The following is a 922,746-nucleotide window of genomic DNA, read 5'->3' as shown; positions in this document are numbered from 1 at the left end:
CTTGCATTGAACAACGGCAGCAGTCTTACGGGCGATATCATCACGGCTGCCAGCGGCAGTGTGCTGCTTGATAATGCCTCTGTGCTGACCGGGCAGATCAACAATTCGGCCAGCCTGACGATCAACAATTCAGCGCAGTGGGTGATGACCGGCGACAACACTGTGCAACGTCTTGCCCTCGATAGCGGCGTTGTTCGCATGGGCACGGCCGAGCAGTTCCAGCAACTGAATGTGGGCGACCTCTCCGGTCGCGGTACGTTTTTGATGGGCACGGATTTGGGCGATGGAAATACCGATTTCCTCAATGTCACCGGCAACGCGAGCGGGCAACATCAACTGCAAATCGCCGCGACCGGCACGACGCCCGTCACTGCCGAAGCCGTGAAGGTCGGCAATATCGCAGCTGGCGATGCGAGTTTTTCGCTGGGAGGACGTGAAACCGTGGATGCCGGCGCGTTCGTCTATCGATTGACCAGGGAAGGTCAGGGTTTGTATCTGAACCCGGACAAGGAAACCGTCAGTACTTCCAGCAATACCGCACTGGCGTTGGCCGGCAGCGCCCGCAGCGTACTCAACGCCGAGGCTGCGATGCTCACTGACCAGATCGGCGATCGCAGTATGAGCGTTCGCCCTGAAGCTTCGCTGCGGGCGATGGATGACAGTTCGGTCAAGTTGAGTCACAGCGTCTGGGTGCGCAGTTATGGTAACCAGTACAACGTCGCCAATGCTTTTGGCGATGGTTACACACAGAACCAGACGGGCATCACAGGCGGGGCCGACACACTCGTCGAGCTTGGCGGGCGACCTTGGGTCGTGGGTGGGTTCCTCGGGATGAGTCGTACCAACATTGATCTGAAGTATGGTTCCGAGGCCACTGTCGATAGTCTGAATGCGGGTGTCTACGGCAGCACTTTTGATGTTGCCAGCGGTGTATTCGTCAATGTCATGGCCAAGGTCAACCAGTTCGATAACAAAGCCAAGGTGACCATGAGCGATGGCTCTCGCGCCAAGGGCGATTACAAGGCGCTGGGCGCAAGCGGTTCGATGGCGGTCGGCAAGCATATTGAGCTTGGCAATGCCTATTTCGTCGAGCCGCAGGTTCAGCTATCGACCGGCGTTGTCCAAAGCGATGAGTACCGTCTTGATAATGGCTTGCAGGTCAAAGCCGATACCCTGCGCTCGTTCCAGGGCAAAGTGGGGGTTCGTGGTGGCCGGGTGATCACGCTTGATAACGGCAGCCTGCTTGAGCCCAGTGTGTCGACGGCTTTCAATCATGAATTCGTCAAGACCAACGAAGTCAAAATCAACGACAACAGCTTCGATGATGACCGTGCGAGCAGCTCCCTGGAGTATGGCGCTGGTCTGAAGTGGATGCCGGCGCAACGCAATTGGCAGGTTTCCGGTCAGGTTGGCGGCAGCAAGGGCAACACCGTCAGCCAGGACTGGAGCGGCAGCTTGAGAGTCAGTTACTTCTTCTGATGCGCTGAAACAACAAACGCCCCGTGCAAAGCTGCCGGGGCGTTTTTTCGTGCGCTCACCCGAACAGTCCCGCCGCGATGTTGATCGAAAACCCGAGAATCGCCGTGTTGAACACAAAACCGATCAGCGATTGCGCCAACACAATCTTGCGCATGGTTCGGGTGGCCACGCCCACATCCGCCGTCTGCACCGCGACGCCGATGGTGAACGAGAAGTACAGAAAGTCCCAGTAGTTGGGAGTGGTCAGGCCCTCGGCAAAACGCAGTGCCGGCTCCTTGCCGTCCCAGGTGTAGAACAGGCGGGCGTAGTGCACGCTGAAAATCACCCCGATCAGCAACCATGAACCAATGACCGTCGCCGCGGTAAAGGCGTAATGCAGCAGCTTGCGCGATGTTTCCAGGTCTTTGCTGCCGGCCAGTTCGAAGGTGATGGTCGCCAGGCTGGCAATCGCCGCAATGCTCACCATGAACAGCACCAGCCCGGCGTTTTCGTCTTCGATCTCCGCAAGGCGTTTGACGTCCGGTGCCTTGGCACGCGTGGCGAGCCAGACCATCAATACGAGGTAAGTCCAGACCCCGGCGTTCCAGCCGATGAGGATTTTGCTGATGATCGAATCGGCCGGGACAAGCAGGCCGGTGGCGAGTCCGAACAGCGCGGCGGCGGACAGGCGAGGGTGGGTACGGGCGAGAAAGCGCATGGGGACTCGATGGGCGAAGGTGGTTCAGACACCTTAGCTTAGCGATGGCGGATATGACCACAACGCTGGGTGATTGCAATAAACCTGTGGGAGCGAGCCTGCTCGCGAATGCGTCGGATCAGCCAACATTGATGTCGAATCTGAAGACGTCCTCGCGAGCAGGCTCGCTCCCGCATTGGGGCTAGTGGCGTTTAGTCAATCGTTGTACGAGCTTCATGACGACGACGAAGAAGACCGGCACGAAGATCACCGCCAATGTAGCGGTAATCATCCCGCCGATCACTCCGGTGCCAATCGCTTGCTGGCTCGCGGAACTGGCCCCGGTGGCAATTGCCAGCGGCACCACGCCGAGGATGAACGCCAGTGAGGTCATCACAATCGGCCGCAACCGCAACCGCGCGGCTTGCAGCGTGGCGTCGATCAGGTCGTGGCCTTCGTCGTACAGGCTCTTGGCGAATTCGATGATCAGGATCGCGTTCTTCGCCGACAGGCCGATGATGGTAATCAGCCCGACCTTGAAGAACACATCGTTCGGCATCCCGCGCAACGTCACCGCCAGTACCGCACCGAGCACGCCGAGCGGCACCACCAGCAACACCGACGTCGGAATCGACCAGCTCTCATACAGCGCCGCCAGGCACAGGAACACGATCAGCAGCGACAAACCGAGCAGAATCGGCGCCTGACTGCCGGACAGACGTTCCTGCAACGACAGGCCGGTCCATTCCTGGCCCAACCCCGCCGGGCCTTGCGCCACCAGCCGTTCGATTTCCGCCATGGCTTCACCGGTGCTGTGGCCGGGTGCCGGCTCACCGGAAATACTGATGGCCGGGTAACCGTTGTAACGGGTCAGTTGCGCCGGGCCCTGTGTCCATTTGGCCTGGACGAAAGCCGACAGCGGCACCATTTTGCCGTCGTTGTTGCGCACGTGAATCTTCAGCAGGTCCGCGACCTGGCTGCGCTGATCACCTTCGGCCTGAACCACAACGCGCTGCATCCGTCCCTGATTGGGGAAGTCATTGATGTAGGCCGAACCGACCGCCGTGGACAGCACGCTGCCAATATCCGCAAAGGAAACCCCAAGCGCGTTCGCCTGCTTGCGGTCGACTTCCAGTTGCACCTGCGGCGCTTCGGCCAGGGCGCTTTCGCGCACGTTGGCCAGGATCGGACTTTTTTCGGCCGCTGCCAGTAACTGACTGCGAGCCTGCATCAACGTGGCATGGCCGAGGCCGCCGCGATCCTGCAGGCGGAACTCGAAACCACTGGAGGTGCCGAGGCCGTTCACGGGTGGCGGCAGCACGGCAAAGGCCACGGCGTCCTTGATCTGGCTCAGGGCGATGTTGGCCCGGTCGGCAATCGAACTGGCCGAATCATTGCTGCTGCGCTGCGACCAGTCCTTCAACGTGGTAAACGCCAACGCCGCGTTCTGGCCGCTGCCGGAGAAGCTGAAACCGAGAATCACCGTGCTGTCGCCCACACCGGGTTCCGTGGCGTTATGCGCTTCGATCTGCTCCACCACCTTAACCGTACGATTCTTGCTGGCGCCTGGCGGCAGTTGAATATCGGTGATGGTGTAACCCTGGTCTTCCACCGGCAGGAACGAGGAGGGCAGGCGACTGAAGCAAACGCCCAGACCAATCAGCAGCACGCCGTAGATCAACAGATAACGACCCGTGCGCTTCAACGCATAGGCGACCCAACCTTGATAACGCTCGGTCAGTTGTTCGAAGCGGCGGTTGAACCAGCCGAAGAAACCGCCCTTGGCATGGTGTTCACCCTTGGCAATCGGTTTGAGTAGCGTGGCACAGAGTGCCGGGGTCAAAGTCAGGGCGAGGAACGCCGAGAACAGGATCGAGGTGGCCATCGACAGTGAGAACTGCTGGTAGATCACACCCACCGAACCCGGCATGAACGCCATCGGGATGAATACCGCCACCAGCACCAGGGTGATGCCGACGATGGCGCCGGTGATCTGCTTCATGGCCTTGCGCGTCGCCTCCTTGGGCGACAGGCCCTCGGTGACCATGATCCGCTCGACGTTCTCCACCACCACAATGGCGTCGTCCACCAGAATGCCGATGGCCAGTACCATGCCAAACATGGTCAGCACGTTGATCGAAAAACCCAGCGCGAGCATGGTCGCAAAGGTGCCCATCAACGCCACCGGCACCACCAGGGTCGGGATCAGCGTGTAACGGATGTTTTGTAAGAACAGGAACATCACCGCAAACACCAGCAACATTGCTTCGCCAAGGGTGTAGACCACTTTGGTGATCGAGACCTTGACGAATGGCGAGGTGTCGTACGGGATCTTGTATTCCACGCCTGCCGGGAAGTAGCGCGACAGTTCGTCCATTTTCGCCCGCACCAGCGTCGCGGTGCTCAGGGCGTTGGCGCCCGGTGCCAGCTGCACGCTGACGGCGGTCGACGGTTTGCCATTCAGGCGAGTGGAGAACTGATATTCCTGACTGCCGATTTCGACCCGTGCCACGTCACCGATGCGCACAGTCGAACCATCGGGGTTGGCCTTGAGCACGATGTCGGCGAACTCTTCAGGCGTCGACAACTGGCCTTTGACCAGGATGGTCGCGGTGATTTCCTGAGTGGTGCGGGTCGGTAGGTCGCCGATGCTGCCGGCCGACACCTGGGCGTTTTGCGCAACGACAGCGGCATTCACATCGGCGGGCGTGAGGTTGAAACCGATCAGCTTTTGCGGGTCGATCCAGATCCGCATGGCACGCTCGGCACCATACAATTGCGCCTTGCCGACGCCGTCCAGACGCTTGATCTCGTTCATCACGTTGCGCGCCAGATAATCGCTGAGCGCCACGTCGTTGAGCTTGCCGTCATTGGAGGTCAGGGTGATCAGCAGCAGGAAACCGGCGGAGACTTTCTCCACTTGCAGCCCTTGTTGCGTGACCGCTTGCGGCAGGCGCGATTCGACGATTTTCAGACGGTTTTGCACATCCACCTGAGCCATTTCCGGATCGGTGCCCGGTTGGAACGTTGCGGTGATGGTGGCGCTGCCAAGGCTGCTCTGGGACTCGAAATACAGCAGGTGATCAGCGCCGTTGAGTTCTTCTTCGATCAGGCTGACCACGCTCTCGTCCACGGTTTGCGCCGAAGCGCCCGGGTACACGGCGTAGATTTCAATTTGCGGCGGCGCGACCACCGGGTACTGCGCCACCGGCAACTGCGGAATGGCCAGGGCACCGGCCAGCAGGATGAACAACGCGAGCACCCAGGCAAACACCGGGCGGTCGATAAAGAACTGCGGCATAAAAAAGCGTCCTGCTTACTGACCAGTCACCTGGGCAAGTGGAAGAGGGGTGTCGTCGATCTGGACTTTGTCACCGGGCTTGGCGTGTTGCAGGCCTTCGGTAACGATGCGGTCGCCCGGCTTGAGGCCACCGGTGACGATCCAGCGATCGTTCTGCACCGCGCCCAGTTGCACCGGTTGCTGGCCGACACGCTGATTGGCGTCGAGCAGCAGCACCTGGGCAATCCCGGCGCTGTCACGCTGGATGGCCCGTTGCGGCACGCTGATGCCTTGCTGGTTCACGGCTTGTTCCAGTCGCACGCGAACAAAGCTGCCAGGCAGCAGGTCGAGGTCCGGGTTAGGGAACTCGCTGCGCAGGATGATCTGCCCGGTACCCGGATCGACGGTGATGTCAGCAAACAGCAGTTTGCCCGGTAGCGGGTAGAGGCTGCCGTCATCCTGAATCAGCGTGGCCTTGACCTGGTCCTGGCCGACCTGCTGCAACTGACCGGAACGGAAGGCCCGACGCAGGTCGTTGAGTTCCCGGGTCGATTGGGTCAGGTCGGCGTGAATCGGGTTCAGTTGCTGGATCAACGCCAGCGGGGTGGTTTCGTTCTGTCCGACCAGCGCGCCTTCGGTGACCAGTGCCCGCCCGACGCGCCCGGAAATCGGCGCAGTTACGGTGGCATAACCGAGGTTCAGTTTGGCTCGCGCCACGGCTGCCTTGTTGGCGGCCACGTCAGCGGCGGTTTGCCGGGCATTGGCCCGGGCGTTGTCATAGTCCTGGCCACTGATGGCATTGCCTTCGATCAACTGTGAATAGCGCTGCTCTTGCAGTTTGGCCTGGAACGCATTGGCTTCGGCCTTGCGCAAAGAGGCTTCGGCGCTGTCGAGGTCAGCCTTGAAGGGTGCAGGGTCGATGCGGAACAGTACGTCGCCCTGTTTCACATCGCTGCCTTCACGGAAGGTGCGCTGCAACACAACGCCGGCCACCCGGGCGCGGACTTCGGCGATACGCGGCGCAGCAATCCGCCCGCTCAGTTCGCTGGTGATCGCCAGTGGCCGTGCTTCGATGGTTTCGATGCGCACGGTGGCCAGTGGTGCCGCTTCTTCAGCGGTCGAGGACTTGTCACAAGCGCTCAGTGTCAACGCCAGTGCAATCAGGCTGAGCGTGGCAAGCAGATTCTTTGACATGTGAATACCCCAATAATGACCCCCAGCATCCTACGGGGAGGCGACGAGAGTAGCGGTGAAGCTTTGTAGGCGCTGTGTGAAATTGTGTAAGGGTTTTACTCGCGGGTGCGTGAGGGCGTATATCCTTGGCGCCTTGATTTTTTTCAGCGACTGGCAGGCCGCCTTCGCGGGCAAGCCTCGCTCCTACAGGAGAATGTGATACCTCTGTAGGAGCGAGGCTTGCCCGCGAAGAGGCCCGAACAGTCGCCACCGCACTTTCTGGAAACACCCCATGCCCAACATCCTCCTGGTCGAAGACGACACCGCGCTCTCCGAATTGATCGCCAGCTACCTGGAACGCAACGGTTACTCCGTGAGCGTGATCAGTCGCGGTGACCATGTGCGCGAACGTGCCCGGGTCAATCCGCCGGACCTGGTGATCCTCGACTTGATGCTGCCCGGGCTTGATGGCCTGCAAGTCTGCCGGTTGCTGAGAGCCGACTCGGCGACCTTGCCGATCCTGATGCTCACCGCCCGGGACGACAGCCACGATCAAGTGCTGGGCCTGGAAATGGGCGCCGACGATTACGTCACCAAACCCTGCGAGCCGCGGGTGTTGCTGGCACGGGTGCGCACCTTGCTGCGGCGCAGCAGCCTCGGCGAACCGCAGACCGCCAACGATCGCATCCTGATGGGCAACCTGTGCATCGACCTGTCCGAGCGCACCGTGACCTGGCGTGAACAACTGGTGGAGCTGTCCAGCGGTGAATACAACCTGTTGGTGGTGCTGGCCCGGCATGCCGGTGAAGTGCTGAGCCGCGACCAGATCCTGCAACGCCTGCGCGGTATCGAATTCAACGGTACGGATCGCTCGGTGGACGTGGCGATTTCCAAGCTGCGGCGCAAGTTCGATGATCACGCCGGCGAGGCCCGCAAGATCAAGACTGTGTGGGGCAAGGGTTACCTGTTCAGTCGCTCCGAGTGGGAATGCTGAATCGATGTTCAGAATCCTGTTTCGCCTGTATCTGGTAACGATCGTCTCGTACAGCGCGGCGATTTATCTGGTGCCGGATGTGGTGATCAAGCTGTTCCATGAGCGCTTTGTCTCCTACAACCTCGACTATTCCCGTGGCTTGCAGACGTTGATCGTCAAGCAGTTCCACGCCGTGCCAGTTGAACAGTGGCCAGCCTTGGCCGCCGAAATGGACAAGGAATTCCAGCCGCTGCAAATCGTGCTGGCCCGCAATGACGATGCGGATTTCACCCTTGATGAGCAGGAGCGTTTGCAGCGCGGCGAGAACATCGTGCGTATTGGCGATTGGGGTTGGCGGACCTTGGCGGTCGCACCGCTGAACGAGCAGGCGGTGGTGCAAATGGTGGTGCCGCCGGATCCGATGGACGTCAATTTGTTGTACTGGAGCATCAACGTGCTGATCGGCGCGACGATGCTCGCGTGCCTGCTGCTGTGGCTGCGCCCGCACTGGCGCGACCTCGAACGTCTGAAAGGCACCGCCGAACGCTTTGGTAAAGGCCACTTGAGCGAGCGCACCCAGATATCCAAAAACTCAAACATCGGCAGCCTGGCCAACGTATTCGACACCATGGCCGGTGACATTGAAAACCTGCTCAACCAGCAGCGGGACTTGCTCAACGCAGTGTCCCACGAACTGCGCACGCCGCTGACACGGCTGGACTTCGGCCTGGCCCTGGCGTTGTCCGATGACATGCCGGCGCCAAGCCGCGAACGCCTGCAAGGGTTGGTCGCGCACATTCGTGAACTGGATGAATTGGTGCTGGAGCTGCTGTCCTATAGCCGCTTGCAGAATCCGGCGCGCTTGCCGGAGCAGGTTGAAGTGTCGCTGGATGAGTTTATCGACAGCATTTTGGGCAGTGTCGATGAAGAGTTGGAATCACCGGACATCGTCATCGACGTGCTGCTGCATGGTCAGCTCGAGCGCTTCACCCTCGACCCACGCCTGACCGCGCGCGCCCTGCAAAACCTGCTGCGCAATGCGATGCGCTACTGCGAAAAGCGCATTCAGATTGGCGTGCAAGTGTGCCCCAAAGGCTGCGAGATCTGGGTCGATGATGACGGGATCGGCATTCCGGAAGATGAGCGGGAGCGGATTTTCGAACCGTTTTATCGGTTGGATCGCAGCCGGGATCGCGCCACTGGAGGCTTCGGTCTCGGGCTGGCGATCAGTCGCCGGGCGCTGGAAGCGCAGGGCGGGACGCTCACCGTGGAGTCCTCTCCATTGGGCGGCGCCCGCTTCCGGCTATGGCTACCCACCGCCACCTGATATTAATGTAGGAGATGCCGAAGGCTGCGATCTGTTGATCTTGATGTTAAAAAAGCAACATCAAAAAATCGCAGCCTGCGGCAGCTCCTACAGGGGTTAGACGAGGTCGTTTGACTGGATCAGGCCGACCCCGGCCACCTGCATCCGCTCAATCGCCGCAGCCAGCGACCCATCGAGATCAATCGCCCGGCATGCATCCAGCACTACAAACGCATTGAACCCGGCCGCTCGTGCATCGAGCGCCGAAAACATCACGCAGAAATCCAGCGCCAGCCCAACCAGATAAACCGTATCGATCCCACGTTCCTTCAAGTAGCCGGCCAGCCCGGTGGTGGTCGTGCGATCGGCTTCGAGGAACGCGGAGTAACTGTCGATATCCGGATTGCAGCCTTTGCGAATGATCAGTTGCGCATGTGGCAAATCCAGATCGGCGTGCAAATCGGCACCGGGTGTACCCCGAACGCAATGAACCGGCCACAGCGTCTGCTCACCGTAGGGCAACTGAATGGCGTCGTAGGGCTTGCGACCCGGATGGCTGGGGGCAAACGAGGCATGCCCCGCCGGGTGCCAGTCCTGAGCAATGATCACCTGACTGAACTGCCCACCGAGGCGATTGATCAATGGCACGATCAAGTCGCCTTCGGGCACCGCCAGTTGGCCGCCGGGGATGAAGTCGTTCTGTACGTCGATCACCAGCAGAGCGCTGCGTGGTGAAATCTGCATCGGTGTTCCTCCTTGGATAATCACCCGCACAGGATAGTGGCAGCGGCCGTCATGCGCTAAATCGTTCGATCAAATGCCTGGCCAGGCCCTCAAGCTCCGACGCCGGGTTGTGCCCTATCAGCATCCACGCGTGCTCGCGCTCGGTCCAATACACCACATTCATGGCATGCCGCCGTTCGTGAGCCAACGGCTGACTGCCGCTGTTGGAACGGGTGACGCACAGGGCCATGGGGCCATGTTTGGCATCGAGATAGGTTATTTGCGCGATCGGCACGCCGTCGTATTCGAGCATTTGCGCGCGCTTGAGCTCGGCGCCGGGCAGTTTCAGCGTTGCCGGCGACAAACTCAGGCCCAGCCGCGCGTCCACCGTACGCAGCTGCGCGCGCTGGTTCGCCTCGTCAGCCGGCAGATGATCAAGCGTCTGCGGGACGTAAAGTGCCATGTAATCGCTAACCAGCTCGCGCCAGCTGTGGTCTTGCTGCGCTTGCCAGCCGAGGAACAACCGATCAGCCAAGACGCCGCCAGCCACCAGAGTCGCGGCCGCCGCGCCGATAAACCAGCGCCGGCTCAGCCCCGGAATCTCCGGCGCCGGAATACCGTCGAGGCGAGCCTGCAAGCGTTCCAGCGGCGCCTGCTGCGCCAATTCATCGTAGGCGGCTTTGTACGGCAGATTGCTGCGGCTCAACCACTGCACGCGCAGGCTGAGCAGCGGATCGTCGGCGATGTCGCTGTCCAGTTGGCTACGCTGTTCGCGGTCGAGTTCATCGTCCAGGTAGGCGACCAGTTGTTCATCCGAAGGTGTGTTCATGACCGGTCTCCTTCGGTGGTTTTCGGTACAGCGTGCAGGGGTGGGTACTCCGCAAGTTTCAGGCGGGCGGTAGCCAGTCGGCTCATGACGGTGCCGATCGGCACTTGCAGCACCTCGGCCACTTCGCGGTAGGACAGGCCTTCGACGTAGGCCAGGTACACCGTTTCGCGTTGGGTTTCGGGCAAGGCATCGACGCGCCGGATGACCTGCGCGGCCAGCACATGGGTTTGCGCCGCGTGCTCGCCGTCGAACGACAGCGCCTCGTCGGCATTCACCAAGCCCTGGCCCAGGCGCACACGGCGGGCGCGCACTTCATTGAGCCAGATCGAGTGCAAGATACTCAGCAGCCAGCGGTCCATGCGCGTACCGGGCACAAACTGCCCGGCCCGTTCGAGCGCCCGTACGCAGGTGGCTTGCACCAGGTCTTCGGCCACATGCCGTTGTCGGGACAGCAGCAAGCCGTAACGCCATAAACGCGCCAGATGCTGGCCCAACTCTGCTCTAAATGCCTGATCGCTGGCGATGGCGACCTCCGTCCGTTCGGTGTCAGGTTTTCGATGAATCGTTGATGGCTTCGGCCAGGTCCTGGTATTCCTCGCAGGTGCTGCCGCAGATCGACTTGATGTGCTGCAACTGCTCCTGGGCCAGGTCGATACGACCTTTGATCACATAAGCCTCGCCGAGGTATTCGCGTACTTGCGCATACTGCGGGTCGAGTTTGACCGATTGCAGGTAATAGCCGATGCCTTCGTCGGTGCGGCCTAGTTTACGCGTGGCGTAGCCGCGATAGTTCAGTGCCTTGGCGGTGTTGGGATTTTTAAGCGTATCGAGCAGGGCCAGGGCTTCTTCGTAGCGACCGTCCTTGGCCAGGCGATAGGCGTAGTCCACCCGGTCGTTATCCGGCACCAGGCTGCTGGTTTGCAGCACACACTTGTTCGATTTGCTGTCGAACACCTGGCCTTTGGGGCATTCAGGCTTCTGCACCGGCTCGTCTTCGTCACCATTGGCGAAGGCCAGATGACTGGACATGGCAGCCGCCAGCAGCAACGGGGCGGCGAACATAACGGAACGGATAGTCATGGGCAAGGCTCCAGTGAGAAAGTGTCGCGTCAGTTGGAAACACGTCCCGGCAACATGCGGCGCAAGGTGTTGTCGCGCAGGCCGTAGTGATGCACCAGCGCCACGATGGCGTGCAAAGACGCAAGGATGATGATGGCCCACGCCACTTGTTCATGCAGGCCGCCAAATACCGACTTCATGCTTTTATCGAAGGCAATCAACGTGGGGACCTCAAACAGCCCGAAGAAGTTGAAAGGTTCGGCCTGGGCCCAGCGCAGGAAAAAACCCAGCACGATCTGGCTCAACAGCAGCGCGTACAGCGCCAGGTGTGCGGTTTTCGCCAGAATGTTCAATGCGCCCTGATTGGCCGGCGGTAACCGCCGCCCCTTTAACAAACGCCAGAGCACCCGGGTGACAACAATGACGGCCAACAGGATGCCGCAGGAGATGTGCAATGCCTGCAGCTCCTTGCGCAGTGGCGTGCCCTTGGGCAATTGCTCCCAGATCTGGGCACATGCGAACAGGCCGATGACCAGCGCGGCAGTCAGCCAGTGCAGGGCCATGGTCAGTCGGTCGTAACGGACGGGCAAATCAGTGGTCGTAACGCTCATGGGTCATCCTCTTGGGCAATGTACGGTTAACACCCGAGGGTGAAATTTTATTCATTGCATTGTCAGTGACTGTTCAACGTCTCGGTAAATTCAAGCGCTATGCTCGTGAGCGTCCGCCGTCGATCCGATGCTTTGCCATAAGGGGAAACTGCCATGAACGAACAGCTTCACCATTCAGCTGCCGGCTACAAGACCGCCGCCGACACCTATGTCAAAGGACGACCGGACTATCCGCCGCAAGTCAGTGACTGGCTGACCGCTACGTTGGGGCTGGACAGTCACAAAACCGTGATTGACCTCGGCGCCGGCACCGGCAAGTTCACCGGGCGGCTGGTGGCCACAGGCGCACAGGTAATTGCCGTGGAACCGGTGCCGCAGATGCTGGAGAAGTTGTCCGCCGCTTATCCGCAAGTGCTGGCCGTCAGTGGCACGGCCACCGATTTGCCGCTGCCGGACGCCTCGGTGGATGTGGTGGTTTGCGCCCAGGCGTTTCACTGGTTTGCGAGCCCGGCAGCGCTGACCGAAATTGCCCGGGTGCTCAAGCCGGGCGGCAGGTTGGGCCTGGTGTGGAACCTGCGCGATACCCGGGTGAGTTGGGTGCCAAAACTGGATTCGATCGTCAATGCGCTGGAAGGTGATACCCCGCGCTATTACACCGGTGCGTGGCGGTTGGCGTTTCCGCACAAGGCGTTTGGGCCGTTGCAGGCTCAGCATTTCGCTCATGGGCACACGGGCTCGCCCGAGGATGTGATTTTCAATCGGGTGAGATCGACCAGTTTTATTGCTGCGTTGCCGCAAGCGCAGCGGGACAGGGTGGATGCGCAGATTAGGGCGTTGATTGACGGCGAGCCGGAGTTGCGCGGCAAGGACGTCATCACCGTGCCGTATGTGACAGCAGCATTTGTGACGGTGAAGGGCAGTTAGATCAGCGTTGCGGCCAATCGCGAGCAAGCTCGCTCCCATAGGAGATCAATGGCGTTCATAAATCCCCTGTGGGAGCGAGCTTGCTCGCGATGAGGCCCGACCGGCCACCACACATCCCAGGTCAGTCCCGCATTTGGCCGAACCACTGCCTTACTCCCCCCCGTGATGCCTTGTTATAGTTCGGGCTTCATTTCTGCCCGGTAAAGGATCACTGCCATGTCTCAGTACACCGCGTTCACCGTCGAACTCGCTGACAAAATCGCCCATGTGCAGATCAACCGCCCGGACAAGATCAACGCGATGAACGCGGCGTTCTGGAGCGAGATCATCGAGATCTTCCAGTGGATCGACGACACCGACGAAGTGCGGGTCGTTGTGCTCAGCGGCGCCGGCAAACACTTTTCCTCAGGCATCGACCTGATGATGCTGGCCGGCGTAGCCAACGAGCTGGGCAAGGACGTCGGCCGCAACGCGCGCCTGCTGCGCCGCAAGATCCTCGCCCTGCAAGCCTCCTTCAACGCCGTCGACAATTGCCGCAAACCAGTGCTCGCGGCGATCCAGGGTTACTGCCTGGGCGGCGCCATCGACCTGATCGCCGCTTGCGACATGCGTTACGCCGCTGAAGACGCGCAATTCTCGATCAAGGAAATCGACATCGGCATGGCCGCCGACGTTGGCACCTTGCAACGCTTGCCGCGGATCATCGGTGACGGCATGCTGCGTGAACTGGCTTACACTGGTCGCCAGTTTGGTGCCGAGGAAGCGCACGGCATGGGCCTGGTCAATCGCGTCTACAGCGATGCTTCCAGCCTGCTCGACGGCGTGATGGGCATTGCCCGCGAGATCGCCAGCAAGTCGCCGATTGCGATTACCGGCACCAAAGAGATGATCAGCTACATGCGCGACCATCGTATCGACGACGGCCTCGAATACGTCGCCACCTGGAACGCCGCCATGCTGCAATCCACCGATTTGCGCGTGGCCATGGCCGCCCATATGAGCAAACAGAAACCCGAATTTCTGGACTGATGAAAAATGACTTCACGCTGGACCACCGCAGTACTGGACACCGATCAACCCGGCGGCTGGGCCGTGGCACGCAGCCCCGAAGGCTTTCTGTTCGATGACAATGGCGCGCTGTTCCCACGGGAATGGCTCAAGCGCCAGGACTTGTCGATCCTGGCGGAACACGGTATCGGTCACCTTGATGGCGAACCGGTCTATCTGATCGAGTTGAGTAGCCACAGCGAAGTGCCGGGCTGCAACTGGAAAGGCCTGCGGGCGTTCATGCTGGAAGGCGATCACACGGTGTACCGGATTCTCGGTTATGCCGCGCAGATCGGCACCTGGTACCGCGAACACCGTTTTTGCGGTAACTGCGGGCAGGCGACCCAACAGGTTCCCCGTGAGCGGGCGATGTACTGCGAGCCTTGCGATATCCGCTATTACCCGCGGATTTCACCGAGCATGATCGTGCTGGTCACCCGTGGCGATGAAGTGTTGCTGGCCCGTTCGCCACGCTTTGTCACCGGGGTCTATAGCACGCTGGCCGGGTTTGCCGAACCGGGGGAGTCGGCCGAGGAATGCCTGATTCGCGAGGTTCGCGAAGAAGTGCAGATCGAGGTCAAGAATATCCAGTACATGGGCAGCCAGTGCTGGCCGTTCCCGCACTCGATGATGCTGGGCTTCCACGCCGAATACGCCGGTGGCGAGATCGTCTGTCAGGAGGACGAGATCGAAGACGCCCAGTGGTTCAACATTCACGCGATGCCGCCATTGCCGGCATCACGCTCGATTGCCCGTTATCTGATCGATGTCTACCTGGCGCGGCGCTTAGGCCACGCTGAACCAGTGCTGCCAGGCTAGGCGCACGGTCAGGCCCAGCACCACGGTGATGAACACCGGGCGAATGAACTTGGCTCCGCCGCTGATGGCGGAGCGTGCGCCGAAGAATGCACCGACCATCACCGAAAGGCCCATGCTCAGGCCGATGATCCAGTCCACTTGACCCGAAAATACGAACACCGACAGCGCCGCAATGTTGCTGACGAAGTTCATGCTGCGGGCTACGCCGCTGGCTTTCACCAGGTCAATGGGGTACATCAGCATGCTGCTGACGGTCCAGAACGCACCCGTGCCGGGGCCGGCCACACCGTCATAGAAACCGAGGCTGAAGCCTTGGGTCGATTGCCACTTTTTCTTGATCGGAGCGTCGCTGTCCAGCGGCGCTTTTGGCGTGCCACCAAACAACAGGTAGATGCCACAGGCGAAGACAATCACCGGCAGCATCTTGTTCAGCCATTCCGCCGGCAGATAGTGGGCGACCACCGCACCGGTCAGCGCGCCGACCAGGGTGCCAATAATGGCGTGCACCCACTGTTTGGGGTGAAACAGCTTGCGGCGGTAGAAGGTGAAACTGGCGGTGGCCGAGCCGAAGGTCGAACTCAGTTTGTTGGTGCCCAGCACCAGGTGCGGCGGCAGGCCGGCGGTCAGCAAGGCAGGTGTGGTCAACAGACCGCCGCCGCCGGCAATGGCGTCGATGAAACCGGCAATGAAAGCGACGAAGGCCAGAATGGCCAGAGTGGTGAGGTCAACGCTAAGTTCGAAAGGCATGGAATCGGCTTATTCGGCGGGGCGCAGGTGATCGCTGCGGGGAGGGCGGTCATGTTACTCATTTCCTGCTGTTGCGGCGACCCATCGGACGCCATCGCCTGTAGGCGCAAGGCTTGCACGCGAAGAAGCCCTCCCGGTTACCTGACATCCAGCGGTTGCAGCGAGTCGGGTGACGCCTTCGCGAGCAAGCTTTGCTCCTACAGGAGCATTCACTGTTGCCTACCCGACACCCAGCCAACAAATCTCTTTCTGCAAAACATCTGCACAACCGAAAAACCCAACAAAACCGGGCATTTCAAGGCTGGCACGCTTGCTGCTCTACCACTCCCATCTCCCAAAAGTCCCGAGGACAAGCCTATGAGTCAGCAAGCCGTCAAATTTGCCTATTGGGTGCCGAACGTCAGCGGCGGGCTGGTAGTCAGCAAGATCGAGCAACGCACCCACTGGGGCATTGATTACAACCGCAAACTGGCGCAACTGGCCGAAGAGGCCGGGTTTGAATACGCCTTGACCCAGATTCGTTTCACCGCCGGTTACGGCGCCGAGTTCCAGCATGAATCGGTTGCCTTCAGCCACGCGCTGCTGGCGGCCACGACCAAACTCAAGGTGATCGCCGCGATCCTGCCCGGCCCGTGGCAACCAGCGCTGGCGGCCAAGCAACTGGCGACCATCGATCAACTGACTAACGGCCGGGTGGCGGTGAACATTGTCAGCGGCTGGTTCAAGGGTGAATTCCAGGCAATCGGCGAGCATTGGCTGGAGCACGACGAGCGTTATCGCCGTTCGGAAGAATTCATCCGCTCGCTCAAGGGCATCTGGAGCCAGGACAACTTCACCTTTCGCGGCGACTTCTACCGCTTCGACAATTACAGCCTCAAGCCCAAGCCACTGGGTCAACCGGAAATCTTCCAGGGCGGCAGTTCACGCGCCGCACGGGACATGGCGGCGCGGGTGTCGGACTGGTATTTCACCAACGGCAACACCCCCGAAGGAATCAAGGCTCAGGTCGACGACATTCGAACCAAGGCTGCGGTGAACAATCATTCGGTGAAGGTCGGGGTGAACGCTTTTGTCATTGCCCGTGACACCGAAGAGGAAGCGCGTGCGGTGTTGGCGCAGATCATCGACCAGGCCGATCCGGAAGCGGTGAATGCCTTTGGCGACGCAGCGAAACAGGCGGGCAGGGCGTCACCGGAAGGCGAGGGCAATTGGGCCAAGTCGACGTTCGAGGATCTGGTGCAGTACAACGACGGGTTCAAGACCAACCTGATCGGCACGCCGCAACAGATTGCCGAGCGCATTGTGGCGTTGAAAGCGGTGGGCGTGGATTTGGTGTTGGCGGGGTTCCTGCACTTCCAGGAAGAAGTGGAGTACTTCGGCAAACGCGTGTTGCCGTTGGTGCGTGAGCTAGAGGCCAAGGCCGGCGTGAAGCAGCAAGCTGCGATCGCCTAAACACCACAAAACCCCTGCGGGAGCGGGCTTGCTCGCGAAAGCAGTGTGTCAGTCGACATTAATGTCTACTGACACGGCCTCTTCGCGAGCAAGCCCGCTCCCACATTGGAGCTGTGTGGAATTACAGACCGAGGTCCGACAGGCCCGGGTGATCGTCCGGACGACGCCCCAACGGCCAATGGAATTTACGGTCGCTTTCCTTGATCGGCAGGTCGTTGATGCAGGCGTAACGGTTGAACATCAGGCCTTGCTCATCGAACTCCCAGTTTTCGTTGCCGTAGGAGCGGAACCAGTTGCCCGAGTCGTCGTGCCATTCATAGGCGTAGCGCACGGCGATGCGGTTGCCGGTAAAGGCCCAGAGTTCCTTGATCAGTCGGTAATCCAGCTCCTTGGCCCATTTACGGGTCAGGAACCCCTTGGCTTCTTCGCGGTTGTTGGCGAACTCGGCGCGGTTCCGCCATTTAGTGTCCAGGGTGTATGCCAGGGACACGCGCTGCGGGTCGCGGGAATTCCAGCCGTCTTCAGCCAGTCGAACTTTTTCGATGGCCGATTCACGGGTGAATGGCGGTAATGGCGGACGAACTTCGGCATTAGATGACATTTAAATGTCTCCTTCTCAAAGTAAAGTTCAAGCAAGTTGTCGGGCTTGATTAAGCGGTTACAGGTCCAATAACTTTCGCGCCATGCATTGCGCATTATCGGCGGCACTGTGATCACCCATCACAAGCGCAACGGTAATGGCACCATCGATCAGGATCAGCAGCTGTTGGGCCAGTGCCTGCGGGTCGGTAGCGCCATGTTCGGTGCAGAGCTCGCGCACGTAGTCGAGCAGCTTTTGTTTATGCTCTTTGGCGACCAGCCGAACCGGGTCTTGCGGGTCGCCGGTTTCGCCGCTGGTGTTAATGAAGGCGCAGCCGCGAAAGCCTTCCGAGTCGAACCAGGCCTTGAGCACGGTAAACAGGTTAAGGAGCCGGTCGGCCGGGGTCGCGGCTTTATCGACTTCAGTCCTGAACCAGAGCATCCAGCGCACATCGCGGCGTTGCAGGGCCGCGACGGTGAGCTCCTCCTTGTTGGCGAAGTAGCGGTAGATACTCTTTCTGGAGACGCCGGCAGTTTTCACCAGGAGATCCATGCCGGTGGCTGCGATGCCACTTTTGTAGATCAGCTTTTCGGTGACGTCCAGAATGATGTCGCGTGTGTCGTTGCTGGTTATTTCGTTCATGCGACAAACAGTAGAACGATCGTTCTCCTTGGTCAAGCAGGTATTTGCATCGCACATGAAATCGCCATCGCGAGCAAGCTCGCTCCCACATTTAAAATGCATTCCCCCTGTGGGAGCGAGCTTGCTCGCGATGGCGGTATTACTGACACCGAGAAGACCCAAACCCACACATGGTGTAAGCTCTCGGGTTCTTCGGATTCGACCTTTTTGCGAGCCTTATGCCGTCGCTTTTCAAACGCTCTTTGCTGCCCAAACTGCGCAGTTTTCCGCTGACCGCCGATGCCGTGACCATTCTGTCCGGCGCCGCCGAGTACCGTCGTTGCCTGCTTGAGAAAATCGCCCAGGCGACCCAGCGCATTTATATCGTCGCGCTGTACTTGCAGCAGGACGAAGCCGGCCAGGAAATCCTCGATGCCTTGCACGCCGCCAAACTGGCGCGTCCGGAACTGGACGTGGTGGTGGTCGTCGACTGGCTGCGCGCCCAGCGTGGCTTGATCGGCGCCGGCAAGCAGCCGGGTAACTCGGCCTGGTATCAGGAAATGACCCGCACTCACGCAAGCGAAGTCCCGGTGTACGGCGTGCCGGTGCAAACCCGCGAGCTGTTCGGTGTGCTGCACTTGAAGGGGTTCGTGATCGACGATTGCGTGATCTACAGCGGCGCGAGCCTGAACAACGTTTACCTGCACAAATTCGACAAGTACCGCTACGACCGTTATCACCTGCTGCAGAACAGCGCGCTGGCCGATTCCATGCAGCACCTGATCCAGCACGGCCTGATCGCCTCCAAAGCGGTGCATCGCCTCGACCTGCCGAACCTGCCGACCACCCGCAGCCTGCGCAACGACATCGGCGACCTGCGCAGCCGTCTCAAACACGCGACCTACGACACCACCCAAGGCAGCACCGCCAAAGGTGAACTGTCGGTCAGCCCGTTGCTCGGCGTCGGCAAGAACAATCCGCTGAGCCGGGTGATTTGCGAGTTGATCGCCAGCGCCCAGCATCAGCTGACCATCTGCACGCCGTACTTCAACCTGCCGTTGGCGGTGACCCGGGAAGTCAACCGGGCCCTGGCACGTGGGGTGAAGATCGACATCATCGTCGGCGACAAGACCGCCAACGACTTCTACATCCCGCCGAGTGAGCCGTTCAAGGTGATCGCCGCGCTGCCGTACCTCTACGAGATCAGCTTGCGCCGCTTTGCCAAGCGTCATCAGCACAACATCGACAGCGGCCAGTTGAACCTGCATTTGTGGCGTGATGGCGACAACACCTATCACCTCAAGGGCATGTGGGTCGATCAGCGCTACACCTTGCTGACCGGCAACAACCTCAACCCGCGGGCGTTCCGTCTCGATCTGGAAAACGCCTTGCTGATTGATGACCCGAAAAGCGAGCTGATGGAGCCGCGCCGCAAAGAGCTGGCGGAGATCTTCGAGAACACCCGGCGTATCGAGCGTTACCTGGACCTGGAAACCCTGCCGGAATACCCGGGGGCGGTGGCCAAGTTTCTCAAGCGGGTGAGCCGAGTGCGGATCGAGCGATTGCTCTACCGGATGTTGTAAGCCCAAAAAGCAAAAGATCGCAGCCTCCGGCAGCTCCTACATTAGAGGGTGTACACCCTGTAGGAGCTGCCGGAGGCTGCGATCTTTTCGCAAACAACACCGATATTTAGTTCAGACCCAGCTTGCCACGCAGCGTCGACAAGTCTTCAGCCAAGGTGTTAACCGGGCCAACCAGCGCCTTACGGTCAGCCTCTTTCACTTTGTCATACGTTTCGAAACCGCCATCCTTGGTTTTGTACTTGGCCAGGATCTTGTTCACAGCAGCGAAGTTCTTGTCGACTTTGGCGACGAAGGCTTTGTCTTGCTGCTCGATCTGCGGACGGAACAGGTCGACGATTTTCTTCGCGCCGTCGATGTTGCCCTGGAAGTCATACAGGTCGGTGTGGCTGTAACGGTCTTCTTCACCGGAGATCTTGGTGGCAGCGACTTCTTCCAGCAGTGCAGCAGCACCGCCAACGACTTTTTCAGGCGGGAAGGTCAGGCCGGCAACGCGGGTTTGCAGGTCTTTGACGTCATTGTTCAGCTTGTCCGCCAGCGCGCCCAGGTCCTTGGTGCTCTTTTCCGAGAACAGGGTGTATTCGATGCGGTGGAAACCGGTGAAGTCATCGGCTTTCACGCCTTTTTCGTGGTCGTCGACACGGGAGTCGATGGACGCATCCAGGTCACTGAACAGCTCGGCAATCGGCTCGATCGACTCGTAGTAAACGCGGGTCGGTGCGTAGAGCTTTTGCGCGGTGGCCAGGTCGCCTTTTTTCACTGCATCAGTGAACTGTTGGGTGTGGCTGCCCAGTTGGTCCAGTTGTTCGGTGACGTAGATCTTGTAGTCCGAGACTGGCCCCACCAGATCCAGCGGCGCCGTCGCCGCGAAAGCCGAAAACGGGGTGTTGAGCAAGCCAAGGGTCAGCAGTAAAGCGAGTGGCGACTTTTTCATGGGACGGTACCGTGTTGGGGGTTGTTATGCGTTTGTTGTTGGTTGTGTAGCGTTCAGCAGCGAGCGACCGATAAAGTCCTTGTCGCCCGTCACACCCGGCAACGTGAAGAAGTACCCGCCGCCCACTGGCTTGAGGTATTCCTCCAACGGCTCGCCGTTGAGTCGGGTTTGTACGGTGATGAAGCCTTTTTGCAGGTCAGCCTGGTAGCAGATGAACAGCAGGCCCATTTCGAGCTGGCCGTTCTTGTTCACGCCGTTGGAGTAGTTGAACGGCCGGCGCAGGATCAGGTTGGCCTGGGTTTCGGCGGTGCGCGGGTTGGCCAGGCGAATGTGCGCGTCGAGCTTGGTTAGCTTGCCTTCAGGGTCCTTGGCGTAGTCCGGGACTTCGGTTTCGTGCTGGCAGCCCATGGGCGCGCCGGTGCTCTTGACCCGACCGAGGATGCTTTGCTGTTCCTGCAATGGCGTGCGGTCCCAGCGTTCGACGAAGTTGCGGATGATCCGCACGGCTTGGTAGCTGCCATTCGCGGCCCAGGCCGGTTCATCGCTGTCAGGCTGGACCCAGACGATCGCGTCCATGGCTTTGCCATCGTTGGAATCGGGGTTGGCCGAGCCATCGCGAAAACCAAGGAAGTTGCGCGCGCTCTGCGCCGGCACACCGGGTTTTGCCGGGGCTTGCGGCGGTACGCTGCCTTCCTGCTTCCAACGCACCAGCAGCAGGTCCGGCAGGTTTTTCACGATGTCACGCAGGGCGTGGATGTTGGTGTCGGTGGTGTTAGAGCAGAACTGCAAACTCAAGTCACCGTGGCAGCAATCGGCTTCCAGGGCATCGTTGGGGAAACCGACCATGCGGATCAGTCGCTTGGGTTTTGCACTGGCCAGGCCGAAGCGCTCGTCGAACAACGACTCGCCGACCGACACCGTAATAGTCAGGTTGTCCGGGGTGACCACCGGGCCGAGAATCCCCGAATCCACCGGCGGCAGTTTCGGATCAACCTGCGTGACTTCGCCGCCCTTCATCAGGAACGCGATGCGCTCGTTGAGGGTGCGGAACAGTCGCTCCAGGTCTTCACGATCGCTGGCCAACACATCGAACGACACCAACATGCCCGACGCCGGGCGCGGGGTGGTGATACCGGTCTGGTGCTTGCCATGGAAATCGTGGCGGTCTTCGGTCTTGTCGCTGCTCGGTGCTTCGGTAACCTGTGCAGGGCTGGCGGCGGCCATCGCCGGGCAGCTCAATGCAGTGCCGGCCAATGCGACACCGGCGGCGCCCATGCCCATTAATACGCGGCGACGCTGGGCTGAAAACTGTTCTAAATCTTTCATGTAAAAGGCGTCTTCTGCTTAAAGGCCGGAAAGGCCGAGGGCTGGATCGATTCCATCGAGTACGTCGGCCAAAGCCTTGGCCTTGTCAGCAATTTGCTTGCGCTGCTCGGCACTGACCGTGTCGTAGCTGGCGTAGCCATCCTTGACCTTGAGTCCGTTGAGTTCGGCGTCGAAAGCAGTGAGGGCCGCGTCGATTTTCGGCAACAGGTCGGCGGCGGACTTGGTCAGCAATGGCCGCAGCAGGTCGACGACTTTGCGCGCGGCATCGAGGTTGGCGGCGAAACCGTTCAGGTCGGTGTGGCTGTAGCGTTCTTCTTCGCCGCTGCTGGCGCGCACTTCGGCGATGCTCTTGAGATTGCGCACCACAATGCTCACCAGTTGCTCCGGCGGCAGCGACTGCGCGAGCAGTTGCTGTTTCAACGTGGTGATGTCGATGATCAATTGCATAGCCACCGGCGCCAGGGCGTCGAGTTTGCGTTGCTGAAACAGTGCGTATTCGAGGCGGTGGAAACCGACGAAGGCCGGGTCCTGTTCGCGTTTCTCGAAGTAATCGGCGCGGGCGTTGATTGCATTGTCCAGCTCGGCCAGACGCTGGGCGGCCGGGGCGATCCGTTGATAAGCGGCGCGGGCCGGCACGTAAAGGGCCTGGGCCTGGCTCAGATCGCCGGCTTCGATGGCTTGTTCAAGGGCGGTCACGGCTTTGATCAGCGCGCTGCTCTGGCTGCTCAGGTACACACGGAATTCCGACAGCGGACCGATAAACGCGACCATCGATGGACGCGCCTTGGCGGCGGCATCTGAGGCGGCGGTCGGGGTCACGTGCAAGGTGCCGCGCGGGTTGCTCAGCAAACCGCAGGTGATCGCGTAGTCGCCGGGCGCCAGGTTGGCGTTGATCACCTGGCTCAGGCCGGGCGCAATGTTTTCCCGTTCTTCGAGCACCAGCACGCCGTCGAGGATTTCCCATTCCACGGCACGGTCGGAGCGGTTGACGATGCGGAAACTGCTGCGCCCGGCCGGGACCGTCAGCGCATTCGGTTCGCAACTTTTAGGGTGAATGTTCACCACCACTTCGTCGTGGTTGGTCTGGCGCTTGGCAGCGGCCATTTTCGAGGCGTAGTAGAACAGGCCACCGGCGGCAATCATCACGATCACCGAACCGGCCACCGCCCAGCGCAACGCGCGGGGAGGGAAAGCCACGGGAGGAGTAGGCGTTGACATGAAAGCCCTTACTGGCTGGAAACGGAAGTTGCTTGCTTGGTGGGCTCGGCAGCCGGGAGGAAGAACATCACCAGCGCCACCACCAGATAAATCAGATACGCCCCGAGGGTGCTGACGGTCGGCGCGTCCTGGTAACCGAACATGCCGGCCAGCACCGAGCCCAGCGGGCCGTCCATCGGCAGCGTGGCGCTGAAGTCGAAGAGCACGGTTTGCAGGTGATTCCAGACGCCCGCTTCATGCAGCGCTTGCACCGAGTTGGAGAGGATGCCGGCGGCGACGACCAGGATGAACAAACCGGTCCAGCGGAAGAACGCGCCGAGGTTGAGGCGCATGCTACCGGTGTAGATCAGGAACCCAACGATGATCGCCAGAATCAGGCCGAGCAGGGCGCCGATCGGTGCGGCGGGGCCTTCACTCTGCTGAAACACCGCGAGCAGGAAGAACACCGTTTCCAGACCTTCCCGGGCCACGGCGAAAAACACCATAGCGATCAGCGCGGTGACCTGATGCTTGGAGCCGGCCAAGGCGTGATCGAGGGAGACATGCAGGGAATGCTTGATCGAACGCGCAACTTTGCGCATCCAGAACACCATGGAACTGAGGATGCCGACAGCCACCAAACCGACGATGCCTTCGAACAGTTCCTGTTGTTTCTGCGGGAATTCGGCGCTCATGAGTTCCAGGCCACCACCGACCAGCAAGGCCAGTGCAGCGGCGAGGAACACGCCGATCCACACGGCAGGCATCCACTGGCCGCGGCCGGTTTGCTTGAGGTAGCTGGCGATGATGCCAACGATCAGCGCGGCTTCAATGCCTTCGCGCAGCATGATCAGAAAGGGAACAAGCATTCAGCACCGTGGTGTCGTTAGAGAGGATGCTAATTTGTAACATAATGACACTCATTCTCACATGACATTCATTGACATGAAGCTGAACGGTAGCTGAACAACTTGAAGAACAATGATTCTCATCCCCGCGTTGCTCAAAACCATGTAGGCGCTGTCGAGTGCAACGAGGCTGCGATCTTTTGATCTGGTTTTTTTAAAATCAACATCAAAAGATCGCGGCTTGCGGCAGCGCCTACATGGGGATTTGTGTGGGTTGGGGTAAGATGCGGGTCATTCGAAAAACAACAGGATTTGCTGGGTTCCATGTCGGAAAAAGACACCATCGCCGTTCAACTGGTGCGTGAAGCACTGTTGCAAAGTTGTGCCCCGGGCGTGGCCACGGAAGAAGTCTTGAGCAAGGTCGGCATCGATCCGGCGCTGTTGCAAACCGAAAACGGTCGTGTACCGGCCTCGCAGTACGCCAGACTCTGGCGCTTGCTGGCCCGGCGCGGCGATGACGAGTTTTTCGGCATGGACTTGCGCAAGCTCAAGTCCGGCAGTCTGGAGTTCCTCTGCCGCAGCGCGATGGCGCAACCGACGCTCGCGGCCGGCTTGGGCAGTGGCTTGAGTTTTCTGTCACTGATGCTCGAGCGCCTGCCCGCGCAACTGGTGCACCAGCAAAGCCTGGCCGAAATCGTCTTGCTGGAGGACGACCCCGAGCCACGTCGCGCTTTCACCTACTTCACCTATTGGATGATCGTCCACGGCGTCGCCTGCTGGCTGGCGGGGCGGCGGATTCCGATTCTGGCCATCGAACTGCGCTGCCCGGCGCCGGATTTCTGCGATGACTATCAGGTGATGTTTTCCGAGAACCTGCGCTTCGACCGTCCCCGCACGCGGATGATTTTCGCCGCCGATTGCCTGGACCTGCCGATCAAGCGCAGCCCGGAAGAACTCAAACGGTTCCTGGCCCACGCACCGGCCAATATCCTGGTCAAATACCGCGACCCGGAAAGCCTGGCCAGCCGGATCAAACACGATCTTCGACAACTGCCCGCCGAGCAATGGCCGGAAACCGAGGCTTTGGCCCAGCAACTGTGTATGTCGGCCTCGACCCTGAGGCGGCGTCTGGCTGAAGAAGGGCAGACTTGGCAGGGCCTGAAGGACAGCGTGCGCAAGGAATTGGCCATCGTCTGGCTGGCAGAACCTTCGATCAGCTTTGCCGAGATTGCGGCGCGGTTAGGGTTTGCCGATACGAGTTCGTTTTATAAGGCGTTTCGCAAGTGGTCAGGGTCGAATCCGGGGCATTACCGGAGTTTGATTCTTAACGAAGCGAGCTGAGCCAGCACTTGCGTTGATGGGGCCGGCCTCTTCGCGGGCAAGCCTCGCTCCTACAGGGATCGCGTAAACCCTGTAGGAGCGAGGCTTGCCCGCGAAGACGCCTGACCAGACAACACACCTCTCAAATTTTGGCCAAACCAGTCACGCAACTTGATAGCTTTGACCATTGCCCCACACCCCGCGCAGCGCGAGTATTCCTGTGTTAATTACGGTTCCCCCAACCTAATAAAAATGCAGAGGGATTCTGGCAATGCGCGATTACTTGTCTGCTACATCACCGTTCGATTACCAGCACACTGTGGAGGCCGCACTTGCCGGCGATTTGACTGCGCTTAACGCCTGCGTCGAGTGTTGCGACCGTCACGCGTTGCCAGGTCGCATCGCGCTGTTCTGGGAGGGTCGTGACGGCGCAAGCGCGACGTACACCTTCAGCGATTTGCAGGACAAGGCTGCGCGTTTCGCCAATTTCCTTCTCACACAGGGCGTGCAGAAGGGTGACAAGGTCGCCGGCCTGCTGCCACGCAACATTGAATTGCTGATCACTGTATTCGCCACCTGGCGCATCGGCGCGGTCTATCAGCCGCTGTTTACCGCGTTCGGCCCGAAAGCCATCGAACATCGCTTGAACAGCTCCGGTGCCAAAGTGGTCGTGACTGACGCGGTCAATCGGCCGAAACTCGCTGAAGTCGCCGATTGCCCAACCATCGTTACCGTTGGCGGCGCTAAAGGGCAGGGGATTGTCCGTGGCGATTACAGTTTCTGGGCCGAACAAGCCAATTATTCCCCCGAGTGCGAACCGGTACTGATGACCGGCGAAGACCCGTTCCTGCTGATGTTCACCTCGGGCACCACCGGCCCGTCGAAAGCGCTGTCGGTACCGCTTAAAGCCATCGTCGCTTTCCAGAGTTACACCCGCGACGCCGTGGACTTGCGCCCGGAAGACGCGTTCTGGAACGTTGCCGATCCGGGCTGGGCTTATGGCATTTACTTCGGCGTGACCGGGCCGATGTCGATGGGGCACCCGATCACCTTCTACGATGGCCCGTTCACCCTCGAAAGCACCTGCCGGGTGATCAACAAATACAACATCACCAACCTGACCGGCTCGCCGACCGCTTACCGTCTGCTGATTGCCGGTGGCAACGAATTCGCTCGTTCGATCAAAGGCAAGTTGCGCATCGTCAGCAGCGCCGGCGAGCCGCTGAACCCGGAAGTGATCCGCTGGTTCGCCGACAACCTCGACGTGGTTATCCACGACCACTACGGCCAGACCGAGCTCGGCATGGTCCTGTGCAACCACCACGGCCTGAAGCACCCGATCCACATGGGCGCCGCCGGTTTTGCTTCGCCTGGCCATCGGATTGTGGTGCTTGATGACGACTACAACGAACTGAGCGTCGGCCAGCCGGGCATTCTGGCCATCGACCGTACCCAGTCGCCGATGTGCTGGTTCAACGGCTACGAAGGCGCCCCGACCAAGGCCTTCGTCGGCAACTATTACCTGAGCGGCGACACCGTCGAGTGGAACCCGGACGGCAGCATCAGCTTCGTCGGCCGTAGCGACGACGTGATCACCACCTCCGGCTACCGCGTCGGCCCGTTCGACGTCGAAAGCGCGTTGATCGAACACCCGGCCGTGATCGAAGCCGCAGTGGTCGGCAAACCCGATCCGGAACGCACCGAACTGGTCAAAGCCTTCGTGGTGATTGGCGAGCAATACCGCGCCACGCCGGAACTGGCCGAAGAACTGCGCCAACACGTGCGCAAGCGCCTGGCCGCGCACTCGTACCCCCGTGAAATTGAATTTGTCAGCGAGTTGCCGAAAACCCCAAGCGGAAAATTGCAGCGCTTTATCTTGCGCAACCAGGAAATCGCCAAGGCTCAAGAGGCCGCGGCTCACAAAGCTTCTGCTTGAATCGAAGGAAACAATGATGCAGATCGAAAACAAGGTTTTTCTCGTCACCGGCGGCGCATCTGGCCTCGGTGCCGCCACCGCTGAAATGCTGGTGGCTGCCGGCGCTAAGGTGATGCTGGTGGACATGAACGCCGAAGCCGTTGCGGCCCAGGCTGAGCGTCTCGGCGCACACAGCGTCGTGGCCGACATCAGCAACGAAGCCGCTGCCGAAGCCGCCGTGCAAGCGACGGTCGCCGCGTTTGGCAGCCTCAACGGCCTGATCAATTGCGCCGGTATCGTGCGTGGCGAGAAGATTCTCGGCAAAACCGGCCCGCATGCGCTGAGCAGCTTCGCCCAGGTGATCAACGTCAATTTGATCGGCAGCTTCAACATGCTGCGCCTGGCCGCAGCAGCCATCGCCGAAACCGAAGCGGACGCTGATGGCGAACGCGGCGTGATCATCAACACTGCTTCGGCAGCAGCTTACGACGGCCAGATCGGCCAGGCGGCGTATGCCGCGTCCAAAGGCGCGATTGTCAGCCTGACCTTGCCCGCCGCCCGTGAACTGGCGCGCTTCGGCATCCGTGTGATGACCATCGCGCCGGGCATCTTCGAAACCCCGATGATGGCCGGCATGACCCCGGAAGTCCGCGCGTCCCTGGCCGCTGGGGTACCGTTCCCGCCGCGTCTGGGCAAGCCGGGCGAGTATGCCGCGCTGGTCAGGCATATCATTGAAAACAGCATGCTCAACGGCGAGGTGATCCGTCTCGACGGTGCCTTGCGTATGGCCGCCAAGTAAGGAGGATTTTTCATGAGCCTTTCCAACGATCCGATTGTTATTGTCAGCGCCGTCCGCACCCCGATGGGCGGCTTTCAGGGCGAACTGAAAAGCCTGACCGCGCCGCAGCTCGGCGCCGCCGCGATCAAGGCTGCGGTTGAACGCGCCGGTGTCGCCTCAGATGCCGTCGACGAAGTCCTGTTCGGTTGCGTGTTGCCCGCCGGCCTCGGCCAGGCGCCTGCGCGCCAGGCAGCACTGGGCGCCGGGCTGGGTAAATCGACCCGTTGCACCACCGTAAACAAAATGTGCGGTTCCGGCATGGAAACCACCATCCTCGCCCATGACATGCTCGTCGCCGGCAGTGCCGACGTGGTGATCTCCGGCGGCATGGAAAGTATGTCCAACGCGCCATACCTGCTGGACCGCGCCCGTAGCGGTTACCGCATGGGCCACGGCCGCGTGCTCGATTCGATGTTCCTTGATGGCCTGGAGGATGCCTACGACAAGGGCCGCCTGATGGGGACCTTCGCCGAAGATTGCGCCGAGGCCAACGGTTTCACCCGTGAAGCCCAGGATGCGTTTGCCATCGCTTCGACGACTCGCGCCCAACAAGCGATCAAGGACGGCAGCTTCAAGGCTGAAATCGTGCCGCTGACCGTCACCGTCGGCAAAGAACAAGTGCTGATCAGCCACGACGAACAGCCACCGAAAGCCAAACTCGACAAGATCGCCTCGCTGAAACCGGCGTTCCGCGAGGGCGGCACGGTGACGGCGGCCAACTCCAGTTCGATCTCCGACGGTGCGGCAGCATTGGTGCTGATGCGTCAGTCGCAGGCGCAGAAACTTGGTTTGAAAGCGCTGGCGGTGATTCACGGCCACGCGGCGTTTGCCGATACACCGGGCCTGTTCCCGGTGGCTCCGGTGGGGGCGATCAAGAAGCTGATGAAAAAAACCGGCTGGTCCCTGGACGAAGTCGAGTTGTTTGAGGTGAACGAAGCGTTCGCCGTGGTCAGCCTAGTGACCATGAGCAAACTGGAAATTCCCCACGAGAAGGTCAACGTCCACGGCGGCGCTTGCGCCTTGGGCCACCCGATTGGTGCGTCCGGCGCGCGAATTCTCGTGACCTTGCTCTCGGCCCTGCGCCAGAAAGGCCTGAAGCGCGGCGTTGCAGCGATCTGCATTGGCGGCGGTGAAGCGACGGCCATGGCCGTGGAATGCCTGTATTGAGACTGACGCTATCCCCAGGTGGGAGCGGGCTTGCTCGCGAAGAGGCCGTGTCAGTCGACTTAAATACTGAATGGCACACCGCATTCGCGAGCAAGCCCGCTCCCACAGGTCCGGCGTTTCAACCAGGCATTTTGTGCGAAAGGCTCATATTTAAGGATTTGCCATGATTCCCAATGACGAACAACTGCAGATCAGCGAAGCGGCCCGGCAATTCGCCCAGGAACGGCTGAAACCGTTCGCCGCCGAATGGGACCGCGAGCATCGCTTCCCGAAAGAAGCCATCGGCGAAATGGCCGAGCTGGGCTTCTTCGGCATGTTGGTGCCGGAAGACTGGGGCGGTTGCGACACCGGTTACCTGGCCTACGCCATGGCCCTGGAAGAAATCGCCGCGGGCGACGGCGCGTGCTCGACGATCATGAGCGTGCACAACTCGGTGGGTTGCGTGCCGATCCTCAAGTACGGCACCGACGATCAGAAAGAACGCTTCCTCAAACCACTGGCCAGCGGTTCGATGCTCGGCGCCTTTGCCTTGACCGAACCGCAAGCAGGTTCCGACGCCAGCGGCCTGAAAACCCGCGCCCGGCTGGAAGGCGATCACTACGTACTCAACGGCTGCAAACAGTTCATCACCTCCGGGCAGAACGCCGGGGTGGTGATTGTCTTCGCCGTAACTGACCCCAGCGCCGGAAAACGCGGGATCACCGCGCTGATCGTGCCCACTGATTCGCCGGGCTACAAAGTCGCGCGGGTCGAGGACAAACTCGGGCAGCACGCCTCCGACACTTGCCAGATCCTCTTTGAAGACGTGAAGGTCCCAGTGGCCAACCGCTTGGGCGAGGAGGGCGAAGGTTACCGAATCGCCCTGGCCAACCTCGAAGGCGGACGCGTAGGCATCGCTTCGCAATCGGTGGGCATGGCACGCGCCGCGTTTGAAGCGGCCCGTGACTACGCCCGCGAGCGCGAGAGTTTCGGCAAGCCGATCATCGAACACCAAGCTGTCGCGTTCCGTCTGGCGGACATGGCGACCCAAATCGCCGTCGCCCGGCAGATGGTGCATTACGCTGCCGCGCTGCGTGACAGCGGCAAACCGGCCTTGGTCGAAGCTTCGATGGCCAAGCTGTTTGCCTCGGAAATGGCCGAGAAGGTTTGCTCCGCCGCGTTGCAAACCCTCGGCGGTTACGGTTACCTGAACGACTTCCCGCTGGAGCGGATCTACCGCGACGTACGGGTGTGCCAGATCTACGAAGGCACCAGCGATATTCAGCGCATGGTTATTTCGCGCAATCTTTGAGAAGACCCCCCGTAGGAGCTGCCGCAGGCTGCGATCTTTTGACGTTGATTTTAAAAAGCGAGATCAAAAGATCGCAGCCTCGTTTCACTCGGCAGCTCCTACAGGGGATCGAGCCTTATGCAAAACAGGAGTTATTTATGAGTTACGAAACGATTTTGCTGGAAACCCACGGTCGTGTAGGCCTGATTACCCTCAACCGTCCGCAAGCCTTGAACGCGTTGAACGCGCAGATTGTCAGCGAGCTGAACCACGCCCTCGATGGCCTGGAAGCTGATTCGAACATCGGCTGCATCGTGCTGACCGGCTCGAAAAAAGCCTTCGCCGCCGGTGCCGACATCAAGGAAATGGCCGAGCTGACCTACCCGCAAATCTACCTCGACGACCTGTTCAGCGACAGCGATCGCGTGGCCAACCGCCGCAAGCCGATCATCGCCGCCGTCAACGGCTTCGCCCTCGGTGGTGGCTGTGAACTGGCGCTGATGTGCGACTTCATCCTGGCCGGCGATAACGCCAGATTTGGCCAACCGGAAATCAACCTCGGCGTGCTGCCGGGCATGGGCGGCACCCAGCGCCTGACCCGCGCCGTGGGCAAGGCCAAGGCCATGGAAATGTGCCTTAGCGGCCGCTTGATCGATGCGGTGGAAGCGGAGCGTTGCGGGATTGTCGCGCGGATCGTGCCGGCGGATGAGTTGCTGGAAGAAGCGCTGAAAGTCGCGACGCTGATTGCCAAGAAGTCGCTGCCGATTGCGATGATGGTCAAGGAAAGCGTGAACCGGGCGTTTGAAGTCAGCCTGTCAGAAGGTGTGCGCTTTGAGCGTCGGGTGTTCCATGCGGCATTTGCGACGCAGGATCAGAAGGAAGGGATGGCGGCGTTTATTGCCAAGCGTGAGGCGGAGTTCGTCGGAAAGTAGTTCGGCGTATCCAATGACGCCATCGCGAGCAAGCTCGCTCCCACATTGGTTCTGCGTTGTACGCAAATCCCCTGTGGGAGCGAGCCTGCTCGCGAAGCTTTGAGGCCAGATCAAAAGATCGCAGCCTGCGGCAGCTCCTACAGAGACTCTGGTGTAGGAGCTGCCGCAGGCTGCGATCTTTTGCTTTTAGAGCTGATAGTTTTTCAACTCCCGGGCAATCACCATCCGCTGTATCTCGCTCGACCCTTCATAAATCTGCGTAATCCGCGCATCCCGGTAGTAACGCTCCACCGGGTAATCCTCCAAATATCCATATCCGCCATGAATCTGCATCGCCGAAGAACAGACTTTCTCGGCCATTTCCGATGCAAACAATTTGGCCTGTGAGGCCTCCGACAGACACGGTTTGCCGGCACTGCGCAACCGCGCAGCGTGCAGGATCAGCAAGCGTGCGGCGTTCAACCGCGTGTGCATGTCCGCCAGCATATTGGCGATGCTCTGGTGCTCGTTGATCGGTTTGCCGAACTGCACCCGATCCCGGGAGTAGGCCAGCGCCGCTTCAAATGCTGCACGGGCGATGCCCAACGCTTGCGCGGCGATGCCGATGCGGCCGCCTTCGAGGTTGGAGAGGGCGATGGCCAGGCCTTTGCCGCGATCACCCAGCAGGTTGGCTTCTGGGATGGTGCAGTTGCTCAGGGTTACTGCGCAGGTATCGGAAGCGCGAATGCCCATTTTGTGTTCGGTGCGATCAACGATAAAACCAGCGGTGTCGGTCGGCACGAGGAATGCCGAGATGCCTTTCTTGCCCAGGTCCGGATCAGTCACCGCAAACACAATCGCCAGTTTCGCCCGCTTGCCGTTGCTGACGAACTGCTTGGCGCCATTGATCACCCACTGGCCATCCCGCAGTTCGGCGCGGGTGCGCAGGTTGTGGGCTTCGGAACCGGCTTGCGGTTCGGTCAGGCAGAAGCAGCCGATGGCTTGACCGCTGGCCAGGTCCGGCAGCCAGGTTTTTTTCTGTGCTTCAGTGCCGTAATTCAGCACCGGCCCGCAACCCACCGAGTTGTGGATGCTCATCAACGCGCCAGTAGCGCCGTCGCCAGCCGAAATCTCTTCCACGGCCAAGGCGTAGGCGACGTAATCGACATAGGTGCCGCCCCATTCCTCGGGCACGACCATGCCCAGTAGACCCAGCTCCCCCATCTTCGCCACCAGACCGTCATCGATCCAGCCAGCCTTTTCCCAGGCTTGTGCGTGGGGCGCGATTTCGCCACGGGCGAAGTCCCGGGCCATATCGCGGATCATCACTTGCTCTTCGCTCAATTCAATATCGTGCATGGCTCAGCTCCCGCTCTGCTCAAAACCTGTGAAGAAACTCTCGACGTGCTCGGCGTGCAGCGCCTGTAGGGTCGGCGGGTTCCAGCGCGGGTTCTTGTCTTTGTCGATCAACAAGGCGCGCACGCCTTCGATCAGGTCGCCGCGCTCGAACCACTGGCGGTCCAGGTGCAGTTCAAGGGCGAAGCATTGTTCAAGGCTCAAGTGGCGGCCGCGACGGAGCATTTCCAGGGTCACGCCCATGGCCAGCGGCGAACGGCTTTCCAGCAGATCGGCGGTGGTTTTCGCCCATTCGTGACTGTCGGCGACGGTCACTTCGCGTAGTTGTTCCACAATACTCGCCACGTCCGGCAGGGCGAAGAAGTGGTCGATGGCCGGGCGCAGCGCAATCAATGGCGCGTCAGGCAGTTGCTGCGTGGCGAGCTTGGCCAGCACACCTTGCAGGTCCTTGAGCGGTGTTTCGTGCCATTGGAGGTGATCGAGTTGTTCGTCCAGGGTGCCGAGTTTATCGCTTTCCAGGTACCAGTCGGCCAAGCCGCAATACAGCGCATCGGCGGCGCGGATCTGCACGCCGCTGACACCGAGGTATATCCCCAGCTCACCAGGAATCCGCGGCAGGAAGTAGCTGCCGCCCACGTCCGGGAAGTAACCGATGGCCACTTCCGGCATCGCCAGGCGACTGCGCTCGGTCACCACCCGCATATCCGCGCCTTGCACCAGGCCCATGCCGCCGCCCAGTACAAAGCCGTCCATCAAGGCCAGGACCGGTTTGCAGTAATTGTGGATAGCGAGGTCGAGGGCGTATTCCTCGACGAAGAAGTCTTCGTGCAGGCTGTCGCCGTTTTTGAAGCTGTCGTACAGCGAGCGGATGTCGCCACCGGCACAGAACGCTTTCTCACCAGCGCCGCGCAGCACCACTGCGTTGACCTGTGAATCCTCGGCCCAGGCGTCGAGCTGGTTCTGCAGGCGGCGGACCATGTCCAGGGTGAGGGCGTTGAGGCCGGCGGGGCGATTGAGGGTCAGGTGGCCGATGTGGTTGCGAACCTCGGCCAGCACTTCGTTTGTCGTGGCATCCCTGGCTTGAGCCTGCGGAGATGGAACCTGAGCAGTCATCGATAACTCCCTGCTTTTATTGTTCTTTATAGAGAAGCTCGCGCGCGAGCGATGCTGGATCGTATCAGTGCAAATTTGTGATGTACAACCGGCATACGTGCAGGTCCCGTCTGCATTTTTACCTTGGTCGAACATGTAGGCGGGCTCATGTAGGCGCTGTCGCAGGCTGCGCTCTTTTGATCTTTAAAAATCAAAGTCAAAAGATCGCAGCCTGCGGCAGCTCCTACATAAGGGGTTAGGTGAAGGCTGTGGTAATGCTGCGCCGCTTGGCATGCAGCTCACTGGCATGGATCAGCTGTTCAAGGTCTTGCGGCGTGACGTCGATGAAGGCCGCCATCTCCGCCAACGCCCGTTGTAAATCCTCGGCGGTGATGGCCTGGCTGTCGGCCGACGGCATGACCGGTACCGGCTCGGCGGGTCGTTTGGGATAGCGAATGAGCGTCAAGTTGTTGTACGCCAGCGCGCTGAGCAGCATCGCCGAGGCGCCGAGCATCACAGGGCCGAGGGCTTTCCAGTCCAGGGCGATGGTTGCCGGGTCGGCCAACACCAACAGCAGCGCCAACGCTCCGGCCGGGGGATGCAGGCAACGCAGCCAACACATCAACATCAACGCCATGCCCGCTGCCAGGCACGCGCTGCCCAAAGTTCGCCCGAGCACATGAGCGACCAGCAGTGAAATCACCCCGGCGCTCAAGTAACCACCCAAAATCGACCAGGGCTGGGCGAGGGCGCCGGAAGATACGGCGAACAACAACACCGCCGACGCACCCAACGGACCGACCAAGTGCTGCGCCACTTCAATGCCGAATACCTGGCTGCACAGCCAGACGCTGAACAGCGTGCCCAGGGACATGCCGATGGCTGCGCGGCTCCATTCCGAGGGGCGGGTGTTGATGGCGGCGGGTAACCAGCGAGCAAGCATGATGACAATCGATCCGTTGACAGAACCCTTGGCCCAAAAACATGAGCCAAAAAAAAGGCTTAGCTGGGAAACCCAGAAAGCCCTTGAAGTTGTTCCAACTATTGGGGGAGGAACGGGCACAGTGTGCCGTTCATTCCTGATGCTGACAAATTCATATTAATGCAGCTTCAGTGCATTATTTTTGCAGTATTGCCACCCGCCGGCCCGCCATGAAGCACAGGGTTCCGCCCATCGCGGTCAATGCGCAGAGGGCGTAGAACATTGTCGGCGCCGGGGTGTGCATTAACAGGTAGCCACAAATCACCGGGCTCAAGGCACCGCCCAACGCCGCGAGGTTTTGCGCGCCGTAGTAACTGCCGCGCAGTTCTTCCGGGGCCAGGGTGTCGACGAAGAGGAATTCCGCCGGGTAAATGATCATTTCACCGAGGGTGAAAATGAACATCGCCACACACCAGCTCACCAGACCGTCGGCCAGGCTGAAACCGATCAAACCCAAAATGAACAAGCCGGTGCCGCCAGCAATCCAGTAGCGCAGTTGCTCACGTTTGAGGAAGCGGCCGATCTGGTATTGCAGCAGGATCACGCTGATAGCGTTGCAGGCGAGCAGGGCGGCCATGGTTTCCAGGGCGCGCTTGGAGTCATGGGTCACCAGCAGGTATTGCGACAGGTACAAGGTGAAACGGCCATGGACCACGGTGCTGAACAGGCAGCCGCAGGTGAACATGATCAAGGTGCGGTCGTTTTTGAGGGTGGTCAGGGTCTTGAGAAAGCTCTGGGGCTGGCCGAGGGTGGTTGTCTGCGCCGGGTCTTTCGGAATCCCGCTCATCAAGAAGATACTGAAGAAGGCGATGCCGCCAGCAATCAGGAACGGTGCAATCGGATACACCCCGGCGATCACCACACCGAGCATCGGCCCGGTGGCGTAGCCGATATTGGTCAAGGTGTAGCGCAGGGAAAACGCCTTGGCCCGTTGGCCCATGGGCAGGTTTTCGCTGAGGATCGCTTTTGAGCCGATCAGAAATAATGCGGAGGCGGTTTCGGTGATCACCAGGGTCGCGGTGGTCAGGTACAGGTTCTGGGCGAAGGTCAGCAGCACGAAGCCGATGGCGCTGGAGAGCATGGCCAGGATCAACAGCCGACGCTTTTCCAGACGGTCGATAATGTAACCGCCGTAAAGGGCGAGCAGGGTGGCGATGAACACCGCGATGCCCAGCAGCAGACCAACGTCCTGTTGGTTGAGACCGAGTTTGTTGCTCAGAAATAGTGTGAGCAACGGGCTGGTGATGGCGCGGCTGACGACGATGGTCAGCGAGCAAATCATCAACCGGCGGATAACGAGCGAGTAAGTGGCCACGGTGGTGCAAATGTCCTTATTTCAAATGCTGTGCGGGCGTACGCCATCCTCGCCGCGCACACGCCGCCGGTCAAACTCAATAACTCCCCCTATCCTGTAGGAGCTGCCGCAGGCTGCGATCTTTTGATCTTGTCTTTAAAAGCAAAATCAAAAGATCGCAGCCTTCGGCAGCTCCTACAGGGGATGGCTCAGGGGCAGGCGCATTGCGCAGCGGCGTTCGGCGGGAAAGCCGTGCTCGACTTCCTTTTGCAAGGCATCGATCAAATACGCTTCGCTGGCATCCGGCTCGACCACCACGAAGCCCATCCGCTCATAGAAAGGTGCATTCCACGGCACATCGCGAAACGTGGTCAGCGTCACTCCTTGCAAGCGTTGCCGGCGTGCATAGGCAATCGTTGCCGAGATCAATTGACGGCCCGCCCCCTGGCCCTGAAACGAACGGCTGACGGAGAGTTCTTCAATGTGCAATTGCTTGCCGATGGTCAGCGCGCGAACAAACCCGGCGAGTTGCACGGTGGCGCTTTCGGCAACCCATACGTGAGCATGCTCGATGGCGTGTCGATGTTGCGCGGCGTCCGCCACCTCGGTATCGGCAAGCCAGGCAAGGGTGGGATCGATACGAAACAACTCGGCGGCCGAGCGCTCGATAGCGGGAAGGGCGGCCGCGTCAGCGGAACGAGCAAGACGAATGAGCATTTTCATTTAGGAGTGCCGCAGGCTGCGATCTCTTGATTTCGGGACGTAGAGCGTCCCCGGCTGCATTCCCATGCAGAGCGTGGGAACGATCAAAAGCCAAAGGATCGCAGCCTGCGACAGCTGCTACAAGGGTTTCACGTACAGCAATACGTAGTCGTTTTTATCGAAACGGCCGCTCACCAGCGGTTGCAGGGTTTCCAGTGGCGTACCTTTCAAGGCCTGGAAGTCGTTACGATCCATCATCAGCCACGTCGGGCCCTTGAGGGCTTCCAGTTGCTGCACCGAGTCGGTGAACTGCGGTTGCAGATCCTGCTCGATGTTGACCATGAATTTGATCGCTTTCGCGTCCTTGCCCATACCGTGCAGCACCAACGGCGCAGGGTTTTGGATAACCTGCGCGAAGGCGGCGCGGCTGAAAGTCTGCGTGTTATAGAGGCGCTGTTCCACAGGTTCGAACACCGCCGCATACACCGTCCATAACGCCAGCACCGAACACAGCGCCAGCACTTCGGCACGCCAACGCGGGATCAACAACCGCGAGAGCGCCGCCAGTTGCAGCACGCCGAGCACCAGCAAAATCAGCGTGATGTCGGTCAATTGCTCGGGGAACCGACGCCGCGCGACCAGCAGAGCCACCAGCAGTAACCCCGGTGTCAGCAGCCACACCGCCAACATCAAACCGCGCAGCCAACGGAACACCCAACCGTGGAGAACCTGAAACGGATACGCCGCGATGATCGCTGCCATTGGCAGCATCGGCAGCACGTAACGGGCTTTTTTCGCCAGGGGAATCGACAGGCCGACCATCACGATCAACCCGGCGGCCGCGCAGTACAGCACCAGGCGCAGTTGCGGCCCGGCTTCGCGTGGTGTGGTCAGGCAAATGGCGGCCAGCGCCAACAAGCCCAATGGATAGGCCAGCGCATAGTTGCCCATTGAACTGGTGAAGTAATACAGCGAATCGCTGGCGCCCTCACTGCCATCCATGCGCCCCATGAACTGCATGCGAATGACATCCTGCATGAAGGCTGGACCACCGCTCAGTTGCGCCAGCCACAACAACAGCCCGACGCATGCCGCGAGTAACACCGACGCCAGCACGCCAAACACCAGCAATCGCGGCCACTGTCGATTGAGCAAGTAATAACTGCACAGCATGCCGGTCGGCACCACCAGACCAATGGGTCCGCGAATGCCGAAACCGAGCAACAGCAACACGAAGATCAACCACCCACGGCGTCCGCCCGCAAAGTGATCGTGGGCATAGCCCAGATAGAACACCGCGAATGCGACCGCTGCGAGCATCAAGTCCTGCGACACCGCGCGGACTTCGGTGAGGAACGTGCTGGTGAGCAGCAACAGCGCGATGCTGATCAGCGCCCAGCGCCGCGAATACGGTGCCAACAGCCGATACATCAACGTCACGATCAGCGCGCCGGCGATGGCGCTCGGTGCCCATGCGGTGAACGCATTGACGGCCCCGAACGGCAATGACAGCAGCCAGATAAACAACGTCGACAACGCCGAGTAATCGGCATACGGCTGTCCATAAGTGCTCGGAAACACCGTTGGCCCGTGGCGCAGCATTTCCTGCGCGAACAGCACAAAGCGTGAATCGAAACCGATAGGGGCCTGCCCGTAGACCCCGGCCATGAACAATAAAAACGCCAGCAGCCCTGCGATCAGGGACTGCCGGCGAATGTCAGGCGATAACGTGATCAAGCGACGTCGGACGCGTGCGGCCATTGTTGCAGCGTAATCGGCAGTTTGCGAGATTCACCGCGACCCATCGGGAAGTACAGGAAGCCGCTGCGCGCCAGGCGCTCTGCGTCATACAGGTTGCGGCCATCGAAAATCACTGGTGCTGCGAGGCGCTCACGGATCAGGTCGAAATCCGGCGCCTTGAATTGTTGCCACTCGGTGCAGATGATCAGCGCATCGGCGCCGGTCAGTACCGATTCCGGTGTGCCCATGAGCGCCAGCTTCGATTCGTGCGGATACAAATGCTGGGTTTCCTGCATCGCTTCCGGGTCGAACGCGCGTACATTGGCGCCCGCCGCCCACAGCGACTCCATCAGTACGCGGCTAGGTGCGTCGCGCATGTCATCGGTGTTCGGCTTGAACGCCAGGCCCCACAAGGCGAAGGTCTTGCCAGCCAGATCACCCTTGTAGAACGCATTGACGCGCTCGAACAGCTTGTGTTTCTGGCGCTCGTTGATTGCTTCCACCGCTTGCAGCAGGTCGCTGGAGCAGTTCGCTTCCTCGGCGCTGTGAATCAGTGCGCGCATGTCTTTCGGGAAGCACGAACCGCCGTAACCGCAGCCCGGATAGATGAAGTGATAGCCGATGCGCTGATCGGCACCGATGCCCAGACGCACGGATTCGATGTCGCAACCCAGGTGCTCGGCCAGCTCGGCGATCTGGTTGATGAAGCTGATTTTCGTCGCCAGCATGCAGTTGGCGGCGTACTTGGTCAGCTCGGCGCTGCGCAGGTCCATGAACATGATGCGGTCATGGTTGCGGTTGAACGGCGCGTAGAGCTCGCGCATCACTTCACGTACTTCGTCACGCTCGCAGCCGACGATGATGCGGTCCGGACGGCGGCAGTCGGCAACGGCGGTGCCTTCCTTGAGGAATTCCGGGTTGGAGACGATATCGAACTCCAGTTCGCGGCCGTCCAGTTTGCCCAGGATATGTGCGCGCAGGGTGTCGCCGGTGCCAACCGGAACGGTGGATTTTTCCACCAGGATCACTGGCTGCACGCGGTGGCGGGCTACCGCATCACCGACCGACAACACGTAGCTCAGGTCTGCCGAACCGTCTTCACTGGACGGTGTACCAACGGCGATGAACAACACTTCGCCATGTTGCACGGCAAGTTTTTCATCGGTGGTGAACTGCAGGCGCTTGGCCTCCAGGCTTTCCTTGACCAGACTGGCCAGCCCCGGTTCAAAAATGCTGACATGGCCTTGCTTGAGCAATTCCACCTTTTTGGCATCGATGTCCATGCAGATCACATCGTGGCCGACTTCGGCCAGAACGGCAGCCTGAACGAGGCCAACGTAACCACTACCAAATACACTGATTTTCATGGGGCATTCCTAAGAACAGGTGCGCGAGCAGGTCGAGAGTTGATGGTGATGACCCCGAGGATGACAAGGGCCACCCCGAGGCTTTTTGCAAGACTGAAATGTTCGTTAAATGCCGGCAGACTAGCGGCCAGCAGGTACACCAGCGCATAGCTGATGCTGAGCAGTGAATAGGCCCGTCCCAGTGGCACGTCCCGCAGGGCGAGCAGCCAACTGAGCATCGACAGCGCGTAGGCAAGGATCGCCGCCAGCACCACGCCGATGGCGGTCAGGTCGACGCTGCCATTGCTCAGAGCTGTCAGCCATTGATCGGGGTGCGGCAGGCGGCTCATGCTCCAGCGCATGCCAAGCTGGGCGGCGCTGGCCAACATGACGCTGCCCAGGGCAAAGGTAATTCCACGGCGCAGGTTCATGTTTGTTGCCCCAGCAAAACCACGCCACCGATTACCAGTACGACGCCCAGCCAATGGCGACGGTCGACGGTTTCGTGAAAGACGAAGCGGGCGACCAGGGTAATGAGTACGAAATTGAGGCTGAGCATCGGATAGGCGACACCGACTTCCAGGCGCTGCAACACCAGCAGCCAGACCAGAAGGCCAAAACCGAGCGAGAACAACGCCAGCCACAGCCACGGCGAGCGAAGTTTCTCGCCCAAGCCGGTCGTTTTACCGCGCCAGCTTTCCACTGCGTACTTCTGGGCCACCTGGCCCAGGCAGGTCAGCAGGCACGCGGTCAGCAACAGAATCAGGCTCATGACGCATCCTGAGGGATGATCAGAATCACCAGATTGCCTTGCTCATAGCGCTTGCCATCTTTAGGCAGCAATTCGAGTTCTTGCAGTTCGTCGTCACCCTTGACCCGCATGACCACGCCGACCGAACCGGTCTTGCGAGCTTCTTGCATCCACTGTTGCACCTGATCCGTGGTGATCCGTCGATTGCCGGTGTCAGGAAAGTCCAGGCCGTATTTAAGCTCGCCGACCGTGTTGTACAGCGCCACTTGTGGACGTCCCAGGCGCCAGGACAGTGCTGCCGCTGCGCCCAGATCATTGCTCAGCAGTTGGCCGGTCTGACCCAGTTCCTGAACGTGTTCGAGGATGAACTGGTCAGGCATCTTGTTGGAGACCACCGAGTTGGGCAGTCCTGCGGGTATCAGTCCGATCAGGATGAGACTGCCAAACGCCGGTGCTGCCCAGCATTGCAGGGGCCGGAAGGCTTGCAGCAAATTGGCCATGATCCAGCCGATCAGCGCGATAAACACCAGAATCAGATGATGCAGCTCAAGTTCGTACACCGGCTTCTTCAGTTGCACGTAGACCAGCGCGAGCAATACGACGACGCCCATCACCAGGTTCAGCAAACCGTTGATTCCCAGCGCCCGACCTTGTTCAAGCTTCAAACGGTCCGCCAGCGCGTTGCCGAGCAACAGCGCCAAGGGCAACAGGCAGGGCAGGATGTAGGCCGGCAATTTGCCCTTGCTCAGGCTGAAGAAAATCAGCGGCATAACCATCCACAACAATAGAAAGCCGATGCTCGCCTGGCGACGGCTCTGCCAGGCTTGTTTCAACGCCGTTGGCAGCAACACCGCCCAAGGCAGGCTGAACGCGACCAGCAGCGGCAGGTAATACCACCAAGGCGCGTCATGCTGGGCGTCTTCGCCAGCGAAGCGCTGAATGTGTTCGTGCCAGAAGAAGAACCGCCAGAAGTCGGGCTCCTGAGAGTGCACGGCCAAGACCCACGGCAGGCTGATTACGATGGCCACGACCACAGCAACCGGGCCGTAGACCAGCAGTTCACGCCAGCGTTTTTGCCAGATCATCCACGGCAAGGCGATCAGCACCGGCAGCAGCCAGGCCAAAAAACCCTTGGTCATGAACCCCATGCCGCAGGCCAGCCCCAACGCGGCCCAGCCCAACAGGCGCTGACCACGGCTCTTGCTGTCCAGTGCAAACCACAGGGCAACCAGGCTTGCGTTGACCCAGAAGGTGAATTGCGGATCGAGGTTGGCATAACCGGCCTGGCCGGCGATGACGGTGAAACTCATGTACAGCAAAGCGCAGGCAAAACTTTTGCGCGGGTCGTTCCACAGGCGTCGGGCGATCAAATAGCACAGCAACACGCTCAGCCCGGTGGTCAGGGCTGAGGCGAAACGTACGCCGAACAGATTGTGGCCAAACAACGACTGGCCGATGGCAATCATCCAGTAGCCAGCCACCGGTTTTTCAAAGTAGCGCAAGCCCATGAAATGCGGCGACACCCAGTTGCCGCTCAGGAGCATGTCCTGGCTGATCTGGGCGTAGCGGGTTTCGTCGGGAATCCACAAACCGTGGGTACCCAACGGCAACAGATAGGCAAGCAGCATAACGACCAGCAACACCGGTAATGCCCAGCGTTTACTCATGCGCCTTGCACTCCCAGCCAGCCTTCACGGCCTTCAAGGGCGCCGCGAACTACGCGGCCGGCCGGCAGGGTAGCGAGTGACTCGGGCAACAAGTCGCCCAAGGGTTGGAAATGAATGTCGCGCTGGCGTGCATCGGCCAGCAGCTGACGAAAATCGTTGGCCATCAGAATCCCTTCTACCTCGGCATGGATCGTGTAGACGTTCAGTTTTTCGGGGGTAAAGCGGTCCAGGATGAAAGCGTTGAAATCTTTGGCAACCACGGTCGGACCGACCACCTCGTCAAAGGTAGGCAGGTCCACCGGGATTTGTGGCGCACCGAGGCGGCCATCGGCCAATGTCGGCTGGAACAGGCTCTGGCCCCGGCAATCGCTGTTATAGCGAAAGCCGAAACCTTGCTTGGCTTCGATCACACGCTCGTCAGCCCGCCAACCGGCAGAAGCCGAGCAGTCGACTTTTTGCCCGAGGATATCGCTGAGGCAATCAACGCCCCGGCGAATCTGCTCGATCAATTGCGCATCGCTCCAGCGCCCGGCGTTGGCTTGCCAGCCATGGTGATCCCAGGCGTGCAGGCCGACTTCATGACCGGCGTCCCGGGCCTGACGCATCAGGTGCCCGAGGTCGCGACCAATGGGTTTGCCTGGCCAGGCAGTGCCGGCCAGCAAAATATCCCAGCCATACAGGCCGGCGGCGTTGGAACGCAGCATCTTCCAGAGGAATTGTGGGCGGATGAGGCGCCACAAGTGGCGCCCCATGTTGTCCGGCCCGACGCTGAAGAAAAACGTCGCCTTGACCTGAGCCTCATCGAGCATTTCCAGCAACCGGGGCACCCCTTCACGGGTGCCTCGGTAGGTGTCGACATCGATACGAAGGCCTGCCTGCATTAGCGCTTGTCCGCGATTTCGAGCATGGCTTCGCGCAGGAAGAAGTCCAGCGTGTTGCCGATGGTTTCGCTCATTTCAACGGTAGGCTCCCAGTCCAGCAGGCGCTTGGCGTTGGCAATGCTTGGCTTGCGGTGTTCCACGTCCTGGTAACCGGCACCGTAGAACGCCTTGCTTTCCACGTCGCGGAAACCGGCGAACGGAGGGAAGTTGGCACGCAGTGGGTGCGCTTCGAACTGACGCAGCAGCTCTTCGCCCAACTGACGGATGCTGGCTTCGTTTTCCGGGTTGCCGATGTTGATGATCTGACCGTTGCACGCGTCGTTTTCGTTGTCGACGATGCGTGCCAGGGCTTCGATGCCGTCAGCGATGTCAGTGAAGCAGCGCTTCTGCTCGCCACCGTCGAACAGACGGATCGGAGTACCTTCCACCAGGTTCAGGATCAACTGGGTGATGGCACGGGAGCTGCCGATACGGGCCGAATCCAGACGGTCCAGACGCGGGCCCATCCAGTTGAATGGACGGAACAGGGTGAAGTTCAGGCCCTTGGCGCCGTAAGCCCAGATCACGCGGTCCAGCAGTTGCTTGGAGACCGAGTAGATCCAGCGCTGCTTGTTGATCGGACCAACGATCAGGTTCGAGGTGTCTTCGTCGAAGTTCTTGTCCTGGCACATGCCATAGACTTCGGAGGTCGACGGGAAAATCACGCGCTTGTTGTACTTGACGCAGTAGCGAACCAGTTTCAGGTTCTCTTCGAAGTCCAGTTCGAATACGCGCAGCGGGTTGCGGGTGTATTCGATTGGCGTTGCGATGGCTACCAGCGGCAGGACCACGTCGCACTTCTTGATGTGATATTCGATCCACTCGGAGTGAATGCTGATATCGCCTTCCACGAAGTGGAAGTTCGGGTGGCTGCGCAGGCGCTCGATGGCGTCGGAACCGATGTCCAGGCCGTAGACGTCGTACTTGTCGTCACGCAGCAGGCGCTCGGACAAGTGGTTACCGATGAAGCCGTTGACGCCCAGGATCAGTACGCGAGTACGACGTGGAGCACGGCCGGATTCGGCACCGCGCAATACTGAACCGTCTACCAGGCCCAGTTCAGCAGCCAGTTGCGGGCCGCTGAGGTACAGGCCGTTATCGTTACGCTGACCGGAAGTGATGACCAGCGAGTCTTCGCCGCAAGCGATGCGCAGCGGATCAACACTGATTACACGGCCAGGTGCTTGACCTTCGTTGCCCTTGGCGACTTCAGCGCTCCAGACAATCAGTTTGTGCTCGCCCACTGCGCAGAACGCGCCCGGGTATGGCTGAGTAACAGCGCGAACCAGGTTGAACAGCTCTTCAGCCGGTTTCTTCCAGACCAGTTTGCCGTCGGCCGGAGTGCGGCGACCAAACACGGTAGCTTTGGATTCGTCCTGGGCGGTCTCGGTGACTTTGCCTTGCAGCAGGGCTGGCAGGGTGTCACGCAGCAGGGAAGCGGCGGCTTCGCGCAGTTTGCCATGCAGGCTCAGGGCGGTATCGGCACGGTCGATGGCGACCTTGTGCTGAGCGATGATTGCGCCAGCATCGGCACGTTTGACCATGCGGTGCAGGGTCACGCCGGTTTCGGTTTCGCCGTTGACCAGCACCCAGTTGGCCGGTGCGCGACCACGGTAGGTTGGCAGCAGCGAGCCGTGCAGGTTGAACGCGCCTTTGCTGGCGGTGGCCAGCAGTGGCTCGCTCAGCAGATTGCGGTAGTAGAAAGAGAAAATGTACTCAGGGTTGAGCTTGGCGATGCGCTCGATCCACAGCGGGTGGTTGACATCTTCCGGCGCATGAACCGGGATGCCTTTGCGAGCGCACAGTTGCGCAACGGAGCCGTAGAAGGCGTTTTCCTTCGGATCATCGGCGTGGGTGAATACCGCGCCGATTTCAAAACCTGCGTTTAACAGGGCTTCAATGCCGGCACAGCCGATATCGTGGTAGGCGAAGACAACAGCTTTTGCGCTCATGAGTGAACCTGATCTGAAGAAGTGGAAGTGAGACCGTCAACGGTAACAACGGGAGCAGGGGAAGCGGGTTCGTTACGCAGGACCTTCTCGATGAAGAACCGTGGACGCGCCCGAACATCGCTGTACATGCGGCCCAGGTATTCACCCAGAAGGCCCATGCCGATGAATTGGCCGCCGGTGAAGACGAACAGCACGGCGAACAGCACGAAGGTACCGCCGCCAGCCCAACCAGAGCCGAAGGCCAGGCGCAAGACGATCAGCGCAATGGCAAACAGTACGCCAAGGCCCGCCATGCAGAAGCCGACGATGCTGAGCAGACGTAGAGGGGTGGTGGTCATGCAGGTGATCAGGTCGAACATCAAGTTGACCAGACGCATCGGGCTGTACTTGGATTCGCCGTGTTCACGTTCGGCGTGGGTCACCAGGATTTCCGTGGTGTGCCGGGCGAAACTGTTGGCAAGGATTGGAATGAAGGTGCTGCGTTCGCGGCAGGCGAGCATTGCGTCGACGATGGTGCGGCGGTAAGCACGCAGCATGCAGCCGTAGTCGCTCATGGCCACGCCGGTGGAACGTTGCACGGCCAGGTTGATCAACTTCGATGGCCAGCGGCGCAAGGCCGAGTCCTGACGGTTGTTGCGCACGGTGGCGACCACGTCATAACCGAGTTCGGCCTGGGCCACCAGTCGCGGGATTTCTTCGGGCGGGTTCTGCAGGTCAGCGTCGAGGGTGATGACCACATCGCCCTTGCACTGTTCGAAACCGGCCATGATCGCCGCGTGCTGACCGTAGTTGCGGTTGAGAATGACCGCCACGACGTGGCTGCCTTGACGATTGGCAGCATCTTCGAGCAGTTGCGCCGAATTGTCGCGACTGCCGTCGTCCACCAGCACGATTTCGTACTCGTGGGTCAGTTGCGCGCAGGCTGCTTCGGTGCGACGCAACAATTCGGGCAGGCTTTCTTCTTCGTTGTAGACCGGAATAACGATCGACACGCAGTTGATTGGATAAGGTCTCAAAGGCTTCTGTCCATAATGTTTTCGATGGCACCAACAACGCGATCAACGTCGTCGGTGGTCATGTCGGGGAACAAGGGAATCGAACACAGCCGCGCCGAGTTCCATTCGGTATTGGGCAGATAGATGTCCGGGAAACGTTGACGATAATAGGTGTGCAGGTGCGTGGCAATAAAGTGAATGCCTGTTCCGATATTTTGTTCCTGCAAAGCCTTCATGAACGCTTCACGATCCAGCCCGCAACGTTCGGCGTCGATACGCAGAATGAACAGGTGCCAGGCGTGTTGTTGCGGATACGTCGGAATGGTCAACGGCTGCACGGGCAGGCCTTCCAGGCGCTGCAAGTAGGTCTGGGCCAGTTGCGTGCGTTTGGCGTTGATTTCGTCCAGTCGCTCCAGTTGCACCAGGGCGATGGCGGCATTGATGTCGGCCAGGTTGTACTTGAAGCCTGGCTCGATAACCTGGGCCTGCGGCTTGCGCCCGCCGGTCAGTCGATCGTAGGCGTCAACGCCCAGACCGTGGAACTTGAGCATACGCACACGAGTGGCGAGGGCTTCATCGTCGGTGACGAACATCGCGCCTTCGGCGCAGGTCATGTTCTTGATCGCGTGGAACGAGAAGATCGCCGTGCCTTGGGAACCGACGTGACGACCTTTGTAGAAAGTGCCGGCCGCGTGGGCCGCGTCTTCGATGACGGCGATCCCGTGCTTGTCAGCCAGGGCATAGAGCGGATCGAGGTCGAACGCCGCGCCGGCGTAATGCACCGGAATGATCGCCTTGGTACGGGGCGTGATCGCCGCTTCAATGCTTTGCAGGTCGGTCATCAGGGTGTCGCGATCGACATCGACAAAAACCGGTGTTGCCCCCAACAGGCAGATCATGTTGGCGGTGGACACCCACGTCTGGGACGGGGTAATGACTTCATCCCCGGGACCGATGCCCAGGGCCAGCAAGGTGATGTGCATGCCACCGGTAGCGGACGACAATGCCACGGCATGCTTGCAACCGACGTAGTTGGCGAAGTGTTCTTCCAGTGCCTGGTTTTTTGGCCCGGTTGTGATCCAGCCGGAGCGTAATACTTGCTCGACGGCCGCAATTTCTTCATCGCCGATACTGGGGCGAGAGAAGGGGAGAAAAGCCTGACTCATGGGGACCTCGGGTCTGAAGCGTCAACGGAATTTCAGCTGTGAAAGTTTGGATCCACTCAAAGCGTAGACGCTAAAACGAAAGCTGCATCAATTAGTTACCGCGGAAATGTGACAAATTACGTGGTTGACTTTCGGCTCCTTGCTCGTCAGGTTGGAATTGAGAATCGATGGCTATCCGATCCGTTCAGATTAAGCGCGAAAATGTGAAAGGGACATGAAAAACCGGTCGGTGAATCGTTTTTCTGAAGTTCAGACAGCCAAAGTTCAGACTTCTACCGTTTATCGCGCCTTATCAGTGGCTTGCGTTCGGAGCGCAACCCCTTACAGCAAGTAGTAAAACTCATTAGTTGTTGTGTTGAACCGTTTTCATTCAAGGTTTTTTCGTTTGATTGACTTATCTGCTACCGACTCCATAGCTACCAAAGCCAACCCGCTGGCCCTATATCTGACCCGCCTTGCGCAGTCCAGTCAACTAACCATGCGGTATGTTTTGCAAGACGCGGCGGATCGACTGGGTTTTGAAGACATGAACATAGAGGAAATTCCCTGGCACGAACTCCAGCCTGAGGACGTCGTGGCGTTAGTGGCTGCTTTGCGCACTGATGGTTACGCGCCTAATACGTCTTCGCTGTATGTGAACGCGGTGCGCGGGGTCATGAACGAAGCCTGGCGCATGAGCCTGATCAGCCAGGAGCACTTACTGAAAATGCGCTCAGTCAAAGGCATTGCCGGCACGCGGCTCGCCCAAGGGCGCAACCTCAAGCGCTCGCTGATCAAAGAACTAATGGAGGTCTGTGCCGCCGATCCGCGGCCACAAGGGCTGCGGGACGCGGCGATCATTGCGGTGCTGTATGGTTCGGGGATGCGCAAATCGGAGTCGGTGAACCTGGACCTGAACCAAGTGGATTTCACCGAGCGCAGCTTGCGGGTCACCGCCAAGGGCAACAAACAGTTGATCAAGTACGCGCCGGCCTGGGCGTTCGCCAAACTGGAGGCGTGGCTGGAGTTACGCCGTTCGCAATTAGGGGAAGGCCAGGAGGACGATCCATTCCTGTTCAACCGCATCCGCCGCGGCAGCCACATTACCCGCGAGCGCATCACCAAACATGCGATCTATTACATCGCCAGGCAGCGCGGCGCCCAGGTCGGGGTGAAGATCATGCCCCACGACTTCCGGCGCTCATTCATCACCCGAGTGATCGAAGAGCACGATCTGTCGATAGCCCAGAAACTGGCCCACCACAGCAATATCCAGACCACCGCCAACTATGACGTGCGCGATGACAATGAGCGCCGCCGGGCGGTGGACCGCTTTGACCTGTGAGCGATGTCAGCCAGTCAGCACATGGGCATTACCGAGCGTTGTGACATGAACGGCACTGCCAGCCGGCGGGGCGTGCATGCCGGAGCTGCGAACCAGTAATGATCGGCCCGGCTCGGATTTACCAGGCAGCAACTCCACCGTCAAAGTGCAGGTGTTGCCACCGAAGTCGCGATCGGTGACCACGCCAGGACAGCCAAGGGAATCTGTTGGCGAGCTGTTGATCTGTAATTGCTCGGGTCGAAGCATGATCTGCGCCGAGCCGTTGCGGTCCGGGCTATTGACCGGAATACGGCCAAGGTCGCAATGGGCCCAGCCGGCCTCGATCCGCGCAGGCATGACCACCGCATCGCCGAGAAACAGCGCGGTTTGCTCGTCGTCCGGGTAGCGGTACAAATCCATCGGATGGCCTGATTGCACCAGCCGGCCCTGACGCATCACCGCCAACTGATCAGCAAACGACAACGCTTCGCTTTGATCGTGGGTCACCAGAATGGTGGTCACGCCGGCATCTGCGAGTAGGCGGGCGACCATTTTGCGCATGGCTGCGCGCAACCCGGTGTCGAGCGCCGAGAATGGTTCATCCAGCAGCATCAGTCGTGGCTGCTGGGCCAATGCCCTGGCCAGGGCAACCCGTTGTTGCTGACCGCCAGACAGTTCATGGGGCCAACGCTTGGCCATGTTCGAATCCAGGGCGACGCTGTCCATCAGTTCGGCGATACGATCCTGCCGGGTCGGGCCCTTGTCCGCCAGGCCGAAACCGATGTTGGCGGCGACGGTCATGTGCGGGAACAAGGCGCCGTCCTGGGGAACATAACCGATCAAACGCTGGTGCGCCGGTACCGAATGCGTGCCGTCGACCAGTATCTGGCCGTTGAGCGAGAGGCTGCCCGAGTCCGGAAATTCGAAGCCGGCAATCATCCGCAGCAAGGTGGTTTTGCCTGAACCGGACGGCCCGACGATCACCGTTCGACTACCAGTTGGCACCGACAGGTTGATGTTTTCCAGGGCGCGCTGAGTGCCAAAGGATTTGTGGATCGAGTTCAGTTCGAGGGCGTTCATCGGCCAGCCGTGCGTTTGGATTGGTGATAAAGAAGGCCGGTCAGTGGCAACGACAGCAAGATCATGATCAACGCGTAGGGCGCTGCCGCCGCGTAGTCGATTTCACTGGTCATGGCCCAGAATCCGGTGGCCAGGGTGCGTGTGCCGTTCGGTGCCAACAGCAGGGTGGCGGTCAACTCGTTGGTGATCGCCAGGAACACCAGCGCGGCGCCGGCAGCAGCACCCGGAGCCGCGAGGCGCAAGGTGATCAGCCAAAGAGCCCGGCCGGGGGATCGACCGAGGCTGCGGGCCATGTTCTCCAGTTCCACCGGTGCCTGAGCGATGCCGGCACGCAAACTCACCAGTGCCCGGGGCAGAAACATCAGCAGATAAGCCAGCAGCACGGTGATGGTGGTCTGGTAGATCGGCCGGGCAAAGTGAATCGTCACCGTCACCAAGGCCAGGGCAACCACAATGCCGGGCAACGAACTGGTGATGTAGTTGCAGCTTTCCAATACTCGTTGCAGACGGCCCGGCGAGCGGATCGACAACCAGGCAATCGGGATCGCCGCCAGGCTGGTCAACAACGCGCCAGCCACGCCGAACGACAGGGTTTGCAGCAACGCAGGCAAGAGCTCGCCACCTTCCCAGACGTCGAGGCCACCAGCGATCAGCCAGCGGCCGAGCGTCAGCAACGGCACGCCGAGGGCCAGTAGACAGGTCAGGGTTTGCAGGCTCAGGCCGAGGGCGACGGTGCCTTTGCCTAACAGCACGGTGCGTTGTTCGCGAGCGCTGCCAGAGCCGACGCGGGCATACCGTGCCTTGCCACGGGCGGCGGACTCGACGGTGAGCATCGCCAGACAACACAACGCTAATACACCGGCGAGCATGTTCGCGGCCGGGCCGTTGAAGGTCGATTTGAACTGATCGAAAATCGCCGTGGTGAAGGTGTCGAAGCGAATCATCGCGTAGAGGCCGTATTCGGCCAGCAGATGTAACCCCACCAGCAGCGCACCGCCACAGATGGCCAGGCGCAACTGTGGCAACACCACCCGGAAAAACACCGCCCAGGGCTTCAGGCCAAGGGATTCGGCGACATCCTCGATGGCCGGATCGAGACGCCGCAAGGTCGCCGCAATCGGCAGATAGAGAAACGGAAAATAGGCGATCACCGACACCAGCACACCGGCCGGCAAACCGTGAATCGAGGGAATCAGACTGACCCATGCATAACTGTGGACGAACGCCGGCACCGCCAGCGGCGCCACGGCCAGTAATGACCACCAGCGCCGGCCGGGCAGGTTGGTGCGTTCGGTTAACCAGGCCAGTGTAGTGCCGAGCACGATGCACAGGGGCAGGGTGAACAGCACCAACAGCACGGTGTTGATCAGCAACTCTGCGACCCGCGGGCGAAATACCAAGGCTTCGATGGTCGGCCAGCCGGTGGCCCACGACACACCGATCACAAATGCGATCGGCAGCAGCGACAACAGTGAAACGCTGATCGCCAACGCCACCACCCACGAGCGCCCGCGCCCTGTGAGGGAGCGGGCGCTGCGGGGCAGGTGGGCGGATGAGGCCGCAGCAACTTGCGCCGGCAAGTTTTCCGGGAGCACTTACAGGATTCCGGCCTGGGTCATCAGCTCGACGGCTTTTTTGCTGTCGAGTTTTGACGCATCGACTTTCGGCGCATCGAGGTCTTTGAGGGGCACCAGTTGCGGATTGGACTGCGCGTCCTTGCCAACGGCGTACTCAAAGGATGTGCCGCTGTGGAGTATTTCCTGGCCTTCTTTACCGGTGATGTATTTGACGAATGCCTGCGCTTCCTGCAGGTGTTTGCTGGAGGCCAGCACGCCGGCGCCCGAGGTGCTGACAAACGCGCCCGGGTCCTGATGCTTGAAGTAGTGCAGTTTGGTGTTGTTGCTGTTTTCGCCGGTCTTGGACTGATCGACGAAGCTGTAATAGTGGTAGATCACGCCGCTGTCGATCTGCCCGGCGTTCACCGCTTTGAGCACCGCGCTGTTGCCGCGATACACGGTGGCGTTGGTCTTCATTGCTTTGAGCCAGTCGAGGGTGGCGGCTTCGCCTTTCTGCTCCAGCACGGCAGCGACGATGGCCTGAAAATCAGCACCTGCCGGGGAGGCGGCCCAGCGACCTTTCCATTCGGGTCTGGCAAGGTCGAGCAAGGATTTTGGCAGGTCTTTTTCAGCCAGTTTGGCCGGGTTGTAGACGAACACGGTGGAGCGGGCGGCGATGCCGACCCATTGGCCGTGGGCCGGGCGGTAGGCCGAATCGACTTGTTCCAGAGTCGCCGGGGCGATCGGGGCAAACAGCTTGGCGTTGTCGACCAAGACCATGGCCGGTGAGTTTTCGGTGAGAAACACGTCCGCCGGTGATGCCGCGCCTTCCTGCACCAGTTGGTTGCCCATCTCGGTGTCATCGCCATTGCGGATCGTCACCGGGATGCCGGTTTCTTCGGTAAACCCGGCCACCCAGGCCTTGGTCAGGCTTTCGTGCTGGGCGTTGTAGACCACCAGGCCAACGCTGTCGGCCGCAAAGGCCTGACCGGCAGCGAGCAGGGCAGTGGCCAGCAACGCGCGCTTCAGAAAGGACGGAAACAGTGGATTCATGTCGAGAACGCTCCTGATTTTTCAGACGTTATGTGCAGGCATTCGCGCGCGGACCTCAATGCGAATGATTTGCATATGTTGGGCCGCCGGCAATGTAGAGAAGCAAATGAGAAAAAAACGTCAAACAAACCGTTAATACATGTCATTGCCATTCAGATTAGCAGCGACTCGGCGACGCACGATTGCCGTGCGTCATCCAGCGTCATGCTTTCAGGAGGGATTGGGGAGGTAGGCGACGCTCTGGTCTTCACGACCATGGAACATTCGCTCACCGTTGGTGGGCGTGGTGGTGATGACCTGATGGTCGGCACTCAGGTAGTTCAGGGGTAGGTCACCGCCATTGCGGTATTGCGCCACAATGATGGTGCGCTGAGGATCCCAATGCTGGCCGCTGGTGGTCTCAAGCCAAGCCATTAACGCAGCGCTGTCGCCGGTGCGGGGGAAGTCCTGGTTTTCCTGCACGTAATAGAACGGCGCGCCCCCGGTTTGCAGGTACATCGGCACTTTGTTATCGACTTCGATCATAACCATGCGCCACTGATCCAGCGGTGCCTGTCTGCTGGCTTGTTCGCGCACGGTTTCGCCAAAGCGGATCACGCCGCCACCGCTGTTCGTCCAGGGATACAGCACGCCGAGTACGCCAACCAATACAGCGGTGGCGATAGCGAAGCCGATTGTCAGTCCGCGCCCTTCGACGTTGCGCAGGGCCATGCGTCGCGTGATCCACCAGGCGCCAAGCAATTGGGCAAATGGCACCAGTGGCAACACGTAATAACTGCGGCGACTACCGCTGGCGGTGAAAAACAGCATCAACAGGCCCAGGCCCCAGATCAGCCAGCGGGTATTGGGTTCGACATTGCGCCAGTGACGTATGGCGACCCACAATCCGATGATCCAGCACGGCGCCCAGGGCAGGGTGTAGACCGGCAGGTAAATCAGATAAGTGTAAATCGGGCCAATGTTGTCGAACGGCTGGAAAAACCGCACGACGTTTTCCCGCAGTACCAGGCCCAGGCCACTTTCGCCGTAGGTCGGCGCGCCGTAGAAGTGGGACAGGATGAATGGCGTCATGTAGAACACGCCGGCAATCACCAGGGCCAGACAGAGCCGCAGGTTGAGGTGGCGCTTCCAGCGACCTTCCTGCAACAGATGAGGCAACAGCACCAGGCCCGGCAAGATGAAGCCGATCAAACCCTTGAACAGCGAGGTCAGCGACAACAGCAGGAAAAACACCAGGTAGCGACCCAGGCGCGTGTCGTCCGGTCCGCGCCAGTACCACCAGACCGCCGCGAGTACGCCGCACACGGTCAAGATGTCGGCCGTGGCAACCCGCGCCCAGAATATGAAGTAGAAAGTCGTCGCCAGCATCCAGCCAGCGATCAGGCCGGTGCCTTTGCGAAACAATTGTTCGCCGATCAGGTACACCAGCCAGACGCTCAGCCACGCCGATATCACCGACGACAGACGCAGCGACCAGTGACCCAGGCCGCCGGTCAGCCACGCCGTGGCGGTGATCAGCCAATAGGACGGCAGCGGTTTATCGTAATACGGCCCGCCCTTGAGATAAGGGTCGAAGTAGTCACCACTCTGGAGCATCTGCAGGGCGATGTTGGCCCAGCGGGTTTCCGCGCCCCACAACTCCCGAGTGCCCAAACCCAACAACAACATCAGCGCAGTCGCGCCCAGCAGGAGCCACAGCGCGCCCCTGTCACTTGCCCAAAACTTCATTGAGGGTTTCCCTGTAGAACTTTAAGTAGTTGCATACATTGGTAGAGGTGGCGAACACCGCATTTGTGGCGAGCGAGCTTGCTCGCGCCGGGCTGCGAAGCGGCCCCAAAATCCTGCGAGCGCTGCGCACTCGAGCGGGAGCAAGCTCCCTCGCCACAGGCAGCCGCTCCCACAGGTTTAATTTTTGTTGTTACAACTCAGGGCTGGGTTTGCGGGAAGATCAGAATTTCCAGGTTGCCGCGCTGGTAGCGTTTGCCGTCCACGGGCAACAAGGCGACTTCCTGAACTTCCTGAACACTGTTGACCCGCATCACCACCCCGACCGAGCCTTTCTTGCGCGCTTCGGTCATCCATTGGCCGACGTTATCCATGGTGACTTTGCGCGAAGCCATGGCTGGGTCGTCGAGACCATATTTCAGCTCACCGATAGTGTTGAACAGATCGACTTGCGGACGCTTCAACCGCCAGGACAACGCCGACGCCGCGCCCAGGTCGTTACTGAGTAATGAGCTCGTCTGACCCAAGGCATCCAGGTGTTCGGCGATAAACTGGTCAGGCATCTTGCTGTTGACGATCTTGCCGGGCATCGCGGCCGGCAGCAGCGCCACCAGCAGAAAGATCCCCAGCGCCGGCGCCGCCCAGAGCGTCAATGGCCGCGAGACTTGCACTGCGTTGGCGATGATCCAGCCGGCCAGCACGATGTAGCCAAGGGACAGGCTGAACATCTCCGTGTTTTCGAAAATTTCCCGGGTCGCTTGTACGTAAACCAAGCCGATCAGCGCAGCGCTGGCCAGCACCACATTGAGTACACCGTTAATACGCAGGGCCCGGCCTTTCGCCTGTTCAATCAGACCCACCACGGTATGCCCCATCAGCAACGCCAGCGGCAGCAGGCACGGCATGATGTAGGTCGGCAACTTGCCCTTGCTCAGGCTGAAAAACGCCAGCGGCAACAGCATCCACAGCAGCAGAAAGCCAATCGCCGGTTGGCGCTTGTTCTTCCAGGCCTGGATAAAGGTCGATGGCAGCAACGCGGCCCACGGCAGGCTCGATACCACCAGCATTGGCAGATAGAACCACCACGGACGGGTGTGTTGTGCATCTTCGGCGGCGAACCGGCGAATGTGTTCGTGCCAGAAGAAAAACCGCCAGAAGTCCGGTTCCCGATAGTGAATGGCAAGCACCCACGGCAAGCAGACCACGGCCGCCACGACGACCGCTATCGGCCCGTAGCGCAACAATTCGCCCAAGCGTCGCTGCCACAGCATGTAGGGCAGGGCGATCAACACCGGCAACAGCCAGGCGAGGAATCCCTTGGTCATGAAGCCCATGCCACACGCGGCGCCCAATACGGCCCACGCACCAATTCGTTCTTTGGACGATGAGCTATCGATGGCAAACCACAACGCAACCAGGCTCAGATTGACCCAGAGCGTGAACTGCGGATCGAGATTCGCATAACCGGCTTGCCCGGCGATCAACCCAAAACTCATGTAGAGCAACGCACAGGCGCCACTTTTACGCGGGTCGTTCCACAGGCGACGGGCAATCAGGTAAGTCAGCCAGACGCTCAGCCCGGTGCTCAACGCCGAGGCGATTCGTACACCAAACAGGTTATCGCCGAACACGGCCTGGCCGATGGCGATCATCCAGTAGCCGGCGATGGGTTTTTCGAAATAGCGGATGCCCATGAAGTGCGGCGCAACCCAGTTGCCGCTCAGAAGCATTTCCTGGCTGATCTGGCCATAGCGGGTTTCATCGGGGATCCACAAACCGTGGCTCATCAGTGGCAACAGATAAAACAGCACGAAGGCGAAAATCAGCCCCGGGATGGCCCAGCGCTCGATTATCGACGGGGCTGGCGATAAATGCCGGGCAGCGTGGCGCAGCGGTTTGTTATCAGACGTCATGACTGGACCTTGGCGCGAAAGAAATGTCTGGTGCGAACTTCGGGTTTGTTTAGCGTTATTTATTCAGTGTAGTTTGCCAAAACGCGGGGTTGATGATTCCCAGGACTGTAAGTTGCTGCTGACTGTTAATACGCACCAGCAATACGCTGCCGTATTGGGCGGCAATTGCATGGGGAAAACCGCTCTGTTTTTCCAGGTCGCTGATACAACCACTGTGAGTGACCAGCACGAGATTCTGCTGCGCTGTTTTGTGCGCGATGATTTCGTCGCGCAGGGTCGGGCCACAGGTGGCGAGCCAGTCTTGAGTGCTGGCCTCAAAGTCGAACATGTAATGCGCGGTTTGCGCCGTACGCGTCATTGGGCTGCTGACGATTTGCGCCTGTTGCATGCCGAGCCGAACAAAACCCTGACCGACGTCGGCGGCAGCCTGGCTGCCGGCCCGAGTGATGCCGTCAGCCGGCCCCAGGCACGTGTTGCTTGAGCGATCACAACGTTCGGTATGACGTACCAGCGCGACCACTTCGCCTGCCTGCCAAGCGCCCATCCACTCGGCAGTGATGCGCCGGTCAGCGTGATCAAGGTCCGTCGGCGAGCGTGGCCACCAGACAAAACCACTGACCAGTATGGCCACCAGGGCGACGCAAGCCAGCGCAATGAGCAGGCGCAAACGAGGCGATCGTTGTGACTTGGATAAACTTTTTAATTGAAATAATTGCGCCACAAATGTTGCCCCTTTCAACTTTCGACTTGTCATTCAAAGCAACGTAACGCTCAGGCAGCGAGCAACTTTACGACGGTCTACTTGAATGCAGCCTGAACACTACGTGTCGCTTCGTCGGGGCGCAGTGAAGAACATGTGAAAAAAATGCGAGCGTTTGAATGCTCGAACTAAAACGGCTATTTGATAATTAAACGCAAATGGCGTTTATGTTTGCCAGCGGGACTTAACATCGCGCAGTGGTCGAGGTGAAGCTGCAGCCTTTGCGCCAGCGTCGCGCTGGTCTATGGTTGCCTGTGTGCCTGACAACAGCAGTGGAGTCGCCCAGCCGGATGGATCTCAAACACAGCCTGACAAAACGGATTGTGATCGTATTCGCCTTGATGAGCGCTTTTGTCGCCGGTGTGTTTGCACTGGGCATTGTCGCCACCGTGCACCTTGTGGAACGCAAGTTGACCACCACCACGCTCAGTGGCGGCCTGCATCGATTGCTGGCGATGGACGATGTCAGCCAATGGAGCCACAAGCCGGAAAAAAGCGAGCTGTTCTTTGTTGAGGGCGGTCAGGGGCCGTTGGCAATGACCACGCAACTGGCTGCGCTGCCCACAGGGTTTCAGGAGATCAAATTTCACGGCGATGATTTCTACGCGATGGTCGAATCAATCGCTGGGCGCAAGTATGTGCTGTTGCGTGACCAGGAAAGTCTTGAGCAGCGTGAACGCCTGCTGTTCATTGTGGTGATCATCGGTTTCATCCTGAGCATCATGCTCGCCCTGGTGCTGGGCCGACTGCTGGCGCGGCGGGTGATGGCGCCAGTGATTCGCCTGGCACAACAGGTTCGTCATCGCGACCAGCTCATCGACCTGGCGCCACCCTTGCACCCGGACTACGCCGCCGATGAAGTGGGCGAACTGGCGTTGTCGTTCGATCAGACACTTGGACGCCTGCGACAAACCCTGAGCCGCGAAAAACTCTTCACCAGCGACGTCAGCCACGAACTGCGCACACCGCTGATGGTGCTGGCCAGTTCCTGCGAGTTGCTCCTGGCCAATCCCTCGCTGGAGGCTCGTTCGACCGCGCAGGTCAACCGCATCGCCCGTGCCAGCGATGAAATGCGCCAATTGGTGGAAACCTTTCTGATGCTGGCGCGCAAGCCTGAAGAGATGGGCATTGAGTCAGCGTGCACACTCAAGGAAGTCGCCGATGCCCAGGTTGAAGTCTGGGGGAAGCTGATCCGCGAGAAAGGTCTGACGTTTGTCTATGACGCGCAACACGCCGCTGCGGCGCCGTACAACCTGACGTTATTGCAATCGGTGATGGGCAACCTGTTGCGCAACGCCTGGCATTACACCGACCACGGCTACGTACGCCTGACGCTGGGCGACAACAGTTTTGTGGTCGAAGACAGCGGCATCGGCATCCCGGAGGAGCAACGTCATGCGATGTTCCAGCCCTTCGTGCGCGGCGATCAACAGCGCGGCGAGGGGCTTGGGCTGGGGCTGTCGCTGGTGCAGCGGATCTGCAGCCAGCAACACTGGCAGGTGCAACTCACCACCCGCGAGCCCAATGGCTGTCGTTTTACCGTGATGCTGGCTCAGGAGGAGGGTGGGCAAACCCGCGGGTTTCCTGCGCCCTGACTGATCACCGCGGCCAGGCGTTTGACGTTGTTCTGCTGGGCGGTCACCAGATCGTCGATGGACGGCCCTGACGGCGTCTGCAACGTGCTGCGGCAGGTGACCAGCGTGTTATCGCCGGCGCCGAGTGGCCGCAGGCGCCATTTGACGTCGATCAAGCCGTACTGGCCTGGAATCGAGTCGAAGCGCTGCACATCCACCCGCAGCGACACTTTGTGCTGCGGGTTGGCGTTCGACAGTTGGTCCACCAGAGCGCTGCGCAATTCATCCGCAAGGCTTGCACCCCACCAGTCGGTTTCGAGGATCGCCAAGCCAGTGTTTCCTTGGCGAATGACGATCTGCGGACGATCCACCTGAGGCGGCACGCTGATGCCTTCGATCTTGATCTCGTCGCCGCTGCCGCGTGCAGGTTGTGCCGGGGTCAGGGTGTGAAAGTGAATCGGATCGCTGCGGCACGCCGTGAGGAGTAACAACGCAGCAACCAACGTAAACTTTGGCGAAAAAGCCATGGGTGTTGCTCCTGTGGTCAGTTACGCGGTGGCCCTTGCAGGTCCGACGGCGCCGCGTTATCGGGGCGGCCGCGAATCAGCGATTCCGGGTGCCGTCCCAGGTAGTCCGAGAGTTCACGCAGGGAACGCGACATGCGTTTGAGTTCGTCCAGGGTCTGGGTCAGCTGTTCGCGTTGCGGCGAGTCTTCGGCGAGGGTCGAGCTGGCCGAGTTCAGGGTCTTGCTGACGTCCGCCAGAGTGGTCTGCACGCCGGGCAGAGTCTTGGTATTGAATTGCGCCAGGCTTTTGCGCAGCTCGACGAGGTTGCTGTCGAGGTTGCTGGCAATCCGTTCCACCGGCAGTTGGTTGATCTTGTTGACCATAGCCTCCAGTTTTTCCTGCAATTGCTCGAGGCTGCCAGGGATGGTCGGGATGCTGACCGGCCGGGCATTTGGATCGAACGTGACTTTTTCCGCTTTCGGGTAGAAATCCAGCGCGATGTACAGTTGACCGGTCAACAGGTTGCCGTTGCGGGCCTGGGCGCGCAGGCCGTTTTCAATAAAGGTGCCCATCAGGCGTATGCCTGCGGCCTCGTCATTGGGGTCATGCATCAAGGCCTTGATCATTTTGGTATGCGCCTGGCCGAGGCGTTGCGGGTAGATCACGATGCCGACGTTGACCGGAAAGCTGCGTTTCTTCTCGTCAAAATCCAGATTGATCGCCACCACCTTGCCGATTTCCATGCCGAGGAATTCAACCGGCGCATCGACCTTGAGCCCGCGCAGGGCCTGGTCGAAACGCAGGCTCAGGTATTGCGGTTTGCCGTTGGGCGGGGCGAGGGCAGTTATCTGGTCGTCGAACAGCTCGAAGGTTTTCTCCTCTGCGGCTGGCTGATCGTTGGGGCTGTAGTCCGGAGCACGAAAGGCGATGCCACCCACCAGCAATGAAGACAACGATTCGGTCTTCACCGCGAAACCGTTGGCGCCGATGTTCAGGTCGATGCCGCTGGCGTTCCAGAACCGGGTGTTCTCGGTGACATAGGCGTCATTGGGCGCGTGGATAAAGAGTTCGAGATTGACGCCTTTGCCGTCGGCATCCAGCGCATAAGCCACCACTTGGCCGACCGGGATCTTGCGGTAATAAATCGGCGAACCAATATCCAGCGAACCGAGGTCCTGGGAATGCAGGCTGAAGCGCTTGCCAGGCTCGCCATAGGTGATGGGCGGCGGGTTTTCCAGGCCTTTGAAGTTCTTCGCGCGACCATCGGCGTGCCCGATATCGGCGCCGATGTAGTCGCCGGACAGCAGAGTATCGATGCCCGAGACGCCGCCAGCCCCGATACGCGGGCGCACGACCCAGAATTGCGAGTCTTCGCGGGTGAAGGTTTCGGCCTGTTTGGACAGCTTGATCGTGGCATCGACACTCTTTTGGTCGTTGCTCAATTCGACATCCGAGACCTGGCCGATAACCACATTGCGGTATTTGACTTCGGTCTTGTTGGCGGTCAGGCCGCTGCCGGTCTTGAAGGTCACGATGATGGTCGGGCCTTCCTGCATCAGGCTGTGCACCACCAGGGAGATCCCCACCAGTACGGCCACAATCGGCACGATCCATACCAGCGATACGCTGAAACGACGGGTCTTGATACTGGCCTGACCTGGGGCTTGCGGCCCGTCAGTGGCTTGCGACTTCATCCATGACCTCCTCGATTGATGGGGCACTGAGCGTCAGGAACGCAAAAGCACTTCATCAATATAGAAGTGCTTGGCGATAGAGCAAATGTGTATCAGCGATAAGCGAAACCCTGTTGATCGTTCCCACGCAGAGCGTGGGAACGATCAGATCGCGGCAGCGCGGTTTGTTCTGCTAGCCGAGCATTTCGCGCAGCCGATACCAGAACATACCCAGCGCCAGCAGCGGTGAACGCAGGGCGCGGCCACCGGGGAAGGTCATGTGCGGCACCGCGCTGAACACATCGAAACCTTGGCTGTGCCCGGCATGGATTGCCTCTCCGAGCAATTTTGCACACCAGTGAGTCACGTTCAGGCCATGGCCCGAGTAACCCTGGGCGTAGTAGACGTTCGGGTGCTGGCTCAAGCGCCCAACCTGAGGAAAGCGATTGGCCGAGATGCCGATCTTGCCGCCCCATTGGTAGTCGATGCGTACGTTCGCCAGTTGCGGGAACACCTTGAGCATCTGCGGGCGCATATACGCCGCGATGTCCGCCGGATCGCGCCCGGAGTAGTGGCAGGCACCGCCGAACAGCAAGCGTCGGTCCGCCGAGAGCCGGTAGTAATCCAGGCCGACTTTCTGGTCACACAGCGCCAGGTTCTGCGGGATCAATTGCGCGGCGACCTCGGCTGACAGCGGTTCGGTGGCGATGATGTAACTGCCCGCCGGAAGGACCTTGCCGCTGAGCTTCGGCTCGAGCTCTTCCAGATGCGCGTTGCACCCGAGCACCACGCTGCCGGCGCGGATCGTGCCGCCGGCACAGCGAACTTGCACGGTACTGCCGTGGATGATCTCCAGCACATCGCTTTGCTCGAAGATCCGCACGCCGAGGGATTCGGCCAGCCGCGCTTCGCCGAGGACCAGATTGAGCGGGTGCAGGTGACCGGAGCCCATGTCGATCAAGCCGCCGGCATACACCCCGGAATTCACCACTTGCTGGCGGATCTGCTCTGGGCCGACGATTCGGGTTTCATGGGCGTATCCGGATTGAACCAGCTCCTCTTGCTCAGCCTTGAGCACAGCGAACTGCGCCGGCGTATTGGCCAATTCACAGAAGCCCCAGCGCAGGTCGCAGTCGATCCCGTGTTCGCGGATTCGATTGCCCACCAGCGCCACGGATTCGACCCCGGCGCGTTCCATGTAATCCACGCCTTCAGCGCCGACATAACGAGCGAACCCGCTAACGTCATGGCCAATACCGCGAATCAACTGCCCGCCATTACGCCCGCTAGCCCCCCAACCAATGCGCCGGGCTTCCAGCAGGATCACCGAGAGTCCGCGCTGCGCAAGCTCGATGGCGGTGTTCACTCCGGTAAACCCGCCGCCGATCACGCAGACATCGGCGCTGAGGTCACCGTCCAGCACTGGATAGGGAGTGGTCGCCCGCGCCGAAGCAGCGTAGTAGGAGCGGGCGTGTTCTTGGGTGTGCTGATTCATTTGTTCGACTTCACTTTGCTCCAGGAACGGGTCATCAGTCGCATGATCGCCTGGGGCGGGGTGGTGGAAATGTAGAGTTTGTCGAGCACTGCTTGAGGTGGATAAACCTCTGGGTTGTTCACCAACGCCACGTCCATGTACTGCTTGGCGGCCGGGTTCGGGTTGGCGTAGCCCACCGAGGCGCTGACCTTGGCGATGACTTGCGGGTCCAGCAGGTAATTGATGAAGGCGTGGGCTTCTTTGGGGTTGGCGGCGTCGGCAGGAACGGCCAACAGGTCAAACCACAAGTTACTGCCTTCCTTCGGAATGGCGTAAGCGATGTTCACGCCGTTCTTCGCTTCTTTGGCGCGGTTGGCGGCCTGGAACACGTCGCCGGAGTAACCGAACGCCACGCAGATGTCGCCGTTGGCCAGGTCCGACACGTACTTGGAGGAGTGGAAATAGGTGATGTAAGGCCGGATGCTCAAGAGCTTGGCTTCGGCTTTTTTGAAGTCTTCAGGGTTTTCGCTGCGTGGGTCCATGCCCATGTAGTTGAGGATTGCCGGGAATACTTCATCCGCCGAGTCCATCATCGACACGCCGCACTGGCTGAGTTTCTTGATGTTCTCCGGTTCGAACAGCACGGCCCAGGAATCGATGTGATCGATGCCCAACACTTGCTTGACCTTGTCGACGTTGTAGCCGATGCCGTTGGTGCCCCACAGGTACGGCACCGAGTGGGCGTTTTCCGGATCGTTTTTCTCCAGCAACGCGAGCAGTTTCGGGTCGAGGTTTTTGAAGTTAGGCAATTGCGAGCGATCCAGTTTGAGGAACGCGCCGGCCTTCACCTGGCGAGCGAGGAAGTGGTTGGACGGCACCACCACGTCATACCCGGTGCGGCCGGCGAGCAGTTTGCCCTCCAGGGTCTCGTTGGAGTCGAATACGTCGTAAATTACCTTGATCCCGGTTTTGCCCTGGAAATCGGCGAGGGTGGTCTCGCCGATGTAATCGGTCCAGTTGTAGACGCTGACGGTGGGTTGGGCTTGCGCGACGGCGCTGAACAACAATGCCAGCGTGACCGGAACCACGGATTTCAATAGACGCATATCGACACCTCTTCGGGTTGTTGGATTTTAGGCGTTGGCATTCTCCCTGTGGGAGGGGGCTTGCTCGCGAAAGCGGTGTGTCAGGCGACATCAATGTTGACTGTGCCGCCGTCTTCGCGAGCAAGCCCCCTCCCACAGGGAGAATGCAATTTCATGCGGGAGATTGCTTAGACGCTAAGCAACAGGAACTCACGCTCCCAGGAACTGATCACGCGCTTGAAGTTTTCGTGTTCGGCGCGCTTCACCGCGACATAACCGCGAACGAATTTGCTGCCCAGGTAACGCCCGACGGTTTCGCACTCTTCCATCTGGGTCAGGGCGTCTTCGATGGTGATCGGCAGGCGCAAGTTGCGACGTTCATAGGCGCGGCCCTGCACTGCAGCGCTCGGCTCGATCTTTTCGACCATGCCGAGGTAACCGCACAACAGGCTGGCAGCAATCGCCAGATACGGGTTGGCATCAGCGCCCGGCAAACGGTTTTCCACGCGCATCGCGTCCGGGGTTGAGGTCGGAACGCGCAGGCCGACGGTGCGGTTTTCTTCGCCCCATTCGACGTTCACCGGTGCCGAAGTGTCCGGCAGGAAGCGGCGGAACGAATTGACGTTAGGCGCGAACATCGGCAGCACTTTAGGGATGTACTTTTGCAGGCCGCCGATGTGGTGCAGGAACAACTCGCTCATCTTGCCGTCGGCATCGGCGAAGATCGGTTGGCCGGTGACAATATCGACCACGCTCTGGTGCAGGTGCATGGCACTACCCGGCTCGTCGCCAATCGGCTTGGCCATGAACGTCGCGGTAACGTTGTGCTTGAGGGCCGCTTCGCGCAGGGTGCGTTTGAATACGGTGATCTGGTCCGCGAGGTCGAGGGCATCGCCGTGACGGAAGTTGATTTCCATCTGCGCCGGGCCGTCTTCGTGGATCAGCGTGTCGAGGTCCAGACCCTGGAGCTCACACCAATCGTAGACATCTTCGAACAGTGGGTCGAACTCGTTGGCGGCGTCGATGGAAAACGACTGACGACCACTTTCCGCACGACCGGAACGGCCCAGCGGCGCCTTGAGCGGCAAGTCCGGGTCTTCGCAGCGCTGGGTCAAGTAGAACTCCATTTCCGGCGCAACAATCGGCTTCCAGCCTTTGTCGGTGTAGAGCTGCAGAACTTTCTTCAGCACGTTGCGTGGCGACAGTTCGATCGGGTTGCCGAACTTGTCGAAGGTGTCGTGGATCACGATAGCGGTCGGTTCGATTGCCCACGGAATCACGTAGACCGCATCAGCAACAGGCCGGCAGATCATGTCGATATCGGCCGGGTCGAGCAGGTCGTAGTAGATGTCGTCGTCGACAAAGTCCCCGGTTACTGTTTGCAAAAGCACACTTTCCGGCAGGCGCATGCCTCGCTCATGCAGGAACTTGTTGGTGGGTGCAATCTTGCCGCGAGCGATGCCGGTCAAGTCGCTGACCACACACTCGACCTCAGTAATCTTGTGATCTTTCAGCCACGTGAACAGCTGATCGAAAGGGACATTCATAAAGACCTCGTTATTGGTTTTAGTAACGCCGGGGAGGGTGGTTTCATCCGACGGACACTTCCCCTGAGACGCGTTGACGACTATCTTGGGCGAGCCTTGCGGTTCCATCTATCCACTTTAAGCAGCACCAAAACGCACCAAACGAGTGCGTAAGGTCACCCATGACAGCGTGCAATCCGTTACAAGTCCAAGCGTTCAACACCGCCGATGTGGCCGAGCAAATCCGCGCCACCCCGGGTTGGGTACAGCATTACCAGCAGATGTCGCCGGGGCATTTCGCCGGGCTGGTGCGCTATCTGGATTTGCAAGGCGTGGAGATTTACGAAGAGCACATGAACACTCGGGTCGAGCAGAATTTCAGCGCGCCGCAAGGTTCGTTGGCGTTCTGTTTTGATCGCAGCGACAACTCGCTGTACGTGTTGAATGGTGAAAGTCGCAACATCTGGATCACCCCCGAGAACTACCAGGAGATCGCCGTGGTGTTCGGTCCGGAGTTCGTTCAGCGTCATGGTTTGAATGTGGCACGGCTGGAAGGGCTGTTCATGTCGGCGCTCAATTGCCAGCAGAACGCGCTGTTCAGCCGCTGGTTAAGCGCCACGTTGACGCAACTGGCGCAGACACTCGATCCGCCGAGTCGTGAGGCGTTGACCCTGCAACTGTTGGAAGACTGTCTGTACATCCTCGACAACGCTTGTGTGCGTCTGGACCGCGGCGGTTTGCAGCGCCGTTCCGAAGAGCGAACGATTATGAAACGCGTCGGAGAATGGGCCGCCGATGCGCCGGAAGAAACCCTCAACCTGCTGGAGCTTTCTCAGGTCGCAGGGGTGTCGCTGCGCCAGTTGCAGCATGCATTCAAGGCCTTTACCGGGATGACACCGACTCATTGGTTGCGCTTGCGCCGGCTCAACAGCGCGCACCGCGAACTGCTCAGCCGCACAGCGATGGAAACGACGGTCGCCGAAGTTGCGATGCATTGGTCGTTCTGGCATTTGGGGCGGTTTTCCAGCAGTTATCACGCCTTATTCAAAGAACTGCCGAGTGAAACTCTGAAGCGCCCGCGAGCGAGTTGAACTGGCAGCGCCCGGCTCTGCGGGCGCGCAGCTTCTCTGTCAGGCGTTTGCCGAAGTCCGGCGCATCGTCAGCAGGCTGTGTTTGAGCAACATCATGGACCCCACCAGCAAAACGGCATCCTTGAGCAGAAAACTGGTGGCGCCACCCATTGCCGGGAAGCCGCCCGCAGACGCTTCCCATGCATCCGGCGTGGTGAAAATCAGGGTAAGGGTGGTCAGGTAGGTGATCACTGATGCGGCTGAGGCCCACAGCGAAATCCGTGGAAACCACGCCCCCACCATCAAACCGAGCGCAATCGTCCATTCCGCTACACCCAAGGCATAGCTGGCGCCCTGAGTGCCAAACGCGCTGTGCATCCAGCTCAGCAGCGGGCTATTGGCGAGCAGCGGAATCAGGCCTTCGGCTTCGTACGCAAACCATTTGCTGTAGCCAAAAATCGCGAAAATCAGGACCAGCGTCCAGCGCATCAATCTGATCTCGAGATCATTCGAAAGCCAGCGGGACAGCGTGCAAGTGTTCATGGTTTTACCTTTTCTTTGAGGTGATGAAACCCGCTAGAGAAGGAAGCGCTGCGGAAATTACAGCCAGGCCAAGGTTAAAACGTGACAGAAAAAGTCTGCTGCAGACGGGCATTTTTCACCGGGCAGGGTCCGACGAGTAAAAAGACCTTTGTGTCGAGGTTTAAGTTAATTAGAATCAGTCTCATTTGAAACCGACTTCGCCCAGGGCCTCTTTAGATGACTGACGCAGCGACGCCATCGCCGCAGCACCTGCACGAACTGTATCGCGATCATCGTGGCTGGCTGGAAACCTGGCTGCGGCGGCGCATGGGCAATGCGTGGGATGCAGCTGATCTCAGTCAGGACACCTTTCTACGCGTATTGTGCAGTGCCCAACCGATCGCCGACATGCGCGAGCCGCGCGCGTATTTGCTCACCGTCGGCAAACGTCTGCTGAGCAATTTCTATACCCGCCGCAGCCTGGAAAAAGCCTATCTCGAAGCCCTCGCGCAATTGCCCGAAGAATGCGTGCCTTCGCCCGAGCAACGTTGGGTGCTGCTGGAAACCCTGCAAGCGCTGGACGAATTGCTCGACGGTTTGCCGCGAGCGGTGCGTCGCGCCTTTCTCTGGAGTCAGCTCGAAGGCCTCGGTTACCGTGAAATCGCCGAGCGTCTACAGGTCTCGGAGCGCACCGTAAAACGTTATATGGCAATGGCTTACGAGCATTGCTTGATGTTGGATCTATGATGCGCGTGGCGCCCGGCACCGAGGCGCGGGAAGTGGCGCGTGCCGCCGCGCAGTGGTTAGCGTTGCTCGAATCCGGCGAGGCCAGTGAAGCCGATCACGTGCAGCTGAAGAATTGGCGAGACAGCGATAGCCGCCATGAAAACGCTTGGCAGAAGATCCAATCGCTGCGCCAGCGCTTTTCCAGCCTGTCGGCAGAATTGGCCATGGCCACGCTGGATCGCCCTGATCTGGCGCGGCGTGCGGCACTGAAGCGAGCACTGGGTCTGGCGGCGCTGGTGCCGACGGCGTGGTTGATCAGTCGCCAGTTGCCGCTCGACGTGTGGCGCGCCGATTTGCAGACCGACACCGGCGAACACAAACAGACACTGTTGGCAGACGGCAGCATCCTGCAACTCAATACCGCGAGCGCGGTGAACGTCGATCTGGCCAGCCGCCAATTGACGCTGGTGCGCGGTGAAATGGCGCTCAATGTGCTCGGCGGCGCAGCATTGACGATCAATGCGCCTTACGGCCGGATCATGCTCAGTCGCAGCGAAGTCTGTGTGCGCCTCAATGAGCGTGAGTGCAATGTTGCGGTGGTCAGTGGTTCGGTGCAGTTGCAACCGTTGCACGGGCCGGCGTTGCTGTTGCAGGCCGGGCAGCAGATCAATCTGCAAGCGTCCGGTGCCGGCCCGGTCTCGGCGTTCGACGCAAAAATGCCCGGCTGGCGCGAAGGCGTATTGATGGCGCAAAACCAGCCACTGGGCGACTTCTTGCGCGAGTTGAGCCGTTATCGCTCAGGGCTTTTGCGTTGGGAGCCGGCCCTGGAAAGTCTGCGTATCACCGGCAGTTTCCGTCTCGACAACACCGATAAAGTGCTGGCGCTGCTCGCCGCGAGCCTGCCGCTGGAGGTGCATTCGCGCACGCGTTTCTGGGTCACGCTGACGCCGCGAAAAAATATCGTCTGAAGCCTGTCCCTTTTTTCGCCTCGCTGGTCATTCCAGGCAAGTGAACAAAATCGAGAGCTTCTTCCAATGCCCGCAGTATTTCCAGGTCGTTTGCGTCCGTTGTTGCAGTTGAGCTTCGTGCTGAGCCTGAGTGCCAGCCCTGTGTTGATTCAATCCAGTTGGGCCGATGACGCCGCCCGGCGCAGTTATCAGGTGCCCGCCGGCAGTTTGAGTGCCGCGCTGACGCGTTTTGCCGGGTTGGCCGGGGTCAATCTGTCGGTGGATCCGGCGCTGGTGAGTGGCCGCAACAGCAACGGATTGTCCGGTGAGTTCGCCGTGGAGGAGGGGTTCAGCCGCTTGTTGCTGGGCTCCGGTCTACAACTGCAAGCGCTGGGCGATCATGCTTACACGCTGATTCCTGCCGCCAGAGGGCGGCAGCCTGCAACTGGCCCCTACCTCGATTCTCGGTGCCACCGGTTCGGCAGACGGCGAAGCGTTTGCCGGTGGCCAGGTCGCACGCAAGGGCTCGCAGGGCTTGCTGGGTTCGAAAGACTTCATGGAAACGCCGTTCAGCATGACCACCTACACCAGCGAGGCGGTCAAAAACCTGCAAGCCCGCACCTTGGGTGACCTGGTCGCCAGTGATCCGTCGGTTCGCGCGACCAACCCGGCGGGTGGCCGCTATGAGCAGTTCACCATTCGCGGGCTCAGCCTGTTCAACAGCGATGTTTCCTACAACGGCCTCTATGGCGTCTTGCCGACGTATACGATCGACATGGAGATGGCCGACCGCGTCGACATCCTCAAAGGCCCGAGCCAGCTGATCAACGGCATCTCGCCGCGTGGCAGCGTCGGGGGAGGGATCAACGTGGTGCCCAAGCACGCCACCGACAAGCCCATCACTTCGTTCACCACCAGCTACGCCTCCAACAACCAGGTCGGTGGTGCCGTGGATGTCGGCCGTCGTTTTGGTGAAGATGACAAGTTCGGTATTCGGTTCAATGGCGTGAAGCAGTCCGGTGACACCGAATGGGATCACCAGAGTGTCGATCGAGAGATGGCCGTGCTGGGTCTGGATTTTCGTGGTGACCGCCTGCGGCTCTCGACGGACATCGGGCACACCGAGCGCGATACCGATGCCCCGCAGGAACGTGTGATAGTCGGCGCCAACGCGCAGGTTCCCCATGCCAGCGAAGTGCGCAGCAACTATGCGCAACCCTGGAGCAAGGCGCGGACCAAAGACACCTTCGGCACGGTGAACGGCGAGTTCGATGTCAGCGATTCGGTCATGCTTTATGGCGGTGTGGGCGCGCGCAAGAGTAATCATGACTTCCTCCGTCATGCCGTTACGGTTACCAACGATGCGGGCGATTTCAGCGTTCAACCCCGTGACTTCACCCGTGACGAAAATGTCCGGACGGCCAACGCGGGCGTGCGCAACTGGTTCCATACCGGCTCGGTGAGCCATGAAGTCAACCTGGCGGCCAGCTACTTCTACATGGACTTCGAAAACGGCGGCGCCCGTTATGCCTCGGCTCCCAGCAACCTCTACGATCCGGTGGAAACCCCAACGCCTAATATCGCCACCCGACAGGACTCGAAGGTCTACACCGAAAACCGCTTCAGCGGCGTGGCGTTGTCCGACACCTTGGGCTTCTTCGATGACCGCGTGCTGCTGACCCTCGGTGCCCGCTGGCAGCGGGTGAAGGTGGACGACTGGACCGATAACGTCAAAGGCGACACCGCCTACGACGAGGAAAAGGTTTCTCCATCGGGTGGCATCCTGTTCAAGGCTACCGACAAGCTGTCGCTGTACGCCAACTACATGGAAGGCCTGAGCCAGGGCAAGATCGCGCCGTCGACCTCGGTGAACGAAGACGAGATCTTCCCGCCGTTCATCAGCCGGCAGGTCGAGGTCGGTGCCAAATATGACGCGGGTCCGTTCGCGGTCACGGCGGCGGTGTTCCGGATCAAGCAGCCGGCCTACGAGACCAACGCCACGACGCGGGTCTTCGGTCCGAACGGCAAGCGCGAAAACACCGGTGTGGAAGTGAGCGTGTTCGGCGAACCGCTTGACGGTTTCCGCCTGCTCGGCGGGGTCATGTACATCGACAGTGAGTTGAAAAACACCACCAACGGCACCTTCGACGGTAACCGCGCACCGGCCACGCCGAAATACAACGTCAACCTGGGCGCCGAGTATGACGTGCCGACTGTGCAGGGACTGACGCTGACCGGGCGCGGGATTTATTCCAGCTCGCAGTATCTGGATCAGTCCAACGAGAAGGAGATCGACTCGTGGGAGCGCTTCGATGTGGGCACGCGTTACGCGTTCAAAGTCGATCAGAAAACCGTCACCTTGCGCGCCAATATCGAGAACATACTGGATAAACGTTATTGGAGTTCGGCGGGGGCCTCGGATGACAGTGAACCGGGGTTGACCCTGTCGACACCGAGAACTTATCTGTTGTCGGCGACTGTGGATTTCTGAGTGGCTGTAATTGAGCGAAAGCCCAGGGACGGGCTTTCAAACAGGAAATCGTTATTGTCCTTTTATATTCTTGGAAAACAACGAGTAAACATGGGTGATTCAAGTATCGAATCCGAACTTTGCTGAATGTCTGCAGATCGTTGGATCACGACTTTATTCCAGGTTATTGCTCCCTTGATTGGCCAGCAATTCAAGCCATTGTTGTGCCGCCACCGACAGTTGCGAGTTCTTGCGCCAGATGGCGACCAGTTGCCACTGAAGTTCGGCGCATTCAAGCGGGACAATTTCCACTCCGGGCGGTATATGGTGTTGCGCCAATAGTCTGGGCAGTACCATCAGGCCCGCATTCGCAGCCACCAATGACAGGCAAAAAGCCAGGTTGTCACTCTTGGCTACCTGCAGACGGCTGACGTCCAGGTCAGGGCAACAGAGTTTGATGCGGTGATTGAGGATGGACGCGCCTTGTAACTGGACCCATGGGTGATGCGCCAGATCGGGCAGACTCAGCCGATGGCGGCTGGCAAGTGGGTGGCGCGGCGGCAGGACGACAACCAGCGGCTCCTCGCAAATCGGCAGCCACGCGAGCTCCTCGTCATCCGGGCGCAGGCTGATTGCCAGTTCTATTTCGCCCTTGCGCACAGCGTCTTCCAGCGCTTGCCCACCTTGTTCGCGCAACTGCAGTTCCACTTGCGGGAAGCGCTGCCGGAACTCGGTCAACACCAAAGCAATGTGATCGGTACTGCCTAACGGCGGCAGGCCCAGCTTGAGCACGCCGGTGACGAGACTATTGAGCAGGTTGACGTCGGTGAGCATTTGCTTGCTGCGACTGAGTATGCGTTTGGCGTGGTGGAAAACCACTTCACCCGATGGCGTCAAACGGGATGGCACGCCTGGACGGCTGCGCACCAGCAGCGTCGAGCCCAGTTCTTCTTCAAGCTGTTGCACCGCTTTGCTCAGCGCCGGTTGCGTGACATGAATATTGTGGGAGGCCTTCGAGAAGCTTCCATGCTCCGTCACTTCGACGAAGTAGCGTAAGTTTTTCAGATCCATCTTGTATGCCATTTCCGCATAGTGTTTATAAAAATTGTTCATTCACTCTGGTTGGAAGAATCCTTCTACTATCGCCACCCCAATTGCCCTGGTGCCACGACAGGACATATCAATTTGGAAGTAGAGGCCAACCGTGTTCAATGATTGTATTCGGCTTGATCAGGCACTGGTTGCGGCTGCACAGCGTTATCCGCAGAGCTCGGCACTGGAAGCGCAAGATGGCACATTCAGCTACGAACAACTTAACGAAACAGTTAATAAGTTATGTGAGTTGCTGCGGGCGCAAGGCGTTCAGCCGGGCGATCGAATAGGCATTTATATCGCCAAAAGTGCAAGCGCTGTTGTGGCCATTTATGCCGCATTGAGGCTGGGCGCATTAGTTGCTCCGATGGATATCAAGGACCCCGCGGAACGGGGCGCACGCATGTTGGCCAACGCCGACCTGGATTTTTTGCTGGCAACGGCGGCAAGCCAGGCCGCAGCGGCCAGGGTGGTTGCCATGCATGGTCAGGCTGGCGATGTTCGCACAGTGGACGGGCTATTGCTGTTTCCCTTGCCAGGGCAACCGCAACGACATGCCGGGGACGAGGGCGGTTATGTCTTGTTTACCTCGGGCAGTACGGGTTGGCCCAAGGGCGTGTGCCTGACCCACGCCAACGTCTTGCATTTTTCTGCCTGGGCAGCCCGTACGGTGGTTCTGAGTTGCGAGGATCGGGTGGGCTCACAAGCGGCACTCACCTTCGATCTGACGACCTTCGACCTGTTCTCGACCGCACTGGCGGGAGCCTGTCTTTGCCTGATGCCAGACTTCTTGAAGATGTTTCCTCGCGATGTGACGCGTTGGCTGGATGAACAGCGTATCTCGGTGTTCTACGCCGTCCCCACCTTGTATCAGATGCTGTTGCAGCAGGGCGCAATCGAGCAGGCGCGGCCCTCGGCTCTGCGCGCTGCGTTGTACGCCGGTGAACCGTTCCCGCCACAGCTGCTGGCACGCTATCTGACGGCATTCCCCGACTTGCCGTTTTACAACCTGTATGGCCCCACCGAGACCAATGTGTGTACCGCAGAACAGGTGAGCCTGGCGGGGGTCGACACGCTTTTACCGTCAATCGGCTGGGCAATCGAGGGTGTGGACGTCGAGATTATCGGCGAGGACGGTCGCGCGGCTGCGCAGGGTGAGATTTTCGTCGCCGGCCCAACGGTGTTCGCCGGTTATCTGGTCGACGGCATCTGCCGCGATGCCCGCAGGAGTGTGTATTTCCGCGATGGCGTGCAAAGGCTGGCCTACGGCACGGGCGACATCGGCTATCAGGCGGCCGATGGTCGTTTTCATTTGCAGGGCCGCCGTGATCATCAGGTCAAGCGCCGCGGTCACCGTATCGATCTGCTCGACATCGAAAGTGCGGTACTGGCGTTGCCCGGCATTGAAACGGCGGCGGTCGTGGTTCGCCAAGGCACAACGCCGGAGGCCGAAATCTGGGTACATGCGGTGAGTGCCGGTGCCAGTCGCGCAGACATTCTTCGCGGCTTGAACAGTGCATTACCCAAAAGGATGCAACCGGATGGCATTCGTATGGCGCGAAAGCTGCCCGCGACGGCCAACGGCAAAATAGATCGACGTGCTTTGGGCATGTTGAGCGTAAACATGGAAGAGATAGGCAATGAATAACATTGAAGCGCTGTGCTTGCTGATCCAGGCAAATCTGCTGACCCAATACCAAGGTGAAAACCTTACCGTGTTGCCCGACACGGCTCTGTTGGAGGAGGGCTGGCTGGACTCTCTGACAATCATCTCCATCGTCACCGACGTCGAGAGAAAGTTCGGCATCGCGTTTCCGGAAGAAAAAGTCATCGCCGCTTCGTTTCGCACGCCGGCCACGTTGTGGGCCGTGATTGAAGCCAACCGGGTCGAACTCGCTTGAGTCTGTGCAGATAACAGAGAGGGCGAGTCATGCTGTTCGTAAACGAAGACAAAACAGTTGAGCAAACCGTGCAGGAGAGTTGCCTGCAAGGGCAGGCGTTGCTGCCTGAACTGGCAGGCAAAACCTTCCGCGAGCAATGGTTGCTGGCCGCCAGGACCGGGTTGCTACGCGCCTCGGTTGGCACGGTGACCAACAAGCTGGCGATGGTGGAAGGATTGGGCTTGAGCGGCATCAGTCCAGCCCTTTGCTATGCGCTGGCGTCACAGTTGTTCGGTATGCAATTGCCGATGCAGGCCTGGCTGAACGCCGAGCAGCGCAGGCAACTGGCAGGCCTGGAAGACGGCGAGACCGTGTTGTGTCACGCGCTGACCGAGGCACATGGCGGCAGTGATCCGATGTCGATGGAAACCGTGGCGCAACGTCAGGCGGATGGTAGCTATCGATTGACGGGCGAGAAGCGCTTCATCACCGCCGCCCCGGTGGCGGATCACGCGTTGGTGTTCGTCCGTACCGGCAAGGGCCGATCTCCCTTCGACTTGTCGGTTGCACTGGTTGACCTCTCGGCGCCAGGCGTGGTGCGCAGTGCTCCGCTGGACAAGACCGCGTTGCCCGGCGTGCCCATGGGTGTGTTGACCTTTGACGGCGTGCGGCTGGAGGAGCACAGCCTGCTGGGCGGCGAGGGCGCGGGTTTCTCTGTGATGACCGCGACCACCACGTGGGAACGCGCGTTGTTGATGGGGTATGCGCTGGGGCCGATGCGCCGGATGCTCGATCAGACAGTCGCCTGGAGCCGGGAGCGCACGCACTTCGGTCGATCGATGAGCGCCAGTCACCTGGTGGCGGGGCACGTGGCCGACATGAGCCTGTACCTCTATCGCTCGCGAAAACTGCTCTACGGCATTGCGCGACGCCTCGACGCCGGGGTGACGGTGCGCCAACTGAGCGGTGAGGCGGCGATGGTCAAGATATCGGTTTCCGAAGACTTTACGCGGCTGTCGCAGTTGGCTGCTCAGTTGGGTGGCGTGCGCTCTTACATTGGCGATTCCGGTCGCGCGATCGATCTCATCAGCCCACTGGCTTCAATGACCTATGCGGGGGTTAACGATCTGCTCCGAATCAGCGTTGCGCGCCAGGCTGGTTTGCCCGTCGAAAACTGAGCGCTTTGCGCTTCTGAAAAAATAGAAGGTCAACGTCTATGGCTTTGCCAGATCAAATCGATGAAATTTTCGCGTTGGTAGATTGCATCGGTATGCAGTTGGTCGACTTGGCGCCGTTGGTGGATAACCAGCAATCGGACAGTCGCGAAAGCTATCAACTGATCAAGGACTCGGGTCTTTTAGGCTTGCTGATCCCTCGCGAGGCTGGGGGCGCAGGTCTGAATTATCTGCAATACAGCCAGGTTCTGGCGCGACTTGCCCAGTATGACGCGGCGACGGCGCTGGGCTTCAACATGCACAACGTGGCGCTTGGCTCGTTGTGCGAGTCGGCGGGGAAAACGCTGTCAGTGGCAGCGGATGCCTTCCGCGCCTGGGTGTTCGACGAGGTGATCGCGCACAACAAGATGTTCGCCTCGGCGACGTCGGAGCTGGGCAGTGGCGCGCGCTTGCGAGGTATCCAGACCCATTATCGGGCGCATGCCGGCGGCTTTCTGCTCAACGGCAGCAAGTCGTTCGTGTCGTTGGCGGGCGCTGCGGACTACATCGTCGTCACGGCAAAACCTGAAGGCAACGACAGCGACAGCGAGATCAGCCACTTCGTGGTCGGACGCCACGACGAAGGTGTGCAGTGCGGTCAGGTGTGGGACGGGTTTGCCATGAACGGCACCCAGACCGCCAGCATGACGTTCGAGAATGTGCTGCTCAGCCGCCAGCGTTTGTTTCTGGCCGTCGAAGGGATGTCTTTATTCAAACTGGTACGTGAGCCCCACTGGATGATTGCCGGCTATACCGGCGTCTATCTTGGGATCGCCACTGCGTTGCTGCAACACATCACCGAAGGCGTGCGCGCCACGCCTTCCCAGCGCGAATCCAGCGCAATCCATCAGGAGGTCGGCAGGCTGTCAGCTGAGCTGCTCGCCGGACGCGCGCTGCTCAATCATGCAGGCACACTGATTGTGGAACGGCGTGGAACGATCGAGGCGAATGCCGCTGTGCATGCGGCCAAATACTTCATTGGTGAACTGGCGCCGAAGATGGCCATGGCGGCGGTGAAGATCTGTGGTGCGAGCACCTTGAATCGCAGTCGGCCACTGGAACGATTGCTGCGCGAATCGTTTTTTGCAGCGTCATGCCAGCCAAACCGATGGATTGTCTGGAGTACTTGGGCAAAGCCCAGTTGGGGGTCAATCTGTTCGATACACGACAGATTGACTGGTAACGGTTCATGGGGATTTCGCACCGATTCAACCGCGCCGTCTGGCTCAGCACTTATCTGTTGTTAGTGGTGATGATGGTGGGCACGTTGCCGACGCCTCTGTATCCGCTCTACGCCAGGCAATTGGACTTGTCGCCGTTCTGGGTGACGTTGGTCTTTGCGTCCTACGCACTGGCGATACTGTTCAAGCTGCTGATATTTGGCCGACTGTCCGATCTGCTTGGCCGACGCGTGGTGCTCGGGATCGGGATCGGATTGACGCTGGCGAGCCTGCTGAGCTTTTTGCTCTGGCCCACGTTAGTCGGCTTGTTCGTTGGTCGCCTGTTATCGGGGATGGCCGTCGGGTTGATGGTGGGCGCCACCACTGCCTATCTGGCCGAATTGCTGGGGAATCGGTCACTCGCGGCGCTGATCGCCAGCTTGAGCAACATGGGCGGGCTCGGCTTGGGCGCATTATTGTCTGGCTGGGTGGCAGAGCAGGCGGCGCAACCGCTCCACGCCAGTTATGCCGTATTGCTGTTGATGCTGTTGCCCGCGGTGCTGTTGCCTTGGATGCCGGAAACGGTGATCCATGGCGGTACGCGTCCGCCGCTGCGGTGGCAGCGCCTGCGGATACCGAGCGAGATGCGGCAGGCCTTTATGGCCGTGGCGATGTCGGTGCTGTGCGGCTTCAGCTTTCTCGGTCTGTTCGCCGCGCTGGCTGGTCGTTTCCTGGCGGTCGGGTTGCATCAGAGCGGCATTCTGTTGAGCGGCAGCATTGTATTCCTGGCGTTTTGCAGTGCTGCCATCGGCCAGTTGTTGGTGTTGCGCATGGCGCCCCGGCGGGTTGTCCCAGTGGGTGTATTGTTGCTGCCCGTGGCGTTGGCCAGTGTCTGGCTGGCCTTTGAATTTACCTCCCTGACGTTATTTCTCGGTGGCGCGGTACTGGGCGGGATGGGCGCGGGCATGGTGCTGCGTGGCGGGTTGGGCCTGGTGACGATGTTGTCGCCTGCCGATCGCATGGCGGAAGTCAGTTCGGCGTTTTTCGTCGCGGCCTATCTGGGGTTGATTGTGCCTGTGGTCGGGGTGGGCCTGCTGTTGTCCGTATGGGAGATGTCTTCAACCATCGGCTTGTTCGGCGGGTTAGTGACGCTGATGGCCATTTTCAGTAGCCGTGCGGTGCTGGCACTGGGTTCAGCGCCGGAGCCGGATTTGGCAATTGCAGTAGAGCGTGAATGATGGCGACGATCTCGCTAAGTGGTGGTGACATTGATTATTTGCTGATCGGCGGTGATGCCGATCGTCCTCCGCTAGTGCTGCTGCATGAGGGCCTCGGATGCATTGCGATGTGGCGACGTGTGCCGTATCGACTGGCAGCCATGACCGGGCGTCGAGTGCTCGCTTACAGCCGTTTCGGCTATGGCCATTCGTCTCGCGCAGCGTTGCCACGCCGATCAGACTATATGCATGTGGAGGCACAGCAGGTATTGCCGGAACTGTTGGCGAAACTGCAGTTACGCAACCCACTGCTGGTGGGGCACAGCGATGGCGCCTCCATCGCGTTACTCCACGCGAGCAGATTTCCTGTTGCCGGGCTGGTGCTGTTTGCGCCGCATGTGTTCGTCGAGTCGATCACATTGAGCGGCATTGCCGCCGCACGAAATTCGTTCCTGGAAGGGAGCCTGGAGCGACAACTGGCGCTGTTTCATCCCGACCCCAAAGCCGTATTCGAGGGATGGAGCAGTGTCTGGGCTTCCGATGATTTTCTTGAGTGGAATATTGAGCATTGCCTGGCCGATATCGATTGCCCTGTCTTGGTGTTGCAGGGCGATCGGGACGAATACGGAACGCTGGCACAACTCGATTCCATTGAGCAAAAGATACCCGCAGTGGTCACCCGGCATTGCCTGATGGATTGCGGACACTCTCCGCATCTCGATCAGACGGAGCACACACTTGACCTGATCGTCGAATTCGTTGGCCAGATGACGGGCACCTCGCCCAGGGCCGAACTCGCGTCAGCGTCGCTTTAAAAGGTATTTCCTTCATCGCCATTGGCAAGGAGCTCACGCCATGAGTACTGCAGCAAGTGAAACCCGTCGGCTATCAGTGCCGGACATCAGAGCGTGCAAGGGCAAACGCAAGATCGTTTCGTTGACCGCGCACAATCGCTCGCTCGCTGAGATCGTTGACGAATTCGTCGACGTTATCCTGATGGGGGATTCGACTGCGATGGTTGCCTACGGGCAGCCCAACACACTGCACTTCAGCCTGGATCAGACGATTCAACACAGTCGTGCTGTCGTTCAGGCGACACGCCGAGCCTGCGTCGTGGCCGATCTGCCGTTCGCCTCCTACCAGGAATCACCGGTCCAAGCCTTCCGCAGTGCCGCACGGTTGATGCAGGAAGCCAATGTCGCCGCCGTCAAACTGGAAGGTAGCGCAGCCATGGCTCCCACTGTGCAGTTTCTGGTGGAGCGCGGTATTCCGGTGATGGCGCATATCGGCTTGATGCCTCAATTCGTCAACACCATGGGCGGATTCCGCGCTCAGGGCATGGACGAGTCATCGGCGAACGCTATCCGAGAAGCCGCCACGGCGATGGAGCAAGCCGGGGCCTTTTGCTTTGTGCTGGAAGGGCTGGCAGAGCCGCTCGCTCGCGAACTGACCGAAACGCTGAGTGTGCCGACGATTGGCATCGGCGCGTCGCCGGCGTGCGATGGCCAGGTTCTGGTGATCGAGGACATTCTGGGGCTTGGCGGTGATTTTGTGCCGCGCTTCGCTAAACGTTATGCCGACGTCCATGCGGTCATCCGCGATGCGGTTGGCCAGTTTTCAGCGGAGGTTCGCGATGGCAGCTTCCCTGAACTCTCGCACTGTTTTGGCGTTAAACGCTGAGATCGATAACGTTGGCAGCTCGCTGCATCAATAGCTGATGGCGGGCCACCGCGTTAACACGTTGCCAGTGGGGTGTGACAAGCGCCGCACTGGCTTTTTTACTTGTTCACGGCGCGCCTTTTGCCCTGCCGGCCAAAGGACACGCAGCGCTCAGCGCGTTTCACAGTGCGGCGCAGACTCGCCGCTCAACGCATCAACCATGGGCGGGTGATCCTGCACCGCCTGACGCAAGTCTTCGGTCACCCGCAGCTCCGCGCCGGTCGGCGAGAAGGTTGCCGCCGCTGCAAAAGGTGCGGGGTTGGCCGGGACAGGGCGCTTGCCGCGTCGCCACAGAAAGAACGTGACCATGCACAGATTGACCAGCGCAAATACCCAGAACAGACCGTTGGCGCCGAACGAATTCATGACCGGCGAGATCATCATCGGGCTGATCGCCGAGCCCAGCGAGTTGATCAGCAGCAAGCCCTGAATCATCGGCACCAACGCTTCCGCCGGGGCGCGGTCGGCAGCATGGCTGACGGCAACCGGGTACAGCGCGAAGACGCCGCCACCGAGCAGAAACAACATCGCGGCGAGCATTGTAGACGTCAACGGCAGCAGGACGATCACCAGCGATAAAACAGTGCACGCCACCGTCAGAAGGGTCAGCACCTGCAAGCGATCCTTGCGGTCGGACCAGCGCCCGACCGGATATTGCAGGAGCATCGCGCCGAGGATCGTCCAGGCCATCATGCTGCCGACTTCACCGACATTCAGACCGCTGCGCTGCAGGTACAGCGGCAGCAAAGTGTAAATCGCCGCGATGGTGACACCCGAGCCGAAACAGCCAACCAGCCCGGTCGGCGTGACGCCCAACAGTTGCCGTGGCTTGAGCGGCTCAACCTGATCAAGCAGTGGCGACACGCGCGGCAGGATCACAATCGGCAGCACCGACAACGAAGCGAGCATGCCGGCAACCATGAACGGCGCGCTGTCGCTCAACCCGGTGATTTTCCCCAGCGTGGCCTGACCCAATACACCGGCGCCGTACAGGACGATCATGTACAGCGCGAGCAAGCGCCCGCGAATCTTCGCGTCGCCTGCCAGCAGCAACCAGCTTTCGATCACCAGAAAGACCCCCACCGTGGCCCAGCCGTTGATCAGGCGCAGGGCAAACCAGCCCCAGGTGTCATAGAACAATCCCTGCAACAGGATGGTCACCGCGATCAGCGAGGCAAAGCTGCCGTAGGCGCGGATATGCCCGATGCGCAGAATCAAACGGTCGTTGAACACCGCACCCAGCGTCAGACCAATGAAATAGGCCGATGACACGATGCCGATCATCGTGGTTGATGCACCGGCGGCGTCGAGGCGAAGGGTGGTCAGCGAAGAAAGAAAACCGTTGCCCAGCGCAACAATGAACAGCCCGAGCAGGGGCGCCAGCGCCATGGCCAGCAAACGCGGAGACATAAAAACCTCTAGAGATCGAACAGCGGAACGTGCGCCTCTGCGCATGCGATTGCCAGGCCGAATTGTTTGTATTGTGCAAGTGCCTGCCGATCGGGCAGGGCGGCTGTGTCGGACACACGTGGGGAGGCGTGGCCAGCCATTCAAGTACGCGCTTTTGTGTCAGTGGTGCCTTCAGCCTCAGGCTTCTACCGCTGCAAGAGCGGGCGGAATTCTAAGGCTTGTGGGGGATTTGCCAATAGCTGTCTGCTGCGACGTCGGGACGCAGGCAGGCCAGAGTTCAGGATAAGACAGCAACTCATCGTTGGCGCTGCAAAAGACAAGGCGTCGGATTACCCGTCCCACTGAATGCGAGCTGCCAATGACTGGTCATTCTTGCGATTCCCTACGGCCTCGATATGCCCGGCACATCCATATTGATCTTGCGCCAGAACGCTTCAGAGAAACTGTAAACCGAGAAGGCAATCAGCCCCGCAGCCATCACCATCAACATCAGCCATCCCGCTGGCAGGTTCTGCAGGGCGTCGAGGGCTTCCTTCATGCCCGGCGGATCCATGGCTTTATACGCGGAGCCGCTAACGGCCAGCAGCAAGGCAATTTCGATAAACACCACGCCACGGGCGATCAGACCGAACCGAGACACTGGGCGGACGTACTGCATGACGTCTTCGTCGGCCTCGAAATATTGCTCGAATGACGCTTTCCAGCCTTTGATGATGTGCGCAATTCCCACGCCCAGCGGAATCAGCGCGATCAGGTACACCAGTAAATTCGAGTATTCCCAGGATAAAAGATGCGCCAGCCAGTCCTTGGTTTGGCCACCGGAATTCCCCGAGCTTTTAATGCCGCTGATCAGCAGGCCCAATGCAAAGAATGCCAGAGCACCGTTGACCAAACCGCCTGCGAACAGGCCTGCGCGAATCACCAAGCCTTTGAGATTTTTGCCGTGATGGTCGACATCGTGGGTCGCTTGCAGGAAACGCCACGCGGCAAAAGCCAGCAGACCTGCCACCACAAGCCCCACCAGAAAATAACCGAATGGCTGCGCCAGCAACGCTTCGAGGCTCCTGTGGCTGTCCTTGGGTTTTGTCGAGTCATGCGCTGCCAGCAGTGCGAAGATACCGATGATCAGATAAAGCATCCCTCGAGCGGCATAGCCTCCCCGAGCGAGTATGACAAGGCTGCGTTGCGCGGACATTGGATCGATTCCCGAGAGTGATTCAAGAGCAGACCCCTCTCACTGGGAGGGGTTCTACTGCCAAAGGGGAAAACTGTCGGGGCACATCCCTTTGAACTAATCATCCGACGCGCGCCCCTAATGTCGTGCTGCCAGCCACGCGGTTAGGGCTGTCGGATTTCCCCACTCACACACGCAGGTTTGATGAATCATGAAGAGCGAACAAGTAGAAGGTGTAGCAGAGAAGCTGGCCGGCAAGGCGCAGAGCGCAGTCGGTAGACTGATCGGTGATTCGACACTGGAAGCAGAGGGCGCTGGACGCCAGGCTGCTGGCCAACTGACCAAAACCTACGGCGATACACTCGACAGCGTCTCGACATTCGTTAAAGAGAAACCCGTCGCCGCACTCGCGATTGGCGCGGGTTTGCTGCTGTTGGTCAATCGTCTGCTGCGTCGCTGAGCCAGGAAGTAGGGCGTACCCAACCAGGCCCACGGTATCGTTATCGTCCCTCACACTCCCCGGAGTCTAATACCGGGAAGTCGTGAGGGAAGCTGACCGCTTTAGGCGCAACGGCTTACAGGGTCCGGCCAATGGCTTGCTCATAGGCAGCAAGGAAATGCTGCCACTGCGATTGATCCCAGTAAGAATGCCGTCTGAGTTGAGGGATGTCGTGACGCGCCGCCCCTATTGCAGTAACGCGACCGCGAGACTTCTCCAGGTCTAGCAGCGCCAGTTCGAAATCGAACTGCTCGCCAGTCATCGACGCCTTGATAAATATGTGTTTGGAACGCATGCAACCGTGCTGCCATTTGCCCGAGTGCATCCGCGCCAGCATTTGCGCCAGACGCTCTAAAAGTTGCTGGTGCTGCTCTGTCGTCAACAGGCTCGCGGCACCCTGGCCATACCAGGTATCCAGATCAATAAAGCCGCCGAGATCTTCGGTCACCAGGACACCTTGCCAAACGCCTTGGACTTTTCTCGCGCCATAAAACACAGGCTTTGGAGCCTTCACCCCCAGCTTCTCGAGCCTGGACAGTGCGATGCCTTCACGCAGAGCGGTGGGGCGGCCAGTGGGGTAACGGAGACTGCGAAACAGATGGCCGGTTTGACGCTTCACGAAGAACGTCCTGTCATCTTTCACAATCAGCTGGACACCACTGGTGCCGCTGCGGCGCACATTCGGCGGTTCGACCCACTCCCCGGACGTATCCCACCAGAATTCAAACTCACTGCGTGCACGGCCCATTATCCGCTCCATTTATTGTAGAAATTTTTAGTTGCGACTTTTGCATTATCGTCGCGATCGCAGCTCTGTCCATGGGCGGAAGTTATTAGTTCCCTGAATTTCGCGAACTTTGGCGCCAAGTCGCAACTTTTACGCTTCGTTTGTTTAGACAGTTGCGCCGCTAAAAATCAGTGGGAGTGGCAGGTATCGCTCCCGTCACAAAAAGGGCCGTACGCGCAAGATCATCCTTAACGGGGTTGCGGCCGCCGGAACGCTGGTGTTATCGGGCACCATTCATTGCTCTGACTGGCAACGATTACATCCGGTGATGTTCCAGCAAAAAGTCCACGAACAGGCGCACCCGCGCCGGCATTGCCGCGCCGCCAACGAACACCGCATGAATCGGTTCCTGATCCCCGGGATTCCAGGCCTCCAGCAGCGCAATCAACTCGCCGCGCTGCAGATCCTCGCGCACGCTGAATTCACCGATACGGGCAATGCCCGCGCCTACTCGAGCGAGCTGTGCCAGCGCCTCGCCACTGCTGCATTCGATGTTGCCGCTGACCTTCAGGGAAAACTCTTTTCCATCGCCGATAAACGGCCAGTTGGACTCGGCACGCCGAAAGTTGAAGCGCAGGCAGTTGTGCTGTAGCAGGTCTTGCGGCTCCTGAGGGATGCCGTGGCGCTGGAGATACTCGGGCGACGCCACCACGACCTGGCCGGTGTAGCCGATCCGGCGCGCGGTCAGCGGGCTGTCGGGCAGATGGCCAAAACGCACCGCGACGTCGGCCTGCCCGCCGAGAATGTCGACCACTTCGTCGCCGAGGGTGAGGTCGACGACGATGTTCGGGTAACGGGCGCTGAACGCTGCGACTAGGGGCACGATGGCGAGCCGCCCATGACCGAGGGCGGCACTGATCCGTAATCGCCCCTTGGGTACGCCTTGGTCGGCGATGGCTTCTTCGACTTCATCCATGTCGGCGAGGATACGTCGGGCGCCGCGCAGGAACGCTTCGCCCTCGGCCGTGAAGGTGATCGCACGGGTGGTGCGCAACAGCAGGCGGGTGCCAAGACGTTGTTCGGTACGCGCGATGATCCGACTGACTGCCGAGGGAGTCAAGCTCAATGCCCGCGCGGCGGCCGACAGGCTGCCTTCCTGCGCCACGGTGATGAACACGCTCATTTCACCTGACCTGCCGTTGAAATCCACTTGTGCCTCCCAAGCAAAGGTGATTGCCAAAAATGCTGTCTACCGCCCTGAAGGATTGGATCGTAGCATCAGCGGCATAGATGAGGAGCCTTCCATGCGTATCAATCCACCACTTGTCGCACTCGCCATCGGTGCTTTTGGCATCGGCGTAACAGAATTTGCCCCCATGGGCATGTTGCCGAATATCGCCGCCGATCTGGGCGTTTCAATTCCCGCCGCCGGTTTGCTGGTCAGTGCTTATGCGCTGGGCGTATTGCTTGGCGCGCCGCTGATGACCTTGACCACCGGGAGAATTCCCCGGCGCTATCTGCTGATCGGGCTTATGGCGATTTTCACCCTGGGTAATCTGATGTCAGCCTTGGCCACTGATTACTACAGCCTCATGGTCGCCAGGGTGGTGACCTCACTGAACCATGGCGCATTTTTTGGCGTTGGCTCGATTGTCGCCGCCAGCGTGGTCGCCCCGCAGAAACGTGCCGGGGCGGTTGCTGCAATGTTCATGGGCCTGACGTTGGCGACCATCGGCGGTGTGCCGTTGGCCGCCTGGTTTGGCGAATTGTACGGCTGGCGCACCGCTTTCTGGGGCATTACCGGCCTGGGCGTGATGACCATGGCCGCGCTGTGGTTCGCCCTGCCCAATGTGCGAGCGCCGCAAAGCGTCGGGGTGATGGCGGAGATTCGGGTATTGGCGCGCGGCCCGGTGCTGGGCGCGTTGGCGCTCACCGTCGTCGGTTCGAGTGCGATGTTTACCGTCTTCACTTACATCGCGCCGATTCTCAGCAACGAGACCCATGCGTCAACCGCCTACATCACCGCGATGCTGGTGCTCTACGGTGTCGGGTTGACGCTGGGCAACATGTGGGGCGGCAAAGCCGCAGACCACTCGATAGATCGCACCCTGATCATCTCGCTGAGCGTGCTGATTCTCGTCTTGCTGGCGTTCACCCTACTGATGCGTTGGCCGCTGCCGGCTGCCGTCGCCATCCTGATCTGGGGTATTGCCAGCTTTGCCCTGGTGCCACCGCTACAAATGCGCGTCATGGAAGCGGCCAAGGACGCGCCCAATCTAGCCTCGGCAGTGAACATCGGCGCCTTCAATTTCGGCAATGCGATTGGTGCGGCGCTGGGCGGTGCGGTGATCAATAGCGGGCTGGGTTATCCGGCAATTTCCCTGGCCGGTGCGGCAATGGCGGGCCTGGGATTGCTGATGGTGCTGGTGTTTGCCTGGCGCTCCAGAACCAGAACGATTGAAGCGGCAGTGGTGTAACAAACTCCCGGTGTACAGTTTCAAGCTATCAATTCCGTTGTCCTCCCTGACAACAGGACTCAGGCTGAAACAGCCAGGCTGGCGTAGCTGCAAGAGCCTCTGATCAAGGCCCGCGCAGCCAAGGCCATTGCTGATCAACACATGCTTGAATGCCGCGCATCCTCGGATGCGCGGCAGGCTACTGTTCCGATTCTCACGAATCCATCGCCAGACGAACCTCGCTTTTACAACGCAAATGTAGTCCCACGAGTATTCACAAACAGCGAATAGATCGAGTGACTGCTGGCCATGAACAGCCGATTCCCTTCGCGTCCCCCAAAGCACAGGTTCGGGCAACGCTCTGGCAGCGAAATGTGCCCGATGGCCTTGCCCTGAAGATTGAAAACGCGCACGCCGTCGAGTTTTTCCAGGTCGGCCTTGGGATCACCGTTGCCGCCCCAGCCGCACCACAGGTTGCCCGCTTCGTCGCATTTGATGCCGTCGATCGCGGCATACTCCAGCCCTTCGATGTGCTTGCGGCGTTCACCCAACGTGCCGTCGTCCTTCACTGCAATCGCCCAGATCAGGCGATTGGGTTTGGCGCGACCTTCAACCACGTACAGGGTTTTTTCATCGGGAGAAAAGCACAGGCCATTGGGGCCGTTGAGGTCGTCGATGACCCGGGTGACTTTTTGCTCTCGCCGTCGATGCGGTACACGGCGTGGGGTTGGGTCGGGGTGATTTTGTGGCCTTCATAATTGTTGCCGGTCTGGAAGGGCGGGTCGGTGAACCAGATCGATCCGTCACTTTTGCAGACGATGTCATTGGGCGAGTTGAAGGGTTTGCCGTCATAGCTGTCGGCCAGCACGGTGATCGTGCCATTGGCTTCGGTGCGCGTGATGCGCCGGCCTTCGCTGGTGGTGGTCGAGCCTTCGCAGACGATCAGGCGACCTTGGCGATCCCGGCACATGCCGTTGGAAAAGTTGGAGTGTTCGCGGTACACGCTGAAGGTGTCGGTGATTTCGTCCCAGCGCATGATGCGATTATTGGGGATGTCGCTGACCAACAAATAGCGGCCATCGCCGACCCAAACCGGTCCTTCGGCCCAGCGCATGCCGGTGGCAAGTTTTTCAACACTGGCGTTGAAAATACGCAGTTCGAGGAAGCTGTCGTCGAGGATCTGAATCAGTGGATCAGGGTAGCGCTGACTCAAGGGTTCGGCGGCCTCGGAGATGCGGCTCAGTGCGGCGCTGCCGACGGTGGCGAGCGTGGCAGAAACAGCGAGGGACTTTTTCAGGAAGCTGCGGCGGGTATTGCCTTGCGCTCGGTCAAGGCTTTCAGGCTTGGCGGACAGGGATGAGTCCATGTAGCGATCTCCGTGGTTTTATTATTTTTTGGAGACGTAGTAATACCTCGTGGTAGGACATCGTACAAGTCATTCGTTGCGCACGAGTCTTGGTTCGCCCATAGAAGTGAAGGCCGCTGAACATCTCCTGGTTGATCTGATATGTGAGGCGAGGTCAGGGACTCTTTCGCGCTGCATAATCTGTTGCTGCAGCGATCCACCACTGCTTGTATCCTTGTTCAAGACGAGGACAAACGGCTGCAGCTATTGCCTTGGCTTAATAGTCGCTGTAACGGAAAACCGGACTTTCTATAAGGTAGTAACGTGAAGCGTGATACCCACCTGGTGGTGCTTTTGCTGTTGGTTATCGGTTGTTCCCTGGCGTCACTGACTGTCTGGAAAGTGTTGAGCTCTCGAGATCGAGCACTGGAGGAAGTGAATGTCCATGGCTTGAACCTTACCCAGGCGCTTGCTACTTACTCTGAAGGTATTGTCCGCCAAAGCTCGCTGCTTCTGCTCGGACTCGTCGAACGCTTGGAAGCCGAAGGTATTGGCCCTGCGCAGATCCAGCGCCTGAGTATGCTGGTCAACCGACAGGAGCCGCTGATGCCACAGCTCAGTGGCATCACCATCTACGATAATCAGGGCCGCTGGTTGATGTCTTCCAATCGGCCGATTCCCGCCGGGGCGAACAGCATTGATCGTGCCTATTTCATTCATCATCGCGACGATCCATCCCGTGAGACCTTTATCGGTCCACCAATCCAAAGCCGCTCTAATCAGGAGTGGGTGATCACCGTCAGCCGGCGCTTCAATGATCCTCACGGCGAGTTTGCCGGGGTGGTGGCGGTCACCTTGGGGATCGAAAACTTCCTACGGCTGTTTGGAAAGATCGACGTAGGACAGGAAGGAGCCATCGGATTGTCCTATACCGATGGTACTTTGCTGGTTCGCTATCCCTTCCGCGAGCAGGACATGGGGCGCAACTTTTTGAAGTCGCCGATCTATGCAAAGTATCTTGTAGATCGATCAGTCGGCACTGCGTCGTTTACCTCCAGCCTGGACGGTGTGGAGCGCCTCTACGCCTTCCGAAAGAGTGACCGACTGCCGCTGATTACGACCGTTGCACTTGGCAAGCGCGAGGCCCTCGCTGCGTGGCGAATGGAGGCACTGCTGTCGGCGGTGGTGGTGACGGGGCTGCTGGGGCTTACCGGTCTCATCGGTTGGTTTTTGATCCTGGATATTCGCCGGCGAACCGAGGTAGAGGGCCAGTTACGAGGGACTCAGCAGCAATTGCTCTCATCGAATCGGCAGCTTGAGTTGCTCGCGATGAAGGATGCCCTGACCGGTTTGGCAAATCGGCGCTGCTTCGATGAGAGCCTCGCCATGGAAGCACGGCGCGCACAACGTGACGGCACGTCGTTGGCATTGCTGATGATTGATATCGACTACTTCAAGCTGTTTAACGACTCACTCGGGCATGTGGCTGGAGACGCATGCCTACAGACGGTTGGCAGAATATTCGAGGAGTGTGTACGGCGACCGTCGGATCTGGTGGCACGTTATGGCGGAGAAGAGATGGGCGTGATCATGCCTGACACCGACAGTGACGGTGCAACGGTAGTGGCGCAACTTATCCTCGACCGCTTGGAACAAGAGAACATTACGCACAAATCCAGCCCGTTCGGACGTGTCAGTGTAAGCATCGGGTGTGCTACAGCCACGGGGTCGGAACTGGATCATTTGCAGGGATTGATCGAGGCGGCAGATCAGGCGCTGTATCGCGCCAAGGCGTTGGGACGTAACCAGTTTGCGCGTGACGGCCAATCGACGACGTTGACGGTATGACGACCAATCCTGCAATTGTCGGGGGTGCGGTAAAGGGCTGAAACAGGGCCGAGCGGGTCGACCCTGTCCCGAACGGTCAGATCACGAAAAACCCGTGCGTTCCGTCACGGCCCAACTGTGCCACCAGCCCATATTCCCAATCCAGATAGCCCTGCATGGCTTCGCGCGGATTGTCGGTGCCTTCATACGGTCGGCGATAGCGGTCGATACGCGGTGACGCCAAATGCTGCGGGCTTGCTTGCACCGGGAGTCCAGCTTCGATCCAGGCGCTCGTACCGCCGCGCAACACCACCACCGGGCGCTGGGTCAGTGCCTGCAACTGCGGCACAACCCAACGGGCGAGCAGGCTGCTGCCACAGGTCAAGACATAACGCTGGGCCGGCGGAATGTTCGCCAGCGCTGCCTGCAACTGACTGCGCAACACCCACCACGCGCCGGGGATGTGCCGTTGTACGTAAAGGGCACTGGCGGTGAAATCCAGCACCTCCGTGCCCGGCTCTTTCAGCCAGTCCGCCAGCGTCTGCGGGCTGATTTCTTCGGCTGCGGGGGCGGTCGGCAGGGGGCTGCCATGGGCCTTGTTCACTGAAGTCGCTCGGGTTCAAGTCATCCAGTACGGACACTTGCCAACCCATCTGTGCCAGCCAGGACGCACTCATGTTCGCCCGCACATTATCGTCATCCACCAGCACCAGGCGCGCACCACGAACGCTGGCGAAATGATCGGTTTCCTGGACCAGTTGTCCGCCGGGTGTGGAGCGCGAGCCCGGCAAGTGGCCGGCAGCAAATTCTTCCGGCGTGCGCACATCGAACAAATACGTAGTGCGGGCCGGGTCGGCTTGCCAGCGTCGCCACTCGGCCAGGCCGATGCGGCTCACGTTGGCGCGTTTGGCGACCGCGCGGGCGGCTTCGATGGCGAGGTTTTTGTTGTGAGCGCTGACGGGTTTGAAGCGCCGGTCCTGGCCATGCTCCAGGGTCTGGCCGGCGAGGGTCCAGCCGATGGTGCCATTGCGCAGGGCGGACACGGGGTTGGGAATCCCGGCGTTGACCAGTGACTGGGCGCCGATGATGCTGCGGGTGCGTCCGGCGCAATTGACGATGACCTGCGTTTGCGGGTCCGGAGCCAACTCGCGCACCCGTAACACCAGTTCGGCGCCAGGTACGCTGATGCCACCGGGGATACTCATGGTCTGGTATTCGTCAAAACGTCGGGCATCCAGCACCACCACGTCAGCCTTGGCATCGAGCAGCGCCTGCACTTCTTCCGCTGCCAGGGACGGGGTGTGGCGTTCGGCATCCACCAGTTCACCGAAGGATTTACTGGGCACATTGACGTCCTTGAACAGCTCGCCACCGGCATCGCGCCAGCCTTGCAGGCCGCCCTCAAGCAGCGCCACATCGGTGTAGCCCAGCGTTTGCAAGCGTTCAACGGCGATGGCGGCCAAGCCTTCGCCATCGTCATACACGGTTACCCGGGTGTCTTTGCGCGGCACCCGTGCCAGCACTTCCAGTTCGAGTTTGGACAGCGAGATGTTGGCCGCAAACAGCGGATGAGCTTCGGCAAACGGCGCCTCTTCACGCACGTCCAGCAATGCAAGTTCCTCGCGTGCCAGCAGAGCTTTACGGATATCGACGTAACGGCGGATAGCGAAATCGGTCATTGCGGGAGCTCCTTCGACAAATCCCAGAGGTTTGGTAACAGGCTGTTGGAATAGCCGGAGATGAAAGGTTTTTCAGTGCCGTCCAGGCCATACACTGCGCGCCTCACCGCGCCGATGTTGGCGCCATACACGTGCACACTGATCGACACCTGATCGATGTAGGCATTGGCCACCTGGTGAATGTCACCCACTGTTGGCGACACCGCTTCGAACTGGCCCGGATCCAAGCGCAGCGCTGCTCCGGCCGCTGCCAATGCGCCATCGGGTTGCCGGGCGAAACCCTGGGAATATTCCGCGCCACGCAACATGCCGATCAGGCCCCAGACCCGATGATCATGGATCGGCGTGCGTTGCCCCGGCCCCCAGACAAAACTGACGACGCTGAAACGCTGCCGTGAATCAGCATGCAACAGGTATTGCTGATAGCGCTCCGGGTCGGGGCGGGCGAAGTCTTCCGGCAGCCAGTCATCGACGCTGACCAGTTGCTGCAGCAAACGGCCGCCCTGTTCAAGGATCGCTGCTTCACCGGGCTGTTCGTCGAGCAGCGTGGCCAGTTGTTCGATGAACTGTCGCAAGCGCGTCAGGTTCGGTGGCGCAGATGGTTTGGACACAAGGTTCTGGGGCATGAGCTCCCTCCGTGGAAACTGAAATAAACGCGAACTACACGGGCGAGCTAAAAGGTATTATTCTTTATGCACATTTTTCCAGTCATTTATTATGCGAAAAAAGAATGAAGATAGATGATCTGAACGCGTTCGTGGCAGTGATCCGCTGCCAAACCATCAGCCAGGCTGCTGATTCCTTGCAGTTGACCCAGCCGGCGATCACCCGGCGGGTGCAGAACTTCGAGGAAGCCTTGGGCGTCGAGTTGCTCGACCGCAACACCAAACCGCTGAAACCGACCAGCATGGGCCTTCGGGTTTACGGGCAGTGCCTGGAAGTGCTGCGCACCATTGATGCCCTCAGCGAATTGGTGGCCAGCGACGGCCCGCCCAGTGGTGCGTTACGCATCGGCGTCCCGCAGACCATCGGCGATGTGGTGTTGCTGGATGCCCTGAGCCAATTGAAAGCCCTCTACCCGCAATTACAGACGTCGGTGGCCACAGGCTGGGGAAGCCATTTGCTGGGCAAGGTCGAGAACGGCGAACTGGACGTGGTCGCGGCGCTGTTTCCCGCCGGTAAGGTGTTTCCGGAGGGGGTGGTCGGGCGTTCGCTGGCCAGCATGAGCCTGGTGGTGGTCGCCGCCAAAGGCGAGGTACGCAAACGCAACTGCAAACTCGCCGATTGCTACCAGCGCGGCTGGGTGCTCAACCCTGACGGCTGTGGTTTCCGCGCCGGCCTGCAAAGGGCCTTGAGCGCGCAGGGGTTGTCGTTGCAAATCAACCTGGAAACGTTCGGCACCGAATTGCAGTTGGGGTTGATCGCCAATGGCCTGGGCTATGGTCTGGTGCCGTTGCCGTTGCTGGAAAACAGCAGCCATCGCGACAAACTTGAAATTGTCCCGGTCTCGGACTTCAAACCGGTGATTGATTTGTGGCTGATCCATCCGCGTTTCCTCGGCAACCTGCAAGAACCGGTCAGCGTATTTGGCGAAATGGTCGCGGCTCGGGTGGGCAAGCACTGATCGGGCTGGTTGTTCCTTGCATATCGTTGATTTGAATAAATGCATTATTTGTATATTAGGTTAGAACTAAAACGAATTTCACGGGCAGTTTTTATGTAGTTAGCATGGGGTTCGACGCGCTTAATCAGGGAAGTTGAAATGTCTGCGCCCCCCTCGTTACACCGCTGGATCGCCTCAAGTCCATCGCCCAATGGCCCGCCGGGCGCGATCTGCTCGCGCGTTTGCTCAGCCCGTTGTTGCTGTTGCTGCTGTGGGAGCTGGCCTCGCGCACGGGACTGTTGCCACCGCGCATCATCGCTGCGCCCAGTGCGATTGGCGCCACGCTGTGGCAGATGCTCGGCAGCGGCGAGTTGGCCGGCCACTTGTGGATTTCCCTGCAACGCGCCCTCAGCGGCCTGGCGATCGGGGTTAGCGTCGGCACCGTCCTGGCGTTGGTGGCGGGGTTGTCGCGACGCGGCGAGATCGCCATCGACTCGCCGATGCAAATGCTCCGAACCTTGCCGTTCCTGGCCATCGTGCCGCTGTTCATTCTGTGGTTTGGCGTAGGCGAAACGCCGAAGATCGCCTTGATCGCCCTCGGCACTACCTTCCCGATTTACCTCACGCTGTTTTCCGGTATCCGCGGCCTCGATCCCAAGCTTGTCGAAGCCGCAACGATGCTCGGGCTCAAACGCTGGGAGCTGATCGTCCACGTGATCTTGCCCGGTGCCTTGCCGGCATTCTTTGTCGGTTTGCGCTACGCCTTCGGCATCAGTTGGCTGGGGCTGGTGGTGGTTGAGCAAATCAACGCCAGCGCTGGCATTGGTTACCTGGTCAACGATGCGCGGGACTTCATGCGTACAGACGTCATCGTCATCTGCCTGATCATTTACAGCGTACTGGGGCTGGGTATCGACGGCCTGGTGCGTTTGCTTGAACGGTTTGCGCTGGCCTGGCGCCCGACCTTTATCAGGAGCTGACCATGACTGTGCTGTTTGCCAAACCCTCATTGCCAGCCGTCGAGTGCCGACAGGTCACGCGCCGGTTTGCCAGCCAGGCGGTGCTCGATCACTTGGACCTGGAGATTGCGCCTGGCGAATTTGTTGCCCTGCTGGGCAGTAGCGGTTCGGGTAAAACCACTTTGTTGCGAGCGCTGGCCGGGCTCGACCGGATCGACGAAGGCCGGTTGCAGGTGCCCGAAGCCTTGGCGGCGGTGTTTCAGGAGCCGCGCTTGATGCCGTGGAAACGCGCTTGGCGCAACGTCTCTCTCGGGGTGCGTGGCGAAGGGGCGAAAGAGCGCGCATTGGCGGCGATGACTGAGGTCGGCCTGGAACATCGGCTCAATGCCTGGCCCGGCACTTTGTCCGGAGGCGAAGCGCAGCGCGTCGCGCTGGCCAGGGCACTGGTCCGTGAGCCGAAACTGTTGCTGCTGGACGAACCGTTCGCCGCCCTCGATGCCTTGACGCGCATCCGCATGCATCAACTGATTATTGCGTTGTGGCGAGTGCACACCCCGGCGGTGTTGCTGGTCACGCACGACGTTGACGAAGCGGTGCTGCTGGCAGATCGGGTGGTGGTGTTGGCCCACGGGCGCATCGCCGAACAGATCCAGATTCGCTTGCCGCGCCCGCGTCAGATCGCGACGCCGGCGTTCCATGATTTGCGTGCGCGCCTGCTGGAATTGCTCGGGGTCGACAGCGATCCCGACGTTGCCAGTGCCGCTGACGATTCCCAACCCTTGAGCAGGACCGGCAACCGATGAGCTTATCCACCGCGCAACCACGCGCCGAGCGTCAGGCTCGGCAACCTGATCTCGACGCCCCGGCATTCGCCGAACGGCTGGAAGCGCTCAGCGACGAATTCGCCGCGACGGCGGCTTATTACGACAAGCACAGCGAGTTCCCCCACGCCAATCTGCGGCGTTTGCATGAGCACGGTTTGCTGGCGTTGACGGTGCCGCGCCGGCTGGGTGGCAGCGAGGCGACCCTGGCCCAGGCGCGCCGGGTCGTCAGCGCAGTGGCTCGCGGCGAACCGTCCACCGCGTTGGTGCTGGTGATGCAATACCTGCAGCACACGCGCTTGCAAGGCAATCAGGCCTGGCCGCTGCACTTGCGCGAACGACTGGCACGCGAAGCAGTGGAAGAGGGCGCATTGATCAACGCGTTGCGGGTCGAGCCGGATCTCGGCACACCGGCCCGTGGCGGCCTGCCCAACACCATTGCGCGACGCGTGGACGGTGGCTGGTTGCTTAGCGGCCGGAAGATTTATTCCACCGGCATTCCCGGCCTGACCTGGCTGGCAGTCTGGGCGCGCAGTGACGACAGCGAGCCGCACGTGGGCACCTGGCTGGTGCATCGGGATACGCCGGGGATTCGCATCGAGGAAACCTGGGATCACTTGGGCATGCGCGCTACCGGCAGCCACGATGTGATTTTCGAAGACGTGTTCGTCGCCAGCGAATACGCCGTGGACATTCTGCCGGCCAACGTCCCGCGTCCCTCGGAACTGGACAGTACCGGCGTGTTGTGGCTGGCAGTGCTGCTTTCGTCGATCTACGACGGCGTAGCCCGCGCCGCCCGCGACTGGTTAGTGGGCTGGCTTGCCGAGCGCACGCCGGCCAATCTGGGGGCGCCGCTGTCGAGCCTGCCGCGGTTTCATGAACTGATCGGGCGCATCGACGCGCTACTGTTTGCCAACCGCGTGCTGCTGGATGCCGCGGCGCAAGGACGGGTCGATCCGAGCGAAGCCACACAGGTCAAATACCTGGTCACCAGCAACGCCATCAGCGCCGTCGAATTGGGGATCGAAGCCATCGGCAACCCGGGCCTGGCCCGTGGCAATCCGATCGAGCGGCATTACCGCGACGTGTTGTGCAGCCGGATTCACACGCCGCAGAACGACGCGATCCTCGCTGCCGTCGGCCGCGCCGCATTCGCTTTGCCCAGCCGGGGCGCCCAGGCATGACGCGCATCGCCAGTCAGTTGGACGCGGCGTTCAATCAACACCTGCGAGCGCAATTGCCCGATGTTGAAGTGCTTGAGTTAGCGCGGGGTTTGCCAGCGAATCTGCCGGCGGATGTTCAGGTATTGCTCGCCGCCCCACATGCCGACTTTCGGGATGCGTCGGCGCCGCCGCCCGGTTGGCCGTTTGGTTTGCGGCTGGTTCAACTGGTGACCAGCGGCCTCGATTATTTCCCTCGCTGGCTGTTCGACAGTTTGCCGGTGGCGAGTGCGCGGGGCACTACTGCAGAGACGATGGCCGAGTTTGCCCTGGCCGCGATTTTCACCGCCGCCAAGCAACTGCCGGACGTCTGGATCAACGACGCGGCGCACTGGCAGCAGCGGCCACTGGCTTCAGTGTCCGGCAGCACGCTGGGGCTGTTCGGTTTCGGCAGTATTGCCCAGGCCTTGGCGCCGAAAGCGCAGGCACTGGGGATGCACGTGCTCGCGCTGCGTCACTCCGCGCAACCCTTTGAAGTGCCCGGCGTGCGCGCAGTGGCGGACATTCATGAGTTGTTTGGCCGTGCCGATCATGTGCTGCTGGCGGCACCGGTCACGCCCGCGACACAGCACATCGTCAGCGAAGCGGTGCTGGCGTCAGCCCGGCCGGGGCTGCATCTGATCAACCTTGCGCGCGGGGCGCTGATCGATCAGCAGGCGTTGTTGCGCGCCCTCGATGCCGGGCAAGTTGGCCTGGCGAGTCTGGATGTCAGCGACCCGGAACCGCTGCCGGCGGGGCACCCGTTTTACCGTCATCGACGCATCCATTTATCACCGCACACCTCGGCCAATTCGCCGCAGGTGTACCTCAACATTGCCCGCTTGCTGGCGCGCAACATTGAACGCCAGCGCAAAGGGCTGCCATTGGAAAACCCGGTGGAGATCAGCCGTGGATATTGAAAGGAGTCAGCCATGAGCACAGCCAACGCAATTCATCGGCCGGGGGTGTACGACTTGCCGCGCGACGGCCACACCGTGTTTCGCTGGGAGCACCCGCCGCAGCGAGAGAGCGTTGAGCAGGAAAGGTTGCAGCGCAAACAGAGCCTCGCAATCGCGTTCCGGGTGTTTGCCCTGCAAGGGTTTGATATGGGCGGCGCCGGGCACATCACGGTGCGCGACCCTGGGCGACCGGATCACTTTTGGGTCAACCCGGTGGGCGTGTATTTCGGTCATTTGCGGGTGTCGGATTTGTTGCTGGTCAACCCTAACGGTGAAATCCTCGAAGGCGAGGGCGCGTTGAACCTGGCCGCGTTCGCCATCCATGCCGCGCTGCATGAAGCCCGCCCGCAGGTGATCGCCGCGGCGCATGCACATTCGTTGTACGGCAAGGCCTGGTCGAGTCTGGGACGCTTGCTGGACCCGCTGACCCAGGACGCCTGTGCCTTTTATGAAAAGCACGCACTGTTCGACAATTTTTCCGGGGTGGTGCTGGACACCAGCGAGGGCGCGCGCATTGCCCAGACCCTTGGCGAACACAACGCGTTGATCCTGCAAAATCATGGCCTGCTAACCGTTGGCCAAACCGTCGAAGCGGCCGTCTGGCGTTTTATCGCGATGGACAACGCCGCACGCACGCAACTGCTCGCCGAAGCGGCGGGTTCACCACGGCTTATCCCGCATGACGTTGCACGACACACGGCCAGGCAGGTCGGTACTGAATTTGGCGGCTGGTTCAGCTTCCAGCCGTTTCGCGAACGGATTTTGCGCGCAGAACCGGATGTTCTGACTTAAGGAGTTGCACCATGCACCGTCGACGTTTTCTCGAACTTTCGGCGCTGGCCGGCCTCGGCGCATTCAGCGTCGGCCTGCCACGCTTCGGCCTGGCCGCCAACGACTTGCGTGGGGTCACGCTGAACGTGGCGACCTACAAAGGCGCGGCTCCGACATTCTTCGCCGAAGCGGGAATCGAGCCTGCGCCTTACACCGTCAAATACGCCGAGTTCACGGGCGGCAACCTGAGTTTCGAGGCCTTGGTCAGCGGCACTCTGGACATCTCGCCAATGAGTGAGATACCGCCGATATTCGGGATCAAGAATCACGCGCCGGTGAAGCTCATTGCGGTGTTGACCGGTGACGTCAACAACCAGGCGTTCATCGTGCCCAAAGGCTCTGACGTGCAGTCGATCGCGCAACTCAAGGGCAAGCGAATCGGCTACATCCGCTCGACCAGTTCACACTATTTTTTGCTTAAAGCGCTGAAGGAGCAGGGCCTGACGTTCAATGACATCGTGCCCATGGCGCTGACACCGCAAGACGGTTTTGCCGCGTTTCAGAACGGCGCGCTGGATGCCTGGGTCAGTTTTGGCTACTTCATTCAGCTCGCCGAGCAACGCACCGGCGCCCGTGTCTTGAAAACCGGTCAGGGCTATCTGTCCGGCAATTACGTGATCGCCGCCAATCAGAACAGCATTGCCGACCCGCTCAAACATCAGGCGATTACCGATTACATCCTGCGCGAGTACCGTGCCTGGCAATGGATTGCGGCGCATCCCGAAGAGTGGGCAACCAAGAGTGCGAAGATCCTTGGCATGCCACGGGAAGTGTTCCTGGCCCAGTACCGTGCCCAGAGTGGCCCGCGTCTGCTGCAACCGGTGGATGATGCGGCGGTGAAATCCCAGCAGGATGTCGCCGATCTGTTTTTCGAGGCCGGGGTGTTGCCGCAGCAGCTCGACGTATCCGGTTTGTGGGACCGCAGTTTTCACTGGAGCTGACCCCGCATTTCCATATCCGACACTTGCCAGGGAGGGCATGCATGCTCACTTCTTTTGCGCGCTGCTGTGCAGTGCTGTTGTGCCTGATCAGCGCTTTCACCGACGCCGGGGAAACCGTCACGCAACTTCACCAGCGCCTCACCGTCCTCGACAGCCACCTCGACACTCCGATGCAACTGGCGCGTCCGGATTGGGACATCACCCAGCGGCACAGCTTCGACACCGACCTGTCCCAAGTGGACTTGCCGCGCATGAAGGAGGGCGGGCTGGACGGTGGCTTCTGGGCGATATTCACCCCGCAGGGCCCGCTTACCGCCGAAGGCCGGACACTGGCCAGCGAACATGGCCTGGCGGTGATCACGCGCATTCGCGACATGGTTGCGGCGCATCCCAAGGATTTTGCCTTGGCGTTGCGCGCCGAAGACGTACCGGCCATCGTCGCGCGCCAGCAGCGGGTGGTGTTTATCAGCATGGAAAACGCCGAGCCGCTGGCGGCTGATCCGCAACGATTGCAGACTTATTACCGACTGGGGTTGCGCATGCTCGGACTGGTGCATGCGGCCAACAACGATTTCGCCGATTCAGCCACCGCGTTGCCGCAATGGCACGGCTTGAGCCCGGCCGGTCGAGCGCTGGTGGCGGAGGCCAACCGGCGGGGGATTTTGCTCGACGTCTCGCACGCCTCGGATCAGGTGTTCGATCAAGTGCTGGAGCTGTCCAGTGCCCCGATCATTGCTTCGCACAGCAGCAGTCGGGCGATCACGGCGCACCCACGCAACCTCGACGACCAGCGCTTGCGCCGGTTGGCGGCGAAGGGCGGCGTGGTGCAGGTCAACAGCTTTCCCAGTGATTTGATCAACCGCGAGCCCAACCCCGAGCGCGACAAGGCGCTGGGCCCGCTGTACCGCGAGTTTCGCCTGGCGGCGAGTCTCAGCCCGGCCGAGGTGGCGGACCTGGCAGCGCGTATCCACGAGGTCGAAAACCGCTACCCGCAGCCGCAAGCGAACCTGGATGATTTCATCAGGCACCTGCTGCATATCCTGCAAGTCGTCGGCGCGGATCACGTCGGGATCGGTGCCGACTGGGACGGTGGCGGCGGGGTGCAAGGCTTGAGTGATGTGTCGCAGTTGCCACGGATTACCGAGCGCTTGCTGGCGGCGGGTTACACCGAAAGTGATGTGGCGAAGATCTGGGGCGGAAATTTGCTGCGGGTGCTGAGCGAGGCGCAGCGCGCACATTGATCGGCTTGGATCGACTGACGATGTGACTATGCAATCGCCGCAGAATCACCTCTGGTGAATATGATACAAATTAATATTTGCATATGCTTAAAATGTATTTCTCTTATTAAAGAGCGCCCCCTAGGATGGCTTCGCATAGACCCAAGTGACTGAACAAGTCTCTGGGCTATAACCGAATGCACTATCTATCCGCCAGGCAGGGAGCGCTTGAATGCCGTTGACCAGAAGACAATTGATCGCCCGCGTGGCTGCCGTCGGCGGCCTTCAGGCGGCCTCTGCGGTGATGGGCATGCTCGGTGTGACCGACACGGCGCAGGCCGCTGCGGAGAACTATGCCGCGTTGCCCACCGCCCGTGTGGGGCACGGTGTCAGCGTGGTGGTGATCGGTGCCGGCATCGGTGGTCTGGTCAGCGCCTATGAACTGCAAAAGGCCGGTTTCAACGTCACGCTGCTGGAGGCCCGAGATCGGGTCGGCGGGCGCAACTGGACGGTACGCGGGGGTGATCGTGTCGAGTACACCGACGGCAGCGTGCAGGTCGCGGACTTCGACAACGGCTTCTACCTCAACGCCGGCCCCGGCCGTCTGCCTAGCCATCATCAGTTGATGCTCGGCTATTGCCGCGAGCTTGGGGTGGAGCTGGAAGTGTTGGTCAACACCAGCCGCAACGCACTGGTGCGGCCCGACCTGAATCAACCGGCGATCCAGATTCGCCAGGCCGTGAACGACAGCCGTGGGCACTTCTCCGAGCTGCTGGCAAAAGCGGTCAATCGCCACGCGCTGGATCAGGAACTCAGCCTCGAAGACCGCAGCAACCTGCTGAGTTTCCTCAAGACCTGGGGCGACCTCTCGGACAAACTCGAGTACGTCGGTTCTGCTCGCTCCGGGTACAAGGTATGGCCGGGCGCCGGAGACCAACTCGCACAGAAAAAAGACCCGCTGCCATTGCAGACGTTGCTCAACCCGGCGTTGACCACCGCGTTGATGATTGATGAGTACCCGGAATTTTCGCCGACCATGTTTCAGCCGGTGGGTGGTATGGACCGCATTCCCAAGGCATTCGCGCGGCACCTGAAAGCAGCGCTGCGCCTGAACGCCGAAGTGCGCTCGATCACTAATCACGCGGATTTCGTCGAGGTCGCTTATCTGGACCGACGCAGTGGCCACGAACAGAAAATCCGCGCTGATTACCTGATCAGCGCATTGCCGCTGCCACTGCTGGCGAAGATCGACAGCAACCTCGCTGCACCGGTCCGCCAAGCCATCGCCACCGTGCAATTCGGCTACGCCAACAAAGTCGCCTGGCAGTCGCGGCGCTTCTGGGAAAGCGACTATCAGATTTACGGCGGTCTATCGTTTATCAATCAGGAAGCGTCGGGCCTGTGGTACCCCAGCGGGGGTTTCAACCAAGCGCAAGGGGTGTTGGTGGCGGCTTACAACAATGGCGAAACGGCACGAAAGTTCGGCGAAAAAAGCCTTGATCAGCAGATCGCGATTTCCCGTCAGGCCGTTGAATTGCTGCACCCCGGCCACGGCCATGAACTGCGCAAACCCCTGGCCATTGCCTGGGCGAAAATTCCGTACAACCTCGGTCCGTGGATCAATCACGAGGTGGCCGAACCCGATTACAGCTTGCTCAACCAGCCACAGGGTCGGGTGTACCTGACCAGTGACGGCCTGGCGCACAGCGGCGTGGGGATCTGGCAGGAAGCGGCGGCCGGCGCGGCGCGGCGTGTGGTGCGCAATCTTTTCGAGCGGGCGCAAAGCTCGCCTATCAAGCAAACGGCCTGAAAAAGCCGCGCTTTCATTCAAACAGCCACACACGATTTGCCAGGTAGCGGACCTCCGAGGCTGGCATTAAATAACCTTGGAGTGTCTTTGCATGTCTTTGAAAAAAACCTTGTTGGGGATGGGGATCCTCTTTGCGGCCAGCAACACCTTGGCCGCTTCGATTTCGCGGGTGCCGTCGACGTACCCTAACTCGCCGATTCTGCAATCGGTGACTCTCGCTGCGAATACCGAAGTCACGTATCTCTCGGGCCTGCTGCCCGATCCGGTCGATCCCAAAGCCCCGAAAGATCAGGTGCGTGCCGTCGGCAATACCGAAGCGCAGACCCGCGTGGTGCTGCGCAAGGTCGAGAGCATTCTGGCGAGCCAGGGTTTGAAACTGGCCGACGTGGTGCAACTGCGGATCTATCTGGTGGGCGACCCGGCGTTGGGCGGCAAGCTGGATTTCGACGGGCTGCAAGTGGCCTTCCGCGAGTTTTTCGGTACCGAACAACAACCTTTGAAACCCGCGCGAACCACCGTGCAAGTGGCCGGGCTGGTATTGCCAGGTGCCCTGATCGAAGTCGAAACCGTTGCCGCCAGGTCGCACTGAGCGCCGTCAGAAAAGGATCTTTGTCATGCGTTCAATTTTGCATAAAACCCTGTTCGGTGCGGCGCCTTTGAGCTTCGGCCTGTTCGGCATGGTGGTGCCCCCGAACTGTTCGCCGCCGATGAAACCCTGGGCACCGTGGTGGTTACCGGGGTTCGCGGCAGTCAGCCGCGCACTGTCACCAACAGCCCGGCGCCGATCGATGTGATCGACAGTGAGCAACTGCGCACTATCGGCCAGAACGGCCTGAAAGAAATGCTCGGGCGCCTGCTGCCCTCGTTCAACGTCCCGACCATCAACGGCGGCGGTACTGCGTTCCTGGTGCGCGGGGTGAGCATGCGTGGCCTCAGCGGTGATCAGGTGCTGGTCCTGATCAACGGCAAGCGTCGCCACAACTCGGCACTGATCAACAACGGCGCCCGCGTCGGCAACGCCTCGGTGCCGGTGGACCTGGATTTGATCCCGGTGGCGTCCATCGACCATATCGAGGTGCTGCGCGACGGTGCGGCGGCGCAATACGGTTCGGATGCGATCGCCGGGGTGATCAACATCATCCTCAAGCGCAATGCCGAAGGCCTGACGTCCGACACCAGCGTCGGCCAGTACTACGACGGCGATGGCACCACCGGCCATGAAGCGTTCAACTGGGGTTCTGCACTGGGCGAAAACGGCGGCTTTTTCAACCTGTCGTGGGACGGCAAACTGCAAGAGCCTTACGAGCGCTCCAGCGCTGCCACCGGCCAGTTGTATTTCAATCAGCCGAACGGCACGCCCGACCCGCGTGAAAGCAATCGCCAAGGCTGGGGTACCGAGTACGGGCTTGGCCGCGATCGCACCACCAGCGTCGCCTATAACGCCGAGTTGCCGTTGCAGGATGATCTGAAGCTGTATTCGTTTTCGACCCTGAGCTACCGCAACAGCAACAAGGACCTGGGCCACCGCAAACCCACCGACATCACCAGCCTCAACGGCGTGCCGGATGCGCCGTACCCCAATGGCGGGCAGGCGCGACGGGAGATCCACGAGGTGGACTTTCAGGTGGCCGGTGGCGCCAAGGGCGCGCTGGGCAACTGGGATTGGGATCTGTCGAGTACCTACGGCAAGGATCGCGCGGTGCTCGACACCGACAACAACCTGAACATTTCCAACGGCCCTTACGGCCAGCACGACTTTCACCTGGGCAATCTGATTTTCGATCAGTGGACCAACAACCTCGATTTCACCCAAGCGCTGGATATCGGCTGGAGCAGCCCGCTAGAGACCTCGTTCGGCGTCGAATATCGATGGGAGAAGTACGCGCTGGAGGAGGGCGAGCCGAACTCCTACAACTACGGCAGTTATGTGCCGGCAGTCGGGCGATTCGCCGGCGTGCGTCCAGACCCGGGCCTGTTTTCGGTAAACGGCACAACACCGGATGACGCCTATGACTTGCAGCGTCACAGCGAAGCGGCCTATCTGGACTTCGGTCTGAACATCACGCCCAACTGGTACGTGGGTGCGGCCGGGCGCTATGAAAAGTACAACTTGGGCGTGGGCGACACCACCAGCGGCAAGCTGACCACGCGTTACGAGTTCCTGCCGGGTTACGCAGTGCGGGCCGCGGTCAGCAATGGCTTCCGCGCACCGTCGCTGGCGCAAAGTGTGTTCTCCACCACCAGCACCGTGACCCAGTTCGGCGCCAACGGCACCACCAGTTCAGTGCGCACCAAGCAAATGCGTCCGGATTCGGCCGAAGCGATTGCCCTGGGCGCCAAAGACCTGGAACCGGAAACCTCGCGTAACTACAGCCTGGGCTTTACGGCGGAGCCTGCCGAACGCCTGCGTTTTACCGCTGACTTTTACCTGATCGATATCGACAAACGCATTCTGCAGACCGGTTTGCTGCAAGGAACCGCCGTCTCGCAGATCCTCGTCGAAAACGGACTGGCACCGAACCTCGCCGGGCAGTATTACACCAACGCCGCCGACACCCGCACCAAAGGCGTGGACCTGGTGGCCGATTACAGCCAGTCGTTTGGTGAGTACGGCACGGCGAAATGGAGCATCGCCTACAACCACAACAAAACCACGATCCGTGACCTGGCCGACACCCCGGCAGCCCTGTCGCGGCTGGGTTCCAGCTACCTGTTGTTCGACCGCCAGCAACAGATCGACCTGACCAAGTCGACGCCCAAAGACAAGTGGATTCTGTCGACCAACTACAAGGTTGGCGACTGGACCACCAACCTGCAACTGACGCGGTTCGGCGAGTACACCGAAGGCTCGAACATCCCGGCCAACGATCGCACTTACAGCGCCAAGTGGATCACCGATATCGACGTGGCCTACGACGTCACCAAGAACCTCACCGTGGCGTTGGGCGCCAACAACCTGTTCGATGAATACCCGGACAAGATCGGCCTCAAGGCCTGGGCCGGCACCTACGAATACGGGATGTTCTCGCCGTACGGTCTAGGCGGCGGGTATTACTACAGCCGCGTCAGCCTGGCGTTCTGACCGATGAGCCAACGCACATCTGCTGGCAACGAACGTTTCACCGACGATGTTGGCGGCGCCAGCCCAATCCGTGGGCGCCGGCTTGCAGGAGATAAGGCCCGTAACGCGGTTGCAAAATTCGGCGGGCTGTTGACGCTGCTGCTCATTATTTCGGGCTTGAGCACTCCGGTCGTGGCCGACGACACCTTGCGTGTGTCCAGCCAAAAGCAGTCGCTGAAAATCTTGCTGCAAGCGGCCGGTGAGCTGGAGAATCTGCCTTACCCGATCGAGTTCGCCTCGTTCGCCGCCGCCGCGCCTACCGCCGAAGCATTGGCGGCCGGCGCGGTGGACTTCGGTAGCCTCGGGGACGCGCCGTTCGTGTTTGCGGCGGCCGCCGGAGCGCCGATCAAAACCGTCGGAGTGATCAAGGTCAACGTGACGCAAACCGCGGTGGCGATTGTGGTCAATCAGAACTCGCCGCTGACGGACGCCGCGAGCCTGAAGGGCCAGCGCATTACCACCACCCGTGGCTCCATCGGGCATTTCATGGCGTTGGCGGCGCTGCGTTCGGCGGGGCTGCACGGCCGTGATGCGCAGTTCATTTTTTGCAACCCGGCGAGTCCCGCAGCTTGCTGGCCAACGGTCAGGCAGACGCCTGGTCGACCTGGGATCCTTACACCAGCATGGTGCAAATGGAAGGAGGCACGCGGGTGCTGGTCAGTGGCGAAGGGCTGTTTGCCGGGCATATGTTGTTGGTCGCCAATGACAACGCCATCCGTGACAAATCCCTGCAAATTCGTGACCTGCTCAAACGGCTTGATCGCGCCTATGCCTGGGCTAATCAGCATCAGGAGGCGTTCTCGAAAATCCAGGCGGGCTACAGCGGTTTGCCGGTGGAAATCCACGAACGCTCCAATCGCTTCGCCGTACCGCACCGTATTCCGGTTGCGCCAGCGGTCGTAGAAGACGTGCAACACACCGCCGATCTTTATCGAGAGGAGGGCATTATCCAGAACTCATTTAATGCGCCGGCTTACTTTGATGAGCAATTTAACGACGTGACAAATTGATGACTGCTTGAAGGTTGGTGATCAATTAGAGCATTCGAATAATGTGCGTTACTTAGTTTAATTATCAGTATTTTTAATAATCTTAAACACTATCCGTCAATGGTCTGTGTCGGGCGCTATTTGCCTGATTTTTGATACATTTTTTAGTTGGGTGGTTAGAGATAAACGATATTTCACAAGCCTCAGGCAATTACCTAAGGTTGCCTTGAAATAATTTGAAAGATTTGCCCGGTCTGTCCCGTCGTTACTTCCAGGGAATGAGGAAGCTTGAATGTTTACAGTGATTACTGCCGACCAACTTGAAGCACGGCATATTCTTGATGTCGTGGAAAAACGCTCTTACGGCGTGCAACTAAAAGGCTTTTGTCCACCGGACACCTTGCAGGTCGCACGCGATCATTTATTCCGCCCAGAATTGCGCAGCGCTTTTACCGAGCAGCAGGAATTTGTCCGGATCGGCAAGGCCTACATCGAAATCCAGGATGAGCAGAGCCGTGCCGACTATCACGCTCAGGCCCACGCCAACATCCGCCGGATTCGCAACTTGTTCCGGCCACTGGCTTCACCGATCGACGAACTGCGTTTGCTGCTCGATGAAGTCTGGCCCCACGGAGCGCACCTGCTGCAAGTGGATGGGCAAAAATGCTTCGTCGGCATCGCGCGCTTCCAGGGCAGCGGCGTCGACCTGACGCCACACACTGACAACCTGGAACGCAATGCCCCTCAAGGGCACCACCCGAAATTGCTCACGCAGTTATCGACCAACATCTATCTGGAAATCCCCGAGGACGGTGGCGAACTCGAGATCTGGGGCATCGAGCCGGACGAGGAGGAATACCAGCGCCTGCGTGGCGACCGCGCCTACGGCATCGAGCGGCATTTGCTACCGCCACCGGACTTTGTGATCAAGCCCGAGCCTGGCGACCTGATCCTGCTCAACCCGCGGCTGATCCATGCGGTGCGCCCTTCAGCGAGCAGCACTCGCGTGACACTCGGCGTCTTTATCGGTTTTTACGGCGAACACCAGCCTTTGGCCTACTGGAGCTAACTCATGAGCAACGCACAGGAAATCAACCTCAAGGCCTATTTCAACAAGGGTGGCGAAGAGCACGAATTTGAAGGTAAGCGGGTGGTGTTGGCGGTCAGCGTTGGCCAGGAGTATCACGAGGACCAAAAGCTGCGTTCGACCATCCACCTGATCAATCAGTCGGGCTTCAGCCACGTCAAAGTCGTGGTCGCCGACACCTTGCAGCGCCATAACAAGCACGGCAAATCCCCCGGCGAAGCGTTGTCGGCATCCATCCGCGACGGCGACGCCTGGCTGGCACGCAATCAGCAGATTCTCGACGGTTTGCGCGTGCCCTATCACATCACCCGCTGGAACCAGGAACTGGCAAGCGACCAATACGCCGAACTGCGCCAGCAACTCAATGTGATCTACCACGAGCGTCATGAGTTGCGCGACGCGATCGAAAGCACCATCGCGGTGTTTACCGACCGTTTGCGATTGCGTGACGAACACGCCGACATCACGCGTGCCGCCAACCAGTGCCGCGAATACATCCTCGAAGAAATCCCGATCATTTTGCCGCTATGGGCCGCCGAGGGTTACGACTACGTGCTGTATCCGCAGCAGATGACCGCCGCGATGGCCACCAGCCGTGATCTGCTGATCGAGCCTCACAGCCCGGACCGTGTGCGCTGGTTGCCGTTGAAATTCAAGAAACGCGGGATCCCGATTCCCTTCACGCTGCCTGGGGTAATTCACCCGAACTGGTCGAGTGGCGCGATCGCGATTTGAAGACAACGGCGGAGCGAGTGCGCTCCTGCCGCATTGCATCACCGTACCGCTGTTTTTATTCAATTGAACAAGGAGTTTCCATGAGCGTTTTTGCGCAACAGCAACGCAAATGGTGGGCATTGCTCGGAGTGAGCATTGCCAGTTTTCTGGGCTGCGTCGATTTCACCATCGTCAACACCGCACTGCCGGCGTTGCAGCAGGATCTGGGGGCGGACGTCGACAGTTTGCAGTGGGTTATCAACGGTTTCATTCTGGCGCTGTCGAGTTTTATGGTGCTGGTCGGGCGGCTGGCGGATGTGCATGGGCGCAAACGCGTGCTGTTCATCGGCCTGAGCGTGTTTGGCCTGGCTTCGTTGGCGGCCGGCCTGGTCGGCAACATCGACCAGTTGATCGCCGCGCGCATCGTGCAAGGCCTGGCGTGCGCGGTGCTCTATACCGCGTCCGGCGCCATTGTTTCCAGCACGTTCGACAGCGCCGAGCAAGGCAAGGCATTTGGTGTGCTGTTCGGCGTCAATGGCGTCGGGCTGGCCATCGGGCCGGTGTTGGGCGGAGTGATTACCAGTGTGTTCGGCTGGCAATGGATCTTCCTGATCAACGTGCCGTTGGTGCTGCTCAGCCTGGCGATTTGCAGCGTCAGCGTCGATGAGTCCCGGGCTGAACAGACAGGCGCCCGGCTTGATTGGCTGGGAGCGATTTTGCTGCTGGTCGGGCTGCCAAGCCTGGTGCTGGTGATCGTGCAAGGCGCAGCGTGGGGTTGGCGTTCGCCGTTTACGCTGGGCTTGATCAGTCTGGCGGTGCTGGCGCTCTGGGCGTTCATCGAGGTGGAAAAACGTGTCGCGGCGCCGATCATCGACTTGCGGTTATTCGCCAACCGGCGCTTCGTGGCCGCGGTGACCGCCAGTTTCGGTTTGGCGCTGTTTTACTGCGTGGCGTTTTTTGTCATGCCGCTTTACCTGGCGTTGATTCGCGGCGAAAACGTTCAGGCCAGCGGTCTGTTGCTGTTGCCGACCACACTTGGGGTCGCGGTATTGTCACCGCTTGTGGGGCGGTTGGTGGATCGCAAGGGGCCGGCGTTGCTGATCAAGACCGGGTTACTGCTGTTTGTGGTGTCGGCGTTGTTGCAGGCTGGCTTTGATCGCCAGACGTCTCTGGCCTATGTCCTGGCCGCGTTCGTGGTCATGGGCCTGGGCTGGGCGAGCATTCTCGGGCCGTCGACGGTGTTGGGAATTTCTTCGGTGCCGCAACAGGTTGGCTCGGTAGCCATGGGGTCGCTGATGACGCTGCACAACGTGGGTGGCGGTCTCGGGTTGGCGCTCGGCGTGGGGATCTATCATCACTTTTCCGCACTGCCGCTGGATGATGTGCAGGGCGCATTCCTCAATGGCTATCGTGCGGTGATGGTGTTTCTAGCGGTGGCCAGTCTCAGTGTCTGGGCCTCGGTGGCGTGGTTGCTGCGCAGCGCAAAAACGGCGCAGGCAATCGCCGAAGAAGGGCCGGGGCATGGCTGAACGTCCGGGGCAAATACGCCTTGGGGCTTTTCTGTCCGGCTCCGGCGCGCACGGTGGCAGTTGGCGTCACCCACAGGCGGATGCCGATGCTTCGCTGAATTTTCAGCGCTATCGGCACTACGCGCAAACGCTGGAACGAGGCTGCTTCGATGCGTTGTTTCTCAATGACAATGTTGCGGTGGGCAACCTCGATCCGCGGGTGCTCAGCCGCACGTCTTACAGCCTGCGCTGGGACCCGTTGACGCTACTGCCGGCGCTAGCGGTGTTGACCGAACACATCGGTTTGATCGCCACGGTCAATACGTCGTACAACGAGCCTTACAACGTCGCGCGCAAGTTCGCTTCACTCGATCACCTGAGCGGTGGTCGAGCGGGGTGGAACCTGGTAACCGGTTTGATTGGCAGCGAAAATTTCAATCATGCCCAGCCCTTGGCGCACGCTGATCGTTATGCCCGGGCCGAAGAGTTTTTCGACGTGGTAACCGGGCTCTGGGACAGCTGGGCCGATGATGCGTTTGTGCGTGACAAGGTCACAGGCACCTGGCTCGATACCGAGAAGATGCACGTGCTTGAACATCACGGCCGACACTTCCAGGTTCGCGGTCCGTTGAACGCGCCGCGCCCCCTGCAAGGTTGGCCGCTGATCGCTCAGGCCGGTTCATCTGGCCCGGGTCGAGAGCTGGCGGCGCGCAGCGCTGAACTGGTGTTCACCGCCCAGCAAACCCTGGAGGAGGGCAAAGCATTTTACGCCGGCCTCAAGGAGCGTTTGCCGCGCTACGGGCGAGGCATCGAGCAACTGAAGATCTTTCCGGGCATTGCGCCGACCGTCGGCCGAACCCTCAACGAGGCCGAAGAAAAGTACCAACAGTTGCAAGAACTACTCGACCCCGAAGTGATGCTCAAGGGCTTGTCCTGGCTGCTAGACCTTGGCATTGATCTGTCGGCATTGCCAATGCACGCCGTAGTGCCGTTGCCGGAACATCTCGCACCGACGCAACGGCACCAGAGCCGGCAGCAACTGGTGGTCGAACTGATCCGTCGCGAGCGTCCGACAGTCGCGCAACTGCTGCGCAGCCTGTCGGCCAGTGGACATAAGGTTCAGGTCGGCACGCCGGCGCAGATCGTCGACGAACTGGCCACCTGGTATGAAGAATATGCAGCGGATGGCTTCAATGTGCTGTTCACTCATCTGCCGGGCGCCATCGATGATTTTGTTGATCTGGTGGTGCCTGAATTGCAACGGCGCGGGCTATTTCGCACGCAGTACGAAGGCCGCAGCCTGCGAGAAAATCTCGGGCTGCAACGGGTGGAAAATCGCTTCTTCGGGAGCGGGAAAAATGGCTAAACCGGTAATGCCACTGAGCGATGGTCTGCCGCGCGACCTCGGTCAGTTATTCGTAGAGGGGCAGGGGGCAGGGGGCTTCATCCCCTCAACCAACGTGCCGATTTTCAGCTGGGGGACGTAGTCAGGCCAATCTCGATGTCGCCAAGAGTCAACACTTCCCTTGAAGTCGCCACTACCAGAAGGCTATTCAGGGCTCGCTCAGTGTTGAAGGCCGAATTGGCGGAAAAGCGTTGATAATGTGGCCAGAACGCTTTAATCCATGGTCGAGTAACAGCTTTCAATATTGCTGTTTACTCTGGCGATCAGCGATTATCGAATATGCACCGGAAACATCAGAAAAGGCCGGCACAGACGTGCTTTTCTATAACTCTACTAAATAGATGTTTAGTTGAGTTGGCTACTGATTCCACCTAAAGCTTGTTACCTTGCCATGACGGTAGACCATCTTCAAGAGTACATATCTCTCGTCAAAAACGCCGCGTCAGGGCGCTTTGATGTGCTTTAACCTAATCCAGCAGGATGCCAAAAATTGTTAGCTACGGCTGACTGAGCAGTCGAGTGATAGTAAGGAAAAGGGTAACCATTCCAAACGTATGCTTTGAAATCCCAGGCATGCTAGGCAAATCGAGGCTAAAACGCAGGTTCAGTATTACGCTGTAAACCTGGTTTTTGACCTGTTAACTACAGTGGTTAACAAGTCAAATTTGTGGTTAACAACGGTACCGGATGAGCTTTTCACTGAGCTTTTCATCCAGCCAGATCTCGGCGAGCTTCCGGAGGTATTGGGTGGCCGGAAAACTCCATCTCCTTAAAATGGAACGCGTGCATCGCCAAACCGTCAGCGCCTTCAAGCAAATCAATGGGCGGTTGTGTTTTCCACTCGTCGCAACCTTGAAATCTGCGCACCAACTTCACGCTGAACGCTGCAGATTTCACACAGCGATGGGTTTGCGGGCTGGGGCGCATAGTAAGACTGTAAACGGAAAAGCGTTCCACACAAAACGCCAAAGCCTAGGCTGCGGACTTGTCCATATGACTGCTGCGGATCAGCATCGTCCAGGCTCACGTATGGCAGAAATTGGACGCAGCGAAGACAAGAAGTGATTTGTGAATTCGGAGCGAAATCGGTTCTGTCTATGAGTTAGTTCCGCAAACGTCCCAAAAATCACTTCCGAGGACTGCAAGCGATCGGGTGACCATACCGGCCGTAAACTCATCAGATAGAATGTGAGATATGCAGGTAGAGGTAAATTCTTTTCCAGGCTGCTATACGGCTACGAACGGGATTTAGTTCACGAAATGAAAAGAGATTACTTCCGAGAGCTGAAATCCACTAGGCAAACGGGCTAATCCAGAAACATATAGTTACGTGTAATGTATATTATGTTAAATCATGTGCTATGTCAGAAGCCATCCTGGAATGGCAACCTCACACTTGCCCTTTGATATCTGCGAACGTTAGCGTTGAAATTTGACCGGAACCCTCTTCTCAGCAACCTTTTGATTTCAATTGAGATAGGTTTATTTTTGCTGCCAAGTTCGAAGCTGGACCAGCGGCTGATTCATCACCTTTAGCGCTTGGCCGAACCAGGCAATATCTGGCCCCTTCCAGCTGTTATCTCCTTGCGTGCGTGTTGCTTGAACGTGCTCAGCATCGAAACGCCTTCACGGCGCTTCGTGACTATAGCCCCGTATGCTGCTTCCAGGCTCGACCGGTACCGCCGCTCCGGCACGGTCTATTTCCCAAGCATCACGCGGTTCATCCAGGTCGCGATTAAGTGTTTCTGGAGTCTTGAATGTGCTGTAAAGCGTGATCAGTGTGAGTAGCGTCAAGTAGCAGGCAATCGGCAGCCAGGCGCCGATACCGGCGTTGGTGTCGCCGTCATGGCTCGCCACCACCAAAGCAATGATTCCGGCCCCGATCATTGGCGCAATGCCACCGGCGATCACTGCCGATGCTTCCCGAGCGATGGATACACCCATGTAACGATGGCGTGAGCCGAACAACTCAGGCAACAACACCGCCTGGGTACCGAACATCCCCCAGGTGCCGATGCCCAATGCAATCGAGATGGCAATAATGCTCGCCACGACATTGCCAAGGCTGAGTATCCACCACACCGGGAACGCCAACGCCAATTGCACCAGCGCGAACGCCCGATACACCACGACTCGACCAAAACGATCGCTGAGCTTGCCCGCAATCGGTACGGTCAGTGCGCCGAGGCTGGCCGCGCAGATCAGGGTCAGCACACCCACCGGTCCTTGCAGACCGACCACGCCAACGATGTAGCTCACCGCCAGTGCCTGGTAAATTGATGAACCGCCGTTTTCTCCCAGGCGCAGCCCGATGCCGATCAGCAAGGTGGGTTTGGAGTGTTTCATTGCGCTTTTCAGCGGATTTTCGCAGACGCGCTTGAGCGCCTTGAGGCGGATGAAGGTCGGTGATTCCTTGAGCGACAGGCGCATGTACAAGCCCAATGCAACGATCACCACGCTGCTGAAAAACGGCACACGCCACAGCCCGCTTTCGATCACGTTGTCATTGCCGCTGACCACCAGGAAATACACCAGCGCTGCGAGGATGGTGCCCAATTGGATGCCGAGAAATGGCAGCGCCGCATAGAAACCACGCCGGCCCTCGGGGGCATATTCGGTCATCATCACGGCGGCACCGGCCTGTTCGGCACCCGCGCCCAAACCTTGGAGCAGACGCAGGATCACCAGCAGCACCGGTGCCAGGTAGCCGACTTGATGAAAGGTTGGCAACGCACCAATCAGCGTGCTGGAAATACCCATCAGCAGCACCGTCGACGCCAACACGAACTTGCGCCCGACGCGATCACCGATCATGCCGAACAGTACCCCGCCCAGCGGCCGTATCGCGAATCCCAAAAAGTAGGTACCGAAACTGGCAATCAGGCTCATGGCGCGGGTCTGCTCAGGAAAGAACAGTGGCCCGAAAATCAGCGCCGACGCCAGGGTGTAAAGCGCAAAGTCGTAGTATTCAAGTGCGCTGCCCAGAGAGCAGGCCCATGCCGCGCGGTGAAGATCTTTCTTGTGCACTTGTACTGCTTCGGGCGAGGCAATGTTGGCTACTGAATGATCGTCAGTCATGGAGTCTCTCCAGGTGCCTTTACGGCATCTTGTTATTGAAAGGTCGTTGGATTGCTTACAGTTTCAACCGCTGTATTTCCTTGAGCATGGCCTGCTCCATGATGTCGATGGGCGCTTCTTTGCCGGTGTACAACTCGATTTGCCGACAGGCCTGGTGCACCAACATGCGGGTGCCGGGCACGGTGCGGCACCCCAGCGTTTTGGCCTGCAACAGCAACGCGGTCTGCACCGGCATGAACGCCACATCCATGACGATCAGGTGACGGGCCAGTCGGCCGTCCAGCGGGTTGCTGTTTGGTTGTTTGAAGCCAACGGAGGTGGCATTGATGACGATATCGAAAGCCTCGGCCGTGAACGCCTCGACGCTGCCGCCCCAGCGGGCACCCAGATCCTCGGCCAGGATGGCCCCACTTTCGGCACTGCGGTTGAATACCGTGACCTCGGCCGCCGCCTGTAGACAACCGTAAACCACCGCACGAGCAGCGCCGCCGGCACCGATCACAGCAATGCGTTTGCCTTGTAGTTCGGTGACCTCCTCCAAGGCCCGTATCGCGCCCAGGTAGTCGGTGTTATAGCCGGTCAATACGCCGTCAATATTGTTGATGGTGTTGACCGCACCAATCACTTGGGCCGAGTCGTCGATCTTGTCCAGGCAAGGCATTACTGCAGTTTTGTAGGGCATGGAAACGTTCATGCCGCGCACGCCCAAAGCGCGGATGGCCGCCACAGCGGCAACCGGATCTTCGACGCCAAAACAGACAAAGGTGTAGTCAAGGCCCAAGGCTGCGTAAGCGGCATTGTGGATCTTTGCCGAGAGTGAAAACGGCGAGCCCATGATTGAGCCACAGAGGGTTGGCAGGGATTGAGGCATCGTGGAGTCCTTTGCGAAAGTTAGACGACGCTGGTCAAGCCACCATCGACGAAAAGGGTCTGACCGTTAACGAAGTCGGACGCTGATGAGGCGAGGAAAACGGCCGCGCCGCACAGTTCCTCTACCCTGCCCCAGCGCCCTGCGGGGTGCGCTGTACCAGCCATTCGGAGAACGCCGGATCGTCGACCAGTGCCTGGTTCAGTTCGGTTTGGAAATAGCCGGGGGCCAGGGCGTTGATCTGAAGACCATGGCCTGCCCAATCAGCACACATGCCACGCGTGAGCATGCGCACGGCGCCCTTGCTGGCGGCGTAAGGTGCGATGGAGCGTCGGGCCAATTCGCTTTGCACCGAGCCGATGTTGATAATCTTGCCGCGCCGGCGCGCGATCATGTGACGGGCCACAGCCCTGGACACATTGAATACACCGTCAAGGTTGGTGCCCATCAGCCTGTGCCAATCTTCGGCACTTACATCTTCGAGTGGCTGACGATGCTGCAACCCGGCGTTGTTGATCAGAATGTCTATGGGGCCCAAGTGGTTTTCCAGTGCATCAACCGCCGATGCGACGGCTTGATGGTCGGTCACGTCGAACACCGAGTATTCCGCCTCCAGGCCTTCATCGCGCAAGAGCGCGCAGGCGCCTTGAGCGCGTTTGTCATCGCGGCCATTAATCACCACTTGAGCACCCGCTTGTGCCAACCCTCGAGCCAGGGCCAGGCCAATACCGCGCACCGAGCCGGTGATCAGCGCCCTGCGCCCGTTCAGACGAAAACTGTCGATCATGCGCATCTCCCTACCCTTCACAAGCTGGCAATGGCCCCACTTTCGACCGCTATCGCGCTGACGTGCCAATCGTTTATGGTGATGTCGTGATCACTGATCGTGATCACCAAACCTGCGTCTTATCGGGAGTAAAGAGTGGAACTCAAGCATCTGCGGGCTTTTGCGACCTTGGCTGAAGAGCTGCACTTTGGCCGTGCGGCGGCGCGCCTGCACATTGTCCAGCCGGCCTTGAGTGCGCAGATACGTGCTCTGGAAGAAGATGTCGGCGCGCAGTTATTCGAGCGTGATCGGCACCGAGTCGAGTTGACCGAGGAGGGAATGCTGTTTCTGCCCGAGGCCCTGGCGACCCTGCGTCAGGCCGGGCGCGCCCGGGAGGTGTTGCAGCAAGCGGCGGCCGGAGAGGTAGGGATATTGCGCTTGGCATTTGTGTCGTCAACGTTGTCGCACTTGTTGCCATTGCTCGTGCGTACGCTGGAAGAGCGCTACCCGCGTATCGAACTGGAGCTCAAGGACATGCCCTCGTTACCGCAGGCGCGGGCCTTGATGGACAATGCCCTGGATTTTGGCCTGGTACGTCTTCCACTGAATGTGCCTGGCGTACACACGCGCATGCTGTTCGAAGAATCACTGGTGGTTGCGCTGCCGCAAGACCATCCGCTGTGCATCTTGCGTCGTATAAAGCCTCAGGATTTGGTCGGGTGTCCGGTACTGGTGCTGGCGCGCAAGTTCGCTCCCGGCTTGTATGACCAGATGCTGGCAGGTTTTCACCGACGCAAAGTGACCCTGACAATCGCCCGGGAAATGGGCGAATTCACGACCCAACTGGCGCTGGTGGCCGCGGGCTTAGGCATCGGCATCTTGCCCAGCGGCGCTGCGTCGGCACTGCCCGTCGGTGTCGTGACTCGACCACTCACGTTGCCCATGAGCGGCGCTGGCATCGGCGTGGCCTGGCTCGGCCTGGAAACCCCGCGCAAACGTGCGCTAATGATGGTGCTGGACGAACTTTATCCAGCGTCGAATCCTGAGGCCAACTCGACAGCAAAAAGCGATCCCGAATAACTCTGGCGTCGCTAATGCAGATTCAGCCATCACGCCGAAGTTGATTGCTCAGCCGACCTCTTGTTCCAGTTTCAGCGCGCGCTTCCAGCTGTCCAGCGCGGTGAGGCGCTGCAGGTAGGCCGCCAGATGCGGATACTGCGCCCCTGCCCCCAACTGCTCGACAACGGTGATAGCGACGAAAGCCAGCATGAAATCTGCCCCGGACAATTTCTCACCGACGATAAAGGACTTGTCCGCGAGTACGTTGTCGAGAAAGCCCAAGACCTTGTCAAACTCGGTCTGGGTGTAACCGTTGAGAAATTTCAGCTCAGTCCCGGCACTCGCCTCGATCTGGGTGAATATCTTCAGCAGTACCGGCACCATGGCCGAGCTCTCCGCAAAGTGAATCCATTGCAGGTATTGAAGGTAATCCGGCGAAGTGAACGCCGGCTCCAGCTGCGGTGCGAACCGGCGGATCAGGTACTCGACGATAGCGCCCGATTCAACCAGCACATGCCCCTCGAACTCAATCACTGGCGACTTCCCGAGTGGATGGATGTCTTTGAGCGAGGGTGGCGCAAGATGCGTGGCAGCGTCGCGCTGATAACGAATCAGTGTGTAGGGCTGACCGATCTCTTCCAGCATCCAGAGTATGCGCAGGGAGCGAGAAGCGTTGAGGTGATGAAGTGTGATCATTTCGGGTCTCTGTAGTCAGTGGATGTTTCGGCCAAGTCGACCTGCGCAGGACAAAGGCAGGTTCAACGGCAACTTGAGTTGAGCAACGAGGCCTTATAGCGCCCTCGCCCCTGATGTCGATAATCACCGAAGTACTTTATAGATCTCTGAAACCACCTGCATCGTCGCCTCTTCGATGGTTCCTTCATTACGGCACAACACCCAGCCGTGATCCGCAACCGCCTGTTCGAACATCTCGGTACACGCGACATGCTCGGCGTGCTTCTGGATCACGGTGCCGCCCAGTCCTCGCGATCGTGCCGTCGCCCTCGCCCATGAAATATCCGGTGCAGTGATGACCCCGACATGCAGATCCGGTACTCGCACGTCGCGCTCCATGTTCAATTGCAGAATCTCTGCAAACGGCACGGTGTGGCGAAATGCGGCATCCGACGGATACCATCGATCAATCAGAATAATGCTGTTCGGCGGTTGTTTAGGCAGCACGTGTTGGGAGATCCAGCTTCGGCTATCGGCAAAACGCTGACACACAGCCCATTCGAGTTCCGGGGAAGGATTTCTGGCGAGCTGGTTAACGAGGGCCATGGTTTCAGCCCTGAAGGGATCGCTTTTTCTCTCGCAGAGCCGGATGACTTTCTGGTTGTCAGCTCTCAGGGCTGCCGTCACGGCTTCCAACAGTGTGGTTTTGCCGGTGCCTTTGGGCCCATCCAGAGAAATAAACAGCGAGGGATTCATTCTTCACACAACGATCAGGACTTTGGCGAGCACTCTAACCGCATTTGCGCAATTGCATCAGCACCTCCCTGCCCTTTGCCTACACTTGCGTCCTAACGATATTCACCCGATCTTTTGAATGCCGCTGGACCGAAGTCGCCATTCAATCCGGCCAACTTGTCATTTGCCATGGCTTGAGGCAGGGTCGAACCCACTGACATCTCTGCCAAAGGAATTACGCCATGTCGAAGCTCTATCCCAGTATCGATCCCGAGGGGTTGGTCGAGTACTCCGTGGTCTACACCGATCGCTCTCTGAACCACATGTCGCAGTCCTTTCAAGCGGTGATGAAGAATATCTCCAAGACCCTGAAGCAGGTCTACAACGCCGAGGCGGTTGCGGTGGTTCCGGGCAGCGGCACATTTGGCATGGAAGCGGTGGCGCGACAGTTTGCCGGCGGTCAGCAATGCCTGGTGATACGCAACGGCTGGTTCAGTTATCGCTGGAGCCAGATCCTGGAGATGGGCAACATCCCGGCGGCCACCACGGTGTTGAAAGCCCGGCCGGTGGAAAGCGGTCATCAGGCCGCGTACGCCCCGCCGCCGCTGGACGAAGTGCTGGCAGCAATCTCTGCGCAAAAGCCAAAGATTGTCTTCGCGCCCCACGTTGAAACTTCATCCGGGATCATCCTGCCCGACGACTATCTGCGGGCCGTCGGCGACGCCGTGCATGCGGTGGGCGGTCTGTTCGTGCTGGACTGCATCGCCTCGGGCACGCTTTGGGTTGATATGCACAAATGCGCCGTCGACCTGCTGATCAGCGCGCCACAGAAAGGCTGGAGCGCCTCCCCTTGCTGCGCATTGGTGATGTTCAGTGATTTGGCCCTCGAACGTATCGAGCAAACGCAAAGCAGCAGCTTCGCCTGTGACCTGAAAAAGTGGCTGCAGATCATGCAAGCCTACGAACAGGGCGGACACGCCTACCATGCGACCATGCCCAGCGATTCCCTCGCTCGATTCAACGAGGTGATGAAAGAGACGCAAGCCTACGGTTTCGACAAAGTTCGCGATGAACAACAGGCTCTCGGCGATCGGGTGCGCGCCCTGTTGACTGGCAAAGGTATTAAAAGCGTGGCCGCTGCCGGCTTTCAGGCCCCGGGCGTCGTGGTCAGCTACACCGACGATGCCGATATCAAAAACGGCAAGAAATTTGCCAATCACGGTCTGCAGATCGCCGCCGGCGTGCCGTTGCAATGCGACGAGCCGGCCGACTTCCAGACCTTCCGTATCGGGCTGTTCGGGCTGGAAAAACTGCACAATATCGAACGCACGGTCAGTACGCTTGAGAAGGCGCTGGATGAGGTGATGGTTGACTGATTTCACGCAGATCGCTCAGCGTCCCGGACACATTGTGTAAAGCGTTCAGCGAACCTTTACCCGGCAACCACCGTCCGAGTTAGTGCATTAATGCCCACCGCTCGCCGCGAGGTCCGCGCTTGAAAGCCGCCATCATCAAAAAATACCGTCTGGTCATCAAGACCATGGGCTATGTGGGCTGGGCCCTGTTCTGGTTGCTGCTCTGGGATATAGCCGTCACCGTGGACTTCATGCTGTTTCTCAACAGCAAAATCAACCTGCCGCTGATGCCTTTGACGTTGCTGGGCTCGGCGTTGGTGGTGCTGATCAGTTTTCGCAACAGCAGTGCCTACAATCGCTGGTGGGAAGCGCGCACGTTGTGGGGGGCGATGGTCAATAACTCCCGTAGCTTTGCGCGGCAGGTCCTGACGTTGCTGGATGACCCGGACAATGAAGTCAACCCGATGAAATCAACCCTGCTGCGCCGCCACGTGGCATATGTGAACTGCGTGGCCGCGCACCTGCGGGGGCAGCCTTGTCCGGACGAGATACGTGCGTTTATTCCCGCCGAGGAGTTCGCCCGCAGCGGCACCACCAATAACTTTGCCAACGATATCCTCAACGGTTCCGCGGCGCTGCTGGCCCAGGAATACAAGGCCGGGCGCCTGGATAGTATTCGCCTGGCACGGCTGGAGTCGACCCTGGTTGATCTGTCCAACAGCCAGGGCGGAATGGAGCGGATTGCCAATACGCCGCTGCCCTACCCTTACGTCTATTTTCCACGGCTGTTTATTTCGCTGTTCTGCCTGATTGTGCCGGTGGGGCTAGTCGAGTCGCTGGGCTGGTTTACCCCGCTGGCCTCGACCGTGGTCGGTTTCATGCTGCTGGCCATCGAACGCATCGGCACCGATCTGCAAAGCCCGTTCCGCGACAGCGAACACCAGATCCAGATGGAAACCCTCTGCGAAACCATCGAGAAAAACCTGCAGTCGATGCAGCGTGATTCATTGGGGGACGTGCGCAGGATTGAAGATATTGCCTAAGCAGCCGTCAGGGTTTCTGCCGGCTCCCGAGTGCATCAGAACGCGGGCACCACATCACCGTGATAACGCTCAAGAATGAACTGCTTCACTTGTGGTGAGTTAAGCAATGCGCCAAGTTTCTGCACCGCCGGCGCGTTGGCTTTGTCGCGGCGCACGTAGAGGTAATTGGCGTAAGGCGACTCGGAGCTTTCGATGAACAGAGCATCCTTGTGCGGTTCAAGCTTCGCTTCCAGCGCGTAGTTGGCGTTGATCAACGCCATGTCGACCTGATTCAACACACGCGGCAGCATGGCCGCTTCAAGTTCCTGAAACTTCAGATGCTTGGGGTTGCTGACGATGTCGAGGCGCGTGGCCATGATGTTGTCGGGATCCTTGAGGGTGATCAGACCTTGCCTGGCGATCAACAACAGCGCACGACCGGAGTTGGTCTGGTCGTTGGGAATGGCGATGGTGGCGCCGTCCTTCAGTTCGCTGATCGATTTGATTTTCTTCGAATAGGCACCGAAAGGTTCGATGTGCACGGCAACAATCGGCACTTGATCGCTGCTTGGGCGATCCTTTTTGTAGGCCTCGTAGTAGGGTTTGCTCTGGAAATAGTTGGCGTCGAGCAAGCCTTCATCGGTCTGTCGGTCCGGCTGTATGTAGTCAGAGAAGACTTTGACATCCAGCGTCACTCCTTCCTTGGCCAGCTCGGGTTTCAAGAATTCGAGGATCTCGGCGTGGGGCACCGGCACCACGGCGATTTTCAGGGTTTCGGCAGAGGCATTACCCATGGCGGCCACCAGCAGTGCTACGGAGAGCGCAACGCGTTTCACGATAGTTTTCCTTCAAAGCGTTTCAGGGAGAAAGACGAGAGATCCAGGTCGGTCGAGCCGCGCGTGCACCATTGCGCCAGCGCTTCGCCCAACGCGGCTGAATGCTTGAAGCCATGACCGGAACAAGCGGACACCACCAGCGTGTTTTTCAGATGTGGATGCTCGTCGATGATGAAGTCGCCGTCCGGCGTGACGGTGTAGGTGCATACCGAAGACGTGGCTACGCGCGAGGTCACGCCGGCAATCTTGCCGCGCACCTGATGTTCATACATGTCCTGCGCTTCGGCGGCCGAAACCGTTCGCTCGATTGTTTGCGGCGACGATGAGGTGTGGTACTGCGCGGTGGCAATTTTCAGGCTGCCTTCGCCGGGTAACGCGGGAAAGCCGTAATTGACTTTATCGTCGCCCCGGCCATGGGTGAGGATGAATGTCGGGGAGTGGCCGACCAGCCCGGCACCCTCCTCCAGTTCGAACCAGAATAGCTTCTGCCGGTAGACACTGAGCAGATTTTCATAGGGCTCACCGAGCAATTCACCACTCCAGTTGCCCGCGCTGATCACCAGTTTGTTGGCAAACAGCGTGCGGCGGTCGGTGGTGACCGTGACACCCTCCTCGCTCGAGGTGATCGCGGTGACGGTCTCGCCTTTATAAAGCGTCGCGCCGTGTTGCTCGGCCAGTTTGAGTTGCACGTCGATGCAGCGTTCGGGACGTACAAAGCCTCCGCCGGGCTCGAAGTAACCGATTGCGCTGTCGTGCACGTTGGCAAATTGCGGGAAGCGTTGGCGAATCTGTTCGGCGGACAAGATTTCGTGCTCGATGCCGTAGGTCTGCGCCAGATTGATGGTGCGCAAGGTGAAGTCGGTCTGGTCTTGAGGATCGAAATCGGCGCTCGATGTCAGCACCAGCAGCCCCGACTGCTCGAACAGCGATTCTCCACTCAACGCCTCAAGTTCACGCCAGATGCGATGAGAATTGCGCACGATGGGCACATATTGCGCGCCCTCGCCGACTGAAAGCCGAGTGATGCGCGTGTCGCCGTGGCTTGAGCCAAGGTTATGCGGCGGGTGATGCCGATCAATACCGACAACCTTCACACCTGCTTTCGCCAACTGATAAACCGTGGCAGCGCCCATCGCGCCCAAGCCCAGAACCACCACTTCGTATCGCTCGGACATGAATAGCCACCTATCAAAAAAGCGCCAGTTGAGCGGTAAACCAAGGCGAATTCAAAGATTAAATAAGCATATCCATATAGCTCGATGCGTCCGCTGACCGCTCTGGATCGGCATGCCGGGCGGTTATTCGTCGCATTTACAACCTGGCGCAAATGATTTACGCCTGAGAGCGCGGCATCCTAAATCTGTCAAAAATCATAATAAATCCTACAGAACAGCCATTTTTGAACCCATTTCGACAGACTTTTCACCATCTGAGCCCTCTCAGGCACGAGTCAAAAGCGCGAACTACGCTTCACGTTGAAATTTGTGATTTAACTAGGTAGTTACCTAACTATATAATGCGCGCCTCATTTCAACGGGACACTCAACGTGAAGCAGAGTCAACGCCTCTCGGGCATATCAAAATTCATTCTGGTCGGGCTGGGCGTCGTCATCGCCCTGCTCGGCCTTGCGCTGGCCGCTGGCGGCGTGAAATTGGTCAGCCTGGGAGGTTCCTGGTACTTCCTGGTCGGTGGTCTGGTGATGGCCGCTTCCGGTCTGCTGATCGCGCGCTTCAAACTGGCCGGTGCCTGGTTGTTCGCGGCTTTCCTGGTAGGCACGGCGATCTGGGCGGTGAGCGATGCCGGGCTGGTGTTCTGGCCGGTGTTCTCGCGTCTGTTCATGTTCAGTGTCATTGGCCTGGTCGTGGCGCTGGTCTATCCGCTGCTCAAGCGTGCCAACGGTAGCGTTGCCGGTCGCGGCGCCTACGCCGTGGCTGCGGTGCTGGCGGTCGGCGTGGTTGTGGCGGCGGGCAATATGTTCGTCGCCCACCCTACCGTGGCGGCGACCGGCACAGGCCCGGGCTTGACCCCGGTTGAGCCGGCTACGGCGCAAAAAGACTGGGCACACTACGGTAATACCGAAGGTGGCAGCCGCTTCGCCGCGCTGGACCAGATCAATCGCAGCAACGTCGACAAGCTGAAAGTCGCGTGGACATATCACACCGGTGACGTCGCAGAAAGCGATGGCAACGGCGCCGAAGACCAGCTCACCCCGCTGCAGGTCGGCAACAAAGTGTTCATCTGCACCCCGCACAACAACCTGATCGCCCTCGATGCCGACAGCGGTAAAGAGCTGTGGAAGAACCCGATCAACGCGCAGTCGAAAGTCTGGCAGCGTTGCCGTGGCATGGCCTATTTCGACGCCACGAAAGAGATCGCTCAGCCGTCCAACTCGACCATCATCGAAGCCAAACCAGCGCCGGCCGCCAATTGCCAGCGTCGTTTGCTGACCAACACCATCGACGCTCGCCTGATCGCGGTCGATGCCGATACCGGCGAGTTCTGCCAGGGTTTCGGCAACAACGGCCAGGTTGATCTGAAGGCCGGTCTGGGTGATGTCCCGGACAGCTACTATCAATTGTCTTCCGCGCCGCTGATGGCCGGCACCACCGTGGTGGTTGGCGGTCGCGTGGCCGACAACGTGCAGACCGACATGCCAGGTGGTGTGATCCGTGGTTTCGACGTGATGACTGGCGCCATGCGCTGGGCGTTCGACCCGGGCAATCCGCAGGATAAAAGGCACCGGCCGACGGCAGTACCTATGTGCGCAGCACGCCGAACAGCTGGGCACCGATGTCTTATGACCCGGCGACCAACACGGTCTTCCTGCCGATGGGCAGTTCGTCCACCGACATCTATGGTGTCGAACGCAGCAAGCTCGATCACACCTACGGCGCCTCGATCCTCGCGCTCGACGCTACCAGCGGTGAAGAGCGCTGGGTGTTCCAGACCGTGCACAACGACCTCTGGGACTTCGACCTGCCGATGCAGCCGAGCCTGATCGACTTCACCAAGGACGGCAAAAGCATCCCTGCGCTGGTCATCGGCACCAAGGCCGGGCAGATCTACGTGCTTGACCGGGCCACCGGCAAACCGCTGACCGACGTTAAAGAAGTCCCGGTCAAAGCGGCGAACATCCCGAACGAACCGTACTCCCCTACTCAGCCGAAATCGGTGGGCATGCCCGAAATCGGTGCTCAGCACCTGACCGAATCCGACATGTGGGGCGCAACCCCTTACGATCAATTGCTCTGCCGCATCGACTTCAAGGGCATGCGCTACGACGGCTTGTACACCGCGCCGGGCACCGACAAATCCCTGAGTTTCCCGGGTTCGTTGGGTGGCATGAACTGGGGCAGTATCTCGACTGATCCGGTGCACGGTTTCATCTTCGTCAACGACATGCGCCTGGGTCTGTGGATTCAGATGATCCCGTCGCAGAACAAAGCTCAAGCCTCTTCTGGTGGCGAAGCGCTGAATACCGGCATGGGCGCTGTACCGCTCAAAGGCACGCCTTATGCGGTCAACAAAAACCGCTTCCTGTCGGTTGCCGGCATTCCTTGCCAGGCACCACCGTTCGGCACGCTGACCGCCATCGACATGAAGACTCAGAAAGTCGCTTGGCAGGTTCCGGTGGGGACTGTTGAGGACACCGGCCCGCTGGGCATTCGTATGCACTTGCCGATCAAAATCGGCCTGCCAACCCTCGGCGGCACCCTGTCGACCCAGGGCGGCTTGATCTTCATCGCTGGCACCCAGGACTTCTACCTGCGCGCGTTCAACAGCGGCAACGGTGAAGAAATCTGGAAGGCGCGTCTGCCAGTCGGCAGCCAGGGCGGCCCGATGACCTACGTTTCGCCGAAGACCGGCAAACAGTACATCGTCATCACCGCCGGCGGCGCTCGCCAGTCGACGGATCGCGGCGATTACGTGATGGCGTATGCCCTGCCGTAAGCCACTGCGTCCACGTTAAGCGCGGACGCTTGCTTTGAGCGCGGCACCTTCGGGTGCCGCGCTGCTTTTCCCCTATTGCTCAAGTTTTCTGCAGGAAGATTTACATGCTATCGGCTGTTCGTTTTTCGCGTTCTGACCTGTTCAAAGGCCTGTTGATGGGCTTCGCTTGCACCACCACCCTCCCCGCGCTGGCCGACAACGATACTGATCTGTTGACCCGCAGCACCCTCACCGGTGACTGGGGTGGCTTGCGTCACCAGATGGACGAAGAAGGCGTCAAGTTCACTGGCGACTACAGCGGCGAAACCGCCTACAACGCTGACGGTGGCCTGCATCGCTCGGCGCGTTATTCGCAGAACATCAAGCTCGGGGTGCAGTTCGATCTGAGCAAATTGTACGGCTTCGACAATGCCGGCAAGGTCCAGTTGACTATCAATGACCGACGCGGCAACAGTGCCTCGGAAGACCTCGTCGGCAACCGTCTGCCGATCCAGGAAAACTACGGCGGGCTGTACACGCGCCTGACCGAACTGAGTTACGAGCGCAGCCTGTTTACCCCGTCGCTGAATGTAAAGCTCGGTTACATGGCCATGGGCAACGACCTCGGCGGCCTCGACAGCGGCATCCTCTGCAACTTCATGAACGCCGGTTTCTGCGGCCACCCGCTGAACATGTCCGGTGGCAGCGGCTGGACCAACTACCCCAACGCTCATTTGGGCGTGCGGGTGAAATACGACCTGTCGCCGTCCTGGCAACTGCGCGTGGCGGCGTTCAACGTCGACCCGGAAAGCAACGGCAACTCCAGCCGCGCCTGGCACCTGGGGCCGAAACACACGACAGGCACCGTGGTGCCGATCGAGCTGGTGTACAAGCACGCGGGTGACCTGCCTGGCGAATACAAGGTCGGCTACTACTACGACAGCTCCGACGTGAAACGCATCGGCAGCGATAAGCAAGTGTCCGGTCGCGGCGGTCATTACCTGTTGATTGATCAGGCTGTGTGGAGTTCGCCTACTTCCGAGGGCCGCAGTCTGCACGCCTTCGGCCAATACTCGGCGGCCAGCGAAGCGGCCTCGCCGTTCAGCAAGTGGTATGGCACTGGCGTGGTTCTGTACAAACCGTTCGAAGGACGCCCGCGTGACACCGTTGCGTTGGGCTACGGTCGTGCAGTACCGAACCCGCGCAGTCGCGATGTTCAGCAGGACGCCGCCATGGCCAATGACGCCGCGTTCCCGAACCTGGACAGCGCTGAGCAATTGATTGAACTGGGCTACGGTTATCAAGCCACGCCTTGGCTGACGTTGCGCCCGAATGTGCAATACATCATCGAGCCGGGCGCGTTCTCCGGGCAAGACATCGACAATGCGCTGGTGTTTGGTTTGCAGGTGAAAGCGGCACTCTGATCTTGGGCCGTTGAGCCAGGAACAGTGAAAACCAAAAGTCATTTGTGGCGAGCGAGCGCGCTCCCTCGCCACAGTGACAGAGTCATCCTGGATAAGCGCCAGGCCTGGTTTTCAATCACGCGATTTTCTCGACTACGGATGCTCGCTTGATACCGAGTTGTTGGCATCGACATCGCTCATGTCTTCTTCAACTGACGCTTCGTCATCCACCGGCAGTGTGCCTTCAGGCTCGTCGCGGCGTGGGTCGTGACCGGTTTCATTGTCCGTTGTGCGAGTGACTTCCTGCTGAGAGATGTTGCCTGGCGCTTTTTCATCAATTTGCATGCTGGCTCTCCTGCTGAAGCACGGAAATTCCGCGCTTCATCGTGAGAGGACGATCCGTCACCGTAAGTGCCTGCCAATGGACGAATGGCAACTGTCCGTTTACACCTGATCCATCGCCTCGACCACGCCCTTGTCCTCACCCAGAAACCCACCGCTCTGATGCTGCCAAAGCCGCGCATAGATGCCGTTTTTCTCCAGCAATTCGGTGTGAGTGCCCTGCTCGACGATGCGTCCGTCGTCCATGACAATCAGCCGATCCATGGCCGCAATGGTCGACAACCGATGGGCGATCGCGATCACGGTCTTGCCCTGCATCATTTCGTCGAGGCTTTCCTGAATCGCCACTTCGACTTCCGAGTCGAGCGCGCTGGTGGCTTCGTCAAGCAGCAGGATCGGCGCGTTCTTGAGCATCACCCGGGCGATCGCGACGCGTTGACGCTGGCCGCCCGACAGTTTGATGCCGCGCTCGCCCACTAGCGTGTCATAGCCGCTATGGCCTTGGCGGTCGCTGAGTTGGCTGATGAACTCATCGGCCTGGGCACTGGCCGCCGCGCTGCGGATCTGTGCATCGGTCGCGTCGGGACGGCCGTAGGCGATGTTGTCGCGAATGGAACGGTGCAACAGAGAAGTGTCCTGCGTGACCATGCCGATAGCACTGCGCAGACTGTCTTGCGTCACGTGCGCGATATTCTGGCCGTCAATGCAAATCTCCCCGCTGTCGATGTCATAGAAGCGCAGCAGCAAGTTGATCAGCGTGGATTTGCCGGCGCCAGAGCGGCCGACCAGACCGATTTTTTCGCCCGGGCGAATGTTCAGGCTGAGGCCATCGAGTACCTGACGCTCGCCGTTGTAGTTGAAACGCACCTTGTCGAACGTCACCGCGCCGCCGGAAGTCACCAGCACGCCGGCATCCGGTGCGTCTTGCACCTTGGCGCCCTGAGTCAGCGTCGCCATGCCGTCCTGCACGGTGCCGATGCTTTCGAACAGCGAAGTCATCTGCCACATGATCCAGTTCGACATGCCATTGATGCGCAACGCCATGGCAGTGATCGCCGCCACGGCACCGGCGCCAACGTCGCCCTGATGCCACAGCCACAGGGCATAGCCACCCGCCGACATGATCAAGCCCACCACCAATGCCTGATTGACGATTTCGAACAGGCTGACCAGACGCATCTGGCGAAAACCGGTGAGTTTGAAATCTTCCATCGCCGCACGCGCGAAGTGCGCCTCACGGTTGGAATGGGAGAACAGCTTCACCGTCGTAATGTTGGTGTAAGCGTCGGAGATACGCCCGGTCATCATCGACCGCGCATTCGCCTGCTCCTGCCCGACTTTGCCCAAACGCGGCACGAAGTACCACATGGCCAGCGCAAACAACACCGCCCAGCCAATGAACGGCAGCATCAGTTTCAAGGCGAAGCCGCCGGCCAACGCGATGATCGCTATGAAATACACGCCAATCCCGGGGAGGATCTCGATAAGGGTGAAGAGCACGTCGCGCACCGCGAGCGCCGTCTGCATCACCTTGGTCGTGACTCGACCGGAAAACTCATCGGAAAAAACGAAAGGCTTTGCCGCAACATCAGCCGGTGGAAGTCCCAACGCAGACGCAGCGGCAAATTGATCGCCAATATCTGGTGCTGCACCATCGTGCGCAACGCCACCAGCCCGACACTGGTCACCATGACAATGCCCATGCCCCACAACACCCGGCTCTCCTGCGCCGAGGCTTCACCGCCGGCCTGCCAGGTCGAGAGCAGATCCACGACCTGCCCGAGGAAGGAAAACAGCCAGGCCTCATAGATCGACACAGCGGCACTCAACAGCGCAAGCACGAGGATGTAACCGCGAGCGCCCCGCGTACAGGCCCAAAGAAAACGCGCCAGACCATTGGGCGGTGGCGGTACCTCGTCAGGGGGAAAAGGGTCGAGTCTTCGTTCGAACGCACGAAGCATGGTGATCTCCAAAACTTTCAAGTTGCGGGGATTCTGCCATTGAATGGTGGCTGGGAGGGCTTTGTGAAAAAGTGTGTTTTTATCCGGGCGGCTATCGGCCGATAGCCCCACTCGTCGCGTTTGATGATCACGCTTTATCGGCAGGCACGAAGTCGACCTCATAAATACCGCGTGCGGCGCGGACGTTCACAGGGTGAATGATCGGCCTGACGTGACTCAACTCCCAAGCGAGCCAACCCTCTTCAAAGTAATTCGCACAGGCCGCTTGCATGTCAGCGAGGACAAACGGGCGAACAGCGTTTACCCGCACGATGGCGACAGCCACGCCGTCGGCGTCTTCGTCACCCTCAGTGTGCAGAAAGCGCCCGTTTTCAACGATCAAAAGGTCTTCGCCAGGATCCAGGTCAGGATGCCAACGGCGAATTTCGAGGGTCTTCTCCCCCGAAGCGATTCGCCCTCCACTGGGCCGCACAATCGATAAGGTCTTGATGGTTCGCTCCTGAAGTCATCCGCGCTATTGCGTTGTTTCCGATAAAACATGAACGACATTCGCCGCCATTTGTTCAGCGCTGCAACCGACGGGTATGTTGAATCAATAGGTCAGCACGGGACAACCACGTTTCTGCACGCTCATGACAGGTCGTCAGTTTCCAGGTGCCGATCTATGCAGCGATCATTGCCTTCAGCGGTGCGTCGGAATCGGGCTGGTGCGTGGCACGCTGAGCGCGGCTTTGATGATGTTGTTTTTGGGGTGACCTTATCGGGCGTCTCTTAATGGGATACGGAGGGTGTTTGGCTTGCCTCCTGGGGGCGACAAGCCGATGTCGTGGGATAGTTGACTGGCGGCTATCGGCCATTAGCTGACATTCACCTCGGGACCATTTACGGCCAAAAGCTACTAATACAGAATCAAGTTATGCCGCTTCAATCAAATACGTCCGCAGACACTTCAGATAAACATAGCAATATTCTGAGCCAGGTATTCCGCCAGCGTCGTCTGACGTACTCCCAAAATCTTCAACTTCGCATCGCTGGCCGGTACCGACAGATAATCACGCGACTCGTGGGTGTAGTAAGTCATCAATGCGTCGAAATAGTCACCCATCGAAGTCTTTAACATTGAATCATCGTCGACATAAGTGATTGTCTTGCCGGTCACATCGCTGAGTAGTTGCGCAACATCCTTGTAATCGAATTGCTCCGCACCGGTCATCAGGTAGTCTTGCCCAATATGGTCCTCCGGTGTGTCCGTGAGTATTCTGGCGATAACATCAGCGATATCTTCCTCGGACACCCAACGGCGGCGTGCGTCGGTCACAGCCGGCATAAGAAGCTGCTGTTGGGTCTTGACCGGTTCCGCCAGGTACCAGGACAAGTTGAACATGATCCAGCAAGCGACATTAAGATAGGTGATCGGCAATCCGCTTGCGTCCAGGAGCGGCTTGGCAACCATATGCTGGGCTGCACCGCAGCGGGTTGCCAGCACTTCCCTGGAAATATCCGTCGCCTTCAAACCGGGTGGTATCGCGGTCAGGCGCACGATCTGCGAAACGCTGCCCGCCTCCCGGACAGCATCAATGATGTTAGGTGTCACCACCGTTTCGTCCGTCACGAAGTCTGGCGTGACGATGAACAGCCGATCCACGCCTCGCATCGCCGCTTTCAGGCTCGCGGGGTCATACCAATCCGCCTGCAGAACCTCAGCACTGGGAAAACGTTCACGGAGCGACTTGACGCCGCTTTCGCGGCTGGACACGAGGCGCAGACTTACGTTTTCACGAACGAGCCGGTCTGCTGCAAGGGCGCCGATATTGCCGGTCGCGCCCAGGATCAATACTTTTTCCATGCTATCTCCTTTACGATGAGCCGATGCCTTGTGACGGTTTTGACCGTCACACCGTGGACAGAAGCTGCGCTTTTTCCAACTGCGGGGTTGCGGCTTCAACGAACTGTTCAATCCGCTCGTTCGTGGCGTTGTCCGCGTCATAGAAATAGGCGACCTGCGTATTTTTCATGCCGACATATCCGAAGATACCGTCCACGATCTGATTCTGAATCGCCTGTGCATAGCCATGGCGTTCATAGCCACTTTCATTGCCGGCTGCCGTTGCGACAAGCAGCACGGGAATGTCGCGCATGGTGCCAACAACCCGCCCCTTCTCATCGACGCTATAAGCCCATCCTCCGTTAAATACGCGCTCGAACCATCCCTTGAGCATCGAGGGGACAGACCACCAATAAACAGGAAAAACGAACACGAGCATGTCAGCCTGATCTACCCTCGCCTGTTCACGTGCGATCTCAGAGGCAACTTCACCGACCCCGCGGTAGAGCATTACATCCCCTGCAGTCATTGCCGGCGAAAAGCCTTCCGCATGAAGGTCCGCGATCTCTACTTCGATGTCCCGCCCGACAAGGTCTTCGCTGATACGATCGGCAATAACATGACTGAGGGAACCTGGAACGGGGTGAGTGACAACGATAAGTGCTTTTCGAACCTGATTACTCATAAGTGTCCTATGTACTAATACATTCAATTCAATATTGGTAATTTCGCCAGAAGTTGCCGACTAACCAAGCCGATATCAGCCTGCCTCTTTAGCCGCGCGTGCATTAGCTTCTTCCACCTCGCCTGAAGATTTATTCTCCTCCTGAGAAACAACAGGTTTATCTGTTTCAATAGCTTTTTTACTCTGTACCCGCATTTCAATCTCATTAAACCGTTGTTTGTTACGCTCATGATGCCGTTGAAGCGCCTCCGCACCATCAGCAGCAAAACTCGCGACAGGGACCACGATCAAAGACGCAATAGCAAACACTTTCAAAACACTGTTCATAAACTTTTTCCAGACAACATTGAACATAGCTAGTTGATGTATAGGCCTGCCATGTAAGGACCACCTATCAAGGCTGCGCAGTTTACGTGAACGGAAATGCGAGATAATCTAGCCAAAATCGGTTTTATATTACGAGAACTCGGACAATGGCACTGGATCGACTGGAAGCAATGCGGGCCTTTTGCAGGATCGTCGAGATAGGAAGCTTCGGCGGTGCCGCCGAGTCATTGGGGCTTGCGAAAACGACCGTTTCGGGACAAATCCAGGCCTTGGAGTTACTACTGGGGATCAAGCTGTTGCACCGCACCACCCGAAAGGTTTCCCCCACTACTGAAGGGGCCGCGTACTACCTGCGTGCCAGAGCCGTTCTAGAAGATGTCGACGATCTGGAAGCCTCCGTTTCTTTGAGCCGCAGCGCTGCGCGTGGCCGGGTACACATTGAAATGCCAGCGGGGGTTGGCTTGCTGTTAGTCGTCCCGGCACTGCGCGAATTTACCGTGCAGTACCCCAATATCCATCTGGATATAGGCTGTAGCGATCGAGTCGTGGACCTGGTACAAGAAGGCATTGATTGCGCGATCAGGGGCGGCGTCGTAACGGACCCAAACCTGGTCTGCAAGATCATTGGGCAAGTTCAACTGGCACTCTGTGCCTCTCCTGACTATTTGCGAGAAGCCCCGAGCCTTTCGGCGCCGGAAGATTTATTCCAACATCGTAATTTGGGCTACAGATTTTCGGCTAACAACCGACGGTACCTGCCCACTATGTTTCGTGGTGACAAATCATTCAGCCTGGATGTGCCGGTATCGATGTACTTCAACAACGGTAGCGCCCATACCGCCGCTACGGTTGCCGGACTGGGAATCGCTTTTGTACCGAGGGCGGAAGCGCAGCCACTTATTGAGCAGGGGTTATTGACCGAGGTTCTCCCGGATTGGAGGCTAGAGTCGATTACCCTTTCACTGGTCTATCCATATACCCGGCACTTGTCCGCTCGCGTCAGGGCAGTCACTGACTGGGTGAGTGATTTGATGCAAAGGAATGAATTGTGGAAGCCTGAATGAGTGCTCACGGAGAACGGTGACCGCCTCCCGAAACGCATCGATGATTCGACCGATCGGTTTGCTTACGCACGCAACATTTCTTCATTGAGTTGACTCAAACGCTCAAGCCCCTTGGCGATCAGGCGTCTTTGGCGGTCATGTACTGGCTGAAATTGTTGATATGGTCGTCAAGGTTGTCCTCGAGCATCATCCGGTACTGTTCACAAAAGTATTTCAACATCGCTTCGCGCGCCTGCGCCATTTCTTCGCCCGACTTGAAGCTGCGCGCGCTTACCCAGGCGTTGAATCGAGTGGTACCAAACATCATCGATGCGCTGACCTTGCCGAGGTTTTCGAACGCTTTGAGCTGCTCGTTCGACAGGCTTATATGCGCGTCTGCACGATCGTAGAAAGCGTCATCGGTTGTATCGTTCATTGCGGATTACCTTCAATCAATGTCGGGGAATGGCGTCATTGGAACACTTCCCGCATTGGCTCGCTACGCAACGAAAGGAAAAAGGCTGTTGGTTGAAAACAGCCTTCCAAGGCTCCCCGCGCATCGACGCCTGCATCATAAATACCAGCGATACTCCCGCGCACTGATCTCCTGCATGAACGCCAGATGATCCTGGCGTTTGTTCTCGCAATACACATCGACAAACTCGGCGCCCAACCCCTCACGCAACTGCGGTTGATGCTGCATCGCACGCACGGCCTCGAACATCTCCCTGGGAAATTCAATACCGCTGCTGCGATCTTCATTGAGCGGCGCAATCGGTTCTTTGCCCGATGCCAGCCCATGCTCAAGGCCCACCAGAATCGCCGCCAGCACCAGATACGGATTGGCATCCGCGCCCGCCAGGCGATATTCCACGCGCAGGTTTTTCGCGTCCGATTCCGGAATGCGCAGGCACGCATCACGGTCCTCAAAGCCCCAGCTGGCTTTAGTCGCGGTGTTCACCGTGCCGCCCAAACGTCGCATCGCATTCTGGTTCGGTGCAAAGATCGGCATGCTGTGCGGCAGCAATTCCAGGCACCCGGCGACGGCGTGGCGCAGCGGTTGCTGGGCGTTCGCGGCCAACAGATTGTTGCCCGCCGAATCGTAAAGACTGACGTGCACATGCATGCCGCTCCCCGGATGCTGCAAGTACGGTTTGGCCATGAAACTGGCGCGATAACCATGCTTGAGCGCAACGCCTCGGGTGCTGCGGCAGAACAGCGCCGCCCAGTCTGCGGCGCGCAACCCGTCGTCGAGGTGGCCGAAGTTGATTTCGAACTGGCCCGGCCCCAGCTCGGCGGTGATCACCGTGGTATCGATGCCCTGAATCCGCGCGGCTTCGACCATTTCATCGAGTACGGGCGCAAAGCGCGACAGGCGTTCGATGTGCATATTCGGCTGGTCATCGGCATCGTCGCTCAGCTGATCGCGAGCGAACTGAGGCACGCCGTCGCGCAGCTTTTTATCGAACAGATAGAACTCCAGTTCGAACGCCACCACCGGATGAATGCCTTTACCCGCCAGCCGATCAAGGACTTGTGCGAGCACTTCGCGTGGCTCGAAAACAATCGGCTTCTGGGTGCCATCCGAGGTGATCAGCATCTGGCCCAGTGGCTGCGCCTCCCAGGTCACCGGTTTGAGCGTGCCCGGCACCAGCCGACGCAACGCGTCCGGGTCGCCGTCGTTGAAGCAGTAGTCACCAATCTTGAACAGCCCTCCCTGCGTACCCAGCAGCACGCAGTTTTGCGGCAGCTTGAGCGCGCTGCCGGCGGCGACCTTTTCCAGCATTTCCACGGGGTAGCGCTTGCCATAAAAATGCCCTGGAATGTCCAGGGAAATGAGGTCGACGTAACGCACCTCGGGGAAGCGTTGGCGAAAGGCACGCACTTCGGCCAGCAGATCAGAGCAGGCAGCATCCATCGTTGTTGTTCCTTTTATTGTTATCAGGTGTAGACCCAAAGCACTCGCGTGAGATGCTCGGTGAGATTGCCGTAGCGGCAACGGGTGTGACTGTCGAATTGAAAGCTGTCCCCAGCCTGCAAAGTGGCTGGCTCGTCATCATCGCCAAGCCACAGCGTCAGTTCGCCTTCGAGCACGTAGCCGCCCTGTTCCGAGCTGTCACTCAAGTGCCGCTCACCGCTGCTGGCACCCGCTTCGAGATGACTTTCAAGCATGGAAAACGAGGCTCTCATCTTCGGTGAAACCAGAATGTCGGTAATGCCGTTGGCGTAGTACAGCGTGCGGCGTTCGTCTGGCCGGGTCACCCATGGCAATTCCTTGGGTTTGGGCAAGCTGTAGAAATAGGTCGTTGGCACGCCCAGGGTTTCGCTGATCGCCGTCAAGTCGGCGACCGTGGGCCGTGACAAGCCACGCTCGACCTGCGACACAAAACCCACCGAACGGCCAATTTTGTCGGCCAGGTCCTTCAAGGTGTATTTCTTGTGTTTGCGCAGGTCGTGAATAAGGATCGCGAGTGCGGCAATTTCTTCTTGCTTGTTCATGCCAGGGATTCCCGAAAATGGTCCATCAGATGCTGTCGCGCAGCCGATACCAGGCCTTGCCGATAGCTTCCAGCGGCGCTGCCAGGTATTTACCGCCGGGAAAACTGCCATTACTCAGGCCCTGATACAACGTCAATTCATCCGGCTGGCCGAGAATGGCATCGGCCACGGCACGGGCCGCCGCCAGCGTTGGAAGGACGCCATGCCCGGAATAGCCCTGCAGCCAGTAGCGGTCGCCCTGTCGGCCAATGTCAGGGGTGCGGTTGAGGGTCAGGTCGATATGCCCGCCCCAGGCAAACTCCAACTCGACACCTTTTAGCTGCGGGAACACCCGTTCCAGAAAAGGTCGCGTCGCCCCGGCGATGTCCTTGGGCATGCCGCCCAGATAGGTGCAGCCACCACCGAACAGCAGGCGGTTATCTGGCGTGCGCCGGAAATAATCGAGGACGAACTGGTTGTCGGTGACGCAGACATTGCTCGGCAGCAGCGCCGTGGCCTGCTCTGGCGTCAGCGGCGCCGTGGCGACCTGATAAGTCCCCACCGGCAATACACAACTGGCCAATTTCGGGTCGAGTCGATCCAGATACGCATTACAGGCAAGCACCAGCACATCCGCCCGAATTGACCCACGCTCGGTGTTCACCAGAAATCGCCCGCCCTCCTCTCGGTAGCTCAACGCTTTGCTTTGTTCATGAATACAGCCGCCAGCACGCTCGACAGCAGCCGCCAGGCCCAGTGCGAGTTTTAGCGGATTGAGGTGCGCACCCTCAGGGTCGTAGAGACCGGCCTGATAACGCTCGCTGGCCACCCATTCAGGCAATTGCTCACGAGGGATGAACTGCAATCCATCGTGGCCCCATTTGTGGCTGGCCTCGTGTTGCCATTCGGTCAACAGACTGACCCGACGGGGCATGACCGAGGTCCAGAGATGGCCGGCGCGATAATCGCAATCGAAACCATGGCGCCCAGACAATTCGCGCAACTCCTGTGCGGCCCAGCGCATACCGTCCCACAGTCGCCTTGCCCGTTCATACCCTAGCGCAGCTTCCAGTGGTGGCATGTCACACGACCAGCCAAGAATGGCCTGTCCGCCGTTACGTCCGGAGGCAGCCCACGCCACGCGACTGGCGTCCAGCAGCGTTACGCGCTTGCCGGCCAAAGCCAGACGCAACGCGGTATGCAGACCACTGAAACCCGCACCGATGATCACAACTTCGGTGTCTTGCTCCCCCACCAGCGCAGGCCGAGAGCTCAGGAGATTGGCGCAACTGTGGGCGTAATAGCTGGCGACATGTCGCTTGGATTGCTGAAACACAGGATGCTCCATGAAATTATGTTTTTATAATTTCATGAAAAACTACAGCAATAATTTCACGCCGGCAACCCGAAACATTCAAATCGCCCCAGCACTCGGCTGCGTCGGCAACCTGCAGGTCGCCGCGCGCCAGGCGATCAAAAATCATATCGCGCCGTCATGCCCAACGTTCGCGGCGTGCCCAACACCCCTGTATAGGCGCCGTTCGGCGAATTCCACAGCGTGGTGTAGTAGGTTTTGTCGAAGGCGTTTTTCAACCACAGCGACACATCCCACTGTCCCTTGCCCCAGTCGCCGCGCACACCGGTGGAAAGATTGACCAAGCCATAACCCGGCAACTGCGCGTCCCGTGAATCATCGACGGTGCCGACCGCGTGGGAGCGCCACGAGTAGTTGCCATTGACGTACGGTTGCAGGCCATCGTCCAGATTCCACTGATAACTGGCGCTGCTGTTGAAGATCCATTTCGACGCACCCACCACCGCATGCCCACTGAGGTCGCAGGCTGCCGGCGCGCCCGCACGCAACGCCACCTCGGCAGGACAAGGTGCATCCTCGTAAGACAGGTAACGCACGTCATTCCACGAACCGTTGAGGTTGAGGGTCAACCCTCGCAGCGGACGCCAACTGCTATCAACTTCGAGCCCACGACTGCGTACCGAACCGGCGTTGGTCAAATAGCTGGAGAGGTTGACGTCATCGTAGGCGTTGGTCTGGTAGCCATGCACTTCGGTCCAGAACAGGTTGGCATTGAGCAACAGGCGCTGGTCTAGCAGCGTGGTCTTGATCCCCAGTTCCGCATCGTTGGCCCGTTCACTGCCAATCAACAAGGAATCGGCACCCGCGACCGGCGCACTGGCCACGCTGAGGTTGACCCCGCCCGACTTTTCGCCGTGGGACAGCGAGGCATACGCCAGCACCTGATCGTTCACATGCCAGGCCAGGCTGGCCAGCGCCGAAGGGCTGAAACTGTAGAGGCTCAAGTCACCGGAGTCGTAAGCACCAACCCTCCCCGCCCTTGCTGCGGCGGCTGCACCGCTGACGCCGACACCTCCCACGGGTGCGTTGCGCGTAACCTGGGCCAGTTTTCGCTCATAAGTGCCACGCACGCCGAGGCTGAAATCCAGCTGCGGGGTCAGGTGCCAGGTGCCCTGGGCAAACGTGGCAAAGCTGTCGGTGTCGACATCGCCCTGGCCAACACTGGTGACGTTGTTCAGCGCGCCCTGCGGGGTGCCATTCCAGGTGTCGGCCAAGGGTCCGTAATCGGTGAAGACCTTGTTGCTCATTTCCTGGCGAAAGTAATACGCACCCAGCACGTAGTCGAAGTGTTCCCCGACCGGCGAAGCCAGACGCAGCTCTTGCGAGTACTGTTTGTCGCGCGCCGATTGGCCGACGTTGTGCATTACGTCGACGTTCAGTTCATCGTCGTTACGCGGGGTGAAATCCCACCAACGGTAGGCGCTGATCGACGTCAGCGTGTAGTCGCCGGCCAGATTCCAGTTGGCCTCAAGCGACGTGCCGCCCTGGAACACCTTTACGCTTTGATCGGCGTCCAGATTGACGTGGCGCCCGTTGACCAAGGTCGCGCCCACCGCCGCTGCGCGTTGTTCATATCGGTTGACGCCATTGATGGTCGGCCCGGTACTGAACAATGAGCGGGTACCGGCGCTGGAGTCTTCTTCGTGATAATCGGCCAGCCAGCGCAGATTGAAATCCTCGTTGGGCTGGAATAACAGTTGCCCGCGCGCGCCTTGACGCACACCACCGCCCAGCGTGTGGCCGTCGTAGTCGTTTTTCACGTAGCCATTTTCATGGGTTCGATAAACCGCGATGCGCCCCGCCAGCGTGTCGTTGAGCGGGCCGGAAAAACTCGCCTGATTTTGCGTGTAGCCATCTTCGCCGACCGAAGTCGAAAAACTGCCCTGCGGCGTAAACGAAGGTCGCCGCGTGGTGATGTTCAACACGCCTGCCGTGGTGTTCTTGCCGAACAAGGTGCCCTGCGGGCCGCGTAACAGCTCGATCTGCTCAACGTCGAGCAAGTCGAACACGGCCATGCCGGGGCGCCCGAGGTAGACATTGTCCAGATAGATCCCGGCGCTGCCCTCCAGACCGTCACTGGCCGGGTTGTTGCCCAAACCGCGAATCGACAGGCTCGATTGCCTCGCGTGCATGAACGCGACGTTCACACTGGGCATCGCCTGTTGCAAATCCTGCAGGCGATACAAACGCTGTTCCTCAAGGGTTTGCGCGCCCAGCACGCTCATCGCAGTGGGTACTTGTTGGGCATCTTCGCTGCGACGGCGAGCCTCGACAGTCACTGTTTGCAGAACATCCGTAGCGGCGGGCAGATCATTGGCCGTTGCCGGCAGCAACGGCATGAGTGAACAAAAACCCAGTGCGCCCGCGGAAAAGTTGCGCGAATAAAGAAGATTCATCGGTGGTTCCTGGAGCGGCTTCACGCCGCTCTTCGAGAGGAGTCGATACTTCGCTGCGCGTGGCTTGCGTGAGCGCGATCGTTGCGGTTGGAGGTCGGAGCGTGATCAGTCACGCAGCCATGGCAGGTCTTCGCGCTGGTAGCGATGCGCGCGGAAGATCGCGTTGTTGTCGCCCGGCAAATAGCGTCGCGACGGCGCATCGGGATAGCTGGCGAAGTGTGGATTGACGTACTCCCAGACCACCTCGCCTTCCTGTGTCACTTCAAACAAACGGCCGAAGTTGGCCTCGGTGACCAGTGTGTTGCCGTTGTGCAACCGCTGCGCGCCGCCCATGAACGGGGTGAAAAAGGCATAGCCCGGCGTGTCGGCGTATTGCCATTCGATGCGTTGCGTTGCCGGGTTGATTTCGATGATGCGCGAGTGCGGCATGCTGATGTGTGGGCGGAAGATGCCGTTGTCGAACACCAGCACGTTGCCGTTATCCAGTTCACTCGGGCAGTGCTGTTGGGCAACCAGATCGTGGCCCAGACGCCACAACACTTCGCCGCTGCCGCGTTGCACGGCGATCACCGACGAAACGCTGCGCAGGCTGAGGATCACCTTGCCGTCACGGCCCGGCGTTACCGCATTGGTCATCGGCCAGTGATGGCGTTCGAAGCACTCGTGCAACGGATACTCTTCAGGACGCAGATGCTCCCAACTGCGCCATTCCCAGACCACGTTGCCTTCACGATCGACTTCCTTGACCACGTCGGCATAGATCACACCGCCCGGCGCCTCGCTGCCGGGAATGCCGCCGACCACACGACGAGCCAAGTCTGGGCTCAGAGGCTCGGCGGTGGTGTACAACAGATTGCCGTTGTCCAGCCATTGCGCGTCGTGGTGATGGAGCAGATCGGTGTGTTCCCAGACCACCTCGCCTTCCGGGGTGACTTCGCTGAACGCCCCGCCATGCCATACCGACCAGCCCGGAAACAGGTCCGGCGAATCAGGATGGTTGCCGTTGTAGCCGAGGTTGCCGTTGCGCAGGATCACCGCGTCGCGGCCGGGGCGTTGTGGCAGCTTCCAGCGATGGACGATCTCGCCGTCAAGGTCGATCAAGAACACGTTGCCGTCGGCCGTTTGCGGGGCGAACAGCGTATAGCCGCCGGCACTGCGGGCATGATCGACAGCGATCAGTCCGGTTTTCTGGCGTTTGAGGGTGGTGCGTTCGAGGTTGGGCATGGCTTTTCTCCAGGCGTGTGGAACCCGGCCGACAGTCAAGCGGCAAGGTGAAGTCGTGGGGTTATTGGGGTGTTGGCAGCAAGGCGTTGAAGCGATCGTCGAAGATCTGCTCGACTTGCAGGGGTTTGGGAATCAGTCGCTCGGCAGCAAACATATCTGCCAGTCGTTGTTGCGAGGTGATCACTGGCGGCTGGATCGGCACATAGCGAAGGTCTTGATGCGCGAGCATTTCCTGCACCAGTTCGACAGGCAGTCGGGTGGTCTGGGCGAACACTTCGGCCCAGTTCTGGGGATGCGCGGTGGCCCAGGCTTGGGCGCGGGCTAGTCTGGCCAACAGATCACCGACCTGCCCTGCTCGCTCGGCATCTGCCAGTGCGCGCTTGCTGGCGACGGTGAAGTTCAGACCGGTTTCCGGCCAGCCACTGCCATCGAGCAGAATCCGCGCGCCACGGGAAGTGGCCTGGCCGACGAAGGGATACCACACCGCCCAGGCGTCGAGTTTGCCGCTGGCAAAAGCATTCTGTGCATCCACCGGGCTGACGTAGGCGATCTTCACATCACGCGGTGTCAGGCCTGCCTGTTGCAGCGCCGCCAGCAATAAATAATGACCGCTGCTGCCTTTGGCCACGGCGATGCGCTGGCCTTTGAGATCCGCCACGTTATGGACTTGAGAATCCTCGGGAACCAGCAGCGCATTGTTATTTTGCGCGCCGCTGGCCACGCCGATAATGCGCACATCGAAACCGCCCGCCTGAGCGAACACCGGCGGCGCATTGCCGACCACACCGGCGTCGATCGCTCCGGCACTCAGCGCCTCAAGCATCGTCGTTCCGGCCAGAAAGGGATGCCACGACAGCGCATACGGCAGATCCTTGTCTTCTCCCGCCGCGTGTAGCAGCGCCTGAATCAGACCGCTTTGGTCGCCCATCTTCAAAGGCTCGCTGGCAGCAGACACCGGATGCGCCAGCACCAACGCGGCGCAGCACAGCAGCGCTTTGAACCGCGTCAGCAGCGGGTGCTTGGCAGCAGGAAGTTTTAGCGGCATTGTCATGCCCTCATTTATGCATTGATTTCAGTATGTCGAGGCCCGCCGTGCCGCTCCATGCCAAACACCCCTCCTTTGCTGCCATGCCTGACATCCCGCCGCCGCCTGCGCGCACGGTGGTGGTGTTGGCGTTCGATGATCTGTTGCTGCTGAATGCGGCCGGGCCGCTAGAGGTGTTCGCCGCGATACCGCGCGTGTTGACCGGTGACTTTGCAACGAACCCGCCGTATCGGTTACTCGTGGCCTCGCCGCAGGGTGGTCAGGTAATGTCGGTCTCCGGCATTACCGTCAGCACCTGCTCGCTGGAGCAGATCGATCAAATGGCGCCCGTGATCGATACGCTGATCGTCGCCGGTGGACCGGGAATGGCCGCCCTCGAAGCCGACGAAAGCGCCTGCGATTGGCTGCGCAGCCGCGCCCCACAAATCCGCCGCCTCTGCTCGATTGGCACCGGCACTTTCGCCCTCGCCGCAGCGGGCCTGCTCGATGGCCGCAACGTGGTGACGCACTGGAAGTTCGCCGATGAATTACAGGCGCGCTACCCGGCGCTGCACTGTCAGACCGAAGCGCTGTACCTGCATGACGGCAATCTCTGGACGTGTGGCGGTGCCACGGCGGGTATTGATCTGGCGCTCGGGCTGGTCGAACAGGATCTCGGCGCCCACGCCGCATTGGCGCTGGCGCGCTATTTCACCGTGTTCCTGTGGCGCAGTGCCGAGCAACCGCAGCTCAGCGCCTCGCTCAATGCGCAATCGAAGGCCTTGCGCACCGATCAGGACGTGCGTCTGGCCCGGCTGCACGGCTGGATTGCCGGGAATTTGAACGGTGATCTGCGGGTCGAGCGGCTTGCCGAGCAATTTGGCATGAGCCCACGCCACTTTGCTCGCGCTTATGTCGCCGCCACCGGGGAAACACCTGCGCAAGCGGTAGAGAACTTGCGCATGGAAACGGCCTGTCGGCTGCTGAAAACCACCGATGAACCGATCAAAAGGATTGCCGAAACCGTAGGCTTTGGTCGCGAAGAACGCATGCGCCGCGCCTTTCAAAAGCATTTCGGCATCAGTGCGCAGAGTTACCGCAATCAGGTCAAATCCACCGCTGCGTCTGCCCCAGGTATCACCTTAGAGAGGCTGGCCCAGTAATCAGTGCTGCAGCGCGTACCGACGACAATGTTCCAGATACCCGCGCTCATGATTACCGACCAGTTGCACCACACTCGTCCACAGCCACGACGGCGCATCGAGGGTTTTCGAACGGCAGGCTTGCAGCTCGCCTATCCATGAGGCTCTCGTCGACAGATCCATCTGACGCGCATGGGCCAGCCCCACGACCCGCGCCAGATAACCGGCCGCGAGCATCGCATCGCGTTGGCTCAACTGATCCAGTTCAAGTTTCATGTCCTGCGGCAGCAACTCGCGGATGAAGAATCCGTGATCAAGCATACGTGTCGCAATCATCCGATTGCCCAGCCCCGGTGACAGGAAACGCGCCCCTTCGACCACACGTTTGCCGTTGTCGCGAGGCATCGAGGCGCGTGCTGCACGTGGTGCGGCGGCGCCAACGGCCTCTTTGACATCCAGCAGGCAATATTCCTGATCGTCCTCCTCACCCACGCCCAGCAACACCGCATAGCGCTGCAACCCCAGCGAACTGCAGCCTTTGACCCAATACGCCGAGTCGAGCATTTTTACCCTGTCGTCCTTTGACCGGCCCTTTAGCGAAGTCACCAGTGTGTGGATTTCTGGTGTGGCACACAGCGCTTTCAGCGCCGCCCGTTCAGGCCGGGACAGCGTCCAGAATTGCTTGCCTAGCGGAATCGTCGGCTTGGTGTTCTCGATGCGTTCTTGAGCCAGATGCTTCCAGGTGCGCTGCACCGCGCTGCGCATCCCGGCTTTGACCTGAGCCGGGCGCGGCGGCTCTTCATCCAGATCACCTTCAAAGGCTTGCTCGTAGCCGCGCATCATTTCTTCGAGCATGCGTGCGGTGGCCACACCGGGTAAATCCGAGCCTCGGGCGGCAGTGGCCAGCGACAGCGCCAAACGCACCAGATCATGCGCCGGGTTGCCGATGACGGTCTGATCGAGGTCGCGGATATGAATGTCGATTTTGCCTTTCAAATCGCCGGTCGGCCCCAGATTGCCGGCATGGCAGTCGCCACAGATCCACACCGCCGGGCCTTTGGGCAGGCTGCGCCCAGGTTGACTGTGCAGCCATTCGTAAAACTGCACGGTGCTGCCCCTTACATAAGCGTGCGCCGAGCGGGCCATTTTCAGATTGCGCAGTTGCGACAGCGGTTCAAGGCGTGCGGATGGCCGTGGGATTTTCATGGGCGCTTCTTATCGTGAATGTGACCTGTTGACCGCCCGCGCCCCATGAATGTTTCAAAGTGTTACAGAGTTATCCGCATAATCGTCGCCCACCCTTTACTGCGGCAACTCGACCCGCGCCAACAGCCCGCCACCGCTGCGATTACTCAAAGTCAGCTCTCCGCCCTGTTCGCGCACGATGGCCCGCGCCGCCGAGAGCCCGAGGCCGACGCCACCGGTATGACGGTTGCGTGAGGCTTCGAGGCGAAAGAACGGATCAAATACGCGCTGCAACGACTCTTCGGGAATGCCCGGGCCCTCGTCGCTGACATCGATGCGAATCAAGCGCTCATCAGCGCTTAACTCGATACGTGGGTGCTGGGCGTATTTCTCGGCGTTTTCCAATAAGTTGACGATCACCCGTTTGATGCCGAGTGGCCGGCCTTCGTACACCAGGCGCGCCGGGCCGTCGTAGTCGATGGCGATGTGCTGATCGCGATAGTCATCGACGATGGTGTGCAGCAACTCCGACAGGTCGAACGCAGTGCGTTGCTCTGGCCGGGTGTCTTCGCGGAAGAACGCCAGCGCGGCGTTGATCATCGATTGCATCTCTTCGATGTCGCGAATCAGTTTGCCCTGGTGATCGAGGTCTTCCATGAATTCGCTGCGCAGGCGCATGCGGGTCAGCGGCGCGCGCAAGTCGTGGGAAATCGACGCGAGCATGTGCGTGCGTTCGCCAATGAAATGCTGAATCTGTGCCTGCATGGTGTTGAAGGCAACGATGACCTGACGGATCTCGTCCGGGCCCTCAATCTTGATGGGCGGCGCGCGCAGATCGCCGCCAAAGCGTCTGGCGGCGTTGGCGAAACGTTGCAGGGGCTTGGCCAGTTGGCGGGTGGCAATCCAGGCAACCAGCAAGGTGGCGATCAAACCCAGGGCGATGATGACCGCGATCCGTGTACCGATGTCCACTCCCCAGGAACGCTCCGGCGGCGAAAACGACAACCAGCTGCCGTCCTTCAACTGCACCAGCGCGGCATAGCGTGCGCGCGGGTTGTCACTGGGCCAGTCGGCCGGATTGAATACCTGAATGTTTCGATCATCACCCAGCAATTGATGCAGCACCGGCACCCTGCCCGCTTTGACCGGCTCGCCGCCGATGGGCAACCCCACCCCGGCGCGTTGCTCATTCCATGTGACCTCCAGCATGGGACTGGTCGCAGCTGCGGCGAGTTGTGGGCGCAAACCGGCGGGTGCCGCTTCGATTACTTTGGTGGTCGCGGCTATCTGCTCGAGCAAGCCAGTGCGTTCAATTGGCGGTTTGGCCCAAATGCCAGCGACCTGCACAAACAGTGCATTGAGCGCGAGCGAAGTGAGCATCGCCGCCACGATCGTCAGGGCAATCCGTCGGCTCAGGGTGTCGCGACGCAGGATGGAGCGGATCATGAGCGGCTGACCTTGGCGGTGAACAGGTAACCGCCATTGCGCACGGTGCGGATCATTGCCGGCCGCTTGGTATCGGATTCGAGCTTGCGCCGCAGGCGGCTGACCTGAACGTCGATGCTGCGATCAAACGCCTCGTGACTGTGCCCACGCGCCAGGTCCAGCAACTGCTCGCGGGTGAGGATGCGTTGCGGGTGTTCGACAAACACCAGCAGCAAGTCGAACTCGCCGGCCGACAGCGGGATCATCACGTTGTCCGGCGAGCGCAACTCGCGGCAGGTGATATCCAGATGCCAACCGGCAAAGCCGATCACCGGCCGCGACGGTTCAACCGGGCTCCGCTGTTCGCCGGCGCGGCGTTGCAGGGGGCGCACGCGGGCCAGTAATTCCTGCGGCGCGAACGGCTTGGTCAGGTAGTCGTCCGCGCCCAGTTCCAGGCCGACAATGCGGTCACTCAGCTCGGCCATGGCGGTGAGCATGATGATCGGAATCGCCATCTGCGCCCGCACCTTCTGGCACAGGCTCAGGCCGCCTTCGCCGGGCATCATCAGGTCAAGAATGATCGTGTCCGGGCGCTGCTGCGCAATCGCCGCCCACATGGCTTCGCCGTGTGGCGCCACGTCGACTTCATAGGCGTGCTGGATGAAAAACTTCTTCAGCAGCGAGAGGATTTCCACGTCGTCGTCGACGATCAGCAGTCTGCTCACGGTTACAGGATCCATGGACCAAAAAGAGCTTATCTAAAGCCATTTCGCCGCCCGGGTCATTTATTTCAATCGAGCAACATTCCTGCATGACAGACATCAAGCGGACATCGTCCGGCAAAACCCCTCGGGCACTCTGCAGCCATTCCAATCCAGGGGGTTCGCATGAAGGTATTGAACAACAGCCATAGCACCGGGGGACATCACAGCAGTCGTCCCTTGATCCTCAGCCAGCGTACCGCCGCGCTCGGCCCCGACACGCCGATTGTGTTTCAGGAATCATGCCTGGGCGTGTCCAGCGATCAGAGCCGGATCGTCCTGCGTCGCTACTTCGAGCAATTCAGCCCGACCAGTGCGCACTGGGTCGAGTACGTCCACAGTATCGCCGCCGCCGACCTTATCGACTGGATCATGCGCCACGGCCAGTTGCACATCGAGTGCTCGGACCACTCCACGCCCAAGCAACAGGAAGTGCGTTGATGAGAGGCCATTGCCTGATGTCGTTGCTGTGCACCGCGTCCCTGAGCCTGTCCGGGTGCAGCAGCAATAACGCTGAACAGACGGGGTTTCTGCATGATTACAGCGTTCTGAAAGAGCACCAATCACCGTCGGGGCACAACGTCCTGAGTTGGGTCAGCCCGGCCTTGGCCAGGGGCCGCTACACCAAAGTTTATCTGGCGCCGAGCCAGTTTTACCCCGGTGTTGAACCGACCGGGCGTATTCCGTTGAGCACGCTGTCTGGCGTCACCGAGTATTACGACGCGGCCCTGAGAAACGAACTGGGCAAAGTCCTGCAACTGGTGTCCATGCCCGGCCCGGATACGCTGATCGTCAGGCCCGCGATTACCCGGGTTGCCGCGAGCACTCAGGGGTTGCGCTTTTATGAATGGTTGCCGGTCACTTTGGTGGCTGCCGGGGTCAGCACCGCTGCCGGCATTCGCGATCAGGACAGTGAAATAGCCACCGAAGTCTCGTTCGAGGATGGCTCGACCGGCGAAGTGGTTGCCGAAGTCGTGCGCAAGGGCACCGGTGTGGCGCTGGAAAACGACAAACAGGTGCTGACGGCGGATGACGTCAAAGGGGTGCTGGATGGCTGGGCCAGTGATCTGGGGCAATCATATGGAGCGATTCGTCGGTAGTGCGGCCGTTTTCTCGTCTAACGTGAAATGCAGGTATTGGCAGCACACGGGACACGGCCAGTGATGAGCAATTTCCCCATCGTAGCGACAATTCTCTCGATGATTCTGGGGCTGTCGGTCACTCGGCTGCTGCTCGGTGCGTTGACGGTGTTCCGCATCCGCCGGGTGGCGGCGCCGGATTGGGTGGCGTTGGTCTGGGCCGTTACGCTGTTCGCCACGCAGCTGGATTTTTGGTGGGCGGTCAATTCGCTGCCGCAGATCAAGTCGACCTTTTCCTTCGCGGAGTTTTTGTTGCTGGTGCTGTTGGCGCTGTCGCTGTTCGTCTCTTCGGCGCTGTTGCTGCCGAGTCGAAGCGAAGATGAACAGAACGGCTTGCGGGTCTATTTCGAACAGGACGGCCGCTACGCCCTGCTCTCGTTGTCGACGTATCTGTTTCTCGGGCTGATCGTTAACGTGTTCCTGTTTCAAGCCTCGCCGATTGCGCTGTGGGGTGTGCTGGATGTGTTGATGATCATTCTTCCGCTGTGTGCTTTCGCGGCGAAATCACGCAAGGCCTACACGACTGTCACCCTGATATACCTGCCGATCAATGCGCTGGATATCGTTGTTTCGCTGACGAATTAGGCGTTGCGTTAGAAAACACAGCCTTCGGCAGCGCCTACACCGGCCTATGTAGGAGCTGCCGAAGGCTGCGATCTTTTGATCTACACGGACACGTTTAAAAGACACTTCCAGACACGCGCCGAAGGCTACAGGTTCTTGCTCCATTGCCTACAACTACGCCAGAATCCGCCGGCTTGTGTGCCTGGCATCCGGACACTATCGTTCCCGTGTCGCTGCAATTCAGCGATCGGGTCTAGCAGCCTGGGTACTTTAGACGCATAGCGTTCACCGTTCGTGATCCGTTCACGTTATGGCGGCTGTGCGTGGGAAGACCTTCGGGTCTACCGGTCTCTAGAGTCCCGGTCTGCTAGCCCGCGCACAGCTGTCACCTTATTTTCGTCTAGCAGCGAATCGTGGCAGCTCCATGACTCTAGAGGCTTTTGCCATGATAAAACCAACGCCGAATCCGCCCGAAACAGACCTCACCTCCCCTTACGAATCCATCGAGTCGAAAATGCTCAACGACGCTGCCGACCGCGCCCTCGATCACTACCTCTGCCCGCCCGGGTCTGTGCCGGCGCCCCGTAAAATCCGCAGGATGTATGCCGTAACAGCAGACTTCAAAAACGAAGAGCTGCTGGTCGATGCCTGCGAAACACTGGCTTCAGCCAGAACCATCGTCAATGATTTCGCCAATCTCATCCCCGCTTCACAACGCCGGACGCTGCTGGGGATTGCGCAACTGATTATGCTCGGAGAACTGGCGGTGAATCGGGTGTTGGATAATCTGCAGGTGCCGGGTTGAGGCCGCGACTGTGAGCACTTGCTGAGTTACTCAGTAACCCTCTTGCCCCTTCGCGAGCAGGCTCGCTCCCACATTGGAACGCGATCAACTGTGGGAGCGAGCCTGCTCGCGAAGACTGCCGAGTAAGCAACGCAATTTCATCAGGCAGAAAAACCCCGCAATCCTGCTCAATCGGGATGGCGGGGTTTGCCGTTTTCGCGAGGTAAGATCAAAAGATCGCAGCCCTCGGCAGCTCCTACACCGGGCTATGTAGGAGCTGCCGAAGGCTGCGATCTTTTGATCTAAACAGCGATGTTTAAAAGACATCTCCAGACATTCTCCGCGGCTACACATCCTTGCGCCGCTGCCTACGGCTACGTCAGAATCCGCCGGCTTGTGCGTCTATAGCCCGAGTCTTATCGTTTGCCTGCCACTGCTAATCAGTGGTCGGGTTTCGCAGCCCGGGTTAATCAAGGCGCATAGCGCCACTGTATCCTTTCAGTCGACGCTTTTTTGTCTACTGCATTGCGTTATGGCGGCTGTGTGCGGGAGATCTTCGGGTCTGCCGGGTTCCTTGATTCCCGGTCTGCGAACCCGCGCATAGCTGCCACCTCTCTTCGTTTCGCAGCGAAACGTGGTAGCTCCATTAATCAAGGAGCTCCAAATGTTCAAGATCACCCCCCAATCCGCCAGAAACCGATGACGTTTCCCCGTACGAAACCGCCGATTCCAAAAAACTCAACGACGCCGCCGATCGCGCTCTCGATTACTACCTCTGCCCGCCCGGGTCTGTGCCAGCGCCCCGTAAAACCCGCAGGATGTATGCCGTAACAGCAGACTTCAAAAACGAAGAGCTGCTGGTCGATGCCTGCGAAACCCTCGCTTCTGCCAGAACCATCGTCAATGATTTCGCTCATCTCATACCCGCCTCACAACGCCGGACGCTGCTGGGGATTGCGCAACTGATCATGCTGGGGGAACTGGCGGTGAATCGGGTGCTGGATAATCTGCAGGTGCCGGGTTGAGGCCGCGACTGTGAACGCTTGCTGAGTTATTCAGTAATCCTCTGGCCCCTTCGCGAGCAAGCCTGCCCCCACATTGGAACGCGATCAACTGTGGGAGCGGGCTTGCCCGCGAAGACTGCCGAGTAAGCAACGCAATTCCATCAGGCAGAAGAACCCCGCCATCCTGTTCGATCGGGATGGCGGGGTTTGCCGTTTTCGCGAGGCAAGATCAAAAGATCGCAGCCTTCGGCAGCGCCTACAGGGAAAAAAGCAGTTAGCGGTGAATTATTTCGTGTCCTCATGTATCTGACCCAAAGAGCACGCGCCATCAATTAGATGGCATCAACGCGGCAAGATGGATCAGTAAAGAGAAAACCCGGATGAAATCACGTAAAAACAGCGTCAAACCGATCGGCCTGAAAGACATCACCATTGTCGACGACGCCAAGATGCGCAAGGCGATCACTGCCGCCGCACTGGGCAATGCCATGGAATGGTTCGACTTCGGCGTCTATGGCTTTGTCGCCTACGTGCTCGGCAAGGTGTTCTTTCCCGACGCGTCTCCCAGCGTGCAGATGATTGCCGCGCTGGGCACCTTCTCGGTGCCGTTCCTGATCCGTCCTTTGGGCGGTCTGTTCTTCGGTTCATTAGGCGACAAATATGGTCGGCAGAAAGTCCTGGCGGCCACCATCGTGATCATGTCCCTCAGCACCTTCGCCATCGGGCTGATTCCGTCCTATGCCTCGATCGGCATCTGGGCGCCTATCCTGCTGTTGCTGGCCAAGATGGCCCAAGGCTTCTCGGTGGGCGGCGAATACACCGGCGCCTCGATCTTCGTCGCCGAGTATGCCCCGGACCGCAAGCGCGGCTTTCTCGGGAGCTGGCTGGACTTCGGCTCTATCGCCGGTTTTGTACTCGGTGCAGGCCTGGTGGTGCTGATTTCCGCGGTGATAGGCGAAGAGCAATTCCAGGCGTGGGGCTGGCGCCTGCCCTTCTTCCTCGCCTTGCCCCTGGGCATGATCGGTCTCTACTTGCGTAACGCACTCGAAGAGACCCCGGCCTTTCAGCAGCATGTAGAAAAGCTCGAGCAAGGTGATCGTGAAGGTTTGGCGCGCGGACCGAAAGTGTCCTTCAAGGAAGTCGCCACCAAGCACTGGCGCAGCCTGATGACCTGCATCGGCGTGGTGGCCGTCACCAACGTCACCTACTACATGCTGCTCACCTACATGCCGAGCTACCTCTCGCACAACCTGCACTACAGCGAAAACCATGGGGTGTTGATCATCATCGCGATCATGGTCGGCATGTTGTTCGTACAGCCCATGATCGGCTTTATCAGCGACAAAATTGGCCGCCGGCCGTTCATCCTCTTCGGCAGCATCGCGCTGTTCTGCCTCGCCATTCCGGCCTTTATGCTGATCAACAGCGGCAAGCTCGGGCTGATTTTTTCGGGGCTGCTGATCATTGCCGTCGTGCTCAACTTCTTCATCGGCGTAATGGCGTCGACCCTTCCGGCAATGTTCCCCACTCACATCCGCTACAGCGCTCTGGCCAGTGCCTTCAACGTCTCAGTGCTGATTGCAGGCCTGACCCCGACCGCAGTGGCCTGGCTGGTGGAAAGCACCAATGACCTGTACATGCCGGCGTACTACCTGATGGTGATCGCCGTGGTGGGCCTGGTGACCGGCATAACCATGAAAGAAACCGCCAACCAGCCCCTGCGTGGTGCCGCTCCGGCAGCTTCTGATATTGAGGAAGCGAAAGAGCTGCTGCAGGAGCATGAAGACAATATTGAACAGAAGATCGAAGACATCGACGCTGAAATCGCCGCGCTGGAAGCCAAGCGCAAGAACCTGGTGCAGCAGCACCCGCGCATCAACGAGTAATCAATCCACCACCTTGTGGCGAGGGAGCTTGCTCCCTCGCCACACAGTCATTCGGTTTCTTCAAGCCTGCGCGTCCATTCAGGGGCCGGGGACAGTAGAAACAGGCGTCAAGCCAGCCATTGTCGGTCTTCGCATACATCCGGCCGCCGTGGTCCCACGCAAGTTCAATATCACCCCTGCTCCGGGATTTTTATCAGCTAGCCTTGATTGCTGATCGTCATCAAGGAGCTGTCATGTTCAAGTTCATCAAAACCACCGTGATCGGCGGACTGCTGTTTATTCTGCCGTTGGTGCTGATCTTCGTCCTGATCGAGAAAGCCATTCACCTGCTGCGCGGGCCGGTGCAAAAGTTGCTGCCGATGTTCGAAGGTCATGATGTGGCGGGCGTGACAGTGGTGACGCTAGCCACGCTGGTGGGCCTGATCGTCCTGTGTTTTCTTGCCGGCCTTCTGGCCAAGACCTCGGCGGCGGCCCGGGCGATTGAAGCCACCGAAGACAAAGTGCTGAGCAATTTGCCGGGTTATCAGTTGCTCAAGGACACCACGGCGCGGTTTGCCGGCATGGAGCACGCCGAGGGGACGAAGGTCGGCATGATCGCCGAAGAGCAAGGCTGGCGCCTGTGTCTGGTGGTGGAGAGCGTCGGCGACTGGATGACGGTGTACATGCCTGATGGCGGGACTGCCGGCGGCACGGCCGGGGAAGTTCGCTTGCTGCGCGCCTGCGAGGTGATCATGACCGACCTGTCATGGCTGAGCCTGGCGGCAGGATTGCGCCGGGGCGGACGGGGTTTGCTGGAGCAGATGCAACCGTGGTTGCCGAAAGCCTGACCTCTCGATGTTGAAGACCCCCGTGGCGAGGGAGCAAGCGCCCTCGCCACGGTTGATCACCTGTCCTTCGGCTCCGGCGCCAGGCTCAGAATGCCGTGACAGATCAGCCCCAGCACACTGCGCATATGCCCGGCATGCGCTTCTCGATCCGGCGCCGCTTCGGTCGCCAGTCGAATAAAGGCCATGTTCGCGTACTGGTTGAACAAGGTCGCAGCCACATCGATATCGACGGACTCGCGGACTTTGCCCAGTGCCTGAAAATGCACCAGCAACGCTTTGGTTTCTTCGATCACCGCCGCATTCCACGGGCTCAACGCCTGGGCCAGCTCACCGGTAAGCAGAAACGGCGCCAATTCGCGCCACAGTGACGCCGGCATGGCTTGCAGTTGGTAATCGGTCATCAGGCCTTCGAACTCGCACAACGCCTCAAGTGGATCGCTGTCGTCATCGAGATTGGCCCGCGCCTCGCGCATGGCCTGCTCGTCCGGTTGCTTGAGCAGTGCCAGCAGAATCTCCTGCTTGCCGCCGAAGTAGTTGGTCACCGTCGGCGCGGAAACCGCCGCTGCATTGGCAATTTGTTCAAGCGTGGTCGCGCCGAACCCGTTGCTGATAAACAGCTCCAGGGCTGCCTGCGCGATCACTTCCCTGCGCTGTTCCTTCTGCCGTTCTCTGAGTCCGCTCATGCCTTGCCTGCCGTGCCTTGCCAATGCGCCTTAGCCTACGGATTTGTTTTTCCATCGACAAATATTTTCTTTACAAAAATATTTTATAGTGAAAAATATTAGCCGTGCACCGCTGCAACGAACGCACTCACTCGTCCTGTTTATCTGGAGATCAGCATGTCCGCCGAATTCGATCAGACCCGCAGCACCCGCGACTACCAGGCCGCCGACGCTGCGCACCACATCCACGCATTCGTCGATCAGAAGGCACTCAATGACGAAGGCCCCCGGGTGATGGTCCGTGGCGAGCGCCTGCACCTGTGGGACAACGACGGTCGACGTTACCTCGACGGCATGTCCGGGCTGTGGTGCACCAACCTCGGTTACGGCCGCAAGGACCTGGCCGCTGCCGCGACTCGGCAGCTGGAGCAGTTGCCGTACTACAACATGTTTTTCCACACCACCCACCCGCAGGTGATCGAGCTGTCGGAGCTGCTGTTCAGCCTGCTGCCGGGGCACTACAGCCACGCGATCTACACCAACTCCGGCTCCGAAGCCAACGAGGTGCTGATCCGTACCGTGCGCCGCTACTGGCAGGTGCTCGGCAAGCCCGAAAAGAAAATCATGATTGGTCGCTGGAACGGTTACCACGGCTCGACCCTGGCCGCGACGGCGCTGGGCGGAATGAAATTCATGCACGAAATGGGTGGCATGATTCCGGACATTGAACACATCGATGAGCCGTACTATTTCGCCCACGAGGGCAACCTGACCCCGAGCGAATTTGGCCTGCGGGCGGCGCAGCAGCTGGAAACGAAGATTCTCGAACTGGGCGCGGACAAGGTCGCAGGGTTCATTGCTGAACCGTTCCAGGGCGCCGGCGGCATGATCTTTCCGCCAGAAAGCTACTGGCCGGAGATCCAGCGCATTTGTCGCAAGTACGATGTGCTGTTGTGTGCCGACGAAGTGATCGGAGGCTTTGGCCGCACCGGAGAATGGTTCGCTCATGAGCACTTTGGTTTTGAGCCGGACACCTTGTCTATTGCCAAGGGGCTGACCTCTGGCTATATCCCGATGGGCGGGTTGATCCTGTCGAAGAAAATAGCCTCGGTACTGGTGGAGCAGGGCGGGGTGTTTGCCCACGGCCTGACCTATTCCGGGCACCCGGTGGCGGCGGCGGTGGCGATTGCCAACCTCAAGGCGCTGCGCGATGAAGGCGTGGTCGCGAGGGTCAAGGATGACATCGGACCTTATCTGCAACAGTGCTTGCGCGAGGTGTTCGGCAACCATCCGCTGGTGGGCGATATCCAGGGCGTGGGCATGGTCGCGGCGCTGCAATTGGCCGAGGACAAGGCCAGCCGCAAGCGTTTCGCCAATGAAAACGACATGGCCTGGCGCTGCCGCACGATCGGCTTCGAAGAGGGCGTGATTATTCGCTCGACACTGGGGCGGATGATCATGGCGCCGGCATTGATTGCCAGCCGTGAAGAGGTTGATGAGCTGATCGACAAGACGCGCATTGCGGTGGATCGCACGGCCCGTGAGTACGGCGTTCTCTAGCTGGAGTGATGGTTTGTCCGATCGGACGCCTTCGCGAGCAGGCTCGCTCCCACAATTGAAATGCGTTCCTCTGTGGGAGCGAGCCTGCTCGCGAAAGGGCTGCACGCGGTGTCAGGGCGGACAAAGATCAATCCCGTCGATTACTCCGCGCCCGGCTTGGTGTTAAATAGGCGCCAGTCTTAACCTTGTCGCTTGAAGCCGTGCAACGAGAACCGCTATGAACTCCCATTCCAGGAAAAACACCGTACGTCCAACGGCGGTAACAGCATGATCGAGGTCACCGAAGTTTCCATTGCGCAATTGCGTGCCTCGCTCGAATCCGGCCAGACCACGGCGGTTGAACTGGTGCAGGCCTATCTTGCCCGGATCGATGCCTACGACGGCCCCGACACACCCACCGCCCTCAACGCGCTGGTGGTGCGTAATCCCGAGGCGCTGAACGAAGCGCAGGCGTCCGATGCTCGTCGGGCCAAAGGCGAAACGCTCGGTCCGCTCGATGGCATTCCCTACACGGCCAAGGACAGTTATCTGGTGAAGGGGCTCACCGCCGCTTCCGGCAGCCCCGCCTTCGCCAACCTGATTGCGTATCGCGATGCGTTTACCATCGAACGCCTGCGCGCGGCCGGGGCGATTTGCCTGGGCAAGACCAACATGCCGCCGATGGCGAATGGCGGGATGCAACGCGGTGTCTACGGTCGTGCCGAGAGCCCGTACAACGCGCACTACCTGACCGCGCCTTTCGCTTCCGGCTCATCGAACGGCGCCGGTACCGCTACCGCGGCGAGTTTCGCGGCATTCGGTTTGGCGGAAGAGACTTGGTCGAGCGGACGCGGCCCGGCCTCGAACAATGGCTTGTGTGCCTACACGCCTTCGCGCGGCGTGATCTCGGTGCGCGGCAACTGGCCGTTGACGCCAACCATGGACGTTGTCGTACCGTTTGCCAGAACCATGGCTGACCTGCTCGAAGTGCTCGACGTAGTGGTCGCGGAGGATCCCGACACACGGGGCGATTTGTGGCGGATGCAACCGTGGGTGCCGATTCCGAGCGTCGCCTCGGTGCGCCCGGCCTCCTACGCTGAGCTTGCCGTAACGTCCGATGCGCTCGCTGGAAAACGCCTCGGCGTTCCCCGCATGTACATCAACGCGGACCCCGAAGCGGGCACGTCTGAAGCGCCGGGCATCGGTGGCCCGACGGGACAACGGATCAACACCCGCGCTTCGGTGATCGAGCTCTGGAAGCAGGCTCGCCAGGCTCTCGAAGCTGCGGGCGCCGAAGTAATTGAAGTCGACTTCCCGCTGGTCTCCAATTGCGAAGGCGATCGTCCTGGCGCGCCGACAGTGTTCAATCGCGGCATCGTTTCCAAGGAATTCCTGCACCATGAACTGTGGGACCTGACGGCCTGGGCGTTTGATGATTTCCTGCAGGCCAACGGCGATCCGAAACTCAATCGTCTGGTCGACGTGGACGGACCGCTGATCTTCCCGCACGACCCAGGCACCCTCCCCAACCGTGAAGGCGACCTCGCCGCCGGCATGGACGAATACGTGCGGATGGCCGAGCGCGGCATCACCCCGTGGAACCAGATCAGCAGCGTGCCGGACGGACTCCGCGGGCTTGAACAGACCCGTCGACTCGACCTTGAACACTGGATGGATAGGCTCGGCCTCGACGCGGTGCTCTTTCCGACCGTCGCCGACGTCGGCCCGGCGGATTGCGATGTCAATCCGACGTCTGCGGACATCGCCTGGAGCAACGGCATCTGGGTCGCCAACGGCAACCTCGCAATCCGCCACCTCGGTGTGCCTACGGTGACTGTGCCGATGGGTGTCATGGCGGACATCGGCATGCCGGTCGGGCTGACCTTTGCGGGTCGTGCGTATGACGATTCGAGCCTGCTGCGTCTGGCCGCGGCGTTCGAGTCAACCGGCAACAAACGCCAAATCCCGCCCCGCACCCCACCACTGTCGTAACGCGGTCGAAAGGTGTGTCAGCCAACAAAAATGTTGCCTGACACACCGCCAAGGCCAGCTCCCGCAAATTCCGGCTCCGCCTCAACATCTGCAAAAACCCAGAACCCTGTGGGAGCGAGCCTGCTCGCGAAAGCGGTAGGTCAGCCACCAACAATACTGACTGACCGCGTGAAGCCTTCCGGGTAGTGCTTTTCAAGCGAATCTCCGTCAGTCCGTTCCCAGGATTGGCGGATGTTACCCCCATGTAGGAGCTGCCGAAGGCTGCGATCTTTTGATTTTGCGCAAGACAGCCGAGCCAGCCTGTCAGCCTGAAATTGCAGCCTGTTGCAGAAATGTGGCGGAAGGCAGCCGGAGTCGAACCTGCCCGGGAACGGATGCCGTCCCCAACCGGGTTTGAAGCCCGGCCGCGCCACCGGGCGCGATTGCCTTCCATTAACTCAGTGCGCGTCGGCGCTGGCCAACGCATTGTCGTAGCGGATTTGCCGTGACTCGCCCATGCGCCGGGTGAGGCCCAGGCGATCAAAGTATTCGAGGAACTGAATACAGCGTTTGCGTCCCAAGCCTAGCGCATCGCGGAAGGTTGTCACCTCGATCTGCGGATTTTCCCTGGCGAGTTTCAGCAGCACCTCGGCCATTCGGCGCAACTGCACGTCGCTCAAAAACAGGTCGCGCACCACTTGGTGCAGCAGCCCCAGTCGCGCCATTTTGCGCAGCAGCAGGCGCACCGCGACTTCGTCATGTTCAAGGTCACGCACCCACGGTGGATTGAAACCGGCCGCTTCGAACGTTGGCTGCAATTGTTGCCACAAGGCTTCGTCGTCTTCACTCAGGCGCACTTGATGATCGGGCAGATGCAGCCACGGCCCGCTGGTGACGATAGCGCCACTGGCAAGCAATTCGTCGAGCAGGCTGATGAACGTCGGCCGGTCCAGCGCAGTGCCGGTGAACCGGCGCAGGCGATCACGGTCCGGGCCCATTTGATCCGGTTCCAGTTGATGGAAGCGTGCGAGGTGTTCCAGCAGTGTGAATTTCAACTGCCCCCAACGCTGCACGTTGAACAGCACAGGACCTTGGCGGGTGTCGATCAGGCGCACGTTTTCCGGCAGCGACCACGTTGAGCGCAGGCGATTGAATTGCCGTTCCAGCCGTTGCGGATCAAGACCGCCCGCGCTGTGATAAAGCATTGCCGGCAAGACCTGCTCGAAGCTTTCGCTGCGGGCCAAAGCCTTGAGTTGTGCCAGCCGTTCGGGGCTGCGGCGCTGTCGGGCCGGGGCAAACGGGTCGAGCACACGGCCGCCTCCGAGGGTGCGTTGAGCGCTGGAGTCGCGCAGGATCAGCCGATCGCCCTTCACCGCGTGAACCGGCGCGTTGATCAGTAGTTGCGCGAACATGCGCTCGCCGGGACTCAGGCGCGATCCTTCAAGCAATGCAACTCGAGCGATGACGTCTTGCGTGCCGAGGTGCAGGTGTACTGGGTGAAAGTGCTCGAAAGTGCGTTCACCCGGCAGCATCTGAAACTCGATGTCGATTCGCTGGGTGGGTGCCAGCAGCCACTCCGCCAGCAGCCATTGGCCGCGATGGATTTGCGTCAGCTCAAGGCGTTCGCCGCTCAGGTTCAGGGCAACCCTCTGTCCGGCGAAGGCCTGTTCGGCAGGTTGGTTCTGCGCATGCAAGCCGCGCACCCTGACCGATTTGCCGAAAGGCCCAAGCGCCAGTTTGTCACCCAGCGACACCGTGCCCGACAACGCGGTGCCCGTGACCACGATCCCGGCGCCGGCAACGCTGAACGCGCGGTCGATGGCCAGCCGAAAACCGCCTTCGCGGCTGCGCGCCTGCACGTTGCTTTGCGCGTGCAACAACGCCTTGCGCAGCTCATCGATGCCCTGCGCCGTGACGCTCGACACGGTTAGAATCGGCGCTTCGGCAAACGGCCCGCTCGCCAGCAAATCCAGGGTCTGGCGCTGAACTTCCGCCACCCTGCCCGCCTCGACCCGGTCGCACTTGGTGATCGCCACCAGCGCCCGAGGGATGCCCAGCAACTCGACAATCGCCAGATGCTCGCGGGTCTGGGGCATCACGCCGTCGTCTGCCGCGACCACCAACAGCACCAGGTCAATGCCCTGTGCGCCAGCGAGCATGTTGTGGGTGAATCGCTCATGACCGGGCACGTCGATAAACCCCGTCAGTTCGGCGCCGGGTTCCAGCGCCGCGTAGAGGTAGCCGAGGTCGATGGTCATGCCGCGCTCGCGTTCCTCACGGCGACGGTCCCCGGCCTGGCCGGTCAGGGCCTGAAGCAACGACGTCTTGCCGTGGTCGATGTGCCCTGCGGTGCCGACGATCACCCTTCCCCTCCCGGTAACTGATCGAGTTGCGCCAGCCACGCCGCTTCGTCGTCCAGTTGCCGCAGGTCCAGCCACAAGGCATCGTCATCAAGACGGCCGAGCACGGGAATCGGCAAGGTGCGAAACGCCGCTTCCAGATTCAATAATTGCCGACCGCGAAGACGCTTCGACACCAGCGGCCGCAGGCACAACGCAGCACTTGGCAAGCGCGCCACCGGTTGGCTGCCACTGCCGATCATGCCCAGCGCAGGCACCGCGCTTACGTTCCAGCCATTACCCAAACGCTGGGCCAATGCCGGTTGCAGGCGTTCGGCTTGCGCGAGGATGTCAGCCTGCGGCCGGGTCAAAAGGCGCAGACTCGGCAAACGTTCGGCCAAACGATCAGGATCGCGGTACAACCCCAACACTGCTTCAAGCGCCGCCAAGGTCAGCTTGTCGACCCGCAACGCACGCTTGAGCGGGTTCTTCTTGATCTTCGCAATCAGCTCCTTGCGCCCGACAATCAGCCCGGCCTGCGGACCGCCGAGCAACTTGTCGCCGCTGAAAGTGACGATGTCCGCACCATCGAGCAGCGCCTGACGCACCGTCGGTTCGGCAGGTAACCCCCAGCGAGTCAGGTCCAGCAGACTGCCGCTGCCCAGATCTTCCAGCAACGGCAAACCGTGCTTGTGCGCCAACGCTGCCAGCTCAGCGGTCGGCACACTCGTGGTGAACCCGGAAATAGCGTAGTTGCTCGCATGCACGCGCATCACCAAACCGCTGCGCGGGCCGATGGCGGCTTCATAGTCTTTGGCGTGGGTGCGATTGGTTGTGCCGACCTCGTGAAGCTTCACGCCGGCACGGGCCATGATGTCGGGGATGCGAAACGCGCCGCCGATTTCGATCAGCTCGCCTCGGGAAATGATGCCTTCCTTACGCGCGCCCAGGCTGTTGAGGGTCAGCAGCACGGCAGCGGCGTTGTTGTTGACCACGGTGACGGCCTCGGCGCCGGTCAACTCGCGGATCAGGCCTTCGATCAGGTCGTCGCGGTCGCCACGCTTGCCGCTGTGCAGATCGAATTCAAGATTGATCGGATAACGCGCCGCCATCTGCACCGCTTCGATGGCTTCTTCGGGCAGCAAGGCCCGACCAAGGTTGGTGTGCAGCACCGTGCCCGTCAGGTTGAACACCCGCCGCACATGGCTGCGCTGTTGCTGGGCAAGGCGCTCACCGACGCGGCCGGCGAGCACTTCGGCGCTGACTTCGACTGCGCACAACTGCCCGCTCAACACTCCGGGGCGCAGTTCATCAAGCAGTTGCCGCAGGCACGCCAACAACGCCTCACGTCCGTAACGCTCGGCCAACGGCAAACAGGCGGGATGACGCAATAAACCATCAATGGAAGGTAAACGCAGGGCACCGCTCGCAGACATCAGCCACTCCCAAAAACAAAAGACTGTCCGGCGAGTGTAGACGCTGCGGTCATTCGTCTCCCGGTGCGAGCAACAGATTCGGTGCCAGACGCTGGTAGCCGTCCTGGGCCAGACGCATGTCCAGCAGCAAACTGCCGAGATCCGCCGACAACGCCTCGGCTTCGGCATCGTTCTCCAGGTAAAGCAATTTCAGATAACTGTTGCAACTCGGACAGACTTCCGCGCGCAACGGTGCCTGATTGGCGGCGTGGCGGTCGTCCTCAAGGCTGAAATAATCGAGGCCTTTGCTCGACTCGCAGTACACGCACTTGACCCTCACCACGTGCCATTCGCAGGCGCACAGCGAGCACACCAGATACCGCAAACCGTTGTGTTTGCCGCGATGGCGAATGACCCCGGCCATGGCCGGTGAACCACAGGCCGGGCATTGGCTGAGGCTGTTGCCGGGTGTCAGTTGCAGGTTGGCCACGCTGAGCAGCCAATGGCTCCATGCCGCTTGCAAAGCCGCGCCGAGGAACGGCACCAATGCCGCCGGCACCATTGAATATTGGCCGCTGACCAGCGCCACAGCCCAAGCGCGCAGTTGCCCGTGACTGGCGCTGCGCAGAGTGGTGAGCGCATCCATCACGGCGGGTTGCGCGGGCGGCGTGTAGCGTTGCAGCAAGGCGTCCAGCCAGACTTGCCAATCATCTTCGCGGACCAGGGTATCGGCAGCGAACGGCGGCATGCCGTGCTGCTGGCACAGCTCAAGCCGTTGCTGATCGACGGTTTCTGTCGAGGGCGGATCGTCCAGCACTTGTTGTTGCGCTTGGCATAAACCGGCGATCAAGCGCAAATAGTCGGCCATCGGATGCCCTTCAGCCAAACGCTCAAGCCCCAACGCTCGCAAGGTGAACAGATTACGCGGTGGCAAGTACAGAAACGGTGGTGAACTCGCCGCTGCTTCGATCTCGCCAGGCTCAAGAATCGTTGCCAAGTGCTTATCCTTTTTTGCTGATCGGCTGCTCGGGGTTTTCGTCGCGGGTCACTTCGCGGTACCAGAGTTCATGGTGTTTCCGGGCCCACGCGCGGCTGACCCAGCCGTGCAACATGGCGCTGATCGAGCCCTTGATCCAGATGCCGGCGTAGATGTGAATGATGATGCTCAACACCAGCACAAACCCCGCCAGCGCATGCAGCAGCATGGCCCAACGAATGAGGGTGATGCCGAAATACACACTGAAATACGCGCGCCAGATCACCAACCCCGTGAACAGCAACCCTAACATGCACAACAACAACGTCCAGAACAGCAGCTTCTGCCCAGGGTTGTATTTGCCAATCGGCGGCACGCCCTCTTCCTCGTTTTTGATCACCCGCCCTATCCGCTTGAGCCACAGCCCATCGTTGCGAATAAAGAAGTTGGCCCGCCAGAAACGGATCACCAACCCGAGGAACAGCACAAACATCAGCACGCCCATGAACGGATGCAAAATCCGCGTCCACGGTCCGCCGCCGAACAGGTTGCTGAGCCAGAACAGCGCCGGGTGAAACAGTGCCATCCCCGACAGCGCGGCCATGAAAAACAGGATCACCACCAGCCAGTGATTGGTCCGCTGGTTGGCGGTATAGCGCAGGATCTGCTTGCGGATCATGGTCTGTTCTCCCCGCGCGGATCAAAGGTGTGCACCGACGGATCGACTTCGTGCACTGCCGGATCGTTAACCGGTGGCAATTCGTCCTCTTCCACCACTTGCGGGCCGATACGCACGTAGTGGAAGAACCCGGCCAGCACCGCCAGGCCCATGGCCAACAAGCCCAAGGGTTTGCTCACGCCTTTCCACAAACCCACCAGCGGACTGATCGCCGGATCCTTCGCCAGCCCGGCGTATATCTGTGGCGTGTCGGCATGGTGCAGCACGTACATCACGTGGGTGCCGCCGACCCCGGCCGGGTCGTACAGACCGGCGTTTTCAAAGCCGCGACTCTTGAGATCGACGATCCGTTCGGCGGCGTGTTCCTTCATGTCTTCCTTGGTACCGAAGACGATGGCGCCGGTCGGGCAGGTTTTCACACAGGCCGGTTCCAGGCCCACCGCGACCCGGTCCGAGCACAGCGTGCACTTGTAGGCCTTGTGATCTTTTTGCGAGATCCGCGGGATGTTGAACGGGCAACCGGTGATGCAATAACCGCAACCGATGCAATGATCCTGATCGAAATCGACGATGCCATTCGCATGCTTGATGATTGCGCCAGGACTTGGGCACGCCGCCAGGCAACCGGGTTCGGCGCAGTGCATGCAGCCGTCCTTGCGGATCAGCCATTCCAGATTACCGGCGTCGGTTTCATGCTCGGTGAAGCGCATCAACGTCCAGGTTTCGGCACTCAGGTCTTGCGGGTTGTCGTAGGTGCCGAGGTTGTGGCCGACGTCGTCGCGCAGCTCGTTCCATTCCGAGCAGGCGACCTGGCAAGCCTTGCAACCGATGCATTTGGTGGTGTCGATCAGCTTGGCCACTTCCTCCTGATTGCGCACCGACGGCGGGACGGTGGTGGTGGCCGAGCGGGCGATGATGTCTTGGCTGGCCATTTAGACTTTCTCCACGTTGACCAGGAATGACTTGGATTCCGGGGTCTGGGAATTACCATCGCCGAGGAACGGCACGAGGGTGTTGGTGAGATAGCCGTGACGCGTCAGCCCGGTAAAGCCCCAGTGCAGCGGGATACCGATGTGGTGCACAACCTGGCCGTTGACCTGCAACGGACGAATCCGCTTGGTCACCACCGCCACCGCTTCGATAAAGCCGCGCTTGCTGCTGACCCGGACCTTGTCGCCGGCAACGATGCCTTTCTCCTTGGCCAGCACCTCGCCAATCTCGACAAATTGCTCCGGCTGGGCAATCGCGTTGAGCTTGCAGTGCTTGCTCCAGAAGTGGAAATGCTCGGTCAGCCGATAACTCGTCGCGGCGTACGGATAATCCTTGGCCACGCCGAGGGTTTCCCACACCGAATCGAAGATCCGCGCCGCCGGGTTGCTGGTGGCGTTCTTATTGTTCGGGTGCAACGGGTTGATGCCGATCGGGGTTTCGAACGGTTCGTAGTGCTCGGGGAATGGGCCTTCGTTCATCTTGTCGACGGCGAAGAACCGCGCCACGCCTTCGGGGTTCATGATGAACGGGTTCATCCCGGCTTCCGGTGGCGAATCGACCTTGAAGTCCGGCACATCGGTGCCACCCCAGGCCTTGCCGTTCCACCACACCAGGCGTTTTTTCTCGTCCCACGGCTTGCCTTGCGGGTCAGCCGAAGCGCGGTTGTAGAGAATCCGCCGGTTCATCGGCCAGGCCCAGGCCCATCCCAAATGTTGCTTCATGCCGTACGGATCGCTGTTGTCGCGCCGGGCCATCTGGTTGCCCATTTCGGTCCAGCTACCGCAGAAGATCCAGCAGCCGGACGCGGTGCTGCCATCGTCCTTGAGCTGGGCGAAACCGGTCAGTTGCGCGTTGCCCTTGATCGCCACCCCCGTGGCATCGGTGAAGTCCGTGGTGGCGGCGCCGTTGATTTCCTTGGCCAGTTCTTCCGGCGACGGTTCGTCGGTGATTTTGTAAGGCCACGACAGTTTAAGGATCGGGTCGGGGAACGCGCCGCCATTCGCCTGATAACGCTTGCGCAGGCGCAGGAACAACTCGCTCATGATCTTCACGTCGGTCTGCGCTTCGCCCGGCCCGTCGGCGCCTTTCCAGTGCCATTGCAGCCAGCGGCTGCTGTTGACCAGCGAGCCGTCCTCTTCGGCAAAACAGGTCGTCGGCAGGCGAATGACTTCAGTGTGAATGTCAGCGCTGGTCACGTCGTTGTACGGCCCGACGTTTTTCCAGAACTCCGAGGTCTCGGTGGACAGCGGGTCCATCACCACCAGCCATTTGAGCTTGGCCAGCGCCGCCATTACGCGGTTTTTGTCCGGCAACGCGGCGATCGGATTGAAGCCTTGGCACATGTAACCGTTGACCTTGCCCTGCCCCATCAGGTCGAACATTTTCAGGATGTCGTAGTTGGGGATGTCGAGTTTCGGCAGGTAATCGTAGGCCCAATGGTTCTCGGCGGTGGCGTTGTTGCCGTACCAGGATTTCATCAGGCTGACGTGGAACTTGCTGTAGTTCTGCCAATACGACAGTTGTCCCGGGCGCAACGGTTTTTGCGTCCGTTTGGTGATGTAGCCGTCGTAATCCTGCTCGCCGTCGCTGGCCAGGGTCAGGTAACCCGGCAGCGAGTTGGAGAGCAAGCCAAGGTCGGTCAGGCCCTGAATATTCGAGTGCCCGCGCAGGGCATTGACGCCGCCGCCCGGCATGCCGACGTTGCCCAGCAGCAGTTGGACCATCGCCGCGCTGCGGATGATTTGCGAACCAATCGAGTGTTGCGTCCAGCCCAGGGCGTAGAGAATCGTCATGGTCTTGCCCGGTGTCGAGCAGGTGGCGATTTCTTCCCAGATTTTCTTGATGGCGTCCACCGGCATGCCGCAGATCTGGCTGGCCAGGTCGATGTTGTAGCGGCTGTAATGGACTTTCATCAGTTGATAGACGCAGCGTGGGTGTTGCAACGTCGGGTCGACTTTGGCGAAACCGTCCTCGCCGATTTCATAGCCCCAGCCGGACTTGTCGGTGTAGCTGCGCTTGGCGGCGTCGTAGCCGCTGAAGATCCCGTCTTCGAAGCTGAATCCGGCTTTGACGATAAACGACACGTCCGTATAGGCGTTGACGTACTCGTGCTGGATCTTGTCTTCGGTCAGCAGGTAATTGATCAACCCGCCCATAAAGGCGATGTCGGTCCCCGTGCGGATTGGCGCGTAATAGTCGGCCACGGAGGCGGTCCGGGTGAATCGCGGATCGACCACGATCAACCGTGCCTTGTTGTGCGCCTTGGCTTCGGTCACCCATTTAAAGCCGCAAGGGTGCGCTTCTGCTGCGTTGCCGCCCATCACCAGGATCAGGTTCGCGTTGGCGATATCGGTCCAGGTATTGGTCATGGCACCACGGCCATACGTCGGGGCAAGACTTGCCACCGTCGGACCGTGTCAGACACGCGCCTGGTTATCGAACCCCAGCATGCCGAGACTGCGAATGACCTTCTGAGTCAGGTAGCCCGCTTCATTGGACGCCGCTGACGCTGCGAGAAATCCGGTGGTCAGCCAGCGGTTCACCGTTTGGCCCTGGGCGTTCTTCTCGATGAAGTTGGCGTCGCGGTCGGCCTTCATCAGGTCGGCCACGCGGTCCAGCGCTTCATCCCAGGAGATGCGCGTCCACTCGGTGCTGCCGGGCTTGCGCACCTGTGGGTACAGCAAGCGGCTGGGGCTGTGAATGAAGTCCAGCAGGCCCGCGCCTTTGGGGCACAAGGTGCCGCGGTTGACCGGGTGGTCGGCGTCGCCTTCGATGTGGATGATGCTTTGGGCGACGTTCTTGGCCTGGTCGCCCTGGCTGTACATGATCAAGCCGCAACCCACCGAGCAGTACGGGCAGGTGTTGCGGGTTTCATGGGTGTGGGCGAGTTTGAAATGACGCACTTGCTCGGCAAAGGCAGTCGCGGGGAGCATACCCAGCGCGCCGAGACTTGAGCCCGCAAGGCCGATACCGGCGACCTTGAAGAACTGACGACGGTTGAGGTCCATCGTGCACTCCTGATCAGATGAAGACCCGGTGCTTTGCCGGGTTTTTCTGGACAAACACAGTCGCGGCAAACCTCTGCCGACCTTTTCACTGTAGACAAAGACCATACGATCTGTGTGAAAACCGACCGTCGGCCGTTTGTCGATCCGATCTCATGGCTTGATACAAAACCCTGTGGGAGCTGGCTTGCCAGCGATGGCGTCGGCACATCCAACAATTATGGTGATTGATCTACTGCTATCGCTGGCAAGCCAGCTCCCACAGGTTTTGTGTGCTCCCACAGGGTCATGGGCTTAGAATGCCCGGCAGGACCAATCCCGCCTTCTATGAGACTGAGCATGACCTTCGACTTTGACCAGGTGTTCGACCGCCACGCGACCGGCAGTACCAAATGGAGCCGTTACCCGGCCGACGTGTTGCCAATGTGGGTGGCCGACATGGATTTTGCGGCGCCGCCGGTGATCATCCAGGCCCTGCAAAAACGCCTGGAACACCCGTTGCTTGGCTACAGCGTGCCTCAGGACAACCTGCGTGACGCCATCGTCGCCGACCTCTGGAACAAACTCGCCTGGCGGGTAAAGCCTTCAGAACTGGTGTTTCTGCCGGGTGTGGAGTCGGGCTTCAACATGGCGCTGAAAGCGCTGGTCCAGCCGCAACAGAACGTTGTAGTACAAACGCCGAACTACCCGCCGCTGCGTCATGCGCCGGGCAATTGGGGGCTGAACAAGGTTGAACTTGAGTTCGTCGCCCAGGCGGATGGTTCCTACGCCACACCGCTCGATGCGTTGCGCGAATCCCTGAACGGCGGCGGCGCGCTGCTGCTGAGCAACCCGCACAACCCGCTGGGCAAGGTCTTCCCTCGGGAAGAACTGCAAGCGGTGGCCGACATCTGCCTGGCGCAGGACGCCTGGATCATCTCCGACGAGATTCACGCCGAGTTGTGCTTTGACGGGCGTGTACATATTCCGACCGCATCGCTGAGCCCGGAGATCGCCAAGCGCACCATCACCCTGATGTCGGCGAGCAAGGCGTACAACATCGCCGGTCTGAAGACCTCGTTCATGATCATCCAGGATCCGGCGCTGCTGGCTCGGGTCAACCACGCGCGTTGCGGCATGGTCGACAGCGTCAACCCGCTGGGCCTGGAAGCCACCCGCGTGGCCTACAGCGAAGCCGGCCCGTGGCTGACCGAGATGCTGGCTTATGTGCAAGGCAACCGTGATTATCTGGTGGATGCCGTTCGCACGCGATTGCCAGGCGTGAGCATCAACGTGCCACAAGGCACTTACCTGGCATGGCTCGATTGCTCGGCGTTGGGGCTGGCCGATCCGCAGCAGTTCTTCCTTGAACAAGCCAAGGTCGGCTTGAGTGCTGGTCTGGATTTTGGTGATCAGAGCAAACAGTTCGTGCGCCTGAACTTCGGCTGCCCGCGGGCGTTACTCGAGGAAGGCATCACCCGCATGGAGCGCGCCCTGACCAACCGCATTAGCTGATATCAGCACTGAATCCCTGTGGGAGCTGGCAGGCTGGCTCCCCAGGTTTCTATTTAGTCTGAAAGACCATCGCAAATCCGATCGAACTCACGGCAAACGCACCGGGTCAACCACCCATACCAGCCATGAGACTCGGAGACCCGCGATGACCGATTACCCTAAACCGCCCTTCGCCAAACAGGCGCAATCCGTTCCCGGCTCGCAGAGCAAAATGCAGCCTTACCCCGATTGCGGCGAGCAAAGCTACGTCGGTTCCGGGCGCCTTGCCGGCAAAATCGCCATGATCACCGGCGCCGACAGCGGCATCGGTCGCGCTGTGGCGATTGCCTTCGCCCGTGAAGGCGCAGACGTCGCCGTGGCCTATCTCAATGAGCATGACGACGCCAAAGAGACCGCGCGCTGGGTCGAACAGGCGGGCCGCCAGTGCCTTCTGCTACCGGGCGATATTGCGCAAAAGGACCACTGCCAGGCGCTGGTGGACAAGACCGTGGAACGCTTCGGCCGGATCGACGTGCTGGTGAATAACGCGGCGTTCCAGATGACTCACGAAACGTTTGAAGAGATCCCCGATGACGAATGGCTGATGACCTTCGACGTCAACATCACCGCGATCTTCCGGTTGAGCCAGGCGGCGATCAAACACATGCGCGCGGGCTCGTCGATCATCAATACCAGTTCGATCAACTCGGACATGCCCAAACCCACACTGCTCGCCTATGCCACCACCAAAGGCGCGATTGCCAACTTCACCGGCGGCCTGGCGCAAATGCTCGGGCCCAGGGAGATTCGTGTGAACTGCGTGGCTCCGGGGCCCATCTGGACGCCGCTGATCGTCTCGACCATGCCCGACGAAGAAGTGCAGAACTTTGGTGGCAGCACGCCGTTGGGCCGCCCCGGTCAGCCTGTCGAAGTGGCGCCGATCTACGTCCTCCTCGCTTCCGACGAAGCGAGCTACATCACCGGTCAGCGCTACGGCGTCACCGGCGGCAAACCGATGCTCTAACGCACGCGTTTATACAGTCATGCAGGAGCTGACGCAGGCTGCGATCTTTTGATCTGTTTTTAAAAGATCTAAATCAAAAGATCGCAGCCTGCAGCGCCTGCACAGGTATCAGGGACAGGGCGATTGCCGTCAGTTGTCATACCAGGAGGCGGCAAATCATGAGTTTCATTGTGTGGTTGGCAGTGTTGGGCGCGGTGCTGCTGACGCTGGCGCTGACCTCGTCGTACCTGCGCTGGATGCCGGTGACCACCTCGGCAGTGTGCCTGGTGCTGGGGATCGCCATCGGCCCGGCGGGCCTGGATTTGCTCAAGCTCGACATCAAGGACGCCGCAAACTGGATGGAGCACCTGACGGAAGTCGCGGTGCTCTTTTCGCTGTTTGTCTGCGGACTCAAGTTGCGTCTGCCGCTCAGGGATCGCAAATGGCGCGTCGCATTCGGGCTGGCGGGGCCGGTGATGGTGCTGACCATCGCCGGTGTTTGCCTGTTGCTGCATTACGGCTTGGGCCTGGCGTGGGGCCCGTCGATGCTGATCGGCGCGATTCTGGCACCGACCGACCCGGTATTGGCGTCGCTGGTGCAGGTTAACGATGCCAAGGATTACGACTCGGTGCGTTTCGGGCTTTCGGGTGAGGCCGGCCTGAACGACGGCGTCGCGTTTCCTTTCGTCATCCTCGGCTTGTTAGTGTTGCAACAGTCCGGTGACTCCAACACCTGGCTCACTGACTGGGCCCTGAAAAGCCTGTTGTGGGCGGTGCCTGCCGGGTTGCTGATCGGTTACTGGATGGGCCACGGCATCGGTCGGGCGACCTTGTCGATGCGCATCCGCAATGCCGACAGCACCTTTTCCCCCAATGATTACTTGACCCTGGCGCTGATCGCGCTGGCCTATGTGGCGGCCGAGTCGATTCACGGCTACGGTTTTCTATCCGTGTTCGCCGCAGGTTTGGGATTGCGCCAGGCCGAGGTCAAGTCTACCGGCGACACCCAGACCCCGGCCGAGCAACTGGTGCAACCGGTGGTCGGTCATCAGAACGTCGAGCCCGAGGCCGCCGTGCATGGCGATCTAGAAAACCTGGAAGACTCTCAGGTCGCCGCCGGCATCATGATGGGCGACATGCTGGCCTTTGGCAGTCTGGTGGAACGGGCCATGGAGGTGTTTCTGGTGACCTTGCTCGGGGTGGTACTGGTGCCGCACTGGGACTGGCGAGCGCTATGGGTGGGCGGCGTGTTGTTCTGCCTGATACGCCCGGCCTGCGTTGCCCTTATGCCGTGGGGTGGATTGCTGGAGGGTCGCCAACGCCTGTTGATTGGCTGGTTCGGCATTCGAGGGATCGGCAGCCTGTTCTATTTGTTCTACGCCCTGAACCAGGGCCTGTCCGGGTCGTTGGCCGCGGTCTGCACCAACCTGACGTTGTCTGTTGTGGCGCTGAGCATTTTGCTGCATGGCATCAGCACTCAACCCATCCTGGCCCGCTACGAACAACGGCAAAACCAAAAAAACTGATCCGTATTGATGTCTTCGCGGCAGAAATCATCGAATTATTTTCTGTAAAAAAATGGATCCTCGCTTGATCACTGCCGGTCACAAGCATAACCCCTCGCCGAACATGTCAGGCGGGGCCCGGCAGGTTCGGTTCCCCTGCGGCGCGAAGCTTATGAAATGGAACCCTGAAAATTAAGGTTACAGTCATGAAAGAATGCTCGACTCCTGCGCAAATCAAGGCTTGCAGAGCGTTGGCTCTGGAGCGCAATCGCCAATTGTTTGATAACGCCCATACCCTGAATCGAGCGGCCAACGAGTTGCTGGACGCGCAGAATCTGGATATCGAACAGTTCGAGCGTTATCGAGCGCTGCGCAAGAAAGCCGACTCGATGTTTGAGGACGCCATCGACCATCTGTACGTGCTCAACGAAGATTTTCCGCCGATCCCGATGTCTTCGCACAATTCGCAGGCGTTACGCCGAGAATTCGAAACCGTTGCATGAGTGGTCTGAGCAACAACCCTTGCTGTCCGGTCAGGATGGCACTGTAAATGTGGCGAAGGAGCCTGCTCCTTCGCCACATTTATTTGCGGATCAGGCCCCGGGATTGGTGACCTGAATGTAAAACGCATAGCTGCCCAACAAAACCCAGAACGTCGCAAAAATCCACGGCGTGCGCACCGAAAACAATAGCGACTTGCGATAGCCCTTGTGACTGGATTCCGTTTCACAGAACAGCGGCGATTCATCGTAGGCCAAGCCAATCAGCGGTTCGCTGCGCAGCAATTGGCTTTGCTTGAAGTGCCAGTGATCGATGATGTCGTACGCCGCACGAATGCCCGGCCAGGCATTGAGTGAGCTGAGCAACCCCAACAGCGCCAGAAACGGCGGCACCACCAGGGTGAACAGCTTGCCCCACTCGGGGTTGAGATTGGACATGCTCGATGCGAAGGCAATCACCAGGAACGATTGCGCGGCCAGATACGCATCGGTGCGGTTGGCCACGATGCTGGTTTCGTACTGGATTTCCCGGCGATAGAAATCCAGGCGTTCCTTGGGCGAACCGAACATCTTGGCGTTGTGTTCGGTCAGGGTTTCTTCAGCGTTCGGCTGGGTCAGTATGCGAGACAAGAGGCGCACGCTCCGGAGTGGGAAAACCTTTAGAAGTCGTCCCTTCCAGACAAGTTCAGCCTGATTCACTGAGTGTCATTTCATCGATTGGGCAATGATTTCCACCAGATTGAGTTGGGTAAACGGCTTGGAAAGACGCGGAAGTTCCAGCAAAAAGCCTTCCAGGCGCTCGGCATAACCGGTGGCGAGGATGATCGGCAAGTCTGGCTTGAGCAGACGAATTGCGTGCGCCAGTTGCGCACCGTTCATTCGCGGCATGGCCATGTCGGTGATGACCAGATCAATCGCTTGACCGCTGTCGAATGCTTCCAGCGCCTGAGCGCCGGATGCCGCGCTGATCACCCGGTGGCCCAGGTCTTCAAGCAGCAGGCTGGTGCTGGTCAGCACCAGGCTATCGTCATCCACCACTAGCACGCTCAGTCCGGGCACCGGAAGCATGGCTTGCACTACAGGCGTCAACCTGGGCACCGCGCCGGCCGTGGCGACAGGTAACCAGAGTTCAGCGCAGGTGCCCTGGTCCTTCTGGCTCTTGAGGATGAATCGCCCACCCAATTGCTCGATAAAGCCGTGAACCATCGACAACCCCAGGCCTGTGCCCTTGCCGACACCTTTTGTGGTGAAAAACGGATCTTTGGCCGACGACAGCGTAGCGGCATCCATGCCTTCGCCGGTATCGATCACACTCAGGCAAATGTAACGACCTGCCGCCAGTACCGAGTGGGCCTGTTCGAACACGACTTGCGGCTCCGCGCTGATGACCACACGGCCGCCATTGGGCATGGCGTCACGGGCATTGGTCGCCAGGTTCAACACTGCCAACTCAAGTTGATTCACGTCGGCCTCGGCGGGTTCGAGGTCTGGCGCAAAGTTGGTTTCGATTTTCACCGAGGGCCCCAGGGAGCTGCGCAACAGCCCGGTGATCCCTTGCACCAGGGCCGGGATCTCGACGGATTCGGTCTTGAGTTCCTGACGCCGGGCAAAGGCCAGCATGCGCTGGGTCAGGGAAACGCCGCGCATGGCGCCTTGGGTGGCGTTGTCCAGCAAACGAACGATTTTCGGATCGTCCCCCATACGTTTACGGACGATTTCCAGGTTTCCGAGAATCACCGTCAACAGGTTATTGAAGTCGTGGGCAATCCCGCCGCTGAGTTGGCCGATGGCCTGCATCTTCTGCGCCTGGAACAACGCTTCGCGGGTTTGCTCAAGGGCCTGTTGGGCCTTTGTCACTTCGGTGATATCACGAGTGATCTTGGCGAAACCGAGCAATATCCCGGTTTCCCCACGAATGGCATCCACCACCACATGGGCGAGAAAACGTGTGCCGTCCTTGCGCATGCGCCAGCTCTTGTTTTCGAACCGGCCCTCGCGAGTGGCAGTCTCCAATGCTCGCTGAGGTTCGCCGAGCTCACGGTCCTCAGGGGTGTAGAACATCGAAAAATGCTGGCCGATGACTTCTTCGGGCCGGTAACCCTTGATGCGCTGGGCACCGAGGTTCCAGTTGGTCAAGCGCCCGTGCGGGTCGAGCATATAGATGGCGTAGTCGGTGACGCTTTGGACCAGCAAGCGAAATTGCTGCTCGCTTTGCTTGAGGGTTTCTTCGGCCATTTTGCGGTCGGTCAGGTCCCGGGTGATCTTGGCAAAACCCAGCAACGTGCCTGACGGGTCGAGAATCGGGTCAATCACCACGTGGGACCAGAAGCGCGTGCCATCCTTGCGAACCCGCCAGCCTTCACCCTCGAAACGACCTTCGGCAATGGCCGTATCCAGCGCTCGCTGGGGCTTGCCGGCAAGGCGATCCTCTTCGGTATAGAAACGCGAGAAATGCTGGCCGAGTATTTCTGCTTCTTCATACCCTTTGAAGCGTCGGGCGCCGGAATTCCAACTGGTGATAATGCCATCGGGGTCGATCATGTAGATCGCATAGTCCACCACCGCATCGATCAACAGCCTGAAGCGCATCTCTTCTATGGCGGCGCTCTTGTTGTTTTTGCTCATCGGGTACGACTCACGGCACATTGGGTATTAATGGAAGTATGCGGCAAACCAATGAATTGGAAAGCTCAACGTTGCGCGTATCTGAAGATACGCGAATAGAGCGCGTCGTAGACGTAGTCCGGGAGCTGCTCGGCATACTGACTGCATTGCAGCAGCATCAAATGGCATTCCTTGATGAGCTCGTGGTGCTCGCTCGGCCCTGTGATCGAGCGGCCGCTGATGAGTTCGTACGCGGCGTAGTTATAAGCGGGCAGCCCTGCAGTGGACGTGATGGTCAGTTTCCCCGTTTCATCCTTGGCATAAAGGCTGTGCGCCCGCTGCGCTCGCTCCTTCAGTGCCCCCATGCCGCGCTCGTACAAAAAGATCTGTGAGCCGTCAGATTGGCGGGCAGCTGCCTCAAGGGCAAAAACCACCGCGTGAGCGGTTGCCAGGCTTGATTTGATGACGGACGGCCGGACAAAACGCTCAGGCTCTTGTTTTTCCAGACTCTTGAAGGCGCGCTTGAACCCGGACATGAATGCAAACGGCTGACTGCACGCAACGATGTGTACTTCGAACTGGTACCCAGCGTTGACTGCCGTTGCCGCCAGCGTCGCAAAATCGATGGAGTCGAAAGCGCACTCCATGATGATGTTGAGCTTCTGCATGAAAGCCTTTTCGAAGATTTTGCCGCCTAGCTCGCGAATAAACGTTTCGGTGTGCTCATAAGCGTGAAGTACCCCTAGCTTGAGCATGTCTTGATACTGCGGGTGCTTTTTGCGGTACTCCGGCAGGTAGAGACGTACGTAGTTGCTGTATTTGCCGGTGGGTAACAAGGTCTTTTCGAGCAGCCAGGTCTTGCCCGAACTCTGCACGCCGGCGGTGATCAGCAATTTTGGACGGGCCTCGGCGGTCGCCGCTGCAAATAGCGTGGCGCTGATTTCAGTAAATGCAGCGGTGAGTTGCTCTGGGGTATGGCTGTAGGTGGCAGGGATAGTCATGCGGTCGATGTCCTTATCGATAATGAGGTCCGCGTGGTGCGGTCTTATCAATAAAGTCGGCTTTGGCCGATCTCGCAAACGGCCTATCGATACGAGATATGTCACTGCTTTTAAAGGAAATATTTCCTACAAGACTCTCGGAAACGCCCTCTTCAAAGAGTCCTCAAAGACCTACGCCTGAATGCTCCAAGGTCCACCACTTGGGCAATAGCTGCCTGATCCGGCTTTCGGCAAACCGGTCATCGATGAGCATCACCATGCCGCGATCTTCGCGGGTACGGATCACCCGCCCCGCCGCCTGCACGACTTTCTGTATGCCTGGATAAAGGTAGGTGTAGTCGTAACCCGCGCCGAAAATCGCCGCCATGCGCCGCTTCAACTGCTCGTTGACCGGGTTGAGCTGCGCCAGGCCAAGGGTGGCGATGAACGCGCCGATCAACCGTGCACCCGGCAGGTCGATGCCTTCACCGAATGCGCCACCGAGTACGGCGAAACCGACGCCTTGACTGTCAGCGGTGAACTGGTCAAGAAACGCCTGTCGCTGCTGTTCGGCCATGCCCCGCGATTGCTGCCACAGGGTGATGTGCGGATGTTGCTCGGCAAGCAATTGCGCGACTTGTTGCAGGTAATCGAAGCTGCTGAAGAACGCCAGATAGTTGCCCGGGCGCTCGCTGAACTGTTTGGCGATCAGCTCGACGATGGGCAGCAGCGACGCCTGACGATGGTTGAAGCGCGTCGAGATGCGGCTGACGATGTGCACCTGCAACTGCGCGGCGCTGAACGGCGATTCGACGTCGACCCAGACTGTGTCGGCCGGCGTGCCGAGCAGATCGGCGTAGTAGTTGCGCGGGCTCAACGTCGCGGAAAACAGCACGCTGCTGCGCGCCGCTTTCAGGCGTGGCCCGATGAACGCTGCCGGCACCACGTTGCGCAGGCACAACTGCGACAGTGGACGTTTGCGGTCGAGGTCACGCTTGCTGATGTCGAACAGGTAATGCTCGTCGAACAACTCGGCGACTCGGCCAAACTGCAACAAGTCGAAATAGAAGTTCTGCAACCCGCTATCAAGGCCCTGCGGGTGGTCGTTGAGGTAATCGCCGATGGCGGCACAACACAGGGATATCGCTTGCAGCAGTTTTTCCGGGGCCTTGTCGTATGCCTGATACGCCGCCAGTTGTGGCGCATGCAGCGCGTTCCACTCCCGATTAAGCCGTTGCAGAGACTTTTTCAGTGCTTCGGGCGCGGTTTTACGCACATTGCCGAGCGTGAATTGATCGAGGCTGGCGCTGTACATCTGCCGGCCACGCTCCACCAGGTTGTGGGCCTCGTCCACCAGCACCGCGACCCGCCAGTTGTTGGCCTGGGACAAGCCAAACAACAAGGCGCTGAAGTCGAAGTAGTAGTTGTAGTCGGCGACCACCACGTCCGCCCAGCGGGCCATTTCCTGACTGAGGTAATAGGGACAAACGTTGTGTTCCAGTGCGACTTCACGCAAGGCGCTCTGGTTCAACAGGCTCAACTGACTGGCGGCCTGACGCGCGGCGGGCAATCGGTCGTAGAAGCCCTGGGCCAACGGACAGGATTCGCCGTGGCAGGCCTTGTCCGGGTGTTCGCAAGCCTTGTCCCGGGCGATCATCTCCAGAATGCGCAATGGTGGCGCGTCGGCGCTGTCGAGGATCACCTGTGCCGCGTCCAGCGCCAGTTTGCGCCCCGGGGTTTTCGCCGTGAGGAAGAACACCTTGTCCAGTTGCTGCGGCGCCAGAGCCTTGAGCATCGGGAACAATGTGCCGACGGTCTTGCCGATTCCGGTAGGTGCCTGTGCCATCAGGCAACGGCCGGTGCTGACGGCTTTGAACACCGACTCGGCCAGATGCCGTTGCCCCGGACGAAACCCGGCATGGGGAAAAGCCAAACCCTGCGCCGCTAGATTACGGGCTTCGCGATGGGCCATTTCCTGCTCGGCCCAGTACAGGAACAACCGACAATGATGCTCAAAGAACGCCTCCAGTTCGGCAGCACTGAAGGCCTCGACCAGGCAGATTTCCTTTTCGCTGACGATGTCAAAGTACACCAGCGCCAGGTTGACCTGCGCCAGTTGCAGCTTCTGGCACATCAGCCAGCCGTAGATCTTGGCCTGAGCCCAATGCAACTGCCGATGATTGGCCGGTTGTTTGCTCAGATCGCCGCGATAGGTTTTGACTTCTTCCAGGCAGTTTTTCCCCGGATCGTAGCCGTCCGCCCTGCCCTTTACCTTCAACGTTTGATACGAACCTTCCAGCGCCACTTCGCTCTGGTAAGCGTCGTTGCGCCGGGACGCGACCGTGCGATGGCCGACGATGCCTTCCAGCGCGGTCGGTGATGGCGTGAAGCGCAAGTCGAGATCACCGACCTTGGCGGTGAACTCACACAGCGCCCGCACCGCAATGCTGTAGCTCAAGCGCTCTGCTCCGTCCATTGCACGTAGCAGACGGCAATCGGCATCTGGTGTTCGTGGCAGAACTCGATCCAGCGCAGTTGATTGTCTTGCAGGCGATCGCCGGGGCCTTTGACTTCGATCATGCGGTAGGTCTTGTCCTGCGGCCAGAACTGGATCAGGTCCGGCATGCCGGCGCGGTTGGCCTTGATGTCCAGTAGCAAGCGGTCGAACCAGAGCTTGAGGTGTTCGGCCGGCAGGCAGTCCAGCGCCTGATCGAGTAACTCCTCGGTCAGCGCGCCCCAGAACACGAACGGCGACTGCACGCCCCACTTGGCCACGTAACGCTCGCGAATCGTCTGACGGTAACGCCCGTCGTCCAGTTCGGCGAGGCAGGCCTGGAACAGTTCGGCCCGGCGACCGTGAAAGTCTTCATTGAGCAAATCCACCGGCCCGCGCTGGAACGGGTGGAAAAACGCCCCCGGCAACGGCGCGAAAATCGCCGGCCAGCACAGCAAGCCGAACAACGAATTGATCAGGCTGTTCTCGACGTAATGCACCGGCGCTGATTCTTCGGCCAAGTGCGCCTGCACGTAGTACTCCACCGACAACGCCAGATCAGTTCGCAGCAGTTGCAGATCCAGGCGCTGCATGGCCCGAGGGGCTGCGCGTTTCATCGGCGGCCCGCCCAGTTTGCGCCGCAGCCTTGGCAACACCCGCAGCAATTGCTGCTGTTCGGCGGCGCTTTCCGGTGCTTGCTCTGCTAAGGCTGCCAGGTCCAGGGCCAACGAATACTCACCGCAACGCTCCAGCACCCGAATCAGCCGAAGGCGCGAGCCGGGATAAGCGCATTCACGGTAGATGGTCAGGGCATTGGCGAAATCGGCCACGCGTTCGCAATGCTGGCCAATCTGGAACAACAACTTGCCCCGGCGACGTTGCAACCAGGGATTACTCAGTGCCAAGGCGTTGATCTGCTCGACGACGACGGCGACGTCTTCACCGACCTCGAACCGAAGCTGACAGTCGTGCAGGAACACGCAGGCGTCCACGTCTTCCCGGCAACGCAAGCCGCGGGATTCGGCGCAAAACTCGACTTTTTCATAGGTAAAGATACCGAGGTCCGCCAACACGAACTCCGACCAATCCTGGTAAAGATTGCCGAAGAACATCAAACGCAACCGATCACACAGCCCCATGATGGTCAGGCTGAACAGACGCTCGGCAAGCAACGGCGCCCAGTCACGCAGGCTGCGCGGTTCGTTGAACTGCTCGGCCAACAGCGGCAACCAGCCATCCTTGCGGCCCTTGGGCTGTTCGATGAAAGCACCGAAAGCCTGGAGGATTTCGCCCTTGAGCAGCACATCGAACACTTCTGCCATGCTCAGCGCCGCGTGCTCATCGAGCCAGGTGTGTTGCAACAACGGTTGCGCGGCTTGGGCGATGTCACCGATCTCGACGTAATGCAGCTTACCGGCCCGGAAATGCAGGCCCTTGCGCATTACCATCCGCACCAGCAATGCCCGAGACTCACGGGGCAAGCGGTTAAATTCACGAATGAAGCGTTGTTCCTCGACACTCAATACATCGGCATAGCGATGTTCAAGCCAATCAAGCACTTGCATGAAGTTATTCAAGTAATAGAACGGATCGTCGAGCGGGTTTGCAATCACAGGAAATAAGGGCCATGGCAAGCGAATACTGGTTATGCGTACAGATACCAGCTACGCCCTGTCCGGGCAAACGGAAAAGGATCAATGGCATTTTTTAACCGGCACATCGAACTTTTTCCGGCGCAATGGCACCAACCGCGTTAGAACACCGACATTGTGCGGTATCAAATCATGAGGAGTCAGAGGTATGTATGAACATCAAGACCCTGGGCCTGCCCCTGGCAGTCGCTGCTTTCCTGGCCCTGGCCGGTTGCGCGACGCCAACAGTGGTGACCCTGCAGAACGGCACCCAGTATTTGACCAAGGACATGCCGAAAACCAAGACCAAGGACGGCTTCTATGAATTCGAAGATATTTCCGGGGCGAAAGTGAAGGTCCGCGCCGACGAAGTCGCCACCGTACGCAAAGAAGACTGACAAGCCCCCTGTAGGAGCTGCCGCAGGCTGCGATCTTTATATTTTGATCTGTAAAAACCAGATCAAAAGATCGCAGCCTGCGGCAGCTCCTACATTGGCATCATTACTCGAAGTTCGGCATGCCGGGCAGGCTGTTGTCGCACGGCATGTAGGTTCCGCCGCGCCGGGCCACTTCCCCCTGCAAACGCTGGCAACGCTCCAGATCCTGCTGGGCCATGCGGTCGATGCTCAGATTGCCGGTGGTTTGTGGCTGCTTGCCGTCACCCAGGCGCAGGGTCACGAACGGCTGTTCGGGCTGGATCTGAAAGCGGCTTTTCTCTTCGGCAGGTTCGCTCACGTCGGTTTTTGCCGGCGCCGGCAACTGATCGGTGCTAATACCGTAACGGCTCAGAATCGAGCTTTGAGGCAGGTCGGCCCAGGCATTGGCCGAACACAGCACCAAACCCATAAACCCGACATACCCCTTGAAACCTTTCACGTTTGAATCTCCTGTAATCAATGGTGGCTAGCGGTAGAACGTGTGGGCACGTGCTCGCTTTAGGCCGCATTTCCTGTTTTTGCAGGGCTTTGAGTCAGGGAGTGGCTGTTAAGTCACTTTTGACACTGATTGTGGCGAGGGAGCAAGCGCCCTCGCCACAAGGTTGTGTGTAACGACCTTGTTATCAGGCGATGACGATGCCGTCGGCGTTCAGGCTACCGAGCGAAACCCCCACCAACGTCACCGAATCACCACCAAACGTCAGCACCGTGTCATGCCCGACCGCCGTGGCATGCGCCCGGAAGTCATCGTTCGGCGCCACTCCCGCAACACCCATAAACACCAGTTTGTCGCTGGCCTGATAACCAACCACCTTGTCCTGGCCAAACGCACCACTGAACAGGAAGGTATTGATCCCGCCGCCCGACTCCATCAGGTCATTGCCCGCGCCGCCGACAAACACGTCGTTGCCCTTGCCACCGATCAAATGGTCGTTGCCGTCCAGGCCAAACAGCCAATCACCGCCGGCGTGTGCGGTCAGCGTATCGGCACCCGCCCCACCCTTCACGCTCGAGGCGTACTGAGTGAAGTTGTTGCCGACCTTCAGGCCATCTGCCGTGACGCTGTGGGTCACGTCATCTTTGAACACGCCCCACAGGAATCCCGGTTCCTTGGTGATGATGCTGCCGATGTCGCGGGTGATGCTGATGCCGCCATTGGCATCACGCACGTAGAGGTTGCCGGCGCCATCGTTGGCGAAATCGAAGCTCTTCACCGACTGCTGCAAGTCCAGCACGTTATTGCCCTTGCCGCCGAGCAGGATGTTGTAGCCGCCACCATCGCGGAAGGTGTCGTTGCCATCCCGGCCTTCAAGGTAGTCGTTACCCTTGCCACCCTGGATCAGGTCGTCGCCGTCGCTGCCGATGATGAAGGTGCTGCCCTTGTGGGTTTCAGCGTTGCGGTTCAGATCCTGGACCCAAGTGTTAGCCCGCGCCGGGTCCGACAGGTTGGCGACGATGATGGTCGAGTCTTTGCTGGTCAGGTCGTAGAACTTCGACTCGATCACCCGGTTCATGCCATCGCCATAAGCGGTCGGCAAGTGCGAAATCCAGGTCGGGACGTTGAGGATGGAAAACGGCAGCACGTTCCACGCCGTCGAGGCGTAGTGATCGTTGAAGCTGACGATGTTGTCCGTCGCCGAATCCTTGGGAGCATCGTGCACGCCGACAGACGCCAGGTTGAACGTCGAGCCGTCGAGCGCGCGGAACACCGGGTCGTTTTCGTAGCCAACGTTAAGCACTTTATCGGTGCTGCTTTGGGTCGGCGACGCGTAGGCGATGTAGTTCGAGTCCTTGAAGAAACCGCCCCACTTGTCAGTGCTCAGGTCCGCCGCGCTGTTGACCGCCAACCCGCCCAGGCTGTGGCCGCTGAACAGCACGTCCTTGCCCGACAGCCCATTGGCACTGGCAAACGCGGCGACGTTGCCGAGCAGTTTGCCAAAGGCTTCACCGACGTAATTCTTCGCGTAATCCTTGGGACCCAGCGCGGCCAGCAGGTCGTTGATGATGTCGCCAATGGAGTCGCTGATCTGGATTTCCCGCGGGCCGCTGGTGCCGCGAAAGGCAATGCCCATTTCGGTGAGATGACCCTGGGCGTCGTACTTGCCGAGGATCTCGACCTGAGCGCTGGTGAACCCGGCCTTCTCGCCATAGAAGGTTCCCAGTGCATCGGTCTTGCCGTCATAGCCCAATTGCGAGGCGGTGATCGGCGTCCAACCGGCCTTTTGCACGGCAGCCAGAGCGAGTTTTTCCGAATCGGGGTTCCATGGAACGCCCGGGATGACGCCCTGGGAGTCAGTGCCACCGATCAGCGCGGTGACCAGCGTCGCCGGCAAACCGAGGCCGAAGCCGTTGTGCTGATAACCGGCGGCAAAGCCGTTATCGAGGTTGTGATAGGAATACAGCGTGATGGCCATGGCGTCGCTGAACAACACCTTGGAATCGGCTGTGCCGAAGTTCTTGTAGTCATACACACCCATAGATATTGCCTCTCTCTTTGCTGGAATCGTCAGAGATAGCTCACAACCAGGACGCCTCACTGACGAGGCGCCCCGGAGCATTTAGTGCATGCAGCTTTTCTTACGCGAAGGTGATGCCTGAAGCCGACAGGTTATCCAGCCCGACCCCGACAAGGGTCACGGCAAAATCGCCAACCTTGAGCACCGTGTCATGGCCGGACTGGGTTGCATGTTGCTTGTAGTCGTAGCCCTGCCCTGCGCCCTGGACGCCCATGAACACCAGTTTGTCGCTGCCCTGGTAGCCATTGATCGCGTCAAAACCGAAGGCTCCGCTGAACAGGAACGTGTTGTTGCCGCCCGCGGCATGCATCACGTCATTGCCCGTGCCACCGACGAAGGTGACGTGACTCTTGTCGCTGCGCAGCAGGTCGTCGCCGGCGTTGCCGAACAACCAGTCGCCGTCGACAGTGGCGGCCAGCGTATTGCCGTAGGCATCGCCATTGAGCGAGTGGTTGTAGTGGGTCAGTTCGCTGCCGTTGAGCAAGCCGTTGGCGCTGACGGTGTAGGTGATCTCCTTGCTGGTCATGCCCCACCAGCCACTCGACTCCTTGCTCACCAGCGCCCCGATGTCGCGGGTCAGGCTGATGCCGCCGTAGGCATCGCGCACGTACAACGTGCCGTCACCATCGTTGGCAAAGCTGAAGTTCTGCAGCGGCTTTTGCAGCTCGAAGGTGTTGCTGCCCTTGCCGCCCAGCAGGATGTTGTAGCCACCGTCATCGCGGAATCGGTCGTTACCGTCCCGGCCCTCGATGAAGTCATTGCCGGCGCCGCCCTTGAGCAAGTCATTGCTGTCGGTGCCGATGATGAACGTGCTACCGGTGTGTGGCTCGCCGCTGCGGCCCAGGTCCTCGACCCAGGTGCTGCTGCGGGACGACTCCGTCAGGTTGGACACGATCAGCGTCGAATCCTTGGTCGTGAGGTCGTAGAAGCGCGAGTCGATCACCCGGTTCAAGCCGTCGGCATACCCCAACGAGCCATGGGCCGACCAGTTCAGCGGATTGATGATGCTGAACGGCACCAGGTTCTGTGAGGTCGACGCGTAGTTATCGTTGAAGTTGACGATGTTGTTGGTCGCTGACTCCTGATGGCCGTCGTGCTTGCCCATTGAGCCGCTGCTGAACGTGGTGCCGTCCAGCGCGCGAAACACCGGATCATTCTCGTAGCCGATGTTCAGCACGTTGTTGCCGGTGGCGCTTTGGGTCGGCGAGGCGAAGGCCACGTAGTTGGCGTCCTTGAAGAAACCACCCCAATTGCTGCCACTCAGTTCCGCGACGCTGTTGACGCCCAGACCGCCGAGGCTGTGGCCGCTGAACAGCACGTCCTTGGCGCTCAGGCCGTGGGCAATGGCGAACGCGGCGACGTCCTTGAGCAAGGTATCGAAGGCGCTTTTGGCGTAGTTCTTCGCGTAATCCACCGGTCCGACAGCCGCCAGCAGATTGTTTTTCATGTCGCCAAAGGTGTCGCTGTAGCCCAGGCCACCGGTGCCGCGAAAGGCCACACCGAGGCCGATCAGCTTGCCGGCGGCGTCGTACTTGCCGAGCACTTCAGATTCGGCGCTGGTGAAACCCTCTTTCTCGCCATAGAAGGTGCCTTGAGCACTGGCCTTGCCTTTGTATCCCAGTGCCGTCGCGCCAATCGGCGCCCAACCGGTGGCCGGCAACGGCTGGCCGGTTGGCGTGTAGGCATACAGCGTCAATGCGATGGCATCGCTGTACAACTCTTTGCCGGCCGCACTGCCGGCATTTTTGTAATCAAACAGTCCCATTCTTTTGCTTCCTTAGCGTCAAATCAGAACTGCCAGTCCAGGGTCAGGCCCACGCCGTGGTCCTTCTCGTTGGAACCGATCAGTCCGTTGTAATCCAGGTTCACGCGGGTTGCCTGGTTCAAGGCCAACCCGGCGCGCAGCCCGACGACCGCGGCGTCGCGGTCCAGGGATACGCTCTGCACGCTGAATGCGGTGTTGCCGTTGGCGAAGGCCAAGTGGTCTTCGGAACGGGTGCTGCTCAGGTTGTGCTGCCAGCCGAGGCTGCCAGACAGTTCCAGTTTTTTCTGGTCAGACAGCGCAATCGATTTGCCGGCCCGCAGACCGAGGGTCGACAGCACCGCGTCGCGGTTGTCTTCACCGCCCTTGAGCGCCGCGGCATCACCGTTCTCGGTGAAGCCGTCGCTGTTCAAGTGCACGTAGGCCAGGTTGGCGAACGGTTCCAGTGCCAGCGGTTGCAGGTCCAGTTTGTAAGCAGCCTCGGCGAACAGTTGAGCCGTGGTCGCATCGCGTTTGGTTTTCTGCTTGCCGCTGACGTCGCCCAATTGCAGTTCACGTTTCACATCAATCCGATGCCAGCTGTAAGCACCACCGACGCTCAAGCGCAGGGCATCGATTTCATGCCCCAGGTACGCACCCAAGTGGTAGCTGTCGACCGATGCCGACGAATGCGTGCCATCGCCCATGCTCAACGAGCTGTCGCTATAACCAGTAACGAAACCGAGGCGGGTTTCTTCAGCAATCAAACCATCACCACCGACCAGCAAGCCGCCGATGGAGCTGTTGGAGCTGGCGTTGTCATTGCCGCCATCGCTCTTGCCCCAGGCGCCAAGGGCCTTGACCCAGAGGTTGCTTTTGTCATCGGTCGGCGCGCCGGCGTTGAACAGATCCCGTTCACGCAGACGCTCGCTGACGGCATCACGCAGGTAGCGGCTGTCGTTGATCAGCATCGTGCCGATGGCCGGATGAATCTCGCCGGACAGTTGCTGGAACGCTTGCTGGGCCACCGCTGCAGTCGGCGACAACAGCAGGGTTTCGTACAGCGCATTGCCCGCGCCCAGACGCTCTGCGGCTGCACCGACGGCACGCTGATTCGGCGTCAGGCCAACGCTGGCAAACGAGGCGCCATTACGCCCGACGTCCAGTTGCACACCACTCGCTGAATACGCCAGGGTGCCGCCGAGGAACGCATAGTCGGGCAATACCGCACCGAATTGCCCTTGTATGCCGCCGGCCGCTTGCAGGATGTTGTACTGATGGCCGAGCAAGCTTTGGGTCTGGGCGGTGGTCAGTAATGTCGGACTGTTTTCCAGGGACAGGCTGACCGTAGCGCCATCGATCACTGCTTTGCCGCTTGCGACGATCTGGTCGCTGCTGGTCGGTGACAGTTCCACGGCGTAGGTCGAGCCTGGTTCGAAGACGACGTCGCCCGTCACGTGCAAGGTGCCGATGGAGTTGCCCGGCGCCACGGTGCCGCCGCTTTTCGCGGTCAATGCACCGATGCTGCCGTTGCCGCCGAGGATGCCGCTGTCATTGACGGTGACCGCGGACATCAGTGAACCATTGATCGCCAAGCGGCCCTGGTTGACCAGCGTCGGACCGGCGTAGGTGTTGGCGCCGGTCATCACCAGGGTGCCGATGCCCTGTTTGGTCAGGCCGCCATGGCCGGAAATGTCGTTGCTCCAGGTGTCGAGCCCGCAGTGCACGTCGTTACAGACACGCTCGGTGGGTTTGCCGGCGTCGACGATCGCGCCGATGCCTGGCAGGTCCGCGACAAACTGGCTGGAGCCGTAGGCACCTGCGATGCGGAACTCTTCGGGAATGTCCTTCTCGGTGACGAACATCGCCGGGCCATTGACGCCCTTGCTCAGGTTGATCATGCCCCAGCCGTACAACGCGTCGATGCCTGGGGCGCCGAGGTCGGTGGCGGTGGTGCGCAACACGCTGGCGACCTGCGCGCCGGTCATGTAGGGGAAGCGTTCCATCAACACCGCCATGGAACCGGCCACGTGCGGCGCGGCCATCGAGGTGCCGTTGTAGTTGGCGTAGCCGGTGGTCAGGTTCTCGGCGTTGGTGCCGCTGATGATCGAGCTGTAGATCTTGGTGCCCGGTGCCGATACGCAAAAACTGGCGGTGTAGCCGCAGCGCGACGAGAACGTGCTGATGTTATAGGGGTTGGCGCTGGTCAGGTCCGGGTTCTGTTGCAGCGCGGCGACGGTGACCCAGTTCGGCGCGATGTCCGGCACAAAGTAACCCAGGCCGGCAATGGCATCGGGGTTGTTGAGGTTGTGGTCGTTGCCAGCGGCGAAGATCGTCACGATGCCGCTGCGGGCTGCGGCAATCGCGCCGTCATAGGCACCACCCGGTTTGGTCCCGAGCAACGGCCGGATCTCGTTGAACTGCAACTGGGCGTCTTGCACGGTGAAGTGCGGATGCGCCGGGTCGCTCCCGCCGAGGTCGAAGCGATCGGTGATGCCGATGCCCCAGCTATTGTTGATGACGCGTGCGCCACTGGCGATCAGGGCATCCCAACCGGCCTTGTAAACCGCGCCGTCGTTGCCGCGAATGATCCCGTCCTCCGGGCCTGGGTCACCGTTGTCGGCGCTGATGATTTGCGCACCGAAAGCCACGCCATGCATCGGCCCGCCGTCGCGGCTGCCGGCTGCGATACCGCCAACGTGGGTGCCGTGAGCGCCGAGCTTGCCGTTGGAACCAACCGAAGGCGTGCCGTCATAACGGAACGCATCCCCGGCTTTGACCGGAATGTACGGGTCGGTGTATTCGCGAATGCCGCTGGTGACCAGGTTGATTACTTTGTTGGCCCCGGAAAACTCCGGGTGCGCGGCGTAGACCGGCTGGTCGAAGATCCCCAGTTTCACGCCTTTGCCGGTGTAGCCGGCGGCGTAGGCGTCCTGGGCGTTGATCGCGCCCACGCCCCAATCGGCCTTGAACTCGGCGCTGCGCCAACTGTTCGGGTCACCGAGTTTGCCGTTTTCCACGTAAGGCGCGGCATGGACTGTGCCGATGGCACAGAGCACGGCGAGCGTGAGGGTTTTCAGGGCAAAACGGCCACCCGTTTGCGCGGGGGTTTTATTGTTATTCATCCAGCGACCTTCCTTAGTGATGTTGCGAAAAAATCCGTCTCTCTCAAACCGTTACGCTTACCTGTGGCGAGGGGGCTTGCCCCCGTTGGGTCGCGAAGCGGCCCCAGTAATCTTCAGACAAATCGAGTCGCCTGGTTTTACGACTGCTGCGCAGCCGAACGGGGGCAAGCCCCCTCGCCACAGGTATGTGAGCAGCCGTGAATCCGTGGTTCAGAACTGCCAGTTCAGGCTCAGCCCGACGCCATGGCTTTTCTCGCGATTGGCCAGTTGTCCGTTGTAATCGAGGTTCACCCGTACATCCTTGCTCAGCGCCAGGCTCGCCTGCACACCGAGCAACGCGGCATCGCGCACCAGTGGCGAACTCTCAACGCTGTATGGCGTACCGCCGCTGGCAAAACGCAGGTGCTGTTCGGAGTCAATGTCGCTCAGGTTGTGCTGCCAGCCGAGGCTGCCGCTCAGTTCCAGTTGTTGCTGGCCGGACAGGTTCACGGTTTTCAGCGCCCGCAGGCCCAGGGTGCTGAGCACTGCATCGCGGGTGTCGCCGTGGCTTTTCAGCGCGGCGGCATCGCCTTTTTCGGTGAAACCATCGGTGTCGAGGTGCACGTAGGCCAGGTTGGCGAACGGCTCCAGCGCCACGGGTTGCAGGTTCAGGCGATACGCCGCTTCACCAAAGACCTGAGTGGTGGCCGCATCGACTTTGGCTTTCTGCTTGGCACTGACATCGCCGTATTGCAGATCACGTTTAACGTCAGCCCGATGCCAGCTGTAGGCACCGCCCGCGCTCAGGCGCCAGGCGCCCAGTTCGTGGCCGGCATAAGCGCCCAGGTGATAGCTGTCGACTTGCGCCGAGGAATGCGTGCCGGCCCCCATGTTCACCGAACTGTCGCTGTAACCGGTGACCAGGCCGATTCGGGTCTGCTCATCCAGCGCACCATCAACACCAGCCAACAGACCGCCAATCGAAGTGGTGTAGCCGGCCGTGTCGTTTCGGTCATCGGTCTTGCCCCAGGCGCCAAGGGCCTTGATCCAGCCGTTGCTTTGGGTGCCTTTCGCGTCGTTGAGGCGCTCACCGATTGCATCGCGCAGATAACGGCTGTCGTTGATCAGCACAGAGCCCAGCGCCGGGTAGATTTCCCCCGACAGTTGCTGGAACGCCTGTTGCGCGGAACTTGCAGTCGGCGACAGCAGCAGGCTTTCGTAGACTGGATGACTCGCCCCCAGCCCTTCCACTGCACTGGCCACGGCACGCTGGTTCGGGGTTTGCCCGACACTGGCGAAACTCGTGGCGTTGCGCTCAACGCTCAGGACAACCCCGGTGGCGGAGTAATCAAGGCTGCCGCCGATGAACAGGTAGTTGGGCAACACGGCGCCGAACTGACCCTGAATGCCGCCGGCTGCTTGCAGAATGTCGTACTGATGACCGAGCAGGCTTTGCACTTGCCGGGCGCTGAGCAAGGTCGGGCTGTTTTCCAGCGACAGACTCACCGTGGCACCGCTGACGGTGGCCATGCCACCGGCGACAATCCGGTCGCTGCTGGTCGGCGACAGTTCCACGGCGTAGGTCGAGCCCGGCGCGAAGGTCACGTTGCCACTGACCTGCAAAGTCCCGATGGAATTGCCCGGGGCGACCGTGCCGCCGGCATTCGCCGTCAGTGCGCCGATGCGTCCGGAGCCGCCCAGGGTGCCGCTGTCATTCACGGTCACTGTTGAGGCAAGTGAACCGTTCACCGCCAGCAAACCGCCGTTGACCGTGGTCGGGCCGCGATAGGTGCTGTCGCCGGTCAGCATCAACCGCCCGACGCCGGACTTGATCAGGCTGCCTTCATAGACCCGACTGGCCGCCGCGGCATCCCGCGCCATGCCCACTGCATAGTCAGTTTGATCCTGTTGACTGGCGCCGGCCGCCACACCGTTTTGCCAGCCTCTGTTCTTCAGGGTTTGTTGCCAGGCGCTGTGCTCGGCGGCATCTTCAGCCTGACGCTGGATCAACGCCTTATCGCTGATACCGTTGCTCCAGACATCGCTCTGCCCTGCCCCCAAATTAGCGTCAAAAGAACTGAGCAATTGCCCCGGACCGCGCATCGCCCGATCAAGGTTCGCCACGCCCCAGCCGACTGTCGTGTTCGGCGCATTGGTGATTGAACCGTCGAGTTGGGTCGCGGTGGTCAGCAGCACTTGCAGCGCTTGCTGGTTGTTCATGTACGGATAGCGCTCCATCACCAGCGCCAGGGCGCCCGTGGCGTGAGGCGCGGACATGGACGTGCCGGACTTGATCGCGTAGCCGCCACCGGGAATGGTGCTGTCGATCTTCGCGCCGGGGGTGGTGATGCACCAGTACTTGGCGATCCCGCACTGGTTGTACTTTTGCTGATTGCCTTGATCCAGCCCCGAGACGGCAAGCCAGTGGCCTTCCAGATCCGGCAGGAAGTACGGCAGCGCCGAACGCACGCTGGCGTTGGGATAACCGCTGTTGCCGGCGCTGAACACATTGATCACACCGCGACGAAGGGACACGTCGGCGGCGGCATCGAGCCAGGTGCCTTTGTTGAAGTGTTGGGCGTAGGCCGCGTGCAGATCGTCGAGGGTTCGATAGCTGACATCCGGCGGCTGACTGCCCCAACTGTTGTTGATCGCCCGAACGCCGGCATCTACCAGGGCGTTGTAAGCCGCTTTGAAATACTGCGGATCGGGGGTGGGGCCGAACAGGAAGCTGTCGTTCTTGTTGGTATTGGCCACGTAGATTTGTGCGTTGTACGCCACGCCGTGCATGCCGCTACCATCGCGGGAAGCGCCCATGATGCCGGTGACGTGGGTGCCGTGGGAGTCGTTGTTGGAGTTGAGCGTGCCGACGACATTGAACGGTGAGCCGTCGACGTAGCTGCCGCTGGTCATGACCGCGTGGTAACGGTCGGTGGCGAATTCGGGATGAGTGGAATCGAAGCCGGAATCCAGTTCACCGATTTTCACGCCTTTGCCGGTGATGCCGGCGGCATAGGCTTGATCGGCTTGCATGCGCGCAAGCCCCCAATCGCGCTGGAACTCGGCCGAGCGCCAACTGGCGGCGTCACCGGGTTTGCCGGTTTCAAGGTATTGGGCCTGGGCCTGGGTTGTTGAAATCACAAGCAGCAGGGTACCGACCGAAATCGGCTTGATGCGTACGTCCATGTTCACCACTCACTTTTCTTATGTTTTTAGAGTTGCTTTACCAGAGGAACACTGCCCCCTGTGGCGAGGGGATTCATCCCCGTTCGGCTGCGAAGCAGTCGCAAATCCATGCGACGCGTTTTTCCTGGACGACCGCTAGGGGGCGCTTCGCGTCCCAACGGGGATGAATCCCCTCGCCACAGGTCTGCGTCAAACCATCAATTGGCGCGGTGGCCAAACGCCTCGTCAACCCTGGCCAAATCCTGCTCGTTCAAGGTCCCGGCGTAGTAATGCAACTTGGTCCACGCCATCAGGTAGTCGTAACGCGTCTGGGCCAGGTCGCGGCGGGTGGTGTAGAGCTGTTGTTCAGCGTTCAACGCATCGAGGTTGGTTCGTTCACCGCCGAGAATGCTTTGCTTGGTCGAGACCACCAACGCTTCCGCAGAGGTCAGGGCTTTTTGATAGGCCCGCAGTTTGTTCACCCCGGACAGGCAGGCACTGAACTGGCGACGCAATTCGATCAAGGTTTCCCGGGTCTTGCCATCCAGCTCGTACTCGGCCTGTTCCATGTTACTGCTGGCCTGGCGGGTCATCGCCGAGACCCCGCCGCCGGCATACAGCGGCACGTTGACTTCGAAGCCAATGGTGTTGGTGTCGTAGCGCTGGTTATAGGTATTGCCGCTTTCCGACTCGTTCTGGCGCACCGTGGCATAGGCGCTAAGTTTCGGCATGTGCCCGGCACGATTGCGCTCAACCTCGTAGCGCGCCACTTCCACGGCCTGGCGTTGGGAAGCCAGGTTCGGGTTGTTGGCCACGGCCATCTCGTGCCAGGTGTCGTAATTGGCCGGTTGCAAGGTGAACGTCTGGAAGTTCTGGTCCAGCGGCGCCAGGTCGCCGATATTGATCGTCGGCACGCCAATCAGCGCCCCGAGTTCACGCAACGACGCGTCCTGCTCATCGCGGGCCTCGATTTCCTCGGCCGTGGCCAGTTCATAACGGGACTCGGCTTCCAGAATATCGGTACGCGTGCCCTCGCCCTGGCGGAACATCTGCTCGTTTTGCTGGAACTGCTGTTCGAAGGCTTTCTTCTTCGCTTGCGCGATGTCGATCTGATCCTGCGCGAACAATGCCTTGGTGTAGTTCTCCAGCACCCGCACCAGCAATTCCTGACTCTTGCCTCGAAAGGCTTCGTCGGCGAACAACGCTTGCGCCACGCCTTTGCGATACGAGGCGTATGCCTCGTAGTCGAGCAATGGTTGTTGCAGGGTCAGGGTCGAGCCGTAACTGCTGTAGTTACGGTCATCGGTCCGGTTCTGCCCGTGCTCATCCAGCGCGGTGGCCTTGGAGGAGTTACGTCCCTTGTTGTAGTTGTAACCGATCTTGGGCAACAGCCCGGCGCGGCCGATGATGCGGTTTTCAAGGCCGGCATCCCGCTCCTTGATCGCACCAAGGAACACCGGGTCATTGCGCAACGCTTGTTCGTAGATCTCAAACGGCCCCAGGGCCATCGCACTGTTGCAAGTCAGCAACGCCAGGGCCGCCCCGAGCATGGAAAGCTTATTCATACAACCGAACATCCTTATTCCTCGGTCAACGCGGAGCCTGCCCGGTCGAGCAGCGGTTTGAACAGATAGTTGAGGAGTGAACGTTCACCCGTACGCACGAACATTTCGGCGGGCATGCCAGGCTTGATCACCAGACCGTGGAGCTTTTCCATCGCCTGGTCACTGACGCTGCTGCGCAGCACGTAATACGGTGCACCGGTTTTTTCGTCGAGCATCTGGTCGGCGGAAATCAGGCTGACTTCGCCTGGCACTCGCGGCGTGCGGCTCTGGTTGAACGCGGTGAACAGAATGTCCACCGGCAGGTGCGTACCGACCTTGTCGATCAGGTTGACCGGCAAGTGCCCTTCCACTTCCAGCCGAGTGCCTTGGGGCACGATTTCCAGCAGGGTTTCGCCCTGGCGCACCACCGCACCTTCGGTGTGAACCCCTAGGTTGACCGCGATGCCGTCAGCGGTGGCGATGATCTCGCGGTGTTGCAAGTCAAACCCGGCGGACGTCAGTTGCTCCTTGAGCGTTACGCTTTTGAGCTGCGCGTCGGCCAGTTGGGTGCGGACTTCTTTCTGGTACTCCTCGATGTGCTGCTGCAGCTTGAGTTTCGCTTCGAGGATGCCCTGCTCCACTCGCCCGCTTTCACCGGTGTTCTCGGCCAGTTGTTGCTGTACTTGCGACAGCTGACGCTGATATTCCATCAACCGGTTGCGCGGAATGTAGCCGTTGTCCGCCAAGGGCTGAAGGTTGCTCAGTTGCTGTTGCAAGGAGTTGGCCTGAGCTGTCAGGTCGGTGCGCGCACGGCGCATGCCGGCCAGTTGCGCACTGGCGCCTTCGATGTTGGCGCGCAGTCCGCCCTGCTCCCGGAAATAGGCTTCGCGGCGGCTGCTGAACAATTGGCGCTGGCCTTCCAGTACCAGCATCAATCGTGGGTCAGCATCCTTGCTCAGCTCGGCAGGGAAATTCACCTGTTTGAGATTGTCCCGCTCGCTCTCCCAACGCGCCACGCTGGCCCAGGCCATGCGGTATTGCGCCTGAAGCGAATCGACGTCGGCAGCGACTTGCGTCTGGTCGAGCTGGAACAGCGGCTGACCGAGTTTCACCACCTGGCCTTCGCGCACCAGAATCCGGCTGACGACGCCGGGACTCATCGATTGCACGGCCTTGCGCTTGCCGGACACCACCACGGTGCCTTGCACCGGAATGCCCTGATCGAGCGGTGCCAATGCCGCCCAGGTGAAGAAACTGCCAGCACCGACGATCGCCAGCACCCAGCCCATACGGGCGAAGAATTTGGCGTCACGCTCAGGGCGTTCAGCGATGTAATCGTGTTCCATCGTTGCTTCGTTTTCAGTGTTCATGCGTGCGCTGCTCATACACCCGAATTCCTTGTCGTGGGCTGATACTGCCGGCTCATGCTGAGCCCGCCGGGTGCCTGCACTGGTTTGTCTCTTTGCTGCTCCTGGTTGGCAGACGCGTTCCCGGACAGTGCCTTGAGCACGTCGTGACTTGGGCCGAACGCCTGCAAGCGACCTTCGTTGAGCACCAGCAACTTGTCGGCCTGGGCCAGCGCCGAGGAACGGTGGGTCACCAGAATCACGCTGGTACCCTGGGCCTTCATGTGCGCGATGGCGCCGGCCAGTGCCGCTTCGCCGACGGTGTCGAGGTTGGAGTTGGGTTCATCCAGCACCACCAGGCTCGGTTCACCGTACAGAGCACGGGCCAGGGCCACACGCTGCTTCTGGCCGCCGGACAAACCGCCGCCGTCTTCACCGAGCACGGTGTCGTAGCCTTGAGGCATGCGCAGGATCATTTCGTGGACACCGGCGTGTTGCGCGGCCTCCACAACTTTTTGCGGGTCCGCTTCACGGAACCGTGCGATGTTTTCCGCAATGCTGCCGCTGAACAGTTCGATGTCCTGAGGCAGATAGCCGATGTACGGCCCGAGGTCATCGCGGTTCCAGCGATGGATGTCCGCACCGTCGAGCCGCACCGTACCGCCGAGGGTCGGCCAAACACCGACCAGTACGCGGGCCAAAGTCGACTTACCGGAACCGGAGGCGCCAAGCACACCCAATACTTCCCCTGCACCCAGACTGAAATTGACCATATGCAACGTGGCAGCACGCTTGCCCGGAGGGCCGGCGCTGACTTGTTCAAAGCTGATCTGACCTTTGGGGGCTGGCAGCTCCATGGCTTCGTCACTGGGTGGATAGGCTTGCAGCAACGCATCGAGGCGGCGGTAAGCGAGTTTGGCGCCGCTCCATTGTTTCCACACGGCGATCAGTTGATCGATGGGGCTCAAGACCCGGCCCATGAGGATGGAGCCGGCAATCATCATCCCGGCAGTCATTTCGCCCTTGATCACCAGCAAGGCACCCAGGCCCAGCACCAGCGATTGCAGGCACAGACGCAAGGTCTTGCTCGCGGAGCTGATGACCGCGCCGGTGTCACTGGCCTGATTTTGCAAACCCAGGAAGCGTGAATGCACCTGGAACCAGCGCTTGCGCAAGGCACCGAGCATGCCCATGGCCTGAATGGTTTCGGCGTTATGCAAGTGGCTGGTGGCTAGTTGGCTGGACCGCTGGGAAAAACCCGCGGCTTCTCCCAACGGCTTTTTGGTCATGGCTTCGTTAAGGAATGCCAGGCCGATCAGCAGCACCGCGCCGGCAGTAGCCAGCACGCCCAGCCAGACGTTAAACAGGAAAATCACAAACAGGTACACCGGGAACCATGGCGCATCAAAGAAGGCGAACAACGCCGGGCCGGTGACGAACTGGCGAATGTGGGTCAGATCCCCGAGCGACTGCCCGGCGTTGCCCTCGCCTTTAAACAGGTTGCGCTCGAACGCCGCCTGATAGACCCGCAGGTTGAAGCGGCGCTCCAGTTGGCTGCCGATGCGGATAACGATGAAACTGCGCACGATCTCCAGCACGCCGATGAAGGCAAAAAAACCCACCACCATCAATGACAACATGGCCAGGGTTGTTTCGTTTTGCGAAGACAGCACGCGGTCATAGACCTGAAGCATATAAATAGACGGAACCAGCATCAGCACGTTAATCAACGCGGTAAAACAACCGACGCTGATCAGGATGCTTTTATAGTCGCCCAGTGCCTTGAATAACGGTGCGGTGCCTGGGGCGTTCGCCATCTTCATTGAGTTTTCCTGAAAGTTATCCCGCCGACTGTTGGCGAGGCTTCAATTAATGATCGGCTTAACGCCGGAACTTGCTGTGTGGTTGATCGCTTACACTTTCATAACAACTTTCGCTATTCACTACGGTGCAGTGGCCACCAACAGTCTTCTTATAACCAGGCGATACCGCTTTATATCAAAAGCTTGTCGCGTACTTGATCATTGCGATGATGTCGCCGCGCGCTCAAGCGTAATCTCCAGGCCCGACTTCAAAGTTGTCAGGTAAAGCCCGTCACGTTGTCGGCTGAAGAACTGGATTCTTGAGCCTTCCTTGCCAGTGATGGAAATTCCGTCGGGGTCGGGAAACCAACCGACCGGCGTCTCTTCCAGCCAGGCGCCCAAGCAGTCGGCGCCCTCGCCCAGGGTCTTGTTCACTTGCAGATCGATGATGCAGATGTTGGACGGTTTGTCCTGGTGCGCCTGAGCGTCCGCCACTTCGTTGCGAGCATTCAGTGTCGCCTGCCAGTGGCCGGCAAATACCGAGGGTTCTTCGAGTCTAAGGCTGCTTGCCATGGTTGCTTCTCCAAAAATCATTACCAGTGCGGGCATCAGCCACGCGACAGTCTTGCGGGCAAAAGCGCTGTACGTCATAGGATTATTCGCTCCGGCGCGTAGCCTTGCTTACAGGGTAACGCGATGCAAGGGAAGAAAGCGGCGCTCGCACGCCGCTTTCTTTTTACATCAGGCCACGATGTCTGTGGTAACTGCCTGACCAACGGTGCTGACCAGGAAGTCAGCCACGCCGTGCCCGGAGAAGTCCACCGACAACAGGCTGTTGCCACCGGAAGAGGTCAGCACCGCATCGCCTGCCGCACCTGTGAACGAATTCACGAAGTGCAGACCTGCGCCTTTGGTGATACCGGTCAGGTCGATCTTGTCCAGGCCACTGACAAAATCCATGATCTGATCGGCCGCACCTGGCTTGGAGTCAGTGCTGGCGGCAAACACGAAGGTGTCCGAACCCGAACCACCCCACAGTTTGTCCGCACCGCCCGCGCCGTAGAGGATGTCGTTGCCGGCACCGCCCTTCAGCTCGTTGGCCACGCTGTTACCGATCAGCAAGTCATTGCCCGAACCACCAATGGCGTTCTCGATGATCGCACCCTTGGCGATGGACACGTTGCCCACCAGGCCGCCAACGTCGGAGAACGAGGCGTCATTGAGGTTGATCTTCTGGTTTTGGGTAAAACCGGAGAAGTCCAGGGTGTCCTTGCCGCCCGCATCCCAAACCGAGAACACCAGTTTGTCGGACGACGAGGTTGCGCTCAGGAAGTCACGACCAGCGTTGGAGTTGAAGCCGTAGGTGGTGTCACCGGTACGGGTCTCCATGTTGGCGCCGTAGAGCTTCTGGATGGCCGCGATATCGTCCATCAGCGGGCCGGACGAATACGCTTCGACACCGCCCTTGCTGAAGTTTTGGTTGGTATTGCTTTCACTCCAGTAGCTCATGAGGCTGTAGCCACGGGTGTCCTGGCCGTAGGACGCGTCGTTGTAGGTCGGGTTGCCTTCGCCGGCGTTGTAGTCGCCAGGGTGAGCCAAGCCCAGGGTGTGGCCAATTTCGTGCGTCAGGGTTTGACGCCCGTAGTTGCTCAAGCCCGGGGTTTTGTTGACGTTGTAGCCACTGCCAGTCAGGTACCAGGACTGACCGTCATAACCCGGCTCGGTGCCCGGCAGGAACGCAAATGCCGCTGCACCTTCCTGGCCGCCGCTGTAGTTACCGAAAGTCATGTGGCCGTCGCCACCCTTGGACGCTTCGGCAAAAGTAACGTTGGCCACATCGCCCCAGGATTGCATGGCGAGCACGGCCTGGGATTTTTGCAGGGCGCTGAACTGACTGAAACCGGTGACGCCCAGACCGCTGAAGTTCGAGGTCTGGGACGTCAGAAAGGTGTAAGTCAGTTCGATCTTGCCGCTGCCGTTGAGATCGTGCCAGGAAGCACCATCGCGCAGCAGTTGAGTCGCGGCTTGATCCACCGAGAAGGAGGGTTTGCCATTGACCGTGAGGTTGCCGCCACGATCGTACTGATGGCTGAAGCTATCGATCTGGTTGTACGCCGAGCTGGCTGCGGCCAGAGGTTGCGGCGCCGCGGACAGCTGGAAGGCCAGTTCGGCGGTATCAATAGCTTTGGCTTTTACTTTCGACATAAACACACTTCCTTGTTAATCAATGGAACAGTTTTTGTCCGACGGGACAATCTCTGGCGAGATCGTCCAATCACTCGCCCAATGAAGGCGTAAGAAACCTGACACAATTTGAAATCAGACGTCTAGCGTTTTTTTGAGATCAAATTGAACTGTTTGGTAAAACTGCCGTAAACAAAGCGTGCGGCCCCTGAATATTGTTTGAAGTTGCTGGTTTGCGTCTAACTGTCCGACGATTTTCTATTTAATTATTAAATATCGGTAAGTTGTTTTTTGCAGGTTACGTCTCATTTTCCTGCACTTTATCGGTGCAGTGCCAGTGTATTGATATCAACGCTTACAGCCTTCAAAAACACTATCAAACTGTAGGAGTTGATGAGTAAAACGAGGCTGCGATCTTTTGATCTTGAAATTTAAAAATCAAAGGATCGCAGCCTCGTTTTACTCGTCAGTTCCTACAGGATCTCTACAGGAACTACAGGGTTTACCGGGAATGCTCAACTCCCCGTCCGAATCTTGTTCCACACCCGCGTCCGAATCCGGTCGATATTCAGTGGCATCGCCTCCAGCGCGAACAATTTCCCCATCATCTCCGGGCTCGGATAGACCTTGGTGTCGTTCTTGATCGCCGGGTCGATCAGGCTGTCGGCCTGTTGATTGCCATTGGCGTAGTGCACGTAGTTGCTGATATCGGCCATCACGTCCGGGCGCAGCAGGTAGTTCATGAAGGCGTAGCCGGCCTTGTCGTCCGGGGCGTCGGCGGGCATGGCGACCATGTCGAACCAGATGGCGGCGCCTTCCTTGGGAATGGAGTAACCGATGTCGACGCCGTTCTTGGCTTCTTTTGCGCGGTTTTCCGCTTGCAGGATGTCGCCGGAGAAACCGACCGCCACGCAGATGTCGCCGTTGGCCAGGTCGCTGGTGTATTTGGAGGAGTGGAAATAGCTGACATATGGCCGGACTTTCATTAGCAGCGCTTCGGCCTTTTTATAGTCTTCGGGGTTTTTACTGTGGTGCGGCAGACCCAGGTAGTTCAGGGCGGCGGGCAGCAATTCCGGGCCATTGTCGAGAATGGCCACGCCGCACTTTTGCAGCTTTTTCATGTTTTCGGGTTTGAAGATCAGGTCCCAGGAATCCACGGGCGCGTTGTCGCCCAACACCGCTTTGACCTTGGCGATGTTGTAGCCGATGCCGGTGCTGCCCCATAGGTACGGGAAGCCATGTTCGTTGCCCGGATCGTTGGTTTGCAGCGCAGTGAGTAGCACCGGGTTGAGGTTTTTCCAGTTCGGCAATTGGCTCTTGTCGAGTTTCTTCAACGCCCCGCCCTGAATCTGCCGGGCCATGAAGTGATTGGACGGGAACACCACGTCATAGCCGGATTTGCCGGTCATCAGCTTGCCGTCGAGGGTTTCATTGCTGTCGTAGACGTCGTAGCTGAAGCCGATGCCGGTTTCTTTCTGGAAGTTCTTGGTGGTGTCTGGGGCGATGTAGTCCGACCAATTGTAGATCTTGACCGTTTCCGCCGCGTGGCTGAGGGTCGCGACCAGTGCGAGGGGTGCCAGGGTCAGTGTCTTTCGGATCATGAGTCGATTCCTGTATGGGTTGTTGTTATTGGCAGGCAATCAAAAGATCAAAATCAAAAAATCAAAACGTAGGTCTTGCGCACGGTTTCCTGGATATCCCAGATACCGAGACTATTGGCCGGCAACATCAGTGCATCGCCAGCTTCTATGTGCAGGGTTTCCCCGCCGTCGGGGGTGAAGGTGCAGCGGCCCTGGATGAAGTGGCAGAACTCCTGGGCGACGATCTGCCGCCGCCAGCGGCCGGGGGTGCATTCCCAAACGCCGGTTTCAACGCCGTCGTCCCGCTCGACGCTGGTGGTCGAGGCCACCGCCGCCGGGATTCCCAGCGGTACGGCGACGGGGTTGGACTCGTCCAGTTTCAAGGTGGCGGTGTTTTTGAATTGCGTGATGCTCATGGGAGTACCTGTCGATATAGAGAACGCTTTTTTAGTGCATGAAACCTTCCATGAACCCCGCCACACCGCTGGCGAGCTTGCGCCGCCAGGGGGCAGTGGCCGGGTTGGCGAGGGTCTGGTCTTCGTGGACGAAGCTGCGGATGATCGCGTTGTAGCCGAGCCAACGGCAGGGTTCCGGCTCCCAGGCTCTTAACGCATTGAGGCCGCCTTGGGGGATGACCCAAGGCTGGCGCACCAGATCGGTATCGCGCTCCAGAATCAGATCGGCCAGGGTTCGTCCGCCCAGATTGCTGGCACCGACACCCTCCCCGCCATAACCGCCGGACAAGGCAATGCCATTGGCCCGATCGCAGAGCATGTGCGGTTTGAAGTGACGGGACATGCCCAGGTTGCCGCCCCAGGCGTGGGTGATGCGCACGTTCTTCAACTGCGGGAACAGTTCGCCGAACAGATAACGCCGCAGCTCCACTTCGCTGGTGGTCAGGTCGAAGTCATGGCGCAATTTGCCGGCAAATTGGTAGCCACCCCGCGCACCGAACACCAGACGATTGTCGACAGTGCGCTGACCATAGGTGACCTGACGGCTGGCTTCGCTAAAGGCCTGGCCCTGGCTAAGACCGATTTCATCCCAGGTGGCGGCGGACAGCGGTTCGGTGGCTACCAGCAGGCTCTGTACGGGCAACTGATAGCGGCCCAAGGGCGGCAGCGTCACCGAATAGCCTTCAACTGCCGGCACGATCCAACGACTGCGAACCTGGGCTTTCGCCGTACGCAGGCTGCCGTACTGCCAGTGGGTGACCGGGCTGCTCTCGTAAATCTTGACGCCCATGCGCTCCACTGTCCGCGCCAGGCCTCGGACCAACTTTGCCGGATTGATGGTCGCTACGTGCGGTGCATAGATACCGCCATAAGGCTTGGCAACCCTGATCTGTTGCGCCAATTGCTCAGGGTTGAGCCAGCGGTAATCGTTTTCGGTCAGACCCTGGCGGTAGAGTTTGTCCAGATAACTGCGCAAGCTGGCTTCCTGCTCGGGGTAGCGGGCCGCGCAATACAGCACGCCGCCCTTGCGGTAATCGCAGTCGATGCCTTCACGCTCGAGGACGATCTCTACTTCATCGGGAATGCCGTGCAACAGATCAAACGAGGCACGACGCTGTTCGGCCGGCAGATCGGCGAGCAAACGGTCCTCGCCCAGCAGGTTGCCCATCAGCCAGCCGCCATTGCGGCCCGACGCACCAAACCCGGCGGTTTGCGCTTCGACGATGGCGATCTCAAGTCCTGGGGCCAGGCGCTTGAGGTAATAAGCGGTCCAGAGCCCGGTGTAGCCAGCGCCAATGATGGCCACGTCGACGTCCAGGTCCCGTTCCAGGGCCGGACGTGCCAGCAACGGCTCGTCGAGTTGATCCATCCATAAACTGATCGTGCGCCACGCCGGCATAACAAGACTCCACCACTCAAACTTCGATGGCGTCGATCCTAGAGCGTGACCTCAGCGACTGTCTTGCGCGCGTGCACGCAAAGAAATTTGTTTGACGTAGGCCTTGGGCGACTGGCCGGTGTGCTGGCGAAAACAACTGTAAAACGCCGACAGTGAGTTGAAACCGGCGGCGAATGCCAGTTCATCGACTCGCAACGGTGGTGTGGCCTTATCCAATGCAGCCAAAAGATGCTGCAAACGCGCCTGATTGACGTAGCGATAGAAGCTTTGCCCGAGCACCTGGTTCAGCAGGTAGGAAATCTGATTGCGGCTGTAACCGCACTCCTTTGCCACCCGCTGCAAATCGAGCTCGGGGTCCAGATAAGGTTGCTGGCGCTCGAAGTACTGCTGCAGGTCTTCGGCCATGAAACTCAGCTGTCGCGGCGACAAGCCGAGCCGACTGGCCGCCGGGCGTAGGTTGCTGCTGGTTTTACTGGAAGGTTGTTCGCGCACCAGAGAGGCGTACTCGTTGACGCGCCAGATCAGCCCGTCGCGCACGGTGATGGCTTCGCTGGAACGAAACGACACCAGCCCGTCGCTGCCGCGCAGGGTCATCTGGTACTGAATGAACGCCGTATTCCCGTCCAGCCGAATGCGATCCGAGTGCTCGAGCGCTTCATCGGGATTGCGCGGCATGCTGTCGCGCACGTACTCGCGCAGCTCGTCCAGCCTCATCACGCGGTTCTGGAAAAAGTCGCTGTACTGAATATCCGGGTGATACAGGGCCATGACGCCATTCAGGTCCCGGTATTTCCAGCACAGGTGGTAGCGCATGACCGTTTCGCCCGTGGCCTGGGTTTGCAGCGGACCATCATCATCGGCGTGCATAAAGCGCTCGGCGAAAAAAATCGAGCTTGCCGAACTTCGGCCTCGGCTTCAATGGCCAATCAATGATGGCCTTTTGTCGATGAATGACCGGCGCGTGACCCATATCAAAAAAACGGTACCAATCGCCAAACAGACTGAAAAAATCCACATGGTTTTCACATCTGGATGCTACTTTTAAATGCATTCACTGGTTGAGCCATTGACGGCTCTTCCCCCCCTAACATGAGCTAAAGGAAGCGCTCGATGACTAAGGCGGGCAACACATGAACAAAGGGTCATTCAGCAAAGTCACCTTTCCCAACGCCTGCCAACTGATGCGCTGGCATTTTCATCCCATGGGTTTCGAGGCGAGCATGGACGCACCGGGCAGCATGATTGCCCGTCTTTTTGACCGTGCCAGTGGCGAGACCATGATCGCCATTGCCGGCATTCCTTGCGCGACTGTGATGAATGCTGCGGATGTAGAACGAATAATCGAAGCGGTGGAGGATGAGCTTGAGGCTTTTATTCCGCCGATGGCGCTCAGAAGTTATGCCTGAGCATTTAACAGCCGACAAAAAGCCCACATGATGTGGGCTTTTTTGTGGGTGCGTACATTATCCCGACACACTGAAATCCAATGTGGGTTCGGGGTTTAGGCGGACTTGGTGGTTTGTCGGTGATCCGCGAAGAACGCCTTGCCCTTGCCGATCTTGTCCGACGCCCTGGGCATATTGACTGCCTGGCCTTCCTGGCCATCGACATACCAGTAGCAATGACTCACCGCCCGGGTAATGCCGACATAGGCCAGTCGCAGGATTTCGTCTTTCTGGGCACTGTCATACGGTTCGCTGTCCCCAACCTTGCCAAGCCCGGCCATGCGATAAACCTGGTTCTTGTAAGGTGAACTGGTTAGATGCTGGCAGTCACCCAGCAAAAACACCGCGTCTGCCTGTAGCCCTTTGGCGCTGTGATAGGTCAGTTGCTTAAGGCGGCGGGATTCGTACGGCAAGCTAGAATCTACATTAACTACAGACTGAATATGTTCTTCTATCAATGACTTATCGCTGCTTTTTCGATAAAGCATCAAGATTGAATCGCCGCGTTTGTAGTGCTCCATCAACCGCTGCGCCATGCCCTGATCGTCGCGATCCAGCACGTTGACCGGCTGCAAGGCCTTGGGCTCGCCACTGGCCTTGGCCTTCTTGCCAGGGATGGCCGGTGCGGCGCGCACGATGTGTTCGGCGGCATCAATGATGTGCTGATGGCTGCGGTAGTTGTCGCTGAGCATCACCCGAGTCGTGCTCGGCGATGGGAATTCCTTGTTGAACTCCATGAAATACGTCGGCGAACTGCCGCGCCAGCCATAGATGGACTGCCAATCGTCACCCACACAAAGTAGCGACGAGCGCTGCGCGCCGCGCCCCACGTGCATGGCTGGGCCGCGGCTGCGGATCTCGGCCAGGCTCGCACGAATCCACGAAACAATCTGCGGCGATACGTCTTGAAATTCGTCGATCATCAAATGCGAGAGCGGCCTGAGCAGCTCATCGCTCAACAACTTGAGGTTTTCCGGTGAGTGCTCGCTGAACAAGGCAAACATCCGGTTGTAGGTCATCACTGGCGGCTTTTGATCAAGCAAATGGTCTTCCAGTGCCCGCCAGAACAGACTCAGGGCCTCGAAGAAAAACCGGTCGGGGTCGTCCTTGCCGAAACTCATCCGGCCCACGGCGTCCGGAACGTCCAGGCCCAGGTTCTCGATAAACCCGGCGGCGGCAACAAAACAGTCCAGTAGCGGCCCGGAAGCCAGTTCACCCTTAACTTTGTAGTCGAAGCCCGGCCCGGCGCTCGCGTCACCGGCAATCGAAGCCAAAACACGTTTTGAAGAGTCATAGCTATCTAGCCATATCAATGGCTTACGACAGAAAGCTTGAAACAGGGTGCGCTTGACTGCCCACTCGGCGCGGACCGTCAGCTTGGCATTCGGGCGGCTGACCTGAGGGTTTTCCCGAGGATCAAAACCGAGCACCACCCAGGCGTCCAATGTCGGAATATAGCCATGACAATGGAACGTCGAGCCGTTGATATCGAAGGCCTGACGATTGGGCTCAATGCCCTTGATCGGCCAGGCACCGGAGCGAAACCACAGGTCTTCAATCGCATCACAGAGTTCTTCATCGCGCCTGGACGCCAGTTCGGTCACCGCCATGCGCTTCTGCACATCCGGGTGATCGCGCTCCAGCTCCTTAAGTTGCAAGGCGTGGCGGGACAATGGCTGGATCAGTTCACGGAAACGCTCATTAGAAGTAAACAGGCCGTGATAGCAGGCATTGAGCTGCTGGCGTTGAGCATCGTTGATTCGCAGGTCGAACGGATTGCTGTCGACCTCCTCATCGCCATTTTGCGGGCGATTACTGAGGTTTTCGAAGGCTTGCAGGCGTTCGAACCCCGGCAAACTGCGGACCATCGGCAGAATCCGCGAGTGGAAGGTGCGCACCAGGTCTCGAGCTTCTTTAAGGCTGAGCGCCCGACCCCATAGCGCAAACAGTTCAATCAGCTTATTAATGAAGTCTTTGCGCGATTCACGGGTGAAGGTCACCACGGTCATCGAGCCGAGCTCAAACCCAAGATAGTGAGTCAGCAACAAAATGCGCAATACCAGCGTCGTCGACTTGCCCGCGCCCGCCCCGGCAATCACCGAGGTCGAGGGTGTATCGCTGAAGATCATTTTCCACTGCGCCGCGCTGGGCTGGGCATGCGCCGGCAGCAGTCGCGCGACGTCGGCCTTCATGCGCTTCTTGATCTCGGCGCTCAATGGCAGGCGCCAGTCATCGAACAAGTTGTCATCGACATTCGGCGGCCGGTGTTCGGTGGAGCGCGAATCGCGGATCAGCAACACCTGCCGGCCTTGTTCCAGCCCTTCGAGCTTGCCTTCGTTGAACCCGTAATCGACCCCGGCGCTGTGACCGCTGCGAAAACCATCAGCTTGCCCGTGCAGCCAGGACGCGCGGTGTTGCGCGCGCAATCGAGTCAAGCCATGACCGAAAAACCGGGCAGCCAGGCGCTTGAGCAAGGGCATCTCGGCCAAGGGACGAAGTTCGGGGGGAAGATCAGGGGTGTGTTGCGGCACGCGGACGGACTCCAGGGTGTGAGGCTGTTGAGGGCTATGGTGTCTGCATTTGCCGTTGAGTTCTAGTGAAATGCTTACAGCTCATTGGCTTAGGCGATGAACTGAAGGTGAGATGAGAGCGTTTCGAGTTGATTCTCATCGATAAATTCGATCCTGATGCCGCACTTTTTACGCTTTTTATCGATGTTTTACTGATAGATGATCGCTGCCATAAACCACAGGTTTCAGGAGACGATCATGCTTGAACTCAGACCTTTCAACACCTTGGGCGGCGCCCACCATGGCTGGCTGGATGCCCATCACCACTTTTCGTTCGCCGAGTACCACGACCCGAAACGCATGAACTGGGGCAACCTGCGGGTCTGGAACGATGACGTGATCGCCGCGGGCACAGGCTTTCCACAGCACCCGCACCGCGACATGGAAATCATCACCTATGTGCGTGAAGGTGCGATTACCCACCAGGACAACCTGGGCAACAAGGGCCGTACCGAAGCGGGTGACGTTCAAGTCATGAGCGCCGGTACCGGGATCGCCCATAGCGAGTACAACCTGGAATCCACCGAAACCCGGATCTTCCAGATCTGGATCATCCCCAACGAGGCCGGTTCAGCGCCGTCGTGGGGCGCCAAGCCGTTCCCGAAAGGTCAACGTGAAGGTTTCGTGACCTTGGCCAGCGGCAAGGCTGGCGACGATCAAAGCCTGCGGATTCGTGCCGATGCACGGCTGGTGGCAGCGAATCTGAAGGCCGGGGAATCGGCGGAATATCGCCTGGATAGCGGACGTCGTGCTTATCTGGTTCCAGCGACAGGCGTGATTGAAGTCAATGGCTTGCGTGCACAAGCTCGAGACGGTGTAGCGGTTGCCGATGAGCAGGTATTGCGGGTGACGGCGATTGAGGACAGTGAAATCGTGTTGGTGGATCTGGCTTGATTGGCTAAATACCGGGCAAAAAAAATGGGCGACCTGATGGTCGCCCTTTTTCTATGTGTGTGTCCAATTGTGGCAAGGGGGCTTGCCCCCGTTCGGCTGCGCACCAGTCGCAAAAATGCTAAATGCGGTCAGCCTGAAACACCGCAACCACCTGATAGGGGTCGCTTCGCAACCCAACGGGGGCAAGCCCCCTCGCCACAGGGCCCTCAATCACTTCGCAGCAATAGCGCCATCCACCAAGGTCTGAGCCTCAGCCACCAACTGCTTGAGGTGTTCGTCGCTGACAAAGCTTTCCGCGTAGATCTTGTAGATGTCTTCGGTGCCCGACGGACGCGCTGCAAACCAGCCGTTCTCGGTCATGACTTTCAAGCCACCAATGGCCTGATCGTTACCCGGCGCATGGCTGAGGATGCTCTGGATCGCTTCGCCGGCCAGTTGGGTCGAGGTAACTTGATCCGGCGAGAGCTTGCTCAGCAGCGCTTTCTGCTCAGGGTTGGCCTTGGCATCGACCCGTACCGAGAACGGTTCGCCCAGTTCATCGGTCAGGGCGCGATAAGCCTGGCTTGGGTCGCGGCCGGTGCGAGCGGTCATTTCTGCCGCCAACAGGGCCGGGATCAGGCCGTCCTTGTCGGTGCTCCAGACACCGCCATCCTTGCGCAGGAACGAAGCACCGGCGCTTTCTTCGCCGCCGAAGCCCAGGGAGCCGTCAAACAGACCATCAGCAAACCATTTGAAACCAACTGGCACTTCGTACAGGCGACGACCCAGACGCTTGGCCACGCGATCAATCAGACCGCTGCTGACCACGGTTTTACCCACGGCAGCATCGGCACGCCATTGCGGACGGTTCTGGAACAGGTAGTCGATGGACACGGCCAAATAGTTATTCGGCGCGAGCAGTCCACCGGACGGGGTCACGATGCCGTGGCGGTCGTGATCCGGGTCGCAGCCAAATGCCACGTCGAAGCGATCTTTCAGACCGATCAGGCCTTGCATGGCGTGAGTAGACGATGGGTCCATGCGGATCTGCCCGTCCCAATCGACGGTCATGAAGCGGAACGTCGGATCGACCTGAGTGTTGACCACTTCCAGGTCCAGACGGTAATGCTCGGCAATCGCCGACCAGTAGCGCACCCCTGCTCCGCCCAATGGATCGACACCCAGATGCAGCTTGGCGTCACGAATGGCGTCGAAATCGATCACGTTGATCAGGTCGGCGACATAGGTGTTGAGGTAGTCATGACGATGGGTGGTGCTGGCCTTCAGCGCTTGCTCGTAGCTGATGCGCTTGACGCCGGCCAGTTTGTTGCCGAGCAGCTCGTTGGCCTTGGCTTCGATCCACTTGGTGATGTGGGTGTCGGCCGGGCCACCGTTGGTAGGGTTGTATTTGTAGCCGCCGCTTTGTGGCGGGTTGTGGGACGGCGTAATGACGACGCCGTCTGCCAGGCCCGAGGTACGGCCGCGGTTGTAGCAAAGAATCGCATGGGAAATGGCCGGGGTCGGTGTGTACTCGTCACCTTCGGCGATCATCACGGTGACGCCATTGGCCGCCAGCACTTCAAGCGCGCTGGCACCCGCTGGGGTCGACAGCGCATGGGTGTCGATGCCGACGAACAGCGGACCATCAATACCCTGGGCCTCACGGTACAGGCAGATGGCCTGGCTAATAGCCAGAACGTGCCATTCGTTGAAACTCAAGTCGAACGAGCTGCCTCGGTGGCCGGACGTGCCGAAAGCGACGCGCTGGGTAGAGATGGCGGCATCAGGCTGACCGGTGTAATAGGCCGTAACCAGTCGCGGGATGTCGACCAACAATTCTGCCGGTGCCGGTTTGCCCGCAAAAGGACTGAGTGTCATGCAAAACCTCTGGAATAGAGTGGTTCAGGAATAGGGACGCAGTTTACTGGCAGTTTGACCGCAACGCGATGGTAACTATCCGAGACATCCCGGAAGTTTTTTAACATCAGCCGTCGGGCGCAAGGCGCAACGCATCGCCCACCTGACCGACCACCCCGGCGAGGTCGTGTTCGCTGTGACAGATCGGGCTCAACCGCAAATGGTGTGCGTAGTCACCATTGAGGCTGAACAGCTCGCCGGGAGCAATCACCACCTGTTGCCTGAGCAGGCAGTAGAACACTTCATTCATGTCCACAGGTCTGACCGAATTCAACCAGACCGTTGCACCGCCCTGCGGCTCGACAATCTGCACGGTATCCCCCAAACGCTCGCGCAGCAGTTGGATCAACTGTGTCCGGCGCTCTTTGAGCAGGCGTCGCAATATCTGCAAGTGCTGATCGACGCGCCCGTTTGCGATTAATCGGGCTATGGCTTTCTGACGAGCACAAGACAATCGAAACGATCGCAACAGAAAGTGGCGCTGCAGCTCGCTGCGCCATTGCCGGGACAAGACAAAACCGTAAGGGGCTTCAGCGCCGATGATTTTGTCGAAGGCAGAAAAGATCAGCAGCCGATCGGGATCAAGCCATTCGCGAAAGCGTTGCGCATCCGGGGCGTCCGCCAACTCGCTGCAACTGTCATTCTCCAGCACCCAAGTGCCATACCTGAGGAGCAATTGCGCAATGACTTGTCGATTGGCGTGTGGGACGAAGCTGCCACGGGGCATGTTCAGCACCGACGACAACATGATCAACCCGACACGCTCGGTCGCCAGCAAGGACGCCAGACGCTGCGGGTCCAGCCCGCCATCGGCTTGCAACGGCAATTCGATCACCTGAACCTCTGCCGCCTGAAACAGACGCAGAATCATCCAGTCACAGGGCGATTCGATCAGCACCGTTGCACCTCGTAACTGAAGAGCGAAGATCAGTATCTCCAGCACGCCGCGCAGATCCGCCCCGATGTACACGTCCTCTGCCTGCCAGCTATTCAATGCCGAGGTGGTGTAGCGCGCCGCAAGGGCGGTACGCAGCTCAAGTTCACCACTGGGTTGTACCTGAAGCGGCGGTTGGCGCGGATATTGGCGCAATAGCTCGCGCTCGAGCATCAGCAATGGACTGTCCAGCGGTTGCAGCGAAGTCGGGTCGTCGGCGCTCAGTACACACATGCCGATGCGTCTGGCGTTGACATAAACGGCTTCAAGCAGATCACTGGCGCTGCCAGGCGACATCAGGGTTGGCGCTGATTGCGCGTAATATCCAGATTTGGCCACCGAGTAGACACGCCCCTCCTTTTCCAGCAACGAGTACGCATACTGGATGGTCGAGATCGATACATTCAAGCGATCCGCCAGTTGCCGTAAAGAAGGTAAGCGCACGCTGCCATTAGTGGCGGACTCATTGATCAGCAAATTCAAATAACGATAAACCGACTGATAAGCGAAACCTTTCTCCCTTGAGGGCCTCATGGCCCCAGATCCTTGGGCCGTGATGTTCCTGATCTACCCGTCACGCTTAACCTTCCGCAGTCCGATCCACTGCCGTCAAACCGGTGCAGTCGTCCAGCTGTGCATTTGGCGCCGAGGCTTCAGACGACTCGGCCATGCTGACTGGCCCCATGGCGTATAGACGACCGATCAGATTGATCGGCAGTCCGCTGACATCGACCATCCACTTCATCACCTGCTCGGACGCGTGCAAGCCTTGCATCGCTCGGTGCAGATCAGGCAATGCCACCAGCATGCCGGGATGGCAATGACGCAGAAACCGCTCGAGCCCTGCGCCGTTGTCTATAAAGGGCGCAAACATCAGGCATGCCACCTGGATGTCACTCAGGCCAAAAGCGTCTTGAAGTTGCTTTGCCGCCTGCTGACGCAGTTGCTCAAGATCGGACAAATCGCCGAACGCTGCGATCAATTGTTCACACGCGGGCTCGGGCACTTGCTTGTGACGCATGTCCAGCAGCGTGTCCTGAAGGAATTCGCACACGCCCTCCTCGTACGTTCGACCCTCCGCAATGCTCGCCTGTAACCCCAGCAAGTGCGCGGCCAGCAACGGGTCGGCGTACTCGTTATCGCCCTGAAACATCGACAGATCGTCAACCTGAACGCCGAGAAACTCGCTGAGCAAAGGCCAGCGTTCCTCCAGCTTGCCGACAATCATGTCGTTGATTTTGATGAAACTGGTGCGACGACAGGCCTCGAATTGTCCCTCTGGACGCCATGGCATCCTTTCATCATCGGGATAGAAACACCGGTAATAGTCGCCACCCAGATGGTCAAGCAGCGGGAATAGCGCTTCAAAACCGCCGTGATTCTCCGGCAAGCTGCCTATTCCGGCTTTTTGTGCGGCCCGATTGAGACCGTCAAGGAACAATGTTTGCCGGCGCGGTGTTTCACTGCCAATCAGCGCGTCCACGCCGTTATTCCAGCGGGCGACCTGCCCGTAGAACTCGGCAGTCGCCAGGTAGGCGTCGTCCCACAGATCGAGAGATTGATTCCAGGTGCGGCGATGGCCGATCATCAGCAAATTGATGCGGTGAGCGTCGCGGCCCTCCTCGCTAATAAGCGCTTGGTGATCGAAAGGCAGCACCTCTCGATGATCCACCATCAGCAGTTCCACCCTTGGATCATCGTAGAGAAACAGCGCACTGAAGCTGCGATGCATGTTTTGCAGGGCCGTTTGCCCCGTGCCGTTCCAGCGTAACGTGGCGACACGCAACTGAAAGGTGCCCGGCGTTCGCCCGGCGATAGTGAGTTGTGCCGCGCGCAATAACGCCAGCGTGTAACAGCTGTCGCGTGAGCCGGACTGAACCACCATCACCTTGAAATTACCGATGTTATCCATGCCGCCCGCCGCGACTGCCAATCGCTGGATCAGCAATTGCAGGGCTGTGCGCTCTGCACGCGAAAAGAAGCTCAGCAAACGTTGCAAGACTTGCTGATAGACGTAGTTCATTGCCTGATCATGGATCGTGCTCATCGGTATTTACCCGGTATCAATAGTTTCATGCCACGCAGACCGAAAACGCGGCCGCATGACAATTCATCAATAAGTAATAGACGCTCGAATGCTAACACTTACGCAATCGTAGTTATTTGCAACACTTGAGTCGTTAAAGGTCTGCGATTCTTTGCGTTGGCCTGCCAACACCTTGTTATTGCAGGTTTTTTATTTCCTGAAAAATAGCCTAGGAAACTTCCGACAAGGTCCCACGACAATTGAGTACAAGAAAAAAAGACGCGATTTCGGAAACGCCCTACAACAATTAAACAGAAATTGACATAACGGGCAGAAGTAGCCGTTTGATATCGCACAGGACGAATTGAATGCACAGACATGACTCTTTCCTTGAGATGAAAGCAATCATTCAATTATCAGGGCTTATATGATGATTAGAAGATACAGATCGCAAGCAAAAACCGGTTCAGTTGCTGAACGGCCCTGCGCGCTTGTCGCGCTGGGTGTCTCGTTGGGGGAGTGAAAAACAAAGAGTCCGTGGGGCCACGGACTCTGATCTGAGCTATTAAGCCGACTCGACCTGAAGGGCGACCCGTTCGCGACATGGGCATTCGTCCATGTAGCGGTGCGCTTCGACAAACTCGGCAAACGGGAAGACCCGAGTCTTGAGTGGCAGCAGCACGCGGTCGGCGGTCAACTGGTTGATGTCGCGCAACGCTCGTTGCAACGCCACCTGATCCTGAATGATGCCCAGCTCCGGCTTGCCGGTGAAGTTACCGATACAGTGCACAAAGAACTGAATGTTTTTCTGGAACGCTGCACAGGCCGGGAATGGCGTTTGATTGCCACCTTGCAGACCATAGAGCACCAGGCTACCGCGAGGCGCCAGCACATCACCGAGCAACGACATCTGCGGCCCGCCGAGACCATCGAACACAACGTCGACGCCACGGTTATCGGTGATTTTGTTGATCTGCATCAGCAGATCCTGCTCTTCGGTGACGATGACTTTCTCGGCGCCGAGGGACAGCAGGTATTCGCGTTCTTCTGCAGTTTTGGTCGCCGCGATCACTCGCACACCCAGGGCTTTGCCCAGCTGTACAAAGGACGGTCCTGCGCAGTGGCTGGCGTCGGTCACCAAGGCGAACTGCCCCGGTTTGACCCGCGCCAGATCGACATAGGCAAAATAGGCAATCAGCAGCGGCGTGTAATGCACGCTGGCTTCGATCGGGCTGAGCACGTCCGGGTAACGGGTCAGTGCCGAGCGCGGCAGAACGATCTGTTCGCCGTAGACTGGATAATCGTTAGGGCTCTCGGCCGGGAAGCTGGCGACCTTGTCACCCACAGCCAAATCATCGACACCGTCGCCAACCGCCGTCACTACGCCGGACATTTCATGGCCAAGGCCTGAAGGCAGACGAGCGTGGGATGAGGCCAGGTTCTGGCGCCAGAGAATGTCGTACCAGCTGATGCCGATTGCTTCGACGCGCACCTGCACTTCACCTGGTGCAGGGAGAGCGGCCGCATGCTCTTCGCATTTGAGCACCTCGGCTGGACCAAACTTGTGAAAACGGATCGTGCGGGACATCGCAAACCTCGTCAAAGTAACCTCTAATGCCATGAACTCTATCTGGGCTTTCTACCCAAGACCATCAGTGGCTATTAATAGTCGACATGCCTGTCATTGATTCCGCAGCGACGGCGACATCACCAAATGCCGTAAAAAACCGAAGCAGCCATTTAAGTAAAAAGTGAATTACACGGTGCAGAGTAGCAGCCTTTGCCCGTAAGATTCATGCCGGCCATTGTTCTCATATGGCCGCTCACGTCAAGCTTGCTGACTCTGCCAGGACTCCAGATGAATCGTAATGACCTGCGTCGTGTCGACCTGAACCTGTTGATCGTATTCGAAACATTGATGCATGAACGCAGCGTGACCCGCGCGGCGGAAAAGCTGTTCCTCGGCCAGCCCGCCATCAGTGCGGCGCTCTCGCGCCTGCGCGGGCTGTTCGATGATCCTCTGTTCGTGCGCACCGGCCGCAGCATGGAACCTTCTGCCCGAGCGGTGGAAATCTTCGCCCTGCTCTCCCCGGCGCTGGATTCGATTTCCACAGCGGTCAGTCGTGCGGCGGAATTCGATCCAGCCACCAGCACTGCGGTGTTTCGTATTGGCCTATCGGACGATGTCGAATTCGCTTTGCTGCCCATGTTGCTCAAACGCCTGCGCGCCGAATCACCGGGCATCGTGCTGGTGGTGCGTCGGGCCAACTACATCCTGATGCCGGCCCTGCTGGCCTCAGGCGAAATCTCAATCGGCGTCAGCTACACCGCCGATCTGCCGGCCAACGCCAAGCGCAAAGTACTGCGTCGCAGTATGCCGAAGTTGTTGCGCGCCGATACCGTGCCCGGGCCGCTGAGCCTGGACGACTTCTGCGCGCGACCTCATGCGCTGGTGTCATTCGCCGGTGACCTGAGCGGCTTTATAGATGAAGAACTCGAAAAGCTCGGGCGCAAACGCCATGTGGTACTCGCCGTGCCGCAGTTCAACGGGCTGAGTACACTCATCAGCGGCACTGATATTATCGCCACCGTGCCTGACTACACCGCAGAAGCATTGACCGCAGCCGGCGGTGTGCGGGCTGAAGATCCACCGTTGCCAGTGCGCACGTTTGAACTGCACATGGCGTGGCGCGGGTCGCAGGATAATGATCCGGGCGAGCGCTGGTTGCGGTCGCGGATTCAGATGTTCTTTGGCGACCCGGATAGTCTTTGAAGAAGCCCTCAGCAGGCCTTTCAAAAACACATGTAAAAAAGGCGCCTTCTCAGGCGCCAAAGGCCTACCGCTCAATTTCATGACGTACCAAGCACCTTCATGCTTTCGTGCTCGCGCGCAAAACCTACGTGTACGCCGGCCCAACTGTTTTTTGGAAGCGCGCAGGTTTGCGAAACAGTCGAAAATCGTCGAATTTCTGCCCGTAGATAAACGGCAGGTAAGCCTCCGCGTCCGGGAGTACATCAAGCCGTGGCACCGTCCAGCTCGACTCACCTTCGGTGTAATAGGCTGTGCCCACGGAAATCACTGGAATAGTGTGAAGCGGGTCCAGCGCCGTACCGCTGAGTTTGAGGGCCCCTGCCCCGATACGTTTTACTCGCAGGTTTTCCTGGTTCTTCATGCAATTCAAAATCGGGTCGTGCTGCAGGCCGTAGCCCGAGGAGTGAGGTACCGCCTTGATTTCAAAGTCGTAGCCTTCACTGCTTGAAGGTCCGATGTTTTCGCCAAATTCGGCCTCGATTTCGATCAACCGTGCACCATTACGCTCACAGAAGCCATAGGCTTCGTGACCATCGAGATAAACCTGGGCAGTCCCGGTTTTCTTCGCCTCGCCCCACATCTCCCGGCCGATCGTGACGGGCATGTCGCCACTCACGATAAGCACCAGCATGGTCGTGCCTTCAAGCTCCTTGTATCGGCATTTGAGAGAAATGATGCCGCAGTCAAACTCGCCACACAGCTCGCTCTGCCAACGGGAAACACTGGCAATCGCGGTGGGTGTTTCCGGCAGTTCGAAACAGGGTGGCAACACCGAGCGCAAGAACTCGAATGTGGTTTCGAACTCAATCGACAGCGCCTCAATCGTGCAGCGCCCGTCGGAGAGAATGCGTTGGATCTCTTGAAGTTCTTCTTTGGTTTTGACAAAGCTCATGGCAATCAATCTCCATCGATTGAGGCTTTCAATTGTTGGATAACCGCTTCGGCCACTCCTTGCGAAGAAGCCGGGTTCTGGCCGGTGATCAACGCACCGCTGACCACCACGTGGCGCTCCCAATCAAGGGTTTTGGAATACACTGCGCCAAGCGCTTTCAAGTCGGTTTCGACAAGGTACGGAACGACTTTTTCCAAACCTACTGCGGCCTCCTCACTGTCACTGAATGCCGTGACCTGCACGCCTTCGACCAAGGGGCGGCCGTCACGCTTGCGTGCTTCCAGCAACGCGCAACCTGCGTGGCAGATGGTTGCAACAGGCTTACCCTGGGTAAGTAGCGACTCGATAAGTGTGATGGAGTCGGCTTGGTTTCGCAGATCCCAGAGCGGGCCGTGCCCGCCGGGATACACCACAGCGCTGACCTGCGAATCGACAATCGCCGACAATTTGATGGTCGAACCCAGGTGCTCCTTGAGCACGCCATCCGCCCGATAGCGTTTGTACAGAGGGTGATCCTTGAAGGCATCAATCGACAGCGGATCCACTGGCGCACGCCCTCCCTTGGGTGACGCCAGCCGGACCGAGTACCCCGCATCGACAAAGGTGTAGTAAGGCACAACAAACTCCTCGAGCCACAACCCGGTGTCGCGGCCGGTGTCGCCAAAGGAATCATGCGAAGTCAAAACAAACAAAATACTCATCAAGCGCACTCCACAACGTATGCATTGAAGACAGGACATCAGGCAGCGGTTTGCTGTTCCCAGAGGGCCTGAGCGCTTGACCAGGTTTGATTCACGTCCTGCCCCTCGGCGGTTCTCCAGGTGATGGGGCCGACCATTTGCAAAATGAATGTGGTGTCGGCGAGCATTTTGGTTTCTTCGTGTTCAGCGCCGGTCGCCTCATACAAGAAGCCATGCTGGACACACAGCGCACCACCCTTTTCCGGGCCGCCCCGCAGCTCGAGAATGCCCTCAAACACATAGCCTTCCGCGGGCCCATGGTGAATGTGCGGCAACAGAATCGAGCCGTTGGGGCAGTAAAACATGACAGTCCAAATACCGAACTCAGGCGACACGTGTAGCAGTTTCCATTTCACACCACCGGTATGAAATTGCTCGGGAAACGCCTGCCATTCGACTTGGTCGACCTGTACATAAGCGTCCTGTGGTTTCTGGATAAGGTTCATTTCAGGCCTCACGGTTTGTGGCTATCGGTGGGCACACGCTACAGGCAGGGCTCGATTGCCCCTATCCAGAATCGGCAATACACACGCAGGGCGATGGCCTGAAACCGACAACAATGGAGTTGCCGAAAATGGCTATCGACTTAGGGTTTCAGCCCTTAGCTTTCAGGGTGTAGATAACCCGGCGAGTGCGCCTCGCCACTTCGAGGAACAAGAAGATGACTAAAACAATATCGGTTATAGGCACCGGCCTTATGGGCTCTGGATTGGCCAGTACACTGCTTGCGGCAGGCCGCAAGGTCACCGTGTGGGACGGTCGTGCGCAAGCTGCCCAACCGCTGGTGGCAAAGGGTGCCACCCTGGTGCCCTCTTTCGTCGACGCCGTGCATGCCAGTGAGCTGATCATCATGATTATCAGCAGTGCAGCGGGTGGGGCGTCATTGATTGAAAGCCACAGCGAGGCGCTGGACTTGAAGGGTCGCTTTGTGGCCAACCTCAGCACTTCGATGCCAGAAGATGGCCCGCGCTATCGCGCCGCGGTTGAACGTCGCGGGGGTACATTTATCAATGCCGCCATTTCTTCCTACCCTGACTTGATTGGCGGGCCTTACACGGCGATCCAATACGCCTGTGCGCCGTCAGTTTGGGATGAGATTGCACAAACGGTCACTCCGATGGCGCCTCAGGGCACTATTTACACGGGTGAAGACCTCTCGGTCCCGCCGATTGTCGATGCAGCCATGACCGGCAGCTTCTACGCGGTCGGCCTTGCGGGCTTCCTGGAGGCTGCGGCTTACGCCAAAACCCAGGGCGTGAGTGCCGGCCAACTGGCTGAGTTTGCGGACAAGATGCTCGACCTGCTGCGCTATAAAGTGCAAAAAGCATCAAGGAAATCGAGGCCGACGATTTCAGTACCATTCAGGCAACTGTCGACGTTTACCTTGATGCAGTTCTGCAATGGCGCGATGCTCTCAAGGCCAGCGGCCTGCGCGCCAGCCATATTTCGGCGCTCGCCGACGACCTGAAAATTGCCCAGGACGCTGGCCATGGCGCCTTGGGCTTCAACTCGCAATACCTGGTCGCCGGCGCTTAGATCTCGGCGAAGACAAAGAAAAGCCGGCTTAACAGAGCCGGCTTTTTCATGGGTGCGGGTTCAATGATGACGCCGATGCGCCCCTAGGCGGCTGAGCGTCTCGGAAGGCAACTCGCCGTAAAAATCCTGATAGTACTTTGAAAAACGCCCCAGATGGCTGAAGCCGGAATCCAAAGCAGCCCCTTGGATCGTGTCTCGGGGTGAGGACATCAGCAGCTTGCGGGCCATATTCAGGCGCACCGACCTCAAGTAGTTCAGGGGAGTCATGCCCAAGACGTCCTCGAAACTGTATTGCAGCGTCCGCCGGCTGATCCGTAGATGATTACACAAGTCCAGCACGCCAATGCCCTCGTCCTGGACATGCTGGACGAAGAACTCACAGCTCTTTTCCACGATGTACGACCGGGTTGAGGGTGGAATCACCAGACAGCTGGACCGCTCGAAATCCAGGATTTCCTGTACACAGTCAAACACCTTTTCCAGGCTGACGCTAAGTGGGTTTTGCTCGATTCCAGCCTGGACATCACTCAGGTGAGACTTGAGATTCAATTCGAAATCGACTTGGGTGCCCCTTGCGGGTTGAACAAATCTTTCGAAAGGCTTGGAGTCGCTATTCAAGAACGCTTCAGTGTTGAAGCGCTCAAAAAAGGCCGCCTTGCTGACGGTCAACATCAACGCTTCGATAGGTGCTTTGGCGACTGCATGGAAAGAGCGTCCCGACGAGACATGAAACGTGTTCGCGTTGACATATCTACCGTTAAGCAAAACATCTTCTTCTGAGCGTACGTTGACGATGACGATCGAATCCAACGGGACATGGCAGATCTGCTCCACACATGGGCTATTCATGGTCTCACGAGTGATTAGCATCTTCCCGGCGATGGAGTGGCTGGCGATGGCTCCGTGAAAAGGCGCCTTTTTCTCCAACTGATGGTAACGGTTGTCTTCCCATTCACTCAGGCACCCGGCGTGCGCGAATGCATCATGGCTTTCCATAAAGCGAAACTGGGTAGTGTTTTGAGGATTAAGAGGGACCATCATGCGATCTCGCCGTTTCTCGGGTGGTGCGGAACCGTTCGCAAGCTTCGTGCCGGTCTTCGATGACCTGCTGTCCAATAGCTGCGAATGAAACACGCAAGCGTCTGGAGCGCACCTTTCGAGCCGAAAAAGAAAACCGTTTGGCGTCCCGGGAATGGAGCCGTCTTACCCATCAAACGGTGTAATCGCCACAAACTGGGTCGGACGACCCACATTGGTGCAAATCTACTCAACCTGCTGCGGATTAACCGGGAAGAAACTACTCACGTCGAGGCTTTCAAAGGATCAACCAAAGTGACCGGAAGTGGCACCGCCGTCTAACGAGTAGGCAATCCCGTTGGTATAGCTCGCCTCGTCCGAAGCTAAGTGAAAGATTACCTTAGCGACTTCATCAGGCCGGGCAAATCGCCCCAGTGGTACCTCCTTGGTATAGGCCTGCATTTCGGCCTCAGGGTCATCGGCTTCGGCAAACAGGCTGTCCATCATCCGCGTCTGCACAAAGCCTGGGCATACGATATTGCTACGGATACCCCAAGGCCCGTAGTCCAGGGCCAGGCACCGCACCAGCCCCAATACTCCGTGCTTGGACGCGCAGTAAGCGGCGTAACCCGATGCGCCACGTACCGATGCGTCGGACCCGACAGCTACAAACGCCCCACGCCGCTGCGCCATGAAAATCGGCATCGAATGCTTTGCCATCAACCAGGTCCCGGTGAGGTTCACTCCTAGCATGAACGCCCAGTCCTGGCCCGACAGCGCGTGAACCAGCCCCGTACGTGCGACGCCTGCGCAGGGCACTACGGCATGCAGCGCAAGGTTGAAGGATTTCACCCGTTCGAACAGTGCGTGTACTTCGTGTTCTTGAGAAACATCCACCACCCGTGAAAGGAACCTTCCCATCTCTACTTTTTTGGCAGTCTCCTGCAGCCCGCTCTCCGACAGGTCACAACCGATGACGCTGTAGCCCTGCTGTGCAAAATGGATCGCCGTTGCCTGGCCGATACCGGAGCCCGCTCCGGAAATAACTACTAGATGCTCTTCATTGTTCATGGGCACGCTCCACATTTTCTTGAGGCTGAGCGCCTAACGTAGCGTCGAGCAGGTCACTGACTGTAGCCAATATCGGCAAGCGGACGGATTGCCAAAAACGGATACGAGGTCGCACTCGCCCGGCGTAGGCTGAATCCAGGTCGCACTCACCCCGCGGCCGGCAACACTGAGTACCGCTGCCATAATAATTCTCTAAAACAGCCAAAGCGGACGGCCTCGCAAGCACACGTCCAGAGAGCAACGACATGAGCAAAGCTGACGTTGGACACGGCACAGGAATGATGACTACAAGCGAAAGCTTGAACACGGATCTGTTGAAACAACTGGAGGCCATGAATCAGCCTGAACACACGCAATCCGAATGCTGGAGCAGTGCCGCCCCACTCGTTCGAGAGGCTTCCTTCTGGATCCTTTTGGGGGCCGTTCTGTGGATCGGCACCTTGCTGGCTGTAGGAGCAACGGCATGAGCACGTCAAATAGCGTCGAACAAGAAGCCCTCGCGGGCCGGTTGCCGGTTCTGTCGGGCAACCGCGTGTACAAATCCTATGGTTCGTTCCTGTGGACCTGCTGCGCATTCAGTGCAGCCACCTGGGCATTCCTGATTGGCAGCTACCTGCCCTATGTCGGGGATTGGCGGCTTGGTGTCATGGGCTACGTGATTGGCCTGATTATCGGCATGGCGCTGGTGTCGCTCGCGTCTGGAGTACCCAGCTACAAATACGGCACCGACCCGATTGATACCGCCAAGGCATCTTTTGGCTATCGCGGCATTGTGGTGCCGCTGTTTGGTCTTATGGCCACCTTGATCGGCTGGTCTTATGTGGTCGAGGCGCTGACTGCCAGGGGTGCAGCAAACGTTGCAGCGACAGTCACAGGCACCCAGGTCACCGGCGACTCACATGAGCATCTGGTCATCGGCGTGGCGTTGCTGGCGCTCTTCGTTGTCTGGTTTATCGCCTGCAAGGGACCGAAATTCTTCGAGCGCCTCAATGGCTATATCGGCCCGTTGCACATGCTGATCACCTTGGTGATGTTCGGCATCCTGGTGCACAAGTTCGGCCTCGACAGCCTGTGGCACAACCAGGTGCCGCAGGACCAAATGCTCTCCCATGATCCCGTACAGGGCTTGGCACTTGCGGTCGAATTTGGCGTCTCCAACTCCATGACCTGGTGGCCGATCATGGGTGGCCTGACGCGACTGGTCAAAAGCAAACACCATGTCATGGGCCCCTCGATCATTGGCGTGGGCATCCTCGGTGCAGCCGTTGTCTCAACGGTCGCGGCCCTTGCGGCGATCAGCGCAGGCACCTATGACCCGACGATCTGGATGATTGCCGTTGGCGGGCCGGTGTTCGGATCCATTGTGATGAGCGTGGTTCTCACGGCCAACATTGCGACCATGGTGGTGATGATGTACCTGGCCGGGGTTTCCATTCAGCAGGTGAAGTTTTTCGCGCGATTGAAATGGGAACTGCTGCTCGCGCTGCTCCTGCTGCCCGGCGTGTATTTTGCCTTCGAGACCGAATGGCTACTGTCCAAGGTAATGAGCTGGCTGTCGTACAACGGCGTGATGTTCGTCGGCATCTCAGGCATCACATTGGTGGACTACTTCATTCTGCGACGCGAACAACTGGACGCGCCCAGCCTGTTTGCCACGCGTAACAGTCACTACGCCTATTGGGGCGGGGTCAACTGGATCGCCGTCGGCATCAGCATCGTGGCCGTGGTGGGCTACCTGGCGATGTACGATCCGGTGACGGTGGCTATGAACGGGTGGTTCCGCTACCTCGGCGCGTCCATTCCAGTCATCGCCCTCTCGGGCGCCGCGTATTACCTGGCGGTAAGGCTCATCGTGGCGCCATTGGGCAAAGGTCACTACACAAAAGGAACGGCGCTCAGTAGCCGCCCCACACTTGACCCTATTCCAGGGCCCGGCGCCATGAAGGTCAGCCTCTAACGCCCTGCTGCAACCCAGCCGATGCCCAGCTTCCGCTGACCCGGCATATGGTTCCCTTTTGGGGCGTCTTATTGGCGCCCTTTTTTTGCGGTGCACATAGTTACCTATAGCCAAAAAGGCGCTGCGCATGCCATCGATTTATTCAATAAAATTCAGGATGCTCACCCTGACGGGCCTTTGCCTGCTAACCATGATGGCAAGTGTCATAGCCATAAACCTCTATCAAGGCAAAATCTCCTCCAAAGAGATCAGAAAGCAAAGCGCCGAACTTTTGGAAATCGCCGCGCGCGACCAATTGATCGGTACCGGCAAAGCCCAGCAATTACGTATCGAAAACAAGTTCCGTAATGCCAACCAGTTGGCGCAGCTTGTGGCGCTGCAAATGAGCACGCTGCGGGACCAGTATGCCGAGGGCAGGATCAATGCTGAAAACCTGCGCCGCGACATGGTTAAAAGTATCCATCAAACGATCGTCTCCAACCCCGCCTTCCTGGGGTTGTACGTCGCGTTCGAACCCGGCCAGGCGGGCGGAGAGGATCTGGACTTCAAGGGCAAGGCTGAGTTCGGTTCAAACGAAACCGGACGCTTTTCAACCTACTATTCGCGTTACGGCAGTATTGACTTCGAGCTGACTGCCCTGGACGAAAAAGCCATTAATGGCGACCAGATCAACGCCAGCGGCCAACCGATGAACTATTGGTACAGTTGTTCGAAAAGCACACTCAAGCCTTGCATCACCGCGCCTTACTTCGACACGTTGAATGGGCACACCGAAGGGCTGGTTTCGCTGGCTTTGCCTTATGTGGAAAAGGGTAAATACGTTGGGGTGCTGGTGGTGGACTTGAGCCTGAACGACCTTCAGGAACAAAGTGTGGCGCTGGCTCGGGGCATCTACAACGGACACTCGACGGTGAGTATCGTCAGCGATACCGGGATCATCGCCGCCAACAGCGCTTCAGCGAAAACAACGGGCAAGCCCGCTTCAGAAATCTGGCCTGATTATGGTGCCCGATTTCAGCGTGGAACTTTCGAATCGGGTGTGGTGCTGGCGCGTGAACAAGGCAACTTCCAACTGTCACTGCCCTTCTCGCCCATTGAAAATTCCGCCCCCTGGGCCGTAAAGATCGATGTGCCTTGGGATACGCTGATGGCCCCCTCCGAGAAACTGGCAGACCAACTCGATACCAGACAGCATCTGAGTACGTGGCACATGCTGGTTTCGGCCTCCGTGCTGGGGGCCTTAGGCCTGGCACTGTGCGCACTGGTCATTCATAAATCGCTGCGGCCGCTTCAGCTGATCACGCAAATGATCAAGGACATCGCCAGCGGCGACGGCGACCTGACTCGGCGGATCAACTATTACCAGCCCAACGAACTGGGTGAGCTTTCAAACGGCTTCAACCGTTTTCTGGACCAGTTGCATCATTTGATCAAAGAGATCCATGCCGCTGCGGGGCAAACGCGTGAGGCCACTCAGCATGCGGCAACGATTGCGCACGCCACCCGCAGCCAGTTGCGAGCACAGGCCAACGAGGTTGACCAGGTCGCTACAGCGTCGAATGAAATGGCCGCAACGGCCCAGGAAATGGCACGAAACACAGGCTACGCCGCCGATTCTGCACAAGACAGCCACCGAGCTGGATCACACGCAGACCAAATCATTGTCAGCGCTAGCCAAACCATCCAGAAGCTGTCCCTTGGCATGGCGCAAAACATGTCGGAGGTCAGAACGCTCGCTGACAGCAGCACCGAAATCAGTTCGGTGCTGGAAGTCATACGGGGAATCGCCGAGCAAACTAACCTCCTCGCCTTGAATGCCGCCATCGAGGCTGCGCGAGCAGGTCAGGCAGGCCGTGGTTTCGCGGTCGTTGCAGACGAGGTTCGCACGCTGGCACGACGCACACAAGAATCTGTCACCCGGAGCCAACTCGTCATCGAAACGCTCCAGCACAATACCGACAATGTCGTTGCGGCGATGAGTGTGAGCCATGCACTGACCAGCACCACGGTCGAAGAGTTTGCCAAGGTAGGCCACGCACTGGGGCAAATGAGCGTCGGGGTAGAGAAAATCAGCGATTTGACGCTGCAGATTGCCACGGCTACTGAAGAGCAGAGCAATGTGGCGGATGAAGTCAGCACCAACGTCAGCAACATCAGGGACTTTGCTCGGACACTGGCAGAGAATGCAGAAATACTGGAAACCGTCAGCGTCCACTTGGACCAACTGGCCAAAACCCTTGAACAGAAAGTCGGCCACTTCAAAATCTGAGTCGCCGGGTGGTTAAAGGGGCTCGGCCTTCGCGGGCATTAGAATGGTCGTCCATAAAGCGATTGCCGTTTCGACCATTTGCTCGCGAACGCCGGATGTCGGGTTTAGCTGGTCCTGATAAAAGAAGATCCCATCGATTTGCGTCGCGATCAGTGCGGCGTAAGTACGCACCTGATCGTTTGGCAATTGGGGGCTGATCTCAGTGATCAACCGGCAAAAGCCCATAAGAAACTGATCGTACTGTTCAATCATCAATGCCTTGATAGACGCGTCGTGACTGGCCAGGGCACCCATCTGGAAAAAGAATTTGCCGGTGACGGAGTCCAGCGTGGCTGCGGAGTTTTCGCGGATAGCCACCGCCAACTTTTCGATTGGCGTCTCGGCGCGGGCTTGTTCGACCAACTGGTTCACCGACGCGACATAGTGGCCCAGCTTTGCCGCAATCATCTGGCGACAAAGATTCTCGGTATTGCCACAGTAGTGCTGAAGGTTGTTCAGGCTGATCCCTAACTCCTTGGCGACCTTGCGGGCGGAGAACTGGGCATAGCCGTCGCGGACGAAGACCATCGCGGCGGCATCGTTGATGTCTTCAATCTTCTTGAGCCGCTTGCCGGCACGACTGTAGGGGCTGGCGTCCCCATCTTTGATTCCACCGCGTTCTGATAGCACGCCCTGGCTGCTCCTTTATCGCGTTACCGCATCTTACGCCCATCCGAATTGCTCACTACAGGTGCGCGTAAGCCGCACCCGTCGAGTTGCCAATTTCGGATAAGCCGTATTAGCGCTGAAGCGTACATTTCGGTGCAGGCGACATCAATGCGATTACCTCAGGGGAATATCATGGCTCAACAACTCACGCTGCTCGGTACAGGCCTGATGGGTTCTGCTTTAGCGAGTTGCTATCTGAATCGCGGCGTGGCGGTGACGGTATGGAACCGCTCCCCTGAGAGGTGCGCTGCCTTAGTCAAAAACGGAGCACAAGCAGCGCCCAGCCTGGTGTCGGCGCTGGAGACCAACTCTCTGGTGCTGGTCGTATTGCTGGATTACAGCGTTTTCAGAAGCGTCATGGAGGGACATGAACATTTGATCGCAGGCCGCGACTTTATCAATTTCATGACCGGTTCGGCGAAAGACGCCAACGAGCTACAGGCCTACATCAATTCTCAGGGAGGGCATTATCTTGAGGCGGCGATAGAGGCCTACCCTGACGATATTGGCCGGGATAGCACGTTGATCCACTATTCGGGACCCAAGGATATCTGGTCGCGGCATAAACCTCTGTTGCAATTGCCCGGCGCTGCTTCGCGCTGGATAGGCGAGTTAGCCTGCGCGGCCAATGTGTTGGACGCTGCCATGGCCGGTGCATTTTACAACACCGGTATCGGCGCTTTTCTGGAGGCCTTGGACTTCGCCGGGAAGGCTGGCGTCGGTATCGAACCACTCGAAGACTGCCTGGATTACTTTCTTGAACTGCTCAAGACTGAACTGACCGCGGTCATTAAACACCACAAGTCTAATGACTATCGAACAGACCAGGCGACCCTTTCAATCTATGTGGCGGCAGTGAAGTCCTGGCGCCAGACCATGCTCGATTGCGGGCAGCGCGCCAGCCTCTTCACCGCCAACCTTCACTGTATGGAAATGGCCGTGGCTGAGGGCCGCGGCCATCTCGGGATAGCCGCCACCTACGCCAGCCACCTTCTAGCCGCAGGTCAAACACGATGAACAGGCTTCAGGGCAAAGTCGCGCTGATTTCCGGCGCAGCATCGGGTATAGGCGCCGCGAGCGCTATCCGTTTTGCAGAAGAAGGCGCCAGGATTGCCTTGTGCGATATCGATGGTGCGAGGGCTGGCGGCGTACTTGAGGCCATACAAGAAATGGGTGGCGAAGCGCTGTTCATTCCACTGGATGTACGCGTTGAAGACAATTGGGTCAGCGCGTTCGAAGCGACCGTGGCGCGTTTCGGATTCGTCGATGTTGTGATGAACAGTGCCGGCATAGCATTGCCGGGTAGCGTCGAAACCATGAGCTTTGAAGACTGGAACAAAGAACTTTCGGTAAACCTGCACGGCACTTTCTTCGGCATAAAGCACGGGTTCAAGTACCTGAGAAACAGTGGAGGCTCGATCATCAATCTGTCTTCGATAGAAGGCATCGTCGGCCATCCGGAATATGCCGCTTACTGCGCCGGCAAGGGAGCCATCCGCAACCTCACCAAATCAGCGGCTCTGCATGCGGGCCGAAGTGGCTACAGGATTCGGGTCAACAGTATTCATCCTGGATACATCGTGACGCCGATGGTCGGGAATGACACGGCCGAACTGGAACGGCTTGCGAAGTTGCACCCCATCGGCTTTTTGGGCGAAGCGATCGACATCGCTAATATGGCGCTGTTTCTCGCTTCAGAAGAGTCGCGGTTTGCGACAGGGGCTGAATTTGTAGTCGACGGAGGGTTTATCGCACAGTAAAAAGCCCTGGCGAGCGTGTCCCCTTTACCTAGAGCGCTCACCTGGAGATTACAGATTGGAAACTACTCAATCAGGGGCCTGGTTCAGAGGCTTTTTGGGGAAGGCTCGTAACGGGGTTCACGTAGACCGGTAACATCATCACCAAAAACCCACTGTTTGCTTCCTGTCGACTATCGACAGGCCCGGCGCATCGGGCTTGCATTGAACTACTTGGGTTTCAATTGCTGCTGCGAATGTGTCATTCGAAAGATCAGGACTCAGGATGCATCTGAGCGATTCTTTCCCTTTGTACATGGATTAAAAATCTGGTGAATACTCTCGCTGGTTCCTACATAGGTTTTAGTACCCGGTACCGCCACAGCCGAGTAATTCTTACGATCGGTGACCTTAATAAAATTTCCTTGCGCAGCCGTGAAGCTCTCAGTGTTTGGCGGCACTAGCACGTTCAGGAACTGGGCTTTCTTGTCGAGGGCCAAAGCACCTCCCACAGTAATTGGCGCCAGCATGGCGGCCCAGTGTTCACTGAATAGGTAGAAGGTATCGGCTGCGGCTCTGCCACTTTGCAGATGGGCACACTGCACATCGCTGGCGTTGATGACTTCAGCCTGCTGGTAGATGCCGCCCTTATAGAGGGCCAGCACTAGCTTGCTCTTCGTCAGCACACCCAGGCCTTGTTTGGGTCTGCATACTTGCAAATCACCGTAGGGAAACAAGCACCAGTTGGTTTCGGTGATAGTGACGATTTCGTCTGGGCTGAGTTTCAGATCGCGTTCAATATTGGCGCGGGCTTGCGGGGTTTCGTAAGGGATGGCGCATGCGCTCAATAGAGCTGCGAGGGTAAGGGCAAGTAGCGGGGTTCTCATCAAGCGTCCTTTGCTGCTGGAAGTCATATATAAGTGACGAGTATTTTTTACAGATCTCTTCCTTCAACACTCCACGATTCAAGCAATCGCGAGAGCAGGAGAAAATAGCCGTCGTTGAGATTGGTTCTGAGACAAGAACATCAAAGCGGTCGATGTGATCGACAAACTCTGGCCGCTGATGACGGCTGAGCAGATCCTCCACCGGTCTACGCACCGCGAAAATTATACAGATCGCGCTGCGTTTAAGGAGCTGCTGGAGAATTTGCCAAACAAAACTGACGGTAGTGTAAAACCGAAATCAGGCAAAAGCAGTCACTCATCCTGCGACAACGAAGCTCGCTGAAACGAGTTTTTCAGCGATCGAAGCTGGAGAGCTCCGTATGCTCGGTGGCCACCCTGCACAAACAACAAAGCCCGCACTCCTGGATGCGGGCTTTGTTGTTTCAGCTCAAGTCATATCGCGGTACAGATTTACCACATGTACCGGTAACCCACGTTGACCGCATAAGGCTGTTCGATACTTGCGCCTTTGCTATATTCAGCGTCGATGTAGAACTTGTGCTTCTCAGCATTCGGCAAGATGACCCCACCGCCCAGGGTCGCAGCACTACCAAACAGCAATATGCGAGTCCGTTCGCGGCTCAGTCCCGCCACATAACACGCCGGTTTCAGGATCGCGCAGGATGATCTGGCCACGCCCGTAACTGGTCAGGTCGCACACTACTTGCACCTGATGCCCGCGCCGCGCCAATGCTGCTGCCATATCCCGTGAAGCGCCCTGCTCGATGCCGACCTCCAGCCCTCCCAGCCACTGCCAGCGCGGTGCATCCAGCGCCGCTTGTGGGTTGAGGCCGAAGTCCACCAGGTTCATGACCATTTGCACATGCCCCTGGGGCTGCATGTAGCCCCCCATCACGCCGAATGGCCCCATCGCCACACCATCCTTGCTGAGAAAGCCCGGGATGATGGTGTGGAACGTCTTCTTGCCAGGGGCCAGGCAGTTGGCATGCGCAGGGTCGAGACTGAACTCTTCACCACGGTTTTGCAGGGCGATGCCGCTGTCGGGCAGCACCACGCCGGAGCCGAAACCGTGATAGTTGCTCTGGATAAATGAAACCATGTTGCCATCGGCATCGGCAGTGGCCAGGTAGACGGTACCGCTGGCGTGAGGCTCGCCCGGCAGCGGCGCCACGGCCCGCTCGCCAATCTGCTCCCGACGGCGAGCGGCGTAGGACTCACTCAACAAGTCCGCCACCGCGACCCGCATTTGCTCCGGGTCGGTGATGTAATGCAGGCCATCACTATAGGCCAACTTCATGGCTTCGAGTTGAAGGTGCCAGGTCTGCTGACTGTCGCGGTGATCGAACGTGAAGCCTTCGAGAATCTTCAACGCCATCAACGCGACCAGACCTTGGCCGCTGGGCGGAATCTCCCAGACATCGACGCCACGATAATTGACCGTGATCGGGTCGACCCATTGTGCACGGTAATCCTGCAAATCACTGGCACGCAGGTAGCCGCCCGTGGCCCGGGAATGGGCATCCAGCCGCTGCGCCAATGCACCGCGATAAAAGCTTTCACACTCGGTGGCGGCCAATTCCGTCAAGGTCCGGGCTTGCGCCGGGTTGCGGAACACTTCACCGGCGCGCGGCGCCCGCCCCTCAATCAGGAACGTGTTGAACCAGGCATCAAGCACTTCGTTGCGGTTTGGGGTGAAGCCCTCCAGCGCGGTTTGCCATTGCAGGGCAACCACGGGCGATACCGGGAAGCCGTCCTGGGCCAGGCTGATGGCCGGTTTCAACAAATCGGCAAAGGGCAGCCGCCCAAACCGCCGGGACAGTTCAGCCCACGCCGAAGGGCAACCCGGCACCGTAACCGGCGTCCAGCCATGCAACGGCATCTGTTCATGACCAGCGGCTTTCACCGCCTCGACGCTCAAGCTTGCCGGCGCATGGCCGTTTGCGTTGAGGCCGTGCAACTGGCCCTTGCACCACACCAAGGCAAACGCATCGCCGCCCAGACCGCAGCCTGTGGGCTCGACCACGGTCAGTGCCGCCGCCGTGGCGATCGCGGCGTCAATGGCATTGCCGCCCTTTTGCATGATTTCGATGCCGGCCTGAGCCGCCAAGGGCTGTGACGCGGCGACCATGCCGCGCCGGGCGAACACGCTTTGACGCTGTGACGGATACGGGTACTCATGAGCAGAAAATTTCAGCATGGCAAAGGCTCTTCAAAACAAGGATTCATTGGCCGGACTTGACCCGGTTCCACTCTCGGGTCATCAGGCGCTGGATGTTTTCCGGCAGATCGGCGGAGACGAAGGCGTGGCTGATCACCTCGTCGCTCGGGTAAATTCCGGGATTGCTGCTGACCTTGGGGTCCATCAACGCGGTCGCGTCTTTGTTGGGATTGGCGTAGCCGACATAGTCGCTGATCGGCGCTATCACTTCAGGGCGCAGCAAATAGTTGATCAGCGCGTGGGCGTTGCCAACGTTGCTGGCGTCCTTGGGGATCGCCAGCATGTCGAACCAGAGGTTCACGCCTTCTTTGGGAATCAGGTAGCGGATGTCGATGTTTTTCCCCGCTTCCCGCGCGCGGCTCTGGGCCTGCATGACATCGCCGGAATAACCGATGGCCACGCAGATGTCGCCGTTGGCGAGGTCGGAGGTGTATTTCGATGAGTTGAAGTAGGTCACCGAAGGCCGCAAGGTCATCAGCAGTTTCGAGGCTTGCTTGTAGTCATCGGGCTTGACGCTGTTCGGGTCCAGGCCGAGATAAAGCATGGCCTGCGGAATGATCTTCACCGGCGCATCGAGAAAAGCCACGCCACAGCTTTTCAGTTTGGCCAGGTTTTGCGGGTCGAAGACCATCGCCCAGGAATCCAGCGCCACGTCTTTGCCCAACACGGCGCGGACTTTCTCCTCGTTGTAACCGATGCCCACGGTGCCCCACATGTAAGGCACGGCGTAACGATTGCCGGGGTCGGCGGCTACCAGGCGCTGCATCAGGCGTGGGTCGAGATGTTTCCAGTTACCCAGCAACTCACGCTGCAAAGGCTGGTAGGCGCCCGCGCGAATCTGCTTGGACAGAAACTGGCTCGACGGCACCACCACGTCATAGCCCGAGTGCCCGGAAAGCAACTTGGCTTCGAGCATTTCATTGGTGTCGAAGATGTCGTACTGAACCTTGATGGCACTGTCTTTTTCAAAGTTCTTCAGCGTGTCGGGGCCGATGTAGTCGGACCAGTTGTATACCTTCACCACCGCATCGGCAGCCTGGGTCATGGGCACAATGGCGGCGCAGCACAACGCCGCGAACAAACTCGATAAACGCATCGTCGATATCCTTGTGAATGTCACAGAACCCGACTGAGAAAGGCACGGGTGCGGGCATGGCTGGGCTGGCTGAAGATCTGTTCGGGTGGTCCCTGTTCGATCAATTCCCCTTGATCAAGCACCACCACCCGGTCGGCCACTTCGCGGGCAAACCCCATCTCATGGGTGACCACCACCATGGTCATACCCTCCTCGGCCAACTCCTTCATCACCTGCAGCACTTCGCCCACGGTTTCCGGGTCCAGGGCACTGGTGGGTTCGTCGAACAACATGGCCTGGGGCTTCATCGCCAGCGCCCGGGCGATCGCCACCCGCTGCTGCTGGCCGCCGGACAACATCGACGGGTAGTGATCGGCCTTTTCGGCCAGCCCCACTCGCTTGAGCAGCGCCTGCGCCTGTGCCACTGCAGCCTTGCGCGTCACGCCCAAGACATGAACCGGCGCTTCAATGATGTTCTCCAGCGCGGTCATGTGCGGGAACAGATTGAAACGCTGGAACACCATGCCGATGTCCCGGCGCTGACGCGCGATGTTGCGCTCCGAATCCTTCACCAGACTGCCGTCGGCCAGGGTGCGATACCCCATGGGCTGGCCGCTGACGCGGATCTGCCCCGACTGAATGTCTTCGAGCAAGTTGATGCAGCGGATAAAGGTGGTCTTGCCGGAACCGGACGCGCCGATCAGCACCACCACTTCACCGCGGCGAACCTGCAGGGAGATCCCCTTGAGAATCTCCAGGTCGCCAAAGGACTTGTGAATATCCAGCGCTTCGATGACCAGTTCTTCACTCATGTGCGCCATGTTCAACGCCCTCTTAGCAGTTTCAGGGTGCGGCGACCGAACATTCGACCAACCGCCGGTGCCGGCCGGTCAGACTGCCCGAACCGCGTCTCGAGCCAGCGCTGGAAAAACCCCCACAGCGTGGTCAGGAACAGGAAATAAATGGCGACCACCAGGTACAGCTCGAACACCCGGAAGGTCGACGAGGTGACCATTTGGGTGCTGAGCAGCAGTTCCTGCACGCCGATGACACTGACCAACGTGGTGTTTTTCAGCATCACGTTGAACTCGTTGCCCAGCGGCGGCACGATCACGCGGAAAGCCTGGGGCAGGACGATGCGCCGCATGAGTTTGCCAAAGGTCATCCCCAGGGAGCGCCCGGCTTCGTACTGACCTTTGTCCACGGCACCGATACCGGCGCGAATGATCTCGGCCATGTACGCGCCTTCGTTGAGGCCCAGGGCAAGGATCGCCGCCTGGATGTTACCCGGCACGATGAACCAGCCGAGGTCCAGGTCTTCAAAACGGAAAATCCCCCCGGCTGCCAGCGCCGTGTAGAGAAAAACGATCTGCACCAACAACGGCGTTCCGCGCATCAGCCACACATAAAACCGCACCGGGTACTGCAACAGCGGGTTGCGTGACAGCTTCATCAGCGCTGCCACCAGTCCCAGCGCACACCCCAGCAACATCGCCGAGACGCTGATCAGGCACGTCAGGCCGAGCCCCGTCAGGTAGACATCACTAGGCTGCAGCAGGTACTGCCAAAACACATTCCAATTGAAGTTCATCAGGGGCGCCCTCAGTCCAGTTTGTCACCGTCGACATGCCATTTACTGAGCAACGCGGCATAGCTGCCGTCGGCGCGCATGTCTTGCAAGACCTCGGCCAGGGCGGCGCTCAACTGCGGGTCGTTTTTACGTACACCAAAACCGGTGAGAATCCGGCTGAACGCGGGTACGGCGGACTGGAACAGGTCCGGAGCGAGTTGCTGGTAGTGCCCGGCGGATTCGACAGTGGTACCAAAAGCGTCCACCTGATTGATGCGCAACGCCTGAAAGGCATCGGCATCGACGTTGTAGACCACCAGCTTCATCGGTGCCTTGCCGGCAGCCACCAACTTGTCGTTCTCAGCCCCGAGCAGGACGCGGATCGTCGAACCGTTGCTGACCGCAACCTTGAGCCCGGACAAGTCCTCCAGGGTCTGCACCGATTTCGGGTTGCCCTTGGGCACCACGATCGATTGGCTGGAATACATGAAGTTGACGATGTCGATCACCTCACGGCGCTCGGGCTTGTCGAACAGCTGATCCACGATCATGTCGCACTGCTGCGCCAGCAACGCCGGGATCAGGCCGGCAAACGGGGAAATCCGCCATTCGACTTTCTTGTCGCCCAGGCGCTGGGCGATTTCCAGGCCGAGGTCGACCGTCAGGCCCTTGGGTTTCTGCGCTTCATCGAAAGACACCAGCGGCGGTGAATCCATGCCCGAGCAGTACGTGAGTTTGTCGACCTTGAGCAGGCGCTCCGGCACGGTCGGCGCGGCGACCGCCCACTGCGTGCAGAGCCCGAGAGAGATTGCCGCCATTAACAGGCGAGACTTATGCATGACCAGACACTCCAGTTCGGTTAGTAACGGGGCAGTACTCAAAGTCAAAACACCGGCAGGCTCATGGCCCGCTCTACAATTATTTTTCTGTTTGCAGAAACTTGATCAACTCGGGAACCGTGCCTTCGATGTGCTCACGCACCACCACTTCTGCTTTGGCTGCATCGCCCGCGCGAATGGCGTCGAGGATCACCGCGTGTTCCTGACGCGCACTCAGCGGTTTTTCCACGTGTTGCAACCAAAGGCGCATCGGCGCCTCGATCAGCGAATAAAGCGCACTGATCTGCTTGAGTAATCGAGGGCGCTCACTCAGGCTGCACAGGTACTCATGGAAGGCGCGATGGCGACTGACCCACTCGGCGCCGTCTTCACGGTAGTCGTCCATTTCATCCAGCAGGCGCTCCAGATGGCTGAACTGACGCTCAGTGATTTTGGGTACGGCCACCCGGATCGCCAGGCCTTCGAGGGCGCTGCGCATTTCGAAGACCTCACGCATTTCCTCGATATTCAAACCTCGGACTATGGCGCCACGATTGGGCCGCAGAATCACCAAACCCTCGGCATCCAGGCGCCGAAAAGCTTCGCGCACCGGCATTCGGCTCATGCCGATTTCACCCGCAATGTCCTCGGCGATCAGTCTTTCGCCGGTTCGGTAACGGCCCTTGCAAATGGCTTCCAGGAGAAAGTTGTAAGCCTCCTCCTCCGCGGTGATGGGTTGACGCTCGGTATAGACAGGGACAAACGTCATTGACATCGCCTTTTGAATTTTTGTATCCAATTATCCACGGATACGAAAAAGCAGAATGCGTGCCAGATTGCGTCGGAATAGCTCAAGCGACTGATTTGAAATGAGATCGGGGAAATATTGCTGGGGATGATGCATCGGATGCTCTGGCAGCCAACGCGACAATTGCTACTTGATTGCTCATTGCGAGCGCCAGAAAGGTGCAGAACGGTAGCGCGTAACAATACCCATCGCTGCTTGAACAAATGGCAGCGTCAGGAGATATGGCGCAGAACATGGCTGTTCCGCGCCATAACCCCAAGCAACTTTACAGGGTGTAGGAAATACCGACCTGCACCGTACGCGGCGCCCCCGGATAGGCGTAGACGTTGCCGAAAGCGCCCTCCTCATAGTCCGCGTTGCCAACGTTTTTCACATCAAGGTTGAGCCTGACCTTGTCGTTGACCTTGTAGTAGCTGAGCAGGTCGACAACGGTGTAGCTGCCCATCGAGAACGCAGTGTTCGCCGTTTGCCCGGCACGCTCATCGACGTATTTCAGCCCCGTGCCAAGCCCCAATCCTCTGAGTGCGCCATCCTGAAACTCGTAAACGTTGAGCAGGCTGAAGCTGTTTTGCGGAATGTTCATCAGACGAGTGCCGGACTTGATGACATTGTCCTTGGTCACTTCGGCATCGACGTAGGCGTAGCCGCCGATCACGCGCCATTGCGGCGTCAGGTTGCCAGCAACGTTGAGGTCGAAACCACGGCTGCGCACTTCACCGGCAGCGACACTGAAGGTCGAATCGACAGGATCGGTGGTGAGCACATTGCGCTTTTCAATCTGATAGATCGCGGCATCGACGCTCAGTTGGTTGTCCAGCGCTTGCCACTTGACGCCCAGTTCATAGGATTTGCCCTTTTCCGGCTCAAACCCACCGCCCTCGCGGCTGGCACCGGTATTGGGCTTGAACGAGCGTGCGGTGTCGGCGTAAATCGCTACGGTGTCTGTCAGGTCGTAGGTCAGCCCGATGCGTGGCGTCACCGCATTGTCGCTGGCCTGCCAGTTTTTGCTGCCTGGCACATACGTTTCGTAGTCATGCTCAAAGCGCTCGAAACGTGCGCCCGCCAGGACTTTCAAACGCTCGGTCAGGGCCACTTGATCCTGGACGAACGCAGCGTAGGTCTTGAGGTTTTCTTTGTCGTGGGTCGGGGTTCGGGTCAAGGCTGGACGCGGCTGACCATACACCGGGTTGAAGATATCGATCGGATACGCACTGACCGCACCGCTGGAGCGCTGGATGATCGACTTGTAGTCGTAATCCTCGTATTCGACGCCAGTGAGCAGCGTGTGATCGAAACCGCCGAGGGTGAAGTGCCCAGTGAGGTTGAGCTGGGTATCCTTGTCGGTCCACTCCAGCTTGCGATAGTTGAAGTTGCGGCCCAGGGTGCGTCCGTCGGCGGCGATACCATTGGCTTCGATGGCATTGCCTTGCAACGACCCGTCCAGCCATTGGAATCCGCCACCCAACGTCCAGTTGTCATTGAGCAGGTGCTCAAAACGCAACTGCGCCATGTTGTTGTCGTTGTGCAACTTGCCGACGTCTTTTTCACCGAAGAAGGTGTCACGGGACGCCGTGCCGTTTTGTTTGGCATAGCGCGTCACACCGCGGTCCAGCGGGTGATTGTTGCGCATGAAATCACCTTCGAACGTTATCCTGGTGTCGTCGGTGGCCTGCCAGCTCAGCACCGGCGTCACGCCGTAGCGCTCGGTTTCGACGTGATCACGGAAGGTGTCGCCACCCTCTCCCACTACATTCAGGCGATAGGCCAGACGCCCTTCTTCATCCAGCGGGCCGGAGGCGTCCAGCGTTGCGCGCTGCATCCCCTGATCATCGAGTTGGCTACCCAGTGTCACAGTCGGTACGGCCAGAGGCTGTTTGGAAACCACGTTGAACGTGCCGCCCGGATCGCCGCGGCCATAGAGCATGGTCGCCGGCCCGCGCAGCACTTCCAGGCGTTCGATGGTGTTGGCGTCAGGCATGTTCGGGTAACCGCGATTGATCGGGAAACCGTTGCGATAAAACTCGCCGGTGGTGAAGCCGCGCACCGTGAAGGTGGTCAGGCCCTGCCCCCGAAATTGTTGGCACGCCCGACCCCGCCGGCGTAATCGAGGGCGTCCTGCAAACGGGTGGCGCTGATGTCCTCAACGGCGTCTTTGGTCACTACGCTGATGGACTGAGGGGTTTCGTGAATGGAGGTGTCGGTGCGTGTTGCGCTGGCCGAACGGGTCGCTCGATACCCGGTCACCGGCCCTAGCGCGGTCTCATAGTCTGCAATGCCGACAATGTCGGTTGCCTGCAATTCCAGGCTGGCTTGGTCAGGGCTGGCTTGTTCAGCCCAAGAGGAAGCGGAAAACGCCTGAAGCACACACATAGAGACCAGAGTACGACGCATCTAGGAAACCTTGTGAAAAGAGCCAAAAGGGATGGCATACGAGCCAACAAATCGCGGCGCATGGTATAGCAACTCGCTAGCATTTGATATGTATTCGCATTCGTATTTTTGAGCGCGGTGCCCTGAATTTCGAGCTCTGCGCCCTGCTCACCTGCTCAGTGCATTTAATTGTTCACGATACGTGCGCAACGCCTTCGCTTTACTGCTCTTGATGAAGCATTCGAGATGAATATGCTGTTCATAAGTGACCCCTGATCTCGCACAAGACATCTTGCACAAGACCCTGAAAGAGCCCACTTCATGAACAGTCCCAGAACGCTCTACCAGAAGCACATCGATAGCCACACTGTCTGCCCGCTCGATGATCAGGGCCATGTCCTGTTGTATATCGATCGCCAGGTCATCAACGAATACACCAGCCCTCAAGCCTTCAGCGGTCTGCGCGAGGCCAAACGCAATGTCTGGCGCCCGGAAACCGCACTGGCGGTGGTCGATCACGTCAACCCGACGGCGCCGGTGCGTATCGCCGCGATGCCGGATGCCGGCGGTGCGCGGCAGGTGTCGTACCTGGCGGAAAACTGCCGGGACTTCGGCATCGAACTGCTCGACATCCTCGACAAGCGCCAGGGCATCGAACACGTAATCGCCCCGGAGCAGGGTTTTATCCTGCCGGGCATGGTGATCGCCGCGGGCGACAGTCACACCACCACTTACGGCGCCCTCGGGGCCTTCGGTTTCGGCATCGGTACCTCGGAGATCGAACACCTGCTGGCGTCCCAGACCTTGGTCTACAAACGCCTGAAAAGCATGCGCGTGACCGTGAACGGCGAACTGGCCACCGGGCTGACTTCCAAGGACGTGATCATGGCGCTGATCGGCCAGATCGGCGCATCCGGCGCCACTGGGTATGCCATAGAATTTCGCGGCTCGACCATCGATGCCTTAAGCGTCGAAGCGCGCATGACCATCTGCAACATGGCGGTCGAGGCCGGTGCCCGCGGCGCCTTCATGGCGCCGGACGAGAAAGTCTTCGCCTACCTCAAGGACAAACCCCGGGCACCCAAAGGTAAGGTGTGGGATCGCGCGGTGGAGAAGTGGCGCACCCTGCACACGGATGCGGGCGCGCAGTTTGACTGCGAAGTTGAACTGGATGCCAGCACTCTGGAACCGATGGTCACCTGGGGCACCAGCCCGGACCAGGCCTCGCCCATCGGCGCGCGGGTCCCGGACCCGCAAGCCGTCAGCGACCTGATCCTGCGCCAGGACATGCGCCGCGCCCTGAACTACATGGGCCTGGAGGCCGGCATGCCGCTGAGCGAGATCGTCATCAGCCATGCCTTTATCGGCTCCTGCACCAACGCCCGCATCGAAGATCTGCGCGATGCCGCCAGCGTGGTGCGCGGCAAACACGTCGCCAGCCATGTGCGGGCGATGATTGTGCCGGGCTCAACGGAGGTGCGCGATCAGGCCGAAGCCGAAGGCCTGGCGGCGATCTTTATCGATGCCGGGTTCGAATGGCGCCAGTCCGGCTGCTCGATGTGCCTGGCAATGAATGACGATGTGCTGGCCCCAGGCGACCGCTGCGCTTCCAGCACCAACCGCAATTTCGAAGGCCGGCAGGGCGCCGGCGCCCGCACCCATCTGATGAGCCCGGCGATGGTCGCTGCGGCCGCCATCACCGGGCGCCTGACCGACATTCGTCACTTTGGAGACCGCGCATGAGCCTGCAACCCTTCACTCAAGTCAGCGGTAAAGCTGCGCCGATGCTGGCGGCCAACATCGACACCGACGTGATCATGCCCAAGCAATTCCTCAAGGGCATTGATCGCCAGGGATTGGACAAAGGCCTGTTTTTTGATTTGAGGTTCCTCGAATCAGGGGCGCCGAATCCGGCCTTCATCCTCAACCAATCGGCCTGGAGCGACGCGGCGTTCTTGGTGGTCGGGCCTAATTTTGGTTGCGGTTCGAGTCGCGAGCACGCCGTTTGGGGTTTGAAGCAGGTGGGTATCCGGGCGCTGATCGGCACCCGTTTCGCCGGCATTTTTTACGACAACTGCCAGCGCAATGGCGTACTGGCCATTCAACTGTCTGAGGCGCAGTTCAGCCAGATTGCCCGGCTTGTCAGCGTCGCCGCAACGGCAACGATCAGCGTCAACTTGCCCGAGCAGACCATCCACCTGGCCAACGGCTCAGTGATTGCGTTCGAAATCGAGCAGTTGCGCAAACAGTCGCTGCTGCTCGGCCTCGATGCCATCGGCACCACGCTGCAACGTGCAGAACAAATTCGCCATTTTGAAGCTCGACACCTGGCGGAAAATCCCTGGCTGTAACTGCACGCAGGGTATTGGCGGTGGATCAGTTGTTCGATCTGCCGCCCCCGCCTCAGTCCACAGAAAGATCGCGAAAATACTCTTCGAGAAACTCGACGCAGACCCGCAGTTTTGCCGACTGGCTGAGCCGCGTCGGGTAGACCGCCCACACGTTGGCACTCTGCGAATATTCGTGAAGCACCTGCACCAGCCGGCCTTGTTCCAGCATCGGTTTGACGTCCCACATCGACCTCAACAGGATCCCGCCGCCGGTCAATGCCCATTCGAGGACGATCTCGCCATTGTTAGAGGACAAAGGGCCGCTGACACGCACCGATTCTTCCTGATCATCCTTTGCCAGAGTCCACACGCCGAAAGCGTTATCGCGCTCTTTCAGTACCAGGCAATCATGCTCTTTCAGGTCATCGAGTGAGCGCGGCATGCCCCTGCGCTTCAGATAATCCGGCGTCGCACACAACACCCGCCGATTGCTCACCAGTTTGCGCCCCAGGTGCTGACCCGGCAGGTCATCGCCCACGCGTATCTCCAGATCAAAGCCCTCACCGACGATATCGACGACCCGGTCGAACACGTCCAGACGAATGTCGAGTCTGGGGTAGGTCTGCGACAGTTTGCACAGCGCCGGGGCAACGTGATTGCGGCCAAAACCGAAGCTGCTGCAAATATGCAGGGCGCCCGTGGGCTGATGCCGCGCCTGGGATATTTCGCCAAGAAAGTCGTCGAGGTCCCCGAGCAACTTCTCTGCCCAGCGCCGCACCCGCTCGCCGTCATCGGTCAGTGCGATACGGCGTGTTGTGCGGTGCAGCAACTTGGTAGACAGCGTCGACTCAAGGATGGAAATACGCTTGCTGATGTAGGCAGGGGAAAATCCCAACGCTTGGGCCGCACTCGCAAAGCCATTTTTTTGTATGACGGTCAGAAAGACCTTGAGGTCTTCGGGCAAGGGAAATTGATCACGATTTGTGTTCATGCGACTCATGATTCCGCTATTCATCTCATTATTGACGAACGATAGCATCGATCTCCCGAGCGGTAATCAGCCTCGGGTTCACGTTGAGGCCTTCAATCCTCGATAAAAACAACATGCGCAATAACGCGATGAGCAGGTCTATGAGCCGTCTCTGAAAATCGATTTGCCGTCGAGCAACGGCGGCTTAAACCGCAGCCCCGCCGCTCTTCAATCGATAGATCGACAGGCAGTAGAACGACAGCGCCAATGCCGCCAGCATGCCGCCAACGATCCCGATGTATGCGAAACCGAACTGGCCGCCGACCCAACTGCCAAGCAATGCGCCGCCGCCAATGCCGATGTTGTAGATCCCGGAAAACATCGCCATCGCCACATCGGTAGCGTCCGGAGCCAGCACCAGGACCTTCGACTGCAACGCCAGTCCAAAACCCATGATCGCCATTCCCCAGAACAGACTCAGCGTCCCCAGATACGAGACCTTGCCGCTCAATGGCAACAGCAACGTCAGGCACAATGTGAGCAACACCACGCTCACGATCAGAAAGCGCTGCGGGCTATAGCGGTGCAGCCAACTGAAGAGCAGCGACCCGAAAATACCGGCGCCACCGAACAATAAAAGAATGAAGGTCACCACATCGCCACTCAAGCCGGCCACCACCTGAACGAAGGGCTCGATGTAGCTGTAGGCCGTGAACTGTGCGGTCACCACCAACGCCGTCAGCGCATAGATTGCCACCAGTGCCGGTCGCTTGAACAACAGGGGCAGGCTTCTGAGAGAGCCCGAGTTCTGACTGGGTAACAACGGCAGGACCCTGGCCAGCCAGAACACCAGCGTTGCCGCCAACACAGCGATCACGATAAAGGTGGTGCGCCAGCCCATGGCCTCGCCCAACAACCGGCCGAGGGGAATCCCCAGCACCATCGCCAGGGAAGTACCGGTTGCCAGCAAGCCCAACGCCTGGACCTGCTTACCCGGTGGCGCAAGGCGCACGGCCAAAGACGCGGTGATGGACCAGAACAGTGCATGCGACAGCGCCACGCCGATCCGGCTCAGCAACAGGACACCGAAGCTTGTAGCCAGACTCGACAGAACGTGACTGGCAATGAACATCCCAAACAGAACGATCAACAGCTTGCGCCGCTCGATGTTACGCGTTAGCAACATGACGGGAAGCGACGTCAGGGACACCACCCACGCATAGATGGTCAACATCAGGCCGACCTGAGCCGTCGACATGTCGAAGCTGCTGCCGATCGAACTCAACAGACCGACCGGCACAAACTCGGTGGTATTGAACACAAACGCAGCCAGCGCCAGCGCAATGACCGGGTGCCAGTTGTCGTTAGTTGTAGCCGTAGAATTGCTCATTTAAAGTTCGTATTACTCTATCGATGATCGTCTGCGTTTATGCACTGACGATCGGTGCCCAACTGTCGGTTTAAGATTCACCCATTGCCGAAAAGCATCACACGACAGGTGGTTCGAGGTCGACTGTACCGTAAAAAATCCTCACTTGTCCCGCAGCAACGACACTCTGGATGAGCGCATGGGAGTACTCATCCAGCCCAGAGTCGTGCGCTGCTTACTGGCCGTCGTAGCCTTTGAGGCGCATGCAATCGTTGGTCAGGTCGACCTGTTTTTCCGCAATGACGATGCCATCACCGACGGCACTGCCCATGCCGTGGGTTTTATCGTTGGCCGCCGGTGTCGAGTGGTAACTCGCGGTCGCCGCTTTTGCCTGGTACTGGCACTGCGCTTGATCGTGCTGGAGCTCAGCAGCCGTTGCGCCTGGCCGGGACCAGTCACGAACAGACGTTACACAGGCACTCAAGAGTGCCGCGAATAAAACAACAATCAGGATCTTCATGGTTTCACCGCCGATTAATCAAAGGTAGCAATAGGTTTGGACTGACTCGGATGGCATTGAGGGCGATCACTTGCAAACGAACGTCACGCTGGCCGTTTCACTCGCCGGATCGCCCGGCTGGCGCGATTGCACATCAAACTCACCGATTTGCTTGCCGAACGATGCACACTTCTTGTTGGCGCCATTCAAGGCCAACTGCCGAGCCCCTGAGTGTGCGTGGTTCGACAATGGTGCAGGCGTCGACGCTTGATATTCATAAGGCCCAAGCCTCAAGTCGTGGGATTGCCAAAGATAGTTGCCGACCAATGCGACAGCGCTCACGGCAATAATCATATTGAGTTTCATGGCAAGTATCGGACGCTGGACATTTGATTCCTCATAACGCTCACCCTTGGGGTTCAGTAACGCATCAATGCTGTCATCCGCCGTTTCGATGACACTGGGCGGCGTGTTGCGCTGTCGCCGTGACGGAATGATTGAGGAGTTCAGTGTCAAGGTGAAGAAAAACGAAGTATCTTTCAGTCTCGATTAGAAAAACTTAACGAGAGCCACGGCCATGCAACTCGATGCGAAACAGATGCAGGCATTCCTCGCCGTGGTCGACAGCGGCAGTTTCGAACAGGCAGCGGAACGCCTTAACGTCACGCCATCAGCGGTGTCGCAACGGATCCACGCCCTTGAAGTTCGTCTGGGCAGCTCAGTGGTTGTACGCGGACGACCGTGCGAACCGACTCAGACGGGAAGAAAACTGCTGCTCTATCTGCGCCGCGCGACGGTGCTCGAAGAAGAACTGCTCAACGATCTGACCGATGAAAAAGATCACCTGCGTGTGGTCATCGCGGTCAATGGCGATACCTTGGCGACATGGTTCTTTCCTGCACTGGCCGACATATTCGTCAACGAGAGTATTTTGCTCGACGTTGTGGTCGACGATCAGGATCACACCTACGCGTTGCTCGAAAGTGGTCAGGTCATCGGCTGCATCGGTACGCGCTCAGAGCCGATGCGCGGCTGTTTCGCCGAACTGTTGGGGTCGATGCGCTACCAATTGGTCGCCTCGCCTGCTTTTGAGCAGCGCTGGTTTGCCAAGGGTCTGAACCGAACGGCAGCGCGCAAGGCACCGGTATTTGCCTATTCACGCAAGGACACCCTGCAATCCGATTTCATGCAGTCGCGCTTCGGCCTGCACGCGGACGCCTACCCTACTCACTACCTGTCCCTTCCAGAGGCGCGACTGAAAGCCATACGCCGTGGTCTCGGTTATGGAATGGTGCCGCACATGCAAGTCAGCGATTTGTTGAAAAGCCGCGAACTGGTCGATCTGGCACCGGAGCATTTCACCGATGTGGAGCTTTATTGGCATGCCTGGGCTTTGCAGTCACCGCGCATGGAGGCACTTTCCGAGCGCGCGGTGCACGCGGCACGACGCATGTTGAGCAGCAAGGGACCGGTCAAGCGTTCCACAGTCCCGAAGAAGTGAATTCAGCAGTCGCCCAATCCGGTCTGTACGGCGTTTATGGCGCACCGCGTAATGTCATGAACCGTTTCAAGTACAACTTCCGACGCCGTGCAAACAGGCGCATCCAATAAGGAATGCGACATGTTTTCCGGCTATTTGTACATCCGTTTAAATCTAAAACACGATAATGGCGAAGTGCCGGATGACAAATCTGGTAATAAAGTTTAATTTAGCGCCGCTTCGGCCGATGGATGGTCGAGGATTTCGCACTCAGTTAAGGAAAACGATGACAATGGTATTTTGTCGCGCATGCGCCAAGGAACTTCACGAGACAGCCCCGACTTGCCCCCAGTGCGGAGCGAGCCAACACGTTGCACTTGCTGCAACGAATGGCGTCAGTGCGCCGTGGCTGGCCATCACCTCGTTGATATTGGGCATCATCTGCATACTTTCTCTGTTTGATGACTCCGAATGGGACAGAGATACCCTCTTCGGCCTGGGCCTCTTTTCTGTCGCCGGTCTCATTTGCGGCATCATCAGCATCAATCAAAAAAAACCAGGAAATAGCCTAGCGATCGCTGGAGTTGTTATGTCAGCTATTGCGACGCTTGTTTTCGTTGGACTGTCGTTAGACTAATTTTAGGGAAAAAATATGAGCATGGTTTTTTGTCGTGGTTGTGCCAAGGAAATCAGCAGCCTGGCTGTCGCCTGTCCGCAATGCGGCGCGCCTCAAGCAACCCAACAGTCCAATGTACAGGGCCCCGCTATTTCGACGGGTAACCCTTACGTGGAAGCGTTGAAGAACTATGTCGTGTTTCAGGGCCGTGCCACTCGCCGTGAATACTGGATGTTCTTTCTGATCAACCTGGGCATCTCCATTGTTATCGGTGTTCTCGATGCACTGCTGAAAACCGGCGGCATCCTGTACAACGTGTACAGCCTGGCGCTGTTCCTGCCGAGCCTGGCCGTTGGCGTACGCCGTATGCACGACACTGATCGCAGCGGCTGGTGGTTGTTGCTGCCAATCGTCAACCTGGTGTTCCTGGCGCAAGACAGCCAGCCGGGCCCGAACCGCTTCGGTCCGAACCGCAAAGGCATCAACTGATAGACATCGGCATCTAGCTGATCGAGACGGCCTTCATGGCCGTCTCTTTGTTTCTGGGATCCGGATTTGCCCCGTTACTTGCCACGCAACACATCATGAAACTTTCATCACGGATATTGATAGCGCCCTAACGAAAGGTGCATGCTAGAGGGCTTGCCTCGGTCTTATATCATTCCGAATGATAGTTACCTTTGCCTCATTCGATTCGTGCGATACAGCCCCTCCGAGCATCATCCGTCCATTCTCAATACATTGGCGGATGCATCCATGGAACAGTCATTCAAACATTTGCGCTTCCCGTTGGCCTTATTGGCCGTGGTGGTGATGAGCGCTTGCGGCAAGGCTCCTCAGACTGCCGCCAGCATGCCAGCGGCGAAAGTCAGCGTGGCCAAAGTGCTGGAGCAACCCGTCAACGAGTGGGACGAATTCACCGGGCGCCTCGAAGCGCCAGAAACTGTAGAAATTCGTCCACGGGTCTCCGGTCAGATCGATGAAGTAACCTTCACTGAAGGCGCATTGGTCAAGAAAGGCGACTTGCTGTTCCAGATTGACCCGCGTCCGTTCCAGGCAGAGGTCCGCCGCCTAGAAGCACTGGTCGCCCAGTCCCGTGCCAACGCCACCCGTAGCGAAAACGAAGCCCAACGCGGTGAACGCCTGCGGACCAGCAACGCGATCTCCGCCGAACTGGCCGACTCGCGCACCAGCGCTTCCCAGGAAGCCCGCGCGGCCGTCGGTGCCCTCCAGGCACAACTGGATCTGGCCAAACTCAACCTGAGCTTCACCCGCGTGACGTCGCCGATCAGCGGTCGCGTCAGCCGTGCGGAAATCACTGCCGGCAACCTGGTGACCGCCGATACCACAGCGCTCACCAGCGTAGTGTCCACCGACAAGGTTTACGCCTACTTCGACGCCGACGAGCGTGTGTTCTTGAAATACACCCAGCTCGCTCGCCAGGGTAAACGCGGCGCAACGACCCCGGTTTATCTCGGCCTGTCCAACGAAGACGGCAACCCGCACCAGGGCGTGATGAACTTCGTCGACAACCAGGTCAACCCGAAGACCGGCACCATTCGCGGTCGCGCTGTGTTCGACAACACCGATGGCACTTACACCCCAGGCCTTTATGCACGTCTGAAACTGGTCGGCAGCGGCACCTACTCTGCCGTGCTGATCAATGACGAAGCAGTCGGTACCGACTTGGGTAAAAAGTTCGTGCTGGTAATGGATGCCGACAACAAAACGGCGTACCGCGCGGTCGAGCTGGGTCCGAAAATCGAAGGCTTGCGCATCGTGCGCAGCGGCCTGAACAAAGATGACACCGTCATCGTCAAGGGCCTGCAACGGGTTCGCCCTGGTTCGCCAGTCACCCCTGAAGTGATCCCGATGGCCACCAAGGAAACCCTCGCCGCTCTGGCTCAACAACGACAAGCGCTGGAAGCCAGCAACCTGCCCCAAGTAGCACCTGCCAAGGTCGCGCCGGGTACGGTTGTGAAACTGGCTGCTGCGACTCCACGCGGTTAAGGGACGACAACTCCGATGAATTTTTCCCAATTCTTCATTTCACGGCCGATCTTTGCAGCGGTGCTTTCGCTGCTGATCCTGATCGCCGGTGCTATTTCGCTGTTCCAGTTGCCGATCAGCGAATACCCGGAAGTGGTTCCGCCGACCGTTGTGGTCCGCGCCAACTTCCCGGGTGCCAACCCTAAAGTCATCGGCGAAACCGTGGCCGCTCCTCTGGAGCAAGCCATCACGGGCGTCGAGAACATGCTGTACATGTCCTCGCAGTCCACCGCTGACGGCAAGATCACCCTGACTATCACCTTCGCGCTGGGCACTGACCTGGACAACGCGCAGGTACAGGTGCAGAACCGCGTAACCCGGACCGAGCCGAAGCTTCCCGAAGAAGTGACGCGCATTGGTATCACCGTGGACAAGGCCTCCCCGGACCTGACCATGGTGGTCCACTTGACCTCGCCGGACAAACGCTACGACATGCTCTACCTGTCCAACTACGCCTTGCTCAACATCAAGGATGAGCTGGCGCGTCTGGGTGGTGTTGGTGATGTGCAGCTGTTCGGCATGGGCGATTACTCCCTGCGGGTATGGCTCGATCCAAACAAAACCGCTTCGCGTAACCTGACCGCCACCGATGTGGTCAATGCGATTCGTGAGCAGAACCGTCAGGTCGCTGCCGGTGCTCTGGGCGCACCTCCTGCGCCAAATGCCACCAGCTTCCAGTTGTCGGTTAACACTCAGGGGCGTCTGGTCTCCGAGGAAGAGTTCGAGAACATCATCATTCGCGCAGGCGATAACGGTGAAATCACTCGCCTCAAAGACATCGCCCGCGTTGAACTCGGTTCCAGCCAATACGCCCTGCGCTCCCTGCTGAACAATCAGCCGGCAGTGGCGATCCCGATCTTCCAGCGTCCAGGCTCCAACGCAATCCAGATCTCCAACGAAGTTCGCGACAAGATGGCCGAACTGAAGAAGAGCTTCCCGGAAGGCATGGACTTCAGCATCGTCTATGACCCGACGATCTTCGTGCGCGGTTCCATCGAGGCGGTGGTTCACACCCTCTTCGAAGCACTGATCCTCGTTGTGTTGGTAGTGATCCTGTTCCTGCAAACCTGGCGCGCCTCGATCATTCCGTTGGTGGCGGTGCCGGTTTCGCTGATCGGTACGTTTGCGGTGATGCACTTGTTCGGCTTCTCGCTGAACGCCCTGTCATTGTTCGGATTGGTGTTGGCCATCGGTATCGTGGTGGACGACGCCATCGTGGTGGTGGAGAACGTCGAGCGAAACATAGAACTGGGACTGACCCCGGTCGAAGCCACAAAGCGCGCCATGCGTGAAGTGACCGGCCCGATCATCGCGACAGCGCTGGTGCTGTGTGCGGTGTTTATCCCGGCGGCATTTATCTCCGGGTTGACTGGGCAGTTCTATAAACAGTTCGCCCTGACCATCGCGATTTCGACCGTGATCTCGGCCTTCAACTCGCTGACCCTGTCGCCAGCACTGGCTGCGGTATTGCTCAAGGGCCACGACGCACCGAAAGACCGCTTCTCCAAGGTGCTCGACAAGATCTTCGGTGGCTGGTTGTTCCGCCCGTTCAACCGCTTCTTTGTGAAGGCTAGCCATGGTTACGTCGGCACTGTAGGTCGGGTTATCCGCAGCAGCGGGATCGCCCTGCTCTTGTACGCTGGCTTGATGGTGCTGACGTTCTTTGGTTTCGCCAACACCCCGACCGGTTTCGTACCTGGTCAGGACAAGCAGTACCTGGTGGCCTTCGCGCAGCTGCCGGATGCCTCGAGCCTGGACCGTACCGAAGACGTAATCAAACGCATGTCCGACCTGGCACTGAAACAGCCTGGCGTGGAAAGTGCGGTGGCCTTCCCGGGCCTGTCGATCAACGGCTTCACCAACAGCCCGAACGCCGGCATCGTGTTCGTGACCCTCAAACCGTTCGACGAGCGTAAAGACCCGAGCATGTCCGCCGGTGCGATTGCCGGTGCATTGAACGGCAAGTTCGCCGGGATCGAAGAAGCCTACATGGCGATCTTCCCGCCCCCGCCGGTACAAGGCCTGGGCACCATCGGTGGTTTCCGTCTGCAGATCGAAGACCGGGGCAACCTGGGCTACGACGAGCTGTACAAAGAAACCATGAACATCATTACCAAAAGCCACAACGTGCCGGAACTGGCCGCCCTGTTCACCAGCTACACCGTGAACGTGCCGCAGGTCGATGCCGCTATCGACCGTGAAAAAGCCAAGACCCACGGTGTGGCCGTCAGCGACATCTTCGACACCCTGCAGATCTACCTGGGTTCGCTGTATGCCAACGACTTCAACCGCTTCGGTCGTACCTACCAGGTCAACGTTCAGGCTGAGCAACAGTTCCGCCTCGAGCCAGACCAGATCGGTCAGCTGAAAGTACGCAACAACAAAGGCGAAATGATCCCGCTGGCGACTTTCATCAAGGTCAGCGACACCTCGGGCCCGGACCGCGTGATGCACTACAACGGCTTCATCACCGCTGAAATCAACGGTGCGGCAGCCCCAGGCTACAGCTCCGGCCAGGCTCAAGCGGCCATCGAGAAACTGCTCAAGGATGAACTTCCGAACGGCATGACCTACGAATGGACCGACCTGACCTACCAGCAGATTCTGTCCGGCAACACCGCGCTGTTCGTGTTCCCGCTCTGCGTACTGCTGGCGTTCCTGGTGCTCGCGGCTCAATACGAAAGCTGGAGCTTGCCACTGGCGGTGATCCTGATCGTACCGATGACCCTGCTGTCTGCCATCACGGGTGTCATTGCTTCGGGCGGCGACAACAACATCTTCACCCAGATCGGCTTGATCGTACTGGTGGGGCTTGCCTGTAAGAACGCGATTCTGATCGTCGAGTTTGCCAAGGATAAACAACAGGAAGGCCTCGGCCCTCTGGCGGCGGTGCTCGAAGCTTGCCGTCTGCGTCTGCGGCCGATCCTGATGACCTCCTTCGCGTTCATCATGGGTGTTGTGCCACTGGTTTTCTCCAGCGGTGCCGGTGCCGAGATGCGTCATGCCATGGGTGTGGCGGTGTTCTCCGGGATGCTTGGGGTGACCTTCTTCGGTCTGTTGCTGACGCCAGTGTTCTACGTGTTGATTCGTAACTTTGTGGAGCGCGGTGAAGCGCGCAAAGCGGCCAAGGCCCTGAAACTGGAGTCGCAACAATGAGCCTGAAAGCCTTCCTGCCGAGCTTGCTGGTACTGGCCCTGAGCGCCTGTGCCGTCGGCCCGGACTATAAAACCCCTGCCACGGAGGCGGCCAACATCACGACCGCCACCGATGGCGCCAGCGGTCAGAAGAACTTCGACCGCTCGCGTTTCGAAGGCATCTGGTGGCAACAGTTTGAAGACCCGACCCTCAACCAGTTGGTGACGCAATCGCTGGACGGCAACCGTGATTTGCGGGTCGCTTTCGCTCGCTGGAAAGCCGCCCGGGCGATTCGAGATGACGTCAGCAATGACGCCATGCCAACCGTCACCAGCCGCGCCAGCAGTGACTTGGCAAAGGGACAAATCCCTGGCCAGACCAACCAGCGGGTCAATAGCGAACGCTATGACCTGGGCCTGGACATGGCGTGGGAGATCGACCTGTTCGGCCGTATCCAGCGCAACCTGGAATCGGCCAACGCCGAGCAGCAAGCGGCGGAAGCCGATCTGTACCAACTGCAAGTCACCATGATTGCCGAACTGGTGGACGCCTACGGTCAACTGCGCGGTGCGCAATTGCGCGAAAAGATCGCCCTGGCCAACCTGAAGAACCAGCAGGAATCGAGCAAGATCACCGTCAGCCTGCGTGATGCCGGCGTTGGCGATCAGCTCGATGTGGTCCGCGCCGATGCGCGCCTGGCTTCCGTCGAAGCCAGCGTACCGCAACTGCAGGCCGAACAGGTTCGGCAGAAAAACCGCATCGCCACCCTGTTGGGTGAACGTCCGGACAAGCTGACCGTCGACCTGAGCCCCAAGGATTTGCCTGCCATCGCCAAGGCCCTGCCGATTGGTGATCCGGGTGAACTGCTGCAACGTCGCCCGGACATCCTCAGTGCCGAACGCAAACTGGCTTCCGCCACCGCCCGTATCGGCGTGGCCAAGGCCGATTTGTTTCCACGGGTCAGCCTCAGCGGCTTCCTCGGCTTTACCGCCGGGCGTGGTTCACAGATCGGTTCCTCGGCGGCCAACGCCTGGGCATTGGGCCCAAGCATCACCTGGGCGGCGTTTGACCTGGGCAGCGTTCGGGCCCGTTTGCGCGGTGCCAACGCCGATGCTGAAGGCGCTTTGGCGACCTACGAGCAACAAGTGCTGCTGGCCCTGGAAGAGTCGGAAAACGCATTCAGTGATTACGGTAAACGTCAGCAACGCCTGATTTCGCTGATTCGTCAGAGCGAATCCAGCCGCGCCGCTGCTGACCTGGCAGAGATTCGCTACCGCGAAGGCACCGTGGACTTCCTCGTCCTGCTCGATGCTCAGCGTGAGCGTCTGGCGGCCGAAGATACCCAGGCCCAGGCCGAAGTAGATCTGTATCGCGGCATCGTCGCGATCTACAAAGCCCTTGGCGGTGGCTGGGCACCGGAGACGGTCGCCAGCAAGTAAGTTTTTAAAGAGCTCCTTTGGTTGGCAGTAACCAACCAATTTCTTCGCCCCGCGTCTCATTCGGTCGCGGGGCTTTTTTATGGGCGCGAGACTGAGTTTTTTTCGCTGTGCTGCGCGACTACCGCACCTTGCGCAGGAGAAAGTGCGACAACGCCGGAACGCCGTGGCTGCGGTCATTACCAGGTTCGGTGCGGTTTTTTCTTCCGCCCATCGCCCCGACGATCCAGCGGCGTTGCGCCGTTTGTCCTCAGTTGGTAGAGCCACTCCGGGCTTAGTGGCAAGGGTCTTCCCGACAAATCAGTTGAAGGCCTTACCGAGCCTGACTAAGGCGTCTGACGCTTAAGGCAGGCTTCGATGAAGTCTGTGCGTTTCTGGTTGTCCGGCAACTTAAGAAAGTTATCTGGCGCACAGTTTTCCGCATTGACTTCGTAGGGATTACCACAACCGCAAAGAATCAATAGCGATAAGGCCAATAAGGAAAAAGTTCTGATAACCATACTAAGCCTCGTTCTTGATTTATCAGCGTCGTTTGAGACTACTTCAACTTGACAATTAGTCCAGCCCGCCAGTGCGTGGCGTGTCAGTTGGCATCTGAAGCGTCAGAACGTGTTGTAGCGCCAGTAATACAACCGCTCTCGACTGAAAATTTATTACTGGTCATTTCAAAATTAATGCCTACGCTCATCGCGGGGGATCCAAATAAGAGGTGATCGGGGAGATCATCATCGGGTGTTAACGCAAGTTCACTGGATCTCGACATGAACCGGACACGACTATTTCCTCTATTTGCAGCTTCAATGCTGTTGTCTGCAATGGTATCTCCCGGCATGGCGCAAGCCGCCGACAAGCCGCCTCCCAACATCGTGGTGATCATGGGCGATGATATCGGCTGGTCCAATATCGGCGTCTACAACCAGGGCATGATGGCAGGTCGGACACCGAACCTCGATCAACTCGCCAATGAAGGCATGCGCTTTACCGATTACTACGCCGAGGCCAGTTGCACGGCCGGGCGCGCCAATTTCATTACCGGTGAATTACCGATTCGTACCGGCATGACCACGGTCGGCCAGGCCGGCTCCCCTATTGGTATTCCCGCCGAAGCAGTGACCATTGCCACTGCACTTAAATCCATGGGTTACGCCACTGGCCAGTTCGGCAAGAACCACTTGGGCGACTTGAATCAGTTCCTGCCGACCGTGCACGGTTTCGATGAATTTTTCGGCTATCTCTATCACCTCGACGCCATGGAAGACCCCGCTCACCCTAATTATCCGAAGGAGCTTCTGGATTCCGTCGGCCCGCGCAACATGGTGCACAGTTGGGCGACAGCCACGGATGACCCGACTGTCATGCCGCGTTGGGGCAAGGTCGGCAAACAGAAAATCGAAGACGCCGGGACGCTTTATCCAGACCGGATGAAAACCGTCGATGACGAGATTCAAGCCAAAGCCTTCGCCTTCATCGACAAGGCCAAACAGGACAACAAACCGTTCTTCCTGTGGCTCAACCCGACGCGCATGCACATCGTCACGCACCTGTCTGACAAATACGAAGCGATGCGTAATTCGCAAAATGGCTGGTCGGAGCAGGAAGCGGGGATGGCGCAGCTTGACGATATCGTCGGCGACGTCATGGCCAAGCTGAAAAAAGACGGCATGGATGACAACACCATCGTGATGTTCACCACCGACAATGGCGCGGAAAACTTCACCTGGCCGGACGGCGGTACCACCCCGTTTGCCATGGGCAAAGGCACGGTGATGGAAGGTGGCTTCCGCGTACCGGCGATCATTCGCTGGCCGGGCCAAGTGCCGCCAAACACCATCTCCAACGGCATCATGTCCGGCATGGACTGGTTCCCGACCTTCATCACGGCGGCCGGTAACCCGAACATTTCGGCTGAACTGCTCAAAGGCAAACAACTGGGCGACACCACCTACAAGGTTCACCTCGACGGCTATGACCAGACGCCGATGATCACCGGCAAAGGTCCATCAAATCGCCATGAAATCTTCTACTTCGGCGAAAGCACCCTGGGCGCGATTCGTATCGATGACTTCAAGTATCGCTTTATCGATCAGCCCGGTGGCTGGCTGGGCGCCAAGGTCGCGCTGGACATGCCGATCCTGACCAACCTGCGCCTCGACCCGTTCGAGCGCATGGGCTGGCCGGAAGACCAGGCGGCCAGCGGCTCGCTGGAATACTTCCAGTGGTTCAAGTTCCAGTTCTGGCGCTTCGTGTTTGTGCAGGATCAGGTGATCAAACTGGCGCAGACGGCGATCGAGTATCCGCCGATGCAGAAAGGCGCGAGCTTCAACCTCGATGCCGTCAAGGCCAAGATCGAGGCGGCCCGAGCCGCCATGGCCAAGTAACCGCAGCATGGGCGGGGGTGGTTGAAGTCAGCCGACCCGCCCTTTGCCTGCAGGTTCTTTGAGGTAAAGGGGAATTCATATGCCTGTCAACATGCGCACCCTGCCCGCTTTTACCCTGGCCACCCTTTGCTGCCAGCCCGTTTGGGCGGGCGGCATCATTCTCTATGAAGTCGGCAGCGACAATGCCGGGCTGGCCAACGCCGGCGCTGCCGCCCGCGCCCAAGGGCCGTCGACAATAGCGAGCAACCCGGCCGGCCTCAGTTATCTGCCGGGCACGCAGATCACCGGCGGTTTGCAGGTGCTTTACGGCAACCTGACGTTTGACCGCGACGCCAATACCAACGGTACAGGCCGCGGCAGTGGCAATGCTCTGGACCCCATCCCCGGCGGTAGCTTCTTCATCAGTCATCAACTGGATGACAACTGGAGCGTTGGTTTTGGCTCTTACGGTGACTTCGGGCTGGCGGCGAACTACAACAATGACTGGTCCGGACGCTATTTTGCGCAGAACGTCAGCCTTGCCGGGCTGTCCCTGGTGCCCAGCGTGGCATACCGCTTCAACGATCAGTGGTCGGTGGGCGTTGGAGTAAAAGCCATGTATGGCATGTTGCAGGACCAGACAGCAATCGACCGCTCGCCATTTGGCCTGACCAACCGCAGCGACGGCTATTTTAAATACGAAGACAGCACTTGGGGCTATGGCGCCAACCTGGGTGTGATCTACGCCCCACAACCCGGCACGCGGATCGGACTGGCCTACACCAGCAAAGTCGATCTGAATTTCGAAGACAAGCTCAATATCCACGGCACCGGTCCCGGACTTGATCGTCTGAACGGGCTGAACACCAAACTCGACATGCAAGTACCACAAACCGCAACCCTGAGCCTTTTCCAGCAACTCGATCCGCAATGGGCCTTGCTGGCCACGGTGAACTGGCAAGACTGGTCGCAGTTCGGCGATGTCGCGGTGCAGGTCGATACCACGGCGGCCGGTTCGCAATCGACCACGGTCAACGCTCATTTCAAGGACACCTGGCAATTGGCGCTCGGCGCGCAATATCAAGCCACCCGTCAACTGTTGTGGAACGTCGGCGTGGCGTATGACAGCAGTGCCGTGTCGGACGCCAACCGCACGCTGAACGCACCCATGGGCGAATCCTGGCGCCTGGGCACTGGAGCCACCTATGCGCTGAACAAGGATACCGACGTCAACGTCAGCTGGGCCTTGGTCTGGCTCGGCGACATGCCGGTGGATCAAACCAAAACCGTATCAGGCGTGCGAACGTCAGGTCAGTTCGACAATGCCTGGATTCAAGCCGTGACCGGGAACATGACCTGGCGTTTTTGAACTACCGTTATCGAAAAATAACGACATCACCCCACGGAGCACACAGCACTATGAACTTGTCCCGAAAAATATTCGTCGGCGCCGCACTAGCCAGTCTGTTGCTGGGCGGTTGCACCTCCAAAGTCACCGAGCAGGACCAGTACTCGGGCTTCCTGCCCAACTACAACAACCTTCAGGAAGTGACCACCACCAGCGGCGAGAAAGCCATGCGCTGGGTCAGCCCGTCGTGGAACCCCAACGCCTATGACACCGTGGTGTTCGACAAACTGCAGTTGTACCCGGCGCCGCAGCCCAACGAACGGGTCAACCGCCAGACACTCAGCGAACTTCAGGTCTACATGACCCAACAAGCCGTGGGCGTCCTCAACCAGAAATATCGGGTGGTGACGAATACGCAGTTCGTCCCGAAAGGCTCAAGAACCCTGATCCTGCGGGCAGCGATCACCGGGGTGAATGCCGAAAACGAGGGCATGAAGTGGTATGAAGTGATCCCGGTCGCGGCGGTGGTTGGCGGCGTTTCCGCTGCAACCGGACATCGCGATCAAAACACAACGCTGTTCATCGAGGCTGAGTTGATCGACACCCAATACAACCAGACCGTGGCCAAAGTGGTGCGCAAAGTCTTCGGCGGGACTCTGGAGAATGCCAGCCAGAAAATTACCGCCAATGACTTCAAGGCTGCGATCGGCAAGCTGACCAGCGACCTGCAGGCCTTTATCCGGTAATCGCAAAGGTTGAGCGCAGGATGGCCAAGCACCTTGGTTTGGCGAAATTGAATGCGACCCTATGTGGGCGCGAGCTGGCTCGCGCCCACATAGGATCAGTGTTGATCCCCGGATTTCTTGTCTTCCAACACGGTAACGGTCGCTGTCGTCCCGGCGCGCAAGCGGTTTTTGCCAGCATAGTCAGTATCGATATCAATGCGCACCGGCACCCGCTGCGCCAGTTTTACCCAGGTGTAACTCGGGTTGATATTGGCCAGTAGCCGACTGCCCGGCGCGTTTTCGCGGTCGGCGATGGCGAAAGCAATGCTCTGCACCGTCCCGCCGAAGGTTTCTCCGCTCATCAATTGAATCCGCACCCGATCCCCCTCCTCGATGCGCGGCAATTTGGTTTCTTCAAAATAGCCGCTGATGTAGAACGAATCGCTGTCGACCAGCGCCAACAAGGCTCCGCCGCTCACGGCGTAATCGCCCTCGCGTGTCAGCAGGTTGGTCACGTAGCCGCTGACCGGTGATTCGACTCGGGTACGCTGCAAATCCAGCTCGGCCTGGGTCTGCGCGGCAATCGCCAATTGCACGTTGGCTTCGGCCAGCCCGAGGTTAGCCTGATTGCGCAACAGATCGGCCTGTGCCACCGCCACATCGGTGCTGGATTTCTCCCATTCTTCGCCTGAAATCGCGAAGCCCTGTTTGAGCGTACGGCGACGACGCTCTTCGCTCTGGCGTTGTTTGAGCAACGCTTCGCTCGCCACGATCGCAGCTTGCGACTGACCCAGGGTTGCCTTGGCCACTTCAACCGAACGCCGCGCATGCTCGACGGCCAACGTGTAGCGCGCCGGGTCGATCTCCATCAACAATTGGCCTTTGTCGACATGCTGGTTGTCTTGCACCGCGAGGCTGATGATGCGTCCAGACACATCGGCCGACAGCGTCACCACATCCGCCCTCACCCGGGCATCGCGGGTCCACGGTGCGCGGGTGTAGTGCTCCCAGGCAAACCAGCCGAGCACAATGGCGAGAATCACCACCGCCAGCGTCATCAATCGAGCGAATAACACTTTCAAGGCTTCAGGCTCCCATCAGCAAAATCAGTGCGGCACAGACGCAGGCATACAAGGCACCTTCGAACAGGGCTTCATGCCAGACCAGCCGCAGCACACCCAGCCGCCGCAACAACCAGTCGAGCACAAGAAATATCGGTATCGCCAGCAACAAGGCCTGGGCAATCGGCGGCAGATAAACGCCACCCACCTCGAAATCAATGGGCAAGGGCTGGATCTCCCTGTGGTGCTGCGCGTTGTAGATCGTCGCCGTGGCGTTCCAGGAATGACACGACAATCAGCAAGGCTACGCGCATACGAAACACCGACCATAAATGCTCGTGAGTGGCGACATGCAGCGTGTCCAGTTCATCGCCCAATGCATGCAAGGCGTCCAGCAACGGCGCCAGTTGCACCTCCGGGCGCCCCGCAACAAAGCGTCCGGTCTTGCGCAGTGCCTTGGACAACCGTTGACTGAATGCATCCGTGAGCAACTGATTGTTGTGTGCCTGCTGTCGCAATTGATGCATCGCCACACCCAGCGCGACACAGGCGAGACTGATTTCATACAGTTGCTGCATCGCCCGATCGTTCACTGCGGGCAGCAGGCCCAGCATGCTGGTCAGGCGATCCACCATGCGGCTTTCAAAGGCAAACTGTTGCTCATCGGTAGCAGGCGTTTTGGTCAGCTCATACACCTGTTCGCGAGCCTCTTTATATAAACGCCGAATTCGCCACGCCGGACGAAACGGAAAGATCCACGCATAAACGATCAGGGCAAGCATCGCTGCGCTGACATAGGCACCGGCGAACTCGAACCATTGAATCGCAGTGTTCTGCCCGGTGCCGATATTCTGCGGGCCGAGCATCAGAAAACTCGACAAACCAAGGCCCATGCCGATCCCTGCCGTCGCCGGGCTCGCCAGACCGACTGCAATCACATAAAGCAAGGGGGCGAGCAGCAAGGCCAGCCATTCGAAATCATTGACGGCCGGGACCAGCATAAATAGATAGAGCGCCGAAGCCAGCAGCGCCAGGCCCAGGCCCCGCGCATAACTCTGGGCCGCCAGCAGTGGTCGTGGAAACGTCGCCATCAGCGAACAGAGAATGCCCACCAGCACCATCCCGCCGCGTGCGCCGTCCCACCCGGTTTCGATCCAGATCAGGCCGGCCACCAATAAGGCAGTAAATGCGCGAATGGCGTTCATTGCCGCCAATGTGAAGTCCAGATGCAACGGGTTTTCCTGCCCGCGAAAGACGCAGCTCGCTTCGCGCCCGTCCTGTATCGCATCGCTCAGCTCCAGAATCTGCTCCAGTTGTTGCAGCAGCCGCGCTTGCTCCCAACGCAACGCCCAGGCCAGCGAGCGCAAGGTGGCAGTCATGGTCTCGGTCATTTGTTCGGCCTTGTAGGCCAGCGCCTCGAACTCATGCTGCAGAGTGACAAAGCCGTGGCGGGTGTCGGCAGACAAAGAACGGCCCTGCTCTGCCAATTGGTCGAGAAATGCCAGCTCTTCAGCGCGCAGTTGCTGGACCTCCAGTGGCAAGTCGCCCTCCCAACGCTCGGTGAGCAGCTGCCGCTGGTGACGCAATGCGGTCAACCTCGAGGTCAGTAACATCAACTGATTGCCCAGCAACTGCACCAGGCCATTGGCACTGCGCAGCCGCGGCGCGTCGAAGTACAAATGTCGGCGCAGCCCTTCCAGCGCACTGATCTCGCCTAGTAGCTGCATCTGCCGACGATGGAAGTCGGCCTCGCTTTCTTCGGTACGAATGACGGCGGCGGCGTGAGTTGCGAGCAGCTTGATCACCTGATCGACCTTGGCGAAATAATTGCGAGCCACTGTCTCCGGTCGCGCAGTCAGCAGGCTGACCACGCACACGCAGGCGACCGCCAGCAGCGTCTCGGTCACCCGCGTGACGGCCAGCAGGAACGTGCCGTCCTGATCCGGCACCGCCAACAACGCGACGACCACCGCCGTGTAACCGCTGAGCACAAAAGCCTGGGAACTGGTGTAACGCAGCAGAGTGCCGCCAGCGGTACACAGCGCCAGCCACAACGCCAGGGTGATGATGAAGGCCAGCGGCGCCTGGGGGAAAATCGCCATGATCAGCACCGCGACCACGGCCCCTGCGGTAGTGCCGATGACCTGGCCAAAACTGCGGGCCAGGGCCATGCCGCCCAGTGGCTGGCTGACGATGACCACCGCCATGATCGACCACTTGGGCTGATCGAGGTCAAACAGGAACGCCAGATACAAGGTCAACAATCCGGCAACGATGGTTCTCAGGGCAAACAGCAACACCGCCTGACCGGGATGGATCACCGCTTTGAAATAAATGAACAGGGCTTGCATGGGCATACTCGTCAAAGCAACTCCTGCAAGCGTAGACACTGCATCGCAAGCCTGACGGGTTACGAAGTCGACGCGACTTGTAGGGCGATTCGCAGGCAATGGGTTTGACTCAAGGCGCGAGCTGACCGAAGCTTGCCGTTCTGCTCAAGTACGCCTGCTTTCGGAACCCTGCATGCATCAGTCCCGCCGCTACTTGCTTATCAGCCTTGGCCTGATACTCGTCATCCTCGTCGCCTGGCTGTCGCTGCGTACCAGCGCTCCTGTGGTGCCCGAAGCGATCAAGCATGGTTACAGCGAGGCGTTGGCTGCCGCTCGTGCCGGCCAGCCTGGCGCGGCGCGTCAGTTGTATCAACAATTGGGGCGTCCGGATCTGTCGGTCAAGCGCCGCGTCTGGCTGCATGCCGAGTTGCCCAACTACCCGAGCCCGCAGGCACTGAAGCTGGCTGACGCCGACCTGCAGAACGAGGCCCCGGAAGTGCGTCTGGCGGCGATCAAGAGTGTGGTTGGCCTCGTGCCCGGCGGCCAACGCAGTCTGTTGCTCGGGCCGTTGCTCGATGATGAGGATCAAGCCGTACGTTTCGCCGCCATTAACGCCCTGCTTGGCCTGACGCCGGATGAGTTAGGGTTGTATTTCGGCCCATTGCAGCAAGGCATCGATGCCTGGGAACAGGTGCTCAAAGGCCAGCCACCAAGCGCTGAAACCTACGCGCAACTGGCACGCCTGCACCTGCACAACGCCGAATTGAAAGAGGCGCAACAGGCGCTGGAGCGCACCTTGCAACTTGAGCCCGGAAACCTGCCGGCACTGGTCATGCAAATCGAAGTGCTGGACAAACAAGGCCAGAGCGATGGCGCCCGGCAGTTGTTGGCCAAACAACTGCAGACCCAGCCGGATTCCGCTTACCTGCAACATGCCCTCGGGCTCTGGTTGCTGCACCACGGGCAAAGTGAATTCGCCCTGCTCGGCCTTTCCAAAGCGGTTGAACTGGAGCCGGACAACAAGGATTACCGCTACGACCTGGCCACCACACTGCACGGTGAGGAAGAACAGGAAGCGGCGCAGAAACAGTTACAGGAAATCGTCCAGCGCCATCCTGCGGACCGCAAGGCCCGGGTGTTGTTGATCAATTACTGGAAGGAAAGCGGGCAGTTGCAGAACGTGCAGATCCTTCTTGCTCAGCTTGAGCAAATGAATCCGGATGACCCAGTATTGCAACAGGGCCTTTGATTTTACGAAGCCTCGATAAAGTCAAAAGATCGCAGGCTCCTACATCCATCGCGTCTTATCAGGTATAGCGGTCGAATCCTGCCTCCGTAGGAGCTGCCGAAGGCTGCGATCTTTTGATTTTTTACGCAAAAACAACAGTCGAATACAAAAGGTTGAACCGTCGTCTCGGCCAAGGGTCAAGAGAATCAGGCAGTCAATTCAGGCACTTCAGGCCTGCTGCCTCGCTTCCCCTGGTCATGAGAGGGCATTTTTTGTCTACATCTAACGAGTTGTTCAGTGCAAAAGCCGCCACCGGTATAGAAGGCCTGGATGACATCCTCGCCGGTGGATTGTCCCGCGGCCACGTGTTTTTGCTTGAGGGTGAACCCGGAACGGGCAAAACCACCGTCGCGCTGCATTTTCTCCTTGCCGGTGCCCGTGCCGGCGAGCGCTCGTTGTACATCACCCTGTCAGAAACCGAACGTGAACTGCGCCAAGGCGCGCGATCCCATGCCTGGGAACTGGATGAGAACATCCATATCTTTGAGCTGACACCACCGGAAAGCCTGCTCAATGCCGAGCACCAGCAGAGCTTGCTGTATTCCTCAGACCTGGAGTTGGGCGAAGCCACCAAACAAATTTTCGAAGTGGTTGAGCGGATCAAGCCGACCCGTGTGGTCCTCGACAGCCTCTCCGAAATTCGCCTACTGGCCCAGAGCTCACTGCGCTATCGCCGGCAGATCCTGGCCATCAAGCACTACTTCGTGCGCTATGACGCCACCGTGTTGCTGCTCGATGACCTGACCACCGAGTCTCTCGATAAAACCGTGCACAGCGTGGCGCACGGGGTGATTCGCCTGGAAGAACTGACGCCCAACTACGGCGCCGAACGCCGTCGTATTCGCGTGGTGAAATACCGTGGTCAGAAGTACCGTGGCGGTTTTCACGACTTCACCATCATGGGCGACGGCGTCCATGTGTTTCCACGCCTTGTGGCAGCCGAACACCGTGGTGGCTATATTCGCCAGCAATTGACCAGCGGCATCAAGGAGATGGACACACTGCTTGGCGGCGGCATCGAAACAGGCTCCAGCACGCTGATCCTCGGCCCTGCCGGCACCGGCAAATCGCTGATCTCGATGATCTTCGCCGCAGCGGCTGTCGCCCGCGGCGAAAAAGCCGCGCTGTTTATCTTCGACGAAGAGCTGGGTCTGCTGTTGGAGCGCATGAAAAACATGGGCATCGACCTCAAGGCCTTGCAAGCCACTGGCAATCTGCTGATCGAGCAAGTGGACGCCGCCGAATTGTCTCCCGGAGAGTTTTCCTATCGGGTGCGTCGTTGCGTCGATGAGCGCGAGATCAAAACCGTGGTGATCGACAGCATTAACGGCTATCAAGCCGCGATGCCAGAAGAAAACGCCCTGGTGCTGCACATGCACGAATTGCTGCTGTACCTCAATCGCCGAGGCGCCGCGACGTTCATGACTGTCGCCCAACACGGCTTGGTTGGAGACATGCAGGCGCCGGTCGATATCACCTATTTGGCCGACACGGTCATTCTGTTGCGCTACTTCGAAGCCCTGGGCAAGGTGCGCCGGGCGATCTCGATCATCAAGAAGCGTACCGGCAGCCACGAATCGACCATTCGCGAGTACCGCATCAGCGGCAACGGCATGACCATCGGCGAACCGTTGGACGCGTTCCAAGGTGTGTTGCGTGGTGTACCGACCTATTTGGGCGCAAGCAAGCCACTGCTTGAGGAAGATAACCAGTGACGGCCCTGGCGGCGACATCCGAGCGCGCGATCATTCTCGCGCCGCTGGGTCGCGACAGCCAGATTGCGCTGATGATGCTCAATGAAGCCGGCTATGCCGGTGTCATCAGCCGTGACCTGGCGCAGTTGTGCAGCGAGCTGGAATACGGCGCTGGCCTGCTGCTGATCTCTTGCGAAGCGTTACTGGGCGCTGATCTGGCCCCCCTGCTGCGGTTGATCGAGCAACAACCGGCATGGTCGGATTTGCCGATCGTGTTGTTAACCCACCACGGCGGGCCCAAGCAGAACCCCGCTTCGCGACTTGGACCGCAGTTGGGTAACGTGACCTTTCTCGAACGCCCTTTCCACCCAGTGACCCTGATCAGCCTGGTCACCACTGCGCTGCGCGGGCGACGACGACAGTACGAAGCCAGGGACCGGCTGATCGATTTGAGCCAAAGCGAACTGCGGCTGCAAACCACCCTTGAAACCCTCGAGCAACAAGTCGAGGAACGCACCGCACAGTTACGGCACAACGAAGAAGCCCTGCGTCAGTCGCAGAAAATGGAAGCCGTCGGCCAGTTGACCGGCGGCATTGCCCACGACTTCAACAATATGCTGACCGGCATCATCGGCAGCCTGGAGTTGCTGCGCCGACGCTTGGCCCGTGGACGTACCGAAGACCTGGACAGCCTGATCGATCTGGGTGTGACCTCAGCCAATCGCGCGGCCGGCCTGACTCACCGTTTGCTGGCGTTTTCCAGGCGCCAATCCCTGGATTCAAAACCGGTGGTGATGAACACCCTGGTGACGTCAATGGGCGAGCTGCTGCAACGCAGCATCAATGAAAGCATTCACCTGGACATGCAGCTGAACGAACAGCTGTGGGTGGCCGAAGCCGACCCCAACCAACTGGAAAGCGCCCTGCTCAACCTGGTACTCAATGCCCGCGATGCGATGCCCGGCGGCGGCCAATTGGTGGTGAAGACCTTCAATCAACATCTGGATACGGGCTTCACTGAATCCCACGGCAACCTTCAGCCCGGGGATTACGTGGTGCTGAGCGTTACCGACACAGGCTGTGGCATGCCGCAAAGTACCATCAATCGCGCGTTTGATCCGTTTTTCACGACCAAACCCATCGGCCAGGGCACCGGCCTCGGATTGTCGATGATTTATGGCTTCAGCAAACAGTCCCGTGGCCACGTCACTATCCAGAGCGAAGTCGACAACGGCACCACCGTTAACCTTTACCTGCCCCGCTACCTAGGCAACCTGGCGCAGGATCCCCTCGTCGACATCGAGCAAGCGCCTTTCGCTCAGGACGGTGAGACCGTGCTGATTGTCGAAGACGATCCGGCGGTTCGGGTATTGGTCAGCGCGGTGCTGAGCGAGTTGGGTTATGCGTTTGTCGAGGCCGGGGATGCCAACAGTGCGGTGCCGATTCTGGACTCCGCCCAGCGAATCGATCTATTGATCAGCGACGTCGGCCTGCCGGGAATGAACGGCCGACAATTGGCAGAAATCGGCCGTCAGTACCGGCCGGGTCTCAAGGTGCTGTTCATTACCGGGTACGCCGAGCATGCCGCCGTGCGCAGTGGCTTCCTCGACCCGGGCATGCAGATGATTACCAAGCCGTTCACCTTCGATTTATTAACGGCGAAGGTACGGGAAATGATCCGGATCTAAAGCACAACATTCGCGTAGGAGCTGTCGAAGGCTGCGATCTTTTGATCTTGTTTTTGAACAGCAAGATCAAAAGATCGCAGCCTTCGGCAGCTCCTACGAAGATCAAAAGCGCTTAAGAGAGCATTTCCTGCATGAGTTCCTGCAGCACATCCAGATCGAAAGGCTTGCCCAGAATTGGCGCCTTGCGGGTGATCGGGCTGTCGGTCTCACGGATTTCCTGCGGATAACCGCTGATAAAAATCACTTTGAGCTCCGGACGCAACTTCACCGCTGGCTCGGCGATCTGCACGCCGGAAATCCCGCCAGGCAGTCGGAAATCGGTAATCATCATGTCCAGGTGCGGTTTGCTCGAGAGGATTTCGAACGCTTGCTCGCCGTTTTCAGCCTGCAGTACGCGGTAACCCTCACCCGACAGGTAGGCAGACAACACCATCAAAATCGAGGGGTCATCCTCGACAATGAGTACTACATCTTGCGCATCTTCACTCATGGGAAGCCTTTGTTCGGTCAATAGCTGCTGATACGACCGTGGGGTCGTTCAGAGGTTGCGTCTATCTGGCTGTTTTCCTACAGCGGCAGACAAACGCGAAATAAGGCGCCTTCGTTGATTTTGCTCTCGACGACGATGGATCCGCCATGGGCGGCAACGATTTGCTCGGAAATAAATAGCCCAAGCCCAAGCCCTGCTACAACGGTCTTGGCTGAAACCCGTTCGAACTGTTGAAAAATACGCTTCTGGTTCTCTTCACTGATGCCGATACCTCGATCCTGGACCTCGACCCGGGCCTGACCTTCGTGACTGTACACCCGCACGCCAATCGGGCCTTTGCCACCATAACGCAAGGCGTTGGTCAGCAAGTTGGAGATCACCTGCTCGATACGGAACTCATCCCACCGACCTTCCACCGACTCATCAGCTGTAAACGTCACCGCTGACTCGGCGGCATCGAATTGCGGCGCAAAGTTTTGCAGCAGATCGCCCACCAGCTTCTTCAGGTCGAAGCGACTCGGTCGGATCGACAGCTTGCCGGTGCGAATACGTGACACGTCCAGCATGTCTTCAATCAGCCGGATCAGACTTTTGATCTGCCGCTCATCGCGATCAACCATGGCGTGCATCTTGTCCAAGGTAAACGCTGCGGCGTTGTCCCGGGCCAGGTGCATCTTGCGCAACTGGGTTTCGAGGATCAGGCCATTGAGCGGTGTGCGCACTTCGTGGGCGACGATCGACATGAAGTCATCGCGCATGCGCACCGCTTGTTCCAGTTCGTTTTGGGTGTTCTGCAATTTCTTGAGCAGCGCTTCCTGTTCGCGGCGGCTCTGCTCCAGGGCTTCGACCTGTTGCTTCATCGCTTTGCTCTGGCGATACAAGTCGACGAAGACATTGACCTTGCTCTTGACCGCGTGGATATCCAGCGGCTTGTGCAGGAAGTCCACGGCGCCGCTTTCATAGCCTTTGAACGCGTAGTTCAGCTCACGACCGGCGGCACTGACGAACACGATTGGAATGTTTTTGGTCTTTTCCGTGCCGCGCATCAGCTCAGCCAGTTCAAAGCCGTTCATACCCGGCATCTGCACGTCGAGAATGGCCATGGCGAATTCGTGCTGCAGCAACAGCGACAACGCTTCGTCCGCCGACTGCGCCTTGTAGACCGTGCGATCTTCGCGCCTGATCAACGCTTCGAGGGCCAACAGGTTCTCCGGCAGATCATCGACGATCAGCAGTTTGGCTTGAATATTACTCAGCATGCTATTCGTTCCAGCTCGACAAGCAGACGGCCGATGCCGCGGACAGTAAGAATGTGGTCGGGTTGATGCAAATCCAGCGCAGCCTTGGGCATGGTTGCAACTTGGGCTTCGTGCGGATCTTGCACCACCGTCAGGCCACCGCGGTGTTTGACCTGAGCCAGGCCGCTGGCGCCATCGCGGTTGGCACCGGTCAACAACACGGCGGCCAGCGCGGGCCCGTAGGCGTCGGCGGCAGATTCGAACAAGTAATCGATGGCCGGCCGCGAATAGTGCACGCGGTCCTCCAGGCTCAACGAGAAACTGCGGTCCTGCTCCACCGAGAGGTGATAGCCGGGCGCTGCAAAATAGAGCGTTCCGGGGTCGACCAAGGTCTTGTCACCGGCCTCCACCACTGGCATCGAAACTCGCCGGGCAAATACTTCGACCAGCTGACTGCGGCGTCCGTCAGGCAAATGCAGCACCACGACGATCGGCAGCGCAAAACCTTCGCGCAGAGGGCTGAGGATATTCAGCAACGCCTCTACTCCGCCGGCTGAGGCGCCGATCACGATAGCCTCTACGGTAGGCAAACCGGCTGCACTGTTCATGATTTACGGTAAATCCGTTCGTGTTTGACCAATGGCTCGAACTGCTTGCCGAATGCCGAAAAATCCGGAGTTTCCTTGCTGCCCAACACCAGAAAACCACGATGACACAGCGACTCGTGGAACAATCCAAAGGCACGATCCTGAAGCTTTTTATTGAAATAAATCAATACATTGCGACATGAAACTAATTGAGTTTCTGAAAAGACACTGTCCGTCGCCAGGCTGTGATCGGCAAAGGTCACGTTCTCACACAGGCTCTTGTCGAAAATCGCATAGCCGTAAGCAGCCGTGTAGTAATCGGCGAATGAGCGCTGGCCACCGGCCTGCTGGTAATTAGCAGTGTAGGCGCGGACGTTCTCCATGGAGAAAATTCCCTGTTTGGCTTTGTCCAGGGAGCGAGGGTTGATGTCGGTGGCATAGATGATCGTGCGGTCGAGCAAACCTTCTTCGCGCAGCAGGATCGCCATCGAATAAACCTCTTCACCGGTGCTGCACCCGGCAATCCAGATCTTGATCGAGGGATAGGTCTTGAGCAGCGGCACCACTTCCTTGCGGATTGCCAGAAAGTGCGAAGGATCACGGAACATCTCACTGACCGGGATCGTCAGCAATTGCAGCAACTGCATGAACGCGGTCGGATCGTGCAGGACTTTTTCCTGCAGCGCCGAGATGGTGGTGCACTCGAACTGACTCAGCGCATGTGCAACCCGGCGTTTGATCGACGCGCCGGAATAGTCGCGAAAGTCATAGCTGTACTTGAGGTAGATCGCCTCGATCAGCAGCCGCAATTCGATTTCGGTATTCTTTTCCACTAAAAGCTTTCCACTAGAGGCGTTCCTAAATGCGTTCCATCTTCGGTAACCACACGCGAATCAACGAGAACAGGCGATCCAGGTCGATAGGCTTGGCCAGGTAATCGTTGGAACCTGCCGCCAGGCAGCGCTCCTGATCGTCCTTCATGGCCTTGGCCGTCACCGCGATGATCGGCAGCTTGCGCCAGCGCGGGTCCTGGCGGATCAAGGTCGTGGCCTCGAAACCGTCCATTTCCGGCATCATCACATCCATCAGCACCAGGTCGATGTCCTCGACTTCATTCAATCTTTCAATCGCCTCACGACCATTTCGACCGATCACTACGACTGCACCCTTTTGCTCCAGCGCACTGGTCAGGGCGAAGATGTTGCGCACATCGTCGTCCACCAGCAGCACCTTGCGCCCCTCGAAGACCTTGTCGCGACTGCGGGCGGTCTTGAGCATCTTCTGCCGCTCGTGGGACAACCGGGATTCGACTTTGTGCAAAAAGAGCGTCACTTCATCCAGCAGACGCTCTGGCGATCGGGCCCCCTTAATGATGATCGAACGCGAATACTTGCGCAGGTCGGCCTCTTCGTCCCGGGTCAGGTTGCGCCCGGTATAGACGATTACCGGCGGGAACGAGCAGATGTCTTCGGTAGACATACGCTTGAGCAGATCGTTGCCGAGCATGTCCGGCAGTTTCAGGTCGATGATCATGCAATCGAAAATCGTCGTGCGCAGCAGGTCCAGCGCTTCCTGGGCGAAGCCGACGGCGGTGATCTCGATGTCTTCGTCGCCGATCAGACGGGCAATGCTGTCACGCTGCAAATCATCATCTTCCACCAACAGCACCCGTTTGACCTTCTGGGTCAGCTTGGCTTCCAGGCGGGCAAACACGTCCTTGAGCTCTTCGCGAGTGGTCGGTTTGACGGCATAACCGATGGCGCCCATGTGCATCGCAGCTTCGACCCGGTCTTCGACCGAGATCACATGAACCGGAATGTGCCGGGTTTCGGCGTGCTCCTTCAGGCGCTGCAACACGGTCAGCCCGGAATGATCCGGCAGACGCATGTCCAGCAGAATGGCGTCGGGGATGAACGCTTTGGCCAGGTCATAGCCTTCGTCAGCGCCATGGGCAACCAAGCACTGATAGCCCAGTTCGTGGGCCAGGTCATAGAGGATGTGTGCAAAATTCTCCTCATCTTCCACCACCAGAATGCAGCGCGTAGCAAACGGCGCGTTGGCGCGGTCATCATCGAAACGCGGGATGTCAACGTCGGCAATCAGCGGCACCAGCGCGGCAACCGGGGCGCTCGACGAATAAGCAACCGGAGTGACCCGCATCGGTTCGACCGGCTCATCACCCGGCTCGACGTATTGCAGCGGCAACACCAGGGTGAACGCACTGCCCTGCCCCGGCTCACTGCTGACGCTGATCGAGCCGCCCAGCAAATTCGCCAGGTCCCGGGAAATCGACAGGCCCAACCCCGTGCCGCCATAACGGCGATTGGTGGTGCCGTCAGCCTGGCGGAAGGCTTCGAAAATGCTTTCCTGCTGCTCCGCCGCAATACCGATCCCGGAATCGCGAACGATGAAGGCGATACCTTCGCCAGCCTGACTGGAAACAGTCAGGCTGACGTTGCCTTTTTCGGTGAACTTTACCGCGTTGGACAGCAGGTTCTTGATCACTTGTTCCAGACGCTGACGGTCGGTGAACAGCGTGGCCGGCGTACCCGGCTGCAAGTCGACGTTGAAGGTCAGCTTTTTATCAGCCGCCAGTGGCTCGAACATTGCGCGCAAGCCATCCACCAGACGCGTGACGCTGGTGTTTTCCGGGCGTATTTCCAGCTTGCCGGCTTCAACTTTGGAAATATCGAGAATGTCGTTGATCAGGTTGAGCAAATCATTGCCGGCCGAATAGATCGACTCGGCGAACTTGACCTGTTCGGCACTGAGGTTTTCCTGAGGGTTTTCCGCCAGCAACTTGGCCAGGATCAACGAACTGTTCAACGGCGTGCGCAGTTCGTGGGACATGTTGGCGAGAAATTCGGACTTGTACTTGCTGGAGCGCTGCAATTCTTCGGCGCGATCTTCCAGTTGAGTCTGGGCTTGATTGAGCTCGGTGTTCTTCTCATCCATGGCGTCGCGTTGATCGGCCAGGATCTGCGCCTGCTCGGCGAGCTGTTCGTTGGTCTGCTCCAGTTCCACCTGCTGGGTTTCCAGGTGCGCTTGGGATTCCTTGAGAATCCTCGACTGCTCTTCCAGCTCCTCGTTGGCGGACTTGAGTTCTTCCTGCTGAACCTGGAGCTCTTCGTTGAGCTGCTGGGTTTCGGCGAGTACTTCCTGCAAACGCTGGCGATAGCGCGCGGCTTCGATCGAGGTGCCGATGTTGCCGGCAATCAGCTCGAGCAGTTCGATGTCACGGTCGTTCAACGGGCGCAGGAAGCCGAGTTCGATCGCACCATTGATCTGGTCATCGTCGCTGGTCGGCACCACCAGCACACTGTGCGGCAAACCTTGGCCCAAGCCAGAGCTGATTTTGAAGTAATCGTCAGGCACGCCATCCAGGCGAATCATACGTGCCTGTTGCACCACTTGACCGACAATGCCTTCGCCGTCGTAGATCGACTGACCCTGCTCTTCCTGCTCGCGGGACAAGCCGTAAGACGCCACGCGTTTAAGGCCGCCATGGTCTTCACGCACGTAAATGGCCGCCACGGCGGTGCCCAGGTACTGCGCGCAGAACTTCAGGATATTGCGACCCAACAGGTTGAGGCTCAGTTGTCCCAGCACCTGCTCGGCCAGTTCGGTCTGGCCATTGCGCAGCCAGGCTTGCTGCTCCAGACGCCCGGCACTGGCTTGTTGCGCTGCGAGGTTGGCACCGTAGCTCTCGGAAAGATTGAGCAAGTCACGCCGGCCGACATACGCCAGCAACCCACTGATACCGGCCACGAACAGCAGGTACAGGGTGATGCTCCAGATCGTGGTGCGGCGCACGTCTTCGTTGCGCGTGGTGCGCAACTGCTGCTCCATGTCGATCACGTCTTCAAACTGTTTGCGGATTTCATCGGTCAGGCGCTTGCCGCGCCCGGCCTTCACCGCACCGCGGTAATCGCCACTGGCTCGCTGCAGATCGATCATCGATTGCGCGTAGGTGGCCCAATCGGTTTGCAAGGCCTGGAGCCTGTGCAAACGATCGGTCTGGACCGGGTTATCGGCCGTCAGTTCGAGCAAGGTATTGAGGGCCACCGCGATTCTCGGCTTGGCCGTTTCGTAGGGGTCCAGGAAGTGCTCGTCGCCGCTGAGCAGGAAGCCGCGCATCCCGGTTTCCAGATCAACGGTCAGCTTCACCGCTTCATTGGCGTTATTGATCACCCGGTCAGTGTGCTCGACCCACTGAATGACGGATAACAGATAAGTGATCAACGCCACAAAGAAAACTGCACTGATCACGCCCACACCCAGCGGCAAGCTGACGTTGCGACTGAGAATTTTGCGAAACCGTTGCTCATCAACCGAAGACGGAGAGGACATGAGGTAGCCTTGTCGAACTGTTGAAAACCCGAGAGTTTGCCCCAAAACAGTGACGCGGATCCATTTTTCTCACACATTTGGCCGCAAATTCCTACGCTCACCGGCGTGTTCGCGGCCACGAACAGTTATCCTTGCCGCCCCGGCTGCAGCTATGCTTTTTTTGTTGCAAGCGGGGAACTTGTGGCACTGCGCCACTTACTGATGAAAGAGCCCGGCATTTTTGATCGACCGGCGACCCTGAACTGACTTTTGAGAGCCTGAATATGTCCGCCAACCAATCCACCATCCTGGTCGTAGAAGACGACGGCATCGTGCGCATGCTGATTGTCGATGTGCTGGAGGAGTTGGAGTTCAAGGTGCTTGAAGCTGACGGCAGCGAACAGGCATTGGAAAAGCTTGAAGATCCGGATCAGCAAATCGATCTGATGATGACCGATGTAGGCCTGCCGGGCATGGACGGTCGTGAACTGGCGAATGAAGCACGAAAACTGCGCCCCACCCTGCCAATTCTATTTGCCAGTGGTTATGCCGAAAACATCGACGTCCCTGCTGACATGCACGTCATTGGCAAGCCGTTTTCGATTGATCAGTTACGCGACAAAGTAAAAAGCCTTATCAAGTAATACAACCTGTTATTGCGCCCCTTCAAACAATAAAGAAGGGGCAGCACTGCACGCCCCTTTATGCACGATGCCGGGCGGCGGTATTGAGGGATATTTCTGACAATCGGGCGCATACCCTACCCCTGTGGTTTAATTGCGCCCTTTTTTCCCCTCGTCGCCGTCAAGGAATGTTGTCCATGATTCAACCCGCTGCTACCAAAGTCCTGGTCATCGGATACGTCTGGCCAGAGCCGCGCTCCTCAGCGGCGAGCGGGCACGTCATGCAAATCCTCGAAACATTCCTGCAACAAGGCTGGGACATTACCTTCAGCAGCCCGGCCGGCCCAGGCGAACACAAGGCGGATCTGGCGGAACTGGGCATCCGCGAAATGCCGATCGAACTCAACAGCAGCAGTTTCGACACATTCATTCGCGAGCTGGCGCCGGACATTGTCTTGTTCGACCAGTTCATGATGGAAGAACAGTTCGGCTGGCGCGTCGAAGAACAATGTCCAACCGCGCTGCGCGTGTTGGAAACTTCAGACCTGCAAAGCCTGCGACATGCGCGTCATCAACGCCTCAAGGACCGCTTGAAGGCCGACGCCAATGAGGACGACTTCAGCGAATTGTTTACCCGTGCGTTGCGCGAAGAGTTCGAGTTGATGGCGGATACCGATCTGGCCAAACGGGAAATTGCTGCGCTTTATCGGTGTGATCTGAACCTTATGATCTCCGAGGTAGAGATCGAACTGCTGCGTGAGCAGTTCGGCTTGCCGGCAGACTTGCTGCACTGGTGCCCGCTAATGATCGACCCGCCGACCGCGGCCCCGCGCGCATTCGATGATCGTGAACATTTTCTGAGTATTGGCAACTTCCGCCACGCGCCTAACTGGGATGCAGTGCTCTGGATGAAGTCGACAGTCTGGCCGCTGATCCGCCAACAACTGCCAAAGGCACAGCTTCACCTTTATGGCGCTTACACCCCACCGAAAGCCACGGCACTGCACAATCCCGCGCAAGGTTTTCATGTCATGAACTGGGCTGAAGATGCTTTGCAAGTGATGTCTGCTGCCAAAGTGTGTCTGGCGCCGTTGCGTTTCGGCGCCGGGATCAAAGGCAAATTGATCGATGCCATGTTATGCGGTACGCCAAGCGTTACTACGCCGATTGGCGCAGAGGCGATGCAGGGTGACCATCCATGGCCTGGCGCAGTCTGCGTTTCGGCGCAGGCACTGGCCGACGAAGCCGTTCGGCTGTACTGCGACAAACTGCATTGGCAACAGGCGCAGTCGAAGGGACAAACATTGTTGATGGATCGATATAAACAATCCGAACATGGCTTTACATTGATTGCCAAACTGCAGCACTGCCGGAAGAACCTGACAACACTGCGAAGAAACAACTTCACTGGCAGCATGTTGCGGCACCACCAGCACAAAAGCACTAAGTATATGTCGCAATGGATTGAAGCGAAGAACCTGAAACAGCAATAACCTACACAACTTGCATTAAGCCCTCGCTTGGCGTGCAACGCGCCAAGCGTTATAAGCCAGTTATTACGCAACACCCCTCAACCACACCACTCTATATAACTGCAAAGCTGATGCAAGGACGCTTCAATGAGCAACAACAACCTGGATAATATAAACAGCAACTGGATGGCCAAAACCATGGGCATAGGCCGTCTGACCCTGAATGAACTAACGTTACCAGGCACACACAATTCAGGCTGTGACTGGCAGGCTTCCTATGCACTTGTTCCGGGAAAGCACTGGCTTGCCTGTCAGCATCAATCATTCTATAGCCAGCTGAATAATGGCTCGCGGGCGCTGGACGTACGCTTGTTATACGATGCCAGTATTAAAGAGGAGCATGACCGGTTTCGCTTTCACCATAACGAATTTCTCTCTTCGCGCACGCTGGGAAATCTACTCACCGACCTCAATCGATTTCTTTATGAAAACCCTGATGAGTTCATCATTCTCGATTTCAAAAACCTGAAGAGCAACCAGGGCCCGTTTGACTTCAAACTATTCCAGGAATTGATGCTGCGTTCTCTGCGCCACCGCATTATTCCCTCTCATAAAAAATACTTCACACTGAATGAAATCAAACAGTCGAGCCCACTACAAAGAGTGCTCGTTTGCGCCCCTGGGCACCGCGACCTGGACGCTGATCTGTTCAATGAAGAAGTACAGAGTAAATGGTCCGGCATCTCAACCACCAACATCGACGAACTGAAAGCGTTTATCACCACCGTATTGAAAACCCCGCCCAGCAAATGGAACACTTGGACATTATCCGCAACGTGTTATAGCAGTGTGGGTGGCCCCACTGACATACACGACGAACTCGACGTCATGTTCGATCCACAGAAAAGCGATTGGGCGCGCAAATGTAACATCATCAATGTCGACTTTATCGAAGAGTCAAGGCTTGTTGACTTTTGTCGAGTCATCAACCTGTTAAAAGCACGCTGATCAAACCGCAAACAACCATGCTATTAAATCGCTATATTTGTGCGGATGTGTCAAACGCTTGCGAACCTGCAATTGAGTTCTACGCTATTACATGAAAGCCGATGATCAACGGCGAACAACGGGTGTTGCGTCTTGCGATATCCGTTTCGATGAAATCACTTTGCACCACGGATGGGCGCGAAGATTACCAAAGGACTGGTCATGAATAGCATCGTTACAGGCGAACTGGATAAACGGACCTGGATGAGTAACGTATTGGACATCAGTCGGCTGAAACTGACCGATGTCATCTGGCCCGGCACGCATAACTGTGGCATGGACAAAAAAGCCCCCGACTACGATACCTTGCGCGGCAACTGGACAACCTGTCAGAACGACTCGTTTGCCTGGCAACTCGCCAATGGCGCCAGAGCCTTCGATATACGCCTGGGCTACACAGCTTCAACGCAAAATCCGTCTTTCTATTTTCACCACAATGGCTATCAGTCCGGGCGCACGCTTGATGAACTGATAACGGCGGTCATTGCCTTCCTCGGACAGAACCGGGACGAATTCATCGTGCTCGACTTCCATGAGTTGGGCGATGCCGCGAAGCCGTTTGATTATCAACACTTCAACGACTTGCTGATCGAACGTTTGGGCCCGTATCTCATACCCTCAGCGGAGGCGCACCTGACCGTAGGGGAACTTAAGCGTGCGAGCGCCCAGCGTCGGGTGGTGGCGACCGCTGCTGCCAAACGCGAACTGGACGAGGATTACTTCTGGCCTTTCATTTGGCACAAGTGGAGCGGCAAACGGCTAAACGATACCAGCGGCGTGTACTCGTACATCAAGACAATCCTCGAAAGAGCCCCCTATCCACGGGCTCTGTGGTCACTTTCGGCCACCAGCTACTCGCTCGTGGGAGGCCCGCAACATATCAAAAACCAAATCAATGACTGGTTTCATACCACGCGCGATTGGGTGACCCGCTGCAGCATCATCAATATCGACTTTTTCGAGGAATCGGACATCGTCCGCTTGTGCTGGAGCGCTACGAGCATGAAGGCCGTTTACGGTGATGCGCTGCTGACAAGGGGCTGAGTCGCAAGATGCGGGTGGTAGAAGCCAGCAAGAAAGAGGCATGATCACGGCGCGATAACAATAAAAGCGCGCTGCCATGACCCGGACTGCCAGAGTTACCGATCCTTCCTACGAGTTGATGGACGACCACAACGGGTTGTCCATCATTTATCGCCAGCATGGTTTTCCGTGCCCGTTGGTGCGCTGGCACTTCCATAAGGAATACGAACTGCACCTGATCGTCGCCAGTTCCGGCAAGGTGTTCATCGGCGACTACATCGGTAACTTCTACCCGGAAACGCTGTTCCTGACCGGCCCCAACCTGCCGCACAACTGGATCAGCCAAGTGGCCGAAGATGAAGTGGTGCCCAAGCGCGACATGCTGGTCAACTTCACCGACGAGTTGTTCGACAGCGGCCACTTGGTGTTTGCCGAGCTCAAGACCCTGGTGCCGCTGCTGGAGCGCGCGCAGTACGGCATCGAGTTTCGCTGCAAGCGCACCATCCGCCAGGCCATGACGCTGATGCAGCGCATTGCCGACACCAAAGGCGTAACCCGGCTCGGGCATTTCTTGATTCTGCTGGAATTGCTGGCGGCCTCCGACGATTACCAATTGCTATCGGGGGCCACGACGCCGCAACTGGCGGATGAACACAACGTTGATCGCACGAACCGGGCGGTGGATTACATCTTTGCCCACTACGGCCGGGAACTGCCGCTGGAAGAAGTCGCCGAGCACCTGGGCATGAAGCCGACATATTTCAGTCGGGTGTTCAAGCAGGCCACCGGGCGTTGTTTTATCGAATTCGTTAATCGGCTGCGGATCAGCAAGTCCTGCGAGCTGCTGGCAGATGGCGACAAACCGGTGACCGACGTGTGTTTCGAGTCGGGCTTCAACAATATTTCCAACTTCAACCGGCGCTTTCAGCAACTCAAGGGCATGACGCCTTCCCATTACCGGCGGTTGGCGGTGCAGCGTTTGACCGAACAAAACCTCGGTTAAAGATCAAAAGATCGCAGCCTTCGTCAGCTCCTACATGGATCGCATTTCCCTGTAGGAGCTGCCGCAGGCTGCGATCTTTTGCATTTGGCGATCGAAACCTATACGCATTTCATCGTCGACAAACACCAAAAAGCCCTACCCCGTACTTTCCGCTAAAAACCCCAGTGCAAAAAAGTATCGATTTAAGTGCTACGGATGATTTGTCACATACTCAATTGAAGGCTGTAATCAGTGCAGATTCTTCCCTCCGCAGGAAGACACAAAAACAATAACTGTCCTTCTGCCCTCATTGGGTGCAGAAAAGGAGTGCACGATGCAACCTTCTGTAAAAGCTCTGCTTGCCCTCACCTGCATGACCCTCAGTAGCGTCAGCCTCGGCGCTCAGACCCTGACCATCGCCACCGTCAACAACAGCGACATGATCCGCATGCAAAAGCTCTCGAAAACCTTCGAGGCCGAGCACCCGGACATCAAGCTCAATTGGGTGGTGCTCGAAGAAAACGTCCTGCGCCAACGCCTGACCACCGACATTGCGACCCAGGGCGGGCAGTTCGATGTGCTGACCATCGGCATGTACGAAGCTGCACTCTGGGGCGCCAAGGGTTGGCTGGAACCGATGAAAGACTTGCCAGCCAGCTACGCCCTCGACGACGTGTTCCCGTCGGTGCGCGAAGGCCTGTCGGTCAAGGGTTCGCTGTACGCCCTGCCGTTCTACGCTGAAAGCTCGATCACTTATTACCGTACTGACCTGTTCAAGGACGCCGGGCTGACCATGCCCGAGCACCCGACCTGGACCCAGATCGGCGAATTCGCCAGCAAACTCACCAACAAGATAAAGAACAGTACGGCATCTGCCTGCGCGGCAAGGCTGGCTGGGGCGAGAACATGGCGCTGATCACCACCCTGGCCAATGCCTATGGCGCGCGCTGGTTCGATGAGAAGTGGCAACCGGAATTCACCACGGGTCCCGAGTGGAAAAACGCACTGAATTTCTACGTCAAGACCATGACCGATTCGGGCCCGCCCGGTGCTTCAAGCAACGGTTTCAACGAAAACCTGGCGCTGTTCAACAGTGGCAAGTGTGCGATCTGGGTCGATGCCAGCGTCGCCGGCTCGTTCGTCACCGACAAGACTCAAAGCAAGGTCAGCGACCACGTTGGCTTCACCTATGCACCGCACGAGACCACCGACAAGGGTTCGGCCTGGTTGTATTCCTGGGCGCTGGCGATTCCGACCAGTTCCAAGGCCAAGGACGCAGCGAAAACCTTCAGCGCCTGGGCCACTTCCAAGGAATACGGTGCGCTGGTTGCGGAGAAGGACGGCATTGCCAACGTGCCGCCAGGTACACGGGTTTCGACCTATAGCGATGCTTATATGAAAGCCGCGCCGTTCGCCAAAGTGACCCTCGAGTCGCTAAAAGCCGCCGACCCGAGCAAACCGACCCTCAAGCCTGTGCCGTATATCGGCATTCAGTTGGTGACCATTCCTGAGTTCCAGGGCATCGGCACCCAGGTCGGCAAATCGTTCTCGGCAGCACTGATCGGCCAGACCACGGTCGACCAGGCCCTGGCCGCCGCCCAGCAAACCACCGAACGTGAGATGAAGCGCGCCGGTTATCCCAAGTAACCGCTGAACGACTTGCTCCTGCCTCCTGTGGGAGCGAGTCTGCTCGCGAAGCATCGTGCCAGCCAATACACATGGCACTGATCCAGCGCTTTCGCGAGCAGGCTCGCTCCCACAAGGGATCTTCATAGGTCTGTATGACTCGGTTGTGATCGCCATGAATACTTCAACTGCCAAAGCCCACCTCAACCTGTCGCAACCCCAGCGCAAGGTCCGCGTACGCAACCCCGGCTGGTTTCTCGTCACGCCTTCAGTGGCCATGTTGCTGCTGTGGATGATCGTGCCGCTGGGCATGACCCTCTACTTCTCGGTGATCCGCTACAACCTGCTCAACCCCGGCGAGAACGAGTTTGTCGGGCTGGACAACTTCACCTACTTCCTGACCGATTCGGGCTTCCTGCCCGGCGCCACCAACACGTTGCTGCTGGTGGGCAGTGTGCTGCTGATCAGCGTGGTGTTCGGCGTGTTGATCAGTGCGTTGCTGGAGGCCAGTGAGTTTCTCGGTCGCGGCATCGTGCGGGTCATGTTGATCTCGCCGTTCTTCATCATGCCCACCGTCGGTGCGCTGATCTGGAAAAACCTGATTTTCCACCCGGTGTCGGGGATTCTCGCCTACGTCTGGAAGCTGTTCGGCGCGCAACCAGTGGACTGGCTGGCCCACTACCCGCTGCTGTCGATCATCATCATTGTCTCGTGGCAATGGCTGCCCTTCGCGATCCTGATCCTGATGACGGCCATGCAGTCCCTCGACCAGGAACAGAAAGAAGCCGCACGCCTGGACGGTGCCGGTCCGATCGCGATCTTCTGGCACCTGACCTTGCCGCACCTGGCGCGGCCGATTGCGGTGGTGGTGATGATCGAAACCATCTTCCTGCTCTCGGTGTTCGCCGAAATCTTCACCACTACCAACGGTGGCCCCGGCTATGCCTCGACCAACCTCGCCTACCTGATCTACAACCAGGCGTTGGTGCAGTTTGACGTCGGCATGGCGTCCGCCGGTGGATTGATCGCGGTGGTGATTGCCAACGTCGCGGCCATCGTGCTGGTGCGCATGATCGGCAAAAACCTGACAGACAAAGCCTGAGGCCTGCGCCATGACTCTTCAACAATCCCGCCGTCTGCAAAGCCTGCTGCTCGGCACCCTGGCCTGGGCCATCGCGATCCTGATCTTCTTCCCGATCTTCTGGATGGTGCTGACCAGTTTCAAAACCGAAATCGATGCCTTCGCCACGCCGCCGCAGTTCATCTTCACGCCGACGCTGGAGAACTACCTGCACATCAATGAGCGCAGCGATTACTTCAGCTTCGCCTGGAACTCGGTGGTGATTTCGTTCAGCGCCACGGCTCTGTGCCTGCTGATCGCGGTGCCGGCGGCCTACTCCATGGCGTTCTACGAAACCAAGCGCACCAAAGGCACGTTGCTGTGGATGCTCTCCACCAAAATGTTGCCACCGGTGGGCGTGTTGATGCCGATCTACCTGCTGGCCAAGAGTTTCGGCCTGCTCGATACACGCATTGCCTTGATCGTCATTTACACGCTGATCAACCTGCCGATTGTGGTCTGGATGATTTACACCTACTTCAAGGACATCCCGAAAGACATCCTCGAAGCCGCACGCCTCGACGGTGCAACGCTGTGGCAGGAAATGGTCCGGGTGCTACTGCCAATCGCCAAGGGCGGCCTGGCCTCCACCGTATTGCTGTCACTGATCCTGTGCTGGAACGAAGCGTTCTGGTCCTTGAACCTGACCTCATCGAAAGCCGCGCCACTGACCGCGTTGATCGCCTCGTACTCAAGCCCCGAAGGTCTGTTCTGGGCCAAGTTGTCGGCCGTGTCGACGCTGGCCTGCGCGCCGATTCTGATCTTCGGCTGGATCAGCCAGAAACAGCTGGTTCGCGGCCTGTCGTTTGGGGCCGTGAAATGAATCAAAAGCAAAAGATCGCAGCCTTCGGCAGCTCCTACAAAGAGCTCAGGGTTCACGCGATCTCCGTGTAGGAGCTGGCGCAGCCTGCGATCTTTTGATCTTAAAGGCGCGCCCAACTGAATAACTAAAAGCGGAGGCCCATCATCATGGCCAACCTGAAAATCAAGAATCTGCAAAAAGGCTTCGAAGGCTTCTCCATCATCAAAGGCATCGACCTTGAAGTGAATGACAAAGAATTCGTAGTGTTCGTCGGCCCGTCGGGCTGCGGTAAATCAACGCTGCTGCGGCTGATCGCCGGCCTTGAAGAAGTCAGCGGCGGCACCATCGAACTCGATGGCCGCGACATCACCGAAGTCAGTCCGGCCAAGCGTGACCTGGCAATGGTGTTCCAGACCTACGCCCTGTACCCACACATGACCGTGAAAAAGAACATGTCGTTTGCCCTCGACCTGGCCGGTGTTCCGAAGGCCGAAGTCGAGAAGAAAGTCGGCGAAGCAGCACGCATCCTCGAACTCGGGCCGATGCTTGAGCGCAAGCCGAAACAGCTGTCCGGCGGCCAGCGTCAGCGCGTGGCGATCGGCCGGGCGATTGTACGCAACCCGAAAATCTTCCTGTTCGACGAACCGCTGTCCAACCTCGACGCCGCCCTGCGTGTGCAGATGCGCCTGGAACTGTTGCGCCTGCACAAAGAACTGAAAGCCACCATGATCTACGTGACCCACGACCAGGTCGAAGCGATGACCATGGCCGACAAAGTCGTGGTACTCAATGGCGGCAAAATCGAGCAGGTCGGCTCGCCGCTGGACTTGTATCACCAGCCAGCCAATCTGTTTGTCGCCGGGTTCCTTGGCACGCCGAAAATGGGCTTCCTCAAGGGCAAAGTCACCCGCGTCGAAAGCCAGAACGTTGAAGTGCTCCTGGACGCCGGCACCCGCATCACGCTGCCGCTAAGCGGTGCCAACCTGAGTGTCGGCGGAGCGGTGACCCTGGGAATTCGCCCGGAACACCTGAACCTGGCGCAAACCGGCGACTGCACCTTGCAAGTTACCGCCGACGTCAGTGAACGACTGGGCAGCGACACCTTCTGCCACGTTGTGACCTCGTCCGGCGAAGCCCTGACCATGCGCGTTCGCGGTGACCTGGCCAGCCGTTATGGCGAGGCGCTAAGCCTGCACCTGGACGCTGAACACTGCCATTTATTCGATGCCGACGGCGTGGCGCTGACCCGCCCGTTGCGCGCTGCAGCCTGACGAGACTATGCGATGAAACTGAATAAACAGAACCTCAATCGCCTCGCCCCCGAGGTGGCCCTGCCCGCCTACGCCCTGAGCGACACGCGCCAAGGCATTGCCCACATCGGCGTCGGCGGTTTCCATCGGGCGCATCAGGCGTATTACACCGATGCGTTGATGAATACCGGCGAAGGCCTGGACTGGGCGATCTGCGGGGTCGGCCTGCGCGCCGAAGACCGCCGCGCCCGGGACGATTTGAAGGAACAGGATTACCTGTTCACCTTGTTTGAACTGGGCGACAACGACGACGCCGAAGTCCGGGTGATCGGCTCGATACGCGACATGTTGCTGGCTGAAGACGGCGCCGAAGCGTTGATCGACAAACTCGCCAACCCCGAGATCCGCATCGTCTCGCTGACCATCACCGAGGGTGGCTACTGCATCGACGACAGCAACGGCGAGTTCATGGCCCACCTGCCGCTGATCCAGCACGACCTGGCGAACCCGAATGCACCGAAAACCGTGTTCGGTTTTCTCTGTGCGGCGCTGGCCAAACGGCGCGCTGCCGGTACGCCAGCGTTCACGCTGATGTCCTGCGATAACCTGCCGCACAACGGCGCGGTCACCCGCAAGGCATTGCTGGCCTTCGCCGCCCTGCGCGATGCCGACTTGCGGGAATGGATCGACCAGAACGTGAGTTTCCCCAATGCCATGGTCGATCGCATCACGCCGATGACCAGCACTGAACACAAACTGCAATTGCACGACAAACATGCGGTCGACGATGCCTGGCCGGTGGTTTGCGAACCGTTTGTGCAGTGGGTGCTGGAAGACAAGTTCGTCAACGGTCGCCCTGCCTGGGAAAAGGTTGGCGTGCAGTTCACCAACGACGTCACGCCTTACGAAGAGATGAAGATCAAACTGCTGAACGGCAGCCACCTGGCCCTGACGTATCTGGGGTTTTTCAAGGGTTACCGCTTCGTTCACGAGACCATGAATGACCCGCTGTTCGTGCGCTACATGCGGGCTTATATGGACCTGGACGTCACGCCGCAACTGGCGCCGGTGCCGGGGATTGATCTGACCGACTACAAGAACACTCTGGTGGCGCGTTTCTCCAATCAGGCGATTGCCGATCAACTGGAGCGCGTGTGCTCGGACGGCTCGTCGAAGTTTCCGAAATTCACCGTGCCGACGCTTAACCGCTTGATTGCCGACGGTCAGGAGACCAAGCGTGCAGCGTTGGTGGTGGCGGCTTGGGCGTTGTACTTGAAGGGTGTGGATGAGAATGGCGATACCTATTCGATTCCGGATCCACGGGCGGCGTTCTGTCAGGCGCTGGTGACCGATGACGCGTTGATCACTCAGCGGTTGCTGGAGGTTGAGGAGATCTTTGGCACCGCGATCCCGCGTTCGCCAGAGTTTGTGACAGCGTTTGAGTGGTGCTGCAACAGCTTGCGAGAGGTTGGGGTAACGCGGACCCTGGAACGGATTCTTGGCTGAGTGATGCGGTGCAACTGACGCCTTCGCGAGCAGGCTCGCTCCCACATTTTGAAATGCGTTCCTTGTGGGAGCGAGCCTGCTCGCGAATAGGCGCCATACCCAGTAACACCTGACACCCTGAGGATTCACTGTGACAAACCAACAATTATTCCTGGGCATCGACTGCGGCACCCAAGGCACCAAAGCCATCATCCTCGACGCCGTCAGCGGTCAGGTGCTGGGCCAGGGCGCCGCGGCCCACACGCTCATCAGCGGTGCCAATGGTCGCCGCGAGCAAGACACCAATCAATGGCTGGAAGCCTTCACCCTAGCGACCCGCCGTGCCCTGCTCGCCGCCAACGTCGACGGCCAGGACATCCTCGGCATTGGCGTCTCGGGCCAGCAACACGGGCTGGTGCTGCTCGACGACCAAGGCCAGGTCCTGCGCCCGGCCAAGCTCTGGTGCGACACCGAATCCACCGCGGAAAACGATCGTCTACTCGCCCATCTCGGCGGCGAAAAAGGCTCGTTGGAACGCCTCGGCATTGTCATCGCGCCCGGCTACACCGTGTCAAAACTGCTGTGGACCAAAGAACAACACCCACAGATCTTTGCCCGGATCGCCCGAATCCTGCTGCCCCACGATTTCCTCAATTATTGGCTGACCGGCCGCAGTTGCAGTGAATACGGTGACGCCTCGGGCACCGGTTATTTCAACGTGCGCACCCGCCAATGGGACTTGCAGATACTGCGGGACATCGACCCGACCGGCCGGCTGCAAGCGGCACTGCCGGAGCTAATCGACGCCCATCAAGCCGTCGGCACAATCCTGCCCAGCATCGTTGAGCACTTGGGCATCAACCCGCAAGCACTGGTCTCCAGTGGCGGCGGCGACAACATGATGGGCGCCATCGGCACCGGCAACATCCAGCCCGGCGCGATCACCATGAGCCTCGGCTCCTCCGGCACGGTTTACGCCTATGCCGAACAGCCCAAGGTCAGCCCGGACGCGTCGGTCGCGACATTCTGCTCCTCCAGTGGCGGCTGGTTGCCGTTGATCTGCACCATGAACCTGACCAATGCCTCCGGGGTTATCCGCGACCTGTTCGCGCTGGACATCGAACAGTTCAACGATCTGGTTGCCCAGGCGCCCATCGGTGCGGAAGGCGTCAGCATGCTGCCGTTCCTCAACGGCGAACGCGTCCCCGCCCTGCCCCACGCCACCGGCAGCCTGCTGGGCCTGACGATGACCAACCTGACCCAGGCCAACTTGTGCCGGGCCGTGGTCGAAGGCACGACCTTCGGTTTGCGTTATGGGCTGGACCTATTGCGTCAGAATGGCTTACAAAGCCGCAGCATTTGTTTGATCGGCGGCGGCTCGAAAAGTCCGGTGTGGCGGCAGATCGTCGCCGATATCATGAACACCCCGGTCATCTGCACCGAACAAAGCGAAGCCGCCGCCCTCGGCGCGGCGATTCAAGCGGCGTGGTGCAAGTCCTGGTCTAACGGCCACGAAAGCACGCTGGCAGATTTGTGCGAGCGCTGCGTGAAACTCGACATGGCCAGCGAAACCCTGCCGATCGCCGAGAATGTGGCGGCCGCTCAGCAGGCCTACGAACGCTATCAACAGCATGTCGCAACCCTTTAAAGAGCGAACAATTATGTATCTGGTGTGTGGTGAAGCGCTGTTCGATTTCTTCAGCGAAGACGATGCCAGTGGTCTGGCTTCAAAAGTGAATTTCAAGGCGATTGCCGGCGGCTCGCCGTTCAACGTGGCGGTGGGTTTGCGCCGATTGGGCGTGGACGCGGCGCTGTTTGCCGGGCTGTCCACCGACTACCTCGGCCGTCGCTTGCAGCAAGTATTGCAGGATGAAGGCGTACGCCCGGACTACCTGGTGGATTTCGCCGCACCGACGACGCTGGCGATGGTCGCGGTCGGCGCCAATGGCTCGCCGCATTACAGCTTCCGCGGTGAAGGCTGCGCGGATCGGCAGTTGCGCCTGGAGCATCTGCCGGAACTGGGACCTGAAGTGCGCGGTTTGCACATCGGCTCTTACTCGCTCGTGGTGCAGCCGATTGCCGAGACGCTGCTGACGTTGGTCCAGCGCGAAAGTGGTAAACGCCTGATCAGTCTTGATCCCAACGTACGCCTGAATCCCGAACCGAACATCCTCCTGTGGCGGGAACGGATCGCGGAACTGGTGGAGTTGGCCGACCTGATCAAAGTCAGCGATGAAGACTTGAGCCTGTTGTACCCCGAGCAAGATCCACAACGGGTGATCGAAGGCTGGCTCCAGCATCGTTGCCAACTGGTGTTCCTGACCCGTGGCGGCGAAGGCGCGACTGTCTTCAGCCGTGCCCATGGTTCGTGGTCGGTGCCGGCGTGTTCGGTGAAGATTGCCGACACCGTGGGCGCCGGCGATACTTTTCAGGCAGCGCTGATTACCTGGTTGACCGAGCAGCAACTGGATTCGGTGGACGGTGTGCAACGGCTGAGCCGTGAGCAGATTGATGCGATGCTCAAGTTTGCAGTGCAAGCGGCGGCGTTGACGTGCAGCAAGACCGGGCCGGATTTGCCGTATCGGCAGCAGTTGGATTTGCGCTGATCCTGAGGGCCCCATCGCGAGCAAGCTCGCTCCCACATTGGATCGTTGCCGAACACCAAACCGGTGTTCGCATAAGATCTACTGTGGGAGCGAGCTTGCTCGCGATAGCGGTCGACCCCACACCGCCAATCTCACATTCCCTCCCCGTCCGCGCATCGAGTGCGTAAACTATCGCCCTTTTTATGCGCATGACAGGAAGATGGGCTTTTGAACTCAAGGCAGACGGCTGGACTTTTGTTACTCACGACATTGCTGGCCGGTTGCAGCACCTCACCACCTCGCTCCCCCAATGATATCTGCGATATCTTCCGGGAAAAGAGCGACTGGTACGACGCCGCCCAAGTCACGCAAAAACGCTGGGGCGTGCCGATCCAGGTGCCCTTCGCGATCATGTATCAAGAGTCCGGCTATCGTCACGACGCCAAGACGCCGCGCAAATACCTGCTTTGGATAATCCCGTGGGGCCGAGTGTCGACGGCATCGGGCTACGCCCAGGCCAAGGATGAGGTCTGGTCCGACTATCAAAAAAGTACCGGCCGAGGCGGCGCCAACCGCGAGAAATTCGATGACGCCATCGACTTCGTCGGCTGGTACATGGACAAAACCACGTCAATCAACGGCGTATACAAATACGACGCCTTCGGGCAATACCTCAACTACCACGAAGGATGGGGCGGGTATCGTCAGAAAACCTTCGCCAGCAAAGCCTGGTTGGTGGCCACGGCCGGCAAGGTTCAGGGCCGATCCGATATGTATGCGCAGCAGTACGCCGGGTGCAAGAACGATCTGAATCGGGGATTCTGGAGTCGGTTTTGGCATTGGTTATAAACGCCCCCATGCAGGAGCTGCCGCAGGCTGCGATCTTTTGATCTTGAAAACAAAGTCAAAAGATCGCAGCCTTCGGCAGCTCCTACAGGGGATTGGTTTTTAGTGAAGATCCCCTGTGGGAGCGAGCCTGCTCGCGAAAGCAATCGATCAGGCGCTACAACTCGATGCCTTACAACACAGAAAAGTTATAACTGACGATCAACCGCGTCTCATCGACATCTCGAGCAAACTTCTCGTAGTTGGTCCGATACGTCGAATTGCGCAAACGCAAACTCACATCCTTGAACGTGCCGGTCTGAATCACGTACTTCAACTCGCTGTCACGCTCCCACTCTTTGCCCTCTTGATTGCTGCCCAACACCTTGATGTGATCACCGTTGACATAACGGGTCAGGAAACTCAGACCATTGATGCCGATCGCCTTGAAGTCATAGTCATACCGCAACTGCCACGAGCGCTCTTGCGCGGCGGCGAAGTCGTTGACCTGCACGTAGTTGACCAGATAAGGATTGCTGCCATCGAGGTACGGCATCGAGTTATCGCCGTTCATGCGCTGCCAACCGGCACTGAACGTGTGGCCGCTGATGGCATAGGACAGCATGCCGCTCAACGCACGGTTATCGATGGAACCTGCCTTGGCATCACCGCTGTCGGCACTTTTCAGCACGCGCAGATCAGCCTTCAACAGACCGCCAGCCAACGGCTGATTGGCCAGCAAACCCACGAAATGCTGACGATAGATGTCTTCCAGCTCGGCGTAGTGATACTGAGCAGTCAGGCGCTCATTGATCTTGTAGTCGAAGCCATACATGTCGAAATGATCGGCGGTGGTGTTGCACGCATAGCGCTTGTTCTTGCAGTGCACGCGGATGTCTTGCGAATCCGTGGAATCGCGAGCGGTGTACTTGTCCAGGCGCGCCGCCGTGAAGGTCAGGTCATTGACTTCTTTCGATGTCAGCATCGCGCCGTTGAACATCGTCGGCAGCAGACGACCGTCGTTGTATTTCAGCAGTGGCAGATCCGGCAGCAGCGCGCCGTACTTCAATACTGTGTCCGAAATACGCACCTTGGCGGTCAGGCCCATTTTCGCGTACTGACCCTTTGAGCCGCGCGGATCCTGCCCGCTGGACGGCAGCAAGCCGCTGTTGCTGCGGTCGGGACTGGAATCCAGTTGCAAGCCGAGCATGCCCAGTGCATCGATACCGAAACCGACCGTGCCCTCGGTGTAACCCGATTGCAGGTTGAGAATAAAGCCCTGAGCCGACTCTTCACGCTTGGAGGCGCCCTGATCGTTCGAGGTGTGCCCATCACGGAAATCGCGGTTGAAATACACCGTGCGCGATTCGATTTTCGCCGTGGTGTCTTCCAGCAAACCGCTGGCCTGCGCCTGCGCAGTAAAACCGGCGCACAACACTAAGGCTCCGCAGCCAAACGACTGGCGCGGGGTGATGAGGGGGAATGGGGAACGCATGAAAAACTCCAACAATACAGCGTTTGCGCGAGGCGCAATAAGCCAGAAAAATAGCTCCCGTCCCGGGTCAGTGTTGAGCCGGGAAGAAGTGGACACGCAGGGGTGAGCGGCAATGATGGCAGATGGCTTTGACGTGCTACAGGCGACTTTAGTCTGAAACTGACTGACGATTCTTCGACCCCAGCTCGAACGTTATCGCGTCATCAGCACCGACCCTGACCATGGATCTTCCCGGTTTCATTAGGCGAAAACCTCCGCCTAAGGGTTTTCCCTATACCGTCGACGGGCGGCGTCTACGGCATTTGCGCCTTGAACGAGCCCGCTTAATCCTGCACCATCCGCCCCAGCTTATTCAAAGGACGGAATTCAAGGCATGCTGGACGCGAACGCAACCCATATCACCCTCACGCTGGAAGGTGTTTCCGCCGACCTTCAAGTGCTCAGTTTCGTCGGTCGCGAAGCCCTCAACCAACCGTTCTGTTTCGACATCGAACTGGTCAGCGCCCGCCCCGACCTGAAACTCGAAGAGCTGCTGCACAAGCCTGGCTGCCTGACCTTCGGCGCCACCGGCAAAGGCATCATCCACGGCCTGGTCTATCGCATCGAGCAAGGCGACTCCGGCAAGAAGCTGACCCGCTACAGCGTCAGCCTGGTGCCGCAACTCGCCTACCTGCGACACAACCATGACCAGCAAATCTTCCAGCACCTGACCGTGCCGAAGATCATCGGCCAGGTCCTCGAAGCACGCGGCATTCTGGCCGACGCCTACAGCTTCCAGCTCGGCGCGATCTACCCCGAACGCGATTACTGCGTGCAGTACGACGAATCCGACCTGCATTTTATCCAGCGCCTGTGCGAAGAAGAAGGCATTCACTTCCACTTCCAGCACTCGTCCAGCGGCCACAAACTGGTGTTCGGCGACGACCAGACGGTGTTCCGCAAACTCGCGCCCGTGAGCTACCAGCAAGACTCCGGGATGGCCGCCGAAAAAACAGTGATCAAGCGCTTCAACCTGCGCCTGGAAACCCGCACCACCCGCGTCAGCCGCCGGGACTACGACTTCGAGAAACCACGCATCCTCCCTGAAGGCGCGTCCAAAACCGAATTCGCCCCCGACCTCGAAGACTACGACTACCCCGGCCGCTTCACCGACCGCGAACGCGGCAAGCAACTGGCGACCCGCGCGCTGGAACGCCATCGCAGCGACTACAAACTCGCCGAAGGCAAAAGCGACGAACCGACTCTGGTTAGCGGCCACTTCCTGGCCCTGAGCGAACACCCGCGCGCCGAATGGAACGACCTCTGGTTGCTGCTGGAAGTCGTCCACGAAGGCAAACAACCGCAAGTGCTCGGCGAAAACACCACCAGCGACGTCACCGACAACAAAGACGATTTCCACCAGGGCTACCGCAACCGCTTCCTCGCGACCCCGTGGGACGCGCACTTCCGCCCTGCTCTCGAACACCCGAAACCCAAAGTCCTCGGCAGCCAGACCGCCATCGTCACCGGCCCCAAAGGCGAAGAAATCCACACCGACAAATATGGCCGCGTCAAAGTCCAGTTTTTCTGGGACCGCGACGGCCAAGGCGACGACAACACCACCTGCTGGCTACGCGTCGCCACCGGCTGGGCCGGCAACGCCTACGGCGGCATCGCCATCCCACGCATCGGCATGGAAGTGCTGGTGTCGTTCATGGAAGGCGACCCGGATCAACCGTTAGTCACCGGCTGCCTGTACCACAAGGAAAACGTCGTCCCCTACGACCTGCCGACGAACAAAACCCGCAGCACGTTCAAGACGCTCAGTTCACCGGGCGGCAAGGGCTACAACGAGTTTCGGATTGAAGACAAGAAAGGTGCGGAACAGATCTATCTGCACGCCCAGCGCGACTGGGATGAAAACATTGAGCATGACCAGAAGATTCGGGTCGGCAATGAACGGCATGACACCGTTGAGGCGAATACTTACAGCGAGTTCAAGGTTGAAGAACATCGCATTACGCATCTGGATCGCAAGACAGAAGCGCGGGCGGATGATCATTTGACGGTTGCTGTTACCCAGAATGTGAAAGTGGGGACGGCGCAGTTTGTGGAGGCTGGGCAGGAGATTCACTACAACGCTGGGGAAAAGGTTGTGGTTGAGGGTGGCATGGAGCTTACGGCGAAGGCTGGTGGGAGCTTTGTGAAGGTGGATGCTGGCGGTGTCACCATCAGTGGTGCGCAGGTCAAGGCGAATACCGGTGGTGCGCCTGGGGTGGGAACCGGCATCGGGATTCTTGCGCCGTTGGTTCCGAAGCTGGCCGCAACTGACAAGGCGGGCAAGGTGCCGCAAAACGCGCCGGTCAATCCCAAAGTGAGCTGACAGATCCTCGATGAAAGAACTGCATAGCCGGCGTCTGACAGTGCCGGCTTGCAGGGAGACTCCAAACTCACACAGATAAACCTCTCACAAAACCAACAACCGGGCCCGCAGTTGATCATTCTTGAGCATTTCTTGCTCTAGCAGTGCGCCAATTCTGAGCTGTGTGTGCTCGGCGGTGATGGAGAACTGCAATTCCATGGTATCGAGCCCGCGGCGTACATGCTCTGTTGATTTCCGGTGAATTCACATCGAACTACATTCAAGGTGTGCTGTTTTATTTTGATGCCATCGATCACAACATCGCTTGAATCGAATTCGCCCCCACGCTCCCTCGGTAAATTGCCCACTCCCTGACAGCCGGCGTTCAGCTTGGTTAACCATCGCTTAACGCCGCGGTCAAAGACTCTACTGAACCGCACGCCTTCAGCGCTTTGCTGACGCCCAGTGCGGCAGGTTCGGGCGAAATCGCGCCGAACTTTCTTCACGTCGTACGGGAGTCCCACCATGAACATTCGTCCGTTCCTGCTTACAACCGCCCTCGCCTGCACTGTATTCGCCGGTCTGGCCCAGGCCAATGACACCTCCGCCAACGCCAAAGCCGTGCCTTATGAGTACGGCATGCCACTGAATGTGGCGAAGGTGGTTTCAATGACCGAGCCGCCCACTCAACAGTGCAAGGTTATTACCGCCGATATGAAGTACATCGACAACGCCGGTAAACCAGAGGAAATCAGCTATCGGAAATTGTCTGACGCGTGCAACTTCCAGAACTGACAGAAAGCTCTGATTTGCCGGTTTGCGGTAGGCGTGGGGATGCTTCGGCAGGTATGCTCGGGGCCTTCCTCACTGCAGCAAGGATTAGCCATGCAGTTGTCGTTTCGCTCGTTGTCGAGCATCACCTCGTCTTTGTGTTTTTTCCTGGCGCTGGTCTGGGGCTTCGTACCAGACATGTTGTTGGCCATCTGGAGTATCGAGTATTCAGAAGGTACCGGGGTTGTCGCGCGGCGCAGCGCAGTACTGTTTGCAGCCTTGGGCTGCATGTTTTATTGGGTGCGCAAAGCACCGGTATCGGTCGCGCGTAACGCGCTGAGCAATGGTTTTATCGTCGGCTGTTTTGGTTTGGCGGTGCTGGGATTCGGCGAGTGGCTCAACGGCAATGCCGGCCCCGGGATTTTGCTCGCGGTGCTGGTCGAGTTCGCGCTGGGCCTTGGTTTTGTGCAGGCCCGGCGCGTGACGGTCGAACTGGGTGAAACGATTGGTTAAACGGCTCTGGATCGTGGACTGTAGTGATGCGGTGTCGCTTGCTGCGCCAGATCCGAACGCAAGCCGGCGATCAGCTCGTTGATCTCGCGACAGCCATTGAGGTGGCTGGCATCGATGCCGCTGACGTGCAGATCGACCTGGTCGGTCCGGTGATCGCCGAATACCTTTACGGTCATCGACAGGTCAGGCGACAGCGTGCATTGACAGCGCTTCGGCAGGAAGCTGCTTTCAATGATATTGCGTAGTTCCAGGGCAGAAAGAAACATGGCGACCCTCTCCTTAATGTGAGACTGCCAATCAACTCTTCACGTTGACCGCTTTTGTCGCCCCTGCACAGGTGTGTCCCCGCTGATTCCCTGGGTGCGTCAAACGGTTGTACGGCGAAATGCCTCTTGGAGTGTAGGCGCCCGAACCCGGTGCGCCGCACCAAATAGACGCATAAAGCATGCCTTTCATCGGGTCATTTCGACCCTCTGATAAATCAAGGGCTTAGCGAGAAAGCCAGCATAAGGCCAGTTGCAAAATGCCGGAACCGCCCCTCGGCGCGTTGCATTTTGCAATCTGTTGCGGGTTTGCATTCAGCGCCCATGACAGTAAGAATACCTGCCAACCACCCTACACCTGCAAGGAGGCTTCCATGGGTTCTTTACGCATTTGTGCGACCACCGGGCTGATCATCGCCAGCCTGTCCACCCTCGCCCACGCGGCCAAGCTCGAGGATGTCGCGCCGTACCCGAAAGCTGAAACCGGCTTCAGCCGCCAAGTCATTCATTTGCCCAAGCAGGCTCAGGAAGAAAACTTCCAGGTTGAAATCCTCGCAGGTAAAACCCTTGAAGTGGACTGCAACCGCCAGCGGCTGGGTGGTGTGCTGGACGAGAAAAACCTTGAGGGCTGGGGCTACCCGTTCTATCGACTGGAAAAAGTCATCGGCCCGATGAGCACACTGATGGCCTGTCCACCTGGTACTCAGAAGAAGCGCGCCTTCGTACCGGTTGTCGGTGATGGCTTCATGTTGCGTTACAACAGCAAGCTGCCGTTGGTGATTTATGCGCCCAAGGACGTCGAAGTCCGCTACCGCATCTGGTCGGCCTCGGACAAAGTCGGAACCGCCCTTCAGGAATAACCTGAACAAGGAAAGCCCTACGTGATTACCTGCCACGTCAAATATGTAATCGATCCCTACCAATTGAGCGACTTCGAAGCCTACGCCAAGGCCTGGCTCGCTATCGTCGAGCGCTTGGGCGGTACTCATCACGGCTACTTCCTGCCGTCCGAAGGCGCGAGCAATATCGCTTACTGCCTGTTCAGTTTTCCTTCGCTGGCGGATTACGAAAGCTACCGCCACATCGCGATGACCGATCCGGAAAGTACGGCGTTGGTAGCCTCGCTGCTCGATAAAAAGTTTATCGTCAGCTACGAGCGCACGTTCCTGCGCCCGATGTTGGCCTGACATCCGCTCACGCCGGGGTGCCGCAGACAGCGGCGCGCTCGGCGACGTGACGCAAGCTGTCGAAGTTGATGTTGGCGCCCGAGTCGATGGCCACAAAGGTCTGCCCTCGTACGCCGGTCTGGGCCACGTACTTCTTGATCCCGGCCACGGCCAATGCGCCGGAGGGTTCGGTGATCGAGCGCGTGTCGTCGTAGATGTTCTTGATTGCCGCGCAAAGTTCGTCGTTGCTGACGGTGATGACTTCGTCGACACAAAACCGGCAAACCTCGTAACCATAAGCGCCAATCTGCGCCACCGCCACGCCGTCGGCGAAGGTGCCGACGTTGGGCAGGACCACCCGTTCACCGGCCTGCAACGCAGCCTGCAAGCACGCGGAATGTTCCGACTCTACGCCGATGATCCGCACTTCTGGCCGCAGGTATTTCACGTACGCGGCGATGCCGGCGATCAACCCACCGCCGCCCACCGGGACGAAGATCGCGTCCAGCGGACCTTGATGCTGGCGCAGGATCTCCATGGCGACGGTGCCCTGCCCGGCAATCACATCTGGATCGTCGAACGGCGAGACAAAGGTGCGACCGGTTTGCTGCGCCAGGTTCAGGGCGTATTCCAACGCGAACGGAAAGCTCTCGCCATGCAGCACCCCGTCGGCACCTCGGCTGCGCACCCCGAGCACCTTTAGCTCCGGCGTCGTGCACGGCATGACAATGGTCGCGGCAATCCCCAACTGACGGGCCGCGTGCGCCACGCCTTGGGCATGGTTGCCGGCTGAAGCGGTGATTACGCCACGAGCCTTTTGCTTATCGCTGAGCTGCACCAGTTTGTTGTAGGCGCCGCGGATCTTGAAGGAAAAGGTCGGTTGCAGGTCTTCACGCTTGAGCAGGATCTGGTTGCCCAACGCCTCGGACAGCGCTGGCGCCGGTTGCAATGGCGTGCGCACCGCCAGCTCATACACCGGCGCGGCGAGGATCTTTTTCACGTAGTGCTCAAGCAAGCTCTGCTGGGCGGTGGTGCTGCTGTTCATGCTCATCTCCTGTTGTACCCGCCCGGCGCAGGAGCTGCCGAAGGCTGCGATCTTTTGATCTTCAAAAGCAAAAGATCGCAGCCTTCGGCAGCTCCTACGCCGGACGTGTTCCGGTTCAAGACCCAGGAGACAGAAAGTAAAAACCCGCCTCTAGGGCGGGTTGGGTGCTGCAGTCGTGAGCTAGCCCGCCAAATAAGGAATGGCGGTAATAATGCTTGGCTGGCAGCGCAATACGGTGGAAGTCATGGGTTGAAATTAGCCGGGCGCTGATGGCAAGTCAATGGCCAATTTTGTTGAGCCTCTGTAGGCTGGCCATTCTGCTCATCGTCCCCAAGGAAGGAAACCATGAAGTCTGTCGCCCTGCCCCTGATCGCCCTGATTGCGTTTGCTGGCTACACCGTTTCGGTGATGCTGTCGGCGGAACAGTCGTTGATTGATTTTGGCATCAGCCTGATGTCGCGGCCGGATACGGCGCAGGTGGTGATTGATTTGTATTTGCTGGCGACGCTGGCGGGGGTTTGGATGTACCGGGATGCTCGCAAACGCGGGCAGTCGGCGTTGTCCGTGATTCCGTATCTTTTGCTCACGGCCATTTTTGTGTCGATTGGGCCGTTGTTGTATTTGGTGGTGTGTGGGATTCAACAGCATCGGAAAATGGCGGCGTCGACCTCAACGGGCTGATCCGAAATGCCCGATGCCTTGAGCCTGCTCGCGACGGCGCCAGATCAGGCAACACCCATCACCTGGCCAACCGCCGGAGCCCAAGCACCATCACCCCCGCCCCCAACATCATCGCCGTCAGAAACAGTGGATACGAAACCCACCACGGCGTCCCGGACGTCATCATGCTGAACTCGGACATGCCGCCAATGCTCGCAATCAGGTTCAACGGCAAAAACACCACGTTGATCAACGTCAGTTTGCGCAGCAGGTTGTTCATGCTGTTGTTCATCAGGTTGCCCCGGGCGTCGATCAGCCCGGAGAACACCGTGGAATAGATTTCCGCCTGTTTGTAGCACTGGTTGTTTTCGATGATCAGGTCGTCGATCAGGCTGATGGACTCGGCGCTGAAGTGCTCCTTTTCCGCATGGTTGCGCAGCCGGGTCAGCACCGCGCCGTTGCTGTGGATGGCGTTGATGTAATAGATCAGGCTTTCGCTGAGATTGAACATCTGGATCAGGTGCTGGTTTTCCATCGATGCATTGAATTTCTGCTGCAACTCCCGGGCAACCAGCTTGATCACCTTGAGGTGGCCCAGGTAGTGATGGATGTTGTTGAACAGTAAATCCAGCAACACATCCAGCGGCGTATTCAGCCGTTGGCGGGTGCCGAGCCCGTGCAGCGGCGAGTCATCGGTGGCGATCACCAGCAGGCTGCGCGGCGAAAACAGCAAGCCGCAGGACGACACTTCAAAGGCCAGGCTGCCTGCACCGGAGTAGTTTTCCGGGCGCTTCCAGATCAGGAACAGGTTGTCGGGGTGAAACTCGATGCGCGACACCTCGTCGGGGTCCAGGGCCGAGGCCAGGGCGTGTTCATCGAGCTTGAAATGGCTGTGCAGCAGATCCCGCTCGGCGGCATCGGGGTTGCTGAACAACATCACTTCGGCGTCCAGCCGTTCGACTGCATGCAGGGCGCCGTGGGTCAGTTGAAAGCTTTTGATCATCGGTCATCACCAGGCCTGGCCGCGGCGCTTGAGCTCCAGGCGACGGACGAACTCTTCCAGCACCAGCGAGTACAAATCGTCCTGCAAGTAAGCGTCTTCGATGCCGGCGTCCATGTTCGGGTTGTCGTTGACCTCGATCACCACTACTTTGTCGCCGGACTGCTTGAGGTCGACGCCGTAGAGGCCGTCGCCGATCAGGTTGGCGGTCTTCACTGCCAGTTCCACCACCGCGCGCGGCGCTTCGTGGACCGCCAGGGTGCGGCATTCGCCGTTGATGTCCGAGCCCTTGGCCTTGTGGTTGTAGATCTGCCAATGGCCCTTGGACATGAAGTACTGGCAGGCAAAGATCGGTTTGCGATTGAGCACGCCGATGCGCCAGTCGTACTCGGTGTAGAAAAATTCCTGGGCCAGCAACAGTACCGAGTGTTCGAACAGTTCGGCGGTGGCTTCGAGCAAGGCTTGCTGGCTCTCGACCTTGATCACGCCCCGGGAGAAGCAGCCGTCAGGAATCTTCAACACCAGTGGAAAGCCCAAGCGCTCGCCGACTCGCTCGAAGTCTTCCGGTCGTTCCTTGTAGAGGATTTCGGTGGCGGGCATGCCCAATTGATGGCTTTTGAGAAGATCGGTCAAGTAGACCTTGTTGGTGCAGCGCAGGATCGATGCGGGGTCGTCCATCACCACCAGCCCTTCGCTCTCGGCTTTCTTGGCGAAGCGGTAGGTATGGTTGTCGACGCTTGTAGTCTCGCGGATCAGCAACCCGTCGTATTCAGCGATACGGGCGTAGTCCTTGCGCTCGATCAACTCGACGTCGATACCCAGGGTTTTGCCGACCCGGACGAAATTATCCAGGGCTTTGGCGTTGGACGGCGGCAATGCTTCTTGCGGATCATGCAGGATCGCCAGGTCATAACGGGCCAAGCGCCGGGAGCGCGGCACGCGCCAGATCTTGCGACTGAAACTGTCCAGAGAGTTGGCGAACTGATCTTCCTGATCTTCGCGCAACTTGTGCAAGGCACCGGACTTTATACCTTCGATGTGCCAACCGTTAGTTCTTCTAAACTCAACTAGCAATATCGGACACGGAAAGACTTCAAATAACTGCCGCGCCAGATCCTGCAATGGCTCGATATTAGTCTTGCCAAAATAAAGGGTTAGCGTAAAGCCTTCGGTGTCGCTGTAAAGATGATTGCTGAGGGCTTTTTCCAGCGGTTTATCCAGATCATCGAGAGCCAGACCGTAAAGCGATTTACGGGTCAGTTCGCTGATGGTCCGCACCGACGGAATAACCTTGTGCCCCCGGGCCTCGGCCAGCAGCGAGCAGTAATAACCGTGCCCCAGGTACTTGTAGCTGCGGCACAGGTTGATCACCTGGACCCGTTTGCCCTGCTCGTTGTCACGGGTTTGTTCCAGGTATTCCTGGGCCGTGACGATGTCTTCGCTGGGAAAGTAGGACGCCCAGTCTTCCTTGCGTTCGACGATGATAATCAACTGACTTGAAGTTCTGATCGCGTCATTTAAATAAGTTGCCGCCGGCAAAGTTTGCTCGGATACTTCGCGCCAATGACCTTGTACCGCTGACATAGTGATTGATCCGTTGGAGAACAAGACCTTTCCTATTAAGCACGAACTTTTTTGAAAGTCCCGTTTCGTTACGCAACTTTTACGGTGGTCATATGAATCCTGTCTTTCGCTTGGCGGTAGTTGAAGACTTACCGGCGTTGCTGAAACTCGAAGAGCAATGCTTCACCACGGATCGGCTCACCAGTCGCAGCTTTCAGTGGATGATCACTCGCGCTCATGGACGGCTGCTGGTCGCCCAACACGGGGAACAACTGGTCGGCTACGCGGTGGTGCTGTTCCACCGAGGCACGTCTCTGGCGCGACTCTATTCGATTGCCATTGCCTCAGATGCCCGCGGCAATGGCTTGGGTAAACAGTTGCTGGAGCGGATCGAGGCCTGTGCCCTTGAACACGATTGCGCCTACCTACGGCTTGAAGTGCGCACCGACAACCCGGCGGCGATTGCCTTGTATGAGCGCAACGGTTACAGGCGTTTTGCGCTGATTCATGACTACTACGAGGACCACGCCGACGCATTGCGCCTGGAGAAACGCATCCTCCAGCACCGCGACTCGCGCAGCGTCAAGGTGCCTTATTACGCGCAAACCACCGACTTCACATGCGGCCCGGCCTGTTTGCTGATGGCGATGGGCGCGTTGCAACAGGGTCGGTTGCTAGAGCGCCGCGAAGAACTGCAAATCTGGCGCGAGGCGACCACGGTGTTCATGACCTCGGGCCACGGCGGTTGCAGCCCGCAGGGGCTGGCGTTGGCGGCATGGCGACGCGGGTTTCGTGTGCGGCTGCAACTGAGCATGGCCGGGCCGTTGTTTCTCGACGGGGTGCGCGATGAGCATAAAAAGGACGTAATGCGGTTAGTGCATGAAGAGTTCACTGCGCAGTTGCAGGATACCGATGTGGAACGGGAGGTTGGCGGGCCGCTGGATCTGCCGCAGTTGTTGGACGCTGGCGGGCAGCCGCTGGTGTTGATCAGTAGCTATCGGCTGACGCGCTCCAAGGCGCCGCATTGGGTGATGGTCACCGATTGCGACGAGGAGTTTGTGTACCTGCATGATCCGGATGTGGACCACAGCCAGCATCGCCAGCCGATGGATTGCCAGCATTTGCCGGTGAGTCATGGGGAGTTTGAGAAGATGTGCCGATTCGGCCGAGGAAAACTACGCGCCGCAGTGGTGCTATTCCCCCAAATTCTTTAGCCACCACAACCCCTGTGGCGAGGGGATTTATCCCCGATGGGCAGCGAAGCAGCCCCGCTCTTCCTAGAGAAGCTGCACAATCCATCGGGGATAAATCCCCTCACCACAGGTATAGAGCGCTCTCAGCGCCTTACTTCAGTCCGACCTTGTACAACGCTCCATCCGCTTCATCCGTCAGCACATACAAATACCCATCCGGCCCCTGCCTCACGTCGCGGATCCGCGCCTTGAGCTCTCCCATCAAACGCTCTTCATGCACCACTTTGTCCCCATCGAACTGCAATCGGATGAGTTCCTGGCTCGCCAGCGCGCCGATAAACACGTTGTGCTGCCAAGGCTTGAAGCGATCACCATCGTAAAAGGCCATGCCTGTAACACCCGGTGATTTTTCCCAAACGTGGTGCGGCGGCACGGTGCCTTCGACCGTCTTGCCCTTGGACTCCGGAATCGGCTCACCTGAATAGTTGACGCCGTTGGTTGCCAACGGCCAGCCGTAGTTCTTGCCACGCTCGATCACGTTGATTTCGTCGCCACCTTTGGGACCGTGCTCGTTTTCCCACAGCGTGCCGTTCCAGGGGTTGATCGCCGCGCCCTGCGGATTGCGATGGCCGTAGGACCAGATCTCCGGACGCACGCCGTCCTGACCGACAAAAGGATTGTCATCCGGCACCTTGCCGTCCGGGTAGATCCGCACGACTTTGCCCTGCAGCTTGTCGAGGTCCTGGGCGGTCATGCGGTCGTTGTTTTCGCCCAGGGTGATGAACAGATACCCGTCACGGTCGAACACCAGCCGCGAACCGAAGTGGTTGCCGACTGAGAGTTTCGGCTCCTGGCGGAAGATTACCTTGAAGTCCTTGAGGGTCGTCAGGTCGTCGGACAAACGTCCGCGGCCGACCGCGGTCCCGGCCTTGTCGCCCTCACCGCCACCCTCGGCGTAGGACAGATAAACCAGGCGATCCTGCTTGAAGTCCGGTGACAGCACCACATCGAGCAAACCGCCCTGCCCCTTGGCCCACACTTTCGGTACCCCGCCGATCGGCGTCGACAGCTTGCCATCACTGGTAACCACCCGCAGATTGCCTGGCCGCTCGGTCACCAGCATGCCTTGGCGATCGGGCAGAAAAGCCAGCGCCCATGGATGTTCAAGCCCCTGGGTTATCGTCGTGACTTCGAGGGTGCCCTGCTCGCTTTGCAGCTCCTGGGGCGCTGCGGCGAACGCCGGTGCGCTGATCAGAGCGCCGGCACACAGGCTGGCTAGAAGGGTTTTACGCAACATGTACGATTCCTTTTGTTCACTTGAAAGGCTGGCAGAACTTCAGTCCTGCCGTTCAACGGTCGCTGTCGGTACCCCGTGAGGGCGGATTGGGAATGAAGGTCGGTGGCTTGCTGGGCACGCTGCGAATTGGCTGGCCATTACCGATACCACGGTTCTCCACGGTAGGCTGGCGCGGCGTTGGCACGGTATTGGGCCCACGTACCGGCGGTGTGCTGGGCTGAGTGCCTTGCATGCTGTTGGGATTGGCCCGACGAATCGGGCTGTTGTAGGGATTGTTGCTGTTGCCAGTCGGACTTTGCGCGAGGAGTAACGTAGACGCTGGCGGCACAACGTCCGCGTGAACCAGACCGCCACTCACGGCGAGGACAGCAATGCCAAGCAAGATTCGGTTCATGGAGCGGCCTCTCGATGCGCAGGGGATAGAGCCTTCGAGTCCACGCTACGCGCTGGGTTCGGATTTGTTAACCCATGGGCGTTAAACAACATGTAACACGAGTTGACCAAGCGCCCGCAAACCAGCTCAATCGCAGGAAACTTTCGTCCGCCGCTACAGGTCACCTGATCATCACTTGCGAGTAGACGACGATGGCCCGGGCAATCTGGAAAGGCGCAATCAGTTTCGGCTTGGTACACATCCCCGTGGCCCTGATGTCGGCCACCTCGTCCCAAGGCGTGGATTTCGACTGGCTCGACAGCCGCAGCATGGACCCGGTGGGCTACAAACGCGTCAACAAGGTCACCGGCAAGGAAGTCTCCAAGGAACACATTGTCAAAGGCGTCGCCTACGAAAAGGGCCGTTACGTGGTGCTCAGCGAAGAGGAAATCCGCTCGGCGCACCCGCTGTCGACCCAGACCATCGACATCTTTGCCTTCGTCGACAGCGAACAAATCCCACTGCAAAACATCGACACGCCCTACTACCTGGCCCCGGACAAACGCGGCGGCAAGGTCTATGCGCTGTTGCGCGAAACCCTGAGCAAAACCAACAAAGTCGCCCTCGCCCACGTCGTGCTGCACACCCGCCAGCACCTGGCAGCGCTAATGCCGCTGGAGTCGGCCATGGTGCTGGTGATGCTGCGCTGGCCGGCGCAAGTGCGCAGCCTGGATGAGTTGGCGTTGGGCAGTGAAGTGACCAAACCCGAACTGGCCAAGGGCGAACTGGAGATGGCCAAGCGTCTGGTCGAGGACATGAGCGCCGACTGGAAACCCGAGGATTACCACGACAGTTTCGAAGACAAGATCATGGCACTGGTGGAGAAGAAGGCCCATGAAGGCAAGATCGAAGATGTCGAGACGGTGGGTGGCGAGGAAGAGCGCAAAACCGCTGATGTGATTGATTTGACCGAGCTGTTGAAACGCAGCCTTGGCGGCAAAGCCGCGGCCAAGCCGAAGGCCAAGGCCGCGCCAGCGAAGAAGACCAAAAAAGCGTCGGGGGAATGACAACTGAAGAATCGTCAGGCAACTGACAGGTAGCTTTTGAGAGAGTCTCTAAAAGCAAGCGTCACTGACACTCCATGCAGGAGCTGCGGCACGCTGCGATCTGTTGATCTTGATCTTGATCTTGGAAGCAGAATCAAAAGATCGCAGCCTCGTTTTACTCGACAGCTCCTACATAGCTCCCACAGGGTTGCTCCAGGTAGGTGCTGCGGCGGGCAGATATGAATCAGATCAGAACGAAAACCGCCAATAACCCACCAAAAATCGCCCACTTCTCCAGGTAGTAACGCGTGCGGTTTTGCTTTTTCAGCTCCTTGCCCCGCAAACGAACCTTGTAGATTTTGGTGAACAAGCGGTTGATTGCCCCCGTTTTGTCGCCCGCATCGTTCGGCGCGCCCGCCGCGGCCATGACATTACGACTGAACCAACCGTTGAGCACCGCCGCCCAGCGGTACTTCATCGGCCGCTCGACGTCGCAGAACAGGATGATGCGGTTCTGGTCGGTGGTGTTTTCGGCGTAGTGAATGAACGTTTCGTCGAACATCACCGCCTCCCCATCACGCCAGTGGTAGTTCTGGCCGTCAACGTTGATGTAGCAACCGGCATCGTTCGGAGTTTCCAGGCCCAGGTGATAGCGATAGGAGCCGGCATACGGGTCGCGGTGACGCACCAGTTTGGAACCCGGCGGCAGTTCGGCGAACATCGCCGCTTTGATCGAACCGATGCTTTGCACCAGCTCGGTGGTGCGCGGGCAGAGCTTTTGCGCCGAAGGATGGCTGTCGCCGTACCACTTCAAGTAGAAACGCTTCCAGCCGCTCTTGAAGAATGAGTTGAAACCGACGTCGTCATATTGGTTCGAGCGCTTGATCTCCCCGGCCTTGAGCAGGTTTTGGCCTTCGGCGCGGATGACTTCCCAGTTCGCCTGCAATGGGCTCAGGTCCGGAAAGTCCGCCGGGTTGAGGTATGGCTTGCTCGGGGTTTTGGAGAACATATAAAGGAAGCAATTGATCGGCGCCAGAAACGTCGAGTGGTCGCTTAATTGGCGGCCCAGTTTGTGGCGCACGCGACCGCGCAGGTGAACATACGCGATGGAGACAACATAAATGGCGGCAATGATGAGTTTCACGGCATTCGTCACACGTCAGAATTGAACAATCTGCGCGCCTGGCGGCTCGTGGCCTAGCGTCTTATGCAGTGGTCTGAATACCAATGGCACATCCTTGAGCCCGCGCGGTTGAAGGCGCTGGGTGATATGCATGGCATTTTAGCCACACTTTGTAACCGATAGTGAACACTCATCTGTGAAAAACTGTCCCGCGATTGCGCCAATCGGCGCCCGCGGCGTCTTCGCCCTATCGTTTAAAGAGCCAGACCAGTACAATCGCCGCCAAACTTTACGCGCCCCCCTTGGTTGATGACGGGAACCCCCGCCTCAGCGCACTTTGACTCGGGCCAAGCGCTCCAGCCGCACCCTCGCTACTCAGAATGCTTCGCAGGAATAACTCTTGATCTCCACAGCTAACATCACGATGCAGTTCGGCGCCAAGCCGTTATTCGAGAACGTTTCGGTTAAATTCGCAGCGGGTAACCGCTACGGCCTGATCGGCGCCAACGGTTGCGGCAAGTCGACCTTCATGAAAATCCTCGGTAACGATCTCGAGCCGTCCGGCGGCCAGGTCATGCTCGAGCCGAACGTGCGTCTGGGTAAATTGCGCCAGGACCAGTTCGCCTACGAAGAATTCACCGTTATCGACACCGTGATCATGGGTCACGAAGAGTTGTGGAAGGTCAAGGCCGAGCGCGATCGCATCTACTCGCTGCCGGAAATGACCGAAGCAGACGGCATGGCTGTAGCCGAGCTGGAAACCGAGTTCGCCGAAATGGACGGCTACACCGCCGAATCCCGTGCCGGTGAACTGTTGCTGGGCCTGGGTATCGGCATCGAGCAGCACTTCGGCCCGATGAGCGAGGTTTCCCCAGGCTGGAAACTGCGCGTATTGCTGGCTCAGGCGCTGTTCTCCGATCCTGAAGTGCTGTTGCTCGACGAACCGACCAACCACTTGGACATCAACACCATCCGTTGGCTGGAAAACATTCTGACCCAGCGCTCCAGCCTGATGATCATCATCTCTCACGACCGTCACTTCCTGAACAGCGTGTGCACCCACATGGCTGACCTGGATTACGGCGAGCTGCGCCTGTTCCCGGGCAACTACGACGAGTACATGACCGTGGCGACCCAGTCCCGCGAGCAACTGCTGTCGGACAACGCCAAGAAGAAAGCGCAGATTTCCGAGCTGCAATCGTTCGTCAGCCGCTTCTCGGCCAACGCCTCGAAAGCCAAGCAAGCGACCTCCCGCGCCAAGGCGATCGACAAGATCCAACTGGCCGAGGTCAAGCCTTCGAGCCGTGTGAGCCCGTTCATCCGTTTCGAACAAACCAAGAAGCTGCACCGTCAAGCGGTCATCGTCGAGCGCATGGCCAAAGGCTTCGACGGCAAGCCGCTGTTCAAGGACTTCAGCTTCGTTGTTGAAGCCGGCGAGCGCGTGGCGATCATCGGCCCGAACGGTATCGGCAAAACCACCCTGCTGCGCACCCTGGTCAATGAACTGACCCCGGATGCCGGTACTGTGAAGTGGACCGACGCCGCCGAACTGGGCTACTACGCCCAGGACCACGCGCACGACTTCGAAGACGACTGCAACCTGTTCGACTGGATGGGCCAATGGACCCAGGGCGGCGAGCAAATCGTTCGCGGCACCCTCGGCCGCATGCTGTTCTCCAACGACGAGATTCTGAAGTCGGTCAAGGTTATTTCCGGTGGTGAGCAAGGTCGCATGCTGTTCGGCAAGCTGATCCTGCAGAAGCCGAACGTGCTGATCATGGACGAACCGACCAACCACTTGGACATGGAATCCATCGAGGCGCTGAACCTGGCGCTGGAGAACTACCCGGGCACGCTGATCTTCGTCAGCCACGACCGTGAGTTCGTATCGTCCCTGGCCACCCGCATTATCGAGTTGAGCCCTAGTGGCGTGATCGACTTTAGCGGCACGTACGATGACTACCTGCGTAGTCAGGGCGTCGTGTTCTAAAAGCAGCTATTAGTTTCAAGCTGCAAGTAAAAGCCCTGTCCTGGTGACGGGGCTTTTTGCATTTCAATGTTGGGTACATTGTGGTGCAGAAACCTTCGCGGGCAAGCCTCGCATCCTACGGGTATACACGTCCCCTGTAGGAGCGAGGCTTGCCCGCGAAGAGGCCCTCAAACCCAACGAACATAGTTAGCCTGCTTCCTTTTATTTCCCGCCCAAGCCATCATGCAGTTCTCCTACCGCCGCCCGCGAACGAGCCCTCATGTCTGCGCAGCAACTACCCCTGCAAAGCTCCATGGCGATCACCCTGCAGATCGTCTCCATCGTCTTCTATACCTTTATTGCCTTCCTCTGCATCGGCCTGCCGATTGCGGTGTTGCCGGGGTATGTCCATGAACAGCTGGGTTTCAGCGCGATCATCGCGGGGCTGACCATCGGCTGCCAATACCTGGCCACCTTGCTCAGCCGCCCGATGGCCGGGCGCATGTCGGACAACATTGGCACCAAGCGGGCAATTGTTTACGGCTTGTCGGGGATTGTGTTGAGTGGCGTGCTGACATTGATTTCAACGTTGCTGCAAAGCGTCCCGCTATTGAGTCTGATGATCCTGATCACCGGCCGGCTACTGTTGGGGATTGCCCAAGGTTTGATCGGCGTCGGCACCATCAGTTGGTGCATGGGCCAGGTCGGCGCCGAGCACACGGCGCGCTCGATTTCCTGGAACGGTATCGCGTCCTACGGTGCCATCGCCATTGGTGCGCCGCTGGGGGTGGTGATGGTTGCCGAGTATGGGTTCGCCAGCCTCGGGATTGTCCTGTCGACGCTGGCCCTCGGGGCGCTGTTGCTGATTCGCAACAAGCCGTCAGTGCCGGTGATTCGCGGCGAGCGGCTGCCATTCTGGGCGGTGTTCGGGCGCATTGCTCCATTCGGTGCGAGCCTGAGCCTGGCGTCCATCGGCTACGGCACCCTGACCACCTTCATCACTTTGTACTACCTGAATCGAGGCTGGAGCGGCGCGGCGTATTGCCTGACGGTGTTCGGCGTGTGTTTCATACTGTCGCGGCTGTTGTTCATTTCGGCGATCAGCCGATTTGGCGGGTTCAACTCGGCCATCGCCTGTATGACCATCGAGACCATCGGCCTGACGCTATTGTGGCTGGCGCCCTCAACCGCGTTTGCGCTGATCGGCGCCGGATTGGCGGGCTTCGGGTTGTCGTTGGTGTACCCGGCGCTCGGGGTCGAGGCGATCAAACAGGTGCCGAGTTCCAGTCGCGGCTCAGGCCTGGGCGCTTATGCGGTGTTCTTTGATCTGGCGCTGGCGATTGCCGGGCCATTGATGGGCGCAGTGGCGTTGAATCTGGGCTATTCGTGGATTTTCTTCTGTGCGGCGCTGTTGTCAGTGATCGGCTTGGGGCTGACCCTGCTGCTCAGACGCCGCGCCACACAGCCCTTGTAGGAGCAAAGCTTGCTCGTGAAGGCGGCATTTTATTCAACAACGATGTTGAATGTTAATTCGTCTTCGCGAGCAAGCTTTGCTCCTACGGCGCTCGGGTTATTGATCAGCCGTCTGCATCCCCGCCCGCGTCGGTTTGGCCAAGGCATGTGAAAAGAAACGTCCGGCTTCAGAGACCAGGTTGCGGTGAATGTCTTCGCGATCAACGCCGTCGGCATCGGTGCACAGCGCCGGCATGGCGATGATCTGTTCCTCGTTGCAAGGCGCCATGAACACGAAGTGCCCAGCGCCTGCCAGCAACTTGAAGTCCGGCGCGATCGGCAGTTTGCGCGCCAACGCGGCGGCGTTCTTGTCGAAAGCCACCAGTTTGTCGCCATCACCGCTATAAAGCAGCACCGGCACATGCACGTCGGCCAGGGTATGCCGGCCGAATTTGAGACTCAGGGGCGCCATCAGCAGTAAGGCATGCACGCGCGGGTCGGCCACTGGCACCAAATCATCACGATCCACAATCAGCTCGCCCTTGGTGTTGCAGGCATCGCGGTCATCCGGGCGTTGCTGGCAATAGCGCCGCAGCCGATCCAGGTCAGGTGTGGCGCCGGACAGAATCAACGCGGTTTCACCGCCCGCCGAGTAGCCGATAACACCCACCTGATCGGCGTCGACAAAAGGCGCCAGCATCGGGTCACCCAACGTGGCAGTAATCGCTTCGGAAATTTGCAGCGGCCGCCCATAAAGGTTGCTCAGCGTGCCGAGACGGCTGTGATCCTTGGAGTTGTCGCCAGGATGGATCACCGCCACCACTACGAAACCCTTGCGGGCCAGCGAAGTGGCGAGGTCGTGCAAGGCCAGCGGGGTGCCGACGTTGCCATGGGACAGCATCAGCATCGGGAAGCGCCCGATGGCGACTTTGGTGTCTGCACCGGCCTCGACGGTATAGCCCTCGAGTTTGCTGGTGTGCGCCTGTTCGCTGGACGGGTAAAAAGCGATGGCGCGCATCGGTTGCAGATCCAGCGGATCGAGGAACGTCATCTCGTGATAGCCGACGCTCGAATATAGATTCGGCGCAGGCCTGGCTTGCACCGTATTCAGGCTGCTGAGTACGCAAATCAGTAACGTTGCACAGAGACGCACCATGGGATGCCCCACCTTTGTTACTTGACTGAAAAGCCCGAAGTGCTCCGAGTGGCGGAGTACGCGGCCTTGTGCCAGTGTTTGCGGCCACTAAGGTCGTTGCAGAACGGGGACGTTAACCCTCGACTGCATAACCTGGGCCAGAACATGAAAAATCGTTAAAAACAAAAAACTCTGTAACTGATCTTTACCATGATCAGAATACAGAGTTTTTCAGATGATGCCCGAGCTGTTTAGTATTCTTTACGCAATGCTTACGAAAGAACCTTAAGAAAGAATCTTAGGCCGCGGCAAACAGTTGCTCGCTGATTTGCGCGTGCGCGTCGCTCATGGCTTTGGTTCTCACTTCATCACCGTAGGCCAGGCCGTGGGCGCGGACGAATTCGATGTCGGTGATGCCCAGGAAACCGAACAGCACTTTCAAGTAGTCTTCGTGAGCGACGCCAGTCGCTTGACCAACGTGCATGCCGCCGGAGGTCGAAACGATTACGACTTTCTTGCCACCGCACAGGCCTTCAGGGCCGGCTTCGGTGTAGCGGAATGTCTGGCCGGCAACGGCGATGCGGTCGATCCAGGCCTTGAGTTGGGTCGGGATGGTGAAGTTGTACATCGGGGCGGCGATAACCACAGCATCCGCGGCAAGGAACTCGGCCAGGGTCGAAGCGCTCAGTTCTGCTTCGTGCTGTTGCGCGGCGTTGCGCAGTTCTGCGGTAGTGCCAGCAGCGACCAAAGTAGTCGAAGAGAAATGGCTGATGGCATCGGCAGCCAGGTCACGGTAAGTCACGACGGCCGAAGTATCAGCGGCTTGCCAGGCTTTAACCACTTCGCCACTCAGCTGACGGGAAGCCGAGTTGTCACCCAAAATGCTCGAATCGATATGCAACAGTTTCATAAGTGATCTCCAGGTGAGGATCGCCACCGGGCGATCTGATGGAGAGGATGCTACAGATGAATCTAATAGCTGATTAGCCCGCAACAATGCGATAGTTCGTCCCACTGATAGAACAGTCGAGTCTCAAACCCATGCAAGACCTTAATGACCTCTACTATTTTGCCAAGGTGGTCGAAGCGGGTGGCTTCGCGGCGGCCGGGCGGTTGCTGGGGATTCCCAAGTCGCGACTGTCGCGGCGCATCGCCGAACTGGAAGAACGCCTGGGCGCGCGCCTGCTACAGCGCACCACCCGGCAACTGAAGTTGACCGCCGTGGGCGAGCGTTACCTGCGTCACTGTCAGGCGATGTTGTTGGAGGCCGAGATGGCCGACGAAGCGGTGGCCAGCATGTCCAGCGAACCCCGGGGGCGACTGCGGGTGTCCTGCCCGGTGGGTTTGGCCAATCAAATGTTGCCGACGGTCATCAGCGACTTCCTGGAGAAGTACCCGCAGGTCCAGCTGGAGGTCATGCTGGTCAACCGTCGGGTGGATCTGGTCACTGAAGGTGTCGATGTCGCCCTGCGCGTCCGCGAGCTGGGGGATGAAGATCCGTTGCTGGTCACCCGGCGTCTGCGTCAGGCGCAGACGCTCATGGTCGCCAGCCCTGCCTTCCTGCACGGCCGCGAGATCAATCACCCGGAAGACCTCAAGGGCTTGCCGGTGCTCGGCGCCCTTGAACCCGACCGCATGGTGCATATCCGCATGCTCGATCAACAGGGCAAAAGCTGCGACCTGGCACTGGAAGCACGGCTGGGCATTGACGACTTTATCGTGCGCAGGGCCTGCGCCCTCGCCGGCCAGGGTTTTACGATTCTGCCAATGATGTATTGCGAGTCAGAGCTGGCGGACGGCTCACTGATCCAGTTGCTGCCCGACTGGTCAATGCCTGGCGGCTGGCTGCAAGCGGTCTACCCTCATCGGCGCGGGGTGATGCCGGCTGTACGTGCCTGGCTCGACCATTTGATCGAATCATTCAATGCCTGTGGGGACCGTTTGATATGAAGGCTGGACGCATGAGCGAAGCGGATGTCGCACAGTTTTGCCTGACGCTGCCCGGTGCGCGGGAGGATTACAAATGGGGCGGTGTGCGGGTGTTTTCGATTGCCGGCAACAAGATGTTCGCGTTGCAGAACCTGCGGGGCGATTCCCTGGCGTTCAAGGTCGACAAGGATTTGTTTCTCGGTCATTGCGACCGACCGGGCATTCACCCGGCGCCGTACCTGGCCCGGGCGCAATGGATCATCATGCAGACGCCCTACCCGCTGGGCGTCGAAGAACTGCAAGGCTTGTTGCAACGATCCCACCAATTAGTGGTGAGCAAGTTGCCCAAGAAAACCCAGCCGGGATTACTGCTTTAACCCGAACACCCTGTGGGAGCGAGTCTGCTCGCGAAAGCGGACTTTCATTCAACGATGATGTTGTCTGACAGGGCCTATTCGCGAGCAGGCTCGCTCCCACATTGTTTTTTTGCAGTTCTTCAGAACAGGTTCAGCAGGTTCAACCGGAGGAACAACTGGTCGATCCAGAACACCTGATGCAGCAGCACGATCAGCCAGAACACCAGTTGAAACGAGACCTTGCGGGTCTTGTGCCTGAACACCTGCTGAGCCAACAAAGCGCCGGGCCAGCCACCTGCCAGTTCCACTGCGTGCAAGATGTTTTCCGGCGTGCGCCAGGTATCGGCACGAGCCTTGCGCTTGTCGCCCCAGTACAGGAAAAACGCCAGCACGCTGACCACGCCGTAACCCGCCAAGGGAATCACCGAAACGCCGCGCAGCCATAACGACAACGCGCCATACAGCGGCAGCGCACAAAGAGCGGCGAACACCAGCAATTTCAAGCCTAGATGCTGGACCCCGCCCCCGGACTTGCGGCCGGGGTTGTTCCGCGCGCCGGAGTCGTTCATGGCTTGGCGGCAGCCCAATCGATCCAGCCAAACTGCCAGGTCGCCAGGATCACCAGGCCAAACGCAATCCGATACCAGGCAAACGCCGCATAGCTATGAGTGGCAATGAACTTGAGCAGCGCCTTGACCGCGATCATCGCGAAGATAAACGCGGTGATGAAGCCGACGGCGAATACCGGAAAGTCTGCCGGCACGAACAAATGGCGATACTTGAAGCCCGAATAAACCGCCGCGGCGACCATGGTTGGCATGGCCAGGAAGAATGAGAACTCGGTCGCGGTTTTACGCGACAGCCCGAACAACAGGCCGCCAATGATTGTCGAGCCGGAGCGGGATGTCCCCGGGATCATCGCCAGGCACTGGGCGAAACCGACTTTCAGCGCGTCCTGCCAGGTGATGTCGTCGACCGTTTCGGCATGCACTTCGTGCTGACGCTTCTCGGCCCACAACATGATGATCCCGCCGACGACCAACGCCGCCGCCACCGTGATCGGGTTGAACAGGTATTCGTGAATCAAATCGGAAAAAATCACCCCCAGCACCACCGCCGGCATGAAGGCGATCAACAGGTTGGCGGTAAAGCGACGCGCACTCGGCTGGGTCGGGAGGCCAGTGACCACGTCGAGGATTTTGCGGCGAAACTCCCAGACCACGGCCAGAATCGCGCCTAACTGGATAATGATGTTGAATGCAATGGCGCGCTCACCACCGAAGTTGAGCAAGTCCGCAACAATGATCTGGTGTCCGGTACTCGAAATGGGCAAAAACTCCGTCAGCCCTTCTACAACTCCAAGAATCAGCGCCTGAAAGGCGGTCCAAAGGTCCATCAATCCCCCAAAGGCGTTGCATCTAGGCACGCCCCGTTAATATTTTTAATACGTCACTGCGCTCAGCGTAGCTGAAGTTTCGTGCACACAGGATCCCTACGAAACGGTAAAAATTCCGTGAAAAATCAACTTGGATTCAGGTTTTTCCGTGCGAGGCCGAAATCCTATCAGAGATGCCTGATTAACGCCGTCGCGTAATTGGACTTGCGTCGCATAGCCCCAACCGGCAAAGCGTGGTTGGATGCTGGCGACCGTTTATTACAAGAAAAAGAATCCGGAGTGACAGCGTTATGAACAGCTTGCGCAGTGTGTCGATCAGCCGACGCTTGTGGCTCATCTTGATCGTGGCCATCGTGATGTTACTGACGCTGGGCGTGTTGATGCTCAAACAGATCCACGATGACCTGTACGACGGCAAAGCGCAGAAAACCCAGCATGTGGTGCAGACCGCCAGTGGCATTCTGAACTATTACCACGACCTGGAAACCGCCGGCACCCTCACCCGCGAAGCTGCGCAAAAACAGGCGCTGACCGTGGTTCGCGGACTGCGCTACGACCAGAACGACTACTTCTGGATCAACGACCTGACGCCGGTGATGATCATGCACCCGGCCAACCCGAAACTTGAAGGCCAGAACCTTTCGACGATCCGCGACCCGGATGGTTTTGCGCTGTTCAACGAAATGGTCGCCATCGCCAAGGCCAAGGGTGCCGGCATGGTCGATTACCGTTGGCCGAAACCGGGCGCCAGTGCGCCGGTAGAAAAAACCTCCTACGTCAAACTGTTCGAGCCTTGGGGCTGGGTGATCGGCTCGGGCGTGTACATCGATGACATGCAAGCCGAGTTCTACGGCCAGGTGATCAATGCTTCGGTCATCGGTTTGGTGATCGCGGTGATCATGGCGCTGCTGGTAATCTTGATTGCCCGCAGCATCGTGCGTCCGCTGCAAGAAACGGTGAACGCCATGGCCAACATTGCCAGCGGCGAAAGCGACCTGACCCGCAGCCTCGACACTCACGGCCAGGACGAAGTCACGCAACTGGCGCGGCACTTCAACGCCTTCACCGCCAAGCTGCGCCAGGTGATCAGCCAGTTGCAGGTCTCTGCCAGCGCCTTGGGCCAGTCTTCCAGCGATATGGGTAACGACGCCGCGCAAGCTCAGCAACGCAGTCAGCAGCAGTCCCAGCAAATGGAACTGGTGGCAACCGCGATCAATGAAGTGACCTACGGCGTGCAGGATGTGGCCAAGAACGCTGAACATGCAGCCAGCGAAATGCGCGACGCCGAGTCTCAGGCGCAGCAAGGCCAGGTCAACATCGATGGCAGCTTGCAGCAGATTGATAAACTCTCCAGCACCATTGATCAGGCGGTCGAAGTGATTCGCACCCTCGCCGCCGAAAGCACGCAGATTGGCAGCGTGCTGGAAGTGATCCGCTCGATTGCCGAACAAACCAACCTGCTGGCACTCAACGCCGCCATCGAAGCCGCCCGGGCCGGCGAGCAAGGTCGTGGGTTTGCGGTGGTGGCCGATGAGGTGCGTCTGCTGGCTCAGCGCACCCAGAAGTCCACGGCGGAGATCCAGTCGATGATCGAACGCCTGCAAAATCACTCCGAAGCAGCGGTCAAGGTGATCGGCGACAGCAGCCGGGCGTCGCAACTGACCATCGAACAGGCGGGGCTGGCCGGTGCGAGCCTGAGCGCTATCGGCCAGGCTCTGCGCAACCTCAACGGGCTGAACGCGTCGATTGCCAGCGCCACCCTGCAACAGGCCCATGTGGTGGAAGACATCAACCAGAACGTCACCCAGGCGGCCGGGCTGTCCCACAGCACGGCACTGGCGGCGGAGCAGTCGAGTGCCGCTAGCGTGCGACTCGGCCAGTTGAGTGAACAACTCAACGGCCTCCTGCGCCAGTTCCGCGTCTAGCACCGCCCTACCATAGGAGTGAGCCTGCTGGAGATGGCGTCGTGTCAGCCAATATCTACCGTGCTGACATACCGCCATCGCTGGCAAGCCAGCTCCCACAAGGATTTGTGCTATGCCCACCCATCTTGGGCATTACACAAATCTCTGTGGGAGCTGGCCTGCCAGCGATGAGGGCGGAACATTCAACATCATTGCTGACTATGCCGAAGCTATCGCGAGCAGGCTCACTCCTGCAGGTTTTCTGGGTACAATCCGCCCCCTCTTCGATTTCCCCCAAGGAACCTCCATGTCCGGGCTTGAACTGTTTGCGGCCGCCCTCGGCGTGATTGCCGTCTGGCTGACGGTCAAACAGAACCCCTGGTGCTGGCCGATCGGGCTGGTGATGGTGCTGCTTTACACCTGGATTTTCTTCGACGTGAAGCTGTATTCGGACATGCTGCTGCAAGTGATTTACGCCGCGTTGCAACTCTATGGCTGGTGGCAGTGGACCCGCGCAGGCGACGCCCATGACGGTCGGCAAGTCAGTGAACTCGGTGCCCGCTCGATCATGCTCGGGCTGGCGGCGGGCGCCATTGGCAGCCTGTTGCTGGGCGCGGCAATGGCTCACTGGACCGATGCCGCCCAACCCTGGCTCGATGCCGCGCTAACTGGTTTCAGCCTGGTGGCGCAGTTATGGATGGCACAAAAGCGTGTGCAATGCTGGCCGTTGTGGATTGTCCTCGATGTGATTTTTGTCGGGCTGTTCATTTACAAAGGCCTGTACCTGACCGCGACCCTCTACGGTTTGTTCACAGTAATTGCGGTACAGGGCTGGCGTGAATGGCGCACCGATCCGGCGTTGCACGCATGAAAGTGCTGGTACTCACCGGCCCCGAATCCAGCGGCAAGAGCTGGTTGGCGGCCGGGCTCAAAACACAGTTCGGCGGTGTGCTGGTCGATGAATACGTGCGCTGGTTCATCGACCAGAACCCCCGGGACACCTGCCTCGCCGACATCCCCGAAATCTCCCGCGGCCAACTGCAATGGGAAGATCAGGCCCGGGCCGGGCAGCCGCACCTGTTGATTCTGGATACGCATTTATTGAGCAACATTCTCTGGAGCCAGACCCTGTTCGGCGACTGCCCGGCCTGGATCGAGCAGGCGCTGCTGGCTCGACACTACGACTTGCACTTGCTGCTGTCGCCTGAGCAGGTCAACTGGACGGACGATGGTCAGCGGTGTCAGCCCTCGCTTGATGAGCGTCGAGCATTTTTCAATGCCACCCACGCTTGGCTGGAGGATCACCAGCAACCGCTGCAAATCATTCAGGGCAATTGGGCCGAGCGCCATGCACAGGCGTTCGCAGCGGTGGAGCACCTGCTCAGCAAGTGACCCGGTTCGAGCAGATCCCGACCCACTCTTGCCCCTGTTGCGGGGCAAAGTGTCCACTCCTGAAACACTCGCCTTATCGCAAAGTGCCCGTTTCAGCAGCCTTCATCAGTTTGTCACCCGACTTGTTACACCGCTGAAACACACCCCCGCAAACCCTCGTTCCAGAGCATTGTTCAGCCGATAGACAGGATGGGGACACCCGGCGTGTTTCAATCTTGAAACAGCTTGTGTATCAGTCACGCGTTCCATTCGTATAACTCATTGAAACTTAAACCATTTTAAAAAGCGGCACAGCTTTCGCTCTCTCCTTCATAACGCTGACAGAAGCCAGCCCACAACGAAGAAGGAATTGCTGCCGTGGGAACTTTCAATAAAGGTTTGACCTGCCTTCTGCTGATCGGATCAGCAGCCAGCACATTGCTCAGTTTCAATGTTCAGGCTGAAGGCAATGGCGTGATTGTTCTCAACCGCGACGTTCAGCCTATTCCTATCGGTCGCAGTGGTGGCAAAGACCCCTACCCGACCACCGTCAACGCAAACCCGTCCGGGCGCATCGATCAAGCGATGACCAGCACCGAACTCAATGACGGCGACTTTGCCAGCGTAGCCAGCGGCTCGTCCATCCGTGGCGGCATGTCGACAGCAACCGGCGCCCTCCCAGGCACCAGTGTCCTGACCAATCCCAACGGCCTGCCCGGCATGAGTGCCGGTCATGGCGGCGGCGGTGGCGGCGCGATCTCCAACACCATCAATCGCTCGCTCAGCACTGGCCTCGCCCCGCTGACCCGCATGGCTGGAGGCCAATAAGATGAAGCGCACGCTGCTCCTGCTCGCCCTGCTCGGCTGCACCAGCGCCATGGCCGACCCCAGCTCAGTGGACAACGCCAACATTCAGAACACCGGCATCCAGTACCGCGGCAACTACAACATCAACCAGGCCGCCGGTGACCAGATGCAACAGACCAACACCAAGGCGGTCGCCATCGGCACCTCGGCCAGCGCGACCACTGTCGTGCGGCAGCACATCGACACGCCCGGCAATCCGGCAACGAACGCAACCGCCAGCATCGGTGGCAACTCTTTCAGCAATGGCAGCGGTGTACTGGGCGTTAACCAGTCGGCCGGCGCCAACAACCAGATGGCCAACGCAATGCGGATAAGCATCAGCACGGGCCCGCAAAGTATCGACGACAGCGTCCTTTCCCAGCAGAACGTGACGCCGTCAACCAGCTCAGGAGCAACTGACGCTTCAAAAGGCAGCCGCCAGGTCGTTACCAGCGACCAGGCCTTCACCGGCAGCCGCGGAGTGATTCAGGTGAACCAGAGTGCCGGGGTGGGAAACCAGATAGCTAACACCCTGAGCATCCGGGTCTCGAACTGACCCAATTGCACTGCAGTAGACGTACCAACACTTAACCAACTAATGAGCAAGGAGAAACACCATGAAACCTACAATGGCTCTTAAACCACTGGTTTTCGCTCTGGCAGCAGTGATGGCAATGGCAGCACAAGCAGGCGGCAACGATCATGGTAACAATGGCGGCCACGGCGGCCATAATCCTCCTCAACCTCAAGGCCCAACCCTTGAAGAGCTGCTGCAAATCGGCGCAGGCGCCGGTGCCGCAGTACTCGACGTGCAAAGCAGCGGCGGCAACGCCGTGCTCAACCAGGGCACCCAAAACAACGCCAACATCAACGGTTCGGCCAACGGCACCAACGGCAATGTCGGCATGAACAACACCGCAGGCGACGGCAACCAACAAGACAACGCTGCGGCATTGGCCACTGCTGACGAAAGCTTCATCTTCGGCTCTGCGGTGTCTGCTTCCAGCGCTACTCAGGTCAACGCCAACAACGCTGTGGGCAACTACTCCAGCACTGCCAACGCCAGCCTCAACAACGTCGGCAACGGCGGTTCCGGCAACATCGGCGTGAACAACAGTGCCGGCAACTTCAACCAACAGAAAAACAACCTGGCAATCGCTGTTTCGGGTGGCCGTGTAGCTCAGGCTGCCGCAGCTGCCAACCAAAGCTCCAGTGGTCTGTCGGTGTCTAACAACGGCACTCAAACCTACAAAAAAGACACCCTCACTGGCACCGTTGCCGCCGTCGGCGTGTTCGGCGCTGCTGGTACTGCAACCACCAAAGATGACGATCATGGTCACAGCGGTGGCGGTTATGGCAGCAACGACAAAGGCCATGGCCCAAGTGGCGGCGGTAAAGACACCAAGTCTGACTTCGTTGCCGTGGGTGTATTCGGCCTGGCTGGCGTGACCACTCAACAAGTGATGACTCCAGACGGCTGGAAAAACCCTGTCACCAACAACGCCAACATCTCCAATGTCGGCAACAACTTCTCCGGCAACGCTGGCTACAACAACGCCGCCGGTGTAGGCAACCAACAAAGCAACTCGCTGTCCATCGCTGCAGGTTGCAAAGCCTGCATGTAATCGCGATCGAAACGAAAGCCCCGGCAACGGGGCTTTTCCACACTCCGGAAATAGGCGTATCGATCATGCGTATGACCGCCCTCACCTTCCTGCTGTGCCTGTGCGGTGTCAGCCAAGCCGCTCAAATGCCTGTAGCCGCCCTTCCTGGCGGCATGTTGGTCTATAAGCATGTGCAAAGTATTCGTGAGCGCAAGTTCAGCGACATTGTCGAGCAAAAAACCGATTTCAGTTGCGGCGCCGCCGCACTGGCAACCGTGTTGCGCCAAGCCTATTGGCTCGACGTCGATGAGGACCACATCATCAAAGGCATGCTGGTCAACGCTGACCAGAACCTGGTTCGTACCCAGGGTTTCTCCATGCTGGACATGAAGCACTACGTGGAAAGCATCGGCATGCGCGCCAGGGGTTACAAGATCCCGCCTGAAAAGCTGGATGCAGTCTCGATTCCGGTCGTGGTTCTGATGGACATTCGCGGCTACAAGCACTTCGTTGTGTTGCAGCGGGCAGACAAGGAGTGGGTCTACATCGGCGACCCGGTTCTTGGCCATAAACGCTACAACCATGATGATTTTGTCAAAGGCTGGAACGGCATCGTTTTCGCCATCGTCGGCCCTGGCTACGACAAAGCCAATGTTTTGCTCGACCCTCCGGCCCCCTTGACCGCCAAGAACAAACTCGATGAGTTCAGACCGGTCAGAGACGCGGAACTGATGGAATTCGGTTTCATTCAGAGCGACTTCTTTTAGCGCCTAATAATGATAAAAGGAGCAGGACGCTCCGGGAGCAGCAGATGAAAACCTCATACTGGCTGGCCGCCGCCTGCCTGGCAGCAAGTGCGTCAAGCTTTGCCAATGAAGGATTCAAACCCATCCCCGTCAGCGACCAAGAGCTCGGTGAGCTACGCGGTCGTTTTGTCATGCCGGGGCGCATCATCAGCTTCGGCATCGTCATGAGCAGCACCTGGCGCAACGCCAGCGGCGATCTGATCGGGGCTGCCACCTCGATGCAACTTCAGGCTGCCACGGTAAAACCGGAATTCTACGTTCAGACGATCAAGGAACACGGTAACGGCAACGCCCTCGCGACCGGTACCGGCACAGTCACCGGGGGCGCCGGGCTCAATAGCAGCCAGGGCGTAACCCAAAGCGTGCGCGCCGCTGGCGACAACAACAGCGCCTACAACAACGTCGCGATCAATGTCTCGGAGGCCAATCAGGCCCCGGCGCTGGTGCCCGCCCAAGGGCAGGCGTTGGTCGCCGGACAAACCATCGGTGGCAGTAACGCCGCTGGCAGCGTGGCGGTTTCGGCCACTGGCGGTGGCGTGCAAATGGCCATTCAGGCCTCGGGGAATCAGGGCACAGCCCTGCAACAAGTCGCCCAGGGTGGCTTGCTGCAGAACACCCGTTTGCTCGGCAGTGCCAACGTGGTCAATAACATGACTCAACTCAACGTGGTACTCAACAATAACGGCATGAGCGCCGGCGCACTGGACTGCAACCTGACTCAACTCAGGGCACTACGCAATATCGGATATTGAACTACGCTGACTCCGACTATTGGGCTTAAAGGGACGGCTTATTTCATGTATCGATCGGCATCGCTGCGCGCAGTCGTATGTTTGAGCACACTTTTTCCGGCAGCCATGTTGCAGGCCGCGCCGGATGCGGATGTTCAGGCGTTGAAGCAGGAGCTTCTCGACCTTAAACAACGCTACGAAACACAACAAAAGGCCCTGGCCGTACTCGAGCAACGGGTACGCCAAGTCGAGGAACAACCCGCAACGCCACAGCCCAAGCGCCTGGCCAAATCGCCAGCAGACCTAAAAGGCAATACACAAGTTGCCAACCGCGGCACCGGCGCAGCGGCTGCATCAGGGGGCGCAGCCGGAGGCAGCGGCGCCTCCTACGGTCAATCGCTGGCTGACGATTCACAACCGGCGCAGAGCGTGACCAACCTGTATGACGAGGCCAGTGGCTTCTTTGGGGGCGGCAAGTTCAGTTTTGAAACCGGCGTGACTTATTCTCACTACGATACCCGGCAACTGACCCTCAACGGCTTCCTCGCGCTGGATTCGATTTTCCTCGGCAACATCAACCTGGACCGGATCAAGGCTGACACCTATACCTTGGATCTCACCGGCCGTTACAACTACAACAACCGCTGGCAGTTCGACCTGAACGTGCCCGTGGTCTATCGCGAATCGACCTACCAGTCCGGCGGCGGCAACAACGGGGCGGCGAACGTAACCAGTGAGGGTGACGTCAGCCGTGACCCGACCATCGGCGATATCAACGCCGGGGTGGCTTACAAATTCCTCGACGAATCGGCCAATTTGCCGGATGCCGTATTCACCTTCCGCATCAAGGCACCGACCGGCAAAGACCCGTTCGGGATCAAACTGGTCCAGTCGCCGACCAACACCAACTTGTTTGTGCCTGAAAGCCTGCCCACCGGTAACGGTGTCTGGTCGATTACCCCTGGCATCTCGCTGGTGAAAACCTTCGACCCGGCAGTGCTGTTCGGCACCCTGTCGTATACCCACAACCTGGAGGAGTCTTTCAGCGATATCAGCTCCACGGTCAATCAGACCACTCCGGGCAAGGTCAGGATCGGCGACAGTTTCCAAGTGGGCATGGGCGTCGCGTTCGCCTTGAACGAGAAGATGAGTATGTCGTTCTCGATGTCTGACCTGGTTCAGCGCAGGAGTTCGCTCAAACCAGACGGCGGGGATTGGCAGTCGGTTGTGTCCAGTGACGCCAACGCCGGTTATTTCAATATCGGCATGACCATCGCCGCCACGCCTAACCTGACCATCGTACCCAACCTGTCCCTGGGCATGACACCTGATGCTCCGGACTTCACTTTCAGCCTGAAATTCCCGTACTACTTCTGATCCATCCCAGCAAAAAGCCCCGCCGCGAGATTTATCGCAGCGGGGCTTTTTGTTGGGTGAAAACCGTGAAGATCAAAAGATCGCAGCCTTCAGCGACGCCCACAGGTGCGTAGGAGCTGCCGAAGGCTGCGATCTTTTGATTCTGCGTTGCTTTTATCGAATCTGATGTTTGTGCAACAACCGATAAAACGTCGGCCGCGAAACGCCGAGCACTCTCGCCGCCACACTCAAATTATCGCTATGGCGATTCAACACATCGCACAACGCCTGGCGTTCGGCGCGGGTCTTGTAGTCTTCAAGCGTGCCCATCGGTGCCGCAATCGTCTGCTGGCTGATCAGCCCCAAATCCCGCGCCTCGATCTGCCGTCCTTCCGCCAGCACCAACCCGCGGCGCACCCGGTTGGCCAACTCGCGAACGTTGCCCGGCCAGTCATGCTTGCCCATCGCAATCAACGCGTCTTCGCTGAAACTGCGAGGGCGCCGGCCGGTTTCATGGCTGTAGAAATGCGAAAAGTGGTTGGCCAGCATCGACAGATCGCCATGACGTTCACGTAACGGCGCGGTGACCACTTGCAGTACGTTGAGGCGGTAGTACAAATCTTCGCGAAAGCGTTTCTTCTCGATAGCTGCCTCAAGATCAACGTGGGTCGCCGCCAGCACCCGCACATCCACCGGAATCGGCTGACTGCCACCGACCCGCTCAATGTGCTTTTCCTGCAGGAAGCGCAGCAAATTGGCTTGCAACTCCAGGGGCAGGTCACCGATTTCATCGAGAAACAACGTGCCGCCATGCGCCGCTTCGATTCGCCCGACCTTGCGTTGATGCGCACCGGTGAAGGCGCCTTTCTCGTGGCCAAACAGTTCGGACTGGATCAAGTGTTCAGGAATCGCGCCGCAGTTGATCGCCACAAAGGGTTTGCTGTGGCGCTGAGATTGTCGATGCAAGGTGCGGGCGACCAACTCTTTGCCGGTCCCGCTCTCGCCACGGATCAACACCGGCGACTCGGTGGGCGCCAGTTTGCTCAGCAGCTTGCGTAGTTCACGAATCGGCTTGCTGTCACCGAGCAACTCGTGCTCCGGCTGATCAATGTGAATCGTGCCCTGCCCGCGCAGCCGCGCCATACCGAACGCCCGGCCCAGGGTTACCTGAACCCGGGAGACATCGAACGGCAAGGTATGGAAGTCGAAAAACCATTCGCACACAAAGTCCCCGACATTCTGCAGTCGCAGGACTTCCTGGTTGAGCACGGCGATCCATTCGGTGCCGCTACGGCTGATCAGCTCCTTGACAGCTTCCGGTCGCTCCAGGTGAAAAGGCTGCAATCGCAAGAGGCCGACATCGCAGGTTCGATCGGCGGCGTTTTCCAGCGTACAGCTGTCAACATCCCAACCCACAGAACGCAAACCCGGCAAAAGACGATGGCAATCGTCGCAAGGATCAACCACTAACAGACGTCGTAAGGCAGGCGCTTCGATCATGACTGTTCCTTGGCGCCAAATTTAAGGAAATATTATTAAAAACAGTCATTTGGCAGACCTGGCTGTAACATTAGCAAGAATTTGACGGGGCCTTGTATCGTTTGACTATAGGCGTACAAGCAAACACGTTATAAGAAACCAGGTTGTTAGTGTCCTATCGACTTGTTTTGCTTTCAAAGCTTTCACTAGGCTTTCGAAAGCCGTCTAAAAACCAGCCAGATGAAAGAAAGTTGAAATTTTCTTTGTGTCAGGTGTGACCCGCTAGCGGGTTGCGTGCATCAGTACAAGTAACCAGCCGAACGGTAAGCCCAACCGACGGCACATCACTTGATTGGGCATACAGAGAGAAGACCCCATGACCGCCCCGCTCCGTATCAACGAAGCTCTTTTGATTGCCGACCGCGCGTTCAAGCCATTTCAATGCGTGGCCTGGGCCCCACAGGACGGTAACGGCGAGCTCAGCCTGAGCGTCATCGACCGCACCAATAACCGCATCGGCCAAAAGCAGATCCCGAGCAGCGCTTATTCCGATCCGGCACAACTTGAATATTTGCTGCAGCAGGCTCGTAAAGAGCTGAGCGAAGATGGCTACACGCTGCAGTCGTGGTCCATGCCGCACTGATTTACACAGTACTGCGGATGACACTCAGGTCATCCGCAGCGTCCCTGTTAGTTGCACTTTCTTTTCCACGGCGCGTGCGCCTGTACAACATTAAGCGACGGCGTCAGGCATAACTGCTTGGCAGGCTTGCAATTGGTTCAAAAAGACACTGTTGTGGCACAGTGCGACCCTCCACCTGTTAGTTCTTACAGTTGAACTCCTTCGTTATCAGGGATTGAATATCCGGCTCATGCAGTTACCCACTCGGTTCCCGGGTGATGGTTAACTTGCAAGGAGATGCGTGCATGTTCAGTTCGAACGCTTTCGCGCTCGCGCCACCGTTAAACAGTGACGCACAGCTCGACAAAACCTTTGCCGCCCACGGCGTCGCGCAAGTGTATTTTGCCGGCAGCGAGTCAAGCATGACTCAAGGCGTCGCTGTCGATCAGCAAGGTCGCGTGCTGGTAGCGGCGAAAATCGGCACGGCCGCCGGCAGTCGTTTTGGCTTGGCACGCCTGCTTGCCGACGGTTCCGCGGATCTTGGCTTTGCTCATCAGGGCAGTGTAATTGCCGAATTCGCCCCTGGCTTTGAGGCTGCCGGCAGCAAAGTGCAAGTGTTGGCTGACGGCCGAATCCTGCTGGCCGGCTTTCATTATGAAAATGCCCGCCGCGCACTCCCCGCCCTCGCCCGCTTCGATGCTCAGGGCAATCGCGACTTGACGTTCGGCGATAACGGCGTGCAGATCGTCCGCCTGCCGGGGGACCTATCCATGGGCACGCGCGACGTCTGGTTGCCACCGGGCGTGCCGGGAGCCGAGGCCTGTGATTTCGCCGTGCAGCCTGACGGGCACGTCCTGTTGATCGCCAATCATCAATTCGAACTGGCTGACCATGTCGGCATGCTGATCCGCCTCAACCCTGACGGCACGCTCGACAAGACGTTCAACGGGCGCGGCTTCGTGATGGTCCGCCATCTGTTACTCAATACCTGGTTGAGCAGCCTGCTGTTGCAGGACGACGGCAGGATTGTAGTGGGCGGCTCGATCGATTTCCCGCAAGAAGGCCTGCTCGCCCGCTACCTGCCCGACGGCAGTCTCGACGAGCGTTTTGCCGTCGACGGTTTTATGGCATTCACCGCTGGCGGACGCAGTGCGCAAGTCAGTCAGGTCATCGAGTCGGCGCACCACCTGCACTGTTTTGGCAGCAGCCGCGACCCCATTCGCTGCCTGGCGCTCAGCCTTCATCGCAATGGTCGCCCCGACCTTCACCAACATGACGGATTGCCACAACTGCTGGAAATCGGCCCCAGTGGCTGCCAATGGAGCGCCGCGCAACGCATGAGCGACGGGCGCATTATTGCCGTCGGGGCAACCATTGGCGGGATCGAGGCGGACTTCATCGTTGCCCGCTATCTGAGCGATGGCGGCCTTGACTCGAGTTTTGGCCATGGCAAAGGCTGGTTACGCACGCGATTGGGGCGAAGTCTGGACACAGCCAATTCACTGGCCATGCAAAAGGATGGCGCGATCCTCGTTGGTGGTTATTCCCTCGATGGCAATTATCGGGCGATGGTCGCGCGCTACCTCAATCACTAGATCTTTGTCAGTTGCAGGCAAAAACCTGTAAGAACTGATGGGTGAAACGAGGCTGCGATTTTTGACTTTGTTTTTAAAACCAAGATCAACATCAAAAGATCGCAGCCTGCGGCAGCTCCTACAGGGCGCCAGGCTATTGAGTTGAGCCATTAAGCACTTGAACTTGCGTGACACATCCGGCAACTTGCGCGCTTCTCAAGACAAGGAGTAGCCGATGTCCGGTTCAATGGCCCAGGCGTTCGCGCATAACTTTCTCGGGCACTCCCCCCGCTGGTACAAGGCGAGCATTGTCGGGTTCCTGATCCTCAACGCCCTGGTGCTGTGGACGGTGGGGCCGGTAGCCGCCGGCTGGTTGCTGGTCCTGGAGTTCATTTTCACCCTGGCCATGGCGCTCAAGTGTTACCCGCTGATGCCTGGCGGCCTGCTGCTGATTGAAGCGTTGCTGTTGAAGATGACCACGCCCCAGGCGCTTTATGACGAACTGGTGCACAACTTTCCGGTGATCCTGCTGCTGATGTTCATGGTGGCCGGCATCTACTTCATGAAAGACCTGCTGCTGTTTCTGTTCTCGCGCCTGTTGCTCGGGGTTCGCTCCAAGGCGTTGCTGGCGCTGATGTTCTGTTTCCTGTCTGCGTTTCTGTCGGCGTTTCTCGATGCATTGACCGTGACAGCGGTGATCATCAGTGCGGCGGTGGGGTTTTACTCGGTGTATCACCGCGTCGCCTCGGGCAACGATCCGCGTCAGGACAGTGAGTTCAGCGACGATCAGCATCTGCCGACACTCCATCACGAAGACCTCAATCAGTTCCGCGCCTTCCTGCGCAGCCTGCTGATGCACGGCGCCGTGGGTACTGCGCTGGGCGGTGTTTGCACCCTGGTTGGCGAGCCGCAGAACCTGTTGATCGGCCACGAGATGGGTTGGCATTTCGCCGAGTTCTTCCTGAAAGTCGCCCCGGTGTCACTGCCGGTGCTGGCGGCGGGACTTGTGACCTGCGTCTTGCTGGAGAAACTGCGTTGGTTCGGCTACGGCACGCTGCTGCCGGACAATGTGCGCGCAGTACTGGCCAACTATGCAGCCGAAGATAATGCCGAACGCACTTCGCGCCAGCGCGCAGCGTTGCTGGTTCAGGGCGCGGCAGCGTTGATCCTGATTGCCGGGCTGGCGTTTCATATCGCGGAAGTCGGGCTGATCGGTTTGATGGTGATCGTGTTGATCACTGCGTTTACCGGCATCACCGAGGAGCATCGCATCGGCAACGCGTTTAAAGACGCTATGCCGTTCACGGCGTTACTGGTGGTGTTTTTCGCGGTAGTGGCGGTGATACATGACCAGCAACTGTTCACGCCGTTGATTCAGTGGGTGCTGACCCTGCCGGCGGATCAGCAGCCGGGCATGCTGTTTATTGCCAATGGTGTGTTGTCGGCGATCAGCGACAACGTGTTCGTGGCGACGATTTACATCACTGAAGTGAAACAGGCGTTCATCTCCGGCCACATGAGCCGCGAGCATTTCGAGACGCTGGCGATTGCCATCAATACCGGGACCAACCTTCCGAGCGTGGCAACACCCAATGGTCAGGCGGCATTTCTGTTTCTGTTGACCTCGGCGATTGCACCGCTGATTCGCCTGTCTTACGGGCGGATGGTGTGGATGGCGTTGCCATACACCGTGGTGATGGGCTCGCTGGGCTGGTACGCAGTGAGTTTTTGGCTGTAACCCAAAACAATGTGGGAGCGGGCTTGCTCAAGATGGCGGACTGACAGACAACAATGATGTTGAATGTACTGACCTCATCGCGAGCAAGCTCGCTCCCACAGGGTAGTGCGTTGGTTATCGGGCCAGGATGTATTGCTCGATCGCCTGCGCTGCGCCGTCTTCGGTGTTGGTGCCCGTGACCACATCGGCCTGACGCTTCACCGCTTCCTCCGCCTGCCCCATGGCAATCGACAACCCGGCGCGATGAAACATCGCCGGGTCATTGCCGCCATCGCCCAGCGCGGCAGTATGCTCCAGTGGCACACCGAGGTACTCGGCCAGTGTCGCCAGCGCCGCGCCTTTGTTGGCTTGCATCGCGGTCACGTCCAGATAAACCGGTTGTGAACGGGACACCTGAGCCTGACCTTCGACCTTGGGCAACAACAGCGCTTCCAGCTCAATCAACAAATCGGTGTTGTTGCTGGTGGCGACGATCTTGTCGATGCGCTCCAGGTACGGTTCAAAACTCTCGACCACCACCGGCGGATAGCCCAAACCGTGCTGCTCACGTGGGACCATAGGGCCATGCGGGTCCTTGAGCAGCCAGTCACCGCCGCTGAATACCCAGATTTCGATGTCCGGCCGGTCGGCAAACAGCGCCAGTGCCGTCAGCGCAGCAGTGGCCGGCAAGTAATGCGCGACCAGCAAGCTGCCGTCCGGTTTGACGATGGTGCCGCCATTGAAGGCGGCGGTCGGCACGTCGACGCCCAGGGTTTCGATCTGCTGCAACATGGCTTTCGGCGGGCGGCCGGTGGCCAGGCTGAACAAAACGCCGGCCTCACGCAATGAACGAACCGCGTCGATGGTGCGCTGGCTCAGGCTGTGATCGGGCAGCAACAAGGTGCCGTCCATGTCGCTGAGCAGAAACCGGATGGAATGTTGCGCGGACTCACTCATCCGAGGCCATGCCAGACGCGACCATCGCGGGTCAGCAGGTCCTCGGCAGCCTGTGGGCCGTCTTCACCGGCCGGATAGCTCTGCACGCTCGCGTCCTGCTGCCAGGCGTCGAGGAACGGCTGTACGGCGCGCCAGCCATTCTCAATGTTGTCGGCACGCTGGAATAGCGTCTGGTCGCCGGTCAGGCAATCGTAGATCAAGGTTTCGTAGCCGGTGGACGGCTGCATTTCAAAGAAATCCTTGTAGGCGAACCCCAGTTCGATGTTGGCCATGTTCAACGCCGGCCCGGGCCGCTTGGCCAACAGGTCGAACCACATGCCTTCGTTGGGCTGGATCTGAATCCGCAGGTAGGTCGGCTGCAACTCATCGACCTCGGTGTCGCGGAACTGCGCGTACGGCGCAGGCTTGAAGCAAATGACGATCTCGGTGTCGCGCACGCTCATGCGCTTGCCGGTGCGCAGGTAGAACGGCACGCCGACCCAGCGCCAGTTGTCGATCATCACCTTGAGCGCGACATAGGTTTCAGTGTTGCTGTCAGGCGCCACGTTGCCTTCCTGGCGATACCCGGTCAACGGCTTGCCGTCGACTTCGCCAGCCGCATATTGACCGCGCACCGAGTTGGCGCGTGCATCCTCGACGGACCAAGGCCGGATCGCCCCGACCACTTTGGCCTTCTCGCCACGGACCGCATCGGCGCCAAACGCGGCCGGCGGCTCCATGGCCACCATCGCCAGCAACTGGAACAGGTGATTGGGCACCATGTCCCGCAAGGCGCCGGTGTGTTCATAAAAACTGCCACGGGTTTCCACGCCAACGGTTTCGGCGGCGGTGATTTGCACGTGGTCGATGTAGTGATTATTCCAGAACGCTTCGAACAGGCTGTTGGAGAACCGGCTGACCAGAATGTTCTGCACCGTCTCCTTGCCCAGATAGTGATCGATCCGGTAGATCTGCTTCTCCGACATCACCTTGAGCAAACAGGCGTTCAAGGCTTCGGCGGTGTGCAGGTCGTTGCCGAAAGGTTTTTCGATCACCACCCTTCTGAAGGCTTCCGGTGTTTCTTCAAGCAAACCGGCAGAGCCGAGACGGCGCACCACTTCGCTGAAAAAACGTGGCGCGGTGGCCAGGTAGAACACCGCATTGCCAGTGCCGCTGTCGGCGATTTTCGCCGCCAGCGCTTGATAAGTGCTGTCGTCCAGGAAGTCGCCCTGGACGTAGCTGATGCCTTTGGCGAGCTTGGCCCACAAGGCCGGGTCAAGGGCTTCATCGCCCTTGCCGACCTTGGTGGCCGCTTCGGTGCGAATGAAGTCTTCGAGCTTCTGCGCGAAGGCTTCATCGCTGATGGCGTTGTGGTCAACGCCGATGATCCGCAGTCCATCATCGAGCAGGCCGTCACGGCTGAGGTTGTACAGCGCCGGCATCAGCAGACGCTTGACCAGATCACCGTGAGCACCGAACAGGAACAGCGTGGTCGGTGGCGCGGGTTCTGCCTTGGATTTCTTGCGGATCGTATTGGTCATTTTTTCGGTGTCTCCACGTGGCCGCCGAAGCCGAAGCGTTGGGCTGAGAGAATCTTGTCGCCAAAGGTGCCTTGCCCGCGCGAACGGTAGCGAGAGAACAGCGAGTTCGACAGCACCGGTACGGGCACCGATTGCTCCATGGCGGCTTCGATGGTCCAGCGACCTTCACCGCTGTCAGCCACCGAGCCGGAGTAACCGTCGAGTTTCGGGTCGCTGGCCAAGGCGTCGGCGGTCAGGTCCAGCAACCACGAGGACACCACGCTGCCACGACGCCAGACTTCGGCGATGTCACCGACGTTCAGGTCGAAGCGCTGATCTTCCGGCAGGTTTTCGCTGGATTTGGTCTTGAGGATGTCGAAGCCTTCGGCGAAGGCCTGCATCATTCCGTACTCGATGCCGTTGTGAATCATCTTCACGAAGTGGCCGGCACCGGCAGGGCCGGCGTGGATGTAGCCGTGTTCGGCACGGTGGTCGTCGGACTTGCGGTCCTTGGTACGAGGGATGTCGCCCAGGCCAGGGGCCAGGCTTTCGAACAGCGGGTCGAGACGCTTAACGGTCTCGGCGTCGCCGCCGATCATCATGCAGTAGCCGCGTTCCAGGCCCCAGACGCCACCGGAGGTGCCGACGTCGATGTAGTGCAGGCCTTTTTCCGACAGGGTTTTCGCCCGGCGGATGTCGTCCTTATAGAAGGTGTTGCCGCCGTCGATGATGGTGTCGCCGGCTTCGAGCAAATTGCTCAGGGTGTCGATGGTCTCTTCGGTCGGCGCGCCGGCCGGCAGCATGACCCAGATCGCACGCGGCTTGGCCAGGCCAGCCACCAGGGCCGGCAAGTCAGTGACGCCGGTGGAGCCTTCTGCGGCCAGGGTTTCAACGAAGGCGGTATTGCGGTCGTAAACAACGGTGGTATGCCCGTTGAGCATCAGGCGCCGCGCAATATTACCGCCCATGCGGCCCAGTCCAATAATCCCGAGTTGCATGTGCTGATGCTCCTTACTGCAAATAATGTGTGTCAAAGGTTATAGCCCAACGCGACCAATGTGAGTTAGTCCAGAGCGTTGGGATGAAGTTTCCGGGCATTGTGCCCGATCCAGACTGATAACGTCGGGAATCGTGCCGAAGACACACCGACCATGAAAAATAAAAAAGTTCCAATTGAGGGCAAAAGAAACCAAAATCGGCGCCGATAGTGAGGGTGTCGTCCAGATGAACGACGCAATCACAGTTGATGCAGGCCATTTGCGAGGTGAGCAATGGACACAATCGTTACCGCACGTCCCCCACAAACTCTCTACGTGACTATTCGTCGTGATGAACTACGCCAATTGAAAGATGAGCGTGACCAACTCAAGCAGGAGCTGGCGCAGTTGCGCGCGTTGACTCAGGGCGCTCAGCCCAAACCTCTGCCGGTGGTCATGCGCAACCCGCACGCCTGACCCCGCCTGATCGGGAACGGCGCCCGTCGTTCCCTACATGATTCACCTCTGACGGTCATCTGCAACTAACAAAGTTTTCACATCCCCTTGGTGATACTCCGGCGCATTCTGGCCGGACGTTCGCGTGCGGCCTCCGTTCGTCGGTTCCATGGAAGCTTTCCGGCGGTGGTTGCAACGACTGAGCTGGAGTGCTGAATGGCATTGCTCAAACGCAGCAAAACGTCTGCGAAAGGTTTCGATTGGGCCGGGTTTATCTGGCTATTTGTATTCTTCTGGTATTTCTCCGGCATCACCCAGCTGCTGATTCAGTTGACTGGCACTTCCGGTTTCAGCGGATTTCGCCAGGCATTCGTAATGAGTGCCGTGTGGCTGGCGCCGATGCTGTTGTTCCCCAATCGCACCCGCCTTCTGGCAGCGCTGATCGGCGTCGTGCTGTGGGCTTGTTCGATGGCCAGCCTGGGCTACTTCTTCATCTATCAGCAGGAATTCTCCCAGAGCGTCATCTTCATCATGTTCGAGTCGAACATCTCTGAAGCTGGCGAATACATGACCCAGTACTTTGCCTGGTGGATGGTGCTGGCCTTCCTGGCGCACACCGCGTTCGCCTACTTCCTGTGGACCCGCTTGCGTCCGGTGTACATGCCACGCTGGCAGGCATTTGTCGCCGCGACCGCGATTCTGGTGGCCGTGGTCGGTTATCCGCTTGTCAAACAGACCGCCCGCACTGGCAGCTTTGCCGGCGGCTTCGAGAAATTCGAAACCCGGATCGAGCCAGCCGTGCCTTGGCAGATGGCCGTGGCTTATCACCGCTACCTCGACACTCTGGCCGGCATGCAAGACATGCTCGACAGTGCGAGCAAGATCGCGCCGCTGAAAAACCTCAAGAACACCATGTCCGATCAGCCGTCGACCCTGGTTTTGGTCATCGGCGAGTCCACCAACCGTCAGCGCATGAGCCTGTACGGCTACAACCGGGACACCACCCCGGAACTGGACAAGCTCAAGGATCAACTGGCGATCTTCAATAACGTCATCACTCCACGCCCGTACACCATCGAGGCGCTGCAGCAGGTGTTGACCTTCGCCGACGAAGAGAACCCGGACCTGTACCTGACGACGCCGTCGCTGGTCAGCATGATGAAACAGGCGGGTTACAAAACCTTCTGGATCACCAACCAGCAGACCATGACCAAGCGCAACACCATGCTCACGACGTTCTCCGAACAGGCCGACGAGCAGGTATACCTGAACAACAACCGTAACCAGAACGCCGCCCAGTACGATGGCGACGTGATCGAGCCGTTCAACAAGGCGCTGGGCGATCCGGCGGCACACAAGTTGATCGTCGTGCACCTGCTCGGTACGCACATGAGCTACCAGTACCGTTACCCGCCGACCTTCGACAAGTTCAAGGACCGCACCGGTGTTCCGGCTGGCGTAACCGACGACGAAGTACCGACCTACAACAGCTATGACAACGCGGTGCTGTACAACGACTTCGTGGTGTCGAGCCTGATCAAGGACTATTCCAAGAAAGATCCGAACGGCTTCCTGTTGTACCTCTCCGACCACGGCGAAGACGTCTTCGACTCGGCGGGCCACAACACGCTTGGCCGTAACGAAAACAAGCCGACAGCGCCGATGTACACGATTCCGTTCATGGCCTATGCCTCGCCGAAATGGCGTGAAACCCACGACTGGAGCTTTGCCGCTGACTTGAGCCGCCCTTACAGCAGCTCGCAGTTGATACACACCTGGGCCGATCTGGCGGGCCTGAGCTTCGATGAACTGGACCGCAGCAAAAGCCTGGTCAGCGACAGCTTCAAGCCGCGACCGTTGTTGATCGGCAACCCTTACGAGCGTGAACAGCGAGCGTTGATCGACTTCAGCCTGATGAAGCCGAAGAAGCCCGACGCTCCCCCAGCGGATGTCGCACAAAAGTAACAACAGAAAGGGGCCGAAACGGCCCCTTTTTCTGGCCTTGGAAATATCCTTAAATAATAATATTTCTCGTTTGATACTAAATCGCGACTCCCCTCTTCGTCTTTGAACCAAAGGATATTTCCCTCGAAGACAAGGAGTCGGCTGCGATGTTCGCGCCTATCACCCGTTCCATTTCCCTCACCCTCGGCCTGTGCGGTGCCGCATTCAGCGCCGATCTGTTGGCAGAAAACGACGTTGACACTCAGTCCGAGCCTGCCGCGCCGGCGCTGGAACTGGCTTCCACCAGCGTCACCGCCGAAGGCTTGGGCACCACCACTGAAAACACTGATTCTTATACGACCGGCGCGATGAGCACGGCGACGCGGTTGAACCTGTCGATCAAGGAAACCCCGCAATCGGTGTCCGTGGTCACTCGTCAGCAAATGGATGATTTCAAACTCGGTACATTGTCCGAGGCCATGCGTCAGACCACCGGGGTCGTTGTGCAGCACCTCGATTCGGACCGCGTGAACTATTCGTCACGCGGTTATTCGATCAACAACTTCCAGATCGACGGGATGCTCAACACCTTCGACCGGATGAAGACCGACGCCGACACCATCATCTATGACCGCATTGAAGTGGTGCGCGGCGCCACGGGCCTGACCACCGGCGCGGGCGATCCTTCTGCAACCATCAACATGGTGCGCAAGCGGCCGACTGCACAATTGCAGGCGCTGGCCGGGGTCAGCGGCGGCAGCTATGACGATTACTACAGCTACGTCGATGTCGGCGGCCCGCTGGCGTTCGATGGCCGTCTGCGCGGGCGTACGGTATTGGCGTATCGCGACAGCCAATCGATACGCGACAAATACGCCCTGCAACGCGAGGTCGGCTACGGCATTCTCGAAGCTGACCTGACCGAGTCCACCGTACTTGCCGTCGGTTATGACTATCAGGATAAACAGGTCCAAGGCAGTTCCTGGGGCACCGTGCCTTACTGGAATGCCGATGGCAGCAAGGCCGGTCTCGGGCGCTCGACCAACATGGCGACCTCGTGGAGTTCCTGGCCGCTGCGCGACAAAACCGCCTTCGCCACCCTCGACCAACAACTGGCGGGAGGCTGGAAACTCCGGGCGGCATACACCCATCGCAAAAGTGACTCCGACGGCAAAACCTATTACGGCGGTGGAGGCTTTCCCGAGGCCGACCGCAGCGGCATGACCGCCTACATGGGCCACATGATCGGCGACCAGAGCATGAACGCCTATGACTTCAATGTCTCCGGGCCCTATTCGCTGCTCGGTCGTGAACACGAATTGATGTTCGGTTATGGCGAAGCCGAGCGTCGGGCCGACTCTCCCTACACCATAGACGGCCCGCGAGCGGCGGATTACGAGAGTATTCGTGACTGGAAATACATGGGGGACATTGCCAGGTTTTCCGACACCGTCACCGGCCTGAGCGGCTCCAAAAGCAAGACGCGGCAGAAGGCCGGGTATCTGGCGACCCGCCTGAGTTTCACGGACGAATTGCATGCCGTCCTCGGCAGCCGTTACGGCAGTTGGGAAGATTCCAGCCGCGACAGCTATTACGACGATCAGTTGAAATTGAGCAGCGTCGACGCCACCAGCCAGCGCCATAACGACATCTGGACACCTTACGCTGGCCTGCTCTATGACCTGACGCCGGAATACACCGCCTACGTCAGCTACACCGACATTTTCAAACCGCAAAGCAATCGCGACAGCAGCCGCAATTACCTCGATCCGGTGGTTGGCAGCAATTACGAACTGGGACTCAAGGGCAGCCTGCTGGAAGAACGCCTGAATCTGTCGACGGCAGTGTTCTGGAGCAAACAGGACAACGTTGCCGAAGTCGACGATTCGGTCGCGCCGGATCCGGTCACCGGCGAGGAGTTCTACAAAAGCGGCGGCAAGGGCAACAAGGTCAATGGCTTTGAAGCCGAAGTCTCCGGCGAGATCCTCCATGGCTGGAACATGACCGCCGGTTACACCTACACCCATTCAGTGAATGGCGACAAGGAGCGCACCAACACCAACCAACCGCTGAACATGCTGCGTTTGTCCACGGCGTATCGCTTGCCAGGCAACTGGAATGCCTTGACGGTTGGCGGCGCAGTAAATTGGCAGAGCGACGTTTATGGCAATTCCAACCGCCCGGTCGGGCGTGGTGCCAATGGCCGGATCATCACCGAGCGTACGCGAATCAACCAGGACGCTTACACCGTGGTCAATCTGATGTCGCGTTATGAATTCGACAAGCACCTGTCAGCATCGCTGAACGTCAATAACCTGTTCGACAAGAAGTATTACGACAACGTCGGTTTCTACAACGGCGTGTACTGGGGTGACCCGCGCACGGTGACCTTGAGCCTGGACTGGAAGATCTGATCTCTGCCCTGCCACCACGATCAATTGTGGTGAGGGGCATTACCCCCTCACCACAGGTGTGTCCGCGACGCATTTTGTTGCGTTAACCCCGAGTTAATTCACGTCCTACAGACTTTGTTTCGAGTTCAGCTTCATGGATGAACGGCTCCGACGTTTTTCAGTAGGAGGCACCATGAAAATCACTACCGCAATCCTTGCCGGTCTATTCACCCTTGGCTCTGCCAGCGTTTTTGCCGAAGGCGGCGCTGAGCGCATGCATTATTACTACGACAACTTCCCGGTCCACCATGCGCAAAGCGCACAGACCGACGAGGCCAAAGCAAAGGAAATTCGCGTCCCCGCCGACCAGACGGCGCAAGTGACGGAGTCCTATCGAAACTGAGTTTTCTTGAGCAACCGATGAACCTCCCATGGCTCAGCTCTGGCCTGGGAGCTGACACTTGGGCGTCCTGATGGACGCCCTTTTTTTGCCTGGGATTTACAGCGCCTTGATCCAGAACAACATGCGGCCATGGGCCGGGTCGAACATGCCGGCGGCAAAACCAAACTTGGCATAGGACGCCTGGGCCACGTCATTGCCTTCCAGGACTTCGAGGGTGATCTTGCAGCAACCGCGCTGACGGGCGATCTCTTCGACCTTTTGCAGCATCTTCTGGCTCAGGCCCAAGCCGCGAAACTTCGACACCACCGCCACATCATGGACGTTGACCAATGGCCGGCAGGCAAAGGTCGAAAAGCCTTCAAAGCAATTCACCAGCCCCGCCGGTTCGCCGCCGACGAATGCCAACACACTGAACGCATAAGGCCGTCGGGCCAGTTCTTCCGGCAAGCGCTGCAGCAGCTCGGGAGCGATCGGATGGCCGCCGCCCATGGGGTCTTCGGCATAGTGATTGAGCACGACACCGATGGCCTCGGCGTGCAGCGGATTGGTGTAACTGGCTTGAAGCACAAGAATTTCTGCGGAATCCATTTCCATCCCCGAACACACTAGCGCCCCGGCGCGCAAAGTGCGTGCTGAAAGGCGCTTCGACCTTAGCGCGAGGCGCTACGCCAGACAACCCGGTTCCAGCAAAAGATCCAAATCCCCCTGTAGACGCTGCCGCAGGCTGCGATCTGTTGATCCTCAACCTCAGCGCCCCCAGATCAACTCTTCAGTCCAGCCAAGTTCAGCGAAATCCTGCGCACGCAATCCGGCCTCGCCCGCACAGAAAAACTCATCCAGTTGCGGTGGTTTGACGGCAGTCCCGCTGAGCATCGCGTGAACCTGTCCGCGATGATGGATCTGGTGTTCGAACAAATGCGACAGCATGCGCAAACGGCTGTCGTTTTGCGGCGTTTCACGAGCGATGGTCACCAGCCGCCCGAGGTCGGCGTCACGCAATTGCTCGCAATAAGCGATCAGCCGATTGTCGACGTGGGCTTGCTCACGCTTGAGGTCGGCAGCCGCCGTGAACGGCTGATCGTCTTTGAAAAACACGTAGCAGTCGTGATGCGGATCATCTGCGCGTCGTTCGCGCTCAAGGGCATCCACATAGAACCAGTCGCAGGTCAGGATGTGATTGAGGGTCGCGACGATACTCGGGAAAAAACTGACGCGTGGCGCCGCCAGTTCCACCGCGCTCAACTGCCCCCAGGCCTTGGCCAGTCGATGGTTGGCCCAGGCGTTTTGGTAGGCCATGGTCAGCAAATGGTGAGACAAAGGCTGATTCATCGTCGCTCCTCCTAGATCTCAAGCGTCGGCAAAGCGTTGCAGCTGCATTTCCTGTAGTCGGCTGAGGGTGCGGCGGAACGGGAATTCCAGATAACCCTCGGTGTACAACGCATCCATCGGCACTTGGGCTTCAAGGTACAGCGGCACCTTGCGGTCATAGCATTCGTCGACCAGCGCGATGAAACGCCGCACACCGTCGTCGTGCACCGATAACTGCGGCAAATCGCGATCACCGGCCACCACCCGTTCCACGCCATCCTCAGTGCCCCGGGCGATGCGCCCTTCGCGCTTCTGCGCGCTGAGGTTGGGCACCTCACTCAACAGAATAGCGCGATAGCGGTCGCATAAAGCGATGAAGTCCATGGCGGCAAACGGTTGCTCGCAAAGATCGGCATAGCGGCACCACAACACTGATTCGCTCGCTTGCACCACGTTCAACACACGATGTCCGACCGACACCGGCTGATCACTGGCGGATTGCCCCGCAGCGAGCGTTTTGAATACTTCGTCCAGCGCGCTGTTTGAACCCGGCACAGCGACAAAATAGCGCTGCAGCCCTGCGCCCGGATGCAGGCGATGATCTTCGGTACCGTTCACCGGCACCACCTGCATGTGCGCCTTGATCGCGGCGATCGCCGGCACAAACCGATCACGGTTGAAGCCATCGGCATACAAATCGTCCGGCGGCAGGTTTGAGGTGCAGACCACCACCACGCCTTCGTCGAACATCACTTGAAACAACCGCCCCAGAATGATCGCGTCGCCAATGTCATTGACGAACAGTTCGTCGAAGCACAACACCCGCACTTCAGCGGCAAGCTCTTTGGCCAGCGCGCGTAGCGGATCGGCAATGCCGCTCAACTGGAACGAGCGCTGATGGACCCAGCCCATGAAGTGATGAAAATGCTGACGCCGGGCTGGCACGCGCAGGCTCTGATAGAACTGGTCCATCAACCAGGTCTTGCCGCGCCCGACCGGGCCCCACAAGTAAACGCCGGTAACGGCACGGGCCCCGGCGTGCAGGGCTTCGTGGCATTTTTGCAGCGCCCAGACGGCGTGCTCCTGAGCTTCATCCTGGATGAAGCCCTTGTGTTCGATGGCGTGCTGCCAAGCGCTGAGGGGGAGTCGAAAGTCATGCGCGGCAGTATGCCACGGCAATCTTGCGGATAAACATACACCCCCTGTACCTGATCGCTTCGACGCTCTGCGTGGGAACGATCAGATGGCAGCCTGCGACAACGCCTGCAGGGGTTTGGGTGTTTCAGCGGTCGACTTTGTGTTTAGCCGCATACAGGCACAGCATTTCCATCGCCAAGGTCGCTGCCGCCAGTGAGGTAATGTCCGCGCTGTCGTAGGCCGGGGCCACTTCCACCACGTCCATGCCCACCAGATTGATCCCGCGCAAACCGCCGAGAATCTCCAGCGCCTGCACCGTGCTTAAGCCGCCGCACACCGGAGTTCCGGTGCCCGGAGCGAACGCCGGATCGAGGCAGTCGATATCGAACGTCAGGTACACCGGGTTATCACCGACCCGTGCCCGAATCGCCTCGACAATCGCCTCGCAACCCTGGCGATGCACTTGCCTTGCGTCCAGCACTTGAAAGCCCATGTGATCGTCGTTGGTGGTGCGTAAACCGATCTGCACCGAGCGCGACGGATCCACCAGTCCCTCTTTGGCCGCGTGCCAGAACATCGTGCCGTGATCGACACGTTTGCCCTCCTCGTCCGGCCAGGTGTCGCTGTGGGCGTCGAAGTGGATCAGCGACAACGCTCCATGTTTGCGGGCATGGGCCTTGAGCAGCGGATAGGTGATGAAGTGGTCACCACCAAACGTGAGCATCGCGCTGCCAGCGTTCAAAATGTGTTCGGCGTGGGCTTCGATGCTTTCCGGCACCGATTGCGGCGTGCCGTAGTCGAAGTCGCAGTCGCCGTAATCAACCACCGCCAAGTGATCAAACGGGTCGAACGTCCACGGCCAGTGGCGCTCCCAGGCAATCCCGGTGGACGCGGCACGAATGCCGCGCGGTCCGAAACGTGCGCCGGGGCGGTTGCTGGTGGCGGTGTCGAACGGCACACCGCTGACCGCGACGTCGACCCCGCGCAAGTCGCGACTGTAGCGACGGCGCATGAAACTGGTGATACCGGCGTAGGTGCTTTCGGCGGCAGTCCCGTAAAGACTGTCGCGGGTCATGGCCTGGTCGTTTTGCACAGGGACATCCATGGTGAGTTCCTTATTATTGGCGGCTACGGAAAGTGGTCCACATGCGGGTACGCTGGCGCATGTCTTTGAGGTTCATGCTTTGGTCTGCGTACAAGCGGTCGCGCACATCGGCGGGAGGATAAATGTCCGGGTTGGTGCGCACCGCCTCATCCACAAGCGGTGTTGCGGCCTGGTTGGCGTTGGCAAAAAACAGGGTGTTGGTGACCCCGGCAACGGATTCGGGACGCAACATAAACTCGACAAACGCCTGCGCCGCTTCAGGGTGTGGCGCGTCCTTGGGAATCGCCAGATTGTCCTGCCAGACCAGCGTGCCGTCCTTGGGAATGCGGTAAGTCACCTCGTATGGCTTGTTGGCCTTTTGCGCCTGGTCAGCGGCGATGCTGGCGTCACCGTTGTAGGCCAACGCCAGGCAAATGCTGCCGTTGGCCAAATCGCTGATCTGCCGGCCGGTGGCGACGTACAGCACATTGGGCTGAAGCTGATGCAATAACGCCTCGGCGGCGGTCAGGTCGGCCTTGTCGCTGCTGTAGGGGTTTTTACCAAGATAGTGCAGCGCCAAGCCGATCACTTCCTGAGGCGAGTCGATAATCGCGATGCCGCAATCTTTCAGCTTGCTGGCATATTCAGGTTTGAACAGCAGGTCCAGGCTGTTGAGCGGCACATCCGGCAGACGCTTCTTTACCGCCTCGACATTCAGCCCCAACCCCAAAGTGCCCCAGGTATACGGCACGCCAAAGCGGTTGCCAGGGTCGGTGCCGGCAGCTTTTTTCAGCAAATCCGGGTCGAGGTTGGCGTGGCCCTTCAAACTGTCGAGAGGAATCGGCTTCAACGCATTGGCGGCAATCCCGCGCGCCATCAAGCTGGAAGATGGCACCACCACGTCATAGCCGCTGCCACCGGTCAGCAGCTTGGTTTCCAGGACTTCGGAGCTGTCGAAGGTGTCGTAACGCACCTGGATGCCGGTTTCCTTCTCGAACTGCTTGATGGCCTCGGGGGCAAAGTAATCCTGCCAACTGTAGAGGTTGAGAATCTTTTCCTCGGCCTGGGCCGACACAGCGACAGCGAGTAACAACGCGGGGCAACACAGCTTGAAGAGAGGAGCCATGACAAACACCTGACCTGTTGGAGTGGTTGCAGCGTGCGCCGTCGGATACATTGGTGAAATATCAAGTTTATTAACCTGACATTATCCCGGAGTAATGTGTGATGCTCGGTCAACTGCACGATCTGGACCTGCAACTGCTGCGCCTTTTTGTCAGCGTGGTCGAATGCGGCGGTTTCAGTGCGGCCCAGGGTGAACTGGGCTTGAGCCAGTCGAGCATCAGCCAGCAAATGGCCAAACTCGAAACCCGGCTCGGCTATCGGCTGTGCAGTCGCGGCAAGGGCGGCTTCAAAATCACGCCCAAAGGTGAGCAACTGCTGATTGCGACCCGTGGATTGTTTGAGTCCATCGAAGCCTTCCGTCATCAATCCAACGGCGTCGCCGGGCGCTTGATCGGCGAGGTGCGACTGGGGCTGTCCGAAGCCCTCGATCAATCGGTGCTGCAACGAGTAGCGGACGCGATCCGGCGGTTTCGCGAGCGGGATGAGTCGGTTCGGATCGAGCTGATCAGCGCCATGCCCGGCGAAATGGAGCGTTTAATGCTGCAACAGCGGTTGGACCTGGCGATCGGCTATTTCTCACAGGTGCAAAGCGCTTTTGACTACCGTGAGTTGTTCAGCGAGACACAGCATTTGTATTGCGCGCCCGGCCATCCGTTGTTCAGCAATGAGACGCCGGATGATGAAGCACTTCAGTCCAGCGACCGGGTGGATCATCCTTATCGGTTTCTACGCAGTGATGAGCCGTTTCAAGGCAAGTTGTGTTCGGCGCGCTCGGAACAGGTTGAAGGCACCCTTGCCTTTATTCTTTCTGGCAAACACGTTGGTTACTTGCCCAGCCACTTTGCCCGGAGCTGGGAAGACAAGGGACTGCTGCGGGCCGTGAGGGTTGGGGAAATGAGTTTCGATGTCGGGTTTCATCTGGCTCGGCATCGGGCGCAGGTCGCGGGGGATGCGCAAAAAGCCTTTGAAGAAGACTTATTGGCCGCATTCACCCCTCTGTAGGAGCTGCCGCAGGCTGCGATCTTTTGATTGTGCTTTTCAAGGTCAAAAGATCGCAGCCTCGTTTCACTCGACAGCTCCTACGCGGGCGTTTGCCGATGGCGCCCAATAAAACCTGACCTTTCAGGCAATTTTATTGCGTTGCCCTCGCCGCACTCTTCCGGCATCCTGCGCCTCCATTTTCTGACCCGGCCCCGCCTCACGGCGCGCAAAACACCATGACCGCCTCTGAAAAAGTCCCGCGCAACAACGACCTCATCTACGGCCTCAACGACCGCCCGCACCTGACCGCCACGGTCTTCGCCGCCCTGCAACACGTACTCGCGAGTTTCGTCGGGATCATCACCCCGACCCTGATCATGGGCGGCGCGCTAGGTCTGCAAAGCGAGATCCCGTACCTGATCAGCATGGCGCTGTTCGTCTCCGGGCTGGGCACCTTCGTTCAGGCGCGGCGGTTCGGCCCGGTGGGTTCCGGTTTGCTGTGCCTGCAAGGCACCAGTTTTTCGTTTATCAGCGTGATCCTCAGCGCCGGTTTCATGGTCAAGGCCCGGGGTGGCGGCACCGATGAGATCCTTTCGACGATCTTCGGCGTGTGCTTTTTCGCGGCATTCATCGAAGTGGTGTTGAGCCAGTTCATCGGCAAACTGCGGATGCTGATCACCCCGGTGGTCACCGGCACCATCATCACGCTCATGGGCCTGTCGCTGATCAAGGTCGCCATGACCGACATCGCCGGCGGCTTCGGCGTGGCGGACCTCGGTGCCAGTCACCATTTGGCCCTGGCGGCGCTGGTGCTCGGGACCATCGTGGTGTTGAACCGGGTCGATGTGCCGTTCCTGCGCCTCGGCGCCATCGTCATCGGCCTGACTCTCGGCTACGTCGTCGCGTGGCTGATGGGCGATGTCGATTTCGCCAGCCTGCCCGCCGTGCCGCTGGTGAGCGTACCGGTGCCGTTCAAGTACGGTTTCAACTTCGATTGGGTCGCGTTTGTGCCGGTGGCGGTGATTTTCCTGGTGTCACCGCTGGAAGCCGCCGGTGACCTGACGGCCAACTCGATGATTTCCCGGGAACCGGTCAAAGGCCCGATCTACATTCGCCGGATCAAGTCCGGCCTGCTCGCCGACGGTCTCAACTCGGCCATGGCCGCAGTGTTCAACAGCATGCCGATGGTGACCTTCGCCCAGAACAACGGCGTGATCCAGCTCACCGGCGTGGCCAGCCGTTATGTCGCCTTCTTCATCGCTGGGCTGCTGGTGCTGTTGGGGTTGTTCCCGATGATCGGCGCGGTGCTGCAACTGATGCCCAAACCGGTGCTCGGTGGTGCGGAATTGGTGATGTTCGGGACCGTGGCGGTGGCCGGGATCAAGATCCTCGCCGAAGCCGGCCTGCATCGCCGCAACATGCTGATCGTCTCGATTTCCCTCGGCATGGGCCTGGGCATCGCCGCCGTGCCGCAAGTGTTGCGCGAATTGCCGCAGGCCCTGCACAACATCTTCGAATCGCCGATTACCGTCGGTGCACTGTGCGCGATCATCCTCAACGTGTTCTTGCCCGAGGAATTCATGGAGCTTGAGGAAGACGATTTCGACCCGGAAGCGTCGATCCTGCAAGTCATGGAAAACCCGGACATGCCGGCCAAAGGTGAACCTGCCTCGGCGGCAGCTGTCGCACAGTTGAACCGCTAACGTCTGGCCTTGGCAAAAAGGGCTGAGCCGGCAACGGTTCAGCCCTTTTTCGTTGAGAGACCGTTTATGCGCCGTGTCCATGCCGTCATCCTGTCGCTGCTTCTGCTGTCCCTCAGCGCCTGCGCGCTGTTCCCCAACCGTGATCCGGTGAACATCAATGTGGTCGGCCTCGAACCGTTGCCGAGCCAGGACCTGGAAGTGCGCTTCGCCATCAAGTTGCGCGTGCAAAACCCCAATGAAACCGCGATCGACTACAACGGCATTGCTTTGGATCTGGAGGTCAACGGCCATTCGCTGGCGTCGGGCGTGAGCGACCAGAGCGGTTCGATTCCTCGCTTTTCCGAAACCATCGTCAGCGTACCCGTCAGCATTTCCGCGTTCTCGGTACTGCGCCAGACCCTTGGCCTCAGCCAGACACAAACCCTCGACAACCTGCCTTACGTGTTGCGCGGCAAACTCGCGGGCGGTGTGTTCGGCACCATGCGTTTTGTCGACAGTGGCAAGCTCAGTTTGCCCAAGGCCAGTGCCGCGACCTGGTAAAAATGCGTTAGCCTCCCACGTCTATCAAAGACACTCAGGGAGGCTGCAGGTTTATGGAAGACACACCGACGTTGTACACCGAACGGCTGATCCTGCGCCCGCTGGAACTGGCCGATGCTGACGCCGTGCAGCAACAGTTTGCCCATTGGGAAGTGGTGCGTTATCTCAATGCCGCCGTGCCTTGGCCGTACCCTGATGACGGCGCCCTCAGCTACCTGCGTGACGTTGCGTTGCCGGCGATATCGGCTGGCAAAGAGTGGCATTGGTCGATTCGCTTGAAGTCGGCGCCCGAGCAGTTGATCGGCAACATCAGCCTGATGGATCAGCCTGACAACAACCGTGGTTTCTGGCTGGCGCCCGCATGGCAGAGTCAAGGATTGATGACCGAAGCGTGTGCCGCGGTGACCGATTACTGGTTCAAGAGCCTTGATCGCCCGCTGATGCGCGTCCCGAAAGCCGCGCCGAACATCGGCTCACGCAAACTCTCCCCCGCGACCTCTGGGAAATCACCCGCGAAGAATGGCTGCAAAACCACTAATCCTCAGGTAGGAGCTGCCGAAGGCTGCGATCTTTTGATCTTGTTTATAAAAGACAGATCAAAGGATCGCAGCCTTTGGCAGCTCCTACAGGGGATTTTCGGGGTCACGTTGTGAAGCGCACGCCCGGTTTGGCGCGTTCGTCCACGCTCAACTCGAAGACGTCCGGCCGCGCGTAGTGGCCGACCACGTCATAGTCATACCGCGCACGAATCAGTTCATCGGTGTCGATCTCGGCGGTGAGCAATCCGGCCTCACCGCGCAGCGGCCCGGCCAACACGTCACCCATCGGCCCGATTATCACGCTGCCTCCGGCAATCAACGGGCGCTCCGCCGGCCAGTTGGCAATCTCTACGCCGAGCTCGTTCGGCGATGCCTGCACCTGACAGGCACTGACCACAAAGCAGCGGCCTTCATGGGCAATGTGACGCATGCTGACCTGCCACATCTCCCGCTCATCCACCGTCGGCGCGCACCAGACCTCCACGCCTTTGGCGTACATCGCAGTACGCAGCAACGGCATCATGTTTTCCCAGCACACCACCGCCGCAAGCGTCCCGACCTGACTGTCGATCACCGGCAGCGTCGAACCATCGCCCTTGCCCCAGATCAGCCGTTCGGTGCCGGTCGGCATCAGTTTGCGGTGCTTGGCTACCAGCCCGGCCTGCGGATCGAAGTACAGCGCGGCGCAATGCAAGGTGCTGCCCGCGCGTTCGATCACGCCAATCACCAGATTGGCCCCGGTTCGCGCCGACAATCCAGCCAGAGCTTCGGTCTCGACGCCGGGCACATCGATGGCGTTGGCGAAATAGCGTGCGAACGCCTCACGCCCCTCGGGCAGGCGATAACCGAGTTGCGTGCCGAAGGACTCGCCTTTGGGATAGCCGCCCAGCAGCGCTTCCGGCATCACCACCAGCGCGGCGCCGGACTCCATGATTTGGGTTTCCCAGGAAAGGATCTGCTCCAGTGTTTCACCCTTGCCGCCGGGCAAAGCGCCGATTTGCAGGGCCGCAACAATTGACTTGGGCATCGTGATAACTCCGTGGGCAATGAGGTGTTGCTCATTCTCGGCCGTCGCCGGATCATGAATAAAGCCCCGTTCGCTGCTAAATGATATGAACCTTATGAATATCGCCACCGTCGACCTCAACCTGCTCAAAGTCTTCGAAGCCCTGCACGAGGAGTCCAGCGCCAGCCGTGCCGCCCTGCGCCTGGGCGTCACGCAATCGGCGGTCAGCGCCGCGTTGCGGCGTCTGCGGGCGTTGTATGGCGATCAGTTGTTCGTCCGCACCGGCCGGGGGTTGTCACCGACCCTGCGGGCCAATCAATTAAAACCGGTGGTCAGCGATGCGTTGAACAAATGCCGGCAGAGCCTCGCGATGGTCGATCCGGCGGCCAATCATTACGAGGGACGCTCGGTCACCGTGGGCCTGTCGGACGATTTCGAGATGGCCTACGGGCGGCGATTGATTGAAGAAATCGCCCAGCGTGCGCCAAAACTGCGGCTGATTTTCCGCCAGACCCACAGCCAGATCGTCGCCCATGCCTTGCTCGACCGCAGTATCGATCTGGCGATCACCGCCGGCGGCTTTGCCGAGCGCTTGCTCAGTCGCCAGGTGCTGGGCGAAGGGGGTTATCTATGCCTGGTGGACCCGCTCAGCCTGGCCGAAGGACAGCAAACCATCAGCCTGGAAGAATTCGTCGCGCGGGAACACATTCTGGTGTCATCGGGTGGATTTATCGGGATTACCGATGAAGGGCTGGCGGCGTTGGGACTGAGTCGCCGGGTGTGCGCCTCGACCACGCACTTTGCGGCGTTGCCGTATTTGCTCAAGGGCAGCCAAGCGGTGGCGACCATTCCGGCCCATGCCGCGCAAAGCATCGCGGCACTCAGTGGTCTGGCACTGCTGCCCTGCCCGCTGGCGCTGCCGCGTTACCCGATCGAACTGGGCTGGCGCACCAGCACGCTGCTTGATCCGGTGGTATTGAAGGTGCGCGAGGCGATTGTCGCGAGCTTTACCCACGATGGCGACCCTGTAAACGACATGCCGTTGTAGGAGCGAGGCTTGCCCGCGAAGGCGTCCTTGAGATCGCCTTCGCGGGCAAGCCTCGCGCCTACAGGAATCTGTGTTCCATTACAGGGATCGGTGTCGGGCGGGAATTATTTAGCGGCCATCAGACGATTGACTTCGCTGCGCACCATGTTGGCGAACTCGGGCGGCGACATCAGATCAAGCTCGGCGCGAACCCATTCGGCCCATTTGCCTTTGCGCTTGGCCCGCTCACCGAACAACCGCGCGGCTTCGCCCTTGGACTTGCCCAGGTTGCTTTGCCAGAGGTCGAACAGACGGGATTTTTCGTCTTCCAGCGCAGCGCGCTCGGCAAGGGGTTTGTCGGCCAGATTGAAGCTCATGGAAAATTCCTGCTGCGTAAATAGGCGACATCTTACACTGTAGGACGAAATTTCCGGCCCTGGATTTTTCTTCAGGTTGGTGTCGGGATGCAAATTTACTGCAACTTTTCCAACCCCGGCAGACTCCATTGTTCACTGCCCACTTACCCGCAAGGAGTTACTCAATGGCCCGCAAAACCAACGCACAAGCCGCCGCAGACCAAATCAAGGATCAGGCATTCAGTGAACTTCAGGCACTGATCGAAGAATCCGACAAACTGCTCAAAAGCAGCTCCTCACTGGTCGGAGAGGAAGCAGAAACACTTCGTGGGCAAATCGCCCTGAAACTGCAGCAGGCGCTGGATTCAGTCTCCAGCGTCCGTGAGCGGACCAAACCGGCGGTCGATGCCACTGAAACCTACATTGGTGGCCATCCATGGCAGACCGTAGCGATTTCCGCCGGTTTCGGCCTGGTGGTCGGGTTGCTGCTGGGTCGTCGTTAATTTTTACGCGATTGAAGCCGATGCCAGTCAGTTCGCGCTGACTGGCATTTTTGTACGCGGGTTTTGAAACCGAGGTGATGCATGCGCGGGCAAGCCTTGCTCCTGCAAAAACCGCAATGCCCCAATGCCGCGATGCCGCAACGCCGCAATGCCACAACGCCGCAACGCCGCAAACTCTGTAGGAGCCGAGCTTGCTCGCGAAGAGGCCCGATCAGACACCGCCCATGTCAGACCGAAAGCAGCTCATCTATATGCCGATATTCGGCCTCCAGCCCCACCGCCAACTCCCTCGCCCGCCCCAACCGAATCGGCCCACGCTCGATATCGATCAACAGCCCCGGGCACTCCAGCACCGGCAGCCCCGACCAGGCTTTCAAGCGCCCGTCCGTCACCACCAGCAAACGTTGCTGCTCGGCGGGCAAGCGTTTGCGCCGCGCCGTCAGCCATTGCTGTGCCTGCGCCAGCGCCGCCACTAACGGCGTGCCACCGCCCGCGCCCAAGGCATCGAGCCATGCGCGTAAGCCACTGGAAGCCTTCAGGCCCTGCACCTGCCACTTCGGCGCGGTACCGCTGGCCGTCAACAGCGCCAACCGCGCGCGCTGGCGGTAAGCGTCATCGAACAATTGCGCGAGCAGGCCTTTGGCATCACTCAACGCCTGATGGCGACGCGTGGAGGCCGAGGCATCGACGACCACCAGCCACAGTTCATGCGGGCTGCGCGTACGCCATTGCAACAGCAGGTCCGCGCGGGTTTGCGGGCGGCCATTGAGCAGCGTTCCCGGCCAGTTCACGGTGCCGCTGCGAGCGGCATGGCGTTTGCCTTGGCGGCCGTTATCCAGACGTCCGGCGCGGGGTCTGGCATTCGCCCCCGCAGCGGATCGGGGGCGAATGCCTAAGGCTTTTTGCTGGCCAGCTCGGCACTTCACGCCGCGCGCCCGTGGCGATTGACGGTGCCGGCAGGTCGCCCCACTGGCCCTGCCCTTCGCTTGGCGTGGTTTGCGTAGTACTCGGTGATTGCGCCGGTTGTTGCGGGCTGGACGAAGGCTGTTCGCGGCGGCGATGGCGCAAGGCAAACTCGGCGACCGCGTCGATATCTTCCTCGGCAATCGCTTTTGCCCCGCGCCAAGCCGCATGGGCCCGTGCGGCGCGCAGCCAGACCAGATCGGCGCGCAGGCCATCGACACCCGCAGCAAAACAGCGCTCGGTTATCTGCGCGAGCGCTGCGTCATCCAGAGGGATGCTCGCCAATGCGCTGCGCGCCTGCTGGCAGCGTTCGCGCAGGGATTGCTGCTGGTTTTCCCACTCAGCGCAGAAGCTTTGAGGATCGCTGTCGAAATCCAGTCGCCGACGGATGATCTGACCGCGCTCGGCCGGTGCGGTGTGGCCGCTAAGCGCGACGTTCAGGCCGAAGCGGTCAAGCAGTTGCGGACGCAGTTCACCCTCTTCGGGATTCATGGTGCCGATCAGCACGAACTTCGCCGAATGCCGATGGGAAATGCCGTCACGCTCGACCAGGTTGGTGCCGCTGGCGGCCACATCGAGCAGCAGGTCGACGAGGTGATCGGGCAGCAAATTGACCTCATCGACGTAAAGCACGCCGCCGTCAGCCTTGGCCAGCACGCCGGGGGAAAACTGTGCACGACCCTCGCTCAGGGCGGCGTCGAGGTCAAGGGTGCCGACCAGTCGCTCTTCGGTGGCCCCCAAAGGCAAGGTGACGAATTGACCGCTGGCGAGCAGGTCGGCGAGACCCCGAGCGAGCGTCGACTTGGCCATACCGCGCGGGCCTTCGATCAGTACGCCACCGATTTTCGGGTCGATAGCGGTCAGGTACAGCGCGAGCTTCAAATCGTCGGCGCCGACCACGGCGGAGAGCGGGAAATGGGGGGTGTCGGTCATTATTAAATCTCGGTCATGGTCGGTAGGTGCATCAGGCAAACCTCCCTCAGGGGGTAAGCGTGCTAGCTGTCTTCTTCTATATCGAGCAACAAATTCTCCAGCGCCTCGCGGTACTCACCTGGCTCTTTCCACATCCCCCGCTGCTGCGCCTCGAGCATCCGCTCAGTCATATCACGCAAGGCATGCGGGTTGTGCTCGCGGACAAAATCCCGGGTCGCCGGGTCCAGCAGGTAGGCATCCGCCAGCAACGCGTACTGGTGATCGTCGATCAACTGCGTAGTCGCATCAAAAGCAAACAGGTTATCAACCGTCGCAGCCAGTTCAAAAGCGCCCTTGTAGCCATGCCGTTTGACCCCGTCGATCCACTTCGGATTCGCCGCCCGGGAACGTATCACCCGGTTCAACTCTTCCTTTAACGTGCGGATCTTCGGCAAATCCGGCTGGCTGTGATCGCCGTGATAACTGGCCACCGCTTCGCCGCTGAGGCTTTCCACGGCGGCGAGCATACCGCCCTGGAACTGGTAATAGTCATTGGAATCGAGCAAGTCATGCTCGCGGTTATCCTGATTCTGCAGCACCGCTTGCACCTGGCTCAGGCGCTGGGCGAACTGTTCACGGGCGGCGGTGCCTTCGTCAGAACCGCCATAGGCGTAACCGCCCCAGTTCAGGTACACCTCGGCCAAGTCCTCGCGGCTTTGCCACAGGCGCCCGTCGATGGCGCCCTGCACTCCCGCGCCATAGGCACCGGGTTTCGCCCCAAAAATCCGCCAACCGGCCTGACGCTGGGCCGCGTCTTCATCCAGACCCGAGGCCAGCAACGCTTCACGCTCGGCGCGAACCTTGGCAGCCAACGGATTGAGATCGTCCGGCTCGTCCAGCGCGGCGACTGCTTGTACGGCAGCATCGAACAGCCGGATCAGGTTGGCGAAGGCATCACGAAAGAACCCCGACACCCGCAAGGTCACGTCCACCCGCGGGCGGTCCAGCAAACTCAGCGGCAGGATTTCAAAGTCGTCGACCCGCTGACTGCCCGTCGCCCAGACCGGTCGCACGCCCATCAGCGCCATAGCCTGGGCGATGTCGTCGCCGCCGGTGCGCATGGTCGCCGTGCCCCAGACCGACAGGCCGAGCTGACGCAGGTGATCGCCGTGGTCCTGCAAGTGCCGTTCGAGAATCAGGTTGGCCGACTGGAAGCCGATGCGCCACGCCGTGGTGGTCGGCAGGTTGCGCACGTCCACCGAATAGAAATTGCGCCCGGTGGGCAGTACATCGAGGCGACCGCGACTCGGTGCACCGCTTGGCCCGGCGGGGACGAAACGACCGCTGAGGGCGTCGAGCAAGCCGCGCATTTCCGCGGGGCCGCAAGCGTCCAGTCTTGGAGCGACGACTTCGCGGAGGCCGTCGATGATCGCATTCACGTCAGCCCAACCCGCCTCCTGTGGGAGCGAGCCTGCTCGCGAAAGCGGTGGGTCAGGTAAATGGGTAGCGGCTGACAGGACGCCTTCGCGAGCAGGCTCGCTCCCACTCGGGGTTTGTAGTGTTTGGGAAATCAGGGTCGTGGCAAACAGTTCGAGGCGTTCGCGGGTGTCGCCGGCGGTGCGCCAAGACTCGTTGCTTTGTGATTGCAGCGCTTCGGGGCGTGGGCCTGTCCATGGATCAGCCAGCGCACAGTCGAGTGGATCGAAGCCGAGCGCGAAGGCTTTGGCGAGGGCTCGCAATAGACTCGATTGCGCGCCTTTGCCATCGCCCCGTGGAATCCGCAGCAAGGCCAGCAACGTATCAATGCGTAAACGCCCGGTCGGCGATTCGCCGAAAATGTGCAAGCCATCGCGGATCTGCGACTCCTTCAAATCACACAGATACGTATCCAGACGCGGCAACCAGATCGCCGCGTCGGCATCGCTATTCAGTTTTTCGTCGAGTTGCAGTTCGCGGTCGATGTGGGTGTCGCGCACCAGTTGCAGGATGTCGCGCTGCAACTCCCGGGCGCGGCGCGGATCGAGCAACTGCGCCTCGTAATACTCGTCCGCCAACAGTTCAAGGTTACGTAGTGGACCGTAGGTTTCGGCCCGGGTCAGCGGCGGCATCAGGTGATCGATGATCACCGCTTGCGTACGCCGCTTGGCCTGCGCGCCCTCGCCCGGGTCGTTGACGATAAACGGATAGATGTTCGGTAGCGGCCCAAGCAACGCGTCCGGCCAGCAGTTTTCCGAGAGCCCGACCCCCTTGCCCGGCAGCCATTCGAGGTTGCCGTGCTTGCCGACGTGGATCACGCCGTGGGCGCCGTAGGTGTTGCGCAACCAGAAATAGAACGCCAGATACCCGTGGGGCGGCACCAGGTCTGGATCGTGATAGACCGCGCTCGGATCGACCTGATAACCCCGGGCTGGCTGGATGCCGACGAAGGTCAGGCCGAAGCGCAAACCCGCAATCATCATCCGTCCGCCACGGAACATCGGATCGTTTTCCGGCGGGCCCCAACGTTCCAGCACCGCTTGGCGATTGGCTTCAGGCAGTGCGTCGAACATCAAAAAGTAGTCGTCCAGCGCCAGACTTTGCATGCATGGGCGCTGGTCGAGGGTGTCGAGGTCATTGCTGACACCACCGAGCAATTGCTGGATCAACGCGGTGCCGCTGTCCGGTAGTTCGGCCGGCAGCGGGTAGCCTTCTTTATACAGCGCACGCAGGATGTTCAGCGCCGCCGCCGGCGTATCGAGACCGACGCCGTTGCCGATGCGACCATCGCGCGTCGGGTAGTTGGCGAGGATCAGCGCGATGCGTTTTTCGCCGTTGGGCACCCGCGCCAGATCGATCCAGCGCCGCGCCAGTTCGGCGACAAAGTCCATGCGCTCAGGTTGCGGCCGGTAGCAGACCACGTCGGACTGACTGCGCTCGCTGCGCCAGGCCAGATCCTTGAAGCTGATCGGCCGGCTGATGATGCGCCCGTCGAGTTCCGGCAGCGCGATGTGCATCGCCAGATCGCGTGGGCCGAGGCCTTGTTCGCTGGCGCGCCAGCCGGGTTCGTTGTCCTGGGCGCAGATCGCCTGGATCACTGGAATGTTGCGGCGAAACGGCCGCAAGTGCGGCGCTTCGGGGCTGGATTGGGCGAAACCGGTGGTGTTGAGAATGACCGCCGCTTCGACTTCGTCCAGCAAGTCCTCGACCACTGTCAGGCAGCCGGGCTCTTTCAAACTGGCCAGCGCTATTGGCAACGGGTTCAACCCCGCCGCCTGCAAACGCTGGCAGAAAATATCGATGAAACCGGTATTCGCCGCCTGCAAATGCGAGCGATAGAACAGCACCGCCGCCACCGGTTGATCAGCCTGCCAGTCGGCTTGCCAATCGCTCAGTTCAGCGGGGCTTTTATTCGGGTGGTAGATCGCGGTGCGCGGCAGGGTTTGCGGCTCGGCCCAGGCGTAATCGCGATCCAGCCAGCGATTGGCCAAACAGCGGAAAAAATCCAGGGCGTTGGCCATGCCGCCCTGACGCAGAAACTGCCACAGACGATCGCGGTCTTGCGCGAAGACGGTGCTCAAGTCGCTGAGCTCGGGGTCCGGGCGGTCATCGCCGGGCACCAGAATCAGTTGCACACCCCGCTCGGACAGCTCGACGAGCCGCTCGACGCCGTAACGCCAATAGGCGATGCCGCCGTGCAGCGAGATCAAAATCACCTTGGCGTGACGCAGCACTTCGTCGACGTACAAGTCGACCGAAGCGTGATTCTGCACCTGCATCGGGTTAGCGAGGCGCACGCTCGGGTAGTCATCGGGCAACTGCTGCGCCGCTTCGGCGAGCAGCGCCAGGCTGGAATCGCCGCTGCACAGGATCACCAGTTCGGCGGGGGTTTGTCCGAGGTCGGCAATGTTGTCATCCGACACGAAACCGCCGGGCTGGGTCCTAAGCAAATGCATGGCTTAAACGCTGAGCGCGGCGCGCAATTGCGCTTCGAGTTGAGCGGCATCCAGTTCCTGGCCGATCAACACCAAACGGGTGGTGCGCGCTTCTTCGGCGCCCCACTGACGGTCGAAATGCCTGTCGAAACGCGTGCCCACGCCCTGGATCAGCAAGCGCATCGGCTTGTTCGGGATCGCGGCGAAGCCTTTTACGCGCAGGATGCCGTGCTTGACCACCAGTTGGGTCAACGCATCCATCAGCAGGCTTTCGTCGGCTTGCGGCAGCTCGATGGAGATCGAGTCGAAGGCGTCGTGGTCATGATCATCATGGTCGTCATCACCTTCACCGTGGTGATGGTCGTGATGGCTGTGACGGCTGTCGATGTGTTCTTCGGAACCGGCGCCGAGGCCGATCAGCACGTCCAACGGCACGCGGCCGCTGCTGGCTTCGATGATTTTTACTGCGGGCGGCAGTTCTTCGGCGACTTCAAGGCGCACGCGGGCCAGGTCTTCAGGGCTGATCAGGTCAGCCTTGTTGAGGATGACCAGGTCGGCGCTGGCCAGTTGGTCGGCGAACAGTTCGTGCAGCGGCGATTCGTGGTCCAGGTTCGGGTCGAGTTTGCGCTGGGCGTCGACTTGGTCCGGGAACGCGGCAAAGGTGCCGGCGGCCACGGCCGGGCTGTCGACCACGGTGATAACAGCGTCAACGGTGCAGGCGCTGCGGATTTCCGGCCACTGGAAGGCTTGCACCAGTGGTTTTGGCAGGGCCAGGCCCGAGGTTTCGATCAGGATGTGGTCGAGGTCGCCGCGACGGGCCACCAATTCGCGCATCACCGGGAAGAATTCTTCCTGGACGGTGCAGCACAGGCAGCCGTTGGCCAGTTCGTAGACGCGGCCGTTGGCTTCTTCTTCGGTGCAGCCGATGGAGCACTGCTTGAGGATTTCGCCGTCGATGCCCAGCTCGCCAAACTCGTTGACGATTACCGCGATGCGGCGACCTTGCGCGTTGTCGAGCATATGGCGCAGCAAGGTGGTTTTGCCCGAGCCGAGGAAGCCGGTAACGATGGTGACGGGGAGTTTGGCCAGTGTTTTCATCGGATGCCCTTTGGCAAGGTGGCGGGCAAACGGGACGACGACCGCGGCGAAGGATGCGCGGAAGATTTCGCCACCGGATCACCCCGCCCGGTTGTAGTGAGAATTCGTTTCGAGGCAGGTCTCCTGGCTGACGGTGTGCCTGTCGTTAGACTGGCGTTTGCTGCGCCTTCCCGCGGGCTCCATGGCTGGAGCGTGCAGTGGCGTGGCAGCGAACATCACCGTTCACAGTTGCGGGGGCAGCCGCGGCATCGACCGCGTTCCCTTCTTAGCTTCGGCAAACGCCGAAGAACCTCGAAAGCGCAAGGCTACGCATGGTGTGGGGGCGGGTCAATGTTCATGAGACGCTAGCGATCCCCTGTGGCGAGGGAGCTTGCTCCCGCTCGGCGGCGAAGCCGTCGCAAGACCTGCTTGCAACATTTGTCTGAAGGAATGAAGGGGGTCGCTTCGCAACCCACCGGGAGCAAGCTCCCTCGCCACAAAAGCTAACTGAGAACCCTTGCCAATTGACTCCCCCGCCCCGCCCATGGTCTCCTGTGCGCCTTGTTACGGGTGCCCTTCACAGGGTGAAACGGGAAACCGGTGAATCATGTGCTTTACTCTAAAGCCATGTCAGTCCGGTGCTGCCCCCGCAACGGTAAGCGAGTGAAGAATCAGATCCACTGTGCCAGCAGTTCGGCATGGGAAGGCGATTCTTGCAGGTTCCGGCGTAAGCCTTGACCCCTCGCGAGCCCGGAGACCGGCCCGCAACACAAAGTGACCAGTACGATCACTGAATAACAAACCCGCGGTGGGCGGGCGCTGTTTAAGTCTCTGCGCGCACGCTCGCAGGGGTTTGCATGCGCTCTATTCACCCGCTGACAGACCAGAGGGAAGCGCCATGTCGATCATCAGCAGCACCGACCACAGCACTGCAAGTACCACCACAACCTTGAGCCAACGCCTGACCGCCGCCGTTTGCGCGTCGATCCTCGGCGCGTGCCTGGTGTATTTCGCCGGTTTCTCGCACATCGAAGCGGTGCACAACGCTGCGCACGATACCCGTCACAGCTCCGCGTTCCCGTGCCATTGAGACCTGCTGACATGATCAAGCGTATCGCTCAAACCGCAGGTTTCACCGGGCTCCTCGCCGCCCTGCTGCTGACCCTGCTGCAAAGCTTCTGGGTCGCCCCGCTGATTCTTCAGGCGGAAACCTACGAAAAATCCGAACCTGCCGCCGCTGTAGCTCACGAGCACACCGAAGGCGCCATGGCTGCTCACACCCACGACGCCGAAGCCTGGGAGCCGGAAGACGGCTGGCAGCGCGTGCTGTCGACCACCGGCGGTAACCTGGTAGTCGCGGTTGGCTTTGCGCTGATGCTCGCCGGCCTGTACACCTTGCGTGCACCGACCAAAACCGCTCAAGGCCTGCTCTGGGGCCTGGCCGGTTACGCGACGTTTGTGCTGGCGCCGACCCTCGGTCTGCCGCCGGAACTGCCGGGCACTGCCGCCGCCGATCTGGCGCAACGGCAGATCTGGTGGGTCGGCACTGCGGCTTCTACCGCTGTCGGCATCGCGCTGATCGTGTTCAGCCGTCACTGGCTGATGAAAATCTTCGGGGTGGCGATTCTGGCGGTACCGCATGTAATCGGCGCGCCACAACCGGAAGTCCACTCGATGCTGGCCCCGCAAGCCCTGGAGTCTCAGTTCAAAATCGCTTCGCAGTTGACCAACGTGGCGTTCTGGCTGGCCCTGGGCCTGATCAGCGCCTGGTTGTTCCGCCGCAAAAGCGATGGCCAATACCACGCATGACGGATAACAGCGCAGCGCCGACCTTAGTGGTCGGCCTGGGCTGCCAGCGCGGCTGCCCCGCCAGCACGTTGCGGGCGCTGTTGGATCAGGCATTACAGGCGCATCAAATCGAACTTCGTGCGATCAAGGCCCTGGCCAGCATCGACCTGAAACGTGATGAGCCTGGCCTGATCGAATTGGCCGCGCAGCTTGGGCTAGAAGTGATGTACTTCAGCAGCGAACAATTGGCCGGTTATCAGCCACAGCTCAGCCACCATTCGCAGATCGCCTTCGAACGCACCGGCTGCTACGGCGTAGCGGAAAGTGCCGCCCTGGCACTCGCCGAACACTTGGCCCAGGCACCGGCGAAGCTGCTGATTCCCAGGCAAAAATACGCTCAGGCCACCCTCGCATTGGCCAGTGCCGCGTAAAAACCCGATAATCCCCACCTTCGATCATGAGCAATCTTCATCTGAAGCCTTGCACAGCCCTTTTTCTCACAGACTCTTTTTTCAAAGGAACGGACGATGACCGTCTACTTCATTGGCGCAGGTCCCGGCGACCCGGAACTGATCACCGTCAAAGGCCAGCGGCTGATTCGCAGCTGCCCGGTGATCATCTATGCCGGCTCCCTGGTGCCGGCTGCCGTGCTGGACGGCCACCAGGCTGAAACGGTGGTCAACAGCGCCGAACTGCACCTGGAACAGATCATCGAACTGATCAAAACCGCCCACGCCAAGGGGCAGGATGTGGCCCGTGTTCATTCGGGCGATCCGAGCCTGTATGGCGCGATTGGCGAGCAGATTCGTTACCTTCGTGAACTCGATATACCGTTCGAAATCATCCCGGGCGTCACGGCTACCGCCGCCTGCGCTGCGCTACTGGGCGCCGAACTGACCTTACCGGACATCTCGCAAAGCGTGATCCTGACCCGTTACGCCGACAAAACCGCGATGCCGGCCGGCGAAGAGCTAGGCAGCCTGGCGCAACACGGGGCGACCATGGCGATTCATTTAGGGGTCAATCATCTGGAGAAGATCCTCGCCGAATTGCTGCCGCATTACGGCGCCGACTGCCCGATTGCGGTGATTCACCGCGCGACCTGGCCGGATCAGGATTGGGTGGTGGGGACGCTGGCGGACATTGCCGCAAAGGTCGAGGCCAAAGGGTTTCGGCGTACGGCGTTGATACTGGTGGGTCGGGTGTTGGGCAGCGATCAATTTAGTGAATCGTCGCTGTATCGCGCGGGGCATGCGCATCTCTACAGGCCCTGAGTTCACACACAACCCTGTGGCGAGGGGGCTTGCCCCCGTTGGGCTGCGAAGCGGCCCCAGCATTTTAGGTCTTGCGACGGCTTCGCCGCCGAACGGGGGCAAGCCCCCTCGCCACAGGTCATGGCAGCCATAGGAAAATCGACCACCCATAAAAAAACGGCGCTCACGGGGCGCCGTTTTTTATGTCGCAGCGAACACCTTACTCAGTAGTAGGCGTTTTCTTTCTGCGTGTGGTCAGTCACGTCGCGTACACCCTTGAGCTCGGGAATGCGCTCGAGCAAGGTGCGCTCGATGCCTTCGCGCAAGGTGACGTCCGCCTGGCCGCAGCCCTGGCAACCGCCGCCGAACTTAAGAACGGCGATGCCGTCCTCGACCACATCAATCAGACTAACCTGACCGCCGTGGCTCGCGAGCCCCGGGTTGATTTCGGTTTGCAGGTAGTAGTTGATGCGCTCGTTGACCGGGCTGTCAGCGTTGACCATCGGAACTTTGGCGTTTGGCGCCTTGATGGTCAGTTGGCCGCCCATGCGGTCGGTGGCGTAGTCGACAACCGCATCGTCCAGGAAGGCTTCGCTGAACGAGTCGATGTAAGCGGTGAAGCTTTTGAGCCCCAACGCAGTGTCTTCAGGTTTTTCTTCGCCCGGCTTGCAGTAGGCAATGCAGGTTTCGGCGTACTGGGTGCCAGGCTGGGTGATAAAGACGCGGATGCCGATGCCCGGGGTGTTCTGCTTGGAGAGCAGATCAGCCAGATAATCGTGGGCGGCGTCAGTGATGGTAATAGCGGTCATGGAAACTCCTCGCAGGCTTGGGCGCAGTTTACGCCAATCATCGCGCCGCACAAAGTCCTAGTATTTTTGTCGGGAAAGAGCTTGCACGGGCTGAGCAACTGTTTCGCCGTCGATCCAGGCTTTAAGCCACCGATAGCTGCGTTTTTCCACCCATTCGTAACTTGCCCAGGAAGCCACGCCAATGGTGGCCGCGCAAACGGCAAACATGACGTAAGGATTCACATCGTACTGTTGTGCGATAAATCCGCCGGCCGACAGCACCAGCACATGCATCAAGTAGACCGAGTAGGAACAATTACCGAGCAGTTCGAACACCCGATTGTTCTTGAAATAACGTTCCAGCGCGATGCACGCCATCACCAACACGGCACTCGGCAAACCCCAGGCCAGCAGTCGCGGTGCCGGCGGCAGATGATAAATCGTCAGTAAGGCACCAGCGATCCCCAGCAGCGGCAGCCATAAACCGGGCTTGATCCAACCCTTGCGGTAGACCATGCCAATGGCAATCCCCAGCAGAAACTCATAAACGATGTCGGATCGGTAGAACTGGCTGATCCAGCCATAACCGGTCCAGGCCTGGCACACCGCGAACAGCAGCGCCGCGACGATCAGCAACCTGACCTGCAAGCGAAACAGCAGTGCCCAGGCGAACAGCAGGTAAAACAGCATTTCGTAATTCAGCGTCCAACCGACATTGAGCGTCGGATAAATCCCGTAGCCGCCGGGGTTTTGCGTAGGAATGAACAACAGCGACAGCAGGAAATGCGACCAGTCGACCGTCTGATCCGGCAACACCGGTTGAGCGAACACCACCACCAGCGCCATCAGCACCGTGTACAGCCAGTACGCCGGGACGATGCGGCACATTCGATACAGCAGAAACCGCGCCGGCGGCAGCGACTTGGCCTCGGTGGACAGGAAGATCACCAGACCGCTGATGACGAAGAAGATGTCGACGCCCACGGCGCCCTTGTCGATAAACGCCTGCCCCACCGGCCCGCGAGCCTTGAAGTCGAAGAAAATCTGCATGAAATGGTGGCAGACCACCGCCCAGGCTGCGATGGCGCGCAGCGCTTGTACAGAAATCAACATCGACGGCCCTCCAATCGAAATTCACAAACCACCGCAAGCCCCCTGTAGGAGCAAAGCTTGCTCGCGAAAGCGGCGCGTCAGTCAACATCATTGTTGAATGGGCCGCCCTCATCGCTGGCAAGCCAGCTCCCACAGGGAATGTGGGTCTAGTCGGAATTGGGACAGCAGAACACTCTCAAATGATCAAAGATTCTCGTAGCGGTTCATGTCCAGCACGCCCTCTTCCACCGGGTCAGTTTCGTGGATGTACGTGCTCAGGTCGTGGAAGTAGAACCAGAACTGCGGATGACTGCGCCGAACACCCCAGCGTTCAACGATCCTCTCGAAGCTGTCAGCGTCCTTCGACCTTTCCATCGCATCGACAAACTCAGGCACCTGCTCGGCCGGAATGTTGAACATGAAGTTCGGATAACTGCTGAGCACACCTGGGTAAATGGTCAACGTGTCGAGCCCCGGCTGATAACGCAGGGATTCACCGAGTATGAATGCCACGTTGCTGTGGGCACGGTTGCGCAGCAGGCTGTAGATCTCGCGTTTGCCGCTTGCGGTTTCGATACGCAACATCGTCGCTTCCGGCAACTGATCAATGACCTTCAAACCCGCTGCAGGACGCGAAGTCAGGCGACTCAAGGCTTGTTCGGCGTTCTGCAACGCCGGGTCGATGTTCGGCCGCGAGCAATACGCACCATCGCAACGGTTAATCGGATCCGGCGTGGCGTTGAGGTCGCCGTAACGGGCCAGCAATTGCATGGCGAAATCCCGTTTCGGGTCTTTTTCGTCGAGTGTCAGCGCGCTGGGCTTGTCGTTGTCGATGGACTCGTAATCCAGCCACATCTTGAACTTGCCGCCGCTCTGATACCAATCGTCGAGGTAGTCGTTGCGCGAATCGGCCGGCATCAAACGCAGGAAGTTCTGCTCGGCGCCGTTACGGATCAGGTCGAAATACAGCCGCGTCTGGGCCTGATGGGAGACGTTGCCAAACACGTCGAAATTCACCGCCAACTGGTAATAGGTGCGTTCAAGCAAGGGATAGTCGAACAACCACATCGTCTGCGGCACTTCGCCGATCAGGCCCTTGGTCACCGAAGCACTGTCGAAGTGGCGGAAGATGCTCAGTAGCGCGTTGTCGTTACCGGCCCACAGCGTCGACCAGCTCGGCGCCGGCGCCTCGGCGTAGCTGTCCCGGCGCAGGGCTTCGTATTCGTTGCGTTTGTTGCGGTAGTCATGCCACAGGCTCAACACGCTGCCGACGTCGTCGTTCTGCCCCGGCATTGCCAGCAGCGGCGTGGCCTTGCCGCGATAGTTCGGATCGGTGATGTAGAGGTCGTGTTCCGGGGCCTGGAACAGTGCCCAGAAGTTGTCGCGAATCACATCTGTAGCGATCTGCCCACGGCATACCGGACCGCGAATAAAGGTGCGCACGAAGTACTCGGCGTTATCGAGCATGAACTGATAACGCGCCTGGGCCGGGATAGCCTCAAACGTGGTGAACGGATTGGCCCGGCGCTCCGGGCCGTAACCCGGTAAGGCGTTGACCTGCCAATTGCCGCTGAAAAACAGGCTTTTGGCCCGGGACAGCTTCGCCGCGCTCAACGGATAAGTGATGTGGGTCTTCTGCACGATCACGCCTTGCACCGGCCACAACCGGTAATAAATCTGCGTGCCCGGATCGTCGTTCGGCCGGCGGGTATTGATCAGGTCGATCGGCTGGCCGGTCGGCGTGCGCGAACGCACCCACTGGAAAAAATGCCCCGGCTCGCCATCCTTGAAGTAGATATGCGCCAGGAACAAGTGTTCAAACAACCAGCGCCCGACCAGGCTGCCACGAGCGCCCGGTGCGTTGAGCAGATTTTCCCACTGCACCACTTGCAGCGCTTCCCTGGCGCTGGGCACCAGGCCTTGTTCATCAATCGGCGCACCGGCGGCGAGCCAGCGTTGCAGGGTCTGGTACTGCTGATTTGTCAGGCCGGTCACCGCCAGCGGCATGCCTTCTTTCGGGTGCGCGCCGGCATAACCATCGAACTCCGCCGGCATGGCGCACATGTTTTCCCGATTCAGGCCCAGCACGATGTCTTCCGGCAACTTGGCGTTAGGCGTTAGCGGGGTTTTGTGGCCCAGCTCAAGCATCCGTGCCATCAGCGCTGCCTGGCTGCCTTGGGCGTCGAGGACCGAATAGAAGTCCTTGTGCTGCCAGGCCAGTTTACCGAAGGCGTCATAGAAGAGTCGGGTTGGCGAGGATGCGACGCTGCGCTCGCCGTCGTAGACCGCAATCTTGGTCGCGCCGCGGGCCGCCCCTTCACCGCTGCCCAGATTGAGCTGACAGGCGGCGTCGTAGCACGCGTGGCAGGCCACGCACTTTTCGGTGAAGATCGGTTGAATATCTCGGGTATAGGAAATGGCGGGACTTTGCGCATCGGCGCCCCAGCTTGAAAGCAGCAATAGAATGCTGACAACGACGCGATACGACATATCCCTGGTCCCAATCCTGTAAAAACGCCGCGATTCTACCGGTCCAGACCTGCCACCAACATGAACGATATTCATGCAAAACCTTGGCATGCTCTAAAAGCGCACAGGTTTGCTATTATCCCGGCCCTTCGTCATGGCCTTACCGAGTAGTCCAAATGTCCGATCGCAGCGTTCGCCTTCAAGCTCTCAAGCACGCCCTTAAAGAGCGCATCCTGATTCTCGATGGCGGCATGGGCACGATGATCCAGAGCTACAAGCTCGAAGAGCAAGATTACCGTGGCAAGCGCTTTGCCGATTGGCCGAGCGATGTGAAAGGCAACAACGACCTGTTGGTGTTGACCCGCCCGGACGTGATTGGTGCCATCGAAAAGGCGTACCTGGATGCCGGCGCCGACATTCTGGAAACCAACACCTTCAACGCCACCCAGGTTTCCCTGGCCGACTACGGCATGCAGGGCCTGGCGTATGAGTTAAACGTAGAAGGCGCACGCCTGGCGCGCAAGATTGCCGACGCCAAGACCCTCGAAACCCCGGAAAAACCGCGCTTCGTCGCCGGCGTGATCGGGCCGACCAGTCGCACCTGCTCGCTGTCCCCGGACGTGAACAACCCCGGCTACCGCAACGTGACCTTCGACGAACTGGTGGAAAACTACACCGAGGCCACCAAAGGCCTGATCGAAGGTGGCGCCGACCTGATCCTGATCGAAACCATCTTCGACACCTTGAATGCCAAAGCCGCGATCTTCGCCGTGCAAGGGGTTTTCGAAGAGCTGGGCATCGAGTTGCCGATCATGATCTCCGGCACTATCACCGACGCCTCCGGCCGCACCCTCTCCGGCCAGACCACTGAAGCGTTCTGGAACTCAGTGGCCCACGCCAAGCCGATCTCGGTCGGCCTGAACTGCGCCCTCGGCGCCAGCGAATTGCGTCCGTACCTGGAAGAGCTGTCGAACAAGGCGGGTACCCACGTTTCCGCGCACCCGAACGCCGGCCTGCCGAACGAATTCGGCGAGTACGACGAATTGCCGTCGGAAACCGCCAAGGTCATCGAAGAATTCGCCCAAAGCGGCTTCCTGAATATCGTCGGCGGTTGCTGCGGCACCACGCCGGGCCACATCGAAGCCATCGCCAAAGCCGTGGCCGGTTATGCACCGCGTGAAATTCCGGAGATCCCGAAAGCTTGCCGCTTGTCGGGCCTGGAACCGTTCACCATTGATCGCAGCTCGTTGTTCGTCAACGTCGGCGAGCGGACCAACATCACCGGTTCCGCCAAGTTCGCCCGTCTGATCCGTGAAGACAACTACACCGAAGCCCTGGAAGTCGCCTTGCAACAGGTCGAAGCCGGCGCCCAGGTGATCGACATCAACATGGACGAAGGGATGCTCGATTCGAAGAAGGCCATGGTGACCTTCCTCAATTTGATTGCCGGTGAACCGGACATCTCCCGCGTACCGATCATGATCGACTCCTCCAAGTGGGAAGTGATCGAAGCCGGCCTGAAATGCATCCAGGGCAAGGGCATCGTCAACTCGATCAGCATGAAGGAAGGCGTCGAGCAGTTCATTCATCACGCCAAACTGTGCAAGCGCTACGGCGCCGCAGTTGTCGTGATGGCGTTCGACGAAGCCGGCCAGGCCGACACCGAAGCGCGCAAGAAAGAAATCTGCAAACGCTCCTACGACATTCTGGTCAACGAAGTCGGCTTCCCGCCGGAAGACATCATCTTCGACCCGAACATCTTCGCCGTGGCCACCGGCATCGAAGAACACAACAACTACGCTGTGGACTTCATCAATGCCTGCGCCTACATCCGCGACGAACTGCCGTACGCGCTGACCTCTGGCGGCGTGTCCAACGTGTCGTTCTCGTTCCGCGGCAACAACCCGGTGCGTGAGGCGATCCACTCGGTGTTCCTGCTGTATGCGATCCGCAACGGCCTGACCATGGGGATCGTCAACGCCGGCCAACTGGAGATCTACGACCAGATCCCGGCCGAACTGCGTGACGCCGTGGAAGACGTAGTGCTCAACCGCACCCCGGAAGGCACCGACGCCCTCCTCGCCATCGCCGACAAGTACAAGGGCGACGGCAGTGTCAAGGAGGCCGAGACCGAAGAGTGGCGCGGCTGGCCCGTGAACAAGCGTCTGGAGCATGCGCTGGTCAAAGGCATTACCACGCACATTGTTGAAGACACCGAAGAATCCCGTCAGTCGTTCGCCCGTCCGATCGAAGTGATCGAAGGCCCGCTGATGTCTGGCATGAACATCGTCGGCGACCTGTTCGGCGCCGGCAAAATGTTCCTGCCGCAAGTGGTGAAATCTGCCCGCGTGATGAAGCAGGCTGTCGCGCACTTGATCCCGTTCATTGAACTGGAGAAAGGCGACAAGCCGCAAGCCAAGGGCAAGATCCTCATGGCCACGGTCAAGGGCGACGTGCACGACATCGGCAAGAACATCGTTGGCGTGGTGCTGGGTTGCAACGGCTACGACATCGTCGACCTCGGCGTGATGGTGCCAGCGGAGAAGATCCTGCAGGTGGCCAAGGAGCAGAAGTGCGACATCATTGGTTTGTCCGGTCTGATCACGCCTTCGCTGGATGAAATGGTCCACGTGGCCCGCGAGATGCAGCGTCAGGACTTCCACCTGCCGTTGATGATCGGTGGCGCGACCACTTCGAAAGCGCACACCGCGGTGAAGATCGAGCCGAAGTACAGCAACGACGCGGTGATCTATGTTACCGACGCCTCCCGAGCCGTGGGCGTGGCGACGCAATTGCTGTCCAAGGAATTGAAGCCGGCGTTTGTCGAGAAGACGCGCCTGGAATACATCGAAGTCCGCGAGCGCACCGCCAACCGCAGCGCCCGCACCGAACGCTTGAGCTACCCGGCGGCCATCGCCAAGAAGCCGCAGTTCGACTGGAGCACTTACGCGCCGGTCAAGCCGACCTTCACCGGTTCTCGTGTGTTGGACAATATTGACCTGAAGGTGCTGGCCGAATACATCGACTGGACGCCGTTCTTTATCTCCTGGGACCTGGCCGGCAAGTTCCCGCGCATCCTCGAAGACGAAGTGGTCGGTGAAGCCGCCACCGCGCTGTACGCCGATGCCAAGGAAATGCTCGCCAAGCTGATCGACGAGAAACTGATCAGCGCCCGCGCGGTGTTCGGCTTCTGGCCGGCCAACCAGGTCCGCGACGATGACATCGAAGTCTACGGCGATGACGGCAAGCCGCTGGCGAAGCTGCATCACCTGCGTCAACAGATCATCAAGACTGACGGCAAGCCGAACTTTTCCCTGGCCGACTTTGTGGCGCCTAAAGACAGCGAAGTGACCGACTACGTGGGTGGTTTCATTACTACCGCCGGGATCGGCGCCGAAGAAGTGGCCAAGGCTTATCAGGACGCAGGCGACGATTACAACTCGATCATGGTCAAGGCCCTGGCCGACCGTTTGGCCGAGGCCTGCGCCGAGTGGCTGCACCAACAGGTGCGCAAAGAACACTGGGGTTATGCCAAGGACGAGACGCTGGACAACGAGGCGTTGATCAAAGAGCAATACACCGGCATCCGCCCTGCTCCCGGCTACCCGGCCTGCCCGGATCACACCGAGAAAGGCACGCTGTTCGCCCTGCTCGACCCCGAGGCCAGCGAAATGCACGCCGGTCGCAGCGGCGTGTTCCTCACCGAACACTACGCGATGTTCCCGGCGGCAGCAGTCAGCGGCTGGTACTTCGCCCACCCGCAGGCGCAGTACTTTGCCGTGGGCAAGATCGACAAGGACCAGGTGCAGAGCTATACGTCGCGCAAGGGGCAGGAATTGAGCGTGACTGAACGCTGGTTGGCGCCTAACTTGGGTTACGACAACTGATCCTTTGACCCTACCTCGGTAGACCGTTTGGCTACCGAGGTAGGCGTCAGCCAGTTATTGGCTGAACTGCTGTCGCTCAACCTCCGTCAATTCGAGCAATAACGCGGTTTCCTGCGTTTTGAACGTCACCTCCAGCGCCACGACTTCTGCCAGATATGCCTCGGTTATCGCTGTATGGCGGTCTTCCAGCTCGCTTTGTATCTGCGCCTGTTTGTCCTTGAGTGCCGCCAATCGCGCTGCATATTTACGCTTCAGCTGATCGGTCCAGTACTTGCGCGTGACCAGATCTTCCTTGAACTCGGCCGACTGCTCGGCGCCAATCACTTCGGCATAGGCCGCGTCCAGGCTGGCGGCGCTGACGTTGCCGCTGTACAGCATGTCTTTCGGCTGCCCCGGCAGTTCCAGCCTGTCGCCAAGACCAATCCGATAAGCCAGTCGCACTTCCGCCGGATCCGGCCGACCGCCCTGCGCCTGACGTTGCTGCACATCGCGGTTGGCGATTTTCTCGATCCGCCCCAGACGAAACAGCTTCCTGCCCAGTTTGAACAACACGCTGTCTTGTTGGTTGGCTGGCGTCGATTTGACCGTATCGAACTCGAAGACCTTCACTTCAATGTCGCTGAACAACAGAATGCGGCCGTCGCCACACGTCTGCGCCGATTGCGCCATGACAAATACCGTGTCGCGCAATTCGGCATCACTGGCAGCCGCTGTCAGTACCCGATGCACGCGTCGCGTCAGATCGGCTCGTCCCAATTTGAAGTCTTTCGTGCCCTCCATTCGGTCGAGCAAGTTGAAAAAAGCCGCGTTGTTCGGCGCCTGTTCAAGATCGCTCCAGATCCGTGTCATCTCGTCAGCGTCGCTGGCCGCCTCATCAATCCAGCGTTGCCGTGCTTCTGGACCGGTTACGTGCTCAATATCCACATCCTCGTCGCTGATATCCGAAGTGTCGCCGTCGAAAGCACTATCGGTGTCAAAACCATCCAACACTTCATCAAGTTCCTCTGTCGACCAACCCATGATCGACTCGCCCTCAGTCACTTCATTGCGCAACATCAGCAGGGCCGCACCGTCCAGGTTGTCGTTGCTAGTCACATTGGTACCCAAACGCAACTCGCGGTAGGGTTCTGTCAGCAACGCCTGGGGAATCGACTCAAGCATGTTGTCGCGCAGATTCAGCGAGGTCAGCGCCGGCAGGCGCAAAACCCCGGCCGGCCAGTCGACCAGACGATTGCTGCGCACGTCGAGCGTGTGTAGCTGTGTGAGTGAACTGACATCCAGCACCTCCAGCCAGTTGTGCGACAAATCGAGGGACTGCAACTGACCCAATGCAGCGATCTGGCGCTGAAGTTGCGGCGTCGAGCTCAGCTGATTAGAGGATGCCGACAGTCGCGTAAGATGCGTCAGCGTGGTAACGGGCTCGGGCAAGGCTGTCAGGAAATTGCCATCGAGCTCCAGGGTGTGAATGCCTTCGAACGAACGCATGAAACCATCAGCCCCGGTTTCGTAGATAAACACCTTGTTCAGCTTTAACGTGCCGACATGGGAGAAGTCACCGGTCAACGTTGGCAAGCTGCCTAAAGGATTTTCGGACATATCGAGGGTATGACTGGCAGAGCCATCGGCCACCGCCGCACCGCGCAAATTATGCCGCCAACAGCTGAGAATCTGGTCAGCCGCTTTGCGACGTTCCATGACGCTGACCCAGAGCGGCACACTCAGCTCCCGTAACTGGAAGGGTGGCTGGGTGATCCATTCATTGAGGGTTTCAGTCAGTGCCTGAAACTGCTTGTCCCATTCATCGATCTGCGCGAACAGCGCTCCCGCCCCGCCCGTACTCAACGTCAGATCATCGACGGCCCGCAATGCCTCGACGTCGAGCAGATCAGGATCAAGCCTCTGCAAACGTGCTTTTGGCGTGAAGCGTGCCAGTTGCTCCGCCGTCTCCGTACGCAACGGCAACAACAGCTCGGGGTGCAGGCTGGCCAGCGGCGGAAAATAGGCCGGGCCGCCAATGTTGATGCCGTCTCTGAGATCGGCTCGGGAAATGCCCATGGGCGCGACGGAGGGACTGTTCGCCAGCAGGTCGTAACGGGCCTCGGCGGTCAGCAGACAGCCGCTCATATCAACCCAAAGATGCCCGTGGCCATTGAATATGGCTTGGGGAATCGTGGCGACGGCACTGTTGTTCAATTCCAATTGAACCAGCGCCGGCACGTCCAGCGCGCCTCGAGGCCAGCTGGAAATGGCCGTGTAGCCCAAACGAAGGCGCTTCAAGGCACGCAACGAGCTGATATCCAGCGTTTCGATGCGGTTGTAACGCAAGTCGAGGAACTCCAGGGCCGTCAACCTGTTCAGGCGCTCCTGAGCACCTACAGTTATCGTCAGGTAATTGCGCGGCAGGCTCAGTTCTTTCAGTTTCGTCAGCCCGCCCAGAGTAGACGGCAAGTCGAACAGCTGATTGGAGCGAAGGTCGAGCGAACGCAACTCGCTGAAGTGCTGCAGGAATTGCCCGAGGTTGTCCACCGGGGCCATGACGTCGGCCATTTTCAGCGTTTGAACGTGAGCGAAACCGCTGGATTGCAGCACCGACAAATCCGGCAGATTACCCAGGGCCGTCCCGGATAAATCAAGCGTCGCTGCGCTGTCGAGCTCAATCACGGGCAACGGCTGTGAGATCGATGAGCCGGGGGCAAGATCTGCACTGATCGGCAGCTCCCCGGTTTTGCCGTAACGGCGGAGCAACCCGCTCCTCCAGCATTCACGAATAAGCCTGGCAGCAGTTTCCCGCCCTCGCGCATCGACTGGGCGGCCATTGACCGTCGCCGAATGTTCCTGCCATACCATCATCTGCCGGGACAAAGCCTGTTGGTCATGACGCACGCCATTGACGTGATCGAGTAACGCCCGCCCGGACAGCCCTTCGGCCTTCAGTTGCCGCAGCGCTGTAACGGCCAGTTCGCTGTCGCAATTGATTGCGACTTGCAGCGCACCCTGACTGTAGCGATCAAGCATTGTGTCGACATCCAGCAGATGGGCAGGGTTGTCGCGCACATATTCATACGCTTTGACAAACTGTTCAGGCTCCAGGCGTGCCCAGTTCAGGTCCAGACCGCGCCACAGGTTCTCGTGTCCCGAGAACAGCTCGGCCGGTAGCGTCGCAAGTTCGGTGCTGCTGAAATTGATCTTCTCAAGATTGGGTAGCTGCAACGCGCCTTCAGGCCAGGCCTGAAGATTACCGGCCAGATTCAACGTGCGCAGATTGGGCAACCGACTGACATCCAGTTGCGTACTGATCCCGCGCAGCGTCATGGTCTCGAGTTGCGGCATGACATTGACCAGCATCTGGGCGGTCGCACTGAACTCCTGACCGAGATTGCCGCCCAGTAACAAGCCACGCACACCAGTCAACTCACTGAGTTTTTCGACCAATTGGTTGCGTTCCAAGGTGTCCCACACGTAAAGCTCAAGCGTATGGACGTTGGGGAACTGCCGCACAAACGCTTCGCTGGACTGACTGAGCAAACTCTGAACACTCAAGCGCAGGCTGCTGACGTTACGAAAGCGTGCGGTTAATTCGGGTAGAACTCCGGCGTTGCCCAAGTCCAGGTGAACGCCTTCCGAGACATCGACCAGCCCGCCTGAGCGCCAGGCCTCATTGATCGTTTGCACCGCTTGTCGTCGGGCCGCAGGCTCGCCACCGCTGCGGCTCCATTGCTCCAGTTGCGTGGCAAGGGTTTCGTATTCCAGGGCGCGCAGGCTCAGTAAATGCGCGATTTGCGTTTCAGTGCTGCCATCAAGCAGCAGGTTGCTGACCATCCTTTCGGCCATCTCATCGGAAAATTCGGGATAGAGGTCTTGCACTCGGCAGATCAGTGAAGGATTGACCATCGCGCCAGTGCCACGGCCGCTCAACGGATAACCCACGCGACCGTCGGCCAAACGCTGAGGTGCCTTGAACCGCCGGCCGGCAGCGGTTGGCAGCAGCGTTTCGAACATTGACTCTCGATGGGTTCGGGCGTAGGTGCAAAGGGCTTCTTGTAACGCCGGGCTTTGCCCTACATTCGGCACACCCAGCTGCACGCGCGTGTCATCCGGCAGGGCATGCATGATCGACGCGTAAAAATTGTCACCCTCGCGGGGCACACTGTTCAACGGGTTGCCGTGTTGGTCAAAGGCCTGGAACTGATGGGTTTGATGATGTTGATGGCCGTCGGTGACCAGGTATTTGATCTCCTCGGCCGACTCGCTGCCGACGCTCGCCAGAACTTTGCCGGTGTAATGGTGCTGACGCAGTTCCAGGCGCAACCGTTGCGGCCAGCCAGGCAGTTTTTCCAACGCCCGTAGCGCCAGGCGCTGGCTGTCGAGGGACGCCAGACTTTGCAGGTGCATACCGGCCAGCGCTGTGTTCAGACGCGCCAATCGGGCGCGGGTGCGGGCCTTGAGCAACAGGCTGGCTGGCAGCTTGGCCGTTTGCTGGATAGACAGGCGCTCGCGAACCGTGGCGCTGCTCAATACTTCATTTAGCGCGTCAGTCGACAGACTGGGGAACGTCTTGTGCAGTGGCTCGAAGCCGGCGGCTTGCGGCCCTGAGACGTGAGTGCCGCCAATAGCATCCAGAAAATCCGATGCCGCAACAGGCTCACCGCGACCGGCTCGCGCATTCACTTCGTTGAGCCAACGGTCGTACCGGAACTGACGCAAGGTGTCCGACAGAACCGAAGGCACAGGCTGCTGATCGACATGGATTTTGCGCAGCGCGTTGTCATCGACGCCGCTGATCCGCGCAATGTGCTCCAGCGTCGCGCTGTCCAGCTCATCAGTGACGTGCCCCAGACGACGAAGCAGTGTCTGGCGATCCCACGCCAAGGGGCGTTCGAAGGTGTGACGCCAGGCGCCCTGCTCATTCGATTGCAGGACGGGCTGATAAGCCTGCGGATCGTTCGGGTGTTTCAGGCGCCACTTGCCGAGGGCCTGATCGAAGGTTTTTTCGTAGACATTGTCTTCGAGGCGAATGTAAGTGCTGCCCGCCACTTCATATTGGCCCAAGCTGTTGGGCTTGAGTCCCGCGGGCAAAACCACATTACTCTTATAGGGCGCCAGGCTTGGTCGCCACAATTGCTCGTCACCAAACGGCAGCTTGATCCTGACCATGCCGTCGACAATCGGCGCGGAGAGTATTTTCGGCGCTTTGCCGGCCGCAGCGCCGAGAACCGCCACGAAGGCCAGGTTAGCCGCTACCGAGCCGAGATAACCCCAGGCTTGATCCGTGTCGCCGACACTCCAGGCCTCGGCACCGTGGTAGACATCCAGGGTCAGTTGAACGGCCATCACCGCCATCATCACCTCCCCCAGCCCTGGAATGAAGAATGCTGCCATGTTGAGTATGTTCAGTCCCCACTCGGCGTAGTGCTCAAGTCGCGCCTTCCAGGCGTCGTGGTCAACCGTGGCCGTTGGCACCGCCAATTGCGCGGCCGACTCCTTCAGGCGCGTTTCATGCCGGGTGTACAACTCATTGAACAGGTCGCCATCGAAAAAGCCTTCGGCGAGATTCAGCGTCGGCTCTTCGCGATAAACCCGACGGTAAATTCCGTCAATGTGCCCGGTGAGGGTCTGTTCACGATGCGCTGCGTGGGAATCCCATTCGCGCGTCTCCAAGGCATTCTGCAGCGTGCTGAGGAACCTGCCGGCATCGCCATGAGGGAGGAGTCGCAGAAATGAACGCTGATAGGCGACATCACGCAGGCGCAACGCAAGATCTTGTTCAAACGCCGCCAGCGAGGCGTACTCCTTGATCGCCGCTACCGGGTCACCCGGCATGCACACGATGATCCGTGAGTCTGTGTAAGTCGCCACGTCCAGCAGGTTGGTGCCCGGGTTGGACCAACTCAGGTCGACTTTTTCCGCTTGCGCCGGCTTCCACCAATGACAAACATCTCGCTGACAGGCACACCGAGCACATGCAACTGGCTGAACGTCACCGCCTCGCCGTCCAGTTTTGGCGACTGCTCGCCATTCAGCACGCCGAGCACCGCCAGATAACCGGTTGGCGTGAGCAGCGACGTGAGCCGCGCAACGTGTGCGTGTGTGCGCAGGCTGTCCTTCGACGCCTCGATCGTCTGCGACTTTACGTCCGAGGCGCTCTCGCCATCATCGAAGATCGTCGCTAAATGCTCCTGATATTGTTTGCCGATATCCAGTTCGCGACACAACCGCGCAAAGTCAGCCGGCTGGATCGCCAGTTTTTTGATCCCGTAGCACTTCGATGGACCGAATGAGGGGTAATACCAACCGTAAAGCCCCTCACTCCCTCCCCTTGAGGCGCCGCTTCACCCTGCTCGGCGATCAGTTGCGTTGGCGCGAACACTTGATCGTCTTCAAAGTTGCGCAGTGCCAGTTGCAGCAGGTTCTGATCGGTGAGCAGCACGTCACTGAAAGGCACGTGGTACAGCCAGGTGTTTAGCGTATCGACTTTGATGCCGAACCTTTTGTGCAAAGCCTCCTCAAGCAAAGGTTGCGCGAACTCGGCGACACTTTTGAGCCCTTTGAGGGTTTTCGCCAGCGTCCGGCTGGACGTGCGACTGCGTTGCTGGCTGTCGCGGACTATCTGTCGTTGCACGGCGGTCAGCGCCGCGAACCAGTCAGGCATCGCGTCCTCAGCCAAACCTCCGGGTATTCTGGCCCTGCCCAGTTGCTTGATATTCGCGGCGGTGAAATGCCTTAGACGGTGTTGCAGCTTTTGTTTGACGAAAGGCTGGTGCAGGCCGCCCTCCCTTGACGATGTGGTTTCACTCATGTGGCGTTACCTGACGACTTTGTATGAAGCGTCAGTCAAACATCGCGAGCACGATCAATGGCGGTACATATATATACCTGCCCGGAAAAACGCCCCAGCCAGTCGAATTGGCTATGCTTGGTTTTTACACCGTGATGACGAGGGATTTATGGACGATCCAGTCGACAACAAGCCACCGACGTTCCTACAGATGCTGCACAGCGTGATAGCCGCGGCGTTCGGAGTGCAAAGCGGGAAGAATCGCGCCCGGGACTTTACCCATGGCAAGCCGAGTCATTTCGTGATTATGGGGATTGTGTTCACAGCGATATTCGCGCTGACGCTGTTTGGCATCGTGAAACTGGTGCTGCACCTGGCCGGGGTGTGACGCGGTTTCAGTGCATCAACGTTAGCAGGCTGAACGGGTAGCGATAGGACGTCGGTCGCCCCTTGGCCGACAGCTTGCGAAAGCTCACGCCATAATTCGGCGACTTGCCCAAGGCAAGCATTTGCTGTGCATGGGGTTTGTCGACCAATTGCAGCAACGGCAGCATGCGATCGCGCCCGCCGTAGTGCTTCAAGTCGACGCCTTGCTGATCGTCATGCAACTCGACCAAAGCCCAGCCCCCAGCGTAAAGTGCCCGCCAACCAGCGCGCTGAGACGTCCGTCAAGCAAAGCCTGCAATGCCGCCGGGGATGTGTTTACCGCACTGAACAACGCATCTTTACCCGGGACCTTGCCCGTCTCGGCGTATGCGCGGATTGCGCCAAACGCCATCTCGTCATTGGCGGACCACACCAGCGATACCTTGGGGTAGCGCCGCAACAGCAATTTCGCCTGTTCATAGGCGCGCTCACGGGTCCAGCCGCTGTAGACCAGTTGGCGCAAACGCACTTCAGGGTGTTCGGCCAAGGCGCGCAGCATGCCTTTTTCGCGCAGTTGCGCCGAAGGGGTGATCTTCAGGCCGGAAAACGCCAGTAACTCGATGGATTGTCCGGGCGCCGCCGGTGGATGCTGGCGGATCAATTCCTTGAGCATCAGGTAGCCGCCCTCCTCGTCGTTGGGCACCAGGCTACCCAATCGATCCGGGCGCTCACCCAGCAGGCTCAGTTGATTGTCGGTCAGGGACGCGTTGACTATAAACAGCTTCACCCCACTGCCTTGGGCCAGACGAAAGATTTGCGGCGCGACGTACTGCTCGTTGGCAAACACCAGATAATCCGGACGATCAGGCCCCTGCAATGCCTCTCGGGCCTGGGCAATCGTGACCTCAGGCATGCGCTCGGCATAAAGAATCTTCAAGTCCATTCCAAGATCCTTGGCCGCCGCCTGCATGAATTGCGAGTAGCTGACCCAGAATCTTTCATGGGTAGAGCCCGGGTTCAGGAACAACACCGATTCCGCGTGCACGCCGGGTCCGTAGACCGCGCCGAATATCAGCAGGAAGGTGTAGAAAAACTTGAACATTGGATCATCCGAGCCCCGGAAAAATGGCCGCGCATTATAGCCCCCGAACTGCCGGCAAACTGCGCTAATTCCCGTTTTTGTCCGACAATCGTCGGAACCAGGCCCGGACGGGGTCGTTTATTGATGCGCGACCCAAAATACTGCCGTGCCCACGACCAGGATGATCAGGAACAAAATCGCCCAGGCATCGACCGTGCTATCGCTTTTCCTTGCTTTGGTTGGGTTGCTCATTGCATCGCCTCTTGTCGGTTTTATCGGTGATTGCAGAAAGACTCGAGCAGAGTAAAGACGACGATTGCCCGCACCACAAATAAGGGTTTAGCGATAACGGTTCTCGTTAGTCGTTTTGGTTCTTTACATATACTCAAACATCACTTTTGCGCATAACTGCAAACTGGTATCTTGCCCCGGCTCCGTAGGGAGTGCGCGGCCGTGCGCGCAGAATTGCCGAGGCAGCATCGGAAACTTCAGCAAGCGAAAAACGCAACTGGAACCGACCGGCCCAAGCCTGAGAACAGGACTTATATGTACGTATACGACGAGTACGATCAGCGGATCATCGAGGACCGCGTCAAGCAGTTCCGTGATCAGACCCGACGCTATCTGGCAGGCGAGCTGAGCGAAGAAGAATTCCGCCCCCTGCGCCTGCAAAATGGCCTTTACATCCAGCGTTTCGCGCCGATGTTGCGGGTCGCGGTGCCTTACGGCCAACTGACTTCGCGCCAGACGCGAATGATGGCCAAGATTGCCCGTGACTATGACAAGGGCTATGCCCACATCAGCACCCGGCAGAACGTGCAGTTCAACTGGCCGGCGCTGGAAGACATTCCGGACATCCTGGCTGAGCTGGCTACCGTGCAGATGCACGCGATCCAGACCAGCGGCAACTGCCTGCGCAACGTCACCACCGACCAGTTCGCCGGTGTCGCTGCCGACGAGTTGATCGACCCGCGCCCGTGGTGCGAAATCGTCCGTCAGTGGACCACGTTCCACCCGGAATTCGCTTACCTGCCGCGCAAGTTCAAGATTGCCATCAACGGTTCGACGTCCGACCGTGCGGCCATCGAAGTCCATGACATCGGCCTTGAGCCGGTGCACAACGCTGCGGGCGAACTGGGTTTCCGTGTGTTGGTCGGTGGCGGCCTGGGCCGTACACCGGTGGTGGGCGCGTTCATCAATGAGTTCCTGCCGTGGCAGGACCTGTTGAGCTACCTCGACGCCATCCTGCGGGTTTATAACCGCTACGGCCGCCGCGACAACAAGTACAAGGCGCGGATCAAGATCCTCGTTAAAGCCTTGACCCCTGAAGTCTTCGCGCAAAAAGTCGACGCGGAAATGGAACACCTTCGCGGTGGCCAGACCACGCTGACCGACGCCGAAGTGCATCGCGTCGCCAAACACTTCGTCGACCCGGACTACAAGGCCCTGGACAACCAGTCCCAGGCACTGGCCGACCTCGATAAAGAACACGCAGGCTTCGCTCGCTGGCGCACCCGCAACACCCTGGCGCACAAGAAGCCGGGCTATGTGGCCGTCACCCTGTCCCTGAAGCCGACCGGTGTTGCACCGGGCGACATCACCGACAAGCAGCTCGACGCGGTGGCCGACCTGGCCGAGCGTTACAGCTTCGGTCAACTGCGCACTTCCCACGAGCAGAACATCATCCTGGCCGACGTCGAGCAGGCTCAGTTGTTCACCCTGTGGGGCGAGTTGCGCGAGCAAGGTTTTGCTACGCCGAACATCGGCTTGCTGACCGACATCATCTGCTGCCCTGGCGGTGATTTCTGCTCGCTGGCCAACGCCAAGTCGATCCCGATTGCCGAATCAATCCAGCGTCGTTTCGACAACCTGGACTACCTGTTCGACATCGGCGAACTGGACCTGAACATCTCCGGTTGCATGAACGCCTGTGGTCACCACCACGTCGGCCACATCGGCATCCTCGGGGTGGACAAGAAAGGCGAAGAGTTCTACCAGGTGTCCCTCGGCGGCAGCGCCAGCCGTGACGCCAGCCTGGGCAAGATCCTCGGCCCGTCCTTCGCCCAGGAAGCCATGCCTGATGTGATCGAAAAGCTGATCAACGTGTACATCGAACAACGTACCGAAGACGAGCGCTTCATCGACACCTATCAGCGTATCGGCATCGACCTCTTCAAGGAGCGCGTCTATGCAGCGAATAATTAAGAACAACGAAGTCGTCGACGAAACCTGGCACTTGCTGCCCAAGGACTTCAACATCGACGAGATCAGCAACTGCGACGACCTGATCGTGCCGCTGGCGCTGTGGCGCGAACACAGCCGTATGCTCAAGGCCCGCGATGGCGGCCTGGGTGTGTGGCTGGACGCCGATGAAGAAGCCGAGGAAATCGGTGACGACGTGGATCAGTTCAAGGTGATTGCCCTGAATTTCCCGGCCTTCACCGATGGCCGTAACTACTCCAACGCCCGCCTGCTGCGTGACCGTTATGGTTTCAAAGGCGAACTGCGGGCGATTGGCGATATTCTGCGCGACCAGTTGTTCTACCTGCGCCGCTGCGGTTTCGACGCCTTTGCGTTGCGCGCCGATAAAGACCCGTACGAAGCCCTTGAAGGTCTCAAGGATTTCTCGGTGACCTATCAGGCCGCCACTGACGAGCCGCTGCCGCTGTTCCGTCGGCGCTGACCACACGGTTTTATCGCGGACAAAAAAACGCCGGTCATTGACCGGCGTTTTTTATGGCTGACTGATTTACCAGAAGCGTTGTTGGGTCAGTCGGCTCCACCAGGTCAACAGCACCCGATCAATCGAACCGCTGGCAGCCAGGCCGACACGCTCCTGCAAGCTCTTGCGTTCGGCGTAGTGCAAGTGAAACAGCTCGGCGCCCTTGGCGCGCTCGGCGAGGTATTCGTCACTGGTCTTGAGTTCGTCCACCAGTTGCTTGTCCAGCGCCGCGACACCGAGCCAGACTTCGCCGGTGGCCACTTCATTGATGTCCAATTGCGGACGGTAGCGAGAGACGAAGTTCTTGAATAATTGGTGGGTGATGTCCAGGTCTTCCTGGAACTTTTCCCGGCCCTTCTCGGTGTTTTCGCCAAACACCGTCAGCGTGCGCTTGTACTCGCCGGCAGTCAGGACTTCAAAGTCGATGTCGTGCTTTTTCAGCAAGCGGTTGATGTTGGGCAACTGCGCCACCACGCCGATGGAGCCGAGGATGGCGAACGGCGCGCTGATAATTTTCTCGCCGATGCACGCCATCATGTAGCCGCCACTGGCCGCGACCTTGTCGATGCACACGGTCAGCGGCACGCCCGCCTCACGGATGCGCGCCAGTTGCGACGACGCCAGGCCATAGCTGTGGACCATGCCGCCGCCGCTTTCAAGACGCAGAACCACTTCGTCCTTTGGGGTCGCGAGGGTCAGTAGCGCGGTGATTTCGTGGCGCAGGCTTTCGGTGGCGGAAGCCTTGATGTCGCCGTCGAAATCCAGCACAAACACCCGGCCCTTGGCTTCGGGTTTTTTCTTCTGTTTTTTCTCGGTTTTAGCCTGGGACTTGCGCAGGGCCTTGAGCTGGTCCTTGTCGAGCAAGGTTTGCTCCAGGCGTTCGCGCAGCCCTTTGTAGAAATCATTGAGTTTGCTGACCTGCAACTGACCGGCCGACTTGCGCCGACCTTTGCTGCGCAATGCCGCGAAACTGGCCAGCACCACCAGAATGGCGACCACCAGTGTCACGGTCTTGGCCAGAAAACTGGCGTACTCGGCAAAAAACTCCACACAGGACTCCTTTAATGCAATGCGCCGCATATACGCGCGCGGGATAACGTCAGCATACCCATGCCCCGCCTTTGGGGCCAGCCGTGAAACCTCTGGCAACAGGCCTGTAACGGGCATTTCAAACAAGCGTATGTTTTTTCATTGACAGCTCACTGCCATCCTCATAACCTCGCCAAACCTTCAACGTACCGGGATGACGCGGACGTGGGCAGCATCTATTTGATTCGACATGGCCAGGCCTCCTTTGGTGCAGACGACTACGACGTCCTGTCGCCGACCGGTATTCGCCAGGCAGAAATCATCGGCCAGCACCTCGCTGAGCTGGGTCTCAGCTTCGATCGCTGTCTGTCGGGGGACTTGCGCCGTCAGCAACATACCGCCAACAGCGCGCTGGAACAGTACGCCGCCGTGGGCCTGCCGGTGCCGACGCTGGAAATCGATTCCGCTTTCAACGAATTCGACGCCGACGCGGTGATCCGCGCCCTTTTGCCGGCCATGTTGGCGGATGAGCCCGAAGCGCTGAACTTCCTGCGCAACGCGGCGCAAAACCGTGCTGAGTTCCAGCGCATCTTTTCCCTGATCATCGAGCGCTGGCTGGCTGGCACTTACGACACACCGGGCCTGGAAAGCTGGCTGGGGTTTGTCGAGCGCGTGCAAGGCGGACTGAACCGCATCCTTGAACAAGCCGACAACACCCAGAAAATCGCCGTATTCACCTCCGGCGGCACCATCACTGCCCTGCTCCACCTCATTACACAAATGCCTGCCCGGCAGGCCTTTGAGCTCAACTGGCAAATCGTCAACACCTCGCTCCACCAACTGAAGTTTCGTGGTCGCGAGGTGGCCCTGGCTTCCTTCAACAGTCATGTACACCTGCAACTGCTGAAGGCCCCGGAACTCATCACGTTTCGCTGAGTCCGGACTATTGTGACCCTGGCTGTAATCACCCAGCTCTAATTACCCAAGAAAGGATCGAACCATGACCTCCGTAGCTGATGCCGTACAAGCAATGAAAGCCAAGTTCAACCCAGCCGCCGCTGCCGGTCTGGACCTGGTATTCGGTTTCCGCATCGACGACACCAAGAACTTCTCGCTGATCGTCAAAGACAGCACCTGCGAGCTCAAAGAAGGCGAAAACCCGGATGCCCAGGTCACTCTGGTGATGGACGGTGAAACCCTGGAAGGCATCGTCGACGGTTCGACCGACGGCATGCAAGCGTTCATGGGCGGCAAACTGCGCGCTGAAGGCGACATGATGCTGGCGATGAAACTGTCCGAGCTGTTCCCGTCGTAAGACTGCCGTTCGCTTACAAACAAATCCCGCCATTGGCGGGATTTGTCGTTTCAGGGTCACTGGATGCCGTCAGCGTCCAGCTCCTTGAAGACCTGCCGATCGGCGATCTGGGTCTGACTGTCGGGGTACATTAACTGGACGCTGCCACCGGGGATGATTTCACCGGTTTGCGCATCACGGGCGAAGGTGATGACATACCGCTCACCCTGGTACTTCAGGTAAATGTTGTAATAATCCTGCGGCTGGTCCGGCGCTGCAAAAGCGCTGTAGCGATAGCGGGTGCGTGGCACCAGCATTGGCCACTCCTTTTGCAGCAACTCGCCACTCACTTCGGGGTCCGCTGACTCCAGGGCAACAATCGCCGTCGCGACCAGTTCATCGTTTTTTGCCGATGTCAGAAGAAGTGGTCGATCGCGTTGCAGGGTGACGAGACTGGCTTCGCCATTCACAACATCACGGCGGTACATTCCGTTACGAAACCACTTGGAGGCATCAAAGCGGTTTTCTTCCGGACTCCAGTCGCCGTAATACATATCAACTCTTGAAGAGCAGAAATAAAAACTCAAGGGAAGAATGACAGCAAGCAACATGAGCGCTTGAACGCCCCTGATCCTGAAAAAATGACTTTTCAATCGATGACCCGCGAACATCTGCGTCGACGACTTTCGTTCGATATTTGAATTTCGACTGCGGAGTTTTTCAAACCCTGCAAATCAACGCTTTGCGGCAGCCGCTTTTGCAAGATCGTTTTGTACTTGCAGGTACGCGACCTCTTCATCACTCCCTTTCACCAGGTGCGAGGCCATGGCTCCGGTCAGCAACTGCTTGGCGGTGACGTCCCAATCCAGTGTGACGACGTAAGTATCGTTCTGGAGGGTTACAAACAGCCAATAGGAATCCACGGGGTTGTCCGGCTCAGAGAATGCGCTGTAGGCATAGCGGATTTGACGACGCAAATCCGGGGTATTCAGGACGAGATCTTCCGTATCGACCTTCGGATATTTTTGTTCGATCGCGACCAGAACCTTGGTCAAAAGAACGTCGTTTGCAATGGCCTGCAAGCTTTCCGGCTTATCACGCAGCATGGTCAACGGACTCGCCTGCGCCGGCGTCCCCTCCAAGCGAGGGCGGTACATTCCGGAACTGAACCACCGAGTGGCGTCAAAGCGCACTTCTTCGGTACTCCAGGCGCCGTAATACATCATCACTTTGGCGGACATGTGTTCTTCCTTGGCGTAAATAAAGAGTGTTGCAACACTGACGACGGCCAGCAGCACGCACGACAGGAGCTGCTTAGCCGTTAACGCCCTTATTTTCATAGGGGTTTATAGGCACAGAGTTGTTTAGGAACACCATCAGGCGTTTCACCTGAACGAACATCACGATGTGCGCCTAAAGCATCCAGAGGGAACCCGACCTTCTTTTCATACAACGCTCGACTGTCGTCGTGCGCCATCAAGTTACGCTGTTCTTCGGTGAGCGTGGGTTTGGGTGCCTGCGGCGCCTGTTCTCCAGGAATTTGAGCAGCGGGGTCATTCGCCTGCTTGCGATGCGCTGCCAATTTTCGCTGATAGGCAATCTTCTGACCTGTGTATGCCTCCATTGCCTGGGCATCACTACTCGCCTGCTTACGGATCCCCGGCACGGACTCGCGCTCGGCCGAGGTGCCGTAGGTGGTGTCGTAGTTGCTGCGTCGTGGAAACGCCCAAACGGTGGTCTTAGTCGAGTTGGCCAGAATCTGCGCCAGACTGCGTTCGAAATGGGGGTCTTCGCCTTCATTCACTTTGAAATCGGCGTTGATACCCAAACCGGTACGGCAGGCATACGAGTAAATTTTCGCACCGTAGGCGAATGCCTCGGGCTTGAACATCTGAGCCTGTGCATCACGCAGCCGATAACTGTCGTTTTTATCCAGTTCATAGCCCAGTTCGATACTGCCCACTACGCCGTGGGAGAAAAAATCCAGTTGTTTGATTTCCCGGCCCCGACGTTGCCGGGTGGCAATGAAGTCGACAACACCGGAAATGGAATCCATCTCTCGATACTGCGCACCGTGTTGGTTCTCCACGACGTCTTTCAAAGCCGCCAGCAAGTTGTCCGGGTAATCATTCTTGAACACCAGAAACACTCGCTGGACAGAAAAGGTCGGAGTGCCTGCCGGGTACTTGGTGAGTTGACGGATGCCCTGATTGATAAAGCGCATCTTGTTGCCTTTCTGGCCGCGAACCTTCTCGTACAGCGACATGTAGGATGCCCCCACGACAGTCACATAGTCCTGCGCCAGCGAGCCCTTCACCTGCGTCGTCGCGTGTTGATCGCTCGTCTCGCCCTGTTTCTTGTCCGGTGTCGCCACGTTGAACCTTCCTTAGTAAGCGATGCCCAGTGCATCCAGGTGAGCGGCGGCTTCCTTGCCCCATTGCACGACAATGGACGTCGGGTCGGCGGTGAACACCCGTGCAGCGTTGCCGTGGTTGTCGGTATGGCCGACAAGGCGTTGGCCGTCACCGGTTTCGATGCAAAAGAGCATGTCGGGAATGGCTTCGCCGGTGGTTTCGTCCACCAGTTGGAAACGTTCGCTGTGTTTGGGTACCGTCACGATCGGAATGAACGGTGCGGCGCCGGCCTGAGTGCCGACGAAGACGTCGCCAGAGCCGGTGATGATCATGCCGCCGTGGGCGGTGGCACTGCCGAGAAAGGCAATGGGTTGGCCATTGATCAGGATATTGCCGATGCCTTCGCTGACCGCATCGCCGCAAGCCGTGGCGTCGCCGACGCGCAGCACCGGCATGCCGTTGATGTTCACGTTGGGTGAACCGGCGGTGCTGGCATTGGTGCCGTGGCCGGTTACCGGGCAGGCGTTGAGATCACTGAGTCGGGCGGCAGGTTTTGCCATCATCTACATCCTTGTGAGAGCCAAGCCGCGAAATGTACCGGATCTAGACCAGGGATAAAAGTCTGTCCTTGGCTGTCAGGGGCAAATCCGGCGCAGCGAACGAGGCTGCCAACAACTCCCGCGTATACGGATGCCTCGCCGAGTCGAACAGCTCGGCCGTGGCGCCGCGCTCCAGCACTTCACCCTCCTTCATCACGATCAAGTCATGGGCCAGCGCCCGTACTACCGCCAGATCGTGGCTGATGAACAGATAGGTCAAACCATGCTCCTCCTGAAGCCTGCGCAACAACGCGACGATTTGCTTCTGCACCGTGCGATCCAGCGCTGAAGTCGGTTCATCCAGCAAGATCAGATCAGGCTTGAGCACCAGTGCGCGGGCGATGGCGATGCGTTGTCGCTGACCACCGGAAAACTCATGGGGATAGCGGTGTCGGGTCGCCGGATCGAGGCCGACTTCCCTCAACACATCAATCACCGCTTGCTCGCGCTGCCCGGCGTTCAGGTCGCTGTGAACCTGCAAGCCTTCAGCAATGATCTGCTCCACGCTCAGGCGCGGGCTCAGGCTGCCGAACGGGTCCTGAAACACCACCTGCAGGCGCTTGCGCAAGGGGCGCAGCGCTTTGCCGTTCAACGACTCCAGCGCCTGACCCTGAAAGCGAATGCTGCCCTGGGCATCGATCAACCGCAGAATCGCCTGGCCCAACGTCGACTTGCCGGAACCCGACTCACCGACAATGCCCAAGGTCTTGCCCCGTTGCAGGTTCAAATCGATACCGTTCACAGCCTTGAGATACGCCTTGGGCCGCAACCAGCCGCCACTCAGCGGGAACCAGACTTTCAGGTCACTGACCGCAAGCAACGTTTCAGCATCGTCGCGACACAACGCTGTGCCGCCGGGTTCGGCATTCAGCAATTCGACGCTGTATGGATGCTGAGGTGCGCTGAACAATTGCTCGCAAGACGCCTGCTCGACAATCTCCCCGCCACGCATCACCGCCACCCGTTGCGCAATGCTGCGCACCAGATTCAAGTCGTGGCTGATGATCAGTAGCGCCATGCCCAAACGCTGTTGCAGGTCTTTGAGCAGCAGCAAAATCTTGCGCTGCACCGTGACATCCAGCGCGGTGGTCGGCTCGTCGGCGATCAGCAGCTCGGGTTCGCAGGCCAGCGCCATGGCAATCATCACCCGTTGCCGCTGACCACCAGAGAGTTGGTGAGGATAAGCCTTCAGACGATTCGAAGCCTGCTGAATGCCCACCAGTTCCAGCAATTCCAGAATGCGCTTGCGCGCTACAGCACCGGCCAAACCTTTGTGCAACGCCAAGGTTTCACCCAATTGCCGTTCGATGGTGTGCAGCGGATTCAGCGAACTCATCGGCTCCTGAAAAATCATCGCGATACGGTTACCGCGCAGTTGCCGCAGACGCTTGGAAGAAGCGCCCAGCAATTCTTCGCCGCCGTAGCGAATGCTGCCTTCGATGCGGGTCGTCGAAGGCTCAAGCAATTGCAGAATGCTGTGAGCGGTCACCGATTTGCCGGAACCCGACTCGCCCACCAACGCCAGGCATTCACCGGGTCGAATATCCAGATCAATCCCGTGCACAACTTCACAGCCGTTAAACGCCACCCGCAGGTTGCGCAACTCCATCAGGTTATCGTTCATCTCAAGTCCTAGGATCAAACGCATCACGGCAGGCCTCGCCGATAAACACCAGCAACGACAGAATCAGTGCCAAGGCGAAAAACGCCGTCAAACCCAGCCACGGCGCTTGCAGATTGTTTTTGCCCTGGCCGATCAATTCACCGAGCGATGCACTGCCGGCCGGCATACCGAAACCGAGAAAATCCAGCGCTGACAAAGTCGCAATGGCGCCGGTCAGAATGAACGGCAGGTACGTCAGGGTCGCGCTCATGGCATTGGGTAAAATGTGCCGCCACATCACTTGAGCATCGCCGACGCCCAACGCCCGCGCGGCTTTCACATACTCCAGCCCGCGACTGCGCAGGAATTCGGCGCGCACCACGTCCACCAGGCTCAGCCAGGAAAACAGCGCCATGATCCCCAGCAGCCACCAGAAATTCGGCTCGACGAAACCCGACAAAATAATCAGCAGATACAACACCGGCAGCCCCGACCAAACCTCCAACAACCGCTGACCGAGCAAATCGATCCAGCCACCGTAATAGCCTTGCAATGCCCCGGCGGCGATACCGATCAGCGCACTGGCGGCGGTCAATGCAAGGGCGAACAACAGTGAGATCCGCGTGCCGAAAATCACCCGCGCCAATACGTCCCGAGCCTGATCGTCGGTGCCCAGCCAGTTCTCAAACGACGGCGGGCTCGGCGCCGGTTCGGTCAAGTCGTAATTGACCGTATCGAACCCGAACGGAATCGGCGCAAACAACAACCAGCCGCCCTGCCCCTCGATCAACTCCTTTGTTTGCAGGCTGCGATAGTCCGGCTGAAATGGCAGCTCGCCGCCAAAATCCTGCTCGGTGTAGCGCTTGAACGCCGGGAAGTAACACTCGCCCTGATACGAGACTAGCAGCGGCTTGTCATTGGCCACCAATTCACCGCCCAGGCTCAGACCGAACAGCGCCAGAAACAGCCACAACGACCACCAACCGCGCCGATGCGCCTTGAACCGTGCCCAGCGCCGCTGGCCTATGGGAGACAACGTCAGCATCAGGCAGCCCTCGCGGTGAAATCGATGCGCGGGTCGACCAGCGTGTAGCAGAGGTCGCCCAACAGTTTTATCAGCAGCCCAAACAGGGTGAAGATGAACAGCGAGCCGAACACCACCGGGTAGTCCCGGGCGACGGCGGCTTCGTAGCTCATGCGGCCAAGACCATCGAGGGAGAAGATCACTTCGATCAGCAACGAGCCGCCGAAGAACACTGTCACCAGTGCCTGGGGCAAACCGGCGACCACCAACAGCATCGCGTTACGAAACACATGACCGTACAGCACCTGGTTTTCGCTCAAGCCTTTGGCCCGCGCCGTCACCACGTACAGCCGGGAGATCTCGTTGAGAAAGCTGTTTTTGGTCAGGATCGTCAACGTCGCAAACCCGCCGATCACCAATGCGCTGACTGGCAGCACCAGGTGCCAGAAGTAGTCCGCGACCTTGCCCCAGGCCGAGAGCTCGGCGAAGTTTTCCGAGACCAAACCGCGCACCGGAAACCAGTCCAGCACCGTGCCGCCGCCGAACACCACGATCAGCAACAACGCGAACAGAAACCCCGGCATCGCGTAACCGATGATGATCGCTGCGCTGCTCCAGACATCGAACGCCGAGCCGTGGTGCACCGCTTTGCGAATCCCCAGCGGGATCGACACCAGATAGGTGATCAGCGTCGCCCACAAGCCGAGCGACAGGGTCACCGGGAGCTTTTGCAGGATCAGATCAATCACTGATGCGCCACGGAAAAAACTCGAGCCGAAATCCAACCGCGCGTAGCTTTTGAGCATCAGCCACAGGCGTTCACCGGCGGGTTTATCGAAGCCGTACTGACGCTCGATATCCGCCACCAGTTTCGGGTCCAGGCCTCGGGTGGCGCGGGATTCACCGCCGATGGACTCGACATGGCTGGCGCCCACGCCGCCAACCCCGATGCCCTGCAAGCGCGCAATGGCTTGCTCCACCGGCCCACCCGGCGCGGCCTGCACGATGACGAAGTTGACCAGCAGAATGCACAACAAGGTCGGCACGATCAGCAGCAAACGCCGCAGGCTATAACCCCACATGGGAATACTCCCGGGTGCGTTGTTGCATCTGGGTTTGGGTCAACGCCGAAGGGCTGATTTCCCACCAGGTTTCCAGGCCGGCGTCGTACAACGGCGCAATCGCCGGACGGCCGAAACGGTTCCACCACACCGTGGAAATCCCCGGCGGGTAATAGTTGGGAATCCAGTAGTAACCCCACTGCAACACTCGATCCAGCGCTCGGGCGTGGCGCAACATACTGGCGCGGCTATCGGCCTGGACCAGTCCGGTGAGCAAGCCGTCCACCGCCGGATCGCGCAGGACCATATAGTTATTCGAGCCGGGATCGTCAGCACCCTCGGCGCCGAAGTAGTTGAACAACTCCCGCCCCGGCGCCTGGCTCACCGGGTAGCCGGCGACGATCATGTCGTAGTCGCGGCTGCGCACCCGGTTGGTGTATTGCGCGGTGTCGACCTGGCGGATATCGAAGCCAATGCCGATCTGCGCCAGGTTGCGTTTGAACGGCAGCAACAGCCGTTCGAAGCCTTTCTGACCGTTGAGAAAGGTGAAGTGCAGCGGCTCGCCGTTGGCGTTGACCAGTTGATCGCCCTCAGGCTTCCATCCCGCCTCTTCCAGCAGCTTCAGCGCCTGCAACTGCTGGCCGCGAATGATGCCGCTGCCGTCGGTGTGCGGCGCCTGGAACACCTCGCTGAAGACTTGATCGGGGATCTTGCCGCGCCACGGTTCGAGGATTTTCAGTTCTTCGGCATCCGGCAATGCGCTGGCTGCCAGCGCGCTGTGGGAGAAGTAGCTACGCTGACGCAAATACAGGCTGCGCATCATCTGGCGGTTGCTCCATTCGAAGTCCCACAGCATGGCGATGGCCTGACGCACACGGCGATCCTGAAACACTGGTTTTTGCAGGTTGAACACAAACCCTTGGGCGCCCTGAGCCGCGCCGGGGGCCAGGTGTTCGCGGATCAAACGTCCTTGATCCAGCGCACTCCCGGCGTAGCCGATGGTGAAACTGGTCGCCGAGAACTCGCGGTTGTAATCGAAGCCACCGGCCTTGAGCACTTGGCGCGAGACGTCGGTGTCGGCGAAGAACTCGACCCTCAAGGCATCGAAGTTATAGAGGCCGCGCGTCACCGGCAGGTCGTTGCCCCACCAGTTCTTGACCCGCTCGAAATTGACGCTGCGCCCGGCGTCCACCGCGCTGACCCGATACGGGCCGCTGCCCAGCGGTGCTTCGAAACCGCCGCCGTCAGCGAAGTTGCGCGTGCGCCACCAGTGTTCCGGCAGCACTGGCAATGTCGCCAGATCCAGCGGCAAGGTGCGGCTCTCGCTGTTTTTGAAGACGAAACGCACTTGGGTCGGCGACTCGACAATGACTTCTGCGACATCGGCGAATTGCTGGCGATATTTGAGGCTGCCCTGGGTGGTGAACAGCTCGAAGGTGTAACGCACGTCTTCGGCGGTGATCGGGCTGCCGTCGTCGAAACGGGCTGCCGGGTTCAAGTAGAACCGGAGCCAGGTTCGGTCGGGGGCCAGTTCCATTTGTTGGGCGACCAGGCCGTAGACACTGTAGGGCTCGTCTTTGCTGCGATAAGCCAGCGGCGCATACAGCCAGCCGTCAACGTCGGCAACACCGGTGCCTTTGTCGGTATAGGGAATCAGGTGATCGAACGGGCCGCTTTCCAGCGAAGAACGCCGCAGGCTGCCGCCCTTGGGTGCGTTGGGGTTGGCGTAGGCCAGATGCTGGAAATCGGCGGCGTACTTGGGGGCTTCGCCATAGACGGTGAGTGCCGGTTGCGGCGCGGCCCATGTCGTTGGGCTCAGTAACAGGCAAAGGCCCAGAAGGTGATGTCTGCAAAGCATTTGGCAGATCCTTTTTACACGGTGCGGCTAATGGCCTCTTCGCTGGCAGGCCCCATCAATACCCTGTGGGAACCAGCCTGCTGGCGATGACTACCAGACAATCAGCACATTTCCTGCCGGCCGGTGATGCGCAACAGGCCGGCGATACCCTGTAGGAGCTGCCGCAGGCTGCGATCTTTGGTTTTTGGAAGATCAAAAGATCGCAGCCTGCGGCAGCTCCTACAGGGTTTGTTTAGAATTTGTAGGCAACCCGCGTGTACAGCGTTCGCCCAAACGGATCGCCATATTTCGGGTCGTAGCCGCTCTGGAACGTGTAGGTCTGGTTGCTGAATGGCGGCTCGCGGTCGAACAGGTTTTTCGCGCCGAGGGTCACGCTCAGGGTCTTGCGCCAGGTGTAGGTACCGGCCAGATCCCAGACGTTGTACGAGCCGACGTAATCGTGGGTGTCACGGTCGGAATCGTGATAACCGCTGGTATAGCGGTTGGTCAGCGCCACACCGTACGGGCCGTAGTTCCAGCTGCCGGTCAGGCTGTGACGCCACCGGGCCACGGCACCGGCCGAGGAAAAGTCGCCGCCACGGAAGTCGCCGAGCTTGTCGATGTAATCGCCCTTGAGCTGCTGCTGGAATTCGTAACGGCTGACATAAGTGCCTTGCAGGCCGATGCCGAAATCGCCAATCGAGGTGCTCGGCAAGCGATAGTCGAAGCTCACGTCGACGCCGTTAGTCTTGATCTTGCCGAGGTTGGCCAGGCCGGTAACGATGTGATCGATGGAGCCATCAGGCTTGCGAATCAGACGCTCGGGGTACAGCTCGGGGTTTTCGAACACTGCCGATTCGGGGAATTCAGCGATCTGGTTGGCGATGTTGATCCACCAGAAATCCAGCCCGGTGGTCAGGCGATCAAACGGCTGATAGACGAAACCAACGGTCACGTTGCGCGCGGTTTCCGGGCTCAGGTCGGTGTTGCCACCCGTGGTGCGGTTGAACTGCTGTGCGCAGTCGCGGTTGGCGATCCCGCCGTTGCTGGGGTTGCCGCCGGCACACAGGCGAGGGTCGTTGTAGTTGGCGACGGTGTACGAGGTGAAGGTCGGGTTGTAGAGCTCATACAACGACGGCGCGCGGAAGCCTTCGCTGTAGGCGCCGCGCAGCACCAGTTCCTTGAACGGCTGGAAGCGGAACGAATATTTCGGGTTGGTGGTGCTGCCAAAGTCGCTGTACTTGTCGTGACGCACGGCGGCAGACAGCTCCAGGCTGTCGAGCACTGGAACGTTGACCTCAGCGTACTCGGCCGAGACGCTGCGATCCCCGGCCACGCTGCCATTGGGGTCAACGCCGAGGCTCTGGATATCGCCGGCAAACTGGGCGAAATCCTGATGAAAATCTTCCTTGCGATACTCGCCGCCCAAGGCCAGGGCTGAAGAACCGGAGCCGAACCAGTCGCCGATCTCGCGGCTGATGCGCCCGTCAATCGCCTTCACCCGGCCCACTGCTGTGCCGTAATCACCGTCCACCGCGTTGGCCGCCAGCAAGGCATCGCCCGCCGCTGTCTGCGGGCCGAACGGGTTGATCACGCCAGTGGCAATGCCTTGGCTAATCGGCCGGTCGTTCACGTAGCCGTCGAGGATGGAGTTGACCACTTTGTTCTGGTTGTACGAGGCGCCGACGTTGTAGTCCCAACCCACCAGATTGCCGTCGAAACTCAGCAACAAGCGTTGGCTGGTGTTGTCGTCTTCATGCTGACGCGCGCCGACGGCCGTTTCACGCCAGTTCACGTCGACTGGCTGCGTCGGGTCAAGGGCGAAGCCGCTTGGCCCCGGTGTGATGCCGTTGCCCGGATAAAACGTGGTGCCCGGATTCACCTGATTGCCCATCAAGGTGCCAGGGCCGATTTGCGTGCGGTTTTCGTTGCGCGCCCAGAAATATTCGAGGCTGACGTTGTGGTCGTCCGAGAGCTTGCCGGTGGCTTTGGCGAAGGCCGAGGTCTTCTCGGTTTCCGGCACCAGATCGAGGTAATTCCACAGGCTCTGACGGCAGATGCCGTTGCGCGACAACAGCCCGGGCGCGTTGCAACCGGAACCGGCCAGCGGGTTGGTCGCGTTGCTGCCCTGGCTCCAGTTGGCGGGCGACGCGGTGCCGGAGGTGTAATCGAGCCCGCGTCCAGGCTGGTAGTTGTAGGTATAGGCGCGGTCATCGGCAGCCAGTCGTTGCTGTTTGTCATAACTGACCACGCCAAACACATTGAAGCGGTCGTCCTGCAAATCGCCGATCCCCCAACTGCCGCTGAAGTTGTGACTGTCACCGCCGCCGGCATGGGTCGGGCTATCGTAGCCGGTGGTGAGCTGGCCGGTGGTCAGGCTTTTCTTGGTGATGAAGTTGATCACCCCGCCGATAGCGTCGGTGCCGTACAGCGCCGACGCGCCATCGCGCAACACCTCGACTCGGTCGATGGCGGCGAATGGAATGGTGTTCAGGTCGACGCCGGAGCCGTTGATCGAGCTGGTGGCGTTGTTGCTCAGCCGTCGACCGTTGAGCAGCACCAGGGTTTTGTTCGGGCCGATGCCGCGCAAGTCGGCATAGGACGCACCGCCGCTGCTGGAACCTACCGAACGTCCCGAGCCTACCGACGATTGGTTGGCGGAGATGCGGTTGATCAGTTCTTCGGTGCTGGTCACGCCCTGCTCACGCAGTTGTTCGACCCGCAGGATGGTGATCGGCACTGCGGTTTCGGCATCGACCCGGCGGATTGCGCTGCCGGTGACTTCGACGCGTTGCAGTTGGGTGGTGGGTTCGGTTGCCGTGCTGTCAGCGGCCATGGCCGGCAGCGTGTTGATAGCCAGCAGCAAGGCCAGGCTCAATGGTGATTTGACCGGTGAAAACTGAATCATGAACAGCCATCCCTGCGTTTTGGTTTATGCAGGGATGTGCGATGGCGCAGGGGGATTTATAGGGCGCGGTTTAGACCGTTGGGTGATGAGGTTATGCAAAAAATGCAAGCGCGTGCATCAGACCAACGCCGCCTATCGCAGCAGCCGGGTATCCAGGCCAAACCGTTCCTGAGAGATCATCTGGAACTGCCCTTCTGCCAGCTCGCAGCTCACCAGTAGGTTCCACGAATGCCGAGTTGCCACCGAGGGGATCAGCACAAACGGATGCTCGGCCAGTAAATCGTCGGCAAACCGCTGTTGATTGGGCGACGGCCACGTGGGACTCAACCAATAAGGATTCGGCACCTCTTCGGGCTGAACGACTTTGACCTGTGCATCGCTGATGACCTCAAAGCACGTCAGTACATAAGGTTCTGTGTCCAGTACAGCAAAACTGCGATTGGCTGCCACCTCCAGAATGGCAGAGGACGGGTCGACCGATGCATAAACGACTCGTCGGCCGGGTGTGTTCCATCGGCCTCCCTTCAGCTTTGAACCCATCCCGCTGTCCCACTTGGATCCGTAGACCTCCCGGTCCAGCCGCCACGCATACCAATGCCCGTCCCAAGGCAAAGGATTCATGGGTAACCTCCGTACATGATCTGACACAAGTATTGCTCGACCATCTGGAAACCCAGTGGATGTCGGGTCAATTCCAACGGCACGTGGCCGTTAAGGTAAGGGGTGGGCTTCTGCATCCATACCTCCGCCTGTAACAGCCCTCCGAACGCCCGAGTGGCCATCTCCAACACCACCGCATATTGGTAGGCGACGACACTCTGCTGTGCGTCAAGCCGTACCGGTTTGCTTTCCTGCATGAGCCGGCGCACGGTTCTTACCGACTTGCCGGTTATGCGTCTGACCATGTCTTCGCGCAGGTACAGCTCGCAAGTTGAAAGCATGTTGACGACATCGCTTAGCTCAAAGCCCTCGTCGGTCAGGCGGATGATCAGCAAGGCATCGTCACCGATGTTCTGGCCGTTCACGAGCAGGTCGACAGGTTTGCCCTCAACCTTCTTCAGCCCCGTCAGCCGGGGCGCTTTGAGTGTGGGCATCGCGACATCCTCCGTGGGGCATCTGGCGCGATCGTCGATCCAGAATTTGCGCAGGGAATAAGCAGGCTTTTCATGCTCAAGGTGTGGGGTTCGCATCTTTCATCCTTTTTCTGGGCTCCGAGCGTCCAAGCTGCTCAGCGACTTCAATGTCATGACTGATCCTATAGACCGCGCTTCCGACGACCAACCTGAAATAGTCGTCGGAAATATCCCCCACATTGCACAAACCGCTCCCGTTTCCGTAGGACGTCAACGACGTACTTTCACCTTTTAACTGCCGAAGTGATAACTCACATCCAGCCACCACTGCCGTCCATAGGGGTCATAGTTGCCGGTCGGGTAATACGGCCAGCCTGCCGAATCGTCTTGTTTGATCTGGTTCAGCACGTTGTTCACCGTCAACCCGACACTGGCCCGGTCATTGAGTTTGTAGCGCGCACTGGCATTGAACACCGTCCACGGCGATAAGCGCCCATCCCCCGCGCCATTGGTGACGCTGCCATAACGAATGCCCATCAACGTCGCCGTCGCTTTCTGATATTCCCAGGTCAGGCTGGCGTTGACCTTGCTGCGCCAGTCGAAGTTGCTCCGTGAAGTCCGCAGGTCTTGGGTCGGCGCATCGTCGGATTCCTTATAGAAGTGCGACAGCACCAGCGTGTAACCCAACGCCGAACTGAAGGCACCGTACTGCCCCGCGCCCCAGCGAATGTTGCTCTTGAAGTCCAACCCACTGACTCGCTCGCTGGCGGCGTTGATCGCGTTTACGTTCACCTTGTTCAACTGGTTCGGATCAATCGCCGCGTTCGCCGGGTTGCGGTCAATCCGCGCCAACGTCGCCTGGCAACTGGCGGAGTTGATGTCCTGAGTGCCATTTCGGCAGGCGTTTTCATCTTGCAGTAAGCGGTTTTCATCGACCGTGGTCAGCAGATCATCGATCTCCACCCGCCAAAAATCAGTGGAGAAATCGAAGTTGCGTGACGGCGACCAGACAAAACCATAGGTCCACGACTTGCCTTGTTCCGACTTGAGATCAGGCGTGCCGCTTTGGGTGTAATCGACCCGGCCCCGATCACAAGCGCCCTCCACGCCTTTACTGCAACCGTAGTAGTCGATCTGCGCCGGGTAGTAGCCGTTGCTGTCGGACTGATAGATGTAGTTGAGGTCCGGCGCACGGAAACTGGTGCCATAGCTGCCGCGCACTAACAGGCTGGTGAGCGGGCGCCATTCCAGGCCGAGGTTGTAGGTCTTTTGCTGCTCGGTGCGGCCGCTGAACTTGTATTGATCCCAGCGTCCGGCCGCCGTGGCCAGCACGCTGTCCGTCACCGGAATGCTGAACTCGCCGCCCGCCGCATAACGTCTGCGCGAGCCGCCGGAACTCTGGGATGGCGTAACGCCGTAGAACGTACCGTCGTTGAGCGCGTCATCCGTATCGACGTGATATTCCTGTTTGCCAGCCTCCAGAATCCCGGCGAAGCCCACCGGCCCGGCAGGCAAGTCAAACAACTCGCCATTGATCGAGGCGTTGTAGCTCTGGGACACCGACTTGCTGCTCTGGGTCAGATTGCCGCGAAACTGGTCCCACTCTTGTGGCGTCAGTGGCCGGTCGAGGCGCGAGGCGTCGGGGGCGAACACCGGGTAACCGCCCTGCTCGCCCAGTTGCGGCCCTAGGTAGAAATCGCGAATCGTCGACAGCGGCGTGTACCGGGTGGTGCGCACACTGCGGTATTCCGAGCGGTTGGCCGCCAGTTCGTAGCTCCAGTTGCTGTTGGCGATTTTGTCCGAGAGGCCGAGGGTGCCGGTCCACGAGGTGTCGCGCCATTTGCTGTTGTTGCTGGTGCGCCCGCCGATTTCCTCTTCGCCGAAACGCCGGTACCAGCGTTCGAGGTTGCCGCTGTTCTGGTTGATGAAATCCGGCGAGGTGAAGGTCGGGCCACGGGTGTTGTTCTGGATGTGGTCGAGGCCGTACATCAAGTCGGCGAACACCTGGCCGTTGTCGTTGAAATGCCAGGTGCCACGGGTGTAGCCGTCGTAGTTTTCCTTTTGCGTCTGGATGGTCCAGTAATCGTTGTAGACCTGATCGGTACGGCAACGGCCGCCGCTGTTGGTTAGTTTGTTGTCGAACACCCCTTGGTAAGCGCCGCAACCCGGCCCGAGGTATTTACCGCCGCTCAAGTCGCGGCGATAACCAACGTCGGCCAACGGACTGCTCTGCATAAAGCCGCGATCTTCGGCCCAGATCGGGTCGCGATTGGTCAGTTCCAGGCCAAACAAACCGTCGAAATCCCCCCAACTGCCACCGCCGCTGAGTTGCAGGCGTTGATTGTCACCACCGCCGCGCTCAGTGGTGCCGCCCTTGAGGTTGACGTCGATGCCGTTCATTTGCTTCTTGAGGATGATGTTGACCACCCCGGCAATCGCATCGGAACCGTAGATCGCCGAGGCGCCGCTGCTGAGGATTTCGATACGCTCGATGATTGCCGAAGGAATGTTCGCCAGGTTGGTGAAGTTGACCTTGCCGTCATACGGCGTCGGGTAATCGGCGACGCGCCGGCCGTTGATCAACACCAACGTATGATTGGGCCCGAGGCCTCTTAAATTCAGCGCACTGGCAGCCGGTTGCCAGGTGTTGCCGTAGTCTTCGCCCTGGGTCATGCCGGTGTTTTGCGTCTGGGTGGCCAAGGCGTCGTAGACGTTTTTGTAGCCTCGGGCTTCCATTTCTTCGTGGGTGATCACGTTGACCGGCGTGGCGCCGTCGGACTGCGCGCGGGCGATGCGCGAACCGGTGACGGTAACCTTTTCCATGCGGTAATCGGCATTGCTGGCCGGCGCAACCGCTGTGACTTTCGCTGACACAGGCGAGACCTTGTCGGCTGCGCGAACACTCAAACCTTGTTCGCTGTGATCGACTTCCAGGCCGCTGCCCTGCAAGGCCTTTTCCACCGCTTGCTGGCTGCCCAATGTGCCGCGAATCGCCGCGCTACGCTTGCCTTGCACCAGGTTCTGACTGAAGGAAATCGGTACGCCGGTCTGCCGCGAGATGTCCAGCAACACTTCATCCAGTGGCCCGTTGGCGATGTCGAAAGTGAACACGGCAGCGGCAGGCTCTTGCGCAAAAACCGGCAATGGGCTGAAGCCCATCGTCAATGCGGCGGCCAGCGTCAGGCGCGGTAATTGTTGTTTGAGTGAGAACATCGAAGGGCTTCCCTGTTGAAGACGTATGCAGGGAATGAGCAGTGGCGTGTCGATTTTTATAGGGAAGCGGATAGGCCAAGAAGTCATATCCCTATAACCGGAATTCCTCCCGGTAGGAGCTGCCGCAGGCTGCGATCTCTTAATGTTGTTTTTTAAAATCAAAGGATCGCAGCCTGCGGCAGCGCCTACCGGGGCTTACAGGTTCAGCTCGGGCGAGGTTCGATACTGATCCAGTAGGGGTTGTGCCAAAGAATGCGGATCGGCAACGAATGCTCCAGCAACTGCAAGGTCCGGTCGCTGTCGTCCAGTGGATAGATCCCGCTCAAACGCAACCCGGCGACGTCCGGACTGAGGCGCAGAATCCCGCGTCGATACCCGCGCAGGCTATCGATCACCTCGCTCAACGGCCGGTCGCGGACTTCCAGTCGGCCCTGAGTCCAGGCAATCTCATGCCCCTTGGTACGCTCCAGCGCCAAGATGTTTTGCTCATCAAAAAGCAAACTTTCCCCCGCCTCGACCACTTGCCGCGCTCCGCCGCGTGTCACCACTTCAACCTGCGAATGCAACATCACCAACCGGGTCGAGTCATCGCCACGCTGCACCAGAAACCGGGTGCCCAAGGCGCGCATGCGACCGTGCTCGGTCTCCACCACAAACGGTCGCGCCGGGTCCTTGGCCACGTCCACCAGCAACTCGCCGTCACGCAACTCCAACAAGCGCTGGTTGGCATCAAAGCGGCTGATCACCCGGCTACGGGCATTGAGCGTCAGGGCGCTGCCGTCGTCGAGGGTGAAGTCCCGGCGCTCGCCAGTGCCGGTGTACAACGCCCCCGTCTCGGGCAACAGCCCATAACGCCGCCCGAGCAGCCCGCCCAGCAGCGCCACGCCCAGCACACTCAAGCTGCCGGTGACAAATCGCCGGCGACTGGAAGGTGCATTCAGGCTGTGCAACAGGCTTTGGCTGGGCAAACCGCGCAAGGCATTGCTGCGCAGCACGTTCAACCCGCCGCTCATTTGCTCGATCACCAATCGGTGCCGGGCATCAGCCCCACGCCAGGCCTCAAATGCCTCGCGCTCCTGCGCGCTGACGTCCCCCGATTGCAGCAACGCCATCCACTGCGCCGCTTCATCGACCACCGCCTCGTCCGGCCTCGGCAAGCTCATATCTGCGCCATCGCCTGATAGCAACGCTTGAACGCATCCGCCATGTATTGCTGCACGCGACTGGTGGACACCCCGAGGCGTTCGCCGATTTCGCTGTACGTCAGGCCGTCGAGTTGATGGTAAAGAAACGCGGATTTGGCCTTGGCCGACAACCCATTGAGCAAGCGATCCACCGCCAGCAATGCCTCGATCACCAACACACGTTCCTCAGGCGACGGATGCACCAGCGCCGGCGCGAGGGCCAGGCTTTCGAGGTAGGCGCGCTCCAGATCTTGCCGACGCCAGCCTTCATACACCAGGCGCCGGGCGATGGTGGTCAGCAGTGCCCGAGGCTCGCGAATGGCCAGCGGGTCGGGCAACGCCAACACCCGCAAAAACGTTTCCGAGGCAATGTCCTGGGCGCTGTGATAGCAACCGAGCGTGCGACTGACGGAGGTGCACAGCCACTGGTAGTCCTTTTGGAACATTTGCCCGATCAACGGGTAATGAGGGTTCTGATGTCCACCCATGCCTTGCTCCCTCATGAAACGGGTCCGACCCGCTTCGAAAATCACTGGTTCTGCCGGGATCGTCCGGCTCTGGATTAGGGGAGCGACTGTGCAACAGCGTTTGATACATTTGAAGTAATAAAAAAACATCACAAGCAAACTTTTAAGAATAAAGCGCTTCGTCGCCGCATAAACATTGGCTGACAGAACCTTGACCCGGATCACTGCCTCACGCTGAGCAGTGATTAATCTCCCTCTCCATCGAAAGCCAGGGACGGCTCATTGGGAGCCGCGGCTGACCATTCTCAAGGAAGAGGCAATCATGCGTTCACTGAAGATCATTGTGCTGGCATCGGCATTCAACGGCCTGACCCAGCGGGCCTGGCTGGAGTTGCGTCAGGCCGGTCATTCGCCCAGCGTGGTGCTGTTTACCGACGAAGACGCGGTGTGCGAACAGATTGAACACTCCGGCGCGGATCTGGTGATCTGCCCGTTCCTCAAGGACCGGGTGCCGCAACAGCTGTGGAGCAACCTTAAGCGCCCGGTGGTGATCATCCATCCGGGGATTGTCGGTGATCGCGGCGCCAGTGCCCTGGACTGGGCGATCACCCATGAGCTGGAACGCTGGGGCGTCACCGCGCTGCAAGCCGTTGAAGAAATGGACGCCGGGCCGGTCTGGGCCACGTGCGAATTCAACCTGCCCCAGGGCCTGCGCAAATCCGAGCTGTACAACGGACGGGTCAGCGATGCGGCGATCCTGTGCATCCGCGAAGTCGTGGAAAAATTCATCGCAGGATTCGTACCGGTGCCGCTGGATGACACCCGACACCCAGTGCGGGGTCGCTTGCAGCCGAACATGAAACAAGCCGACCGAACCTTTAGCTGGCACGACTGCTCGCGCTTTATCAAACGCAGCATCGACGCTGCGGACGGTCAACCGGGGGTGCTGGCCAGCCTAGCCGGCGGTCAGTACTACCTGTATGACGCCCATCTGGATGCGCGCAGCGGGACGCCGGGGGAAATTCTCTCGGTGCATGACGACGCGGTGCTGGTGGCGACTGGTGATGCCAGCCTGTGGATTGGCTCGCTGCGCCGCAAGCCGCTGCCTGGCGAAGAAACCTTCAAGCGCCCGGCCCGGCATGTGCTCGCGCAGCAACTGCGGGAAGTGCCGACCCTCGACTGGTCGATTGCGTCCAACCCTTTCAACATCGAAGCCTATCAACCGATCAGTTATCGAGAATCCGGGCAGGTCGGCGAGCTGACCTTCGAGTTCTACAACGGCGCCATGAGCACCGAACAGTGCCAGCGGTTGGTGGAGGCGCTGCGCTGGGCCAAGGCTCGGGACACGCGGGTGTTGCTGATCAAGGGTGGCCGCGGCAGTTTTTCCAATGGCGTGCACTTGAATGTGATTCAGGCCGCCGAGGTGCCGGGGCTGGAGGCCTGGGCGAATATTCAGGCCATCGATGACGTCTGTCAGGAACTGCTCACGGCCCGGCAACTGGTGATCAGCGGCCTGACCGGCAGTGCCGGGGCCGGTGGTGTGATGCTGGGGTTGGCCGCCGACATTGTGTTCGCCCGCGCTGAAATCGTGCTCAACCCGCACTACAAAACCATGGGTTTGTACGGCTCCGAATACTGGACCTACAGCCTGCCCCGCGCCGTCGGCCAGGCCATGGCGGAAAAAATCACCGAAGAATGCCTGCCAGTGAGCGCGACCCAGGCGTTGCAAATGGGCATGGTCCAGGAAATCGGCCCGCGGTGTCCGGACGAGTTCGGTCTGTGGTTGTTGCAACGGGCCAATGGGGCGTTGAGTGATCCGGCGTATGCCGCCGTGCGTGAACGCAAATCGCGGGTTGATCACGCGCTGATCCAGCAATGCCGCGAAACCGAGCTGCAAGAGATGCAGGAAGACATGCTCCACAACCGACATCAGTTCGCCGAGAAGTGCAGCCACTTCGTCTACAAACGCAAGGTTTGTGGCACTCCGGCGCGATTGATCGAGGATTGGACACGGGTACAGGAAATCGAACTGACTGACTGATCTTCGGCGTTTACGATGCCCCTATCGCGAGCAGGCTCACGCCTACAAGGTATTCCTGCTCGCGATGAACGATGACGCGGTATCCGGCGGGCACTTACAATGCGCTCACCTCCCACACCGGCCACCCCATGGACATCGACCTCGCCCGCACCTTCCTGGAAATCGTCCGCCACGGCAGCCTCGCCGCCGCCGCGGAAAAACTCCACGTGACCCAAACCGCGATCACCGCCCGGGTGCAGAAGCTCGAAAGCCAATTGGGCAGCACGCTGTTCGTGCGCAACCGCGCCGGCGCGCGTCTGACCCCGAACGGCGAGGCCTTCGTGGTCTACGCCAATCAACTGGTGCAGACCTGGGAAGCCGCCCGTCGCGACCTGCCGCTGCCCGAAGGCTACCGCGACGTGCTGCACATCGGTGGCGAAGTCAGTTTGTGCAATCCGCTGATGCTCAGTTGGGCCGCCGAGTTGCGGGAGAAGATCCCCAGCCACGCCCTGCGCATGGACATCCGCGACGGCGAACACCTGCTGCGTCAACTGGAACTGGGCGTGCTCGACGCGGCGCTGGTCTACCAGCCCGAATACTGGCCGCGCCTGCAAGTGGAGCAGGTGCTGGAAGAAAAACTGATCCTCGTGCGTTTGGCCGGCAAACCCGATCCGTACGTATACATCGACTGGGGCCCGGACTTCCGTCGTCAACACGACGCCGCCCTGCCGGAAAAGGCCAAGGCTGCGTTGAGCTTCAACCTCGGACCGCTGGCCTTGCAGTACCTGCTGGAGCATGGCGGCAGCGGTTATTTCCGTACTCGCGTGGTCAAGAGTTACCTGGAAAGCGGTGTGCTGGAGGCCGTGGCCAAGGCTCCGGAGTTCAGTTACCCGACCTACCTGGTTTACTCCCGGGACCGCGATTCGGCGACCCTGCAACAGGCCTTCGACCTGCTGCGCGAAGTGATCAAGATCGACGATGACTGGTCCCAGCGCTGGAACCCGTTGGGCTGAGCACATCGAGAGGCCGCTTTTGCACCGGAGCATGGCGTTTGTGTCCTCAAGGTTGGACCGGCCTGCCCGGCCGGATCGGCTAATCTGCTGTGATAACAACCATCACAGGTGATTGCAGTGAGGCAAACCACCCAGGCATTCCGCTCCCGATACCGTGCCGACATTCATCGACTCTATAACCCGTGGCTGCACGGGGCTTTTGTGCTGTTGTTCGGCATCCTGGCCATCGGCGGGTTCTGGCGCACCGTGCAGCAGGTCCAGCCGCTGGAATGGCTGGCGGTGCCGCTGACGCTGTTGTTTTTCAACTTCGGCGTGTACGTGGTGCACCGTCACCTCGGGCACCACAAGAAAAGCTTCGCCCGGATGTTCTACGCCCGGCACGCCGGCGATCACCACAGCTTTTTCGCTCCCGGCCACATGACCTATGACAGCGCGCGGGACTGGCGGGTGATTCTGTTTCCGGCCTGGCTGATCGTAGTGCACACGGTGGTCATCACCCTGCCCGTCTGGTGGCTGATTTCACGGTTCAATACCAACGTCGCCGGGCTGTTCGGTGGCTGCATGGTCCTGGGTTACCTCACCTATGAAGTGTTTCACGCCTGCGAGCATTTGCCGCCGCGCAACCCCGTTACGCGGCTGCCGTGGATTCGCCAGATGCGCCACCTGCACGAGTTGCATCACCGCCGCGAGCTGATGCAGGAGCGCAACTTCAATATCGTTTTCCCACTGATGGACCACTTGTTCGGCACCCTGTACTGGGAACCGGAGCACGCCAACCCGCACCCGACGAGAACGCCCATGACCCGCATGCAGCACCACATCGACATCCCTGGCGAGCCGATTGCCGTGCTCGCCTACGCCGCCAGTGTCAGCCGCTGGCCGGAATGGCACCCGTCCTCACTGAAGATCGACGGCGCGCAAGGTCCACTGCATGCCGGCTCACGCTTCGAAGAAGAGATTCATGCCGGCGGTCGTCAGGGACACTTGCGCTGGGAGGTCACCGAATACTTGCCAGGCCGGCGCTGGTGCGCGCGGGCACAAGGCGACCATGGCCTGTCGCTGCTGCTGACGTATGAATGCTCGGGCGACACGCTCGGCACGCGATTTGTCCGCACCCTCGACTATCACTTCGAGGGCTTGGGCATGCGCATTGCCAATCAGTTATTGCTCAAGCGACGGATTGATCGCGAATCGGCCGCTTCAATGCTGGCGCTGCGCGACAGGGCAGCGCAATCCATTGCATCAGCGAGTGCCAGCGCATGAAGCTGCGGCGTCTGTTGCTGCTGCTGATCATCCTCGTCATCGCTTTTTTACTGCTGATGCCCACCAGGGTCGAGCCGGTGGCCTGGAAACCGCAGGCAGCACCATCGCTTGAGAGCGGCACCTACGCCGAGAACCAGAAGCTCAAAGGCGCGGTACGGGTCGGCCCGAACGACATCGAAGGCCCGGAGGCGCTGCTGCTGGAAGGCGACTTTCTGATCACCGGGCTGCATGACGGTCGACTGCTGCGCACCAGCCTCGACGGCAAGGAACGCCAGGTACTTGCCGACACGGGCGGACGGCCGCTGGGCTTGGCCCGTCACCCGAACGGTTTGCTGGTGATCGCCGACGGAGTCAAGGGTTTGCTCTCACTCGACGCGCAAGGACGCCTGATCCCTCTGACCAATGCAGCCAATGGCCTGGCCTTCGGTTTCACCGATGACGTGGCCATCGACGAATCCGGGCATTACGCTTATTTCAGCGACGCCACCAGTCGCTGGGGTTACGGCCACGACGGCGAGGCGATTATCGAACACGGCGGCGACGGGCGTTTGCTGCGCTATGACTTCCAGACCGGCAAGACCAGCGTATTGCTCGACAAACTGGAGTTCGCCAATGGTGTGACTCTGGGCCCGGACGACGCTTATGTACTGGTCAACGAAACCGGCGCCTACCGCATCAGTCGTTATTGGCTGACCGGCCCCAAGGCTGGCACCCATGACCTGTTTATAGACAACCTGCCGGGGCTGCCGGACAACCTCGCGTTCAATGGCAGCAACCGGGTCTGGGTCGCGCTGTACGCGCCGCGCAATGCGTTACTCGATGGCACGGCGGGATACCCGTTCGTGCGCAAGATGATCGCCCGGGCGCTGACTGTGCTGCCGAAACCGGTGGAGAAGCGCGGTTTTGTGCTGGGGCTGGATCTGGACGGCAAGGTGATAGCGAACTTGCAGGATGCCGGCAGCGGCAATTATTCGCCGATTACTACGGTGCGCGAGTATGGGCAGTGGTTGTATTTGGGGTCGTTGAAAGCGACGCACATGGCGCGACTGCCATTGGAGGCGGCGCTGAAGTGAACTAGTTGGATTTGTGCTGAATTGACTGGCGCCTTCGCGGGCAAGCCTTGCTCCTACACTGGGGATTTGTGTTGAATTGACTGACGGCTTCGCGGGCAAGCCTTGCTCCTACAGTGGGGATTTGTGTTGAATTGACTGGCGCCTTCGCGGGCAAGCCTTGCTCCTACAGTGGGGATTTGTGTTGAATTGACTGGCGCCTTCGCGGGCAAGCCTTGCTCCTACAGTGGGGATTTGTGCTGAATTGACTGGCGTCTTCGAGGGCAAGCCTTGCTCCTACAGTGGGGATTTGTGTTGAATTGACTGGCGCCTTCGCGGGCAAGCCTTGCTCCTACAGTGGGGATTTGTGTTGAATTGACTGGCGCCTTCGCGGGCAAGCCTTGCTCCTACAGTGGGGATTTGTGTTGAATCGACTGGCGCCTTCGCGGGCAAGCCTTGCTCCTACAGTGGGGATTTGTGCTGAATTGACTGGCGCCTTCGCGGGCAAGCCTTGCTCCTACAGTGGGGATTTGTGCTGAATTGACTGGCGCCTTCGCGGGCAAGCCTTGCTCCCTACAGGGGAAATGCGATCCCTTGTAGGAGCTGAGCTTGCTCGCGAAAGCGGTCTGTCAGTTGCTGGACTTGTCGAATTTTTCCGGATCTTCGTCTTCCGGCAAATCCTCATCCGGCTCATCAGGATGGGCCGTGGTGTGCGCCGGGCTATTGGGTTCAGGATGCGTCGGAACCGGGTCAAAAGCGCCCTGCTCTTCACTGGGGAATTTGGGATCGTTCATAAGGCACCTCGCAAAAAGTCAGTGATTGCAGACTCTGAACATTGGAGGTGCCAGTGGTTGACGTCGTTCCAGTCAATTCACCACCGAGCGTCGATGGTGCGACTGGCGGTCAGGATCGGGCCTGGAGTTGTTTGACGATCTTGTCCTTGACCAGCAAGCGCCGCTCCTTGAGCTTCTTTAGTGCGTCATCACTGGGCGCGTCTGATTGGGCGGTTTCAGCCTTGACCACCTCGGCATCCGCTTGCGAATACTTGTTGATCAGTGAATCCAGTAACGGATCCTTGGTGCGTTTTTGCTGGATATCTTCCTTTGAAAAACTCAGGTCCTGATAAAGGTCGTGTGGCACCGGCATGGAACACCTCCGTTTGTTGATCGGTAGCAAACGCGATCGATTGCGTTCACCAGCCATCAGAATGGCCTCGGTTACCCGGTTCTGTCGACCACCTGTCAGACCAGCGGTGCCCGTTCGTCGTCCTGATGTATTTGCAATCAAACCTTTGGTCATGCGCCGGCCTCCACTGTTTAACGATCACTCGATCGCCCAAGAACACCTGTGTGGAGAATAACCAATGGACGGATTCACCCTGCGCCACCTCGCCCTGGCCGTTGCCTTGAGCAGCAGCATGGGCGCCGCTTTTGCTGCCACTTCCAACAGCTTTGTCGATAACGCCGCGGCGGGCGGCATCGCCGAAGTCGAAACCAGCAAACTGGCCCTGGAAAAAAGCTCATCGGCGGACGTCAAAACGTTCGCCAACATGATGATCAACGACCACTCCAAGGCCAACGATGAACTGGCGGCCCTGGCGAAAAAACATGACATCAAGGTGCCGGACAGCACAACGCTGGTGAAGCAGGCGAAAGAGAAGATCCTCAACATGCGCGATGAGTCGTTCGACGCGGCCTATGCCAACAATCAGGTGAAGGCACACGAAGAAACCATCGCGTTGTTCAAGAAAGAAGCCGACACCGTGACCGACGATAAAACCCCGGGCGGCACCGAACTCAAAGGCTTTGCCCAGCAAATGCTGCCGGCGCTGGAAAAGCACCTGGACGCGGCAAAAGCCCTGCAAGCCAAACATCCAAGCAAATAACCGCCGTAAAAATCAGGCCGCATCCCGTGGATGCGGCCTGTTCATGTCTGAAACGATTAACCGCCGTCAGTATCGATATCGGCATCCGTTTCCTCACCCGGCTTCGCACGATCTGGCTGCGGTTCGAAGCCCGGACTGAATTCATTATCGTTGTCCGTATTTTTGCTCTTCTGATCCACTGCAGGATCGGCACTTTGTGCCTGATCGCCCTCGCCTTGTTGCTGCGTGGGTGCGGGTTGCCCAGGGACTTGTGGGTCGATCGCCGGGTCATTACGATTGATCGGTTGCCCGGGTTGATTCTGTTGCTGCGTCGATTGCTCGTTCATAGCCACCTCATTCATCGAAGCCAGCCCGACGTAAACCCGCCGGGCCTTGAAGATTCGAAGCCTGCGGGTGGGCAATCGTTCAAAAGATCGCTGCAAACGGCCACGCCGACTAGAGTTACCGGGAAGTTCTTTGCGCCAAATCAAAAATATCCGCGTCGGAACGAACAACTATTTCAAACGGCAAATGTCACTGACAGCGCGCCGATCATTTTTTCTGAAATCGGCCCCCATTTCGCTACGGAGCAACAGGCACATGGCAGCACTGCAGAACAGCACACTCGATGCGATGAAGAACAAACAAAACCAACTGCTGGGCGAATGGATCAATGGCCTGGAAGCCAGCGGCGCCACCCGCAACCTGAAAGACCACGATGTGCGGCAGCAGACTGGCGAGTTCCTGCAACTGGTGGTCAGCGGTCTGGAGAATGACAACGGCAACAACATCAACGCACCGGGCTGGGAAAGCACCCGCCAGTTTCTTGAAAAACTCTCCCACAGCCGCGCCATGCTGGGTCAGGATTCGCAGCAGACCGCCAGCTTCATCTTCGCCCTTAAAGGCCCGCTGTTCGCCTTGCTCCAGGCGCATTACCACGACCAACCGGCGCTGCTCGCCGAACAGCTCTGGGAAATCTCCGAACTGCTCGACGCCCTCGGCCTGCACACCATCCGTACCTTCCAGAAATCCCGCGAAGCGGTGATCAAGCGTCAACAGGAAGAGCTGCTGGAACTGTCGACACCAGTGGTCAAGCTGTGGGACGGCGTTCTGGCGCTGCCGATGATCGGTACGCTGGACTCGCAACGCACCCAAGTGGTGATGGAATCGCTGCTGCAACGCATCGTCGACACCGGTTCGGAAATTGCCATTATCGACATCACTGGCGTGCCCACCGTTGACACCCTCGTCGCCCAGCACCTGCTGAAAACCGTCACGGCCATCCGCCTGATGGGCGCCGATTGCATCATCAGCGGCGTGCGCCCGCAGATCGCACAAACCATCGTCCACCTCGGGCTTGACCTGCAAGGCGTGGTGACCAAGGCCAATCTGGCCGACGCGCTGAAACTCGCGCTGACACGCCTGGGCATCAGCCTCGGCAAAGCGGTCTGAGCCGATGGAACGTATCCCGATTCTGCAAATGGGCGACTTTCTGCTGGTGACCATTCAGGTCGACATGCATGATCAGCTCGCCCTGACCCTTCAGGATGATTTGTCCGAGCGCATCAGCAAAACCTCGGCGCGCGGGGTCTTGATCGACATCTCGGCGCTGGACATGGTCGACTCGTTCATCGGCCGGATGATCGGCACGATTTCCGGTCTGTCGAAAATCATGGATGCCGAAACCATGCTGGTCGGCATGCAACCGGCCGTGGCGATCACGCTGGTCGAGCTGGGCCTGACGTTGCCGGGCGTCAGCACGGCATTGAACGTCGAGCGCGGCATGAAACTGCTGCAGGAACGAGTACGCCAGCAATGAGCGTGCGCAGCAGCGGTACTCAAGCGATCAACATCGAACAGGACGTGGTGCTGGCGCGTCAGACCGCGCGCAAACTGTGTACCGAGTGCGGCATGCGTCTGATCGATCTGACCAAACTGGTGACCGCCGTCAGCGAGCTGGCGCGCAACACCATGGTTTACGGCGGTGGCGGTGACATGGACTGGCAGATCCTCGATGAAAACGGCCGGGTCGGGCTGCGCCTGACCTTCCGTGATGAAGGCCCCGGCATACCTGACATCAAACTGGCGATGACCGACGGTTGGACCTCCGGCAGTGGTATGGGCCTTGGCCTGACCGGCGCGAAACGGCTGGTCGACGAGTTCGAACTGGAAACCGAACCCGGCAAAGGCACTCGCATAACGATTACCCGATGGACATGAATATCAGCGGGTCATTGACCCAAGTACTGCTGATCGAAGACAGCAGCCAGATCGGCTATGCCCGACGCACCGCGCAACGCCTCGCCGAACAACATGGTTTTGGTGAAAGTGACGCCGGCCGCGTGGCATTGGTGGCCACGGAACTGGCGAGCAACGTGCTCAAGCATGCTGGCCGTGGCGAACTGCACCTGCGCCTGTTGCCGCGTCAGGGTGATGCCGGCATCGAGTTGCTGGCGGTCGATCGTGCGCAAGGTTTTGACCTTGATGCGTGCCTGACCGACGGTTTTTCCACCGGCGGCACGCAGGGCATCGGCCTCGGCGCCGTGGCACGCCAGGCCAACATCTTTGATGTGTATGCCGACCACCGCGGCGCCGTGCTGCTCGCCCGTCTGTATCCGCGCAACGACCGTCAGCCGGACCTGCCCTACGGCGTCAGTCAGCATTCACTGCACAACGATCCGGCCTGCGGTGACGTCTGGCATCTGGCCTACCATCGCGGCGACATCTGCGCGCTGATCATCGACGGGCTCGGACACGGTGAAGAAGCCGAGCGCGCTGCCCGGGCCGGCGAGCGCGCCTTTGCCGAGGCGCCGTTCAGCGCACCGGTGACACTGATGGAAGACATGCACCGCGATATGATCGGCAGTCGGGGCGGCGCCGTGGCGTTTGCGCAGTTTCACGTCGATCGCGCCAGCCTGACGTTTGCCGGTGTCGGCAACATCGGCGCCAGCCTGATCGCTGCCGACAAGTCCCGTGGTCTGGCCTCACATCCAGGGATCGTTGGCGGTCAATACCGAAAAGCCCAGCCCTTTGACTATGCTCACGTGAACGGACATCTATTGATCATGTACAGCGACGGCTTGCAGTCCCGTTGGAACCTTCAAGACTACCCCGGCCTGGTGCACCGCCATCCCGCCGTGATAGCCAGCGTCCTGCACCGCGATTTCTCGCGCGGACGCGACGATGTAACGGTGCTGGTCGTTGCCCTGGAGGCCGCCCATGGCTGAGTCGCCCATCTTGAGCAATGCCGAACAGGCTGCGCTCATCGCGCAGTTGCAGAGCGAATCCGCCGCCCTGCGCGAAGAACTCGACGAGACCAATCAGGGCGTGCTGGCCTTGTACGCCGAACTCGACACCCAGGCAGAGGAATTGCGCCAGGCTTCCGATTTGAAAAGCCGCTTCCTCTCCTACATGAGCCATGAGTTCCGCACGCCGCTGGGGTCGATCCTGAGCATCAACAGCCTGCTTGCCGATGAACTCGACGGCCCGCTCAGCCCCGAGCAGCACAAGCAGGTGGCATTCGTCAGCACTGCCGCTCGCGAGCTGAGCGACATGGTCGATGACTTGCTCGATCTGGCGAAAATCGAGGCCGGACGCATCAGCATTTCCCCGGCATGGTTCGACATGTTCGACCTGTTCTCCGCCCTGCGCGGGATGTTCCGGCCGATCGTCGATGCGACGGCGGTCGATCTGATCTTCGAAGAACCGAACGGCCTGCCGCGCCTGTACACCGATGACAAAAAACTCGCACAGATCCTGCGCAACTTCATTTCCAACTCGCTGAAGTTCACCACCCGTGGCGAAGTGCGGGTTTCGGCGCGACTGGAAGGCGCCGACAAAGTGCGCTTTGCCGTCAGCGACACCGGAATCGGTATCGCTCCCGAGCTACATGGCGCATTGTTCGAAGACTTTTCCCAGGTCGACTCACCCTTGCAGAAACGCCTGCGTGGCACCGGCCTGGGTCTGTCGCTGTGTAAGCGTTTCGCAGCCCTGTTGGGCGGTGAGGTCGGGGTGGAAAGCGCGCCGGGGGTCGGTTCGACCTTTTTCGTGATCATTCCGCTGGCGATCGCTCTGGAGAACGTCGATGAAACGTGACATCCGCCTGTTGATCGTCGATGACAACGTCGCCACTCGCTACGCCCTGCGCCGGCGGCTGGAGCGTCACGGCTATGAAGTGCTGGAGGCTGGCACCGGCACTGAAGGGCTGGCGCTGATCGAAAGTGAGCCGCTGGATGCGCTTATCCTCGACGTCAACCTGCCGGACATGAGCGGGTTCGACATCGTGCGTATTCTGCGCGCCGACACGCGCACGGCGTTGCTGCCGGTGATCCATGTGTCTGCCGCGTCGATCCAGACCGGCGACATCATCACTGGCCTGGACGCGGGCGCCGATGCCTATCTGATTCATCCGGTTGATCCGGACGTGCTGCTGGCGACACTGCGCACGTTGTTGCGCGTACGCGACACGGAAAACGCGTTGCGCGAGAGCGAGGCGCGCTTTCGCGAGATTTTCGTCAACGTTTCGGCACCTATCGCGGTGCTCGATGCGAATCTGAAGGTGCATGAGTGCAACCACGCTTTTGCCCAGCTGATTCTTGATAATCGCAACCCGCAAACCCTGAATGAATGCTTTGCCGACGATCAAAGCGCAATCCTCAATGAGCTGCGCCTGCGACTGGTCGACGGCGAGCGCTGGAAAGGCACGCTGAACATGCGTGTCCAAGGGGAGATTCGCGAAACCGAGTGGCAGATTTCACCGTATCGCACGCCAGAGCTGAGCCTGGTGTTCGTCGAGGACGTTACCGAACACCGTCACCGCGAACGCTCGCACCTGGCGCGGCTGGACGACACCACCACGCAACTGGCCAAGGAAGTCGCCGAGCGCGTGCGGGCCGAGGCGCAGCTGCTGCAAGTGCAGAAAATGGATGCGCTGGGCAAACTCACCGGCGGCATCGCTCACGACTTCAACAATCTGCTGACGGGCATCATCACCAGCCTGGAGTTGATCCAGAAACGGATCGCCGACGCGCGTCTGGATAAAGTGCAGTTTTACACCGAAGCCGCGCTGAACTCGGCCATGAGTGCCGCGTCGCTTACCCACCGGCTGTTGGCCTTTGCCCGTCAGCAACCGCTGGACACGCGGCCGGTGGACATTAACGAGCAGGTGCGTTCGCTGGAGGAATTGCTGGTACGAACCATCGGTGAGCGGATCAACCTCAAGCTTGAGTTGACCAACAAACCGGCGATCGCTCTGGTTGACCCGGTGCAACTGGAAAGCGCGGTGCTGAACCTGGTGATCAACGCCCGTGATGCCTTGCCCACGGGTGGCAACATCTGGGTCAACACCTACGCCGCTTACTCGCACGGAGATCCGAACCTGGCCGATGGTGCGTATGTCGCATTGTCGGTGCGCGATGACGGTACCGGGATCGAGCACAACGTGATCGATAAGGTGTTCGATCCGTTTTTCACCACCAAACCCCTGGGTCAGGGCACCGGATTGGGGCTGTCGACAATCTATGGTTTCGCCCGGCAATCGGGTGGCGATGCACACATTCGCAGCGTGGCTCGGCGCGGCACGGAAGTGACGATCATGTTGCCGGCCACCAGCGATCCGACGGGGGCGGATGTCCCTGCACCCGTCGTCAATCCCCAAGGCACCGGCGAACACGTGCTGATTGTCGAGGACATGCCGTCGGTGCGGATGTTTGTCACGGAAGTGCTGGAGGACGCTGGCTACCACTGTACCCAGGCGGCGGATATCGAAACGGCGCTGGAGCGATTGCAGAATGATCCGTCGATCAACCTGCTGCTGACCGATGTGGGTTTGCCGCGCATGAGCGGGCGTGAGTTGGCGGACGTTGCGCGGGGTTGGCGTGAGGCTCTGCCGATTCTGTTCATGACCGGCTATGCGGAAACGGCGATCAATCGTCAGGTATTTCTCGGCAGCGGCATGGACATGCTGGTCAAGCCGTTTCAAATCAGCGAACTGCTCGACAAGGTCCGCCGTACCCTCGACGGTAGTTAGAAGCAAAAAGATCGCAGCCTGCGGCAGCTCCTACGGTTCGGTTTCAACGCAAATCACTGTAGGAGCTGAGCTTGCTCGCGAAGGCGTCGTGTCAGTCCACGCAAATATCGACTGATACAGCGCTTCGCGAGCAAACTCAGCGCCTGCATGAGTCTTGTGTACGCCGCAAAACCTGTCGGAGTTAGCCTGCTGGCGCTGAGGCCAGCTCGGCCATCAACCCTATCGGCTCAATGCACGAGCCAAAAACGGCGCCGTGCGGCTTTTCTTGTTTTTGGCGACGGTCTGCGGTGTGCCGGCCACCACGATCTTGCCGCCCTGATCCCCCGCTCCCGGCCCGATGTCGATCACCCAGTCACTCTGGGCGACCACGCGCATTTCATGCTCGACCACGATCACCGTGTGTCCTGCCTTCACCAGCGTATCGAGTTGTTCCAGCAATCGATCAACGTCCCGTGGGTGCAAACCGGTAGTCGGTTCGTCGAGCACGTACAGGGTCGCGCCGCGCTGGCTGCGTTGCAGCTCGGTGGCCAGTTTGATCCGCTGGGCTTCGCCGCCGGACAATTCGGTCGCCGGCTGACCAAGTCGCAGATAACCGAGACCGATATCCCGCAGCACTTCCAGCGAACGGCGAATGCCCGGTTGCTCGGCAAACACCATCACCGCCTCATCCACCGTCAGCTGCAACACCTGGGCGATACTCAGCCCTTGCCAGGTGATTGCCAGGGTCTGCGGGTTGTAGCGGGCACCGTGGCAGGTTGGGCATGGTGCATAGACGCTGGGCATAAACAGCAACTCGACACTGACGAACCCTTCGCCTTCGCACGTCGGGCAACGACCCTTGGCGACGTTGAAGGAAAACTGCCCGGCGTCATAGCCCTCAGCCTGCGCCTCAGGCGTGGCGGCGAACAGTTTGCGCACGTTGTCGAACAGTCCGGTGTAGGTCGCCAGGTTCGAGCGCGGCGTGCGGCCAATCGGTTTCTGGTCGACTTGCACCAGACGCTTGATCGACTCCAGCCCCGCCGTGACCTGACCACCGCTGACTTGTGGGGCGTCGTCCTCGAGACTCAGTTCTTCTGGCTCGCTGGCGGCTCGTCCCAGATGCGCGCCCACCAGTTCGAGCAGCGCCTGGCTAACCAGGCTCGACTTGCCGGAACCCGAGACGCCAGTCACTGAAGTGAAGCAACCCAAGGGGAACTCGACACTGAGGTTGTTCAGGTTATTGCGGGTGATGCCTTCCAGTCGCAGCCAGTCCTTAGCCTTGCGAACAGCGCGCGGTGCCGTGACCTGTTCGGCGAACAGGTAAGCGCGGGTCTGGGAATCGCTGACGTGTTCCAGCCCTGAAGGATGCCCGCTGTAGAGGATGCGCCCGCCATGCTCGCCCGCCGCCGGCCCGACGTCGATCAGCCAGTCGGCGCGGCGCATGGTTTCCAGGTCATGTTCGACCACAAACAGCGTGTTGCCCGCTGCTTTCAAGCGTTGCAGGGCTTCGAACAGCGCTTCGCCATCCGCCGGGTGCAGGCCGGCGGACGGCTCATCAAGGACGTAGATCACGCCGAACAGTTGCGAACCCAACTGCGTCGCCAGGCGCAAACGTTGCAGTTCGCCGGACGACAGGGTGGGCGTGCTGCGTTCCAGCGCCAGGTAACCGAGGCCCAGATCGGTCAGGGTGCTAACCCGCTCCAGCAAGTCCTGGGCAATGCGCTGCGCCGCCAGGCGTTTCTCCACCGACAGGTTTGGCGTGTGGCGCACGTCCGGGGCGTTGGCGTGGCCACTGGCGCCGTGGGCGACTCGCTGCTCACGGGCCTCGCGGGTCTGGCTGTGAGTCAACACTTCGCCCGGCTCATCGGCCTGTTCCAGATAAGTCTGCGCTGCCACCGGCTTCAGCACCTCGGCCACTTGCAGCAACGGCATTTGCGACAGCTCGCCGATGTCGTACCCGGCAAAGGTCACCGACAACGCTTCACGCTTGAGCCGTTTGCCGTCGCACAACGGGCACGGGCTGCCGAGCATGAATTGCGAAACGCGCTTCTTCATCAACGCGCTTTGGGAATGGCTGAAGGTGTGCAGGATGTAGCGCCGGGCGCCAGTGAAGGTGCCTTGGTAACTCGGTTCCATTTTGCGCTGGAGGGCGACTTTGGTTTCTTCCGGAGTCAGCCCGGCGTACACCGGCACGGTGGGGGCTTCTTCGGTGAAGAGAATCCAGTCGCGCTGTTTTTTCGGCAGTTTGCGCCAGGGAATGTCGACGTCGATGCCCATCGTTACCAGAATGTCCCGAAGGTTCTGCCCCTGCCAAGCCAGCGGCCAAGAGGCAATCGCCCGCTGGCGGATGGTCAGGCTCGGGTCCGGGACCATCAGCGCTTCGGTCACTTCATAAACCCGGCCCAGGCCGTGGCACTCGGGGCAGGCGCCTTGGGGCGTGTTTGGCGAAAAGTCCTCGGCGTAGAGCATCGGCTGCCCCGGCGAATAACTGCCAGCGCGGGAATAGAGCATGCGGATCAAGCTCGACAACGTCGTCACACTGCCCACCGAAGACCGAGTGCTCGGCGTGCCCCGCTGTTGTTGCAGGGCCACGGCCGGCGGCAAGCCTTCGATGGAATCGACGTCCGGCACCCCGACTTGATCGATCAGGCGTCGGGCATAAGGCGCCACGGATTCGAAATAGCGTCGTTGCGCTTCGGCGTACAGGGTCGAAAACGCCAGGGACGATTTGCCCGAACCGGAGACGCCGGTGAACACCACCAAGGCATCGCGGGGAATGTCGACATCGACGTTCTTGAGGTTGTGCTCGCGGGCACCACGCACCCGAACCATGCTGGTGGGAAGGGTTGAAGTGCGCTTTGAAGTCATGAAGTCGCCTTAATTAAACAACTGAATAAACACCGATCCATGTGGGAGCGGGGTCAACCATTCAGGACCGTGCGCACCATCCGGGTCAGCGCTTGCGGCCCATACGGTTTGCTGAGCAGATGCGTATCAGGGCTCAGTTGGTGATTGCGCGAGATGATGTCCCTTGTGTGGCCAGAGGTAAACAACACCGCCACCGCCGGGTCCTGCACTTTGGCCCAGGCCGCCAGGTCCGAGCTTTTGATCAGGCCGGGCATGACCACGTCGGTGAAGATCAGGTCCACCGCCACGCCTTCCAACAACATCTGCATAGCCGTGTCGCCGTTGCTGGCGGTCAGCACCTGATAGCCTTCTTCGCGTAGCAACTCCACCGCAGAAATACGCACGGCTTCGTTGTCCTCGACCACCAGAATCGTTTCATGCCCGCCCCGTTGCTGTGGCACGTGCAGCGGCGTTTCATCGGGCAACGGTCGCAGGCTGCGCGGAAAATACAGCTGCACCCGAGTGCCCTCGCCAACCACGCTGTAAATTTCGATATGCCCGCCGCTCTGTTTGACGAAACCGAACACCATGCTCAACCCCAGGCCGGTGCCGTGGCCGTCAGCCTTGGTGGTGAAAAATGGCTCGAATGCCTGGGCCAGCACCTGAGGCGGCATGCCAGCACCGCTATCACTGACCGCAACCCGGACAAACTCGCCGGGAACAAGACCTTTACCCACACAGAATTCGGGGTCGAGTCGCACGTTGGATGCGCTGAGGCTGATCGTGCCCTCGCCGTTCATGGCATCGCGGGCATTGATCGCCAGGTTGAGGATGGCGTTTTCCAGTTGGTTGCGGTCGACATGGACGCGCCAGGCGTCGTCGACCACCTGCATATTGATCTGGATGGTTTCCCCCAACGCCCGTTGCAACAACTCCCCCAGCCCTTCAAAAATCTGCCGTGGGTCGCACACGGCCGGCGACAATGGCTGGCGCCGGGCGAACGCGAGCAGTTGCGAAGACAGCTTGGCCCCGCGCTCGACCGCCGCAATCGAGGCACTGACCCGGCGCTGTACGTTGAGGTTGTCCGGTTCATGGCGGGCCAGCAAATGCAGGTTGCCGGCAATCACTTGCAGCAGGTTATTGAAGTCATGGGCAACGCCGCCGGTGAGGCCGCCAATCGCTTCCAGCTTCTGCGATTGGCGCAATTGCTCCTCGGCCGCCAGCCGCGCACCGACTTCGTCGGCCACCCGCTGCTCCAGATTGCGGGTGAACTTGAGCAAGGATTCTTCAGCAGTCTTGCGTTCGTGGATGTCGATCAACACCCCGGGAAAGCGGAACGGTTTGCCCTGCTCATTGAACTCGCAGCAGCCGCTGGCCAGCACCCACAGGTAACTGCCGTCCGGGCGCAGCACTCGATATTCGGCGTTGTACGGTTCGCCGGTCTGCACCGAGTGGCCGACCCGTTCATTCACCCACGCCAAGTCATCGGGATGAATCTGCGACTCGGTGTAGGCCTGCGGCAGATTGCCCAGATCCTGCCCCGGCGGATAGTGGAATGTCCGGGCAAAACGCTCATCGCCGGACAGCACATTGTTCTTCACATCCCAGACAAACGAGCCGAGCAAGGCGCCGGCATTCAGCGCCAGACGCACCCGTTCGTTATCGGCGCGATAGGCATTTTCGGCCTCTTGGCGCAGGCGTTCGGAGCGCATGAATTCAGTGGTTTCGACGACAATCGCCATCACCCCGGACGGTATTCCTTCATCGTTGGCCACCGGGCTGTAATAAAGATCCATCCAAACGTCTTCGGGAACGCCATCGCGCAGCAGTATCAGCGCCTTGTTGCGATACGACAAAGTACCGCCTGCCAGGCAGGTATCGACCACGTTGCGGTTAAAATCCGCAACCTCGGGCCAGCCCAGTTCGACCGGTGAGCCCAGCAGAAATGGGTGCCGGCCACCGGCAAACTTTGAATAGCTGTCGTTGTAGATCATGTAGCCGGCCCGGCCCCAGAGCATCACCATCGGCAACGGCGAGGCCAGCATCAGTTGCACTGTGCTGCACAGGCTCGCCGGCCACATGGCCAACGGACCCAACTCGGTGAGGCTCCAGTCGAACGCTCGAATGCGTTCGGCCATCTCGCCTTTCCAGCCGTCACAACCGTGGCTATCGGATAAAAACTGCATCGACTGACTCGGTGTCCTGTGCTGATTGCCCGATGAATCGCGACGCCAAAACGACGCGACGCCCGTCTGTTTCGAGCGTCTGTCGTCGTATTGGTTTCATATGAAGTAAGCCGATTTTAATCCCTGACCGGAGCTCAGACGCCGATCAGATGCTTGAGCGGATGGTAGCCAGTTTTCATCTTGGCGGCGACGTCGAGAATGGCTTTTTCGATGCCATTGAGGTGCATGCAAGTCAATTCGATCGCGGCGCTCTGATTTCCCGCTTCGATGTACTCGATCAGTCGCAGGTGTTCGTCATCGCGGCAAGCTTCGTGGCTGTCGTCATCCAGCGCCGCAACGTACAGCGACGCGCGGGAAATCAGCTTCTGGAACCAGTCCAGCAGCACCGGATTGTTGAGGCTGCGTGCCAGTTTGATGTGGAACTCGCCGAGCAGATGAATCAGCCGTTCGTGGTCACCGGCGGCGTGGGCTTCATCTTCCAGCAGCAGGTGCTCGCGCAAGTCCTGCATCGCCGCTGTGTCCTTGCGCCGGCACAGTTCGGTGACGATGCCGATCTCGATCAGACGGCGGGTTTCGAACAGCGAACGGATTTCTTCATTGCTCGGCAGCGACACCGACGCACCTTTATTGGGCTCGGTAGTGACCAGTCCGTCGGCCTCCAATTGCTTCAGCGCGGCGCGAACCGATGTGCGGCTGACATTAAATAACTCGGCCAGCGAGGCCTCGCCCAGCTTCATCCCCGGACGCAGCGAACGCTTGCTGATCGCCTCGTAAACCCCTTGGTAGACGCGGTCGACCGTGGTTTCCAGTTTCTTCTCGGTCATTGAAAAACTCCTTTAGGTGCTGGCAACGCTGCCCTGGCGAATGAACAGCCGGAAAAAGGGGTTGCACACGCAGATTAATCCGGGTATTTCTAAATTGCATTCAGATATTGCATACAATAAATAGAGGATTGCACCATTATGGGTCAACCAATAGCAATTGAAGTGCGCAACGTCTCCAAACGGTACTCTGACGATCCTGGCCTCGCGCCGGCCCTCGACAATGTTTCGGTAAACATCGCCGACAACGAGTTCTTCACCCTGCTCGGCCCTTCCGGCTGCGGCAAAACCACTCTGCTACGCACCATCGCCGGCTTCGAACACGTCAGTGAAGGCGAGATTCGTCTGGCCGGCGAGCCGGTCAATGACCTGCCGCCGTTCAAACGCCGGGTCAACACGGTATTCCAGAGTTACGCGCTGTTTCCGCACATGAGTGTGGCGCAGAATATCGCCTTCGGGCTTGAGATGCAGGGTCTTGATCGCAAGTTGATCCCGGATCGGCTCAACGAGATGCTCGCGCTGGTGCAAATGGAGCATCTGGCCAATCGCAAACCTTCGGAGTTGTCCGGTGGCCAACAGCAACGCGTGGCGCTGGCCCGGGCCTTGGCGCCGAAACCGAAAGTGCTGTTGCTGGATGAGCCGCTATCGGCGCTCGACCTCAAGCTGCGCAAGGAAATGCAGGTCGAACTCAAGCGCGTACAGAAAGAAGCCGGCATCACCTTCATCTTTGTCACCCACGATCAGGAAGAAGCGCTGACGCTGTCCGATCGCATCGCCGTGATGTCGGCCGGCAAGATCTTGCAGATTGGCACCCCGACCGATATCTACGAGCATCCAAAACACCGCTTTGTCGCGCAGTTTATCGGCGATATCAACTTCCTTCCCGGCCACCTGAAACACGGCGAGCACAACGAAAAGCTCTTCGTGCCCAACGGCATGCCAGTGGAGATTGCCTGCCAGCCGCAGGGTTTCGACGGCAGCAGCGTGCAACTGGCGTTTCGGCCCGAGCGTTCGCAACTGGTCGACGCCAGCCAGCCACATCACCTGCGTGGCGTCATCGAAGCGGTGCTCTATGTCGGCACCGCAACGCTGTACCAGTGCCGCTTGAACAATGACATCAAAGTGCTGCTGCGCGAAAACAACGAAGGCCTGAACCGTGGCCGCGCGGTCGGTGAACGCGTCGCCGTGCATCTGCCGCCGCACGCCTGCCTGTTGATGGAGGCCTGAGATGAGCGTCAGCAGCACTTCCCCGCTCTCAACCGGGCGCTGTTGCTCAGCCCGGTGGTGTTGACCTTGCTCGCCCTGATCGCCATTCCGCTGGGGATCATGGGTTACATCAGCCTGTTGCCGCGCAACACCTACGGTGGCGTCGACTGGCAGGCGCAATGGCAACTGCAAAGCTACGTGCAACTGTTTTTCCAGGAAGGTTTTGATGGCGAACTCGAACTGAACTGGGTCTACGCGCAAGCGCTGTTGCGTTCGGTGCTGCAGGCCGGTGGCACGACCGTACTGTGCTTTCTGTTCGGTTTTCCGGTGGCGTTATGGATGTCGAGCCTGACCCCGCGTCGACGCAATCTGATGGTGTTGCTCATCACCATTCCGTTCTGGACCAACCTGCTGATCCGCAACTACGCGTGGCTGATCATCCTGCGCGAACACGGTTGGGTCGCACAGAGTCTTAACGCGCTGTTGCCGAGTGCCGGCGGCATCACCCTGCTCTACAACGATTTCGCGGTGAGCGTCGGCCTGGTCTACAGCTTTCTGCCGTTCATGATCCTGCCGATCTACTCGACCCTGGAAAAACTCGACTGGCGTCTGGTCGAAGCCGCCTACGACCTCGGCGCCAACCGCTGGCACGCCTTGCGGCGGATCATCCTGCCGCTGTCGATGCCGGGCGTGATTGCCGGTGCGCTGCTGGTGTTCGTGCCGAGTCTGGGCGCCTTCATCACCCCGGCGATTCTCGGCGGAGGCAAGACGCTGATGATCGGCAATCTGATCCAGCAGCAGTTCGGCACCGCGCGCAACTGGCCGCTGGGCAGTTCGCTGTCGTTCCTGTTGCTGGCGATTCTGCTGGTGTCGCTGGTGCTCTACGCGCTGTACAGCCGCCATATGTCGAAGACCCTAAATCGGGGAGCCAAAGCATGATTTCTCTGCACCTGAAAAAACTTCCGGCAACCCGTGAAATCAGCCTGCTGATTCTGGCTTATCTGTATCTGCCGATCTTTGTGTTGATCGCCTACAGCTTCAACGCCAACCGCTCGGCGACGGTGTGGACCGAGTTCTCCTTTGCCTGGTACGGACGGATTCTGGCCAACCCGTCGATTCAGACCGCGGCGCTGAATTCGATCATCGTCGCAACCATCGCCACGGTGTGCGCCACGGCGATTGCGCTGCTGGCGGCGCTGGCGACCTATCGACCTTTCTACGGACAGAAAATGGTCGAGGGCGGGATCAATCTGCCGCTGATCCTGCCGGAGATCGTCACCGCGGTGGCCACCCTGCTGCTGTTCATGGCGTTGGGCATCAAGCTCGGGTTGCTGACAGTGATCGTTGCGCACATTGGCTTCTGTATTCCCTTCGCTTATCTACCGATTCGGGCGCGGCTCAACGATCTGGACAAGAGCCTGCTGGAAGCGGCGAACGATCTGTACGCCGATCCGTGGCAGGTGTTTCGTCGCGTGACCTTGCCACTGCTGTGGCCCGCGGTGTTGTCCGGTGCGGTGCTGGCGTTCGTGGTCAGCCTCGACGATTTCATCATGACTTTCTTCGTCGCCGGCCCCGGTTCGACGACGTTGCCGGTGTACATCTTCTCGGCGATCAAGGCCGGCGTGACGCCGGAGATCAACGCGATTTCGACACTGATGCTGGTGATTTCCATCGTGCTGGTGGTCCTGGCCTTCTGGCTGGGTCAACGCGGTAAACAACAATAAATCTGGAGCGCTCTCATGAAGATGAAAAGCATGCGTTTGGCTGTATCCGGTCTGGCCCTGAGTTGTTTCACCGCGTTTGGCGCTCATGCCGCCGAACCGAAAGAGCTGTTTTTCTACAACTGGACCGACTATTACCCGGTCGATCTGCTGGCCAAGTTCGAAAAGGAAACCGGCATCAAGGTGACCATGGATGGTTACGACAGCAACGAAACCCTGCTCGCCAAATTGCAGGCCGGCGGCGCCGCGTATGACGTGATCGTACCGTCGCAATCCATCATGCAGACGCTGATCAAACAGGATCTGCTGATGGAAATCGACACGCCGACCCTGAGCAACTTTCAGTACGTCAAAGGGCCGTTCCGCGATCCGGGCTTCGACCCCGGCCGCAAGTTCTCGGCGCCGTATTTGTGGGGCACCACCGGGTTTTCCTATGACAGTGCGCGGGTGCCGGGCGGCAAGCTGGATGATTCATGGAAAGAGTTCTTCGAACCGCGCAAAGAGCTGCAAGGCCAGCTCGCCGCGCTGGATACGTCGAGCAGCGTGATCAATGCCGCCAGCCATTACCTGAACGTCGACGAATGCAGCGAAAACCCGCAGGACGCCAAGCGCATCCTTGAATTGCTGCAAAAACAGAAGCCGTTCTTGAAGATGTACAGCTCCGACAACACTGTCGACCGCATGGCTTCCGGCGAGGTGATCATGATGCAGAACTGGAACGGTTCTACCGCGCGGGCCACCTTGCAGAAAAGCACGATCAAGTACGTGTATCCGCGTGAAGGCGTGGCGATGTTCCAGGACAACTTTGCCGTGCCGAAAAGCGCACCGCATCCGGGCAACGCGAAGATCTTCATCGACTGGATGATGAAACCGGAAAACGCGGCAGCCGTGTCCAACGCCATTGCCTACGCCAACGGCATTCAGAGCGATCAGTTGCTTGACCCGAAATGGAAGGTCATGGACGCGATCAACATGCCCGAGGAATACGCCTCGCGCCTGCGCCCCGAGAAGGAATGCAGCAACAAGGCGCGCGAGCTGCAGGATCGGATCTGGTCGAAGCTCAAGGGTTGAGTGCCTGATTTGAAACCGAGATGCGGCCTTCGCGAGCAAGCTTTGCTCCTACAAAGGTTATGTGTGATCAAACCATTCCTTGTAGGAGCCGAGCTTGCTCGCGAAGAGGCCCGCCCGGCCAACACATAATTTGAAGACCTGAATGAGGTTTGTATGACCCAGCCACACTGGCTCCGCAACGTGCGCCCCTACGGCGCCCCCGCCGAAGACCTGCTGATCGAAAACGGCCGGTTCACTCAACGCCGCCCGGCCAACAATGCACCGCTGGGCGCCACCGACATCGACGGCCACAACCAACTCCTCACCCCTGCCCTGGTCGAAAGCCACGTCCACCTCGACAAAACCCTCTACGGCCAACCCTGGCGTCCGAACAGCGCCGGCCCGACGCTCAAGGACTACATCAGCAACGAACGCCGCATTCTGCGCGAAGTAAAAGCCCCCATAGCCGAACGCGCCGGCGCGCTGCTGGAAAACTGCATCGCGCGCGGCTCACTGACGATGCGTTGCCACGTCGACATCGATCCGGAATTCGGCCTGCGTCACGTCGAAGCCATGCAGCAATTGCGTGAGCGCTACAAAGACCTGATTGATCTGCAACTGGTGGTGTTTCCGCAAACCGGTTTGATCAGCCGCCCCGGCACCGCCGAATTGATGCGCGAAGCCATGGCGCTGGGCGTAGAGAACGTCGGCGGGCTCGACCCGTGCGGCATCGATAACGACCCGATTGCACAACTGGATTTCGTCTTCAAACTGGCGGCTGAGTTTGGTCGTGGCGTGGATATTCACCTGCACGACAAGGGTGAACTGGGCCTGTGGCAGATCGCGCTGATTGCCGATTACACCGAGCGTTTCAGCCTGCAAAACCGCGTGATGATCAGCCACGCCTATTGCCTGGGCATGTTGCCGTGGAGTCAGGTAAAACCGGTCGCCGAACGTTTGGCGGCGCTGGGGATTTCGCTGATGAGTTCGGCGCCGGCCGACACCGCCGTGCCACCGTTTCTGCAGTTGCGTGGAGCTGGGGTGAATGTCTGCCTGGGTTCCGACGGCATTCGTGATGCGTGGTCGCCGATGGGCAATGGCGACATGCTCGAACGCGCGATGTTGCTGGCGTTTCGATTCGATCTGGGCAAGGACGATGAGCTGGCGGCAGCATTTGAGGCCGCCACGGCCAATGGGGCGCGGGCCTTGGGGATTGAGGGTTACGGGTTGGCGATTGGCCGGCCGGCGGACTTTTGCTGATGCCGGTCGAGACCTTGGGTGAGGCGGTGGTGTCGCGTCCGCTGCGTCAGGTCTATCGCGGTGGCGCACTGATCGCCGAGGGTGGCCGCCTGTTGAGCAGCCGTCTGTGAAACGCATCGGCCTGCGCGCCAGTTGCGTGGTCGGTTTCGACGGCTCCCGGCATGTGCTGTGGCGCGACGGCGAAGTGGTGTTCGCTGGGTCGCGCATCGAGTTCGTCGGACGGGGTTATACGGGGCCGGTGGATCAGTGGATCGATTACGGCAATGCGTTGATCGGCCCGGGTTTTATCGATCTCGATGCGCTGGGCGATCTCGACTCCACAGTGTTGACCCTGGATAACGGCGACGAACGCAGCATGGGGCGCATGTGGTCTTCCGAGTATCTGGCCGCTGGCCCACGTGAGACTTACAGCCTGCAAGAAGAGGTATTCAAATACCGCTATGCCTTTACCCAGTTGATCCGCAACGGCATCACCACAGCGATGCCGATCACCTCGATGTACTACCGCGAGTGGGCGGAAACTTACGACGAGTTTGCCGCCGTTGCCGATGTGGCAGGCGAGCTGGGGCTGCGCACTTACCTCGGTCCTTGCTACATGAGCGGCATGAGTTACTGGCAGGCCGACGGCAGCCTCGCCCATCACTGGGAAGAGGCGCGCGGGCTGGCCGGACTGGATGCGGCTGAACGCTTCTTCAAGGATTTCGATGGCGCGCATGGCGGTTTGATTCGCGGCGCGCTGCTGCCGGATCGCATCCAGACCTGCACCCCGGCGCTGCTGCAACGCACCGCCGCGCTGAGCCGCGAACTGAACGCGCCGATGCGCCTGCATTGCTGTCAGACGCCTGGCGAAGTGGCGATGGTCGAGCAATTGCGCGGCACATCACCGCTGGGTTGGTTGCAGCAGCTGGACTTGCTCACGCCGCGCAGCCTGTTACCGCACGGCATCTACACCACGGGCGATGACGACTTGCAGCGGGTCATCGATGGCGGCGCGAGTCTGGTGCATTGCCCGCTGGTGTTCGCCCGCGATGGCGAGGCGCTGAATGCCTTCGGACGTTATCGGGCCAAGGGCATTAACTTTGCCCTCGGTACGGATACCTGGCCGGCCGATCTGCTGGAAAACATGCGCCACGGTTTGCACATCGCGCGGTTGATGGAGGGTGGTTCGGCGCTGACCAGTAGTCTCGACCTCTACAACGCCGCCACCCTTGGCGGTGCGCGGGCGCTGGGTCGTGATGACCTCGGACGTCTGGCGCCCGGTGCCAAGGCCGACATCACTGTGTTCAACCTGCGCGGTCTGCACTTGGGGCCCTTGTTCGATCCGCTGAAAAACCTGCTGTTGGCCGGGCGTGGCGACGACTGCATCGCCAGTTACATCGACGGTCGCTGCGTGATGCACGACGGTCAGGTCAACGGTGTCGACTACCCCGCCCTGCAACGCCAGGCGCAACGCCAATACGAAAAACTGATGCGCAGCCACAGCGAGCGAGCCTTTGCCCGACCGGACTGGAAAAGCCTGTTCCAGCCGGCCATTCCGTTCGCCGATGACTACAGCGCCGACGCGCCATTGAGCGCAATCGATCCACTTTCCTAGAGAGTTCTGCCATGCACAGTTTCGATTTCAGCCAGCTCAGCCCACGGGAAAAATACAAAATCCTGATCGGCAGTGTGGTGCCCCGGCCGATCGCCCTGGTTACTACCATCGATGGCGAGGGCCGGGTCAACGCCGCGCCGTTCAGCTTCTTCAATGCGCTGTCGGCGGATCCACCGATTCTGGCGCTGGGCGTGGAGAATTACGGCGATCAGAGCCCGAAGGACACCACGCGCAACATTCAGTTGAATCAGGAATTCACCGTGAACATCGTCAGCGATGCGCTGGTGGAAGCAATGAATGTGTGTGCCGTGCCGTTTGCACCGGGGTTCGATGAATTGACGGCGGCGGGACTGACGGCGATTGCCGGCACCACCGTCAAATGCCCACGCATCGGTGAAGCACCGGTGGCACTGGAGTGTCGGCGGATGATGGCGCTGAACATCGGTCAGTCGCGAGAGATTATTTTTGGTGAGGTCTTGATGGCGCACGTGCGCGATGAGTTGATCGACCCGAAAACCTTGTACATCGATCAGCTGGGGCTGGATGCCATCGGGCGCATGGGCGGCCATGGTTATGCGCGCACCCGCGATTACTTCGACCTGCCGACCCGCTCGTTGCAAGCGTGGACGGAAGCGCCGGGCGGTGGCGAACGGTTCTGGCCACCCGCCAAATAAACCAGCAGAGAAACGCATCCCCCTGTGGGAGCGGGCTTGCTCGCGAAAGCGGTCTGTCAGTCAACATTAATAGTGACTGAGACCCCGCTTTCGCGAGCAAGCCCGCTCCCACAGGGGTTTATGGCGTTTCAGTCAGTGCCGTATTTCGGCGAACGCGGTCCATACAGCAAACTTGCCGGGTGGCCGGCTGACAACAAGCGGTTGCTGGCGACGCCGGCAATCGGGTAACCGGCGTCGGTGGAGCTGTTGATGACCTGTTTCACCGCCGCCGTAATCAGCGCGCCAAGCAACCCGCCACCACTGTTGTTACCACCCTCTTCGCTCGACGCACGCGCCGAGCCCGTCCACAAGGTGGTACCCGTTTTCAGGTCCACCAGTTTTGCAGTGGCGGTGACTGCCGTTTCGCTGCTGATCACCATGTAGTGAGTGCCGTACTCAGTCACGGTGATGTACAGCGCCGCGTCGGCACCGAAGATATTGCGCAATTTGTCGGCCGGGGCCTGGTGAATATCTGCCGGTGTGGTCAGGCCATTCTGGCGAAATGTTTCGTCGACCAGAGCGATCGGCAACACGTAGTAACCCGCCTCCGCCAAGGGAAAGGTCACTTGGGACAGCATGCTGTAGGACGCCTTGACGTCCGGGGAATCGTTCAGCGGCGGCAGCACCAGAATGGTTTTCGGGCGGCTTTGCTTGTACGCAGAGTAGTCCACGGTCTTGGGGCTGACACAACCGCCGAGAACGGCCAGTGCCAGCAGACCAGCCATCAGTTTCAATGAGCACGAGATCATTTGACGTCTCCGGTTTTAGCGTTCTTGAGCAGAAAATCCATGTAGGTCCCGGACTCGGGAAACAACGTCTTCTCGGTTCGGAACTGCTGAACCATCTGATCATCCTTGCCCATGCTCAGGTACAACAGGCCCAGGTGGGCGTGGTAACCGGGTGGCGCTGTCTTGCCAGTCGAGGCGATTTTCTGCAAATCACGCTCCAGGGCTTCGGCCTGTGCTTCCTTCGGGGTTTCACCCTTGAAGTACTCGTAGACTTGCGGCTGGTAGCTTTCCCACTGGTAGAGGGTTTTCGGGCCGCTGTTGCAACCGGCCAGCAACGCGCTGCCGGACAGAGCCAATGCCATCAATGGCCACGACAGATACTTGTTCATGCGATTAGCGCTCCTTGTCATCGACCTTGATCAGTTGCCCGGTTTCCACGCACCGGAGTTCATGCCATCGACCAGGCGATTGATCGCCTCGCGCATGGCCAGGTCGAGCACTTTGCCGTTGAGTGTCGAATCGTAGGACGCCGTGCCGCCGAAACCGACGACTTCACGGTTGGACAAGGCGTATTCGCCCGCGCCCTGGGTCGAATAGACGACTTCCGAGGTGCTGATGTTGACGATGTTCAGGTTGACCTTGGCGTAAGCCACTTGGGTCTTGGCACGACCGAGAATGCCGAACAACTGCTGGTCGCCGGTTTCCTTGCGACCGAACTCGGTGACGTCGCCGGTGACCACGAAGTCAGCACCCTTGAGGCGCTGAGCCTGGCCCTTGATTGACGCTTCTTGCTGGATCTCGCCCATGTTGTCGCGGTCCAGCACGCTGAAGCGGTTGGTCTGCTGCAAGTGAGTAATCAGAATGGTCTTGGCCTGACCGCCGAGGCGATCTACGCCGTCGGAGAAGATCCCGCGCATGTAACTCGAGCGGTTATCAAACTTGCCCACCGCCATCGGTACGCGAACACCGGCCCAGGCCTGGCTGGCGCTTTCGACTTTTTCCACCGGCAAAGCCCGGGAGCTTTCGGTCGCACACCCGCTGACCGCGCTCAGTACGGCAATCGCTGCCCCTGATACCAACATCCGAGAGATCATTCTCACTGTGCATTCCTTCTGAAAAACAGGGGTATCCCGGCACGGCAACGTGGTGGGGAGCGGAAAAGGGGCGGCATTATGACAAAGTGCCACTATGTCGAACAGCGTTAAATAATTTTTGACGCCATATCATTGACCAACCTTTGTAGGAGCAAGGCTTGCCCGCGAAAGCGCTGTGTCAGGCAACTCATTCCTAACCGACAGACCGCTTTCGCGAGCAAGCTCAGCTCCTACAGGATGATCATTCACACATTCTGCGTGGGAACGATCAGGGCTGACTGACGCCCACCTTGTAGGAGCAAGGCTTGCCCGCGAAGGCGCGGTGTCAGGCAACTCATTCTTGACCGACAGACCGCTTTCGCGAGCAAGCTCAGCTCCTACAGGACGATCATTCACACATTCTGCGTGGGAACGATCGACGCCCACCTTGTAGGAGCAAGGCTTGCCCGCGAAGGCGCTTTGTCAGGCAACTCATTCCTAACCGACAGACCGCTTTCGCGAGCAAGCTCAGCTCCTACAGGATGATCATTCACACATTCTGCGTGGGAACGATCGACGCCCATCTTGTAGGAGCAAGGCTTGCCCGCGAAAGCGCTGTGTCAGGTAACTATTCCTAACCGACAGACCGCTTTCGCGAGCAAGCTCAGCTCCTACAGGATGATCATTCATACGCTCTGCGTAGGTATGCAGCCACGGGAGGTGTTACCACGCAGAGCGTGGAGACGATCGGAGTGCGCTAATGGAAATCCCGGCTGCGCACGCTGATGCCGTCGAGCAACGGGCTCAGGTCGCTCAGCCGTCCGGCAATCAGGTGCCGCACCTCACCTTCCCGCTCCCAACGGCCATCGACCTTGAGCAATTGCGAACCCACCAACACCTGGCGCTGCCGTTCGGCCAGGTCGCGCCAGACCACCACGTTGACATTGCCAAACTCGTCCTCAAGGGTGACGAAAGTCACGCCGCTGGCGGTGCCCGGTCGTTGGCGGCCGGTCACCAGTCCGGCGACGCTGACGGGCCGGCCATGCTCGACGTCGAGCAATTCCTTCGAGCTGCGGCAACGCCGGGCCTTCAACTCGGCGCGCAATAACGCCAGCGGATGCGGGCCGAGGGTGGTGCCAACCGCCGCGTAATCGGCCTGCAGGTCTTCGCCCACGGTGGGTTTGGGCAGCGACACCTCGGGCTCTTCCTGACGCGGCAACCCGGCGAACAACCCGAGTTGTTTCTGCACGCCCGCCACCTCCCAGCGCGCCCGATGGCGGTCACCGGCCAAACCGCGCAAGGCGCCGGCATCGGCCAATTGTTCCTGGGCGCGGGCATCGAGTTGCGCCCGTTCGCCCAGATCGGCGATGTCGGTAAATACACCCCTCGACCGTGCGCCCTCGATGCGTCGGGCATCGTCTTCGCGAAACCCCTTGATCATCCGCAAGCCCATGCGGATCGCCGGTTGCGCCCCGGTGATCGGTTCCAGGCTGCAATCCCAATCGCTGGCGCGCACGTCCACCGGGCGAATCTGCAAATGATGCCGGCGGGCGTCCTGCAGAATCTGGTCCGGGCTGTAGAAGCCCATCGGCCAACTGTTGATCAGCGCACAGGCGAAGGCTGCCGGTTCGTGGCATTTGAGCCAGCAACTGGCGTAAGTCAGCAAGGCGAAACTGGCGGCGTGGGATTCGGGGAAACCGTAGCTGCCGAAGCCTTTGATCTGCTCGAAGATCTGCGCGGCGAATTCTGCTGTGTAACCGTTTTTCTTCATCCCGGCGGCCAGACGCTCCTTGTGCGGTTCCAGCCCGCCGTGACGTTTCCAGGCCGCCATGGAACGGCGCAACTGATCGGCCTCGCCGGGGCTGTAGTCGGCGGCGACGATGGCGATCTGCATCACCTGCTCTTGGAACAGCGGCACGCCAAGGGTGCGCTTGAGCACGGTTTCCAGTTCCGGGGAGGGATAGACCTCGGGTTCTTCCTTGTTTCGACGGCGCAGGTACGGATGCACCATGCCGCCCTGAATCGGCCCCGGACGGACAATCGCCACCTCGATCACCAGGTCATAGAAATTCACCGGTTTGAGCCGGGGCAACATCGACATCTGCGCCCGGGACTCGATCTGGAACACACCGATGGTGTCCGCACGGCCAATCATTTCGTAGGTCGGCGCGTCTTCGGACGGAATCGTCGCCAGGCTCAGGTCAAGGTTGCGGTGACGGCGCAGCAGATCGAAACATCGGCGAATCGCGCTGAGCATGCCCAGCGCAAGGATATCGACCTTGAGCAAGCCGACCGCGTCTAGGTCGTCCTTGTCCCACTGGATGATCGTGCGCTCGGCCATGGCGGCGTTTTCCACCGGCACCAGGCTGTCCAGCGGCTGCTCGGAAATCACGAAACCGCCAGGGTGTTGGGACAGGTGCCGGGGGAAGCCGATCAACTGCCCGGTCAGGCTCAAGACCCGATGCAACACCGGGCTCTCGGGGTCAAAGCCGCCTTCAAGCAGGCGCTCGACCGGCGGGGTCTTGTCACTCCAGTGGCCACAGCAATCGGCCAGCGCATTGACCTGATCCGGCGGCAGGCCCAACGCCTTGGCCACATCGCGCACCGCGCCGGCCGCATGGTAAGTGCTGACCACCGCCGTCAGTGCGGCGCGGGTGCGACCATAGCGCTTAAACACGTACTGCAAGACTTCTTCGCGGCGTTCGTGCTCGAAATCCACGTCGATGTCTGGAGGCTCGTTGCGCTCCTTGGAGAGAAAGCGTTCGAACAGCAGCGTGGTGCGATCCGGATCGATTTCCGTGATCCCCAAGGCATAACACACCGCCGAGTTGGCCGCCGAACCCCGCCCCTGGCAGAGAATTTTTTGCTCGCGGGCGAAGCGCACGATGTCATGCACCGTCAGAAAATAGCTTTCGTAGCCCAACTCGGCGATCAGCTCCAGTTCCTTATCGATCTGAATCAGCACTTCGGCTTTCGGCGCTTTTTCCCAGCGCCACTGGATACCTTCTTCGGTCAAATGACGCAGCCAGGAAGTCGCTGTTTGACCTTCCGGCACCAGCTCCCGAGGGTATTGATAACGCAACTGGCCGAGGTCGAAAGTGCAGCGCCGGGCCAGATTCACCGACTCTTCCAGCAAGGCCGCCGGATACAGTTCACGCAACACTTCGAGGCTGCGCAGATGCCGCTCGCCATTGGGGTGCAGGCGCAACCCGGCGGCGGCCACCGGCAGGTGATGGCGGATCGCGGTCATGGTGTCCTGCAATGCCCGCCGGCCACGGGCGTGCATGTGCACATCGCCGCTCGCTACCGCTGTCATTCCCAGCTCAGCAGCCAGACTCAACAACGCCGCCAACCGTCGCTGATCGTCCTGCCCGCAATGCAATTGCACCGCCAGCCACAGTTGCTCGCCGAAGGTCTGCTTCAGCCAGCGGCCCTCTTGCACCTGATCCACCGAATCAGGCACCCACAGCACCAACAAGCCCGACAGCGGTTCGTCGAAGTCCTCGCGCAGCACTTGGTACTGGCCTTTTTGCGTGCGACGCCGGGCGCGGGTGATCAGCCGGCACAACGTTTGATAGCCCTCGAGGTTTTCCACCAGCAGCACCAGTTTCGGCCCGTCTTCGATGCGTATTTCGCTGCCGATGATCAGCGGCAGTTCCACAGACTTGGCCGCTTGCCAGGCGCGGACGATGCCGGCCAAGGTGCATTCATCAGTGATCGCCAGCGCCTGATAACCCTGTTGCTTCGCCCGTTGAAACAACTCCAGAGCACTGGACGCCCCACGCTGGAAACTGAAGTTCGACAGGCAATGCAGTTCGGCATACTCGACGCTCATGCAAACCAGCCTTGCAGCCACAACGGGCCGCCCTCGCCCACCACTCGGTAGGCCCAGCCCTGTTGGCCGGCACGGGTCTGGATCAGGTAATAATCGCGGCGCACATCGGCGCCATCCCACCAGCCGGACTCGATGCGTTCCGGGCCCATGAGGATGCGCGCCGAACCTTCGTGCACCGCCAATGGTTCGGTCAGCAGCCAGCCCGGCCGTTGCACCCCCGGCAGCCCGCCGCAGAATTGATTGTCGACTGTGGTCTGCCATGCACATTCGGGGCGGTGATCGGCCTGAAAGCGCAAACCCTGCACCGCTTCATCGCCGAGCCGTGCCCGCAGGCGTTCGCGCAGTTGCTCCCAGGGCAAGGACTGCTGCGGACGGTCGTCGAACAGTTCCTGGCGTTGGGGCACGAAACTCGGCAGGTCTTCGGCGCGCAGGCGAAAACCGCGTACCGGGGCCTCGACCTGCACCTGTTCCAGTCGGCCACGGGCCAGTTCAAAGAGCATCGCCGGATCGCGCTCGGCGCTGAGCAGCCCGACCTTGATCAGCGTGTCCGGCAACCCGGCGTGTTCCAGGTGCAAGTCGAAACGCTGCACGCCGCTGTCTCGGCCACAGAGGAACGCCGACAGATCACCCGTCAGCCGGCGCAATGGAAACAGCAGCGCCTGATGAGACTGCACATCGAAGTTGAGCTCAATGCGCACATCGAAGCGGTCCGGCGGCAGGTAGAACGCCAGGGCCAGGTGCCGCAAACCGAGCAACGCGTCCAGATGCTTGAGCACCTGAGCCTCGAAACGCCGGGCCAGGGTATGCCTAGGCAGCGCTTGCACTTGGCTCAAGGTGCGCAGGCCCATACGTGATAACGCTGTGGACACCGTCGGCTCCAGGGCGATGCGGTCCACGGGTAATTGCCCCAGGTGATAGCGCAAGGCTTGATCGTCCGGCACCACCAAGCCGTCATAAACGTTGGCCAGCACCCGCGCCGCCACCGGGTTGGGTGCGGCGACAATCCGGTGGCGAAAGCCCAGTTCGGTGAGTTCGGTGCGCAAGCGTGCTTCGAACTGCGGCCAGGCACCGAACAGACCCAGGCTCGATTCGATTTCAAACACCACGGCGCGGGGGTAATGCACGCTGACCTGGGAACTGAAGCGATAGGCCCAAGCGGCGAGAAACTGCTGCCAGTGTTCTATCTCGGCGGCATCGTATTCAGCCGTGACAAAGCCTTTGCTCAAGGCTTGGGCGGCGGCCATGGATTGGCCGGGGCGCAAGCCGAGCGCCCGGGCCGGGCCATTGACCGCTTGCAACACGCGGCGCTGGGCCGGGCCGGTCAGCAGCGCCAACGGCTCATCGGGATCGGGGCGTTGACGCAGGACCGCGTCCAGCGCCAGTTGCGGAAAAAGAATGCAGACCCAGCGCATGGCAACCTCAATGTCCCATGGCAAAGGCAATCGGCGCCGTACGGGCCAGTCCGCCCCGACACTTCAATACCCGCAACTGCGCAGGCTTGGCGTCGATGGCAATGCGCAGGGCCGCCGGCGAAGGATTGACTGCTTCGGCCATCGAGCGATAGGCAAACGCCAGGGTCGAGCCGGTTTCCGCCGCCACCTGCAAACGCCGCAGCGCCCGGTCATCGGCCTTGCGTGGCCAACAGAGCACCGCGCCGCAACTGCCGGAACGCAGGCATTGCTCCGCCGCCCACAGCGCATCGCGCTCGCGGGCCTGGATGATCGATAACTGGCGCAGATCGACCCCGGCGTTCTGCCAGGCCTGAGGGTACGGCACATACGGCGGCGCGATCAGCACGATGCGCTCGCCCGCCGCCGACAACCGCGCCAGCGCTGGCCACACCAGTTGCAACTCGCCGACGCCCTGCCCGGCCAACAGGATTTCGGTCAACGCCGCTTCCGGCCAGCCCCCGGTCGGCAGCGCCGCATCCAGCGCGGCATGCCCGGTGGGTTGCGGGCTGACGGCCGGGGGCGCAGGCCGGCCCTTCCAGACCTGGCCGCCATTGAACAGCGTATCCAGCGCAACGACGGCGCCCATCACCCTTGCCTCACCAGACCGCAGAACACCCCTTCGATAGCCAGGTCCTGATCGGCTTCGACAATGATCGGTTTATAGGCTGGGTTGCGCGGCAGCAACCGCACCGTGTCGCCGATCCGTTCGAAGCGTTTGATGGTGACTTCGCCGTCGAGCCGCGCCACCACGATCTGGCCGTTGAGCGCCTCCGGGTTGCGATGCACGCCCACCAGATCGCCGTCGAGAATGCCGTCCTCGATCATCGAGTCGCCCTGGACCCGCAGCATGTAGTCCGGTACCCGGGAGAAGATCGACGGGTCGAACAGCAAACGGCTGTGTACCTCGGCATCCGCGCCAATCGGCGCCCCCGCCGCCACCCGACCGAGCACCGGGATGTCCAGCAACTCGGGCCGCGCCGGTTGCCCGAGCAAACGAATGCCCCGGGCCTGATGCGGGTTGACCTCGATAAAACCGGCTTCGGTCAGCGCCAGCACATGCTTGCGCGCCACGCTGCGAGAGGCAAAACCAAAGGCCTCGCTGATTTCAGCGAGGCTCGGGGACTGACCGTGCTCCGCGATTCGATCACGGATAAAAGTCAGGATGGCGGTACGGCGGGGAGTGAGAGTCGTCATGGAGTACATTTGTACTCTTTCCGGGTTTTCCTGACAACAACCGTCAATCCGGTAGGAGCTGTCGAGAGAAACGAGGCTGCGATCTTTTGACCTTGCTCTTTAAAAACAACATCAAAAGATCGCAGCCTCGTTTCACTCGGCAGCTCCTACAGGGGGCGCCAGCTCAGCCAGAAATTGCGCGATGTAATCGATAAACGCCACCACTTTGGCCGTCGCCCGCCGATGGCTCGGGTACACCGCCAGGATGTGCGAGCCAAAGCTGTCAGGGTCGATGTTGTAGTCGGCCATCAGCCGCACCAACCGCCCGTCAGCGATGTACGGCGCGGCGCTCCACAACGGCGTGTGCAGCAAGCCGCGCCCGGCCAGGGCATTGGCCAGCAGCAAGTCGTAATTGTCACTGCGCAACCGTGGCGACTGCGGTTGCGGCAGGCTCAAGCGCTGGCCGTCACGCTCGGCCCACCAGAATTCGCGGCTGAGCAACGGGTGGCGATACAACAGCCATTCGTGCTGATCAAGGGTTTGCGGCGTGACCGACAAGCCCTTGCGCGCCAGATAGGCCGGGCTGCCGCAGAGCGCCAGGCGATTACTGCCGACGACCCGGGCGATCAACCCCGGCAAGTTGTCGTGACCTTCGCGCAGGGCCAGGTCATAGCCGCTTTCCAGCAGATTGACGAACTCATCGCACAGGTCAACTTGCAGGTTGATCTGCGGGTATTGCTCGAGAAAACCGCCACACACTTGATCAAGAAACGCCTGTCCGTACGCCAGCGGCGCGGTGATTTTCAGGCTGCCGCGCAAGCCATGCTGCATTTGCTCGACTTCCTCGCCGGCCTCCTCCAACCGCTGCAACACCTGACGCGCAGTTTCCAGGTAAAGCCGCCCCACTTCCGTCAGCAGAATCCGCCGGGTGCTGCGCTCGAACAGCCGGGCGCCGAGTTCGGCTTCGAGGTGATTGACCGCTTTGGTCAGGGCCGACGGAGTCTTGCCCAATTGCTCGGCGGCGCGGCTGAAACTACCGAGCTGCGCGGTGACCACGAACATTTTTAATGCACCCAACTTGTCCATGCTTTTTCTATTCCGGCAAAAACGTTTTTCGTGAGGGAGGCGTTCTGCTGTGGCTGAGCAGCCACTAATCTGGCCATCAGACGCAATAACAAGGAAATGTTCAATGAAAAGATTCCTCCCGAATCTATTGGTGGCCGCGGTTAGTTTTGCCTCGATGGAAGCCATGGCAGCCACCGACCTGGTGCTGCTCAACGGCAAGATTTTCACCGCTGACCGCGCCCAACCGCAGGTGCAGGCCTTGGCGGTGGAAAACGGCAAGGTGCTGAAAGTCGGCACGGATGCGCAGATCAAAGCCTTGATTGAATCCGGCACAAAAGTCGTCGACCTCGGCGGTAAGACCCTGATGCCCGGCCTGATCGACAGCCATTCCCACGCGATTTTCGGTGGCCTGGAAATGGTCTCGGCCAACATGGAAGACGAGATGGTCGACCTCGATGAACTGGAAAAACGCCTGCGCGGCTGGCGTGACGACGGCAAGGCCAAGCATGGCGATGTACTAAGCGTGGCCGGCATGAGCTCGGCTTACTGGGCGCAGGCAGAAGCCTTCGACAAGAAATTCAACAGCGGCGAATGGGCCACGGTGCCGGTGGTGTTCACCGGCAGCGACCACCACACCGCGTGGGCCAACAATGTGATGCTGGCGCGCGCGGGCATTGATGCCGCGCTGCTGAAAACCCTGCCGGATGCCGAGAAAGACACGATCGGCAAAACCGCCGATGGCCGCCCCAATGGCTTCCTGGTGGACGCCGGTTGGGACCGTGTGGCCTCGAAAATGCCGGTGCCGAGCGCCGCCGACATGCTCAAAGCCGCGCAATCTGCCATGCGTTACAACAACAGCCTCGGCATCACCGCGTGGATGGACCCTGCCGCCAACGCTGCGCCGGGCGAGCCAGTGTTCGCGCTCAAACCCACGGAAAAAACCGTCGGCGTGCTGCCAGCCTATAAAGCGCTGTCCGAGACCGGCAACATGAGCGTTCACGTCGCCGCCCTGCTGGTGGCCAATCCAAAAAGCGTACCGGCCGATCTCGACACCCTGGACAAGGTCCGCCAGCAATTCCAGGGCATCCCCAACCTGACGTTGCCGGGGATCAAGATCTTCGCCGACGGCGTGATCGAATACCCGGCGCAGAGCGCGGCAATGATCGACCCTTACACCAACTCGCATAAACAGGGTGAGTTGCTGATTGATCCGAAGCATTTCGGCGAACTGGTCAGCGCCATCGACAAGCGTGGCTGGCTGGTGCACATCCACGCGATTGGCGACCGCGCGGTGCGCGAATCCCTGAACGGCATCGAGCAGGCGCGCAAGGATCGTCAGAGCGGCATCACTCACTCGATCACGCACCTGCAAATGGTCAACCCGAAGGAGTTCGCGCGCTTCAAACCGCTGAACGTGATCGCCTCGATGCAACTGCTGTGGGCCACCGCCGACGACTACACGCTGGACATGATCAAGCCCTACGTCAGCGCCCTGGCCTTCCGTTATCAATACCCGGCGCACTCGCTGCTGAAACAGGGCGCAACCATTGCCGGGGCCAGCGACTGGCCGGTGTCCTCGCCGAATCCCTTTAATGCCATGGCTCAAGCCATCACCCGAGTCGGCCCGCTGGGCGTGCTAAACGCCGATGAACGTCTCGACCGGGAAACGATGTTCTACGCCTACACCCTCAACGCCGCTCGCACCATTGGGTTGGAGAAGCAGATCGGCTCGTTGAGTGCCGGCAAGCAGGCTGATTTCATCGTATTGGACCGCGATGTGTTCAGCGTCGACAACAAAGCCCTGCACGACACCCAAGTGCTGCAAACCTGGTTCGCCGGTCGCGAAGTCTACGCACCAACCTTATAAGAAAAATCTTTGCTGCCCGCCCCCGCGACAGTCGCCGGGGTGTGGCGCAGCTTTGCCCGCCCTCTGCCCAAAACAATCAAAACAAAGGCACTGACCCATGAAAGCTTTCACCTTGTTCGCCCTCGGATCCTTGAGCTTATTGCCCTTGAGCAGCCAGGCCATCCCCTTGAATGATGATTTTTCCGTGCAAGTGGACCTGACCCTGGCCAGCGACTATCGAACTCGCGGCATCTCGCAAACCCTGAACGACCCTGCCGTGCAGGCCGGCACCACCCTGGCCCACAGCAGCGGTTTGTATGTGGGCGTGTGGAGTTCGAACGTGGATTTCGGCGGCGGCCTGAAAACTCGCCAGGAACTGGATTACTACGCCGGTTGGCTGTGGCAGGCGACCGATGCGGTGAGTCTGGATGTTGGCTATCTCAAATATGCTTATCCGAAAGAGAGCCAGTTCAACCAGAGCGAGGTGTACGGAATTCTCAGTGCCTACGGGGTGAAACTCGGGGCTTATTACTCGGCGGATGCGCCGGGCATCGACAGCAAGCAGAGCACGTTGTACAGCTACGTAGGCTACGAAACCGAATTGCCTTATGGGCTGGGCCTGAAACTGCGCTACGGCGAAATGGACTTCAAGGACCCGCGCTTGTACTCGTCTGACGGCCATGCCGAGGACGCGTACCACGAATGGGAAGTGAAGCTGAGCCATGAACTGGCCGGGATGATGTTGGGCTTGAGCTACATCGATACTGACCTGTCGCAAAGCCAGTGCATCAGCAATTGGGGTTATGGCGATGTGTGCACCGCGACGGTGGTGGCGAGCATCAGCAAATCCCTCTGACCCAGACCTAATCTGATCCTACAGGGGGTGGGTATTTGTTACGGGATGTTTACGGAATTTTTACCAATGTTCTTCTACAGTTACACGCGTAACCGTGTGTGTTTTCTATTTGCGTAGAGGAAGAACAAGAATGGCTTTGGGCAACGGACTGCGTTTACCGTCCATCACATCTACCCGACTGGTGCTGCTGTTTTCCCTGGCACTGGTGGCGTTATACAACTTGGCGACCTGGAAGGCGCTAGGGACGCTGATCACCCTGCAAGGCCCGCACAAAGTGGCGTTTTTCGCTTCTTTCGGGCTGTTTCTATGGGCCGCCATCACGCTGCTGCTGACCCTGGTGTCGTTTCGCTGGACGCTGAAACCGGCGCTCAGCGTGGTCGCCCTGCTCTCGGCCTGCGCCGCCTATTTCATGAACGAATACGGGATCACCATCGACACGGTGATGATTCAGAACGTTTTCGAAACCAACCCATCTGAAACCACCGCGCTGTTCAACGGCAAACTGCTGGCCTACGTGCTGCTGCTCGGTGTACTGCCAGCCGCGCTGATCTGGCGTTGGCCGGTGCGCTATCGGCCGTTCTTTCGCGGGCTGCTCAACAAGATTCTGGTGATCGTCGCCTGCGTGCTGGTGATCGGCGCTTCGGTAGGCGCGTTCTATTCGACGTACGCGCCGATTTTCCGCGAAGAAGACAAGCTCACCCACTTCATCAACCCGACCAACTACATCTACGCGATCAGCAAATACACCAAGCAACGCCTGGGCATCAAAAAGCACTTCGTGGTGCAAGCCATCGGCGAAGACGCGGTGATGAGCGCCAAGGCTGCGAACCGCGAGAAAAAATCGCTGATGGTCTTCGTGGTCGGTGAAACCGCGCGTGCCGATCATTTTTCGCTGAACGGTTATGCGCGCGAGACCAATCCTGAACTGAGCAAACTGGACATCCTCAATTTCACCCAAGTGCACTCCTGCGGCACGTCGACGGCGGTGTCGGTACCGTGCATGTTCTCGATGTTCCCGCGCGAGGATTACAGCGACAAGAAAGGCAAGACCTACGAAGGCCTGCTCGACATTCTCCAGCGTGCCGGCGTGCAGGTGCTTTGGCTGGACAACAACAGCGACTGCAAAGGCACCTGCCTGCGCGTGCCGCACCGTGACATCGCGAAGAATCAGCCGGGGCCGTTCTGCGATGGCAACAACTGCCTCGACGAAGCTTTGCTGGCCGACCTGCAAAGCTACATCGACAGCCTCAAGGGCCACGCGATCATCGTCCTGCACGCCGACGGCAGCCACGGCCCCGAGTACTACGAGCGCTATCCGCAAGACATGGAACGTTTCAAACCGATCTGCCACACCAACCAGTTGGGCAGTTGCAGCCGTGATGAACTGGTCAACGTGTACGACAACACCATTCTGTATACCGACCATTTCCTCGCCAAGGTGGTTGAACTGCTCAAGCGCAATCAGGATTCGCTGGATACCTCGATGGTGTATGTCTCCGACCACGGCGAATCATTGGGCGAGAACGGCCTGTATCTGCATGCGGCGCCGTATGCGCTGGCGCCTGAAGCGCAAACCCATGTGCCGATGGTGATGTGGTTTGGCAATGGCACGTTGGCGAGTGAAGGGATTGATCGCGGTTGTCTGCAAGGCAAGACCGGGCAGGCGGATCTGAGCCATGACAATCTGTTTCATTCGGTGCTGGGGTTGTTTGAGGTGAAGACCTCGCTGTATCAGCCGGGGCTGGATATCTTCCACAGCTGCCGACCTGCAATGACTGCCGCGCAATAACCCGCAATACAATCTCTTGTAGGAGCAGAGCTTGCTCGCGAAGGCGCCAGGTCAGTCACCCTGGATGTTGGCAGACACACCGCCTTCGCGAGCAAGCTCTGCTCCTACAAGGGAGTGGTGGTGAATCTAAGAATTGAGGTTTTCCAGGTAGGGCCACGGGTAGATGCCGCGTTCGTGGCCGTCGCTGAAGATCAGTTGCAGGCCGTAACCCTGGGGATTCAACTCGACCACGCGGATGCGTGAATCGACTTTTACCGTCAGGCCTTGCAACCGAAACGCCCGACATTGGGAGCACGGACATTGACGGCGTAACTCGGCGTGATCCAGCAACTGTTCGCGCCCATCCGGCCAGTTCAACCGCAGTTGCTGTTTGTTCTGGGAGTTACCGACGGCCAGCGGGTTCATTGCAACTGACTCAAGGCAATCCGCACCGCTTTGCGCACTTCCGGGTCGCCATCATCCTGGGCGGCCAGCAATGCGGCGATGGCTTGGCGATCATTCAACTCGCCCAACGCCAGCGCCGCTTCCTTGCGCAGGTTGCTGATGCGGTGACCGAGGGTGTCGATCAGCGCGTCCAGGGCCGGGGCATAGCGCAAGCGGCCGAGGCTGCGGGTGGCGCGCAAGCGGACTTGCCAATAATCGTCGCTCAAGGCTTCCACCAGCGCCGGACCGGCGTCAGTGTGGCCGACCTTGCCCAGCGTGGTGGCGGCTTCTTCGCGTACTTGCCAGGCGTGGTCCTGCAACGCCTGGCGCAGCGCCGGCAGTACTTGAATGTCGGACGCCAGGCCGAGGGCGCCGGTGGCGGCGCGGCGGACTTCAGTGTCCGGGTCGGCGCTGGCCAGTCTGGCCAAGGCTGGCAAGGCATCGAGTTGCTTGAGCCAGCCGAGCACGCCGACGGCTTCACGGCGCACGCTTGCATCTTTATCGTTTAAAGCGACCAACGCAGCGCCGGCGGCATCGGGGAACCGCAACTCGCGCAAGGCCCTGAATGCGGCGATGCGCACGTTAACCTCGGCATGCCCGGTCCACGGCAGAATCACCCGGCCCGCGGCTTCACTCTTGAGCAGGCTGAGGCTCTGCGCGGCGGCAGCTTGCACGGCCAACGAGGGATCGGTCAGCGCCTGGCACAACGCTTCAACCACCGGTTCATCCTCCCAGGCTTCCAGCAGCCGTGCGGCTTCGGCGCGGACTTCTTCGGTCGGGTCTTCAGCCAGGCGATCGACCAGCCAGAGCAAACCGTCCGGTTCTTCAAGATCAGCCAGTTCGATCAGCGCGATGCGGCGCACGCCGGGGTCGTCGTCGGTCAGACGCGGTTGCAGGGCAAGGATGTCGTCGTTATCGGTTACATCGAAGAGAGAGGTCATAGGGCAAACCGCGGCAGTTTGTTTTCAGGGGGAAGTCCGAGGGGATTCAGGCGAGGTAACTGCCGACCGTCCTCGTGACGCAGCAACTCGAGGCAATGACGCTTCAAGCGGGAAAATTCGTGGCTTGTCACCAGTTCGGTGGTGCGTGGACGGGGGAAGTCCAGGCGCAGATCCTCGATGATTCGCCCCGGCCGCGAACTCATCACCAGCAGGCGATCAGCGAGGAACAACGCCTCGTCGATGTCATGGGTGACGAACACCACGGTGGTGCGAATTCGCGTCCAGATGTCCAGTAACAGTTCCTGCATGTTCAGCCGGGTCAGGGCGTCGAGGGCGCCGAAGGGTTCGTCCATCAGCAACAGCCGTGGGCGGTTGATCAGCACCCGGGCGATTTCGACCCGTTGCTGCATGCCACCGGAGAGCTGATCCGGCCAGCGTTCGGCAAAGCCTTCCAACCCCACTAACGCAAGGATTTCATCGGCGGCTTTATGGCGCTCGGCTTTGCCGATGCCGCGCATTTTCAGGCCGAAAGCGACGTTGTCGCGCACCGTGCGCCAAGGGAACAGCGTGTGGTGCTGGAACACCATGCCGCGTTGCGGGGACGGGCCATCGATAGGCGCCCCATCGACATTCAGCGTGCCAGCGCGGGGTTGCAGGTGTCCGGCCAAGGCGCCGAGCAAGGTGGATTTTCCACAACCCGACGGCCCGAGAATGCAGACGAATTGCCCCGCTTCAATTTGGCAATCCAGGCCTTGAACGGCTTCAAACGCCGCGCGGCCCTCCCCCAGGCTGATCGACAAACCGCGAATCTCGATTCGCCCTTCCGGGTGTTGAAAGATGCTCATCAGGCTTTTCCTCGTGGTCGATGCCAAGGTGTGAACAGCCCGCCCAGACGCTTGATCAGCAGGCTGCTGCCCATCCCGAGCAGGCCGATCAGCAACATGCCGACGACGATGTCGGCGTAGTTCTGGATGGTGTAGGACTCCCAGGTGTAATAGCCGATGCCGTACTGGCCGGAGATCATTTCGGCGGTCACCAGGCAGAACCACGAAGTGCCCATGCCGATGGCCAGGCCGGTGATGATGCTGGGCGCGGCGCCAGGCAGGATCACTTCCAGCAAGATCGCCCGACGCCCGGCCCCGAGGCTTTTCGCTGACGCGATCAGTCGAGGGTCAACCCCTTCGACGCCGTGCACGGTGTTGAGCAGGATCGGGAACAGCGCGCCGGTGAAGGTGATGAAGACCATCGACAGTTCTGACGAGGGAAACATCAGGATCGCCAGGGGAATCCAGGCGACAGCCGGGATAGGTCTTAATACTTCCAGAGGCGGCAGCAGCAAGTCCTCGGCCCACTTCGAGCGGCCGATAGCCAGGCCCAGGGCGATGCCGATGATCAGCGCCGCGAGGTAACCGGCGAAGACCCGGCTGAGGCTGCTGCTCAGGTGCTGGGCAAGTTTGCCGGAGTCACCGAGGCCGAGGGCGGCGTGGATCACGGCCAATGGGGTCGGAACGTTGGCGAAGGTGACCAGGCCAAGGTTCCAATGACCGCTCGCTGCAAGTTGCCAGAATAAAAGGCAGAGCAGCAGTGAGGCGGCTCTTGATGTCCAGCGTAAGGAGGATGATTTCATGGATCGGGTTTCCAGTTCTGGATCTGTGTGATGGCTGAGATTTACCCCCTCACCCCAGCCCTCTCCCCCAAGGGGGCGAGGGGGAAAGGGAGCCGATATTCGTGCTTTTCAAAACCTGCGTTCGGCTCAAGAAGGAGCCAATCTTCATGCCTTTCAAACCTGAGTTCGGCTCAAGAAGGAGCCGATCTTCATGCTTTTCAAAACCTGGGGTCGGCTCAATAACGACCCCATCCTCATGCTTTTCAAAACCTGAGTTCGACTCAATAACGACCCCATCCTCATGCTTTTCAAACCTGAGTTCGACTCGGTATTTCAAGTCGGCGTACCTCGCCCAAACACCTCGTTCAGTCCCCTCTCCCTCTGGGAGAGGGCTAGGGTGAGGGGCTTTTGATCTGTGTTTAGCGCACAGCGAATGTCTGGGTGGTGGCGTCGGTGAAGTCGAAGACTTTGCCGCCCTGGGCCGTGGCGAATTGTTGGGCCTGGCCCTTGAGCAGGAACGCACTGAGCCGGCCTTTCGCGTCACTGGCAAACCACGCCTGATCTGCCAGCAACTTGATCCCGCTGTCACTCGCCTGGGCATACACGGCGCGGATGTTTTTGCCGTCCTGCTTCAGGGCAGCCAACGCGGTGAACGCCGACTCCGCCGAGGCGTACTGCCGGACTTTCGGCTCACCGCGCACCCAAATCTCCGCCACATGGCTGAAATCGCTGATGGCTTTGCCGCTCGACGCATCCACTGCTTTGAGCGGCGCCTGCGCGTAGTTGGCCAATTGCGCGGTGTAATCGAGGTTCGAAGCCTTGAACGCGGCGCGAATGTATTGATCGTCAATAAACGTATTGAGATCGAGCCCGCGATCAGCCTTTTTCAGCAGCTTGAGGGTATCGATAGCCGTACCCACCGCCTGACGGTATTCCGGCTTCCAGCTCAGGTCGCGGGTCTGCACGCCCAGTGGACCGTGGAACAGGTAATTCACCTCGGCATCGACTCCGGTGACTTTGGCGATCAGCTCGCTGTACTTCTCCGGTTCTGCGGCCAGCAGTTGATTCGCCTCAATGCTCGCCCGCAGGTAAGCGACGACGATTTCCGGATACTTTTTGGCGTAGGCCTGATCAACCAAAGCGCCATGGAACGTCGGCGCGTTGGCCTGGGCGCCGTCATAAATCTTGCGAGCAAAACCACGACTCGGGAACAGTTCAGCGAACGGCACGAAGTCGGCGTGGGCGTCGATTTTCCCGGCCTGCAACGCCGAACCGGCAACTTCCGGCGGCTGGGCGATGATGTTCACGTCCTTGAGCGGGTCCCAACCCTGGGCTGCCACGGCACGCAGCAACATGCCGTGGGCGGTGGAAGCGAACGGCACGGAAATGGTCTTGCCCTTCAACTCCGCCAGCGACTGCACGCCCGACGCGCTCGGCACCACGATGCCGTTGCCGCTGCCCTTGATGCTGCCCGAGAGCACGCTGATAAACAGGCTGTGCTTGCCGGCGGTTTCGAACGCCACGCCATTGAACGCGCCGGGGAAATCGGCCATGGCGCCGAAGTCGAGCTTGCCGGCGACCATCTCGTTAGTCAGAGGCGCGCCGCTGGTGAAGTTCTTCCACTCCACTTCATAGTTGGCGTCTTTGTATTGGCCATCGTGGGGCAGGTATTTATCCAGCAGGCCAAGCTCGCGGATCAACAGACCGCCTGCGGCGCAATTGATGGTGGTGTCCTGGGTGCCGATGGCAATGCGGATGGTTTCCGCTTGCGCGGAGAAGGTGAATGAGGCCAGTACCAGACCGGCTAATGCTGCACGCAGCAATGTTTGCAAAGACATGGGTGAATCCCCTCGAATCATTATTGGATATTCGTCTCCGCCACGATCAGGGCGTGGTGGGAAACGAGGGGTGTTTGGAATCTGGCGTCCGGTGGTTGCCGGATGGCTTCTTGGGCGTTTGGGCTGGCCTCTTCGCGAGCACGCTCGCTCCCACATTGGAACTGTGTTTCAGCGCAACAGGTACGGGATCTCTACTTTCACCGCCCCGGTCGGGCAGTCCTTTTCACAGGGCATGCAGTACCAGCATTCGTCGAACGCCATGTAGGCCTTTTGCGTGGCCGGGTTGATCGCCAGCAGGTCCATCGGGCAGACGTCGACGCACACGGTGCAGCCTTTGTGGGCGATGCACAGGTCTTCATCGACCGTGACTGGCGCGTTGGAGCGGAAGAAGATTTCCTGGGGTTGATAGGCCATGGTTCGGACTCTCTTGGTGCTCTCTTGGTTTAGGCGTCAGGCCGCAAACGCGCCGACCCGCAGCCGGTCGTAGGCCTGCATTTCTTCGGCATCGAGCGGGATGATGTAAGGCTCGACGGCTTTCTTGAAACTGGTCATCTGGCCGTCGTCGCCCTTCTTCAGGTGGCAATGGCAAAACCAGTCGCTGTCGTTACGTTGCGGGTGGTCAACCCGGTAGTGGTAAAGCCCCCAGCGACTTTCGGCGCGAAACAACGAGGCCCGGGCGGCCATCTCGGCGCAGTCGCGGATCATGCTGACTTCCATCGCGCGCATCAGTTCGTGGGCGTTGTGGGCCTTGATCTGATCGAGGTCGCGCTGGATATCGCTGAAGCGTTGCAGGCCGATTTGCATCTTCTTCGTCACTTTCGGCGGTTGCAGGTAGTCATTCACAAAACGCCGCAGCTTGTATTCGACTTGCGCTCGCGGCAGACCATGTTCGCGATCCAGTGGTGCGTAGACCCGTTGTTTTTCCGTCTCTATCTGCTGGGCATCGACGGCTGAAAATTCGCGCCCGGCCACGAAATCCGCCGCGTTGGTGCCGGCAAACCAGCCATACGTGAACGCGCCGAGCATGTAGTTGTGCGGCACCGCCGCCATATCACCCGCCGAATACAAACCCTTCACCGACGTCTCCGCCCGCTCGTTGACCCACACGCCAGACGCCGAATGCCCGCTGCAAAAGCCGATCTCCGAGATGTGCATCTCGACCATTTGCGTTCGGTAGTCAGTGCCACGATTGGCGTGGAACTGGCCGCGACTCGGGCGCTCGTTGCTGTGCAAGATCTCTTCGATGTTCTGGATGGTTTCCTCGGCCAGGTGATCGAGCTTGAGGAACACCGGGCCGTTGCCGCTTTCGAGTTCCTGGTGGAACTCCCACATCATCTGGCCGCTCCAGTAGTCGCACTCGATAAAGCGCTCGCCCTTGTTGTTGGCGGTGTAGCCACCCAATGGGCCGGTGACGTAGGCGCAGGCCGGGCCGTTGTAATCCTTGATCAACGGGTTGATCTGGAAGCATTCGAGGTTCGCCAGCTCCGCGCCGGCGTGATACGCCATCGCGTAACCGTCACCGGCGTTGGTCGGGTTTTCGTAGGTGCCCATCAGGTAACCCGAGGACGGCAAACCCAGACGCCCGGCCGCGCCGCAGCACAGGATCACGGCTTTGGCCTTGATCACATGGAAGTCGGCGGTGCGGCAATCGAAGCCCATCACGCCGTTGACTGCGCCCTCTTCATCCGTCAGCAACCGGGTGCAGACCAGCCGATTGGTGATACTGACCCGCGCCCGTTTCAACTGGCGATACAGGACTTTTTTGATGTCGTGCCCTTCCGGCATCGGCAGCACGTAGGCGCCCATGTGGTGGACCTTTTTCACCGCGTAGTCGCCGGTTTCGTCCTTCTCGAACTTCACGCCCCAGCGGTCCAGTTGCTCGATGGTTTCAAAGCTGTGGGTCGCGTAGGCGTACACCGCTGCCTGATTGACGATGCCGTCATTGGCGATGGTGATTTCCTTGGTGTACTGCTCCGGCGTCGAGTGGCCGGGAATGATCGCGTTGTTCAACCCGTCCATGCCCATGCTGATCGCGCCACTGCGTTTGACGTTGGCCTTGTCGATCAGCAACACCCGCAGATCGCGATTGCGTTCCTTGGCCTTGATCGCCGCCATGGGACCTGCGGTACCGCCGCCGATCACGACGATGTCGTATTCCTGTTCCAAAGTGGCTCTAGTCATGGAGTTGCGAGTCATGCCTGATCCCCTTTTTGCCGGTCGATCCGCAAGCGGTACTGGAAGGCATCGCCGCGGTAGTAAAGGTGTTCGAAGTCCACGGGCTGGCCGCTGGCGTCGTGGGTCAGGCGCTCGATGCGCATGATCGGCGAGCCGGGTTCGACGTTCAGAGCCTGGGTCAGGTCGCTATCGGCCAGCACAGCGTCGATGGCCAAATCGGCATGTCCGAGGGCCAGTCCGCAGTCGTTTTCGAGGATCAGGAAGATGTCGCGGGTGACCAGGTCAGCCTTCTCCAACCGCTCGCCGATGGCTTTTGGCAGGTAGGTGATTTCCAGCGAGATCGGTTCACGGTTGATCAGCCGTACGCGTTTGATCTGCGCCACGGTTTCACCTTCGGCGACCTGCAAGCGTTCGGCGACCAGTTTGTCGGCGGCGATGAATTTGAAGCTGCGCAGGCGGTTGATCACCTCGTAGCCGCGACCGGTCATGGACTCGGCCAGGCCTTGCAGGGTGCTGACGTTCTGGAACGTCTTGGGCTTGGCAACGAAGGTGCCTTTGCCGTGAATCTTGAAGATCAGCCCTTCTTTTTGCAGATCGCCGAGGGCCTGGCGCACGGTGATGCGGCTGACTTTGAACAACGCACCGAGCTCGCTTTCGGACGGCATCTGGCTGTCTTGCGGATATTCGCCGTCGAGGATGCGGGCGCGGAGTACGTCGCGCAGTTGAGTGTGCAGTGGAACGCTGCTTAGGGAGAGAACGTTATCGGTCATCTGAGATCACTTGTTATAACGAGTTATGACGTGATCTTAGAGACGTTATGACAAGTTTGAGAAATACCGAATGGGCATAACCTTAGATACACCCGCCCTTCGTAGGAGCAAAGCTTGCTCGCGAAGGCGGCCTGTCAGTTACTCAGGATGCAATCTGATACACCGCTTTCGCGAGCAAGCTTTGCTCCTACGAAGGTCATTGGCGCTTGAGGATCTGGTCCATCACCCAATCCGTCTTCAACGCTTCGCCGGCCACCGCCGGATGCTGCGCTTCACCACGGATATGCGCATTCATCCCCAGCACGTGATGCCACTGGATGTGTTCAGGATGATCGATGTTCAGGCTGAGGGTTTCGTCGGCTTCGAGCACCACAGGATGCTCATCAAACACCGAAAAGCTGATCCGGCCCTTACTGCCAATCACCTCGACCCGATCCTCACGCCGATCCGCCACAAAGTTCCAGCAACCCATGCCCGTGGCACCCGAAACAAAGCGCCAACTGGCGGTAACGGCATCTTCAGCCGCATACAACCCGGCTTGCCGCGCAGTAAAACCGGCGACTTCATTGATATCGCCGAGCAAGTACTGAAACAGGTCGAAACCATGGCTGGCCAGGTCGGCAAAATAACCACCACCGGCAATCACAGGATCAGTGCGCCAGTTATCCGAGCCACCCAAATCCGCCGGTGAAGCAGCCTTGGTCAGCGTCCAGGTCAGGTGCCGAACCTCGCCGACCCGCCCTTCTTCCAGCCATTGCCGCACTTGCTGAAAGCGCGGCAACGAACGTCGGTAGTAGGAAACGAACAAGTGCAAACTGGCAGCGCTGAACACCTGCTGCATTTCTCGACTTTGCCTGGCATTCAGCGACATCGGTTTTTCGACGCAGCAATGTTTGCCGGCGGCAGCAACCATCAGGGCATAAACGTGGTGACTGTCGGGGGGAGTGGCGATGTACACCGCGTCCACCTCGGGATCGTTGATCAGCGACTCGGCATCGGTGTAGACCCGGGCGATACCGTGGCGTGTGGCGTAATCGCTCACGACCTCCAGCCGTCGCCCCATCACCGCCACCAGCGCCGAACCGGGCGCTTTGTAGAACGCCGGCCCGCTCTTGCGTTCGGTGACATCCCCACAACCAATCATGCCCCAGCGCACCACGTTCATACTCACTCCTTGATGTGTTTAGCCAATGCGCAAAGCGCGCAGGTCCAGATGACCGTCCTTGAGCGGCGGGCACCAGTAGTAGCCGCCGGTGATCGGACGACTCATGCGATACAAACCATCCGTGATGCCGTCTTCCAGACCGCTCATGCGCCGCAGTTGCGCTTCGAAGGCGTCGAGGGAGAAGCCGAACGCAAGGAACATCAAACCGGCGCGATGGCCTTCGATCCACGGCATCGAGCGGCGCACCACGAAGGCTTCGGGGGCGAAGCTTTCCTGGGCGGTGCGTTTGACGTGAGCAGAGATTGGCGCGTCATCGAGTTCTTCGTTGTCGCTCAGGCGCCGGCCCATGATGTTGTCCTTTTCATGGGACGGCATGGCGTTGAAGCCCTTCAAGTCATGCTGCCACTGCTGAATCGCGGCGAAGCTGCCACCCACCATGCCGTCAGCGCCGTCGCCGACCAGTGCGGCGGCTACGGCGGCTTCATCGTGAGGGTTTTCAGTGCCGTCTTCGTAACCGGTCAGGTCATGGCCGGTGAGGTGGCGGAAGGTTTCGTTCATCTGCACCAGGCGAAACGCCGGGGCCAGCGCGGCTTCGATGGCGGTGCTGCGATTGAGCAACTCGCCACGGTCAACACCGTGCAACCAGCACCAGAGGGCGTGTTGGGTCGACGGGTTGTCGACGCCGACGCCGGTCATGGCCGGGAACGCTCGCAGGCCTTCGACCTGACCGTGCAGGGCCTTGACCAGGGATTCACCGAAACCGACCACCGCCGACTTGCCGTCCACCAGTTGCATCAAGTTGTCGAGCGCGGCCGGCAGTGCGGCGACGGATTCGAGGGCGAAGAACATATGACGGGCTTGAGGCGGAACAGGGGTGGCGAGAATGCCCGGCTGGTAGTAACTCATATGAACTCCTTTAGAAAGAAGCGCGAAGTTTACCTGTGGCCGGAGGATTTGTGGGGGTTTGGATGGAAGTCAAAAGCCCCTCACCCTAGCCCTCTCCCGGAGGGAGAGGGAACTGGATGGGGGATATTAGAGATCTACACCGTCTTGGACGCGCATCCGTGAATCCATAATTTCAGGTCAGTGCATGACTCAAGACACCTCGGTCGGCCTTCACTCTCTCAAGTCCATAATCGACGTAATCTTTCAGGTCGATGTAACTCGCAAGACACCTCGGTCGGCCTTCACTCTCTCAAGTCCATAATCGACGCAATCTTTCAGGTCGATGTAACTCGCAAGACACCTCGGTCGGCCTTCACTCTCTCAAGTCCATAATCGACGCAATCTTTCAGGTCGATGTAACTCGCAAAACACCTCGGTCGGCCTTCATTCTCTCAAGTCCACAATCGACGCAATCTTTCAGGTCGATGTAACTCGCAAGACACCTCGGTCGGCCTTCATTCTCTCAAGTCCATAATCGACGTAATCTTTCAGGTCGATGTAACTCGCAAGACGCCTCGGTCGGCCTTCATTCTCTCAAGTCCACAATCGACGCAATCTTTCAGGTCGATGTAACTCGCAAGACACCTCGGTCGGCCTTCATTCTCTCAAGTCTATAATCGACGCAATCTTTCAGGTCGATGCAACTCGCAAGACACCTCGGTCGGCCTTCATTCTCTCAAGTCCATAATCGACGTAATCTTTCAGGTCGATGTGACTCGCAAGACACCTCGGTCGGCCTTCACTCTCTCAAGTCCATAATCGACGCAATCTTTCAGGTCGATGTAACTCGCAAGACACCTCGGTCGGCCTTCACTCTCTCAAGTCCATAATCGACGTAATCTTTCAGGTCGATGTAACTCGCAAGACACCTCGGTCGGCCCCCTCTCCCTCTGGGAGAGGGCTGGGGTGAGGGTTTGCGTCATGGCGCCACGCACTCGGGCTCATCCCGGTCCAGCGCTTGAACGCCCGGCGAAAGCTGCGCACATCGCTGTAGCCGACCTCCTCGGTGATCCGCTCGATCGACATTTCGGGATTGGCCAACAGGCTCAGGGTCCGCGCCTGGCGCACTTGTTCCAGCAAGGTTTCGAAGGTCAGGGCATGTTCGGTCAGGCGTCGGCGCAAGGTGCGGCTGCTCATGTTCAGGTCGCCGGCAATCTTTTCGATGTGGCTGCCTTGGGTCAGGTCCCGGGCAATCGCCCGCTCCACGGCTTGAATCAGATCAATTTTCTGGTGAACCTGCGCCGCTTCCAGCTCCAGCAACTTGACGGCCTGACGCAACGCCAGCGAGTGATGGTTGGGCAGTCGCACGTCCAGCCAGTGAGCGGCGATCACCATGCGGTTTTGCAGGCAACCAAAACGCACGTCCGGCCCGAGTAAACGCTCATATTCGGCGACGTAATCCGGCGCGGCATGGACGAACTCCACCGCCATCGGCTTGAAATCGGCCCCGACCAACGCCCGTCCGTACACCAGCAGGCTGGCGAAAAACTCCTCCACCGCAAACAACTGCACCTCGGTAAACGGCAAGCGGCATTCGATATCGACAAACACCCGATCGCCCGCCTCCTCCACGCTCGACACCACGATGCCGCCGGAGGTGTGTTGATGGCGGATGCCCAGCTCAAACGCATCGCGCAGGGTCTTGCACAGCGACAACACATGCCCGAGCAGCCCCAGGGTGCCAAGCACGTTCTGCGCGCCAACCCACAAGCCCAGCCCGCGATTGGGCAAGACCTTGAGCGCGCGCTGGATCATCGCCACGGCCTGGCGGTAGGAAATACGCTGCGCCGGGTCCTGGAGATCTTCAAGGGTGAAGCCCAGCCCCCGGCAAAGGCTCTCGGGATTGACCCCTTTGAGCTCGGCGACTTCGGCCAGGGTTTGCAACAGGAATGGCGAAACCAGCGCCAGTTCGTAGGTAGGGTCGACGACTTTCATTGGCATGGGGCAAGACATCCCGGATCAAGCTGAATTCTTATTTTTGTTACCGGTTATGTCGAGGAAAGTTAGCACAGGGTTTGACGACTGTCCGCAGAAGTCCCCCTATGTGGCCGCCAATACCCTGCCCGCCAAGGCCCGAACCGCTTATTTCTATGCAACGGCCCGCGCGGCCGGCGGTGCCTCCCTAACAATAATAATGAGTACACCCATGAACCCGACCCGCACGACATTCTGCTTGCGACTGGCCGTCAGCCTGGCCGGCGTGTTCGCCATTCACTTGCAGGCCTTGGCCACCGAGGCCGGCGTGGACAATATCGGCCCTGGCACCGACGGTTTTTTCATGCTGCCGCTGGATGTGAACAGCCTTCCGGACAACATGGTGGCGTTCAACGTCTACTACAACCATTACAAATCCACCAAATTCCATATCAGTTCCCTCGGCGGCAAGGTGCCGGATGTCGATATCGAATCCACCGCCGTGATCCCGCGCCTGGACTACCTGAGCCCGCTGCACGTATTCGGTGGACGGTTAGCCGGTTACATCGCGCAACCCTGGCTCAAGCAGGAAGTCTCGGTGTTCGGCTTGCATGACACCCGTGAAGGCATGGGCGACACCACCGTTGCGCCGATCATTCTCTGGGACATGGGTAAAAACCTGACCCTCGGTGCCGCCGTGGAAGTCACCGTACCGACCGGCGAATACAGCTCTGATCGCCTGGCCAATACCAGCAACAATTTCTACACCTACAAGCCGCTGTTTTCCTTCACCTGGCTGCCGACGGACAACACCGAGGTATCGATGAAGACGACGTACAGCTTCAACGAGAAGAACAAGGACACCGATTACAAATCGGGGCAGATTTTCCACTTCGACTATTCCGCCAGCTACAAGATCACCGACGACCTGATGCTCGGGGTCAACGGCTACTACTTGAAGCAAACCACCGACGATAAACAGTTCGGCCGCACCGTGCAGTTCAACGGCGAAGACGTGAACGACGGCGTGCGCGGCCAGGTGTTCGCCATCGGCCCGGCGCTGCACCTGACCTTCCTCAAGTACGCCAGCGCCGAGATTCGCTGGGCCAGGGAGTTTGATGTCGAGAACCGTCCGGAGGGCGACATGCTCTGGGCGAAGGTCAGCATCCCCTACGCCTTCTAACCTCCGCGGCCCCCTGTAGGAGCTGCCGCAGGCTGCGATCTTTTGATTGTGTTTTTGAGAAGCAAGATCAAAAGATCGCAGCCTGCGGCAGCTCCTACAGGCGGTTATGACCGAGCCTACAAAGCCGATTGGAATTCCTCGTTGAGGGAAAGAAGCGTCTGACATCTTTTGCGCCAGCGCTTCGGGATACTGGCCCCCTCGTCTTGCCAGTGACGACAGCGAGCCACATCCTCCTTAGACTGCTGAGATTGATCACGGAGATCACTATGAGCCTATTACTTTCCCCGTTTTACTCTGACTTCGAATCCGAAGAAGAGGCCGAGAGCTACGATCGCTGGTTTCGTGCCAAGGTGCAGGCTGCACTGGATGATCCTAGTCCGGGCATACCTCACGAGGAAGCTATGGTGTTGCTCGACCAATTATTAGAAGAGAGACGCAAGAATCGACACGCTGCCGCTTGAATGGAGCGATCAGGCTCTGGACGATCTGGCTGACATCATCGATTACGTCGAACAACACAACTCAAACGCTTCAGCGGCTCTGCAACACAAGGTTGGTACAGCAACGCAAAGGCTTTCATCAATTCCCTATGGTTACAGATCCGGTCGAGCGCCAGGTACCCGGGAAATGGTAGTTAATTCAAACTATCTGCTGGTCTATCGAGTGAATGGGCGCATCAAAATACTGACGCTGGTCCACGCCCGACAAAAATACCCACGAAGCTCATCAGCATAAAAAAGGGCGGCCAAACGGCCGCCCAAACGTACTACACGAGAGTCTTTTACAACGTCAGCTGCCCGCGTTCCTCCTCGGTCAACTGCTGCTTCGCCTGTTCATCCAGCGCCCCTGCCCCCAACACTTGCACCGGGCTGTTCGGGTTGTACCCCGGGGCCGGTGCGCGGCTGGCGCCATCGCGGGACGGTGCGAGTTGTTCGTTGCCGAAGCTGAGCACCTGCACGGTGAAGACCGAGGACTGATTCTGCCGCGACGCCGCTTGCTGCTGACGGGCGACGTCTTCTGCCGCCTGGGTCGCCGACGACGCGGCGGAGCTGGCCGAAGTAATCGCCCCGGTATTCACCGCCGAAACCACCGGCACACCTGTCGCCTTGCCCTGCACCGAGATGTTGGCGGCGTTGACCACCGTCAGCGCAGCGATGTTGACGTTGCCCGAGACGCGAATCCCCGCCTCGCCCGCATCGATGGTGCCCAGCGGCGCGATCAGGTCGATGTCGCCCGGCGCCACTTCGGCAATCGGGTTGAGCGTGGCGATACCGGCACCGGTGCTCGGCACCGATGGCGACAGGGTCACGTTGCCCCAGGTGTCGTACGCGCGTTTCGGCGGGGTGTAGACCACGGTGGTTTTCGAACCGCGACCGGCGTTGATGTCGCCCTCGGCCGACCAGCCGAGAATCGAGCCGCCGAAGGTGGTCATGATCCGGCTCTGCCCGAGCAGGATGCTGCCCTCGGAGTAGAGCTGAATGTTGCCCGAGCCTTGGGTGATGATCCCCGCCGTCGACGGCGGCGCCGCACCTTCGATGCCGAACACCTGACCACCGCCGGGCGTGAGCATCTGGATATCGCCGCCGAACAACGTCTTGACCCCGGCACCGCCGTACAGCGTGATGTCGCCGTCATAGCGGATCGGATTGCCGGCCACATCGGTGGTCGGGAACAGCGCGGCAATGGCGTTGCGACCGCGCAAATAACTGCCTTTGCGCGGGCCATCGACATCGTTGTATTCCAGGCCACCGGCACGCAGTTCGGCGAAGTACACCTGACGGGCGAAGATCGCCTGCTCGGTACTTGGCAACGCGGCGTAGAACGCTTGCGCCTGTTCGGCGTTACCGCTGAAGCCGTAGCCCAAGGTCAGCCAGCTCTGCAGCTCGTCGAGGTAGGTCTTGACCACTTTGCCCGGTTGCGCGCTCAACGACGTCTCTGCGTTGGCAAGATTTTTCGCATTCAGATAGCGAGCAATGAACCGGGAGTAATCCGGCCCTTGCGCCCCCACACCCGCCTGCAATACCACGCTGGCGCCCGGTTGTTTATCGCCGGCCACCAACGAGCCAAGGCTGGTGATGCTGGCGCGGTCCTCCATCAGGATATTGCGCCCGGCATTGATATCGAGGACGCCCGGCCCGGCAATATCGAAGCTGCTGTAAAGAATGTCGCGGCCTGCCGACACCCGCGATACGTCTCGCGGGTCGTTATGCACGAAAAGGTTGCCGCTTGAGGTGACGTTCTCCCGACCAACGCCCATTTCATCAGGCTGTACGATTGTCGGTTGGCCCAGGTTGGTCCCTGACGCCACGATGTCGCGCCCGGCGATCATCCAGACCGGGCCTGCCGCTTCATACCAGGTACGTTTCGACACGCCGAAACTCAATGTTTCGCCACTGCGTATCCCCACGAGATCGCCGGTCAAGGCGTAGAACCGTGCCGGCCCCTGCACGTCATTCAATCCGGAATAGCTGTTGGGACCAAAGGCGAACAACGGATAACGCGAATTAGCCTCAGGTTTAACACCGTCGCTGCCGTAGTTGCTAGCGAGGGGCGTCCCGGCGCTAGTGCTGGCGAAAGCCTGGAATGCCGGTTTGAAAGGCGTGGTGATGGCCAATGGGCTGGCGCCCGATTGATTGATCGCGTAGCCGCCGGCATAAATGGAATCGCCGGCCAGCAGTTCGAGTTGTCCTACTGTCGAAGGTGCCAACAACAGCGAATACGCAGTTTTCGGCGCGAAGTTGCCTTTGCCGTATGCCGCCGACGGACCGGCATAAATTGACCCTTGAGCCGCCACAGCCCGAAGAATCGACGGATAGACAAAACGGCCGTCGGTGGGCGAGGAATTGGCGCCGCTCACAGGGGTAAGATTCCCTGCAACCTCCGCCAGCTGAGTACTGGGTGTGAGATTGCCTCCGGCAGAAAACAGATCGATGGCTGTGTGATCGGTCCACAGCGAGAAGCCGCTCAGGATGCCGCCGGTACCAATATTGCCGCTGTTATCGAACAGTGGCGAGGCATTGAACAGACGCACCCGACCGGGATCGGCCGCACCGCCCAACACCAGGTCGCCCCGGGTGCTGAGGCTCATGCCCGAGTCACCAGGAATCAGCACCAGACCACCGGAAGCGTTGCTGGCGGTCGAGGTGAAAGGATCCAGCGGTCGGGTTTCACGGACATCATGCGACTGTGAAATGGCACCGTATTGCAGATTGATGCCGCCCAGCGCCCCGCCCGTCAATTGCGCCGCCCCGCGCAAATTGATCAGCGCGCCTTGCAGGTCGTGCCTCGGCGGCTGAGTCCCGTTATCCCCGGCCCGCGCTTGCAGCGATGGGTTGAGTGCGCCGCCGATGCGAATGTCCATATCACCGCCGCCGGTCATCTGCACGCTGCCATCGCTGGCGACACGACCCGTGCTGCCCACGGCAACGATGAGGCCTTGGCTGCGCGGATAATTGTCGGCATCGCCCAACGGTTTGAGCATACCGGCGTCACCTCCGGCACGCAGGCTGATATTACCGCCGCCCAAGGTGCCGAAACCGGTGAAGCCCACCAGGTACGGTTCGGTATTGCCCTCGGATGTCATCAACTGAGTGGCGTAACTGCCGAAGTTGATCCACCAGGCTGTGGGCACATCCGGGTTGCCGGTGCCTTGGCGCCACAGCCAATTACCCACTGACGCGCTGGCAATCTGCTCGCGGAAACCGCCACCCGACGATAGCTCCTTCTTGCCTACTGAATCGGCGGAAACCGAGCCCCCGGCGTTGATCGTCAGGTTGCCGCCCATCTGCGGATACCAGGCTTGATACAAGCTGTCCGCGCCACCGTTGACCCATTTCTCATAGTCAGCACCCGACGTGCCCAGCACCGAATTGCTGTCCGAGAGATGCCCGCGTTTCTGGTTGTAGAGCGGATCAACGTTGGCTGACTGGGTGCCTGCGGTATATACGCCGAACGGCGAGTCCATGCTCAAGTTGCCAGCGGCGATCAGGTCGAGATCGCCGGTACCGGTGCGCAGGACGCTGAACATCTGCGTATGGGCCTTGGCAGTTTTTCCAGGATTATTGCCGATGCACAGGTCCGGATAGATGTCACAAAGCACCAGAAAGTCGTCAGGGACCGGCTCATAATCGGCGCCCATTCCGCTGCCTGGCGCCCAGACCCAACGAGCCATTGGCGCGCAGTCACCCGGTTCTATATCGCACAGGACAAGAAAATCGTCGGAAACAGGCTCAAACTCTGGAAAGCCGTATTGGTTACCGGCAGCCCAGACCAGCCTCCCCGCAGACGTCGTCACCTTAACGCCGTAGTGAGCATCCGCCAGCCGCAGATTGCCCTCAGGGGTCAGCGGTCTAACCGTACGACTGTCGGCAGCACCAAGATCCGCCCCCGCCACCACGCGCATCGACCACGACGCACTGCCCGCCGGCAGCATGCTGGCCACCGCCCAGTTCTTGCCCTGCTGGTCGCCAGTGAACGGCCGCAGTTCGATCAGTGAAGTGCCGTCGGCCAGTTTCACGTCGGTCATGGAAGGAATCAGCGATCCGCGCAGCAACGCCAGCGAACCACTCAGCCTGACCCCGGAAACGCTTTGCAGGTCGGCGTTGTAAACCCCCGGCAACGGCACGCCTTTGGGCCAGTTCATGGCTTGCAGGCTCGTCGCCTTGTTCAGACGGATACCGGCACCCAAACGGCTGTTGGCCGGCACCGTCACACTGTCACCGAGCAACGTTCCCGCCGCGTACAGCAGGTTGCCATTGGCATCATGGATGGCCCCGGCCAACACCGTGCCGGCGCTAAAGGTATACGCCTCTGCCAACACTGCCTGAGTCGGCAGCAACGTGCCGCTGGCCAACACCGCGCCCTGAATTGTCACGTCGTAATTGAGCGTGACGCCGACCGGGAACTGTGTCCCTTCAGCCAGCGAAACACCGCTGCCCGGCACGATCAGATCACCACCGAACGGCTGCACACCGGCAATCAATTTCCAGCCGGCGTCATCCTGAGTTTCCGGCGGCGGCGCGAAACCGTCGTTGATGCTGCCGTAAATATCGAGGTTGCCACCGGCGCGGATGACCAGGCTACCGGCCTCACCAGAGCCATACACCGACGGGTTCAAGCGGGTGTGCGGATTGAGGCTGGCGTAGCGATAACCGGACAAGTCCAGATCGCCCTCCACCACCAGGTCGCCGTCAGCCGTCTTGCTGGCGATTTCCACACCCGGGCGCAGATGGAACGCGTCGGCGTAAGTGGCGTTGTTCAGCCCGGCGAGTTTGCGTTGCAGCAGATCGCTGTTGCCCAGCGCGGCGTTGATAAAGGTGTTGCTGTCACCGTGAATGCGCTCGAGCATGGCTTGATCGATCACTTGATACGGTCGGCCACTGACCGCTTGATCGACGCCATCACGGGCATCGGTGTAGCGGCGTGTACCGTTGAGGCCAATGGAGCGAGCGCCCTGAATGGTCAACGCACCGCTGGCGTCGATGGCGATGTCATTACTGCCCAGACGCGGCGCGTTCAGCTCCAGCGTGCCGCGCAGCATTCCATCGTGTTGCCCGGCAAGGAAACCGGGCACCGCATCGGTGCCGTGACGCAGGTCGATCCGCGCGCCGGACGCCAGCGTGAGTACACCCTCACCGGAATTGAGTTCCACCGTGGCGCGGTTCGGCGCATCGATGATCTTGCCGTAGCTGTCGACGCGCAGGACTCGACCATGAGCGTCGAGCAGGCTGTTGCCGGCCAGCGCCAGAGCATTTTTTGCCGACAGACGAATGTTGCCGACGCGCTCGCCACTGGCATCGACCAAACCGGTCACGGTCAGGCTGCCGTTGTCCACCGAGACATTGATGTCACCGGCCTTGAGGCCATCGCCGATCACAAGATTGCCTTGCTTGAGCTGCAAGCTGCGGCTGCCGAACACCTGTCCGGCGTTCAGGCGCTGATTAAGCGCGGCGAACTGCGCGGTGGCATCTGCGCCCAGATTTTGCGCGCGAATGTCCACGCCCCCGGCCTTGTATGGCACCAGCGTGCCGCCGGCATCGTAATAACCGCTGCTGCCGCCGAGGATTTCACCCTGCAAATCGACGGTTCCGGCCGCGTCGGCCAACGCAATGGCGCTGAGGTTACCGGCCTGATTGCTCTTCGCCGACAGGTCAATCCGCGAGCCCGCCGCTTGACGGATGTTGCCGTTGGCGCTGTACAGCGACACGTCGCCGCCCCAGCTGTATTTGTTCACATCGTTGAACGGCAGCGTACGCCCGGCCATGTCCAGCACCGCAGCGCTGCCCAGGGTCAAATCGCCTTCTGACTTGACCGTCAGCTTGCCGCTGGCCAGGGTGATACGGCTATCGAGCACGATGTTGCGAGCCTCAAGGTTCAACTCGGCACCCAGGGCGTCCGCCGCCCCTGCAGCCCCGCCACCGCTGAGCGTCAGATTGTTGCCAGCCTTGAGCACACTCACCGACGCCGCTTCACCGGTGAGCAACGGCGTACGCAGATTCAGGTTGCCGCCGCTGTAGCTGTAACCCTTGAGCGGATCGTAAGCGCCCTGCTCCTGATACACCGCCAGGTTGCCTTTGTGGTTGGCGGTGATGCGGTCGCTGGCCGTCAGGTTGACGTTGGCAAAACCCAGCGCCAGACGATTGTTCTGATCCAGGCCGCTCGCCTGCGGCATCGGGCCGAAACCCAACTCGATGCGTTGCGCCTGAATGTCCAGCGTGCCGCTGCCCGTACCGGCGCCAGCGGTGATCACGCCGCCAGGACTTTGCGTGGCGCCGTTCCAGATCAAATTGGCGGTGCGGATGCTCGCCACATCACTGGCATCGCCCGAGCCATAAATCGCCGGGGTGACCAGCAGCAGATTCTGCAGTTTGCTCTGGCCAGTCTGCGGATCGAGGGTGTCGAGGCTCACGCTGCCGTAGAAATTGAAAGCATCGCGAGTGGTCAGGCTTAAGGTTTCCAGCGCCGGTGCGCCGTACTGCGTATCGCCCCGCAACAGTCGATTGAGCACGTTCTGGTTCAGCATCAACCCCGCCGGTACGCGACTGCCTGCCGCTGCCAGCGCCTCGGCACTGCCGGCGTTGACCGAGCCGACCGAAAGCGCGAGCTGACGCGTGCCGAAGCGCACCGCTTCGTCGAGTTCGAATTGATTATCCGTGGCGGCCGTCAGACTGCCATTCGAATAAAGGATTGCCGGATTGCTGCACACAGCCGTTGTGCAGACACCAATGCGGATGCTGCCGCCGCCGGAAATGCCGCTGGCCGCTTTCGGCGCCAGAACGTGGGTCCAGCCGTTGGAAGCGAGCAACAGGCTGGATTGGTCAGGCTGATAGAAAAAGCCCGCCGTTGAGTCGTAGGCCACATCGCCCCGTCCCAGTGTGTTGATTCCCGCCCCCGCCTCGACCGTGATGCCACCAAGAGTCGAGGTGGTGCGCAAGAGCACTTCCGGTGCGGACAGGATCGCCCCTTCACGCAAAACAATGTCTTGGCTGGTGCCAACGAAACCAATGATGTTGGCCGCGTTGTTGTACTGGACCTTCGGCATCGCACCGATGCTCAGACGTCCGGCATTGAGATTGTTGAGCGTGTCGGCGTAGACCGACACGCCATTGAAGTCAGGGGTTGGCGTATGCCCTGCGCCGAGGATTTCAAAGTTCGCGCCGGCATTGCCCCCGCGCAGCACAGCGGTGCCGATCGAGCCTCCCTCGGCGGCCTTGAACAACGCCTGCCCGTTGAACAGCAAAGCAATGTCTTGTTCGCCACCGGCGTTCAGACGCAAATCCAGCGTCTTGCCATCCATGGGTGCCAGCGCACGCGGCACGCCCCGACGTGCGGCATCGCTGTAAATGAATTGGGCCAGGCTGGTTTCGTTGTATTGCGAGTAGCGGCGCAACACATCGGCAGAGGTCAGAATCACCTGGCTGGCGAGGCTGTCACGCAAACCGGTATTGGCAATCGACATCTGCCCGCTGCTGGTCCAGGAGCCATTGCGCAGTTGCAGCGCGCGCGTCGTGCCGCTCGGGATCGCCTGACCGTTGACTTCAACGCGAAACGCCCCCGGCAACAGGGCAAAGCTGGAGGGCAACAAGGTGTAGGTGCCTGCGGCCAGCCCGGGCACGCCCGTGCCAAGGGTGATCTGCTGGCCGACACGCGGATCCACTGCAGCGGCTCCTGCCACCACCGGCGCATAAACGCTCTGATTGCCCGGCACGATGGCGTAGACCGGATTGCTCGCAAGCCCTGGCAAGCTGAAGGTGCCGTCGGCGGCGTTGCGTACCAACGGATTGAGACGGGCATCGGTGGAGCCGCCACGCCCGGACACGAAACCGGCACCGCGAAGGTCACCGCCACCGGACAGATCAAGGGTCGCACCACTTTGTACATCGATGTATTGCGAGTTGACGACCACGCCATTGGTGTCGCCGGTGATGCCATTCAAGACGACAGACTTGTCGTTGTAGCGATAGTCGATGTCATCGGTGGTGCCGCCGTAAGGCATGAGCAACCCGGCGGCGCTGACCGACGTCACGCTGCCCGGCAACAGGCGCACCTCATGTGTGGTGGTCAGGACATCGTCACCCAGGGTGATCAGGCCCAACGGTGCACGGATGACCCCGCCCTGCTCAATGGTGCCCGCGGTCAGGTTCAAACTGCCGAATACCGAGTAAGGCACCGCCGCAGGTGCCGTGCCGCGACCGCTGATCCGCAGGGTGTGTTCGTTCGCCCGATCGGCGCCCTGATAGCCGGCGCGCACTTCGGCCTGGACGCCCGTGGCCGGGTAGATTTGCGCCGCACCGAGATTCAAGTCACCCGGAGTCCACAGCCGGGTTCTTTCGGCACGGTCATTGGGCGCGAGAAAACGCAGGTCACCGCTGCTGTCGAGCGACACCAGGCCGAATGCCCGGCGACTGTATGCAACGGCAGGCCCTTGCTGTTGCAAGATCGCACCCTGCGTACCGAACGACAGCCCGTTGCCCACATCCAGCAGGTTCGCCGATGTATTAAACGTAGCCTGCGACAATCGGTTCGTGGGGTTGAGGGTCACCCGTGGCCGCGTCATGGTGACGGCATCGAAATAAGTACCGACACCGGACAGGCGCAGGTACGGCGCGCGCAAATCGATACGTGCTACATCACTGGAATTTTCTGCCAGCGAGAGCGCCCCGGCATACAGATTGAGGCTCTGGTTCATGTGCAGATTGACGTCACCGTCAAACGACAACAAGCCGTTGCTCAGCAGGCTCAGGTTGTCGAAACCGCCGGCCATCAACTCATCCGCACTCAGGCGCGTCTGTCCGTAACGCAAACTGTCGGCGCCCTCGCCCGGTCGCAGAGTGGCGGACAGCCGAGTGTCCCCGGGCCCTGGCCGATAATGACTTCCCTCGGCGCGCGCACCGCATTGCTTGCCGAGTCCATGTACAAAGGGGCCTCAAGCGCCAGCTCCAGACGCCCACCGGCAGCGCCGACACCTCCGGCCGCCGCACGCAAGCTGCCCTCCGCGAACACGCCGTTATAGGAACTCAAGCTGATGCGCCCGCCATCCGTTGCAACGCGGGTCGGCCCCTGACCGGCGATATCGACAACAGCTTCGCTGCCGGACGCATCGAGTCGAGCCCCCTGACGAACGATGACATAGGCATCGGCCGCTGTGGCCGTCGCCAGTTTCACGTCTATTTCGCCGCCGATGATGATGCTGCCGCCCTTGCCGACCTGACCGTACGTGCGCCCCAGGGCATCAATGGCCGTATTGGCGCGTCCGGCGACATCCAGTACGGCCTGCTCGCCGATCCAGATCGAACGGTTGTGCGCATTCGGATCCGCCACTTGATTGGAGGTGCCCGGGTTGATCGAGCCGAACTGTTGCTGACGAATATCAATCGTCCCGCCCCAGGCATTCAGTTCACCTTCGACGGTGATCTGCCCGGCACCGCGCAGCTTGATGCTCTGCCCCGGATCAACACTGATGCGCGAACCACGGCCCAGGGTCAACGTGCTATTGGCGGCATCGATCAAACCGATCAGGCTGGCGCCGCCCTGCAACGTCAGGCTGGCGCCGGCGCGTTGGGTCAGCAGGCCCTTGGTCGGGTTTTCCTGGAACAGCGTCGGCGTCCACAACTCGAGCGCCGCCCGTGGGTCGACAGCACTGACCTGATTCGGCGCGGCATCACCAAATCGGTACACCGGCAGGGTGATGTCAATCGCGGTGCCTTCGGCAACATCCAGCCCGCTCAGTCCGATCAGGTTGTAAGCGGAAAAGCCCTTGCTGAACAGATCACCGGACAGTTGCAGGGTGTTGTCGGCCAATGCCTGGTCGGTCTGGCCAACGAGGATCTTGTTGGCCTGCACCGTCAGCGTGCCGCCGCCCGTGACACCGTAGCCACGCAGTTCACCCGCAAGGTCGAGGTGGGTTTTACCGGGCGCCGAAATCGCACTGGATTCCAGCGTCAAGTCACCACCCTTGCCGCCACGGATCTTGCCGTTGGCCAGCACAGCGCCGCCGGAGGAAACATCGAGCAGACTGCCCGCGCCGATATCGATATCACCACTGCTGCGGATCGACAGCAGACCGCCATTCAAGTACGCAAGACTGGCGCCGTCGTCCGGGTTGGTGCGCAGATTGCTCCACACGCCACGCGTATCAAGTCGCACACCGTCGGCCACTTTTACCTGCGTCGCCTTATCGGCCTTCGCCGTGAGCCGAGTGTCAGCGGTGTCGCTACTGAGGAACTGATTCAACACGTTGCCCAGGCGCAGGCTACCGCCACGCGCGGTCAGGTCGGCGCCGATCTGCACGTCCGGGGAGTACAGGGTGATGTCGCCACCGCTATCGACCGTCAGCGCACCGTCAACAATAACCTGATCTCTGGCCGCGACCTTGAGCGCACCGAGCCGGAAGCCATTGAGTTGATCGTTATCGAGATACAACTTGCCCTTGCGCGCATCGGACACCGCACCGGTCAGGTCCAGATCACTGCCAGCAAGCGGACGTTCGCCGCCAATTTGCACCTGCTCCAGCGTCGGGTTTAGCGTGTACAACAGGCCGCTTGCGGCGGCGACCCAGGTCGGGTCATAACTGCCGACGATCAACTGTGCGCGGCGCGCCAGTGCGGTCTGGCTCTGTTCATAGCCATCGAGCACCGGTTTCGGTGCCTGATTCTGCCGCTCGCCCTGATACACCTCGCCAATCATCTGCCCGTCGAGCACGGCGTTGGCCGTGGCGACCACCAACTGCCCGGCGTCACGGCCGACGGTGTAACCCGACTCGAAGCGTGAGCGCGGCGCGATCAACGGGTTGTAGAAGTAACTGGTCTGGCCCCAGCGTTCGCTGTTGTCCTCATAGCCTTTGTACAGACCGGTGTAGAGCAGATCGCCCGGCGCGCGCGAGACTTCGTAAAGTTTGCCATCCGCACCGCGCAGCCAGCTCTGCCGAATCTCGCCGCTCTGCACATCCAGCGTGCCGCCGGACAGATTGATCAGCGACCCTTTTTCCGTGACCACATCGTTGCCGGCAAAACTCACCGTGCCGCCCTGGGCCATCCACTCGCCAACGCTATGGCCTTGCGTGCCGAGATAACCGCCAACTTCGAGCAAACCGCCTGCCGTGTACCAGCGATCGGTGGCATAACCGTTGGTGCCTGCCGGCACGTACACCAGCTCGCGCACATCGACCCAGATGTCATTGCTGTTGAGCGCGCCTTTCTCGCGGTTCACAGAAGCATCGCGCTGCTCGTTGCCTTGCACGTTGATCTTGATGCTGTTGTTTTCCATCGCCACTTTGACGCCGAGGGCACCGGACACATCGATCATCGCGCCGTCACGCACCACGCTGCGACGTTGTGCACTGACCGCCACCTGGCCGCCAGTGGCCAAGGTGATCGAGCCGTTCTGGAACTCGACCGTGCCGCCGCTCTGCAGCTCGATGCGTGACTGGTCGCCACGGATCCGGTTGTTCGCGCTGACATTGGTCAGGCTCGCGTCGCGCTGGCTGTCGAGGGCGCTGAGATCACTGCTGTCGAGCATGATGGCCGTGGCGCTGCCCTGCCCCAGCGTGACGCTGCCGTTGCTGTCGGTGCTCGGGTTGGTCAGGTGAATCGTGCCGCGCGTGGCCACCGACGTGCTCGCGAGCAACACACCGTTCTGCACCACTTCATGACCGGTCAGGGTGATGTCGCCGGTGGCGGACTGGATCAAACCGTTGTTGGTGACCTTGCCTGCCACGGCGCCGGCCTTGAAACCGGGAATGACTTCGTTACCGAAGGTGGTGGACAGCGCATTACTCTCGGTGCCCGAACCTTTGCGAATGTAGAAACGGTCACCGGCAGCCAGCACGGTCTGGCCCTTGGCGGTATTGATGCTGCCGTCGTTCTGTACTTCATTGCCGAGCAGCAAGGCGTAGCCGCCAGCATCGGTTGAAGTCGCCGGTTTGTGGGTTTCAATCGACGCTCCGCGTTCCACCAATACCTTGCCGGCGGCATCGGTGAACGTTGGCTGCGTGCCGGTGCTGTCGAAGTACAGACCACGGTCGCGGAACTGGATATCGGTGATATTCGCCGCTGCCGCCACCAGATTGCGCACGTTGACCTGACTGCTGCCGCTGAACACGATACCGTTGCGGTTAATCAGCATCACCGTGCCGTCGCCCTTGATCTGGCCCTGAATCTGACTGGCCCGCGCGCTCGGGTCATTGACCCGGTTAAGCACCGCCCAGTTCGACTGCTGGGCGAACTCGACCGTGGTGTTGCGCCCGACGTTGAAGGTTTCCCAGTTGAGAATTGCCTTGTCGGCGGTCTGCTCGATCTTCACAGTGGTCTTGCCATCAGCCTGGGTCTGTTGCGGACCCTTGGCGTTCTGCCAACCCTGAGCCAGGCTGTTATCGACCTTCAAACCACCCTCGCCCAAACCGTCCGGCACAAACTGCACCATGCCCAACGCGGCAGCACGTCCGGCCGCCTGCGCCGCTTGTTGTGCGGCAATCGCGGCAACGGTGTTGTTCAACGTCTGGATCGAGCGCTGCAACTGCTGATTGGCCTTCTGTTGTTGAGCCAGCGGCGGCGTCATCCCCGGTAATCCGCCCACGCTCGGCCGTGCTGCTGCAGCTTGCTGCGCGGCGCCCTTGGCGGCAAACCAGCTCGAACTGAACGCCGTCTGCGCCTGCGCACTGCCCGCCACCAGACACAACGCCACGGCGTGAGCCAACGGCTTGAGCAGCCACAGCGTCGGCTCCATGGCTTCACGCTTGGAGGACAGAACATGGGTACGACGACGGGATGGGCGAGCGAGCATCACTACGAGATCCTTTTTGATTGCCACACTTTGGTTGCCAAAGATGCCGCAGGTCTGCAAAAACCTGCTGTTACGACATAGGCTGTTGGCGAAGGCCGCGACCGAACGGATGTCACACAAACTTCATGTTCGAGGAGTAGTCGGGCAAAAAAATGACGGCAACCCGAAGGTTGCCGCCACTTTTGTTACGACAGCCTGAGCTTACAAAGGACGACCGATGGTGTTGCACACGGTGGTGTTGTTGATGTTCAGGTTGTTGCCCGAGGTGTTGGTGATGAAGTTGGCGGTTACAGCGGTTTTCCAGGCGGTAGGTACGGCAACGAATTTGTGCGCCTGAGTCGCGGTGTTGTTGCCCGGGTTGCTGTAGTGGGTGGTCAGGAAGGCTTTGACGTCAGCGGCCACGGCTGCATCCTTGTAGCACTGGCCGAAGATGAAGTTGGTGTAGGCAGCCAGTTTGTAACCGGAAGTCGGGTTAGCCACCACTGGTGACCATTTCGACGGATCGGCTGCGTCGGTTGCAGACGACGGAGGAGCAACCGAAGACAGCGCCAGTGTCACGTTTGGCGAGGTTGGCTGAACACCGTTTACGCGAGCAACCACCGCGTTGCTGGTGGCGTCAACACCGTCCGGACCGACATAACCGATAGAACCGTCAACAGCGTTCACGGTAGTGGCGACTTCGGAAGTGTTGGCGACGCCGACCCAGTTCGACGGCAGTGCCGAACCGGCTGGCAGACGAGCGTTGGTGAAGGTGGAGTTGGTAGCAAACTGGGTCGGGCAGACCGAGTTCAAGTGACGGCTGAGGATTTCCGAAGTGCCGCTGGAAACGTTGCGATAAACAACGCGGATCGGGGTGGTGTCGGCAGTGCCAAGCAACTGACCCCAAGTGGTTTTAGCGCCGGAGAAGGCATCGCACAGCTGAGCGCTGGTCAGGTTCAGTGCAGTCTGACCGGCTTTCTTGTACGGAATGGCAACCGAAGTGGCCACCGAAGGCAGTTGAATCAGCGGGCCGTACGAAGCGCCGTAAGTGGTGGTGTAGGTGTTGAGTTCCGCAGCGCTGAGGATCGAGTCGCTACCCGCGAAGTGCACAGTGCCGGTGGTGCTGAAGCCGGCTGGATTGTTGGTCAGGAAGGCAGTCTTGCCACCGCCGCTACCGATGGCAGCGTAGGAGAAGTTGGCTGGCAGGATGCTGTCGGCAGAACCTTTGTACAGAGCGGCTGGCAGAGTTGCACCACCACCGGTAACGGCCATGGCTTGAGCGGAAGCCAGAGCGGCAACGGTCAGGGAAGCTGCGATCAGAGTGCGCTTGAACATGAAGAATCTCCTTTTCAACTGGTTTTGGGAACACAGGGTTTCGGATGGCTTGCATGACACTGGGAGGACTCAACTGGCCCTCGCTAGCGTTGGCCTTGGTTAAGTCGCACTGAGAAATTCGCAGTTTCCGGTGACAGATAAAGGAAAAAACCTCGGGAGGTGCGGGGTGTTTCTGAAGGGATTTTCTCGGGTGTTTGTCGGCTGCTGCGCAGCGTCTGGATCGAGGGTTTGGCTGAATCGGGCTGGAGGCGTTGGCGGGTGGTTGCAGATGACAGAAAGGAGAACCCGAGGATGGCTTGATCAGGGGTCGGGTGATGCTGAAGCCTCTGAAAAAAGATTGGATTATTTGTTGCTCTGACTGGCCTCATCGCGAGCAGGCTCGCTCCCACATTTGAAATGCATTCCCCTGTGGGAGCGAGCCTGCTCGCGATGGGGCCGGCCCAGACACCATCAATATTTCAGAAACACCCCTACTGGACCAGTTGATTGATCTCAATGATCGGCAACAGCACCGCCATCACAATCACCAGCACCACCCCGCCCATCACCACAATCATCAGCGGTTCCAGCAGCGCCGTCATGCCCATCGCCCGCCGCTCGATATCACGCGACAACGTCTGCGCTGCACGCTCCAGCATCGGCGGTAACGACCCGGTTTTCTCACCACTGGCGATCAAATGAATCAGCACCGGCGGAAACACGTTTTCCACGCGCAATGCGGCGGCCAGGTTCACACCCTCACGCACCTTGGCCGTGGCCTCAGTGACGCTCAGGCTCAAACGATCGTTGGACAGTGTCTGGCGCGCCGCTTCCAGTGCCCTTAATAACGGCACCCCGGCGCCGCCGAGAATCGCCAGCGTCGAGGCGAAACGGGCGGTGTTCAGGCCGAGGATGAAACGCCCGAATAACGGCAGCTTCAGCACCCTGTGATGCCAACGCAAACGCGCCGCCGGATTGCGCAGATACAGGCGCCAGCTCCAGAAACTGGCGGCCATGATCCCTGCGCACAGCCAGCCCCAACTGCGAATGAAATCGCTGGCATTGAGCATCGCCAGGGTTAATCCCGGCAAATCCTGACGTGCTTGGGAAAACGCGCTGACCACCTGCGGCACCACGTAACTGAGCAAGAAAATCACAATGCCGATCGATACCAGACCAACCACGCCCGGATAGATAAACGCGGTGAGAATCTTGCCGCGCAGATTGTTGCGCTCCTCGATGTAATCGGCGAGTCGCTCCATCACCTGCGCCAGATCGCCGGACTCCTCGCCGGCCGCAATCAGCGCACGGTAGATCTCGGGAAAATCCCGTGGTCGCGACGCCAGCGATTCCGCCAGACGCATGCCGCTACGCACGTCGGCACGTACGGCGCTTAGGGTGTGGGCGATGTGCTTTTTTCCGCCTGTTCGACCGTGGCGCTTAGTGCGGCTTCCAGCGGCAGACTGGCACCGAGCAGGCTCGCCAATTGCCGCGTGGCCCACGCCAGATCGTTGTCCGAGAGTTTGGCGCTGAACAGTCCACCACCGCCGTGCTGGGCGACATTGCTTTCCTTTTGCACCATGAGTGCCGTCAGGCCGCGCCCGCGCAACGCACTGAACGCAGCGGTTTGACTGTCGGCTTCCAGATGCCCGGATTCGATTTTTCCGGTCGCGTCGGCAGCTTCAAAACGATAGCGATTCATCAGGCGTCCCGTGTCACACGAAGGATTTCTTCGGGGGCGGTGGCGCCGCTGCGAATCCAGCGCTCACCGTCCTCACGCAGGCTGAACATCCCGGCTTTCGCGGCTGATGCGCGCAAGGCCTGCTCCCCTGCCCCTTGGTGAATCAGGGTGCGGATGTCGTCGTCGATGCAGAACAATTCGTGGATGCCGGTGCGGCCGCTGTAGCCGGTTTGATTACATGCCGCGCAACCGACCGGGCGCCATGTCCCCGGTGTCGCCGTGTCTTCCTGTTTGCACTGATTGCACAGGCGCCGTACCAAGCGTTGCGCGAGTACGCCGAGCATTGATGAGGCCAGCAAAAACGGTTCAACGCCCATGTCGATCAAGCGGTTAACCGCCGACACCGCGTCGTTGGTGTGCAAGGTCGCCAGCACTAAATGCCCGGTCAGCGAAGCCTGCACGGCGATTTGTGCGGTTTCCAGATCGCGGATTTCGCCGATCATGATGATGTCCGGGTCCTGCCGCAGAATCGCCCGCAGCGCCAGGGCGAAGGTCATGTCGATCTTGGCGTTGACCTGAATCTGGCTGATCCCCGGCAAGTCGTATTCCACCGGATCCTCGACGGTGAGGATGTTGCTGGTACTCGCATCGAGCCGCGCCAGTGCGGCGTAGAGGCTGGTGGTCTTGCCGCTGCCGGTGGGGCCGGTAACCAGCACGATACCGTGGGGCTGGCGGATCAGGTGATCGAGTTTCGCCAGCACTTGTGCATCCATGCCGAGGGTTTCCAGGTGCAGACGCCCGGCCTGTTTGTCGAGCAAACGCATCACCACCCTTTCGCCATGCCCCGTCGGCACAGTTGAAACGCGGATATCAATTGGCCGCCCGGCCACGCGCAAGGCGATTCGACCGTCCTGCGGCAGGCGTTTTTCGGCGATGTCGAGCTGGGCCATGATCTTGATCCGCGACACCAGCGCACCGTGCAGCGCCTTGCGCGGCGAGACCACGTCGCGCAGCGTGCCGTCAACGCGATAGCGCACTACCGAATGGGTTTCGAAGGGTTCGATGTGGATGTCACTGGCCTCATCCCGCGCGGCCTGGGTGAGCAAGGCGTTGATCATGCGAATCACCGGCGCGCCGTCCTGGGTGTCGAGCAGGTCAGTGATTTCCGGCATGTCCTGCATCAGGCGGTCGAGATCAACTTCGTTTTCCGCCGCACCCACCACCGCCGCCGCGCTCCCGGTGTCGGCGTAAGCGCTGGCGAGCAAGCCATCCAGTTCGTCATCGCGCACGCGCTGTATCGTGGTCGCGCCAAACTGACGCCGCGCTTCGCTGATCGACCAGCCCGGCGTCGACGGGCACACCGTCAACACGCCATCGCACAACAAAATCCGCTGCGCCTTGGCCCAGGCGTAAGGCAACGCACTCATCTTTCGCAGTCCCCCGAGTTCTCTGTGGCAATGAGATGTCCTGTGGCAGTGCAATTCCCTGTGGCGAGGGGATTTATCCCCGCTCGGCTGCGCAGCAGTCGTAAACCCAAAACACTCGGTATGCCTGCAGAAATGGGGTTGCAGGTTTGGGGGCTGCTTCGCTGCCCAACGGGGATAAATCCCCTCGCCACAGGTGTATAACTCCTAGGCAGAACCGGTTTCATAATGAGGCCCCCGGCTGGATCAGCAGCGCTTTGATCCTGGCACGTGGCCCCGAGGATGGCACCACCGCCGGCTGTGGCAATGCGATTTCCTGTGGCGAGGGGATTTATCCCAGCTCGGCTGCGCAGCAGTCGTAAACCCAAAACACTCGGTATGCCTGGAGAAATGGGGTTGCAGGTTTTGGGGCTGCTTCGCTGCCCAACGGGGATAAATCCCCTTGCCACAGGGGTATCACTCCGATGCAGAACCGGTTTCATCATGAGGACCCCGGCTGGATCGGCACCGCTTTGATCGTGGCGCGTGGCCCCGAGGATGGCGCCGCCGTCGGCTGTGGCAATGAGATGTCCTGTGGCGAGGGGATTTATCCCCGCTCGGCTGCGCAGCAGTCGTGAACCCAAAACACTCGGTATGCCTGGAGAAATGGGGTTGCAGGTTTTGGGGCTGCTTCGCTGCCCAACGGGGATAAATCCCCTCGCCACAGGTGTATCACTGCTATGCAGAGCCGGTTTCATAATAAGGACCCCGGCTGGATCGGCACCGCTTTGATCGTGGCGCGTGGCCCCGAGGATGGCACCACCGCCGGCTGTGGCAATGAGATTTCCTGTGGCGAGGGGGTTTACCCCCGTTCGGCTGCGCAGCAGTCGCAAACCCGGCAAACGCGGTATGCCTGCGAAATGGAGTCGCCTTGTTTGGGGGACGCTCCGCGCCCCAACGGGGGCAAGCCCCCTCTCCACAGGTGTATCACTCCGATGCAGAACCGGTTTCATCATGAGGCCCCCGGCTGGATCGGCACCGCTTTGATCGTGGCGCGTGGCCCCGAGGATGGCACCACCGCCGGCACACCCTGCGCCGCCGTCGGCAGTGGCAATGAGATTTCCTGTGGCGAGGGGATTTATCCCCGCTCGGCTGCGCAGCAGCCGTAAACCCAAAACACTCGGTATGCCTGGAGAAATGCGGTTGCAGGTTTTGGGGCTGCTTCGCTGCCCAACGGGGATAAATCCCCTCTCCACAGGGGTATCACTCCTAGGCAGAACCGGTTTCATAATGAGGACCCCGGCTGGATCGGCACCGCTTTGATCGTGGCGCGTGGCCCCGAGGATGGCGCCGCCGCTGGCACACCCTGCGCAGCCGTCAGCAGTGGCAATGAGATGACCTGTGGCGAGGGAGCTTGCTCCCGCTCGGCTGCGCAGCAGTCGTAAATCCAGCAAACGCGGTGTGTCTGAAGAAATGGGGTTGCAGGTTTTGGGGCCGCTTCGCAGCCCAACGGGAGCAAGCTCCCTCGCCACAGGGGTATCACTCCTAGGCAGAACCGGTTTCATAATGAGGCCCCCGGCTGGATCGGCACCGCTTTGATCGTGGCGCGTGGCCCCGAGGGTGGCGCCGCCGTCGGCAGTGGCAATGAGATTTCCTGTGGCGAGGGGATTTATCCCCGCTCGGCTGCGCAGCAGTCGTAAAGCCAAAACACTCGGTATGCCTGGAGAAATGCGGTTGCAGGTTTTGGGGCTGCTTCGCTGCCCAACGGGGATAAATCCCCTCGCCACAGGTGTATCACTCCTATGCAAAACCGGTTTCATAATGAGGACCCCGGCTGGATCGGCACCGCTTTGATCGTGGCGCGTGGCCCCGAGGATGGCACCACCGCCGGCACACCCTGCGCAGCACTCGGCAATTGCGGCGCCTGCATGTCCGGCATCGCCCAGCTGCGTTCCGGCTGCAAACCACCTTGGGCGCGGCGCATGAAGTCATAGCGGTTCAGCGTAATGCTGCGCCCCGCCTCGCTGTCGCGAATGATGTACGGGCGCAGAAACACCATCAAATTAGTCTTGGTGATCGCCCGGCGCTCGTTGCGAAACAGCGCGCCGATCCCCGGAATGGTCGACAACCACGGCACCGCATCGTTGCTCTGGCTGTAACCGTCCTGCAGCAAACCGCCGAGCACCATGATCTGGCCGTCATCAAGCAGGATGCTGGTATCAATCGCACGCTTGTTGGTCACAATCCCCGCCGACGTCGAACTGGCCGACGCACGCTCATCAATGCTGCTGACTTCCTGATAGATATCGAGCTTCACCGTGCCACCCTCGGAAATCTGCGGGCGCACATTGAGCTTCAAACCGACCTCTTCACGGGTCACCGTCTGGAACGGATTATTGCTGGTGCCCCCGCCGCCAGTCACATAACTGCCGCTGACAAACGGGATGGTCTGGCCCACAAAAATACTCGCGGCCTCGTTGTCCAGCGTCAGCAGATTAGGCGTCGACAACACATTGGTGCCGCCCTTGCTCTTCAAGGCCCGGGCCAGCACTTTCAAATCCAGAATCTTGCCGATGCCGGGAATGTCGACCGTGCCGTTGACGTAGCCCAGGTTCAAACCTTGCGGCAACACGTCGAGGCTGGTTTTACCATTCAGATTGATCCCCGAGCCGCCGAGATTCGCCCCGCCGATCACGCCTTTACCGCCCAGATTACCGGTCTGCCATTGCACGCCGAATTCGCTGGCATCGTCCTCGCCGACCTCGACGATCAGGCTTTCAATCACCACTTGTGCACGGCGTTGGTCGAGCAGATCGATGACTTCGCGCAGGTTGCGATACAACGGCTCCGGTGCGGAAATCAGCAAGGTGTTGGTGGTGGCGTCGGCCTGAATGGTCACACCGCCAGCGCTGAACGCAACGTTCTGTTCGCTACTCTGAGCGCCGCCGCTGCCGGTGGTGCCGCCACTGCCCTGCGCGTAACTACCACCAGTGCTGCCGCTGCCGGACGTGGTCGAAGTTGTGCCGCTGGTTTGTGTGCCGCTCTGGCCACTTTGCCCACTGGAGCCGCTGGTGTTGCTGCCCATCGCACTGAGCACCGAGCGCGCATTGTCGCTGCTGCCGCTATCACTCTCACCCGTGAGCAAACCACGCAACGCCTGCGCCAGTTTCGCCGCTTGCGCGTTACGCAGATAAACCACATGCAAATTGCTCGGATTGCTCTGCGCGTTATCGAGTTTGTAGATCAGATTTCGCGCCAACTCCGTGCGCTCCGGGCTGCCCGCACGAATGATGATGGTGTTGGAACGCGGATCACCAATTACCGCAATTTTCTGCGTCGGATCATTGCCCGGCGCATCCAGCAAATCCGCCACCATCGGCGCAATGTCGGCGGCAATGCCGTTCTGGATCTGCACCACATCGGTGTCGATCGCACTCGGCGAATCAATGCTCGCGATCAACTGCGCCACGCGGGTCAGGTTCTCCGCGTAATCGGTGATAACGATGGTGTTATTGCCCGGATACGCGTTGATCGGATTGTTCGGCGAAACGATCGGCCGCAGCACCGGAATCAGGTTCACCGCATTCTCGTATTGCAGGCGGAACGTGCGCGTGAGCATGCCGTTGCCCGCCGGCTTATCGGCGCTGTAAATCGGCCCACCCAGCAACTTCGCATCCGCCTCCGGCACCACCTGCGCGACACCGCCGACATCGACCACGCTGAAGCCTTGCATGCGCAACGCCGCCAGCAACATGTCGTAAGCCTGCCGCGCCGGCACCTGACCTTCCGAGACCAGCGTCAACGTACCCTTCACCCGAGGGTCGACCAAAAACTGCTGCCCGGTAGAACGCGACAACGCCCGCACCACCGCTTGAATATCGGCGTCGACAAAATTCAGCGTCACCGGTTGATCGCCCAAAGGATTGCTCGGCAACGCAATGCCCGATGACGCCGCCGCCCCACTGCGCGCACTTTTGGATATGTTGTGCAATTGCTTCGGCGCCGGTCGCGCCTGGGCCTGCGCACGTTCGCGGTCAAGAACCGCGTCGCCGCTGCGCCGAGTGTTAGCCAGCGGCCGTCCCAGTTCACTGTCGACCAGCAACGGCGGCTGGTTTTGTGGTGTTGTGGTATTGCTGCACGCGCTCAACGCCATCAGCAACATCGGCAACGCCAGACGTGCCGGTTTGGATCCTGACCCCTTCATGAAGCTTCCTTAGCGCCCAGCGCCTGATCCATGCGAACGGTGCCTGACAAAGTGCCGGCAGTGACTTCGGTCGAGGGATTGTCTGCGCGTTGCAAACGGGCCTCGACCACTTGCAGAGAAAGTTGTGCCGGGTTGCTCAGCAGCCAGTCGAGCACGGCGTCGGCCGGTGCGGCGTCAAAGGTCAACTGCCATGCGCCCGCCTCCCCGGCTTGCAATTGATAGTGCCCAGCCAGGCCACTGGCCTGCAGGGTCTGCTCCAGCGACTGCGCCACGCTTTGCCCGTCCGGGCGCACGCTGACTTCGCGCAGCAGCACCTCAAGCGCCTCGGTCTGAGCGCGCAGCTTTGGCGTTTCGGTTTGCCAATAAGCGATGTTCTTCAGCGGCGGCTGGATCAGCTCGACCCACAGCAGCAGGCCGACCAGCGCAATGGCCATGCCGCCGACCATGAGCTTTTCACGCAACGCCAACGGCTGCCAACGGGCCAGCAACTGAGCGTTAAAGCGTTGCCATTTGGCGCGGTAAACCGCCAGCGAGGCCTTATTCATCTTCTTCTGCTCCGCCGCTGTCATCGCTGTCGCTTGGGCTGGCTTCAGTGGCCGGACGCAAGATCCAGCCCTCGTCGTCGGCGGTGACGCTGATACCGGCCTGCGCCAAGGTGCTTTGCCACTCCTGATCATTACCGCCACGACGGGCGTCGCTGAGCAGACTCAGTTGCAAAGTGCCGTCGACAAATGCCAGCCGCTCGACACTGCCGGCCATCGACGGCATGCCGCTGCCGGCCTGCAACACCAAGCGATTGAAAGTCTGCGCCGGATCATCCGCCGCGCCCTTCTGCCGCGCCGCCAGTTGCTGACGGGCCTGTTGCAACGGGTTGAGAATCACCGGCAACTTGGGGAAGGCCTGTTTGACCCGCAGGTTCATCTGGGATTTCAGTTGCTGACCCTGCCCGGCTTCGCGGGCGGCATACAGGTTCAAACCGATCACCCACACCGCCACGGCCAGCGCCGAAAACCCAATCGCTCGGCCCCAACCACGATGCTCGGTGTTTTGCGTTTGCACCGCTCCATGCAGCCCCCAACCGGGTAACGGCCCAGTCCAGCGCTGCGCATCGGTCATCGGCAGTTCGGCGCCCGGCGGCGGTTGCTCACCGATCCAGTGCAAAGTCACACCCGGTTCCCACACAACACCGTCGAGGCCGTCATCGAACAACGGCTGCACCCGCGCGGCTTGCACGCTGTCGCGCAGCAACAGATGCCCGTCCTGCACGCAAGCGACGGTGCCGGGCAGCACCGGCAAACGGTACGGCGCCGGGTAGAGACCGCGCAGGTTCAGCCCAGCGCTTTTCAGCAACTGACCAAAGCGCAACAACGACTGCCGAGGCGCCCAGGCGATCTGCACCTGCCCGGCCTCGTCCCGCGAACTGTGCGCGATGTGCATCTCGCTGCTGTCGCCGAGCATCAGGGCCTGCGCCGCACATTGCACCGCCGCGACAATCTTGTTCGCAGGCAACGGCGGCAAATCGAGACTCGCCAACAGGCTGTCGGCCGGGTGCAGAAAGCACACCAGCGGTGGCAGTTTCGACTGCTGACTCAACTGACTCAAACTGAGGCGTTCTTCCCGCGTGACCTGGCCCTGTCGATCCAGCCAGGCGCAGTGCAATTCACTGTGCAAATCCAGCTCCGCCAAGGGCGGCAACGCAATCCTCAACTGGCTCATACGCCCACCCGCGACCAGATCACTTGCGGCAACCGGTCCTGGCTGCGATGCAATAACGCCTCAAGACTGACCCGGCGCTGATCGCGTCGCGCCTCGCCGCGCAGGCGAAACCAGTCACTGGTGATGCCAACCTTGACGCTGGTCAGCTCCAGTTGCGGCATGCGCAAGCGGTTAACGAAATCGCCACGGTTGATAAACCAGCGCCCGGCATCGCGCTCGGCGATCAGCGTATTGGCACGCTCCAGCGACAGCCCCGGCACATAAGCCGCCAACACCGGCGCGGTGGCGGTATTGCCGTTGAGCCAAGTGGTCGCGGGGATCACCGTCAGGTACGGCGCCAGTTTGCCGATCAGCGCCTCATTAACGCCGTCGACACTGCGCAAATCATCGATGCTGCGCAGCATCGGCAGCGTCGGATTCTGTGGTTTGTGTGAAGCGTTTGGCGACGTCGCGCGGCCACTGTCGAAACCACTTTTCGGCACCTCGGCAATCTGCGCATTCAGCAGTCGCGGGTAGGACGCAATCACCCGCTGACTGATGCGCTGACTCAACCCGGCGCTGACTCCTATCAACTCGCACAAGCGCTGAAAAGCCGCGACCTGCGCCTCGTCGACTCGCTCGTTGGCCACCAGATTGCGCAGGTTGAACTTGCCCTGCTCGTCTTCCAGTCGGCCTTCAAATCCCTGGGCAGTCAGACGTTGCGCCCATGGCTGATCGAGCCGGGTCAACGGGTCACGCTCGCGCGCATCCCAGAGCAACTGACGGCTGATTTCCAGACCGCCCTGCACCACCCAACGCCCTTGCACGCGCTGCTGATCGGCTTCCAGCGCACGGGTCGACACGCTCTGGCGCGTCAGCATGCCCGCCGCAATCACCGCCACCACGGCCGCAATCAACAACGCACTGATAATCGCCATGCCCTGTTGCTTCGCCCCATCAGGCGAACGGCTGTTCATGGCCGGCCTTACAGCTGCCAGGAACCGATATCGGCATTCACGCCGTCGCCGTCAGGCTGACCGTCGGCACCGAGGGAAAAGATGTCGATCTCGCCGTTGGCGCCGGGGTTGAGGTACTGATAAGGACGACCCCACGGATCGTTCGGCAGACGTTCCAGATACGAACGCCAGTTGCTGTTCTTCGCATCCGCCGGCCGCTCCACCAGCACTTTCAGGCCCTGACTCTGGTTCGGGTAAGTGCCGTGATCGAGGCGATACAGCTTCAAGGCCTGCATCAAACCACCAATGTCCTGCTTCGCCGCCGTCGCCCGCGCCTGATCCGGCCGGTCGAGCACCTTGGGCACCACCATCGCCGCCAGAATCCCGAGAATCACCACGACCACCATGATCTCGATCAGGGTAAAACCCTGCTGACCACGCGGCTTGCGCAACGGTTGATGAAGCGATTTGAAAGGTGCGATATCCATCTCGACATTCCCTGGCTTGATTCGATTCGACGCGCAGTGTTGCAAGAAGATATGTCAGGGATGTTGAAAATCCTCGGGTGTTTTCGTCGTCAAGCCGTCAAGGACGGGGGTTAGCGTCGAGGGCTGGGTTTTGGCTTTAGGCCTTTTATGCGTGCGCGTTCGCGGGAGCAAGGTTTTACATTGATTGAGGTGCTGGTGGCGCTGGCGATTATTGCCGTGGCCATGTCGGCGGCCGTGCGCGTGGCGGGGTTGATGACGCAAAGCAGCGGGCTGTTGCGGGATCGATCTGTTGCGATGCTGGCGGCGCAAAGCCGAATGGCCGAGTTGCGGTTGGAAGGTAAATTGCCGATGGGCATGAAAGCGCAAGACTGCGATCAGGGGCGGTTGTTGCTGCGTTGCGAACAGGTAATCGCAGCGGCAGAGAATGGGCGATTGCTGAAGATCGGCATTCAAGTATTCGACCGCAACCAGGATACGCCGCCGTTGGCCAGGCTTGAGACATTGTTGTCTCAAACGGAAAGCCCCTCACCCTAGCCCTCTCCCAAGGGAGAGGGAACCGATTTGGGGATATTCGAGAGCTACACCGACTTGAAAGCTGATCATTGAATCCAAATTCGCCAAAGCTCAACAAAGCCCTGATCGAAAGCTCTTCACCAAAGCCAAAACCGCTAAGGTCCTTCACCAAGGCCAAAACCGCTAAGGTCGTTCACCAAAGCCATAATCGCCAAAATCTTTCAGGTCGATGTACCCCGCAAGACACCTCGGTCAGCCCGCTCTCCCTCCGGGAGAGGGCTGGGGTGAGGGTCGCTTCTGCTCACGCCCCCAGAATCACCAAAGCCATAATCACCAAGATCTTCCAGGTCGATGTACCCCGCAAGACACCTCGGTCGGCCCCCTCGCCCCCGGGAGAGGGCTGGGGTGAGGGTCGCTTCTACTCACGCCCCCAGAATCACCAAAACCATAATCACCAAGATCTTCCAGGTCGATGTACCCCGCAAGACAACTCGGTCGGCCCCCTCGCCCCCGGGAGAGGGCTGGGGTGAGGGTCGCTTCTGCTCTCGTCCCCAGAATCCCCAAAGCCATAATCGCCAAAATCTTTCAGGTCGATGTACCCGCAAGACAACTCGGTCGGCCCCCTCGCCCCCGGGAGAGGGCTGGGGTGAGGGTCGCTTCTGCTTCCGAGGTACCAGGAAAGTACACCCGATCAATCACCACGCGATTCCTACATCCGCTCGATCATTTCCAAAGCCTGGCATCCACCAAAAGCGGTGATGGCACAACAATGGTATCGTCCACTCCTTTTCAACATTTCTGACAGTGTATGAACAAAACCAAATCTTCAATCCCGGCCGTTGCTCCAGCATCAGGCATCCCTGAATCAATGGATACCTGACATGGCCAACACATCGCAGAACGCGAGATTAAACAAGCTGCTGGCTGACAGCGAAGCCAGTCTTGCCACGGCTGAATCCAATGCCGACCTGTTAAAGACGATCCATGAGTTCGTCTCATACAATGGCCCGCTAAAATTCAGCTTCACACGCGCATGGTGGTTTTTCGGCGTTGGCTCGTTATTGATCGCGAGCGCTGTGGCCTTATATGCCTATATGAATACCTACACCGTCGCTGCTTTTTTCTACCAGCGGGAAATTGATCCCACCTTGTTCGGCATGGCCACTGGTTTGCTTGGCGTGTTACTTGCCGGTGGAAGTCTGACATGGATGAAAACCAAATCTGATCGCCTGCCTTCGCTCAGTAGCAGAATGGCGCGACTGTCATCCTACTTCCACAACGGATTGTCCCGCCTGGAAGAAGACCCGCGCTACACCCTCAGTAAGCTGAATGCGCAGTTTGCTGATTACCGACGGGGCAACTACAGCCGCGAGTTGCTGCAGTCGATGCGGGGTGTATTTACCGGCCCGCTGCACAACCTCGCTTACGAATACCACCGCCTGCACTACGTCGAAAAACGAACAGTCAAAACCACTGTTAACGACGGCAAGGGAGGCACCAAAACAGAGACAAGAGTGGTATATGACCACTACGACCGCTACAGTCTGGTCATCGACTTTCCATGGGTCACCGGCGTATCGGTCAGAACTGATGGGCAATCACAAAACGACTATCCGAGCCGCATGGACACAGCGTCTCCGGATTTTAATAAAGCGTTCCGTTTAACCGGGCGCAGCGAGATGACCTGTGCGAAGTTCATCAAACCTTCGACGGTGCTGCACTTGCTGAAGGTATTCAACGTACTCAAGGTTCCTAATCTGGAGTTCGCCGACAGTGGAAAGCTCTGCCTCAGCTTCGCGACCAGCGACCTACTCACGTTCGTTAATCAATACTCGCTGTCTTCACCCAACGAGTTTTACGCAGAGATTGCTGCAGGTATCGAGCTGCCGCGCCTGGTGTCTGCGCTCCAATGGAGCCATGCACTCAGTGAACTGCACGATGACAACTTTGCCGCCTCTCCCCTAACAAGCCGCCAAGAGAAGTAAGCCATGGACACTACAATCACCCTCGCCGTTGTTATCGCTTTAGTCATCATCGTAGCGGGCGTCATCATCTACAACGGCATTGTTGGCGGTCACAACCGAGTACAACGCGCCTGGTCGGACGTCCTCGTTTACGAACGCCAGAAGACCAAGGTGCTCGATCAGCTGCAAAAAGTGCTCGCAGACTTCATGGTCTTCGAGTCCAGCCTCCTCGAAAAAATCGCCGGCCTGCGCAGCGCGATCCACAGCCTGCCTGCTAAAGCGGACGGCAATGCCCTCGCGACAGTAGAAACCGCTTCTAGAGAGCTGATGGGCGGCTTGCGCGTCACCTTCGAGGCTTACCCTGATCTGAAAGCATCCGAAGCGGCGAACAACATGATGCGTGAGATTACCGAACAGCAAGAAAACGTCGGCGCGGCCATCACCATCTACAACCGCAACGTCGAACTGTTCAACAACTCCATCGAAATGTTCCCAGGCTCCGTCGTCAATGGCCTGTTCAACAAGAAATCGCCGGTAATACCGTTCTCCGATGCCGAAGCGTCGCAAGGCTTCTCCTACACCCCGAATTTCTGATTCGCACAATGCGTCGACCATCAGCCATGAGGGTGATGGTCGACCACCTGCCTCCTCAGCCGAACACAATATCCGTGCCCAACCTAAACCCCTGTAGGAGTGAGCCTGCTCGCGAAAGCGCAAGAATGAACACCCGATCAATCACCAAGTGATCCCGACACCCGCCTCACCCCGGCAATTACAAATTATCCAACGCCCGATTCACCGCCAGCTCTCCCTATAACTGAACACGGCAATCGCTCGAACAATGGCTTCCGCCCGCCCGATGAGTGACCAACCAGCCATCCCTGCCAGACATTCATATGCCGATCAGCGTTGCGGATAAGGCACACCCAGCTCCCAACGTGATTGCCAATGCGCGATGTATTGACGCGAAACCTCCGGCATATCTCGAATCACCACCACGTTTTCCGAGTTGACGGTTTCGGCGGACGGCGCGAAATTGAACGAACCGGTTTCGACCGTATTCCCGTCAACAATGATGGTTTTGTCGTGATGGAGATGGAAATGCTCATTGGTGCGCAGTTCCACGCCATTCAAAACCACAAGGTCCATCGCCGCCTTACTGGACTTGCCCAGATTTCGCTTTTTATCGACCACTATGCGCACCTCCACCCCACGCTTCTCCGCATCAATCAAAGCCTGCACGATATCGGGAGCCTGGAACGCATAGGCGAGCATCTGAATGCTGTGCTGCGCAGACCCGATGGTTTCCAAAACCAGCTTTCGCGCAGAGCCTTCCGGAGAAAAACCGACCTGAACATTTGGTTCGGCATGGGATGTAGTCGCAATACCGAGCAAGATCGCCAGCGCGGCGCATTGCAATCCAGTCATGTTTGAAGACCTTGAGTTGAACAGGCGGGACGCTTTAGTTGCAGGATGTCAGTCCGTGTGAACGATAACATGGCCATTATTCGCGGCAACCCGGTAGCGCCGTGGACAAGTTTTTCTTTCTCCATCGCGAGGAATATCTGCCTCGTCTCATCACTCGATACGCGCCACTCTTGGGGCATCTTCCATCCCCGAAAAGGTCAAGCAACATGCTCAACGGTAAATCTGCGCTGATTACGGGTGGCTCGTCAGGCATTGGCCTCGCCACAGCACGATTGATGCTCGTAGCGGAGATCGTGGTTGATGGCGGTCGGGCGGAGCTTTGAATCTTGCGACTGAATACTGATCTGACACGCCGCACCCTCGTTCATGGCGCACTGCTGCCGTGGGTCGCATCCCCGGCTGCGGGCGTCCAGCGGCGCATGCTTTATCGCGACGGGGAAGAAAAAGCCCGGGCGACCTCATTGGTTCGCTATGCAGCGGGGAGCACCTTCCGCCCGCATAGTCATCCCGGGGGTGAAGAATTTCTGGTGCTTGAAGGGATCTTTCAAGATGAACGCGGCGACTACCCCGCTGGCACCTACGTGCGCAATCCTCCCGGCAGCAGCCACGCACCGGCATCAACCACGGGTTGCGTGATTTTTGTAAGGCTGCAGCAATTCGAAAAAGATGATGGGCGCGAGTGCGTCGTCTGTCCCGACCAGCATCAAACGCACTCTGACACCCGAACGCTCTTCAGTGGCCACGACGAACACGTGAACCTGCATGACTGTCCGGCAGGCACACTGCTGGAACTCCCCAACGAAGCCGGTATCGAGTTACTGATATTGTCCGGCTCTGCGATTGAAAACGGTGACCTGCTCCAGCCTTTATCCTGGCTTCGACTGCCGCCGGGCATTGCGTTACGGGCAATGATCGGAAATGCCGGCGCTCGTATCTGGATCAAACGCAGGCGCGCCACAGATTCAGTCGCCGAGCTTTCCTGAAGCTTGCGCAAGCAGCCATTCGCGGAAGGCTTTTATCTTCGCCAGATCCGCCACTTCGGGCCGATGAACGATGTAATAAGCGAACGCCAGCGGACAGCTTGCTTCGCCAAAGGGACGGACCAGCCGCCCTGCCTCCAGGTCATCCCGCAGCATGACACTGCGCCCAAGCGCCAGGCCCTGCCCGTCAATCGCCGCCTGCAGCACGGCGGCAGAATTGTTGATGCGCAGCCCATGTTCGGCATTGATAGCGGAATGTCCCGAGGCGTCGAGCCATGTCCGCCACGTCGGATAATCGGGATCGGCAACCATCGACAAGTCGTGGATCAACGTCGCTTCGGCGAGTTTGCTGGCTGACAGTCGTCCCTGTTCAAGCAACGGATAAGTCGGCGCACAGACCGGGTACATCTCTTCGTCCATCAGCTTGATCGCCGTCAGCCCCGGCCAACGTCCGGTGCCATAACGCACGCCGATGTCCACGCCTTCGGCAACAAAATCCACAGGCCTGAGATTGGTGTCCAACAGGACATCGATCTGAGGGTGCGCCAACTGAAAACGTTCGATGCGGGGCAACAGCCATTTGGCAGCAAACGCCGGGCTCACCGCCACCGTCAATCCACTGCTGAGCGAACCTTCCTTCAACCGCGCCAACCCCATGCGCAGGTAATCGAATCCCTCCCGGATATCGGGCAATGCCTCCCGAGCAACGTCGGTCGGAACCAGCCGCGCAGAACCGCTGGAGGCCCGATTGAACAACGCGACCCCCAGCCATGACTCCAGCGTACGCACCTGCTGCCCCACTGCTGCCGACGTCACGTGCAGCTCAGTGGCAGCAGCCGAGAAACTTTGATGCCGGGCGGCTGCTTCAAATGCCCGGAGAGCGTTGAGATACATCGGCGTATTCATGGGTTAAAGATTTTCTTTAATGGATGAAAAAGAATTCTGGTTTGTGCGACACCTGTCCGAAGCGAAGAATAGCAGCCAAGGCCAACGCTCATAAGGGCAATTCATAGACAGCCCCAATGAATGGCACAAACGCTCCTATCTTACTCAGCCACAGGACATCCTCAACATGAAAAGATTTTCTTCCAAAGTTGCTATCGTCACCGGTGGTGGTTCAGGTATCGGTAAAGAAGTCGCACAGCGCCTGGTTGCCGAAGGCGCGAGTGTGGTGATCACCGGTCGCGATGCAGCCAAACTCGACAAAGCCGCAGCCCAGATCGACCCTACCGGCAAGCACGTACGCGTCCTGGCTGCGGACATTGCCAAACCCGCCTCTGCCAAAGCGCTGGTGGCGCTTGCGACTGCCGAGTTCGGCGGAGTGGACATTCTGATCAACAACGCTGGCGTGTTTAATCCGAAACCCTTCCTGGAGTTGGACGAGGATGAATACGACGGTTTCATCGATATCATCCTCAAGGGCAAGTTCTTCATGGCCCAGGCAGCGGCCAAGGCGATGCAACTGCGTGGCGGCGGCGTCATCGTGCAAACCGGTTCCTTGTGGGCACTGCAAGCCATCGGCGCCACCCCTTCTGCGGCCTACTCAGCGGCCAATGCGGGCGTGCATGCACTGACCCGAAACCTGGCCATTGAACTGGCCTCCTCCAACATTCGCATCAACACCGTTGCGCCAGCCGTGGTTGAAACGCCGGTGTACAACACCTTCATGGACAGCGAACAGGTCAAGGCCGTACTGCCGACTTTCAACGCATTCCATCCGCTGGGGCGCAATGGCCAGCCAGCCGATGTCGCAGAAGCGATTCTGTTCCTGGCGTCCGAGCAAGCGTCCTGGATCACCGGTACCGTCCTGCCTGTCGACGGCGGCGTAACTGCCGGCCGCATTTGAGGAGCGCATCATGATGCTGGACTGGAATGACTATCGCGAAAATCTGCTGAACCGCGTCGGCGATCTTGCCAAGCTTTCACCGGATACCGTTCGTGGCCTTCAAGTGATGGACGGCGCAGGTGCAAAAACCGGGCATCTGGACGCCAAGACGCATGAGTTGATCGCGTTAGCCGTAGCCATCACTACACGCTGCGATGGCTGCATCGCCGTCCACACCAAAGCAGCGGCCAGGCACGGCGCTACCCGTGAAGAAATCGCCGAAGCACTGGGCGTGGCCATCGCACTCAATGCCGGCGCAGCGGTGACCTATTCAGCTCGGGTTCTCGACGCCTATGCAGCGCTCGAAAACAACTGATCGTTAATCCCGAAGCCCCCGCACGCCCGAAAACACTCCGGGCGTGCGGGTTTCGGCATGTCCCCGGAGCATCACCATGAACAACCTGAGGGTAGCGATTATCGGAGGCGGCTTGAGCGGGCTATACACGGCCCGTTTGTTGACGCAGATGAACATCGCTTTCGTATTATTCGAAGCCCGCGAGCGGCTGGGCGGACGCATCCTCTCAACGCCCGGCAACGGCCCCGCCCATGACCTCGGTCCTGCGTGGTGGTGGTCTGATTTTCAGCCTCGCATGGCGGCACTCATATTGGCGCTGGGACTTACCGTTTTCCCCCAGTACAGCGATGGCGCGACATTGCTGGAAAAGTCCGCGCATGAAACGGCCAAACGCGTCCGCGGGTACACATCAGGCAATCCCTCGATGCGCATCCAGGGCGGCGTCTCGCAACTGACACAAGCCCTCGCCGCACACATTGCCCCTGAGCGAGTCGCCTTGAATGCCCGAATCAGCGGCATGCGGTTGTCAGGCTCCGGCATCACGCTACACACAGACGCTGGGCAAGGGGTGAGCGAGCAATCCTTCACTCACGTCATCAGCGCTGTGCCGTTACGCCTGCTTGCGCAAGACATCCACTTCGAACCCTGGCTGTCACCAGCGATTATCCAACGCTGGTCCGGGACACCGACATGGATGGCTCCCCATGCCAAGTACGTCGCCCTTTACGACCGCCCTTTCTGGCGCGACGAGGGGCTCTGCGGAACGGCGCAAAGTCATGTCGGACCGATGGTCGAAATCCATGACGCCTCCGATGCCAGTGCGAGCGCCGCACTGTTTGGATTTGTCGGTATCCCGGCAACAGAACGCCTGGCAATGGGCGAGGCCGCGCTGTTGGAACAATGCCGCCTTCAGCTGGTTCGCCTCTTCGGCGGACAAGCTGCCACACCTGTTGCGCACTACATCAAAGACTGGGCCGCCGACCGACTGACCGCCTCCCCGCTGATCTCGAAACCAGACAGCGCCATTTCGCCACGGGTTACAGCAGGCCAGATCAGGATGCCTGGTTCAAGCGGTTACTGGTGTCAGGGACCGAGGCATCCATTGAGCACAACGGTTACATGGAAGGTGCACTCGATGCCGCCGAATCAGCGGTAGAACGGCTGCGGATGTTAGTTGATCAGTGAACCTGTCGCGCTACCTGTTCCCGGAAAAGATCATCAGCTGCGCCAGCCAACTATCCTTCAAAGTCGCAATGTATCTGCATGCTCTCTGTCGGGTTGCGGTGAATCTTGAAGCCGCACTGCACCAGCGCAGCCTTAACCTCTTCGAGAACGCTGAGATGTTCAGCCGCCCTGGTGTGTTGAAGGTTCGGCGATGTAAATACGCCCAACGGCAAAAATCGCAGTCTCCTGCCATTCAGAATGATGGAAACATCGACATGAGAGCCATCCACGTCATGCCCGTTGGAGCCGAATATATCGTTCACTTCGTCTTTTCGGCCTGGGTAGCAAGCGCAAAACAACCGGATGCCCAGCCACCTCGACAGGAACCTGAATACCCCCAACTGACTACTTTTATTTTCATATCCCCGAACGAGCAGTAGTTGAACTGACGGGGAAGCTTCGACTGGGCTTCAATCAGTTTAAGGAAGACATTTTGTTCAATGATTACTTCAGAGGATGGCCAGCGAGGCTTGACCTTCAAGCCCTGATTCTCGCCCTTGAGAAGGGTCAACATAGCGTTCGAGCTCTACTTTTAACTATCTGATTTCCCAAAATTTAGCATGAGCAAGCGCTCCCTGCGCCTACAGACAAATATCGCGGCCAAGCCAACCCCCACAGGTTTCAGTATCCGGACACAATACCCATGACCAACCCAAAACCCTGTAGGAGTGAGCCTGCTCGCGAAGGCGCCAGAACGAACACCCAATCAATCACTGGGTAATCCCGACACCCACATCAATCCGCCAATTGCAGATTATCCAGCGCCCGATTCACCGCCAGCTCCCCAAGCATGATCAACTGCGCAATCCCCAACAACGCCCGCCGCTGCGACGCCGGCAACAGACTTGCGACGTTCTGCGCAATGGAGCCGAAGCAAGTGTTTCGCTGGCATCGATCAGCAGTTCTTCGTTTTTGTTGTCCGCAGTCACGGCATACATCCCGCGGATTCTACGTGGGGGCGGCGTGGACCCGGGCGGACAAAGGTAATGATCGAGCGCGCGGTCGGCGGCTTCGTGGAGTTTTTTGAATCGAGGGATTCGTAGGGGGAAACCGAGTCGGTTTCGGGCGGGTTGGGTGTTGGTTTGATCATGGTGAAGCTCCTTGATGACTGGAGCTGCCACCGCTTGCGGCCAAGCAAGGAATGGTGGCAGCTGTACGCGGGTTGGCCGACCGGACAACAAGGAACCCGGCACACCCGAAGGTGTCCCACGCACAGCCACCGCGACATGATTTCAGACAATGCCTGAACACGTGCAGAACGCTGGCGCGCCTTGATATTGGGCGGACGGTCAAATCCGATCACTGATTCGTCAGTGACCGCACCACAATAGAACCCGCCCCCAAAGCGCACAAGCCGGCGGATTCTGGCGTAGCTGTAGGCAAAGGCGCAAGGATGTGTAGCCTGAGATAGTGTTTGGAGATGTCTTTTTAAACGTTGGTGTTTATCGAGCCTCATCGCATCCCGATCTAAAATCGATCCAGGCACGTGTTGCCAGAGATCACCCGAGCTTGCCCCCGGATTGCGACCACACCCAACAGTCAATCAATAATTTGTAAGTAATTATTGAGCGCTAAGCCTGCCTCGGGCATGCTGCGCGCAGCACATTTACATGGACAGTAAAACTTTATGCACCCCTCCCAGGACATGCCCATTCTTCTTGCGTACACGCTGGCCACCTCCGCATTATTTTGGCAGCCGATATCCCCCGCCCCCCATATCGACTCCATTCGGGTCAAGGAAAACTGAGACTTTGAAAAGGAACAATTCATGAGTGGCAAACCCGCTGCGCGAGTTACAGATCCAACCAATTGCCCGCTTCCTGGGCATGGCACAAACCCTATTGTCAGCGGCTCGCCCAATGTGAATTTCGACGGCCTTGCCGCCGCTCGAATGACCGATAAGTCCGCCTGCGGTAGCCCAATCACCGGCGCCGTCAGCGCTACGGTTTTTATCAATGGGCTGAACGCTGCGACCAAAGACAGTACCGGTGGCCACGGCAACGTGGTTATCGGCGGATCCGGCACGGTCATTATCGGCGACACCGTCGTATCAGCACCTTTCAGCGGTCTGACGTCGATGCCCGTGCACTTCAGCGACAAGTTCAGGCTTATTGACGACGAGTCAGGGGAGCCGTTAGCTAATCTTGATTACGCCATTCAGCGAGCTGACGGCAGCATTGAGCACGGTGTCAGCGATTCAATGGGGTATACGCACTTAATTAGCTCGCACCTTGCCGAAACGATCCAACTGTTCTTGGAGGATTAAAAATGGATGTAGGTACAACTCAAGAAAACTACCGTGTACAAGGCTCCATGGCCAAAAGCATAAACTTCATTATTTCCACTCTCCAAAACAGCCACCAGCAGAGCGTCAAAGAAAATAACGGAAGTTTTCCTCATGGCTGAAGTCATTAGCAAAAACGGCCGAAAAATGTCATCTGTAGCCACCAGAACGGTGACGCCTATCAAAGACTCCAGCCCTAAAGCTGTATCCGTAGACGCAAAGCAACAAAAGAGGCGTGCCGAAAATGCGGAGTTCTTAAAGAATAAAAATGTGAAGGCCTTTCTGGATACGTTGGCACAAGTCGAGGGTGGCGATTATCACGCGAAATTCGGATATGGTTGGGCAGCTGGCTGGAAATCCGGGAAGTGGACATTCAGTGATGAGTCTACTCACCCAGGACCAGGTCATGGTGGTTCAACTACAGCTTCTGGAAGGTACCAAATCACGAAAGCCACATGGTCGGAATTCTCCGTCAAAGCAATGGGGCTATCTGACTTCAGCCCAGGAACGCAAGACTTGATTGCCGTTGAACTCCTGCGCAACGTGAGTGCCATCGAACCACTGATCGGTGGCGACTTAAAAACTGCAGTTGGAAAAGCATCAAAAAAATGGGAAGCGTTGCCCATGGGACCGGGCTTGGCAAATCGACCAATCAATGAAAAGCCTTCCGGCCAACCTTATACTGAGTACGACGAAGTAGAAAAAATATATAAAGGCTTGGGCGGTACTGTTAAATGAAACTAAAAATATTAGTCATCAGCCTTTTATGTAGCGTCAGTTTATTTTCTAGCGCAGCAGACGTTCCCATCAAAGAGGGAATGCCATTTTCGAAAGCCCGAAAAGCTTTGATCAAAAATGGCTGGAAGCCGAATCCGTCCTACTCAGGTGAGTTCGGGGTCGAAAACGTCATCCAAAGAAAAGGCTTCATTGAAATCGAGTCTTGCACGGAGGGCGTACGTTTCTGCAGCTTCAACTACATCAAGAACGGAGATTGTTTAGGTGTAGGAACTGTTGGCGAAGAAGTGAAAGACATGAAAGTTTATTCCTGGAACTTCAAATGCCCTGAAAAGGATTGAAACCAGACATCGACAACAAAGTGATAACAAAGGGGACTGATTTATTTTATAGAAATAAATCAGTCCCCTTTTTTCACGACACCCTGGCGACTCGCGATAGCACTTGATAGACGATCGGTTTCTCATGGTGCTTACTCGAACAGTCCTAAATATTCCGCCCATCCATACAAAACCAGAATTCCCAGCAGAGAAAATGCATTCAATCGATATGGAATTTCGACCCACCGCCGCAAATTCAGCGGAATGCTCCGGACATCCTCGAGGGCGCTCGGATTATCCAGCAACAGGCGCGAAGGACGTTTACGAAGCAAAGCAGTGATCAGAGTGAGCCTGTACCTGCGCGCCCAAAAACCGGAAAGTCCCTTCTGCGCGCAGTTGTGGAGCAGATAGCAATTTTCAAGGTGCGACTCAATTTCGGAAAGCTTGAAATACCCGACATAGATCATCACCAGAACGTTGGAGATGATCAGCACCAGTAACGCAATGCCAGTGGCGGCGAACAGAAGTTTGATTTCAGTCATGGGGAGAGTCTTCGTAAACGACCTCACCGAAGGACTGATTTTCTTTCTGCCCCATTACAAAAAACCTCCGTATTTCCCATACAGCCAAAGCAGTGACGTCCCGCCGCACACGAAATAGCCGACATGAAATGGACTCGTCGCCCAGAACTTGAGTCCTCTGGGAAGGCGTTCAACGGCGTCGATCAGTAAGGGCTCCTGCCGCTGGATACTCTTGGACGTAATCAACCGGCTGACAGCGGTCATCCGCTGAGTTCTCGAGTAAAAACTTCCCCCTGATGAACCACAGTCCATGGATAGGTACAGCCACTCATCAAAGTGTTTTTCCAGAGCATCGAGTTTTGTATAAACGGCGTAGAAAATCATCGCGCAGTTGATCACGCCCATCACGATCTGCGCGCCACATGCCCAGGCAAATACTGTGCTGGTGATTTCCATTATTCGAAATACTCATGGAATTCTTGTCCTGAAAACTCACCATCATCAAATATCTTTTTTCTGTATCCACGGCACCTTGGCGACTCGCGATAGCACTTGATAGAAGGCCGGTTTCTCATGGTGCTTACTCGAACAGTCCTAAAGATTCCGCCCAACCATACAAAGCCAGAATTCCCAGCAGAGAAAATGCATTCAATCGATATGGAATTTCGACCCACCGCCGCAATTTCAGCGGAAGGCTCTGGACATCTTCGAGGGCGCTCGGATTATCCAGCAACAGGCGCGAAGGACGTTTACGAAGCAAAGCAGTGATCAGAGTGAGCCTGTACCTGCACGCCCAAAAACCGGAAAGTCCCTTCTGCGCGCAGTTGTGGAGCAGATAGCAATTTTCAAGGTGCGACTCAATTTCGGAAAGCTTGAAATACCCGACATAGATCATCACCAGAACGTTGGAGATGATCAGCACCAGTAACGCAATGCCAGTGGCGGCGAACAGAAGTTTGATTTCAGTCATGGGGAGAGTCTTCGTAAACGACCTCACCAAAGGACTGATTTTCTTTTTGCCCCATTACAAAAAACCTCTGTATTTCCCATACAGCCAAAGCAGTGACGTCCCGCCACACACGAAATAGCCGACATGAAACGGACACGTCGCCCAGAACCTGAGTCCTCTGGGAAGGCGTTCAACGGCGTCGATCAGTAAGGGCTCCTGCCGCTGGATACTCTTGGACGTAATCAACCGGCTGACAGCGGTCATCCGCTGAGTTCTCGAGTAAAAACTTCCCCCTGATGAACCACAGTCCATGGATAGGTACAGCCACTCATCAAAGTGTTTTTCAAGAGCATCGAGTTTTGTATAAACGGCGTAGAAAATCATTGCGCAGTTGATCACGCCTAATAGGATCAGCGCTCCCCAAGCCCAGGCATATACAGTGCCGTCGACTTCTATCATTCGGAATACTCGTAGATTTTTTGTCCTAAATACTCACCACCTTCAGTCATCTGAGTTCCTGTCTCCACGGACCCTGCCGCACCGACCACAAGCACACACATGAGTTTTCCCATTCCTTTCAATTTCGCGCATACCGCCAAACCTACTTTCCCTCCGATATATCCACCAGCAAGAGCTCCAGCGGTACCGCCGACCATTTTCCCTCCCTCTACAAACCTCACTTGCCTGCATTCCGCCTCGCGGTCGGACGCGCAGACCTCGTAGATTTTTGAGCTGGATGCGCCCAGTTGCAAACCTATGCCGAGATAACCACCTCCCTTCATGAACTTCGCTGCTCTGGCAACGCCCGAAATGTTGGTTGCATATCCGGGCAGTTGTGCCGGTGCGCCTGCTTTGCCCCATCGGTGAACAATTCTGCGGCTGGACAATCCCAGTGCACGTTTGAGTTTTGGATGATCTGGCAAACCCGTGCCTTTGCGTACCAGCGGCCCAAGGCTGGCATCCAGTTTCGCCATCAGTCGTTTGCGTTTGGCAAAGAACTCTGGGGAATGTAGATGACGATGTTGGGTGTATTGCTGCTGATGCAGTTTCTCCAACTCTTTGAGGGTATTTTTCAATCCTTCCAGATGCTGCCCGATCATGAATGACGCAACGCCCAATGTGCCTGCCGACACCTCCAGAAACGGCTCAATGACCTCATGATGCTCAACCATGAACGAAGCTTCTTCATCCGAAAGGTCTTTCAACGCCTCGTTCACCTTCTCTGCGGCGGCCATCATCTGTGCTTCTTCGCGCCGGCACATGTAGTTGCGAGAGTCGCTGAACAGGACCATTTGGCCAGGTTTGACCTGCTCACCGAGATGTCGATTGAGAGAGCGGAATTCGCGACGCAATGCGTCGCCGGGCCTGATTTCGTACAACTCCCGCTCAAGCGCTTCGAGGGTCATGGGTTTCTGAACGATGTGGAAACCTGATTCAGCCGGTTGCGGCAAGGTGTAGGCGTGTTCCTCCACCAAGTGTTGTGCAGGAGGTGGCTCGGGTTTTGGGTTGAAGGCATTCCAGGAGGCGCCGCCGTTGTCTGTAGCCATGCGCGGCTTCACCAGTGCCCACTCACCGCTACGCACAGCATCGATGAGTTTTCGCTCATTCGCGCCCTGCATGTAGTTGTTACGATGCAGGCCCAGGGCGTTTAACAAGTCATCGAACCCGGGCAAGTCGTCAGGGCGATTCAATGCCTGTCGGAAATGTTCCATGGCTTGGTAGGTATCAAGGATCTGATCTCGCTGGCCATGGACCTCGCTTTGTGGGATGAGTCTCGTCACATCCGTGTCCCGTTCCGAAAACGGAGGACTTTGGCGAACGGACTCAGGTTTGAATGCAGGATGGATCGGTGTTCGGTGTAGGGAAAATCCGGTTTTCTGACTTGCAGACGCCGCGCTCAAATCATCAATGTTTTATGGCGGTACTGGGTGGGGTAGAAAATAGATTCGTCCCCAATGTTTGAGTATCGGGAATTTTTGGCGCTACAAACCGGCTGGAGAAACTGTCAATGAAGGCTTCGATCCTTTTATCTGTCGCACTTTATTGCATGGGTATCAGCGCAACGTTTGCCGATGGCTCACAGGCGCCAAACGACAAGCGCGGGCCAGCAGGCATCGTCGTCGGTGAGCGTTTGGCTGCGGCCAAATCCAAGCTAGTCAAACAAGGCTGGAAGCCGACGCGGATGCATACCAGCGACGGCTATGAATACAGTGGTGTGGAGAAGGAGCTGGCTGCACGAAAGTTCTTCGAACTGGATAGCTGCTCGTTCGATAGCTCGCGCTGCATCTTGTACTACTCGAAGAAAGGAACTTGCCTACGCGTCGATACGATAGGTGAGCAATTCAATGACATGAGGCTTACGCGATGGACCCACGAATGTCCCGATTCGCCTCAATAACCAAATGAAAACGGCGCAGGACAGTAACCGGCCCGCTCCCACAGGTTTCAGCGCCGAACACGATACCCGTGACCACCACAAAACCCTGTAGGAGTGAGCCTGCTCGCGAAGGCGTCAGAACGGACACCCAATCAATCACTGGGTGATCCCGACACCCGCATCAATCCGCCAATTGCAGATTATCCAGCGCCCGATTCACCGCCAACTCCCCGAGCATTATCAACTGCGCAATCCCCAACAACGCCCGACGCTGCGACGCCGGCAACAGGCTGGCGACGTTCTGCGCGATGATTTGGGCCGAAGCAAGTGTCTCACTGGCATCAATCAGCAATTCTTCGTTTTTGTTATCCGCCGTCACGGCATACATCCCGCGGATTCTACGTGGGGGCGGCGTGGACCCGGGCGGACAAAGGTAATGGTCGAGGGCGCGTTCGGCGGCTTCGTGGAGTTTTCTGGAATCGAGGGATTCGTAGGGGGATGTGGATAAGTCGTCGGGTGGATTAGGTGTTGGTTTGATCATGGTGAAGCTCCTATTAGAGTGGAGCCGCCATAACTGTCGCTAAACAGAAAGGTGGCGGCTGTACGCAGGTTAGCGAACCGGTTATAGGCACCCGGCAGACCCAAGGGTCTCCCGCATACAGCCACCATAGCGGAGTCGCAGCAGTTGAATCTGCGACAAAGCATGGAACGCTGATGCACCTATTTATAAGTCGAGTCGCTAAACCCGATCGCTGATTCACCAGCGACCGCACCACAATAGAACCCGCCTCCAAGGCGCACAAGCCGGCGGATTCTGGCGTAGTTGTAGGCAAAGGCGCAAGGCGCTGTAGCCTGGGAGAGTGACTGGAAATGTCTTTTTAAACATTGACGTTTATCGGGACTCTCATCGCGTCTCGGATCCCACGACAGATCCGCCCCCTCGCCCCAACAGATAAAAGAAAATGGCCGAGATTACCAGTCGTAACTGACAGTCACAGCCATATAAATAGTGCTATTTCTTCCAGCACATATCGACGTCATCCTGAGCGCTCTGTAACGATGCCTAACCGGTACCAGCAGTAATCCACCCCCGCTCCTCCGCCGTCAGGCGCTCTACCTTCCTGATCTATCCATCATTGACGTGCATGTTGTAGAACTTCATCTGAAACGTCGGGTGCTTCTTGATGAAGACAATCGTCGCGATATCACCATCCTCAAGGGCTCCGTAGTAGCAGACGTGGAGCATCGCCAGTACGGCAGGAGTCACGCTGATTAAAACCTTCATTACTCTCCAGCTCCGCACCGGAAGCAGATGGGCTTGAGCGGTACATTGGGCCGAATTGCACCATGAAATAAACTCTTCTCCTTTCAGCTGGTTGGGGCATTCGTCGCGGCATCACCTGCGTCCAATCACTATGAAGCCCCTCTCGGAGAGGTGCGCAATATTATCGTGCCACCACTTGGATTTTCGCTACAATGCGGGGGCCCGAGGATTTCTGAAAGGTTAAGAAATGGACTTCACCCCAACCACTCCCCAGATTTGGGACAAGCTAGATCGGCTTTTTCCGATCGCTTTTTTCATTGCCCTGCTCAGGCAGCTAGGGCATAAACGCCAATCTAAATTTTCGTCGAAGCAACCCAATCGAAAGTTGGGCCAGCGGATCAATTACGACCGGCACTTTCTCCGTCTAAATTCGCCTGCCAGTACCAAACAGATCTACAGATTTGTCGGAGCGCGGGCGTGGCAAAGTGTCCTATATTACATAGCTAACAAGTCTGGGCTATAAAAATGCTTCCAGTTGAAATAAAGCTAATATCACCATCGCATGAACTACACGTCATCAACATAGAGTCACTAACTGTTCAGACAAGCAAATACCTTGATGACTTCCTAGTATCGATATGCGAAGGAAACTCCGACAGTGAGTTAGACCTGGTCAAATTAAGACTGCGGAAATTTCTCGCAGACAAAGACGAAAGAACACGTATGGGGGCAACAGCGGAACTATTTGCGCACCTGTATCTAAGATCAGCAGGTTACAGACAGGAATTCCTTTTCTTCAACTTAGAAGAAGGCTCAATAAAAAAAGGGTTTGACGGGTTTTTCTCAAAAAATTCAGAAACTTATTTACTTGAAAGCAAATCCGGATCAATTACCACTAAAAAGATCAGCCACAAAGATAAGCTTAAGCATGCTTATTCTGATTTAGAAAAATACGTTGCAGGGAAAAGTGAAAAAGGAAAAAACAACCCCTGGAAAAATGCATACAATCATGCTTCACACATAGATGTAGGAACAGAAACATCAATACGAAAGAAAATTAAAATCCTGCAAGACATGTTCGATAAAGGAACATTTAACAAAATAAACGAATTCAACATAATCACATGCTCTACGATATTTTTAAGTGGAGCATGGGATTCAACATCAAGTTCTGAAATCCTAAATGACAACACTTTCGTATTAGAATTTGACGGGAAAACGACAAAAGCTATGTGCTTGACTAAATCCAGCCTAAATAGCTTTATCGAATACCTGGAGAAGTAACATGACAATTAGTCTGACTTGGCTCAAAAATAATAAATTATTCTCAGAAATCATGAGAAAAACCTCCTTGAACATTAAACTTAATGATCGAGAGCTTGAGTTCATTTTGAGCTGCGCGATTGTTTTTTTTAATGAGTACAGTGGAGACAAAAGAAAATCCACATACTTTGAAATCGCGTACTACATAACCTTAAAATGCGCAATCAATAACAACTACTACCAACCATTACTAGATGCAAGCTCGAACTTCGGATTTTATCCTGTAGCACAATACATTTCAAAAAACAAACTAACAGACAACCTTACCACCACAAACTTCACATTAGAATACCAGCTTGAAAAGTTTCTAAATAAAAGCATCACTGAAACCTATGAACAAAAAAAATATCGCGAACAAATAACCCACAGCGAAAGCAAAGAAAATTGCTACATAGCACCAACCTCGTTTGGGAAAAGCACACTAATTATAGATATAATCAGATCAAACAACCCAAAGACAACCGCAATTATAGTACCTACCAAATCACTTTTAATTCAAACCTACAAACTAATCAAAGCCCACTTTCCTTCACGCCACATTATATTTCACGATGAAATGTATGATGGAACTGGTGATTTCATATCCATATTTACACAAGAGCGCGCGCTAAGACTTTTAAAAAACAGAGACGTCTCTTTTGAACTGCTAGTAATTGATGAAGCCCATAACCTGTTCGAGATGGATGGACGAAGCATTCTGCTCACAAGGTTGATACGCAGAAATAGACTCAGAAATCCTGAATCCAAAAACTACTATTTATCACCGCTGATATCTGAAGCTGAAAACCTTAAGACACACGAAAACCAAAACATCTTCGAACGCCGAATAGCGAGCAACATTAAAGAACCGGAGATATATGAACTGAGATCAAATGGAGAACAGTTCACCTACAACAGATTCATGAATGAGTTTTATCCATTCGGCCACGAATCGAATTTCACCAACTATATTATAAAAAACAAAAAAGAGAAAAACTTTCTATACCTTAGAGCACCAAAAAAAGTTGAAGAACTGTCCATGCTCCTCAACAAAGAACTATCGTACACTGACTCAAACTCTCTAAACGAATTATCGCAGACCATATCAAACAACGTCCATAGCGACTTCTATTGCGTAGAACATATAAAGAAGGGATTGATTTACTTGCATGGAAAGCTACCAGACCTGATAAAAGAGTATCTAGAACACAAATTCTCGTTAACGACAGAGCTAACATACTTAGTTGCGAACTCGGTAATTCTTGAGGGAGTAAACTTACCTATCGATAGTCTTTTTATTCTAAACACACACGATCTGGATGGAAAATCGCTAACAAATCTGATTGGCAGAGTAAACAGACTCAACGAAGTTTTCGACGACCGCAGAAAAAGCCTTTCGAAACTACTTCCTCCTATTCATTTCGTTAACTCTGACGAATTCAATCGAAAAGGGGGGAAAATGGAAAATAAAATTAGACTTCTAAAAAACGGAGTATTTAAGGACAAAATCGAAAACCCTCTACTGATTAATTTCGACTTAGATCAAGCCATTAATGATTTAGGTGCAGCGCGCGAAAATCCTGACCTTGATAATTTAGAGCATTTAGAAGCACTAGAGCGAAAAGTAGGCCAACTGGAATACCTACGAAACAAAGAGGACTTTCTGATATATAGTGAGGGCGTCGAGTCTAGTAAGGTAAAGCACACGCTAATGGAGTCAGGCATTTCGTCCGCGTATTATAATCCTGACTCAGTGTTTAGCTCACTCGAAAAGCGTCTCCATACGATAATCGCAACTGACGAATGGGCTACATCCGACGTGATCGATAAAGTATTTTTGTATTTTATCAAAGGCCTCGAAAATCAAGTTTCGGACATATCTTTTCTTCGCCTTCAGCGCCCAAAAGCTAGAGACTTCTACAAACTCTTCACTAGAAATTTGCACCGTTTAAACCTCAAAGATCACCTATCGGATACCTTGGCGTACTTTCATAGCATTAAATTCACCGACAGTGGAAAAGAATTTTTCATTGGAAACTCCTATGGTGAGCTAGCCAAAAATACTGCTGACGGCATATACGGAAGCAACTTGTATATAAACCTATCAAAAAAAACGGATAAAGAGCTGGTGAATTTAGCTCTTGTAAAAATCAAGATAGAAAGTGACTTTGTTTCTTACAAATTGAATGAGTACGTAAAAGCGCTCTATGACCTACGACTTCTTACGGAAAACGAATACAACCTACATATATACGGAACGATTAAAAAATCAAACACTGACTTTGTAAAAATGGGCATCAGCGGCTCATTGATAAACAAACTGGAGCGCGACAAGCAGACGGAGAACATTTCAGTAAGTGAGCTAGGCGAGGTCAGATACAACAAGGAGTTCTCGGACTACGTCAAGCTACAAGATGATCTTGTTCAGTTTGAAATAAGAAAATACATAGACATTAAATAAACATTATTATTTTCATAACGATAACCAGTTGCCGATATCGCCCCTATTACTTAATCAACATGCAGCGATGACTAGGGGCGAATAAAAACTCGGAGATTCATACTACCTATTAAGCTTCTCTTAGCAGCAATTTACGTTGTATCCCGATGAAACTCATTTTCATCTCAGCTAGAACGTCAAAACACGGTAACTTCAACCATAAAAATTAGCGGCTCATCAGCTTCGGTAAAACCACTCCCTCACCCAACTTCTCCACCCCCAACCTCACCCTCTCCCCCCTGCTCAATCACCACCCCATCCCCCTCCACCGCCACCAACTTCACCCCAGGCCCCACCTTCTCCCCCTGCAAAAACTCCTCGGTGGCCCATCGTTCAAACTCAGTATCGCCACCGCCCCCCGACTCCCCGCCATCACCCCGCTCACCTTGATGTCCATCGGCGCCGTTTGATTGGAAAACCATTGCAACGCCCGGCTATCACTGCGCGCCGCCAGCAATTGCGGGGCCGCTGCCGGGGTGTGTGATTCGGCGGAGGTCAGCAGCAGCGACGACCATGTCGCCACGCCGACCAGCGCTGCGAGCAGCGCGAGGGCCTGGACCATTTGGGGTGGGGAAACGCGTGCGGTGAATCTCATGGGTTGAATCTCCTTTTTATCCCTGCTGTCAGCCTACGCGGCAATTCTCTCCGTTTTATTTCACACGCCTTACATGTTGGCCGTGCACGATGGCGCAGGACGCAAAGGAGCGCGCGCGCGATGAACAGGCAAGAGGGTTTTACGCTGATCGAGCTGATGGTGGTGCTGGTGATCATCGGCATCGCCAGTGCGGCGATCAGCCTGAGTATCAAGCCGGATCCGTTGCAGTTGCTGCGCAAGGATGCCGAGCGTGTGGCGCAGTTGCTGCAGGTCGCGCAGGCGGAGGCGCGCGCGGATGGCCGGCCGATTGTGTGGGTGAGTGATGCCAAGGGGTTTCGGTTTAGTCGGCGCAGTGACAGTGGCAAGGGGTTTGATCATTTCGCTGAGGATCCGCAGTTGCGGCCGCGTGCCTGGCAGAGTCCGAAAATGGAGGTGCGGGTGGAGCCGAAGCAGGGGGTTGTGCTGAACGCTGAGTGGATCAATCCGCCGCTGCAATTGACGTTGTCGGATGGGTTGAATCGGTTGAGTGTGCTGCGCGATGGCGCGGGCCGGATCAGTCTGCAATGAAGCGCCAGCAGGGGTTTACGCTGATTGAGGTGATGGTCGCGATTCTGTTGATGGCGGTGGTCAGTTTGATTGCGTGGCGCGGGCTGGACAGTGTGACGCGGGCGGACAGTCATTTGCAGGCGAGCAGTGAGCAGAGTGACAGTTTGTTGCGGGCGTTGAATCAGTTGCAGCGGGATGTGGAGATGCGGGCGGGGGTTGAGTTGACTGAGCCGAAGAAGGTTGGGGTGGATGATGAGCCGCCCACTGCCCCGCCCGCCCTTACTGTGCGTAGTAGCGATAGTCAGGGATTTCGGCTGGACATTATTCGCACGGCGGCGGATCAGCCGGGGGCGTTGCAGCGGGTGCGGTGGTGGGTCAAGGGCGACACGTTGTATCGGGCGGTGGCGGCGGCGCGTAGTCGGTATCCGTTGCCGGCGCCGACGGGTGGAGTGGCGGTTTTGAAGGATGTGAGTGATGTGCAGGTGCGGGTTTGGGAGGTGGACAAGGGGTGGCGGCAGTTGAGTGGTAATCGGCGGGAGGATCCGTTGGGGTTGGAGATTCGGTTGAGTCGGGGGACGGCGCAGGGGGTGGAGAAGTATCGGCAGGTGATTGGGCCACTTAATTGACTCGTTCCCCCTACGGCAACTTCAACGAGATCTGTGCTCATCCGGAAAAATTGCTCGACTGTCAGGCCACCATCGCTGGTAAACCACTCGCCGTGCGTCAGTTAGGTGAATGGTCATCTGTGGCTTTACCTTGAATCAATCTCCTATTCGGAGGATGGCTCGACGCAATGGAGTCACCGCATAAGGTTCGACCTTCACGTTTACGATGTTGCCGCGCTGGTCGACATGGAACGCTTTTCAACACCAATCGAAACAGCGAAAAACATGATGCCGAGAACGGCCAGCCCTGCGCCAACCCAGCCTGTTGATGCCCAGCCGAGTCCGCCTGCAATGGCGAGCCCACCAAGCGAGGCACCGACCGCGTTGGATATGTTGAATGCACTGTGGTTGAGGGCCGCTGCGAGTGTTTGAGCCTCACCGGCAACATTCATCAGACGTACCTGGAGTGCAGGTACCAGTGCGAAGCCGCATCCGATTAAAAACAGTACAGCCAGAGTGCCGATCCCGGAGGATGCGAAAACAGAAAAGCCCGCCAGGAACACCGCGTTCCAGATCATGATGTAGAAGATTGCAGGTACCAGTGCGCGGTCAGCCAGCCATCCGCCAACGATGTTGCCAACAATCATGCCTATGCCCCAGACCGCCAAGACCATTGGCACCTGACCGGATGTAAAACCAGTCACTTCAGTCAGTGTCGGGGTGATATAGCTATACACCGAAAACATCCCGCCGAAACCAATTGAGGCTGTGGCCAGCGTTAGCCAAAGCTGAGGCTTTTTGAGACCACTGAGTTCGGATTTCGGACTCGCAGACTCGTCGCGGGGGATGGTCGGGATAAATATCCAAAACAGAAAGATGGCAATGGCTCCTCCAGCGGCGAGCAGCGCAAACGCGCCCCGCCATCCGAAGAGCTGGCCGATCCACGTGGCAGCTGGAACACCTACGACATTGGCCGCCGCCAATCCCGCCATAACATAGCCGGCAGCTTGGGCTTTTCGATTTTCAGCGACCATGGTCGCGGCGACCAGGCAGGCGACACCGTAGTAAGCGCCATGCGGCAGACCGGCCAGGAAACGTGCACCTAGCAAAGTTGCGTGATTCCAGGCGACGGCGCTTGCCCCATATCCAATCGAAAAAAGCGCAAGTAGCGCGATCAATAGAGCCTTACGAGGCCAGCGTGCGGCGAGGATTGCAATGAGCGGTGCGCCGACCACAACGCCAAGGGCGTAGGCCGTGATGTAACCGCCTGCAACCGGTATGGAAACGTGCGTGCTCGACGCCAGACCGGGAAGCAAACTCATGGACGCAAATTCACCGGTACCGATGAATAGGCCGCCCAGGCCAAGTATGGTGATGGCCGTGCCTATGCCGTGTGGGACGTCAATGGCCGGCCGGGATTGTGAAGTGCTCGTATCGATACTGGATTGACTGGTCATGAACAATGCCTCCGATGAAGCGATACCGAAGGCACGCTTTAAAAATGCAACGCAATGGCACCTGTCTGGATGAGGTGCCAGGAGTGGGCTTACCGAGTCGTAGTGCCCGGCCTACTTGTGGGCGATATCCGCGATGTAGTCGATGAATTCATCTGCGTAATCTTCGTGCCAGCGAGAAAGCGCCGGACGGTTCTGGATCATGTCATCTGCTGCCCACTGCATGCGGCGCTGATCCAGTTCCCAGCTGGCTTCGTTGTCTTCGCAGAAAATATAGAAGTCGCCCTCAGCCATTTTCTCGATCATGCGATCTGCGACTTGATCGGCTGTCCATGGACTGTCCGGCTTTTGCGTATCACGGGTCATACCTGGGAAATTCATAGGTGTGAACGTGTATCCAGGTATCAGAAGGTGAGCTGTTACACGGACACCGACCCTCTCGCGTAGCTCATGAGCTAACTGCTCGGTAAGGACTTTGACCGCGGCTTTTGAAAGCGAGTACGCCGCGTTTCCAGGACGAGTTGTGATGCCTTCCTTGGAGCCAAGGTTGACGATGGCGGCTGCGCCGCTCTGGGACAACATCGTGTCTACGAAAAGCTGCTGTAGCGTCAACACACTCCAGAAATTGATTTCCATCAACGTTCGCCAATTGGCCAGATCTTCCCATGGCCCCGCCCCCGTGTTGATGGCTGCGTTGTTCACCAATAGGGATACTTCACCGAATTCACATGACCTTTCGTAGAGCTGGTGAAGATCGCTTTCGGACGTGACATCGCCCTTGATAGCCAGCAGCTTCACGTCAGGAAATTCGTTGCGTAATGTCTTGATCGCAACGTCCAATGCAGACGCATCGCGATCAAAAAGCACGACGTTCATTCCCTCGCTGGCAACCCGCCGCGCAATGGCGTGACCAATGCCAACTGCAGCCCCGGTAATGACGGCAACGGCACCGTTACGAATGGCTGGATGATTCACAAGAATGTTCTCCTGACTGGATGTTCGTTAAGCGTCGGACTGGCCCGCAGGACAATCTCTGTAATTTCGGCGGGCACACCGAGGCGGATTGGAAAGCCGTTCCACAAGGCAGTGCCATTGCTGACGTACAGCCTCATCTTGCCGACGTCATAATGGCCGGAGATAAACCCCTGATTGGCATATCCAGCTACCAGGTCCAAGCCGGTGATCATGCCCCCATGGGTGTGGCCGGACAGTTGCAAACCGACGCCAGCAGCCGCCGAATCCGCTGCACCTTGGGGGCGATGTTTTAGAAGAATCGTGGGCACATCTTTTGGAGCGCCGGCGAGGGCTTCAGCCAAGTCCGGGCCTTTATGGCCATAAGCTGGTGCAGCCTCGTCGGTCACGCCTGCGACGATTAACGGGTCTGCGCCTTTACGCAGGATGACGTGCTCATTCACCAGAACCTGCATCCCCAAACGCTTGAACTCCGCGATCCATTGGTCAGCGTCGAAGTAGTATTCGTGGTTGCCAGGAATGGCAATTACACCCAGTGGAGCAGTGAGCTTGCTCAGCGGTGCGACGTCGTTCTTGCGAGCCTCGACGGTGCCGTCTATGAGATCACCGGTGATCAGAATGGCATCGGCATTCAGTGCATTGGCGCGCGACACGACTCCCTCAACCCAATCAGCCTGGAACAGGCGGCTGATGTGCAAGTCAGTTAACTGGACGATCCGTAAGCCATCCAGAGATCGAGGCAGGTGTTCCACCGTTACTTCAACGCGACGAACGCCAGGCACCTGCACTGCTTGATAAACACCCACGGCTGAAAGCAGCAGCGCTGCTACGGCGATTGCGGAACGAAGTCGTCCACCAAACACCTCTTTCATAACCACCGTGCGCCTGATCGCAAGGGCTGCACAGATCAGATCGGTGACCAGCGTCAGCACCATCACCAGTACAAACGCACAGAACAGCCAGCCTGCAATCAAGACCACTGCGCGAGGCACCTCAGGGGAAAACATCGTTCCGTAAACTGCGATGAGAATAAGGTGGTACTTCGAAATAATGAGCAGCCCTACCGCCAACAGCGCGCGCCAACCACGACCGATAGGTAGCGGGACAATGAAGCGCCAAAGAACGTAGAGGTAAGCAACGGTCAGGTAGATATGGAACACAGTACAGACACCACCTTTTGGGTTGACGTAGCGATCGTTGAGTGAAATTAATAGTAACCGAGATGAATCGCGCAATTGATTAGCGAGATTGCATCAGCCATTGAATTTAGCTCAACCATGGACACGTCATGCCTGTACTGCCTACCGCACGGCTTTCTCGTGCAGACCTCGCCGATCTGAATTCCTTTCTCGCCGTTGAAAGAATGCGTAGCTTTACCCATGCGGCGGTCGAACTCGGTATCACGACCTCAGCGCTGAGCCATGCCATCCGCAATCTGGAAAGTCGACTCGGCGTTCGGCTGCTGAACCGGACGAGCAGGACGGTGTCTCCAACCGACGCAGGAGCCGCGCTTGCAAAGCGATTGACCGTGGGTTTTACCGAGATAAGCGGCGCTCTGGCAGCGCTGGATCGACACAGAGACAGACCTTCCGGCAGACTTCGGCTCAACGCCTTGGCTGACGGCGCACGCCTACTGTTCACGAAGTTTCTTCCCCCATTCCTGGAGGCCTACCCTGAGGTCTCAGTAGAAGTCGCAGTTGACGACAGGATGGTGGATATCGTTTCAGCAGGCTTCGACGCCGGCATCCGTTTCGGCAACACGATTCCCGAAGACTACATTGCCGTGCGACTCAGCGAAGAGCTGCGATGGGTAGCGGTGGCCTCCCCTAGATACCTGAACGCTAATGCTCGCATCGTGATTCCCGAGGACTTGAAGAACCACAACTGCATCCAGATTCGAACGGGTAACGGTGTCATCTACCGGTGGGATTTTGCAAAGGATGGCGACCATCAGGCCATCGATGTTCCTGGACAGCTATGCGTGAACGAAACCACTTTCGGAATTGAGATGGCACTGGCAGATCGAGGCATCACTTACTGCCTCGAAGAACGTGTCAGTGCTTACCTCGCTCGCGGAGAGCTACAAATTGTGCTCCCGGACTGGGCTCCCATCGAACCCGCATTTTATATTTACTACCCCGGACGTCGACAAATGCCGCCAGGTCTTCGAGAGCTGGTAGATATGTTTCGAGCTAACCTGTCTTCCTGATCAGATTATCGACGGCTGCGTCCATCGCGCTGAATGACGATAGCCCCCAAGAGAGATGGGGTGGCTGGCAGGCCGCTATCGCTGGCAAGCCAGCTCCCACAGGGATTGCGGGCAGGCAGTTGGGGATTGGTTGGCTGTGAGGGCGTCATCGCGAGCAGGCTCACTCCTACAATGGGATCGTATGCAGTCTGCTAGAGATTGGTTGTCTGGCAGGCCGTCATCGCTGGCAAGCCAGGCTCCCACAGGGATTGGGTACAACCGGTGGAGATTGGTTGGCTGTGAGGGCGCCTTCGCGAGCAGGCTCACTCCTACAATGGGATCGTATGCAGTCTGCTAGAGATTGGTTGGCTGGAACGTCATCGCTGGCAAGCCAGCTCCCACAGGGATTGGGGGCAGGCAGTTGGGGATTGGTTGGTTGTGAGGCCGTCATCGCGAGCAGGCTCACTCCTACAATGGGATCGTATGCAGTCTGCTAGAGATTGGTTGTCTGGCAGGCCGTCATCGCTGGCAAGCCAGGCTCCCACAGGGATTGGGTACAACCGGTGGAGATTGGTTGGCTGTGAGGGCGCCTTCGCGAGCAGGCTCGCTCCTACAATGGGATCGTGTGCAGTCTGCTAGAGATTGGTTGTCTGGAAGGACGTCATCGCTGGCAAGCCAGGCTCCCACAGAGATTGGGTACAACCGGTGGGGATTGGTTGGCTGTGAGGCCGTCTTCGCGAGCAGGCTCGCTCCTACAGTTGGATCGGGTACACCAGCAAGAGACCGGTCGGCTCGTAGGCCGCCATCGCTGGCAGGCCAGCTCCCACAGTTTTGATCTATATGAAACACGCGGCGAATGCCGCCCCACTCAAAGGATGAGCGTTAGCTCGGCTACAGCTCTTGATCTTGATCCACGGGCGACGTCGGAAGGCTGAGTGGAGGGATTCATCCGGGGGTGGGAGCGCAGCGACCGTTTGGCGCAGCCAAATGCATCGAGAGGAGGTGCAGCGAAGCAAACCGTAGGCGATGCGCCCGGATGGATCCCGTAGCGAAGGAACCCCGAGCCCCAGCGAGCGGGCCGCACGTAGGAGCAAAGCCTTTTGGGTTACCTTTTCGGCGTTTGGAAAAGGTGACCCGCCGTCAGGGCGGAACCCTAAGCAGCCGTTACCGCAGCAACGGATATGCACCCAGTCAAACCCACTAGCTCAAAACAACGACGCCACCCGGCAACTCGGTGCATTTGACGCCATAGGCATCCCGAATCAGCAATGCAACGCCAGCAAGTTGGTCAAGGCTGAAACGCGCCTGCACCCGCCGCTGCCCAAGCTCACGATTAAGCAACAGCAACATCCCCGGCCGATACCGGTTGATCTCATCGATCATCTGGCTCAGCGTAGCGCCGTTGAATACCAACACCTGCTGCCGCCAGTTCATCACCGCCGCCGTGTCGACACTCTGCACACTACCAACCTGCCGCATGTCATAGGTCACTTGCTGCCCCGGTTCAAGGCGCAGGCTTCGGCCTTCTACGTCGACTTCCACCGCGCCATCAAGACAGGTCACACAAACTTGCTGATCGGTATTACGCAAGTTGAAACGCGCCTGACTGGCCCGCAACCACCCTCCCCCAGCCTGCATCGCCAACGGCAACCGCGCGGTCTGCACTTCAACTTCACCACTGACCAGTTCAAAGCCCTGCACACCGTCAGACACTGCACGCTGATTGATCCGCGTCTGAGTGTTCAGCTCCAGGCTCACGCCCTGCGCCGGCTCGAAGCGACGCTGCTGGCCGACTTCAGTGATGTAATCCGCGCCCAGCCCTTCGAACCCACCGGGGATCGTCCCACGTACCAGCAAAAACGCCGCCGACGCAGCAATCGCCCCACCCAGAAAAGCACGACGACCAAACCCGCGAGGCGCCTGCAATCCTTCAGCAGCGGGTTGCAAGTTGTGCCACAAAACCTTGGCCTGCTCGAAAGCCTGCGCATGTTCGACGCTCTGGGCGCACCAATCGCGCAGGGCGCGGGCATCGGCCACGGTAGCGCGGCCGGAGGTCAGCAGGACCAGCCAGTCGCGGGCTTCGCTGTGCAGATTGTCGGCCGCCGATGGCTCGGCAGGTGTCAGTCGAAAGATGTTCAAACGCGCAGATTCTCAACGAATTGATCGGGCACTATTCAGAAGACGGTTTTCCGGCCCCGCGACCGAACCGCTGAAACACTTTTCTTTCCAGTTTCGCGGCGCAGAAGCCCAATGCGGCTTTGATTTCCTTCTCGACCATGCGCGTGGAAATGCCGAAACGCTGGGAAATCTCCAGGTGCGGCGCCTCCTCCAGACGCGCCGCAATGAAGATCTTGCGACGCCGCGCCGGTAGCTCGTACAAGGCGCTGAGCAACGATTGAACTTCCCTTTGCCCGCCGACCACCCGCGCCGGATCCAGGGCTTCGTCACCGATTTGCAGCAGTTCCTCGACTTCCTCGCCGGTGAGCAGGCGCGCATCGGCCTGACGCCGGTCGGCGGCGATGTTCAGGGCCATGCGATAGAGGTAGGCATTGGGCCGCAGAACGTTCGGCGGCGTCTCCATGCGGTCGACCCGCAGATAGGTTTCGTGCAGCACGTCGTTGGCCAGATCTTCCGAACCGAGACGCCTGCGCAGGCGCACCCGAAAGTCCTCGTAGGACGTCAGGAACAGTTGGACCATCGAACCTTGTCCGGTGTCTTTCATCCCCCGGAAACTCCTTCCCATTTGGTGCATTCCATGCGTTTTCCTGACGACTCCGGTAACAACAGCAACGTGACCGGCTGACGCAAGGCACTGGGCGTCGGCCGGTCGATTCTGAGCGTGCGAAAGCTTTCCACCAGCGCGTTGTCGCGCCGTACATCACCGGTCGAGGTGACCAACCGGTTGTGTTGCACCAACCCGTCACGACCGACCCACACTTGCAGTACCGCGCGATAGCTGCCGGGCCGGGTCAGCGGCGAGCGGCACAGGTTGCGTTCGATGGCCACTTGCACCGCCGTGGCGTAGCTGCGGTTGACGGCGACGCTTTCGGGCGTCTGTTTTTGCGGCGGCGCTGGTACGTCTTCGACCTGCGCCACTTGCAACGTGAACGCGTCGTCACGGGCATAACGCGCCATCAAACCACTGCCGCCGAGCAATCGACGCAGGGCATCGGCGGCGGTGTATTCACCGTCCACCGCCAACGAGCGACGACCGCGACTCAACTGGCTGTCGACCAGCACCGCAACGCCAGTGGCGTGGCTGTACTGATCCAGCGCGCGGGCCAGATCCTGTGCCGGAATGTGCAGCGTCATCCGCAGGTCCGCCGGCACCGCGTCGGCCATGGCGTGGCCCGCCGCACAGCCGAGCAGCCACCCCAGACACATCCGGCGTACAAGTCTCGTTGAACGCTGAAAACCGTCCCTGGAAATGCCTCGCTGCACGGCTGACGAATCCTTGGAAATCGTCATCCTGAGGGCTGTTTATGAATCTGGTGTGACGGGCGGTGCAAAAAACCATCACGGGAATTGCGCAAGGCTTGCACTAGACTCAAGCCATAGCGCGGCCTCTCCGGGCCGGCCAGGAGGCGAGCATGAAAACACTGTGGCGATTGAGCCTTGGCGGGCTGTTGTTGATGGCGCTGTCGAGCACTTATGCCGAGCAGCCATTGGGCTGTGTGGAAGTGACGGTCGGCGGCTACAAGGCGCCGAATTACGACTGTTTGAGCCAGCAGATGGGCAACAACCCGGAAGGCGCTGCGGCGGCGGAGAAGAATCAGGAGGCGCTGAATGTGCCGGTTAATAAGCGGCCGCCGAATCAGGTTGGCTTGGCGACACCGGCGGCGACCAGTACGCGGATGGGCAACACCTTCGGCACCTCGGTGAAACCGCAACGGCCGGCGAATTGAGTGAATATCAAGATCGAAAGATCGCAGCCTGCGGCAGCTCCTACGGGGGATAAAAACGCGACATCCAACTGACTGAACATCCATTGTGGTGAGGGGATTTATCCCCGTTGGGTTGCGCAGCAGCCCCAAAACAATCCGACGCTGATCTGTCAGGTAGACCGAGTCCGCTGGATTGGCGACTGCTGCGCAGCCGAACGGGGATAAATCCCCTCGCCACAGGGGGAGTGTGTACGTCAGCCGCTTGGGGTTTGGCGGAAGCTGACGGCTCGGCGGTTCTACGCAGCCTGCGGCAGCTTCTACGGGCGATAAAAACGCGACATCCAACTGACTGAACATCCATTGTGGCGAGGGGGCTTGCCCCCGTTCGGCTGCGCAGCAGTCGTAATCCCGGTTTTCGCGGTGTGTATGAAGGAACGCGGTTGGATGTTTTTGGGGCTGCTTCGCAACCCAACGGGGGCAAGCCCCCTCACCACAGGGGGAGTGTGTGCGTTAGTCGCTTGGGGTTTGGCGGAAGCTGACGGCTCGGCGGTTCCACGCAGCCTGCGGCAGCTTCTAAGGGGGATAAAAAACGCGACATCCAACTGACTGAACAACCATTGTGGCGAGGGGATTTATCCCCGTTGGGTTGCGAAGCAGCCCCAAAACAATCCGACGCTGATCTGTCAGGTAGACCGAGTCCGCTGGATTGGCGACTGCTGCGCAGCCGAACGGGGATAAATCCCCTCGCCACAGGGGGAGTGTTTACGTTAGTCACTGGGGGTTTGGCGGAAGCTGACGGCCAGCCTATTCCAGCTATTGATGGTGGTCACGGCAATGGTCAAATCAACCAGTTCACCTTCACTGAACTGCTCTCGCGCCTGGGTGTAAACATCATCCGGCACATGGCTTTCAGAGAGCAGCGTCACCGCTTCAGTCCAGGCCAACGCCGCCCGTTCCCGAGGGTTGAAGAAGTTGCTGTCGCGCCAGACCACGACCGAATACAGACGCCGATCCGTCTCCCCCAAACGCCGGGCATCCACCGAGTGCATGTCGGTACAGAACGCACAGCCGTTGAGTTGCGAGGCGCGGATTTTGATCAGGTGCAGCAAGGCCGGTTCGATGCTCAGGTTGCCGGTCAACGCTTCCATGGCGATCATGGCTTTCATCGCTTTGGGCGACGCGCTGTAGTAGTCCAGACGCGGATTCATGGAAGGACCTCAGAGCGCAGATGGGTGTTTCCACGTTAGGCGCTGATAGATCGGCATTACAGATCCAATTCAACGAAAAACCCATGGACCACCCGCCAGCAGACCAATCCGGCGCTTTTCGCCTGCGCAACTTCTATGCGACGGCGCAATGGGGGTAATCTGGCGCGACCCACAGTCGCGTCACCGCCCCAGGAGCCCCGCCGGTATGGAACTTCATGTTGTGATCAACGGCCGCAAAGACCTGGCAGGCCAGTTGTACCAACAACTGCGCAGTGCCATCGAAACCGGCCGCCTGGCAGCGGGCACGCAACTACCGCCCAGTCGTTTGCTGGCGGAACAGCTGGGGATTTCACGCAAGACCATTTCCGACACGTACTCGCAACTGACCTACGAAAACTTCCTCACCGGGGTGACCGGCAAAGGCACGTACGTCAATGCGCGGCCGGCGAAAATCCAGCGCAAGCAGAACCATTCGGAACTGGCCAGTGCCGAAGTCATCGAGTCCTGGCGAAACTTGCCGGTGTTCCTGCGCCACCCGACACTGGAAGGTTCGCTGCGCTACGACTTTATCGGTGGCGCCACCAGCAAGGGCCAATTCCCTCAGGACGATTGGCGGCGCTGCACCTCTCACGCCTTGCGGCAGATGGCCGGGGCCAAGGGCTTTTACAGCCTGCCCGAAGGATTGCCGGCGCTGCGCAATGCGATTGCCCGGCACATCGCGTTTTCCCGCGGGGTCAATTGCCAAGACGAAGACGTGGTGGTGTGCAACGGTGCGCAGCAGGCCCTGGACCTGATTGCCCGAGTGCTGATTCAACCCGGTAGCCTGGTGGCGATGGAAGACCCCGGTTATCCACCCGCGCGTCTGCTGTTCGGCAGCCACGGCGCCACAGTGGTCGGGGTGCCGGTGGACGCCGAAGGGATTCAAGTCGAGTTGATCCCGGATGGCACGCGACTGATTTACGTCACACCGTCGCACCAGTTCCCGCTGGGCATGCCGATGAGCCAGACGCGTCGGATCGCCCTGCTGGCAAGGGCGCATGAGCTGGGCGCGATCATCATCGAGGACGATTACGACAGCGAATTCCGCTATGAAGGCCGACCGACCGATTCGCTGCAAAGCATGGACGAGCGCGGCATGGTTGCTTACGTTGGCACGTTCTCGAAAACCCTGCTGCCGGAGTTGCGGCTCGGTTATACGATCCTGCCGCCGGCGATCCTTGAAGCGGTGATCCGCGCCAAGCAGCTTACCGACCTGCACACCTCGACCCTGCCGCAATGGGCACTGGCCAAGTTCATTGCCGAAGGCTGCCTGCTCAAGCACATCCGTCGATGCCACACGATCTACGCCGGGCGCCGCGAGCGGATCCTGACGCGAATGACCGGTGATCTTTCACCGTGGTTTGAGGCCGTGCCGACCGTCGCCGGGTTTCACATGGTGGTGCTGTGCAAAGTGCCGATCGACACTGCGCTGGTCATCGAACTGGCCAGAAAAGTCGAAGTCGGGCTCTATTCCATTGAAGGTTTTTTCTATCAGCAAGCGCCGCGCGCCGGGCTGCTCATGGGTTTCGGCGCCATCGAAACCCTGGACATCGACACCGCGCTAGACCGTTTAAGGGACATTTTGCAGCAGGTCGCCTGACACATTGGTGTGGGAGTTTATCCGGCGATTGGCTATTGGCGGTCCCCCAGTGCAGGCCTATTCTGCAAATGCGTTATCCCTCAATGAGCAGGATTCGTCCGGCCTGATTCAGGAGTGTGAGTAATGTCCAACGAAGTGATCAACACCGTACAGGTGCAGGCCGCCGCCGGCCGCTCGGAAGAACTGGGCAAGCAACTGCAAAAGATTGTCGAAACCCTGCGCGAACTTCCGGGCTGTGATTCCTATATGGTCGACCGCTGCCCCGAGGACAGCAACCGCTGGAACGTCAGCGCCCGCTGGCAATCGGAAGCGGCCATGCAATCGCATTTCAACTGCCCTGAAGTGCAGGGGTTTATTGGGTTGATCGACAGCCGATTGGCCAATTCCGTCGACTTCAACAGCTTTCCGATCGTGTAAAACCTTCCGACGCCTTCGCGAGCAAGCCCGCTCCCACAGATGATCGAGTTCCTACAGTGGAATGCGATCAAATGTGGGAGCGAGCTTGCTCGCGATGGCGTCTGTATTGTCGACCCAACTTTGTGCTCAGACCACTTCAATTGGTCCCCTCACCTTCCCGAAAATTGGCCGTTTTCTTGCCTCGACCCTCGGCTTACTGTGGTCCCTGACGACTAACCACCCCAGGTGATCAACCATGAAAGTTCTGAGTTTACTCGCCGCCCTGGCCCTGACCGTTTCCGCTTCGGCCTTCGCCCACGACCCTTCGGAAAAGGTCACCGTGCTGCAGGATGAACTGCTGCAAAACGTGCCTGGCAAAAAAGCCATGATGATTGAGGTGGACTACAAACCCGGCCAATCGTCCATCGCCCATAAACATGACGGCACGGCCATGGCGTATGTGCTCTCGGGGCAAATCACCTCTCAGGTCAAAGGCCAGAAGGCGATCACCTACAAGACTGGCGAGTACTGGTATGAACCGGCGGGCTCCGAGCATTTGATCTCGAAAAACGCCAGTGCAACCCAACCGGCCAAACTGCTGGTATTCATGGTGTTATCACCGGATGAGAAAGTATTGATCCCTTTGAATAACTGATGGCTGTTACATCAGCCATAAATAAACTGGCCCGAATGTACAATTCGGGCCTTTTTATGACTGCTCGCAATTAGCTTGAATCGTTTACATCAAACGAAACTATGACTCACTCAACAAGTGTACGCACAGACAGGTTCCATTCAGTGAATACAGGTTTAGTCTAAGTTCATCGCCGGTCGATACCGGCAATACTTAAACGTTCGCTTCACGCTGTTTCACTGGAGATACACCATGAAACTTGTGCTTGTTAGTACGTTAGCTGTCGCAGCGCTGTTAACCGGATGCTCCATTCCCACTGCACCCAAAGCGGTCTCCTCGCTCGATATGCCGGTCACTCGCTCCAGTGCCGCAAGCGTCGCCAGCGGCAGAACGGTGTCGCTGGGCATCCTCTACAGCCCGAGCACCCAGGCCAACCGCGATTACCTGCGCAACTACCAGGCCAACGCCGGCACCGGTTTCGGCCAGAGCCTGCTGGATCAGCCGATCCACGACGCCTACGTCAAGACATCCAACCCGGACTTTGCCGTGGATGGCGTCAAGGCCTCGTTGCAGCGCCAGTTCGGTTCGGTGACGGTCTATCCGGACATGCAAAGCCTGCGGGCTGCCAGACCCGACGTGGTTGCCATTGTCGATACCCACAGCCAATTGATGACTTCGCGCAGTTCGGATATCAAGGTGGATGTCAGTGCCGATTTTTATGATGCGCGGTTGAACTATATCGGTACGGCGAAAGGCTCGGACGCGAAAGAACTGACGCCTGTATGGGCCGACTTTAATCGCAGCGAAGAGATTGTGGCGGATATTAACCAGCAACAGGATGTGCAAGTTCGGGCGCTGCAGAAGTTTGACCAGTCGCTCAGTAATTTACTGACCAGACCGACAACTAATGTGTCGATACTTGATAATAAACAAGCCCCTAAGTTGTATTGAATGTAAGGACCTCATCGCTGGCAAGCCAGCTCCCACAAGGACCGAGTGCAACACAAAACCTGTGGGAGCGAGCTTGCTCGCGATAGGGCCCGACCAGCCACCCCAAAACCCTCTGGCAAAAAAAAGCCCCCGCATCTCTCGATACAGGGGCTTTTTCATTCAGCGCCTAAATCAGGCCGCCGGTTCCAGCTCAAGGGCAGCAGCGACAGGCACTACCGCCTGACCGCTCAACGCCAGGTCCAGCAGTTCGCGGTTGGCGACTGCATACATGGCGTAGTCAGTGCCGCTCGCGGCACGGATTTCCACCAGCATGGCGCGCCAGCGCTCGATCATGCCTTCGTGCTCTTCCATCCACAGCGCCAGGCGTGTTTCCACGTCCTGGGTGCCGTCGCCCTGTTGCAGGACGGAGATGGTGATCGCACGTTGCTGCCAGTCCACATCATCGCGGAACGCTTCACGGGCCAAGGCCTGCCAGTTGTTTTCAACCGGCAGGGCGCTGATCTGTTGCAGGTACCAGGTGATATCCAGAGCGCTGCCGACAGCGAAGTAAGCCTTCGCGACGTCTGCTGCGTTCTGGCCAGTCACGTCGGCTGCTTCGATGATCGGCAGCAAGGTGTACAGGTGAGTGGTGCCTGCAACCATGCGCGCCAGCAATTCAGGTACGCCAGCCGCAACGTAAGCCTGATAACGGGTCTGCCAGCCTTCGCGGGTCGGGCCTTCCAGCAGTTCGTCGAGCTTGAGGCCCAGCGCTGCCAGATGTGGACCGAAGTGCGCGACGTCACGGGCAGCATTCTGCTCGTTGCGACGGCTACGCAGGAACCAGCGCGTAGCGCGACGGCCCAGACGCATCAGCTCGTCCATCAGCTCCAGTTGGACGTCAGCGGAAACCTGGTAGTCCAGGGCTTCGATCTGACGGAACCAGTGCGGGAGGTGGAAGATGTCACGCACGATCACATAAGCGCCGGCCACGTTCGCCGGGCTCATGCCGGTCGACTCTTTGAGTCGTTGAACGAAGGTGATGCCCATGTGGTTCACCAGATCGTTGGCGATCTGGGTGCTGACGATCTCGCGCTTCAGACGGTGACGACGCATTGCTTCGGAGAACTTGCTCACCAGCATCGGCGGGAAAGCGGTTTCCATGTCGCGGGTCAGGTAATCGTCGTCCGGCACTTGCGAGTTGAGCAGCGCTTCTTTGAGGTCGATCTTGCTGTAGGAGATCAGCACCGACAGCTCGGCACGGGTCAGGCCATGGCCTGCCGCAACGCGCTCGTTGATAGCCTCTTCCGCCGGCAGGAACTCGATGGCGCGATCCAGCTTGCCACGGCTTTCCAGATCGTTCATCAGGCGCTTGTATTCGGCAATCCGCGGCAAGGCGCGACGGGCGGCCAGGGACAGTGCCTGAGTCTGCTTGTAGTTGTTGCCCAGGACCAGGCCGCCGACTTCGTCAGTCATGCTGCCAAGCAACTGGTTACGTTGCTTCTCGGTCATGTCACCGGCCTGAACCACTTCGTTCAGCAGGATCTTGATGTTTACTTCGTGGTCGGAGCAGTCCACACCACCGGCGTTGTCGATGAAGTCGGTGTTGGAACCGCCGCCATTGAGGCCGAATTCGACACGACCCAATTGGGTCATACCGAGGTTACCGCCCTCGCCCACAACTTTGCAGCGCAGTTCGTTGCCGTTCACGCGCAGCGCATCGTTGGCCTTGTCGCCGACATCGGCGTGGCTTTCGGTGCTGGCTTTGACGTACGTGCCGATACCGCCGTTCCACAACAGGTCTACCGGTGCCTTGAGCAAGGCGTTCAGCAGTTCGGTCGGGGTCAGCTTGTCAGCCTGAATGTCGAAGCGCTCTTTCATCTGCGGGGAAATCGCGATGCTTTTCGCGCTGCGGGAGAAGATCCCACCGCCTTCGGACATGATGCTGGTGTCGTAATCCGACCACGCCGAACGCGGCAGATCGAACAAGCGCTGACGCTCGACGAAGCTGTTAGCCGGTTGCGGATTCGGATCGATGAAGATGTGCAGGTGGTTGAAGGCCGCGACCAGTTGCAGGGTCTCGGACATCAACAAGCCGTTACCGAACACGTCACCGGCCATGTCGCCGACGCCGACAACGGTAATGCTGTCTTTCTGAACATTGATGCCGCGCTCGCGGAAGTGACGCTGTACGCCAACCCACGCGCCCTTGGCGGTGATGCCCATTTTCTTGTGGTCGTAGCCAGCCGAGCCGCCCGATGCAAAGGCGTCGCCGAGCCAGAAACCGTAGTCGATGGCAATGCCGTTGGCGATGTCGGAGAAGGTCGCAGTGCCCTTGTCCGCAGCCACTACCAGGTACGGGTCATCATCGTCATGACGCACAACGTTGACCGGCGGCACCAGTGCGCCGTCCTTCAGGTTGTCGGTGATGTCCAACAGGCCCGAGATGAAGATGCGGTAGCAGGCGATGCCCTCGGCCGCGATCTCGTCCCGACCGCCGCCCAATGGCAGGCGACGCGGCAGGAAGCCGCCCTTCGCGCCCACAGGCACGATGACCGAGTTCTTCACTTGCTGGGCTTTTACCAGGCCCAACACTTCGGTGCGGTAGTCTTCTTCACGGTCGGACCAGCGCAGGCCGCCACGAGCCACGTTACCGAAGCGCAGGTGCACACCTTCAACGCGAGGCGAGTAAACGAAGATTTCGAACTTCGGTACTGGCTTCGGCAGCTCAGGAATCTGGTGCGGGTTGAACTTGAAGCTGAAGTAAGACTTGTTATGGCCGTGCGCATCGGTCTGGTAGAAGTTGGTGCGCAGGGTGGCCTTGATCAGGTCCAGGTAGCGACGCAGGATGCGGTCTTCGTTGAGCACCTGGACGTCGTCCAGGGCGGTGACGATGGCTTGTTCCAGACGTTGCTGCTTGTCTTCCAGATCGTCGCTGGCCAGTTTGCGCGCCAGGTAGAAACGGGTCTTGAACAACCGGGTCAACTCACGAGCGATGTCGGTGTGGTTGTTCAGGGTGCTGGCGATGTAGCCCAGGTCGAAGCCCAGACGAATCTGCTTCATGTAACGGGCGTAGGCACGCAGCAGCGCAACGTCGCGCCATGGCAGGCCGGCGGTCAGTACCAGACGGTTGAACGCATCGTTTTCGGCATCGCCACGCACGATGTGGACGAACGCGTCCTGCAAGGTGTCGTTGAGCTGCTGGATGTCGAGTTCCAGGCCTTCGGCAGCGGTGAACGCGAAATCGTGAATCCAGAACTCGCGGCCATTGTTGTGACGCAGGCGATACGGGAACTCACCCAGCACGCGCAGGCCGAGGTTTTCCAGGATCGGCAAGACGTCGGACAACGCCAGCGGCGTGTCGGCGTGGTACAGCTTGCAATGCAGTTCGCGCTGACCGGAGACCTGACCCAGCGGCTGATAGAAGCTCATCACCAGCGGGTTCTTTTCGTTCAGGCTCAGCAGGTGTTGCATGTCGACCACGGCCGAGTGCGCAGCGAAGCGCTCGCGGTAACCGGCCGGGAAGCCTTTCGGGAAGTCCGCCAGCACGTTGGTGCCGTGGGCTTCGCCGAAGCTTTCCACGACCAGGCTGGCGTAGTCGTCCTGCCAGCTGCGGCAGGCTTGAACCACTTCTTTTTCCAGCAGAACCGGGTCGATGTCCAGACGGTTCTTCGGGTCAACCCGCAGAATCAGTTGTACACGGGCCAGCACGGACTCGGAGAAGAAGGTCCAGAACTCGCAATCCGAGGCTTTCAGGCGATCCATCAGCACTTGCTGGATCTTCTGGCGCACTTCGGTGGAGTAGATGTCGCGCGGCACGTAGGCCAGGCAGTAGCAGAAACGACCGTACGGGTCTTTGCGCAGGAACACGCGGATCTTGTTGCGTTCCTGGATCTGCACAATCGACATCACGGTGCTGAACAGCTCGTCGACCGGCGTCTGGAACAGATCGTCACGCGGCAGTACTTCGACGACCTGCGCCAGTTCCTTGCCCAAGTGAGCCTTGGCCTGGAAGCCGGAACGGCGTTCGATTTCTTCGACCTTGCGGCGGATGTACGGAATGACCCGCACGCTCTCGCCATACACCGAGGAGGTGTAAAGGCCCATGAAGCGGCATTCCTTGATGACCTTGCCGTCGGCGTCGATCTCGCGGATCGACACGTAGTCCGGGTAAGCCGGACGGTGTACGCGGCTTGGGTGCGCAGCCTTGGCGAACGACAGCAGGGTCGGTTCGCGCAGGTAGTTCACGGCGTAGTCTTCGATGCGCAGGTCATCGTAGGTCAGGCCGGTACGCAGCAGTTTGGTCAGGCCGAGGAAGGAGTTCTGGTCGTACTCGATGTGGCCGCCGTCGGCCTGGTCGCTGACCACGAATTCTTCATAGCCCAGGAACGTGAAGTGGTTGCCCACCAGCCATTCCAGGAAGCTTTTGATTTCGGCTTTTTCTTCGCCATCGACTTTGAACTGGCTGTTGTCCAGGCCGGTCAGGATTTCCTGAACCTTGGCTTTCATTGGTTCGAAATCGGCGACCGCAACGCGGACTTCACCGAGAACCTGTTCCAGCTCTTTGCTCAGTACATTGAGCTCGGCCGCGTTGGCGCAACGGTCGATTTCCAGGTACATCAGCGATTCTTGCAGAATGCCTTCGCCATGGGTGCCCTTCGGCAGGATTTCCAGCAGCTCACCCTTGCTGCCGCGACGCACGCTCAGCACAGTGGTTTGCAAGGTATGGATGCTGTAGCCGCGACGGTTCAGCTCGGTACGCACCGAGTCCACGAGGAATGGCAAATCGTGGTGCAGCACTTCGACCGCAGTGTGGGTCGACTGCCAGCCGTGGCGTTCGTAATCAGGGTTGTAGACGCGCACTTGTGGTTGCGCGTGATCGAAGCGCTCAAGCAGGCGCCACGCAGAAAGGGTGCAGCCGGCGAGGTCGGACAACCGACGTTGAGTCAGCTCGTCGAGGGAAATGATGCCGAAAAATTGTTCAGCAAACAGCGCCACTTGTGGCAGTGCCTGTTCACTGATGTGCTGCGCCAGTGCCGCTTGCAGTTGGTGCTGGAAGTCGGCTTTGCTGGCTGCGGTGAAGAACGCCATCTGTGGTACTCCGCTTGGGCTTGTTATTGATGGAAGCGTCGCGTGCAAAACCCCTTTCGGGGCGATCCGTCACCCTGTTCCTGATTCTCGGGCAGAGGAAACAGGGAGACAGGTGGGTGAAGCTGGACGAGACACTCAGGTCACATTCACCTTCCAAGAATGGGTATCGGCAAAAGCGACTGTACGATGAATTGCACAATGCCTTTACGGGTATCCATTCGATGCGCAGCTTAACGAGTGCGACAACGTGCCTGCTTGCGGTGCTGCGACATATTCGGTCATCGGCACGTAAACGAGGGCTTTCGCACCGGTAAACACTAGCACTCGTGGCGCAAAACGCTGGTCTGAATCCCCGTTTTTACGGTACATGCGTGCCAGAAATGACCACTGACCCACGTCGTGTTCACGACACATCCTCTGACACTCTCACATGCAGAAATTCCCGAGGGCTGGCAGAATCGCGCCCATTAGCGACCAACACGCCCCTTGAGCCAGGAATTACCCATGCAAATGACCACCGCCCTCTTGATCGTCAACCCGTGCGATGACGAAGAAGACAACATGGCCATGCTCTGCTGCCACAGCGATCAGGGCGACATGTTCCTGATGACCCGCTACCCGGACGAGGACGCGCTGGACATCACCCTCGACGGCGAGCCATCGACTCTGGACGGGGTGAAAGTCACGTTGACTTCGACGCTGCTAAAGATCGAGATCGCGGCGGCGGATGCCGACGTGCTGAATGGCGATGATGTGCTGGAGATCAGCTTTAACCCGGATATGGTGGATATGGATGAGGTTGTCGAGACCCTGAAGAACATCCTTGATGGGACGGGCACCTTCATTAACGAAGTTTGATGTCATCTGGGCTGGCCCTATCGCGAGCAGGCTCGCTCCCACATTGACGGATGTACGCCGCTCAAAATGTGGGAGCGAGCTTGCTCGCGATGAGGTCCGAAAGAACACCACCGCTCCTCCCACCTACAAATTTCAAACAATTCCCCCAGCCCTTTCCCGCACTTTGCGCAAAATGCCGTTAGTCGCCACCCCCCGCGATGCATTAAAGTAACGCCCCCAGCCCTGGCGTTATTTGAACGTCTTCGGTCACCCTTTCCAGGAACAGTCATCGATGGAACATCGTGAAGCGCTGCTTGCGCTGCGAACCTTTCTTTCAACGCAGATTCTCGGCCAGGAAAAACTCATCGAGCGTTTGCTCATCGCCTTGCTCGCCGACGGCCACATGCTGGTCGAGGGCGCCCCGGGCCTGGCCAAGACCAAGGCCATCAAAGAACTCGCCGAAGGCATCGAAGCGCAGTTCCATCGCATCCAGTTCACCCCCGACCTGTTGCCGGCCGATATCACCGGCACCGAGATCTATCGCCCGGAAACCGGCAGCTTCGTGTTCCAGCAAGGGCCGATCTTCCACAACCTGGTGCTGGCGGACGAAATCAACCGTGCCCCGGCCAAGGTTCAGTCAGCCCTGCTCGAAGCCATGGCCGAGCGTCAAGTCAGCGTCGGGCGCAGCACTTACGAGTTGTCGCCGCTGTTTCTGGTGATGGCCACGCAAAACCCGATTGAGCAGGAAGGCACCTACCCGCTGCCCGAAGCCCAACTCGACCGTTTCCTGATGCACGTAAAAATCGGTTTCCCGGACGCCGCCGTCGAACGCCGCATCCTGCAACAGGCCCGTGGCGAAGCCCTCAACGGCGAAACCAAGCCTGAGCGCCGGGTCAGCCAGCAGGCGATCTTCGCCGCGCGCAAGGAAATCCTCGGTTTGTACATGGCCGACGCCGTGGAGGAATACCTGGTGCAACTGGTCATGGCCACGCGCACGCCGGCCAAATTCGACCCGGAGATGGCCGAGTGGATCGCCTACGGCGCCAGCCCGCGTGGTTCGATTGCGCTGGACCGTTGCGCCCGCGCTCACGCCTGGCTGGCCGGTCGCGACTTTGTCAGCCCGGAAGACATTCAAGCGGTGCTGTTTGACGTGTTGCGTCACCGCATCATCCTGTCCTTTGAAGCCGAAGCTGCTGGCATTGACCAGGACCGAGTGGTCCAGCGGATTCTCGACGTCGTAGCCGTCGCTTGACCTCGATGAACGCCAGCCTGCCGCCCGAGCCGGGCATCCGTGTCAGCCTCGCCGAGCTGATCGAGATGCGTCATCGTGTGCGCGAAGTGCAGCTGTTTTCCACGCCGAGCCAGCGCAGCCCGCTGATCGGCCTGCACCACTCCAAGCTGCGCGGCCGTGGCGTCGACTTCGATCAGGTGCGGGTCTATCAGGCCGGCGACGACGTGCGCACCATCGACTGGCGCGTCACCGCCCGCACCCAGGAGCCACACACCAAGCTGTTTCATGAGGAACGCGAACGACCGATTTTCATCATGGTCGAGCAAAGCCGTCGGCTGTTTTTCGGCTCGGGGCTGATGTTCAAGTCGGTGCTCGCGGCCCAAGCCGCGAGCCTGATCGGCTGGGCGGCCCTGGGGCATAACGACCGGGTCGGCGGGCTGGTGTTCGGCGACAACGAGCACTACGAAATCAAACCACGGCGCAGCAAGCAGAGCCTGCTGCAATTGCTCAACCGGCTGGTGCGGGTCAACCAGTCGCTGCACACCGAAAGCGAGCAGAACCGCGACTCGCTCAACATGGCCCTGCGCCGCGCCCGGGAAGTGCTGCGTCCCGGCAGCCTGGTGATCGTGATCTGCGACGAACGCGCCTTGACCGAAGGTTCCGAGCAACAGCTGAGTCTGTTGTCACGCCATTGCGACTTGTTGCTGCTGCCGCTCTCCGATCCGCTGGACCACGCCCTGCCCGCCGCCGGGCTTTTACGCTTCGCGGAGCGTGGCGCGCAGTTGGAACTCGACACCCTGAATTTCGACCTGCGCCAAGCCTATCGCGCCCAGGCCGAAGCCCGCATCGCCCGCTGGGAATTGCTCGCGCAAAAGCTGCGGGTACTGTTGATGCCACTGAGCACCCAGAGTGAAATGGTTGAGCAACTGCGCGAGTACCTGAACCCACAGAAACCGGGGAAAGGTCGATGAGCAGCCTCGAACAACTGCAACCGCTGATGACCCCGCCACCCATCGACTTCTGGCCACCGGCGCCGGGCTGGTGGCTGTTGCTGCTGTTATTGCCGCTGATCGGTTTCGGCCTGTGGCAGTTGCGGCGCTTCATTCCGAACAAACGCCCCATCGTGCGCGCCGAACAGCCGCTGGACCCGGTACGCCTCGCCGCCCTGGTCGAACTGGCGCAAATGCCCAAACCCTACGACGGCGCGCCGGCCGGTGCCTGGCTGCAGCAACTCAACGGCCTGCTCAAACGCCTGTGCCGCAACCATTACCCCTACAGCCAGAGCCACACCCTCAACGGTCGCAAATGGCTGGCATTCCTCGACAACCGCTGCCCGGCTGCTGGCCTGACACGGTGGATGGTGCTGGTGGAAGGCGCCTACAAACCCGAATGCAAACTCGACGACAAGGCCATTGCAGGCCTGACCCACGCCGTCGACACCTGGATTCGCAAACATGTTTGAGTTCGCCTGGCCGTGGATCTTTGCCCTGCTGCCATTGCCGTGGCTGATGCGCGTGCTGCTGCCGGTGGCCGACAGCGGCGAACCGGCGCTCAAAGTCAGCTTCCTAGGCGACCTCGAAGGCCTGACCCGACGCCGTGCTCGCGCCCACCTGCCGGCCTGGCGCCAGCAAGCGCCGTTCATCCTACTGTGGCTGTTGCTGCTGATCGCCGCCGCCCGACCGCAATGGCTCGGCGAACCGTTGCCGATTGCTGCCAGTGGCCGCGATTTGCTGGTGGCGGTGGACGTGTCCGGCTCGATGGATTTCCCCGACATGCAATGGCAGGACGAAGACGTCAGCCGCTTGTCGCTGGTCCAGCATTTGCTCGGCGACTTTCTGGAAAGCCGCGAAGGTGATCGGGTCGGGCTGATCCTGTTCGGCAGCAAGGCCTACCTGCAAGCGCCGCTGACCTTTGACCGGCGCACGGTGCGCATATGGCTCGACGAAGCGCGGATCGGCATCGCCGGCAAGAACACCGCCATCGGTGATGCAATTGGCCTGGCGCTCAAGCGTTTGCGCATGCGTCCGGCGCAAAGTCGTGTGCTGATTCTGGTGACCGACGGCGCTAACAATGGCGGCGAAATCGATCCACTGACCGCCGCTCGACTGGCCGCCAGTGAAGGCGTGAAAATCTACCCGATCGGCATCGGTGCCGACCCGGAGCAAAGCGGTACGCTGGGTTTCCTCGGCGTCAACCCGAGCCTGGACCTCGACGAGCCGGCATTGAAGGCTATCGCTGAGGCCACCGGCGGCCAGTACTTCCGCGCCCGCGACGGCAAAGAGCTGGAGGCGATCAGGGCCACCCTCGACCAGCTCGAACCAGTGACTCAACAACCGACTCAGGCGCGCCCGGCACAAGCCTTGTATCAGTGGCCGCTGGCGTTGGCGCTGTTGTTGAGCATGTTGCTGGTGGTGCGCGAGCGCTGGCCGGACAATCCGTTGCAACGCTTCTTGAGCAAGGATCTGTTTTTGCAAACCCAACTGCCAGACTGGCGCCAACGGCTCAAACGCCTGCGCTTGCGGAGGCGTCGATGAGCGCGCTCTGGCCTTACTGGTTCCGGCCCTGGTGGCTACTGCTGTTGCCGTTGCTGGGCTGGTTGCTCTGGCAACTCTGGCATCGGCAGAAACGCGCCGGGCGCTGGCAGATGATCCTGCCGCCGGCCTTCCACGCGGCACTACTCAGTGGCGGCAAAGGTCACGACAGTAAATTGCCGTGGGTGGTGCTGGGCCTGGCCTGGGTGCTGACCATCGGTGCTCTGCTCGGGCCGAGTTGGGAACGAGTCGAACAAACCAGCCAGAAACCCGCCGACCCGCTGGTGGTGCTGCTGGAGCTAACCCCGGAAATGCTCGCCACCGACAGCCCACCGACGCGACTGGAACAGGCGCGGCGCAAGCTGTTTGACTTGCTGCAAAGTCGCAGCGATGCCCAGACCGCAATCGTCGTTTACGCCGGCAGCGCTCACACGCTGGTGCCGTTGTCGGATGACTTGTCCACCAGCCGTAATCTGCTGGACGCGCTCAAGCCTTCGTTGATGCCCGAGGCCGGTCATCGCGCCGATCTGGCGGTGGTCAAGGCCTTGGCGCTGCTGGATCAGGGCGCTCTGGGCCAGGGCCGGATCCTGCTGATCGGCTCGTCCCTGACCGAACAGGAACGCCAGGGTATTCGCCGCGCACTGGACGGCAAGTCCACGGAGTTTCTGATGCTCGGCGTCGGCACGCCCGAAGGCGCGCCTGTGGCTCAGGAGGACGGCAGTTTCCTCAAGGACGCCCAAGGCGCGATTCTGGTGCCGCACCTCGACAACCAAGGCCTGAAAGCCTTCGCCAGCGACCTGGGCGGTCGCTACCACTCGTCAAGGCTGGACGACGCTGATCTGGGCGCCCTCGGCCTGCTCGATGGCCCGCGCAACTTGCGTAACGATGGCCAGACCCTGCGCCTCGATACTTGGGCCGACCAGGGTTACTGGCTGTTGCTGCCACTGTTACTGCTGGCCTCCTTTGCCGGACGCCGGGGTTGGTTGTTCTGCCTGCCGCTGTTGTTCCTGATGCCGCAGCCGAGTTACGCCTTCGACTTTGAAGACCTGTGGCTGCGCCCCGATCAACGGGGGCTGCATTTGCTCAATCAGGAGCACCCGGCCGAGGCCGCCCAGCATTTCGAAGACCCGCAATGGCAGGGTGTGGCGCTCTATGAAGCCGGCGACTACAGCGGCGCCGCCGAGCGCTTCGCCCAAGGCGACGACGCGCGGGCGCACTACAATCGGGGTAACGCCCTGGCCAAGAGCGGTGAACTGGAAGCGGCGCTGGATGCTTATGACCAGGCCCTGGAGCGCCAGCCGGATTTGCGTCCGGCACTGACCAACAAGGCGTTGGTCGAAGCCTTGATCAAACAGAAAGCCACGCCACCGGCCGTTGAACCGGACAAAACCGAAGGCGACGAGGCCGGGACTGCCAGCGACGGCCCGCCGCCCGGCGCCGCCACCCAGCCTTCGAGCAGCGGCGAGCCGAAATCCGATACCCAGGCCACCGCGCCCGACACCGAACAACCGTCTACCGCGCCGCCGCAACCTGGCGCCAATGAAGTACCGGGCAGCGATCTGGGGGACGAACAAAGCACCACGCCTCCACGGCGCCCGGCCAACGACAGCATTGAAGGCGAACAAGCCCAGGCGCTGGAGCAATGGCTGCGCAAGATCCCGGATGACCCGGGCGAACTGCTCCGGCGCAAATTCTGGTACGAACAGCAACAACATCAGGATCAGGGAAAAATTCGATGACCCGCTTCACCGCTCTCTTGCTCGCGCTGCTCTTCTGGTCCTTTCAGGCCCAGGCTGCGGATCTGGTCGCCAGTGTGGATCGCAGTCGCCTGAACACCGGAGAAACAGTCGAACTGACCCTGGAATCCAACGACGTCACACAGTTCGGCAAACCGGACCTGACACCACTGGAGCCGCTGTTTGAAGTGCGCGGCACCCGCCAGGTCAACCAGTTGACCACGATCAACGGCGACAACCGTGCCACCACGCGCTGGATCATTACCCTGCTGCCCAAGCAAAACGGCAGCGTGGAGATACCGTCGCTGCAACTGGGCGAAGTCCGCAGTCAGCCGATCAGCATCCAGGTGGTAGAGACCGAAACCCAGGACACCAAGAACACCTTGGCGCCGGTATTCATCGAAGCCAGCCTCGATCAGTCCAGCGTGTACGTGCAGGCCCAGGCGATTTTGACCTTGCGCATCTACCATTCGGTGTCGCTGTACGACGACAGCAGCCTGACCCCGTTGCAGATTCCCGATGCGCGCATCGAACAACTGGGCGAGTCGCGCACTTATGAAAAAGTCATCAACGGTCTGCGCCATGGCGTGATCGAAATGCGCTACGCGATCTTCCCCCAACACAGCGGTGTGCTGACCATCCCGACGCAGGTGTTCAGCGCTACCCTGGTCGACGCGCAACCGTCCCAGGATACCAGCGCTCAAGGGCCGAAAACCGGCAAGTTGCTGCGCGTCAGCTCGGCCGAGATCCCACTGACGGTCAAAGCCAAACCCGCGACCTACCCAGCCGATTCGCCATGGCTGCCGGCGCGCAGCTTGAGCCTCAGCGAAAGCTGGAGCCCGGAGCCGGATCACGCGCAGGTTGGCGATTCACTGACCCGCAGCCTGACCGTGAAGGCTGAAGGCCTGGCCAGTTCACAGTTGCCGCCGCTGCCCGCGACCGACGTCAACGGCTTGCGCCGCTACCCGGACCAACCGGTGCTGGGCAATCAGAACAGTGAGCGTGGCCTGATCGGCAGTCGTGAAGATCGTGAAGCTTTGGTGCCCGCCCACAGTGGCGCCATCGAGTTGCCATCGGTGGACGTGGTCTGGTGGAACACCTTCGAAGATCACCTGGAACACAGCAATCTGCCGGCCCGAACCCTGCAAGTGACGAATAATCCGAGCCTGGTAGTCGACACCCCGGCGGGTTCTCCACAAGTGAGTTACGGCGCCGACAGCGAAGCCCTGTGGTGGTGGAAACTCAGCACCGTGATCCTGGCCTGTACCACCCTGCTCGGCTTCGGCCTCTGGTGGCGCGCCCGCTGGCAACCGGCGATCCTGCGCGCCGCGCAAACCGGCCCGAGCCCGCGCACCGTGCTCGACGACCTCAAGCGTGCCTGCCAGGCCAACGACCCCCACGCCACCCGCCAGGCCCTCGACGCCTGGGCCCGGCAACAACCGGAAACCCTGGCCGACATGGCGGCGCGTTTTGTGCCGCTGTCGGATGCGCTCGATGGCTTGAACGGCGCGCTGTACAGTGAAACCGGCCAGCATTGGCAAGGCGAAGACCTGTGGCGCGCGACCCGGGCGATCCCGATGGCTGAGCGGGTTCACGACCCGGTGGGTGACAGCGGGTTGCCGCCGCTTTATCCGAAGTAAAAAATAGCTGAGGAAAATCGGAATCGATAGTTGAATTTCGTTGGTACTTGCTCGCCTTCGCGATAGGAGAAAACAAAAGCCTTCCAGGGTTCACCGCGCTTGACTGCGTTGGCCTGTAATTCGCCTACCAGACGAAGAATGATCGCGCCGTTGATGTCGTTCTCGACGTTCTAGGCCTCTACGCCGTCCTTCTCAACGCACAGCTGCGTCTCAATATATCCTCACCCAGTTCGACACCATAACGAAACGCATCATAGCCATGAACTACGCCGGTTTCGACCAGCTGGAAAATTTCCTGGGTAGTTTTTATATTTTCAGTGATCACTCTATTTAGCCCCTGCCAATTTATTCACACTTGATCAGCTGCTCAGAGCTCTGCTTACTGCTCCACTCACGATTGACTTCCCATTTATTGACTTTCAAATCCAAAAAACTGCAATCGCTAAAAACCTCTCTATCCTGAAAATAAGAAACGGGAACGCTTCCCCATGCCTGACTGACCAAAGCGTCTCTCTCAGGCAAGTGAGCCCCTGTTTCCAATACAACAGCATTTCTATTGCTCATGAGAACGCGTTACAGATAACGGACCTGTTTTGAGAAGTGGTTTTTTCTGTTTCCTGCAGCCTAAACGTAGTCCATCCAGTCATCAGAATTAACAGAGCTTCCCTTTTCAAGGAAAGCCTTGTAGCGCTCCCTGTATTTATCTAGAGAAACATCTGCAACGTTTATGAAAACAAATCCGCTCTGTCTCTCTTCAACAGACAAAGACACTGGATCTATTTTTATCGGAGCACCGCTTACCACAACCCCCGACAATTTTGACCGATGAAATATAAAGCTCTTCCCTCCCGCCAGCGGAAGAATTAGCTCTGCAACAGCAAATATTATCTCCGGTTTTGAAATTTCATACCTATCACCTTCCTCATAGTTTTCCGAGTGGTTTTCCGGAATAAGAAACAATCTGTAATCTATAATTACCAACCATCCTCGCAAGTCAACACAATCGCCAACAGTCACTGTTACTCCCCACCCACAATAGCGCTATATAGAACCTAGACAGACAACCTTCATTAACCGAGCATCTTCAATCATTCAATATTTGAAAAATAAGGGTCAACACCCTCACGGATCAATCGCTCCTGCAACTCAAACAAAAACTTAATAACCGCTTCCTCACCCGTGGCTGCGGTCAGCGCTTCCTGTTCCGAAATCTCATCCTCACGCATGACATCCACGTGATTACCCGCGTCGTACTTGATGAAATAACTTTCGTGGCGCCGGCAAATTTCCACATCGCGAAATTTGAAAAACACGTTATCCTCCTGGCTCATCCTGTACAGAACCACTTGCCGACTTCTGTTAAAGAAGGAGAAGCGTGCGGACAGTTTTCATGTCCGACTGGATAATCTCCAGCTATCGCCATCGACATCTGCCTCAAGCAGATTATCAACGCTGCACTTGCTGTAGGTCTGCGCCAGAAGGTGAGGCAAAGTGAGCATTTGTAGCGGATGAGTCGTTCTATTCCGGCGGCGGAACGGGTGCACGATCCTGTTGGGGGATAGTCGGTTGCCGCCCTTATATCCGAAGTAGAATCGTCCCCGGCTTTGCTCAGTCGACGCCGGTAAAGTCCACATAAACAGCCTCGACGATGGCGCCTTCCTCACCGATATCAGGTGCGTAGAACCGCAGCCCCAAACGCTCCACGTTGAAGCCTGAGTTATTGAAAACCAGTAACTCACCTTGCCCCGTCAGGAACAGCTGAACGACAAGTACCTCTTCGCCTGCCAGTCGCTGACCGCGCCAGGTGAATTGGGCCCATTTCAAAAACTCTACACCGACGACCATCAAGGCATCATCGAAGTAGACATGAAGTCCCAAATCATCATATGCGTCGGTCGGGACAACGGAACCCGGACTTTTCAAAAACTCGTCAAAGGGGCTTTCGAGGGCCGACCTCGCATCGTCACGGGTCATACCTGCGCGAATCAGCCCAAGGTCTCGAGGGCCGCGCAAGTCAAAATCAATGCTCATTCATTAAAGCCTTTCGAGTTATTGATCGATTACTACCGCTTCCGAAAGAATCTCCAACTCCCCCAGAGAGTTGAAAGACCGAGACGTGTCACATAGATCCCGTAGTCAAAGTAAGGCTCAACCCCGATAGCCTCCACTCCAAACCAGGTAGCATCACACTCCGGGCACAGAAACAGCTCTGTACCAGTAGTCTTGATTCGGACATGCGCGATGTAGTCCTGCTCACACCTTGGGCAAGCTTTCCTCACCTTCGCACTTGAAACCAAAATAAAGCCCCACTCATCTAATAATTTTATTGCAGCCTTGCCGGACAGCTTGAAGTCAAACTATCGAGCAGGGACACCAACAATTCGTAGGCCAATCCATATTCCCCCACCAGATCCAGCCACTCGCGAACTTTGGCCATCCTCTCAGCGTAACCCAAAATCCAGGTGGAAAGCTGGCTGCCAATTCTGACTGGGCTTCCAGTTCTTTGAGCACCCAAGCCGTCGTTAGATTTTCATACCCCATATGTCTCAAGAAACGCCTCGTCACTCGATTCAACGGTAAGCACTGCTTCCTCATACCCCTCGAGGTCATCGCTCAGCCAGGTTTCCCCTGGGCGCAGCAGATGAAACTTCACCATCGCATCGAATTCGTCACCCGAAATGGCTCCCTGCAGAACTCCCGGCAGACCTGACTTGTTCCACGCCTCAAACACTAAAGACAAGTACGAGAGCGCGCATGCCAAAAAATCAGCGTTTACATAATCATCGGTATGGATTGAATTAACGAAACATCATCCCGTTCTATCTGGGAAACTCTTCAGGCTTACATGCTTCTGGAAGCTCACCAGACTCGTCAGAAAAACACAGCCATCCCGTTCCACGAAACCGGACCTTGCGATATCCGCCAATTCGCCGCCCAGAGAAGCGCACCCCACACGAGCGAGCATTTGCTCCATTTCACTGTTAAGTTTCACACACTTCCCTCAAGCATCACGCCACTCCGCCAGGCACCAGGACTGCAAGGGTGTATCGCGCACGGACAAATGCCACTCATCCAAAGACGAGAGTTTTCTCGAAGTCCCATAAAAATCCGGCTCTTGCTCCACATCCTGAAGTCTCATGTTCCGACTCCCAAACTCGATGGCCCAACCTGGTAGAAAGTAATATCCGGTCCATAGTTCTGCTCTGAGTTCGACACCTCGACACAGAACACCTTCTCTGGAAACTTCTCTTTCAGCACCATGCGCCACGCAAAACCAATCACATTGCACAACTGAAGAAATACATCATCCGAAACATCACTGGCACCCTGGCCAAAAACGTCATAAATCCTCACAACATTCAATAACTGCTCAGTCTTTGGAAGATCACCGGAGGCCAGGCCAAAACACCCGTCAAACACTTCATTTGAAAAATTTCGCTCTAAAAATACCCCACCCTTGGCGACCACAAAGTCCGGGAAGAACATCTTGGAAAACAACAAAACATGGTCGGGCCTGCATTGGTCAAAGATATACGAATGAACATCCAGACTTTCCTGACTCGACCATTGGTTTTTCCAGGAACCATACGCTTGGGTGTCAGTAACAGAAGGTATCGAATTGACCCGTTTCATTGCACTTGCTCCAAACTCTATATCCCTGTGTGAGCTATCGTGGCGTGGAGGTTGAAGCCCGACAAATCGCCCGCCCGCAAAATGATATCAATATAGTGGCTCGATGGTAGGTAATCGGCGTTGGGTCGTCAATTAATGGGCTCACCGAAATCATGGCCTTCACCTTCCGGACAAGCCCTCCGCTCGCAATAATCTGTAAACTCTCCCCTCTTTCGCCGCCCTTCACTTCCTCGCGGCCATCACCTCTTTAATTGTTGCGGAGTCCACCTTGCGTCTGTTCCACACCTCCGACTGGCACCTTGGGCAGAACCTGCACGGCCAGGACCGCGATTTCGAGCACGGTTGTTTCCTCGAGTGGCTGTTGCGCCAGCTAAAGCTGGACCAGCCCGACGTGCTGCTGATTGCCGGCGATATCTTTGACACGGTCAACCCGCCGGTCACCGCCCAGGAACGCCTCTACGACTTTATCGTCAGCGCCCATGAGCAGCAGCCGTCGCTGACGATCGTGATGATCGCCGGCAATCATGACTCCGGCTCGCGAATTGAACTGCCCGCACCGTTGATGCGCCGATTGCGCACCCACGCGTTGGGCCGGGTGTTGTGGCTTGATGACGGTCAACTCGATGCCGAGCGCCTGTTGCTGCCGCTGCCGGACGCCAGCGGCGAGATTGCCGGTTGGTGCCTGGCGCTGCCGTTCCTGCGGCCTGCCGAGGTGACTGGTGCGCATTTGGGCGACAACTACTTGCGCGGTATTGGCCAGGTGCATGAATGGCTGATCGAAGCGGCGAACGCCAAGCGCAAGCCAGGTCAGGCCTTGATCGCCATCAGCCACGCGCACATGGCGGGCGGCTCGGTGTCGGAAGACTCCGAGCGTAGCCTGATTATCGGTAACGCCGAAGCGCTGCCCGCCAGCCTGTTCGGGCCGAGCATCAGCTACGTCGCCCTCGGTCACTTGCACAAGCCGCAGAAGGTCAACGGTGAAGAGCGGATTCGCTACAGCGGCTCGCCAATTCCGTTGTCGTTCTCCGAGATCAACTATCAGCATCAGATTCTCGACATCACCCTCGATGGCGAAACCCTGGTCAGCGTCGAACCGAAACTGATCCCGCGGGCGGTCAATCTGCAACGCGTCGGCCCTGCGCCATTGGCGGAAATCCTCCTGCAACTGGCCGACTTGCCAAACATTGATCTGCTGGAAGACCTCCAGCGCCAGCCGTGGCTGGAAGTGCGGGTGCGCCTCGACGAGCCGCAACCGGATCTGCGTCATCAAGTCGAAACCGCCCTGCAAGGCAAGGCTGTACGACTGGTGCGGATCGCCGCCGAGTACGCCGGCAACGGCGGTAAAGATGGCGCCGATGACGGCACCACGCTGATCGAACTCGATCAACTTTCGCCTCAGGAACTGTTCAGCCGCGCCTGGCAGGACAACTACGGCAGCGAGGTCGATGAGCAAACCCTCAAGGACTTTGCCGAGTTGCTGCAAGACGTGCAGATGGAGAGCGAACAACCATGAAGATCCTCGCGATCCGCCTGAAAAACCTCGCCTCGCTGGCCGGGCCTTTTGAAATCGACTTCACCGCCGAGCCGTTGGCCAGCGCTGGACTGTTCGCCATTACCGGGCCGACCGGCGCCGGCAAAAGCACCTTGCTCGACGCCTTGTGCCTGGCGTTGTTTGGCGCCGTGCCGCGCCTGAACAACACTGGGCGCGACGCCAAAGTGCCGGACGCTGACGGCGAAATCGGCACCGGCGACCCGCGCACCCTGCTGCGTCGTGGCACCGGCGAAGGTTATGCCGAAGTGGATTTCGTCGGCATCGACGGCCGCCGCTACCGGGCGCGCTGGGAAGCCAATCGCGCTCGGGAAAAGGCTGGCGGCAAGCTGCAAGCCAGTCGCCAAAGCCTGCGCGATATCGATCAGGATCAGCTGCTGGCCAGCCAGAAAGGCGACTACAAGACTCAGCTCGAAGCCGCGTTGGGCCTGAACTTTGAACAGTTCACCCGCGCCGTGCTGCTGGCCCAGAGTGAGTTCAGCGCCTTTCTCAAGGCGGACGACAACGACCGCAGTGAACTGCTGGAAAAACTCACCGACACTGCGCTCTACACGCGCTTGGGTCGCCGGGCGTTCGACAAGACCAAAGAGGCTCGCGAGGCCCACAAACTGTTGCAGGATCAGGCCACCGGCGTCACGCCGTTGTCCCCCGAGGCGCGCGCCGAGCTGGATGAGCGCTTCAACGAAGCCCAGCAGCAACTCAAGACCCAGCAAGCGCAACTCAAGCAACTTGAAGAGCAACACACCTGGCTGAAGAACCTGCGCCAGTTGCAGGACGACCAACAGAGCGCCAACGAACAACTGCAATCGGCCCAGCAACACTGGGAGAGTCTGGCCGGCGAACGGCTGAAGCTGACGCGCCTGGAGCAACTGGCGCCGCAGCGGCATCAATTTGCACGCAAAACTGAACTCACCGCGCAGCTCACGCCGCTGGCGGCGCAGATTGCCGAGCACACCCGGCAGCACGCCGAATTGACTGAACGCCAGACGCAGCTTGAGCAGACTCTCGATGCCGCGAAAGTCGCACTGACCGACGCGCAACAAAGACAAAACGAAAACGCACCGCTGCTGCGTCAGGCCTTTGAAGAGCAAAGCACCCTCGCCCGCCTGGCCAGGGACGTCGCCGCTTGTGCTGAAGCCAGAGCCAATGCGCAGCAGGCCTGTACCGATGGCCAGAGCGCCATTCAAACTTTGCAGGAAAAGCAGGGCCAGGTCGCCGAACGCTTGCAACGCATCGCCACCGAGCTGGAACAAAGCGCCCATCTGGCGCCGCTAAGCGACGCCTGGAATGCCTATCGCGATCGTCTCCAGCAATTGATGTTGATCGGCAATCGGCTGAACAAGGGGCAGGCCGAACTGGCGAACCTCGAACAAAACGCCACTCGCAGCGCCGAGGAGTTGACCGCGCAGAAGCAGCAACTTGAAGTGCTGTTCAACGAGGCCGGCGCCGAACCCGACGCCGTTGCTGAACAGATCGGCATCCTTGGCACGCTGTTGCAAGACAACCGCAAACAATTGCGCGCCTTCGAAGACCTGTCGCGCCTGTGGGCCACTCAGCAGGAGTTGGACAAGCGCGGCGCCGAACTGCAACAACGCCAGCTCAGCGCTCAGCAGCAACGTGAGCGCCTGACCCAGGACGGCGTGAAAAGCAAAGCCGAACTGACCATCGCCGAGCAAACCCTCAACGTCACCCGCGAACTGCTTGAGCGCCAACGCCTGGCGCGCAGTGCCAGTGTCGAAGAGTTGCGTGAGCAGTTGCAGGATGACCAGCCATGCCCGGTGTGCGGCAGCAACGAGCACCCCTACCATCAGCCGGAAGCATTGCTGCAAAGCCTCGGTCGCCACGACGAAAGCGAGCAAGCCAATGCGCAGCAAGTCGTCGATCAACTCAAGGAAAAGCTCAGCGAACTGCGCGCCGACGTGGGGGCTGTCATTGCTCAGCAAAAAGAGTTGCTGCAACAGCAGGAACAATTGGCGAGTCAGCAACAGGCCCTCGCGCCGAGCCTCGACGCGCATCCGTTGTCCGCGCAGTTGCTGAATCAGCACGCCGACAAGCGCGACGCTTGGCTGCTGCGCCAGAACGAACAGTTGAACCAGAGCATCACTCAGGACGAACAACGCCAGAACGCCCTGCTCACCCTGCAACAGGATGCCGCGCGCCTGGCGCAACAATTGCGTCAGGCGGAAACCGCGCACCAGCAGGCGACCCAACACCTGAGCACTCAGCAGCAGGCGTTAAGCAGTGATCGTCAGCGGCTGGACGAAGAACTGACGGCGTTCAGCACGCTGCTTCCGGCCGATACGTTGGACGCGTTGCGCAACGAGCCGGCCGCGACCTTCATGCAGCTCGACCGGCAAATCGCCCAGCGTCTGGAACAACTGGACCAGCAGCGCGACGAACTCGGCGAACAGCAACAGCGCCAGCAGACGCTGGAGAAAGAGCAGTATCAACAGCTGAATCGCGTCCAACAGTTGGAAACCGCACAACAGCAGTTCATCGTGCTGGCCGAGCAGCAACAGGCTTGCCAGCAGAAACTGGCGCAATTGCTCGGCGAGCACAGCAGCGCCGAACAGTGGCAGCAGCAACTTGATCAAGCCGTCGAACAGGCACGCCATGCCGAGGCTGCGGCCAATCAGGAACTGCAAGCCGTGCGCACGCGATTGGTGCAACTGGCTGCTGAACTCAAGGCGCAGCAAGAACGCTCCGAAGCGCTGGAAACTGAAGACCGCGAACTGAGCGGCAAGATTGCTGACTGGCGCGCGCGGCATCCGGAGCTGGATGACGGTGGACTGGAAGCGTTGCTCAGTGTCGACGATCAACAGGTCAGTGAACTGCGCCAGCAATTGCAGCTCAGCGAAAAAGCCATCGAACAAGCCAAGGTGCTGTTGCAGGAGCGCGATGAGCGCTTGCTCAAGCATCAAGCGCAACACAACGGCAACCTCGACGCCGAGCAACTGGCAACCGCGCTCGCGGAACTGCAAAACCTATTCGCCGCCAGCGAACATCGCTGCGCCGAACTGCGCGCCGAACAGGCCGAGGATCAGCGCCGGCAGAATGCCAATCAGGCGTTGGCCCAGCAAATCGCCGACGCCTACACCGAGTACCAGCGTTGGGCACGTTTGAATGCCTTGATCGGCTCGGCCACCGGCGACACCTTCCGCAAGATCGCCCAGGCCTACAACCTCGACCTGTTGGTGCATCACGCTAACGTGCAGTTGCGGCAACTGGTGCGGCGCTATCGCCTGAAACGCGGTGGCAGCATGCTCGGCTTGCTGGTAATGGACACCGAGATGGGCGACGAACTGCGCTCGGTGCATTCGTTGTCCGGCGGCGAAACGTTCCTGGTGTCATTGGCATTGGCGCTCGGCTTGGCGTCGATGGCGTCGAGCACACTGAAAATCGAATCGCTGTTCATCGACGAAGGCTTCGGCAGCCTCGATCCGGAATCCCTGCAACTGGCCATGGACGCCCTCGACGGCTTGCAGGCGCAGGGCCGCAAGGTCGCAGTGATCTCACACGTACAGGAAATGCATGAGCGGATTCCGGTGCAGATTCAGGTCCGCCGTCAGGGCAATGGCCTGAGCACCCTGGAGGTGAAATGACCACGCTCTATTCCTTCCGCCGCTGCCCCTACGCCATGCGCGCTCGCATGGCACTGCGTTATTGCGGGGTTGAAGTGCAGATTGTCGAGGTCAGCCTGAAGGCAAAACCGGCCGAGATGCTCGCGCTGTCGAGCAAGGGCACGGTGCCGGTGCTGGAGGTTGATGGTCGGGTGATTGATGAGAGTCTTGCGATCATGCACTGGGCGTTGGCGCAGAACGATCCTGAGGATTGGTTGCTCAAGGATGACCCCGCCGGGCAGCAACGCATTGCTGAACTGATCGAAGAAAACGATCAGGTGTTCAAGGTGCATTTGAATCACTACAAGTACGCCGAACGCTATCCCGAGCAACCGATGGAACATTATCGGGCTGAGGGTGAGGTGTTCTTGCGTAAGCTGGATGAATTGCTAGAGGGCCGAGACTACTTGCTCGCCGGGCACCTAAGCTTGGCAGATGTCGCGTTGATGCCGTTTGTGAGGCAGTTCGCGCACGTGGATCGGGACTGGTTCGGGCAGACGCCTTTCCTGCGGTTGCAGGCGTGGTTGCACAATTTCCTCGAGTCCGACCTCTTCACCTCGATCATGAAGAAATAACCCCACCTCTCCTGTAAATGAGTAACCCTGTGGTGAGGGGATTTATTGTGGCGAGGGGGCTTGCTCCCGCTCGGCTGCGAAGCAGTCGTGAAACCATTGCATGCGGTGATTCAGGCAAATTTGAGTTGCAGGATTTGGGGCTGCTTCGCAGCCCAACGGGGATAAATCCCCTCGCCACAAATGTGTATATCTCCAGAAAAGTGGTCAGCCTGTTATAGGTTAGGCCAACACTTGGCACATCCCGAGCGCCATGCAATCCACTTCGAAGGGGCCGAGGAAATTGGCGGCGGCCTTCACCGGTGGATTCCCCGCCATCAGCCCCAACGTATTCGCCCGTTCGATGTTATGCGCAATGGTGTGATTGGCCTCTATGGCCCGCGCCAGCCCGCCGACCGAGCCTTGGCCGATTCCCAGCAATGAAGCGCCGTTGGTCATGACCGCCAGACTGGCGATGACCCAAAGTCTGTAGCCTTTCATGCGCCGCCAACTCCCGCGAGTTCAGCCCGGTCGACCATCACGCTCTGCGAGCGGACTTCAAACTGGATGCCGGGGTGAGCGACTTCAATCGGTGCGCTGAAGCGGTGTTCCATTTGCGAGGCGATGCTGACGACCAGCACCATGGTCACGTAAAGACCGATGGCCAGGTAGGCGCCGTGTTTGGCAGAAGTGAGGATTGCGCTGGCCATGGTGTTCTCCGTGGGCATGTTTCAGTGCCCACAGGATCGATCAAAACAGCTGAGGCAACCACTCAGGGTTTGCCATAGTGAACATCAGCTTCGTTGATTATTTAGCCGGTCTATTTGCGCGGTTGAGAAAACCTATGACTGTGCTTCACGCACACGTGTAGCAGCTGCCGAAGGCTGCGATCTTTTGACGTTGAAGATCAAAAGATCGCAGCCTTCGGCAGCTCCTACAGGGGAGTTTTGTGCAGACTTTCAGGCTTGGGTTTTGTGATCCAGCGCGGCATAGAAGTTGGCGCTCTGTTGCAGGTATTTCTGGGTGTAGCTCTGGGTGTGAGATTTTTTGCTGTTGATTTCAACGTTGGCACTGGCTGGCAGGGCAACGGTGGCAGAGATAGCGGATGCAGCGATGATGGAGAAGAGATTGAAGTTCATGGCGGTATACCTCGGAGTTAGTTAGCTTGCTTGCCTTGTCAGGCCGTGAAGCAAACTTACTCCCCGAGGGTCCGCGCCTTGAAATGCTTTGTAGCATTAGCGGATATCAATCTCATTAATACTAGGGTGCAGGCCCCATCAACCGGGGCCTGCGGCCTATTGACGCACCAGGAACTTGAGGTCGCTCGGGGCATCCATCGGCAGTTTCTGCACGGTTTTGCCGAGCAGACCGGTCTTGGCATCGCGCTCGACGACGACAATCTCGTTACTTTTCTGGTTGGCGATCAACAGGAACTTGCCACTCGGGTCGAGGCTGAATTCCCGCGGGTGATCACCCTCCACCGAGCGTCGCTGCAGCTCCTTGAGCTGGGCGGTGGCCGGATCGATGGCAAATACCAGCATCTGGTTGGCGGTACCACGGTTGCTGACGTAGAGGAACTTGCCATCCTTTGATGCGTGAAGCGCAGCGCCGGCCTTGTCGGAGGTGGGTTGCCCCGCCGCCAAATCGACCATCTGGGTTTGCTTCAGTGTGCCGTCCTGGTAATCGAACACCGCCACCTGGGCGCTCATTTCCATGCTCAGCCAGGCGTGCTTGCCATCGGCGCTGAACAGCAAATGACGTGGTCCACTGCCCGCCGGCAGCGATACCGAGGCCGGAGTGGCTGGCGTCAGCGGTAGTAGCGGATTGGCCTTGGGATTGAAGTGGTAGACAAAGATCTTGTCCGCCCCCAGGTCATTGGAGAACACGTACTTGCCGTCCGGCGAGGAAATCGTCGAATGCACGTGGGCCGACATCTGCCGCTCCGGGTTGACCCGGCTCGACGGATGGCTGCTCATCTGCACCACAGGCTTGAGCTTGCCATCAGCGCCCACCGGCAACACCGCGAGGGTGCCGCCCGGATCTTCGACTACCGAGTAGTTGCTGACGAACAGGTGAGTGCCATCGCCGCTGAGGCTCGAATGGGTCGGCTCGTTGCCCAGACTCTGGACCTGATTGATCAGGCTCAGCGCGTGGGTTTTCGGATCGATCGCATAGCTGCTGACGCGGCCGACCGGATCTTTCTGGCCCGGGCCGTTTTCATTGACCACAAACAGGTGATGCTGGTCCTTGGACACGGTCAGCCAGGACGGATTTTCGCTCTTGACCACTTGCAGTGGCTTGGCGTCGATCTGCCCGGTGGCGCTGTCGAAGTTCAGGCGATAAATCCCCTGGCTCTGGCCCGCGGTGTAAGAGCCGACCAGCAGTTGATAATCATCGACGGTTGCAGCCTGAACGCCCATGGCGCCGACGCTGCCCGCCATCAGCAGTGGCCAGAATTTACGCATTTTCATCAGTTTCATCCTCATCATCGCTGCTGCTGACTACATCGCCGAGGCAGACCAGGCGGTGTTCGCCGGTGGTTTTGGTGTCGCTGGCATAACCCATGACCAGCCAGCTCTGCAGATCTTCATCAAACGTGGCCGCTTCAACCTGCGCGGGGGTGAACTCCCAATGCTTGGCCGCTCGACCATCGATGCATTCGATGTGCAGGTTGTCGTCTTCGTCGAGGGCGAATTCGAAGGCATGCAGGCCGTCGATTTCGACCATACCGCAGTGTTCGAGGGCGTTGAGAAGGGTTTGGGCAGTCATGGCAATCAAGTCTTTCAGGGGGAAACCGGCAATGATAGCTCATTGTCGCTGGAGAACCCTGTGGGAGCTGCGGTGCGACGATTCGACTTGCCAGCGATGGCGGCGGCACATCCAACATAGATGTGTCTGACAGATTGCTATCGCTGGCAAGCCAGCTCCCACAGGTTTTTGTGGTGTGACTTAGAGCGCGTCGCGCGAGGGTTTGCCGTCCACCAAGCGCTGAATTCGCAGCGGGTTGCCGTTTTTCAAGGGCTCAGGCAGCAAGCTGTCGGGGTAGTTCTGGAAGCACACCGGGCGCAGGAAACGGTCGATGGCCAAGGTGCCCACCGAGGTGCCGCGTGCATCGGACGTCGCCGGATACGGCCCGCCGTGAACCATCGAATCGCAGACTTCCACGCCGGTCGGATAGCCGTTAAGCAGGATTCGTCCGACCTTTTGCTCCAGCAACGCCGTCAGTTCGTTGAACTGTTCAAAGTCTGCCGACTCGCCAATGATCGTCGCCGTCAGTTGCCCGTGCAGCCCGTTCAACGCGGCGCTGAGCTGCGCCTGATCCGCGACTTCTACGAACACCGTGGTCGGACCAAACACTTCTTCCTGCAAGACTTCATCGCCATCGATCAACAGGCTGACATCCGCCTTAAACAACTGCGGTTGCGCCTGATTACCCTGTTGCGGGCTACCGGCCAAATGCTCAATACCCGGATGCGCCAGAAGCTTTTGCAGACCCTTGCCATAGCTGCTCAACGTCCCGGCGTTGAGCATGGTTTGCGCCGGCTGATCACCGATCAACCCCGCCACCAGTTGCGCGAACGCGCTGAACTGCGGCGAACGAATGCCAATCACCAACCCCGGATTGGTACAGAACTGACCACAGCCCTGCACGACCGACGCCGTCAGGTCACGTGCGATGGTTTCAGCCCGGACCGCCAGAGCCTGAGGCAACACGATCACCGGGTTGATGCTCGACATCTCGGCGAACACCGGAATCGGTTGCGGCCGTGCGGCGGCCATGTCGCACAAGGCGCGACCGCCCTTGAGCGAACCGGTAAAGCCTACCGCCTGAATCGCCGGATGCTTAACCAGCGCTTCACCAACTCCGCCGCCGTAGATCATGTTGAACACACCGGCGGGCATCGCAGTTTTTTCCGCCGCTCGGATGATTGCATCGGCGACCAGTTCTGCTGTCGCCATGTGACCGCTGTGGGCCTTGAACACCACTGGGCAACCGGCGGCCAGTGCCGACGCGGTATCGCCACCCGCAGTGGAGAACGCCAGCGGAAAGTTGCTCGCACCGAATACCGCGACAGGGCCGAGGCCGATGCGGTATTGGCGCAGATCCGGGCGTGGTAATGGCTGGCGATCCGGCAGCGGCAGATCAATTCGCGCGCCGTAGAAATCGCCACGGCGCAGGACTTTGGCGAACAACCGCATTTGCCCGCTGGTGCGACCGCGTTCGCCCTGAATGCGCCCGGCCGGCAACGCAGTTTCGCGGCAGACCACCGCAACGAAATCATCGCCAAGGGCGTCGAGTTCATCGGCAATCGCATCGAGAAACTGCGCGCGGCGTTCCGCGCTGAGGCTGCGATAAGCCGGGTAGGCAGCTGCGGCGGCTTTGGCGGCGGCGTCGACCTCTTCCATCGTGGCCTGAATGAAATCGTGTGGCAGTTGCTCGCCGGTGCTGGCGTCAACGCTGTGCAGTTTGACGTCGCCAGCAGCGCTGCGCTGACCGCCGATGTAGTTGTGACCGAGAATCTGAGTCATGGGATCTCCTTAAAGGGTGCCGATGCTGTCCGGTTCAAAAGTCGCTGCAATCGGCACAATGCCGTTGACCAGCGGTGCGCCGAATTCGCCCTGGCTGATTTCGAACACGTCACCCGGTTGGGTCCGAATGCCGTCGGCGAAGGACAGGGTCGCGGTGCCGAAGAAGTGAATGTGCACGTCCCCCGGTCGCAGGAACTGGCTGTATTTGAAGTGGTGGTATTCAAGGTTTTCAAGGCTGTGGCACATGTTGGCCTCGCCGCTGAGGAACTCGTTCTGCCACAACACCTCACCATCACGCAGGATGCGGCTGGTGCCTGCCAGGTGTTGAGGCAGTTCACCGACCCGAAGTTCCGGACCATAGCTGCAACTGCGCAATTTCGAGTGCGCGAGGTAGAGGTAATTCTTGCGCTCCATCACGTGGTCGGAGAACTCGTTGCCCACCGCGTAGCCGAGGCGATACGGCTTGCCGTCGTGGCCAATAACGTAGAGGCCGCTGAGCTCCGGCTCTTCTCCGGCGTCTTCGGCGAACGGTGGCAGCGGGAACGGCTGGCCCGGTCGAACCACGATGCTGCCGTCGCCCTTGTAGAACCATTCCGGTTGCACGCCCGCTTGGCCGGCCGCCGGTTTACCGCCCTCCACGCCCCACTTGAAAATGCGCATGGTGTCGGTCATCGCCGCTTCATCGCCAGTTTGCTGGTGCATTTTGTCGCGGGCCGAAGCGCTGCCTAGGTGAGTCAGGCCGGTGCCGCTGACCAGCATATGCGCCGGGTCCGGGTGATCCAGAGGTGGAAGGATACGCAAGCTACTCAGCAACTCGGCATAGTCATGACTGACGCGCAGGCCCTGGTGTTGCACCTGTTGCTCAAGATTGATGCCCGCCTCGATCGCCGCCAGGGCCAGGTCGCGGACTGTGTACGCGCCCTTCACTTCCAACACTTGACCGGCTTCGACCACACCAACCCGGCGTTCGCCGTTAATCAATTCGAACTGAACTAAACGCATGATTTTCTCCTGTAAACAAATCTCGAAAACGCCGCAGCCCCCCTGTGGGAGCGGGCTTGCTCGCGAAGGCGGTGTGTCAGTCACCACAGATGCTGAATGTGATGCCCCTTTCGCGAGCAAGCCCGCTCCCACAGGGGATTTGTGTGATATTTCAGGTACGAGTCGCGCCCCGAGCACTGGCCGCAAACTGATCCGCCGGCAGCACATGCTTGCGCTCCAGCAGCCGGTAAACCACCCCCGTCAGCACCAGCCCAAACACCATCACCCCAGACAAAAAGTACAACCCCGACGCCAGATTGCCGGTGTATTCCTTCAACGCGCCGATCACGAAGGGCCCGATGTAACCGCCGAGGTTGCCCACCGAGTTGATCAGCGCAATCCCCGCCGCCGCACTGGCACCGGCGAAGAACCGTCCCGGCAACGTCCAGAACACCGCCGTGCAGGAAAACAGTGCGAACGCCACTAGGCACAGCGCCGCCAGTTGCGCCACCGGCAATGTCAGCCAGGCGCTGAGAAACAGGCCGATGGCGCCCAGCACATACAGCACCGCCAAATGGCCGTAGCGATCATTCAAGCGGTCGGAACTGCGCGGGACGATCAGCAAACCGATGATCCCGAAGATATACGGCACCGAGGACACGAACCCCGTCACCAGGTCACTGCCGCCGAACTGCTTGATAAGCGTCGGCAACCACAAGCCCAAACCATAGATGCTCAACGTCACCGGCAGGTAGAACAGCGCCAGCAGCAACACGCGCTTGTCTTTCAATGCATGCAATGGGTTGCCATGGCGGGTCTGGCCGTATTCGGCGAGGTCTTTTTTCAGTTCGCCGGTCAGCCAGTCCTTCTCGGCCTGGTCCAGCCATTTCACTTGTTGCGGGCCGTCGGGCAGGTAACGCAGCACCGGCCAGGTCAGCAGGATCGCCGGGGTGCCGATGACAATAAACAGCCACTGCCAGCCATGCAGACCGAGGGTGCCGTCCATGCCGAGCAAACCGCCGGACACCGGGCCGGTGATCATCATCGCGATGGGTTGGGAGAGGATGAACAACCCGAGGATCTTGCCGCGATGGCGTACCGGGAACCATTGGGTGATGTAGTACAGAACGCCCGGGAAGAACCCGGCTTCAGCGGCGCCGAGCAGAAAGCGCATCACGTAGAAACTGTGCGGTCCCTGGACGAAGGCCATGCCGATGGTGATGGCGCCCCAGGTGATCATGATTCGCGCAAACCAGCGCCGCGCGCCGAAACGTTCGAGCATCAGGTTGCTGGGAATTTCCAGCAGGAAGTAGCCAATGAAGAACAGCCCGGCACCGAGGCCGTAGGCGGCGTCGCCGATACCAATGTCCGCGCCCATGTGCAACTTGGCGAAGCCGACGGCGGAGCGATCCACATAGGCGATCAGGTACAGCAGGATCAGGAAGGGAATCAGTTTCAGCGTGATGCGACGAATAAGCCGCAGTTCCTCGCTCATGGGGTCGGTCTCCGATTGTTGTTGTTATAGAACCTCGGGGGACGCCTCTCGCGGAAAACCGCCAGGGCCAATCCCTCCGTTGAAACCGACTATATAGTAATACTAATTAAGCAACAACGCTTCCAAAGCGCCGTTTTTGCGCTTATGTTATCCCTCATATTGAACAATATAGTCATACAATAAGAGAGGCGATCATGTCTGATAAGAAACCCACCCTGCGCTCCGCCCAATGGTTTGGCACCGCCGACAAGAACGGCTTCATGTACCGCAGCTGGATGAAGAATCAGGGCATCGCCGACCACCAGTTCCACGGCAAGCCGATCATCGGCATCTGCAACACCTGGTCAGAACTGACCCCGTGCAACGCGCACTTCCGGCAGATTGCCGAGCACGTCAAACGCGGCGTGATCGAGGCTGGGGGCTTCCCGGTGGAATTCCCGGTGTTTTCCAACGGCGAATCGAACCTGCGCCCCACCGCCATGCTGACCCGCAACCTGGCGAGCATGGACGTTGAAGAAGCGATTCGCGGCAACCCGATTGACGGCGTGGTGCTGCTGACCGGTTGCGACAAAACCACCCCGGCCTTGCTGATGGGCGCGGCCAGTTGTGACGTGCCGACGATCGTCGTCACTGGCGGGCCGATGCTTAACGGCAAGCACAAAGGCCAGGATATTGGCTCGGGCACGGTGGTCTGGCAGCTCAGCGAACAGGTCAAGGCTGGCACCATTACCATCGACGATTTCCTTGCGGCCGAGGGCGGCATGTCCCGCTCGGCTGGCACCTGCAACACCATGGGCACCGCGTCGACCATGGCCTGCATGGCCGAAGCACTCGGCACTTCCCTGCCCCACAATGCGGCGATTCCGGCAGTGGATGCGCGGCGTTATGTATTGGCGCACATGTCCGGCATGCGCGCGGTGGAGATGGTCCGCGAAGACTTGAAGCTGTCGAAGATCCTGACCAAGGAAGCCTTCGAAAACGCCATTCGCGTGAACGCCGCCATCGGCGGTTCGACTAACGCCGTCATCCACTTGAAAGCCATCGCCGGGCGCATCGGCGTTGAATTGGACCTGGACGACTGGACCCGCATCGGGCGCGGCATGCCGACCATCGTCGACCTGCAACCGTCCGGGCGTTTCCTGATGGAAGAGTTCTACTACGCCGGTGGTTTGCCGGCGGTATTGCGCCGCCTCGGTGAAGCCAATCTGATCCCGAATCCGAACGCCTTGACGGTCAACGGCAAGACCCTCGGCGAGAACACTAAGGACGCGCCGATCTACGGCCAGGATAAAGTGATCCGCACCCTCGACAACCCGATCCGCGCCGACGGCGGCATCTGCGTGCTGCGCGGCAACCTCGCGCCGCTGGGTGCGGTGCTCAAGCCGTCCGCCGCCAGTGCTGAACTGATGCAACATCGCGGGCGTGCGGTGGTGTTCGAGAACTTCGACATGTACAAGGCGCGGATCAACGACCCGGAACTGGACGTGGATGCCAACTCGATTCTGGTGATGAAAAACTGCGGACCAAAGGGTTATCCGGGCATGGCTGAAGTCGGCAACATGGGTTTGCCGGCCAAGCTGCTGGCCCAGGGCGTGACCGACATGGTGCGGATTTCCGACGCGCGCATGAGCGGCACGGCGTATGGCACCGTTGTGCTGCACGTTGCACCGGAAGCCGCGGCAGGCGGGCCTTTGGCGGTGGTGAAGGAAGGCGACTTTATTGAGCTCGACTGCGCCAACGGGCGGCTGCACCTGGACATTCCGGATGCTGAACTCGCGGCGCGGATGGCCGATCTGCAACCACCGCCGCAGTTGATCGTCGGTGGTTATCGTCAGCTGTACATCGACCATGTGCTGCAGGCGGATCAGGGCTGCGACTTTGACTTCCTCGTCGGCTGCCGCGGCTCCGAAGTCCCGCGGCATTCCCATTAAGATCAAAAGATCGCAGCCTGCGGCAGCTCCTACATTGGAATGCATTCCCCTGTGGGAGCGGGCTTGCTCGCGAAGAGGGAGTGTCAGTCAACATACAGTTGCCTGACCCACCGCTTTCGCGAGCAAGCTCGCTCCCACATTTGGCTTGTGTATCTGCCTCATGATTGTGTCGTGCCTGCTATCATGCGCCAAACCCCCATCGCCCAGGATCGCGCCGTTCCCCATGGATTACCGCAAACCCTCCGACCGCAAAAGCATGCACTCGCGCATTGTCCAGGAACTGGGCATGCAGATCGTCTCCGGACGCTTCAAGCCCGACGACAAACTGCCCGCCGAAGCCCTGTTGTGCGAAGAGTACGCGGTCAGTCGTCCGGTATTGCGCGAAGCCACCCGGGTGTTGGTCGCCAAGGGCCTGGTGTATTCCCGTCCGCGGGTCGGCACGGTGGTCAAGGCGCGCAAGGAATGGCACATGCTCGATCCGGATGTGCTGCACTGGCTGATGCAAAGCAGCCCGCAAAATGAATTCTTCAGCCTGCTAACCAGCGTGCGCAGCATCATCGAACCGGCCGCTGCAGCCCTCGCCGCGCAATACGCTACCGACGCGGACATCGCCTCCATCGGCGAAGCCTACCAACGGATGGAAGCCGCACCGACGCCCGAAGCGCTGTTGCAGCCGGACCTGGACTTCCACAGTCGCATCGCCGATGCGACCCACAACGACTTGCTGGCCAACCTGTGCAACATGTTGTCGGTGGCGATTGCCGAAGCGTTGAAGCATTCCAACCAGCGACCGAACCTGCATGAACTGGCGTTGCCACGGCACAAGGCGATTCTGACCGCTATCGAGAATCGTGATGCGCTGGGTGCGCGGCATGCGACGCTGGTGCAGCTCGATGATGCACGCAGTGCTTTGAATGTCGTGCTCGGCACAGATCCTACAAACCAGCACTGAACCCCTGTGGGAGCGAGCAAGCTCGCTCCCACATTGGATTTGTGTGAAGCCGTCAGGCATAAAAAAGCCGCAACCTGAGTTGCGGCTTTGTTGTTTCAGCGACTGATCAGTGAGCAAACAACGAATTGCCCTTCTGCCCCGCCAGTTTCTCCGGTTTGATAAGGAACCGCGCCAGCGCCGGCAGCAGCCACAGTGCGCCGAACATGTTCCACAACAGCATGAAGGTCAGCATCAAGCCCATGTCGGCCTGGAACTTGATGGCCGAGAAGATCCAGGTGCACACGCCGATGGCCAGGCACAGACCGGTGAACAGCACGGCTTTACCGGTGGACTTCAGCGTCTGGTAATACGCCTCTTGCAGCGGCAGGCCGGCACGTAGGAAGCTTTCCAGACGGCTATAGATGTAGATGCCGTAATCCACGCCAATCCCCACACCCAGCGCCACCACCGGCAGGGTCGCGACTTTCACGCCGATGCCCATGAAAGCCATCAGGGCGTTACCGAGCACCGAGGTCAGCACCAGCGGCAGCACGATGCACAAGGTCGCCGCCCAGGAACGGAAGGTGATCATGCACATGGTCGCAACGCAGATGTACACCAGGATCAGGATCGTCAGCTCCGATTCCTTGATGACTTCGTTGGTCGCCGCTTCGATCCCGGCGTTACCGGCGGCGAGGATGAATTCCAGGCCGTCCTTGTTGTTTGCCTTGGCAAAGTCCTGCACCGCATGCACCGCGCGGTCAAGGGTCGCGGCCTTGTGGTCGTTGAGGAACACCAGCACCGGTGCCAGGGAGCAGCTGTTGTTGTACAGGCCATCAGCCCGGGCGATGGAGTTGTTTAGTACATCCGGGTTACGCGACAGGGTTTCCCATTTCAGGTTGCCCTCGTTCATGCCCTTGATCATCTGCTTGGACACGGTCACCAAGGAGATCGCCGACTGCACGCCCTCGGTGTTCTGCATCTTCCACATCAGCTCATCGATCGGCGCCATGGCTTCGTAACGCGAGCAACCTTCAGCCTTGGTCTTGACCATCACCACCAACACGTCGGAGCTGGTGGAGTAGTTGTTGATGATGAAGTTGTTGTCCTTGTTGTAGCGCGAGTCTGGACGCAATTCTGGTGCGCCTTGGTCGAGGTCACCGATTTTCAGGTTTTGGCTGTACCAGAGGCCGCCACCGAAGGCGAACAGGGCCAGGACAATGGAAACCGGGGCGACTTTCTTGCTGGCAAAGTTCGATAACAGGCGCCAAAACGGGTGCTCGCGGACCGCATCTTTTTTGCTGCGCTCTACCGCACGTTTGCTGATGCCAACGTAGGAAATCGCCACCGGCAGCAGAATCAGGTTGGTGAACACGATCACCGCAACGCCGATGGACGCGCCGATCGCCAGTTCGCGAATAACGCCAATGTCGATAATCAGCAACGTGATGAAGCCGACCGCGTCCGCGAGAATCGCGATCATCCCTGGCAGGAACAGTTGCCGGAAGGTTCGCCGCGCGGCGGTTAGTGCGTTATCGGCCTCGCTGGACTGCAAGGCGATCCCGTTGATTTTCTGCACGCCGTGGGAAATACCGATGGCGAAGATCAGGAACGGCACCAGCATCGAATACGGATCGAGCCCGAAACCAAAGGCGTGCATCAACCCGAGTTGCCAGACCACCGCCACCAGCGTCGTACTCAACACCGCCACGGTGCTGCGCATGCAGTTGGTGAACCAGTACAGCAGGATCAAGGTGATAACGAAGGCAATGCCGAAGAACATCACCACCATGACCAGCCCATCGATCAGGTCGCCGACTTTCTTGGCGAAACCGACGATGTGGATCTTTACGTTAGGGTTCTGGGCTTCAAACTTGTTGCGGATCTTGTCTTCGAGTTCGTGGGAGAACTGGCGATAGTCCAGTGCCAGCAACTTGCCCTGGTCTTGCGGGTCCGGGTAGGACTCCAGCAGCGGGATGTCGACGATGCTCGACTTGAAGTCGTTGGACACCAGCCGCCCGACCTGACCGGATTTCAGTACGTTGTTGCGCAGCAGATCGAGACTTTCCTGGGAGCCGTCGTAGCTCTGCGGAATCACTTCACCACCGGCGAAGCCCTCCTCCGTCACCTCGGTCCAGCGTACGCTCGGGCTCCACAGCGACTTGAGGCCGGAACGGTCAACGCCGGAGATGTAGAACACCTCATCGTTGATCTGGCGCAGGGTCTCCATGTACTCCTTGGAGAAGATGTCGCCGTCGGTGGCTTCCACCGAGATCCGCACCGTGTTGCCGAGGTTTGCCAGATCGTTGCGGTGCTCCATCATCTTTTGAATGAACGGATGTTCGAGCGGGATCATTTTTTCAAAACTGGTGGACGGCCGAATCAGCGTCGCCTGCCAGAACAGGAAAATACTCACCAGCAGGCAGATGACGATCACTGCCGGGCGGTTGTTGAAAATCAGGCGTTCAAGAAACGTCGCCTTGTCTTGGTGATGACTTGTCATGGATGTCATGTCTCCGCCCTTCTTATTATGTGGCCCGGCTTATTTGCTGAGCTCGGCGCCGGTTGGCGAAGTGGCGCGAACGCCGCCCTGTCCTGCCAGAATCAGATTGCCGTTACCTGCGGCAGTGACCGCCGACACGGAAATCCGGTCCGGGCGGTTGAACACCGTGAAGGTTTCGCCGTTGTCGCTGCTGCTGATCACCGAACCGCCGTTGCCGACGATCACGATGGAGCCGTCATCGAGCAACGTCGCGCCGGACAGGCCGAACTCCAGCATGCCGCGTGCGGCCTTCAACTCGATCGGCGCCCAGGTGGTGCCGAAATCGGTGGAGCGAAACAGATTCCCGCGCAGCCCGTAGGCCAGCAAGGTGTTGGGCTGCGCCGTGCCGATCACGCCGAACAGCGAACCTTGATACGGACCTTCGAGCTTTTCCCAGGTCTGGCCCCAATCAGCGGAGCGAAACATACTGCCCTGCTCACCGACGACAAACAGCCCGGCATCCTTGACCGCGGCAATGGCGTTGAGGTGGAACTGGTCGGTGTTGTCGAGGCGGTCGCTGACATCTGCCCAGTTCTTGCCGCCGTCAGTGGTTTCCAGCAACGCGCCATAAGCACCCACGGCAAAGCCGCTGTTGACGTCCTTGAACCAGACATCGAGCAGCGGTGCTTCGCGTTTCAGGTCTTCGAATTGTTTGGTCCAGGTAACGCCACCGTCTTCGCTGGCGAGGATTTGCGCGTCATGCCCGACGGCCCAGCCGTGTTTGTCATCGACAAAAAACACCGCCGTCAGCAGTTGCCGGGTCGGCACTTTGGCCTGGGTCCAGGTCGCGCCCTGGTCATCGGAATACAGGATATGCCCACGATCCCCGACCGCCACCAGGCGTTTGCCAGCGTGGACGACATCGAGCATCAGGCTTTTGGCAGCCTTGGCGGATTCAACGGCATACACCGTATCGGCTGCTTGCGCGTCGGCGGCAATCACCGGTGCCGACAACACGGCGCAGCCCAACAGCGAGAGCGCTGTAGCCAGCAACGCGAACTTGCGTAATGCCGGCGGGCGGCAAATACCCACACCCATGACAGGCTCACTCATAGACCTTCCCCCATTATTATTGTTAGGTCGTTCAACCTTTCAGGGCGCCGTAAGGGGTGCTCGTGGCGATTGGCTGTTCAGGAGCATAGTCCTGAAACCCGCAATCCAGAGCCCCTTCGGAAGCTGGCTTATCCTATCGGGCTTTGGAAAGGTCTGACAATCGACGCCACGTTATGTTTTGTTAACCAAAAGCGGCCCCCTGTAACGAATGAATTTCTCTGTGGGAGCGAGCCTGCTCGCGAATGCGGTGGGTCAGCCGATGAAGATGGCGACTGCAAGGGCCTCTTCGCGAGCAGGCTCGCTCCCACAAGGGTCAGTGGTGTTTGGGGGATTTGTGGTTGCGGGTGAATGCATCGCCATTCGCCGGATGGATGCGACAAAACTCGTGAGAGGGACTTGCACGATCGGTATTATGGTATACCATCATACGCACAGACACTCTTACCCTGAATATGGAGCCGCCCATGAGTTTCGAAATCCGCAAGATCGTCAGCTACGTCGAAGAAACCTTTATCGAAGGCGGCAAGGCCACCGACACGCCGGTGACCATGGTTGGCCTGGCGGTGGTGATGAAAAACCCGTGGCTGGGCCGTGGCTTTGTCGAAGACTTGAAGCCGGAAATCCGCGCCAACTGCTCCGACCTCGGCGCGCTGATGGTGGAACGCCTGGTGAAGATCATCGGCGGCGCAGACAAGATTGAAGCCTATGGCAAAGCCGCTGTAGTCGGTGCGGACGGCGAGATCGAACACGCCTCTGCGGTGATCCACACCCTGCGCTTCGGCAATCACTACCGTGAAGCAGTCAAAGCCAAGAGCTACCTGAGTTTCACCAACAAGCGCGGTGGCCCGGGCACGTCGATCCAGATTCCGATGATGCACAAGGACGACGAAGGCTTGCGTTCGCACTACATCACCCTGGAAATGAAGATCGAAGACGCGCCGCGTGCCGACGAAATCGTCGTGGTGCTGGGTTGCGCCGATGGCGGCCGCCTGCACCCTCGCATCGGCAACCGTTACATCGACCTGGAAGAACTGGCCGCTGAAAAAGCCCAGTAATTGCGTCGGTGCAACACCAATAAAAAAAGCATGCAGGAGCGCTCCATGATTCGGCTCACCGCTGAAAGCACCCCGGCTGGCACCAGTTACCTGGCGACCGGCCAAGGCCAGCCCGTGGTCTTGATCCACGGCGTGGGCCTGAACAAAGAAATGTGGGGCGGCCAGGTCGTTGGCCTGGCCACAAAATACCGCGTGATCGCCTACGACATGCTCGGCCACGGCGCCAGTCCTCGACCACAAAGTGGCACCTGCCTGCTCGGTTATGCCGACCAGTTGCTGGAACTACTCGATCATCTGCACTTGCCCCAGGCAACGGTGATCGGTTTCTCCATGGGCGGGCTGGTGGCGCGGGCGTTTGCCTTGCACTACCCGCAACGCCTGCAAGGGTTGGTGGTGCTCAACAGCGTGTTCAATCGCAGCGCCGAACAACGCGCCGGCGTCATCGAACGCACTGCTCAGGCCGCCGAACACGGGCCGGATGCCAACGCCGAGGCCGCGTTGTCGCGTTGGTTTAGTCGTGAATACCAAGCGGCCAACCCGGCGCAAATCGCCGCCCTGCGCCAGACCTTGGCCGGCAATGATCCGCAGGGTTACCTGACCACTTACGAATTGTTCGCCACCCAGGACATGTACCGAGCCGAAGACCTCGGCAGCATTCAGGCGCCAACGCTGGTCGCGACCGGTGAACTCGATCCGGGCTCGACGCCGCAAATGGCCGAGCAACTGGCCGAGCGTATTCCCGGCGCGCGAGTTGCCGTACTCGCCGAGCAACGGCATATGATGCCGGTAGAGTCGCCGCGCCTGGTCAACCAGTTGTTGCTGGAGTTTCTCGACACTGCGCACGCCCAACAAAAACCTATAAAGGGGATCGTTGCATGACACTCGCACGCTTCCAGATGTGCATCGGCGGTGAATGGGTCGATGCCCTGTCCGGCAAGACTTTTGAAAGCCTGAACCCGGCGCTGGCCCAGCCTTGGGCCGAACTGCCCGATGCGGATGAGGCCGACGTCGAGCGCGCCGTGCAAGCGGCGCAAACTGCCTTCGACGGCCCGGCATGGCGCAGCTTGACCGCCACTGCTCGCGGCAAACTGCTGCGGCGTCTGGGCGACTTGATCGCCGAGAACAAGGAGCAACTGGCCCAACTGGAAAGCCGCGACAACGGCAAGTTGATTCGCGAAACCCGTGGCCAGGTTGGCTACCTGCCAGAGTTTTTCCACTACACCGCCGGCCTCGCCGACAAGCTTGAGGGCGGCACCCTGCCCCTCGACAAGCCCGACCTTTTTGCCTACACCGTGCACGAAGCCATGGGCGTGGTCGCGGCGATTATTCCCTGGAACAGCCCGCTGTACCTGACCGCGATCAAACTCGCGCCAGCCCTGGCGGCGGGCAACACCATCGTGATCAAGCCGTCCGAACACGCTTCGGCAACCATCCTCGAACTGGCGCGACTGGCCCTCGAAGCCGGCATTCCGCCGGGTGTGGTCAACGTGGTCACCGGGTACGGCCCGAGCACTGGCGCGGCCCTGACCCGCCATCCGCTGATTCGCAAGATCGCCTTCACCGGCGGCGCTGCCACCGCGCGGCATGTGGTGCGCAGCAGCGCCGAAAACTTCGCCAAGCTGTCGCTGGAACTGGGCGGCAAGTCGCCGAACATCATCTTCGCCGACGCCGACCTCGACAGCGCCATCAACGGCGCCATCGCCGGAATCTATGCCGCCTCGGGCCAGAGCTGTGTGTCCGGTTCGCGACTGCTGGTTCAAGACGAAATCTACGACGAATTCGTCGAGCGTCTGGTGGAACGTGCCAAGCGTATCCGCATCGGCAACCCACAGGATGACGCCAGCGAAATGGGCCCGATGGCCACGGCGCAGCAATTGGCGGTGGTCGAAGGTTTGGTCGCCGACGCGATTGCCGAAGGCGCGCGCCTGAAGCTCGGCGGCAAGCGTCCGCAGAATCTGGGTGACGGCTGGTTCTATGAGCCGACGCTGTTCGAATGCGACAGCAATTCGATGAAGATCATGCAGGAAGAAGTCTTCGGCCCGGTAGCGTCGGTGATTCGTTTCAAGGACGAAGCCGAAGCGCTGGCAATTGCCAACGACTCGCAGTTCGGCCTCGCCGCCGGCATCTGGACCCGCGACCTGGGCCGCGCCCATCGCCTGGCTCGGGATGTGCGCTCGGGGATCATCTGGGTCAACACCTACCGAGCCGTGTCGGCCATGGCGCCAATTGGCGGGTTCAAGAACAGCGGCTATGGACGCGAAAGCGGCATCGATTCGGTGCTGGCCTACACCGAACTGAAAACGGTGTGGATCAACCTTTCTCAGGCACCCATGCCTGATCCGTTTGTGATGCGCTAGGAGTCTGCGAAATGATCGAACCCGGCATTTATAAAGAAGTCATGAGCTCGTTCCCGTCCGGGGTCACGGTGGTCACCACCCTGGACCCGGACGGCGGCATCGTCGGCATTACTGCCAGCGCCTTCAGTGCGCTGTCGATCGACCCGGCGCTGGTGCTGTTCTGTCCCAACTATGCTTCAGATACGTACCCGATCCTGCGCGACAGCAAGCAGTTTGCGATTCACTTGCTGTCCGCCGACCAGACCGCCGAGGCCTACGCCTTTGCCGGGAAAGGCAAGGACAAGGCCAATGGCATCGACTGGCATTTGAGCGCGCTGGGCAACCCGTTGTTGAGCAAGGCCACGGCGATCATCGAGTGCGAACTGTGGCGCGAATACGACGGCGGTGACCACGCGATCATCGTCGGCGCGGTGAAGAACCTGATCCTGCCCGAGCAGCCGGTGACGCCGATGATCTACCACAAAGGCAAGCTGGGCCCGCTGCCCACGCTGGGCTGACGGGTTTACACAAACCCCTTGTGGGAGCGGGCTTGCATGTGAGGCATAGAGATGAACAACGAGAAGTACGAAAAAGGCTTGAAGATCCGCACTCAAGTGCTGGGCGAAGCCTATGTGCAGCGCTCCCTCGACAACGCCGACGACTTCACCCGACCGTTGCAGGAGATGGTCACCGAATACTGCTGGGGCCATGTCTGGGGCCGGGAGGGTTTGTCGCTTAAAGAACGCAGCATGATAAACCTGGCCATGATCTCGGCCCTCAACCGGCCGCACGAACTCAAGCTGCATGTGCGCGGCGCCTTGCGTAACGGCCTGAGTCGTGAGCAAATACGCGAAATTCTGCTTCAGGTCGGCATATATTGCGGAGTGCCCGCTGCCGTGGACAGTTTCCGGCTTGCCCGTGAAGCCTTCGCCGAAGCCGATGCCGAGGCCTCAAGTTAACCCTTGGCTGTTTGATCTGACCGAGCACGGATGATCCTGGATCGAAGTACTCTTTTGCATGGACAGCCACACTCAGAGCGGACCCCATGAAACGCCTGCCACTCGACGACAGCTTCAAGGTCAATCGCAACCCCATTACCCTGCGCGAAATCGTGCTGGATAAACTGCGAAGCGCCATCATGAACTTCCAGCTCCTGCCGGGTGACCGTCTGGTCGAACGCGATCTGTGCGATCGCCTGGGCGTTAGCCGCACATCGGTGCGTGAAGCCTTGCGTCACCTGGAATCCGAAGGCCTGGTGGAGTTCGCCGATGCCAAGGGCCCACGGGTTGCGATCATTACCCTGTCCGACGCCGGCGATATCTATGAGCTGCGTTGCGTGCTCGAAGGCCTGATCGTCCAGCTGTTCACCCTGCGCGCCAAGGCCAAGGACATCAAGGCGTTGGAAAAAGCCCTCGAGGTTAACCGCGAGGCCCTCAAGGACGGCGAACTGCAACAGGTGATCGATTCGGTTCAAGGTTTCTACGACGTCTTGCTCGAAGGCTCCGGCAACCATGTCGCGGCCACGCAACTGCGCCAGTTGCAGGCGCGCATCAGCTACCTGCGGGCGACCTCGGTGTCCCAGGAAAACCGTCGCGGCGCCAGCAACCAGGAAATGGAACGCATGGTCGAGGCGATCAAGAGCGGTGATCCGCTGGTCGCCCACCAGGCTTGCGTCGATCACGTGCGCTCCGCCGCCAAGGTTGCCCTCGATTACCTCAAGAGCAAGCAGGAAGAGACCGGTGAAATGCCTGAAATCACCGCCCCTATCGCGCTCAAAGAACCGCGCATAGGTCGCTGAACATGTTCAGCCCGAGCTTTTGCCCAAAGTGTGGCGGCAGTGACCTCGGTCACCAACTGCCGCCGGGCGATACGCACGAGCGCCTGATGTGCCGCGCCTGCGGCTACATCCACTACATCAATCCGAAAATCATCGCCGGCTGCATCATCGAGCAGGACGGCAAGTACCTGCTGTGCCAACGCGCGATCCCGCCGCGTCCGGGCACCTGGACCTTGCCGGCGGGCTTCATGGAAGGTGGCGAGACCACCGAGCAGGCAGCGTTGCGCGAGGTCTGGGAAGAGAGCGGCGTTCGCGCGGAAATCCTCTCACCCTACTCGATCTTCAGCGTGCCGAAGATCAGCGAGGTGTACATCATCTTCCGCGCCATCGCGCTGGAGATCACCGGCCAGTACGGCCCGGAAACCCTGGACTACAAATTCTTCGCGCCCGAGGACATTCCTTGGGAAAGCATCTACTACCCGGCAATCCGGCAGATCCTTGAACGCTACATCGAGGAACGCCAGGCCGGGGTCTATGGCATCTATATCGGCAACGACGACAGCGGCAGGATTCACTTTATCCGCTGAGGACTGCCTATTCCCCGGTGGGAGCGAGCCTGCTCGCGAAGACGTCGGGTCAGTCGATACAAATGTTGAATGAACGACCGCTTTCGCGAGCAGGCTCGCTCCCACAGGGTTGTAGTGGTGTTGCTTAGATAGGGGCGATGCCTTCGACGATGATGATTTCTGCCTTTGCCCATTCCTCGCGGTAGCTTTTCGCTTCCTGGTACGCCGCCGAGTGGTAGCACGCCACGGCTTTTTCGTAGCTCTCGAACTCAATCACCACGCTGCGCTGCGGCGTCTGCCGACCTTCCATCGCCTCGCTGCGCCCGCCCCTCGCCAGGATTCGCCCGCCGTACAAGGCGAACGCCGCTGGCGCGCGCTGGGTGTAGTGGCTGTATTGATCGGGGTCGGTGACATCCACGTGAGCAATCCAGTACGCCTTCATAGTGACCTCTCGGTTTATTTTGTATTATGGTATACCACATTACGTATCCATCAATCATCGAGAATCCCAGCATGGCCTTCAACAGCATCGAAGAAATCATCGAAGATTATCGCCAAGGCAAAATGGTGATCCTGGTCGATGACGAGGACCGCGAAAACGAAGGCGACCTGCTGATCGCCGCCGATTGTTGCACCGCCGAAGCCATCAGCTTTATGGCCCGCGAGGCCCGTGGTTTGATCTGCCTGACGTTGACCGATGAACACTGTCAGCGCCTGGGCCTGGAGCAAATGGTGCCGACCAACGCCAGCGTGTTCAGCACGGCGTTCACGGTCTCTATCGAGGCCGCCATCGGCGTGACCACCGGCATCTCCGCTGCTGACCGCGCGCGTACAGTCGCAGCTGCCGTCGCCTCCGACGCCGGTCCCGCCGACATTGTGCAACCAGGTCATATCTTCCCGTTGCGGGCCAAGGAAGGTGGCGTGCTGACCCGTGCCGGGCACACCGAAGCCGGTTGCGACCTGGCGCGCCTGGCCGGCCTCACACCGGCCTCGGTGATCGTTGAAGTGATGAACGATGACGGCACCATGGCCCGGCGCCCGGATCTGGAAGTGTTCGCGCGCCAGCACGGGCTCAAGATCGGCACCATCGCCGACCTGATTCACTACCGCCTCAGCACCGAACACACCGTGGTGCGCATCGGCGAACGGGAGCTGCCGACGGTGCATGGCGTATTCCGGCTGATCACCTTTGAAGACCGAATCGAGGGCGGCGTGCACATGGCGATGGTCATAGGCGATGTGCGCCGGGATGAACCGACGTTGGTGCGCGTGCATGTGATCGATCCGCTGCGCGATCTGGTGGGCGCGCAGTACAGCGGACCGTCGAACTGGACGCTGTGGGCAGCGTTGCAGCGCGTGGCCGAAGAAGGTCGCGGCGTGGTGGTGGTGCTGGCCAACCACGAGTCGTCGCAAGCGCTGCTGGAGCGGGTGCCGCAACTGACCCAGCCGCCTCGGCAGTTCAGCCGCTCACAGTCGCGCATCTATTCTGAAGTAGGCACCGGGGCACAAATTCTGCAAGACCTTGGCGTGGGCAAGCTGCGTCACTTGGGCCCGCCATTGAAGTACGCCGGTTTGACTGGTTACGACCTGGAAGTGGTTGAGAGCATCCCGTTTACCGAGTGAATCCAGATTTTTGATGGTGTTAATGAGCTTTTGTGGCGAGGGAGCTTGCTCCCGTTGGACTGCGCAGCAGTCCCATTGTTGGGGCCGCTGCGCAGCCCAGCGGGAGCAAGCTCCCTCGCCACAGGTAATTCATTGTTCGCTCCATCTCTTAACCAGCCAATATTTGAGTTAACCCGACCAAAAAAACCCACTTCTGCCTGATAGCCGGTAAGGCAAAGTGCTTGCACAAAGTTTGGAATACCATAATATGATATTCCATAGGCCGGACAAATTTGCCAAGTGCGCCCGCCAGGGACAGCACAAACAAAAGCCCTTGGCACGGTCGCCTTTAAGGCCCCGATGGACCTACTGCTCCCGATAGGCGGGCATCAACAACCCGCTCAAAAACACAACAAATGAGGGCGTGAAAATGGTGTTGAACAAAGGTGCAACTGCAATTCTTTTTGCAGGTTTATTGGCCACAGTCAGCCACGCGGCAATCGCGGCTGAAAGCGTCAACTTCGTCAGCTGGGGCGGCAGTACCCAGGATGCGCAGAAGCAGGCCTGGGCCGATCCGTTCAGCAAGGCCAGCGGCATCACTGTCGTCCAGGACGGCCCGACCGACTACGGCAAACTCAAAGCCATGGTCGAAAGCGGCAACGTGCAGTGGGATGTGGTCGACGTCGAGGCCGATTTCGCCCTGCGCGCCGCCGCCGAAGGCTTGCTCGAACCCCTGGACTTCACCGCGATCCAGCGCGACAAGATCGACCCGCGCTTTGTCTCCGATTACGGCGTCGGTTCGTTCTTCTTCTCCTTCGTCCTCGGCTACAACGAAGGCAAGCTCGGCGCCGCCAAACCCCAGGACTGGTCCGCCCTGTTCGACACCAAAACCTACCCCGGCAAACGCGCCCTGTACAAATGGCCGAGTCCTGGCGTGCTTGAACTGGCCTTGCTGGCCGACGGCGTAGCGGCCGACAAGCTCTACCCGCTGGATCTGGATCGTGCCTTCAAGAAACTCGACACCATCAAGAAAGACATTGTCTGGTGGGGCGGCGGCGCGCAGTCGCAGCAGTTGCTCGCCTCCGGTGAAGTCAGCATGGGTCAGTTCTGGAACGGTCGAATTCACGCCCTGCAAGAAGACGGCGCACCGGTCGGCGTGAGCTGGAAACAGAACCTGGTCATGGCCGACATTCTGGTGGTCCCTAAAGGCACGAAAAACAAAGCGGCGGCCATGAAGTTTCTGGCCAGCGCCAGCAGCGCCAAGGGTCAGGCGGATTTTTCCAACCTGACAGCCTATGCCCCGGTCAACGTCGACAGCGTCGCGCGCCTGGACTCGGTACTGGCCCCGAACCTGCCGACTGCCTACGCTAAGGATCAGATCACTCTAGACTTCGCGTACTGGGCCAAAAACGGTTCGGCCATCGCGACACGGTGGAACGAATGGCTGGTCAAATGAAAATGACGGCCGCGTCCCGTCCATCCACTCCGATCGGGAGCGCCGTTGGCGCTCCTGGCAAGGCGGCTGTGATGAAGCAAACCCCTTCGCTGGTTCAGCGTTGGCGCGGGGCCGGCAATCTGGTCCCCGCCCTGCTGTTCCTCGGCCTGTTCTTTCTGGCGCCGTTGATCGGTTTGCTGCTGCGCGGTGTGCTTGAGCCGGAACCGGGCCTTGGCAACTACCAGCAATTGTTCGCCAACTCGGCTTATGCGCGGGTCTTGCTCAACACCTTTTCGGTGGCCGGGCTGGTGACGTTGTTCAGCCTGCTGCTGGGCTTTCCGCTGGCCTGGGCGATTACCCTGGTGCCGCGCGGTTGGGGTCGCTGGATCCTCAGCATCGTGCTGCTCTCGATGTGGACCAGCCTCTTGGCGCGGACCTATTCGTGGCTGGTGCTGTTGCAAGCCTCCGGGGTGATCAACAAGGCGCTGATGGCCATGGGCATCATCGATCAGCCGCTGGAAATGGTGCACAACCTGACCGGCGTGGTGATCGGCATGAGCTACATCATGATCCCGTTCATCGTCCTGCCGTTGCAGGCGACCATGCAGGCCATCGACCCGATGATCCTGCAAGCCGGCTCGATCTGCGGCGCCAGCCCCTGGACCAACTTCTTCCGGGTGTTCCTGCCGCTGTGCCGGCCGGGGTTGTTCTCCGGTGGCTTGATGGTGTTCGTGATGTCGCTCGGGTACTACGTCACCCCGGCGCTGCTCGGTGGTGCGCAGAACATGATGCTGCCCGAGTTCATCATCCAGCAGGTGCAGTCGTTCCTTAACTGGGGCCTGGCCAGTGCGGGTGCCGCGTTGCTGATTGTGATCACGCTGGTGTTGTTCTACTTCTACCTGAAGCTTCAGCCGGAATCCCCGGTTGGCGCCAGCAACGCGAGGTAAGCCGTCATGCTCCTGACCCCCAATGCCATGAGCCGGCGCATGCGGTTCGGCCTGTATTTCACCACCGGCCTGATCGCGCTGTTCCTGCTGTTGCCGATTGTGTTCATCGTGCTGCTGTCGTTCGGTTCCTCCCAGTGGCTGGTGTTCCCACCGCCGGGCTGGACGCTGAAATGGTACGGCCAGTTTTTCTCTAACGCCGACTGGATGAACGCTGCGTTCGCCAGCCTCAAGGTCGCGGTGCTGACCACTATTTTCTCCGTGGCCCTCGGCCTGCCGACCGCTTTCGCCCTGGTGCGCGGCCGCTTCCCTGGCAGGGAAATGCTCTACGGTTTGTTCACCCTGCCGATGATCGTGCCGCTGGTGATCATCGCGGTGGCGGTGTACGCGTTGTTTCTCAAACTCGGTTACACCGGGACGATGTTTGCCTTCGTCGTCAGCCACGTGATTGTTGCTCTGCCGTTCACCATCATCTCGATCATCAACTCGCTGAAGCTGTTCGATCAGTCGATCGAGGATGCAGCGGTGATCTGCGGTGCGTCGCGCTTGCAAGCGGTGTTCAAGGTGACCTTTCCGGCGATCCGTCCGGGCATGGTCGCCGGTGCGCTGTTCGCCTTCCTGGTGTCGTGGGACGAGGTGGTGCTGAGCGTGATGATGGCCAGCCCGACCCTGCAAACCCTTCCGGTAAAAATGTGGACCACCCTGCGTCAGGACCTGACACCCGTGATCGCCGTCGCCTCGACGCTGCTGATCGGCCTGTCGGTACTGGTCATGGTGATCGCCGCCGCCCTGCGCCGGCGCAATGCAATCAGCGCCTGAGCGCCCAGGAGTAAGTAATGAGTGCCGTGATCAAAGACCCTGCGCAGCAGAACAACAAGACCCTGGTCAGCCTGCGCAACCTGAACAAGCACTACGGCGACTTTGCCGCCGTGGACAACATCTCGCTGGACATCCAGGACGGTGAATTCCTGACCTTCCTCGGCTCCAGCGGCTCCGGCAAAAGCACCACCCTGTCGATGCTCGCCGGCTTCGAAACACCGAGCAGCGGCGAGATCCTGGTCAGCGGCCAATCGCTGGTCAACGTGCCGCCGCACAAGCGTGATATCGGCATGGTGTTCCAGCGTTATTCGCTGTTCCCGCACCTGTCGGTGCGCGACAACATCGCGTTCCCGCTGGCGATTCGCAAATTGGCCAGCGCCGAGCGCGAGCGTCGGGTCGATGCGATGCTCAAACTGGTGCAACTGGAACAGTTCGCCCATCGCCGCCCTTCGCAACTCTCCGGCGGCCAGCAACAGCGCGTGGCGATCGCTCGGGCGCTGGTGTACGAACCGCGCATCCTGCTGATGGACGAACCCCTCGGCGCACTGGACAAAAAGCTGCGCGAGGATCTGCAAGATGAGCTGCGTCAGCTGCATCGGCGCCTCGGCATCACCATCGTCTACGTGACCCACGATCAGGAAGAAGCCATGCGCCTGTCCCAACGCATTGCGATTTTCAGCCACGGCAAAATCGTCGGTTTGGGCAGCGGCTACGACCTGTACCAGAACCCGCCGAATGCGTTTGTCGCCTCGTTCCTCGGCAACTCGAACTTCCTCAAGCTCAAGGCCCAGGGCAATGCGGCAGCCAGTTTTGAAGGTCAGTCACTATCGATTCGCCTGACTGCCGGCCTGCATACCGATCAGGATGTGCTGCTGATGGTCCGCCCGGAAAAAGCCCTGGCACTGAGCGTCGAACAAGCCACTCAGGAACCGTTGGCCGCCGGCTGGAACGAAGTGTCGGCCAAGGTTGTGGAAGTGCTGTTCCTCGGCGAGAGTCAAACGTGCAGCGTGGTGACTTCGGGCGGGACTTCGATGACGGTGAAGGCACTGTCGGCGGCGGGCATGCCGCTCAAGGCCGGAGATCCGGTGCAAGTGCGCTGGGCCACTGCAGACGCCTGCGTCTACACCGAATGGACCGAGAGCGACCTCAACAAGGCTGCCGGTTCTCACTGATAGCGAGTTGTCCGTGAGATTTTACCCCCAGCCCTCTCCCCCAGGCGGGCGAGGGGGAAAGGGAGCTGATCTTCGTGCTATTCAAAATCCGGGGCGACTCGGTATCCCACGTCGACGCACCTCGAAAGAACACCTCGATCAGTCCCCTCTCCCTCCGGGAGAGGGCTAGGGTGAGGGGAACAGACGACGCGGTATCAAACAATAGCGCGATAGCCTTCGATCTCATCCGGCCACGCCGTGAGGATTTCGAAGCCCGTTTCAGTCACCGCGACCATATGCTCCCACTGCGCCGACAACGAGCCATCCTTGGTCAGTACGGTCCAGCCATCCGGCATGTTCTTCACATGACGCTTGCCGGCATTGAGCATCGGCTCCACGGTAAAAATCATCCCGGCCTTGAGCTTCATGCCCTGATTCGGGAAGCCGTAATGCAGAATCTGCGGTTCATCGTGGTAGACCTTGCCGATCCCGTGGCCGCAGTACTCGCGCACCACGCTGAAGCCTTCCTTCTCCGCCAGCGTCTGGATCGCGTGACCGATATCGCCCAAGGTGGCGCCCGGTTTGACCACGCGGATACCCGCGCACATGGCCTCGTAAGTGGTCTTGATCAGGTGCTGCGCCTCAGGCGTTGCCTCACCGACCACGTACATGCGACTGGTGTCGCCGAACCAGCCGTCCTTGATCACGGCGATGTCGAGGTTGACGATATCGCCATCCTTCAACGGCGTGCCCGACGGGATGCCGTGACAGACCACATCATTGACCGACGCGCAGACGGTTTTCGGAAAACCGTGATAACCGACGTTGGCCGGCACGGCTTTCTGCACATTGACGATGTAGTCGTTGCACAGCCGATCCAGCTCATCGGTGGTGACGCCAGCCTTGACGTGCGGCACCAGCATCGCCAGCACTTCGGCGGCGAGTTTACCGGCAGCGCGCGATTGGGCGATGTCGGCCGGGGTGTTGATCTTGATCTGGTTTCTCATGCGCTGACGGCTTCCTGAGTCAGTTGTTGCAAATCAAGGCCGCCCGCCTGTTCCGCACGAATCAGCAAGCGGCAGATATCGCTGTGATCCAGATCAGGGTGCAATTCGGCCAGCATCCCGATGCGCATCCAGTGCTCGGCCTGGGCATTGATCGAGCGGCTCAGCGCATTGCTCGCAACGCGTAAGTTCTCGTGCATGTCTTCTGAAATTTTTACGATACCCATATTCAAATCCGATACGAAGTGTATATGGATCGTATATTAGCCAACCACCACCCAGAATTGCAAACACGCACAACCTGTAGAAGCTGCCCAAGGGATTTCACTGAATTTCAGGCAAAAAAAGCTGCCAAAACTGGCAGCCGAAAACTTTAAGAACACGCGATGTATTGGCCCAAGCATAGACGCCAAATAATGACAGTGTCATGACAGCCCACAATTCACTGAACCGCCCCTGCCCCGTCATCAGGATGTCATCAAGACAACGGCAGAATCCTCGCAAACCGTCTTGAGCCTTGAGGCGGATGTTTTGCAAGGACTCCCATGAAAGAAGACGCCTCGCTGTTTGCCGCCATCGACCTGGGTTCGAATGCATTTCGCATGATGATCGGCCAATCGGTGCGCAGCAGAAAGGGCTTCATGATCCAGGAAGTGAAAACCTTGCGTGAGCCTGTGCGGCTGGCCGAGGGGTTTGACGGCGGCGCACTGGACGCGTTGGCACTCGATCGTGGCTGGCAGGCGTTGGCGCGCTTCGGCAAGAAATTGCGTGGTTTCGAGGCGGGCCGGGTTCGCGCAGTCGCCACCAGCGCCGTGCGTGAGGCCGACAATGCGCAGCTGTTTCTGGCCAGTGCCGAGCGGCATCTGGGCTTTCGAATCGACGTCATATCCGGGCAAGAAGAGGCGCGACTGGTGTATGCCGGCGTCGCGCAGACCTTGCCGGGCGCTGAGGATATGCGCCTGGTCGTCGATATCGGCGGCGGTTCCACCGAGCTGATTCTGGGTCAGGGCTCGCAGCCGTTGCTGACCGAAAGCATCGCCATCGGCAGCGGCACTTTGAGCACGCGGTTCTTCCGCGGTGGCGACATTTCTCCCGGCGCCCTGCAAGAAGCTGAACGCGTGGCCATCCTGCAATTTGAACAAGTCGCGCGGCGCTATCGGGCTCAGGGCTGGCAGCAGACCATTGGTTCCTCAGGCACAGCGCGCATGTTGGCCAAAGTGCTCAAGGCCAATCACCTCAATGACTTCGGCAAGGGTGGCATCACCTATGCCGGGCTGTTGCGTTTGTCATTGCTGTTGCTGAAGGTGAACAACGTTCAGCAACTGAAACTCGCCGGCCTGCAACCTCATCGCCAGAGCATCCTGCCCGGTGGCCTGGTGTTGATGCTGGCAGCGTTCAAAGTCTTCGGCATCTCGCAAATGGCCCCCTCCGAACCGGGCCTGCGCCTCGGCGTACTGCACGGTCTGATGAGCAACCACTAACCTTTGTAGGAGCAGAGCTTGCTCGCGAAGGCGGCGTGTCTGACGACACTTGTCTCGCCTGACCCACCGCAATCGCCAGCAGGCTGGCTCCCACAATGTTTATGGGCAGAACCAAAAAACTGTGTGGCTGGCTCGCCAGCGATGCGGTTATTACATTCAAGGAAAATTGCGAACGTGCTGACGCCTTCGCGAGCAAGCTCGGCTCCTACAGGGTTTGGCGGCGTACACACCATCACTGTAGACGCTGAGCTTGCTCGCGAAGGCGACGTGTCTGCCGACACTTGCTCGCCTGACCCACCGCAATCGCCAGCAGGCTGGCTCCCACAATGCTTGGCTGCGTACACACAATCACTGTAGGAGCAGAGCTTGCTCGCGAAGGCGGCGTGTCTGACGACACTTATCTCGCCTGCCCCACCGCAATCGCCAGCAGACTGGCTGGCTCCTACAGGGTTTGGCGGCGTACACACAATCACTGTAGGAGCAGAGCTTGCTCGCGAAGGCGGCGTGTCTGCCGACACTTGTCTCGCCTGACCCACCGCAATCGCCAGCAAGCCTGGTTTAGTGCTTCAAGCCAGTTCTTTGCGCAACTGCCGCGCCGCCGCCACCATGTTCACCAGCGCCGCCTCGGTCTCCGGCCATGCGCGAGTTTTCAACCCACAATCCGGATTCACCCACAGCCGCTCAGCCGGAATCCGCTTCACCGCTTTGCTCATCAACTTGACCATCTCAGCCGTGTCCGGCACCCGTGGTGAGTGGATGTCATACACGCCCGGGCCGATATCGTTCGGGTAGTCGAACGCTTCGAAGGCCTTGAGCAATTCCATGCCCGAACGCGAGGTTTCGATGGTGATCACGTCGGCGTCCATGGCCGCGATGGACTCGATCACGTCGTTGAATTCGCTGTAGCACATGTGCGTATGAATCTGCGTTTCATCCCGCACACCGCTGGCGCTCAAACGGAACGCTTCCACCGCCCAGTCCAGATATTCCTGCCATTGCGCCCGGCGCAGCGGCAAGCCTTCGCGGAACGCGGCTTCGTCGATCTGGACGATTTTGATGCCGGCGTTTTCCAGATCCACCACTTCATCGCGCAGGGCCAAGGCCAATTGCTGCGCCTGGATTTTGCGCGACACGTCTTCGCGCGGGAACGACCACATCAGCATGGTCACGGGACCGGTGAGCATGCCTTTCATGACTTTGTCGGTCAGGCTCTGCGCATAAGTGATCCAGTCGACCGTCATGGCGGTCGGACGGCTGAGGTCGCCGTAGATAATCGCCGGTTTCACACAGCGCGAACCATAGCTCTGCACCCAACCGAAACGGGTGAACAGGTAGCCGTCGAGTTGCTCGGCAAAGTACTCGACCATGTCGTTGCGCTCGGCTTCACCGTGCACCAGCACGTCCAGGCCCAGGCGTTCCTGGACTTGCACCGCGTGGCGGATTTCGCTGTGCATGGCGTCGGTGTAATCGTTGGCCGAGAGCTTGCCTTGCTTGAAGGCTTGGCGAGCGAGACGGATGGAGCCAGTCTGCGGGAACGAGCCGATGGTGGTGGTCGGGAACGCCGGCAATTGCAGGCGTGCGCGCTGCTGTTCGATGCGCTTGGTAAACGGCGAATGGCGTTGGCTGTCTTTGGCGCCGATGGCGGCAACACGCGCCTGAACGGCGGGTTTGTGAATACGTGGCGACGCAGCGCGAGCAGCCTGCACCGAACGGCTTTCGGTCAATGCGCGGAGCACTTTAGGCGCTTCCGGTTCGTTGACGGCGTGCGCCAGAACAGCCACTTCTTCGCACTTCTGCACAGCGAACGCCAGCCAGCTCTTCAGCTCGGCATCGAGTTTATCTTCACGCCCCAGATCCACCGGGCTGTGCAGCAGCGAGCAGGACGGCGCGACCCACAGGCGATCACCCAAACGCTCATGAGCGTGCTGCAAAGTGGCCAAGGCATTCTCCAGATCGCAGCGCCAGACGTTACGGCCGTTGACCACACCCAGCGACAACACTTTATAAGCTGGCAAGCGATCAAGAATGGTCGGGTATTGTTCCGGTGCACGCACCAGATCGATGTGCAGACCGTCGACTGGCAGGTTCGCCGCCAGGCCGAGGTTTTCTTCCAGGCCACCGAAGTAAGTGGCGAGCAGCTTCTTCAGCGGATCGCGCTGGATCTGGTTGTAGGCACGCTCAAAGGCGTTTTTCCATTCCTGCGGCAGGTCGAGCACCAGAATTGGTTCGTCGATCTGCACCCACTCCACGCCTTGGGCAGCAAGGCGCGCGAAAATCTGGCCGTACAGCGGCAGCAAACGATCGAGCAATTCCAGTTTGTCGAACTCGGCGCCTTTGGCCTTGCCCAGCCACAGATAAGTCAGTGGACCAATGATCACTGGCTTGACGTTATGACCCAGTGCACGGGCTTCTTCGACTTCGTCGAAGAGCTGATCCCAGCCCAGCTGGAACTGTTGATCGGCGCTGAACTCAGGGACCAGGTAGTGATAGTTGGTGTCGAACCACTTGGTCATTTCCTGTGCGTGGGCACCGCCGCAGCAACTGTCGCTGACGCCGCGCGCCATGCCGAACAGGGTTTGCAGGCTGGCTTTGCCATCGTGCGGACGAAAACGCTCAGGGATCACTCCGAACATCAGCGAGTGGGTCAGAACCTGGTCATACCAGGCGAAGTCGCCGACCGGCAGCAGCTCGATTCCGGCGTTCTTCTGCAAGTCCCAGTGCGCCTTGCGCAGTTCGCGACCGACGTCACGCAGGCCGGCCTCGTTCAGTTCTCCTTTCCAGAACGCCTCTTGCGCTTTCTTCAGTTCGCGGTCGCGACCGATGCGCGGAAATCCAAGGGAATGGGCCAGTGCCATAACAAACAACTCCAATGTCTTGTTGATGGCGCCATTGTCGGCATCGGCGACGAGTGAGACAAACTCATATTAATATTGATCATCACAAGTTTCTCTCATGATCGAATGATCGTTGTCTGCCGCCGGAAAAATTCCAGCGCGTGCCTGACCGAGCGGATTGCACTGCAGGATATTCGCTCACAGATCAAGCTGTTCGACGCCATGAAGACGCCCTTTGAATACTCAATGGCGCCTCGATATAAACGCGCTCGAAACAGCCACGCACACTCTTTGATTCGGTTCTATCGTTAGATCGAAATGGCTGTATTTGCGGCGGACTAAAGGTTGCGACAGAGGATGTCTGCGCCTATGTTGCAGGCGAGCTTTTCCCCGCGAATGGAACGCGATCAACACCACAAAGAGGTGAAGAAATGTCTAAGGAATCACGCCCTGCCGTACTTGGGCTGATCGGCAATACGCCGCTGGTGCGTGTCAGCCGCTTTGATACCGGGCCATGCACGCTGTTTCTCAAGCTTGAATCACAGAACCCCGGCGGTTCGATCAAGGACCGGATCGGTCTGGCGATGATCGACGCCGCCGAGCGCGATGGGCGCTTGCGACCCGGCGGTACTATCGTCGAGGCCACCGCCGGCAACACCGGTCTGGGCCTGGCGCTGGTAGGCCGCGCCAAGGGTTATCGGGTGGTGTTGGTGGTACCGGACAAGATGTCCACCGAGAAGGTTTTGCACCTGAAGGCCATGGGCGCCGAAGTGCACATCACCCGCTCGGATGTCGGCAAGGGTCATCCCGAGTATTACCAGGATGTCGCGGCGCGGCTGGCACAGGAAATTCCCGACGCGTTCTTTGCCGACCAGTTCAATAATCCGGCCAACCCGCTGGCCCATGAGTGCAGCACCGCGCCGGAGATCTGGGCGCAGACTCAGCATGATTTGGATGCCATCGTCGTCGGTGTCGGCTCGGCCGGCACGCTGACCGGGCTGACCCGTTTCTTTAAACGCGTGCAACCGAACCTGGAAATGGTGCTGGCCGATCCGGTGGGCTCGGTGATGGCTGAATACAGCCGCAGCGGCACCCTCGGTAAGCCTGGTTCCTGGGCGGTGGAAGGCATTGGCGAAGACTTCATTCCGTCGATTACCGACCTCTCCAGTGTGCGCCACGCCTACTCGATCAGCGATGAAGAAAGCTTCGATCACGCGCGCCAACTGCTGCGCGCCGAAGGCATTCTCGGCGGTTCGTCGACCGGCACTTTGCTGGCGGCGGCGCTGCGTTACTGCCGCGAGCAAACCGAGCCGAAGCGGGTCGTCAGTTTCGTCTGCGACACCGGTACCCGTTACCTGTCGAAGGTCTACAACGACCAGTGGATGAACGATCAGGGCCTGCTGAAATACAAACGCTACGGCGACCTGCGCGACCTGATCGCCCGACGTTTCGAGGATGGCCGGGTGATCAGCGTTGGCCCGGACGACACGCTGCTCACGGCCTTCCAGCGCATGCGTCTGGCGGATGTCTCGCAACTGCCGGTGCTGGTGGACGGCAAGCGCCTGGTCGGTGTGATCGATGAATCCGACATTCTGCTCGGCATGCAGGAAGACGCTTCGCACTTTCGCCTGACCGTGGCCAGCGCCATGACCGACAAGCTGCAAACCCTGCTTCCCGGCGCGAGTCTGGCTGAACTGCAAGCCGAGCTCGACCGGGGCCTGATCGCAATCATTGCCGACGCCTCGGGCTTCCACGGCCTGATTACCCGCGTCGACCTGCTCAATCACTTACGGAGATCCCTTGCATGAGTCAGCATGATGAAACCGGTGCGCCCCGCGCCTTCGCCACCCGCGTGATCCATGCCGGGCAGGTGCCGGACCCAACCACCGGGGCGTTGATGCCGCCGATTTACGCCAACTCCACCTACTTGCAGCAGAGCCCCGGTGTGCACAAGGGCTTCGACTATGGGCGTTCGCACAACCCGACGCGGTTTGCCCTGGAGCGTTGCGTCGCCGACCTTGAGGGCGGCAGCCAGGCGTTCGCCTTCGCTTCCGGGCTGGCAGCGATTTCCACGGTGCTGGAACTGCTCGACGCCGGCTCGCACATCGTCTCCGGCAACGACTTGTACGGCGGCACGTTTCGCCTGTTTGACAAGGTGCGCCAACGCAGCGCCGGGCATCGCTTCAGCTTCGTCGACCTGACCGACCTCGCAGCCTTCGAAGCCTCGCTGCAGGACGACACGCGGATGGTCTGGGTCGAAACGCCGAGCAATCCGTTGCTGAGCCTGACTGACTTGGCCGCCATCGCCCGCGTCTGCCGCGCCCGCGGCATCATCTGCGTGGCCGACAACACCTTCGCCAGCCCATGGATCCAGCGTCCGCTGGAGCTGGGTTTTGACATCGTCGTGCACTCGACCACCAAATACTTGAACGGCCACTCCGACGTGATCGGCGGCATCGCCATCGTCGGGCAGAACCCGGAACTGGCCGAGCGGCTGGGCTTCCTGCAAAACTCGGTCGGCGCCATCGCCGGGCCGTTCGACGCGTTCCTAACCCTGCGTGGCGTGAAAACCCTCGCCCTGCGCATGGAGCGTCACTGCAGCAACGCGCTGGAACTGGCGCAATGGCTGGAACGCCAACCGCAAGTGTCACGGGTCTACTATCCGGGCTTGCCGTCCCACCCGCAGCACGAACTGGCGCGCCGGCAAATGCGCGGCTTTGGCGGGATGATTTCCGTTGATTTGAAAACCGACCTGGCCGGCGCTACGCGCTTCCTTGAGAACGTTAAAATCTTTGCTTTGGCGGAGAGTCTGGGCGGAGTGGAAAGTCTGATCGAGCATCCGGCGATCATGACTCATGCCAGCATTCCAGCAGAAACCCGTGCGCAGTTGGGGATTGGCGATGGGTTGGTGCGCTTGTCGGTGGGGGTTGAGGATGTCGAGGATCTGCGCGCTGACCTGGCGCATGCGCTGACTAAAATCTAAGTTTGCAAGAACGACAAAGCCCGCCATAAGCGGGCTTTGTTTGTTCGAGTAGGCGGCCAGTGCTGGTCTCTGGCTTACAAGGTTTATCGGGCTTCCCACAGTACTGGGCCAACGTGAAAAAATTGGCGGCCTCAGCTGCCTCACACGGCATAAGGGCTGGATCTCAGCGCGGAGATCTTTCTAACCGTGTACCCTTCGGAGCGCGCCCCACGCGTCCTCGCTATCCTCTTGCGCATCAGTCTGCGTCTTCACCTACAACATTGAGCATAGCAAAGGGTCGAGAACACGTAGCAAGGTTTTTAGACTGATTTCAGCTTTGCCCCTCAAGTCCAGTAACTGAAGCACCTATCGCCCCTGACGCACTCTGGCCGGCTCAACGCCTGTGCGGTTTTGCCTGCATGGAGATGTTGGCTGTGCTGGCTTAATCGATGACTTCAGGAAATCGCCACGAACTGGACATATCGCCGTTCACGGAACGCATCCACGTGTCGTCTCTGTTGCGCACACTCAACGTGCCCTCGCACGCCGCCGCCGTAAAATACACAGGAACCCTGTAGGAGCTGCCGCAGGCTGCGATCTTTTGATTTTGTTTTTAAAAGACAAGATCAAAAGATCGCAGCCTGCGGCAGCTCCTACATGGGGTTATGGGTCGACCTGGGCCATCAACTCCGGCACTGATTCCGTGCGATTGGCATAGCGCTGCGCCAACACCGCACAGACCATCAATTGAATTTGGTGAAACAACATCAACGGCAGAATCAACACGCCCAACGTACTGCCAGCGAACAGCACCTGGGCCATCGGCACACCGGTTGCCAGGCTTTTCTTCGAGCCGCAGAAGAGGATGGTGATGCGGTCTTCCTGATTGAAGCCGAAGGCTTTACTCAGCACAGTGGACGCGATTAATACCAGCGCGAGTACGACACAGCAAGCGACCACCAGCCCGGCCAGTTCCCAGAGCGGGATTTGGTGCCAGATACCTTCGTTCACGGCCTCGCTGAAAGCACCGTAGACCACCAGCAGGATCGAGCCCTGATCAACGAATTTCAGCCAGGTCTTGTTGCGCGCCACCCAGTTGCCGACCCAGCGCCGAGCGATCTGCCCGGCAACGAACGGCAGCAACAGTTGCACGCTGATTTTCAGAATCGCATCGAGGGTCGAGCTGCCCTCGCCGTGTACGTTCAACAGCAACGTCACCAGCAACGGCGTGAGAAAGATCCCGAACAGGCTAGACGCCGCCGCACTGCAAATCGCCGCCGGCACGTTGCCTCGCGCCAGAGAGGTGAAGGCAATCGCCGACTGTACGGTGGCGGGCAGCGCGCAGAGGTAAAGCATGCCCATGTACAGATCGTTACCGACCAGCGGCGACAGCACAGGTTTGAGTGCCAGGCCCAGCAGCGGGAACAGAACAAAAGTCAGGCTGAACACCAGCAAATGCAGGCGCCAGTGGCCGGCGCCGGCGATGATCGATTCGCGCGACAGCTTGGCGCCATGCAGAAAAAACAGCAGGGCAATGGCGAAGTTGGTCAGCCAGCCAAAGCCGACCGCGACCTGGCCGCTGGCCGGCAGGAAGCTGGCGAGAATCACCACGCTGACCAGGGTCAGGGTGAAGTTGTCAGGTAAGAATCGAGGGCGGGTCATGGTGTTTTTATCCGGGGGTTGCCAGTGCATGCTGACGACTCTAACGTGACTGTAAATTACCGACTAACGCCGAAGGGCCACAAGATGCCGCCTAAAGGACATGACAAAAGCATCCGACGCAGCATTCCCGGGCTGCCCAGCCTGCCGCGCCCGCTCTACGGACGCACCGAATCGCTGCCCAATCGCGCCCTGACCCGCCGCCACAGCCACCCATGGGTGCAATTGTCCTACGCGATTCAGGGTGTACTGGAAGTACAGACCAGCGCCGGCCGCTTCGTCGCGCCGCCAGAGCGCGCGGTGTGGATTCCGGCGGGTGTGCCGCATCGGGTGTTCAGTTCGCCGCAGACCGAGATGCGCAGCCTGTACATCGATTGCAGCGTTGCCGGCTGGGCGGTTGGGCACTGTCATGTGCTCGGCGTGAATGACTTGCTCAGGGAGCTTATTCGCGCATTCAGTCAGGTGCCGGTGGAATATGACCAGAGTGGCCCACATGGACGTCTCGCCCAAGTGATCCTCGACCAACTGGCCGACGCTCCAGCCATCGACCTGATGCTGCCGCTGCCCCAGGACGCGCGTTTGCGGCAGATCTACCAGAGCCTGGAGCAGCATCCGGAACAACAGACCACGTTGAGCCATTGGAGCGAAAAATTCGGCGTCACTGAAAAACCCTGACCCGTCTGTTCCTGCGTGACACCGGCCTGACCTTCCGCGCCTGGCGCCAGCGCTTGCGCCTGCTTGGCGCACTGACGCCGCTGGAGAAAGGCGAACGCGTGACAGACGTGGCGCTGGCCTGCGGGTACGACTCGACGTCGGCATTTATCGCCGCGTTCCGCCAGCAATTTGGCGAAACACCGGGGGAGTTTTTTCGTTGAGACTACTTGCAAAACGAAATGTCGGTGGTCAGCGCTGAAAGTGCTACTCCGTGAGGGGGCGTTCCATGGGGCTCACCGGCTAAACAACGAAGATCGCGGCGTGATCGCCCGACACTTCGTTTTTATCGAACTCTGCCGCAGAAATAAACGATTTTTCTTCCACGCAAACTCGTCGCTAGCATGAGCTCGACTGACCCCGAGCCCATAAAAGATCAGGAGCGTGCAATGTCAGCCCACGTCATCAATATCGGCGAACCCTGGATGTGGGGCGCCTTCATCGTCTTCGTTCTGGCCATGCTGGCATTGGATCTGTTTGTGTTCGGGGGCGCAAGGCGCATCGGGTGTCAGTGCGCGAAGCCTTGTCCTGGGTCATTGCCTGGTGCTTGCTGGCGTTGAGTTTCGCCGCCCTGCTCTGGTGGTACCTGAATGGCACGTTCGGCGCCGACATCGCCCGGCAGAAAACCCTGGAATTTCTCACCGGTTATCTGATCGAGCAATCACTGTCGATCGATAACATGTTCATCTTCGTGATGATCTTTGGCTACTTCGCCGTACCGCCGGAGTTGCAGCGACGGGTGCTGCTGTACGGCGTGCTCGGGGCGATCGTGATGCGCGCGGCGATGATTTTCGCCGGCGTGTGGCTGGTGTCGCAGTTCGAGTGGTTGCTGTATGCCTTCGGCGTGTTCCTGGTCATCACCGGAATCAAGATGCTGGTATTCGCCGAGCAACAACCGGACCTCGCCAACAACCCGTTGCTGCGCTGGGTGCGCGGGCACTTGCGCATTACCAGCGGCTTCCATGGCGAGCGGTTTTTCATCCTGCAAAACGGCGTACGCTGGGCGACGCCGATGTTTCTGGTGTTGGTGTTGATCGAGGCCAGTGACTTGATGTTTGCGGTCGACAGCATCCCGGCGATCTTCGCCGTGACCACTGACCCGTTCATCATCTTCACCTCGAACATCTTCGCGATCATGGGCCTGCGGGCGCTGTACTTCCTGCTGGCGGACATGGCTGAACGCTTTCACTTGCTCAAGTACGGCCTGGCGATTGTGCTGGTATTCATCGGCGGAAAAATGGTGGCGATGCCGTGGTTTCACCTGCCGGTGGAATGGTCATTGGCGGTGGTGGGTGGGGTCATCCTCGGCTCAGTCCTGCTCAGTCTGGTGACGAGCAAAAACAAAGCCCCCGGACAAAACTCAAACCTGTAGGAGCCGAGTTTGCTCGCGAAGAGGCCGGCACACCAAATATGAATATTGGATGTGCCGACGCTTTCGCGAGCAAGCTCGGCTCCTACAAAGGGCGGGGTTATTTATCGGATTTGATGCTGGTCCAGACGCGGGTGCGTACGCGTTCGAGTTTTTGCGGCAACGGCTGGACCACGTAGAGGGTTTTCAGGGCTTCTGGCGTTGGCGTCAGGTTCGGGTTGTCGGTGATCTCTTTGTTGATCAGCGCCATCGAATCCTTGTTCGGGTTCGGGTAGCCGACAAAATCGCTGACCGGCGCAATCACCTGCGGTTGCAGCAGGTAGTTGATGAAGGTGTAGGCGTCTTCCGGATTTTTCGCCCCTTTAGGAATCGCGAGCATGTCGAACCAGATCGGCGCGCCTTCTTTCGGCAAGCGCATGTCGACGACGACACCGTTCTTGGCTTCCTTGGCGCGGTTGGCGGCCTGGGAGAAGCTGCCGGAATAACCGACCGCGACACAGATGTCACCGTTGGCGATGTCGGCCATGTACTTGGACGAGTGGAAGTAGGTGATGTACGGACGGATCTTCATCAACAGCGCTTCAGCTTTGGCGTAGTCCGCCGGATTCTTGCTGTTCGGGTCCAGGCCGAGGTGTTGCAGGGCCAGCGGCAGGATCTCCGACGGCGAGTCGAGCAGGGCGACGCCGCACTGCTTGAGCTTGCTGATGTTTTCTTCCTTGAAGATCAGGTCCCAACTGTCGACCGGCGCATTGGCACCCAGCGCAGCCTTGACCTTGTCCGGGTTGAAGCCGATCAGGATGGTGCCGTACATGTACGGCACGGCGAATTTGTTGCCGGGGTCGTTGGCCTCGATCAGCTTCATCAGCTTGGGATCGAGGTGGTTCCAGTTCGCCAGCTTGCTGCGGTCCAGCGGCTGGAACACGCCGGCTTCGATCTGCTTGGCGAGGAACACGTTGGACGGCACCACCACGTCGTAGCCGGAGTTACCGGTTAGCAGCTTGGCTTCCAACGCTTCGTTGGTGTCGAAGATGTCCCAGGTCACTTTGATGCCGCTTTTTGCTGCGAAGTCCTTGGGTACGGCCGGCAGAATGTAGTCGGCCCAGTTATAAACCCGCAGTTCGCGTTGCTCGGCCTGGACGGCGCTGGCCAGCAGCGTCAGCCCACACACGGTGGCACCCAGAATGCGTTTCATCGTGACCATGGTTGTATCCCCAGAATGCGGCGTGAGTTCGATGGTTTTTATGTTCTGTACACGGCAGCGGCTGTAAAGGTAGCCGGGGTAAAAAGGTCCAGCGTCTAGTTGTGGCTTTGATTCTTGCCGACAGCGTAGACGGATCACAGTGGGGGATGGGCCAAAAGGGGATCGATGTGGCCAATATGAATGACCACCCGGATGCGTGAGCATCCCGCAAATCACTTGTGGCGAGGGGATTTATCCCCGATGGGCTGCGAAGCGCCCCCCGTTCAATCCTGGGGAGAAACGCATTCGCTGATTTGACGACTGCTTCGCAGCCGATCGGGGATAAATCCCCTCGCCACAGTTTTGGCTGCGGTGGGACTTAGTCTGTGTAGCCCAGTTTTGCCACCCTGCTCTGTTGAGCCTGGCCACGTGTCGCCAGGCAGTAATACAGCGGCACAGTAACCACCAGACCAACCAGCCAAGACAAGTCCGCACCATCGACCAGGTTGGCGTAAGGCCCGACATACAACGAGGTGTTGGCGAACGGCAACTGCACGATGATGCCGATGAAGTAGGCAACGATCGCGTGCAGATTGAAACGACCATAAATGCCACCGTCAGCCTGGAAGATCGAGGCAATGTCGTAGCAACCGCGCTTGATCAGGTAGAAATCGATCAGGTTGATCGACGCCCACGGCACCAGCACCAGCAACAGCGCCAGAATCAGCCCGATGAATTGGGAAATGAAATCCGCCGAAGCTCCAAGCGCCACCAAGCAGCAACCCGCCAACACCACGCTCGACAACACCACGCGCACTTTGATGCTCGGCGTCCATTGACTGGCAAAAGTCTGGATCGAGGTGATGATCGACAGCACCGCGCCGTACAGATTGAGCGCGTTGTGGCTGATGATATTGAGCAGAAACAGCACCATCAGAATCGGCCCCAACCACCCGGTCGACTGCTTGACCGCGACCATCGCCTCGGTGCCTTCCGGGGTCGCCAGCACCGCAACGGCGCCGAAGCTGAACGACAGAATCGTGCCCAGCGTCGCCCCGAGATACGTGGCCCAGAACGGCTTGGCGATGCCGATATCCGCCGGCAAGTAGCGCGAATAGTCAGAAACGTACGGCGAGAAGCTGATCTGCCAGATGATCCCCAGCGACACCGTCGCCAACCAGCCCGACAGATTGAAGCTGCCGCGCGTGAGGAAGTCCGCCGGCAAGTCATGGCTGAAGATATAGATGAACCCGGCCAGCAACGCGCTGCCCATCACCCAGGTGCCGATGCGGTTCAGCGTGTGAATGAAGTTGTAGCCGATCACACCAATCGCGGTGGCTGCCAACGCACCGACCAGAATGCTCAGCGGCGCCGGCACTGACGGCGCGATGCCGACAATGGACTTACCGGCAAGCACAATGTTGGAAATGAAGAAACCGATGTAGATAAGCGCCGCGAAGAACACGATCAGCAGCGCACCATAACGGCCGAACTGACCGCGACTCTGGACCATTTGCGGAATGCCCATGCGCGGACCTTGCGCCGAGGCCAGCGCAATCACCACGCCGCCGATCATGTGCCCCAGCGCAATCGCCAGCAGCCCCCAGAACAAATCGAGATGGAACACCTGAACCACCATGGCGCCGGTGACGATGGGCAGCGGCGCGATATTGCCGCCGAACCAGAGGGTGAACAAGTCCCGGACCTTTCCATGGCGTTCCGCGAGTGGGACGTAGTCGACCGTGTGATTCTCGATCAACGGATCTTGCCGGGACATCTGGGACATATGCATGAACTCGAGTTTGTCTGTTCTTATCGTTGTATGAAGCCAAACCGGGGGACTCTCTGGCCGCCCCTCAGATGCCAGCCATATTATGGTATTCCAAAATTTGCACAAGACTGATCCGCTGATTTGCACGCTATCTGAACCGCTATCCTCGCTGAACCTACCCTCTTCTGACTAGACAAAAGCCCCGTAAACATTGCGTTTCTCACGAAAGTGGCACGTTTATCGGTTCACCTAAAAAGCCCTTGCAAACGATGTATTACGGTATACCATCAGACCAACAAGCATAATAACCCGCCGTACACCGCCCGAGGACCGTCCAATGATCGATACCGCCATCTACAAACAAGTCATGGGTTCGTTCCCGTCCGGCGTGACTGTGATCACCACGCTGGATGACGACGGGCAAATCGTTGGCCTCACCGCCAGCGCGTTCAGCTCGCTGTCCATGGACCCGGCCCTGGTGTTGTTCTGCCCCAACTACAGTTCCGATTCCTATCCGATCCTGATCAAGAACAAACGCTTTGCCATCCATGTGCTTTCCGGTGGCCAGCAAAACGAAGCCTATGCCTTTGCCCGTAAAGGCAAGGACAAGGCGCAAGGCATCGAGTGGACCTTGAGTGAACTGGGCAACCCGCTGCTGAGCAATGCCACGGCGATTATCGAATGCGAGTTGTGGCGCGAATACGAAGGTGGCGATCACGCGATTATGGTTGGCGCGGTGAAGAACCTGATCGTGCCGCAACGCACCACCGGCCCACTGGTTTACTGCCACGGCAAAATGGGCGCCCTGCCCGTTGTGGCCTGATCCCCCAATCAACACATAGCCCATGTGGGAGCGAGCCTGCTCGCGAAGCGGTTGCGTCAGACAACAATGTGTTGAATGACACAGCGCCTTCGCGAGCAGGCTCGCTCCCACAGGTTTTTAGGGTGTTTGGGCTGGCGGGGTCAGGTACGGAACCGGCTCACCAGCTGATTCAACGTCTGTGACAACCCGGCCAGGCTCTGGGAATCCAGCCGCGCCGAGTTCGCCAGTTCCGCCACCAATTGCGCATCGCCATGAATCTGGCTGATGTGCCGATTGATGTCCTCAGCCACCTGATGCTGTTCTTCCGCCGCCGTCGCAATCTGCGTGTTCATATCGCGAATCACGTCCACCGACTCACGAATCTGCCCGAAGCTGCTGCGCGCTTCACCAATGCGGGTGACCGACTGCTGCGACACTTCCAGGCTCGCATGCATCTGCTGTGTCACCTGGCTGGTGCGCTTGGCGAGGTTGCCGAGCAACCCGTCAATTTCCGCTGTCGAGTCGGCCGTGCGTTTAGCCAGGGCGCGAACTTCATCCGCCACCACCGCAAACCCACGACCCTGCTCACCGGCCCGTGCCGCTTCAATCGCAGCGTTCAGCGCCAGCAGGTTGGTCTGTTCGGCAATCGAACGGATGGTCCCGAGAATCGACTGAATGTCGTTGCTGTCGCGTTCCAGCTGCTGCATCGACTGGGCTGACTGTTCGATTTCCTGGCTCAAGCGATCAACGCTGGTCACTGCGGCATCGATCTGCTGCTGACCTTCCCGGGCCTGACGCTGGCCACTGTCGGCCGACTCGGCGGCCTGGCTGCACGAACGGGCGACTTCGTTGGCGGTAGCGACCATTTCGTGGAACGCCGTGGACACCATGTCCACCGCTTCACGCTGGCGTGAAGCAACTTCGGCCATTTCCGCCGAGACTTCAGTGGCGTTGCCTGAGCTGCTGTGAATCTGTCCGGCCGCCTGACCGATGCGCTGAATCAACGTGCGAATGGCTTCGAGAAACTGATTGAACCAGCCGGCCAACTGCGCCGTTTCGTCCTGCCCGCGCACGTCAAGTCGCGCCGTCAGATCACCTTCACCTTGCGCGATGCCTTCCAGTCCGCTGGCCACCCCGCGAATCGGCTTGACCATCAACCCGGCAAACCACGCCCCGGCCACAGCGAACAGCAGCGCGCAAGCGACCGCAATAGCGGCGATGATCCAAGTCAGACGTGTCGCCCCGGCCATGACTTCGCTGGCCTTGACCACACCGACAAAGCGCCAGCCCAACGCCTCTGACGGCCAGACCAACGCCATGTAACGCTCGCCGGCCAGTTCCACTTCCACAAGACCTTTGCCCGCCTCGGCCAGTTGTTTGTAGCCGTCGCCCAAAGCGTCAAGTTGCTTGAAGTTGTGCGCCGGATCACTTGGGTCGACGAGCACCGTATTGTCAGCTTCCATCAGCATCAGATAACCGCTGTCGCCGAGGCGAATCTGCTTGACCAGATCGGTCAATTGCTTGAGCGACACATCGATATTCACCACCCCGGCGTTGCTGCCCAATTGGTTATTGAAGCTGCGCACCGTGCTGACCAGCACCACATCATCAGCCGCCCAGTAATAAGCATCAGTGCGCAGGGTCTTGCCGGGATTGGCCATCGCGGTTTTGTACCAGGGCCGCGTGCGCGGGTCGTAATTAGCCAGCTTCGGATCGCCCGGCCAGAACAGATACCCGCCCTGCTCCGTGCCCAGCGACAGATAGGTGTACGCCGGATGCGCCTTGGCCAGCCCGGCAAACAGCTGGAACAGTTGTGGGTCCTGCGGCCCCATCGGCACTTGCGCCGCATCACTGCTCAGATAACGTTTGAGGCTGGCGTCGATGCCCTGCAATTGCGGATGCTCGGCCAGATACGCGACGTTCTGGCTGATGCCCTCGAAGAACAGCTGCATGGCGTTTTCGACCTGGCGTACTTCTCTCCCGGTGCTGTCGATAAAGTTGTCCCGCGCGCCATCCCGTACATTGAGGATGATCAACACAGCCACCAGCAACACCGGCAGGCTGGCGATCACCGCGAACGCCAGGGTCAATTTTTGTTTGATGTTCATCTACTGCGCCTTCCTTGTTCGAAGTGTCGGTCAGAAATATTTTGCGGATATTCCGTATTATGGTATACCAATATTCAATCAACCGACCAGCCGTCCTTGAAGGCGTGCTTGAATGGTGAGAAGACTTGCGAGCGTTCAGCGCTCATGCCAGTGACACAGGCCCGCAAACGACCGGCCATCAACAAAAGATCCGAGGTAGCGTCATGAAATTTTCCCTGTTCGTACACATGGAACGCTGGGACGAAAGCGTCAGCCACCGCCAACTGTTCGAAGACTTGACCGAACTGACCCTGATGGCCGAGGCCGGCGGTTTCAGCACCGTGTGGATCGGCGAACACCACGCCATGGAATACACCATCTCGCCGAGCCCGATGCCGCTGCTGGCCTACCTCGCGGCGAAAACCACGACCATTCACCTCGGCGCTGGCACCATCATCGCGCCGTTCTGGCACCCGATCCGGGTCGCTGGCGAATGCGCGCTGCTGGACGTGATCAGCAACGGCCGCATGGAAGTCGGCCTGGCCCGCGGCGCTTACCAGGTTGAATTTGATCGTATGGCCGGCGGCATGCCTGCTTCGTCCGGTGGCCAGGCGCTGCGGGAGATGGTCCCGGTGATTCGCGCCCTGTGGCAAGGTGATTACGCCCACGATGGCGATATCTGGAAATTTCCCACTTCGACCAGCGTGCCCAAGCCCATCCAGAAGCCCAACCCGCCAATGTGGATCGCCGCCCGCGACCCGGACTCGCACAACTTCGCGGTGGCCAACGGCTGCAACGTCATGGTCACGCCGCTGATGAAAGGCGACGAAGAAGTTCTCGACCTGAAGAACAAATTCCAGGCTGCGCTGGACAACAATCCAGACGTGCCACGCCCGCAACTGATGGTGCTGCGCCACACCCACGTACACGCGGCGGATGATCCTGAAGGCTGGAAAGTCGGGGCCAAGGCGATCTCGAAGTTCTATCGCACCTTCGACGCCTGGTTCGGCAACAAGGAAGTGCCGGTCAACGGTTTCCTGGCACCAAGCCCGGAAGAGAAATTCGCCGCTCGCCCTGAGTTCGAACTGGAGAGCCTGCACAAAACGGCGATGATCGGCACCGCCGAAGAAATCATTCCGCGCATCAAGTACTACCAGGAACTGGGGGTCGACGAGTTCAGCTTCTGGTGCGATAACAGCTTGCCCCATGCCGAGAAGAAAAAATCGCTGGAGCTGTTTATCAAACAAGTGGTGCCGGCGTTTCGCTGAGTGATCTGCTGAACAAAGCTGCCCAATGAAAACGCCCCGATTGATTCGGGGCGTTTTCATTGGCCCTGGCACCCCTATTCCCAGGGAAATTCAGGGCGGATTTCGCAAGCCATTCCAACAGCCTGAAGATTATTTCGAACCTTTGAAACCGCTTCCGCCTGACCGACCATCAGCAGCACAAAGTCCTGTTGAAGTAGCGTTCTTGCCGCTAAAAAGTTACCACCGGTCGCTGCAGCTACCGCTCTGACATGCGCCTGAACTCGGTAGTCCCCGCGACAGCGCACCTCATACTGGGTCTCATCCATTTCCATAGGCGAAAAATGGCTGGTCACCACCGATGCGCCACACTGGACACACTGTACGCCCTGAGTGTGGCCAGCCTTAAAAGCAATCAACGCTCCTGCGCAATGCTCGCACTTCATAAGACATATCCTTTGACTCAACACCCAACAGCCAACTTGGTAGCGACGTCTTCCGGTGCAAGCACACGACCATCGGCTGCCACCAATTCCAGCTTGCGAATCGGCTGGCGATTCTGCGCATCAACCATCACCGAACCCGTCTCACCCGCCTCGTACATGAACTCCCCGCCCCACTGCGACAGCGCAACGATCACCGTTTGCAGGGCTTTCCCCCGTTCTGTGAGCACGTATTCCTTGTAGGCGCCGCCATCCGCCGCCGGGACGGTTTGCATGATCCCCTGCTCCACCAGCGCCTTGAGTCGGGCGCTGAGCATGTTCTTGGCGATATCCAGGTTCTTCTGAAAATCACTGAATCGCCGAATGCCGTCCAGTGCATCACGGATGATCAGTAGCGACCACCAGTCGCCGATCAGGTCGAGTGTCCGGGCGACCGGGCAGGCGGCGCCTTGCAGGCTTTTGCGCTTCACGTGAACGTACTCCATCAAATCAATGGTCAGCCTGACGGCTCAGGGTTGCATCATACAACTCTGTCACGGGTTGGCGATCTTGCGCGGGTCAAACCTGACCCAGCACTTGCATACAAGTAGTGGAACGACTTTGCGCCGATAGTGAATGGAGCCATTTCGGCTTCACGAGCGATCCCTGACGCAAGGAGTTTGCATGAGCACGTTCTTCACTCAAGACGGCATCGAAATCTATTACAAGGATTGGGGCAGCGGTAAGCCCGTACTGTTCAGCCACGGCTGGCCGCTGGATGCCGACATGTGGGAATACCAGATGGAATACCTGAGCAGTCGCGGTTACCGCACCATCGCCTTCGACCGTCGTGGTTTCGGTCGTTCCGAGCAACCGTGGAACGGCTATGACTACGACACCTTCGCCGACGACATCGCGCAACTGATCAATCATCTGGACCTGCGTGAAGTGACACTGGTGGGCTTCTCCATGGGCGGCGGCGACGTCAGCCGCTACATCGCCCGGCATGGCAGCGAGCGCGTGGCCGGGCTGGTCTTGCTGGGCGCGGTGACACCGTTGTTCGGCAAGAAGGTCGACTTCCCGCAAGGCGTCGACAAGTCGGTGTTCGACGGGATCAAGGCCGGTCTGCTGAAGGATCGCGCGCAGTTCATCGCCGATTTCGCCGCGCCGTTTTACGGCACCAACCAGGGCCAGACCGTTTCTGCCGGCGTGCTCACCCAAACCCTCAACGTCGCGCTGCTGGCGTCGCTTAAAGGCACCGTGGATTGCGTGACGGCGTTCTCGGAAACCGACTTCCGTCCGGACCTGGCCAAGATCGACGTGCCGACCCTGGTGATCCATGGCGACGGCGACCAGATCGTGCCGTTTGAAACCACCGGCAAGCAGGCGGCGGCGCAGATCAAGGGTGCCGAGCTGAAGGTTTATGCAGGCGCACCGCATGGGTTTGCGGTGACGCATGCACAAGAACTGAATGAAGACCTGTTGGCGTTCCTCAACCGATAAACCCTTCCAAGGTTCCCGCTACCCTTGTGGCGAGGGGATTTATCCCCGTTGGACTGCGCAGCAGTCCCAGAAAGAATGGGCCTGCTTCGCAGTCCAACGGGGATAAATCCCCTCGCCACGATAATCACTCAGACATTGCTTTTTTGTACGCAACCTTCGTTGTTGATCTTCGAGGAAAGCCCCGTATTTAAGGGCTTTCAGCCCTCTGCATCAGAATTTTATCTTCACATCCCAGCTTAATAATATTTTACCGATACCCCCCTCCTCCCTAGTCTGAACGCAAGCAAAACGGACAAGCCAACAGCGCCCGAATCCAACTGCCTTGCTAGGAAGGATGTAGAGATGACCACAGAAACAATAAAAACAGACACCTTGATTGTCGGCGCCGGTCAGGCTGGCGTGGCCATGAGTGAGCACTTGAGCGAACTCGGAGTGCCGCACCTGGTGCTCGAGCGTAACCGCATTGCCGAGCGCTGGCGCACCGGGCGCTGGGATTCGTTGGTGGCCAATGGTCCGGCCTGGCACGACCGGTTTCCGGGCCTTGAGTTCGACGACGTCAGCCCTGACGGCTTTGCCCCGAAAGAGCGAGTGGCCGACTATTTCGAAGCCTATGCCAAGAAGTTCAAGGCGCCGATTCAAACGGGCGTCGACGTGCTGAAAGTCGAGCGCAATATCGGTCGTCCGGGCTTCACCATTGAAACCTCTAGGGGTGTGATCGAAGCCAGCCGCGTGGTGGCCGCGACCGGGCCTTTCCAGCGTCCAGTCATTCCGCCGATTGCGCCGAAAGACGCGCCATTCACCCAGATCCACTCCGCCGAGTACCGCAATCCGCAGCAGTTGCCTGAAGGCGCTGTGCTGGTGGTGGGCGCCGGGTCGTCGGGGGTACAGATCGCCGATGAACTGCAGCGTTCTGGCAAAAAGGTTTATCTCTCGGTCGGCGCCCATGACCGCCCTCCTCGCGCCTATCGCAACCGTGATTTTTGCTGGTGGCTGGGCGTGCTCGGTGAGTGGGATCAAGCGGCCATGAAACCCGGCCGGGAACACGTGACCATCGCGGTCAGCGGTGCGCACGGCGGTCGTACGGTGGACTTCCGTGGCCTGGCCCATCGCGGCATGACGCTGGTCGGCCTGACTCAATCGTTCAACGGTTCCGTGGCCACCTTCCAACCGAACCTGGCCGACAACCTGGCACGCGGCGATGAAAACTATCTGGCGCTGCTCAATGCTGCGGACGCCTACATCGAGCGCAATGGCCTGGACCTGCCGCAAGAGCCTGAAGCCCGCATCACCTTCCCGGATCCGGACTGCGTGACGAACCCGATTCTGGAACTCGACCTGGCCCAGGCCGGCGTGACCTCGATCATCTGGGCCACCGGTTTCGCCACGGATTACAGCTGGCTGAAGGTTGATGCCTTCGACGAAAACGGCAAACCAAAACATCAGCGCGGCGTTTCGAGCGAGCCAGGCGTGTATTTCCTTGGTCTGCCATGGCAGTCGCGGCGCGGTTCTTCGTTTATCTGGGGTGTTTGGCACGACGCCAAGTACGTGGCTGATCACATCGGCATCCAGCGTTCGTACCTCGACTACCGCGATGCAGAGCAACGCGAAGCGCAAGCCGCCCCGCTCGCCCATAAAACCACGGTCAGCGCTTAAGCGCGCCACGTCGAATTCTTTTCAGGAGCTGCAAATGTCCACGCCAACCCACACCCGTATTCGCATGTTCAACACCAAAGAAACCTACCCGAACCAGAGCCTGGACAATGACCTGTGCCAAGCGGTCCGGGCGGGCAATACCGTTTATGTTCGTGGTCAGGTCGGGACCGATTTCGAGGGCAAACTGGTCGGCCTCGGTGACCCACGGGCGCAAACCGAGCAAGCCATGCGCAACGTTAAACAGTTGCTGGAAGAGGCTGGCAGCGACCTTAGCCACATCGTGAAAACCACCACTTACCTGATCGATCCGCGTTACCGCGAGCCGGTTTATCAGGAAGTGGGCAAGTGGTTGAAAGGCGTGTTTCCGATTTCGACCGGGTTGGTGGTGTCGGCGTTGGGGCAACCGCAGTGGTTGATGGAGATTGATGTGATTGCGGTGATTCCTGAGTAAACACCGGTAGACCGCGTCGCGGCATTCGCGAGCAAGCCCGCTCCCACACTAGATCTCCAGTGGGCACAGATTTATGTACGACGAAGATCAAATGTGGGAGCGGGCTTGCTCGCGAAGGCGCCCGCACAGACGACCATTTCGCCAAGGCAAAACAAGGAGCAAAACCATGACCTTCTCCATCGCCGCCCGCTGCCCCGAAACCGGTCAGCTCGGCATCGCCATCAGTTCCTCCAGCATCGCCGTCGGCGCCCGCTGCCCGTGGCTGCTGCCCGGCGTTGGCGCCGTTTCCACTCAAAACATCACCCTGCCATCCCTCGGCCCGGAAACCCTCGCCCTTATTGAGCAAGGCCTCACGCCTGCCGAGGCGCTGGACAAAGTCCTGACCCGCAACGGCTACAGCCAATATCGCCAGATCACCGCCATTGACCACCTCGGTCGCACCGCGCACTTCAGCGGCGCGCAAACCCTCGGCAACCACAACGCGGTCTGCGGCGAGCAATGCGTCGCAGCCGGCAACATGTTGGCGGATCGTTCTGTTGTAGAGGCGATGGTCCGGGCATTCGAACAGGGCGAAGGTCAACTGGCCGATCGCTTGCTGGCGGCAATGCAAGCCGCCATCGTGGCGGGCGGCGAAGCCGGGCCGGTGCATTCGGCGGCGATGGTGGTGGTCGGCGAACTGACCTGGCCAATCATCAACCTGCGCGTCGATTGGGCCGATGAAGACCCAATCGGCCAATTGGAACATTTGTGGGACGCCTATCGCCCACAAGTTCAGGACTACATCGACCGCGCCCTCGCCCCGGACAAATCCCCTGGTTACGGCGTCGCCGGAGACGACCGATGAGCCACAGTCGCGATTTGCTGAAAACGCTGGTGGCGTTCGACACCACCAGCCGCGAATCCAACCTGCACCTCATCGAGTTTGTCCGGGACTACCTCGCCAGCTTCGATGTGCCGTGCGAACTGGTCTACAACGAGCCACGCAGCAAGGCTAATCTGTTCGCGACCATTGGCCCGGCGGATCGACCGGGCATCGTGCTGTCGGGGCACACCGACGTGGTGCCCGTCGATGGCCAACCGTGGACCGTACCGCCATTCGAACTCACCGAGCGCGACGGCAAGCTATACGGGCGCGGCGCAGCGGATATGAAAGGCTACATCGCTTGCGTACTCGCCCTGGTGCCATCGTTGGTGCAGGCCTCGCTGCGGCAGCCGGTGCACATCGCGCTGTCGTACGATGAAGAAATCGGCTGCCTCGGCGTCCGCTCATTGCTCAAAGTGCTGGAGCAGCGCCCGGTCAAACCGATGCTCTGCATCATTGGCGAGCCGACCGAGCTCAAACCGGTGCTCGGCCATAAAGGCAAACTGGCGATGCGCTGCGACATTCATGGTGAAGCCTGCCATTCGGCGTATGCGCCGCTCGGGGTTAATGCCATCGAATACGCCGCCGAACTGATCGGTGAGCTCGGGCGCATCGGCCAACGACTCAAAGCCCCCGAGCTTCACGACGCACGCTTCGATCCGCCGTTCAGCACGGTGCAAACCGGAGTGATTTCTGGCGGCAAAGCCTTGAACATCGTTCCCGCCGATTGCCGTTTCGACTTTGAAGTCCGCGCCCTGCCCTCATACGACCCAAGCGATGTCGCGCAGGAGCTGAAAGCCTACGCCGAGCAACACGTCTTGCCGCGTATGCGTGCCGTGAGTGATCAGAGTGAAATCCGCTTCAGCGAGTTGTCGGCGTACCCCGGTTTGGCCACCGATGCGCACAGCGAAGCCGCTGAGTTGATCGCTGCGTTTTCGGGCTCTCGGGAGTTCGGCACAGTGGCGTTCGGCACCGAGGGTGGCCTGTTTGACGCGGCAGGGATTCCAACAGTAGTTTGCGGTCCAGGCAGCATGGATCAAGGCCACAAACCGGACGAGTTTGTCAGCCTCGATCAGTTGCACGCTTGCGATGAGATGCTTCAGCGCATGCTGGCATTTATCCGCGGTTGAAACCCGGCTCGACTGCGCTCACGCGTACAGTCGGGCCAGTTCTTCCTGGCAATAATCGACGAACAACTGCACCGGTTTGGTCAGCTGCGACCTTTTCAACCATGCCGCCGATAACCCGGAACCGGTCACGGTTTGCGCCAGCGGTACGCACACCACTTTTTGCCCGTCATAGGTGTAGGGCGAAAACGGCTTGGTCACCAGGATCGAAAAGCCAAAACCGCGCCCGACCATCCCGCGCACCATCTCGATTGAAGGCGAGCTGAACACGATGTGCGGCGTCAGCCCGCGCTCTTCGAAGATACTGACGAAGTAGGTCCGGCTCGGCACCACGTCGAGCAAAATCATTGGCTCCAGCACCAGGTCGTCCAGCGACACTTTTGCCTGTTGCGCAAAACGGTGATCGGCCGGCAGCAACGCGTAAGGCTGCTGCGGCGGCATCAGCGCAACGGTCTCAATCGTGCTGTCCAGATCGTGTTCAAACAGCATCGCCACATCGATGCTGCCGGCAGTCAGTGCATGCACCAACTCCTGCTGCTCGCCGTCGCGAATACGGATTTCCACGCCGGGCCAGCGTTCTTTGAAACCGGCGATCAGGCGCGGCAGGTACAGCGGCGCCACCGTTTCGAAACAGCCGATATCGATCTGCCCGGCCACCACGTCGTTGTCCGCCAACGCGTTCTGCTCAAACTCGTGCGCGACCCGCAGCAACTCCAGCGCCTTGCGGTAAAACCGCGACCCGCTGGGCGTCAGCGAAACACCCTGGGCGTGATGCCGGATAAACAGCTGCACGCCGAAGCTTTCTTCCAGGTGTTTGATCGCCGTGGACACCGACGGCTGGGCGATATAGAGCTTGCGCGAGGCCTCGGCGACGCTGCCGCACTCGGCGGTGGTGACGAAATAGTTAAGCTGACGCAGGTTGTAGGCAGCCATGCGGACCTCCAGAAAAATTAAAAGATCGCAGCCTTCGGCAGCTCCTACAGTGAGCACCCTGTGTAACTCCTGACAGGAGAGAGGCCTGAACATACCGGAGCTGCGTGCCACCCGGAGCATATTTTTTTTAAGGTCTGTAGCAACAAACTTACTAATTTATCTATCCCGAGCCTTTGCACATGATCACTTCAACAAGAAATGCGCCGTCCGTGCCGGCGCTCACCGAAGTACGTCCACGTACTCATATTGCCTTGGAGTTCGTCATGGTCACCTCCGCAACAACCTCCGCCCCGCTGATCGAGAAGCACACGATTGGCTACGTCCCACCGCAAGATCGCCATGGAAAGGTCCGGGACTTGTTCACCCTCTGGTTCGGCGGCAATATCGCGCCGCTGCCCATCGTCACCGGCGCCCTCGGCGTGCAACTGTTTCACCTGAACCTGGTGTGGGGCATCGTCGCCATTCTGGTCGGGCATCTGGTCGGCGGCGTGCTGATGGCGCTGCACTCGGCGCAAGGCCCGCAAATGGGCATTCCGCAGATGATCCAGAGCCGCGCCCAGTTCGGCTCCCTCGGCGCACTGCTGGTGGTGCTGATCGCCGGCATCATGTACATCGGCTTCTTCGCCTCCAACATCGTCCTCGCCGGCAAGTCCCTGCACGGCGTGGTCGACAGCGTGCCGGTGCCGGTGGGTATCGTCATCGGCGCCCTCGGCTCGGGCATCATCGGCATCATCGGCTACCGCTTCATCCACGTGCTCAACCGCATCGGCACCTGGGTGCTCGGCGCCGGCATCGTGCTCGGCTTCGGCTACATCTTCACCCACGTGCAGACTGCCGACTTCCTCACCCGCGGCAGCTTCAACATCTCAGGCTGGCTGGCCACCGTGTCCCTGGCCGCACTTTGGCAGATCGCCTTCGCACCGTACGTCTCCGACTACTCGCGCTACCTGCCGGCCAATGTGCCCGTGGCCTCGACCTTCTGGACCACGTATCTGGGCACCGTGCTCGGCTCCAGCCTGTCGTTCATCTTCGGCGCCGTCGCGGTCCTCGCCACGCCCGTCGGCATGGACACCATGGACGCGGTCAAACTCGCCACCGGCTCCATCGGCCCGTTGATGCTGTTGCTGTTCCTGCTCAGCGTCATCAGCCACAACGCCCTCAACCTCTACGGTGCCGTGCTGTCACTGATCACCCTGGTGCAGACCTTCGCCTACCGCTGGATCCCTACGGCAAAAAGCCGCGCCGTGATCTCGATCATCGTCCTGGGCGCTTGCTGCTTCGCCGCCGTCGGCGCCTCCGCCAACTTCATCGGCCACTTCGTCGACATGGTGCTGGTGCTACTCGTGGTGCTGGTGCCATGGACCGCGATCAACCTGATCGACTTCTATGCGATTCATAAAGGTCAGTACGACATCGATTCGATCTTCCACGTCGATGGCGGGATTTATGGCCGCTACAACCCGCAGGCGCTGCTGGCCTATGCGATCGGGATCGTGGTGCAAATTCCGTTCATGAACACGCCGCTGTACGTCGGGCCGATCTCGGCGCACATCGATGGCGCGGATTTGTCCTGGGTGGTCGGGTTGCTGATTACGACGCCGTTGTACTGGTGGCTGGCGAGTCGGGACACCTCCTACCGTCGGCGGATGATGGGCGGGAAGCTGGCGAGCGGCCTGTGATTTGATTCGATGAAAAAGAAGGCCCGCCACGCGCGGGTCTTCTTCGTTTCGGTGTGGTATTTCTTCACGTCCGACGACTAGAGGGAAGGCGAATCCAATGCTGCGAATACTCGGTAAGGCTTCATCGATCAACGTGCGCAAAGTGCTGTGGACCTGCGCTGAACTGCAGATTCCCTTTGAGCGTGAAGACTGGGGCTCGGGGTTCCGGTCGACGCAGACTGCGGAGTTTCTCGCGCTGAATCCATGCGCCATGGTGCCGGTGATCCAGGACGGGGATTTCACGCTGTGGGAGTCCAACACGATCATCCGTTATCTGGCGGCGCGCTATGACGGCGCGCAACTGTATCCGGTTGAGCCAATGGCCCGGGCGCGGGTAGACCAATGGATTGACTGGCAGGCGTCGGAGCTGAATCGCTCGTGGTCATATCCGCTGATGTCGCTGGTGCGCCAGTCGCCGGATTATCAGGACAGCGCTGCGTTGGCCAACGGTATCGAGCAATGGTCGCAGAACATGGCGATCCTCGATCGGCAGCTGGCCTCGACCGGTGCTTACGTCAGTGGCAACGAGTTCTCACTGGCGGACATCCCGATCGGGTTGTCGGTAAACCGCTGGTTCGAAACGCCGCTTGAACATCCGCACTTGCCGGCCGTCACTGCCTACTACGATCGCTTGAACCAACGCGAAGGCTATCGACTGTACGGCCGAAACGGCACGCCATGAAGCAAAAACCTCTGATCCCGAAACCGGGATCAGAGGTTCTCGTCAGCCTGAAGGAATAATCAGGCCGGAACGCCCAGAATGATGTGCGAAGCCTTGATCACAGCGGTCGCGCTGACGCCTTTGGCGAGGCCCAGTTCAGCAACGGCATCGCGAGTTACGATCGAGTAAACCTTGGAACCGCCGGCCAGTTCGATCACCACTTCAGCGTTAACCGCGCCATCAGTCACGCTCAGCACTTTGCCTTCCAGGCAGTTGCGCGCCGAGAGACGAATGTCGCTGGATTCGGTCATCAACATTACCCATGGCGCCTTGACCAGTGCGACAGCCTCTTTGCCGACGGCAATGCCGAGGTTCTTGATGCTTTCCATGGTCACGACGGCAACCAATTGCTCACCGCCCGAAAGGGTCAATACCACTTCGGCGTTGACGGCGCCGGCCTGAACATTGCTGACTTTGCCTTTGAATACGTTGCGTGCACTGACTTTCATGACGGGCGCCCTTTTTTGACTTTAGAGTTAGGAAACGGCGTGCATCATCGAAGTTGACGCTATATAAAAACAACTACAGCGCTGCGCTCTGTTGTCACGCCTGCACGTAAACCCATGCATCGACCCCAGACTTTAGCAGCACGCTGACGCGTTTGTAGTCCGCCACTTCGTATTCATCCGCAGCAGCCAGTTCCTCTGCAGTAATCCGGAAAACCGTGCCGACAATCTCATCGGCCGCATTGCCGCTTTCCTGCACGATCGGGTGATGGGTTTTGCCGCTGGTGGCGAGCACGGCAGGATCGGTAATCTCGACCATTTGCTGTTTATAGCCCGGCAGACTGTCCGCGCGACCCTCCAACTCTCGGCCAAAGTTGGACAGTTGCACGGCGCGATCCTGCAAAGTGCCGTAGGAAAACAGCAGCACGGTTTGGGGTGTCGGGTGGGTCATGAGGTTTCCTTAAATGAGCAAGTCTTCGTAAAACGCGCCGAACGGCCGTTGCGGGTGAGCAATCTGGATTTCCAGTATCCATACACCGGCATTCGGGGCCTGATCGAAGTCGCCCCAAATCACCGGCACGATAGATCGCATGGGGGAAGTCACTGACCCGGTGGCCCTTGATTTCCAGGTTCAGCTTCCAGCCCATTGCGCTCGCCTGCTCGTCGGCATAGCGGTACAGTTCGACACCGGAAACACCTTCGCGCCAGAAAGCTTCGACACGGTCGAACAGTTCCTTGGCAGCTGCCGCACAGGCAATCATCTCCGGGTCGGAGCCTGTGGTGTAGGTCGCGCCCGCATCGCCTTCGTGCCCATGCCAGACCACGCCCATGTCGATAAAGAAAATGTCCTCTTCACCCAACACCGGATCACCCTCAGAGCGCTGTTTGAAGGTCTTCAGCGTGTTGGCGCCGAAACGAATCAACAGCGGATGCCAGATCCGGTCCATGCCCAGTTCAGCGAGGATTTCCTTGCCGCGGGCGATCGCTTCGGACTCAAGCATGCCGGGTTTGATCACTTTGGCAATGGCGTCGACGGCTTGCCAGGTCAGTTGCTGGGCACGGCTCATCGTTTCCAGTACAAAACGATCGCCGACCGCTTCCTTGCCGCTCAAGGCGGTTTTTTCGCTCAGGGCTGTGGTCATTTACGGGTTCCTCATGGCTGCGCTGTATAGTTTTTTATATTGCGAAACGCCGATAAAGATACAGCCATGACACAAAGTGTCAATTACTCTTCTTCACGTACTACGCCCCGCTCTTCCAGCAACCGCACAAACATGGTCAGGCTTTGCGACACCGTGCCCCGGCGCCACACCAGCCAGGTGCGCAAATAACGGAAGGATTCCGACAGCGGCCAGATGCTCACCGTGGTACAGCCGGGCATGCTTTCGAGCATGCTGCGGGGCATCAGCGCCAGACCGGCACCGGCACTGACGCAGGCGAGCATGCCGTGATAGGACTCCATTTCGAAAATCTTGCCAGGCACCGAGGCGTCCTTGCTGAACCAGCTCTCGAAGTGGTGCCGGTACGAGCAGTTGGAGCGGAAGGCATAGATGTTCTCGCCGTTGACGTGCTGCGCACGGTGGATCGGGGCATGGTTGAGCGGTGCGATGACCACCATTTCTTCCTCGAACGCCGGCACGCCTTCCAGTGCCGGGTGCAGCACCGGACCGTCGACGAACGCGGCGGCCAATCGACCAGAGAGCACGCCGTCGATCATGGTGCCGGAAGGACCGGTGGACAGGGCCAGCTCGACCTTGGCGTGCTTCTGGTTGTAGGCGGCCAACAGCTCGGGAATCCGCACCGCCGCCGTGCTCTCCAGCGAACCTAGTGGGAAAGACCCTTGCGGCTCTTCACCCGCCACGGTGGCCCGGGCCTCCTGAACCAGGTCGAGAATACGCCGGGCGTAATCGAGAAAACTCCAACCGGCCGGCGACAGGCGCAAGCGGCTTTTCTCGCGGATAAACAGGTCCACCCCCAGATCCAGCTCCAGTTGCTTGATACGCGTTGTCAGGTTCGAGGGTACCCGGTGGATGTGCTGAGCGGCCGCACTGATGCTGCCGTGTTCGGCAACCGCTTTGAAAATCTCGAGCTGGACCAGATCCAAGTTATTCTCCAAACGTGAACGATACACTCAGTATTATTCAGTTTCCAGAAAACAACCACCCCCGTAATCTGAGCGCATACCCACCCAGCAGGACGGTGCCATGACCCAGGTTTCCAGTCTCACCCATGCCATTTCGATCAACCCCGCCAATGGCGAGCAGATCGGCCACTACCCTTTCGAATCCGCCGAGGCACTGGACGCCGCCCTCGCCCGTGCCGCCGCCGGTTTCTCGGTATGGCGCCGGACACCAGTAGAACAGCGCGCACAATCGCTGATCGCCCTGGCCCAGGCACTGCGCGACGATGCGCCAAAACTGGCGCGTATGATCACTCTGGAAATGGGTAAGCCCACCACCCAGGCCCGCGGTGAAATCGAAAAGTGTGCGCAACTGTGCGAGTGGTACGCCGAACACGGCCCCGCCATGTTGACCGCCGAGTCGACGCTGGTTGAAGGTGGCAAGGCGCGCATTGAATACCGCCCGCTGGGCCCGATTCTCGCCGTGATGCCGTGGAACTTCCCGATCTGGCAGGTGCTGCGTGGCGCCGTTCCAGCGCTGATCGCCGGCAACACCTACGTCCTCAAGCACGCGCCCAACGTCATGGGCAGCGCCTATCTGCTGCGCGATGCGATCCAGCGCGCCGGGTTTGCCGAAGGCGTGTTTGAAGTTATCAACGTCACGCCGGACGGCGTTTCAAAAGCAATTACCGACCCACGCATCGCCGCCGTGACCCTCACCGGCAGCGTGCGCGCCGGTATCGCCATCGGTGCTCAGGCCGGTGCCGCGCTGAAAAAATGCGTGCTGGAATTGGGCGGTTCCGATCCGTTTATCGTGCTTAACGATGCGGATCTCGACGAAGCCGTGCAGGCCGCCGTCATCGGTCGCTACCAGAACTCCGGGCAGGTCTGCGCCGCCGCCAAGCGCTTGATCATCGAAGAAGGCGTGGTCGAGGAGTTCACCCGCAAATTCGTCGAAGCCACACGCAAATTGAAGGTTGGCGACCCGCTGGCCGCCGACACCTACATCGGCCCGATGGCGCGTTTCGATCTGCGCGATGAATTGGATCAGCAGGTGCGCGACACCCTTGAGGAAGGTGCGACCCTGCTGCTCGGCGGCGGCAAATCCGCAGGTGCCGGCAACTATTACGAGCCGACCGTGCTGGCCAACGTCACCGATCGCATGACCTCGTTCAAACAGGAACTGTTCGGCCCGGTCGCCTCGATCATCACCGCCCGCGATTGCGCCCATGCCGTGGCCCTGGCCAACGACAGCGAGTTTGGTCTGACCGCCACGATTTACACCGCCAACGTTCAACTGGCCCAACAACTGACCAGCGAACTGGAAACCGGCGGTGTGTTCATCAATGGCTACTCCGCCAGCGACCCACGCGTGACCTTCGGTGGCGTGAAGAAAAGCGGTTTCGGCCGCGAACTGTCGCACTTCGGCGTACGCGAGTTCTGCAATGCGCAAACCGTGTGGCTGGATCGCAAGTAATCCGCAAACCCACAAGGTCTTGCGCAACGGACTCAGATTTCACTCACAACACAAAACTGTAGGAGCTGAGCTTGCTCGCGAAGAGGCCGTGTCAGTCGACATCGTTGTTGAATAACACACCGCTTTCGCGAGCAAGCCCGCTCCCACAGTTGTTCGGTGGTGGGCCGGGTATTTGTGTGCGGCCACAATCCCTGTAGGAGCTGAGCTTGCTCGCGAAGGGGCCGTGTCAGCCGACATCATTGTTGAATGACACTCCGCTTTCGCGAGCAAGCCCGCTCCCACAGGTTTTTGCTGTTGGCTCAGAATTTCACTCATAACGCCAAAACCGTAGGAGCAAAGCTTGCTCGCGAAGGGGCCGGTCAGTTAATGCCGTTGTCGACTGATAGACCGCTTTCGCGAGCAAACGCAATCAGCATGGGCCTGCAGGTATTTCAATCAGGTGATGTCGCGGCGTCGGGCCTTCAGCGCCGAGAACCCGCGACCACAAAGCCAAAACCCAAACCCAAACCCAATCGATATTGATTCCAAGAAAAGCCAACCTGTAGTCGTCAGCCAAGTTGCCCAATAGCCTCAGCCTTCTATAGTGATCAAGTCCCCCTGCCCTTGCGGCCTGCTGTCGAGCGTTGTCTATGGTCAACACCGAGCACCTGATCATCTGCGAGCACTGCGACTGCGTGTATGAAAAAGTCACGCTCGCCAAACATCAGAAAACCCTGTGCACCCGCTGCGGCGGCGTGCTCCAGCGCTATAACGGCCTGACGGTAGAGCAGCGCCTGGCCTTGACCTTCACTGCATTGGTGCTGTGGGTTTTTGCCAATTTCTATCCGGTCATGAGCATCAACCTAAAAGGCCTGAAAAACAGCGCCACGCTTTGGGACTCGGTGCTGGCCCTGAGTCTGGGGCCGATCACGTTCATCGCCATGGTGGCGGCGATCGCCATGATCATCGCGCCGATCTTCCAGTTATTGCTGCTGATCTGGGTATTGAGCTTCGCCCTTGCACGCCAGCGCGCGCCGGGCTTCAGGTTCTGCATGCGCTGGCTGGAAGCGCTCAGGCCCTGGAGCATGCTGGAAGTCTGCCTGCTGGGTGCGATGGTCGCGGTCATCAAGCTCGCCGGGTTGCTGGATGTACTGCCCGGTATCGGCCTGTTCGCCCTGGCCGTTCTCAGCCTGATGATGATCCGCATCGCCGGGCGCGATATCCGTGAACTGTGGGACATTTTATGACAACGCCTCCGGTCGCCAGCGAACTCGGCCTGTGCCTGTGTCACAGCTGTGGCCTGGCCTGCGACATGACCAACGACCCTCACGAATGTGAGCGCTGCGGTGCGCCGCTGCATCGGCGCAAGACGAATTCCCTTGCCCGGACCTGGGCCTATATGTTCACGGCCCTGGCGTTTTACGTCCCGGCCAATCTGTTGCCGGTGATGAACACCCAAATGGTCGGCAACGGCGCCGACAGCACCATCATCAGCGGCGTGCTGGAGTTTTGGGAATCCGGTGCCTGGGACATTGCCTTGATCATTTTTATCGCCAGTATCGCGGTGCCTGGCATCAAGTTCGTCGCCCTGACGTTGCTGCTGGTGACTGTTCGGCGTGACAGCCAATGGGCGCGCAAGGAGCGGTCGAAGCTGTACCGTTTCGTCGAGGTTATCGGTTATTGGTCAATGCTCGATGTGATCGTGGTGGCGCTGGTGGCCTCCCTGGTCAAGTTTCAAGCCCTGGCCGATATCGAACCGCGTCCGGGCATTCTGTTTTTTGGCCTGGTGGTAGTGTTCACCATGCTCTCGGCGATGAGCTTCGATCCGCGGCTGATCTGGGACAAGGACGTCGACACCTCGCTCAGCGACGAAGAACCTCAAGCAACACCTGCAACGGATGGCGCAGTGCCTGATCCGACTGGCGCTTGACCTGGCTGCGGCAGGAATAACCGGTGGCCAGTGCTTCGCCCTTCTCCGCCGGCGCCTCGACCTGACGCGCCCACGACTGCTCGTAGATCACCGCCGACGTTTCGCGGTTGCGCGCCTCATGCCCGTAAGTGCCGGACATGCCACAGCAGCCGGTGGCCTGGGTCGCCAGTTGCAAACCGACACGGTCGAACACCTGCTCCCATTGGCGAGTGGCGGCCGGGGCGTTGGTTTTCTCGGTGCAGTGCGCGAGCAGTCGGAACGACGCGGTTTTGGCCTGAAGTGTCTGCTCCGGCATGACGTTGAGTAACCACTCCTGCACCAGCGCGACTTCCGGGCATTGCTGTATGCCCGGCACTTTCAGGTATTCCTGGCGATACACCAGGGTCATCGCCGGATCGAGCCCGAGCAAAGGCACGCCAATGTCCGCCAATTCACGTAACTGCCGGGCATTGCGCAGGGCCGCGCGGTTGAATGCCGAGAGAAAGCCCTGCACATGCAACGGCTTGCCGTTGGCGCTGAACGGCGCCAGATAGACCTGATAACCGAGACGCGCAATCAGCTCGACCAGATCCGCCAGCAACGGAGCTTCGAAGTAGCGGGTAAACGCGTCCTGCACCAGCACTACGCTGCGTTCGCGTTGCGCCGGGGTCAGCGTCGACAAGGTCGCCACCGTCGCCGGCCGCACCTGCCAACGACGCATCGCCGCATGGAAATCGAAACGGCTGAGCAAGGGCACATCGACCATGCCACCAACGCGCTCCAGAACGCCGCGAATCAGCGCCGCGCCCATCAAACCGTTATACAGCGCCGGAATACGCGCCATGTACGGAATGCTGTATTCCAGCGAGGCAATCAGATAATCCCGCGCCGGGCGCAGATAACGACCGTGATACAGCTCGAGAAAGCGCGAACGAAACTCCGGCACGTTGACCTTCACCGGGCACTGGCCCGCGCAGGATTTGCACGCCAGACACCCGGCCATGGCGTCATACACTTCATGGGAGAAGTCTTCGGTTTGCGTGCGGGTGTTGCGCCAGCGCTGCCACAACGTACTGAAAAACGCAGGCTTGCGAATCGCCTCCGACAGCACGTCGACACCCGCCTCGCCCTGCAACCGCAGCCACTCACGGATCAACGAGGCGCGGCCCTTGGGCGACTGTGCGCGTTCACGCGTGGCTTTCCACGACGGGCACATCGCGTCATCGGGATCAAAGTTGTAGCAGGCGCCATTGCCGTTGCAATGCATGGCGGCGCCGTAGTCCTGCCAGACTTTTTCGTCGATCTGCCGATCCAGCTCACCACGCAGGGTCACTTCATCGATTTTCAGCAGCTTCGCATCGGTGTTGGCCGGGGTAGCGATCTTGCCCGGATTGAACTGATTGAACGGGTCAAACGCGGCCTTCAGCGCTTGCAGCGCCGGGTAAAGATCACCGAAAAATGCCGGCGCGTACTCCGAACGCAGACCTTTACCGTGCTCGCCCCAGAGCAGGCCGCCATAGCGCTGGGTCAACGCGGCAACGCCGTCGGACACCGGGCGCACCAGCGCCGCCTGCTGCGGGTCTTTCATGTCGAGAATCGGCCGCACGTGCAGTACGCCGGCATCGACGTGGCCGAACATGCCGTACTGCAAGCCGTGGCTGTCGAGCAAATCGCGCAGCTCGGCGATGTATTCCGCGAGGTGTTGCGGCGGTACAGCGGTGTCTTCGACAAACGGTTGCGGCCGCGCTTCACCGGCGACGTTGCCGAGCAGGCCGACCGCGCGTTTACGCATACCGTAAACCTTGCTCACCGCCGCTTGCCCGACTGCCAGCGTGTGGCCCAATCGCTCGACGGTTCGATCGCTGCTCAAGTGCTTGATGAACGACTCGACCCGACGCTGCAGGTCTTCTGGATCATCGCCGCAAAATTCGACGAGGTTGATGCCCAGGGTCGGCCGCTCGGCACTTTGCGGAAAATACTCCGCGACGCCGTGCCAGACGATGTCCTGCATCGCCAGCAACAACACTTTCGAGTCGACGGTTTCGATCGACAGCGGCTTGAGCGCCATCAGCGCCCGCGCATCGCGCAATGCGTCCATGAACCCGGCGTAGCGGATGTTCACCAGCATCGTGTGTTTGGGGATCGGCAGCACATTGAGCCGCGCCTCGACGACAAAACCCAGCGAACCTTCCGCACCGCAGAGCACGCTGTTGAGGTTGAAGCGCCGGTCGGCCTCGCGCAGATGCGCGAGGTCGTAACCGGTCAGGCAGCGGTTCAGATCAGGAAAGCGTTGCTTGATCAGTTCGCCCTGCTCATCAATGATCTGTCGCGCGCAACGGTAGACTTCGCCGACCCGATCTTCACGGGCACACAGTGCGCTCAGTTCGCTTTCCTCAAGCGGCAGACCGTGCAGACGCTCGCCGCCACGCAGGATCATGTCGAGTTCAAGCACATGGTCGCGGGTCTTGCCATAGGTGCAACTGCCCTGGCCGCTGGCGTCGGTATTGATCATGCCGCCGACGGTTGCGCGGTTTGAGGTCGACAGTTCCGGAGCGAAAAACAGCCCGGCGGACTTCAGCGCCGCATTGAGCTGATCCTTGACCACCCCGGCCTGCACGCGCACCCAGCGCTGCTCGACGTTGATCTCCAGAATGCGGTTCATGTGCCGCGACAGGTCGACAACGATGCCGTCGGTCAACGATTGGCCATTGGTGCCCGTGCCGCCGCCGCGCGGGGTGATCACGACCTGTTGGTACGCAGGCTCAGCGATCAGCCGTGCCACCCGCGCGACGTCGTCGGCATCCATGGGAAACACCGCCGCTTGCGGCAGGCGTTGATAGATCGAGTTATCGGTTGCGAGCACCACGCGACTGGCGTAATCGGCGCTGATTTCACCGCGAAAGCCGCTGGCCTTCAGGGCTTTGAGGAACTGCTGATAATCGGTGGTCAGTGCGGTGGCGGGCGACAGCTGGGCAATCATCGGTCGGGGAATCTCAGGTCAAAATCAGGCGATGTGGCGGTGAACAGTTGTACGCAACGAATGATTGCGTCAGGCTCCGCCATCTAATGCTGCCCATGTTCATTGCTGGCGAACATTGGGACAACCGTAAATTCGACCCGCTATTGATGACTTTTCCGAATGAATCCGCGCACGCTCACCCCTTCCATGTCGTTATTACTGGCCTTCGAGGCGGCCGCGCGCCACGAAAGCTATACCCGCGCCGCCCACGAACTGTCGCTGACACAAAGCGCCGTCAGCCGTCAGGTGCAGATTCTCGAGAAGATGCTCGGCATGCGCCTGTTCAGTCGTGAAGGTCGGCAAGTGGTGCTCACCGACGTCGGGCGCATGTATCAACGCGAACTGGCCGAGGCGCTTGGGCAGATCCGTAGCGCGACCCTGCAAGCCATGGCGTTTGGTTCAGGCATACACAGCTTGCGCCTGGCGACGCTGCCGACCTTTGGTTCGAAATGGTTGTTGCCGCGACTGAAGGATTTCTACACCGCGCACCCCGGCATGACCGTGCACCTGCACTCGCGCATCGAGGCGATTGACTTCGATACCAGCGAAATCGACGCCGCGATCTGCGTCGGCGGCGGCGAATGGCCGGGGCTGAGTGCTCTGCCGCTGCACACGGAAGAGCTGGTGGTGATCGCCAGTGCGCAACTGTCTGCCGCTGAGCGCAATGACGCCGAACAGCACATCGCCGGACAATTGCTGCTCAACGTCAGCAGCAATGCTCAGGCGTGGGCGGAATGGTTCAGCCATCACGCGCTGCCGCATCGCAGCATGCGCATCGGGCCGAGCTTTGAAATGACCGCGCATTTGATACAGGCGGTACGGGCCAACATTGGTGTGGGGCTGGTGCCACGGATTCTGGTGGAAGATGAGTTGCTCAACGGCGAACTCCTGCAACTGGGGGAACCGATCACCAGTCGGCGCAGCTATTACCTGGTCTATCCGCCGCGCAACGAAACGCTGCCGTCGCTGAAGGCGTTTCGGGATTGGCTGATAGAGACGTTGTGAAAATCTTCTGCGGTCTCCGAGTCACCTTCGCGAGCACGCTCGGCTCCCTCAATGGCTCTGCGCGACTCGCAAAACCATTGCAGGAGACAAGCTTGCCGCGGCAGAACAATGACAACCCGCTGCCGCGCACGCAAAGGGTTGGCACCCAAGATCAGACTGATTACGCAACCACAGGAATCATCGGATCCGCCGCCGCGAGCGCACTCACGCGATCAGCCGCTGGCGGATAAATCCACTGGGTGTTGATCTGAGTCTTCAGGGTTTTGCCTTCCTGCCTGACCAGTTTCACCTGACGATCCCAACCCTCGGTGTACACCGCACCCCAGGCACCGAGATCCAGACAGGTCACGTATTTCGGCTGGCTGTACGGCGTCGGATCGACGCCGAGCAGCTGCGCCGCGACGTTATTGCCCGCATAACGACCCAGCGAGATCGCGTGCTGGCAGGTCATCAGTGCGTAGTTGCCGAGGCTGTCGGTGGCAGCGTACGCCACGTCGCCCGTGGCGAAGATGTCGTCCTGGCCGATGACTTTGAGGTGCGCATCGACGTGCAGGCGACCTTGTTTATCGCGCTCGCCCGGAATCTGCTCAGTGAGCGAGCTGGCGCGCACGCCAGTGGTCCAGATCACGGTGTTCGCTTCGATACGCTGACCGTCCGACAGTGTCACGCCACCGGCATCGACCGACTGCACAGAAACGCCCAGGCGCCATTCAACACCCAGCTCTTCGCTGGCCTCGACGATGGACTTGCTGATCTCTTCGCCCATCGAAGCGCCGATCTTCAGTCCGCGATCAATGACGATCACCTTGAAATCAGCGCCCTCAGCGAAAATCTCGCGCAGACGTCCGGGCAGTTCGGTCGCCGTTTCGATCCCGGTAAATCCGCCACCGGCTACAACCACGGTATTGCGCGCCTGGCTGTGCGGCAGGTCTTTCAGGGATTTCAAATGAGCCTCCAGACGGATGGCCGCTTCTATGCGATCAACATCGAAGGCGTGCTGAGCAACGCCTGGAGTGCCCGACTGGGCCAGACCGCTGCCGCTGGCCAGAACGAGTTTGTCGTAGTGGAACACTTGATGGATGCCGGCGGCATCGCTGTAGCCGACGGTTTTCGCCGCCACGTCAATGGTCTCGGCGGCGCCTTTGATGAAGTGAACGCCGACCACTTCGAACAGTTCGTGGAGCGGCGCTGCCAGTTGATGAGCATTCGGCTCATAGAAGCGCGGACGCACGCGCAACTCTGCCTGCGGCGCCAGAACGCTGATCTCAACGTCTGCACGGCCCTGAAGATCAACCAGCCGTGCCGCACTCAACGCCGACCACATACCGCCAAAACCTGCACCGATAACCAGAATTTGCTGCTTCATTGTGACGCTCCAGAAAAAACCAAACCGTTGAAAGAGTTGCCGAGAATTTTTCCGAACGGCAGTCGCTGCCACTCCGATAGCTCCGACTCTATTGGTCGGACTTACAGCTAACAAGTCAGATAATTCGATGGGTTTAATCTATTTAATCGATACCGATAGAAAGCGGAGCGCTAACAAAGATCAACGTTTCACTGGATTAAGGCGTTAAAACAGACACATCCCACGTAATCGGCAGATTGCCTGGTCGTATTCTGGCTGGTAGTATTTACGACAAATTCAGTCGGAATTAGATATGTCTCTTTACAGTGCTGGGGTCGAATACGGCATTCATTGCCTGGCCTTTCTGGTAGGCAGCGGCGGTGACAGCCGCGAGGCCAGCGTGCGCGATCTTGCGGAGTTGCAAGGTGTTCCCGTGGAATATCTGGCGAAGATTTTCACCAAACTGGCCAAGGGCAAACTGGTGGTGGCCAGTGAGGGCGTACGCGGCGGCTTTAGCCTGGCGCGGCCAGCCGATGAAATCACCCTGCTCGACATCGTCAACGCCATCGACGGGCGCAAGAACATTTTCGAATGCCGCGACATCCGCGGGCGTTGCGCCCTGTTTGAGGGCAATCCGCCGGAGTGGGCAATAGAAGGCACCTGCTCGATTCACGGCGCGATGATGACGGCGCAAAAGCGCATGGAAGAAGCCCTTGCCCAACAGACCATCCTCGACATTGCGAGAAAGGTCGGGCGCAAGGCACCCGCGGAATTCGGCCAGCAAGTGGAAAACTGGATTCAGGATCGGCGAGAGAAAAAAGGCAACGTTGGCAGCATCCCCCTGACCGATATTTCTGACTGAGCGCCGCCCGCGGGCATAAAAAAGCAGAAACCGTTGCCGCGGTTTCTGCTTTTTTGTACCTGAAAACAGCCTTACAGGCAGTCGCGCACCGATTTACGCAACGAGCCGGACTTGGCCCAGGGCGGCCCCTGATACAACGACACCCGGCTGCCATCCTTGTATTTGACGACATCGAGGATTTCGTCGGCAGTAATGACGCTCGGCGCGGTGATGCGATAACCGTTGGAGATTGACGTTTGCGTAGTCTTGGCAACGTCTTGCTGCCACAACGGTAATACACAGGCGGCATAGTCTTTGGGTGCCTTGCCGCTGGTCTTGCTGACATTCGGCTCACCCGGCACCAGTGACGCTGGCAACGAGCACCCTGCCAACATAACCAACGCCAAACTACCGATCCACATCCGCATGGTGTTTCCCTGCTCTGAAAAAAAGCGAATGTAACGTGTAACAGGGTGCACATCCATCGTGGCGCTGCGCCTTTGTGCATGTTTGGACAATTTTTCACAACCGCTCGGCCCAATCACCGACAAGCCTTGCCCCGCAGGCACAAAATACGACTACTCTTTTCTACCGAGAACGTTCTGGAGGTGATCATGCGGCTCAATGAATACGAACACGAACTTCAGCGCGACCTGCAAAGCGTCGCATCGGATTTACGCTGGTCGGCTGTCGACCTCAAACGTATCGCTGAGCAGTTGCGCAAATCCGGCAACGAAGCGGATGCGCAAACTGTATTGAGATCCTGCGAAGTGTTGCAAAGCGATGAAGAGCGCTTGCAGCTCTATGCAAAGGAAGTGAAAGCACGCGCGATCAGTCGCACCAAAGTCCACTGATCGCGAACTGACCCCGCCCGCAAACAAGAAGCCCCGGCAATCCCCGGGGCTCTTTCGTTACCTTCAATCAGCGTGTCGTGTGACTTTGCACGCGTGCCGAGCGTTTTTTGTAGCCGGGAAGTGCTGCGGCATACGCCAGCGCCTCCTCTCTGTTGGCAAACGACGCGAGCCGGTCACCCTGCGTGCAAACACGCCACGGGCCGTTGTTCACACTGAGCACGTCATAGCCGTTCATGTGCATCTTGTTCAGCATCGGAATGCTCATGGGCACCTCCTTTTTGCTAACGGTGGGTTCAGCTTCACGCTTTTACCTTACACCCGGAGCCCCATCAGGTGCCAACGAGGTATTGCCCTGCCCCCCGACGGGCCGAGGCGCAGGCACTTTTCACTCATGCACATGCTCCAAGTCCCGACGGAACCTTTGAATTCGGCCTCGGCTCGAATATTGCAAATTCATTACATTTTTATGACGCGTGGTAACCAGGTAACAGATGAAAGTACGTGCAACCGTCATTTGCGAACAGGATCGCCATGTTCTCCTGGTACGCAAACCCCGCTGCCGCTGGACATTGCCCGGCGGCAAAGTCGAGCCTGGAGAAACCCGCGCCCATGCGGCTGTGCGCGAATTGCAGGAAGAAACCGGGTTGGATGCCGACGATGTGTTGTATTTGATGGAATTGCAAACCGGCAGCACGCGGCATCACGTCTTCGAAGCGTCAGTGCTGAATATTGACGACCTGCGCCCGCAAAACGAGATCATCGATTGCATCTGGCACCCGCTGGACGCGGTGCAGAATTTGAATACCAGCGAGGCGACACTGCGCATCGTCCAGGCGTTTCAACGGCGTCTATAAAAGGTCAGCAAGGAATCAGCCGGCGAAAGCCCTGCGCCCCGCACTGATTTCGGTGCGCAACTCACCGATAAAATTGGAAATGTCACGAATCGTGACGAGATGCTCCGGGGAAACGCCATTCAGCAGCAATTCCACGCGCCCGCTACAGGGCTCGTAGACTTTGATCTGCAGCAGCCCTGGCGACGTCTCAATGCAGTCGCATTTGAACGCTGGAAAGCCGGACTCGACGATGTGGCAAATGTCGGTAATGGCAAGCATGGGCGCACGCCTCGCAGGCGGTGAATCGATCGATCCGTTGAGCATAGATGAGCTATTTGTGTCGTGCTCGACACCAGAATGCCAACTCGCTCACAACTTCCGCGCGCTTACTCAGTGGGCATCGTGATCCCAGACCCAGTTCCAGATACCCGGCAACTCCACTGCCTCCGAACTCTGCTGAACCGTGCGTGCCAGCGCGGCTTTCTCCAGTGCCACGTGATCATCATAAAACGGCTTGTCCGCCAGCCTCACGCCCGTGGTCGCAGCGCTGTCGAGCAGGATTTGCAGGTATTCGCGGGTGTGCCGGGCGGTGTAGCGATTGAGGTCGTGGAAAGTCACCACCACCGGAATCACCCCATCGACCGCAGGCAGTTCGCCTTGGGCGATGCGTTCCCGGACTTCCGAGAGCTGACGCAACATGTTCGCCCGTCGCCGGGGGCTGGCGTTGAAGCCCCAGATCTTGCCGTCGTTGGCGCTCAGGTCGGTCAATAACACGTGCATGCCATGTTGCTGATACGCGGCGAAGGTGCGCTTGTCGTAATTCCAGAACGGCGGACGCACCAGGGTCGGCGGCGCCCCGGTGATCGCGGCGATATCGGCACTGCCCTGGGTCAGTGACTTTTCCAGATCTTCAGGGCTCAACGAGCGATGGTTGGTGTGAAAGTGGGTGGCGGTGTGAAAACCGAGGATTTGCCCCTCGGCATGCTCGCGGTGCATGACCCGGCGACCGATGTCACTGTCGCCGGCCCGTGGCGCGCCGGTCTGCACAAAGAACACCGCTTTGATGTTCGGCTGCACCGGGTTTTGCGCGAGGCTGTCGAGCACCGTGTCGGTCGGGTTCCAGAAGCTTGATGCGCTCGGGCCGTCGTCAAAGGTCAGCAGAAAACGGATCGGCGGCTGCGCTTGCAGGCGCTGTTGCGTCTGGGGCGTCATTTCGATCGGAGCCGCAATGCAGCCCGCCAGCCCGAGAGCAATCACCGCTGCACATACAAGTTTGAATCCGGAGGTCATGTTTTGCCTTGAGCCCGACCACTGTGGTCATGTTGTCGATTGGCAAAACTCCTTCGCCCTTATCCCTCCCTGCGCCCGGATCTGCGAGCCGGGGTTGGATAAGGTACACAGGGTTTGGTTCCGGCGCTCGTTCAGTTAGCCAACGCCTGTTCAAAAGAGCTGTCGATAATCCCCGCCGTGGCCAGCGGTGCCGGCAGCGCTTTGACTTTGAAGAGGAAATCCGCAGTGCTTTGCAGGTCTGCGGCGGCTTGCTGATCGACCGGCCCGACGGTCATGTGCGCCTGGCGCAACCAGTGCCGCGAAACCTGCTGATCGAGATTGGCCTTCTTCGCCCACAGGTCGGCGTACTCGTCGGTATGGCTGTCGACCCAAGCGCGCGCCAACTTCAAACGCCCGAGAAAATCGGCGATGGCTTGACGTTTACTGTCGATTGACGGGGCGGAGGCTGCGATAGCGCTGAGCCCCGGCATCAGATTTTTTGCCGTGAGAATCGGTCGCGCACCGGAGAACACGATCTGCTGGGAAATGTACGGTTCCCACACCGGGAACGCATCGATGCTGCCTTGGGGTAACGCTGCCGCAGCGTCGATCGGCATCAGTTTGATGAAGTCGACGTAGTCTTCCGGCAGGTCGGCTTGCTCCAGCGCGCGCAAGGTCAGTTGCTGGCTCCAGGCGCCGGGCCAGTAGGCGACTTTCTTGCCCTTGAGGTCGGCGATAGTTTTGACCGGCGAATCCTTGGGCACCAACAAGGCGATGGTGTCCGGGTTCTGCCGTGACACGCCAATCAGCTTCACTGGTGCTTGCTTGGCGGCGAGGAACAGAAAGCCCGAATCACCGAGAAAGCCCAGGTCCAGCGCGCCGGTATTCAGCGCTTCTGCCAGCGGCGCGGCGGCCTGGAAGTGTTTCCAGTCGACGGTGTAAGGCGCACCCTCCAACACACCCGACGCCTCGACCGAGGCGCGAACGTTGTAGTAGTTCTGGTCGCCGACATGCAGGACGACCGGTTCAGCGGCGTAGGCAAACGGCGCGGTAAACAGTGCGCTGGTCAGCAGGCTGCACAGGAATCGGGACAGGTTCATCGGAGGCTCCGGGGGGTTATTCCGATAGACCATAACGCTCTTATTACAAGCTTTTCAAATTCGATTTATGCATAAGCTCATCACTGTCGATTTCTACTGTTTGCTCAGCAACAGCGGCTGACTGAACTGTTCCCTGCGCAACAGTTAAAAAACCCTGAACAGCGTCAAAACCCACGTAATCCGGCCCTTCGGCACACATGGCACAGAGCCTGCAATATTCCATTCATGCAGGACGCATTCGTTAAAAATATCTTTTTGGACATAAAAAACCTGTGCATTCGCCGGAGCGCCCCATGACATCGTTCTTTCCTCTTTTTAAAACTCTGCTGGTCGCCAGCGCCCTGGCGCTGGCCTTGAACCCGGTCGCCCACGCGGCCGAAACTGCGCCGACGGAAGTACACCTGGATTACGCCTACTACTCGCCAGTGAGCCTGGTCCTGAAGAATTTCGGTTTCCTCGAAAAAGCCCTGCCCAATACCAAAGTCAGCTGGGTACTGAGCCAGGGCAGCAACCGTTCGCTGGAATACCTCAACAGTGGCGGCGTTGATTTCGCCTCCAGCGCCAGCCTCGCAGCCGTCTTGAGCCGCGCCAACGGCAGCCCGATCAAATCGGTTTACGTTTATAGCCGCGCCGAATGGACGGCGTTGGTGGTGCGCAAAGACTCGCCGTATCAATCCATCGCCGACCTCAAGGGCAAGAAAATCGCCGCCACCAAAGGCACCGATCCGTACCTGTTCACCTTGCGCAGCCTGCAACAGGCCGGGCTGAAAAAAGACGACGTTGAACTGGTACACCTGCAACATCCGGATGGCCGCACGGCATTGGAGAAAGGTGATGTCGACGCCTGGGCCGGCCTTGATCCGCACATGGCCGCCAGTCAGGTACAGGCGGGTTCGCGCTTGCTCTACCGCAACCCGGCCTTCAACAGTTACGGGGTGATCAGCGTCACCGAGCAGTACGCCAAAGAACATCCGCAAACCATCGATACGGTGATCAAGGCTTACGAACAGGCCCGCGACTGGGCGCTGAAAAACCCTGACGCGTTCGCCGCCCTGCTCGCCAAGGAATCCGGACTGCCGCTGGACGTGGCCAAGTTGCAGTTGTCGCGCACCGACCTCAGCAGCCCGCAGCTCACGGCCAACGACATAAGCGCCTCGAAGGCTGCTGCGCCGATTCTGGTCTCCGAAGAGCTGGTGCGTCGCGGGGTGAATGTCGATCAGGTGATCGACCAATTGCTCGACAGCGGTGTGCAGCAAGCCGTCGCCCGCCAGTAATCGAACAGGCTCACCGCCAATCCGCGCGCGTCGCGGATTTGTCGTGAGCGGAGCCACATTCATGACGAGTCACAGCAAAGACCTGCCCGTACCACTCGCCGCGCCACGCCGGCAGTCAGCTCTTCTCAACCCGGCATGGCGGCGCCGCGGCAAAGGCCTGGCCTTACCGGCGCTGATCGTAGTGCTGCTGGAAATAATCGTACGCATCGGCTGGCTGCCGTCTTACCAGATGCCTGCGCCGAGCGAGATAGCCCTGACCCTGAGTGATCTGGCTGAAGGCGCGCTATGGAAACACATCAGCGCCAGTCTGTTGCGGGTGCTGCTGGGGTTCGCCATCGGTGCCAGCCTGGCCTTGGTGTTTGCCGCGTGGGTCGGTTTGAGCCGCGAAGCCGAAGCGTATCTGGAGCCGACCTTCGCCGGTCTGCGCTCGATTCCGAGCCTGGCCTGGGTGCCGCTGTTGCTGCTATGGCTGGGCATCGACGAGACTTCGAAAATCGTCCTGATCGCCATCGGCGCCTTCTTCCCGGTGTACCTCAACGGCGTCGCGGCGATCCGCGACATCGACCGCAAACTGGTGGAAGTCGGGCAGATGTATGGTTTCAGTCGGGCCCGGCTGGTGCGGCGGATTCTGTTGCCCGCCGCCCTGCCCGGCCTGTTCACCGGACTGCGCAGCGGCATGAGCCTGGCCTGGATGTTTCTGGTGGCCGCCGAACTGATCGCCGCGACCAAAGGCTTGGGCTATCTGCTCAGTGATGGTCGCGAAACCTCACGTCCGGACATCGTCCTGGCCGCCATCATCGTGCTGGCGGTACTGGGCAAACTCAGCGACGGCATCCTCGCGGTGCTTGAACGACGCTGGCTGACCTGGCGCGATGCGTTCACCGGTCAGGGCGCGCAGGACTAGTACAAGGAAGCGACTACGCTGAAATTTCCTACCGGAGATTCAGCCATGTGCGGAAGACTCTCGCAGTACCGAGGCATCCACGACTTCGTCGCCGTCCTGAGCATTCCCGATGCGTTGATCAATCATGTCGGCGATGCGCCGCTGAGTCGCTACAACGCCGCGCCGACCACATCGCTGGCCGTGCTCCACCAGCATGAGCAGGCGTTATACGCCGACAACTTGCGCTGGGGCTGGCGCCCGCACTGGGCCAAGGACCGCGCCGCGCCGATCAATGCGCGGGTGGAGAAAGTCGCCCATGGCCCGTTCTTTCGCGCGATCTGGCGCCATCGGCTGATCGTACCCGTCGACAACTGGTTTGAATGGGTCGATGACGACGACAAAACCCGACAACCCTGGCTGATTCGTCGGGCAGATCAAGGGCCGGTTTTCTGCGCAGCCATCGGTCAGTGTCCTACGCCCCAGGTGCAGGCTCGGGACGACGATGGCTTCGTGATCATCACCGCCGACAGCGTCGGCGGAATGCTCGATATCCATGACCGACGGCCCGTGGTGTTCCGCGCAGACTTGGTGCACGAATGGCTCGACCCGGCGACGCCTGCCGAACGCGCCGAACAAATGCTCCTGTTCGAAGGCGAAAGCCCGGAGGCCTTCGAATGGCACAAAGTCGGCAAAGCAGTGGGGAACTCACGCAATCAGGGCGCCAACTTAATTATTGAGCAAGCCTAAATATCGCCGAATGCCCCCGTTCTCTCATGTAGGAGCTGCCGCAGGCTGCGATCTTCTGACTTTGATTCTTCGCAAAAAATATCAAGATCAAAAGATCGCAGCCTGCGGCAGCTCCTACCGGTGAGCCGGTGGTGTTACAGGGGGTGTTTCATTCTTGAGACAGCTTTAATAAAACAGTCGTTTGAGCGAACTAACCGCCTGTCTGACATTTCAATCGTCATACATACATTTAGAGGCGCTACGGATAGCATGCGCGCCGCCTTTCCGATTGACATACCAGTTGACCAAAGAGTCAACAGTCAGGAATCCCCTACAACTTTTACAAGCCTTGCAGAGAACTAAGTTGCGCGACGATTTTGCAATCAAACAGGTCGGTGGCCTGGAGTGTATTTATCTGTCGATGACAGAACGCTTTGAACTCGACTGTTTTATCGGCCACTACATCAAGACCCGAAACCTGCGTAGCGTTCCCGATATCGAACGCGTCCTGCGCAGCACCCTCGAAGGCTATCCAGGTCACCCGCCGGTGATGGTCAACGAGCTCAATGCCTGGATCGACAGAACGCTGGGATATCGGGCTTCACACCCCGATTTCACACAGCTGGACGATATTTGAAACGACGAAAAAGCCCCGCACCAGCGGGGCTTTTTTCGTATAGGAGCGATCAAGGTTTCAGATCCGGCCATGAAAGCTCTTTGCCGTCATCGTGCTTCCACGTCTGCTCCTTGCGTTTCTCACGCTCGATCTCTTCTTCTGTCGGCTCATCGACTTCTTCGTCGTCATCCGCCCGCTCTTGCTCGGTCGTCATGTGCACCTCGCTCCAGTTAAAAGACTGTACATGGACAAAGTGTAGAACAATTTTACCAGTGCAACTTACAACCACCAGCGCAGCAAAAAGAAGAACCCCATGCTCAACAGCATGCTGAGCAGCGTATTACGGGTGTAAAGCACCAATCCTACGGCCACCAGCGAGCTGAGCAGATAAGGGTTGTCCCACTGCAGGTTCAGTTGTTTGTCCGGCATAAACACAATCGGCCCGCAGATGGCCGTGAGCATGCCCGGCACCGCAAAACCGAGAAACTGCCGCGCATTGCTGCTCAACCGCACCGGCAATCGGGGCTCAAGAAACACGTAGCGGTTCAGAAACACCAAAACACCCATGCCGATAATCACTGCCCAGACGATCATGTGCGCTCCCGGGAAAACTTGTTGCAGATAAACCCGGCGGTCATGCCCGCCAACCCTGACAACACCAGGGCCGAGCCCCATTGCCAATAGCTGAACAGCACCGAACAGAACAGCGACACCGCCACACAGACCACCGTCGGCACGTTACGCACCACGGGTGTAATCAGGGCGATAAAGGTCGCCGCGATGGAGAAATCCAGCCCCAGATGTTCCAGGCCCGGGATGCTGCTGCCGAGCACGATGCCGGCCAGGGTGAAGAGGTTCCAGGCGATGTAGAACGTCAGCCCCACGCCCAAGGCGTACCAGCGGTTGAACTGCTGTTTGTCGTGTTGACTGGTCAGGGCGAACAACTCGTCGGTGAGCAAAAAGCCCAACCCCACCCGCCAGCGACCCGGCAACGGTGAAATCACCGAACGCATGCTCATCCCGTACAGCAAATGCTGGGAGGTCAGCAGCAGCGTGGTCAGCAGGATTGAAAAGACCCCGGCCCCGCCCTTGAGCATGCCGATCGCCACCAGTTGCGCGGCACCGGCAAACACGATGCTCGACAAACCTTGACCTTGCAGGGGCGTCAGGTTGGCCTCGATGGCCATGGAACCGGCCAACAGCCCCCAGGGCGCGGTGGCCAGGGACAGCGGCATGATCGCCGCCGCCCCCCGCAGAAAGGCACTGCGCGGCATGAGTGAATTCGACATAACGCTCTACAACCCGTGGAAGGACCAACGACTGTGCCAGCAGACGGCGCCGAAGGCTTGAACAATCTTGCGCACTTGCGGGAAATCGGCCAATCGCGGGCAAGCCATCAAGGCTCGCCACACGCAGGCGTTGAAGTGTCCCTTCGCGACCGCGCCTCAAGCAGTAACGCTCCGACTGGCGTAACATGACGCCCCTCGCAAACACGTCAGGAAGACACCATGCTTTACCGAATCGCCGCCGACGGGCTGGTGCTGTTTCACCTGTTGTTCATTCTGTTCGTGCTGTTTGGCGGGCTGCTGGTGCTCAAATGGCGCCACCTGATCTGGTGGCACCTGCCCGCCGCCGCGTGGGGTGTGATCGTGGAAGTCTTTCACCTGACCTGCCCGCTGACCTATTGGGAAAACCTGATGCGCGAAGCCGCCGGGCAAACCGTGTATGGCGGCGGTTTCGTCGAGCATTACGTTTTGCCGGTCATTTACCCGGCTGGGCTTACCCCGCAGATCCAGTTAGCACTCGGCAGCGTAGTCTTGGCGATCAACCTGTTGGTTTACGGACGAATGTTCCGTGCGCGCAAACTTCGCCGAGCGCTGTAGGCAAACCTCTCAGCGCGATGCCTGCTTCAAGGCTTCCAGCCAGGCCGGATCCAGGCGCGCCTGATCGGTATCGAGACCGAGCGCCTGCATCCGCTCTTTATGCGCTTCGACTTCGCGCCACAGTTGCCCATGATCGCTGGAGTTACCGTCCAGTTCATGCATCTGCATCAACGCCAAATGATAGAAGCGCAGCACCTTCATGGCCGTCGGATCATTCTTCTCAACCGCGGCCGTCACCTGATGCATCACATTGGTGATGCTCATCAGGTTGCGCTTGAGCCGCCAGCTATAGACGGCCGGCGCCATCCACGTCTGATGCCAGAAACGCCCACGCAACAACCCCGCCGTCAGCAGAAACGCCAGAAACACTCCGCCCACGTTAAAGCGCAGGTTGTCACCGCCAGGCTCGCCGAACAGTGCCACTGCGACGCTGGAAAACAGCATCGCCAGCACCAAAAACAGCACGGCAATAATGATCGTGCTGCGCCGGGTCTGCTGGCGAAAAGTGGCGGCATCCATCGGCTGAATTTCGAACATCACAAATGACTTCCTTGAGCGACAAAAGGGGCAATCAAAAAAACTCGCCGACGCATTATCGCCTCATCGCAGGATTTAGCTATGCTGGGGCTCCTTTTCATCTTTTCATCGTCAAAAGGAGAACATGGCGAGACACCGCAGTTCGTGCCATCTTCTTTCATGGATACATATTATTCGGATGCCAGTCGCTCCTCCTCTATGAATGGCATCGTTTTAAGGATCATTGAATGACCCAACGACAAGTAATCAACGCCTCGGTCAGCCCCAAAGGCAGCCTGGAAACCCTGTCCCAACGTGAAGTTCAGCAACTGAGCGAAGCCGGTTCCGGCAGCACCTACACCCTGTTCCGCCAGTGCGCCCTGGCCATCCTCAACACCGGCGCCCACGTTGATAACGCCAAAACCATCCTTGAAGCCTACAAGGACTTCGAAATCCGCATTCACCAGCAAGACCGTGGCGTACGCCTGGAACTGCTGAACGCTCCGGCCGACGCCTTCGTCGACGGCGAAATGATCGCCAGCACCCGTGAAATGCTGTTCAGCGCCCTGCGCGACATCGTCTACACCGAAAACGAACTGGACGCCCAGCGCATCGACCTGAGCACCTCCCAGGGTATCAGCGACTACGTCTTCCACCTGCTGCGCAACGCCCGCACCCTGCGCCCTGGCGTCGAGCCGAAGATCGTCGTGTGCTGGGGCGGCCACTCGATCAACACCGAAGAATACAAATACACCAAGAAAGTCGGCCACGAACTGGGCCTGCGCAGCCTGGACATTTGCACCGGTTGCGGCCCTGGCGTGATGAAAGGCCCGATGAAAGGCGCGACCATTGCCCACGCCAAGCAGCGCATCCACGGCGGCCGCTACCTCGGCCTGACCGAGCCGGGGATCATCGCCGCCGAAGCGCCAAACCCGATCGTCAACGAACTGGTGATCCTGCCAGACATCGAAAAACGCCTGGAAGCCTTCGTCCGCGTCGGCCACGGCATCATCATCTTCCCGGGCGGCGCCGGTACTGCCGAAGAATTCCTGTACCTGCTGGGCATCCTGATGCACCCGGACAACGAAGGCCTGCCGTTCCCGGTAATCCTGACCGGGCCGAAACATGCCGCAGCGTATCTGGAACAACTGGACGCGTTCGTCGGCGCCACCCTGGGTGAAGCCGCCAAGCAGCACTACACGATCATCATCGACGACCCGGCCGAAGTGGCGCGGCAGATGACCGCTGGCCTGAAAGAGGTCAAGCAGTTCCGCCGCGAGCGCAACGACGCCTTCCATTTCAACTGGTTGCTGAAAATCGACGAGGGCTTCCAGCGCCCGTTCGATCCGACCCACGAAAACATGGCCAGCCTGCAACTGAGCCGTAAACTGCCGGCCCACGAACTCGCCGCCAACCTGCGTCGGGCGTTCTCCGGCATCGTTGCCGGCAACGTCAAGGACAAGGGCATCCGCCTGATCGAAGAGCACGGGCCGTACCAGATCCGTGGTGATGCGGCGGTGATGCAACCGCTGGATCAGTTGCTCAAGGCCTTCGTCGCCCAGCACCGGATGAAGCTGCCGGGTGGCGCGGCGTACGTGCCGTGCTACCAGGTTGTAGCGTAACGCCCCTGCAGGAGTGAGCCCGCGCGCGATAGCGGGCAGGCTCACTCCTGCATTTTTCATATCCGCCCCGCCTAACCGATCCGTCCTGTTTTCTGACACAAAAGCCCCGCAGATTCCTCACGACAGCCACCCTCGGCTCGTAATAAGCTGCGCGATCGATTTTTTCAGGGACGAGTCATGAAACGGATTGTCGCGTGGCTGCTGTCATGCCTGGCCATGGGGGCCAACGCAGCCGATCTGCAACTGCTCACCGACAACCACCCGCCGCTGCATTTTCTGCAAGGCGAGCAACTGGTGGGCTACGGCGTCGAGGTGGTGCAGGCGCTGGCGGCACAGACCGGCGACCGCATTCACCTGCAACAAGTACCGCTGTTGCGCGCCCTGCGCATGGCCAGTGAGACACCCGACACCGGCGTTTTCACTGTGTTACGCACCGACGAGCGTGATAACCGCTATCAGTGGGTCGGGCCGTTGATTGAAGTCGAAACCGCGTTGTACGCGCGCTCCAACAACCAGCCGCCGGTGCACTCACTGGAAGAGGCCGACCAACTGGGGCGCATTACCGTTCCGCGCAAATGGCTGATCTACAGCTACTTGCAACAGCAAAACCTGAAAAACCTCTACGGGGTCGAAACACAAGAGCAGATGATGCGTCTGTTCAGCCTCGGACGAACCGACTTTGTCGTTTCCGACACCTTGTCCAGCGCCGCCCTCGCCCGCGATCAAGGCATGGAGCCCGGGCGTTTGCAGTATCAGATCCCGTTGATGCGGCAAGACACCTACATCGCCTTCTCCCCGCAAACCGATCCCGGGCAGGTCGCTCGCTGGCAAAAAGCCCTGGAAACCCTGCGCACCAACGGGCGACTGGAACAGCTGCGTCAGCGCTGGCTGGTAGGTGCACTGCCAAGATAATTATGGCCATCGCCGGCAAGCCCGCCCCCAACAGGCATTAGTTATAGCCAGGAATCTAAGTGACACCGCAGAACCTGTGGGAGCTGGCTTGCCAGCGATGAGGCCCGATAAAACAACCTCAACCTGAAAGATGCGCCGCCAAGGCCTTTGCCTGGCTCGCCACGTCCGTCACCGCCGTACTCTCCCACCACATGCCACGCAACGGCGGGCCCATGGCAAATAACCGTTGGGCAACCCGCCCTTCGGCGTCCAGCACCGCGCCATCCACCGCCGCCGCAATCCCCAGCGCCAACGGCCCTGGCCGGATCAGCCCACGGGCCAGCAACTGTTGTGGCAGCGGTCGGGCGACCCGGCGCCAGTCGTATTCGATGCCGCTGGAGTTGATCAACGCCGCGCCGCTGGCGACCACCGTTTCAGTCTCGCCACGCCGCCGGATCCGGATGCGCACTTCACCGCCCACAACAGGCTCCAGGCCTTTGAACGATGCGGCGTGAATCCGCAGCCGCCCTTCCTCGTGCAAGCGCTCCACCAACTCGGCACTCAGTGGTGGCGAGCGGTGGTGATGACTCTCCCACCACGGCCGCACGTGCCGTACGAATTGCCGACGCTGCACGTCCGTCGCCTGACTCCACAACCGGCCGATGTGTGCGCGCACGGTGTCGAGCGGTGATTGCCAGTCGATGCCTTGGGCAATGGCGTCCTTGCAATGCCTGCGCAGCTCGCGCACCAGTTGACGCGGTGTACGAATGCTGTGGTCCTCGGCGAGAAAATCCACCCAGGCCGGTGGTTGCCGCCGCACATGCGGCAGCAACCCATGCCGGGAGAACACTTCAATCGGCCCGCGATGCCCGGCCTGTTCCAGCGACACCACCGCATCGACCATGGTCAGGCCCGAGCCGATGATCAGCACCGTGGAGTGCGGGTCGAGCTGCCGCATGGCGGCGACGTCCCACGGATCAAGCGCTGCCGCGTTCAAACCGCTGGACTCGGTCTGCGGCGTGCGGGCGGCGGGGAACATCCCCGTGGCCAGTACCGCAAAAGCCCCCTGCAAGCGTTGACCGTCGCTCAGGGTCAGCCGTACTGAATCATCGAAGGTTTGCAGGTCAACCACTTCAGCCTGCACGTGCTCGACACTCGAACCGTTCAACGCCCCAACTGCTTTCGCTTCGGCCAGCCGTTGCTGCACGTACAGGCCGAAAAGCCCCCGCGGCGCAAACAACTCACTGACCGGCACATGCTGCTGGTCCGACTCCGGCCAACCACCGGCCGCGATGTATTCGGTCAGCCATTGGGTCAGGTCATCGGCGTTGTCCGGGTCGACGCTCATCCTCGCCGCGTTGCCGTTCAACGTATGGCCCAACTCGACTGCGCTGTAGGCCTCGCCCCGGCCGAGTTCGGCGCGGGGTTCAATCACCAGCACTGAACGCTGGCCGGGTAAACGCAGTAACTGCGCCGCCAGCATCGCGCCGCTGAGGCCTCCGCCGATGATCAGGATGTCCGCATTCTGGCTCATTCAGATCACTACATTACGCACAAACCGCGCCGCCACCGGTCCATCGTTGCGATAGGTATGGGGCTGGTTGCTGGCGAACATGAAGAACTCCCCCGCCGCGATTTGCTGCGCTGTGTCGCCCAGCATCAGCGTCAGGCAGCCTTCGAACACAAAAATCTGCTCACTCCAGCCTTCGGCATCCGGTTGTGACGGATAAACCTCACCCGGTTGCAGGCACCATTCCCATTGCTCCACCTCGCGGGTAGCAGTGGCTTTGGACAGCAACACCGCTTTACTCCCGGAAATCGTCCCGGCCCAGGCCAGTTCGTTGATGCGGCTTGGGTCGCGGGCATCCGGGGCCTGGATCAGATCGCTGAAGGCGACGTCCAGCGCTTCGGCCACTCGGTCGAGGGTGGTCAGGCTGACGTTTTTCTCGCCGGCTTCGATCGCCACCAGCATCCGCCGGCTGACACCGGACTTTTCGGCCAGGGCGGTCTGGCTCATGTCGGCGGCGTGGCGCAGCCGTCGAACGTTCTGGCTGACGTGCTGGAGGACCGAAGCCCGCGGGGGAGAATCTTTGTGCACTATATTGCTCACTTGGCAGGGTTGGGCAGTATACTGCGCAACATTCGGGCGCATTGTGCGTCCGCCTCAGGTAGCGCGCAAGGTCATGACGTCGGTGAATTCCCCTCAGGCTTCTTCCCGTTTCTCGCGGTTCAGCAAGGCCGAGTGCGTGCTGGTGCTGATTACCATGGTCTGGGGCGGGACCTTTTTGCTGGTACAGCATGCGATGACCGTCAGTGGGCCGATGTTTTTCGTTGGCCTGCGCTTTGCGGCGGCGGCAAGTATCGTCGCGCTGTTCTCCTGGCGTCAGCTGCGGGAACTGACCCTGTTCGAACTCAAGGCCGGTGCCTTTATCGGCGTGGCGATTATGCTTGGGTATGGCTTGCAGACCGTCGGGTTGCAGACGATTCCCAGCAGTCAGTCGGCGTTTATTACCGCGTTGTACGTCCCGTTTGTGCCGTTGCTGCAATGGCTGGTGCTGGGGCGGCGGCCGGGGTTGATGCCGAGCATCGGGATCATGCTGGCGTTTACCGGATTGATGTTGCTGTCGGGGCCTTCCGGGGCTTCGCTGAATTTCAGTCCGGGTGAAATCGCCACGTTGATCAGCGCTATCGCGATTGCGGCGGAGATTATTCTGATCAGCACCTATGCCGGTCAGGTCGATGTGCGGCGGGTGACTGTGGTGCAATTGGCGACTACCTCGGTGTTGGCATTTTTGATGGTGGTACCGACAAACGAAGTGATCCCGGACTTCTCCTGGTTACTGCTATGCAGCGCCCTGGGTTTGGGTGCGGCCAGTGCGGCGATTCAGGTGGCGATGAACTGGGCGCAGAAGAGTGTTTCACCGACTCGGGCGACATTGATCTATGCCGGCGAACCGGTGTGGGCCGGGATTGCCGGACGCTTGGCCGGGGAGCGGCTGCCGGCGATTGCCTTGCTTGGGGCAGCATTGATTGTGGCGGCGGTGATTGTCAGTGAGTTGAAGACCAAGGGTAAAGGTGCCATTGCGGTCGACGAAGCATTGGAGCGCGAAGGCGAACGTTAAAGCCTTCGGCAGCTCCTACAGGGGTACGCATTCCAATGTAGGAGCTGTCGAAGGCTGCGATCTTTTTGCGCCCGCGGAGTTTCAAAGCGTTGAAACAATGAAAAACCGTCTTTTTGTGCCTACCTTGTAGGATCCTGCCACAGGTTGGCGTTTGGCGATCCGGGAACTGGCACGTATGATGCTTCACAAACTTCCGCAGATTAGAAGCCTATGTCCCTGATAGTTCTACTGCTTCTGCCTTTTATCGGCAGCTGTGTCGCGGCTTTGCTGCCACATAACGCGCGTAACAGCGAATCACTTCTGGCTGGTCTGGTTGCCCTCGCGGGCACTATTCAAGTCGCTCTCTTGTACCCGCAGATCGCCCATGGCGGCGTGATACGCGAAGAATTCTTCTGGTTACCGAGCCTCGGCCTGAACTTCGTCCTGCGCATGGACGGTTTCGCCTGGCTGTTCTCGCTGCTGGTGCTGGGCATCGGCACGCTGGTTTCTTTGTACGCCCGCTATTACATGTCGCCGGACGATCCGGTGCCGCGGTTTTTCGCGTTTTTCCTGGCGTTCATGGGCGCCATGCTCGGGCTGGTGATCTCCGGCAACCTGATCCAGATCGTGTTTTTCTGGGAGCTGACCAGCCTCTTTTCGTTTCTTTTGATCGGCTACTGGCACCACCGCGCCGATGCCCGACGTGGCGCCTATATGGCGCTGATGGTCACCGGCGCGGGGGGTTTGTGCCTGCTGGCGGGGGTCATGCTGCTCGGCCATGTGGTTGGCAGCTATGACCTGGACAAGGTCCTGGCCGCCGGCGATCTGATTCGCGCACATGCCCTCTACCCTATTCTGCTACCCCTGATCCTGATCGGCGCCCTGAGCAAAAGCGCGCAATTCCCCTTCCACTTCTGGCTGCCCCACGCGATGGCGGCGCCGACCCCGGTTTCGGCTTATCTGCACTCGGCGACCATGGTCAAGGCCGGGGTGTTTCTGCTGGCACGTCTATGGCCGTCGCTATCCGGCAGTGAAGAATGGTTCTACATCGTTGGCGGGGCTGGCGCCTGCACCCTGTTGCTCGGCGCGTACTGCGCGATGTTCCAGAACGACCTCAAGGGCTTGCTGGCGTACTCGACCATCAGCCACCTGGGCCTGATCACCCTGCTGTTGGGCCTGAACAGTCCGCTGGCCGCCGTGGCCGCGGTGTTCCACATTCTCAACCACGCCACCTTCAAGGCTTCGCTGTTCATGGCCGCCGGGATCATCGACCACGAAAGTGGCACCCGGGACATTCGCAAGCTCAGCGGCCTGATCAAACTGATCCCGTTCACTGCCACGCTGGCAATGGTCGCCAGCGCCTCCATGGCAGGCGTACCGCTGCTCAACGGTTTCCTCTCCAAAGAAATGTTCTTCGCCGAAACCGTGTTCATCAACGCCACTGCCTGGGTCGAGATGACCTTGCCGATTGTCGCGACCATTGCCGGTACGTTCAGCGTCGCCTATTCCCTGCGTTTTACCGTCGATGTGTTCTTCGGCCCGACCGCCACCGACCTCCCGCACACTCCGCACGAGCCGCCTCGCTGGATGCGCGCGCCGGTAGAACTGCTGGTGTTCACCTGCCTGATCGTCGGGATTTTCCCAGCCCAGGTCGTCGGCCCGTTGCTCGCGGCGGCGGCCCTGCCCGTCGTCGGTGGCACTCTGCCCGAATACAGCCTGGCGATATGGCACGGCTGGAACGCGCCGATGATCATGAGCCTGATCGCCATGTCCGGCGGCATCGTGCTTTACCTGCTGCTTCGTAACCAACTCAAGCGCGGGCGCTTCAAGTACCCGCCGCTGATTGGCCGGTTCAACGGCAAGCGCCTGTTCGAACGCAGCCTGGTGATCATGATGCGCGTGGCCCGTCGCCTGGAGCGGCGGATCGGCACCAAGCGCCTGCAAACCCAGTTGTTCCTGATGGTGCTCGCCGCCGTGCTGGCCGGGTTGATCCCGATGCTCCACAGCAGCCTGAGCTGGGGCGAGCGGCCGAAAATTCAGGGGTCGATCGTGTTTGTGATCCTGTGGCTGCTGGCGATTGCCTGTGCCCTCGGCGCGGCATGGCAGGCCAAGTATCACCGTCTCGCCGCCCTGACCATGGTCAGCGTGTGTGGCCTGATGACTTGCGTGACCTTTGTCTGGTTCTCGGCGCCGGACCTGGCGCTAACGCAACTGGTGGTCGAAGTGGTGACCACGGTGCTGATCCTGCTGGGCCTGCGTTGGTTGCCGCGACGGATCGAAGAGGTCTCTCCGTTACCAAGCAGCCTGCGCAAGGCGCGCATCCGGCGTATCCGCGACTTGCTGTTGTCGACCGTGGTCGGCGGCGGTATGGCGCTGCTGGCCTATGCGATGCTGACCCGGCAGACGCCTAACGACATTTCTTCGTTCTACCTCAGCCGCGCCCTGCCGGAAGGTGGCGGTAGCAACGTAGTCAACGTCATGCTGGTGGACTTCCGTGGCTTCGACACCCTCGGTGAAATCACCGTGCTGGCGGCCGTGGCCCTGACGGTATTCGCCCTGCTGCGCCGCTTCCGCCCACCGAAAGAAAGCCTGCAATTGCCGGCCCAGCAGCGTTTGCTGGCGCCCGACGTGGTCACCGACCTGGTCAACCCGCGTCAGGCCAGCGACACCGCCCTCGGTTTCATGATGGTGCCAGCGGTGCTGGTGCGCCTGTTGCTGCCGATCGCCGTGGTGATTTCGTTCTACCTGTTCATGCGCGGGCACAACCAACCGGGCGGCGGGTTTGTTGCCGGCCTGGTGATGTCGGTGGCCTTCATCCTCCAATACATGGTCGCCGGCACTCAGTGGGTAGAGGCGCAAATGAGCCTGCGGCCGCTGCGCTGGATGGGCACCGGGCTGCTGTTCGCCACGGTCACCGGGCTTGGCGCGATGGCCGCCGGGTATCCGTTCCTGACCACCCACACCTGGCATTTCGAACTGCCAGTTCTGGGCGATATTCATATCGCCAGTGCGCTGTTCTTCGACATCGGCGTGTACGCGGTAGTGGTCGGTTCGACGCTATTGATCCTCACCGCCCTGGCTCACCAGTCGGTTCGGGGTCACAAAACCGCCGCGCAGCCGAAATCCGCTGCTGCGCCGAAATCCGTTGCCGCCAAAGGAGCCGTCTGATGGAAGAAGTCATCGCAATCGCCATCGGCGTCCTGGCCGCGTCCGGCGTCTGGCTGATCCTGCGGCCACGGACGTTCCAGGTGGTCATGGGCCTGTGCCTGCTGTCTTATGGCGTCAACCTGTTCATCTTCAGCATGGGCAGCCTGTTCATTGGCAGGGAGCCCATCATCAAGAACGGCGTGCCGCAGGATTTGCTGCATTACACCGACCCACTGCCCCAAGCCCTGGTGTTGACCGCAATCGTGATCAGCTTCGCCATGACCGCGTTGTTTCTGGTGGTGCTGCTGGCCTCTCGGGGCCTGACCGGTACCGACCATGTGGATGGCCGGGAGCCTAAAGAATGAATGCGATGACGCACCTGATCGCCGCACCGATTCTGCTGCCGCTGCTGACCGCCGCCATCATGCTGATGCTCGGCGAGAAACATCGCCCGCTGAAAGCCAAGATCAACCTGTTCTCCAGCCTGCTGGGCCTGGGCATCTCCGTGATGCTGCTGCAATGGACGCAAACCACCGGCGTGCCTGGCTCCATTGGGGTGTACCTGCCGGGCAACTGGCAATTACCGTTCGGCATCGTGCTGGTGGTCGATCGTCTGTCGGCGATGATGCTGGTGCTGACCGGGATCATCGGCGTCAGCGCCCTGCTGTTCGCCATGGCCCGTTGGGACGGCGCCGGTTCGAGCTTCCACGCGCTGTTCCAGATACAGTTGATGGGCCTTTACGGCGCATTCCTGACGGCAGACCTGTTCAACCTGTTCGTGTTCTTCGAAGTGCTGCTGGCCGCGTCTTACGGCTTGATGCTTCATGGTTCGGGCCGGGCACGGGTGTCGTCGGGGCTGCATTACATCTCGATCAACCTGCTGGCCTCGTCGCTGTTTCTGATTGGCGCGGCACTGATCTATGGCGTCACCGGCACGCTGAACATGGCCGACCTGGCGCTGAAAATCCCGCTGGTACCTGAAGCTGATCGCGGCCTGCTGCATGCTGGTGCGGCAATTCTGGCGGTGGCGTTTTTGGCGAAGGCCGGGATGTGGCCGCTGAACTTCTGGCTGGTACCGGCCTATTCCGCGGCCAGTGCGCCAGTGGCAGCGATGTTCGCGATCATGACCAAGGTCGGTGTCTACACCTTGCTGCGACTGTGGACGCTACTGTTCTCCGGCCAGGCCGGGGCGTCCGCCTACTTTGGTGGCGACTGGCTGATCTACGGCGGCATGGCGACCATCGTCTGCGCGGCCGTGGCGATTCTTGCCGCGCAACGGCTGGAACGCATGGCCAGCCTGAGCATTCTGGTGTCGGCCGGGATTCTGTTGTCGGCCATCGGCTTCGCACAACCAAACCTTATCGGCGCGGCACTGTTCTACCTGGTCAGCTCGACGTTGGCGCTGAGTGCGCTGTTCCTGTTGGCCGAGTTGATCGAGCGCTCCCGCTCAGTCAATGAAATGCCGCTGTTCGACGACGCCGATCTCATTACGCGACCTCCGCAATCCCTGCAACCGACCAAAGGCATCAACCTCGACGACGAACAGAAAGCCGTGGTCGGCCAAGTGATCCCCTGGACCATGGCCTTCCTCGGCTTGAGTTTCATTGCCTGCGCCTTGCTGATCATCGGCATGCCGCCGCTCTCCGGGTTTATTGGCAAGCTCGGTTTGCTCAGTGCCCTGCTCAACCCGCTGGGGATTGGCAACAGCGGTGACGTCCCGATATCAAACGCGGCGTGGGGCTTGCTGGCGTTGCTGATCCTGTCCGGGCTGGCGTCGCTGATTGCTTTCTCGCGGTTGGGTATCCAGCGTTTCTGGACCCCCGAGGAGCGGCCATCGCCGCTGCTGCGACGCCTTGAGTGCGTGCCGATCATCGCCCTGCTGGGGCTGAGCATCGCGCTGACCTTCAACGCCGAACCGCTGATGCGCTACACCCAGGCCGCCGCAACAGCCTTGAACAACCCGGAGCAATACGTGATGGCGGTGCTCGGCACCCGCTCCGTCCCAAGTCCCGAAGCGAAAGCGGCGATGCTGGAGGTGCAACCATGAAGCGTCTGTTTCCTGCGCCGTGGTTGTCCCTGGCACTGTGGCTGTTGTGGCTGGTGCTGAACCTGTCGATCAGCCCTGGCAATCTGCTGTTGGGCGCGATGCTGGGGTTTTGCGCGCCGTTGATGATGCGCAAATTGCGGCCATTGCCTATCCGGATTCGGCGACCAGGGGTGATTGTGCGGTTGTTTTTCCTGATCGGTCGTGACGTGGTGCTATCCAACATCGCCGTGGCCTGGGGCGTACTAAACGCCGGTCGACGGCCACCGCGCTCGGCGTTCATCAAGGTGCCGCTGGACTTGCGCGACGCCAACGGCCTGGCTGCGCTGTCAATGATCTGTACGGTAGTGCCCGGCACGGTCTGGTCGGAACTGGCGCTGGACCGCAGCATTCTGTTGCTGCACGTGTTCGATCTGGATGACGAGGCGTCGTTTATCGAGCACTTCAAGTCGGCCTACGAGCGTCCTTTGATGGAGATCTTCGAATGAGCGAATTGCTGTCGAACGCGATCGTGCTGAGCCTGTTCATCTTTTCGCTGGCGATGATCCTGACCCTGATCCGGCTATTCAAGGGACCATCGGCCCAGGACCGGGTTCTGGCGCTGGATTATCTGTACATCATCGCCATGCTGATGATGCTGGCGCTGGGTATTCGTTATGCCAGTGACACTTACTTTGAGGCCGCGCTGCTGATCGCCCTGTTCGGCTTCGTCGGTTCGTTTGCCCTGGCCAAATTCCTGCTGCGTGGCGAGGTGATCGAATGAATGGCGAACTGTCGTTGTGGGTCGAGATTCCGGTGGCGATCCTGCTGGTGCTCAGCAGTTTGTTTGCACTGATTGGCGCGGTCGGGTTGTTACGAATGAAGGATTACTTCCAGCGCATGCACCCGCCAGCCCTGGCTTCGACCTTGGGCGCGTGGTGTGTGGCATTGGCGTCGATCATTTACTTTTCGGCGCTCAAGTCCGCGCCAGTGCTGCATGCCTGGCTGATTCCGATTCTGTTGGCGATTACGGTGCCGGTGACCACGTTGCTGCTGGCGCGGGCGGCGTTGTTTCGCAAGCGCATGGCTGGGGATGATGTGCCGGCCGAGGTGAGTAGTCGGCGTACCGAAATCGGTAGCTAGATGCGAAAAGATCGCAGCCTTCGGCAGCTCCTACAGGGGAATGTGTACACCCATAGGAGCTGCCGAAGGCTGCGATCTTTTGATTTTGCTTTACCTGCCGATCAGACCCAGGCGACGGCCAACAACCCGGCCCCCAACACCACGCACAACGGCGAATAAGCCCAGGTGTCGAGCCGGGCAAATCTCGAATCCTTGACCTGCTTGAAGAACCCTACAAGGTTCGAATCACCGATTGCCCGGGCAAACATCAGCATCGCGATGGCGCTGATCACCCATTGCAACGCTTTGTGACTGACCGCCGGCATTCCCCAACCAACCCGCATACACACCAACGCAGCAATCGTTAACAACGCAGCAGCCACCACCAGCGTCAGCCAGCCCGACGGTTTGAACGCCGGACGCACCGTTGCGACAAAACCGCGCACCGGCACCTGCGGCACCACCACTGCCGCCGCCCACTGCCCACCCAGCGCCCAATACACGTGCATCAAGGCGATCACCGCAAAAATTGTCACCAGCCATTGAGCCAATACAAAGGTCATGGTTGAAATCCTTGGAAAGGGATTTGAACAAATCATCCTAGTCGGCATTTTTTGAAGTGCACGACCGATCAGCGGTACGGTAAAGTGCCGCCCCATGAGATTCGCCCGAACTGATCGCACATTGATGGCCTGGATGCTTTATTGCTGCGTCCTGTTCAACGTGTTCGCCTGCAGCATCGGTCATGGGCAAATGGTCGGGATGCAACTCAACGGCCTCGGCGGCCAGTTCTGTGCCGTGGACCCGGCAACTCAGGCGCCAGCCTCGTCGAACACCTCCGAGGAAAAGCTGCCGACCCTGTCCAAGGCGTTCGGTTGCCCGCTGTGCTCCACCGGCGGCATGGGCCCGGCGCTCAACTCCAGCCTGACCCTGGCGATTCTCCCGCAACAACACAGCCCGCCGCTGGCCGCCGTTGCCAGCATCGACCTTCCTGCCCGCCACACCTGGCCTTCGGCCAACCCTCGCGCCCCACCTTTCGCCTGATTTTTCGTCTTTCCGATCAGCCCACTTCGCCTACGCGTGGCGTTTGCCTGTGCGCTGTTTCCTAGTCAAGAATTCAGGATTCATCGATGAAACACCTTCCTCTTTTGGCCAGCCTGTTCGGCTGCCTGTCCGTTAACACCTAGGCGCAATCCACCGTCGATCTGGCGCCAATCACCATTGATGGCGAGGCCAATGCCGAACCGGGGCTGAGCCTTGACCAATCCAGCGGTACGGCCTCCAGGCTGGGCCTGAGCGTACGCGAAACCCCGGCGTCAGTGGCATCAACGTATCGGGCGGCTTGGCTCGCCCCGTGGACGCGTGGATTTATGATCGGGTCGAACTGGTGGGCGGCCCTTCGTCGCTGATCAATGGCGCTGGTTCCGTGGGTGGCTCGTTGAATTACGTGACCAAACTGGCCACCCGCGAGGAGCAAGCGGTCGAAGGTCGGGTCAGCTACGGCAGCTACGACACCACCGAGACCGCATTCGGCCTCAACCACGCCCTCAGCGAAGCCGGCGCGGACGTGCAGCACTACGCGCGACTCGACGTCAGCCACAACACCAGCAACGGCTACATCGACCGTCAGGAGCGCGATGCCTGGAGTGTGGCGTTTTCGTTGCTCAGCGACCTGACGCCAAACCTGTCCCACACCCTGGCCCTGGAATATCAGGACGAACATGAGGACAGTCCTTATTGGGGCACTCCGGTGCTCAATCCCAAGGCTGGCGAGCTGAAGATCGACAAACACAACCGATTCAACAACTACAACGTCGAAGACGGGCGCTACGAACAGCGCACGATCTGGGTTCGCTCGATCATCGACTACCGAATCAACGACAGCACGACGCTGCGCAACACGCTGTACCACCTCGACAGCCAGCGCGATTACCGCAACCTCGAAACCTATCAGTACAACGCCGACAACAGCGCGGTGAATCGCTCCACGGCGTATCAGGTTCGGCATCAGGGTGAGCAAAACGGCAACCAGTTCGAGCTGCGCCACGACAATACCCTGCTGGGCCTGGACACCACTTGGTCCGGCGGCTTCGAGTACAAGGTCAACCAGACCACCAACTCGCCGCTGAACGTCAAAGGCACCAGCAGCGTCGACCCGAACAACTTCCAGCCGGGGCACTTCTACGACATCCCGGGCACCAATCCAGAACGGGTCAGCGACAAGACCAATGAGGTCACCACCAAAGCCCTGTTCGTCGAAAACCGACTCGCATTGACCGACAAACTGGCGCTGCTGACCGGCCTGCGTTACGACGACATCGACCTGGACGTGACCAATCACCGGGCCGTGACCGCCAGCAATCCTCGACACCTCAAGCGCAGTTGGGAGCCGATTACCGGCCGGGCCGGCCTGACCTACCAGATCATTCCCACAGCCAACGTCTACGTGCAGTACAGCACCGCCGCCGAACAGCCCAGCGGCACGCAGGACTTTGACGTGTCCACCGGCAAGCAGTGGGAAGTCGGCAGCAAATTCGATTATCTGGACGGTCGCGGCTCGGCGACGGTGGCAGCGTACACGATTGAGCGTAAGGATTTTGCCGTGACCGATCCGCTGGACCCGACCCAAAGTATCCCGGTGGGTCAGCAAACATCCAAAGGCATCGAGTTGGCGACCTCCTTCAGGATCACCGACAAGTTGTTGGCCGAAGGCAACTTCGCCTGGGTCGATGCGCAATACGACGAGTTCACCGAGAAGAACGCCGCTGGCGTGGTGGTCTCACGCAAGGGCAACACGCCGACTAACGTGCCGGATCGGGTCGGCAACCTGTGGCTGACCTACGATTTCGCGCCGCAATGGCAGGGCGGCGTCGATGCGCGGTACGTGGCCTCGGTGTTTGCCGACAGCGCCAACACCATGACCGTGCCGTCCTATACGTTGCTCGGGAGTTTCCTGAGCTACAAGGTCGACCGGCACACCACCGTCACCGGCCGGGTGCGTAACCTGACCAACGAGGTGTATGCCGAGTTTGCGCATGTTTCGCCGGCGTATTACCTCGGCACACCGCGCACCTTCGAGTTAGCCGTACAGACCCGATTCTGAATCCCGACCTGTAGGAGCTGCCGCAGGCTGCGATCTTTTGATCTGGGTTTTTACAACCAACATCAAAAGATCGCAGCCTGCGGCAGCTCCTACATAAGCGGTGCGATTAGAGGTTGGTGGATACTTTATCCGCCACATCCTTCGGCACCCACGCCTGCCAAACCTCCGGATGCAACTTCATAAATGCCTCGGCAGCCTGACGCGGAGCGGTGTGCTTTTCACTCATCTCGGCCAGGGCCTTGTTCAACGGTCCAATCGGCAAATCGACCTTGCTGAAGAATGCGGCGACCTCTGGGTACTGCTTCTGAAACGACGTGGACACCCCAATCGACAGTTTCGAGGCCAACGAACGGGTCGGCTTCGGATTCGGGTTGTCGGCGTCGGTCAGGGTTTTCCAGGCTTCGGCGTCAAACGGCGGCTCTTCCAGCTGAATCAGCTTGAAGCGCCCGAGCAACGGCGTCGGTGACCAGTAATAAAACAGAACCGGCTTGCCACGACGGATCGACGAGGTGATTTCCGCGTCCAGCGCGGCACCCGAGCCGCTGCGGAAATTCACATAACTGTCGTTCAACCCATAGGCCGTCAGTTTTTGCTTGTTGACCACTTCGGAGGTCCAGCCGATCGGGCTGTTGAGAAAGCGCCCCTTGCCCGGGGTTTCGGGGTCACTGAACACATCCTTGTAGCGCGGCAGGTCGCTGACACTGTGCAGGTCCGGCGCCAGCGGCTTGATGCCCTTGGCCGGATCGCCCTTGATCACGTATTCCGGCACCCACCAACCTTCGGTGGCGCCCTTCACCGTATCGCCCAGGCTGGCGACCTTGCCTTCGGCCTCGGCCTTGACCCACACCGGACTGCGCCCGGCCCACTCTTCGCCAATGACCTGGATGTCATTGTTGGCCAAGGCGGTCTCCAGGGTGATGGTGGTTCCCGGCAAGGTATCGGTCGGCAGTCCATAGCCCTTTTCGACGATGATCCGCAGGATATCGGTGATCAGGCTGCCGCTTTCCCAGTTCAGGTCGGCGAAGTAAATCGGGGCCTGGGCAGCAAATACCGGGACCGGCGCAGCGAGCAAACCGAACGTGGCCAGGGTAGCGGCCAGCAACCGTCGAAGTCCTTTCATGCTTTTGCACCTCATGCTGTTCACAGCAATAGCAGGATGGCCTGACAGACTAGACCGCAAGCCTCTGAATACTCAGTCAACTGACTGTAGTAGAGGTTCCTGCTTTTTAGCGGCAAACGAGGGGCGTAATTATTTTTCAGAAGGTTGCTGCAAGCACGCAAGCTCCCTTCGCACCATGCTGGCGTACTCCGCCGGACGCAAGGTGTAGAGCTGTGAAGCCACCCAAGTCAGCCAACCGCCTTGCAGAACAGCCTTTTGTGCGAAAAGGCGCTGGGCCTCGGCTTGCGCACTGGCGAGGTTCTGCTCGTGGAAATCGGCGCGGGTCAGCGGCATTACTCGCTGGCCTTGAAGGTCACCAGTTCACCCTTGCGCCACTTGGCAGCCTTGGCCGTCACGGCTTTCAGGGTTTTGGTCAGGCCTTCCTGCAACTGCTCGTGGGCGGCGAACACCATCACCACGCTATGACCTTCCTTGAACACAATGCCGTGACCGTCAGCTGTCGTCACAAACGCATAGTCACCCAAGCCGTAAACGGTCAGTTTGATTTCGCGGAACTTGATGTCCAGTTTGCCGCCTTCGCGGCTGGGTAATACCGAGGCGCTGAAATGATCGCCGACCTTGAGTTTAAGGCCAGGTTTGTCGTCCACCACCAGGGCGGCTTCGGTATCGATTTCGGCAATGTAAATGCCTTCCGCGTTCTGTTCGGTGACATAGACAAAACGCGACTGAAACTGTTTAACCAACTTTGCACGCAAATCACCCAGTACGAACAACGCATGCATATCAAGATTACTTACTGCCAAGGAAACATCCCCACATCGAAAATGATGCTGTACGCAGGAAAAACGCACAGCAGAAAAAAGCGGCCATGGCGAATGTGTTGCCGAATGAGCCGAGTTGAAATCCTGGATTGAGCAGAGCGCTCATCCATCGCGAGGTAAGTAAGATTACTGGATTGTCACTCGCGCCGTCCTCCCTGACGTTCGCCAGAAGTTGAAGGAAAACATCCTTCTGGGGACCAGAAAAGCCGGACTACTAACTTTAGGGAAAAAACGCTTCAAGAAAAGCACTTTTCCGACATATCGCCCGTAAAAAATTGCTTTAGATAAGCACTGTCGTCAACAGGTACTGGCGATTCTAGAGCAGCAATGCTCGTTACGACTACCCGAAACGGCTTGTAAATATCAGCCGACCGATGAAAAGGACTTCACATGTGCACGTTGACTCACTTTGCCTCACACCCTGTCGCCTCGAGCAATTCGCCGTTTATCCTGCATATCAGCAACGTAAACGAGCTGCCGGTGCCCGCGTTGAACGTCCAGCCCCCAAATTCAAGGTGGTACCGGCCGGCAAGTCATTCTTCCACATCAAGGAAACCGCCACCGGTCGCGTCAGAGGTTTCCGCACCGACCATAACGAAGCCTGCGCCCTCGCCCGCTCATTAGAGTTGCAGATCGAACTCCTGGCCAGCGACTGCCTCAGATAAAGAGAATGATCGACAGCGCCATTCCGGCGCACGTAATAGGAGCACACGATGGATCTGGAAGCTTACAACTTGAAAACCCTGTTCGATCAATTGGGTCTGCCTTCGGACAACAAGGCTATCGACGACTTCATCGAAGCGCATCCACTGAGTCCTGACACCAAATTAGTCGATGCGCCCTTCTGGTCGGAGAGTCAAAAACAAACGCTCGAAGAGTGGATTGGCAAAGACGACGACAGAGCAATCGTCTTCGACGAACTCAACGTGCGCCTGCACGACGGCAAGTAACCCTTATCAGTGCAGGCTGTCCCAAGGCTCGGCTTTCAACTGCGCCAGCCAGGCAGCCCTGCACTCTTCGGCTTCATCGCGACTGGAAAACGCCGTCCCCCGGCGCTCGCCATTCAGTAGCACGACCCAGCAAACACTCTGCCCCATTGCGCGCAAACAGGCAGGCACACCGCTGCCGATCATCACCGCAACATCGACTTTACTTTGCATGCTGACCTCTCGAATTTTCATTAGCCACCTAACTATATAGGCAGAGTAATGAGTTCTTTCGTGAGGAAACAGCAAGCGCCGTGCACAGGTTCGTTGCACAACCGGTAACAATCAGGTGTCTAGCGCGGCTTTTCCGGCTTATAGCCCAGTCGCAATCCACCCCAATGCCGGCCCTTGAGCATGATCGGCACGGATAAATCGTGCATCAATTCGCCGGTGTCGCGGGTATAGGTCTGCAACAGCACCGGTTGCTGATGACTGCCACAGCGGATGCCGGTGCGGTCGGCGAACTTGCGCTTGGTACGGTTTTGCAGGGTATCGACCAGCGCATCACCGGTCAGCGGCTGGCTGAATACCGTGTTGTGAGTCGGCACGTAGCCTTGCTGAGTGCAGGCGATGGCAAACACCAAACCTTCATGGCGCGGCAGCAGCGGTTCCTGAATCGCCGGCAAGACCTGATCGGTGTAGCGATCGAAGCGGGTCTGGAACTTGGCCGGGCTGGTGTTGGGAATGGCCTGGTAATTGCGATCGAACAGGTCATCGAGGCTGACACGCCCCTGATCGATATCCGCTTCAAAACGCGCGGCGATCTGGCGCGCGCCTTCGCGGGCGAGGTCGTAAATCCGTTGGTGATAGTCATCGAGCCCGACCTCTGCCAAGCGCTCGCTGATGGTTTCGGCCTGACCTTCCATTTGCACGGCGGCCTGGGCCAGGCGTTGAGTCTGCTGATCACTGATCGCCAGGTCGCTGCGCATCTGTTCGATGGCGTGAAACAGGCTGTCCAGTTGTTCGCGGTTGGTGTCGGCACCGCGGGCAATTTCGCCGACCTGGTGTTCGACACCAGCAGCCAGGCGCGCGATATTTTCCAGATGTTGGCCGGTGTGCTCTACCTGTTTGACCCCGACGTCCAGATCACTGGAGAGCTGGCGGATCTGCTCCACCACTTGCGCGGTGCGTTGCTGGATGTCGGCAACCATTTCTCCGACTTCGCCGGTCGCCATCGCCGTGCGCGCGGCCAGACCACGAACTTCATCCGCCACCACGGCAAACCCGCGACCGTGCTCCCCGGCGCGCGCGGCTTCGATGGCGGCGTTCAGCGCCAGCAGATTGGTCTGGCTGGCGATGGACTGAATCACCAGGGTGACCCGCTGGATGTCGTCACTGCGCAGGCTCAGGGCTTCGATCAGTTCACGGCTGGCGCTGGCCCGCTGGCTGAGCTGGTGCATACGCGAGATCGACTCGATCAGTTCGGTTCGCCCCGCCGCACTGCTCTGATGGGCCTCGCTGGCCGCGCTCAAGGCTTCTCGACTGAGTGTCGACGTCGCCTGTTCGGTGGAAATCATCACTTCGGCGTTGCTGACGATCCGCTTGGCTGCATCGAGTTGCGATTGCACCTTCTCGGCCAACTGCTTGACTGAATAGGCCACGCCAGCGGCGGACAGCGCGTTATGACTGGTGGTGTAGGAAAGATCGCGGGTCAGCTCGGCGATGGCGCTTGAGCTGTCGGCAGGGGTTGAATCGGGGATCGCGCGCGAGCGCAGGCGCGGCAGCCAGATGATCAGCACGGCCACGGGCAGGCCGATGTAGAGCGATGCACCTCCCAAGGAGATGCCACAGAGCAACAGCACCAGGGCGATGCTTTGCAAGGTGGGCGTCAGCCAAAGGTTTTTTAGCGCTGGCACGGGAGCAGGTACTGCCCCAACCAGAGATCCGTCTCTCGTCATCTTCGTCACCCCATGCGTCTTCTATTTGTTGTGACTGCATTAAACGCCACTAGTGGGCCATTATCTATGGTCCGTTAGTAGCGGATGTTGCAGCAGGTCAATGAACCGCGCGGAAATATCACAGACGAGCAAAAACAAAGATCGCAGTCCCAACAACCCCAAATAGGAGCTGCCGAAGGCTGCGATCTTTTCCAGGCGCCCCCATTCAACGGGTCACCTCACAGAATCAGGCCTGACGCTGGTGCTTGTCGATCTGTTCGTGACGCTCTTGAGCTTCGATGCAGTACTTGGTGGTCGGGCTGATCAGCAGGCGTTTCAGGCCAATGGCCTCGCCGCTGTCATCGCACCAGCCAAAGCTGTCTTCTTTGATGCGTTCCAGAGCCTGTTCCAACTGAGGCAGCATGCGCTGGTCGCGATCGATCGCGTTGACCAGCCAGGTACGCTCTTCTTCAACAGAAGCAGCGTCGGCCGGGTCAGCCGGGGTGTCCAGGCTTTCGATGGCGATGCGGTTCTGCTCGATGCGCTCGTGGGTTTCGACTTTCATGTTCTGCAACAGCTCGAAGAAAAAAGCATGTTGCTCGGCATTCATGTAGTCATCCGCCGGCATGGCCAGCAACTTGTCCTTTGTCATTGATATCTCTATAAAAAAACGTGCATTAAGGCGAATTAGGGAGCGTTCCGACGAACCTCGAAGGCCGTCGGAAAGGCGCCGTTTATTCCAAGCGCCACCCGGCACTCAATTTACGAGGGGCGGCAGTCTAAGGCCGACTTGAGGCCTCAGCAACTGAAAAGACAGCGAATTTGTCCGACAACACCCGGAAAGTGCTCTATGGCAGCCGTTGTGGCGGTCATCGGAGTGCGTTTATAGCAAGAAATTCAGTCCAGCGGCTGTATATAGAAGACAAACGGCTAACAGAGCAATCTCGGATCGCCGCATTTTCATGCGCCAGTGCATCGTTTCAGCCAAGCAGACCCGCAAAAGCCCTCCTAATATCAGCCACACCGCAACCCTCCTGTGGCGAGCCACATTGCTCCCTCGCCACAGGATGATCGATCAGCCCGAAGGATGACTTATGCCCCGCCCCGATCTGCCGGCCAATGAAGCGCAGCCGCTCCCCAGCCCCCCGATCAATGCCGAGCGTTTGCTGCAGCTGATCACCAACGAATACGAAAGCCTGCCGCGCCAGCTCAAACGCATCGCCAGCTACATGAGCCAGCAAAGCGACCGGATCATGGTTGATCGCATCAGCGACATAGCCCGTGAGTGCGAAGTGCACCCGTCGGCCATCGTGCGCTTCTCCCAGCGCTTTGGTTTCAGCGGTTTCAGCGAAATGCAGGCGTTGTTCCGCGAGGCCTACACGCACAAAACCACGCCGGTGCAGAACTACCAGCAGCGCATCCGCAGCATGATCGCCAACAAGTCGCAGAAGGCCAGCGGCGGCGACCTGGCGCGCGAATGCGTCAACGCCACACTGTCTGGCATCGAACGGCTGGGGATGGAACTCGACGACGTCGCCTTCGACAAGGCAGTGGATCTGGTGGTAAATGCCGACAACATCTACGTGGTCGGGGTGCGCCGCTCGTTCGCGGTCGCCGACTACCTGGTCTACAACCTGCAACACACCAACAAGCGTATTCACCTGGTTTCAGGGCTTGGCGGCAGCTACCGCGAGCAGATGCGCAGCGTGCGCGCCAATGACCTGGTGATCGCCATCAGCTTCACGCCCTACGGCAAGGAAACCCAGCACTGCCTGCGCATCGCCCAGCATCACCAGGCGAAAACCTTGATCATCACGGATAGCAACCTTTCGCCGCTGGCCAAGCGTGCGAGCACAGTGTTGCTGGTGAATGAAGGGAGTTCGTTTGCGTTTCGTTCGCTGAGTGCGACGTTGTGTTTGTGTCAGGCGTTGTTTATTGCGGTCGCGTATCGGTTGGAATTGAAGGTGGATGAGATTCATGAGCAGGTCGGTTTCGAGGACTGACAATTCCTTCAAGCTCGGATAGGTTATGCCCTCTCCCGGTTCGACTTGAAGGAACGTGTCATGAAACTGATCGGCATGCTGGATTCGCCTTATGTACGGCGCGTGGCCATTTCTGCCCAACACTTGGGCATCGCGCTGGAGCACGACTCGGTGTCGGTGTTCCGGCATTTCGAGCAATTCCAGCAAATCAACCCGGTGGTCAAGGCGCCGACGTTGGTGCTGGATGACGGTGAAGTGTTGATGGACTCGACGCTGATCATCGACTACCTCGAAGCCCTCGCCGGGCCTTCGAAAAGCTTGATGCCGAGTGATCTGAAGCAACGGGCGCGCTCGTTACGGGTGATCGGGTTGGCGCTGGCGGCGTGCGAAAAATCGGTGCAGCTTTACTACGAACGGAATCTGCGGCCGGCGGATATTCAGTATCAGCCGTGGGTTGAGCGGGTTGAAGGCCAGCTCGCCGCCGCGTTTACCGCCCTCGAACAAGAACTCGAGCAAAACGGCCTGCCCACCGACGGCACCCTGACCCAGGCCGGCATCAGCCTCGCCGTCGCCTGGAGCTTCACCGACCTCGTCGTCCCCGACCAGATCGACACCCGCCGCTACCCCCACATCGCGCAATACACCGCCTACGCCGAAACGCTCGAAGCGTTCGTCAGCACGCCGATGAACTGACCGTGAGCACCACCGACACCGCCGCCCCGGCGTTAAAGGAAATCTTCAACGCCGAACGCCTGCGACATATCGCTGACGAAATGAGCGCCGTGTATCCCGCGTTCAAGGCCAAGGCGTTTCTAAAACACGCCCAGGACCGACTCGCTGAATTATCAGTGATGCAACGCATGGCGCGTGTCAGCGAAAGCCTGCATGCCGTGCTGCCGCTGGGCTACGAAGATTCACTCGACGTTCTTTTTGAACTCGCACCCCGGTTAAACAGTGGTTTCGTCAGCATGTGCCTGCCGCACTACGTCGCGAGCTACGGCGGGCACGCATTCGATACCTCCATGGAAGCCCTGAAATACTTCACGACGTTCGGCTCATCCGAATTCGCCATCCGCCACTTTCTGCGCAGCGACCTGGAACGCTCGCTTGAATTGATGCACGACTGGGCACAAGACGAAAACCACCACGTCCGCCGCCTCGCCAGCGAAGGCAGCCGCCCTCGCCTGCCTTGGTCGTTTCGGCTGGAAGCGGTACAAGCCAATCCTCGGTTGGCCGCCGGGATACTGGATCGATTGAAGGCCGACGACAGCCTCTACGTGCGCAAGTCCGTGGCGAATCACCTGAATGACGTCACCAAAGAGCACCCGGAATGGGTACTGGATGTGATTGAGGGGTGGTCGCTGGAGAACAAACACACGGCGTGGATTGCCAAGCATGCGTTGCGGAGTTTGATCAAACAGGGGGACGTGCGCGCGCTGACGGTGATTGGCGCGGGGTCGAAGGCTGAGGTTGAGTTGCTGGATGTGCGGGTTGAACCGGCGGTGGTGCGGTTGGGCGAGACGATTACGTTGTCGTTTACGGTGAAGTCGACCGTGGCGCATGAGCAGCGGTTGGTGATTGATTATGCGATTGACTATGTGAAGGCGAATGGCGGGGTTTCGGCGAAGGTTTTTAAGTTGAAGACGGTGGCGTTGGCGGGGTTTGAGAGTGAGGTGGTCCGGCGGAGTCAGCAGATTAAGGACTTCACTACGCGCAAGCATCATGTTGGGCGGCATGGGGTTCGGGTGATGGTTAATGGTGAGGTGTTGGCAACTACCACATTTGATATTTCTAAAGGATGACGCCCACAAGAGATTTGGTGGTTCGGACATAACTTGCGGGTTTGTTTTTCTTGTGAGTACGCTTTTTTGCGAAAAAATACGTTTCATGTATGTGTAAAACGAAATAGGTTCGACATAAAAACCACGACATAGTAAAAAATTAACATAAAAAATACGACCACTTTTAAGCAAACAACAACTACAGCTAGCTATACCTTGGAGAAAAAGATGGAAATAACCAAGTCAGAAAAATTAATCTTGCTGATGCTTTCCGAAATCTACGAAAAGCTAGAGATCAAGTCGATTGATACAAAATTTCTCACATCAGCAATATCATCCGGGAATACTTGGGCTATTGAATGGGAAATCCCTGAGCTAAGGGAAAGCGATCAAGATATGCCGCCTAGAGAAGTAATCGATGTCGTTGACTACCTAGACATGTGGATGTTTATAGAAGACGCATCAAAGTCATTATCTCAAGAGGATCGCGAAAAAATAGAAAGTTTGAATCTGCCGTTTGGAACACACCTTCTTTTTCCAGGCTTTGATGGAAACAATGAAGACAGACAACTAACCATCGCAAAGCTTCTCATTGAAGACATGGGGCGGTTCACAAAATTTCAAGGTCGCAATCTAAACTCACATGCTCCAATGTTAAAAATCTATGCTGGAATGTATAACACTTTTATACCTATGCGCGATTCCTTGGCTGGAATTAGAAATCTCACTTCAGACCAAATAATCGAGATCCTTAAAGCCGCAGAAACTTCTCTAACAAACTAAAAAGACCAAAAAAATGCTATCACAATTTGTAAGATATCATTGGGATCGATTGCCATTCACCGACTTCCGCCCTCGGTTTTTTATTGAGTGCTACTCTGAGAAATTATTGTTGTTTACCCCGCACTTCTATCAAACAAGACTAATGAACACATTTAGCGCATGCGCCGAACTCGCAAACTATCTTAAAGAGCAAGATACCAACGATAAAAGTGCAGCATACATAGCATCCGCCGCAGAAGAGATACTGAGCTGCTGGTCTAACGACCCAGTAGCTGAAGAATTGCTCTACGAATTCGGAGACATCAAAGCAACTTTAAAGAACTTAAAATCTGAAAACCTAAATCAAAGCCAACTCACAAGGCTTAGCATATTTTGCCGCGCAGTAGCATCCCGCCAAAAACATTACGCACCACTCCTGCATAAAACACTTCAGGATGCGATATTTGGAAGTAGTATTCTAACGCAAAAAGAGCGAATAACTAGTCAAATCGACAACATTACCGGACTATTCATCACACATTTGGTCTACCTCGGCTATTCACCAACTTATTTATTCCATAAAGCAAAACTACTAGCCCGAATAGGTAATTATGGAAACCGTTCCGCCACAGAACAATTCGAACACATTCTTGGAAAGCTAGTAAACAATAATAAAAAAGAACATATTGTATATTTTGGCATTCAGACTAGACTTTCAAATCAGGCAACCACTGACGAATTTAATGCAGAAGTGGAGATCCTCGAGGAAATGCCCGAGGATATTAAAACGACAAAACGCGAGAAATTAGAAAAAAACTTTCAACCCAACTCCGTAGCAAAAGTCAAATGCAGCGCAACCGATCATGTCAGCGCTGCGATACTAGCGAAGGAAAAACTAGATAAATTTATCGACTTAGTCACTGCATTCGAGATCAAGGGAAAAGTTTATGCATCTCCCCACGGCATAGTTACTTTTAGGAGTTCGGATCTCGCACACACATACCAAGAAATAGTAAATGTCGATTTATTGCTAACATTTATATCAAGTGAAGTTGGAGTAACAAGAAGCACGCCCGAAATAAGAAAGGTATTTTCAATACTGACACCGGCTGCAAAAGATCAACTCGGCAGATCTCTTAGATATCTTAGACTATCAAGAACAGCAACCACACTGGAACAAAAATTATTGAATCTATGGATTGCATTAGAGTCTTTATTTTCAAGCCAAGACACAACAATACTTGCTTACATTCTGGAGTACGTTCCTAGCATATATGCCATAAACGGTTTGGTCCGCCGATTGGAGTATGCGAAAGAACTCCTACAATCAAACGAGATAGGAACCACGGATCCTTATCGACAGCGAATCAATCCAGCAGAATGCTTTGACGACACTACCAACACAAATCACATATATGCGTTGTTACGCGACAAAGCTGCAGGACCAAGCATATTTAACAATCTGAATGACTTTGAGCACATCAAATTTCGACTAATGAAACTAAAGTCGGAATTCGAATCAGATAAATCAATAGCAGAACGAATACTAAAGACAGAGAAAGACGTCACCAGACAACTTCGGAGGATATACTTCCTCAGAAACAAGATTGCACATACAGGACACTTCGAAGGCGTCCGCCCCCAGTTAATAACGCATCTTTATGACTACATAATATGTTGTTATGAAGCTCTTTCGCACACCACTTCAAAAGTTGAAATTGGTGAATCATACTCAATCAACGATCTGTTATCTTCTGTCCGTCTCGGACTGGACAGTTTTTCAAGCAAGCTGAGAGACCCAAACCATACCGCGGGGCTTCCCGCGCACGCACCAATAATTTAATTCATGCTCAGCTGAGCATAGAGTTAATCGATCCAGGGGGCTAATTTACTTGTCACGAGTAAATCAACCCCCTTAAAAAATACTATGGGCAGACTGTCATCTGCATTCGAGTGCACCTCGATTTTTTAATTACCTTAGCGCTTGGCTTACAAATTCCCACATGGAATATCGAACCCTCTCTAAAAACTGTTTGGGCTTTTCGCTGACCGTCTACGCACATTGACTTTTTCTTCCCAAAGTCGTGCTCTAACGATTTCATCTCGGCGCGGCCCCTTATTCCCTTAATCTGATGACGGTAGGGGTATCAGACAAAGACCTGTACACGCCCCCAATGTTAAAGCCCAAATAAATAGACGCACTTAACTAACCTGTTACCCAACGAAAAAGAGCACAAAAAAATGGACCGATTTATTTTTAAAGAATAGGTCGGTCACCTTTGATTCGCTTTTTTAGTAGCAAAGGGAGTTTCGCGCCTGGTCTGGAGCGAGCTCCCTCGCCACAGATTGTTGCCCGCCCAGCCTATTTCATTCCGGTTGCAGCCTCTGAAACTGACTGCTTCAGCTCGACGTTATCCAACGCCTGGTTGACCGCCAATTCCCCCAACATCACTACTTGAGCGATGCCTTGCAAGGTGTGGCGGTTCGGCCCGTCCAGCGTTCCGGCGAAATCGCCGAGCATCACCGTTGCCGATGCCAGGGACTCGCAGGCGTTTGCCAGTAATGACTCGGTGTCGGTTTGCGGGTTGACCATGAACATGCTGCTTGGACTATAAGGCGTGGCCGTACTTGTGGCCGCCGGCAAAAGGTAATGATCGAGGGCTAGTTCAGCGGCTTCGTGGAGTTTTCTTGAACCGGAGGATTTGTAGGGCGATATCGGATCTGTAACCGCTGAATGGGTTGTGGTTTCAGACATCAGGGACTCCAAGCAAGTACCCATCGGGTACTGCGAAAAAATGAACATCCTGTAGGAGCTGCCGAAGGCTGCGATCTTTTGATCTTGACCTTCAGCAATGTCGAAAAAGATCAAGATCAAAAGATCGCAGCCTTCGGCAGCTCCTACATGGAACTCTGATTTGTGTACGAAGGGGTGGGGCCCTTCATATGGTCTGTCGGCTAGTTGGGTAGGCGGCGGCTATCCAGTATTCGATTGACCATGAGTTCGCTCAGCATGATCACCTGATGCAGCATCAGCATGGCTCGGCGCTGGGAGTGGTCGACGACGTCGCCGATGTCGCGGGCCATGTCGCTGGCGGCTGCCAACGATTCGCAGGCTTCGACGAGCAAGGTTTCTTCGTCCACGGAGGGGTCGACGAGGTAGATCTTGCTGGACTTGCGGGAGGGGATCGAGAGTTTCAGTGAGACGGGGTTGAGATAGAAGTTGATGGCGCGGTCGGTCGCCTCTTTTATCTTTTGAGGTTCAAGCGTTGGGTCGTACGGGATCGGATCGGCGTCCGGTGGGTTTGGCGTTACTTTGAACATAGATGAAGTCTCGTATCGAAATAAATAGGAGCCCTCACCCTCGCTACCAAACGAAGGGTGGCGGCCATACGCAGGTTGGTAGACCGGACATGAGAAACCGGCGCACCCGAAGGTGCCCTGCGCATGACCACCATAATGCCGAGACGAAAGACGCCGCGAATGGTGATGCTATGCAGATCTCATGAATGGGCTACCAAACCCGATCACTGTTTTTCAGTGACCGGGAAACGATATAGCCCACCCCAAAGACGCACAAGCCGGCGGATTCTGTCTTACGCGTAGGTAACGGCGCAAGGCGTCGTAGCCTTTATGGAGTAACAGTTCGTGTAATTTAAACGCGCTTTAAGCGTTACGTTTACGCGCGGAAAGCGCCCGCCTCCTTCGTGGTGTTTTCCTACAAACCGTTAGTGATCCAGCCGCACAGGTCCCGGGGAGAAATCGGCGCCAGACCACGATTAAATCCTGCCACCTCGCTTTTTCCTTTATTGCAGGACGGCTTACCAACTCCCGTAAGGAATGCCCCACTTCTCGATATACCGTTTGGACTTCTCACTGACGGGATAGGCGTAGCGCCCTCCATTCTTGCCCTGACTCGGCCCCAGTGGTTCGATCTCAGCCTGTGCCCGAGCCACTTTGATCGCTTTATGGCAAGAGTCCTTGACCCAAGCCTGCACAACTCCGCCGGGAGCGAGCCCCAAGTAGACCGACGCCATAAATCGCGCTTCTTGATCAGGAGTTTCCGGGCATCGTTTGTGGATGGATGACGCCATCAGTTGCCTTGCTTGCTCAGGAATATCCACCCAGGCTTGCCAGGTTTTCTTTTCAACGATTGACTGCCACCGGACATAGATTCGGACGGGAAGACCGGCGCCCACCACTTGTTTACCACTGCCGTCCACGATTGACCAACCGCGCGCTGACTCGGTGCCGTCTTCAGGCTCGCCACCCGCCGCAGAGCCACCATTTGCTCGGTAGTAGACCCTACCAGTGATGTCTTGGACGGAACTGTCCTCTACCCAAACCTGCATGTAATCCGGTTCGACGAAGGCCAGTTCCCACCATTCGGACTTGGGGTCATTCGTTCCGGAGAATGGGTCAGCAGATTGGCAGCCAGTCATGAACAACACGCATAGCACGGTCACAATTAATTTCATTACCAAAGCGTCCAATCAGGTACGTGAGGATGTTGCACGCGAATCGAGTCTGCCGTAGGAGCGTTGATGTAGACAGCTCTTATACCGCTACCATCTCTGCGCCCAAGAGGGTGGTTCCAGTTTGCAGAGGTGTGAATGTACTTCAGTTTCAGAAGCTGTTCTTCCTCAGAAGTGACGTTGTAGTCCTTGGCCAAGAACCGATCACACAGCGCTTGTAGTTCTGAGGGGATAGCCAGGTCTGGAGTGTCTGGGATGTCTTTAAACCGAACGCCCTTCTCTTTTGCCAATTGGTGCATTACTCGCAGATAAACCCTGGACAGCATGCCGCTTACAGGGCGTTTGAGCTGGACCGCAGCGTACACGCGCTTCATGCGTGGGCTGATCCCATTGGGCTGGCTATTTGGTAAAGGAGTCGCATCAGGCGTGACGATTTCCAGCATTTCTGAAGGCCAACCTTTCGCAAGCCATTGATCTTTGACTATCGCAGCGTCACGGTAAATCGAGGTAGCAGATACATCAGTGAATTGCGAAACATCAAGTGTTTGCATCGGGCTGATAAGCACGTTTTCTTGCGCTTCTTCGAGGTAACCACCACCCAGATCAGAGTGAACACCCGGCAAGGTGATTTCCAGATGATCGGGTTTAACACGACTCAGAGCGAAGTTGGCTCGACATTCATCGCGGGCTGTCAGTTGAACAACGTCGGAAAAAAATCGTCGATCCAAGTACAGCTTGATGCCCGTCGCGATGGAGCTTTTGATGTTGCCCAGATTGGACCAGCCAGCAATTGAGGGCACGGTGTCGAACAGACCAATAAAGCCCATATTGATGCTGCTTTTATATTGATCATTGAAGGTTGAGCTGAACCCTCTCGCGCTGCTGCGCAAAACCTCCCCGAGCGGCCCCTGCTTTCCACGGGCAATTTCATTGGCAAAATGTCGGGCGGCAGCAGCTCCACGACTGAAGCCAAACGTATCGAAAGTCAGAGAGGTGATTTCACTATTGGGAATGTTCGCTAACACGCCTTCGATGCGCAGTTTGATCTCTGAAAATGAGAACTGAACACGACCCGCAACGCCCGTTTCGCCTCGGCCTGTACCAGCCCCGAGAGTGCTGTCCTCTTCGCCTGAGCGGGTACCGATACCTTGGATATAGACCATACGGAACGCTTGCTTATGCGAGCTATCGCCTTCGGCATTTTGAGGCGCGTAGTACAAGTCACTAAGTTTTTGCACATTGCTGGTGTCGTTGCCATAGCTGCTGTCCGGATTTTTCATGAACGGCTTGCAACTGGCATCAATGTCTTCGGCGGCAATTGGATGATGGGCGCCGCACAGCAAGCCCGCAGCAGCATTACTAGCGTTATTGCCGGTACCGTCGAAGAACACTCCGATACGCAAGGCAATGCCGATTTTTTCACGCGCCGACGCAGGCTCTTTCCCGTGCTTCTCATACTCAGCCCAACGCTGGGCATGAATATCGACGGGTTTGGCTTCCGCGTAGCGATGGTTTTTTGGTGGGTTGGGGACGTAACCACTCAATCCTTGATTCCTTGTTCTGATCCTTGAAGAACGGCGCGAAGGGTGACAGTCGAGACTGCGCGGCACAAGCCGTGGCCCTGTGCCAGCGTTGTTCAGACCGCGTTTAGTGACGAGGGTTTCGCCTCGTTGCGGTGGGTGGTCAGAGGGCGATTTTTACGCTGTCCAACGCCTGATTTACTGCGAGTTCGCCGAGCATCACGTTCTGCGCAATGCCGAACGCAGTCTTGCGGTGGGACTTGTCGAACTCGGGGCGAAGTTGATGAGCATTGCACTGGCCGAACCGAGGGCTTTGCTGTCGTTGGCGACACATTTATTTTCCAAAAGCACGCCGGTCTTGTTTGATTCGCTGGTTTAGTGGCGAAGGGATATTCGCGCCTGATTGGGAGCAAGCTCCCTCGCCACAGATCGTTGGCTGCTCAGCCTATTTCAGTCCGGTGACGGGCTCTGAAACTGGCTGCTTCAGTTCAACGTTATCCAACGCCTTGTTGACCGCCAATTCCCCCAACATCACCACTTGAGCGATGCCTTGCAATGTGTGGCGGTTCGGCCCGTCCAGCGTTCCGGCGAAATCGCCGAGCATCACCGTTGCCGATGCCAGGGACTCGCAGGCGTTTGCCAGTAATGACTCGGTGTCGGTTTGCGGGTTGACCATGAACATGCTGCTGGGACTATAAGGCGTGGCCGTACTTGTGGCCGCCGGCAAAAGGTAATGATCGAGGGCGCGCTCGGCGGCTTCGTGGAGTTTTCTTGAACCTAAGGATTCGTAAGGTGATATCGGATCTGTAACCGCTGAATGGGTTGTGGTTTCAGACATCAGGAACTCCAAGCAAGTACCCATCGGGTACTGCGAAAAAAATGAACATCCTGTAGGAGCTGCCGCAGGCTGCGATCTTTTGATCTTGCCTTTGATTGTAAAAAAGCAGATCAAAAGATCGCAGCCTTCGGCAGCTCCTACATGGAACTCTGATTTGTGTATGAAGGGGTGGGGCCCTTCATACGGTCTGTCGGCTAGTTGGGTAAGCGGCGGCTATCCAGTATTCGATTGACCATGATTTCGCTCAGCATGATCACCTGATGCAGCATCAGCATGGCTCGGCGTTGGGAGTGGTCGACGACGTCGCCGATGTCGCGCGCCATGTCGCTGGCGGCTGCCAATGATTCGCAGGCTTCGACGAGCAGGGTTTCTTCGTCCACGGCAGGGTCGACGAGGAAGATCCTTGTGGTCTTGCGGGAGGGGATTGAGAGTTTCAGTGAGCCTGGGTTGAGATAGAAGTTGATGGCGCGGTCGGTCGCCTCTTTTATCTTTTGAGGTTCAAGCGTTGGGTCGTACGGGATCGGATCGGCGTCCGGTGGGTTTGGCGTGACTTTGAACATCGTGAAACTCCTGATTTTTCATTAGGAGCTGTCCGCATCACTTGCAGATGATGGGTGGCAGCTATGCGCGGGTCTGCAAGACCGGGAAACCAGGAACCCGGCAGACCCGAAGGTCTCCCGCACAAAGCCGCCATTGAGTGGACACGAACAAGTGTCCTGTTGACAGGGCTATGCGACTGGTTTTCCGGCGGGCTTGCAGACCCGATCACTGATGAGCAGTGACGGGAATCAGGGTACGGAGGGAGTGCCAGGCGCACAAGCCAGCGGATTCTGGCTTAGTCGTAGGCAATGGCGCAAGGCGTTGTAGGGCTTAGGTGGTTGCTGGAGGCTTCGTTTAAACAGGCGGGTTATTTCCTGTTTAGTGGTCAGCGGCAAGGATTGGCTTGGCTCTTTTGGGTTTTGGCTGGGTTGGGATTTTTGTTACGGCTGAAGGCGTCTTCGCGAGCAAGCTTTGCTCCTACGGAAGTATGGGGCGGTGGGGGTTTTGGGGGAGTCGGCCTGGAATGCGGCGCCCTGCACTTCTGCGGGTTTGCTAAGGAAAGCGGTGTTGGAACGTGCGCCAGGCAATCGGAGACAAAGCCCCGTTCAAGGAGATGCAGGTGCTGTTTATCGACTCCTAAGCGGCCAATTTGCAGGCGGATGAGCTCGATGCGGCGATTCGTGACCACTTCAATCCCGAGCAAGCCAAGAGCATTTTTGCTGACACACCCGACAGACCCGGGTTGTCCGTTTTGGCGAAGTGCACACTTCGTGAAGGACGGCCCGGTTTCAGCCGACGCCGCTTGGCTGATGGTTGGAAACTGTCCGCCAACCTGCTCTAGCAAAATGGATCCGCCCTGCTTCCTTCGCTGTAGAACTTTTCGTTCAGTTGAATTTCCCGAGGTAGGTAAACGTTGCTGTGCTTTCTGGTGAGCGCACTGGCGACTCAAGCTGAGTTGACGCCGAGCGTCTATCCCCCCAGATAGCATTCATCCCCACCAGAATGAGGTGGGTAAATGCTGTCGCTGTAGCTGCCACTCGTTCTCTCTCGGACGGGCTCTGGATCTGCGCGATGAGTTCTTCCGGATTATTGGCAAGCTCCACGAAATCCGAGTCCATGTGGAACCCTAGCTCCTCTGATAACCGCCACGTCGGATTGCGCTCTTCCCATGCCGAGTACTCGCTGTCGGATGCCGTTTCGAGGGGCTGCGGCTCCCACTGTTCGAAAACAAATTGCTGTGCCTCGGCCTCACTGGCGAATGTCGCCCCGAAGAGATGGAAGGGCCAGTAATCCTCTTGCATGGCAAGGTCTCAACGCTTGAAAAGTGGTCGGGATAATAGACGAAAAGTGTTGAGAACGCCGGTTGTAGCGGATGCGCGCCTGCCGGTGACTGACGGGTTTCCAACAAGACCGCAAGGTATGCGCATGTCGATATCAGACACGATGGTGGCGTGATCAGGCATCTGAATCAGCAGACAAGCCGGGTAAGGTGACGCGTCTTTTCATAAAAATAGCCGCATCGAGATGATCGGTTTGATAAGAACTGCAGCGTTTGAAGGGGGATCTTTCCAAGCTATTCGGCAGGCAACAACGATGCTCGGCTGCCCCTTTTCAACCCGCTTAAATGTCGATCAGCAGAGAATAAAAAAACAATGATTAGCCCGAACTCCAAGGATTCGAGTAGCCAATTGGCGCAGGGCTTCAAGCCTCGTCACGTCACCATGCTGTCAATCGCCGGCATCATCGGTGCCGGTTTGTTCGTAGGCTCAGGACACGCCATCGCAGCGGCCGGTCCGGCGGTGCTGCTGGCGTATCTTTTCTCAGGGTTGCTCGTCGTTCTGGTCATGCGCATGCTCGGCGAAATGGCGGTGGCCAATCCCGACACCGGTTCGTTTTCCACCTATGCCGATCAGGCCATCGGGCGCTGGGCCGGTTTTACCATCGGTTGGCTTTACTGGTGGTTCTGGGTGCTGGTGATTCCGATCGAAGCGTTGGCGGCCGGCCATGTGCTGCACCAATGGTTTCCGCAGATCGATGCCTGGCTGTTCGCCTTGGTGTCGATCATTGCGCTGGTGGTGACCAACCTGTTCAGCGTGTCGAAATATGGTGAGTTCGAGTTCTGGTTTGCGATGGCCAAGGTCGTGGCGATCATTGGTTTTATCGGCGTCGGTTTTGCTGTGTTGATGGGCTGGGTGCCCGACCGGGAAGTCAGCGGGTTGAGCGGTTTGATGGCTGAACACGGTGGCTTTGCTCCTAATGGGCTGTCGGCGGTCGTCGGCGCTTTCATCACCATCATGTTCAGTTTCATCGGTACGGAAGCTGTGACCATCGCCGCCGCCGAATCGAATGACCCGGCGCGCAACATTGCCAAGGCAACGCGTTCGGTAATCTGGCGCATCGGCGTGTTTTACCTGCTGTCGATTTTCGTGGTGATTTCCATGGTGCCTTGGAATGACCCGTTGCTAGCCTCGGTCGGTTCGTATCAGCGGGCGCTGGAAATCATGAACATTCCCCACGCCAAGTTCATGGTCGATGTGGTCGTGCTGATTGCCGTGGCCAGTTGCATGAACTCCTCGATCTACATTGCCTCGCGCATGTTGTACTCGCTGGGCCGTCGTGGCGATGCGCCGAAAGCGCTGAAGGCGACCTCTTCGGAGGGCGTGCCACGCGCAGCCGTTATCGCCAGCACGGTGCTCGGCGCGGCGATTACCGTGTGGAGCTACATCATGCCCGCCGGGCTGTTTGAGTTCCTGCTGGCCAGCTCCGGGGCGATTGCGTTGCTGGTGTACCTGGCGATTGCGGTGTCGCAGTTGCGCATGCGCAAGCTGTTGCGTCAGCGCAACGTCGAGCTGACCTTCCGCATGTGGCTGTTTCCCTGGCTGACCTGGCTGGTGATCGTGTTCATCTGCGCGGCGCTGGCGGTGATGATGCTCACCCCCAACACCGCACCGAAGTCACCACAACCATCGGGCTGGCGTTGGTGATTTCCTTCCTCGGGCTGGTGACGTCGCGTGATCCTGCGCAGGCTGCGCGGGTGACGTCCGCGGGGTAAACCGACGCCAAGGCTGCGGGAAATCACATCCCACTTTATCCCCGCTGTCGCTCGGCATAATTCGGAAGCTCGATGGCATCCGCTTTCGGCGAAAGGATTTTCCCGAACAAGCGCTTGAACCCCGGCGCGGTGGCCAATCTCAGCACCGCGTGGCCGAGGGCGATGCCAAGGCGCGAATGTGGCGAGGCCAGTCTGGGTGCGAACTTGGGCACGCTTTGCGCCTGATCGACGTAAGGTCGCATGAGTTTTTCGTAGGCCGCGAAGGCCTGAACGTGGTCAGCGTGGCGACCCAATTCGCCGGCCAGCACGTAGGCGCCGCAAAGTCCCAGGCTGGTGCCCATGCCGCTGATGGGCGAGGCGCAGTAGGCGGCGTCCCCCACCAGCACGACGCGCCCTTTGGACCAGCGGGGCATTTTGACCTGCCCTACCGCGTCCAGATAAAGATCGCTCGCCTGCTCCAGCGCTGCGAGCACGCGCGGCGTCTCCCAGCCGGCGTTGGCAAATATCTGTTTGAGCAATGATTTCTGTTCGGTCTGCGTGAGTTTCTCGTAGCCGCTCGGCGCTTGCTGAAAAGACAGAAAGGCCCGCGTGGTGCCGAGGTTGTCCGGGCGCAGGCAGACACTACGGCCGCCGGGGATGTTGTGCCAGCGCATGATCTGGCCATCGCTCGGCTGCCGGGGCACGGTGAAATAAGCGGTGTAGAGATCCAGCGGACGACGCTCGACTTCGTCGCCGAATACCTGATTGCGCGTCGCCGAACCAATCCCTTCCGCGACGATGACCAGATCGTAGACCTGCTCATCACCCTGCTCGAAGCGCACCTGCACCTGTTCGCCATCGTCTTGAAGGGTTTCGATGCTGTCGCCGAATCGGTAGCGGACCCGGTCCTGACTGTGCTGGATCAACAGCTTGGCCAGCTCGCCGCGCAGGATCTCCAGCTCGGCGATCGGCCCGTCACCGTCGAACGCGTCGACCGCAATAAACGCTTTGGTGCAATTGTCTTGGTCAACAAACGCGATGCCCTGCTCATGGGTGGTGTTCGCCCGAATCCGCTCCTCCAGGCCCATGCGTTGCACGACAACGCGGCCAGCGCCACGCACGTCGATCGTCTGCCCGCCATCGCGAAACGCCGGCGCCCGCTCGACCACGGTGACGTCCATGCCCTGCCGGGACAACCAATACGCCAGCGCCGGGCCGGCAATGCTTGCGCCGGTTATAAGCACTTTTTGCGGTTTCATTGCGCGTCCTCACGGTTGGGTTCGGTGCTGCCTGGCAAGGTGCTGCGGTAGACCTCGATCACTTGCCCGAGAAATGCCTCGACCACGGCACGATCCTCACCTTCGAGGGCACCGAGCACCGTGGTCAGGCCATTGAGCATTGGCGCGATGTGCCGATAGGCCTGCGCCACTGAGTCGGGTAGCGGGCACACCAGCACCCGCCGCTTGTCATCGAGCTGGCGCTCGCGGACGACATGCCCGGCGCGTTCCAGTCGGTCGATGACTTGGGTGATGCCGGCGGTGGTCACTGAAAGTCGCGTGGCGAGTTCGGTTGGCGGCAAGGGGCCGTCAGTGATCAGGTGCTCCAGTGCGGCCATGTCGGTTTGATTGATGCCGAGCGCGGTGCCGAGATTGCCCGCGGCTTTGCGCGTCAGGATGGCGATTTGCTGGAGCTGCTGGCCGACGGGGTCCGTGGCGATTTGCAGGCTGCGGGGGTCTTCGGCGGGGGGTGACGATGGCTTCATGCGGGGTGTCCGGGGTTTAGCGTGGGGTGGTTGAGGGGTGAACTTAGCATGTAGCTAACTTGCTTAGCTAGTTTTCCGGGCATTGAAAGGAGATCAAAAGATCGCAGCCTTCGGCAGCTCCTACAGGGGGCGGTCGGGGTTGGAGCAGATGAATCCGTCGGGGGATAGGGAAATGGGTTGGCGTAGATGAGGCCTTTCGGGGGTTAGGGGATTGTGCCGGAGAAGATCGGTTCGACCGGGCCGCTCAGGGTGACGCTGTCGGTGCCGTTCCAGTGGACGGTGACGGGCCCGCCGTCGCATTCGACGATGACGGTTTGGTCGAGCAGGCCTCGGCGGATGCCGTTTACTGCGGCGCCGCAAGCGCAGGAGCCGGAGCCTAGCGGAATCGCGCCATTGCGCTCCCAGATGCGCAGGCGGATGTGGCTGCGGTCGATGACCTGGACGAAGTGAACGTTGGTTTTGCTCGGGAACAGCGGATGGGTTTCGAGGGTTGGGCCGAGGGCGGCGAGGTCGAGGATGCTGAGGTCTTCGACGAAATAGGTGCAATGCGGGTTGCCCATGCTGCACGCGGCGGGTTCGCCGGGCAACGGTAGCCAAAGCGTGTCGTGTGCCTCGGCCAGTGGAATGTCGGCCCAGTCGAGCAGCGGTTGGCCCATGTCGACCGAGATCAGTCCGCTGGGCGTGCGTTCACAGTAGAGCACACCGCGTTGGGTGCGCAGGGTGATCGATTTTCGGCTGGCTTCGCGCATCAGTCGGTCGGCGGCGCCACGGGTGGCGCTGCCGCACACGTCGAGCGCCGAGCCGTCGGCGTTCCAGAACTGCAGCCGGGCATCGGCGTCTGCGCAATCGAGCACCACGGCGAGTTGGTTGAAACCGATGCCTCGATGCCGATCACCCAGCTGTCGGGCCAGTTCGCTGGTGATCGGGTTGGTGGTGTTTCGCGCATCGACCACGACGAAGTCATCGCCGTTGGCGTGCATTTTATGGAAGCTCAGCGGCATCGATGGCGCCTCGACTGCGGGTCATGTGAATGAGCGCTGAGCGACCGCCGTTCGGTGCCGGTCGCTCTTCGATGGCGAACGGCACGAAGCCGAGTTTCGGGTAGAGCAACAGGCCGGCGGTGTTTTCGTTGAAGCAGGACAGTTGCACTTCGTTGGCCTGGTACTTTTCGAAAGCCAGTGCCGTCATCGTTTCGATGATGTATCGGGCGACGCCTTGGCCTCGCGCATAGGGCGCGACGATGACGTTGCCGATGCAACAGATACCGTTGTGTTCAGCGCGGTAGAAATTGGCGAAACCGACGAACTCGCCGTTGGCCAAAAATGCCGTGGAGTCGAAACGCTGGCTGATCGCGGTGTGCATCTGCTCTGCCGTCAGCGGGTACTGCGCTTTCGGGAACATGAAGTACAACTCTTGAACGCCCTGCGGAAAACCGCAGATGGTTGTGACATCGTCGGCCGTCACTGGCCGATGGGAGAAGTTCATGGCTGCCCTGCCCTCATTTTTTGTCCTTGGCCAGATGATGCGCGACCAGTGCGTTGGCATGGCCGTGGCCCATGCCGTGCTCATCTTTGAGCCAGGCAACCAGCTCCATGTGTTTTTTGTCGGTGACGCTGGCGAGCAGACTCAACCAGTGGTCGATGGGCTGGCCGTACTTCTTTTCGATGGACGGAAAGTAGGATGCCGGGCCTTTGACTTTGTTGTCTTCGCTCATGCTGCAAGCTCCCTGTGGTCGCGACGGAGAGTCGGCTGACGCTCCTTGTCGGCATGCCATAGAGTGGACGCGCGTCGTGGTCCCGGCAAGTGGCTGCAGTGCTTCAGTTCAAACCGACTTTGAGGGATCGCTCGGACGACCATGAATCCTGGCCTGCCGGCAATATCGGTTCGGCCGGAATGCGGTATTTGCCGAAGGCGTTGAGCACGGCCTGGTCGACGTCAGCGTTGCCCGAGCTTTCGAGCACTGCGATGTGCGGCACATTCGAACCCGTTTTGCCTTGCACTTGCAGCGTCACCGGTTTGCTCGCGATGCCGCGCTGGATTTGCTTCTTCAGGGCAATCTCGATGTCCATGGTCGTACGATTGATACTCTTGCGACTGGTGTCGCTCCAGACGTCGTTGTAGCGCTGGGTCTGTTCAGGTGTCAGCGCCACTCCTTGAGCGCGAATCCGTTGAATACCCTGCCACGAGACATCGCCGGCATGCTGGCTGGCCTCGACGTAATACATCATTGCCCCGAACAGATCCTGTGGGCCCCCACGGCCCTCTTCCATCAATCGGGCCAAGGCGAGTTTGCTTTTATCGCTGTCGGTGTTGGTCAGCGCCAACTCATAAAGCCGTCGCGCTTCCACATCGTTGCGCGGCTGCCCGTGGCCTTCCTCGGCCATGCGCGCGAGTCTTTCGTTACCGGCGCCATCCACGGCAGCGACCGATTCGTACAGCGATCTGGCCTTGCCGAAGTCTTGTGGCAGGCCACCGCGACCGGATTCGTACAAGCCACCGAGTTCGGTCTTGCAGCGCACGTTGCCGTTGTCGCTGGCGTTACGGACAAATTGCACCTCGTTCGCGGTGATTTCTTTCTTCCCGCCAATAAGCATGCATTGGATATTCGCAAAGCTCTGTTGCATGGGACTTTGTACCGGGGCGGTTTGACACCCGGCGATGACGCCTGTGATGGCCAGAACAACCAATGCCTTTTTCATGTAATGCATCCGTGGAATCGTGTGAATGTAATCGGCTGACGTACGCAAAAAATGAAGCCCTGTAGGAGCTGCCGCAGGCTGCGATCTTTTGATCTTAAAACCGACAGGCCAAAAACCCGTCCTAAACCTGCACAAGGGAGGAGGCACACAGTATCTGATGTTCCATTATTGGCGGCCGTTCGTCACTCTCGCGAGTGAGTCGTCCATTTGGCGGGTATCTGCTTCGGCACTTGAACACTGCAACGTCTCGGGAACGGCCACCCAAAGCAGAATCAACGCAGCGGCGGCGACCACCGCCAGAGTCAGGAACGCGGCACTGTAGCCAGCGGCCTGCACCACGAATCCCGCAAGGCCGTTACTCAGTGCGGCGCCCAGGCCAAATACCGTCGACAGCGCACCCAGGCTTACATTGAAGCGCCCGGTGCCTTGGGTCAGGTCCTTGATCACCACCGGAAACAATGCGCCGAAGATCCCGGCACCGACACCGTCCAGCAATTGCACGGCCACCAGCCAGTACGGATCGTCCGACAGGGTATAAAGCACCCCGCGCAACGGCAGGATCAGGAAACCGGCGAGCAGCAACGGCTTGCGTCCCCACACATCGGCCTTCCATCCCACCAGCAAGGCCACCGGCACCATCACCAATTGCGCGGCGACGATGCAGGCAGATGTCAGTGGCGTGGCCATCTGCAAATTCACCAGGGACAATTTCTGACTCACCAGCGGCAGCATTGCTGCGTTCGCGAGGTGAAACAACGCGCAGCACACGGCAAACATCAGCAGCGGTTTGTTCTTGAGGAGTACCGACAAACCAGAGGGTTGTGTGCCATGCCCGGCACTGCCGGGGTTCAGGCCCCGCGCCAGATCATGGTCGATGGCTGTTGGCGAGACAAAAGACACGGCGATGACACTGGCGAGCGCCATCGCCGCCATGAGATAGAACACCGCTACCGGGCCGAGCAGGTAGGCAAACAAGCCTGCCAACAATGCCGCACAGGCGTTGCCGGCGTGGTTGAACGTTTCGTTGCGCCCAGTGCGGCGGGTGAACGCGCGAGGCCCGGTGATGCCCAAAGTGATCGCCGAAATGGCAGGAGCAAAAATCGATGCGGCGACAGCGCTGAGGGCTTGAGTCAGCGCCACCAGACTGAACGAGGTGACGAAAGGCAACACTAGACAACTGCCCGTCACCAGCAACGCCGCAATGACAATGATCGCCCGTTTGCGACGCGTACTATCGACCAATGCGCCTGCTGGCGTTTGCGTGATGAGCGCGGCGATTCCGGCAATGGTCATCACCAGGCCGATGCTGGCCGGGTCCCATTGATGAACCGCCAGCAGGTAAATCGCCAGATAGGGCCCGAGCCCGTCGCGCACGTCAGCGAGGAAGAAGTTCAGGCTGTCCAGTGACAGGTTGTTGCGACGATCAAGATGAGTGGCCACGGGCAGCGTCTTCGATATTCGAGGTCGTGCGAATTGAATCGACCTCCGCAAATTGAGTGACCTGTGGCTCAGCCAGTTAGTTGCATGGGCCAACTATCCTCGCCTGCGATTAAACCAGAGCTGAAACACCCCTCCGTCCAGGCCTTCGCCCGGCACATCGTCCAGCAGGCCGAAGCGACGCATGGCGATTTTCTTCAGAACCTTGATCGAATCTCAGCGCATGCAGTTCATTCAATGAACTGCTTGGCCGGATCTATGCTCAAAGCGTCCAGAGCCCCGTCCCTACCCTTTCGGTCACCGCAACCCATGCTCAAAAACCTTTGGTACGTCATCCTTCCCTCATCGCAGTTGACCCAAGAGATCGCGCCGATACGCCTGCTCGGCCAGGCGTTTGTCGCCTTCCGCGACAGCCACGGCAAGGCACGTCTGCTGTCCGATATTTGCGTGCACCGTGGGGGTTCGCTATCGGCCGGGGCCAAGGTCGGCGACAGCGTGCAGTGCCCCTATCACGGCTGGCGCTTCGACGGTGACGGCCGGTGCGTGCAGATCCCCGCTCAGCCCACTCTGCGGATCCCGGAGAAGGCGCGGGTTGATGCCTACCCGACAGCGGAACGCTACGGCTGGATTTGGGCCTTTCTAGGCGATTTGCCAGAGGCTGAACGCCCGCCGCTTCCTGCCCTGGATTGGCTCGATGATGCCAACGTTCGCGTGGTCAGTGGGCACTTTGACTGGGAAGCCAGTTGGGATCGGGTGATCGAAAACGGGCTGGATTTTGCACACGCGCCTTTCGTGCATGGTTCGACCTTCGGCGACCCGGCTCATCCGGAAATCGAAGCGTTCGACGTCGACAGCGATGCGTGGCAGGGTCAGGCCCGAATGTTGATGAAGCGACCCAAGCGCACCGGGCTGTTCAGGCGCAAATCCGCCACCAAACAGGTCAGCGTGACAACCGTGCCCGGGTTTCATTTGTCAGGCCCCTGTACCACGCTGCAATTGCAATTACCCAATGGCTGGCGGATCTACATTGTTGCTGCCCATGTGCCAGTGGACGCCAACCGCACGCGCACGTGGTGGATGATGGGGCGCACGTTTCTACGCTCGCGATTGCTCGACGGACGCTTCGTCGCCAGCAATCTGAAGATTTTCCGACAGGATCACGCAGTGCTGCGCAACGTGCGCCCGGAACGCGTACCGGATTCCTGGCAGCAAGAAGTTTCGTTGAAGTCCGATGCGCTGCAGATCGCCTTGCGCAAACGCCTTCGCGAACTGGAACGCCTGGGCTGGCAGATCGATGAAGCCCGACTCGCCCGCGACTTTACCGGGCGCAAGGCCTGCGCCATTCCGTGCCCCGAACGACGCAACAGCAGTGCCTGGGCGATCGAACCGATTCCACTGATCGACGTAACCGCCAGCAGTTGAATCAGGGCTTTTTCTCGCATTCAGATCGAGCGCTGATTGACCCTTGCCATCAACTGCTCGGCACTTTCCTTGCGTTCGGAGTAGCGGTCGACCAGATGCGTCTGCTGATCGCGCAACAACACGGTGAACTTCACCAGTTCCTCCATCACGTCGACCACACGGTCGTAGAACGGCGACGGTTTCATCCGTCCTGCCTCGTCGAATTCCATGTAGGCCTTGGGCACCGAAGATTGGTTAGGGATGGTGAACATACGCATCCAACGGCCCAACACGCGCAGTTGATTGACCACGTTGAACGACTGCGACCCGCCGCAGACCTGCATCACCGCAAGGGTCTTGCCCTGTGTCGGGCGCACGGCGCCAAGCTCCAGCGGAACCCAGTCGATCTGCGCCTTGAACACGGCGGACATTGCGCCGTGTCGTTCCGGCGAGCACCAGACCTGCCCTTCCGACCACAGCACCAGATCGCGCAGTTCCTGAACCTTGGGATGGTCGACGGGCGCGTCGTCGGGCAGCGGCAAACCGGACGGGTTGAAGACGCGCGTTTCAGCGCCGAAGTGTTCCAGCAACCGAGCGGCCTCCTCCACCAGTAACCGGCTGAATGAGCGCTCGCGCGTGGAGCCGTACAGCAACAGGATGCGTGGTTTGTGCTCGCCGGGCTTCGACGGTTTGGCGTTATCGAACAAGCTGGTATCGAGGTTTGGCAGGTGGGCTGACATGAGTGTTCCTTAAAGCGCGCCGATGCGATCGAGCGCAGTTTTCAATTCATCGCGACTGAGGGTTTCAAAGGGCAGATCGAGGAAGGCCTGGCAGCGCTGGCCGATACGCATCAATGTCGCGCGGAAAGCGGCACTCACCGAAGCCTCGTCACCGGCCACCTCAGAGGGATCTTCCAGTCCCCAATGGGCCTTGAGCGCCGGGCCGAAATACACCGGGCAGGTCTCGCCGGCGGCTTTGTCGCACACGGTGATGACGATGTCTGGCGGGTTGCCTTCGAAAGCGTCGTTGCCCTTGCTGTGCAAGCCATCGATGGCTACGCCGGCCAGTTGCAGCGTCGACAGGCTGCGCGGCAGCACCTGGCCTTTGGGAAAACTGCCGGCACTGACCGCCTCAAATCCGGGCGGCGCCATGTGATTGAACATGGCTTCCGAGAGGATGCTGCGGCAGCTGTTGGCCGTGCACATGAACAGGATTCGCATGGTTTTTCTCTCTCAGCAGCAAGCGGCTTCGCGAACCGGGCGGCCATCCATGTTTTGCAGACGGGCCGCGTTGTCCTTGAGCCAATCAGTGTTGGCCCCAGACGTCACCTGGAGAATTTCGCGAACCCAATCGGGCAGCTGCGGATTGAGGCGGTAGTAGACCCATTGCCCCTGACGGCGATCGAGCAGCAGGCCATTGCTGCGCAGTTGCGCGAGGTGACGGCTGATCTTCGGCTGGCTGTCGTCAAGCGCACACATCAGCTCGCAAACACAGAGTTCACCTTGATCGGCAATCAGCAGGATGGCGCGCACACGGGTTTCGTCGGCGAGGCTTTTGAAGACTTCGGTGGGGGTGATCATGGAACGGCACCAACACATACGGAAATTCGAATATACGGATATCCATATATTAATCAACCCGGATCAAAGATCGCAGCCTTCGGCAGCTCCTACACCGCGCCAGTAGGAGCTGCCGAAGGCTGCGATCTTTTGACTTTAAAGGTTAAGCAACAACCCCTGCTCCGCCTCACACAACCCCACCACATAATCCCAGACCACCCGCAGCCGCACCGATTTGTGCAACTCGCGCCGGGTGCTGATCCAGTAACTGCGCTCGATGCTTTCATCCGGCAGCAACGGCACAAGCTGCGGATCCGACTCGGCCATGTAGCAAGGCAGCACCGCAATGCCCAACCCCGACCGCGCTGCCTCCTGCTGGGCGATGACGCTGGTGCTATGGAACACCACGCGAGGATTGCGGCAGAAACTGTTGAGAAACATCAACTCCTGACTGAACAACAAATCATCCACATACCCGATCCAGGCATGCCGGCCGAGGTCTTCACGGCTTTGCAGCGACGGCGCTTTATCCAGATAGGCCTGACTGGCATACAGCGCGAGGCGGTAATCCGTGAGTTTGCGCGTCACCAGCATGTCCGCCGCCGGCCGTTCCAGATGAATGCTGATTTCCGCCTCACGATTGAGGATGCTGACAAAGCGCGGCACCGCGACCAGTTCCACTTCCAGCCCTGGGTAGCGTTCGAACAGGCCGTTCATGCGGCTGGCGAGGAACATGATGCCCAGTCCTTCGGTCACGCCGACGCGGATTTTGCCCAGTGGCGCTGTGGATTGGGTGATTTCTTCCTGGGCCAGCAGCGCGACGTTTTCCATGGCTTCGGCGTGTTTGAGCAGCGCTTCACCCGCCGGGGTCAGTTGATAGCCTTGGGCGTGCTGGACAAACAGCGCGGTGCCGAGGCTCTTTTCAATCGCCTCGATGTGCCGGGCCACGGTGGCGTGGGTGGTGTTCAAGCGCCGGGCAGCGGTGAGCAAGCGGCCGCTGCGCTGCAATTCGAGAAAAAACCGCAGGTCATTCCAATCGAACATGAATCTTCCTTGGGGCTACGCTGATAGAAGCACTGTCTAAAAACGCACAGCGGCTGCGCAAAATCTAACATTCTTTATACGAAAGCTAACAACTAGGATGACCCCAACAACAAAAACAATCAGAGGTAAGGGATGCAGACCTCCCTAGATGAATTCGATTACATCGTGGTCGGCGCCGGGCCGGCCGGGTGTTTGCTGGCCAATCGATTGTCCGCCAACCCGCAACACCGGGTGCTGCTGCTCGAAGCCGGCGGGCGCGATAACTACCCGTGGATTCACATCCCGGTGGGTTACCTGTTCTGCATCGGCAACCCGCGCACCGATTGGTGCTTCAAGACGGAAGCGCAACCCGGTCTGCAAGGTCGCGCACTGAGCTACCCACGGGGCAAAGTGCTCGGTGGCTGCTCCTCGATCAACGGCATGATCTACATGCGCGGCCAGGCTGGCGATTACGATGGCTGGGCGGCCGAGGGCAATCCGGGCTGGTCCTGGAAAGACGTATTCCCGCTGTTCAAACAAAGCGAAAACCATTTTGCCGGCGACTCGGAATTTCACGGCGCTGCCGGGGAATGGCGCGTGGAGCGTCAGCGGTTGTCGTGGCCGATTCTCGATGCATTCCGCAGCGCCGCCGAGCAAAGCGGCATCGCCAGCATCGATGACTTCAACCAGGGCGAGAACGAAGGTTGTGGTTACTTTCAGGTTAACCAGAAGGCCGGGATTCGCTGGAACGCGGCGAAGGCATTTCTCAAGCCGATCCGTAACCGTGCCAATCTCACCGTGCTGACTGAGGTTGAAGTGGACCGCGTGCTGCTGGAAAACGGCCGCGCTTCGGCGGTGAGCGCGCGTTGGCAGGGTCAGGCGAAAACCTTCAAGGCGCGCAGGGAGATCGTTTTGTGCGCCGGCTCCATCGGTTCGCCGAGCATCCTGCAACGCTCCGGGATCGGTCCGCGTTCGCTGCTGCAACGTTTGGGGATCGGCGTTGCCCATGAACTGCCGGGGGTTGGCGGCAACCTGCAGGATCACCTGCAACTGCGGCTTATCTACAAACTGGAAAACGCCCGCACCCTGAACCAGATCGCCGGCAGCGTGTGGGGCAAGATGGGCATGGGCCTGCGTTATCTGTATGACCGCAGCGGGCCGTTGTCCATGGCGCCGAGTCAGTTGGGGGCGTTTGCCCGTTCGGGGCCGGAGCAGACTTCGGCGAATCTTGAATACCATGTGCAGCCGCTGTCGCTGGAGCGTTTTGGCGAGCCGTTGCACCCCTTCCCTGCGTTCACCGCGTCGGTCTGTGATCTGCGCCCGCAGAGCCGTGGCCGCATTGAAATTCGTAGCGCTGACCCGCAGGAAGCGCCGCTGATTCAGCCCAATTACCTGAGCCATCGCGAGGATTTGCGCATCGCGGCGGACGCGATTCGCCTGACACGCCGCATCGTTGCCGCGCCGGCCCTGGCGGCGTTCAAACCGGTTGAGTATTTGCCCGGTGACAGTTTGCAGAGTGAAGAGGAATTGCACGAAGCCGCTGCGCGGATTGGTACGACGATTTTTCATCCGGTGGGCACTTGCCGGATGGGCAGCGACGCGGATGCGGTGGTTGATGCGCAGCTCAACGTCCACGGCATTCCTGGCCTGCGCATCGCCGACGCCTCGATCATGCCGCGCATCACCTCGGGCAACACGTGTTCGCCTACGCTGATGATTGCCGAGAAGGCTGCGCAGTTGATCCTTAACCCCGGCACAAGAAGCCTCAATCCACAGAAGGAACTGCTGAGTAACGCTTGAATCACACTGTGGGAGCGAGCTTGCTCGCGATAGCGGTGTGTCAGGCAATATCTCTTTGACTGGAAGACCGCCATCGCGAGCAAGCTCGCTCCCACAGGATCGATGTACACCCCGATTTATGGAAAAACGCGGCACCCGCCCACAAGGCCGGCGCCGACAGTGGAACAACAAAAACAATCACTGTGAGGGATACCGATATGTCAGAACACGTTCAGCCTCTGGAAGCCACGCGCAGCGCGGGCGTCAGCAGCGGCACCAAGAAAGTCATCTTCGCCTCGTCCCTGGGGACGGTGTTCGAGTGGTATGACTTTTTCCTTTATGGCGCCCTCGCGGCGGTGATCAGCAAGCAGTTCTTTGCCGGGGTCAACGACACCACGGCGTTCATCTTCGCGCTGATGGCGTTTGCCGCCGGCTTCATCGTGCGGCCGTTTGGTGCGCTGGTGTTCGGTCGGTTGGGGGACATGATCGGGCGCAAATACACCTTCCTCGCAACCATCATCCTCATGGGTCTGGCGACGTTCTGTGTCGGGTTGCTGCCGACCTACGCCAGCATCGGCATCGCCGCGCCAATCATTCTGGTGCTGCTGCGCATGCTCCAGGGCCTGGCCCTCGGCGGCGAGTATGGCGGCGCCGCGACTTACGTCGCAGAACATGCGCCGATGGGAAAACGCGGTTTCCACACTAGCTGGATTCAGTCCACGGCCACCCTCGGCCTGTTGCTGTCGCTGCTGGTGGTGCTCGGTTGCCGTTACTTCACCGGCGACCAGTTTGAAGTTTGGGGCTGGCGCATTCCGTTCCTGTTTTCCATCGTGCTGCTGGGCATCTCGACCTGGATTCGCCTGAGCCTGCACGAGTCGCCAGCCTTCGTGAAAATGAAAGAGGAAGGCAAGCTCTGCAAGCAACCGCTGCGCGATTCCTTCGGCAAATGGGAGAACCTCAAAGTCGTACTGATTGCGCTGTTCAGCATCAACGCCGGGCAAGCCGTGACCTTCTACGCTGCGCAGTTTTACGTGCTGTTCTTCCTCACTCAATTCCTGAAAATGGACCCGGCGCTGGCCAACAGTTTACTGATTGTCAGCGTGATCATCGGCGCGCCGTTCTTCATCTTTTTCGGCTGGCTGTCGGACAAGGTCGGGCGCAAACCGGTGCTGATGATTGGCCTGTTGCTGGCCACCGCGCTGTACTTCCCGATCTTCAAGACCCTGGCCCACTACGCCAACCCGGCCATCGACCAGGCCAGCCATCAGGCACCGATCACCGTACTGGCCGACCCGGCCACTTGCACCTTCCAGTTCGACCCGGTGGGCAAGGCGAAATTTGATAGCCCGTGCGACAAGGTCAAAACCTTTCTGGTCAAGCAGGGCCTGCCCTACACCAGTGCGGCGGCCCCGGCAGGCAGTGGCGTGCAGGTCAGCGTGGGTGACGTGAAGATCGATGGCTACGACGAAGCGGCCCTGCGTGGCGCGGTGACGCTGGCGGGTTATCCGTCGCAAGCCGACACCCAGCAGATCAACAAACCGATGATCGTCGCGCTGATTATCGCGCTGATCATCATCTCCGCCATGTGCTACGGCCCGCTGGCGGCGCTGATGGTCGAACTGTTCCCGACGCGCATCCGCTACACCTCGATGTCCCTGCCCTACCACATCGGCAATGGCTGGTTCGGCGGGTTCCTGCCGACGGTGTCGTTTGCGTTGGTGGTGTACACCGGGGACATTTTCTATGGGCTTTGGTACCCGGTGGTGATTACCGGGGTGAGCCTGATTGTGGGAATGATCTGCCTGCGCGAAACCAAAAACATCGACCTCGACAAAAACTGAGCCTCTCCCCCTGTGGAGAGGGGATTTATCCCCTCTCCACAGGTTATTCATCTTAGTGAGTTCAGGCCTCGGCCTTGATCACCTCGAACGTCACTTGATCGGGATAGAACGCCACGTGGTCGCGAATCTGCTCGACCGACACCTTGGGGTTCTCATAACTCCACACCGCATTGGCGCCTTCATGCCCCGGGATTTGCAGGCTGAAATAGCTGGCATCGCCCTTGTAAGGGCAATAACTGGTGTGATCGGTGCGGGCAAAGTACTTTTCGTCGATGTCTTCGCGCGGGACGTAATACACCGGCGGATAGTTGGCTTCCATCAGAATCAGCGCCCGGGCGGACGCGGCCACCTGAATACCGTGAAACTTCACCAATAGACAGCCGGGCTGCTCGGCGATGGTGATGACAGGACTGGGACCGGAGCTTTTCATGGGTTCCTCCTGAATACGGCAAAGAGACCGGTTCAGGTATAGCCCATAGGGTCAGGTCAGGGCGATTTTGCAGCCGAACGGCCAGAAGCCCCTCACCCCAGCCCTCTCCCGGAGGGAGAAGGAGCCTACCGAGGTGTCTTTCGTTCTACACCGACCTGAAAATGCTTCTTCGATTAGGGATTCAGCGAAGTGCTATCAGGTCGGCGTATGTCTTCAGCATTCCCCGATCGGTCCCCTCTCCCACTGGGAGAAGGTTAGGGTGAGGGCCGCGTGTTCAGGCATCACGCAACAATATCAGTCGCCACCGCCTGCCCCACCACACCCACGGCAAAATCAACCTGCCCCTGCCCCGTCAGGTCGACCAGCAGCCCGGTCTGACCGTTCTGCGCGTAGTACGTCAGGATCGCATCGCCAGCATGGCCGGTGAAATTACTGACGAAGTTCAGCGTAGCCGCACCCGAAGCAAACTCGGCAATGCCCGACAGGTCGATCTTGTCCAGGCCGCTTTTGAAATCCATGATCCAGTCCGGCTGGTTGTTGGTCGAGTCGCTTGCCGCGCCGAACACGAACGTGTCCGCACCCTCGCCGCCCCACAACACATCCGCGCCGCCACCGCCGTAAAGGATGTCGTTACCGGCGCCGCCGAACAGATGGTTGATCGCCACCGCGTTACCGATCAGCAGGTCATTGCCCGAACCGCCGATAGCGTTTTCCAGGGTCACGCCGTGGGCGATGGATACGTTGCCGACCAGACCGCCCACGTCGGAGAACGAGCCTTCGTTGAGGTTGATCTTCTGGTTTTGGCTGAAACCGGAGAAGTCCAGGGTGTCGTTACCGCCACCATCCCACACCGAAAACACCACTTTCGAGGCGGCCGAAGTAGCGCTGTAGAAGTCCCGTTCGGCGTTGGAGTTGAAGCCGTAGACCGTGTCGCTGGCGCGGGTTTCCAGGTTGGCGCCGTAGAGTTTCTGCACCGCCACGATGTCGTCCAACAAAGGTGCCGAGGCATAGGCGCCGCTGCCGTCCTTGCTGAAATTCTGCTGCGTGTTGCTTTCGCTCCAGTAGCTCATGAGGCTGTAGCCACGTGTGTCCTGGGCGTAAGTCACGTCGTTATAGGTCGGGTTGCCGTTGCCGGCGTTGTAGACACCAGGATGCGACAGGCCCAGGGTGTGGCCGATTTCGTGGGTCAGGGTCTGGCGCCCGTAGTTGTTGGTGTCCGGGGTTTTGTTGACCTGGTATTGGTCGTTGATCATGTACCAGGACTGGCCGTCGTACTGACTGCCTTGTGGCAAATAGGCGAACGCCGCGCCGCCAGTGTTGTTGCTGTAGTTGCCGAAGGTCATGTGACCGTCGCCGCCGGTGCCTTCGCTGAAGGTGACTTTGGCCACGTCCGACCAGGATTGCATCGCCAGCACCGCCTGGGCTTTTTGCTGGGCGCTGAATTCGCCGAACGTGCCGAGGGCCGGATTGTAGTTCGCTGGTTTCGAGGTCAGGAAGGTGTAGCTGAGGTCGATCTTGCCGTCGCTATTCTGGTCATGCCAGGACGCGCCCTTGCGCAGAATCTGGTCGGCGGCCTGATCAGCGGTGAACGAAGGTTTGCCGTTCACCAAAACGCTGCCGCCACGGTCGTACAAGTGGCTGAAGGTGTCGACTGTCGAGTAGGCGTCACTGGCCCGGGATTTTGCTTGAGACATTGCTTACGTCCTTGTTTAAAAGTAGTCAGTTTCCGACAGACCACGGCGATCCCTTGGCGAGATCGTCCTGTCACTCGCCTAATGCAGGCGCGGTGAAACTGACACAGCTTGAAACCTGGCGCTAATCAATTTCTCGATAGAGCCGTATGCCGTCCCTGTATTGCCCGTCACTTGCGGCAATGCTTTTTATCTGTATATCCATACAGATAAAAGTTGCCCCTGGCGCCAAGTCCGGCCATTCTGTGCACCTGTTCCGACCTTGATCGACGATGGTGGTTATGCAGCTGTACCTCTGTGAAAAACCTTCCCAGGCCAAAGACATTGCAGCAGTGCTCGGCGCCAAGCGCCGGGGCGACGGTTGCTGGCTGGGAACGAACGTCACGGTGACCTGGTGCATCGGCCACCTGCTGGAAACCGCGCCGCCGGATGCCTACGACGCGCGCTACAAGCGCTGGGTGCTGGCAGACCTGCCGATCATCCCCGACAAATGGAAGATGACCGTCAAGCCGCGTACCGCCAGCCAGTACAAAGCGGTCAAACGCTTGCTTGGCGAGGCCACTGAACTGGTGATCGCCACGGACGCCGACCGCGAGGGCGAGATGATCGCCCGGGAACTGGTGGAGCATTGCCGCTATCGCGGGCCGATCCGGCGGCTTTGGCTATCGGCGCTGGATGATGCGTCGATCCGCAAGGCCTTGGCGGCGCTCAAGCCGGGGGTCGAGACCTTCAGCCTCTACCACTCGGCGCTGGGCCGCTCCCGGGCCGACTGGCTGATCGGGATGAACATGAGTCGACTGTTCACGTTGCTGGGGCGACAGTCCGGTTATCAAGGCGTGCTGCCGGTCGGCCGCGTGCAAACCCCGACCTTGCGGCTGGTGGTGGATCGGGATCGCAACATTGCCGATTTCGTCCCTGTCGCCTATTGGGCCATCGACGTGCAATTGCTGCACGATGGCACGACGTTCACCGCGCAATGGCGCGCAGCATCAGACGTTTGCGACGATCAGGATCGCTGCCTGAATCAGGCTCTGGCGCAGCAAGCGGCAGCGGCGATGGGCAGTGCGTCAAGCGCCCGGGTGATCAAACTTCGGACCGAACGCATGCGCGAAATCGCTCCGCTGCCGTTTGATCTGGGCACCTTGCAGGAAGTCTGCTCGAAGAAGCTCGGCCTCGGCGCCCAGGAAACCCTCGACATCGCCCAGGCACTCTACGAAACCCACAAAGTCATCACCTACCCGCGCAGTGACTGCGGCTATTTGCCCCTGAGTCAGCACAGCGAAGCGCCTGGCATTCTCGCCGCTCTGCGCCAGGCCGACCCAAGCCTCAACGCCTTGAACGAGCATCTGGAGCCTCAGCGACGCTCACGGGCCTGGAACGATGCCAAGGTCAGCGCTCACCACGGCATCATCCCCACCGCGGCAGCGAAAAACCTCGAGCGGTTGGTGGGTAAGCAACGGGCGGTTTACACGCTGATCCGCGCGCGTTATCTGGCGCAGTTCCTGCCCAACCATGAATACGACCGCACCCAGGCCGACTTCGACTGTGCTGGCGAAGCTCTGCGCGCCGTGGGCAAGCAGATCGTCGAACCTGGCTGGAAGCGTGCCCTGCCCGAGGCCCTCGCTCCGGCCAAGGGCCGCGAGGCGCCAGCGCCACAAACCCTACCGGCCCTGACCGAAGGGCGCGATTGTGCGGTGGCCGACGTCAAACTCAAGGACCTCTGGACCCAACCGCCCAAGCCGTTCACCGAGGGCGACTTGATCAAGGCGATGAAGAACGTCGCCAAACTGGTGGAAGACCCGCTGCTCAAGCAAAAACTCAAGGACACCACCGGGATCGGCACCGAAGCGACCCGCGCCTCGATCATCCAGGGCCTGCTCGACCGGGGTTATCTGGTGAAGAACGGCAAGGCCCTGGCCGCAACGCCGGCCGCGTTCAGCCTGATCGACGCCGTGCCACGGGCCATCGCCGACCCTGGCACCACCGCGATTTGGGAACAGGCGCTGGACATGGTGCAAAGTGGCGAAATGAGCCTGGAAGAATTCGTCACCAAGCAGGCCGCCTGGATGAGCAAGCAGGTCGCTCGCTGCGCCGGCTTGAGCCTGACCATCAGCGGCCCACCACCGACCGGCAAAGCAGCCGCACCGTGGAAGAAAAAACGCAAATCAACGCGAAGCCCAACCAAGCGCACAGCCAAAACCACCGGCAAATAGAATCCCCTCGCCACAGTTTTGGGGTTCAATCCAGACTACTGTGTCAGGAGTCATATCGCCGGGAGTGAACGCCCCATGCCCACCATAGAACTTTACGCCGCGCAACGCGACGAACTGGAGACGATTGAAAACCTGATGCAGTTCTACACGTACGACTTCAGCGAGTGGCTGCCGCTGAAGCTTGGCGAACAGGGTTTGTTCAACATTCAGCCGAAGCTGGATTACTGGCGAAAACCGGCGACGCGGCCGTTTTTGATCAAGGTTGATGGAGAGCTGGCCGGGTTCGTAACGGTGGATGATCAAACCCACCTGCCTGGCGCAGATCTCAACATCGGCTACTTTTTTGTCAGCAGACGCTTTCGTGGCCAAGGTGTCGCGAAGTTTGTCGCATCCACCCTCTTGAGCCGGTTTCCCGGTCAATGGCAAATTTTCCACATCGATGCGAACCAGCCTGCGCGGTTGTTTTGGGCAAAGGTGATCCCTGCCCTTGCGCAGGAAAATTTCACAACGCAGCAACAGACGGTAGACGGCTATCCCTGCACGTTCTACCGCTTGGAAAGCCCAACCACCGGGCTCTAGACACCCTTCCCTAATGCCAAAACCACTTTGTCCGACAATATGTAGTGACTGAAAATAATCACTACATAACCGTTGACGCCGTCGATTTGCCCTTGCATGATGCAGACGTCTCCCCGATCGGGAGTACAGGCAACACGTTTGAGCAAGCTCGTCTGACCGCCGAGCTGTTTTTCCCGGATACACGCTGCCCACAAGGCAGATTGAAGAAGCTGACCTGGCCCGAACGTCCAGTACAAAGACGAGAAGCGCTGGCGAAACATTCTCATGAAGCTTGTGGCCGACCCTGAAAACGTCGGCAGTGGCCTCCAGGTTTTCGCCGCTTCTCTTCGTTGTGACGCTATTGCGTAGCAGTTATTCAACACGACTACATGCAACAGACGCGAGACCCCGTCATTTCGACGGCTGACCGCTGACGTCCTGGTTTCGGTGCCAGGGATCAACTAACCGATGGGCTACCTGTATTAGCGAATCAACTTTGAAAGATCACCAAATGGTCAAGGGGCTTAATATGAATCTGAACAATCAACCTACTATCGATGAACTGGCTCGTATGTTCGCTGCGCAGAAAGACAGCCACGACAGCCATATCCTGTGGATCAGCAAGTCGGGCCAGGTGCACATGGACAGCCTGTCGCCCCATGCTCACGAAGCAGAGTTCGACCAGAACAACCAGGACCTGCTGGCCCGACTGAAGATGTACCGTCGCGGCCAGGGTTATGTCGGCAAGAAAGCCGCAGCCGACAAAGACTTCATGGGTAATGTTCTGCAAACTCTGAAACAGGCGTGGGCATCGATGCAGAACCAGAACGAAGTTCGGGTGATTGATCGGTTCTACTGAGTAAGATTGAAAAAAGGGCCTGCTCCCATCAAGGAGCAGGCCCTTTTTTATGCATGGGTTTTCACACACGTTTAGTGAACACCCTAAATCCCTGTGGGAGCGGGCTTGCTCGCGAAGGGGCCATCACCTTCAACATCACTGTCGACTGACCCACCGCTTTCGCGAGCAAGCTCGCTCCCACAGTTGAATGACGGTGACTAGGAAAGCTCTGTTCCTAGCACCAGTTCAACAAACGCCAGCGCCGCCGCACTGTGGTAATTATTGCGACGACGCAACAACGCCGCCCCCCGCTGCGGAGCTTCACCTTGCAACGGAATCTTGCGCAACGCTCGATCCTCGGTGGCAATCGCCTCCGGCAAAATGGTCGCGACCGCCGTATGGCGAATCACCTCTAGCAAGGTGCTCACCGAATTCACCTCGATCACCACTTTGGGCGTGATGCTTTGTTGGCGGAAGTATTCGTCGATGGACGATCGGGTAATGAACTCCGGCGCCAGCAACGCGAACTCCAGTTGCGCTACCTCGCTCGGCGCCAGCGCACCCTGGCTCTCGTAAAGCGGATGATCACGCCCGACCACAATCCCCAACGTCTCGATAAACGCCGGGATGCACTCGATCTCGGGGTTTCTGACTGGCGTAAAGGCAATAGCGATGTCCAGTGAGTCATCCGCCAGCCCGGCCTCGATGCCGTCCATGGACAACTCGAAAATCTCCAGGTGGATGTTCGGGAACCGTGCTGTGTAATCGCGCACCAGCGGCCCCACCAGATACGCCATGAAAGTCGGCGTCATGGCCAGGCGCAAAGCGCCACGAGACAAATCCTTCACGTCATGCAGCGCGCGCTTACCCGCCTCCAGTTCCACCAACACCCGTCGGGCGCATTCGATGTAGGCCTCGCCCGCATCGGTGGGTTTGACCGTGCGCGAGGTGCGGTCGAACAAGGTCACGCCCAGGGTTTCTTCCAATTGGCGGATTTGCTGGGACAGAGTCGGCTGAGAAACGTGCAGCGCTTCGGCTGCGCGGGTGAAGCCGCCGTTATCAGCGACCGCGATCAAGTAACGCAGATGTCGGAGCAGCATGGGACATTCCATTTATAGGCTGTGCTTATGCGCAACATTGTATATCGGTCTTGGACGCTATGAGTCAATCGGCAGAAGATTGCTCCACACACAGCAACCACCCAATAGCTCAACCCGATAGGAGTCACACCATGCAACAGTCCCACGCTTACAACGACCAGAGTCTGGCCCTGACCACTTCGATCCTTGATGCCAAGGCCCGCAAAAACCTGTCCTGGCAGGACCTGACCGATGGCACCGGCCTCGGCCTGGCCTACGTCACCGCTGCCCTGCTCGGCCAGCACCCGCTGCCGGAAGCCGCCGCCAAAGTGGTCGGCGAGAAGCTGGACCTAGACGCTGACAGCATCGCCCGTCTGCAAATCATCCCGCTGCGCGGCAGCCTGTCGGGTGTACCGACCGACCCGACCATTTACCGTTTCCACGAAATGATCCAGATCTACGGCACTACTTTGAAAGCCCTGGTTCATGAGCAGTTCGGCGACGGCATCATCAGCGCGATCAACTTCAAGCTCGACATGAAGAAAGTCGAAGACCCGGAAGGCGGCTCCCGCGCCGTGATCACCCTGGACGGCAAGTTCCTGCCACTGCGTCCTTTCTAAATCAGTACCGGCCCGCACTTAACGTGCGGGCCCACCACCCAAAACATTTCATTCACCAAATTCATCTGGAGGATGCCCCATGAAAAAAATTCTCTTCGCACTGTCGTTGATCGCCGGCCTGGCTGCCCAGGCTCAAGCCCAGGACGGCGCCGTTGCCTACCAGTACGGCATGGACCTAGACATCGCTCGGGTCGTGAACATCACCCCGGTCGCCGATGTTTGCGGTCCGACGCCGGTGGAGATGACCTACCTCGACTCCAAAGGCGTTACGCACATTTTGCAGTACAGCGAATTCGGTACCGGTTGCTCGAACTGAGTCGCCACGGTTCATCACTTTTGAGGAAGCAAACATGAAAGCACTCATCGACGGTTTTTTGAAGTTCCAGAACGAAGCCTTCCCACAACGCACTGACTTGTTCAAACACCTGGCCACCACCCAGCACCCCGGCACCTTGTTCATCACCTGTTCCGACAGCCGCGTAGTGCCTGAACTGCTGACCCAGCAAGAACCCGGCGAACTGTTTGTGATCCGCAACGCCGGCAACATCGTCCCGTCCTACAGCCCGCATCCCGGTGGTGTATCGGCCACGGTCGAATATGCGGTCGCCGTGCTCGGCGTCACCGACATCGTGATCTGCGGCCATTCGGATTGCGGCGCCATGACCGCCGTTGCCAAGTGCAAATGCATGGATCACCTGCCCGCTGTCAGCGGCTGGTTGCAGCACGCGGAGTCGGCGAAAGTCATCAACGAATCTCGCCCTCACGCCAATGAAGCGGCCAAGGTCAGTTCGATGGTGCGCGAGAACGTGATCGCCCAACTTGCCAACATCCAGACTCACCCGAGCGTGCGTCTGGCCCAGGAAAAAGGTCAGTTGAACCTGCACGGCTGGGTGTACGACATCGAAACCGGTTCGATCGATGCGCTGTCGTCGGATCGGCGCACGTTTGTACCGTTGGCGGAGCAGCCGGCGACGTGTGCGGTTTACGCAAACAGCGCTGACGCAGCCTGAAACACCCGTGCAGGAGCTGCCGGAGGCTGCGATCTTTTGATCTTGAAAACCAACATCAACAGATCGCAGCCTGCGGCAGCTCCTACAGTGAGGGGTCTGTGTTGCCGGGGTATCAGCGTTTTACGCTAAGGTCGATTTGGCTCATGCGGCTGCGAATGGTGAACACGCCATCGCCCGACAGAATCGCGCTGCGAGCGAACAGGCGACCGCTCTCCCAGTTCGAAAGCCCCAGTTCCGACTTGTTCAGCGCGTACTGGCCGTCGACCCAACGGGTGATGCCGTTGCCGACAAATGGCGCATTCACCGCGTTGTAGAAACGCTCATGAGCCTCGGCGTTTTCACTGATCAGCGACACGGTGAATTGCGGGCTGTAGCGATTGAATAACGTAATGGCCTGGTCCAGGTCGTCGACGATTTTCAGGCTGACTTCCGGGGTTTCTTCCCATTCCCACTCGCGACCCAATTGATCCTCCGCCAGCGGCTCGGCCAATGCTTCGGTCACATAGCCTTCGGCGCGGTAGACCTCGACGCTGGCGCCCTGCCAATCGCTCGGCAAGTACGACTCGCTGCCTTCGACGATGTGCAATTTGCAGCCCTGGCCACGGGCAGTGCCGGCCTGTTGCAGCGCATCGAGAAACAGCGGCACCAGTTCGGCAGCACGGTCGTGCTGGATCAGGCAGACGTTCAGGGTGTTGCAGACCTTGCGATCCAGCGAGTTGCGCACCACGGCGGCAAAACGCGTGGCATCAGCGTCTTTATCGGCGATCAGCCAGGCACCGCCAGTGCCGTGCAGGCTGACGGCGGTGCCGGCCTGTTGGGCGATGCTGCCCAGTTGGCTGACGGCCCGGCCCGAACCCCGGGCCACGGCCAACGACAAACGTCGGTCAGCAAACATCGCCCAACCGGCCGCGTGATTGACGCTTTCAACCAGCGACACCGCGCCCACCGGCAAGCCGGCCTCAGCCAGTGCCGGGTTCAAGGCGTGGGTGACGATGGCTTGCGCTGTGCCCAACGCATCGCTGCCAATGCGCAGCACGGCGGTGTTGCCGGTGCGCAGTACGCCAGCGGCGTCGGCAAAGACGTTCGGTCGGCCTTCGAAGACGAAAGCGACGATGCCCAGCGGCGACACCACTTGCTCGACTTTCCAGCCGTCATGCTCGACGCAACTGATGACTTTGCCACGGGTGGCCGTCGCATCGCGCCAGGCACGCAGGCCTGCGATCATGTCGCGGCGCATGCGTTCGTCGGCCAGCAACCGCGTGGTGGAACGCCCGCGGGCCTTGGCGCGCTCGATGTCGGCAAGGTTGGCGGCCTCGATCAAGGCCCAGCAGGCCGGGGTTTCCAGGCGCTCGGCAAACCGATCAAAGAACTCGCTGATGGCTTCATCCGACACTGCCGACATCGCGGTGAACGCAAACGCCGCACGCTCGATTGCCACCGAAGCCGCTTGTTGATCCGCTACCGGAATCAGCAGCAACTCGCCACTCACCTGCTCCACCAGCAAGTGGTCACCGGGCTGAAAACGCGCGGCCAGTTCGGGGCTGACCACGGTGACGCGGTTACCGGCGAAAGGGATCGGCGTGCCAGCGACGAGACGTTCGAGTGCAAGAGACATGAAGCGGATTCACCATGCAGGGAGCGGCCGGAAAATGTATAGGAACACCCTCCCCCAAGCAACCCAAAACGCCTGTAGGAGCAAAGCTTGCTCGCGAAAGCGGTGGGTCAGAGGCATCTGTATTGCCTGTTGCACCGTCTTCGCGAGCAAGCTTTGCTCCTACAAGGCGAATGCGGTGGGTCAGAGGCATCTGTATTTGCTTGATGCACCGTCTTCGCGAGCAAACACCCTCCCCCAAGCAACCCAAAACGCTGTAGGAGCAAAGCTTGCTCGCGAAAGCGGTGGGTCAGAGGCATCTGTATTGCCTGATGCACCGTCTTCGCGAGCAAGCTTTGCTCCTACAAGGCGATGGCGGCGGTTCAGGCAATACTCATGCTGGATGTTCCGGCCTCATCGCTGGCAAGCCAGCTCCCACAGGGATTTGGGGGATTGGCTCAGAACACCGACCAGCCGATCCGCTGACTCAACAACTCCAGCGCCGCCATCCCGGCAAGCGAGTTGCCGGCGGCGTTCAATTCCGGCGACCAGACGCACACTGTGAACTGCCCCGGCACCACCGCGACAATCCCGCCGCCCACACCGCTCTTGCCGGGCAATCCGACGCGGTAAGCAAAGTTACCGGCTTCGTCGTAGAGACCGCTGGTGGCCATGATCGAGTTGACTTGCTGGGTCTGGCGGGCGGTGAGGATTTGATCGCCGCTGTGTTTGCAGAAACCGTCGTTGGCCAGGAAGCAGAACGCTCGCGCCAGGTCCACGCAACTCATGCGCAGCGCGCAGTGGCTGAAATAGCTGCGCAGCACGGCTTCGACGTCATTGTGGAAGTTGCCGAACGACTGCATCAGGTACGCCATGGCGGCGTTGCGAGCGCGGTGTTGGTACTCGGATTCGGCGACCTTGCCGTCCACCATGATTTGCGGGTTGCCGGACAAGCGCCGGACAAAATCGCGCATCGACAGGGCCGGCGCGGCGAAACGTGACTGGTTGATGTCGCAGATCACCAGCGCCCCGGCGTTAATGAACGGATTGCGCGGGCGGCCGCGTTCGAATTCCAGCTGCACCAGCGAGTTGAACGGCTGGCCGGACGGCTCGTGGCCCAAGCGTTCCCAGATCGCTTCGCCGGAGTGTTCGATGGCCTGCACCAGGCTGAACACCTTGGAAATACTCTGCACCGAGAACAGCGTGTGCGCGTCGCCGGCGCAGTACAGCTCGCCGTCATTGCCATACACAGCAATCCCCAGTTGATTGGCCGGCACGGTACCAAGGGCAGGAATGTAGTCAGCCACCTTGCCCTGGCCGATCAGGGGACGAACTGCGTCAAGAATCTCGTTCAACAGCGCTTGCATGCCGGGTTCCGAAGTCTCGCCCCATGGGATTGCGGGGTCACAGACGCTAGACGCTGCGGATCACTGCCGAATCACACCGGCACGCACACGGACAATGTAGGAGCTGCCGAAGGCTGCGATCTTTTGATCTTGAAAAAGCCAACATCAAAAGATCGCAGCCTTCGGCAGCTCCTACCGGGCCTCAGTTGATCAATGGGCCCGGTCGAGGCCCGCGAGCAATGCGCTGTCGCGGCTGTAGATGTCCGGCGCGTAACGCACGTGGCCATCGTTGCCGACTTGCGCCGTCCAGTAGGTCATCAGGATCGGCACGGGTGCCGAGAGACGGAACTCATGCGTGGTACCTGTCGCCAACAACGTTTCCGTGCGGGCCTTTTCCGCCGGGCTCAGCAGCAGATCACGCAGTTGCATCGGGTGCTCGACGCGCACACAACCTGAACTGAACGCTCGCGGGCCCTTGTCGAACAGTGCCTTGCTCGGCGTGTCATGCAGGTACACCGAGAACGGATTGGGGAAGCGTATGACCATTTGCCCCAGGGGGTTGCGCGGCCCGGCATCCTGACGCAGAAGGATGTTGCCCGGGTTGTCCCAGTCGATGTCAGCCGCCGCCAGAGGCTGGCCGTTGGCGTCGAGCACTTGCAGGTTCTGTCGGCTGAGGAAGGTTTGATCCTTGCGGATCGCCGGCAGTTTGTCTTCTTTCCAGATGGTCGGCGGCACCGTCCATGTCGGGTTCAGGGTCAGGCGCGTCACGCGGGATTTGAGCAACGGCGTCTGGCGTTCGGCGCGGCCGACCTGGGTGCGGGTTTGCCATACCGGCTGGCCGCCCTGATACAGGGTCAATTCGGCAGCGGCGACGTTGACCAGCAAACCATTGGGCTCCATGTCCTGGGCCATCCAGCGGAAGCGCTCGAGGTTGACGCGCAACTGTTCGCGGCGGGTCAGCGGGCTGATGTTCAGTTCGGCAATCGTCCCCGGCCCGACCACACCGTCAGCCTGCAACGAATGATTGGCCTGGAAACTCTTCACCGCCTCCACCAGCACGCCATCGTAGGCATTGCCGGGCGTACCGACGGCATGGGTCAGATAGCCTTCGCTGTACAAACGCTGGGCCAGTTCCGGCACGCGTTTGTCTTCCATTTCGGGACGCAGCAACGGGCCGTTGCCGACCGACTGCCATTGCGGCAAAGCCTTTAGCCTTTGCGCAGCGTAGAGATGACGCAGGTTTTGATATTGGGCCAGACGCGGACGCGCGAGGTCGAACGCCGCAGGAATGTCCTGCATGCCCGGCACGGCGATCGCCAACAATTCCGCCTGACGGTCACGCGGGGTGTCGTCGGCATGCCACAGCGGCTCGAAATGCGACTGCAGCAAGCGGCCGTAATGCAGATCCTGCAGGGCTTGCAGGTAGTAGTGGCTGATGTCGATGTCGGCGCATAACTCGCCGTCCTGCGGAGGCACCGCCGCCACCGCATAGCGCTTGGGATTTAGGCCATCGTCGGCCAACAGTTGCAATTGCCCCTGCAAAGCCTGCAATCGCCCGGACTCGCGCGCCCACACCGGCATCCAGTCCTGCTGCTCATAGAACGCCTGCAACTGCACCAGCGCCGGGCCGTTGAGGTGCGCGGCAACGGCCGGACACGCCTGTGGCAGACTGAGCAACACGGCTTGCAACGGACTCTGTGGCTCGACCGGTAATTCCGCCGGTGGCGTCGGCAGTGTTTGCAGCGGCGGCAGCGACTCCTCGGCACAAGCGACAAACGGCGCTGCGAGCAAACAAATGCTCAAGTAGCATGCGTACTTTTTGAACAACTGCTTTACTCCAGTCCATGGCCGTCTTGATGACGGTCAACCTTACATCAGGTGCGCTGAACAGTCAGGCTCGATCTTCGGGCTTGGCGGGGTCGACTGGGAGTCAGGAGCCAAAGTGCCAAATGAGTAGCCAGTGAGGACACTTTATAAATGTTGACGTTTTTGCGCCGACTTCTGCTGACCACCGCGACCCTTGTCGCTGTGACCAGTCCAGCTTTTGCCGCCGGCAAGCCATCGCCGGTTCTCTTCACCAGCCTCGCGCACGCCGCGCCAGAACTCAATCCCCAGGCGCTGAAAGGTGCATTGAGCGCCATGCAATGCGCGGTCAACAACGGTGCGAAACCGTCCCGCCACCTGGCAATCATCGATTATTCGCAACCGTCCACCGCTCGCCGTTTGTGGATTTTTGACCTGACCCGAAAAAACTGGTACTGCGTGACCTCGTTGCGCACGGCTCCAACTCCGGGGAAAACTTTGCTACGCAGTTTTCCAATCGTGAAGGCAGTTACCAGTCGAGTCTTGGACTGTTCCGCACGCAGGAAAGTTACAGTGGCACCCACGGTTATTCATTGCGCATGGATGGGCTGGAGCCTGGTTTCAACGACATGGCCCGTGATCGCGCCATCGTCATCCACGCCGCCAGCTACGTGAACCCGTTGTGGAGCAAAAAACAGGGGCGCATCGGCCGCAGCCAGGGTTGCCCGGCAGTGCGACCGCAGATTGCCAAGCAGGTGATCGACAAGCTCAAGGATGGTCAATACATGTTCTCGTGGTACCCGGATCAGCACTGGCTGAAATCCTCACCCTACCTCAACTGTCAGCCGCAACAGGTGGCGAGCATCCTCAACACCCACGCCAGCTAAAAGACAGCGCAAACCTATGTTTGGCGTGCCGCTGATGAGACCAGCCAGCTCAACATCAAGGTTGACTGACAGACCTCTCCCACCATTTGGTCCTGGTTCGGCTGATGATCAGTGCCATGCCCATCAGCCCGGTGGCGACGCCAAAAGTGCTGTGCAAGCCGCTGGCGATCATGGCCGCAGGCGCCTCGGTCGGGTTGCTGGTGGCCAGGGCAAACACCGCCCCCATCGCCGCGGCGCCGGTGATCAAACCCAGATTGCGCGCCAGCCCAAGTAACGCAGACGCCACACCACGCTGATCCTGATCGACACCGGCCATCAACCCGGTATTGTTGGCCGCCTGAAACAACGCGTAACTGGCTGCGATCACCGTCATTGGCAGCACATAGGCAGGCAGCCCGAGACTCATCGGCAACAGTGCCAACAAGCTGCAACCGCAGACCATCCCGAACAACGCGCCCGGCACCATCCGTCGTGCGCCGAAGCGATCTACCAGACGTCCGGCCGGGACACCGCCAAGCGCGGCCAACAACGGCCCGACCGACAACACCAGGCCGACCATCGCACCGCTGAGGCCCAAGCCACGGCTCAGGTAAAACGGCCCGACCACCAGCGTGGTCATCATCACTGACGTCACCAGCAACGTCAGCAGCAGACTGCTGCTCAGTCGCCGATCGGCGAACAGTGACAAGCGTATCAGCGGCGCCCTGGCTTTCGTTTCGACCAACACGAACACTCCCGCACCGCACAGGCTGACCATCAGCAAGATCAGTGTCAGACCTTGCAGCGTCATCGCCAACGCATAAGCCGCCAGCGTCAACACCAGCACCGCGGTGCCCCAATAATCAAATGCAACCCGCATGCTGGCGGTTCGATCGGCCGGTAGATAGCGATACACCAACCCTGCATTGAGTAAGCCCAACGGCACGTTGAGCAGAAATATCGACTGCCAGCCAACATGCGTCATCAACAGTCCGCCCAGCGAAGGCCCGAGGGAGGTGCCCGTCGCCGACATCGTTGCCAGCAGCCCCATCGCACTGCCCGCCCGCGTTTTCGGCACCGCATCTGCCACCAGCGCCAGCGTCAAGGCGAACATGATCGCCGCGCCGAGTCCTTGCACCGCGCGCGCGCCAATCAGCCAGCCAAGTCCGGGAGCCAGCGCGCAGCACAACGAGGCCGCGGTAAAAATGCCGATCCCGATCAACAGCAAGCGCCGCCGACCGAAACCATCGCCCAGACGCCCGACGCTGACAATCAACGTGGTGATCGCCAGCAGGTAAGCCAGAACGATCCATTGCACCTGCTGAAACGTCGCATCAAACGCGGCTGCCAGCGTCGGCAGCCCGGCGTTGGCAATGCTGGTGTCCAGCGACGGCATCAGCATCGACAGTGCCAGACTGGTCAGCGCCCAGCGGGCTGAAGTGCTCAAGGGTTCTCGGGGCATGGGGCCGCTCACAGTACAAAGGTCAGGCACGCTAGCCTGAGCCTCGACAATACAAGGCGCAAGACGCATGCTTTGCACTCGACACCTGCACGGAACGCCATGTCATGTCTGCACCGGATCTGAACCTGCTGATCACCCTCGACGTGTTGCTACGCGAAGGCAGCGTCGCCCGCGCCGCCAAATGCCTGCGGCTGAGCCCTTCGGCCATGAGCCGCGCCCTCGCCCGCTTGCGCGAGACCACTGGCGATCCACTGCTGGTGCGGGCGGGTCGCTGCCTGGTGCCGACGCCCCGCGCGTTGGCACTGCGTGAACGCCTCAGTCAACTGGTGCAGGAAGCCGAAGCGGTTTTGCGACCTGCCGAGATACTCGATCCCGGCCAGTTGCGCCGCACGTTCACCTTGCGCAACACCGACGGTTTTGTCGAAACCTTTGCCGCCGCCCTGCTCGCCCGCATCGCTGAGGAGGCGCCCGGCGTGCGCCTGCGTTTCGTGCAGAAAGCCGACAAGGACAGCACACCGTTGCGCGAAGGCCGAGTGGATCTGGAGACCGGCGTGGTCGACGACAGCACCGATCCGACGCTGCACAGCCGAATGCTGTTTCAGGATCAGTGGATCGGTGTCGTGCGCGAGGGGCATCCATTGAGTTCGGGCAAGGTCAGCGCCAAACGCTTTGCTTCAGGCCAGCACATCCTGATCTCTCGGCGTGGTCGCAGCAGCGGTCCGGTCGACGAAGCGTTGCTCGCGTCGGGGCTGACGCGGGACATCGTCACCTCATTTGGCGGATTTTCGGCGGCGCTGACGCTGGTCCGCGAATCAGACCTGATCGCCACCGTCCCGGAGCGCCACACGCGTAAATTGCGCACCGGGCTGCACAGTTTCGCGCTGCCATTCGAGATGCCGCCGATCAGCGTCTCCATGCTCTGGCACCCGCGCATGGATGCCGACCCGGCGCACCGCTGGTTGCGCGATTGTCTGCGTCAGGTCTGCGCCTAACGCGCATCGCCACCCGCAGGTTTATAGAAGAGGAATTTTTTCGTCTCAGCGGTTTTGGTGTATTCCCTGGCCCAGCTCGGATGCACGTTGCGGTCATGGAAATACAGCGCGCCGTGGGTGTGATCCGGTAACTGACGATTCAGCGCCTTGCCGGCGATTTCCTTGGCCAAGGCATATTCGGCGTCTTCCTTGACCTGATCCGGCTTGCCATCGCACCACCACGAGAACTGGCAGCTTTTGGTTTCCGAACCCTGCTTGACCACCTCGCAGACCGTGCCGGGAAACCCGTCGTGGCCGAGGCGGTTCATCACCACATTGGCCACCGCTTCCATTTCCGGAGTGTCCTTGCCCTTGGCTTCCCAATAGATACTGCGTGCCAGGCACGTGAGCGGATCATCCAGCGGCGCGGCGCCGGCCGGGTCCACCGCTTGCGCTTCGGTCGGCGTGATCGCTTCGGATTTTGGCGCCGGAGCCGCGCTGACTTTGTCGGCGGCTTTTTCTTCCAGCACCTGGGCTTTCTCTTCGGCCTTGGCCTTGATCGGGGCTTGGTCGGTGGCCAGTGCAGCACCCGCCAAGAGGGTTAATACGAGACAACCAGCCAACCATTTAAAACCCATGTCAGTTCTTCCGGCAGGGCCCGAATCGGGCAACGTGTTACGTGGGGGAGACGCCCGGTTTGCGGGCTCTTCGCAGAGTGTAGACGGCAAATTCCGGCGCATCGTTCCGCAGAAAAAAGCGCCGAATGAAGAAAAAGACATTGCACCCACCGGGGGCGTTTCGCGCATCATGGGCGCATTCAGCCCAAGGGAGATTTCCATGCGCTTCATGCCATCCATTTTGCGCGTTGCCGCGCTGTCCGCAGGCCTGGCTTGCGCCGCCTCGGCCATGGCCACCGATGAATCGCAACTGGTCGAGTCGATCAACAGCTACCGCAGCCAACCGCAGCGTTGCGGCACGCAGGCCTCCAGCGAATTGCCGCCGCTGTCCGCCGATCCACGGTTGATCCTGCCCGCCAGTGGCGCCGTCGACCTGCAACAAGCGATGGCGCGCGCCAGCTATCCGATGGTCAACGTGCAGGCGATCACCCTGTCCGGCCCGCGTGATGCGCAGTCGGCCATGAAGGCTGTGCAGGAGAGCTTCTGCCAAGTGGTGCTGAACCCGCAATTCATTGATGTCGGGGTCAGCCGCGCTGGCAGCGAATGGCGCATCGTGCTCGCTCGTCCGCTGTTGAGCGGGCGTCTGGGCGACGCCTCGGCCGAAGGCCAAAAACTCCTAGAACTGCTCAACGCCGCCCGCGCCCAGCCGCGGCAGTGCGGCGGCCAACCGTTTGCCGCCACCGCGCCACTGGCCTGGAATGCCACGCTGGGCACTGCCGCCGAAGCTCACAGTCGGGACATGGCCAACAACAATTACTTCGACCACAAGGACCGCACGGGCGGCACGCCGGGCGACCGCGCTGAACTCGCCGGCTACAGTTACCAGCAAATCGGCGAAAACATCGCCGCCGGGCAAGACACCATCCGCAAAGTCGTCGATGGCTGGCTCGGCAGCCCAGGGCACTGCGCCAATCTGATGAACCCGCAGTACAAGGAACTCGGCGCAGCCTATGCCACCGACCCGAAAAGCGATGCGGGGATCTACTGGACGGCGATGTTCGGCGCGCAATAAGCGCCATCAACGCCGCTCTTTCACAGGGGCCGATGATCAGTTGGCGACTGGAATCCACGATGTCCGCGCCACATTGGCCGTGTCGCCAAACGCCGGCAGTTTCTGCGCCAAATCACGAACGTTTTTCACGTCCAGATCCACCAGTTGCTGACGGGTAATCAGCGTCGGCGGCACCAACACTTTATGCCCCGGATTCTCCCCGGCAATCAGCATCGCCAGGCTCCGCACGCTGATCGCCCCGGCCACTTGCGGGTTGACTGCAGCGGTAGCCGCCCAGGCACTGTCCGGCTCTTTCATGATCTGGATATCAGCAGTGGAAATATCGGCGCTGTAGATTTTCACTTTCTTGCCAAGACCAGCTTCGTCCACGGCGATTTTTGCGCCTTTGGCGAATTCGTCGAACGGCGCGAAGATCACGCTGATGCCTGGATTGGCGCGCAACACGGCGCTGGCCTGATCGGCGACCGAGTTGGCAATCGGCGGATTCAACGTGCCGAAACGCGCCTTCTCGATGATCCCCGGGTTCGCCGCTTTGACCTGACTCCAGATCTCATCGCGCCGCTCCATCGGGGTGAAACCACTGATGTAGACGTAACCGGCATCGAAGCGCGTGCCGTTGTCCTTGAGCGCCTGATCAAGCGCCAGACGAGCCAACGCATGGTGATCCTGCTCGACCTGAGTGACCTGCGGGGTGTTCAGATCGACGTCGAATGCGACGACCTTGATGCCCTTGGCGATGGCCCGGTCAATCGGGCCTTTGAGGGTTTCCGCCAGACCGAGCTGAACGATGATGCCGTCGACGCCGAGGTCGATGGCCTGATCGATCATCTCCCGCTGACTCGCCGCCTGCTGCCGGGCATCGAACACCCGCAACGTTGCACCGAGGGCTTCGGTCTGTTTCTCGACGCCACGCAAATAGGCTTCGGTGAAATCCCCGGAAAACAGATAGCCCACCAACGCGATTTGCACATTGCCCTTGTCGAATGGTGCCGGCGCCCCCGGCAGCGCCTTGGCCTGGGCATTCAGCGCCAGTGCCGTGAGCACGGCGCCAGCGAGGCAGTGACGAACAAAACCCTTGAATGATCCGTGCATACATCTTCCTTGCGAGACATTAAAAGCAGCTCAACGCGCCCGATGCGCGAGGCCGAAGGTGAACATCAGCGCCAGCACCAGCACCAGTCCCTTGACGAAATCCTGAGCGTAATAAGGCGCGTTGAGCATGGTCAGGCCGTTCAGCAGCGTGGCCACCAACAACGCACCAATCAACGTGCCGAACGCATTGGGTTTCTTCGCCCCGAGCACGGCAAAACCGATCAACGCGGCCCCTAGGGCATCGAGCACCAGGCCATTACCCGAGCTAACATCGCCACGGCCCAAACGTGCCGCCAGCAGCAACCCGCCCAATGACGCGAGCAAGGCTGAAAGCACGTACGCCAGCAGTTTGAAACGCTGCACCGGCGCACCGGCCAGGCGTGCCGCCTGCTCGTTGCCACCGATGGCGTAGAACAAACGACCAATGCGCGTGCGCTCCAGGAACAGCCAGACCATCAACGCGACCACAGCGGTGATCAGCACCGGGATCGGCACGGTGTCCCACAACCGACCGCGGCCGAGGGCCAGAAACAGCGCACTGAACGTGCCTTCGGCCTCATCGCCATTGGGCAGGGTCATGCCCACCGCAATCGAGCGCCCGCCGGTTGGGATCAGTTGCACACCGATCACCAGAAACATGCTGCCGAGGGTAGCGAGGATGTCCGGCACCCGCATTTTCACAATCAGCCAGCCGTTGAGCAGCCCCACCGCCGCCCCGCCCGCCAGGCTGATCAGCACCGCCGGCACAGCGCCCCAACCGAGCACCACCATGACGTAACTGGCGATCATCAAACTCATCGCCGCCACCGCGCCAATCGACAAATCGAGGCCGCCGACGGCCATGGTCAGGGTCACGCCCAAGGCCAACAACGCGACAATCGATACCGACTGCAAGATGCTGAACAGGTTACCGACCCGCAGAAATGCCGGCTCCGCGAAGCTGAAAAACACCAGGATCAGCGCCAGCACCCAAAGCAACCCATAGCGGATAAGCGCTTGCAGCAGATGCTCGGCGGGCGCCGGGGCGGTTGATAACAGCAAACTTGAATCAGGCACTCGCTCTACTCCTTGGCGTGGCATGAATAGTTGGAACAGTGACTTCGACGCCAGCAAGCGCCGCCACCAGCGTGGCGCGGCTCAGCCCGGCGCGGGAGTATTCGGCGACCACCGCGTGATTGCGCACCAGCAGAATCCGGTCGGCAATTTCCAGGGCTTCGTCGACATCGGCACAGATCACCAGCGTTGCGCGGCCGCCAGCACTGTCGCGCAGCAGTTGGCCGATTTCGCGGCGGGCGCGTACGTCCACGCCCTGAAACGGTTCATCGAGAATCAACACCCGCCCGTCCCCCAGCAACCAGCGGCCCAGTACGACCTTCTGCTGGTTGCCGCCGGACAACGCACTCATCGGCACGTCGATTCCGGCAGTCTTGATCCCCAATGCCGCGACCTGTGCCTCGACCGCTGCCGCCTCGGCCCGGTTGCGGATGAAACCGCCACGGGTGAAGCGTTCGAGGAACGGCAAGGTCAGGGTGCGACGCAGGGAAAAATCTGCGATCAATGATTGGCTGGCGCGATCTTCGGCGGCAAAGAACACTCCGCTGTGGATCGCCTGGCGTGGCGACTCGGGTTGCCAGTCGATGCCATCCAGTTGCAGGGTGCCAGCCGCCGGTTCGCGCAGGCCGAACAGCACTTCGGCGATCTCGGTTTTGCCGGCGCCCAGTAATCCGGTGAGCACCACCACTTCGCCTTCGTGCAGGGTCAGATCGAAGGTGTTTGACCCGGGCAGGACTTTCATTGCGCTGAGCTTGAGCACTTCGCGCCCGGCCACACGCGGGACGTAGACATGTTCGGCCAGCGCCTGACCGAGCATGGCCTCGACCGCTTCGGGCAACTGGCGGGCGCCGAACTCGCCGACCAGTTGGCCATCGCGCAGGACAATGGCGCGATCCGCCACCCGCTTCAGGTCGGACAAACGATGGGAAATGTACAAAATCGCCACCCCACGACTGCGCAGCGTGTCGATCAAGCCGAACAGGCGCTGGGCTTCGACGTCCGACAAGGCGGCCGTGGGCTCGTCGAGAATCAGCAGACGCGGCTGCAGGGCGAACGCGCGTGCCAGCACCACCAGTTGCCGTTCGGCCTGGCCGAGGCGTTCGATCGGTTGCTCCAGCGGCAGCTCCAGGCCGAGGCCGGCAGCGATGCTCGCGGCCCGCTCGAACAGGCGCTTGCGATTCAGCCAAAAGTCCGCGCCGGGCTGGCAGAGTTCATCGAGCAAGAGGTTTTCCGCCACGCTCAATCCGGGTGCGATGCCGTCGTTGACTTGCTGGTGCACCGCGACGATCCCGACCCGGCGCGCCGACAGTGGCGAGGTGAAATGCCGTGGCTGGCCGTCGACCCAAAGCTCACCGGCATCGGAGGATTGACTGCCGGCGAGGATCTTTACCAAGGTCGATTTTCCCGCACCGTTGGCCCCCAGCAGCGCCACCACTTCGGCGGGGTAAATCTCCAGGCTGACCCGATCCAGCGCACGGCTGGCGCCAAAGGTTTTGCTCAGCTCACGCACACGAATCAGCGGCTCGGGTGCCACGGAAACAGGCGCACTCATCGTCGGTGTGCCAAGGAGCGCACCAGCCGATCACCGAGGCTTTGCACGCTCTGTACCAGAATCACCAGCACCACCACAGTGGCGACCATCACCTGATTGTTGAAGCGCTGGTAGCCGTAGCGAATCGCCAAGTCTCCCAGACCACCGCCACCGATGACCCCGGCCATGGAGGAAAAACCAATCAGCATCACCAGGGTCAAGGTGATGCCTGCCAACAACGCGGGCAGCGCTTCGGGCAACAGCACTTTGAAAATCACATGCCAGACATCACCGCCCATGGCGAGGATCGCTTCGATGCGGCCCTTGTCGACTTCGTCCAGGGCGTTCTCGACAATTCGGGCGAAGAACGGAAAGGCGCCGATGGTGATCGGCACCACCGCTGCGGTGCTGCCCAGGGTCGTACCGACCACCAATCGCGTCAGCGGGATCAAGGCAATCAGCATCACCACAAACGGCAGCGAGCGGCCAAGGTTGACCAGCCCTCCCAGGCCTTTGTTGAGCCGGGGCATTGGGAACAGACCATCGCTACGACTGATGAACAGCAACACACCCAGCGGCAAGCCGATCAGCAAGGTAAACAACCCCGCCAGCAGGACCATGTACAGGGTTTCACCGGTGGCCGTGAGCACCAGTTGGAAGATCTCGTTCCAGTCGATCACGCGATTCATGAGCGCTCCACCCTGACGCCGTATTGCTTGAGGAAGCTCAGCCCCGGCGAGTCATGGCCTAGGGGCAATCCGCAGGCAGGACGCAGCGAGCTGCCGAGCGGGGATTGCGCATCAGCCAACAGCCGAGGCACTGGCCCGGCCTCGACCAATCGGCCGTGAGCCAGTGAAGCGGCGTGATCACAAATCGACTTGACCACCTCCAGCTCATGGGTGATCAGCACGATAGTCAGCCCCAACTGGCGGTTGATGTCGCGCAGCAGTTCAAGAATCGAGGCAGTGGTTTGCGGGTCGAGGGCGCTGGTGGCTTCGTCCGACAGCAGATACGCCGGTCGCGCCGCCAACGCCCGGGCGATGCCTACCCGTTGTTTTTGCCCACCGGACAGTTGTGAAGGAAACGCCTGAGCCTTATCACTCAAGCCCACCAGATCCAGCAGTTCTCTGACCCGCGCATGACGCTGTGTTTTGCTTACGCGGGCGATTTCCAGCGGCACGGCGATGTTGTCGAAGACGTTGCGCGAGTGCAGCAGGTTGAAGCCCTGAAAGATCATGCCGATGCGCTGGCGTTGCCGGCGCAGTTCGATGTCGGACAAGGCTGTCAGGTCCTCGCCGTCCAGCAGAATGCGCCCGGCACTGGGCCGCTCGAGCAGATTGAGGCACCGCAGCAGCGTCGATTTACCCGCACCGCTGCGCCCCAGAATCCCGTAGATCGCACCATCGGGAATGCTCAGGGATACCTGATCCAGGGCAGGTGCCTGCCCTGGCGCATAGGTTTTGCTCAACTGCTCGACGACGATCATGGCTTAGTGGCCGCTACGGTCACAGGGCTCACCGGAATCACTGAACCGGAGAAGTTGTCGGTGATGAACTTGGCCACTTCAGGCGACGTCAGGTCTTTGGCCAGTTGCTTGATCCGTGGGTCGTCCTGCAATTTTGGCGTGGTCACCAGGATATTGGCGTAGGGGTTGTGCTCGGCTTTTTCCAACCCAAGCGCATCCTTGGCCGGGACCAAACCAGCTTCCAATGCGTAGTTGCCATTGATCACCGCGAGGTCCACATCATCAAGGGCCCGGGGAATTTGCGGCGATTCGATTTCGAGGATCTTCAGCTGTTTCGGGTTCTCGGCGATGTCCTTCGGTGTGGCCTGATCGGTGGCCGGGTCGTTGAAGCCGGCCTTGAGTTTGATCAAGCCGTTGTCCTGCAACAGGTACAGCGCGCGACTCAGGTTGGTGACGTTGTTGGGAACCGCCACCGTGCCGTTTTGCGGGACTTGCGCGAAAGTTTTGTGTTTGTGGGAGTAAATACCCAGCGGCTCGATATGCACCGTCGCGGCCACCGCGAGTTTTTCGCCGAGGGCCTGCTCCTGTGACTTCAGGTATGGCAAGTGCTGGAAGTAATTGGCATCGACGTCGCCATGCACCAGCAACTCATTGGAGTTCACGCCGTTGGGGATCTCGATGATCTTGAGGTTCAGTTGCGGGTCGATTTTTTGCACGTACGCCAGAATCTGCGCGTGGGGCACAGGGTCCGCTGCCACTCGCAGCGGCTCAAGGGCCAGGGCACTGAAAGACGTCACCAGAGCGCCCAGCACAGCCAGGGTCAATCCTGTTTTCTTGAACATGTTCTTAGTCCTTGATGAGGTTAGGCAGTCAGTGCTTTGGGGATCAGTGCATCGGCGTAAAAACGCTGGGCAACATCGGGATGTGAACGCAGCCGGCCCTTGAGGTAGTTCCAGCCGACGTCTCGAAACAATGGATTGTCCGGATCGCTGGCCGGACCTCGTGCTTCACGCAGCAGCGCCGTGGGCAACGGGTAAAGCGGCACGACGGCATCGAGTTGCGCGCCGAGGAAGAACGCAATCGACAAACGCTCGTTGCCCTTGGCCGGCGACACCACCCGATGCACCGTGGCACGCAAGTAACCGTTGGTGGCCAACTCCAGCAATTCGCCGATGTTCACCACTAAGGTGTTGTCCCGAGGCCGCGCATCGATCCAGCGCCCCTCCTCGATTTCGACTTGCAGGCCGGCCTGCTGGTCTTGCAGCAGGAAGCTCAGGAAACCCGAATCCTTGTGCGCCCCGACACCTTGATGGCTGGCGTCTGCGGCCTGCCCCGGATAGCGCATCAACTTGATGTGCTCATTGGGCTTGTCGCCGTACAACCGGTCGAAAGCGTCTTGCGGCAACGCCAACGCCTGGGCGAAAGCGCGCAGCAGGCGCAGCGACATGCGGGTCATGGCTTGCTGCCAATCCAGCAGCAACGGCTTGAGCGCCGGTAGCGCGGCCGGCCATTGATTGGGGCCTTGCAGACGCGCCCAGTACGGGCTGTTTTCATCCTGCGGCAACACCTCGCGTTCGGCGCCCAGATCGAACTGTTCGCGCAAGTCCGGCTTGCCGCGAGTGATCTCTGAAGCGGCACGGTTGTAGCCACGAAAGTGCGGTGAATTGATCATGCCCACCGCTGCTTTCTCGCTGTCGGGCAGGGCAAAGAATTGGCGGGCGTGAGCCTGTACTTGACTCAACAAAGCGCTGTCGATGCCATGGCCGGTCAGGTAGAAAAAACCCACGTCCCGTGCGGCATGGCGCAGGTCGTCAAGAAACTCGTAACGCTGTGGCGCCGTGCCTTCAAACAGCGAAAGGTCGAGCGTTGGTAATGCGGTGATGTCGAGGGTATGCGGCATGATTCACTCCCGTGTGAACCAAACCTGAAGAGCCTTTGATCGATTCAGCGTGCGCCGTCATGGCAATCGGGGGTCTATCGGTTTGATGCGTTGATTCGTCGTTGAGGACAAAACTAAACGATCTTAAAAACAGCGGGCCAATATCTTTTTTGCATTACCTTAGGCCTGTTTTCCCCTCACCCCAGCCCTCTCCCAGAGGTAGAGGGGGCCGACCGTGGTGTCTGGCGTGATACATCGACCTGAAAGATCGTGGCGATTATGGATTCGGCAGAAAACGTTCAGGTCGGCGTATCTCGCGAGCATCCCCCATTCAGTCCCCTCTCCCTCCGGGAGAGGGTTAGGGTGAGGGCCACAAACGACGCGGTATCAATCCGTTTGCAACGCGCGGGGGCGTTGGCTGCGTTGTTCGGCGCTGGCGTCTGGCGCTTGTTGCAGCTGGAAGTCGAATTTGAGTTCAGCGTAGCGTTCCGCGGTTTCACTCTGGCGAAACACGACTTCGCCGACCAGGCCTTCACGGGTGGCGTAGGCGAAGTCATCCCACAGGTATTTGTCGCCCGACAGGTTGATCTGTGTGGTCAGGTGTCGATGCCCCGGTGCGCTGATGAAAAAGTGCACGTGGGCCGGACGCTGGCCGTGGCGGCCGAGCAGGTCCAGGCATTCCTGAGTCGGGCCTTGCGGGTCGCAGCCATAGCCCGATGGCACGATGCTGCGGGCGCGGTAGCGGCCCTCGGCGTCAGTGATGATCCGTCGGCGCAGGTTGTAGTCGGACTGGCTTGGGTCGAAGAACGAATAGGTACCTTGGGTATTCGCTTGCCACACGTCGACGGTGGCGCCAGCCAGCGGTTGGCCATGCAGGTCGAACACCTGACCCTCGAGGAACATCACGGTGGCAACGCCCTCCTCGCTGCCGTCATCCATCCGGCACTCACCCTCACACAGCGGCGCGCCAGCGACGTAAAGCGGGCCTTCGATAGTGCGCGGTGTGCCGCCGGTCAAGCCGATCTGCGCGTCCTTGGCGTCCTGCAGCAGATCGAGGAAATGCTCGATGCCGAGACCTGCAACCAACAAACCGGCTTCCGAACGACCGCCCAGACGATTGAGGTAGTCGACGGCTTTCCAGAATTCGTTCTCGCTGATGTCCAGGTCTTCAATCAGCTTGGCGCAGTCCTGCAACACGCGCAGGACGATGGTTTTCATACGCGAGCTGCCCTCATCGTTGGCAAAACCGGCGGCTTCGGCGAAGAATTTTTGCAACTCGGGGGTGTGGGCAATTTTCACGGTCATGGTGGCTTACCTCATCTTGTTGTTGTGTGAACCCAGTTCTTCAAACCAGGCAAGATCCCTGTGGGTAGCTGGCAAGCCAGCTCCAACAGGGTTCAGAAGCGAATCGGGTGTCTGACTTCAGCGGTCGTCGGCGTGGATCGACGAGGGATGGCGGCAGAGGCCGTCGATCTCGATGTCCATGTACGGGAACAGCGGCAGCAACATCAGCGTGTCATGCAGGGCCTCGACGCTGGGCACGTCGAACACGCTGTAATTGGCGTAAAGCCCGGCGATGCGCCACAGGTGACGCCACTTGCCCTGCTCTTGCAGGCGCTGGGCCAGGGCTTTTTCGTCGGCCTTGAGCTGTGCGGCGCGCTCGGGGTTCATGTCGAGCGGCAGGTTTACGGTCATTTTTACGTGGAACAGCATGATGCTCTCCTGTTTCAGTGGCGGCGAAAATGCGCCAGACGCTGTTCATCCAGCGTCAGGCCGAGGCCCGGGGTTCTGGGGATGTGCAGGTGAAAATCGCGGTACTCGGGCCTTTCAATGACGATGTCTTCAGTCAGCAGCAGCGGCCCGAACAGCTCGGTGTCCCAGGTCAATTGCTTGAGCGTGAGGAAGGCGTGAGCCGAGGCCAGGGTGCCGATCGAGCCTTCGAGCATGGTCCCGCCGTACAGTGCGATGCCGGCGGCTTCGGCGATATGCGCGGTGCGCAGCACGGCACGCGGGCCTCCGTTCTTGGCGATTTTCAGGGCGAACACACTGGCCGCACCGTCGGCAGCGAGGCTGAAGGCGTCTTCGACACTTTCGATGGATTCGTCAGCCATGATCGGTGCGGGGCTGCGCTGGTTCAGGCGAACTTGCCCGGAGCGGTTGATCCGCGAAATCGGCTGTTCGATCAGGTCGATGCCGTTGTCACCCAATACCTGACAGCCGCGAATCGCTTGGGATTCATCCCAATACTGATTGACGTCGACGCGCACACTGGCACGCTCGCCCAAGGCTTTTTGATCGCTACGGCGTGTTTGAGATCCTGCTCCAGCGGGTTGGCACCGATCTTCAATTTGAAGATGCGATGGCGCCGCGCTTCGAGCATGTGTTCTGCTTCGGCGATGTCGCGGGCGGTGTCACCGCTGGCCAGGGTCCAGGCCACTTCAAGGCTGTCGCGCACGCGACCACCGAGCAGTTCACTGACCGGCAGACCGAGGCGTTTACCTTGCGCGTCGAGCAGTGCGCTTTCGATGCCGGACTTGGCGAAGGTATTGCCCTTGGCGAGTTTGTCGAGCTTGTGCATGGCTGCGTTGATGTTGTCGGCGTCCATGCCCAACAGCGTCGGCGCCAAATGCGCATCGATGTTGGTCTTGATGCTGTCCGGGCTTTCGTTGCCGTACGCCAGGCCACCGATGGTGGTGGATTCGCCAATCCCTTCAATGCCATCGGCGCAGCGCACGCGGATGATCACCAGGGTCTGGTTCTGCATGGTGTGCATCGCCAGTTTGTGCGGGCGGATGGTCGGCAGATCGACGATGATCGTCGTCAGGCTTTCAATCAGAATCGGGTTCATTTCAGTGTCCTTTGAAGTGTACTCAACCGAGATCGCCGCCACCGACCGGCAAGGTCACGCCGGTGATGTACGTGGCGTCGTCGGAGGCAAGAAACAGGATCGCGCCGACCTGTTCGTCGAGGCTGCCGTAGCGTTTCATCAGGCTGCTGTCGAGGGTTTGCGCGACGATTTGCTGGTACCAGGCCTGCTCCTGCGACGACTGTTCACTGGTATTGCGCGGGATACGCCGTGGCGGCGCTTCGGTGCCGCCCGGTGCTGTGGCATTGACGCGGATGCCGCGCTCAGCGTTCTCAAACGCTAGGCACGCGGTGAGCGCGTTGACGCCGCCCTTGGCCGCGCCGTACGGCACGCGGTTGACACTGCGTGTGGCAATCGACGAGACATTGACGATGGCGCCCCGGCCCTGCTTGAGCATGTACGGCAGGGCTGCGTGGCAGCACCACAGGGTCGGAAACAACGAGCGACGCACTTCGGCCTCGATCTGCTCGACGTCGTAGTGCTCGAACGGCTTGGCCCAAATCGTGCCGCCGACGTTGTTGATCAGCACGTCGAGACGGCCGAAGGCGTTGATGGCTTCAGCCATGACTCGCGCACAATCGGCGTATTGCTCAAGGTCGGCAGTCAGCGCCACCACGCCCGCGCCTTGCAGTTCGTGAACCAGTTCGGAGCGGTCGACGGCGACCACTTGTGCGCCTTCGGCCAGCAGGCGTTCGCAGACGCGGCGGCCGATGCCCTGCGCCGCGCCGGTAACCAGTGCGACTTTGTTGGAGAATCTGTTGTTCATGACAACCTCGACTGAAACAAATATCGAAACCTGTGGTGAGGGACAGACCCACAGATGGGTGTCAGGCAGCAGCAAACTTCTCGTAGTAGAAATTGACCGGCGCAATGCCTTGTTCGCGAATGAACTGACTGACCGCCTCAACCATCGGCGGCGGGCCGCACAGGTAGACATCGACGTCGCCATCGTTCAAATGCCGAGGCTCGATGTGCTGGGTCACATAACCCTTGAGCGGATGCCGGCTATCGGGGTTGGCCACGCAGGCGCTGAAACTGAAGTTCGGAATCCGTGCAGCGAACGCTTCGAGTCGATCCATTTCCACCAGGTCGAAGTCATTGGTCACGCCGTAGATCAGATGCAGCGGTTGCTCGCTGCCCTGCTCCGCGATTTTTTCCAGCATCGCGGTGAACGGCGCCAGCCCGGTGCCGCCGGCAAGCAACAGCAACGGACGGCGGATGTCGCGCAAATAGAAACTGCCCAACGGTCCGGCCAGGGTCATGTTGTCGCCGGCCTTGGCCATGCCGGTGAGGAAGCTGCTCATCAAGCCGCCGGGCACGTTGCGGATCAGGAAACTGACCTCGCCGTCGCGCTGCAACGAGCTGAACGAATAGGCGCGGGTCTGCGCGCTGCCGGGAACCCCGAGGTTCACATACTGCCCCGGCAGGAACGCCAGTTTGTTCAGGGCCTCGCCCTTGATCGACAGCGCGATGGTGCTGTCGGACAACTGGCGCACGGCACTGATGGTCGCTTCAAAACTGGCCTGACGGGTGCGACAGACATCCGACGATACCGGCACCCGCACCACGCAATCGCTCTGGGCGCGCATCTGGCAGGTGAGGACGAAACCTTGCTTGGCTTCATCGGCACTGAGGGCGTCGTCGATGTACTCCTCGCCCAAATCGTAACGACCGGCCTCGGCGAAGCATTTGCAGGTGCCGCACGCGCCATCGCGGCAATCCAGCGGAATATTGATGCCCTGACGATACGCGGCATCGGCCACGGTTTCGTCGGGGTTGGCGTCGATGAAACGGGTGACGCCGTCTTCGAAATTGAATGCGATGGAATGAGTCATGACAGCCGCCTCACAGGTGGTAAACATCGATGACCTGGCGAACGTAATCGTTCTTCAGGACTACTTTCTTGGCCTTGATCAACGGGTTTTCACCGCGCACATCCAAGGTGTAGAAACTGCTGCCGAAATAGCTGTCGACGGTCTTGTAGCGAAAGCTCAGGGTGTGCCAGTTGAAGCGCACTTTGCACAGGCCGTCGGCTTGTTCGAGCAGCTCGATGTTGCTCAGGTTGTGCGAGGTGCGGGTGTCCGGAATGCTCGCACTGGAACGCTCGGTCTTGATGCGGAAGATGCGGTCTTCCAGGCCGGTGCGGTTGCCGTACCAGATCAGCGAGATTTCCCGCTGTGGGTCTTCGGTGAGCTCGTCGTTGTCGTCCCAGGACGGCATCCAAAAGGTGGCGTCCGGGGCGTACAGCTCCAGCCACTCGTCCCACTGTTTGTCGTCGAGGTAGCGGGCCTCGCGGTAGAGAAAATCGCGCACGGCCTCATAGGTGATGGTCATTGCACGGCCTCCACGGCGATCCGCTCGGACTGTTCAGCGGCCAAGGCCTCGAGCATCGTCTGCCGCCAATATTTGTGTTGCAGTACGAACAAGCCTTCGTCTTCGGTGCGCACGCCGCTGAGCAGCGGATGCAGGTCGATCTCTTTGGCCGCGTCGTCGGCGCCTTCGATCCAATGCTCGGCACCGCGGGACATGTCATTCCAGGTCGTGACGCTGCCCTGATAACCGGTCTGGCAGGAACGAAACTCCTCCAGATCATCCGGGGTCGCCATGCCGCTGACGTTGAAGAAATCCTCGTACTGCCGAATCCGGCTGGACCGCGCGGTGTCGCTTTCGCCTTTGGGGGCGATGCAGTAGATGGTGATTTCCGTGCGATTGACCGAGATCGGCCGGGCGATGCGTATCTGCGAGCTGAACTGGTCCATCAGGTACACGTTCGGGTACAGGCACAGGTTGCGCGAATTCTCGATCATCCAGTCGGCGCGGGCCTGGCCGAAGTCCTGCGCCAGTTCATCACGACGCTCGTACAACGGACGGTCTTCGGGGTTGGCCCAACGGGTCCAGAGCAGCATGTGGCCCTTGTCGAAGGAATAGAAACCACCGCCCTGCTTGGCCCAACTGCCGGCACTCATGGTCGGATTGCTATCGCCAGCCTCGCGCTGTTTACGCTGGTTTTGGGTGGCCGCGTAGTTCCAGTGCACGGAGCTGACGTGATAGCCGTCAGCACCGTTTTCGGCGGTGAGTTTCCAGTTGCCTTCGTATATATAGCTGGATGAGCCGCGCAGCACTTCCAGGCCATCGGCGGACTGATCGACAATCATGTCGATGATCTTCGCCGACTCGCCCAAATGCTCCACCAGCGGCACCACATCAGCCTTGAGGCTGCCGAACAGGAAGCCGCGATAGGACTCAAAACGCGCGACTTTGGTCAGGTCGTGGGAGCCTTCGCAATTGAAGCTCGCCGGGTAGCCGGCCGCCGCCGGGTCCTTGACCTTCAGCAGCTTGCCGGAGTTGTTGAAGGTCCAACCGTGGAATGGGCAGGTGTAGGAGCTTTTGTTGCCGGTCTTGTGCCGGCAGAGCATCGCGCCGCGATGGCTACAGGCATTGATAAACGCGTTCAGTTCACCGTCCTTGTTGCGCGCGATAAAGATCGACTGGCGCCCCATGGTGGTGGTGTAGAAATCGTTGATCCTGGGGATCTGGCTTTCGTGGGCCAGGTACAGCCAGTTGCCTTCGAAGAGGTGCTGCATCTCCAGGTCGAACAGCCGTGGGTCGGTGAACATCTCGCGTTTGCAGCGGTAGATGCCGTGGTCTTTGTCGTCTTCAAGCAGGGAGTGAAGGTATTCGGGTCGCAGGGACATGGCCGCCGCCTCCATTGTTTTTATTCAGGCCAGGTAAGATTAGGGAGGCGATGCAAGGGGCAATAGCCGAATCCTGCAGATCGCTATCCGTTTTGTGCAGGATGGCGCGGCAGGCAGGGCGGATTGTTTTGTGGGAAGGTTTTAGTGGCGGCGTTTGAAGGTGTGCGACGGTAGCTCGCCGAACTGTTGGCGATAGCTTTCGGCGAAGCGGCCCAGGTGCAGGAAGCCGTAGTCCAGCGCCAGCTCGGTGAGGTTGCGCACCGGGCAACTCGGATCGCTGAGGCAGGTGTGGATGCGTTCCAGTTTGCGCTGACGGATGTATTGCATCGGCGTGACGCCGAGCTGGCGCTGGAACAACGTGTAGAGAGAACGCGGGCTCATGCGTGCCTGCACGGCCAACTGCTCGGCAGGCAGATCGAGCTTCAGGTTGCGTTCGATGTAATCGAGGATGCGTTCGAAGCTGATGCTGGGTGAGTTGAGGCTCTCACGGCTGACGTTGGTGCTCATCAGCGAAATCAGTTTGCTGCCGACGATCTGTGCGTAATGTTCCTGCACCCGCAGCAACGGATCGCTGGCCTCGGCTTCCTGGCAGATCATCGCGAGCAGGTTGGTAAAGCCTTCCAGTTCATCGAGGCGATAGTGGTTGCGCAGAAAGCGAATGCCACTCGACGGGCGCAACCAGCGTTGCTCGTCGCACACCGATTCGAGCAAACGAGTGGGGACTTTCAGGATGAATTTTTCACAGTCGTCGGAATAGGTCAGGTCCACCGGTTCGTCGGGATTGATCAGCAGCAATTCGCCAGGTTCGAAGTAGTGTTCCTGGCCATGACCACGCCATAGGCAGTGGCCGCGCAGCAAGACTTGCAGGTGATAAATGCTCTCCAGTGCGCCAGAAGTTACCCGCACGCTGGTGCCGTAGCTGATGCGGCACAGGTCCAGGCTGGCGAACTTGCGGTGATCGAGGCTGGCTTGCGGATGGGTGGTCTTGGACAAGCCGATGAAGTGCTGGCCGACGTGCTGGTTGACGTAGTCGGAGACGGCATACGGGTCTGCGTGACGAAACACGCTGCTGCGATCGCTCAGCAGATGGCTGTCCATGGGGCGGGGCTCGTTCTTGTCGTTATGGTTTTACGGCATCACCGGCCACACTACGCCGCAGCGCTGAGGCGAGCAATTGGACCAAAGATCGGGTGTCCGGTAATCGAACACTTTCAGACAAAATCACACCCTGCCCCCGGTAGGAGCTGCCGAAGGCTACGATCTTTTGATTGGGTCTTTCAAAAGGCAACGTCAAAAGATCGCAGCCTTCGGCAGCTCCTACAGGGGGTGCGATAAGCGCCGGTGAGCAGATTTTGGCGTCGATCGCGTTGTTGCAGGCGATGGCCGCGGTGGAGCGTTTGGCCCCTTCGCGGGCAAGCCTTGCTCCTACTGTGGGAGCAAGGCTTGCCCGCGAAAGCGTTTGCCCGATCACCCGTCTTTCAAGGCACTGGACACAAATCCCGACCCACATTGATCGCAGTAAAACCCGTCAACCAGTTGCTGCAGAGGCGCTGCTGATCGATCCCTTACTGATTAAAACGACTTCGCCATCAAACACCGGCAAACGGACTATTTTTCCAACGGCAGAAATCGCAGGCAGGGAAATCCCGTTCTCATGCGCAGTTGCTGGATGGGCTGGACACTTTCTTTGTCGCCCGTTTTCTGCACTACAGCGATCCCGCAGTATTGCTGGTCGTATTTGAAAACAGGAATGAGACCTGGCTTGGTTTCACTCCAGGAACCGGACTTCACCAGGTAAGTCGCGCCGGCCTGCGGCGTGAAAGCAAACGGTATCTGGCATTGAGTGCCACCCACGACATTGCGATACATGAGGACAAGCTCTTGGTTCGCGGCGATTTTTGATTCAATGAAGTCACCGTTGTAGGGCAACGGCGTATACCCGGCGTAGCAGGTCTTTTCGCTGAAAGTGATGGCGTCCAGCGAGGTGCCGCGATCGTATTTCAAACGAACGGTTGCAGAAGGCTCACCCTCACGCGGGAATTCATATTGCTTGCCCATGAAAAACGAAGTGCAGCCATTCAGCGCAAACGTTGCGGCCAGGAGTACACCCCAGCCCATCTTGTGAAAACCGTACATCAACTGCTCCCTGATAATTTCGGATCTCCTTCCAATAGCAGGAGCCGGACGTTATTCAACTGTTGTCTTATGGTCTGACTCGGCTGAATGCGCAAAAACCTTAATGTTGCAGGCGTTTACCCTCGAGATAGACTGATCCGGGCTGCTGCCGTTCTGAAACACGCTCTGGCATGCCAAGGATTATTTGCACTTGGCCAATACCACCTGACACGTGTTGGGCGTGCCCCCGGAGCGCCCGGCGTAGCGGATGCAGTTGTTCAGTGACTTCTGCCGCGCAATGCTCAGGCTGGCCCCCAGGCGAGGCCGCCCTCGCCCACCGTTGGCAACGCCTTGGCGTAGCAGCTGTCGCCGACGCCTGAGGGCGGATAATGTTTGCGGCTGGAGCAACCCGCGGTCAGGGTCACGCTGAGGGCGGCCAGGGTTAACGCAAGCCATGGCGAGCATCGGTGTTGCAGTGTGCCGATCATCGCGTTTCACCTGGTGCTTGAGGGTTTTGACCTGTGGAGTCTAGCCGCTTGGGCTTGGCTATCTGCACAAATCTTCTAAACGCCGGCGCCATTGCGCGGTATTTTAGCGGGCCGTACCGTTCAACGTTGCACCCTGATTTCTGGAGCTTTCCGTGGATAAACGCAACTGGATCGAGCTGTCCCAGGATGTCGATACCGGGATTGAATCGATTCGCGCGCATTTTCAGGGGCATGCCTACGACCCGCATTGGCATGACAGCTTTCTCGTGGGCGTCACAGAGCAAGGCGTGCAGCAATTCAATTGTCGCCGTGTGCGCCATCGCAGCACGCCGGGCAATGTCTTTCTGCTGGAACCGGGGAGATCCACGATGGGCATGCGCCGACCGAGGACGGCTTTACTTATTCGATGCTCTACCTCGATCCGCACTGGCTGGAGCGCGAACTGCATGCGCTGTTCGAGGATGCACCGGCCGACAGCCAGCCCGGTTTTGCCGATACGCTGAGTCAGGATCCACGCCTTTCCACGGCCATTGCTCAAGCCTTCCACGCCTTGCATGACGACGATTTACGCATCGTCCGTCAGACCGCCATCGACGGCCTGCTGGGCGCGCTCACCCGCCATCTCGATTGGCGCAAACGTCAGGATTTCGATCCGCGCCTACCCTTGATCGCTCAGGTTGCGCGCGATTATCTGCACGCGCACGCCTACGAGGACATTGGTCTGGATGACCTGGCACGGGTTTGCGGGGTGGATCGTTTTCGATTGACCCGCGCCTTCAAGGCAGCCTTTGGCCTGGCGCCGCATGCTTACCTGATCCAGTTGCGCCTGGCCAAGGCCCGGCAGTTGCTCGCGCGCGGGGATTCACCGGCGCAGGTTGCCAGCGTGCTCGGCTTTGCCGATCAGAGTCACTTGGGGCGCTGGTTTCGACGTGCCTATCAACTGACGCCGGCGGACTACCGCAAGCGCTGCTCAAACCTTCCAGACTGATGCGCCGCGACTGACGATCATGGCTCCCTGTTTCTGACTTTCAGGGAATCTGCATCATGGCCTCGTTACTGCCCTTTCTGTTGTTTGCTTTCGTTGCGTCGATCACACCGGGGCCGACCAACATTCTGGTGCTGAGCCACAGTTCGCGCCAAGGATTGCTCGCCACGCTGCCGATCATTTTTACTGCATGCGCGGCGGCGGCACTGATTGTGCTGGTGGTTGGGCTCGGTGCCGGCGAGACGCTGCTGCGGTTTCCGCGCGTACAGCAAGCCATGGCTTGGGGCGGTGTGCTCTGGTTGAGTTGGCTGGCCTGGCAGATCTTCCGCAGTGCACCGCCTTCGCTGGACCCTGCGCTTGCGCAAGATCAAGGCATCAGCGTGATTGGCGCTGCGCTTTTGCAATTGGTCAATCCCAAGGTGTGGCTGATGGCTGTGGCCGTGGTCAGCGTGTTTGTCGGCGGCGGTGACAAGACGCTGCGGCTGCTGGTGTTGTCGCTGGCCTTTCTGTTGGTGTCGCTGCCGTGCATGACGTTCTGGGCGCTGCTGGGTGTTGGCAGTGCGCGGCTGTTCGGCACACCGCAGGCGTTCAAGCGGATGAATGCAGGGCTGGCGCTGTTACTGTTGCTGTCGGCATGGCTCACCGTCCTCGCCTGAAATCCCGACTGTAGGAGCTGCCGCAGGCTGCGATCTGTTGATCTTGAGCTTGAAAAAACAAGATCAAAAGATCGCAGCCTGCGGCAGCTCCTACAGGGGCGTTCCAGTGGTTTCAATCACCCTCACAACCGCGATCCCGATAGCTGGTTTTGTCGAACGCGGGAAAGTCGCGCTTCATCGATTCAATACTTTTTATCGCTTACATAGGAGGCCATCAGTGCCCCGTGGCCTGACGGTATTGGCGTGGGGTGAAGCCGGTCGAGGCTTTGAACTGGCGGGTGAACGCACTGTGGTCGGTATATCCGCACTGCAACGCAACATCAGTGATCGGAATATCGGTATGGAGCAAACGATGCGCATGCTCCAGCCGAACCTTTTGGATCATCTGCCGGGGCGTCAGGTGGAACACGCGCTTGCAGTATCTTTCCAGTTGGGCCACTGAAATACCGGCAATCCGTGTCAGTTCGCCCAGGGTGACGCGGCGGTTGAAATTGGCGCGGATGTATTCGTCGACGGCGGCCAGGCGCTGGTAGGCTGGGTGCGTGTCGCTGGCCGATTGCAGGTCAACCGAGATCCCTGCGAGGCCGATGATTACACCGTTGCGGTTGTACAGCGGCCGTTTGTGCGTCAGGCACCAACCGGGTTCTCGACTTCCGTACAAGTGCAGCTCGAGTTGGTCTTCCAGGACCAGGCCTTGCTCCAGAACACGTCGATCCTGTTCGGTATAGCCAGGCCCCAACTGCGCTGGAAAAACCTCGGCACTGGTTTTTCCGAGCAAGGGTTGCAGCTGTTTCAATCCACATCGATGAACCAGGGTGCGATTGGCCATGACGTAACGCGCCTGGGTATCTTTGATAAAGATCGCGGCATTCGGAATCACATCCAGCATGGGCAACAGCAGTGCCACGCCCGCCAGTAATTCTTCGATGGTTTCAGGGCGACTCTGATCGTTTCCCTGGCACAGGATCGCAAAGGCGTTCTGCGTCATGAATCTCACTCTCCCACTGTCCGCCAGGCGAAAGGCCGCGCCTGTGTCGAGACACCTGCCCATCAGACTGCCCCAAGGTCGACGCACTGTCGAGCTTGCAGCGATGCACCTGAGCACTTGCTGAAATGCGGCAGTGTAGCTCCAGCTCGCCCGTCAAAACTGTGCCGATTTCGTCATCGACATCCACGCAAAACATCAATCGCACGCCTGCTGACGCGTTCAATCTATGGCCATTGCATGCACACCTGCCTATCCAATAACTCACAAGAAGGCGACGCTATGTCAGGCAAAGGCAAGTTCAAAAAACAACTTTCATTGATGGACCTTACGTTCATCGGATTGGGAGCGATCTTCGGTTCCGGCTGGTTGTTCGCGGCCAGTCACGTTTCCGCTATCGCGGGGCCGGCCGGGATCTTTTCCTGGCTGCTGGGCGGTTTTGCCGTCCTGCTGCTGGGCATTGTTTACTGCGAGTTGGGTGCTGCGCTGCCGCGTGCCGGTGGTGTGGTTCGCTACCCGGTTTACTCCCATGGCCCGTTGCTGGGTTACTTGATGGGTTTCATCACGCTGATCGCCTTCACCAGCCTGGTGGCGATCGAAGTTGTTGCCTCTCGCCAGTATGCCGCTGCCTGGTTTCCCGAGCTGACGAAGGTCGGTTCCAGCGATCCGACGATCATTGGCTGGCTCATGCAGTTCGCCCTGCTCTGCCTGTTCTTCATGCTCAACTATCGCAGTGTGAAGACCTTCGCCATGGCCAATAACCTGGTCAGCGTGTTCAAGTTCATCGTTCCGCTACTGGTGATTGGTGTGCTGTTCACCTTCTTCAAACCGGAAAACCTCCACGCCCAGGGCTTCGCGCCATTCGGTCTGTCGGGCGTCGAGATGGCGGTGTCTGCTGGTGGCGTCATCTTCGCTTACCTCGGGTTGACGCCGATCATCTCGGTGGCCAGTGAAGTGAAGAATCCACAACGGACCATTCCGATTGCACTGATCTTGTCCGTGCTGCTTTCCACCTTGATTTATGTGTTGTTGCAAGTGGCTTTCCTCGGCGGCGTGCCGACCGAAATGTTGGCCAACGGCTGGGCTGGCGTTGCCAAGGAATTGTCCCTGCCGTATCGCGACATTGCCCTGGCACTCGGCGTGGGTTGGTTGGCCTATCTGGTGGTCGCCGACGCGGTGATCTCCCCCAGCGGTTGCGGCAACATCTACATGAACGCTACACCGCGAGTGATCTACGGCTGGGCGCAAACCGGCACGTTCTTCAAGGTGTTCACCCGCATTGACGAAAAGTCCGGCATCCCGCGCCCGGCGCTGTGGCTGACCTTTGCCTTATCGGTGTTCTGGACCCTGCCCTTCCCTTCCTGGGAAGCCCTGATCAACGTCGTCTCCGCCGCGCTGGTGTTGAGCTATGCCGTCGCTCCGGTGTCGGTGGCAGCACTGCGCCGCAATGCGCCAGATATGCCGCGTCCGTTCCGGGTGAAGTGGATGGGCGTACTCGGTCCACTGTCGTTCGTGATCGCCGCGCTGATCGTTTACTGGTCGGGTTGGGACACCGTGTCCTGGCTACTTGGCCTGCAGATCCTGATGTTCGTGGTCTACCTGTTGTGCGGTCGCTTCGTCCCGACTCAACACCTCAGCCTCGCCCAGCAAATCCGCTCATCCGCGTGGCTGATCGGTTTCTACGCCGTGACCATCGTGCTGTCCAAACTCGGCAGTTTTGGTGGCCTGGGCGTGCTCAGTCATCCCTTCGACACCGTGGTCGTGGCGGCCTTCGCGTTGGGGATTTATTGCTGGGGCGCAGCCACCGGCGTGCCGGCGCATCTGGTTCGTCTGGAAGACGAGGACGATGAAAGCGAAGCCGAGCTTCCACAGACAAGCATCCCATCAGGCCAACGCCCGGTGAGTGCGCGCACCCAGGCTTCTTCCTGACATTCAGGCTCTCGTCTAAAGGATAGGTTTATGAAAAAAGTCCATGTCATTGACTCCCACACCGGCGGCGAACCGACTCGGTTGGTGATGCAAGGCTTTCCACAGTTGCCGGGCCAGACCATGGTCGAAAAGCGCGATGCCCTGCGCGATCAGCATGATCAATGGCGTCGCGCCTGCCTGCTGGAACCCCGTGGCAACGATGTACTGGTCGGCGCGTTGTACTGCGAACCGGTCTCGCCGGATGCCACTTGCGGCGTGATTTTCTTCAACAACGCCGGCTATCTGGGCATGTGCGGTCACGGCACCATTGGCTTGGTCAACTCATTGCACTACCTGGGGCACATCGCTCCGGGTGTGCACAAGATCGACACACCGGTCGGGCCGGTCGATGCCACGTTGCATGAAGACGGCACCGTGACTCTGCGCAATGTGCCTGCCTACCGTTATCGCCAACAGGTGCCGGTCGAAGTGCCAGGACACGGCCGCGTGTACGGCGACATCGCCTGGGGCGGTAACTGGTTCTTCCTGGTTTCCGATCACGGGCAAGCCTTGCAACTCGACAACGTCGAGGCTCTCACCGAATACACCTGGGCGATGCTCAAGGCCCTGGAAGCCCAGGGCATTCACGGTGAAGACGGCGCCCTCATCGACCATGTCGAACTGTTTGCCGACGACGATCAGGCCGACAGCCGCAACTTCGTCATGTGCCCGGGCAAGGCCTACGACCGCTCGCCCTGCGGCACCGGCACCAGCGCCAAACTGGCATGCCTGGCGGCCGACGGAAAACTGGCCGCCGGTGAGTCTTGGGTACAAGCGAGCATCACCGCCAGCCAGTTCATCGGCAGTTACGAATGGGAAGGCGAGCGCGTCCGCCCGTTCATTACCGGCCAGGCTTTTATGACCGCCGACAGCACCCTGCTGATCGACGAACAAGATCCCTTCGCGTGGGGCATTTGAGCGGCCACGCGGCACTTCACCTTAAATAAATTTGAATGCTTCAAGGAGTGACAACGATGAGCGACAACATTTTCACTGGCTGCATCCCTGCACTGATGACCCCTTGCACCGCCGAGCGCAAGCCGGACTTTGACGCGCTGGTGGCCAAGGGTCGCGAACTGATCGACATCGGCATGAGTGCGGTCGTGTACTGCGGCTCCATGGGTGACTGGCCGCTGCTCACCGAAGCCGAGCGTCAGGAAGGTGTGGCACGTCTGGTCGCTGCGGGCATTCCGACCATCGTTGGTACCGGTGCCGTGAACAGCCGCGAGGCGATTTCCCACGCGGCACATGCGGCCAAAGTCGGCGCCCATGGCCTGATGGTGATTCCCCGCGTGCTGTCCCGGGGCGCCTCGCCAGCCGCGCAAAAAGCCCACTTCGGCGCCATTCTGAACGCCGCGCCAAAGCTGCCGTCGGTGATCTACAACAGCCCTTATTACGGCTTCGCCACCCGCGCCGATTTGTTCTTTGAACTGCGCCGCGAACACCCGAACCTGATCGGCTTCAAAGAGTTCGGCGGTGCCGCCGACTTGCGCTACGCCGCCGAGAACATCACGTCCCAGGACGACAACGTCACGCTGATGGTCGGCGTCGATACTCAAGTGGTCCATGGCTTCGTCAACTGCAACGCCACCGGTGCGATTACCGGCATCGGCAACGCCCTGCCACGGGAAGTGCTGCAACTGGTGGCCCTGAGCAAGCAAGCGGCCAAAGGCGATGCCAAGGCCCGACGTCTGGCCCGGGAGCTGGAATCTGCACTGGCCGTGCTGTCGTCGTTCGATGAAGGCTGCGACCTGGTGCTCTATTACAAGCACTTGATGGTGCTCAATGGCGACAAGGAATACACCCTACATTTCAACGAGACCGATGTGCTGAGCGATGCCCAGCGTCATTACGCCGAGAACCAGTACGCGCTGTTCCGCCAGTGGTACAAAAACTGGTCGGCAGAACAGAACGTCGCCTGATCGCTTCAGCTCTCCCTGCCGTGAATCTCGCCGATTCACGGCGGGCACTACTTTCTTCATCAGGAATACACCATGACTCTGACGGGCCACATGCTGATCGGGCAGAACTCTGTCGCAGGCAATCGCCAAGCCATTCGCGGGATCAACCCGGCCACGGATACCGCACTGGAACCGGCGTATGCCGGCGGAGCGGCCGAGCATGTCGACCAAGCCTGCGCTTTGGCCTGGACAGCGTTCGACGCTTATCGCGAGACAACCCTGAATGTCCGCGCTGAATTTCTTGAAAGCATTGCCGTGGAAATAGAAGCCCTCGGTGATGAGCTGATTGATCGTGCCATGGCCGAAACCGGTCTGCCGCGCCTGCGTTTGCTGGGTGAAAGAGGTCGTACCTGCCAGCAACTGCGGATGTTTGCTCGCACCGTTCGGGCCGGAGAATGGCTGGACGTGCGCGTCGACGCGGCGTTACCGGAGCGCCAGCCGCTGCCGCGCCCGGACCTGCGTCAGCGTCAAATTCCGCTGGGGCCGGTGGCCGTATTTGGCGCGAGCAATTTTCCGCTGGCCTTCTCCGTTGCCGGCGGTGACACCGCTTCGGCCTTGGCCGCCGGTTGCCCGGTGATCGTCAAGGCCCACGGTGCTCACCCCGGCACCAGCGAACTGGTTGGCCGCGCGGTGGCTCGTGCCGTGAAAAAATGTGGCCTGCACGAAGGTGTGTTTTCGCTGTTGTTCGGCTCTGGACGCGAAGTGGGTATCGCCTTGGTCACCGACCCGCGCATCAAGGCTGTGGGCTTCACCGGTTCGCGCAGTGGCGGCATCGCTTTGTGCAAGGCAGCTCAGGCGCGGCCCGAGCCGATTCCGGTGTATGCGGAAATGAGTTCGATCAACCCGGTGTTGCTGTTTCCGGCGGCCCTGCACACCCGAGGCGAAACGCTGGCGCAGGGCTTCGTCGCCTCCCTGACTCAGGGTGCCGGCCAGTTCTGCACCAATCCAGGTTTGCTGATCGCTCGCAAGGGGCCGGCGCTGGACACCTTTATCGCGGCAGTTGCCGAACGGGTTCTCGGCAGCCCGGCGCAGACTATGCTCACCCCGGGGATTTTCAACGCCTATGAATCGGCGGTGAATGCACTGGCCGAGAATCCTCGGGCGCAGGTGGCTGCCAGCGGCCAGTTGGGTAGCGGCCCGAACCAATGTCAGGCCCATGTATTCGTCACCGAAGCCGTCGATTTTCTTGCAGATCATCATCTGCAAGGCGAGGCGTTTGGCGCCGCCTCGCTGGTCGTGCAATGCGCCAGTGACGAGGAGATCAGGCAAGTCACCGAGCATTTGGAAGGCCAATTGACCGCAACCCTGCATCTGGACGACGCCGATCTGGACAGCGCCAGGGCATTGCTGCCGGTGCTCGAGCGCAAGGCCGGACGCCTGTTGGTCAACGGCTGGCCGACCGGGGTTGAGGTATGTGATGCCATGGTCCATGGCGGCCCCTACCCAGCCACTTCCGACTCACGCACAACCTCGGTCGGCACCGCCGCCATCCTGCGGTTCCTGCGCCCGGTCTGCTACCAGGACTTTCCTGACACTTTGTTGCCTGCAGCGCTCAAACACAGTAATCCGCTGCAACTGCGGCGCCTGCTCGATGGCCAAAGAGAAGCCCAGGACAATGTCTAATCACCACAGCCACGACACTGCTGACATTGCCGTGGTCGGCGCCGGGATTATCGGCGTTGCGTGCGCCCTACGGCTGGCACGCCAAGGTCTGCGAGTGGTCGTAATCGATCAGCAGGAGCCGGGTCACGGCGCCTCGTTCGGCAACGCCGGGCATCTGGCGACTGAACAGGTATTTCCCATCGCGGACCTGTCCATCCTCAAACGCCTGCCCGGCATGCTCATGGACCCCATGGGCCCGCTGCGGCTGGACTGGAAATACATGCCGCGCGCGTTGCCGTGGTTCACGCGCCTGTTGTTGAACCTGCGTCCGGCGCCCTTCCAACGCACCGTCGCCGGCCTGCGCGCACTCAACGAGAGCAGCCTTAGCGCCTGGCAGCGGTTGTTGGCGGACATTGCTCGCCCCGATTTGCTGAGAGAAGACGGCTCTTTGCTGGTGTTCGAGCGGCCCGAATCGCGTCAGGCGATCGAAGCACTGCAAGCACGTATGCGCCAACAGGAAGTTCCGGTCGACTACTGGCAGGCCGAGGCCATCCGCGCGAAGGCCCCGCAACTCAGCGAGCGGGTCCAGGGCGGACTGTTCTTCCCGCGCACCGGCCACTTCATTGACCCATATCGCGTGGTGTGTGAACTGGTCGAAGCGGCAAGGGCGAGCGGCGTGAGTTTTGTCCAGCAGCCGGTCAAGGGTGGCCATGTGCAGGAGCACGGCGTTTCGTTGATCACCGGCAACGGTGGCTTGTTGGCTAAACGCGTGCTGATTGCCTGTGGTGCCCATTCGGCAAAACTCACCGCCGCGCTGACCGGCAAGCAAGTCCCGCTGGACACCGAGCGCGGTTATCACCTGATGCTGCCACAGGAACATGATCGCCTGCCCTTCCCCGTCACTTCGCTGGAGCGCAAGTTCATCATGACGCCAATGTCCGAAGGCTTGCGGCTGGCGGGCACGGTCGAATTCGCCGGGCTGGAGAAACCACCGAGTATGGAGCGCGCGTGGCAGTTGCATCGGTTGAGTCAGGGCTTGTTTCGCCAGGATCTCAGCGCCGAAGCAGCGACACCGTGGATGGGCTTTCGCCCGTCGTTGCCGGATTCATTGCCGGTGATTGACCAAGTGTGTGGGGGCAAGGTGTTGCTTGCGTTTGGTCATCAGCATCTGGGGCTGACGCAGGCGGCGGTGACGGCGGAGATGGTGGTGGGGATGGTTTTTCCGACGGTAGAAAGCCGCAAAAGTGCTTTGCCGAGCAGCGAGCGTTACAGGCTTGATCGCTTCTGAAATCGCCCTGTAGGTGCTGCGGCACGCTGCGATCTTTTGATCCTGAAATAAAGATCAAAAGATCGCAGCGTGCCGCAGCTCCTACAGGGTTATGTGCACGGCGTTGTGTTCAGGCGTCGAAGAACGGCTCAACCAACGCCCGACTGCCGACAAAAAAGCTATCGGCAACCAGTCGCAGCGGTTGGAGGTCCAGGTCACTGGTTTTGTCGGCAATCAGCTGTTGAAAATGTCGATACACCGCCGCGTACTCGCCCTCCTCCGAGACGGCTTGGCGCACCCCGTCAATACTCAGCAGTGCGCCGCCGTTGTCCAGTCGCAGGATGCCTTCGGTGCAGCGAATTTCGATGCTCCAGAGTTCATCATGACCGTGGTCGAAATCAAACTCCGCGCGGACATCGAGGTGGCGCGCGTCAGACATCTTGATGGAAGCGGCAATAGGCGACTGGCAGTTGCCGGGGACTCGCAGTTCGGCAGACTCAACGAACAGCGGCAGCGCCAATAGATGGGTTGCAATCGACAAGGCATTGATACCGGGATCGAAGACGCCCAGGCCGCCGGGTTGCCAGATCCATGTCTGGCCGGGGTGCCACTTGCGCACGTCTTCCTTCCAGTCGATCTGCACGCTTTGCAGGGTGCGGCTGGCCAGCCAGTCACGGGCCGCTTCGATGCCGGGCGCGTAGCGTGAATGCCAGGCGAACAAACCGCTGACGCCCTGCTCCCCGACCTGATTCACCAGTGCCATCGCTTCACCCAAGGTGGCGCACGGCGGTTTTTCTACCAGCACGTGTTTACCAGCGGCCAGCGCTTGCTGCACCAGAGCGAATCGTCCTTGCGGCGGAGTGCAAAACGCAATCGCATCGACCTGCGGGCCGTTTTCCAGCAGCTCGCTCAAAGACTGAAAGTTCTCAACCCCGGCGCAGGGCTGCCCTTGGGTTGCGACAGACACCAACTGGAACGCAGGGTTGGCGTTGATAGCGGGGACGTGTTGATCCTGGGCAATCTTGCCGTAGCCCACCAGACCGAGACGGATCGGTTGCATCAATGACTCCTGATTTGATTTTGTTTTAGTCAGAACCGGCAGATTACCTGCAAACAGGGCGAGCGTCTGTCGGCGCAACGTCACAAGGTCTCGCAGGATCAGGCAAGGATTGCACAGGAATGCACTACTGCACGCGTGGGCAAAACCCCAAGAATGTTCCCACGACAAACCGATTGAGGACGTTCCCATGCTTGTACAAGCCTACGGTGCCCACGCTGGCGATAAACCCCTGGAACCCATGCAGATCGAGCGTCGCGCGCCGGCAGCCCATGACGTGCAGATCGATATCGCGTTCTGCGGCATCTGCCACTCGGACCTGCATCAGGTCCGCGCCGAATGGGCTGGCACGCAATTTCCTTGCGTTCCGGGTCACGAAATTGTTGGTCGCGTCTCGGCCGTCGGTGTGCACGTGGCGGATTACAAGGTTGGCGATCTGGTCGGTGTCGGTTGCATCGTCGACAGCTGCAAACACTGCGACGACTGCGAAAGCGGTCTGGAAAACTACTGCGACGGCATGATCGGTACCTACAACTTTCCGACCCCGGACGCACCGGGCTGGACGCTCGGCGGCTACGCACAAAACATCGTCGTGCACGAACGCTACGTGCTGCGCATCCGCCACCCCGAAGCGCAACTGGCGGCCGTTGCTCCACTGCTGTGCGCGGGTATCACTACCTACTCGCCGCTGCGTCACTGGAACGCCGGGCCGGGCAAGAAAGTCGGCGTGGTCGGCATCGGTGGCCTCGGTCATATGGGCATCAAACTGGCGCATGCCCTGGGCGCGCATGTCGTGGCCTTTACCACTTCCGAATCCAAGCGCGACGCGGCAAAAGCGTTGGGTGCCGATGAGGTAGTGGTGTCGCGCAATGCCGAGGAAATGGCCGTGCACGCGAAGAGTTTCGATTTGATCCTCAACACCGTCGCGGCACCGCACGATCTCGATGCCTTCCTCGTGCTGCTCAAGCGCGATGGCGCACTGACGCTGGTCGGCGCGCCGGCCACTTCGCATCCATCGCCGAACGTGTTCAACCTAATCATGAAGCGGCGCACGATTGCCGGGTCAATGATCGGCGGCATTGCCGAGACACAGGAGATGCTCGACTTCTGTGCCGAGCACGGCATCGTCTCGGACATCGAACTGATCCGCGCCGAGCAGATCAACGACGCCTACGAGCGCATGCTCAAGGGCGACGTGAAGTATCGCTTTGTGATCGACAACGCCACCCTCGCGGGCTGACCGCACAAGCCCTTTGGCAGCAAGGAGCTGCCAATGGGCAGACTCGATTCTGTCGCCGGGATTTGACATGCCCGGCGTTGCTCGACAAAGTCGCACCCCTTTGCGGCCGCAAATGCCGCAGGTTTGTGTTGAGCAGGGGTTGCCGTTGAACGAACAGACATTGTCCATGCGCCTGGAGCGTGTGGCTGCGCACGTGCCAGCTGGCGCACGGCTGGCCGATATCGGCTCGGATCACGGCTATCTGCCGGTGGCACTGATGCGCCGGGGTGTCATTGCAGCTGCGGTGGCTGGCGAAGTGGCGTTGACGCCGTTCCGCTCGGCCGAACGCACCGTGCGCGAGAACGGCCTGGACCAGCAGATCACCGTGCGCCTGGGCAATGGCCTGGCGGCGATCGAGCCGGGCGACGGGATCACGGCGATCAGCATCTGCGGCATGGGCGGCGAAACGATCCGCGACATCCTCGACAACGGTAAATCGCGCCTGAGCGGCCAGGAGCGGCTGATCCTGCAGCCCAACGGCGGCGAGCAGCCACTGCGCCAATGGCTGATGGAAAATGGCTACCGCATCCTCTGCGAGGAACTGCTGCGGGAAAACCGCTTCGACTACGAAATCATCGTCGCCGAGCGCGCAGCAGCGGTGATGTACACCGCCGAGGAACTGTACTTCGGCCCGCTGCAAATGCAGGCACGCAGCCCAGTGTTCCTGGCCAAGTGGCAGCGCATCCTGCGCGAGAAGCAGAAGACCCTGACCAACTTCGCCCGGGCGCGGCAGGCCGTGCCCGAGGAAAAGGTGCAAGACATCGCCCGGCAAGCACAGTGGATCAGCGAATTGTTGACGAGCACCGCCTCCATTGCCGTTGTTGAACAGTCGCCAGCCTTGTAGGAGCAAGGCTTGCCCGCGAAGGCGACAGCAGGCACAACATCGCCACGTCAGAGATACCGCGTTCGCGAGCAAGCTCGGTTCCTACAGGGTGTGGTTTGAACATTGCGCTGGCTCTGGCGACACAGGTAGTATTGAGAGAGATTCTCACTAACATCTGGAAAGCCCACCAGTGCAATCTCCCCCGTCCAGCAAGCTGGGATTCTTTTTCAGCGACCATCACCGTTGGCTGCTGCAACACATCAATCGCCAGGTACGCAATCACGCGGACGCCGAGGACACTGCCGCCGATACGTTTTGCCAATTGCTGGTGGCTCGCGTCGATCCGGACTCCATCGAACAACCGCGCGCGTACCTGTCGACCATTGCGCGGCGGCTGATCTTCGACCGTCATCGCCGACGCAAACTGGAACTTGCTTACATTGAGCGGTTGTCTGCGTTGCCGGAGGTGCTGGTGCCCTCCCCGAAGAACAACTGCAATTGATTGAAGCACTGGTCGCCATCGACCGGGCGATCGACGGTTTGCCATTGATCGTCAAAGCCACGTTCCTCTACAGCCAACTGGATGGCCTGAGCTACGTGGCGATTGCGCAAAAACTCGGGCTGTCGGAGCGCACGGTCAGCCGCTACATGAAACAGGCGTTGCGTCAGTGCTACCTGTGCGAAATGGCCTCATGAGCAAGCCGCGCCTCGATCCGGTCAGCGAGCAAGCCATCGACTGGATGGTCGCACTGCGCGCGGGTACGCCTGACGCCGCCCTGCAGGAGCGCTTCAACGCCTGGCTGGCGAGCGATCGTGCTCACCGTCAGGCGTGGGACAAACTGCACGAACGCCTTGGCGCTTCGTTCAATACGGTTCGCGCGCTGGATCGGCGCTTGCCCGGTCAGGCCGGCGAAGCCCGTCAGGTGTTATTGCAGCCAAACGCTTCGCGCCGCGACGCCTTGCGCGTGATTGCCGGCCTCGGCTTGCTTGGCGGCAGCCTGTGGCTTGGCAGCAAAAGCCATTTCGGTGAGTCGCTGCTGGCCGATCTGCACACCGGACGTGGCCAGCGTCAGAATTTCAATTTGAGCGATGGCAGCCGCCTGAGCCTCAACGCCGACAGCGCGGTGGATCTGCGTTTCGATGGCCAGCAACGCATGGTCATTCTGCGCCACGGCGAACTGGTGATCGACGTCGCACCCGACCCGAGCCGACCGCTGATCGTGCGCACTGCCGAAGGTGACATGCGCGCCTTGGGCACGCGCTTTCTCGTCGCTCAGGAGCAGGACGCCAGCCGTCTGGTGGTGTTGCAGCATTCAGTCGAAGCGCGGTTGTTTGACGGCACCACACAAATCGTCCGCGAAGGTCAGGCCGTTGTCCTCTCCTCGCGCAACATCACCTTTGCCCGCGACGACGAGCGTCGCCGAGCCGAATGGTTGAACGGCAGATTGAATGTGCTCGATGAGTCGCTGGAGCAAGTGGTCGATGCGCTACGCCCCTACCATCGCGGTTTTGTGCGCGTAGCACCTGAGGTGCGCGGTTTGCGCGTGCAGGGCGTGTTCCCGCTCGATGATCCCGAACGAACCTTCGGTGCCCTGGCCGAAACCCTGCCGATTCGTGTGGAACGCTACAGCCCGTGGCTGACGTTGATCGGCAAAAAATGAGCTCGAAAAAATATTTTATGAAAATCGTTCTTGTTTGTGTCCGGTTTTCATTTCTCATCCGACCTATCTCCTGACGCTTTTACAAAAACAGGAGAATGTTGTGTTCAACACGTGGCCCCGTAACCTTTCCGCTGCCGTTGCATTGGCAACGCTGTCGACTTCAGCGCTGGCGCAAGACCTGACGTTCAACCTGCCGGCAGGCCCTCTCGCCAGCACGCTCAATGCCATCGCCGGCCAGAGCGGGCAGATCATTTCGCTGGAGCCGGCACTGGTGCAGGGCAAACGTGCGCCGGCAGTGACCGGCCAAATGCCCGCTGAACAAGCCATGCAGAAAGCGTTGGCGGGCAGCGGTTTGCAGTTGCGCGTGACGGGGCAAGGCAATTTCAGCGTCGAGCCGGCCCGCGATAACAGTGCCGCCGTGCAATTGGACGCGACGAACATCGTCGAACGCAGCTTCGACGCCACCACCGAAGGCTCGGGCTCCTACGCCGCGCGTGCCGTGACCATCGGCAAAGGCACTCATACGCTGAAGGAAATTCCGCAGTCGATCACGGTAATGACCCGCAAACAGATGGATGACCAAGGCCTCACCGATCTCAAGGACGCGGCGAACAAAACCACAGGTCTGGTCGGTGTTCAGGGCGTGGGCAAAGGTATGATCCTCACCTCGCGCGGTTTTCAGATCGATGACTGGCAGTACGACGGCGTGCCGATCCCGCGCAACTTCTATGGCTTGGGCAACTGGGCGACGCAGGATCTGATTTTCTTCGATCGCCTGGAAATTCTCCGTGGCGCATCCGGCCTGCTGCAAGGCACCGGCAGCCCCGGCGGCGCGATCAATCTGGTGCGCAAACGCGGTCAGAATGCGCCGACCGTGACCATTACCGGCAAGGCCGGCTCCTGGGATCACTACGGCCTGCAACTGGATGCCGGTGGCCCGCTGAATTCATCGGGCACCGTACGCGGGCGCTTCGTTGCCGACGAAGACCAGAGCCAGTCGTTCGTCGATTACGAATGGAGCAAAACCCACTCGCTCTACGGCGCACTGGACTTCGATCTGCGCGACGACACTACGCTCGGTCTGGCCATCAGCAACTCTGATGGCGAGTCACGCCCGATGATCCGTGGCCTGCCTCGCTACTCCGACGGCAAGCCGTTGAATGTGCCGCGATCGACCTACGGCGGCGCGCGCTGGAACCATCTGGACATCGACGTCACCACGCTTTACGCCGATCTGGAGCACCGTTTCAACGACGATTGGGCATTCAAGGTCGGCGCAGTGCGCATGGATGAAACCAACAAGGGCAAAAGCCAGCGTCTGCAAACCAGCGGCGACGGTATCAACCCCGATGGCAGCGGCATTCAATACGCGGACTTCGTCACCGATTTCGACTCGACCAAACTCGGTCTCGACATGAATGTCACCGGCCACTTCGAAGCCTTGTCGATGGCCCACGAAGTGATGCTCGGCGGCAACTATTCCAAATACACGTCCGACGACAAATACGCTCGAACCTTTAACACCAACAGCACTGACACGATTTTCGACATCGACCATGACCGGCCGGACATCAGTTACGAAGGGCTACTGAACACACCGGGCGGCCAAGGAACGCCGAGCAAATACGACATTCGCCAAAAGGGCTTGTATGGCAGTTGGCGCGTAAAACCGATCGACTCGCTGACTCTGGTGCTGGGCTCGCGCGTCAGTTGGTTCGACTACAGCTACAAATACGCAACGCAAAGAGCCTTCAGCAATGTGGCGATCCCTCAACCGGAAAGCACCATGAACGAAACCGGCGAAGTCACACCGTATGCCGGTATCGTCTACGACTTGAGCCGCGAATGGGCGGTGTACGCCAGCTACACCGACGTGTTCGAGCCGCAGACCAACCGCACGGCGAGCGGCACGGCGCTCAAACCAGTGGTGGGCAGCAACTACGAAGTCGGCCTCAAGGGCGAATTGCTGGATGGCCGGGTGAATACCTCGCTGGCGCTGTTCCGCTACGACCAGGAGAACCGCGCCATCAACGACCTCGCGTCGGGCATGGTCTGCGGCGGCTGGTACTGCTCCAAGGCATCGGGCAAGGTCCGCAGCCAGGGCTTCGAAGCGGAAGTCGGCGGTGAAGTGGCGCCAGGCTTGCAACTGTCTGGCAGCTACACCTACAACACCACCAAGTTCCTGGAAGACACCGACCTCAAAGGCAAAGTCTTCAGCACCTGGACCCCGAAACACATGGCGCGCCTGTGGGCCGACTACCAGTTCAGCGGCGACTGGGAACGCGTCAGTACAGGCCTTGGTTTCACCACGCAAAGCCATACGCTGGGCTATGAACACACCTACGACGTGGCGGGTTATACCGTCTGGAGCGCTCGCCTCGGCTACCAGTTGAGCAAGGAAATCGGTCTGGCGGTGAACGCCAACAACCTGTTCGACAAGCGCTATTACGCCGCCGCGTACAACCAGCTCAATGGCAACAACAACTTCGGCGATCCGCGCAATGTGATGTTCAGCGTGAAGTACACGCCAGAGTTCTGAGGCGAGCTATCAACGCCGACCTGTCCGCCAGGTCGGCGCTGGGTAGCCATGCGCTCAGGCGCGCAGCAGTCGCCTGGTCATGGCCATCGACGTATTCAAGGATTGCCCCGTACGCTGCAACTTGTTCAGCAAACTGGCGCCCAACCACAGTTGGTACAAGGTTTCCGCCAGTTGCCGGGCATCGCCCTCGGGCAGGCTCTTTTCAGCCTGGCCCTGCTCGATGCATTCGGTGATGCGCGCCACCACTTGTTCGGCGCCATCACGCAAGGTGAGGCGCATCGACTCGGACAAGTCGGCGACTTCGGCACTGAGTTTCACCACCAGACATTCGTCGCCGTGACCTTCCAGGGTGCAGCGATCCTGCCAGCCCTGCCAGTAATCCATCAGCCGTTCATACGCCGTCAGCCCAGGCAACGTCAGGCGTTGCTGCATGTCCGCCAGATAGCCAACGAAGTAATCCGCAAGCAAGGCCTGGCCGTACAGCTCTTTGGATTTGAAGTAGTGATAGAACGAGCCCTTGGGCACGCCGGCGGTTTGCAGGATTTCGTTGAGCCCGACACTGGTGAAGCCCTTCTCGGCCATCATCCGGTGGCCGGTGTCGAGCAAATGTTGGCGAGTATCGTCGTAGGTCGGTTTCATGGGGTGCTGATTACCAAACAATAGACCAGTCGTATATTTCACAGGATGGGAAGTTTGCCACACCTGCCGACGAAAAATCTTCCGATAAAAAAATACTAGACGACTGGTCTAATTGGAAACTATGCTGCGCCCCGTCAACTGAATTCCGGGTGTCGACGCAACGCGAATCCCTCGTGCCGCGATATCACCCAGCCAACCCAGGGTGCTCTATGAAAGTCCTGATGGTTCTAACGTCCCACGATCAATTGGGAAACACCGGTAAGAAAACCGGCTTCTGGCTGGAAGAATTCGCCGCGCCGTATTACACGTTCAAGGACGCCGGTGCCGACGTCACGCTGGTTTCGCCAGCCGGTGGGCAGCCACCACTCGACCCGAAAAGCGATGAGCCCGACGCACAGACGGCTGAAACCGATCGCTTCCGCAATGACCCGGCCGCCCAACAGGCACTGGCCAACACCGGACGCCTGGCCGACGTCAGCGCTGATGATTTCGATGCGGTGTTTTACCCAGGTGGCCACGGCCCGCTGTGGGATCTGGCCGAAGACAAACACTCGATCGCCTTGATCGAAGCCTTCGACCGCAGCAACAAGCCACACGGTTTTGTCTGCCACGCACCGGGCGTATTGCGTCATGTGGTCGGGGCTGATGGCAAACCGTTGATTCAGCATCGCGAAGTCACCGGTTTCACCAATTCCGAAGAAGCGGCGGTCGGCCTGACGGATGTCGTGCCATTCCTGATCGAAGACGAGTTCCAGCGTCTCGGTGGCCGTTACTCGAAAGTCGCCGACTGGCAAGTGCATGTGGTCGCCGATGGGCAACTGGTCACCGGCCAGAACCCTGCCAGTTCCGCCGCCGTTGCCGAAAAACTGCTGAAAATGCTCGGCTGATTATTGGCGCAAGTTTCCGCGAATGACCTTTCACCCGAACGCCGTGTGCGCGTCGCACGGCGTTTTTTTCGCCCGAAAAATAGTCGACTGGTCTAATAAACCACAGACAAGGTACCCCATGAATAACAGCGCTTTCTTCACGCCCGCCACGCTGGGCCTGCACACCCTGCAAAACCGCCTGGTACTGCCGCCGCTGACCCGCTCGCGCAGCACTCAACCCGGCAACATTCCCAACGCCCTGATGGCTGAGTACTACCGTCAGCGCAGCAGCGCCGGCTTGCTCATCACCGAAGGCATCCAGATCGAACCCCGCGGCCAGGGTTACGCCTGGACGCCGGGGATTCATACCCCCGAGCAAATTGCCGGGTGGCGCAAAGTCACCGAGGCTGTGCACGCCGTCGACGGGGTGATTTTCGCCCAGCTCTGGCACGTCGGCCGCGTCTCCCACACCGCGTTGCAACCTGGCGGCGCAGCGCCGGTATCGGCCTCGGCCGTGGCCACCGACCGAGTCAGCGTGTTCATCGAAACCGCGCCGGGTGCCGGTGAATTGGTCGCGCCCTCCGCGCCTCGCGCACTGAGCACCGATGAAGTGCAGGACTTGATTGAGCTTTACGCCCAAGCGGCGCGCAATGCCATGGAAGCCGGTTTCGACGGCGTCGAGTTGCACTGCGCCAATGGTTATCTGGTCAATCAGTTCATCTCCGCCCACAGCAACCAGCGCACCGACGAATACGGCGGCTCGCTGAGCAATCGCCTGCGTTTTTTGCGTGAAGTGGTGGCCGGTGTCGCCGAATGCATCGGCAAAGAAAAAGTCGGCGTGCGTTTCGCGCCGTTGTTCACCACCACCGACGAAGCGCGGACGTATCTGGGCATGGTCGAGGAAGATCCGCACAGCACTTACATCGAAGCCATCAAAGTGCTGGAAGACGTCGGCATTGCTTACCTGTCCATCGCCGAAGCCGATTGGGACAACGCGCCAGCGATGCCACAAACCTTTCGTCAGGCCGTACGCGACACGTTCAGCGGCGCGATCATTTACGCCGGCCGCTACAACGCCGAATCGGGCGCGCAGTTGCTCGACTCAGGCCTGGCCGACTTTGTCGCGTTCGGCCGCCCGTTCATGGCCAACCCGGACCTGCCGGCGCGCATTGCCAATGACTGGCCATTGAATCCGCTGAACCCGGCGACGGTGTACGGCGGCAATGCCGAAGGCTATGTCGATTACCCTGTTTACAGCGCATAACGCAACGATCAAACCGGATCAGTGAATGCTCCCGTCTCGGCGGGAGCCTTGCGTTACATCGCGCAGCAACGTTGTCCCTCCCATTCCTGGGCTTTCCCCAAGCCTCGACCCAGCAAGTGCCCGCCTCCAGAAAAAATTCACACTGCATTGTCAGTTTGATTATTTCGGCCTATCTTTAAAAAACCTATACAAACAGTCACCATATGTACAAGCAGCGCCGACGCCATTGACGGCCAAGGTTGACGGCGAAGGTTGCTCTACGCGCAACATTTCGCGCGATGTCGACTGAAAGTCCTGTCGATTTTGCGCCGCGGACGCCCGGCAAACCTGTACAGAAAAAGCAATCCGTACAATCAACTTCACCCATGTTCACTCCCGCTCAACCGTGTGATCAGAGAGAACCTCCATGACCCGTCTATTGGCTTTACTGGCGCTGGCGCTCAGCCTGACCAGCTGCGGCAGCGTCGATGTCGACCACTACGCCAACCAGCAACCGTCGCTGGATCTGGTGCAGTTCTTCAGCAAGCCTGTCAAAGCCTGGGGGATCTTTCAGAAACGCTCGGGCGAAGTTGCCAAGCGCTTCGAGGTCGACGTCCAGAGCCATCGCGAGGGTAATAATCTGATTCTCGACGAGCGCTTCCTTTACAGCGATGGCACTCGTGAACGTCGCGTCTGGACGCTGACCCCGCAAGGGGATGGCCACTGGCGCGGCCGCGCTGGCGATGTCGTGGGCGAAGCAACGGGGCAAGTGGCCGGCAACGCATTACGTTGGCGCTACCGCCTGAGCCTTCCGGTCGATGGCTCCGTTTATGAGGTGAGCATGGACGACTGGATGTACCTGATGGACGACGACACCCTGATCAATCGCACCAGCATGTCCAAGTTCGGTGTCGAAGTGGGCCAGGTGACGCTGTTTTTCCGCCGCCAGGCCGGGGCAGAACATCAATGAACGATTCGCTCTCCAGGACTCACCTTGATGCACGCCGGAGCAAAGCGCTGCGGCTGCATTTTTTCGCTGACACCTTGTTGATGCACCAGACGTTGCGGGACTCTACCGAATGAACAAAGTTAATCGCTTGTACCTGATCCTCGGCGATCAACTGTCGTTTGACCTCGCCTCGTTGCAGGGGCTCGATCGCGCAAGTGATGCGGTCTTGATGGTCGAGGTCATGGAGGAAGCGAGCCATGTGCCTCACCACCCGCAGAAGATCGTCCTGATCTTCAGCGCCATGCGCCATTTCGCCAAGGCGCTGCAGGCCCGAGGCGTACGCGTCGAGTACGTCACTCTGGAAGACCCGAATAACAGTGGATCGGTGCCGGCTGAATTGCGGCGCTGGCAGGCCCTCCTGCAACCGGCCGAACTGCACGTCACTGAGTGCGGCGACTGGCGCCTGGAGCAGTCTCTCAAGGAGTGCGGTGTAGCCATTGATTGGCACGCCGATACGCGTTTTCTGTGCAGTCGCGCCGAATTCAGCGCGTGGGCGGCCGGCAAAAAACAGCTGCGCATGGAGTTCTTCTACCGTGAGATGCGCCGCAAGAGCCGATTACTGATCAATGGCGACGGTACACCGGTCGGCGGTGCCTGGAACTTTGACGCGGAAAACCGCAAAGCCCTGCCCAAGGGCGTGAAAGCCCCTACCCGGTCGGCTTTACCGCAGACGCCATTACCCGCGAAGTACTCGCGCTGGTCAAACAGCGCTTCAGTCACCACTACGGTGTCGTTGACGATTTCAACTATCCGGTTACCCACGCCGACGCTCAATCGTTATGGAATTACTTTCTGGATTACGGCCTGGCCGGATTCGGCGATTACCAGGACGCCATGGCCAACGATGAGCCGTTTCTGTTTCATGCACGCATCAGTGCTGCGCTGAATATCGGTCTGCTCGATCTGCGGCAGCTGTGCAGTGACGTCGAGTCGGCTTACTGGTCAGGCAGCATTGCGCTCAACGCCGCCGAGGGATTCATTCGGCAACTGATCGGCTGGCGCGAATACGTACGCGGTGTTTACTGGCTGAAGATGCCTGATTACGCCCAAGGCAATTCATTCGCCAACAGCAGGCCTTTGCCAGCGTTCTACTGGACTGGCGAAACGCAAATGAACTGCATGCGCCAGGCGATCAGTCAAAGCCTGAAACACGCCTACGCCCATCACATCCAGCGGCTCATGGTCACGGGTAACTTTGCCCTGCTTGCCGGCATCGCCCCGAGCCAGATCTGCGAGTGGTACCTGGCGATCTACATGGACGCTTTCGACTGGGTGGAACTGCCCAACACCCTCGGCATGGTCATGCACGCTGACGGTGGTTACCTCGGCTCCAAGCCTTATTGCGCCAGCGGCCAATACATCAATCGCATGTCTGATTACTGTCGCGGCTGCGCCTACAAGGTCAGCGAAAGCACCGCCGACAACGCCTGCCCGTTCAATGCGCTGTACTGGCATTTTCTGCTGCGCCATGGCGATTTGCTGCGTGGCAATCAGCGTATGGCCATGATGTACAAAAACCTCGACCGCATGCCTCAAGCCAAGCAGCAGGCGCTTTGGCAGCGAGGACAGAAGTTGCTCGACATCCTCGATAACGGCGAAGCGTTATGAAACAGGCTGCACGCGCTGTTGCGGGTGCAACTAAAACATCGGCCGGCGTGTCAATGGTGGGATTCCCGATCCAGGTTTGAACCGTGTTTAATAAACGCCAACAAAAACCAACGAAGCCCGAGTGGTGAAAATTCTGAAACGGCTTACTCGCGAAGAACTGGAGGCAGAGCTCTTGCATCTGCGCCAGGTTCTGCAGAACAGCGCAGCAGCAACGCCGAACATGGCCGCCCAACTGGCCGCCAGCCGGGCGGCGCTCGCCAGTAGCGAAGCGCGTTTCAGCACCATCCTGGAAACCATCGAGGCAGCGTTCGCCATCGTCAAAGTCAAATTCGACGCCGACGACCGCCCCGTGGATTACTGCTTTGTCGAAGCCAACCCGGCATTCGAACGGCACGCAGGGGTCAACCTGCGGGGTAAATGGGTCACCGAGTTCGCGCCCAATCTGGAGAGTTTCTGGTTCGAAACCTATGGCCACGTGGCCAAGACCGGAGAACCGGCGAACTTCGAGAATTACGCCAATACCTTTGAACGCTGGTTCGATGTGCGCGCCGTGCGTGTCGGTGACCCCGCCGATCGACAAATCGCGATCTTTTTCAGTGACGTCACCGAACGCCGAGCTGCCGAGGAACGGCTGCGGATCAGCGAGGCGGTAGCGCGGGAAAACGTCGAGCGCGTGCAACTGGCCCTCGCCGCCGGCGCCATTATCGGCACCTGGCATTGGGACCTGCCGACGGATCGCTTCACCGTGGACGAAGCCTTCGCCAGGGTTTTTGACCTTGATCCGGCGCTGGGCCACATCGGTCTGAGCCTGGAGCAAGTGGTAACCACCGTCCACCCCGATGACCGGGACGGGGTCACGGGCGCGATCAATGAAGCGATTGCCCGTGGTGGCGCCTATTCCCATCAATACCGGGTGCGCGGCGCCGATGGAAAATACAGCTGGATCGAAGCCAACGGGCGTGTCGAGTGCGCCGATGACGGTACCCCGCTGCGCTTTCCCGGGGTACTCATCGATGTTGAGGATCGGCGCAATGTCGAGGCCGAGCGAGATCGCGCGAACGCGGCATTGCGCGCGCTCAACGAAACACTGGAACAACGCGTATCCGCGCGCACGGCCGACCTCATGCAAGCCGAGGAAAAACTGCGCCAGTCGCAAAAGATGGAAGCCGTCGGGCAACTGACCGGCGGCCTGGCCCACGACTTCAACAATCTGCTGGCCGGCATCTCGGCCGCTCTGGAACTGATGGACAAACGTATCGGTCAAGGCCGTTTCAAGGACGTCGACAAATACATGGTGACCGCCCAGAGCGCGACCAAACGTGCCGCCGCCCTGACCCACCGCTTGCTGGCCTTCTCCCGCCGCCAGACACTCGATCCACGGCCGACGGATGTCAACATCCTGATCGTCGGGATGACCGAACTGATCCAGCGCACCGTAGGCCCCGGCATTCGTTTGAAAACGGTCGCGGCCGCGCAATTGTGGCCGACGCTCGTCGATGCCAGCCAACTGGAAAACGCCCTGCTGAATCTGTGTATCAACGCCCGCGATGCCATGCCTGATGGCGGGCGTATCACCGTCGAAACGGCCAATCGCGCCATTGATGCTGCGTCGGCCAGCGCGCTGGACATACCCGAAGGTGAGTACCTGTGCCTGTGCGTCACGGACACCGGAACCGGCATGGCGCCCGACATCATCGCCAAAGCCTTCGACCCGTTTTTCACCACCAAACCACTTGGCCAGGGCACCGGTCTGGGGCTGTCGATGATCTACGGGTTCACCAAGCAATCCGGCGGACAGGTGCGCGCGCAGTCGCAAGTCGGCCAAGGCACCACGATGTGTATCTACCTGCCACGCTACTACGGTGAGGCGCTGCAAAATCACGATGCCACGCACAGCACGACAACACCGCTTGCGAAACCAGGCGAGACGATTCTGATTGTCGACGACGAACCCACGCTGCGCATGTTGCTCAACGATGTGCTTGGCGAACTGGGTTATAACCTGCTGGAAGCCGGCGACAGCGTCGAAGGCTTGCAAGTCTTGCGCTCGAATGCGCAAATCGACTTGCTCATCACCGATGTCGGATTACCGGGCGGCATGAACGGACGACAACTGGCCGATGCGGGCCGGGCCATCCGGCCAAAACTGAAGACTTTGTTCATTACCGGCTACGCAGAAAATGCTGTCATTGGCAGCAGTCAACTCGGGCCGGGCATGCAAGTGCTGACCAAGCCTTTTGCGGTCGACACCCTGGTTTCACGGGTCAATAGCCTGATAGCCGCCAACGTTGAATGAGGCCCCCGCGATCACTCGCGCGGATCGTCGCCATCTTCTCCTGCAACGCAAAAAGCCTGCTTTTCAGGGCAGGCTTGGCGATGCAGCAATGCGTGATTACTTCTGCTGAGCGGTCAGCGCCGCGTAGCCATTCATCAGGTTGCGATAGTTAGGGATCCGCTGCGACAGCAGATTGCCCAGGCCTTCAATGTCGTTGCGCCAGTCACGGTGCAACTCACACGCCACCGAAAACCAGTTCATCAGTTGCGCGCCAGCCTGGGTCATGCGACTCCACGCCGCCTGCTGCACGGTGGTATTGAAGGTGCCGGAAGCATCGGTCACGACAAACACCTCAAACCCTTCCGCCAGCGCCGACAACGTCGGGAACGCCACACACACATCCGTCACTACGCCGGCAATGATGATCTGCTTACGGCCGGTAGCCTTGATCGCCTTGACAAAGTCTTCGTTGTCCCAGGCGTTGATCTGGCCTGGACGAGCAATGTACGGCGCGTCCGGGAACAGTTCCTTGAGCTCCGGCACCATCGGGCCGTTCGGGCCGTTTTCGAAGCTGGTGGTGAGGATGGTCGGCAGTTTGAAGAACTTGGCGAGGTCCGCGAGGGCCAGCACGTTGTTCTTGAATTCGTTGGGCGAGAAATCCTGCACCAGCGAAATCAGCCCGGTCTGGTGATCGACCAGCAGCACGATGGCGTCGTCTTTGTTCAGGCGGTTGTAGGTTGGAGTGGTCATGGTGTGCGTCCCTTTTCGATGTTGGAAGTTGTTGTTGCGTTCAAGTTGGGTACAGATTACTGACGCATCGAACGGGGATAAATCGGTTGAAAGGCGTTTCACTGTCAACCCAAAAGGGACAATCGATAATACTGTTCAAACGCCTTGGGCGTCAGCACTGGCCTGCCCCACTCGGCACGTCCAGCCCGACCTTGACCCGGTCCAGCGCCACGATGGTCTTGAACCAGGTGACGTTAGCGTTTTCGGCAAACAGTTTCCGCGCCAGTAGCTGGTATTCCTGCATGCTGGCAACCGTCAACACGAGGACAAAATCCACTTCGCCGGTGACGTAGTAGCACTGCTGAACCTCGGGTACGGCAAAGTGCGCTTTCATGGCCTCCAGCGCTTCGAGGCTGGTACGTTCGGCCATCACTTCGACAATGATGGTAATCGGTCGCCCTACCGCCGTCGGGTCGACAATGGCGACATTGCCGGTGATGACGCCCGCTTCTTCCATTCGTTTGATACGGCGCTGAACAGCGGCTGTGCTGAGGTTTACCTGCTCGGCCATCAGGCGCAACGGCGTGGTGTTGTCGCGCTGGACGAGGTCGAGGATGGCCCGGTCGAACTTGTCCAGGGAGTCGTAAGCTGCGAGGTTTTTGGCCATGGTCAATCCGTGAGAAATTTTCTCGAAAACTAGCAGAAAACCGCGACCCTTTATCTGATCGTGAGAAATATTATCGTGCTCGCCGCCTGCATTCGCAGCGCGAACTCACACAGGATTTCATTGGCATGGTCGCTCTGTTTCATCTTTCTCCCGTCCTGTTGGTCACCGCCATGCTCGTGGTGCTGCGCCGCCCGCCCGTACACGCAGCCATCGCAGGCACGTTGTTGGTGGTAGTGCTGTGGCTCGCCGGTATCGCTGATGCGTGGCAATGGGCGAGCCTGCTCGCCGCCGCCGAAGACACCGTCGTGCTGTTCGCCAGCACCGCTTTCGTGATTGTGCCGGGGCTGGCGTTCGTCATCGTCATCGAGCGTCTGGGCGTCAATCTGGCCCTGAGCCAATGGGTGCGTTCGCTGGGACTGGGACGCGGCGATCAACTGGTGTTTATCGTTCTCGGACTGGCGCCGTTGCTGGAAGCCATGACCGGTTTCGGCGTGTCCTTGATCGCCACGGTACCGTTGCTCTTGAGCCTTTTCGAGCGCCGGGTTGCGCTGCGCATTGCCCTGACCGGCATGGCCATCATGCCGTGGGGAACGTTGGGCCTGGCCACGGTGATCGGCGCCTCGCTGGCTCATCTTGACGCGCGGGCGCTGGCGGCGACTTCAGCACTGACCAGTGCACCGGTGTTCCTCGTTTTGAGTGCGCTGGCGCTGTTCCTCGCCGGCGTGCGTGAGGCGCGGGAATGGCGCGCGCTCGGTCTGTTCTGGCTGGTGTTTGTCGGCGTGCTCTACGCGGCGAGTCGCTGGCTGGGGCCGGAAGTCGCCGGTGTCGCGGCGGGACTGCTGACCGCCAGCACCGTTCTGGCCAGTGGGTTATGGCGTCTGCATCGCCGCAGCAACGGCCACGGTTCAGTGCACTGGCCACGTCAGGCCTGGCCGTATCTGGCGCTGATTGTCAGCATTGTTGCGTTGAAAACCTTGTGGGCGCTCACCGCCTGGCAGGATCTGTGGGTCGTTCACGGTGCCCAAGTGACCTGGAAACCCCTGGCCTCGCCGGGTGTTGCCTTGCTGCTGGTGTTGCTCGGGCTGGAACTGCATCGGCGGAAAACACCGCGCTCAACGAGCCCCGACATCAGCCTGCCGGCAGCCTTGGTGGCGCGGGCCAAGCGACCGCTGCTGACGATTTTTTCTTCCTGGCGATGTCGCAGATGATGGTCAAGGCCGGATTCCTCGCGGGCCTGATGCAACTGCTCGCTGGCCTGTCGCCCACCGCAGCAACATCTGTGGTTAGCCTGCTGGGCGCCCTGTCGGGTTACATGACCGGATCGAACGTCGGTGGCAACGCGATCTTCATGCCGGCCATCGCGATGCTCCCGGACGCCTCGCGCCTGTTGCTGGCGGCGGCACAAAACAGCGCAGCAGGCCATGCCGCCCTGGGCTCGCTGTCGATTGTCATGTTGATTCTCGGGCTGGCCAAGACCCAAGGCACCGAGGAAGGCGAACTGATCAGGTTCGGCTTCGCGCTGGCGTGCCTCAACACCGCGCTGGTGGCGGTGGCCGCAGGTTTACTCAGTGGCAGGATCGGATAGGCACGCGCCACGTCAGGCTTGCGCGGTTATGAGCTAATAACGCCTTCATTAAACCGTCGTCGAAACGTTGTACTAGGATAGGATCGTCGTCTGGAAATGTTTTTGCCGGCCATGGAGCTTCACGCCGGTATTCCAGGGACGCGAGTACCCCATTGCAACTCATGGACGAACAATATGAACTCACACCTGTTTCCGTATATCGGCAAGGTCATCGCCAGCACCGGCAGCCGGCATTTTCCGCGCATGCTGCATGACCTGATCCTCACCCAACTGGCCGTCGATGCCACCCATATTCGGCAGATGCGTGTCGAGCCGGTGGGCCGTGCCACCCGCCGCAATGAACCCGAACCGTTGAAAGAAGCCGCGTTGCTCGCCGAAACGGTGTTTTCCGAGCGCAACGCAGCGACCGCCCATGACCTGCCGAACCCTGATTCGTCGACAGTCACCGATGCCTCGCAACTGCATCTGACCCGGCGCAAGGACGGCTACCGCTATGTGATTTCGGTGTATCGCAACGATCAGTCGCAACGTTTTTCCGCGCAGGAGCGCAGCCGCCTGCAAGATATTTCGCCGCTGCTGCTGCCGATGGTAGAAAAACACATCTGTGCCCTGCAACCGGCCGATCCCGACTGCGAACGCCCGGCCGAGGCCACCGAAGGCTCGGGCATCGAGACCCTGCGCCTGCGCTTCAATGAGCGTTTGCAACAATTGGGGTTGAGCCTGTCGAACCGTGAAAGCGAGGTGTGCATCGGCCTGCTCGCCGGGCGCACGGCCCCGGAGCTGGCCGAACAGTTGCAGCTCAAGGTCAACACCGTGGAGAGCTACCTCAAGCGCGCCGCGATCAAACTCGGCATCAGCGGGCGACATTCATTGATGCGCTGGATGTATTCGCCATTGGAGACGTCTGCGTCGAGTGCGGCTTGATACACAGGGATTAGCGAGAGCTTCGGTTTTTTCGGTGTATCAGTGAGATTCTCCCCTCACCCTGGCCCTCTCCCCCATAGTGGCGAGGGGGAAAGGGAGCCTGTCTTTGTGCTTTTCAAAATCCGAGTTCGACCCGGTATCCCACATCGGTGCAACTCGAAAGATCAGCACGCTCAGTCCCCTCGCCCTCCGGGAGAGGGTCAGGGTGAGGGGTAGCTCTTAATCCCGTGCCAACGCTTCAATCGGGTCAAGTCGCGAGGCGTTGCGCGCCGGGACGAAGCCGAAGACGATGCCGATCAGCGTCGAGCAGATCACCGCCGTGAGCACCGAGGTCAGCGAGAAGACCATCTCCCATTCCTTGATAAACAGCGAAAACAGATGCCCGATGGCATACGAGAGCGAAATCCCGATCGCCCCGCCCAACAGACACACCATTACCGCCTCCACCAGAAACTGCTGACGAATGTCCGACTGCCGCGCGCCCACCGCCATGCGAATGCCGATTTCGCGGGTCCGTTCAGTCACTGACACCAGCATGATATTCATCACGCCGATACCGCCGACCACCAACGAAATCACCGCGATCAGTGACAGCAGCAACGCCAGTGAGCGGCTGGTTTTCTGTACCGTCTGCAAGACACTGTCGAGGTTGTTGGTGAAGAAGTCCTTGCTGCCGTGGCGTTGCAGCAACAGTTGCGTGACGTGTTCCTCCACCACCTTGCTCGGCTGGCCGTCCTTCATGCGCACGCTGATGCTGTCCAGATAACGCTGACCCAACACCCGCCCGGCCGCCGTTTCGTAGGGCACCCAGACGTTAAGGGTCTTGCCCGAGGCAAACAGGCCTTTATCCTGCGCCGCCACGCCGATCACCGTGCATGGCAGGTTACCGATCAGAATCACCTGACCCAATGGATCAACATCCTGTCCGAACAGGCGCTGGCGGGTGTTGTGATCGATCACCACCACCTGCGCCTGACGCCGCGCATCGCTTTCGCTGAACGGGATGCCCGCCGCCATCTTGATCCCGCGCACCTTGAAATACTGATCGCTGACACCGTTGACCTGCGCATCCAGATCGATATTGCGATAGCGCAGCAACAGGCTGCGGCCGATCATCGGCGTGGCGCTGTCGACGTAGTACAGCTGATTCAGCGCCGTGACATCGGCAGGCGTCAACGTTTCGATGGACGCTGCACGCTTGTCACCGTAACTGCTGCCGGGATAGACATCGATGGTATTGCTGCCGATGGCCGCGATGTCCTTGAGCACGTAGTTCTTGGCGCCCTCGCCGACGGCGGAGATCGACACCACCGAGGTGATGCCGATGACAATCCCGAGCATGGTCAGCAAGGTGCGCATGCGATGGGAAATCAAAGCGACCCAGGCCATGCTGAAGGCCTCCTTGAACAGTCCGAGACTGGCGACCAGACGTCGTGAGGCCGTCGCTTTCGGCGCCACCGGCTCGTCACTGAGCAAGTGCGTGGTGTCACGTTCGTTGGCGCGGTCGCTGAGGATTTCGCCGTCACTGACTTCGATGATGCGCTCGGCGTTGGCCGCGACTTTCGGGTCATGGGTGACCAGAATCACCGTGTGCCCGGCGGCGTGCAGCTCCAGCAGGATGCGCATCACTTCTTTGCCGCTGGCAGTGTCCAGCGCGCCGGTCGGCTCGTCGGCGAGGATCACTTCGCCGCCATTCATCAAGGCCCGGGCGATACTCACGCGCTGCTGCTGACCACCGGACAACTGGCTCGGACGATGCGTCAGGTGCCCCTCCAGCCCCAGCCGTGCCAACAACTCCTTGGCCCGGGCATGGCGCTGAAGCTGAGGCGTGCCGGCGTAAATCGCCGGCATCTCGACGTTGTGCATCGCGCTCAAGTGCGGCAGCAAGTGGTAGCGCTGGAAGATGAAACCGAAATAATCGCGGCGCAATTCGGCCAGCGCCTGATTGTCCAGATCGCGGGTTTCCCGGCCATTGATCTTGTAGCTGCCGGCGGTCGCGTAATCGAGGCACCCGAGGATGTTCATCAGCGTCGATTTACCCGAGCCGGAGGCGCCGATGATCGCCACCATTTCCCCGGCATTGATCGTCAGGTTGATGTTCTTCAAGGCCAGAAACTCGCGATCGCCGGCGGTAAAACTGCGGGTGATACCGGTGAGCTGTAACAGTGGCTCAGTCATGCTCAGGCCCCCGCCACATTGGTCAGCGGATCACCGATGACCACGCGATCGCCTTCAGCCAGACCGCCATTGATCTGCACTTTGACGTTGTTGTTGATCCCGGTCTGCACATTGCGCGACTGCGCGTGGCCCTTTCCGTCCAGTACACGCACCGGAAAACTGCCGTCGGCGTTACGTGGCCCGAGCGCCGCCACCGGCACGGTCAGCACCGACTTGGCGGTGTCGAGGACGATACGCACCTGCGCGGTCATCGAAATACGCAGGCGATGGTCGGGATTCGGCACCTCGAACAGCGCGTTGTAAAACACCGCAGCGCTCTGTTTCGGCGTGCCGGTGGGTGCCGTTTCGAGAAAATTCTGCGGTGCCGGTTCCGTGCCGCGCAGCTTGGCGTAATAGCGTTTGTCTTCGCCAAGAATGGTGAAATACACCTCCTGCCCCGGCGCAATGTGAATCACATCGGCTTCCGAGACTTGCGCCTTGACTGTCATGGTGTCCAGATCTGCCAGCTTCAGCAGGATCGGCGCCAGTTGGTTGGCGATCACCGTCTGCCCTTCCTGCGTGACCACCCCGACCACGTCGCCATCGATCGGCGCGACAATCCGTGTGTACGCCAGATTGACCTTGGCCGTGTCGATCTGGATGTGCGCGCTCTTGATCTGCGCATCCAGCGACATCAGGTTGGCCTGCTGCACCCGGTAGTTCGACTCGGCGGTTTCAAAATCCTGGCGCGAGATCGACGCATCCTCCTGCAGGTTCTGATAACGCTGGTAAATCGCCTTGGTCTGCGTGAGCTGGGCTTGCGTGGCGCGTTTCTGCGCTTGCAGGTTTTCCTCATCGACTTGAGCCTGACGCAAGGTGTTTTGCAGTACCAGCGGATCGATCTCCGCCAGCCACTGACCTTTTTTCACCTTGTCGCCGACCTTGACCTTCAGCGATTTCAGTTGGCCGGAGACCTGCGCACCGACATCAACCTGTTTGATCCCTTCGAGCACGCCGGTGGCCAGCACCGCGTTCTCGATGTCATCGCGTTCGACCGTGGCGGTCAGGTACTGCGGCGCCTCTGCCGGTGCCTGCACCGTGTAAAACACCAACCCCGCCACCACTGCCAACGCCAATCCCATACCGACTTTGCGCCACTTCGACTTTTCCATAAATAACCACAAGTCCGTTCAGGATTGAGCCCGGCGCGACGCCGGGCTCTGGTAGATAAACAACGATCAGGACAATATTTCGCCCGTTGGCACTTTCAGCCCGTCATGCCACCACGCCGCGAGACTGAAGACGTTGGGCGCCTTGAGAATCGTGAAATGGTTGCCCGGCCCGTACCACACCGCCAGATCCGCGACCTGCCGCTGCCAGCCCTCGACCATCGCCGCCTGCTCGCGCTGATTGCCCCACGCATCCAGCGTCGGATCATCGACCAGCGCCAGCCGTACTGGCCCGGTATAGGCCAGTTGTGGTTGATAGACCGTGCGCAGTGCCGTGGCGAAGGTGCGAACCGGGCCATGCATCGCATCAGGCGCGGCGCGCTCCGACAGCACGCCGGCCTGCACCACGCCGGCATGCAGCAAGCGCATTTGCGTGGCGTCATCGGCCTCGGCGAACGTCTGCGGATCAATCTCCAGCGACTTGCCACTGGACAGTTGCAGCGTCTCGATCAAGCGCTCCAGCGCCGCCGTAGCGGTGTACGGTTTGCCCGCCGAGCCGTTGCCGCCCGGCGCCTCGCTGTCGATCAACGTCAGTGATGCCACCTCCCGCCCGGCCGCTTGCAACTGCGCTGCCATGGCATGCGCCACCCAACCGCCGAACGAATGGCCGATCAAATGCACCGCACCTTGCGGGTACAACTGCTCGATGGCTTGCAGGTAGAACGCCGCTGCAGCCTCGACCTGACTGTGCGGCACACTGTTGCCGTCCAGCCCGCGCGGTTGCAGACCAATGATCGGCCACTCCGGGCCGATTGCTTCGGTGAGGTGAATGAACCCGGTGACGCTGTCACCCGCCCCCGGCACACAGAAAATCGGCGCATGACCAAGGTGCCCGGTCTGGATCGTCAGCAGCGGCTGATACACCGCTGCTGCTGGCGCGACTACAGCCTCAAGCGCCTGCGTGATGGCTTGTCCCAGCGCCTGAATATCCGGGTTTTTCATCATGCTGCGGTGATCACCGGGAATGTCGATGCACTGCAGCAGACGGCTGTCGAAGCGCTCCTCCCAGCCGCGTGTCGGGCTTGGCACAGACTGGCCCTCCATCAATGCCTGAGCGCGGAACAGATGAATCGTCTGGCTGGCCGGGCTTACCCGGTAATGCGCCAAGGCCAGGCGATGCGCCGCTTCACGATCGAAGTAATGCCAGGCATCGGCCGTGCTGACCGTCGCCAGTTCCGGATCGGTCAGTTGCTGATCCTGGCAACGCTGGAACAGCGCGTGGAAATCCAGTTGTTCGATGTCGGCTTCCAGTGCCTGCACTGCCGCCAGCGCGGCGGCGCCTTCAGCACCGCGCATCATCGAACGCCCCCGGCAATGCCCCAGTAACTGGCGCTTGTCGAGATCCTTGCCGCTCCACATTGCCTTGTCTTGAGCCAGTGAATTGGGTGCGTAGCTGTCGAGCATGCCGATGAAGTCGACCAGTTGGTCCTGGCCAAGCAATTGCTGGGCAACTTCATGCGCCAGCACGCCGCCGAACGACCATCCCGCCAGACGATACGGCCCGTTTGGCTGCACCGATCGGATGATCCCGGCCATCCGCCTGGCCATGCATTCGATTGTGCGTAGCTGTGGCTGACCCAGCGGCACGCCGGGCAGGCCATAAATCGCAAACTCGCCGCCAATGTGCTGCGCCAGCGTCGGGAAATACACGTCGCGGCCACTGAATTCATGAACCAGGAACAGCGGAGTGCCACGCTCCCCGGCACGCACTACGACCAACCCCTCCGGTTGCCCGGCGACCTCGCCCCGACCGAGCAATGCGGCGGCCGACTCGATACTCGGGTGCTGGAACAATTCGGCCAGCGACACGTGCAATCCGCCGCGTTCCAGCAGATTGACCAACCGCACCGCGAGCAAAGAATGCCCACCCAATTCGAAGAAGTTGTCGTGACGACCGACCTGCTCGACGCCAAGCACTTCCGCCCAGATCCGCGCCATCACGGTTTCAACCTCGCCTTGCGGCGCCACATAAGGACGGTTGATCACTGCGTCTGCGCCCGGCTCTGGCAAGGCCTTGCGGTCGACCTTGTCGTTGGGGGTCAGCGGCAATGCCTCAAGCACCACGTAGGCGCCGGGCACCATGTATGCCGGCAAACGCTCCAGCACATGGGCGCGCAAGACGTCCAGGTCTGGCGCCTGCAGCCCGGCCCGCACGGTGTACCAGGCCACCAGACGTTCATCGCGGACCATCACCACGGCTTCGCGAATGGCCGGGTGTTCGATCAACCGCGCTTCGATTTCACCCGGTTCCAGACGCAAGCCGCGCAGCTTGATCTGAAAGTCATTGCGCCCGAGGAATTCCAGATCACCGTCGTTGTTGTGGCGCGCCATATCGCCGGTGCGGTACAGGCGATCACCCGGCACGAAAGGACTGTCGATAAAACGCTCGGCCTGCATGTCAGGCAGTGCGTGATAACCACGCGCCACACCCACGCCGCCGATGTGCAACTGGCCGCTGACACCCTGTGGCACCGGTTGATCGTGCGCATCGAGAATGTACAAGCGCGTATTGCTCAGCGCTTTGCCGATCGGCACCCCGTTGTGCGGCACCGGCTGATCCGGCTCAAGCGTCCAGCCGGTGCTGTCGACCGTGGTTTCAGTCGGGCCGTAAACGTTATGCAACCGTACCCACGGCAGGCGATCACGCACCTGACGCGCCAGCGCCGCACTGAGCTCGCCGCCACCGTTGAGCACATCGGTGAGGCTGGTGCACTGGCTGACATCAGCCTGTTCGATGAAGTCCTGCAGCAGCGCCGGTACAAACTTGACCACCGTCACTTGATGCTCGCGAATCGCCTGCACCACATAAGCCGAATCGCGGTTGCCATCGGGCCGCGCCAGTACCAGACGCAGGCCGGAACACAGCGGCCAGAAGATCTCCCACACCGAACTGTCGAAGCTGAACGGTGCCTTTTGCAGCAACGCACCGTGTTCGGTCGGCGGACTGAGCTGCGAACCCCAATGCACCATGTTGCAGGCGCTGCGATGCTCGATCATCACGCCTTTCGGCAGGCCGGTGGAGCCGGAGGTGTAGATCATGTAGGCCAGGTTGGCGGCACTCAGGCCCGGCACCTGCGGATCGTAATCGGGCAGGTGCTGCCAGGTACCGAGATCGAGGTCGATCAACGTCGTCGTATCCACGTCGAACAATGACCGGGTAGCCGCCTGCACCAGCACCGCAACCGGCGCGCTGTCCTTGAGCATGTAGGCCAGACGCTCCGCCGGATATCCCGGATCCAGCGGCACATACGCCCCGCCCGCTTTGAGAATGCCCAGCAGACCGACCACCAGATCCAGTCCGCGCTCGACGCAGATCGCCACACGTGAATCTGGCTGCACGCCCTGCTCGCGCAAGTGATGGGCCAGTTGGTTGGCTCGCGCATTGAGTTGGCCGTAGGTGAGGCACCCGGCTTCGGACTGCACGGCAATGGCATCGGGTTTACCGCGTACCTGCGCCTCGAACAAGTGGTGCAACGGCTGTTCCAGCGCGCAGTCGACTTCGCTGGCATTGAAATCGAGCAACAAGCGCTGACGTTCTTCCTGTGCCAGCAACGGCACCTGCTCCAGCAGCGTTTGGTCATCAGTCACCAGCGCAGCGAGCAACTGCTGGAAGTAACCGACAAAACGCCGCACCGTCGCCTCATCGAACAATGCCGTGGCATAACGCAGCGAGCCGCGAACGCCATCGGCGCTATCACCCAGACTCAGCGACAGGTCGAACTTCACAAAGTGGCTTTCCCCCGCTACACCTTCCAGCGTCAGGTCACCGAGCTGCAGACTCGGGCCGTCATTGTTGTCCCAGCTCAGCAGGGTCTGGAACAGCGCGCTGTGGGCCAGACTGCGCAGCGGTTTGCTGATGTCCACCACGTGCTCGAACGGCAGATCCTGATGCGCCTGCACCGCCAGAGTTTGCGCCTTGACCCGTTGCAGCAACGCTTCGCCGCTCAGCGCGCCCGATGTGTCGATTCGCAGGGCCAGCGTGTTGACGAACATACCGATCAAGCCTTCGATCTCGGCGCGGGTACGGTTGGCCACTGGCGTGCCGATCACCACGTCGGTCTGCCCGGACAAGCGACTGAGCAACATTGCCCAGGCGCTCAGGATCACCATGTACGGCGTCACCGCGCGACGCTGACACAGCGCTTTGAGTCCGCGACTCAGAGGCTCGTCCAGCACCACGTCAATATGGCTGCCGGCAAAGTTCTGTTGCGCCGGACGCGGGCGATCGGTCGGCAGGGTCAGCAACGCCGGCACACCGGCCAGGTTGTGCTGCCAGTAATCGCTCTGACGTTGCAGCACCTCACCACTGAGCCAACGGCGTTGCCACACTGCGTAATCGCTGTACTGCAACGCCAGCGGCGGCAGCGGATCTTCCTCATCATGGCTGAACGCCTGGTACAACGCCGCCAACTCACGGGTCAGCACACCCAGTGACCAGCCATCGGAGATGATGTGATGCATCGTCAGCAACAGCACATGATGATCGTCGGCCAGGCGCACCAGACGTCCGCGAATCAGCGGATCGTGCGCAAGGTTGAACGATGCGCTGGCTTGCTCTTCGATCAAGCAACGCAAGGCGTTGTCGGCCTGCGGGTGCCGGCGCAAATCTTCAACCTGCAACAAAAACCCGGTGTCAGCCGGCAAGATCACTACCTGTGCCTGATCGTCGATCTGGCTGAAGCGACTGCGCAGGGTTTCATGGCGCTCGACAATGCGTGCCAGTGACCGTTGCAGAGCGTCTTCATCCAGCCGACCGCGCAGACGCAGACCGAGCGGGATGTTGTACGCCGTGTTGCCACCGTCCATTTGCGCCAGAAACCACAGGCGCTGCTGCGCAAACGACAGCGGCAACGCTTGATCACGCGGGGCCGGCAGAATGTCCGGCAGCGTGCTGCGCCCGGCCCGGCTCAATACTTGCGCCACCGCCGCCAGTTCCGGATTGGCAAACAGATCGGCCAGGGTCAACTCTACGTTCAGCTGTTGCCGGACCTGCGACAGCATGCGCATCGCCAGCAACGAATGGCCGCCCAACTCGAAGAAATTGTCGTGTCGACCAACCTGCTCTATCTGCAACAACCCGGCCCAGATCCGCGCCAGGTGTTCTTCCAGGGTAGTGACCGGCGCTGCATAGACCCGACTGAGCATGGCAGCCGACGTCGGTGCCGGCAGCGCCTTGCGGTCGATCTTGCCGTTGTTGTTCAGCGGCAACACTTCCAGTTGCACCCATGCCGTCGGCACCATGTAGTCCGGCAGGCGCGCCAACAATCGGCCGTGCAGGTCGACGCTGTCCAGTAGCCCCTCGTGCGCGGTGTAATACGCGACCAGACGCGTGTTCTCCTGACCGTCGCGACGTGCCAGCACCACCGCCTCCTTGATTCCCGGGCAATTCAGCAACCGATTTTCGATTTCTCCCAGCTCGATACGGAAGCCACGGATTTTCACCTGATCGTCATTGCGCCCGATGCAGTCCAGTTGCCCCGGCGCCAGCCAGCGTGCGAGGTCGCCGGTGCGGTAGAGCAGCACACCCGGTTTTTCACTAAACGGATCGCAGAGGAATTTCTCGGCGGTCAGATCCGGTCGATTCAGGTAACCCAGCGCCACGCCCTGCCCGCCGATGTACAGCTCGCCGGTCACGCCCATCGGCACGGGTTGCTGATACGCGTCGAGCACGTACACCTGCGTGTTGCCGATGGGCCCGCCAATCGGCACGCTCTCGGCATTTTCAGCCACCTCCTTCACTTCGAACGTCGTTGCGTAGGTGGTGGTTTCCGTCGGGCCGTAGCAATGCACGATGCGCAGATCCGGCGCCTCGGCCAGCAGCGTGCGGAACGCCGCCGGATCGCCACGCTCACCGCCGCACAGCAGAATCCGCAGGCCTTTGAGCGCCTGCGGGATCAGTTGCACGTATTGGTTGAACAGCGCGGTGGTGACGAACAGGATCGTCGCGCCACGGGTGCTCAACTCACGACCGAAAGCGGTCGGATCAAGCACGGTCTGATGATCGATGATCACCACGCGACCGCCATTGAGCAGCGGCCCCCAGATGTCCATGGTGCTGGCGTCGAACGCCGGGTTCGAGGCGAAGACCACACGATCCTGCGGATTGAAATCGGCGTAACCGTTGTTGAGCACCAACCGGCCGATGCCACGGTGCGGCACCATCACCCCTTTCGGCGTGCCGGTGGAACCGGAGGTGTACATGATGTACGCCAGCGCCTCGGAAGACTGCACACGGTTCGGGTTATGCGTCGGCTGGCCGTTGAGGGTCAGCGTGTCCAGATCGATGCGCGGCGCGGTGTAGTCGATCACTTCACTCCTCAAAGTCAACAATGCCACCGCTCGGCAATCCTCGACCATGAACGCCTGACGCTCGCTCGGCGCATTGATATCCAGCGGTACGTAGGCTGCCGCACATTTGGCGATTGCCAGTTGCGCCACCAGCAACTCCAGCGAACGTGGCAGCAGGATCGCCACGTGATCACCCGGTTGCACGCCCTGGCCGATCAGGTGATGGGCCAGGCGGTTGGCCTGCGCGTTCAGTTCGAAATAGCTCAGCGATTGCGCGCCATGCTCCGCCGCCACAGCCTTCGGATGCGCTGCCGCTTGTTGCTGGAAAATCCCGTGCACGGTCAGGGTCTGCGGGTAATCGCGCGCCGTGGCGTTGAAGTCGTACAGCACGTGCTGGCGCTCATCCGCCGCCAGCAACGGCACCTGTTCCAGTACCGTTTGATCCCCCGCAATCATCGCTTCGAGCAGACGTTCGAAGTAACCGATGTAACGTGCAATCGTCGACGCATCGAACAGCGCCGTGGCGTAGTTGAGCGCGCCGCGAATCACGCCGTTGACCTCGCCCAGTGTCAGCGTCAGGTCAAATTTGGCGACATCGCCCGACCCGGCAACGCCCTCCAGCGTCAGCTCGCCCAATGCCAGTTGCGGGCCGACGTTGCCCTCCCAGCTCAGTGTGGTCTGGAACAGCGGACTGTGCGCCAGGCAGCGAACCGGCCGGGTAATTTCCACCACTTGCTCGAACGGCAGATCCTGATGCGCCTGCGCCTCCAGTGTCCGCGCCTTGACCCGCGCCAGCAGCGCTTCGACGCTCGGCGCGCCCGAGGTGTCGATACGCAGGGCAAGCGTGTTGACGAACATGCCGATCAAACCTTCGATCTCAGCACGGCTGCGGTTGGCCACTGGCGAACCGATGACCACATCGGACTGCCCGGACAGACGACTCATCAGCAATGCCCAGGCGCTCATGACGGTCATGAACAATGTCACGCCATGACGTTGGCTCAAAGCCTTGAGCGCCATGCTCAAGCGCTCGTCCAGCAGCACGTCGACGTTGCCGCCGGTGTAATCCTGTTGTGCCGGGCGCGGTCGATCGGTAGGCAGCGTCAACAAGGCCGGCGCGCCGTCGAGGATCTGCTGCCAGTAGTCGCTTTGCCGCTGCAATACCTCACCGCTGAGCCAGCGCCGCTGCCACACGGCGTAGTCGCCGTATTGCAGCGCCAGTGGCGGCAGCGGATCAGGCTGCCCCTGGCTGAACGCTTGGTACAAGGCCATCAACTCAGCGGTCAGCACGCCCATCGACCAGCCATCGGCGACGATGTGATGCACGGTCAACAGCAGCACGTGATGCTCGTCGGCCAGACGCACCAGCCGTCCGCGAATCAACGAATCGTTCTGCAGATCGAATGCGCTCGAAGCTTCCTGTGCCATCAATGCCTGCAAAGTCTGCTCGGCGTGCAGCTGTTGACGCAGGTCTTCCACGCGCAAGAGCACACTGCTGTCAACCGGGGCAATTGCCACCTGTGCGGTGTCGTCGAGGCTGACGAAACGGCTGCGCAGGGTTTCGTGGCGCGCAACGATTCGCGCCAGCGCCGCTTGCAATGCATCGACATCCAGGTGACCGCGCAGGCGCAAACCGAGAGGAATGTTGTACGCCAAGTTGCCGCCGGCCATCTGCGCCAGGAACCACAGACGTTGCTGGGCGAAGGACATCGGCAGCGGTTGATCACGCGGTGCCGGCACAATGTCCGGTAGCGCGCTGCGCCCGGCGCGCTTCAATACTTCGGCCACTGCACTCAATTGGGCGTCGGCAAACAGATCACTCAGCGCCAGTTCGACGCCGAGGCGCTGACGGATCAGCGAGACCATGCGCATCGCCAACAGCGAATGGCCGCCGAGTTCGAAGAAGTGATCGTGACGGCCGACCTGCTCGACGTGCAGCACTTCGGCCCATATCTGCGCCAGCGCGGTTTCCAGTTGGCCTTGCGGCGCCACATATTCGCGAGTCGGCAGCGCGGCCAGATCCGGTTTCGGCAAGGCCTTGCGGTCGACCTTGCCATTGGCGGTCAGCGGCAATGCCTCGAGCCGGACAAACGCCGCCGGCACCATGTAGTCCGGCAACTGCGCCAGCAGCTGCTCGCGCAACTCGCCCACCGGCAGTGACTCGGCCCCGGCTTGTTCGGTGAAATACGCCACCAGTCGCGGCTGGCCGGGTTGGTCCTCGCGGGCCAGCAGCACCGCTTCATTGATACCGGGGAGCTGATTGAGGCGGGTCTCGATTTCCCCAACTCAATGCGCATGCCGCGGATTTTCACCTGGTCATCGTTACGACCCAGATAATCGAGCGAACCGTCGTCACGCCAGCGGGCAAGGTCACCGGTGCGGTACATGCGCGCATTCGGCAAGGGGCTGAACGGGTCTTGCAGGAAACGCTCGGCGGTCAGATCGGCGCGGTTCAGATACCCCCGAGCCACCCCTGCACCACCGACGTACAACTCGCCCATCACGCCGAACGGCACCGGGCGTTGTTGCTCGTCAAGCAAGTAAACCGCTGCGTTCGCCACCGGTTTGCCGATGTGCAACGCCGCGCCGACTTCAATGCGCCCGGAAGTGGCAACCACGGTGGCCTCGGTCGGCCCGTAGTTGTTGATCACGGCGAAGCGCTGCTGACGGCTGAACTGACGCAAGCGATCGCCACCGATCAGCAAGGTGCGCAAGGTTGGGTGATCAAGATTCTGGCTGAACGCGTATTCGGCGACCGGAGTCGGCAAAAAGCTCACGTCCAGCGGTTGCGCGCGCCACCAATCGAGCAGCGCATCAATGTCTTCAGCGCCGTCATGGGTCGGCGCCAGGTGCAGGGTCGCGCCCGCGCACAGGGCCGGCCAGACTTCCCACGCCATCGCATCGAAGCCAAACCCGGCAAGGCTTGAGGTGTGGCTACCGGCGTGTAAGTCGAACGTTTCACAGTGCCAGTCGACCAGGTTGGACAGCGTCTGATGCTCGACCATGACGCCTTTGGGCAAACCGGTCGAACCCGAGGTGTAGATCACGTACGCCAGATGCGCAGCGCTCAAGCCCGGCACTGCAGGGTTGTGTTGCGCCTGCGCCGGCCATGCGCACAGGTCGACATCGATCACTGGCACGCTCAGCCGCGGCAGTCGCTCGTGCAGATCGCTTTGCGTGAGCACCGCGACCGGCGCGCTGTCACTCAATAAATAACTGATCCGCTCGGCGGGATGCGCCGGATCGATCGGCACATAACCGGCGCCCGCCTTGAGAATGGCGACCAGCCCGACCAGTGTGTCGAGACCCCGACGGGCGACGACGGCCACGCGGTCATCGGCTTTCACGCCCAGTTCGATCAAGTAATGCGCCAACGCATTGGCCTGGCGATTGAGCTGCAAGTAAGTCAGTGGCTGCCCGGCAAACACCGCTGCCACGGCCTGCGGACGCTCGGCGACCTGCGATTCGAAACGCTGGGCAATCGTCAAACCACGCGGGTAGTTGGCCTCGGTCGCGTTGAAGCCCACCAACAACTGTTCACGCTCGTGCATCGGCAGGATCGACAACCGATCAAAGCCCGCGTGCGGCGTGTGCTCCAGTGCATCGAGCAATACGCGCAATGCACCCTGCATGTACTCGCAGATGCGTTGTGCATCAATGCCCGCTCCAGCCAATGCGGTCAGGCTGAAACCCTCGCCGAAATCGTCAACGCTGAGGGTCAGGCGATAGTTGGTGTGCTCCTCGGCCTTGAGCAATTGCATGCCTTGCCACGCCGCGTGCCCCTCGGCCGATGCAGGCCCGGCCGGCGCGCTGTGACGGTAGTTGAGCAGGGTGCTGAACAGCGGCGTACCCGACGGCATGGCGCTGCATTGTTGCGCCTGCGCCAACTGCGCATGCTCATGAGCCAGCAACTGACTCAAACGTTGATGGGTTGCCAGCGCGGCACCTTTGACACTGTGCGCATTGAGTTCAATGCACAGCGGCAAGGTGTTGATGAACACGCCGAGCGCCCGTTCCGAGCCTTCACCACCCTGCAATCGGCCCAGCAACACCGTGCCGAATACCACGGCGTCGCGCCCGGACAATTGCCCCAGCACCTGCGCCCAGGCGAGATGCATCAGGCTGGCGGCGCTGACGCCCAGGCGTCGTGCCTGTTGACGTACGCCATGGCTCAGTGGACGTTCCAGCGTCAGCTGCGCCTGTTGCGCAGGGCCGTCGTGGGCCAGATTCTGACCGTAGGGCAAGGTCGGTTCGTCGACATTGCCAAGCATCTCGCGGAAGAAGCTTTCGTGCTGCTGATCGCTCAACCCCGACAACGTCTGCGCCACGTAGTTGCGATACGGCACCGACGCGGCGAGACGCTGTGGCTGGTCGAGCAGGAAGGCCTGCATTTCGTGTTGCAGCACCTCCAGCGCGACGTGGTCCATCACCAGATGATGGAACAGCAGCAATGCCACGACACGCTGATTGACCGCATCCCACGCGTGGACCACACGTATCAGCGGCGCCTGATTGACGGCCATGCGGTACTGACCGACATCGAAGCAACGGCGCAATTGCGCCAGCACATCACCGCTGGCGCTATCCAGCGCAACGCCTTCGCAGACCAGCGACGCCCGGCGCCAGACTACTTGCACCGGGTTTTCCAGACCCTCCCAGAACAACGAGGTGCGCAGAATGTCATGGCGCTGGATCACCTTCTGCAAGGCTTCGGTGAAGGTGTGCAGACGCTGTTCATCGGCAAATGCAAACTGCGCCTGCAGGACGTACGGATCGCCCTGCGCGGCAGACAGATGATGGAACAGAATGCCCGTCTGCAATGGCGCCAAAGGGTAGATATCCTGCACATTGGCCGCGCCGCCCGGAATGCTGGCGACGATACGGTCAACAGCCTCTTGATCGAGTGTGACCAGCGAGAGCATCTCGGGGGTGATGCGCGTGCAATCGGCAGTGATGCGATTGGCCGGTACTTCGGCCTCCGGCTCGCCACCCACGGCAGCCGCCAATGCCGCCAGTGTCGGCTGGTTGAACAGCACGCGAATGTCAGCGCTCAGGCCGGCGCGACGCATTTTCGCCACGAGGTTGACCGCCAGCAGCGAGTGACCACCCAGTTCAAAGAAGTGATCGTGGCGCCCTACCCGCTCGACATTGAGCAATTCAGCCCACAGTCGCGCGAGGGCGATTTCCACCTCGCCGACCGGCGCTTCGTATTCGCGTGAGATCAGTGCTGTCAGATCCGGGGCCGGCAGCGCCTTACGGTCAAGTTTTCCGTTGGGACTCAGCGGCAGTGCATCGAGATGCACAAACACCACGGGCACCATGTAGTCCGGCAAGTGCTCCAGCAGGTGATCGCGCAGCACGTCGATTTCGAGCCTCTCGCCGGTGTAGTACGCAACCAGACGCTTGTCGCCCGGCACGTCTTCGCGAGCCAGCACCGCCGCTTCCTGCACACCAGTGATCTGGGTCAGACGCGCCTGGATTTCACCCAGCTCGATGCGCAGACCGCGGATTTTCACCTGATCGTCGTTACGGCCCAGGTATTCGATGTTGCCGTCGGCCAGATAGCGAGCGACGTCACCGGTGCGGTACATGCGCCCGCTGGCCTGGAACGGATCGTCGAGGAAGCGTTCGGCGCTCAGCTGCGGTCGGTTCAGATAACCCCGTGCCACCTGCACACCGCCGATGTACAACTCACCGACCACGCCTTGCGGCACAGGTTGTTGTTGACCGTCGAGGATGTACATCCGGGTGTTGGCGATCGGTTTGCCGATCGGTGTGTTGTCCGGGGTTTGCTCCAGTGGCCCGGAGCAATTCCACGCGGTGACGTCGACGGCGGCTTCGGTCGGGCCGTAGAGGTTATGCAACTCGCTGCCCGGCAATTGCAGTTTGAAACGCCGTACCAGACTGCCCGGCAACGCTTCACCGCTGCACATCACCTGACGCAGGCTGTCGCAGCGTGTGGTGTCGCTGTTAGCGAGGAATACGTCGAGCATCGACGGCACAAAGTGCAGCGTGGTGATGTGTTCGCGTTCGATCACTTCGCTCAGGTACTGCGGATCCTTGTGCCCGCCGGGCTGCGCCATGACCAGTCGTGCGCCCGTCATCAACGGCCAGAAAAACTCCCAAACCGACACGTCGAAACTGAACGGGGTTTTCTGTAAAACCGTGTCAGCCGCCGTCAGTTGATAAGCGTCCTGCATCCACAGCAGGCGGTTGACCACCCCGCGGTGTTCGTTGATCACGCCCTTCGGCTGACCGGTCGAGCCAGAGGTGTAAATCACGTAGGCAGTGTGTTGCGGGGTCAACTCAGCGACGCACAGATTGCCCGTCGGCTGCGATTGCCAATGCGCTTGATCGAGATCGATCACCGCTGCGGCCATCTCACCGAGTAGCTCGCGCGTGGAACCCTGTACCAAAACCGCCAAGGGCGCACTGTCCTCCAGCATGTAGGCCAGACGTTCCAGCGGATACGCCGGATCCAGCGGCACGTAACCGCCACCGGCCTTGAGGATCGCCAGCAGTCCGATGACCATGTCCAGACCACGCTCGACGCAAATCGCCACCCGCGAATCAGGCTGCACTCCCAAGCCGCGCAGGTGCCGTGCCAGTTGGTTGGCCCTGGCGTTGAGTTCGGCGAAGCTCAGGCGCTGCGCGTCACTCTGCAACGCAATCGCCAACGGCGTGCGCGCTACTTGCGCCTCGAACAGACCATGAATCGTCTGCTCAAGGTTGTAATCCGCTGTCGTCGCATTGAAGTCGCCCAACAAACGTTGCTGTTCGTCCTGCGCCAATAGCGGTGCGTGCTCCAGCACCGTTTGATCGTTGGCGACCATCGCCTGCAACAGACGCTGGAAATACCCGACAAAACGCAGCACCGTCGCCTCGTCGAACAACGCGGTGGCGTACTCCAGCGAACCCCGAATCACCCCGTTGGCCTCGCCCAGGCTCAGCGACAAATCAAACTTGGCAAAGTGGCTCGGCTCGGCCACGCCTTCCAGCGTCAAATCACCGAGGGCCAGCGCCGGACCTTCGAGAGCGTCCCAACTCAACAACGTCTGGAACACCGGACTGTGCGCCAGGCTGCGCAGCGGACGAATAATCTCCACCACTTGTTCGAACGGCAGATCCTGATGCGTCTGCGCGGCCAGCGTCAGCGCCTTGACCCGCGCCAACAGCGCTTCAACGCTGAGCTCGCCCGAGGTATCGATGCGCATGGCCAGGGTGTTGACGAACATGCCGATCAAGCCTTCGATCTCGGCTCGGTTGCGGTTGGCCACGGGCGAGCCGATCACGACTTCCGCCTGACCGGACAAACGACTGAGCAGCATTGCCCAGGCGCTCATCAGCGTCATGTACAACGTCACGCCGTGCCGTTGGCCCAGCGCCTTCAGGCCGGCGCTCAAGCGTTCGTCGAGCACAACGTCGACACTGCTGCCGGCATAGTCTTGCTGTGCCGGGCGCGCACGATCGGTCGGCAACATCAGCAACGCTGGCGCGCCCACGAGATGCTGCTGCCAGTATTCGCTTTGGCGCTGCAACACCTCGCCGCTGAGCCAGCGTCGCTGCCACACCGCGTAATCGGTGTATTGCAGCGCCAGCGGCGGCAGTGGATCCGGCCGGCCATGGCTGAACGCCTGATACAACGCCATCAGTTCGCGGGTCAAAACCCCCATCGACCAGCCATCAGAGATGATGTGGTGCAGGGTCAGCAACAGCACATGGTGATCGTCGGCCAGACGCACCAAGCGTCCGCGGATCAGCGCATCGTCCTGCAAATCGAACGGCCCCGACGCTTCGCCCTGAATCAGCGCCTGCAAGGTTTCGTCGGGTTGCGGGTGCTGGCGCAGGTCTTCGATGCGCAGCAGCAGACCGCTGTCGACCGGGGCGATCAGCACTTGCGCTTCGTCGTTGTACTGGGCGAATCGGCTGCGCAGGGTTTCATGACGGGCGACGATGCGTGCCAGTGCACGTTGCAACGCATCGTCGTCGAGTCGGCCGCGCAGGCGCAGGGCCACGGGAATGTTGTAAGCGGTGTTGGCACCTTCCATCTGTGCCAGAAACCACAGGCGTTGCTGGGCGAACGACAGCGGCAAGGCGCCCTCGCGCGGTACCGGCAGGATTTGCGGTTGCGCACAGCGCCCGGCGGCGCTGAGAACCGCAGCGACCGCCGCCAGTTCGGCGTTGGCGAACAAATCCCCCAGAGCCAACTCCACACCCAGCCGTTGCCGGACTTGCGAGACCATGCGCATCGCCAGCAGCGAATGGCCACCGAGTTCGAAAAAGTGATCCTGACGCCCGACCCGCTCGACTTGCAGCACATCGGCCCAGATCTGCGCCAGCGCGGTTTCCACCTCGCCTTCGGGCGCTGCATATTCACGGGTGAACAGCGCCGCACGCTCGGGTTTCGGTAGGGCCTTGCGATCGACCTTGCCGTTGGCGGTCAACGGCAGCGCGTCGAGTTTGACGAACGCCACCGGCACCATGTACTCCGGCAACTGGGTCAGCAGGTGCGCACGCAACTCGGCCACGGCCAGCGGTTCGACCTGACTCTGCTCGGTGAAATAGGCCACCAGCCGCGGTTGACCGGGCTCGTCTTCACGGGCCAGCAACACGGCTTCCTGAATGCCGGGCAATTGATTGAGGCGGGTTTCGATTTCGCCGAGTTCGATGCGCACACCACGGATTTTCACCTGATCGTCGTTGCGCCCCAGGTAGTCAATCGTGCCATCGGCGCGCCAACGCGCGAGGTCGCCGGTGCGATACATGCGCGCATTCGGCACAGTGCTGAATGGGTCGTGGAGGAAGCGCTCGGCGCTCAGGTCGGCACGGTTCAAATAGCCACGCGCAACCCCCGCGCCGCCAACATACAACTCGCCCATGACGCCAATCGGCACAGGCCGCTGCTGTTCATCCAGCAGGTACACCGTGGCGTTGGCCACCGGTTTGCCGATGTGCAAGGCATCGCCCGCCTCGATGCGTCCAGAGGTCGCGACCACAGTGGCCTCGGTCGGACCGTAGTTGTTGATTACATCGAATTGCTGATTGCGGCTGAACTGGCGCAGGCGATCGCCACCGATCAGCAGTGTGCGCAGCGTCGGGTGTTCGAGGTTCTGGCTGAAGGCGTATTCAGCCACGGGCGTCGGCAGGAAACTCACGTCCAGCGGCTGCGCGCGCCACCAGTCGAGCAGCGCATCGATGTCCTCGGTGCCTTCGTGAGTCGGTGCCAGGTGCAAGGTCGCGCCGGCGCACAACGCCGGCCAGACTTCCCACGCCATCGCGTCGAAACCGAACCCGGCAAGGCTTGAGGTATGGCGACCGGCGCACAGATCAAACGCGCTGCAATGCCAGTCGACCAGATTCGACAGGGTGCGGTGCTCGACCATCACGCCTTTGGGCAGGCCGGTGGAACCGGAGGTGTAGATCACGTAGGCCAGGTGCGCCGGGGTCAGGCCCGGCACGTGCGGATCACAGGTTTCGCTCAGGGGCCAGGTCAGCGGGTCGAGATCGATCACCGGCACCTGCAGCGCCGGCAAGCGCTCACGCAGAGTGTTCTGGGTCAGTACGGCAACGGGGGCGCTGTCGCTGAGCAAATAATGCAGACGCTCGGCCGGGTGCGCCGGGTCGACCGGCACATAACCGGCGCCCGCCTTGAGAATAGCGACCAACCCGACCAAGGTATCGAGGCCACGGCGGGCGACGATGGCGACGCGATCATCGGGTTTTACACCGAGCGCGATCAGATGATGGGCCAAGGCGTTTGCATGCCGGTTGAGCTCGGCATAGCTCAATTGCTCAGCCAAAAACTGTGCGGCCAACGCTTCTGGCCGCTGCGCCGCTTGCGCCTCGAACCGTTGGGCAATGGTCATTGTTGCCGGGAAGTCGGCATGGGTGGCATTGAATGCCAGCAGCACCTGCTCGCGCTCTGCCGCCGGCAGAATCGGCAATTGGTTGATCGCGGTGTCGGGCGATTGCTCCAGCGCCAGCACCAGACTTTCCAGTGCGCAGTGCAGGTAATCGCAGAGGCGCTGTGGATCGACCTCGGTGGTCGCCAGCAACGTCAGGCTGAAGGCATCGCCGAAATCATCGACGCTGAGGGTCAGCGGGTAGTTGGTGCGTTCTTCGGAGCTGATCGTGCTGATGCCTTCCCACGCGGCCAGGGTTTCGGCACCGGCCGTCGCCGCCGTGTGGCTGTGACGGTAATTGAGCAAGGCGCTGAACAGCGGCGTCGGCGCAACCACGCCGCTGCAACGCTGGGCCAATGCCAGTGGCGCGTGTTCGTGGCGCATCAGCGTGGTCAGGCGTTTGTGGGTCGCCTCCACCGCCGCGCGCACGCCTTGCGCATCGACATCGACCCGCAGCGGCAAGGTGTTGATGAAGATTCCCAGTGCTCGCTCGGTGGCTTCGGCGCCCTGCATGCGCCCCATCAGCACCGTACCGAAGACCACGCTGTGTTTGCCGGTAAGCGTGGCCAATACCTGCGCCCAGCCCAGATGAAACAGGCTCGCGGCACTCACGCCGAGCTGCCGCGCCTGCACGCGCAGACGCTGGCCAAGCAGCGGGTTGATCGGCTGGCTCAGTTCGGCGATACCGAGGCCGTCGCCCTGCACGTCCTGCAAACCGTACGGCAGCGTCGGCTCGGCAATGTCCCCGAGCATCTCGCGAAAAAACGCCTCGTGTTCGGCTTCGCTGATGCCCAGTCGCGCTTGCGCCACGTAATTGCGAAACGGCACCGGGCGCCCGAGCGATTCACCCTGACCGGTAAGGCAGGCGAGCAGTTCGTGACGCACCACGTCGAGCGCCGAGTGGTCCAGCGCCATGTGATGGAACAGCAACGTCGCGACCACGCGCTGACCGTCCTCATCCCACGCGTAGGCCAGACGCATCATCGGGGCGTGCTTGACGTCGAGGCGGAAATGCCGCGCATCGAAGCGCTCGTGCAATTGCTGCAGCGCATCGGTATCGCCGTCTTGCAACACGACCTCTTCCATCGGCAACTGCGCCTGGCGCCAGACCACTTGCAGCGGTACGTCCAGCCCTTCCCAATGCACCGCCGTGCGCAAGATGTCGTGGCGATCGATGACCTTTTGCAAGGCTTGAGCGAAGTCCTGCAGACGCTCGCGGCTGCTGAACGCAAAGTACGATTGCATGACGTACGGATCGCCCTGCTCGTTGCTGGCGTGGTGATAGAGAATGCCTTCCTGCAACGGCGCCAGGGGATAGATGTCCTGCACATTGGCAGCGCCACCCGGGACGGCGGCGATCAAGCGGTCGAGGGTTGGCTGATCGACTTCAGCCAGGGTCACCATCGCCGGCGTGATGTGCGTGCTGCCGGGAAGAATGTCGTTGGCCGGCACGTCGATCTGATCGGCCCGGGCGGCCGAGTATTGCCCCGCCTTGATCAGTTCGATCAGTGCCGGTTTATGCTCGCGCAGCGCCGCCAGCAGCGCCGGATCGCTCAACGCCTGCTTGTTACCGTTTGCGCGCAATTGCTCATCGGTCACCGCCAACTGAATGTCTTTTGCTTTCAGGGTTGCCAACAGTTCGAGCACATTCACAGGACGATCTCCATTCTTTCCGTAATTGCGGCGTAGCCGGCCAGGGTCGGTTGTTCGAACAACGCCCTGACATCGGCTTCCATGCCTTCCTGACGCAACCGGCCGATCAGACTGACCGCCAGTAATGAGTGACCACCCAATTCAAAGAAATGGTCGTGGCGCCCTACCCGTTCGACGTTGAGCAACTCGGCCCAGAGCCGTGCGAGGGTGATTTCGACGTCGCCGACCGGCGCTTCGTATTCGCGTGTTTTCAGCGATTGCTGATCCGGCGCCGGCAGCGCCTTGCGGTCGAGCTTGCCGTTGGGGCTCAGCGGCAACGCATCGAGATGCACGAACACGGCGGGCACCATGTAGTCCGGCAAGTGCTCGAGCAAATGACTGCGCAGCACGTCGATGTCCAGCCGTTCTCCGGTGTAGTACGCGAGCAGACGTTTATCGCCGGGCACGTCTTCACGGGCCACCACCACGGCCTCCTGCACGCCTTCGATCTGGGCAAGCCGCGCCTGAATTTCTCCCAGTTCGATGCGCAAACCACGGATCTTCACCTGATCGTCGTTACGGCCCAGGTATTCGATGTTGCCGTCAGGCCGATACCGCGCGACGTCGCCGGTGCGGTACATCCGACCGTTGGCCTGGAACGGGTCGTCGAGGAAGCGCTCGGCACTTAGCTCAGGCCGGTTCAGATACCCCCGCGCAACCTGTACGCCGCCGATGTACAACTCGCCGACCACGCCTTGCGGCACCGGCTGCTGGTGCGCATCGAGGATGTACAGGCGGGTGTTGGCGATCGGTTTGCCGATCGGGGTGTTGTCCGCAACCTGCTCGATAGGCCCGGCGCAATCCCACGCGGTGACGTCGACAGCCGCTTCGGTCGGGCCGTACAGGTTATGCAATCCGCTGCCCGGCAATTGCAGTTTGAAGCGCCGCACCAGACTGCCCGGCAACGCTTCACCACTGCACATCACCTGACGCACGCCGTCGCAGCGCGCGGTGTCGCTGTTGGCGAGGAACACATCAAGCATCGACGGTACAAAGTGCAGCGTGGTGATGTTTTCACGCTCGATCACCTCGCTCAGGTACTGCGGATCCTTGTGCCCGCCGGGCTGGGCCATGACCAGCCGTGCGCCGGTCATCAGCGGCCAGAAGAACTCCCACACCGACACGTCGAAGCTGAACGGGGTTTTCTGCAACACCGAGTCGGCAGCGCTCAGGCGATAGGCGTCCTGCATCCACAGCAAGCGGTTGACCACACCGGCATGCTCGTTGACCACGCCTTTGGGCTGGCCGGTCGAGCCGGAGGTGTAGATCACGTACGCAGTGTGCTGTGGCGTCAGCGCCGGGATCTGCGGATTGTCGGCAGACAAGGATTGCCGGCTGTTCTGATCGAGGTCGACTACCGTTGCCGAGATGTCTTGCAGCAACGCGCGGGTCGCCGTGTGCACCAGCACCACGCTTGGCGCGCTGTCCTCGAGCATGTAGGCCAGACGCTCCGGCGGATAGGTCGGGTCCAGCGGTACATAACCAGCGCCAGCCTTGTTGATCGCCAGCAGGCCGATGACCATTTCCAGGCTGCGCTCGACGCAGATCGCCACCCGCGAATCCACTTGCACGCCAAGGCTGATCAAGTGCCTGGCCAAGCGATTGGCGCGCTCGTTCAACTGGGTGTAGCTCAATGTCTGATCGCCGATGACGAGCGCCACAGCCTGTGGCGTACGCCGCACCTGCGCCTCGAACAAACCGTGCAGCGTCTGCTGCAAATCGTAATTGACGTGGGTGTCGTTGAGGCCGAACAGCAACGCCTGTCGCTCCTCTTCCGGCAACACGCTCAGGCGGTTCAAGGGTTGCTGTGGCGTGTGTTCCAACGCTTCAACCAGCGCGCTCAGCGCGTTATGCATGAACTGACCGATGCGCGCCGCCCCCAGGCGCGACGGGGTCATTACTGTCAGTTCAAAAGCGTTGCCCAGATCATCGACGTTGAGGGTCAACGGATAGTTGGTGCGTTCCTCACCGGCCAGGGACTGGATGCCTTGCCAGGCTTCACGCTTGGCGTCCTGGCGGGTTTCATTGTCGCTGTGCCGGTAGTTGAGCATCGCACTGAACAACGGCGACGGCGCCGCGACACCGCTGCAACGCTGGGCCAGTGCCAGCGAAGCATGTTCGTGGGCCAACAGCGCACTGAGCCGCGCATGGGTCGCCTTGACCCCGGCGCGCACGCTGGTTTCGTCGACCTCCACGCGCAAAGGCAAGGTGTTGATGAACATGCCCAGCCCGCGATCCGCGCCCGCCCCGCCCTGCATGCGGCCAAGCAGCACCGTACCGAAGACCACCCGCTCCTGACCGGACGTTGCCGCCAACACTTGCGCCCAGGCGAGGTGGAACAGACTGGCAACGCTGACGCCCAGCAACCGCGCCTGACTGCGCAGACGCTGCGCCACCACGGCGGGCAACGGCTGGCAGACTTCCTCGATGTCATTGCCGTCGCCGTGCACATCTTGCAAACCGAATGGCAGCGTCGGTTCATCGATGTCCCCGAGCATCTCGCGGAAGAACGCTTCGTGCTCTTGCTCGCTGACGCCAAGTCGGGTCTGCGCAACATAATTGCGGTACGGCACAGCGGCCTCCGGCAGCCACTCATCACCCTGTAAAATCGCCTGCATTTCTGCGCTGACCACCGCCAGCGCAGTGTGGTCCATGGCGATGTGGTGGAACAGCAGCATGGCCACAACGCGCTGATTGTGAGGATCGAGGGCATACACCAGACGCATGAGCGGCGCCTGTTCCAGGTCCAGACGCCAGTGCCGCGCATCGAAGCGCGCACGCAACTGATCGATGGCATCACCCTGCGCCGGCGCCGGCTCCAGCGCCACCGCGTGTACCGGCAGCTCGGCACACCGCCAGACCACTTGCACTGGCGCCGTGAGCCCTTGCCAGGCAATGGACGTGCGCAGGATGTCGTGGCGCGTCATGACCTGGCGCAACGCCGCAGCGAACGCTTGAACCCGCTCGATGCTGTCGAACGCCAGACACGATTGCAGCAGGTACGGATCGCCCTGCGCGGCGCTGAGGTGGTGAAACAGAATCCCTTCCTGCAACGGCGCCAGCGGATAAATATCCTGCACGTTGGCCGCGCCGCCCGGCACCGTAGCGACGATGCGCTCGATGCTGGCCTGATCCAGTTGCACCAGTGGCAGCATGTCCGGGGTGATGTGCGTGCAATCGGCGGCAATCAGATTGTCCGGCACTGCGACCTCGCGACCGCTACCCACCGCCGCAGCGAGTGCGGCCAACGTTGGTTGGCTGAACAGCACGCGCACGTCGGTGCTCAGATCGACCTGGCGCATGCGTTCGATCAGCGTCACCGCCAACAATGAATGCCCGCCCAACTCGAAGAAATTATCGTGACGACCGACCTGCTCGACGTTGAGTACGTCCGACCAGATCTGCGCCAGCGCGATTTCCACCGAACCTTGCGGTGCAACATATTCGCGGCTCAACCACGCCGTTTGATCCGGTTCCGGCAATGCCTTGCGGTCGAGTTTGCCGTTGGCCGTCAGCGGCAGTGCTTGCAGGCGCACGTAGGCGGCAGGCACCAAAGCTTGCGGCAACTGCGCTTGCAGATGATTGCGCAAATCCTCGATCTCGACGTTCAGGCGTTCGGTAAACCACGCCAGCAACTGGCCGTCGCGCACCAGCACCACGCAATCCTGCACGGCTTCGTGACCGCTCAGCGCCGCTTCGATTTCGCCCAGCTCGACGCGCACGCCGCGCAGTTTGACCTGATCATCGTTACGTCCTTGGTATTCGACGCTACCGTCGGCGAGCCAGCGAGCAAGATCGCCAGTGCGGTACATGCGCGCCTGTGGCTCATCGCTGAACGGGTCGTCGAGGAAGCGCTCGGCGCTCAGCTCTGGCCGGTTCAGATAACCGCGCGCCACACCGGCACCCCCGACATACAACTCGCCGGCGACGCCGACCGGTACAGGGCGCTGCTGGTCGTCGAGCAGGTAAACCCTGGCGTTGGCCATTGGCCGACCGATGTGCAGCACCTGCCCGGCCGCGACGGCGCCGGAGGTGGCAACCACCGTGGCTTCGGTCGGGCCATAGTTGTTGATCACCGCGAAGGTCTGTTCACGCGGGAACTGGCGCAATTTGTCGCCACCGATCAACAGCGTGCGCAAGGTCGGATGACCGAGGTCGCGACTGAACGCATATTCGGCCACCGGCGTCGGCAGGAAACTCACCTGCAACGGCTGCGCGCGCCACCATTCCAGCAATTCATCCAAGTGCTCGTTGCGCACCGACTGCGGTGGCAGGTGCAGGGTCGCGCCGACGCACAGCGCCGGCCAGACCTCCCACGCCATGGCATCGAAACCAAAGCCGGCGACACTCGACGTGTGGCTGCCGGCGCGCAGATCAAAGGCCTCGCAGTGCCAGTGCACAAGGTTTTCCAGTGTTGCGTGTTCGACCATCACGCCTTTCGGCTGGCCGGTGGAGCCGGAGGTGTAGATCACATAGGCCAGATGCGCCGGGGTCAGCGTCGGCAATTGCGGGTTACTGTCGCAGAGCTGTTGCCAGGTGGGGTTGTCCAGATCAATCAGCGGCACGCTTCCAAGCAAATCAGCCGTCGCAGCCTGCCCCAGCACCGCCATCGGCGCGCTGTCCTGCAACAGATAGGCGATGCGTTCCGCCGGGTACGCCGGGTCGACCGGCACATAACCGGCGCCCGCCTTGAGGATCGCCAGCAACGCGACAAGCATGTCCGGGCTGCGGCGCAGGCACACGGCGATGCGGTCGTCGGGCTGCAAGCCGAGCCCGAGCAAGTGATGGGCCAGGCGATTGGCGCGCTGATTGAGCTGCGCGTAGGTCAGTTGCCGCGTGCCTTGAACCACTGCCAAAGCATCCGGTTGCTGCTCGGCCTGAGCTTCGACCAAGCGGTGGATCGTCGCGCCACGCGGATAGGCCGCTGAGTGCTGGTTGAAGCCGACCAGCACGTGCTCGTACTCGGCCACCGAAAGCACTGGCAAACGGTTGAGCGGACGTTGCGGCGTCTGCTCCAGTGCCGTCACCAGATGTTCGAGTGCGGTGTGCATGTAACTGCAGATTCGTTGCGCACCGATGTCGGCGAGCGCCAGCACGTCCAAGGCAAAACCTTCGCCCAGATCATCCACCGACAGGGTCAGCGGATAATTGCTGCGCTCCTCGCCGCCAAGCATGCGCACGCCTTGCCAGATGCCCTGACCGTCGTGCGGCTGTTGTTCGGCGGCGCTGTGCCGGTAGTTGAGCAAGGCGCTGAACAGCGGTGCGGAACCGGTCATGGCACTGCAACGTTGGGCCAGCGCCAGTGAGGCGTGTTCATGACCGAGCAGCGCCGTCAGCCGTGCGTGGGTGGTTTTCACCCCGGCGCGCACGCCTTCCGTGAGATCGACCCGTAGCGGCAAAGTGTTGATGAACACCCCCAACGTGCGGTCGGCACCCTCGCCGCCCTGCATGCGCCCCATCAACACAGTGCCGAACACCACGTCGCGGCGCCCGGACACCACGCCCAACACCTGCGCCCAGGCCATGTGCATCAGGCTCGCCGGGCTGACACCCAACTGCCGCGCCTGTTCACGCAGGCGCAGATTGAGTGCGGCATCGACCGGTTGCAGCGCTTCTTCAATGCCGCGCCCATCACCCTGCACATCCTGCAAACCGAAGGGCAAGGTCGGCTCGTCGATATCACCGAGCATCTCGCGGAAGAACGCTTCGTGTTCCTGCTCATCGGCGCCGAGACGGGCCTGCGCCACGTAGTTACGGTACGGCATCGGCGGCGTCAGGGTGTCGAACTGATCGAACATCAACGCGTGCATTTCCCGACCGATAACGTCCATGGCGGTGTGGTCGAGAATCGAGTGATGGAACAGCACGATGGCGACCACTTGCTGTTGCAACGGATCCTCGGCATAGACCATGCGAATCAGCGGCGCCTGATTCAGGTCGAGGCGGTAATGCCGGGCATCGAAACGTGCGTGCAATTGTTCGAGAATGTCGCCGTTCTGCGCCTCCAGCGGCACTTGCTGCACGACCATTTGCGCTTCGCGCCAGACCACCTGCTGTGGGCTGGGCAAACCCTCCCAGACCACGCTGGTGCGCAGAATGTCGTGACGGGCGATGACCTGCTGCAAGTGTGCGGCGAAGGTCTGCAAACGTTCGAGACTGTCGAAAGCCAGACGCGATTGCAGCAGGTACGGATCGCCCTGTTCAGCGCTCAAGTGGTGATAAAGAATGCCTTCCTGCAGCGGTGCCAGCGGATAGATATCCTGCACATTGGCGGCGCCGCCCGGCACCGTGGCGACGATGCGCTCGATGCTGGCCTGATCCAATGTGGTCAGGGTCAGCATGTCGGGCGTGATGCGGGTGCAATCGGCCGGAATCAGATTGGCCGGCACTTCGATTTCCCGTCCACTGCCCAAGGCACGCGCCAAAGCAGCAAGGCTCGGTTGGTTGAACAGCACCCGCACGTCGGCGCTCAAACCGGCCTGACGCATGCGTTCGATCAGGCTCACCGCCAGCAGCGAATGGCCACCGAGTTCGAAGAAATTATCGTGACGGCCAATCTGTTCGATGTTCAGTACGTCGGCCCAGATTTTCGCCAGCGCAATCTCCACCGAACCTTGTGGCGCTTCATATTCGCGGCTGAGCCAGGCGTGCTGATCCGGCTCGGGCAAGGCCTTGCGGTCGAGTTTGCCGTGAGCGGTCAGCGGCAGGCTGTGCAGGCGCACGTAAGCCGCCGGCACCAACGTGTCCGGCAGTCGGGTTTGCAGGTGGCGATGCAGGTCGCCGGTTTCGACAGGATCGATTTCGGTGAACCATGCAACCAGACGCCCATCACGCACCAGCACAACGCATTCGCGGACCTTGTCGTGGGCGCTCAACGCCGCTTCGATTTCGCCAAGCTCGATGCGCACGCCGCGCAGCTTCACCTGATCATCGTTGCGCCCCAGGTATTCGATGTTGCCGTCAGCCAGCCAGCGCGCGAGGTCACCGGTGCGGTACATGCGCGCCTGCGGTTCATCGCTGAACGGGTCGTCGAGAAAGTGTGCGGCGGTCAGTTCCGGTCGATTCAGGTAGCCACGTGCAACCCCGGCGCCACCGACATACAACTCGCCCTGCACACCGCTCGGTACAGGTTGTTGCTGACGATCCAGCAGATAAACCCGCGCATTGGCGATCGGCCGGCCGATGTGCAAAACCCGGCCGGGCTCGATCAGCCCGGAAGTCGCTACCACCGTGGCTTCGGTCGGACCGTAGTTATTGATCACAGCGAAGCTCTGATCACGCGGAAATTGCCGCAACTTGTCGCCACCGATCAGCAGCGTGCGCAGGGTTGGATGGCCCAGTTCACGACTGAATGCGTATTCGGCCACCGGGGTCGGCAGAAAGCTCACCTGCAGCGGTTGCGTGCGCCACCACTCGAGCAATTCATCGAGGTGTTCATTGCCGATCGAAGACGGCGGCAGGTGCAAGGTCGCGCCGACACACAGTGCCGGCCAGACTTCCCACGCCATCGCATCGAAACCGCAACCGGCGACGCTGGCGGTGTGGCTGCCAGCGTGCAGATCGAAGGTTTCGGCGTGCCAGTGCACGAGGTTTTCCAACGTCCGGTGCTCGACCATCACGCCTTTCGGCTGACCGGTAGAACCCGAGGTGTAGATCACGTAGGCCAGATTCGCCGGCGTCAGCCCCGGCCGTTGCGGATTGTTGTCCGGCAAGTGCTGCCAGTCGCTGGCGTCCAGATCGATCACCGGCACCCTGCCGAGCAGTTCACGTGTCGACGCCTGCGCCAGCACCGCGATCGGGTCGCTGTCCTGCAACAGGTAGGCGATGCGTTCAGCCGGGTAATCCGGATCAATCGGCACATAACCCGCGCCAGCCTTGAGAATCGCCAGCAGCGCAACGAGCATGTCCGGGCCACGCCGCAGGCACAACGCGACACGGTCATCGACTTGCACGCCGAGGCCGATCAAGTGATGGGCGAGGCGATTGGCGCGCTGATTCAGTTCGCGGTAGCTGAGCCGTTGCTCGCCTTGCACCACCGCCAGGGCCTCGGGATGCGCCGCCACTTGCGCTTCGAACAGGCGCGGCACGGTCTGCGCGGGCGGGTATTCACGACCGCTGATATTGAAGCCGACCAGCACCCGTTGGCGCTCGCTCGGCGACACAATCGACAGTTGCTGCAACGGCGCCGTCGGCGTGTACTCAAGTGCCGTGACCAAACTGTGCAACGCTGTTTGCAAGTAATCGCAGACCCGCGCGCCATCCACCTGTGGCACGGCTTGCACGCTCAAACGGAAACCTTCGCCGAGGTCGTCGACACTGACCACCAGCGGATAATTGCTGCGCTCGCGCGAGCTGAGAATCTGCACGCCATCCCACGCTACAGCGGCCGACTCGGGCGCACTGTGGCGGTAGTTGAGCAAGGTGCTGAACAGCGCCTGCGAACCGGCGACACCGCTGCAACGCTGGGCCAGCGCCAGCGAGGCTTGCTCGTGACCAAGCAACCGCGCCAGGCGCGCATGGGTGGCACGCACGCCGTTTTCTACCGATTCAACACCGACGCTGACGCGCAGCGGCAAGGTGTTGATGAACATGCCCAGCGCCCGATCAGCGCCGTCTCCGCCCTGCATGCGCCCGAGCAGCACGGTGCCGAACACCACGTCCTGCTGGCCGGAAACCTGTGCCAGGACCTGAGCCCAGGCCTGATGCACCAGGCTCGCGACACTGATACCGAGACGCCGCGCCTGCTCGCGCAGACGTTGGCCGAGGCCGGCATCCAGCATCAAGTAACTGTCGAGAATATCGCTGCCGTCGCCGTGCACGTTCTGCAAACCGAAGGCCACAGACGGCTCGTCAATGTCGGCGAGCATCTCGCGGAAAAATGCTTCGTGGGCCTGATCATCGGCCCCGAGCCGCGCCTGTGCGACAAAGTTACGATACTGCACCGGCGGCGGCAGATCGACGCTATGGCCGAGCATGACGTCGCTCATTTCCGCAACCAGCACTTCCAGAGCGGTGTGATCGAGGACGATATGGTGCATCAGGAGAATGCCGATCCAGCGGTTGTGCGACCGATCTTCGGTGTAGACAAAGCGCATCAGCGGCGCGCGATTGAGGTCCAGGCGATAGTGCCGCGGATCGAAACGCGCCTGCATCTGCGCCAGTACATCGCCGTCGAGCTCATCGGCATCGACGCGTTCCAGCGCCAGCGGCGCCTCGCGCCAGACCACTTGCACCGCCTCTTCCAGCCCTTCCCAGACAATGCCGGTGCGCAGAATGTCATGGCGCTTGATCACGCTGTTCAAGGCACGGACGAAGTCTTTGATCTGCGCCAGACCGTCGAAGGCGAATTGCGTCTGCAACACATACGGATCACCGGTACGGGTTGCCAGATGGTGATAGAGAATCCCCGCCTGCAACGGCGCCAGAGCATAAATATCCTGCACATTGGCAATACCGCCCGGCACGCTGGCGACGACACGGTCAACAGCGGCTTGATCGAGATGGGTCAGCGGCAACATGGCCGGGGTAATGCGCGAGCATCCCGGCTCGATCAGGTTGTCCGGCACGACGATGACGCGCTCCTTGCTCAAGGTCGCCGCCAGCGCCGCCACGCTTGGCTGGCCGAACAGCACGCGCACGTCGCAATGCAAATCCTGCTGACGCATGCGCTCGATCAGCTTCACCGCCAGCAACGAATGACCGCCGAGTTCGAAGAAGTTGTCATGGCGACCGACCTGCTCGACGCCCAGTAGTGTTTGCCAGAGCCCGGCAATCAGCGTTTCCACGGCACCGACCGGTGCTTCGAAACCACGCCGGGCAAAGGCCTCGCTGTCCGGCGCCGGCAAGGCTTTGCGGTCGAGCTTGCCGTTGGTGGTCAGCGGCAAAGCGTCCAGACGCACGAACGCGCTCGGCACCATGTACTCAGCCAGCGACGCCAGCAGTTGATCGCGCAATTGCGCCACGTCCGGCGCGGCGCCTGCGTCGGCCAGCCAGTAAGCGACCAGACGTTGATCGCCGGGGCTGTCCTCACGAGCGATCACCACGGCTTCACGCACGCCTGCGCAGGCCGCCAGGCGCGCCTGGATTTCCCCCAGCTCGATGCGGAAACCGCGAATCTTCACCTGATGATCGATGCGGCCCATGTACTCAATGCTGCCGTCGGCGCCATAACGGGCGAGGTCGCCGGTTTTGTACAACCGCGCATCGGCGTTTTCACCGAACGGATCATTGATAAAACGCTCGGCCGTCAGCGCTTCACGGTTCAGATAACCGCGCGCGACACCTGCGCCGCCAACGTACAACTCGCCAATCACGCCGGCCGGAACCGGTTCACGCTGAGCATCGAGAACATACAGTTGCAGGTCGGGAATGCGCACACCAATCGGGCTGACGCCGACCAACTGCGCGTCGGCAGCCTGCAACGGCCGATAGGTCACGTGCACGGTGGTTTCGGTGATGCCGTACATATTCACCAACCGCGTTCCGGCATTGCCGACCCGCGCATACCACGGCTTGAGCAGGCCCGGCTCCAACGCTTCGCCACCGAAGATCACTTCACGCAGCGAGTGCTGCAACGGGCTGCGACCCTGTGCGGCGATCAATTGGCGGAACGCGCTCGGCGTCTGGTTGAGCACGGTTACGCCGGTTTTACACAGCAGTGCATAGCAGTCGTCTGGCGAGCGGCTGACGGCTTGCGGGACCAGCAGCAATTGCCCGCCAAACGCCAGCGCGCCCCAGATTTCCCACACCGAGAAGTCGAACGCGAAGGAATGGAACAGCGCCCCAATGTCCTGCTGATTGAACTCGAACCAGTCCTGGGTGGCAGAGAACAGGCGCGCCACGTTGCGGTGCTCGACCATCACGCCTTTGGGCAAACCGGTGGAGCCGGAGGTGTAGATCACGTAGGCCAAATGGGCTGGTGTCAGTTCGGGGATCTGCGGATTGCTGTCGAGTTCGGCCTTCAGGTGGCCGCTGTCGAGGTCGATCTGCGGCACGTCGAGATCGGCGACGCACTCGCGCGTCGCGGCTTGCAGGAGCACGGCTGCCGGGGCGCTGTCCTGCAAGGTGAAATGAATACGCTCCAGTGGATAGGCCGGGTCGATCGGCACGTAACCGGCGCCGGCCTTGAGTACGCCGAGCAGGCCGATGATCATTTGCGGGCCACGTTCGACGCAGATAGCCACGCGATCGTCAGGACGAATGTTCAGCGCCAGAAGGTGATGGGCGACCTGATTAGAGCGGCGGTTGAGTTCGCCGTAGCTGAGCGTCTGCCCTTCGAAAATCAACGCCGTGGCGTCCGGGCGGGCGTGCGCACGGGCTTCGAATTGCTGGTGAATCAGCGGCGTTTCGGCGAACTGCGCCAGCGGAGCATTGCCGCCGTGCAGCAGCTGTTGGCGTTCGCTGGCCGGGAGGATTTGCAGAGTGTGCAGCGGCGCATCAGGCGTGTGTTGCAGGGCCGTGGCCAGGCTTTCCAGTGCGGCATTCAGATAAGCCGTCATGCGCTCGGCGCCGAGCACGGCATCCGCCAGCGCGGTGATACGCAAGTCTTCGCCGAGGTCATCGATGTTGATCGTCAGCGGATAGTTGGTGCGCCCTCGGACGCCCACCATTTGTACACCGGAGGCAATGTCGATCACGTCAGCGATTGCTTCGGCGCTGTTGTGCCGATAATTGAGGATCGCGCTGAACAGTGGCGTTGGCACAGCCACTGCGCTGCAGCGTTGGGCCAGGGCCAGCGAGGCTTGCTCATGGGCCAGCAACGCGGTCAGGCGCCGATGTCCCGCCAGCACGCCAGCACGCACGCTTTGCTCGCCGACATCAACCCGCAGCGGCAGCGTGTTGATGAACATCCCCAACGCCTGCTCACCGCCCTCGCCCGCGTCCATCCGCCCCAGCAGCACAGTGCCAAACACCACCGCCGTGCGCCCGGACAATTGCCCCAGCACCCGCGCCAGTGCCAAGTGCGTCAGGCTTGCAACACTCACGCCCAACTGCCGAGCCTGTTCGCGCAACTGCCGGATCAAGCGACCGTCGAGCATCAACGAGGCTTGCTCGATGGCGTGGCCGTCGCCCTGTACATCCTGCACACCGCACGGCAGCGTTGGCTCGTCGATGTCGGCAAGCATCTCGCGGAAAAACGCTTCCTGAGCCTGCTCATTGCCAGCATTGCGTGCCCTGGCCAAATGATCGCGATACGGCACCGCCGCCGACACTTGCGCGGTCTGCCCGAGCAGATAGGCCTGAATTTCCCGGCGTATCACCTCCAGCGCCACGTGATCAATGATCATGTGATGAAACAGCAACAGCGCGACAACGCGGCCCTCGGCGGGATCCTGCGCATAGACGATGCGCAGCAGCGGCGCTTGCTGGATGTCGAGACGGAAGTTCTGTAGCGCGTGACGTTCGAGCAGTTGCGCCAGCACGTCGGCACCGCTATCAACGATGATTTCCTGACACACCAGCGGCGCCTCGCGCCAGACCACTTGCACGGCCTCGTCGAGGTATTCCCAGACAAACGAAGTGCGCAGGATGTCGTGCCGTTTGACCACCCAACGCAACGCCTGCGCGAACGCCTCCAGCCGTTCCTGGCTGTCGAACACGAAGAGCGCCTGAGAGCTGTAGGGGTCGCCGGCAACCGCCGAGAGATGGTGATAAAGCATGCCCTCCTGCAACGCGGACAGCGGATAAATATCCTGCACATTGCCGGCACCACCCGGCACCGTGGCAACGATGCGGTCAAGCGCTTCCTGCTGCAGATTCACCAGCGGCAGCATGTCCGGGGTGATGCGAAAGGCCGGGCTCAACCAGTCACCGCCGTGTTCGGCGACCAGCTCCAGCAGTTGCGCCTTGTGCGCCGAAAGGCTATCCCACAACGCATCATCCAGCGCGTCGTCGCTGCCCAGAATGACCAGGTCTTCATCTTCCTGTTGAAGGCGGATCGCATGGGTGGAAATAACAGCCATCAGTTCGCTGAAATGCATGAGGTAACCTGCTGTAAATACGGAAAAAGGAGCGCGCAGCAGCGAGTCCGTGCACACGGCGCGCAGCCTGGAAAAACTAAAACATCGGGGCGTGGGTGTCTGACATGGGAAGCGGGGACAAGCCACCTGCGTGAGCACCGCAGCCCCCTGTGGGAGCGGGCTTGCTCGCGAAAGCGGTGTGTCAGTCGACATCAATATTGACTGAAACGACGCCTTCGCGAGCAAGCCCGCTCCCACAGGGCTTGCGTCCGACGGTCAGAGGCGGCGCTTGCGGTTGAGACTTGGGATGGTGGTCTGGGCGATTTCAACCTGCCTGGCCTGCCGCGAGGTCTGTGCCGCCAGCGCGGCCAGCGTCGGCTGACTGAACAGCGTCCGCGCGTCGACATGCAGCCCGGCCAGACGCATGCGCGCCACCAGACTCACCGCCAGCAACGAATGCCCGCCCAGTTCAAAGAAGTTGTCGTGGCGCCCAACCTGCTCGACCTTGAGCACTTGCGCCCAGATCTGCGCCAGGGCCATTTCCACGTCCCCTTCGGGTGCCGCATAAGGACGACTGAGCAGCGCCTCCGCCCCCGGCTCCGGCAACGTCTTGCGGTCGATTTTGTCGTTGGGCGTCAAGGGCAACGCCGCCAGCATCACGTAAGCGCCAGGCACCATGAACTCCGGCAATCGCGCCAACACATGCGCGCGCAACGCTTCAAGCGTGGGCGCAGCGACGCCGGTACGCACTGAGTAATACGCCACCAGTCGCTCATCGCGTACCAGCACCACCGCCTCGCGGATCGCCGGGTGCTCGAGCAGGCGCGCTTCAATCTCGCCCAGCTCAAGGCGCACCCCGCGCAGCTTGACCTGAAAGTCATTGCGACCGAGGAACTCGAGATTGCCGTCAGCGCCGTAACGCACCAGATCGCCGGTGCGATACAAGCGATCACCGGCCACGAACGGGCTGTCGATAAAGCGTTCGGCCTGCAGTTGCGGCAGCCCCAGATAGCCGCGCGCCACGCCCACCCCGCCAATGTGCAAATGCCCGCTGACGCCAACCGGCACCGGTTGATCGCAGCCATCGAGGACATACAGCCGCGTGTTGCTCAGCGCCTTGCCGATCGGCACCAGTGTCGGCGGCACCGGCTCGCCGGGCTCCAGCGTCCAGCCGCTGCTGTCGACCGTGGTTTCGGTCGGCCCATAGACGTTGTGCAGGCGCACCCACGGCAGGCGTTCACGCACTTGCCGTGCCAGGGCGACGGTTAACTCGCCGCCACCGTTGAGCACATCGGTGAGGCTGGTGCACTGACTGACATCGTCCTGTTCGATGAACTGCTGCAACAGCGCCGGGACGAACTTGACCACGGTAATGTTCTGCTCGCGGATCACTTGCGTCACATAGGCCGAATCGCGATTGCCATCGGCGCGCGCAAGCACCAGGCGCATGCCCGAACACAGCGGCCAGAAAATCTCCCACACCGAACTGTCGAAACTGTACGGGGCCTTTTGCAGCAACGCGCCGTGGTCAGTGGGCGGCGCAAGTTGCGAGCCCCAGTGCACCATGTTGCAGGCGCTGCGGTGCTCGATCATCACCCCTTCGGCGTACCGGTGGAGCCGGAGGTGTAGATCATGTAGGCCAGATTCGCCGCGCCAAGACCCGGCACTCGCGGATTGTCGTGTGGCTGGTCCTGCCATGCACCGAGGTCGAGATCGATCACCGGCACGCCGGGTTCGCTCAGCAGATCGCGCGTCGCGGCATGCACCAGCAGCGCGACCGGCGCGCTGTCCTGCAACATGTAGTTCAGCCGTTGCAGCGGATAATCCGGATCGAGCGGCACATAAGCACCTCCGGCCTTGAGAATGCCCAACAGGCCGATCACCAGCTCAGGCCCGCGCTCGACGCAGATGGCTACCCGCGAATCCGGCTGTACGCCCAGCCCGCGCAGATAATGGGCCAAGCGGTTGGCTTGCTCGTTCAACTGGCGATAGGTCAGGCGCTGCCCGGCGAATTGCACCGCAATGGCATCCGGCTTGCGCTGCACCTGTTGTTCGAACAGCGCTTGCAGCGGCTGGTCCATCGGGCAATCGACTGCCGTATCGTTGAACTCAATCAGCAGCTGTTGCAGCTCTGCTCGCGACAGCAACGGCAGACTGTTCAACGGCCGTTGCGGTGCAGTTTCCAGCGCCTCGACCAAGCCGCTCAACGCCGCCTGCACGTATGCGCAAATCCGTTGTGCGCCAATGTCCGACAAGGTTCTGGTGGTCAGGCGCAAGCCCGTGCCGAGGTCATCGACACTCAGGGTAAACGGGTAATTGGTGCGCTCCTCGTTGGCCAGCGTCTCGATGCCCTGCCAGGTTTGCCGAGAGGTTTTTTGCTCGACATCATCGCTGTGCCGGTAGTTGAGCAAGGCACTGAACAGCGGCGCAGGTGCGGCAACGCCACTGCAACGTTGGGCCAGCGCCAATGAGGCGTGTTCATGACCGAGTAAAGCGCTCAGGCGCGCATGGGTGGATTGCACCGCCGTGCGCGCGCCCTCGCCGACATCGACCCGCAGCGGCAAGGTGTTGATGAACACCCCCAACGCTCGGTCTGCGCCCGCGCCGCCCTGCATTCGGCCCATCAGCACCGTGCCGAACACCACACTTTGCTGGCCAGAGGTCGCCGCCAACACTTGCGCCCAGGCGAGATGGATCAAACTGGCGACACTCACGCCAGCCAGACGCACCTGCTGTTGCATGCGCTGATAGAGATCGGGCGCCACGGTTTGCTCGGCTTCTTCGATGTTGCTGCCGTCGCCCTGGACGTTCTGCAAAGCGAACGGCAAGGTCGGCTCGTCGATGTCGCCGAGCATCTGGCGAAAGAACGCTTCATGCTCCTGCTCGCTGACGCCGAATCTCGTTTGCGCCACATAGTTGCGGTACGGCACCGGTGCTGCCAGCGGTTCGCCGTGCCCGGACAGGCTGGCGTGAATTTCTTCGCGCATCGCCTCCAATGCGATGTGATCCATCGCCAGATGGTGGAACAGCAAGATGCCCACCACCCGGTTTTGCTCCGGGTCACGGGCAACCATCAGGCGCAGCAGCGGCGCCTGGCTTATGTCGAGGCGATAACGCCGCGCGTCGAAGCGCTGGTGTAATTGATCGATGATCGCGCCGTGGGCAGGATCCAGCTCAAGCTCTTGCACCGGCAAAATGGCCTCGCGCCACACCACCTGCACCGGTGACGTCAGCCCTTCCCAGACCACTGCCGTGCGCAGGATGTCGTGGCGCGCCATGACCTGACGCAACGCAGCAGCGAAAGCCTCGACCCGCTCGAGACTGTCGAACGCCAGCAGTGATTGCAGCAGGTACGGATCGCCCTGTGCGGCGGTGATGTGGTGATAGAGAATGCCTTCCTGCAACGGCGCCAACGGGTAGATGTCCTGCACATTGGCGGCACCGCCCGGCACGGTGGCGACGATACGCTCGATCATCCCCTGATCCAGTTGCACCAAGGGCAGCAGGTCCGGCGTGATGTGCGTGCAATCGGCGGCAATACGGTTGGCCGGCACCTCGACTTCGCGGCCGCTGCCCTCCGCTGCTGCCAGCGCTGCCAGCGTCGGTTGATTGAACAACACCCGCACATCGCTGCTCATGCCGATCTGGCGCATGCGTTCGATCAGGCCCACCGCCAACAACGAGTGGCCGCCCAGCTCAAAGAAATGGTCGTGCCGTCCTACCCGCTCGACCTGCAAAACCTCGGCCCAGATCTGCGCCAGGGCAATTTCGACATCACCCTGTGGCGCCTCGTATCCGCGACGAATCAACGCTTCCGGCCCCGGTACCGGCAGGGCCTGGCGATCGAGCTTGCCGTTGGCCGTCAGGGGCAAACTCGCCAGGCGCACGTAAGCGGCCGGTAGCATCGCGGCCGGCAATCGCGACGTCAGATGCGCGTGCAGTCGCAGGATATCCAGCGCCTCACGTTCGGTGAACCACGCCAACAATTGGCCATCGCGCACCAGCACCACCGCTTCTTGCACCGCATCATGGCTGGCAAGAGCGGCTTCGATTTCGCCCAGTTCGACACGCACACCGCGCACCTTTACCTGGTCATCGTTACGGCCGATGTACTCAAGGTTGCCGTCGGCGCGCCAACGTGCGAGGTCGCCCGTACGATACAGGCGCGCATCCGGCTGCGCACTGAACGGGTCGTCGAGGAAGCGTTCGGCCGTCAATTCCGGGCGATTCAGATAGCCCCGTGCAACCCCGGCGCCGCCGACATACAGCTCGCCGATGATGCCAATCGGCACCGGGCGCTGTTGATCATCGAGCAAATAAGCCGTGGCATTACTCACCGGTTTGCCGATGTGCAACGCTTGCCCCGGCGTGATCAGGCCTGAAGTGGCGACCACCGTGGCTTCGGTCGGGCCATAGTTGTTGACCACCGCAAAACCCTGCGCGCGATTGAACTGGCGCAGGCGATCGCCGCCGATCAACAAAGTGCGCAAGGTCGGGTGATCGAGTTGTTTACTGAAGGCGTATTCGGCGATCGGCGTGGGTAAAAAGCTGACGTCCAGCGGCTGCGCTCGCCACCACGCCAGCAGCGCGTCGATGTCTTCGTTGCCGTCGGTTGCGGGTGAAAAATGCACCGTCGCCCCGGCACACAACGCCGGCCAAAGCTCCCACGCCATCGCGTCGAAACCGAAGCCGGCCAGGCTCGACGTGTGCTGCCCCGGGCCGAGACCGAAAGCCTCGCAGTGCCAGTCGACCAGATTGCACAAGGTGCGGTGTTCGACCATCACGCCCTTGGGCAACCCGGTCGAGCCCGAGGTGTAAATCACATAAGCAAGATTGCCAGGGTTCAGCCCGGCCACCTCGGGATCGGTGACGCTGTCGAGCGACCACTCGCGCCGATCAAGCTCAATCACTGGCAGCGCTGTGGCGGGTAAGCGCTCGCGCAGATCGCTTTGGGTCAGCAGCGCCACTGGCGCGCTGTCGCTGAGCAGATAGCTCAGGCGCTCGGGCGGATGCGCCGGGTCAATCGGCACATACGCCGCGCCGGCCTTGAGCGTTGCCAGCAGCCCGACCAATGTTTCCAGGCCTCTGCGGGCAATAATCGCTATCCGGTCATCAGGTCGTACACCGAGGCCCAGCAGATGATGGACCAGCGTATTGGCTTGCCGGTTCAGCTCGGCGTAACTCAGCGACCGCCCCTGATGAGTCGCGACCACAGCATCCGGTTGTTCGGCAACCCGCGACGCGAAGCGTTGATGAATCGTCTGGTTTTGCGAATAGCTGACCCGAGTGTCATTCCACTTATGTAGCAGGGCGAGCTCGGCCGGGCTGTTCAGGTTGAAATCGGCGACGGCCCGCTCAGGAGATTCCAGGCCTTGCCGCAGAATCAGCAACAAGTGTTCGGTGAACGACGCGATCTCGTCTGCCGTGAAATAGGCCGGGGAATACACCAGATGCAGCCAGGCCTTGTCGTCGTAACGGTTGCTGCGCAGGTGAATGGCCAGCGGTGTCGTCTCATGCTGGTTGGAGACCTTGACCGAGTGCCCCGACGCCTCACCGTAACGGTATTCATGGTCGTCCTGCTCGTACGACACCGACAGCTCGAACAGTTGCGAGCGGTCTTCGCGCAACAGGCCCAGCGCGCGGTTCATCTCGCTCAGCGGGTAACGCTGATGGCGAAAATCCTGCTTGAGAGCGTCGCCAATGGCCTTGATCAATTCGCCAAATGGCAGCGCTCGGCCAAAGTCCATGTGCATTGCGCTGACCTGGGTGAACAGGCCCAAGGTGCTTTTGAAACGCGCCCCGGAGCGATTGAGGATTGGCAAGCCGACCACCCACTCGTCACGTTGCGCGGTGCGACTGAAATACACGTGCAGTGCCGCCAGCAAGACATGAAAGGCCGAGCCACCCGATTGCCGCGCGCAGTCCTTCATGCGCTCGTGCAGTGCGGTTGAAAAAGCCTCGACGTGAATGCGACTGGGGGCTGCTTCAACGTCAAGGGATTCGCGATGGCGGGCAGTCAACAAGGGTTCGGGCAAGCTGCGGTACTTGTTCAGCCAGTAGCGTTGATCGAGTTCATAACGGGGTGACTGCTGGTAGCGCGCGTCATCTTCGATAAAGCCGACATAGGACGGTGCCGCCACACTCGGGCGCTCGCCACGGCACAACGCGCTGTAAATGTCGCCCAGCGACTTGAACAGCAGAGCGAAAGCCCAGCCATCGATAATCAAGTGGTGGGCCTGCGCTGCCAACCAGTGGCGATGGCGATCAAGGCGAATCAGAGTGAAGCGGAACAACGCTTGCCCGTTCAACACAAAGGCATGCGCCATTTGCTCTTCGACCAGCTTGCGGGCCGCCGACTGCGGATCGGGGTGCCCACTGAAGTCGTGCAGCGGCATGGCCACGGGCAGCGCCTGCGCAAAGTCTTGCAACGGTAGCCCGTCGTCATCAACATCCGACCGCAGAACAATGCGCAAGGCATCGTTGGCTTCAACCAGATATTCAAGTGCCGACTGCAGCAGTGCCGGATCCAGCGGCCCGCTCAGTTCGACGTAACCGCCAATGTTATACAGCGGCGAATCTCCGCGGCTCAGTTGATCCAGCCAGATATCCCGTTGGGCGGCAGTCAGGGCGAACGTCTCGACAGGCGCGGACTGATCGTCCGCCACGTGGGCAGAAATAGGCGGCATAAGATCCTTCTCATGTGATTTTGCCGGTATTCAAGCATCGGCCCCGCCGCCGACATGACACCTGAAACCCGGACACCCGCAGCCCCTGGCAACGTCCTTGACGAATTTTTGGCCCACCCAGAGCAGGCAACTTCTAAAAGTTCGGGTGGCTAAATCTGAAAAACCTGTAGGAAAAGCGCCAATCATCAATAGTGCTTTTTGCCTCGATGTCGCCAATCAAAAAAACCGATCTGCCCGCCTAATGGGTGTTTTGCGTGACCTGACAGTCACAAAACTGCATGTTTATGCACTGAACTCCGTCAGAACCCCGGCGCCAAATTTCAGAAATAGTGGCACTTTGTGTCCCTGTTTCCCCTACAGACGTAGGACAAATCCATAGGCTTAAATCCCGCTCCAGTTCGTGTTCAAGGAGAAATGACTGGGTGGGCGGCTTTTACAGAGACGGCAGACGATTCAGTGATGGCTCTGAACCAAGGATGAAGGATATGAATCTGACCGGCAGCATTCGCGACATGGAAAATCCGCACTTCTACTGGCAACTTGGGGAACTGATTGCGAGCACCGGCGATGATCACTTCGCCACGAACATGTTCCAGTTGGTCGACACGCTGGTACCGGTCAACCGGGTCGATCTCAGTGAGTGGACGCTGGATGAGCGCCAGGCCAGCGTGGTCGAGATCAAGGCGCTGGGCAGTGCCGGACTGGCACAGCATTGTGCGCCGTCCGTTCCGCTGGAGCGTCCGGACGATCATCCGCTGCTGGAGAAGATGATCGAAATGAACGACTCGTTGCTGATCCAGTTGAGAGCTTCGCTGCAATCTCGCCACCCTGCGTACAGCGTTCATCAGTGCAATCTGGTGTCGCGCACTTCCAACCGGCGCTGCGTCATCTCGTTTTACCGGCCGCACACCCAGCGGGTGTTTTCTCTGCCGGAACTGTCGTTTCTCAAGAGTCTCTCCGACACCCTGTTGCCGCTGATCGAGCGACATGCGCAGATCAGCCGGCAAACCCTCGCCAGGCAACCGCGCCAGCCCATGGCCGAACTGGATCAGGCGCCGCTGGCGCAGGTGTTTGATGAACGGTTGGGGTTCAGCGCGATTGTGCTGTCGGCGCGTGAAAAAGAGGTTTGCCTGGGTTTGTTGACTGGCGCCACCGTGCCGCAAATGGCGGAAAAACTGCGGGTCAAGAACAGCTCGATCGAGACCTATCTCAAACGTGCCACGGCCAAATTGGGTGTCCGTGGCCGGCATGGCCTGGCGAAATGGATGGCCGGGGCCTGACCGGGTTGAGCCTGCACAAAATCTCCCACTGACTTCAACCCGTGTAGGAGCTGCGGCACGTTGCGATCTTTTGATCCTGCTTTGTTCAAAACCAGATCAAAAGATCGCAGCGTGCCGCAGCTCCTACAGGGGGTGTCTGGCTTACGGGTTGTTCACTACAAGCATCTGCTCTTTCATGAACGAGGCTGTTCGATGTCGACGTTGCGATTCTCTCTGCTGTCCTTAGCTATGCTGATGGCCGGCTGCTCGCTGATTCCTGACTACCAGCGGCCCGCAGCCCCTGTTGCCGCGCAATACCCGACGCCGACGCTGGCCTCGGCCAGCACTGAAGACTGGCGCACGCTGTTCAATGATCCAGCCCTGCAACAACTCATCGAAAGCGCCTTGATCAACAACCGCGACTTGCGCGTCGCAGCGCTCAATGTCGAAGCCTTCCAGGCGCAATACCGCATTCAGCGTGCCGACCTGTATCCAGCGGTGTCGGCCAATGCCAGCGAATCGCGCCAGCGCATGCCACCCAGTGTGACCAAAAGCAAAGCGCTGATTAATTCGACCTACGCGGTCAATCTCGGCATCAGTGCCTATGAACTGGATTTTTTCGGCCGGGTGCGCAGCCTCAGCGAGCAGGCCTTGCAAACCTGGCTGTCCACCGAAGAGGCGCGGCGCAGCGCGCAGTTGAGTCTGGTGGCCAACGTCGCCAACGCTTACCTGACCTGGCGCGCCGATCAGGAACTGCTTGAACTGACCCGCGACACCCTCGCTGCCGATGAACAAAGCCTGCACCTGACCACGCGCAACCGCGACGCCGGCAAGTCTTCCGCGCTGGAACAGGCTCAGGCGAAAACCAGTGTCGACAGTTCACGGGCCAATCTGGCGCGCTATCAACGCCAGGTCGCGCAGGACTTGAACAGCCTGACGCTGTTGGTCGGTGCACCGGTACCGGAGTCGTTGCCCGTGCGTCCACTCGCCAGCGATCTGGTGGAACAACTGCCTGCCGGGTTGCCCTCGGACCTGCTGCAACGGCGCCCGGACATTCTTCAGGCCGAGTACAAACTCAAAGCCGCCAACGCCAATATCGGCGCCGCGCGGGCGGCGTTTTTCCCCAGTGTCAGCCTGACCGCCAACGCCGGTACCTCCAGCCGCGATCTCTCCGGACTGTTCGGCAGCGGCTCCGGCGCGTGGACGTTTCAACCGCAAATCAGCCTGCCGATTTTCAATGCCGGCAGCCTGCGTGCGAGCCTGGATTACTCAAAGTTGCAGAAAGACGTGGCGGTCGCCGAATACGAAAAATCGATTCAAACGGCGTTTCAGGAAGTGGCCGATGGACTGGCAGCGCGCGCCACTTATCAGCAACAACTGCAGGCCCAAAGCGACCTGGTGCAAGCCACGCAAACCTATTACAACCTGGCGCAGAATCGTTACAAGAACGGCGTCGACAGCAGCCTGACGTTTCTCGATGCGCAGCGTTCGTTGTTCAGTTCACAGCAAGGTCTGATCACTGATCGCCTCGCGCAACTGGTCGCCGAGGTCAACCTGTACACCGCGCTGGGCGGCGGCTGGCGGGGCGATGAACCGCGCGCACAGTGAGCACTCGTCACTTTTTCTTACACCTTTTGTCGCCCTATCCCACGCCGCACGGCGATCCGCAGCCGTCGTCTGGTCTCAGTTTGGTATCATGCGCCGCTTTTACGGTTAACCCCCGCCAGTCCTGTCGACTGACGGGCTGCAAAAGGCGGTATTAGATGACGGCTTTGTTGACTCGCCGCAAGGTGCTTGCGGGAATGGGCGTACTCGGGCTCGGCCTGCTCGCCGGCTGCGACACCCGCGGCGAACTGTCGTACAAGTACGGCAAGGATCTGAGTGACAAGATCCTCGGACGCACCTTCAAGCTGAAGAACACCGACGGCGAAACCATGTCGCTGTCGAGCTTTCGCGGCATGATGCCGATGATCTTCTTCGGCTTCACCCAGTGCCCGGCAGTCTGCCCGACCACCCTCGCCCGCGCGGCGAAAATCAAGAAACTGATGGGCAAGGACGGCGATCGCTTGCAGGTGATCTTCATCACCCTTGATCCCGAACGCGACACGCCAGAAATCCTCGACGCCTACATGAAAGCCTTCGACCCGAGCTTTGTGGCGCTGTACGGCACGCTTGAGGAAACCAAGGCCACCGCCAAGGAATTCGACGTGTTCTACGAGAAGGTCCCGGCGGGCGATACCTACACCATCTCGCACACGTCCACCAGTTACGTCTACGACTCTCGTGGCGGCTTGCGCATGGGCCTGTCCACCTCGCTTTCGGCAGAAGAATGCACCGAAGATTTGCTTACTGTTATGGAGGTTTGCTGATGCACCCTGTTTTGAACAACATAAAACGCGCCGCGCTGGCCCTGTCGCTGATGGGCCTGGCTTTCCAGGCGTCGGCGCAGACCAAAGTCGACGATGCCTGGGTACGTGCCACCGTGCCGACCCAGACCGCGAGCGGCGCGTTCATGACCGTCACCGCCGACAGCGACAGCGACAGCAAGCTGCTCAGCGTTGCGACGCCGGTGGCGAAAGACGTGCAGATTCACGAAATGACCATGAAAAACGACGTCATGAGCATGGGCCCGGTGAAGTTCGTCGAGCTGCCCGCTGGCAAAGCCGTCAAGCTTGATCCGAACGGCTACCACGTGATGCTGATGGGCCTGACCGCTCAGTTGAAAGAAGGCGAGAGCGTGCCGCTGACCCTGACCGTCGAGAACGCCAAGGGCGAGAAAGAAACCCTCGAGGTCAAAGCGCCGGTCCGCGCGCTGACCAACATGGAAGGTCACGATCACAGCAAAATGCACTGATCCGACTGACTGAAAGACCTGCGGGGCGGCATGATTGATGATCATGCCGCCCCGTTTTTTCGCCAATGGAAAGCGTGCTTTACATCAGAAAACGCTTCGGCGACTATGTAAAGGGTCTTTTACATAGGAATTGAAGAATGAACCGCTACTACCTCGAACTGGGCGCCGCATTGGTGCTCTACGTGCTGGTGTTGAGCCTTTCCCTGATCGCCAGCCAGTACCTGCTGGATGCCAACATTATTCTGCGATCCGTGGTGGCGCTGACCCCGATCCTCCCGGCAGGCCTGATGTGCTGGGCCATCGTGCGCAACATGCGACGCATGGACGAAATGCATCTGCGCATTCAGTTTGAAGCACTGGGTTTTGCCTTCGCCGCCTCGGCCCTGCTGACGTTCAGCTACGGTTTTCTGGAAAACGTCGGTGCGCCGCACATTCCGTGGACGTGTGTGTGGCCGGTGATGGGGCTGATGTGGATCCTCGGCCTGCAAATCGCCCGACGCCGCTACCAATGAAAAATCGCCTGAAGGAACTGCGCGCCGAGCGCAAGTGGTCGCAGGTCGATCTGGCGGAACGCCTGAACGTGTCGCGCCAGACCATCAATGCGATCGAAAACGAACGCTACGACCCGAGTTTGCCCTTGGCCTTCCAGATTGCCCGGGCATTCGAAATGCCGATTGAAAACATCTTCGACGACAGTCAAGCCTGAGACGATCCCTGTAGGAGCTGACGAGTGCAACGAGGCGGCGATCTTTTGATCCTGGTCTTTAAAAGATCGCCGCGTGCCGTAGCGCCTACAGGAGATTCGGGTACGGGTTAAACAGCCTGAAACAATAAAACCATCGACAGCAATATCGCCAATTGCCGGGGCAGACGAGAGCCACTCAGGGCTGCAAGCCACCAAGCACTCGCCAAAACCAGATCACCCAACTGTTTTAAAAGGCGATCAGACAGCTGACCCTTGGTATCATCGCGCACACTTTTTTGACGTTTTAATGACTGGAAGGTCTTTTTTGTGAGCGCTCTTTTTAACCGGTTGCGGCAGCCAACTGCCCGCCTCTTTTCGTTGATTGTTTTGGTGCTGATCGTGCCGGTGTGCCTGCGCGCGGCGGTGGGTTGGTCGACACCACTGGGCTATTTGTCAGATCTGGCCATTGGCAGTTTGCTGGTGGTTTTGCTGCATCGCCGGGCGTGGTGGCTGGCGTTGCCAGTGCTGCTGTTCTGGGGCCTGCTGGCGGTGGCGACCGCCGAACTGGTCAGCGCGGTCGGGCGCCTGCCGACGCCTTCCGACATTCATTACCTGATCGATCCGCAGTTCGTGGAAAACTCTACGGGCGGCGGGTTGGCCCATCCGGGATTGGGCATCACGCTGTTGCTGGCCCTGCTGTTCTGGGTGCTGACGCAATTCACCGCGCGCGGAACGGCGCGCCCAGCGCTGCCCCGCGCGGTATGGAGCGCGCCGTTGGTGTTGTTCGCCGCTCATTGGGGCGTGCAGAACCTGTGGCCGAGCGAGACTGACCCATGGCGCGCCTATAACCTGCCGCATCAACTGATGGCCAGCGAGGTCGCTGATCTGCAGATCCGCGCCGAAGAATGGCTGGACGGCGATGTCGAAGAACCCGCGCCGGTCATGGCCGGACTGACCGATGTCGATCTCAATGGGCAAAAATTGCTGGCGGCACCGGGTCAGGCGCGCAACGTGTTGATCATCGCCCTGGAGGGCATTCCCGGCGCCTATATCCGCGCCAACCGTGAAGCCATCGGCAGCCACTATCAGGAAGACCTGATGCCCAACCTCAGCCGCTGGGCCGAGCGCGGCATGAACACCCCGGATTACGTGCTGCACACGCACCAGACCATTCGCGGTCTGTACGCGATGCTCTGCGGCGATTATGACAAGCTCAATAACGGCACGCCAAAAGGCGTGGAAATGCTCACCCTCAACGAACGCAATCAGGCGTGCCTGCCGGCACAATTGCGCGAACACGGCTTCAGCACCCACTACCTGCAAGGTGCCGGGCTGCGCTTCATGGCCAAAGACAAAATCATGCCGCACATCGGTTTCGATGCGACCCATGGTCTGGAATGGTTCACCAACGCCAACCATCTGGAATTCCCGTGGGGCAAGGACGACAAAGCGTTCTTCGAGGGTGCGCTGGACTATGTCGGCCAACTGAAAAAGCAGAAAAAACCGTGGATGCTGACGCTGCTGACTGTGGGCACCCACCAGCCCTACTCCGCACCGGAAGATTATCTGGAGCGCTACGAAACGCCCAAGCAAGCCGCCGTCGGCTACCTCGACGATGCGCTGGAGCAGTTCCTCAGCGGTCTCGAACGCCAAGGCGTGTTGAAAGACACGCTGGTGGTGATCACTTCGGATGAATCCCATGGCATCGATGGTGTGCGCCTGGCCTCCTCCTGGGGTTTCAACCTGACACTGGCGCCGGAGCACGAACAACTGCCACGGCTGAACAAAGGCGTGTATGGCCACGTCGACCTGAGCACTTCGATCCTCGACTATTTCGACCTGCCGGTGCCCTCCGCCCTGAGCGGCCGCTCGCTGTTTCGCGACTACGACAGCGGGCGCGAAATCATGTCGTTCACCAACGGCAAACTGCGCTATCACAACGGTCAGGGGATCTTCGCCGAGTGCGACATGCCGCGCCGTTGCCGCTATTACGAGAGTGCCGGTTTCATCGCTGAAAGCGCTACGTTCAAGGGCACTTACAGCGGTCATCCCGCCAGGCAGATCGCCGCCCGCGCCAACGCGCTGGACCTGTCGTTGCTGCGCACGCCGCTCAATCACCGCTATCAGTTCGGCAGCACCAACGTCATCCCGCTGCAGGCGCAGATCAAGGATGACTGGGCCGATAATCTGATCGGCGCGCAGTATCTGGAAATGCCCAAGGGTTCGCACACCCGCGTGCGCCTGACAGTGCGTTCGGTCGATCCGCAGCAAGCAGCGTACATTCAGCTCAAGGCCAAGGAGTTTGAACAGGACGTGCAGATCGGTCTGCCGCAGGAAATGGTGGCGACCGCCGACCAGCCACTGGAAATGAACTTCAGCTTCGACAACCCGCAAGAGCGCAAGGCGTTTTCCTTCCACTTGTTGGGTTACGGCCTGGGCGCCGTCGAAGTGACGGACTTCAGCGTGATCACTGAATTGCCGGGCCAAGAGGACATGCTCGACGACGTGCCCGAAGACGACACCGCCCAATCCACCTGAGCACGCCCGTGTAGGAGCTGCCGCAGGCTGCGATCTTTTGATGTTGATTGTAAAAAACAAGATCAACAGATCGCAGCCTGCGGCAGCTCCTACGTGGGATTATCAGAACGTCGTGCGTAACCCGACCTGGATGCTGCGCCCTTCTGCCGGCGCAATGTCGCGCAGGATCGAACTGGCATAGCGAACGGTTTGATTGGTCAGGTTCTCGGCGTTGACGAAGGCCAGCCATTTGCTCTGGCCGACGTCGAAGTGATATCCCACGTTGGCGCCCAGAGTGGTGTAGCCATCGGTGCTGCTTTCATTGGCCGGCACGCGATGCTGTGAACTGGCGTGCTCGACATCGATCCGCGCCTGCCAACGATCCAGTTCCCACAGCAGGCCGCTGTTCAACCGCAACGGGGCAATGCGCGGCAGGTTCTCGCCGCTGTCGAGGTTCTTCGCACGGGTGTAGTCGCCGGACACTTCCAGGGCGAACTTGCCATAGGCGTTTTCACCGAGCGCCCAGCGGTCTTGCGCTTCAATACCGCTGAAGCGTGCACGGACGCCGGAGTAGGTGTATTCAGGAATGCCGTCGGCATCTTCCTCGCCGTCGTCATTCAGTGAGCGGCCAGTGCCGAGCAAGCCGATGTAATTGGAAAAGTGACTGTAGAACACGCCGACACTGCCCTTGTGCGTGCCGTTGTCGAAACGTAACGCCAGATCGCTGGACACGGCTTTCTCTTTCGACAGCCCGGCATCCCCGACTTCATAAGTGCCGGTCGCGACGTGGGCACCGTTGGCGTATAGCTCGTAGAACGTCGGCGCGCGCTCGGTATATCCCAGCGTCGCGGCCACCGACCAGATCGGCGTCAGCGTGTACACCGCGCCGGACGACAGACTGCCAGCGGTGAAACTGCTGGAGCGGTCAGCGTTGGCAAAACGCTCGTTACTTTTGGCGTCCGGATCGACCGTGGTGTGCTCAAGGCGCCCGCCGAGGGTAAACAGCAGTCGATCGGTGGCTTGCAGCTCTTCGAGAATAAACAACGCACCGGCATCGGTATCGGTCTGCGGCACGAAGGCTTCTTCGCCCAGTGCCGAGAACTGGTTGCGGCTGACTTGCGCACCGATCACTCCGTTGAACGGCCCCAAAGGCTGGTGCCGCGCCTCGACTCGCGCTTCATAACCTTTGTTCTTGAACGTCGTGCCGACTTCGCCACCTTCGATTTCACGATGCTGGTAATCGGTGTAACCGGCATCGAGTTTGATTGAGCTGAACGGCCCGTCGAGATTGCGCATCTCGGAGGCGAAGGCGTAGTGCTCCTGTTGCATGCGGATGCGCACATCGTCTTCGGCGGGCGAACCGTAGTTCGAATTGTAGTTGCTGTAGGACAGGCCGGCGTATCCGTCATCCCAGGTGTAAGAGCCCCCACTGCCCCGCCGTCCTGACGCCCGTCGCTGTTGGCCAGGCGATGTTTTTTAGAATCGCCATCGTCGCTGGCACGTTCGCGACTGGTTTTCGCGTAACCGGGGATTTTCAGGTCATTGAACTCACGAGCGCTGGCGTCCAGGTGCAAAGCGAACTCACCGTTGCCAGCCTCGAGTTTGCCGGCGCTGCTGCGCGTGGTGTCGGCGCCGCCGTAACGCAACTCACCGGCACCGTGGATGCCGTCGATGGCCTCGGTCGGGATGCGATTGTCGAAGGTGTTGACCACCCCGCCGATGGCGCTGCCGCCATAGAGCAAGGCGGCAGGGCCACGAACGATTTCAATGCGCTCGACGTTGACCGGGTCCAGTGGTACTGCGTGATCGTAAGACAGCGACGAAGCATCCAGCGCGCCGACACCATTACGCAGAATGCGGATGCGGTCGCCGTCCTGACCGCGAATGATCGGCCGGCTCGCGCCCGGGCCGAAGTACGACGAAGAAACACCGGGTTGCTTGTTCAGGGTTTCGCCAAGGCTGCCCTTCGTTTGCAGCGTGAGGTCGTCGCCGCTGAGCACCGTCGACGGCGAAGCCAGTGCCTGGCTGCCAAGTGGATTGCCGGTGATGACTTGGGGTTGCAGTTCAAGGGGCTCGCCGGCAAATACCGGCGAGGTGAACAGCAACGCGACGGCCAGAGGATTGAGGCGTCGTTGCAGGAGGTGGGAACGGGCAGGCATTTCAGAATTTCCGTGAGCTGAACAATGAGAATCGCAGTCAGCGCTTGCACATTGCGCTGAAGGAAACAGAGTGAAACAAAATTAATGTTATACAATAACGTTTCATTCTGTCATTACGATTCTTGCTTTTAATTTGCCAGCAAGTGCTCAAGGACAAGGATTTCGGACGCTTAGCAGACGTTTGAAGGTGCCAGGTTTTCGTGATTAAAACCCTGAAAGACTTTACCTATCGGCGCCCAACAGTCGGCCTATTAGCTGACTGCCCAACTCGGGTCTAGCCTTACTAGTCCGAAGTCGGCATGAGCCGGCCATAGCAGACCTGATAAGGATCCGAACATGGCAAACGAATCGAAATGCCCGTTCAATCACGCCGCTGGCGGTGGTACGACGAACCGCGACTGGTGGCCGAATCAACTGAATCTGAAAATCCTGCACCAGCACTCGACCCTGTCCGATCCTTTGGACAAGGGCTTCAACTACGCCGATGCGTTCAAAAAACTCGATTTTGCGGCGGTCAAAGCCGATCTGAATGCGCTGATGACCGATTCCCAAGACTGGTGGCCGGCGGACTTCGGTCACTACGGGCCGTTTTTTATCCGCATGGCCTGGCACGCTGCCGGCACTTACCGCACCGGTGATGGCCGTGGCGGTGCCGGTTCCGGCCAGCAACGCTTTGCGCCGCTCAACAGTTGGCCGGACAACGTCAGCCTCGACAAGGCGCGCCGGCTGCTCTGGCCGATCAAGCAAAAGTATGGCCAGAACATTTCCTGGGCCGATCTGATCGTCCTCACCGGCAACGTCGCGCTGGAGTCCATGGGCTTCAAGACCTTCGGCTATTCCGGCGGTCGTCCCGATGTGTGGGAACCGGACGAAGACGTGTACTGGGGTTCTGAAAACAAATGGCTCGGCGGCGACACCCGCTACGGCAAAGAAAACGCCCCCGTGGAAGCACCCGGCGAAGGTCCACTCGTAGCCGAACCGGGAAAAAATGAGGAGAGCCGCACCGACCACGGTCGCAACCTGGAAAACCCATTGGCCGCCGTGCAAATGGGCCTGATCTACGTCAACCCGGAAGGTCCGGAAGGCGAGCCAGACCCGATCAGATCCGCCATAGACATCCGCGAAACCTTCGGCCGCATGGCCATGAATGACGAAGAAACCGTGGCGCTGATCGCCGGCGGCCACGCCTTCGGCAAAACCCACGGCGCCGGCCCTGCCGACAACGTCGGTGCAGAACCCGAAGCTGCGGGCCTGGAAGAACAAGGCTTCGGTTGGAAGAACAGCTTCGGCACCGGCAAAGGCGCCGACACCATCACCAGCGGCCTGGAAGTGACCTGGACCACCACCCCGACCAAGTGGAGCAACAACTACCTGGAAAACCTGTTCGGCTTCGATTGGGAACTGACCAAAAGCCCGGCCGGCGCGCACCAGTGGACACCCAAAAATGGCGGCGGCGCCGGCACCATCCCGGATGCCCACGACCCGTCCAAACGCCGCAACCCAACCATGCTGACCTCGGACCTGGCGCTGCGCTTCGACCCGATCTACGAGCCAATTGCACGGCGCTTCCTGGCCAATCCCGACCAACTCGCCGATGCCTTCGCCCGCGCCTGGTTCAAGCTTATCCACCGCGACATGGGCCCACTCTCACGCTACCTCGGCCCGGAACTGCCCGCCGAAGAACTGCTGTGGCAAGACCCGATCCCTGCGCTCGACCATGCCGTGGTCAACGACAGCGACATCGCCGCACTCAAGGGCAAACTCCTCGCCTCGGGCCTGAGCGTTTCACAACTGGTGTCCACCGCTTGGGCAGCCGCTTCCACCTTCCGTGGCTCCGACAAACGCGGCGGCGCCAACGGTGGACGTCTGCGGCTGGCGCCACAAAAATCCTGGCAAGCCAACCAGCCCGAACAACTGGCGAAGGTGCTGGCGAAACTCGAAAGTATCCAAAGCGAGTTCAACAGCGGCGGCAAGAAAGTCTCCCTGGCCGATCTGATCGTGCTCGCCGGTAACGCCGGCGTCGAACAAGCGGCAAAAAACGCTGGCCACACCGTCACGGTGCCGTTCACCCCAGGACGGATGGACGCCACCCAAGAGCAAACAGACGTGGAATCGTTCGGCTTCCTGGAGCCCATCGCCGACGGCTTCCGCAACTACCTGAAAACCCGCTACCGCGTTCCGGCCGAGCAACTGTTGATCGACAAGGCGCAACTGCTGACCCTCACCGCGCCAGAAATGACCGCGCTGATCGGCGGCCTGCGGGTGCTGAATACCAACATCGGCCAAGCCAAGCACGGCGTCTTCACTCAACGGCCAGAAGCGTTAACCAACGACTTCTTCACCAACCTGCTGGACATGGGCGTTGAGTGGAAACCGACGTCGGAGACCAAGGAGGAATTCGAAGGCCGCGACCGCAAAACCGGCGCGGTGAAATGGATGGCAACCCGGGTCGATCTGGTGTTTGGTTCGAATGCGCAGTTGCGGGCATTGGCGGAAGTCTATGCCAGCAGCGACGCGAAGGAGCGGTTCGTCAAAGACTTCGTGGCCGCGTGGACGAAGGTCACCAACCTCGATCGTTTCGACTTGAAGTAGTTTTTTCGGGAAATGAAAACGCCGCGTTTTTAACGCGGCGTTTTTTTGTGTGTACGGTTTGGGATTGTGGTGGTGCTTAGATTCTACCCCCTCACCCCAGCCCTCTCCCCCAAGGAGGCGAGGGGGAAAGGGAGCAGATCTGTGGGCTTTTCAAACCTGAGTTCGACTTTGGACTTTCGGATCAAGAGTTCGACTCCGGACTTTCAGGTCGGTGTAACTCGACCATCCACCTCGGTCAGTCCCCTCTCCCACTGGGAGAGGGTTAGGGTGAGGTGGATGCTGACGAGTTCGAATGACGCGACCGTAAAACCGGCAGCGTGAAATGGACGGCGACGCGGGTCGATCTGGTGTTCGGTTCCAACGCGCAATTAAGGGCGCTGGCTGAGGTGTATGCCAGTTCGGATGCGAAGGAGCAGTTCGTTAGGGACTTTGTGGCGGCGTGGACGAAGGTCACCAACCTCGATCGTTTCGACTTGAAGTAGTTTTTTCGGGAAATGAAAACGCCGCGTTTTTAACGCGGCGTTTTTTTGTGAGTACGGTTTGGGATTGTTGTGGTGCTTAGATTCCACCCCTCACCCCAGCCCTCTCCCCCAAGGGGGCGAAGGGGAAAAGGATCAGATCTGTGGGCTTCTCAAACCTGAGTTCGACTTTGGACTTTCGGATCAAGAGTTCGACTCCGGACTTTCAGGTCGGTGTAACTCGACCATCCACCTCGGTCAGTCCCCTCTCCCACTGGGAGAGGGTTAGGGTGAGGGCAAGCCCTACCACAAATCTCAAGCCAGGCTCTTGCTGACCACTTCAAACACATCACTGGACAACTGACCCGAACCACGAATCCGCTCCAGCTCACCTTTCATCAACGCCTGACGAGCATCGTCATACTTGCGCCAGCGAGTCAGCGGCGCCAACTGTCGAGAAGCGATCTGCGGATTAAACCCGTTCAACTCAATCACCAAATCAGCGAGGAAGCGATACCCCGAACCATCCGCCGCATGGAAGTTGATCAGGTTCTGCCCGGCAAACGCGCCCACCAAAGCCCGCACCTTGTTCGGGTTCTTCATATTGAACGCCGGATGCTCCATCAACTGACGAACCCGCGCCAAACCACCCGGCAACGTGCTGCCAGCCTGAACGCTGAACCACTGATCCATAACCAGCGGATTGTCCTTGAAGTGTTCGGCGAAACTGGCCAGGGTCGTGGCTTTCTCGTCTTCGAACGACGAGTTGACCAATACTGCCAACGCCGTCAGGCGCTCGGTCATGTTGTCGGCGGTTTCGAACTGTTCCAGCGTCGCCGCCAACACCTCAGGCTTACCGCTGAGCATCAGGTACGACAGCGCAATGTTCTGCAACGCGCGACGAGCGAAATGCTCGGCCTCGGCCACGTATGGGGTTTTCTTCGACAGGTCGCGGTTAGCCTGATAACGCAGCCACAGCGCTTCGAACAAGTTTTCCGCCAGTTGCTTGCGAACGAACTCGCGAGCGGTGTGAATCGCATCGACATCAGCCACTTCGCTGATTTCCGTCAGATAGGCTTCACCCGGCAGCGAAAGCATTTCCGCGACCATGGCCTGATCCAGCGTCTCGTCGGTCAACACAGTGTGCAATGCCGAAATCAGTCGCTGATCCAGTACCAGTTTCTCGCCCTTCTGTTGCTGGGCAATCAGCTCTTGCAGCACCTGCACCGACAACTGCTGACCGGCATCCCAGCGGTTGAAACCGTCGCTGTCGTGCTGCATCAGGAACATCAGTTGATCGCGGTTGTACGGGAAGCTCAATTTAACTGGTGCAGAGAAACCGCGCAGCAGCGAAGGTAACGGCTGCTCGGCGATATCGATGAAAGTGAAAGTCTGCTCAGCTTCAGTCACCGAGATGACCCGCGAAGTGCCTTGTGCCGAAGCTTCGCCAGACAGACGCAGCGCAATGGCCGCACCTTTGGAATCCAGCAGCCCCAATTCCACAGGAATCACGAACGGCAGCTTTTCAACCTTGTCCGGAGTTTGCGGGCAGCTCTGGCGGAAGGTCAGACTGTAGGTTTTCGCAGCCGCGTCGTAAGACTCGCTCACCGCCAGTCGCGGTGTACCCGCCTGGCTGTACCAGCGTTTGAATTGGGTCAGGTCGACACCGTTGGCGTCTTCCATGGCTTTGATAAAGTCGTCGCAGGTCACGGCCTGGCCGTCGTGGCGATCGAAGTACAGGTCGCTGCCTTTACGGAAACCTTCGGCACCGAGCAAGGTGTGGATCATGCCGACCACTTCCGAGCCCTTTTCGTACACGGTCAGGGTGTAGAAGTTGGAAATCTCGATAAAGCTGTCCGGGCGCACGGCGTGAGCCATGGGACCTGCATCTTCAGCGAACTGGTGGGTACGCAGGTATGCCACGTCCTGAATGCGCTTGACCGTGGCCGAGTTCATGTCGGCGGAGAAGCCGGAATCGCGGAACACAGTGAAGCCTTCCTTGAGCGACAACTGGAACCAGTCGCGGCAGGTCACGCGGTTGCCCGACCAGTTGTGGAAGTATTCGTGGGCAACGATCGCCTCGACCCGCTGGTGCGCAGCATCGGTCGCGGTTTCGGCCCGGGCCAGCACGGCGCTGGAGTTGAAGATGTTGAGGCCCTTGTTCTCCATGGCGCCCATGTTGAAGTCGTTCACCGCTACGATCATGAAGATGTCCAGATCGTATTCGCGACCGTAGACCTCTTCGTCCCAGCGCATCGACTTCTTCAGGCTGTTCATCGCGTGCTGGCACTTGTCGATGTTTTCCGGCTCGACGTAGATGCGCAGCGCCACGGTGCGCTCGGTCATGGTGGTGAAGGTGTCTTCGACACACCACAAGTCACCGGCCACCAGCGCGAACAGGTAGGCCGGTTTCTTGAACGGGTCTTCCCAGGTCGCCCAGTGCCGACCGTCTTCGCCAGGGCCGCTGGCAATCGGGTTGCCGTTGGACAGCAGCACCGGATAGCTGTGCTGCTCGGCGACCACGGTGGTGGTGAACGTGCTCATCACGTCCGGGCGGTCGAGGTAATAGGTGATCTTGCGGAAGCCTTCGGCCTCGCACTGGGTGCAGAACATGGTGCCGGATTTGTACAGGCCTTCCAGCGCCGTGTTGGTTTCCGGGTGGATCTTGACACTGGTATCGACTGTGAACGTGGTGCTGGTCGGGTGCAGGGTCAGGTGATTTTCCGTCAACTGGTAGTCGGCAGCAGTCAATTCGCTATCGGCCAGGGTGACCGACAGCAACTCAATCTGCTGGCCGTCCAGTACCAGCGGCGGCAGGCCCGGGCCACGCTCGGGATTGCGGCGCATCACCAGTTGCGCATGGACCAGACTGTGGTCCTCGAACAACTCGAAGGTCAGGTGTGTCTCGTCGATCAGGTACTCGGGCGCCTGATAGTCCTTCAGGTAGATCATCTTCGGTTGTTCGGTGCGCATACTGGAGTCCTTACTGATGCACGGCGAGCTGGTAAGCCGTGTATTTACGAATATTGATCACGCCGGTGTCGAAGATCAGGTATTGGCCTTTGATCCCCAGCAGCGTGCCTTCGGCAATCGGGTTCTTGTCCAGGTTGAAGCTGACGATTTTGGCCGGGTATTGCTCAATTGGATATCGGATCTCGAGGACGTCTACGTCGGCAATAGTCTGGATTGCCTGTAGTCCAAATCGTTCCTGCAAACCTAGTAAACCTTCGGCGCAGCTATCAAACAGCTGATCACGGATTTCCATCAGGTTCACCGGCACAGCATCGCCCTTGAGTAAAGCACGCCAATTGGTCTTGTCAGCTACCTGACTGCGGAACAGGTCTTCGACGAAACCGGACTGCTGACGGGTCGAGACACGCATGATCGGCAAGGCCTGACGGGCGCCCTGGTCGATCCAGCGAGTCGGCATCTGGTTGGCGCGGGTAATCCCGACTTTCACCCCCGACGAGTTGGACAGGTAGACGATGTGATCGGTCATGCAGAACGTCTGGCCCCACTCCGGCTCACGGCAGGTGCCGGCGTCGAAATGGCAACGCTCCGGGCTCATGATGCAGATGTCGCACTGGGCCAGTTTGGTCATGCACGGGTAGCAGTATCCCTGGCTGAAACTGGTTTTGGTCTTGCGTCCGCAATGGGAGCAGAAAATCCCCCCCAGATACTCCAGGCGCACGGTCGTACCGATCATTGGATTGACCGGCACCTCGGTGTCGCCCAGACGAAAAGCGTACTGCACGTTCGGCCCGTCAAGGCGCGCCGACATTTTGCTGATTGCACCGCGGCCAATCTCGATCAATGGATGGCATCCGACTTGAACAGGATGTTCGGCACGCTGATCGACTTCGAGCTGCATTCCTGCGGGCCCATGTAGCCGGTGCGTTCTTCTTCGGGCAGGTTCTGGATTTCCCAGGCGATCATCGCTTGCAGGGACAGTTCGCGCTGCTCGGCGGTGAGTTTGCCACCGTCGGACCATTTGCCGATTTCCACCGCCAGTTTCAGGCTCTGGTAGATATCGGGGGTGATGTTTTTGATCATTTCGTTAAAAGAGGACATGTATGAACACTCTCCAATGAATGTCGTTAGTTTAACGGCGCTGAAGCGGCAAGACACTGCCGGGCATCAGGTCAGCGAGCGGGTCGACGGGCGCGAGGCCCGACGCCCTAGAACTCCCTTGAAAGTTTTACCTGGGTCAGTTCCTTTTCCAGCGCACGCCGGAAAATCTGCGGTGCGGTGAAGGTATAAAGGGCGAACGCCAGCCACACCCAGTCAATCACCTCGGCGGCACCGGGATAGCCCTGTGCGGTGAGGGTGATCACGGTGACGCGATACACCACAAACATCGCCAGCAACAGGATGATCGCGCCGGTCGTACTGCGCTCGGTCATCCAGCTGTTGAACCGCCACCAGAAACCCATGAACACATTGCTGCGCGCCTTCACCGCGGTCAGCAGGCTCAGTGCCGAGACATTGCTGGCGTTTTCCTGCAGGGCCCAGATCGCGTGTTCGCGCGCACCGTTGATATCGCCCTGCCGCAGCAGCAAACGACCCAGCACCACCACGGCCCCGGCATGCCCGGGATCGGCCTGCAGCGCCTGGCGGGCGAAACCTTCCGCCTGCTGCCAATGGCCACAGGCCTGATGATATTCAGCCATCGCCACCAGATTGGCCGGATCGTCAGGCCCCAGCTCCAGGGCTTTTTCCAGCAACGCCTGACTCTGACTCAGGCGCCCGGTCAGTTGGAACAGGTCGGCGAGGCTGCGGTAGTAACGCGGCTCCGTCGGCTCCATGTCGAGCAGTTGCAACAGGTGCTGTTCGGCAGTCTTGAATTGCCGCGAGGCCATGTCGATGTGCGCAGCGGCGTAATGTGCCAGCGGCAACGCCGGGTCCATCGCCAACGCCATCGAGGCTTCGTGGCGCCCGGCATGCAGACGGCGCATGTTGAGCAGACACAGCGCCAGCAATGCGTGGGCTTCAGCACATTCCGGGTCATCGGCCAACAGTTGTCGCAGGCTGTCGATGGCGCCGTCATTGTGGCCGGACTGCAACCGCTGATAAGCCACTTGCAGCAGATAGGAGGTATTCATCAGCTCACCACCAGATACCAAAGGGTCGCCGGCACCAGAGTGACCACGATCCCTTTGAGCAAGAAGGCGCCTGCGAGCGCGACCAGCGGCGCGAAGCGATTGAGCACGCCGCCATAATATTGGTACAGCTCGATGGTCGAGTTCTGCAGGGTGTACAGCACGTAACCGATGCTCAGCTTCCACACCACCAGCACCAGCAAGGCGTACTGAATCTGCGCCTGAGTGCTCAGGTAGCCGTTGTTCAACAAGCTGATCAAGGCCAGCCCGAGGATTACGCTGCCCACGGCACCGACGCCGACCCAGATCCACTCACGCTTGCGCGTTGGGCTGCCCACGGCAATCGAGTTGAGCACGAACCACGGCAAACCCAACCATAGCCCGCCCATCATCAGCGCCAGCAATGGCCAGAACGGCGACACGGCAAACCGTGCCAATCCGCCCGGGCGCGGTTCATCTTCAATGCGGTAAATATTCTGGGTTCCCATCAGCGTCCCTTGCCATGTTTGTCGAGGAAGGCCAGCACCTCATCGTACTGATTGCCTTCATTGGCATAGCGCGCGTAGTTACGCGCGGTGGTTAGCCATTCCAGCGTCGTCGCGCGGACTTCTTTCAACGCCTGCTTGAAGTGGCGATCGCAGATCGGCTGCTCGGCACCTTCGCTGATCGACTCCTCGATGGCTTCATCGGCGGCAGTTTCCACCAGTTCGCTGAGGTCGGCGCCGGAGAATCCCGAGGTGTGTTTGGCGAGGAAGGCGAAATCGATATCCGCCGCCACCGGTCGGCCCTTGACCATCAGTTGCAGCATGTTTTCGCGGGCCGCACGATCCGGTGGCGGCACGAACAGCACGCGATCGAAGCGGCCGGGGCGACGGAACGCCGAATCCACCGACCACGGCACGTTGGTCGCGGCAAGGATCAGCACGCCATGGTTGTCATGGGTGAAGCCGTCCATTTCCGAGAGGAACTGGCTGACCAGTTTCGACGATGTCGACTCACGGGTATTGGAGCGTTTACCGCCCAACGCCTCGACTTCATCGAAGAACATCACCGCCGGTGCCTGCGCCCGCGCCTGCTCGAACAGGGCATGCAGCTTGCGCTCGGACTCGCCGATGTACATGTCCAGCACGTCGGAAATCGCCACGTTGAAGAACTTCGCCTTGCACTCGCCGGCGGTTGCCCGCGCCAGCAAGGTCTTGCCGCAACCCGGCGGCCCGTAGAGCAGCACGCCGCCGCCAACACGCTTGCGGAAGCGCTCGAACAGCCCGGGTTTCTGATACGGCAGGATGATCTTTTTATGGATGGTCTTCTTCAGATCATCCAGACCGCCGATGTCATTGAAGGTCACCGTCTCACTGTCGGGTACCAGCAGCCGGCGCACTTCGGTCTGGTCGGTGTCATCGTTGGAGATCACGCGCAACTTCGGCCGCCCTTCACCGGCGGAAAAATCCACCACCGACACGTTCAAGCGACGCCACAGCGCCATGTCTTCCAGTGCAGGGTTGGCACTGATGGCGGCGCGGTATTCGACCAGCGCTTCCTTGAGGCGATCAAGATCGGCCAGTGCCCGTGCGCGCAACAGTTGCAGATTGGCGCCCTCACCGCTCGCCAGGCTCAAGGCTTTTTCAGCCTGCCCGGCGGCAAGGTACAACTGCGCGGCGATCGGCTTCAGAGCCTCGGCGTCCGGCAGCTGGTGCAGGTCGGCGGGGACCAGTTTGAGGCCGCGCGCGTTGTCACCGCGTTCAAGGCAGGCCTTGAGCACCAGCGTCAGCAACGCGACGTTTCCCGGCGAGGCCAGCAGCGCAGCCTCCAGTTGATCCAGCGTCGTGTCATCCATGGTGAATCCTTGTGACAGCCAGTTGCGAATTGAAATAGCAGAACGAGCAGGCCGCGATCATTGCAGCACCTCCGGCCGTTCGACATCGACCCAGACAAATTTATGCGGGTCGAGATGGGTTTCCTGGTCCAGGCGATAGGCCACGAGCTTGCCGTAAAGCACCGCGCTGTAATCCAGACAAGCGAGGTTCGGCCGGATCGGCGCCGGTTTGCCGCTGCGCCAGTAGTGGCCGACGAACAACAGAGGCTCATCGATGCCGTAACGCAGCAAAGTGTTTTTTTCGCTGGACGACAGTGGCGTACGGGCCACCGGTTCAGGCAAGGCGTCGGGTTGGAACACAATGTCTCCATAGGTTTGCGGGTCGTCTTCCCAGAACTTGGTGCGGAAGAACGAACGCGTCAGGCCATCGCCACTGGTCATGGTCTGGCCATCGGGCAGGCGCATATCGGTGCCGCGCAGCAGGCGATCGAATACGGTGCAGGCGAAACTGCCCGGCACGGCCGAGGCCTGGAGAAAATGCTCATCGACGCAACCATTGGGAAACAGCGCGCGCAACGGCTCGATCAGGCCGGCGTCCCAGCAGGCATGCACGACGCGGAAACGTCCGGCATCGACGAACAAGGGCAACTCGTAGAACCATTGCTGGAAGTCATGCCAGTCGCCGGGATGATCTTCAAATTGCGTCAGGGTTTCCCCCAGCAGCCGGGCGTGGCGCGGGGTGTGCTCACGCACGAAATGCTTGCCGCTGCCGGGCGGTGCCGGAGTGCTCCAGCCCAGCGCGTTGAACTCATGGTTGCCCATGATGCACAGCGCCTGGCCGGCCTCGACCATGCCGTGGACGATGTGCAGCGCTTCGCGAATCCGCGGGCCACGGTCGATGATGTCACCGACGAACACCGCCATACGCGACGGATGCCGCCAGACGCCACCTTGTTTGTGATAACCGAGCCGGTCGAGCAAGTGCTCAAGGGTCAGAGCGCAACCGTGCACGTCACCGATCAGGTCGTAGCCTCGCGCGGGATCGAGCATCAGTCGCCTCCACCACCCAATCGACTGCCCCAACCGAGCTTGGTCCGGCACACTTCGTAGTAGTTGTGGTCGAGGGGGTGAATCAGCCGCAACTTCTGGGCCTTTTTGCTGATGGTGATGGTGTCGCCCGGCGCGCAGGTGAAGTGGTTCTGCCCATCACAGGAGACTTGCGGGTAGATCTGCATATCCTTGGACACGACGATTTTCAGCTCACTGTTGCCATCGACCACAATTGGCCTGCCTGACAAGGTATGGGGGTACATCGGCACAATCACAATAGCGTCGAGCTTGGGATGCATGATCGGCCCGCCTGCCGACAGCGCATAAGCAGTCGAACCAGTCGGTGTGGCGACGATCAGGCCGTCGGCCTTCTGGCTGCAGACGAACTGGCCGTCGATGTACAGCTCGAACTCGATCATTCGCGTCGATTTGCCGGGATGCAGCACCACGTCATTCAGCGCATCGCCCTGGCCAATGGCCTCGGCATGGCGACGGACTTCGGCTTGCAGCAGGAAGCGGTTTTCCACCAGATAGTGGCCGTCGAGCACTTCGGCGACTTTGACTTCCAGCTCATCGGGGCGAATATCGGTCAGGAAACCCAGGCTGCCGCGGTTGATCCCCAGCACCGGAATATTGTGCCGGGCCAGCGCACGAGCGGCGCCTAGCAGGCTGCCGTCACCGCCGACCACAATCACCATGTCACAGACTTCGCCGAGCATCTTGCGCGACGAGGTTTGCAGGCCATGGCCCGGCAGGACTTCGGCGATGGTGTCTTCGAGGATCACGTGCAGGTGACGATCGAGCAGAAACCGTTTCAGTCGGCGGACGGTATCCAGCACCTGCGAACTGCCCAGGCGACCGATGATGCCGATATTACGAAATTGCTCCATGGGGCTCCTGCGAGTTTCTGCGACGGGCTAAAGCGACGATTATGGGCGAAAGCACGGCGTAGACAAAACCCTTTCAGCCATGACTTAAGAGGCTATGCTCGCAGAATGATCTTATTCCCGGACTTGCTCCAGCTACCCCACCAGTTGCGCCACCCTGAAGTGCGCGACCTGGCTTGGGTCATCCTCGCGCCGCCGATGCTCGATGAAGTGCCGTGGCCGCAGCGCCATCCACTGGCCGGCAGCGACTGGGTGCAGGCGCCGGAACGCCTGGAGCACTGGCTGCGGCAACTGGATCGTGACAGTTATGACTTGCTGCACTGGCTGGCGCAGGCCCGGACCCGGCGTCTGGGCCTGTATTACGAACGCCTGTGGCAATACGCCGTGCGCCATGCGCCGGGCATCGAGCTGATCGCCGCCAATTTGCCGATTCGCCGCGAGGGTCACACCTTGGGCGAACTGGACATGCTGCTGCGTGATCGTGACGGCGTGCATCACCTGGAGCTGGCGATCAAACTCTACCTCGGCCCACAGAATGGCGATGGACACGACACCGCCCAGTGGCTCGGCCCCGGTTGTCATGATCGCCTGGACCGTAAACTGGCGCACTTGAGCCAGCATCAATTACCGATATCTGCCCGGCCAGAAAGCCGCGAAGTGCTGGCGGCGCTGGATATTCAGCAGTTCAGTGCGCATTTGTGGCTAGGCGGCTATCTGCTGTACCCGTGGCCGGGGCAGTCCGAGTCGCCGAGTGGCGCGCATCCGCAGCATTTGCGCGGTAGCTGGCTGCATCAGAAGGATTGGGCGGACTTTGTCGTGCAGCGCCCGCCAGGTCGTTGGCAACCCCTGCCCCGCCATGCCTGGCTGGCACCGGCGCACTATCCGGCGGAACAGACCTGGACCACTGAGCAGTTGGATACGTGGATCAGTGAGCTGGAGCCGCTGGCCCCGGCGCAGCTGATGGTGCGGCTGGCCGAGAATGCCAGTGGGGATTGGGAAGAAGCCGAGCGGTTGTTTCTGGTGGCGGATCTTTGGCCGAATGTGCCGGGTAGTGGTTGAGGATTTGTAGTGCCTGGACTGGCCTCTTCGCGAGCAAGCCCGCTCCCACATTGGATTTGTGTACGCCGCAAATCCCCTGTGGGAGCGGGCTTGCTCGCGAATGGGCCGACGCGTTTTAAATGGATAACCGCACAGCCAACGCCGCCAACGTCACCAACAACACCGGCACCGTCAGCACAATCCCGACCTTGAAGTAATAACCCCACCCGATCGTGATGTTCTTGCGCTCCAGCACATGCAACCACAACAAAGTCGCCAAACTGCCAATCGGGGTGATTTTCGGCCCCAGGTCGCTGCCGATGACGTTGGCGTAGATCATCGCTTCCTTGACCACGCCCGTGGCCTGACTGGCATCAATCGAGAGCAGGCCGATCAGCACCGTTGGCAAGTTGTTCATGATCGATGACAACAACGCCGTCAGCACGCCAGTGCCCATGGCCGCGCCCCAGACACCGTAACCGGCAAAGCCGTTCAGCCAACCGGCCAGGTAGTCGGTGAGCCCGGCATTACGCAGGCCATAGACCACCAAGTACATGCCCAGGGAGAAAATCACGATCTGCCACGGCGCTTCTTTCATCACCTTGCGCGTGGAAATCTTGTGGCCGCGAGCAGCAATGCCCAGCAGCAACGCAGCGCAGACGGCGGAAATCGCGCTGATCGGAATGCCCAGCGGCTCCAGGGCGAAGCAGCCAACCAGCAAAATCACCAACACCACCCAACCGGCATAAAACGTGGCTTTGTCGTGGATCGCCGTGGCCGGGTCGTCCAGTTGCTCTGGGTCGTAAGCCTTGGGAATGTCCTTGCGAAAGAACCACATCAACATACCCAGCGTGGCGGCGACGCTGACGAAGTTGACCGGGATCATCACCGCCGCATAACGGTTGAAGCTGATATGAAAGAAGTCGGCAGAAACGATGTTCACCAGGTTCGACACCACCAACGGCAAGCTCGCGGTGTCGGCGATGAAACCGGCACCCATTACGAAGGCCAGGGTCGCAGCGGGCGAAAACCGCAATGCCAGCAGCATGGAAATCACGATTGGCGTGAGGATCAACGCCGCACCGTCATTGGCAAACAACGCCGACACCAGCGCCCCGAGCAACACCATGAACGCGAAGAGTTTGCGCCCATTGCCCTTGCCCCAGCGCGCCACGTGCAACGCCGCCCAGGCAAAGAACCCCGCCTCGTCCAGCAGCAAACTGATGATGATCAGCGCAACGAAGGTACCGGTGGCGTTCCAGATGATCTGCCAGACCAGCGGGATGTCACTCAGGTGCACCACCCCGAAGAGCAGCGCCAGAATCGCGCCAAACACCGCGCTCCAACCAACGCCCAGGCCCTTGGGTTGCCAGATCACCAGGGTGATGGTCAGCAGGAAAATCAGTGTCGCAGCCAGCATCCGCAACAGCCTTGTTCAATAGAGTTCTTCAGGAAACGCATCTTACCCGTGGCGAGGGGATTTATCCCCGTCGGGTTGCGAAGCGACCCCCTGCGATCAATAACCATACCGACATCACAGGTTGACGACTGCTACGCAACCCAACAGGGATAAATCCCCTAGCCACAAGGTGTATCAGCCCAATTTATTTTTTGTGTTGCTCGACGAACTGTCCGTAAGCATTGATAAAGCTTTGCAGGAAAGGTTTCACCGTATCGCTCAACTTGCCTGATTCATCAAATGCTGTCCCGGCACCACTGAGGTAGGCTTCTGGCTGCTGCATACACGGCACATTGAGAAACACCATCGACTGACGCAGATGATGATTGGCGCCAAAACCGCCAATGGCGCCCGGCGAAGCGCTGATCACTGCACCCGGCTTGCCATTCCAGGCACTTTTGCCATATGGACGCGAACCCACGTCAATCGCGTTCTTCATCGGTGCCGGCACCGAACGGTTGTATTCAGGGGTCACAAACAGCACTGCGTCGGATGAGCTCACTTGTTGTCGGAAAGTGCTGTAGGCTGCCGGCGGTGAAGCACCATCGATGTCTTCGTTGTAGAGTGGCAAGTCGCCAATTTCGACGATGTTCAGTTTCAGATTGGCAGGCGCCAGATCAGCCAGGGCCAGCGCGACCTTGCGATTGATCGATTCTTTTCTCAAGCTGCCGACTATGACGGCGATCGTGTAGACGTTGCTCATGGAAGGTTCTCGACTATCGATGGAAAGAGCCTGTAGTTATAGATGACGATTCATTCAGCGGGCGAGCGAAAATCGCCGCCCCTGACTATTTTTTTCCTGTAGGAAAACTTACCTCGCCCAACCACGGTCTACTGAGCCGCAAATTGAGTGATTTATCTCCAGAGGTTCTAAGCAGATGGCAGCAGTACTCGTCGGTCAGTTCCATGCAAGAGACGCGGAAGGCCGCGTTTATTCCGTGCATGAGTTCCAGGAATCCACCCCGTCGGCAGACGGTGTCGAAGGCACGGAGCCTGTCACCACCTACAAACTGGCCATCGGCGATCGCATGAAGAAGCTCGATGACAACCGGTTCCAGTTGATCCAGTCGGATATCACCCTCACTCGCGAACCGGACACTTATGTCGGCAGCCTGCCGGAAACCACCGTTGCCTCATAACCCTGTGTTATGAGCAGAAGTCATATGCGCGCACTTGAGTTAGGATTCAGACACTGACTCCCTCACCTGCTGAACATGGACTTCATGCATGCGTTTACGTCATATCGAAGTGATCCAGGCGCTCTTGCAGACCGGTCACCTGGGCACCGCCGCCGAATGGCTGCAGTTGCCCGTGACCGAGGTCGAAGGGATTTTGCGTGACGCCGAGGGTCAGTTGGGCTTCATGCTGTTCTCCAGCGTGCGCGGTCGCTTGCAGGCCACGCGCGAGGCGCGGGAGTTGCAGGTCGAGATCGCTCATGTCTATGAAGCTCTCGAACCGGTGCAACGCCTGGCCAACAGCCTCAAGCAATATTTGGCGCCACCGCTGCGCATCATCGGCACCCCGCCGCTGACTCAACAGTTATTGCCTCACAGCATCGCGGCCCTGCGCCGACGCTTTCCCGATGCACCCTGCACCCTCCTCAACCAACCCACCCGCGAGATTGTCCGCAGCCTGCTGTTGCGCGAAAGCGATTTGGGCCTGAGCCTGCATGACCCCGATCACGCCGACATCGATTGCCAAGTGATTGCCCAGGGCAAACTTCAGCTGCTGGCGCCTCATGGCTGGCTGCAACCCAAGCAGAAGTATGTGTCGGTGCAAGACCTGGCCGGCCAGGCGATGGTGGGTCTCGACGGCCATGATCCGTTGAGCCCGGCGCTGGAAATCAAGCTGCAAGCACTACGCCCGGCGCTGATGATCCAAACGCGAGTCCAGACCCATCAGATGATGCGCAGCATGGTCGAAGCCGGCGAAGGCCTGGCCATCGTCGACCCCTTCACCGCCCTCGGGGCCAAATCGTCCGGGCTGGATGTTTGCCCGCTGGCGCCGGCCGTGCCGATCAGCCTCTACGCCCTGACCTTGAAAAACGCCGAGCCCTCGCCCGCCGTTCAGGCCTTGCTGGCGATCATCACGGAACAAGCCGTGGCGATGCTGGCGAACTGATCGGATTTTCCAGCGGATTATCGAACAGCCGATACCAGAACAACGCCACTTCGGCGGTGTTCGGGTCGATGCCGCGATAGCGCAGATGATCGATCCCGCCAATCACAAAACCACAGCGCTCATAGAGCCGGCAGGCGCCCAGGTTGTTGTTTTGGGTTTCGAGCATGATGCCCGGCAGTTTCTTCTTGCGACTCCAGAACTGCGCCACATCCAGCAGCGACTTGGCCACGCCGTGACGACGGGCTGGCGCATGCACCGCCAGTTCGTCGATGTGGGCAAAGCCGTTCCAGTTGGTGCTGACCACCAGGTGGCCCACCGGCTCGTCATCCAGATAAGCCATGAAAATCGCACTGTCGGCGGCATCGCGGAAACTGCTGAACTCCTCGGGATCAATTCCGTAGCACTTTCGATAAGGGGTGATCGGCGTTACCGGCCACTGCGCCACCGGTTTACCGATTTCGGCGGCACCGTAGGCGGCGACTTCAAAACTGAAGTCGCTGCCCCAGATGTAGGCCGCAAAACCATCGTCGGCAACGCGCACCGACAGCCCTGGGTATTTCGGATTCATGACCGGTTGCATACTGGGAAAGGTCCTCATTCCTTGATGCAATCGACGGTGTAGTGCCGCCCATTGCCCTCATCTTCGTGTTGCAATCCGTGCACATCGGCGACAAACCCGGGGAAGCTGCTGTCGAAGGTACGGGCGAATGCAAGGTAATCAATGATCGATCGAGTCGATTCGGTGAAGCGCTCGCCAGGCATGATCAACGGAATCCCCGGCGGGTACGGCACCAGCATCACGGCAGCAATTCGCCCATTCAGGGCATCGATCGACACCGCCTCAACCTCACCTCGCACCAATTGATCATAGGCGTCGGCGGGCTTCATGGCGATTTCCGGCAGCACGGTATACATGCGCTTCAGGTGTTTGGCCGTGGCATTGCTGCGGTAGCAGGCGTGCAGTTGATCGCACAGGTCGCGCAGGCCCATGCCCTGATAACGCGCAAGATTTTCCTGAGTGACACAGGGCAGGCAGGTGCCAAGGCTGACGTTGGCGTCGTAACTGCGCTTGAACTCCAGCAACTCGGTCAGCAGCGTGCTCCATTTGCCCTTGGTGATGCCCATGGAGAACAGCACCAAAAACGAATACAACCCCGTCTTCTCGACCACCAATCCGCGTTCCCAAAGGAATTTACTGACCACTGCCGCCGGAATCCCGCGTTCACTCAAGGCGCCGCCGGCAGTCAGGCCGGGCATGACCAGCGTGACCTTGATCGGGTCGAGCAGCACGTAGTCATCCGTCACGCCGCCGAAGCCGTGCCAGTCAGCGTCGGGTTGCAACAGCCAGTCTTCGGTAACGACCTGAGTGATCCCTTCCACCGACGGCGGCTGCCAGATGGAAAACCACCAATCATCCGCCGCAATGTGCTGACGCAGATTGGCCAGTGCGCGGCGAAAACTCAGGGCTTCATCGAACATTTCCTGCAGCAGCGAACGCCCGGCCGGGCCTTCCATCATCGCCGAAGCCACGTCCAGCGACGCGATGATGCTGTACTGCGGCGAGGTGGAGATGTGCATCATGAACGCTTCGTTGAAACGGTCGCGATCCAGTTGCCGTGCACCGCCGTCCTGCACGTGGATCATCGACGCCTGACTGAACGCCGCCAGCAGTTTGTGCGTGGAATGGGTGGTGAACACCAGCGGGCTGTCCTCACTGCGCGACGTGCCCATGCCGTAACGGCCGGCGAAGAACTCGTGAAACGCCGCGTAGGCATACCAAGCCTCGTCGAAGTGCAAGACCTCGACGCTATTGCCCAGGCTCTGCTTGATCAACTCGGCGTTGTAGCACAAGCCGTCGTAGGTCGAATTGGTCACCACCGCCAACTTGACCTTGGGCGCACGGCCCTTGGTCAGCGGGCTGGCATCTATCTTGGCCTGGATTGATTCGCGGCTGAATTCGCTGAGCGGAATCGGGCCGATGATCCCAAGTTCATTGCGCTCCGGGCACAAGTACAACGGGATGGCGCCGGTCATGATGATCGAGTGCAAGACCGATTTGTGGCAATTGCGATCCACCAGCACCAGATCATCCCGGGCAACCATGGAGTGCCAGACGATCTTGTTCGCCGTCGAGGTGCCATTGATCACGAAAAAGGTGTGATCGGCGCCGAAATTGCGCGCAGCTCGGGCCTCGGCTTCAGCCAGTGGGCCGGTGTGATCGAGCAGCGAACCAAGCTCCGGCACGGACACCGACAAATCGGAACGCAGGGTGTTTTCCCCGAAAAACTGGTGGAACGCCTGCCCCACCGGGCTCTTGTGATACGCCACGCCACCGCCATGGCCCGGAGTGTGCCAGGAATAGTTGGAATCGGCGGTGTGCTGCACCAAGGCCTTGAAGAACGGTGGCAGCAGACCATCCAGGTACTTGCGCGCCGCCCGGGCCACCTGACGGGCGAGGAACGGCACGGTGTCTTCGAACAGATACAGAATGCCGCGTAGCTGATTGAGCTCGGCCATGGCGTCAGCCGGGGCGTTTTCCAGGGTGACCTGCTCGCCGAGAGCGAAGATCGGCAGGTCCGGCGCTCGCACCCGCGCCAGACCGATCAGCTCGGCCATGTTGTGCAAGAGATGGGAGTTGGTGCTGGCGTCTTCGGCGGCGATCAACATGCACGAGAGGCCGTGATGGGTCGAGGCGACCAGCCGCCCTTCGGTGTAATCCACCGCACTGAGAATGCTGAAGCCTTCCTGTTCCAGCTCCCGTGCGATGCCACGCACGCGGTCACCGGCAACGGTGTCGGCCTTGATGTCGCGATGGACGATCAAGACCGGGAATTTCAAATCTTTATACATGGGGCTCAGTGTCCTGAGGCGGCGGGGTTGAATCCGCCAATGCACTCAGGGTAGAGGGTTGTAGCGAAAGTGGCGAGGGTGGCCACTTGGCTTCATGCCGCCAAAAGCAAAAGATCGTCCGATCGCGGCCCGAGCCTCCGGCAGCTCCTACATTAGAGGGTGTACACCCTGTAGGAGCTGCCGGAGGCTGCGATCTTTTGACTTTTCAGGCTTGAGCGTCAGCCTCGGCAATCTGCGTCCACATCGCCGGCCCACCGGCAGACTTGGCAATAATCTCCAACCGCACCAGATGCGCTGCCAATTCATCTTCGCTAGCGCGGATGATCCGGGTTGGCTGGCGATCGGCAGGCAGGCGGCGAATCTCGGTGGCGGAGTTGTCCGCGCCCTCACCCGAACCATTACCGTCAGACGCATTACCCGCCAGGGACAGGCTGGTCTGGCCGCCGGTCATGGTCAGGTAAACGTCGGCGAGAATCTCGGAGTCGAGCAACGCGCCGTGCAGTTCGCGGCCGGAGTTGTCGACGCCGTAGCGTTTGCACAATGCGTCGAGGCTGTTGCGCTGCCCCGGGTGACGTTCCCGGGCCATCATCAGGGTGTCGAGGATCGAGCAGTGCTGCGTGATGTCAGCGCGATCTTGCTGACCCATCAGCGCGAATTCGTTGTTGATGAAGCCAACGTCGAACGCCGCGTTATGGATGATCAGCTGCGCACCCTTGATGAATTCGAAGAACTCATCGGCCACTTCAGCGAAACGCGGCTTGCCCACCAGGAATTCGTTGGTGATGCCGTGGACGCCGATGGCGCCTTCATCACTCTCGCGGTCCGGTTGCAGGTAAACGTGAAAATGCCGGCCCGTGAGACGCCGACCGATCAACTCGACACAACCGATTTCGACAATACGATGGCCGTCGGTCACCGGCATGCCGGTGGTTTCGGTATCGAGTACAACGGATCTGGTGGCCATCAGTGCTCAGCTCTCAACGGGTCAATCGTGCAAAAACGCGGATGTTAACACGCCCGACTGGGGGTTTCAGTCAGACCGTATCGCGCCCTTCGCGAGCAGGCTCGCTCCCACAGGAAATTGCATTCCAATGTGGGAGCGAGCCTGCTCGCGAAGGGCCACAACTCGATGCATCAGAAAGAATCAGGTTTGTTTGTAACCACGCACATCATCCACACCACGGTTGGCCAACTGGTCGGCCCGTTCGTTGCCGTGGTGGCCGATGTGGCCGCGGACCCACTTCCAGGTCACGTTGTGGCGGTTGACCTGTTCGTCCAGCAGTTTCCACAGGTCGGCATTTTTAACCGGTTCCTTGGCAGCCGTTTTCCAGCCACGCTTCTTCCAGTTATCCATCCACTCGTTGATGCCTTTCATCACGTACTGGGAGTCCGTTACCAGCAGCACGTCGCAGGAACGCTTGAGTTCTTCCAGGCCTTTGATCGCGCCCATCAGTTCCATGCGATTGTTGGTGGTGTTGGCTTCGCCGCCCCAGAGTTCCTTTTCGACGCCCTTGCACACCAGCAGTGCGCCCCAGCCGCCGGGGCCAGGGTTGCCTTTGCAGGCGCCATCAGTGAACAGTTCTACGCTATCGCTCATGCCAATCTATCCAGAAAATGCGGTGGCTCGCCGATCCAGGATCGACGATGCCCGAGGCCGGGCAAGCCCGGCCGGGAAATAAAGAGTGTTTATGGCTCGATGTGGCGACGATTGACCTTGGCCATAGGCAATGGAATCAACTTGCCCATCGGTTCGCGCCGTTCCTGGCGCACCGGCCGCAGGCCGACCACGATCTTGCGCGCGACCAATAAATAGAAGCCGCCGCCCGATAGCTGCCAGTCACCAGCCTTGCGCTCCCAACCCGCCAGACGGGCCTGCCATGTGGGCGACGCAAGCGGCGGACGATAGCACCCGAAGCGGCGTTTCTCCAGCGCGAAGCCCAGCAGGTTCAACCAGTCGCTGACCCGCGATGGCGAAATACAACGGGCCTGGCGCATGGCGTCGTTGGCAAAGACGTGGCGCAAGCCCCAAGCGCTCCATGGATTGATACCGACGATCAGCAAATGCCCGCCGGGCCGCACACTGCTCGCCGCTTCGCGCAGCAAACCGTGGGGCGACAGGCAGAAATCCAGCCCATGCTGCAACACCACCACGTCCGCGGCGTGCTCGCTCAAGGGCCAGGCCTGTTCTTCGCAGACGATCTCGACGCCGGGCAATGGCGCGCCGAGGCGTACGTTACGCTGCACTTGCGGCGCGGACGGCGGTGTCTCGGCCTGCGGGCCGTAGTGCACCAGGTAGCCGCCGAAGAACCGACCCAACTCGTCTTCGAGCATGCGCCGTTCTTCGTCCAGCAGAAATTGCCCAATGGGGCCGGACAGCCATTCACGGGCCGCGCTGATCAATGCCAGCCAGTCAGGATCAGCCTGAGCGAACGCTTTATCGGTCATTGCATTCTCCAAAGCGCCAGGAAGTTCTAAGATGCGCCATTGTTTTCCGCTTGGCGAATCCGACGATGATACAGATCAGTGCCCTACCCGCCTTCACCGACAACTACATCTGGTTGTTGCAGGACCACCGCACCCAACGCTGCGCCGTGGTCGATCCGGGCGACGCCGCGCCGGTCCAGGCCTGGCTGGCGGCGCATCCGGGCTGGGTGCTCAGCGATATTCTGATCACTCACCACCATCATGACCATGTCGGCGGCGTCGAACAGCTGAAAAAAGCGACTGACGCAACTGTCTACGGCCCCGCCAGCGAAACCATCCCGGCACGGGACGTCGCGCTCAAGGACAACGACCGCATCAACGTGCTCGGCTGGGACTTCGATGTGTTCGCCGTCCCCGGCCACACTCTGGGGCACATCGCCTTTTATCACCACGGCCTGCTGTTTTGCGGCGACACCCTGTTCGCCGCCGGTTGCGGCCGGTTGTTCGAAGGCACGCCGGAGCAGATGCACACCTCGCTGACGCGCCTGGCGTCCTTGCCTGAGGATACGCTGGTCTATTGCACCCACGAATACACCCTCAGCAACCTGAAGTTTGCCGCAGCAGTCGAACCGGGTAATCCGGACACCGCCGAACGGCTGGCCAAAGTCACTGCTCAGCGCGAAGCCGGGGTCATGACATTGCCTTCGACAATCGCCCTGGAAAAGCTCACCAACCCATTTTTACGTGTCAGCGAAACATCCGTTAAAGAAAAAGTGGACGAACGGAATGGAACCAATAACCGGGTCCCGAGTGCGGTTTTTGCTGCCTTGCGAGCGTGGAAAGATAAGTTCTAAGCAGGCTACCTATTGGTACAAAAATTCTGAATGGTTGACCGCGACGGGTACGCTTTCTAGAATCCCCCGACATTTTTGCCCGGAACTTACTTCCAGCCAATGTCGTCATCTATTCGTAAAGCCATCAATTCAGACGCATTGACCCGCTTGGCTCAAGCCATAGCGGTGGCTGTGTCCGCCACTTTGGCGGGCTGTTCAAGCCATGTGCCGCAGACCGACGCGGCCCACACTCCGAATATCGCCGCTCGAGCCAAGCAAAAACCTATCTGGCTCAGCGAAAAACCTACTCCACAAGTACCTCAGGACGTCTGGGAGCGCATGCGCCAAGGCTTCCAACTGCAGGATGGCCTGGGCGTCAACCCGCGTATCGAGCAACAACGACTGTGGTTCGCCAGCAACCCGTCCTTCCTCGAAAACGCCGGCGAACGCGGCAGCCTGTACATCCACTACATCATCGAACGCCTTGAAGAACGCAACATGCCGCTGGAACTGGCGCTGCTGCCAGTGATTGAAAGCGCCTACAACCCGATGGCCTATTCCCGGGCCGACGCGGTGGGCCTTTGGCAATTCATCCCTTCCACCGGGCGTTACTACAACCTGCGTCAAACCCGTTTCTATGATGGCCGTCGCGACATTACCGCCTCGACCACCGCGGCCATGGATTACCTGACCCGCCTGCACGACATGTTCAACGGTGACTGGTTGCTGGCCCTCGCTGCTTATAACGCCGGCGAAGGCACGGTCAGCCGGGCCATCGAGCGTAACGAGAAGCTTGGTTTGCCAACCGACTACTGGAACCTGCCGCTGCCGGCCGAAACCCAGGCCTACGTGCCGAAGTTGCTGGCCCTGTCGCAAGTGGTGCTGTCGCCGGAAGCCTACGGCGTGAACCTCAGCCCGATCGCCAACGAACCGTACTTCCAGGTCGTCGAAATCAACCAGCGCATGGACCTGTCCAAGGTTGCCGCGGTGGCCAACATCGACGAAGACGAACTGTTCCAGCTCAACCCGGCCTTCAAGCAGCGCACCACCATCGACGGTCCCCAGCATTTGCTGGTGCCGACGTCCAAGGCGCAACTGCTGACTGCCAGCCTGTCGACCATGCGCCCCGAAGAGCTGATCAGCTCGCGACCACTCAAACCAGTGTTCGAAGGTGCCGACGACAACGAAATCGCCAAACTCAAGCGCGCCTATCGCGTCAAACGTGGCGACAACCTGGCGACCATCGCCAAAGCGAACAAGGTCGATGTCAAAGACCTGCAACGCTGGAACAAGATGACCGGCAAGAACCTCAAGGTCGGCCAGACCCTGGTCATGCGGGACACCACCAAACGTAGCGCCGGTCGCGTCAACACCGTCGTGGCAGCCAACTCCAAGGCGAACGGCAAGACCACCAGCAAGACGGAGCAAACCCAATACAAGGTCAAGCAAGGCGACTCGCTGTACATGGTCGCCAAGCGTTTCAACGTTGAAATGCAACACCTCAAGCGCTGGAACCCGCGGGTTGGCCAGGCGCTGAAGCCAGGTCAGATGCTGACGGTTTATCAGCCGCACTGACAGAAGAGCCCCTGAGTTTTCGGGGGCTTTTTTTGGGTGATGTTTTTGTGGTGCTCTGTTTAAGCATTACCCTCACCCCAGCCCTCTCCCGGAGGGAGAGGGGGCCGACCGAGGTGTCTTGTGTCTTGCATCGACCTGAAAGATCCAGTCGATTACGGATTCGGCAAAGTAATTTCCAGTCGGCGCACCTCCACAATATCCCCCATTCAGTCCCCTCTCCCTCTGGGAGAGGGTTAGGGTGAGGGGCTCTTCGCGCAAACGATTAACCCGGCATTAACCCCCTGTCTTTTTCCTGTCGATACAAGCTGTTACTGTACGGCCCACAAAGCCCAAGCCGCCTGGATCGGATCTCTGACTTGAAGCGCGCCCTCCTCCTGCTCCTGATCAGCCTGGCCTTGAGCTCACCCGCAAGCGCGACGATCAGCGAAAGCCATGGTTATGCGCAGTTCGGCACGCTCAAGTACCCGGCCAGATTTACCCACTTCGACTGGGTCAACCCGCAAGCGCCCAAGGGCGGTACGTTGCGGGTGATGGCGTTTGGCACCTTCGATACGCTCAACCCTTACACCTTCAAGGGCTCAAGCCCGGTTTCCACCCCGAATTTCCTGCAATACGGCATCAACGAGCTCAACGAACCGCTGATGGTCGGCACCGGCCAGTACGCGCCGTCCGGCGACGAGCCAACGTCCAGCTATGGCCTGATCGCCCAATCGGTGGAATACAGCGAGGACCGCAGCTGGGTGGTGTTCAACCTGCGCCCTGAAGCGCGTTTCCACGATGGCACGCCGATCACCGCTTACGACGTGGCGTTTTCCTACCGGTTGCTGCTCAAGGAAGGCCATCCGCAGTACCGCACCGCCCTCCAGGAAGTGCTGCGGGTCGACATCCTAAACCCGCAACGCATTCGCTTTGTCTTCAAGCGCGCCGGCAATCCGTTGCAGATCCTGCGTCTGGGCGAGTTGCCGGTGCTGCCCCAGCATTACTGGAAAGGTCGCGACTTCAAGGCCACCACCTTCGAGCCGCCACTGGGCAGCGGGCCGTATCGCATCACCTCGGTGCAACCGGGGCGGCAGATCATCTTCGAACGGGTCAAGGATTACTGGGGCAAGGACCTGGCGGTCAATCGCGGCAAGTACAACTTCGACCGCATGGAAGTCGAGTTCTACCGCGACAGCGACGTGGCCTTCGAAGCCTTCAAGGCCGGCGAATTCGACATCTACATCGAGCATCAGGCGAAGAACTGGGACAACGGTTATAACTTCCCGGCCGTCACCCGTGGCGATGTGATCAAGGCGCAGATCCCGCACCAGATCCCGACCCAGAGCCAGGGCCTGTTCATGAATACCCGGCGCCCGACTTTTTCCGAGGTCAAGGTCCGCGAAGCGCTGGGGCTGATGTTCGATTTCGAGTGGACCAATCGCACGCTGTTCAGCGGCGCCTACAAGCGCGCCACCAGTTACTACCCCAACAGTGAATTCGAGGCCACCGGCCTGCCGGTTGGTCACGAATGGCTGATGCTCAAGCCCTATCGCGAACAGTTGCCCGCCAAGCTCTTCATCGAGCCCTTCAGCCTGCCGCAGACCGACGGCCGCGGCATCCCCCGGGAAACCTTGCGCAAAGCCTTGGGCCTGCTCAACGAGGCCGGCTGGAAGCTCAACGGCCAACGGGTCGAAAACGCCAAAGGCCAGCCGCTGCGGTTTGAGATTCTGCTGGTCAACCCAAACCTGGAACGCATCCTTCAGCCCTACGTCGAGAACCTCGCCAGCATCGGCATCGACGCCCGGCTGCGTACGGTGGATCGCGCCCAGTACAAACAACGCCTGGATCAGTTCGATTTCGACATGATCCTGATGACCCTCAACCAGACCCTCAGCCCGGGACTGGAGCAATGGCAGTACTTCCATTCCAGCCAGGCCGGGGTCAAGGGCAGTAAAAACTACGCGGGCATCGCCAACCCGGTAGTCGATCATTTGCTTGAGCAACTGCTCGCCGCGCAGACTCGCGATGAACAGGTCGCCGCCGGCAAGGCCCTCGACCGGGTGCTGCTGTGGCAGCACTACAGCATTCCCAACTGGTACCTTAATTATCATCGCCTGGCCTACCGCAACCGGTTCGCCTTCGTCACCACGCCGCCCTACACCCTGGGCATTTCTGCGTGGTGGCTGAAATCTTCGGAGAAAGGTCAATGAACCCCGTACGCGCTCTGCTCTTGCAGGCCAGCGGTCTGTTGTTCGCCGGGCTGGCCTGCGCCGCCCCGCAACATGCCCTGACCCTGTACAACGAGCCGCCGAAATACCCGGCCGACTTCAAGCACTTCGATTACGTCAACCCGGACGCGCCCAAGGGCGGGATCTTCCGCCAGGCCGGTTTCGGCGGCTTCGACAGCCTCAACCCGTTCATCAGCAAAGGCGTGCCGGCCGACGATATCGGGATGATCTACGACACCCTGGCCAAGCAAGGCCTGGACGAACCGTTCACCGAATACGGGTTGATCGCCGGCAAGATCGAGAAGGCCCCGGACAACAGCTGGGTGCGCTTCTACCTGCGCCCGGAAGCGCGGTTCCACGACGGTCACCCGGTGCGCGCCGAAGACGTGGTGTTCAGTTTCGAGACCCTGATCAAGGACGGCGCCCCGCTGTATCGCGGCTACTACAGCGACGTCGCGGAGGTGGTCGCCGAAGACCCGCTGACGGTGCTTTTCAAATTCAAGCACAACAACAACCGCGAACTGCCGCTGATCCTCGGCCAGTTGCCGGTGCTGCCAAAACATTGGTGGGCGACCCGCGACTTCAACAAGGGCAACCTGGAAATCCCGCTGGGCAGCGGCCCCTACAAGGTCAGCGAATTGAAGGCCGGGCGGTCGGTGCGTTACGAACGGGTCAAGGATTACTGGGGCAAAGACCTGCCGGTAAACCGTGGTTTCTACAACTTCGACGTGATGACCTCCGACTATTACCGCGACAACACCGTGGCCCTCGAAGCACTCAAGGCCGGGCAGTTCGATTACTGGCTGGAGATGACCGCGAAGAACTGGGCCAATGCCTACAACATCCCGGCCGTTACCGAAGGTCGGTTGATCAAGGAACAGATTCCCAACGGCAACCCGACGGGCATGCAAGGCTTCGTGTTCAACCTGCGTCGCCCGGTGTTCCAGGACATCCGCGTGCGTCAGGCCCTGACGTTGCTGCTGGATTTTGAATGGACCAACAAGCAACTGTTCAACGGCGCCTATGCGCGCACTCGCAGTTTCTTCGAAAACTCGGAAATGGCCGCCACCGGCCTGCCGGACGCCGATCAACTGGCAATCCTCGATCCGTTCCGCAGCAAGCTGCCGGCCGAGGTGTTCAGCGAGGCGTTCCAAAACCCGACGACCGACGCCAGCGGCATGATTCGCACCCAGCAACGCAAGGCCTATCAGTTGTTGCAAGAGGCCGGCTGGCGGATCGTCGATGACAAAATGGTCGACGCCACGGGCAAACCGGTGGTCATCGAGTTTCTGCTGGCGCAGACCGAGTTCGAACGTGTATTGCTGCCGCTCAAGCGTAACCTCAGTGACCTCGGCATCGATCTGGTGATTCGCCGGGTTGACGTCTCGCAGTACATCAACCGCGTGCGCTCGCGGGATTTCGACATGATGGTCGGCAGTTTCCCGCAATCCAACTCGCCAGGTAACGAGCAGCGCGAATACTGGATGAGCGCCGCCGCCGACAAGGCCAGCAGCCGCAACACCATGGGTTTGAAGGATCCGATCGTCGATCAATTGGTCGAGGAACTGATCAACGCCGATTCGCGTAAAAGCCTGGTAGCCCACGCCCGGGCGCTGGACCGCGTGCTGCAATGGGGTTATTACGTGATCCCCAACTGGCACATCAAGACCTGGCGCGTGGCCTACTGGAACCACATCGGCCACCCAAAAATTTCACCCAAGTACGACGTCGGCATCGCCACCTGGTGGGTCAAGCCTGACGCAAAACCGGCTGTAGAAGTCGAAACCAAACTGCAAGCCGACCCTGCGGGCACGGAGTAATCAGATGCTGGCGTATATTTTTCGGCGACTGCTGCTGATCATCCCGACCTTGTTCGGTATTTTGCTGATCAATTTCCTGATCATCCAGGCCGCTCCCGGTGGCCCGGTGGAACAGATGATCGCCAAGCTCGAAGGCTTTGAAGGCGCCACCAGCCGCATCGCCGGTGGCGGTGCCGAAGTCTCGGTGGCAGGCTCGGCCTATCGCGGCGCCCAGGGCCTGGACCCGGCGCTGGTCAAGGAAATCGAGCACATGTACGGCTTCGACAAATCGGCGCCGGAACGCTTGTGGATCATGGTCAAGAACTACGCGACCCTGGATTTCGGCGACAGCTTCTTCCGCGACGCGAAGGTCATCGACCTGATCAAGGAAAAGATGCCGGTGTCGATCTCCCTCGGGCTGTGGAGCACGCTGATCATGTACCTGGTATCGATCCCGCTGGGGATCGCCAAGGCCACGCGACACGGCAGCCATTTCGACGTCTGGACCAGTTCGGCGATCATCGTCGGTTACGCAATCCCGGCGTTCCTGTTTGCCATCCTGCTGATCGTGGTGTTTGCTGGCGGTAGTTATTTCGACTGGTTCCCGCTACGGGGCCTGACCTCGAACAACTTCGCCGAACTGAGCATGGGCGGCAAGATTCTCGATTACTTCTGGCACCTGGCCCTGCCGGTGACGGCGCTGGTGATCGGCAACTTCGCGACCATGACCTTGCTGACCAAAAACAGCTTCCTTGATGAAATCAACAAGCAGTACGTGGTCACCGCGAAAGCCAAGGGCCTGACCAATCACCGAGTGCTTTACGGCCACGTATTCCGCAACGCCATGCTGTTGGTGATCGCCGGGTTCCCGTCGGCGTTCATCGGCATTTTCTTTACCGGCTCGCTGCTGGTGGAAGTGATTTTCTCCCTCGACGGCCTCGGCCTGATGAGTTTTGAAGCGGCGATCAACCGCGATTACCCGGTGGTCTTCGGCACGTTGTTTATCTTCACGTTGTTGGGGCTGGTGGTGAAACTGATCGGCGACCTCACCTACACCCTGGTCGATCCGCGTATCGACTTCGAACACCGGGAGCATTGAGATGAACCTGTCTCCCCTCAATCGCCGTCGTTTCGAATTGTTCAAGGCCAACAAGCGTGGCTGGTGGTCGCTGTGGCTGTTTCTGATCCTGTTCGGCGCCAGCCTCGGTGCCGAATTGATTGCCAACGACAAACCGCTGGTCGTGCATTACGACAACAGTTGGTATTTCCCGGCACTCAAGCGCTACCCGGAAACCACCTTCGGCGGTGAATTCCCGCTGGAAGCCAACTACAAGAGCCCTTACATCCGCGAACTGCTCAAGGCCAAGGACGCCTGGATTCTGTGGGCGCCGATCCCTTACAGCTACCAGAGCATCAACTACGACCTGAAAGTCCCGGCCCCGGCACCGCCCTCGGCAGACAACCTGCTGGGCACCGACGATCAGGGCCGCGATGTGTTGGCCCGAGTGATTTACGGCTTCCGGATTTCGGTGTTGTTTGCCCTGACGCTGACCATTCTCAGCTCGATCATCGGCGTGATCGCCGGGGCCTTGCAGGGTTTCTATGGCGGCTGGGTCGATCTGGCCGGGCAGCGTTTCCTCGAGATCTGGTCCGGGCTGCCGGTGCTCTATCTGCTGATCATCCTCGCCAGTTTCGTCCAGCCGAACTTCTGGTGGTTGCTGGGGATCATGCTGCTGTTTTCGTGGATGAGCCTGGTGGACGTGGTCCGTGCCGAGTTCCTCCGTGGCCGTAACCTTGAATACGTGCGCGCGGCCCGGGCGCTGGGGATGCAGAATGGCGGAATCATGTTCCGCCACATCCTGCCCAACGCCATGGTCTCGACCATGACCTTCATGCCGTTCATCCTGACCGGCGCCATTGGCACGCTGACGGCGCTGGACTTCCTCGGTTTCGGTTTGCCGGCCGGCAGCCCGTCGCTCGGCGAACTGGTGGCCCAGGGCAAATCCAACCTGCAGGCGCCGTGGCTCGGCATGAGCGCGTTTGCGGTACTGGCGTTGATGTTGAGTTTGCTGGTGTTTATCGGCGAGTCCGCTCGCGATGCCTTCGACCCGAGGAAGTGAAATGAATCAGGACAATCTGATCGAAGTGCGCGACCTCGCCGTCGAATTCGTCGTCGGCGAGCGCGTGCAGCGGGTGGTCGAAGGCGTCAGCTTCGATATCAAGCGCGGCGAAACCCTGGCCTTGGTGGGCGAAAGCGGCTCCGGAAAATCGGTGACCGCGCACTCGATCCTGCGCCTGCTGCCCTACCCGCTCGCCCGGCACCCGTCCGGCACCATCGAATATTCCGGGCAAGACCTGCTGAGCCTGAAAGAGAAAACCATCCGTCACATCCGTGGTAACCGGATCGCGATGATCTTCCAGGAGCCGATGACCTCGCTCAATCCGCTGCACTCAATCGAGAAGCAGATCAATGAGGTGCTGGGCATTCACAAGGGTTTGACCGGCAAAGTCGCGACCAAGCGCACGCTGGAGCTGCTGGAGATGGTCGGCATCCCCGAGCCGCACAAGCGCCTCAAGGCCCTGCCTCACGAATTGTCCGGCGGCCAGCGGCAACGGGTAATGATCGCCATGGCCCTGGCCAACGAGCCGGAACTGCTAATAGCCGACGAGCCAACCACCGCTTTGGACGTGACCGTTCAGCTGAAAATCCTCGAATTGCTCAAGGAATTACAGGCCCGTTTGGGCATGGCGTTGTTACTGATCAGTCACGATTTGAACCTTGTGCGAAGAATTGCGCATCGCGTATGTGTCATGCAGCGCGGTTGCATCGTCGAACAGGCATCGTGCGAAGAGTTGTTCCGCGCGCCGCAGCATCCGTACACTCGGGAACTGCTGGCAGCGGAGCCCAGCGGCAAGCCGGCGACCAATGTAATCGGCCCGCCATTGCTGCAAGTCGAGGACCTGAAAGTATGGTTTCCGATCAAGAAAGGCTTCTTGAAAACCACGGTGGATTACGTCAAAGCGGTCGACGGGATCAATTTCAGCCTGCCCCAGGGCCAGACTCTGGGGATTGTGGGAGAAAGCGGTTCCGGCAAATCGACACTCGGTTTGGCGATTTTGAGGTTGATCGGCAGCAAGGGCGGCATCCGTTTTGAAGGCAAGCAGCTAGACTGCCTGACGCAGAGCGAGGTTCGGCCGTTGCGCCGGGAGATGCAGGTGGTGTTCCAGGACCCGTTCGGCAGCCTGAGCCCACGGATGTGCGTGAGCCAGATCGTCGGCGAAGGCCTGCGGATTCACAAGATGGGCACCGAGGCGGAACAGGAACAAGCGATTATTGCGGCATTGAAGGAGGTAGGCCTGGACCCGGAAACCCGGAACCGCTACCCCCATGAATTTTCCGGCGGGCAACGGCAGAGAATCGCCATTGCCCGGGCATTAGTGCTAAAACCGGCGTTGATACTGTTGGACGAGCCGACTTCGGCCCTCGACCGGACAGTCCAGCGCCAAGTGGTGGAGCTTTTGCGTTCACTGCAAACCAAGTACAACCTGACGTATCTGTTTATCAGCCATGACCTGGCTGTCGTCAAAGCGCTGAGCCACCAGTTGATGGTGGTCAAGCATGGCCAAGTGGTCGAACAGGGAGACGCGCAAAGTATCTTTGCCGCCCCCCAACATCCGTATACACAGCAGTTGCTGGAAGCCGCTTTCCTGGCACCAGCCACTGCGCAATAACCTGAAAAGAGGAGCAACACATGGGTTTTCTCGCCGGTAAGCGCGTACTGATCGTCGGTGTCGCCAGCAAGCTGTCCATCGCATCCGGCATCGCTGCCGCCATGCATCGCGAGGGCGCTGAGCTTGCCTTCACTTATCAGAACGACAAACTCAAGGGTCGTGTCGAAGAATTCGCACAAGGCTGGGGCTCGAGCCCTGAGCTGTGCTTCCCGTGCGACGTGGCCAGCGATGAAGAAATCGCCAAGGTCTTCGAAGAACTGAGCAAGAAGTGGGATGGCCTGGACGTGATCGTTCACTCCGTCGGCTTCGCTCCGGGCGACCAACTGGACGGCGACTTCACCGAAGCCACCACCCGTGAAGGTTTCCGCATCGCTCACGACATCAGCGCCTACAGCTTCGTGGCCCTGGCCAAGGCTGGTCGCGAAATGATGAAAGGCCGCAATGGCAGCCTGCTGACCCTGTCGTACCTGGGCGCCGAGCGCACCATGCCGAACTACAACGTAATGGGCATGGCCAAGGCTTCCCTGGAAGCTGGCGTTCGTTACCTGGCCGGCTCCCTGGGCCCGGAAGGCACCCGCGTCAACGCTGTATCGGCTGGCCCGATCCGCACCCTCGCCGCTTCCGGCATCAAGAACTTCCGTAAGATGCTGGCCGCCAACGAAGCGCAAACCCCGCTGCGTCGCAACGTCACCATCGACGAAGTCGGCAACGCCGGCGCCTTCCTGTGCTCCGACCTGGCGTCGGGCATCAGCGGCGAAATCATGTACGTAGACGGCGGCTTCAACACCACCGCCATGGGCAACATCGAAGAGTAATCTTCGCCTGGCCCATAAAAAACCCGCCGCTTCAGGCGGGTTTTTTTATGCCCGCAACACTCTCCCCTGTGGGAGCGAGCCTGCTCGCGAAAGCGTCCATTCAGTCACCTGTTTATCGCCTGACACAGCGCTTTCGCGAGCAGGCTCGCTCCTACAGGGGATCTGCGGCGCATTCACTAACAACGCTTCAGGGCCTGCTTATGGGCGTACATGGCGCCGTCGGCGTCGGCGAGCAAGCGATCGACGGTGTCGTGGCGTTTGGCGTCGTATTCGATCTGGCCGACGCTGAAGCGAATCGCATAACCACGGTGCAGCGTGGCGTTGCGCTCTTCAAGAATTTCCTTGAGGCGCGCCATGATCGTGTTGGTTTCGATACGGCTCGATCCGGTCAGCAACGCGACAAACTCATCGCCGCCCAAGCGCCCGACCACATCGCTCTCGCGAAAAGCTATGCGCAGCACATCGGCAAAGGTCTTCAGCGCGCTGTCGCCCTCGGCATGGCCATAGAGGTCGTTGATCTGCTTGAAGTCATTGAGGTCGAAAAACAGCAGCGTCGCCGCCTTGTCCAGACGCGAGCAAGTGTCGAGTGCATGCTGAGCCAGCTGTTTGAAGCCGCGACGGTTGGACAGCAACGTCAGCTCGTCCATGCTCGCCATCTGCACCGCCGTCAGCTCTTGCTCGGCCATTTCCGCCAGATCTCGCAACAACGCGCGTTCTTCTTCATCGAGATCGCGGGGCTTGGTGTCGATCAGGCACAACGTGCCCATTTTGTTGCCGTTGGGCACCGTCAGCGGATAACCGGCGTAGAAGCGAATATTCGGTTCGCCCGTCACCAGCGGATTGTCATGAAAGCGCACATCCTCCCTGGCGTCGGGCACCAGCAGAAGGTCGTTCTGCAGTATCGCGTGACCGCAGAAGGAAACATCTCGCGGGGTTTCAGTGGCATCCAGCCCCACGCAGGACTTGAACCACTGCCGGTTACTGTCGACCAGCGTGACCAGTGCAATTGGCACATTGAACAGGCGCCTGGCCAGCCGAGTCAGTCGGTCGAAGCGCTCTTCCGGCGCCGAATCGAGAAGGTCGAGGCCCTGCAGCACTTGAATTCGCGCAGCTTCATTGGCGGGTTTTCCTGGAACCAGCATTAGCACACTCCATTGGCATCAATGCCTTTCAGCGTAGCGCAAATCACCGAAGGCTCACCTCTTCAGATGCCCGCTACCGGGCACGGCCCTCCGGCGTCCGCCCAGAGCTTGAACTGGGTAACGAAAATGTCGTGAGGCACCGGCACCGGCGCCCGATTGCCACCCGGATTCCAGCCCCAGAGCACCAGTTTGTCGTCGCTGACGTGTTTGATCAGCGCGGCGAAATCACGGTCGCCATTGCTGGAGCGATCCTTGATCAATGCGCAGAGTTTGTCTGGCGGCAGGCCGATCCAGGCCATTTTGTGCGCCGCGGACGGCAGGCTCCAGTGCGGCGCGCCTGGCGGTGCGTGGGGGCCGAAACTGGCCGGCGGGTTGTTTTCGGCATGGCAGGTGGCGCAGGGCAAACCGGCGGAGCCCTTGCCGTCCATGCCGCGCACTACGTTCATCGCGTGCGGGATGCCGGCGTCGAACTGCAACGGTGAATCGCCTGGGATGTGGCAGTTCTGGCAGCGCGGGCTCTGGAAAACCTTCTGCACCGTCCCGAAGGCTTTCAACGCAGCCTGATCGTCGGCGAACAGCTCCGAGGCGTAGCCGCCCAGTCCGATCAGCACCACGGCGCCCAGTATCAAATGTCGTTTCATCTCACACCCCCGACAGTTGCAACGGCAGTTCCCGCAGGCGTTGCCCGGTCAGGGCAAACACTGCGTTGGCCACCGCTGGCGCCATGGGCGGCACACCGGCCTCGCCGATACCGCCTGGTTTGTCGGTACTGGGCACGATGTGCACCTCCACCACCGGCATTTCGTTGAGCCGCAGCACCTGATAATCGTGGTAATTGGACTGCACCACCTGGCCGTCCTTGAACGTCACTTTGCTGTGCAGCGCAAACCCCAGGCCGAAGGTAACGCAAGATTCCATTTGCGCAGCGATGCTTTCGGGGTTGACCGCGATGCCGCAGTCCACCGCGCACACCACCCGATGCACGCGGATCTTCAGATTGTCCTGGGACACTTCGGCGACATGCGCAACGAAGCTCCCGAACGATTCGTGCACCGCAACACCCAAGGCGTGACCGTCCGGCAGCGGCGCGTTCCAGTTAGCTTTTTCCACGGCCAGGTTCAGTACGCCCAGATGCCGTGGATGGTCCTTGAGCAAGGTTCGGCGGTATTCCACCGGGTCTTTGCCGGCGGCCGTGGCCAGTTCGTCGATCAGCGATTCCATGACAAAGGCGTTGTGGCTGTGCCCAACCGAACGCAGCCACAGCACGTTGATGCCGGTTTTCGGTGAATGCAGCTCCACCAGATGATTGGCCATGCCTTCAAGGTAAGGGCTGTCGGCCACACCTTCTACCGAAGTTTTGTCGACGCCGTCCTTGACCATCGTCGCCGCAAACGCCGTGCCGTCCATGATCGACTGCCCGACCATCACATGCTTCCAGGCCAGCGGCATACCGGCCGCATCCAGACCAATACGCGCCTGATGCAGGAACATCGAGCGGTAATAGCCGCCACGAATGTCGTCTTCCCGGGACCAGACGGTTTTCACCGGCATACCGGCGGCCTTCGCGACTTGCACCGCTTCACTGACAAAATCCGAGGTCGGGTTGGCCCGACGGCCAAAACCGCCGCCGAGGAATTCGGTGTGGATTTCCACCTGTTCGGGTTTAAGCCCGGTGATCTTGCCCGCGATCATTTGATCGAGGGTCTGGAACTGGGTGCCGGTCCAGATTTCGCATTTGTCCGCAGTGATTTTCACCGTGCAGTTGAGCGGTTCCATTGGTGCATGGGCCAGGTACGGCACGCTGTATTCAACGTCGATGGTTTTTGCTGCTTTGCCCAATGTGGCGGCTGCATCGCCAGCCTGACTAGCTGGCATGCCGGGGGTAGCGGCGAGTTGGCGGAAGCTTTCCAGCAGTTTCACGCTGTCGAGGCCGGTGTTCGGGCCCAGGTCCCAGTCGATGTTCAGCGCATCGCGGCCCAGTTTCGCCGCCCAGTAGTGATCGGCAATCACCGCCACGCCCGTGGGCACCTGCACCACTTTGTGCACCCCCGGCACCGCCAGGGCCTCGGCGCCTTCGAAGGATTTGACGCTGCCGCCAAACACCGGCGGGCGCGCGACCATGGCGGTCATCAGCCCTTCAAATTGCACGTCCATGCCGAACTTGGCCCGACCGGTGATTTTCTCCGGGGTGTCGAGCCGTTTGGTCGGTTTGCCGATGATCTTCCAGTCCTTGGCGTCCTTGAACTTGATCGAGGCCGGGTCCGGCACAGGCAGCTTGCCGGCGTCATCCGCCAGTTCACCGTAGGTCGCGCGTTTGTCGCCAGCGATGACCACGCCCGGTTCGGTGCGAATCTCGGACGGCGCGACGTTGAAGCGCTTGGCGGCGGCGTCGATCAACATCAGGCGCGCGGCGGCGCCGGCCTGACGATAGCGGTCGAACTCCATCCAGGTCGAAGTAGACCCGCCAGTGATCTGCATGCCGCCAAACCCGGCCAGACCATAATCCTTGGCCGAGGCGGGTGAATGTTCGACGCGGATCTTCGACCAGTCGGCGTCCAGCTCTTCGGCGATCAGCATGGTCAGGCCGGTCCAGATGCCCTGGCCCATTTCCGAATGGCCGAGCAGGATGGTGACGCTGTTGTCATTGGCGATTCGCAGGAAGGCATTCGGCGCGAAGACATTGCCTTGATCCTCGGCGCCCAAAGCAAAACGATGGCCGCCGGGAATGACAAACGCCACCACCAACCCACCGCCAAGCACCGCACTGCCCTTGAGAAAACCACGGCGTGAAACAGGACTGAAGCTGTTCATTGAACTGATTCCCCCGGACGTGGCATCAACCGATCTCGGCTGCGCGTTTGACCGCCGCACGGATCCTTGGGTAAGTGCCGCAGCGGCAGATGTTGCCGGACAGCGCCTGATCGATGTCACTGTCGGTGGGTTTGGGGATCTTCGCCAGCAAGGCTGCGGCCGACATGATCTGCCCCGACTGGCAGTAACCACACTGCACCACGTCCAGCTCAGCCCAGGCTTGTTGCACCGGGTGCGAACCGTCGGTGGACAGGCCTTCGATGGTGAGGATTTTTTGCCCGTTGGCCACGGCCGTGACAGGAGTGATACAGGAGCGCAGCGGCGCGCCGTCGACGTGCACGGTGCAGGCACCGCACTGGGCCATGCCGCAACCGAATTTGGTCCCGGTCAGGTGCGCGACATCGCGCAAGACCCACAGCAATGGCATGTCCGCGGGGACGTCCAGTGCCTGGTCCTTGCCATTGATATTCAGGGTAAGCATTACGGATTTCCTCAGACTCACGGTGTTCTGAAGGGGCGTCGCTGTGGCTGCAAAAGCCCACGCGCGCCTCGGCTTATCCCTTTCAGCAAAGCCTAATTTGCGCCTGAAGCCAGACGGTGCGACCACCGGTCATGCAGATGTCGACTTTAATCCTACAGTTGATAACGGCTCTCACCGAGCCAGCGCAGCAGAACTCTCGTCAACAGCGACACCGGTCCGCGAACACCGCGCGGGTTATTCATTACTGATCTGGAGTAGCGAACATGGGATTTGTCACCACCAAAGATGGCGTCGAAATCTTCTACAAGGATTGGGGCCCGAAAGACGCGCCGGTGATCCACTTCCACCACGGCTGGCCGCTGAGTTCAGACGACTGGGATGCGCAGATGCTGTTCTTTCTGGGGCAAGGCTTTCGGGTGATTGCCCATGATCGACGTGGGCATGGGCGTTCGAGTCAGGTCTGGGATGGCCACGATATGGATCACTACGCCGATGATGCGCTAGCGGTGGTCAATCATCTCGGTGTGAAGAATGTCGTGCACGTCGGCCACTCGACCGGCGGCGGTGAAGTCATTCATTACATTGCCCGGCATGGCCAGGACAATGTGGCCAGAGGCGTGCTGATCAGCGCGGTGCCGCCGCTGATGGTGCAGACCGAGAGCAATCCGGGTGGGCTGCCAAAGTCTGTGTTCGACGAATTTCAGGCGAATTTGGCGGCGAATCGCGCACAGTTTTATCGGGATATTCCGACGGGGCCTTTTTATGGTTACAACCGGCCGGGGGCCACGCCTTCGGAGGGGATCATTGCCAACTGGTGGCGTCAGGGCATGATTGGCGGCGCGAAGGCGCATTACGACGGGATCGTGGCGTTTTCGCAGACAGATTTTACTGAGGATCTGAAGAAGGTCACCGTGCCGGTGTTGGTGATGCACGGTGAGGATGACCAGATTGTGCCGTACGCGAACTCGGGGCCGTTGTCGGCGAAGTTGCTGCCCAATGGCACGTTGAAATCGTATCCAGGGTTTCCGCACGGGATGCCGACAACGGAGGCGCCCACCATCAACGCTGATCTGCTGGCCTTCATTCGCGGGTGAAATGTACCGGCGCCTGACACTGACCTCTGTGGCAGCCAGCCTGCTGGCTCCCACATTAACTACGTGTCACACCAAAAATCCTCACCCCGCCTCAATCCCTGTGGGAACTGGCTTGCCAGCGAAGGCGGCGGCACATTCAACATCATTGTTGCCTGACCTACCGCTATCGTTGGCAAGCCAGCTCCCACAGTGTTTTGTGCCAACCCCCAATTCTGTGATCTACACCATCCCTTGTAGGAGGCAGGCTGCTGGCGATGGCGGCGGGTCAGCCAAAGAAGGTGTTGGCTGAACTAGCCCAATCGCTAGCAGGCTAACGGTGATCCCACAAAGGTCGGCTGAGGGTTGCAATTATTCTTCGGTGCGCGCCGTGCTTTCGCGATCAAGTTCGTAGTGGCGGGCCAGCGGAAGCGCCGGCAACCAAGCCTCACGGCGAATCGTCCAGAGTTCATAAGTGGGCTTGAACTGGTCCGGCTCATCCAGCGATCCAACGTTGACTTCAACTTCGTCTGCCGAGCGCGTAAACACCGGTGAACCACAGCGTGGGCAGAAAAATCGGCCGTTGTAGTCGCGGGTTTCACCGCTGACCGTTAGTGCGCCCTCAGAGAATATGGCCGAGGTATGGAACAGCGCGCCGTGGCGTTTGCGGCAGTCGAGGCAGTGGCAGATGCCGACGCGGTAAGGTTGGCCGAGGACTTCGAAACGGACGTTGCCGCACAGGCAGCCGCAGGTGAGTGGATTCATGGTGCACCTCCTCCTGCTTGTCCTCTCATAACAGACTGTCCAGATCGGGAAAGGTAATCCTGCCCAGCGTCCAAGGCTCCACGATATCGCAATGCACAGTGCGTAAAAATGAACCCCACTCACTCCGGTTATGAGCATCCGGACCAGTGACTGTCAGTAAAAGATATTCATCCCGAAAAGCGTCATAGGCGTAGATCAGCCAAAAATCATTTTCAGCATCACCAACCAAGGCTGTGCGGTGATACTGACGACTGATTTTTCCCCATCGAGCCTGCAGTGTCTGAGTACTGGCAAGGTGGATATGGTGCATATCGGTCAGATCGAGTCGTTCGTCGCGCCCGAAAACCGCGGGTAGTTCATCGCAGACCTTATAGTTATAAAAGTGTGCAGCGAAATTTTGCCAGTTACTTAATTGTTCAAAAAGCGCAGAGACCTTGATAGCCGGCATTCAGGCCTACTTTGTAATAGGTAGCCTGCCAGTGATCACAAATTTATCGAACACTTTCTGCCCATCACGCGCGGCTTGCCGAACATCGAGGAATGTCAGTTCATCGCGAACTTCCTTTTTGTTTGGCTTGTCGGTCTTTCGAGTGGTGGCCATCGGAGCCTCCGAAGGGTATGTATTCATTCTGACCAGCTTAAGTGATTAAGTTTTGATCGGCAAACAATAGAACCTTGCTTCAAGCCCGGCAAGTCGGCAGATTCTGGCGGATTTGTAGGTCACGGCACCAAAATGTGTAGTCCATAAAGGTGCTTGAATCTGACGGCCTCGACAGGTCGAGTGATGGGTAAAGAGATAGATTTACTGACACAAGCAAAACCGGTAGCTCTAGCTGTCCGGCATTTCCTGCATTTAAACGTAAATAAATGCGCACGTTTAAATTACACAAATCGTTACGGCTGCAATCTTTTGATTCCATACTGCGGGTTTTCAAAAGTGCGGACCCTGCCATGCCCTCCCCAGAATCGAGCCTTTTACAAAGTTGGCACGACAATGCCGATGCCTGGATCGAAGTGATCCGCAGCGGCGGCATCGAAAGCCGTCAACAGGTGACCAATCAGGCGATTCTGCTGGCGATCATGGGGCGTCAGCCGGAACGTGTGCTTGATCTCGGGTGCGGCGAAGGCTGGTTGTTGCGGGCACTGGCGGACCTGGGGATGGCGGCGGTGGGCGTGGATGGTGATGCGACGCTGGTTGAAGCGGCGCGTTTGGCCGGCTCTCCAACAGTCCATGTCGCCGACTACGACGCGCTGATCGAAGCGAAGGTTGATATCGGCTGTGACTACGATTTGATCTGCGCGAATTTCTCGCTGCTGCATCAGGACGTTATTCCTCTGCTGGCCGCGATGAATTTGCTGCTGGTTCCCGGTGGTGCGCTGGTGATTCAGACATTGCATCCGTGGGCAGCAGCGGCAGGCGATTATCAGGACGGCTGGCGCGAAGAATCTTTCTCCGGATTCAAAGGCCAGTGGCAACCGATGCCATGGTATTTCCGCACGTTGTCGAGCTGGTTCAATGCATTGGACATGGCCGGCTTCCGCCTGGTCAGTATGCAGGAACCCCAACACCCACAAAGCCCGATGCCGCAGTCATTGCTGCTGGTGGCAGAACGACGCTGAATCCCCAGAATCACCACCAAACGTTGTAGGAGCTGAGCTTGCTCGCGAAAGCGGTGCGTCAGGCAACAACCCTGCAAGCTGTGCCGACGCCATCGCGAGCAAGCTCGGCTCCTACAAGGGATTTGGGTTGACCACAGATTCCGGCAACACCACCAAGCGTTGTAGGAGCAAAGCTTGCTCGCGAAAGCAGTGTATCAAGCAACAACCCTGCAAGCTGTGCCGACGCCATCGCGAGCAAGCTCGGCTCCTACAAGGGATTTGGGTTGACCACAGATTCCGGCAACACCACCAAGCGTTGTAGGAGCAAAGCTTGCTCGCGAAAGCAGTGTATCAAGCAACAACCCTGCAAGCTGTGCCGACGCCATCGCGAGCAAGCTCGGCTCCTACAAGGGATTTGGGTTGACCACAGATTCCGGCAACACCACCAAGCGTTGTAGGAGCTGAGCTTGCTCGCGAAGGCGGAGTGTCAGGCAACAACCCTGCAAGCTGTGCCGACGCCATCGCGAGCAAGCTCGGCTCCTACAAGGGATTTGGGTTGACCTTGGATTTTGGATATACCACCGGACATTGTGGGAGCTGAGCTTGCTCGCGATAGCGTTGTGTCAGGCAACCATCCTGCAAGCTGTGCCGACGCCATCGCGAGCAAGCTCGGCTCCTACAAGGGATTTGGGTTGACCTTGGATTTTAGATATACCACCGGACATTGTAGGAGCTGAGCTTGCTCGCGAAGGCGGTGTGTCAGGTAACAACCCTGCAAGCTGTGCCGACGTCATCGCGAGCAAGCTCGGCTCCTACAAGGGATTTGGGTTGACCACAGATTCTGGCAACACCACCAAGCGTTGTAGGAGCTGAGCTTGCTCGCGAAGGCGGAGTGTCAGGCAACAATCCTGCAAGCTGTGCCGACGTCATCGCGAGCAAGCTCGGCTCCTACAAGGGATTTGGGTTGACCTTGGATTTTGGATATACCACCGGACATTGTAGGAGCTGAGCTTGCTCGCGAAGGCGGTGTGTCAGGTAACAACTATCCAAGCTGCGCCGACGATTTCGCGAGCAAGCTTTGCTCCTACAAGGGTCAGGCGGTTTGTGGGATCAGGCGTGGGCCGCGCAGGCGGTATTGCGCCAGCAGGCGCATGACGTAGCCGATTTTGAGCAGGGTCGGGCCGAGGATGGTCAGCGCATGCATCGCCACCAACAGGGCAATCGGCATGTGGCCGTTGTAGAAGTAGGCGCCGTAGATGCCGGACAGCAGCATGACCAGGCCAGCGACGAGGATTTTATTCGACAGGTGCAGAACGTTCAGTGGGCTTTCGAAGACAGTGAACATGGTTGCGTACTCCTGAGCGGTTCGATGGATACGCTAACCTGTTCAAATCCTGTGCCAGAATTTTAGTTCAATAAAATCAAATACATGAGCCAAAACGAGTCAATTTGACACGACAAAGAAAAAGTCGAAATGACTCGCTAGAAGGTCATTACGACTACATCTCACAAAAAATCCAGACTCCGCAGCCTAAAAGCAAACCAATATCATTTGCACACTATCTGCCCTTTTGATTTAATCGCGACCCATTCTTATTTAGACCGGTAAATGGTCGCTCTGGACGTTTGCTCTGATGACGGTTGCCGACACCTCACTTGTGCAGAATCTCTACCTCAGCCACCACCGCTGGCTGCACGAGCTATTGCGTCGGCGCCTGAGCAACGCGATGGATGCCGCCGACCTCGCCCACGACACCTTCATCCGCGTGCTCAAACGCCCGCAATCGTTCAATGGCGAAGTCCACGAACGCTCGTATCTGGCAACCATCGCCCGGGGTTTGTGTGTCGATCACTGGCGCCGTCGGCAACTGGAACAGACCTGGCTGGACACCCTCGCCAACCGCCCACCAGCCTTGCAGCCCTCGCCCGAACAGCAAGCGATCATCATCGAAACCCTGCACGAAGTGGACGCCATGCTCCAGCGTCTGCCACAGCGGGTCAGCGAAGCGTTCATCCTCGCTCAGTTGCACGGCATGCCTTACCGGTTAATCGCGGAACAGATCGGCGTCAGCGAACGGATGATCAAAAAATACCTCGCCCAAGCGATGATGCATTGCGCGATTCTTGAGGCCGAACTCGACGGCCTGCTGATTGAGTAACGCCATGAACAAACTCAGCCACGCCAGCCTTGAGCAGGCGGCGCACTGGTACGTGCAATTGCACGACGCGCCGGTCGCCGTTCAGGAACACCTGCGCTGGCAAGCATGGCTCTCACAGAGCCCAGAGCATCAAGCGGCCTGGAGCTACGTCGAACGCGTCGGCCAGCGGTTCGCGCCGCTGCAAGGCGACGGCGAAACTCACGCCATCAGCCACGCCTTGCGTACCAGTAGCCGCTCTTCGATCAGTCGTCGACAGTCACTCAAAGGCTTGCTGATTCTTGCGGCGACCGGGCTCACCGGTCTGGCCGCATGGCGCAGCACACCGCTAATCGAGCGGCTCAGTGCCGACCTGTCGACCGGCACTGGCGAAACCCGCGAAACGACACTCAGCGACGGCAGCCGGATCTGGCTCAACGCGTTGAGCACGCTGAACGTGCGTTTCGACACTACACGTCGTTTGTTGCTGCTCCGTGCCGGCGAAGTGCTGATCGACACCGCCAAGGATCCACACAGGACTTTCCTGGTGGACACTGAACAGGGCCGGATGCGCGCATTGGGCACGCGCTTCAGCGTCCGCCAGAACGACCGCAACACCCTGCTCAATGTGTATGAAGGCGCGGTCGAGGTACGCAACCAGCAAGGTCAGACGCAAGTGGTTCAGGCTGGCCAGCAATTGGCGTTCGGCATGGCTCGATTGGGCACCGCCACGGCGGTCAGCCCGTCACGCGAGGCCTGGCGCCAGGGACTGCTGCTGGTGGATAACCTGCCGCTGGGCGAACTGATCGAAGAACTCAGCCGTTATCGCCCGGGGCATCTGCATTGCGATCCGGCCGTGGCCAATTTGCCGGTGATGGGTTCGTTCCCCCTCAAGGACACCGATCAAGCCTTGCGCCTGCTGGAGGCGGCATTGCCGATCCGCGTCGACAAGACTTTCAACTGGTGGGTCAGCGTCGGGCCGAAAGCCTGAGGTTTTTTACCTGGCGGTTCCCTTTGGGCGCGTTCATTCGGTTAACCCTGAGCAACCCCCACTTCGTTGATCGCCACCGGAAAACTGCATGTTGCGCTCCACTCTAGTTCCCCCCGTTTTGCTCTGGCCTTGGCATTTGCCGTGTCGGGGCTGTGCGCCTCGATTGCGCAAGCAGAAGCGCAGAAGCAGCATTATTCGGTCGCTGCGGGCTCACTGGTTTCAGCGCTCAACCGTTTCGCCGAACAAAGCGGCGTGTTCATCGCCGGTCACAACGATCTTGCCGCAGACAAGCACAGCCCCGGACTGAACGGCGATTACACCGCGCAACAAGCCCTGCAAATTCTGCTCAAGGGCAGTGGCTTGCAAGCTCAGCCGCAAACCGGTGGCGGCTATGTCCTGCGGACCACGGCCTCTGAAGAACCGCTGCAACTGGACGCCACCACCATCAACAGCAAAACCCTCGGTGCTATCACCGAAGACACCCATGCCTACACCACCGGGCAATCTTCGTCGGCCACTGGCCTGCCGCTGTCCCTGCGCGAAACCCCGCAATCGGTCACCGTGATCACTCGTCAGCAACTCGACGATCAAGGCGCGACTGGCATCGCCGATGTGCTGCGCCGCGCGCCGGGCATCAGCGTGCAGAACTACGACAGCGAGCGCTGGGAGTTTTCCAGCCGTGGCGCGCCGATCACCAATTTCCAGTACGACGGGGTCAATACCGACTACGACGGCGTCTACGATTACGGCACCACCAGCACCGACATGGCGACGTTCGACCGGGTCGAAATCATCAAAGGTGCAACAGGCCTGATGACCGGTTCAGGCGATCCTTCTGCCACGGTCAACCTGATCCGTAAACGCCCTACTCCTGCGTTCAAAGCTTCGCTGAGCGGCAGCGTCGGTTCATGGGACAACTACCGCAGCGAGGCCGACGTCTCCGGCCCGTTAACCGCGAGCGGCAACCTGCGCGCGCGCTTCGTTGGCGTCCATCAGGAACGCAGCGCCCACGCCGATCATTACCAGAACAGCAAGGACATCGCCTACGCCATCGTCGAAGCCGACCTGAGCCCGGAGACCCTGCTGACCCTTGGTTTTGATCAGCAGAATACTCGTTCGCGCGGCGCCAGCTGGACCGGGTTCCCGATGTTCTACAGCGACGGCGCGCGGACGAACTTCTCCCGCTCGTTCAACCCGGCCACTGATTGGAGCCGCAGGGATTTCAGCAACCAGACGCTGTTCGCCGCCGTCACCCGGCACCTGCAGAACGACTGGACGCTGAAGCTCAGCTACGACCGCAAACACCGCGAGCACGACACCCTGCTCGGCTCCGCCAGCGGCGGCAACCCGGATCCTGTGACCGGCGACGGCATGTTCCTGTACATGGGCAAATTCAAGGGCGACGAAGTGCAGGACAATGTCGATCTCAACCTCGGCGGGCCGTTCAGCCTGTTCGGTCGCGAGCATCAGTTGATCGTCGGTTTCATGTCGATGAACACCCGCCAGGACAACCCGGTGTACGGCTCGGTTTATCCAGCGCTGGATGGCAGCATTTTTGACTGGCACGGTGAGTTCGCCAAACCCGACATCCCGCAGGTCGGCACCGACACCATCCGTCAGCGCCAGACCGGCGCGTACCTCTCGACCCGCTTCAAGGCCAGCGACGATCTGGCGTTGATACTCGGCGTACGTGTCAGCGATTTCAGCGCCAGCGACCACCTCGACTATCGCGATCCAGACACCGTCAACGTCCGAGACGGCTACCGCCAGACCGGTGTAGTCACGCCATACGCGGGCGCGGTCTACGACCTCGACGACACGTACTCGCTGTACACTAGTTACACACGCATCTATCAGCCACAACTGAGCAAGGACGCCTCGCACCAAGTGCTCGACCCGGTGCAAGGCGACAGCTATGAAGCGGGGATAAAAGCCGAATACTTCGACGGTCGGCTCAACGCCAGTTTTGCCGTGTTCCGCATCGAACAGGACAACGTCGCCGAACAAGTCAGCGGCTTTGACAACGCGGCGGTGTACCGCGCCGTTCAGGGGGCAACGACCAAAGGCTTTGAGTTCGAACTGGCCGGTGAAGTCGCTGAAGGCTGGAATCTCTCCGCCGGCTACGCCTACAACCACACCCGCGATGCCCGTGGTGATCCGGTGTACGCCTCAATCCTGCAGACCACTGCGCCTGAGCAGTTGGTGCGGCTGTTCAGCAGCTATCGCCTGCCCGGCGCCTGGCAGAATCTGACATTGGGTGGCGGCGTCAGTTGGCAAAGTGAATTTTTCGGCAACGTGTTCCAGCCCGCCGCGGGCCAGAACGTGCGCATCACTCAGGACAGTTATTACCTGGTCGACGCAATGGCGCGTTACCGCTTCAACGACCACCTGAGCACCACGCTCAACGTCAAAAACCTCTTCGACAAGACCTACTACACCGGCCTCGGCAACTTCGGCACCGGGTTCTATGGCGAACCGCGCAGCCTGCAATTGACCACGCGTTGGGATTTCTGAGGTTGCCGCCGATTTACGGTTGCTTCAGGTACCGCACTGGAAACCTTGTCATCGCAACCGACAGCTCAACGGCGCGGCGCTGGCCGAGGCCGTGGCGAGCAGGCAGGCAACAGCCAATAAACGAGGGGTAACCATGATGCTGAGCGTCCTTGCGGCAAAATCGGGGCGGCAAGTCTAGCGACAAACAGTTCGGGCCGATATGTCTTCTCGACTTGTCGATCTACGGCACCGCCAACCGGCTACCGAGTGACTACGCTGATAGTCCAGCGTGCTAACCCCGTAGAGGAGAACACCATGCAACGCGTGCAAAAACTCACACCCTGCCTCTGGTTCGATGATCAGGCCGAAGCGGCTGCCAAATTCTATTGCTCGATCTTCGATCACTCCAAAATCACCGCCATCACCCATTACGGCAAGGCTGGTTTCGAGCACCACGGTCGCCCCGAAGGCTCGGTGCTGACCGTGAGTTTCGAACTCGATGGCCAGGGCTTCACCGGGCTCAATGGCGGCCCGGTGTTCAAGTTCAACGAAGCGGTTTCGTTCCAGGTCAATTGCCAGACTCAGGAAGAGGTCGACCATTACTGGGGCGCGTTATCTGCCGTACCCCAGGCCGAGCAATGTGGCTGGGTGAAGGACAAGTTCGGGCTGTCCTGGCAGATCGTCCCGGTGGCCATGATGGAGATGCTCAAAGACCCCGACACGGTCAAATCCCAGCGGGCCATGCAAGCGATGATGCAGATGAAAAAACTAGACATCGCTGAACTGCAGCGGGCCTTTAACGGCGAGAGCTAATACACTCAAGCGCTGACCTGCCAGGACACTAACGATGAAGCATGCCGCAGCCAAAGATGCCGACAAAGCTCCACGTTTCTGGCGTGACGACGCCCTGCCCTTCATCGAAGCCCGGGCCATCGCCGATGGCCGCGAAGTCTGCTACGCCCGGCATTCCCATGCGCACTTCTCCATCGGCGCGATTACCGCCGGGCGCAGCACCTATGTGCATGAGCAATCGGAGTTTCAGGTCAGCACCGGCACCGTGGTGCTGATGAACCCCGGCGATGTCCACGCCTGCAACCCGATCGATGACCAGCCCTGGTCGTACCTGATGCTCTACGTCGAGACGCCGTGGTTGACCGACTTGCAGCATCAATCCGGGTTTGCCGAGGATGTGCAGTTTCGGCGGTTTTCAGCCACGCATTTGCAGGACGTCGGGCTGTTTCGCGAACTGATCGCGCTTTATGACGTTCTGGTTGACGATCAACAGGATGTGCTGCGTAAACAGAGCACGGCGGTGGAGTTTTTCAGCGATCTGCAACTGCGCCTCAACCCGAGCGATCAGCCGTTGCGCGAGCCGAACTTCAAGCTCGAACGCGCCGCCGATTACATTCGTGAACATTGCACCGATCTGCTCAGCCTCGACGACATCTGCACTGCGGCGCAACTGTCACCGTCGTATCTGATCCGCGCCTTCAAACAGCATTACGGCATGACCCCGCATGCCTTTCTCGTTAACCAGCGCATCCAGTTCGCCCGCGAACGCCTGCGCCATGGGCAGTTGATTGCCGACGTGGCGCTGGAGGCCGGGTTCGCCGATCAGGCGCACTTTCAGCGTGCCTTCAAACAACATCTGGCGGCAACCCCGGGGCAATATCGGGGTTAAACCAACTCATTCCATAAGCCGTATTAAATTCAACTTGTTTCACTAAAAGCAATTCAACAAGCCGCCTACTCCTCCCTGCCCGCACTCACTTCCAACTCACGCGCACAATAGAAACAATTGCAATCAACAAGTTCCGTGACTTTAACCAACTCGATTAATACCCTGCCCGCACAAACACACCAATGGCGCGAACGCCCTCGATAAATATCACCTGATATTCGCGCAATGACTACCACACTAATTGGAATATGGAGATTCATAGATGCAGCAGCCTTATGCTCATTTTTCGACGCATGAAGATAAACTTCAAAAACAATCTGTCAGCAAAGCCCTGTCAAACTTTCTGAAAGATGAGTTTGTAAGAAATACAATCGAATGGGCACGGGATCGCCTGTCGGTAACCCGCACTCCTGGCTCAGGTTTCGATCAATTGCACCGACCGGCGGCGCTGCTGTTGATCAACATGATCAAGCACCCGGCGTTCCTGGAGATTCGCCGAGCCCAATCCATCGCGCTTAATGTCGTCTTTCAGGTTGATGAACAGGCACGTATGTTCTACACCCACGAGAATGTCAGCGCACAGCCCGGCGTGGCTGATCCGCAGAGCTGGAACGCTACCGGTTTTTTACTCGGACCGAGATCACTGACGCGGTCGTCAATGTTGCAGGCTTTAGTGAAGATCTGAAACTATTGGCAAACAGTGCCAAATCGACAGGTGGACTGATCAGTTCGGGTCAGTCGATCACTGTGGACCAATGGTTGAGGTTCAACAAATTGCCACTTCCGGTTTCGGAAGAAACCAGCAATGAACTGATCGACTTACTTAACTTCTCCACACTGCCAGAGCCTCCCCGTTATGCAAACTACTGGCAGTTGCTCAATGCCCCAGAAGAGTCGCCCTTCCAACTGAATAAAGAAAACCGAGCGATCATCCGCCAGATAAACCAACGGGCCACCGCTAATGAAATACCTCTGATCGAGGAATATGGCGCTTCTCTTGTGATTGAAAGTGGCTCACCCGATGGTTTGTCGGACAGCCCGGGGTATCGGTTGAAGCGGCTGATCGACGATATGTTCAGGACGTCTGAACAGGCCCACGAATACATCGAGGCTCTTGGCTGGTTTAAAGAAACGACCGACGCGCCAGCTTCGCCCGAGTTTGTCGAACAGCTGATCATTGCCGCGATCCTGCTTGACCTTGATGCCGACGCAGATATCACCGCCACCTCGTTCGCAGGCTACGATCTATATTCATCGCGCCATATGCTCAATGCTCCGGCTACGGTGCGCCGCGAACTGGAAGAGCACCTGATCAACCAACGCGGGCTGAACAAGGTGATTGCACCGCTGGTGGCAGAGTTGGTGCTGGGCGGGATGGCCCCGGAATACCTGGTGACCGATGCCCCGGCCCAACTGAAGATCGCTACCCCTGGCTGGGTCATTTTCAGCCAGGCGGTGCATTTTGCCGAAGCCATTTCGCCGGGTGTTTCGCGGGCTATGACTTATGAGCATCTGCTGGGTTTTGCACAGTTATCGAAGCTGACGCCGGAACTTGAAGCTGTTTATGCGCAGATCGCCGTTGACCCGATCATGACCTGGGCCTTGATGAACAAACTTGTCACGCGGGAAGCGGACGGCAGCCTGAGTGAAGACACCGCTCAAAAAGCATCTGCCGAATACCAGCGTTACGTTGATCAGATATTGCAGGCCTCCTCTCAACTTCGCCGCAAACTGCCCCATCGCAAGCCTCTGGCCCTGGAGGAAATGCGTAAGGAAGTTCCCGGCTGCAACCCTGACGAATTGCTGGTCAAGCACCGTGGCACAGGCGGCGGTAACGGCAGAAAGGTGTCGGTAATTGATCTGTACATGGGCGACGAGCTGAATAGCGAAGACTGGAATCGACTCAAGGGCCGCAGCATTTATGAATCTTTCCCTAACCTGCTGAGACTGTATCCCGCCAACGATTTATACGAAGAGGCCATCAACCGTTTCTCCATGCGCATGCAGGCGGCGATGGAGTGCAATATCAATGTTGCATTTTCTCAACTGCGCCCTCGCGACCGTGGCTTTATTGAAAACGCTCATTTGGCTATTTATTGCGTTCAGCAGTCCATCTGGACGGACTTCGCGAGACTGCCTACATTCGGTGGCATTACACCCGAGCGCTCGGCGATTCCCGGCGATACCGGACGATTCGGCATTATCATCTGTGCGGTGATCCACTCGGAAATTCGCTGCTATGAATTGTTCCCGCTCAAGTCGCAATGCCGGTTCAACGAGAAACTGACGAGCGCATTCACCGGCCTGGTCAAACCCGGTGGATTGGACAAGCCAACAGACTTCACCAGCCGAGAAAAATTTGACCGTCTGCCGATAGACGTCAAGGCCTACCTCAGCAACAGCGAGCCTCGCGACACACATTCCAAGGCATTCATACGCAAAGTCGGGGAGTTCCAAGAGTCCTGGCAAGACACTGACGGCGCAAGCACGCCGAACCGCTTCTTCCGTTCCAGCCGCAAGCAAGCCATCAGCACCCTGATTGCGAAGGAAATACCTGCGTTCACGGTGGCCGAACTCTGGCAAATGGGTCTTGACCAGACTCAGCGAGAAAAAGCCATTGCAACCACCGAGACCATTTTCAACACCCTGCTCAACGTGATTATCCCTTTCAAGGAATGTGTCGAAGAACTGTCCTCCGGCGACAGTTCCAGGCAGATCAAAGCCATCAGTGGCTGTGTCATGGACGTGGTCGGTGTCGCTGCCGTTGTTGCCGCCGTGCCGTTGAAAATCGCCGGTACGGCGGTCAAGGCTACGACCACCGCCGCCCGCCTGCTTAAAGGCTCCAAAGTGATCGCGGTGACGATTCTGAACCTGTTCAATCCGCTGGATGGATTGCCGAAACTGTTGCAGGGCGGTGGCAGGCTGATTGGGCGCAGCCTGAAAAAGCTCGGTACACATGCCTCGGCTATCCCGCATGCCGCACGCGAGCAACTGCGCCTTTTGACCGGCGCTTACAGCTATGACCTGGTCAAAGCGATCGACCACACTGGCTCCGCTTCACGGATTCGCATGTCGCTGGATACCGTGGCGCATGCCCGCGCACTGTTCAAGGACGACAGCATCGAGACCCTTCAGCATGTTCTCACGCGTTTGAGTGACAAGAGCAGTGCCTTGCCCAAAGGGATGAGCTCAATTGAACTCGACCATTTGTTCGAAAATGCCGTGCGAGAGGCGTCTCTGCATTACCCGTCGTTTACAAAGCTGCAAACACTGATCGGCGCAGACGCGGCGGAGAGTATGTTGCGCTCTTACATGCAGTCTTTAGGTTTTCGTCATAGCGACAATTTCTATACGGCGAAGGACTACGCTGAAACCCTCGACGATGTTGCGCGGATTGAGATTAAAAGAGCCACGTACATGACCGACTACCAGCAGAACGTGCTGAAAACTGATCTCGACAAAGCCCCTTACACTGATGTCATGCCCGAAGCGGCCTTCAATTTCCAGGGTCACACTGAACATTCAAAGAGAGCCGCCGCGTGGATGCTCAATGGCTCATCCTCGAAAGGAAACGACTTCGACAACATCCTCGCCGTGTTGCGCGAATACACGGGCAACAGCAAGTCACTGACTGATCCGGCCGTCATCACCGAAGTACACCGACGCCTGGTTCCTTCGGCCAGTGGGGTGATTCGCGACGCCGGCTCGGATGGCAAGTACGGCAGCAGCGTCACCGGTTTCGCGCTGCTTGGACAGCATCTGAAAACACTCGACACCACTCACCAACACTTTGACAAACACTTGCTTGCAGCGATCGTGGGTTTTCAGGGATTTGGCGACGGTAACGGCCGTACGGCGAGTGCGATGTATGCAATCAGCCAACTGCGTAACAACAATTTCACGCCTATGACGCCGCAGGCATTCCGCGTGTTGAACGGAATATTCTGAGGTTGATCTTGAGGAGATGAAAGCGCTTCGTGCCGCCAGAGGTCGCGGCACGAAGCGTCAGGGCAATGCCTTCTAGGTCGCCAACAAGTACCCCGCACACACCACCAGCAGCAACGCCATGCTCCGGTTGAACAGCCGCATGCCCCTGGCGTTGCTCAAATACCCGCGCAAGAAGGTCCCGGCATAAGCCCAGCAGCCGACCGAGAGATAACAGACCACCAGATAAATCGCCGCGAATTGCCAGACCAGCCGCGCGTCGCCGTCCGCGACAAAGGCGCCCATGCCCGCGACACAGGCCAGCCAGGCCTTGGGGTTGAGCCATTGCATCATTGCGCCGTAAAACATCGAGGGCGCCTTGCCCTCCTGACTGGCGCCCAAGTGACCGTTATCGACCGCCAGTTTCCAGGCCATGAACAACAGAAACGCCACCCCAGCCACTTGCACCACCCGGGTCAGCACCGGCCATAACCGCAGCAACTCGTGCAGGCCCAGGCCCATCAACACCAGCAGCAAGACAAACCCCAGGGTTGCCCCCGCCACATGCCGCTGACTGGCACGAAAACCAAACTGCGCCCCGGAACTCAACGCCACGATATTCACCGGCCCCGGGGTTATCGAAGCGACCAGGGCAAACGCCGCCATGGAGATCAACACACTCATCACACACCTTCTTCAACCCAAGGAACAAGGTGCTCACCCTACGCAGCGCGCCGCCCCCGGTATTGAACAAAACACCCCTATGCAGGAGCTGCCGCAGGGCTGCGATCTTTTGCTCTTGTCTCTGAAAAACAACATCAAAAGATCGCAGCCTGCGGCAGCTCCTACAGGGGGTCAGTCGAGGCGTGGCACGGTGAAGCGGAACTCGCTGCCCCGCCCCGGCTCGCTCTCGGCAACGATCCGCCCGCCGTGGGCTTCGACGATGCCTTGGGTGATGTACAAACCGAGGCCAGTGCCGTTCGGGTTGCCTTCTTTTACTGTCCAGTAACGGTCGAATACGTGCGGCAGATTTTCCTTGGGAATGCCTTCGCCGCTGTCTCGCACGGTGAAGACGATTTCATCGCCAACCGAATGGGCATGCACGCCCACCGTGCCAAGGCGCGGGGTGAACTTGATCGCGTTACCGACCAGATTCGACAGCACCTGAAACAACCGCTCCGGGTCGGCGTGAATACGCAGGTCAGGATCGGCCTCGAAGGAAATACTGATGTCCTTGTCCAGCGCCAGCGGCGTGAGCAATGTCTGCGCCTCTTCGAACATCTGCCCGACATCGAGTTTCTGCGGGGTGATGACGTAGCGCCCGGCATCGATTTTCGAGGTATCGAGCAGATCTTCCAGCAGCGTGTTCATGCGCCCGGCGGCTTGTTGCATGGTGTCGATAGCCGTGGAGATACGCCGCGAGGTGTGCGGGCCATCAGAACTGAAAGCCTTCTGCATCATGCCGCAGAGCATCGAGATGACGGTCATCGGGTTGCGCAGGTCATGCGAGACCACCGCCACCAGTTCATCACGGGCGCGCACCGCTTCCTGCTCGCGACGCACCTGCCGAGCCAGGTCATTTTCCAGTGCCGAGCGGCGCAGATCGTTGGCGGCGAACAGGTCGCCGTGGCTCCACTTGGTGGAAATCCCGGCCATCTCGACCTTCCAGATTTCGAACGAGGTGCGCGGGCGCAGACGCAGGCCGGCGTCGGAGTTTTCCAGGTCCAGTGGCTTGCGTGGATCGCCGCTCCAATTGATGTTTTCTTTGACCTCGGGGCGGAACCACAGCACGCCGTTGTCCACCGGTTTCGGCAGGCTCATGGCAAGCACGCCACTGGCCACTTGCTGATAGTGCTCGGCGGGCGGATAGACGCTGGCCAGGTGATGACTGGCGAAAACCGGCTCGCCGCTGTCCTGCAGCCATTTGTGCAGGGCGCGGATTTGCGCGGGCTCCGGGCAGTTACCGTAACGATGCAACTGATTGTCTTCGATGATCGCGATGCCGCCAGCATTGGTCAGCGCCATGAGCACTTGCGGCTGGTTGGCCAGGCCATCGAAAACATTCTGCGGCGAGTCGACCATCGCTTGATTGAGCAAGGCCAGCGCCTCGACTTTTTCTTCACGCTGGCGGCTGATTTCCAGCGCTTCCATCGCGCTGATCTGCAGCGACAGCACTTGGCCGATGGTCTGGCACGCCGCACGCAATTCATGCGGAACGTGCAACGGCTGACGATTGCCGCAGCTGATCAGACCCCAGAGTTTGTCGCCCTTGAGCAAGGAAATGCTCATCGACGACAGCACACCCATGTTCTTCATGTACTGGCAATGGATCGGCGACACGCTGCGCAGAGTGGCGAAACTCAAGTCCAGCGGTGTTTGCGTATCGGGCCGCAGCTTCGGCACCAGCGGCACCGGTTGATAGTCGGCGTTGGGGATGATCCGCAGCCAATTGGTGCGGTACAACTCGCGGGCCTGCTCGGGGATGTCAGACGCCGGGAAAAACAGGCCGTTGAACACCTCCATCGACGGGTCGGACGCTTCGGCGATCACCTGGCCGTGCCCTTCCTCCTCGAAACGGTAGATCAGCACCCGGTCGTAACCGGTCATCGCCTGGATTTCCTTGACGCTGATGTCGTACAAGGCCTGTAACGTAGTGGCCGCTTGCAGGCGCTGGAGCATCCGCCCCAAATGAGTCTGATTGCCGGCCACGTTGCGCGGCTGAAAGTTATCGACGTGGATTTCCAGTTCCAGAATCAGCACACCCTGATGCCGGTGCAGCAAGCCTTCGAACGCCGAGCCATTGAGCCTGAAGAGCAGCGGCGGCGTGTCAGACAATGCCGGTTGCAGCAAGGCTTCGCGCACTTGCGCGGCTTCGGCGGCACCGATCAGTTGCTCCAGTGGCTGCCCGATCAGGCTCTGCGCCTCGCGGCCCAGCAGGGTTTCAACGTTGGCGCTGACCTGAATGATCGTCAGCGCAGGCTCGCTCAGGGTCAGCAGCAAACCGTGGGGCTGAATTGCGCCGGGGAAACGAATCGGCTCGTCGGCACAGTTGGCCAGCAGTTCTTCAAAGGCTTCTTTGTCTTGCGGAGTCATGCCAGTACCTCCCGGCTTTCGAGCCAACGCTCGAAACAGCTGAATGTGGTTTGTGCGGCCGCAACCACGGCCTCGCGCTCGCCCGCATCCATTGGTCGAGTGCCCAGATATTCAATGAAATCGCGCCAACGACGTCCCGTGGCGGCGCCATAGATATCGAGAAAAGCAGCGCCGTTTTCGGCTTCCAGGCCCAACCGGCTGGCGATTTCCCGGCGCAGGATTTGCCCGCCGAGCGTCGCCCCTTCAAGTACGTAGAGGACACCCAGGCAGGTGGCGGCAGATTCGATGACAGGCAAATGATCGCACTGCGGCAGGCTGCCCAGCGCCTCGGCGGTCAAGCCCAATGCTTGCAGGTCGGCGCGCAAGGTTGGCGCCTTGAGACGAGGCGTCAGATCAAAGTCGGGAGGAATTGAGCCGCTATTGATCAGCGCGTTTTCCAACGGTAGATAGAAGCCGTAATACGCTTGCATCAGACGCACGAAAGCGGGTGTATCGAGCGTATCGGAGAAAAACGGAAGGCGTTTTTCCAGTGCGATGTGCAGCTCAGCAGTGCCGGCTCGCAGATCTTGCAGCACCGGTGGCACATAAACTTCACGGGCCTTTGCTTGCATGTATGTCGCTCTTGGTGGGGCCGCCTGCGGCCATGCGGGGTATTTGAAAAAGGGGGAAATGTTACACGGCAATCGCCGTTTCTGACCGGACAGATAACTTTTTCTGACGAAAGCATCGCCCTCTGACTGTCTCAGAGTTGCGCCATTAACGAAAAGTTCGACCGCGTTGTCCAGCATGGCCGGGCGCTGTACCGCGACAGCTCGGCCTGACTGTATGGGTCTGGGGACGCGTGGGCTGTGATAAAAATGTCTTCATCGTTTCTGGAGCGCCGTTATGGATCTCGCCACTCTCACCCTGTTTCTCCCGGCCTGCTTCGCCCTGAACATGGCCCCCGGCCCGAATAATCTGCTGTCGGTCAGCAACGCGACCCGGTACGGTTTTCGCCGCGCCTGCACGGCCGGCATCGGACGTATTCTGGCGTTTGCCGGGATGATCGCGCTGGCCGGCGCGGGTCTGTCGGTGGTGTTACAGACGTCGGAATGGCTGTTCCACGCGATCAAGATCATCGGCGCAGCGTATCTGTTGTATCTGGCATGGCAGCTGTGGCGGGCCAATCCTGAGGCCGAGCAACAGGTGACCGGGGCTGCAGTGGGGTTCTTCGCTTTGGCGCGTCAGGAATTTCTGGTCGCGGCCGGTAACCCGAAAGCCATCCTCCTGTTTACCGCGTTCCTGCCGCAGTTCGTCGATCCGGCCCGCCCGGTGCCGGCACAATTCGCGGTACTGGGTGTGCTGTTCCTGCTGCTGGAATGGATCGCCATCAGCGCTTATGCCTGGATGGGCCTGCACATGCGCCGCTGGTTCGCCGAGCCGCGCGGCAAGCGGATTTTCAATCGTTGCTGCGCGGGACTGTTGTCGGCGGCAGCTTCGGTGCTGTTGATGGCCAAGCGTGCTTAAGCCTCGGATGGCCCCTTGAGTTCAACCTGGTTACCGTCCGGATCCAAGCAGTACAGCGACAAGCCGTTACCCTCGGCGCCGAAGCGGGTGGCGGCTTTTTCCACGTGCAGACCGAAGGAGTGCAAATGTGCGCTCAGCGCTTCTTCATCGAACGGCTCGATGCGCAGGCAGAAATGATCGACATTACGCCGCTCGGCCCCGGCCGCCCCGCCGCCCTTGCGGCCGAGTTCACCTTGCAGGTCGACAAGATCGATCAACGACGTACCCGCGCGCAGGTGGATCAACCCCAACGGCTCGTTGCGCTTGACCACTTCAGCGCCGAATACCTGGCCGTAGAATTCGATGCTGCGCTGCAGGTCTTTCACGCGCAGGACGATGTGATCAATATGTCGAATCGAAAACGGATGCATCAGACACACCTCAACAAACTGTAGGAGCTGCCGCAGGCTGCGATCTTTTGATCCTGTTCTTTTAAAATCAAAGCCAAAAGATCGCAGCCTGCGGTAGCTCCTACACGGTAGTTCAGGGGGATCGGAAATTCATTGTCGATTTTTCGGTGGAGCCATCGAGAATCTGGTTTTAACCTCATGCCATGAACATACAAACCGCTGTCCTGCCGCCCCACGCCGAAATGGTTCGCGCCATGCTCGAACGCGACACTGCCTATGAAGGCGTGTTCTTCACGGCCGTGAAAACCACCGGGATCTTCTGCCGCCCCAGTTGCACCGCGCGTAAGCCGAAACCCGAGAATGTCGAGTTCTTCGCGCAGGCCGATGAGTGCCTGTCGGCCGGTTACCGCGCCTGCCTGCGTTGCAAACCGCTGGATGCGGCGGCCATCGCGCCGGACTGGGTGCAGCGCTTGCTCAACCGGGTGGACGCCGAACCCGACCAGCGCTGGACCGACATTCAGTTGCAGGCCGAGGGCATCGAGCCGCTGAAATTACGGCGCTGGTTCAAGCAGCATTTCGGCATGACCTTCCACGCCTGGCTGCGTACCCGGCGCCTCGGTATGGCGCTGGGCGGGATCAAACAGGGCGAGTCCATCGACAACGTGGCGTTCGATTCCGGCTACGAATCCCTGAGCGGTTTTCGCGATGCGTTTCAAAAGTTCTTCCACACCACGCCGGGCCGCGCCGCCAACAGCGAGCCGCTGCTGTTCACCCGGCTGACTACGCCGCTGGGGCCGATGATTGCCATGGCCGAAAGTCGAGGGTTGGTGCTACTGGAGTTTCTGGATCGGCCGGCGCTGACCAAAGAGGTCGAGGCATTACAAAACCGCTATGGTTATGCGGTGGCGCCGGGACACAACGCGCATTTGCAGCAGATCGAAGCAGAACTGGCGCAGTACTTTGTCGGTCAACGCACAGAATTCAACGTACCGCTGCACTTGCCGGGCAGCGAATTTGCCCGGCTAGTCTGGGCTGAACTGGCGCAGATACCCTACGGCCAGACCAGCACCTACGGCGCCATCGCGGCGCTGCTGGGCAAACCCGGCGCCAGCCGCGCGGTGGGCCTGGCCAACGGACAAAATCGGCTGGCGATTGTGCTGCCCTGTCACCGAGTGATCGGTGCGGACGGCTCGCTGACCGGCTATGGTGGCGGACAACCGCGCAAGGCGTTTTTGCTCAGGCTGGAAAAAGCTGCGGTGCAGCTCTCGCAGCAACGGCTTTTCTGAGGTATTTGTTCCATCAATCTGAAGGAATTTCAATGAGCACGCTCGATACGCAGTTTCACCAGTTGCACCAGCACGGCCTGTTGATTCTGACCAACGTCGCCGACGCCACCGGCGCGCGGCTGGTGGAGCAACTGGGCGGCAAAGCCGTTGCCACCAGCAGCGCAGCAGTGGCTTGGGCCCATGGTTATCCGGACGGCAACACGTTACCGCTCGAACGTCTGGTGGCGACGGTGGAATCCATCGCCCGGATCATCAGCGTGCCGCTAACCGTGGACGTCGAGGCCGGTTATTCCGATGACCTCGGGCGGGTCGCCGAAGTGCTCGACGCGGTCGTTGCGGCGGGCGCGGTCGGCATCAATATTGAAGACGGCGCGCAAGCACCGGAGTTGCTCGCGCGCAAGATCGAAGTGGCGCGGCAAGTCGCCGACAAGCGCGGCGTCAAGCTGTTCATCAATGCGCGCACCGATGTCTATCTGAAAAGCCTGGTGCCGGCTGAAGATCGCGTCGCCGAAACCCTGCGCCGTGCCGCGCTGTATCAGGCGGCCGGGGCTGATGGACTGTTCGCCGCGGGCGTGACCTCGGCTTACGAAATCGAAGCGATCTGCCGGGGCACGCCACTGCCGGTGAACGTACTGGGCTTTGCCTGCCTGCCGTCGCCTGACGAATTGAAAGCCCTCGGAGTTCGACGCCTAAGCGCCGGTTCGAGCATTGCCGAGTTCTTGTATGGCGCCATGGGTACCCTGGCGAAGAGCTTTCTGGAAACCGGCAAGCTCGACACTCACGACCTCAAGGCCTTCACGTATGGCGAGGTGAACGGCCTCCTGAAAAAATCCTGACCTGCATGCCTGACCTCTATCGGCCTGCCAGTACTTTTCTAGCGTCCCTCGATGAGGACTGGCAGCGCCACATCGCCGCCATCGGCCCTTGCCTGCATCAACCGCATCCAGCGCGCGATCCTTATGAATCGCTGGTGCGGGCAATTGCCTATCAGCAACTGCATGCCAAGGCCGGGGATGCGATTGTCGGGCGATTAGTGGCGTTGTTTCCTTCAGGCGGGTTCCCTCGGCCCGAGCAAATACTGGCGACAGACTTTGAGCAGATGCGCAGTTGCGGGTTTTCTGCCAGCAAGATTTCGACGATTCAGGGGATTGCCCAGGCAACGCTGGACGGTGTCGTGCCGGATTACGCCACCGCGCTGGCCATGGACGATGAAGCGCTGATCGAGCGCTTGATTACCTTGCACGGTGTCGGACGCTGGACCGTGGAAATGCTGCTGATCTACAGCCTGGAGCGGCCGGATATTTTACCGGCGGATGACTTCGGGGTGCGCGAGGGGTATCGGCGGCTCAAAGGGTTGGAGGTGCAGCCTACTCGCAAGCAGATGATTGAGATTGGATTGGGGTGGAGTCCGTTTCGGACGGTCGCTTCCTGGTATTTGTGGCGGGTGCCTGGCAGGTAGACCGCGTTATCGTTCTTCGCGAGCAAGCCCGCTCCCACATTAGATCTGCTGCGAACACAAAATATGTGACCAACACCGATTAAATGTGGGAGCGGGCTTGCTCGCGAAGGCGATCTCACATCCAACACATCAACCAACGCCAATCACAACCCCGACTTCAACCGACTAAACGCCCGAACCAAAGCCCGGTTAAAGTCCTTCCCATTGTCATTCTTGCTGTACAACGAAGCCCGCACCTGCGCCGACGGATACGTCCCCGGGTCATTACGAATAGCCGGATCGATCAACCCGTCCGCCGCCGTAATCGCGTTGGCGTAGTGAATGGTGTCAGTGATCGGCGCAATCACTTGCGGCGTCATCAGGTAATCCATCAACGCCAGCCCTGCCTGCGGATGCGGCGCGTCCTTGGGGATGACCATGGCATCGAACCAAATCAACGTGCCCTCCTTCGGGATTCGGTAATTCAATTTGAACGGCTTGTTCGCCGCCGTAGCCTGACCGGCAGCAATGGCGACGTTGCCGTTCCAGGACATCGCCACACAGGTGTTGCCATTGGCCAGGTCGCTGATGTTCAGGTCGTTGTCGAAGTAGCGGATGTACGGCCGGATCTTCGCTAATTGCTGTTCGGCGAGTTTCAGGTCATCGAGGCTCTGGCGGTTGATGTCCAGGCCCATGTACTTCATGACCGCGGCAAACACCTCGTTGGGATCGTTGAGCAGGCTGACCCCGCAATCGGCGAATTTCGACACCACGGTCGGATCGAACAACATTGCCCAACTGTCCCGTGGCGCATCAGGCAAACGCTTTCTGACCGCCTCTTCCTGTGCACCTACGCCGGTGGTGCCCCAGGCGTAGATCCCTGCGTAGCGATTGCCCGGGTCGAACACCGCCATGTGCTGGCGGAACTCTTCACCGACGCCGGTAAAGTGCGGCAGTTGCTGGTGGTCCAGCGGCTGGATCGCGCCACTCTGGATCGCCCGGGACAGATGCTGCCCCGCCGTCAGCACTAGGTCATAACCGCTACGGCCGGTGAGCAGTTTAGTCTCGACGGTTTCCAGGGAATCGAAGTGATCGGCCACCACATGAATACCGGTCTGCTTCTCGAAATTGCTCAGGGTATCCGGGGCCAGGTACTCGCCCCAGATGTATAGGTTGACCACCGGTTTTTCGGTGTCGGCGGCCTGCACACACAGAGGTGCGAGCATCAGCATTAACGCTTGAGTCAGTTTGTGCAGGCCCATGATCACACTCCTTTTTGGGTGCCGGCGTATTGCGGCATGGTGATGCACGCGACGTTGCCGCCGCCGAGGAGGATTTCCCGGGAGTTTTCGATGCCGACAATCTTGTGCTGCGGGAACAGTTCAGCGAGGGTCGCCAACGCGGCCTGATCCTGACGATCACCAAACAACGGCACCACGATCGAGCGGTTGCCGGCGTAATAGTTGATGTACGACGCGCAGATTTTCGTCCCGGCCTGACGGGTATGGGTGCTGTCCTGCTGATCGAGGCCTTCGGCTTCTTCAGCGGTCCATTCAAGCGCGTCCGGTTGCGGCAACTTGTGCACGATCAACTCGCGGCCACGGCTGTCGCGGGTGCTGCGCAGGATGTCGTAGGCTTCCTGGTAGATCTCCCACTGCGGGTCATCGCGGTTGTCGGTCCATTGCAGCACCACTTCGCCGGGGCGAATGAAACAAGCAAGGTCATCGACGTGGCCATCGGTTTCGTCGAACTTACAGCCCCGGGGCAACCAGATGATTTGCTCGGCGCCGAGGTAATCGGTCAGCCGCCGAGTGACTTCCTCCTTGCCCAAATGCTGGTTGCGATTGCGGTTGAGCAGGCATTGCTCGGTGGTGAGGATGCTGCCCTGGCCGTCAGCCTGGATGCCGCCGAGTTCGGCAATCAACGGGGCGCGGTAACGGTCGAAACGTTCGATTTCGAGGATCTTGCTGGCGATCTGGTCGTCCTTGTCCCACGGGTAGTACAAGCCGCCGTCTAGGCCGCCGTAGGCGTTGAATTCGAAGTCGACGCCGCGCACTTCGCCACTGGCGTCATTGACCACAAAGCACGGGCCGCTGTCGCGGAACCAGGCGTCGTTGCAGGTCATTTCCACCACGCGAACCTGCGGCGGCAATTGACGGCGTGCGGTGGCGAATTGTGCGGCGGAGGCACACACGGTGACGGGTTCGCTCTGAGAGATCGCGGTGACAATCTGCACCCAGACCTTCTGCGCAGGCTTGGCGCCGTTGCGCCATACATCAGTGCGCTCCGGCCAGCCGAGCCAGCAGCCGGACTTGGTTTCGAACTCGCCGGGCAGGCGAAAACCATCGTGCTTGGGGGTGGAATCGAGCAAACGTGCCATGGGCAAACCTCATCAGTGGGGATTGGAATGACCACAGGCTAAGGTCGCAGGCAGACTCCTCGCCAACGATGATTATTGCGGAATACTTGAATTTAACTCATCAATCGACCAGCTGATCGTTGAACCATTCCAGCATCTGCGCCACCGCCGGCCGCTCCATTCGCACCCGTTCGCAGACCAACGCATATTGACCGAGCGCGGTCATGCTGGAGGTGAACGGCCGCACCAAACGCCCACTGAGCAGGTCTTCCTGGGCCGTCAGGTTGTCACCCATGGCCACGCCCTGCCCTTGGGCCGCCGCTTCCAACGCCAACCCGGCGTGAGCGAAATACAGTTGCCGTTGCGGGCGCTGGTCGCCGGCATGGCTGGTGAGCCAAGCGGTCCAGGTCTTGCCATCCTGATCGTCGTGCAGCAGGCAATGGCGGGCCAGATCCTTTGGGGTTTTCAGCGTGCCCTGGTTGAACAGGCCAGGGCTGCACACCGGGAAGAACTGCAACGCCGGCAGCGGCCGGACGAAGTACGCGCTGCTGTCCACCGGGCCGGTGCCGTAAGTGATCGCCAGGTCGATGTCTTCCCCCGGCGCGGTCGCGTCGATGGGTTGTTCGTAGAGGTGCAAGGTGATGTGCGGATAGCGCGCGTAGAAATCCGTGAGGCGGTTCATCAACCACTTTTGCGCCAGTTCGGCGGTGACCGCCAGACGTAATACCGCCAGCGATGACGGATCGCGCAGTTCATCGCAGGCCTCGCCGATCAGTTCGAAGGCTTGCTGCAAGCTCTGCATCAAGCGCCCGGCGGCCATGGTCGGGCGAATCTGCCGGCCTTCGCGGATGAACAGCGACACACCCAGTTGCTCTTCGAGCTGGCGGATTTGGTGGCTGACGGCGCTGTCGGTGACGCACAACTCGGCGGCTGCCCGGCCGAAATGCGCATGGCGGGCGGCACATTCGAAAGTGCGCAGTGCGGCCAGTGAGGGAAGTCGTCGCATGAATATTGAGCCCCTTTTGCCGCCCATGCTGACCGTCGCGCCTGAGCGAGTCCAGTAGGAGCTGCCGGAGGCTGCGATCTTTTGATGTTGTTTTTGAACAGCAAGATCAAGAGATCGCAGCCTGCGGCAGCTCCTACAAGGATTAATGTCGTCCACAGATCTTGTCATCAACACTTGACCCTGTGGCAGCTGGCTTGCCAGCGATGGCGACAACACATCCACCACAACTCTTCTAGGCTAAATCGAACCATTCCAGCCAACCGGAGGCCTCCGTCATGCATTTAGAAGGTTCCTGCCATTGCGGCGCGGTGTCGTTCAGTTTGACCAGCGTCCACCCCTACCCTTACCAACGCTGCTATTGCTCGATCTGCCGCAAGACCCAGGGCGGTGGCGGTTACACGATCAACCTCGGTGGCGATGCCGAAAGCCTCAAGGTTCACGGGCGCAAGCACATCGCGATCTACCATGCGCGGCTCAAGGACGAAGGCGATAAGCGCGCCCACAGCAGTACCGCCGAGCGGCATTTCTGTTCGGTTTGCGGGAGCGGTTTATGGCTGTTCAGCCCGGAGTGGCCGGAGCTGATTCACCCGTTTGCCTCGGCCATCGACACCCCGCTGCCGGTGCCGCCGGAACACACACATTTGATGTTGGGTTCGAAGGCTTCGTGGGTGGAGGTTGAGGTGCAGCCCAAGGACCAACAGTTTGAGGTTTATCCTGAAGAATCCATTGCTCAGTGGCATGAACGCCTCGGCATCAGCACCTGATAACCCCAATGTAGGAGCTGCCGAAGGCTGCGATCTTTTGATGTTGCTTTTAAAGGCAAAGATCAAAAGATCGCAGCCTTCGGCAGCTCCGACACGGGATGTGGGGATTTTGCTGGGCCGGTTCCCTTTTGCCTTTCTCGTTCGGTTAACCCCTCAGAAGCACTTCAACGACCGATCGATTTGATGCAAAGGGATCTCCATGCCGTACGTCCGTTTTCGTTTTGCCTTGTGCCCGTTGGCGCTGGCGCTGCTGAGCCTCAACGCCCAAGCCGCTGAAACTGCCGCCAAAACCGATCAAGCGCTGCAACTGGGCGCCACTAACATTTCTGCCGAGGGTCTGGGCGCCACCACCGAAGACACCCACGCTTACACCACCGGTACCATGTCCTCGGCGACCGGCCTGCCGCTGTCGATTCGCGAAACCCCGCAATCGGTCACCGTGATCACCCGCCAGCAAATGGACGATCGCGGCGTGCAAAGCGTCGGCGATGCGCTGCGCAACACTCCGGGCATCTCCAGCCAGAAATACGACAGTGACCGCACCGAGTTTTCCGCGCGAGGCCTGGCCATTACCAACTTCCAGTACGACGGCATCAACATCCCGTACGACGGTGTTTACGGTGAGAACCCGAACAACGGTGACGACGCCGCCAGCATCGACCGCGTGGAAATCATCAAGGGTGCGACCGGGCTGATGACCGGTAACGGCGACCCGTCGGCCACGGTCAACCTGATCCGCAAGAAACCGACCAAAGAATTCAAGGCGTCGATCAGCGGCACGGTCGGCTCCTGGGATGCCTATCGCACCGTCGGCGATGTTTCCGGTTCGCTGACCGATTCGGGCAATGTGCGCGGACGTTTCGTCGGCGCTTATTCGGACAAGAATTCCTATCTCGATCACTACAGCCAGAAGAAAGACCTGTTCTACGGCATCCTCGAAGCCGACCTGGCTGACGATACCTTGCTGACCTTCGGCATCGACAAGTCCAGCACTACCCCACGCGGCACTTCCTGGACCGGTAACCCGGTGTATTTTGCCGACGGCGGGCGCACCGATTTCCCCCGTCATTTCAACTCCGGTGCCGACTGGAGCCGTCGCGATTTCGACAACATCACCTACTTCGCCTCGCTCGAACAGGCGCTGGCCAACGACTGGAAATTCAAGGTCAGCGTCGACCAGAAAACCACCGACCACGACACCCGTCTGGCTTCGGCGAGCGGCGGCAACCCGAATCGCGCCACCGGTGAAGGCATGTTCATGTACTGGGGCCGCTGGGAGGGGCATCGCGTACAGAACACCGCTGACGTCAACGTCTCCGGCCCTTTCACGCTGGGTGGCCGCGAACATGAACTGGTCGCCGGCGTGATGACCGCGCACTCGCGCCAGACCGGTTCGACCTACGACACCAGCGCCTTCGCCGAAGTCCCGGGAAGCATCTATGACTGGCGCGGCGACTTGCCGAAACAGGACTTCCCGAAGAACGGCAAGTACGAACGCACGCAGAGCCAGAACGGCATTTACCTGGCCACGCGCCTGCACCCGACTGACGATTTGTCGGTGATTCTCGGCAGCCGGTTGAGCACCTTCAAATACAACGAGGACTATGGCTACAACCCTGGTGCCGGGCTCGACGACACCCACGCCAGCTACAAGGAACACGGCGTGGTCACGCCGTACGCCGGGGTGGTTTATGACCTCGATGACACTTACTCGCTGTACGCCAGTTACACCAACATCTATCAGCCGCAAACCTACAAGGACAGCAACGGTTCGACCCTCGCACCGGTCGAGGGCGACAGCTACGAGGCAGGCCTGAAGGCTGCGTATTTCGACGGTCGCTTGAACGCCAGCCTGGCGGTCTTCCGCATCGAGCAGGATGGCGTGGCCGAGTCGATTGGCACCAACGCGGTGACTAACGAAGGCATCTACAAAGCCATCGACGGCGCCACCACCAAAGGCCTTGAGCTCGAATTGGCCGGCGAACTGGCCGACGGCTGGAACGTCTCCGCCGGCTACACCTACGCGCGCAGCCGCGATGCCGATGAGCAGCGCATCTACGGCTATCCGCTGTCGACCACCAAGCCGGAACACGTGGTGCGCACCTTCACCACCTACCGCTTGCCCGGTGTGCTCGACAAAGTCACCGTCGGTGGCGGCGTGAGCTGGCAGAGTGCGTTCTACGGCAAGATCTACAGTGCGCCGGCCGGCGATTACACGCGCATCAAGCAAGGTGGCTACACCCTCGTCGACCTGATGAGCCGCTATCAGTACAACGAGCACCTGAGCTTTACGGTCAACGCCAACAACGTGTTCGACAAGCGCTACCTGACAGGGCTGGGCAACTTCGACACGACGTTCTACGGCGAGCCGCGCAATTTGATGCTGACAACGAAGTGGGATTTCTGATCTTCAGTTGATTTTTTGCTGCCTGTGCCGGCCCCATCGCTGGCAAGCCAGGCTCCCACAGGTTTCGAGGTGTAGCTGAGATCCTGACGACACCGAGTATCCCTGTGGCAGCTGGCTTGCCAGCGATGGCGGTGGGTCAGTCACAACAATGCCGAGCGAACCGGCACCATCGCTGGCAGGCCAGCTCCCACAGGTTTCGAGGTGTAGCTGAGATCCTGACTACACCGTGTATCCCTGTGGGAGCTGGCTTGCCAGCGATGGCGGTGGGTCAGTCACAACAATGCCAAGCGATGGCGGTGGGTCAGTCACAACAATGCCGAGCGGACCGACCCCATCGCTGGCAGGCCAGCGATGGCGGTGGCTCAGTCACAACAATGCCGAGCGAACCGACCCCATCGCTGGCAGGCCAGCTCCCACAGGGGATCGGGGGCGAACACAAATCCCCTGTGGGAGCTAGCCTGCTGGCGATGGGGCCAGCACGGGCAACATCATTCAATCCAGATGCGCCCAGGTCATGCGAAACGACGCCCCACCCCACGGCGAGTCCGCCACTTCCACCTGCCCGCCATGGGACTGAGAAACCCGTCGTACCAACGCCAACCCCAGCCCAAAACCACCGGTGCGCCGATCACGACTGGCATCCAGCCGCGAGAACGGTTCGAAGATCTTCTCCCGCCCGTCCACCGGCACGCCCGGCCCGTCGTCGTTGACCCGCACTTCGTAATGATCACCGCAGCGCGCCAACGACACTTCGACCCGCCCATCGGCATAGCGAATGGCGTTGCGTAGCAAATTGATCACCGCCCGGGCCATAAAGCGCGGTTCGATACGTACCTGCTCGATCTGGCATTCAACTATCAGCAGCTGCACCCCCGCTGCTTCCGCTTCCAGCGCCACACTGCCGACCACGCTGTCGAGCCAACTGTTGGCCTGAATGTTTTCCCTGGTAATCACCGTAGCGCCGCGCTCCAGGCTGGCGTAGGTCAGCAGTTCCGAGACCATTTCCTCCAGCTCGCCAAGGTCGGCGTACATGTCGGCGATCAATTCGCGGTTTTGCGCCGGATCGGGCTGTTGCTTGAGCTGATCGAGTTCAAACGACAGCCGGGCAATAGGCGTGCGCAACTCATGGGACACCGCGTTGGTCAGCTCGCGCTGGTTGGCGATCAAGCCTTCGATACGCGCGGCCATCAGATTGAAGTGTTCGGACAGGTCGCGGATGTTCGAGCGTTTGGACAACTGGATTCGCGACGACAAATCGTTATCGCCAAACCGCTCGGCAGCCAGGCGTAGTTTTTCCAGATCCCGCCAGTGCGGCCGCACCCAAAAGAACAGCACGATACCAATCAGCACCGCCAGCATCAGGTAGGCCGCCGAAATGTAAAACGGCATCAGGCTTGGCTCGGCCGGCAACTTGATGCTCAGCAGTTGAGGGCCGCCATCGATGGACGAAATGAACTGCGTGTACTTCTCCCGAATCACCAGCAGGCCTTCGGCCAACAAGGCTTTTTCCTGATCATCCAGGGCCAGTTGTCCGGCATCGACCAGCGTCAATCCCAAACCATAATGCGGGCGCAACGAGTCCAGCTGTTGTTCCCGGCCCTGACCTTCCAGACCGCGCAGTTGCTCGACCAACGAGTACGCCTGACCGCGCACGGCCTCGCGGTTATACGCCTGCATCTGATTGTCGAGCAGCGCATTGAAGGTGTGCTCGACAGTCTGCAAGGCCGCCACCAGTCCAACCGCCAGCACCAGGTACAACCCCAGAAATAACCGCAGCATTTACAGCTCCCACGCGAAGGGATTGAACAGGTAGCCCTTGCCCCAGATGGTCTTGATGCACACCGGTTCGCGAGGATTGTCCTTGAGCTTGGCCCGCAGTTTGCTGATGTAGACGTCGACGCTGCGGTTGAGGCCGTCGAAGGCGATGCCGCGCATGCGGTTGAGGATGTCATCGCGGGACAGAATCTTGCCGGCGGCGCTGGCGAGCAACCACAGCAGTTCGAATTCCATGGTGGTCAACTCGATGCCCTCACCCGCCAGGCGCACTTCGCGGCAACTGCGGTCGATGCTCAGGTTGCCGAATTCGAGGGCACTGCAGACGCCGGTGTCCGGCGCCTGCCGACGCTGCAAGGCGCGCAAACGGGCCAGCAGCACCGGCGGTTTGATCGGTTTGATCACGTAGTCATCGGCGCCGGATTCCAGGCCCAGAATGTGGTCGAGGTCGTCCTCCTTGGCGGTGAGGATGACGATCGGCGTGTCCGACACGCTGCGAATCTCCCGGCACACATGCAGGCCGCTCTGACCCGGCAACATCAGGTCGAGCACGATGACTTTCGGTTTGAATTCAAGAAATGCGGCCAACGCCAGGTCACCACGGTGCACCACCCGGACCTCGAAGCCATGTTGGGACAGGAAATGTGCGATCAGCCCGGCAAGCTTTTCGTCGTCTTCCACCAGCAATACTTTGCCAAAACCCAGGTTATCCATAACGACCGTCTGCCAACCCTTGTTTGAAAGGGTCGTCATTATGGAGGGATTCACGCGCGAGGGCCGGGTTCCGGCGATGTTTCATACTCTTAAGAGTTTTTAACAGATTGTGCAGGAGCCTGGCTTGCCAGCGAAGGCGTTATTGAGATCGCTATCGCAGGCAAGCCGTGCTCCTACCGAGTTATGCCGCGACGGGCACACCGCTGTGGAAGCGGAATTCCACGTCCGGCGACTCGATCAACTCCTGCTCGGCGGCACGAACCCGGTCGATCACCTGAGCGATGTCCTTGGCGTCGCCGTACTGATAGGCCAGTTTCAGATAACCCTGAAAATGCCGGGCCTCGCTTTTCAGCAGGCCGAAGTAGAACTTGCCCAATTCTTCATCCAGGTGCGGTACCAGCGCCTCGAAACGCTCGCAGCTGCGGGCTTCAATGAACGCGCCAACCACCAGGGTATCCACCAGTTTCACCGGCTCGTGGCTGCGCACCACTTTGCGCAGGCCCGAGGCGTAACGCCCGGCGGAGAGTTGGCGCAGCTCGATCTTGCGCTTTTTCATCAGGCGCATGACCTGTTCGTGGTGCACCAGCTCTTCCCTGGCCAGACGCGACATCAGGTTGATCAGATCGACATGCGAGTGGTACTTGGCGATCAGGCTCAACGCCGTGCTGGCGGCCTTGAATTCGCAGTTCTTGTGGTCGATCAGCAAGGTTTCCTGATCGGCCAGCGCGGCCTGGACCCAGCCGTCAGGGGTGCGGCAGCCGAGGAACTCGTGAATTTCGGGAAGGATCATGGGGCTCACGGATAAAAGGTTCAAAACGAAGGGCGCCGATTATACCGGCCTGTCGGCAGACCACCAGTCGCCGCCATTGATATGCATCAAGTCCCGGGTTGCCGGGCAGCAACTATAGTTGTCCAACGCAGTGTTTTTTACTTCTTGGAGATCCCGCTCATGCAAGCCATTCGCAGCATCCTGGTGGTCATCGAACCCGAACACTCGGAAAGCCTGGCGCTCAAGCGCGCCAAACTGATCGCGGGCGTGACCCAGGCCCACCTGCACTTGCTGGTTTGCGACCCCAAGCACGACCACAGCGGCATGTTGGGCGTGCTCAAGGCCGCCCTGATCGACGACGGCTACAGCGTCACCACCGAACAGGCCTGGAACGAGAGCCTGCACGAAACCATCGTCGATGTGCAGCAAGCCGAAGGCTGCGGGTTGGTGATCAAGCAGCATTTCCCCGACAGCCCGCTGAAAAAGGCCCTGCTGACCCCGGCCGACTGGAAACTGCTGCGCTACTGCCCGACGCCGGTGTTGCTGGTCAAAACCTCGAAACCGTGGACCGGCGGGGTCATTCTGGCGGCCATCGACGTTGGCAATACCGACGGCGAGCACCGCACGCTGCATGCCTGCATCGTCGACCACGGCTACGACATCGCCAGCCTGGCCAAGGCCCAACTGCACGTGATCAGTGCCCATCCGTCGCCGATGCTGTCATCGGCCGACCCGGTGTTCCAGCTCAGGGAAACCATCGAGGCCAAGTATCGCGAGCAGTGCAAGGCGTTCCAGTCCGAATTCGACATCGACGACGAACACCTGCACATCGAGGAAGGCCCGGCAGATGTGCTGATTCCGCATATGGTTCACAAGCTGCAAGCGGCGGTGACAGTGATTGGCACCGTGGCGCGGACCGGGTTGTCCGGGGCGTTGATCGGCAATACGGCGGAAGTGGTACTGGATGCGGTGGAGAGCGATGTGCTGGTGCTCAAGCCGGATGAGATCATGGATCATCTGGAAGAGGTTGTGGCCCAGCATTGAGGTTTGCCTAGCCTTTGTGGCGAGGGAGCTTGCTCCCGTTCGGCTGCGCAGCAGTCGCAAAATCTGCTGGTGCGGTATTCCTGGAAGAATGCAGGGGCCGCTTCGCGACCCAACGGGAGCAAGCTCCCTCGCCACAGTCTTAGTGCTTACCCGCCGAAGGCGTCCTTGAGGAACCCCGGTGCGATGTAGCGCTGGTAATGCGCCTCAGACAGCAAAAAAAATTCCCGATCAATGGCATCACGCAATTCCGGCAGGTTCCAGTCGCGAAACTCCGGCATCAGCACCATCCCGTAAGCCTCCAGGTTGTTAATGACCCGCGCCCCGCGAGCGATCAACTGATAGGCCCAGCAATATTCCGACTGATGGGGTACAAAGCGGATTTTCCGTTGTTCAAGCTGCAAGCGCAGGCGCTGCGGGTCGAACACTTCCAGCTTGCTGGCCATCACTTGGGACAGCAATTGCTCAAGACGCAGCCACACCGCGCGCTTTTCTTCCTCGTTGTAACCGTTCCAGTTGATCACTTCGTGGTGGAAACGCTTGCAGCCACGGCACACCAGGTCACCGTAAACGGTGGAGCAGAGGCCGACGCAGGGGGTCTTGATGGTCTGATTGGGCATAGGTAGGCAAAACACGGGAAAGCAGAACAGGTCCGCATGTTAGCCCTTTGTCCAACATTGATCACCCCTCAATCTTGAGGGCCTCAGGGTCTATTGGACTTTGATGACGGCCGCGACGGATGCCCGCGCCTTGCCTCGCGCACGTTGACCCGGCAACGCGGCACGCCACCAAAGTCCAATAGCCCCTGACTTACCTTTAATTTTTTTTTGCCGTAGAATCAGCCAGCCTTTTAAGGCGCCAATGTCCGTTAGAAGCTGTTTTCAAAGCGTCACGAGCACAGTCGTTCCTACAGAGCGGTGTTGGCGAAGGGTTTTTCCAGCGGGGAAAAGCTCTACGCCAACCCTCATCAGCTCCCCGTTCTGCAGGCGTAAAACTTTGAAAGCAGCTTCTGTAAGGAATTGCCGGTAATTCTGGCTAAGTGGCCCACAACGCCACGCAGCGCATGAGTACGGCCATTTCGGGATGAGCGTCCCGGACACCCATTTGGGACCACTGATGAGGGTAATAACTGTGCTTGAAGCCTACCGCAAACATATCGAAGAGCGTGCAGCACTGGGTATCGTTCCCCAGCCGCTTAACGCCGAACAAACTGCAGGCCTGGTCGAGCTGCTGAAGAATCCCCCGGCTGGCGAAGAAGCTTTCCTCGTTGACCTGATCACCAATCGCATTCCACCTGGCGTGGACGAAGCAGCCTATGTAAAGGCTGGCTTCCTGTCTGCCCTGGCCAAAGGCGAAGCAACCTCCCCTCTGATCGACAAGAAACGCGCTGTTGAATTGCTCGGCACCATGCAGGGCGGCTACAACATCGTGACCCTGGTTGACCTGCTCGACAGCGCCGAACTGGCCCCAGTCGCTGCCGCTCAACTCAAGCACACCCTGCTGATGTTCGATGCGTTCCACGACGTCGCTGAAAAAGCCAAGAACGGTAACGTTCACGCCAAAGGCGTGCTGCAATCCTGGGCTGACGGCGAGTGGTTCCAGAACCGTCCGACCCTGGCCGACAAGATCAGCCTGCGCGTGTTCAAGGTCACCGGCGAAACCAACACCGACGACCTGTCCCCTGCCCCGGATGCCTGGTCCCGCCCGGACATCCCGCTGCACGCCCTGGCCATGCTGAAAATGGCCCGTGAAGGCATCGTGCCTGACGTCCAAGGCGTGACCGGCCCGATGAAGCAGATCGAAGAAATGCGCGGTCAAGGCTTCCCTATCGCCTACGTCGGTGACGTGGTCGGTACTGGTTCGTCGCGTAAATCGGCTACCAACTCGGTACTGTGGTTCTTCGGTGACGACGTTCCGCACGTGCCGAACAAACGTGCTGGCGGTTTCTGCTTCGGCAGCAAGATCGCTCCAATCTTCTACAACACCATGGAAGATGCTGGCGCACTGCCAATCGAGTTCGACGTTTCCAACATGCACATGGGCGACGTGATCGACCTGTACCCGCATGCTGGCAAAGTCTGCAAACACGGCACCGACGAAGTCCTGACCACCTTCGAAATGAAGACCCCGGTTCTGTTGGACGAAGTTCGTGCTGGCGGCCGTATTCCGCTGATCATCGGTCGCGGTCTGACCGACAAGGCGCGCGCCGAGCTGGGCCTGGGCCCTACCGATCTGTTCAAACTGCCTGAAGCACCTGTCGACACCGGCAAGGGTTTCACCCTGGCACAGAAAATGGTCGGCAAGGCTTGCGGTCTGCCAGAAGGCAAAGGCGTTCGTCCTGGCACCTACTGCGAACCGAAAATGACCACCGTCGGTTCTCAGGACACCACCGGTCCTATGACCCGTGACGAACTGAAAGACCTGGCGTGCCTGGGCTTCTCGACCGATCTGGTAATGCAGTCCTTCTGCCATACCGCGGCTTACCCTAAGCCGATCGACGTGACCACCCACCACACCCTGCCAGACTTCATCATGACCCGCGGCGGCGTTTCCCTGCGTCCGGGCGACGGCATCATCCACAGCTGGCTGAACCGCATGCTGCTGCCGGACACCGTCGGTACCGGTGGTGACTCCCACACCCGTTTCCCGATGGGCATTTCGTTCCCGGCCGGTTCCGGCCTGGTTGCGTTTGCCGCGGCCACCGGCGTTATGCCGCTGGACATGCCGGAATCGATCCTGGTGCGCTTCAAAGGCAAAATGCAACCGGGCGTTACCCTGCGCGACCTGGTTCACGCCATTCCTTACTTCGCGATTCAGGCTGGCCTGCTGACCGTCGAGAAGAAAGGCAAGAAGAACGCTTTCTCCGGCCGCATCCTGGAAATCGAAGGCCTGGACAACCTGAGCATCGAGCAAGCTTTCGAGCTGTCCGACGCCTCGGCTGAACGTTCGGCTGCCGGTTGCACCATCAAGCTGTCGAAAGACTCCATCACCGAGTACCTGAACTCCAACATCACCCTGCTGCGCTGGATGATCGGCGAAGGCTACGGCGATGCGCGTACTCTGGAACGTCGCGCTCAAGCGATGGAAGCCTGGGTTGCCAACCCTGAGCTGATGGTTGCCGATGCTGACGCCGAATACGCTGAAATCATCGAAATCGACCTGGCCGACATCAAAGAGCCTGTGCTCTGCGCGCCAAACGATCCGGACGACGCCCGTCTGCTGTCCAGCGTTGCTGGCGAGAAGATCGACGAAGTGTTCATCGGTTCGTGCATGACCAACATCGGTCACTTCCGCGCTGCCGGCAAGTTGCTGGATCAGGTCAAGGGTCAGTTGCCAACTCGTCTGTGGCTGTCGCCGCCGACCAAAATGGACGCTCACCAGCTGACCGAAGAAGGCTACTACGGCATCTACGGCAAGGCCGGCGCACGCATGGAAATGCCGGGTTGCTCGCTGTGCATGGGTAACCAGGCACGTGTAGAGCCGAACTCGACTGTTGTGTCGACCTCGACCCGTAACTTCCCGAACCGTCTGGGTGACGGCGCGAACGTCTACCTGGCTTCGGCTGAGCTGGCGTCTGTTGCTTCCATCCTGGGTCGCCTGCCGACCGTCGAGGAGTACATGGAATACGCTGGCAAGATCGACAGCATGGCGGCTGATGTTTACCGCTACCTGTCCTTCGACCAGATCGCCGAGTTCCGTGAAGCTGCTGCGAACGCCAACATTCCGGTCGTTCAAGCCTAACGCTGCAACGCAATAGAAAACGCCGCCCATCGCGAGATGAGCGGCGTTTTTTTATCCCCGCCCCCACCCGCGCAGGAGCAAAGCTTGCTCGCAAAGGCGGTGTATCAACCAACACCAACGTTGAATGCTCGCGATGGCGGTGTATCAGCCAACACCTGCGTTGAATGCTAGACCGCTTTAGCGAGCAAGCTCGGCTCCTACAGTTTTCGCGGGACGCCTGCGAAGCCGGCAGCACCACAACTTCGTAGGAGCAAAGCTTGCTCGCGAAGACGGTGTATCAGCCAGCACCGGCGTTGAATGCTCGACCGCTTTCGCGAGCAAGCTCGGCTCCTATAGTTTTCGCGGGACGCCTGCGAAGGCCGGCAGCACCACAACTTCGTAGGAGCAAAGCTTGCTCGCGAAGGCGGTGTATCAGCCAACACCTGCATTGAATGCTAGACCGCTTTCGCGAGCAAGCTCGGCTCCTACAGTTTTCGCGGGACGCCTGCGAGGCCGGCAGCACCACAACTTCGTAGGAGCAAAGCTTGCTCGCGATGGCGGTGTATCAGCCAACACCTGCGTGAATGCTCGACCGCTTTCGCGAGCAAGCTTTGCTCCTACGAGATTGGCGGTGCTTAGAAGAGTTCGTTGAAGGGTATGAAGCGCAGCGGGTCGCCGACCTGGTGCGTGCTGTTCTCGGTGATTTCCACCAGGCCATCGGCCCAGGTCGCGCCGAGCAGTACGCCGGAACTCTGATTCGGGTAGAGCACCGCAACCCCCGCTTCCAGACGCGCCCGCAGGTATTCACGGCGGCTGGCCGATTTCGTCCAGGCAAACCCGGCCTTCACCGTGAAGCTCAGCGGCATCACGTCTTCGACACCTTGAATCCTCAACAGATACGGTCTGGCAAGCAAGCCAAAGGTCACGAGCGCGGCAGTCGGATTACCCGGCAGACCGATCACCGGCACTGCGCCGATATGGCCAACCGTCAGCGGCTTGCCGGGCTTGATCGCCAATTTCCACAACAGCGCTTTACCGTTGTCACGCAGTACCTGACCGAGGCAATCAGCATCGCCTGCGGACACCCCGCCCGTGGTCAGAATCAGGTCAGCGCTGACTTGCAACTGCTCAAGCTTGAGCCGGGTTTGCGCCGGGCGATCCGGCAAGATACCAGCGTCGATCACCTCGCAACCCAGTTCACGCAACCAGTGCGCGAGCAACACACGGTTACTGTTATAGATGCTGCCAGGACGCAGCGGCAGGCCCGGTTCGACCAGTTCGTCACCGGTCGACAACAACGCCACCCGAGGCCGACGCACAACGTGCAGTTGCGCCAACCCCTGCCCTGCCGCCACTGCCAGCTCGAACGGTCCGAGACGCTTGCCGACGCGCAGCAAAATGTCACCGGCACGGTTCTCCTGACCTTGCGCGCGGATGTTCTGGCCAATTTTCAGCGGCTGCAAAAACCGCACGCGACCGTCTTCCAGTACCTCGACGTTTTCCTGCATTTCCACGCAATTGGCACCGGGCGGCACAGGTGCTCCCGTAAAGATCCGTGCACAACTGCCCGGCAACAAGGCATCCGGCGCGAGCCCCGCGTAGACGCGTTGCGACACCGCCAAAGGCTGGCGATGCAGATCCGCAAGGTTCAGGGCGTATCCGTCCATGGCGCTGTTCGGCCACGGCGGCAGATCGAGTGTCGCTACCAGATCACTCGCCAGCACCCGCCCGCACGCGTCATCCAGCGCGAGGATTTCACTGTCCGCCAGACACTGCTCATTGGCCATGGCCAGTAATTGCTCCAGCGCATCCTCAACCGGCATCAACGCTGCCCAGCTCATCCGCGGGTGCCGCAGGCGTGTACCGATTTAAGGTGTGGGACGAAGTTGCACGGGCGGTGACGGTTGTCGAGTTGCTCGGCCAGAATACCTTCCCACGCCGTGCGGCAGGCGCCGGTCGAGCCCGGCAGGCAGCACACCAGCGTGCCGTTGGACAACCCGGCCAATGCACGGCTCTGTACGGTGGAAGTACCGATGTCGAGGATCGAGATCGCGCGGAATAACTCACCGAAACCATCAACCTGTTTGTCGAGCAGGCAGACCACCGCTTCGGGGGTGCTGTCGCGCCCGGTGAAGCCGGTGCCGCCGGTAATCAGCACGACCTGAACGCTTTCATCGGCAATCCAGTTCGCCACCTGAGCACGGATCTTGTACAGATCGTCCTTGAGCAAATTGCGCGCGCTCAGCGTGTGACCCGCCTCCAGCAGACGACTGACCAATAATTGGCCGGAGGTATCGCTGGCGTAATCGCGCGTATCACTGACCGTCAGCACAGCAATGTTCAGGGGGACAAACAGCGCATCCGATTTGACGCTCAAGGGGATTCTCCGGCAACAATCGATTCAATTGCCAACAAGCCTAAGTGCCTCTTCTTATGAGTGTCTAATCACTCTCGCCAACCACACTATCGAGCGCCTCTATCAGACGGGTTTGCCACACTGAAAGCCATCAAGGCAGGGACTGATAGACAGCCTTTAAACACATCCGATTGGACGCACAATCGCTGAAATGAGATCGTCGCACCCTGCGCTTTTTGTGCGCTGTGCGCCTCTGCGTCAATTCAATCAACCCCCCTTCGAGCAGGTGCCGTCTTGGACATCAAACAACTCAAGTTCCTGATCGCGCTGGACGAAACCCGCCACTTCGGCCAGGCCGCCGCACGCTGCCACATCACGCAGCCGACCCTGTCGATGCGTTTGCGCAATCTGGAAGATGAGCTGGATCTGGTGCTGGTCAACCGCGGTCAGCGCTTTGAAGGCTTCACGCAAGCAGGCGAACGCGTATTGGCCTGGGCCCGCACCTTGCTGGCAGCGCACGATGGCCTGTTCGCCGAAGCAGCGGCGTGTCGCGGGCAATTGGTCGGTAGCTTGCGTCTGGGGTTGGTGCCACTGAGCAGCTTCAACCCGGTCAATTACATTCAGGGTTTGTCGCGGTCGTATCCGGAGCTGAAATTCAGCCTGTCGTCACTCAGTTCCGATGAAATCATCGCCAGTCTCGGCAACAACCAACTGGACTTGGGCGTGTGCTATCTCGATCACGTCAACCCGAACTATTTCGAGTTTTTCGAGATTGGCGAAACCCGCGTCGGTTTGCTCTATGACAACCGTCACTTCCATTTCGAAGGCACGCAAATGAGCTGGGAAGACGCCGCCGAACTGCCGCTGGGCATGATCACCACCGGCATGCATTACCGCAAATCCATCGACTTGAGTTTTCGCAGCCGCGGGCTGAGTCCACAGCCGATCATGGAGAGCGATTCGACCTATCAGCTGTTGCAGGCGATTCACCAGGGCTTCTGCTGCTCGATCATGCCGCTGGACAGCGGCCTGGAGGAGCCGATCGAACATCTGTCATTCATGAATTTGCCGGACGCCAGCGTGCTTGCGCCATTGGGTCTGGTGATGCGCAAGACGGAACCGCGCTCGGCGATTGCCGAAAAGTGCTTCGCCGAAGCACGCAAGCTCTTCGGGATCGAAGCACCTGCTGTTTGAGTGATTTCTCCTGGCATTGATGCTGGATGCCAGGCTGTCTTCGCATGCAGGCTCGCCCACCGCAACCTGAGTGTTGAAGATATTTCACATTGATCGTTTACACGCCCGCGGATTCCCCCTTACTATCCGGGGCACACCGGTCGGCGAGCCTGCCCCGCCACCGACGTTTTCCGCCAACGGAAACACGCGTTATGAGCACGTCACCACAACAATTAAAATCGTTGAACGTCTCCGCTGTGTGCGCCCTCTGCTACGGGGGCCGCGCATGAATCGTATCGTCAATCTCCCCATGGCCCTGCGCCGTTCCAAGCTGCGTCACTCCGCACGCCCGCCGGATATCGCCTGCTGATTTCTTTCAGTCAGCAAACAAGCAATGTGGCGAGGGAGCTTGCTCCCGCCGGGGCACCAAGCGGCCCTGAGAGATCGGACTGCTGTGCAGTCGCGCGCGAGCGAACTCCCTCGCCACAGGTTCGTTGTCACTTCTGACTGATCACTTTTGATATCCCTGCCAGGACACCCTAAACGTGTCCGGCCCGAATCTGCGCGCCTGTGCGGCGCCCCCATGAGTGTTTGCCATGAAATTCGCAGCCATTGAAGACGCACGCCTGTTCCTCGAACAGCACCCGGATATCGAGATGTTCGAGCTGTTCATCCTCGACAACAACGGCGTGCCACGCGGCAAGTTGCTGCATCGTGATGAACTGTTGGCGGTGTACGAAAGCGGCCGGCCACTGCCCAGCACCATTCTGGGCCTGACCATCAATGGCGATGACGTGGAAAACTCCGGGCTGGTGTGGGACGTCGGTGATATCGACTGCCGCGCCTATCCGGTCAGCGGCAGTTTGCAGCGCATGCCGTGGCGGCTGATTCCAACCGCGGCGGTGCAAGTCAGCATGCATCCCAAGGAAGGGCTACCGGCGACCATTGCCGACCCACGGCACTTGCTGGCAAAGGTTATCGAGGGCTTGCAGGCCGACGGCTATTACCCGGTGATGGCGGCGGAGCTGGAGTTTTATCTGCTGGATCAACAGCGCGACAGCAATGGTCGGCCGCAACCGGCGCGGGACGTTGATGGTGGGCGACCACGGGCCACCCAGGTTTATGGTTTACGCGAACTGGAGCAGATCGAACCGTTCTTGGCCGACCTCTACAGCGCCTGCAAACTCCAGGGCATTCCGGCGCGCACGGCGATTTCCGAATATGCGCCGGGCCAGGTCGAAATCACCCTCGAACATCGCACCGACGCCTTGCAGGCGATGGACGAAGCGGTGCGTTACAAACGGCTGGTCAAAGGTGTGGCCCACAAGCACGGGATGGCCGCTTGCTTCATGGCCAAACCCTTCGATGACCTGGCCGGCACCGGGATGCACATGCACGTCAGCCTGGCCGACAGGGACGGCAACAACCTGTTCGCCAGCGCAGCGCCCGACGGCACGCCGCTGCTCAGGCATGCAGTGGGCGGGATGCTCAGTACGTTGCTCGATTCGCTGCTGTTGTTCTGCCCGAACGCCAACTCCTATCGCCGTTTCCAGACCAACAGCTATGCGCCACTGGCCGCCACCTGGGGGGTGGACAACCGCACCGTGAGCCTGCGGGTGCCGGGCGGGCCGGCGTTCTCCCGGCATATCGAACACCGCATCTGCGGCGCCGACGCCAACCCGTACCTGGCGGCGGCCGCGATCCTGGCCGGTATTCACCGTGGCATTCGCGAGCAACTCGACCCCGGTGCTCCGGTGGAAGGCAACGGTTATGCCCAGGCCACCGAACTGCTACCCACCGACTGGTTGACGTCGTTGCAAGCGCTGGAAAATTCCGCGTGGGCACGTGATGCGTTGGGCCAGGAATTTCTCGGGGTATATCTGGCGGTGAAACGCGCCGAGTACCGGCAGTTCATGGCCGAGGTGGGTGAGCAGGATTGGCGTTGGTACCTGACCGAAGCCTGAAGCACAACCACCGCTTTTGTAGGAGTGAGCCTGCTCGCGATGAGGCCATGTCAGTCAACATTTTGGTTGATTGACACACCGCTATCGCGAGCAGGCTCACTCCTACAAAGGACCGCGTACCGATTCGAAATTTGTGTGGACACTGACATGACCGAACGCTGCAATTCCTACTACACCGCCACCCTCAACCAGGACACCGACTACCCGACCCTGCAAGGTCGGCACTCGGTTGACGTGGTCGTCATCGGCGGCGGTTTCACCGGCGTCGCCACTGCCGTCGAACTCGCCGAAAAAGGCCTGAAAGTCGCCATCGTCGAGAGCAACAAAATCGGCTGGGGTGCCACCGGGCGCAACGGCGGCCAAGTCACTGGCAGCCTTTCCGGCGACGGTGCGATGCGCAAACAAATGCGCGGCAAACTCGGCGATGACGTCGACGATTTCATCTGGCACCTGCGCTGGCGCGGGCACGAAATCATCAAGCAACGCGTGGCGAAATACGCCATTCAGTGCGACCTCAAACACGGTCATTTGCACGCGGCCTACAAGCCGAGCCACATGCCCGATTTGCGCAACGATTACGAAGAAGCCGTGCGCCGTGGACTGGGTGATGAAGTCAGCATGCTCGACCGCAGCCAGGTCCGTGACCTGCTGCAAAGCGAGCTCTACCACGGCGCGATCAAGAACACCCGCAACATGCACCTGCACCCGCTCAACCTGTGCATCGGCGAGGCGCGGGCGGCGGAAAGCCTGGGGGCACTGATCTTCGAAAACAGCGAAGTTCTGGAGATCATTCACGGCGATACGCCAGGCGTAAGGACTGCTCACGGTCAGATCGACGCCAAGCAAGTGATGCTCGCCGGCGATGTCTACCACAAGCTCGAACCGGGCCAGCTCAAGGGCAAGATTTTTCCGGCCATGGGCGGCATCGTCACCACCGCGCCGCTCGGTGATCTGGCGCGGCAGATCAACCCCGAAGATCTGGCGGTGTACGACTGCCGTTTCGTCCTCGATTACTACCGCCTCACCGCCGACGGCCGCCTGCTGTTCGGCGGCGGCGCCAATTACAGCGGCAAGGACTCACGCGATATCGCCGGCGAACTGCGCCCGTGCATCGAACAGACCTTCCCGGCGCTCAAAGGTGTGCAGATCGACTACCAGTGGAGCTGCGCGATGGGCATCGTCATCAACCGCATTCCGCAACTGGGCAAGCTCTCGGACAACGTCTGGTATTGCCAGGGCTACTCCGGCCACGGCATCGCCACCACGCACATCATGGGCGAAATCATGAGCCGGGCAATCACCGGGCAACTGGAGCAGTTCGATACGTTTGCCGCGTGTCAGCACATTCGTGTGCCGATGGGCGATTTGCTGGGCAATCCGATGCTGGCGGCGGGGATGTGGTATTACCAGATGCTTGAAAAACTGCGTTGATCGCACTGGCCCTTTCGCGAGCAAGCCCGCTCCCACATGGGAAACGCATTCCAATGTGGGAGCGAGCTTGCTCGCGAAGAGGCCGGCAGCATCAGCAAAAATCTCAGTCCGGCAACTGCTCCACCTCGATCCCCAATCGCCGGTAATCCTCAACACTGCCCGACGCCAGATGCCGTTCAGTGATCAACATGTGCAACCGCTCACACCCCGCCACCACAAACGGCTCTACCGCCCCGAGCTTGTCCGCCGTGGTCACCGCAATCACCCGCGTCGCGCCGTCGAGCATCGCCTGTTTCACCGGCACTTCATCGAAATGCAACGAGGTGATCCCCACCTCCGGATGAATCGCGCACACGCCGGTAATCGCCAGATCAGCCTTGATCCCTGCGAGCAAGCGCAAGGCCTCATGACCACCCGCCGACATTGTCCGTGGATTCAATGTCCCGCCCGCCAGAATCACCTTCACGCCCTCGAATTCCGACAACGCAATCGCGATCATCGGTGAAGCCGTGACCGCAGTGATGGTGATGCCTGCTGGCAGCGACCGGGCGATCTGCAGCGTCGTGGAGCCGGAATCGAACATCACAATCTGGCCATCCTGCACGCGCCGGGCAGCAAATTGCGCGAGGTTCGTTTTCACCTCATCGGTTTCGCCGACCCGGGTGATGAAGTCCTTGCCGGTGTCCTTGGGTCGCGGCAGCGCCCCGCCATGCACCCGCTGCACCAGGCCGGCGTTGTCCAGTTCTGCCAGATCGCGGCGGATGGTGTCTTCGGACACAGCGAAATGCTGACTGAGCTCGGACGCCATGACCTTGCCGTCACGCTCCAGGATCAACAGGATTTTCTGCCGGCGTAGGGATGGGAGTTCGGAAGCGGAATGATCGTGCATGATTCTGCCTGTTTATGCTTGTAGTTGCAGGTTCGCCGAGACTAGCGAAACCCTCAAGCGAACACAAACCGGCGGCTATCAATTGTTTCGATCATTGGAATCAACAAGGCGAATTTTTCTTTGCTTCGCGCCTGTTCAGAATGGCCCCACTTCTAAAAGGCTCAGGATGAACACCTCATGAATCTCAATTTCGCGTTTGCGTGCATGATCGTCGTGTCGTTCGCCGTTGCGCTCGGCCACGCCTGACACGCTTCAGACCGACGCCGGCAGATGCTGGCGGAGCCACTTATGGGCCGGATCGCGGTGCGAGCGTTCGCCCCATAGCTTGGTACTTTCAGCGGTGCGTCGACCACTTGCAGCGCGAGATGATCAAAAGATCGCAGCCTTCGGCAGTTCCTACAGGGGGTTCAGCCGCGCAGTCTTGCGATCGCCCGCCGATACTTCTCGATCCGTTCCAGATCTTCCCAGGACGGTTGCGCAATCCGGGACAGGTCGCTGTTCTCTTCCAGATCCGCGAGTTTGACCACCCGGCCAATCGGGTTCAACGCCGCACGCTCGACGAATGCCTCATAGGATTCCCCCGGCACCTTGGTGACCGAGGCAATGGCCGTCAGCACCGTTTCGCTGAAGCCTTCTTGCCGCAAGTCTTCGAGGCTGATGCCGGTGTCTTCAACCACGTCATGCAGCACCGCGACGATCCGCTCTTCCAGGGTGTTGACCCGCAGCATGACTTTCAGCGGATGCAGGATGTAAGGCGCCCCGCCCTTGTCGACCTGTCCCGCATGGGCGGCAGCAGCGATGGCAATGGCTCGTTCCAGGGTCTGAGTCATCTTGGTGCTCCTCGGGTTAAACGTCGTAGCGGCCGCCGACGTGAATATTGCGCTTGAGCCAGCCACCAATCGCCTTCAAGCGCCCGCCGGACGTACCCGGCTCGGCGTGCCGCTTGAGAATCATCGACACCAGCGTCGCCTGATCGATATCAGGATTGGCATCAAGCAACTCGACGACCCAGGCACAATCAGCTTTTTTCAGGTGCTCCCGACATTGGCCGGGCCAGGCGTCCAGCTCATCCAGCGCCAGCCAGCGCGCCCCGCCCTGCTCGGCATGCCCACCGCCAATCGACTGCTCGAAACAGAACGGCGTCGCGGGTTGCGACAGGTCGATGCTGAACAGATAGACATCGTGGCTTTTGTGCTGCGGCGTGGGGGCGTTGTTGCGGCTGCCGATTTCGATCATGGCAATGTTCCAATCCTTGGTGCGCTGGAGAGTCGCGATAGTTGGCAGTCTACCGGAGCGGTGTAACTGAACAACCCGATTGAGCCTTAGTCCTCTGTGCAATGTGCGCTGGTTGGTAAAACGCTGAGTTTTCAGACGGACATACTGAGTATCGTTGAAAGCCAGGCAAGGTAATCGATCAACTCGACCCGATACATTCCCGATGCGATGGGATACGCCAGGCGCAAGTCCTCAGGGCTGTTGACCCAAGAGACTTGATCAATGTTTTCTTGAGGATTTCAGGCGCAAAAAACCGATGCCAGATCTGACATCGGTTTTTTTGGGGTTCCTCTCCGTAAAAAAGGTATCGCTGTGTTACCGCTTCATGGCCTCACACTGATTACGTAGATCCCCATCTCTGATGCTGGCGCAGGTACTGCCCTTTTTGGCTTCACAGAACGCGCGCTGATCGCTATCCCGAATAGAGGCGCACGTACTGCCCTTCTCTGCTTCGCAGGACGCACGCAAATCCGAATCCCTGATGCTGGCGCAAGTGCTGCCCTTCTTGGCCTCACAGTAGGCACGCTGATCATTGTCACGAATGCTGGCGCACGTACTGCCCTTCTCCGCTTCGCATGACGCACGCAAGTCATTGTCCCGGATAGAGGCGCAGGTATTGCCTTCCTGCGTGGCCTGGCAATAATTGCGCTGATCGTTGTCACTGATGCTGGAACAACTGGCAAACGTGTAACCACTGAACATCAATAACATCGCAAAAATCAGTTTCATCTCACACTTCCATGGGTTTGCCGGGAAACAGCCTGGCACTGCTAGATCCGTTCAAAACGAGCGTCGCGACACGCCATCAAATTGACATCGTTTTAAAGGAAAGTTCCCAACGGGATGCAAAGCCATGATTTGAGATTCGACCGAATTTGAAGTCTGAAAAACGCGTAGGAAAACACCCCTTGTGGCGAGGGGATTCATCCCCGCTGGGCTGCGAAGCGGCCCCATCCCGGCGAGTTCATTTCTCCAGATACGCCGCACGCCACGGATTGCGACGACTGCGTCGCCGAGCGGGGATAAATCCCCTCGCCACAAGGATGGGTTTGCGTCCTACAGGTCGATTGTGGATGCCGACATTGCGGCCTAGAGTGACTGTCGCTGACCGCAGTCAGCGAGGGTTTCGCAGCCCTGTAGAAGTGATACACACCGTCAAATAGCAACTGTGGCAAAATTCGCCACCGTTACGTTTTATGGCGGCTGTGTGTGGGAGACCTTCGGGTCTGCCGGTTTTAGTCTCTTCTCCGGTCTGCGAACCCGCACATAGCTGCCACCCATTTGTTTCGCAGCAGAAAGGTGGCAATTCGTATCTTTTGAAGAGCTGATCCTATGACAACGAACAATCCGCCTCGCCGCTTCACCCCCATGTCCCAATTCGCCACCGACTACCCCGTCCTCCTCATCGACACCGAAGCCCCAATACGCGAACTCCACAACTGCGTCAGCGAACGCCTCAACGCCGTCCTCAAATACCTCAACCTCATGGCCTGCACCAGCCTGCCGGACTACGCCGAAAACGACATCAACACCGTCACCAACATCGCCCGGATCATGGTCCAGGATGTGCGTGATGTATTTCGGGTGATTGAACAGCGTGGGTTTGAGACTGCAACGTAGAAGAAACAAATTCGTAAAATGGCTGTCATTTCACCCTATATTTTTTAGATAGCCCCATCTATCTGCGATTGGGAATGGAAATAGCGATAGCGATTTGATAGCGTTATGATAAGCCATACAACCTTAAGGAGAGATGAGATGAAAGCAGGGAATATCAACGGATACGATATAAAACACGAAGTATGGTGCGACAGGTGTGCAGCACGTGGAGCTGCAAGGGGGATTTTATTGTTACGGAACACGCTCCTCCACAGCATTGCCAAAACCAAAACTGCAGCGATCCTGGTGCAGAGTTACAGCAAAGCAAAAAGAAATAATTAAAACTTAAAAACGGCTAGGCCTATTTAATGAAACAGGCCTAGCCGCCTCTCTACTTTCACTGACAAGAAGCCAAGTCTCCATAACGGGAAAGTTCGTACTTGGAGAAAGTATTTTCAAAAATTGGCTGGAGTGTTCGCACTAATAATCTCCGCCTCATCCGCCCCAATATTCCGAAACCGATGCGGCAGCGTCGTCGGGAAGTAATACCCATCCCCGGCATTCAGCACACTAATCTGCCCATCAACCGTCAACTCCACCGTGCCCCGAGTCACGAGCCCGCACTCTTCCCCTTCCGAGTGAACAATTGGCTCTTCACCAGAACTAGCCCCTGGCGCGTACTGCTCGCGCAACAAGCGCATCTGCCGGCTCGGCACCGAAGCGCCAATCAGCAGCAACCGCAGCCCGTGACGCCCGAGGTCCGGCTGTTCGTTAGCCCGAAACACGTATTGATGCTCACGCGGTGGTTGGTCGAAGGTGAAGAAGTCCGCCAAAGACATCGGGATGCCTTCAAGCAGTTTTTTGAGGGAACTGACGGAGGGACTGACGCGATTCTGTTCGATCAGGGAGATGGTGGCATTGGTGACGCCGCTACGCCGGGCCAGCTCGCGCTGGGACATTTTGTAGCTTTCGCGTACTAATTTGAGTCGTGAGCCCGTGTCCATGACAGCCTTATGTGTGAAGTACTTAAGGGGTTATGGGGGTGGATGGCGGGCGACTTTTGGCCGCGAGGAACACCGCTTCCCTGTCCCGGAAAAGTGAAAGGCGGGTATTAAATCACGTTTGTTCGTGTTGCTCAGCAGGTTCGATGGGTGGTGGGTGAAAAAGGCTGGTGGGCCTGATGTTGATCGGTTTTGGTGCGTGAGTTTTGGGGTTGGTTTGCTTGGGATTGCGGTGTTTCAGGGGGTATTGAAGGTGGCTGATACGGCCTCTTCGCGAGCAAGCCCGCTCCCACAGTTTTGATCTCGGCTGGGCACAGATTTTGTGCTTGGCTTGGATCCCCTGTGGGATTGCGGCAGGCTTAGATGCCGAAGCGATCGCGCAGTGCGTAGTACGCGGCGCCCATGGCGGTGAGCGGGGCCTGGAAGGTGCGGCCGCCGAGCATCGGCATGTGAGGCAGCGAGGCGAAGGCGTCGAAGCGTTCGGCGTCGCCGCGGATCATTTCCGAGATTAGTTTGCCGGCCAGGTGCGAGCAGGTGACGCCGTGGCCGCTGTAGCCTTGCATGTAGTAGGCGTTTTTCTCGATGCGGCCGAATTGCGGCATACGCGACATGGTCAGCAGGAAGTTGCCGGTCCAGCGGTAGTCGATCTTCACGTCCTTGAGTTGCGGGAAGGTCTTGAGGATTTTCGGCTTGATCAGTTGCTCGATGTCATCCGGTTCGCGGGCGCCGTAGACCACGCCGCCGCCATACAGCAAGCGGTTGTCGGCGGTGAGGCGGTAGTAGTCGAGCAGGTAGTTGCAGTCTTCGACGCAGTAGTTGTTTTTGATCAGGCTGCGCGCAACCTTCTCGGACAACGGTTCGGTGACGACGATTTGCGAGCCGCACGGCATGCTTTTGCGGGTCACGCGGTTGTCGAGGTCTTGCGGCAAATAGGCGTTGCCGGCGATCAGCAGGTACTTGGCCCGGACTACGCCTTTGTCGGTGCGCACGGTGATTGGTTCGCCGTAGGTGATTTCCACCGCCGCCGACTGTTCGTAGATCTTGCCGCCCAGGCCAATGATCGCTGAGGCTTCGCCGAGCGCCAGGTTCAGCGGGTGGATGTGGCCGCCCTGCATGTCGAGCAGGCCGCCGACGTAGTTGTCGCAACCGACTTCACGCTGGATGTCCGCCGCGTCGAGCATTTTCAGGTTTTTGTTGCCGTAGCGTTCCCAGCTGCTTTTCTGCTCGGCCAGGCCTTTGAGTTGCTTTTTGTTCAGCGCAGCGAAGATGCCGCCGGGCTTGTAGTCGCACTGGATGTCGTAGTGCTGAATGCGCTGACGGATGATATCGGCGCCTTCGAAGATCATGCTGCCGAGGACTTCGGCAGTCTTGTCGCCGTAGCGTTCTTCGATCACGTCGACGTCGCGGCTGTAGGAGTTGACCAGTTGGCCGCCGTTGCGACCGCTGGCGCCGAAACCGACTTTGGCGGCTTCGAGCACGGTGACGCTGTAGCCGGCTTCGGCCAGGAACAGTGCCGAGGACAAACCGGTGTAGCCGGCACCGATGATGCAGACGTCGCACTCAACCAGTTCTTCAAGCACCGGGAAGTCGCTGAATTAGTTACGGGTCGCGGCGTAGTAGCTGTTTACGTGTTGCTGTTTCATTTTATTGTTCTCCGAAGGTCGCTCATCAAAAGCGACCACCGCTGTAGAAAATCAGAGCTTGATCCAGGTCGCTTTCAACTCGGTGTACTTGTCGAACGCGTGCAGCGATTTGTCGCGACCGTTGCCCGACTGTTTGAAGCCACCGAACGGCGCAGTCATGTCGCCGCCGTCGTACTGGTTGACCCAGACGCTGCCGGCGCGCAAGCCGCGAGCGAAGGTGTGGGCCTTGCTCAGGTTGCTGGTCCACACGCCCGCCGCCAGACCGAAGATGCTGTCGTTGGCAATCGCCAGCGCTTCTTCCTCGGTGTCGAAGGTGATCAGCGACAGCACCGGGCCGAAAATCTCTTCCCGGGCGATGGTCATGGCGTTGGTCACGCCGTCGAAAATTGCCGGTTCCACGTACAGGCCACCGGTGGCTTCGAGGGTACGGCTGCCGCCCGCGATCAGTTGCGCGCCCTGGTCTTTGCCGATCTGGATGTAGCGCAACACGTTGTCCAGTTGGCGCTGATCAACGACTGCGCCGACGGTGGTTTCCGGATCGAGGGCGTGCCCCGGTTTCCAGGCTTGCAGTGCTTCCACCAGCAGCGGAATGAACTGCTCGCGAATCGAGCGCTCCACCAGCAAACGAGAACCGGCGGTGCAGACTTCGCCCTGGTTGAAGGCTATCGCCCCGGCGGCTGCTTGTGCTGCCGCGCGCAAATCCGGCGCGTCGGCAAACACCACGTTTGGACTCTTCCCCCCAGCTTCGAGCCAAACGCGTTTCATGTTGCTCTGCCCGGCGTAAATCAGCAGTTGCTTGGCAATCGCGGTCGAGCCGGTGAAGGCCAGCACGTCGACGTCCATGTGCAACGCCAGCGCCTTGCCGACGGTGTGACCGTAGCCCGGCAAGACGTTGAACACGCCTTTCGGGATGCCCGCATCCAGCGCCAATTGCGCGATACGAATCGCGGTCAGTGGCGATTTTTCCGAAGGCTTGAGGATGAACGAGTTACCCGCCGCCAGGGCCGGGGCAAACTTCCAACTGGCCATGATCAACGGGAAGTTCCACGGCACGATGGCCGCGACAACGCCTGTTGGTTCGCGAGTGATCAGGCCGAGTTGGTCGTGCGGCGTGGCCGCGACTTCGTCGTAGATCTTGTCGATGGCTTCGGCGCTCCAGCGGATCGCGTTGGCGGTCGCTGGAATGTCGATGCTCATGGCGTCGCTGATCGGCTTGCCCATGTCGAGGGTTTCGAGCAGCGCCAGTTCTTCCTGGTTCGCCAGGATCAGGTCGGCGAAACGGATCAGGATGCGCTTGCGCTCTGCTGGCGCCAAACGCGCCCAGATGCCGGACTCGAAGGTCTGCCGTGCAACCGCTACGGCTGCGTTGGCGTCGGCTTCATCGGTGCTGGCAACGTTCGCCAGAAAGCGGCCGTCTACCGGGCTGATGCATTCGAAGGTGTCACCGCTCAGTGCTGCGCGGTACTGACCGTCGATGAAGGCGCGGCCTTCTATTGTTAAGGACTGAAAGCGTTGCTCCCAGTCGCTGCGAGTGTTTGTCATTGTTGTGACTCGACAAGGGGGAATTGGGGGTGTCGGATTGTTGCGTCTGGCTTGAGATGGCTGCCCTCACCCTAGCCCTCTCCCAGGGGTAGAGGGGACCGACCGGGGGATGCTTAAAATCTCCGCCGACCTGAAAGCTCCTTGCCGAATCCATAATCGACTGAATCGTTCAGGTCGCTGAATATCTCAAGACAACTCGGTCAGTCCCCTCTCCCTCCGGGCGGTCCGACGTTTCGGGAGGGTTAGGGTGAGGGGCTCTTCGGCTTTTGAGGGCCTTAACCCATCAGACGGTGTGCAAATACCAGTTGTACTCAAGGTCGGAGATGGAGTTCTCGAACTCGGCCAGCTCGCTTTCCTTGCACGCCACGAACACGTCGATGTACAGCGGGTCGATGTATTTGGCCATGACTTCGCTGTCGTCCAGCTCGCGCAATGCATCGCGCAGGTTGTTCGGCAGGCTCTGCTCGTTCTGCTCGTAGCTGTTGCCTTCGACCGGTGGGCCGGGCTCGATTTTGTTGGTCAGGCCGTGGTGAATACCGGCCAGGACCGAGGCCATCAACAGGTACGGGTTGGCATCGGCGCCGGCAACACGGTGCTCGATGCGCACCGAGTCCGCGGAACCTGTCGGCACACGTACCGCAACGGTACGGTTGTCGATGCCCCAGCTTGGCGAGTTCGGTACATAGAACTGCGCGCCGAAGCGGCGGTACGAGTTGACGTTCGGGCACAGGAACGCCATCTGCGCCGGTAGGGTCTCGAGCACACCGCCGATCGCGTGACGCAGTGCGGCGTTCTGCTCGGGATCCTCGCTGGCAAAGATGTTGTTGCCTTCTTTGTCGAGAATCGAAATGTGCACGTGCAGACCATTGCCCGCCTGGCCCGGATACGGCTTGGCCATGAAGGTGGTGTCCATCTCGTGGTCGTAGGCGATGTTCTTCACCAGACGCTTGAGCAACACCGCGTAGTCGCAGGCCTTGATCGGATCAGAGACGTGATGCAGGTTCACTTCGAACTGCGCCGGGGCGCTTTCCTTGACGATGGCGTCAGCAGGAATGCCCTGCTCTTTCGCGCCTTCGAGGATGTCTTGCAGGCAATCGACGTATTCGTCGAGGTCGTCGATCAGGTACACCTGAGTCGACATCGGACGCTTGCCGGAGACTGGCGAGCGTGGCGATTGCGGACGACCGTTCACGTTGTCCTGGTCGATCAGGTAGAACTCGAGTTCAAAGGCTGCGCAAATCGTCAGGCCCATGTCATCGAACTTGCTCACGACCTGACGCAGTACTTCGCGAGGGTCCGCGAAGAACGGCTGGCCTTCGAGTTCGTGCATGGTCATTAACAGTTGCGCGGTTGGGCGCTTCTGCCATGGCTCGATGCTGAGGGTGTTTGGGATGGGGAAGCAGATTCGGTCTGAGTCGCCGATGTCCAGACCCAGGCCGGTGCTTTCCACCGTAGAACCATTGATGTCCAGAGCAAACAGCGACGCCGGGAGGTTAATGCCTTTTTCGTAAACCTTATGAAGACTGGTGCGTTCGATGCGCTTGCCGCGCACCACACCGTTCATATCCGCAATCAGAAGGTCGACGTACAAAACCTCAGGATATTTCTTAAGGAATGCGTTTGCTTCGTTGAGTTGAACGGCACGCAGAGGGACCGACATGATGCACCTATTAGCTGTTAATTATTATGTTCACTTCATGTTCACGAGCCCAGTCAATCCGAAAGACAAAGTGAAGTCAATAGCGAACACTTGGCCTTTCAACCTTTATTTTCGGGCCTTTTATGGGCACGCGAGTGCCAGGGAAGTCCTGCGCACCGTGTAAATCCTGAGGATCGGACGACCGGCGTTTAGAATTTTTTACATGAGAGTTGTTAATTAAAATCAACAAGGCTAAGCTCCGGAAAAGCTCGTTCAAGTGTGAAACTTCGAGGTGATAAAAATGGCATTCAAGCCATTGATCGGCGTTACAGCGTGCGTCAAACAGATTGGCCTGCACCCCTACCACATCAGCGGCGACAAGTACTTGCGTGCTGTCAGCGTCGCGGCTCTGGGGCTGCCCGTCGTCATTCCTTCCTTGGGCGAACTGACCGAAATCGAGGACCTGCTCGCGCAGCTCGACGGTCTGTTGCTGACCGGCTCACCCTCGAATGTGGAACCTTTCCACTATCAAGGCCCCGCCAGCGCACCCGGCACGGATCACGATCCGGCGCGGGACGCCACGACTCTTCCTTTATTGCGCGCAGCGATTGCCGCCGGCGTGCCGGTGCTGGGCATCTGCCGCGGCTTCCAGGAGATGAACGTGGCGTTCGGCGGCAGCCTGCATCAGAAGGTCCACGAATTGCCCGGCATGCTCGATCATCGCGAGGAGGACAGTCCGGAGTTGGCGGTGCAGTACGCGCCGGCTCATGCGGTGACTGTGCAACCGGGCGGCGTATTCGAAGCCATGGGTCTGCCGACGGTGTTCCAGGTGAACTCGATTCACAGCCAGGGCATCGACCGACTCGCTCCCGGCCTGCGCGCCGAAGCGATTGCGCCGGACGGTTTGATCGAGGCGATTTCGGTGGATCACAGCCCGACCTTCGCGGTCGGCGTGCAATGGCACCCGGAATGGCAGGTGCTGAGCAAGCCTCCTTACTTGAGTATTTTCCAGGCGTTTGGTGACGCGTGCCGCAAACGCGCGGCGCTGCGCAACTCGCGCTGACCCAACCCAGAAATACGTAACGATTTACTGCCCCCACGAATGCCGGGTGTGCCTTTGCGCATCCGTCATCCGTGAAAAACAACACACCGCGATAACAACAAGTACTACCAGGCAGCCAGGACGGCGGCGCCGAATAAGCCCTCGGCAGTGCAAGGTCAGTCAGGCATGCGCAATTCCCCTGTAGGAGTGAGCCTGCTCGCGATAGCAATAGACCAGTCAACAAAGATGTCGACTGAGACGGCCTCATCGCGAGCAGGCTCACTCCTACAGAGGGATGTGTAACGACTGACATTGCGTTTACAGGCTTGCAATCAACTATTAAGTCAGGCCGCGTTGGCCCGACGACTGAAACCTGTTGGGAGTTTCACATGGCAAATGCCTCCAGCACTTACAGGAAGGCTCTTGAAGGTCACCAGGCACCGAAAAAGGTCTTGGTGAAAATCGATCGCGTGACCAAGAAGTTCGACGAAACCACCGCCGTGGACGATGTGTCCCTGGAAATCTATCAGGGCGAAATCTTCGCCCTGCTCGGTGGTTCCGGCTCTGGTAAATCGACCCTGCTGCGCATGCTCGCCGGTTTCGAGCGCCCGACCGAAGGGCGGATCATGCTCGACGGCGTGGACATCACCGACATGCCGCCCTACGAGCGGCCGATCAACATGATGTTCCAGTCCTACGCGCTGTTCCCGCACATGACCGTGGCGCAGAACATCGCCTTTGGCCTGAAGCAGGATCGTTTGTCCGCCAGCGAAATCGACGCCCGCGTTGAAGAGATGCTGCGTCTGGTGCACATGACCCAATACGCCAAACGCAAACCCCATCAGTTGTCCGGCGGTCAGCGTCAGCGCGTCGCCCTCGCCCGCTCCCTGGCCAAACGTCCGAAGCTGCTGTTGCTCGACGAACCAATGGGCGCGCTGGATAAAAAACTGCGTTCGCAGATGCAACTGGAACTGGTGCAAATCATCGAACGGGTCGGCGTGACCTGCGTGATGGTGACCCACGACCAGGAAGAAGCCATGACCATGGCTGAACGCATCGCGATCATGCACCTGGGCTGGATCGCCCAGATCGGCAGCCCGGTCGACATCTATGAAGCGCCGGTCAGCCGCATGGTCTGCGAATTCATCGGCAACGTGAACGCCTTCGACGGCACCGTTGTGGAAGACCTCGAAGGTCACGCGATCATCCACAGCCCGGACCTGGAACAGAAGATTTACGTCGGTCACGGCGTCAGCACTTCGGTGCAGGACAAGTCAGTCACCTACGCCATCCGCCCGGAAAAAATGCTGGTCAGCACCCTCAAGCCCGAGCAGCGCTACAACTGGTCCAAGGGCAAAGTGCATGACATCGCCTACCTCGGCGGCCACTCGGTGTTCTACGTCGAATTACCTGGCGGCAAGATCGTCCAGTCGTTCATGGCCAACGCCGAACGCCGGGGCGCACGTCCGACCTGGGACGACCAGGTTTACGTGTGGTGGGAAGACGACAGCGGCGTGGTACTGCGTTCATGAAAACCTTCAATCAGCAGTTCCTGAGATTGGTCCCCAGCGGGCGCAAAATGGTGATCGGCATTCCGTTCATCTGGCTGTTCCTGTTTTTCATGCTGCCGTTCTTCCTGGTCATGAAGATCAGCTTCTCGGAAGCGGCGCTGGCGATTCCGCCGTACACCGAGATCTACAATTTCGTCGACCAGAAGCTGCAAGTGCTGCTGAACCTCGGCAACTACGCGCTGCTGACTCAGGATGAGTTGTACATCTCGGCGTACCTCGGTTCGTTGAAGGTCGCGTTTTTCAGTACGGTGATGTGCCTGGTGATCGGTTTCCCGATGGCCTACGCGATTACCAAGGCGAGCAAGGAAGCGCAAAACGTCCTGATGTTGCTGATCATGATGCCGACCTGGACCGCGATCCTGATCCGCGTTTATGCGTGGATGGGCATCCTCAGCAACAACGGTTTGCTCAACGCATTCCTGATGTGGACCGGGTTGATTTCGTCACCCATCGAGATCCTCAACACCAACACCGCCGTGTACATCGGGGTGGTTTACGCCTACCTGCCGTTCATGGTCTTGCCGCTGTACGCCAACCTGGTGAAGCACGATCAAAGCCTGTTGGAAGCCGCGTCGGACCTCGGTTCGAGCAACTTCAACAACTTCTGGAAAATCACCGTGCCGCTGGCCAAGAACGGGATTATCGCCGGCTGCATGCTGGTGTTCATTCCAGTGGTCGGTGAGTTCGTGATTCCGGAACTGCTGGGCGGCCCGGAGACCCTGATGATCGGTCGCGTGCTGTGGCAAGAGTTCTTCAACAACCGCGACTGGCCGGTGGCGTCTGCCCTGGCGGTGGTGATGCTGTTGATCCTGATTGTGCCGATTCTGCTGTTTAACCGCAGCCAGGCCAAAGAGATGGAGGCACGGGGATGAAACGCTTCGGATTTTCAAAGTTCATGCTGATTTTCGGCTTGTCGTTTATCTACCTGCCGATGCTGATTCTGGTGATCTACTCGTTCAACGCCTCGAAACTGGTGACAGTGTGGGGCGGCTGGTCGGTGAAGTGGTACGTCGGCTTGCTCGACAACACCCAACTGATGGGCTCGGTAATGCGCTCGCTGGAAATCGCCTGCTACACCGCGATTGCGGCGGTGGCACTGGGTACGCTGGCGGCATTCGTGCTGACCCGCGTTACACGCTTCAAGGGTCGCACGCTGTTTGGTGGCTTGGTGACGGCGCCGTTGGTGATGCCGGAGGTAATCACCGGTCTGTCGCTGTTGCTGCTGTTCGTGGCGATGGCGCAACTGATCGGCTGGCCGCAGGAACGTGGCATTGTCACCATCTGGATCGCCCACACCACGTTTTGTGCCGCCTATGTGGCGGTGGTAGTCTCCGCCCGCCTGCGTGAGCTGGACCTGTCGATTGAAGAAGCGGCAATGGATCTCGGTGCGAAGCCGTTCAAGGTGTTTTTCCTGATCACCATTCCGATGATCGCGCCGTCGCTGGCGGCGGGCGGGATGATGTCGTTCGCCTTGTCGCTGGATGACCTGGTGTTGGCGAGCTTCGTGTCTGGTCCGGGGTCTACGACTTTGCCGATGGAAGTGTTCTCGGCGGTGCGTCTGGGTGTGAAACCGGAGATCAACGCTGTGGCCAGTCTGATTTTGCTGGCGGTGTCGATTGTCACGTTTATGGTCTGGTGCTTCAGCCGCCGCGCCGAAGCCACCCGCAAACGTGCGATCCAGGAAGCGATGGACCAGACGGCAAACGAGTCGTGGCAACAGCCGGCAACGGCGACTGCCTAAGCAACACCGATGAACAACTGTGGTGAGGGGGCTTGCCCCCGTTCGGCTGCGCAGCAGTCGTCAAACCTGTGGACACGGTCTGTCCGGGAAGCATAGGGGGCTGCTTCGCAACCCAACGGGGGCAAGCCCCCTCGCCACAAGCCTATGTGTACAGCTGGTTTGTGCTTTTGATTAAAGTTTTTGAATAAAAAGAATGGAGTTGTACCGATGAAAATGTTTGGCAGGACTCTGCTGACACTGTCCTTACTGGGCGCCATGGCTACGGTTGCCCAGGCCGACGACAAGGTTCTGCGTGTTTACAACTGGTCGGATTACATCGCCCCGGACACCGTCAAGAAGTTCGAAGACGAGACCGGCATCCGCGTGACCTACGATGTATTCGACAGCAATGAAACCCTTGAGGCCCGCTTGCTGGCCGGTAAATCCGGCTACGACATCGTGGTGCCGTCCAACAGTTTCCTGGCCAAGCAGATCAAGGCTGGCGTCTACCAGACGCTGGACAAATCGAAGCTGCCGAACTGGAAAAACCTCAACCCGGTGCTGCTGAAAAACGCATCGGCCAGCGACCCGGATAACGGTCACGCCTTCCCGTACATGTGGGGCTCGATCGGCATCGGTTTCAACCCGGCCAAGGTCAAGGAAGTACTCGGGGCCAACGCGCCGACCAACTCCTGGGACCTGCTGTTCAAACCGGAAAACGCCGCCAAGCTAAAAGCCTGCGGCATCAGTTTCCTGGATTCGCCAACCGAAATGCTCCCGGCCGCCCTGCACTATCTGGGCTACCCGGTGAATTCACAGGACAAGGGCCAGATTGCTGAAGCTGAAGCGCTGTTCATGAAGATTCGACCGTCGGTGGCGTACTTCCATTCTTCGAAGTACATCTCTGACCTGGCCAACGGCAACATTTGCGTGGCGGTCGGTTATTCCGGTGACGTGCTGCAGGCCAAGGCTCGCGCCAAAGAGGCCGGCGACATGGTGAAGATCGACTACAGCATCCCGAAAGAAGGCGCTGGCAGCTTCTACGACATGGTCGCCATCCCACGGGACGCGGCGAACGTCGAGAACGCTTACCTGTTCATGAACTTCCTGATGCGCCCGGACATCATCGCCGAGATCACCAACAACATCGGCTACAGCAACGCCAACGCGGCGGCGACGCCGTTGGTGGATGAAGCGATTCGTGACGACCCAGGCTCGTACCCGCCGCAAGAAGTGATGGCGACGTTGTATGCCATCCCGGACATGCCAATCGGCATTCAGCGGGTCATGACCCGGGGCTGGACGCGGGTGAAACTCGGTAAATAACCCGATGATCGTTCCCACGTACCGCGTGGGAACGATCAATCAACTACCCCCTGTAGGAGCTGCCGCAGGATCTTTTGACTTTGATTTAGAAGCAAGATCAACAGATCGCAGCCTTCGGCAGCTCCTACAGGGGATGTGCAAGACATGACAGATTTCCCGTTCACGCAGCGCCTTACCACCGCTGCTTTTCCTTCGAACGGCCTCACCTGGCTTCCTCGGTCAAGGTGAATTTCAGGCGCCCTCGGGCGCTTTTTTTTGTGGGCTCAAGCCAGCGGCCAATCCTGCAAAACCCGGTAGCGGCCCTTGTGCGATTCGAACAGGGCAAACCGTTCAGCGCGCAGGAAAAACTCTGCGGGTGTAGCGGATTCCGGCTCCGGGGCTCGGTAGTCCCGAGCCAATGTCAGATGCGGGCGAAACTCACGTGCCGACTCTTCAAAGCCGAACGGCAACATCGCTTGCTCCAGCGCATAAACCAGCCGCAGCAACGCTTGTGGTGCCTGCTCCGGTGCCAACGACAGCACCCCGGAGCGATGCCAGACCTGCAAACGATCCAGCGAAATCCGTAAGGCCTGACCCGGTGTACGCACTTGGCCGGCGGCCTCGCAGACCTCATTGATTTGCGCCAACGGCACCGCACCGAGAAACAGCAGTGTCAGATGAAAATTGTCCGCCGGCACTGGTTTACCGGTTCGCAAGCCCAGATCAGCACGCCACTGAGCAATTGCCTTGCGTTGCGCCGGAGGGCAATCCAACGCAAAAAACAGCCGTTTGCACGGTTCATCCCTGCGCGCTTCATCGATCATGGCCCTGCTCCTTCGCTCATCGTCGTCGGCCCCGATTCTACACAGCCTGATCTGACGACTCGTGGCAGGAAGCTATAGTTCAAGGATTGCCATCAACCGGAGGCTGCCATGCGCGAGATCCTCAGCAAAGAGCCGTGGTGGGCCAGACCGCCGAACCCCGGGCAGAATGAAGCCGAGTTGGAGTGGGGCTGGCTGGTGCATTACAGCGAGGGTGAGCCGCGCTTCGAATTCGTCCGCGAACGCCCGACGGACAAAGAAATCCGCAACCGCAAGAGCTGCCGGGTTACCCCCTCCTCCGAGTGACAACATTCCCTGTAGGAGCTGCGGCACGCTGCGATCTTTTGATGTTGATTGTAAAAAAGATCAAAAGATCGCAGCGTGCCGCAGCTCCTACAGGGATGTGTGCGTGGTTCAGGATTCAAGGATGTTCTTGAAACCGCCAAAGACCATGCGCTGACCATCGAACGGCATCGGATTGACGTCCTGCTGCATGCGCGGATCGACCATGACTTTCTGCATCCCGGCATCGCGGGTGGCCTTGTCGGGCCAGACGATCCAGGAAAAAATCACGGTTTCGTCTTCCTTGAGTTTCACTGCCATCGGAAACGACGTCACTTTGCCGTCCGGCACGTCATCGCCCCAGCACTGAACGACATCCGTTGCACCGTATTCCTTGAACAGTTTCGCGGCGATCTCACAGTGTTTTTTGTACTGCTCACGATTGGCGGTCGGAACCGGTGCAACAAAAATATCGATGTAAGCCATGATTATTCTCCTTGTACGGTGGGTTCGATCTGCTGAGTAGTCGAATCCGGCGGGCGCCATTCGACATTCTCCACGCCCCGTCCGACCGACGGTTCTGCGCCCCCGCCAAGGCTGCTTTCTACTTTCCCGGCCATGTGCAGCGTGCCAGCCATGACCCCGGTGGTCGGGCTCTGCACCAGTTTCAGCCAGGCTTTGTCGAAGGTATTGCCCAGGCTGCTGCGAATCAGCGCCTCGCTGTCGGGGCGGTCATTGGCCTGGAGGATCGCGCGGATGCCCACCACGCCCACCGAGATCAAGCCCCCGGCCAGTTTGCCGGCGGCTGCAGCCACCGCACTGGCCGCGCCACGAGGGGCCATCTCGGCCTCCATTCGTTGGCTGACGCGCTTGGCTACCGGCGCCATGCCGGCATCTGGCGAGGCGATACTTTTGTCACCGCCGGCCTTGTGGATCGTGTCGATCAACGCCGCGTAAGCCGGCAACGCGTTCAGCGGCTCGGTACTGACGACTTGATACAGCGAGGCATCCCGGGCCGGAGGCGGTCCGAGGGCGATGGCGGGGACTTTCTGAATCCGGCCGTTGAGCTGCGCGATGGGTATGCCATGGCGCTGGGCGATGACTTGCATTTGCTGGCTAAGGGTCTGCACATAAAACACTGTGGCTTGGGCGAGGATAGCGTCGGGATCAATTTCCACCGCCACCGGCGCCAGCACCCGCTTCTGATACTGCTCCAGCAAATAGGCAGCCAAGCGCTTGGTCGAGGCATCCTGCTCGCCGCCTGCACTCAAGGTGTACACACTGACTTTCATCGACAGCCATTCCTGGGTCCAGTAACTGCTGAACCACGGGATGAACTTCTCCTCGGTCTGTTCGTAAACCCGGGTGCGCCAGTGCTCCATTGAGCCACGCGCGAACTGTCGGGCCTGTTCGGTGGCCTGTTGCGAGGCGCTGACAATCTCCCGGTCCACCTGCTGCCAGGTGGCCGGTGAGATCATCACGGCCCGCATTGGCGCCACCGGGGCTCGCACCGACGTCGCGCAACCGGCCAGCAGAAACAGTGCGGCGATCAGCAGCGCGCGCAGGTTCACGGTGGTTGAGTCCTTTGAATGATTGGCAGGCAGATTTGAGTATAGGTGGGCGAGTCGGGCCGTTGGTCTGGTTGTTTGACGCTGCTCTCAAGGGCCCCATCGCGGGCAAGCCTTGCTCCCACAGGGGCCGCGCCACATCTGTAGGAGCAAGGCTTGCCCGCGATGAGGCCATCAGCAACAACGCAAAACCCGAATCATCAATGCTGTCGATATACACCATCGCGACGATTGCCTTCCGCACGCCGCCCTCCAAAGGCACGATTGCCCCATCCGAAACGCAACGAGGAGTTCACAGCATGATTCACACCCACGTCACCCTCTCCGTGAGTTTCCCGGTGTTCGGCAACAATTTTTACGACCAGCACGCGGTGTCGCACAAAACCCAGGCACTGGTGTTCAACGAAGATTTCGAAGATTTGCTGATGCCCGCCGCCAGCAATCATTTCAACAATGAAGTGGTCGGCATCAACGATCAGTTCCGCTTTCTGAGCGACATACTCGCCACCCATTTGCTGGACATCGAGGCCTCAGTGCCTGCGCGATCCAGCGTCCGGGCGAGCGCTCATTTTTAACAACAACGGGCGTCCCATTGCGGGGCGCCCTCTTCGGTTCAATCAATCATCATCGCGATCACGGTAACGACGGCCGTCGCGGCGGTCGTCATCGCGGTCATCCCAACGGCGGTCATGGTCGTAATTGCGTCCGTGGTCGCGATCGTAGTGCCGGCCATGACGGTGGTCATCATCAAAATCCGCCACACAGCCACCGAGCAATACGGCGGCGGTTACGGTCAGCAGCATCGTTGTAGCGCGCTTCATTCAACACTTCCCTAAAACCAAGGTCTTGACGACGGAATCGGTCTGCGCTGCCCTCGCCTTCAGGACGCGGTGCGCGCAGCCGCAGATACGACCGGTCAAACCGGCGTTGATTCAGTGGCCACTACCGACCGTTTGTCGCCGTCTACGCCGCAGCTTGCGGTCTTTCGATTTTGCTTTTTAAAAAGATTGATGAGCTGTGCGCATAACTTTATAGCGAAAATCCGCAAAAACCTTTTCCTTTCTCCAGCAGTCACTCGTAGAACGAGACTGGCAAGCATGCCGGCGTGCCTCAGCGGCCCATTCACAACCCTGCTGCCCTGATGAAGAGAGAACAGGAATCGAACCATGACGATTTCCCGACGCAAATTTTTGATCCTCGGCGCCGTCACCGCGACGGCGTTCGCGATGCCACCGTTCATCAGCCTCAAGGCCTATGCGGCCAATCTGGAGCAACCGGCCATGAGCAAAGTAACCATCAACGTCAACGGTAAACCACGGGCGTTAGAGGTCGACAATCGCACCACCCTGCTCGACGCGCTACGTGAGCACCTCCAACTGACCGGCACCAAAAAGGGTTGCGACCACGGCCAGTGCGGCGCCTGCACGGTGATTGCCGATGGTCGGCGGATCAATTCGTGCCTGACCCTGGCGGTCATGCACCAGGGCTCGAAAATCACCACCATCGAGGGCCTTGGCAGTCCTGAAAAACTTCACCCGATGCAAGCGGCCTTCATCAAACACGATGGTTACCAGTGCGGGTATTGCACGCCGGGGCAAATCTGTTCCGCTGTCGCCGTGCTGGAGGAAATCCGCCAAGGGATTCCCAGTCATGCCAGCCCCAGCCTTACCGAACCACCCCGGCTGATCGCCAGTGAATTGCAGGAACGCATGAGCGGCAATATCTGCCGCTGTGGTGCGTACTCCAACATCATCGAGGCCATCACCGACGTTGCGCAGGCTAGCGCATGAGACCCTTTACCTATTCTCGCGCCCAGTCCCCGACCGAAGCCGCGGCATTGGCGGCGCAGATCAACGGCTCGCAGTTCATTGCCGGCGGCACCAATCTGCTGGACCTGATGAAGCTGAACATCGAGACGCCGACGCACCTGATCGACGTCAATGGCCTTGCTCTTGACCGGATTGAAGCCACGCCTGAGGGTGGTTTGCGAGTCGGAGCACTGGTACGAAACACCGACCTGGCTGCCGACCCGCGGATCAGAAAGGACTATGCGGTGCTCTCCCGCGCCCTGCTCGCCGGCGCTTCCGGCCAGTTGCGCAATGTCGCCACCACCGCCGGCAACCTGCTGCAACGCACCCGTTGCCCGTACTTCTATGACACGAATCAGGCCTGCAACAAGCGCCAGCCCGGCAGTGGTTGTTCGGCCATCGGCGGATTCAGTCGCCCGCTCGGGATCATCGGCGTCAGCGAAGCCTGCATCGCCACCCATCCCAGCGACATGGCGGTAGCAATGCGGCTGCTCGACGCACAGGTCGAGACAGTCCGCCCGGACGGCAGCACCCGAAGCATTCCGATTGCAGACTTGCATCGCCTACCGGGCAATACACCGAACATCGAAACCACCCTCGGCGCGCACGAGTTAATCACCGCCGTCACGCTGCCCGCACCACTCGGCGGCACGCACATTTACCAAAAGGTTCGCGACCGCGCCTCTTACGCCTTCGCCCTGATCTCGGTCGGTTTGATTGTGCAAAAGGACGGCACCGGCCGCGTCGCCGTCGGCGGCATCGCACCAAAACCGTGGCGGGTCGAAGCCGCTGAAGCGCTGCTGCCCGACGGCGCGAAAGCCGTCAGCGAACGTCTGCTCGATGGCGCTACGCCCACCCACGACAACCAATTCAAACTGACCCTGGTCGAGCGCACGCTCGGTTCGGTGTTGGCGCAAGCGAGGAGCAGGCATGAAATTCGATACGCCCGCCACTACCAACCCGATCGACCAATTGAAGGTCATCGGCAAACCCACCGACCGCATCGAAGGCCCGCTGAAGACCAGCGGGCAGGCGCCCTACGCTTACGAACAGCACGAAGCCTTGGCCAATCAGGCTTACGGTTTCATGGTCGGCTCAGCGATTGCCAAAGGCCGCATCAACAACCTTGACGTTGAGCAGGCCAAAGCCGCGCCCGGTGTGCTGGCCATCGTCACGGCGGCCAATGCTGGCAAGCTCGGCAAAGGCAAATACAACGCTGCGCATTTGTTGGCCGGGCCAGACATCCAGCATTACCACCAGGCTGTCGCGCTGGTAGTTGCCGAGACATTCGAACAGGCCCGCGCCGCTGCGCAAATGGTCAAGGTCGATTACATTGCCGCCAAAGGTCAATTCGATCTGGCCAGCGTGCGCGACCAGGGCGTCGAGCCGAAAGAAGAACTGCCCGACGTCAGTCACGGCGACTTCTCCAAGGCTTTCGCCGCCGCGCCAGTGCAGTTTGATCAGACCTACACGACGCCGGATCAGTCCCACGCGATGATGGAGCCGCACGCCACGCTGGCGGCGTGGAAAGGCGATCAACTGACGCTGTGGACGTCGAATCAGATGATCGCCTGGAGCGTCGACGACATCGCCACCACCCTCGGTTTACCCAAGGAAAATGTCCGGCTGATTTCGCCCTACATCGGCGGGGGTTCGGCGGCAAACTGTTTGTGCGCGCGGATGCCATTCTCGCCGCCCTGGGCGCACGCATGGCCGGCAGACCGGTAAAGGTCGCCCTCGCCCGTCCACAAATGGCCAACAACACCACGCATCGCCCCGCCACCATTCAGCGCATCCGTATGGGCGCGACGGCGGACGGCAAACTCACGGCAATCGCGCATGAGGGCTGGTCGGGCAATCTCGCCGATGGCAAAGTCGAGGTCGCCGCGCAGCCCAGCCAATTGCTGTACGCCGCCGCGAATCGGCAGGTCAGCATGCGCCTCGCACCGCTCGACCTGCCGGAAGGCAATTCCATGCGCGCACCCGGCGAGACCCCGGGGTTGATGGTGCTGGAGATCGCCATGGATGAAATGGCCGAGCAGTTGAAACTCGATCCGATTCAGTTCCGTATCCTCAACGACACCCAGGTCGACCCGGTAAAAACCGAGCGGCCGTTTTCCCAACGACGCTTGATTGAATGCCTGCAAACCGGTGCCGACAAGTTCGGCTGGAGCCAGCGCAATGCACAACCGGGTATGCGCCGCGAAGGGCGTTGGTTGATCGGCATGGGCGTGGCAGCGGCCATTCGCAACAACCTGCTGATCAAGTCGGGCGCGCGCGTGCGATTGGAGCGCGATGGCAGGATCACCGTGGAAACCGACATGACCGATATCGGCACCGGCAGCTACACGATCATTGCTCAGACGGCAGCGGAAATGATGGGCGTGCCGCTGGACAACGTGGTCGTGCGCCTGGGCGATTCGAGCTTTCCGGTGTCGTCCGGTTCTGGCGGCCAGTTCGGCGCAAACTGCTCGACGGCGGGCGTCTATGCCGCTTGCGTCAAGCTGCGTGAGGCCGTGGCAACGAAACTGGGCATGACCGGCGGTGAAGTCGAATTCGCCGAGGGTCAGGTGCGCGCCGGCGGCAAGACTCTGCCGCTGCGTGATGCGGCAAAAAATGGCGCCGTCGAGGCCGAGGACAGCATCGAATTCGCCGACCTCGCCAAGCAGTATCAGCAGTCGACTTTCGGTGCGCATTTCGTTGAAGTGGCGGTGGATGCGGCGACCGGTGAAGTCCGCGTGCGACGCATGCTCGCGGTGTGTGCGGCGGGCCGGATTCTCAACCCCAAAGCAGCACGCAGTCAGGTGATTGGCGCAATGACCATGGGCGTCGGCGCGGCGTTGATGGAGGAGTTGGCGGTGGACAAGCAGCTTGGCTTTTTCGTCAACCATGATCTGGCGGGGTACGAGGTCCCGGTGCATGCCGACATCCCGCATCAAGAGGTGATTTTCCTCGATGAGACCGACCCGATTTCCTCGCCGATGAAGGCCAAGGGTGTCGGCGAACTGGGCATTTGCGGCGTCAGTGCGGCGGTGGCCAATGCAATCTACAACGCCACCGGAGCACGGGTGCGGGATTACCCGATCACCCTCGACAAAATCCTCTCTTCATTGCCGGAGATGATCTGAAGCCATGGCGATGTCTTGTGGCGAGGGAACTTGCTCCCTCGCCACAAGGTGTGTCGTGCACTGGTAATACCGTTAATCCGCGTGCGGATACTGCTCATCGCTAACCTGCTCCATCCACTCCACGACGTTACCGTCGAGCACTTCAGCAATTGCAATATGCGTCATCGCCGTCGTCGGCAGTGCGCCATGCCAATGTTTGGCACCCGGCGCAATCCATACGGTATCACCCGGACGGATTTCCCTGACCGGCTGACCCCACTCCTGCACAAAACCAGCCCCGGCAGTCACGATCAACGTCTGCCCCAGCGGATGCGTATGCCACGCCGTCCGCGCACCCGGTTCGAAGGTCACGGTGGCGCCGCTGACTCGCGCCTCATCAGAACCCTTGAATGGCGCGTCGACGCGCACCGTGCCAGTGAACCAATCCGCCGGGCCACGGGCCGAAGGTTGAGAACCATTGGGTATCACGGTCACACGCGGATTTTCATTGGCTTGAACTTCGCCGGCCAGCAGGGAAAGCGTCAGCGCGGAAGCGGTTAGCGGATTCATGACGGTGTCTCCAAATGAACAGTGCGTTCACTTTACCGGTCGGTACTCTGCGAATAATCGACTAGAATTCGAAAAAACTTATGCAGGACACTCATCAATGCTTCGCGAAAACGCCACCGACCTGCTCGCCTTTCTTGCCGTGGCACGCGAGCGCAGCTTTACCAAAGCCGCCGCCAAGCTCGGCGTTTCGCAATCGGCGCTCAGTCACACCATTCGCGCCCTCGAAGCCCGCTTGGGGCTGCGCCTGCTGACCCGTACCACCCGCAGCGTCTCGCCCACCGAGGCCGGCGAACACCTGATGCAGACCATCGGCCCGCGTTTCGAAGAGATCGAACTGGAACTGGCGGCCCTGAGCACTCTGCGCGAAACACCGGCGGGCAAAATCCGCATCAATGCTACTGACCATTCACTGGATTGGCTGTTGCGCCCGGTACTTAAGGCGTTTTTGCCGAAGTACCCGGATATTGCCGTCGAAGTCAGCTGCGACTACGGTTTTGTCGACATCGCTGGTCAGGGTTTCGACGCCGGCATTCGTTTGGGCGAAGACGTTGCGCAGGGCATGATTGCCACTCGCATCGGGCCGGACATGCGCATGGCGGTGGTTGGCTCACCCGGTTATTTCGCCCGCCGCCCCGCCCTGAAAACCCCACGTGAGCTGACCGACCACGCTTGCAACAATCTGCGTCTGCCCACCAATGGCGGGCTCTACAGCTGGGAGTTCGAGAAAGATGGCGAAAGCCTGAAAGTGCGGGTGTCCGGGCAAATCATCCTGAACGGCGTCTACCCGTTGCTCGACGCCGCGCTGGACGGATTCGGCCTGAGCTATATACCGGAGAATATCGTCGCGCCGTATCTGGCCGACGGCCGCCTGGTGCAAGTGCTGGAAGATTGGTGCCCGACCTTCGCCGGTTACCACCTTTACTACCCGAGCCGGCGCCAGGCCGCACCGGCATTCGCGTTGTTGCTGGAGGCGTTACGTTATCGTCCCTGACCCAACAACCATCCCCGCTTTCTGTAGGAGCCGAGCTTGCTCGCGAAGACGCCATTGCAGTCGACACTGTTGCTGGCTGATACGCCGCTTTCGCGAGCAAGCTCGGCTCCTACAGGGCTTGCCGCAGGTGCTGGGCCGCGCGTTCCAGGTCTGGGCGTGACTGACTAACCCACCAACGCAATCAATTGCTGGCGCTGCGCATCCGTCAGCATAGGCCCGAACCCGGCGCCGGCATTGTCAGCCATGTAGCGCGGATTGCTCGTTCCCGGAATGACACACGTCACTGCCGGGTGCGAGAGCAAAAACTTCAGCGCCAATTGCGGCCAACTGTTGACTTGTACATCCGACACCCACGCTGGCAGCGGCTTGCCCTTGAGGCGCGCGAGCAAGCCACCGCCGCCGAACGGCCGGTTGCAGATCACCGCTACGCCGCGCTCACGGCACAACGGCAGGATGCGTTTCTCCACACCACGGTCATCGAGGGCGTAGTTGATTTGCAGAAAGTCGATTTTTTCAGCCTGCAACACCGCTTCCACTTCATCGTAAGCCGAGGGCGTGTAATGGGTGATGCCGATGTAGCGGATGCGCCCCTGCTCTTTCCAATCGCGCAGAGTGGGCAGATGAGTTTGCCAGTCGAGCAGGTTGTGGATCTGCATCAAGTCGATGCGATCGGTGCGCAGCAGGCTGAAGGATTTTTCCATCTGCGCAATGCCCTCCTCGCGCCCGCGCGTCCATACCTTGGTGGCCAGGAAGGCCGGCGAGCGCGGTTCGTGGATCGACAGCAACTCACCGGTGGTCTCTTCGGCGCGGCCATACATCGGCGAACTGTCGATCAGGGTGCCACCCTTCCTGAACAACTCGTCGAGCACCGCTGGCAGTTGTTTATAGGCTGTGTCACCGGGCGCGACATCGAAGCCGCGGTAGGTGCCCAGCCCTATCAGGGGCAGCAACTCGGAGCTGGAAGGGATGGCGCGGGTCTGCATGGTCTGGCCTCCTGAGGCGCTCGGCAACGTGGCAGTGGCCAGCGCCCGGTCAAACGTGAAAACTACCGAAACGCCGGCAGCCAGCGTGAGCAGTCGGCGGCGCGAGTACCCTTCAGTGTGGTGCATGCTGGTGACCCCGTTGCGTGGATCTGTTGCATGTTGTGTGCGCAGGCAGTCTGGCCTGACCGCTGGACTACACTGCGACAGCACACCTTCATACCCGTTAAAAGTAGCCGAATGTCCCGAACCCTGATGTCACTCGTCGTATTGATCGTCGCCGTGTACCTGGCGCTGTGTGCGGCGCTGTTCTTTTTCAGCGCTCATTGATCTATTTTCCGCAGCCTGCCGCCGTCGATTCTGCACAGTCTCGGCTGAAGCTATCGATGCCCGACGCAGAGATCTGGGTGTCCACGCGCGAACGCGTCGGGGCGCGGGCGCTGATCTATTTCGGCGGCAATGCCGAAGACGTCTCGCGCAACCCGCCGGAGTTCGCCGCAGCGTTTCCCGATTACGCGTTGTATTTCCTGCATTACCGTGGCTTCGGTGGCAGCGGCGGTTCGCCTTCCGAGGAGTCGATTGCCGAGGATGCGCTGGCGCTGTTTGATCAGGTGTACGCCAGCCATCCGCAGGTTGCCGTCATCGGGCGCAGCCTCGGCTCGGGCGTCGCGGTGCGCCTGGCCAGTCAGCGGCCGGTGGAAAAACTGATTCTGGTGACGCCGTACAACAGCCTCGAAGAAATCGCCGTGAAACAGTATCCGTGGGTGCCGGTGAAATGGTTGCTCAAGGATCGCTACGAGTCGGGCAAATACGCCGCGCATCTTCGCGTGCCAACGTTGCTGCTGGCCGCGAGTGACGACGAGGTGATTGCGCGGGACAGTACGCAACGCTTGCTGGAGAACTTCCCCAAAGGCGTGGCGACGCTGAAGATTGTGCCGAATTCAGGGCATAACTCGATTTCCGAGCGCGGGGAATATTGGCGGTGGATGGAAGACATGTTGAATCGGTGAGGGCTGCAGCGTCTGGCCGGGTGCTTTCGCGAGCAAGCTTCGCACCTACGCGATTGCGTGATCCTGCTAGGAGCAAAGCGTGCTAGCGATGAGGCCAGCCCAGCCAATATCCATTCATTTGCCATTGCCGCTCTGAACCAAGTTAAAAAACCCCAGTCCTACTCGCGCCGCTTTTCCTCCTCCCGAGCCATCCACTCCATGCGCCACGCCGTTCGTTCGTCTCGCCTCGTTTTGCTGTGCCTGCTGATCCTTTCCCCGCTGTTCGCCGCCACCGCCCATGCCGGTTCGGAACGACAATTGGTGGCTGCCATCAATGACTACCGCGCCCACCCGCAACGCTGTGACAGGCGCCCCGCGCAACGCCTCGCGCCGCTGGCGCTGAAGTCGAATCTGCTGCTGCCGAACGGTTATCGCTATGGCGGCGGCATGCGCGAGGCGCTGAAATCATCGGGGTATTCGGCGGTGAGCGTGCGCACCATCCGCCTGGTCGGTGCGCAAGATGCCGAAGAGGCGTTCGATATGCTGCAGGGCCGCTACTGCGGGGCGCTGCTCGATGGGCAGTACGCCGACATCGGTATCAGTCGCGCCCGCAGCGAGTGGCAAGTGGTGCTGGCGCAGCCGTTGCTCGACAGTCGCATGGGCGACCCGCGAGCCACGAGCAAGACCTTGCTGACCGAGGTCAACGCCGCACGGGCCAGGCCGCGGATGTGTGGTCGCCAGCGTTTTGCCGCCGCCCGGCCGCTGAGCTGGAATGCCGCGTTGGGCGCCGCCGCGCAGGGCCACAGCAAAGCCATGGCCTACGGCAATTACTTCGCACACCAGGACCCCGACGGTGATATGCCGGCAGACCGCGCCAGGGCCGCTGGCTACCGTGGCCGGCAAATCGGCGAGAACATCGCCGCCGGCCAGGGCTCACCGAGCAAGGCGATGGCCGGTTGGCTGGCCAGCCCCGGCCACTGCGCCAACTTGATGAACCCGATGTTCACCCAGGTCGGCGCAGCCTTTGCCACCGATACGCGCAGCAGCGAGGGCGTCTACTGGACGATGTTGTTCGGCGCGCCCTGATTTCCCTCTGTAGCTGCCGCAGGCTGCGATCTGTTGATGTTGTTTTTCAAGATCAAAAGATCGCAGCCTGCGGCAGCTCCATGAGAAGGGAGAGTCATTTCGCACCTGTTCGACCTCGGCCATCTGCGCACCCAGCGGATCGTCTGCGGACTGCGCCCGGCCAGTCCATGAGGGATTCATCCCGGTGGGTTTGAAGGAGAGAGGCGTTGCACGTCGCAACGAGGCGGAAGGTGTCGAGAACTTCCGCTGAATTCAGTCAAGCAACCCGGCGTTCTTCAGCAGATTCTCTAGGCCCACCGGCACCAATGGTTTCTGCTCGCTGAAGCTGGCGCTGTCGTGCCAGCGCACGGTGAAGGCAGCGCCGTCACTTTCGTGCCCCTCAAGGTGGGATCGCTCATAGAGGCTGGTATCGGCGAAGTGGGCGTCATACACCTGGACGATCTCGTGGCCAGGCTTGCCGTTGTAAACGAACAGACTTTCGAGCGTCCCAAGCAAGCGAAGCTCGCTCATCGCAAAGCCCAACTCCTCCTCGACTTCTCGGGCAATCGCCTGGGCGCTGGTTTCGCCGAATTCGATGCCACCGCCGACAGGACGGTAGATCGTCTGCTGTGTGACGGGGTCGTGAAACTGATTGACGAGGATCCGGCCTTTGCTATGAAAGACACAGAGTGCGAGCGCACGGATACGCCGTTCGGCCATGAGAGTGAAGTCCATTTGCAGTTTTTTGGCGCGGCATTAAAACATGATTAATGCGCAAAACCTGTGGACTTCACACGTTCGGACGTCGTTGAGAGGTCAAATCGGAGAAATGGTCGCCAGCAAGCCGATCAGAATGGTCAATGTCAGAAATCCGCCGAGAAAAAAGCCATCTTGTTCATATTGCTCTCTCCAATGCTGAGCTTGCGGTGCACCGGACGCTTCGGGATGAAGAACTGTCGCGAGTGACCGGACTGCGCAGCTATTCTGAGCCTGTGACTGAGCCGGTTACAGAGTCAGATTGAAACGAAAAAAGCGTATCAGATGAAATCTGATCCTGTCGCGGCTGCGATTTTTTGATCTTTTCTTCGAGATTGAAAGGAAGGATCGCATCCTGCGGCAGCTCCAGGATGTACATGGGGCGATATTCAGGGGACTGCTGCAAGGTTGCCCTGCTCGCGTGTTGATCTACAGTCATCGCCATCGTCTGAACAACAACAAAAATAACCGGAGTGCCCATGACTGAGTTGAAGCTGCAAGCCAACGTCGCCGATTCCCTGAACCGCTGGCACGAGATGATCCGCACCGGCAACTTGAGCGACCTGCCCGAGTTACTTGATGCAAAAGCAGTATTTCGCTCACCGATGGCGCACACGCCTTACCCCGGCGCGCCGGTGGTGTCGATGATCCTTAATACGGTGTTCGGCGTGTTTGAGGATTTCCATTACCACCGTGAGCTGGCGACAGCGGATGGCTTGAATGTGATTCTGGAATTCAGCGCCAAGGTGGGGGCGAAGGAGCTCAAAGGCATCGACATGATCCGCTTTGATGAGCGCGGCAAGATTGTCGAGTTTGAAGTGATGGTGCGACCGCTGAGTGGATTGCAGGCGCTGGGCGAAGAAATGGGCCGGCGACTCGGCGCCTATCTGGCCTCCGCCAAACCCTGACCACCAAAAATGTAGGAGCTGCCGAAGGCTGCGATCTTTTGATTCTGTTTATTAAAATCACAGTCACAAGATCGCAGCCTTCGGCAACTCCTACAGGGGGATAGTGCATAAAAAGCCCACTGACCGTCACCGGTTCAGTGGGCTTTTTCAAATAAGGCTTCTAGTTACAGAGCCATATCACTTGCAGCGTTTTCCTTCGGGGCTTCTGCTTTTTCAGCAGCAGGTGCAGCCGGAGCAGCTACCTGACCGATCACTGGAGGCGTCGGCAGTTCGAGGATTTTAGCCGTGTAGGCCCACTCTTCAGCCACTTTGGCTGGGTTGCCATTCAACTGAGTGCCATAGCTCGGCACGATCTGGTGCAGTTTTTCCTGCCAGGCCGGCGTTGCAACCTGATCCTTGAAGACCTTTTGCAGCACGGTCAGCATGATCGGTGCAGCGGTCGATGCGCCTGGGGAAGCGCCCAGCAGACCGGCGATGGTGCCGTCAGCGGAGGTAACAATTTCAGTACCCAGTTTCAGCACGCCACCGGCCGCTTCATCACGCTTGATGATTTGCACGCGTTGGCCGGCTTGCCACAGGCGCCAGTCTTCGGCTTTGGCGTTCGGGAAGTATTCTTTCAGGGCGTTCATGCGGTCTTCGTCGGACAGCATGAGTTGGCCAGCAAGGTACTCAACCAGTGGGTATTCCTTGATGCCGACTTTGGTCATCGGCCAGATGTTGTGGGTGGTGGTGCTGGTCAGCAGGTCCAGGTACGAGCCTTCTTTCAGGAACTTGGTGCTGAAGGTCGCGAATGGGCCAAACAGGATGACGCGCTTGCCGTCCAGGACACGGGTGTCCAAGTGCGGAACGGACATAGGCGGTGCGCCAACGGAGGCTTTGCCGTAGGCCTTGGCCAGGTGTTGTTCGGCGATAGTTGGGTTGTCGGTCACGAGGAACGAGCCGCCAACCGGGAAGCCTGCGTATTCCTTGGCTTCAGGAATGCCGGACTTCTGCAGCAGGTGCAGTGCACCGCCGCCCGCGCCGATGAACAGGAACTTGGCGTCGGTTTCGGTGGTGGTGCCGTCTTTCAGGTTTTTGTAGCTGACGCGCCAGGTGCCGTCGGCGTTCTTGGTGATGTCCTGTACTTCGCTGGACAGTTTCAAGTCGAACTTAGGCGTGGTTTGCAGGTGCGCAACGAACTGGCGGGTGATTTCGCCGAAGTTGACGTCGGTGCCGATCGGAGTCCAGGTAGCCGCGATTTTCTGGTTCGGGTCACGCCCTTCCATCATCAGCGGAACCCACTTCTTGATCACAGCCGGGTCTTCGGAGTACTGCATGCCGGCGAACAGCGGGCTCGCTTGCAGGGCTTCGTAGCGTTTTTTCAGGAACTTGATGTTGTCATCGCCCCACACAAAGCTCATGTGCGGAGTGGAGTTGATGAACGAACGCGGGTTCTTCAGAACGCCTTGTTGAACCTGCCACGACCAGAACTGACGGGAGATCTGGAAGGCTTCATTGATTTCAACGGCTTTCGGGATCTGGACTTTACCGTTCTCGTCTTCCGGGGTGTAGTTCAGCTCTGCCAGGGCGGAGTGACCGGTACCGGCGTTGTTCCAGCCGTTGGAGCTTTCCAGGGCGACGCCGTCGAGGCGCTCGACCATTTCCATCGACCAGTCCGGTTGCAACTCATTGAGCCACACACCCAGAGTCGCGCTCATGATGCCGCCGCCAATAAGCAGCACATCGACTTTCTTTGCCTCTTCCGCGTGAACGGACGTGATCCCCATCGACAAAGCCAGCCCCAATAGGGCCGTGTTCAGTTTTTTAAGCATCTGTTGCACCTATGATAAAACGCCATCCGCCCTTCCATCCTCACACGCGAAGGCCCCTGATTCACGGCACGCAGGCAGCATGTCGTGGGTTCCCGCACATCAGGATTGGAGGGTGGGCACACAAGGCCGACGGTTCCATCGACCTCAGTTTATATGTCCCTACTGAACTGACTTTTTATCATTATTGGCTTCAGCTACTTGAGCGACATTGATCCTGTTTGCACGCCGCTAGGGCGAACGAACTGAATAGGTCAAAGCAAGTTGGCGGGCAGAATATCACGACACGGCAAACCCGCGCGTCTGTTCCCGACTTGAGAGTCTTTTTCCGCTCAGGGACTTATCGGCCGATGCCCGCCGAACATGACTCTCGGCAATGGCATTGACTGGAGCCTTTCGACTGCCCCTGCAGTTGCGCGGGAGAACCAGACGCGGAGCCCTGCCGTATCGGCCAACAATCTGCTACGTTGTACGATGACTGATGAATTAACATTTTGAATTGATCAGTCATCAACTCTCATAACAACAAGGAAACAACATGACTTATTCCCGTCTTTTGATCGGTTTTCTCTGTCTCTTCAGCGGCTATGTCGCCGCCGCCCCGGCTGCTGCGGACAAAGACGTGGCGCAAGCCGTGGACCATCTGACCCAAGCCATGCTGCACAAAGACATTCCCGGTCTTGAAGCACTGACAGCGGCCAACCTGAGCTATGGGCATTCCAGCGGCAAAATCCAGGACAAGAAAGCCTTCATTGCCGATATCGAAACGGGCAAAAGCGCGTTCAAGACATTAGAGATGCAGAACCAGACCATTACCCTGTCGGGTGATACGGCGCTGGTCCGCAACCACTTCTCGGCACAGGCGCTCAACGGTACTGAAGTGGTGCCGACCGAGATCGAGAACCTGCAGATTTGGCAGAAACAACATGGGAAATGGTTGTTGGTTGGGCGTCAGGCTTTCAAATTCTGATTGAGGTGAACCAGGTCTGAATGGATATTGGCCGGCCCGGCCTCTTCGCGAGCAAGCTCAGCTCCTACAAAGTTGCGGGATGTTCAGAGCATCGCGTTACCCGAGCCACTGTAGAAGCAAAGCTTGCTCGCGAAGACGGCGGCACAGGCAGCATCTGAATCGTCTGAACCGACGCTTTCGCGAGCAAGCTCAGCTCCTACAAAGTTGCGGGATGTTCAGAGCATCGCGGTTACCCCTAGGCACAGGCAGCATCTGCATCGTCTGAACCGACGCTTTCGCGAGCAAGCTCAGCTCCTACAAAGTTGCGGGATGTTCAGAGCATCGCGTTACCCCGAGCCACTGTAGGAGCAAAGCTCGCTCGCGAAGACGTCGGCACAGGCAGCATCTGCATCGTCTGAACCGACGCTTTCGCGAGCAAGCTCAGCTCCTACAAAGTTGTGGGATGTTTAGAGCATCGCGTTACCCCGAGCCACTGTAGGAGCAAAGCTTGCTCGCGAAGACGTCGGCACAGGCAGCATCTGCATCGTCTGAACCGACGCTTTCGCGAGCAAGCTCAGCTCCTACAAAGTTGCGGGATGTTCAGAGCATCGCCTTACCCCTAGCCACTGTAGGAGCTGAGCTTGCTCGCGAAGACGGCTTCAAAAACCAATCCAATCCCCGCGCCCTACTCAGTTCTCAACCGCACGGAACTCCCGCTCACCGCGCCCCTCTCACATTATGCAGTCCTTCCTTTTTGCTTCGCGCTTGTGGAGGAACACCGTCATGCGCAAGTTAGTGCTCATTTCTTCTTTACTCTTATGCCTGCCGGTCGGCTCGGCGCTGGCCCGCGTCGATGCGGGTGATGTCGCCACCTCGGCGGGTGTCTCCGCGTCGCTGTACTCGACCTTCAAGGATCACAAAATGGTGATTCCGGCTCGTGACGACTTGTCTGCATTTGTCGCCAGTGGCGGGGCCATTCGTGGGGTTTATCTTGAGTCGGTGCTGCAACAGGTTCGTCAGGAAAATCCTGGATTGAACGCCAGCGATGAAGACCTCGCGAACGCGATTCTGGTGCATTACGAAGGCCTGAATCAGTAGCCGCCACGGATGCAGCGGCCGATGGACGGCCGCTGATGGCGCATAGGCAAAACCGTCCGCCGGCCTCTATGATGGAGGCCATGACGACGATTGCGCGCTTGCGCTCACCCTGCCCGCCCGGCGCCTGCGATTGCGGGCGCGATCCGTTGCTGGAAAATCCCGGCGCGGATGTGCGCATCCTGCGTCTAACCCGCGAGGAAGAAAAAGTCCTTCTCGCGCGCCTGGAAAAAATCAAAGACCTCGACGACCTCAGGCATCTGCAAAAACGTATGTTCGAGCAGTTGGGGATTCGTGTAGAGGTCTCGCCGGGCTTTCATGAAGTACGCACGATGCTCGGGATCGAAATCGAAATCGCCGAGCTTCCAGGGCTGTGCCGCAAGACGCGCAAATCGATTCCGACCGCGATTCGCCGAGGACTGAACAACAGCCCGGAAATCGCTTTCGAACTGCTTAACGCCCACGACTTGCTGCGCGACGCCTGATCACTTTTTCATGCCGACCCGCTTGCGCATCTCTGCGGTGATGCTCTGGCGGGTTTTCTTCATATCAGCCCACGGCTCGTCGCCAACCTCGGCCAATCGTTCGTGGACGTTGTGCACGTTCCACTGATTGCCGCCCTTGATATCGGCAACTTCCTCGCGAAACAGCGGCACGGAAACCGGCAAACCTTCGCGTGTGCGCGCTGAATAGGCACAAATGGTGGTGGCACCCAGACCATTGCGCAGGTAGTCGATGAAGATCCGCCCGACGCGATTTTTCGGCCCGGACACCGCAGAAAAACGATCCGGCAACAGCTTGGCCATATGGCTGACGATCGCGTGGCTGAAGTCTTTGACCTCATCCCAGCCAAGTTTGCGGGTCAACGGCACCACCAGGTGAATGCCCTTGCCGCCGCTGGTTTTCAGAAAAGCCTTGAGCCCTAGCTCATCGAGCACGGTCAATGTCAGCGCGGTGGCCTCGACCATGCTTTTCCACGGCAGCGCCGGGTCTGGGTCGAGATCGAGGACGAAGCGGTCGGGTTTGTCGAGATCCGTGGTGGTGGCGTTCCATGTGTGCAGTTCGACCGTGCTCATCTGCACCGCGCCGATCAACGCTTCGGCGTCGTTGACGAGCATGACCGGTTGACCGGTGAGGTCCTTATCCAGCGTGGTGATGCCCGGGATTGCCAGACGCTCAGCGTTCTTCTGGAAGAACAACTCACCGGCAATGCCATCCGGCGCGCGCACCAGCGCAACAGGACGATCTTTGAGCTGCGGCATTATCCATTCGGCAACGCTGGCGTAATACTCAGCCAGTTGCATTTTGGTAGTACCGCTGACGGCGTCGATCACCCGATCCGGGTGGGTGATGCGGACCTTGCCGCTGGCGAGACCCAGTTGTGACGGCGCGGTTTCAGCCGTACTCGCCGAGGCTTTTTTCGCCGGTGTCTTCGCTGGCTTCTTTGCCGCCGTTTTGGTTTCGGGAGTCTTCACAGGCTTTGCTCGCTCCTCGGTGATGTCCTTGGCCGGTTTATCGTCGCGCAATCCATGGAATACGGCGTGACGCACTGACCCGTCCTTGGTCATTTCGGCAAAGGCGACTTCTGCCAGCAGTTTCGGCTTGAGCCAGTGCACGCCTTTGGCCTCAAATCCTGAGGGCGGATTGACGACCGCCGCTTTCTTCGTCTGCAACGGTTTCAATTGCTCGAGGATGCTTTTCAGCGTTGTCTCGTTGAACCCGGTGCCGACCTTGCCGGCGTAGCGCAACTCGCCACTGTCACGGTCATGCAGGCCTAACAGCAAGGCGCCGAAGGCACTGCGCGAGCCTTTTGGGTCGGTGTAGCCGACGACCACGAATTCCTGCCGGTGTTTGCACTTGAGCTTGATCCAGTCGCCGCTGCGCCGGGACACATAAGGTGAGCCGAGGCGTTTGCCGATCAGGCCTTCCATTTGCATCTGGCAAGCGCTGTTGAGCAGCGCATCGGGGGTTTCGTCGAAGGCTTCGGAGAACCGCAACAACGGGTTCTTTTGCGTCCCCAGAACCGTCGACAATGCTGCGCGTCGCTCCTCGACCGGCACCTCACGCAGGTCGACGCCGTTGAGATACGGCAGATCAAACAGGTAGTAGAGGATATTGCCGCTGCGTCCGGCTTCGAAAGCGTTTTGCAGCGCCTGAAAGTCCGGCACGCCATGCTCGTTGGCGACCACCATTTCACCGTCCAGCCAGGCTGATTCGAGGCCCAATGCGGCCAGTGCTTCGGCCTGTTGCGGCAGTTTGTGCGTCCAGTCATGGCCGTTGCGGGTGAACAGTTGCACCTGCTCATGATCGATGCGCGCCATGATCCGGTAGCCGTCAAACTTGATTTCGTAACTCCATTGCCCTTCGGGCGCACTGTCGACCAGCGTCGCCAGTTCTGGCTTGAGCTGCGTCGGCAGCTTGGCCTTGTGCGCGCCGGTGAGTTTGCCGGCCGCTTGCTTGCGCGGTTTGGTTGCGGTTTTTTGGCCGGCTTGCTTTGCTCGGCGGCCAGTTTCGGCGTGCCGACAATCGTGCGTTCGCTCAACACACTGTCGGGTTCGGCCACCAGCACGTCATAGTCATCCTGCGGCCGCGCCGCGTTGTCCTGATGTTTGATCAGAAACCAGTTTTCCTTCTTTCCTGGCATGTGCGTGCGCACCAGATTCCAGATTCCGCCGAGTTTTTCGCCTTGCAGTTCGAATTTGAGCTTGCCCTTGGCATAGGCCTTTTGCGGATCTTCGAGCGGAATCCACACGCCGCGATCCCAGACAATCACATCGCCGGCACCGTAATGCCCCTCGGGAATGCTGCCCTCGAACGTCGCGTAATCCAGCGGATGGTCTTCGACATGCACCGCCAGACGTTTGATCTTGGGGTCGAGCGACGGCCCTTTCGGCACCGCCCAACTCTTCAGTGCGCCATCGAGTTCCAGGCGAAAGTCGTAATGCAGGTGCGAAGCGTCGTGCTTCTGGATGCAGAACTGCAGAGCATGATCAGGCGCCTTTTTACTGCCGGCACGCTTGACCGCCGCCGGTTCAGATGTCGCCGAAAAGTCGCGCATGCGGTTGTAGTCGTCGAGGTTCCTGGTCATGGGCACACCTGCCTTTTTTCAGCCTATTCGCGTCACGGTCAGCGCCACCACGGCGATCCGGTCGACGCGTTGATAACCGGGGTTGAGCAGTTCTTCGCCGAAAACGTCGGGGTCAAGTTCGCGATAAGTCCAGCCGAAGCGCTGTTGATCGAGTCGCGGCAACACCGTATCGAGAAACGGATCACGGCCATCGACCATGGCCACGCCGGTGTAAAGCAACAGTGAGCCACCGGGCGCCAGCCGATTGAGTGCCTGTTCGACGATACGCAACGACAGCCCCGCTCCCAGCGTGCCGCCACCATGTCGATAAGCGCGCGCCGCCGGATCCGCCATATAAGGCGGGTTGGCGACGATCAGATCGAACTCGCCGTCAACGCCCTGAAGCACATCACTGTGCCGCGTTTCGACGTTGGCGACCTCCGCCAGCGCCGCATTGATCGCGGTCAGACGCAGTGCGGCGGGATTGATGTCCAGCGCCAGCACTTGGGCTTCGCGGCGAGCGCGGCCGATGACAATCGCGCCGACGCCAGCACCGCAGCCGATATCGACTGCACGCTTGATCGGCGCGAAATTCTGCTGCAAATGCGCGTGAATCAGTTGCGCGAAACGGTAGGTGTCCGGGCCGAAAAACACCGCATCGGCAGCATCGGTGGGGAACGCTGAATGCACGAACAGCAAATCGTCGAGGCTCGACCAACGCACGCGACTTTTAAAACGACCGTCGTACGCATCAATGATCTGCGCCTCCTGCAATTGCCGTTGCTCATCGGCAGACAACAACCCCGGCTCGAACGCACGCGACCAACCGAAAACGTCACGCAGGCTGTCGACGGCCTGCCCTTCGTCACGCTGGTTGACCCGTTGATGCGTCAGCGGCGTTGGCGTGATGAAACGATACCCGTCGGCCTGCAAGCGCCGCCCCAGTTGCAGCAGCGCAAGGTCATTGGTGGACAGCTGTTCTTCCTGATTCATTGAGATTCCTTAACCCAGGCTGGATTTCAATTCGATGAAACGGCGGGTGGCGAGCAGCCCGGCCGGATGTGCATGCCGCGCCGGTGCCAGCCAAGGCATGAGAACGGCCATTTGCGCGTGTCCGTCCTGCCCTTGCAGCGCGGCGTTGAGTTGCTGAACGTCGGGATCCTGTTCCGGCACCTCGATAGGCGGCTTGCCCTGCGCACGACGACGGCTGACGCCGGGTTTGCTGGCGGGCGTCCAGTCACCGGCAATCCAGTCGTGCACCAGTTGTTTTTCGTAGGCGCCAAACACACCGAACATCGCTGCACCGTCGCCGTCGATCAATTGCCAGAAGCGGCTGGCTTGCGGGTCTTCGTGGCGTTTGATCCAGCCCTTGTCTTGCAACGCCTGAAGGAAACCGGGCAAATGCTGCGGCTCGGCCAACCATTGATTGACGGTACGCCCGTCGAACCGGCAGTAGTCGGAATGCATGTGCTGAGCGAATGGGCACTTGCGCTCAAGCATCGCCAGTAACTCGCGCTCAAGATCAAAGCCCTCGATGATCGCGCGGCTGCCCTGCCCCAGGTCATTGAGGCGATATCCCAGCGATACCCGACGCAAAAATTCAGCGCGATCAGCCTCCAGCGGCAAAAGATCGAGCGCTGCCTGCACGGCTTTCTGCGCATGGCCGGTGCTGGCGTTGTCGATGGTCACGTGCAGCGTGAAGTAGTACGGATCGATACCCAGTTCACTGAGCTCGTAACTGCTGATCAGCAGGTGCAGCGGCAGTTGCTCGTAACCGAGGTTGTAGCCGATCACCTCCGGCAAAAATTCTGCCCCGCATACGCCGAGCGCCAGTTGCAGCGTGCCCTGTAGATAACGCTCATCGGGGATGACGCTGCTGTGTTCAAGGTCGTGCTCGGCGAGCAACTTGCGATAGATCAACACATGGTTCTGCGCTGGATTGCCTTCGCCCAACTCTTCCAGATAGGTACACAGCAAACCGCTGAAACGCGGATCACGCCATTGCGGCAACAATCCGAAGAGCCAGGCGCCGTCTACCAGTTTGGTCGGTGCGACTGCTTGCAGGAAGTACAGCGCATGCGCCTTGTTTGTGAAAAATTGTCGTGGCCCACCGGCCTTGCGTTGCTGCAAATAGTCGGCGTATTGCCGGGCCACCTCGGCGCAGTGATCAGCCATCCAGGCATGCCAGGTCGAGGGGTCTGCGGGCAGTTGCTCCGTTAACTGCGCGGCGTGTTGCAGTTGTTCTTGCAGAAAACTCTGCGCCAGCGCGTAAGCATTCTCCTCGAGCAAAAAGGTTTGATGAAGGCCGCGCAGGTTTCCTTCAGGCATCACCGGCTGCGGATGTGCGGGGGAAGATTGCAGGGTTGTCAGGACAGTCATGGCAATGGTCTCGGTCGATTGGCAGGACGCTGATTCACACGCCTCTACAGCAGCAGAGGGGCTGCGCCTGCGAAAAATTCAATCGACGTGAAAATTACCCGGACAAACGGCGAATAAAGCCCCGTAGGAGCTGCCGCAGGCTGCGATCTTTTGACGTTGCCTCAGGCCTGACCTTTGGCCTGCTGCTCCAGGTGCACCTGCAAATCGGGATCGATCCGCAACGCCGCCGCCAATTCATCCAGATAATTGCGCTCGGCGTCCTGCTGATCGTTTACCAGCATGACGCTGGCCAGATACATTTCGGCGGCCACCGCCGGATCTCCGTGGGCCGACTGCGCGACTTCAGCGGCATTCAGCGGCTTGGCGACTTCGGCATCGAACCATTGCTGAAGCTGGGGATCGTCGGTGTGCTTGGCGATCTCCGAACTGATCATCTGTTGCTCCGAGTCATCAATGCGACCGTCAGCCTTGGCCGCCGCTATCAATGCGCGCAATACCCCGTGGCTGTGCTCCTCCACGTCCGGACCTGCGAGCAGATTGGCGGTTTGCGGGATCTGTTGCGGTGCCGCACTGGCCTGACTGCGTTGCCAGGCTTGATACGCCTGATACGCCATCATCCCCAGCGACGCCAGCGCCGCATAGTTGGTGCCACCGGATCGGCTTTGCGTGCTGCCGCCGCCAAGCGCGCCACCCAAAACACCGCCGAGGCCACCCGCGCTGCCACCGCCCAGCAAACCACCGAGCAAACCGCCCAATCCACCCAGGCCACCGCCCGAAGTTGCACCACCACTGGCCTGACTGCCGCCACCGAGCAAACCGCCCAGCAAGCCACCGAGCCCACCCTGGCCTGCCCCGGCCGAAGCGCCACTTTGTTGTCCCGCCGAGGCCTGGCCTCGCAGCAGTTGTTCGAGCAAATCGCTGGTGTTCATGACGTCATCCTCAAGCATAGGCAGTGACTGCGTCTGGCAACGATAGACCCCAACAGCCATTGCGCCAGCACCGTTTGGCCGACACTCGAGACCAAGGCGAGTCGGGCCGGGATTTTTTCGCCGGGCAGCTAAGATTTAAAGGTGGTGAACCTTATCCCCGGATTCCCGGTCGATACCTGCAACCCGACCCGGTTTGCCGACGCCCCCAATAGAAGGGTGCTGACTGGCTTGCTTCACTTTTTGGAGAACGCCCCCGTGATATCAACCTTACACATCGCCAGGCTCAAAGCATGGGGCGCCCATGGTTTTACCGCGACCGGCGTGGTCACTGCCTTCCTGGCCACCCTCGCGCTGCTGGAAAACCAGCCGGTCCATTGCCTGCTGTGGCTGGGCGTGGCGCTGATCGTCGACGGCCTCGACGGGGCGCTGGCACGCAAGGTCAATGTGCAATCAGTGCTGCCGAGTTTCGACGGCTCGATCCTCGACCTGGTCATCGACTACCTGACCTACGTGTTCATCCCGGCGCTGTTCATCTACCGCTACATCCCGTTGCCTGACTACACGCTGCTGCTGACCGTGTCGCTGATACTCGTCTCGTCGCTGTTCTGCTTCTGCAACGTCAACATGAAAAGCAAAGACAACTACTTCCAGGGCTTCCCCGCCGCGTGGAACGTCGTCGCGTTGTGCCTGTACATCATCGCCCCGTCTCCGTGGGTGACGCTGCTCACCGTCATCGGCCTGGCGCTGCTGACCGTGACCCGAATGAAATTCCTGCACCCGTTTCGGGTGCGCAAGTTCATGCCGATCAACATCGCCGTAACCGCCATCTGGTTGCTGTGTAGTTTGTCGCTGGTGGTCAACCACCCGGTGATCAACCCGCTGGTGATGGGGCTTTGGCTGCTGATGTCGGCGTACTTCCTGGGGATCTGCATCTGGCGCACGGCAATGGAGTGGTTTGATAAATCACCATCGAAATAAAGCTTTCTCTGTAAGAGTGAGCCTGCTCGCGAAAGCGTAAGACCAGTCGACAACGATGCTGAATGTAAAACCGCTTTCGCGAGCAGGCTCACTCCTACAGGGGATCTCCACTGATTCTAGATTCAGATCAGCGCTTGGTAATCACCACCTCCAGATACTCGCTCGGCACTACCAGCGAGCCCTCGCCCGCACGATTCGTGCGATTGAGCAAGTCCGCCAGATCACTTTCCAAGGCCCGACCGCTTTCCGGCGGCAATGCCGCGAACGCCTTGTGCACCGGCCCATACCAATGCCGAAAAATGTCGATGAAGTGCGCTGCCGAGCGATAACGAAAGTTGAAGGTGCGGCGGGTGACTTGCAGCAGAAAATCGCGCTCGTCGAAATGGCTGTGCAACCAGGCTTCCATGCCCCAGTTCGAGGGTGGCTGGGCACTGGCGGGAGGCGGCAGATGTCGGCCGAGGACCTTGAACATCTGGCCGACAAAGCCTTCCGGCGTCCAGTTGGCCAGACCAATGCGTCCACCACGCCGACAGACCCGCGCCAGTTCGGCAGCCGCCTGCGCCTGATCCGGCGCAAACATCACACCGAAAGTCGAAAGCACCGCGTCAAAACTATCGTCTTCGAACGGCAGCGCTTCGGCATCGGCGACCTGGAATGTGACATCCAGATGCTCCGCCCGAGCCCGATCCTGCCCGCGCTCCAACAGCGCCGCAACGTAGTCGGTGGACATCACCAGACAACCACGTCGCGCGGCCGCCAATGTCGCATTGCCGTTGCCGGCGGCGACATCCAGCACTTCTTCATCGCAGCGCAAGTCGCAGGCTTCGGCGAGGTTTTCACCGACAATTTGCAATGTGGTGCCAATCACCGCGTAATCGCCGCTGGCCCAGGCGACTTTCTGGCGTTCTTTCAGGGCCGTCAGATCAATCGGGGTACTCATGGCTTCGAGCTCCGCTTCATATCGGTAACAGGTCGACAGCGCCCTGCTCGCCCACTATCGCGCCGAGCCTGACCTGCGTCTTCGCCAATCGTCCGCCAAGCCCGCAAAACCGCGTGTTGGCCGATGAGTGGCAGGAATTTGTAAAGCCGCCGCAACACCCTCGGGATTGCCAGTCGCCCGGGAATGATTTTTCATGTCGGCAACACCTTCCGAACGGACTCTCCCAATGACTTTGCACCTCGACTGGCTCGCGCAGCACATGCAGCACAGCGACACTTACGCCGAATGGATTCATCGGCAGTTTCACTACGAATACGCGCACCAGCCACTGACCGAGTGGCAAGCGGAATTCGCCCAAGGCCAAAGCAACGGCAATTGGCCGTGCCTGATCGCTCTGAACGATGGGCATCTGCTGGGCGGTGCCGCGCTAGCCCGCGAGGATCTGGCGCATCGACCCGATCTCGGCCCTTGGCTGGCCTGTGTATTTGTCAGCCCCGAGGCTCGCGGCCAGGGTCTGGCGGAGCGCTTGATCGACGGGGTTTGCCAGCAAGCGAAAAGCCATGGTCTGGCGCACCTGTATCTGCATACGCAGAACAAACAGGACTACTACGCCAAACGCGGCTGGAGGGTCGTGGAGCGGTTTCACGCCTGGGACAACGAACACACGCTGATGGTGCGTGACTTGTGAGCCTTGATTGCAAAGCACTGCTTAGCGTGCAAGGACATAAGAAACCATCTATTCATACCTGTCATATCTGACAGTATCGAGCGCCCTCGTTGCTTCGTAGACTGATGGCCCTGCACCCTGAACGGGAGATCAACGCTTCGGGCAACTAAACTGATTGATTAGCCTGATACAAAAGGGCAAAACCGAACGATGAAAAGCAGGACGCAGTCATCGCTCAAACCCGCGTCGATCGCACCCCAGAGGTGCAATGCCTGGGATCAGCAAGACCTCTGGATCGTGATCCAGTACAGGAGCAGCATCATGGACGAACTCAGACTCGATCAATTCATGGGCAAACTGGTCAACGACATGGGCGGCGCGGCGATGCTGGCCAATGTCATTCTCGGCGAAGAACTCGGCCTCTATCGGGCCATGGCCGACAGCCAGCCAATCAGCCCCGAAACCCTCGCCGACAAGACCGGATGCAACCCGCGCCTATTACGCGAGTGGCTCAGTGCCCACGCCGCCTCCGGCTACATGGAACACCGTGACGGCCAGTTCCGCCTACCCGAAGAGCAAGCCCTGGCGTTGGCGATCGAAGACTCCCCGGTGTACATCGCCGGCGGTATCGGGGTGGTCGCGTCGTTTTTCCATGACAAGGACAAACTGGTCAAAGCCATGCGCGGCAACGGTGCCCTGCCGTGGGGCGAGCACCATCCGTGCATGTTCAGCGGCACGGAACGGTTCTTCCGTCCCGGCTACAAGGCGCACCTGGTGGCCGAGTGGTTGCCGGCGCTGGAAGGCGTGGTCGCCAAGCTGGAAGATGGCGCCAAAGTGGCGGACGTCGGCTGCGGCCACGGCGCGTCCACCGTGATCATGGCCCAGGCGTTCCCTAATTCGCGGTTCGTCGGGTTTGATTACCACGCGCCCTCCGTCACCGTGGCCACCCAGCGCGCCGAAGAAGGTGGTGTGGCCGGACGCGCGCGGTTCTTCCAGGGCACTGCCAAAAGTTACCCTGGCACCGACTATGACCTGGTCTGCTATTTCGATTGCCTGCATGACATGGGCGACCCGGTGGGTGCAGCACGGCACGCCTTTGACTCGCTGAAACCGAACGGCACGGTGCTGCTCGTGGAGCCCTACGCCAACGATACCCTCGACGACAACATCAACCCGATTGGTCGACTGTTCTACGCGGCCTCAACGTTCATCTGCACCCCGAACTCACTGTCCCAGGAAGTCGGCCTCGGGCTCGGCGCCCAGGCCGGCGAGGCGCGGTTGCGCAAGGTGTTCACCGAGGCCGGGTTCAAGCATTTCCGCCGGGCCACGGAAACGCCGTTCAACCTGATTCTGGAGGCGCGCAAGTAAAGCTGTGGCTATGAAACCCTGGGGTGAGAGGGTTTAGCGAAACTTCGCACCGCCTCGATGGGTAGCGAAGCAGCCCCGCTTGCTGTATGAAAAACGGGGGCTGCTGCGCAACCCATCGGGGATGAATCCCCTCGCCACAAGCAAGCTCCCTCGCTACAGGGGTCGGTGCTAACCTGCAAGGCATTCTCTCTGCCAGGAGCGCTGACCATGCTCGACAGCCCGATCCTCGAACACCTCGATACGCTGCAACAAGCGATGGCCGATGGCAATTTTCTGGTCCTGACCGGTGCCGGCATCAGCACCTCGTCGGGCATTCCGGACTACCGTGACAACCAGGGCGTGCGCCGTGGCCGGCAACCGATGATGTATCAGGAGTTCCTCGCCGCCCCCGAGTCCCGGCGCCGCTATTGGGCACGGGCAATGCTCGGTTGGCCGCGAGTGCGCCTGGCCAACCCGAACGCGGCCCACGAGGCGCTGGCCAGTTTGCAGAGTTCGCGGCAGATCGGCGGGCTGATCACCCAGAACGTCGACACCTTGCACGACCAGGCTGGCAGTCATGACGTCATCGAACTCCACGGCAGCCTGCACCGGGTGCTGTGCCTGGACTGCGGCCAGCGCAGCGAGCGGGATGCGATTCAACAGCTGATGGAAGCGCAAAACCCGTACCTGGCCGGGGTCGATGCGGTGCAAGCGCCGGATGGCGACACCCTGCTCGACCCGGCGTTTGAAGCGCGGTTTCAGGTGCCACACTGTCCGCATTGCGGCGAGGCGCGGATGAAGCCGGACGTGGTGTTTTTCGGCGAGAACGTCGCTCAGGTGACGGCGGCCAAGGCCATGGCGGCGGTGGAGCAAGCGGCGGGGTTGCTGGTGGTGGGGTCGTCGTTGATGGCGTATTCGGCGTTTCGGTTGTGTCGGGCGGTGGTGGATCAGGGCAAGCCGTTGATTGCGATTAACCTGGGCAAGACCCGGGCGGATGACATTTTGGAGATGAAAATCGAGGCGTCCTGCGAAAAACTCCTGCCCTTGCTGACCCAACGACTGACCACTTAAAAACTGACGAAACCCGCTCCCACAGGGTTATGTGTTTATCCGGCAGACAGGCGTTGGCCCAGGTTTGCTTCCTTGAAAATATCAAACAACGCCTGCGCCGCCGCCGACAGTTCATGCCCCGGCTTGGTCAACACGCCAATCGCCCGCTCCACCACCGGGTCACGCAAAGTAATGCAGTGCGCGCCCGACTCCTGCATTTGCTGCCGGCACAGCGCCGGCACCGCGCTCACGCCCAACCCGCTGGCGACCATCCGTCCCACCGTCGCCAGTTGATGACTTTCAAACTCCACCGGCAACTTCATACCGCGAGCCTGCAAGTGTTCTTCGAGCATCACCCGCACTGTGGACGGTCGCTGCAAAGTGATAAACGGCTCCATCAACAAGGTCTGCCAGTCGATCTCCTCCAATTGCGTCAACGCCGAATCATGCGGCACCACCGCCACAAACCGGTCGATGTACAACGGCGTGAACTCCAGCGACGAGCTATGAGCCGGCTCAAACGAAACGCCTAGCTCCACTTGCCGATCGCGGACCATTTCCAGCACCTGCTCGTTGATCACGTCATTCACCGTGACGTTGACTTTCGGGTAACGCGCGCGGAAGGTCTTGAGGATCGGCGGCAGCAGGTTGCCGGCAAACGAAGGCATCGCCGCCACCGTCACGCGACCGCGCTGCAGAGTGAAACGTTGACGCAGTTCATCTTCGGCATTGTCCCAATCGGCGATCAGCCGACGGGCCAGCGGCAGCAGCGATTCACCCTCAGGAGTCAGCGCCACGTTGCGTGTGTTGCGGCTAAACAGGCGTCCGCCCAGGCCTTCTTCCAGGGCCTTGATGGTCAGGCTCAACGCCGATTGCGACAAGTGCAACCGCTCACAGGCCACGGCAAAACTCAGGCTCTGGGCCACGGCCAGAAAGGCTCGGATCTGCTTGACTGTCATCGTCGCTTTGCTCCAGTTGCGTAGGAGCTGCCGTAGGCTGCGATCTTTTGATCTTGATTTTCGGCGGCTTGAAGATCACAAAAGATCAACGTCAAAAGATCGCAGCCTTCGGCAGCTCCTACAGAGGTATTGGTGAGTTTTATCTATCAATCAACCTTAAAAATCAACTTAACAAATGAATACTCTGGCGAGACACTCATCCCCACTACGGCTAGCCAGCCGCCCATAAAGAATAAAAGAGGTGCATATGGCAGGTTTCGACAAGCGCGTGAGTTCCTACGAGGAAGCCCTTGCAGGTCTTGAAGACGGCATGACCGTGATCGCCGGCGGCTTCGGCCTGTGCGGGATCCCGGAAAACCTCATCGCCGAGATCAAGCGCAAAGGCACCCGCGACCTCACGGTGGTTTCCAACAACTGCGGCGTCGACGGTTTCGGCCTCGGCGTACTGCTGGAAGACCGGCAGATTCGCAAGGTTGTCGCCTCGTATGTGGGCGAGAACAAGATGTTCGAAGAGCAACTGCTCAGCGGCGCCATCGAAGTCGACCTGACCCCTCAAGGCACCCTCGCCGAAAAAATGCGCGCGGGCGGCGCAGGCATCCCTGCATTCTTTACCGCCACTGGCGTCGGCACCCCGGTTGCCGAAGGCAAGGAAGTGCGCGAATTCCACGGTCGCAAGTACCTGATGGAAGAATCCATCACCGGTGACTTCGCCATCGTCAAAGGCTGGAAAGCCGACCACTTCGGCAACGTGATCTATCGCCACACCGCCCAGAACTTCAACCCGCTGGCCGCCACTGCCGGCAAGATCACCGTGGTCGAAGTCGAAGAAATCGTCGAACCCGGCGAGCTGGAACCGTCGCAGATCCACACCCCTGGCATCTACGTCGACCGGATCATTTGCGGCACGTTCGAGAAGCGCATCGAACAGCGCACCGTGCGTAAGTGATCCCCTGCCCCCGGCCCGAATGAAGGAATAACAACAATGGCACTTTCCCGCGAACAAATGGCTCAACGCGTCGCCCGCGAAATGCAGGACGGCTTTTACGTGAACCTGGGCATCGGCATCCCGACCCTGGTCGCCAACTACATCCCTGAAGGCATGGAAGTCATGCTGCAGTCGGAAAACGGCTTGCTCGGCATGGGCCCTTTTCCTACTGAAGAAACCATCGATGCCGACATGATCAACGCCGGCAAACAAACCGTGACAGCACGTATTGGCGCTTCGATTTTTTCCTCGGCCGAGTCCTTCGCGATGATCCGCGGAGGCCATGTCGACCTGACCGTACTGGGCGCCTTTGAAGTAGACGTGGAAGGCAATATCGCCTCGTGGATGATCCCCGGCAAACTGGTCAAGGGCATGGGCGGCGCGATGGACCTGGTGGCCGGCGCAGACAACATCATTGTCATCATGACCCACGCGTCCAAGGACGGTGAGTCCAAGCTGTTGTCCAAATGCAGCCTGCCGCTGACCGGCGCCGGCTGCATCAAGCGTGTGCTGACCGACCTCGCCTACCTCGAAATCAAGGACGGCGCGTTCATTCTCAAAGAACGTGCGCCGGGCGTTAGCGTCGAAGAAATTGTCGCCAAGACCGCCGGTAAACTGATCGTGCCGGATCACGTTCCGGAAATGCAATTCGCTGCCCAGTGAGGAATTTTTCCATGCAAGACGTCGTTATTGTTGCCGCCACCCGTACCGCCATTGGCAGTTTCCAGGGTGCCCTGGCGGGTGTGTCCGCCGTTGATCTGGGCGCTGCGGTGATCCGTCAGTTGCTGGCGCAAACCGGGCTGGACCCGGCTCAAGTCGATGAAGTGATCATGGGCCAGGTGCTGACCGCCGGTGCCGGGCAAAACCCGGCACGCCAGTCGGCGATCAAGGCCGGCCTGCCCTTCACCCCGTGCCGGCCATGACCCTGAACAAGGTCTGCGGCTCGGGCCTCAAAGCCCTGCACCTGGCGACCCAGGCGATCCGCTGCGGCGACGCCGACGTGATCATTGCCGGCGGTCAGGAAAACATGAGCCTGTCCAACTACGTCATGCCCGGTGCGCGCACCGGTCTGCGCATGGGGCACGCGCAAATCGTCGACACCATGATCAGCGACGGTCTGTGGGATGCGTTCAACGATTACCACATGGGCATCACCGCTGAGAACCTGGCGGACAAGTACAACCTGACCCGCGAACAACAGGACGCTTTCGCCGCGGCCTCCCAGCAAAAAGCCACGGCCGCCATCGAATCCGGGCGTTTTGTCGATGAGATCACGCCGATCCTGATCCCGCAGCGCAAGGGCGATCCGCTGTCCTTCGCCACCGACGAACAGCCACGGGCCGGCACCACAGCCGAGTCCTTGGGCAAACTGAAACCGGCCTTCAAGAAGGACGGTTCGGTGACCGCCGGCAACGCCTCGTCGCTGAACGACGGCGCCGCTGCGGTGATCCTGATGAGCGCCGAAAAAGCCAAGGCCCTCGGCCTGCCGGTACTGGCGAAAATCGCTGCTTACGCCAACGCGGGCGTCGACCCGGCGATCATGGGCATCGGTCCGGTATCGGCTACCCGCCGTTGCCTGGACAAGGCCGGCTGGTCGATTGACCAACTGGACCTGATCGAAGCCAACGAAGCCTTCGCCGCGCAATCCCTGGCAGTGGCCAAGGACCTGGAATGGGACTTGAACAAGGTCAACGTCAACGGCGGCGCCATTGCGCTGGGCCATCCGATCGGCGCGTCGGGTTGCCGAGTGCTGGTGACTTTGCTGCATGAAATGATCAAGCGTGACGCAAAAAAAGGCCTCGCCACCCTGTGCATCGGTGGTGGTCAAGGCGTGGCACTGGCGCTGGAGCGCGCGTAAGCAAAAAGAGCAATACAGGCGGCGGGCGGATCCACGACATCCGCTCGCTGTCTGGTTTCATCGCTTTTGTGGCGAGGGGATTTATCCCCGATGGGTTGCGCAGCAGCCCAGAAATGTCGACTCGACACAGATTTTTGCCAGCGCTTCGCACTGGAACGGGGATAAATCCCCTCGCCACGGGGGCTTTGAAAATCACCCAGCCAACTGCAAAATCAACCAGGCATTCGCTGCACTGATCACCCCAAACAACCCCCACGCCAACACCCGCGTCGGCAGCCGATTCACAAACGGCCCCATCAGTTTCTGGTCGTTGGTCATGCTGATCAACGGGTACAACGCAAACGGCAGTTGCAGGCTCAGCACCACCTGACTCAACACCAACAGCTTGCCAATCGCGTTGTCGCCCATCAGCCACACGCCGATGAACGCCGGGATCAGCGCCAGCCCGCGAGTAATCAAACGCCGCTGCCAGCAAGGAATCCGCAGGTTCAGGTAACCCTCCATGATCACCTGCCCGGCGATGGTCCCGGTGAAGGTCGAGCTCTGCCCCGAGGCCAGCAGCGCGACGCCAAACAGCACGCTGGCCAAGGCCCCGCCCACCAGCGGATCGAGCAGGTGATAGGCGTCCTGGATGTCCACCACATCGCCATGCCCGGTGGCGTGAAACGCAGCCGCCGCCAGAATCAGAATCGCCGCGTTGACCAGCAACGCCAGGGCCAGGGAGCCGATGGTGTCGATGCGCGCCAGTTTGACCGCGTCCTGCTTGCTGGCCAGGTCGTGGCCGATCATCCGGGTTTGGACGATCGAGGTGTGCAAGTACAAGTTATGCGGCATCACCGTGGCCCCGAGAATGCCGATAGCGATGTACAGCGGCGCCGCATCGCCGATGGCCGACAATGACGGCGTGAAGCCACGGGCGACGTCCGGCCAGTAGGGTTTGATCAGCATCAGCTCGACGAAGAAACACACGCCAATGGTGGCGACCAGTACCAGCATGATCGCTTCGAGCCGGCGGAAGCCACGGTTCTGCAAGGCCAGCACCAGCAGCGTGTCGAACGCGGTCAGCGCGATGCCGAAGGTCAGCGAGCAGCCGAGCAACAAATGGAATGCCAGGGCGCAGCCAAGCACTTCGGCCAGATCCGTGGCGATGATCGAGATTTCCGCCAGCACCCATTGCGTGCGGGCGGTGCGAGTGCTGTAGCGCTCGCGGGATAATTGCGCCAGGTCACGCCCGGTGGCAATGCCCAGTCGCGAACACAAACACTGCACGACCATCCCCGCCAGGCTCGCCAGCAACACCACGAACAACAAGCTGTAGCCAAAGCGCGAACCGGCCTCGATGGCCGTCGCCCAGTTGCCCGGGTCCATGTAGCCGATCGACACCAGCAAGCCCGGGCCGGCAAAGCGCAGCAGGCGCTTGAAGAACGTAGCGCTGGGGTCAACGGCAACACTGCCGGCCACTTCCGGCGGGCAAAACGGCGCCGTGGCGACTTTGGGCAAAAAACTGAAGTTCACGCAAACATCCGTCGACAGGTGGAAAGGCGCAGCTTAGACGTTTAAGCCATAACCTTGAAGATCAAACGAACTTCTGATTTCTATCGACTCACACCCAATAATTGCTGGCGCAACTCGGGATTGCGGGTGCGCGGGTCGAGCCAGATGTCAAAGAAGGCTCGGGCGAATTGCGGGTCTTTCACTTCGTGTTGCAACTGCTGGCCGACAAAGAAGCGTGCGCCCTGCCCCGGCAAATACACGCCGGTGATGCGGGTGCCCGCCTGGACATCGACGAACGACTGCTGCATCTGGATCTGCCAGCCGGCCAGTTGTTCAGCGCTGACCGAGGAGCCGGACAACCGTTTGATTTCATCGACGCTGGCCTTCACCAGATCGTCCCGGGAAATGTTGCGCTGGTAGATCAGCTCCAGAGCAAATGGCTGGTCCGGTGCCAAGGGCCGCGCCGCACTCCAGAGCCGGGCGTTGTACACATCGAAGCCCCAAACACTGAAATCGCCCGTGCCAATAATCTGCGCACCGGGCACCGCGTCCTGCCAATTGGCCCAGGTCGGCGTCAACAACAAGGCCCACAAGCCGATGCCACAACATCCACGCAACACTTTGGGAGTTCTGTTCATCGCCGCGTCAACTCCGAGCAAGTCTGGATAATCAGAGCATAGCGCGGATCGCAGCGACCAATTTGTATACAAAAATTGCACACATATGCAGCAATCGCTTATCGGCGGTGCTAACGTGAGCGCCTCTGACCCGACGGAGACACCTGCGTGCTGATGCTCAAACTGCTGGTGATTCCCGGGTTTCTGCTGCTGATTTCCTTGGCGGGCAAACGTTGGGGGCCGAGCGTGGCCGGTTGGTTGTCGGGGCTGCCGGTGGTGGTCGGGCCGATTCTGTTTTTCCTCGCCATTGAACAAGGCCAGGTGTTTGCCGCCCAGGCCGCGACCGCCGGGCTCTCAGCGATGTTCGCGATGATTGCCTTCTGCGTGACGTACGCCCAAGTCGCTCAACGAGCCGGTTGGCCGTGGGCGCTGGCGATCTCACTGGCGGTGTGGGCTGCGCTTGCGTCGGTGTTGTCGGTGATTGCGCCGTCGCTGCCGTTCTCCGTAGTCGCGGCGGCGATTGCTTTGCTCGCCTCGCCGTATTTATTTCCTGACGTGCAACCGGTGCTGAACGGTACGGCGCCGAAGTCGGACAAACTGATCTGGCGGATGATCGCCGGCGCGGCGCTGACGCTGGTGGTGACGATGCTCGCCAGCACTGTCGGTGAACGCTGGAGCGGACTGCTCGCGGTGTTCCCGGTACTCGGCAGTGTCATGGCGGTGTTTTCCCAGCAGACGCGCGGGCCTGAATTTACCGCCGTACTGTTACGCGCGACGGCGACGGGCATGTATTCGTTTTCGGCGTTCTGCCTGGTGTCGGCGCTGACATTGCCGAGCATGGGTTTGGGTGGGTTTGCGGTGGGTGTCGCGGTTTCAGTGGCGATGCTAGGAGTCACCCGAAAGCTGCTGGCCAAGCCTCCCCCTCCAAAACGCCCCAACCTCAACGTTGAAACTGTCCCCCGTGGTGAGGGGATTTATCCCCGTTGGCGTGCGCAGCGCGCCCATCTTTTTACGACTGCTGCGCAGCCGAACGGGGATAAATCCCCTCACCACAAGGTGCACAACCGACCTCAGAAGGTGGTCACCTGTAAGCTGCTGGCCAAGCCTCCCCCTCCAACACGCCCCAACCTCAACGTTGAAACTATCCCCCGTGGTGAGGGGATTTATCCCTTGTGGGGAGGGGATTTATCCCCGTTGGCGTGCGCACCGCGCCCACCTTCTTTACGACTACTGCGTAGCCGAACGGGGATAAATCCCCTCACCACAAGGTGTATAACCAACCTCAGAAGGTGGTCACCCGTAAGCTGCTGGCCAAGCCTCCACCCTCCAAATCACCCCAACCTCAACGTTGAAACTGTCCCCTGTGGTCAGGGGATTTATCCCTTGTGGCGAGGGGATTTATCCCCGTTGGCGTGCGCAGCGCGCCCATCTTTTACGACTGCTGCGCAGCCGAACGGGGATAAACCCCCTCACCACAAGGTGCATGACCGACCCCAGAAGGTGGGTTCAGACGAGCCGGGCTGGAGTGGCAACGCGCCGCATGGGATGATCGGCCGCCTAAACGCGTCCATTCCTCGGAGATTCGAATGTCATTGTTGAGCAAGAAAGCCGTCGTCCTGCTGCTGGCGGCCGTCGCCGGTCTCGGCGCCATCAACGCTCAGGCGGCCAAGGCCAAAGAAAAAGCCACCACCGAGAAAGTCTCGATGCTCGAAGGCAAATTTACCTTCGTCCTGCCCAAGGGTTTTGTCGCCGACCCGCTGCCGGCCGGCCCGACTGGCGCCAAGGGCACGATGTACACCAATCAGACCACTAAAACCGTGGTCATCGCCGCCGAAAACCTGATTCCCGAAGGCAACAACGTCAAGGACAACGACAGTGCGTTCCTCGACGGCACCGTGTCCGACTTCATCGACGCCCAGCGCAAAGCCCTGCCGGACTTCAACAAGCTCACCGAGAAAAGCCTGACCCAGAAAAGCACCGGTCTCGGCCTGCGCCAGGTCGATAGCACGGCCACCCAGGGCGGTGGTCAGACCCTCAACACCACGTTGATGGCCGGTTCCGGCACGCACATGGCGCTGGTTCAGGTGATTTCCCGGGTCAGCGACAAGGCCGGCCACGAGGCGCTGGTAAAAACCATCCTCAAGGATTGAGCTGCTGCAACCAGCCATTCAAATCGCGCAGTTCGGCCGCACTGATGCTGTGGCCGACGCCGGGATAAGCGTGGAATTGCGGCTTGTAATCGAGCTTTTGCAGTAACGCATTGGCCTCGGTGCCGTCGTGATACGGCACACGATCATCGGCCGTACCGTGGCCGATGAAGATGCTCAGTGGCAGCGGTTGCTGCTCCGCCTTCAACTCGGTTTTGAGCACCGGCAGCAAACGTCCGCTCAACGCCGCAATACCACCTACCGCTGCGGGCGGTCGCAGCCCCACTTCGTACGTCATCATCGCGCCTTGGCTGAAACCGATCAGGTACACCTTGTCCGGACTGGCGTGATATTTCTTCGCCGCTTGCGCGACAAAGTCACGCAGCTTCTGGCCGCTGACCTTCAGATCATCGGTCTCGCCGTTGTAGGCACCTTCGCCTTTCTTGCGGAACCATTGGTAGCGCCCTTCGCCCAACGATAACGGGGCCTGCACCGACAGGTAGTTGTACTGCGCCGGCAGCTGGAATTTCATGCCAATCAGATCGGCTTCGTTGCTGCCGTAGCCGTGCAGGAAAATCACCAACGGCCGCGGATTCGCGTCCGCGTGAACCTGCTCGATGTACTTCAGCGGCAGATCGCTTTGCAGCGAAGTTTGAGCCTGCACGGCGGTGGATGCCAGCAAGGTCAACAGAGCAAACGCCTTGAACATAAGCCTTCCTTAACAGAGTGTCGGGTTCGGGGGTGAGCCTAGCATTCTCAGGCAAGGATCCAAATGTGGCGGTGTTGCTGATGGCCTCTTCGCGAGCAAGCTCTGCTCCTACAAGTTCGGTGTAGCTCTTGCAGGCGTAGAGCTTGTTCGCGATGAGGCCGAAGACTGTCAGTCGTTAGTCAACTTCCCAACCCGAAACGGCTCACGCCCGGCAACTTTCGCCTGCCACGTCCCCGGCTCGGTGTAGCGCCCCCGATCAATCGCAAACAGCACGCCACTGGTCCCGGCCTTCACGGTCGTTACCCGGTCGTTCAACGGGTCGACCACTTCAAACAGCGCATCGCCCTGCTCCACCCATTCACCGGCCTCGCGCAGGAAGCTGACCACGCCGTGGTGCGGGGCGAACAGGTACTCGGTGCCGGCGAACGGCATACCTTCGCAGCACTCGCTCGGGGCTGCAGGCCAAGTGCCTTTGATGAAGCCGTGCTCGGCGAGGAACCCCAGAATCGCCTCGCAATTGGCCTGGGCCTGATCGACCCGGGTGTCGCCCATGCTGCCCAGTTCCAGCGTCGTCGCCAGGTTGGCGGGTGGGATCGCCGCCTCAGGGAAGGCCCGTGCCAAACGCAGCCATGGCGTCGAACAGGATTCATCGAACGAGCTGCCGCCCGAGTCTTCGCACAACAATGCCACGCCCGCCTTCAAGCGCGCCGCCAGGGATTGCCACTGCGGCCAGTGTTGCGGCAAGGCGTAGATGTGAATCGCTGCATCGAAGTCGCAATGCAAATCCAGAGTGATATCGGCATCGCAAGCATGGCGCAGCAGCAAGCGGTGCATGGCTTCCAGTTGCGACGCCGGTGCCGGCAAGTCGTCGAGCACCTGGGCCATGGTCTGGCGAATCAGCGCAATGTTGGCTTCGGCATCGTCGCCCAACTGAGCACCGATCAACGCGGCCACCGGAGCACTCAATTCGACGAACGCACGGTTGAAATTCTTGCCGCTGCCCAGTTCGAAACGGCCCATATGGGCGCCTTGCAAATGCTGATCGAGGCCGATCGGGTTGGCCACCGGCACCAATTCGATTACGCCCTGCAACTGGCCCTGGGCTTCGAGTTCGGCCAGGCGCTTCTTCAGCTCCCAAGCCGTGCGCATGCCCGGCAGTTCGTCAGCGTGCAGGCTGGCCTGGATGTAAACCTTGCGGGCGCCCGCGCCATAACGAAACACGCTGAGGCTGCGCTCGGTGCCCAGATGACTCCAGGGCAGTGGATGGTCGATGCGTTGCATGGGAAAACTCCTCAATAGCTGGATCACACAGATCCCCTGTAGGAGTGAGCCTGCTCGCGATAGCGGTTTTACATTCAGTACCGATGGCATCTGATACACCACTATCGCGAGCAGGCTCACTCCTACAAAGATCTCGTCACAATTAAAACGCAAAAAAAGTGGCCACCGCGTCAACGGTGGCCACTTTTTTAAACGGCTGGGTTACTCGCCGCCGTACACATCAAAGTTGAAGTACTTGTCCTGCACTTGCTTGTACTTGCCGTTGGCACGGATCTCGGTGATAGCGGTGCTGAATTTGTCAGCCAGCTCCTTGTCACCCTTGCGCACAGCGATACCGGCGCCGCCACCGAAGTACTTGGCGTCTTCGTAGGTCGGGCCGACGAACGCGAAACCTTTACCGGCGTCGGTTTTCAGGAAACCGTCGTCCAGGTTGACCGAGTCCGCCAGCATCGCGTCGAGGCGGCCGGAGACCATGTCCAGGTTGGCTTCCTGCTGGGAGCCGTAACGCACCAGGACAATCCCGGCCGGTTGCAGCACTTCAGTGGCGAAGCGGTCGTGGGTACTGGCACGCAGCACACCGACTTTCTTGCCCTTGAGTTCGGTCAGCGGGTCCTTCACGTCGGTGCCTGCCTTCATCACGAAGCGCGCCGGGGTGTGATAGTACTTGATGGTGAAGTCGACGTTTTTCTTGCGGTCGTCAGTGATGGTCATGGACGACAGGATCGCGTCGATTTTCTTCACTTTCAGGGCCGGGATCAGGCCGTCGAACTCTTGCTCGACCCACACGCACTTCACTTTCATCTGCTCGCACAGCGCGTCGCCGATGTCCACGTCGAAACCGGTGAGTTTGCCGTCAGGGGTTTTCATCGAGAATGGCGGGTAACCGGCTTCGATACCGATGCGGATCGGCTTGGCGTCTTCGGCCACGGCGGTCAGGGACAACATCGACAGTGCCAGGGCACCGAACATCACTAGCTTCTTCATTTATAACTCCTGTGTGCGGAGGCTTTTATTGGCAGCTTTCGATTCAGCGTTCGGTCATGGCCATTTAGCGGCAAATACCGAAGTGGCCGGCAGTCTATGGCGGCGCGCACAGGGTAAATTGTGTTGATGCGACAAATACTTACAGAAAATCGGCGAGCCGATTGACCGAGGTCAAAGGCTGCGCCGTCGTGGTGCAAAGGCTGTAGGACAAGCCCTCAAACAGCACAGGAATCCCCTGTAGGACGCTGCCGAAGGCTGCGATCTTTTGATCCTGATTCTAAAAAAATCAAAAGATCGCAGCCTTCGGCAGCTCCTACACAGGCATTAGCATTCGCAGGCAATGGGGGTTTTGGCCGCTGTCGCCACGCTCAGTTGAAACCCCTCATCCAGCCACCCCGTCACCCCGCCAATCATCTCTTTGACCGGGTAGCCCAACGCCGCCAGTTTCACCGCGGCCTTGTTGGCACCGTTGCAATGTGGTCCGGCGCAATACACCACAAACAAAGTGTTTTTCGGATAAACCGCCAAACCATCAGCCTTCATCAAACGCCCCGGAATATTGATCGCCCCCGGCACATGCCCCCGCTCAAAAGCCAGCGGGCCGCGCGTGTCCACCAACACAAAATCCACCTCGCCGGCCTGTTGGCTGCCATAGACGTCGGAACAATCGGTTTCAAAGGTCAGGCGATTGCTGAAATGCATCAGGGCAATGGCCGACGGGGCTGCAGAAATCTCGCGAACAAGGCTGGTCATGGGCTGTACTCCAAAGTCTCGGTGGGTGTAGGCAGACTTTATCTACCCGTCACTTGCCGCTAAAGTGGCGTACAAGACACCTACCGGGAACTTTCCGCCAAATGCTGCCCAATCCTGGATTAGTCGCGATTCTTGCCTACGACGGCCTCTGCACTTTCGAGTTCGGCATTGCCGTGGAGATCTTCGGCCTGGCCCGGCCGGAGTTCGATTTCCCTTGGTATGAACATCAGATCGTCGCCGTGGATGAAGGCCCGATGCGCGCCATGGGTGGCATTCAGGTGCTGGCGGACGGTGGCATGCCACTGCTGGAACGCGCCCGAACCATCATCGTGCCCGGTTGGCGCGATCGTCAGGCACCGGTGCCCGAGGCGCTGCTCGGCGCACTCCGTCAGGCCCATGCCCGAGGCGCGCGGTTGTTGTCGATCTGCTCCGGGGTGTTCGTGCTGGCGGCCACTGGCCTGCTGGACGGTCACCGCGCCACTACCCATTGGCGCTACACCACGGAACTGGCCGAGCGCTTTCCGAACATTCAAGTCGACCCGGACGTGCTGTATGTCGATTCGGGTCAGTTGATCACCTCGGCCGGCAGCGCTGCCGGTATCGACGCCTGTCTGCATTTGGTGGCGCGGGACTTTGGCACTCAGGTGGCCAACTCGGTGGCGCGGCGACTGGTGATGTCGCCGCAGCGCACCGGCGGTCAGGCGCAGTTTATTCCTACACCGGTCAGTCCAACGCCGCGCAGTGATTTGTCACGTGTCATGCAGTGGGCGCGGGAGCGTTTGCATGAACCGCTGGAGGTGCGCGACCTCGCCAGTGAGGCGGCAATGAGTGAACGCACCTTTCTGCGCCGCTTCACCGAAGCCAGCGGCCAGTCGCCGAAGACCTGGTTGCAGCATCAACGCCTGGCCCGGGCCCGGGAGTTGCTGGAAAGCACCCGCCAGAACACCGAGCAGATTGCCGAGCATTGCGGGTATCGTTCGGTGGAGAGTTTCCGGGTGGCGTTTCGCAGCGTGGTCGGGGTGCCGCCGTCGGTGTATCGGGAGCGGTTTGGGCGCGGGGTACAAGCCGTTTTTTGAGGTGTTCTTGCGGGCCTCTTCGCGAGCAAGCCCGCTCCCACATTAGGTCTGTGTCGTTCACAAAACCAATGTGGGAGCGGGCTTGCTCGCGATGGCGTCCAACCAGACACCGCCAAACTCAAGGCTTGCGCAACAAATAGGTATCCATAATCCACCCATTCGCCAACCGCGCCGCCTTGCGCACCCGTTCAATCTCATCCGCCACATCCTTGAGCTTGCCGCTGATAAGGATTTCATCCGGCGTGCCCAAGTAAGCCCCCCAGTAAATCTCCGTCTCCTGATCCGCCACCCGATGGTAGGAATCTTCCGCATCGAGCATCACCACCAGGCTATCCGCATCACTCACCTGCCCCGCCGCCAGCCGCCGGCCCGTGGTGATTTCAATCGAGCGCCCGATGCGATTCAACGGCACCTTATGTTGCGCCGCCAACGCCTGAACGCTGGTGATTCCGGGGATCACTTCGAACTCAAACTCGCAGTGCCCCGAGGCCAGAATCGCCTGCAAGATGCGCACGGTGCTGTCGTACAACGCGGGGTCGCCCCACACCAGGAAACCGGCGCACTGGCCGTCAGTCATTTCCTCGTTGATCAGCCGTTCGAAGGTGTTCTGCTTGGCCAGGTTCAGATCCTCGACACTGGCCTTGTAGTCTACGTCGCCACGCTCGCGTTCCGGGCTGTGGGCTTCGACGAAGCGGTAGTCGCGATCGGTGATGTAGCGCTCACAGATGTCACGCCGCAGATCGATCAACTTGTCTTTGCTCTGGCCCTTGTCCATGAGGAAAAACACGTCCGCCCGATTCAGCGCCTTTACCGCCTGCATCGTGATGTAGTCCGGGTTGCCGGCGCCAATGCCGATCACCAGCAAAGTTTTCATCAGACAGCCTCCTCAATGTCGATGCCGGGCAAGCGTAGCCGCCAGATACCGTTAAAGCGCAAATCGACCATTGCCAGCGGCTCGACATCTATTGCATTGAATGCAGCGCCCCGCACCACCTGCATCAGCGCCGCACGCACGATGTAAGGATGAGTGATGGCGACGATATGCCCTGGCGTGGCTTTCAACCCATCGAGCCAAGCCGCCACTCGCTCGCCCAGTTGCACCACCGACTCGCCGCCGGGCGGTGCGGCGTGGGGATCGGCGAGCCACGCTTGCAATGCTTGCGCGTCGCTATTCTGCAACTGCTTGAGCGACTGCCCGTGCCAGCGGCCCCAATCACAATCACGCAATGCCGGATCGATCTCGGCATCCGGGCCAAACCACTCGGCGGTCTGCCGTGTGCGTAACTCGGGGCCGCATAGCAGACGGAACGCGCCGTCGAAACGGTCAGCCAGTGAGTCGGACGCCAAACGCTGATTTTCAACAGGCTCGTTCGTAGGAAAACGCGACAATTTCTGTGCGACGGTTCGAGCATGGCAAATCAATGTCAAACGGCTGGTTCGCACAAGCAGTCACTCAATGGAAAGGTCTGAAAAATCCGCAGCACTTGCCGCGTTATTGAACAATTGTCGCGTATCCCGCGGGTTTGCGGGCAATGCATCATTCACGAGGACTCCGCCTGACTTCCGTAAAATCGGCAAAATCTGACATCACTGTGGGCAATGGACTACAAAGCAGAACGACTACCGTGTAGCCCTTGTTACACGGGCATCTTGCTCCATTTTGGGGCCTTGGCAAAAGGACAAAAAATTCACTAGACATGTAGTGTGAGTTACATAAATACTGTTTTAGTGAATTGTGAAATGAAACCGACACACCCATCCAGCAGGAGCCCGGATGCCCCCTCTTAGAGACCTGATCACCGATCCCGGCCTGGACCTTACGCCTTCGGAACGCAAAGTCATCCGCGCCTTGCTGGACCAGTACCCGCGTAACGGACTGGGCCCGATGTCGCGATTGGCCGAGCATGCCGGTGTCAGCGACCCGACCATTGTGCGACTGGTCAAAAAACTTGGCTTTAGCGGTTACGCCGAGTTCCAGGACGCGTTGCTCAGCGACATGGACCACCGCTTGCGCTCCCCAAGCACCCTGTTGCAACCCCGCGCCCACCTGCAAAAAGATGATCCGTGGAGCCATTATCTGGCGGAAACCCATCGCTCCATGGTGGAAACCCAGGCCCTGACGCAACCTGAAGATGTACGGATTCTGGTGGAATGGTTGCTCGACGCTCGCCATCAAGTGCATTGCTTCGGCGGGCGTTTCAGCAGTTTCCTCGCCCACTATTTGCTCAACCATTTGCGCCTGCTGCGCCCCGGCTGTTTTGCCCTGGAAGACAACGCCCAGTTGCCGGACCGACTGTTCGACGTACAGCGCCAGGACGTGGTGCTGGTGTTCGATTATCGCCGCTACCAGTCCCAGGCCTTGCGGGTGGCCAGTGCCGCGAAAAATCGCTATGCGCGGGTAGTGCTGTTCACCGACATCTATACCTCGCCGTTGCGGGAAATGGCCGATTTGATCATCAGCTCGCCGGTGGAGTCGGTCTCGGCGTTCGACACCCTGGTCCCGGCGCTGGCGCAGGTTGAAGCACTGATTGCTTGCCTGACCTTGCGCAGCCCCGATCTGGCCGATCGCCTGGAAGGCATCGATGCCCTGCGTTCTGAATTCGACACCCATCTACTGGAGGAAAAATAAGGATGTTTACGCTCCCCCACCGCTCGCCGCGCGACCTGCCTTTTGTCACTGACCACACCGCGCTGTTGCTGGTCGACATGCAGCGGGCCTGGCTCGAACCGCAGTTCGACCCGCACCTCAACGACCCCGACGCCGAATATTTCCTGACTCGCACTCACATGCAGGTAGTGCCCAATCAGCGGCGGTTGCTCAGCGCCTTTCGCAGCGCCCGGCAGAACGTAGTACATACCCTGATCGAAAGCCTCACCGCCGATGGCCGCGACCGTTCCCTGGACCACAAACTCTCGGACATGCACCTGCCCAAAGGATGCCCGCAGGCGCGAATCATCGAGGACCTGACCCCGGAAGAAAACGAAGTCGTGCTGCCGAAAAGCTCCTCGGGGGTCTTCAACTCCACCAACATCGACTACGTGTTGCGCAACCTCGGGGCGCGGCATCTGGTCATCGCCGGCATCGTCACCGACCAGTGCGTCGACATGGCGGTGCGTGACGCCGCCGACCGTGGCTACCTGGTGACGCTGGTGGAAGACGCCTGCGCCACTTACACCCCGGAACGGCATCAGGCCTGCCTCAACGCGATCAAAGGTTATTGCTGGATTACGGACACGCAAACCGTGCTCGCCCGTCTGCAGGAGATGCAGCCATGAGCGCGCGCCTGCTGCCCGTCCCGATGACCACGATTGTCACCACCGACCTGATCGGCGTGACCCGCGGTCGCTCCTTTCCCACCGATGAGCTGGAGCACTATCAAGCCGCCGGTATCGGCTGGGTGCCCGCCAACAGCGCACTGACCCCGCAAGACGTCATCGCCTCGGCCAGTCCGTGGGGCGCTTACGGTGACTTGCGATTGATTCCGGACATGGGCAGCCGGGTGACCGTCAGCAACGGCCCGGACGCCAATGCCCCGCCTCTGGACTTCATCCATGGCGACCTCTGCGAAACCGATGGCCGGCCGTGGGCCACATGCCCGCGCACCCTGCTGCGCAACGAAGTGGAACGTTATAGGGCCGAGTTGGGGGTGCAGGTCAACGCCGCGTTCGAACACGAATTCAACCTGGACAGCGGCGATGCCGATTGTCGGGCGTTCTCCCTTGAAGCCCAGCGCCAGGGTGCCGAATTCGGCGGCTGGTTGCTCAGCGCTTTGCGCGCGGGTGGCGTGGAGCCGGAGATGTTCCTGCCGGAATACGGCAAGCATCAATACGAAATCACCTGCCGCCCGGCGCTCGGTGTCGCCGCCGCCGACCGTGCGGTGAACGTGCGCGAAATCACCCGGGAAGTCGCTCGGCAAATGGGCGTGGACCTGAGCTTCGCGCCGAAGACCACCGAACATGCAATGTGCAACGGTGTGCATTTGCACATCAGCCTGCAAGACCTCGCCGGGCAACCGCTGCTGTACGACGCCGGCACCACCAATGGCCTGTCGACCCTCGGCCAGCACTGGGCCGCCGGGATCCTGCATTACTTGCCGGCTCTCTGCGCCATAACCGCGCCGACGCCGGTGTCCTACAAGCGCTTGCTGCCCCATCACTGGAGCGCTTCCTATGCCTGCCTCGGCCAGCGCAACCGCGAAGCGGCGCTGCGGATCTGCCCGACGGTAACCCTGGGCAGTAAATCCGTAGCCGCGCAGTACAACCTCGAATTTCGTGCCATGGACGCCACCGCCTCGCCGCACCTGGCCATGGCCGCACTGCTGATTGCCGGACGCCTGGGCATCGAACAACGCCTGGCACTGAATGCAATCACTGATGAAATCCCCGATGCCCTGAATGAAGAACAACGCCAGGCCCGGGGCATTGTTGCCCTACCCGCCTCTCTGCCCCAGGCCCTGGACTGCCTGCGCAACAGTGAGGCGCTGATCGAAGCGTTGCCCAAGGCACTGCTCGACTCTTATTTCGCCCTGAAAACCGAGGAACTGACGCTGACGGAACAGCTCTCGCCCGCCGACCTTTGTGAGCACTATGCCCGTCTGTACTGAACCTGCTGAACTTGGGCTCTACACCAAGCCCCCGTACACCTTGATCCGGGAAGCCTCCGAGCACCCGCTGATTCTGGTGTGCGAACACGCCAGCCGTTTTATTCCGCCGGCGTTGAATGATCTGGGTTTGAGCTTTGAAGCCGCCCGTGAGCACATCGCCTGGGACATCGGTGCCCTGGCGCTGGCTGAGCGCTTGTCCGAAACCCTCGGCGTGACGCTGCTGGCGGCCAACTACTCACGGCTGTTGATTGACCTCAATCGCCCACGCCATGCCCCGGACAGCATTCCGGGTCAGAGCGAGATTTATCAGGTGCCGGGCAACCAGCAACTGAGTGAAGCCACCCGGGAGTACCGCCGGGAAACGTTGTTCAAGCCGTTTCACACCCGCTTGCAAAGCCTGATCGACGAGCGCGTGGCGCAAGGGCGAGCAGTTCGAGTGGTGGGGATTCACAGTTTCACCCCGATTTATTACGGTCAGCCCCGGTTGCTGGAAGCCGGCGTGCTGTTTGGCGGGGCCCGGAATTACGCCCAACGGGTGATCGACGGGTTGAGCCGGCATTCGAAGAAAGTGGCCGGCAATCAGCCGTACAAGATAGACCCTCTGGGGGACATGACCGTGCCGGTGCACGGCGATGCTCGCGAGCTGGAATCGGTGTTGATCGAGGTGCGCAACGATCTGCTGCGCAGCCCCGAAGCCGTGTCGCGCTGGGCCGCATACCTCGCGCCCCTGCTGTAACGAAAGACTGCTGTAACGGATGTTTCGAGCACTGCTGACGCTGTAAACGATGGACCGATATAACAACTAAAAACGATCGACTGGCTGACAAGGAGTTGCGCTTCATGGAAATAGAAGAATTCGGCTACAAGCAGGAGTTGAAACGTAGCCTGACACTGACGGATCTGGTGGTGTACGGGATGATCTTCATGATCCCCATCGCCCCGTTCGGTGTTTATGGCTACGTCAACGCCGAGGCGCCCGGGATGGTGCCGCTGGCCTACATTATCGGCATGGTGGCGATGCTGTTTACCGCCCTCAGCTACGGCAGCATGGCCAAGGCTTTTCCGATTGCCGGCTCGGTGTATTCCTACGCACAACGCGGCTTGAATCAACATGTCGGCTTTATTGCCGGTTGGTTGATGCTGCTTGATTACCTGCTGATCCCGCCGCTGCTGTACGTGTACGCGGCCATGGCGCTGAATCACCTGTACCCGGATATTCCGAAAGTCGGTTTCATCCTGGCGTTCCTGGTCAGTGCGACGTTTGTAAACCTGCGGGGCATCACCTTCACCGCACGGATGAACATCGTCTTTCTGCTGGCGCAACTGGTGGTGCTGGGGATCTTCCTGTTCTACGCCTGGAATGCCCTGCACAACGGCGGCGGTCACGGTGAGTTGACCTTGGCGCCGCTGTACAACCCCGAAACGTTCAACTTCGCGCTGCTGATGCAAGCGGTGTCGATTGCAGTACTGTCGTTCCTTGGCTTCGATGCGATTTCCACCCTGGCCGAAGAGATCAAAGAGGACCCGGGCCGCAGTGTTGGCAAGGCTGCGCTGATTACCCTGGTGGTGATGGGCGTGATCTTCGTGGTGCAGACCTGGATCGCCACCGATCTGGCTGCCGGCATGGGTTTCAAATCCGCTGACACCGCGTTTTATGAAATTGCTGAAATTGCCGCTGGCAGCTGGCTGGCAACCCTTACCGCCGTGGCCACGGCCCTGTCCTGGGGTGTGGCGGTGGCCATCACTTCGCAATCGGCGGTATCGCGGCTGATATTCGGCATGGCACGGGACGGTAAACTGCCGAAAGTGCTGGCCAAGGTCCATCCAAAATACAACACGCCGCACATCAGCATTTACCTGGTGGCCGTGCTGTCGCTGGTGATTTGCTACCTGTTCATCAACTCGGTGGACACCCTCACCTCCCTGGTGAACTTCGGCGCGTTGAGTGGCTTCATGCTGCTGCACCTGACCGTGATCAACTACTACTGGCGCCGGCAGAAATCCGGCCAGGTGATCCGTCACCTGCTCTGCCCGGTGGTCGGCTTCATCATCGTCGCGGCCATCATGTACAACATGGGCGTCGATGCACAAAAGCTCGGTTTGATCTGGATTGCTCTGGGTCTGGTCTATTTGTTCTTCCTGAACAAGCTGGGCGCCAGCACGTCGTTGCCGGACCCGAGCAACGTCTGACAACAAAAAGGGCGGCGTCTGACAACAAATCAGGCGACCGCTGCTTTAACGCGTGGACACCGACAGTGATAGTCAGGTTCGACGGCAAACCGCCGAACCCTTTGATACAGGAGTACATCCATGCTGGTCTTACGCCCAGTCGAGTTAACCGACCTGCCCCAGTTGCAACAACTGGCCCGCGACAGCCTGGTGGGCGTCACGTCGCTGCCGGACGATAGCGAACGCCTGCGCGAGAAAATTCTCGACTCCTGCGCCTCGTTCGACAAAGACGTACAAGGCAACGGCCCGGAGAACTACTTTTTCGTCCTCGAAGACCTGGCCAGCCAACGTCTGACCGGGTGCTCGGAAATCCTTGCCACCGCCGGTTTCAGTGAGCCGTTCTACAGCTTACGCAACCGCCACTTCACCAGCACCTCACGGGAACTGAACATCGAGCACGGCGTGCCGGCGCTGTCGTTGTGCCACGACCTCAGCGGCCACACCTTGCTGCGCGGCTTTCACATTGATGCGGCACTGGTGCGCACGCCGTTTTCCGAGTTGTTGTCACGGGCCCGGCTGCTGTTTATCGCGGCTCACTCCGCGCGTTTTTCAGAGGCGGTGATCACCGAAATCGTCGGGTACAGCGACGATCAGGGCCAGTCGCCGTTCTGGGATGCCCTGGGCAAACACTTTTTTGACCTGCCTTACGTCGAGGCCGAGCGACTCTGTGGCCTGGAGAGCCGGACCTTCCTCGCCGAACTGATGCCGCAATACCCGATCTACGTGCCGATGCTGCCTAAAGCGGCGCAAGAGTGCATTGGCCGGATTCACCCCGACGGCCAGGAAGCGTTCGACATCCTGGAGCGCGAAGGCTTTGAAACCAACAGCTACATCGACCTGTTCGACGGCGGCCCGACGCTGTATGCGCGTACCGCGAACATTCGCTCTATTGCCCACAGCCACACCGGCACCGCGCAGCCCGTTGAGACCATCGACGCCCGTGGCAGTTACCTGGTGAGCAACGATTCGCTCAAGGATTACCGGGCCATCATCACCGAACTGGACTACACCGCCGGACAACCGGTGGGCTTGAGCGCCGACCTGTGCGCCGCCCTGAACGTCACCGACGGCAGCCCGATCCGGCTGATCGCCCTGTGAGCATCACCGGGACCCGTGCCCAACGACAGCGCCCGAGCACGCGCGCAAAAGGAGCTGCATCATGATTGTCCGCCCGGTTCACATCACCGACCTGCCCGCCTTGCTGACGCTGGTGCAACAGGCAGGCCCCGGGTTCACCACCCTGCCGGCGAACGAAGATCGCCTGGCCCACCGCGTGCGCTGGTCCCAGCGGACCTTCGCCGAACAGGTCGAACGTGCCGACGCCGATTATCTGTTCGTGCTGGAGGACGACGAGCAACGCGTGGTCGGGGTCAGTGCCCTGACGGGGGCCGTCGGCATGCGAGAGCCCTGGTACAACTACCGGGTCGGGCTGACGGTCAGTTCGTCGCCGGACCTGGGTATCCAGAAGCATATTCCGACCTTGTTCCTGAACAACGAAATGACCGGCCAATCGGAACTCTGCTCGCTGTTCCTGCGCCCCGATCAGCGCTACGGCAACAACGGTCGATTGCTGTCGTTGGGGCGGTTGCTGTTCGTCGCCGAATTCCCGCAGCTGTTTGGCGACAAGCTCATCGCCGAACTGCGCGGCAGTGCCGACGAACAAGGCTGCTCGCCGTTTTGGGACAGTCTGGGCCGGCACTTTTTCAAGATGGATTTCAGCCACGCCGATCACCTGTCGGGGCTGGGCAACAAATCGTTCATCGCCGAACTGATGCCCCGCCAACCGCTGTACACCTGTCTGCTTACCGAACAGGCTCAGGCTGTGATCGGCAAGGCTCACCCGAACACGCAGACGGCGCTAAAGATCCTCAATGCCGAAGGTTTTGCCCACAAGGACTACATCGACATCTTTGATGGCGGACCGGTGATTGAAGCGCAGGTCTCGAAAATCCGCACCGTGCGTGACAGCCAGTCGCTGGTGCTGGGCATTGGCACCCCGGACGAACAGGCCCCGGTGTGGCTGATCCACAACCAACGCATGGAAAACTGCCGCATCACCACCGCCAAGGCGCGGCTGGTGGGCAACAGCCTGATCGTCGACCGCCTCACTGCCAAGCGTCTGCAGCTGCAACCGGGGAATTCGGTGCGGGCGGTGACGCTGTTGAATCAGGCGCAGCAGGCGGTGGCGGCCTGATTGTCAAAGACACCGCAATCCCCGTGGCGAGGGGATTTATCCCCGATGGGCTGCGCAGCGGCCCCAAAACCAGTCACTTCATTTCGTCAGACATACCGTACTGAACGGCACTGCGACTGCTACGCAGCCGAACGGGGATAAATCCCCTCACCACAGTAATCTTCTGCGCCCGGACAAATCCGCTTCAGCACACCTGATCCTCCCTTCACAGCCAAATTCCCTCTGCACAGGTGATACCTTTCAGCAAACGGCTACGCGCCAGCCTTACCCGTGCAAATTCGTCATGATCATTGACCCATTCACGTGATAGCCTTTTATTCCTTCGGCGTTGACACTTTTGCTCAAGCCCTTCCATTCCAATGCAGTGGTGGAACTCATATGTCCAGGCTTTCCCATCAAGATTTGCGCCGTAACTTTCGCCAATTGCTGGCTTCCGACACCTGTTACCACACCGCTTCGGTGTTCGACCCTATGTCGGCGCGTATTGCCGCAGACCTGGGTTTTGAAGTCGGGATCCTCGGTGGCTCGGTCGCATCGTTGCAGGTACTGGGCGCCCCGGATTTCGCACTGATCACCCTCAGCGAATTCGCTGAACAGGCCACCCGTATTGGCCGCGTGGCCCAACTGCCGGTCATCGCCGACGCTGACCACGGCTACGGCAACGCCCTGAACGTGATGCGCACCATCGTCGAACTCGAACGCGCCGGCATCGCCGCGCTGACCATCGAAGACACCCTGCTGCCGGCCCAATTCGGCCGCAAGTCCACCGACTTGATCGGCGTCGCTGAAGGCGTCGGCAAGATTCGCGCAGCGCTGGAAGCCCGGGTCGACAAGGAAATGGCGATCATCGCCCGCACCAATGCGGGGATCCTGCCGATCCAGGAAATCATCAGCCGCACCCAGCAATATCAAAACGCCGGGGCCGACGGGATTTGCATGGTCGGCGTCCAGGACTTCGACCAACTGGAAAAAATCGCCGAACACCTGAGCGTGCCACTGATGCTGGTCACCTACGGCAACCCGGCGCTGCGCGACGATAAACGCCTGGCGGAACTGGGCGTGCGGGTCACCATCGACGGCCATGGCGCGTACTTTGCGGCGATCAAGGCGACTTACGACAGCTTGCGTGAACAGCGGCAGATCTTTACCCAGGCGTCGGATTTGAGCGCGACCGAGTTAACGCATACCTATACGCAGCCAGAGGAATACATCCTTTGGGCGAAGGAATACATGAGCGTCAAGGAGTGATGGATTGACCGGGCGACGGATCGTTCCCACGCTCTACGTGGGAACGATCACTCTCTCAGCGTGGCTTGGCCAACTCCATGATCATCCTCGACAACAGATAAATCCGCGGCGTCACGCTTGCCACTTCGGCGTACTCCTCAGGCGTGTGAATGTTGCCGCCGACAATCCCGAACCCGTCCAGCGTCGGCGTGCCTACGCCCGCAGAGAGGCTCGCATCCGCCGCCCCGCCGCTACCTTCTTCGGTCAACTTGCGGCCAATTTCGCCGTAGATCCCCTGAGCCATGGCCATCAAACGATCCGACTCAGCCGTCTGCGGCATCGGCGGCAAACCGCGTTGCAAGGTGGTGGTGACTTCGGTATCCGGAATCAACTTGTCCTGGGACACCCGCGCCAGGTCCTTCTCGATCCGGTCGAACTCTTCCGGCACCGCCGCGCGCACATCGGCCTTGGCCGTGGCTTGATCCGGGATCACGTTGGTGCGGTCACCGGCCTTGATCACGGTGAAGTTGATGGTGGTTTTTTTCGCTTCGTCGCCCAATTTGCCCAGTTGCAGAATCTGGTGCGCCGCTTCCATCGCGGCGTTGCGGCCCAGCTCCGGCGCGACGCCAGCGTGGGCGGCTTTGCCCTTCACTTCGACCACTGCGGTGGCGCTGCCTTTGCGCCACACCACCAGGCCATCGGCCGGGCGGCCCGGTTCGAGGTTGAGGGTCACGTCGTGGGCCTTGGCGGTTTTCTTGATCAGGTCGGTAGCGACCTCAGAGCCGGTTTCTTCACTGGCATCCAGCAGGAAAGTGATCTGGGCATAGTCCTTGAAGTCGAGATTTTTCAGGACTTTCAGCGCGTAGATCCCGGCGACGATGCCGCCCTTGTCGTCCATCACGCCCGGCCCGTAGGCGCGACCGTCCTTGATGTGGAACGGACGCTCAGCGGCCGAGCCTTCCTTGAACACGGTGTCCATGTGCGCCATCAACAGGATTTTTGCCTTGCCGGTGCCTTTGAGCGTGGCGATCACATGGCTGCTTTTATCCGGGGTGTTCGGTATCAGTTCGATGCTGAAGCCGAGTTTTTTCAGCTCGTCGACGGCGATATCGCGGACCTGGGTCAAGCCAGGTTCATAGCCGGAGCCTGAGTCGATGTTGACCAAGCGCTCCAGCAACTTCAGGGCCTCTTGCTGATACTGCTCGGCATCAGCCAATACTTGTTTGTGCGGTTCAGCGAAGGCGTTGCAAGCAGCCATGGCGAGGGACAGGCCAAGGCTGGCGGCCAACAGGGAGCGGGGAAAGGCAAACGTCATGAATCGATCCTTGTTTCGCGTCGGGGGGATTTCACCGTACCCGACATCGGCGCGACGCTCTACTCCCAATACGACATCATCCTGACCCACAACGAACACCCGTAGGCGCTGCAGTTCAGACTGAGTCGCGCAGTGGCTGCCGGGGCTTGTTGTCGCAGTTGCAGATCACCCGGTTACGCCCGCTCGCCTTGGCCTCGTACAACGCCTGATCGGCATCGTTGAGCCAGCGCGTCGCATCGGCATGCGCCGTGTCATAGGCCGCCAGGCCAATGCTCAAACTGACCTTCAGCGCCGGGTTCTGCTCGTAACCCAACGTCGCGAAGCGTTCACGCAAGCCCTCCATGGCCTGGGCGGCGTTGAACAGCGGCAAGTCAGGGAGAATCACGCAGAACTCATCGCCGCCGTAACGCCCGGCAATGTCGGTGGAGCGTAAATTCTGCTTGAGCATCTTGCTCAGTTGCCGCAGCACAATGTCTCCGGCGACATGGCCGTAGGTGTCGTTGATCGCCTTGAAATGGTCGATGTCGATCAAGGCAATTGCCGCGCCCTGCTTCTGCCGCTTGCAAAGTTGAAAGGCGATCTCCAGTTGATCCTTCCACGCGCCGTGATTGAGCAGTCCGGTCAGGCTGTCGGTGCGGCTCAGGGCCAACAGTTCACGTTTGTGCCGGCCGAGGGTGTGGGCCTGACGAAAGCAGATCCAGCCCAACGCCAACGGATACAGCATCAACAACGGCAGGCAGGCATACAGCTGCATGGGCGAGGTTTGCGGGATGAACGCGGGAGCAAACACCACCAGACCGACGCCGACGCCGAGGATCTGCGCCGCCGCCCCGGCCAGCAGAAAACGCAAGCCGCCGATGGCGACGTTGTTCATCGCCATCATCGAAACGGTCGTGGCACTGGGCAGCGGATTGAAATGCATCGCGGCGACCCAGAAGCCACCGAGGAAAGCGTCGATCAATAAATTACGGTGTTCGGCATGATATGGGGTGGGCGAACGGCGCGCCCATTGAAACGCCAGATGTGGCCAGAGCAGCCCGTTGAACAGCATCAGCGCCCAGACCCACAGCGGCGGATCGAGCGGGTACATCGCCACGCTGACGCACACAAGCCCGAGCACCAGCCCGAGGGTTCGCGATGTGTAAAGCCTCCTGGCCAATGAAAGTCCCTTTCCTCCCGTGTTTCCCATAAGGGCCTCGAACACTTGACGGAACCTGCACACCGTAGGACGGATGTGGTGGGAGTCTATCAGGGCAACGTTAAATAGCCATCACCGGCCAGCGGGCTCAAACCTTAACGACCACCAACCACAACCACTCATGTAGGAGCTGAGGAGTCAGCTCCTACAACAGGTCCAACAGCAGCCCAAGGACGGTGGAATGCACTGTGTCCTCCCACAGTGCAAATTTTTGGCTATACATGATGGGAGGATTTGATAAACAACGGCAAAAAGGAGGCCCATGCAGACCTTTGAAGTGTTGATCATCGGCAGCGGCTTTGGCGGCCAGTGCGCGGCGATCAATTTGCTCAAGGCAGGGATCAGCGATTTTCGCCTGCTGGAACGGCGGGACTTTTTCGGCGGCACCTGGTGCCAGAACACCTACCCCGGTGCGGCCGTCGACGTGCCCTCGCCGCTGTATTCGCTGTCCTTCGCGCCGTACCGGTGGACGCAGATGTTCGCCGAACAGGCCGAACTGCACCGCTACACCCAGTACGTGGTGGAGCACTTTGGCCTGCGGGACAAAGTGGAACTGGAAGCCAACGTCGAGGGCATCGAATGGGACGAGGCCGGCAAACGCTGGGCGGTGCACACCGGCACCAAAGGCACGTTCTACGCGCAGTTCCTGATTAACGCGACGGGGCCGCTGAGCCAGCCGGTGGTCCCTCACTTCGAAGGCCAGGAGCGCTTCCAGGGCAAAACCTTTCACACCAATAATTGGGATCATTCCTACGACTACAGCGGTAAACGGGTCGCCATCGTCGGCAGCGGCGCCAGTGCGGCCCAGGTGATTCCGGCGATTGCCCCGAACGTCGGACACCTGCACGTGTTTCAGCGCTCGGCCCACTGGGTACTGCCCCGCGCCGATCGAACGTTCGGGAAATTTCAGCGTTGGTTGCTGGGGCTGAAACCGGCCTACAAGCTACTGCGCTGGATGATCTACTGGCAATTCGAAACCCGGGTGATCGCCTTCAAATATTCAAAACCGGCGATTCATATGGTTCAGCAACATGCCCTGCGCTTCCTTAAACGCCAGGTGCCTAACCCGGAACTGCGGCGCAAGTTGACGCCGGATTTCACTATCGGCTGCAAGCGGGTGGTGGTTTCCAGCACCCTGTACCCGGCGCTGGGTCGGCCGAACGTGACGCTGCACAGCCGCGAACAAGGCATCGCTTCCCTCGACGAAACCGGCATCAACACTTTGGACGGTCAGCACATCGACGTCGACCTGATCGTCTGGTCCACCGGTTACGACGCCACCGACGGGGTCATTTCCTACCCGGTCACCGGCAAGAACGGCAGGCAGCTGAAGGACGTTTGGGCCCAGTACCCCCGGGCCTATCTGGGCACCAGCCTGCCGGACTTCCCCAACCTGTTTATCGTCACCGGCCCCAACACCGGCATTGGCCACACTTCGGCGCTGTTCATCATCGAATCCCAGATGAATTACATCCTCAGTTGCATCCGCACACTAAAAGAACAGGGTCTGCGCAGCATTGAAGTGCGCCCCGAAGCAGAACGTACCTACACTGAAATGATCCACCGGGAAATGGAACGCACGGTGTGGAAGTCCGGGGGCTGCCACAGTTGGTATCAAAGCAAGAGCGGTCATGTGATCGCCATGTTTCCGGGGTTCAGTTTCAGCTATCACCGCTTGACCCGGGCGTTGAAACCCGCCGACCACATTCTGTCCTGATCACGTAGAAGGAACACGCCTGATGCTTGTGTTGGTTGTCGCAATCGCGGTTTTCGTGGCCTGGAGCTGGTTGAGTTACCCGGCCATCGGCCGCTGGCTGTATGACTTGAGCATGGCGCTGGAGGCCAAGCTGTATCGGCTGCACAAGATCGTCGTGCCGATCAGCGAGATGACCGTCTCGACCTGGCAAGGCGGGCCGTATGAAGCCACCAGCGGGATACTGATGCTGCACGGCTACAGCGCCGACAAAAACCTCTGGCTGCGCTTTGCCCGGCATTTTGTCGGCGACTACCGGGTGATCATCCCCGACCTCGCCGGCCATGGTGAAACCGGCTTCAAGGCCGGTGGCGGCTACGACATCGCCCTGCAGGCCAAGCGGATGATCCAGTTGCTTGACGTATGCGGAGTCGAGAAGGTGCACGTGATCGGCAACTCGATGGGCGGCTACATCGCGGCATGGCTGGCCGCCACCTACCCCGAGCGGATTATCTCGGTGGCGCTGATCGACCCGGCGGGCGTCAGCGCCCCGGAAGTCAGCGACCTGGAGCGTCAACTGTCCAAGGGCCATAACCCGTTTCTGATTCACACCAAGGAAGAATTCCAGCAGTTCTACGCCATGACCATGGCCAACCCGCCGTGGGTACCCGGCGTCGTACTGGACGCCGTCGCCCAGCGCTATGAACAATGCCGCGACGAACTGGCGGAAATCTTCCAGGACTTTCGCGCCAGCCCGCCGATGGAGCCGAAACTCGCCGACATCAAATGCCCGGCACTGCTGCTGTGGGGGCGCAAGGATCGGTTGATCGATGTCAGCAGCGTGGCGGTGTGGAGCAAGGGCATTGCCAATTTGCGCGTGGACATCTGGGAAGGGATTGGCCACATGCCGATGGTCGAGCAACCGACGAGGGCGGCGCGGTTGTATCGCCAGTTTCTGGGAAACCAACGCTGAACTCCCACGTCCCCCGTAGGAGCTGCCGAAGGCTGCGATCTTTTGATCTTAAAAAAGCCAACATCAAAAGATCGCAGCCTTCGGCAGCTCCTACAGGGGGCAGAGTTTGGGGAAAGGATTGAGGTTGAGATGAACATTCTTTATGACGAGCGCCTCGATGGCCCGCTGCCGGAGGTGAACAAGGCGCAACTTCTCAAAACCCTGCAGCAGGCCATTCCCGACCTCGACCTGCTCTGGCGCGAGGAAGAACTCAAGCCCTATGAATGCGACGGCCTCTCGGCCTACCGCACCACGCCAATGCTGGTGGCCCTGCCCCGGCGGCTGGAACAAGTGCAAAAACTGCTCGAAATCTGTCACGCAGAACAGGTGCCCGTAGTGGCTCGAGGCGCCGGTACCGGGTTGTCCGGCGGTGCCTTGCCGCTGGAAAAAGGCGTGCTGCTAGTGATGGCGCGTTTCAACAACATCCTGCACATCGACCCCGCCGCCCGCACCGCTCGGGTCCAACCGGGCGTGCGTAACCTCGCGATTTCCCAGGCTGCCGCGCCCTTCGGTTTGTATTACGCGCCGGACCCATCCTCACAAATCGCCTGTTCCATCGGTGGCAACGTCGCGGAAAACGCTGGCGGCGTGCATTGCCTCAAATACGGCCTGACCGTGCACAACTTGCTGAAACTGGAAGTGCTCACCGTCGAAGGCGAACGCCTGACATTGGGTTCTGAAGCCCTGGATTCACCGGGTTTCGACCTGCTGGCGCTGTTCACCGGTTCTGAAGGTTTGCTCGGAATCATCACCGAAGTCACCGTCAAACTGCTGCCCAAACCCCAGGTCGCCAAGGTTTTGCTGGCCAGTTTCGATTCGGTGGAAAAGGCCGGCCGCGCCGTGGCCGAGATCATCGCCGCCGGGATTATTCCCGCAGGCCTGGAGATGATGGATAACCTGGCGATTCGCGCCGCCGAGGACTTCATCCACGCCGGCTACCCGGTGGACGCCGAGGCGATTCTGCTGTGCGAACTCGACGGCGTCGAAGCCGATGTCCACGACGAATGCCAGCGGGTGCGCGAAGTCCTGCAACAGGCCGGCGCCAGCGAAGTGCGCCAGGCCCGAGACGAAGCCGAACGCGTGCGCTTCTGGGCCGGACGAAAAAATGCCTTCCCGGCCATCGGTCGCCTGTCGCCGGATTACTACTGCATGGACGGCACCATCCCCCGGCGCGAACTGCCCGGCGTGCTTGAGGGCATCGCCCGTCTCGCCGCCGAGCATGGCTTGCGGGTCGCCAACGTATTCCATGCCGGCGACGGCAACATGCATCCGCTAATCCTGTTCGATGCCAACCAGCCCGGCGAACTGGCCCGGGCCGAAGCGTTGGGCGGGCAGATCCTCGAGTTGTGCGTGAAGGTCGGCGGCAGCATCACCGGCGAACACGGCGTCGGCCGGGAGAAAATCAATCAGATGTGCGCGCAGTTCAACAGCGACGAGCTGACCCTGTTTCATGCGGTGAAAGCCGCGTTTGACCCTCAAGGCTTGCTCAACCCCGGCAAGAACATCCCCACCCTGCACCGCTGTGCCGAATTCGGCGCGATGCACATTCACGCCGGGCAACTGCCGTTCCCTGAACTGGAGCGCTTCTGATGCTGGAGTTCGATGCCAGCGAGGCGCTGCTCGCGCAGGTCAATCAGGCCCGGGAGAACGCCACGCCGCTGCGGATTCAGGGCAGCAACAGCAAAGCGTTTCTCGGCCGCGAGGTGGCCGGGGAAGTGCTCGACACCCGCGCCCATCGCGGTATTGTCAGCTACGACCCGACGGAACTGGTGGTCAGTGTTCGCGCCGGCACGCCGCTGAGCGAACTGGTGGCGGCACTCGATGCCGCCGGGCAAATGCTGCCCTGCGAGCCGCCGTCATTCGGCGAAGGCGCGACGGTGGGCGGGATGATCGCTGCCGGACTGTCCGGGCCACGGCGGCCATGGTCGGGTTCGGTGCGGGATTTTGTCCTCGGCACGCGGGTGATCACCGGCCTCGGCAAACACCTGCGCTTTGGCGGCGAAGTGATGAAAAACGTCGCCGGGTATGACCTGTCGCGCTTGCTGGTGGGCAGTTACGGCTGCCTCGGCGTGCTGACGGAAGTCTCGCTCAAAGTGCTGCCAAAACCCCGGCAATGCTTGAGCATCAGCCTGGAAATCGACAGCGACCGCGCCCTGAGCAAACTCGCCGAATGGGGCCAGCAGCCGCTGCCAATCAGCGCCGCGAGTCACGATGGTCAGCGTTTGTATTTGCGGCTGGAGGGTGGCGAAGGTTCGGTGACGGCTGCCCATCAACGACTCGGCGGCGAGCCGCTGGACTCGTGTTATTGGGCTGATCTGAATGAACAACGCTTGGCATTTTTTGATGAAGGACCCTCGTTGTGGCGACTGTCGCTACCCAATAATCTCGGGCCTTTGTCGCTGCCGGGCGAGCAACTGATCGACTGGGCCGGCGCACAACGCTGGCTGAAGTCCTCCCGCGACGACATTCATGCCCTCACGCAGTCATTCGGCGGCCATGCCAACTGTTTCAGCCACGGCGCCAGTGAAACACCGTTCCAGCTGCTGGCCCCGGCGCTGCTGCGCTACCACCGGCAACTCAAGGCGCAACTGGACCCGCAAGGGCTGTTCAACCCAGGCCGGATGTACGCGGAGCTCTAGCATGCAAACCACCCTCAGCGAACAGTCCCGGAAATTACCGCGGGCCGCCGAAGCAGAAAAGATCCTGCGCACCTGCGTGCATTGCGGCTTCTGCAACGCCACCTGCCCGACCTATCAACTGCTGGGCGATGAACTCGACGGCCCGCGCGGGCGAATTTACCTGATCAAACAAGTGCTCGAAGGCGCCCCCGCCACCGCGCAGACCCAATTGCACCTGGACCGTTGCCTGTCGTGCCGCAACTGCGAAACCACCTGCCCGTCCGGGGTCGATTATCACAACCTGCTGGACATCGGTCGGGCCGTGGTCGATCAAGCGGTGCCGCGTCCGGCCGGTCAACGGTTGTTGCGCGAGGGGTTGCGGGCATTGGCGCCGAACCCGAACCTGTTCAAGTCGTTGCTGCAGATCGGCGCAACGTTCCGAGCGGTTTTGTCACGGGATGTTGAAGCGAAGCTGCCCCACGACCTGCCCGCCACCGGTGTGCGCCCTGCCCCTCGGCATGCGCGGCGCGTGTTGATGCTCGAAGGCTGTGTGCAACCCGGCCTGTCGCCCAACACCAATGCCGCTGCGGCGCGGGTGCTGGATCGCCTTGGGATCAGCGTCATTGCGGCGCCTGAGGCCGGCTGCTGCGGTGCGCTGGATTATCACCTCGACGGTCAGGCCAAAGGGCTGGATCGCGCCAGGCACAACATCGATGCGTGGTGGCCGCATCTGGAAAATGGCGCCGAAGCCATCGTGCAAACCGCCAGCGGTTGCGGCGCGTTCATCAAGGACTACGGGCATTTGCTGGAGGACGATCCGGTCTACGCGGCCAAGGCTCTGCGGGTCAGCGAACTGGCGCTTGATCTGGTGCAAGTGCTGGCCGTCGAACCGTTGGAACGAGTGTGCGCCGCGACGGACCGGCGGATTGCCTTTCATTGCCCCTGCACCTTGCAGCACGCCCAGAAACTCGGCGGCGCTGTAGAAGCGGTGCTGACCCGGCTGGGTTTCAACCTCACTGCCGTGCCGGACAGTCATTTATGTTGTGGCTCGGCCGGCACCTATTCCCTGACCCAACCGGAACTGGCCCGGCAACTGCGCGATAACAAGCTCACCGCGCTGGAAAGCGGCCGCCCCGAACTGATCGTCACCGCCAACATCGGCTGCCAAAGCCACCTCGCCAGCGCCGGACGAACACCGGTCAGGCACTGGATCGAACTGGTGGACCAGTCGCTGGGAGAATGAAGTCCGTAGGAATCTTCGTTTGTCGGCACGGCAGAAGGCTGCGATCTTTTCCCCCATCCTCTCTGTCACCGTGCCAGGAATTTTTTTCATGAGCCACCCGAGCTTCGTCAGCCCCGACCTGATCCGCCAACGCTTCTCCAAAGCGATGTCCGACATGTACCGCGAAGAAGTGCCGCTGTACGGCGCGCTGATGGAACTGGTGGAGCAAACCAACCGCCATGTGCTGGACCGCGATCCGCAAATCGCCCGGCAATTGGAAAGCACGGGTGAAATCCAGCGCCTGGATCTGGAACGCCACGGCGCGATCCGCGTCGGCACCGCGGCTGAACTGGCGACCCTCGCCCGGCTGTTCGCGGTGATGGGCATGCAACCGGTGGGCTACTACGACCTGACCCCGGCCGGGGTGCCGGTGCATTCCACGGCATTTCGCGCGGTGCATGAAGCGGCGTTGCAGGTCAGCCCGTTTCGGGTGTTCACCTCGCTGCTGCGCCTGGAGCTGATCGAAGACCTGGAATTGCGCACCTTCGCCCAATCGGTGCTGGATAAACGCAAAATCTTCACCCCGGCCGCGCTGGAGTTGATCGAGCAGGCCGAAGCCCAGGGCGGGCTTGAAGAACAACAAGCCTGGGAGTTTGTCGAACAGGCGCTGGAAACCTTCCGCTGGCACCACAGCGCCACCGTCACCGCCGCGCAATACCAGCAACTCAGCGCCCAGCATCGACTGATCGCTGACGTGGTGGCATTCAAAGGCCCGCACATCAATCACCTGACGCCGCGCACGCTGGACATCGACATCGTCCAGGCGCAAATGCCGGCCCACGGCATCACCCCCAAAGCGGTGATCGAAGGCCCACCTCGCCGGCAGTGCCCGATCCTGCTGCGCCAAACCAGTTTCAAGGCGCTGGACGAGCCGATTGCCTTCACCGACCAAGACGAGACACGCGGCAGCCACAGCGCTCGCTTCGGTGAAATCGAGCAACGTGGTGCGGCGCTCACACCTAAAGGCCGGGCGCTTTATGACCGTTTGCTCAACGCTGCCCGGGATGAATTGAAGGACTTCCCGAACGAAGCCAATGCTGCACGCTACAACGAGTTGATGGCTCAGCATTTTGGCGAATTCCCTGACACGATTGAGGGCATGCGCCAACAGGAACTGGCGTACTTTCGCTACTTCGTGACGGAAAAAGGCCTGGCGGCGGATGGGCTTGGCGGGGGGTCGCTGGATGACTTGCTGAGCGGCGGATACGTGCGGGTTGAACCGCTGGTGTACGAGGACTTTTTACCGGTCAGTGCGGCGGGGATTTTCCAGTCGAACCTGGGGGATGCGGCGCAAACCCACTATGGCGTGCATTCGAATCAGCAGGCGTTCGAAAAAGCGCTGGGGCGCTCGACGATTGATGAGTTGGGGTTGTATGCCGAGACGCAGCAGCGCTCGATTGATGAGTGCTGCAACTCTCTGGGATTGCCGAGTTTGGCCTGACGTTCGTGCACATCATTGTGGCGAGGGGGCTTGCTCCCGCTCGGCTGCGCAGCAGTCGTCAATCCTGCGAACGCGGTTTATCTGAAAGAACCCACGAGGGGCGCTTCGCACCCCAACGGGGGCAAGCCCCCTCGCCACATGAAGGTGTTCAGCCAAACCATTAAAGTGGTCAGCCAAACAGTGAAAGTGCTCAGCCGACCAATGTTTAAGCCAGCTTCGCCAACAGCGCTTCAGCCGTCGCCTCGGAAGACGCCGGATTCTGCCCGCTCAGCAACAACCCATCGGTGGTCACATAGCTGGCCCAATCATCGGCTTTTGTGTAAATCCCACCGTTGGCCTTCAACATATCCTCGACCAAAAACGGCACCACATCGGTCAACTGCACCGCTTCTTCTTCACTGTTGCTGAACCCGGTCACACGCTTGCCTTTAACCAACGGCTGACCGTCCGCGTCCTTGACGTGACGCAGCACACCCGGCGCGTGGCAGACCGTCGCGACCGGTTTTCCGGCCTTGTAAAACGCCTCGATCAGCGCGATCGAGTGCTTATCTTCGGCCAAATCCCACAGCGGGCCGTGGCCGCCCGGATAAAACACGGCGTCGAAATCTTCAGCCTTCACGCTGCTCAGCAGCACGGTCGACGCCAGTGCGGATTGCGCAGCCGAGTCTTTGCGAAAGCGTTCGGTGGCGGCGGTTTGTGCGTCTGGCTCGTCGCTTTTCGGGTCCAGCGGTGGTTGGCCGCCCTTGGGCGAGGCCAGGGTCAACTGGGCACCGGCGTCCTTGAACGTGTAATACGGCGCGGCGAATTCTTCCAGCCAGAAGCCGGTTTTCTTACCGGTGTTTCCCAATTGATCGTGGGACGTTAGAACCATCAGGACTTTCATGTCGTTCTCACTCGGTTTGCGGGATTTCAGAGGCTGTTTTACAGGTGTGAGTGATTGACCTTGAGGCACGGCAAATCGTTTCAATGCGCCGAATGATGGCGCATGGCCTTGATGCGCAAGAAGTTGCGCACTTATTTTTCAAAAATACCCTCCAATATCGCTAAGCGCCAAGCCCGCCGTGGCCTCCAGCCAAGTGCGCAAGAAGTTGCGCAGTACTGCGCAACTTCTTGCGCACTTTGTGGGGTGTCTTCCCTTGAAAATCACTCAAGCGATTGAAAAACATCGGCCATCCCCCCGGTTTACTTGGCCCTCAACATTTCTGGCACGAACCTTGATAACAGTCAGGCACCCACCGGGCGATTTCGCCTCCCGGGCACCCTAAATTTTTAGCAAGGAGCACATCCATGGCTACACCAGCGTACATGTCCGTTACTGGCGAAAAACAAGGTCTGATCACTGCCGGCGCCTTCACCGCCGACTCGGTTGGCAACACCTACCAGGAAGGTCACGAAGACCAAGTCATGGTTCAGGCTTTCAGCCACGACGTGATCATCCCGCGTGACCCGCAATCCGGCCAACCAACCGGTCAGCGCGTTCACAAGCCAGTTGTGATCACCAAGGTCTACGACAAGGCTTCGCCACTGCTGCAAGCGGCTCTGACCTCCGGCGAGCGCATGAGCGAAATCGTTATCCAGTGGTACCGCACTTCGGCCCAAGGGACCCAAGAGCACTACTACACCACCAAACTGGAAGACGCGATCATCGTCGCCATCAACAACAAAATGCACAACTGCCAGGATCCGTCGAACTCCCACTTCACCCACCTGGAAGAAGTGCAGTTCACCTACCGTAAAATCACCTGGACCCACGAAGTATCCGGTACTTCGGGTTCCGATGACTGGCGTGCTCCAGTCGTTTAATTACGGCTGATCGTTACAAACATCGGCCAGCTCTGCTGGTCGATGTTGTTTACGCCCCTCCAGAATTTAGCGTACGTTGGCCCGCTTTTGCGGCCGTCGACGCGCGCCGCTGTACAGCACGAGGAACAACGGATGTTCGCGCCGGCCAATGAAACCCACTTTGCCCTGACCATCGAAGGTCTCCCCGCCGACTTTCAGGTGTTTACCCTGCAAGGCCGGGAAGCCATCAGCCAGCCCTTCGTTTTCGAGGTGGAACTGGTCAGTGAAAAACCGTCGCTGGACCTCGAAACCCTCCTGCACAAACCGGCCTTCCTGCAACTGTCGCCCGACGGCAGCGGCATCCACGGCCAGATCTACCGCGCCGCGCAGGGCGACTCGGGCAAACGCCTGACGCGTTATTCGCTGACCCTGCGCCCGCAACTGGCGTACCTCGCGCACCGCATCAACCAGCGCATCTTCCAAAACCTCAGCGTGCCGAAAATCATCGGCCATGGTGCTGGAAGAACACGGCATCCAAAGCAATGCCTACGCCTTCCAGACCGGCTCGGTCTACCCCGAGCGCATTTATTGCGTGCAATACGACGAGTCGGACCTGCATTTCATCCAGCGCCTGTGCGAGGAAGAAGGTATCCATTACCACTTCCAGCACAGCGCCACGGCGCACAAACTGATCTTCGGCGATGACCAGACGGTGTTCCCGAAACTCCAACCCGTGGCCTATCAGCAAGACTCCGGCATGGTCGCCAGCGACCCGGTGATCAAGCGCTTCGACCTGCGCCTGGAAACCCGTACCAGCCGCACCACGCGCCGCGATTACGATTTCGAAAAACCGCGAATCACCCTCGAAAGCGACAACCGTGGCGACGCCCTGCCCGACCTCGAAGACTACGACTACCCCGGTCGCTTCATCGACCGCGAGCGCGGCAAGCACCTGGCCAAACGCGCCCTCGAACGTCACCGCAGCGACTTCCAGCTCGCCGAAGGCCGAAGCGATCAGCCGATCCTGGTCAGCGGCCACTTCCTGGCCCTGACCGAACACCCGAAAGCCAAATGGAACGACCTGTGGCTGCTCACCGAAATTCTCCACGAAGGCAAACAGCCGCAAGTGCTGGAAGAGTCGGTGACCAGCAACACCACCGCGTTGAAAGACGACTTCCATCAAGGCTATCGCAACCGTTTCCAGGCCACCCCGTGGGACGTGCCGAATCGGCCGCCACTGAACCACCCCAAACCACGGATCCTCGGCAGCCAAAGCGCCGTAGTCACCGGCCCCAAAGGTGAAGAGATCCACTGCGACCAATACGGCCGCGTCAAAGTGCAGTTCCACTGGGACCGCGAAGGCCAGGCCGACGACAAGACCAGCTGCTGGCTGCGCGTCTCCTCCGCCTGGGCCGGCGCCCACTACGGCGGCATCGCCATCCCGCGCATTGGCATGGAAGTGCTGGTCAGCTTCCTTGAAGGCGACCCCGACCAACCGCTGATCAGCGGCTGCCTGTACCACAAGGAAAACGTCGTCCCCTACGAGCTGCCGGCGAACAAAACCCGCAGCACGTTCAAAACCCTCAGCTCACCGGGGGGCGGCGGGTACAACGAACTGCGGATTGAAGACAAGAAAGGTGCGGAACAGATCTACCTGCATGCTCAGCGGGATTGGGATGAAAACATTGAGCACGACCAGAAGATCCGCGTGGGGAATGAGCGGCATGACACGGTGGAGAAGAACACCTACACCGAGTTAAAGGCTGAGGAGCATCGCACGGTTTATGAAGACCGCAAGGTTGAGGCGCAGGCCAGTGATCACCTGACGGTTGGGGTGAATCAGCACGTCAAGATTGGTACTGGGCAGTTCATGGATGCGGGGCAGGAAATCCACCTGAGCAGCGGCATGAAAGTGGTGATGGAGGCTGGCGCAGAGCTGACGCTGATTGGCGGCGGCAGCTTCATCAAGATCGACGGCAGCGGCGTCACGCTGAGCGGGCCGGTGATCAACATCAACTCGGGCGGTGGACCGGGTAGTGGCACGGGGGCAGCGCCGTTGTTGCCGGGGCCGTTGAAACAGGCGGATGCGGATAAGGCTGGGCGGTTATTGGTGCCGGCGCAGCGGCAGGCGCTGATGCAGAGGAAGCCGATTTGTGCAGTGTGTGAAGCCGCCAAACTAGCAGCGCAAAAGGTTGAAAAATAAATGAATGAGTTACCGCCACTCCCGAATGACTTGCCTTGGAAGCTACCGGCCTATTTGCTGCTGGACGGAGTCAGCGTTCCGAATCTGGCGCAACGACTTTACCAATGGGATAACCCTGCCTATAGCCTTTACCAAACCACACGTTGGCAAGAGCTATCAGATATTTCGCCCTATCTG

At 59.5% G+C, this 922,746-nt stretch carries 739 protein-coding genes, 1 tRNA gene, 51 pseudogenes and 2 riboswitches (2 of these 793 cut by a window edge); of the genes and pseudogenes, 380 read left to right on the top strand and 411 right to left on the bottom strand.

Annotation, left to right across the window (positions count from 1 at the left end; translation table 11 throughout):
• A protein-coding gene (locus JFT87_RS19255; RefSeq protein ID WP_201203784.1) for an autotransporter outer membrane beta-barrel domain-containing protein crosses the window boundary here: on the top strand, positions 1-1,479 show its 3' portion. It extends 1,182 nt beyond the left edge of the window; the window shows 1,479 of its 2,661 coding nt (coding positions 1,183-2,661); its start codon lies beyond the left edge, outside the window; it ends in the stop codon at positions 1,477-1,479.
• Between the two features lie 55 nt (positions 1,480-1,534).
• Here the strand turns inward: JFT87_RS19255 and JFT87_RS19250 are convergent, their stop codons facing one another.
• The 3 genes from JFT87_RS19250 to JFT87_RS19240 form a co-directional block, all read right to left on the bottom strand.
• Positions 1,535-2,176, bottom strand: a complete 642-nt coding sequence (locus tag JFT87_RS19250; protein ID WP_201203781.1) for a DUF1345 domain-containing protein — start codon at positions 2,174-2,176, stop codon at positions 1,535-1,537.
• 181 nt (positions 2,177-2,357) lie between these two features.
• Positions 2,358-5,456 (bottom strand): efflux RND transporter permease subunit, encoded by a 3,099-nt coding sequence (locus tag JFT87_RS19245; protein WP_201203780.1) that lies wholly within the window; start codon positions 5,454-5,456, stop codon positions 2,358-2,360.
• Positions 5,457-5,471: 15 nt separating this feature from the next.
• On the bottom strand, positions 5,472-6,629 hold the full coding sequence (locus tag JFT87_RS19240) for an efflux RND transporter periplasmic adaptor subunit (RefSeq protein WP_201203778.1): 1,158 nt from the start codon (positions 6,627-6,629) through the stop codon (positions 5,472-5,474).
• 271 nt (positions 6,630-6,900) lie between these two features.
• On the opposite strand from JFT87_RS19240, the gene JFT87_RS19235 reads away from it, so the two are divergent.
• Both JFT87_RS19235 and JFT87_RS19230 read left to right on the top strand, forming a co-directional pair.
• Positions 6,901-7,602, top strand: a complete 702-nt coding sequence (locus JFT87_RS19235; protein WP_027923024.1) for a response regulator transcription factor — start codon at positions 6,901-6,903, stop codon at positions 7,600-7,602.
• A gap of 4 nt (positions 7,603-7,606) precedes the next feature.
• Positions 7,607-8,908 carry an ATP-binding protein gene (locus JFT87_RS19230; protein WP_201203777.1) on the top strand — a complete coding sequence of 434 codons (1,302 nt, stop codon included), beginning with the start codon at positions 7,607-7,609 and terminating at the stop codon, positions 8,906-8,908.
• A 96-nt stretch (positions 8,909-9,004) separates the two neighbouring features.
• Here the strand turns inward: JFT87_RS19230 and pncA are convergent, their stop codons facing one another.
• From pncA to JFT87_RS19205, 5 genes are read right to left on the bottom strand one after another with little or no spacing between them, the layout of a single operon-like run.
• Complete coding sequence (gene pncA / locus JFT87_RS19225; protein ID WP_201203775.1) at positions 9,005-9,631, bottom strand: bifunctional nicotinamidase/pyrazinamidase; 627 nt, start codon at positions 9,629-9,631, stop codon at positions 9,005-9,007.
• A 49-nt stretch (positions 9,632-9,680) separates the two neighbouring features.
• Positions 9,681-10,439: an anti-sigma factor family protein gene (locus JFT87_RS19220; RefSeq protein ID WP_201203774.1), complete on the bottom strand. Its 759-nt coding sequence runs from the start codon at positions 10,437-10,439 to the stop codon at positions 9,681-9,683.
• Positions 10,436-10,933, bottom strand: coding sequence for an RNA polymerase sigma factor (locus JFT87_RS19215; RefSeq protein WP_201203773.1), 498 nt, complete (start codon positions 10,931-10,933; stop codon positions 10,436-10,438). Before JFT87_RS19215 ends, JFT87_RS19220 begins: the two co-directional genes overlap by 4 nt.
• Before the next feature lie 52 nt (positions 10,934-10,985).
• Positions 10,986-11,519, bottom strand: a complete 534-nt coding sequence (locus JFT87_RS19210; RefSeq protein WP_201203772.1) for a tetratricopeptide repeat protein — start codon at positions 11,517-11,519, stop codon at positions 10,986-10,988.
• A gap of 29 nt (positions 11,520-11,548) precedes the next feature.
• Positions 11,549-12,109, bottom strand: coding sequence for a cytochrome b (locus JFT87_RS19205; RefSeq protein WP_201203771.1), 561 nt, complete (start codon positions 12,107-12,109; stop codon positions 11,549-11,551).
• A 153-nt stretch (positions 12,110-12,262) separates the two neighbouring features.
• Here JFT87_RS19205 and JFT87_RS19200 point away from each other — a divergent pair, with 153 nt between their 5' ends.
• The 3 genes from JFT87_RS19200 to nudC all read left to right on the top strand — a co-directional run bounded on the left by JFT87_RS19200 (position 12,263) and on the right by nudC (position 14,899).
• Complete coding sequence (locus JFT87_RS19200; protein WP_201203769.1) at positions 12,263-13,033, top strand: class I SAM-dependent methyltransferase; 771 nt, start codon at positions 12,263-12,265, stop codon at positions 13,031-13,033.
• 216 nt (positions 13,034-13,249) lie between these two features.
• A complete protein-coding gene (locus tag JFT87_RS19195) occupies positions 13,250-14,062 on the top strand; it encodes a crotonase/enoyl-CoA hydratase family protein (protein WP_201203768.1) in 813 nt (270 codons plus the stop codon).
• A 6-nt stretch (positions 14,063-14,068) separates the two neighbouring features.
• On the top strand, positions 14,069-14,899 hold the full coding sequence (nudC, locus tag JFT87_RS19190; protein ID WP_201203763.1) for an NAD(+) diphosphatase: 831 nt from the start codon (positions 14,069-14,071) through the stop codon (positions 14,897-14,899).
• On the opposite strand, the gene JFT87_RS19185 is transcribed toward nudC, so the two are convergent.
• Entirely contained in the window at positions 14,867-15,646 is a 780-nt protein-coding gene (locus tag JFT87_RS19185; RefSeq protein ID WP_201203761.1) for a TSUP family transporter, read from the bottom strand. The genes nudC and JFT87_RS19185 overlap by 33 nt on opposite strands.
• A gap of 357 nt (positions 15,647-16,003) precedes the next feature.
• Here JFT87_RS19185 and sfnG point away from each other — a divergent pair, with 357 nt between their 5' ends.
• Positions 16,004-17,098, top strand: a complete 1,095-nt coding sequence (sfnG, locus tag JFT87_RS19180) for a dimethylsulfone monooxygenase SfnG (RefSeq protein WP_201203759.1) — start codon at positions 16,004-16,006, stop codon at positions 17,096-17,098.
• A gap of 121 nt (positions 17,099-17,219) precedes the next feature.
• On the opposite strand, the gene JFT87_RS19175 is transcribed toward sfnG, so the two are convergent.
• Together JFT87_RS19175 and JFT87_RS19170 are read right to left on the bottom strand one after the other, a co-directional pair.
• Positions 17,220-17,699 (bottom strand): nuclear transport factor 2 family protein, encoded by a 480-nt coding sequence (locus JFT87_RS19175; protein WP_201203757.1) that lies wholly within the window; start codon positions 17,697-17,699, stop codon positions 17,220-17,222.
• A 57-nt stretch (positions 17,700-17,756) separates the two neighbouring features.
• Positions 17,757-18,320 (bottom strand): TetR/AcrR family transcriptional regulator, encoded by a 564-nt coding sequence (locus JFT87_RS19170; RefSeq protein WP_201205272.1) that lies wholly within the window; start codon positions 18,318-18,320, stop codon positions 17,757-17,759.
• A gap of 218 nt (positions 18,321-18,538) precedes the next feature.
• Between JFT87_RS19170 and pssA the strand changes: the two genes are divergently transcribed.
• Positions 18,539-19,882, top strand: coding sequence for a CDP-diacylglycerol--serine O-phosphatidyltransferase (gene pssA / locus JFT87_RS19165; protein ID WP_201203756.1), 1,344 nt, complete (start codon positions 18,539-18,541; stop codon positions 19,880-19,882).
• 106 nt (positions 19,883-19,988) lie between these two features.
• On the opposite strand, the gene efeO (JFT87_RS19160) is transcribed toward pssA, so the two are convergent.
• Genes efeO (JFT87_RS19160) through efeU form a run of 4 tightly spaced genes read right to left on the bottom strand, consistent with a single transcriptional unit; the run spans position 19,989 to position 24,205 of the window.
• Positions 19,989-20,813, bottom strand: a complete 825-nt coding sequence (efeO, locus tag JFT87_RS19160; RefSeq protein WP_201203752.1) for an iron uptake system protein EfeO — start codon at positions 20,811-20,813, stop codon at positions 19,989-19,991.
• Positions 20,814-20,837: 24 nt separating this feature from the next.
• Positions 20,838-22,139: an iron uptake transporter deferrochelatase/peroxidase subunit gene (efeB, locus tag JFT87_RS19155; protein ID WP_201203750.1), complete on the bottom strand. Its 1,302-nt coding sequence runs from the start codon at positions 22,137-22,139 to the stop codon at positions 20,838-20,840.
• 18 nt (positions 22,140-22,157) lie between these two features.
• Entirely contained in the window at positions 22,158-23,357 is a 1,200-nt protein-coding gene (efeO, locus tag JFT87_RS19150; protein ID WP_201203748.1) for an iron uptake system protein EfeO, read from the bottom strand.
• A gap of 8 nt (positions 23,358-23,365) precedes the next feature.
• On the bottom strand, positions 23,366-24,205 hold the full coding sequence (efeU, locus tag JFT87_RS19145) for an iron uptake transporter permease EfeU (protein ID WP_201203747.1): 840 nt from the start codon (positions 24,203-24,205) through the stop codon (positions 23,366-23,368).
• Positions 24,206-24,508: 303 nt separating this feature from the next.
• Here efeU and JFT87_RS19140 point away from each other — a divergent pair, with 303 nt between their 5' ends.
• The 6 genes from JFT87_RS19140 to JFT87_RS19115 all read left to right on the top strand — a co-directional run bounded on the left by JFT87_RS19140 (position 24,509) and on the right by JFT87_RS19115 (position 31,626).
• Entirely contained in the window at positions 24,509-25,525 is a 1,017-nt protein-coding gene (locus tag JFT87_RS19140) for an AraC family transcriptional regulator (RefSeq protein WP_201203746.1), read from the top strand.
• A 250-nt stretch (positions 25,526-25,775) separates the two neighbouring features.
• A complete protein-coding gene (locus JFT87_RS19135) occupies positions 25,776-27,440 on the top strand; it encodes an AMP-binding protein (protein ID WP_201203745.1) in 1,665 nt (554 codons plus the stop codon).
• A 16-nt stretch (positions 27,441-27,456) separates the two neighbouring features.
• On the top strand, positions 27,457-28,218 hold the full coding sequence (locus tag JFT87_RS19130) for an SDR family NAD(P)-dependent oxidoreductase (protein ID WP_201203744.1): 762 nt from the start codon (positions 27,457-27,459) through the stop codon (positions 28,216-28,218).
• Between the two features lie 12 nt (positions 28,219-28,230).
• Positions 28,231-29,424 carry an acetyl-CoA C-acyltransferase gene (locus JFT87_RS19125; RefSeq protein ID WP_201203743.1) on the top strand — a complete coding sequence of 398 codons (1,194 nt, stop codon included), beginning with the start codon at positions 28,231-28,233 and terminating at the stop codon, positions 29,422-29,424.
• Between the two features lie 163 nt (positions 29,425-29,587).
• A complete protein-coding gene (locus JFT87_RS19120) occupies positions 29,588-30,715 on the top strand; it encodes an acyl-CoA dehydrogenase (RefSeq protein ID WP_201203742.1) in 1,128 nt (375 codons plus the stop codon).
• A gap of 137 nt (positions 30,716-30,852) precedes the next feature.
• On the top strand, positions 30,853-31,626 hold the full coding sequence (locus tag JFT87_RS19115) for an enoyl-CoA hydratase (RefSeq protein WP_201203740.1): 774 nt from the start codon (positions 30,853-30,855) through the stop codon (positions 31,624-31,626).
• A gap of 186 nt (positions 31,627-31,812) precedes the next feature.
• On the opposite strand, the gene JFT87_RS19110 is transcribed toward JFT87_RS19115, so the two are convergent.
• The 14 genes from JFT87_RS19110 to arnB form a co-directional block, all read right to left on the bottom strand.
• Entirely contained in the window at positions 31,813-32,964 is a 1,152-nt protein-coding gene (locus tag JFT87_RS19110; RefSeq protein ID WP_201203738.1) for an acyl-CoA dehydrogenase family protein, read from the bottom strand.
• 3 nt (positions 32,965-32,967) lie between these two features.
• Positions 32,968-34,074 (bottom strand): enoyl-CoA hydratase/isomerase family protein, encoded by a 1,107-nt coding sequence (locus JFT87_RS19105; RefSeq protein ID WP_201203736.1) that lies wholly within the window; start codon positions 34,072-34,074, stop codon positions 32,968-32,970.
• A 235-nt stretch (positions 34,075-34,309) separates the two neighbouring features.
• Entirely contained in the window at positions 34,310-34,996 is a 687-nt protein-coding gene (locus JFT87_RS19100) for an HPP family protein (protein ID WP_201203734.1), read from the bottom strand.
• Positions 34,997-35,171: 175 nt separating this feature from the next.
• Positions 35,172-36,350, bottom strand: a complete 1,179-nt coding sequence (locus JFT87_RS19095; RefSeq protein WP_201203732.1) for an MFS transporter — start codon at positions 36,348-36,350, stop codon at positions 35,172-35,174.
• A 174-nt stretch (positions 36,351-36,524) separates the two neighbouring features.
• Positions 36,525-37,052 (bottom strand): GNAT family N-acetyltransferase, encoded by a 528-nt coding sequence (locus JFT87_RS19090; protein WP_201203730.1) that lies wholly within the window; start codon positions 37,050-37,052, stop codon positions 36,525-36,527.
• Between the two features lie 117 nt (positions 37,053-37,169).
• Entirely contained in the window at positions 37,170-38,792 is a 1,623-nt protein-coding gene (locus tag JFT87_RS19085) for an ArnT family glycosyltransferase (RefSeq protein WP_201203728.1), read from the bottom strand.
• A complete protein-coding gene (locus JFT87_RS19080) occupies positions 38,765-40,138 on the bottom strand; it encodes a UDP-glucose dehydrogenase family protein (protein WP_201203719.1) in 1,374 nt (457 codons plus the stop codon). The genes JFT87_RS19085 and JFT87_RS19080 overlap by 28 nt, the downstream gene beginning before the upstream one ends.
• Positions 40,135-40,548 (bottom strand): 4-amino-4-deoxy-L-arabinose-phosphoundecaprenol flippase subunit ArnF, encoded by a 414-nt coding sequence (gene arnF / locus JFT87_RS19075; protein ID WP_201203717.1) that lies wholly within the window; start codon positions 40,546-40,548, stop codon positions 40,135-40,137. The genes JFT87_RS19080 and arnF overlap by 4 nt, the downstream gene beginning before the upstream one ends.
• Positions 40,545-40,889, bottom strand: coding sequence for a 4-amino-4-deoxy-L-arabinose-phosphoundecaprenol flippase subunit ArnE (arnE, locus tag JFT87_RS19070; protein ID WP_201203716.1), 345 nt, complete (start codon positions 40,887-40,889; stop codon positions 40,545-40,547). Before arnE ends, arnF begins: the two co-directional genes overlap by 4 nt.
• Positions 40,886-42,535 carry a lipid IV(A) 4-amino-4-deoxy-L-arabinosyltransferase gene (gene arnT / locus JFT87_RS19065; RefSeq protein WP_201203715.1) on the bottom strand — a complete coding sequence of 550 codons (1,650 nt, stop codon included), beginning with the start codon at positions 42,533-42,535 and terminating at the stop codon, positions 40,886-40,888. Before arnT (JFT87_RS19065) ends, arnE begins: the two co-directional genes overlap by 4 nt.
• Complete coding sequence (arnD, locus tag JFT87_RS19060; RefSeq protein WP_201203714.1) at positions 42,532-43,416, bottom strand: 4-deoxy-4-formamido-L-arabinose-phosphoundecaprenol deformylase; 885 nt, start codon at positions 43,414-43,416, stop codon at positions 42,532-42,534. The genes arnT (JFT87_RS19065) and arnD overlap by 4 nt, the downstream gene beginning before the upstream one ends.
• Positions 43,416-45,407 carry a bifunctional UDP-4-amino-4-deoxy-L-arabinose formyltransferase/UDP-glucuronic acid oxidase ArnA gene (gene arnA, locus JFT87_RS19055; RefSeq protein ID WP_201203712.1) on the bottom strand — a complete coding sequence of 664 codons (1,992 nt, stop codon included), beginning with the start codon at positions 45,405-45,407 and terminating at the stop codon, positions 43,416-43,418. Before arnA ends, arnD begins: the two co-directional genes overlap by 1 nt.
• A complete protein-coding gene (gene arnC / locus JFT87_RS19050; protein WP_201203710.1) occupies positions 45,404-46,423 on the bottom strand; it encodes an undecaprenyl-phosphate 4-deoxy-4-formamido-L-arabinose transferase in 1,020 nt (339 codons plus the stop codon). Before arnC ends, arnA begins: the two co-directional genes overlap by 4 nt.
• Positions 46,420-47,568 (bottom strand): UDP-4-amino-4-deoxy-L-arabinose aminotransferase, encoded by a 1,149-nt coding sequence (gene arnB / locus JFT87_RS19045; RefSeq protein ID WP_201203708.1) that lies wholly within the window; start codon positions 47,566-47,568, stop codon positions 46,420-46,422. Before arnB ends, arnC begins: the two co-directional genes overlap by 4 nt.
• A gap of 385 nt (positions 47,569-47,953) precedes the next feature.
• Here arnB and JFT87_RS19040 point away from each other — a divergent pair, with 385 nt between their 5' ends.
• Complete coding sequence (locus JFT87_RS19040) at positions 47,954-48,892, top strand: site-specific integrase (protein ID WP_416195271.1); 939 nt, start codon at positions 47,954-47,956, stop codon at positions 48,890-48,892.
• Positions 48,893-48,898: 6 nt separating this feature from the next.
• Here the strand turns inward: JFT87_RS19040 and JFT87_RS19035 are convergent, their stop codons facing one another.
• The 6 genes from JFT87_RS19035 to pmrG form a co-directional block, all read right to left on the bottom strand.
• Complete coding sequence (locus JFT87_RS19035; protein WP_201203706.1) at positions 48,899-49,951, bottom strand: ABC transporter ATP-binding protein; 1,053 nt, start codon at positions 49,949-49,951, stop codon at positions 48,899-48,901.
• Entirely contained in the window at positions 49,948-51,495 is a 1,548-nt protein-coding gene (locus JFT87_RS19030) for an ABC transporter permease (protein WP_201205268.1), read from the bottom strand. The genes JFT87_RS19035 and JFT87_RS19030 overlap by 4 nt, the downstream gene beginning before the upstream one ends.
• A 51-nt stretch (positions 51,496-51,546) precedes the next feature.
• On the bottom strand, positions 51,547-52,560 hold the full coding sequence (locus JFT87_RS19025; RefSeq protein ID WP_201203704.1) for an iron ABC transporter substrate-binding protein: 1,014 nt from the start codon (positions 52,558-52,560) through the stop codon (positions 51,547-51,549).
• 210 nt (positions 52,561-52,770) lie between these two features.
• On the bottom strand, positions 52,771-54,288 hold the full coding sequence (locus JFT87_RS19020) for an ArnT family glycosyltransferase (RefSeq protein ID WP_201203702.1): 1,518 nt from the start codon (positions 54,286-54,288) through the stop codon (positions 52,771-52,773).
• A gap of 197 nt (positions 54,289-54,485) precedes the next feature.
• Entirely contained in the window at positions 54,486-56,198 is a 1,713-nt protein-coding gene (gene arnT, locus JFT87_RS19015) for a lipid IV(A) 4-amino-4-deoxy-L-arabinosyltransferase (protein WP_201203700.1), read from the bottom strand.
• Between the two features lie 55 nt (positions 56,199-56,253).
• Entirely contained in the window at positions 56,254-56,865 is a 612-nt protein-coding gene (gene pmrG, locus JFT87_RS19010) for a lipopolysaccharide core heptose(II)-phosphate phosphatase PmrG (RefSeq protein ID WP_201203698.1), read from the bottom strand.
• A 383-nt stretch (positions 56,866-57,248) separates the two neighbouring features.
• Between pmrG and JFT87_RS19005 the strand changes: the two genes are divergently transcribed.
• Positions 57,249-58,553 (top strand): sensor histidine kinase, encoded by a 1,305-nt coding sequence (locus JFT87_RS19005; RefSeq protein WP_201203696.1) that lies wholly within the window; start codon positions 57,249-57,251, stop codon positions 58,551-58,553.
• Here the strand turns inward: JFT87_RS19005 and JFT87_RS19000 are convergent.
• The 5 genes from JFT87_RS19000 to JFT87_RS18980 form a co-directional block, all read right to left on the bottom strand.
• Positions 58,511-59,059 carry a PqiC family protein gene (locus tag JFT87_RS19000; protein ID WP_201203694.1) on the bottom strand — a complete coding sequence of 183 codons (549 nt, stop codon included), beginning with the start codon at positions 59,057-59,059 and terminating at the stop codon, positions 58,511-58,513. The two genes, JFT87_RS19005 and JFT87_RS19000, sit on opposite strands and share 43 nt — an antisense overlap.
• A gap of 17 nt (positions 59,060-59,076) precedes the next feature.
• The gene (locus JFT87_RS18995) at positions 59,077-60,732 is read right to left on the bottom strand and encodes a PqiB family protein (protein ID WP_201203692.1); all 1,656 of its coding nucleotides are present in this window, start codon (positions 60,730-60,732) and stop codon (positions 59,077-59,079) included.
• Between the two features lie 172 nt (positions 60,733-60,904).
• On the bottom strand, positions 60,905-62,206 hold the full coding sequence (locus JFT87_RS18990; RefSeq protein WP_201203688.1) for an NAD(P)/FAD-dependent oxidoreductase: 1,302 nt from the start codon (positions 62,204-62,206) through the stop codon (positions 60,905-60,907).
• Positions 62,203-63,291, bottom strand: a complete 1,089-nt coding sequence (locus JFT87_RS18985; RefSeq protein ID WP_201203687.1) for a polyamine ABC transporter substrate-binding protein — start codon at positions 63,289-63,291, stop codon at positions 62,203-62,205. The genes JFT87_RS18990 and JFT87_RS18985 overlap by 4 nt, the downstream gene beginning before the upstream one ends.
• A 167-nt stretch (positions 63,292-63,458) precedes the next feature.
• The gene (locus JFT87_RS18980; RefSeq protein ID WP_201196915.1) at positions 63,459-64,817 is read right to left on the bottom strand and encodes a glutamine synthetase family protein; all 1,359 of its coding nucleotides are present in this window, start codon (positions 64,815-64,817) and stop codon (positions 63,459-63,461) included.
• 161 nt (positions 64,818-64,978) lie between these two features.
• Here JFT87_RS18980 and JFT87_RS18975 point away from each other — a divergent pair, with 161 nt between their 5' ends.
• Positions 64,979-65,887, top strand: coding sequence for a helix-turn-helix domain-containing protein (locus tag JFT87_RS18975; protein WP_201203686.1), 909 nt, complete (start codon positions 64,979-64,981; stop codon positions 65,885-65,887).
• Between the two features lie 39 nt (positions 65,888-65,926).
• Here the strand turns inward: JFT87_RS18975 and JFT87_RS18970 are convergent, their stop codons facing one another.
• Positions 65,927-66,409, bottom strand: a complete 483-nt coding sequence (locus tag JFT87_RS18970; RefSeq protein ID WP_201203685.1) for a YkgB family protein — start codon at positions 66,407-66,409, stop codon at positions 65,927-65,929.
• A 216-nt stretch (positions 66,410-66,625) separates the two neighbouring features.
• Here JFT87_RS18970 and JFT87_RS18965 point away from each other — a divergent pair, with 216 nt between their 5' ends.
• From JFT87_RS18965 to JFT87_RS18955, 3 genes and pseudogenes are all read left to right on the top strand, one after another.
• Complete coding sequence (locus JFT87_RS18965; RefSeq protein WP_201203684.1) at positions 66,626-67,135, top strand: sigma-70 family RNA polymerase sigma factor; 510 nt, start codon at positions 66,626-66,628, stop codon at positions 67,133-67,135.
• Positions 67,135-68,082, top strand: coding sequence for a FecR domain-containing protein (locus JFT87_RS18960; protein ID WP_201203681.1), 948 nt, complete (start codon positions 67,135-67,137; stop codon positions 68,080-68,082). The genes JFT87_RS18965 and JFT87_RS18960 overlap by 1 nt, the downstream gene beginning before the upstream one ends.
• A gap of 66 nt (positions 68,083-68,148) precedes the next feature.
• Positions 68,149-70,552 (top strand): annotated as a pseudogene (locus tag JFT87_RS18955) (TonB-dependent siderophore receptor).
• 153 nt (positions 70,553-70,705) lie between these two features.
• Here the strand turns inward: JFT87_RS18955 and JFT87_RS18950 are convergent.
• The gene (locus tag JFT87_RS18950; protein WP_201203679.1) at positions 70,706-71,602 is read right to left on the bottom strand and encodes a LysR family transcriptional regulator; all 897 of its coding nucleotides are present in this window, start codon (positions 71,600-71,602) and stop codon (positions 70,706-70,708) included.
• A 133-nt stretch (positions 71,603-71,735) separates the two neighbouring features.
• Between JFT87_RS18950 and JFT87_RS18945 the strand changes: the two genes are divergently transcribed.
• From JFT87_RS18945 to panB, 7 genes are all read left to right on the top strand, one after another.
• Entirely contained in the window at positions 71,736-73,271 is a 1,536-nt protein-coding gene (locus JFT87_RS18945) for an AMP-binding protein (protein ID WP_201203677.1), read from the top strand.
• Entirely contained in the window at positions 73,264-73,524 is a 261-nt protein-coding gene (locus tag JFT87_RS18940; RefSeq protein ID WP_158831430.1) for an acyl carrier protein, read from the top strand. Before JFT87_RS18945 ends, JFT87_RS18940 begins: the two co-directional genes overlap by 8 nt.
• Positions 73,525-73,553: 29 nt before the next feature.
• Positions 73,554-74,681, top strand: a complete 1,128-nt coding sequence (locus JFT87_RS18935) for an acyl-CoA dehydrogenase family protein (RefSeq protein ID WP_201203676.1) — start codon at positions 73,554-73,556, stop codon at positions 74,679-74,681.
• Positions 74,682-74,800: 119 nt separating this feature from the next.
• Positions 74,801-75,964: an acyl-CoA dehydrogenase family protein gene (locus tag JFT87_RS18930; RefSeq protein ID WP_201203675.1), complete on the top strand. Its 1,164-nt coding sequence runs from the start codon at positions 74,801-74,803 to the stop codon at positions 75,962-75,964.
• The gene (locus JFT87_RS18925) at positions 75,907-77,115 is read left to right on the top strand and encodes an MFS transporter (protein ID WP_201203674.1); all 1,209 of its coding nucleotides are present in this window, start codon (positions 75,907-75,909) and stop codon (positions 77,113-77,115) included. The genes JFT87_RS18930 and JFT87_RS18925 overlap by 58 nt, the downstream gene beginning before the upstream one ends.
• Entirely contained in the window at positions 77,112-77,909 is a 798-nt protein-coding gene (locus JFT87_RS18920; protein ID WP_201203673.1) for an alpha/beta fold hydrolase, read from the top strand. Before JFT87_RS18925 ends, JFT87_RS18920 begins: the two co-directional genes overlap by 4 nt.
• A gap of 40 nt (positions 77,910-77,949) precedes the next feature.
• Positions 77,950-78,774: a 3-methyl-2-oxobutanoate hydroxymethyltransferase gene (panB, locus tag JFT87_RS18915; RefSeq protein WP_201203671.1), complete on the top strand. Its 825-nt coding sequence runs from the start codon at positions 77,950-77,952 to the stop codon at positions 78,772-78,774.
• Between the two features lie 150 nt (positions 78,775-78,924).
• Here the strand turns inward: panB and JFT87_RS18910 are convergent, their stop codons facing one another.
• Together JFT87_RS18910 and JFT87_RS18905 are read right to left on the bottom strand one after the other, a co-directional pair.
• Positions 78,925-80,268, bottom strand: a complete 1,344-nt coding sequence (locus JFT87_RS18910) for an MFS transporter (protein ID WP_342367182.1) — start codon at positions 80,266-80,268, stop codon at positions 78,925-78,927.
• Between the two features lie 337 nt (positions 80,269-80,605).
• Positions 80,606-81,418 carry a DUF1206 domain-containing protein gene (locus JFT87_RS18905; RefSeq protein ID WP_201203669.1) on the bottom strand — a complete coding sequence of 271 codons (813 nt, stop codon included), beginning with the start codon at positions 81,416-81,418 and terminating at the stop codon, positions 80,606-80,608.
• 190 nt (positions 81,419-81,608) lie between these two features.
• On the opposite strand from JFT87_RS18905, the gene JFT87_RS18900 reads away from it, so the two are divergent.
• On the top strand, positions 81,609-81,857 hold the full coding sequence (locus JFT87_RS18900) for a CsbD family protein (RefSeq protein ID WP_201203668.1): 249 nt from the start codon (positions 81,609-81,611) through the stop codon (positions 81,855-81,857).
• A gap of 115 nt (positions 81,858-81,972) precedes the next feature.
• On the opposite strand, the gene JFT87_RS18895 is transcribed toward JFT87_RS18900, so the two are convergent.
• Complete coding sequence (locus tag JFT87_RS18895; RefSeq protein ID WP_201203667.1) at positions 81,973-82,644, bottom strand: lipopolysaccharide kinase InaA family protein; 672 nt, start codon at positions 82,642-82,644, stop codon at positions 81,973-81,975.
• A gap of 295 nt (positions 82,645-82,939) precedes the next feature.
• Complete coding sequence (locus JFT87_RS18890) at positions 82,940-83,833, bottom strand: LysR substrate-binding domain-containing protein (RefSeq protein WP_201203666.1); 894 nt, start codon at positions 83,831-83,833, stop codon at positions 82,940-82,942.
• A gap of 94 nt (positions 83,834-83,927) precedes the next feature.
• Between JFT87_RS18890 and JFT87_RS18885 the strand changes: the two genes are divergently transcribed.
• Positions 83,928-85,100 (top strand): MFS transporter, encoded by a 1,173-nt coding sequence (locus JFT87_RS18885; protein ID WP_201203665.1) that lies wholly within the window; start codon positions 83,928-83,930, stop codon positions 85,098-85,100.
• A 224-nt stretch (positions 85,101-85,324) separates the two neighbouring features.
• On the opposite strand, the pseudogene JFT87_RS18880 reads toward JFT87_RS18885, so the two are convergent.
• Positions 85,325-86,445 (bottom strand): annotated as a pseudogene (locus tag JFT87_RS18880) (SMP-30/gluconolactonase/LRE family protein).
• Positions 86,446-86,748: 303 nt separating this feature from the next.
• Here JFT87_RS18880 and JFT87_RS18875 point away from each other — a divergent pair.
• Positions 86,749-88,272, top strand: coding sequence for a diguanylate cyclase (locus tag JFT87_RS18875; protein WP_201203664.1), 1,524 nt, complete (start codon positions 86,749-86,751; stop codon positions 88,270-88,272).
• 76 nt (positions 88,273-88,348) lie between these two features.
• Here JFT87_RS18875 and JFT87_RS18870 read toward each other — a convergent pair.
• Together JFT87_RS18870 and JFT87_RS18865 are read right to left on the bottom strand one after the other, a co-directional pair.
• A pseudogene (locus JFT87_RS18870) lies at positions 88,349-89,930 on the bottom strand (rhodanese-related sulfurtransferase).
• Complete coding sequence (locus tag JFT87_RS18865; RefSeq protein WP_201203662.1) at positions 89,927-90,556, bottom strand: cysteine dioxygenase family protein; 630 nt, start codon at positions 90,554-90,556, stop codon at positions 89,927-89,929. The pseudogene JFT87_RS18870 and the gene JFT87_RS18865 overlap by 4 nt, the downstream one beginning before the upstream one ends.
• Before the next feature lie 104 nt (positions 90,557-90,660).
• On the opposite strand from JFT87_RS18865, the gene JFT87_RS18860 reads away from it, so the two are divergent.
• From JFT87_RS18860 to JFT87_RS18785, 16 genes and pseudogenes are all read left to right on the top strand, one after another.
• A complete protein-coding gene (locus tag JFT87_RS18860; protein ID WP_201203660.1) occupies positions 90,661-91,554 on the top strand; it encodes a LysR family transcriptional regulator in 894 nt (297 codons plus the stop codon).
• A 164-nt stretch (positions 91,555-91,718) separates the two neighbouring features.
• Positions 91,719-92,513 (top strand): ABC transporter permease, encoded by a 795-nt coding sequence (locus JFT87_RS18855; RefSeq protein WP_242487327.1) that lies wholly within the window; start codon positions 91,719-91,721, stop codon positions 92,511-92,513.
• A 2-nt stretch (positions 92,514-92,515) separates the two neighbouring features.
• Positions 92,516-93,295, top strand: coding sequence for an ABC transporter ATP-binding protein (locus JFT87_RS18850; RefSeq protein WP_201203658.1), 780 nt, complete (start codon positions 92,516-92,518; stop codon positions 93,293-93,295).
• The gene (locus JFT87_RS18845; RefSeq protein ID WP_201203657.1) at positions 93,292-94,497 is read left to right on the top strand and encodes an acyl-CoA dehydrogenase family protein; all 1,206 of its coding nucleotides are present in this window, start codon (positions 93,292-93,294) and stop codon (positions 94,495-94,497) included. The genes JFT87_RS18850 and JFT87_RS18845 overlap by 4 nt, the downstream gene beginning before the upstream one ends.
• On the top strand, positions 94,494-95,432 hold the full coding sequence (locus JFT87_RS18840; RefSeq protein ID WP_201203655.1) for a D-isomer specific 2-hydroxyacid dehydrogenase family protein: 939 nt from the start codon (positions 94,494-94,496) through the stop codon (positions 95,430-95,432). Before JFT87_RS18845 ends, JFT87_RS18840 begins: the two co-directional genes overlap by 4 nt.
• A gap of 12 nt (positions 95,433-95,444) precedes the next feature.
• Entirely contained in the window at positions 95,445-96,263 is an 819-nt protein-coding gene (locus tag JFT87_RS18835) for a class II aldolase/adducin family protein (RefSeq protein WP_201203653.1), read from the top strand.
• Between the two features lie 11 nt (positions 96,264-96,274).
• A complete protein-coding gene (locus JFT87_RS18830) occupies positions 96,275-97,243 on the top strand; it encodes an ABC transporter substrate-binding protein (protein ID WP_201203652.1) in 969 nt (322 codons plus the stop codon).
• Positions 97,244-97,284: 41 nt separating this feature from the next.
• Positions 97,285-98,484 (top strand): dipeptidase, encoded by a 1,200-nt coding sequence (locus JFT87_RS18825; RefSeq protein WP_201203651.1) that lies wholly within the window; start codon positions 97,285-97,287, stop codon positions 98,482-98,484.
• 211 nt (positions 98,485-98,695) lie between these two features.
• The gene (locus JFT87_RS18820) at positions 98,696-100,273 is read left to right on the top strand and encodes a flavin monoamine oxidase family protein (RefSeq protein ID WP_201203650.1); all 1,578 of its coding nucleotides are present in this window, start codon (positions 98,696-98,698) and stop codon (positions 100,271-100,273) included.
• Between the two features lie 91 nt (positions 100,274-100,364).
• Positions 100,365-100,862 (top strand): RidA family protein, encoded by a 498-nt coding sequence (locus JFT87_RS18815; protein ID WP_201203649.1) that lies wholly within the window; start codon positions 100,365-100,367, stop codon positions 100,860-100,862.
• Positions 100,863-100,997: 135 nt separating this feature from the next.
• The gene (locus tag JFT87_RS18810; protein ID WP_342367181.1) at positions 100,998-103,355 is read left to right on the top strand and encodes a TonB-dependent receptor plug domain-containing protein; all 2,358 of its coding nucleotides are present in this window, start codon (positions 100,998-101,000) and stop codon (positions 103,353-103,355) included.
• Positions 103,356-103,481: 126 nt separating this feature from the next.
• Positions 103,482-104,404 (top strand): annotated as a pseudogene (locus JFT87_RS28880) (aliphatic sulfonate ABC transporter substrate-binding protein).
• 271 nt (positions 104,405-104,675) lie between these two features.
• On the top strand, positions 104,676-105,452 hold the full coding sequence (locus tag JFT87_RS18800) for a 2OG-Fe(II) oxygenase family protein (RefSeq protein WP_201203648.1): 777 nt from the start codon (positions 104,676-104,678) through the stop codon (positions 105,450-105,452).
• A 3-nt stretch (positions 105,453-105,455) separates the two neighbouring features.
• Complete coding sequence (locus JFT87_RS18795; RefSeq protein ID WP_201203646.1) at positions 105,456-106,205, top strand: tRNA-dependent cyclodipeptide synthase; 750 nt, start codon at positions 105,456-105,458, stop codon at positions 106,203-106,205.
• An 80-nt stretch (positions 106,206-106,285) separates the two neighbouring features.
• Complete coding sequence (locus JFT87_RS18790; protein WP_201203640.1) at positions 106,286-107,713, top strand: MFS transporter; 1,428 nt, start codon at positions 106,286-106,288, stop codon at positions 107,711-107,713.
• Positions 107,706-109,058 (top strand): LLM class flavin-dependent oxidoreductase, encoded by a 1,353-nt coding sequence (locus JFT87_RS18785; protein WP_201203639.1) that lies wholly within the window; start codon positions 107,706-107,708, stop codon positions 109,056-109,058. Before JFT87_RS18790 ends, JFT87_RS18785 begins: the two co-directional genes overlap by 8 nt.
• A 1,665-nt stretch (positions 109,059-110,723) precedes the next feature.
• Here JFT87_RS18785 and JFT87_RS18780 read toward each other — a convergent pair.
• The 3 genes and pseudogenes from JFT87_RS18780 to JFT87_RS18770 form a co-directional block, all read right to left on the bottom strand.
• A complete protein-coding gene (locus JFT87_RS18780) occupies positions 110,724-112,175 on the bottom strand; it encodes an MFS transporter (RefSeq protein WP_201203638.1) in 1,452 nt (483 codons plus the stop codon).
• A 55-nt stretch (positions 112,176-112,230) separates the two neighbouring features.
• Positions 112,231-113,046: a shikimate dehydrogenase gene (aroE, locus tag JFT87_RS18775; protein WP_201203637.1), complete on the bottom strand. Its 816-nt coding sequence runs from the start codon at positions 113,044-113,046 to the stop codon at positions 112,231-112,233.
• Between the two features lie 20 nt (positions 113,047-113,066).
• Positions 113,067-113,836: pseudogene (locus tag JFT87_RS18770) on the bottom strand (SDR family oxidoreductase).
• 129 nt (positions 113,837-113,965) lie between these two features.
• Here JFT87_RS18770 and JFT87_RS18765 point away from each other — a divergent pair.
• Positions 113,966-114,889, top strand: a complete 924-nt coding sequence (locus tag JFT87_RS18765) for a LysR substrate-binding domain-containing protein (protein ID WP_201203636.1) — start codon at positions 113,966-113,968, stop codon at positions 114,887-114,889.
• A 48-nt stretch (positions 114,890-114,937) separates the two neighbouring features.
• Here JFT87_RS18765 and JFT87_RS18760 read toward each other — a convergent pair whose 3' ends face one another.
• Both JFT87_RS18760 and JFT87_RS18755 read right to left on the bottom strand, forming a co-directional pair.
• Positions 114,938-115,564: a glutathione S-transferase family protein gene (locus tag JFT87_RS18760; RefSeq protein WP_201203631.1), complete on the bottom strand. Its 627-nt coding sequence runs from the start codon at positions 115,562-115,564 to the stop codon at positions 114,938-114,940.
• Positions 115,565-115,687: 123 nt separating this feature from the next.
• Positions 115,688-116,299: a dTMP kinase gene (locus JFT87_RS18755; protein WP_201203630.1), complete on the bottom strand. Its 612-nt coding sequence runs from the start codon at positions 116,297-116,299 to the stop codon at positions 115,688-115,690.
• A 221-nt stretch (positions 116,300-116,520) separates the two neighbouring features.
• Here JFT87_RS18755 and JFT87_RS18750 point away from each other — a divergent pair, with 221 nt between their 5' ends.
• Together JFT87_RS18750 and JFT87_RS18745 are read left to right on the top strand one after the other, a co-directional pair.
• Positions 116,521-117,654: an aminotransferase class V-fold PLP-dependent enzyme gene (locus JFT87_RS18750; RefSeq protein ID WP_201203629.1), complete on the top strand. Its 1,134-nt coding sequence runs from the start codon at positions 116,521-116,523 to the stop codon at positions 117,652-117,654.
• Between the two features lie 119 nt (positions 117,655-117,773).
• Positions 117,774-118,676, top strand: coding sequence for a bestrophin family protein (locus JFT87_RS18745; protein WP_201203628.1), 903 nt, complete (start codon positions 117,774-117,776; stop codon positions 118,674-118,676).
• A gap of 35 nt (positions 118,677-118,711) precedes the next feature.
• On the opposite strand, the gene JFT87_RS18740 is transcribed toward JFT87_RS18745, so the two are convergent.
• Together JFT87_RS18740 and solA are read right to left on the bottom strand one after the other, a co-directional pair.
• On the bottom strand, positions 118,712-119,491 hold the full coding sequence (locus tag JFT87_RS18740; protein WP_201203627.1) for a MetQ/NlpA family ABC transporter substrate-binding protein: 780 nt from the start codon (positions 119,489-119,491) through the stop codon (positions 118,712-118,714).
• Entirely contained in the window at positions 119,488-120,666 is a 1,179-nt protein-coding gene (gene solA, locus JFT87_RS18735; RefSeq protein WP_201203625.1) for an N-methyl-L-tryptophan oxidase, read from the bottom strand. The genes JFT87_RS18740 and solA overlap by 4 nt, the downstream gene beginning before the upstream one ends.
• 372 nt (positions 120,667-121,038) lie before the next feature.
• Between solA and JFT87_RS18730 the strand changes: the two are divergent.
• Positions 121,039-123,443 (top strand): annotated as a pseudogene (locus JFT87_RS18730) (glucose/quinate/shikimate family membrane-bound PQQ-dependent dehydrogenase).
• A gap of 104 nt (positions 123,444-123,547) precedes the next feature.
• Entirely contained in the window at positions 123,548-124,846 is a 1,299-nt protein-coding gene (locus tag JFT87_RS18725; protein ID WP_201203623.1) for a carbohydrate porin, read from the top strand.
• 132 nt (positions 124,847-124,978) lie between these two features.
• Here JFT87_RS18725 and JFT87_RS18720 read toward each other — a convergent pair whose 3' ends face one another.
• From JFT87_RS18720 to JFT87_RS18695, 6 genes and pseudogenes are all read right to left on the bottom strand, one after another.
• Positions 124,979-125,170, bottom strand: a complete 192-nt coding sequence (locus JFT87_RS18720) for a hypothetical protein (RefSeq protein WP_201203621.1) — start codon at positions 125,168-125,170, stop codon at positions 124,979-124,981.
• 99 nt (positions 125,171-125,269) lie between these two features.
• Positions 125,270-127,128 (bottom strand): annotated as a pseudogene (locus JFT87_RS18715) (ABC transporter ATP-binding protein).
• A 127-nt stretch (positions 127,129-127,255) separates the two neighbouring features.
• Positions 127,256-127,600, bottom strand: a complete 345-nt coding sequence (locus JFT87_RS18710; RefSeq protein ID WP_342367180.1) for an ASCH domain-containing protein — start codon at positions 127,598-127,600, stop codon at positions 127,256-127,258.
• A 477-nt stretch (positions 127,601-128,077) separates the two neighbouring features.
• Complete coding sequence (locus JFT87_RS18705) at positions 128,078-128,974, bottom strand: NmrA family NAD(P)-binding protein (RefSeq protein ID WP_201203613.1); 897 nt, start codon at positions 128,972-128,974, stop codon at positions 128,078-128,080.
• 46 nt (positions 128,975-129,020) lie between these two features.
• The gene (locus JFT87_RS18700; RefSeq protein WP_201203610.1) at positions 129,021-129,638 is read right to left on the bottom strand and encodes an NAD(P)H-dependent oxidoreductase; all 618 of its coding nucleotides are present in this window, start codon (positions 129,636-129,638) and stop codon (positions 129,021-129,023) included.
• Between the two features lie 75 nt (positions 129,639-129,713).
• On the bottom strand, positions 129,714-129,965 hold the full coding sequence (locus JFT87_RS18695) for a hypothetical protein (RefSeq protein ID WP_201203608.1): 252 nt from the start codon (positions 129,963-129,965) through the stop codon (positions 129,714-129,716).
• Between the two features lie 146 nt (positions 129,966-130,111).
• On the opposite strand from JFT87_RS18695, the gene JFT87_RS18690 reads away from it, so the two are divergent.
• Complete coding sequence (locus JFT87_RS18690; protein ID WP_201203606.1) at positions 130,112-131,029, top strand: LysR family transcriptional regulator; 918 nt, start codon at positions 130,112-130,114, stop codon at positions 131,027-131,029.
• Positions 131,030-131,147: 118 nt separating this feature from the next.
• Here JFT87_RS18690 and JFT87_RS18685 read toward each other — a convergent pair whose 3' ends face one another.
• The 7 genes from JFT87_RS18685 to JFT87_RS18655 all read right to left on the bottom strand — a co-directional run bounded on the left by JFT87_RS18685 (position 131,148) and on the right by JFT87_RS18655 (position 139,526).
• The gene (locus JFT87_RS18685; RefSeq protein ID WP_201203603.1) at positions 131,148-131,444 is read right to left on the bottom strand and encodes a DUF3144 domain-containing protein; all 297 of its coding nucleotides are present in this window, start codon (positions 131,442-131,444) and stop codon (positions 131,148-131,150) included.
• Between the two features lie 135 nt (positions 131,445-131,579).
• Positions 131,580-132,926: a glutamine synthetase family protein gene (locus JFT87_RS18680; protein WP_201203602.1), complete on the bottom strand. Its 1,347-nt coding sequence runs from the start codon at positions 132,924-132,926 to the stop codon at positions 131,580-131,582.
• Positions 132,927-132,949: 23 nt separating this feature from the next.
• The gene (locus JFT87_RS18675; protein WP_201203600.1) at positions 132,950-133,507 is read right to left on the bottom strand and encodes a helix-turn-helix domain-containing protein; all 558 of its coding nucleotides are present in this window, start codon (positions 133,505-133,507) and stop codon (positions 132,950-132,952) included.
• 25 nt (positions 133,508-133,532) lie between these two features.
• Positions 133,533-134,822, bottom strand: a complete 1,290-nt coding sequence (locus JFT87_RS18670; RefSeq protein ID WP_201203598.1) for an NAD(P)/FAD-dependent oxidoreductase — start codon at positions 134,820-134,822, stop codon at positions 133,533-133,535.
• Between the two features lie 137 nt (positions 134,823-134,959).
• Positions 134,960-137,200: a TonB-dependent receptor gene (locus JFT87_RS18665; RefSeq protein ID WP_242487325.1), complete on the bottom strand. Its 2,241-nt coding sequence runs from the start codon at positions 137,198-137,200 to the stop codon at positions 134,960-134,962.
• Positions 137,201-137,362: 162 nt separating this feature from the next.
• The gene (locus JFT87_RS18660; protein ID WP_201203594.1) at positions 137,363-138,481 is read right to left on the bottom strand and encodes an aryl-sulfate sulfotransferase; all 1,119 of its coding nucleotides are present in this window, start codon (positions 138,479-138,481) and stop codon (positions 137,363-137,365) included.
• Positions 138,482-138,542: 61 nt separating this feature from the next.
• Positions 138,543-139,526 (bottom strand): ABC transporter substrate-binding protein, encoded by a 984-nt coding sequence (locus tag JFT87_RS18655; protein ID WP_201203593.1) that lies wholly within the window; start codon positions 139,524-139,526, stop codon positions 138,543-138,545.
• A 47-nt stretch (positions 139,527-139,573) separates the two neighbouring features.
• Here JFT87_RS18655 and JFT87_RS18650 point away from each other — a divergent pair, with 47 nt between their 5' ends.
• Positions 139,574-140,668: a GlxA family transcriptional regulator gene (locus tag JFT87_RS18650; protein ID WP_342367179.1), complete on the top strand. Its 1,095-nt coding sequence runs from the start codon at positions 139,574-139,576 to the stop codon at positions 140,666-140,668.
• Here JFT87_RS18650 and JFT87_RS18645 read toward each other — a convergent pair whose 3' ends face one another.
• The 3 genes from JFT87_RS18645 to JFT87_RS18635 form a co-directional block, all read right to left on the bottom strand.
• Positions 140,669-141,853, bottom strand: a complete 1,185-nt coding sequence (locus tag JFT87_RS18645; protein ID WP_201203591.1) for a DUF2252 family protein — start codon at positions 141,851-141,853, stop codon at positions 140,669-140,671.
• 96 nt (positions 141,854-141,949) lie between these two features.
• The gene (locus JFT87_RS18640) at positions 141,950-143,278 is read right to left on the bottom strand and encodes an ATP-binding protein (protein WP_201203590.1); all 1,329 of its coding nucleotides are present in this window, start codon (positions 143,276-143,278) and stop codon (positions 141,950-141,952) included.
• Positions 143,275-143,997 (bottom strand): response regulator, encoded by a 723-nt coding sequence (locus JFT87_RS18635; RefSeq protein ID WP_201203589.1) that lies wholly within the window; start codon positions 143,995-143,997, stop codon positions 143,275-143,277. The genes JFT87_RS18640 and JFT87_RS18635 overlap by 4 nt, the downstream gene beginning before the upstream one ends.
• Positions 143,998-144,144: 147 nt before the next feature.
• On the opposite strand from JFT87_RS18635, the gene JFT87_RS18630 reads away from it, so the two are divergent.
• The 7 genes and pseudogenes from JFT87_RS18630 (at position 144,145) to JFT87_RS18600 (ending at position 150,222) form a co-directional block, all read left to right on the top strand.
• A complete protein-coding gene (locus JFT87_RS18630; protein WP_201203588.1) occupies positions 144,145-144,459 on the top strand; it encodes a hypothetical protein in 315 nt (104 codons plus the stop codon).
• Positions 144,459-145,118: a DUF3313 domain-containing protein gene (locus JFT87_RS18625; RefSeq protein WP_201203585.1), complete on the top strand. Its 660-nt coding sequence runs from the start codon at positions 144,459-144,461 to the stop codon at positions 145,116-145,118. Before JFT87_RS18630 ends, JFT87_RS18625 begins: the two co-directional genes overlap by 1 nt.
• A gap of 63 nt (positions 145,119-145,181) precedes the next feature.
• On the top strand, positions 145,182-145,742 hold the full coding sequence (locus tag JFT87_RS18620; RefSeq protein WP_201203583.1) for a hypothetical protein: 561 nt from the start codon (positions 145,182-145,184) through the stop codon (positions 145,740-145,742).
• A gap of 424 nt (positions 145,743-146,166) precedes the next feature.
• The gene (locus JFT87_RS18615) at positions 146,167-146,526 is read left to right on the top strand and encodes a DUF6124 family protein (protein WP_201205263.1); all 360 of its coding nucleotides are present in this window, start codon (positions 146,167-146,169) and stop codon (positions 146,524-146,526) included.
• Positions 146,527-147,185: 659 nt separating this feature from the next.
• Positions 147,186-147,530: pseudogene (locus JFT87_RS18610) on the top strand (DUF6124 family protein); the annotation flags it as partial.
• Positions 147,531-147,889: 359 nt separating this feature from the next.
• On the top strand, positions 147,890-149,395 hold the full coding sequence (proP, locus tag JFT87_RS18605; RefSeq protein ID WP_201203581.1) for a glycine betaine/L-proline transporter ProP: 1,506 nt from the start codon (positions 147,890-147,892) through the stop codon (positions 149,393-149,395).
• A gap of 233 nt (positions 149,396-149,628) precedes the next feature.
• Entirely contained in the window at positions 149,629-150,222 is a 594-nt protein-coding gene (locus tag JFT87_RS18600) for a hypothetical protein (RefSeq protein ID WP_201203580.1), read from the top strand.
• Between the two features lie 56 nt (positions 150,223-150,278).
• Here JFT87_RS18600 and JFT87_RS18595 read toward each other — a convergent pair whose 3' ends face one another.
• The gene (locus JFT87_RS18595; RefSeq protein WP_201203579.1) at positions 150,279-150,905 is read right to left on the bottom strand and encodes a TetR/AcrR family transcriptional regulator; all 627 of its coding nucleotides are present in this window, start codon (positions 150,903-150,905) and stop codon (positions 150,279-150,281) included.
• A 156-nt stretch (positions 150,906-151,061) separates the two neighbouring features.
• Between JFT87_RS18595 and JFT87_RS18590 the strand changes: the two genes are divergently transcribed.
• A complete protein-coding gene (locus JFT87_RS18590) occupies positions 151,062-152,444 on the top strand; it encodes an aspartate aminotransferase family protein (RefSeq protein ID WP_201203578.1) in 1,383 nt (460 codons plus the stop codon).
• A gap of 267 nt (positions 152,445-152,711) precedes the next feature.
• Positions 152,712-154,415: an amidase gene (locus JFT87_RS18585; protein WP_201203577.1), complete on the top strand. Its 1,704-nt coding sequence runs from the start codon at positions 152,712-152,714 to the stop codon at positions 154,413-154,415.
• A gap of 335 nt (positions 154,416-154,750) precedes the next feature.
• Here the strand turns inward: JFT87_RS18585 and JFT87_RS18580 are convergent.
• From JFT87_RS18580 to fdnG, 7 genes are all read right to left on the bottom strand, one after another.
• Positions 154,751-154,846: transfer RNA gene (locus tag JFT87_RS18580), tRNA-Sec, on the bottom strand.
• Between the two features lie 6 nt (positions 154,847-154,852).
• The gene (gene selB, locus JFT87_RS18575) at positions 154,853-156,757 is read right to left on the bottom strand and encodes a selenocysteine-specific translation elongation factor (protein WP_201203576.1); all 1,905 of its coding nucleotides are present in this window, start codon (positions 156,755-156,757) and stop codon (positions 154,853-154,855) included.
• Positions 156,754-158,169, bottom strand: coding sequence for an L-seryl-tRNA(Sec) selenium transferase (selA, locus tag JFT87_RS18570; protein ID WP_201203575.1), 1,416 nt, complete (start codon positions 158,167-158,169; stop codon positions 156,754-156,756). The genes selB and selA overlap by 4 nt, the downstream gene beginning before the upstream one ends.
• A gap of 49 nt (positions 158,170-158,218) precedes the next feature.
• On the bottom strand, positions 158,219-159,145 hold the full coding sequence (gene fdhE, locus JFT87_RS18565) for a formate dehydrogenase accessory protein FdhE (protein WP_201203574.1): 927 nt from the start codon (positions 159,143-159,145) through the stop codon (positions 158,219-158,221).
• 4 nt (positions 159,146-159,149) lie between these two features.
• The gene (locus JFT87_RS18560; protein ID WP_201203571.1) at positions 159,150-159,803 is read right to left on the bottom strand and encodes a formate dehydrogenase subunit gamma; all 654 of its coding nucleotides are present in this window, start codon (positions 159,801-159,803) and stop codon (positions 159,150-159,152) included.
• Positions 159,800-160,735 (bottom strand): formate dehydrogenase subunit beta, encoded by a 936-nt coding sequence (gene fdxH, locus JFT87_RS18555; protein WP_201203570.1) that lies wholly within the window; start codon positions 160,733-160,735, stop codon positions 159,800-159,802. Before fdxH ends, JFT87_RS18560 begins: the two co-directional genes overlap by 4 nt.
• Positions 160,736-163,801, bottom strand: coding sequence for a formate dehydrogenase-N subunit alpha (gene fdnG, locus JFT87_RS18550; protein WP_201203567.1), 3,066 nt, complete (start codon positions 163,799-163,801; stop codon positions 160,736-160,738).
• Between the two features lie 336 nt (positions 163,802-164,137).
• On the opposite strand from fdnG, the gene JFT87_RS18545 reads away from it, so the two are divergent.
• The 4 genes from JFT87_RS18545 (at position 164,138) to JFT87_RS18530 (ending at position 168,282) form a co-directional block, all read left to right on the top strand.
• Complete coding sequence (locus tag JFT87_RS18545) at positions 164,138-165,292, top strand: MalY/PatB family protein (RefSeq protein WP_201203564.1); 1,155 nt, start codon at positions 164,138-164,140, stop codon at positions 165,290-165,292.
• A 145-nt stretch (positions 165,293-165,437) separates the two neighbouring features.
• Positions 165,438-166,295 (top strand): glucose 1-dehydrogenase, encoded by an 858-nt coding sequence (locus JFT87_RS18540; RefSeq protein WP_201203561.1) that lies wholly within the window; start codon positions 165,438-165,440, stop codon positions 166,293-166,295.
• A 158-nt stretch (positions 166,296-166,453) separates the two neighbouring features.
• Complete coding sequence (locus JFT87_RS18535) at positions 166,454-167,800, top strand: cation:proton antiporter (protein ID WP_201203560.1); 1,347 nt, start codon at positions 166,454-166,456, stop codon at positions 167,798-167,800.
• A 185-nt stretch (positions 167,801-167,985) separates the two neighbouring features.
• Positions 167,986-168,282 carry a hypothetical protein gene (locus tag JFT87_RS18530; RefSeq protein WP_201203553.1) on the top strand — a complete coding sequence of 99 codons (297 nt, stop codon included), beginning with the start codon at positions 167,986-167,988 and terminating at the stop codon, positions 168,280-168,282.
• Positions 168,283-168,372: 90 nt separating this feature from the next.
• Here the strand turns inward: JFT87_RS18530 and JFT87_RS18525 are convergent, their stop codons facing one another.
• From JFT87_RS18525 to JFT87_RS18505, 5 genes are all read right to left on the bottom strand, one after another.
• On the bottom strand, positions 168,373-168,909 hold the full coding sequence (locus JFT87_RS18525) for a hypothetical protein (protein ID WP_201203552.1): 537 nt from the start codon (positions 168,907-168,909) through the stop codon (positions 168,373-168,375).
• A gap of 75 nt (positions 168,910-168,984) precedes the next feature.
• Complete coding sequence (locus tag JFT87_RS18520) at positions 168,985-170,904, bottom strand: hybrid sensor histidine kinase/response regulator (protein WP_201203551.1); 1,920 nt, start codon at positions 170,902-170,904, stop codon at positions 168,985-168,987.
• Between the two features lie 65 nt (positions 170,905-170,969).
• Positions 170,970-171,884 (bottom strand): zeta toxin family protein, encoded by a 915-nt coding sequence (locus JFT87_RS18515; protein WP_201203548.1) that lies wholly within the window; start codon positions 171,882-171,884, stop codon positions 170,970-170,972.
• Between the two features lie 163 nt (positions 171,885-172,047).
• Positions 172,048-174,321, bottom strand: a complete 2,274-nt coding sequence (locus JFT87_RS18510; protein ID WP_201203545.1) for an ATP-dependent DNA helicase — start codon at positions 174,319-174,321, stop codon at positions 172,048-172,050.
• Complete coding sequence (locus tag JFT87_RS18505) at positions 174,318-175,922, bottom strand: VRR-NUC domain-containing protein (RefSeq protein WP_201205261.1); 1,605 nt, start codon at positions 175,920-175,922, stop codon at positions 174,318-174,320. Before JFT87_RS18505 ends, JFT87_RS18510 begins: the two co-directional genes overlap by 4 nt.
• Positions 175,923-176,161: 239 nt before the next feature.
• Between JFT87_RS18505 and JFT87_RS18500 the strand changes: the two genes are divergently transcribed.
• Positions 176,162-176,386 (top strand): YgdI/YgdR family lipoprotein, encoded by a 225-nt coding sequence (locus JFT87_RS18500; protein WP_201203543.1) that lies wholly within the window; start codon positions 176,162-176,164, stop codon positions 176,384-176,386.
• A gap of 103 nt (positions 176,387-176,489) precedes the next feature.
• On the opposite strand, the gene JFT87_RS18495 is transcribed toward JFT87_RS18500, so the two are convergent.
• The 14 genes from JFT87_RS18495 to JFT87_RS18430 form a co-directional block, all read right to left on the bottom strand.
• Positions 176,490-176,864 (bottom strand): hypothetical protein, encoded by a 375-nt coding sequence (locus tag JFT87_RS18495; RefSeq protein WP_201203542.1) that lies wholly within the window; start codon positions 176,862-176,864, stop codon positions 176,490-176,492.
• Positions 176,865-177,048: 184 nt separating this feature from the next.
• Positions 177,049-178,902, bottom strand: coding sequence for a polyurethane esterase (locus JFT87_RS18490; protein ID WP_201203540.1), 1,854 nt, complete (start codon positions 178,900-178,902; stop codon positions 177,049-177,051).
• Positions 178,903-179,002: 100 nt separating this feature from the next.
• A complete protein-coding gene (locus tag JFT87_RS18485) occupies positions 179,003-180,706 on the bottom strand; it encodes a polyurethane esterase (protein WP_201203539.1) in 1,704 nt (567 codons plus the stop codon).
• 23 nt (positions 180,707-180,729) lie between these two features.
• Positions 180,730-183,807 carry an autotransporter domain-containing protein gene (locus JFT87_RS18480; protein ID WP_201203538.1) on the bottom strand — a complete coding sequence of 1,026 codons (3,078 nt, stop codon included), beginning with the start codon at positions 183,805-183,807 and terminating at the stop codon, positions 180,730-180,732.
• A 210-nt stretch (positions 183,808-184,017) separates the two neighbouring features.
• Positions 184,018-186,972, bottom strand: coding sequence for an autotransporter serine peptidase EprS (eprS, locus tag JFT87_RS18475; RefSeq protein WP_201203532.1), 2,955 nt, complete (start codon positions 186,970-186,972; stop codon positions 184,018-184,020).
• A gap of 197 nt (positions 186,973-187,169) precedes the next feature.
• Entirely contained in the window at positions 187,170-188,528 is a 1,359-nt protein-coding gene (locus JFT87_RS18470) for a TolC family outer membrane protein (RefSeq protein WP_201203531.1), read from the bottom strand.
• A gap of 2 nt (positions 188,529-188,530) precedes the next feature.
• Positions 188,531-189,880, bottom strand: a complete 1,350-nt coding sequence (locus tag JFT87_RS18465) for an HlyD family type I secretion periplasmic adaptor subunit (RefSeq protein WP_201203529.1) — start codon at positions 189,878-189,880, stop codon at positions 188,531-188,533.
• On the bottom strand, positions 189,877-191,664 hold the full coding sequence (locus JFT87_RS18460) for a type I secretion system permease/ATPase (protein ID WP_201203527.1): 1,788 nt from the start codon (positions 191,662-191,664) through the stop codon (positions 189,877-189,879). Before JFT87_RS18460 ends, JFT87_RS18465 begins: the two co-directional genes overlap by 4 nt.
• Positions 191,665-191,862: 198 nt before the next feature.
• The gene (locus JFT87_RS18455) at positions 191,863-192,294 is read right to left on the bottom strand and encodes an AprI/Inh family metalloprotease inhibitor (RefSeq protein WP_201203525.1); all 432 of its coding nucleotides are present in this window, start codon (positions 192,292-192,294) and stop codon (positions 191,863-191,865) included.
• A 90-nt stretch (positions 192,295-192,384) separates the two neighbouring features.
• Positions 192,385-193,848 carry a serralysin family metalloprotease gene (locus JFT87_RS18450; protein ID WP_201203518.1) on the bottom strand — a complete coding sequence of 488 codons (1,464 nt, stop codon included), beginning with the start codon at positions 193,846-193,848 and terminating at the stop codon, positions 192,385-192,387.
• A 494-nt stretch (positions 193,849-194,342) separates the two neighbouring features.
• The gene (locus tag JFT87_RS18445; RefSeq protein ID WP_201203516.1) at positions 194,343-195,428 is read right to left on the bottom strand and encodes a polyamine ABC transporter substrate-binding protein; all 1,086 of its coding nucleotides are present in this window, start codon (positions 195,426-195,428) and stop codon (positions 194,343-194,345) included.
• A 53-nt stretch (positions 195,429-195,481) separates the two neighbouring features.
• Entirely contained in the window at positions 195,482-195,823 is a 342-nt protein-coding gene (locus JFT87_RS18440) for a cupin domain-containing protein (RefSeq protein WP_201203514.1), read from the bottom strand.
• A gap of 31 nt (positions 195,824-195,854) precedes the next feature.
• Positions 195,855-197,261: an NAD(P)/FAD-dependent oxidoreductase gene (locus JFT87_RS18435; RefSeq protein WP_201203512.1), complete on the bottom strand. Its 1,407-nt coding sequence runs from the start codon at positions 197,259-197,261 to the stop codon at positions 195,855-195,857.
• Between the two features lie 51 nt (positions 197,262-197,312).
• Entirely contained in the window at positions 197,313-198,128 is an 816-nt protein-coding gene (locus JFT87_RS18430) for a helix-turn-helix domain-containing protein (RefSeq protein WP_201203502.1), read from the bottom strand.
• A gap of 263 nt (positions 198,129-198,391) precedes the next feature.
• Here JFT87_RS18430 and JFT87_RS18425 point away from each other — a divergent pair, with 263 nt between their 5' ends.
• Positions 198,392-198,667: a DUF1652 domain-containing protein gene (locus tag JFT87_RS18425; RefSeq protein ID WP_201203500.1), complete on the top strand. Its 276-nt coding sequence runs from the start codon at positions 198,392-198,394 to the stop codon at positions 198,665-198,667.
• A gap of 95 nt (positions 198,668-198,762) precedes the next feature.
• On the opposite strand, the gene JFT87_RS18420 is transcribed toward JFT87_RS18425, so the two are convergent.
• Positions 198,763-201,237, bottom strand: a complete 2,475-nt coding sequence (locus JFT87_RS18420; protein WP_201203499.1) for a UvrD-helicase domain-containing protein — start codon at positions 201,235-201,237, stop codon at positions 198,763-198,765.
• A gap of 237 nt (positions 201,238-201,474) precedes the next feature.
• Between JFT87_RS18420 and JFT87_RS18415 the strand changes: the two genes are divergently transcribed.
• The gene (locus JFT87_RS18415) at positions 201,475-202,170 is read left to right on the top strand and encodes a pirin family protein (RefSeq protein WP_201203491.1); all 696 of its coding nucleotides are present in this window, start codon (positions 201,475-201,477) and stop codon (positions 202,168-202,170) included.
• 210 nt (positions 202,171-202,380) lie between these two features.
• On the opposite strand, the gene pgm is transcribed toward JFT87_RS18415, so the two are convergent.
• The 4 genes from pgm to JFT87_RS18395 form a co-directional block, all read right to left on the bottom strand.
• Positions 202,381-204,027, bottom strand: a complete 1,647-nt coding sequence (gene pgm, locus JFT87_RS18410; protein WP_201203489.1) for a phosphoglucomutase (alpha-D-glucose-1,6-bisphosphate-dependent) — start codon at positions 204,025-204,027, stop codon at positions 202,381-202,383.
• A gap of 106 nt (positions 204,028-204,133) precedes the next feature.
• Positions 204,134-205,534, bottom strand: a complete 1,401-nt coding sequence (locus JFT87_RS18405; RefSeq protein WP_201203487.1) for an aminotransferase-like domain-containing protein — start codon at positions 205,532-205,534, stop codon at positions 204,134-204,136.
• 46 nt (positions 205,535-205,580) lie between these two features.
• Positions 205,581-207,047 (bottom strand): hypothetical protein, encoded by a 1,467-nt coding sequence (locus tag JFT87_RS18400; protein WP_201203485.1) that lies wholly within the window; start codon positions 207,045-207,047, stop codon positions 205,581-205,583.
• 544 nt (positions 207,048-207,591) lie between these two features.
• Complete coding sequence (locus tag JFT87_RS18395) at positions 207,592-208,614, bottom strand: zinc-dependent alcohol dehydrogenase family protein (RefSeq protein ID WP_201203483.1); 1,023 nt, start codon at positions 208,612-208,614, stop codon at positions 207,592-207,594.
• 270 nt (positions 208,615-208,884) lie between these two features.
• Between JFT87_RS18395 and JFT87_RS18390 the strand changes: the two genes are divergently transcribed.
• Positions 208,885-209,799, top strand: a complete 915-nt coding sequence (locus tag JFT87_RS18390; RefSeq protein ID WP_242486235.1) for a LysR family transcriptional regulator — start codon at positions 208,885-208,887, stop codon at positions 209,797-209,799.
• 124 nt (positions 209,800-209,923) lie between these two features.
• On the opposite strand, the gene JFT87_RS18385 is transcribed toward JFT87_RS18390, so the two are convergent.
• From JFT87_RS18385 to JFT87_RS18375, 3 genes are read right to left on the bottom strand one after another with little or no spacing between them, the layout of a single operon-like run.
• On the bottom strand, positions 209,924-210,730 hold the full coding sequence (locus JFT87_RS18385) for an acetoacetate decarboxylase family protein (protein WP_201203482.1): 807 nt from the start codon (positions 210,728-210,730) through the stop codon (positions 209,924-209,926).
• A gap of 5 nt (positions 210,731-210,735) precedes the next feature.
• On the bottom strand, positions 210,736-211,431 hold the full coding sequence (locus JFT87_RS18380; RefSeq protein ID WP_201203480.1) for a type 1 glutamine amidotransferase domain-containing protein: 696 nt from the start codon (positions 211,429-211,431) through the stop codon (positions 210,736-210,738).
• 38 nt (positions 211,432-211,469) lie between these two features.
• On the bottom strand, positions 211,470-211,916 hold the full coding sequence (locus JFT87_RS18375) for a cupin domain-containing protein (protein ID WP_201203478.1): 447 nt from the start codon (positions 211,914-211,916) through the stop codon (positions 211,470-211,472).
• A gap of 215 nt (positions 211,917-212,131) precedes the next feature.
• Here JFT87_RS18375 and JFT87_RS18370 point away from each other — a divergent pair, with 215 nt between their 5' ends.
• Positions 212,132-212,938 carry an NAD(P)-binding domain-containing protein gene (locus JFT87_RS18370; protein WP_201203476.1) on the top strand — a complete coding sequence of 269 codons (807 nt, stop codon included), beginning with the start codon at positions 212,132-212,134 and terminating at the stop codon, positions 212,936-212,938.
• A gap of 128 nt (positions 212,939-213,066) precedes the next feature.
• Here JFT87_RS18370 and JFT87_RS18365 read toward each other — a convergent pair whose 3' ends face one another.
• Positions 213,067-214,047, bottom strand: coding sequence for a helix-turn-helix domain-containing protein (locus JFT87_RS18365; RefSeq protein ID WP_201203474.1), 981 nt, complete (start codon positions 214,045-214,047; stop codon positions 213,067-213,069).
• A 282-nt stretch (positions 214,048-214,329) separates the two neighbouring features.
• Positions 214,330-215,094, bottom strand: coding sequence for an SDR family NAD(P)-dependent oxidoreductase (locus tag JFT87_RS18360; protein ID WP_201203472.1), 765 nt, complete (start codon positions 215,092-215,094; stop codon positions 214,330-214,332).
• A 245-nt stretch (positions 215,095-215,339) separates the two neighbouring features.
• On the opposite strand from JFT87_RS18360, the gene JFT87_RS18355 reads away from it, so the two are divergent.
• The 4 genes and pseudogenes from JFT87_RS18355 to JFT87_RS28870 all read left to right on the top strand — a co-directional run bounded on the left by JFT87_RS18355 (position 215,340) and on the right by JFT87_RS28870 (position 219,320).
• A complete protein-coding gene (locus tag JFT87_RS18355; protein ID WP_201203470.1) occupies positions 215,340-215,561 on the top strand; it encodes a hypothetical protein in 222 nt (73 codons plus the stop codon).
• The gene (locus JFT87_RS18350) at positions 215,558-217,051 is read left to right on the top strand and encodes a cytosine permease (protein ID WP_242487271.1); all 1,494 of its coding nucleotides are present in this window, start codon (positions 215,558-215,560) and stop codon (positions 217,049-217,051) included. The genes JFT87_RS18355 and JFT87_RS18350 overlap by 4 nt, the downstream gene beginning before the upstream one ends.
• Before the next feature lie 127 nt (positions 217,052-217,178).
• Positions 217,179-218,462: pseudogene (locus JFT87_RS28875) on the top strand (PDC sensor domain-containing protein); the annotation flags it as partial.
• 153 nt (positions 218,463-218,615) lie between these two features.
• Positions 218,616-219,320, top strand: coding sequence for a methyl-accepting chemotaxis protein (locus JFT87_RS28870; protein ID WP_446739737.1), 705 nt, complete (start codon positions 218,616-218,618; stop codon positions 219,318-219,320).
• Between the two features lie 12 nt (positions 219,321-219,332).
• Here the strand turns inward: JFT87_RS28870 and JFT87_RS18340 are convergent, their stop codons facing one another.
• Positions 219,333-219,989, bottom strand: a complete 657-nt coding sequence (locus tag JFT87_RS18340; protein WP_201203467.1) for a TetR family transcriptional regulator — start codon at positions 219,987-219,989, stop codon at positions 219,333-219,335.
• 171 nt (positions 219,990-220,160) lie between these two features.
• Between JFT87_RS18340 and JFT87_RS18335 the strand changes: the two genes are divergently transcribed.
• Positions 220,161-221,045: an NAD(P)-binding domain-containing protein gene (locus JFT87_RS18335; RefSeq protein ID WP_201203466.1), complete on the top strand. Its 885-nt coding sequence runs from the start codon at positions 220,161-220,163 to the stop codon at positions 221,043-221,045.
• The gene (locus JFT87_RS18330) at positions 221,042-221,788 is read left to right on the top strand and encodes an SDR family oxidoreductase (RefSeq protein WP_201203465.1); all 747 of its coding nucleotides are present in this window, start codon (positions 221,042-221,044) and stop codon (positions 221,786-221,788) included. Before JFT87_RS18335 ends, JFT87_RS18330 begins: the two co-directional genes overlap by 4 nt.
• A gap of 257 nt (positions 221,789-222,045) precedes the next feature.
• Here JFT87_RS18330 and JFT87_RS18325 read toward each other — a convergent pair whose 3' ends face one another.
• The 9 genes and pseudogenes from JFT87_RS18325 to JFT87_RS18285 form a co-directional block, all read right to left on the bottom strand.
• The gene (locus tag JFT87_RS18325) at positions 222,046-222,651 is read right to left on the bottom strand and encodes a hypothetical protein (protein WP_201203464.1); all 606 of its coding nucleotides are present in this window, start codon (positions 222,649-222,651) and stop codon (positions 222,046-222,048) included.
• A 471-nt stretch (positions 222,652-223,122) separates the two neighbouring features.
• Positions 223,123-223,305, bottom strand: a complete 183-nt coding sequence (locus JFT87_RS28445) for an autotransporter outer membrane beta-barrel domain-containing protein (RefSeq protein WP_342367178.1) — start codon at positions 223,303-223,305, stop codon at positions 223,123-223,125.
• Complete coding sequence (locus JFT87_RS18315) at positions 223,259-224,869, bottom strand: gamma-glutamyltransferase family protein (protein WP_201203462.1); 1,611 nt, start codon at positions 224,867-224,869, stop codon at positions 223,259-223,261. The genes JFT87_RS28445 and JFT87_RS18315 overlap by 47 nt, the downstream gene beginning before the upstream one ends.
• A 25-nt stretch (positions 224,870-224,894) precedes the next feature.
• A complete protein-coding gene (locus tag JFT87_RS18310; protein WP_201203461.1) occupies positions 224,895-225,986 on the bottom strand; it encodes a polyamine ABC transporter substrate-binding protein in 1,092 nt (363 codons plus the stop codon).
• 20 nt (positions 225,987-226,006) lie between these two features.
• On the bottom strand, positions 226,007-226,786 hold the full coding sequence (locus JFT87_RS18305; protein WP_201203459.1) for an amino acid ABC transporter ATP-binding protein: 780 nt from the start codon (positions 226,784-226,786) through the stop codon (positions 226,007-226,009).
• Positions 226,787-226,788: 2 nt separating this feature from the next.
• On the bottom strand, positions 226,789-227,556 hold the full coding sequence (locus tag JFT87_RS18300) for an amino acid ABC transporter permease (RefSeq protein ID WP_201203455.1): 768 nt from the start codon (positions 227,554-227,556) through the stop codon (positions 226,789-226,791).
• Positions 227,557-227,567: 11 nt separating this feature from the next.
• Complete coding sequence (locus JFT87_RS18295; RefSeq protein WP_201203454.1) at positions 227,568-228,374, bottom strand: ABC transporter substrate-binding protein; 807 nt, start codon at positions 228,372-228,374, stop codon at positions 227,568-227,570.
• A gap of 79 nt (positions 228,375-228,453) precedes the next feature.
• Positions 228,454-229,122: a GntR family transcriptional regulator gene (locus JFT87_RS18290; RefSeq protein ID WP_201203453.1), complete on the bottom strand. Its 669-nt coding sequence runs from the start codon at positions 229,120-229,122 to the stop codon at positions 228,454-228,456.
• Between the two features lie 304 nt (positions 229,123-229,426).
• A pseudogene (locus JFT87_RS18285) lies at positions 229,427-231,552 on the bottom strand (TonB-dependent siderophore receptor).
• Between the two features lie 300 nt (positions 231,553-231,852).
• Here JFT87_RS18285 and leuC point away from each other — a divergent pair.
• Together leuC and leuD are read left to right on the top strand one after the other, a co-directional pair.
• Positions 231,853-233,274: a 3-isopropylmalate dehydratase large subunit gene (leuC, locus tag JFT87_RS18280; protein WP_201203451.1), complete on the top strand. Its 1,422-nt coding sequence runs from the start codon at positions 231,853-231,855 to the stop codon at positions 233,272-233,274.
• Positions 233,271-233,882 carry a 3-isopropylmalate dehydratase small subunit gene (gene leuD, locus JFT87_RS18275; RefSeq protein WP_201203449.1) on the top strand — a complete coding sequence of 204 codons (612 nt, stop codon included), beginning with the start codon at positions 233,271-233,273 and terminating at the stop codon, positions 233,880-233,882. The genes leuC and leuD overlap by 4 nt, the downstream gene beginning before the upstream one ends.
• Positions 233,883-233,934: 52 nt before the next feature.
• On the opposite strand, the gene JFT87_RS18270 is transcribed toward leuD, so the two are convergent.
• From JFT87_RS18270 to JFT87_RS18255, 4 genes are all read right to left on the bottom strand, one after another.
• On the bottom strand, positions 233,935-234,852 hold the full coding sequence (locus tag JFT87_RS18270; protein WP_201203448.1) for a LysR substrate-binding domain-containing protein: 918 nt from the start codon (positions 234,850-234,852) through the stop codon (positions 233,935-233,937).
• Positions 234,853-235,036: 184 nt separating this feature from the next.
• Complete coding sequence (locus tag JFT87_RS18265) at positions 235,037-236,221, bottom strand: sugar transporter (protein WP_201203447.1); 1,185 nt, start codon at positions 236,219-236,221, stop codon at positions 235,037-235,039.
• A 214-nt stretch (positions 236,222-236,435) separates the two neighbouring features.
• Positions 236,436-236,720 (bottom strand): hypothetical protein, encoded by a 285-nt coding sequence (locus JFT87_RS18260; protein WP_201203446.1) that lies wholly within the window; start codon positions 236,718-236,720, stop codon positions 236,436-236,438.
• 66 nt (positions 236,721-236,786) lie between these two features.
• The gene (locus JFT87_RS18255) at positions 236,787-237,215 is read right to left on the bottom strand and encodes a hypothetical protein (RefSeq protein ID WP_201203441.1); all 429 of its coding nucleotides are present in this window, start codon (positions 237,213-237,215) and stop codon (positions 236,787-236,789) included.
• A gap of 61 nt (positions 237,216-237,276) precedes the next feature.
• On the opposite strand from JFT87_RS18255, the gene JFT87_RS18250 reads away from it, so the two are divergent.
• The 6 genes from JFT87_RS18250 (at position 237,277) to JFT87_RS18225 (ending at position 245,418) form a co-directional block, all read left to right on the top strand.
• Entirely contained in the window at positions 237,277-238,200 is a 924-nt protein-coding gene (locus tag JFT87_RS18250; protein WP_201203439.1) for an HTH-type transcriptional regulator ArgP, read from the top strand.
• A gap of 265 nt (positions 238,201-238,465) precedes the next feature.
• Positions 238,466-238,816, top strand: a complete 351-nt coding sequence (locus JFT87_RS18245) for a DUF4190 domain-containing protein (RefSeq protein WP_201205257.1) — start codon at positions 238,466-238,468, stop codon at positions 238,814-238,816.
• Positions 238,817-238,831: 15 nt separating this feature from the next.
• Positions 238,832-239,284, top strand: a complete 453-nt coding sequence (locus tag JFT87_RS18240; protein WP_201203437.1) for a DUF805 domain-containing protein — start codon at positions 238,832-238,834, stop codon at positions 239,282-239,284.
• A gap of 267 nt (positions 239,285-239,551) precedes the next feature.
• A complete protein-coding gene (gene mexE, locus JFT87_RS18235) occupies positions 239,552-240,805 on the top strand; it encodes a multidrug efflux RND transporter periplasmic adaptor subunit MexE (RefSeq protein WP_201203435.1) in 1,254 nt (417 codons plus the stop codon).
• Between the two features lie 15 nt (positions 240,806-240,820).
• Positions 240,821-244,000, top strand: a complete 3,180-nt coding sequence (locus JFT87_RS18230) for an efflux RND transporter permease subunit (RefSeq protein WP_201203433.1) — start codon at positions 240,821-240,823, stop codon at positions 243,998-244,000.
• Positions 243,997-245,418: an efflux transporter outer membrane subunit gene (locus JFT87_RS18225; RefSeq protein ID WP_201203431.1), complete on the top strand. Its 1,422-nt coding sequence runs from the start codon at positions 243,997-243,999 to the stop codon at positions 245,416-245,418. The genes JFT87_RS18230 and JFT87_RS18225 overlap by 4 nt, the downstream gene beginning before the upstream one ends.
• A gap of 323 nt (positions 245,419-245,741) precedes the next feature.
• On the opposite strand, the gene trbK is transcribed toward JFT87_RS18225, so the two are convergent.
• The gene (gene trbK / locus JFT87_RS18220; protein WP_201203429.1) at positions 245,742-245,915 is read right to left on the bottom strand and encodes an entry exclusion lipoprotein TrbK; all 174 of its coding nucleotides are present in this window, start codon (positions 245,913-245,915) and stop codon (positions 245,742-245,744) included.
• A 261-nt stretch (positions 245,916-246,176) separates the two neighbouring features.
• Between trbK and JFT87_RS18215 the strand changes: the two genes are divergently transcribed.
• The 3 genes from JFT87_RS18215 (at position 246,177) to JFT87_RS18205 (ending at position 249,866) form a co-directional block, all read left to right on the top strand.
• Positions 246,177-247,793 (top strand): arylsulfatase, encoded by a 1,617-nt coding sequence (locus JFT87_RS18215; protein ID WP_201203427.1) that lies wholly within the window; start codon positions 246,177-246,179, stop codon positions 247,791-247,793.
• Positions 247,794-247,872: 79 nt separating this feature from the next.
• A complete protein-coding gene (locus JFT87_RS18210) occupies positions 247,873-249,141 on the top strand; it encodes an OmpP1/FadL family transporter (RefSeq protein WP_201203425.1) in 1,269 nt (422 codons plus the stop codon).
• Positions 249,142-249,191: 50 nt separating this feature from the next.
• The gene (locus JFT87_RS18205) at positions 249,192-249,866 is read left to right on the top strand and encodes a DUF3313 domain-containing protein (protein ID WP_201203419.1); all 675 of its coding nucleotides are present in this window, start codon (positions 249,192-249,194) and stop codon (positions 249,864-249,866) included.
• Between the two features lie 95 nt (positions 249,867-249,961).
• On the opposite strand, the gene JFT87_RS18200 is transcribed toward JFT87_RS18205, so the two are convergent.
• The 3 genes from JFT87_RS18200 to JFT87_RS18190 are packed head-to-tail and all read right to left on the bottom strand — an operon-like array spanning position 249,962 to position 253,257.
• Positions 249,962-250,927 carry an HlyD family efflux transporter periplasmic adaptor subunit gene (locus JFT87_RS18200; RefSeq protein WP_201203417.1) on the bottom strand — a complete coding sequence of 322 codons (966 nt, stop codon included), beginning with the start codon at positions 250,925-250,927 and terminating at the stop codon, positions 249,962-249,964.
• Positions 250,928-250,931: 4 nt separating this feature from the next.
• Positions 250,932-251,132 carry a DUF1656 domain-containing protein gene (locus tag JFT87_RS18195; RefSeq protein ID WP_201203415.1) on the bottom strand — a complete coding sequence of 67 codons (201 nt, stop codon included), beginning with the start codon at positions 251,130-251,132 and terminating at the stop codon, positions 250,932-250,934.
• On the bottom strand, positions 251,122-253,257 hold the full coding sequence (locus JFT87_RS18190; protein ID WP_201203413.1) for an FUSC family protein: 2,136 nt from the start codon (positions 253,255-253,257) through the stop codon (positions 251,122-251,124). Before JFT87_RS18190 ends, JFT87_RS18195 begins: the two co-directional genes overlap by 11 nt.
• A gap of 172 nt (positions 253,258-253,429) precedes the next feature.
• Between JFT87_RS18190 and JFT87_RS18185 the strand changes: the two genes are divergently transcribed.
• The 3 genes from JFT87_RS18185 (at position 253,430) to JFT87_RS18175 (ending at position 257,906) form a co-directional block, all read left to right on the top strand.
• The gene (locus JFT87_RS18185) at positions 253,430-254,485 is read left to right on the top strand and encodes a tetratricopeptide repeat protein (protein WP_201203411.1); all 1,056 of its coding nucleotides are present in this window, start codon (positions 253,430-253,432) and stop codon (positions 254,483-254,485) included.
• A 251-nt stretch (positions 254,486-254,736) separates the two neighbouring features.
• On the top strand, positions 254,737-256,239 hold the full coding sequence (locus JFT87_RS18180) for an ATPase domain-containing protein (RefSeq protein WP_201203409.1): 1,503 nt from the start codon (positions 254,737-254,739) through the stop codon (positions 256,237-256,239).
• Entirely contained in the window at positions 256,236-257,906 is a 1,671-nt protein-coding gene (locus JFT87_RS18175; RefSeq protein ID WP_201203407.1) for a response regulator, read from the top strand. Before JFT87_RS18180 ends, JFT87_RS18175 begins: the two co-directional genes overlap by 4 nt.
• Before the next feature lie 112 nt (positions 257,907-258,018).
• On the opposite strand, the gene JFT87_RS18170 is transcribed toward JFT87_RS18175, so the two are convergent.
• The 5 genes from JFT87_RS18170 to JFT87_RS18150 form a co-directional block, all read right to left on the bottom strand.
• Positions 258,019-258,396: a response regulator gene (locus tag JFT87_RS18170; protein ID WP_201203405.1), complete on the bottom strand. Its 378-nt coding sequence runs from the start codon at positions 258,394-258,396 to the stop codon at positions 258,019-258,021.
• 77 nt (positions 258,397-258,473) lie between these two features.
• A complete protein-coding gene (locus JFT87_RS18165) occupies positions 258,474-259,655 on the bottom strand; it encodes a hybrid sensor histidine kinase/response regulator (RefSeq protein WP_201203404.1) in 1,182 nt (393 codons plus the stop codon).
• Positions 259,649-260,242 (bottom strand): chemotaxis protein CheB, encoded by a 594-nt coding sequence (locus JFT87_RS18160; RefSeq protein ID WP_201203402.1) that lies wholly within the window; start codon positions 260,240-260,242, stop codon positions 259,649-259,651. Before JFT87_RS18160 ends, JFT87_RS18165 begins: the two co-directional genes overlap by 7 nt.
• Positions 260,239-261,054 carry a CheR family methyltransferase gene (locus JFT87_RS18155; RefSeq protein WP_201197594.1) on the bottom strand — a complete coding sequence of 272 codons (816 nt, stop codon included), beginning with the start codon at positions 261,052-261,054 and terminating at the stop codon, positions 260,239-260,241. Before JFT87_RS18155 ends, JFT87_RS18160 begins: the two co-directional genes overlap by 4 nt.
• A gap of 25 nt (positions 261,055-261,079) precedes the next feature.
• Positions 261,080-264,571, bottom strand: coding sequence for a response regulator (locus JFT87_RS18150; RefSeq protein ID WP_201203400.1), 3,492 nt, complete (start codon positions 264,569-264,571; stop codon positions 261,080-261,082).
• A gap of 263 nt (positions 264,572-264,834) precedes the next feature.
• Between JFT87_RS18150 and JFT87_RS18145 the strand changes: the two genes are divergently transcribed.
• The 13 genes and pseudogenes from JFT87_RS18145 (at position 264,835) to JFT87_RS18085 (ending at position 279,414) form a co-directional block, all read left to right on the top strand.
• Positions 264,835-265,194, top strand: a complete 360-nt coding sequence (locus JFT87_RS18145) for a response regulator (protein WP_201203398.1) — start codon at positions 264,835-264,837, stop codon at positions 265,192-265,194.
• Positions 265,195-265,370: 176 nt separating this feature from the next.
• Entirely contained in the window at positions 265,371-266,666 is a 1,296-nt protein-coding gene (locus JFT87_RS18140; RefSeq protein ID WP_201203396.1) for a glycosyltransferase, read from the top strand.
• 126 nt (positions 266,667-266,792) lie between these two features.
• A complete protein-coding gene (locus JFT87_RS18135) occupies positions 266,793-267,653 on the top strand; it encodes a phospholipase (protein WP_201203394.1) in 861 nt (286 codons plus the stop codon).
• 201 nt (positions 267,654-267,854) lie between these two features.
• Positions 267,855-268,736, top strand: a complete 882-nt coding sequence (locus tag JFT87_RS18130; protein ID WP_201203392.1) for a phospholipase — start codon at positions 267,855-267,857, stop codon at positions 268,734-268,736.
• A 76-nt stretch (positions 268,737-268,812) separates the two neighbouring features.
• Entirely contained in the window at positions 268,813-269,718 is a 906-nt protein-coding gene (locus JFT87_RS18125; protein WP_201203390.1) for an AraC family transcriptional regulator, read from the top strand.
• A gap of 313 nt (positions 269,719-270,031) precedes the next feature.
• Positions 270,032-271,344, top strand: a pseudogene (locus tag JFT87_RS18120) (ABC transporter substrate-binding protein).
• Positions 271,345-271,498: 154 nt separating this feature from the next.
• Complete coding sequence (locus JFT87_RS18115; RefSeq protein WP_201203388.1) at positions 271,499-272,425, top strand: carbohydrate ABC transporter permease; 927 nt, start codon at positions 271,499-271,501, stop codon at positions 272,423-272,425.
• 10 nt (positions 272,426-272,435) lie between these two features.
• Entirely contained in the window at positions 272,436-273,266 is an 831-nt protein-coding gene (locus JFT87_RS18110) for a carbohydrate ABC transporter permease (RefSeq protein ID WP_054046221.1), read from the top strand.
• Positions 273,267-273,412: 146 nt separating this feature from the next.
• Positions 273,413-274,516, top strand: a complete 1,104-nt coding sequence (locus JFT87_RS18105) for an ABC transporter ATP-binding protein (RefSeq protein WP_201203387.1) — start codon at positions 273,413-273,415, stop codon at positions 274,514-274,516.
• Positions 274,517-274,528: 12 nt separating this feature from the next.
• Positions 274,529-276,001 carry a mannitol dehydrogenase family protein gene (locus JFT87_RS18100; protein WP_201203386.1) on the top strand — a complete coding sequence of 491 codons (1,473 nt, stop codon included), beginning with the start codon at positions 274,529-274,531 and terminating at the stop codon, positions 275,999-276,001.
• A 130-nt stretch (positions 276,002-276,131) separates the two neighbouring features.
• Positions 276,132-277,628, top strand: coding sequence for a xylulokinase (gene xylB / locus JFT87_RS18095; RefSeq protein ID WP_201203384.1), 1,497 nt, complete (start codon positions 276,132-276,134; stop codon positions 277,626-277,628).
• A gap of 13 nt (positions 277,629-277,641) precedes the next feature.
• Complete coding sequence (locus JFT87_RS18090) at positions 277,642-278,586, top strand: carbohydrate kinase family protein (protein WP_201203382.1); 945 nt, start codon at positions 277,642-277,644, stop codon at positions 278,584-278,586.
• Between the two features lie 207 nt (positions 278,587-278,793).
• Positions 278,794-279,414 carry a transglycosylase SLT domain-containing protein gene (locus JFT87_RS18085; RefSeq protein ID WP_201203380.1) on the top strand — a complete coding sequence of 207 codons (621 nt, stop codon included), beginning with the start codon at positions 278,794-278,796 and terminating at the stop codon, positions 279,412-279,414.
• A gap of 169 nt (positions 279,415-279,583) precedes the next feature.
• Here JFT87_RS18085 and JFT87_RS18080 read toward each other — a convergent pair whose 3' ends face one another.
• Complete coding sequence (locus JFT87_RS18080) at positions 279,584-280,885, bottom strand: OprD family porin (RefSeq protein WP_201203378.1); 1,302 nt, start codon at positions 280,883-280,885, stop codon at positions 279,584-279,586.
• A gap of 373 nt (positions 280,886-281,258) precedes the next feature.
• Between JFT87_RS18080 and JFT87_RS18075 the strand changes: the two genes are divergently transcribed.
• From JFT87_RS18075 to JFT87_RS18065, 3 genes are all read left to right on the top strand, one after another.
• Positions 281,259-283,247 carry a type VI secretion system Vgr family protein gene (locus tag JFT87_RS18075; protein WP_201203370.1) on the top strand — a complete coding sequence of 663 codons (1,989 nt, stop codon included), beginning with the start codon at positions 281,259-281,261 and terminating at the stop codon, positions 283,245-283,247.
• A gap of 504 nt (positions 283,248-283,751) precedes the next feature.
• Positions 283,752-284,021 carry a DUF2790 domain-containing protein gene (locus JFT87_RS18070; RefSeq protein WP_201203368.1) on the top strand — a complete coding sequence of 90 codons (270 nt, stop codon included), beginning with the start codon at positions 283,752-283,754 and terminating at the stop codon, positions 284,019-284,021.
• Positions 284,022-284,111: 90 nt separating this feature from the next.
• On the top strand, positions 284,112-284,510 hold the full coding sequence (locus JFT87_RS18065) for a hypothetical protein (RefSeq protein ID WP_201203366.1): 399 nt from the start codon (positions 284,112-284,114) through the stop codon (positions 284,508-284,510).
• Here JFT87_RS18065 and JFT87_RS18060 read toward each other — a convergent pair.
• Complete coding sequence (locus JFT87_RS18060; protein ID WP_201203364.1) at positions 284,507-284,776, bottom strand: DUF1652 domain-containing protein; 270 nt, start codon at positions 284,774-284,776, stop codon at positions 284,507-284,509. The two genes, JFT87_RS18065 and JFT87_RS18060, sit on opposite strands and share 4 nt — an antisense overlap.
• A gap of 371 nt (positions 284,777-285,147) precedes the next feature.
• On the opposite strand from JFT87_RS18060, the gene eco reads away from it, so the two are divergent.
• Together eco and JFT87_RS18050 are read left to right on the top strand one after the other, a co-directional pair.
• A complete protein-coding gene (eco, locus tag JFT87_RS18055; RefSeq protein ID WP_201203362.1) occupies positions 285,148-285,633 on the top strand; it encodes a serine protease inhibitor ecotin in 486 nt (161 codons plus the stop codon).
• A gap of 21 nt (positions 285,634-285,654) precedes the next feature.
• Complete coding sequence (locus JFT87_RS18050; RefSeq protein ID WP_201203355.1) at positions 285,655-285,960, top strand: NIPSNAP family protein; 306 nt, start codon at positions 285,655-285,657, stop codon at positions 285,958-285,960.
• A gap of 7 nt (positions 285,961-285,967) precedes the next feature.
• On the opposite strand, the gene ilvA is transcribed toward JFT87_RS18050, so the two are convergent.
• Positions 285,968-286,984, bottom strand: a complete 1,017-nt coding sequence (ilvA, locus tag JFT87_RS18045) for a threonine ammonia-lyase, biosynthetic (protein WP_201203354.1) — start codon at positions 286,982-286,984, stop codon at positions 285,968-285,970.
• A 345-nt stretch (positions 286,985-287,329) separates the two neighbouring features.
• On the opposite strand from ilvA, the gene JFT87_RS18040 reads away from it, so the two are divergent.
• Positions 287,330-287,665 carry a DUF2834 domain-containing protein gene (locus JFT87_RS18040; RefSeq protein ID WP_201203353.1) on the top strand — a complete coding sequence of 112 codons (336 nt, stop codon included), beginning with the start codon at positions 287,330-287,332 and terminating at the stop codon, positions 287,663-287,665.
• Between the two features lie 58 nt (positions 287,666-287,723).
• On the opposite strand, the gene JFT87_RS18035 is transcribed toward JFT87_RS18040, so the two are convergent.
• Together JFT87_RS18035 and JFT87_RS18030 are read right to left on the bottom strand one after the other, a co-directional pair.
• Entirely contained in the window at positions 287,724-288,647 is a 924-nt protein-coding gene (locus tag JFT87_RS18035; protein ID WP_201203352.1) for a magnesium transporter CorA family protein, read from the bottom strand.
• Between the two features lie 6 nt (positions 288,648-288,653).
• A complete protein-coding gene (locus JFT87_RS18030; RefSeq protein ID WP_242486347.1) occupies positions 288,654-290,228 on the bottom strand; it encodes a RimK family protein in 1,575 nt (524 codons plus the stop codon).
• Between the two features lie 92 nt (positions 290,229-290,320).
• Here JFT87_RS18030 and rimI point away from each other — a divergent pair, with 92 nt between their 5' ends.
• Entirely contained in the window at positions 290,321-291,421 is a 1,101-nt protein-coding gene (rimI, locus tag JFT87_RS18025) for a ribosomal protein S18-alanine N-acetyltransferase (protein ID WP_201203351.1), read from the top strand.
• Between the two features lie 130 nt (positions 291,422-291,551).
• On the opposite strand, the gene JFT87_RS18020 is transcribed toward rimI, so the two are convergent.
• Both JFT87_RS18020 and JFT87_RS18015 read right to left on the bottom strand, forming a co-directional pair.
• Positions 291,552-292,697, bottom strand: a complete 1,146-nt coding sequence (locus JFT87_RS18020) for a PQQ-dependent sugar dehydrogenase (RefSeq protein ID WP_201203350.1) — start codon at positions 292,695-292,697, stop codon at positions 291,552-291,554.
• 52 nt (positions 292,698-292,749) lie between these two features.
• A complete protein-coding gene (locus JFT87_RS18015; RefSeq protein ID WP_201203348.1) occupies positions 292,750-293,091 on the bottom strand; it encodes a hypothetical protein in 342 nt (113 codons plus the stop codon).
• Between the two features lie 191 nt (positions 293,092-293,282).
• Here JFT87_RS18015 and ku point away from each other — a divergent pair, with 191 nt between their 5' ends.
• Positions 293,283-294,137: a non-homologous end joining protein Ku gene (gene ku / locus JFT87_RS18010; RefSeq protein ID WP_201203347.1), complete on the top strand. Its 855-nt coding sequence runs from the start codon at positions 293,283-293,285 to the stop codon at positions 294,135-294,137.
• A gap of 223 nt (positions 294,138-294,360) precedes the next feature.
• Here ku and lpxO read toward each other — a convergent pair whose 3' ends face one another.
• A complete protein-coding gene (lpxO, locus tag JFT87_RS18005; RefSeq protein ID WP_201203342.1) occupies positions 294,361-295,260 on the bottom strand; it encodes a lipid A hydroxylase LpxO in 900 nt (299 codons plus the stop codon).
• A 379-nt stretch (positions 295,261-295,639) separates the two neighbouring features.
• On the opposite strand from lpxO, the gene JFT87_RS18000 reads away from it, so the two are divergent.
• Together JFT87_RS18000 and JFT87_RS17995 are read left to right on the top strand one after the other, a co-directional pair.
• Complete coding sequence (locus tag JFT87_RS18000; RefSeq protein WP_201203338.1) at positions 295,640-297,229, top strand: ABC-F family ATPase; 1,590 nt, start codon at positions 295,640-295,642, stop codon at positions 297,227-297,229.
• Positions 297,230-297,488: 259 nt separating this feature from the next.
• The gene (locus tag JFT87_RS17995; RefSeq protein ID WP_201203337.1) at positions 297,489-298,682 is read left to right on the top strand and encodes an MFS transporter; all 1,194 of its coding nucleotides are present in this window, start codon (positions 297,489-297,491) and stop codon (positions 298,680-298,682) included.
• Positions 298,683-298,778: 96 nt separating this feature from the next.
• Here the strand turns inward: JFT87_RS17995 and JFT87_RS17990 are convergent, their stop codons facing one another.
• Positions 298,779-299,816 (bottom strand): alpha/beta hydrolase family protein, encoded by a 1,038-nt coding sequence (locus tag JFT87_RS17990; protein WP_201203336.1) that lies wholly within the window; start codon positions 299,814-299,816, stop codon positions 298,779-298,781.
• Positions 299,817-300,093: 277 nt separating this feature from the next.
• Positions 300,094-300,705, bottom strand: a complete 612-nt coding sequence (locus JFT87_RS17985) for an FMN-dependent NADH-azoreductase (protein WP_201203334.1) — start codon at positions 300,703-300,705, stop codon at positions 300,094-300,096.
• Positions 300,706-300,836: 131 nt separating this feature from the next.
• On the opposite strand from JFT87_RS17985, the gene JFT87_RS17980 reads away from it, so the two are divergent.
• Positions 300,837-301,745, top strand: a complete 909-nt coding sequence (locus JFT87_RS17980) for a LysR substrate-binding domain-containing protein (protein ID WP_201203332.1) — start codon at positions 300,837-300,839, stop codon at positions 301,743-301,745.
• A complete protein-coding gene (locus JFT87_RS17975; RefSeq protein ID WP_201203330.1) occupies positions 301,742-302,101 on the top strand; it encodes an MmcQ/YjbR family DNA-binding protein in 360 nt (119 codons plus the stop codon). Before JFT87_RS17980 ends, JFT87_RS17975 begins: the two co-directional genes overlap by 4 nt.
• Before the next feature lie 119 nt (positions 302,102-302,220).
• Here JFT87_RS17975 and JFT87_RS17970 read toward each other — a convergent pair whose 3' ends face one another.
• Positions 302,221-302,649 (bottom strand): DUF1294 domain-containing protein, encoded by a 429-nt coding sequence (locus JFT87_RS17970; RefSeq protein WP_201203328.1) that lies wholly within the window; start codon positions 302,647-302,649, stop codon positions 302,221-302,223.
• Positions 302,646-303,476: an undecaprenyl-diphosphate phosphatase gene (locus JFT87_RS17965; protein WP_201197558.1), complete on the bottom strand. Its 831-nt coding sequence runs from the start codon at positions 303,474-303,476 to the stop codon at positions 302,646-302,648. Before JFT87_RS17965 ends, JFT87_RS17970 begins: the two co-directional genes overlap by 4 nt.
• Before the next feature lie 290 nt (positions 303,477-303,766).
• Here JFT87_RS17965 and JFT87_RS17960 point away from each other — a divergent pair, with 290 nt between their 5' ends.
• The 9 genes from JFT87_RS17960 to JFT87_RS17920 all read left to right on the top strand — a co-directional run bounded on the left by JFT87_RS17960 (position 303,767) and on the right by JFT87_RS17920 (position 312,115).
• The gene (locus tag JFT87_RS17960) at positions 303,767-305,401 is read left to right on the top strand and encodes a methyl-accepting chemotaxis protein (protein ID WP_201203327.1); all 1,635 of its coding nucleotides are present in this window, start codon (positions 303,767-303,769) and stop codon (positions 305,399-305,401) included.
• A 286-nt stretch (positions 305,402-305,687) separates the two neighbouring features.
• Entirely contained in the window at positions 305,688-306,251 is a 564-nt protein-coding gene (gene pnuC / locus JFT87_RS17955; protein ID WP_201203326.1) for a nicotinamide riboside transporter PnuC, read from the top strand.
• Positions 306,248-306,772: an AAA family ATPase gene (locus JFT87_RS17950; protein ID WP_201205253.1), complete on the top strand. Its 525-nt coding sequence runs from the start codon at positions 306,248-306,250 to the stop codon at positions 306,770-306,772. Before pnuC ends, JFT87_RS17950 begins: the two co-directional genes overlap by 4 nt.
• 357 nt (positions 306,773-307,129) lie before the next feature.
• Positions 307,130-307,579, top strand: coding sequence for a hypothetical protein (locus tag JFT87_RS17945; RefSeq protein ID WP_201203325.1), 450 nt, complete (start codon positions 307,130-307,132; stop codon positions 307,577-307,579).
• 1 nt (position 307,580) lies between these two features.
• Positions 307,581-308,153, top strand: a complete 573-nt coding sequence (locus tag JFT87_RS17940) for an adhesin (RefSeq protein WP_201203324.1) — start codon at positions 307,581-307,583, stop codon at positions 308,151-308,153.
• 61 nt (positions 308,154-308,214) lie between these two features.
• Positions 308,215-309,222 (top strand): heme utilization protein, encoded by a 1,008-nt coding sequence (locus JFT87_RS17935; protein WP_201203323.1) that lies wholly within the window; start codon positions 308,215-308,217, stop codon positions 309,220-309,222.
• 65 nt (positions 309,223-309,287) lie between these two features.
• Positions 309,288-309,968, top strand: coding sequence for a C39 family peptidase (locus JFT87_RS17930; protein ID WP_201203321.1), 681 nt, complete (start codon positions 309,288-309,290; stop codon positions 309,966-309,968).
• Positions 309,969-310,012: 44 nt separating this feature from the next.
• Entirely contained in the window at positions 310,013-310,759 is a 747-nt protein-coding gene (locus JFT87_RS17925) for a hypothetical protein (protein ID WP_201203319.1), read from the top strand.
• 45 nt (positions 310,760-310,804) lie between these two features.
• Positions 310,805-312,115 carry a hypothetical protein gene (locus JFT87_RS17920; RefSeq protein ID WP_201203318.1) on the top strand — a complete coding sequence of 437 codons (1,311 nt, stop codon included), beginning with the start codon at positions 310,805-310,807 and terminating at the stop codon, positions 312,113-312,115.
• Between the two features lie 153 nt (positions 312,116-312,268).
• On the opposite strand, the gene JFT87_RS17915 is transcribed toward JFT87_RS17920, so the two are convergent.
• Positions 312,269-313,594 (bottom strand): sigma-54 dependent transcriptional regulator, encoded by a 1,326-nt coding sequence (locus tag JFT87_RS17915; protein ID WP_201203317.1) that lies wholly within the window; start codon positions 313,592-313,594, stop codon positions 312,269-312,271.
• A gap of 355 nt (positions 313,595-313,949) precedes the next feature.
• Here JFT87_RS17915 and JFT87_RS17910 point away from each other — a divergent pair, with 355 nt between their 5' ends.
• From JFT87_RS17910 to nhaB, 3 genes are all read left to right on the top strand, one after another.
• Positions 313,950-314,216, top strand: a complete 267-nt coding sequence (locus JFT87_RS17910) for a hypothetical protein (RefSeq protein ID WP_201203316.1) — start codon at positions 313,950-313,952, stop codon at positions 314,214-314,216.
• A gap of 284 nt (positions 314,217-314,500) precedes the next feature.
• Complete coding sequence (locus JFT87_RS17905; protein ID WP_201203315.1) at positions 314,501-315,790, top strand: hypothetical protein; 1,290 nt, start codon at positions 314,501-314,503, stop codon at positions 315,788-315,790.
• A 214-nt stretch (positions 315,791-316,004) separates the two neighbouring features.
• Complete coding sequence (nhaB, locus tag JFT87_RS17900) at positions 316,005-317,507, top strand: sodium/proton antiporter NhaB (protein ID WP_201203314.1); 1,503 nt, start codon at positions 316,005-316,007, stop codon at positions 317,505-317,507.
• 114 nt (positions 317,508-317,621) lie between these two features.
• On the opposite strand, the gene JFT87_RS17895 is transcribed toward nhaB, so the two are convergent.
• The 3 genes from JFT87_RS17895 to gnd are packed head-to-tail and all read right to left on the bottom strand — an operon-like array spanning position 317,622 to position 320,940.
• Positions 317,622-318,443 (bottom strand): HAD family hydrolase, encoded by an 822-nt coding sequence (locus JFT87_RS17895; protein WP_201203311.1) that lies wholly within the window; start codon positions 318,441-318,443, stop codon positions 317,622-317,624.
• Positions 318,440-319,963, bottom strand: coding sequence for a glucose-6-phosphate dehydrogenase (gene zwf / locus JFT87_RS17890; protein ID WP_201203310.1), 1,524 nt, complete (start codon positions 319,961-319,963; stop codon positions 318,440-318,442). Before zwf ends, JFT87_RS17895 begins: the two co-directional genes overlap by 4 nt.
• Positions 319,960-320,940 (bottom strand): phosphogluconate dehydrogenase (NAD(+)-dependent, decarboxylating), encoded by a 981-nt coding sequence (gnd, locus tag JFT87_RS17885; RefSeq protein WP_201203309.1) that lies wholly within the window; start codon positions 320,938-320,940, stop codon positions 319,960-319,962. Before gnd ends, zwf begins: the two co-directional genes overlap by 4 nt.
• 273 nt (positions 320,941-321,213) lie before the next feature.
• Between gnd and JFT87_RS17880 the strand changes: the two genes are divergently transcribed.
• The 4 genes from JFT87_RS17880 (at position 321,214) to JFT87_RS17865 (ending at position 326,115) form a co-directional block, all read left to right on the top strand.
• Entirely contained in the window at positions 321,214-321,396 is a 183-nt protein-coding gene (locus JFT87_RS17880; RefSeq protein ID WP_201203308.1) for a DUF6026 family protein, read from the top strand.
• Between the two features lie 195 nt (positions 321,397-321,591).
• Positions 321,592-323,340 (top strand): phosphoethanolamine transferase CptA, encoded by a 1,749-nt coding sequence (locus JFT87_RS17875; RefSeq protein WP_201203307.1) that lies wholly within the window; start codon positions 321,592-321,594, stop codon positions 323,338-323,340.
• A 146-nt stretch (positions 323,341-323,486) separates the two neighbouring features.
• The gene (locus JFT87_RS17870; protein WP_201203306.1) at positions 323,487-325,733 is read left to right on the top strand and encodes a TonB-dependent siderophore receptor; all 2,247 of its coding nucleotides are present in this window, start codon (positions 323,487-323,489) and stop codon (positions 325,731-325,733) included.
• Positions 325,734-325,905: 172 nt separating this feature from the next.
• A complete protein-coding gene (locus JFT87_RS17865; protein WP_201203305.1) occupies positions 325,906-326,115 on the top strand; it encodes a hypothetical protein in 210 nt (69 codons plus the stop codon).
• A 96-nt stretch (positions 326,116-326,211) separates the two neighbouring features.
• On the opposite strand, the gene JFT87_RS17860 is transcribed toward JFT87_RS17865, so the two are convergent.
• The 5 genes from JFT87_RS17860 to JFT87_RS17840 all read right to left on the bottom strand — a co-directional run bounded on the left by JFT87_RS17860 (position 326,212) and on the right by JFT87_RS17840 (position 330,770).
• Positions 326,212-326,703: a GNAT family N-acetyltransferase gene (locus tag JFT87_RS17860; protein ID WP_201203303.1), complete on the bottom strand. Its 492-nt coding sequence runs from the start codon at positions 326,701-326,703 to the stop codon at positions 326,212-326,214.
• Between the two features lie 159 nt (positions 326,704-326,862).
• Positions 326,863-327,444, bottom strand: coding sequence for a DinB family protein (locus tag JFT87_RS17855; protein ID WP_201203301.1), 582 nt, complete (start codon positions 327,442-327,444; stop codon positions 326,863-326,865).
• An 18-nt stretch (positions 327,445-327,462) separates the two neighbouring features.
• Positions 327,463-328,602, bottom strand: a complete 1,140-nt coding sequence (gene zapE, locus JFT87_RS17850) for a cell division protein ZapE (protein WP_201203299.1) — start codon at positions 328,600-328,602, stop codon at positions 327,463-327,465.
• 103 nt (positions 328,603-328,705) lie between these two features.
• Positions 328,706-329,665 (bottom strand): agmatinase, encoded by a 960-nt coding sequence (gene speB, locus JFT87_RS17845; protein WP_201203297.1) that lies wholly within the window; start codon positions 329,663-329,665, stop codon positions 328,706-328,708.
• A gap of 13 nt (positions 329,666-329,678) precedes the next feature.
• Positions 329,679-330,770, bottom strand: coding sequence for a polyamine ABC transporter substrate-binding protein (locus JFT87_RS17840; protein WP_201203288.1), 1,092 nt, complete (start codon positions 330,768-330,770; stop codon positions 329,679-329,681).
• 101 nt (positions 330,771-330,871) lie between these two features.
• Here JFT87_RS17840 and JFT87_RS17835 point away from each other — a divergent pair, with 101 nt between their 5' ends.
• The 4 genes and pseudogenes from JFT87_RS17835 to JFT87_RS17820 all read left to right on the top strand — a co-directional run bounded on the left by JFT87_RS17835 (position 330,872) and on the right by JFT87_RS17820 (position 334,531).
• Entirely contained in the window at positions 330,872-331,771 is a 900-nt protein-coding gene (locus JFT87_RS17835; protein ID WP_201203286.1) for a LysR family transcriptional regulator, read from the top strand.
• Positions 331,772-331,986: 215 nt separating this feature from the next.
• A complete protein-coding gene (locus JFT87_RS17830; RefSeq protein WP_201203284.1) occupies positions 331,987-333,453 on the top strand; it encodes a nucleobase:cation symporter-2 family protein in 1,467 nt (488 codons plus the stop codon).
• Between the two features lie 66 nt (positions 333,454-333,519).
• Positions 333,520-333,993: an LEA type 2 family protein gene (locus tag JFT87_RS17825; protein WP_201203282.1), complete on the top strand. Its 474-nt coding sequence runs from the start codon at positions 333,520-333,522 to the stop codon at positions 333,991-333,993.
• Between the two features lie 53 nt (positions 333,994-334,046).
• Positions 334,047-334,531: pseudogene (locus JFT87_RS17820) on the top strand (GNAT family N-acetyltransferase).
• A 104-nt stretch (positions 334,532-334,635) separates the two neighbouring features.
• On the opposite strand, the gene JFT87_RS17815 reads toward JFT87_RS17820, so the two are convergent.
• Positions 334,636-335,559 (bottom strand): carbon-nitrogen hydrolase family protein, encoded by a 924-nt coding sequence (locus JFT87_RS17815; protein ID WP_201203280.1) that lies wholly within the window; start codon positions 335,557-335,559, stop codon positions 334,636-334,638.
• Positions 335,560-335,644: 85 nt separating this feature from the next.
• On the opposite strand from JFT87_RS17815, the gene JFT87_RS17810 reads away from it, so the two are divergent.
• Entirely contained in the window at positions 335,645-336,586 is a 942-nt protein-coding gene (locus JFT87_RS17810; RefSeq protein WP_201203278.1) for a LysR family transcriptional regulator, read from the top strand.
• A 104-nt stretch (positions 336,587-336,690) separates the two neighbouring features.
• Here the strand turns inward: JFT87_RS17810 and JFT87_RS17805 are convergent, their stop codons facing one another.
• Complete coding sequence (locus JFT87_RS17805) at positions 336,691-336,942, bottom strand: hypothetical protein (protein ID WP_201197520.1); 252 nt, start codon at positions 336,940-336,942, stop codon at positions 336,691-336,693.
• A 164-nt stretch (positions 336,943-337,106) separates the two neighbouring features.
• On the opposite strand from JFT87_RS17805, the gene JFT87_RS17800 reads away from it, so the two are divergent.
• The gene (locus JFT87_RS17800) at positions 337,107-337,424 is read left to right on the top strand and encodes a DUF883 family protein (RefSeq protein WP_201203276.1); all 318 of its coding nucleotides are present in this window, start codon (positions 337,107-337,109) and stop codon (positions 337,422-337,424) included.
• 227 nt (positions 337,425-337,651) lie between these two features.
• Here the strand turns inward: JFT87_RS17800 and JFT87_RS17795 are convergent, their stop codons facing one another.
• The 4 genes from JFT87_RS17795 to cobW all read right to left on the bottom strand — a co-directional run bounded on the left by JFT87_RS17795 (position 337,652) and on the right by cobW (position 344,308).
• On the bottom strand, positions 337,652-338,350 hold the full coding sequence (locus tag JFT87_RS17795) for a VWA domain-containing protein (protein ID WP_201203274.1): 699 nt from the start codon (positions 338,348-338,350) through the stop codon (positions 337,652-337,654).
• Entirely contained in the window at positions 338,256-339,320 is a 1,065-nt protein-coding gene (locus JFT87_RS17790; protein ID WP_446739720.1) for an ATP-binding protein, read from the bottom strand. The genes JFT87_RS17795 and JFT87_RS17790 overlap by 95 nt, the downstream gene beginning before the upstream one ends.
• A gap of 62 nt (positions 339,321-339,382) precedes the next feature.
• Positions 339,383-343,231 (bottom strand): cobaltochelatase subunit CobN, encoded by a 3,849-nt coding sequence (cobN, locus tag JFT87_RS17785; protein ID WP_201203272.1) that lies wholly within the window; start codon positions 343,229-343,231, stop codon positions 339,383-339,385.
• A 3-nt stretch (positions 343,232-343,234) separates the two neighbouring features.
• The gene (gene cobW / locus JFT87_RS17780) at positions 343,235-344,308 is read right to left on the bottom strand and encodes a cobalamin biosynthesis protein CobW (RefSeq protein ID WP_201203270.1); all 1,074 of its coding nucleotides are present in this window, start codon (positions 344,306-344,308) and stop codon (positions 343,235-343,237) included.
• Between the two features lie 96 nt (positions 344,309-344,404).
• A riboswitch (cobalamin riboswitch) is annotated at positions 344,405-344,617 on the bottom strand.
• Positions 344,618-344,838: 221 nt separating this feature from the next.
• Positions 344,839-345,067: riboswitch (cobalamin riboswitch) on the top strand.
• A 118-nt stretch (positions 345,068-345,185) separates the two neighbouring features.
• Between cobW and JFT87_RS17775 the strand changes: the two genes are divergently transcribed.
• The 4 genes from JFT87_RS17775 (at position 345,186) to cobM (ending at position 347,349) form a co-directional block, all read left to right on the top strand.
• Complete coding sequence (locus JFT87_RS17775; protein WP_010460909.1) at positions 345,186-345,377, top strand: CbtB domain-containing protein; 192 nt, start codon at positions 345,186-345,188, stop codon at positions 345,375-345,377.
• A gap of 11 nt (positions 345,378-345,388) precedes the next feature.
• On the top strand, positions 345,389-346,096 hold the full coding sequence (locus JFT87_RS17770; RefSeq protein WP_201203267.1) for a CbtA family protein: 708 nt from the start codon (positions 345,389-345,391) through the stop codon (positions 346,094-346,096).
• Entirely contained in the window at positions 346,093-346,506 is a 414-nt protein-coding gene (locus tag JFT87_RS17765) for a cobalamin biosynthesis protein (protein ID WP_201203265.1), read from the top strand. The genes JFT87_RS17770 and JFT87_RS17765 overlap by 4 nt, the downstream gene beginning before the upstream one ends.
• Before the next feature lie 96 nt (positions 346,507-346,602).
• Positions 346,603-347,349 (top strand): precorrin-4 C(11)-methyltransferase, encoded by a 747-nt coding sequence (gene cobM, locus JFT87_RS17760; protein ID WP_201203263.1) that lies wholly within the window; start codon positions 346,603-346,605, stop codon positions 347,347-347,349.
• Positions 347,350-347,552: 203 nt separating this feature from the next.
• Here the strand turns inward: cobM and nfuA are convergent, their stop codons facing one another.
• The 3 genes from nfuA to JFT87_RS17745 all read right to left on the bottom strand — a co-directional run bounded on the left by nfuA (position 347,553) and on the right by JFT87_RS17745 (position 351,698).
• Complete coding sequence (nfuA, locus tag JFT87_RS17755) at positions 347,553-348,137, bottom strand: Fe-S biogenesis protein NfuA (RefSeq protein ID WP_007898222.1); 585 nt, start codon at positions 348,135-348,137, stop codon at positions 347,553-347,555.
• Positions 348,138-348,194: 57 nt separating this feature from the next.
• The gene (locus tag JFT87_RS17750) at positions 348,195-349,229 is read right to left on the bottom strand and encodes an acyltransferase family protein (protein ID WP_201203261.1); all 1,035 of its coding nucleotides are present in this window, start codon (positions 349,227-349,229) and stop codon (positions 348,195-348,197) included.
• A gap of 183 nt (positions 349,230-349,412) precedes the next feature.
• Positions 349,413-351,698 (bottom strand): fatty acid cis/trans isomerase, encoded by a 2,286-nt coding sequence (locus tag JFT87_RS17745; RefSeq protein ID WP_201203259.1) that lies wholly within the window; start codon positions 351,696-351,698, stop codon positions 349,413-349,415.
• Between the two features lie 155 nt (positions 351,699-351,853).
• On the opposite strand from JFT87_RS17745, the gene metH reads away from it, so the two are divergent.
• On the top strand, positions 351,854-355,564 hold the full coding sequence (metH, locus tag JFT87_RS17740; RefSeq protein WP_201203257.1) for a methionine synthase: 3,711 nt from the start codon (positions 351,854-351,856) through the stop codon (positions 355,562-355,564).
• Positions 355,565-355,618: 54 nt separating this feature from the next.
• Here the strand turns inward: metH and JFT87_RS28710 are convergent, their stop codons facing one another.
• The 4 genes and pseudogenes from JFT87_RS28710 to JFT87_RS28695 form a co-directional block, all read right to left on the bottom strand.
• The gene (locus JFT87_RS28710) at positions 355,619-359,674 is read right to left on the bottom strand and encodes an NEL-type E3 ubiquitin ligase domain-containing protein (RefSeq protein ID WP_342367194.1); all 4,056 of its coding nucleotides are present in this window, start codon (positions 359,672-359,674) and stop codon (positions 355,619-355,621) included.
• 1,647 nt (positions 359,675-361,321) lie between these two features.
• Positions 361,322-361,588 (bottom strand): annotated as a pseudogene (locus tag JFT87_RS28705) (hypothetical protein); the annotation flags it as partial.
• A gap of 134 nt (positions 361,589-361,722) precedes the next feature.
• Positions 361,723-361,776, bottom strand: a pseudogene (locus JFT87_RS28700) (hypothetical protein); the annotation flags it as partial.
• 101 nt (positions 361,777-361,877) lie between these two features.
• A pseudogene (locus JFT87_RS28695) lies at positions 361,878-362,213 on the bottom strand (dermonecrotic toxin domain-containing protein); the annotation flags it as partial.
• Positions 362,214-362,508: 295 nt separating this feature from the next.
• On the opposite strand from JFT87_RS28695, the gene JFT87_RS17720 reads away from it, so the two are divergent.
• Positions 362,509-362,727 (top strand): DUF2970 domain-containing protein, encoded by a 219-nt coding sequence (locus JFT87_RS17720; protein WP_201203244.1) that lies wholly within the window; start codon positions 362,509-362,511, stop codon positions 362,725-362,727.
• Between the two features lie 7 nt (positions 362,728-362,734).
• Here the strand turns inward: JFT87_RS17720 and JFT87_RS17715 are convergent.
• Positions 362,735-363,807: pseudogene (locus JFT87_RS17715) on the bottom strand (ABC transporter substrate-binding protein).
• A gap of 525 nt (positions 363,808-364,332) precedes the next feature.
• On the opposite strand from JFT87_RS17715, the gene JFT87_RS17710 reads away from it, so the two are divergent.
• Together JFT87_RS17710 and JFT87_RS17705 are read left to right on the top strand one after the other, a co-directional pair.
• Positions 364,333-365,991, top strand: a complete 1,659-nt coding sequence (locus JFT87_RS17710) for a nitrite/sulfite reductase (protein ID WP_201203242.1) — start codon at positions 364,333-364,335, stop codon at positions 365,989-365,991.
• Positions 365,975-366,469, top strand: coding sequence for a DUF934 domain-containing protein (locus tag JFT87_RS17705; RefSeq protein ID WP_201203240.1), 495 nt, complete (start codon positions 365,975-365,977; stop codon positions 366,467-366,469). The genes JFT87_RS17710 and JFT87_RS17705 overlap by 17 nt, the downstream gene beginning before the upstream one ends.
• A gap of 66 nt (positions 366,470-366,535) precedes the next feature.
• Here JFT87_RS17705 and sohB read toward each other — a convergent pair whose 3' ends face one another.
• A complete protein-coding gene (gene sohB / locus JFT87_RS17700) occupies positions 366,536-367,558 on the bottom strand; it encodes a protease SohB (RefSeq protein ID WP_201203238.1) in 1,023 nt (340 codons plus the stop codon).
• Positions 367,559-367,762: 204 nt separating this feature from the next.
• Between sohB and JFT87_RS17695 the strand changes: the two genes are divergently transcribed.
• On the top strand, positions 367,763-368,473 hold the full coding sequence (locus JFT87_RS17695) for a histidine phosphatase family protein (protein WP_201203236.1): 711 nt from the start codon (positions 367,763-367,765) through the stop codon (positions 368,471-368,473).
• Between the two features lie 64 nt (positions 368,474-368,537).
• Positions 368,538-368,852, top strand: a complete 315-nt coding sequence (locus tag JFT87_RS17690; RefSeq protein WP_019690779.1) for an SCP2 sterol-binding domain-containing protein — start codon at positions 368,538-368,540, stop codon at positions 368,850-368,852.
• A 56-nt stretch (positions 368,853-368,908) separates the two neighbouring features.
• Here JFT87_RS17690 and JFT87_RS17685 read toward each other — a convergent pair whose 3' ends face one another.
• From JFT87_RS17685 to JFT87_RS17620, 14 genes are all read right to left on the bottom strand, one after another.
• Entirely contained in the window at positions 368,909-369,442 is a 534-nt protein-coding gene (locus tag JFT87_RS17685) for a hypothetical protein (protein ID WP_201203234.1), read from the bottom strand.
• Between the two features lie 123 nt (positions 369,443-369,565).
• Positions 369,566-370,129: a hypothetical protein gene (locus JFT87_RS17680; RefSeq protein WP_201203233.1), complete on the bottom strand. Its 564-nt coding sequence runs from the start codon at positions 370,127-370,129 to the stop codon at positions 369,566-369,568.
• Positions 370,130-370,167: 38 nt separating this feature from the next.
• Entirely contained in the window at positions 370,168-371,205 is a 1,038-nt protein-coding gene (locus JFT87_RS17675) for a hypothetical protein (RefSeq protein WP_201203232.1), read from the bottom strand.
• Positions 371,206-371,217: 12 nt separating this feature from the next.
• Entirely contained in the window at positions 371,218-371,745 is a 528-nt protein-coding gene (locus tag JFT87_RS17670) for a PAAR domain-containing protein (RefSeq protein WP_201203231.1), read from the bottom strand.
• Positions 371,746-371,788: 43 nt separating this feature from the next.
• Positions 371,789-373,408 (bottom strand): ABC transporter ATP-binding protein, encoded by a 1,620-nt coding sequence (locus tag JFT87_RS17665; protein ID WP_201203230.1) that lies wholly within the window; start codon positions 373,406-373,408, stop codon positions 371,789-371,791.
• Between the two features lies 1 nt (position 373,409).
• Positions 373,410-374,432: an ABC transporter permease gene (locus JFT87_RS17660; protein ID WP_201203229.1), complete on the bottom strand. Its 1,023-nt coding sequence runs from the start codon at positions 374,430-374,432 to the stop codon at positions 373,410-373,412.
• Positions 374,432-375,493 carry a microcin C ABC transporter permease YejB gene (locus JFT87_RS17655; RefSeq protein WP_201203228.1) on the bottom strand — a complete coding sequence of 354 codons (1,062 nt, stop codon included), beginning with the start codon at positions 375,491-375,493 and terminating at the stop codon, positions 374,432-374,434. The genes JFT87_RS17660 and JFT87_RS17655 overlap by 1 nt, the downstream gene beginning before the upstream one ends.
• Entirely contained in the window at positions 375,480-377,330 is a 1,851-nt protein-coding gene (locus JFT87_RS17650) for an extracellular solute-binding protein (protein ID WP_201203227.1), read from the bottom strand. Before JFT87_RS17650 ends, JFT87_RS17655 begins: the two co-directional genes overlap by 14 nt.
• A 232-nt stretch (positions 377,331-377,562) precedes the next feature.
• Positions 377,563-380,217 (bottom strand): TonB-dependent receptor, encoded by a 2,655-nt coding sequence (locus JFT87_RS17645; RefSeq protein ID WP_201203225.1) that lies wholly within the window; start codon positions 380,215-380,217, stop codon positions 377,563-377,565.
• A 132-nt stretch (positions 380,218-380,349) separates the two neighbouring features.
• Entirely contained in the window at positions 380,350-380,838 is a 489-nt protein-coding gene (locus JFT87_RS17640; RefSeq protein ID WP_201203223.1) for an RES family NAD+ phosphorylase, read from the bottom strand.
• On the bottom strand, positions 380,835-381,311 hold the full coding sequence (locus tag JFT87_RS17635) for an MbcA/ParS/Xre antitoxin family protein (protein ID WP_201205251.1): 477 nt from the start codon (positions 381,309-381,311) through the stop codon (positions 380,835-380,837). Before JFT87_RS17635 ends, JFT87_RS17640 begins: the two co-directional genes overlap by 4 nt.
• 270 nt (positions 381,312-381,581) lie before the next feature.
• Entirely contained in the window at positions 381,582-384,503 is a 2,922-nt protein-coding gene (locus JFT87_RS17630) for a TonB-dependent receptor (protein WP_201203221.1), read from the bottom strand.
• Positions 384,504-384,706: 203 nt separating this feature from the next.
• The gene (locus JFT87_RS17625; RefSeq protein ID WP_201203220.1) at positions 384,707-385,666 is read right to left on the bottom strand and encodes a FecR domain-containing protein; all 960 of its coding nucleotides are present in this window, start codon (positions 385,664-385,666) and stop codon (positions 384,707-384,709) included.
• The gene (locus tag JFT87_RS17620; protein WP_201203219.1) at positions 385,663-386,175 is read right to left on the bottom strand and encodes a sigma-70 family RNA polymerase sigma factor; all 513 of its coding nucleotides are present in this window, start codon (positions 386,173-386,175) and stop codon (positions 385,663-385,665) included. Before JFT87_RS17620 ends, JFT87_RS17625 begins: the two co-directional genes overlap by 4 nt.
• Positions 386,176-386,476: 301 nt before the next feature.
• Between JFT87_RS17620 and JFT87_RS17615 the strand changes: the two genes are divergently transcribed.
• The 4 genes from JFT87_RS17615 (at position 386,477) to JFT87_RS17600 (ending at position 391,523) form a co-directional block, all read left to right on the top strand.
• Complete coding sequence (locus tag JFT87_RS17615) at positions 386,477-388,195, top strand: hydrogenase maturation protein (protein WP_201203218.1); 1,719 nt, start codon at positions 386,477-386,479, stop codon at positions 388,193-388,195.
• Positions 388,196-388,323: 128 nt separating this feature from the next.
• A complete protein-coding gene (locus tag JFT87_RS17610) occupies positions 388,324-389,187 on the top strand; it encodes a LysR family transcriptional regulator (RefSeq protein WP_201203217.1) in 864 nt (287 codons plus the stop codon).
• Between the two features lie 117 nt (positions 389,188-389,304).
• Positions 389,305-390,450, top strand: a complete 1,146-nt coding sequence (locus JFT87_RS17605; protein ID WP_201203216.1) for an SRPBCC family protein — start codon at positions 389,305-389,307, stop codon at positions 390,448-390,450.
• A complete protein-coding gene (locus JFT87_RS17600; protein ID WP_201203214.1) occupies positions 390,447-391,523 on the top strand; it encodes an SMP-30/gluconolactonase/LRE family protein in 1,077 nt (358 codons plus the stop codon). Before JFT87_RS17605 ends, JFT87_RS17600 begins: the two co-directional genes overlap by 4 nt.
• Before the next feature lie 605 nt (positions 391,524-392,128).
• Here JFT87_RS17600 and JFT87_RS17595 read toward each other — a convergent pair.
• Positions 392,129-392,293: a hypothetical protein gene (locus JFT87_RS17595; RefSeq protein WP_201203212.1), complete on the bottom strand. Its 165-nt coding sequence runs from the start codon at positions 392,291-392,293 to the stop codon at positions 392,129-392,131.
• 109 nt (positions 392,294-392,402) lie between these two features.
• Positions 392,403-392,645 carry a YdcH family protein gene (locus tag JFT87_RS17590; RefSeq protein ID WP_201205249.1) on the bottom strand — a complete coding sequence of 81 codons (243 nt, stop codon included), beginning with the start codon at positions 392,643-392,645 and terminating at the stop codon, positions 392,403-392,405.
• Positions 392,646-392,862: 217 nt separating this feature from the next.
• Here JFT87_RS17590 and JFT87_RS17585 point away from each other — a divergent pair, with 217 nt between their 5' ends.
• A complete protein-coding gene (locus tag JFT87_RS17585) occupies positions 392,863-393,384 on the top strand; it encodes a DUF4142 domain-containing protein (protein WP_201203210.1) in 522 nt (173 codons plus the stop codon).
• Between the two features lie 56 nt (positions 393,385-393,440).
• Here JFT87_RS17585 and JFT87_RS17580 read toward each other — a convergent pair whose 3' ends face one another.
• Positions 393,441-393,710 (bottom strand): hypothetical protein, encoded by a 270-nt coding sequence (locus JFT87_RS17580; RefSeq protein WP_201203209.1) that lies wholly within the window; start codon positions 393,708-393,710, stop codon positions 393,441-393,443.
• Positions 393,711-393,963: 253 nt separating this feature from the next.
• Between JFT87_RS17580 and JFT87_RS17575 the strand changes: the two genes are divergently transcribed.
• The 6 genes from JFT87_RS17575 to JFT87_RS17550 are packed head-to-tail and all read left to right on the top strand — an operon-like array spanning position 393,964 to position 399,391.
• Complete coding sequence (locus tag JFT87_RS17575; protein WP_201203207.1) at positions 393,964-394,815, top strand: STAS domain-containing protein; 852 nt, start codon at positions 393,964-393,966, stop codon at positions 394,813-394,815.
• A gap of 4 nt (positions 394,816-394,819) precedes the next feature.
• Positions 394,820-395,182, top strand: coding sequence for an STAS domain-containing protein (locus JFT87_RS17570; RefSeq protein ID WP_025112567.1), 363 nt, complete (start codon positions 394,820-394,822; stop codon positions 395,180-395,182).
• The gene (locus JFT87_RS17565; protein WP_201203206.1) at positions 395,179-395,583 is read left to right on the top strand and encodes an anti-sigma regulatory factor; all 405 of its coding nucleotides are present in this window, start codon (positions 395,179-395,181) and stop codon (positions 395,581-395,583) included. The genes JFT87_RS17570 and JFT87_RS17565 overlap by 4 nt, the downstream gene beginning before the upstream one ends.
• Positions 395,580-396,590 carry an ATP-binding protein gene (locus tag JFT87_RS17560; RefSeq protein ID WP_201205247.1) on the top strand — a complete coding sequence of 337 codons (1,011 nt, stop codon included), beginning with the start codon at positions 395,580-395,582 and terminating at the stop codon, positions 396,588-396,590. The genes JFT87_RS17565 and JFT87_RS17560 overlap by 4 nt, the downstream gene beginning before the upstream one ends.
• Positions 396,583-397,458 (top strand): sensor histidine kinase, encoded by an 876-nt coding sequence (locus tag JFT87_RS17555; protein WP_201203205.1) that lies wholly within the window; start codon positions 396,583-396,585, stop codon positions 397,456-397,458. Before JFT87_RS17560 ends, JFT87_RS17555 begins: the two co-directional genes overlap by 8 nt.
• Positions 397,448-399,391: a response regulator gene (locus JFT87_RS17550; RefSeq protein ID WP_201203204.1), complete on the top strand. Its 1,944-nt coding sequence runs from the start codon at positions 397,448-397,450 to the stop codon at positions 399,389-399,391. Before JFT87_RS17555 ends, JFT87_RS17550 begins: the two co-directional genes overlap by 11 nt.
• Before the next feature lie 219 nt (positions 399,392-399,610).
• Here JFT87_RS17550 and uvrA read toward each other — a convergent pair whose 3' ends face one another.
• From uvrA to JFT87_RS17535, 3 genes are all read right to left on the bottom strand, one after another.
• Positions 399,611-402,238 (bottom strand): excinuclease ABC subunit UvrA, encoded by a 2,628-nt coding sequence (uvrA, locus tag JFT87_RS17545; RefSeq protein WP_201203203.1) that lies wholly within the window; start codon positions 402,236-402,238, stop codon positions 399,611-399,613.
• Positions 402,239-402,291: 53 nt separating this feature from the next.
• Positions 402,292-404,403 carry a hybrid sensor histidine kinase/response regulator gene (locus JFT87_RS17540; protein WP_201203202.1) on the bottom strand — a complete coding sequence of 704 codons (2,112 nt, stop codon included), beginning with the start codon at positions 404,401-404,403 and terminating at the stop codon, positions 402,292-402,294.
• A 134-nt stretch (positions 404,404-404,537) separates the two neighbouring features.
• On the bottom strand, positions 404,538-405,227 hold the full coding sequence (locus tag JFT87_RS17535) for a GntR family transcriptional regulator (protein ID WP_201203200.1): 690 nt from the start codon (positions 405,225-405,227) through the stop codon (positions 404,538-404,540).
• Positions 405,228-405,365: 138 nt separating this feature from the next.
• On the opposite strand from JFT87_RS17535, the gene JFT87_RS17530 reads away from it, so the two are divergent.
• The 7 genes and pseudogenes from JFT87_RS17530 to JFT87_RS17500 all read left to right on the top strand — a co-directional run bounded on the left by JFT87_RS17530 (position 405,366) and on the right by JFT87_RS17500 (position 412,729).
• Complete coding sequence (locus tag JFT87_RS17530; RefSeq protein WP_201203199.1) at positions 405,366-406,451, top strand: ABC transporter ATP-binding protein; 1,086 nt, start codon at positions 405,366-405,368, stop codon at positions 406,449-406,451.
• A gap of 1 nt (position 406,452) precedes the next feature.
• Positions 406,453-407,369: pseudogene (locus JFT87_RS17525) on the top strand (ABC transporter permease).
• Complete coding sequence (locus tag JFT87_RS17520; protein WP_201203197.1) at positions 407,366-408,154, top strand: ABC transporter permease; 789 nt, start codon at positions 407,366-407,368, stop codon at positions 408,152-408,154. The pseudogene JFT87_RS17525 and the gene JFT87_RS17520 overlap by 4 nt, the downstream one beginning before the upstream one ends.
• Before the next feature lie 15 nt (positions 408,155-408,169).
• On the top strand, positions 408,170-409,222 hold the full coding sequence (locus JFT87_RS17515; RefSeq protein WP_201203195.1) for an extracellular solute-binding protein: 1,053 nt from the start codon (positions 408,170-408,172) through the stop codon (positions 409,220-409,222).
• A 153-nt stretch (positions 409,223-409,375) separates the two neighbouring features.
• Positions 409,376-410,571: pseudogene (locus tag JFT87_RS17510) on the top strand (amidohydrolase family protein).
• Positions 410,568-412,055 carry a chlorohydrolase family protein gene (locus JFT87_RS17505; RefSeq protein WP_201203193.1) on the top strand — a complete coding sequence of 496 codons (1,488 nt, stop codon included), beginning with the start codon at positions 410,568-410,570 and terminating at the stop codon, positions 412,053-412,055. Before JFT87_RS17510 ends, JFT87_RS17505 begins: the two are co-directional and overlap by 4 nt.
• An 11-nt stretch (positions 412,056-412,066) precedes the next feature.
• Positions 412,067-412,729: a flavin reductase family protein gene (locus JFT87_RS17500; protein WP_201203191.1), complete on the top strand. Its 663-nt coding sequence runs from the start codon at positions 412,067-412,069 to the stop codon at positions 412,727-412,729.
• A gap of 128 nt (positions 412,730-412,857) precedes the next feature.
• Here JFT87_RS17500 and JFT87_RS17495 read toward each other — a convergent pair whose 3' ends face one another.
• The 8 genes from JFT87_RS17495 to JFT87_RS17460 all read right to left on the bottom strand — a co-directional run bounded on the left by JFT87_RS17495 (position 412,858) and on the right by JFT87_RS17460 (position 422,114).
• Positions 412,858-413,517, bottom strand: coding sequence for a DUF799 domain-containing protein (locus JFT87_RS17495; RefSeq protein ID WP_201203189.1), 660 nt, complete (start codon positions 413,515-413,517; stop codon positions 412,858-412,860).
• Complete coding sequence (locus JFT87_RS17490; RefSeq protein WP_201203187.1) at positions 413,514-413,885, bottom strand: DUF4810 domain-containing protein; 372 nt, start codon at positions 413,883-413,885, stop codon at positions 413,514-413,516. Before JFT87_RS17490 ends, JFT87_RS17495 begins: the two co-directional genes overlap by 4 nt.
• 30 nt (positions 413,886-413,915) lie before the next feature.
• Positions 413,916-414,590 (bottom strand): CsgG/HfaB family protein, encoded by a 675-nt coding sequence (locus tag JFT87_RS17485; protein ID WP_201205243.1) that lies wholly within the window; start codon positions 414,588-414,590, stop codon positions 413,916-413,918.
• 736 nt (positions 414,591-415,326) lie between these two features.
• Positions 415,327-418,404, bottom strand: coding sequence for an error-prone DNA polymerase (locus JFT87_RS17480; protein ID WP_201203185.1), 3,078 nt, complete (start codon positions 418,402-418,404; stop codon positions 415,327-415,329).
• A complete protein-coding gene (locus JFT87_RS17475; RefSeq protein ID WP_201203183.1) occupies positions 418,401-419,816 on the bottom strand; it encodes a Y-family DNA polymerase in 1,416 nt (471 codons plus the stop codon). The genes JFT87_RS17480 and JFT87_RS17475 overlap by 4 nt, the downstream gene beginning before the upstream one ends.
• A 7-nt stretch (positions 419,817-419,823) precedes the next feature.
• Entirely contained in the window at positions 419,824-420,441 is a 618-nt protein-coding gene (gene imuA / locus JFT87_RS17470; RefSeq protein WP_201203181.1) for a translesion DNA synthesis-associated protein ImuA, read from the bottom strand.
• The gene (gene lexA, locus JFT87_RS17465; RefSeq protein ID WP_201203179.1) at positions 420,441-421,058 is read right to left on the bottom strand and encodes a transcriptional repressor LexA; all 618 of its coding nucleotides are present in this window, start codon (positions 421,056-421,058) and stop codon (positions 420,441-420,443) included. Before lexA ends, imuA begins: the two co-directional genes overlap by 1 nt.
• A gap of 123 nt (positions 421,059-421,181) precedes the next feature.
• On the bottom strand, positions 421,182-422,114 hold the full coding sequence (locus JFT87_RS17460) for a LysR family transcriptional regulator (RefSeq protein ID WP_201203178.1): 933 nt from the start codon (positions 422,112-422,114) through the stop codon (positions 421,182-421,184).
• A gap of 103 nt (positions 422,115-422,217) precedes the next feature.
• Between JFT87_RS17460 and JFT87_RS17455 the strand changes: the two genes are divergently transcribed.
• The 3 genes from JFT87_RS17455 to JFT87_RS17445 all read left to right on the top strand — a co-directional run bounded on the left by JFT87_RS17455 (position 422,218) and on the right by JFT87_RS17445 (position 426,584).
• Positions 422,218-423,960 (top strand): amidohydrolase, encoded by a 1,743-nt coding sequence (locus JFT87_RS17455; RefSeq protein WP_201203171.1) that lies wholly within the window; start codon positions 422,218-422,220, stop codon positions 423,958-423,960.
• A gap of 97 nt (positions 423,961-424,057) precedes the next feature.
• Complete coding sequence (locus tag JFT87_RS17450) at positions 424,058-424,795, top strand: TorF family putative porin (protein ID WP_201203169.1); 738 nt, start codon at positions 424,058-424,060, stop codon at positions 424,793-424,795.
• Between the two features lie 130 nt (positions 424,796-424,925).
• Positions 424,926-426,584: a phosphoethanolamine transferase gene (locus JFT87_RS17445; RefSeq protein WP_201203167.1), complete on the top strand. Its 1,659-nt coding sequence runs from the start codon at positions 424,926-424,928 to the stop codon at positions 426,582-426,584.
• Between the two features lie 126 nt (positions 426,585-426,710).
• On the opposite strand, the gene JFT87_RS17440 is transcribed toward JFT87_RS17445, so the two are convergent.
• From JFT87_RS17440 to JFT87_RS17385, 12 genes are all read right to left on the bottom strand, one after another.
• A complete protein-coding gene (locus JFT87_RS17440; RefSeq protein ID WP_201203165.1) occupies positions 426,711-426,989 on the bottom strand; it encodes a DUF971 domain-containing protein in 279 nt (92 codons plus the stop codon).
• Positions 426,986-427,948 (bottom strand): HEAT repeat domain-containing protein, encoded by a 963-nt coding sequence (locus JFT87_RS17435; protein WP_201203164.1) that lies wholly within the window; start codon positions 427,946-427,948, stop codon positions 426,986-426,988. The genes JFT87_RS17440 and JFT87_RS17435 overlap by 4 nt, the downstream gene beginning before the upstream one ends.
• Positions 427,945-428,793 carry an ABC transporter ATP-binding protein gene (locus tag JFT87_RS17430; protein ID WP_201203162.1) on the bottom strand — a complete coding sequence of 283 codons (849 nt, stop codon included), beginning with the start codon at positions 428,791-428,793 and terminating at the stop codon, positions 427,945-427,947. Before JFT87_RS17430 ends, JFT87_RS17435 begins: the two co-directional genes overlap by 4 nt.
• A complete protein-coding gene (locus tag JFT87_RS17425; protein WP_201203160.1) occupies positions 428,793-429,575 on the bottom strand; it encodes an ABC transporter permease in 783 nt (260 codons plus the stop codon). The genes JFT87_RS17430 and JFT87_RS17425 overlap by 1 nt, the downstream gene beginning before the upstream one ends.
• 49 nt (positions 429,576-429,624) lie before the next feature.
• Entirely contained in the window at positions 429,625-429,891 is a 267-nt protein-coding gene (locus JFT87_RS17420; RefSeq protein WP_201203158.1) for a hypothetical protein, read from the bottom strand.
• 82 nt (positions 429,892-429,973) lie between these two features.
• On the bottom strand, positions 429,974-431,392 hold the full coding sequence (locus JFT87_RS17415; protein ID WP_201203156.1) for an ABC transporter substrate-binding protein: 1,419 nt from the start codon (positions 431,390-431,392) through the stop codon (positions 429,974-429,976).
• 168 nt (positions 431,393-431,560) lie between these two features.
• Positions 431,561-431,806, bottom strand: coding sequence for a 4Fe-4S dicluster domain-containing protein (locus JFT87_RS17410; protein WP_007946457.1), 246 nt, complete (start codon positions 431,804-431,806; stop codon positions 431,561-431,563).
• Positions 431,807-431,842: 36 nt separating this feature from the next.
• A complete protein-coding gene (locus tag JFT87_RS17405) occupies positions 431,843-433,573 on the bottom strand; it encodes a fumarate reductase/succinate dehydrogenase flavoprotein subunit (RefSeq protein WP_201203150.1) in 1,731 nt (576 codons plus the stop codon).
• Between the two features lie 11 nt (positions 433,574-433,584).
• Positions 433,585-434,337 carry a GntR family transcriptional regulator gene (locus tag JFT87_RS17400; RefSeq protein ID WP_201203149.1) on the bottom strand — a complete coding sequence of 251 codons (753 nt, stop codon included), beginning with the start codon at positions 434,335-434,337 and terminating at the stop codon, positions 433,585-433,587.
• A 196-nt stretch (positions 434,338-434,533) separates the two neighbouring features.
• Positions 434,534-435,502: a Gfo/Idh/MocA family protein gene (locus JFT87_RS17395; protein ID WP_201203148.1), complete on the bottom strand. Its 969-nt coding sequence runs from the start codon at positions 435,500-435,502 to the stop codon at positions 434,534-434,536.
• An 18-nt stretch (positions 435,503-435,520) separates the two neighbouring features.
• Positions 435,521-436,408 (bottom strand): Dyp-type peroxidase, encoded by an 888-nt coding sequence (locus JFT87_RS17390; protein ID WP_201203147.1) that lies wholly within the window; start codon positions 436,406-436,408, stop codon positions 435,521-435,523.
• A gap of 882 nt (positions 436,409-437,290) precedes the next feature.
• The gene (locus JFT87_RS17385) at positions 437,291-438,388 is read right to left on the bottom strand and encodes an AraC family transcriptional regulator (RefSeq protein ID WP_201203146.1); all 1,098 of its coding nucleotides are present in this window, start codon (positions 438,386-438,388) and stop codon (positions 437,291-437,293) included.
• Between the two features lie 205 nt (positions 438,389-438,593).
• On the opposite strand from JFT87_RS17385, the gene JFT87_RS17380 reads away from it, so the two are divergent.
• The 3 genes from JFT87_RS17380 (at position 438,594) to JFT87_RS17370 (ending at position 440,279) form a co-directional block, all read left to right on the top strand.
• The gene (locus JFT87_RS17380; RefSeq protein ID WP_201203145.1) at positions 438,594-439,544 is read left to right on the top strand and encodes a SphA family protein; all 951 of its coding nucleotides are present in this window, start codon (positions 438,594-438,596) and stop codon (positions 439,542-439,544) included.
• 266 nt (positions 439,545-439,810) lie between these two features.
• On the top strand, positions 439,811-440,005 hold the full coding sequence (gene relB, locus JFT87_RS17375; protein ID WP_201203144.1) for a type II toxin-antitoxin system RelB family antitoxin: 195 nt from the start codon (positions 439,811-439,813) through the stop codon (positions 440,003-440,005).
• Positions 439,986-440,279, top strand: coding sequence for a type II toxin-antitoxin system RelE/ParE family toxin (locus JFT87_RS17370; RefSeq protein ID WP_342367193.1), 294 nt, complete (start codon positions 439,986-439,988; stop codon positions 440,277-440,279). Before relB ends, JFT87_RS17370 begins: the two co-directional genes overlap by 20 nt.
• Positions 440,280-440,325: 46 nt before the next feature.
• Here the strand turns inward: JFT87_RS17370 and JFT87_RS17365 are convergent.
• The 9 genes and pseudogenes from JFT87_RS17365 to gspG form a co-directional block, all read right to left on the bottom strand.
• Positions 440,326-452,822 (bottom strand): annotated as a pseudogene (locus tag JFT87_RS17365) (filamentous haemagglutinin family protein).
• 201 nt (positions 452,823-453,023) lie between these two features.
• Positions 453,024-454,136: a substrate-binding domain-containing protein gene (locus JFT87_RS17360; RefSeq protein ID WP_201203142.1), complete on the bottom strand. Its 1,113-nt coding sequence runs from the start codon at positions 454,134-454,136 to the stop codon at positions 453,024-453,026.
• Between the two features lie 470 nt (positions 454,137-454,606).
• Positions 454,607-455,817, bottom strand: a pseudogene (gene gspF, locus JFT87_RS17355) (type II secretion system inner membrane protein GspF).
• Positions 455,817-457,223 carry a type II secretion system ATPase GspE gene (gene gspE / locus JFT87_RS17350; RefSeq protein WP_201203141.1) on the bottom strand — a complete coding sequence of 469 codons (1,407 nt, stop codon included), beginning with the start codon at positions 457,221-457,223 and terminating at the stop codon, positions 455,817-455,819. Before gspE ends, gspF begins: the two are co-directional and overlap by 1 nt.
• Positions 457,224-459,015: 1,792 nt before the next feature.
• Positions 459,016-461,403, bottom strand: a complete 2,388-nt coding sequence (gspD, locus tag JFT87_RS17345) for a type II secretion system secretin GspD (RefSeq protein ID WP_201203132.1) — start codon at positions 461,401-461,403, stop codon at positions 459,016-459,018.
• Entirely contained in the window at positions 461,400-461,948 is a 549-nt protein-coding gene (gspM, locus tag JFT87_RS17340; RefSeq protein ID WP_201203130.1) for a type II secretion system protein GspM, read from the bottom strand. Before gspM ends, gspD begins: the two co-directional genes overlap by 4 nt.
• Positions 461,941-463,119 (bottom strand): type II secretion system protein GspL, encoded by a 1,179-nt coding sequence (gene gspL, locus JFT87_RS17335; protein ID WP_201203128.1) that lies wholly within the window; start codon positions 463,117-463,119, stop codon positions 461,941-461,943. The genes gspM and gspL overlap by 8 nt, the downstream gene beginning before the upstream one ends.
• Positions 463,116-464,075 (bottom strand): type II secretion system minor pseudopilin GspK, encoded by a 960-nt coding sequence (gene gspK, locus JFT87_RS17330; protein ID WP_201203126.1) that lies wholly within the window; start codon positions 464,073-464,075, stop codon positions 463,116-463,118. The genes gspL and gspK overlap by 4 nt, the downstream gene beginning before the upstream one ends.
• 8 nt (positions 464,076-464,083) lie before the next feature.
• The gene (gene gspG / locus JFT87_RS17325; RefSeq protein ID WP_201203124.1) at positions 464,084-464,542 is read right to left on the bottom strand and encodes a type II secretion system major pseudopilin GspG; all 459 of its coding nucleotides are present in this window, start codon (positions 464,540-464,542) and stop codon (positions 464,084-464,086) included.
• Positions 464,543-464,689: 147 nt separating this feature from the next.
• On the opposite strand from gspG, the gene gspI reads away from it, so the two are divergent.
• The 3 genes from gspI to JFT87_RS17310 all read left to right on the top strand — a co-directional run bounded on the left by gspI (position 464,690) and on the right by JFT87_RS17310 (position 467,613).
• On the top strand, positions 464,690-465,076 hold the full coding sequence (gene gspI, locus JFT87_RS17320; protein WP_201203123.1) for a type II secretion system minor pseudopilin GspI: 387 nt from the start codon (positions 464,690-464,692) through the stop codon (positions 465,074-465,076).
• 860 nt (positions 465,077-465,936) lie between these two features.
• Complete coding sequence (locus JFT87_RS17315; protein WP_201203118.1) at positions 465,937-467,040, top strand: hypothetical protein; 1,104 nt, start codon at positions 465,937-465,939, stop codon at positions 467,038-467,040.
• 3 nt (positions 467,041-467,043) lie between these two features.
• Positions 467,044-467,613: a LemA family protein gene (locus JFT87_RS17310; RefSeq protein ID WP_201203116.1), complete on the top strand. Its 570-nt coding sequence runs from the start codon at positions 467,044-467,046 to the stop codon at positions 467,611-467,613.
• Between the two features lie 309 nt (positions 467,614-467,922).
• Here the strand turns inward: JFT87_RS17310 and JFT87_RS17305 are convergent, their stop codons facing one another.
• The gene (locus JFT87_RS17305) at positions 467,923-468,447 is read right to left on the bottom strand and encodes a phospholipase D family nuclease (RefSeq protein WP_201203112.1); all 525 of its coding nucleotides are present in this window, start codon (positions 468,445-468,447) and stop codon (positions 467,923-467,925) included.
• 326 nt (positions 468,448-468,773) lie between these two features.
• Here JFT87_RS17305 and JFT87_RS17300 point away from each other — a divergent pair, with 326 nt between their 5' ends.
• A complete protein-coding gene (locus JFT87_RS17300) occupies positions 468,774-469,430 on the top strand; it encodes a cupin domain-containing protein (protein WP_242487270.1) in 657 nt (218 codons plus the stop codon).
• On the opposite strand, the gene gcvA is transcribed toward JFT87_RS17300, so the two are convergent.
• A complete protein-coding gene (gene gcvA, locus JFT87_RS17295; RefSeq protein ID WP_201203111.1) occupies positions 469,410-470,333 on the bottom strand; it encodes a transcriptional regulator GcvA in 924 nt (307 codons plus the stop codon). The two genes, JFT87_RS17300 and gcvA, sit on opposite strands and share 21 nt — an antisense overlap.
• 166 nt (positions 470,334-470,499) lie before the next feature.
• Between gcvA and JFT87_RS17290 the strand changes: the two genes are divergently transcribed.
• The 4 genes from JFT87_RS17290 (at position 470,500) to JFT87_RS17275 (ending at position 473,211) form a co-directional block, all read left to right on the top strand.
• A complete protein-coding gene (locus JFT87_RS17290; RefSeq protein WP_201203109.1) occupies positions 470,500-471,273 on the top strand; it encodes an SDR family NAD(P)-dependent oxidoreductase in 774 nt (257 codons plus the stop codon).
• A gap of 13 nt (positions 471,274-471,286) precedes the next feature.
• Positions 471,287-471,628, top strand: a complete 342-nt coding sequence (locus JFT87_RS17285) for a carboxymuconolactone decarboxylase family protein (protein WP_201205237.1) — start codon at positions 471,287-471,289, stop codon at positions 471,626-471,628.
• A 76-nt stretch (positions 471,629-471,704) separates the two neighbouring features.
• Positions 471,705-472,763, top strand: a complete 1,059-nt coding sequence (locus JFT87_RS17280) for a flavin monoamine oxidase family protein (RefSeq protein WP_201203107.1) — start codon at positions 471,705-471,707, stop codon at positions 472,761-472,763.
• A gap of 25 nt (positions 472,764-472,788) precedes the next feature.
• Positions 472,789-473,211, top strand: coding sequence for a hypothetical protein (locus JFT87_RS17275; protein WP_201203105.1), 423 nt, complete (start codon positions 472,789-472,791; stop codon positions 473,209-473,211).
• Positions 473,212-473,566: 355 nt separating this feature from the next.
• On the opposite strand, the pseudogene JFT87_RS17270 reads toward JFT87_RS17275, so the two are convergent.
• A pseudogene (locus JFT87_RS17270) lies at positions 473,567-473,921 on the bottom strand (DUF6124 family protein).
• Positions 473,922-474,599: 678 nt separating this feature from the next.
• Here JFT87_RS17270 and JFT87_RS17265 point away from each other — a divergent pair.
• The 3 genes from JFT87_RS17265 (at position 474,600) to JFT87_RS17255 (ending at position 476,191) form a co-directional block, all read left to right on the top strand.
• On the top strand, positions 474,600-475,097 hold the full coding sequence (locus JFT87_RS17265) for a PAAR domain-containing protein (RefSeq protein WP_201203104.1): 498 nt from the start codon (positions 474,600-474,602) through the stop codon (positions 475,095-475,097).
• A gap of 132 nt (positions 475,098-475,229) precedes the next feature.
• A complete protein-coding gene (locus tag JFT87_RS17260) occupies positions 475,230-475,853 on the top strand; it encodes a hypothetical protein (RefSeq protein ID WP_201203102.1) in 624 nt (207 codons plus the stop codon).
• Positions 475,850-476,191, top strand: a complete 342-nt coding sequence (locus JFT87_RS17255) for a hypothetical protein (protein ID WP_242487269.1) — start codon at positions 475,850-475,852, stop codon at positions 476,189-476,191. Before JFT87_RS17260 ends, JFT87_RS17255 begins: the two co-directional genes overlap by 4 nt.
• A gap of 131 nt (positions 476,192-476,322) precedes the next feature.
• On the opposite strand, the gene JFT87_RS17250 is transcribed toward JFT87_RS17255, so the two are convergent.
• From JFT87_RS17250 to JFT87_RS17230, 5 genes are all read right to left on the bottom strand, one after another.
• Positions 476,323-476,712 (bottom strand): hypothetical protein, encoded by a 390-nt coding sequence (locus tag JFT87_RS17250; RefSeq protein ID WP_201203101.1) that lies wholly within the window; start codon positions 476,710-476,712, stop codon positions 476,323-476,325.
• 54 nt (positions 476,713-476,766) lie between these two features.
• On the bottom strand, positions 476,767-477,147 hold the full coding sequence (locus JFT87_RS17245) for a hypothetical protein (RefSeq protein ID WP_201203099.1): 381 nt from the start codon (positions 477,145-477,147) through the stop codon (positions 476,767-476,769).
• A 124-nt stretch (positions 477,148-477,271) separates the two neighbouring features.
• Positions 477,272-477,661 (bottom strand): hypothetical protein, encoded by a 390-nt coding sequence (locus JFT87_RS17240; protein ID WP_201203098.1) that lies wholly within the window; start codon positions 477,659-477,661, stop codon positions 477,272-477,274.
• Positions 477,662-477,715: 54 nt separating this feature from the next.
• Positions 477,716-478,099: a hypothetical protein gene (locus tag JFT87_RS17235; protein WP_201203096.1), complete on the bottom strand. Its 384-nt coding sequence runs from the start codon at positions 478,097-478,099 to the stop codon at positions 477,716-477,718.
• Positions 478,096-479,421 carry a hypothetical protein gene (locus JFT87_RS17230; RefSeq protein ID WP_201203094.1) on the bottom strand — a complete coding sequence of 442 codons (1,326 nt, stop codon included), beginning with the start codon at positions 479,419-479,421 and terminating at the stop codon, positions 478,096-478,098. The genes JFT87_RS17235 and JFT87_RS17230 overlap by 4 nt, the downstream gene beginning before the upstream one ends.
• A gap of 227 nt (positions 479,422-479,648) precedes the next feature.
• On the opposite strand from JFT87_RS17230, the gene JFT87_RS17225 reads away from it, so the two are divergent.
• The gene (locus JFT87_RS17225) at positions 479,649-480,038 is read left to right on the top strand and encodes a hypothetical protein (RefSeq protein WP_201203092.1); all 390 of its coding nucleotides are present in this window, start codon (positions 479,649-479,651) and stop codon (positions 480,036-480,038) included.
• Between the two features lie 160 nt (positions 480,039-480,198).
• Here the strand turns inward: JFT87_RS17225 and JFT87_RS17220 are convergent, their stop codons facing one another.
• Together JFT87_RS17220 and JFT87_RS28865 are read right to left on the bottom strand one after the other, a co-directional pair.
• The gene (locus JFT87_RS17220) at positions 480,199-480,558 is read right to left on the bottom strand and encodes a DUF6124 family protein (protein WP_201203090.1); all 360 of its coding nucleotides are present in this window, start codon (positions 480,556-480,558) and stop codon (positions 480,199-480,201) included.
• 471 nt (positions 480,559-481,029) lie between these two features.
• A pseudogene (locus tag JFT87_RS28865) lies at positions 481,030-481,302 on the bottom strand (hypothetical protein).
• 504 nt (positions 481,303-481,806) lie between these two features.
• On the opposite strand from JFT87_RS28865, the gene JFT87_RS17210 reads away from it, so the two are divergent.
• On the top strand, positions 481,807-482,565 hold the full coding sequence (locus JFT87_RS17210; RefSeq protein WP_201203088.1) for a hypothetical protein: 759 nt from the start codon (positions 481,807-481,809) through the stop codon (positions 482,563-482,565).
• A 67-nt stretch (positions 482,566-482,632) separates the two neighbouring features.
• Positions 482,633-485,044, top strand: a complete 2,412-nt coding sequence (locus JFT87_RS17205; protein ID WP_242487268.1) for a DEAD/DEAH box helicase — start codon at positions 482,633-482,635, stop codon at positions 485,042-485,044.
• 205 nt (positions 485,045-485,249) lie between these two features.
• Here the strand turns inward: JFT87_RS17205 and JFT87_RS17200 are convergent.
• Positions 485,250-485,678 (bottom strand): annotated as a pseudogene (locus tag JFT87_RS17200) (type II secretion system protein N).
• Between the two features lie 120 nt (positions 485,679-485,798).
• Between JFT87_RS17200 and JFT87_RS17195 the strand changes: the two are divergent.
• Both JFT87_RS17195 and JFT87_RS17190 read left to right on the top strand, forming a co-directional pair.
• A complete protein-coding gene (locus JFT87_RS17195) occupies positions 485,799-486,245 on the top strand; it encodes a GspH/FimT family pseudopilin (protein ID WP_201203081.1) in 447 nt (148 codons plus the stop codon).
• Complete coding sequence (locus JFT87_RS17190; RefSeq protein WP_201203080.1) at positions 486,242-486,850, top strand: prepilin-type N-terminal cleavage/methylation domain-containing protein; 609 nt, start codon at positions 486,242-486,244, stop codon at positions 486,848-486,850. Before JFT87_RS17195 ends, JFT87_RS17190 begins: the two co-directional genes overlap by 4 nt.
• A 200-nt stretch (positions 486,851-487,050) precedes the next feature.
• Here the strand turns inward: JFT87_RS17190 and JFT87_RS17185 are convergent, their stop codons facing one another.
• The 3 genes from JFT87_RS17185 to JFT87_RS17175 form a co-directional block, all read right to left on the bottom strand.
• Positions 487,051-488,286: an MFS transporter gene (locus JFT87_RS17185; RefSeq protein WP_201203079.1), complete on the bottom strand. Its 1,236-nt coding sequence runs from the start codon at positions 488,284-488,286 to the stop codon at positions 487,051-487,053.
• A 111-nt stretch (positions 488,287-488,397) separates the two neighbouring features.
• Positions 488,398-489,258, bottom strand: a complete 861-nt coding sequence (locus JFT87_RS17180) for an SDR family NAD(P)-dependent oxidoreductase (protein ID WP_201203076.1) — start codon at positions 489,256-489,258, stop codon at positions 488,398-488,400.
• Positions 489,255-490,415, bottom strand: coding sequence for a metallophosphoesterase (locus JFT87_RS17175; protein ID WP_201203074.1), 1,161 nt, complete (start codon positions 490,413-490,415; stop codon positions 489,255-489,257). Before JFT87_RS17175 ends, JFT87_RS17180 begins: the two co-directional genes overlap by 4 nt.
• A gap of 128 nt (positions 490,416-490,543) precedes the next feature.
• Between JFT87_RS17175 and JFT87_RS17170 the strand changes: the two genes are divergently transcribed.
• Positions 490,544-491,464, top strand: coding sequence for a LysR family transcriptional regulator (locus JFT87_RS17170; RefSeq protein ID WP_201203073.1), 921 nt, complete (start codon positions 490,544-490,546; stop codon positions 491,462-491,464).
• Positions 491,465-492,643: 1,179 nt separating this feature from the next.
• Here the strand turns inward: JFT87_RS17170 and JFT87_RS17165 are convergent.
• From JFT87_RS17165 to JFT87_RS17155, 3 genes are read right to left on the bottom strand one after another with little or no spacing between them, the layout of a single operon-like run.
• A complete protein-coding gene (locus tag JFT87_RS17165; protein ID WP_201203072.1) occupies positions 492,644-493,582 on the bottom strand; it encodes a FecR family protein in 939 nt (312 codons plus the stop codon).
• 31 nt (positions 493,583-493,613) lie between these two features.
• On the bottom strand, positions 493,614-494,165 hold the full coding sequence (locus JFT87_RS17160; RefSeq protein ID WP_201203071.1) for an RNA polymerase sigma factor: 552 nt from the start codon (positions 494,163-494,165) through the stop codon (positions 493,614-493,616).
• Entirely contained in the window at positions 494,162-494,827 is a 666-nt protein-coding gene (locus JFT87_RS17155) for an STN domain-containing protein (RefSeq protein WP_201203070.1), read from the bottom strand. The genes JFT87_RS17160 and JFT87_RS17155 overlap by 4 nt, the downstream gene beginning before the upstream one ends.
• Positions 494,828-495,033: 206 nt before the next feature.
• Here JFT87_RS17155 and JFT87_RS17150 point away from each other — a divergent pair, with 206 nt between their 5' ends.
• Positions 495,034-495,348, top strand: coding sequence for a hypothetical protein (locus JFT87_RS17150; RefSeq protein WP_201203069.1), 315 nt, complete (start codon positions 495,034-495,036; stop codon positions 495,346-495,348).
• Between the two features lie 746 nt (positions 495,349-496,094).
• Here the strand turns inward: JFT87_RS17150 and JFT87_RS17145 are convergent.
• A complete protein-coding gene (locus JFT87_RS17145) occupies positions 496,095-496,535 on the bottom strand; it encodes a carboxymuconolactone decarboxylase family protein (RefSeq protein ID WP_201203067.1) in 441 nt (146 codons plus the stop codon).
• 205 nt (positions 496,536-496,740) lie between these two features.
• Here JFT87_RS17145 and pdxR point away from each other — a divergent pair, with 205 nt between their 5' ends.
• From pdxR to JFT87_RS17125, 4 genes are all read left to right on the top strand, one after another.
• Complete coding sequence (gene pdxR, locus JFT87_RS17140; protein WP_201203060.1) at positions 496,741-498,174, top strand: MocR-like pyridoxine biosynthesis transcription factor PdxR; 1,434 nt, start codon at positions 496,741-496,743, stop codon at positions 498,172-498,174.
• Between the two features lie 123 nt (positions 498,175-498,297).
• Positions 498,298-498,591 (top strand): putative quinol monooxygenase, encoded by a 294-nt coding sequence (locus JFT87_RS17135; RefSeq protein ID WP_201203058.1) that lies wholly within the window; start codon positions 498,298-498,300, stop codon positions 498,589-498,591.
• Positions 498,592-498,826: 235 nt separating this feature from the next.
• Complete coding sequence (locus tag JFT87_RS17130; protein ID WP_201203057.1) at positions 498,827-499,225, top strand: cupin domain-containing protein; 399 nt, start codon at positions 498,827-498,829, stop codon at positions 499,223-499,225.
• A gap of 231 nt (positions 499,226-499,456) precedes the next feature.
• Positions 499,457-500,155 carry an ATPase gene (locus JFT87_RS17125; RefSeq protein ID WP_201203056.1) on the top strand — a complete coding sequence of 233 codons (699 nt, stop codon included), beginning with the start codon at positions 499,457-499,459 and terminating at the stop codon, positions 500,153-500,155.
• A gap of 171 nt (positions 500,156-500,326) precedes the next feature.
• Here JFT87_RS17125 and JFT87_RS17120 read toward each other — a convergent pair whose 3' ends face one another.
• The gene (locus JFT87_RS17120) at positions 500,327-505,222 is read right to left on the bottom strand and encodes an NAD-glutamate dehydrogenase (protein ID WP_201203055.1); all 4,896 of its coding nucleotides are present in this window, start codon (positions 505,220-505,222) and stop codon (positions 500,327-500,329) included.
• 504 nt (positions 505,223-505,726) lie between these two features.
• Here JFT87_RS17120 and JFT87_RS17115 point away from each other — a divergent pair.
• The 7 genes from JFT87_RS17115 (at position 505,727) to JFT87_RS17085 (ending at position 513,197) form a co-directional block, all read left to right on the top strand.
• On the top strand, positions 505,727-506,080 hold the full coding sequence (locus JFT87_RS17115; protein WP_201203054.1) for a hypothetical protein: 354 nt from the start codon (positions 505,727-505,729) through the stop codon (positions 506,078-506,080).
• Between the two features lie 271 nt (positions 506,081-506,351).
• A complete protein-coding gene (locus tag JFT87_RS17110; RefSeq protein ID WP_003218556.1) occupies positions 506,352-507,311 on the top strand; it encodes an AAA family ATPase in 960 nt (319 codons plus the stop codon).
• 5 nt (positions 507,312-507,316) lie between these two features.
• The gene (locus tag JFT87_RS17105; RefSeq protein WP_201203053.1) at positions 507,317-508,261 is read left to right on the top strand and encodes a DUF58 domain-containing protein; all 945 of its coding nucleotides are present in this window, start codon (positions 507,317-507,319) and stop codon (positions 508,259-508,261) included.
• Positions 508,258-508,752 (top strand): DUF4381 domain-containing protein, encoded by a 495-nt coding sequence (locus tag JFT87_RS17100; RefSeq protein ID WP_201203052.1) that lies wholly within the window; start codon positions 508,258-508,260, stop codon positions 508,750-508,752. The genes JFT87_RS17105 and JFT87_RS17100 overlap by 4 nt, the downstream gene beginning before the upstream one ends.
• Entirely contained in the window at positions 508,745-509,824 is a 1,080-nt protein-coding gene (locus JFT87_RS17095) for a vWA domain-containing protein (RefSeq protein WP_201203051.1), read from the top strand. The genes JFT87_RS17100 and JFT87_RS17095 overlap by 8 nt, the downstream gene beginning before the upstream one ends.
• Positions 509,821-511,560, top strand: coding sequence for a tetratricopeptide repeat protein (locus JFT87_RS17090; protein WP_201203049.1), 1,740 nt, complete (start codon positions 509,821-509,823; stop codon positions 511,558-511,560). The genes JFT87_RS17095 and JFT87_RS17090 overlap by 4 nt, the downstream gene beginning before the upstream one ends.
• Entirely contained in the window at positions 511,557-513,197 is a 1,641-nt protein-coding gene (locus JFT87_RS17085; protein ID WP_201203047.1) for a BatD family protein, read from the top strand. The genes JFT87_RS17090 and JFT87_RS17085 overlap by 4 nt, the downstream gene beginning before the upstream one ends.
• Positions 513,198-513,821: 624 nt before the next feature.
• Here the strand turns inward: JFT87_RS17085 and JFT87_RS17080 are convergent.
• The 4 genes from JFT87_RS17080 to JFT87_RS17065 form a co-directional block, all read right to left on the bottom strand.
• Entirely contained in the window at positions 513,822-514,214 is a 393-nt protein-coding gene (locus tag JFT87_RS17080) for a hypothetical protein (RefSeq protein WP_201203046.1), read from the bottom strand.
• Positions 514,215-514,285: 71 nt separating this feature from the next.
• Positions 514,286-514,510, bottom strand: coding sequence for a hypothetical protein (locus JFT87_RS17075; protein WP_201203045.1), 225 nt, complete (start codon positions 514,508-514,510; stop codon positions 514,286-514,288).
• Between the two features lie 295 nt (positions 514,511-514,805).
• Positions 514,806-515,228, bottom strand: a complete 423-nt coding sequence (locus JFT87_RS17070; RefSeq protein ID WP_201203044.1) for a hypothetical protein — start codon at positions 515,226-515,228, stop codon at positions 514,806-514,808.
• Positions 515,229-516,332: 1,104 nt separating this feature from the next.
• Positions 516,333-516,830: a hypothetical protein gene (locus JFT87_RS17065; RefSeq protein WP_201203043.1), complete on the bottom strand. Its 498-nt coding sequence runs from the start codon at positions 516,828-516,830 to the stop codon at positions 516,333-516,335.
• Positions 516,831-517,098: 268 nt separating this feature from the next.
• Here JFT87_RS17065 and JFT87_RS17060 point away from each other — a divergent pair, with 268 nt between their 5' ends.
• The 3 genes from JFT87_RS17060 to JFT87_RS17050 are packed head-to-tail and all read left to right on the top strand — an operon-like array spanning position 517,099 to position 522,574.
• Complete coding sequence (locus JFT87_RS17060) at positions 517,099-518,343, top strand: exonuclease SbcCD subunit D C-terminal domain-containing protein (RefSeq protein ID WP_201203042.1); 1,245 nt, start codon at positions 517,099-517,101, stop codon at positions 518,341-518,343.
• Positions 518,340-521,981: an SbcC/MukB-like Walker B domain-containing protein gene (locus JFT87_RS17055; protein WP_201203041.1), complete on the top strand. Its 3,642-nt coding sequence runs from the start codon at positions 518,340-518,342 to the stop codon at positions 521,979-521,981. The genes JFT87_RS17060 and JFT87_RS17055 overlap by 4 nt, the downstream gene beginning before the upstream one ends.
• Positions 521,978-522,574 carry a glutathione S-transferase gene (locus JFT87_RS17050; RefSeq protein ID WP_201203039.1) on the top strand — a complete coding sequence of 199 codons (597 nt, stop codon included), beginning with the start codon at positions 521,978-521,980 and terminating at the stop codon, positions 522,572-522,574. Before JFT87_RS17055 ends, JFT87_RS17050 begins: the two co-directional genes overlap by 4 nt.
• Before the next feature lie 219 nt (positions 522,575-522,793).
• On the opposite strand, the gene JFT87_RS17045 is transcribed toward JFT87_RS17050, so the two are convergent.
• The 8 genes from JFT87_RS17045 to JFT87_RS17010 all read right to left on the bottom strand — a co-directional run bounded on the left by JFT87_RS17045 (position 522,794) and on the right by JFT87_RS17010 (position 529,556).
• Positions 522,794-523,051 carry a hypothetical protein gene (locus JFT87_RS17045; protein ID WP_201203037.1) on the bottom strand — a complete coding sequence of 86 codons (258 nt, stop codon included), beginning with the start codon at positions 523,049-523,051 and terminating at the stop codon, positions 522,794-522,796.
• Positions 523,048-523,260 (bottom strand): hypothetical protein, encoded by a 213-nt coding sequence (locus JFT87_RS17040; protein WP_201203036.1) that lies wholly within the window; start codon positions 523,258-523,260, stop codon positions 523,048-523,050. Before JFT87_RS17040 ends, JFT87_RS17045 begins: the two co-directional genes overlap by 4 nt.
• Positions 523,261-523,509: 249 nt before the next feature.
• Complete coding sequence (locus JFT87_RS17035) at positions 523,510-523,689, bottom strand: hypothetical protein (protein ID WP_123514418.1); 180 nt, start codon at positions 523,687-523,689, stop codon at positions 523,510-523,512.
• 156 nt (positions 523,690-523,845) lie between these two features.
• The gene (locus JFT87_RS17030; protein WP_201203035.1) at positions 523,846-525,021 is read right to left on the bottom strand and encodes a lactonase family protein; all 1,176 of its coding nucleotides are present in this window, start codon (positions 525,019-525,021) and stop codon (positions 523,846-523,848) included.
• On the bottom strand, positions 525,008-525,319 hold the full coding sequence (locus JFT87_RS17025) for a DUF5629 family protein (protein WP_201203034.1): 312 nt from the start codon (positions 525,317-525,319) through the stop codon (positions 525,008-525,010). Before JFT87_RS17025 ends, JFT87_RS17030 begins: the two co-directional genes overlap by 14 nt.
• Before the next feature lie 180 nt (positions 525,320-525,499).
• Positions 525,500-527,080 carry an aldehyde dehydrogenase (NADP(+)) gene (locus tag JFT87_RS17020; protein ID WP_201203033.1) on the bottom strand — a complete coding sequence of 527 codons (1,581 nt, stop codon included), beginning with the start codon at positions 527,078-527,080 and terminating at the stop codon, positions 525,500-525,502.
• 9 nt (positions 527,081-527,089) lie between these two features.
• Entirely contained in the window at positions 527,090-528,082 is a 993-nt protein-coding gene (gene araD1, locus JFT87_RS17015) for an AraD1 family protein (RefSeq protein WP_201203032.1), read from the bottom strand.
• Positions 528,083-528,233: 151 nt separating this feature from the next.
• Positions 528,234-529,556 (bottom strand): MFS transporter, encoded by a 1,323-nt coding sequence (locus JFT87_RS17010; protein ID WP_201203031.1) that lies wholly within the window; start codon positions 529,554-529,556, stop codon positions 528,234-528,236.
• A gap of 194 nt (positions 529,557-529,750) precedes the next feature.
• Between JFT87_RS17010 and JFT87_RS17005 the strand changes: the two genes are divergently transcribed.
• Together JFT87_RS17005 and JFT87_RS17000 are read left to right on the top strand one after the other, a co-directional pair.
• Entirely contained in the window at positions 529,751-531,487 is a 1,737-nt protein-coding gene (locus JFT87_RS17005) for an IlvD/Edd family dehydratase (protein WP_201203029.1), read from the top strand.
• Positions 531,488-531,710: 223 nt separating this feature from the next.
• Positions 531,711-532,439 carry a FadR/GntR family transcriptional regulator gene (locus JFT87_RS17000; protein ID WP_201203027.1) on the top strand — a complete coding sequence of 243 codons (729 nt, stop codon included), beginning with the start codon at positions 531,711-531,713 and terminating at the stop codon, positions 532,437-532,439.
• A 106-nt stretch (positions 532,440-532,545) separates the two neighbouring features.
• Here the strand turns inward: JFT87_RS17000 and JFT87_RS16995 are convergent, their stop codons facing one another.
• On the bottom strand, positions 532,546-534,921 hold the full coding sequence (locus JFT87_RS16995) for an efflux RND transporter permease subunit (protein ID WP_416195344.1): 2,376 nt from the start codon (positions 534,919-534,921) through the stop codon (positions 532,546-532,548).
• A 39-nt stretch (positions 534,922-534,960) separates the two neighbouring features.
• A complete protein-coding gene (locus JFT87_RS16990; RefSeq protein WP_201203024.1) occupies positions 534,961-536,013 on the bottom strand; it encodes a WD40/YVTN/BNR-like repeat-containing protein in 1,053 nt (350 codons plus the stop codon).
• A 464-nt stretch (positions 536,014-536,477) separates the two neighbouring features.
• On the opposite strand from JFT87_RS16990, the gene JFT87_RS16985 reads away from it, so the two are divergent.
• From JFT87_RS16985 to JFT87_RS16955, 7 genes are all read left to right on the top strand, one after another.
• Positions 536,478-537,068 carry an amino acid synthesis family protein gene (locus tag JFT87_RS16985; protein ID WP_201203023.1) on the top strand — a complete coding sequence of 197 codons (591 nt, stop codon included), beginning with the start codon at positions 536,478-536,480 and terminating at the stop codon, positions 537,066-537,068.
• A gap of 45 nt (positions 537,069-537,113) precedes the next feature.
• On the top strand, positions 537,114-537,947 hold the full coding sequence (locus tag JFT87_RS16980; protein ID WP_201203022.1) for an alpha/beta fold hydrolase: 834 nt from the start codon (positions 537,114-537,116) through the stop codon (positions 537,945-537,947).
• On the top strand, positions 537,944-539,425 hold the full coding sequence (locus tag JFT87_RS16975) for an aldehyde dehydrogenase (RefSeq protein WP_201203021.1): 1,482 nt from the start codon (positions 537,944-537,946) through the stop codon (positions 539,423-539,425). The genes JFT87_RS16980 and JFT87_RS16975 overlap by 4 nt, the downstream gene beginning before the upstream one ends.
• Positions 539,426-539,436: 11 nt before the next feature.
• Positions 539,437-539,922, top strand: a complete 486-nt coding sequence (locus JFT87_RS16970) for a flavin reductase family protein (RefSeq protein ID WP_201203020.1) — start codon at positions 539,437-539,439, stop codon at positions 539,920-539,922.
• Between the two features lie 51 nt (positions 539,923-539,973).
• Positions 539,974-540,363 (top strand): carboxymuconolactone decarboxylase family protein, encoded by a 390-nt coding sequence (locus tag JFT87_RS16965; protein ID WP_201203019.1) that lies wholly within the window; start codon positions 539,974-539,976, stop codon positions 540,361-540,363.
• Positions 540,364-540,449: 86 nt separating this feature from the next.
• On the top strand, positions 540,450-541,202 hold the full coding sequence (locus tag JFT87_RS16960) for a GntR family transcriptional regulator (protein ID WP_201203017.1): 753 nt from the start codon (positions 540,450-540,452) through the stop codon (positions 541,200-541,202).
• Between the two features lie 2 nt (positions 541,203-541,204).
• Positions 541,205-541,768 carry an NUDIX hydrolase gene (locus JFT87_RS16955; RefSeq protein ID WP_201203014.1) on the top strand — a complete coding sequence of 188 codons (564 nt, stop codon included), beginning with the start codon at positions 541,205-541,207 and terminating at the stop codon, positions 541,766-541,768.
• A gap of 124 nt (positions 541,769-541,892) precedes the next feature.
• On the opposite strand, the gene JFT87_RS16950 is transcribed toward JFT87_RS16955, so the two are convergent.
• On the bottom strand, positions 541,893-542,189 hold the full coding sequence (locus JFT87_RS16950) for a DUF1330 domain-containing protein (protein WP_201203012.1): 297 nt from the start codon (positions 542,187-542,189) through the stop codon (positions 541,893-541,895).
• Between the two features lie 71 nt (positions 542,190-542,260).
• Between JFT87_RS16950 and ribBA the strand changes: the two genes are divergently transcribed.
• The 5 genes from ribBA to JFT87_RS16925 all read left to right on the top strand — a co-directional run bounded on the left by ribBA (position 542,261) and on the right by JFT87_RS16925 (position 547,719).
• Positions 542,261-543,370: a bifunctional 3,4-dihydroxy-2-butanone-4-phosphate synthase/GTP cyclohydrolase II gene (gene ribBA, locus JFT87_RS16945; protein WP_201203010.1), complete on the top strand. Its 1,110-nt coding sequence runs from the start codon at positions 542,261-542,263 to the stop codon at positions 543,368-543,370.
• 409 nt (positions 543,371-543,779) lie between these two features.
• Positions 543,780-544,805, top strand: coding sequence for an ABC transporter substrate-binding protein (locus JFT87_RS16940; protein WP_201203008.1), 1,026 nt, complete (start codon positions 543,780-543,782; stop codon positions 544,803-544,805).
• On the top strand, positions 544,802-545,731 hold the full coding sequence (locus JFT87_RS16935) for an ABC transporter permease (protein ID WP_201203006.1): 930 nt from the start codon (positions 544,802-544,804) through the stop codon (positions 545,729-545,731). Before JFT87_RS16940 ends, JFT87_RS16935 begins: the two co-directional genes overlap by 4 nt.
• Before the next feature lie 6 nt (positions 545,732-545,737).
• The gene (locus tag JFT87_RS16930; protein WP_201203005.1) at positions 545,738-546,547 is read left to right on the top strand and encodes an ABC transporter permease; all 810 of its coding nucleotides are present in this window, start codon (positions 545,738-545,740) and stop codon (positions 546,545-546,547) included.
• 17 nt (positions 546,548-546,564) lie between these two features.
• Entirely contained in the window at positions 546,565-547,719 is a 1,155-nt protein-coding gene (locus tag JFT87_RS16925; protein WP_201203004.1) for an ABC transporter ATP-binding protein, read from the top strand.
• A gap of 194 nt (positions 547,720-547,913) precedes the next feature.
• Here JFT87_RS16925 and map read toward each other — a convergent pair whose 3' ends face one another.
• Positions 547,914-548,705: a type I methionyl aminopeptidase gene (gene map / locus JFT87_RS16920; protein WP_103305742.1), complete on the bottom strand. Its 792-nt coding sequence runs from the start codon at positions 548,703-548,705 to the stop codon at positions 547,914-547,916.
• On the bottom strand, positions 548,702-548,929 hold the full coding sequence (locus tag JFT87_RS16915; RefSeq protein ID WP_201203003.1) for a ParD-like family protein: 228 nt from the start codon (positions 548,927-548,929) through the stop codon (positions 548,702-548,704). Before JFT87_RS16915 ends, map begins: the two co-directional genes overlap by 4 nt.
• 318 nt (positions 548,930-549,247) lie before the next feature.
• Here JFT87_RS16915 and JFT87_RS16910 point away from each other — a divergent pair, with 318 nt between their 5' ends.
• Complete coding sequence (locus tag JFT87_RS16910) at positions 549,248-550,183, top strand: Ppx/GppA family phosphatase (RefSeq protein ID WP_201203002.1); 936 nt, start codon at positions 549,248-549,250, stop codon at positions 550,181-550,183.
• Between the two features lie 566 nt (positions 550,184-550,749).
• On the opposite strand, the gene metE is transcribed toward JFT87_RS16910, so the two are convergent.
• Positions 550,750-553,038, bottom strand: a complete 2,289-nt coding sequence (gene metE / locus JFT87_RS16905; RefSeq protein ID WP_201203001.1) for a 5-methyltetrahydropteroyltriglutamate--homocysteine S-methyltransferase — start codon at positions 553,036-553,038, stop codon at positions 550,750-550,752.
• Between the two features lie 410 nt (positions 553,039-553,448).
• On the opposite strand from metE, the gene JFT87_RS16900 reads away from it, so the two are divergent.
• From JFT87_RS16900 to JFT87_RS28440, 3 genes and pseudogenes are all read left to right on the top strand, one after another.
• Entirely contained in the window at positions 553,449-554,825 is a 1,377-nt protein-coding gene (locus tag JFT87_RS16900; RefSeq protein ID WP_201203000.1) for a pyridoxal-phosphate dependent enzyme, read from the top strand.
• Positions 554,822-556,000, top strand: a complete 1,179-nt coding sequence (locus JFT87_RS16895; protein WP_201202998.1) for a cystathionine gamma-synthase — start codon at positions 554,822-554,824, stop codon at positions 555,998-556,000. Before JFT87_RS16900 ends, JFT87_RS16895 begins: the two co-directional genes overlap by 4 nt.
• A 449-nt stretch (positions 556,001-556,449) precedes the next feature.
• Positions 556,450-556,557 (top strand): annotated as a pseudogene (locus JFT87_RS28440) (DNA-binding response regulator); the annotation flags it as partial.
• Between the two features lie 85 nt (positions 556,558-556,642).
• Here the strand turns inward: JFT87_RS28440 and JFT87_RS16890 are convergent.
• Positions 556,643-557,641 (bottom strand): bile acid:sodium symporter family protein, encoded by a 999-nt coding sequence (locus JFT87_RS16890; protein ID WP_201205234.1) that lies wholly within the window; start codon positions 557,639-557,641, stop codon positions 556,643-556,645.
• A gap of 84 nt (positions 557,642-557,725) precedes the next feature.
• Between JFT87_RS16890 and JFT87_RS16885 the strand changes: the two are divergent.
• Positions 557,726-558,513 (top strand): annotated as a pseudogene (locus tag JFT87_RS16885) (AraC family transcriptional regulator).
• A gap of 225 nt (positions 558,514-558,738) precedes the next feature.
• Positions 558,739-559,721: pseudogene (locus JFT87_RS16880) on the top strand (TerC family protein).
• Between the two features lie 97 nt (positions 559,722-559,818).
• Here the strand turns inward: JFT87_RS16880 and JFT87_RS16875 are convergent.
• Together JFT87_RS16875 and JFT87_RS16870 are read right to left on the bottom strand one after the other, a co-directional pair.
• Positions 559,819-560,919 (bottom strand): polyamine ABC transporter substrate-binding protein, encoded by a 1,101-nt coding sequence (locus JFT87_RS16875; RefSeq protein WP_201202996.1) that lies wholly within the window; start codon positions 560,917-560,919, stop codon positions 559,819-559,821.
• A 358-nt stretch (positions 560,920-561,277) separates the two neighbouring features.
• The gene (locus JFT87_RS16870) at positions 561,278-562,684 is read right to left on the bottom strand and encodes a purine-cytosine permease family protein (RefSeq protein WP_201202993.1); all 1,407 of its coding nucleotides are present in this window, start codon (positions 562,682-562,684) and stop codon (positions 561,278-561,280) included.
• A 322-nt stretch (positions 562,685-563,006) separates the two neighbouring features.
• Between JFT87_RS16870 and JFT87_RS16865 the strand changes: the two genes are divergently transcribed.
• Positions 563,007-563,492: a flavin reductase family protein gene (locus tag JFT87_RS16865; protein WP_201202988.1), complete on the top strand. Its 486-nt coding sequence runs from the start codon at positions 563,007-563,009 to the stop codon at positions 563,490-563,492.
• 140 nt (positions 563,493-563,632) lie between these two features.
• On the opposite strand, the pseudogene JFT87_RS28860 reads toward JFT87_RS16865, so the two are convergent.
• Positions 563,633-564,229, bottom strand: a pseudogene (locus tag JFT87_RS28860) (methyl-accepting chemotaxis protein); the annotation flags it as partial.
• 261 nt (positions 564,230-564,490) lie between these two features.
• Positions 564,491-565,423 (bottom strand): annotated as a pseudogene (locus JFT87_RS28855) (HAMP domain-containing protein); the annotation flags it as partial.
• A 359-nt stretch (positions 565,424-565,782) separates the two neighbouring features.
• Between JFT87_RS28855 and JFT87_RS16855 the strand changes: the two are divergent.
• Entirely contained in the window at positions 565,783-566,826 is a 1,044-nt protein-coding gene (locus JFT87_RS16855; protein ID WP_201202986.1) for an LLM class flavin-dependent oxidoreductase, read from the top strand.
• Between the two features lie 74 nt (positions 566,827-566,900).
• Here the strand turns inward: JFT87_RS16855 and JFT87_RS16850 are convergent, their stop codons facing one another.
• Both JFT87_RS16850 and JFT87_RS16845 read right to left on the bottom strand, forming a co-directional pair.
• Complete coding sequence (locus JFT87_RS16850) at positions 566,901-567,248, bottom strand: hypothetical protein (RefSeq protein WP_201202985.1); 348 nt, start codon at positions 567,246-567,248, stop codon at positions 566,901-566,903.
• Positions 567,249-567,265: 17 nt separating this feature from the next.
• The gene (locus JFT87_RS16845; protein ID WP_201202984.1) at positions 567,266-567,715 is read right to left on the bottom strand and encodes a winged helix-turn-helix transcriptional regulator; all 450 of its coding nucleotides are present in this window, start codon (positions 567,713-567,715) and stop codon (positions 567,266-567,268) included.
• A gap of 193 nt (positions 567,716-567,908) precedes the next feature.
• Here JFT87_RS16845 and JFT87_RS16840 point away from each other — a divergent pair, with 193 nt between their 5' ends.
• From JFT87_RS16840 to argE, 5 genes are all read left to right on the top strand, one after another.
• Positions 567,909-568,727 (top strand): alpha/beta fold hydrolase, encoded by an 819-nt coding sequence (locus tag JFT87_RS16840; protein ID WP_201202983.1) that lies wholly within the window; start codon positions 567,909-567,911, stop codon positions 568,725-568,727.
• Positions 568,728-569,069: 342 nt separating this feature from the next.
• The gene (locus JFT87_RS16835; RefSeq protein ID WP_201202982.1) at positions 569,070-570,380 is read left to right on the top strand and encodes a flavin-containing monooxygenase; all 1,311 of its coding nucleotides are present in this window, start codon (positions 569,070-569,072) and stop codon (positions 570,378-570,380) included.
• 34 nt (positions 570,381-570,414) lie between these two features.
• Positions 570,415-570,831: a RidA family protein gene (locus tag JFT87_RS16830; protein ID WP_201202981.1), complete on the top strand. Its 417-nt coding sequence runs from the start codon at positions 570,415-570,417 to the stop codon at positions 570,829-570,831.
• Between the two features lie 166 nt (positions 570,832-570,997).
• Complete coding sequence (locus JFT87_RS16825) at positions 570,998-571,675, top strand: DUF1028 domain-containing protein (protein ID WP_201202977.1); 678 nt, start codon at positions 570,998-571,000, stop codon at positions 571,673-571,675.
• Positions 571,672-572,823, top strand: a complete 1,152-nt coding sequence (gene argE, locus JFT87_RS16820; RefSeq protein WP_201202976.1) for an acetylornithine deacetylase — start codon at positions 571,672-571,674, stop codon at positions 572,821-572,823. The genes JFT87_RS16825 and argE overlap by 4 nt, the downstream gene beginning before the upstream one ends.
• 18 nt (positions 572,824-572,841) lie before the next feature.
• On the opposite strand, the gene JFT87_RS16815 is transcribed toward argE, so the two are convergent.
• Complete coding sequence (locus tag JFT87_RS16815) at positions 572,842-573,753, bottom strand: LysR family transcriptional regulator (protein ID WP_201202975.1); 912 nt, start codon at positions 573,751-573,753, stop codon at positions 572,842-572,844.
• Between the two features lie 263 nt (positions 573,754-574,016).
• Here JFT87_RS16815 and JFT87_RS16810 point away from each other — a divergent pair, with 263 nt between their 5' ends.
• Positions 574,017-575,432: a purine-cytosine permease family protein gene (locus tag JFT87_RS16810; RefSeq protein ID WP_201205231.1), complete on the top strand. Its 1,416-nt coding sequence runs from the start codon at positions 574,017-574,019 to the stop codon at positions 575,430-575,432.
• A 97-nt stretch (positions 575,433-575,529) separates the two neighbouring features.
• Entirely contained in the window at positions 575,530-576,153 is a 624-nt protein-coding gene (locus tag JFT87_RS16805) for a glutathione S-transferase family protein (RefSeq protein WP_201202974.1), read from the top strand.
• A 59-nt stretch (positions 576,154-576,212) separates the two neighbouring features.
• Here the strand turns inward: JFT87_RS16805 and JFT87_RS16800 are convergent, their stop codons facing one another.
• From JFT87_RS16800 to ptrR, 4 genes and pseudogenes are all read right to left on the bottom strand, one after another.
• The gene (locus JFT87_RS16800; protein WP_201202973.1) at positions 576,213-576,641 is read right to left on the bottom strand and encodes a TOBE domain-containing protein; all 429 of its coding nucleotides are present in this window, start codon (positions 576,639-576,641) and stop codon (positions 576,213-576,215) included.
• Between the two features lie 94 nt (positions 576,642-576,735).
• Positions 576,736-577,089 (bottom strand): gamma-glutamylcyclotransferase family protein, encoded by a 354-nt coding sequence (locus tag JFT87_RS16795; RefSeq protein WP_201202972.1) that lies wholly within the window; start codon positions 577,087-577,089, stop codon positions 576,736-576,738.
• Between the two features lie 9 nt (positions 577,090-577,098).
• Positions 577,099-577,780, bottom strand: a pseudogene (locus JFT87_RS16790) (M24 family metallopeptidase).
• Positions 577,781-577,863: 83 nt separating this feature from the next.
• Positions 577,864-578,742, bottom strand: a complete 879-nt coding sequence (gene ptrR / locus JFT87_RS16785; RefSeq protein ID WP_201202971.1) for a putrescine utilization regulator PtrR — start codon at positions 578,740-578,742, stop codon at positions 577,864-577,866.
• A 100-nt stretch (positions 578,743-578,842) separates the two neighbouring features.
• Here ptrR and JFT87_RS16780 point away from each other — a divergent pair, with 100 nt between their 5' ends.
• From JFT87_RS16780 to JFT87_RS16770, 3 genes are all read left to right on the top strand, one after another.
• Positions 578,843-580,234: an aldehyde dehydrogenase family protein gene (locus JFT87_RS16780; RefSeq protein WP_201202970.1), complete on the top strand. Its 1,392-nt coding sequence runs from the start codon at positions 578,843-578,845 to the stop codon at positions 580,232-580,234.
• A 629-nt stretch (positions 580,235-580,863) separates the two neighbouring features.
• Positions 580,864-581,460, top strand: a complete 597-nt coding sequence (locus JFT87_RS16775; RefSeq protein WP_201202968.1) for a paraquat-inducible protein A — start codon at positions 580,864-580,866, stop codon at positions 581,458-581,460.
• The gene (locus tag JFT87_RS16770) at positions 581,457-582,143 is read left to right on the top strand and encodes a paraquat-inducible protein A (protein WP_201202966.1); all 687 of its coding nucleotides are present in this window, start codon (positions 581,457-581,459) and stop codon (positions 582,141-582,143) included. The genes JFT87_RS16775 and JFT87_RS16770 overlap by 4 nt, the downstream gene beginning before the upstream one ends.
• On the opposite strand, the gene ydiJ is transcribed toward JFT87_RS16770, so the two are convergent.
• The gene (gene ydiJ, locus JFT87_RS16765) at positions 582,076-585,102 is read right to left on the bottom strand and encodes a D-2-hydroxyglutarate dehydrogenase YdiJ (protein ID WP_201202964.1); all 3,027 of its coding nucleotides are present in this window, start codon (positions 585,100-585,102) and stop codon (positions 582,076-582,078) included. The two genes, JFT87_RS16770 and ydiJ, sit on opposite strands and share 68 nt — an antisense overlap.
• 159 nt (positions 585,103-585,261) lie before the next feature.
• On the opposite strand from ydiJ, the gene JFT87_RS16760 reads away from it, so the two are divergent.
• Positions 585,262-586,146 carry a LysR substrate-binding domain-containing protein gene (locus JFT87_RS16760; RefSeq protein WP_201202962.1) on the top strand — a complete coding sequence of 295 codons (885 nt, stop codon included), beginning with the start codon at positions 585,262-585,264 and terminating at the stop codon, positions 586,144-586,146.
• Between the two features lie 160 nt (positions 586,147-586,306).
• On the opposite strand, the gene JFT87_RS16755 is transcribed toward JFT87_RS16760, so the two are convergent.
• On the bottom strand, positions 586,307-587,512 hold the full coding sequence (locus JFT87_RS16755) for an NAD(P)/FAD-dependent oxidoreductase (protein WP_201202960.1): 1,206 nt from the start codon (positions 587,510-587,512) through the stop codon (positions 586,307-586,309).
• A 292-nt stretch (positions 587,513-587,804) separates the two neighbouring features.
• Between JFT87_RS16755 and JFT87_RS16750 the strand changes: the two genes are divergently transcribed.
• A complete protein-coding gene (locus JFT87_RS16750; protein WP_201202958.1) occupies positions 587,805-588,353 on the top strand; it encodes an RrF2 family transcriptional regulator in 549 nt (182 codons plus the stop codon).
• A 71-nt stretch (positions 588,354-588,424) separates the two neighbouring features.
• Here JFT87_RS16750 and JFT87_RS16745 read toward each other — a convergent pair whose 3' ends face one another.
• Positions 588,425-588,760, bottom strand: a complete 336-nt coding sequence (locus tag JFT87_RS16745; RefSeq protein ID WP_201202955.1) for a hypothetical protein — start codon at positions 588,758-588,760, stop codon at positions 588,425-588,427.
• A gap of 186 nt (positions 588,761-588,946) precedes the next feature.
• Between JFT87_RS16745 and JFT87_RS16740 the strand changes: the two genes are divergently transcribed.
• On the top strand, positions 588,947-589,186 hold the full coding sequence (locus tag JFT87_RS16740) for a hypothetical protein (protein ID WP_008085812.1): 240 nt from the start codon (positions 588,947-588,949) through the stop codon (positions 589,184-589,186).
• A gap of 67 nt (positions 589,187-589,253) precedes the next feature.
• Here JFT87_RS16740 and JFT87_RS16735 read toward each other — a convergent pair whose 3' ends face one another.
• Complete coding sequence (locus tag JFT87_RS16735; protein ID WP_201202953.1) at positions 589,254-589,451, bottom strand: DUF2188 domain-containing protein; 198 nt, start codon at positions 589,449-589,451, stop codon at positions 589,254-589,256.
• A gap of 226 nt (positions 589,452-589,677) precedes the next feature.
• Here JFT87_RS16735 and JFT87_RS16730 point away from each other — a divergent pair, with 226 nt between their 5' ends.
• Positions 589,678-590,040: an NUDIX hydrolase gene (locus JFT87_RS16730; RefSeq protein ID WP_201202951.1), complete on the top strand. Its 363-nt coding sequence runs from the start codon at positions 589,678-589,680 to the stop codon at positions 590,038-590,040.
• Positions 590,041-590,055: 15 nt separating this feature from the next.
• Here the strand turns inward: JFT87_RS16730 and JFT87_RS16725 are convergent, their stop codons facing one another.
• The 3 genes from JFT87_RS16725 to JFT87_RS16715 form a co-directional block, all read right to left on the bottom strand.
• Positions 590,056-590,298: a DUF1652 domain-containing protein gene (locus JFT87_RS16725; protein ID WP_201202949.1), complete on the bottom strand. Its 243-nt coding sequence runs from the start codon at positions 590,296-590,298 to the stop codon at positions 590,056-590,058.
• A gap of 111 nt (positions 590,299-590,409) precedes the next feature.
• Positions 590,410-591,309, bottom strand: coding sequence for a polysaccharide deacetylase family protein (locus tag JFT87_RS16720; protein ID WP_201202947.1), 900 nt, complete (start codon positions 591,307-591,309; stop codon positions 590,410-590,412).
• A gap of 131 nt (positions 591,310-591,440) precedes the next feature.
• Complete coding sequence (locus JFT87_RS16715) at positions 591,441-592,388, bottom strand: ABC transporter substrate-binding protein (RefSeq protein ID WP_201202945.1); 948 nt, start codon at positions 592,386-592,388, stop codon at positions 591,441-591,443.
• A gap of 293 nt (positions 592,389-592,681) precedes the next feature.
• On the opposite strand from JFT87_RS16715, the gene JFT87_RS16710 reads away from it, so the two are divergent.
• The 4 genes from JFT87_RS16710 (at position 592,682) to JFT87_RS16695 (ending at position 595,908) form a co-directional block, all read left to right on the top strand.
• Complete coding sequence (locus JFT87_RS16710) at positions 592,682-593,662, top strand: aliphatic sulfonate ABC transporter substrate-binding protein (protein WP_201202943.1); 981 nt, start codon at positions 592,682-592,684, stop codon at positions 593,660-593,662.
• Between the two features lie 61 nt (positions 593,663-593,723).
• Positions 593,724-594,566, top strand: a complete 843-nt coding sequence (locus tag JFT87_RS16705) for an ABC transporter permease (RefSeq protein WP_201202941.1) — start codon at positions 593,724-593,726, stop codon at positions 594,564-594,566.
• A 45-nt stretch (positions 594,567-594,611) separates the two neighbouring features.
• Positions 594,612-595,292 (top strand): SOS response-associated peptidase, encoded by a 681-nt coding sequence (locus tag JFT87_RS16700; protein ID WP_201202939.1) that lies wholly within the window; start codon positions 594,612-594,614, stop codon positions 595,290-595,292.
• Between the two features lie 343 nt (positions 595,293-595,635).
• Positions 595,636-595,908 (top strand): hypothetical protein, encoded by a 273-nt coding sequence (locus tag JFT87_RS16695; RefSeq protein ID WP_201202937.1) that lies wholly within the window; start codon positions 595,636-595,638, stop codon positions 595,906-595,908.
• 49 nt (positions 595,909-595,957) lie between these two features.
• On the opposite strand, the gene JFT87_RS16690 is transcribed toward JFT87_RS16695, so the two are convergent.
• From JFT87_RS16690 to JFT87_RS16680, 3 genes are all read right to left on the bottom strand, one after another.
• Positions 595,958-596,101: a hypothetical protein gene (locus tag JFT87_RS16690; RefSeq protein ID WP_201202935.1), complete on the bottom strand. Its 144-nt coding sequence runs from the start codon at positions 596,099-596,101 to the stop codon at positions 595,958-595,960.
• A 65-nt stretch (positions 596,102-596,166) separates the two neighbouring features.
• Complete coding sequence (locus tag JFT87_RS16685; RefSeq protein WP_177333631.1) at positions 596,167-596,478, bottom strand: AzlD domain-containing protein; 312 nt, start codon at positions 596,476-596,478, stop codon at positions 596,167-596,169.
• Complete coding sequence (locus JFT87_RS16680) at positions 596,478-597,176, bottom strand: AzlC family ABC transporter permease (protein WP_201202932.1); 699 nt, start codon at positions 597,174-597,176, stop codon at positions 596,478-596,480. Before JFT87_RS16680 ends, JFT87_RS16685 begins: the two co-directional genes overlap by 1 nt.
• A gap of 219 nt (positions 597,177-597,395) precedes the next feature.
• Between JFT87_RS16680 and JFT87_RS16675 the strand changes: the two genes are divergently transcribed.
• On the top strand, positions 597,396-597,770 hold the full coding sequence (locus JFT87_RS16675) for a DUF2784 domain-containing protein (protein ID WP_201202930.1): 375 nt from the start codon (positions 597,396-597,398) through the stop codon (positions 597,768-597,770).
• Between the two features lie 9 nt (positions 597,771-597,779).
• Here JFT87_RS16675 and JFT87_RS16670 read toward each other — a convergent pair whose 3' ends face one another.
• Positions 597,780-598,307, bottom strand: coding sequence for a DUF3087 domain-containing protein (locus tag JFT87_RS16670; RefSeq protein ID WP_201202928.1), 528 nt, complete (start codon positions 598,305-598,307; stop codon positions 597,780-597,782).
• 227 nt (positions 598,308-598,534) lie between these two features.
• Between JFT87_RS16670 and ppnN the strand changes: the two genes are divergently transcribed.
• Positions 598,535-599,908 (top strand): nucleotide 5'-monophosphate nucleosidase PpnN, encoded by a 1,374-nt coding sequence (gene ppnN, locus JFT87_RS16665; RefSeq protein WP_201202926.1) that lies wholly within the window; start codon positions 598,535-598,537, stop codon positions 599,906-599,908.
• Positions 599,909-600,085: 177 nt separating this feature from the next.
• Positions 600,086-600,820 (top strand): substrate-binding periplasmic protein, encoded by a 735-nt coding sequence (locus tag JFT87_RS16660; protein WP_201202924.1) that lies wholly within the window; start codon positions 600,086-600,088, stop codon positions 600,818-600,820.
• Between the two features lie 118 nt (positions 600,821-600,938).
• On the opposite strand, the gene JFT87_RS16655 is transcribed toward JFT87_RS16660, so the two are convergent.
• Positions 600,939-602,333, bottom strand: coding sequence for an FAD/NAD(P)-binding protein (locus JFT87_RS16655; RefSeq protein WP_201202922.1), 1,395 nt, complete (start codon positions 602,331-602,333; stop codon positions 600,939-600,941).
• A complete protein-coding gene (locus JFT87_RS16650) occupies positions 602,334-602,897 on the bottom strand; it encodes a helix-turn-helix domain-containing protein (RefSeq protein WP_201202920.1) in 564 nt (187 codons plus the stop codon).
• On the opposite strand from JFT87_RS16650, the pseudogene JFT87_RS16645 reads away from it, so the two are divergent.
• The 7 genes and pseudogenes from JFT87_RS16645 to JFT87_RS16615 all read left to right on the top strand — a co-directional run bounded on the left by JFT87_RS16645 (position 602,892) and on the right by JFT87_RS16615 (position 610,213).
• A pseudogene (locus JFT87_RS16645) lies at positions 602,892-603,921 on the top strand (DMT family transporter). The gene JFT87_RS16650 and the pseudogene JFT87_RS16645 sit on opposite strands and share 6 nt — an antisense overlap.
• Before the next feature lie 210 nt (positions 603,922-604,131).
• The gene (locus JFT87_RS16640) at positions 604,132-607,068 is read left to right on the top strand and encodes a monovalent cation/H+ antiporter subunit A (protein WP_201202918.1); all 2,937 of its coding nucleotides are present in this window, start codon (positions 604,132-604,134) and stop codon (positions 607,066-607,068) included.
• Positions 607,068-607,412, top strand: a complete 345-nt coding sequence (locus JFT87_RS16635) for a Na+/H+ antiporter subunit C (protein ID WP_201196321.1) — start codon at positions 607,068-607,070, stop codon at positions 607,410-607,412. The genes JFT87_RS16640 and JFT87_RS16635 overlap by 1 nt, the downstream gene beginning before the upstream one ends.
• The gene (locus tag JFT87_RS16630) at positions 607,409-609,094 is read left to right on the top strand and encodes a monovalent cation/H+ antiporter subunit D (protein WP_201202914.1); all 1,686 of its coding nucleotides are present in this window, start codon (positions 607,409-607,411) and stop codon (positions 609,092-609,094) included. The genes JFT87_RS16635 and JFT87_RS16630 overlap by 4 nt, the downstream gene beginning before the upstream one ends.
• On the top strand, positions 609,091-609,579 hold the full coding sequence (locus tag JFT87_RS16625) for a Na+/H+ antiporter subunit E (RefSeq protein ID WP_201202912.1): 489 nt from the start codon (positions 609,091-609,093) through the stop codon (positions 609,577-609,579). The genes JFT87_RS16630 and JFT87_RS16625 overlap by 4 nt, the downstream gene beginning before the upstream one ends.
• Positions 609,576-609,854, top strand: coding sequence for a K+/H+ antiporter subunit F (locus JFT87_RS16620; protein ID WP_201196316.1), 279 nt, complete (start codon positions 609,576-609,578; stop codon positions 609,852-609,854). Before JFT87_RS16625 ends, JFT87_RS16620 begins: the two co-directional genes overlap by 4 nt.
• Positions 609,851-610,213, top strand: a complete 363-nt coding sequence (locus JFT87_RS16615) for a Na+/H+ antiporter subunit G (RefSeq protein ID WP_201202911.1) — start codon at positions 609,851-609,853, stop codon at positions 610,211-610,213. The genes JFT87_RS16620 and JFT87_RS16615 overlap by 4 nt, the downstream gene beginning before the upstream one ends.
• A 101-nt stretch (positions 610,214-610,314) precedes the next feature.
• Here JFT87_RS16615 and JFT87_RS16610 read toward each other — a convergent pair whose 3' ends face one another.
• A complete protein-coding gene (locus JFT87_RS16610; RefSeq protein WP_201202910.1) occupies positions 610,315-610,755 on the bottom strand; it encodes a DUF3995 domain-containing protein in 441 nt (146 codons plus the stop codon).
• A gap of 94 nt (positions 610,756-610,849) precedes the next feature.
• Between JFT87_RS16610 and JFT87_RS16605 the strand changes: the two genes are divergently transcribed.
• Together JFT87_RS16605 and JFT87_RS16600 are read left to right on the top strand one after the other, a co-directional pair.
• Entirely contained in the window at positions 610,850-611,236 is a 387-nt protein-coding gene (locus JFT87_RS16605; protein WP_201202909.1) for a DUF2946 domain-containing protein, read from the top strand.
• An 86-nt stretch (positions 611,237-611,322) separates the two neighbouring features.
• Positions 611,323-613,295, top strand: a pseudogene (locus JFT87_RS16600) (TonB-dependent receptor).
• A 106-nt stretch (positions 613,296-613,401) separates the two neighbouring features.
• Here the strand turns inward: JFT87_RS16600 and JFT87_RS16595 are convergent.
• The 3 genes from JFT87_RS16595 to JFT87_RS16585 form a co-directional block, all read right to left on the bottom strand.
• Complete coding sequence (locus JFT87_RS16595) at positions 613,402-614,415, bottom strand: ABC transporter substrate-binding protein (RefSeq protein WP_201202908.1); 1,014 nt, start codon at positions 614,413-614,415, stop codon at positions 613,402-613,404.
• Positions 614,416-614,544: 129 nt separating this feature from the next.
• Complete coding sequence (locus JFT87_RS16590; RefSeq protein ID WP_201202906.1) at positions 614,545-614,748, bottom strand: hypothetical protein; 204 nt, start codon at positions 614,746-614,748, stop codon at positions 614,545-614,547.
• Positions 614,748-615,218 carry a hypothetical protein gene (locus JFT87_RS16585; protein ID WP_201202904.1) on the bottom strand — a complete coding sequence of 157 codons (471 nt, stop codon included), beginning with the start codon at positions 615,216-615,218 and terminating at the stop codon, positions 614,748-614,750. Before JFT87_RS16585 ends, JFT87_RS16590 begins: the two co-directional genes overlap by 1 nt.
• Positions 615,219-615,949: 731 nt before the next feature.
• Here JFT87_RS16585 and JFT87_RS16580 point away from each other — a divergent pair.
• The gene (locus JFT87_RS16580; protein ID WP_201202902.1) at positions 615,950-616,186 is read left to right on the top strand and encodes a DUF2789 family protein; all 237 of its coding nucleotides are present in this window, start codon (positions 615,950-615,952) and stop codon (positions 616,184-616,186) included.
• Between the two features lie 6 nt (positions 616,187-616,192).
• Here JFT87_RS16580 and JFT87_RS16575 read toward each other — a convergent pair whose 3' ends face one another.
• The 3 genes from JFT87_RS16575 to JFT87_RS16565 form a co-directional block, all read right to left on the bottom strand.
• Entirely contained in the window at positions 616,193-616,396 is a 204-nt protein-coding gene (locus tag JFT87_RS16575) for a hypothetical protein (protein WP_201202900.1), read from the bottom strand.
• A 119-nt stretch (positions 616,397-616,515) separates the two neighbouring features.
• Complete coding sequence (locus tag JFT87_RS16570; protein WP_416195334.1) at positions 616,516-617,739, bottom strand: methyl-accepting chemotaxis protein; 1,224 nt, start codon at positions 617,737-617,739, stop codon at positions 616,516-616,518.
• Positions 617,740-618,346: 607 nt separating this feature from the next.
• The gene (locus JFT87_RS16565) at positions 618,347-618,751 is read right to left on the bottom strand and encodes a TraR/DksA family transcriptional regulator (RefSeq protein ID WP_074875645.1); all 405 of its coding nucleotides are present in this window, start codon (positions 618,749-618,751) and stop codon (positions 618,347-618,349) included.
• A 442-nt stretch (positions 618,752-619,193) separates the two neighbouring features.
• On the opposite strand from JFT87_RS16565, the gene JFT87_RS16560 reads away from it, so the two are divergent.
• From JFT87_RS16560 to JFT87_RS16540, 5 genes are all read left to right on the top strand, one after another.
• Positions 619,194-620,102 carry a MurR/RpiR family transcriptional regulator gene (locus JFT87_RS16560; RefSeq protein ID WP_201202896.1) on the top strand — a complete coding sequence of 303 codons (909 nt, stop codon included), beginning with the start codon at positions 619,194-619,196 and terminating at the stop codon, positions 620,100-620,102.
• A 60-nt stretch (positions 620,103-620,162) separates the two neighbouring features.
• Entirely contained in the window at positions 620,163-620,774 is a 612-nt protein-coding gene (locus JFT87_RS16555) for a glutathione S-transferase (RefSeq protein WP_201202894.1), read from the top strand.
• Between the two features lie 2 nt (positions 620,775-620,776).
• Entirely contained in the window at positions 620,777-621,883 is a 1,107-nt protein-coding gene (locus JFT87_RS16550; protein WP_201202892.1) for a DNA alkylation repair protein, read from the top strand.
• Positions 621,884-622,090: 207 nt separating this feature from the next.
• The gene (locus JFT87_RS16545; protein ID WP_201202891.1) at positions 622,091-622,645 is read left to right on the top strand and encodes a YfbU family protein; all 555 of its coding nucleotides are present in this window, start codon (positions 622,091-622,093) and stop codon (positions 622,643-622,645) included.
• 142 nt (positions 622,646-622,787) lie between these two features.
• Positions 622,788-624,467 (top strand): HEPN domain-containing protein, encoded by a 1,680-nt coding sequence (locus JFT87_RS16540; protein WP_201202890.1) that lies wholly within the window; start codon positions 622,788-622,790, stop codon positions 624,465-624,467.
• 519 nt (positions 624,468-624,986) lie between these two features.
• Here JFT87_RS16540 and JFT87_RS16535 read toward each other — a convergent pair.
• The 8 genes from JFT87_RS16535 to JFT87_RS16500 all read right to left on the bottom strand — a co-directional run bounded on the left by JFT87_RS16535 (position 624,987) and on the right by JFT87_RS16500 (position 631,295).
• The gene (locus tag JFT87_RS16535; RefSeq protein ID WP_201205227.1) at positions 624,987-625,379 is read right to left on the bottom strand and encodes a DUF6124 family protein; all 393 of its coding nucleotides are present in this window, start codon (positions 625,377-625,379) and stop codon (positions 624,987-624,989) included.
• Between the two features lie 200 nt (positions 625,380-625,579).
• Positions 625,580-625,945: a DUF6124 family protein gene (locus JFT87_RS16530; protein WP_201202889.1), complete on the bottom strand. Its 366-nt coding sequence runs from the start codon at positions 625,943-625,945 to the stop codon at positions 625,580-625,582.
• Between the two features lie 497 nt (positions 625,946-626,442).
• Complete coding sequence (locus tag JFT87_RS16525; protein ID WP_201202888.1) at positions 626,443-627,099, bottom strand: DUF2931 family protein; 657 nt, start codon at positions 627,097-627,099, stop codon at positions 626,443-626,445.
• A complete protein-coding gene (locus JFT87_RS16520) occupies positions 627,099-628,640 on the bottom strand; it encodes a phospholipase effector Tle1 domain-containing protein (protein ID WP_201202886.1) in 1,542 nt (513 codons plus the stop codon). Before JFT87_RS16520 ends, JFT87_RS16525 begins: the two co-directional genes overlap by 1 nt.
• Positions 628,641-628,779: 139 nt before the next feature.
• Positions 628,780-628,950: a DUF6124 family protein gene (locus tag JFT87_RS16515; RefSeq protein WP_201205337.1), complete on the bottom strand. Its 171-nt coding sequence runs from the start codon at positions 628,948-628,950 to the stop codon at positions 628,780-628,782.
• Positions 628,951-629,061: 111 nt separating this feature from the next.
• Positions 629,062-629,454 carry a DUF6124 family protein gene (locus JFT87_RS16510; RefSeq protein ID WP_201202880.1) on the bottom strand — a complete coding sequence of 131 codons (393 nt, stop codon included), beginning with the start codon at positions 629,452-629,454 and terminating at the stop codon, positions 629,062-629,064.
• Between the two features lie 194 nt (positions 629,455-629,648).
• The gene (locus tag JFT87_RS16505) at positions 629,649-630,014 is read right to left on the bottom strand and encodes a DUF6124 family protein (protein ID WP_201202879.1); all 366 of its coding nucleotides are present in this window, start codon (positions 630,012-630,014) and stop codon (positions 629,649-629,651) included.
• A gap of 864 nt (positions 630,015-630,878) precedes the next feature.
• The gene (locus JFT87_RS16500; protein WP_201202878.1) at positions 630,879-631,295 is read right to left on the bottom strand and encodes a hypothetical protein; all 417 of its coding nucleotides are present in this window, start codon (positions 631,293-631,295) and stop codon (positions 630,879-630,881) included.
• A gap of 351 nt (positions 631,296-631,646) precedes the next feature.
• Here JFT87_RS16500 and gabP point away from each other — a divergent pair.
• A pseudogene (gene gabP / locus JFT87_RS16495) lies at positions 631,647-633,046 on the top strand (GABA permease).
• Between the two features lie 35 nt (positions 633,047-633,081).
• On the opposite strand, the gene JFT87_RS16490 reads toward gabP, so the two are convergent.
• From JFT87_RS16490 to JFT87_RS16460, 7 genes are all read right to left on the bottom strand, one after another.
• Entirely contained in the window at positions 633,082-634,284 is a 1,203-nt protein-coding gene (locus JFT87_RS16490; protein WP_201202877.1) for an FAD-dependent monooxygenase, read from the bottom strand.
• Positions 634,281-634,787 carry a MarR family winged helix-turn-helix transcriptional regulator gene (locus JFT87_RS16485; RefSeq protein ID WP_201202876.1) on the bottom strand — a complete coding sequence of 169 codons (507 nt, stop codon included), beginning with the start codon at positions 634,785-634,787 and terminating at the stop codon, positions 634,281-634,283. Before JFT87_RS16485 ends, JFT87_RS16490 begins: the two co-directional genes overlap by 4 nt.
• A gap of 203 nt (positions 634,788-634,990) precedes the next feature.
• Positions 634,991-635,788: a diaminopimelate epimerase gene (gene dapF / locus JFT87_RS16480; RefSeq protein WP_201202875.1), complete on the bottom strand. Its 798-nt coding sequence runs from the start codon at positions 635,786-635,788 to the stop codon at positions 634,991-634,993.
• On the bottom strand, positions 635,769-636,272 hold the full coding sequence (locus tag JFT87_RS16475; RefSeq protein WP_201202874.1) for a GNAT family N-acetyltransferase: 504 nt from the start codon (positions 636,270-636,272) through the stop codon (positions 635,769-635,771). The genes dapF and JFT87_RS16475 overlap by 20 nt, the downstream gene beginning before the upstream one ends.
• Before the next feature lie 13 nt (positions 636,273-636,285).
• Complete coding sequence (locus tag JFT87_RS16470) at positions 636,286-636,501, bottom strand: DUF4287 domain-containing protein (protein ID WP_201202873.1); 216 nt, start codon at positions 636,499-636,501, stop codon at positions 636,286-636,288.
• Between the two features lie 103 nt (positions 636,502-636,604).
• Complete coding sequence (locus JFT87_RS16465; RefSeq protein ID WP_201202872.1) at positions 636,605-637,486, bottom strand: tetratricopeptide repeat protein; 882 nt, start codon at positions 637,484-637,486, stop codon at positions 636,605-636,607.
• 165 nt (positions 637,487-637,651) lie between these two features.
• Entirely contained in the window at positions 637,652-638,926 is a 1,275-nt protein-coding gene (locus JFT87_RS16460; RefSeq protein WP_201202871.1) for an MFS transporter, read from the bottom strand.
• A gap of 306 nt (positions 638,927-639,232) precedes the next feature.
• On the opposite strand from JFT87_RS16460, the gene JFT87_RS16455 reads away from it, so the two are divergent.
• Positions 639,233-640,345, top strand: coding sequence for an aromatic ring-hydroxylating dioxygenase subunit alpha (locus JFT87_RS16455; RefSeq protein ID WP_201202870.1), 1,113 nt, complete (start codon positions 639,233-639,235; stop codon positions 640,343-640,345).
• Between the two features lie 20 nt (positions 640,346-640,365).
• On the opposite strand, the gene arsH is transcribed toward JFT87_RS16455, so the two are convergent.
• The 4 genes from arsH to JFT87_RS16435 all read right to left on the bottom strand — a co-directional run bounded on the left by arsH (position 640,366) and on the right by JFT87_RS16435 (position 642,927).
• Positions 640,366-641,064, bottom strand: coding sequence for an arsenical resistance protein ArsH (arsH, locus tag JFT87_RS16450; RefSeq protein WP_201202869.1), 699 nt, complete (start codon positions 641,062-641,064; stop codon positions 640,366-640,368).
• Positions 641,065-641,073: 9 nt separating this feature from the next.
• On the bottom strand, positions 641,074-641,544 hold the full coding sequence (locus tag JFT87_RS16445; protein WP_201202867.1) for an arsenate reductase ArsC: 471 nt from the start codon (positions 641,542-641,544) through the stop codon (positions 641,074-641,076).
• 12 nt (positions 641,545-641,556) lie between these two features.
• Positions 641,557-641,904, bottom strand: coding sequence for a metalloregulator ArsR/SmtB family transcription factor (locus JFT87_RS16440; protein ID WP_201202866.1), 348 nt, complete (start codon positions 641,902-641,904; stop codon positions 641,557-641,559).
• A 135-nt stretch (positions 641,905-642,039) separates the two neighbouring features.
• On the bottom strand, positions 642,040-642,927 hold the full coding sequence (locus tag JFT87_RS16435; RefSeq protein ID WP_201202864.1) for a LysR family transcriptional regulator: 888 nt from the start codon (positions 642,925-642,927) through the stop codon (positions 642,040-642,042).
• A gap of 132 nt (positions 642,928-643,059) precedes the next feature.
• Between JFT87_RS16435 and JFT87_RS16430 the strand changes: the two genes are divergently transcribed.
• Positions 643,060-644,706 (top strand): GMC family oxidoreductase, encoded by a 1,647-nt coding sequence (locus tag JFT87_RS16430; RefSeq protein ID WP_201202862.1) that lies wholly within the window; start codon positions 643,060-643,062, stop codon positions 644,704-644,706.
• Positions 644,707-644,903: 197 nt separating this feature from the next.
• Positions 644,904-646,526, top strand: coding sequence for an MFS transporter (locus JFT87_RS16425; protein ID WP_201202860.1), 1,623 nt, complete (start codon positions 644,904-644,906; stop codon positions 646,524-646,526).
• A gap of 61 nt (positions 646,527-646,587) precedes the next feature.
• Here the strand turns inward: JFT87_RS16425 and JFT87_RS16420 are convergent, their stop codons facing one another.
• Both JFT87_RS16420 and JFT87_RS16415 read right to left on the bottom strand, forming a co-directional pair.
• The gene (locus JFT87_RS16420; protein WP_201202857.1) at positions 646,588-646,956 is read right to left on the bottom strand and encodes a DUF427 domain-containing protein; all 369 of its coding nucleotides are present in this window, start codon (positions 646,954-646,956) and stop codon (positions 646,588-646,590) included.
• 281 nt (positions 646,957-647,237) lie between these two features.
• Positions 647,238-648,650 (bottom strand): serralysin family metalloprotease, encoded by a 1,413-nt coding sequence (locus JFT87_RS16415; protein ID WP_201202856.1) that lies wholly within the window; start codon positions 648,648-648,650, stop codon positions 647,238-647,240.
• A gap of 278 nt (positions 648,651-648,928) precedes the next feature.
• Between JFT87_RS16415 and JFT87_RS16410 the strand changes: the two genes are divergently transcribed.
• The 3 genes from JFT87_RS16410 to JFT87_RS16400 all read left to right on the top strand — a co-directional run bounded on the left by JFT87_RS16410 (position 648,929) and on the right by JFT87_RS16400 (position 652,277).
• Positions 648,929-650,860 carry a DNA topoisomerase III gene (locus JFT87_RS16410; protein ID WP_201202855.1) on the top strand — a complete coding sequence of 644 codons (1,932 nt, stop codon included), beginning with the start codon at positions 648,929-648,931 and terminating at the stop codon, positions 650,858-650,860.
• A 75-nt stretch (positions 650,861-650,935) separates the two neighbouring features.
• Complete coding sequence (locus JFT87_RS16405; RefSeq protein WP_201202853.1) at positions 650,936-651,439, top strand: GNAT family N-acetyltransferase; 504 nt, start codon at positions 650,936-650,938, stop codon at positions 651,437-651,439.
• A gap of 508 nt (positions 651,440-651,947) precedes the next feature.
• On the top strand, positions 651,948-652,277 hold the full coding sequence (locus tag JFT87_RS16400; RefSeq protein ID WP_201202847.1) for a hypothetical protein: 330 nt from the start codon (positions 651,948-651,950) through the stop codon (positions 652,275-652,277).
• A gap of 197 nt (positions 652,278-652,474) precedes the next feature.
• Here JFT87_RS16400 and cynR read toward each other — a convergent pair whose 3' ends face one another.
• Positions 652,475-653,356 carry a transcriptional regulator CynR gene (gene cynR / locus JFT87_RS16395; RefSeq protein WP_201202846.1) on the bottom strand — a complete coding sequence of 294 codons (882 nt, stop codon included), beginning with the start codon at positions 653,354-653,356 and terminating at the stop codon, positions 652,475-652,477.
• A gap of 131 nt (positions 653,357-653,487) precedes the next feature.
• Here cynR and cynS point away from each other — a divergent pair, with 131 nt between their 5' ends.
• The 3 genes from cynS to JFT87_RS16380 all read left to right on the top strand — a co-directional run bounded on the left by cynS (position 653,488) and on the right by JFT87_RS16380 (position 654,965).
• Positions 653,488-653,955, top strand: a complete 468-nt coding sequence (gene cynS / locus JFT87_RS16390; protein ID WP_133836027.1) for a cyanase — start codon at positions 653,488-653,490, stop codon at positions 653,953-653,955.
• Between the two features lie 79 nt (positions 653,956-654,034).
• The gene (locus JFT87_RS16385; RefSeq protein ID WP_201202845.1) at positions 654,035-654,271 is read left to right on the top strand and encodes a DUF2790 domain-containing protein; all 237 of its coding nucleotides are present in this window, start codon (positions 654,035-654,037) and stop codon (positions 654,269-654,271) included.
• A 34-nt stretch (positions 654,272-654,305) separates the two neighbouring features.
• Positions 654,306-654,965, top strand: a complete 660-nt coding sequence (locus JFT87_RS16380) for a carbonic anhydrase (RefSeq protein ID WP_201202844.1) — start codon at positions 654,306-654,308, stop codon at positions 654,963-654,965.
• Positions 654,966-655,077: 112 nt separating this feature from the next.
• On the opposite strand, the gene JFT87_RS16375 is transcribed toward JFT87_RS16380, so the two are convergent.
• From JFT87_RS16375 to JFT87_RS16365, 3 genes are all read right to left on the bottom strand, one after another.
• Positions 655,078-656,580, bottom strand: a complete 1,503-nt coding sequence (locus JFT87_RS16375) for an aldehyde dehydrogenase family protein (RefSeq protein WP_201202843.1) — start codon at positions 656,578-656,580, stop codon at positions 655,078-655,080.
• 434 nt (positions 656,581-657,014) lie between these two features.
• Positions 657,015-657,923, bottom strand: coding sequence for a glutaminase B (gene glsB, locus JFT87_RS16370; RefSeq protein ID WP_201202841.1), 909 nt, complete (start codon positions 657,921-657,923; stop codon positions 657,015-657,017).
• Positions 657,924-658,112: 189 nt separating this feature from the next.
• The gene (locus JFT87_RS16365; RefSeq protein WP_201202839.1) at positions 658,113-659,729 is read right to left on the bottom strand and encodes a L,D-transpeptidase family protein; all 1,617 of its coding nucleotides are present in this window, start codon (positions 659,727-659,729) and stop codon (positions 658,113-658,115) included.
• Between the two features lie 150 nt (positions 659,730-659,879).
• On the opposite strand from JFT87_RS16365, the pseudogene JFT87_RS16360 reads away from it, so the two are divergent.
• Positions 659,880-660,592, top strand: a pseudogene (locus JFT87_RS16360) (murein L,D-transpeptidase catalytic domain family protein).
• Between the two features lie 55 nt (positions 660,593-660,647).
• Here the strand turns inward: JFT87_RS16360 and JFT87_RS16355 are convergent.
• On the bottom strand, positions 660,648-662,033 hold the full coding sequence (locus tag JFT87_RS16355) for an MFS transporter (RefSeq protein WP_201202837.1): 1,386 nt from the start codon (positions 662,031-662,033) through the stop codon (positions 660,648-660,650).
• A 104-nt stretch (positions 662,034-662,137) separates the two neighbouring features.
• On the opposite strand from JFT87_RS16355, the gene JFT87_RS16350 reads away from it, so the two are divergent.
• Positions 662,138-663,025 (top strand): LysR family transcriptional regulator, encoded by an 888-nt coding sequence (locus tag JFT87_RS16350; protein WP_201202834.1) that lies wholly within the window; start codon positions 662,138-662,140, stop codon positions 663,023-663,025.
• On the opposite strand, the gene JFT87_RS16345 is transcribed toward JFT87_RS16350, so the two are convergent.
• Positions 663,022-663,642, bottom strand: coding sequence for a cell wall hydrolase (locus JFT87_RS16345; RefSeq protein ID WP_201202832.1), 621 nt, complete (start codon positions 663,640-663,642; stop codon positions 663,022-663,024). The two genes, JFT87_RS16350 and JFT87_RS16345, sit on opposite strands and share 4 nt — an antisense overlap.
• A 199-nt stretch (positions 663,643-663,841) precedes the next feature.
• Here JFT87_RS16345 and JFT87_RS16340 point away from each other — a divergent pair, with 199 nt between their 5' ends.
• Complete coding sequence (locus tag JFT87_RS16340) at positions 663,842-664,693, top strand: CAP domain-containing protein (protein WP_201202829.1); 852 nt, start codon at positions 663,842-663,844, stop codon at positions 664,691-664,693.
• Between the two features lie 36 nt (positions 664,694-664,729).
• On the opposite strand, the gene JFT87_RS16335 is transcribed toward JFT87_RS16340, so the two are convergent.
• From JFT87_RS16335 to JFT87_RS16255, 17 genes and pseudogenes are all read right to left on the bottom strand, one after another.
• Complete coding sequence (locus tag JFT87_RS16335; RefSeq protein WP_201202826.1) at positions 664,730-665,785, bottom strand: substrate-binding domain-containing protein; 1,056 nt, start codon at positions 665,783-665,785, stop codon at positions 664,730-664,732.
• A gap of 30 nt (positions 665,786-665,815) precedes the next feature.
• Positions 665,816-666,841 carry an ABC transporter permease gene (locus JFT87_RS16330; RefSeq protein ID WP_201202824.1) on the bottom strand — a complete coding sequence of 342 codons (1,026 nt, stop codon included), beginning with the start codon at positions 666,839-666,841 and terminating at the stop codon, positions 665,816-665,818.
• Positions 666,834-668,390: a sugar ABC transporter ATP-binding protein gene (locus JFT87_RS16325; protein WP_201202815.1), complete on the bottom strand. Its 1,557-nt coding sequence runs from the start codon at positions 668,388-668,390 to the stop codon at positions 666,834-666,836. The genes JFT87_RS16330 and JFT87_RS16325 overlap by 8 nt, the downstream gene beginning before the upstream one ends.
• On the bottom strand, positions 668,387-669,058 hold the full coding sequence (locus JFT87_RS16320; RefSeq protein WP_201202813.1) for a methionine ABC transporter permease: 672 nt from the start codon (positions 669,056-669,058) through the stop codon (positions 668,387-668,389). The genes JFT87_RS16325 and JFT87_RS16320 overlap by 4 nt, the downstream gene beginning before the upstream one ends.
• Positions 669,055-669,855, bottom strand: a complete 801-nt coding sequence (locus tag JFT87_RS16315) for a methionine ABC transporter ATP-binding protein (protein ID WP_201202810.1) — start codon at positions 669,853-669,855, stop codon at positions 669,055-669,057. The genes JFT87_RS16320 and JFT87_RS16315 overlap by 4 nt, the downstream gene beginning before the upstream one ends.
• Entirely contained in the window at positions 669,852-670,676 is an 825-nt protein-coding gene (locus JFT87_RS16310) for a MetQ/NlpA family ABC transporter substrate-binding protein (protein ID WP_201202806.1), read from the bottom strand. The genes JFT87_RS16315 and JFT87_RS16310 overlap by 4 nt, the downstream gene beginning before the upstream one ends.
• Before the next feature lie 20 nt (positions 670,677-670,696).
• Positions 670,697-671,734, bottom strand: coding sequence for an isopenicillin N synthase family dioxygenase (locus tag JFT87_RS16305; RefSeq protein WP_201202805.1), 1,038 nt, complete (start codon positions 671,732-671,734; stop codon positions 670,697-670,699).
• Between the two features lie 366 nt (positions 671,735-672,100).
• A complete protein-coding gene (gene catA / locus JFT87_RS16300; protein ID WP_201202804.1) occupies positions 672,101-673,018 on the bottom strand; it encodes a catechol 1,2-dioxygenase in 918 nt (305 codons plus the stop codon).
• Between the two features lie 117 nt (positions 673,019-673,135).
• The gene (gene catC, locus JFT87_RS16295) at positions 673,136-673,426 is read right to left on the bottom strand and encodes a muconolactone Delta-isomerase (protein ID WP_201202795.1); all 291 of its coding nucleotides are present in this window, start codon (positions 673,424-673,426) and stop codon (positions 673,136-673,138) included.
• Between the two features lie 14 nt (positions 673,427-673,440).
• Positions 673,441-674,561 (bottom strand): annotated as a pseudogene (locus tag JFT87_RS16290) (muconate cycloisomerase family protein).
• Positions 674,562-674,583: 22 nt separating this feature from the next.
• A complete protein-coding gene (locus tag JFT87_RS16285) occupies positions 674,584-675,345 on the bottom strand; it encodes a 1,6-dihydroxycyclohexa-2,4-diene-1-carboxylate dehydrogenase (RefSeq protein WP_201202792.1) in 762 nt (253 codons plus the stop codon).
• A 61-nt stretch (positions 675,346-675,406) separates the two neighbouring features.
• Complete coding sequence (gene benC, locus JFT87_RS16280) at positions 675,407-676,414, bottom strand: benzoate 1,2-dioxygenase electron transfer component BenC (protein ID WP_201202790.1); 1,008 nt, start codon at positions 676,412-676,414, stop codon at positions 675,407-675,409.
• A 10-nt stretch (positions 676,415-676,424) separates the two neighbouring features.
• Positions 676,425-676,913, bottom strand: coding sequence for a benzoate 1,2-dioxygenase small subunit (gene benB / locus JFT87_RS16275; RefSeq protein ID WP_201202789.1), 489 nt, complete (start codon positions 676,911-676,913; stop codon positions 676,425-676,427).
• Positions 676,910-678,274 (bottom strand): benzoate 1,2-dioxygenase large subunit, encoded by a 1,365-nt coding sequence (gene benA / locus JFT87_RS16270; protein ID WP_201202787.1) that lies wholly within the window; start codon positions 678,272-678,274, stop codon positions 676,910-676,912. Before benA ends, benB begins: the two co-directional genes overlap by 4 nt.
• 141 nt (positions 678,275-678,415) lie before the next feature.
• Positions 678,416-679,372 carry an AraC family transcriptional regulator gene (locus JFT87_RS16265; RefSeq protein ID WP_201202784.1) on the bottom strand — a complete coding sequence of 319 codons (957 nt, stop codon included), beginning with the start codon at positions 679,370-679,372 and terminating at the stop codon, positions 678,416-678,418.
• A 510-nt stretch (positions 679,373-679,882) separates the two neighbouring features.
• Positions 679,883-680,410 carry a hypothetical protein gene (locus JFT87_RS16260; RefSeq protein ID WP_201202782.1) on the bottom strand — a complete coding sequence of 176 codons (528 nt, stop codon included), beginning with the start codon at positions 680,408-680,410 and terminating at the stop codon, positions 679,883-679,885.
• Between the two features lie 180 nt (positions 680,411-680,590).
• A pseudogene (locus JFT87_RS16255) lies at positions 680,591-680,877 on the bottom strand (hypothetical protein).
• A 152-nt stretch (positions 680,878-681,029) separates the two neighbouring features.
• On the opposite strand from JFT87_RS16255, the pseudogene JFT87_RS16250 reads away from it, so the two are divergent.
• Both JFT87_RS16250 and JFT87_RS16245 read left to right on the top strand, forming a co-directional pair.
• Positions 681,030-681,865: pseudogene (locus tag JFT87_RS16250) on the top strand (AraC family ligand binding domain-containing protein).
• Positions 681,866-681,921: 56 nt separating this feature from the next.
• Complete coding sequence (locus tag JFT87_RS16245; RefSeq protein WP_201202780.1) at positions 681,922-682,518, top strand: LysE family translocator; 597 nt, start codon at positions 681,922-681,924, stop codon at positions 682,516-682,518.
• Positions 682,519-682,732: 214 nt separating this feature from the next.
• On the opposite strand, the gene JFT87_RS16240 is transcribed toward JFT87_RS16245, so the two are convergent.
• Complete coding sequence (locus JFT87_RS16240) at positions 682,733-683,506, bottom strand: AraC family transcriptional regulator (RefSeq protein WP_201202777.1); 774 nt, start codon at positions 683,504-683,506, stop codon at positions 682,733-682,735.
• A gap of 279 nt (positions 683,507-683,785) precedes the next feature.
• Here JFT87_RS16240 and JFT87_RS16235 point away from each other — a divergent pair, with 279 nt between their 5' ends.
• The 5 genes from JFT87_RS16235 to JFT87_RS16215 all read left to right on the top strand — a co-directional run bounded on the left by JFT87_RS16235 (position 683,786) and on the right by JFT87_RS16215 (position 690,322).
• On the top strand, positions 683,786-685,432 hold the full coding sequence (locus JFT87_RS16235) for an APC family permease (RefSeq protein ID WP_201202775.1): 1,647 nt from the start codon (positions 683,786-683,788) through the stop codon (positions 685,430-685,432).
• A gap of 30 nt (positions 685,433-685,462) precedes the next feature.
• Positions 685,463-686,389, top strand: coding sequence for a 4-hydroxyproline epimerase (locus JFT87_RS16230; protein ID WP_201202773.1), 927 nt, complete (start codon positions 685,463-685,465; stop codon positions 686,387-686,389).
• A 56-nt stretch (positions 686,390-686,445) separates the two neighbouring features.
• A complete protein-coding gene (locus JFT87_RS16225) occupies positions 686,446-687,393 on the top strand; it encodes a dihydrodipicolinate synthase family protein (RefSeq protein WP_201202771.1) in 948 nt (315 codons plus the stop codon).
• Between the two features lie 72 nt (positions 687,394-687,465).
• Positions 687,466-689,055, top strand: coding sequence for an aldehyde dehydrogenase (NADP(+)) (locus tag JFT87_RS16220; protein WP_201202769.1), 1,590 nt, complete (start codon positions 687,466-687,468; stop codon positions 689,053-689,055).
• Positions 689,048-690,322: an NAD(P)/FAD-dependent oxidoreductase gene (locus JFT87_RS16215; protein ID WP_201202767.1), complete on the top strand. Its 1,275-nt coding sequence runs from the start codon at positions 689,048-689,050 to the stop codon at positions 690,320-690,322. The genes JFT87_RS16220 and JFT87_RS16215 overlap by 8 nt, the downstream gene beginning before the upstream one ends.
• A gap of 109 nt (positions 690,323-690,431) precedes the next feature.
• Here the strand turns inward: JFT87_RS16215 and JFT87_RS16210 are convergent, their stop codons facing one another.
• The gene (locus JFT87_RS16210; protein ID WP_201202765.1) at positions 690,432-691,361 is read right to left on the bottom strand and encodes a Gfo/Idh/MocA family protein; all 930 of its coding nucleotides are present in this window, start codon (positions 691,359-691,361) and stop codon (positions 690,432-690,434) included.
• A 187-nt stretch (positions 691,362-691,548) separates the two neighbouring features.
• Here JFT87_RS16210 and JFT87_RS16205 point away from each other — a divergent pair, with 187 nt between their 5' ends.
• The 5 genes and pseudogenes from JFT87_RS16205 to JFT87_RS16185 all read left to right on the top strand — a co-directional run bounded on the left by JFT87_RS16205 (position 691,549) and on the right by JFT87_RS16185 (position 697,660).
• Positions 691,549-692,598 (top strand): NAD(P)-dependent alcohol dehydrogenase, encoded by a 1,050-nt coding sequence (locus tag JFT87_RS16205; RefSeq protein WP_201202763.1) that lies wholly within the window; start codon positions 691,549-691,551, stop codon positions 692,596-692,598.
• Positions 692,599-692,743: 145 nt separating this feature from the next.
• On the top strand, positions 692,744-693,481 hold the full coding sequence (locus JFT87_RS16200) for a tRNA (adenine(22)-N(1))-methyltransferase (protein ID WP_342367177.1): 738 nt from the start codon (positions 692,744-692,746) through the stop codon (positions 693,479-693,481).
• A gap of 169 nt (positions 693,482-693,650) precedes the next feature.
• Positions 693,651-694,156: pseudogene (locus tag JFT87_RS16195) on the top strand (sigma-70 family RNA polymerase sigma factor).
• Entirely contained in the window at positions 694,153-695,121 is a 969-nt protein-coding gene (locus tag JFT87_RS16190) for a FecR domain-containing protein (RefSeq protein ID WP_201202760.1), read from the top strand. The pseudogene JFT87_RS16195 and the gene JFT87_RS16190 overlap by 4 nt, the downstream one beginning before the upstream one ends.
• 100 nt (positions 695,122-695,221) lie before the next feature.
• Entirely contained in the window at positions 695,222-697,660 is a 2,439-nt protein-coding gene (locus tag JFT87_RS16185; RefSeq protein WP_201202757.1) for a TonB-dependent siderophore receptor, read from the top strand.
• A gap of 54 nt (positions 697,661-697,714) precedes the next feature.
• On the opposite strand, the gene JFT87_RS16180 is transcribed toward JFT87_RS16185, so the two are convergent.
• Positions 697,715-698,299 (bottom strand): TetR/AcrR family transcriptional regulator, encoded by a 585-nt coding sequence (locus JFT87_RS16180; RefSeq protein ID WP_201202756.1) that lies wholly within the window; start codon positions 698,297-698,299, stop codon positions 697,715-697,717.
• Positions 698,300-698,508: 209 nt separating this feature from the next.
• Here JFT87_RS16180 and JFT87_RS16175 point away from each other — a divergent pair, with 209 nt between their 5' ends.
• The 6 genes and pseudogenes from JFT87_RS16175 to JFT87_RS16155 all read left to right on the top strand — a co-directional run bounded on the left by JFT87_RS16175 (position 698,509) and on the right by JFT87_RS16155 (position 705,321).
• A complete protein-coding gene (locus JFT87_RS16175) occupies positions 698,509-699,186 on the top strand; it encodes a type 1 glutamine amidotransferase domain-containing protein (protein ID WP_201202755.1) in 678 nt (225 codons plus the stop codon).
• Between the two features lie 118 nt (positions 699,187-699,304).
• The gene (locus JFT87_RS16170; RefSeq protein ID WP_201202754.1) at positions 699,305-700,429 is read left to right on the top strand and encodes an alkene reductase; all 1,125 of its coding nucleotides are present in this window, start codon (positions 699,305-699,307) and stop codon (positions 700,427-700,429) included.
• Between the two features lie 406 nt (positions 700,430-700,835).
• Positions 700,836-701,378, top strand: a complete 543-nt coding sequence (locus JFT87_RS16165; RefSeq protein WP_201202752.1) for a DUF3833 domain-containing protein — start codon at positions 700,836-700,838, stop codon at positions 701,376-701,378.
• A gap of 109 nt (positions 701,379-701,487) precedes the next feature.
• Positions 701,488-702,107: pseudogene (locus tag JFT87_RS28850) on the top strand (cryptochrome/photolyase family protein); the annotation flags it as partial.
• A gap of 144 nt (positions 702,108-702,251) precedes the next feature.
• Entirely contained in the window at positions 702,252-703,025 is a 774-nt protein-coding gene (locus JFT87_RS28845) for a hypothetical protein (RefSeq protein WP_446739739.1), read from the top strand.
• Positions 703,026-703,149: 124 nt separating this feature from the next.
• The gene (locus JFT87_RS16155; RefSeq protein WP_201202751.1) at positions 703,150-705,321 is read left to right on the top strand and encodes an ATP-binding protein; all 2,172 of its coding nucleotides are present in this window, start codon (positions 703,150-703,152) and stop codon (positions 705,319-705,321) included.
• A 96-nt stretch (positions 705,322-705,417) separates the two neighbouring features.
• Here the strand turns inward: JFT87_RS16155 and ycaC are convergent, their stop codons facing one another.
• Together ycaC and JFT87_RS16145 are read right to left on the bottom strand one after the other, a co-directional pair.
• Positions 705,418-706,050, bottom strand: coding sequence for an isochorismate family cysteine hydrolase YcaC (ycaC, locus tag JFT87_RS16150; RefSeq protein WP_201202750.1), 633 nt, complete (start codon positions 706,048-706,050; stop codon positions 705,418-705,420).
• 151 nt (positions 706,051-706,201) lie between these two features.
• Positions 706,202-706,696 carry an Lrp/AsnC family transcriptional regulator gene (locus tag JFT87_RS16145; protein WP_201202749.1) on the bottom strand — a complete coding sequence of 165 codons (495 nt, stop codon included), beginning with the start codon at positions 706,694-706,696 and terminating at the stop codon, positions 706,202-706,204.
• A 125-nt stretch (positions 706,697-706,821) separates the two neighbouring features.
• Between JFT87_RS16145 and JFT87_RS16140 the strand changes: the two are divergent.
• Together JFT87_RS16140 and JFT87_RS16135 are read left to right on the top strand one after the other, a co-directional pair.
• Positions 706,822-708,281, top strand: a pseudogene (locus JFT87_RS16140) (transporter).
• Positions 708,282-708,455: 174 nt separating this feature from the next.
• On the top strand, positions 708,456-709,205 hold the full coding sequence (locus JFT87_RS16135) for a helix-turn-helix transcriptional regulator (protein ID WP_201202748.1): 750 nt from the start codon (positions 708,456-708,458) through the stop codon (positions 709,203-709,205).
• A gap of 219 nt (positions 709,206-709,424) precedes the next feature.
• On the opposite strand, the gene JFT87_RS16130 is transcribed toward JFT87_RS16135, so the two are convergent.
• From JFT87_RS16130 to JFT87_RS16110, 5 genes and pseudogenes are all read right to left on the bottom strand, one after another.
• Entirely contained in the window at positions 709,425-711,383 is a 1,959-nt protein-coding gene (locus JFT87_RS16130) for a MacB family efflux pump subunit (protein ID WP_201202747.1), read from the bottom strand.
• Positions 711,384-711,385: 2 nt separating this feature from the next.
• Positions 711,386-712,534 carry a macrolide transporter subunit MacA gene (macA, locus tag JFT87_RS16125; protein WP_201202742.1) on the bottom strand — a complete coding sequence of 383 codons (1,149 nt, stop codon included), beginning with the start codon at positions 712,532-712,534 and terminating at the stop codon, positions 711,386-711,388.
• Between the two features lie 66 nt (positions 712,535-712,600).
• A pseudogene (locus JFT87_RS16120) lies at positions 712,601-730,434 on the bottom strand (non-ribosomal peptide synthase/polyketide synthase).
• Positions 730,431-743,453: a non-ribosomal peptide synthetase gene (locus JFT87_RS16115; protein WP_201202739.1), complete on the bottom strand. Its 13,023-nt coding sequence runs from the start codon at positions 743,451-743,453 to the stop codon at positions 730,431-730,433. The pseudogene JFT87_RS16120 and the gene JFT87_RS16115 overlap by 4 nt, the downstream one beginning before the upstream one ends.
• Positions 743,454-743,708: 255 nt before the next feature.
• A pseudogene (locus JFT87_RS16110) lies at positions 743,709-750,118 on the bottom strand (amino acid adenylation domain-containing protein).
• Positions 750,119-750,603: 485 nt separating this feature from the next.
• Here JFT87_RS16110 and JFT87_RS16105 point away from each other — a divergent pair.
• The 7 genes from JFT87_RS16105 to JFT87_RS16075 all read left to right on the top strand — a co-directional run bounded on the left by JFT87_RS16105 (position 750,604) and on the right by JFT87_RS16075 (position 757,454).
• Positions 750,604-751,398, top strand: a complete 795-nt coding sequence (locus JFT87_RS16105) for a helix-turn-helix transcriptional regulator (RefSeq protein ID WP_201202736.1) — start codon at positions 750,604-750,606, stop codon at positions 751,396-751,398.
• A gap of 192 nt (positions 751,399-751,590) precedes the next feature.
• Positions 751,591-752,985: an efflux transporter outer membrane subunit gene (locus JFT87_RS16100; RefSeq protein WP_274610084.1), complete on the top strand. Its 1,395-nt coding sequence runs from the start codon at positions 751,591-751,593 to the stop codon at positions 752,983-752,985.
• Between the two features lie 155 nt (positions 752,986-753,140).
• Positions 753,141-753,746 carry an SCO family protein gene (locus JFT87_RS16095; RefSeq protein WP_201202734.1) on the top strand — a complete coding sequence of 202 codons (606 nt, stop codon included), beginning with the start codon at positions 753,141-753,143 and terminating at the stop codon, positions 753,744-753,746.
• Positions 753,746-754,231, top strand: a complete 486-nt coding sequence (locus JFT87_RS16090) for a copper chaperone PCu(A)C (protein WP_201202733.1) — start codon at positions 753,746-753,748, stop codon at positions 754,229-754,231. The genes JFT87_RS16095 and JFT87_RS16090 overlap by 1 nt, the downstream gene beginning before the upstream one ends.
• Positions 754,232-754,368: 137 nt before the next feature.
• Complete coding sequence (locus tag JFT87_RS16085) at positions 754,369-754,743, top strand: hypothetical protein (RefSeq protein ID WP_201202732.1); 375 nt, start codon at positions 754,369-754,371, stop codon at positions 754,741-754,743.
• Positions 754,740-754,937, top strand: a complete 198-nt coding sequence (locus tag JFT87_RS16080) for a helix-turn-helix transcriptional regulator (protein WP_201202731.1) — start codon at positions 754,740-754,742, stop codon at positions 754,935-754,937. The genes JFT87_RS16085 and JFT87_RS16080 overlap by 4 nt, the downstream gene beginning before the upstream one ends.
• A gap of 306 nt (positions 754,938-755,243) precedes the next feature.
• The gene (locus JFT87_RS16075; protein ID WP_201202730.1) at positions 755,244-757,454 is read left to right on the top strand and encodes a sulfatase-like hydrolase/transferase; all 2,211 of its coding nucleotides are present in this window, start codon (positions 755,244-755,246) and stop codon (positions 757,452-757,454) included.
• A 102-nt stretch (positions 757,455-757,556) separates the two neighbouring features.
• On the opposite strand, the pseudogene JFT87_RS16070 reads toward JFT87_RS16075, so the two are convergent.
• Positions 757,557-759,592 (bottom strand): annotated as a pseudogene (locus JFT87_RS16070) (TonB-dependent receptor).
• A 336-nt stretch (positions 759,593-759,928) separates the two neighbouring features.
• On the opposite strand from JFT87_RS16070, the gene katG reads away from it, so the two are divergent.
• Positions 759,929-762,184, top strand: coding sequence for a catalase/peroxidase HPI (gene katG, locus JFT87_RS16065; RefSeq protein ID WP_201202728.1), 2,256 nt, complete (start codon positions 759,929-759,931; stop codon positions 762,182-762,184).
• A gap of 296 nt (positions 762,185-762,480) precedes the next feature.
• Positions 762,481-762,666 (top strand): annotated as a pseudogene (locus JFT87_RS16060) (hypothetical protein); the annotation flags it as partial.
• Between the two features lie 291 nt (positions 762,667-762,957).
• Here the strand turns inward: JFT87_RS16060 and pepN are convergent.
• The 8 genes from pepN to JFT87_RS16020 form a co-directional block, all read right to left on the bottom strand.
• Entirely contained in the window at positions 762,958-765,615 is a 2,658-nt protein-coding gene (gene pepN / locus JFT87_RS16055) for an aminopeptidase N (RefSeq protein WP_201202727.1), read from the bottom strand.
• A 10-nt stretch (positions 765,616-765,625) separates the two neighbouring features.
• A complete protein-coding gene (locus JFT87_RS16050) occupies positions 765,626-766,456 on the bottom strand; it encodes a DUF2797 domain-containing protein (RefSeq protein WP_201202726.1) in 831 nt (276 codons plus the stop codon).
• Positions 766,453-766,713, bottom strand: coding sequence for a YeaC family protein (locus JFT87_RS16045; protein ID WP_133836178.1), 261 nt, complete (start codon positions 766,711-766,713; stop codon positions 766,453-766,455). The genes JFT87_RS16050 and JFT87_RS16045 overlap by 4 nt, the downstream gene beginning before the upstream one ends.
• A 107-nt stretch (positions 766,714-766,820) precedes the next feature.
• Entirely contained in the window at positions 766,821-767,744 is a 924-nt protein-coding gene (locus JFT87_RS16040; RefSeq protein WP_201202725.1) for a tetratricopeptide repeat protein, read from the bottom strand.
• Complete coding sequence (locus tag JFT87_RS16035) at positions 767,744-768,229, bottom strand: hypothetical protein (RefSeq protein ID WP_201202723.1); 486 nt, start codon at positions 768,227-768,229, stop codon at positions 767,744-767,746. Before JFT87_RS16035 ends, JFT87_RS16040 begins: the two co-directional genes overlap by 1 nt.
• Positions 768,229-769,578, bottom strand: coding sequence for an ATP-binding protein (locus JFT87_RS16030; RefSeq protein WP_201202721.1), 1,350 nt, complete (start codon positions 769,576-769,578; stop codon positions 768,229-768,231). The genes JFT87_RS16035 and JFT87_RS16030 overlap by 1 nt, the downstream gene beginning before the upstream one ends.
• Before the next feature lie 57 nt (positions 769,579-769,635).
• Positions 769,636-770,610, bottom strand: coding sequence for a metallophosphoesterase (locus JFT87_RS16025; protein ID WP_446739736.1), 975 nt, complete (start codon positions 770,608-770,610; stop codon positions 769,636-769,638).
• Positions 770,607-771,497: an NAD(+) kinase gene (locus JFT87_RS16020; protein ID WP_010459816.1), complete on the bottom strand. Its 891-nt coding sequence runs from the start codon at positions 771,495-771,497 to the stop codon at positions 770,607-770,609. The genes JFT87_RS16025 and JFT87_RS16020 overlap by 4 nt, the downstream gene beginning before the upstream one ends.
• 105 nt (positions 771,498-771,602) lie before the next feature.
• Here JFT87_RS16020 and JFT87_RS16015 point away from each other — a divergent pair, with 105 nt between their 5' ends.
• Positions 771,603-772,553 (top strand): DUF1853 family protein, encoded by a 951-nt coding sequence (locus JFT87_RS16015; RefSeq protein WP_201202716.1) that lies wholly within the window; start codon positions 771,603-771,605, stop codon positions 772,551-772,553.
• Between the two features lie 115 nt (positions 772,554-772,668).
• On the opposite strand, the gene JFT87_RS16010 is transcribed toward JFT87_RS16015, so the two are convergent.
• Complete coding sequence (locus JFT87_RS16010; protein ID WP_201202715.1) at positions 772,669-773,952, bottom strand: arsenic transporter; 1,284 nt, start codon at positions 773,950-773,952, stop codon at positions 772,669-772,671.
• A 184-nt stretch (positions 773,953-774,136) separates the two neighbouring features.
• Positions 774,137-774,694: an NADPH-dependent FMN reductase gene (locus JFT87_RS16005; RefSeq protein WP_201202713.1), complete on the bottom strand. Its 558-nt coding sequence runs from the start codon at positions 774,692-774,694 to the stop codon at positions 774,137-774,139.
• Positions 774,695-774,869: 175 nt separating this feature from the next.
• Between JFT87_RS16005 and JFT87_RS16000 the strand changes: the two genes are divergently transcribed.
• Both JFT87_RS16000 and JFT87_RS15995 read left to right on the top strand, forming a co-directional pair.
• Complete coding sequence (locus JFT87_RS16000) at positions 774,870-775,130, top strand: hypothetical protein (protein WP_201197430.1); 261 nt, start codon at positions 774,870-774,872, stop codon at positions 775,128-775,130.
• Positions 775,131-775,218: 88 nt separating this feature from the next.
• Positions 775,219-776,112, top strand: a complete 894-nt coding sequence (locus JFT87_RS15995; RefSeq protein ID WP_201197429.1) for a LysR substrate-binding domain-containing protein — start codon at positions 775,219-775,221, stop codon at positions 776,110-776,112.
• Here JFT87_RS15995 and JFT87_RS15990 read toward each other — a convergent pair.
• The 5 genes from JFT87_RS15990 to JFT87_RS15970 all read right to left on the bottom strand — a co-directional run bounded on the left by JFT87_RS15990 (position 776,078) and on the right by JFT87_RS15970 (position 781,407).
• Complete coding sequence (locus tag JFT87_RS15990; protein WP_201202706.1) at positions 776,078-776,692, bottom strand: GNAT family N-acetyltransferase; 615 nt, start codon at positions 776,690-776,692, stop codon at positions 776,078-776,080. The genes JFT87_RS15995 and JFT87_RS15990 overlap by 35 nt on opposite strands.
• Positions 776,693-776,706: 14 nt before the next feature.
• Entirely contained in the window at positions 776,707-778,962 is a 2,256-nt protein-coding gene (locus tag JFT87_RS15985; protein WP_201202694.1) for an Orn/Lys/Arg family decarboxylase, read from the bottom strand.
• A gap of 205 nt (positions 778,963-779,167) precedes the next feature.
• Positions 779,168-779,926 (bottom strand): DNA polymerase III subunit epsilon, encoded by a 759-nt coding sequence (gene dnaQ, locus JFT87_RS15980; RefSeq protein WP_201202692.1) that lies wholly within the window; start codon positions 779,924-779,926, stop codon positions 779,168-779,170.
• Positions 779,927-780,106: 180 nt separating this feature from the next.
• A complete protein-coding gene (gene rnhA, locus JFT87_RS15975; RefSeq protein WP_201202684.1) occupies positions 780,107-780,559 on the bottom strand; it encodes a ribonuclease HI in 453 nt (150 codons plus the stop codon).
• 89 nt (positions 780,560-780,648) lie between these two features.
• Positions 780,649-781,407, bottom strand: coding sequence for a methyltransferase domain-containing protein (locus tag JFT87_RS15970; RefSeq protein WP_201202678.1), 759 nt, complete (start codon positions 781,405-781,407; stop codon positions 780,649-780,651).
• 65 nt (positions 781,408-781,472) lie between these two features.
• Between JFT87_RS15970 and gloB the strand changes: the two genes are divergently transcribed.
• The 8 genes from gloB to fabI all read left to right on the top strand — a co-directional run bounded on the left by gloB (position 781,473) and on the right by fabI (position 792,347).
• A complete protein-coding gene (gene gloB / locus JFT87_RS15965) occupies positions 781,473-782,240 on the top strand; it encodes a hydroxyacylglutathione hydrolase (RefSeq protein WP_201202676.1) in 768 nt (255 codons plus the stop codon).
• Positions 782,241-782,339: 99 nt separating this feature from the next.
• Positions 782,340-783,794, top strand: a complete 1,455-nt coding sequence (locus JFT87_RS15960) for a transglycosylase SLT domain-containing protein (RefSeq protein ID WP_201202672.1) — start codon at positions 782,340-782,342, stop codon at positions 783,792-783,794.
• A 356-nt stretch (positions 783,795-784,150) separates the two neighbouring features.
• A complete protein-coding gene (locus JFT87_RS15955; protein WP_201202667.1) occupies positions 784,151-785,983 on the top strand; it encodes an extracellular solute-binding protein in 1,833 nt (610 codons plus the stop codon).
• The gene (locus JFT87_RS15950) at positions 785,980-787,821 is read left to right on the top strand and encodes an extracellular solute-binding protein (protein ID WP_201202665.1); all 1,842 of its coding nucleotides are present in this window, start codon (positions 785,980-785,982) and stop codon (positions 787,819-787,821) included. The genes JFT87_RS15955 and JFT87_RS15950 overlap by 4 nt, the downstream gene beginning before the upstream one ends.
• A gap of 4 nt (positions 787,822-787,825) precedes the next feature.
• Positions 787,826-788,899 carry a microcin C ABC transporter permease YejB gene (locus tag JFT87_RS15945; RefSeq protein WP_201202662.1) on the top strand — a complete coding sequence of 358 codons (1,074 nt, stop codon included), beginning with the start codon at positions 787,826-787,828 and terminating at the stop codon, positions 788,897-788,899.
• Position 788,900: 1 nt separating this feature from the next.
• Positions 788,901-789,920 carry an ABC transporter permease gene (locus tag JFT87_RS15940; protein ID WP_201202660.1) on the top strand — a complete coding sequence of 340 codons (1,020 nt, stop codon included), beginning with the start codon at positions 788,901-788,903 and terminating at the stop codon, positions 789,918-789,920.
• A 1-nt stretch (position 789,921) separates the two neighbouring features.
• Entirely contained in the window at positions 789,922-791,532 is a 1,611-nt protein-coding gene (locus tag JFT87_RS15935; RefSeq protein ID WP_201202658.1) for an ABC transporter ATP-binding protein, read from the top strand.
• Between the two features lie 20 nt (positions 791,533-791,552).
• Positions 791,553-792,347 carry an enoyl-ACP reductase FabI gene (gene fabI / locus JFT87_RS15930; protein ID WP_054047522.1) on the top strand — a complete coding sequence of 265 codons (795 nt, stop codon included), beginning with the start codon at positions 791,553-791,555 and terminating at the stop codon, positions 792,345-792,347.
• A gap of 176 nt (positions 792,348-792,523) precedes the next feature.
• Here the strand turns inward: fabI and JFT87_RS15925 are convergent, their stop codons facing one another.
• The 4 genes from JFT87_RS15925 to JFT87_RS15910 all read right to left on the bottom strand — a co-directional run bounded on the left by JFT87_RS15925 (position 792,524) and on the right by JFT87_RS15910 (position 796,781).
• Positions 792,524-793,489: a GGDEF domain-containing protein gene (locus JFT87_RS15925; protein ID WP_201202656.1), complete on the bottom strand. Its 966-nt coding sequence runs from the start codon at positions 793,487-793,489 to the stop codon at positions 792,524-792,526.
• Between the two features lie 62 nt (positions 793,490-793,551).
• Positions 793,552-794,130, bottom strand: coding sequence for a hypothetical protein (locus tag JFT87_RS15920; RefSeq protein ID WP_201202653.1), 579 nt, complete (start codon positions 794,128-794,130; stop codon positions 793,552-793,554).
• Between the two features lies 1 nt (position 794,131).
• Positions 794,132-796,300: a xanthine dehydrogenase family protein molybdopterin-binding subunit gene (locus JFT87_RS15915; protein WP_201202651.1), complete on the bottom strand. Its 2,169-nt coding sequence runs from the start codon at positions 796,298-796,300 to the stop codon at positions 794,132-794,134.
• Between the two features lie 25 nt (positions 796,301-796,325).
• On the bottom strand, positions 796,326-796,781 hold the full coding sequence (locus JFT87_RS15910; protein ID WP_201202648.1) for a (2Fe-2S)-binding protein: 456 nt from the start codon (positions 796,779-796,781) through the stop codon (positions 796,326-796,328).
• 263 nt (positions 796,782-797,044) lie between these two features.
• Between JFT87_RS15910 and JFT87_RS15905 the strand changes: the two genes are divergently transcribed.
• Entirely contained in the window at positions 797,045-797,875 is an 831-nt protein-coding gene (locus JFT87_RS15905) for an alpha/beta fold hydrolase (protein ID WP_201202645.1), read from the top strand.
• Between the two features lie 348 nt (positions 797,876-798,223).
• Here JFT87_RS15905 and JFT87_RS15900 read toward each other — a convergent pair whose 3' ends face one another.
• Together JFT87_RS15900 and JFT87_RS15895 are read right to left on the bottom strand one after the other, a co-directional pair.
• Positions 798,224-798,616: a GFA family protein gene (locus JFT87_RS15900; RefSeq protein WP_201202643.1), complete on the bottom strand. Its 393-nt coding sequence runs from the start codon at positions 798,614-798,616 to the stop codon at positions 798,224-798,226.
• Between the two features lie 25 nt (positions 798,617-798,641).
• The gene (locus JFT87_RS15895) at positions 798,642-799,064 is read right to left on the bottom strand and encodes a type II toxin-antitoxin system YafO family toxin (protein ID WP_201202641.1); all 423 of its coding nucleotides are present in this window, start codon (positions 799,062-799,064) and stop codon (positions 798,642-798,644) included.
• 503 nt (positions 799,065-799,567) lie between these two features.
• Between JFT87_RS15895 and JFT87_RS15890 the strand changes: the two genes are divergently transcribed.
• Entirely contained in the window at positions 799,568-800,236 is a 669-nt protein-coding gene (locus tag JFT87_RS15890) for a class I SAM-dependent methyltransferase (RefSeq protein ID WP_201205223.1), read from the top strand.
• Positions 800,237-801,308: 1,072 nt separating this feature from the next.
• Here JFT87_RS15890 and JFT87_RS15885 read toward each other — a convergent pair.
• Positions 801,309-801,560 (bottom strand): transmembrane sensor/regulator PpyR, encoded by a 252-nt coding sequence (locus JFT87_RS15885; RefSeq protein WP_201202635.1) that lies wholly within the window; start codon positions 801,558-801,560, stop codon positions 801,309-801,311.
• A 289-nt stretch (positions 801,561-801,849) separates the two neighbouring features.
• Between JFT87_RS15885 and JFT87_RS15880 the strand changes: the two genes are divergently transcribed.
• The 7 genes from JFT87_RS15880 to JFT87_RS15855 all read left to right on the top strand — a co-directional run bounded on the left by JFT87_RS15880 (position 801,850) and on the right by JFT87_RS15855 (position 811,463).
• A complete protein-coding gene (locus JFT87_RS15880) occupies positions 801,850-802,374 on the top strand; it encodes a sigma-70 family RNA polymerase sigma factor (RefSeq protein ID WP_201202633.1) in 525 nt (174 codons plus the stop codon).
• Positions 802,375-802,378: 4 nt separating this feature from the next.
• Positions 802,379-803,341 (top strand): FecR domain-containing protein, encoded by a 963-nt coding sequence (locus JFT87_RS15875; protein WP_201202631.1) that lies wholly within the window; start codon positions 802,379-802,381, stop codon positions 803,339-803,341.
• A gap of 123 nt (positions 803,342-803,464) precedes the next feature.
• Positions 803,465-805,855, top strand: coding sequence for a TonB-dependent siderophore receptor (locus tag JFT87_RS15870; RefSeq protein ID WP_446739735.1), 2,391 nt, complete (start codon positions 803,465-803,467; stop codon positions 805,853-805,855).
• Positions 805,856-806,149: 294 nt separating this feature from the next.
• Positions 806,150-806,647: a VOC family protein gene (locus JFT87_RS15865; RefSeq protein ID WP_201202629.1), complete on the top strand. Its 498-nt coding sequence runs from the start codon at positions 806,150-806,152 to the stop codon at positions 806,645-806,647.
• A gap of 34 nt (positions 806,648-806,681) precedes the next feature.
• Positions 806,682-807,515, top strand: a complete 834-nt coding sequence (locus JFT87_RS15860) for an AraC family transcriptional regulator (protein ID WP_201202627.1) — start codon at positions 806,682-806,684, stop codon at positions 807,513-807,515.
• Between the two features lie 262 nt (positions 807,516-807,777).
• Positions 807,778-808,200, top strand: a complete 423-nt coding sequence (locus JFT87_RS28430; protein ID WP_242487265.1) for a hypothetical protein — start codon at positions 807,778-807,780, stop codon at positions 808,198-808,200.
• A 5-nt stretch (positions 808,201-808,205) separates the two neighbouring features.
• A complete protein-coding gene (locus JFT87_RS15855) occupies positions 808,206-811,463 on the top strand; it encodes a hypothetical protein (protein WP_242487264.1) in 3,258 nt (1,085 codons plus the stop codon).
• A gap of 72 nt (positions 811,464-811,535) precedes the next feature.
• On the opposite strand, the gene JFT87_RS15850 is transcribed toward JFT87_RS15855, so the two are convergent.
• The 3 genes from JFT87_RS15850 to JFT87_RS15840 form a co-directional block, all read right to left on the bottom strand.
• Positions 811,536-812,123: a LysE family translocator gene (locus JFT87_RS15850; protein ID WP_201202626.1), complete on the bottom strand. Its 588-nt coding sequence runs from the start codon at positions 812,121-812,123 to the stop codon at positions 811,536-811,538.
• Between the two features lie 171 nt (positions 812,124-812,294).
• Entirely contained in the window at positions 812,295-814,532 is a 2,238-nt protein-coding gene (locus JFT87_RS15845) for an ATP-binding protein (RefSeq protein ID WP_201202624.1), read from the bottom strand.
• Entirely contained in the window at positions 814,529-815,143 is a 615-nt protein-coding gene (locus JFT87_RS15840; protein WP_201205219.1) for a biliverdin-producing heme oxygenase, read from the bottom strand. The genes JFT87_RS15845 and JFT87_RS15840 overlap by 4 nt, the downstream gene beginning before the upstream one ends.
• Positions 815,144-815,417: 274 nt before the next feature.
• Between JFT87_RS15840 and JFT87_RS15835 the strand changes: the two genes are divergently transcribed.
• A complete protein-coding gene (locus JFT87_RS15835) occupies positions 815,418-816,038 on the top strand; it encodes a LysE family translocator (protein ID WP_201202615.1) in 621 nt (206 codons plus the stop codon).
• On the opposite strand, the gene JFT87_RS15830 is transcribed toward JFT87_RS15835, so the two are convergent.
• Positions 816,035-816,448, bottom strand: coding sequence for a VOC family protein (locus JFT87_RS15830; protein WP_201202614.1), 414 nt, complete (start codon positions 816,446-816,448; stop codon positions 816,035-816,037). The genes JFT87_RS15835 and JFT87_RS15830 overlap by 4 nt on opposite strands.
• A 182-nt stretch (positions 816,449-816,630) precedes the next feature.
• Here JFT87_RS15830 and JFT87_RS15825 point away from each other — a divergent pair, with 182 nt between their 5' ends.
• Genes JFT87_RS15825 through JFT87_RS15815 form a run of 3 tightly spaced genes read left to right on the top strand, consistent with a single transcriptional unit; the run spans position 816,631 to position 819,172 of the window.
• A complete protein-coding gene (locus JFT87_RS15825) occupies positions 816,631-817,713 on the top strand; it encodes a bifunctional transcriptional activator/DNA repair enzyme AdaA (RefSeq protein WP_201202613.1) in 1,083 nt (360 codons plus the stop codon).
• Positions 817,714-817,745: 32 nt separating this feature from the next.
• A complete protein-coding gene (locus JFT87_RS15820; RefSeq protein ID WP_201202612.1) occupies positions 817,746-818,549 on the top strand; it encodes an isocitrate lyase/PEP mutase family protein in 804 nt (267 codons plus the stop codon).
• Positions 818,550-818,554: 5 nt separating this feature from the next.
• Entirely contained in the window at positions 818,555-819,172 is a 618-nt protein-coding gene (locus tag JFT87_RS15815) for a DNA-3-methyladenine glycosylase family protein (protein ID WP_201202611.1), read from the top strand.
• Positions 819,173-819,315: 143 nt separating this feature from the next.
• Here the strand turns inward: JFT87_RS15815 and JFT87_RS15810 are convergent, their stop codons facing one another.
• From JFT87_RS15810 to JFT87_RS15800, 3 genes are all read right to left on the bottom strand, one after another.
• Positions 819,316-820,413, bottom strand: coding sequence for an extracellular solute-binding protein (locus JFT87_RS15810; RefSeq protein WP_201202610.1), 1,098 nt, complete (start codon positions 820,411-820,413; stop codon positions 819,316-819,318).
• Positions 820,414-820,415: 2 nt separating this feature from the next.
• The gene (aguA, locus tag JFT87_RS15805) at positions 820,416-821,531 is read right to left on the bottom strand and encodes an agmatine deiminase (protein ID WP_201202609.1); all 1,116 of its coding nucleotides are present in this window, start codon (positions 821,529-821,531) and stop codon (positions 820,416-820,418) included.
• A gap of 100 nt (positions 821,532-821,631) precedes the next feature.
• Entirely contained in the window at positions 821,632-822,516 is an 885-nt protein-coding gene (locus JFT87_RS15800) for a LysR substrate-binding domain-containing protein (protein ID WP_201202608.1), read from the bottom strand.
• A gap of 275 nt (positions 822,517-822,791) precedes the next feature.
• Here JFT87_RS15800 and JFT87_RS15795 point away from each other — a divergent pair, with 275 nt between their 5' ends.
• The gene (locus tag JFT87_RS15795; RefSeq protein ID WP_201202607.1) at positions 822,792-823,280 is read left to right on the top strand and encodes a GFA family protein; all 489 of its coding nucleotides are present in this window, start codon (positions 822,792-822,794) and stop codon (positions 823,278-823,280) included.
• A 199-nt stretch (positions 823,281-823,479) separates the two neighbouring features.
• The gene (locus JFT87_RS15790; protein WP_201202605.1) at positions 823,480-825,687 is read left to right on the top strand and encodes a TonB-dependent siderophore receptor; all 2,208 of its coding nucleotides are present in this window, start codon (positions 823,480-823,482) and stop codon (positions 825,685-825,687) included.
• Between the two features lie 492 nt (positions 825,688-826,179).
• Here JFT87_RS15790 and JFT87_RS15785 read toward each other — a convergent pair whose 3' ends face one another.
• The 3 genes from JFT87_RS15785 to miaE form a co-directional block, all read right to left on the bottom strand.
• Positions 826,180-827,466, bottom strand: coding sequence for an ATP-binding protein (locus tag JFT87_RS15785; protein WP_201202604.1), 1,287 nt, complete (start codon positions 827,464-827,466; stop codon positions 826,180-826,182).
• On the bottom strand, positions 827,467-828,174 hold the full coding sequence (locus JFT87_RS15780) for a winged helix-turn-helix domain-containing protein (protein WP_201205217.1): 708 nt from the start codon (positions 828,172-828,174) through the stop codon (positions 827,467-827,469). It abuts the gene before it with no gap.
• 181 nt (positions 828,175-828,355) lie between these two features.
• Positions 828,356-828,964, bottom strand: coding sequence for a tRNA-(ms[2]io[6]A)-hydroxylase (miaE, locus tag JFT87_RS15775; protein WP_201202602.1), 609 nt, complete (start codon positions 828,962-828,964; stop codon positions 828,356-828,358).
• A gap of 159 nt (positions 828,965-829,123) precedes the next feature.
• On the opposite strand from miaE, the gene JFT87_RS15770 reads away from it, so the two are divergent.
• Positions 829,124-829,987 (top strand): universal stress protein, encoded by an 864-nt coding sequence (locus tag JFT87_RS15770; protein WP_201202600.1) that lies wholly within the window; start codon positions 829,124-829,126, stop codon positions 829,985-829,987.
• 146 nt (positions 829,988-830,133) lie between these two features.
• Here the strand turns inward: JFT87_RS15770 and JFT87_RS15765 are convergent, their stop codons facing one another.
• Positions 830,134-830,604: a DUF1289 domain-containing protein gene (locus JFT87_RS15765; protein WP_008028699.1), complete on the bottom strand. Its 471-nt coding sequence runs from the start codon at positions 830,602-830,604 to the stop codon at positions 830,134-830,136.
• Between the two features lie 511 nt (positions 830,605-831,115).
• Here JFT87_RS15765 and acnB point away from each other — a divergent pair.
• Positions 831,116-833,725: a bifunctional aconitate hydratase 2/2-methylisocitrate dehydratase gene (acnB, locus tag JFT87_RS15760; protein ID WP_201205215.1), complete on the top strand. Its 2,610-nt coding sequence runs from the start codon at positions 831,116-831,118 to the stop codon at positions 833,723-833,725.
• A gap of 614 nt (positions 833,726-834,339) precedes the next feature.
• Here acnB and JFT87_RS15755 read toward each other — a convergent pair.
• Both JFT87_RS15755 and moaB read right to left on the bottom strand, forming a co-directional pair.
• The gene (locus JFT87_RS15755) at positions 834,340-835,545 is read right to left on the bottom strand and encodes a molybdopterin molybdotransferase MoeA (protein ID WP_201202598.1); all 1,206 of its coding nucleotides are present in this window, start codon (positions 835,543-835,545) and stop codon (positions 834,340-834,342) included.
• On the bottom strand, positions 835,542-836,081 hold the full coding sequence (moaB, locus tag JFT87_RS15750) for a molybdenum cofactor biosynthesis protein B (protein WP_201202596.1): 540 nt from the start codon (positions 836,079-836,081) through the stop codon (positions 835,542-835,544). Before moaB ends, JFT87_RS15755 begins: the two co-directional genes overlap by 4 nt.
• 273 nt (positions 836,082-836,354) lie before the next feature.
• On the opposite strand from moaB, the gene JFT87_RS15745 reads away from it, so the two are divergent.
• From JFT87_RS15745 to JFT87_RS15735, 3 genes are all read left to right on the top strand, one after another.
• Positions 836,355-837,254, top strand: a complete 900-nt coding sequence (locus tag JFT87_RS15745; RefSeq protein ID WP_201202595.1) for a LysR family transcriptional regulator — start codon at positions 836,355-836,357, stop codon at positions 837,252-837,254.
• Between the two features lie 575 nt (positions 837,255-837,829).
• Positions 837,830-839,197 carry a glutamine synthetase family protein gene (locus tag JFT87_RS15740; protein WP_201202593.1) on the top strand — a complete coding sequence of 456 codons (1,368 nt, stop codon included), beginning with the start codon at positions 837,830-837,832 and terminating at the stop codon, positions 839,195-839,197.
• A 147-nt stretch (positions 839,198-839,344) separates the two neighbouring features.
• Positions 839,345-840,628 (top strand): NAD(P)/FAD-dependent oxidoreductase, encoded by a 1,284-nt coding sequence (locus JFT87_RS15735; RefSeq protein ID WP_201202591.1) that lies wholly within the window; start codon positions 839,345-839,347, stop codon positions 840,626-840,628.
• 103 nt (positions 840,629-840,731) lie between these two features.
• On the opposite strand, the gene JFT87_RS15730 is transcribed toward JFT87_RS15735, so the two are convergent.
• The 5 genes and pseudogenes from JFT87_RS15730 to JFT87_RS15715 form a co-directional block, all read right to left on the bottom strand.
• The gene (locus tag JFT87_RS15730) at positions 840,732-841,517 is read right to left on the bottom strand and encodes a DeoR/GlpR family DNA-binding transcription regulator (RefSeq protein WP_201202589.1); all 786 of its coding nucleotides are present in this window, start codon (positions 841,515-841,517) and stop codon (positions 840,732-840,734) included.
• Positions 841,518-841,769: 252 nt separating this feature from the next.
• Positions 841,770-841,876: pseudogene (locus JFT87_RS28425) on the bottom strand (LysR family transcriptional regulator); the annotation flags it as partial.
• A gap of 48 nt (positions 841,877-841,924) precedes the next feature.
• Entirely contained in the window at positions 841,925-842,347 is a 423-nt protein-coding gene (locus JFT87_RS15725) for an HD domain-containing protein (RefSeq protein WP_201202587.1), read from the bottom strand.
• A gap of 16 nt (positions 842,348-842,363) precedes the next feature.
• Complete coding sequence (locus JFT87_RS15720; RefSeq protein WP_201202585.1) at positions 842,364-842,753, bottom strand: hypothetical protein; 390 nt, start codon at positions 842,751-842,753, stop codon at positions 842,364-842,366.
• Between the two features lie 354 nt (positions 842,754-843,107).
• Positions 843,108-843,521, bottom strand: a complete 414-nt coding sequence (locus JFT87_RS15715; RefSeq protein ID WP_201202583.1) for a hypothetical protein — start codon at positions 843,519-843,521, stop codon at positions 843,108-843,110.
• Positions 843,522-844,124: 603 nt separating this feature from the next.
• Here JFT87_RS15715 and JFT87_RS15710 point away from each other — a divergent pair.
• Positions 844,125-844,412, top strand: a complete 288-nt coding sequence (locus tag JFT87_RS15710) for a fructose-bisphosphate aldolase (protein ID WP_201202582.1) — start codon at positions 844,125-844,127, stop codon at positions 844,410-844,412.
• A gap of 434 nt (positions 844,413-844,846) precedes the next feature.
• Here JFT87_RS15710 and JFT87_RS15705 read toward each other — a convergent pair whose 3' ends face one another.
• The 4 genes from JFT87_RS15705 to JFT87_RS15690 form a co-directional block, all read right to left on the bottom strand.
• On the bottom strand, positions 844,847-845,395 hold the full coding sequence (locus JFT87_RS15705; protein WP_201189038.1) for a cupin domain-containing protein: 549 nt from the start codon (positions 845,393-845,395) through the stop codon (positions 844,847-844,849).
• 356 nt (positions 845,396-845,751) lie between these two features.
• Entirely contained in the window at positions 845,752-846,972 is a 1,221-nt protein-coding gene (locus tag JFT87_RS15700) for an NAD(P)/FAD-dependent oxidoreductase (RefSeq protein ID WP_342367176.1), read from the bottom strand.
• Between the two features lie 114 nt (positions 846,973-847,086).
• Entirely contained in the window at positions 847,087-848,577 is a 1,491-nt protein-coding gene (locus JFT87_RS15695; protein WP_201202581.1) for an aldehyde dehydrogenase, read from the bottom strand.
• Positions 848,578-848,860: 283 nt separating this feature from the next.
• The gene (locus tag JFT87_RS15690) at positions 848,861-850,237 is read right to left on the bottom strand and encodes a glutamine synthetase family protein (protein ID WP_201189043.1); all 1,377 of its coding nucleotides are present in this window, start codon (positions 850,235-850,237) and stop codon (positions 848,861-848,863) included.
• 280 nt (positions 850,238-850,517) lie between these two features.
• Between JFT87_RS15690 and JFT87_RS15685 the strand changes: the two genes are divergently transcribed.
• The 5 genes from JFT87_RS15685 (at position 850,518) to JFT87_RS15665 (ending at position 855,875) form a co-directional block, all read left to right on the top strand.
• Positions 850,518-851,279: a gamma-glutamyl-gamma-aminobutyrate hydrolase family protein gene (locus JFT87_RS15685; RefSeq protein ID WP_201202580.1), complete on the top strand. Its 762-nt coding sequence runs from the start codon at positions 850,518-850,520 to the stop codon at positions 851,277-851,279.
• 368 nt (positions 851,280-851,647) lie between these two features.
• Positions 851,648-852,790 carry a polyamine ABC transporter ATP-binding protein gene (gene potA / locus JFT87_RS15680; protein WP_201202579.1) on the top strand — a complete coding sequence of 381 codons (1,143 nt, stop codon included), beginning with the start codon at positions 851,648-851,650 and terminating at the stop codon, positions 852,788-852,790.
• Positions 852,787-853,701 carry an ABC transporter permease subunit gene (locus JFT87_RS15675; protein ID WP_201202578.1) on the top strand — a complete coding sequence of 305 codons (915 nt, stop codon included), beginning with the start codon at positions 852,787-852,789 and terminating at the stop codon, positions 853,699-853,701. The genes potA and JFT87_RS15675 overlap by 4 nt, the downstream gene beginning before the upstream one ends.
• Positions 853,698-854,570, top strand: a complete 873-nt coding sequence (locus JFT87_RS15670; protein WP_201202577.1) for an ABC transporter permease subunit — start codon at positions 853,698-853,700, stop codon at positions 854,568-854,570. The genes JFT87_RS15675 and JFT87_RS15670 overlap by 4 nt, the downstream gene beginning before the upstream one ends.
• Before the next feature lie 207 nt (positions 854,571-854,777).
• On the top strand, positions 854,778-855,875 hold the full coding sequence (locus tag JFT87_RS15665) for a polyamine ABC transporter substrate-binding protein (RefSeq protein WP_201202576.1): 1,098 nt from the start codon (positions 854,778-854,780) through the stop codon (positions 855,873-855,875).
• 263 nt (positions 855,876-856,138) lie between these two features.
• On the opposite strand, the gene thpR is transcribed toward JFT87_RS15665, so the two are convergent.
• Positions 856,139-856,678 (bottom strand): RNA 2',3'-cyclic phosphodiesterase, encoded by a 540-nt coding sequence (gene thpR, locus JFT87_RS15660; RefSeq protein ID WP_201202574.1) that lies wholly within the window; start codon positions 856,676-856,678, stop codon positions 856,139-856,141.
• Between the two features lie 108 nt (positions 856,679-856,786).
• On the opposite strand from thpR, the gene JFT87_RS15655 reads away from it, so the two are divergent.
• Positions 856,787-856,981 carry a hypothetical protein gene (locus JFT87_RS15655; RefSeq protein WP_201202572.1) on the top strand — a complete coding sequence of 65 codons (195 nt, stop codon included), beginning with the start codon at positions 856,787-856,789 and terminating at the stop codon, positions 856,979-856,981.
• 108 nt (positions 856,982-857,089) lie between these two features.
• On the opposite strand, the gene JFT87_RS15650 is transcribed toward JFT87_RS15655, so the two are convergent.
• Together JFT87_RS15650 and JFT87_RS15645 are read right to left on the bottom strand one after the other, a co-directional pair.
• Positions 857,090-857,443 carry a DUF1428 domain-containing protein gene (locus tag JFT87_RS15650; protein ID WP_201202570.1) on the bottom strand — a complete coding sequence of 118 codons (354 nt, stop codon included), beginning with the start codon at positions 857,441-857,443 and terminating at the stop codon, positions 857,090-857,092.
• A gap of 2 nt (positions 857,444-857,445) precedes the next feature.
• On the bottom strand, positions 857,446-858,528 hold the full coding sequence (locus JFT87_RS15645) for a hypothetical protein (RefSeq protein WP_201202568.1): 1,083 nt from the start codon (positions 858,526-858,528) through the stop codon (positions 857,446-857,448).
• A gap of 296 nt (positions 858,529-858,824) precedes the next feature.
• Between JFT87_RS15645 and JFT87_RS15640 the strand changes: the two genes are divergently transcribed.
• Positions 858,825-859,100 carry a hypothetical protein gene (locus JFT87_RS15640; protein WP_201205213.1) on the top strand — a complete coding sequence of 92 codons (276 nt, stop codon included), beginning with the start codon at positions 858,825-858,827 and terminating at the stop codon, positions 859,098-859,100.
• A 42-nt stretch (positions 859,101-859,142) separates the two neighbouring features.
• Here the strand turns inward: JFT87_RS15640 and JFT87_RS15635 are convergent, their stop codons facing one another.
• Positions 859,143-859,346: a hypothetical protein gene (locus JFT87_RS15635; RefSeq protein WP_201202566.1), complete on the bottom strand. Its 204-nt coding sequence runs from the start codon at positions 859,344-859,346 to the stop codon at positions 859,143-859,145.
• Between the two features lie 345 nt (positions 859,347-859,691).
• Here JFT87_RS15635 and paoA point away from each other — a divergent pair, with 345 nt between their 5' ends.
• The 3 genes and pseudogenes from paoA (at position 859,692) to paoC (ending at position 863,461) form a co-directional block, all read left to right on the top strand.
• Positions 859,692-860,315 carry an aldehyde dehydrogenase iron-sulfur subunit PaoA gene (gene paoA, locus JFT87_RS15630; RefSeq protein WP_201202564.1) on the top strand — a complete coding sequence of 208 codons (624 nt, stop codon included), beginning with the start codon at positions 859,692-859,694 and terminating at the stop codon, positions 860,313-860,315.
• Positions 860,312-861,256 (top strand): annotated as a pseudogene (locus JFT87_RS15625) (FAD binding domain-containing protein); the annotation flags it as partial. The gene paoA and the pseudogene JFT87_RS15625, both read left to right, overlap by 4 nt.
• 7 nt (positions 861,257-861,263) lie before the next feature.
• Positions 861,264-863,461, top strand: a pseudogene (gene paoC, locus JFT87_RS15620) (aldehyde oxidoreductase molybdenum-binding subunit PaoC).
• 72 nt (positions 863,462-863,533) lie between these two features.
• Here paoC and JFT87_RS15615 read toward each other — a convergent pair.
• Positions 863,534-864,010 (bottom strand): (R)-mandelonitrile lyase, encoded by a 477-nt coding sequence (locus JFT87_RS15615; protein WP_201202562.1) that lies wholly within the window; start codon positions 864,008-864,010, stop codon positions 863,534-863,536.
• Between the two features lie 97 nt (positions 864,011-864,107).
• On the opposite strand from JFT87_RS15615, the gene JFT87_RS15610 reads away from it, so the two are divergent.
• On the top strand, positions 864,108-865,001 hold the full coding sequence (locus tag JFT87_RS15610; protein WP_201202560.1) for a LysR family transcriptional regulator: 894 nt from the start codon (positions 864,108-864,110) through the stop codon (positions 864,999-865,001).
• Between the two features lie 164 nt (positions 865,002-865,165).
• Here JFT87_RS15610 and JFT87_RS15605 read toward each other — a convergent pair whose 3' ends face one another.
• Complete coding sequence (locus tag JFT87_RS15605) at positions 865,166-866,110, bottom strand: aldo/keto reductase (RefSeq protein ID WP_201202558.1); 945 nt, start codon at positions 866,108-866,110, stop codon at positions 865,166-865,168.
• 111 nt (positions 866,111-866,221) lie between these two features.
• Between JFT87_RS15605 and JFT87_RS15600 the strand changes: the two are divergent.
• Positions 866,222-866,991: pseudogene (locus tag JFT87_RS15600) on the top strand (alpha/beta hydrolase).
• Positions 866,992-867,189: 198 nt separating this feature from the next.
• Entirely contained in the window at positions 867,190-868,056 is an 867-nt protein-coding gene (locus JFT87_RS15595; RefSeq protein WP_201202556.1) for a CAP domain-containing protein, read from the top strand.
• Between the two features lie 252 nt (positions 868,057-868,308).
• On the opposite strand, the gene JFT87_RS15590 is transcribed toward JFT87_RS15595, so the two are convergent.
• Positions 868,309-868,755 (bottom strand): NUDIX hydrolase, encoded by a 447-nt coding sequence (locus tag JFT87_RS15590; RefSeq protein ID WP_201202554.1) that lies wholly within the window; start codon positions 868,753-868,755, stop codon positions 868,309-868,311.
• A 259-nt stretch (positions 868,756-869,014) separates the two neighbouring features.
• On the bottom strand, positions 869,015-869,272 hold the full coding sequence (locus tag JFT87_RS15585) for a hypothetical protein (RefSeq protein WP_201202552.1): 258 nt from the start codon (positions 869,270-869,272) through the stop codon (positions 869,015-869,017).
• Between JFT87_RS15585 and JFT87_RS15580 the strand changes: the two genes are divergently transcribed.
• Entirely contained in the window at positions 869,271-869,699 is a 429-nt protein-coding gene (locus JFT87_RS15580; protein ID WP_201202550.1) for a nuclear transport factor 2 family protein, read from the top strand. The genes JFT87_RS15585 and JFT87_RS15580 overlap by 2 nt on opposite strands.
• A 164-nt stretch (positions 869,700-869,863) precedes the next feature.
• Here JFT87_RS15580 and mqo read toward each other — a convergent pair whose 3' ends face one another.
• On the bottom strand, positions 869,864-871,510 hold the full coding sequence (gene mqo, locus JFT87_RS15575; RefSeq protein WP_201202548.1) for a malate dehydrogenase (quinone): 1,647 nt from the start codon (positions 871,508-871,510) through the stop codon (positions 869,864-869,866).
• A gap of 535 nt (positions 871,511-872,045) precedes the next feature.
• On the opposite strand from mqo, the gene JFT87_RS15570 reads away from it, so the two are divergent.
• The 3 genes from JFT87_RS15570 to JFT87_RS15560 all read left to right on the top strand — a co-directional run bounded on the left by JFT87_RS15570 (position 872,046) and on the right by JFT87_RS15560 (position 874,036).
• Positions 872,046-872,477, top strand: a complete 432-nt coding sequence (locus JFT87_RS15570; RefSeq protein ID WP_201202546.1) for a nuclear transport factor 2 family protein — start codon at positions 872,046-872,048, stop codon at positions 872,475-872,477.
• A gap of 762 nt (positions 872,478-873,239) precedes the next feature.
• On the top strand, positions 873,240-873,554 hold the full coding sequence (locus JFT87_RS15565) for a DUF2388 domain-containing protein (RefSeq protein WP_201202544.1): 315 nt from the start codon (positions 873,240-873,242) through the stop codon (positions 873,552-873,554).
• Positions 873,555-873,634: 80 nt separating this feature from the next.
• Complete coding sequence (locus tag JFT87_RS15560; RefSeq protein ID WP_201202542.1) at positions 873,635-874,036, top strand: hypothetical protein; 402 nt, start codon at positions 873,635-873,637, stop codon at positions 874,034-874,036.
• On the opposite strand, the pseudogene ligD reads toward JFT87_RS15560, so the two are convergent.
• The 4 genes and pseudogenes from ligD to JFT87_RS15540 all read right to left on the bottom strand — a co-directional run bounded on the left by ligD (position 874,037) and on the right by JFT87_RS15540 (position 879,926).
• Positions 874,037-876,639: pseudogene (gene ligD, locus JFT87_RS15555) on the bottom strand (DNA ligase D). It abuts the gene before it with no gap.
• Between the two features lie 18 nt (positions 876,640-876,657).
• Positions 876,658-877,611 carry a methyltransferase gene (locus tag JFT87_RS15550; protein ID WP_201202540.1) on the bottom strand — a complete coding sequence of 318 codons (954 nt, stop codon included), beginning with the start codon at positions 877,609-877,611 and terminating at the stop codon, positions 876,658-876,660.
• A gap of 9 nt (positions 877,612-877,620) precedes the next feature.
• Positions 877,621-878,997, bottom strand: coding sequence for an iron-containing redox enzyme family protein (locus tag JFT87_RS15545; RefSeq protein ID WP_201202538.1), 1,377 nt, complete (start codon positions 878,995-878,997; stop codon positions 877,621-877,623).
• Between the two features lie 161 nt (positions 878,998-879,158).
• Positions 879,159-879,926, bottom strand: a complete 768-nt coding sequence (locus JFT87_RS15540; RefSeq protein WP_201202536.1) for a tellurite resistance TerB family protein — start codon at positions 879,924-879,926, stop codon at positions 879,159-879,161.
• 255 nt (positions 879,927-880,181) lie between these two features.
• Between JFT87_RS15540 and pcsA the strand changes: the two genes are divergently transcribed.
• Positions 880,182-880,904, top strand: a complete 723-nt coding sequence (pcsA, locus tag JFT87_RS15535) for a phosphatidylcholine synthase (protein WP_201202534.1) — start codon at positions 880,182-880,184, stop codon at positions 880,902-880,904.
• A gap of 127 nt (positions 880,905-881,031) precedes the next feature.
• On the opposite strand, the gene JFT87_RS15530 is transcribed toward pcsA, so the two are convergent.
• A complete protein-coding gene (locus JFT87_RS15530) occupies positions 881,032-881,844 on the bottom strand; it encodes a class I SAM-dependent methyltransferase (protein WP_201202532.1) in 813 nt (270 codons plus the stop codon).
• Between the two features lie 226 nt (positions 881,845-882,070).
• Between JFT87_RS15530 and JFT87_RS15525 the strand changes: the two genes are divergently transcribed.
• From JFT87_RS15525 to JFT87_RS15515, 3 genes are all read left to right on the top strand, one after another.
• Positions 882,071-882,532 carry a GNAT family N-acetyltransferase gene (locus tag JFT87_RS15525; RefSeq protein WP_201202530.1) on the top strand — a complete coding sequence of 154 codons (462 nt, stop codon included), beginning with the start codon at positions 882,071-882,073 and terminating at the stop codon, positions 882,530-882,532.
• A gap of 300 nt (positions 882,533-882,832) precedes the next feature.
• The gene (locus JFT87_RS15520; protein WP_201202528.1) at positions 882,833-883,879 is read left to right on the top strand and encodes a class I SAM-dependent methyltransferase; all 1,047 of its coding nucleotides are present in this window, start codon (positions 882,833-882,835) and stop codon (positions 883,877-883,879) included.
• A gap of 207 nt (positions 883,880-884,086) precedes the next feature.
• Positions 884,087-884,929 (top strand): NAD-dependent protein deacetylase, encoded by an 843-nt coding sequence (locus JFT87_RS15515; RefSeq protein WP_201202526.1) that lies wholly within the window; start codon positions 884,087-884,089, stop codon positions 884,927-884,929.
• A gap of 35 nt (positions 884,930-884,964) precedes the next feature.
• Here JFT87_RS15515 and JFT87_RS15510 read toward each other — a convergent pair whose 3' ends face one another.
• Positions 884,965-885,867, bottom strand: a complete 903-nt coding sequence (locus tag JFT87_RS15510; RefSeq protein ID WP_201202523.1) for a LysR family transcriptional regulator — start codon at positions 885,865-885,867, stop codon at positions 884,965-884,967.
• Positions 885,868-886,114: 247 nt separating this feature from the next.
• Between JFT87_RS15510 and JFT87_RS15505 the strand changes: the two genes are divergently transcribed.
• From JFT87_RS15505 to JFT87_RS15495, 3 genes and pseudogenes are all read left to right on the top strand, one after another.
• Positions 886,115-886,813, top strand: coding sequence for a CoA transferase subunit A (locus JFT87_RS15505; RefSeq protein ID WP_201202522.1), 699 nt, complete (start codon positions 886,115-886,117; stop codon positions 886,811-886,813).
• A gap of 36 nt (positions 886,814-886,849) precedes the next feature.
• Entirely contained in the window at positions 886,850-887,515 is a 666-nt protein-coding gene (locus JFT87_RS15500; RefSeq protein ID WP_090182831.1) for a CoA transferase subunit B, read from the top strand.
• 11 nt (positions 887,516-887,526) lie between these two features.
• Positions 887,527-888,710 (top strand): annotated as a pseudogene (locus JFT87_RS15495) (acetyl-CoA C-acetyltransferase).
• 192 nt (positions 888,711-888,902) lie between these two features.
• Here the strand turns inward: JFT87_RS15495 and JFT87_RS15490 are convergent.
• Both JFT87_RS15490 and JFT87_RS15485 read right to left on the bottom strand, forming a co-directional pair.
• Positions 888,903-890,225 carry an Nramp family divalent metal transporter gene (locus JFT87_RS15490; protein WP_201202521.1) on the bottom strand — a complete coding sequence of 441 codons (1,323 nt, stop codon included), beginning with the start codon at positions 890,223-890,225 and terminating at the stop codon, positions 888,903-888,905.
• 80 nt (positions 890,226-890,305) lie between these two features.
• A complete protein-coding gene (locus JFT87_RS15485) occupies positions 890,306-890,842 on the bottom strand; it encodes a chalcone isomerase family protein (RefSeq protein WP_201202520.1) in 537 nt (178 codons plus the stop codon).
• Positions 890,843-890,989: 147 nt separating this feature from the next.
• On the opposite strand from JFT87_RS15485, the pseudogene JFT87_RS15480 reads away from it, so the two are divergent.
• Together JFT87_RS15480 and JFT87_RS15475 are read left to right on the top strand one after the other, a co-directional pair.
• A pseudogene (locus JFT87_RS15480) lies at positions 890,990-891,739 on the top strand (hypothetical protein); the annotation flags it as partial.
• Positions 891,740-892,407: 668 nt separating this feature from the next.
• Positions 892,408-892,971, top strand: coding sequence for a hypothetical protein (locus JFT87_RS15475; RefSeq protein WP_201202519.1), 564 nt, complete (start codon positions 892,408-892,410; stop codon positions 892,969-892,971).
• Here JFT87_RS15475 and JFT87_RS15470 read toward each other — a convergent pair.
• The 4 genes from JFT87_RS15470 to JFT87_RS15455 form a co-directional block, all read right to left on the bottom strand.
• Positions 892,961-893,677, bottom strand: coding sequence for an alpha/beta hydrolase (locus JFT87_RS15470; RefSeq protein WP_201202518.1), 717 nt, complete (start codon positions 893,675-893,677; stop codon positions 892,961-892,963). The two genes, JFT87_RS15475 and JFT87_RS15470, sit on opposite strands and share 11 nt — an antisense overlap.
• A gap of 168 nt (positions 893,678-893,845) precedes the next feature.
• Complete coding sequence (locus JFT87_RS15465) at positions 893,846-894,958, bottom strand: M14 family metallopeptidase (protein ID WP_201202516.1); 1,113 nt, start codon at positions 894,956-894,958, stop codon at positions 893,846-893,848.
• Between the two features lie 201 nt (positions 894,959-895,159).
• Positions 895,160-895,942, bottom strand: a complete 783-nt coding sequence (locus tag JFT87_RS15460; protein WP_201202514.1) for an ABC transporter substrate-binding protein — start codon at positions 895,940-895,942, stop codon at positions 895,160-895,162.
• Positions 895,943-896,266: 324 nt separating this feature from the next.
• Positions 896,267-896,695 carry a rhodanese-like domain-containing protein gene (locus JFT87_RS15455; RefSeq protein ID WP_201202512.1) on the bottom strand — a complete coding sequence of 143 codons (429 nt, stop codon included), beginning with the start codon at positions 896,693-896,695 and terminating at the stop codon, positions 896,267-896,269.
• A 101-nt stretch (positions 896,696-896,796) separates the two neighbouring features.
• Here JFT87_RS15455 and ftrA point away from each other — a divergent pair, with 101 nt between their 5' ends.
• Positions 896,797-897,771 carry a transcriptional regulator FtrA gene (gene ftrA / locus JFT87_RS15450; RefSeq protein ID WP_201202510.1) on the top strand — a complete coding sequence of 325 codons (975 nt, stop codon included), beginning with the start codon at positions 896,797-896,799 and terminating at the stop codon, positions 897,769-897,771.
• Positions 897,772-897,889: 118 nt separating this feature from the next.
• Here the strand turns inward: ftrA and cobF are convergent, their stop codons facing one another.
• Complete coding sequence (gene cobF, locus JFT87_RS15445; protein WP_201202508.1) at positions 897,890-898,645, bottom strand: precorrin-6A synthase (deacetylating); 756 nt, start codon at positions 898,643-898,645, stop codon at positions 897,890-897,892.
• Complete coding sequence (locus JFT87_RS15440; RefSeq protein ID WP_201202500.1) at positions 898,645-899,214, bottom strand: histidine phosphatase family protein; 570 nt, start codon at positions 899,212-899,214, stop codon at positions 898,645-898,647. Before JFT87_RS15440 ends, cobF begins: the two co-directional genes overlap by 1 nt.
• A gap of 331 nt (positions 899,215-899,545) precedes the next feature.
• Between JFT87_RS15440 and JFT87_RS15435 the strand changes: the two genes are divergently transcribed.
• The 8 genes from JFT87_RS15435 (at position 899,546) to JFT87_RS15400 (ending at position 908,046) form a co-directional block, all read left to right on the top strand.
• Complete coding sequence (locus JFT87_RS15435) at positions 899,546-900,400, top strand: MurR/RpiR family transcriptional regulator (protein ID WP_201202498.1); 855 nt, start codon at positions 899,546-899,548, stop codon at positions 900,398-900,400.
• A gap of 2 nt (positions 900,401-900,402) precedes the next feature.
• Positions 900,403-901,047, top strand: a complete 645-nt coding sequence (locus tag JFT87_RS15430) for a cysteine hydrolase family protein (RefSeq protein WP_201202496.1) — start codon at positions 900,403-900,405, stop codon at positions 901,045-901,047.
• Positions 901,044-902,375: a glutamine synthetase family protein gene (locus JFT87_RS15425; RefSeq protein ID WP_201202494.1), complete on the top strand. Its 1,332-nt coding sequence runs from the start codon at positions 901,044-901,046 to the stop codon at positions 902,373-902,375. Before JFT87_RS15430 ends, JFT87_RS15425 begins: the two co-directional genes overlap by 4 nt.
• Positions 902,359-903,111: an N-formylglutamate amidohydrolase gene (locus tag JFT87_RS15420; RefSeq protein ID WP_201202492.1), complete on the top strand. Its 753-nt coding sequence runs from the start codon at positions 902,359-902,361 to the stop codon at positions 903,109-903,111. Before JFT87_RS15425 ends, JFT87_RS15420 begins: the two co-directional genes overlap by 17 nt.
• A 104-nt stretch (positions 903,112-903,215) precedes the next feature.
• Entirely contained in the window at positions 903,216-904,565 is a 1,350-nt protein-coding gene (locus JFT87_RS15415; protein WP_201202490.1) for an APC family permease, read from the top strand.
• Between the two features lie 120 nt (positions 904,566-904,685).
• Entirely contained in the window at positions 904,686-905,702 is a 1,017-nt protein-coding gene (locus JFT87_RS15410; RefSeq protein ID WP_201202488.1) for an arginine N-succinyltransferase, read from the top strand.
• A gap of 61 nt (positions 905,703-905,763) precedes the next feature.
• Positions 905,764-906,798 carry an arginine N-succinyltransferase gene (gene astA / locus JFT87_RS15405; RefSeq protein ID WP_201202487.1) on the top strand — a complete coding sequence of 345 codons (1,035 nt, stop codon included), beginning with the start codon at positions 905,764-905,766 and terminating at the stop codon, positions 906,796-906,798.
• Positions 906,799-907,176: 378 nt separating this feature from the next.
• Positions 907,177-908,046: an isocitrate lyase/PEP mutase family protein gene (locus JFT87_RS15400; RefSeq protein ID WP_201202486.1), complete on the top strand. Its 870-nt coding sequence runs from the start codon at positions 907,177-907,179 to the stop codon at positions 908,044-908,046.
• A 55-nt stretch (positions 908,047-908,101) separates the two neighbouring features.
• On the opposite strand, the gene JFT87_RS15395 is transcribed toward JFT87_RS15400, so the two are convergent.
• Together JFT87_RS15395 and JFT87_RS15390 are read right to left on the bottom strand one after the other, a co-directional pair.
• The gene (locus tag JFT87_RS15395; protein WP_201202485.1) at positions 908,102-909,340 is read right to left on the bottom strand and encodes a M20/M25/M40 family metallo-hydrolase; all 1,239 of its coding nucleotides are present in this window, start codon (positions 909,338-909,340) and stop codon (positions 908,102-908,104) included.
• Positions 909,341-909,455: 115 nt separating this feature from the next.
• Positions 909,456-910,529 (bottom strand): diguanylate cyclase, encoded by a 1,074-nt coding sequence (locus JFT87_RS15390; protein ID WP_201202484.1) that lies wholly within the window; start codon positions 910,527-910,529, stop codon positions 909,456-909,458.
• Positions 910,530-910,800: 271 nt separating this feature from the next.
• Between JFT87_RS15390 and JFT87_RS15385 the strand changes: the two genes are divergently transcribed.
• The 6 genes from JFT87_RS15385 (at position 910,801) to hglS (ending at position 918,584) form a co-directional block, all read left to right on the top strand.
• Positions 910,801-912,255: a flavin-containing monooxygenase gene (locus JFT87_RS15385; protein WP_201202478.1), complete on the top strand. Its 1,455-nt coding sequence runs from the start codon at positions 910,801-910,803 to the stop codon at positions 912,253-912,255.
• A 22-nt stretch (positions 912,256-912,277) separates the two neighbouring features.
• Positions 912,278-913,204, top strand: coding sequence for an alpha/beta fold hydrolase (locus tag JFT87_RS15380; RefSeq protein WP_201202476.1), 927 nt, complete (start codon positions 912,278-912,280; stop codon positions 913,202-913,204).
• A 129-nt stretch (positions 913,205-913,333) separates the two neighbouring features.
• Positions 913,334-914,833: a glycolate oxidase subunit GlcD gene (gene glcD, locus JFT87_RS15375; protein ID WP_201202474.1), complete on the top strand. Its 1,500-nt coding sequence runs from the start codon at positions 913,334-913,336 to the stop codon at positions 914,831-914,833.
• On the top strand, positions 914,833-915,882 hold the full coding sequence (gene glcE, locus JFT87_RS15370) for a glycolate oxidase subunit GlcE (protein ID WP_201202472.1): 1,050 nt from the start codon (positions 914,833-914,835) through the stop codon (positions 915,880-915,882). The genes glcD and glcE overlap by 1 nt, the downstream gene beginning before the upstream one ends.
• Position 915,883: 1 nt before the next feature.
• Positions 915,884-917,104 (top strand): glycolate oxidase subunit GlcF, encoded by a 1,221-nt coding sequence (gene glcF / locus JFT87_RS15365; protein WP_201202470.1) that lies wholly within the window; start codon positions 915,884-915,886, stop codon positions 917,102-917,104.
• An 88-nt stretch (positions 917,105-917,192) separates the two neighbouring features.
• Positions 917,193-918,584: a 2-oxoadipate dioxygenase/decarboxylase HglS gene (hglS, locus tag JFT87_RS15360; RefSeq protein ID WP_201202468.1), complete on the top strand. Its 1,392-nt coding sequence runs from the start codon at positions 917,193-917,195 to the stop codon at positions 918,582-918,584.
• A gap of 205 nt (positions 918,585-918,789) precedes the next feature.
• On the opposite strand, the gene JFT87_RS15355 is transcribed toward hglS, so the two are convergent.
• Positions 918,790-919,467 (bottom strand): type 1 glutamine amidotransferase domain-containing protein, encoded by a 678-nt coding sequence (locus JFT87_RS15355; protein WP_201202467.1) that lies wholly within the window; start codon positions 919,465-919,467, stop codon positions 918,790-918,792.
• Positions 919,468-919,871: 404 nt separating this feature from the next.
• Between JFT87_RS15355 and JFT87_RS15350 the strand changes: the two genes are divergently transcribed.
• From JFT87_RS15350 to JFT87_RS15340, 3 genes and pseudogenes are all read left to right on the top strand, one after another.
• On the top strand, positions 919,872-920,387 hold the full coding sequence (locus tag JFT87_RS15350; protein WP_201202465.1) for an Hcp family type VI secretion system effector: 516 nt from the start codon (positions 919,872-919,874) through the stop codon (positions 920,385-920,387).
• Positions 920,388-920,519: 132 nt separating this feature from the next.
• Positions 920,520-922,569, top strand: a pseudogene (tssI, locus tag JFT87_RS15345) (type VI secretion system tip protein TssI/VgrG).
• Positions 922,570-922,746, top strand: the start of a protein-coding gene (locus JFT87_RS15340) for a DUF4123 domain-containing protein (protein WP_201202463.1). 696 nt of this gene lie beyond the right edge of the window; only the first 177 of its 873 coding nucleotides appear in the window; the start codon lies at positions 922,570-922,572; its stop codon lies off the right edge, out of view.

The sequence above is a fragment of the Pseudomonas sp. TH15 genome, from assembly GCF_016651105.1.
Classification (GTDB): Bacteria; Pseudomonadota; Gammaproteobacteria; order Pseudomonadales; family Pseudomonadaceae; genus Aquipseudomonas.
This window is presented reverse-complemented; position numbering and strand designations above follow the sequence as displayed.

Excerpts from the sequence above, each read along its gene's own strand:
- JFT87_RS18830 (WP_201203652.1), top strand. The coding sequence starts at position 96,275 with ATGCACCGTCGACGTTTTCTCGAACTTTCGGCGCTGGCCGGCCTCGGC.
- JFT87_RS18290 (WP_201203453.1), bottom strand. The coding sequence starts at position 229,122 with ATGACGTTTGTCCCTGTCTATACCGAGCGTCAACCCATCACCGCGGAG.
- macA (WP_201202742.1), bottom strand. The coding sequence starts at position 712,534 with ATGGAAAAGTCGAAGTGGCGCAAAGTCGGTATGGGATTGGCGTTGGCA.
- JFT87_RS18265 (WP_201203447.1), bottom strand. The coding sequence starts at position 236,221 with ATGAGCAATTCTACGGCTACAACTAACGACAACTGGCACCCGGTCATT.
- leuC (WP_201203451.1), top strand. The coding sequence starts at position 231,853 with ATGAACAGTCCCAGAACGCTCTACCAGAAGCACATCGATAGCCACACT.
- JFT87_RS17990 (WP_201203336.1), bottom strand. The coding sequence starts at position 299,816 with ATGGTGCGTCTCTGTGCAACGTTACTGATTTGCGTACTCAGCAGCCTG.
- JFT87_RS15565 (WP_201202544.1), top strand. The coding sequence starts at position 873,240 with ATGCGCAAGTTAGTGCTCATTTCTTCTTTACTCTTATGCCTGCCGGTC.
- JFT87_RS18130 (WP_201203392.1), top strand. The coding sequence starts at position 267,855 with ATGAATAGCATCGTTACAGGCGAACTGGATAAACGGACCTGGATGAGT.
- JFT87_RS17235 (WP_201203096.1), bottom strand. The coding sequence starts at position 478,099 with ATGATAGAAGTCGACGGCACTGTATATGCCTGGGCTTGGGGAGCGCTG.
- JFT87_RS15945 (WP_201202662.1), top strand. The coding sequence starts at position 787,826 with ATGCTGGCGTATATTTTTCGGCGACTGCTGCTGATCATCCCGACCTTG.
- JFT87_RS15475 (WP_201202519.1), top strand. The coding sequence starts at position 892,408 with ATGTCATTGTTGAGCAAGAAAGCCGTCGTCCTGCTGCTGGCGGCCGTC.
- JFT87_RS15425 (WP_201202494.1), top strand. The coding sequence starts at position 901,044 with ATGAGCGCGCGCCTGCTGCCCGTCCCGATGACCACGATTGTCACCACC.
- JFT87_RS16225 (WP_201202771.1), top strand. The coding sequence starts at position 686,446 with ATGAGCGACAACATTTTCACTGGCTGCATCCCTGCACTGATGACCCCT.
- JFT87_RS15785 (WP_201202604.1), bottom strand. The coding sequence starts at position 827,466 with ATGCTGCGGTTATTTCTGGGGTTGTACCTGGTGCTGGCGGTTGGACTG.
- JFT87_RS15935 (WP_201202658.1), top strand. The coding sequence starts at position 789,922 with ATGAATCAGGACAATCTGATCGAAGTGCGCGACCTCGCCGTCGAATTC.
- metH (WP_201203257.1), top strand. The coding sequence starts at position 351,854 with ATGTCCGATCGCAGCGTTCGCCTTCAAGCTCTCAAGCACGCCCTTAAA.
- gcvA (WP_201203111.1), bottom strand. The coding sequence starts at position 470,333 with ATGAATACGCCGATGTATCTCAACGCTCTCCGGGCATTTGAAGCAGCC.
- JFT87_RS16525 (WP_201202888.1), bottom strand. The coding sequence starts at position 627,099 with ATGAAATTAATTGTGACCGTGCTATGCGTGTTGTTCATGACTGGCTGC.
- JFT87_RS15925 (WP_201202656.1), bottom strand. The coding sequence starts at position 793,489 with ATGCTGGTTCCAGGAAAACCCGCCAATGAAGCTGCGCGAATTCAAGTG.
- gspD (WP_201203132.1), bottom strand. The coding sequence starts at position 461,403 with ATGAAGGGGTCAGGATCCAAACCGGCACGTCTGGCGTTGCCGATGTTG.
- selA (WP_201203575.1), bottom strand. The coding sequence starts at position 158,169 with ATGTCTGCGAGCGGTGCCCTGCGTTTACCTTCCATTGATGGTTTATTG.
- JFT87_RS18060 (WP_201203364.1), bottom strand. The coding sequence starts at position 284,776 with ATGTTTCTTTCTGCCCTGGAACTACGCAATATCATTGAAAGCAGCTTC.
- benA (WP_201202787.1), bottom strand. The coding sequence starts at position 678,274 with ATGTCCCTGCGACCCGAATACCTTCACTCCCTGCTTGAAGACGACAAA.
- JFT87_RS15900 (WP_201202643.1), bottom strand. The coding sequence starts at position 798,616 with ATGAATCCACTCACCTGCGGCTGCCTGTGCGGCAACGTCCGTTTCGAA.
- JFT87_RS19205 (WP_201203771.1), bottom strand. The coding sequence starts at position 12,109 with ATGAGCGTTACGACCACTGATTTGCCCGTCCGTTACGACCGACTGACC.
- catA (WP_201202804.1), bottom strand. The coding sequence starts at position 673,018 with ATGACCGTGAAAATTGCCCACACCCCCGAGTTGCAAAAATTCTTCGCC.
- JFT87_RS16205 (WP_201202763.1), top strand. The coding sequence starts at position 691,549 with ATGCTTGTACAAGCCTACGGTGCCCACGCTGGCGATAAACCCCTGGAA.
- JFT87_RS15905 (WP_201202645.1), top strand. The coding sequence starts at position 797,045 with ATGGGATTTGTCACCACCAAAGATGGCGTCGAAATCTTCTACAAGGAT.
- JFT87_RS17535 (WP_201203200.1), bottom strand. The coding sequence starts at position 405,227 with ATGACCGAGAAGAAACTGGAAACCACGGTCGACCGCGTCTACCAAGGG.
- JFT87_RS17640 (WP_201203223.1), bottom strand. The coding sequence starts at position 380,838 with ATGAATCCTTTGCCTTGGGACGGGCATTGGTATGCGTGGCGGCTGGAC.
- JFT87_RS16100 (WP_274610084.1), top strand. The coding sequence starts at position 751,591 with ATGTCGACGTTGCGATTCTCTCTGCTGTCCTTAGCTATGCTGATGGCC.
- JFT87_RS18270 (WP_201203448.1), bottom strand. The coding sequence starts at position 234,852 with ATGAACACAAATCGTGATCAATTTCCCTTGCCCGAAGACCTCAAGGTC.
- JFT87_RS16745 (WP_201202955.1), bottom strand. The coding sequence starts at position 588,760 with ATGCGGATGTGGATCGGTAGTTTGGCGTTGGTTATGTTGGCAGGGTGC.
- pepN (WP_201202727.1), bottom strand. The coding sequence starts at position 765,615 with ATGCGCACCGAACAACCGAAGATGATCTACCTGAAGGACTATCAGGCG.
- JFT87_RS17130 (WP_201203057.1), top strand. The coding sequence starts at position 498,827 with ATGAAAGTTCTGAGTTTACTCGCCGCCCTGGCCCTGACCGTTTCCGCT.
- sfnG (WP_201203759.1), top strand. The coding sequence starts at position 16,004 with ATGAGTCAGCAAGCCGTCAAATTTGCCTATTGGGTGCCGAACGTCAGC.
- map (WP_103305742.1), bottom strand. The coding sequence starts at position 548,705 with ATGAGAAACCAGATCAAGATCAACACCCCGGCCGACATCGCCCAATCG.
- JFT87_RS16985 (WP_201203023.1), top strand. The coding sequence starts at position 536,478 with ATGAGTTTCGAAATCCGCAAGATCGTCAGCTACGTCGAAGAAACCTTT.
- JFT87_RS16320 (WP_201202813.1), bottom strand. The coding sequence starts at position 669,058 with ATGAATCGCGTGATCGACTGGAACGAGATCTTCCAACTGGTGCTCACG.
- JFT87_RS17085 (WP_201203047.1), top strand. The coding sequence starts at position 511,557 with ATGACCCGCTTCACCGCTCTCTTGCTCGCGCTGCTCTTCTGGTCCTTT.
- fdxH (WP_201203570.1), bottom strand. The coding sequence starts at position 160,735 with ATGGCCAGCCAAGACATCATCGCCCGCTCGGCCACCACCACCGTCCCG.
- JFT87_RS18075 (WP_201203370.1), top strand. The coding sequence starts at position 281,259 with ATGCTGGACGCGAACGCAACCCATATCACCCTCACGCTGGAAGGTGTT.
- arnT (WP_201203700.1), bottom strand. The coding sequence starts at position 56,198 with ATGACGTCTGATAACAAACCGCTGCGCCACGCTGCCCGGCATTTATCG.
- JFT87_RS17940 (WP_201203324.1), top strand. The coding sequence starts at position 307,581 with ATGAAGCGCACGCTGCTCCTGCTCGCCCTGCTCGGCTGCACCAGCGCC.
- JFT87_RS15820 (WP_201202612.1), top strand. The coding sequence starts at position 817,746 with ATGAGCACGCTCGATACGCAGTTTCACCAGTTGCACCAGCACGGCCTG.
- JFT87_RS16355 (WP_201202837.1), bottom strand. The coding sequence starts at position 662,033 with ATGCCCCGAGAACCCTTGAGCACTTCAGCCCGCTGGGCGCTGACCAGT.
- JFT87_RS15865 (WP_201202629.1), top strand. The coding sequence starts at position 806,150 with ATGCAACGCGTGCAAAAACTCACACCCTGCCTCTGGTTCGATGATCAG.
- speB (WP_201203297.1), bottom strand. The coding sequence starts at position 329,665 with ATGGATGTCCCTGTGCAAAACGACCAGGCCATGACCCGCGACAGTCTT.
- JFT87_RS18645 (WP_201203591.1), bottom strand. The coding sequence starts at position 141,853 with ATGAAAATCCCACGGCCATCCGCACGCCTTGAACCGCTGTCGCAACTG.
- JFT87_RS15720 (WP_201202585.1), bottom strand. The coding sequence starts at position 842,753 with ATGATCGAAATCGGCAGCCGCAACAACGCCCCCACGCCGCAGCACAAA.
- JFT87_RS15730 (WP_201202589.1), bottom strand. The coding sequence starts at position 841,517 with ATGCACGATCATTCCGCTTCCGAACTCCCATCCCTACGCCGGCAGAAA.
- JFT87_RS18190 (WP_201203413.1), bottom strand. The coding sequence starts at position 253,257 with ATGCAAGCCCTGTTCATTTATTTCAAAGCGGTGATCCATCCCGGTCAG.
- JFT87_RS17455 (WP_201203171.1), top strand. The coding sequence starts at position 422,218 with ATGAAAAGATTCCTCCCGAATCTATTGGTGGCCGCGGTTAGTTTTGCC.
- JFT87_RS18895 (WP_201203667.1), bottom strand. The coding sequence starts at position 82,644 with ATGGGCCGTGCACGCAGTGAGTTTGAATTCTGGTGGGATACGTCCGGG.
- JFT87_RS16670 (WP_201202928.1), bottom strand. The coding sequence starts at position 598,307 with ATGTTCGAAATTCAGCCGATGGATGCCGCCACTTTTCGCCAGCAGACC.
- JFT87_RS18980 (WP_201196915.1), bottom strand. The coding sequence starts at position 64,817 with ATGAATGTCCCTTTCGATCAGCTGTTCACGTGGCTGAAAGATCACAAG.
- cobN (WP_201203272.1), bottom strand. The coding sequence starts at position 343,231 with ATGCATTTGCTTAGGACCCAGCCCGGCGGTTTCGTGTCGGATGACAAC.
- JFT87_RS15520 (WP_201202528.1), top strand. The coding sequence starts at position 882,833 with ATGGACGAACTCAGACTCGATCAATTCATGGGCAAACTGGTCAACGAC.
- JFT87_RS28710 (WP_342367194.1), bottom strand. The coding sequence starts at position 359,674 with ATGCATGCCCTGCCGGATGACACGCGCGTGCAGCTGGGTGTGCCGAAT.
- JFT87_RS18035 (WP_201203352.1), bottom strand. The coding sequence starts at position 288,647 with ATGATCAAAAGCTTTCAACTGACCCACGGCGCCCTGCATGCAGTCGAA.
- efeB (WP_201203750.1), bottom strand. The coding sequence starts at position 22,139 with ATGAAAGATTTAGAACAGTTTTCAGCCCAGCGTCGCCGCGTATTAATG.
- pnuC (WP_201203326.1), top strand. The coding sequence starts at position 305,688 with ATGTCCGGGCTTGAACTGTTTGCGGCCGCCCTCGGCGTGATTGCCGTC.
- JFT87_RS17910 (WP_201203316.1), top strand. The coding sequence starts at position 313,950 with ATGACCGCCCCGCTCCGTATCAACGAAGCTCTTTTGATTGCCGACCGC.
- benC (WP_201202790.1), bottom strand. The coding sequence starts at position 676,414 with ATGACTCATTCCATCGCATTCAATTTCGAAGACGGCGTCACCCGTTTC.
- JFT87_RS17520 (WP_201203197.1), top strand. The coding sequence starts at position 407,366 with ATGATTTCTCTGCACCTGAAAAAACTTCCGGCAACCCGTGAAATCAGC.
- JFT87_RS16210 (WP_201202765.1), bottom strand. The coding sequence starts at position 691,361 with ATGCAACCGATCCGTCTCGGTCTGGTGGGCTACGGCAAGATTGCCCAG.
- ydiJ (WP_201202964.1), bottom strand. The coding sequence starts at position 585,102 with ATGATTGCCCAGCTGTCGCCCGCCACCGCACTGACCACCGATTATCAG.
- JFT87_RS18110 (WP_054046221.1), top strand. The coding sequence starts at position 272,436 with ATGACTCTTCAACAATCCCGCCGTCTGCAAAGCCTGCTGCTCGGCACC.
- JFT87_RS17970 (WP_201203328.1), bottom strand. The coding sequence starts at position 302,649 with ATGAACGACTCCGGCGCGCGGAACAACCCCGGCCGCAAGTCCGGGGGC.
- JFT87_RS15960 (WP_201202672.1), top strand. The coding sequence starts at position 782,340 with ATGTCGTCATCTATTCGTAAAGCCATCAATTCAGACGCATTGACCCGC.
- JFT87_RS15710 (WP_201202582.1), top strand. The coding sequence starts at position 844,125 with ATGACAACGAACAATCCGCCTCGCCGCTTCACCCCCATGTCCCAATTC.
- JFT87_RS15485 (WP_201202520.1), bottom strand. The coding sequence starts at position 890,842 with ATGAACAGAACTCCCAAAGTGTTGCGTGGATGTTGTGGCATCGGCTTG.
- JFT87_RS16045 (WP_133836178.1), bottom strand. The coding sequence starts at position 766,713 with ATGTCCTCTTTTAACGAAATGATCAAAAACATCACCCCCGATATCTAC.
- JFT87_RS17040 (WP_201203036.1), bottom strand. The coding sequence starts at position 523,260 with ATGGCCAGCGCAATCCTCACTTCTGCCAAACACGGCGCCTACCTGGCC.
- dapF (WP_201202875.1), bottom strand. The coding sequence starts at position 635,788 with ATGCCGCTGAGCTTCCATAAAATGCACGCCAACGGCGATGACTTCGTC.
- JFT87_RS16810 (WP_201205231.1), top strand. The coding sequence starts at position 574,017 with ATGGTCACCTCCGCAACAACCTCCGCCCCGCTGATCGAGAAGCACACG.
- JFT87_RS16830 (WP_201202981.1), top strand. The coding sequence starts at position 570,415 with ATGTCCACGCCAACCCACACCCGTATTCGCATGTTCAACACCAAAGAA.
- JFT87_RS18635 (WP_201203589.1), bottom strand. The coding sequence starts at position 143,997 with ATGGATCCTGTAACCGTGAGCAGACTGCTGATCGTCGACGACGACGTG.
- JFT87_RS19170 (WP_201205272.1), bottom strand. The coding sequence starts at position 18,320 with ATGAACGAAATAACCAGCAACGACACACGCGACATCATTCTGGACGTC.
- JFT87_RS16190 (WP_201202760.1), top strand. The coding sequence starts at position 694,153 with ATGAGCAAGCCGCGCCTCGATCCGGTCAGCGAGCAAGCCATCGACTGG.
- JFT87_RS17245 (WP_201203099.1), bottom strand. The coding sequence starts at position 477,147 with ATGGAAATCACCAGCACAGTATTTGCCTGGGCATGTGGCGCGCAGATC.
- arnF (WP_201203717.1), bottom strand. The coding sequence starts at position 40,548 with ATGAACCTGCGCCGTGGAATTACCTTTGCCCTGGGCAGCGTCATGTTG.
- JFT87_RS18560 (WP_201203571.1), bottom strand. The coding sequence starts at position 159,803 with ATGATCCGCAAGCAGATCCTGCGCTATACCGCCAACCAGCGGACCAAT.
- JFT87_RS18595 (WP_201203579.1), bottom strand. The coding sequence starts at position 150,905 with ATGAGCGGACTCAGAGAACGGCAGAAGGAACAGCGCAGGGAAGTGATC.
- JFT87_RS16170 (WP_201202754.1), top strand. The coding sequence starts at position 699,305 with ATGAATAACAGCGCTTTCTTCACGCCCGCCACGCTGGGCCTGCACACC.
- pssA (WP_201203756.1), top strand. The coding sequence starts at position 18,539 with ATGCCGTCGCTTTTCAAACGCTCTTTGCTGCCCAAACTGCGCAGTTTT.
- JFT87_RS17775 (WP_010460909.1), top strand. The coding sequence starts at position 345,186 with ATGTCGATCATCAGCAGCACCGACCACAGCACTGCAAGTACCACCACA.
- JFT87_RS16975 (WP_201203021.1), top strand. The coding sequence starts at position 537,944 with ATGACACTCGCACGCTTCCAGATGTGCATCGGCGGTGAATGGGTCGAT.
- JFT87_RS16675 (WP_201202930.1), top strand. The coding sequence starts at position 597,396 with ATGCTTTACCGAATCGCCGCCGACGGGCTGGTGCTGTTTCACCTGTTG.
- JFT87_RS19115 (WP_201203740.1), top strand. The coding sequence starts at position 30,853 with ATGAGTTACGAAACGATTTTGCTGGAAACCCACGGTCGTGTAGGCCTG.
- JFT87_RS16780 (WP_201202970.1), top strand. The coding sequence starts at position 578,843 with ATGACCCAGGTTTCCAGTCTCACCCATGCCATTTCGATCAACCCCGCC.
- imuA (WP_201203181.1), bottom strand. The coding sequence starts at position 420,441 with ATGGGCGCCGTCGTTGCGCTGGATACGCTGTTCAATGGCGGCCAGGTC.
- JFT87_RS19035 (WP_201203706.1), bottom strand. The coding sequence starts at position 49,951 with ATGAACGCCCTCGAACTGAACTCGATCCACAAATCCTTTGGCACTCAG.
- gloB (WP_201202676.1), top strand. The coding sequence starts at position 781,473 with ATGATACAGATCAGTGCCCTACCCGCCTTCACCGACAACTACATCTGG.
- trbK (WP_201203429.1), bottom strand. The coding sequence starts at position 245,915 with ATGGTTATCAGAACTTTTTCCTTATTGGCCTTATCGCTATTGATTCTT.
- JFT87_RS17195 (WP_201203081.1), top strand. The coding sequence starts at position 485,799 with ATGAACAGGCAAGAGGGTTTTACGCTGATCGAGCTGATGGTGGTGCTG.
- relB (WP_201203144.1), top strand. The coding sequence starts at position 439,811 with ATGAGCCTATTACTTTCCCCGTTTTACTCTGACTTCGAATCCGAAGAA.
- fabI (WP_054047522.1), top strand. The coding sequence starts at position 791,553 with ATGGGTTTTCTCGCCGGTAAGCGCGTACTGATCGTCGGTGTCGCCAGC.
- JFT87_RS18680 (WP_201203602.1), bottom strand. The coding sequence starts at position 132,926 with ATGGATGCTGCCTGCTCTGATCTGCTGGCCGAAGTGCGTGCCTTTCGC.
- JFT87_RS15890 (WP_201205223.1), top strand. The coding sequence starts at position 799,568 with ATGCCCTCCCCAGAATCGAGCCTTTTACAAAGTTGGCACGACAATGCC.
- JFT87_RS15610 (WP_201202560.1), top strand. The coding sequence starts at position 864,108 with ATGCTTCGCGAAAACGCCACCGACCTGCTCGCCTTTCTTGCCGTGGCA.
- arnA (WP_201203712.1), bottom strand. The coding sequence starts at position 45,407 with ATGAGCGCAAAAGCTGTTGTCTTCGCCTACCACGATATCGGCTGTGCC.
- JFT87_RS17210 (WP_201203088.1), top strand. The coding sequence starts at position 481,807 with ATGCTTCCAGTTGAAATAAAGCTAATATCACCATCGCATGAACTACAC.
- JFT87_RS16265 (WP_201202784.1), bottom strand. The coding sequence starts at position 679,372 with ATGGACAGCCATCTGCTGAGCGATCGCAGCAGCGTGTTTCGTCACGCA.
- JFT87_RS17415 (WP_201203156.1), bottom strand. The coding sequence starts at position 431,392 with ATGTCTTTGCAAACATTGCTGCGTGCAGCATTAGCCGGTCTGGTACTG.
- JFT87_RS15410 (WP_201202488.1), top strand. The coding sequence starts at position 904,686 with ATGCTGGTCTTACGCCCAGTCGAGTTAACCGACCTGCCCCAGTTGCAA.
- dnaQ (WP_201202692.1), bottom strand. The coding sequence starts at position 779,926 with ATGGCCACCAGATCCGTTGTACTCGATACCGAAACCACCGGCATGCCG.
- JFT87_RS17855 (WP_201203301.1), bottom strand. The coding sequence starts at position 327,444 with ATGAATCAGCCTTTGTCTCACCATTTGCTGACCATGGCCTACCAAAAC.
- JFT87_RS17935 (WP_201203323.1), top strand. The coding sequence starts at position 308,215 with ATGAAACCTACAATGGCTCTTAAACCACTGGTTTTCGCTCTGGCAGCA.
- JFT87_RS15435 (WP_201202498.1), top strand. The coding sequence starts at position 899,546 with ATGCCCCCTCTTAGAGACCTGATCACCGATCCCGGCCTGGACCTTACG.
- gspE (WP_201203141.1), bottom strand. The coding sequence starts at position 457,223 with ATGAGTGCGTTGCCTTACGCCTGGGCCAAGGCGCAGCGGATTTTGTTG.
- JFT87_RS18860 (WP_201203660.1), top strand. The coding sequence starts at position 90,661 with ATGAAGATAGATGATCTGAACGCGTTCGTGGCAGTGATCCGCTGCCAA.
- JFT87_RS19195 (WP_201203768.1), top strand. The coding sequence starts at position 13,250 with ATGTCTCAGTACACCGCGTTCACCGTCGAACTCGCTGACAAAATCGCC.
- zwf (WP_201203310.1), bottom strand. The coding sequence starts at position 319,963 with ATGACCAATACGATCCGCAAGAAATCCAAGGCAGAACCCGCGCCACCG.
- JFT87_RS16890 (WP_201205234.1), bottom strand. The coding sequence starts at position 557,641 with ATGACCCGCCCTCGATTCTTACCTGACAACTTCACCCTGACCCTGGTC.
- benB (WP_201202789.1), bottom strand. The coding sequence starts at position 676,913 with ATGACCATCACCTATGAGGCCGTGCGCGATTTTCTCTACCGCGAGGCC.
- JFT87_RS17555 (WP_201203205.1), top strand. The coding sequence starts at position 396,583 with ATGGCTGAGTCGCCCATCTTGAGCAATGCCGAACAGGCTGCGCTCATC.
- JFT87_RS18105 (WP_201203387.1), top strand. The coding sequence starts at position 273,413 with ATGGCCAACCTGAAAATCAAGAATCTGCAAAAAGGCTTCGAAGGCTTC.
- JFT87_RS18250 (WP_201203439.1), top strand. The coding sequence starts at position 237,277 with ATGCAACTCGATGCGAAACAGATGCAGGCATTCCTCGCCGTGGTCGAC.
- JFT87_RS17445 (WP_201203167.1), top strand. The coding sequence starts at position 424,926 with ATGGCTTTGGGCAACGGACTGCGTTTACCGTCCATCACATCTACCCGA.
- JFT87_RS16350 (WP_201202834.1), top strand. The coding sequence starts at position 662,138 with ATGTCTGCACCGGATCTGAACCTGCTGATCACCCTCGACGTGTTGCTA.
- JFT87_RS17480 (WP_201203185.1), bottom strand. The coding sequence starts at position 418,404 with ATGAGCGTCGAGTATGCCGAACTGCATTGCCTGTCGAACTTCAGTTTC.
- JFT87_RS16465 (WP_201202872.1), bottom strand. The coding sequence starts at position 637,486 with ATGAAAAAGGCATTGGTTGTTCTGGCCATCACAGGCGTCATCGCCGGG.
- potA (WP_201202579.1), top strand. The coding sequence starts at position 851,648 with ATGGCAAATGCCTCCAGCACTTACAGGAAGGCTCTTGAAGGTCACCAG.
- JFT87_RS17135 (WP_201203058.1), top strand. The coding sequence starts at position 498,298 with ATGTCCAACGAAGTGATCAACACCGTACAGGTGCAGGCCGCCGCCGGC.
- JFT87_RS18395 (WP_201203483.1), bottom strand. The coding sequence starts at position 208,614 with ATGTCCCGCACGATCCGTTTTCACAAGTTTGGTCCAGCCGAGGTGCTC.
- JFT87_RS16735 (WP_201202953.1), bottom strand. The coding sequence starts at position 589,451 with ATGAGCATTCCGATGCTGAACAAGATGCACATGAACGGCTATGACGTG.
- JFT87_RS18760 (WP_201203631.1), bottom strand. The coding sequence starts at position 115,564 with ATGATCACACTTCATCACCTCAACGCTTCTCGCTCCCTGCGCATACTC.
- ilvA (WP_201203354.1), bottom strand. The coding sequence starts at position 286,984 with ATGAACAGCAGCACCACCGCCCAGCAGAGCTTGCTTGAGCACTACGTG.
- JFT87_RS16540 (WP_201202890.1), top strand. The coding sequence starts at position 622,788 with ATGAACACATTTAGCGCATGCGCCGAACTCGCAAACTATCTTAAAGAG.
- JFT87_RS17310 (WP_201203116.1), top strand. The coding sequence starts at position 467,044 with ATGGACACTACAATCACCCTCGCCGTTGTTATCGCTTTAGTCATCATC.
- JFT87_RS17540 (WP_201203202.1), bottom strand. The coding sequence starts at position 404,403 with ATGCAGTTTTTATCCGATAGCCACGGTTGTGACGGCTGGAAAGGCGAG.
- JFT87_RS18390 (WP_242486235.1), top strand. The coding sequence starts at position 208,885 with ATGAATCGTAATGACCTGCGTCGTGTCGACCTGAACCTGTTGATCGTA.
- JFT87_RS15940 (WP_201202660.1), top strand. The coding sequence starts at position 788,901 with ATGAACCTGTCTCCCCTCAATCGCCGTCGTTTCGAATTGTTCAAGGCC.
- cobF (WP_201202508.1), bottom strand. The coding sequence starts at position 898,645 with ATGAAAACTTTGCTGGTGATCGGCATTGGCGCCGGCAACCCGGACTAC.
- JFT87_RS18800 (WP_201203648.1), top strand. The coding sequence starts at position 104,676 with ATGTTTACAGTGATTACTGCCGACCAACTTGAAGCACGGCATATTCTT.
- JFT87_RS18500 (WP_201203543.1), top strand. The coding sequence starts at position 176,162 with ATGAACATCAAGACCCTGGGCCTGCCCCTGGCAGTCGCTGCTTTCCTG.
- JFT87_RS15470 (WP_201202518.1), bottom strand. The coding sequence starts at position 893,677 with ATGTTCAAGGCGTTTGCTCTGTTGACCTTGCTGGCATCCACCGCCGTG.
- JFT87_RS17630 (WP_201203221.1), bottom strand. The coding sequence starts at position 384,503 with ATGTTCTCACTCAAACAACAATTACCGCGCCTGACGCTGGCCGCCGCA.
- JFT87_RS18150 (WP_201203400.1), bottom strand. The coding sequence starts at position 264,571 with ATGTCCTCTCCGTCTTCGGTTGATGAGCAACGGTTTCGCAAAATTCTC.
- JFT87_RS18965 (WP_201203684.1), top strand. The coding sequence starts at position 66,626 with ATGACTGACGCAGCGACGCCATCGCCGCAGCACCTGCACGAACTGTAT.
- JFT87_RS18990 (WP_201203688.1), bottom strand. The coding sequence starts at position 62,206 with ATGAATCAGCACACCCAAGAACACGCCCGCTCCTACTACGCTGCTTCG.
- JFT87_RS19230 (WP_201203777.1), top strand. The coding sequence starts at position 7,607 with ATGTTCAGAATCCTGTTTCGCCTGTATCTGGTAACGATCGTCTCGTAC.
- JFT87_RS16840 (WP_201202983.1), top strand. The coding sequence starts at position 567,909 with ATGAGCACGTTCTTCACTCAAGACGGCATCGAAATCTATTACAAGGAT.
- JFT87_RS16505 (WP_201202879.1), bottom strand. The coding sequence starts at position 630,014 with ATGTTCAAAGTCACGCCAAACCCACCGGACGCCGATCCGATCCCGTAC.
- JFT87_RS15970 (WP_201202678.1), bottom strand. The coding sequence starts at position 781,407 with ATGACCGATAAAGCGTTCGCTCAGGCTGATCCTGACTGGCTGGCATTG.
- nudC (WP_201203763.1), top strand. The coding sequence starts at position 14,069 with ATGACTTCACGCTGGACCACCGCAGTACTGGACACCGATCAACCCGGC.
- JFT87_RS15985 (WP_201202694.1), bottom strand. The coding sequence starts at position 778,962 with ATGTATAAAGATTTGAAATTCCCGGTCTTGATCGTCCATCGCGACATC.
- JFT87_RS19250 (WP_201203781.1), bottom strand. The coding sequence starts at position 2,176 with ATGCGCTTTCTCGCCCGTACCCACCCTCGCCTGTCCGCCGCCGCGCTG.
- JFT87_RS16240 (WP_201202777.1), bottom strand. The coding sequence starts at position 683,506 with ATGACGCAGAACGCCTTTGCGATCCTGTGCCAGGGAAACGATCAGAGT.
- JFT87_RS16795 (WP_201202972.1), bottom strand. The coding sequence starts at position 577,089 with ATGACCCACCCGACACCCCAAACCGTGCTGCTGTTTTCCTACGGCACT.
- mqo (WP_201202548.1), bottom strand. The coding sequence starts at position 871,510 with ATGCTTAAAAAACTGAACACGGCCCTATTGGGGCTGGCTTTGTCGATG.
- JFT87_RS16040 (WP_201202725.1), bottom strand. The coding sequence starts at position 767,744 with ATGAATACCTCCTATCTGCTGCAAGTGGCTTATCAGCGGTTGCAGTCC.
- JFT87_RS16930 (WP_201203005.1), top strand. The coding sequence starts at position 545,738 with ATGCTCCTGACCCCCAATGCCATGAGCCGGCGCATGCGGTTCGGCCTG.
- JFT87_RS18950 (WP_201203679.1), bottom strand. The coding sequence starts at position 71,602 with ATGGATCTGAAAAACTTACGCTACTTCGTCGAAGTGACGGAGCATGGA.
- JFT87_RS18365 (WP_201203474.1), bottom strand. The coding sequence starts at position 214,047 with ATGATGGTCCCTCTTAATCCTCAAAACACTACCCAGTTTCGCTTTATG.
- JFT87_RS17240 (WP_201203098.1), bottom strand. The coding sequence starts at position 477,661 with ATGACTGAAATCAAACTTCTGTTCGCCGCCACTGGCATTGCGTTACTG.
- JFT87_RS16130 (WP_201202747.1), bottom strand. The coding sequence starts at position 711,383 with ATGACTGAGCCACTGTTACAGCTCACCGGTATCACCCGCAGTTTTACC.
- JFT87_RS16245 (WP_201202780.1), top strand. The coding sequence starts at position 681,922 with ATGGCCTCGTTACTGCCCTTTCTGTTGTTTGCTTTCGTTGCGTCGATC.
- JFT87_RS18170 (WP_201203405.1), bottom strand. The coding sequence starts at position 258,396 with ATGAGTGAAGATGCGCAAGATGTAGTACTCATTGTCGAGGATGACCCC.
- JFT87_RS17065 (WP_201203043.1), bottom strand. The coding sequence starts at position 516,830 with ATGAAACGGGTCAATTCGATACCTTCTGTTACTGACACCCAAGCGTAT.
- JFT87_RS17685 (WP_201203234.1), bottom strand. The coding sequence starts at position 369,442 with ATGTTGCTTGCTGTCATTCTTCCCTTGAGTTTTTATTTCTGCTCTTCA.
- JFT87_RS16425 (WP_201202860.1), top strand. The coding sequence starts at position 644,904 with ATGTCAGAACACGTTCAGCCTCTGGAAGCCACGCGCAGCGCGGGCGTC.
- JFT87_RS18490 (WP_201203540.1), bottom strand. The coding sequence starts at position 178,902 with ATGGGTGTGTATGACTACAAGAACTTCGGCACAGCCGATTCCAAGGTG.
- JFT87_RS15875 (WP_201202631.1), top strand. The coding sequence starts at position 802,379 with ATGAACAAACTCAGCCACGCCAGCCTTGAGCAGGCGGCGCACTGGTAC.
- JFT87_RS18160 (WP_201203402.1), bottom strand. The coding sequence starts at position 260,242 with ATGAACAGTGCAGCCGGTTTGCCTACCGTAGAGGCTATCGTGATCGGC.
- JFT87_RS15765 (WP_008028699.1), bottom strand. The coding sequence starts at position 830,604 with ATGCCCAATCAGACCATCAAGACCCCCTGCGTCGGCCTCTGCTCCACC.
- JFT87_RS15465 (WP_201202516.1), bottom strand. The coding sequence starts at position 894,958 with ATGCAACGCATCGACCATCCACTGCCCTGGAGTCATCTGGGCACCGAG.
- JFT87_RS17485 (WP_201205243.1), bottom strand. The coding sequence starts at position 414,590 with ATGATCTCTCGGATGTTGGTATCAGGGGCAGCGATTGCCGTACTGAGC.
- JFT87_RS17880 (WP_201203308.1), top strand. The coding sequence starts at position 321,214 with ATGGACACAATCGTTACCGCACGTCCCCCACAAACTCTCTACGTGACT.
- miaE (WP_201202602.1), bottom strand. The coding sequence starts at position 828,964 with ATGATCCTTCCCGAAATTCACGAGTTCCTCGGCTGCCGCACCCCTGAC.
- JFT87_RS16720 (WP_201202947.1), bottom strand. The coding sequence starts at position 591,309 with ATGACCTCCGGATTCAAACTTGTATGTGCAGCGGTGATTGCTCTCGGG.
- JFT87_RS19140 (WP_201203746.1), top strand. The coding sequence starts at position 24,509 with ATGTCGGAAAAAGACACCATCGCCGTTCAACTGGTGCGTGAAGCACTG.
- JFT87_RS15560 (WP_201202542.1), top strand. The coding sequence starts at position 873,635 with ATGACGACGATTGCGCGCTTGCGCTCACCCTGCCCGCCCGGCGCCTGC.
- JFT87_RS18040 (WP_201203353.1), top strand. The coding sequence starts at position 287,330 with ATGAAGTCTGTCGCCCTGCCCCTGATCGCCCTGATTGCGTTTGCTGGC.
- JFT87_RS17000 (WP_201203027.1), top strand. The coding sequence starts at position 531,711 with ATGGATTACCGCAAACCCTCCGACCGCAAAAGCATGCACTCGCGCATT.
- JFT87_RS15510 (WP_201202523.1), bottom strand. The coding sequence starts at position 885,867 with ATGACAGTCAAGCAGATCCGAGCCTTTCTGGCCGTGGCCCAGAGCCTG.
- JFT87_RS16115 (WP_201202739.1), bottom strand. The coding sequence starts at position 743,453 with ATGCATTTCAGCGAACTGATGGCTGTTATTTCCACCCATGCGATCCGC.
- JFT87_RS17610 (WP_201203217.1), top strand. The coding sequence starts at position 388,324 with ATGGACATCGACCTCGCCCGCACCTTCCTGGAAATCGTCCGCCACGGC.
- catC (WP_201202795.1), bottom strand. The coding sequence starts at position 673,426 with ATGCTGTTCCACGTAAAAATGACCGTAAACCTGCCGCTCGACATGAAC.
- JFT87_RS17435 (WP_201203164.1), bottom strand. The coding sequence starts at position 427,948 with ATGACCTCTCTCTTCGATGTAACCGATAACGACGACATCCTTGCCCTG.
- JFT87_RS17770 (WP_201203267.1), top strand. The coding sequence starts at position 345,389 with ATGATCAAGCGTATCGCTCAAACCGCAGGTTTCACCGGGCTCCTCGCC.
- JFT87_RS15995 (WP_201197429.1), top strand. The coding sequence starts at position 775,219 with ATGCGTTTACGTCATATCGAAGTGATCCAGGCGCTCTTGCAGACCGGT.
- JFT87_RS15780 (WP_201205217.1), bottom strand. The coding sequence starts at position 828,174 with ATGGATAACCTGGGTTTTGGCAAAGTATTGCTGGTGGAAGACGACGAA.
- JFT87_RS16935 (WP_201203006.1), top strand. The coding sequence starts at position 544,802 with ATGAAAATGACGGCCGCGTCCCGTCCATCCACTCCGATCGGGAGCGCC.
- JFT87_RS16555 (WP_201202894.1), top strand. The coding sequence starts at position 620,163 with ATGAAACTGATCGGCATGCTGGATTCGCCTTATGTACGGCGCGTGGCC.
- JFT87_RS17120 (WP_201203055.1), bottom strand. The coding sequence starts at position 505,222 with ATGGCGTTCTTCACCGCAGCCAGCAAAGCCGACTTCCAGCACCAACTG.
- JFT87_RS16825 (WP_201202977.1), top strand. The coding sequence starts at position 570,998 with ATGACCTTCTCCATCGCCGCCCGCTGCCCCGAAACCGGTCAGCTCGGC.
- JFT87_RS15705 (WP_201189038.1), bottom strand. The coding sequence starts at position 845,395 with ATGGACACGGGCTCACGACTCAAATTAGTACGCGAAAGCTACAAAATG.
- JFT87_RS15650 (WP_201202570.1), bottom strand. The coding sequence starts at position 857,443 with ATGGCTTACATCGATATTTTTGTTGCACCGGTTCCGACCGCCAATCGT.
- JFT87_RS15355 (WP_201202467.1), bottom strand. The coding sequence starts at position 919,467 with ATGAAAGTCCTGATGGTTCTAACGTCCCACGATCAATTGGGAAACACC.
- JFT87_RS17360 (WP_201203142.1), bottom strand. The coding sequence starts at position 454,136 with ATGTTCAAGCGCACTCTGATCGCAGCTTCCCTGACCGTTGCCGCTCTG.
- JFT87_RS17390 (WP_201203147.1), bottom strand. The coding sequence starts at position 436,408 with ATGAGTTACTACCAGCCGGGCATTCTCGCCACCCCTGTTCCGCCTCAA.
- aguA (WP_201202609.1), bottom strand. The coding sequence starts at position 821,531 with ATGGCACGTTTGCTCGATTCCACCCCCAAGCACGATGGTTTTCGCCTG.
- JFT87_RS18940 (WP_158831430.1), top strand. The coding sequence starts at position 73,264 with ATGAATAACATTGAAGCGCTGTGCTTGCTGATCCAGGCAAATCTGCTG.
- JFT87_RS18165 (WP_201203404.1), bottom strand. The coding sequence starts at position 259,655 with ATGCTGAGTAATATTCAAGCCAAACTGCTGATCGTCGATGATCTGCCG.
- JFT87_RS18405 (WP_201203487.1), bottom strand. The coding sequence starts at position 205,534 with ATGAGGCCCTCAAGGGAGAAAGGTTTCGCTTATCAGTCGGTTTATCGT.
- JFT87_RS15515 (WP_201202526.1), top strand. The coding sequence starts at position 884,087 with ATGCTCGACAGCCCGATCCTCGAACACCTCGATACGCTGCAACAAGCG.
- JFT87_RS17765 (WP_201203265.1), top strand. The coding sequence starts at position 346,093 with ATGACGGATAACAGCGCAGCGCCGACCTTAGTGGTCGGCCTGGGCTGC.
- JFT87_RS16105 (WP_201202736.1), top strand. The coding sequence starts at position 750,604 with ATGAATCTGACCGGCAGCATTCGCGACATGGAAAATCCGCACTTCTAC.
- JFT87_RS16435 (WP_201202864.1), bottom strand. The coding sequence starts at position 642,927 with ATGTTCGATTGGAATGACCTGCGGTTTTTTCTCGAATTGCAGCGCAGC.
- JFT87_RS19135 (WP_201203745.1), top strand. The coding sequence starts at position 25,776 with ATGCGCGATTACTTGTCTGCTACATCACCGTTCGATTACCAGCACACT.
- JFT87_RS16955 (WP_201203014.1), top strand. The coding sequence starts at position 541,205 with ATGTTCAGCCCGAGCTTTTGCCCAAAGTGTGGCGGCAGTGACCTCGGT.
- JFT87_RS16640 (WP_201202918.1), top strand. The coding sequence starts at position 604,132 with ATGTCCCTGATAGTTCTACTGCTTCTGCCTTTTATCGGCAGCTGTGTC.
- JFT87_RS17035 (WP_123514418.1), bottom strand. The coding sequence starts at position 523,689 with ATGAACTTCAATCTCTTCTCCATCATCGCTGCATCCGCTATCTCTGCC.
- JFT87_RS18700 (WP_201203610.1), bottom strand. The coding sequence starts at position 129,638 with ATGAGTAATCAGGTTCGAAAAGCACTTATCGTTGTCACTCACCCCGTT.
- JFT87_RS16405 (WP_201202853.1), top strand. The coding sequence starts at position 650,936 with ATGCCCACCATAGAACTTTACGCCGCGCAACGCGACGAACTGGAGACG.
- JFT87_RS18080 (WP_201203378.1), bottom strand. The coding sequence starts at position 280,885 with ATGCGTTCCCCATTCCCCCTCATCACCCCGCGCCAGTCGTTTGGCTGC.
- lexA (WP_201203179.1), bottom strand. The coding sequence starts at position 421,058 with ATGTACTCCATGACGACTCTCACTCCCCGCCGTACCGCCATCCTGACT.
- JFT87_RS16595 (WP_201202908.1), bottom strand. The coding sequence starts at position 614,415 with ATGAAAGGACTTCGACGGTTGCTGGCCGCTACCCTGGCCACGTTCGGT.
- JFT87_RS16230 (WP_201202773.1), top strand. The coding sequence starts at position 685,463 with ATGAAAAAAGTCCATGTCATTGACTCCCACACCGGCGGCGAACCGACT.
- JFT87_RS18360 (WP_201203472.1), bottom strand. The coding sequence starts at position 215,094 with ATGAACAATGAAGAGCATCTAGTAGTTATTTCCGGAGCGGGCTCCGGT.
- JFT87_RS16080 (WP_201202731.1), top strand. The coding sequence starts at position 754,740 with ATGAAAAATCGCCTGAAGGAACTGCGCGCCGAGCGCAAGTGGTCGCAG.
- glsB (WP_201202841.1), bottom strand. The coding sequence starts at position 657,923 with ATGCAAGCGCTGTTGAACGAGATTCTTGACGCAGTTCGTCCCCTGATC.
- JFT87_RS18935 (WP_201203676.1), top strand. The coding sequence starts at position 73,554 with ATGCTGTTCGTAAACGAAGACAAAACAGTTGAGCAAACCGTGCAGGAG.
- argE (WP_201202976.1), top strand. The coding sequence starts at position 571,672 with ATGAGCCACAGTCGCGATTTGCTGAAAACGCTGGTGGCGTTCGACACC.
- JFT87_RS17950 (WP_201205253.1), top strand. The coding sequence starts at position 306,248 with ATGAAAGTGCTGGTACTCACCGGCCCCGAATCCAGCGGCAAGAGCTGG.
- JFT87_RS17495 (WP_201203189.1), bottom strand. The coding sequence starts at position 413,517 with ATGATCTCGTGCTCATTGAAACTGATGGCTGGTCTGCTGGCACTGGCC.
- JFT87_RS17635 (WP_201205251.1), bottom strand. The coding sequence starts at position 381,311 with ATGCCCACACTCAAAGCGCCCCGGCTGACGGGGCTGAAGAAGGTTGAG.
- JFT87_RS18630 (WP_201203588.1), top strand. The coding sequence starts at position 144,145 with ATGAAGGTATTGAACAACAGCCATAGCACCGGGGGACATCACAGCAGT.
- JFT87_RS17500 (WP_201203191.1), top strand. The coding sequence starts at position 412,067 with ATGCACAGTTTCGATTTCAGCCAGCTCAGCCCACGGGAAAAATACAAA.
- JFT87_RS18240 (WP_201203437.1), top strand. The coding sequence starts at position 238,832 with ATGAGCATGGTTTTTTGTCGTGGTTGTGCCAAGGAAATCAGCAGCCTG.
- panB (WP_201203671.1), top strand. The coding sequence starts at position 77,950 with ATGAGTACTGCAGCAAGTGAAACCCGTCGGCTATCAGTGCCGGACATC.
- JFT87_RS17670 (WP_201203231.1), bottom strand. The coding sequence starts at position 371,745 with ATGGCAAAACCTGCCGCCCGACTCAGTGATCTCAACGCCTGCCCGGTA.
- JFT87_RS18540 (WP_201203561.1), top strand. The coding sequence starts at position 165,438 with ATGACCGATTACCCTAAACCGCCCTTCGCCAAACAGGCGCAATCCGTT.
- JFT87_RS18355 (WP_201203470.1), top strand. The coding sequence starts at position 215,340 with ATGAGCAAAGCTGACGTTGGACACGGCACAGGAATGATGACTACAAGC.
- JFT87_RS18245 (WP_201205257.1), top strand. The coding sequence starts at position 238,466 with ATGACAATGGTATTTTGTCGCGCATGCGCCAAGGAACTTCACGAGACA.
- JFT87_RS18600 (WP_201203580.1), top strand. The coding sequence starts at position 149,629 with ATGTTCAAGTTCATCAAAACCACCGTGATCGGCGGACTGCTGTTTATT.
- JFT87_RS17160 (WP_201203071.1), bottom strand. The coding sequence starts at position 494,165 with ATGAAAGACACCGGACAAGGTTCGATGGTCCAACTGTTCCTGACGTCC.
- JFT87_RS15825 (WP_201202613.1), top strand. The coding sequence starts at position 816,631 with ATGAACATACAAACCGCTGTCCTGCCGCCCCACGCCGAAATGGTTCGC.
- JFT87_RS17645 (WP_201203225.1), bottom strand. The coding sequence starts at position 380,217 with ATGATTCAGTTTTCACCGGTCAAATCACCATTGAGCCTGGCCTTGCTG.
- JFT87_RS15430 (WP_201202496.1), top strand. The coding sequence starts at position 900,403 with ATGTTTACGCTCCCCCACCGCTCGCCGCGCGACCTGCCTTTTGTCACT.
- JFT87_RS16725 (WP_201202949.1), bottom strand. The coding sequence starts at position 590,298 with ATGCTTGCCATTACCGACATTTGCCACATCGTCGAGTCCGGCTTTCCA.
- JFT87_RS16005 (WP_201202713.1), bottom strand. The coding sequence starts at position 774,694 with ATGAGCAACGTCTACACGATCGCCGTCATAGTCGGCAGCTTGAGAAAA.
- JFT87_RS18975 (WP_201203686.1), top strand. The coding sequence starts at position 64,979 with ATGACAGCGTGCAATCCGTTACAAGTCCAAGCGTTCAACACCGCCGAT.
- JFT87_RS18090 (WP_201203382.1), top strand. The coding sequence starts at position 277,642 with ATGTATCTGGTGTGTGGTGAAGCGCTGTTCGATTTCTTCAGCGAAGAC.
- JFT87_RS16220 (WP_201202769.1), top strand. The coding sequence starts at position 687,466 with ATGACTCTGACGGGCCACATGCTGATCGGGCAGAACTCTGTCGCAGGC.
- JFT87_RS19210 (WP_201203772.1), bottom strand. The coding sequence starts at position 11,519 with ATGACTATCCGTTCCGTTATGTTCGCCGCCCCGTTGCTGCTGGCGGCT.
- JFT87_RS18450 (WP_201203518.1), bottom strand. The coding sequence starts at position 193,848 with ATGTCGAAAGTAAAAGCCAAAGCTATTGATACCGCCGAACTGGCCTTC.
- metE (WP_201203001.1), bottom strand. The coding sequence starts at position 553,038 with ATGGCACTGGCCCATTCCCTTGGATTTCCGCGCATCGGTCGCGACCGC.
- JFT87_RS15810 (WP_201202610.1), bottom strand. The coding sequence starts at position 820,413 with ATGGGCCTGCACAAACTGACTCAAGCGTTAATGCTGATGCTCGCACCT.
- JFT87_RS18205 (WP_201203419.1), top strand. The coding sequence starts at position 249,192 with ATGAACTTGTCCCGAAAAATATTCGTCGGCGCCGCACTAGCCAGTCTG.
- nhaB (WP_201203314.1), top strand. The coding sequence starts at position 316,005 with ATGTCCGGTTCAATGGCCCAGGCGTTCGCGCATAACTTTCTCGGGCAC.
- arnT (WP_201203715.1), bottom strand. The coding sequence starts at position 42,535 with ATGAGTAAACGCTGGGCATTACCGGTGTTGCTGGTCGTTATGCTGCTT.
- JFT87_RS18215 (WP_201203427.1), top strand. The coding sequence starts at position 246,177 with ATGAACCGGACACGACTATTTCCTCTATTTGCAGCTTCAATGCTGTTG.
- hglS (WP_201202468.1), top strand. The coding sequence starts at position 917,193 with ATGAGCCACCCGAGCTTCGTCAGCCCCGACCTGATCCGCCAACGCTTC.
- JFT87_RS15845 (WP_201202624.1), bottom strand. The coding sequence starts at position 814,532 with ATGACTCCGCAAGACAAAGAAGCCTTTGAAGAACTGCTGGCCAACTGT.
- JFT87_RS18065 (WP_201203366.1), top strand. The coding sequence starts at position 284,112 with ATGCAGTTGTCGTTTCGCTCGTTGTCGAGCATCACCTCGTCTTTGTGT.
- JFT87_RS15385 (WP_201202478.1), top strand. The coding sequence starts at position 910,801 with ATGCAGACCTTTGAAGTGTTGATCATCGGCAGCGGCTTTGGCGGCCAG.
- JFT87_RS19175 (WP_201203757.1), bottom strand. The coding sequence starts at position 17,699 with ATGTCATCTAATGCCGAAGTTCGTCCGCCATTACCGCCATTCACCCGT.
- JFT87_RS17410 (WP_007946457.1), bottom strand. The coding sequence starts at position 431,806 with ATGGCCTATCAACCCCAGGAAATCTTCTTCCGCTCCAACGCGCCAGTC.
- JFT87_RS15670 (WP_201202577.1), top strand. The coding sequence starts at position 853,698 with ATGAAACGCTTCGGATTTTCAAAGTTCATGCTGATTTTCGGCTTGTCG.
- JFT87_RS18530 (WP_201203553.1), top strand. The coding sequence starts at position 167,986 with ATGAAAGAATGCTCGACTCCTGCGCAAATCAAGGCTTGCAGAGCGTTG.
- JFT87_RS17550 (WP_201203204.1), top strand. The coding sequence starts at position 397,448 with ATGAAACGTGACATCCGCCTGTTGATCGTCGATGACAACGTCGCCACT.
- JFT87_RS17915 (WP_201203317.1), bottom strand. The coding sequence starts at position 313,594 with ATGATCGAAGCGCCTGCCTTACGACGTCTGTTAGTGGTTGATCCTTGC.
- JFT87_RS16615 (WP_201202911.1), top strand. The coding sequence starts at position 609,851 with ATGAATGGCGAACTGTCGTTGTGGGTCGAGATTCCGGTGGCGATCCTG.
- JFT87_RS15580 (WP_201202550.1), top strand. The coding sequence starts at position 869,271 with ATGACTGAGTTGAAGCTGCAAGCCAACGTCGCCGATTCCCTGAACCGC.
- cobW (WP_201203270.1), bottom strand. The coding sequence starts at position 344,308 with ATGAAAACACTGGCCAAACTCCCCGTCACCATCGTTACCGGCTTCCTC.
- JFT87_RS16960 (WP_201203017.1), top strand. The coding sequence starts at position 540,450 with ATGAAACGCCTGCCACTCGACGACAGCTTCAAGGTCAATCGCAACCCC.
- araD1 (WP_201203032.1), bottom strand. The coding sequence starts at position 528,082 with ATGCGTTTAGTTCAGTTCGAATTGATTAACGGCGAACGCCGGGTTGGT.
- JFT87_RS16430 (WP_201202862.1), top strand. The coding sequence starts at position 643,060 with ATGCAGACCTCCCTAGATGAATTCGATTACATCGTGGTCGGCGCCGGG.
- JFT87_RS19110 (WP_201203738.1), bottom strand. The coding sequence starts at position 32,964 with ATGCACGATATTGAATTGAGCGAAGAGCAAGTGATGATCCGCGATATG.
- JFT87_RS16715 (WP_201202945.1), bottom strand. The coding sequence starts at position 592,388 with ATGAACCTGTCCCGATTCCTGTGCAGCCTGCTGACCAGCGCACTGTTT.
- JFT87_RS19220 (WP_201203774.1), bottom strand. The coding sequence starts at position 10,439 with ATGAACACACCTTCGGATGAACAACTGGTCGCCTACCTGGACGATGAA.
- JFT87_RS17925 (WP_201203319.1), top strand. The coding sequence starts at position 310,013 with ATGAAAACCTCATACTGGCTGGCCGCCGCCTGCCTGGCAGCAAGTGCG.
- JFT87_RS17810 (WP_201203278.1), top strand. The coding sequence starts at position 335,645 with ATGAACCTTATGAATATCGCCACCGTCGACCTCAACCTGCTCAAAGTC.
- JFT87_RS18795 (WP_201203646.1), top strand. The coding sequence starts at position 105,456 with ATGAGCAACGCACAGGAAATCAACCTCAAGGCCTATTTCAACAAGGGT.
- JFT87_RS17430 (WP_201203162.1), bottom strand. The coding sequence starts at position 428,793 with ATGAGCATCTTTCAACACCCGGAAGGGCGAATCGAGATTCGCGGTTTG.
- JFT87_RS16310 (WP_201202806.1), bottom strand. The coding sequence starts at position 670,676 with ATGTTCAAGAAAACAGGATTGACCCTGGCTGTGCTGGGCGCTCTGGTG.
- JFT87_RS15840 (WP_201205219.1), bottom strand. The coding sequence starts at position 815,143 with ATGCAAGCAAAGGCCCGTGAAGTTTATGTGCCACCGGTGCTGCAAGAT.
- JFT87_RS18020 (WP_201203350.1), bottom strand. The coding sequence starts at position 292,697 with ATGTTGCGTAAAACCCTTCTAGCCAGCCTGTGTGCCGGCGCTCTGATC.
- JFT87_RS15460 (WP_201202514.1), bottom strand. The coding sequence starts at position 895,942 with ATGAAGAAGCTAGTGATGTTCGGTGCCCTGGCACTGTCGATGTTGTCC.
- JFT87_RS17020 (WP_201203033.1), bottom strand. The coding sequence starts at position 527,080 with ATGACTCAGATTCTCGGTCACAACTACATCGGCGGTCAGCGCAGCGCT.
- gspL (WP_201203128.1), bottom strand. The coding sequence starts at position 463,119 with ATGAGCCAGTTGAGGATTGCGTTGCCGCCCTTGGCGGAGCTGGATTTG.
- JFT87_RS18380 (WP_201203480.1), bottom strand. The coding sequence starts at position 211,431 with ATGAGTATTTTGTTTGTTTTGACTTCGCATGATTCCTTTGGCGACACC.
- JFT87_RS19235 (WP_027923024.1), top strand. The coding sequence starts at position 6,901 with ATGCCCAACATCCTCCTGGTCGAAGACGACACCGCGCTCTCCGAATTG.
- JFT87_RS15585 (WP_201202552.1), bottom strand. The coding sequence starts at position 869,272 with ATGGGCACTCCGGTTATTTTTGTTGTTGTTCAGACGATGGCGATGACT.
- JFT87_RS18030 (WP_242486347.1), bottom strand. The coding sequence starts at position 290,228 with ATGTCAGCGGTACAAGGTCATTGGCGCGAAGTATCCGAGCAAACTTTG.
- JFT87_RS16750 (WP_201202958.1), top strand. The coding sequence starts at position 587,805 with ATGTCTCTTTACAGTGCTGGGGTCGAATACGGCATTCATTGCCTGGCC.
- JFT87_RS18430 (WP_201203502.1), bottom strand. The coding sequence starts at position 198,128 with ATGCACGCCGATGATGATGGTCCGCTGCAAACCCAGGCCACGGGCGAA.
- astA (WP_201202487.1), top strand. The coding sequence starts at position 905,764 with ATGATTGTCCGCCCGGTTCACATCACCGACCTGCCCGCCTTGCTGACG.
- JFT87_RS15640 (WP_201205213.1), top strand. The coding sequence starts at position 858,825 with ATGATTCACACCCACGTCACCCTCTCCGTGAGTTTCCCGGTGTTCGGC.
- JFT87_RS18665 (WP_242487325.1), bottom strand. The coding sequence starts at position 137,200 with ATGCCGTTGCTGCCGGCAACGGCCAATGATCTGCCCGCCGCTACGGAT.
- JFT87_RS16710 (WP_201202943.1), top strand. The coding sequence starts at position 592,682 with ATGACATCGTTCTTTCCTCTTTTTAAAACTCTGCTGGTCGCCAGCGCC.
- JFT87_RS18210 (WP_201203425.1), top strand. The coding sequence starts at position 247,873 with ATGCCTGTCAACATGCGCACCCTGCCCGCTTTTACCCTGGCCACCCTT.
- JFT87_RS18750 (WP_201203629.1), top strand. The coding sequence starts at position 116,521 with ATGTCGAAGCTCTATCCCAGTATCGATCCCGAGGGGTTGGTCGAGTAC.
- JFT87_RS16850 (WP_201202985.1), bottom strand. The coding sequence starts at position 567,248 with ATGAAGTGCGAGCATTGCGCAGGAGCGTTGATTGCTTTTAAGGCTGGC.
- JFT87_RS18625 (WP_201203585.1), top strand. The coding sequence starts at position 144,459 with ATGAGAGGCCATTGCCTGATGTCGTTGCTGTGCACCGCGTCCCTGAGC.
- JFT87_RS17975 (WP_201203330.1), top strand. The coding sequence starts at position 301,742 with ATGAAGGCTGGACGCATGAGCGAAGCGGATGTCGCACAGTTTTGCCTG.
- JFT87_RS19125 (WP_201203743.1), top strand. The coding sequence starts at position 28,231 with ATGAGCCTTTCCAACGATCCGATTGTTATTGTCAGCGCCGTCCGCACC.
- JFT87_RS15505 (WP_201202522.1), top strand. The coding sequence starts at position 886,115 with ATGGCAGGTTTCGACAAGCGCGTGAGTTCCTACGAGGAAGCCCTTGCA.
- JFT87_RS15380 (WP_201202476.1), top strand. The coding sequence starts at position 912,278 with ATGCTTGTGTTGGTTGTCGCAATCGCGGTTTTCGTGGCCTGGAGCTGG.
- JFT87_RS17690 (WP_019690779.1), top strand. The coding sequence starts at position 368,538 with ATGACCTCCGTAGCTGATGCCGTACAAGCAATGAAAGCCAAGTTCAAC.
- JFT87_RS16440 (WP_201202866.1), bottom strand. The coding sequence starts at position 641,904 with ATGATCACCCCCACCGAAGTCTTCAAAAGCCTCGCCGACGAAACCCGT.
- JFT87_RS16475 (WP_201202874.1), bottom strand. The coding sequence starts at position 636,272 with ATGAACTTCTCCCATCGGCCAGTGACGGCCGACGATGTCACAACCATC.
- JFT87_RS15605 (WP_201202558.1), bottom strand. The coding sequence starts at position 866,110 with ATGCACCACACTGAAGGGTACTCGCGCCGCCGACTGCTCACGCTGGCT.
- JFT87_RS18300 (WP_201203455.1), bottom strand. The coding sequence starts at position 227,556 with ATGAACTTCAATTGGAATGTGTTTTGGCAGTACCTGCTGCAGCCTAGT.
- JFT87_RS18725 (WP_201203623.1), top strand. The coding sequence starts at position 123,548 with ATGCTATCGGCTGTTCGTTTTTCGCGTTCTGACCTGTTCAAAGGCCTG.
- eco (WP_201203362.1), top strand. The coding sequence starts at position 285,148 with ATGGGTTCTTTACGCATTTGTGCGACCACCGGGCTGATCATCGCCAGC.
- JFT87_RS17265 (WP_201203104.1), top strand. The coding sequence starts at position 474,600 with ATGAGTGGCAAACCCGCTGCGCGAGTTACAGATCCAACCAATTGCCCG.
- JFT87_RS17450 (WP_201203169.1), top strand. The coding sequence starts at position 424,058 with ATGAAAGCTTTCACCTTGTTCGCCCTCGGATCCTTGAGCTTATTGCCC.
- ftrA (WP_201202510.1), top strand. The coding sequence starts at position 896,797 with ATGCTGCCCAATCCTGGATTAGTCGCGATTCTTGCCTACGACGGCCTC.
- JFT87_RS17145 (WP_201203067.1), bottom strand. The coding sequence starts at position 496,535 with ATGAATCCGCGTCTGGACTACTACAGCGCGTCGCCCAAAGCGATGAAA.
- JFT87_RS17490 (WP_201203187.1), bottom strand. The coding sequence starts at position 413,885 with ATGAACAAGTATCTGTCGTGGCCATTGATGGCATTGGCTCTGTCCGGC.
- JFT87_RS17625 (WP_201203220.1), bottom strand. The coding sequence starts at position 385,666 with ATGAGCTTGCCGAGGCCGGACGAGGCGGTGGTCGATGAAGCGGCGCAG.
- JFT87_RS15550 (WP_201202540.1), bottom strand. The coding sequence starts at position 877,611 with ATGAATCAGGAAGAACAGCTGTCCACCAATGACCTTGCGCTGCTGCAA.
- JFT87_RS18985 (WP_201203687.1), bottom strand. The coding sequence starts at position 63,291 with ATGCGTCTATTGAAATCCGTGGTTCCGGTCACGCTGGCATTGTTGTTC.
- JFT87_RS16530 (WP_201202889.1), bottom strand. The coding sequence starts at position 625,945 with ATGTTCAAAGTAACGCCAAACCCACCGGACGCCGATCCGATCCCGTAC.
- JFT87_RS17050 (WP_201203039.1), top strand. The coding sequence starts at position 521,978 with ATGACCACGCTCTATTCCTTCCGCCGCTGCCCCTACGCCATGCGCGCT.
- JFT87_RS19020 (WP_201203702.1), bottom strand. The coding sequence starts at position 54,288 with ATGAAGTTTTGGGCAAGTGACAGGGGCGCGCTGTGGCTCCTGCTGGGC.
- JFT87_RS16335 (WP_201202826.1), bottom strand. The coding sequence starts at position 665,785 with ATGCACGGATCATTCAAGGGTTTTGTTCGTCACTGCCTCGCTGGCGCC.
- JFT87_RS16800 (WP_201202973.1), bottom strand. The coding sequence starts at position 576,641 with ATGAAAGTCAGTGCACGCAACGTATTCAAAGGCAAAGTCAGCAATGTT.
- JFT87_RS15895 (WP_201202641.1), bottom strand. The coding sequence starts at position 799,064 with ATGCCGGCTATCAAGGTCTCTGCGCTTTTTGAACAATTAAGTAACTGG.
- JFT87_RS17860 (WP_201203303.1), bottom strand. The coding sequence starts at position 326,703 with ATGGATTCCGCAGAAATTCTTGTGCTTCAAGCCAGTTACACCAATCCG.
- uvrA (WP_201203203.1), bottom strand. The coding sequence starts at position 402,238 with ATGACTTCAAAGCGCACTTCAACCCTTCCCACCAGCATGGTTCGGGTG.
- JFT87_RS17995 (WP_201203337.1), top strand. The coding sequence starts at position 297,489 with ATGTCTGCGCAGCAACTACCCCTGCAAAGCTCCATGGCGATCACCCTG.
- JFT87_RS18790 (WP_201203640.1), top strand. The coding sequence starts at position 106,286 with ATGAGCGTTTTTGCGCAACAGCAACGCAAATGGTGGGCATTGCTCGGA.
- JFT87_RS18425 (WP_201203500.1), top strand. The coding sequence starts at position 198,392 with ATGAACAAAGGGTCATTCAGCAAAGTCACCTTTCCCAACGCCTGCCAA.
- JFT87_RS16915 (WP_201203003.1), bottom strand. The coding sequence starts at position 548,929 with ATGGGTATCGTAAAAATTTCAGAAGACATGCACGAGAACTTACGCGTT.
- JFT87_RS19100 (WP_201203734.1), bottom strand. The coding sequence starts at position 34,996 with ATGCTTGCTCGCTGGTTACCCGCCGCCATCAACACCCGCCCCTCGGAA.
- JFT87_RS16175 (WP_201202755.1), top strand. The coding sequence starts at position 698,509 with ATGAAAGTCCTGATGGTTCTAACGTCCCACGATCAATTGGGAAACACC.
- JFT87_RS16085 (WP_201202732.1), top strand. The coding sequence starts at position 754,369 with ATGAACCGCTACTACCTCGAACTGGGCGCCGCATTGGTGCTCTACGTG.
- eprS (WP_201203532.1), bottom strand. The coding sequence starts at position 186,972 with ATGGACGTACGCATCAAGCCGATTTCGGTCGGTACCCTGCTGCTTGTG.
- JFT87_RS17720 (WP_201203244.1), top strand. The coding sequence starts at position 362,509 with ATGGACGATCCAGTCGACAACAAGCCACCGACGTTCCTACAGATGCTG.
- JFT87_RS16010 (WP_201202715.1), bottom strand. The coding sequence starts at position 773,952 with ATGCTGGCTGCGACACTGATTTTCCTGCTGACCATCACCCTGGTGATC.
- ku (WP_201203347.1), top strand. The coding sequence starts at position 293,283 with ATGGCCCGGGCAATCTGGAAAGGCGCAATCAGTTTCGGCTTGGTACAC.
- mexE (WP_201203435.1), top strand. The coding sequence starts at position 239,552 with ATGGAACAGTCATTCAAACATTTGCGCTTCCCGTTGGCCTTATTGGCC.
- JFT87_RS18135 (WP_201203394.1), top strand. The coding sequence starts at position 266,793 with ATGAGCAACAACAACCTGGATAATATAAACAGCAACTGGATGGCCAAA.
- JFT87_RS17055 (WP_201203041.1), top strand. The coding sequence starts at position 518,340 with ATGAAGATCCTCGCGATCCGCCTGAAAAACCTCGCCTCGCTGGCCGGG.
- JFT87_RS15590 (WP_201202554.1), bottom strand. The coding sequence starts at position 868,755 with ATGGCCGAACGGCGTATCCGTGCGCTCGCACTCTGTGTCTTTCATAGC.
- JFT87_RS18465 (WP_201203529.1), bottom strand. The coding sequence starts at position 189,880 with ATGAGCAGCGCACGCATGAACACTGAAAACGAAGCAACGATGGAACAC.
- JFT87_RS17395 (WP_201203148.1), bottom strand. The coding sequence starts at position 435,502 with ATGAACGTGGTGCGCTGGGGCATGATTGGTTGTGGGGATGTCACCGAA.
- JFT87_RS17190 (WP_201203080.1), top strand. The coding sequence starts at position 486,242 with ATGAAGCGCCAGCAGGGGTTTACGCTGATTGAGGTGATGGTCGCGATT.
- JFT87_RS16215 (WP_201202767.1), top strand. The coding sequence starts at position 689,048 with ATGTCTAATCACCACAGCCACGACACTGCTGACATTGCCGTGGTCGGC.
- JFT87_RS16950 (WP_201203012.1), bottom strand. The coding sequence starts at position 542,189 with ATGAAGGCGTACTGGATTGCTCACGTGGATGTCACCGACCCCGATCAA.
- JFT87_RS16570 (WP_416195334.1), bottom strand. The coding sequence starts at position 617,739 with ATGATTTCCACCGAACAGGCGACGTCGACACTCAGTCGAGAAGCCTTG.
- JFT87_RS18640 (WP_201203590.1), bottom strand. The coding sequence starts at position 143,278 with ATGATCCGCTCCATCCTGCGTCGCGACACCCTGAGCCGACGGATTGCC.
- ycaC (WP_201202750.1), bottom strand. The coding sequence starts at position 706,050 with ATGACCACTCCAACCTACAACCGCCTGAACAAAGACGACGCCATCGTG.
- JFT87_RS17305 (WP_201203112.1), bottom strand. The coding sequence starts at position 468,447 with ATGACTGGATTGCAATGCGCCGCGCTGGCGATCTTGCTCGGTATTGCG.
- JFT87_RS15390 (WP_201202484.1), bottom strand. The coding sequence starts at position 910,529 with ATGGGAAACACGGGAGGAAAGGGACTTTCATTGGCCAGGAGGCTTTAC.
- JFT87_RS16625 (WP_201202912.1), top strand. The coding sequence starts at position 609,091 with ATGAAGCGTCTGTTTCCTGCGCCGTGGTTGTCCCTGGCACTGTGGCTG.
- JFT87_RS16015 (WP_201202716.1), top strand. The coding sequence starts at position 771,603 with ATGATCTTATTCCCGGACTTGCTCCAGCTACCCCACCAGTTGCGCCAC.
- JFT87_RS15795 (WP_201202607.1), top strand. The coding sequence starts at position 822,792 with ATGCATTTAGAAGGTTCCTGCCATTGCGGCGCGGTGTCGTTCAGTTTG.
- JFT87_RS16925 (WP_201203004.1), top strand. The coding sequence starts at position 546,565 with ATGAGTGCCGTGATCAAAGACCCTGCGCAGCAGAACAACAAGACCCTG.
- thpR (WP_201202574.1), bottom strand. The coding sequence starts at position 856,678 with ATGATCGATGAAGCGCGCAGGGATGAACCGTGCAAACGGCTGTTTTTT.
- JFT87_RS17125 (WP_201203056.1), top strand. The coding sequence starts at position 499,457 with ATGAAACTTGTGCTTGTTAGTACGTTAGCTGTCGCAGCGCTGTTAACC.
- JFT87_RS28870 (WP_446739737.1), top strand. The coding sequence starts at position 218,616 with ATGGCCGCAACGGCCCAGGAAATGGCACGAAACACAGGCTACGCCGCC.
- JFT87_RS16135 (WP_201202748.1), top strand. The coding sequence starts at position 708,456 with ATGAACTCACACCTGTTTCCGTATATCGGCAAGGTCATCGCCAGCACC.
- JFT87_RS16490 (WP_201202877.1), bottom strand. The coding sequence starts at position 634,284 with ATGAAACCGCAAAAAGTGCTTATAACCGGCGCAAGCATTGCCGGCCCG.
- JFT87_RS15595 (WP_201202556.1), top strand. The coding sequence starts at position 867,190 with ATGCGCCACGCCGTTCGTTCGTCTCGCCTCGTTTTGCTGTGCCTGCTG.
- JFT87_RS17255 (WP_242487269.1), top strand. The coding sequence starts at position 475,850 with ATGAAACTAAAAATATTAGTCATCAGCCTTTTATGTAGCGTCAGTTTA.
- JFT87_RS16285 (WP_201202792.1), bottom strand. The coding sequence starts at position 675,345 with ATGAACAACAGATTCTCCAACAAAGTCGCACTGGTTACCGGCGCGGCG.
- JFT87_RS17895 (WP_201203311.1), bottom strand. The coding sequence starts at position 318,443 with ATGAGTGAGTCCGCGCAACATTCCATCCGGTTTCTGCTCAGCGACATG.
- JFT87_RS17290 (WP_201203109.1), top strand. The coding sequence starts at position 470,500 with ATGAAAAGATTTTCTTCCAAAGTTGCTATCGTCACCGGTGGTGGTTCA.
- JFT87_RS18015 (WP_201203348.1), bottom strand. The coding sequence starts at position 293,091 with ATGAACCGAATCTTGCTTGGCATTGCTGTCCTCGCCGTGAGTGGCGGT.
- JFT87_RS17185 (WP_201203079.1), bottom strand. The coding sequence starts at position 488,286 with ATGACCAGTCAATCCAGTATCGATACGAGCACTTCACAATCCCGGCCG.
- JFT87_RS15725 (WP_201202587.1), bottom strand. The coding sequence starts at position 842,347 with ATGACTCAGACCCTGGAACGAGCCATTGCCATCGCTGCTGCCGCCCAT.
- JFT87_RS15540 (WP_201202536.1), bottom strand. The coding sequence starts at position 879,926 with ATGAACACCAGCGATTTGCTCGAACAACTGCTGCGAGGCCAGGCCTCG.
- JFT87_RS18865 (WP_201203662.1), bottom strand. The coding sequence starts at position 90,556 with ATGCCCCAGAACCTTGTGTCCAAACCATCTGCGCCACCGAACCTGACG.
- JFT87_RS18310 (WP_201203461.1), bottom strand. The coding sequence starts at position 225,986 with ATGCGTTTATCGAGTTTGTTCGCGGCGTTGTGCTGCGCCGCCATTGTG.
- JFT87_RS19000 (WP_201203694.1), bottom strand. The coding sequence starts at position 59,059 with ATGGCTTTTTCGCCAAAGTTTACGTTGGTTGCTGCGTTGTTACTCCTC.
- JFT87_RS18545 (WP_201203564.1), top strand. The coding sequence starts at position 164,138 with ATGACCTTCGACTTTGACCAGGTGTTCGACCGCCACGCGACCGGCAGT.
- JFT87_RS15455 (WP_201202512.1), bottom strand. The coding sequence starts at position 896,695 with ATGACCAGCCTTGTTCGCGAGATTTCTGCAGCCCCGTCGGCCATTGCC.
- JFT87_RS17875 (WP_201203307.1), top strand. The coding sequence starts at position 321,592 with ATGGCATTGCTCAAACGCAGCAAAACGTCTGCGAAAGGTTTCGATTGG.
- JFT87_RS17385 (WP_201203146.1), bottom strand. The coding sequence starts at position 438,388 with ATGCCAATGAAAGTCGTCGACCCTACCTACGAACTGGCGCTGGTTTCG.
- JFT87_RS16990 (WP_201203024.1), bottom strand. The coding sequence starts at position 536,013 with ATGAGTGAGCCTGTCATGGGTGTGGGTATTTGCCGCCCGCCGGCATTA.
- JFT87_RS16775 (WP_201202968.1), top strand. The coding sequence starts at position 580,864 with ATGGTCAACACCGAGCACCTGATCATCTGCGAGCACTGCGACTGCGTG.
- JFT87_RS19105 (WP_201203736.1), bottom strand. The coding sequence starts at position 34,074 with ATGACTGCTCAGGTTCCATCTCCGCAGGCTCAAGCCAGGGATGCCACG.
- JFT87_RS17615 (WP_201203218.1), top strand. The coding sequence starts at position 386,477 with ATGCGTTCACTGAAGATCATTGTGCTGGCATCGGCATTCAACGGCCTG.
- JFT87_RS16020 (WP_010459816.1), bottom strand. The coding sequence starts at position 771,497 with ATGGAGCAATTTCGTAATATCGGCATCATCGGTCGCCTGGGCAGTTCG.
- JFT87_RS16910 (WP_201203002.1), top strand. The coding sequence starts at position 549,248 with ATGAAAGAAGACGCCTCGCTGTTTGCCGCCATCGACCTGGGTTCGAAT.
- solA (WP_201203625.1), bottom strand. The coding sequence starts at position 120,666 with ATGTCCGAGCGATACGAAGTGGTGGTTCTGGGCTTGGGCGCGATGGGC.
- JFT87_RS16560 (WP_201202896.1), top strand. The coding sequence starts at position 619,194 with ATGCCCCGCCCCGATCTGCCGGCCAATGAAGCGCAGCCGCTCCCCAGC.
- JFT87_RS17830 (WP_201203284.1), top strand. The coding sequence starts at position 331,987 with ATGACCGCCTCTGAAAAAGTCCCGCGCAACAACGACCTCATCTACGGC.
- arnD (WP_201203714.1), bottom strand. The coding sequence starts at position 43,416 with ATGCAGGCAGGCCTTCGTATCGATGTCGACACCTACCGAGGCACCCGT.
- JFT87_RS18295 (WP_201203454.1), bottom strand. The coding sequence starts at position 228,374 with ATGCATAAGTCTCGCCTGTTAATGGCGGCAATCTCTCTCGGGCTCTGC.
- JFT87_RS17565 (WP_201203206.1), top strand. The coding sequence starts at position 395,179 with ATGAGCGTGCGCAGCAGCGGTACTCAAGCGATCAACATCGAACAGGAC.
- JFT87_RS17965 (WP_201197558.1), bottom strand. The coding sequence starts at position 303,476 with ATGGACCTTTGGACCGCCTTTCAGGCGCTGATTCTTGGAGTTGTAGAA.
- JFT87_RS16870 (WP_201202993.1), bottom strand. The coding sequence starts at position 562,684 with ATGTCCCAGATGTCCCGGCAAGATCCGTTGATCGAGAATCACACGGTC.
- JFT87_RS15920 (WP_201202653.1), bottom strand. The coding sequence starts at position 794,130 with ATGAAACGACATTTGATACTGGGCGCCGTGGTGCTGATCGGACTGGGC.
- JFT87_RS16035 (WP_201202723.1), bottom strand. The coding sequence starts at position 768,229 with ATGGGAACCCAGAATATTTACCGCATTGAAGATGAACCGCGCCCGGGC.
- JFT87_RS18100 (WP_201203386.1), top strand. The coding sequence starts at position 274,529 with ATGAAACTGAATAAACAGAACCTCAATCGCCTCGCCCCCGAGGTGGCC.
- paoA (WP_201202564.1), top strand. The coding sequence starts at position 859,692 with ATGACGATTTCCCGACGCAAATTTTTGATCCTCGGCGCCGTCACCGCG.
- JFT87_RS18535 (WP_201203560.1), top strand. The coding sequence starts at position 166,454 with ATGAGTTTCATTGTGTGGTTGGCAGTGTTGGGCGCGGTGCTGCTGACG.
- JFT87_RS17440 (WP_201203165.1), bottom strand. The coding sequence starts at position 426,989 with ATGAACCCGCTGGCCGTCGGTAACTCCCAGAACAAACAGCAACTGCGG.
- JFT87_RS16345 (WP_201202832.1), bottom strand. The coding sequence starts at position 663,642 with ATGGGTTTTAAATGGTTGGCTGGTTGTCTCGTATTAACCCTCTTGGCG.
- JFT87_RS16545 (WP_201202891.1), top strand. The coding sequence starts at position 622,091 with ATGGAAATAACCAAGTCAGAAAAATTAATCTTGCTGATGCTTTCCGAA.
- efeO (WP_201203748.1), bottom strand. The coding sequence starts at position 23,357 with ATGTCAACGCCTACTCCTCCCGTGGCTTTCCCTCCCCGCGCGTTGCGC.
- JFT87_RS18145 (WP_201203398.1), top strand. The coding sequence starts at position 264,835 with ATGTCCGCCAACCAATCCACCATCCTGGTCGTAGAAGACGACGGCATC.
- JFT87_RS18460 (WP_201203527.1), bottom strand. The coding sequence starts at position 191,664 with ATGAAGATGGCGAACGCCCCAGGCACCGCACCGTTATTCAAGGCACTG.
- JFT87_RS16630 (WP_201202914.1), top strand. The coding sequence starts at position 607,409 with ATGAATGCGATGACGCACCTGATCGCCGCACCGATTCTGCTGCCGCTG.
- arnB (WP_201203708.1), bottom strand. The coding sequence starts at position 47,568 with ATGAGTCAGGCTTTTCTCCCCTTCTCTCGCCCCAGTATCGGCGATGAA.
- JFT87_RS18615 (WP_201205263.1), top strand. The coding sequence starts at position 146,167 with ATGATAAAACCAACGCCGAATCCGCCCGAAACAGACCTCACCTCCCCT.
- JFT87_RS18505 (WP_201205261.1), bottom strand. The coding sequence starts at position 175,922 with ATGCAAGTGCTTGATTGGCTTGAACATCGCTATGCCGATGTATTGAGT.
- JFT87_RS18225 (WP_201203431.1), top strand. The coding sequence starts at position 243,997 with ATGAGCCTGAAAGCCTTCCTGCCGAGCTTGCTGGTACTGGCCCTGAGC.
- JFT87_RS18315 (WP_201203462.1), bottom strand. The coding sequence starts at position 224,869 with ATGCTGAAATTTTCTGCTCATGAGTACCCGTATCCGTCACAGCGTCAA.
- JFT87_RS18070 (WP_201203368.1), top strand. The coding sequence starts at position 283,752 with ATGAACATTCGTCCGTTCCTGCTTACAACCGCCCTCGCCTGCACTGTA.
- JFT87_RS16515 (WP_201205337.1), bottom strand. The coding sequence starts at position 628,950 with ATGTGTCGCCAACGACAGCAAAGCCCTCGGTTCGGCCAGTGCAATGCT.
- JFT87_RS17590 (WP_201205249.1), bottom strand. The coding sequence starts at position 392,645 with ATGCCGGTGCCACACGACCTTTATCAGGACCTGAGTTTTTCAAAGGAA.
- JFT87_RS17110 (WP_003218556.1), top strand. The coding sequence starts at position 506,352 with ATGGAACATCGTGAAGCGCTGCTTGCGCTGCGAACCTTTCTTTCAACG.
- JFT87_RS17960 (WP_201203327.1), top strand. The coding sequence starts at position 303,767 with ATGAACAGCTTGCGCAGTGTGTCGATCAGCCGACGCTTGTGGCTCATC.
- gspG (WP_201203124.1), bottom strand. The coding sequence starts at position 464,542 with ATGGATATCGCACCTTTCAAATCGCTTCATCAACCGTTGCGCAAGCCG.
- JFT87_RS17090 (WP_201203049.1), top strand. The coding sequence starts at position 509,821 with ATGAGCGCGCTCTGGCCTTACTGGTTCCGGCCCTGGTGGCTACTGCTG.
- JFT87_RS17750 (WP_201203261.1), bottom strand. The coding sequence starts at position 349,229 with ATGTTGATTTCTGTACAAGCGCTGCGCGCCATCGCAGCCTGGGCGGTG.
- JFT87_RS16760 (WP_201202962.1), top strand. The coding sequence starts at position 585,262 with ATGAATCCGCGCACGCTCACCCCTTCCATGTCGTTATTACTGGCCTTC.
- JFT87_RS18685 (WP_201203603.1), bottom strand. The coding sequence starts at position 131,444 with ATGAACGATACAACCGATGACGCTTTCTACGATCGTGCAGACGCGCAT.
- JFT87_RS17815 (WP_201203280.1), bottom strand. The coding sequence starts at position 335,559 with ATGCCCAAGTCAATTGTTGCGGCCCTGCAAATCGGCGCTTTGCCCGGC.
- JFT87_RS16485 (WP_201202876.1), bottom strand. The coding sequence starts at position 634,787 with ATGAAGCCATCGTCACCCCCCGCCGAAGACCCCCGCAGCCTGCAAATC.
- JFT87_RS18925 (WP_201203674.1), top strand. The coding sequence starts at position 75,907 with ATGGGGATTTCGCACCGATTCAACCGCGCCGTCTGGCTCAGCACTTAT.
- JFT87_RS17865 (WP_201203305.1), top strand. The coding sequence starts at position 325,906 with ATGAAAATCACTACCGCAATCCTTGCCGGTCTATTCACCCTTGGCTCT.
- JFT87_RS17650 (WP_201203227.1), bottom strand. The coding sequence starts at position 377,330 with ATGCTTTGCAGACATCACCTTCTGGGCCTTTGCCTGTTACTGAGCCCA.
- JFT87_RS17985 (WP_201203334.1), bottom strand. The coding sequence starts at position 300,705 with ATGAAACTGTTGCATATCGATTCGAGCATTTTGGGTGACAACTCGGCT.
- glcD (WP_201202474.1), top strand. The coding sequence starts at position 913,334 with ATGAACATTCTTTATGACGAGCGCCTCGATGGCCCGCTGCCGGAGGTG.
- rimI (WP_201203351.1), top strand. The coding sequence starts at position 290,321 with ATGAATCCTGTCTTTCGCTTGGCGGTAGTTGAAGACTTACCGGCGTTG.
- JFT87_RS18305 (WP_201203459.1), bottom strand. The coding sequence starts at position 226,786 with ATGGCGCACATGAGTGAAGAACTGGTCATCGAAGCGCTGGATATTCAC.
- katG (WP_201202728.1), top strand. The coding sequence starts at position 759,929 with ATGGCAAACGAATCGAAATGCCCGTTCAATCACGCCGCTGGCGGTGGT.
- JFT87_RS18845 (WP_201203657.1), top strand. The coding sequence starts at position 93,292 with ATGAGCTTATCCACCGCGCAACCACGCGCCGAGCGTCAGGCTCGGCAA.
- JFT87_RS17585 (WP_201203210.1), top strand. The coding sequence starts at position 392,863 with ATGGACGGATTCACCCTGCGCCACCTCGCCCTGGCCGTTGCCTTGAGC.
- JFT87_RS16340 (WP_201202829.1), top strand. The coding sequence starts at position 663,842 with ATGCGCTTCATGCCATCCATTTTGCGCGTTGCCGCGCTGTCCGCAGGC.
- JFT87_RS15615 (WP_201202562.1), bottom strand. The coding sequence starts at position 864,010 with ATGAATCCGCTAACCGCTTCCGCGCTGACGCTTTCCCTGCTGGCCGGC.
- JFT87_RS17225 (WP_201203092.1), top strand. The coding sequence starts at position 479,649 with ATGAAGGCTTCGATCCTTTTATCTGTCGCACTTTATTGCATGGGTATC.
- JFT87_RS19245 (WP_201203780.1), bottom strand. The coding sequence starts at position 5,456 with ATGCCGCAGTTCTTTATCGACCGCCCGGTGTTTGCCTGGGTGCTCGCG.
- JFT87_RS18960 (WP_201203681.1), top strand. The coding sequence starts at position 67,135 with ATGCGCGTGGCGCCCGGCACCGAGGCGCGGGAAGTGGCGCGTGCCGCC.
- JFT87_RS18455 (WP_201203525.1), bottom strand. The coding sequence starts at position 192,294 with ATGACGTACAGCGCTTTTGCCCGCAAGACTGTCGCGTGGCTGATGCCC.
- JFT87_RS17600 (WP_201203214.1), top strand. The coding sequence starts at position 390,447 with ATGAAGCTGCGGCGTCTGTTGCTGCTGCTGATCATCCTCGTCATCGCT.
- JFT87_RS16980 (WP_201203022.1), top strand. The coding sequence starts at position 537,114 with ATGATTCGGCTCACCGCTGAAAGCACCCCGGCTGGCACCAGTTACCTG.
- JFT87_RS15740 (WP_201202593.1), top strand. The coding sequence starts at position 837,830 with ATGAAATTCGCAGCCATTGAAGACGCACGCCTGTTCCTCGAACAGCAC.
- JFT87_RS15715 (WP_201202583.1), bottom strand. The coding sequence starts at position 843,521 with ATGAAACTGATTTTTGCGATGTTATTGATGTTCAGTGGTTACACGTTT.
- JFT87_RS16835 (WP_201202982.1), top strand. The coding sequence starts at position 569,070 with ATGACCACAGAAACAATAAAAACAGACACCTTGATTGTCGGCGCCGGT.
- JFT87_RS16500 (WP_201202878.1), bottom strand. The coding sequence starts at position 631,295 with ATGCAAGAGGATTACTGGCCCTTCCATCTCTTCGGGGCGACATTCGCC.
- JFT87_RS15570 (WP_201202546.1), top strand. The coding sequence starts at position 872,046 with ATGACTTATTCCCGTCTTTTGATCGGTTTTCTCTGTCTCTTCAGCGGC.
- JFT87_RS18115 (WP_201203388.1), top strand. The coding sequence starts at position 271,499 with ATGAATACTTCAACTGCCAAAGCCCACCTCAACCTGTCGCAACCCCAG.
- JFT87_RS17825 (WP_201203282.1), top strand. The coding sequence starts at position 333,520 with ATGCGCCGTGTCCATGCCGTCATCCTGTCGCTGCTTCTGCTGTCCCTC.
- JFT87_RS17155 (WP_201203070.1), bottom strand. The coding sequence starts at position 494,827 with ATGTGTCTGGGGTGGCTGCTCGGCTGTGCGGCGGGCCACGCCATGGCC.
- JFT87_RS16855 (WP_201202986.1), top strand. The coding sequence starts at position 565,783 with ATGAAATTTTCCCTGTTCGTACACATGGAACGCTGGGACGAAAGCGTC.
- JFT87_RS16900 (WP_201203000.1), top strand. The coding sequence starts at position 553,449 with ATGTCTAAGGAATCACGCCCTGCCGTACTTGGGCTGATCGGCAATACG.
- JFT87_RS15635 (WP_201202566.1), bottom strand. The coding sequence starts at position 859,346 with ATGAAGCGCGCTACAACGATGCTGCTGACCGTAACCGCCGCCGTATTG.
- JFT87_RS17660 (WP_201203229.1), bottom strand. The coding sequence starts at position 374,432 with ATGCTGACGTTGTCTCCCATAGGCCAGCGGCGCTGGGCACGGTTCAAG.
- JFT87_RS15665 (WP_201202576.1), top strand. The coding sequence starts at position 854,778 with ATGAAAATGTTTGGCAGGACTCTGCTGACACTGTCCTTACTGGGCGCC.
- JFT87_RS16865 (WP_201202988.1), top strand. The coding sequence starts at position 563,007 with ATGATCGATACCGCCATCTACAAACAAGTCATGGGTTCGTTCCCGTCC.
- JFT87_RS18415 (WP_201203491.1), top strand. The coding sequence starts at position 201,475 with ATGCTTGAACTCAGACCTTTCAACACCTTGGGCGGCGCCCACCATGGC.
- JFT87_RS16680 (WP_201202932.1), bottom strand. The coding sequence starts at position 597,176 with ATGTCGAATTCACTCATGCCGCGCAGTGCCTTTCTGCGGGGGGCGGCG.
- JFT87_RS16605 (WP_201202909.1), top strand. The coding sequence starts at position 610,850 with ATGAGATTCGCCCGAACTGATCGCACATTGATGGCCTGGATGCTTTAT.
- JFT87_RS17045 (WP_201203037.1), bottom strand. The coding sequence starts at position 523,051 with ATGAAAGGCTACAGACTTTGGGTCATCGCCAGTCTGGCGGTCATGACC.
- JFT87_RS15850 (WP_201202626.1), bottom strand. The coding sequence starts at position 812,123 with ATGAGTGTGTTGATCTCCATGGCGGCGTTTGCCCTGGTCGCTTCGATA.
- JFT87_RS18780 (WP_201203638.1), bottom strand. The coding sequence starts at position 112,175 with ATGACTGACGATCATTCAGTAGCCAACATTGCCTCGCCCGAAGCAGTA.
- JFT87_RS17580 (WP_201203209.1), bottom strand. The coding sequence starts at position 393,710 with ATGAACGAGCAATCGACGCAGCAACAGAATCAACCCGGGCAACCGATC.
- JFT87_RS16375 (WP_201202843.1), bottom strand. The coding sequence starts at position 656,580 with ATGTCTCTTGCACTCGAACGTCTCGTCGCTGGCACGCCGATCCCTTTC.
- JFT87_RS15500 (WP_090182831.1), top strand. The coding sequence starts at position 886,850 with ATGGCACTTTCCCGCGAACAAATGGCTCAACGCGTCGCCCGCGAAATG.
- glcE (WP_201202472.1), top strand. The coding sequence starts at position 914,833 with ATGCTGGAGTTCGATGCCAGCGAGGCGCTGCTCGCGCAGGTCAATCAG.
- JFT87_RS17170 (WP_201203073.1), top strand. The coding sequence starts at position 490,544 with ATGCCTGTACTGCCTACCGCACGGCTTTCTCGTGCAGACCTCGCCGAT.
- JFT87_RS16410 (WP_201202855.1), top strand. The coding sequence starts at position 648,929 with ATGCAGCTGTACCTCTGTGAAAAACCTTCCCAGGCCAAAGACATTGCA.
- JFT87_RS16235 (WP_201202775.1), top strand. The coding sequence starts at position 683,786 with ATGTCAGGCAAAGGCAAGTTCAAAAAACAACTTTCATTGATGGACCTT.
- JFT87_RS17105 (WP_201203053.1), top strand. The coding sequence starts at position 507,317 with ATGAACGCCAGCCTGCCGCCCGAGCCGGGCATCCGTGTCAGCCTCGCC.
- cynS (WP_133836027.1), top strand. The coding sequence starts at position 653,488 with ATGCAACAGTCCCACGCTTACAACGACCAGAGTCTGGCCCTGACCACT.
- JFT87_RS18785 (WP_201203639.1), top strand. The coding sequence starts at position 107,706 with ATGGCTGAACGTCCGGGGCAAATACGCCTTGGGGCTTTTCTGTCCGGC.
- JFT87_RS16415 (WP_201202856.1), bottom strand. The coding sequence starts at position 648,650 with ATGTCTCAAGCAAAATCCCGGGCCAGTGACGCCTACTCGACAGTCGAC.
- JFT87_RS18815 (WP_201203649.1), top strand. The coding sequence starts at position 100,365 with ATGTCTTTGAAAAAAACCTTGTTGGGGATGGGGATCCTCTTTGCGGCC.
- JFT87_RS16400 (WP_201202847.1), top strand. The coding sequence starts at position 651,948 with ATGAATCTGAACAATCAACCTACTATCGATGAACTGGCTCGTATGTTC.
- JFT87_RS17870 (WP_201203306.1), top strand. The coding sequence starts at position 323,487 with ATGTTCGCGCCTATCACCCGTTCCATTTCCCTCACCCTCGGCCTGTGC.
- JFT87_RS19005 (WP_201203696.1), top strand. The coding sequence starts at position 57,249 with ATGGATCTCAAACACAGCCTGACAAAACGGATTGTGATCGTATTCGCC.
- JFT87_RS18400 (WP_201203485.1), bottom strand. The coding sequence starts at position 207,047 with ATGAGCACGATCCATGATCAGGCAATGAACTACGTCTATCAGCAAGTC.
- JFT87_RS15910 (WP_201202648.1), bottom strand. The coding sequence starts at position 796,781 with ATGCTTACCCTGAATATCAATGGCAAGGACCAGGCACTGGACGTCCCC.
- efeO (WP_201203752.1), bottom strand. The coding sequence starts at position 20,813 with ATGAAAAAGTCGCCACTCGCTTTACTGCTGACCCTTGGCTTGCTCAAC.
- JFT87_RS15350 (WP_201202465.1), top strand. The coding sequence starts at position 919,872 with ATGGCTACACCAGCGTACATGTCCGTTACTGGCGAAAAACAAGGTCTG.
- JFT87_RS15690 (WP_201189043.1), bottom strand. The coding sequence starts at position 850,237 with ATGTCGGTCCCTCTGCGTGCCGTTCAACTCAACGAAGCAAACGCATTC.
- JFT87_RS16420 (WP_201202857.1), bottom strand. The coding sequence starts at position 646,956 with ATGAAAAGCTCCGGTCCCAGTCCTGTCATCACCATCGCCGAGCAGCCC.
- JFT87_RS17285 (WP_201205237.1), top strand. The coding sequence starts at position 471,287 with ATGCTGGACTGGAATGACTATCGCGAAAATCTGCTGAACCGCGTCGGC.
- JFT87_RS18435 (WP_201203512.1), bottom strand. The coding sequence starts at position 197,261 with ATGCCGGCGTGGCGCACGATCAGTTTATGGATGGATCAACTCGACGAG.
- JFT87_RS17070 (WP_201203044.1), bottom strand. The coding sequence starts at position 515,228 with ATGAGCATTGATTTTGACTTGCGCGGCCCTCGAGACCTTGGGCTGATT.
- JFT87_RS16700 (WP_201202939.1), top strand. The coding sequence starts at position 594,612 with ATGTGCGGAAGACTCTCGCAGTACCGAGGCATCCACGACTTCGTCGCC.
- JFT87_RS16740 (WP_008085812.1), top strand. The coding sequence starts at position 588,947 with ATGCGGCTCAATGAATACGAACACGAACTTCAGCGCGACCTGCAAAGC.
- JFT87_RS16805 (WP_201202974.1), top strand. The coding sequence starts at position 575,530 with ATGCTGCGAATACTCGGTAAGGCTTCATCGATCAACGTGCGCAAAGTG.
- JFT87_RS18520 (WP_201203551.1), bottom strand. The coding sequence starts at position 170,904 with ATGAGCAAAAACAACAAGAGCGCCGCCATAGAAGAGATGCGCTTCAGG.
- JFT87_RS16380 (WP_201202844.1), top strand. The coding sequence starts at position 654,306 with ATGAAAGCACTCATCGACGGTTTTTTGAAGTTCCAGAACGAAGCCTTC.
- JFT87_RS19120 (WP_201203742.1), top strand. The coding sequence starts at position 29,588 with ATGATTCCCAATGACGAACAACTGCAGATCAGCGAAGCGGCCCGGCAA.
- JFT87_RS18485 (WP_201203539.1), bottom strand. The coding sequence starts at position 180,706 with ATGGGACTGTTTGATTACAAAAATGCCGGCAGTGCGGCCGGCAAAGAG.
- JFT87_RS18655 (WP_201203593.1), bottom strand. The coding sequence starts at position 139,526 with ATGCCGCTAAAACTTCCTGCTGCCAAGCACCCGCTGCTGACGCGGTTC.
- JFT87_RS19090 (WP_201203730.1), bottom strand. The coding sequence starts at position 37,052 with ATGAAAATGCTCATTCGTCTTGCTCGTTCCGCTGACGCGGCCGCCCTT.
- JFT87_RS17920 (WP_201203318.1), top strand. The coding sequence starts at position 310,805 with ATGTATCGATCGGCATCGCTGCGCGCAGTCGTATGTTTGAGCACACTT.
- JFT87_RS16090 (WP_201202733.1), top strand. The coding sequence starts at position 753,746 with ATGCACCCTGTTTTGAACAACATAAAACGCGCCGCGCTGGCCCTGTCG.
- ppnN (WP_201202926.1), top strand. The coding sequence starts at position 598,535 with ATGACCCAACGACAAGTAATCAACGCCTCGGTCAGCCCCAAAGGCAGC.
- JFT87_RS18690 (WP_201203606.1), top strand. The coding sequence starts at position 130,112 with ATGGCACTGGATCGACTGGAAGCAATGCGGGCCTTTTGCAGGATCGTC.
- JFT87_RS19185 (WP_201203761.1), bottom strand. The coding sequence starts at position 15,646 with ATGCCTTTCGAACTTAGCGTTGACCTCACCACTCTGGCCATTCTGGCC.
- JFT87_RS15815 (WP_201202611.1), top strand. The coding sequence starts at position 818,555 with ATGCCTGACCTCTATCGGCCTGCCAGTACTTTTCTAGCGTCCCTCGAT.
- JFT87_RS18705 (WP_201203613.1), bottom strand. The coding sequence starts at position 128,974 with ATGGAAAAAGTATTGATCCTGGGCGCGACCGGCAATATCGGCGCCCTT.
- JFT87_RS17620 (WP_201203219.1), bottom strand. The coding sequence starts at position 386,175 with ATGGGTGGACATCAGAACCCTCATTACCCGTTGATCGGGCAAATGTTC.
- gspK (WP_201203126.1), bottom strand. The coding sequence starts at position 464,075 with ATGAACAGCCGTTCGCCTGATGGGGCGAAGCAACAGGGCATGGCGATT.
- proP (WP_201203581.1), top strand. The coding sequence starts at position 147,890 with ATGAAATCACGTAAAAACAGCGTCAAACCGATCGGCCTGAAAGACATC.
- JFT87_RS16875 (WP_201202996.1), bottom strand. The coding sequence starts at position 560,919 with ATGGTCACGATGAAACGCATTCTGGGTGCCACCGTGTGTGGGCTGACG.
- JFT87_RS17745 (WP_201203259.1), bottom strand. The coding sequence starts at position 351,698 with ATGTCGTATCGCGTCGTTGTCAGCATTCTATTGCTGCTTTCAAGCTGG.
- JFT87_RS15415 (WP_201202490.1), top strand. The coding sequence starts at position 903,216 with ATGGAAATAGAAGAATTCGGCTACAAGCAGGAGTTGAAACGTAGCCTG.
- JFT87_RS15950 (WP_201202665.1), top strand. The coding sequence starts at position 785,980 with ATGAACCCCGTACGCGCTCTGCTCTTGCAGGCCAGCGGTCTGTTGTTC.
- JFT87_RS16095 (WP_201202734.1), top strand. The coding sequence starts at position 753,141 with ATGACGGCTTTGTTGACTCGCCGCAAGGTGCTTGCGGGAATGGGCGTA.
- JFT87_RS17115 (WP_201203054.1), top strand. The coding sequence starts at position 505,727 with ATGCAAATGACCACCGCCCTCTTGATCGTCAACCCGTGCGATGACGAA.
- pdxR (WP_201203060.1), top strand. The coding sequence starts at position 496,741 with ATGGAACTTCATGTTGTGATCAACGGCCGCAAAGACCTGGCAGGCCAG.
- JFT87_RS18840 (WP_201203655.1), top strand. The coding sequence starts at position 94,494 with ATGACGCGCATCGCCAGTCAGTTGGACGCGGCGTTCAATCAACACCTG.
- JFT87_RS18330 (WP_201203465.1), top strand. The coding sequence starts at position 221,042 with ATGAACAGGCTTCAGGGCAAAGTCGCGCTGATTTCCGGCGCAGCATCG.
- JFT87_RS17805 (WP_201197520.1), bottom strand. The coding sequence starts at position 336,942 with ATGAGCTTCAATCTGGCCGACAAACCCCTTGCCGAGCGCGCTGCGCTG.
- JFT87_RS15530 (WP_201202532.1), bottom strand. The coding sequence starts at position 881,844 with ATGAGTACCCCGATTGATCTGACGGCCCTGAAAGAACGCCAGAAAGTC.
- JFT87_RS17025 (WP_201203034.1), bottom strand. The coding sequence starts at position 525,319 with ATGACTGCCCAAACCCTTCTCAACGCCCTCGAACACTGCGGTATGGTC.
- JFT87_RS15685 (WP_201202580.1), top strand. The coding sequence starts at position 850,518 with ATGGCATTCAAGCCATTGATCGGCGTTACAGCGTGCGTCAAACAGATT.
- JFT87_RS15395 (WP_201202485.1), bottom strand. The coding sequence starts at position 909,340 with ATGACGTTTGCCTTTCCCCGCTCCCTGTTGGCCGCCAGCCTTGGCCTG.
- JFT87_RS17790 (WP_446739720.1), bottom strand. The coding sequence starts at position 339,320 with ATGACCGACACCCCCCATTTCCCGCTCTCCGCCGTGGTCGGCGCCGAC.
- JFT87_RS15525 (WP_201202530.1), top strand. The coding sequence starts at position 882,071 with ATGACTTTGCACCTCGACTGGCTCGCGCAGCACATGCAGCACAGCGAC.
- JFT87_RS18660 (WP_201203594.1), bottom strand. The coding sequence starts at position 138,481 with ATGCCCAACCTCGAACGCACCACCCTCAAACGCCAGAAAACCGGACTG.
- JFT87_RS17260 (WP_201203102.1), top strand. The coding sequence starts at position 475,230 with ATGGCTGAAGTCATTAGCAAAAACGGCCGAAAAATGTCATCTGTAGCC.
- JFT87_RS17665 (WP_201203230.1), bottom strand. The coding sequence starts at position 373,408 with ATGAACGATAACCTGATGGAGTTGCGCAACCTGCGGGTGGCGTTTAAC.
- JFT87_RS16445 (WP_201202867.1), bottom strand. The coding sequence starts at position 641,544 with ATGCGAATCCTGTTCATGTGCACGGCCAACAGCTGCCGCAGCATCCTC.
- JFT87_RS18910 (WP_342367182.1), bottom strand. The coding sequence starts at position 80,268 with ATGCGCAGAGGCGCACGTTCCGCTGTTCGATCTCTAGAGGTTTTTATG.
- JFT87_RS17150 (WP_201203069.1), top strand. The coding sequence starts at position 495,034 with ATGAAAACACTGTGGCGATTGAGCCTTGGCGGGCTGTTGTTGATGGCG.
- JFT87_RS17905 (WP_201203315.1), top strand. The coding sequence starts at position 314,501 with ATGTTCAGTTCGAACGCTTTCGCGCTCGCGCCACCGTTAAACAGTGAC.
- JFT87_RS17930 (WP_201203321.1), top strand. The coding sequence starts at position 309,288 with ATGCGTATGACCGCCCTCACCTTCCTGCTGTGCCTGTGCGGTGTCAGC.
- JFT87_RS16655 (WP_201202922.1), bottom strand. The coding sequence starts at position 602,333 with ATGAGCCAGAATGCGGACATCCTGATCATCGGCGGAGGCCTCAGCGGC.
- JFT87_RS17460 (WP_201203178.1), bottom strand. The coding sequence starts at position 422,114 with ATGGACAAGTTGGGTGCATTAAAAATGTTCGTGGTCACCGCGCAGCTC.
- JFT87_RS16635 (WP_201196321.1), top strand. The coding sequence starts at position 607,068 with ATGGAAGAAGTCATCGCAATCGCCATCGGCGTCCTGGCCGCGTCCGGC.
- JFT87_RS18385 (WP_201203482.1), bottom strand. The coding sequence starts at position 210,730 with ATGAGCTTTGTCAAAACCAAAGAAGAACTTCAAGAGATCCAACGCATT.
- JFT87_RS17095 (WP_201203051.1), top strand. The coding sequence starts at position 508,745 with ATGTTTGAGTTCGCCTGGCCGTGGATCTTTGCCCTGCTGCCATTGCCG.
- JFT87_RS17560 (WP_201205247.1), top strand. The coding sequence starts at position 395,580 with ATGAATATCAGCGGGTCATTGACCCAAGTACTGCTGATCGAAGACAGC.
- JFT87_RS15790 (WP_201202605.1), top strand. The coding sequence starts at position 823,480 with ATGCCGTACGTCCGTTTTCGTTTTGCCTTGTGCCCGTTGGCGCTGGCG.
- JFT87_RS18620 (WP_201203583.1), top strand. The coding sequence starts at position 145,182 with ATGAGCAATTTCCCCATCGTAGCGACAATTCTCTCGATGATTCTGGGG.
- JFT87_RS18445 (WP_201203516.1), bottom strand. The coding sequence starts at position 195,428 with ATGATCCGAAAGACACTGACCCTGGCACCCCTCGCACTGGTCGCGACC.
- leuD (WP_201203449.1), top strand. The coding sequence starts at position 233,271 with ATGAGCCTGCAACCCTTCACTCAAGTCAGCGGTAAAGCTGCGCCGATG.
- JFT87_RS18440 (WP_201203514.1), bottom strand. The coding sequence starts at position 195,823 with ATGAGCATCACGCAATTCAAAAACACCGCCACCTTGAAACTGGACGAG.
- JFT87_RS15420 (WP_201202492.1), top strand. The coding sequence starts at position 902,359 with ATGCCCGTCTGTACTGAACCTGCTGAACTTGGGCTCTACACCAAGCCC.
- JFT87_RS17710 (WP_201203242.1), top strand. The coding sequence starts at position 364,333 with ATGTACGTATACGACGAGTACGATCAGCGGATCATCGAGGACCGCGTC.
- JFT87_RS16815 (WP_201202975.1), bottom strand. The coding sequence starts at position 573,753 with ATGGCTGCCTACAACCTGCGTCAGCTTAACTATTTCGTCACCACCGCC.
- JFT87_RS16770 (WP_201202966.1), top strand. The coding sequence starts at position 581,457 with ATGACAACGCCTCCGGTCGCCAGCGAACTCGGCCTGTGCCTGTGTCAC.
- JFT87_RS15915 (WP_201202651.1), bottom strand. The coding sequence starts at position 796,300 with ATGAACAGCTTCAGTCCTGTTTCACGCCGTGGTTTTCTCAAGGGCAGT.
- JFT87_RS16705 (WP_201202941.1), top strand. The coding sequence starts at position 593,724 with ATGACGAGTCACAGCAAAGACCTGCCCGTACCACTCGCCGCGCCACGC.
- JFT87_RS18375 (WP_201203478.1), bottom strand. The coding sequence starts at position 211,916 with ATGAACCTTATCCAGAAACCACAGGACGCTTATGTACAGGTCGACCAA.
- JFT87_RS16690 (WP_201202935.1), bottom strand. The coding sequence starts at position 596,101 with ATGACGACCGAGCAAGAGCGGGCGGATGACGACGAAGAAGTCGATGAG.
- JFT87_RS15545 (WP_201202538.1), bottom strand. The coding sequence starts at position 878,997 with ATGACTGTCCTGACAACCCTGCAATCTTCCCCCGCACATCCGCAGCCG.
- JFT87_RS17100 (WP_201203052.1), top strand. The coding sequence starts at position 508,258 with ATGAGCAGCCTCGAACAACTGCAACCGCTGATGACCCCGCCACCCATC.
- JFT87_RS18995 (WP_201203692.1), bottom strand. The coding sequence starts at position 60,732 with ATGAAGTCGCAAGCCACTGACGGGCCGCAAGCCCCAGGTCAGGCCAGT.
- JFT87_RS17405 (WP_201203150.1), bottom strand. The coding sequence starts at position 433,573 with ATGACTAGAGCCACTTTGGAACAGGAATACGACATCGTCGTGATCGGC.
- JFT87_RS16580 (WP_201202902.1), top strand. The coding sequence starts at position 615,950 with ATGGATCTGGAAGCTTACAACTTGAAAACCCTGTTCGATCAATTGGGT.
- JFT87_RS18125 (WP_201203390.1), top strand. The coding sequence starts at position 268,813 with ATGACCCGGACTGCCAGAGTTACCGATCCTTCCTACGAGTTGATGGAC.
- JFT87_RS17515 (WP_201203195.1), top strand. The coding sequence starts at position 408,170 with ATGAAGATGAAAAGCATGCGTTTGGCTGTATCCGGTCTGGCCCTGAGT.
- JFT87_RS15735 (WP_201202591.1), top strand. The coding sequence starts at position 839,345 with ATGACCGAACGCTGCAATTCCTACTACACCGCCACCCTCAACCAGGAC.
- JFT87_RS18920 (WP_201203673.1), top strand. The coding sequence starts at position 77,112 with ATGATGGCGACGATCTCGCTAAGTGGTGGTGACATTGATTATTTGCTG.
- JFT87_RS18140 (WP_201203396.1), top strand. The coding sequence starts at position 265,371 with ATGATTCAACCCGCTGCTACCAAAGTCCTGGTCATCGGATACGTCTGG.
- JFT87_RS16995 (WP_416195344.1), bottom strand. The coding sequence starts at position 534,921 with ATGACAAGTCATCACCAAGACAAGGCGACGTTTCTTGAACGCCTGATT.
- JFT87_RS15835 (WP_201202615.1), top strand. The coding sequence starts at position 815,418 with ATGGATCTCGCCACTCTCACCCTGTTTCTCCCGGCCTGCTTCGCCCTG.
- JFT87_RS16970 (WP_201203020.1), top strand. The coding sequence starts at position 539,437 with ATGATCGAACCCGGCATTTATAAAGAAGTCATGAGCTCGTTCCCGTCC.
- aroE (WP_201203637.1), bottom strand. The coding sequence starts at position 113,046 with ATGCCTCAATCCCTGCCAACCCTCTGTGGCTCAATCATGGGCTCGCCG.
- JFT87_RS16575 (WP_201202900.1), bottom strand. The coding sequence starts at position 616,396 with ATGCAAAGTAAAGTCGATGTTGCGGTGATGATCGGCAGCGGTGTGCCT.
- JFT87_RS18900 (WP_201203668.1), top strand. The coding sequence starts at position 81,609 with ATGAAGAGCGAACAAGTAGAAGGTGTAGCAGAGAAGCTGGCCGGCAAG.
- JFT87_RS17575 (WP_201203207.1), top strand. The coding sequence starts at position 393,964 with ATGGCAGCACTGCAGAACAGCACACTCGATGCGATGAAGAACAAACAA.
- JFT87_RS15675 (WP_201202578.1), top strand. The coding sequence starts at position 852,787 with ATGAAAACCTTCAATCAGCAGTTCCTGAGATTGGTCCCCAGCGGGCGC.
- JFT87_RS16510 (WP_201202880.1), bottom strand. The coding sequence starts at position 629,454 with ATGTCTGAAACCACAACCCATTCAGCGGTTACAGATCCGATATCACCT.
- JFT87_RS15755 (WP_201202598.1), bottom strand. The coding sequence starts at position 835,545 with ATGAGCTGGGCAGCGTTGATGCCGGTTGAGGATGCGCTGGAGCAATTA.
- arnE (WP_201203716.1), bottom strand. The coding sequence starts at position 40,889 with ATGAGCCTGATTCTGTTGCTGACCGCGTGCCTGCTGACCTGCCTGGGC.
- JFT87_RS16940 (WP_201203008.1), top strand. The coding sequence starts at position 543,780 with ATGGTGTTGAACAAAGGTGCAACTGCAATTCTTTTTGCAGGTTTATTG.
- JFT87_RS18335 (WP_201203466.1), top strand. The coding sequence starts at position 220,161 with ATGGCTCAACAACTCACGCTGCTCGGTACAGGCCTGATGGGTTCTGCT.
- JFT87_RS16455 (WP_201202870.1), top strand. The coding sequence starts at position 639,233 with ATGCTCAAAAACCTTTGGTACGTCATCCTTCCCTCATCGCAGTTGACC.
- JFT87_RS19025 (WP_201203704.1), bottom strand. The coding sequence starts at position 52,560 with ATGAATCCACTGTTTCCGTCCTTTCTGAAGCGCGCGTTGCTGGCCACT.
- JFT87_RS17005 (WP_201203029.1), top strand. The coding sequence starts at position 529,751 with ATGTCTGATAAGAAACCCACCCTGCGCTCCGCCCAATGGTTTGGCACC.
- JFT87_RS18370 (WP_201203476.1), top strand. The coding sequence starts at position 212,132 with ATGACTAAAACAATATCGGTTATAGGCACCGGCCTTATGGGCTCTGGA.
- JFT87_RS16385 (WP_201202845.1), top strand. The coding sequence starts at position 654,035 with ATGAAAAAAATTCTCTTCGCACTGTCGTTGATCGCCGGCCTGGCTGCC.
- JFT87_RS17800 (WP_201203276.1), top strand. The coding sequence starts at position 337,107 with ATGGCCCGCAAAACCAACGCACAAGCCGCCGCAGACCAAATCAAGGAT.
- JFT87_RS16470 (WP_201202873.1), bottom strand. The coding sequence starts at position 636,501 with ATGAGCGAAGACAACAAAGTCAAAGGCCCGGCATCCTACTTTCCGTCC.
- JFT87_RS17655 (WP_201203228.1), bottom strand. The coding sequence starts at position 375,493 with ATGTGGGGTTATAGCCTGCGGCGTTTGCTGCTGATCGTGCCGACCTTG.
- JFT87_RS17220 (WP_201203090.1), bottom strand. The coding sequence starts at position 480,558 with ATGATCAAACCAACACCTAATCCACCCGACGACTTATCCACATCCCCC.
- JFT87_RS16315 (WP_201202810.1), bottom strand. The coding sequence starts at position 669,855 with ATGATCGTCGTCGAGCAGTTGAGCAAAACCTATGCGCCAGGGCAGGCA.
- JFT87_RS16535 (WP_201205227.1), bottom strand. The coding sequence starts at position 625,379 with ATGTCTGAAACCACAACCCATTCAGCGGTTACAGATCCGATATCGCCC.
- JFT87_RS16610 (WP_201202910.1), bottom strand. The coding sequence starts at position 610,755 with ATGACCTTTGTATTGGCTCAATGGCTGGTGACAATTTTTGCGGTGATC.
- JFT87_RS19240 (WP_201203778.1), bottom strand. The coding sequence starts at position 6,629 with ATGTCAAAGAATCTGCTTGCCACGCTCAGCCTGATTGCACTGGCGTTG.
- JFT87_RS18850 (WP_201203658.1), top strand. The coding sequence starts at position 92,516 with ATGACTGTGCTGTTTGCCAAACCCTCATTGCCAGCCGTCGAGTGCCGA.
- JFT87_RS17980 (WP_201203332.1), top strand. The coding sequence starts at position 300,837 with ATGCAAGACCTTAATGACCTCTACTATTTTGCCAAGGTGGTCGAAGCG.
- JFT87_RS18325 (WP_201203464.1), bottom strand. The coding sequence starts at position 222,651 with ATGAGAACCCCGCTACTTGCCCTTACCCTCGCAGCTCTATTGAGCGCA.
- JFT87_RS16165 (WP_201202752.1), top strand. The coding sequence starts at position 700,836 with ATGACCCGTCTATTGGCTTTACTGGCGCTGGCGCTCAGCCTGACCAGC.
- JFT87_RS18260 (WP_201203446.1), bottom strand. The coding sequence starts at position 236,720 with ATGAAGATCCTGATTGTTGTTTTATTCGCGGCACTCTTGAGTGCCTGT.
- JFT87_RS15885 (WP_201202635.1), bottom strand. The coding sequence starts at position 801,560 with ATGTTCACTGTCTTCGAAAGCCCACTGAACGTTCTGCACCTGTCGAAT.
- JFT87_RS18675 (WP_201203600.1), bottom strand. The coding sequence starts at position 133,507 with ATGAACAAGCAAGAAGAAATTGCCGCACTCGCGATCCTTATTCACGAC.
- nfuA (WP_007898222.1), bottom strand. The coding sequence starts at position 348,137 with ATGACCGCTATTACCATCACTGACGCCGCCCACGATTATCTGGCTGAT.
- JFT87_RS16565 (WP_074875645.1), bottom strand. The coding sequence starts at position 618,751 with ATGACAAAGGACAAGTTGCTGGCCATGCCGGCGGATGACTACATGAAT.
- JFT87_RS16325 (WP_201202815.1), bottom strand. The coding sequence starts at position 668,390 with ATGAGTGCGCCTGTTTCCGTGGCACCCGAGCCGCTGATTCGTGTGCGT.
- arsH (WP_201202869.1), bottom strand. The coding sequence starts at position 641,064 with ATGTCAGCCCACCTGCCAAACCTCGATACCAGCTTGTTCGATAACGCC.
- JFT87_RS16000 (WP_201197430.1), top strand. The coding sequence starts at position 774,870 with ATGGCAGCAGTACTCGTCGGTCAGTTCCATGCAAGAGACGCGGAAGGC.
- JFT87_RS18230 (WP_201203433.1), top strand. The coding sequence starts at position 240,821 with ATGAATTTTTCCCAATTCTTCATTTCACGGCCGATCTTTGCAGCGGTG.
- JFT87_RS16590 (WP_201202906.1), bottom strand. The coding sequence starts at position 614,748 with ATGCCGCTGACCCGCGCCGATTTCCACGAGCAGAACCTCGCCAGTGCG.
- cobM (WP_201203263.1), top strand. The coding sequence starts at position 346,603 with ATGACCGTCTACTTCATTGGCGCAGGTCCCGGCGACCCGGAACTGATC.
- JFT87_RS28845 (WP_446739739.1), top strand. The coding sequence starts at position 702,252 with ATGGCCAACGATGAGCCGTTTCTGTTTCATGCACGCATCAGTGCTGCG.
- gspM (WP_201203130.1), bottom strand. The coding sequence starts at position 461,948 with ATGAATAAGGCCTCGCTGGCGGTTTACCGCGCCAAATGGCAACGCTTT.
- JFT87_RS18350 (WP_242487271.1), top strand. The coding sequence starts at position 215,558 with ATGAGCACGTCAAATAGCGTCGAACAAGAAGCCCTCGCGGGCCGGTTG.
- efeU (WP_201203747.1), bottom strand. The coding sequence starts at position 24,205 with ATGCTTGTTCCCTTTCTGATCATGCTGCGCGAAGGCATTGAAGCCGCG.
- gspI (WP_201203123.1), top strand. The coding sequence starts at position 464,690 with ATGCGTGCGCGTTCGCGGGAGCAAGGTTTTACATTGATTGAGGTGCTG.
- JFT87_RS19130 (WP_201203744.1), top strand. The coding sequence starts at position 27,457 with ATGCAGATCGAAAACAAGGTTTTTCTCGTCACCGGCGGCGCATCTGGC.
- JFT87_RS17475 (WP_201203183.1), bottom strand. The coding sequence starts at position 419,816 with ATGCGCTGGGTCTGCATTCTTTTTCCGCAACTGGCGCTGGACGCGGTC.
- JFT87_RS17530 (WP_201203199.1), top strand. The coding sequence starts at position 405,366 with ATGGGTCAACCAATAGCAATTGAAGTGCGCAACGTCTCCAAACGGTAC.
- JFT87_RS16180 (WP_201202756.1), bottom strand. The coding sequence starts at position 698,299 with ATGAAACCGACCTACGACGATACTCGCCAACATTTGCTCGACACCGGC.
- JFT87_RS15400 (WP_201202486.1), top strand. The coding sequence starts at position 907,177 with ATGTCCAGGCTTTCCCATCAAGATTTGCGCCGTAACTTTCGCCAATTG.
- JFT87_RS15830 (WP_201202614.1), bottom strand. The coding sequence starts at position 816,448 with ATGCATCCGTTTTCGATTCGACATATTGATCACATCGTCCTGCGCGTG.
- JFT87_RS19080 (WP_201203719.1), bottom strand. The coding sequence starts at position 40,138 with ATGAAAATCAGTGTATTTGGTAGTGGTTACGTTGGCCTCGTTCAGGCT.
- JFT87_RS15800 (WP_201202608.1), bottom strand. The coding sequence starts at position 822,516 with ATGCGACGACTTCCCTCACTGGCCGCACTGCGCACTTTCGAATGTGCC.
- JFT87_RS16620 (WP_201196316.1), top strand. The coding sequence starts at position 609,576 with ATGAGCGAATTGCTGTCGAACGCGATCGTGCTGAGCCTGTTCATCTTT.
- JFT87_RS18695 (WP_201203608.1), bottom strand. The coding sequence starts at position 129,965 with ATGAACAGTGTTTTGAAAGTGTTTGCTATTGCGTCTTTGATCGTGGTC.
- JFT87_RS15880 (WP_201202633.1), top strand. The coding sequence starts at position 801,850 with ATGACGGTTGCCGACACCTCACTTGTGCAGAATCTCTACCTCAGCCAC.
- JFT87_RS16030 (WP_201202721.1), bottom strand. The coding sequence starts at position 769,578 with ATGGATGACACGACGCTGGATCAACTGGAGGCTGCGCTGCTGGCCTCG.
- gnd (WP_201203309.1), bottom strand. The coding sequence starts at position 320,940 with ATGCAACTCGGGATTATTGGACTGGGCCGCATGGGCGGTAATATTGCG.
- JFT87_RS18755 (WP_201203630.1), bottom strand. The coding sequence starts at position 116,299 with ATGAATCCCTCGCTGTTTATTTCTCTGGATGGGCCCAAAGGCACCGGC.
- JFT87_RS17010 (WP_201203031.1), bottom strand. The coding sequence starts at position 529,556 with ATGAGCGAGGAACTGCGGCTTATTCGTCGCATCACGCTGAAACTGATT.
- JFT87_RS18470 (WP_201203531.1), bottom strand. The coding sequence starts at position 188,528 with ATGTTCGGTTGTATGAATAAGCTTTCCATGCTCGGGGCGGCCCTGGCG.
- JFT87_RS15770 (WP_201202600.1), top strand. The coding sequence starts at position 829,124 with ATGCAAGCCATTCGCAGCATCCTGGTGGTCATCGAACCCGAACACTCG.
- JFT87_RS16755 (WP_201202960.1), bottom strand. The coding sequence starts at position 587,512 with ATGAAGCAGCAAATTCTGGTTATCGGTGCAGGTTTTGGCGGTATGTGG.
- JFT87_RS17030 (WP_201203035.1), bottom strand. The coding sequence starts at position 525,021 with ATGAAAATGCGTAAATTCTGGCCACTGCTGATGGCGGGCAGCGTCGGC.
- JFT87_RS18585 (WP_201203577.1), top strand. The coding sequence starts at position 152,712 with ATGATCGAGGTCACCGAAGTTTCCATTGCGCAATTGCGTGCCTCGCTC.
- ribBA (WP_201203010.1), top strand. The coding sequence starts at position 542,261 with ATGGCCTTCAACAGCATCGAAGAAATCATCGAAGATTATCGCCAAGGC.
- JFT87_RS19200 (WP_201203769.1), top strand. The coding sequence starts at position 12,263 with ATGAACGAACAGCTTCACCATTCAGCTGCCGGCTACAAGACCGCCGCC.
- JFT87_RS15695 (WP_201202581.1), bottom strand. The coding sequence starts at position 848,577 with ATGACAAACACTCGCAGCGACTGGGAGCAACGCTTTCAGTCCTTAACA.
- JFT87_RS17380 (WP_201203145.1), top strand. The coding sequence starts at position 438,594 with ATGAACCCGACCCGCACGACATTCTGCTTGCGACTGGCCGTCAGCCTG.
- pgm (WP_201203489.1), bottom strand. The coding sequence starts at position 204,027 with ATGACACTCAGTCCTTTTGCGGGCAAACCGGCACCGGCAGAATTGTTG.
- JFT87_RS16145 (WP_201202749.1), bottom strand. The coding sequence starts at position 706,696 with ATGGCCAAAAACCTCGCAGCTTACGACTCCCTGGACAAGTTCGACCGG.
- JFT87_RS16305 (WP_201202805.1), bottom strand. The coding sequence starts at position 671,734 with ATGCCGCATACCCTCGACATCACCGCATTACCAACGCTCGACCTTTCG.
- JFT87_RS16660 (WP_201202924.1), top strand. The coding sequence starts at position 600,086 with ATGAAACGGATTGTCGCGTGGCTGCTGTCATGCCTGGCCATGGGGGCC.
- JFT87_RS18970 (WP_201203685.1), bottom strand. The coding sequence starts at position 66,409 with ATGAACACTTGCACGCTGTCCCGCTGGCTTTCGAATGATCTCGAGATC.
- JFT87_RS18480 (WP_201203538.1), bottom strand. The coding sequence starts at position 183,807 with ATGAATAACAATAAAACCCCCGCGCAAACGGGTGGCCGTTTTGCCCTG.
- pncA (WP_201203775.1), bottom strand. The coding sequence starts at position 9,631 with ATGCAGATTTCACCACGCAGCGCTCTGCTGGTGATCGACGTACAGAAC.
- JFT87_RS18820 (WP_201203650.1), top strand. The coding sequence starts at position 98,696 with ATGCCGTTGACCAGAAGACAATTGATCGCCCGCGTGGCTGCCGTCGGC.
- JFT87_RS18515 (WP_201203548.1), bottom strand. The coding sequence starts at position 171,884 with ATGACTATCCCTGCCACCTACAGCCATACCCCAGAGCAACTCACCGCT.
- JFT87_RS17835 (WP_201203286.1), top strand. The coding sequence starts at position 330,872 with ATGCTCGGTCAACTGCACGATCTGGACCTGCAACTGCTGCGCCTTTTT.
- JFT87_RS18720 (WP_201203621.1), bottom strand. The coding sequence starts at position 125,170 with ATGCAAATTGATGAAAAAGCGCCAGGCAACATCTCTCAGCAGGAAGTC.
- JFT87_RS17570 (WP_025112567.1), top strand. The coding sequence starts at position 394,820 with ATGGAACGTATCCCGATTCTGCAAATGGGCGACTTTCTGCTGGTGACC.
- JFT87_RS18885 (WP_201203665.1), top strand. The coding sequence starts at position 83,928 with ATGCGTATCAATCCACCACTTGTCGCACTCGCCATCGGTGCTTTTGGC.
- JFT87_RS17840 (WP_201203288.1), bottom strand. The coding sequence starts at position 330,770 with ATGGCTCCTCTCTTCAAGCTGTGTTGCCCCGCGTTGTTACTCGCTGTC.
- JFT87_RS18185 (WP_201203411.1), top strand. The coding sequence starts at position 253,430 with ATGCATCAGTCCCGCCGCTACTTGCTTATCAGCCTTGGCCTGATACTC.
- JFT87_RS17315 (WP_201203118.1), top strand. The coding sequence starts at position 465,937 with ATGGCCAACACATCGCAGAACGCGAGATTAAACAAGCTGCTGGCTGAC.
- JFT87_RS17705 (WP_201203240.1), top strand. The coding sequence starts at position 365,975 with ATGCAGCGAATAATTAAGAACAACGAAGTCGTCGACGAAACCTGGCAC.
- JFT87_RS18825 (WP_201203651.1), top strand. The coding sequence starts at position 97,285 with ATGCTCACTTCTTTTGCGCGCTGCTGTGCAGTGCTGTTGTGCCTGATC.
- JFT87_RS17280 (WP_201203107.1), top strand. The coding sequence starts at position 471,705 with ATGAACAACCTGAGGGTAGCGATTATCGGAGGCGGCTTGAGCGGGCTA.
- cynR (WP_201202846.1), bottom strand. The coding sequence starts at position 653,356 with ATGCTGCTCCGACATCTGCGTTACTTGATCGCGGTCGCTGATAACGGC.
- JFT87_RS17250 (WP_201203101.1), bottom strand. The coding sequence starts at position 476,712 with ATGACTGAAATCAAACTTCTGTTCGCCGCCACTGGCATTGCGTTACTG.
- JFT87_RS17425 (WP_201203160.1), bottom strand. The coding sequence starts at position 429,575 with ATGAAATCATCCTCCTTACGCTGGACATCAAGAGCCGCCTCACTGCTG.
- JFT87_RS19085 (WP_201203728.1), bottom strand. The coding sequence starts at position 38,792 with ATGGCCGCACGCGTCCGACGTCGCTTGATCACGTTATCGCCTGACATT.
- JFT87_RS18590 (WP_201203578.1), top strand. The coding sequence starts at position 151,062 with ATGTCCGCCGAATTCGATCAGACCCGCAGCACCCGCGACTACCAGGCC.
- JFT87_RS15860 (WP_201202627.1), top strand. The coding sequence starts at position 806,682 with ATGAAGCATGCCGCAGCCAAAGATGCCGACAAAGCTCCACGTTTCTGG.
- JFT87_RS16260 (WP_201202782.1), bottom strand. The coding sequence starts at position 680,410 with ATGTACGGTTTTCACAAGATGGGCTGGGGTGTACTCCTGGCCGCAACG.
- JFT87_RS18835 (WP_201203653.1), top strand. The coding sequence starts at position 95,445 with ATGAGCACAGCCAACGCAATTCATCGGCCGGGGGTGTACGACTTGCCG.
- JFT87_RS17400 (WP_201203149.1), bottom strand. The coding sequence starts at position 434,337 with ATGACCGATAACGTTCTCTCCCTAAGCAGCGTTCCACTGCACACTCAA.
- JFT87_RS16895 (WP_201202998.1), top strand. The coding sequence starts at position 554,822 with ATGAGTCAGCATGATGAAACCGGTGCGCCCCGCGCCTTCGCCACCCGC.
- JFT87_RS28430 (WP_242487265.1), top strand. The coding sequence starts at position 807,778 with ATGCAGCAGCCTTATGCTCATTTTTCGACGCATGAAGATAAACTTCAA.
- JFT87_RS15990 (WP_201202706.1), bottom strand. The coding sequence starts at position 776,692 with ATGCAACCGGTCATGAATCCGAAATACCCAGGGCTGTCGGTGCGCGTT.
- JFT87_RS16730 (WP_201202951.1), top strand. The coding sequence starts at position 589,678 with ATGAAAGTACGTGCAACCGTCATTTGCGAACAGGATCGCCATGTTCTC.
- JFT87_RS16965 (WP_201203019.1), top strand. The coding sequence starts at position 539,974 with ATGAACAACGAGAAGTACGAAAAAGGCTTGAAGATCCGCACTCAAGTG.
- rnhA (WP_201202684.1), bottom strand. The coding sequence starts at position 780,559 with ATGAGCGATAGCGTAGAACTGTTCACTGATGGCGCCTGCAAAGGCAAC.
- glcF (WP_201202470.1), top strand. The coding sequence starts at position 915,884 with ATGCAAACCACCCTCAGCGAACAGTCCCGGAAATTACCGCGGGCCGCC.
- JFT87_RS17595 (WP_201203212.1), bottom strand. The coding sequence starts at position 392,293 with ATGAACGATCCCAAATTCCCCAGTGAAGAGCAGGGCGCTTTTGACCCG.
- JFT87_RS18905 (WP_201203669.1), bottom strand. The coding sequence starts at position 81,418 with ATGTCCGCGCAACGCAGCCTTGTCATACTCGCTCGGGGAGGCTATGCC.
- JFT87_RS15655 (WP_201202572.1), top strand. The coding sequence starts at position 856,787 with ATGCGCGAGATCCTCAGCAAAGAGCCGTGGTGGGCCAGACCGCCGAAC.